The 908002-nt window shown below is 68.9% G+C and carries 853 protein-coding genes, 17 tRNA genes, 1 other RNA gene, 30 pseudogenes and 1 riboswitch (2 of these 902 running past the window's edge); of the genes and pseudogenes, 468 read left to right on the forward strand and 433 right to left on the reverse strand.

What is annotated here, in order from left to right; all coding sequences use genetic code 11:
• A protein-coding gene (locus IT072_RS01610) for a hypothetical protein (protein WP_223359052.1) crosses the window boundary here: on the forward strand, positions 1-998 show its final stretch. The gene continues 3193 nt to the left of window position 1, outside the view; 998 of the gene's 4191 nt are visible here — the last part of the coding sequence; its start codon lies off the left edge, out of view; the stop codon is at positions 996-998.
• Positions 999-1039: 41 nt separating this feature from the next.
• Here the strand turns inward: IT072_RS01610 and IT072_RS01615 are convergent.
• Positions 1040-1964: pseudogene (locus IT072_RS01615) on the reverse strand (IS5 family transposase).
• A gap of 146 nt (positions 1965-2110) precedes the next feature.
• Here IT072_RS01615 and IT072_RS01620 point away from each other — a divergent pair.
• The 3 pseudogenes from IT072_RS01620 to IT072_RS01630 form a co-directional block, all read left to right on the forward strand.
• A pseudogene (locus tag IT072_RS01620) lies at positions 2111-2539 on the forward strand (helix-turn-helix domain-containing protein); the annotation flags it as partial.
• Between the two features lie 39 nt (positions 2540-2578).
• Positions 2579-3503: pseudogene (locus IT072_RS01625) on the forward strand (IS5 family transposase).
• Positions 3500-4081: pseudogene (locus IT072_RS01630) on the forward strand (integrase core domain-containing protein); the annotation flags it as partial. The pseudogenes IT072_RS01625 and IT072_RS01630, both read left to right, overlap by 4 nt.
• A gap of 425 nt (positions 4082-4506) precedes the next feature.
• Here IT072_RS01630 and IT072_RS01635 read toward each other — a convergent pair.
• A complete protein-coding gene (locus IT072_RS01635) occupies positions 4507-7290 on the reverse strand; it encodes a glycoside hydrolase family 15 protein (protein WP_223359053.1) in 2784 nt (927 codons plus the stop codon).
• Between the two features lie 221 nt (positions 7291-7511).
• Between IT072_RS01635 and IT072_RS01640 the strand changes: the two genes are divergently transcribed.
• Positions 7512-10121: a glycoside hydrolase family 66 protein gene (locus IT072_RS01640; RefSeq protein WP_223359054.1), complete on the forward strand. Its 2610-nt coding sequence runs from the start codon at positions 7512-7514 to the stop codon at positions 10119-10121.
• A gap of 51 nt (positions 10122-10172) precedes the next feature.
• Here the strand turns inward: IT072_RS01640 and IT072_RS01645 are convergent, their stop codons facing one another.
• A complete protein-coding gene (locus tag IT072_RS01645; protein WP_223359055.1) occupies positions 10173-11198 on the reverse strand; it encodes an ROK family protein in 1026 nt (341 codons plus the stop codon).
• A 323-nt stretch (positions 11199-11521) separates the two neighbouring features.
• Between IT072_RS01645 and IT072_RS01650 the strand changes: the two genes are divergently transcribed.
• From IT072_RS01650 to IT072_RS01670, 5 genes are all read left to right on the forward strand, one after another.
• Positions 11522-12811, forward strand: coding sequence for an extracellular solute-binding protein (locus tag IT072_RS01650; protein ID WP_223359056.1), 1290 nt, complete (start codon positions 11522-11524; stop codon positions 12809-12811).
• Positions 12812-12941: 130 nt separating this feature from the next.
• Positions 12942-13838 (forward strand): carbohydrate ABC transporter permease, encoded by an 897-nt coding sequence (locus tag IT072_RS01655; protein WP_223359057.1) that lies wholly within the window; start codon positions 12942-12944, stop codon positions 13836-13838.
• Positions 13835-14725, forward strand: a complete 891-nt coding sequence (locus IT072_RS01660) for a carbohydrate ABC transporter permease (protein WP_223359058.1) — start codon at positions 13835-13837, stop codon at positions 14723-14725. The genes IT072_RS01655 and IT072_RS01660 overlap by 4 nt, the downstream gene beginning before the upstream one ends.
• Positions 14722-16341: a glycoside hydrolase family 66 protein gene (locus IT072_RS01665; RefSeq protein WP_223359059.1), complete on the forward strand. Its 1620-nt coding sequence runs from the start codon at positions 14722-14724 to the stop codon at positions 16339-16341. The genes IT072_RS01660 and IT072_RS01665 overlap by 4 nt, the downstream gene beginning before the upstream one ends.
• Entirely contained in the window at positions 16338-18098 is a 1761-nt protein-coding gene (locus IT072_RS01670) for a glycoside hydrolase family 13 protein (RefSeq protein WP_223359060.1), read from the forward strand. The genes IT072_RS01665 and IT072_RS01670 overlap by 4 nt, the downstream gene beginning before the upstream one ends.
• 144 nt (positions 18099-18242) lie before the next feature.
• Here IT072_RS01670 and IT072_RS01675 read toward each other — a convergent pair whose 3' ends face one another.
• From IT072_RS01675 to IT072_RS01700, 6 genes are all read right to left on the reverse strand, one after another.
• Entirely contained in the window at positions 18243-19175 is a 933-nt protein-coding gene (locus IT072_RS01675; RefSeq protein WP_223359061.1) for a carbohydrate kinase family protein, read from the reverse strand.
• A gap of 149 nt (positions 19176-19324) precedes the next feature.
• On the reverse strand, positions 19325-20128 hold the full coding sequence (gene tatC, locus IT072_RS01680) for a twin-arginine translocase subunit TatC (RefSeq protein ID WP_223359062.1): 804 nt from the start codon (positions 20126-20128) through the stop codon (positions 19325-19327).
• Positions 20125-20421, reverse strand: a complete 297-nt coding sequence (locus IT072_RS01685; protein ID WP_223359063.1) for a Sec-independent protein translocase subunit TatA/TatB — start codon at positions 20419-20421, stop codon at positions 20125-20127. The genes tatC and IT072_RS01685 overlap by 4 nt, the downstream gene beginning before the upstream one ends.
• Before the next feature lie 10 nt (positions 20422-20431).
• Positions 20432-20650 (reverse strand): twin-arginine translocase TatA/TatE family subunit, encoded by a 219-nt coding sequence (gene tatA / locus IT072_RS01690; protein ID WP_223359064.1) that lies wholly within the window; start codon positions 20648-20650, stop codon positions 20432-20434.
• A gap of 99 nt (positions 20651-20749) precedes the next feature.
• The gene (locus IT072_RS01695) at positions 20750-22204 is read right to left on the reverse strand and encodes a glycoside hydrolase family 32 protein (RefSeq protein ID WP_223359065.1); all 1455 of its coding nucleotides are present in this window, start codon (positions 22202-22204) and stop codon (positions 20750-20752) included.
• Positions 22201-23244, reverse strand: coding sequence for a LacI family DNA-binding transcriptional regulator (locus IT072_RS01700; RefSeq protein ID WP_223359066.1), 1044 nt, complete (start codon positions 23242-23244; stop codon positions 22201-22203). The genes IT072_RS01695 and IT072_RS01700 overlap by 4 nt, the downstream gene beginning before the upstream one ends.
• A 146-nt stretch (positions 23245-23390) precedes the next feature.
• Here IT072_RS01700 and IT072_RS01705 point away from each other — a divergent pair, with 146 nt between their 5' ends.
• The 11 genes from IT072_RS01705 to IT072_RS01755 all read left to right on the forward strand — a co-directional run bounded on the left by IT072_RS01705 (position 23391) and on the right by IT072_RS01755 (position 37731).
• Positions 23391-24794 carry an ABC transporter substrate-binding protein gene (locus IT072_RS01705; protein WP_223359067.1) on the forward strand — a complete coding sequence of 468 codons (1404 nt, stop codon included), beginning with the start codon at positions 23391-23393 and terminating at the stop codon, positions 24792-24794.
• On the forward strand, positions 24794-25753 hold the full coding sequence (locus tag IT072_RS01710; RefSeq protein WP_223359068.1) for a carbohydrate ABC transporter permease: 960 nt from the start codon (positions 24794-24796) through the stop codon (positions 25751-25753). The genes IT072_RS01705 and IT072_RS01710 overlap by 1 nt, the downstream gene beginning before the upstream one ends.
• Positions 25750-26625 carry a carbohydrate ABC transporter permease gene (locus IT072_RS01715; protein ID WP_223359069.1) on the forward strand — a complete coding sequence of 292 codons (876 nt, stop codon included), beginning with the start codon at positions 25750-25752 and terminating at the stop codon, positions 26623-26625. The genes IT072_RS01710 and IT072_RS01715 overlap by 4 nt, the downstream gene beginning before the upstream one ends.
• A 54-nt stretch (positions 26626-26679) precedes the next feature.
• On the forward strand, positions 26680-28044 hold the full coding sequence (locus IT072_RS01720; protein WP_223359070.1) for a glycoside hydrolase family 32 protein: 1365 nt from the start codon (positions 26680-26682) through the stop codon (positions 28042-28044).
• A 201-nt stretch (positions 28045-28245) separates the two neighbouring features.
• A complete protein-coding gene (locus tag IT072_RS01725; protein ID WP_223359071.1) occupies positions 28246-29883 on the forward strand; it encodes an ABC transporter substrate-binding protein in 1638 nt (545 codons plus the stop codon).
• Positions 29861-30898 (forward strand): ABC transporter permease, encoded by a 1038-nt coding sequence (locus IT072_RS01730; protein WP_223359072.1) that lies wholly within the window; start codon positions 29861-29863, stop codon positions 30896-30898. Before IT072_RS01725 ends, IT072_RS01730 begins: the two co-directional genes overlap by 23 nt.
• Positions 30895-31755, forward strand: coding sequence for an ABC transporter permease (locus IT072_RS01735; protein ID WP_223359073.1), 861 nt, complete (start codon positions 30895-30897; stop codon positions 31753-31755). The genes IT072_RS01730 and IT072_RS01735 overlap by 4 nt, the downstream gene beginning before the upstream one ends.
• A complete protein-coding gene (locus IT072_RS01740; protein ID WP_223359074.1) occupies positions 31752-33440 on the forward strand; it encodes a dipeptide ABC transporter ATP-binding protein in 1689 nt (562 codons plus the stop codon). The genes IT072_RS01735 and IT072_RS01740 overlap by 4 nt, the downstream gene beginning before the upstream one ends.
• A 13-nt stretch (positions 33441-33453) precedes the next feature.
• Entirely contained in the window at positions 33454-34851 is a 1398-nt protein-coding gene (locus IT072_RS01745; RefSeq protein ID WP_223359075.1) for an LLM class flavin-dependent oxidoreductase, read from the forward strand.
• Between the two features lies 1 nt (position 34852).
• Positions 34853-36277: an NtaA/DmoA family FMN-dependent monooxygenase gene (locus IT072_RS01750; RefSeq protein WP_223359076.1), complete on the forward strand. Its 1425-nt coding sequence runs from the start codon at positions 34853-34855 to the stop codon at positions 36275-36277.
• A 107-nt stretch (positions 36278-36384) separates the two neighbouring features.
• Entirely contained in the window at positions 36385-37731 is a 1347-nt protein-coding gene (locus IT072_RS01755) for a YibE/F family protein (protein WP_223359077.1), read from the forward strand.
• A gap of 24 nt (positions 37732-37755) precedes the next feature.
• Here the strand turns inward: IT072_RS01755 and IT072_RS01760 are convergent, their stop codons facing one another.
• Positions 37756-38481, reverse strand: a complete 726-nt coding sequence (locus IT072_RS01760; protein ID WP_223359078.1) for a glucosamine-6-phosphate deaminase — start codon at positions 38479-38481, stop codon at positions 37756-37758.
• A gap of 56 nt (positions 38482-38537) precedes the next feature.
• On the opposite strand from IT072_RS01760, the gene IT072_RS01765 reads away from it, so the two are divergent.
• A complete protein-coding gene (locus tag IT072_RS01765; protein ID WP_223359079.1) occupies positions 38538-39392 on the forward strand; it encodes a GntR family transcriptional regulator in 855 nt (284 codons plus the stop codon).
• A gap of 13 nt (positions 39393-39405) precedes the next feature.
• Here IT072_RS01765 and IT072_RS01770 read toward each other — a convergent pair whose 3' ends face one another.
• From IT072_RS01770 to IT072_RS01780, 3 genes are read right to left on the reverse strand one after another with little or no spacing between them, the layout of a single operon-like run.
• Positions 39406-41172: a dipeptide ABC transporter ATP-binding protein gene (locus tag IT072_RS01770; protein ID WP_223359080.1), complete on the reverse strand. Its 1767-nt coding sequence runs from the start codon at positions 41170-41172 to the stop codon at positions 39406-39408.
• Positions 41169-42122 carry an ABC transporter permease gene (locus IT072_RS01775; RefSeq protein ID WP_223359081.1) on the reverse strand — a complete coding sequence of 318 codons (954 nt, stop codon included), beginning with the start codon at positions 42120-42122 and terminating at the stop codon, positions 41169-41171. The genes IT072_RS01770 and IT072_RS01775 overlap by 4 nt, the downstream gene beginning before the upstream one ends.
• Before the next feature lie 31 nt (positions 42123-42153).
• Positions 42154-43110: an ABC transporter permease gene (locus IT072_RS01780; RefSeq protein ID WP_223359082.1), complete on the reverse strand. Its 957-nt coding sequence runs from the start codon at positions 43108-43110 to the stop codon at positions 42154-42156.
• 113 nt (positions 43111-43223) lie between these two features.
• On the opposite strand from IT072_RS01780, the gene IT072_RS01785 reads away from it, so the two are divergent.
• The 7 genes from IT072_RS01785 to IT072_RS01815 all read left to right on the forward strand — a co-directional run bounded on the left by IT072_RS01785 (position 43224) and on the right by IT072_RS01815 (position 56118).
• Positions 43224-44867 carry an ABC transporter substrate-binding protein gene (locus IT072_RS01785; RefSeq protein ID WP_223359083.1) on the forward strand — a complete coding sequence of 548 codons (1644 nt, stop codon included), beginning with the start codon at positions 43224-43226 and terminating at the stop codon, positions 44865-44867.
• The gene (locus IT072_RS01790) at positions 44867-46369 is read left to right on the forward strand and encodes a leucyl aminopeptidase family protein (protein WP_223359084.1); all 1503 of its coding nucleotides are present in this window, start codon (positions 44867-44869) and stop codon (positions 46367-46369) included. The genes IT072_RS01785 and IT072_RS01790 overlap by 1 nt, the downstream gene beginning before the upstream one ends.
• Positions 46370-46446: 77 nt before the next feature.
• A complete protein-coding gene (locus tag IT072_RS01795) occupies positions 46447-47793 on the forward strand; it encodes an aspartate aminotransferase family protein (RefSeq protein WP_223359085.1) in 1347 nt (448 codons plus the stop codon).
• 37 nt (positions 47794-47830) lie between these two features.
• Positions 47831-49294, forward strand: coding sequence for a xylulokinase (locus IT072_RS01800; RefSeq protein WP_223359086.1), 1464 nt, complete (start codon positions 47831-47833; stop codon positions 49292-49294).
• A 16-nt stretch (positions 49295-49310) separates the two neighbouring features.
• Complete coding sequence (gene lysA / locus IT072_RS01805) at positions 49311-50594, forward strand: diaminopimelate decarboxylase (RefSeq protein WP_223359087.1); 1284 nt, start codon at positions 49311-49313, stop codon at positions 50592-50594.
• On the forward strand, positions 50591-52333 hold the full coding sequence (locus IT072_RS01810) for a serine hydrolase domain-containing protein (RefSeq protein WP_223359088.1): 1743 nt from the start codon (positions 50591-50593) through the stop codon (positions 52331-52333). Before lysA ends, IT072_RS01810 begins: the two co-directional genes overlap by 4 nt.
• 293 nt (positions 52334-52626) lie before the next feature.
• Positions 52627-56118 carry a fibronectin type III domain-containing protein gene (locus tag IT072_RS01815; RefSeq protein WP_223359089.1) on the forward strand — a complete coding sequence of 1164 codons (3492 nt, stop codon included), beginning with the start codon at positions 52627-52629 and terminating at the stop codon, positions 56116-56118.
• A gap of 77 nt (positions 56119-56195) precedes the next feature.
• Here the strand turns inward: IT072_RS01815 and IT072_RS01820 are convergent, their stop codons facing one another.
• On the reverse strand, positions 56196-56774 hold the full coding sequence (locus IT072_RS01820) for a GNAT family N-acetyltransferase (RefSeq protein ID WP_223359090.1): 579 nt from the start codon (positions 56772-56774) through the stop codon (positions 56196-56198).
• A 60-nt stretch (positions 56775-56834) separates the two neighbouring features.
• On the opposite strand from IT072_RS01820, the gene IT072_RS01825 reads away from it, so the two are divergent.
• Positions 56835-57527: a VIT1/CCC1 transporter family protein gene (locus IT072_RS01825; protein WP_223359091.1), complete on the forward strand. Its 693-nt coding sequence runs from the start codon at positions 56835-56837 to the stop codon at positions 57525-57527.
• Here IT072_RS01825 and IT072_RS01830 read toward each other — a convergent pair.
• Positions 57496-58848: an MFS transporter gene (locus tag IT072_RS01830; RefSeq protein ID WP_223359092.1), complete on the reverse strand. Its 1353-nt coding sequence runs from the start codon at positions 58846-58848 to the stop codon at positions 57496-57498. The two genes, IT072_RS01825 and IT072_RS01830, sit on opposite strands and share 32 nt — an antisense overlap.
• A gap of 78 nt (positions 58849-58926) precedes the next feature.
• Positions 58927-59952, reverse strand: a complete 1026-nt coding sequence (locus IT072_RS01835; protein ID WP_223359093.1) for an aldo/keto reductase — start codon at positions 59950-59952, stop codon at positions 58927-58929.
• 171 nt (positions 59953-60123) lie between these two features.
• Between IT072_RS01835 and IT072_RS01840 the strand changes: the two genes are divergently transcribed.
• Positions 60124-60726, forward strand: coding sequence for a TetR/AcrR family transcriptional regulator (locus IT072_RS01840; protein WP_223359094.1), 603 nt, complete (start codon positions 60124-60126; stop codon positions 60724-60726).
• An 18-nt stretch (positions 60727-60744) separates the two neighbouring features.
• Here the strand turns inward: IT072_RS01840 and IT072_RS01845 are convergent, their stop codons facing one another.
• On the reverse strand, positions 60745-61386 hold the full coding sequence (locus IT072_RS01845; RefSeq protein WP_223359095.1) for a TetR/AcrR family transcriptional regulator: 642 nt from the start codon (positions 61384-61386) through the stop codon (positions 60745-60747).
• Positions 61387-61468: 82 nt separating this feature from the next.
• On the opposite strand from IT072_RS01845, the gene IT072_RS01850 reads away from it, so the two are divergent.
• The 4 genes from IT072_RS01850 to IT072_RS01865 all read left to right on the forward strand — a co-directional run bounded on the left by IT072_RS01850 (position 61469) and on the right by IT072_RS01865 (position 66068).
• Positions 61469-62899 carry a purine-cytosine permease family protein gene (locus IT072_RS01850; RefSeq protein WP_223359096.1) on the forward strand — a complete coding sequence of 477 codons (1431 nt, stop codon included), beginning with the start codon at positions 61469-61471 and terminating at the stop codon, positions 62897-62899.
• Positions 62896-64545, forward strand: coding sequence for an amidohydrolase (locus IT072_RS01855; RefSeq protein ID WP_223359097.1), 1650 nt, complete (start codon positions 62896-62898; stop codon positions 64543-64545). The genes IT072_RS01850 and IT072_RS01855 overlap by 4 nt, the downstream gene beginning before the upstream one ends.
• Before the next feature lie 105 nt (positions 64546-64650).
• The gene (locus tag IT072_RS01860; RefSeq protein ID WP_223359098.1) at positions 64651-65091 is read left to right on the forward strand and encodes a MerR family transcriptional regulator; all 441 of its coding nucleotides are present in this window, start codon (positions 64651-64653) and stop codon (positions 65089-65091) included.
• On the forward strand, positions 65088-66068 hold the full coding sequence (locus IT072_RS01865; RefSeq protein ID WP_223359099.1) for an NAD-dependent epimerase/dehydratase family protein: 981 nt from the start codon (positions 65088-65090) through the stop codon (positions 66066-66068). Before IT072_RS01860 ends, IT072_RS01865 begins: the two co-directional genes overlap by 4 nt.
• A 9-nt stretch (positions 66069-66077) precedes the next feature.
• Here the strand turns inward: IT072_RS01865 and IT072_RS01870 are convergent, their stop codons facing one another.
• Complete coding sequence (locus tag IT072_RS01870) at positions 66078-67319, reverse strand: DNA polymerase domain-containing protein (protein WP_223359100.1); 1242 nt, start codon at positions 67317-67319, stop codon at positions 66078-66080.
• A gap of 140 nt (positions 67320-67459) precedes the next feature.
• Between IT072_RS01870 and IT072_RS01875 the strand changes: the two genes are divergently transcribed.
• Entirely contained in the window at positions 67460-67864 is a 405-nt protein-coding gene (locus IT072_RS01875; RefSeq protein ID WP_223359101.1) for a hypothetical protein, read from the forward strand.
• A 15-nt stretch (positions 67865-67879) separates the two neighbouring features.
• Entirely contained in the window at positions 67880-68368 is a 489-nt protein-coding gene (locus IT072_RS01880) for a hypothetical protein (RefSeq protein WP_223359102.1), read from the forward strand.
• A 77-nt stretch (positions 68369-68445) separates the two neighbouring features.
• Here the strand turns inward: IT072_RS01880 and IT072_RS01885 are convergent, their stop codons facing one another.
• Complete coding sequence (locus tag IT072_RS01885; RefSeq protein WP_223359103.1) at positions 68446-68751, reverse strand: hypothetical protein; 306 nt, start codon at positions 68749-68751, stop codon at positions 68446-68448.
• 263 nt (positions 68752-69014) lie between these two features.
• Here IT072_RS01885 and lepB (IT072_RS01890) point away from each other — a divergent pair, with 263 nt between their 5' ends.
• Positions 69015-69749: a signal peptidase I gene (gene lepB, locus IT072_RS01890; RefSeq protein ID WP_223359104.1), complete on the forward strand. Its 735-nt coding sequence runs from the start codon at positions 69015-69017 to the stop codon at positions 69747-69749.
• A gap of 15 nt (positions 69750-69764) precedes the next feature.
• Here the strand turns inward: lepB (IT072_RS01890) and IT072_RS01895 are convergent, their stop codons facing one another.
• The 3 genes from IT072_RS01895 to IT072_RS01905 all read right to left on the reverse strand — a co-directional run bounded on the left by IT072_RS01895 (position 69765) and on the right by IT072_RS01905 (position 72345).
• Entirely contained in the window at positions 69765-70196 is a 432-nt protein-coding gene (locus IT072_RS01895) for a VOC family protein (RefSeq protein WP_223359105.1), read from the reverse strand.
• A gap of 116 nt (positions 70197-70312) precedes the next feature.
• Positions 70313-71692 (reverse strand): hypothetical protein, encoded by a 1380-nt coding sequence (locus IT072_RS01900; RefSeq protein ID WP_223359106.1) that lies wholly within the window; start codon positions 71690-71692, stop codon positions 70313-70315.
• Between the two features lie 65 nt (positions 71693-71757).
• Positions 71758-72345, reverse strand: a complete 588-nt coding sequence (locus IT072_RS01905; protein WP_327058932.1) for an RNA polymerase sigma factor — start codon at positions 72343-72345, stop codon at positions 71758-71760.
• 134 nt (positions 72346-72479) lie between these two features.
• Between IT072_RS01905 and IT072_RS01910 the strand changes: the two genes are divergently transcribed.
• The 3 genes from IT072_RS01910 to IT072_RS01920 all read left to right on the forward strand — a co-directional run bounded on the left by IT072_RS01910 (position 72480) and on the right by IT072_RS01920 (position 74524).
• The gene (locus tag IT072_RS01910; protein ID WP_223359107.1) at positions 72480-72914 is read left to right on the forward strand and encodes a VOC family protein; all 435 of its coding nucleotides are present in this window, start codon (positions 72480-72482) and stop codon (positions 72912-72914) included.
• Between the two features lie 5 nt (positions 72915-72919).
• The gene (locus tag IT072_RS01915) at positions 72920-73561 is read left to right on the forward strand and encodes a winged helix-turn-helix transcriptional regulator (protein WP_223359108.1); all 642 of its coding nucleotides are present in this window, start codon (positions 72920-72922) and stop codon (positions 73559-73561) included.
• 69 nt (positions 73562-73630) lie between these two features.
• Positions 73631-74524 carry a DUF5996 family protein gene (locus IT072_RS01920; protein WP_223359109.1) on the forward strand — a complete coding sequence of 298 codons (894 nt, stop codon included), beginning with the start codon at positions 73631-73633 and terminating at the stop codon, positions 74522-74524.
• Here the strand turns inward: IT072_RS01920 and IT072_RS01925 are convergent.
• The 4 genes from IT072_RS01925 to IT072_RS01940 form a co-directional block, all read right to left on the reverse strand.
• A complete protein-coding gene (locus IT072_RS01925; RefSeq protein WP_223359110.1) occupies positions 74468-75433 on the reverse strand; it encodes an acetylxylan esterase in 966 nt (321 codons plus the stop codon). The genes IT072_RS01920 and IT072_RS01925 overlap by 57 nt on opposite strands.
• A complete protein-coding gene (locus IT072_RS01930) occupies positions 75430-75705 on the reverse strand; it encodes a hypothetical protein (protein ID WP_223359111.1) in 276 nt (91 codons plus the stop codon). The genes IT072_RS01925 and IT072_RS01930 overlap by 4 nt, the downstream gene beginning before the upstream one ends.
• 25 nt (positions 75706-75730) lie before the next feature.
• A complete protein-coding gene (locus IT072_RS01935) occupies positions 75731-78373 on the reverse strand; it encodes a X2-like carbohydrate binding domain-containing protein (RefSeq protein ID WP_223359112.1) in 2643 nt (880 codons plus the stop codon).
• 101 nt (positions 78374-78474) lie between these two features.
• The gene (locus IT072_RS01940) at positions 78475-80703 is read right to left on the reverse strand and encodes an alpha-galactosidase (protein ID WP_223359113.1); all 2229 of its coding nucleotides are present in this window, start codon (positions 80701-80703) and stop codon (positions 78475-78477) included.
• 85 nt (positions 80704-80788) lie between these two features.
• Between IT072_RS01940 and IT072_RS01945 the strand changes: the two genes are divergently transcribed.
• The 5 genes from IT072_RS01945 (at position 80789) to IT072_RS01965 (ending at position 87734) form a co-directional block, all read left to right on the forward strand.
• On the forward strand, positions 80789-81754 hold the full coding sequence (locus tag IT072_RS01945; protein WP_223359114.1) for a carbohydrate ABC transporter permease: 966 nt from the start codon (positions 80789-80791) through the stop codon (positions 81752-81754).
• Positions 81754-82707, forward strand: a complete 954-nt coding sequence (locus IT072_RS01950; RefSeq protein WP_223359115.1) for a carbohydrate ABC transporter permease — start codon at positions 81754-81756, stop codon at positions 82705-82707. The genes IT072_RS01945 and IT072_RS01950 overlap by 1 nt, the downstream gene beginning before the upstream one ends.
• Entirely contained in the window at positions 82704-85145 is a 2442-nt protein-coding gene (locus IT072_RS01955) for a glycosyl hydrolase family 95 catalytic domain-containing protein (protein WP_223359116.1), read from the forward strand. The genes IT072_RS01950 and IT072_RS01955 overlap by 4 nt, the downstream gene beginning before the upstream one ends.
• The gene (locus IT072_RS01960; protein WP_223359117.1) at positions 85142-86485 is read left to right on the forward strand and encodes an ABC transporter substrate-binding protein; all 1344 of its coding nucleotides are present in this window, start codon (positions 85142-85144) and stop codon (positions 86483-86485) included. Before IT072_RS01955 ends, IT072_RS01960 begins: the two co-directional genes overlap by 4 nt.
• Positions 86486-86567: 82 nt before the next feature.
• Entirely contained in the window at positions 86568-87734 is a 1167-nt protein-coding gene (locus IT072_RS01965) for an ROK family protein (protein ID WP_223359118.1), read from the forward strand.
• Positions 87735-87796: 62 nt separating this feature from the next.
• On the opposite strand, the gene IT072_RS01970 is transcribed toward IT072_RS01965, so the two are convergent.
• From IT072_RS01970 to IT072_RS01995, 6 genes are all read right to left on the reverse strand, one after another.
• Positions 87797-88639, reverse strand: a complete 843-nt coding sequence (locus IT072_RS01970; protein WP_223359119.1) for an alpha/beta hydrolase — start codon at positions 88637-88639, stop codon at positions 87797-87799.
• A 595-nt stretch (positions 88640-89234) separates the two neighbouring features.
• Positions 89235-90038 carry a tyrosine-protein phosphatase gene (locus IT072_RS01975; RefSeq protein WP_223359120.1) on the reverse strand — a complete coding sequence of 268 codons (804 nt, stop codon included), beginning with the start codon at positions 90036-90038 and terminating at the stop codon, positions 89235-89237.
• 215 nt (positions 90039-90253) lie between these two features.
• Positions 90254-90862, reverse strand: coding sequence for a response regulator (locus IT072_RS01980; RefSeq protein ID WP_223359121.1), 609 nt, complete (start codon positions 90860-90862; stop codon positions 90254-90256).
• Positions 90859-91893, reverse strand: a complete 1035-nt coding sequence (locus tag IT072_RS01985) for a sensor histidine kinase (protein ID WP_223359122.1) — start codon at positions 91891-91893, stop codon at positions 90859-90861. Before IT072_RS01985 ends, IT072_RS01980 begins: the two co-directional genes overlap by 4 nt.
• 5 nt (positions 91894-91898) lie before the next feature.
• Positions 91899-92795: a UbiA family prenyltransferase gene (locus IT072_RS01990; protein ID WP_223359123.1), complete on the reverse strand. Its 897-nt coding sequence runs from the start codon at positions 92793-92795 to the stop codon at positions 91899-91901.
• A gap of 97 nt (positions 92796-92892) precedes the next feature.
• On the reverse strand, positions 92893-93723 hold the full coding sequence (locus IT072_RS01995) for a methyltransferase domain-containing protein (RefSeq protein WP_223359124.1): 831 nt from the start codon (positions 93721-93723) through the stop codon (positions 92893-92895).
• 40 nt (positions 93724-93763) lie between these two features.
• Here IT072_RS01995 and IT072_RS02000 point away from each other — a divergent pair, with 40 nt between their 5' ends.
• The 7 genes from IT072_RS02000 to IT072_RS02030 all read left to right on the forward strand — a co-directional run bounded on the left by IT072_RS02000 (position 93764) and on the right by IT072_RS02030 (position 99962).
• On the forward strand, positions 93764-94180 hold the full coding sequence (locus tag IT072_RS02000; RefSeq protein ID WP_223359125.1) for a hypothetical protein: 417 nt from the start codon (positions 93764-93766) through the stop codon (positions 94178-94180).
• 275 nt (positions 94181-94455) lie between these two features.
• Positions 94456-95166, forward strand: coding sequence for an esterase/lipase family protein (locus IT072_RS02005; RefSeq protein ID WP_223359126.1), 711 nt, complete (start codon positions 94456-94458; stop codon positions 95164-95166).
• A 126-nt stretch (positions 95167-95292) separates the two neighbouring features.
• Positions 95293-96108 carry a C40 family peptidase gene (locus IT072_RS02010; protein WP_223359127.1) on the forward strand — a complete coding sequence of 272 codons (816 nt, stop codon included), beginning with the start codon at positions 95293-95295 and terminating at the stop codon, positions 96106-96108.
• A gap of 50 nt (positions 96109-96158) precedes the next feature.
• Positions 96159-96437 carry a hypothetical protein gene (locus tag IT072_RS02015; RefSeq protein ID WP_223359128.1) on the forward strand — a complete coding sequence of 93 codons (279 nt, stop codon included), beginning with the start codon at positions 96159-96161 and terminating at the stop codon, positions 96435-96437.
• A gap of 129 nt (positions 96438-96566) precedes the next feature.
• The gene (locus IT072_RS02020; protein ID WP_223359129.1) at positions 96567-97715 is read left to right on the forward strand and encodes an AI-2E family transporter; all 1149 of its coding nucleotides are present in this window, start codon (positions 96567-96569) and stop codon (positions 97713-97715) included.
• 157 nt (positions 97716-97872) lie between these two features.
• A complete protein-coding gene (locus IT072_RS02025; RefSeq protein ID WP_223359130.1) occupies positions 97873-98634 on the forward strand; it encodes a FadR/GntR family transcriptional regulator in 762 nt (253 codons plus the stop codon).
• Positions 98631-99962, forward strand: coding sequence for an MFS transporter (locus IT072_RS02030; protein WP_223359131.1), 1332 nt, complete (start codon positions 98631-98633; stop codon positions 99960-99962). Before IT072_RS02025 ends, IT072_RS02030 begins: the two co-directional genes overlap by 4 nt.
• A gap of 8 nt (positions 99963-99970) precedes the next feature.
• On the opposite strand, the gene IT072_RS02035 is transcribed toward IT072_RS02030, so the two are convergent.
• Both IT072_RS02035 and IT072_RS02040 read right to left on the reverse strand, forming a co-directional pair.
• Positions 99971-100486 carry an SRPBCC family protein gene (locus IT072_RS02035; protein WP_223359132.1) on the reverse strand — a complete coding sequence of 172 codons (516 nt, stop codon included), beginning with the start codon at positions 100484-100486 and terminating at the stop codon, positions 99971-99973.
• A complete protein-coding gene (locus IT072_RS02040) occupies positions 100476-100820 on the reverse strand; it encodes an ArsR/SmtB family transcription factor (protein ID WP_223359133.1) in 345 nt (114 codons plus the stop codon). The genes IT072_RS02035 and IT072_RS02040 overlap by 11 nt, the downstream gene beginning before the upstream one ends.
• Positions 100821-100938: 118 nt before the next feature.
• Between IT072_RS02040 and IT072_RS02045 the strand changes: the two genes are divergently transcribed.
• Both IT072_RS02045 and IT072_RS02050 read left to right on the forward strand, forming a co-directional pair.
• Positions 100939-101301, forward strand: coding sequence for a hypothetical protein (locus tag IT072_RS02045; RefSeq protein WP_223359134.1), 363 nt, complete (start codon positions 100939-100941; stop codon positions 101299-101301).
• Positions 101298-102173 (forward strand): helix-turn-helix transcriptional regulator, encoded by an 876-nt coding sequence (locus tag IT072_RS02050; RefSeq protein WP_223359135.1) that lies wholly within the window; start codon positions 101298-101300, stop codon positions 102171-102173. Before IT072_RS02045 ends, IT072_RS02050 begins: the two co-directional genes overlap by 4 nt.
• 63 nt (positions 102174-102236) lie before the next feature.
• Here the strand turns inward: IT072_RS02050 and IT072_RS02055 are convergent, their stop codons facing one another.
• Positions 102237-103127 (reverse strand): NAD(P)-dependent oxidoreductase, encoded by an 891-nt coding sequence (locus IT072_RS02055; protein ID WP_223359136.1) that lies wholly within the window; start codon positions 103125-103127, stop codon positions 102237-102239.
• 115 nt (positions 103128-103242) lie between these two features.
• Here IT072_RS02055 and IT072_RS02060 point away from each other — a divergent pair, with 115 nt between their 5' ends.
• On the forward strand, positions 103243-104136 hold the full coding sequence (locus tag IT072_RS02060) for a LysR family transcriptional regulator (RefSeq protein WP_223359137.1): 894 nt from the start codon (positions 103243-103245) through the stop codon (positions 104134-104136).
• A gap of 154 nt (positions 104137-104290) precedes the next feature.
• On the opposite strand, the gene IT072_RS02065 is transcribed toward IT072_RS02060, so the two are convergent.
• Positions 104291-107737, reverse strand: coding sequence for an Ig-like domain-containing protein (locus IT072_RS02065; protein ID WP_223359138.1), 3447 nt, complete (start codon positions 107735-107737; stop codon positions 104291-104293).
• Positions 107738-108161: 424 nt separating this feature from the next.
• Between IT072_RS02065 and IT072_RS02070 the strand changes: the two genes are divergently transcribed.
• Together IT072_RS02070 and IT072_RS02075 are read left to right on the forward strand one after the other, a co-directional pair.
• A complete protein-coding gene (locus tag IT072_RS02070; RefSeq protein ID WP_223359139.1) occupies positions 108162-108959 on the forward strand; it encodes a hypothetical protein in 798 nt (265 codons plus the stop codon).
• 79 nt (positions 108960-109038) lie between these two features.
• Entirely contained in the window at positions 109039-109950 is a 912-nt protein-coding gene (locus IT072_RS02075; protein WP_223359140.1) for a L,D-transpeptidase, read from the forward strand.
• Between the two features lie 40 nt (positions 109951-109990).
• Here IT072_RS02075 and IT072_RS02080 read toward each other — a convergent pair whose 3' ends face one another.
• From IT072_RS02080 to IT072_RS02095, 4 genes are all read right to left on the reverse strand, one after another.
• The gene (locus IT072_RS02080; protein ID WP_223359141.1) at positions 109991-111391 is read right to left on the reverse strand and encodes an MATE family efflux transporter; all 1401 of its coding nucleotides are present in this window, start codon (positions 111389-111391) and stop codon (positions 109991-109993) included.
• 86 nt (positions 111392-111477) lie between these two features.
• Positions 111478-111960: a MarR family winged helix-turn-helix transcriptional regulator gene (locus tag IT072_RS02085; RefSeq protein ID WP_223359142.1), complete on the reverse strand. Its 483-nt coding sequence runs from the start codon at positions 111958-111960 to the stop codon at positions 111478-111480.
• A 143-nt stretch (positions 111961-112103) separates the two neighbouring features.
• Positions 112104-113276, reverse strand: coding sequence for a thiolase family protein (locus IT072_RS02090; protein WP_223359143.1), 1173 nt, complete (start codon positions 113274-113276; stop codon positions 112104-112106).
• An 88-nt stretch (positions 113277-113364) separates the two neighbouring features.
• Positions 113365-114006, reverse strand: coding sequence for a helix-turn-helix domain-containing protein (locus tag IT072_RS02095; RefSeq protein ID WP_223359144.1), 642 nt, complete (start codon positions 114004-114006; stop codon positions 113365-113367).
• Between the two features lie 75 nt (positions 114007-114081).
• Between IT072_RS02095 and ctaD the strand changes: the two genes are divergently transcribed.
• From ctaD to IT072_RS02110, 3 genes are read left to right on the forward strand one after another with little or no spacing between them, the layout of a single operon-like run.
• Complete coding sequence (gene ctaD / locus IT072_RS02100) at positions 114082-115881, forward strand: aa3-type cytochrome oxidase subunit I (RefSeq protein ID WP_442786779.1); 1800 nt, start codon at positions 114082-114084, stop codon at positions 115879-115881.
• Complete coding sequence (locus IT072_RS02105) at positions 115878-116126, forward strand: hypothetical protein (protein ID WP_223359146.1); 249 nt, start codon at positions 115878-115880, stop codon at positions 116124-116126. The genes ctaD and IT072_RS02105 overlap by 4 nt, the downstream gene beginning before the upstream one ends.
• Before the next feature lie 2 nt (positions 116127-116128).
• Entirely contained in the window at positions 116129-116749 is a 621-nt protein-coding gene (locus tag IT072_RS02110; RefSeq protein WP_223359147.1) for a vitamin K epoxide reductase family protein, read from the forward strand.
• Positions 116750-116760: 11 nt separating this feature from the next.
• Here the strand turns inward: IT072_RS02110 and IT072_RS02115 are convergent, their stop codons facing one another.
• The gene (locus tag IT072_RS02115; RefSeq protein ID WP_223359148.1) at positions 116761-117639 is read right to left on the reverse strand and encodes a hypothetical protein; all 879 of its coding nucleotides are present in this window, start codon (positions 117637-117639) and stop codon (positions 116761-116763) included.
• 93 nt (positions 117640-117732) lie between these two features.
• A complete protein-coding gene (locus IT072_RS02120; RefSeq protein ID WP_223359149.1) occupies positions 117733-120246 on the reverse strand; it encodes an MMPL family transporter in 2514 nt (837 codons plus the stop codon).
• A gap of 84 nt (positions 120247-120330) precedes the next feature.
• Here IT072_RS02120 and IT072_RS02125 point away from each other — a divergent pair, with 84 nt between their 5' ends.
• The 4 genes from IT072_RS02125 to IT072_RS02140 all read left to right on the forward strand — a co-directional run bounded on the left by IT072_RS02125 (position 120331) and on the right by IT072_RS02140 (position 124052).
• A complete protein-coding gene (locus IT072_RS02125; protein ID WP_223359150.1) occupies positions 120331-120909 on the forward strand; it encodes a TetR/AcrR family transcriptional regulator in 579 nt (192 codons plus the stop codon).
• Positions 120910-121167: 258 nt separating this feature from the next.
• Positions 121168-122850 carry an MDR family MFS transporter gene (locus IT072_RS02130; protein WP_223360886.1) on the forward strand — a complete coding sequence of 561 codons (1683 nt, stop codon included), beginning with the start codon at positions 121168-121170 and terminating at the stop codon, positions 122848-122850.
• A gap of 23 nt (positions 122851-122873) precedes the next feature.
• Entirely contained in the window at positions 122874-123371 is a 498-nt protein-coding gene (locus IT072_RS02135) for a MarR family winged helix-turn-helix transcriptional regulator (RefSeq protein WP_223359151.1), read from the forward strand.
• Between the two features lie 276 nt (positions 123372-123647).
• Positions 123648-124052, forward strand: coding sequence for an SgcJ/EcaC family oxidoreductase (locus tag IT072_RS02140; protein WP_223359152.1), 405 nt, complete (start codon positions 123648-123650; stop codon positions 124050-124052).
• 92 nt (positions 124053-124144) lie between these two features.
• On the opposite strand, the gene IT072_RS02145 is transcribed toward IT072_RS02140, so the two are convergent.
• Positions 124145-124759, reverse strand: a complete 615-nt coding sequence (locus IT072_RS02145; protein ID WP_223359153.1) for a TetR/AcrR family transcriptional regulator — start codon at positions 124757-124759, stop codon at positions 124145-124147.
• Complete coding sequence (locus IT072_RS02150) at positions 124756-125430, reverse strand: DUF998 domain-containing protein (RefSeq protein WP_223359154.1); 675 nt, start codon at positions 125428-125430, stop codon at positions 124756-124758. Before IT072_RS02150 ends, IT072_RS02145 begins: the two co-directional genes overlap by 4 nt.
• A gap of 98 nt (positions 125431-125528) precedes the next feature.
• On the opposite strand from IT072_RS02150, the gene IT072_RS02155 reads away from it, so the two are divergent.
• Entirely contained in the window at positions 125529-125867 is a 339-nt protein-coding gene (locus IT072_RS02155) for an SH3 domain-containing protein (protein WP_223359155.1), read from the forward strand.
• A gap of 51 nt (positions 125868-125918) precedes the next feature.
• Here the strand turns inward: IT072_RS02155 and IT072_RS02160 are convergent, their stop codons facing one another.
• On the reverse strand, positions 125919-127052 hold the full coding sequence (locus IT072_RS02160) for a hypothetical protein (RefSeq protein ID WP_223359156.1): 1134 nt from the start codon (positions 127050-127052) through the stop codon (positions 125919-125921).
• A gap of 20 nt (positions 127053-127072) precedes the next feature.
• Positions 127073-128182 (reverse strand): ABC transporter permease, encoded by a 1110-nt coding sequence (locus IT072_RS02165; protein WP_223359157.1) that lies wholly within the window; start codon positions 128180-128182, stop codon positions 127073-127075.
• A 55-nt stretch (positions 128183-128237) separates the two neighbouring features.
• Here IT072_RS02165 and IT072_RS02170 point away from each other — a divergent pair, with 55 nt between their 5' ends.
• Complete coding sequence (locus tag IT072_RS02170; protein WP_223359158.1) at positions 128238-128993, forward strand: hypothetical protein; 756 nt, start codon at positions 128238-128240, stop codon at positions 128991-128993.
• 81 nt (positions 128994-129074) lie between these two features.
• Here the strand turns inward: IT072_RS02170 and IT072_RS02175 are convergent, their stop codons facing one another.
• Positions 129075-130085: a PHP domain-containing protein gene (locus IT072_RS02175; protein ID WP_223359159.1), complete on the reverse strand. Its 1011-nt coding sequence runs from the start codon at positions 130083-130085 to the stop codon at positions 129075-129077.
• 52 nt (positions 130086-130137) lie between these two features.
• Between IT072_RS02175 and IT072_RS02180 the strand changes: the two genes are divergently transcribed.
• Both IT072_RS02180 and acs (IT072_RS02185) read left to right on the forward strand, forming a co-directional pair.
• Positions 130138-130716 carry a dihydrofolate reductase family protein gene (locus IT072_RS02180; RefSeq protein ID WP_223359160.1) on the forward strand — a complete coding sequence of 193 codons (579 nt, stop codon included), beginning with the start codon at positions 130138-130140 and terminating at the stop codon, positions 130714-130716.
• A 94-nt stretch (positions 130717-130810) separates the two neighbouring features.
• On the forward strand, positions 130811-132799 hold the full coding sequence (gene acs, locus IT072_RS02185; RefSeq protein ID WP_223359161.1) for an acetate--CoA ligase: 1989 nt from the start codon (positions 130811-130813) through the stop codon (positions 132797-132799).
• A 251-nt stretch (positions 132800-133050) separates the two neighbouring features.
• On the opposite strand, the gene IT072_RS02190 is transcribed toward acs (IT072_RS02185), so the two are convergent.
• From IT072_RS02190 to treY, 4 genes are all read right to left on the reverse strand, one after another.
• On the reverse strand, positions 133051-133902 hold the full coding sequence (locus tag IT072_RS02190) for a serine/threonine-protein kinase (protein WP_223359162.1): 852 nt from the start codon (positions 133900-133902) through the stop codon (positions 133051-133053).
• On the reverse strand, positions 133899-135977 hold the full coding sequence (gene glgX, locus IT072_RS02195; protein ID WP_223359163.1) for a glycogen debranching protein GlgX: 2079 nt from the start codon (positions 135975-135977) through the stop codon (positions 133899-133901). Before glgX ends, IT072_RS02190 begins: the two co-directional genes overlap by 4 nt.
• Positions 135978-136245: 268 nt before the next feature.
• On the reverse strand, positions 136246-137937 hold the full coding sequence (gene treZ, locus IT072_RS02200; RefSeq protein ID WP_223359164.1) for a malto-oligosyltrehalose trehalohydrolase: 1692 nt from the start codon (positions 137935-137937) through the stop codon (positions 136246-136248).
• Positions 137934-140276 (reverse strand): malto-oligosyltrehalose synthase, encoded by a 2343-nt coding sequence (gene treY / locus IT072_RS02205; RefSeq protein ID WP_442786780.1) that lies wholly within the window; start codon positions 140274-140276, stop codon positions 137934-137936. The genes treZ and treY overlap by 4 nt, the downstream gene beginning before the upstream one ends.
• A gap of 148 nt (positions 140277-140424) precedes the next feature.
• Here treY and IT072_RS02210 point away from each other — a divergent pair, with 148 nt between their 5' ends.
• Both IT072_RS02210 and IT072_RS02215 read left to right on the forward strand, forming a co-directional pair.
• Positions 140425-140598: a CsbD family protein gene (locus IT072_RS02210; RefSeq protein ID WP_043709241.1), complete on the forward strand. Its 174-nt coding sequence runs from the start codon at positions 140425-140427 to the stop codon at positions 140596-140598.
• 125 nt (positions 140599-140723) lie between these two features.
• Positions 140724-140990, forward strand: a complete 267-nt coding sequence (locus tag IT072_RS02215; RefSeq protein WP_223359166.1) for a hypothetical protein — start codon at positions 140724-140726, stop codon at positions 140988-140990.
• Between the two features lie 15 nt (positions 140991-141005).
• On the opposite strand, the gene IT072_RS02220 is transcribed toward IT072_RS02215, so the two are convergent.
• Entirely contained in the window at positions 141006-141857 is an 852-nt protein-coding gene (locus IT072_RS02220; protein ID WP_223359167.1) for a 3-hydroxyacyl-CoA dehydrogenase, read from the reverse strand.
• The gene (locus IT072_RS02225; RefSeq protein WP_223359168.1) at positions 141854-142525 is read right to left on the reverse strand and encodes a TetR/AcrR family transcriptional regulator; all 672 of its coding nucleotides are present in this window, start codon (positions 142523-142525) and stop codon (positions 141854-141856) included. Before IT072_RS02225 ends, IT072_RS02220 begins: the two co-directional genes overlap by 4 nt.
• Before the next feature lie 110 nt (positions 142526-142635).
• On the opposite strand from IT072_RS02225, the gene IT072_RS02230 reads away from it, so the two are divergent.
• Entirely contained in the window at positions 142636-142998 is a 363-nt protein-coding gene (locus tag IT072_RS02230; protein ID WP_223359169.1) for a DUF2200 domain-containing protein, read from the forward strand.
• Between the two features lie 31 nt (positions 142999-143029).
• Here the strand turns inward: IT072_RS02230 and IT072_RS02235 are convergent, their stop codons facing one another.
• Together IT072_RS02235 and IT072_RS02240 are read right to left on the reverse strand one after the other, a co-directional pair.
• A complete protein-coding gene (locus tag IT072_RS02235) occupies positions 143030-143974 on the reverse strand; it encodes an NADP-dependent oxidoreductase (RefSeq protein ID WP_223359170.1) in 945 nt (314 codons plus the stop codon).
• Positions 143975-144086: 112 nt separating this feature from the next.
• Positions 144087-145061, reverse strand: coding sequence for a helix-turn-helix domain-containing protein (locus IT072_RS02240; RefSeq protein ID WP_223359171.1), 975 nt, complete (start codon positions 145059-145061; stop codon positions 144087-144089).
• 85 nt (positions 145062-145146) lie between these two features.
• Between IT072_RS02240 and IT072_RS02245 the strand changes: the two genes are divergently transcribed.
• The 3 genes from IT072_RS02245 to IT072_RS02255 all read left to right on the forward strand — a co-directional run bounded on the left by IT072_RS02245 (position 145147) and on the right by IT072_RS02255 (position 147180).
• Entirely contained in the window at positions 145147-145359 is a 213-nt protein-coding gene (locus IT072_RS02245) for a hypothetical protein (protein ID WP_223359172.1), read from the forward strand.
• A 21-nt stretch (positions 145360-145380) separates the two neighbouring features.
• Positions 145381-146037, forward strand: coding sequence for an HAD-IA family hydrolase (locus IT072_RS02250; protein WP_327058933.1), 657 nt, complete (start codon positions 145381-145383; stop codon positions 146035-146037).
• Positions 146038-146178: 141 nt separating this feature from the next.
• Positions 146179-147180 carry an aldo/keto reductase gene (locus IT072_RS02255; RefSeq protein WP_223359173.1) on the forward strand — a complete coding sequence of 334 codons (1002 nt, stop codon included), beginning with the start codon at positions 146179-146181 and terminating at the stop codon, positions 147178-147180.
• Between the two features lie 107 nt (positions 147181-147287).
• On the opposite strand, the gene IT072_RS02260 is transcribed toward IT072_RS02255, so the two are convergent.
• The 3 genes from IT072_RS02260 to IT072_RS02270 form a co-directional block, all read right to left on the reverse strand.
• Positions 147288-147653 carry a hypothetical protein gene (locus IT072_RS02260; protein ID WP_223359174.1) on the reverse strand — a complete coding sequence of 122 codons (366 nt, stop codon included), beginning with the start codon at positions 147651-147653 and terminating at the stop codon, positions 147288-147290.
• Between the two features lie 204 nt (positions 147654-147857).
• Positions 147858-148859: a zinc-binding dehydrogenase gene (locus tag IT072_RS02265; RefSeq protein WP_223359175.1), complete on the reverse strand. Its 1002-nt coding sequence runs from the start codon at positions 148857-148859 to the stop codon at positions 147858-147860.
• Between the two features lie 5 nt (positions 148860-148864).
• Positions 148865-149161, reverse strand: coding sequence for a GNAT family N-acetyltransferase (locus IT072_RS02270; RefSeq protein WP_223359176.1), 297 nt, complete (start codon positions 149159-149161; stop codon positions 148865-148867).
• Between the two features lie 185 nt (positions 149162-149346).
• Here IT072_RS02270 and IT072_RS02275 point away from each other — a divergent pair, with 185 nt between their 5' ends.
• The 3 genes from IT072_RS02275 (at position 149347) to IT072_RS02285 (ending at position 150648) form a co-directional block, all read left to right on the forward strand.
• Complete coding sequence (locus IT072_RS02275; protein ID WP_223359177.1) at positions 149347-150138, forward strand: dienelactone hydrolase family protein; 792 nt, start codon at positions 149347-149349, stop codon at positions 150136-150138.
• The gene (locus IT072_RS02280) at positions 150138-150536 is read left to right on the forward strand and encodes an MmcQ/YjbR family DNA-binding protein (protein WP_223359178.1); all 399 of its coding nucleotides are present in this window, start codon (positions 150138-150140) and stop codon (positions 150534-150536) included. The genes IT072_RS02275 and IT072_RS02280 overlap by 1 nt, the downstream gene beginning before the upstream one ends.
• 36 nt (positions 150537-150572) lie before the next feature.
• Positions 150573-150648, forward strand: a tRNA-Arg gene (locus IT072_RS02285).
• 375 nt (positions 150649-151023) lie between these two features.
• On the opposite strand, the gene IT072_RS02290 is transcribed toward IT072_RS02285, so the two are convergent.
• The 11 genes from IT072_RS02290 to IT072_RS02340 all read right to left on the reverse strand — a co-directional run bounded on the left by IT072_RS02290 (position 151024) and on the right by IT072_RS02340 (position 158940).
• Complete coding sequence (locus IT072_RS02290; protein WP_223359179.1) at positions 151024-151254, reverse strand: DUF3263 domain-containing protein; 231 nt, start codon at positions 151252-151254, stop codon at positions 151024-151026.
• Positions 151255-151339: 85 nt separating this feature from the next.
• Positions 151340-151412, reverse strand: a tRNA-Ala gene (locus tag IT072_RS02295).
• 623 nt (positions 151413-152035) lie between these two features.
• A complete protein-coding gene (locus IT072_RS02300) occupies positions 152036-152302 on the reverse strand; it encodes a hypothetical protein (RefSeq protein ID WP_223357412.1) in 267 nt (88 codons plus the stop codon).
• 641 nt (positions 152303-152943) lie between these two features.
• Positions 152944-154389 carry a hypothetical protein gene (locus tag IT072_RS02305; protein ID WP_223357413.1) on the reverse strand — a complete coding sequence of 482 codons (1446 nt, stop codon included), beginning with the start codon at positions 154387-154389 and terminating at the stop codon, positions 152944-152946.
• Between the two features lie 4 nt (positions 154390-154393).
• On the reverse strand, positions 154394-155179 hold the full coding sequence (locus tag IT072_RS02310; protein ID WP_223357414.1) for a glycoside hydrolase family 16 protein: 786 nt from the start codon (positions 155177-155179) through the stop codon (positions 154394-154396).
• Positions 155180-155183: 4 nt separating this feature from the next.
• On the reverse strand, positions 155184-155738 hold the full coding sequence (locus IT072_RS02315; protein WP_223357415.1) for a hypothetical protein: 555 nt from the start codon (positions 155736-155738) through the stop codon (positions 155184-155186).
• Between the two features lie 23 nt (positions 155739-155761).
• The gene (locus IT072_RS02320) at positions 155762-156028 is read right to left on the reverse strand and encodes a hypothetical protein (RefSeq protein WP_223357416.1); all 267 of its coding nucleotides are present in this window, start codon (positions 156026-156028) and stop codon (positions 155762-155764) included.
• Positions 156029-156626: 598 nt separating this feature from the next.
• Complete coding sequence (locus IT072_RS02330) at positions 156627-157010, reverse strand: hypothetical protein (protein WP_223357417.1); 384 nt, start codon at positions 157008-157010, stop codon at positions 156627-156629.
• A 27-nt stretch (positions 157011-157037) separates the two neighbouring features.
• On the reverse strand, positions 157038-157892 hold the full coding sequence (locus IT072_RS02335; protein ID WP_223357418.1) for a CHAP domain-containing protein: 855 nt from the start codon (positions 157890-157892) through the stop codon (positions 157038-157040).
• A complete protein-coding gene (locus IT072_RS21225; RefSeq protein ID WP_263282048.1) occupies positions 157885-158016 on the reverse strand; it encodes a hypothetical protein in 132 nt (43 codons plus the stop codon). Before IT072_RS21225 ends, IT072_RS02335 begins: the two co-directional genes overlap by 8 nt.
• Before the next feature lie 9 nt (positions 158017-158025).
• On the reverse strand, positions 158026-158940 hold the full coding sequence (locus tag IT072_RS02340) for a hypothetical protein (protein WP_223357419.1): 915 nt from the start codon (positions 158938-158940) through the stop codon (positions 158026-158028).
• Positions 158941-158993: 53 nt separating this feature from the next.
• On the opposite strand from IT072_RS02340, the gene IT072_RS02345 reads away from it, so the two are divergent.
• Positions 158994-159548 carry a hypothetical protein gene (locus IT072_RS02345; protein ID WP_223357420.1) on the forward strand — a complete coding sequence of 185 codons (555 nt, stop codon included), beginning with the start codon at positions 158994-158996 and terminating at the stop codon, positions 159546-159548.
• Here the strand turns inward: IT072_RS02345 and IT072_RS02350 are convergent.
• From IT072_RS02350 to IT072_RS02365, 4 genes are read right to left on the reverse strand one after another with little or no spacing between them, the layout of a single operon-like run.
• Positions 159522-160277: a tail fiber domain-containing protein gene (locus tag IT072_RS02350; RefSeq protein ID WP_223357421.1), complete on the reverse strand. Its 756-nt coding sequence runs from the start codon at positions 160275-160277 to the stop codon at positions 159522-159524. The two genes, IT072_RS02345 and IT072_RS02350, sit on opposite strands and share 27 nt — an antisense overlap.
• Positions 160277-161497, reverse strand: coding sequence for a hypothetical protein (locus IT072_RS02355; protein ID WP_223357422.1), 1221 nt, complete (start codon positions 161495-161497; stop codon positions 160277-160279). Before IT072_RS02355 ends, IT072_RS02350 begins: the two co-directional genes overlap by 1 nt.
• Positions 161498-161507: 10 nt before the next feature.
• Positions 161508-162368 carry a phage tail domain-containing protein gene (locus tag IT072_RS02360; protein WP_223357423.1) on the reverse strand — a complete coding sequence of 287 codons (861 nt, stop codon included), beginning with the start codon at positions 162366-162368 and terminating at the stop codon, positions 161508-161510.
• Positions 162368-164929, reverse strand: a complete 2562-nt coding sequence (locus IT072_RS02365; protein WP_223357424.1) for a tape measure protein — start codon at positions 164927-164929, stop codon at positions 162368-162370. The genes IT072_RS02360 and IT072_RS02365 overlap by 1 nt, the downstream gene beginning before the upstream one ends.
• A 139-nt stretch (positions 164930-165068) precedes the next feature.
• Here IT072_RS02365 and IT072_RS02370 point away from each other — a divergent pair, with 139 nt between their 5' ends.
• The gene (locus tag IT072_RS02370; RefSeq protein ID WP_223357425.1) at positions 165069-165317 is read left to right on the forward strand and encodes a hypothetical protein; all 249 of its coding nucleotides are present in this window, start codon (positions 165069-165071) and stop codon (positions 165315-165317) included.
• Between the two features lie 283 nt (positions 165318-165600).
• Here the strand turns inward: IT072_RS02370 and IT072_RS02375 are convergent, their stop codons facing one another.
• The 14 genes from IT072_RS02375 to IT072_RS02440 all read right to left on the reverse strand — a co-directional run bounded on the left by IT072_RS02375 (position 165601) and on the right by IT072_RS02440 (position 175345).
• Positions 165601-165972, reverse strand: a complete 372-nt coding sequence (locus tag IT072_RS02375) for a hypothetical protein (RefSeq protein WP_223357426.1) — start codon at positions 165970-165972, stop codon at positions 165601-165603.
• 86 nt (positions 165973-166058) lie between these two features.
• On the reverse strand, positions 166059-166808 hold the full coding sequence (locus IT072_RS02380; RefSeq protein WP_223357427.1) for a phage tail tube protein: 750 nt from the start codon (positions 166806-166808) through the stop codon (positions 166059-166061).
• Between the two features lie 69 nt (positions 166809-166877).
• Complete coding sequence (locus IT072_RS02385) at positions 166878-167300, reverse strand: hypothetical protein (protein WP_223357428.1); 423 nt, start codon at positions 167298-167300, stop codon at positions 166878-166880.
• Entirely contained in the window at positions 167297-167629 is a 333-nt protein-coding gene (locus IT072_RS02390; RefSeq protein WP_223357429.1) for a hypothetical protein, read from the reverse strand. The genes IT072_RS02385 and IT072_RS02390 overlap by 4 nt, the downstream gene beginning before the upstream one ends.
• On the reverse strand, positions 167622-167960 hold the full coding sequence (locus tag IT072_RS02395) for a hypothetical protein (RefSeq protein WP_223357430.1): 339 nt from the start codon (positions 167958-167960) through the stop codon (positions 167622-167624). The genes IT072_RS02390 and IT072_RS02395 overlap by 8 nt, the downstream gene beginning before the upstream one ends.
• Entirely contained in the window at positions 167960-168355 is a 396-nt protein-coding gene (locus IT072_RS02400) for a Gp19/Gp15/Gp42 family protein (RefSeq protein WP_223357431.1), read from the reverse strand. The genes IT072_RS02395 and IT072_RS02400 overlap by 1 nt, the downstream gene beginning before the upstream one ends.
• Before the next feature lie 13 nt (positions 168356-168368).
• Positions 168369-168701: a hypothetical protein gene (locus IT072_RS02405; RefSeq protein WP_223357432.1), complete on the reverse strand. Its 333-nt coding sequence runs from the start codon at positions 168699-168701 to the stop codon at positions 168369-168371.
• 11 nt (positions 168702-168712) lie between these two features.
• A complete protein-coding gene (locus IT072_RS02410; RefSeq protein WP_223357433.1) occupies positions 168713-169756 on the reverse strand; it encodes a major capsid protein in 1044 nt (347 codons plus the stop codon).
• Positions 169757-169771: 15 nt separating this feature from the next.
• Entirely contained in the window at positions 169772-170155 is a 384-nt protein-coding gene (locus IT072_RS02415; protein ID WP_223359180.1) for a head decoration protein, read from the reverse strand.
• Between the two features lie 12 nt (positions 170156-170167).
• On the reverse strand, positions 170168-170830 hold the full coding sequence (locus tag IT072_RS02420; RefSeq protein ID WP_223359181.1) for a hypothetical protein: 663 nt from the start codon (positions 170828-170830) through the stop codon (positions 170168-170170).
• Positions 170831-170859: 29 nt separating this feature from the next.
• Positions 170860-171705: a hypothetical protein gene (locus IT072_RS02425; protein WP_223359182.1), complete on the reverse strand. Its 846-nt coding sequence runs from the start codon at positions 171703-171705 to the stop codon at positions 170860-170862.
• Entirely contained in the window at positions 171686-173095 is a 1410-nt protein-coding gene (locus tag IT072_RS02430) for a phage portal protein (protein WP_223359183.1), read from the reverse strand. The genes IT072_RS02425 and IT072_RS02430 overlap by 20 nt, the downstream gene beginning before the upstream one ends.
• A 17-nt stretch (positions 173096-173112) precedes the next feature.
• A complete protein-coding gene (locus tag IT072_RS02435; RefSeq protein ID WP_223359184.1) occupies positions 173113-174831 on the reverse strand; it encodes a phage terminase family protein in 1719 nt (572 codons plus the stop codon).
• A 10-nt stretch (positions 174832-174841) separates the two neighbouring features.
• Positions 174842-175345, reverse strand: coding sequence for a phage terminase small subunit (locus tag IT072_RS02440; protein ID WP_442786781.1), 504 nt, complete (start codon positions 175343-175345; stop codon positions 174842-174844).
• 69 nt (positions 175346-175414) lie between these two features.
• Here IT072_RS02440 and IT072_RS21360 point away from each other — a divergent pair, with 69 nt between their 5' ends.
• Complete coding sequence (locus IT072_RS21360; RefSeq protein WP_442786782.1) at positions 175415-175942, forward strand: bifunctional DNA primase/polymerase; 528 nt, start codon at positions 175415-175417, stop codon at positions 175940-175942.
• 149 nt (positions 175943-176091) lie between these two features.
• Here the strand turns inward: IT072_RS21360 and IT072_RS21365 are convergent, their stop codons facing one another.
• From IT072_RS21365 to IT072_RS02460, 3 genes are all read right to left on the reverse strand, one after another.
• On the reverse strand, positions 176092-176514 hold the full coding sequence (locus IT072_RS21365) for an HNH endonuclease (RefSeq protein WP_442786783.1): 423 nt from the start codon (positions 176512-176514) through the stop codon (positions 176092-176094).
• 114 nt (positions 176515-176628) lie between these two features.
• A complete protein-coding gene (locus IT072_RS02455; RefSeq protein WP_223359188.1) occupies positions 176629-176793 on the reverse strand; it encodes a hypothetical protein in 165 nt (54 codons plus the stop codon).
• A complete protein-coding gene (locus tag IT072_RS02460) occupies positions 176790-177038 on the reverse strand; it encodes a hypothetical protein (protein ID WP_223359189.1) in 249 nt (82 codons plus the stop codon). The genes IT072_RS02455 and IT072_RS02460 overlap by 4 nt, the downstream gene beginning before the upstream one ends.
• A 47-nt stretch (positions 177039-177085) precedes the next feature.
• On the opposite strand from IT072_RS02460, the gene IT072_RS02465 reads away from it, so the two are divergent.
• Positions 177086-177277, forward strand: coding sequence for a hypothetical protein (locus IT072_RS02465; protein ID WP_223359190.1), 192 nt, complete (start codon positions 177086-177088; stop codon positions 177275-177277).
• Here the strand turns inward: IT072_RS02465 and IT072_RS02470 are convergent.
• The 35 genes from IT072_RS02470 to IT072_RS02635 form a co-directional block, all read right to left on the reverse strand.
• The gene (locus IT072_RS02470; RefSeq protein WP_223359191.1) at positions 177274-177414 is read right to left on the reverse strand and encodes a hypothetical protein; all 141 of its coding nucleotides are present in this window, start codon (positions 177412-177414) and stop codon (positions 177274-177276) included. The two genes, IT072_RS02465 and IT072_RS02470, sit on opposite strands and share 4 nt — an antisense overlap.
• A complete protein-coding gene (locus IT072_RS02475; protein WP_223359192.1) occupies positions 177411-177665 on the reverse strand; it encodes a hypothetical protein in 255 nt (84 codons plus the stop codon). The genes IT072_RS02470 and IT072_RS02475 overlap by 4 nt, the downstream gene beginning before the upstream one ends.
• Positions 177666-177940: 275 nt before the next feature.
• Complete coding sequence (locus tag IT072_RS02480) at positions 177941-178150, reverse strand: hypothetical protein (protein WP_223359193.1); 210 nt, start codon at positions 178148-178150, stop codon at positions 177941-177943.
• On the reverse strand, positions 178150-178539 hold the full coding sequence (locus IT072_RS02485; protein ID WP_223359194.1) for a hypothetical protein: 390 nt from the start codon (positions 178537-178539) through the stop codon (positions 178150-178152). Before IT072_RS02485 ends, IT072_RS02480 begins: the two co-directional genes overlap by 1 nt.
• 717 nt (positions 178540-179256) lie before the next feature.
• Positions 179257-179874, reverse strand: a complete 618-nt coding sequence (locus IT072_RS02490) for a GIY-YIG nuclease family protein (RefSeq protein WP_223359195.1) — start codon at positions 179872-179874, stop codon at positions 179257-179259.
• Positions 179871-180536, reverse strand: coding sequence for a DUF7341 domain-containing protein (locus IT072_RS02495; RefSeq protein ID WP_223359196.1), 666 nt, complete (start codon positions 180534-180536; stop codon positions 179871-179873). The genes IT072_RS02490 and IT072_RS02495 overlap by 4 nt, the downstream gene beginning before the upstream one ends.
• Before the next feature lie 67 nt (positions 180537-180603).
• Positions 180604-180897, reverse strand: a complete 294-nt coding sequence (locus tag IT072_RS02500) for a hypothetical protein (protein WP_223359197.1) — start codon at positions 180895-180897, stop codon at positions 180604-180606.
• Positions 180894-181184, reverse strand: a complete 291-nt coding sequence (locus IT072_RS02505) for a hypothetical protein (protein WP_223359198.1) — start codon at positions 181182-181184, stop codon at positions 180894-180896. Before IT072_RS02505 ends, IT072_RS02500 begins: the two co-directional genes overlap by 4 nt.
• The gene (locus IT072_RS02510; protein WP_223359199.1) at positions 181184-181369 is read right to left on the reverse strand and encodes a hypothetical protein; all 186 of its coding nucleotides are present in this window, start codon (positions 181367-181369) and stop codon (positions 181184-181186) included. The genes IT072_RS02505 and IT072_RS02510 overlap by 1 nt, the downstream gene beginning before the upstream one ends.
• Positions 181366-181905, reverse strand: coding sequence for a hypothetical protein (locus tag IT072_RS02515; protein WP_223359200.1), 540 nt, complete (start codon positions 181903-181905; stop codon positions 181366-181368). Before IT072_RS02515 ends, IT072_RS02510 begins: the two co-directional genes overlap by 4 nt.
• On the reverse strand, positions 181902-182111 hold the full coding sequence (locus tag IT072_RS02520; RefSeq protein ID WP_223359202.1) for a hypothetical protein: 210 nt from the start codon (positions 182109-182111) through the stop codon (positions 181902-181904). The genes IT072_RS02515 and IT072_RS02520 overlap by 4 nt, the downstream gene beginning before the upstream one ends.
• 160 nt (positions 182112-182271) lie before the next feature.
• The gene (locus IT072_RS02525) at positions 182272-182502 is read right to left on the reverse strand and encodes a hypothetical protein (protein ID WP_223359203.1); all 231 of its coding nucleotides are present in this window, start codon (positions 182500-182502) and stop codon (positions 182272-182274) included.
• Positions 182502-182687, reverse strand: coding sequence for a hypothetical protein (locus IT072_RS02530; RefSeq protein ID WP_223359204.1), 186 nt, complete (start codon positions 182685-182687; stop codon positions 182502-182504). Before IT072_RS02530 ends, IT072_RS02525 begins: the two co-directional genes overlap by 1 nt.
• Positions 182688-182763: 76 nt before the next feature.
• Positions 182764-183099, reverse strand: coding sequence for a hypothetical protein (locus IT072_RS02535; protein ID WP_223359205.1), 336 nt, complete (start codon positions 183097-183099; stop codon positions 182764-182766).
• A complete protein-coding gene (locus IT072_RS02540; protein WP_223359206.1) occupies positions 183099-183746 on the reverse strand; it encodes a hypothetical protein in 648 nt (215 codons plus the stop codon). The genes IT072_RS02535 and IT072_RS02540 overlap by 1 nt, the downstream gene beginning before the upstream one ends.
• Positions 183746-184525 (reverse strand): hypothetical protein, encoded by a 780-nt coding sequence (locus IT072_RS02545; protein WP_223359207.1) that lies wholly within the window; start codon positions 184523-184525, stop codon positions 183746-183748. The genes IT072_RS02540 and IT072_RS02545 overlap by 1 nt, the downstream gene beginning before the upstream one ends.
• A 49-nt stretch (positions 184526-184574) precedes the next feature.
• Positions 184575-184916, reverse strand: coding sequence for an HNH endonuclease (locus tag IT072_RS02550; RefSeq protein WP_223359208.1), 342 nt, complete (start codon positions 184914-184916; stop codon positions 184575-184577).
• 142 nt (positions 184917-185058) lie between these two features.
• Positions 185059-185409 (reverse strand): hypothetical protein, encoded by a 351-nt coding sequence (locus IT072_RS02555; RefSeq protein ID WP_223359209.1) that lies wholly within the window; start codon positions 185407-185409, stop codon positions 185059-185061.
• Positions 185406-185690, reverse strand: coding sequence for a WhiB family transcriptional regulator (locus IT072_RS02560; RefSeq protein WP_223359211.1), 285 nt, complete (start codon positions 185688-185690; stop codon positions 185406-185408). The genes IT072_RS02555 and IT072_RS02560 overlap by 4 nt, the downstream gene beginning before the upstream one ends.
• A complete protein-coding gene (locus IT072_RS02565) occupies positions 185687-186262 on the reverse strand; it encodes a hypothetical protein (RefSeq protein ID WP_223359212.1) in 576 nt (191 codons plus the stop codon). The genes IT072_RS02560 and IT072_RS02565 overlap by 4 nt, the downstream gene beginning before the upstream one ends.
• Positions 186263-186398: 136 nt before the next feature.
• Positions 186399-187229 carry a PD-(D/E)XK nuclease-like domain-containing protein gene (locus IT072_RS02570; RefSeq protein WP_223359214.1) on the reverse strand — a complete coding sequence of 277 codons (831 nt, stop codon included), beginning with the start codon at positions 187227-187229 and terminating at the stop codon, positions 186399-186401.
• Positions 187222-187479: a hypothetical protein gene (locus IT072_RS02575; RefSeq protein WP_223359216.1), complete on the reverse strand. Its 258-nt coding sequence runs from the start codon at positions 187477-187479 to the stop codon at positions 187222-187224. The genes IT072_RS02570 and IT072_RS02575 overlap by 8 nt, the downstream gene beginning before the upstream one ends.
• A gap of 35 nt (positions 187480-187514) precedes the next feature.
• Positions 187515-187673, reverse strand: coding sequence for a hypothetical protein (locus tag IT072_RS02580; RefSeq protein WP_223359218.1), 159 nt, complete (start codon positions 187671-187673; stop codon positions 187515-187517).
• Positions 187670-187951: a hypothetical protein gene (locus IT072_RS02585; protein ID WP_223359219.1), complete on the reverse strand. Its 282-nt coding sequence runs from the start codon at positions 187949-187951 to the stop codon at positions 187670-187672. The genes IT072_RS02580 and IT072_RS02585 overlap by 4 nt, the downstream gene beginning before the upstream one ends.
• A 160-nt stretch (positions 187952-188111) precedes the next feature.
• Entirely contained in the window at positions 188112-188303 is a 192-nt protein-coding gene (locus IT072_RS02590; protein WP_223359220.1) for a hypothetical protein, read from the reverse strand.
• Positions 188300-188527, reverse strand: coding sequence for a hypothetical protein (locus IT072_RS02595; protein WP_223359221.1), 228 nt, complete (start codon positions 188525-188527; stop codon positions 188300-188302). Before IT072_RS02595 ends, IT072_RS02590 begins: the two co-directional genes overlap by 4 nt.
• The gene (locus IT072_RS02600; RefSeq protein WP_223359222.1) at positions 188524-188709 is read right to left on the reverse strand and encodes a hypothetical protein; all 186 of its coding nucleotides are present in this window, start codon (positions 188707-188709) and stop codon (positions 188524-188526) included. Before IT072_RS02600 ends, IT072_RS02595 begins: the two co-directional genes overlap by 4 nt.
• Positions 188710-188827: 118 nt before the next feature.
• Positions 188828-188986 (reverse strand): hypothetical protein, encoded by a 159-nt coding sequence (locus IT072_RS02605; RefSeq protein WP_223359223.1) that lies wholly within the window; start codon positions 188984-188986, stop codon positions 188828-188830.
• Positions 188983-189363, reverse strand: coding sequence for a hypothetical protein (locus IT072_RS02610; protein ID WP_223359225.1), 381 nt, complete (start codon positions 189361-189363; stop codon positions 188983-188985). Before IT072_RS02610 ends, IT072_RS02605 begins: the two co-directional genes overlap by 4 nt.
• Complete coding sequence (locus IT072_RS02615) at positions 189360-189536, reverse strand: hypothetical protein (protein ID WP_223359227.1); 177 nt, start codon at positions 189534-189536, stop codon at positions 189360-189362. The genes IT072_RS02610 and IT072_RS02615 overlap by 4 nt, the downstream gene beginning before the upstream one ends.
• A gap of 100 nt (positions 189537-189636) precedes the next feature.
• Positions 189637-189993: a hypothetical protein gene (locus IT072_RS02620; protein WP_223359228.1), complete on the reverse strand. Its 357-nt coding sequence runs from the start codon at positions 189991-189993 to the stop codon at positions 189637-189639.
• A gap of 1 nt (position 189994) precedes the next feature.
• Positions 189995-190123, reverse strand: coding sequence for a hypothetical protein (locus tag IT072_RS21230; protein WP_263282056.1), 129 nt, complete (start codon positions 190121-190123; stop codon positions 189995-189997).
• Entirely contained in the window at positions 190120-190947 is an 828-nt protein-coding gene (locus IT072_RS02625) for a DUF6551 family protein (protein ID WP_327058949.1), read from the reverse strand. The genes IT072_RS21230 and IT072_RS02625 overlap by 4 nt, the downstream gene beginning before the upstream one ends.
• Complete coding sequence (locus tag IT072_RS02630) at positions 190947-191795, reverse strand: hypothetical protein (RefSeq protein WP_223359232.1); 849 nt, start codon at positions 191793-191795, stop codon at positions 190947-190949. The genes IT072_RS02625 and IT072_RS02630 overlap by 1 nt, the downstream gene beginning before the upstream one ends.
• Before the next feature lie 102 nt (positions 191796-191897).
• Positions 191898-192116: a helix-turn-helix domain-containing protein gene (locus IT072_RS02635; RefSeq protein ID WP_223359234.1), complete on the reverse strand. Its 219-nt coding sequence runs from the start codon at positions 192114-192116 to the stop codon at positions 191898-191900.
• 300 nt (positions 192117-192416) lie between these two features.
• On the opposite strand from IT072_RS02635, the gene IT072_RS02640 reads away from it, so the two are divergent.
• Together IT072_RS02640 and IT072_RS21370 are read left to right on the forward strand one after the other, a co-directional pair.
• Positions 192417-192830 carry a helix-turn-helix domain-containing protein gene (locus IT072_RS02640; RefSeq protein ID WP_223359236.1) on the forward strand — a complete coding sequence of 138 codons (414 nt, stop codon included), beginning with the start codon at positions 192417-192419 and terminating at the stop codon, positions 192828-192830.
• Positions 192734-193192, forward strand: a complete 459-nt coding sequence (locus IT072_RS21370; RefSeq protein WP_223359238.1) for an ImmA/IrrE family metallo-endopeptidase — start codon at positions 192734-192736, stop codon at positions 193190-193192. The genes IT072_RS02640 and IT072_RS21370 overlap by 97 nt, the downstream gene beginning before the upstream one ends.
• Here IT072_RS21370 and IT072_RS02650 read toward each other — a convergent pair.
• The gene (locus IT072_RS02650) at positions 193189-194535 is read right to left on the reverse strand and encodes a site-specific integrase (RefSeq protein WP_223359240.1); all 1347 of its coding nucleotides are present in this window, start codon (positions 194533-194535) and stop codon (positions 193189-193191) included. The two genes, IT072_RS21370 and IT072_RS02650, sit on opposite strands and share 4 nt — an antisense overlap.
• A 412-nt stretch (positions 194536-194947) precedes the next feature.
• Complete coding sequence (locus tag IT072_RS02655) at positions 194948-196138, reverse strand: IS481 family transposase (RefSeq protein ID WP_223357653.1); 1191 nt, start codon at positions 196136-196138, stop codon at positions 194948-194950.
• Between the two features lie 202 nt (positions 196139-196340).
• Here IT072_RS02655 and IT072_RS02660 point away from each other — a divergent pair.
• Positions 196341-196589: pseudogene (locus tag IT072_RS02660) on the forward strand (nucleoside deaminase); the annotation flags it as partial.
• Positions 196590-196820: 231 nt separating this feature from the next.
• On the opposite strand, the gene IT072_RS02665 reads toward IT072_RS02660, so the two are convergent.
• On the reverse strand, positions 196821-197705 hold the full coding sequence (locus tag IT072_RS02665; RefSeq protein WP_223359242.1) for a CPBP family intramembrane glutamic endopeptidase: 885 nt from the start codon (positions 197703-197705) through the stop codon (positions 196821-196823).
• Between the two features lie 206 nt (positions 197706-197911).
• Here IT072_RS02665 and cspE point away from each other — a divergent pair, with 206 nt between their 5' ends.
• Positions 197912-198115, forward strand: a complete 204-nt coding sequence (gene cspE / locus IT072_RS02670; protein WP_223359244.1) for a transcription antiterminator/RNA stability regulator CspE — start codon at positions 197912-197914, stop codon at positions 198113-198115.
• Positions 198116-198202: 87 nt separating this feature from the next.
• Entirely contained in the window at positions 198203-198814 is a 612-nt protein-coding gene (locus IT072_RS02675; protein WP_223359246.1) for a dihydrofolate reductase family protein, read from the forward strand.
• 87 nt (positions 198815-198901) lie between these two features.
• Here IT072_RS02675 and IT072_RS02680 read toward each other — a convergent pair whose 3' ends face one another.
• The 4 genes from IT072_RS02680 to IT072_RS02695 form a co-directional block, all read right to left on the reverse strand.
• A complete protein-coding gene (locus tag IT072_RS02680) occupies positions 198902-200551 on the reverse strand; it encodes an MDR family MFS transporter (RefSeq protein ID WP_223359248.1) in 1650 nt (549 codons plus the stop codon).
• Positions 200552-200628: 77 nt separating this feature from the next.
• Entirely contained in the window at positions 200629-201231 is a 603-nt protein-coding gene (locus tag IT072_RS02685) for a TetR/AcrR family transcriptional regulator (protein WP_223359250.1), read from the reverse strand.
• Between the two features lie 78 nt (positions 201232-201309).
• Positions 201310-202665 (reverse strand): glutamate decarboxylase, encoded by a 1356-nt coding sequence (locus tag IT072_RS02690; protein WP_223359252.1) that lies wholly within the window; start codon positions 202663-202665, stop codon positions 201310-201312.
• A 62-nt stretch (positions 202666-202727) separates the two neighbouring features.
• Positions 202728-203816: a LacI family DNA-binding transcriptional regulator gene (locus IT072_RS02695; RefSeq protein WP_223359254.1), complete on the reverse strand. Its 1089-nt coding sequence runs from the start codon at positions 203814-203816 to the stop codon at positions 202728-202730.
• Positions 203817-203976: 160 nt separating this feature from the next.
• Between IT072_RS02695 and IT072_RS02700 the strand changes: the two genes are divergently transcribed.
• From IT072_RS02700 to IT072_RS02745, 10 genes are all read left to right on the forward strand, one after another.
• The gene (locus IT072_RS02700) at positions 203977-205341 is read left to right on the forward strand and encodes an ABC transporter substrate-binding protein (protein WP_223359256.1); all 1365 of its coding nucleotides are present in this window, start codon (positions 203977-203979) and stop codon (positions 205339-205341) included.
• 3 nt (positions 205342-205344) lie between these two features.
• Positions 205345-206283: a carbohydrate ABC transporter permease gene (locus IT072_RS02705; protein WP_223359258.1), complete on the forward strand. Its 939-nt coding sequence runs from the start codon at positions 205345-205347 to the stop codon at positions 206281-206283.
• Entirely contained in the window at positions 206280-207194 is a 915-nt protein-coding gene (locus IT072_RS02710) for a carbohydrate ABC transporter permease (RefSeq protein ID WP_223359259.1), read from the forward strand. The genes IT072_RS02705 and IT072_RS02710 overlap by 4 nt, the downstream gene beginning before the upstream one ends.
• A gap of 55 nt (positions 207195-207249) precedes the next feature.
• Complete coding sequence (locus tag IT072_RS02715; protein WP_223359261.1) at positions 207250-208284, forward strand: DUF2804 domain-containing protein; 1035 nt, start codon at positions 207250-207252, stop codon at positions 208282-208284.
• A 125-nt stretch (positions 208285-208409) separates the two neighbouring features.
• Positions 208410-208742, forward strand: coding sequence for a hypothetical protein (locus tag IT072_RS02720; protein ID WP_223359263.1), 333 nt, complete (start codon positions 208410-208412; stop codon positions 208740-208742).
• A gap of 90 nt (positions 208743-208832) precedes the next feature.
• Positions 208833-209387: a dihydrofolate reductase family protein gene (locus tag IT072_RS02725; RefSeq protein WP_223359265.1), complete on the forward strand. Its 555-nt coding sequence runs from the start codon at positions 208833-208835 to the stop codon at positions 209385-209387.
• Between the two features lie 238 nt (positions 209388-209625).
• Entirely contained in the window at positions 209626-211356 is a 1731-nt protein-coding gene (locus tag IT072_RS02730; RefSeq protein ID WP_442786784.1) for an ABC transporter ATP-binding protein, read from the forward strand.
• A gap of 1 nt (position 211357) precedes the next feature.
• Positions 211358-211567, forward strand: a complete 210-nt coding sequence (locus IT072_RS02735) for a hypothetical protein (protein ID WP_223359269.1) — start codon at positions 211358-211360, stop codon at positions 211565-211567.
• Between the two features lie 52 nt (positions 211568-211619).
• Positions 211620-212810 (forward strand): IS481 family transposase, encoded by a 1191-nt coding sequence (locus tag IT072_RS02740; RefSeq protein ID WP_223357653.1) that lies wholly within the window; start codon positions 211620-211622, stop codon positions 212808-212810.
• Between the two features lie 86 nt (positions 212811-212896).
• Positions 212897-214660 (forward strand): ABC transporter ATP-binding protein, encoded by a 1764-nt coding sequence (locus IT072_RS02745; protein WP_223359270.1) that lies wholly within the window; start codon positions 212897-212899, stop codon positions 214658-214660.
• A gap of 68 nt (positions 214661-214728) precedes the next feature.
• Here the strand turns inward: IT072_RS02745 and IT072_RS02750 are convergent, their stop codons facing one another.
• Positions 214729-215010 carry a Fe-S cluster assembly protein HesB gene (locus IT072_RS02750; protein WP_223359271.1) on the reverse strand — a complete coding sequence of 94 codons (282 nt, stop codon included), beginning with the start codon at positions 215008-215010 and terminating at the stop codon, positions 214729-214731.
• 269 nt (positions 215011-215279) lie between these two features.
• Here IT072_RS02750 and IT072_RS02755 point away from each other — a divergent pair, with 269 nt between their 5' ends.
• A complete protein-coding gene (locus IT072_RS02755; protein ID WP_223359272.1) occupies positions 215280-216971 on the forward strand; it encodes a cell wall-binding repeat-containing protein in 1692 nt (563 codons plus the stop codon).
• 18 nt (positions 216972-216989) lie between these two features.
• On the opposite strand, the gene IT072_RS02760 is transcribed toward IT072_RS02755, so the two are convergent.
• Entirely contained in the window at positions 216990-217535 is a 546-nt protein-coding gene (locus IT072_RS02760; protein ID WP_223359273.1) for a type 1 glutamine amidotransferase domain-containing protein, read from the reverse strand.
• 54 nt (positions 217536-217589) lie between these two features.
• On the opposite strand from IT072_RS02760, the gene IT072_RS02765 reads away from it, so the two are divergent.
• Positions 217590-218414, forward strand: a complete 825-nt coding sequence (locus tag IT072_RS02765; protein WP_223359274.1) for an aldo/keto reductase — start codon at positions 217590-217592, stop codon at positions 218412-218414.
• Between the two features lie 116 nt (positions 218415-218530).
• Here IT072_RS02765 and IT072_RS02770 read toward each other — a convergent pair whose 3' ends face one another.
• Positions 218531-220669, reverse strand: a complete 2139-nt coding sequence (locus IT072_RS02770) for a S9 family peptidase (protein WP_223359275.1) — start codon at positions 220667-220669, stop codon at positions 218531-218533.
• Positions 220670-220673: 4 nt separating this feature from the next.
• The gene (locus IT072_RS02775; RefSeq protein WP_223359276.1) at positions 220674-222125 is read right to left on the reverse strand and encodes an FUSC family protein; all 1452 of its coding nucleotides are present in this window, start codon (positions 222123-222125) and stop codon (positions 220674-220676) included.
• An 85-nt stretch (positions 222126-222210) separates the two neighbouring features.
• Here IT072_RS02775 and IT072_RS02780 point away from each other — a divergent pair, with 85 nt between their 5' ends.
• Together IT072_RS02780 and IT072_RS02785 are read left to right on the forward strand one after the other, a co-directional pair.
• Complete coding sequence (locus IT072_RS02780; protein WP_223359278.1) at positions 222211-223914, forward strand: alpha-glucosidase; 1704 nt, start codon at positions 222211-222213, stop codon at positions 223912-223914.
• Between the two features lie 48 nt (positions 223915-223962).
• On the forward strand, positions 223963-224244 hold the full coding sequence (locus IT072_RS02785; protein ID WP_223359280.1) for an SRPBCC domain-containing protein: 282 nt from the start codon (positions 223963-223965) through the stop codon (positions 224242-224244).
• 316 nt (positions 224245-224560) lie between these two features.
• Here IT072_RS02785 and IT072_RS02790 read toward each other — a convergent pair whose 3' ends face one another.
• Both IT072_RS02790 and IT072_RS02795 read right to left on the reverse strand, forming a co-directional pair.
• Positions 224561-224830, reverse strand: a complete 270-nt coding sequence (locus IT072_RS02790) for a hypothetical protein (protein ID WP_223359282.1) — start codon at positions 224828-224830, stop codon at positions 224561-224563.
• Between the two features lie 19 nt (positions 224831-224849).
• Entirely contained in the window at positions 224850-225146 is a 297-nt protein-coding gene (locus IT072_RS02795; protein WP_223359284.1) for a DUF4190 domain-containing protein, read from the reverse strand.
• A gap of 283 nt (positions 225147-225429) precedes the next feature.
• Between IT072_RS02795 and IT072_RS02800 the strand changes: the two genes are divergently transcribed.
• Complete coding sequence (locus IT072_RS02800) at positions 225430-226896, forward strand: helix-turn-helix transcriptional regulator (RefSeq protein WP_223359286.1); 1467 nt, start codon at positions 225430-225432, stop codon at positions 226894-226896.
• A gap of 132 nt (positions 226897-227028) precedes the next feature.
• Here the strand turns inward: IT072_RS02800 and IT072_RS02805 are convergent.
• A pseudogene (locus tag IT072_RS02805) lies at positions 227029-227163 on the reverse strand (IS3 family transposase); the annotation flags it as partial.
• Here IT072_RS02805 and IT072_RS02810 point away from each other — a divergent pair.
• Positions 227164-227364 (forward strand): annotated as a pseudogene (locus IT072_RS02810) (IS5/IS1182 family transposase); the annotation flags it as partial.
• On the opposite strand, the gene IT072_RS02815 reads toward IT072_RS02810, so the two are convergent.
• The 6 genes from IT072_RS02815 to upp form a co-directional block, all read right to left on the reverse strand.
• A complete protein-coding gene (locus tag IT072_RS02815) occupies positions 227361-227945 on the reverse strand; it encodes a TetR/AcrR family transcriptional regulator (RefSeq protein ID WP_223359288.1) in 585 nt (194 codons plus the stop codon). The pseudogene IT072_RS02810 and the gene IT072_RS02815 sit on opposite strands and share 4 nt — an antisense overlap.
• 56 nt (positions 227946-228001) lie before the next feature.
• A complete protein-coding gene (locus IT072_RS02820) occupies positions 228002-230293 on the reverse strand; it encodes a transglycosylase domain-containing protein (RefSeq protein WP_223359290.1) in 2292 nt (763 codons plus the stop codon).
• 106 nt (positions 230294-230399) lie between these two features.
• Entirely contained in the window at positions 230400-230864 is a 465-nt protein-coding gene (locus tag IT072_RS02825; protein ID WP_223359292.1) for a MarR family winged helix-turn-helix transcriptional regulator, read from the reverse strand.
• A 280-nt stretch (positions 230865-231144) separates the two neighbouring features.
• Positions 231145-231636: an acetyltransferase gene (locus tag IT072_RS02830; RefSeq protein ID WP_223359293.1), complete on the reverse strand. Its 492-nt coding sequence runs from the start codon at positions 231634-231636 to the stop codon at positions 231145-231147.
• Between the two features lie 203 nt (positions 231637-231839).
• Entirely contained in the window at positions 231840-232550 is a 711-nt protein-coding gene (locus IT072_RS02835; RefSeq protein WP_223359294.1) for a winged helix-turn-helix domain-containing protein, read from the reverse strand.
• A 397-nt stretch (positions 232551-232947) separates the two neighbouring features.
• A complete protein-coding gene (gene upp, locus IT072_RS02840; RefSeq protein ID WP_223359295.1) occupies positions 232948-233580 on the reverse strand; it encodes a uracil phosphoribosyltransferase in 633 nt (210 codons plus the stop codon).
• Positions 233581-233618: 38 nt separating this feature from the next.
• On the opposite strand from upp, the gene tadA reads away from it, so the two are divergent.
• The gene (gene tadA, locus IT072_RS02845; RefSeq protein WP_223359296.1) at positions 233619-234086 is read left to right on the forward strand and encodes a tRNA adenosine(34) deaminase TadA; all 468 of its coding nucleotides are present in this window, start codon (positions 233619-233621) and stop codon (positions 234084-234086) included.
• Between the two features lie 22 nt (positions 234087-234108).
• Here tadA and IT072_RS02850 read toward each other — a convergent pair whose 3' ends face one another.
• Both IT072_RS02850 and IT072_RS02855 read right to left on the reverse strand, forming a co-directional pair.
• On the reverse strand, positions 234109-234825 hold the full coding sequence (locus IT072_RS02850; RefSeq protein ID WP_223359298.1) for a glutamine amidotransferase-related protein: 717 nt from the start codon (positions 234823-234825) through the stop codon (positions 234109-234111).
• On the reverse strand, positions 234822-235784 hold the full coding sequence (locus IT072_RS02855) for a cation diffusion facilitator family transporter (protein ID WP_223359300.1): 963 nt from the start codon (positions 235782-235784) through the stop codon (positions 234822-234824). Before IT072_RS02855 ends, IT072_RS02850 begins: the two co-directional genes overlap by 4 nt.
• 22 nt (positions 235785-235806) lie before the next feature.
• Here IT072_RS02855 and proC point away from each other — a divergent pair, with 22 nt between their 5' ends.
• On the forward strand, positions 235807-236655 hold the full coding sequence (gene proC / locus IT072_RS02860) for a pyrroline-5-carboxylate reductase (protein WP_223359302.1): 849 nt from the start codon (positions 235807-235809) through the stop codon (positions 236653-236655).
• A gap of 60 nt (positions 236656-236715) precedes the next feature.
• Here the strand turns inward: proC and IT072_RS02865 are convergent, their stop codons facing one another.
• From IT072_RS02865 to IT072_RS02875, 3 genes are all read right to left on the reverse strand, one after another.
• Entirely contained in the window at positions 236716-237594 is an 879-nt protein-coding gene (locus IT072_RS02865) for a hypothetical protein (RefSeq protein ID WP_223359304.1), read from the reverse strand.
• Positions 237595-237717: 123 nt separating this feature from the next.
• A complete protein-coding gene (locus IT072_RS02870; protein ID WP_223359305.1) occupies positions 237718-238389 on the reverse strand; it encodes a potassium channel family protein in 672 nt (223 codons plus the stop codon).
• Positions 238382-239818 carry a TrkH family potassium uptake protein gene (locus IT072_RS02875; RefSeq protein WP_223359306.1) on the reverse strand — a complete coding sequence of 479 codons (1437 nt, stop codon included), beginning with the start codon at positions 239816-239818 and terminating at the stop codon, positions 238382-238384. Before IT072_RS02875 ends, IT072_RS02870 begins: the two co-directional genes overlap by 8 nt.
• A gap of 66 nt (positions 239819-239884) precedes the next feature.
• Here IT072_RS02875 and IT072_RS02880 point away from each other — a divergent pair, with 66 nt between their 5' ends.
• The 5 genes from IT072_RS02880 (at position 239885) to IT072_RS02900 (ending at position 241480) form a co-directional block, all read left to right on the forward strand.
• The gene (locus IT072_RS02880) at positions 239885-240307 is read left to right on the forward strand and encodes an ArsR/SmtB family transcription factor (protein WP_223359307.1); all 423 of its coding nucleotides are present in this window, start codon (positions 239885-239887) and stop codon (positions 240305-240307) included.
• Positions 240308-240412: 105 nt separating this feature from the next.
• Entirely contained in the window at positions 240413-240607 is a 195-nt protein-coding gene (locus tag IT072_RS02885; RefSeq protein ID WP_223359308.1) for a helix-turn-helix domain-containing protein, read from the forward strand.
• 70 nt (positions 240608-240677) lie between these two features.
• Complete coding sequence (locus IT072_RS02890; RefSeq protein ID WP_003792170.1) at positions 240678-240776, forward strand: 30S ribosomal protein bS22; 99 nt, start codon at positions 240678-240680, stop codon at positions 240774-240776.
• Between the two features lie 147 nt (positions 240777-240923).
• On the forward strand, positions 240924-241187 hold the full coding sequence (locus IT072_RS02895) for a glutaredoxin family protein (protein WP_223359309.1): 264 nt from the start codon (positions 240924-240926) through the stop codon (positions 241185-241187).
• Positions 241184-241480 carry a Dabb family protein gene (locus IT072_RS02900; protein WP_223359311.1) on the forward strand — a complete coding sequence of 99 codons (297 nt, stop codon included), beginning with the start codon at positions 241184-241186 and terminating at the stop codon, positions 241478-241480. Before IT072_RS02895 ends, IT072_RS02900 begins: the two co-directional genes overlap by 4 nt.
• Before the next feature lie 64 nt (positions 241481-241544).
• Here the strand turns inward: IT072_RS02900 and IT072_RS02905 are convergent, their stop codons facing one another.
• Together IT072_RS02905 and IT072_RS02910 are read right to left on the reverse strand one after the other, a co-directional pair.
• Positions 241545-242246: a GntR family transcriptional regulator gene (locus IT072_RS02905; protein ID WP_223359313.1), complete on the reverse strand. Its 702-nt coding sequence runs from the start codon at positions 242244-242246 to the stop codon at positions 241545-241547.
• Entirely contained in the window at positions 242246-242926 is a 681-nt protein-coding gene (locus IT072_RS02910) for a GntR family transcriptional regulator (RefSeq protein ID WP_223359314.1), read from the reverse strand. The genes IT072_RS02905 and IT072_RS02910 overlap by 1 nt, the downstream gene beginning before the upstream one ends.
• Positions 242927-243125: 199 nt before the next feature.
• On the opposite strand from IT072_RS02910, the gene IT072_RS02915 reads away from it, so the two are divergent.
• Together IT072_RS02915 and IT072_RS02920 are read left to right on the forward strand one after the other, a co-directional pair.
• Complete coding sequence (locus IT072_RS02915) at positions 243126-245045, forward strand: hypothetical protein (RefSeq protein WP_223359315.1); 1920 nt, start codon at positions 243126-243128, stop codon at positions 245043-245045.
• Between the two features lie 10 nt (positions 245046-245055).
• On the forward strand, positions 245056-245937 hold the full coding sequence (locus IT072_RS02920; RefSeq protein WP_223359317.1) for a polyphosphate kinase 2 family protein: 882 nt from the start codon (positions 245056-245058) through the stop codon (positions 245935-245937).
• Positions 245938-245959: 22 nt separating this feature from the next.
• On the opposite strand, the gene IT072_RS02925 is transcribed toward IT072_RS02920, so the two are convergent.
• Positions 245960-247249 carry an isochorismate synthase gene (locus IT072_RS02925; protein ID WP_223359319.1) on the reverse strand — a complete coding sequence of 430 codons (1290 nt, stop codon included), beginning with the start codon at positions 247247-247249 and terminating at the stop codon, positions 245960-245962.
• Between the two features lie 122 nt (positions 247250-247371).
• Here IT072_RS02925 and IT072_RS02930 point away from each other — a divergent pair, with 122 nt between their 5' ends.
• From IT072_RS02930 to IT072_RS02945, 4 genes and pseudogenes are all read left to right on the forward strand, one after another.
• Positions 247372-248499, forward strand: coding sequence for a demethylmenaquinone methyltransferase (locus IT072_RS02930; RefSeq protein ID WP_223359321.1), 1128 nt, complete (start codon positions 247372-247374; stop codon positions 248497-248499).
• 20 nt (positions 248500-248519) lie between these two features.
• The gene (locus IT072_RS02935) at positions 248520-249578 is read left to right on the forward strand and encodes a polyprenyl synthetase family protein (RefSeq protein ID WP_442786797.1); all 1059 of its coding nucleotides are present in this window, start codon (positions 248520-248522) and stop codon (positions 249576-249578) included.
• An 18-nt stretch (positions 249579-249596) separates the two neighbouring features.
• On the forward strand, positions 249597-250979 hold the full coding sequence (locus IT072_RS02940; RefSeq protein ID WP_223359324.1) for an FAD-dependent oxidoreductase: 1383 nt from the start codon (positions 249597-249599) through the stop codon (positions 250977-250979).
• Positions 250980-251012: 33 nt separating this feature from the next.
• A pseudogene (locus IT072_RS02945) lies at positions 251013-251910 on the forward strand (IS5 family transposase).
• 19 nt (positions 251911-251929) lie between these two features.
• Here IT072_RS02945 and IT072_RS02950 read toward each other — a convergent pair.
• On the reverse strand, positions 251930-252304 hold the full coding sequence (locus tag IT072_RS02950; RefSeq protein ID WP_223358599.1) for an EXLDI protein: 375 nt from the start codon (positions 252302-252304) through the stop codon (positions 251930-251932).
• Positions 252305-252601: 297 nt separating this feature from the next.
• On the opposite strand from IT072_RS02950, the gene IT072_RS02955 reads away from it, so the two are divergent.
• Positions 252602-253597, forward strand: a complete 996-nt coding sequence (locus tag IT072_RS02955; RefSeq protein WP_223359326.1) for an alpha/beta hydrolase — start codon at positions 252602-252604, stop codon at positions 253595-253597.
• On the opposite strand, the gene IT072_RS02960 is transcribed toward IT072_RS02955, so the two are convergent.
• Positions 253584-254072: a YajQ family cyclic di-GMP-binding protein gene (locus IT072_RS02960; protein WP_223359327.1), complete on the reverse strand. Its 489-nt coding sequence runs from the start codon at positions 254070-254072 to the stop codon at positions 253584-253586. The genes IT072_RS02955 and IT072_RS02960 overlap by 14 nt on opposite strands.
• Positions 254073-254675: 603 nt before the next feature.
• Between IT072_RS02960 and IT072_RS02965 the strand changes: the two genes are divergently transcribed.
• The 9 genes and pseudogenes from IT072_RS02965 (at position 254676) to IT072_RS03005 (ending at position 264831) form a co-directional block, all read left to right on the forward strand.
• Positions 254676-254822, forward strand: a complete 147-nt coding sequence (locus IT072_RS02965) for a hypothetical protein (RefSeq protein WP_223359329.1) — start codon at positions 254676-254678, stop codon at positions 254820-254822.
• Between the two features lie 3 nt (positions 254823-254825).
• Positions 254826-255431, forward strand: coding sequence for an exosortase/archaeosortase family protein (locus tag IT072_RS02970; RefSeq protein WP_223359331.1), 606 nt, complete (start codon positions 254826-254828; stop codon positions 255429-255431).
• Complete coding sequence (locus IT072_RS02975; RefSeq protein ID WP_263282058.1) at positions 255424-256776, forward strand: glycosyltransferase; 1353 nt, start codon at positions 255424-255426, stop codon at positions 256774-256776. The genes IT072_RS02970 and IT072_RS02975 overlap by 8 nt, the downstream gene beginning before the upstream one ends.
• Before the next feature lies 1 nt (position 256777).
• Positions 256778-257392: a hypothetical protein gene (locus IT072_RS02980; protein WP_223359333.1), complete on the forward strand. Its 615-nt coding sequence runs from the start codon at positions 256778-256780 to the stop codon at positions 257390-257392.
• Between the two features lie 116 nt (positions 257393-257508).
• The gene (locus tag IT072_RS02985; protein WP_263282059.1) at positions 257509-261831 is read left to right on the forward strand and encodes a beta strand repeat-containing protein; all 4323 of its coding nucleotides are present in this window, start codon (positions 257509-257511) and stop codon (positions 261829-261831) included.
• A gap of 414 nt (positions 261832-262245) precedes the next feature.
• Positions 262246-262475: pseudogene (locus tag IT072_RS02990) on the forward strand (DDE-type integrase/transposase/recombinase); the annotation flags it as partial.
• Between the two features lie 337 nt (positions 262476-262812).
• Entirely contained in the window at positions 262813-263346 is a 534-nt protein-coding gene (locus IT072_RS02995; RefSeq protein ID WP_223359336.1) for a DUF4232 domain-containing protein, read from the forward strand.
• A gap of 383 nt (positions 263347-263729) precedes the next feature.
• Entirely contained in the window at positions 263730-263957 is a 228-nt protein-coding gene (locus IT072_RS03000; RefSeq protein WP_223359338.1) for an antitoxin, read from the forward strand.
• Positions 263958-264414: 457 nt separating this feature from the next.
• Entirely contained in the window at positions 264415-264831 is a 417-nt protein-coding gene (locus IT072_RS03005; protein WP_223359339.1) for a hypothetical protein, read from the forward strand.
• Between the two features lie 398 nt (positions 264832-265229).
• Here the strand turns inward: IT072_RS03005 and IT072_RS03010 are convergent.
• The 4 genes and pseudogenes from IT072_RS03010 to IT072_RS03025 form a co-directional block, all read right to left on the reverse strand.
• Positions 265230-266226 (reverse strand): annotated as a pseudogene (locus IT072_RS03010) (IS481 family transposase).
• 137 nt (positions 266227-266363) lie between these two features.
• The gene (locus IT072_RS03015) at positions 266364-267899 is read right to left on the reverse strand and encodes a trypsin-like serine protease (protein ID WP_327058934.1); all 1536 of its coding nucleotides are present in this window, start codon (positions 267897-267899) and stop codon (positions 266364-266366) included.
• A 302-nt stretch (positions 267900-268201) separates the two neighbouring features.
• Positions 268202-268603 carry a hypothetical protein gene (locus tag IT072_RS03020; RefSeq protein ID WP_223359340.1) on the reverse strand — a complete coding sequence of 134 codons (402 nt, stop codon included), beginning with the start codon at positions 268601-268603 and terminating at the stop codon, positions 268202-268204.
• A gap of 169 nt (positions 268604-268772) precedes the next feature.
• Positions 268773-268973: a hypothetical protein gene (locus tag IT072_RS03025; RefSeq protein ID WP_223359341.1), complete on the reverse strand. Its 201-nt coding sequence runs from the start codon at positions 268971-268973 to the stop codon at positions 268773-268775.
• A 1228-nt stretch (positions 268974-270201) separates the two neighbouring features.
• On the opposite strand from IT072_RS03025, the pseudogene IT072_RS03030 reads away from it, so the two are divergent.
• The 7 genes and pseudogenes from IT072_RS03030 to IT072_RS03060 form a co-directional block, all read left to right on the forward strand.
• Positions 270202-270721: pseudogene (locus IT072_RS03030) on the forward strand (DDE-type integrase/transposase/recombinase); the annotation flags it as partial.
• Between the two features lie 47 nt (positions 270722-270768).
• Positions 270769-271693, forward strand: a pseudogene (locus tag IT072_RS03035) (IS5 family transposase).
• Between the two features lie 394 nt (positions 271694-272087).
• Entirely contained in the window at positions 272088-273221 is a 1134-nt protein-coding gene (locus tag IT072_RS03040; protein ID WP_223359343.1) for a trypsin-like serine protease, read from the forward strand.
• 125 nt (positions 273222-273346) lie between these two features.
• Positions 273347-273428, forward strand: a tRNA-Leu gene (locus IT072_RS03045).
• Positions 273429-273432: 4 nt separating this feature from the next.
• Positions 273433-273517 (forward strand) — tRNA-Ser (locus IT072_RS03050).
• Positions 273518-273528: 11 nt separating this feature from the next.
• Positions 273529-273602: transfer RNA gene (locus IT072_RS03055), tRNA-Ile, on the forward strand.
• A gap of 125 nt (positions 273603-273727) precedes the next feature.
• Positions 273728-273799: transfer RNA gene (locus IT072_RS03060), tRNA-Gln, on the forward strand.
• Between the two features lie 572 nt (positions 273800-274371).
• Here the strand turns inward: IT072_RS03060 and IT072_RS21375 are convergent.
• The 5 genes from IT072_RS21375 to IT072_RS03085 all read right to left on the reverse strand — a co-directional run bounded on the left by IT072_RS21375 (position 274372) and on the right by IT072_RS03085 (position 279389).
• Positions 274372-275016, reverse strand: coding sequence for an SGNH/GDSL hydrolase family protein (locus IT072_RS21375; RefSeq protein WP_223359344.1), 645 nt, complete (start codon positions 275014-275016; stop codon positions 274372-274374).
• Positions 275013-276086 carry an SGNH hydrolase domain-containing protein gene (locus IT072_RS03070; RefSeq protein ID WP_223359345.1) on the reverse strand — a complete coding sequence of 358 codons (1074 nt, stop codon included), beginning with the start codon at positions 276084-276086 and terminating at the stop codon, positions 275013-275015. The genes IT072_RS21375 and IT072_RS03070 overlap by 4 nt, the downstream gene beginning before the upstream one ends.
• Positions 276083-277255: an acyltransferase family protein gene (locus IT072_RS03075; protein ID WP_223359346.1), complete on the reverse strand. Its 1173-nt coding sequence runs from the start codon at positions 277253-277255 to the stop codon at positions 276083-276085. The genes IT072_RS03070 and IT072_RS03075 overlap by 4 nt, the downstream gene beginning before the upstream one ends.
• Before the next feature lie 115 nt (positions 277256-277370).
• The gene (locus IT072_RS03080) at positions 277371-278033 is read right to left on the reverse strand and encodes a response regulator transcription factor (protein WP_223359348.1); all 663 of its coding nucleotides are present in this window, start codon (positions 278031-278033) and stop codon (positions 277371-277373) included.
• Between the two features lie 12 nt (positions 278034-278045).
• A complete protein-coding gene (locus IT072_RS03085; RefSeq protein ID WP_223359349.1) occupies positions 278046-279389 on the reverse strand; it encodes a sensor histidine kinase in 1344 nt (447 codons plus the stop codon).
• Positions 279390-279719: 330 nt separating this feature from the next.
• Between IT072_RS03085 and IT072_RS03090 the strand changes: the two are divergent.
• From IT072_RS03090 to IT072_RS03100, 3 genes and pseudogenes are all read left to right on the forward strand, one after another.
• Positions 279720-280644, forward strand: a pseudogene (locus IT072_RS03090) (IS5 family transposase).
• A gap of 792 nt (positions 280645-281436) precedes the next feature.
• Entirely contained in the window at positions 281437-282153 is a 717-nt protein-coding gene (locus IT072_RS03095; protein ID WP_223360890.1) for a cutinase family protein, read from the forward strand.
• Between the two features lie 167 nt (positions 282154-282320).
• Positions 282321-282494, forward strand: coding sequence for a hypothetical protein (locus tag IT072_RS03100; RefSeq protein WP_223359350.1), 174 nt, complete (start codon positions 282321-282323; stop codon positions 282492-282494).
• 225 nt (positions 282495-282719) lie between these two features.
• Here the strand turns inward: IT072_RS03100 and IT072_RS03105 are convergent, their stop codons facing one another.
• A complete protein-coding gene (locus IT072_RS03105) occupies positions 282720-283337 on the reverse strand; it encodes an RES family NAD+ phosphorylase (protein WP_223359351.1) in 618 nt (205 codons plus the stop codon).
• Positions 283331-283939 (reverse strand): DUF4257 domain-containing protein, encoded by a 609-nt coding sequence (locus tag IT072_RS03110; RefSeq protein ID WP_223359352.1) that lies wholly within the window; start codon positions 283937-283939, stop codon positions 283331-283333. The genes IT072_RS03105 and IT072_RS03110 overlap by 7 nt, the downstream gene beginning before the upstream one ends.
• A gap of 132 nt (positions 283940-284071) precedes the next feature.
• On the opposite strand from IT072_RS03110, the gene IT072_RS03115 reads away from it, so the two are divergent.
• Entirely contained in the window at positions 284072-284656 is a 585-nt protein-coding gene (locus tag IT072_RS03115) for a hypothetical protein (protein WP_223359353.1), read from the forward strand.
• A gap of 366 nt (positions 284657-285022) precedes the next feature.
• Here the strand turns inward: IT072_RS03115 and IT072_RS03120 are convergent.
• The 6 genes and pseudogenes from IT072_RS03120 to IT072_RS03150 form a co-directional block, all read right to left on the reverse strand.
• Positions 285023-285408: pseudogene (locus tag IT072_RS03120) on the reverse strand (transposase); the annotation flags it as partial.
• A 46-nt stretch (positions 285409-285454) separates the two neighbouring features.
• Entirely contained in the window at positions 285455-286018 is a 564-nt protein-coding gene (locus tag IT072_RS03125) for a DUF4232 domain-containing protein (protein WP_223359354.1), read from the reverse strand.
• 171 nt (positions 286019-286189) lie between these two features.
• Positions 286190-286387, reverse strand: a complete 198-nt coding sequence (locus IT072_RS03130; protein ID WP_223359356.1) for a hypothetical protein — start codon at positions 286385-286387, stop codon at positions 286190-286192.
• Between the two features lie 506 nt (positions 286388-286893).
• Positions 286894-287818 (reverse strand): annotated as a pseudogene (locus IT072_RS03135) (IS5 family transposase).
• A gap of 399 nt (positions 287819-288217) precedes the next feature.
• Positions 288218-288892, reverse strand: coding sequence for a lamin tail domain-containing protein (locus tag IT072_RS03145; RefSeq protein ID WP_223359358.1), 675 nt, complete (start codon positions 288890-288892; stop codon positions 288218-288220).
• Between the two features lie 165 nt (positions 288893-289057).
• Positions 289058-289982 (reverse strand): annotated as a pseudogene (locus IT072_RS03150) (IS5 family transposase).
• 625 nt (positions 289983-290607) lie between these two features.
• Here IT072_RS03150 and IT072_RS03160 point away from each other — a divergent pair.
• Positions 290608-291552 carry an SGNH/GDSL hydrolase family protein gene (locus IT072_RS03160; protein ID WP_442786785.1) on the forward strand — a complete coding sequence of 315 codons (945 nt, stop codon included), beginning with the start codon at positions 290608-290610 and terminating at the stop codon, positions 291550-291552.
• Positions 291553-292006: 454 nt separating this feature from the next.
• On the opposite strand, the pseudogene IT072_RS03165 reads toward IT072_RS03160, so the two are convergent.
• Positions 292007-292927 (reverse strand): annotated as a pseudogene (locus IT072_RS03165) (IS5 family transposase).
• Between the two features lie 320 nt (positions 292928-293247).
• On the opposite strand from IT072_RS03165, the gene IT072_RS03170 reads away from it, so the two are divergent.
• Positions 293248-294582: a fibronectin type III domain-containing protein gene (locus IT072_RS03170; protein ID WP_223359361.1), complete on the forward strand. Its 1335-nt coding sequence runs from the start codon at positions 293248-293250 to the stop codon at positions 294580-294582.
• A gap of 443 nt (positions 294583-295025) precedes the next feature.
• Here the strand turns inward: IT072_RS03170 and IT072_RS21380 are convergent, their stop codons facing one another.
• The 3 genes and pseudogenes from IT072_RS21380 to IT072_RS03185 all read right to left on the reverse strand — a co-directional run bounded on the left by IT072_RS21380 (position 295026) and on the right by IT072_RS03185 (position 296476).
• The gene (locus IT072_RS21380; protein ID WP_223360892.1) at positions 295026-295292 is read right to left on the reverse strand and encodes an IS3 family transposase; all 267 of its coding nucleotides are present in this window, start codon (positions 295290-295292) and stop codon (positions 295026-295028) included.
• A 45-nt stretch (positions 295293-295337) separates the two neighbouring features.
• Positions 295338-296018 (reverse strand): annotated as a pseudogene (locus tag IT072_RS03180) (IS3 family transposase); the annotation flags it as partial.
• Positions 296019-296164: 146 nt separating this feature from the next.
• Positions 296165-296476: a transposase gene (locus tag IT072_RS03185; protein ID WP_223359363.1), complete on the reverse strand. Its 312-nt coding sequence runs from the start codon at positions 296474-296476 to the stop codon at positions 296165-296167.
• Between the two features lie 664 nt (positions 296477-297140).
• Here IT072_RS03185 and IT072_RS03190 point away from each other — a divergent pair.
• The 4 genes from IT072_RS03190 (at position 297141) to IT072_RS03205 (ending at position 300198) form a co-directional block, all read left to right on the forward strand.
• On the forward strand, positions 297141-297542 hold the full coding sequence (locus IT072_RS03190) for a hypothetical protein (RefSeq protein WP_223359340.1): 402 nt from the start codon (positions 297141-297143) through the stop codon (positions 297540-297542).
• A gap of 62 nt (positions 297543-297604) precedes the next feature.
• Positions 297605-299065, forward strand: a complete 1461-nt coding sequence (locus tag IT072_RS03195; RefSeq protein WP_223359364.1) for a phosphatase PAP2 family protein — start codon at positions 297605-297607, stop codon at positions 299063-299065.
• A 151-nt stretch (positions 299066-299216) separates the two neighbouring features.
• Positions 299217-299912 carry a DsbA family protein gene (locus tag IT072_RS03200; protein WP_223359365.1) on the forward strand — a complete coding sequence of 232 codons (696 nt, stop codon included), beginning with the start codon at positions 299217-299219 and terminating at the stop codon, positions 299910-299912.
• Between the two features lie 106 nt (positions 299913-300018).
• Entirely contained in the window at positions 300019-300198 is a 180-nt protein-coding gene (locus tag IT072_RS03205) for a hypothetical protein (RefSeq protein ID WP_223359366.1), read from the forward strand.
• Between the two features lie 406 nt (positions 300199-300604).
• On the opposite strand, the pseudogene IT072_RS03210 reads toward IT072_RS03205, so the two are convergent.
• The 4 genes and pseudogenes from IT072_RS03210 to IT072_RS03225 form a co-directional block, all read right to left on the reverse strand.
• Positions 300605-301472 (reverse strand): annotated as a pseudogene (locus IT072_RS03210) (IS5 family transposase).
• 85 nt (positions 301473-301557) lie between these two features.
• Complete coding sequence (locus tag IT072_RS03215; RefSeq protein ID WP_223359368.1) at positions 301558-301839, reverse strand: Rv0909 family putative TA system antitoxin; 282 nt, start codon at positions 301837-301839, stop codon at positions 301558-301560.
• 632 nt (positions 301840-302471) lie between these two features.
• Positions 302472-302666: pseudogene (locus tag IT072_RS03220) on the reverse strand (ATP-binding protein); the annotation flags it as partial.
• A 152-nt stretch (positions 302667-302818) separates the two neighbouring features.
• Positions 302819-303094, reverse strand: coding sequence for a hypothetical protein (locus IT072_RS03225; protein WP_223359370.1), 276 nt, complete (start codon positions 303092-303094; stop codon positions 302819-302821).
• Positions 303095-303250: 156 nt separating this feature from the next.
• Between IT072_RS03225 and IT072_RS03230 the strand changes: the two are divergent.
• Both IT072_RS03230 and ligD read left to right on the forward strand, forming a co-directional pair.
• Positions 303251-303525: pseudogene (locus IT072_RS03230) on the forward strand (transposase); the annotation flags it as partial.
• A gap of 59 nt (positions 303526-303584) precedes the next feature.
• Entirely contained in the window at positions 303585-303812 is a 228-nt protein-coding gene (gene ligD / locus IT072_RS03235; RefSeq protein ID WP_223359371.1) for a non-homologous end-joining DNA ligase LigD, read from the forward strand.
• Between the two features lie 147 nt (positions 303813-303959).
• On the opposite strand, the gene IT072_RS03240 is transcribed toward ligD, so the two are convergent.
• Positions 303960-304241: a hypothetical protein gene (locus IT072_RS03240; RefSeq protein ID WP_223359372.1), complete on the reverse strand. Its 282-nt coding sequence runs from the start codon at positions 304239-304241 to the stop codon at positions 303960-303962.
• Positions 304242-304931: 690 nt separating this feature from the next.
• On the opposite strand from IT072_RS03240, the pseudogene IT072_RS03245 reads away from it, so the two are divergent.
• Both IT072_RS03245 and IT072_RS03250 read left to right on the forward strand, forming a co-directional pair.
• A pseudogene (locus IT072_RS03245) lies at positions 304932-305852 on the forward strand (IS5 family transposase).
• Positions 305853-307234: 1382 nt separating this feature from the next.
• Positions 307235-308122 (forward strand): SGNH/GDSL hydrolase family protein, encoded by an 888-nt coding sequence (locus IT072_RS03250; RefSeq protein WP_223359373.1) that lies wholly within the window; start codon positions 307235-307237, stop codon positions 308120-308122.
• Between the two features lie 485 nt (positions 308123-308607).
• On the opposite strand, the gene IT072_RS03255 is transcribed toward IT072_RS03250, so the two are convergent.
• The 4 genes from IT072_RS03255 to IT072_RS03270 all read right to left on the reverse strand — a co-directional run bounded on the left by IT072_RS03255 (position 308608) and on the right by IT072_RS03270 (position 312648).
• A complete protein-coding gene (locus tag IT072_RS03255) occupies positions 308608-309870 on the reverse strand; it encodes a CDP-alcohol phosphatidyltransferase family protein (protein WP_223359375.1) in 1263 nt (420 codons plus the stop codon).
• Positions 309871-309941: 71 nt separating this feature from the next.
• Complete coding sequence (locus tag IT072_RS03260; RefSeq protein WP_223359377.1) at positions 309942-311231, reverse strand: LssY C-terminal domain-containing protein; 1290 nt, start codon at positions 311229-311231, stop codon at positions 309942-309944.
• Positions 311228-312280: a DMT family transporter gene (locus tag IT072_RS03265; RefSeq protein WP_223359378.1), complete on the reverse strand. Its 1053-nt coding sequence runs from the start codon at positions 312278-312280 to the stop codon at positions 311228-311230. The genes IT072_RS03260 and IT072_RS03265 overlap by 4 nt, the downstream gene beginning before the upstream one ends.
• The gene (locus tag IT072_RS03270; RefSeq protein WP_223359379.1) at positions 312280-312648 is read right to left on the reverse strand and encodes an ArsR/SmtB family transcription factor; all 369 of its coding nucleotides are present in this window, start codon (positions 312646-312648) and stop codon (positions 312280-312282) included. Before IT072_RS03270 ends, IT072_RS03265 begins: the two co-directional genes overlap by 1 nt.
• Before the next feature lie 425 nt (positions 312649-313073).
• On the opposite strand from IT072_RS03270, the gene IT072_RS03275 reads away from it, so the two are divergent.
• Together IT072_RS03275 and IT072_RS21385 are read left to right on the forward strand one after the other, a co-directional pair.
• Positions 313074-313226 carry a hypothetical protein gene (locus tag IT072_RS03275; protein ID WP_223359380.1) on the forward strand — a complete coding sequence of 51 codons (153 nt, stop codon included), beginning with the start codon at positions 313074-313076 and terminating at the stop codon, positions 313224-313226.
• A 251-nt stretch (positions 313227-313477) separates the two neighbouring features.
• Positions 313478-314050: a DUF4232 domain-containing protein gene (locus tag IT072_RS21385; RefSeq protein WP_223359381.1), complete on the forward strand. Its 573-nt coding sequence runs from the start codon at positions 313478-313480 to the stop codon at positions 314048-314050.
• On the opposite strand, the gene IT072_RS03285 is transcribed toward IT072_RS21385, so the two are convergent.
• From IT072_RS03285 to mobC, 7 genes and pseudogenes are all read right to left on the reverse strand, one after another.
• On the reverse strand, positions 314009-314599 hold the full coding sequence (locus tag IT072_RS03285) for an SLC13 family permease (RefSeq protein ID WP_223359382.1): 591 nt from the start codon (positions 314597-314599) through the stop codon (positions 314009-314011). The two genes, IT072_RS21385 and IT072_RS03285, sit on opposite strands and share 42 nt — an antisense overlap.
• Positions 314600-314874: 275 nt before the next feature.
• Positions 314875-316052: pseudogene (locus tag IT072_RS03290) on the reverse strand (IS3 family transposase).
• Positions 316053-316995: 943 nt separating this feature from the next.
• A pseudogene (locus tag IT072_RS21390) lies at positions 316996-317156 on the reverse strand (ATP-binding protein); the annotation flags it as partial.
• A gap of 139 nt (positions 317157-317295) precedes the next feature.
• Positions 317296-317457: a hypothetical protein gene (locus IT072_RS03300; protein ID WP_223359383.1), complete on the reverse strand. Its 162-nt coding sequence runs from the start codon at positions 317455-317457 to the stop codon at positions 317296-317298.
• Positions 317458-317670: 213 nt separating this feature from the next.
• A complete protein-coding gene (locus IT072_RS03305) occupies positions 317671-318114 on the reverse strand; it encodes a hypothetical protein (protein ID WP_223359384.1) in 444 nt (147 codons plus the stop codon).
• Between the two features lie 28 nt (positions 318115-318142).
• Positions 318143-318373 (reverse strand): hypothetical protein, encoded by a 231-nt coding sequence (locus IT072_RS03310; RefSeq protein WP_223359386.1) that lies wholly within the window; start codon positions 318371-318373, stop codon positions 318143-318145.
• Positions 318373-318780, reverse strand: a complete 408-nt coding sequence (gene mobC / locus IT072_RS21300; RefSeq protein ID WP_327058936.1) for a plasmid mobilization relaxosome protein MobC — start codon at positions 318778-318780, stop codon at positions 318373-318375. The genes IT072_RS03310 and mobC overlap by 1 nt, the downstream gene beginning before the upstream one ends.
• A 289-nt stretch (positions 318781-319069) precedes the next feature.
• On the opposite strand from mobC, the gene IT072_RS03320 reads away from it, so the two are divergent.
• The gene (locus IT072_RS03320) at positions 319070-319720 is read left to right on the forward strand and encodes a DUF998 domain-containing protein (RefSeq protein ID WP_223359388.1); all 651 of its coding nucleotides are present in this window, start codon (positions 319070-319072) and stop codon (positions 319718-319720) included.
• A gap of 982 nt (positions 319721-320702) precedes the next feature.
• On the opposite strand, the pseudogene IT072_RS03325 reads toward IT072_RS03320, so the two are convergent.
• Positions 320703-320849 (reverse strand): annotated as a pseudogene (locus IT072_RS03325) (IS256 family transposase); the annotation flags it as partial.
• Between the two features lie 308 nt (positions 320850-321157).
• Here IT072_RS03325 and IT072_RS03330 point away from each other — a divergent pair.
• The 6 genes from IT072_RS03330 to IT072_RS03355 all read left to right on the forward strand — a co-directional run bounded on the left by IT072_RS03330 (position 321158) and on the right by IT072_RS03355 (position 323191).
• Positions 321158-321239: transfer RNA gene (locus IT072_RS03330), tRNA-Leu, on the forward strand.
• 4 nt (positions 321240-321243) lie between these two features.
• Positions 321244-321328: transfer RNA gene (locus tag IT072_RS03335), tRNA-Ser, on the forward strand.
• Between the two features lie 11 nt (positions 321329-321339).
• Positions 321340-321413 (forward strand) — tRNA-Ile (locus tag IT072_RS03340).
• A gap of 125 nt (positions 321414-321538) precedes the next feature.
• Positions 321539-321610, forward strand: a tRNA-Gln gene (locus tag IT072_RS03345).
• Between the two features lie 380 nt (positions 321611-321990).
• Complete coding sequence (locus tag IT072_RS03350; protein WP_223359391.1) at positions 321991-322584, forward strand: hypothetical protein; 594 nt, start codon at positions 321991-321993, stop codon at positions 322582-322584.
• 232 nt (positions 322585-322816) lie between these two features.
• A complete protein-coding gene (locus tag IT072_RS03355) occupies positions 322817-323191 on the forward strand; it encodes an EXLDI protein (protein ID WP_223358599.1) in 375 nt (124 codons plus the stop codon).
• 19 nt (positions 323192-323210) lie between these two features.
• Here IT072_RS03355 and IT072_RS03360 read toward each other — a convergent pair.
• Positions 323211-324135 (reverse strand): annotated as a pseudogene (locus tag IT072_RS03360) (IS5 family transposase).
• Between the two features lie 947 nt (positions 324136-325082).
• Here IT072_RS03360 and lepB (IT072_RS03365) point away from each other — a divergent pair.
• On the forward strand, positions 325083-325781 hold the full coding sequence (lepB, locus tag IT072_RS03365) for a signal peptidase I (RefSeq protein ID WP_223359393.1): 699 nt from the start codon (positions 325083-325085) through the stop codon (positions 325779-325781).
• Positions 325782-326256: 475 nt separating this feature from the next.
• Here lepB (IT072_RS03365) and IT072_RS03370 read toward each other — a convergent pair whose 3' ends face one another.
• Complete coding sequence (locus IT072_RS03370; protein WP_223359394.1) at positions 326257-326925, reverse strand: hypothetical protein; 669 nt, start codon at positions 326923-326925, stop codon at positions 326257-326259.
• A 1086-nt stretch (positions 326926-328011) separates the two neighbouring features.
• Entirely contained in the window at positions 328012-329637 is a 1626-nt protein-coding gene (locus tag IT072_RS03375) for a glycoside hydrolase family 3 protein (RefSeq protein WP_223359396.1), read from the reverse strand.
• Between the two features lie 1078 nt (positions 329638-330715).
• On the opposite strand from IT072_RS03375, the pseudogene IT072_RS03380 reads away from it, so the two are divergent.
• Positions 330716-331640, forward strand: a pseudogene (locus IT072_RS03380) (IS5 family transposase).
• 19 nt (positions 331641-331659) lie between these two features.
• On the opposite strand, the gene IT072_RS03385 reads toward IT072_RS03380, so the two are convergent.
• The gene (locus IT072_RS03385) at positions 331660-332034 is read right to left on the reverse strand and encodes an EXLDI protein (protein WP_223358599.1); all 375 of its coding nucleotides are present in this window, start codon (positions 332032-332034) and stop codon (positions 331660-331662) included.
• A gap of 255 nt (positions 332035-332289) precedes the next feature.
• Here IT072_RS03385 and IT072_RS03390 point away from each other — a divergent pair, with 255 nt between their 5' ends.
• Both IT072_RS03390 and IT072_RS03395 read left to right on the forward strand, forming a co-directional pair.
• A complete protein-coding gene (locus IT072_RS03390; protein WP_223359398.1) occupies positions 332290-333594 on the forward strand; it encodes an alpha/beta fold hydrolase in 1305 nt (434 codons plus the stop codon).
• Positions 333595-334225: 631 nt separating this feature from the next.
• A pseudogene (locus tag IT072_RS03395) lies at positions 334226-335150 on the forward strand (IS5 family transposase).
• Between the two features lie 19 nt (positions 335151-335169).
• On the opposite strand, the gene IT072_RS03400 reads toward IT072_RS03395, so the two are convergent.
• Complete coding sequence (locus IT072_RS03400) at positions 335170-335544, reverse strand: EXLDI protein (protein WP_223358599.1); 375 nt, start codon at positions 335542-335544, stop codon at positions 335170-335172.
• Between the two features lie 940 nt (positions 335545-336484).
• Here IT072_RS03400 and IT072_RS03405 point away from each other — a divergent pair.
• Positions 336485-337321 (forward strand): S1 family peptidase, encoded by an 837-nt coding sequence (locus tag IT072_RS03405; protein WP_223359400.1) that lies wholly within the window; start codon positions 336485-336487, stop codon positions 337319-337321.
• 579 nt (positions 337322-337900) lie between these two features.
• Here the strand turns inward: IT072_RS03405 and IT072_RS03410 are convergent.
• The 3 genes and pseudogenes from IT072_RS03410 to IT072_RS03420 all read right to left on the reverse strand — a co-directional run bounded on the left by IT072_RS03410 (position 337901) and on the right by IT072_RS03420 (position 341022).
• A pseudogene (locus IT072_RS03410) lies at positions 337901-338825 on the reverse strand (IS5 family transposase).
• A gap of 189 nt (positions 338826-339014) precedes the next feature.
• Positions 339015-339386: a hypothetical protein gene (locus IT072_RS03415; RefSeq protein ID WP_223359401.1), complete on the reverse strand. Its 372-nt coding sequence runs from the start codon at positions 339384-339386 to the stop codon at positions 339015-339017.
• Between the two features lie 877 nt (positions 339387-340263).
• Complete coding sequence (locus tag IT072_RS03420) at positions 340264-341022, reverse strand: S1 family peptidase (protein ID WP_223359403.1); 759 nt, start codon at positions 341020-341022, stop codon at positions 340264-340266.
• Positions 341023-341306: 284 nt separating this feature from the next.
• On the opposite strand from IT072_RS03420, the gene IT072_RS03425 reads away from it, so the two are divergent.
• Positions 341307-341567, forward strand: a complete 261-nt coding sequence (locus tag IT072_RS03425) for a hypothetical protein (protein WP_223359404.1) — start codon at positions 341307-341309, stop codon at positions 341565-341567.
• Between the two features lie 147 nt (positions 341568-341714).
• Positions 341715-342233 (forward strand): hypothetical protein, encoded by a 519-nt coding sequence (locus IT072_RS03430; protein WP_223359405.1) that lies wholly within the window; start codon positions 341715-341717, stop codon positions 342231-342233.
• 434 nt (positions 342234-342667) lie between these two features.
• On the opposite strand, the gene IT072_RS03435 is transcribed toward IT072_RS03430, so the two are convergent.
• From IT072_RS03435 to wecB, 3 genes are all read right to left on the reverse strand, one after another.
• Complete coding sequence (locus tag IT072_RS03435; RefSeq protein ID WP_223359406.1) at positions 342668-343186, reverse strand: AAA family ATPase; 519 nt, start codon at positions 343184-343186, stop codon at positions 342668-342670.
• Positions 343187-343785: 599 nt separating this feature from the next.
• Positions 343786-346371, reverse strand: coding sequence for a helix-turn-helix transcriptional regulator (locus IT072_RS03440; protein WP_223359408.1), 2586 nt, complete (start codon positions 346369-346371; stop codon positions 343786-343788).
• A gap of 220 nt (positions 346372-346591) precedes the next feature.
• Positions 346592-347740: a non-hydrolyzing UDP-N-acetylglucosamine 2-epimerase gene (gene wecB, locus IT072_RS03445; RefSeq protein ID WP_223359409.1), complete on the reverse strand. Its 1149-nt coding sequence runs from the start codon at positions 347738-347740 to the stop codon at positions 346592-346594.
• A 335-nt stretch (positions 347741-348075) separates the two neighbouring features.
• On the opposite strand from wecB, the gene IT072_RS03450 reads away from it, so the two are divergent.
• The 5 genes from IT072_RS03450 (at position 348076) to IT072_RS03470 (ending at position 356179) form a co-directional block, all read left to right on the forward strand.
• Positions 348076-350616: a LuxR C-terminal-related transcriptional regulator gene (locus IT072_RS03450; RefSeq protein ID WP_223359410.1), complete on the forward strand. Its 2541-nt coding sequence runs from the start codon at positions 348076-348078 to the stop codon at positions 350614-350616.
• A 330-nt stretch (positions 350617-350946) separates the two neighbouring features.
• Complete coding sequence (locus IT072_RS03455) at positions 350947-351348, forward strand: hypothetical protein (RefSeq protein WP_223359411.1); 402 nt, start codon at positions 350947-350949, stop codon at positions 351346-351348.
• A 176-nt stretch (positions 351349-351524) separates the two neighbouring features.
• Entirely contained in the window at positions 351525-352445 is a 921-nt protein-coding gene (locus IT072_RS03460; RefSeq protein ID WP_223359412.1) for a hypothetical protein, read from the forward strand.
• A gap of 271 nt (positions 352446-352716) precedes the next feature.
• Entirely contained in the window at positions 352717-354792 is a 2076-nt protein-coding gene (locus IT072_RS03465; RefSeq protein WP_223359413.1) for an adenylate/guanylate cyclase domain-containing protein, read from the forward strand.
• Positions 354793-354916: 124 nt separating this feature from the next.
• Entirely contained in the window at positions 354917-356179 is a 1263-nt protein-coding gene (locus tag IT072_RS03470) for a mechanosensitive ion channel domain-containing protein (RefSeq protein WP_223359414.1), read from the forward strand.
• 1223 nt (positions 356180-357402) lie between these two features.
• Here IT072_RS03470 and IT072_RS03475 read toward each other — a convergent pair.
• Positions 357403-358020 carry a hypothetical protein gene (locus IT072_RS03475; RefSeq protein WP_223359415.1) on the reverse strand — a complete coding sequence of 206 codons (618 nt, stop codon included), beginning with the start codon at positions 358018-358020 and terminating at the stop codon, positions 357403-357405.
• 1043 nt (positions 358021-359063) lie between these two features.
• On the opposite strand from IT072_RS03475, the gene IT072_RS03480 reads away from it, so the two are divergent.
• The 3 genes from IT072_RS03480 (at position 359064) to IT072_RS03490 (ending at position 361996) form a co-directional block, all read left to right on the forward strand.
• The gene (locus tag IT072_RS03480; RefSeq protein WP_223359417.1) at positions 359064-359618 is read left to right on the forward strand and encodes a CDP-alcohol phosphatidyltransferase family protein; all 555 of its coding nucleotides are present in this window, start codon (positions 359064-359066) and stop codon (positions 359616-359618) included.
• 409 nt (positions 359619-360027) lie between these two features.
• Positions 360028-360504, forward strand: a complete 477-nt coding sequence (locus IT072_RS03485; protein ID WP_223359419.1) for a YybH family protein — start codon at positions 360028-360030, stop codon at positions 360502-360504.
• A gap of 640 nt (positions 360505-361144) precedes the next feature.
• The gene (locus IT072_RS03490; RefSeq protein WP_223359421.1) at positions 361145-361996 is read left to right on the forward strand and encodes a hypothetical protein; all 852 of its coding nucleotides are present in this window, start codon (positions 361145-361147) and stop codon (positions 361994-361996) included.
• A gap of 728 nt (positions 361997-362724) precedes the next feature.
• On the opposite strand, the gene IT072_RS03495 is transcribed toward IT072_RS03490, so the two are convergent.
• Both IT072_RS03495 and ykgO read right to left on the reverse strand, forming a co-directional pair.
• Positions 362725-363762 (reverse strand): YeiH family protein, encoded by a 1038-nt coding sequence (locus IT072_RS03495; protein ID WP_223359423.1) that lies wholly within the window; start codon positions 363760-363762, stop codon positions 362725-362727.
• A 108-nt stretch (positions 363763-363870) separates the two neighbouring features.
• On the reverse strand, positions 363871-363993 hold the full coding sequence (ykgO, locus tag IT072_RS03500; protein WP_223359425.1) for a type B 50S ribosomal protein L36: 123 nt from the start codon (positions 363991-363993) through the stop codon (positions 363871-363873).
• Positions 363994-364057: 64 nt separating this feature from the next.
• Here ykgO and IT072_RS03505 point away from each other — a divergent pair, with 64 nt between their 5' ends.
• Entirely contained in the window at positions 364058-365101 is a 1044-nt protein-coding gene (locus tag IT072_RS03505) for a GTP-binding protein (RefSeq protein WP_223359426.1), read from the forward strand.
• 36 nt (positions 365102-365137) lie between these two features.
• Here the strand turns inward: IT072_RS03505 and IT072_RS03510 are convergent, their stop codons facing one another.
• Both IT072_RS03510 and IT072_RS03515 read right to left on the reverse strand, forming a co-directional pair.
• Positions 365138-365452 carry a YbjQ family protein gene (locus IT072_RS03510; protein ID WP_223359427.1) on the reverse strand — a complete coding sequence of 105 codons (315 nt, stop codon included), beginning with the start codon at positions 365450-365452 and terminating at the stop codon, positions 365138-365140.
• 108 nt (positions 365453-365560) lie between these two features.
• Positions 365561-365704, reverse strand: coding sequence for a hypothetical protein (locus IT072_RS03515; protein ID WP_223359428.1), 144 nt, complete (start codon positions 365702-365704; stop codon positions 365561-365563).
• 143 nt (positions 365705-365847) lie between these two features.
• Here IT072_RS03515 and IT072_RS03520 point away from each other — a divergent pair, with 143 nt between their 5' ends.
• On the forward strand, positions 365848-366063 hold the full coding sequence (locus tag IT072_RS03520) for a DUF2283 domain-containing protein (RefSeq protein ID WP_223359429.1): 216 nt from the start codon (positions 365848-365850) through the stop codon (positions 366061-366063).
• A 95-nt stretch (positions 366064-366158) separates the two neighbouring features.
• Complete coding sequence (locus IT072_RS03525; RefSeq protein WP_223359430.1) at positions 366159-366539, forward strand: helix-turn-helix domain-containing protein; 381 nt, start codon at positions 366159-366161, stop codon at positions 366537-366539.
• An 80-nt stretch (positions 366540-366619) separates the two neighbouring features.
• On the opposite strand, the gene IT072_RS03530 is transcribed toward IT072_RS03525, so the two are convergent.
• The gene (locus tag IT072_RS03530; RefSeq protein ID WP_223360893.1) at positions 366620-367237 is read right to left on the reverse strand and encodes an ATP-dependent Clp protease proteolytic subunit; all 618 of its coding nucleotides are present in this window, start codon (positions 367235-367237) and stop codon (positions 366620-366622) included.
• 108 nt (positions 367238-367345) lie between these two features.
• Between IT072_RS03530 and IT072_RS03535 the strand changes: the two genes are divergently transcribed.
• Positions 367346-367430, forward strand: a tRNA-Tyr gene (locus IT072_RS03535).
• A 39-nt stretch (positions 367431-367469) separates the two neighbouring features.
• Here the strand turns inward: IT072_RS03535 and IT072_RS03540 are convergent.
• Positions 367470-368660: an IS481 family transposase gene (locus tag IT072_RS03540; RefSeq protein WP_223359431.1), complete on the reverse strand. Its 1191-nt coding sequence runs from the start codon at positions 368658-368660 to the stop codon at positions 367470-367472.
• Between the two features lie 302 nt (positions 368661-368962).
• Between IT072_RS03540 and IT072_RS03545 the strand changes: the two genes are divergently transcribed.
• The 4 genes from IT072_RS03545 (at position 368963) to IT072_RS03560 (ending at position 372310) form a co-directional block, all read left to right on the forward strand.
• On the forward strand, positions 368963-369196 hold the full coding sequence (locus tag IT072_RS03545) for a helix-turn-helix transcriptional regulator (RefSeq protein ID WP_223359433.1): 234 nt from the start codon (positions 368963-368965) through the stop codon (positions 369194-369196).
• Entirely contained in the window at positions 369193-370506 is a 1314-nt protein-coding gene (locus IT072_RS03550; RefSeq protein ID WP_223359434.1) for a type II toxin-antitoxin system HipA family toxin, read from the forward strand. The genes IT072_RS03545 and IT072_RS03550 overlap by 4 nt, the downstream gene beginning before the upstream one ends.
• 22 nt (positions 370507-370528) lie before the next feature.
• On the forward strand, positions 370529-371341 hold the full coding sequence (locus tag IT072_RS03555) for an inositol monophosphatase family protein (RefSeq protein WP_223359435.1): 813 nt from the start codon (positions 370529-370531) through the stop codon (positions 371339-371341).
• Positions 371342-371440: 99 nt separating this feature from the next.
• Complete coding sequence (locus IT072_RS03560; RefSeq protein ID WP_223359436.1) at positions 371441-372310, forward strand: M23 family metallopeptidase; 870 nt, start codon at positions 371441-371443, stop codon at positions 372308-372310.
• A gap of 34 nt (positions 372311-372344) precedes the next feature.
• Here the strand turns inward: IT072_RS03560 and IT072_RS03565 are convergent, their stop codons facing one another.
• The 4 genes from IT072_RS03565 to IT072_RS03580 form a co-directional block, all read right to left on the reverse strand.
• Positions 372345-374078: a glycoside hydrolase family 13 protein gene (locus IT072_RS03565; RefSeq protein ID WP_223359437.1), complete on the reverse strand. Its 1734-nt coding sequence runs from the start codon at positions 374076-374078 to the stop codon at positions 372345-372347.
• Complete coding sequence (locus IT072_RS03570; protein WP_223359438.1) at positions 374075-375181, reverse strand: LacI family DNA-binding transcriptional regulator; 1107 nt, start codon at positions 375179-375181, stop codon at positions 374075-374077. Before IT072_RS03570 ends, IT072_RS03565 begins: the two co-directional genes overlap by 4 nt.
• A gap of 149 nt (positions 375182-375330) precedes the next feature.
• Positions 375331-376869: a DUF5979 domain-containing protein gene (locus IT072_RS03575; RefSeq protein WP_223359439.1), complete on the reverse strand. Its 1539-nt coding sequence runs from the start codon at positions 376867-376869 to the stop codon at positions 375331-375333.
• 97 nt (positions 376870-376966) lie between these two features.
• A complete protein-coding gene (locus tag IT072_RS03580) occupies positions 376967-377836 on the reverse strand; it encodes a pentapeptide repeat-containing protein (protein ID WP_223359440.1) in 870 nt (289 codons plus the stop codon).
• A gap of 125 nt (positions 377837-377961) precedes the next feature.
• On the opposite strand from IT072_RS03580, the gene IT072_RS03585 reads away from it, so the two are divergent.
• From IT072_RS03585 to IT072_RS03610, 6 genes are all read left to right on the forward strand, one after another.
• Positions 377962-378918, forward strand: a complete 957-nt coding sequence (locus IT072_RS03585) for an aldo/keto reductase (protein ID WP_223359442.1) — start codon at positions 377962-377964, stop codon at positions 378916-378918.
• 107 nt (positions 378919-379025) lie between these two features.
• Positions 379026-379097: transfer RNA gene (locus tag IT072_RS03590), tRNA-Thr, on the forward strand.
• A 30-nt stretch (positions 379098-379127) separates the two neighbouring features.
• Positions 379128-379201 (forward strand) — tRNA-Met (locus IT072_RS03595).
• Positions 379202-379305: 104 nt separating this feature from the next.
• Complete coding sequence (locus tag IT072_RS03600; RefSeq protein WP_223359444.1) at positions 379306-379560, forward strand: cell division protein CrgA; 255 nt, start codon at positions 379306-379308, stop codon at positions 379558-379560.
• A 214-nt stretch (positions 379561-379774) separates the two neighbouring features.
• Complete coding sequence (locus tag IT072_RS03605; protein ID WP_223359446.1) at positions 379775-380167, forward strand: hypothetical protein; 393 nt, start codon at positions 379775-379777, stop codon at positions 380165-380167.
• Positions 380168-380190: 23 nt separating this feature from the next.
• Positions 380191-381279: a transposase gene (locus tag IT072_RS03610; RefSeq protein ID WP_223359447.1), complete on the forward strand. Its 1089-nt coding sequence runs from the start codon at positions 380191-380193 to the stop codon at positions 381277-381279.
• 299 nt (positions 381280-381578) lie between these two features.
• On the opposite strand, the gene IT072_RS03615 is transcribed toward IT072_RS03610, so the two are convergent.
• The 26 genes from IT072_RS03615 to IT072_RS03735 all read right to left on the reverse strand — a co-directional run bounded on the left by IT072_RS03615 (position 381579) and on the right by IT072_RS03735 (position 401764).
• Positions 381579-382076, reverse strand: coding sequence for a hypothetical protein (locus IT072_RS03615; protein ID WP_223359449.1), 498 nt, complete (start codon positions 382074-382076; stop codon positions 381579-381581).
• Positions 382073-382564, reverse strand: coding sequence for a hypothetical protein (locus tag IT072_RS03620; RefSeq protein WP_223359451.1), 492 nt, complete (start codon positions 382562-382564; stop codon positions 382073-382075). The genes IT072_RS03615 and IT072_RS03620 overlap by 4 nt, the downstream gene beginning before the upstream one ends.
• A gap of 9 nt (positions 382565-382573) precedes the next feature.
• Positions 382574-383428: a CHAP domain-containing protein gene (locus IT072_RS03625; protein WP_223359453.1), complete on the reverse strand. Its 855-nt coding sequence runs from the start codon at positions 383426-383428 to the stop codon at positions 382574-382576.
• Positions 383421-383555, reverse strand: a complete 135-nt coding sequence (locus IT072_RS21240; protein ID WP_263282060.1) for a hypothetical protein — start codon at positions 383553-383555, stop codon at positions 383421-383423. Before IT072_RS21240 ends, IT072_RS03625 begins: the two co-directional genes overlap by 8 nt.
• Before the next feature lie 9 nt (positions 383556-383564).
• A complete protein-coding gene (locus IT072_RS03630; RefSeq protein ID WP_223359455.1) occupies positions 383565-384119 on the reverse strand; it encodes a hypothetical protein in 555 nt (184 codons plus the stop codon).
• A gap of 4 nt (positions 384120-384123) precedes the next feature.
• Positions 384124-385035 carry a hypothetical protein gene (locus tag IT072_RS03635; RefSeq protein ID WP_223359457.1) on the reverse strand — a complete coding sequence of 304 codons (912 nt, stop codon included), beginning with the start codon at positions 385033-385035 and terminating at the stop codon, positions 384124-384126.
• Positions 385032-386141 carry a hypothetical protein gene (locus tag IT072_RS03640; RefSeq protein ID WP_223359459.1) on the reverse strand — a complete coding sequence of 370 codons (1110 nt, stop codon included), beginning with the start codon at positions 386139-386141 and terminating at the stop codon, positions 385032-385034. The genes IT072_RS03635 and IT072_RS03640 overlap by 4 nt, the downstream gene beginning before the upstream one ends.
• Positions 386142-387389, reverse strand: a complete 1248-nt coding sequence (locus IT072_RS03645) for a hypothetical protein (protein ID WP_223359461.1) — start codon at positions 387387-387389, stop codon at positions 386142-386144.
• A gap of 162 nt (positions 387390-387551) precedes the next feature.
• Positions 387552-390581, reverse strand: coding sequence for a phage tail tape measure protein (locus IT072_RS03650; RefSeq protein ID WP_223359463.1), 3030 nt, complete (start codon positions 390579-390581; stop codon positions 387552-387554).
• A gap of 186 nt (positions 390582-390767) precedes the next feature.
• Positions 390768-391349 carry a hypothetical protein gene (locus IT072_RS03655; RefSeq protein ID WP_223359465.1) on the reverse strand — a complete coding sequence of 194 codons (582 nt, stop codon included), beginning with the start codon at positions 391347-391349 and terminating at the stop codon, positions 390768-390770.
• Between the two features lie 22 nt (positions 391350-391371).
• Positions 391372-392118: an IPT/TIG domain-containing protein gene (locus IT072_RS03660; protein ID WP_223359466.1), complete on the reverse strand. Its 747-nt coding sequence runs from the start codon at positions 392116-392118 to the stop codon at positions 391372-391374.
• 57 nt (positions 392119-392175) lie between these two features.
• Complete coding sequence (locus tag IT072_RS03665; protein WP_223359468.1) at positions 392176-392616, reverse strand: minor capsid protein; 441 nt, start codon at positions 392614-392616, stop codon at positions 392176-392178.
• On the reverse strand, positions 392609-393004 hold the full coding sequence (locus IT072_RS03670) for a hypothetical protein (protein WP_223359469.1): 396 nt from the start codon (positions 393002-393004) through the stop codon (positions 392609-392611). The genes IT072_RS03665 and IT072_RS03670 overlap by 8 nt, the downstream gene beginning before the upstream one ends.
• A gap of 2 nt (positions 393005-393006) precedes the next feature.
• Complete coding sequence (locus tag IT072_RS03675; RefSeq protein ID WP_223359470.1) at positions 393007-393348, reverse strand: hypothetical protein; 342 nt, start codon at positions 393346-393348, stop codon at positions 393007-393009.
• Positions 393345-393764 (reverse strand): hypothetical protein, encoded by a 420-nt coding sequence (locus tag IT072_RS03680; protein ID WP_223359471.1) that lies wholly within the window; start codon positions 393762-393764, stop codon positions 393345-393347. The genes IT072_RS03675 and IT072_RS03680 overlap by 4 nt, the downstream gene beginning before the upstream one ends.
• Positions 393765-393766: 2 nt before the next feature.
• On the reverse strand, positions 393767-394213 hold the full coding sequence (locus IT072_RS03685) for a hypothetical protein (RefSeq protein ID WP_223359472.1): 447 nt from the start codon (positions 394211-394213) through the stop codon (positions 393767-393769).
• 73 nt (positions 394214-394286) lie between these two features.
• A complete protein-coding gene (locus IT072_RS03690) occupies positions 394287-394694 on the reverse strand; it encodes a hypothetical protein (protein WP_223359473.1) in 408 nt (135 codons plus the stop codon).
• An 11-nt stretch (positions 394695-394705) separates the two neighbouring features.
• Positions 394706-395713 carry a major capsid protein gene (locus IT072_RS03695; protein ID WP_223359474.1) on the reverse strand — a complete coding sequence of 336 codons (1008 nt, stop codon included), beginning with the start codon at positions 395711-395713 and terminating at the stop codon, positions 394706-394708.
• Positions 395714-395731: 18 nt separating this feature from the next.
• Positions 395732-396421 (reverse strand): hypothetical protein, encoded by a 690-nt coding sequence (locus tag IT072_RS03700; RefSeq protein ID WP_223359475.1) that lies wholly within the window; start codon positions 396419-396421, stop codon positions 395732-395734.
• Between the two features lie 114 nt (positions 396422-396535).
• Positions 396536-396847: a hypothetical protein gene (locus IT072_RS03705; protein WP_223359476.1), complete on the reverse strand. Its 312-nt coding sequence runs from the start codon at positions 396845-396847 to the stop codon at positions 396536-396538.
• 57 nt (positions 396848-396904) lie between these two features.
• Complete coding sequence (locus tag IT072_RS03710) at positions 396905-398092, reverse strand: phage minor capsid protein (RefSeq protein ID WP_223359477.1); 1188 nt, start codon at positions 398090-398092, stop codon at positions 396905-396907.
• Between the two features lies 1 nt (position 398093).
• Positions 398094-398270 (reverse strand): hypothetical protein, encoded by a 177-nt coding sequence (locus IT072_RS03715; protein ID WP_223359479.1) that lies wholly within the window; start codon positions 398268-398270, stop codon positions 398094-398096.
• Entirely contained in the window at positions 398267-398506 is a 240-nt protein-coding gene (locus IT072_RS03720) for a hypothetical protein (protein WP_223359481.1), read from the reverse strand. Before IT072_RS03720 ends, IT072_RS03715 begins: the two co-directional genes overlap by 4 nt.
• Complete coding sequence (locus tag IT072_RS03725; protein ID WP_223359483.1) at positions 398487-400061, reverse strand: hypothetical protein; 1575 nt, start codon at positions 400059-400061, stop codon at positions 398487-398489. Before IT072_RS03725 ends, IT072_RS03720 begins: the two co-directional genes overlap by 20 nt.
• 10 nt (positions 400062-400071) lie before the next feature.
• Positions 400072-401352 (reverse strand): PBSX family phage terminase large subunit, encoded by a 1281-nt coding sequence (locus IT072_RS03730; RefSeq protein WP_223359485.1) that lies wholly within the window; start codon positions 401350-401352, stop codon positions 400072-400074.
• Positions 401342-401764, reverse strand: a complete 423-nt coding sequence (locus IT072_RS03735; RefSeq protein ID WP_223359487.1) for a hypothetical protein — start codon at positions 401762-401764, stop codon at positions 401342-401344. The genes IT072_RS03730 and IT072_RS03735 overlap by 11 nt, the downstream gene beginning before the upstream one ends.
• 272 nt (positions 401765-402036) lie before the next feature.
• On the opposite strand from IT072_RS03735, the gene IT072_RS03740 reads away from it, so the two are divergent.
• Together IT072_RS03740 and IT072_RS03745 are read left to right on the forward strand one after the other, a co-directional pair.
• Positions 402037-402264, forward strand: coding sequence for a hypothetical protein (locus tag IT072_RS03740; RefSeq protein WP_223359489.1), 228 nt, complete (start codon positions 402037-402039; stop codon positions 402262-402264).
• A gap of 15 nt (positions 402265-402279) precedes the next feature.
• Entirely contained in the window at positions 402280-402606 is a 327-nt protein-coding gene (locus tag IT072_RS03745; protein WP_223359490.1) for a hypothetical protein, read from the forward strand.
• A 227-nt stretch (positions 402607-402833) separates the two neighbouring features.
• Here the strand turns inward: IT072_RS03745 and IT072_RS03750 are convergent, their stop codons facing one another.
• From IT072_RS03750 to IT072_RS03760, 3 genes are read right to left on the reverse strand one after another with little or no spacing between them, the layout of a single operon-like run.
• Complete coding sequence (locus IT072_RS03750; protein ID WP_223359492.1) at positions 402834-403031, reverse strand: hypothetical protein; 198 nt, start codon at positions 403029-403031, stop codon at positions 402834-402836.
• Complete coding sequence (locus IT072_RS03755) at positions 403021-403419, reverse strand: DUF4326 domain-containing protein (protein WP_223359494.1); 399 nt, start codon at positions 403417-403419, stop codon at positions 403021-403023. Before IT072_RS03755 ends, IT072_RS03750 begins: the two co-directional genes overlap by 11 nt.
• Entirely contained in the window at positions 403416-404189 is a 774-nt protein-coding gene (locus IT072_RS03760; RefSeq protein ID WP_223359495.1) for a hypothetical protein, read from the reverse strand. The genes IT072_RS03755 and IT072_RS03760 overlap by 4 nt, the downstream gene beginning before the upstream one ends.
• 26 nt (positions 404190-404215) lie before the next feature.
• On the opposite strand from IT072_RS03760, the gene IT072_RS03765 reads away from it, so the two are divergent.
• A complete protein-coding gene (locus tag IT072_RS03765) occupies positions 404216-404659 on the forward strand; it encodes a hypothetical protein (protein WP_223359497.1) in 444 nt (147 codons plus the stop codon).
• Positions 404660-404855: 196 nt separating this feature from the next.
• On the opposite strand, the gene IT072_RS03770 is transcribed toward IT072_RS03765, so the two are convergent.
• The 6 genes from IT072_RS03770 to IT072_RS03795 all read right to left on the reverse strand — a co-directional run bounded on the left by IT072_RS03770 (position 404856) and on the right by IT072_RS03795 (position 407201).
• Complete coding sequence (locus IT072_RS03770; protein WP_223359499.1) at positions 404856-405326, reverse strand: hypothetical protein; 471 nt, start codon at positions 405324-405326, stop codon at positions 404856-404858.
• Positions 405327-405435: 109 nt separating this feature from the next.
• Positions 405436-405765: a hypothetical protein gene (locus tag IT072_RS03775; RefSeq protein WP_223359501.1), complete on the reverse strand. Its 330-nt coding sequence runs from the start codon at positions 405763-405765 to the stop codon at positions 405436-405438.
• Entirely contained in the window at positions 405762-406079 is a 318-nt protein-coding gene (locus IT072_RS03780) for a hypothetical protein (protein WP_223359503.1), read from the reverse strand. The genes IT072_RS03775 and IT072_RS03780 overlap by 4 nt, the downstream gene beginning before the upstream one ends.
• Positions 406076-406264 (reverse strand): hypothetical protein, encoded by a 189-nt coding sequence (locus IT072_RS03785; protein ID WP_223359505.1) that lies wholly within the window; start codon positions 406262-406264, stop codon positions 406076-406078. Before IT072_RS03785 ends, IT072_RS03780 begins: the two co-directional genes overlap by 4 nt.
• A 152-nt stretch (positions 406265-406416) precedes the next feature.
• Positions 406417-406779 (reverse strand): hypothetical protein, encoded by a 363-nt coding sequence (locus IT072_RS03790; protein ID WP_223359507.1) that lies wholly within the window; start codon positions 406777-406779, stop codon positions 406417-406419.
• A complete protein-coding gene (locus IT072_RS03795) occupies positions 406779-407201 on the reverse strand; it encodes an HNH endonuclease (protein ID WP_223359509.1) in 423 nt (140 codons plus the stop codon). The genes IT072_RS03790 and IT072_RS03795 overlap by 1 nt, the downstream gene beginning before the upstream one ends.
• 26 nt (positions 407202-407227) lie before the next feature.
• Here IT072_RS03795 and IT072_RS03800 point away from each other — a divergent pair, with 26 nt between their 5' ends.
• A complete protein-coding gene (locus tag IT072_RS03800) occupies positions 407228-407785 on the forward strand; it encodes a hypothetical protein (protein ID WP_223359511.1) in 558 nt (185 codons plus the stop codon).
• 2 nt (positions 407786-407787) lie between these two features.
• Here IT072_RS03800 and IT072_RS03805 read toward each other — a convergent pair whose 3' ends face one another.
• Positions 407788-409557: a DNA cytosine methyltransferase gene (locus IT072_RS03805; protein ID WP_223359513.1), complete on the reverse strand. Its 1770-nt coding sequence runs from the start codon at positions 409555-409557 to the stop codon at positions 407788-407790.
• A 26-nt stretch (positions 409558-409583) separates the two neighbouring features.
• Between IT072_RS03805 and IT072_RS03810 the strand changes: the two genes are divergently transcribed.
• On the forward strand, positions 409584-409850 hold the full coding sequence (locus IT072_RS03810) for a hypothetical protein (RefSeq protein ID WP_223359514.1): 267 nt from the start codon (positions 409584-409586) through the stop codon (positions 409848-409850).
• A 5-nt stretch (positions 409851-409855) separates the two neighbouring features.
• Here the strand turns inward: IT072_RS03810 and IT072_RS03815 are convergent, their stop codons facing one another.
• The 16 genes from IT072_RS03815 to IT072_RS03880 all read right to left on the reverse strand — a co-directional run bounded on the left by IT072_RS03815 (position 409856) and on the right by IT072_RS03880 (position 417639).
• Positions 409856-410419, reverse strand: a complete 564-nt coding sequence (locus IT072_RS03815; RefSeq protein ID WP_223359515.1) for a hypothetical protein — start codon at positions 410417-410419, stop codon at positions 409856-409858.
• Positions 410420-410497: 78 nt separating this feature from the next.
• Entirely contained in the window at positions 410498-411421 is a 924-nt protein-coding gene (locus IT072_RS03820; RefSeq protein ID WP_223359516.1) for a DUF2303 family protein, read from the reverse strand.
• Positions 411418-411807, reverse strand: a complete 390-nt coding sequence (locus IT072_RS03825) for a hypothetical protein (protein WP_223359517.1) — start codon at positions 411805-411807, stop codon at positions 411418-411420. The genes IT072_RS03820 and IT072_RS03825 overlap by 4 nt, the downstream gene beginning before the upstream one ends.
• 25 nt (positions 411808-411832) lie before the next feature.
• Positions 411833-412228 carry a hypothetical protein gene (locus IT072_RS03830; protein WP_223359518.1) on the reverse strand — a complete coding sequence of 132 codons (396 nt, stop codon included), beginning with the start codon at positions 412226-412228 and terminating at the stop codon, positions 411833-411835.
• Positions 412225-413280, reverse strand: coding sequence for a recombinase RecT (locus IT072_RS03835; RefSeq protein ID WP_223359519.1), 1056 nt, complete (start codon positions 413278-413280; stop codon positions 412225-412227). Before IT072_RS03835 ends, IT072_RS03830 begins: the two co-directional genes overlap by 4 nt.
• The gene (locus IT072_RS03840; protein ID WP_223359521.1) at positions 413277-413858 is read right to left on the reverse strand and encodes a recombinase; all 582 of its coding nucleotides are present in this window, start codon (positions 413856-413858) and stop codon (positions 413277-413279) included. Before IT072_RS03840 ends, IT072_RS03835 begins: the two co-directional genes overlap by 4 nt.
• On the reverse strand, positions 413855-414298 hold the full coding sequence (locus tag IT072_RS03845) for a hypothetical protein (protein WP_223359523.1): 444 nt from the start codon (positions 414296-414298) through the stop codon (positions 413855-413857). Before IT072_RS03845 ends, IT072_RS03840 begins: the two co-directional genes overlap by 4 nt.
• Positions 414295-414423 (reverse strand): hypothetical protein, encoded by a 129-nt coding sequence (locus IT072_RS21245; protein ID WP_263282061.1) that lies wholly within the window; start codon positions 414421-414423, stop codon positions 414295-414297. The genes IT072_RS03845 and IT072_RS21245 overlap by 4 nt, the downstream gene beginning before the upstream one ends.
• Entirely contained in the window at positions 414420-415658 is a 1239-nt protein-coding gene (locus IT072_RS03850; protein WP_223359525.1) for a hypothetical protein, read from the reverse strand. Before IT072_RS03850 ends, IT072_RS21245 begins: the two co-directional genes overlap by 4 nt.
• A 2-nt stretch (positions 415659-415660) precedes the next feature.
• The gene (locus tag IT072_RS03855; protein ID WP_223359526.1) at positions 415661-415867 is read right to left on the reverse strand and encodes a hypothetical protein; all 207 of its coding nucleotides are present in this window, start codon (positions 415865-415867) and stop codon (positions 415661-415663) included.
• The gene (locus tag IT072_RS03860) at positions 415864-416085 is read right to left on the reverse strand and encodes a hypothetical protein (RefSeq protein WP_223359527.1); all 222 of its coding nucleotides are present in this window, start codon (positions 416083-416085) and stop codon (positions 415864-415866) included. Before IT072_RS03860 ends, IT072_RS03855 begins: the two co-directional genes overlap by 4 nt.
• A complete protein-coding gene (locus tag IT072_RS21250; RefSeq protein ID WP_263282062.1) occupies positions 416076-416207 on the reverse strand; it encodes a hypothetical protein in 132 nt (43 codons plus the stop codon). The genes IT072_RS03860 and IT072_RS21250 overlap by 10 nt, the downstream gene beginning before the upstream one ends.
• Positions 416207-416344 carry a hypothetical protein gene (locus IT072_RS03865; protein WP_223359528.1) on the reverse strand — a complete coding sequence of 46 codons (138 nt, stop codon included), beginning with the start codon at positions 416342-416344 and terminating at the stop codon, positions 416207-416209. Before IT072_RS03865 ends, IT072_RS21250 begins: the two co-directional genes overlap by 1 nt.
• The gene (locus IT072_RS03870) at positions 416341-417066 is read right to left on the reverse strand and encodes a phage antirepressor KilAC domain-containing protein (protein ID WP_263282063.1); all 726 of its coding nucleotides are present in this window, start codon (positions 417064-417066) and stop codon (positions 416341-416343) included. The genes IT072_RS03865 and IT072_RS03870 overlap by 4 nt, the downstream gene beginning before the upstream one ends.
• A gap of 100 nt (positions 417067-417166) precedes the next feature.
• Positions 417167-417376 carry a helix-turn-helix transcriptional regulator gene (locus tag IT072_RS03875; protein ID WP_223359529.1) on the reverse strand — a complete coding sequence of 70 codons (210 nt, stop codon included), beginning with the start codon at positions 417374-417376 and terminating at the stop codon, positions 417167-417169.
• Entirely contained in the window at positions 417373-417639 is a 267-nt protein-coding gene (locus IT072_RS03880; RefSeq protein WP_223359530.1) for a helix-turn-helix domain-containing protein, read from the reverse strand. The genes IT072_RS03875 and IT072_RS03880 overlap by 4 nt, the downstream gene beginning before the upstream one ends.
• A gap of 76 nt (positions 417640-417715) precedes the next feature.
• On the opposite strand from IT072_RS03880, the gene IT072_RS03885 reads away from it, so the two are divergent.
• The 3 genes from IT072_RS03885 to IT072_RS03895 are packed head-to-tail and all read left to right on the forward strand — an operon-like array spanning position 417716 to position 419824.
• Complete coding sequence (locus IT072_RS03885; RefSeq protein WP_223359531.1) at positions 417716-418165, forward strand: helix-turn-helix domain-containing protein; 450 nt, start codon at positions 417716-417718, stop codon at positions 418163-418165.
• A 17-nt stretch (positions 418166-418182) separates the two neighbouring features.
• Positions 418183-418641, forward strand: a complete 459-nt coding sequence (locus IT072_RS03890) for an ImmA/IrrE family metallo-endopeptidase (protein ID WP_223359533.1) — start codon at positions 418183-418185, stop codon at positions 418639-418641.
• Entirely contained in the window at positions 418634-419824 is a 1191-nt protein-coding gene (locus tag IT072_RS03895) for a site-specific integrase (RefSeq protein ID WP_223359534.1), read from the forward strand. The genes IT072_RS03890 and IT072_RS03895 overlap by 8 nt, the downstream gene beginning before the upstream one ends.
• 444 nt (positions 419825-420268) lie before the next feature.
• Here IT072_RS03895 and IT072_RS03900 read toward each other — a convergent pair whose 3' ends face one another.
• The 12 genes from IT072_RS03900 to IT072_RS03955 all read right to left on the reverse strand — a co-directional run bounded on the left by IT072_RS03900 (position 420269) and on the right by IT072_RS03955 (position 433162).
• A complete protein-coding gene (locus tag IT072_RS03900) occupies positions 420269-420778 on the reverse strand; it encodes a flavin reductase family protein (RefSeq protein ID WP_223359536.1) in 510 nt (169 codons plus the stop codon).
• Positions 420775-421278, reverse strand: coding sequence for an NADPH-dependent FMN reductase (locus IT072_RS03905; RefSeq protein ID WP_223359538.1), 504 nt, complete (start codon positions 421276-421278; stop codon positions 420775-420777). The genes IT072_RS03900 and IT072_RS03905 overlap by 4 nt, the downstream gene beginning before the upstream one ends.
• Positions 421278-423044, reverse strand: a complete 1767-nt coding sequence (locus IT072_RS03910; RefSeq protein ID WP_223359540.1) for an MDR family MFS transporter — start codon at positions 423042-423044, stop codon at positions 421278-421280. The genes IT072_RS03905 and IT072_RS03910 overlap by 1 nt, the downstream gene beginning before the upstream one ends.
• A gap of 13 nt (positions 423045-423057) precedes the next feature.
• A complete protein-coding gene (locus tag IT072_RS03915) occupies positions 423058-424383 on the reverse strand; it encodes an NtaA/DmoA family FMN-dependent monooxygenase (protein ID WP_223360895.1) in 1326 nt (441 codons plus the stop codon).
• A gap of 5 nt (positions 424384-424388) precedes the next feature.
• Positions 424389-425048, reverse strand: a complete 660-nt coding sequence (locus IT072_RS03920) for a cysteine hydrolase family protein (RefSeq protein WP_223359541.1) — start codon at positions 425046-425048, stop codon at positions 424389-424391.
• Entirely contained in the window at positions 425045-426109 is a 1065-nt protein-coding gene (locus IT072_RS03925) for an LLM class flavin-dependent oxidoreductase (protein WP_223359542.1), read from the reverse strand. Before IT072_RS03925 ends, IT072_RS03920 begins: the two co-directional genes overlap by 4 nt.
• Positions 426110-426141: 32 nt before the next feature.
• Positions 426142-427254, reverse strand: coding sequence for an ABC transporter substrate-binding protein (locus IT072_RS03930; RefSeq protein WP_223359543.1), 1113 nt, complete (start codon positions 427252-427254; stop codon positions 426142-426144).
• A 113-nt stretch (positions 427255-427367) separates the two neighbouring features.
• Positions 427368-428228: an ABC transporter permease gene (locus IT072_RS03935; RefSeq protein WP_223359545.1), complete on the reverse strand. Its 861-nt coding sequence runs from the start codon at positions 428226-428228 to the stop codon at positions 427368-427370.
• 11 nt (positions 428229-428239) lie between these two features.
• Positions 428240-429007 (reverse strand): ABC transporter ATP-binding protein, encoded by a 768-nt coding sequence (locus tag IT072_RS03940; RefSeq protein ID WP_223359547.1) that lies wholly within the window; start codon positions 429005-429007, stop codon positions 428240-428242.
• Between the two features lie 220 nt (positions 429008-429227).
• Positions 429228-429653, reverse strand: a complete 426-nt coding sequence (locus tag IT072_RS03945; RefSeq protein ID WP_223359549.1) for a hypothetical protein — start codon at positions 429651-429653, stop codon at positions 429228-429230.
• Between the two features lie 278 nt (positions 429654-429931).
• Positions 429932-431896, reverse strand: coding sequence for an ArnT family glycosyltransferase (locus IT072_RS03950; RefSeq protein ID WP_223359551.1), 1965 nt, complete (start codon positions 431894-431896; stop codon positions 429932-429934).
• Between the two features lie 237 nt (positions 431897-432133).
• Positions 432134-433162: a LacI family DNA-binding transcriptional regulator gene (locus IT072_RS03955; RefSeq protein WP_223359553.1), complete on the reverse strand. Its 1029-nt coding sequence runs from the start codon at positions 433160-433162 to the stop codon at positions 432134-432136.
• Positions 433163-433475: 313 nt separating this feature from the next.
• On the opposite strand from IT072_RS03955, the gene chvE reads away from it, so the two are divergent.
• From chvE to mmsB, 3 genes are all read left to right on the forward strand, one after another.
• Positions 433476-434603 (forward strand): multiple monosaccharide ABC transporter substrate-binding protein, encoded by a 1128-nt coding sequence (gene chvE / locus IT072_RS03960; protein WP_223359555.1) that lies wholly within the window; start codon positions 433476-433478, stop codon positions 434601-434603.
• Positions 434604-434672: 69 nt separating this feature from the next.
• Entirely contained in the window at positions 434673-436217 is a 1545-nt protein-coding gene (gene mmsA, locus IT072_RS03965; protein ID WP_223359557.1) for a multiple monosaccharide ABC transporter ATP-binding protein, read from the forward strand.
• Positions 436214-437389, forward strand: coding sequence for a multiple monosaccharide ABC transporter permease (gene mmsB, locus IT072_RS03970; protein WP_223359558.1), 1176 nt, complete (start codon positions 436214-436216; stop codon positions 437387-437389). The genes mmsA and mmsB overlap by 4 nt, the downstream gene beginning before the upstream one ends.
• A gap of 85 nt (positions 437390-437474) precedes the next feature.
• On the opposite strand, the gene IT072_RS03975 is transcribed toward mmsB, so the two are convergent.
• The 8 genes from IT072_RS03975 to IT072_RS04010 form a co-directional block, all read right to left on the reverse strand.
• A complete protein-coding gene (locus IT072_RS03975) occupies positions 437475-439391 on the reverse strand; it encodes a glycoside hydrolase family 127 protein (protein WP_223359560.1) in 1917 nt (638 codons plus the stop codon).
• 11 nt (positions 439392-439402) lie between these two features.
• On the reverse strand, positions 439403-441112 hold the full coding sequence (locus IT072_RS03980) for an amylo-alpha-1,6-glucosidase (RefSeq protein ID WP_223359561.1): 1710 nt from the start codon (positions 441110-441112) through the stop codon (positions 439403-439405).
• 1 nt (position 441113) lies between these two features.
• Positions 441114-441932: a carbohydrate ABC transporter permease gene (locus IT072_RS03985; RefSeq protein ID WP_223359563.1), complete on the reverse strand. Its 819-nt coding sequence runs from the start codon at positions 441930-441932 to the stop codon at positions 441114-441116.
• Entirely contained in the window at positions 441929-442903 is a 975-nt protein-coding gene (locus IT072_RS03990) for a carbohydrate ABC transporter permease (protein ID WP_223359565.1), read from the reverse strand. Before IT072_RS03990 ends, IT072_RS03985 begins: the two co-directional genes overlap by 4 nt.
• A 31-nt stretch (positions 442904-442934) precedes the next feature.
• Complete coding sequence (locus tag IT072_RS03995) at positions 442935-443195, reverse strand: hypothetical protein (RefSeq protein ID WP_223359566.1); 261 nt, start codon at positions 443193-443195, stop codon at positions 442935-442937.
• Positions 443196-443201: 6 nt separating this feature from the next.
• A complete protein-coding gene (locus IT072_RS04000; RefSeq protein WP_223359567.1) occupies positions 443202-444185 on the reverse strand; it encodes a sugar ABC transporter substrate-binding protein in 984 nt (327 codons plus the stop codon).
• Positions 444186-444260: 75 nt separating this feature from the next.
• On the reverse strand, positions 444261-445268 hold the full coding sequence (locus IT072_RS04005; protein WP_223359568.1) for a LacI family DNA-binding transcriptional regulator: 1008 nt from the start codon (positions 445266-445268) through the stop codon (positions 444261-444263).
• A 161-nt stretch (positions 445269-445429) separates the two neighbouring features.
• Complete coding sequence (locus tag IT072_RS04010; protein ID WP_223359569.1) at positions 445430-446446, reverse strand: LacI family DNA-binding transcriptional regulator; 1017 nt, start codon at positions 446444-446446, stop codon at positions 445430-445432.
• Between the two features lie 224 nt (positions 446447-446670).
• Between IT072_RS04010 and IT072_RS04015 the strand changes: the two genes are divergently transcribed.
• Positions 446671-450033 carry an RICIN domain-containing protein gene (locus tag IT072_RS04015; protein ID WP_223359570.1) on the forward strand — a complete coding sequence of 1121 codons (3363 nt, stop codon included), beginning with the start codon at positions 446671-446673 and terminating at the stop codon, positions 450031-450033.
• 98 nt (positions 450034-450131) lie between these two features.
• Positions 450132-450905 (forward strand): glycoside hydrolase family 16 protein, encoded by a 774-nt coding sequence (locus IT072_RS04020; RefSeq protein WP_223359571.1) that lies wholly within the window; start codon positions 450132-450134, stop codon positions 450903-450905.
• Between the two features lie 30 nt (positions 450906-450935).
• On the opposite strand, the gene IT072_RS04025 is transcribed toward IT072_RS04020, so the two are convergent.
• Together IT072_RS04025 and IT072_RS04030 are read right to left on the reverse strand one after the other, a co-directional pair.
• On the reverse strand, positions 450936-452216 hold the full coding sequence (locus IT072_RS04025) for a glycosyltransferase (RefSeq protein ID WP_223359573.1): 1281 nt from the start codon (positions 452214-452216) through the stop codon (positions 450936-450938).
• A 63-nt stretch (positions 452217-452279) separates the two neighbouring features.
• Positions 452280-452507, reverse strand: coding sequence for a hypothetical protein (locus tag IT072_RS04030; RefSeq protein ID WP_223359575.1), 228 nt, complete (start codon positions 452505-452507; stop codon positions 452280-452282).
• A gap of 142 nt (positions 452508-452649) precedes the next feature.
• Here IT072_RS04030 and IT072_RS04035 point away from each other — a divergent pair, with 142 nt between their 5' ends.
• The 5 genes from IT072_RS04035 (at position 452650) to IT072_RS04055 (ending at position 455813) form a co-directional block, all read left to right on the forward strand.
• Entirely contained in the window at positions 452650-453489 is an 840-nt protein-coding gene (locus IT072_RS04035) for a helix-turn-helix transcriptional regulator (RefSeq protein WP_223359577.1), read from the forward strand.
• 115 nt (positions 453490-453604) lie between these two features.
• Entirely contained in the window at positions 453605-454546 is a 942-nt protein-coding gene (locus IT072_RS04040; RefSeq protein ID WP_223359579.1) for an SDR family oxidoreductase, read from the forward strand.
• 104 nt (positions 454547-454650) lie between these two features.
• Positions 454651-455139 carry an SRPBCC domain-containing protein gene (locus IT072_RS04045; RefSeq protein WP_223359580.1) on the forward strand — a complete coding sequence of 163 codons (489 nt, stop codon included), beginning with the start codon at positions 454651-454653 and terminating at the stop codon, positions 455137-455139.
• Positions 455136-455453, forward strand: a complete 318-nt coding sequence (locus tag IT072_RS04050; protein ID WP_223359581.1) for an ArsR/SmtB family transcription factor — start codon at positions 455136-455138, stop codon at positions 455451-455453. The genes IT072_RS04045 and IT072_RS04050 overlap by 4 nt, the downstream gene beginning before the upstream one ends.
• Positions 455454-455477: 24 nt before the next feature.
• Positions 455478-455813 (forward strand): hypothetical protein, encoded by a 336-nt coding sequence (locus IT072_RS04055; RefSeq protein ID WP_223359582.1) that lies wholly within the window; start codon positions 455478-455480, stop codon positions 455811-455813.
• Between the two features lie 30 nt (positions 455814-455843).
• Here IT072_RS04055 and IT072_RS04060 read toward each other — a convergent pair whose 3' ends face one another.
• The 3 genes from IT072_RS04060 to IT072_RS04070 all read right to left on the reverse strand — a co-directional run bounded on the left by IT072_RS04060 (position 455844) and on the right by IT072_RS04070 (position 459517).
• On the reverse strand, positions 455844-456230 hold the full coding sequence (locus IT072_RS04060; RefSeq protein ID WP_223359584.1) for a VOC family protein: 387 nt from the start codon (positions 456228-456230) through the stop codon (positions 455844-455846).
• A gap of 84 nt (positions 456231-456314) precedes the next feature.
• Positions 456315-456707 carry an SRPBCC family protein gene (locus IT072_RS04065; protein WP_223359585.1) on the reverse strand — a complete coding sequence of 131 codons (393 nt, stop codon included), beginning with the start codon at positions 456705-456707 and terminating at the stop codon, positions 456315-456317.
• A 131-nt stretch (positions 456708-456838) separates the two neighbouring features.
• Positions 456839-459517 carry a lamin tail domain-containing protein gene (locus IT072_RS04070; protein ID WP_223359586.1) on the reverse strand — a complete coding sequence of 893 codons (2679 nt, stop codon included), beginning with the start codon at positions 459515-459517 and terminating at the stop codon, positions 456839-456841.
• Positions 459518-459709: 192 nt separating this feature from the next.
• Here IT072_RS04070 and IT072_RS04075 point away from each other — a divergent pair, with 192 nt between their 5' ends.
• Positions 459710-461089, forward strand: a complete 1380-nt coding sequence (locus tag IT072_RS04075; protein WP_223359588.1) for a flavin monoamine oxidase family protein — start codon at positions 459710-459712, stop codon at positions 461087-461089.
• Positions 461090-461236: 147 nt separating this feature from the next.
• Here the strand turns inward: IT072_RS04075 and IT072_RS04080 are convergent, their stop codons facing one another.
• Complete coding sequence (locus tag IT072_RS04080; protein ID WP_223359590.1) at positions 461237-462322, reverse strand: linear amide C-N hydrolase; 1086 nt, start codon at positions 462320-462322, stop codon at positions 461237-461239.
• Between the two features lie 848 nt (positions 462323-463170).
• Positions 463171-464097 (reverse strand): aldose 1-epimerase family protein, encoded by a 927-nt coding sequence (locus IT072_RS04085; RefSeq protein WP_223359591.1) that lies wholly within the window; start codon positions 464095-464097, stop codon positions 463171-463173.
• 121 nt (positions 464098-464218) lie between these two features.
• On the opposite strand from IT072_RS04085, the gene IT072_RS04090 reads away from it, so the two are divergent.
• Genes IT072_RS04090 through IT072_RS04100 form a run of 3 tightly spaced genes read left to right on the forward strand, consistent with a single transcriptional unit; the run spans position 464219 to position 467654 of the window.
• On the forward strand, positions 464219-465892 hold the full coding sequence (locus tag IT072_RS04090; RefSeq protein ID WP_223359593.1) for a circularly permuted type 2 ATP-grasp protein: 1674 nt from the start codon (positions 464219-464221) through the stop codon (positions 465890-465892).
• On the forward strand, positions 465886-466812 hold the full coding sequence (locus tag IT072_RS04095) for an alpha-E domain-containing protein (RefSeq protein ID WP_223359595.1): 927 nt from the start codon (positions 465886-465888) through the stop codon (positions 466810-466812). Before IT072_RS04090 ends, IT072_RS04095 begins: the two co-directional genes overlap by 7 nt.
• Complete coding sequence (locus tag IT072_RS04100) at positions 466809-467654, forward strand: transglutaminase family protein (RefSeq protein ID WP_223359597.1); 846 nt, start codon at positions 466809-466811, stop codon at positions 467652-467654. Before IT072_RS04095 ends, IT072_RS04100 begins: the two co-directional genes overlap by 4 nt.
• An 85-nt stretch (positions 467655-467739) precedes the next feature.
• On the opposite strand, the gene IT072_RS04105 is transcribed toward IT072_RS04100, so the two are convergent.
• Positions 467740-469215 (reverse strand): PucR family transcriptional regulator, encoded by a 1476-nt coding sequence (locus IT072_RS04105; protein WP_223359599.1) that lies wholly within the window; start codon positions 469213-469215, stop codon positions 467740-467742.
• Positions 469216-469311: 96 nt separating this feature from the next.
• On the opposite strand from IT072_RS04105, the gene gabT reads away from it, so the two are divergent.
• The 6 genes from gabT to IT072_RS04135 all read left to right on the forward strand — a co-directional run bounded on the left by gabT (position 469312) and on the right by IT072_RS04135 (position 477578).
• Complete coding sequence (gabT, locus tag IT072_RS04110; RefSeq protein ID WP_223359601.1) at positions 469312-470673, forward strand: 4-aminobutyrate--2-oxoglutarate transaminase; 1362 nt, start codon at positions 469312-469314, stop codon at positions 470671-470673.
• Entirely contained in the window at positions 470670-472154 is a 1485-nt protein-coding gene (locus IT072_RS04115) for an NAD-dependent succinate-semialdehyde dehydrogenase (RefSeq protein ID WP_223359603.1), read from the forward strand. Before gabT ends, IT072_RS04115 begins: the two co-directional genes overlap by 4 nt.
• A 16-nt stretch (positions 472155-472170) precedes the next feature.
• Positions 472171-473040, forward strand: coding sequence for a universal stress protein (locus IT072_RS04120; protein WP_223359604.1), 870 nt, complete (start codon positions 472171-472173; stop codon positions 473038-473040).
• Between the two features lie 12 nt (positions 473041-473052).
• On the forward strand, positions 473053-474573 hold the full coding sequence (locus IT072_RS04125) for an APC family permease (RefSeq protein WP_223359605.1): 1521 nt from the start codon (positions 473053-473055) through the stop codon (positions 474571-474573).
• Between the two features lie 42 nt (positions 474574-474615).
• The gene (locus IT072_RS04130) at positions 474616-475254 is read left to right on the forward strand and encodes a Type 1 glutamine amidotransferase-like domain-containing protein (RefSeq protein WP_223359606.1); all 639 of its coding nucleotides are present in this window, start codon (positions 474616-474618) and stop codon (positions 475252-475254) included.
• Between the two features lie 245 nt (positions 475255-475499).
• Positions 475500-477578, forward strand: coding sequence for a DUF5979 domain-containing protein (locus IT072_RS04135; protein ID WP_223359607.1), 2079 nt, complete (start codon positions 475500-475502; stop codon positions 477576-477578).
• A gap of 84 nt (positions 477579-477662) precedes the next feature.
• Here IT072_RS04135 and IT072_RS04140 read toward each other — a convergent pair whose 3' ends face one another.
• The 8 genes from IT072_RS04140 to IT072_RS04175 form a co-directional block, all read right to left on the reverse strand.
• Positions 477663-478835, reverse strand: coding sequence for a glycoside hydrolase family 1 protein (locus IT072_RS04140; RefSeq protein WP_223359608.1), 1173 nt, complete (start codon positions 478833-478835; stop codon positions 477663-477665).
• 97 nt (positions 478836-478932) lie between these two features.
• Positions 478933-479823 (reverse strand): alpha/beta fold hydrolase, encoded by an 891-nt coding sequence (locus IT072_RS04145; protein WP_223359609.1) that lies wholly within the window; start codon positions 479821-479823, stop codon positions 478933-478935.
• The gene (locus tag IT072_RS04150) at positions 479820-481487 is read right to left on the reverse strand and encodes an ABC transporter ATP-binding protein (protein ID WP_223359611.1); all 1668 of its coding nucleotides are present in this window, start codon (positions 481485-481487) and stop codon (positions 479820-479822) included. The genes IT072_RS04145 and IT072_RS04150 overlap by 4 nt, the downstream gene beginning before the upstream one ends.
• Complete coding sequence (locus tag IT072_RS04155) at positions 481484-482452, reverse strand: ABC transporter permease (protein ID WP_223359612.1); 969 nt, start codon at positions 482450-482452, stop codon at positions 481484-481486. Before IT072_RS04155 ends, IT072_RS04150 begins: the two co-directional genes overlap by 4 nt.
• Entirely contained in the window at positions 482449-483429 is a 981-nt protein-coding gene (locus IT072_RS04160; protein WP_223359613.1) for an ABC transporter permease, read from the reverse strand. The genes IT072_RS04155 and IT072_RS04160 overlap by 4 nt, the downstream gene beginning before the upstream one ends.
• Positions 483430-483432: 3 nt before the next feature.
• Entirely contained in the window at positions 483433-485103 is a 1671-nt protein-coding gene (locus tag IT072_RS04165; RefSeq protein WP_223359614.1) for an ABC transporter substrate-binding protein, read from the reverse strand.
• 168 nt (positions 485104-485271) lie between these two features.
• Positions 485272-486375: a LacI family DNA-binding transcriptional regulator gene (locus IT072_RS04170; RefSeq protein ID WP_223359615.1), complete on the reverse strand. Its 1104-nt coding sequence runs from the start codon at positions 486373-486375 to the stop codon at positions 485272-485274.
• Positions 486376-486484: 109 nt separating this feature from the next.
• Positions 486485-486712: a three-helix bundle dimerization domain-containing protein gene (locus IT072_RS04175; protein ID WP_223359616.1), complete on the reverse strand. Its 228-nt coding sequence runs from the start codon at positions 486710-486712 to the stop codon at positions 486485-486487.
• A gap of 58 nt (positions 486713-486770) precedes the next feature.
• Here IT072_RS04175 and IT072_RS04180 point away from each other — a divergent pair, with 58 nt between their 5' ends.
• Positions 486771-487463, forward strand: a complete 693-nt coding sequence (locus IT072_RS04180) for a PhzF family phenazine biosynthesis protein (RefSeq protein ID WP_223359618.1) — start codon at positions 486771-486773, stop codon at positions 487461-487463.
• On the forward strand, positions 487460-488353 hold the full coding sequence (locus IT072_RS04185) for a Vgb family protein (RefSeq protein ID WP_223359620.1): 894 nt from the start codon (positions 487460-487462) through the stop codon (positions 488351-488353). Before IT072_RS04180 ends, IT072_RS04185 begins: the two co-directional genes overlap by 4 nt.
• Before the next feature lie 55 nt (positions 488354-488408).
• On the opposite strand, the gene IT072_RS04190 is transcribed toward IT072_RS04185, so the two are convergent.
• The 3 genes from IT072_RS04190 to IT072_RS04200 all read right to left on the reverse strand — a co-directional run bounded on the left by IT072_RS04190 (position 488409) and on the right by IT072_RS04200 (position 490858).
• Complete coding sequence (locus tag IT072_RS04190; RefSeq protein ID WP_223359622.1) at positions 488409-489902, reverse strand: catalase; 1494 nt, start codon at positions 489900-489902, stop codon at positions 488409-488411.
• A gap of 8 nt (positions 489903-489910) precedes the next feature.
• On the reverse strand, positions 489911-490360 hold the full coding sequence (locus tag IT072_RS04195) for a Fur family transcriptional regulator (RefSeq protein ID WP_223359623.1): 450 nt from the start codon (positions 490358-490360) through the stop codon (positions 489911-489913).
• 66 nt (positions 490361-490426) lie between these two features.
• Positions 490427-490858: a DUF6069 family protein gene (locus IT072_RS04200; RefSeq protein ID WP_223359625.1), complete on the reverse strand. Its 432-nt coding sequence runs from the start codon at positions 490856-490858 to the stop codon at positions 490427-490429.
• A gap of 90 nt (positions 490859-490948) precedes the next feature.
• Between IT072_RS04200 and IT072_RS04205 the strand changes: the two genes are divergently transcribed.
• Positions 490949-491551 carry a TetR/AcrR family transcriptional regulator gene (locus tag IT072_RS04205; RefSeq protein ID WP_223359626.1) on the forward strand — a complete coding sequence of 201 codons (603 nt, stop codon included), beginning with the start codon at positions 490949-490951 and terminating at the stop codon, positions 491549-491551.
• 23 nt (positions 491552-491574) lie between these two features.
• Here the strand turns inward: IT072_RS04205 and IT072_RS04210 are convergent, their stop codons facing one another.
• Positions 491575-492255 (reverse strand): response regulator, encoded by a 681-nt coding sequence (locus IT072_RS04210; protein WP_223359627.1) that lies wholly within the window; start codon positions 492253-492255, stop codon positions 491575-491577.
• Positions 492252-493520: a sensor histidine kinase gene (locus IT072_RS04215; RefSeq protein WP_223359628.1), complete on the reverse strand. Its 1269-nt coding sequence runs from the start codon at positions 493518-493520 to the stop codon at positions 492252-492254. Before IT072_RS04215 ends, IT072_RS04210 begins: the two co-directional genes overlap by 4 nt.
• A gap of 146 nt (positions 493521-493666) precedes the next feature.
• On the opposite strand from IT072_RS04215, the gene IT072_RS04220 reads away from it, so the two are divergent.
• Positions 493667-495085 (forward strand): cation:dicarboxylate symporter family transporter, encoded by a 1419-nt coding sequence (locus tag IT072_RS04220; protein WP_223359629.1) that lies wholly within the window; start codon positions 493667-493669, stop codon positions 495083-495085.
• Positions 495086-495152: 67 nt separating this feature from the next.
• Complete coding sequence (locus tag IT072_RS04225) at positions 495153-495644, forward strand: DUF4190 domain-containing protein (protein ID WP_223359631.1); 492 nt, start codon at positions 495153-495155, stop codon at positions 495642-495644.
• 9 nt (positions 495645-495653) lie between these two features.
• Here the strand turns inward: IT072_RS04225 and IT072_RS04230 are convergent, their stop codons facing one another.
• The 3 genes from IT072_RS04230 to IT072_RS04240 are packed head-to-tail and all read right to left on the reverse strand — an operon-like array spanning position 495654 to position 498467.
• Complete coding sequence (locus tag IT072_RS04230; protein WP_223359633.1) at positions 495654-496124, reverse strand: hypothetical protein; 471 nt, start codon at positions 496122-496124, stop codon at positions 495654-495656.
• 17 nt (positions 496125-496141) lie between these two features.
• Positions 496142-497869: a cation:proton antiporter gene (locus IT072_RS04235; protein ID WP_223359634.1), complete on the reverse strand. Its 1728-nt coding sequence runs from the start codon at positions 497867-497869 to the stop codon at positions 496142-496144.
• 28 nt (positions 497870-497897) lie between these two features.
• Entirely contained in the window at positions 497898-498467 is a 570-nt protein-coding gene (locus tag IT072_RS04240) for a TetR/AcrR family transcriptional regulator (RefSeq protein WP_223359635.1), read from the reverse strand.
• Between the two features lie 180 nt (positions 498468-498647).
• Here IT072_RS04240 and IT072_RS04245 point away from each other — a divergent pair, with 180 nt between their 5' ends.
• From IT072_RS04245 to IT072_RS04290, 10 genes are all read left to right on the forward strand, one after another.
• Positions 498648-500105, forward strand: a complete 1458-nt coding sequence (locus IT072_RS04245; protein ID WP_223359636.1) for an MFS transporter — start codon at positions 498648-498650, stop codon at positions 500103-500105.
• Positions 500102-500314, forward strand: a complete 213-nt coding sequence (locus tag IT072_RS04250) for a hypothetical protein (protein ID WP_223359638.1) — start codon at positions 500102-500104, stop codon at positions 500312-500314. Before IT072_RS04245 ends, IT072_RS04250 begins: the two co-directional genes overlap by 4 nt.
• Before the next feature lie 202 nt (positions 500315-500516).
• On the forward strand, positions 500517-501443 hold the full coding sequence (locus IT072_RS04255; RefSeq protein WP_223359640.1) for an ABC transporter permease: 927 nt from the start codon (positions 500517-500519) through the stop codon (positions 501441-501443).
• The gene (locus IT072_RS04260) at positions 501443-502261 is read left to right on the forward strand and encodes an ABC transporter permease (RefSeq protein ID WP_223359641.1); all 819 of its coding nucleotides are present in this window, start codon (positions 501443-501445) and stop codon (positions 502259-502261) included. The genes IT072_RS04255 and IT072_RS04260 overlap by 1 nt, the downstream gene beginning before the upstream one ends.
• 28 nt (positions 502262-502289) lie before the next feature.
• A complete protein-coding gene (locus IT072_RS04265) occupies positions 502290-503357 on the forward strand; it encodes an ABC transporter substrate-binding protein (protein WP_223359643.1) in 1068 nt (355 codons plus the stop codon).
• Positions 503358-503386: 29 nt separating this feature from the next.
• Positions 503387-504517 (forward strand): ABC transporter ATP-binding protein, encoded by a 1131-nt coding sequence (locus IT072_RS04270; protein ID WP_223359644.1) that lies wholly within the window; start codon positions 503387-503389, stop codon positions 504515-504517.
• A gap of 31 nt (positions 504518-504548) precedes the next feature.
• Complete coding sequence (locus tag IT072_RS04275) at positions 504549-505343, forward strand: carbon-nitrogen hydrolase family protein (RefSeq protein ID WP_223359646.1); 795 nt, start codon at positions 504549-504551, stop codon at positions 505341-505343.
• 43 nt (positions 505344-505386) lie between these two features.
• Positions 505387-506055, forward strand: coding sequence for an RraA family protein (locus IT072_RS04280; RefSeq protein ID WP_223359648.1), 669 nt, complete (start codon positions 505387-505389; stop codon positions 506053-506055).
• Positions 506056-506089: 34 nt separating this feature from the next.
• Positions 506090-506824 (forward strand): 3-keto-5-aminohexanoate cleavage protein, encoded by a 735-nt coding sequence (locus IT072_RS04285; RefSeq protein WP_223359650.1) that lies wholly within the window; start codon positions 506090-506092, stop codon positions 506822-506824.
• Between the two features lie 40 nt (positions 506825-506864).
• Entirely contained in the window at positions 506865-507344 is a 480-nt protein-coding gene (locus tag IT072_RS04290) for an Lrp/AsnC family transcriptional regulator (protein WP_223359652.1), read from the forward strand.
• Here IT072_RS04290 and IT072_RS04295 read toward each other — a convergent pair.
• The 4 genes from IT072_RS04295 to IT072_RS04310 all read right to left on the reverse strand — a co-directional run bounded on the left by IT072_RS04295 (position 507326) and on the right by IT072_RS04310 (position 509795).
• Positions 507326-507844 carry an Lrp/AsnC family transcriptional regulator gene (locus IT072_RS04295; RefSeq protein WP_223359653.1) on the reverse strand — a complete coding sequence of 173 codons (519 nt, stop codon included), beginning with the start codon at positions 507842-507844 and terminating at the stop codon, positions 507326-507328. The genes IT072_RS04290 and IT072_RS04295 overlap by 19 nt on opposite strands.
• Before the next feature lie 51 nt (positions 507845-507895).
• Positions 507896-508717, reverse strand: coding sequence for a CPBP family intramembrane glutamic endopeptidase (locus tag IT072_RS04300; RefSeq protein ID WP_223359654.1), 822 nt, complete (start codon positions 508715-508717; stop codon positions 507896-507898).
• Complete coding sequence (locus tag IT072_RS04305; protein WP_223359655.1) at positions 508714-509118, reverse strand: hypothetical protein; 405 nt, start codon at positions 509116-509118, stop codon at positions 508714-508716. Before IT072_RS04305 ends, IT072_RS04300 begins: the two co-directional genes overlap by 4 nt.
• A 125-nt stretch (positions 509119-509243) precedes the next feature.
• The gene (locus IT072_RS04310) at positions 509244-509795 is read right to left on the reverse strand and encodes a GIY-YIG nuclease family protein (RefSeq protein WP_223359657.1); all 552 of its coding nucleotides are present in this window, start codon (positions 509793-509795) and stop codon (positions 509244-509246) included.
• 155 nt (positions 509796-509950) lie between these two features.
• Here IT072_RS04310 and IT072_RS04315 point away from each other — a divergent pair, with 155 nt between their 5' ends.
• Positions 509951-510289 carry a hypothetical protein gene (locus IT072_RS04315; RefSeq protein ID WP_223359658.1) on the forward strand — a complete coding sequence of 113 codons (339 nt, stop codon included), beginning with the start codon at positions 509951-509953 and terminating at the stop codon, positions 510287-510289.
• A 9-nt stretch (positions 510290-510298) separates the two neighbouring features.
• Positions 510299-510550, forward strand: coding sequence for a hypothetical protein (locus IT072_RS04320; RefSeq protein WP_223359660.1), 252 nt, complete (start codon positions 510299-510301; stop codon positions 510548-510550).
• Positions 510551-510567: 17 nt separating this feature from the next.
• Here IT072_RS04320 and IT072_RS04325 read toward each other — a convergent pair whose 3' ends face one another.
• Positions 510568-511080, reverse strand: coding sequence for a DUF2087 domain-containing protein (locus IT072_RS04325; protein WP_223359662.1), 513 nt, complete (start codon positions 511078-511080; stop codon positions 510568-510570).
• 183 nt (positions 511081-511263) lie between these two features.
• Here IT072_RS04325 and IT072_RS04330 point away from each other — a divergent pair, with 183 nt between their 5' ends.
• Entirely contained in the window at positions 511264-511620 is a 357-nt protein-coding gene (locus IT072_RS04330) for a hypothetical protein (RefSeq protein WP_223359664.1), read from the forward strand.
• A 24-nt stretch (positions 511621-511644) separates the two neighbouring features.
• Complete coding sequence (locus IT072_RS04335; protein WP_223359665.1) at positions 511645-511800, forward strand: hypothetical protein; 156 nt, start codon at positions 511645-511647, stop codon at positions 511798-511800.
• Positions 511801-511806: 6 nt separating this feature from the next.
• Here IT072_RS04335 and IT072_RS04340 read toward each other — a convergent pair whose 3' ends face one another.
• Entirely contained in the window at positions 511807-513255 is a 1449-nt protein-coding gene (locus IT072_RS04340; RefSeq protein ID WP_223359667.1) for an LTA synthase family protein, read from the reverse strand.
• Positions 513256-513920: 665 nt separating this feature from the next.
• On the opposite strand from IT072_RS04340, the gene IT072_RS04345 reads away from it, so the two are divergent.
• From IT072_RS04345 to IT072_RS04365, 5 genes and pseudogenes are all read left to right on the forward strand, one after another.
• Positions 513921-514409, forward strand: a complete 489-nt coding sequence (locus IT072_RS04345; protein WP_223359668.1) for a hypothetical protein — start codon at positions 513921-513923, stop codon at positions 514407-514409.
• Positions 514410-514967: 558 nt separating this feature from the next.
• Positions 514968-515267: a hypothetical protein gene (locus tag IT072_RS04350; protein WP_223359670.1), complete on the forward strand. Its 300-nt coding sequence runs from the start codon at positions 514968-514970 to the stop codon at positions 515265-515267.
• 386 nt (positions 515268-515653) lie between these two features.
• On the forward strand, positions 515654-515917 hold the full coding sequence (locus IT072_RS04355; RefSeq protein WP_223359672.1) for a type II toxin-antitoxin system Phd/YefM family antitoxin: 264 nt from the start codon (positions 515654-515656) through the stop codon (positions 515915-515917).
• Entirely contained in the window at positions 515914-516171 is a 258-nt protein-coding gene (locus IT072_RS04360) for a type II toxin-antitoxin system RelE family toxin (RefSeq protein ID WP_223359673.1), read from the forward strand. Before IT072_RS04355 ends, IT072_RS04360 begins: the two co-directional genes overlap by 4 nt.
• Before the next feature lie 134 nt (positions 516172-516305).
• Positions 516306-516730 (forward strand): annotated as a pseudogene (locus IT072_RS04365) (MmyB family transcriptional regulator); the annotation flags it as partial.
• Here the strand turns inward: IT072_RS04365 and IT072_RS04370 are convergent.
• The gene (locus IT072_RS04370) at positions 516664-517539 is read right to left on the reverse strand and encodes an alpha/beta fold hydrolase (protein ID WP_223359674.1); all 876 of its coding nucleotides are present in this window, start codon (positions 517537-517539) and stop codon (positions 516664-516666) included. The pseudogene IT072_RS04365 and the gene IT072_RS04370 sit on opposite strands and share 67 nt — an antisense overlap.
• 32 nt (positions 517540-517571) lie before the next feature.
• A complete protein-coding gene (locus IT072_RS04375) occupies positions 517572-518108 on the reverse strand; it encodes a cytochrome C5 (RefSeq protein WP_223359675.1) in 537 nt (178 codons plus the stop codon).
• A 187-nt stretch (positions 518109-518295) separates the two neighbouring features.
• Here IT072_RS04375 and IT072_RS04380 point away from each other — a divergent pair, with 187 nt between their 5' ends.
• Entirely contained in the window at positions 518296-518508 is a 213-nt protein-coding gene (locus IT072_RS04380) for a hypothetical protein (protein WP_223359676.1), read from the forward strand.
• Positions 518505-518786, forward strand: a complete 282-nt coding sequence (locus IT072_RS04385; protein WP_223359677.1) for a hypothetical protein — start codon at positions 518505-518507, stop codon at positions 518784-518786. Before IT072_RS04380 ends, IT072_RS04385 begins: the two co-directional genes overlap by 4 nt.
• Positions 518787-518808: 22 nt before the next feature.
• Here IT072_RS04385 and IT072_RS04390 read toward each other — a convergent pair whose 3' ends face one another.
• The 4 genes from IT072_RS04390 to IT072_RS04405 all read right to left on the reverse strand — a co-directional run bounded on the left by IT072_RS04390 (position 518809) and on the right by IT072_RS04405 (position 521397).
• Entirely contained in the window at positions 518809-519048 is a 240-nt protein-coding gene (locus tag IT072_RS04390; RefSeq protein ID WP_223359679.1) for a UDP-N-acetyl glucosamine 2-epimerase, read from the reverse strand.
• A 231-nt stretch (positions 519049-519279) separates the two neighbouring features.
• Positions 519280-519921, reverse strand: a complete 642-nt coding sequence (gene xrtR / locus IT072_RS04395; protein WP_223359680.1) for an exosortase R — start codon at positions 519919-519921, stop codon at positions 519280-519282.
• The gene (locus IT072_RS04400) at positions 519911-520132 is read right to left on the reverse strand and encodes a hypothetical protein (protein WP_223359682.1); all 222 of its coding nucleotides are present in this window, start codon (positions 520130-520132) and stop codon (positions 519911-519913) included. Before IT072_RS04400 ends, xrtR begins: the two co-directional genes overlap by 11 nt.
• A 473-nt stretch (positions 520133-520605) precedes the next feature.
• Positions 520606-521397, reverse strand: a complete 792-nt coding sequence (locus IT072_RS04405; RefSeq protein ID WP_223359684.1) for an NAD-dependent epimerase/dehydratase family protein — start codon at positions 521395-521397, stop codon at positions 520606-520608.
• Positions 521398-522212: 815 nt separating this feature from the next.
• Here IT072_RS04405 and IT072_RS04410 point away from each other — a divergent pair.
• The 11 genes from IT072_RS04410 to IT072_RS04460 all read left to right on the forward strand — a co-directional run bounded on the left by IT072_RS04410 (position 522213) and on the right by IT072_RS04460 (position 533895).
• Entirely contained in the window at positions 522213-522947 is a 735-nt protein-coding gene (locus tag IT072_RS04410) for a phytanoyl-CoA dioxygenase family protein (protein WP_223359686.1), read from the forward strand.
• A 12-nt stretch (positions 522948-522959) separates the two neighbouring features.
• The gene (locus IT072_RS04415) at positions 522960-523670 is read left to right on the forward strand and encodes a hypothetical protein (protein ID WP_223359687.1); all 711 of its coding nucleotides are present in this window, start codon (positions 522960-522962) and stop codon (positions 523668-523670) included.
• Positions 523670-524230 (forward strand): AAA family ATPase, encoded by a 561-nt coding sequence (locus IT072_RS04420; protein ID WP_223359689.1) that lies wholly within the window; start codon positions 523670-523672, stop codon positions 524228-524230. Before IT072_RS04415 ends, IT072_RS04420 begins: the two co-directional genes overlap by 1 nt.
• Positions 524227-525348 carry a glycosyltransferase family 2 protein gene (locus IT072_RS04425; protein ID WP_223359691.1) on the forward strand — a complete coding sequence of 374 codons (1122 nt, stop codon included), beginning with the start codon at positions 524227-524229 and terminating at the stop codon, positions 525346-525348. The genes IT072_RS04420 and IT072_RS04425 overlap by 4 nt, the downstream gene beginning before the upstream one ends.
• Before the next feature lie 110 nt (positions 525349-525458).
• Positions 525459-527066: an ATP-binding cassette domain-containing protein gene (locus IT072_RS04430; RefSeq protein ID WP_223359694.1), complete on the forward strand. Its 1608-nt coding sequence runs from the start codon at positions 525459-525461 to the stop codon at positions 527064-527066.
• Positions 527066-528790, forward strand: a complete 1725-nt coding sequence (locus tag IT072_RS04435; RefSeq protein WP_223359696.1) for an ATP-binding cassette domain-containing protein — start codon at positions 527066-527068, stop codon at positions 528788-528790. The genes IT072_RS04430 and IT072_RS04435 overlap by 1 nt, the downstream gene beginning before the upstream one ends.
• The gene (locus IT072_RS04440) at positions 528787-530394 is read left to right on the forward strand and encodes a hypothetical protein (protein WP_223359698.1); all 1608 of its coding nucleotides are present in this window, start codon (positions 528787-528789) and stop codon (positions 530392-530394) included. Before IT072_RS04435 ends, IT072_RS04440 begins: the two co-directional genes overlap by 4 nt.
• A gap of 653 nt (positions 530395-531047) precedes the next feature.
• Positions 531048-531497: a MaoC family dehydratase N-terminal domain-containing protein gene (locus IT072_RS04445; RefSeq protein ID WP_223359700.1), complete on the forward strand. Its 450-nt coding sequence runs from the start codon at positions 531048-531050 to the stop codon at positions 531495-531497.
• Entirely contained in the window at positions 531494-531934 is a 441-nt protein-coding gene (locus IT072_RS04450; RefSeq protein ID WP_223359701.1) for a MaoC family dehydratase, read from the forward strand. Before IT072_RS04445 ends, IT072_RS04450 begins: the two co-directional genes overlap by 4 nt.
• The gene (locus IT072_RS04455) at positions 531931-533088 is read left to right on the forward strand and encodes a UDP-N-acetylmuramate dehydrogenase (protein WP_223359703.1); all 1158 of its coding nucleotides are present in this window, start codon (positions 531931-531933) and stop codon (positions 533086-533088) included. Before IT072_RS04450 ends, IT072_RS04455 begins: the two co-directional genes overlap by 4 nt.
• A gap of 99 nt (positions 533089-533187) precedes the next feature.
• Positions 533188-533895, forward strand: coding sequence for a hypothetical protein (locus tag IT072_RS04460; protein WP_223359705.1), 708 nt, complete (start codon positions 533188-533190; stop codon positions 533893-533895).
• Between the two features lie 58 nt (positions 533896-533953).
• On the opposite strand, the gene IT072_RS04465 is transcribed toward IT072_RS04460, so the two are convergent.
• From IT072_RS04465 to IT072_RS04475, 3 genes are all read right to left on the reverse strand, one after another.
• Entirely contained in the window at positions 533954-536050 is a 2097-nt protein-coding gene (locus IT072_RS04465) for a RecQ family ATP-dependent DNA helicase (RefSeq protein ID WP_223359707.1), read from the reverse strand.
• Between the two features lie 268 nt (positions 536051-536318).
• Positions 536319-536744 carry a hypothetical protein gene (locus IT072_RS04470; protein WP_223359708.1) on the reverse strand — a complete coding sequence of 142 codons (426 nt, stop codon included), beginning with the start codon at positions 536742-536744 and terminating at the stop codon, positions 536319-536321.
• A gap of 8 nt (positions 536745-536752) precedes the next feature.
• On the reverse strand, positions 536753-538342 hold the full coding sequence (locus tag IT072_RS04475) for a PspC domain-containing protein (protein ID WP_223359710.1): 1590 nt from the start codon (positions 538340-538342) through the stop codon (positions 536753-536755).
• Positions 538343-538457: 115 nt separating this feature from the next.
• On the opposite strand from IT072_RS04475, the gene IT072_RS04480 reads away from it, so the two are divergent.
• Positions 538458-539648, forward strand: a complete 1191-nt coding sequence (locus tag IT072_RS04480; protein ID WP_223359712.1) for an ATP-binding protein — start codon at positions 538458-538460, stop codon at positions 539646-539648.
• Positions 539645-540337 carry a LuxR C-terminal-related transcriptional regulator gene (locus tag IT072_RS04485; protein ID WP_223359713.1) on the forward strand — a complete coding sequence of 231 codons (693 nt, stop codon included), beginning with the start codon at positions 539645-539647 and terminating at the stop codon, positions 540335-540337. Before IT072_RS04480 ends, IT072_RS04485 begins: the two co-directional genes overlap by 4 nt.
• Before the next feature lie 38 nt (positions 540338-540375).
• On the opposite strand, the gene IT072_RS04490 is transcribed toward IT072_RS04485, so the two are convergent.
• On the reverse strand, positions 540376-541254 hold the full coding sequence (locus IT072_RS04490; protein WP_223359714.1) for a hypothetical protein: 879 nt from the start codon (positions 541252-541254) through the stop codon (positions 540376-540378).
• Positions 541255-541623: 369 nt separating this feature from the next.
• Between IT072_RS04490 and IT072_RS04495 the strand changes: the two genes are divergently transcribed.
• The 7 genes from IT072_RS04495 to IT072_RS04525 all read left to right on the forward strand — a co-directional run bounded on the left by IT072_RS04495 (position 541624) and on the right by IT072_RS04525 (position 547156).
• A tRNA-Trp gene (locus IT072_RS04495) sits at positions 541624-541696 on the forward strand.
• Between the two features lie 42 nt (positions 541697-541738).
• Positions 541739-542011 (forward strand): preprotein translocase subunit SecE, encoded by a 273-nt coding sequence (gene secE / locus IT072_RS04500; protein WP_223359715.1) that lies wholly within the window; start codon positions 541739-541741, stop codon positions 542009-542011.
• 55 nt (positions 542012-542066) lie between these two features.
• A complete protein-coding gene (gene nusG, locus IT072_RS04505; RefSeq protein ID WP_223359716.1) occupies positions 542067-542987 on the forward strand; it encodes a transcription termination/antitermination protein NusG in 921 nt (306 codons plus the stop codon).
• A gap of 101 nt (positions 542988-543088) precedes the next feature.
• Positions 543089-543520, forward strand: a complete 432-nt coding sequence (gene rplK / locus IT072_RS04510) for a 50S ribosomal protein L11 (protein WP_223359717.1) — start codon at positions 543089-543091, stop codon at positions 543518-543520.
• 92 nt (positions 543521-543612) lie between these two features.
• Complete coding sequence (rplA, locus tag IT072_RS04515) at positions 543613-544302, forward strand: 50S ribosomal protein L1 (protein WP_223359718.1); 690 nt, start codon at positions 543613-543615, stop codon at positions 544300-544302.
• 226 nt (positions 544303-544528) lie between these two features.
• Entirely contained in the window at positions 544529-546523 is a 1995-nt protein-coding gene (locus IT072_RS04520) for a S53 family peptidase (protein ID WP_223359719.1), read from the forward strand.
• Between the two features lie 93 nt (positions 546524-546616).
• The gene (locus tag IT072_RS04525) at positions 546617-547156 is read left to right on the forward strand and encodes a GNAT family N-acetyltransferase (RefSeq protein ID WP_223359720.1); all 540 of its coding nucleotides are present in this window, start codon (positions 546617-546619) and stop codon (positions 547154-547156) included.
• Between the two features lie 9 nt (positions 547157-547165).
• Here IT072_RS04525 and IT072_RS04530 read toward each other — a convergent pair whose 3' ends face one another.
• Positions 547166-548134, reverse strand: a complete 969-nt coding sequence (locus IT072_RS04530; RefSeq protein WP_223359721.1) for an NADP-dependent oxidoreductase — start codon at positions 548132-548134, stop codon at positions 547166-547168.
• A 180-nt stretch (positions 548135-548314) separates the two neighbouring features.
• Here IT072_RS04530 and IT072_RS04535 point away from each other — a divergent pair, with 180 nt between their 5' ends.
• Positions 548315-549025 (forward strand): DUF998 domain-containing protein, encoded by a 711-nt coding sequence (locus tag IT072_RS04535; protein ID WP_223359722.1) that lies wholly within the window; start codon positions 548315-548317, stop codon positions 549023-549025.
• On the opposite strand, the gene IT072_RS04540 is transcribed toward IT072_RS04535, so the two are convergent.
• The 5 genes from IT072_RS04540 to IT072_RS04560 form a co-directional block, all read right to left on the reverse strand.
• On the reverse strand, positions 549019-549813 hold the full coding sequence (locus IT072_RS04540) for a YqaJ viral recombinase family protein (protein WP_442786798.1): 795 nt from the start codon (positions 549811-549813) through the stop codon (positions 549019-549021). The two genes, IT072_RS04535 and IT072_RS04540, sit on opposite strands and share 7 nt — an antisense overlap.
• Positions 549810-550865 (reverse strand): Gfo/Idh/MocA family protein, encoded by a 1056-nt coding sequence (locus IT072_RS04545; RefSeq protein ID WP_223359724.1) that lies wholly within the window; start codon positions 550863-550865, stop codon positions 549810-549812. Before IT072_RS04545 ends, IT072_RS04540 begins: the two co-directional genes overlap by 4 nt.
• 58 nt (positions 550866-550923) lie before the next feature.
• Positions 550924-551661: a ThuA domain-containing protein gene (locus tag IT072_RS04550; RefSeq protein WP_223360896.1), complete on the reverse strand. Its 738-nt coding sequence runs from the start codon at positions 551659-551661 to the stop codon at positions 550924-550926.
• Positions 551658-552743: a Gfo/Idh/MocA family protein gene (locus IT072_RS04555; protein WP_263282072.1), complete on the reverse strand. Its 1086-nt coding sequence runs from the start codon at positions 552741-552743 to the stop codon at positions 551658-551660. Before IT072_RS04555 ends, IT072_RS04550 begins: the two co-directional genes overlap by 4 nt.
• A gap of 154 nt (positions 552744-552897) precedes the next feature.
• Positions 552898-554088, reverse strand: coding sequence for an ROK family transcriptional regulator (locus IT072_RS04560; RefSeq protein ID WP_223359727.1), 1191 nt, complete (start codon positions 554086-554088; stop codon positions 552898-552900).
• A 170-nt stretch (positions 554089-554258) separates the two neighbouring features.
• Here IT072_RS04560 and IT072_RS04565 point away from each other — a divergent pair, with 170 nt between their 5' ends.
• Genes IT072_RS04565 through IT072_RS04585 form a run of 5 tightly spaced genes read left to right on the forward strand, consistent with a single transcriptional unit; the run spans position 554259 to position 558949 of the window.
• Positions 554259-554981 carry a sugar phosphate isomerase/epimerase family protein gene (locus IT072_RS04565; protein ID WP_223360897.1) on the forward strand — a complete coding sequence of 241 codons (723 nt, stop codon included), beginning with the start codon at positions 554259-554261 and terminating at the stop codon, positions 554979-554981.
• Positions 554978-556075: a Gfo/Idh/MocA family protein gene (locus IT072_RS04570; protein ID WP_223359729.1), complete on the forward strand. Its 1098-nt coding sequence runs from the start codon at positions 554978-554980 to the stop codon at positions 556073-556075. Before IT072_RS04565 ends, IT072_RS04570 begins: the two co-directional genes overlap by 4 nt.
• A gap of 8 nt (positions 556076-556083) precedes the next feature.
• Positions 556084-557241, forward strand: coding sequence for a Gfo/Idh/MocA family protein (locus IT072_RS04575; RefSeq protein WP_223359731.1), 1158 nt, complete (start codon positions 556084-556086; stop codon positions 557239-557241).
• Positions 557242-557247: 6 nt separating this feature from the next.
• Positions 557248-558303, forward strand: coding sequence for a sugar phosphate isomerase/epimerase family protein (locus tag IT072_RS04580; protein ID WP_223359733.1), 1056 nt, complete (start codon positions 557248-557250; stop codon positions 558301-558303).
• Between the two features lie 46 nt (positions 558304-558349).
• Positions 558350-558949, forward strand: a complete 600-nt coding sequence (locus IT072_RS04585; protein WP_223359735.1) for a pentapeptide repeat-containing protein — start codon at positions 558350-558352, stop codon at positions 558947-558949.
• 77 nt (positions 558950-559026) lie between these two features.
• Here the strand turns inward: IT072_RS04585 and IT072_RS04590 are convergent, their stop codons facing one another.
• The gene (locus IT072_RS04590; RefSeq protein ID WP_223359736.1) at positions 559027-559698 is read right to left on the reverse strand and encodes an ABC transporter ATP-binding protein; all 672 of its coding nucleotides are present in this window, start codon (positions 559696-559698) and stop codon (positions 559027-559029) included.
• 23 nt (positions 559699-559721) lie between these two features.
• Complete coding sequence (locus IT072_RS04595) at positions 559722-561290, reverse strand: ABC transporter permease (RefSeq protein WP_223359738.1); 1569 nt, start codon at positions 561288-561290, stop codon at positions 559722-559724.
• A gap of 164 nt (positions 561291-561454) precedes the next feature.
• On the opposite strand from IT072_RS04595, the gene IT072_RS04600 reads away from it, so the two are divergent.
• The 6 genes from IT072_RS04600 to IT072_RS04625 all read left to right on the forward strand — a co-directional run bounded on the left by IT072_RS04600 (position 561455) and on the right by IT072_RS04625 (position 566287).
• Positions 561455-562225 carry a response regulator transcription factor gene (locus IT072_RS04600; RefSeq protein ID WP_327058937.1) on the forward strand — a complete coding sequence of 257 codons (771 nt, stop codon included), beginning with the start codon at positions 561455-561457 and terminating at the stop codon, positions 562223-562225.
• Positions 562222-563913, forward strand: a complete 1692-nt coding sequence (locus IT072_RS04605) for a sensor histidine kinase (RefSeq protein ID WP_223359739.1) — start codon at positions 562222-562224, stop codon at positions 563911-563913. Before IT072_RS04600 ends, IT072_RS04605 begins: the two co-directional genes overlap by 4 nt.
• On the forward strand, positions 563910-564692 hold the full coding sequence (locus IT072_RS04610) for an alpha/beta fold hydrolase (RefSeq protein WP_223359740.1): 783 nt from the start codon (positions 563910-563912) through the stop codon (positions 564690-564692). Before IT072_RS04605 ends, IT072_RS04610 begins: the two co-directional genes overlap by 4 nt.
• Positions 564693-564934: 242 nt before the next feature.
• Entirely contained in the window at positions 564935-565450 is a 516-nt protein-coding gene (rplJ, locus tag IT072_RS04615; protein WP_223359741.1) for a 50S ribosomal protein L10, read from the forward strand.
• Positions 565451-565523: 73 nt separating this feature from the next.
• Complete coding sequence (gene rplL / locus IT072_RS04620; protein ID WP_223359743.1) at positions 565524-565913, forward strand: 50S ribosomal protein L7/L12; 390 nt, start codon at positions 565524-565526, stop codon at positions 565911-565913.
• A gap of 230 nt (positions 565914-566143) precedes the next feature.
• On the forward strand, positions 566144-566287 hold the full coding sequence (locus tag IT072_RS04625) for a hypothetical protein (RefSeq protein WP_223359745.1): 144 nt from the start codon (positions 566144-566146) through the stop codon (positions 566285-566287).
• A 62-nt stretch (positions 566288-566349) separates the two neighbouring features.
• On the opposite strand, the gene IT072_RS04630 is transcribed toward IT072_RS04625, so the two are convergent.
• Complete coding sequence (locus IT072_RS04630) at positions 566350-566790, reverse strand: DoxX family protein (RefSeq protein WP_223359747.1); 441 nt, start codon at positions 566788-566790, stop codon at positions 566350-566352.
• Between the two features lie 179 nt (positions 566791-566969).
• Here IT072_RS04630 and IT072_RS04635 point away from each other — a divergent pair, with 179 nt between their 5' ends.
• Positions 566970-567659 carry a class I SAM-dependent DNA methyltransferase gene (locus IT072_RS04635; RefSeq protein ID WP_223359748.1) on the forward strand — a complete coding sequence of 230 codons (690 nt, stop codon included), beginning with the start codon at positions 566970-566972 and terminating at the stop codon, positions 567657-567659.
• On the opposite strand, the gene IT072_RS04640 is transcribed toward IT072_RS04635, so the two are convergent.
• A complete protein-coding gene (locus IT072_RS04640; RefSeq protein ID WP_223359750.1) occupies positions 567614-569116 on the reverse strand; it encodes an amino acid permease in 1503 nt (500 codons plus the stop codon). The two genes, IT072_RS04635 and IT072_RS04640, sit on opposite strands and share 46 nt — an antisense overlap.
• Positions 569117-569218: 102 nt before the next feature.
• Here IT072_RS04640 and IT072_RS04645 point away from each other — a divergent pair, with 102 nt between their 5' ends.
• Together IT072_RS04645 and IT072_RS04650 are read left to right on the forward strand one after the other, a co-directional pair.
• Positions 569219-569689, forward strand: a complete 471-nt coding sequence (locus IT072_RS04645) for a MarR family winged helix-turn-helix transcriptional regulator (protein WP_223359752.1) — start codon at positions 569219-569221, stop codon at positions 569687-569689.
• 50 nt (positions 569690-569739) lie between these two features.
• Complete coding sequence (locus tag IT072_RS04650; protein ID WP_223359753.1) at positions 569740-570978, forward strand: MFS transporter; 1239 nt, start codon at positions 569740-569742, stop codon at positions 570976-570978.
• Between the two features lie 243 nt (positions 570979-571221).
• On the opposite strand, the gene IT072_RS04655 is transcribed toward IT072_RS04650, so the two are convergent.
• The 5 genes from IT072_RS04655 to IT072_RS04675 form a co-directional block, all read right to left on the reverse strand.
• Complete coding sequence (locus tag IT072_RS04655; RefSeq protein WP_223360899.1) at positions 571222-572238, reverse strand: LacI family DNA-binding transcriptional regulator; 1017 nt, start codon at positions 572236-572238, stop codon at positions 571222-571224.
• A gap of 16 nt (positions 572239-572254) precedes the next feature.
• Positions 572255-572494 (reverse strand): hypothetical protein, encoded by a 240-nt coding sequence (locus IT072_RS04660; RefSeq protein WP_223359754.1) that lies wholly within the window; start codon positions 572492-572494, stop codon positions 572255-572257.
• Between the two features lie 4 nt (positions 572495-572498).
• A complete protein-coding gene (locus tag IT072_RS04665; RefSeq protein WP_223359755.1) occupies positions 572499-573413 on the reverse strand; it encodes a carbohydrate ABC transporter permease in 915 nt (304 codons plus the stop codon).
• On the reverse strand, positions 573410-574447 hold the full coding sequence (locus tag IT072_RS04670) for a carbohydrate ABC transporter permease (protein ID WP_223359756.1): 1038 nt from the start codon (positions 574445-574447) through the stop codon (positions 573410-573412). Before IT072_RS04670 ends, IT072_RS04665 begins: the two co-directional genes overlap by 4 nt.
• Before the next feature lie 85 nt (positions 574448-574532).
• Entirely contained in the window at positions 574533-575816 is a 1284-nt protein-coding gene (locus IT072_RS04675; protein ID WP_223359757.1) for an ABC transporter substrate-binding protein, read from the reverse strand.
• A gap of 283 nt (positions 575817-576099) precedes the next feature.
• Between IT072_RS04675 and IT072_RS04680 the strand changes: the two genes are divergently transcribed.
• Positions 576100-577983 (forward strand): ABC transporter ATP-binding protein, encoded by a 1884-nt coding sequence (locus tag IT072_RS04680; RefSeq protein WP_223360900.1) that lies wholly within the window; start codon positions 576100-576102, stop codon positions 577981-577983.
• Positions 577984-578318: 335 nt separating this feature from the next.
• On the forward strand, positions 578319-579566 hold the full coding sequence (locus tag IT072_RS04685) for an Nramp family divalent metal transporter (protein ID WP_223359758.1): 1248 nt from the start codon (positions 578319-578321) through the stop codon (positions 579564-579566).
• Positions 579567-579677: 111 nt separating this feature from the next.
• Here the strand turns inward: IT072_RS04685 and IT072_RS04690 are convergent, their stop codons facing one another.
• Positions 579678-580346, reverse strand: coding sequence for a metal-dependent transcriptional regulator (locus IT072_RS04690; RefSeq protein ID WP_223359759.1), 669 nt, complete (start codon positions 580344-580346; stop codon positions 579678-579680).
• 64 nt (positions 580347-580410) lie between these two features.
• Between IT072_RS04690 and IT072_RS04695 the strand changes: the two genes are divergently transcribed.
• A complete protein-coding gene (locus IT072_RS04695; RefSeq protein WP_223359761.1) occupies positions 580411-581775 on the forward strand; it encodes a cystathionine beta-synthase in 1365 nt (454 codons plus the stop codon).
• 29 nt (positions 581776-581804) lie between these two features.
• Positions 581805-582992, forward strand: a complete 1188-nt coding sequence (locus tag IT072_RS04700) for a cystathionine gamma-synthase (protein WP_223359762.1) — start codon at positions 581805-581807, stop codon at positions 582990-582992.
• A 31-nt stretch (positions 582993-583023) separates the two neighbouring features.
• Here IT072_RS04700 and IT072_RS04705 read toward each other — a convergent pair whose 3' ends face one another.
• Positions 583024-583821 (reverse strand): hypothetical protein, encoded by a 798-nt coding sequence (locus IT072_RS04705; protein ID WP_223359763.1) that lies wholly within the window; start codon positions 583819-583821, stop codon positions 583024-583026.
• Positions 583822-583989: 168 nt separating this feature from the next.
• Between IT072_RS04705 and IT072_RS04710 the strand changes: the two genes are divergently transcribed.
• The gene (locus tag IT072_RS04710; RefSeq protein ID WP_223359765.1) at positions 583990-585111 is read left to right on the forward strand and encodes a glutamate--cysteine ligase; all 1122 of its coding nucleotides are present in this window, start codon (positions 583990-583992) and stop codon (positions 585109-585111) included.
• A 93-nt stretch (positions 585112-585204) separates the two neighbouring features.
• On the forward strand, positions 585205-585474 hold the full coding sequence (locus IT072_RS04715) for a hypothetical protein (RefSeq protein WP_223359767.1): 270 nt from the start codon (positions 585205-585207) through the stop codon (positions 585472-585474).
• Between the two features lie 55 nt (positions 585475-585529).
• Here IT072_RS04715 and IT072_RS04720 read toward each other — a convergent pair whose 3' ends face one another.
• Positions 585530-585736, reverse strand: a complete 207-nt coding sequence (locus IT072_RS04720) for a hypothetical protein (RefSeq protein ID WP_223359768.1) — start codon at positions 585734-585736, stop codon at positions 585530-585532.
• Positions 585737-585856: 120 nt separating this feature from the next.
• A complete protein-coding gene (locus IT072_RS04725; protein ID WP_223359770.1) occupies positions 585857-586045 on the reverse strand; it encodes a hypothetical protein in 189 nt (62 codons plus the stop codon).
• A gap of 180 nt (positions 586046-586225) precedes the next feature.
• On the opposite strand from IT072_RS04725, the gene IT072_RS04730 reads away from it, so the two are divergent.
• The 5 genes from IT072_RS04730 to IT072_RS04750 all read left to right on the forward strand — a co-directional run bounded on the left by IT072_RS04730 (position 586226) and on the right by IT072_RS04750 (position 592327).
• The gene (locus tag IT072_RS04730) at positions 586226-586429 is read left to right on the forward strand and encodes a cold-shock protein (RefSeq protein WP_223359771.1); all 204 of its coding nucleotides are present in this window, start codon (positions 586226-586228) and stop codon (positions 586427-586429) included.
• A 98-nt stretch (positions 586430-586527) separates the two neighbouring features.
• Entirely contained in the window at positions 586528-587778 is a 1251-nt protein-coding gene (locus tag IT072_RS04735) for a bifunctional glycosyltransferase family 2/GtrA family protein (protein ID WP_223359773.1), read from the forward strand.
• A gap of 4 nt (positions 587779-587782) precedes the next feature.
• Complete coding sequence (locus tag IT072_RS04740; protein WP_223359775.1) at positions 587783-589843, forward strand: glycosyltransferase family 39 protein; 2061 nt, start codon at positions 587783-587785, stop codon at positions 589841-589843.
• A 41-nt stretch (positions 589844-589884) separates the two neighbouring features.
• Positions 589885-591204 (forward strand): APC family permease, encoded by a 1320-nt coding sequence (locus tag IT072_RS04745; RefSeq protein WP_223359776.1) that lies wholly within the window; start codon positions 589885-589887, stop codon positions 591202-591204.
• A gap of 139 nt (positions 591205-591343) precedes the next feature.
• The gene (locus tag IT072_RS04750) at positions 591344-592327 is read left to right on the forward strand and encodes a LacI family DNA-binding transcriptional regulator (RefSeq protein WP_223360901.1); all 984 of its coding nucleotides are present in this window, start codon (positions 591344-591346) and stop codon (positions 592325-592327) included.
• A gap of 4 nt (positions 592328-592331) precedes the next feature.
• On the opposite strand, the gene soxR is transcribed toward IT072_RS04750, so the two are convergent.
• Positions 592332-592799: a redox-sensitive transcriptional activator SoxR gene (gene soxR, locus IT072_RS04755; RefSeq protein WP_327058938.1), complete on the reverse strand. Its 468-nt coding sequence runs from the start codon at positions 592797-592799 to the stop codon at positions 592332-592334.
• A gap of 36 nt (positions 592800-592835) precedes the next feature.
• Here soxR and IT072_RS04760 point away from each other — a divergent pair, with 36 nt between their 5' ends.
• Both IT072_RS04760 and IT072_RS04765 read left to right on the forward strand, forming a co-directional pair.
• On the forward strand, positions 592836-594266 hold the full coding sequence (locus tag IT072_RS04760) for an MFS transporter (RefSeq protein WP_223359780.1): 1431 nt from the start codon (positions 592836-592838) through the stop codon (positions 594264-594266).
• 62 nt (positions 594267-594328) lie between these two features.
• Positions 594329-596089, forward strand: coding sequence for a glycoside hydrolase family 9 protein (locus IT072_RS04765; protein ID WP_223359781.1), 1761 nt, complete (start codon positions 594329-594331; stop codon positions 596087-596089).
• Between the two features lie 135 nt (positions 596090-596224).
• On the opposite strand, the gene IT072_RS04770 is transcribed toward IT072_RS04765, so the two are convergent.
• Entirely contained in the window at positions 596225-597202 is a 978-nt protein-coding gene (locus IT072_RS04770; protein WP_223359783.1) for an alcohol dehydrogenase catalytic domain-containing protein, read from the reverse strand.
• A gap of 253 nt (positions 597203-597455) precedes the next feature.
• On the opposite strand from IT072_RS04770, the gene IT072_RS04775 reads away from it, so the two are divergent.
• The 11 genes from IT072_RS04775 (at position 597456) to IT072_RS04825 (ending at position 609315) form a co-directional block, all read left to right on the forward strand.
• Positions 597456-598535: a Gfo/Idh/MocA family protein gene (locus tag IT072_RS04775; RefSeq protein ID WP_223359784.1), complete on the forward strand. Its 1080-nt coding sequence runs from the start codon at positions 597456-597458 to the stop codon at positions 598533-598535.
• Positions 598536-598546: 11 nt separating this feature from the next.
• Positions 598547-599290 carry a ThuA domain-containing protein gene (locus IT072_RS04780; protein ID WP_223359786.1) on the forward strand — a complete coding sequence of 248 codons (744 nt, stop codon included), beginning with the start codon at positions 598547-598549 and terminating at the stop codon, positions 599288-599290.
• Positions 599287-600261, forward strand: coding sequence for an ABC transporter permease (locus tag IT072_RS04785; protein WP_223359788.1), 975 nt, complete (start codon positions 599287-599289; stop codon positions 600259-600261). The genes IT072_RS04780 and IT072_RS04785 overlap by 4 nt, the downstream gene beginning before the upstream one ends.
• Positions 600262-600272: 11 nt before the next feature.
• Positions 600273-602339 carry a dipeptide/oligopeptide/nickel ABC transporter permease/ATP-binding protein gene (locus IT072_RS04790; protein WP_226655984.1) on the forward strand — a complete coding sequence of 689 codons (2067 nt, stop codon included), beginning with the start codon at positions 600273-600275 and terminating at the stop codon, positions 602337-602339.
• Positions 602336-603505: an ABC transporter ATP-binding protein gene (locus tag IT072_RS04795; protein ID WP_223359790.1), complete on the forward strand. Its 1170-nt coding sequence runs from the start codon at positions 602336-602338 to the stop codon at positions 603503-603505. The genes IT072_RS04790 and IT072_RS04795 overlap by 4 nt, the downstream gene beginning before the upstream one ends.
• Positions 603502-605160 carry an ABC transporter substrate-binding protein gene (locus IT072_RS04800; RefSeq protein ID WP_223359792.1) on the forward strand — a complete coding sequence of 553 codons (1659 nt, stop codon included), beginning with the start codon at positions 603502-603504 and terminating at the stop codon, positions 605158-605160. Before IT072_RS04795 ends, IT072_RS04800 begins: the two co-directional genes overlap by 4 nt.
• An 81-nt stretch (positions 605161-605241) precedes the next feature.
• Positions 605242-605910: a ThuA domain-containing protein gene (locus tag IT072_RS04805; protein ID WP_223359793.1), complete on the forward strand. Its 669-nt coding sequence runs from the start codon at positions 605242-605244 to the stop codon at positions 605908-605910.
• Positions 605907-606674 carry a sugar phosphate isomerase/epimerase family protein gene (locus IT072_RS04810; protein ID WP_223359794.1) on the forward strand — a complete coding sequence of 256 codons (768 nt, stop codon included), beginning with the start codon at positions 605907-605909 and terminating at the stop codon, positions 606672-606674. Before IT072_RS04805 ends, IT072_RS04810 begins: the two co-directional genes overlap by 4 nt.
• Positions 606671-607681: an NAD-dependent epimerase/dehydratase family protein gene (locus tag IT072_RS04815; RefSeq protein WP_223359795.1), complete on the forward strand. Its 1011-nt coding sequence runs from the start codon at positions 606671-606673 to the stop codon at positions 607679-607681. The genes IT072_RS04810 and IT072_RS04815 overlap by 4 nt, the downstream gene beginning before the upstream one ends.
• A 36-nt stretch (positions 607682-607717) precedes the next feature.
• Positions 607718-608491, forward strand: a complete 774-nt coding sequence (locus IT072_RS04820) for a GntR family transcriptional regulator (protein WP_223359796.1) — start codon at positions 607718-607720, stop codon at positions 608489-608491.
• Positions 608492-608595: 104 nt separating this feature from the next.
• On the forward strand, positions 608596-609315 hold the full coding sequence (locus IT072_RS04825; protein WP_223359797.1) for an SDR family NAD(P)-dependent oxidoreductase: 720 nt from the start codon (positions 608596-608598) through the stop codon (positions 609313-609315).
• 4 nt (positions 609316-609319) lie between these two features.
• On the opposite strand, the gene IT072_RS04830 is transcribed toward IT072_RS04825, so the two are convergent.
• On the reverse strand, positions 609320-610024 hold the full coding sequence (locus IT072_RS04830; RefSeq protein ID WP_223359798.1) for an SDR family oxidoreductase: 705 nt from the start codon (positions 610022-610024) through the stop codon (positions 609320-609322).
• Between the two features lie 458 nt (positions 610025-610482).
• On the opposite strand from IT072_RS04830, the gene IT072_RS04835 reads away from it, so the two are divergent.
• The 10 genes from IT072_RS04835 to IT072_RS04880 all read left to right on the forward strand — a co-directional run bounded on the left by IT072_RS04835 (position 610483) and on the right by IT072_RS04880 (position 621264).
• Positions 610483-611523 carry a Gfo/Idh/MocA family protein gene (locus tag IT072_RS04835; RefSeq protein WP_223359799.1) on the forward strand — a complete coding sequence of 347 codons (1041 nt, stop codon included), beginning with the start codon at positions 610483-610485 and terminating at the stop codon, positions 611521-611523.
• Positions 611520-612320, forward strand: a complete 801-nt coding sequence (locus IT072_RS04840) for a GntR family transcriptional regulator (protein WP_223359800.1) — start codon at positions 611520-611522, stop codon at positions 612318-612320. Before IT072_RS04835 ends, IT072_RS04840 begins: the two co-directional genes overlap by 4 nt.
• Positions 612317-614341, forward strand: a complete 2025-nt coding sequence (locus tag IT072_RS04845; RefSeq protein WP_223359801.1) for a primary-amine oxidase — start codon at positions 612317-612319, stop codon at positions 614339-614341. Before IT072_RS04840 ends, IT072_RS04845 begins: the two co-directional genes overlap by 4 nt.
• On the forward strand, positions 614338-615042 hold the full coding sequence (locus IT072_RS04850) for a sugar phosphate isomerase/epimerase family protein (protein WP_223359802.1): 705 nt from the start codon (positions 614338-614340) through the stop codon (positions 615040-615042). The genes IT072_RS04845 and IT072_RS04850 overlap by 4 nt, the downstream gene beginning before the upstream one ends.
• The gene (locus IT072_RS04855) at positions 615039-616217 is read left to right on the forward strand and encodes a Gfo/Idh/MocA family protein (RefSeq protein ID WP_223359803.1); all 1179 of its coding nucleotides are present in this window, start codon (positions 615039-615041) and stop codon (positions 616215-616217) included. The genes IT072_RS04850 and IT072_RS04855 overlap by 4 nt, the downstream gene beginning before the upstream one ends.
• Positions 616214-617233, forward strand: coding sequence for an SIS domain-containing protein (locus tag IT072_RS04860; RefSeq protein ID WP_223359804.1), 1020 nt, complete (start codon positions 616214-616216; stop codon positions 617231-617233). Before IT072_RS04855 ends, IT072_RS04860 begins: the two co-directional genes overlap by 4 nt.
• A 135-nt stretch (positions 617234-617368) precedes the next feature.
• Entirely contained in the window at positions 617369-618265 is an 897-nt protein-coding gene (locus IT072_RS04865; protein ID WP_223359805.1) for a BadF/BadG/BcrA/BcrD ATPase family protein, read from the forward strand.
• A 73-nt stretch (positions 618266-618338) separates the two neighbouring features.
• The gene (gene aldh, locus IT072_RS04870; protein WP_223359806.1) at positions 618339-619715 is read left to right on the forward strand and encodes an aldehyde dehydrogenase AldH; all 1377 of its coding nucleotides are present in this window, start codon (positions 618339-618341) and stop codon (positions 619713-619715) included.
• Positions 619712-620230, forward strand: a complete 519-nt coding sequence (locus tag IT072_RS04875; protein WP_223359807.1) for a hypothetical protein — start codon at positions 619712-619714, stop codon at positions 620228-620230. Before aldh ends, IT072_RS04875 begins: the two co-directional genes overlap by 4 nt.
• Before the next feature lie 53 nt (positions 620231-620283).
• Complete coding sequence (locus tag IT072_RS04880) at positions 620284-621264, forward strand: LacI family DNA-binding transcriptional regulator (RefSeq protein WP_223359808.1); 981 nt, start codon at positions 620284-620286, stop codon at positions 621262-621264.
• Between the two features lie 172 nt (positions 621265-621436).
• Here the strand turns inward: IT072_RS04880 and IT072_RS04885 are convergent, their stop codons facing one another.
• Positions 621437-622105 (reverse strand): ThuA domain-containing protein, encoded by a 669-nt coding sequence (locus IT072_RS04885; protein ID WP_223359809.1) that lies wholly within the window; start codon positions 622103-622105, stop codon positions 621437-621439.
• 178 nt (positions 622106-622283) lie between these two features.
• Here IT072_RS04885 and IT072_RS04890 point away from each other — a divergent pair, with 178 nt between their 5' ends.
• The 5 genes from IT072_RS04890 to IT072_RS04910 all read left to right on the forward strand — a co-directional run bounded on the left by IT072_RS04890 (position 622284) and on the right by IT072_RS04910 (position 628210).
• Positions 622284-623558 (forward strand): MFS transporter, encoded by a 1275-nt coding sequence (locus IT072_RS04890; protein WP_223359810.1) that lies wholly within the window; start codon positions 622284-622286, stop codon positions 623556-623558.
• A 219-nt stretch (positions 623559-623777) separates the two neighbouring features.
• Entirely contained in the window at positions 623778-624938 is a 1161-nt protein-coding gene (locus IT072_RS04895) for a Gfo/Idh/MocA family protein (protein WP_223359811.1), read from the forward strand.
• Positions 624935-626101 carry a dihydrodipicolinate synthase family protein gene (locus IT072_RS04900; RefSeq protein ID WP_223359812.1) on the forward strand — a complete coding sequence of 389 codons (1167 nt, stop codon included), beginning with the start codon at positions 624935-624937 and terminating at the stop codon, positions 626099-626101. The genes IT072_RS04895 and IT072_RS04900 overlap by 4 nt, the downstream gene beginning before the upstream one ends.
• Entirely contained in the window at positions 626098-626991 is an 894-nt protein-coding gene (locus tag IT072_RS04905; protein ID WP_223359813.1) for a sugar phosphate isomerase/epimerase family protein, read from the forward strand. The genes IT072_RS04900 and IT072_RS04905 overlap by 4 nt, the downstream gene beginning before the upstream one ends.
• Before the next feature lie 58 nt (positions 626992-627049).
• Positions 627050-628210 carry a glycerate kinase gene (locus IT072_RS04910; RefSeq protein ID WP_223360903.1) on the forward strand — a complete coding sequence of 387 codons (1161 nt, stop codon included), beginning with the start codon at positions 627050-627052 and terminating at the stop codon, positions 628208-628210.
• A 129-nt stretch (positions 628211-628339) separates the two neighbouring features.
• Here the strand turns inward: IT072_RS04910 and IT072_RS04915 are convergent, their stop codons facing one another.
• From IT072_RS04915 to IT072_RS04940, 6 genes are all read right to left on the reverse strand, one after another.
• Positions 628340-629773 carry a xylulokinase gene (locus IT072_RS04915; protein ID WP_223359814.1) on the reverse strand — a complete coding sequence of 478 codons (1434 nt, stop codon included), beginning with the start codon at positions 629771-629773 and terminating at the stop codon, positions 628340-628342.
• Positions 629774-629871: 98 nt separating this feature from the next.
• Complete coding sequence (gene xylA / locus IT072_RS04920) at positions 629872-631062, reverse strand: xylose isomerase (RefSeq protein WP_223359815.1); 1191 nt, start codon at positions 631060-631062, stop codon at positions 629872-629874.
• Between the two features lie 53 nt (positions 631063-631115).
• Positions 631116-633428 carry a beta-glucosidase family protein gene (locus IT072_RS04925; RefSeq protein ID WP_223359816.1) on the reverse strand — a complete coding sequence of 771 codons (2313 nt, stop codon included), beginning with the start codon at positions 633426-633428 and terminating at the stop codon, positions 631116-631118.
• A gap of 33 nt (positions 633429-633461) precedes the next feature.
• A complete protein-coding gene (locus IT072_RS04930; protein WP_223359817.1) occupies positions 633462-634346 on the reverse strand; it encodes a carbohydrate ABC transporter permease in 885 nt (294 codons plus the stop codon).
• Positions 634343-635389, reverse strand: a complete 1047-nt coding sequence (locus tag IT072_RS04935; protein ID WP_223359818.1) for a carbohydrate ABC transporter permease — start codon at positions 635387-635389, stop codon at positions 634343-634345. The genes IT072_RS04930 and IT072_RS04935 overlap by 4 nt, the downstream gene beginning before the upstream one ends.
• A 10-nt stretch (positions 635390-635399) precedes the next feature.
• Positions 635400-636686, reverse strand: coding sequence for an ABC transporter substrate-binding protein (locus tag IT072_RS04940; protein ID WP_223359819.1), 1287 nt, complete (start codon positions 636684-636686; stop codon positions 635400-635402).
• 172 nt (positions 636687-636858) lie between these two features.
• On the opposite strand from IT072_RS04940, the gene IT072_RS04945 reads away from it, so the two are divergent.
• Positions 636859-637854: a LacI family DNA-binding transcriptional regulator gene (locus IT072_RS04945; protein ID WP_223359820.1), complete on the forward strand. Its 996-nt coding sequence runs from the start codon at positions 636859-636861 to the stop codon at positions 637852-637854.
• 186 nt (positions 637855-638040) lie between these two features.
• Here the strand turns inward: IT072_RS04945 and IT072_RS04950 are convergent, their stop codons facing one another.
• Positions 638041-639015, reverse strand: a complete 975-nt coding sequence (locus tag IT072_RS04950) for an acetylxylan esterase (RefSeq protein WP_223359821.1) — start codon at positions 639013-639015, stop codon at positions 638041-638043.
• 26 nt (positions 639016-639041) lie between these two features.
• Between IT072_RS04950 and IT072_RS04955 the strand changes: the two genes are divergently transcribed.
• The 4 genes from IT072_RS04955 (at position 639042) to IT072_RS04970 (ending at position 643152) form a co-directional block, all read left to right on the forward strand.
• Positions 639042-640076 carry a LacI family DNA-binding transcriptional regulator gene (locus tag IT072_RS04955; protein ID WP_223359822.1) on the forward strand — a complete coding sequence of 345 codons (1035 nt, stop codon included), beginning with the start codon at positions 639042-639044 and terminating at the stop codon, positions 640074-640076.
• A 91-nt stretch (positions 640077-640167) separates the two neighbouring features.
• Positions 640168-641355 (forward strand): Gfo/Idh/MocA family protein, encoded by a 1188-nt coding sequence (locus IT072_RS04960; protein WP_223359823.1) that lies wholly within the window; start codon positions 640168-640170, stop codon positions 641353-641355.
• Positions 641356-641377: 22 nt separating this feature from the next.
• The gene (locus IT072_RS04965) at positions 641378-642070 is read left to right on the forward strand and encodes a ThuA domain-containing protein (protein WP_223359824.1); all 693 of its coding nucleotides are present in this window, start codon (positions 641378-641380) and stop codon (positions 642068-642070) included.
• On the forward strand, positions 642055-643152 hold the full coding sequence (locus IT072_RS04970) for a Gfo/Idh/MocA family protein (RefSeq protein WP_223359825.1): 1098 nt from the start codon (positions 642055-642057) through the stop codon (positions 643150-643152). Before IT072_RS04965 ends, IT072_RS04970 begins: the two co-directional genes overlap by 16 nt.
• Before the next feature lie 27 nt (positions 643153-643179).
• Here the strand turns inward: IT072_RS04970 and IT072_RS04975 are convergent, their stop codons facing one another.
• Positions 643180-644538 (reverse strand): alpha/beta hydrolase, encoded by a 1359-nt coding sequence (locus tag IT072_RS04975; RefSeq protein WP_223359826.1) that lies wholly within the window; start codon positions 644536-644538, stop codon positions 643180-643182.
• Between the two features lie 197 nt (positions 644539-644735).
• Positions 644736-645470, reverse strand: a complete 735-nt coding sequence (locus IT072_RS04980; RefSeq protein ID WP_223359827.1) for a class I SAM-dependent methyltransferase — start codon at positions 645468-645470, stop codon at positions 644736-644738.
• Between the two features lie 49 nt (positions 645471-645519).
• On the opposite strand from IT072_RS04980, the gene IT072_RS04985 reads away from it, so the two are divergent.
• The 12 genes from IT072_RS04985 to IT072_RS05040 all read left to right on the forward strand — a co-directional run bounded on the left by IT072_RS04985 (position 645520) and on the right by IT072_RS05040 (position 660446).
• The gene (locus IT072_RS04985; protein ID WP_223359828.1) at positions 645520-646074 is read left to right on the forward strand and encodes a helix-turn-helix transcriptional regulator; all 555 of its coding nucleotides are present in this window, start codon (positions 645520-645522) and stop codon (positions 646072-646074) included.
• Positions 646075-646285: 211 nt separating this feature from the next.
• Positions 646286-647509: an ROK family transcriptional regulator gene (locus IT072_RS04990; protein ID WP_223359829.1), complete on the forward strand. Its 1224-nt coding sequence runs from the start codon at positions 646286-646288 to the stop codon at positions 647507-647509.
• A 210-nt stretch (positions 647510-647719) separates the two neighbouring features.
• Positions 647720-649030, forward strand: a complete 1311-nt coding sequence (locus IT072_RS04995; RefSeq protein WP_223359830.1) for an extracellular solute-binding protein — start codon at positions 647720-647722, stop codon at positions 649028-649030.
• Positions 649031-649097: 67 nt separating this feature from the next.
• Complete coding sequence (locus IT072_RS05000; RefSeq protein ID WP_223359831.1) at positions 649098-650054, forward strand: carbohydrate ABC transporter permease; 957 nt, start codon at positions 649098-649100, stop codon at positions 650052-650054.
• Positions 650054-650953, forward strand: a complete 900-nt coding sequence (locus IT072_RS05005) for a carbohydrate ABC transporter permease (protein WP_223359832.1) — start codon at positions 650054-650056, stop codon at positions 650951-650953. Before IT072_RS05000 ends, IT072_RS05005 begins: the two co-directional genes overlap by 1 nt.
• 2 nt (positions 650954-650955) lie before the next feature.
• Positions 650956-653199, forward strand: a complete 2244-nt coding sequence (gene yicI / locus IT072_RS05010; protein WP_223359833.1) for an alpha-xylosidase — start codon at positions 650956-650958, stop codon at positions 653197-653199.
• Between the two features lie 16 nt (positions 653200-653215).
• Positions 653216-654400, forward strand: coding sequence for an ROK family protein (locus tag IT072_RS05015; RefSeq protein WP_223359834.1), 1185 nt, complete (start codon positions 653216-653218; stop codon positions 654398-654400).
• 318 nt (positions 654401-654718) lie between these two features.
• Entirely contained in the window at positions 654719-655948 is a 1230-nt protein-coding gene (locus IT072_RS05020; RefSeq protein ID WP_223359835.1) for a multidrug effflux MFS transporter, read from the forward strand.
• 100 nt (positions 655949-656048) lie between these two features.
• Positions 656049-656738: a phosphatase PAP2 family protein gene (locus IT072_RS05025; protein ID WP_223359836.1), complete on the forward strand. Its 690-nt coding sequence runs from the start codon at positions 656049-656051 to the stop codon at positions 656736-656738.
• 97 nt (positions 656739-656835) lie between these two features.
• Positions 656836-658107: a saccharopine dehydrogenase family protein gene (locus tag IT072_RS05030; protein ID WP_223359837.1), complete on the forward strand. Its 1272-nt coding sequence runs from the start codon at positions 656836-656838 to the stop codon at positions 658105-658107.
• Positions 658108-658140: 33 nt separating this feature from the next.
• On the forward strand, positions 658141-659937 hold the full coding sequence (locus tag IT072_RS05035; RefSeq protein ID WP_223359838.1) for a helicase HerA-like domain-containing protein: 1797 nt from the start codon (positions 658141-658143) through the stop codon (positions 659935-659937).
• A gap of 20 nt (positions 659938-659957) precedes the next feature.
• Positions 659958-660446, forward strand: coding sequence for a DUF2247 family protein (locus IT072_RS05040; protein WP_223359839.1), 489 nt, complete (start codon positions 659958-659960; stop codon positions 660444-660446).
• Between the two features lie 47 nt (positions 660447-660493).
• On the opposite strand, the gene IT072_RS05045 is transcribed toward IT072_RS05040, so the two are convergent.
• Complete coding sequence (locus tag IT072_RS05045) at positions 660494-661279, reverse strand: DeoR/GlpR family DNA-binding transcription regulator (protein ID WP_223359840.1); 786 nt, start codon at positions 661277-661279, stop codon at positions 660494-660496.
• Positions 661280-661579: 300 nt separating this feature from the next.
• Between IT072_RS05045 and IT072_RS05050 the strand changes: the two genes are divergently transcribed.
• From IT072_RS05050 to IT072_RS05060, 3 genes are read left to right on the forward strand one after another with little or no spacing between them, the layout of a single operon-like run.
• Positions 661580-662821 (forward strand): extracellular solute-binding protein, encoded by a 1242-nt coding sequence (locus IT072_RS05050; RefSeq protein WP_223359841.1) that lies wholly within the window; start codon positions 661580-661582, stop codon positions 662819-662821.
• A gap of 6 nt (positions 662822-662827) precedes the next feature.
• Entirely contained in the window at positions 662828-663781 is a 954-nt protein-coding gene (locus tag IT072_RS05055; RefSeq protein WP_223359842.1) for a carbohydrate ABC transporter permease, read from the forward strand.
• The gene (locus IT072_RS05060) at positions 663778-664674 is read left to right on the forward strand and encodes a carbohydrate ABC transporter permease (RefSeq protein WP_223359843.1); all 897 of its coding nucleotides are present in this window, start codon (positions 663778-663780) and stop codon (positions 664672-664674) included. The genes IT072_RS05055 and IT072_RS05060 overlap by 4 nt, the downstream gene beginning before the upstream one ends.
• A gap of 15 nt (positions 664675-664689) precedes the next feature.
• On the opposite strand, the gene IT072_RS05065 is transcribed toward IT072_RS05060, so the two are convergent.
• Both IT072_RS05065 and IT072_RS05070 read right to left on the reverse strand, forming a co-directional pair.
• Positions 664690-665550, reverse strand: coding sequence for an aminoglycoside phosphotransferase family protein (locus IT072_RS05065; protein WP_223359844.1), 861 nt, complete (start codon positions 665548-665550; stop codon positions 664690-664692).
• Positions 665547-666362: a helix-turn-helix domain-containing protein gene (locus IT072_RS05070; protein WP_223359845.1), complete on the reverse strand. Its 816-nt coding sequence runs from the start codon at positions 666360-666362 to the stop codon at positions 665547-665549. Before IT072_RS05070 ends, IT072_RS05065 begins: the two co-directional genes overlap by 4 nt.
• A gap of 17 nt (positions 666363-666379) precedes the next feature.
• On the opposite strand from IT072_RS05070, the gene IT072_RS05075 reads away from it, so the two are divergent.
• Complete coding sequence (locus tag IT072_RS05075; protein WP_223359846.1) at positions 666380-666988, forward strand: GNAT family N-acetyltransferase; 609 nt, start codon at positions 666380-666382, stop codon at positions 666986-666988.
• A gap of 23 nt (positions 666989-667011) precedes the next feature.
• Here IT072_RS05075 and IT072_RS05080 read toward each other — a convergent pair whose 3' ends face one another.
• Both IT072_RS05080 and IT072_RS05085 read right to left on the reverse strand, forming a co-directional pair.
• Positions 667012-667584, reverse strand: a complete 573-nt coding sequence (locus tag IT072_RS05080; RefSeq protein ID WP_223359847.1) for a hypothetical protein — start codon at positions 667582-667584, stop codon at positions 667012-667014.
• Between the two features lie 15 nt (positions 667585-667599).
• Entirely contained in the window at positions 667600-667827 is a 228-nt protein-coding gene (locus IT072_RS05085; RefSeq protein ID WP_223359848.1) for a hypothetical protein, read from the reverse strand.
• A gap of 88 nt (positions 667828-667915) precedes the next feature.
• On the opposite strand from IT072_RS05085, the gene IT072_RS05090 reads away from it, so the two are divergent.
• From IT072_RS05090 to IT072_RS05120, 7 genes are all read left to right on the forward strand, one after another.
• The gene (locus tag IT072_RS05090; protein ID WP_223359849.1) at positions 667916-668962 is read left to right on the forward strand and encodes a LacI family DNA-binding transcriptional regulator; all 1047 of its coding nucleotides are present in this window, start codon (positions 667916-667918) and stop codon (positions 668960-668962) included.
• Positions 668963-669087: 125 nt separating this feature from the next.
• The gene (locus IT072_RS05095) at positions 669088-670347 is read left to right on the forward strand and encodes an ABC transporter substrate-binding protein (protein ID WP_223359850.1); all 1260 of its coding nucleotides are present in this window, start codon (positions 669088-669090) and stop codon (positions 670345-670347) included.
• A 56-nt stretch (positions 670348-670403) separates the two neighbouring features.
• Complete coding sequence (locus IT072_RS05100; protein ID WP_223359851.1) at positions 670404-671351, forward strand: carbohydrate ABC transporter permease; 948 nt, start codon at positions 670404-670406, stop codon at positions 671349-671351.
• Positions 671351-672238 carry a carbohydrate ABC transporter permease gene (locus IT072_RS05105; RefSeq protein WP_223359852.1) on the forward strand — a complete coding sequence of 296 codons (888 nt, stop codon included), beginning with the start codon at positions 671351-671353 and terminating at the stop codon, positions 672236-672238. Before IT072_RS05100 ends, IT072_RS05105 begins: the two co-directional genes overlap by 1 nt.
• Positions 672238-673527, forward strand: a complete 1290-nt coding sequence (locus IT072_RS05110) for a family 1 glycosylhydrolase (RefSeq protein ID WP_223359853.1) — start codon at positions 672238-672240, stop codon at positions 673525-673527. Before IT072_RS05105 ends, IT072_RS05110 begins: the two co-directional genes overlap by 1 nt.
• A 26-nt stretch (positions 673528-673553) precedes the next feature.
• The gene (arfA, locus tag IT072_RS05115) at positions 673554-675071 is read left to right on the forward strand and encodes an arabinosylfuranosidase ArfA (protein ID WP_223359854.1); all 1518 of its coding nucleotides are present in this window, start codon (positions 673554-673556) and stop codon (positions 675069-675071) included.
• A 279-nt stretch (positions 675072-675350) separates the two neighbouring features.
• On the forward strand, positions 675351-676541 hold the full coding sequence (locus IT072_RS05120; protein ID WP_223357653.1) for an IS481 family transposase: 1191 nt from the start codon (positions 675351-675353) through the stop codon (positions 676539-676541).
• Positions 676542-676581: 40 nt separating this feature from the next.
• On the opposite strand, the gene IT072_RS05125 is transcribed toward IT072_RS05120, so the two are convergent.
• Positions 676582-676669: transfer RNA gene (locus tag IT072_RS05125), tRNA-Ser, on the reverse strand.
• A gap of 99 nt (positions 676670-676768) precedes the next feature.
• On the opposite strand from IT072_RS05125, the gene ffs reads away from it, so the two are divergent.
• The 22 genes from ffs (at position 676769) to msuE (ending at position 705031) form a co-directional block, all read left to right on the forward strand.
• An RNA gene (gene ffs, locus IT072_RS05130) (signal recognition particle sRNA small type) lies at positions 676769-676865 on the forward strand.
• A 97-nt stretch (positions 676866-676962) separates the two neighbouring features.
• The gene (locus IT072_RS05135) at positions 676963-678381 is read left to right on the forward strand and encodes a DUF1254 domain-containing protein (RefSeq protein WP_223359855.1); all 1419 of its coding nucleotides are present in this window, start codon (positions 676963-676965) and stop codon (positions 678379-678381) included.
• 3 nt (positions 678382-678384) lie between these two features.
• The gene (gene pta, locus IT072_RS05140) at positions 678385-680508 is read left to right on the forward strand and encodes a phosphate acetyltransferase (RefSeq protein WP_223359856.1); all 2124 of its coding nucleotides are present in this window, start codon (positions 678385-678387) and stop codon (positions 680506-680508) included.
• A complete protein-coding gene (locus IT072_RS05145; RefSeq protein WP_223359857.1) occupies positions 680505-681701 on the forward strand; it encodes an acetate/propionate family kinase in 1197 nt (398 codons plus the stop codon). Before pta ends, IT072_RS05145 begins: the two co-directional genes overlap by 4 nt.
• A 99-nt stretch (positions 681702-681800) precedes the next feature.
• The gene (locus tag IT072_RS05150) at positions 681801-684365 is read left to right on the forward strand and encodes an acyl-CoA thioesterase/BAAT N-terminal domain-containing protein (RefSeq protein ID WP_223359858.1); all 2565 of its coding nucleotides are present in this window, start codon (positions 681801-681803) and stop codon (positions 684363-684365) included.
• Between the two features lie 46 nt (positions 684366-684411).
• Complete coding sequence (locus IT072_RS05155; RefSeq protein WP_223359859.1) at positions 684412-686982, forward strand: DNA polymerase III subunit gamma and tau; 2571 nt, start codon at positions 684412-684414, stop codon at positions 686980-686982.
• Between the two features lie 3 nt (positions 686983-686985).
• Complete coding sequence (recR, locus tag IT072_RS05160) at positions 686986-687582, forward strand: recombination mediator RecR (protein WP_223359860.1); 597 nt, start codon at positions 686986-686988, stop codon at positions 687580-687582.
• A gap of 108 nt (positions 687583-687690) precedes the next feature.
• A complete protein-coding gene (locus IT072_RS05165) occupies positions 687691-688977 on the forward strand; it encodes an aspartate kinase (protein ID WP_223359861.1) in 1287 nt (428 codons plus the stop codon).
• Positions 688978-689088: 111 nt separating this feature from the next.
• Positions 689089-690159, forward strand: a complete 1071-nt coding sequence (locus IT072_RS05170; protein ID WP_223359862.1) for an aspartate-semialdehyde dehydrogenase — start codon at positions 689089-689091, stop codon at positions 690157-690159.
• A 129-nt stretch (positions 690160-690288) separates the two neighbouring features.
• Positions 690289-690777 carry a DUF1801 domain-containing protein gene (locus tag IT072_RS05175; RefSeq protein ID WP_223359863.1) on the forward strand — a complete coding sequence of 163 codons (489 nt, stop codon included), beginning with the start codon at positions 690289-690291 and terminating at the stop codon, positions 690775-690777.
• Between the two features lie 86 nt (positions 690778-690863).
• Positions 690864-692339, forward strand: coding sequence for a malate:quinone oxidoreductase (locus IT072_RS05180; RefSeq protein WP_223359864.1), 1476 nt, complete (start codon positions 690864-690866; stop codon positions 692337-692339).
• A 235-nt stretch (positions 692340-692574) separates the two neighbouring features.
• Positions 692575-694203: an ABC-F family ATP-binding cassette domain-containing protein gene (locus tag IT072_RS05185; RefSeq protein WP_223359865.1), complete on the forward strand. Its 1629-nt coding sequence runs from the start codon at positions 692575-692577 to the stop codon at positions 694201-694203.
• Between the two features lie 40 nt (positions 694204-694243).
• Positions 694244-695410, forward strand: a complete 1167-nt coding sequence (locus IT072_RS05190; protein ID WP_223359866.1) for an Rv2578c family radical SAM protein — start codon at positions 694244-694246, stop codon at positions 695408-695410.
• Positions 695411-695679: 269 nt separating this feature from the next.
• Positions 695680-696789 carry a sensor histidine kinase gene (locus IT072_RS05195; protein ID WP_223359867.1) on the forward strand — a complete coding sequence of 370 codons (1110 nt, stop codon included), beginning with the start codon at positions 695680-695682 and terminating at the stop codon, positions 696787-696789.
• Positions 696786-698003, forward strand: coding sequence for a hypothetical protein (locus IT072_RS05200; protein WP_223359868.1), 1218 nt, complete (start codon positions 696786-696788; stop codon positions 698001-698003). Before IT072_RS05195 ends, IT072_RS05200 begins: the two co-directional genes overlap by 4 nt.
• A complete protein-coding gene (locus IT072_RS05205) occupies positions 698000-698674 on the forward strand; it encodes a response regulator transcription factor (protein WP_223359869.1) in 675 nt (224 codons plus the stop codon). The genes IT072_RS05200 and IT072_RS05205 overlap by 4 nt, the downstream gene beginning before the upstream one ends.
• Positions 698675-698701: 27 nt before the next feature.
• Entirely contained in the window at positions 698702-699379 is a 678-nt protein-coding gene (locus tag IT072_RS05210; protein WP_223359870.1) for a thymidine kinase, read from the forward strand.
• Between the two features lie 30 nt (positions 699380-699409).
• Complete coding sequence (locus IT072_RS05215; protein WP_223359871.1) at positions 699410-700717, forward strand: UDP-glucose dehydrogenase family protein; 1308 nt, start codon at positions 699410-699412, stop codon at positions 700715-700717.
• 71 nt (positions 700718-700788) lie between these two features.
• On the forward strand, positions 700789-702654 hold the full coding sequence (locus tag IT072_RS05220; protein ID WP_223359872.1) for a DUF4012 domain-containing protein: 1866 nt from the start codon (positions 700789-700791) through the stop codon (positions 702652-702654).
• Between the two features lie 51 nt (positions 702655-702705).
• Positions 702706-703275, forward strand: a complete 570-nt coding sequence (locus IT072_RS05225) for a hypothetical protein (RefSeq protein WP_223359873.1) — start codon at positions 702706-702708, stop codon at positions 703273-703275.
• Positions 703276-703330: 55 nt separating this feature from the next.
• Complete coding sequence (locus tag IT072_RS05230; protein WP_223359874.1) at positions 703331-704347, forward strand: LLM class flavin-dependent oxidoreductase; 1017 nt, start codon at positions 703331-703333, stop codon at positions 704345-704347.
• A gap of 90 nt (positions 704348-704437) precedes the next feature.
• Positions 704438-705031 carry an FMN reductase gene (gene msuE / locus IT072_RS05235; protein ID WP_223359875.1) on the forward strand — a complete coding sequence of 198 codons (594 nt, stop codon included), beginning with the start codon at positions 704438-704440 and terminating at the stop codon, positions 705029-705031.
• Between the two features lie 231 nt (positions 705032-705262).
• Here msuE and IT072_RS05240 read toward each other — a convergent pair.
• The 3 genes from IT072_RS05240 to IT072_RS05250 all read right to left on the reverse strand — a co-directional run bounded on the left by IT072_RS05240 (position 705263) and on the right by IT072_RS05250 (position 708932).
• Positions 705263-705336: transfer RNA gene (locus tag IT072_RS05240), tRNA-Pro, on the reverse strand.
• 63 nt (positions 705337-705399) lie between these two features.
• Positions 705400-706380, reverse strand: a complete 981-nt coding sequence (locus IT072_RS05245; protein ID WP_223359876.1) for a metallophosphoesterase — start codon at positions 706378-706380, stop codon at positions 705400-705402.
• Positions 706380-708932, reverse strand: a complete 2553-nt coding sequence (locus tag IT072_RS05250) for a transglycosylase domain-containing protein (protein ID WP_223359877.1) — start codon at positions 708930-708932, stop codon at positions 706380-706382. Before IT072_RS05250 ends, IT072_RS05245 begins: the two co-directional genes overlap by 1 nt.
• A gap of 52 nt (positions 708933-708984) precedes the next feature.
• On the opposite strand from IT072_RS05250, the gene IT072_RS05255 reads away from it, so the two are divergent.
• Both IT072_RS05255 and IT072_RS05260 read left to right on the forward strand, forming a co-directional pair.
• The gene (locus tag IT072_RS05255; protein WP_223359879.1) at positions 708985-709152 is read left to right on the forward strand and encodes a DUF4177 domain-containing protein; all 168 of its coding nucleotides are present in this window, start codon (positions 708985-708987) and stop codon (positions 709150-709152) included.
• Positions 709152-709622, forward strand: coding sequence for a RidA family protein (locus IT072_RS05260; RefSeq protein ID WP_223359880.1), 471 nt, complete (start codon positions 709152-709154; stop codon positions 709620-709622). Before IT072_RS05255 ends, IT072_RS05260 begins: the two co-directional genes overlap by 1 nt.
• A gap of 60 nt (positions 709623-709682) precedes the next feature.
• On the opposite strand, the gene acs (IT072_RS05265) is transcribed toward IT072_RS05260, so the two are convergent.
• Positions 709683-711632: an acetate--CoA ligase gene (gene acs, locus IT072_RS05265; protein ID WP_223359881.1), complete on the reverse strand. Its 1950-nt coding sequence runs from the start codon at positions 711630-711632 to the stop codon at positions 709683-709685.
• A 345-nt stretch (positions 711633-711977) separates the two neighbouring features.
• On the opposite strand from acs (IT072_RS05265), the gene IT072_RS05270 reads away from it, so the two are divergent.
• From IT072_RS05270 to IT072_RS05290, 5 genes are all read left to right on the forward strand, one after another.
• The gene (locus IT072_RS05270) at positions 711978-712976 is read left to right on the forward strand and encodes a TadA family conjugal transfer-associated ATPase (RefSeq protein WP_223359882.1); all 999 of its coding nucleotides are present in this window, start codon (positions 711978-711980) and stop codon (positions 712974-712976) included.
• Positions 712977-713047: 71 nt separating this feature from the next.
• A complete protein-coding gene (locus tag IT072_RS05275; protein ID WP_223359883.1) occupies positions 713048-714154 on the forward strand; it encodes a pilus assembly protein TadB in 1107 nt (368 codons plus the stop codon).
• Between the two features lie 355 nt (positions 714155-714509).
• On the forward strand, positions 714510-714665 hold the full coding sequence (locus IT072_RS05280; RefSeq protein ID WP_223359884.1) for a DUF4244 domain-containing protein: 156 nt from the start codon (positions 714510-714512) through the stop codon (positions 714663-714665).
• Complete coding sequence (locus IT072_RS05285; RefSeq protein ID WP_223359885.1) at positions 714640-715041, forward strand: TadE family type IV pilus minor pilin; 402 nt, start codon at positions 714640-714642, stop codon at positions 715039-715041. The genes IT072_RS05280 and IT072_RS05285 overlap by 26 nt, the downstream gene beginning before the upstream one ends.
• Positions 715041-715430, forward strand: coding sequence for an Rv3654c family TadE-like protein (locus IT072_RS05290; RefSeq protein WP_223359887.1), 390 nt, complete (start codon positions 715041-715043; stop codon positions 715428-715430). The genes IT072_RS05285 and IT072_RS05290 overlap by 1 nt, the downstream gene beginning before the upstream one ends.
• Positions 715431-715483: 53 nt before the next feature.
• Here the strand turns inward: IT072_RS05290 and IT072_RS05295 are convergent, their stop codons facing one another.
• Positions 715484-715735, reverse strand: a complete 252-nt coding sequence (locus IT072_RS05295) for a hypothetical protein (RefSeq protein WP_223359889.1) — start codon at positions 715733-715735, stop codon at positions 715484-715486.
• Positions 715736-715981: 246 nt separating this feature from the next.
• Between IT072_RS05295 and topA the strand changes: the two genes are divergently transcribed.
• The 6 genes from topA (at position 715982) to IT072_RS05325 (ending at position 723066) form a co-directional block, all read left to right on the forward strand.
• Positions 715982-718762: a type I DNA topoisomerase gene (gene topA, locus IT072_RS05300; RefSeq protein WP_223359890.1), complete on the forward strand. Its 2781-nt coding sequence runs from the start codon at positions 715982-715984 to the stop codon at positions 718760-718762.
• Positions 718759-719376, forward strand: coding sequence for a dTMP kinase (tmk, locus tag IT072_RS05305; protein WP_223359892.1), 618 nt, complete (start codon positions 718759-718761; stop codon positions 719374-719376). The genes topA and tmk overlap by 4 nt, the downstream gene beginning before the upstream one ends.
• Positions 719377-719414: 38 nt before the next feature.
• A complete protein-coding gene (locus tag IT072_RS05310) occupies positions 719415-720581 on the forward strand; it encodes a DNA polymerase III subunit delta' (protein WP_223359894.1) in 1167 nt (388 codons plus the stop codon).
• The gene (locus IT072_RS05315) at positions 720578-722137 is read left to right on the forward strand and encodes an alpha/beta hydrolase (protein WP_442786786.1); all 1560 of its coding nucleotides are present in this window, start codon (positions 720578-720580) and stop codon (positions 722135-722137) included. Before IT072_RS05310 ends, IT072_RS05315 begins: the two co-directional genes overlap by 4 nt.
• A gap of 69 nt (positions 722138-722206) precedes the next feature.
• Positions 722207-722902 (forward strand): TetR family transcriptional regulator, encoded by a 696-nt coding sequence (locus tag IT072_RS05320; RefSeq protein WP_223359896.1) that lies wholly within the window; start codon positions 722207-722209, stop codon positions 722900-722902.
• Between the two features lie 91 nt (positions 722903-722993).
• Positions 722994-723066: transfer RNA gene (locus IT072_RS05325), tRNA-Thr, on the forward strand.
• 42 nt (positions 723067-723108) lie between these two features.
• Here IT072_RS05325 and IT072_RS05330 read toward each other — a convergent pair.
• From IT072_RS05330 to IT072_RS05340, 3 genes are all read right to left on the reverse strand, one after another.
• A complete protein-coding gene (locus tag IT072_RS05330) occupies positions 723109-724299 on the reverse strand; it encodes an IS481 family transposase (RefSeq protein ID WP_223357653.1) in 1191 nt (396 codons plus the stop codon).
• A gap of 148 nt (positions 724300-724447) precedes the next feature.
• A complete protein-coding gene (locus IT072_RS05335; protein WP_223359898.1) occupies positions 724448-725500 on the reverse strand; it encodes an ABC transporter ATP-binding protein in 1053 nt (350 codons plus the stop codon).
• A complete protein-coding gene (locus IT072_RS05340) occupies positions 725487-726491 on the reverse strand; it encodes an ABC transporter ATP-binding protein (RefSeq protein WP_223359899.1) in 1005 nt (334 codons plus the stop codon). Before IT072_RS05340 ends, IT072_RS05335 begins: the two co-directional genes overlap by 14 nt.
• A gap of 167 nt (positions 726492-726658) precedes the next feature.
• Between IT072_RS05340 and IT072_RS05345 the strand changes: the two genes are divergently transcribed.
• From IT072_RS05345 to IT072_RS05375, 7 genes are read left to right on the forward strand one after another with little or no spacing between them, the layout of a single operon-like run.
• A complete protein-coding gene (locus IT072_RS05345) occupies positions 726659-727867 on the forward strand; it encodes a dipeptidase (RefSeq protein ID WP_223359900.1) in 1209 nt (402 codons plus the stop codon).
• Entirely contained in the window at positions 727867-729483 is a 1617-nt protein-coding gene (locus IT072_RS05350; protein ID WP_223359901.1) for an ABC transporter substrate-binding protein, read from the forward strand. Before IT072_RS05345 ends, IT072_RS05350 begins: the two co-directional genes overlap by 1 nt.
• Positions 729484-729505: 22 nt before the next feature.
• Complete coding sequence (locus IT072_RS05355; RefSeq protein ID WP_223359902.1) at positions 729506-730468, forward strand: ABC transporter permease; 963 nt, start codon at positions 729506-729508, stop codon at positions 730466-730468.
• Positions 730465-731379 (forward strand): ABC transporter permease, encoded by a 915-nt coding sequence (locus IT072_RS05360; protein WP_223359904.1) that lies wholly within the window; start codon positions 730465-730467, stop codon positions 731377-731379. Before IT072_RS05355 ends, IT072_RS05360 begins: the two co-directional genes overlap by 4 nt.
• Positions 731380-731409: 30 nt before the next feature.
• Positions 731410-732582 (forward strand): M24 family metallopeptidase, encoded by a 1173-nt coding sequence (locus IT072_RS05365; protein ID WP_223359906.1) that lies wholly within the window; start codon positions 731410-731412, stop codon positions 732580-732582.
• Positions 732583-732596: 14 nt separating this feature from the next.
• A complete protein-coding gene (locus tag IT072_RS05370; RefSeq protein ID WP_223359907.1) occupies positions 732597-733508 on the forward strand; it encodes an alpha/beta fold hydrolase in 912 nt (303 codons plus the stop codon).
• Entirely contained in the window at positions 733442-734524 is a 1083-nt protein-coding gene (locus tag IT072_RS05375) for an Lrp/AsnC family transcriptional regulator (protein ID WP_223359909.1), read from the forward strand. Before IT072_RS05370 ends, IT072_RS05375 begins: the two co-directional genes overlap by 67 nt.
• Positions 734525-734539: 15 nt before the next feature.
• Here IT072_RS05375 and IT072_RS05380 read toward each other — a convergent pair whose 3' ends face one another.
• Both IT072_RS05380 and IT072_RS05385 read right to left on the reverse strand, forming a co-directional pair.
• On the reverse strand, positions 734540-736147 hold the full coding sequence (locus tag IT072_RS05380; RefSeq protein WP_223359911.1) for an outer membrane protein assembly factor BamB family protein: 1608 nt from the start codon (positions 736145-736147) through the stop codon (positions 734540-734542).
• Positions 736144-736743, reverse strand: coding sequence for an RNA polymerase sigma factor (locus tag IT072_RS05385; protein WP_223359912.1), 600 nt, complete (start codon positions 736741-736743; stop codon positions 736144-736146). The genes IT072_RS05380 and IT072_RS05385 overlap by 4 nt, the downstream gene beginning before the upstream one ends.
• 127 nt (positions 736744-736870) lie before the next feature.
• On the opposite strand from IT072_RS05385, the gene IT072_RS05390 reads away from it, so the two are divergent.
• From IT072_RS05390 to IT072_RS05430, 9 genes are all read left to right on the forward strand, one after another.
• Positions 736871-738505 carry a D-alanyl-D-alanine carboxypeptidase/D-alanyl-D-alanine-endopeptidase gene (locus IT072_RS05390; RefSeq protein WP_223359914.1) on the forward strand — a complete coding sequence of 545 codons (1635 nt, stop codon included), beginning with the start codon at positions 736871-736873 and terminating at the stop codon, positions 738503-738505.
• Between the two features lie 34 nt (positions 738506-738539).
• Positions 738540-739121 (forward strand): isochorismatase family protein, encoded by a 582-nt coding sequence (locus tag IT072_RS05395; RefSeq protein ID WP_223359916.1) that lies wholly within the window; start codon positions 738540-738542, stop codon positions 739119-739121.
• 123 nt (positions 739122-739244) lie between these two features.
• Complete coding sequence (locus tag IT072_RS05400; RefSeq protein ID WP_442786787.1) at positions 739245-741476, forward strand: MMPL family transporter; 2232 nt, start codon at positions 739245-739247, stop codon at positions 741474-741476.
• A gap of 68 nt (positions 741477-741544) precedes the next feature.
• Positions 741545-742324, forward strand: coding sequence for a thiamine pyrophosphate-dependent enzyme (locus tag IT072_RS05405; RefSeq protein ID WP_223359917.1), 780 nt, complete (start codon positions 741545-741547; stop codon positions 742322-742324).
• Positions 742325-742355: 31 nt separating this feature from the next.
• Positions 742356-743108, forward strand: a complete 753-nt coding sequence (locus IT072_RS05410) for an alpha/beta fold hydrolase (RefSeq protein WP_223359918.1) — start codon at positions 742356-742358, stop codon at positions 743106-743108.
• Positions 743109-743156: 48 nt separating this feature from the next.
• Positions 743157-743630 carry an Lrp/AsnC family transcriptional regulator gene (locus IT072_RS05415; RefSeq protein WP_223359919.1) on the forward strand — a complete coding sequence of 158 codons (474 nt, stop codon included), beginning with the start codon at positions 743157-743159 and terminating at the stop codon, positions 743628-743630.
• A 14-nt stretch (positions 743631-743644) separates the two neighbouring features.
• The gene (locus tag IT072_RS05420) at positions 743645-745108 is read left to right on the forward strand and encodes an NAD-dependent succinate-semialdehyde dehydrogenase (RefSeq protein ID WP_223359921.1); all 1464 of its coding nucleotides are present in this window, start codon (positions 743645-743647) and stop codon (positions 745106-745108) included.
• 1 nt (position 745109) lies between these two features.
• Positions 745110-746300, forward strand: a complete 1191-nt coding sequence (locus tag IT072_RS05425) for a thiolase family protein (RefSeq protein WP_223359922.1) — start codon at positions 745110-745112, stop codon at positions 746298-746300.
• A gap of 20 nt (positions 746301-746320) precedes the next feature.
• Entirely contained in the window at positions 746321-747094 is a 774-nt protein-coding gene (locus IT072_RS05430) for a 3-hydroxyacyl-CoA dehydrogenase (protein WP_223359923.1), read from the forward strand.
• 38 nt (positions 747095-747132) lie between these two features.
• Here IT072_RS05430 and IT072_RS05435 read toward each other — a convergent pair whose 3' ends face one another.
• Positions 747133-748587 carry a helix-turn-helix transcriptional regulator gene (locus tag IT072_RS05435; RefSeq protein WP_223359924.1) on the reverse strand — a complete coding sequence of 485 codons (1455 nt, stop codon included), beginning with the start codon at positions 748585-748587 and terminating at the stop codon, positions 747133-747135.
• Positions 748588-748703: 116 nt separating this feature from the next.
• Here IT072_RS05435 and IT072_RS05440 point away from each other — a divergent pair, with 116 nt between their 5' ends.
• Positions 748704-750593, forward strand: coding sequence for a phosphoenolpyruvate carboxykinase (GTP) (locus IT072_RS05440; protein WP_223359925.1), 1890 nt, complete (start codon positions 748704-748706; stop codon positions 750591-750593).
• A gap of 105 nt (positions 750594-750698) precedes the next feature.
• Here IT072_RS05440 and IT072_RS05445 read toward each other — a convergent pair whose 3' ends face one another.
• The gene (locus tag IT072_RS05445) at positions 750699-752699 is read right to left on the reverse strand and encodes an ABC transporter ATP-binding protein (protein ID WP_223359927.1); all 2001 of its coding nucleotides are present in this window, start codon (positions 752697-752699) and stop codon (positions 750699-750701) included.
• 56 nt (positions 752700-752755) lie between these two features.
• Positions 752756-752971: a hypothetical protein gene (locus IT072_RS05450; protein WP_223359928.1), complete on the reverse strand. Its 216-nt coding sequence runs from the start codon at positions 752969-752971 to the stop codon at positions 752756-752758.
• 98 nt (positions 752972-753069) lie between these two features.
• Between IT072_RS05450 and IT072_RS05455 the strand changes: the two genes are divergently transcribed.
• The 3 genes from IT072_RS05455 to IT072_RS05465 are packed head-to-tail and all read left to right on the forward strand — an operon-like array spanning position 753070 to position 755671.
• Positions 753070-753996 carry an ABC transporter ATP-binding protein gene (locus tag IT072_RS05455; RefSeq protein WP_223359930.1) on the forward strand — a complete coding sequence of 309 codons (927 nt, stop codon included), beginning with the start codon at positions 753070-753072 and terminating at the stop codon, positions 753994-753996.
• Complete coding sequence (locus IT072_RS05460; RefSeq protein WP_223359932.1) at positions 753993-754844, forward strand: ABC transporter permease; 852 nt, start codon at positions 753993-753995, stop codon at positions 754842-754844. The genes IT072_RS05455 and IT072_RS05460 overlap by 4 nt, the downstream gene beginning before the upstream one ends.
• A gap of 17 nt (positions 754845-754861) precedes the next feature.
• Entirely contained in the window at positions 754862-755671 is an 810-nt protein-coding gene (locus tag IT072_RS05465; RefSeq protein ID WP_223360906.1) for an ABC transporter permease, read from the forward strand.
• 21 nt (positions 755672-755692) lie between these two features.
• Here IT072_RS05465 and IT072_RS05470 read toward each other — a convergent pair whose 3' ends face one another.
• The 3 genes from IT072_RS05470 to IT072_RS05480 form a co-directional block, all read right to left on the reverse strand.
• Positions 755693-755995: a hypothetical protein gene (locus tag IT072_RS05470; protein ID WP_223359933.1), complete on the reverse strand. Its 303-nt coding sequence runs from the start codon at positions 755993-755995 to the stop codon at positions 755693-755695.
• A 9-nt stretch (positions 755996-756004) separates the two neighbouring features.
• Complete coding sequence (locus tag IT072_RS05475) at positions 756005-756418, reverse strand: hypothetical protein (RefSeq protein ID WP_223359934.1); 414 nt, start codon at positions 756416-756418, stop codon at positions 756005-756007.
• A gap of 110 nt (positions 756419-756528) precedes the next feature.
• Positions 756529-758109 carry a hypothetical protein gene (locus tag IT072_RS05480; protein ID WP_223359936.1) on the reverse strand — a complete coding sequence of 527 codons (1581 nt, stop codon included), beginning with the start codon at positions 758107-758109 and terminating at the stop codon, positions 756529-756531.
• A 200-nt stretch (positions 758110-758309) separates the two neighbouring features.
• Between IT072_RS05480 and IT072_RS05485 the strand changes: the two genes are divergently transcribed.
• The 13 genes from IT072_RS05485 to IT072_RS05545 all read left to right on the forward strand — a co-directional run bounded on the left by IT072_RS05485 (position 758310) and on the right by IT072_RS05545 (position 783204).
• Entirely contained in the window at positions 758310-759557 is a 1248-nt protein-coding gene (locus tag IT072_RS05485) for a S8 family peptidase (protein ID WP_223359937.1), read from the forward strand.
• Positions 759554-760885 (forward strand): hypothetical protein, encoded by a 1332-nt coding sequence (locus tag IT072_RS05490; RefSeq protein WP_223359939.1) that lies wholly within the window; start codon positions 759554-759556, stop codon positions 760883-760885. Before IT072_RS05485 ends, IT072_RS05490 begins: the two co-directional genes overlap by 4 nt.
• Positions 760886-760953: 68 nt before the next feature.
• Positions 760954-762390 carry a hypothetical protein gene (locus tag IT072_RS05495; protein ID WP_223359941.1) on the forward strand — a complete coding sequence of 479 codons (1437 nt, stop codon included), beginning with the start codon at positions 760954-760956 and terminating at the stop codon, positions 762388-762390.
• Positions 762390-763685, forward strand: coding sequence for an RDD family protein (locus tag IT072_RS05500; protein ID WP_223359942.1), 1296 nt, complete (start codon positions 762390-762392; stop codon positions 763683-763685). The genes IT072_RS05495 and IT072_RS05500 overlap by 1 nt, the downstream gene beginning before the upstream one ends.
• Positions 763682-767650 carry a type VII secretion protein EccCa gene (eccCa, locus tag IT072_RS05505; RefSeq protein ID WP_223359943.1) on the forward strand — a complete coding sequence of 1323 codons (3969 nt, stop codon included), beginning with the start codon at positions 763682-763684 and terminating at the stop codon, positions 767648-767650. Before IT072_RS05500 ends, eccCa begins: the two co-directional genes overlap by 4 nt.
• 136 nt (positions 767651-767786) lie before the next feature.
• Positions 767787-768923 (forward strand): serine/threonine-protein kinase, encoded by a 1137-nt coding sequence (locus IT072_RS05510; RefSeq protein ID WP_223359944.1) that lies wholly within the window; start codon positions 767787-767789, stop codon positions 768921-768923.
• On the forward strand, positions 768920-774955 hold the full coding sequence (locus IT072_RS05515) for an Ig-like domain-containing protein (RefSeq protein WP_223359946.1): 6036 nt from the start codon (positions 768920-768922) through the stop codon (positions 774953-774955). The genes IT072_RS05510 and IT072_RS05515 overlap by 4 nt, the downstream gene beginning before the upstream one ends.
• A gap of 49 nt (positions 774956-775004) precedes the next feature.
• Positions 775005-775970 (forward strand): AAA family ATPase, encoded by a 966-nt coding sequence (locus tag IT072_RS05520; protein WP_223359947.1) that lies wholly within the window; start codon positions 775005-775007, stop codon positions 775968-775970.
• A gap of 5 nt (positions 775971-775975) precedes the next feature.
• Positions 775976-777349, forward strand: a complete 1374-nt coding sequence (locus IT072_RS05525) for a DUF58 domain-containing protein (RefSeq protein WP_223359949.1) — start codon at positions 775976-775978, stop codon at positions 777347-777349.
• Positions 777346-779889, forward strand: a complete 2544-nt coding sequence (locus IT072_RS05530; RefSeq protein WP_223359951.1) for a transglutaminase domain-containing protein — start codon at positions 777346-777348, stop codon at positions 779887-779889. The genes IT072_RS05525 and IT072_RS05530 overlap by 4 nt, the downstream gene beginning before the upstream one ends.
• Positions 779886-781109, forward strand: coding sequence for a DUF5684 domain-containing protein (locus tag IT072_RS05535; RefSeq protein ID WP_223359952.1), 1224 nt, complete (start codon positions 779886-779888; stop codon positions 781107-781109). The genes IT072_RS05530 and IT072_RS05535 overlap by 4 nt, the downstream gene beginning before the upstream one ends.
• Complete coding sequence (locus tag IT072_RS05540; RefSeq protein ID WP_223359954.1) at positions 781106-781918, forward strand: PP2C family protein-serine/threonine phosphatase; 813 nt, start codon at positions 781106-781108, stop codon at positions 781916-781918. The genes IT072_RS05535 and IT072_RS05540 overlap by 4 nt, the downstream gene beginning before the upstream one ends.
• Positions 781915-783204, forward strand: coding sequence for a hypothetical protein (locus IT072_RS05545; protein WP_223359956.1), 1290 nt, complete (start codon positions 781915-781917; stop codon positions 783202-783204). The genes IT072_RS05540 and IT072_RS05545 overlap by 4 nt, the downstream gene beginning before the upstream one ends.
• 54 nt (positions 783205-783258) lie before the next feature.
• On the opposite strand, the gene IT072_RS05550 is transcribed toward IT072_RS05545, so the two are convergent.
• The 3 genes from IT072_RS05550 to eccD are packed head-to-tail and all read right to left on the reverse strand — an operon-like array spanning position 783259 to position 787250.
• A complete protein-coding gene (locus IT072_RS05550; RefSeq protein WP_223359958.1) occupies positions 783259-784572 on the reverse strand; it encodes a S8 family serine peptidase in 1314 nt (437 codons plus the stop codon).
• Positions 784569-785906 (reverse strand): type VII secretion protein EccB, encoded by a 1338-nt coding sequence (eccB, locus tag IT072_RS05555; protein ID WP_223359960.1) that lies wholly within the window; start codon positions 785904-785906, stop codon positions 784569-784571. The genes IT072_RS05550 and eccB overlap by 4 nt, the downstream gene beginning before the upstream one ends.
• Before the next feature lie 3 nt (positions 785907-785909).
• Positions 785910-787250 carry a type VII secretion integral membrane protein EccD gene (eccD, locus tag IT072_RS05560; RefSeq protein ID WP_223359962.1) on the reverse strand — a complete coding sequence of 447 codons (1341 nt, stop codon included), beginning with the start codon at positions 787248-787250 and terminating at the stop codon, positions 785910-785912.
• A gap of 302 nt (positions 787251-787552) precedes the next feature.
• On the opposite strand from eccD, the gene IT072_RS05565 reads away from it, so the two are divergent.
• The 3 genes from IT072_RS05565 to IT072_RS05575 all read left to right on the forward strand — a co-directional run bounded on the left by IT072_RS05565 (position 787553) and on the right by IT072_RS05575 (position 788744).
• The gene (locus IT072_RS05565; RefSeq protein ID WP_025159493.1) at positions 787553-787867 is read left to right on the forward strand and encodes a WXG100 family type VII secretion target; all 315 of its coding nucleotides are present in this window, start codon (positions 787553-787555) and stop codon (positions 787865-787867) included.
• A 35-nt stretch (positions 787868-787902) separates the two neighbouring features.
• Positions 787903-788193: a WXG100 family type VII secretion target gene (locus IT072_RS05570; protein ID WP_021765178.1), complete on the forward strand. Its 291-nt coding sequence runs from the start codon at positions 787903-787905 to the stop codon at positions 788191-788193.
• A gap of 86 nt (positions 788194-788279) precedes the next feature.
• Positions 788280-788744 carry a hypothetical protein gene (locus IT072_RS05575; RefSeq protein ID WP_223359963.1) on the forward strand — a complete coding sequence of 155 codons (465 nt, stop codon included), beginning with the start codon at positions 788280-788282 and terminating at the stop codon, positions 788742-788744.
• Between the two features lie 78 nt (positions 788745-788822).
• Here IT072_RS05575 and IT072_RS05580 read toward each other — a convergent pair whose 3' ends face one another.
• Positions 788823-790223, reverse strand: a complete 1401-nt coding sequence (locus IT072_RS05580) for an MFS transporter (RefSeq protein WP_223359964.1) — start codon at positions 790221-790223, stop codon at positions 788823-788825.
• Between the two features lie 170 nt (positions 790224-790393).
• Between IT072_RS05580 and IT072_RS05585 the strand changes: the two genes are divergently transcribed.
• Complete coding sequence (locus tag IT072_RS05585) at positions 790394-790822, forward strand: DUF2269 family protein (RefSeq protein WP_223359965.1); 429 nt, start codon at positions 790394-790396, stop codon at positions 790820-790822.
• 23 nt (positions 790823-790845) lie between these two features.
• Here IT072_RS05585 and ribH read toward each other — a convergent pair whose 3' ends face one another.
• The 5 genes from ribH to IT072_RS05610 all read right to left on the reverse strand — a co-directional run bounded on the left by ribH (position 790846) and on the right by IT072_RS05610 (position 795588).
• The gene (gene ribH / locus IT072_RS05590; RefSeq protein WP_223359966.1) at positions 790846-791322 is read right to left on the reverse strand and encodes a 6,7-dimethyl-8-ribityllumazine synthase; all 477 of its coding nucleotides are present in this window, start codon (positions 791320-791322) and stop codon (positions 790846-790848) included.
• On the reverse strand, positions 791319-792614 hold the full coding sequence (gene ribA, locus IT072_RS05595) for a GTP cyclohydrolase II (protein WP_223359967.1): 1296 nt from the start codon (positions 792612-792614) through the stop codon (positions 791319-791321). The genes ribH and ribA overlap by 4 nt, the downstream gene beginning before the upstream one ends.
• A complete protein-coding gene (locus tag IT072_RS05600; protein WP_223359968.1) occupies positions 792611-793237 on the reverse strand; it encodes a riboflavin synthase in 627 nt (208 codons plus the stop codon). The genes ribA and IT072_RS05600 overlap by 4 nt, the downstream gene beginning before the upstream one ends.
• Position 793238: 1 nt before the next feature.
• A complete protein-coding gene (gene ribD / locus IT072_RS05605; protein ID WP_223359969.1) occupies positions 793239-794318 on the reverse strand; it encodes a bifunctional diaminohydroxyphosphoribosylaminopyrimidine deaminase/5-amino-6-(5-phosphoribosylamino)uracil reductase RibD in 1080 nt (359 codons plus the stop codon).
• A 74-nt stretch (positions 794319-794392) separates the two neighbouring features.
• Positions 794393-794550, reverse strand: a riboswitch (FMN riboswitch).
• A gap of 39 nt (positions 794551-794589) precedes the next feature.
• Complete coding sequence (locus tag IT072_RS05610) at positions 794590-795588, reverse strand: sugar-binding transcriptional regulator (protein ID WP_223359970.1); 999 nt, start codon at positions 795586-795588, stop codon at positions 794590-794592.
• Positions 795589-795711: 123 nt separating this feature from the next.
• On the opposite strand from IT072_RS05610, the gene IT072_RS05615 reads away from it, so the two are divergent.
• The 4 genes from IT072_RS05615 to IT072_RS05630 all read left to right on the forward strand — a co-directional run bounded on the left by IT072_RS05615 (position 795712) and on the right by IT072_RS05630 (position 801385).
• Positions 795712-797451, forward strand: coding sequence for a glycerol-3-phosphate dehydrogenase/oxidase (locus IT072_RS05615; RefSeq protein WP_223359971.1), 1740 nt, complete (start codon positions 795712-795714; stop codon positions 797449-797451).
• Between the two features lie 179 nt (positions 797452-797630).
• A complete protein-coding gene (locus IT072_RS05620; protein ID WP_374758291.1) occupies positions 797631-798353 on the forward strand; it encodes an MIP/aquaporin family protein in 723 nt (240 codons plus the stop codon).
• An 81-nt stretch (positions 798354-798434) separates the two neighbouring features.
• Positions 798435-799955, forward strand: coding sequence for a glycerol kinase GlpK (glpK, locus tag IT072_RS05625; RefSeq protein ID WP_223359973.1), 1521 nt, complete (start codon positions 798435-798437; stop codon positions 799953-799955).
• Positions 799956-800107: 152 nt separating this feature from the next.
• Positions 800108-801385 carry an LCP family protein gene (locus IT072_RS05630; protein ID WP_223359974.1) on the forward strand — a complete coding sequence of 426 codons (1278 nt, stop codon included), beginning with the start codon at positions 800108-800110 and terminating at the stop codon, positions 801383-801385.
• 6 nt (positions 801386-801391) lie between these two features.
• Here IT072_RS05630 and IT072_RS05635 read toward each other — a convergent pair whose 3' ends face one another.
• From IT072_RS05635 to IT072_RS05655, 5 genes are read right to left on the reverse strand one after another with little or no spacing between them, the layout of a single operon-like run.
• Positions 801392-802126 (reverse strand): HAD family hydrolase, encoded by a 735-nt coding sequence (locus IT072_RS05635; RefSeq protein WP_223359975.1) that lies wholly within the window; start codon positions 802124-802126, stop codon positions 801392-801394.
• Positions 802123-802716 (reverse strand): GNAT family N-acetyltransferase, encoded by a 594-nt coding sequence (locus IT072_RS05640; protein ID WP_223359976.1) that lies wholly within the window; start codon positions 802714-802716, stop codon positions 802123-802125. Before IT072_RS05640 ends, IT072_RS05635 begins: the two co-directional genes overlap by 4 nt.
• Entirely contained in the window at positions 802716-803726 is a 1011-nt protein-coding gene (trpS, locus tag IT072_RS05645) for a tryptophan--tRNA ligase (protein ID WP_223359977.1), read from the reverse strand. The genes IT072_RS05640 and trpS overlap by 1 nt, the downstream gene beginning before the upstream one ends.
• Before the next feature lie 33 nt (positions 803727-803759).
• Positions 803760-804596 (reverse strand): exodeoxyribonuclease III, encoded by an 837-nt coding sequence (locus IT072_RS05650; RefSeq protein WP_223359978.1) that lies wholly within the window; start codon positions 804594-804596, stop codon positions 803760-803762.
• A 9-nt stretch (positions 804597-804605) separates the two neighbouring features.
• Positions 804606-805844, reverse strand: coding sequence for a YihY/virulence factor BrkB family protein (locus IT072_RS05655; RefSeq protein ID WP_223359979.1), 1239 nt, complete (start codon positions 805842-805844; stop codon positions 804606-804608).
• Between the two features lie 33 nt (positions 805845-805877).
• Here IT072_RS05655 and IT072_RS05660 point away from each other — a divergent pair, with 33 nt between their 5' ends.
• Positions 805878-806882 (forward strand): NAD-dependent epimerase/dehydratase family protein, encoded by a 1005-nt coding sequence (locus tag IT072_RS05660; protein WP_223359980.1) that lies wholly within the window; start codon positions 805878-805880, stop codon positions 806880-806882.
• Positions 806883-806956: 74 nt separating this feature from the next.
• Here the strand turns inward: IT072_RS05660 and IT072_RS05665 are convergent, their stop codons facing one another.
• From IT072_RS05665 to sdhC, 6 genes are all read right to left on the reverse strand, one after another.
• Positions 806957-807274, reverse strand: a complete 318-nt coding sequence (locus IT072_RS05665; protein ID WP_223359981.1) for a DUF4190 domain-containing protein — start codon at positions 807272-807274, stop codon at positions 806957-806959.
• Between the two features lie 60 nt (positions 807275-807334).
• Positions 807335-807718, reverse strand: coding sequence for a hypothetical protein (locus IT072_RS05670; protein ID WP_223359982.1), 384 nt, complete (start codon positions 807716-807718; stop codon positions 807335-807337).
• Positions 807719-807906: 188 nt separating this feature from the next.
• Positions 807907-808668 (reverse strand): succinate dehydrogenase iron-sulfur subunit, encoded by a 762-nt coding sequence (locus IT072_RS05675; RefSeq protein WP_223359983.1) that lies wholly within the window; start codon positions 808666-808668, stop codon positions 807907-807909.
• Positions 808668-810470: a succinate dehydrogenase flavoprotein subunit gene (gene sdhA, locus IT072_RS05680; protein ID WP_223359984.1), complete on the reverse strand. Its 1803-nt coding sequence runs from the start codon at positions 810468-810470 to the stop codon at positions 808668-808670. Before sdhA ends, IT072_RS05675 begins: the two co-directional genes overlap by 1 nt.
• Before the next feature lie 15 nt (positions 810471-810485).
• On the reverse strand, positions 810486-810929 hold the full coding sequence (locus IT072_RS05685) for a succinate dehydrogenase hydrophobic membrane anchor subunit (RefSeq protein WP_223359985.1): 444 nt from the start codon (positions 810927-810929) through the stop codon (positions 810486-810488).
• A 1-nt stretch (position 810930) separates the two neighbouring features.
• Positions 810931-811347, reverse strand: coding sequence for a succinate dehydrogenase, cytochrome b556 subunit (gene sdhC / locus IT072_RS05690; RefSeq protein WP_223359986.1), 417 nt, complete (start codon positions 811345-811347; stop codon positions 810931-810933).
• A 198-nt stretch (positions 811348-811545) separates the two neighbouring features.
• Between sdhC and IT072_RS05695 the strand changes: the two genes are divergently transcribed.
• The gene (locus IT072_RS05695) at positions 811546-811770 is read left to right on the forward strand and encodes a hypothetical protein (protein WP_223359987.1); all 225 of its coding nucleotides are present in this window, start codon (positions 811546-811548) and stop codon (positions 811768-811770) included.
• A 12-nt stretch (positions 811771-811782) separates the two neighbouring features.
• Here the strand turns inward: IT072_RS05695 and IT072_RS05700 are convergent, their stop codons facing one another.
• Positions 811783-812907 carry a mannose-1-phosphate guanylyltransferase gene (locus IT072_RS05700; RefSeq protein ID WP_223359988.1) on the reverse strand — a complete coding sequence of 375 codons (1125 nt, stop codon included), beginning with the start codon at positions 812905-812907 and terminating at the stop codon, positions 811783-811785.
• Between the two features lie 87 nt (positions 812908-812994).
• On the opposite strand from IT072_RS05700, the gene IT072_RS05705 reads away from it, so the two are divergent.
• The 11 genes from IT072_RS05705 to IT072_RS05755 all read left to right on the forward strand — a co-directional run bounded on the left by IT072_RS05705 (position 812995) and on the right by IT072_RS05755 (position 824569).
• Complete coding sequence (locus IT072_RS05705) at positions 812995-814164, forward strand: glycosyltransferase family 4 protein (RefSeq protein WP_223359989.1); 1170 nt, start codon at positions 812995-812997, stop codon at positions 814162-814164.
• Between the two features lie 53 nt (positions 814165-814217).
• Positions 814218-815354, forward strand: coding sequence for a magnesium and cobalt transport protein CorA (locus IT072_RS05710; RefSeq protein WP_223359990.1), 1137 nt, complete (start codon positions 814218-814220; stop codon positions 815352-815354).
• Positions 815355-815536: 182 nt separating this feature from the next.
• A complete protein-coding gene (locus tag IT072_RS05715; protein WP_223359991.1) occupies positions 815537-816619 on the forward strand; it encodes a BMP family lipoprotein in 1083 nt (360 codons plus the stop codon).
• Between the two features lie 209 nt (positions 816620-816828).
• Positions 816829-818349 (forward strand): ABC transporter ATP-binding protein, encoded by a 1521-nt coding sequence (locus IT072_RS05720; RefSeq protein WP_223359992.1) that lies wholly within the window; start codon positions 816829-816831, stop codon positions 818347-818349.
• Complete coding sequence (locus IT072_RS05725) at positions 818346-819629, forward strand: ABC transporter permease (protein WP_223359993.1); 1284 nt, start codon at positions 818346-818348, stop codon at positions 819627-819629. Before IT072_RS05720 ends, IT072_RS05725 begins: the two co-directional genes overlap by 4 nt.
• On the forward strand, positions 819626-820915 hold the full coding sequence (locus tag IT072_RS05730) for an ABC transporter permease (RefSeq protein ID WP_223359994.1): 1290 nt from the start codon (positions 819626-819628) through the stop codon (positions 820913-820915). Before IT072_RS05725 ends, IT072_RS05730 begins: the two co-directional genes overlap by 4 nt.
• Positions 820912-821334 (forward strand): cytidine deaminase, encoded by a 423-nt coding sequence (locus IT072_RS05735; protein WP_442786788.1) that lies wholly within the window; start codon positions 820912-820914, stop codon positions 821332-821334. Before IT072_RS05730 ends, IT072_RS05735 begins: the two co-directional genes overlap by 4 nt.
• Before the next feature lie 12 nt (positions 821335-821346).
• A complete protein-coding gene (locus IT072_RS05740; protein ID WP_223359995.1) occupies positions 821347-822654 on the forward strand; it encodes a thymidine phosphorylase in 1308 nt (435 codons plus the stop codon).
• 44 nt (positions 822655-822698) lie between these two features.
• Entirely contained in the window at positions 822699-823817 is a 1119-nt protein-coding gene (locus tag IT072_RS05745; protein ID WP_223359996.1) for an adenosine deaminase, read from the forward strand.
• A gap of 24 nt (positions 823818-823841) precedes the next feature.
• Complete coding sequence (locus IT072_RS05750; RefSeq protein WP_223359997.1) at positions 823842-824300, forward strand: PTS sugar transporter subunit IIA; 459 nt, start codon at positions 823842-823844, stop codon at positions 824298-824300.
• Complete coding sequence (locus tag IT072_RS05755; protein WP_223359998.1) at positions 824297-824569, forward strand: PTS sugar transporter subunit IIB; 273 nt, start codon at positions 824297-824299, stop codon at positions 824567-824569. Before IT072_RS05750 ends, IT072_RS05755 begins: the two co-directional genes overlap by 4 nt.
• Before the next feature lie 12 nt (positions 824570-824581).
• Here the strand turns inward: IT072_RS05755 and IT072_RS05760 are convergent, their stop codons facing one another.
• Positions 824582-824884, reverse strand: coding sequence for an ArsR/SmtB family transcription factor (locus IT072_RS05760; protein ID WP_223359999.1), 303 nt, complete (start codon positions 824882-824884; stop codon positions 824582-824584).
• Between the two features lie 51 nt (positions 824885-824935).
• On the opposite strand from IT072_RS05760, the gene IT072_RS05765 reads away from it, so the two are divergent.
• Positions 824936-826129: an MFS transporter gene (locus tag IT072_RS05765; RefSeq protein WP_223360000.1), complete on the forward strand. Its 1194-nt coding sequence runs from the start codon at positions 824936-824938 to the stop codon at positions 826127-826129.
• Here IT072_RS05765 and IT072_RS05770 read toward each other — a convergent pair.
• Both IT072_RS05770 and IT072_RS05775 read right to left on the reverse strand, forming a co-directional pair.
• On the reverse strand, positions 826119-827825 hold the full coding sequence (locus tag IT072_RS05770; RefSeq protein WP_223360001.1) for a phospho-sugar mutase: 1707 nt from the start codon (positions 827823-827825) through the stop codon (positions 826119-826121). The two genes, IT072_RS05765 and IT072_RS05770, sit on opposite strands and share 11 nt — an antisense overlap.
• The gene (locus IT072_RS05775; RefSeq protein WP_223360002.1) at positions 827822-828655 is read right to left on the reverse strand and encodes a purine-nucleoside phosphorylase; all 834 of its coding nucleotides are present in this window, start codon (positions 828653-828655) and stop codon (positions 827822-827824) included. Before IT072_RS05775 ends, IT072_RS05770 begins: the two co-directional genes overlap by 4 nt.
• 97 nt (positions 828656-828752) lie before the next feature.
• On the opposite strand from IT072_RS05775, the gene IT072_RS05780 reads away from it, so the two are divergent.
• The 3 genes from IT072_RS05780 to IT072_RS05790 all read left to right on the forward strand — a co-directional run bounded on the left by IT072_RS05780 (position 828753) and on the right by IT072_RS05790 (position 832995).
• A complete protein-coding gene (locus IT072_RS05780; protein WP_223360003.1) occupies positions 828753-830189 on the forward strand; it encodes an NAD(P)H-quinone dehydrogenase in 1437 nt (478 codons plus the stop codon).
• A gap of 14 nt (positions 830190-830203) precedes the next feature.
• Complete coding sequence (locus IT072_RS05785; protein WP_223360004.1) at positions 830204-831868, forward strand: cation:proton antiporter; 1665 nt, start codon at positions 830204-830206, stop codon at positions 831866-831868.
• Positions 831869-832128: 260 nt separating this feature from the next.
• A complete protein-coding gene (locus IT072_RS05790; protein WP_223360005.1) occupies positions 832129-832995 on the forward strand; it encodes a type IV toxin-antitoxin system AbiEi family antitoxin domain-containing protein in 867 nt (288 codons plus the stop codon).
• A 44-nt stretch (positions 832996-833039) separates the two neighbouring features.
• Here the strand turns inward: IT072_RS05790 and IT072_RS05795 are convergent, their stop codons facing one another.
• Together IT072_RS05795 and IT072_RS05800 are read right to left on the reverse strand one after the other, a co-directional pair.
• Entirely contained in the window at positions 833040-834806 is a 1767-nt protein-coding gene (locus IT072_RS05795) for an acetyl/propionyl/methylcrotonyl-CoA carboxylase subunit alpha (RefSeq protein ID WP_223360006.1), read from the reverse strand.
• Between the two features lie 79 nt (positions 834807-834885).
• Positions 834886-835521 carry a Maf family protein gene (locus IT072_RS05800; protein ID WP_223360908.1) on the reverse strand — a complete coding sequence of 212 codons (636 nt, stop codon included), beginning with the start codon at positions 835519-835521 and terminating at the stop codon, positions 834886-834888.
• 24 nt (positions 835522-835545) lie between these two features.
• Between IT072_RS05800 and IT072_RS05805 the strand changes: the two genes are divergently transcribed.
• From IT072_RS05805 to IT072_RS05820, 4 genes are read left to right on the forward strand one after another with little or no spacing between them, the layout of a single operon-like run.
• Positions 835546-836838 (forward strand): class I SAM-dependent RNA methyltransferase, encoded by a 1293-nt coding sequence (locus IT072_RS05805; RefSeq protein WP_223360007.1) that lies wholly within the window; start codon positions 835546-835548, stop codon positions 836836-836838.
• A 38-nt stretch (positions 836839-836876) separates the two neighbouring features.
• On the forward strand, positions 836877-837536 hold the full coding sequence (locus IT072_RS05810; protein ID WP_179699859.1) for a response regulator transcription factor: 660 nt from the start codon (positions 836877-836879) through the stop codon (positions 837534-837536).
• Positions 837523-838785 carry an ATP-binding protein gene (locus tag IT072_RS05815; protein WP_223360008.1) on the forward strand — a complete coding sequence of 421 codons (1263 nt, stop codon included), beginning with the start codon at positions 837523-837525 and terminating at the stop codon, positions 838783-838785. Before IT072_RS05810 ends, IT072_RS05815 begins: the two co-directional genes overlap by 14 nt.
• Positions 838782-839804 carry a hypothetical protein gene (locus tag IT072_RS05820; RefSeq protein ID WP_223360009.1) on the forward strand — a complete coding sequence of 341 codons (1023 nt, stop codon included), beginning with the start codon at positions 838782-838784 and terminating at the stop codon, positions 839802-839804. Before IT072_RS05815 ends, IT072_RS05820 begins: the two co-directional genes overlap by 4 nt.
• Positions 839805-840170: 366 nt before the next feature.
• Here the strand turns inward: IT072_RS05820 and IT072_RS05825 are convergent, their stop codons facing one another.
• Together IT072_RS05825 and IT072_RS05830 are read right to left on the reverse strand one after the other, a co-directional pair.
• Positions 840171-840398 carry an acyl-CoA carboxylase epsilon subunit gene (locus tag IT072_RS05825; RefSeq protein ID WP_223360010.1) on the reverse strand — a complete coding sequence of 76 codons (228 nt, stop codon included), beginning with the start codon at positions 840396-840398 and terminating at the stop codon, positions 840171-840173.
• A complete protein-coding gene (locus IT072_RS05830; RefSeq protein ID WP_223360011.1) occupies positions 840395-842008 on the reverse strand; it encodes an acyl-CoA carboxylase subunit beta in 1614 nt (537 codons plus the stop codon). The genes IT072_RS05825 and IT072_RS05830 overlap by 4 nt, the downstream gene beginning before the upstream one ends.
• Positions 842009-842084: 76 nt before the next feature.
• Here IT072_RS05830 and IT072_RS05835 point away from each other — a divergent pair, with 76 nt between their 5' ends.
• Together IT072_RS05835 and IT072_RS05840 are read left to right on the forward strand one after the other, a co-directional pair.
• A complete protein-coding gene (locus tag IT072_RS05835) occupies positions 842085-842864 on the forward strand; it encodes a biotin--[acetyl-CoA-carboxylase] ligase (RefSeq protein ID WP_223360012.1) in 780 nt (259 codons plus the stop codon).
• A gap of 8 nt (positions 842865-842872) precedes the next feature.
• The gene (locus IT072_RS05840) at positions 842873-843421 is read left to right on the forward strand and encodes a PH domain-containing protein (protein ID WP_223360013.1); all 549 of its coding nucleotides are present in this window, start codon (positions 842873-842875) and stop codon (positions 843419-843421) included.
• On the opposite strand, the gene IT072_RS05845 is transcribed toward IT072_RS05840, so the two are convergent.
• Positions 843383-843952, reverse strand: a complete 570-nt coding sequence (locus IT072_RS05845; protein ID WP_223360014.1) for a GtrA family protein — start codon at positions 843950-843952, stop codon at positions 843383-843385. The two genes, IT072_RS05840 and IT072_RS05845, sit on opposite strands and share 39 nt — an antisense overlap.
• Before the next feature lie 87 nt (positions 843953-844039).
• Between IT072_RS05845 and IT072_RS05850 the strand changes: the two genes are divergently transcribed.
• The 4 genes from IT072_RS05850 to IT072_RS05865 all read left to right on the forward strand — a co-directional run bounded on the left by IT072_RS05850 (position 844040) and on the right by IT072_RS05865 (position 848478).
• A complete protein-coding gene (locus IT072_RS05850; protein ID WP_223360015.1) occupies positions 844040-845209 on the forward strand; it encodes a 5-(carboxyamino)imidazole ribonucleotide synthase in 1170 nt (389 codons plus the stop codon).
• Positions 845210-845277: 68 nt separating this feature from the next.
• Positions 845278-845781 carry a 5-(carboxyamino)imidazole ribonucleotide mutase gene (gene purE / locus IT072_RS05855; protein ID WP_223360016.1) on the forward strand — a complete coding sequence of 168 codons (504 nt, stop codon included), beginning with the start codon at positions 845278-845280 and terminating at the stop codon, positions 845779-845781.
• Positions 845778-847136 carry an LCP family glycopolymer transferase gene (locus IT072_RS05860; RefSeq protein WP_223360017.1) on the forward strand — a complete coding sequence of 453 codons (1359 nt, stop codon included), beginning with the start codon at positions 845778-845780 and terminating at the stop codon, positions 847134-847136. Before purE ends, IT072_RS05860 begins: the two co-directional genes overlap by 4 nt.
• Before the next feature lie 94 nt (positions 847137-847230).
• A complete protein-coding gene (locus IT072_RS05865) occupies positions 847231-848478 on the forward strand; it encodes an acyltransferase family protein (RefSeq protein WP_223360018.1) in 1248 nt (415 codons plus the stop codon).
• An 18-nt stretch (positions 848479-848496) separates the two neighbouring features.
• Here IT072_RS05865 and IT072_RS05870 read toward each other — a convergent pair whose 3' ends face one another.
• The 3 genes from IT072_RS05870 to rfbB are packed head-to-tail and all read right to left on the reverse strand — an operon-like array spanning position 848497 to position 851490.
• Entirely contained in the window at positions 848497-849639 is a 1143-nt protein-coding gene (locus IT072_RS05870; protein ID WP_223360019.1) for a glycosyltransferase family 4 protein, read from the reverse strand.
• Entirely contained in the window at positions 849611-850489 is an 879-nt protein-coding gene (rfbD, locus tag IT072_RS05875; protein ID WP_223360020.1) for a dTDP-4-dehydrorhamnose reductase, read from the reverse strand. The genes IT072_RS05870 and rfbD overlap by 29 nt, the downstream gene beginning before the upstream one ends.
• 11 nt (positions 850490-850500) lie before the next feature.
• On the reverse strand, positions 850501-851490 hold the full coding sequence (rfbB, locus tag IT072_RS05880; RefSeq protein WP_223360021.1) for a dTDP-glucose 4,6-dehydratase: 990 nt from the start codon (positions 851488-851490) through the stop codon (positions 850501-850503).
• A 68-nt stretch (positions 851491-851558) separates the two neighbouring features.
• On the opposite strand from rfbB, the gene IT072_RS05885 reads away from it, so the two are divergent.
• The 5 genes from IT072_RS05885 to IT072_RS05905 all read left to right on the forward strand — a co-directional run bounded on the left by IT072_RS05885 (position 851559) and on the right by IT072_RS05905 (position 859531).
• Entirely contained in the window at positions 851559-853430 is a 1872-nt protein-coding gene (locus tag IT072_RS05885; RefSeq protein WP_223360022.1) for a cell wall-binding repeat-containing protein, read from the forward strand.
• Between the two features lie 9 nt (positions 853431-853439).
• Entirely contained in the window at positions 853440-854045 is a 606-nt protein-coding gene (locus tag IT072_RS05890) for a dTDP-4-dehydrorhamnose 3,5-epimerase family protein (protein ID WP_223360023.1), read from the forward strand.
• A 15-nt stretch (positions 854046-854060) separates the two neighbouring features.
• The gene (gene rfbA / locus IT072_RS05895) at positions 854061-854939 is read left to right on the forward strand and encodes a glucose-1-phosphate thymidylyltransferase RfbA (RefSeq protein ID WP_223360024.1); all 879 of its coding nucleotides are present in this window, start codon (positions 854061-854063) and stop codon (positions 854937-854939) included.
• Positions 854940-854973: 34 nt separating this feature from the next.
• A complete protein-coding gene (locus tag IT072_RS05900; RefSeq protein ID WP_223360025.1) occupies positions 854974-857322 on the forward strand; it encodes a cell wall-binding repeat-containing protein in 2349 nt (782 codons plus the stop codon).
• Positions 857323-857428: 106 nt separating this feature from the next.
• The gene (locus tag IT072_RS05905) at positions 857429-859531 is read left to right on the forward strand and encodes a cell wall-binding repeat-containing protein (RefSeq protein WP_223360026.1); all 2103 of its coding nucleotides are present in this window, start codon (positions 857429-857431) and stop codon (positions 859529-859531) included.
• Between the two features lie 21 nt (positions 859532-859552).
• Here IT072_RS05905 and IT072_RS05910 read toward each other — a convergent pair whose 3' ends face one another.
• The 6 genes from IT072_RS05910 to IT072_RS05935 form a co-directional block, all read right to left on the reverse strand.
• Positions 859553-860353, reverse strand: coding sequence for a glycosyltransferase family 2 protein (locus IT072_RS05910; protein WP_223360027.1), 801 nt, complete (start codon positions 860351-860353; stop codon positions 859553-859555).
• Positions 860350-861189: a glycosyltransferase family 2 protein gene (locus tag IT072_RS05915; RefSeq protein WP_223360028.1), complete on the reverse strand. Its 840-nt coding sequence runs from the start codon at positions 861187-861189 to the stop codon at positions 860350-860352. Before IT072_RS05915 ends, IT072_RS05910 begins: the two co-directional genes overlap by 4 nt.
• A 23-nt stretch (positions 861190-861212) precedes the next feature.
• Positions 861213-862469 carry an ABC transporter ATP-binding protein gene (locus tag IT072_RS05920; protein ID WP_223360029.1) on the reverse strand — a complete coding sequence of 419 codons (1257 nt, stop codon included), beginning with the start codon at positions 862467-862469 and terminating at the stop codon, positions 861213-861215.
• Position 862470: 1 nt separating this feature from the next.
• Entirely contained in the window at positions 862471-863370 is a 900-nt protein-coding gene (locus tag IT072_RS05925; protein WP_223360030.1) for an ABC transporter permease, read from the reverse strand.
• 32 nt (positions 863371-863402) lie between these two features.
• A complete protein-coding gene (locus tag IT072_RS05930) occupies positions 863403-864800 on the reverse strand; it encodes a glycosyltransferase family 4 protein (protein WP_223360031.1) in 1398 nt (465 codons plus the stop codon).
• A gap of 144 nt (positions 864801-864944) precedes the next feature.
• On the reverse strand, positions 864945-866048 hold the full coding sequence (locus tag IT072_RS05935; RefSeq protein WP_223360032.1) for a glycosyltransferase family 2 protein: 1104 nt from the start codon (positions 866046-866048) through the stop codon (positions 864945-864947).
• Between the two features lie 77 nt (positions 866049-866125).
• Between IT072_RS05935 and IT072_RS05940 the strand changes: the two genes are divergently transcribed.
• Positions 866126-869065: a rhamnosyltransferase WsaF family glycosyltransferase gene (locus IT072_RS05940; RefSeq protein WP_223360033.1), complete on the forward strand. Its 2940-nt coding sequence runs from the start codon at positions 866126-866128 to the stop codon at positions 869063-869065.
• Positions 869066-869080: 15 nt separating this feature from the next.
• On the opposite strand, the gene IT072_RS05945 is transcribed toward IT072_RS05940, so the two are convergent.
• Positions 869081-870619: a DUF2142 domain-containing protein gene (locus IT072_RS05945; protein ID WP_223360034.1), complete on the reverse strand. Its 1539-nt coding sequence runs from the start codon at positions 870617-870619 to the stop codon at positions 869081-869083.
• A 143-nt stretch (positions 870620-870762) separates the two neighbouring features.
• Between IT072_RS05945 and IT072_RS05950 the strand changes: the two genes are divergently transcribed.
• Together IT072_RS05950 and IT072_RS05955 are read left to right on the forward strand one after the other, a co-directional pair.
• Positions 870763-873240, forward strand: a complete 2478-nt coding sequence (locus IT072_RS05950) for a glycosyltransferase (protein ID WP_223360035.1) — start codon at positions 870763-870765, stop codon at positions 873238-873240.
• Positions 873241-873423: 183 nt separating this feature from the next.
• Entirely contained in the window at positions 873424-875652 is a 2229-nt protein-coding gene (locus IT072_RS05955) for a GH25 family lysozyme (RefSeq protein WP_223360036.1), read from the forward strand.
• 24 nt (positions 875653-875676) lie between these two features.
• Here IT072_RS05955 and IT072_RS05960 read toward each other — a convergent pair whose 3' ends face one another.
• Complete coding sequence (locus tag IT072_RS05960) at positions 875677-876054, reverse strand: DUF2304 domain-containing protein (RefSeq protein ID WP_223360037.1); 378 nt, start codon at positions 876052-876054, stop codon at positions 875677-875679.
• On the reverse strand, positions 876054-876788 hold the full coding sequence (locus IT072_RS05965; protein WP_223360038.1) for a glycosyltransferase family 2 protein: 735 nt from the start codon (positions 876786-876788) through the stop codon (positions 876054-876056). The genes IT072_RS05960 and IT072_RS05965 overlap by 1 nt, the downstream gene beginning before the upstream one ends.
• A gap of 128 nt (positions 876789-876916) precedes the next feature.
• Here IT072_RS05965 and IT072_RS05970 point away from each other — a divergent pair, with 128 nt between their 5' ends.
• Positions 876917-878260 carry a hypothetical protein gene (locus IT072_RS05970; RefSeq protein ID WP_223360039.1) on the forward strand — a complete coding sequence of 448 codons (1344 nt, stop codon included), beginning with the start codon at positions 876917-876919 and terminating at the stop codon, positions 878258-878260.
• Positions 878261-878284: 24 nt separating this feature from the next.
• Here IT072_RS05970 and IT072_RS05975 read toward each other — a convergent pair whose 3' ends face one another.
• A complete protein-coding gene (locus IT072_RS05975; protein ID WP_223360040.1) occupies positions 878285-879175 on the reverse strand; it encodes a glycosyltransferase family 2 protein in 891 nt (296 codons plus the stop codon).
• A gap of 24 nt (positions 879176-879199) precedes the next feature.
• Between IT072_RS05975 and IT072_RS05980 the strand changes: the two genes are divergently transcribed.
• The 3 genes from IT072_RS05980 to IT072_RS05990 are packed head-to-tail and all read left to right on the forward strand — an operon-like array spanning position 879200 to position 883318.
• Positions 879200-880570 carry a lipopolysaccharide biosynthesis protein gene (locus IT072_RS05980; protein ID WP_223360041.1) on the forward strand — a complete coding sequence of 457 codons (1371 nt, stop codon included), beginning with the start codon at positions 879200-879202 and terminating at the stop codon, positions 880568-880570.
• 25 nt (positions 880571-880595) lie between these two features.
• Complete coding sequence (locus IT072_RS05985; RefSeq protein ID WP_223360042.1) at positions 880596-882161, forward strand: DUF2142 domain-containing protein; 1566 nt, start codon at positions 880596-880598, stop codon at positions 882159-882161.
• Positions 882158-883318: a glycosyltransferase family 4 protein gene (locus IT072_RS05990; protein ID WP_223360043.1), complete on the forward strand. Its 1161-nt coding sequence runs from the start codon at positions 882158-882160 to the stop codon at positions 883316-883318. Before IT072_RS05985 ends, IT072_RS05990 begins: the two co-directional genes overlap by 4 nt.
• Here the strand turns inward: IT072_RS05990 and IT072_RS05995 are convergent.
• The 3 genes from IT072_RS05995 to IT072_RS06005 are packed head-to-tail and all read right to left on the reverse strand — an operon-like array spanning position 883315 to position 886507.
• Positions 883315-884406, reverse strand: coding sequence for a glycosyltransferase family 4 protein (locus IT072_RS05995; RefSeq protein ID WP_223360044.1), 1092 nt, complete (start codon positions 884404-884406; stop codon positions 883315-883317). The two genes, IT072_RS05990 and IT072_RS05995, sit on opposite strands and share 4 nt — an antisense overlap.
• 9 nt (positions 884407-884415) lie before the next feature.
• The gene (locus IT072_RS06000) at positions 884416-885564 is read right to left on the reverse strand and encodes a hypothetical protein (protein WP_223360045.1); all 1149 of its coding nucleotides are present in this window, start codon (positions 885562-885564) and stop codon (positions 884416-884418) included.
• A gap of 1 nt (position 885565) precedes the next feature.
• Complete coding sequence (locus tag IT072_RS06005; protein ID WP_223360046.1) at positions 885566-886507, reverse strand: glycosyltransferase family 2 protein; 942 nt, start codon at positions 886505-886507, stop codon at positions 885566-885568.
• A gap of 116 nt (positions 886508-886623) precedes the next feature.
• On the opposite strand from IT072_RS06005, the gene IT072_RS06010 reads away from it, so the two are divergent.
• Both IT072_RS06010 and IT072_RS06015 read left to right on the forward strand, forming a co-directional pair.
• A complete protein-coding gene (locus IT072_RS06010) occupies positions 886624-887793 on the forward strand; it encodes a glycosyltransferase family 2 protein (protein WP_223360047.1) in 1170 nt (389 codons plus the stop codon).
• Positions 887790-888773 (forward strand): glycosyltransferase family 2 protein, encoded by a 984-nt coding sequence (locus IT072_RS06015; protein ID WP_223360048.1) that lies wholly within the window; start codon positions 887790-887792, stop codon positions 888771-888773. Before IT072_RS06010 ends, IT072_RS06015 begins: the two co-directional genes overlap by 4 nt.
• A 16-nt stretch (positions 888774-888789) precedes the next feature.
• On the opposite strand, the gene IT072_RS06020 is transcribed toward IT072_RS06015, so the two are convergent.
• The 3 genes from IT072_RS06020 to manA are packed head-to-tail and all read right to left on the reverse strand — an operon-like array spanning position 888790 to position 892629.
• A complete protein-coding gene (locus tag IT072_RS06020; protein ID WP_223360049.1) occupies positions 888790-890079 on the reverse strand; it encodes an O-antigen ligase family protein in 1290 nt (429 codons plus the stop codon).
• A 10-nt stretch (positions 890080-890089) separates the two neighbouring features.
• Positions 890090-891421, reverse strand: coding sequence for an O-antigen ligase family protein (locus IT072_RS06025; RefSeq protein ID WP_223360050.1), 1332 nt, complete (start codon positions 891419-891421; stop codon positions 890090-890092).
• 47 nt (positions 891422-891468) lie between these two features.
• Positions 891469-892629, reverse strand: coding sequence for a mannose-6-phosphate isomerase, class I (gene manA, locus IT072_RS06030; protein WP_223360051.1), 1161 nt, complete (start codon positions 892627-892629; stop codon positions 891469-891471).
• 124 nt (positions 892630-892753) lie between these two features.
• Between manA and IT072_RS06035 the strand changes: the two genes are divergently transcribed.
• The 5 genes from IT072_RS06035 (at position 892754) to IT072_RS06055 (ending at position 900351) form a co-directional block, all read left to right on the forward strand.
• A complete protein-coding gene (locus IT072_RS06035; protein ID WP_223360052.1) occupies positions 892754-893932 on the forward strand; it encodes an acyl-CoA dehydrogenase family protein in 1179 nt (392 codons plus the stop codon).
• A 58-nt stretch (positions 893933-893990) separates the two neighbouring features.
• Positions 893991-894953 carry a UDP-glucose 4-epimerase GalE gene (gene galE / locus IT072_RS06040; RefSeq protein WP_223360053.1) on the forward strand — a complete coding sequence of 321 codons (963 nt, stop codon included), beginning with the start codon at positions 893991-893993 and terminating at the stop codon, positions 894951-894953.
• A gap of 196 nt (positions 894954-895149) precedes the next feature.
• On the forward strand, positions 895150-895476 hold the full coding sequence (locus IT072_RS06045; RefSeq protein WP_223360054.1) for a WhiB family transcriptional regulator: 327 nt from the start codon (positions 895150-895152) through the stop codon (positions 895474-895476).
• Positions 895477-895547: 71 nt separating this feature from the next.
• The gene (locus tag IT072_RS06050; protein ID WP_223360055.1) at positions 895548-898928 is read left to right on the forward strand and encodes a glycosyltransferase family 2 protein; all 3381 of its coding nucleotides are present in this window, start codon (positions 895548-895550) and stop codon (positions 898926-898928) included.
• Positions 898921-900351: a DUF5719 family protein gene (locus IT072_RS06055; RefSeq protein WP_223360056.1), complete on the forward strand. Its 1431-nt coding sequence runs from the start codon at positions 898921-898923 to the stop codon at positions 900349-900351. The genes IT072_RS06050 and IT072_RS06055 overlap by 8 nt, the downstream gene beginning before the upstream one ends.
• A 42-nt stretch (positions 900352-900393) precedes the next feature.
• On the opposite strand, the gene IT072_RS06060 is transcribed toward IT072_RS06055, so the two are convergent.
• Positions 900394-900837, reverse strand: coding sequence for a metallopeptidase family protein (locus IT072_RS06060; RefSeq protein ID WP_223360057.1), 444 nt, complete (start codon positions 900835-900837; stop codon positions 900394-900396).
• Between the two features lie 42 nt (positions 900838-900879).
• Here IT072_RS06060 and IT072_RS06065 point away from each other — a divergent pair, with 42 nt between their 5' ends.
• From IT072_RS06065 to IT072_RS06080, 4 genes are read left to right on the forward strand one after another with little or no spacing between them, the layout of a single operon-like run.
• The gene (locus tag IT072_RS06065; RefSeq protein WP_223360058.1) at positions 900880-901101 is read left to right on the forward strand and encodes a DUF3499 family protein; all 222 of its coding nucleotides are present in this window, start codon (positions 900880-900882) and stop codon (positions 901099-901101) included.
• Positions 901098-902534, forward strand: a complete 1437-nt coding sequence (locus IT072_RS06070) for a phosphomannomutase/phosphoglucomutase (protein ID WP_223360059.1) — start codon at positions 901098-901100, stop codon at positions 902532-902534. The genes IT072_RS06065 and IT072_RS06070 overlap by 4 nt, the downstream gene beginning before the upstream one ends.
• Positions 902535-902593: 59 nt before the next feature.
• Positions 902594-904078 carry an adenosylhomocysteinase gene (gene ahcY / locus IT072_RS06075; protein WP_223360060.1) on the forward strand — a complete coding sequence of 495 codons (1485 nt, stop codon included), beginning with the start codon at positions 902594-902596 and terminating at the stop codon, positions 904076-904078.
• Positions 904078-904626: a GNAT family N-acetyltransferase gene (locus IT072_RS06080; protein WP_223360061.1), complete on the forward strand. Its 549-nt coding sequence runs from the start codon at positions 904078-904080 to the stop codon at positions 904624-904626. Before ahcY ends, IT072_RS06080 begins: the two co-directional genes overlap by 1 nt.
• A 22-nt stretch (positions 904627-904648) precedes the next feature.
• On the opposite strand, the gene IT072_RS06085 is transcribed toward IT072_RS06080, so the two are convergent.
• Positions 904649-905572, reverse strand: a complete 924-nt coding sequence (locus IT072_RS06085) for a cyclase family protein (protein ID WP_223360062.1) — start codon at positions 905570-905572, stop codon at positions 904649-904651.
• 8 nt (positions 905573-905580) lie between these two features.
• On the reverse strand, positions 905581-906420 hold the full coding sequence (locus tag IT072_RS06090; RefSeq protein ID WP_223360063.1) for an RDD family protein: 840 nt from the start codon (positions 906418-906420) through the stop codon (positions 905581-905583).
• Between the two features lie 17 nt (positions 906421-906437).
• Here IT072_RS06090 and IT072_RS06095 point away from each other — a divergent pair, with 17 nt between their 5' ends.
• Entirely contained in the window at positions 906438-907433 is a 996-nt protein-coding gene (locus tag IT072_RS06095; protein ID WP_223360064.1) for a stage II sporulation protein M, read from the forward strand.
• Between the two features lie 46 nt (positions 907434-907479).
• Here the strand turns inward: IT072_RS06095 and IT072_RS06100 are convergent, their stop codons facing one another.
• Positions 907480-908002 carry the 3' end of a DUF58 domain-containing protein gene (locus IT072_RS06100; RefSeq protein ID WP_223360065.1) on the reverse strand. Its footprint extends 809 nt past the window's final position, so the window shows 523 of its 1332 coding nt (coding positions 810-1332); the start codon falls outside the window, past its right edge — the gene reads right to left on this strand; its stop codon occupies positions 907480-907482.

Consider the following 908002-nt stretch of genomic DNA (forward strand, 5'->3'; position numbering starts at 1 on the left):
TCCTCACCGGAACAGCGGTGATGAAGCCCGAAAGCGTCTACACGCTTAGTGCTCGCGTCCACCTGGATGAGTGGCCGGAGTGGGCCAACAGGCTCGACCTCGAATTTGTCACAGCAGTGCCCGCCGCGGATGTGACACTGCCAACGTTCAGCTGGGACAAGCCGACGGCAATGGATCACGACCTGAGATTCGAGAGCGATGGAACTGTGATCTTGCGATATGGGATCGCTGCCGGCCAACCCGCGCCACCGTTCGCAGTCAAGGTCACCCTCCGCGGCGAGAGTTCGGATCGTACGCCCCTAGCAGTCGCCCTGAACGTCGCCGGCCACCCACAGATCCGGATGCGACCATATGACGCGTCACGGGACTCCGTCACCCAATATGCCGCAATCGACGAACGGCTCTTGGAGCTTTACACGGCGCTGCCCGAGGCTGGGTACAACGAGACGGAGGTCCAGGCGTTCTGTCGACTATTCACGGCGATTTGCCGCATCGGGTTGGAAATGACCTGGGATCGCCAGTACAAACGTGGACAGGCTGTCACCGAGCGCAAATTCCATGACGACCTTTTCGCGCGCCTCCTTGAGGAACCAGAACTGGAAGGTCGAGTCGAGAGAGGATCTCGGGCCGCCCACGGGTTCCTCGACATCCGCCACGACAGCATCACCGCCGAGCTAAAAGTTGAACGACAGACCGCTGTCACGCGGGAACGCGCAGCGAAGTACATGGCGCAAGTGGTTCAATACGCGGCCAGTGACGGAAGTCGCCTTTCCATCTTGGCGATCTTGGACATGAGCCGAAAGGAGCTGCCGGTCGGAACGCCGGAGAACTATATGTTCCCGCTCCATCCCGCGCATCACGGCATCGACGACCCGGCCGCGCCATCAACCGTGTACACACTCGTCGTGAATGGGAACCTGCCCGTTCCTAGCTCATGGTCGAGGAAGAAGGCCGGCAGGGAACGAACAAAGAGGGCCAGCGCGGAGGACGCAGAATAGGTCGCCCGTCGATTCCATGTGTGAGCGCAGCCAGTCAGCGCCTAGGGCGTGTCTTCTAACCGTTTGAGCCAGAGTGTGATTGCGCGGAGGACGACTGCTCCCCGGTAGGTGACGGCGAGGTTGTCGTAGCGGGTGGCGAGGCCTCGCCATTGCTTGGTGTCGCAGAAGCCGCGTTCGATGACGTTCCGTCCTCGGTAGTTGATCGCGTCGAATCGGGGTGGTCTGCCGCCCGCGCTGCCGCGGTTGAGGCGGTGTCGCTTCTGATCGTCGGGTTCGGGGATGACTGCCGCGATACCGCGTCGGCGGAGGTGGGAGCGGATTGCGCGTGATGAATACGCTTTGTCGCCGCGGACGGCGTCGGGCCGGGTGCGAGCTCGACCCATTCGATCTACTCGGAGCTGTCCCATCAAGGCGTCAAACATCGGCGAATCACCGGACTGGCCCGGCGTGAGGAGCACGACAAGCGGGAGTCCGTTGCCATCGACGAGTTGGTGGATCTTCGTCGACAGGCCGCCACGCGAGCGGCCGATCGCGTGGTCAGCGGGTTCCTGACGAAGATTCTTGTGATTCGATCGTGCCCCCTGGGGTGTTGGTGGGGCGGCGGCCCGCGGGCTCCTCGACACGGGCGAAGGTGGTCGCATGCTGGTGGGCTCGGTTGATCGTGGAATCCACGCTCACCGTCCAATCCAGCACCCCGGCCGCGTCGGCCTCAGTCAACAGCGCAGCATGCACCCGGTCCCAGGTGCCGTCGTGACTGAATCGGTTGTGACGCTTCCAGACCGTCTGCCAGGGACCGAACTCCGCCGGCAGATCCCGCCACGGAATCCCGGTCCGATACCGCCAAATGATGGCCTCGACCACCAAACGATGATCACCGAACGGGCGACCGCCCTTCGGCGACGGGGCCGGCATCAACGACGCGATCCGCTCCCACTGAGAATCCGACAACACCCGAGACCGCGACACAACGCCCAGCCTGCACCACGACCACAACAACGGTTAGGAGACACGCCCTAGCTGTAGTTCCCCGGGACGTTGTGAACGCGTGACTTAGGCGAAGACCTCCGGGACGATGTGGGTTACCACACACCACTCGTCACACGGAGGTCTTCGTGACTCACGCTAATGCACCGCTGACGCCGGAAGGGCGTCGTCGTCTTGCCGTCCTCGTGGTCGATCGTGGCTGGCCGTTGCGTCGTGCTGCGGACCGGTTCCAATGCTCGCCGGCAACGGCTAAGCGGTGGGCTGACCGATACCGGGCCGGGTTGCCGTTGACTGATCGCAGCTGTCGTCCATCGACATCGCCGTCGCGGTTGAGTCGGCGCATCGAGCGGCGGATAGTCGCGTTGCGCTTCACGCGCCGGTGGGGTCCGCATCGGATCGCGTATCACCTCGGCTTGCACCGTTCCACGGTCGGGCGCGTGCTGGCCCGTTACCGGATGCCATTGCTGACCCATCTTCACTCCAGCACCGGGTTGCCGGTTCGCAAACCGAAACCGATCCGCTACGAGGTCGCCGCACCGGGCCAACTAGGGCGTGTCTTCTAACCGTTGTTGTGGTCGTGGTGCAGGCTGGGCGTTGTGTCGCGGTCTCGGGTGTTGTCGGATTCTCAGTGGGAGCGGATCGCGTCGTTGATGCCGGCCCCGTCGCCGAAGGGCGGTCGCCCGTTCGGTGATCATCGTTTGGTGGTCGAGGCCATCATTTGGCGGTATCGGACCGGGATTCCGTGGCGGGATCTGCCGGCGGAGTTCGGTCCCTGGCAGACGGTCTGGAAGCGTCACAACCGATTCAGTCACGACGGCACCTGGGACCGGGTGCATGCTGCGCTGTTGACTGAGGCCGACGCGGCCGGGGTGCTGGATTGGACGGTGAGCGTGGATTCCACGATCAACCGAGCCCACCAGCATGCGACCACCTTCGCCCGTGTCGAGGAGCCCGCGGGCCGCCGCCCCACCAACACCCCAGGGGGCACGATCGAATCACAAGAATCTTCGTCAGGAACCCGCTGACCACGCGATCGGCCGCTCGCGTGGCGGCCTGTCGACGAAGATCCACCAACTCGTCGATGGCAACGGACTCCCGCTTGTCGTGCTCCTCACGCCGGGCCAGTCCGGTGATTCGCCGATGTTTGACGCCTTGATGGGACAGCTCCGAGTAGATCGAATGGGTCGAGCTCGCACCCGGCCCGACGCCGTCCGCGGCGACAAAGCGTATTCATCACGCGCAATCCGCTCCCACCTCCGCCGACGCGGTATCGCGGCAGTCATCCCCGAACCCGACGATCAGAAGCGACACCGCCTCAACCGCGGCAGCGCGGGCGGCAGACCACCCCGATTCGACGCGATCAACTACCGAGGACGGAACGTCATCGAACGCGGCTTCTGCGACACCAAGCAATGGCGAGGCCTCGCCACCCGCTACGACAACCTCGCCGTCACCTACCGGGGAGCAGTCGTCCTCCGCGCAATCACACTCTGGCTCAAACGGTTAGAAGACACGCCCTAGTCCACGTCGATATCAAGAAGCAGGGCCGCATCCCCGACGGCGGAGGCTGGCGGGCACACGGCAGGATCTCGGAGCAGAACCGCCGAGCGGGAGCTGCTCGATCTCGCGCCGCCCGCAGAGGAGCGCCCGCCTCGCGCGGATACCGCTATCTGCACCACACCGTCGACGACTACTCCCGGTTGGCCTACTCGGAGATCCTCGACGACGAACGCAAAGAGACCGCGGCGGCGTTCTGGCTTCGAGCAAACACGTTCTTCCAACAAGCCGGAATCACCGTTACTGCCGTGATGACCGACAACGGAGCCTGCTACCGATCCAACAACTTCGCCGAAGCGCTCGGCACCATCCAGCATCGGAAGACTCGCCCCTATCGGCCGCAAACCAACGGCAAGGTCGAGCGGTTCAACCGCACTCTGGAAGCCGAATGGGCCTACGCCATCACCTACGCCGACGAAGACTCACGCGCCGCGGCCTACCTGCACTGGCTCCATCACTACAATCACCACCGACCCCACACCGGCATCGGCGGCCAGACCCCCTCAGCCCGCGTTCACAACCTCACGAGGAACTACACCTAGCGCGCAAAACTCCGTGGCATCCCGAGGCCAGCGAGCGTCTGCGCGCAGCGGATTCCAGGCATGACCCAATGCGGCGCCGCGTGTGCGGCAATCCGCCTATGGGTACAAGAGCTGGCGGACGAGTGCGGGGGATTATTCTCCCGGCCTCAGGGGATTCTCGAATATGGCCCCCAGGCCAGCACTGGGCTGCATGGCACCTTAGTTGGGCCCGCCACAAGAGGTGCGAGTCCTGACGGATGGTGCGCCCAACCGTGCCGCGCCTCATAGCGCCCATCTTCCGCACCTCGGAGACGCCGTCGGTCGTGGCTGCTCGACAACCGCGAGACGTGGAAACGCCTGCTGCCGTGAGGCGGACATCAACGCGGGCCGTTGAGACACGAAGTGGGCGAGATGCAATGCACCTCGCCCACCTCGCTACCTACTGGCTAGCGGACGTTGCCGTAGATCCAGGCGGTATTGGTCGGCGTCAGCCGGCAGCGTAGGCTGAGCTGGTCGTCCTCCGACCACGCACCGGTCGTCGGATCCTGGCGGACGAGCGCGATCGTGATCGGCTGGACCGAACCGTTGGCGGCGGCTCCGCTGGTGAGCGCGCTGCGTGGGATGACGACCTCGATGCGTCCCGTTGTCGGATCCCATTGCGGTGCGATGACGGACGTGATCGACGAGTCGGCCGTCCACGCTCCTCCGCTGAGCGAGAAGTGGGCGTAGTTCGTCGAGTCCGACCACCGTCCCACCATGTACGCAGCTGGTCGGGGCAGGGTCGCGCCGTACATCGCCGTCGTGCTCGTCGTGGTGGAACTGCTGCCCGAGTAGTCGCCGGCATAGACGTTGACGGCGAACTTCGGCGTCGTGTTGTAGCCGGGGAGGGTCCCCGACGCGTTGTCGATGCGGATGTAGATGTTGTTGGCATCGTTGGCGATGGCGACGTTCTTGATGTCCGTGTTCGCGTCGCCGCTGGTCTCGTTCCCGACCTTCGAGACGAAGTACGGGATCGGGTTCCACTGGGGCCAGTCTCCTGTGGTCCCCGAGCTCACCGTGAGGCTGGCGTTGGAGCCGGCGTCGCTGATGGGCGCGTAGGTCCGAGTGTCGGCCTGGTGGGTGTAGACGAGTGCCGCGAGCACGTACCAGGCGCCGGTGACCGGTTCCACCATCGTGGAGATGATCGGCTTCTGGCTCACATTGGAGACGGCCTCCCCGGGCGGCATGTAGCCCGCTGCGGTGCGCGTGACGTACCAGGTGAGCCGGTTGAGCGCGTCGGTGGTGTTGCCCGTGTACGTGTCGTCGATCGCCGCGTACATCGACATCTGGGGCCAGGACGGTTCAGCGGCCAACGCTTCGTTGCCCGCAGGGCTGTATGGCGACGTGTAGTAGAAGTTGTCTCCTTGGTACCGCGCCAGCCCGTAGGTGTCGTGGGTGAGGGTCGAGATGATCTTCGACAGGTGCGAGACGGCGCGACTGCTGCTCGGGTCGACGACCCCCGAGACCATCAGCATGTCGGACGACGAATCGATCGTCGTCCTGCCCGTGTTGTCGGCGTTCACCGCTCGGTTGTAGTAGCCGTCGGGCGAGTTCCACATGCCGGCGGGTGAATTGAGCGAGCTCGTCTGCAACGCGGTGGCAATGGATCCTGCGGCATGGCTCCACGTGTCCGCATCCGTGGTGTCGCTCTTGCTTTGCGCGACGGATTCGGCAGCCCGCAGGCCACTGACGTAGAGGGCCTGGGTGAAGGCGTTGTACTCCTGTGTCTCCTCCCAGATGGACGCGTCCTTCGGGCCGAGCCCGTTGCTCGCGATGTTGTTCGACACGAAGTTCGCGGCCTTCTGGATCTCCGGCCAGACCGCGTCCCGGAATCCGGTGTCACCGGTCTGGATCCAGTGCCGGTAAGCGCCGATGAGGAAGATGCCGACACTGTCGAGTTCCGGCTCGACGAAGCTCACGTGCTGACCGGTCCAGTTGTCGTAGGTCGTGCCGAAGGAGCCGTCGGCGTATTGGACGCTCGCCAGCCAGCGGAAGTACTTGTCGGCCTCCGCGTGATGCCCGGCGCTGTCCAGAGCGAGCGCGGTGACCGCGGAGTCGCGAACCCAGCTCTTGTAGCCGTAGGCGATCGGGTTGGTGGCGGCCGGCCACACTCCGAGGACCGGGCTCTGGGACTGCTTGATCGAGACGAGCGCCCGGTCGAATGCGGTCGAAAGGCCGGTATCCGTGAAGTTGCTCGTCGTACGAGATCCTGCTGCGAGCCAGTTGGAGTATGCCGTCGTGGTGTTGTTCAGCCAGTAGGTTCCGGTATGCGCCCGCGCCGCATCGGCAGCAGCGTTCGCGTTGCCGGCTGTGTCGGCGATCGCCAGGTAGAAGGAAGCGGTCGCGTCGCCGCCGGCGGGAACGTTGACCCTCTTGTTGATGGCGAGGTCGACGTTCATCGCGCTGACGGAGCTGTTGTTCGCCAGTGTGCCGTTGTTGTCGAAGGTGTACCACGGAGCGACGGACGCGCTCGTCAGCGTGGAGTTGTTGTCGTCGCCGACCTGGTGCCCGTCGGCGCCGTCGAGCGCGCCGAGAGTCACGTGGTACTGACCGCTGGCCGACATGTCCGCGTCGGCGGCGGTGCGTGTCGCATCCCAGGACGCCGTGACGTTCTGGCCGGAGGATCCGGTGTTGTTGAGGTGGACAGCATCGAGGACGTTCAGGTTCACCGCACTGGTGCCCGGGTTGTGGAGACGGTACTGGACGACGAGGAAATGCTGGTTCGGTACGAACGCGTAATCCCGGCCGATGGTGACGGTGGTGGCTGACCCGTTGTAGGCGCCGTAGTCACTGCGGAGGACGCCGCCCGAGTCGATGTAGCCGGTCGCACTGCCGAAATCGTGGACCTGGTCGTACTTGTTGCCGTTCGTCTCGTCGCGGAAGAACCCGGTGTAGTCGACGATCTGGTTGACCGCGGAAGCGGAGGTCGCGCCGGCGGGGGAGTAGTGGAGTTCGCCGAGTCGCGGGCCGTACTGCGTATTGGAGTCGGTCTGGGCCAGCTGCGGAGCCATCCAGATGCCCGTGGTGTCCGTCCAATTGTTCATGTAGAGGCTGCGGGCGGTCTCGGTGGAGGGCTGCGTAGGTGACGTTGCCGAAGCGTGTGTCGGTGCCGCGACCACGCTGAGCGCGGTCGCGCTGAGCAGGGCGAGCGCGACGACGGGTGCGAGTCGCGAGGTGAGTCTGTGTTTCATCGACGCCTCCTTGGGTCGACAGGGGAGGGGAACAGGGCGAGTCTTGACCCCCTCGGTTAGTTCTGTCAAGCAAGTAAATGAACCAATTTCTGAGTGATGTGGCGCGAAGAAGCTTCGCAAAAGTCGATGGATATTTGATTGACAGAACTAATTGACGCCGTCATGATGTGAACTACTCGACCCTTGGGGGCACAACGATGTCACGCCTTAGGAGCACGAAAATGTCACACACTCCCGCTGTCCGGGCACGGCGCGTTCGAAACGTCCTGACGGGCGGCCTCGCTGCAGTCGCCACCATTGCCTCGCTCCTCGTCGGGTCCGCCGCATACGCGTCGGGAGGGACCCCGACTCTCACCAGCGCATACGTCAGCCAGGCCCGGTACGCGCCCGGCGCGTCCGTCACCGTGACAGCAGTCGTCGCCGAGACCAGTGGCGCCGGTTCCTGGTCTGGTCCTGTCGGATTCACGGTGTCGCACCTCGGCAGCACCGTGGCCACCGGGACAGCGACCGCGAATGTGGCAGCCAACGGCACCCAATCGGTCACCTGGAACACCACGGCCCCGAGCGCGGACTTCACCGGGTACCTGGTCACAGTGACGGCGGGAGCATCCACCACCCAGACCGCGATCGACGTGTCCAGCGACTGGAAGCACTTCCCCCGATTCGCCGCCCTCACCACGTATCCGTCCGGCACGACCACGGCGCAAGCGCAAGCCGATGTCGATCAGCTGGTCCGCGAGTATCACATCAACGCCTTCCAGTTCTACGACTGGATGTGGCGTCACGAGAACCCGATCGAACGCAACGCCAACGGCACCCTCGCATCGACCTGGACCGCTTGGAACGGAGACGTCATCTCGCCGACGACCGTCCAGAACTACATCCTCGCCGTGCACAACGACAGCGCCGCGGCGATGCCGTACTCGATGTCGTATGCAGCCCTGCAGAACTACCAGAGTGTGTCGGGGGTGGACCCGAACTGGGCTCTGAAGTACGCGTCCACCGGCCAGCCGTGGGCCTTCGAGATGAAGCCCAACCAACCCAGCACGAACCTCTACATGTTCAACCCCGCGAACACCAGCTGGCAGAACTACATCACCGCCAAGTACGTCGACGAGGCGAACACGATGGGGTTCGACGGGGTGCACCTCGACCAGCTCGGCAACTGGGGCGCGATGACCGACACCTCGAACAACCCCGTCGATCTCCCGTCGGGCCTCGCCTCACTCGTGGCCGCATCCCGAAGCGCACTGGGCACGGGCAAGGCGCTCGGGTTCAACGCCGTCGACGGATACGGCGGCGACAACGTCGCCAGTGGAAAGCAGACCGACTACCTGTACAGCGAGCTCTGGGACAACCATGAGACCTATACGGCGATGAAGACCTACCTGGACACGCAGAAGAACGAATCGGCAGGCATCCCCTCGGTCATCGCGGCCTACCCGAACACCAAGGATGACGCCGGCCCCACGTACGAAGCCGAGAACGCGACCCTGAGCAGCGGCCTCACCGTCGACTCCGACCACGCCGGCTACACCGGCACCGGATTCGTCGCCAACTACGGCAACACCGGCGACACGGTCACGTTCACGATCACCGCCCCCGAGACCCGCCGCTACAGCCTCGTCTTCCGATACGCGAACGGCGCGGCGGGCGACGCCACACGCAGCGTCGCCGTCGACGGAACGACCCTGGGCAACGTCACCATGCCCACCGACGGCAACTGGAACAACTGGCACTACGACGCGGATATCGTCACGCCCACCCTCACAGCGGGGACGCACACGGTCACCATCTCCGTCGGCAGCAGCAACACCGGATTCGTGAACCTCGACAATCTCGTCCTCGGGACCCTCGACACCAACTCCGTCGAACTCGAAGACGCCGCCATCGCCGCCTCCGGTGCAACGAACATCGGGATGGCGCAAGGCGACTCGATGCTGTCCGCGCCGTACTTCCCCGACCACGACAAGCAGATGACCAACGCTCTGCGTGCGTGGGAGAAGAACTACTACGACTTCATCACCGCGTACGAGAACCTTCTCTACGGCCCGGATGTGCACTCCGTCGACTCCGGGTCGCAGTTCCTCTCGATCGCGGGCGTAGCGACCTCCGGTGACGCTTCGGCGAACACCGTCTGGACCGACCTGAAGAAGACGTCCAGCGACGATGTCGTTCAGCTCGTCAATCTGCTCGGGAACGACAACACCTGGCGCGACGCGGGTAAGGCCACGCCGCCGGCGCAGACGAACCTGGCGGTCAAGTACTACATCGGGCCGAACGAGTCGCCGACGGCGGTGCACGTCGCCACGCCGGACAGCAACAACGATTCCAGCACGAACCTGAGCTACACCATCGGCACCGATGGCAACGGCCGTTACATCAGCTTCACTGTGCCGAAACTGAATGTCTGGGACATGATCTACATCGACCGCGGCTTCACCACGCCGAGCGGCAACCAGTACGAGGCCGAGAACGCTGTGCTGACCAACGTCACCACCAACACCGACCACGCGGGTTACACCGGAAACGGATTCGTCGACAACTTCTATCAGACCAGCAGCGGTGTGTCCTTCACCGTCAGCGCAGCGACGAGTGGCAACTACCACCTCACGCTCCGGTACGGCAACGGCGGCTCCACGGCGACGCGAATCGTCGCCGTCGACGGTCAGCAGGTAGCCACGCCGACCTTCCCTGCGCAGGGCACCTGGGACTCCTGGACCACAGTGTCCGTACCGGTCACACTCACGCCGGGCCTCCATACGGTCGTCATCTGGTGCACCGGGGGCTCGGGAGCGATCAACCTCGACAACCTCACCGTCGGGCCCTGAGTGCGAGTCCTACGGCACGGGCGCTGGAGCTCGAGAGTGCGGTTCAGCGCGTCAGCGCCTTTCCGCTCCGGGATGCGTGCCGAGCACGTAGGTCTGGATGGCGATGACGGCAGCCCCGCGGCACCATTCGAGATTGTCGCCGGAGGTGGCGACGAGATCGAGGCGCTTCGCCCGCGGGTCGCGGTCGGCTGCGATTCCCTGGTCGACCGCCTCGCGTGCGATCTCGACGAGGCGGACGCCTTCGCCGCCGAGGATGATGCGTTCGGGGACGGTGAGGTTGGCGATGGCGGCGAGGAGGCGGCCGAGGCCCCGGCCGGCATCGTCGACGACGCGGTGAGCGGCGGGCTCACCGGCCACGGCCAGGTCGAGCGCCTCGTCGTACCCGACCTCGCGTCCGAGCGCGGCGCTCACTTCATGGGTAATGGCTCCTTGCGTGAGAACGCTGCGTGCGCATCCCCGGTGGCCTGCGGGGCAGAGCGGACCGAACGGGTCCAGCGGCCAGTGTCCGATGAGTCCGATGCCGGTGTCCTCGTCGGCGACGATGCCGTCGTGGATGACGAGGCCGTACCCGATCCCGACGCCGAGGGTGATGACGGCGAAGCGGTCGAGCCCGCGTCCGTAGCCGAACCAGTGCTCGGCTTCGGTGAAGGCGACGACGTCGTTCTCGATGATCGTCGAGATGCCGGTGCGCGCCTCGATCATGTCGACGAGCGGGACGTCCTCCCATTCGAGGAAGGCGGCGCTCGCCACGGTGGAGTTGTGGGCGATTCGGCCGCCGAGGCCGACCCCGATCGCAGTGACCCGTGGGACTGTGCCCGCGAGCCGCTCGGCGACCTGGGCGATCGCATCTGCAACGGACTCCGGGTCGCGCGAGCTGAAGGATGCGCGGTCGGCGCTGATCACGTTGGCACGAAGATCGGTGGCGACCCCCTGAACGTCATCGGCCGTGAGCTTCATCCCGATGAAGTGGCGGGAGTCCGGCACGATGTCGAGCGGGCGTGATGGGCGGCCGGTGCGACCCTCCGTGAGCTCGCCGGTCTCGACCAGCAGCCCGCTCTCGATAAGAGGAGCACTCAAGCGCGTCAGCGATCCTGGGGAGAGATCGAGCCGGCGTGCGATGTCGCTTCGTGAGAGGGGTCCATTGATCAGCACTTCGAGTGCGACCGAACGGGAGGCACCCGTCCCGGGCGTCCATGAGGGAGCGCTAATCGTCACGCCGACCGCCTTTCTCTGTTCCCTCACTCTCGCATAGCCAGATTGTTTCGTCAATCAACGAATCGAGGGCGGGAATGTGGGCGAAAGTCGGAAGTTGACACCGAGTTCTTTTTGCTCTAGAAATAATTCACACCAAGAGGCGCTCGAGCTGAGCGCTCCGGTCACCCTTTGACAGGAGAACTGCAATGAAGCGTTCCACCGCACTGGCCGGCTCTGCGGCGATGGCCGCCGCCATCGCGCTCGTCGTGGCCGGCTGCTCGTCCCCGTCGGCCGGATCCTCGACCGACGGCTCGTCCAGCAACCCCGTCACCCTGACATTCTGGGGATCCTACGGAAACGGCGGCAACTCCACCCAGGAGGATGCGCTGAACAAGACCCTGATTCCCGCCTTCGAGAAGGCCAACCCCGGCATCAAGGTCGACTACGTCGACATCCCGTACGACAGCCTGCTCCAGAAGCTGACCACGAGCGCGGCCGGCGGCACGCTGCCCGACCTGGTCCGGTCCGACATCGGCTGGGTGCCTCAGCTGGGCCAGCTCGGCGTTCTCACGCCGCTGTCCGACAGTATGAGCGACTTCGGCACCCTCTCGAAGGCGACGTACCCGGGCTCGCTCGCGACCAACAAGTACAACGGCAAGTACTACGGGCTCCCGCTCGACGCCAACACCCGCGTGCTGATCACCTCGCAGAAGGCTCTGGATGCGGCCGGGATGAGCACTCCGCCGGCGACCTTCGACGACCTGAAGCAGATGGCGGCGAAACTCAAGGGCACCGGAGTGTCCGTCTTCGCCGACGGAGGGCTGGGCGGCTGGAACATCTACCCGTGGATCTGGTCGAACGGCGGCAGCATCACGAACTCCGGCCTGACCAAGGCCACCGGCTACCTGAACGGAGACAAGTCGGTGGCGGCCATCCAGATGCTCGTCGATCTGTACAAGGAGGGACAGATCCCGAACCTGATCACGGGCAACCAGGGTGCGACCTCCACGTCGGACGGCCTGCCGACCGGCAAATACGCGACCATCCTCGATGGCCCGTGGATGAAGGGCATCTGGGCCGGACAGTACAAGGACTTCAAGCCGGTCTACGCACCGGTGCCCCACGGCGACGGACCGTCGACCAGCGTCGTGGGCGGCGAGGACATCGTGCTCACCGCATCGTCGAAGCACCAGGCCGCGGCCGAGAAGTTCATCCGCTTCACGCAATCCGAGTCGTTCCAGATCGAGATGGCGAAGACCGGTCAGATGACCGTGATTCCGGCATACGCATCCAAGCAGGCCGCCATCGACCCGTACTACACGATGTACGCGGACCAGCTGAAGACGGCGAAAGCGCGCCTGGCGATCCCGCAGGGGGCGAAGGTCGACAACATCCTCAGCACCGCGCTGACCCCGGCATTCACGGGATCCACCAGCGTCAAGGATGCGCTCACCACGGCGGCCCAGCAGATCGATCCGCTGCTGACCGGCAAGTGACCTCGTGAGCACGGCCACAGCAGACACCTCAGGCGCGGCGGGAAGCACTCCCGCCGCGCCGCGGCCCTCCACCGCCCCTGGCCGCCGTTCGGCACCGCCGGCGCAGCGATCGCCACGGCCGCGACGGCCGATGACGGCCGGTCGCGTGCTGACCCGCGCGACGCCCTACCTCTTCATCGCCCCCGGGTTTCTCCTCTTCGCCGCGCTGATCCTCGTGCCCATCGCGCAGGCCGTGCAGATGAGCTTCTACGACTGGAAGGTCATCGCCGGGGCGGTCAGCCAGTTCATCGGTCTGGACAACTACATCCGGGCGTTCTCGGACGATCATTTCTGGCTGAGCCTCGCGAACAGCGGCATCTACATGCTCTTCACGGTGCCACCGCAGATCGTCATCGGCTTGTTCATCGCTCTTCTGCTCAAGCAGAAGAGCCCGACTCAGCCGGTGTTCCGGGTGCTCTTCTATCTGCCGGTCGTCACGAGCTGGGTCGTGGTGTCGCTGCTCTTCAAGTACCTCTTCGCCGACGGCGGCCTCATCAACTTCACGCTGCACGACTTCCTGCACCTGATGAACTCCGACGTCTCCTGGCTTTCCGGCCGATGGACGGCCCTGGTCGCGATCTGCGCGCTGGGCGTCTGGAAAGGCGTCGGCTGGTCGATGATGATCTTCCTCGCCGCGTTGCAGGGAGTGCCCCGTGCGCTCGAGGAGGCTGCGATGATGGACGGCGCCGGCCGCTGGCAACGCTTCCGTACCGTCACCGTCCCGGCCATCTGGCCCACGCTCCTGTTCGTCACGGTGATGCTCGTGATCGGCGGCTTCAACGTCTTCACGTCGGTGCTCCTGATGACCGGCGGTGGACCAGGCGGCGCGACCGATGTCGTCCTCACCTACATGTACAACCAGGCGTTCACGTTCCTCGACTTCGGCTACGGTTCCGCTCTCGCCGTGATCCTGTCCGTGATCGTCTTCGTGCTCGCCATCGTCCAGCTGCGCGTGTTCCGCGACCGCAGCGGAGAGGATCTCGCATGACCGCCACCGCCGCCACGACGGCCGCCGCGCCCCCCGCGCGCAGGCGGCTCGGCGTGCGCCGAGCCCGGTCCCTCGGCACCGCCGCTCGCATCGCCATCCTGATCGTCGGGGCGGTGATCATGGTGACGCCGTTCCTCTACATGCTCTCCACCAGTTTCAAGAGCCAGGCGTACGTGCTGACGGTTCCGCCGCAGTTCATCCCGAACCCGGCGACCACGGCGAATTACACCCAGGCGTTGACGACGCAGGACTTCGGACTCTACTTCGTGAACTCCGTCATCGTGGCCGTCATCTCCACGGCTCTGTCGCTGCTGATCAGCTCGATGATGGCCTACGGGTTCGCCCGGTTCCGGTTTCCCGGACGCGAATGGATGTTCCGCATCCTGTTGCTCGGGCTGGTCGTGCCAGCGATGATGCTGATCATCCCGCAATTCGTCATCGCGAAGTTCTTCGGCCTGATCGACTCGCTCGGCGGCCTGATCGTCTTCTACGTCGCCGGGTCGCTCGCGCTCAACACCTTCCTGCTGCGCGGATTCTTCGCCGCTATCCCCGACGAGCTCGACCAGGCGATGCAGGTGGACGGTGCGAATGCGTGGACGAGGTACTGGCGCCTGGCGATCCCTCTGGCCAAGCCCGCCCTGGCGACGGCGACCATCTTCACGTTCCTCGCCTGCTGGGACGAGTTCGCCTGGGCCCTCACCATCATCAACACGCCGGAGCACCGCACGCTGCCGATTGCCATCGCGCTGTTCCAGGGCCAGAACGCGACCCAGTGGGGCCTCGTCTTCGCCGCATCCATCATTGCGATCGTTCCGGTGATCGTCGTCTTCCTGGTGTTCCAGCGGTACTTCGTGCAGGGCCTGACCGCGGGCGCGGTGAAGGGATGAGCGAGAGGATGGTGCGCGCCGAGCTGCTGCCGGAACGCTCCTCGTTCGAGGCCCGCGAGGATGTCCGCGTGGAACTGCGCGGAGCATCCGGCCCGGGCACGCTGACGCTGTGGCACCTGGGCGTCGAGGTGGAGAGCCGGGAGACCGAAGGCGCCGGGTATCTCTCGCTCGGCTCGCTCGCGCCCGGCGGGTACGGGGTCGAGTGGACGGACGGCGTATCCATCACGAGAACTGCGGTCGAAGTGACCGAGCATCCAGGCGCGCGCATCCGCTACGGCTTCACCGTGGACTACTCGCCCGGGCGGGATCCAGGGGGGCTCGCCGACACTGTCCGCCGCCTCCACCTCACCGACGTGCAGTTCTACGACTGGGCCTATCGCCATGCCGAACTGCTCGGCGGTGGCGAGGAGTACGAGGATGCGCTCGGCCAGCCCGTCGCTCTGGAGACCGTGCGCCGCCTCGCTGACGCGGTGCGCGCGGCCGGAGCCCGCGCGCTCGGCTATGCCGCCGTCTACGCCGTCGGACCGCAGGAGTGGGACCAGTGGAAGGACTGGGCGCTCATCGACGCCGCGGGCGCGCCGTACGCCCTCGGCGACTTCCTGTTCATCGTCGATCCGGCGGCCGTGTCGTGGCTTTCGCACTTCCGTGAGGAACTCGCGGCTTCGGTCGCGACGGTCGGTTTCGACGGCTTCCACCTCGACCAGTACGGCTACCCCAAGCACGCTCGTCGCGCGGACGGCCGGGTGGTGGACGTCGGCAGCTCGTTCGAGGCGCTGATCGCCGGGGTGCGCGACCGCCTCCCGGAGGCGCGCCTCGTCTTCAACAACGTCAACGACTTCCCGACATGGGTGACCGGCGCGACCCCGCAAGACGCCGTGTATGTGGAGGTGTGGGATCCGCACGTGACCCTCGGCGCTCTGGCGGCGGTCGCCACGCGCGCCCGGGCGGCCGGCGAGGGCAAACCGGTCGCCATCGCCGCCTACCAGCATGTCTACGACTCCGTTCCAGCGGGTGCGGCCGACGAGGCGACCGCATTCACGATGGCGACGCTGTTCTCCCACGGGGCCACCCACCTCCTCGCCGGCGAGGCCGACCGCATCCTGGTGGACCCCTACTACGTCCGCAACCACACGGTGGAGCCCTCGACCGCTGAGCTGCTCCGCCGCTGGTACGACTTCATGGTGGAGCACGACGAGCTGCTGTTCGACCCTCGCATCGTGGATGTCACCGGCTCCTACGCGGGGCCGTACAACGACGACATCGACGTGTCGTATGCAGCAGCTCCGGTCTCGGGCGAGGCCGTAGCCGGAGCGGTCTGGCGACGTGTCACGAGCACCCCTCGCGGGCTCGTGGTGCAGCTGATCAACCTCGCCGGCCAGCCGGACACCCTCTGGGACGGACCGAAGGAGACGCCGGCCGCCGTCGGCGAGGGCGTCTTGCGCATCCGGACCGTCGCCGGTTCATCGCCCCGCGTCCGCGTCGCCGACCCGGATCGCTCTCCGCGGCTCGTCGAGGTCCCCGTCGACGCCGGCGCCACCCACGCGACGGTCACCCTGCCGGCCCCCGGCACCTGGCAGCTCGTGCTCATCGAACTCGATCCGAACGGAATGGAATGACCGACGTCACGCTCCTGCCGACCGCGGTTCCCCCGCGCACGACGGCCGAGGAAGACCCGTGGTGGCGCTCTGCCGTCGTCTACCAGGTGTACCCGCAGAGTTTCGCGGACGCGGACGGCGACGGCGTCGGCGACCTGCGGGGCATCTCCCAGCACCTCGACCACCTGGAGGAGCTCGGTGTCGACGTGATCTGGCTGTCGCCGATCTACGCCTCACCGCGCGACGACAACGGCTACGACATCAGCGACTACCAGCAGATCGACCCCATCTACGGAACTCTGGACGATTTCGACCAGCTGCTGGCGGACATCCATTCGCGGGGCATGAAGCTCGTCATGGATCTGGTCGTGAATCACACGTCCGATGAGCATCCGTGGTTCGTCGAATCCGCGTCCCGGCCCGACAGCCCCAAGCGCGACTGGTACTGGTGGCGTGCACCCCGCGAGGGCTTCGCCGGCGGAGAGCCGGGGGCGGAGCCCAACAACTGGGGGTCCTTCTTCTCCGGATCCGCGTGGCAGTACGACGAGGCGTCCGGCGAGTACTTCCTGCACCTGTTCTCGCGCAAGCAGCCGGACCTGAACTGGGAGAACCCCGAGGTCCGCGGTGCTGTGTACGACATGATGAGCTGGTGGCTCGACCGGGGGGTCGACGGCTTCCGGATGGACGTCATCAACCTCCTGTCGAAGGTGCCATCGCTGCCGGATGGCGTCGTCGCGCCCGGCGCTCTCTACGGCGACGGCTTCCCCTTCTACGCGCAGGGGCCGCGCATCCACGAGTTCCTGCACGAGATGCACGAGCGCGTCTTCGCGCACCGTGAGGGAGCCTTTCTCACCGTCGGTGAAATGCCTGGCGTCACGGTCGAGGATGCGCGACTGTTCACGGATCCGTCGCGTCGCGAAGTCGACATGGTCTTCCAGTTCGAGCACGTCGGCCTGGACCACGGCCCTGGCGGCAAGTGGGACCCGCGTTCCGCCAGCGTTCGCGACCTCAAAGAGTCGTTCGCCCGGTGGCAGGAGGGCCTGGCCGAGGCCGGCTGGAACAGCCTGTACTGGAACAACCACGACCAGCCCCGCGTGGTCAGCCGATTCGGCGACGACGCGGACTACTGGCGCGAGTCGGCAACGGCCCTGGCGACCGTCCTCCACCTCCAACGAGGCACCCCGTACATCTATCAGGGCGAGGAGATCGGCATGACCAACATGTCATTCGCCGACATCACGGGGTTCCGCGACATCGAATCGCTGAACCACTACGCCGAGGCCGTGCAACTGCGCGGCGTCGCCCCGGACGAGGTGCTCGCCGCCCTGCGCATCATGAGCCGCGACAACGCGCGCACACCGTTCCAGTGGTCGGCTGAGCCGAACGCCGGTTTCACGACGGCCGAGCCGTGGATCCCGGTGAACCCGAACTTCGACCGGATCAACGCGGACGCTCAGCGACGCGATCCTCGGTCGGTGTTCGCGTATTACCAGGCCCTCATCGCGCTCCGACACTCCGAACGTGCCATCTCGCACGGCAGCTTCCAGCTCCTCCTGCGGGAGCATCCGACCGTGTTCGCGTACGTGCGGACTCTGGAGGCGCGGGAGGTTCTCGTGCTCGCGAATCTCGTCGGCGCAGCGGCGACGTATGAACTGCCGGAGGCCGAGGTGTGGGCAGACGCGGTGCCGGTGCTCGGGAACACCGAGGCGAATGTGCCGCGTGTGGATGGGCGCTTGCGGCCGTGGGAGGCCCGGGTGTTCGTCCGGGACGTTCGGTAGCGTCGTCGCACTCGTCGGAGCCGTGGTCGTCCGGCGAGTGCGCGCCGTCACGTGGCGTTCCGATTCAGGTGCCGGTCGGCGGCTCCGCGTTCGGCCGGCGGATCCTCGACAGCGCGTCCGCGCCGACCCTGCCCCGGGGCGCTGTCACCCGGCGAGCTCGGCGGAGGTGGGCGGTTCCGCGCCCGCCCGGGACACGGTGATCCCGGCGGCGCGAGCGGCCGACTGGCCGGCCGACGCGAGTTCGGCGGGTGAGAGACCACGCGCCGTGTCCAGGCCGGCCTCGAGGAACCAGGCCAGCAGAGCGGCCATGTAGCTGTCGCCTGCACCGACGGTGTCCACCACCTGAACGGTGACGGGTGCGATCTCGACCGTGGAGCCTCCCGCGGTGAGGATGGAGCCGGCGGAACCCCGTGTGACGGCCACGAGTGCGCCGGTGGATGAGATCGCGCGTGCCGCCTCGTCTGCGCGCACGTCCGGGTACAGGAAGAGCGCGTCCTCGTCGCTGAGCTTGACGATGTCCGCCCGCCTCGCGAGTCGCTCGAATCGTGCCACGGCGTCGGCACGGTCGCCGACGAGGGCCGGACGGATGTTCGGGTCGAAGCTGACGCTCGCCTCGGGGCGGAGCTCCTCGACGAGTTGCTCGATTCTGTCCGCGCCCGGTGCGAGGAAGGCGGAGATCGAGCCGATGTGCAGATGCCGAACGGGAGGCACGGCGATCCGTCGGGGGAGCTGCCAGGTGATGTCGAACTCGTACGCAGCCGAGCCATCCGCCGCGATTCTGGCTTCCGCGCTGGAGGTCGTCGGAAGGCTCCACGATTCCGGCAGGAGAGTGACGCCGGCGCCCGTCAGTCGCTCGCTGATCGCGTGTCCTCTGGCGTCGTCGCCCACAGCGGTCAGGAACGACGTCGCCACACCGAGCCGGGCGAGACCGAGCGCGACATTCGCGGGGGAGCCCCCGGGGTGCTCACGCGTCGTGCCGTCGCGATGGATCACATCGATGAGCGCCTCACCGGCGACCAGTACGCGGTGAGGGTCCGCCGAGGGGTCGAAGGCCTGCTCGGGCGATGACGGGGGCATGTGTGGACCTGCTCTCTTTCCGAATCGACGTGACCCGCGCGGCCGTGATGCTCGATGCCGCGCGTCGATCACTGTGGATAACACGTATTGCAATGCTCACCGGTGCGGAGCGGATGCACCACTCGCCATGATCCGATGCCGCGAAATCGTCACGTCTCTCGGTCGGCATCACAGGGAACCGGTCTCCTGCTCGGCGCCGAGAGGATCCGCGCGGCGAGCCTTCGGTCGTGCAGCAGCGCGACCGTCCAGGCGAGGTAGTACAGCGCGATCAGGGGGAGGGCGAGCAGAAGCATGGAGATCACGTCGGCCGACGGTGTCACGATCGCCGTGAAGCCGAGGATGACGAGGAAAGCGATGCGCCAGCCGTGCAGGATCGACGCGGCGGAAAGCAGTCCGAGGAAGTTCATCAGCACGAGGAACACCGGCGAGACGAAGGCGAAGCCGGCCGCGACGACGAGTTTCAGCACGAACTGGAAGTAGTCGTTGGCCTGGATGAACGACGAGGAGCCGTCCGCTGCGAAGCCCGTGAGCAGGAGGACGATGTGCGGCACGATCAGCCAGCCGGCGACGCAGCCGCCGAGGAAGAGCGGGACCGCGGTGAAGAAGAAGCCGAACCCGTACTTCAGCTCCCGGCGACTCAGAGCGGGGACGAGGAAGGCCCAGGCCTGATAGAGCCAGATCGGGCTGGACGCCACGATGCCGATCGCGAACGCCGCCTGCATCCGCAGGTCGAACGCGCCGGTGATGGTGTCGAAGTTCAGCGCTGCGAGGCGATGCTGCGACGCCGCGGCCTCCGCGATCGGTGCCCGCACGGCGGCGAGCAGGAGCGGGCCGAGGAACCAGCCGCCGATCGTTCCGGCCACGAGCGCCGCAGCGGCTCGCACCGCGCGACGACGCAACTCCGTGACGTGAGCCGCCAGCGACATGCGCGCGGTGCGGTTCGCGCGGCTCATGGCGCGTCCGGGCCGATCCGCTCGCGGGCGCGGGTCGCGGGCTCGGGCTCGGGCTCAGAGAGCAGTGCCTCGCGAATGATCCGCCGCGGGTCGTACTGCCGCGGATCGTACCGACGCCAGTCGAGGTCGACCGACTCGCCGGTCTCCTCGCGCACCTGCCGCTGCACATCGTCGGCGAGCCCGCGCAGGGAGCGGACGAGCTGACCGAGCCTGGCGGCGTAGGCCGGCAGCCGGGTCGGGCCGATCAGGAAGGCGGCGATCACGCCGATCACGAGCAGTTTCTCGAAGCTCATGACGCCCTGCTCACGGTCGGGCGGAGACCTCGTCGGAACCGGAGGGCGCGGCGGACTTCTCCGCGGTGCCGCCGGCTTCGCCGTCCGACAGGTCGTGGACCTCCTTGCGGAAGATCCGGATCGACTGGCCGAGGCCCTTCGACAGGGCGGGCAGGCGCGTGGCGCCGAACAACAGCAGCACCACCGCGAGGATCACCAGCAGGTGCCAGCCACCGAGATTAGCCAACATGAGTCATCTCCTTTGACGAACCAATACGAGCCAATTCGTATTAGTAATTCGTATTGGCAGAGTAGACAGCGGGCCGGGCGATGTCAAGCCGCGTCGGATTCAGCCGTGGATCCTGGCCTCCAGGCGCACCAGGTCGAAGGCGCCGTCGGTCGCGAAGACGCCGACGCGGCCGGAAGTGAGGTCGTAGATCCGCGTGCTGAGGGCGACCCGGTCGTCCACCACGACCACGCAGATGTCGCCGTCGAGGTGGACCTCTATGGTGTGCCGGCCCGGGGGCAGAGGGACGGGGCGCTCCGATTCGAGCTCGTGCGGCACATCTCCCCGGACCTGCCACTGCTCGCCGCCGGTCGTGCCCCGGGGCCAGCGATCGAACACCAGCCGATCGCGGTACGGCTCGAGCCGGATCGAGTACGCCTTCCCGGCGTCGTCGGAGCTGCGGAGGAGGAGGCCGCAGGCCTGCGTGGAGGGAGCGATGTCCAACTCGGCGACGAGGAGCGCCTCCGCCGGGACCTCGCCGGCGAGCCAGGTCGAATGCCGATCCAGCGCGCCGCGGCCGGGGACGGCATCCGCGCCCTGCAGCGGGGTGAGTTCCGGCACAAGGTCGCGGGCCGTTCCATAGAGCGCCTTCACCGCTCGAGGCAGGCCGAACCGCAGAGAGCCGTCGGGGGACTGCACGGCGCGGAGCGACGACATCGTGCCGGCCCACTGCCACTCGCCGGTGTCGGTCTCGCCCCGTCTGGTTGCGATCCACCCGATGAAGTGGCGCTCTCCGGCGTGCTCGACGGTCTTCGATGCGTAGAAGGCGCGACCGTCGACGGTGTCGTGCTCCGGCGCGCGCCAGGGCCCGTCGGGAGAGTCGGCGATGCGGTAGCGGGTCTGGAAGGAGTCGGAGAACTCCGAGTAGACGAGATACCAGTGGTCGCCCCACTGGAAGACGTCGGGGCACTCCTGGGTGATGAACCTGCGCGGGTCCCAGAGGGGCACTGCGTCCCGCCAGTGGACGAGGTCGTCCGAGACGAGTCGTGCGACGACGCCGGAGCGGCGATAGGGTGTTCCGGTCCATCGGGTCGCCAGCAGCATCTGCCACTGCTCGCCGGGAGCCGTGCGGAACACGAACGGGTCTCGCCAGTCCTCGGCCGAGTAGCCTTCGAGGGCGCCGAAGGTCCACTCGGGGTGGCGGGTCCAGGAGTCGAGCCCCGCCGAGGACGTCGCGTGGCAGACGACCTGCGCGTCGCCGTCCGCCGTGCGGATGCGCGGATTGTGGCCGGTGTAGAAGAGGTGGTGCACGCCGTCGTCGTCCGTGACGACGCTGCCGGTGTAGCAGTCGAAGTCCTCGGCCTCGGCGCCTCCCGACGGCAGTACGACGCCACGGTCGGTGAACCGCGCGAAGTCGGTCGTCGTCACCGCTGCCCACGGCATGCCCTCCTCGCGGTCGAGCGGGCGGCGCGGGTCGCGCGTGTCGAGGAGGTAGTACAGCCAGACCGTGCCGTCGTGTTCGAACGGGATGACATCGCCGACGTGCCCGCCTTCGGGCAGGAAGTGGGCGGAGCTCATCGGGCGGAGCCCGAGCGCGGGGCCCCGAGGGAGGCGCGGTCGATGTATCGACAGGGGACGAGGGTGCGCTTCGGCGGCTCCTCGTCCTCGATCAGCAGCCGGCCGGCGGTGATGCCCATCTGGAGGTGGGGGAGTGCGACGGTGGCGAGCGGGGGGTGCAGCTCTGCGGCGAGCTCCGGCTGGTCGTCGAAACCCACGATGGAGATGTCCCTCGGGCATTCCAGCCCGGCCTCGTGGGACGCGAGCAGGGCTCCGACCGCCATCCGGTCGTTGCCGCAGACGAGGGCCGACGGCGGCTGCTCGGCCAGGATGCGGGACGCCAGTTCGTACCCCGAGGACACGTGGTAGGTGCCGTAGGCCCGGGGGATGGAGGCGGGGTCGATGCCCGCCTCGACGGCGGCGTCGACGAGACCGCGCTCGCGCTCCTTGCACGCGTAGTCGTCGGACGGACCGCCGAGGAAGGCGACGCGCCGGTGCCCGGCGGCGAACACGGCCGCCGCAGCGTCCCGGCCGCCCTGGTACTCGTCGGCCAGCACGAGGGGGGCGTCCTCCACGTTGCCCGCCCAGCAGTTGACGAAGATCGTGCGGATGTCCTCGCCGATGTCGAGTGCGGAGATCGGCTCAGGGCCGGGGGCCGCGTACACAAGCCCGGCGACTCCCTGCCGGACGAGGTTCTCCACGGCCGCCTTGCCGCTGTCAGGCGCCTCGGAGATCTCGACGACGAACGACACGTAGCCGGCGGGCTGCACCGCCTGTTGCACGCCGAGCACGATCTGGCCGGCGTAGGGCTGCGAGACGACGCCGTGCGCGATCACGCCGATGGTGAAGGGGCGGTTGGAGCGGAGGGACTGCGCCGCCCGGTTGGGCTGGAACCGCAGTTCCTTCGCCGCCTTCAGGATTCGCTCCCGGGTCTCGGGGGCGACCGAGATGTCGCGCCGGTCGTTGAGCACGAAGGACACCGTCGGCTGAGACACCCCCGCCCGCCGGGCGACATCCTTCATGGTCACCCGCTTCGCCGGGCCCTTGCTGTTCGCAGCCATGTGATCGATCCTCCCGCAACCGATCATGCCACAAGCTAATACGTATTTGCACTGAGGCGAAGGGTGGAGCTATGCTCGGAACCCCAATACGTATTAGTCCGGCCGTAGCCTCGCTGCGGCCTCGACGCTCAGAGAGGAGCGGACGGATGACCAGCACCTTTGGAACGGCCATTGACCGTCGCACTTTGATCAAAATCGGCGGCGCGGGCCTCGCGCTGACCGGCCTGGCCTCGTTGGCCGCCTGCTCCACCGGCGGCGGAGGCGGGACGAACGCATCGGGCACCATCAAGATGCTCTACTTCGGAGACCAGAAGGCGGCGACGGCCCTGCAGAACACCCTGCAGCCGCAGATCAAGAAGCTCGACAAGAACGCGAAGCTCGAGGTGACCGCCATCAACGGCACCGACTGGAACGACTTCCTCGCGAAGGTGCTCACCCAGATCGCCGCCGGCGCGGCGCCCGACCTGGTGAGCGTCGCGACCGAGGGCCTCCAGCTCATGGCGTCCAAGGACCTCCTGATCCCCCTGGACAGCTACGTGACCAAGGACATGTCCTCGTTGCAGAGCTACTTCGACCAGATCCACCCCGCGCTCGTCGAGTCGATGATGTACCAGGGGCATCTGTACGAGCTTCCCGACAGCTTCAACGCCGGCAGCATGTTCTACAGCACGGAGCTGTTCCAGAAGGCCGGGCTCTCCCGTCCCGCCGACAACTGGACGATGGACGAGTTCCACACCTACGCGACCACCCTCAAGGGCCTCGGCGGCGACGTCAACGCCTTCGACTGGGTCGTACGGCTCTGGGGCAGCTGGACGTCGTTCCTCTACGCCAACAACGGCAACCTGCTGGAAGAGGGCAAGTACTCCGGCGGCGACTGGCTGTGGAACTCCGCCTTCAAGAACAACCCGGTCGGCGTGCACGGCCGCAAGGGCGGCTGGAAGTGGGGCACGCCCACGGCCAACTCAGAGGCCGCCATCGAGGCCCTCGAGTACGTGGTCGACCTCCAGCGGTCCGGCCTCTCGCCCTCGCCCGACGTCGGAGGCGGCGCGACGCTGCAGGGCCTGTTCTCCACCGGCCGCATCGGCATGACGATCGGCGGCGGGTTCTGGGCCGGCGGCCTGCACAACGCGGGCATGGCGGACGGGAGCTTCGACGTGCAGCGCTTCCCGACCTGGAAGAGCAACAAGTCGCTCTTCGGTGCGGGCGGCTACGGCATCTTCAACTCGTCCAAGAACAAGGACCTGGCGTGGGAGGTGGTGAAGATGATGGTCGAGCCCTCCACCTTCGACATCATGTTCCCCGGAAACGTCACCACCCCCGGCCGCAAGGAGCTGCTGACGGCCGAGCGGTACAAGACGACCGGACCGGAGAACTGGGCGGTCTTCTACGACCAGCTCGAGGGCTCGGTGCCGATCTCCGCGCCGCCGTACTACAACGCGCTGGCGACCGCGCTCAATCAGCGGACGACGCAGGCGATCTCGTCGGGTAACGCCAAGGCGGCGCTCGACGGCATGCAGTCCGATTTCGAGAAGGCAGCGCAGGCGTCCTGATGGCTGTCCAGACCCAGGAGCGCCCGCGCGTGAATGGGGCGACCTCTCCTCGCCGTGCCGTCCGTCGCCCCGGAGTGCGACGGGCGGCCCGGCGGGAGGGCGCGTTCGGCTATTCGATGATCGGGCTCGCGGTGGCGTTCGTCGCCGTCTTCACGTTCATCCCGATCCTCGCCTCGCTCGGGCTTTCGTTCTTCTCGTGGGACGTCATCTCGCCTCCCAAGTTCGTCGGCGTCGCCAATTTCACCCGGCTGTTCAGCGACGGCTCGACCCTCGCCTCGTTCGGGGTGACGATCGTGCTGGCCATCGGCATCGTCGTGCTCCAGATCACGCTCGGTCTGCTGCTCGCGGTCCTCGTCAACAGCCGCAAGCGGAAGTCGACGAAGGTCTTCTTCCGAACAGCCTTCTATCTGCCGCTGCTGGCCTCCACCGCAGCCGTGTCGATCTTCATGGGCTACCTGTTCGACGCGAAGTTCGGGCTGATCAACTACTACCTGACGCAGCTGGGGCTGCCGGAGGTGCCGTGGCTGACCAACCCGATGGCGGCGCAGATCACGATCATCCTGATCGTCGTCTGGCAGCAGGTCGGCTTCACCTTCGTGCTGTTCGTGGCCGCGCTGACGTCGGTCCCCCAGGAGGTCCAGGAGGCCGCGGCGATCGACGGGGCAGGGGCGTGGCGCACGCTCCTGCGGATCAAGATCCCGCTGATCAGCCCCACCATCCTGTTCGCCACGGTCGTGGCGATGATCAACGCGATGCAGCTGTTCGATCAGCCGTTCATCATGACCAAGGGCGGCCCCGGCACGTCGACGACCACCGCGACGATCGCGATGTACCAGACCGGGTTCCAGAACCTGCAGTTCGGCTACGCGTCGGCGATCGCGATCCTGCTGCTGGTGATCATCCTCGTGCTGACCGGCATCCAATTCCTCGCCGCACGAAAGCTGGTGTTCTACCAATGACCACAGATGTCGCTCCGAGCACCGCAGTCGTGCTCGGCCGTCGCCGGCGGCCGATCGTGAAGGTCGGCAGCATCGCCGGCATGGTGCTGCTCATCCTCGCCGCGGTGTTCGCGCTCGGCCCGTTGCTCTGGACCCTGACCACCTCGCTGCGCACGCCGGCGGAGGCGTTCACCAACCCGCCGCAGTGGATCCCGACCAACCCCGACTTCAGCAACTACGCCGCCGTGTTCAACCAGATCCCGATCGGGCAGTTCTTCCTGAACAGCGTCGTCGTGACGGTGCTCATCGTGGTGGGCCAGACGATCACCTGCACCCTCTCCGGGTACGCGTTCGCGATGGTGTCGTTCCCCGGAAAGAACACGATCTTCGGCATCTTCCTGGCCACCATGATGGTGCCGCTGCAGACGATCATCATCCCGGTCTTCGTCATCGTGAAGACGATGGGCATCAGCGACTCGCTCGCATCGCTCATCATCCCGGCACTGGGGAGCGCGTTCGGAACGTTCCTGATGCGGCAGTACTTCATGCAGATGCCGAGGGAGCTCGGCGAGGCGGCCCGCATCGACGGGGCGTCGCAGTGGGGTGTCTTCCGGCACGTCTACGCGCGAATGGCGTCACCGGCGATCGCGACCCTGGCCATCCTCAACTTCTCGGGATTCTGGGCCGAGTTCTACCGGCCGTTGATCTTCCTCCAGTCGCAGGGCAACTTCACGCTGCCGCTGGGGCTCGTCGGGCTCCAGGGCAACCTGGGCACCGGGTCGATCTCCGTGGTCCTGGCCGGAGTCATCCTCGCGATGATCCCCAGCGTTCTGCTCTTCATCTTCGCTCAGCGCTACTTCATCGAGGGCGTCACGGCCGGTTCGTTCCGGTGAGCCTCCGCACCGGCCTCATCGAGACGGCCGTCGAACAGAGAGACATGTGAACTCATGCACGACCACCACCTTCCCCAATTCCACGTGCGCCTGCCGCGCGGCTACCTCAACGACCCCAACGGACCGGTGGAGCTCGGCGGAACGACGCACCTGTACTTCCAGTCCCGCTCCTACGCCGAGATCGCGGTGCCGGTCGAATGGGGCCACGCGACGAGCGAGGACCTCGTGCACTGGACGCTGCAGCGGCCGGCCATGAGCCCCGTGCCGGGGGGCCTCGACTCGGACGGCTGCTGGTCGGGCAACACGGTGGTGGACGGAGAGAGCGTGCGGGCGTTCTACTCCGGGAAAGTGGAGCAGCGTCCCTATCAATCGGTGCTGACGGCGGTGTCGGACCGGGACGGCGCGAATTTCGGACCACCGGTCCAGGTGGTCGATGACCCGGCGCCCGAGGAGGGCGTCACGATGTTCCGCGATCCGTTCGTCTGGCGTGACGGCTCGAGGTGGCGAATGGTGGTCGGGGCGGCGGGCCCCGACAACACGGCGAGCATGCGTCAGTACTGCTCCGCGGACGGGTCCTCCTGGGTGTTCGAGGGGGACCTGGCGCGGCTTCCGAGGACCGAGTTCGACGGCATCGACACGGGCGAAGGGTGGGAGTGCCCGCAGCTGATCGCGGTTGACGGTCGCGAGATCGCGATCGTCTCATCGTGGTCGCACGAGCACGGTCCGGGGGCCGTCCTGGCCTTCCCGATCGATGCGAGTCCGGCTCCTCGCCGGGTTGACGACGGTCACAACTTCTACGCAGCATCCGTGATGCGTGAGAGCTCGTACGGGCAGGTGCTCTTCGGCTGGATCACCGAGGGGAGAGGCGCAGCGGAGTGGCAGACGGCCGGCTGGGCCGGAGCGATATCGCTCCCGCGTCGCGCCTGGCTCGACGGCGACCAACTGTGCAGCGAGCCCCACCCTGCTGTCGCGCGCCTCCGCGCCGACTCCGGTCGTCCCGCGAGCGGTGCGACGGTCGGCGCCCAGGTGGAGATCATGGTCCCTGCCGTCTCGGGAACAGTGCGACTTCAGTATGACGAGGGTCACTGGCTCGACATCGTCGTGGATCTCGACGCAGACACGCTCACACTCGATCGCAGCGCGGCAGGTGGAGAATCCGGCGCCCGTGCGGAGACGGCCATGAGCACGCGAGCGTTCAGCGACCGCACGGACTGGGCAGCGCGGATCTTTCTCGACGGATCGGTCATCGAGGTCTTCACGAGCGCTGGGCGCTCGATCACCAGCCGGGTCTACCCGACGACGCCGCCTCCGTGGCACGTCCACGCGCCGGTCGGTGCGGTCGTCTGGGATCTCGCGAGATCGATCTCCTCTGCGCACGAGCGGGAGATCGTCCGGGTGGAAGCGGTCACGGTCCGCTAGAAGTCGCGTCGGGCTTCGAATCTCTCTCCCGCCGATCGAAACCCCCGGAGATCCCTGAGATCTCCGGGGGTTCTCCTGTGGCGGAAGACAGGCCTGCCCACCTCCGAAGGTCGTGCGTCGAAACACAGTGTCACGCACGCTCGACGTGGGTTGCGATCTCCCGCATCCTGGTGCGCACCCCCGAACCCCAGGAGTCTTCACATGCGTCCACGCCTCGTCCGTCCACTCGGCGCCGTCGCCGTCCTCACCGCAGCCGCGCTCACCTTGTCCGCTTGCGCGGGCGGGTCCGATGCCGCGTCCGGCGGGCAGAAGGTCACCGGCGGCACCATCGTCTACGCGCACCAGCAGGAGCCCGCGTGCGTGTTCGGCGGGTGGATCGAGCAGGCCTACCTGTCCTATCAGGTCCTCGACAACCTGACCTCCCTGGACGAGGACCACAAGGTCGTGCCGTGGCTCGCGACATCGTGGAAGCAGTCCGACGACGGGCTCGTCTGGACCTTCGACCTGAAGAAGGGCGTGAAGTTCACCGACGGCACCCCGCTCACCGCGGCGGCGGTGGCGTACAACTTCGACTACTGGGTGAAGGGCGGCAACAGCACCGCGAAGGTCTGGCTCGACGGCTACTTCGCAGACGCCAAGGCGATCGACGACACGACGCTGCAGATCGACCTCTCCCGGCCGTATCCGCGCCTGGCGGACAACCTGACCCAGGGCTATTTCGGCATCCAGTCGCAGCACGCGCTGGAGACACGCACCCAGGAGCAGAACTGCGAGGCGCCGATCGGCTCCGGCGCGTTCATCGTGGACAAGTGGAACCGCGGGCAGGACATCATCCTGAAGAAGAACAAGGACTACACGTCGCCGCCGGCGAACGCGAAGCACACCGGCCCGGCGTACGTCGACGAGATCGACTGGAAGTTCGTCGCCGACCCGACCACCCGCGTCGCGGCTCTGCAGGGCGGCCAGGTGGATGCGATCTACGATGTACCGGCCGTGCAGTGGGACACGCTGAAGAACGCCGGCTACCAGCTCGAGAAGTACGTGACGGCGGGCCGTCCGCAGCAGATCAGCTTCAACACCCAGAAGGGCCCGTTCACCGACGAGAAGGTGCGGCAGGCGTTCGCCTACAGCCTCGACCGCTCGTCGATCGTCGACACGATCGGCCGCGGAGTCATCCCGGCCGAAGGCAACGGCGGCGTCAGCCAGGCGACGCCGGGCTACAGCACGAAGGCCGCCGACTGGTACTCGCAGGACACCGCGAAGGCCGACCAGCTGCTCGACGCGGCGGGATGGACCCGCAGCGGCAGCACGGGCGTGCGCGAGAAGGACGGCGCGAAGCTGGCCGTGAAGCTGCCGTACGGCGCCGGCTCGATCATCAACGCGGACGGTGCGGCGATCCTGCAGGGCGTGAAGGAGCAGGCCGCGAAGGTCGGCTTCGACGTCGAGCTCGTCCCGGTCCCGCAGAGCGAGTTCTTCTCGGGCAAGTACTCGACGCCCGACTCGTACGACCTCTCGGCCGGCTACTGGACGGCCGTGACCGCGGGCATCCTCTACATCAACTGGCGGCCCTCCACGGCGGACGACCCGAACTACGCGAACTCGGCCTTCTACAACGACGACACCCTCGCGCAGTACATCCTCGACGGCAACTCGGCATCGACCGTGGACGCACAGAACGCCTCCTACGAGAAGGCACAGGAGTACATCGCCGAGCATGCCCTGTCCATCGGCGTCTACGACCGTCTGAGCACGCTCGCCGTCTCCACCAAGCTCCGCGACGTCTGGCAGGAGCACGCACAGGGAGGGCCGACGTTCTATGACGCCTACTTCGTCAAGTGAGCTGACCGCCGCACCCGGCGGACAGACCCCCGCGGGGCCGATCACGCAGAACGCGGTCCGGCCCCGCCGGGGACGGGCGATCGGCCTCACCCTCCTCACGAAGGTCGGCGCCGCGATCGTCGTGCTGTGGGGTGCCGCCACCGTCGCCTTCTTCGCGCAGCTCGCCCTCCCGGGCGACCGTGCCACCACCATCCTCAACATCCGGGCGGGTCAGGCCCAGGTGCGCACTCCGGCGGAGCTGGCGCAGATCAACGAGCAGTACGGCCTGACCCGGCCGGTCATCGTCCAGTACGTCGACTACCTGCGCGGACTGGTCTCGGGTGACTTCGGCAACTCGTATCAGCAGTATCGCCCCGTGACCGCGATCATCGGCGAGCAGATCGGCAACACGCTGACCCTCTCGATGATCGCGATCGCGTTCGCCTGGCTGATCATGGTCGTCTGGGTGACGCTCACCGCCGGTCGCGGCCCGCGTCTGGGAGCGGTCGGGTCGACCGTCGACGTCGTCACCGCGGGGCTTCCCGCGTACTGGCTGGGCATCATCCTGCTCCTCGTCTTCGGCCTCGGTCTGCACTGGTTCCCGATCATCAGCGGGACCTCGGCCGCCGGCATCGTGCTCCCGGCGCTGACGCTCGCCATCCCGCTCGCCGGATTCATGGCCCAAAGCGTCCGGACCGAGTTCGAGCGTTCGCTCGATCAGCCCCTCGTCCTCTCGGCCCGGATGCGAGGGATGGGCGAGTGGGGCATCCGCCTGCGCCACGTGCTCCGCCACGCTGTCATCCCGGCGGTGACGCTGTCGGGGTGGGCGCTCGGCGCGACCCTCTCCGGCGCGGTCATCGTCGAATCGATCTACTCCCGACCAGGGATCGGGACGGTGCTCGTGAGCGCCGTCAACTCGCAGGACCTGCCGGTCGTCACCGGAATCGTCACCCTCGTGGCCGTCGTCTATGTGATCGCCAACCTCATCGTGGACGTCGTCTACACCGTCATCGACCCCCGCCTGGAGCTGTCATGACCACCCTCACCAGTGCTCCCGGGCGCACGACGGTCGCCTCGCGGCTCGCGCGCGTCCCCTGGGGGCTCGCCGTCGCGATCGCGTTCGCCGTGCTCCTGGTCGTCGCGGTCGTCGCGCCGGAAGCGCTGACCACGCACCTGCCGACGGCGATCGACTACCAGGCCGCGCTGCAACCGCCGAGCCTGGCCCACCCCTTCGGGACGGACGAATCCGGCCGGGATCTGTACACGCGTGTCGTCTGGGGCGCGCGCGACTCGCTCACGATCGGGGTCGGAGCCGCCGCGCTCGGAGTCGGCCTCGCCCTGGTGCTCGGTTCGCTCGCGGCACTCGGGGTCAAGCCGGTCGCCGTCGTGATCGACCGGCTCGTGGAGGTGCTCTTCGCCTTCCCTGCGCTGCTGCTGGCGTTGCTGCTCATCGCGATCGCAGGGCCGAGCGCCGCGACCCAGGTGCTCGCCGTCGGCATCGGAACCGCACCCGGTTACGCCCGGATGATCCGCGGGCAGATCCTCGCGGCGCGCGGGTCCGGATATGTCGAGGCCGCGACGGCCCTCGGCCACTCGCGGTGGCGGATCATCCGCGCCCACATCCTGCCGAACGCCCTGCGCCCGCTGGTCGCCGTGTTCGCCCTGTCGATCGGGCAGTCGATCGTCTGGGCGTCGAGTCTGTCGTTCCTCGGGCTCGGTGTCGCCCCGCCGGCGTCCGAGTGGGGAGCGCTGCTCGATGCCGGCCGGCAGTACGTCACGACGGCGTGGTGGCTCATCGTCATCCCCGGCCTGGTCATCGTCGCCGTGGCGCTGGCCGCGACCACGATCGGGCGGCATATCCAGGCACGGCTCGAGAAGGGAGAGCGGTCATGAGCATCGTCGAGCGCGAGAGCGAAGACGTGGTGGACGAGCTGGACTGGCCCGCGACCCGGCTGAGCGTCCGCAACCTGCGGACGGGTTTCGTCGTCGACGGCACGTATCGCCCGATCGTGCGGGGGGTGAGCTTCGATCTCCTTCCTGGCCGCTGCGTGGCGATCGTCGGGGAATCGGGCTCGGGCAAGTCGGTCACCGCACGCTCCCTCGTCGGGCTCGCGGGCCGGGGCGCCGTCGTCGAGGCCGACGAGCTGACCATCCACCACGAGGATGTGCGGTCGTTCACCGCGAAGCAGTGGCGACGCATCCGGGGCAGTGATGTCGGGTTCGTGCTCCAGGACGCCCTGGTGTCCCTCGACCCGCTGCGCCCGGTCGGCCGCGAGATCGAGGAGGCGCTGCGACTGCACGGGTGGGGATCGCGACGCACGCGCCGCGAGCGCGTCCTGGAGCTGCTCGGCCGGGTCGGTGTGCCCTACCCCGAGGTGCGGGCGAAGCAGCGACCGGATCAGCTGTCCGGAGGTCTGCGACAGCGGGCGCTCATCGCCTCGGCCATCGCGCTCGACCCGGACATCGTGATCGCGGACGAGCCGACCACGGCTCTCGATGTCACGGTGCAGGCGCAGGTGCTCGCCCAGCTGGAGGAGATGAAGGCGCGCGGTGCGTCCATCATCCTGATCAGTCATGACCTCTCCGTCGTCGCGCGGCTCGCCGATCACCTCCTGGTGATGCGCGGAGGCGACGTGCTCGAGCAGGGTGCGGCGGCCGCAGTCCTGGGCGACCCGCAGCACGAGTACACGCGTGCGCTGATCGCGGCGGTGCCGAGCGAAGCCACCCGCGGGCATGCGCTGACGCCGGGTGCCACGGCGTCGCCCGCGAAACCGGCGCCGGGGGAGGTCGTCCTCGAGGCGACCGACCTCGTCAAGCGGTTCCACACCTCCGACGGCACCGTCACGACAGCGGTGGACCACGTCTCGTTCCAGCTGCGTGCCGGCGAGACCCTCGGCATCGTCGGCGAATCCGGCTCCGGCAAGAGCACGACGGCGCGCCTCGCGCTCGCCCTCGAACCCCTCGACGGCGGCCGCGTGCAGCTGCACGGCGAGCAGTGGGCGCCGCAGCCGGAGAAACGTCGCCGCCGCCTCCGTGGCCGCATCTCCGTCGTCTATCAGGACCCGCTCAGCTCGTTCGACCCGCGCTGGACGGTGGAGCGCATCCTGAACGACGCACTGCGCTCCGAGCGGTTCGACTCCGCGGACGGGAAGGCGGCGCGGGTGCGTGAGCTGCTCGCACAGGTCGGCCTCCCGGAGGCCGTCCTTCCCCGCTTCCCGCTGCGACTCTCCGGCGGCCAGCGTCAGCGCGTCGCCATCGCGCGCGCTCTCGCCCCGCGGCCGGATGTCATCGTCCTCGATGAAGCCGTGTCTGCGCTCGACGTCACGATCCAGGCGCAGATCCTCGACCTCCTCGCCGTGCTGCAGCGGGAGTCCGGCGTCGCGTACCTCTTCATCTCGCACGACCTCGGCGTCATCAGCCACATCAGCGACCGGGTGCTCGTGATGAAGGACGGAGCCGTCGTCGAAGAAGGCACGGCCACGGACGTCTTCGAGAACCCCACCCATCCGTACACGCAGGCCCTGATCGCGGCGATCCCCGAGTTCGACCCCGCCGTCGTCGCAACTCCCGCGAACTGAGAACAGGAACGACATGCCCCGCCCCCTCCGCTTCAACGCCTTCGTGATGCACACCAACTCGCACATCCACCACGGGCAGTGGCGGCGCCCCGACGCCGGCCAAGTGGACTTCGAGGACATCGCGCTGTGGATCGACCTCGCCAAGCTGCTGGAGGCGGCCAAGTTCGACGCGATCTTCCTCGCCGACGTCAGCGGGGTCTACGGCGACGCGGATGCCGACTTCGACGTCTACATCCGGGAGGGTCTGCAGATCCCCAGCCATGACCCGCTCACCCTGGTCGCGGCGATCGCGACGCACACCGAGCACCTGGGTCTCGCGCTCACCTCGAACGTGGTCCAGAACCACCCCTTCAACTTCGCCCGGCAGATCTCGACCCTGGACCACATCTCCAAGGGACGGGTGGCGTGGAACATCGTCACCGGCACCCAGGACAACGGGGCCCGCAACTTCGGCCTGCCCCGTCTCGTCGACCACGCCGAGCGATACGCCTGGGCCGAGGAGTACGTCGATGTCACCTACAAGCTGTGGGAAGGTTCCTGGGACGACGGCGCCCTGGTGAAGGACCGCGAACGCGGGATCTACTCGGACGCTTCCAAGATCCACACCATCGACCATGTCGGCGAGCGGTACGCCGTGCAGGGACCGCACCTGCCGTCGCCGTCGCCGCAGCGCACCCCCGTCCTCTACCAGGCCGGCTCGTCGGGCTCCGGGCGCGCCTTCGCGGCCCGCAACGCCGAGGCGACGTTCATCATCGCTCCGTCGCCGGCCCTGGCGCGGGAGCAGATCGCGGAGACGCGTCGACTCGCTGTCGAGGCCGGCCGGCGCGCCGACGACATCACCTTCTATCAAGGGCTCAGCTTCGTGATCGGCGACACGGAGGAGGAGGCCCGCGACAAGGCGGCCGAGTACGAGAAGTACGTGAGCATCGACGGCTACCTCGCGCACAGTGCGCTGGTCGACGCGGAGGGGCGCGCGTACGACCCCGACACCCCCCTCAGCGAGGTCCGGACGGACACCATGCGCGGGTTCAGCGAGTGGGTCCGCAAGGCGGTCACCGACCGTGAACCCACCATCAGGGATGTCGCCCTGGTGATCTCCCGCCAGACCCGCGTCGTCGGCACCCCCGAGCAGATCGCCGACGTGCTCGTCGAGTGGCAGGACGCCGGGGTGGACGGCATCAACGTCATCAACTGGGTCATCCCCGGATCCTTCGAGGAGTTCGCCGAGAAGGTCCTGCCGGTGCTGCGCGAACGCGGGCTCGCCCAGAGCGAGTACGCTCCGGGGCCGCTGCGCCAGAAACTGTTCGGCGAACCGCTGCTGAACGACCGGCATCCTGCCGCGCGGTACCGTGGAGCCTTCTCCGGCACGGCGGCGGACACCGAGCCGGCTCTCGTGCAGGAAGGCGTCTGACATGGCCGAACCGAAGCAGCTCTTCGTCAACCTGTTCGAGATGGCGTGCGTGAGCCACATCACCCACGGCCTCTGGCCGTTGCCGGGCAACAACCGCGAGCGGTTCGCCGACCTCGACTACTGGCTCGAGCTCGCGCAGCTCCTGGAGCACGGCGGTTTCGACGGGATCTTCCTGGCCGACGTGATCGGAGCCTACGACGTCTTCCGCGGTGGACCGGAGACGGCGCTGCGGGAGGGGCTCCAGAGCCCCAACATCGACCCGCTGCTCCTCGTCCCGGCGATGGCCGCGGTGACGGAGCGGCTCGGCTTCGGGGTCACCTTCTCGACGACCTACGAGCCGCCGTTCGCCTTCGCACGGCGCATGTCGACGCTCGACCACCTGACCAAGGGCCGCATCGGCTGGAACGTCGTCACCTCCTACCTTCCGAACGCCGCCCGCAACTTCGGACTCGACGAGGAGCTCCCGCACGACGAGCGGTACCGGCGCGCCGACGAATACCTCGACGTCCTCTACAAGCTCTGGGAGGGGTCGTGGGACGATGACGCGGTGATCGCGGACCGGGAGGCGCGCGTCTTCACGGACCCGTCGAAGGTGCGCTACATCGACCACATCGGCGAACACCACCGCGTCGCCGGTCCGCACATCGTGCACCCGTCTGTGCAGCGCACTCCGGTGCTGTTCCAGGCGACGGGGTCACCCGCCGGTATCGAGTTCGCCGGACGGCACGCCGAAGCGGTGTTCACGGGAGGCCGGACCAGCGAGCAGTTCCGGGCCAACGCCGAGGGGATGCGCGACTCCGCCGAGCGTCACGGCCGCGCCCGCGACGACCTCCGTTTCATCGCGATGGCGGGCGTCATCGTCGGCCGCACGCAAGAGGAGGCCGAGGACAAATGGCGGCTGTATCAGCAGCACTCGAGCCTCGACGGCATCCTCGCGCACTCCAGTCTGCCCGTCGACCTCACCGCGTTCCCGCGGGATATCACCGTGCGCGAGGCGCTCGCTCGCGCCGAGTTCCCCGCGGAGAAGGTCCCGTACCTGCCGCTCGACCGCACGGTCGGAGAGGCGCTCGACTTCGTCAAGGGAAGCCGTGACGATCGCTTCCTCGTCGTCGGCGACCCCACGACGGTGGCCGACGAGATCGAGCGCTGGCTCGACGAGGACGGCCTGGACGGCATCAACCTCCGCCAGTACCACTCGTTCGACACGGCGCGCGACTTCGCCGAGCTGGTCGTTCCCGAACTCCGTCGCCGGGGCCGCCTCCCGCGCGAGGGCGAGCGGTCCGGCACGTTGCGTGAACGGTTGTTCGGCGCAGGCAACGCCCGGCTGCCGGAACGGCACACGGCCGCCCGGTACCGGGGCGGGGCGAACCTGGATGTGCCCGTCGAACCCCTGCGTCTCGATTTCGCCGACGCACCGTCGTTCTGATCGCCGCCGTCCTGCGAGGATTCTCCGCTGCTCCCATCGTCCCTTGAGCGCCGGGCAGCCGCCGCCGGATACTCTGGCACGTCCCCGTCCGTCTCCGGAGGTCGCTCGTGTCGCACGCCCATGTCCGTTCCCCTGGTGTCTCGGGTACGCCGCGTGCAGGCCGCACGCTGCGCACCGTCGTGGTCGCCATCCTCATCGCGGCCGGGCTGGCCACGGTCGCCGGGCTCGCTCTGCTCTGGCCTGATGGCGGGGCGGTCGCGCACGCGCGGTCCAGCATCCAGTTCGCGGCGCCGGGGACGACCTTCCCGACGGGACGGATCACCGCCCTGTCGAAGGACTGCCCCGGATACTTCTCGTCGGACGCGAGTGCCACGGGATCGGCACCCGGCGACACCCGAGTGTGCCGGATGGCGACGGTGAGGCTGCTCGACGGAGCGCACGCGGGGAAAGCCGTCTCGCTGCCGCTGCTGTGGCCGTGGGCGAGCGCGGGCCTGAACGTCGGGGATGAGCTGGAGCTGGTCGTCCCGCCCACCTCGGCCTCGTCCGCAGCCGGGTCCGGCTCGGCGGATCCCTCGACGGTGCAGGGGGTCACCGTCAACGGCGTCGTGCGCGACCACTCCCTCCTGGTGTGGGTGATCGTCTTCGTCGTGATCGTGGTGGTCGTCGGGCTGCTGCGCGGGCTGATGTCGTTGATCGCCCTGGGCTTCAGCGCGTTCGTGCTGGTCCAGTTCGTGCTGCCCGCCGTCATCTCGGGCAGGCCCGGGCTGGCGGTCGCCGTGGTGGGCGCGTCCGCCATCATGTTCGTCGTCCTGTACCTCGCGCACGGCCTCTCGATACGGACGAGCGCCGCGCTCCTCGGCACCCTGTTCGGGATCGCGGTCACGGCGGGAATCGCGCAGCTCGCCGTCACGACCACGCACCTGACCGGCGTGACGGGAGATGTGGGCGGTCTGCTGGCCGGGGTCACCCAGATCGATTTCCGCGGCCTCCTGACGTGCGCCATCGTCATCGCCGGGCTCGGGGTCCTGAACGATGTCACGGTGACACAGGCGTCGGCGGTCTGGGAGCTGCGTGCGGCGTCGCCAGGGCTGACCCGCCGTCAGCTGTACCTCCGCGCGATGCGCATCGGCCGCGACCACATCGCCTCCACGATCTACACGATCGCGTTCGCCTACGCGGGCGCAGCGATGGTGGTCCTGATCGTCCTCTACCTCTACGATCGCCCCGCTCTCAGCCTCCTGTCGCAGGAGGACCTCGCAGCCGAGGTGGTCCGCACCCTGTGCAGCGGCATCGGTCTGGTGCTCGCGGTGCCCGCGACCACCGCGATCGCAGCGCTGCTGGTGCCGAGGGAGGTCGTGGTGAGCGATCGGAGCGCGTGGGATGCTCTTCGCCTGCGCTGGTACGCCTTCATGCCCCGGCCGGCCGTCCCGGAGGCTCCGCGCCGCGAGTACTGAACGGGGCGGTCCGTGGCGCCGCGGTCACGGCAGGAGTGCTGCCGCGGCAGGGTCGGCGTACACCACCGCGTCCTCGTGCAGACGCAGGAACGAGGCCGGGCACGCCGCGTCGATCGGTCCGGCCACCGCGGCGGCGACGGCCTCCGCCTTCGTGGACCCGGTGGCCACGGCGATGATCGAGCGCGCCCGCAGGATCGTTCCGACGCCCTGCGTGATCGCCTGGTGCGGAACCTCGTCGGGGTGATCGAAGAATCGTGCATTGTCGCTCCGGGTCCGCGCTGCGAGGTCGACCACGCGGGTCACGGAGTCGGCTGGGGAGCCCGGCTCGTTGAAGGCGAGGTGCCCGTTGGCGCCGAAGCCGGCGAGCTGGATGTCGACTCCGCCGGCATCGGCGATGGCACGCTCGTAGTCGGCGCAGGCCTCGTCGAGGTCGGGGCGAGTACCATCCGGGACGTGCAGTGCGGAGGGGGAGAGGCCGAGCGGGCGGGCGAAGGCCGTGCGCAGCGTCGCGGCGTAGCTGCGGGGATCGTCGGGCGATATGCCCACGTACTCGTCGAGAGCGAATGCCCGCAGGTTCGCGACGTCGAGGCCGCCCGCGACACGACGGGCGAGAGCACGATACACCCCCAGCGGACTCGATCCGGTCGCGACCCCGAGCACCGTGGCGGGAGCCGACGCGATGGTGGCGGCGATGCGGTCCGCGATGCTCTCGGCGAGCGTCTCCGGGTCCGCGACGACGATCAGTTCCATGTGTCTTCATTCCTTGTATGATGTGTGACTTGACAGGTTGAGAACCGGAGGAAGCAGTGCCAGCGAAGGCGCAGACGAACGACGACGGATCCCGCCCGGGGGGGCAGAAGCGCGTGCTCCGATACCAGTACGTCTACGATCTGGTGATCGACCTGATCCAGGACCAGAACCTCCAGCCCGGGGACCAGCTGCCGAGCACGGCGGAGCTCGCCGAGCTGGCGGGGGTGAGCGTGATCTCGGTCCGGCGCGCTCTCGACGAGCTCACCCACCGGGGCAAGATCGTGCGGCACCAGGGCGTCGGCACCTTCGTCGCCCCGCGACGCATCGTCAGCGAGCCTTCGCGACCGGGTGCCCTGCTGCAGACGCTGCGCGGACCGTCGGGGGACGACGTGCACCTCGAGACCGAGCTGGTGAGCATGCTCGTCGGCATCCCGAGCGACCAGCACGCGACCGCGCTCGGCATCGAGCCTGGTGCTCCGGTGTGGGAGGTCGCCCGCCTGCGTCGTCTGGGGAGCACCCCCAAGGTCCTCGAGACCGCCGTGCTCCCGCTGTCTCTCGTGCCGTCGCTCGACGAGGCCCATCTGGCCGCGGGCGGCTCGCTCTACGAGCTGCTCGCCGACCGGTACGGCTACACCGACGAGTTCGTCGAGCAGGCGATCGAGGTCGACGAGCCCACCTCCTGGGAGCGCGGTCATCTGGGCCTCTCGGCCAAGGACAACGTGGTCCGCATCCGCGGTGTCAGCCTCGGGGCCGACGGGGTCGCGTTCGACAGCTTCCGCCAGACCTACCCTGCGCACGACTTCGTGTTCTACGTCTCGGGGACGTCTCGGCAGCGCCTGGTCGAGCCGCACCGCGACGGGAGCTGGGCGGTGCGCCCGCTCGGAGCGCCGGCGACCGCCGGCGCCGACTGATCGGCCCGGCCGCTCACGACGCATTGCGCCGCAGCGGGTCCGGGCTCGGAACGCTTTCGAGCAGCCTCCGCGTGTACGGCTCTCGCGGATCGTTCACGATCTGCCACGGGTCGCCCTGTTCGACGATCCTCCCGGCGCGCATCACCACGATCCGGTCCGCGTAGGCGGCCGCCGTGGAGAGGTCGTGGGTGATCATCAGGATGCCCATCCGGTGCTCGCGTCGCAGCCGGTCGAGCAGCTGGAGCACGCCCGTGCGCACCGACACGTCGAGCATCGACACCGGCTCGTCGGCGAGCAGGAGGCGCGGCCGCAGCACGAGGCTGGCGGCGATCGCCACCCGCTGCCGCTGGCCGCCCGACAGCTCGTGCGGGAAGCGCGTCGCGTACACCTCCGGGTCCAGGCCGACGTCGGAGAGGGCCTCTGCGATGAGCGCCCGGCGCTCCGCGTTCGAGGAGCCGATGCGGTGCACCTGCAGAGGCTCCATGACGAGGTCCTGGATGCGGAGGTGCGCGTCGAGCGCCTCGTACGGGTCCTGGTAGATGAGCTGGACGTCTCGGCGCAGGGGCCGCCACTGCCGTGGTGACAGACCGGTCACTTCCGTGCCGTCGATGCGGATGGAGCCGGATGTCGCCGGCTGCATCCCCACCACGGCTTGCAGGGTGGTGGTCTTGCCGCAGCCCGACTGCCCGACGAGGGCGACGAGCTCGCCCTCGCGCACGACGAGGTCGATCCCGTCGACGGCCGGGGACGACGCGGTCGTGGCGCTCTCGTCGGCGTCGGCGATGGCGGTCTCGTCCGACGACAGCCGCCCGGTGGCGATGCTCTCGGTCGGAGTCTCGATCGGCGCCGGGGACGGGGCGGCGAAGTCGATCGCGCCGGGGGCGGCTCCACGTCGCGATCGGCGGGCCTTCTGCCCGTAGACGACACGGAGGTCGCTCACCCGCAGCAGGTCACCTCCGTCGGAGGTGCGCTCGGTCTGCGTTACGTCGTAGAGGTTGGGCGTCGCCTCGAAGAGCTCGCGCGTGTAGGGGTGCGTCGGGCGACGGTAGAGGTCGTCGACGTCTCCCTCCTCGACGATCTCGCCCGCCCGCATGACGGCGGCCCGGGTGCAGGCCTGTGCGACCACGCCGAGGTCGTGGGTCACCAGCACGAGTGCGAGGTTGAGGTCGCGCGAGAGCCGGACCAGGAGCTGGAGGATCTGATCCTGCACCACCACATCGAGCGCGGTCGTGGGCTCGTCGGCGAGCAGCACCCGCGGCTCGCAGGAGAGGGCCATTGCGATCACGGCGCGCTGCTTCATGCCGCCCGACAGCTGGTGCGGGTAGCGTGCATCGGTGCCGTCCGGCAGGCCGACCTGGCGCAGCAGTTCCCGCGTGCGTGCGACCGCCGCCTTGCCCGTGGCGACCTTGTGCACCTCGAGCGCTTCGCGGATCTGCCAGCCGACCGTGCGCACCGGGTTGAAGGCGCTCATCGCGCCCTGGAAGACCATCGCGATGTCCGTCCATCGGTGGGCGCGCATCCCGGCCTCGCCGCGGGCGATCACATCCTCGCCGCCCACGAGCACGGAGCCCGAGACCGTCGCCGAGGCGGGCAGCAGGCCCATCGCCGCGAGGATGGTCGTCGTCTTCCCGCAGCCGGACTCGCCTACGAGGCCCACCCGCTCGCCGGGGGCGAGGGAGAGGTCGATGCCGCGGAGGGTGTGGATGGGCTCGCCGCCGCGGCCGTCGCGCGGGTCGAACCACACGTTGAGATCCCGGATCTCGAGCGCGTCGCCCGTCATAGTGCGTCCTTCCCGCGACCGACGAGTGGTCGCAAGCGCCAGGTCCTGACCGACAGATACGAGGAGCGCAGCCGCGGGTTGAGGGCGTCCTCGATGGCGCTGCCCAGGAGGTAGCAGCCCATGATCAGCAGGGCGACGGCGATCCCCGCCGGCACGATCGCCCACCACGCGCCGGTGCTGATCGCGTCGCGTTCGAACGCGTGCTCCATGATCGTCCCCCAGGTGACCGCGGTCGGGTCGGAGAGCCCGAGGAAGGCGAGGGCCGTCTCGTTGAAGATCGCGAGCGTCACGGCGAGCACGGCGTTCGCGATGAGCAGCGGCCCGAGCTGCGGCAGGATGTGCCGCAGGATCACGCGGGGGCTGCTCGCCCCGATCGACTCCGCCCGGCGGATCGACACCCGCTCCCGCAGCGTCTTGACCTGCGCCCGCACGATGCGCGCGGTGCTCGTCCACATCAGGAAGCCGATCACCAGCACCACGTGCCAGAGGCTCGGCCCCCAGACGGTGGCGACGACGATCATCAGGACGATCTGCGGGATGACGATGAAGTAGTCGGTGATGCGCATCAGGATCACGTCGGTGATGCCGCCGAAGTATCCGGACAGGATGCCGAACAGCGCGCCGATCACGATCGCGATGACGGCGGCCGTGAACCCGACGATCATCGAGATGCGGCCACCCAGGAGCACCAGGCTCAGGACGTCGACCCCGCCGTCGTCGCAGCCGAGCCAGTGCTCGAACGAGGGAGGCGCGAACACCGCGCAGCTCGGCTCGGTGGTGCTGTACGGCGCGAGGAGGTCCGCCCCGACCGCGAGCACGACGAAGAGCGCGATGATCGCGATGCCGACGATCGCGGGGGCGGTGGTCAGGGAGCGCGCCATTTCGGCCCAGACGCCTCCGCGCGAACGCGTCCGGATCGTGCGCGGAGTGGTGCCGGTCGGAGTTCCCATCGTCGTCTCCTTGGTCATCGCTGCCTCCGCGTCATCGTGACACCCGGGGGTCGAGGCGGAAATACACGAGGTCGGCGAGGTAGTTCAGGAGCACCACCGTCACCGTGATGAAGAGGAAGCCGCCCTGCAGCATCGGGTAGTCGCGTTGCAGGACGGCGTTGTAGAGGGCGCGGCCGATGCCGGGCCACGAGAAGATGACCTCGACCAGGATGGAGCCGCTCACGATCGCGCCGAGCGAGAGCGCGATCTGGGTGATGGTCGGCAGCGCGGCGTTACGGAGTGCGTAGGACGAGATGATGCGCCGTCGCGGCAGGCCCTTCGCCCGGGCCGTCAGGACGTAGTCCGCGCCGAGCGTCTCGAGCATCGCGGAACGGACGATGAGCGCGTTCTCCGCGTAGAGGGTGAGCACCAGCGTCAGCACCGGCAGGATCATGTGCCGCAGGGTGTCGACGAACTGCTCGCCCGGTGACAACGCGATCGCGAACGGGTCGTTCATCCCGACGGAGGGCAGCACGCCCGCGAACAGGATGAGGATCATCATGCCGAGGAACTGGGTGGGGAACGCGTAGAAGACCACCGCGAGGTTGGTGGAGAGATGATCGCCGATCGTGCCCCGCCGCACCGCCGAGAACACGCCGACGCCGATGCCGAGGACGATCGCGATGACGGTGCCCGCGGTGACCATCGGAAGTGTGTTCGCGAACGCCTGCCAGAGGTTCTCCGCCACCGGCTGACGGTTGGCGAACGAGACGCCGAGGTTGCCCTGGAACAGCTGCTGCAGGTAGAGGAGGTACTGCCGCCAGATCGGCTGGTCCAGCCCGAACTCCACTTCGAGTGCGTGCTTGAGCGCCGGGGACGCGTTGGGGACGCGCGAGATCCGGGTGACGGCGTCGCCCGGCAACACGCGGAACAGGACGAAATTGATCGTCAACGCGACGAAGATCGTCACGACGGCGAAGAGCGAGCGTTTCCAGACGTACCCTCGCATCCGGTCTCCTTCCGAGCTTGACCTCTCGCGGTGGTGGTCATCATACTAAGCGCAATAAGAGTGTGAAACCGAGCACCGGAATCGAAAAAGCGATCTCACGAGGGAAGGTTTACATGAAGGTAATACGCGCCCTGGCCGCGGCCGCCGCTCTGGCGGCGACCGCGGGGCTGATGACGGCCTGCTCCCCGTCCGGATCCAGCGACACGGTCCTGCGCATCGGCGCCAGCGCCACGATCGACTCGCTGAACCCGTTCGTGTCGAGCTCGGACTACAGCAGCGTCGTCTACGAGTACGTCTATCCGCACCTCACCGAGTACGACACGAAGGACCTCTCCCTCGTCCCGTCGTTCGCGACCTCGTGGTCGACCTCCGCGGACGGCAAGACCTGGACCTTCGACACCGTCACCGGCGCGTCCTGGTCGGACGGCAAGCCGTTGACCGCCGAGGACGCCGCCTTCACGATGTCGATGATCATCGCGCACAAGGACGGTCCGACCGGCCAGCTCGCCGGCTTCGTCAACCACATGACGTCCGCCGTCGCCACCGACGACCACACCCTCGCGGTCACCTACGATCAGCCGGTCGGGAACGTGCTCGCGCAGCTCCAGCAGCTGCCGATCCTCCCCGAGCACGTCTGGAAGAAGCTCGCCGCCGGCGACGGCAAGGAGATCACCTCCTTCCAGAACGGTGCACCGATGGTCTCGGGCGGCCCGTTCGAGCTCACGCAGTACAAGAAGGACCAGCTCGCGCTCTTCCAGGCCAACCCGAAGTGGTGGGGGAAGACGAAGCCTACGATCACCGGCTTCGGCCTGCAGTTCTTCGCCAACGACGACGCCATGGTCACCGCCCTCAAGACGGGGCAGGTCGACATGATCGGGGAGTCCACGCCGGCGACGGCGGTCGCGTCGCTGAAGAAGGCCGGCATGGTCGTCGACACGGCGCCGTCGGTCGGGTTCTACGACTTCATCATCAACACGAACCCGAAGAAGAAGAACCACCCCGAGCTGCTCGACCCGAAGGTGCGGGAGGCGTTCGAGTACGCGATGGACCGGGAGTCGATGGTCAAGACCGCCTGGCTCGGCCTGGCCACACCGGGGTCGACGATCGTCTCGCCGGCCAGCGGCTGGCACGACGACTCCATCCAGGGGCTTCCGTTCGACCTCACCAAGGCCAACGCCATCCTCGACTCGCTCGGCTACACCAAGGGATCGGACGGGATCCGCGTCGCCGACGGCCACCCGATGGCCTACGACGTCATCTTCCCGACCGAGATCAACGGGGCGGGGGACCGCATGTTCCAGATCATCCAGAACGACCTCCAGCAGGCCGGGGTGAAGCTGACCATGCGCAAGATGGACACCGACGCGGCCACCACCGCGATCAACGGTCCCGGCAACACCTACGACGAGTTCGACCTCGCGATGTGGGACTGGATCCCGCCGGTCGACCCCGACTTCCAGCTGAGCGTGCTGACGTGCGCGCAGTGGGGGAACAACAACGACAGCGGCTACTGCAACCCCGCCTACGACGCCCTCTACGCCCAGCAGGCGGTCGCCCCCGACCGGGAGGCCCGGCAGGCGATCATCGACCAGATGCAGAAGATCGCGTTCGACGACCGGCCCTACATCGCGCTCGTCAATCAGAACGTCGTCGAGGCGCACTCCCCGAAGTGGACGGGCTTCCTGCTCTCGCCGCTGGTCGGCTCCGTCAACAACCTGTCGACGCAGACGCTCCTCGGCGTCCACCGGGTCAAGTGATGGCGACGACGATCGCGGCGATCGACGTCGATGGCATCGCCGCGACGCTCGCCGCCCGGCCGGAGGCTGCCCTCGCGGTCGCGGTGCGCCGCGCGGAAGGGGGGCTCGCGGGAGGGGCGGGTGCGGCGGCCGCCGCGCGCCTGCTCGGCGTCGACGTGGTCGCGCTCGCCGGGGCGGCGCTTCCGCGGGAGCATTCGATCTTCACGACGGGCGTGGTCGCCGTGCCGTCGGCGGACGCCGTGCGCCGGGTCGTGGTCGTCGACATCGGCGAGCTCCCGCCCGGGCGGGTTCTGTCCGGCGACGCCCTGTTCGGGGCGGCGCTCGCCGCGTCCCGCGCGGCCGACGGCGCGATCGTCTCGCTGCTCGGCCTCGAGGTGGCGGACGCCGCCGGCCTCCGGCTGGTCGCTGAGGGGCACGCAGCGGGAGCCTGGCGCTATCGGCGGGAGGGCGCGCCCCTCGTCGCGCGTGCCGAGGCGGAGTGCGTGATCGCGACCACGGGCATCGCCGACGCCGCACGCATCCTCCACCGGGCACGGATCGCGGCCGACGCCGTCGCCTGGGTGCGCACGGTGGTGGAGACGCCGCCCAACCTCCTGGGACCCCGGGCGTTCGCCGACGCCGTCGCGTCCTTCGCGGCCGACTGCGCGGGGGACGCGGTCTCGATCGCCGTGTGGGACGAGGCGACGCTCGCCGAGCGCGGGTTCGGCGGGACCCTGGGAGTGGGGAGCGGGAGCGTGAATCCGCCCCTCGTGATCGAACTGCGCGTGAACGGCTCCGGCCTCGTCACCGCTCTCGCTGGCAAGGGGATCACGTTCGATTCCGGCGGTCTCAACCTGAAGCGCGATCTCGGCGAGATCTCGTGGATGAAGACCGACATGGCCGCCGCCGCCGCGGTCGCCGCCGCGGTCATCGCCGCGGCCGCGCTCGGCGGATCCGGCCCTCTGCACGCTGTGCTCCCGGTGGCGGAGAACATGCCGGGCGGCCGGGCGCAGCGCCCGGGAGACGTCGTGCGGCACCCGGACGGGCGCACGACCGAGGTGGTCGACACCGACTGCGAGGGGCGGCTGGTGCTCGCCGACGCTCTGGCCTGGCTCGTCGCCGCACGGCCCGCGCGCGTGATCGATGTCGGGACCCTGACCGACTCGGGGGCGGTCGGCACGGCCTTCTGGGGGTGCTGGGGGACGTCGGCGGTCCTCGCGGAGGAGGTGCTCGCTGCGGGGAGGGCGGCCGCCGACCCCGGTTGGTCGCTTCCGCTCCACGAGTCGTATGCCGAGCTGCTGACATCCCGGGTGGCGGACATCGCCAACACGTCGGTCGAGGGGCCGGACACGGGTCAGCTGGCCGCGACCTACCTGCGCGCATTCGTCGGGGACGTGCCGTGGGTGCACATCGACAACGGCTCCTCCGCGTGGCTCGAACGGGACGCCGCGCCGTGGCCGGCCGGTCCGACGGCGACTCCCGTGCGTGCCTTGATCGAGCTGCTCGTCTCCGCGGGGGAGTGACCCCGAGGCGGGTGGCTATTCTCCGAGGCATGTCTATATACTCTGTATAACAAGTAGCTTCCAGAGGAAGGTCGGAGATGACGTTCACCACTGCGTTCGCCGAGCGCACCACCGCGACGAAGGCGCTCTTCGAGCGAGCCAAGGTCACCATCCCGGGAGGCGCGGGCAGCACCGCCCGCCTCCCGCGCAACGGCTGGAAGCCGTACCCGCTCTTCATGGCGGAGGGGCAGGGGTCGCGCCTGCGCGATGTCGACGGCAACGAGTACATCGACTACCTGCTCGGCCTCGGCCCGATGATCCTCGGCCACCGCCACCCGCAGGTCACCCAGGCGGTGACCGACGCGATCGCCGAGCTCGGAACGTGCTTCGGCCTGCCGTACGAGCTCGAGATCGAAGCGGCGGAGAAGGTCGTCGCCGCCGTTCCGGGGATCGACCAGGTGCGCTTCACCAACTCCGGCTCGGAGGCGGTGGGGACGGCGGTGCGCCTGGCCCGCGCCACCACCGGTCGGCGGCTCATCGTCCGTTTCGAGGGCCACTACCACGGCTGGCAGGACACGGTGTACTGGTCCAACCACGTCGACCCCGCGCTCGCCGGCCCGATCGACCACCCCCGCCCGGTCGCGATGGGCGGCGGCGTGCCCGCCGAACTGCAGGACACTCTCGTCGTGCTCAGCTGGAACGACCCGGAGAGCTTCATCGCCCTGATGGAGACCCGCGGGCACGAAGTCGCCGCCGTGCTCACGGAGCCCGCCGTCTTCAACACCGGCTGCATCCTCCCGGAGCCGGGCTACCTCGAACTCCTGCGCGAGCAGACGAAGAAGCACGGCGCATTGCTCATCTTCGACGAGGTCATCACCGGATTCCGGTTCGCCCGAGGCGGCGCCCAGGAGTGGTTCGGCGTCAACGCCGACCTGGTCACCTTCGCCAAAGGCATCGGCGGCGGGTTCCCGGTCGCAGCGATCGGGGGGACCACCGAGGCGATGCGCCTCATCGCCGACGGCACCTACTCGCACTCCGGAACCTACAACGCCAACGTCGTCCAGTGCGCCGCCGTCTCGGCGACGATGGACGTGCTCTCCGAGCCGGGCCTCTATGAGCGCCAGCGCGCCCTCGGCAACCGCCTGGCCCGGGGGCTGGAGACCATCGCCACGGCGAAGGGCGTTGACGCCTACGTCGAGGGAATCGGGACCGTTTTCCAGCTCTGGTTCGCCGATCGGCCCATCCGCAACTGGCGTGACGCGGCGGCGCACGCGCGCGAAGACATCTTCACCCGCTGGTACGAGGAGATGGTGGTGCGAGGCGTGCTGTTCCACCCGCTCCAGTTCGAGAACCTGTTCGTCTCGCTGGTGCACTCGGACGAGGACATCGACGCGACGCTGAACGCCGCGGAGGACGCCCTGAGCGTGGTCGCGCGCGAGTTCTAGAGTGGGCGCACCGGGAGACGACGGCGAAAGGACACGAGTGACGGACCAGGGCGAGCTGTCCATCGGACTCGACTTCGGCACGAGCGGCGCCAAAGCGCTGGCCGTCTCCCGCGATGGCGGAGTGGTCGCCCGCTCCGCCATGCCCTACCCGACCCGCCGCCCCGAGCCGGACGCCGCCGAGCAGGATCCCGGCGACTGGATCCGCGCCCGCGACGGCGTGCTGGCGGACCTCGCGGCACAGACCGACCCGACCCGGTGGGGGGCACTCGCCCTCTCGGCGATGCTCCCCACCCTGGTCGAGCTCGACCCGGCAGGCCGGCCGATCGCCCCCGCCATCACCTGGGAGGACGGCCGGGCCGATCCGGAAGGTCGACGCATCGCGGCGGCAGCGGGGGAGGCCGCCGTCTACCGGACGACGGGACAGCGTCTCGACGGCCGGTACCTGCTGCCGATGCACGCCCGACTCGCGCGCGGGGGCGTCCACGAGGACACGACGATCGCGGGGGCCAAGGACTTCCTGTTCTCGTCACTCACCGGGCGCCTCCTCACCGATCCCAGCACTGCGGCGGGTACGGGCGGCTGGGCGCTCCGCGGTGGCTGGAACGCCGCCGTGCTCGCTGCCGCCGGCGTCGCCGCCGATCGGCTCCCGGAGGTCGCCGCGGCGATCAGCGCGGTGCCGCTGCGACCCGAGCTCGCCGCGCTCTGGGGCTGCCGGCCCGGGCTCCCGGTCGTGCTGGGAGCCGCCGACTCGGTCCTCGGCGCCTACGGGCTCGGCGTGCGCTCGCCGGGGACCGTCGCCTACATCGCCGGGACGAGCACGGTGATCCTCGGCTGGTCGGCCTCCCCCGATCCCGACCCCCAGGGACGGTATCTCGTCACGCCGATGGCCGACGACGGCTACGGTCTCGAGATGGATCTGATGGCCACGGGCTCCGCGTTGTCCTGGCTAGCGGGGCTGCTCGGGGTCAGCGGCGGCGCACCCGCCGTCATGGCCCTCGCCGACGAGGGTTCCCTGCTCGACGCGCCCCTGGTGCTCCCGTACCTGTCGCCCGGAGAGCAGGGCGCCCTCTGGGATCCCACGCTGTTCGGCGCCGTGGAGGGCCTCACCCTGCGGACCACCGGCGCCGATATCGCCCGCGGCCTGATCGCCGGGATCGTCGCCGAGTCCCGGCGCTGTCTGGCGGCCCTCGCCGAGACGGAGGGCGCCGGCGCCGGGCCCGTCGTCGTCAGCGGACGGGGCGGCTCCTCCCGCGCGTTTCGCCAGGCGCTCGCCGACGCGAGCGGCCGCACGGTGCTCCACGACCCCGGAGAGCAGGACCACTCCGCACTCGGGGCCGCCCTGCTGGCCGGGCGCTCCGCGCTCGGCTGGCCGGACGAATCCGCCGTGCGCCGTGACGCCTTCGTCGCCGTGCGCCCGGAGCCGTCCGGCGTGGCCGCCTGGACCGAACGCTACGAACGCCACGAACGCGCACGACTCGCCCAGCGCGCCCGCCTCGCCTGACCCTGCGGAGGAGACCATGAACGACACCCTCACCCCGGCCGACATCGACCTGACCCTGTACCCGGAGGGCACCCGACTCGACGACGACGGGCGGCTCCTCATCGGCGGGTGCGCCGTCGCGGATCTCGCGGACCGGTACGGCACACCCGCCTACCTCATCGACGAAGGCGCATTGCGGCGGCGTGCCCGAGCGTACGTGCAGGCGTTCCGCGACCGGCACCCCGCATCCCTGGTGCTGTTCGCCTCGAAGAGCTTCCCCTCCGCCTCGGTCATCGGGGTCGTCGCCGAAGAAGGCTGCGGCACCGACACCGCGGCCGCCGGGGAGCTGCGGCTCGCGCTCGCCGCCGGCGCCGACCCGGCTCTCGCGGTCTTCCACGGCAACGCCAAGACCGACGACGACATCCGCACGGCCGTGGACGCCCGCGTGCGCTACATCGTGATCGACAACCTGGACGACGTGGAACGCATCGCGCGCATCGCCACCGAGCCGGTGCCGGTCCTGCTGCGGGTCAGCCCGTCGCTGGAGGCGCACACCCATGCGGCGATGATGACCGGGCACGACACCTCCAAATTCGGAGTCCCGCCGGAGCAGGTCGCCGACACGATCGCCGCGATCCGTCGCGAGCCGATGCTCGATCTGCGCGGCCTGCACGCCCACGTGGGCTCCCAGCTGCTCGACCTCGACCAGTTCGAGGCCGAGGTGCAGGCACTGGCCGCGTTCGAACGGTTCGGCGTGTACGACCTCGGCGGCGGGCTCGGCGTGCGTTACGTGTCGGACGACGTCGCGCCGTCGGTGGAGGAGTACGCCGACCGTGTGGTGGCAGCGGTGCACCGGCACCTGGGTCGGGACGTCGAACTGCTCGTCGAGCCCGGGCGGTCGATGGTGGCCCGCAGCGGGGTGACGGCGTATCGCATCGTCACGGTCAAGCACGGTGGACGGGTGCACGCCGCCGTCGACGGCGGCATGGGCGACAACCTCGAGGTCTCGCTCTACGGCCAGGCGTTCACCCCCTCCGTCATCGACCGCTCCGGACCCGCCGAGACGGTGGACGTCGTCGGACGGCACTGCGAGTCGGGCGACTATCTCGCCAACGACGTCCGCGTGGTGAGCCCCCGGGTCGGCGACCTCCTCACCGTCCCGGTCACGGGGGCGTACTGCTACACGATGTCCAACAACTACAACGCCGCGCTGCGACCGCCGGTCGTATTCTGCGACGACGGGCGATCGCGGCTGGCGGTCCGCCGCGAGACGTTCGACGACCTGCTGCGGCGCGAGCAACTGCTCGGGGCCGGCGAGTGACCGGGCGGCGCGGAGGCCGGCCGGCTCCCGCAGCTGCGGCAGCCGGCGCCGTCGTCGAGCGCATCGCACGCGAGTGGGCGGTTCCCGGGGTGGTCATCGCCGTCACGGACCGCAAGCGCGTCGTGTGGCAGCATGTCACCGGCTACGCCGACCTCGCGCGCGGCGTCCCGCTGCGGACCGACCATCTGCTCGAGATCGGGTCGATCAGCAAGATCGCGACCGCCATGGTCGTGCTCCAGACCATCGCCGCGGGAGGACTCCGGCTCGAGCAGCCGATCGGGGAGGCGCTGCCCTGGGTGCCTGCGCCGCTGCGCGACCCGGCGATCACGCTGCGCACCCTGCTCACTCATACGGCCGGCCTGGTGGGCAGCGTCGACGCGCTGCCCGACGAGCGCGCACAGATCGCGGCATACGCGGAGGCGTCCCCGGTGCCGCCGGGCGCTCCCGGTTCGCGCTTCCACTATTCGAACGTCGGCTATCTCCTCCTCGGCCTGGCGGCGTCCTCCGCGGCCGGCCGCCCGTTGCCCGAGCTGGTGCGGGAGCAGGTCTTCCGGCCGGCGGGGATGGTCGACGCTGCTCCGGTCATCACCTCCGCCGATGCCGGCCGGCTCGCCTCCGGTCACCAGCCGCTCGCCGAGGACCTGCCGTGGCGTCCGGGCGATCCGCTGGTGGCCGCACCCCTGATCGAGACCGCGGGAAGCGACGGCAGCATCGCCGCCACGGTCGCGGATCTCGCGGCGCTGGCCCGCGTCCTCCTCCGCGAGGGCGAGGGCGACGCGGGCGTCGTCCTCGATCGGTCGTCGTTCGCCGCCATGACCGGCACGCTCGCTCCGGAGGGCGAGGAGGTGCTCGTCCTCCCTGGAACGGCTGCTCCGGAGTGGAGCCGCTACGGTCTCGGGATCAATGTCGAGCAGACGCCCCGCGGTCCCGTGCTCAGCCACGGCGGAGGGATGGTGGGCTTCGCGTCGTTCCTGCTCGCCGACCCCGCCGCGGGCAGGGCCGTCGTCGTCCTGACCAACGCCGACGGGGACAGCCCGGTCGCGGAGGCCCTCGCGCGCTCGGTCGACGCGGTGTTCGAGCGCGGTGGCCCGGGAGCGGAGCAGCAGGGGCTCTCAGGAGTGCGGTGGGCGCGTCCGTCGAGCGGCCGCGGTCCCGGCCCCCACGTGAGCGTGCGGCCGCCCGCTCTCCCCGCCGCGGCCCTCGGGGTGTTCCACGGCACCGACGGGAGGCGGCTCGAGGTCCTGGCGGCCGGCGACGGCCACGACGTCGTCCTCGACGGCCGTTCGGCAGCGCTGCGGTGGACGTGGAGCGACCGGTGTCTCACGACCCTGCCGGAGCTGCGACGCTTCGCGCTGGTGTTCGACGGCACGGCGTGGACCTGGGGTGCGGAGGAGTTCCGGCCGGAGCACGGGGCCGGGGGCGCACCCGACCCCGCGGCTGGTCCTGCGCTCCCCAGCGGGCATGACATCGCGGCGGTGCCCGGTCACTACCGCTCGTACACCCCCTGGTACCCCCATCTGAGAATCGTGCGGCGCCGATCCGGGCTCGTCCTCATCGCTCCGAGAGGCGTGGAGGCTCCCGCGGAGGACCACGCGCTCGTCCCGCTGGGCGGTGGGGCGTTCCGCATCGGCGAAGACCCGGCCGCACCCGAGATCCTGCGTGTCGGACCGGTGATCGACGGCGGCTGCGCCTGGATCGACCGCGACGGATGCCGGTACTCCCGGTCGTTCACCGCCTGAGAGATCTCTCAGGTCCCCCGAACCGGGGCCACTCCAACTGGGGCATACTCCCCGCACCGCCGGTATCGATAACGTCGGAGCAGGGAATCGCACACACTGTCACGTCCGGCGCATCTCGCGCGCCGTCGTGACCCGCGCATCCCCTCCTGCCCGCACCCGACACGGCTGAGATCGAGATGACACCAGACATTTCCGTACCCGAACCTGCCCGAATCCCCACTCGTTCGTCCTCCCGCCCGAGACACGCCCGCATCGGCCGGCGCCTGCTCGCGGGTCTCGGCGCGGCAGCGCTGATGGCGTCCGCGTGGCCGCTCGCCGCCGCAGCCGCCCCGGTCGTGGGCGGCTCCGGCACGCCCATCTCCTACACCGAGCAGGGAGCACCCGTCCCGATCGGCCAGAACGTGACGATCACGAGCGACTCGGGAAGCCCCTCCACATACGGCGGCGGATACATCGACTTCCAGATCAACGGCGACCCGGCGTCGGCGCTCCTCTCGCTGCAGAGCGATGCGTCGCCCAGCACGGTGGACGGCGCGATCTCGATCGTGGACGGCATCGCCTATCGGGGCAACGGCACCACCGCCGACATCATCGGCTCGGTCGACGAGAAGCTCGATGGGACGAACGGTCACCTCCGGGTGAACTTCACGAGCCCGTTCTCCAACTCGAGCTTCGAGGACGGCATCACCGGCTGGACGCCCGTCACTCAGCAGGTCGACCTCGGCGTCACCCCGATCGCGGGCTATCCGTCGCTCGAGACGGGCACCTACCCGTCCGGCAGCGTCGCCGCACCGCAGGGGCCGCCGACGAACCAGGACAACAACGTGCCGTCCCGGCTCGGCACGCTCGCGGTGAAGCGCGACACCACCCAGTTCACCGATGGGAAGGCGAGCCTCTCGCTGTCGTCGGTGGGAATGACGACCCTGGCCGGCTGCGACGTCGTGCACGGGCCGGCGGTCTACAGCGACCCGTTCCCCGCCTCGAAGGGCGACCAGATCTACTTCGACTGGCGCGCGTTCCACGGTGACGACGCCTATGACGTCCTGGGCTACATCCTGAACTCCGACACCGGCGCCACGACGCCGGTGCTCGACGCGACCGGTGTCGGCACCGGCGACACCGCGTGGGCGACCGTGAACGCCTCCATCCCTGCGGACGGCGACTACCGTTTCGTGTTCGTCGCGGGCACGTTCGACTTCACGTGCGGCAAGGCCGCCGGCGCGTCGCTGTTCATCGACAACGTGCGGGTCTACGGCAAGAAGGCGACCGATGCCGCCGCTCAGGAGATCGCGCACCGCTTGCTCTACAAGAACACGTCCACGAACCCGCCGACGACTCCGCAGACCCTCACGGTGACGGTCAAGGACACCACCGGGACCACCGCGACCGACACGCAGCCCGGCGTCCAGATCCAGCCGGTCGACGATCCGCCGACGCTCGCCTCCCCGACTGCCGTCGCCTACACCAACACCGCAGCTGCGCCGGAGACCTTCGCGGTGCAGAACGGAACCCTCACCGGCACCGACCCCGACAGCACCGGCCTCGTCTACGGCATCGCCGGCGGCGTGGCGAACTCCGCCGTGGCGGGCTTCGACACCGCACGCGCCGGTGCCTTCGGCACGCTCTACCTGAACTCGGCCACCGGCGCTTACCGCTTCGTCCCGGACGCGACCGCGATCGACTCGACGATGGTGAGCGCGGCCGACGCGTTCACCCTGACGGTGACCGCGGACGGCAAGTCCGACGCGAAGCAGCTCGCCGTCGACATCACCGTCCCGGTGTCCGGTGTCGCTCACGCGCCCACCGGGCTGCAAGCGGAGCCGGGCGCCGCATCCGCCGTCCTCACCTGGACCGCACCTGACTGGACGGGCGGGACCGCCCTCACCGGCTACCGGATCGAGTGGTCGCTCGACGGCGGCCTCACCTGGACGAGCGCGGACACCGGGTCGACGGACACCGCCTATACGGTGACCGGCCTGGCCAACGGCGTGGACACCCGCTTCCGGGTCAGCGCGATCACCGGCGCCGGTGCCGGAGCGGCGAGCTCGCCGTCGTCCGCGACCCCACGCACCGCGCCCGGGGCGCCGACCGGCCTCGCCGCCCAGCCGGGCGACACTCAGGTGGCCCTGTCGTGGCAGGCTCCGGCCGACGACGGCGGCGCACCGGTCACGGGGTACCGTATCGAGATGCTTGCGACCGGCGGATGGACGACCCTCGTCGCCGACACCGCATCGACCGCGACGACCTATACGGCCACCGGGCTCACGAACGGCACGCGCTCCTCGTTCCGGGTCACCGCGATCAATGTCGGCGGCGCCAGCGTGGCGAGCGATGTCGCCGTCGCGACGCCGCGGACCGTCCCGGGGGCGCCGACCGGCCTCGCCGTCCAGCCCGGCGACGGGCAGGCGGTGCTCTCCTGGACCGCCCCGTCGGACGACGGCGGTGCACCGGTCACCGGCTACGGCATCGAGATGTCGTCGGACGGCACGACGTGGACCGGTGTCGTCGCCGACACCGGCAGCACCGCCACCACCTTCACGGTCGGCTCGCTCGTCAACGGCACCGCGACGCAGTTCCGCGTGAGCGCGGTCAACGTGGCAGGCGCGGGTGCGCCGGGTGCGGTCGTCTCCACCACGCCGCGGACCGTACCCGGTCTCCCCACCGGCCTGACCGCGGCGCCCGGCGACCACCAGGTCGTCCTGGCGTGGACCGCGCCCGCCGCCGACGGCGGGGCGCCGATCAGCGGATACCGCATCGAGAAGTCCACGGACGGCGGAAAGACCTGGACGGTCCAGGTCGCCGACACGGGCTCGACCGCGACCGGTTACATCGCCGACGACGTGGTGAACGGCACGGAGACGGCGTTCCGCGTGAGCGCGATCAACGCGGCCGGCGTCGGAGCTCCCGGCGACCCGGCGTCCACGACGCCGCGGACCACGGCCACCGGGCTCGCCATCACCTCGATCACGCCGGGCAACCACACCCTCACCGTCGCGTTCACTCCTCCGTCGGACGACGGCGGCGCCCCGGTGACCGGCTACGAGTACTCGCTGGACGGCGGCACGACGTGGGTGCCGTTCGATGCGAGCGTGAGCCCGCTGGTGATCGGCGGTCTCGACAACGGCGTGGACTACGCCTTCACGATGCGGGCGGTGAACGCGGCCGGGCCCGGGCCGTCCACCGCTGTCCGATCGGTGCGCGCCGAGGTCTCCCCGGTGGCGGTCCCCGGGAGCACGGGAACGGCCCTCCCCGAGCTGAACCCGGGCGAGACCCGGATGTACATCGACGGGAAGGAGGTCACCGTGACCGTCACACGCGCCGACGGCGTCCTGACCTTCCAGGGCGACGGCTACACCATCCGAATCAGCGCGGACGACAAGGGTGCCGTGCAGCTCGACGCCCAGGGCCGCATCGTGATCACCCACGGCGGCACCGTCCACGTCTCCGGCACCGGCTTCAAGCCCGGCTCGACCGCCGATGTGTGGCTCTTCAGCGCGCCGGTCCTCCTCGGCCAGCCGGTCGTCGACGGCACGGGGGACTTCGCGGCCTCGTACCAGATCCCGGCGAGCACCCCCGCCGGGGCGCACACCCTCCAGATCAACGGCCTCTCGGCGGACGGGAAGCTCCGCACCGCCGTCACCGGTGTGATCCTGGAGGCGGAGACGGGTCTGGCGTCCACGGGATCGAGTGCGGCCGGCGCGATGGTCGCGGGAGGCTTCGCGGTCGCCCTCGTCCTCGCCGGCGCCCTGCTCGGAGCCCGCAACCGCCGCCGTCGGACGGCCTGATCGGAGTCGGCCCGGATGCGCTCCGCACTCGCGAGCGCATCCGGGCACGCTCGATCCCCTGATCGATCGCCCGGCGGCTACGCGGCCGGCGTTGCCGCTCCCCGCGCCTGCCGGTCGCACTCCGCGCGGAGCAGCGCCCAGCTGTCGACGCTCGTCCACTCATCCTTGAACCAGTCGGCCTCCACCGCGCGTCCCTCGTGGCGGAATCCGAGCCGGGTGAACAGGCGGGCGGCCGCCGTGTTGCGTGCGTCGGTCGTCGCGCACACGCGGTGCGCGCCGAGCGCGCCGAAGAGGGCTGCGATGAGGCCGCGGAGCGCTTCTGCGGCTGCTCCCGTCCCCTGCATCGCGGGAGCGATGGTGACTCCCAGCTCGTACGAGTCCGGCTGGTCGGGCAGGGCGTGCACCGCGACGTCGCCGACGAGCGCACCCGTCGAGCGGTCGCGGACCGCCACCTGGAGCCAGAGACCCGACTGCGGGACGATCGCATCGGGCTGGGAGGCGAGCAGTTCGTCGGCGTCGTCGGTCGAATAGGTCGGCGTCCACGACTGCCACCGGGCCACATCCGGCACCCGGCGGTAGTCGACGAAGGCATCGCGATCCTGCTGCGCCAGCGGGCTCAGCGCGAACCGCTCCGTCGTGATCGGGAACATGGGCATGAGGATCACGCTAGCCGAGCGTCCAGGTGGCAGGCCTCCGTGCCCATGCCACAATGCCCCATGCCCACCGTCCTCGCCCGCCTCCGCTCCGCGGTCACCGACGCGGCCTCCCTGCGCTCGTGGACGGTCGACGCGAACGACGGGATCATCGCGACCGCGGGTGTGCTGGAGGGTTTCGCGGGTGCCGGAGCGAGCGATGCGACCCTGCTGACCGCTGCGGTGGTCGCGACCATCGCGGGCGGACTCAGCCTGGGCGGGGCGAAGTGGTCGGAGGAGGCTGCGGAGCGGGAGGCGCAGCTGCGGGTGGCGCGGGAGGAGGCTGCGCAGCTGGAGCTGAGCCCGGAGGAGGAGGTCGTCGAGCTGGCCGGGTACTACGAGCGCAAGGGAGTGAGCGCCGCGGTGGCGCGGCAGGTGGCCGAGGAGCTGACGGCGGCGGACGCTCTGGGCGCGCAGCTCGAGGCGGAGCACGGGATCCGGGAGGTCATGGCGCGCGCGGCGCCGGTCTGGGCCGGGGTGAGCGCGAGCGCCGCGTTCGTGCTGGGGGCGCTCGTCCCGCTGCTGATCACCGTCCTCGTGCCGGGCAAGCTGGAGGCGTGGGCGGTGCTGGTCGCGGTGATCGCATCGCTGGTGCTGACGTCCGTCGTCAGCGCGCGCAGCGGGCGCACCGGTGTGCTGCGGACGATGACGCGGTCTCTCACGGTGGGCGTGGGGACGCTGGGGATCAGCTTCCTCGCGGGGCTGCTGATCTTCTGAGGGTCCGCGCGGGCGCGGCCGGCCGGCGCGCCTTCTCGCCCAGCCGGTCGAGCGGCACGAACGCGTTCAGCGTCACCAGAGCGATGCCGCCGGCCGCGGCGATCGCCCCCGGGATCCAGAACAGGTGCGGCAGGCCCAGCCAGGCCGTCCCGATGCTGCCGACGAATCCTCCGACGGCCGCGTTGATCGCGTACGAGCTGAGGAAGACGCTGGAGGCCATCCCGACCCGCGCGGGCTGGAACCGCTGCGCGACCGTGACGCCGAGCACGCCGAACGTCGCGATCACGCCGGCCATCAGCATCTGTCCGGCGATGAGGGGCAGCAGGTGGGGCTCGATCGCGTCGGCGGACGCGTAGCAGGCGTGCGCGCCGACGGCCATCACCGCACCAGCGAGGAGCACGCGGGCGATGCCCACCCGGTCGGCGATCAGCGCCGCGAGCGGCATGAGCGCGACCTCGACGAGCGGCTGGAAGCCGATGATCGCACCGCGCACGGCCGCACTGACATGCAGGTCGCCGTCCATGTAGAGAGGGAGGTAGGCGAGCTTCACGGTCTCGCCGCACATGATGAGCACGTAGATGCCGGTGAAGAGCAGCAGCGGGACCATCGAGTGGGTCCGTGGCGCGCCGGTCGGGATGGGCGCGGTGCGCGTGAGCGCCGGGGCGGGCGGTAGACCGGCATCGGGCTCCGGCTCGGCCGCCGCCACCAGGGCTGCGCCCGGGACCGGCGCCGCCCGGCCCGCACCGATCAGCGGGACGATCGACAGGAGGAGGCTGACGCCGGTCGCGAGCAGCAGCGGCCGCAGTCCGAGCACGGCGCCGAGCGTCGCGCCGATCACCGGCCCGATGATCCACCCGAACGCCATCGCCATGCGCGTCAGCGCGACGACCTGGTTGTCGACCGGGGTGGGGTGCCGGTCCAGCTCGTCGCGTACGGCCGCCTGGAGCTGCGCCGCACCCGCGCCCGCCACGCTGAGCAGCAGGATGTTGATGGCGAACGGCATCCACGTCTGGGTGGCGAACGCCATCAGCACCCAGCCCGCGAAGCCGGCGAGAGCCGACAGCCGGAACACCAGCAGCCGCGACCCCGCCCGATCGGACAGCGAGCCCACCACGTAGCCGGCGATCGGCGCGGCGAGGTTGGTCAGGTAGTACAGGCCGGCCAGGGCATCCGTGAGGTGCAGCTCCCGCACCAGGAACAGTGTCATCTGCGGCGCGGTGACCGAGATGCCGATGCCCGAGATGACAAGGCTGATGAACGCGCCGCGGAGGAGGCGCGAGCGGAGGATGTAGCGCGCGGCTGCGGCGCGGGTGGGCGGCACCGACAGATGGTATCAGAGTGGTCGCATAGTGGACTACTCGGTCGGCGTCGACGCCGCCGCCGGCTTCCGCATCGCCCGCTACTGCGCCGACCGCTCCGCAGCCGGTCGCCGACGCAGGGTCGCGTCGCCGACCTCCGGCCCGCGGTAGACCATGTCCATCGCGCCGATGCTCTCGCCGGGCGGGACGATCGCGTCGATCCGGTCGAGGATCTCGTCCGAGAGGGCGACATCGACGCCTGCCAGCGTGTCCTCGAGCTGCTCCATCGTGCGGGGGCCGGCGATGGCGGAGGTGACACCCGGGTGGGCGATGACGAAGGCCATCGCGAGGTGGGTCAGTTTCACGCCGGCGTCTTCGGAGAGCGCGACGAGCTCCTCCACCGCCGCGAGACGGCGCTCGTCGCGGAAGTGGCGCATGCCGGTGCGGGCGGAGCGGAAATTGTCGTTCTCCTGGCCCGCGCGGTAGCGGCCGGTGAGGGTGCCGCCGGCGAGCGGGCTGTAGACGAGGGTGCCCATCCCGTACCGCTGCGCGACGGGGAGGATCTCGCGCTCGATCTCGCGGTCGAGGAGGGAGTAGTTCGGCTGCTCGGTGCGGAAGCGCTCGAAGCCGCGCCGCTCCGACATCCACTGCGCCTCGACGATCTCGGAGCCGCGCATCGACGAGCTGCCGATCGCGCGCACCTTGCCCTGACGCACGAGGTCGGTGAGCGCGGAGAGCGTCTCGTCGATGTCCGTCGCCGGATCGGGGCGGTGCAGCTGGTAGAGGTCGATGTGGTCGGTCTGCAGGCGGCGCAGCGAGCGCTCGACGGCCTGCACGATCCACCGGCGGGAGGCACCGCGGTGGTTGACGTCGTCGTCGACCGGGCCCCAGAACTTGGTGGCGAGCACGACGTCGTCGCGGCGGCCTTTGAGTGCCTCGCCGACCACCTCCTCCGAGTCGCCGTAGCGGTCGGCCGTGTCGACGAAGTTGATGCCGGCGTCGAGCGCGCGGTGGATGATGCGGACCCCCTCCGCGCGGTCGGGGTTGCCCAGCGAGCCGAGCATCATCGCGCCGAGCGCGTACGGGGTGACCTGGATGCCGGTGCGGCCGAGGGTTCGATACTGCATGCTGTCCTGCTCCTGACGGTTCGAGATCGCGGCACCGGGCGAGGCCGGGGTGTCGTAGGATCGGAGAATCGGAACGGCGCTCCGGTTGAGCTCCCGCTCTAACCGGAACAATGTTCCGCTTACGTGACGACTGTACACGGGCTGCGTCCCGTCCGCCAGAGGGAGCCCGCCATGACCGACTCGGCCGTCCGCCCGCAGCGGTCCGACGCGCGCCAGAACGTCGCGTCCCTGGTGGAGGCGGCGAAGGCCGTGTTCGCCGAGTCGGGGGTGGATGCGCCCGTCCGCACGATCGCGGCGAAGGCCGGCGTGGGCGTGGGGACGCTCTACCGCCACTTCCCGTTGCGCTCCGATCTGATCTCCGCCGTCTTCCGGCACGAGATCGATGCGTGCGTGGACGCCGCCCCCGCGATCGAGGCCGCCTACGCTCCCGGCGAGGCCCTGGATCGCTGGATCATGCGCTACACGCAGTTCGTCGCCGCCAAGCGCGGGCTGGCCGCCGCCCTCCACTCCGGCGACCCGGCCTACGAACCGCTCGCCGACTACTTCGCCACCCACCTCGCCCCGACGCTCGAGCGGCTCCTCGCCGCCGCAGTCGAATCGGGTGACGTGGTGCAGACGGTCGATGCGGTTGAGTTCCTCGGCGCGGTGGCGAACCTCTGCCACGGCGGGGAGGCCGGAGGGCCCGGCGGGCCGAACGGCGCCGGCATGTCACCGCGTGCCGAGCGGATGGTGCGCTTGCTGCTGGCAGGATTGCGGGCGCCCAGTCCGGCGTGAGGCCCCCGGTTCTTCTGGTCAGAGCGGTCTCGAAGACCCCACCCCGCCCGCGACCGTCCCCGGTGCCAGCCCCAGTGTCCACTCGGTCACATCGGCGACGAAGTTGGCCTGCACGGGGGTGCTGAGGTCGGCGGTGCTGTTGACGTAGGAGCCGCTCCCGTCGACGGCGATGAGGATGCGGATGCTGGCGGCCTCGGGGTCGACGTCGGCGAAGTCGCCGGTGGCGATGCCGGCGGCGATGATCTCACGGAGGCGGGCGCGGTCGAGGGCGTCCTGCTCCCGCAGGGTCGCCTCGAGCGTGGGCGTGAAGCGGGAGAGGTGGCGGGCGTTGAGCCAGAGGCGGGCCAGCGGCGTGGAGGTGCCGGTCTGGATGTGGGTGATGAAGTGCGAGAGGCGGGCCAGCGGAGTGCCCTCGGTGGGGAAGAAGCGTTCGCGCTCGATCTCGGCGGCGCGGGCGAAGGCCTCGTCGACGAGATCCTCGGCGGCGGGGAAGTAGTGCGAGATGAGGCCGGGCCGCACGCCGAGACGCGTCGCGACGGCACGCAGGGTGATGCGTTCCAGGCCCTCGTCGATGGCGATCTCGGCAGCCGCGGAGAGGATCTCTTCGCGCCGCTCCTCCGGTCGCTTCCGCACCCGGGGAGTTCCTGCTCTTGACTCCATGCGTCCCATGCTATTGAATGACTGACCAACAGTCTATTGGGCACATGACCAACAGCGAGGGAGCTGGGTCGGGAAGGAACGCATGTCCGGAGAGCGGATCAGCGCCGAAGAGTTCGTGGATGTCTCCACCCAGCCCGAGACGCGGGGCATCGAGGTCATCTCGGACGCCGAGCGGCACGGTCGTGCGCGGGACCTCTTCTTCGTGTGGGCGGCGCCCGGCGTCAGCATCCTCAACTTCACGGTGGGGGCGACCCTCATCCTCCTCGGCCTGGAGATCTGGCAGGCGGTCCTGGTGATCCTGGCGGCGGCACTCCTGTGGGTGTTCCCGGGGATGATCGCGATCAGCGGGCCCGCCTCCGGCACTTCCGGCTCGGTCGTCACGCGCGCGATGTACGGCGTCATCGGCAACAAGCTGTTCGTCGCGTTCGTCGGCTGGTTCATCGGGGCCGTGTTCCTGTCGCTGACCTGGCTCGCGTCGTCGTTCATGGGCGCCGATCTGCTGCGCCGCGTCGGCCTGACGGACCCGGTGTGGGTGCCGATCGGCGTGACGATCGTCGTGTCGGCGATCACGATCGCGGTCGCGATCTTCGGGCACGCGCTGATCCTGCGGATCTTCCCCGTGATGGCCGTCGCGCTGTTCGTCATCTTCGTCGCGGTTTCGCTCTTCATCCTCCCGACGGTCGACTGGGGCTACACCGCCGCGAACCCCCTGAGCGGCGTGCACCTGTGGTCGGCCATCTCGGTCGGGTTCACCATCCTCGCCTCGACCCCGCTGTCGTTCATCAACAGCCCGGACCTCGCCCGGTACCTGCCGCGCTCCACGAAGCCAACGCACATCGCCACCGCGACCGCGCTCGGAGGCGCGCTGCCCTTCATCGTCTTCACGAGCATGGGCGTGCTGCTGGCGACCGGGCTGAAGGCCGGGGCGTTCGACGCCGGGATCGACGTGGCGCTGTTCGACCTGCTGCCGGGCTGGATGGGCCCGTTGCTCGTCGTCGGCGTGATCATCAACACCATCGCGCTCAACGCGATGACCGCCTACTCGTCGAGCATGTCGCTGCAGGCCATCGGCTTCAGACTCAAGCGCATCCCGGCCGCGATCATCGTCGGACTGGTCGGTACCGCGCTCACCATCTACCTGGTGCTGTCGTCGAGCCTGCTGGAGGCCGCCAATCTGCTGCTGCAGTTCCTCGTGGTCGTGTCCGGCCCGGCGATGGCGATCTTCGCCGTCGACATCGTGCGCCGCCGCAACGTCTACGACGGCACCGACCTCTTCGACGACAGCCGGACCAGCCGCTTCTGGTACACCGGAGGCTGGAGCATCCCGGGCGTCGCGGCCCTGCTGATCGGCGGTCTCACCACCGCGCTCTGCCTCTCGACCGACGTCTGGGCCGGCCCGATCGCCCAGGCCCTCGGCCACGTGGACCTCTCCGTGCCGCTCGGGATGATCGTCAGCGCCGCCGTCTACGCACTGTTGGGCCGCACCCGGCTCGGAAAGGAGGGCCGGCTGTGACCGCCGACGCCCCGCGCACGCCCGCGCAGAACACCACCACCCTCTACCGGAACGCCCGCGTCTTCACCGCCGCCGCCGACGAGGCAGACCGCTGGGCCGACGCCTTCGCCGTCGCCGGCGACACGATCGTGTGGGTCGGGAGGGCGGGCGAGGAGCCTCCCGCGGCCGACTCCACGGTCGACCTCGAGGGGCGTCTGGTGCTCCCCGGCTTCACCGACGCGCACACCCATGTGCTGATGATGGGCGCCGCGCTCGGCCAGGTGTACCTGACGGAGGCGCGCGACCTCCACGACATCCGCAGCCTCCTGCTCGCCGCTCGGGAGGCCGACCCGTCGGCGACCGTGCTGCGCGGTCGCGGCTGGCTCTTCGACGCGGTGCCCGGCGGCGCGCCCACGGCGGCCATGATCGACGAGGCGATCGCCGACATCCCCGTCTACCTCGACGCGAACGACTACCACTCGTGCTGGGTGAACACGGCCGCGCTCGCCGAGCTCGGTATCACCCGCGACACACCCGACCCCATCGGCGGCGAGATCGTGCGCGACGCGTCGGGCGAGCCGACCGGGATGCTGCTGGAGACGGCAGCGACCCAGTACGCCTGGGCGCAACGCGACGAGGCCACGACCGACGCCGATCGCGACGAGCAGGTGCAGCGCACCCTCGACGCCTACCTCGCGACCGGTGTGACCGGTGTCGTCGACATGGCGATGGACGAGTTCGGTCTCGCCGCCCTGCAGCGCGCGCAGGAGCGCCACGGCGGCGAACTGCCCCTCCGGGTGGCGGCGCACTGGCTCGTCACCAACACCGGCGACGACGCCCGCAACCTCGCCCAGGTCGAGCACGCCGCGCGCCTGGCCGCCGACCCCGCGACACCGTGGCTGCGCGTGGTCGGCATCAAGCTCATCCTCGACGGCGTGATCGACGCCTGCACCGCGGCGATGCGCCACCCCTATGCGGACGGCAGCAACGCCGACCCGATCTGGCCGCTCGAGCGCCTCGCGCCGGTGGTGCGCGCCGCCGACGCCGCCGGCCTGCAGATCGCCCAGCACGCCATCGGCGACTATGCCAGCCAGATCGCGCTCGACGCCCTCGAGCAGGCCGTCGCCGCCAACGGCGACCGGCCCCGCCGTCACCGCATCGAGCACCTCGAGTACGCGGCTCCCGGCACCGCCGAGCGCATGGCCTCCCTCGGTGTGACCGCCTCCATGCAGCCGGTCCACTCGGACCCGGCCATCTTCGACAACTGGATGGCGATGCTCGGCGACGACCGGGTGGAGCGCGCCTTCCCGTGGCCGGAGTACGAGGAGGCCGGCGCCCTGCTCGCGTTCTCCACCGACTCGCCGACGGCGCCCCACCTGGCCCTCGCCAACATGTACGTCGCCTCCACCCGCGCCTCCGCCCTCGACCCCGCGATCGCGGCCGTACAGCCGCAGCACGCGCTGCCGCTGCAGCACGCGGTGGCGCACGCGACCCGCGACGCCGCAGCCTCCGTCGGCGACGGAGAGTGGCGCGGACGCATCGCCGAAGGCTGTGCGGCGGACTTCGTGGTGCTGGACACCGACGTGTTCGCGGAAGACCCGCGCGCGCTGCTGCGGGCCGAGATCGTACGGACGGTGGTCGCAGGGCGGGTGCGGTTCGAGCGGTAGAACTGCTTCGAGCGGTAGATCTGCTTCGAGCGGTAGATCTGCTTCGAGCGGTGAATGTGCAGGGACGCTTGACCTCAAGCGCTTGAGGTCTGTTCTGATGGGGACATGATCACGTTGGCCATCCAGGACGTCTCCCGGCAGAGCGGGCTCAGCGAGCCCACGTTGCGGTACTACGAGGAGGTCGGCCTGCTCGGGCCGATCGCCCGGGACGCGAGCAGCGGGCACCGGCGCTACAGCGAGAGCGATCTCGACGAGGCGCAGGTGCTCGCCTGCCTGCGGGCGATGGGCATCGGCATCGACGACATGCGCACGTACCAGCTGAACCGGCGGCGGGGGCGAGAGGCGGCGGGGCAGCAACGCGACATCCTGCTCCGTCATGCCGACCGGGTCGAGGAGCAGATCGCGACCCTCCGCGTGCACCTCGACTACCTGCGGGTGAAGGCGTCGCTCTGGGATGCCCGTGATCGTGACGACGTCGCCGCGGAGGCGGAGGCGCACGTCGAACTGGAATCCATCCTTCCCCGACTCGAGGAGACCCTCCGATGACCGATTCGCCCACCATCCTCGTCACCGGCGGTACCGGCTACCTCGCCACCCGCCTGCTCGCCGACCTGCTCGCGGGCGGCGCCGACGTGCGCACGACCGTGCGCTCCGCCGACCGGGCGGACGAGGTCCGTGCGGCCGTCCGCCGGGCCGGCGCCGACGACGCCGGACTGTCGTTCGCGACGGCCTCCCTCACCGACGACGACGGGTGGGCGGCGGCTCTCGCGGGAATCTCCGACGTCTACCACGTGGCCTCGCCGATGATCCAGACGGCGGACCCGGCCGAGGTCGTCGTGCCCGCCCGCGACGGAGCGCTCCGCGCGCTGCGGGCGGCCCGCGATGCCGGTGCCCGCCGGGTCGTGCTGACCTCGTCCTTCGCGGCGGTCGGCTACTCGCCCAAGCCGGTGCGCGACTACGACGAGAGCGACTGGACCGACCCCGCCACTCCCGGCCTCCCGGCGTACCCGCTGTCGAAGGCGGTCGCCGAGCGCGCCGCCTGGGACTTCGTCGAGCAGGAGGGCGGCGGACTCGAACTGGCCGTGATCAACCCGACCTGGATCGCCGGCCCGACGCTCACCGCCTCCGCCCGTTCGTCGCTGGCGCTTTTCACCGGGATGCTCGACGGCACGATCCCGGCCGTTCCCCGCCAGCGCTTCGGGATCGCGGACGTGCGGGACGTCTCGGCGGCGCACCGCGCGGCGATGGACACGCCGGCCGCCGCGGGCAAGCGCTACCTGGTGCTCGCCGACGGCCCGACGATGACCTTCCTCGACGTGGCGAACGTGCTCCGCGCCGAACTCGGCGACCTCGCCGCGCGTGTGCCGACCACCGAACTGCCGGGCGACGAACCGGCGCCCCTCACCATCCGCAACGACCGCGCGAAGGCCGAACTCGGCCTCCACCCGCGACCGGCCGTCGAGACGATCGTGGAGACGGCGACCAGCCTGCGGGACCTGGGGTTGCTAGGGCGGTCGGACTAGCGGCGCCGCCTACGCCCGTCCCGCCCACGGGCCGTAGTCCGCGACCAGCGCTTCCTGCTCCGGCCGCTGCGCTTCGGGCACGTGCTGCAGGTTCACCCGCACGCGGTACCACTGCGAGCTCGACCCCCGCATGCCGTCGACCAGCACGTCGGCGGGATGGAGGAGGGCTGCGGCGTCGGGATGGGCGGCCTTCCACTGCTCCAGTGCGTCCAGTGCCTCGGGCTTGGTCTTGGTGCGGGCGACCTCGATGAGCGGCATCTGCGAGACGCGGCGCCCCGACGCGGAGGCTGACCCCGCCGACCCCGATCCGCGCGGCGCATTCTCCGGCGGCCCGAGCTGGGCGGCCAGCGCCAGCAGACCCTCCAGCGAGCCGGCCTGCCCGTCGATCCCCGCGTGCGGATCGCCCCGCTCCGCGAAGCGCTCCAGCACCGTGGGCACGGTGAACTCCTCCGGTCGGCGTGAGCGCACCTCCTCCCAGTCGAGCGGCGTCGAGACGCGGGCGTCGGGGAGAGGACGGATGGAGTATGCGGAGGCGACGGTGCGGTCCTTGGCGTTCTGGTTGAAGTCGACGAAGACGCTCTCTCCGCGCTCCTCCTTCCACCAGTGCGCGGAGGCGAGGCCCGGGGCGCGGTTCTCGACCTCGCGGGCGAGCGTCTCGGCGGCGAGGCGCACGTCGGCGAATCCCCAGTGCGGCGCGATGCGCACCAGGATGTGGAGGCCGCGGGAACCGCTGGTCTTCGGCCAGCCGACGAGACCGGTGTCGGCGAGCACGTCGCGGGCGATGAATGCGACGTCGACGATCTGCGCCCAGTCGACGCCCGGCATCGGGTCGAGGTCGACCCGCAGCTCGTCCGGGTGGTCGAGGTCCTCGGCGCGGACGGCGTGCGGGTTCAGGTCGAGGCAGCCCAGGTTCGACACCCAGGCGAGGCCGGCGGCGTCCCGCAGCACGGCCTCCTCGGCCGACGTGCCGCTGGCGTAGTGGAGGGTCGCGGTGTCGATGAAGTCGGGGTGGCCCTCGGGCACGCGCTTCTGGAAAAACGGCTCCTGCGAGAGACCTTTCACGAAACGCTTGAGCACCATCGGGCGGCCCCCGGCTCCACGCAGCGCTCCCTCGGCCACGGCGACGTAGTAGCGGGCGAGGTCGAGCTTCGTGAGCCCGGGCTCCGGGAAGACGACCTTCTCCGGGCTCGAGATGCGGACCTCCCTCCCGGCGGCCTCCAGGGTGGCCTCGGACTTCGATGACGGCGACACGCCCGCCACGGTAGTGCCGAGCGGGCCGGTGGGGTAGCCCCGTCCCGGATCACCGGGATGCCCGCCCGCTCTTGCCGCGGGAAGGACGCCGGGTCTACGGTTCGCGCAGACGCAGCTCCGACGCAATTCGGGAGGTCACCATGTCCCCTTCGACCGACAAGCCGTCAGCCGACATCACCGCATCCGACGCCAAGCCCGACGAGCCGGAGGCGGCCCGCGCGCTGGACGTCGCGTTCGACCGGCAGCTCCGGCAGTCGCGCGTCGCGCACCTGCGCGCCTCCCGTCGAGCCGAACTGGTGGGCCGTGCGCTCGCCGACGTCGACGACCGCTTCGTCGAGCTCACGTCGGCGGTCGGACGGTTGGAGGCGCCCCTCCTGGTCCCCCGGGAGGTCCGGCCGTCGCCGGGCGAGCTGCACACCATGAGCCTGGTCACCACGAACAGCAGCGACCGGCTCTTCTTCGCGACCCCGCCGTACGACCTCACCTGGACGACGTTCCAGCCACCGGGCGCAGCGGGCACGCAGGCGCACGGGCCGAGCGTGTAAAAGCAGCAGGCGAGCATGTTCGTCGACCTGGTCGAGACGTACGTCGACCGCCCGGTCGCCGAGGGCGGCTGGATGTACGCGGGCGCCGGCCTCGGCCTGTGGTTCAAGCCGAAGTCGCCCTCGACGTACGTCCGGGTCTCGGGACTCGTCGACTACGAGTACGACTGGGCGGACAGCTCCAGCCTCCAGGTCGCCCATAACCGCGCCCAGCTGTGCGTGATGGTGCAGCACCGTCGCGGCCCCGGCGACATGGAGACCATCCTCGACACCCGCGACCAGCTGTGGTCCGACGGCACCTCCTGGTACGAGGACCACAGCGACAGCGGGGGAGGCTACTGGCCCAACCAGAACTACTTCTTCGCCACCAGCAGCGACTGGTACCTCGTCTGGATCTGGATGAACGGCGGCATCGACTTCTCCACCAAGGACACCTTCGGCTCGAGCAAGGCGTTCCAGACCTGGCACGCGAAAGTGCCGTTCATCGTGTTCGAGCAGTGGGCGTGAGCCGGCTCGTCCCGCTGCTTCCGTGCCGGGTCGGCGTAGACCTCCCCGGCACGGGAAGCGGCGTCAGATGAGTCCCGCTAGAGGATGTTCACGTAGTACCCGTCGGATGCGCTCCCTTTGTTCCAGGTTGCCGAGCCGCCTGGTGCAACGGTGAAGGTAGCGCTGCCGGTGGTCTGATTCTTCGCGTTGAACGAAACGATCTGATATCGACCCGAGAGGTTCGTGCACGGATTCTTCACCGTGGCAGCGGTGCGCGATGCGTTCACCGAAAGGTTGACCTTCGTGCAGGTTCCAGCGGCTTGGGCCGGAGCAGCGGCGGCCAGGCCGACGCCGGTGAGTGCGGCGATCGTGAGCGCGGCGCTGGCGAGTTTGAGCATGGTCATCGTGTGTCCTCCATTGGATACTCATGACGTCGACCGAGAAGACTCCGGCGGAGCAGAAGTCGACGACTCATGAACAGGAGCCTCTGAAGGCGAGCCACCGAAATGCGTAGGTCCGGAGCGGATAGGCGAAAGCCGCTAGGCGATGTCAGCGTCAGTTCCGGGTGAATCGACCAGAATCCCGCGCCGACGCTTGAGGCTCGTCCGTAGTCGCCGAGGGAAGTTCAGTGGTGGTCGGGCAGGCTGCCGGCGGTAACATCAAGAATGTGACCGACAGCACTGCCCCCACCCGCCCGCGCCGTTCCGCTCGCAAGTCGGGGTGGAAGTCGCTGCTGCGGGATGTCGTCGTCATCTTCGTGGTCGCGGTGCTCGTCTCGTTCCTGATCAAGACGTTCGTCGCGCGCTCGTTCTACATCCCGTCCGGATCGATGGAGAACACCCTCCAGATCAACGATCGGATCATCGTCAACGAGCTGCAGCCGAAGCTGTTCCCGCTCCAGCGCGGCGACGTGGTCGTGTTCAAGGATCCGGGCGGCTGGCTGCCCGCGCCCGCACCGAGCACCGGCAACGCGCTGCAGCAGGGCGTCGGCGCGGTGCTCGACTTCGTGGGCCTGGGCGCCTCCGACAGCGACCAGCACCTCGTCAAGCGGCTCATCGGCCTGCCCGGGGACAAGATCAGCTGCTGCAACGCGCTCGGTCAGATGAGCGTGAACGGGGTGCCGCTCAAGGAGCCCTACGTGCTGCTCCCCGCCGGCGTCGATTCCGTCTCCGCCGTCTCCTTCACGAAAACAGTTCCGGCGGGCAGGGTGTGGGTGATGGGCGACAACCGCTACAACTCGGCCGACTCCCGGTACCACATGGACGACCCGGGCGGCGGCTTCGTGCCGCTGGACGACGTGGTCGGCAAAGCCTTCGTGATCAGCTGGCCGCTGAGCCACTGGTCCTGGCTGAGCGACTACCCCGAGACCTTCGCCGGAGTCGAGGATGCCGAGAAGAAGTGATGGCGGTGAGCCGGCTCACTGCAGGCAGAACTCGTTGCCCTCCGGGTCGCGCATCATGATCACGAACTCCTCGAACGGCCCCCAGTAGCCGGCGAGCGTCTTCTCTTCTGTCGCGCCCAGGGCGAGGAGGCGGTCGCGCTCGGCCGCCAGCTCCTCGCGGGTCGCCCGGCGGTCGTCGAACGGCGTGATGTCGAGGTGCACCCGATTGCGCTGGCGCTTCTCGTGCCGGTAGCGCGAGAAGTAGAGCCGCTGGTGCCGCGGATCCCCGTCCCACGCCTCGGCGCGTTCGGCGAGCATGTCGTCGTCGAAGCCGGACTCGCGCAGCGCGACGACGTCCTCCTCCGGCCAGCCGCTCCAGGCGGGGTACCCGAGCACGGCGCACCAGAAGGTGGCCAGGGCGGCGGGGTCGTCGGCGTGGAAGGTGACGTTGGCGATGCGCGCGGTCATACCGGAAGGGTAGCGCCGGAGTCCTGCGTCGACACGCCGCTCAGCTCGCCGTTCGAACGGAGATCCGGGCGGGTGCCGGCAAGATCTCCGGAATTGTCGGGTTGGGGACGCGCCGCTCACTGGCCGGAGAAGTCGAGCGCGTCGTCGGCGACGGCGATGACGGACCAGGTTCCGCCGTCCGCATCGGTCAGCTCGTAGGCGGGGACCAGGAGCACGCTCCCGTCGGGCTGCCACTGGCTGGCGAGGCCGAGGCGGGCGCTGACGATGTGGACGCGGTGCACCGGCCACGCGAGCGGGGTGCCGGCCGAGGGGGCCGCGGGCGGCTGTGTGGCCGGAGCGGTCGCGCCGTCGGTCGCGCCGTCCGCCGGGACCGGTGACATGGCGGGCGCGCCGTCCTGTACGGCGCGCGCGGCGAGCGGCATCGCGGTCTGCGTCGGGCCGAACCGCGGGTCGGAGAGACGCTCGAACGCCTTCTGGGCGCTGACGACCGGGTAGTCGCCGGCGCTGACGACCGGGGCGAGGAAGCCCGAGGCGCTGACGATCCCGCTCTCGGCGAGCTCGAGCGACCAGGACTGGTCCACCCGCTGGCCGTCGACCACGAGCCACGCTTGGGCCGTGCGGGTGACGGCGCCGTCGTAGGTCTCGGAGGTGAACTCGAACGAGCCGGGGTCGCGCCCCGCCGACGAGATGAGCGAGCGCAGGGCGGAGATCGCCGCGTCCGCCGAGGGGAGGGGTGCGGTGGGCGTGCAGGAAGGGGAGGCGCCGCTGCTGTCGTCGCCCGCACCTCCCGGGTCGGTCGTGCACGCGGCGGGGGAGAGCGCCCAGTCCGAGTAGAAGAAGCTCAGGGTGCCGTCGAGGCCGACGCTGAGGGAGGGCGCGGTGCCGTCCTGCGGGCCGGTCGTCCACGCGCCGTCCTTCAGCTCGGGGGTCGCGCTGAGGCCGAGCGCCGCGGCGAGGGCGGTGACGGTCTTCGTGTCGGAGGCGGACCGCGGGTCGAACCCGTACGCCTTCGCCGTGCCTGCGGAGGTGGAGAGCCCAGAGGCGGTGAAGCTGTTGCGGCCGAAGCCGAAGCGGTAGGCGAGGTCGGAGGCGGACCCGGATGCGGCCCGCGGCGCGATGCTGCCCTCGGTGGCCGAGCCTCCCGTCGCCCCGCCGCCCGCCCCGTTGCCCGAACCGCCCAGCGAGATCGGTGCGGCCGCACCACCCGCGAGCGTCGTGCCCGCCGTCGTCGTGCCGACCGCGAAGCCCGCGCCGCCGATGATCGCGATGGATGCGGCGACCGCGGCGATCGGGCGCCACAGCGAGCGGCGACGGGAGCGGGCCGCGTCGAGGTCGGCGAGGGGTGCGGCTGTGTCGTCCTCGCCTCCTGCGCCGCCCGCGTCCGCGTTCGCCCGCGCGATCGCGTCCTCCACGAAACCGGCCGAGGGCTCCACCCCCGCCGCCGGGTCGGTGGCGCGCAGTCGCGCCAGCGGGTCGAGCTCGTTGTCGTCGGTCATGTCGATCACCCTCCGTGGGAAGCCTTCATCCCTGTCTCTGTCCGCGCGGGCGCGGATCTTGCACGTCAGAAGGCGTGCCTCTCCCCCCACGCCTCGCGCAGGCGCTTGCGGGCGCGGGAGAGCGCCGAGTCCGCTCCCGACCGCGAGACTCCGAGGACCGCGGCCAGCTCGGCGCCGTCGAGACCCTCCCAGGCGTGCAGCAGCAGGATGCGACGGTCGCGGTCGCCGACGCTCATCAGCGCCCCGCGCAGTTCCGCGTCGACGAGGGCGCTCAGCTCAGGATCCTCGCCGACACGGGCCTCGCCGGCCTCGGGTACCTCCGCCACCGGAAGGTCGACGGCTTTGCGGCGATGGTTGGCGAGGGTGAACCCCGCCGTGCGGTAGAGCCAGGGGAGCACAGCCGCGTCGGGCACGTCGTCGCGGCGCCGCCACGTGGTCGCGAACACGTCGGCGGCGAGATCCTCGGCATCCTGACGCGGGCCGCGCCGCGCGAAGTACCGGACGAGCGCGCCCGAATGCTCGCGCACCACGGCGGTGAACCAGTCGGCGTCGTGCGCGGGCGCGCGGGAATCGTCGTCGGGCATCGCCACCCCCTCGATGGTGTCGGTGTCACGGTCGGTGTCGTCGTCGGCTGCGGTCCTGGCGATCCTCACACTCCGGTTGTGTCGAGTATCCCGTGGATCTTGCAGGCGGGGAGGTCATCCGTTCCCGTTCCCTCTTGACGCTCCACTTGCTTTTTGCAAGTATGACTTCCGTCAGGAGTTCAGAACCGTCGAAGGAGACCACGATGACTGCGATGTTCGTCAACCTGCCCGTCACCGACCTGGAGCGCGCGAAGGCGTTCTACACGGCGATCGGCTTCCGCATCAATCCGCTGTTCTCCGATCACAATGCGGCGTGCGTCGTGGTGGAGGAGGACCACAGCTACTTCATGATCCTGGTGCGGGAGTTCTTCCAGACCTTCACCGACCTCCCCATCGGCGATCCCGCGACGAACCCCTCGGTGTCGACGGCGATCTTCCTCGACAGCCGCGAAGCGGTGGACAAGGCCACCGCAGACGGGCTGGCGGCGGGCGGCTCGGAGGCGCGACCCGCAGCCGACTACGGCTTCATGTACCAGCGCCAGCTGACCGACCCGGACGGCAACATCCTCGAGTTCGGGTGGATGGACCCGGTCGCCGCCCAGCAGGGCCCCGAGGCCGTGGCGAATCAGCAGGCCTGAGGTCGATGGCCGCACGCGACTACGGGCAGTACTGCGGGGTCACCCGGGCTCTCGAGCTGGTGGGCGAACGCTGGGCGCTGCTCATCATCCGCGACCTGCTCGTCGGGCCGCGCCGCTATGGGGAGCTCGCCGCGGGTCTGCCGCGCATCCCGAGCAACATCCTGGCGGCGCGGCTCAAGGAGCTGCAGGAGGCGGGCATCATCCGCCGCGCTCCGCGCTCCCGCATCATCGTCTACGAGCTGACCCCGTACGGCCGGGAGCTCGAACCGGTGGTGCTCGCGCTCGGCGCGTGGGGCTTCAAGGCCATGGGGGAGCCACGCGAGGAGCAGATCGTCACCCCCGACTCGATGACGATGGCGTTGCGCACGGCGTTCCGCTCCGAGGTCGCCGCGGAGCTGCCCGCCACGGTGTACGGCGCGCACTTCGGGGCGGCCGAGCTGCTCATCCGGGTCGATGGTGCCGCGCTCGACGTGGCGCGCGGCGACGGTCCGGCCGATCTGGCCTTCGCCGCCGGGCCCGGCATCCGCCGGCTGATCTCGGGTGAACTCGCCCCGGGCGCGGCGATCGCGTCCGGAGTGGTCGAGGTGCTGAACGGGCGCGGCGAACTGCTCGACCGGTTCGCCGACACGTTCCACTTGGCGGCCTGAGGGGCGCGGGCCGCACCGGCGCCGAGCTCTGTTCGCCCGCATCCGGCACACTGGACGCGGGAGGTCGTCATGGAGAGCCGTGGAACGTCGTGGCCGTCGCTCGAGGTCGAGGCCTGGGGGTCGACGCGCGAGACGCTGCACATGTGGCTGCAGATCGTCGGCAAGCTGCGGATGGTGGGCTCGCCGTTCGTCAACCACTGGTGGCATGTGACGTTCTCGCTGAGCGCCCGAGGACTGACGACCGGCGCGATCCCCGTCGACGGCGGGGTGCTCGACATCGAGTTCGACCTGCTCGACCACCGCCTGGTGCTGCGCACGAGCGACGGCGGCCGCGAAGAGTTCGCGTTGACAGCGATGACCGTCGCCGAGTTCTACCGCCGCACCTTCGACGCCCTCGGCCGTCTCGGCATCGCGCTGGAGATCGTCCCGACGCCGAACGAGGTCGTCCCGGCGATCCCGTTCGCCATCGACGAGGAGCACTGCACGTACGACCCCGGGCAGGTCCACGCGTTCTGGCAGCAGCTCATCCGCGCGGACGGGGTTCTGCGACGCCTGCGCGCGGAGTTCCGGGGCAAGGCGAGCCCCGTCCACTTCTTCTGGGGCGCCCTCGACCTCGCGACCACGCGCTTCTCCGGCCGCCCGGCTCCCGTGCATCCCGGCGGCGTGCCGAACTGCCCCGACCGCGTGATGGTGGAGGGGTACAGCGACGAGATCAGCAGCTCGGGGTTCTGGCCGGGCGGAGGCCGTGAGGGCGCCTTCTACTCCTACGCGTACCCGGAGCCGGCCGGCTACGCGGAGACGCCGGTGCCGGAGGGCGCGTACTACGACCCGGCGCTGGGCGAGTTCCTTCTGCCGTACGAGGTCGTTCGCCTGGCGGAGGACCCGGAGGCGCTGGCGCTGGAGTTCCTACGGGTCACGTCGGCGGCGGCAGCGCGGCTGGGGGAGTGGCCGGCGATCGGCTGACCTGCCGAATCGCTCCGCCAGCACCCGCACCGCCGCCTCCCGGTCGGCCGTGCCGCCGGCTTCGTGCCCGGCGCCCGGCCACTCGTGGAAGACGACCGGCGCCGCATAGGCCGCCACTGCTGCCTGCGCCGTCTCCGGTGGGCAGATGTCGTCGGCGAGCCCGTCGGAGATCCAGCCGGGTGCGATGGCATGGCGGGCGGAGGTGACGCCGTCCACGTATGCGAGGGTGCGGGCGACGGCGGCTGCTTGGGCGGGATGCTCGGTCAGATAGGCGCGCAGCTCCGTCCACGGGCCCGCTGCCGCCTGCTGCAGCGCGAGCGGTGCCGCCGTCAGGAACGGGGCCTGCGCGAGCACCGCGACCAGGTCGGGCACGAGCGCGCCCACGCCGAGCGCGATGCCGCCGCCCTGGCTGTTGCCGATCATCGCGACCCGGGAGGCGTCGACCTCGTCGAGCGCGCGCACGGCTTCCACGGCGCGGACGGCGTCGACGAAGACTCCTCGGTAGTAGGACCGGCGGGGGTCGTCGATGCCGTCGAGGAGGTGGCCGGTGCTGCCTCCCCCCTGCGCGTGCGTGCCGACGGTGAGGTGGGCGTGCCCCGCGGCGGACCAGGTGAGATCGTCGATCGGCGAGAGCCGTCCGGCCCCGTAGCCGTTGGCGTGCACCACGGCCGCCAGGGGACCGCTGCGCTGGCGCGGGACCCGCAGCCACGCGCTGACGGGCCGGCCGCCGGCGCCGCGGAACGAGAGGTCGAAGACGTCGACCGTGGTCAGGCCCGTGTCGACCGGGGTTCGGCGGAGGTCGAGGGGGTGGCGATGCGCGGACTCCAGGGCTTCGTCCCAGTACGCGCGGTAGTCATCGGGCGTCGGCAGGAGGTCGTGGCCCAGAGGAGCGGGGAACGGCGACGTCACGAGGCGTAGGCCTCCAGCCGGGCTCCGGCAGCAAGCGCGTCCTCGTGCCAGCGCGCCGCCAGATCGAGGGCGCGATCGCCCGAGACGCCGGCATCGAGCACGCAGACGCCGGCATCGAGCACGCAGACGCCGTCGGGAGCTCCGGGCCGCCCGGCGAGGGCGTCCGCCGGCAGGCGGCCGTACCCCTCGCCGAGCGACGCAGGGTCGCTCCGATCGCGGTCGCCGTCGGTGGTCGAGTCACCGACGAACACGGATCGGGCGGGGTGGGACATGGTGCTCCTCCTGGTGGATGCGGTGCTACGGCTTCTTCACGGTGTACTGGAAGACGTCGTGCCGCAGCACGTCACCGGACACCTTCACGACCGTGATGCGGTGGTCGCCGTCGCGCAGCCCGTCCACGCTGAAGAGCGTCCGGCCGGTGCGTCGGGCATCCGACCGCGTGTCGACGGTCTTCGCGAGCCGCCCGTCGATGTAGACGGCGGCCTTCCCCTGGTCGGGTCCGGTGTCGCCGATCCAGGAGACGCCGGTGCCGCGGAAGGCGAGGTCCACACGGTCACCGTCCTTCGTGGTGGCGTGGACGTCGTCGTGCGCGTCGCCGCGGAACTGGAACCCGAGCGCGGTGGTGCCGTCCGGCAGACCCGCGAGGTACTGCGCCCGCAGCGTGACGGTGCTGCCGGAGACGGTGTAGTCGGCCCCCTTCTTCAGCGCCGTGCCGTCGCGGACGATCCCGGCGAGCTCGCCGCCGTCGCGGAGCAGCGTGACCGGCACGTCCGCCGGGGCCGCCTTGTCGAAGACCGCCACGTCGGGCTGCAGCAGGCTCTCCAGCGTGACATCGAGCTTGTCGAGCAGCATGAACGCGCCCGACTTCTTGACGACCCGGAGGGTGTGCGAGCCGTTCGGGAGGCCGTCGACGCTCCACGCGACCTGTTGCGCCAGGCGGGGCTGGCCCGCGTCGCGCCCTGTGCTCACCGTCTTCTGGAACTGACCGTCGAGGTACACGTCGACGTCGCCCTGCGACGGGTCGAGCTCGGTCACGTAGTCGATGCCGGTGCCGGTGAAGGTGTACTGGAACGACGAGCCGTCGGCCTCGACGTAGTGCACGTCGTCCCGGAAGTCACCGAACCCGCGACCCCCGCTCTGGCCCCAGGAGCCCGAGTAGACGATCCCGGCGTCACCGTCGTTCACCGCGACGACGCGGCTCGACGCGGGAGGCGTCGGCACCTGCCCGGCGGAGGAGTCGCCCACCGCGACCGGGAGCTGCTGCGTGGTCGCCGGGACCTCGAGGCCGCCGTTGCGCGTCCACGCGCCGGTGTACCGGACGCGCTGCGCGTCGTCGTTCAGGGCGACGGCGGTGCCCTTCTTCGGAGTGACTTTCAGCAGGCGCGCGCCGTGGATCGGGACGGTCTGCCCGGTGAACGTCGTGTCGAACGTTCCGAGGTCCTTGCCCGCCCAGAGGTCGCGGACGCTCGCGGCGCCGGTCAGCCCCAGGTCGGACCAGTTCGCCGTGACGTCGGCGTCGGTGCGGCCGAGGTTGAACAGGGCCACGGTGTAGCTGCCGTCGGCGTTCGGGGCGTACCAGACCTGCTTGTCGGTGGCGGTCGAGACCGGCTGCGCGGGCGTGCCGGTCTGATTCACGGCCACGACCTCCTTGTTCGTCAGGAGGTCGACGCCGTACTGGTCGAGCTTCGTCAGGTCGTTGCCGACATACATCGGCGCGGCGGAGATCGCCCACAGGGTGGTCGCGGTGCGGCGCTCGTCCTTCGTCAGGCCGTCCATCGTCCCGTTGCCGACGTCGAGCGAGTCGAAGTCGTTCCATCCGCCGGGCCCGGCGTGCCGCCACCAGTCGGCGGCACGCGGGAAGAGGCGCGCGATGTTGTCCCATTGCGTGAGAGCGACTCCCGCGCAGTAGCACTCGACGTCCCACTCCACGCGCCAGCCGTTCGCGTACTGCTTCCACGTGTCCGCGTAGTCGATGTCCAGCGCCCACGACAGCTCGAACCAGATGCTCTTCGCCTTCAGCGCCTTCGACCAGGCGGCGACGTCGTCGCGGGCGTCCAGCGACAGGTCGCTGACACCCGAGCCCGGGGTCACACTGTCGAACTTGACGAAGTTCACGCCCCACGCCGCGAGCTGGTCGACGATCGAGTCCACGTACTTCTGAGCGCACGGGTTCGCGAAGTCGATGCGGTAGCCGATCTTCCAGTAGTCGGCCTGCTGCAGCGGCTGCTTCACGATGTCGTGCGTGGTGCAGCCGGGGGCGTTCGCGATCGGGTACGCCTTCTCGTACACGTCCGGCGAGATGCCCGGGATGAAGTACAGCCCGAACTTCTGGCCGTTCGCGTGTACGTGGTCGATCACCTTCTTCAGCCCCTGCGGGTAGAGGGTCGCGCTCGGCGTCGGCCGTCCGTTGGCGTCGACGCCGTCGTTCCATCCGGAGTCGACGTTGATGCGGTCGTAGCCCGCCGTGCCCAGCTTCGTCTTCATGGCGTCGGACTGGGCGATGATCTGGTCCGCCGTGATCCACTTCGAGTCGCCGCTGTAGACCTGCATGCTGTAGCTGCTCCAGCCCAGGTAGGGCTTCGTGGCCCAGCTGTCGACCGCGGGCGCGGTCGGCGCCGCGATCGTGGGCGCGGGGGAGGACCCGCGAGCGGTGGAGGGGGCGGTGGTCGGAGCCGGGGTGGGAGCGGTCGAGGGGTCTGCCGTCGCCGACGCCTCCGGGCCGGGGGTCGACGTGCTGGTCGCGGTCGGCGTGGGCTGCGATGCGGATGGTTGCGGCGTGGACGGATCGGTCGGGGCCGGCGCGCTCGTCGACGGCGAGCCCGTCGGTGACCCCGTCGGTGCGGCGCCGGCCGGAACGGCGGCCGTGGCCACCAGTCCCAGGGCCGCGATCGACACGACGAGGGCCTGCAGGCTCCGTCGCGCGCGTGTCTGGCGTGTCATGCGGTCTTCCTCTCTGAAGCGCTCGGACGCGTCGGTGCGCCCGGGCGGTTATTGCGGTGGGCCGTCTGGGGGGCGGTGCCGCTCTCCGGTGCGCGGCGGCATCACGCCACCCGCTCCAGGTCGAACAGCATCGCCTGCTGCGGGTTGAGGGTCGGCAGCGGGACGCCCGCGACGCCGAGCACGGCGCTCGGGAGGACGATCCCGTCGGCGGCGAGCGCGGCCGTCACCCACGAGGGGTCGGCGGCCTCGTGCCGGCTCGCGAGCCCGAAATCGTCGCGCACCCGCACGCGGTAGCGTGCGCCGTCGTCGAGTCCCGGGAATCGGACGCGTCCGGACTGGCCGGGCTCCGAGGTCGCGAGCCGCGCCCAGGTGAAGAGCGCGCGGCTTCCGTCGTGGGCGACGATCCCGGTCAGGGCGGCGGTCGTGTCGGACAGGTCCGCGTTGACGATGCGGCCGCTGTGGATCAGCCCGCGCAGCTCGCGGTAGGCCGCACCCCAGCGCGCGATCCGCTCGAGGTCGTCGTCGTCGGCCTCCTGGAGGTCCCACTCGATGCCGGCGTGCGCGGTGAGGGCGACGACCAGTCGGAACGACAGGTCGGTGCGGCGGGAGGTCGTGTGGGAGCGCTCGGCGCCGAGGTGCGAGCCGATCAGCTCCGGCGGCACCAGCATGCGGGTCCAGCGCTCGATCTGCAGGCGCTCCACGGGGTCGTTGCAGTCGGAGGCCCAGACACGGTCCGTCCGGTCGAGGATGCCGAGGTCGACGCGGCCGCCGCCGCCCGAGCAGGTCTCGATCTCGAGGCCGGGGTGCCGCTCGCGGAGTGTGTCGAGCATCCGGTAGAGGGCGAGGGTCTGCGCGTGCACGGCGGGACGGTCGGTGCCCGACCGGCCGCTCACGGCCTCCGAGAGGTCGCGGTTGTGGTCCCACTTGATGTAGTCGACCGCGTACTCGTCGACGATCGCGCTGATCCGGTCGAGCACGAGCGCGTACGCTTCGGGTCGGGTCAGGTCGAGCACGTACTGGTTGCGTGCCGTCGCCCCGAGGCCCCGGCTCGGGCCGAGCACCCAGTCGGGATGCCGGCGTGCGAGGTCCGAGTCGAGGTTGATCATCTCGGGCTCGAACCAGATGCCGAACTGCATGCCGTGCGAGCGGACCCGGTCGACGAGCGGCGCCAGCCCGTCGCGCCACACGGCACGGTCGACCACCCAGTCGCCGAGCCCGGCGTTCGCATCCCGCCGGCCGTGGAACCAGCCGTCGTCGAGCACGAAACGCTCCACGCCGACACGCGCGCCGCGCTCGACGAGAGCGGAGAGCCGCTCGACATCGTGGTCGAAGTAGACGGCCTCCCACGAATTGAGCGTGAGTGGACGGGGAGACGACGGATGCGTCGCCCGGGCGCGCAGCCGACGGTGGAGGCGGTCGGCGACGCCGTCGAGGCCGGCGCCCGACCAGACGAACAGCGCGGTGGGCGCGTCGTAGCGCTCGCCGTCGGCGAGCAGGATCTCGCCCGGCCGCAGCCCTTCGCCCGCGCCGAGGACGGCGGCGAACGGGCCGGGGCTCTCGGGCAGCTTCTCGACGACGTACTCGACGTCGCCGCTCCACGCGAGGTGCGCCGCCCAGGCCTCGCCGCGCCCGAACCCGAGGTCGTCCGTGCCCGCGACCACAAGGAACGGGGAGTCGTGTCCCGGCTTGCCGCGCCGGCTGCGGCGCACGTGGCTGCCGTAGAGCAGCGCGCCGCGCTGGGGGGCCCGCTCGCGGCACCACTTGCCGCTGAAATCGAGCACGTCGGTCGCGCGGTCGGGGAGGGGGAGGAGGATGCGGAGGGCGTCGAGCGCGTACGGGGCTGTGGCGCCGACGCCGTCCGCCGCGCCCAGGAGGGTGGTGTCCCGCACCACGGAGACGTCGGCGGCGAGCACGCCGAACGGGTCGAGGGCGAGCGAGACGGTCGAGCGGAGACCGGTCACCGTGTCGGCGAGCTCGACCTCGATGCGTCCGCCTGCCGGGGCGTCGGGGGTGCCGTCGGTGCGGTGCCGCACGGCGACCGTCTCGGGCCGCGGGGTGGTGGCCGACCCGGCGGCGTGCCCCTCCTGCGCCGGTGTCCCCGCCCAGCCTTCGAGCTCCGTGGGCCACAGGCTGAAGACACGGGCGACATCCGGCGAATTGTTGAGCACGGCCGGCCCGGCGGTCGCGCGGAGACCCTCCAGCGCCGCCTCGTCCAGAGGGCCGAGGTCGCTGCCCCAGTGCAGGATGCGCGGCACCCGCCCGGCGGCGTCGAGGACGAGGGAGGCGCCTGCGGCGCGCAGCGAGAGCGCGCTGCCGTGGCTGTCGGGCATGGATGGGCTCCTAGCGGCTGAGTTACTTGACAGTGTCAATTAACCATGCCTACTGTGACTCCTGCAACCCCGAGAAGGAAGACCGATGTCGATCTCCACCGTCACCACCCCCGACCGGCCGAAGCCGTCGGCCGGCCCTGCGCGACGCCGGCGCCGCGGCGCGGTCAACGCCGCAGCCCCCTCCCACCGCGGCGACGCGCGGCTGGCCTGGCTGCTCATCGCTCCGGCGCTGCTCGGCTTCCTGGTCTTCGCGCTGTACCCGACCGTTCGCGGCATCTACCTCAGCTTCACGGACTTCCGCCTGCTGAGCGCCCCGACCTGGATCGGGGTGCAGAACTTCGTCGACCTGTTCCAGGACGACACCTTCTGGCAGTCGCTCGGAATCACCCTCTACTTCGTGCTCATCGCCGTGGTGCTCACGCTCGCCGTCTCGATCGTCACTGCCGCCGTGCTCCACCGGGTCACGACGTCGACGGTGCTGCGGGGGCTCATCATCCTGCCCTTCCTGATCTCGGGCGTCGTCGCGGCCACGGTCTGGTCGTGGATGCTCGATGCGCAGCTGGGCATCGTCAACCAGGTGGTGCACGCGCTCGGAGGAGAGGGCATCAAGTTCCTGACGTCGCGCGAATGGGCGATCCCGTCGCTCGCACTCATCCACGTCTGGAAGAACATGGGCTACACGTCGATCATCATCTTCGCCGGGATGCAGACGATCCCGCCCTCGATCTACGAGGCGGGGCGGATCGACGGCGCCAGCGAGCCGAAGATGTTCTTCCGCCTCACCCTGCCGCTGCTGCGGCCCATCCTGGCGCTCGTCGTCGTGCTGAACGTCATCGGGGCGTTCCAGGTGTTCGACATCGTCTCGGTCGCCACGAAGGGCGGACCGGCGCACGCGTCGAACGTGCTGCAGATGTACATCTACCAGAAGGCCTTCGGGCAGTTCGACTTCGGCTACGCATCGGCGATGTCGCTCGCGCTCTTCGCCATCCTCATCGTGATCACCTTCGTGCAGATGCGTCTGCTGCGCGCGAGCGAATCGGACAACGCCTGATGACCGCAACCACCGCTCCGGCCCCTGCGCCGGCCGCCGCCCGTCCGACCCTCGCCGCACAGCCTCGCCGCCGTCGGCGCCGTGCGGGTGTCGGACGCACCGTCGCCTGGATCTACCTCGCGGTGATCGTCGTCGTGACGATCTTCCCCTTCTACTGGATGCTGCGCTCGGCGTTGTCCAACAACTACGCCATGATCGCGAACCCGTCGTCGCCCCTCCCGGTCGGCTTCACCTTCGGACCCTTCCTGCGGGTGCTCGGCCTCGAGGACCCGCAGGAGGCGGTCGCCCAGGGCGGATCGGGCGCCACCGTCGAGATCCTGCACTACCTGCTCAACTCCGTCGTCTACGCGACCGTGTCGACGGTGCTGATCGTGTTCTTCTCGCTCATCGCCGCCTACGCGTTCGCGCGTCTGGAGTGGCGCGGCCGGGAACTCATGTTCTCCCTGTTCCTCGCGGCGCTGATGGTGCCGGGCATCCTGACGCTGCTCCCGAACTTCGTGCTGATCAAGGAGCTCGGCCTGCTGAACACGTTCGCCGGCATGATCCTGCCCGGCGCGCTGTTCTCGGCGTTCAACATCTTCTTCCTGCGGCAGTTCATGCTCGGCCTCTCGACCGAGATCGAGGAGGCCGCGCTGCTCGACGGTGCGGGCAAGCTCCGCATCCTGTTCCGACTGACCATCCCGATGACGAGCGGCCCGATCATCACGCTGTTCATCCTCGGCTTCATCGGGATGTGGAACGACTACTTCTGGCCGCTGCTGGTGACCACCGACTCCAGCGTGCAGCCGCTGACGCTCGGCCTCGCCGTGTTCAAGCAGTCGTCGCCGCAGACGATGCCCGACTGGGCCGGCCTGATGGCCGCCACCCTGGTCGCGGCGTTGCCGATGCTCGTCCTCTTCATGGTGTTCGGCAAGCGCATCGTGAACTCGATCGGGTTCTCGGGGCTCAAATGAGCGCGCAGACGCTCCAGCTCGCCTGGCGGTCCCCGGCGGAGAACTGGGAGGAGGCCCTCCCCCTGGGCGACGGCCGTCTCGGTGCGATGGTGTTCGGCGGCGCCGACGGCCGCTACCAGGTCAACGACGCCACCGTCTGGTCGGGCACGCCGGCGCTCGCCGCAGGCGAGCTGCGACGCGTGGTCGCGGGCGGCGCAGGCCCCGAGCGGCTCGCGGAGGTGCGGGAGCTGCTGGCCGCCGGGGACCTCGACCGCGCGGAGGCCGTGCTCATGACCTTCGAGGGCCGATACTCCCAGGAGTTCCTGCCCTTCGTGGACCTGCACGTGCGCATCCCGGAGGCCGTCGTCGCCGCGGGGGAGCCCGCCCGTGTGCTCGACCTCGACGGCGCGTACGTCGAGGAGGCGCTCTCGGTCGGAGGCGCCCGTGTCCGCAGGACCTCCCGTGTGGAGGAGCACGCGCTCGTGATCGAGATCGACGCCGACGAGCCGCTGCCGGAGGTTCGCGTCGCGCTCTCGACGCCGCTGCGCGAGCTCGGCCGGGCGATCCGCGGCGACGGCGGCGCACTGACGCTCGACGTCACGGTCCCGGTCGACGGGGCACCGCTGCACGAGCCCTCCGTCGTCCCGCCGTTGCGTTACGCGGAGGCGGACGACGACTGGGATGGCTTCGCGACGGCGGCCCTCGCCGTGCGGAGCGACGGCACGACGGAGGCGGACGACTCCGGTCTCACGATCCGTCATGCCCGTCGGCTGCTGATCGCCCTCTCGTCGTCGACCCGCGCTGAGTCGTGGTGGGCCGGCGCGGACGACGAGGGCCGGAGCGTCTCCCGCGAGACGATCCGGGACCGCGCCCGGGCGCGTGCCGCCGAAGCACTCGGTGCGCACGTCGCCCGTCACACCGGGAGCGCCCTGACGCGTCACCCGGCGGCGGCGCGGTTCGCGATCGGCGGTCGGCGCGAGGGCCGGTGGGAGGTAGAGGGCGACGTGCTCCACGGCGACGACGACATGCTGCGCGCCACGGTCGCCGCCGAGTACGGCCGCTACCTCCTCACTGCGTCCTCGCGGGCCGGGGGCCCGGCGGCCAACCTCCAGGGCATCTGGAACGGATTGCTGCGACCGGCGTGGTCGTCCAACTACACGCTCAACATCAACACCCAGATGAACTACTGGGCGGCCGGTCCGCTCGGCCTCCCGGAGGCCGCGGAGCCGCAGCTCGCGCTGGTCGAGCGGATCGCCCGCACCGGGCGTGACGTCGCCCGCGAGCTCTACGGCGCCCGCGGCTGGGTCGCCCACCACAACAGCGACCTGTGGGGGTGGAGCCTGCCCGTCGGCATGGGGCACGGCGCCCCGAGCTGGGCGATCTGGATGATGGGCGGCGTCTGGCTCTGCCACTCCCTCTGGGATCAGTACGAATTCGGCGGTGACGTCGCGCTCCTGCGCGACCGCATCTGGCCGCTGCTGCGGGGCGCGACGGAGTTCTGCCTCGACTGGCTGCAGAGGGATGCGGACGACACGGCGTTCCTCTCCCCGTCGACCTCCCCCGAGAACATGTACCGGGACGCGGATGGCACTCCCCGCGCGCTCGGCCTCACCGCGACGATGGACCGGGAGCTCATCCGCGCGCTCTTCCAGCGCGCGCTCCGGGCCATCGACACCGTCGACCCCGGCGACCAACTCCGGGGAGAGATCACGGCTGCGCTCGCTACGATTCCGCGTCCCGGCATCGGCCGGGACGGACGCCTCCTCGAATGGTCGGTGGAGGTCCCGGAGCACGAGCCGGCGCACCGCCACCTCTCGCCCCTGGTCGGACTGCATCCGCTCGATCTGGTGACGCCCCAGGCGACGCCGGAACTGGCCGAGGCGTCCCGGAGCTTCCTGGACGCCCGTGGCCCTGGCGCGATGGGATGGTCGTGGGCGTGGAAGATCGCGCTGCGCGCCCGGCTCGGCGACGGCGACGCCGCCCACGCCCTCCTCACCGAAGCGCTCGCCCCCTACAGCGGGGACGCGCGGAGGCACGGACCGGTCGACGGCTCGGAGTGGGGCGGACTCCTGCCGAACCTGTTCAGCACCCACCCTCCGTTCCAGATCGACGGCAACCTGGGCTTCCCCGCCGGCATCGCCGAACTGCTGCTGCAGAGCCACGGCGGTGTCGTCCACCTGCTCCCGGCGCTGCCCGCGGCGTGGCCGCACGGCCGCGTGGACGGCCTGCGCGCCCGCGGTGGCATCGCCGTCGACCTGGAGTGGGCGGACGGAGGCCTCGTACGGGCGGTCCTGCACAACCTGCGACCGGAAGCCGTCGCCGTGCGCGTCCGGCACTCCGGTGCCGATTTCGACGTCGAGCTGGCTGCGAATTGTCGCTCCGTCGTCACGAACCCACCACATCCATCCCCCTCCGGCACCGACGACGGTGTCCGGGCACACACAGTGAGGAACTCATGAAGAAGCTCCGCATCATCGCCGGCATCGTCGCCGCCGGGCTCGCCGCCGCAGGACTCGCGGCCTGCTCGACCGACGGCGGGTCGGGCGGCAAGGTCACCGTCAACTGGTGGACGTGGGACGACAAGCAGGCCGCCAACTACAAGCTCTGCATCCCGGGGTTCGAGAAGGAGAACCCCGACATCACGGTGAAGATCTCGCAGTACAACGTGAACGACTACTTCACGAAGCTCACCGCCGGGTTCGTCTCGGGCACGGCCCCGGATGCGTTCCAGAACAGCGTGCCGCTGCTCGGCCAGTACGCGGGCCAGAAGCAGATCATGCCCCTCGACGACCTCATCAAGAAATCGGACTTCGACCTGTCGAAGTTCGACATCGGGGTCGACTCGTGGAAGTACACCGACGGCAAGCAGTACGGCATCCCGCTCGACTGGGCCGGCGCCGCGATCTACTTCAACGAGGACCTGGTGAAGGCGGCCGGTCTGACCGACGACGACATCACGACGATGACGTGGAACCCGGACGACGGCGGCACCTTCGACAAGGTCGTCTCGCGTCTGACGGTCGACGTCAACGGCAAGCGCGGCGACGAGCCGGGCTTCGACAAGGACCACGTGAAGACCTACGGCATCGGGACGCTCGCCGCGAGCGACTTCAACGGCCAGACCTCGTGGAACCCGTTCGTCACCACACTCGGCTGGAAGCTCGGCGGCGACGCCACGGCGTGGCCGAAGGTCCTCCCGTACGACGACCCGCGCATGACCAAGACGCTCGACTACATCCGCGGCCTCGGCGACCGCGGGCTGATGCCGAAGTTCGGCCAGTTCACGATCTCCGCCGCCGAGCAGATGGGCGCCGGGCAGGTCGCGATGGCGCAGGACGGCACCTGGAGCGCGACCTCCATCACGAAGGTCCCCGGCGTGAAGGTGGGCATCGCCCCGACCGTCCAGGGGCCGGACGGCACCCGCGGCATGATCAGCAACTCCAACGCGAACAACATCTTCGCCGGCACGAAGCACGTCGATCAGACCTGGAAGTGGGTGTCGTACATGGGCACGGCCGAGTGCCAGACCATCGCGGGCAAGACGGCGACCTTCCTGCCGTCGATCGCGTCGGCCCTCCAGTCGACGGTGGACGCGCAGAAGGCGGACGGCGTGGACATCTCGAGCTTCATCGACGCGCTGAAGAAGAAGGAGCTCTACCCGGCTCCGCCGATCGCGAACGGTCAGGAGATCACCGACACCCTGCAGCCGATGTTCGAGGCGTTCTTCAGCGGTGAGGGCGACGCGTCGTTCCTGAAGTCCGCGCAGGAGAAGTCGAAGGCCATCCTCGCCAAGAAATAGCACGGACGGCGCGGCGGGCGGGATCCCACGGTCCCGCCCGCCCCGCGTGTCCGGGTAGCATCCTCGAAAGGGGGAGCAGCACATGGACGACGAGACGCTGACGCGGACGGCACTGCTCCAGTCGTCGTCCGACGCGGCCACGCGCGTGTTCAGCACCATCCTGACCCGCAGCCCGATCAGCCGCATCGACGTCGCCCGGCTCACGGGGCTGTCGCAGGCCGCCGTGACGAAGGCGGTCGCACCCCTGGTCGCCGCGGGGCTCCTCGACGACTCGCTCGACCCGACCATCACCGGGCTGCCTGGCCGCCCGGTCAGTCCGGTCGCCGTCGTGCCCGACGCCGTGGTGGCGCTCGGCGTGAAGGTCAACGCGGAGGAGCTCATCGGTGTCGCCACCGACCTGACGAACCGCACCATCGCCTCCCGCCGGGTGTCACTCACCTCGCACGAGCCGGCCGCGGTCGTCGATGCCATCGTCGCCCTGTGCGGGAGCCTCCGCGACGCGATCGGCGGGCTCGGCTCCCGGCTCGCCGCGATCGGCGTGGCCGTCTCCGGCGACGTCGACACCGCGTCCGGGTTCGTCCGCGACTCCGCCCTCATGGGCTGGCGGGGCGTCCTGCTCGGCCCCGAGCTCGCAGAGCGCCTCGGACAGACCGTCGTGGTGGAGAACGACGTGCGCGCCCTCACCATCGGCGAGCACTGGTTCGGTGTCGGTCTCGGCACCGGGTCCTTCGCCATCGTCACGATCGGCCGCGGCATCGGCAGCGGACTCCACCTCAACGGGGAGGTCGTCGAGGGCGCCTACGGCGTGGCCGGTGAGATCGGTCACCTGCCGCTCGCCGCACCGGATCGCGTCTGCGCCTGCGGCCGCCGCGGCTGCGTGGAGGCGGTCGCGGCGACGAGCGCGATCGTCGCCGCCGTCTCCACCGCTCACGGCCGCGACGTGCCGATCGACGAGGCCGTCGAACTCGGGCGCGCCGGCGATCCCGCGGCCGTCGAGGCGTTCGCGGACGCGGGACGCGTGATCGGCGCGGCCATCGCCACCCTCGTCAACCTCGTCGGCCCCGAGCTCGTCATCATCGGGGGTGAGGGAGTGGCCGACTTCGACCTCCTCGAGCCCGCACTCCGCACCTCCTACGCCGAGCACGTCTTCGCCTCCGCCGACCGCTGCCGCATCGCGGTGCGCCCGCACTCGTTCGAGGACTGGGCACGCGGAGCGGCAGCGGCGGCGATCCGGGCGCTGGTGGTCTAGGGGTCCTCCAGCGCCCGGTCGTGGGTGGGCGGCGTCGCCGTGCGCCGCTACGCCGTGTGCCGCTACACGCTGTGCTCTTGGATGAAGGCCAGCGCCTCATCGGCGACCTCGCGCCAGCCCGAGTCGATGACGAGGGAGTGGCCACGGCCCGGGATGACGACGAGTTCGGTGACGCCGGGGTTCTTCTGCTGGATGCGGTACTCGTTCTCGACAACGGACTGCGGCACCGTGTGGTCGTCGGCGCCCGCTATCAGGAGCAGCGGGCCGCGGTCGTGGTTCTCGGTGTCGACCTTCGTCTCGGCGAACGGGTTGAAGTTCGCCGTGGCGGCCTGGAAGATCGGCACGCTGGAGGCCGGGACGTGGAACGTCTCGTACAGTTCGCGTCCTTCCTCCTCCGAGAGGGCGTTCGTCCAGCCGTAGGCGAACTGCTCGTAGGTGAGCGTGACCCCGTGCTTGGTGTGATCGAAGCGCAGCAGGGCCGGGGCTCCGGCCTTGAGCGCGGACGCCGGCAGCGCCGTCACGCCTTTGAACTGCGCAGGGTCGATCGCGACGGTCACCGCGTTCCTCGACTCCCCGGCCAGCTTCTGCGCGATCAGCCCGCCGAAGCTGTGGCCGATGACGACCGGCGCCTGGTCGAGCGCGTCGATGGCCTCCGCGTAGTGGTCGGTCACCTGCCGCACCATCTTGCCCGCGAACGCGTCGGGATCGGCCTTGGCCTGCTCCACCGTCTCGGGGTCGTCGGGCCAGCCGGGCGCGAGCGTCGCGTACCCCTGGTCCTCGAACAGGTCCCGCCACGGCTGCCAGCTGCTCGAGAGCAGCCACAATCCGTGGACGAAGACGACGGGCGTGCGCCCGCTGGCGTTAGCGGCGTCGACTTCGGCGCGCTCGGTCGTGGTCAAGGGCATGATGCGACTCCGTTCGTGGATGGGACAGGGGTGGGCGCCCAGTGGATCGGTGCGCCTGCGCGAACGGTATCGGGTGGGGAGGGGCTGTGGGGAGGGGTGATGTCGGCGAGCGGACGGCGACCGATCCCCACGAGCCGGCCGCCGCCGTTCGGTTCAGCCGCGCACGACGGTCCAGGCCAGGTGCGCGAGCTTCGCCATCGTCACGACGACGAGGCACACGCATCGGAGGACCTTCTCCGCGTCGACCTTGCGCTTGCCGTTCTCGGCAGACACATGGTCTCCTTCCTGCACGCGGGGGCAGAGAGGAAGCCGGCTGACCGGGAGGCCCAGTCATATGCCATACGTGAACTGCTCAGGTAAACCGTTTGCCTTTCTGTAGGGCGACTGGGATACTCGAAGCGAGTGATCGCTAGGAATCGTTCTCCCGGCAACACCAGCCTCTTTCGAAGGCGGACTGACCCCCAGCTGCTACTGGGGGTTTCGTCTTTAACCCTCTCCGTCGACCCCACCCGCTGTCGGGCCAACGCTGTCCAGCGTACCTGATGTTCGATATTCGCAACCGATATACCATCGTGCAGTCGAACCCCGCCGATCCTCACCCCCGCAGCGCCTCCCGCACCGCGGCGACCTCCGCCTCGGTCGCCCCTCCGGACCGCAGGTATCCGGCGGCGTCGCCGTGATTCGCCTCCACCCAATCGAGGGCTGCCGTGATGGCCGAGGCCGGGGCCTTCGTCGCGAGGGTCTCGAGGCGGGGGACGAGGGGGATGCCGAGCTGGGTGATGAGGCCGGTCAGGGCGTCGGCGAAGGCGCCGGCGAGGTTGGCCTGGGTGAGCTCGTAGTCGGCGACGATCGCGGCGCGCTCGGCGCCCGCGACGGCGAGCAGGAGGGCGGCGGCGAGCCCGGTGCGGTCCTTGCCGGCGGTGCAGTGGAAGAGGACGCCGGGGCGCTCCGTACCAGTCGAAGCGGCGACGATACGGGCGATGCGCGCGAACTGCGGGGCGCTGCTCTGCAGGATGGCGACGTACAGCTCTTCGAGCGTGGGAATCTGCTCGACGAGCGCGGCGACCTGCTGGTCGTCGAGGGCCGCCTGGCCGCCAGAGGGCAGCAGCTGCGCGACGAGCTCGTCCATGGCGCCGCCGAGGATGGGGAGGTCGACCAGCTGGACGTCATCGCCCGTCGGCAGCACATCCGGGGCGCGGAGGCGTTCGCCGTCCGTGCGGAGGTCGATGACGGTCCCGATGCGGAGGTCGACGATGCCCTGGACGCCGGACGGGGTCAGTGTCGCGAGGGCGTCGGAGCGGAACGCCCGCCCGGAGGCCACCATCGCGCCGCCGTCGAGGGCGATCCCGCCGAGATCCCGCGCGTTGTGCGTGCCGTCGAGCACCGATGTCAGTTCCATGCGTCCTCCCGACCGGTTACGCGACGAGACTATCGGCCTCCGGCGCGGCGGCCGAAGCCCCGATCGGAGGCCGCACGGAGGCGGATGTGACCAAAGGTGTATTCACCTCGGCAACGGATCGCGGTTAGCGTTTTCGTGCGCGCCATTGGGGGATAGCGCTGGCGGTGGCGGGCAACGGGGGTTCCTGCCACCGCCGCTCCCGTTCGGGGTCGCCCCTAGCTGAGCAGCCCCAGCCGTGCAGCCTTGCGCACCGCGTCGATGCGGGAGGTCGCACCGAGCTTCTCGTACATGTTCGTGGTGTGCCGCTTGACCGTGCCCTCGGCGATCGAGAGCATCGTCGCGATGTCGCGGTTGGAGTACGCCTGCGCGATCATCCGGAGCACCTCCTGCTCACGGACGGTGAGGATGGTCGCACCGATCTCGTCGTCCGCCGTGATGTCTCCGGGCACGCCGAGCGGCGGCGTGGCGCGGGCGATGACCGCGATCAGCTGCTCGCTGTCGACATTCTTGGTGACGAACTCCGCCGCTCCTGCCCGGAGCAACTGGCGTTCGAGCACGGCGTCGCTGTGCATCGTCAGGATCACGATGGCCGTCTCCGGATGGTGGCGGCGCAGGCGCGAGACCGTCTGCTCGGCGGCCACGCCCGGGATCTCGACGTCGAGGAGCAGCACGTCGGGTGCGTGGACCGCGACGAGCTGCCAGGCGTCGTCGCTGGTACCGCCCTCCCCGACGATGTCGAAGCGGCCTTCGATGAGGGCACGGATGCCCTGGCGGAACACGCTGTGGTCGTCGATGAGGACGACGGTTCGCGACGTGTCGGTCATGGATTGGGTGTGCCTCTCGGAATCGTCAGGCTGAGGGTGGTCCCGGTGCCCAGGCCCGGGACGATGTCGAGGTCGGCGCCGATCAGCTCGGCCCGTTCCTGTGCGATGACGAGGCCGAGCGCCCCGGAGCGCACGGTCTCGTGGGCGAAGCCGCGCCCGTTGTCGATCACGGCGATGGTGAGGCTGCGGCGGTCCCAGTGCGAGTGGACGCGGATCTTCTCGGCGTGCGAGTGCCGGCGCGCGTTGTGGACGGCCTCCCGGATGATGATGAACGCTTCCTCCTGCACACCCGTTGACAGCCGGTACGGCGTGCCGACGACGGTGGTGACGACCGGCGGCCCGGAGTCGTCGAGGTCGTCGACGTAGTCGCGGATGGCCTCGTCGAGCATCTTCTCCCCGACGGCGTGCCGCAGGTCGAGGGCGATGGCGCGGGTCTCGTCGAGCGCGGCTCCGAAGAGGTCGAGGCCCTCGCGCAGCTGCGGGTTCGCGTCGATGGCCATGCCGCCGAGCTCCACCCGCTGCAGTCCGGCGGCGATGCTGTGGGCGACACGGTCGTGCAGCTCGCGGGAGATGCTGAGCCGTTCCTCGCTGTGCGCGACCGCGAGCCGCTCGAGCAGCACATTGACGTAGCCGACGGAGGCCGGCACCACGGCGCTCATGATCGACGCGTTGAGGGCGCGGGCGAGCTCGCCGACGTCGACGTCGATGTCCGGATCCGCGCTGATGCAGGAGAGGGCGACGTCGAAGAGTTCGGTGGCGGCGATGAGGCTGTCGACGGGGTGGATGTTCTGCCGTGCCCGGGTCTCGCCGACACCGGAGCCGTGGCGCGGGGGTGCGGAGAAGCGGGCCATGCCGTCCGGCCGTCCGAGCCGGTCGACGGTGCGGTCGAGGATCCAGTCGACCTGGGCCGCGAGCTGCTCGCTCACCTCCGGGTCGGCGGTCAGCGAGCTCTCCGAGGCGCGGAGGCGGTCCAGCAGGATCCGCAGGATGCGGTCGCGCAGCGCGGTGCCCTGGTCATCGCCTATCGTCATCGAGCTCATCCCCCCGTCGCGACCACGATCGCCGCGATGTTCAGAGCGTACTGGCCGACCATGAAGGTCCGGTAGGGACGCTTCTGCCGGCGCCGGTCGCCGCCACGGGCCTGGACGATCGCGAGGATCACGAGCGGGCCGGCGATCCCGAGCGCGAGCAGGGTCCGGAGGTTGTCGACCACGACGGCGCACACGAGCGCCGCGACCGAGACCACGCCGGTCCCGGCGGCGACCAGCAGCCGGGCGCGACCCTCACCGAGAGCGACGGGCAGCGTGCGGCGTCCGGCGGAGGCGTCTCCGGCGACGTCTCCGAAGTCCTTGGTGTGGCCGACGACGGCGATCCACGCCGCGCCGAACAGGGCGAAGACGTATGTCGACGGCGGCACCGACCCCGTGGCCACGTGCGCGGCGGCGACGTAGGTGAGGAACGTGCCGGCGGCGGCCACACCGAGCGCGGCGGCCCCGATGTTCTTGGCCGCCCACGGGCCGAGGGAGTACAGCAGCCCGAGCGCGATGAACGCCACGACGGCGGCCAGGAACGGAATGTCGATCAGCGTCCCGATCAGCAGAGACACCGTGAGCAGCGTCACGACGAAGCCCACGGCGAAGCGCATGCTCAGCCGGCCTGTCGCGAGCGGGCGGGCGGACCCGTTGAGCCGGTCGCCCTCCACGTCGCTGATCCCGTTGACGAGGTAGACGCCCCACACGGCCAGCAGCCAGGAGACGCCCGCGGCCCACAGCAGCGGCTCCGACCAGTCGGCCCCCGCGATCAGCGCGCTCCCGACGATGAACCGCAGCGCGAAGACGCCGATGACGACCGGTCGGCCCTCCTGGAACGCCAATCGGACCTGCGTCGCGCTGTTCGGGTGCGCGCGCCGGCGTGGTCGCGCCACACTGGTCATGCCCCGATTGTCGAGGCCGCCTCACCATTTGGCAGCGCTGCGGGACTACAACGAAAGTCACATCTCTGAGAGCGCGATCATCCGTGCCCCCGCGCGGTCAGGGCCTCGCGGTCCCGACGACGAACAGCCTTCGGAACGGGAACAGCGTCGCTCCGGAGACGGTCGGATACGCCGCACGCAACCGGGGGCGCAGCTCCTCGACGAACTCGTCCGCTCGCGCACCGAGAGCGGCCAGGTAGGGCCGCAGGCGTGTGCCGGAGAGCCAGCCCAGTACCGCGTCCTCGCCGGGCAGGACGTGCTGGTAGGTGGTCTCCCAGGCTTCCACACGGTGTCCGCCGTCGAGGAACACGTCGACGTAGTCGCGCATCGTGCCCACGCGGAGGATCGCGGAGCCGGCGCCGGCGAGGGCGTCCGCCCAGCGCGGTTCCGCGGCGAGCTCGCGCACCAGCACCTGCGAGGCGGAGTCCTCGTTGCCGGGAACCTGCACGGCGATCGTCGCGCCGGGTCGCAGCCGGGTGAGCCACCCGCGCATCAGCTCGCGGTGGGTCGGGACCCACTGGAGCGCGGCATTGCTCACGACGAGGTCCACGTCCGGATCGGGCTCCCAGCCCTCGATCGCCTGCTCCTGGAAGGCGAGCCGGGGATGCTCTGCCGCGAGCGGGCCGGTGGCGGCCAGCATGTCGGGGGAGGAGTCGATCCCCAGCACGTCCGCGTCCGGCCAGCGGTCGGCGAGGGTCGCGGTGAGCTCTCCGGTGCCGCACCCGAGGTCGACGATCCGGCTGGGCGTGAGCCCGTCCAGCCGCGAGGTCAGGTCGAGGAACGGGCGCGCCCGCTCTTCGGCGAACGCCCGATACCGTTCAGGATCCCAGCGCACCACATGTGCATCGTACGTCGGCCCGTCCACGGGGTCGAGCGCGATCGCGACCACTCGATTTGACGCTGCCTCCCCGCTTCGCCACGATCGACCCATGCCCTCCGCCGAGCAGACCGCCGCACGCGACCCCGTCGGCTGGATCGTGGGAGGGGCGCTCGCGCTGGTCGTGCTGACGATCGCGCTCCTCGTCGCCGTCGTCCCGTTCGTGAGCGCCGGGTTCGACGGCTTCCGGCCGCACCACACGGCGTCGTCGACGGCAGAGCAGGTGCTCGACGGCGTGACCGTGCGCTACTCCGGCGAGGGGTGGACGTTCGTTCTCGACTCGCCGCAGGACTGTCCCGCGGCGAAGGTGGTCGTCGGCTTCGCGGATCGGGCGGGAGGCGAGTCCATCGACGTGCTGACGGACACGGCGCCGCTCGTCGCCGGCATCCCGTACCGGTACGCGCCGGCGCCGGGTTCGTCCGAGCACCCGTTCGCGCACATCGACGAGATCGTCTGCCACGCGATGTGAGCGCGGCCACCGTCACGCGAACCGGCAGTCGCGGCGAGGTCGTGCGGCGGCCTGGCGAGCACTACCCGCATCGCACCCCGTCGGAGCGGACGGCTCGGGAGACGGCGCGATTCCTGAGCAAAACCCGCTGATCGGCAGGTCGGGTCTCGCCCGGAGCCGCTCAGCGCGGTAGCGTGGCCCGACACGAGGGGGACTCGCCTATCGGGGCGACTCGTCTGGTTCGATTTCCAGAGTCCTCCACTCAGACCCGCACCGACATCGCGGGAGGCGACCGCATGGGCATCGCGACGGCCGCGCGCAAAGCAGGCGTCGTCCTCGTCGATTACGCCTATGCGGCCGGAGAACAGCTCCGCGGGATGCTCGACCGCCGCCGGCTTCGCAGAGCGCTCGCGCCAGCCGGAGGGCCGGACCGCCTGCCGGTGCTGCTCCTGCCCGGCGTCTACGAGACCTGGCGGTTCCTGCGGCCGCTGGCCCGCCACCTGGCCGGCCGGGGACACGACGTGCACGTCGTCGACGGTCTGCGCTGGAACATCGCGTCGGTCGAGGACGGCGCGCGCGAGGTCGCCCGCTTCCTCGTCGCGAGCGGGATCCCGCGCGTCGCCATCGTCGCCCACAGCAAAGGCGGCCTCATCGCGAAGCGCGTCCTCGAGCTGGAGAGCGAGCGGATCGCGGTCGTGCTCGCCATCGCGACACCGTTCGCCGGGTCGCCGCTGGCGCGCCTCGTCCCGCTGGCGGGCGTCCGAGCGCTCGGACCGGCGGGAGCGGACATCGTCGGACTGGCCGCGCGCCCCGCCGCGAACGATCGCATCGTCTCGATCGCGCCCTGGTTCGACCCGCACATCCCCGGGGGCAGCGAGCTCGCCGGCGCCCGGTCCGTCCGGCTGCGGACCGGAGGCCACTTCCGCATCCTCTCGAGCCGCGAGCTGTTCCTGGTCGTCGACGAGGAGCTCGCGCGTACGTCCCGGCGGCCTCCGGCCGCGACCTGAGAGAACCCGAACGCCGCGCCGCGCGGTTCGCCGGTCGCGCCCAGATTCGCCCGCCTAGTCTCGAATGGGTCGGGGTCCGGTCAGCGCCGGGAATCATACTCACGGGGTGGACGCGGAAGGAGCGGGATGGCCACGGGCAGACCAGCGCGCCATCGAGTCGACGCCGGCACGGAGCGATCGCCCGGGCGCGTGTCCGGCAGGCGGCGAGCAGAGCCGGTCCGGTCCGGGCGCCGGGTCGAGCGCGCAGCGGAGCGTCGTGCCCTCCGCCGGGTCGCCGGCCGGCAGACCGGCCGGGCCGCCGCGTTCACCGCCTCGGCCGCCGCGCTCGCGCTCATCGGCGTGGTCGCCGTCGTCCCGCCGGCGGATGCCGCCTCTTCGGGCACCGCCCTGCTCGACGCGGCACTGCGCGCGGACTCCTCCAGCGCCAACGCGTCGTCGGACGGCCAGCATCTCGCGCTCGCCCGCTTCGCGGCCTCCACCGTCAGCCGCGACACCCCCGTCGCCTCGGCTCTGGCCGGGGTGGTGCAGTCCGAGGGCGGCGCGGCGGGCGATCAGGCCGCCTCGGCGATCATGGATGCGCTGGCCGCCGGAGGCGCCCGTGCCGCCATCGTGAACACCGCGCTCTCCTACCTCGGCACGCCGTACGTCCTGGGCGGAGCATCCCGCTCCGGCATCGACTGCTCCGGGCTCGTGATGGTCGCGTATGCCGCTGCCGGAATATCCCTCGGGCACCTCGTCCACCTGCAGGACGACGCCGGGACCGTCATCCCCGAATCGGAGGCCGAGCCGGGCGACCTGGTCGTGTTCGACGACGAAGAGCACATCGGCATCTACCTCGGACACGGCACCCTCATCCACGCCCCCGACGTCGGCCGTGACGTGTCCATCACGACCGTGTGGCAGGGCGTCCCGCACCACTTCACCCGCATCCTGCCCGGCTGATCCGACCTGATCCCGCGGCGTCGACGCGTCGCGACACGAACGGAGGAACGATGTCCGCCCGCACCGTCCGCGCCCTCTGGGCGGTCGTCCCCTTCGCACTCGTCGTCGCGGTCGTCGCCTTCGCGCTGGTGGGCGCGCCCGGCATCGACCACGGCCTCGCCACCACGAAGGTCCCCACCCACTCCGTGCTGACGCGTCGCGACTGGGTCGACATCGCCGTCGGGTCCCTCTTCGTGATCGTCGCCGTCGGCATCGCCGGTCGGCTCCTGCTGAGGCGCAGGGTCGCCTCGGCCGGGGCGACGACCGCCGCTCCTCCCGGTCTCGACTGAGACGCGCACCGTGATCCCGTGCGGCGGATCACCCCGCGACGGCGCGGGATCCCGGTGGTAGGTTCGTGATCCGGTGATCTGTGCGGGAGGTCGCCGGGATCGCACGATACCCGCGCGGAGGCAGGGGACATGAAGCGCAGGGGAGAATCGGACGGCGGCGCGACGGTGACCGCGGGGCCGGGCGCAGCAGAAGGCGGCACGCGGTGGGGCGCGCTGGGCCGCATCAACCCGTTCACCTTCGGACTGGTCGGCGCCTTGGGCGTGCTGCTCGCCCTGTTGATCGGCGCGATGATCGGCCAGCTCTCGACCGTGCTCGTCTACATCGGGCTGGCGCTCTTCCTGGCCCTCGGGCTCGACCCGATCGTCTCGTTCATCGAGCGCAAGCTGCCGCGCGGCGCGGCGATCAGCATCGTGGTGGCCGTCGTGATCATCGTCTTCGCGGGCATCATCCTGGCGATCGTGCCCGTGCTCGTGCAGCAGATCTCGCACCTCGTCCAGACCCTTCCGACCACGATCGACGACATCACTAAGAGCGGCTGGTACAAAGACGTCACCCGCCAGTACGGCGACAGTATCCAGCAGGGCCTCGACGGCGTGCTGAAGTTCTTCAAGGACCCGGGCAACCTCGCGACGATCGGCGGCGGCCTCATCGCGGTCGGTGCCGGGATCGCCGGCGGACTCACCGGCGTGACGATCGTGCTGATCCTGACGCTCTACTTCATGGCGTCGCTGCGTTCGATCAAGCGCATCGCCGCCCGCTTCGTGCCCGAGTACCGCCGCGAGCGGTTCTCCGAGCTCGTGGACGACGTCTCCGGGGCCGTCGGCCGCTATGTCATCGGCCAGGCGAGTCTGGCGCTCATCAACGGAATCCTGAGCCTCATCTTCCTGACGATCATCGGGGCGCCGATGCCGGCGCTGCTCGCCCTCATCGCCTTCCTCGGCTCGCTCATCCCGCTCGTCGGAACCCTCATCGGCGCGATCGTCAACTCGCTGATCTGCCTGCTCGCCTCGCCGCTCACTGCGCTCGTCGCGTTCATCTACTACCTCGTGTACATGCAGGTGGAGGCGTACATCATCAGCCCGCGCATCATGAACAAGGCCGTCGCCGTCCCGGGCGCCATCGTCGTGATCGCGGCCGTCGGAGGCGGCACCATCGGCGGGATCCTCGGAGCGCTCGTGGCCATCCCGGTCGCGGCAAGCGCGATCATCATCATCCAGAAGGTCGTCTTCCCGGCGCAGGACCGCAAGACCGTGCCGCCGAAGGTGCCCGCCGCGTAGCCCCGCCCGCCTCGACGCCGCCGACCCGCCTCCACAGGGGTCGCGAACTGCCGGAATAGGCGCGGCAGAGCGGCAGAATGCGACCCCGCTGTGCGCGGTCTTTGCCGTTTCGGCAAGTTTGTCCGACATTTGGACATTTGCTGTTAGCGTTGTCGGCATGCCCCGCCTCGCACCCAGCGTCCCGCTCTCCGAACGCATCGCCCTGCAACTCCGGCAACGGATAGCGGTCGGCGAGTTCCCGGTCGGAAGCCGCCTGCCCACCGAGGTCGAGCTGGCCGAGGAGTTCGACGTCAGCCGCGGCTGCGTGCGGGAGGCCGTGCGGTCGCTCGTGCACGCCGGGATGCTCGGTGCCCGCGCGGGTTACGGCACGTTCGTCGTCGCGACCAGCGACCTTGCCCCCGCCCTCGCCCGCCGCCTCGAGCACGACCGGCTCGCCGACGTGCTGGAGGTGCGCCTTCTGCTCGAGCGCGAGGGCGCCCGGCTCGCCGCGCTCCGTGCCACTCCGGGGCAGCGCGAGGTGCTCGCGGCCGCACTCGCCGGCCGTGCGGCCGCACTCGCCACCGGGGACGCGCCGGCATACGCCGAGGCCGACCGCCGGTTCCACCGCGCGGTCTTCGAGGCCTCCGGAAACGTGCTCCTCGCCGAGCTCTACCGCGGCGCAGGGGGCAACGACCAGGCGCTCCTCCACCTCGACTCGCCCGACGTCGACCTGGCGGCGCTCGCCGACGACATCGCCCGCATCGACGAGACGCACGCCGAACTGGTCGCGGCGATCGACGCACGCGACCCGGAGGCCGCGGCGCTGGCCGCCGAGCGGATGGTGCACGCCGCCCACGAGCAGGCCGGGTTCGAACCCGCGACCCCGGAACACGACACCGAGCCGGTCGCACCCGGCCACGCACAGGAGAACGCCCGATGAGCACAGAGACCCGACCCACGCCGGCGCAGGCCGCGCCCGCGACACCCGCCAGCCGCACGTCTGCCGCCGGTACCGACGGCCTCCGCCCCCTCCGCCCGGCCCTCGTGATCGCCGGCCTGCTGCTGGTCGCCGGCAACCTCCGTGCGGGCATCACGACCGTCGGCCCCGTGCTCGCCGAGCTGCAGCACGACCTCGGGCTGTCGTCGCTGACCGCGTCGATCCTGATCAGCCTGCCGTTGCTCGCCTTCGCCTTCGTGTCGCCCGTCGCGCCTGCTTTCGCCCGTCGGCTCGGCCTGGAGCGCGCGTTGGGCGCCGCCCTGGCCGGCCTGGCGGTCGGACTGGTGGTGCGGTCGCTGCCCGGCCTGCCGCTGTTGTGGATCGGGACCGCCCTCCTCGGCATCGCCATCGCCGTCCTGAACGTCGTGCTCCCGGCCCTGGTCAAACGCGACTTCCCGACGCGCATCGGCCAGGTCACGGGCGCGTACTCGGCCGTTCAGGCGTCGTTCGCCGCTCTCGCCGCCGGCGCCGCCGTGCCCGTCGCCGCGCTGACGGCGTGGGGCTGGCGCCTCCCGCTCGGGATGTGGGCGGGTCTCGCGCTCATCGCGCTCGCAGTGATGCTGCCCCAGTTCCGTCGCCGCACGGTCGTGCCGCCCGCGGAAGACGACCTGACCCTCGACGACCTGCGTCACCCGCGCACGGGCGCGACGGCGGCGGTGCCCGTCGCAGCGACCGCCGCCCGCACGCCGGCCACGGGCCGGTCTCCGTGGGGCACCGCGCTGGGCTGGCAGGTCACCGCGTTCATGGGCCTGCAGTCCGTCGGCTTCTACGTGTTCATCACGTGGCTGCCGTCCATCGAGGGCTCGGCCGGGGTGGACGCGGCGGCGGCGGGAGTGCATCAGCTGCTCCTCAATGCCTTCGGCATCGGCGGGAGTCTGCTCGCATCCACGCTCATCCCGCGGTTCCGCGACCAGCGTCTTCCCGCGGTCGCCGGTCCCTCCCTCTTCGCCCTCGCCGCGCTCGGTGTGCTGCTCGCGCCGCAGCTCGGCGGGGTGTGGGCGAGCATGGCCGGCCTGGCGGGAGGCTCGAGCATCGTCCTCGCGCTGTCGTTCTTCGGGCTCCGCACCGGCAACCACCACCAGGCCGCCGCACTGTCCGGGATGGCCCAGTCGGTCGGCTACGTGCTCGCCGCCGCAGGGCCGGTCGCCGCCGGAGCGCTGCACGACGCGACCGGATCGTGGACGCCGGCGCTCGCCGTCCTGGTGGGGCTGCTCGCCGTGCTCGCCGTGTTCGGCTACCTCGCCGGGCGGGCGCGTGTGATCGGCGAGTGACCGGAGCGTCAGGCCGGCGGGGCCGCCGCAGCCTCCAGTTCGCGCAGCGCCCCGGAGGTGAGCTTGTCGAGCGACTGATGCATGCCCGCGTAGGCGAAGACCGACATCAGGCTCCTGCGCCAGCCGTGCTCGGTGATCGTGAGCTCGGTGAGGCCGCGGACGTCGCGGAACTCCACGACCGTGCGGATGCCCTGGGAGAAGCCGTCGGGGAGCTGGTCGTCGGGGAGCGGTGTGCCGTCCTCATCCGTGATGCTCTGCGTGAACTCGAGCCGCTCGTGCGGAACGATCGCTGAGTAGACGCCGCCGGTGAAGCTCACGGCCCCGCCCTGATACTCGGGCGCTCGCATCCCGAAGACATACGCACCGCCCACGCGGAGGTCGATCGTCGCCGACTCGGAGGTGTAGTCCTCCGGGCCCCACCACTCGGTCACCAGCTCGGGGTCTGTCCACAGTCCCCACACGGTCGCCACGGGAGCGTCGAGGATTCGGCGCACCACCACGTTCGTGGTCTCGTCATTCGTCATCTGCTGTCTTCCTGTCTCGTGTCGTGTCGAGGTAGGCGGCCATCCGGTCGAGGCGCGCGTTCCACTGACGGCTCCGTTCGGCGAGCCAGGCCTCGACGTCGCCGATGGCCCGGGCGTCGAGGCGGTAGATGCGTTGCTGTGCGCGCTTCTCCACCAGCACCAGCCCGGACTCGCGGAGCACCTTGAGGTGCTGCGAGATCGCGGAGGCGCTGCTCGGGAAGGCGCCCGAGATGTCGCCGGCCGCGAGCTCCCCCCGGCGTGCCAGCAGGTCGACGATGGTCGATCGGGTCGGATCGGCCAGGGCGGCGAAGGCGGCGGTCGGAGCGGGGTTCACGGTCCTCAAATTACAGCAATCGCTTAATTAACACAACACTGAATTACAGGTGCCGCAGTGCGCACGTCGGTTCGCGGGCTTCCGCGTCATGATCCCCGGCCCGCCGGGTCTCTCGGGCATGACAGCGTCCGTGCACCATCTCCGTTCCTTCCGGCCGCCGACCGGCGTCGCCGTCGTCGCGGCTGTGCTCGACGAGCTGGTCCGGATGCTCGAGCACCACGGCCTCACGGTGTGGGCAGACGAGCTCGGCGACGCCACACGCGCGCTTCGGGCGGGGCGCGCCGAAGGCCGATCCCGCGTCCGGGCCCTGCTGGACGACCCGGACGGGCCGCGCATCGTCGGCCTCGGCTTCGGCTCGCCGGCCGCCATCACACGGTGGGTGTCGCTCTGCGACCGGCTGAACGAGCTGCTCGACCCCGACGACGTCGCCGCGCGAGGGGCCCCCGCGGGAGCGGAATCCCGTAGGCTCTGCTCACCATGAGCGAGGGCCCGTCCATTCAGGAGCCGGCGCCGGCGGGCTTCGGCTTCCGTCGCCGGTCGGCCGGTGACGCCGTGGAGACGTGGGATGTCACGCTCGACGGCGTCGGGTTCGCCCGCCACCGCCACGAGACCTACGGCATCGGAGTGACACTCTCCGGCGTCCAGCGCTTCTTCTACCGGGGCGAGCATCACGCGGGTCTGGCCGGGGAGTGGCACATCCTCCACCCCGGCGAGCTGCACGACGGCATGCCGGGGGACGCCGCCGGGATCGCCTACCGAATCTTCTACGTCGACCCGGCCGCGATCCGCGAGGCGGGCGGGGTGCGCGCGCTGCCCTTCGTCCGCGACCCGATCGCCCGGCCCGGGATGTTGCCCCTCCCGAGCCCCGCCGCCATCGCCCGCTGGTCGTCGCCGCACGACGACCTCCAGGAGGCGGAGATCGTCGGAGCGCTCGCTCGGATGCTCGTCACCGCCTCGGACGGCCCGTCGCCGACGCGCTCGCGGCATGTGGACCTCCCGGCCGTGCTGCGGGTCGCCCATGCTCTGCGCGACGCTCCGGCCGGCGACTGGGACGCGGCCCGGCTCGAAGCCCTCTCCGGACTCAGCCGGTGGGAGCTCGCCCGCCAGTTCTCCGCTGCACTCGGCACCTCCCCGAGCCGCTACCGCTCGGCGAGCCGAGTACGCGCCGCCCGCCGCCTGCTCGCCGAGGGCCGCTCGCTCGCCGACACCGCAACGGCCGCCGGCTTCAGCGACCAGGCCCACCTCACCCGCGTGTTCCGCGAGACCCACGGCGTCACCCCGGGCCGCTGGCGCTCCGCGCAGCTCGCGCCCCGGAACCCGGTGATTCCGGAGCGCTCCCGCGCTCGGGCGTAGATCTCCGGTTCTGTCCTGAACGGGCGGCGTGTCGGTGCGGAACTCCGTACGGACGGTGGCCCGTCATCGACCCGGCGCGCGCGCCGTCAGCGCGGTGACCACCGCGGCCATGTCGTCGGCGGCGCGACCCGAGGCGGCGGTCTCCGCGAACAGCTCCCGGCAGATCGCGATCAGGGGATGGGCGGAGCCCGCATCCAGGGCAGCGTCCTCGATGAGAGTCGCGTTCTTGAGTACGTCGCCGATGGCGGCCTGGGGTGAGAAGTCGCCGTCGACGAGCTTCGCGGACTTGACCCGGGAGACCGCGGAGGCCATCGGGCCGGCATCCAGCACCTCCCGGAGCACGCGGGTGTCGGCGCCGACGACGTCGGCGAAGTGGAACGCCTCGGCGAGGCCGGTGACCATCGTGATGAGGAAGGTGTTGACCGCGAGCTTCATCGTGAGGGCGGCGGGCACGGGACCGCAGGCGAAGCGCTGGGCGCACATCGCGTCGACGAGGGGCGCGACCTCGGCGAGGGCGTCGTCCGGGCCGGCGAGCATGGCGACGAGCGTGCCCTCGACCGCCGGCCCCCGCGAGCCGGAGACCGGCGCCTCCACGTAGCTGCCGCCCGCCGCGGCGATGTCGGCGGCCAGCGCGCGGGAGTACGCCGGCGTGACCGTGCCCATCTGCACGACGACATGGCCGGCCACCCGCTCCGGGAACGCGTCCCCGTTCCGGTCCAGGGTGGCGTCGATGGCGGCCTCCGTGGCCAGCATGAGGATGACGACGCGGCAGCGGGCGAAGAGGTCGCCGGGGTCGCGGGCGACGGCCGCGCCGAGGGCGGCCAGCTCGGCTGCAGGGCCGTCCGAGCGGTTCCAGACGACGAGGTCCGTGCCGGCGGCCCGCAGATTGGCGGCCATCGGTCGGCCCATGATGCCGAGCCCGGCGAATCCGACGGGGGAGGACGAAGGATGCATCCCCCCAGCATCGCCGGTGCCGCGTCGAAGCGTCTTGAACGGATGTGCGCGGAGGGCGACGGCCGGGTGGGGCTATCGTGGAGGCGCCACAACCCCGTCTTGTGTCTGGAGCCCGATGCGCGCACCCGATCCGGAGAGTCTCCGCCTGCTCGTCGGCGTCGCCGCGACCGGGAGCGTCTCCGGGGCGGCGCGTGCGGCAGGCCTCTCGCAGCAGGCGGCCTCCGCGCGCATGGCGGCACTCGAGCGCGACCTCGGCGTCCCGCTCCTGACCCGCACGTCCCACGGCACCCGGCCGACCGAGGCGGGCGCGCTCGTGGTCGAGTGGGCGGGTGAACTGCTCGCCGCCGTCGACCGGTTCACGTCGGCGGCCTCCGCGCTGCGCCCGCCCGGCCGGGGGAGCGTGCGCGTCGCCGCCAGCATGACGATCGCCGAACAGCTCGCACCCGGCTGGATCACGGGCCTGCGCGCCGCCGAGCCCGGAGTCCGGATCGAGCTCACCGCCGCCAACAGCGTCGCCGTGGTGGAGGCGGTGCGCAGCGGCGCGGCCGACCTCGGCTTCGTCGAGACCCCCGATCTCCCCTCCGGGCTCGAGCACCGCACGATCGCGACCGACGAGCTCGTCGTCGTGGTCGGGCAGGGGCACCCGTGGGCGCGCCGCCGCACGGGGGTGACGGCGGCGGAGCTGGCGGCCGCGCCGCTCGTCGCCCGCGAGAGCGGTTCGGGAACGCGGCTCGCCCTCGAGCGCGCGCTCGCCGACGCCGGTCTCGCCCCCGCCGAACCCGCCCTGGAGCTGTCGACGACCGCCGCCATCCGCTCCACGGTCGCTGCCGGAGCGGGGCCGGCGGCGTTGAGCATCCTCGCGGTCCGCGAGCAGCTGGCCGACGGCTCGCTCGTGCAGGTGCGGGTGCGCGACCTGCGCGTGCTCCGCCCGCTCACCGCGATCTGGCGCGGTGGGGCGGAGCCGTCGAGCGCTGCCGCCGCTCGCCTCCTCCGCCTCGCGTCCCGCTGAGCGCGCCTCGAGGTTCACGTCGTCGCGCTCATTCCGCGCGAATGACGGCAACGACGTGAACCTCGCCAGACCCGAAACGTGCAGGGGCGCCGCATCCCGCCCGAGGGATGCGGCGCCCCGCTGTCACACGGCCGCTGTCACGCGGCCGTCGGCCTCACTCCGCGGTCCGGCGACGGCGCGAGACGAGCACCAGGCCGCCTCCCGCGAGCAGGACCGTCAGCCCGGCGAGCAGCCAGAGGCCGATCGCCGATCCCGTCTCGGCCAGCGCGTCGGAGCCGGACGCCGCAGCGTCGGTCCCCGAGCCGGATCCGGAGCCCGAGCCGCCGGTCGAGGCCGCCGGGGCGACCGTCACCGTGATCGGATCGGACGTCGAGGCGCTCGCCGTGGCGGTGCGGGCGAAGGAGGCGGTGATCACGTGCTCGCCGGCGGTGAGGCCCGCGGGCAGGGTCAGCGTCGCGACGCCGTCCACGATCTCCACCTCGCCGAGCACCGTGGGGGCGTCGGCGGCCGCAGCCGACAGGGCCGTTCCGGCGGTCGCGGGCGCCACCGGCTCGCCGCCGTCGAGGAACGCGACCGTGCCCGCGGTGTCGCGGCCGGTGACCGTGGCGGTGAAGGTGGTCTTCTCGCCCGCCGTCGGCTTCTCGGGGAGGACCGTGAGGGCGGTCTCGGTCGGCGCGAGCACCGACACCGTCACCGTGGCCGTGCGCGCCGAGCCGGAGCCCGTCGCGGTCGCGTCGGCGGGGCCGAGATCGGCGTCCTCCGCGACAGGCACGACCATCGAGGCGGTGCCGTCGGCCGCGGCGACCTGCGTGCCGAGCACGCTGCCGCCGTAGCGGAACGTCACGGTCTCACCGGCGCGGTAACCCGTGGCGCTGAGGGTGAAGGAGCCGCCGGGCGCCACCTCCTCCGCCGAGGTCCCCAGCGGCACCGGGGTGGTCGCCGCCGCGAGCTCGGCGCACACGTCGCCCTGCGCGCCGACGGGTGCGAGCGCGATGGCGGTGCCCGTCACCCCGTCGTCCTCGCGGACGGTGAGGTTGGCGAAGGCGCGGGCGCCCATCACGGCGTTCGTGCTGTTGGTCGCACTCACCTTGAAGGCGGAACTCGCCGCCGTCGAGGTCGCGGTGTTGCCGAGGGTCGGCACGGTCACGGACTTGCAGGTCTCACCGGGGGCGAAGGAGACCTTCTCCATGCCGACCCCGACGACGCCCGTCGCCGAACCGAGGACGCTCACGTAGGCGGTGACCGTGGCCTTCTCGGCGCGGTTGAGGTAGACCGCGACGTCGGCGGTGCCGGGCCCGTTCCCCTCTTCGACGATGGTCGGGGCCACGTTCACCGAGGTGCGGGTCTGCACCACGGCGGTCCCGACCGACGGGGTGTCGAACGCGAGGTCGGAGAGGTAGACGCCGCCCGTGCCCGTGCCGTCGGCGCCGACCTTGGCCGCGAAGCGCACCTCGCGCACGTCGGTCAGGTCGATGCCGGTGATGGTGGAGGTCGGGATGGTCAGCTGCTGCAGCACGACCTTGTTGAGCGTCGTGTTGGTGCCGCCCGGCATCCGGTTGATCGCCAGCGGGTTGACGGCGGACGCGGCGACCGCGAACGTCTTGCCCGCGCCGTCCACGACGGTGATCGTGAAGTCGGTGCCGTTCTGCACAGCCTCGTCCGGCGCCGTCTTCAGCGTGAGCTGCGCCTGACGGGAGACGTCGCGGTACTTCGCGGGGACGGTGACGCGCAGCTCGCCCGTGCTGGGCACGGCCGGGTCGGTCGTCGAGGCGCCGGTCCAGAGGAAGCGCGTCACGGGGAACTCGGGGACGTTCGGTGCGAACGATCCGGGCGTCCAGTGCGGCACCTGGGCCGATGCCTTGGTCGTCGCGCAGAACGGGAGCGACTGCGGCACGGTACGGCCGGTCAGGTTGGTGCAGACCGCGGCGGTCGCGCCTCCCGAGACCCGCACGAGCGAGCTGGTCTCGGTGAAGTCGTTGACCAGGGCGGTCTTGGAGGCGGGCTGCGAGGCCATCGTGCGCACATCGGCATAGGAGGTCGCGGTGGTGGACGGCTTGACCGACCCGTCGAACAGCGACTGGAACTGCGTCTCCCCGCCCATGGTCAGACGGAAGAACCCGGTCATGTAGCTGACGCCGACCTGGTACTGCTGGGCGGCCGTCATGCGCGTCGGGTCGCTCGTCGCGCAGGTCGACGTGGTGTCGCTCGTGCGCCAGTCGTCGCCGGTCGCCGCCGGGTAGAGGCCGGGCGTCCACACCGTGTTGAAGAAGTTGTGGTTGGCGCCCATCACCCAGACGGCCGAGCGGAGCACGTTGTCGTCGAACGCGTGACGCGAGTCGTCGATGAAGTGCTGGCCCTGCTGGTTGGAGACGTCGCCGTCGCAGTAGGGGAGGAACACTGCGGTCGGCACGTCGGGCAGCGTCATCCGGCCGAAGTCGACCGGGGCGAGCGGGAGGACCGACTCGATGCCGTAGGGCTTCGCGAGCGCCTGGTTGAGGGTCGCCGCCGAGACCACGCCCTCGCCGCCGCGCGAGTGTCCCATGATGCCGACGTGTCCGAGGTCGAAGCGGCCCTTCAACGCGGAGGCCGTGACGCCCGACGACGCCGCCGGCTGGTCGGTGCGGGTGGTCGCGCGCACCAGCGCCTCGTCGAGGGTGCGGGTCGTCGTCGTGCTCGGGACGGTGTCCGTCGCCGTGGTGATGTCGTCGTAGGCGACCGTCTCTCCGGCGTTCGCCTTCGCGAGCATCCCGAGGGTGTCGAGGATGAGCTGACCGCGCGCCTGCGCGCCGTAGTCGAGGGCGAGCTGGTTGTCGTTCGAGTTGACCGAGTTGGCGGCGATCGACAGAACGTTGTAGCCGTGGGAGGCGAGCGCGCGCGCCGTGCCCTCGTAGCCGAGGTACGAGCGGATGTTCATCTGCGTCGGGCCGCACGGCCAGCGCAGCGGGTTGGCGCCGCTTCCGGAGCAGGAGGTGTGGCGACCGTGCAGCAGGACGATGGTCGGGCGGGCGCCGGTGGCGCTCGACAGGTACATCTTGCCGGTGAGCTCGCCGCGGATTCCGCCGATGGCCGCCAGCGGGACGGCCTGGTCGCCGAAGTCGTACTCGGCCTCCGTCACGCTGTACGAGCCGAGGTCGGACGGGTCCTCGACGGCGGCGGCGGCCGCCAGCGACTTCATCTGCTTGGTGAGGGTGGTGTTCTCGGGCACGGCCGGGGTCTGCGCGGCCTCCGGCGTCTCGGCGGCCTTGTCCTCCTCGCCGCTCGACCACCCCTTGGTGACCGAGGAGGCGTGGGCGACGGCCGGGTCCGTGGTGATGATGCCGAGCGAGAGGCCGTCGGTGGCCTCGGTGGCGAGGCCCAGGGGCTCGCCGTCCACGATCAGCGTGGGGGCGTCGTCGACGATCGGCAACGGCTCGTCGAGCGTCAGCGTGACGAGGTATCCGCCGGGGGTGGTGGTGACGGCCCAGTCGGGGCCGGACGCGACGACGGGATCGGGTGCGGGGGCCGCGAGTGCGGCGGGCGCGGTCGTCAGGGCGACGACCGGGATGAGTGCTGCGGCGACGGTGAGGGCGATCCGCCGGCGCACGGACATGCGTGCAGGCAAGGTTCTCCTAGCTCGAGAGCGGGTGGGGGAGTCGCCCGCGCGGGGTGCAGGAATCGGCGCGGGCGGCGAGGGGGAGCGCGAGGGACAGAGCTGAACGGTCTCTCAGAAAGGAGGCTAGGGGTGCCGACCGGGGTCGCAGGGGCGCGGAAACGGACTGGTAACACAACGTTTACGGCGGGCAAATAAACCAGCCGGCAGTGATCAGAATCGACCTGTTCGTGTCAAGAGCGCCGCCTCCCCAGTCCGGGGGTGTGACGTGCGGAGGACTGGACACGACGTTCTACGCACCCGACGGTGAGCAGTACTGAATGTCGCCCCGTGCCATGCGTAAGTGTCGCCGACGGTCGACGGCGGGCGCGGACCTCCTCCTAGATTCGCGTGTGGGCGACTCCGCCCGATCCCACCTCACCAGTCAGGGAGTTCCATGCTTTCCACCACCAAGGTGCGCGCCGCGTCCGTTCTCGGTGCCGTCGCCGTCGCCGGTGCTCTGTCTCTCGCGGCCGTCCCCGCCAACGCGGCCGGCGCCGAGATCCAGGTCGCCTCGACCACGTTCACGTTCGAGGACTGGGGCTCCGGCCTCGCGGTCACGGGCTCCGGCTTCGATGCCGACGCCGACGTGACCGTCTCTCTTGTGGACGTCGAGCCGAGCGGCACCACCGCGCTCGACAGCACCATCGTCTCGAGCGACGACGCCGGCGCCATCGCGACCGACTGGACGCCCGGCGTGCGCGCGTGGCTTCCGGACGGTGCGGATCTCGACAACGGCTACCTCGCCGTCGTCGCCACCGACGGCTCCGGCAACACGGCAGCCGAGGTGCCGCTGACGCTCCTCGCGCCGACCGGCATCTGGACCGACGCGCCCACCATCACGACCGCCGACTTCGTGGACGAGAACGCCGGTGTGGTGCTCTGGGCGGGCGGCTACACGCCGGGCGAGGTCGTCGACGTGACCGTCGTCTACAACGGCCACACGTTCACCGCCACCGACACGGCCGACCGGTTCGGGTCCGTGGCCGCGAACTGGTACATGGTCGCGGGCACCGTCGACGCGGGCACCGTCGACTTCACGCTCGTCGGCGCGACGTCGGGACTCTCGCAGTCGATCAGCGTCACCGTGACCGGCGACACCATCGACCTGGGCGGGGACATCGAGGGCGAGACCGCTCCTGCCGTCGTCACGCCTGCCGGTGTCTCGGTCACCAGCCCGCGCGTCGCCGGCTGATCTGCCGCACCTCCGGCCGGCGGCGCCCTCGGGTGCCGCCGGCCGTTCTTCGTTCCGCCACCCCCTCCCTGGAGCGCCCATGTCGACATTCCCCAGCACGGCCCGCGTCATCCGTCGCACCACCCGCGCCGCCCGTGCCGTCGCTGCCGCCGTGGCGGTGCTCTGCATGACGGCCTGCGCGCAGCCTGAGCCCGCAGCCTCCACGAGTCCGCCCGCGACGCCCACACCCGCCCCGTCGACCCCGGCGTCCGCGCCGCCCGTCCCCGCGCTGACCCGTTCCGACATCGCCGCGCTTCCCGCGGCGGTCTACGACGCCGTCATTCCCGGCCTGCAGCCCGCTCCCGCCGGCCCGCTCACCGCGTCGACAGCGCACTCGGTCATGTTCGACACTCCGCTGTTCGCCGCCGACCGGGTCACGCCCGTCGCCCGCATCCCCGCCACCGACTTCCGTGGACAGCGCACCGTTGTCGTTCCCATCCGGACGGACGGGCCGTGGGCGCTCGTCCTCACCCCGGCGCGCCAGGTGCTGCCGTCGCAGGTCGCCCCCGGAGACGCGGCGGCCCCGGCTCAGACGGTCGCGTGGATGCCCACTGCGAACCTGGCCGGCTCGACCGCGCTCGGGAAGACCGTGCGCATCTCGGTCGTCGCCCAGAAGCTCAGCATCCTCGACACGTCGGGCGGCGTGACGGCCTCCTGGAGCGTGGGCGTCGGCACCGAGGAGACGCCGACCCCGACCGGGGTGACCGGCTATCTGCAGGCTCGCTACACCGACCCGGAGCAGGGTCAGAGCGTCCACCCCATCCAGCTCACCACGCTGCACGCGACCGCCGCCGACGAGCCCTTCGGAGGCGCCGACGGCGGCCTGATCGGCATCCACTTCTTCGAGCAGAACACCGGCGCCGTCTCCCACGGCTGCGTGCGCGTCTCGGCCGAGGCGATCGACGCGCTGAACGCGCTGCCCCTGGGCACACTGGTCACCGTCGAGAACTGAGAGCATCGAGACGGCGAATAGTTCGCCGTCTCGATGCTTTTCACGCGATTTCTAGCCGTTTCGATGACGCCTGCTCGGGCGTGGCGACCAGCGCCCGGCGGGAGGCGGCGAACAGGGTCGCTCCGAGCGCGAGCACCAGCAGCTCGGTGACGGTCATGGCCCAGATGACGCCGGTCATCCCGAACACGGCGTTGCCGACGAGGACCACCGGGATGAAGAGGATGCCCTGCGCGACCGACATGATCGTCGCGTTGCGCATCTGCTCGGTGGCCTGGAAGACGGCGATGATGAGGCCGGTGAAGCCGTTGAACAGGGTCGAGACGAGCATGGCGGTGAGGATGAGCATCCCGTCGTCGATCACCGACGGGTCGGCGCTGAAGAGCGTGAACACCTGGTCGCGGAACACGAACACGAGCGTCGAGAAGACCAGCACGATCCCGGCGATGGCGACCGCGCTGCCGATGATCGCCGCGCGGAGGCGGGCCGTGTTGCGGGCGCCGAACGCGTATGCGAAGAGCGGGATGGCGCCCATGAAGACGCCCATCCCGATCATCTCGGGCAGCTGCACGATGCGCAGGGCCACGCCCATCGCGGCGAGCAGGGAGGCGCCGTAGCCGATCGCGATCCAGTTCATCACGAGCGTGGTCACGATGAGGAACGACGACATCAGCAGCTCCGAGGCGCCGACGCCGAAGACGGTGGTGAGCATCTCGCGGTCTGCGCGGAAGAAGCGCGGCGCGAGCGAGAGGGACTCGCTGCGGCGCGCGATCCACCACAGGTAGTAGCCGACGGTGACGATGTTCGACAGCCCCAGCGCGATGCCTGCACCGAGCACGCCCCAGCCGAAGCCGAGGATGAAGACGACGTCGAAGAGGAGGTTCGCGACGGTGGAGGCGATCAGCCCGGTCATCGACGCGACCGCGGCACCCTCGGCGCGTACCAGCTGCTCGAGTGCGAATGCGGCGACGTAGATCGGCGTGAAGGCGAACATCGCGCCGATGTACAGCGCGGTGGGCTCGAGGGAGGCGCCGGATGCGCCGACCGCCGCGGCGAGCGGCGTGGCGAACACGAGCCCGAGCACGCCGATGACGACGCCCCCGGCGAGTGCGCCCCAGAAGGTGAAGGACGAGACCTGCCTGATGCGAGCTCCTGCGGCCTTCACGTCGGCGCCGGGCTCCTCCTGCGATCCGAGGAGGCGCGAGACGAAGGTGCCGCCGCCGACGCCGAACACCCCGCCCACCGCCATGATGAGGGCGAACACCGGGAGGGAGAAGGTCAGGGCCGCGAGCAGCGGAGTGGAGTGGAGCGAGCCCACGAAGCCCGCGTTGATGATGTTGTAGACGGCGCCGATGGAGAAGCCGGCGATCATGGGCACGCAGAGGTGCACGAGCGCTCGCCAGATGGGCGCGGTCGAGAGGGTCGAGCGGTTGGATGAGGACATGACGATGTCTCCGTTCCGGTGAACGGCTGGGAAGCCTGGTGATCGGGGATGCGGCGCCGTGCGGAGAGACGGCGCGGGTGGTCGCGCTAGCGGCGGCGCCGGTTCAGCTCGCTGGCCGACGGCGGCGGCGCGTCGCCCGACGCGACGAGCGCGTCGGCCAGCGGCTGCAGCAGGGCGATGAGCGCGTCCTGGTCGTCGTCCGACAGCACCGAGAAGATGCGGGTCTGGGCGGCGGTCATGGCGTCGTCGAAGCCGGTGACGACCTGGGTGCCCTCCGGGGTGATGCGGATGAGCTTCACGCGCGAGTCCGTCGGCGACGACTCGCGGGTGATGTAGCCGCGCTCCTCCAGCCCCTGCAGGAGGCTGGTGACGCTGGCCGGCGTTGTTCCGGACATCTCGGCCAGTTCGCGGGCGATCACGCCGCGGTCCCGGTTCTCGTCGAGGTAGGCGAGGGTGAACGACTGGGAGCGGCTGAGCCCGCTCGCGCGGATCCACTCCTCTCCGGCGGCCCGCTGCGCGAACAGGATGGTGCGCAGCTGGTCGGCGAGTCGCTCGGTCCTCGATGTCATAGTTAGAACTCTAATCATTAGAACTCTAACTGTCAATGGGGGAAGGTTTCGTCGAGGCGGCCCATTCTTCGCCGCCTCGACGCATTCGGCGCGACTTCGAGTCGTCTCGGCGGGGCGGAGGGCGGGGTGGAGGGCGGGGCGGCTCAGGCGCGCAGAACGACCGCCATGCCCTGACCGACGCCGATGCAGATCGCAGCCAGCCCCACGCCGCCGCCCCGCGCGGCCAGCGCGTGCGCCAGGTGCCCCACGATGCGCGCACCCGATGCGCCCAGGGGATGCCCGATCGCGATGGCCCCGCCGTGCACGTTGACCTTCGCCGGGTCGAGCTCGGGCCACAGGCGCAGGCAGGCGAGAGACTGCGCCGCGAACGCCTCGTTGAGCTCGACGAGGTCGACGTCGTCCCAGCTCAGTCCGGCACGCTCCAGCGCTCGCGTCGCCGCGGCGACCGGCGCGATCCCGAACGCGTCCGGCTCGTTGCCGACGACCGCACGGGAGACGATTCGGGCGAGCGGCGCGGAGTCGACCGCGCCCTCGGCTCCCAGCAGCAGCATCCCCGCGCCGTCGTTGAGCGGTGACGAGTTGCCGGCCGTCACCGTGCCGCCCGACGGGCGGAAAGCGGGCGCGAGCGCTGCCAGGGCCTCCGGCGTCGTGTCGCTGCGGATGCTCTCGTCCCGCTCGAGCGCGACCCCCGGCACCGCCACGGTCTCCGCGGCATATGCTCCCGACTCCCACGCGGCGGCTGCCCGGCGGTGCGAGCCGAGGGCGAACGCGTCCTGCTCCTCGCGCGGGATGCCGAAGCGCTCGGCGAGCAGCTCGGCCGTCTCGCCGAGGGAGACGGTCCACGCCGGCGGCATCGCGGGGTTCACCAGCCGCCAGCCCAGCGTGGTCGACACGAGCGTGGCATCGGTGGCGGGATACGGCCGGTCGGCCTTCGGGAGCACCCAGGGCGCCCGCGACATCGATTCGACGCCGCCAGCGACGACGAGGGAGGCGTCTCCGGTCTCGACCACGCGGCTCGCCTGCACCACGGCCTCCACCCCGGACCCGCAGAGCCGGTTCACGGTGGCGCCCGGCACGGTCACCGGCAGACCCGCGAGGAGCACGGCCATCCGCGCGACGTTGCGGTTGTCCTCGCCCGCCTGGTTGGCGTCGCCGAGCAGCACGTCGTCGATCGCTGCGGGGTCGAGCGCGGGATGCCGGTCCACCAGCGCCCGCAACGTCGAGGCCGCGAGGTCGTCGGGGCGCACGGCGGCCAGCGCCTTGCCGTAGCGCCCGAAGGGCGTGCGGACGGCGTCGTAGACGAACGCGGCGGTCATGCTGCCTCCTCCGGCCGCGCGCGTCGTCGCGCCCGGCCCGACGCCAGCCTAGGCGCAGTTCGCGCCGCAGGGGACAGCGGAGCTGCGGCTACCCGCGCTCCATCGTGAGCACGCAGGCTCCCGCCTCGCCGGTCGGGGTGATCCCCGTCACGGCCAGCGGTCCCTCCACCCGGGCGAGGACGCTGCAGACGACGCGGCGGTCGACCGTGCAGAGCGACTCGGAGAGTTCGGAGCGCATCCCCTCGAACGGGCAGGAGAGCCGGATCTCGAGAGCGTCGCGGTCGACCTGCGGGTCGAACCCGCAGCGGTCGAGGTAGTCCTCGAGCACGTCGAGCTGTGCGTCGGCGGCGCTCTCGGCGGCGGGGCCGACCTCGCCCGGTCCCGCGGCCTCGCGGGGCCCCTGTGGAAAGCTCCGCCGGTATGCGCGCCCCAGCTCGATCGCCCGGCCCGTCTGGGCGCGTGCGCTGGCGCTGGCGCCATCCAGGCCGCGCGCGGCCGAGTAGAGCACCTGGGGTCGGCCGCGCACCGTGCGGTGCTCGGTCGTGCGGACGACGAGCCCGTCGTCGACGAGCCGATCGAGGTGCTCGCGCACGGTGTTGTGGTGGAGGCCGACGCTCGCCGCGAGCCGCGGAGCCGTCTGCGGGCTCTCCGCCTGCAGCCGTTCCAGCAGGCGCAGACGCGGGGCCGACACCAGAGTGCGCCGCAGGTGCGACACCTCGTGACGACTCATGCGGACCTCCCGTTGCTCTGCCTCCGCGCGCAGCCGTCCGGATCGTCGACGCCTGTTCTACGCATTGTAGAAGCGATGGCGGCGGCTTCTCAACCGCGGGATTATTTCCGGGATTCCGGCCGACACGACCGAGCGCCGGCCCGCGAGGATCGAGCGGTGACCGCCACCCTCAGTCCCCAGCAGCAGCGCGCCGTCCCCCGGCAGACCCGCAAGGGCAACATCGTGGTCAGCTGGATCACCTCCACCGACCACAAGACCATCGGCTACATGTACATGGTCGCGTCGGGCGTCTTCTTCGCGATCGGCGGGATCATGGCGCTCCTGATCCGCGCGCAGCTCATGGAGCCGGGCCTGCACATCCTGTCGGGCGAGCAGTACAACCAGATGTTCACGATGCACGGCACGATCATGCTGCTGCTGTACGCGATGCCGTTCTTCACCGGCGCGGCCAACGTCATCATCCCGCTGCAGCTCGGCGCCCCGGATGTGGCGTTCCCCCGGTTGAACGCGTTCTCGTTCTGGTGCTTCCTGTTCGGCGGCCTGATCGCCGCAGGCGGCCTCCTCACGCCGCAGGGCGCCGCGGACTTCGGCTGGTTCGCCTACCAGCCGCTCGCCGCGGAGACGTTCTCGCCGGGGCTCGGCAACACCCTGTGGTTCGCCGGGGCGATCCTCCTCGGCTTCGCCACGATCTTCTCGTCGGTCAACTTCGTCACCACGATCATGACCATGCGTGCACCCGGCATGACCATGTTCCGGATGTCGATCTTCTCCTGGAACACGCTCATCACGTCGATCCTCGCCCTGATGGCGTTCCCCGTCCTGGCCGCGGCGCTCGTCGCGGCGATGGCGGACCGCGTCTTCGGTGCGCACATCTTCGATGCCGCGAACGGGGGAGCGCTGCTCTGGCAGCACCTGTTCTGGTTCTGGGGCCACCCCGAGGTGTACGTGATCGTGCTGCCGTTCTTCGGCATCGTCTCGGAGGTCTTCCCGGTCTTCAGCCGCAAGCCCATCTTCGGCTACAAGACTCTCGTCTACGCCACGGTCGCGATCGCCGCCCTGTCGATCACGGTGTGGGCGCACCACATGTACGTCACGGGCAGCGTCCTGCTGCCCTGGTTCTCGCTCATGACGATGTTGATCGCGGTGCCGACCGGCGTGAAGATCTTCAACTGGGTCGGGACGATGTGGCGGGGGTCGCTGACCTTCGAGTCCCCGATGCTCTTCGCGATCGGCTTCCTGATCAACTTCACCTTCGGCGGCCTGACCGGCGTCATCCTCGCCTCTCCGCCGCTCGACTTCCACGTCTCGGACACCTACTTCGTCGTCGCCCACTTCCACTACGTGCTCATCGGTGCCGTGATCTTCGCGACCTTCTCCGGCATCTACTACTGGTGGCCGAAGTGGACAGGGCGGATGCTCAACGAGACGCTCGCGAAGTGGAACTTCTGGCTGCTGTTCATCGGGTTCCACATGACCTTCCTCATCCAGCACTGGCTCGGGGTGATCGGGATGCCGCGCCGCTACGCGACGTACCTGCCCGAGGACGGCTTCACCTGGATGAACCAGCTCTCGACGGTCGGCTCGGCCGTGATGGCGGCGTCGATGATCCCCTTCGTCATCAACGTCTATCTCACCTGGCGACGCGCGCCGAAGGTCACCTCGAACGACCCGTGGGGCACGGGACGCTCGCTGGAGTGGGCGACGAGCTGCCCGCCGCCGCGCCACAACTTCACGTCCATCCCGCGCATCCGGTCGGAGTCGCCTGCGTTCGACCTGCACCACGGTCCGGCGGCGACGCTGCCCCGGCTGTCGACCGCGACCGCGCCCGTCGGCGCCGGCGCCGCTGCGGACGCGACCGCCGAGGTGACGCAATGAGCAGGGCGATCCCCATGACCGCCGAGGAGGCCGCCCTCATCCGCCAGCAGGCACGGCGCGGCGCGCTCGACCTCGACCTCCCGGGAACCGAGCGGATCCTGCGCGACGCCGAGCGCACCTGCGCCCGCGCCGACCTCTGGGGCCGCACGCCGGCCGCGCGCCGCCAGTCGGCCGGGGTCGCCCTGGCCATCACCGCGGCGTCGGTCTTCGTGGTCGGCATCTGCATGCTGCCGCTGCCGGTGTAGCGATGGCCGACTCCGTCCTCGCCGTGCGCAGCACCCGCCGCCCGCGCCTGCTCGCCGCCTGGCTCATCGTCGCGGGGGCGATCGGCCTCGCCGCCGCGTTCCTGCTCACGCTCGACAAGCTCCAGATGCTGCGCGACCCGAACGCGCATCTCACCTGCAGCTTCAACGTCCTGATCGGATGCGCGACGAACCTCGCGTCGTGGCAGGGCTCCCTGCTCGGGTTCCCGAACCCGCTGCTCGGGCTCGTCGGCTGGACGGCGACCATCGCGATGGGCGTGGCGATCCTCGCGAGCCGCGACGGGTTCGCCCGCTGGTTCTGGCTGGCGTTCAACGCGGGCGTGGTGCTCGCGATGGCGTTGGTCGTGTTCCTGATCACCGCATCGCTGACCGTCCTGAACGTGCTGTGCCCGTGGTGCATGGTCACCTGGTCCGTCACCATCCCGACCTTCTGGGCGGTGACGCTCTACAACCTGAAGACCGGGGTCATCCCGGTGCCGGAGCGGGTGCGGCGGGTGTGCTCGGCGCTCTACGGGTGGGTGCCGCTGATCACGGTGGGCTGCTACGCCGTCGTCGCGGTTCTGGCGCAGATCCAGCTGGACTGGATCCACCGCGCCTTCGTCTGAGACGCGGGCGACTACTCGAGCTCGAGCTCGCGCCGCCAGTGGGCGAGGAACTCCGCGCCCGCTTCGTCGTGGATCCGGTCGCCGATGGTGATGACGTCGTACGGCCGGTCCAGGACGCCGTCCGCCGGCCGCACATCCACGTGTGCCACCTCGAAGCCGGCGTCGTGCACGTAATCGGCCATCTTGTAGTCGCTGCGGGAGTCGCCCACCGAGCGCCAGCGCCGGGGGAGCGGCCCGCGCTCGGCGAAGTACTCGAACGCGCGCTGGGCGCCGCGGTCCTTGTCGAGGAGCACCGACTCGATGTCGGTCGAGATGATCGTCGGGTCGACGCGGAAGGGCACAGCGCCCGACGCGTCCGGCGTCGAGCGCTCGCCGTACCGGAGGCCGACGCCGAGTCCGGTGAGGAGATCGAAGGCGGCGCTCTCGAACCGCGGTTGTGCTTCCTTGTACGTCTCCGCGTCGACGTCGGTGCGCTGTTCGACGGAGATCATCGCGCGCTTGGTCTCGTCGAAGAACATCGTGTCCGCGAAGCGCTCGCGCACGAGCGCGCGAACGGCGTCCACGGCCTCCGGCGAGAATGCGACGGACTCGTCCACCGTGACCTCGCCCATCCCCGCGCCGGTGATCGCGGCCCACGCGCCGCCCTTCTCGAACACGCCGAACATCCGCGCGCCCTGCTTCTCCAGGGCCTCCCCGAGCCCGGCGTCGCAGAGCGGTTCCACCACCTGGTTGCGGATGAAGTCGCCCGAACGCCCCGTGATGAAGGCGATCGGGACGCCCGCCGCAGCCATCGCCACGAGGTCGGTGACGATGCTGCGCACGTTGATCGTGCGGGTCACGGGGCTGGCGATGGGGCCGTCGACGTCGAAGAGGAGTCCGAGATTGTGCACACCCCATTCTCGCGGATGGCGAGCGGGCACATTCGTCACGAATGTCGCGGAGCCGGCGCCCGCAGTCGACATTCGTGACGAATGTGCAGAGGGCTAGCGAGCCGGGGCCGCCTCGACGGGGGTGCCGTCGAGGTGGTGCTTGCGCTCGAGGCGGGCGCCCTCCACATCGACGTTCGGGAGGATCCGGTCGAGCCAGCGCGGCAGCCACCAGGCTCCACGCCCGACGAGGTGCATGAGCGCGGGCATGAGCAGCATGCGCACCACGAACGCGTCGAGCAGCACGCCGAACGCGAGACCGAAGCCGAGCGAGCGGATGATCGTCGAGTCCGAGAAGATGAACCCGCCGAACACCGACACCATGATGATGCCCGCCGCGATCACGACCGGGCGGCCGGCCCGGAAGCCCTGCATCACCGCGAGGCGGGCGGGGGAGCCGTGCACGTACGCCTCCCGCATCCCGGTCGAGAGGAACAGCTGGTAGTCCATCGCGAGCCCGAACAGGATCCCGACCAGGATGACCGGCAGGAAGCTCAGGATGGGCCCGGTCGTGTGGATGCCGAACAGCGCGCCGAACCAGCCCCACTGGAACACCGCGACGATCGCCCCGTAGGTCGCGAACAGCGAGAGCACGAAGCCTCCCGTCGCGATCAGCGGCACCACGAACGAACGGAACACGACGATCATGATGAGCAGCGACAGTCCCACGACCACCACGAGGTAGAGCGGCAGGATGCCGACGATCTTCTCGGAGATGTCGATGTTGCTCGCGGCCTGGCCGGCGACGCCGAGGGTGATGCCGTCGCCGATGGCGGGCAGCTCGCGCAGGTCGCGCACCAACTGCTCCGTCGAGGCGCTGCTGGGGCCGTCCTTCGGCACGACCTGGAAGGCGGTCAGGCGGTGGTCGTCCGACACCGCGATGGGTGCGACGGCGGCGACGTCGGCCTGGTCGGCGAGCTTCTTCGCGATGGTGAGCTGGGTCGCCGTGACCTGGTCGTCGTCGAGGCCGGCGGGCAGGGTGGCCGAGACGAGCAGGGTGCCGTTCGCGCCGGCGCCGAAGGAGTCCTCGACGACCTGGTAGGCGCGCTGGGTGGTCGACCCGGCCGGCTCCTGGGCGCCGTCGGGCAGCCCGACGCGCATCGTCAGCACGGGCGCGGCGATCACGAGCAGCGCGGCGATGGCGCCGACGGTGGTGATGACGGCCCGCCAGGTGTTCATCGGCTTCGCCGGCTTCTGCGCCTTGTGCTCGCGCTTCTCGGCGCGGGCCCGGGCGCGACGGCTCAGGATGCGCATCCCGACGAGCCCGAGCAGGGCGGGCGTCAGGGTGATGGAGATCAGCACGGCGATCGCCACCGCGATGGCGCCGGCGGTGCCCATGAGGCCGAGGAACGGGATGCCCGTGATGTTGAGTGCGAGCAGAGCGATGACCACGGTCGTGCCGGCGAACACGACCGCATTGCCCGCGGTGCCGTTCGCGAGCCCGATCGATTCCCGCACCTCGGCGCCCTGGAGCAGCTGCTTGCGGTGCCGGTTGATGATGAACAGCGCGTAGTCGATCCCGACCGCGAGCCCCAGCATCACGCCGAGCACCGGCGTCACCGACGCCATCTGCACGACACCGGAGAAGGCGAGGGTGCCGACGGCGGCGATCCCCACGCCGAGGATGGCGGTGACGAGCGGGAGGGCGGCGGCGATGACCGAGCCGAGCATCACGAGCAGCACGATCGCCGCGATGATGACGCCGACGAGCTCGCCGACGCCGAGCACCTCCGAAACCCCCTGGGCGAGCTCGGTCGAGAAGTCGGCCGTGACGCCGTCGACCGGGTTCTTCTCGAAGTGGTCGATCACGGCCTGCTTCGATTCCTCCGGCAGCTCCAGGCGCGGCTTGTCGAAGGAGACGCTGACGAGGGCCGTGGAGCCGTCGGACGAGACGAGCCGGATATCCTTCGCGAGGGAGAGCAGCTCGGCGCCCTGGTCGAGCTTCGCGGTCTGCGTCGTCAGCTCGGTGCGACCGTCGGCGATCTTCTTCCGCTGCTCGGCGAGCTGCGCTGTGCCGGCGTCGAGCTGCGCCTGCTGGGCGTCGAGCGCGGTGGTCGGCCGGCCAGCGGCGACCAGCTGCGCCTTCGCGGCGTCGAGCTGCTGCTGCGAGGCCTCCAGCTGAGCGGTCGCCGCATCCAGCTGGGTCTGGCCGGCGTCGAGCTGCTGTCGGGCCGCGGCGATCTGCGCGCGACCGTCGGTGATCTGCTGCTCCTGATCTGCGCGCTGCTTCTCGGTCGCGAACGGGTCGGTGACCCCCGTGACGTCCGGGAGGTCCTTCGCGCTCTCGATCCGGTCTGCGATCGCGGTCTTCTGCGCGTCGGTGAACGCCGAGCCGTCCGTCGTGGTGAGCACGACCATTCCCGAGGCGCCGCTGAACTTCGGCAGCTTCTTCGCGAGCTCGTCGGTGACAGCGCCGGAGGCGGTGCCCGGGATGTCGAAGCTCGAGCTGAGGCCTTTGTAGCCGATGAGGAATCCGGCGCCCGCGATCGCGAGCACCACGATCCACGCGCCGATGACGACCCAGGCGCGCTTGGCTGATCCTTTACCCAGACGGTACAGCAGCTCGGCCATCTCATCCTCTCCATGGCGTCCACGCGCCGACTCGGTCGATGATACGCACCGTCTCGTATCGAAAGATGAAAGTAGGATGTGAAGATGTCGGGTCGCAGCGGACGTTGTCGCAGCGAGGAGGCGCGCGTCGCCATCCTCGCGGCCACCGCGCGAATCTTCGCGGCCCGCGGCTACGACCACCTCACCATCGAGGGAGTGGCCGCAGAGGCCGGCGTCGGCAAGCAGACCATCTACCGCTGGTGGAAGTCCAAGAGCGTGCTCGTCGTCGATTGTCTGGTCGAGGGCGTCCTCATCCCCGAGCCCCTCGACCCGCCGGACACGGGCGACCTCCGAGCCGATCTCGAGGCCTGGCTCGAGGACGTCTTCCGGCTGCTGCAGCGCACCGACGGCGAGGACCTCATCCGCTCGTTCGCCGCCGCGGCCGCCGAGAACGCCGAGGTCACCCGCCGCATCCGCGACAAGCTCGGCGCCGGCTCCGCGCTCTCCGCGCGACTGGAGTCCGCTGTCGAGGCCGGACAGCTGGCGCCGACCGTCCCGATGGCCGAGTTCGGCGAGATGCTCGTGGGCGCGATCATCCTGCGCGGCCTCGCCCGTGCGGAGGTCGACGACGGCGCGGTGCAGCGGCTGATCGCGGTCGTGCTCGACGGTCCCGCGCTGCGCTGAGACGCGACCCGAGTAGATCCGGAGCGGAAGCGCGACACGCCGCTCAGGACCCCGTTCGTACGGCGGAGGGGCGTCCGGACCGGTAGATCTCCGGAATCGATCGGGCGGGGAAATTCGTGCATAGACGGAAATTTTGCAGAAAATGCAGCTTATTGGTTGATTTAGGTCACCTAAGTATATATGGTTGCTTTCAGTCAACCAATTGTGTGAAGGAAACACATGTCAACAGCACTCTCCAGGGACGGATCGCCGGTCGCCATGTCGCACCGACAGGTGCTCGAATCCCTGTCCGGGCTCCTGCTCGGAATGTTCGTCTCGATCCTCGCGGGCACGGTCGTGTCGACCTCGATGCCGCGGATCATCTCCGAGCTCGGCGGCGACCAGACGGCCTACACGTGGGTCGTCACGAGCACCCTGCTCGCGACCACCGTCTCCACGCCCATCTGGGGCAAGCTGGCCGATCTCTTCAACCGCAAGCTGCTCATCCAGCTGGCGCTGGTGGTCTTCGTGCTCGGCTCGGCCCTCGCCGGGTTCTCGCAGGACACGAGCATGCTGATCGGCTTCCGCGTCGTCCAAGGGCTCGGCGCCGGTGGACTCACCGCGCTCAGCCAGATCATCCTGGCCGACATCATCAGCCCGCGTGAGCGCGGGCGCTACATGGGCCTCTTCGGCGGCGTCATGGCGGTCGGCACGGTCGGCGGCCCGCTGATCGGCGGCCTGCTCACCGACTCGATCGGCTGGCGCTGGAACTTCTTCGTGGGCGTCCCGGTCGCGATCGTGGCGATCATCCTGCTGCAGGTCACGCTGCGACTCCCGAAGCGCCCCGTGCGCACCGTGCGCATCGACTACCTCGGCGCGATCTTCCTCGCCGCCGGCATCTCGCTCCTCCTCATCTGGGTCTCGCTCGCCGGCAACGACTTCGAGTGGTGGGGCCCGGAGACCTTCTGGATGGTCGGCGGATGGATCGCGCTGCTCGTCGCGGCTGTCATCACCGAACTGGTCGTGAAGGAGCCGATCATCCCGCTGGCGATGTTCAGGAACCGGACCTTCACCCTCGCGGTGATCGCGTCGATCTCGGTCGGCGTCGCGATGTTCGGCACCTCGGTGTTCCTCGGCCAGTACATGCAGGTCGCCCGCGGGGCCACACCGACCCAGTCGGGTCTGCTGACGCTGCCGATGATCCTGGGCCTTCTGCTGTCGTCGACCATCGTCGGCAACCTGATCAGCCGGTTCGGCAGATGGAAGAGCTTCATGGTCGTCGGGTCGATCCTGCTGACCGTCGGGCTCTATCTGATGAGCACCATCGAATACGACACCGACTATGTGCTCGTCTCCCTCTACATGCTCATCCTCGGCGCGGGCGTCGGCATGGTCATGCAGAACCTCGTCCTGATCGTGCAGAACACGGTCCGGCCCGAGCAGCTGGGAGCGGCGAGCTCCAACGTCGCCTTCTTCCGCAGCCTCGGCGGCACCATCGGTGTCTCGGTGATGGGCAGCATCCTCGGCACCAAGGTCGCCGACGGGATGGCCGCGCACGGCACGCAGTTGCAGGGCATCCTCGCCACGCTGGGCGCGCAGGGCCGGGAGATCGCGCAGCTGCTGCAGAGCGGCACGCTCCCCGAGGTCAACACCCTGCCGCCCGCCGTCCGCGCGATCGTCGAGTCGGTCTACGGTCAGGGCGTGGCGGACGTCTTCCTGGTCGCCGTCCCGCTCGCGATCGTCACCATCGTGGCCATCGCCTTCCTGCCGAACGTGAAACTCGGCACCAAGACGGCGGTCGAGCTGATGGAGGAGAAGACCCCCGAGACGGCCGTCGAAGCAGCCGAGGAGAACCTCGTGGAGGTCGCCGACGCGATGATCGCCGCGCCCGTCACCGGCTCGGTGGGAGCAGTGCGGGGCGCCCCGTCGGACGGCGAGCGGAACGCTCAGGAAGACCGCTGACCGGACCCGTTATGATCGCGGCCATGGACAACACGGACCGGGCGGCTGCGCACGACGCCGCCGCCCGCCCCGCTGCCACCGGAGGAGATGTCGACCAGGCGATCGCCGCGGTCGAGGAGCAGTTCACCATCCTCTTCAGCCAGGTGAGCGCCGGGATGCGCGATCGCGCTGCGAAGGTCCACCCCGACCTGCAGCCGGTCGGGTTCCGTCTCCTCAGCACCCTGGTCCGCACGGGTCCGCTGCACGCGGGAGCGCTCGCCGGGATGCTCGCGACAGACAAGAGCGTGGTCAGCCGCCAGGTGCGCATCCTCGAAGACCTCGGACTGATCGAACGCCAGGTCGACCCCTCCGACCGCCGCGCCAGCTTCCTCGTCGCGACGCCTCCGGCGATCGAGAAAGTCAACGAGGCCCGCGCCGCCGACCAGGCCAAGCTCTACCGCGGCCTGCGGCAGTGGGGCGCAGAGGATGTCGGGCGGCTCGCCGACCTGCTGGCGCGGCTCAACGAGACGACCAGGAACTAGGCGCCATGCGCGGTCCCCAGGCGTTGCGCGCAGTGCGTGGGCCTCGCGTGCGCCCTCGCACCTCGCGGTGCGTCTGCCGGTGCCGACGAACGTCCTAGACACCGGTCTTGCACTGCTCGGGCGTCCAGGGCTAGCGTCTCTTTTCGGGAACCAATGTTTAGGAGCGTCAGCTCCGAAGGGGCCATGATCCGGCCCTCCGACGATCCTTCCATGTCGTCTCGCAGGATTCTCGCCGGCCGCGTCCGCGTGCCGGTTCCTGCTACGGAAGGACTCGACATGAGCGCTCCCACCTACGCCGACGAGACGGCGGTTCGCGACCTCTACCAGCGCATGCTCGACGCCTGGGGCGACTCCGAGGCGTACGCCGCCTTCTTCACCCCGGACGCCGACTACATCTACGGCGCCGGCGGCGTGCAACACGGCTGGAAGGAGATCATCGACGGTCACGACGTGGCGTTCTCCGCCTGGGCCCGGAACAGCCGTCTCGAGGGCCGCATCGAACGGCTGCGGTTCCTCAGCCCGGACGTCGCCGTTCTCCTCTGCTACGGCCACGTGGTCTACCTCGACCAGCGATCGAGCGACCAGAACAAGCGCACCGTCTACACTCTCGTCGCGCAGCGCATCGCGGGTGGGTGGGTCTTCGTGTCGTACCAGAACACTCCGCTGGGGCGCCAGAAGTGAGGGCCTCCGGGCTCGACGATCGGCGGCGCGGAATGAACGCCTTCACTCTCCGTCGTCACCGCGGGAACACCGCGCGCGATGACTCTCCTTCGTCATGCACGCGAGCGAGGCGGCTCACCCTCAGCGCTCCCGTAACCCAGAGCCGACCAGGAGACATCGATGATGACGGGGCGTGCCGTTTCGACGGTCGCCTCGGCTTCGTATGTCAGGGCGAGCGTCACGAGCACACCGAGGGCTCCGGTCACGCGTGCCCGGCGCACCAGGGCGGTGTACTGGTCGAGCCGGAACATGTCCGACACGAGGTCGCCGATCTGCGCGAGACCCGGTCGCAGCCGTTCGTCTCTGATCGGCGGGATGGATGCCAGCATCACCTGAGCCCAGCCCGGGTGACTGAGCGCGAGATCGACCAGTCCGGCGATCGATGCGGAATCCTGGTCGCGGTCGGTCCCGTGAGTCCCCACGAGCCGATGCACGCCTTCGGTCAGCCGCACGCACTGCTCCAGCGACGCGTCGATGAGGACGTCTTTCGACGGGAACCGCCGGAGGAGTCCCGTCTTCGAGAAGCCGGTCGCGTCCGCCACGGCTTGAACCGATGTCTCCCGGGCACCGCGCCGGGCGACGAGGGCGGCGGTCGCGTCGAGCACCGCCTCGTCGATCTCCGCCGACGAGGGGCGGATGGGCCGGGGCGGTCGCGCCGGTGCCGTCACGCTGGCACCGCGGGGCGACGGCTCGGGGTGGCGAGAGCCGTGATGCCGGCGAGGAGCTCCCAGGCCAGGATCGTATAGACGGCCATGCGCTCCCACACCCCGTCGGGCAGCAGGTCGATGGTGCTCGAGGTGGAGTCGACGAGCAGCATCACGAGGCCCACGATGCCGACGACTCCGAGCGCGATCGATGTCGAGCCGAGCCAGCGCGGCCCCTGTCGCAGCAGCGTGACTCCGGCGACCACCACGGCGGCGTTGCCGCCGATGATGGCCATCGCCGCGCCGAGGACGTGGAACACGATGAGGCCGCTGTCTGCGTTGGCCTGACTGCCCGGGAACAGACCGACCAGGATGATGCCGACCGCGTGCACGCCCGCAAGTGCGACGAACCAGCGGCGCGCCGTCGTGCGCCAGGCATCGCCCCGGGCGGTGAGAATCGCCGCCACAGCGAACAGGACGCCGTGCAGGACGAATGCGACGTTCATCATGAGGTGCAGCGGGGAATCCATCGACCGCCCCTGGAACGTGCCGACGTCCGGCACCCCCAGGTCGCTGATGTAGTTCGTCGCGTACGAGTAGCCGGGGAAGGCCAGCGCACTGACCGCCTCTGCGACGAGGTACACCCCCGCGGCGACGATCCAGAGCGTGGCGCTGGTGGACTGAATTGGTCGCATGCAGACCATATTAGTCCAGAACTGCTTCGGGCGTGCCCCGGCGACGGGATGGAGATCGCCCTCGCTCCCGAATCCACGCTGGTGGGAGAATCTGCGTCGTGCGATACGTGCTGACCGCCGATCATGACATCCCGGAGCGTGCCCCACTGGTGATCAGGCCCGGCGACGTCGTTCAGGTCGGCGACCGGGACACCGAATGGCCCGCTTTCGTGTTCGTGACGGCCTCGGAGGGAACGGGTTGGGTACCCGCGCGCCACCTTGATATCGATGGTTCGGCGGGCGTCGTCCGTGTCGGGTATGACACCACCGAGCTTCCCGCAGTTGCGGGTGAGAGCGTCGAGGTCCTTGAGGAGGACGCAGAGAGCGGCTGGTCCTGGTGCCGGAACGCCGGTGGCCGCGAGGGATGGATTCCTCATCGTGTGCTCGCGGTCGCGTGATCGACCGTCAAACGCAGATGGTGGGGTTCTCCGGTCGCCGCGCCCCTGCGCTCACGTGTTGTCGAGCACCCAGCCGAGCACGTGGGGGAACGCGAGCATCGCCGCCACCGCGGCGGCGATGGCCATCGCGACCCAGACCCCGGAGCGCCGCCGGAGCCGTCGCCCGGCCGCTGCGACCTGCGTGCGCGGCTCGCGGGCCCGCGGGTCCGTGTACGTGGACGCCTGGTGGCCGAGCTCCGCGCCGATCAGCTCGGCGAACCGCAGGAGCGCCGGGATCTCGGTGCGGTCCGAGCGGCGGCGGGAGCGGGTGGAGGCGACGAAGACCCGATCCTCCACCACCTCCACGTCCCACCGGCGGCCGTGGTCGAGGAGGCAGACCAGCACGTCCGGCGTGAGCAGCTGGAGTGCGTCGCGCTCGTAACCGGCCGGGACGTAGACGGCGAAGTGACGGTCGACGTCCCCCTCCAGCGAGAGGCGCTGCGTTCCCGGCAGGACGGCACGGAGGCGCCCGTTGCGCAGCGAGTCGATCATCAGGTGCGGCAGCGGGCGCGGCATCCGGGTCGCCAGATACCGGAACGCGCCCCGCGGCCCTTTCGGATCGTTCTTGCCGCCCGTGTAGGTGGCCACCGCGAGCTGGAGGCCCGGGTCGCCGAACGTCCCGCCGTCCGTCAGGGCGAACTCGGCGCGGAACCGGGAGGTGACCGTGGGCTGCAGCCGGCCCGTCCGCGTCCCACGGCGTCTCGCGGATGGTGTGGCGACCGGGCCCTCGGCGAACAGGATGCCTGTCGGGGGCGGTGCGGCGCCGAGGCGCTGGAACGCGAGGCCGTGACGGTCCCCGAAGCGTCGGATCGCGATCGCCCGCCGTGTGTCGGCGGGGAGCGACAACAACGCCACTGCGAAGATCCACAGCAGGAGGGCGGTGAACAGCAGGGCGACGACCAGCAGGCCGCGCAGCCCGTCGATCCAGCCCGGCAGCGTCACGGCGACGGGGATCTCGACGGTCAGGCTCGTCCAGGCGACGGTGGCGAGGATCGCGAGCGGAAGCAGCAGCGCGCCGCGGGCAGCGGAACGGAACGCCTCCGGGTCCTGCTCCCGCACCTCGGTCCATCGGATCCGGGCCGGGAAGTCGGCGCGGAGCTGCGCGAGCCGACCGTCGACAGTGCCCGTGTCCGCCCAGTGCTCCACGGGTTCACGATAGCGCGGGCTCAGCCGGCGGGAGCCTCCGCAGCGACCTCGTCCGTCGCACGTCCGTGCCGTCGGGCGATGCTCCTCCAGGTGTGCAGGATGTCGCCGGGAGCGCCCGGGCCGTACCGGAACAGCCGCACGGCGACGAAGGGCCCGACCGACGCGACCAGCCACACCGCCAGCACGATGTACGGCTCGAGATGGAGGTCGTCGGGGAAGTAGGTGAGGTCGCGCACCGCCCGCACGGTCGCGCCCGTCGGCAGCCAGCGGCCCATGAACTGGTAGAACGGCGGCAGCAGCTCGGGCGCGACCGCGCCGCCGGACGACGGGTTGCTGATGAGCACGAACACGATCCAGGTCGGCAGCATCGCCCACCTCGCGCCGATGAGGACGCGCCAGAAGCTGTAGGTCGCGCCCGCGATCAGCATCGTCAGCGCGAGCACACCCCAGACGGCGAAGAACGGGATGGGCAGCACGCCCAGCAGCGGACCGACCGTGAACGCGATGGCGAAGCCGCCCAGCACCGACCGCACCACATCCCAGAACAGCTCGCCCGCCAGGGTCAGCCGCGCGGCGTTGACACGGGTCTGGATCGCGCCGACGAAGCCGATGACGACGGCCGCGAGGGCGACGTAGAAGAGCACGAGCCCGTTGGGGTCCTTCTCGGCGAGGGGATGCGCGTCGACCACGGTGACGGGCTGGCCGATCGACTGCTCCAGGCGCGGCGCATCCCCCTCCAGCAGGCGGGCGACGGAGGCTCCGGAGGCGCTGGAGACGTAGAGCCGCACCGAGCCGTTCAGCTGTTCGACCAGGGCACCATAGACGACCTGCTCGCGGATGGCCGCCTCGGCGTCGGTCTCCGTCGCGTACGGGCGGACGACGAAGGTGGTTCCGGTGCGCGCCTCCAGTTCGGTCGCCAGCTCGCCGGGTGAGTGTGTCGTCGAGACGAGACCGATCGGGACGTCGTGCGGCTGCGGGTCACCCATCGCCCACGCGTAGGTGCCGGCGAACAGTCCGGCGATCACCGTCACGATCAGGGTGACGACGAGCGCGGGCAGGTGGGGACCCTCCCGGAACCGCATCGCCGTTGGCGTCTCACCGGGTTCCGCCGTGGTGTCGCTCGAAGTCATGGTGCACCCCTCTCCCGGTTCCATTCCAGCACGGCTTTGGTACTCTCGGTCGGGTATGCAGCCCGCGTCCGCAACCCCCCGCGCTCACGGCCGCCGCTCGGCGGGCCGTGCTGCCGACGCGCCCGCGCCCGCACTGCGGCCGGTGCGCCGGATGCCGCTGCACCACCGGCTGGGTGTCACACTCGCGCTCGTCGCCCTGGTGGCCGGGTTCTCGATCGTCCCCACCGATGCCGCCCTCGCGGCCACCGTGCTGGCCGCGCCGGTCTCGACGGTCGCGCCGGGCCAGACTCCCGTGGACGGCGGCACAGCCGGTCCCGAGCAGCACCTCGCCGTCGACGCGACGATCGCCGCGCCGGTCATCGACCGCGACAGCCTGAGCGCCACCGACGGCCTCCAGACCCTCGCGCGCGTCGGCACCAACGAGGCCTGGGCGAAGCTGGTCCTGCTGTTCGGCGGCTGGCCGCAGACGGACGCCAACGTGACCGTCATGCTGCGCTGGATGCGCCAGGAGAACGGCCCGCCCGACTGGTGGAACCGGAACAATCCCCTCAACAACGGCTATGGCTCGGGAGGCGGCGCCGGCCTGGGCAGCTATCCCGACCTGGTGAGCGCCGCCGAGTACTGCGCCAAGAACCTCCAGCGCGGCTACCCCGGCATCGTCGCGGGCCTCCAGGCCGGCACGAGTGCGGACGCGACCGCCGCCGCGATCTGGGCGTCCCCGTGGGCGACCAGCCACTACGCCAACGGCGCCCACTGGAGCACCCGGCCGGTGGAGATCGTGCAGGCGCCGGCGTCGGCATGGGGGCTGTAGACCCCCTCCGTACCCTCCCGAAGTTCACGTCGTTGCGGTCATTTCGGAGGTGAAAGGGCAACGACGTGAACCTCGCGGGTGTTAGCCCTTCGCCAGCCACTCCCGCAGCCGGTCCAGCGGCCATGTGGTGACGATCCGCTCCGCCGGGACGCCGTTCGCGGCCGCCCGCGCCGCGCCGTAGGAGAGGAAGTCCAGCTGCCCCGGCGCGTGCGCATCGGTGTCGATCGAGAAGACGCAGCCGGCATCGAGGGCGAGGCGGAGGAGGTCGTCCGGCGGGTCCTGACGTTCGGGGCGGGAGTTGATCTCGACCGCGACGTCGTTCTGCGCGCACGCCGCGAAGACCGCCTCCGCGTCGAACTCCGAGGGCGGTCGGGTGCCGCGCGAACCCTGGACCAGCCGGCCCGTGCAGTGGCCGAGCACGTTCGTGCGAGGGTCCCGGACGCCGCCGAGCATCCGCGCGGTCATCGTGCGACGGTCGGAGCGGAGCTTGGAGTGCACGCTCGCGACCACCACGTCCAGTCGGTCGAGCAGCGCCGGCTCCTGGTCGAGCGTGCCGTCCTCGAGGATGTCGACCTCGATCCCGGTGAGGAGGGTGACGGGTCCGGTGTCGAGACCGGCGATCGCCTCCAGCTGCTCGGCCAGTCGCTCGGGGCTGAGGCCGTTCGCGACGGTGAGGTTGGGCGAGTGATCGGTGATCGCCTGGTACTCGCGGCCGAGGGTCGCGGCGGCGGCGGCCATGACCGCGATGGGCGTCGTGCCGTCGGACCAGTCGGTGTGGGCGTGCAGATCGCCGCGCAGCTGCGCGAGGAGGTCGGCGCCGCCGGGGTCGAGCGGCTCGGAGTTCTTCGCGCGCAGATCGGCGAGGTAGTCCGGCACCGCGCCGGCGACCGCCTGCGAGATCACCTGGAAGGTGCGGTCCCCGATCCCCTTCGTGCGCTTCAGCCGGCCGTCTGCCACCCGGGCGGCCAGCTCGTCGCGCGTCAGCGGGGCGATGATCGCCGCCGCCGTGCGGAAGGCCTTCACCTTGAACGTCGGCGCGAGCTCCCGCTCGAGCCAGAAGGCGATCTCGTCCAGCGCGTCGACGGCATCCATGCGCTCATGCTCCCACCCCGCGGTGTCGGACGTCACCGGTAGCGTGCGGCGCATGGGAAAGATCGTCTTCGACACGGCCACGACCATCAACGGCTGGATCGCCGACGAGCAGAACTCGCTGGCCTGGCTGTTCGCGGTCCCGGGAGGCGACGAACCGGCGGAGGGTCTGCTCCCCGCGGAGGCGTCGGTCATGGTCGAAGGGTCGACGACGTACGAGTGGGTGCTCGCCGAGAGCGACATCCTCGCCCATCCCGAGCGGTGGCAGGAGTTCCACGGCGAGCGGCCGACCTTCGTGTTCACCCACCGCGCGCTTCCGGTTCCGGAGGGCGCCGACATCCGCTTCGTCTCCGGCGCGGTGGCGGATGCCCTGCCCGCGATCCGTGAGGCGGCGGGCGACGGCGACATCTGGGTGGTCGGCGGCGGCGAACTCGCCGGGCAGTTCCTCGACATCGGCGCTCTGGATGAGCTGGCGATCTCGATCGCGCCCGTCGCACTGACGGGAGGCGCCCCGCTGCTGCCGCGCCGCGTGGAGTCCGACCGCCTGACGCTGGAGTCGGCGGAGGCTGTGGGGCAGTTCGCACGGCTGCGGTACCGGGTGCGGAGCTCATCAGGCGTTCGTCACGGATTATGAGCTCCGGGTCGAGCTCATAATCCCGCCTCACTCCCGATTACGCTTCGTTTCGCCCCCGCCGACCCACGTCCCGCCCCTCCGCTACCGTCGAATCGTGACCGCCCCCATAGAGAACCTCGGCCGTGAGAGTCGGCTCTACGAGCCGTCTCCGGAGTTCGCCGGGCAGGCGAACGTCGACGCGAGCGTCTTCCTCGACGCGGCGGATCCGGTGGCGTTCTGGGAGCGGCAGGCCGCGCGGCTGGACTGGGCGGAGCCGTGGCGCACGGCCCACACCTGGGAGCCCGCGACCCGGGGCGCGGACGGCGAGCTGAGCATCCCGCGCGCCGAGTGGTTCGCCGGCGGCCGGCTCAACGCCGCGGTGAACTGCGTCGACCGGCACGTGGAGGCGGGCAACGGCGATCGGGTCGCCCTGCATTTCGAGGGCGAGCCCGGCGACACCGAGACGATCACGTACGCCGAGCTGCAGCGCCGCGTGGCGCAGGCGGCGAACGCGCTCACCGCGCTCGGGATCGGGAAGGGCGACCGGGTGGTCGTCTACCTGCCGGTGATCCCGGAGACCGTGGTCATCACCCTCGCCATCGCGCGCGTAGGCGCCATCCACTCGCTCGTGTTCGGCGGGTTCTCGGCGGAGGCGCTGCGGTTCCGGGTGGAGGACACGGGCGCGAAACTGCTGGTCACCTCCGACGGCCAGTTCCGCCGCGGGGCCGCCGTGCCGGTGAAGGCGAACGCCGACGCCGCCGTCGCGGGGGACAACGCGATCGAGCACGTGCTCGTCGTGCGGCGGACCGGCGACCTGACGCCCGGCATCCCCTGGACCGACGGCCGCGACCTGTGGTGGCACGACGTGGTCGAGACCGCCCCAGACGTGCACGAGCCCGAGTTCTTCGACGCGGAGACACCCCTCTTCATCATCTACACGTCGGGCACGACCGGGCGGCCGAAAGGCGTCGTCCACTCCACGGGTGGCTACCTGACCCAGGCGTCCTGGAGCCACTGGGCGCTGTTCGACGCGAAGGAGTCGGACGTCTATTGGTGCACCGCCGACCTCGCCTGGGTCACGGCGCACACCTATGTGCTCTACGGCCCGCTCTCCAACGGCACGACCTCCGTCATCTACGAGGGCACGCCGAAGACGCCGACCACGGGCCGCCACTTCGAGATCATCGAGCGCTACGGAGTCACCACCTATTACACGGCGCCCACCCTCATCCGCACCTTCATGACCTGGTTCCCGGACGGGCTCGGCGACCGCTGGGACCTCTCCAGCGTCCGCCTGCTCGGAACCGTCGGCGAGGCGATCAACCCGGAGGCGTGGGTCTGGTTCCGCGAGCAGATCGGCGGCGGCCACGCGCCCATCGTCGACACGTGGTGGCAGTCGGAGTCGGGCGCGGCGATCGTCGCGCCGCTCCCGGGTGTCACGGCGCTCAAGCCCGGCTCGGCGACGGTCGCAGTGCCCGGCGTGACCGTGCGCGTCGTCGACGAGCGCGGCGACGACGTGCCGCGCGGCTCCGGGGGCTCGATCGTGATCGACGGCACCTGGCCCGCGATGTCGCGCACCGTCTGGGGGGACCCCGAACGGTACCGCGACTCGTACTGGGCGCCGTTCGCGGAACGCGGCTACTTCCTCGCCGGGGACGGGGCGGCCGTGGACGCGGACGGTTACGTGTGGCTGCTCGGCCGCCTCGATGACGTCATCAACGTGTCCGGGCACCGCCTGTCGACCATCGAGATCGAGTCGGCGCTCGTCGCGCATCCCGGAGTGTCGGAGGCCGCGGTCGTCGGCGTCGACGACGGCACGACCGGTCAGGCAGTCGCCGCGTTCGTGGTGCCGTCCGGTTCCGCGCCCGGCGACGGCGAGCTGCGTGACCAGGTGACGCGCGAGATCGGGGCGATCGCGAAGCCGCGGCACATCGTCATCGTCGACGACCTCCCCAAGACCCGCTCGGGGAAGATCATGCGCCGCCTGCTCGTCGACATCTTCGACGGGCGCCCGCTCGGCGACACGACCTCCCTCCAAGACGAGACGGTGCCCGCCCGCATCGTCGCGGCCGTGCGCCCCGCCGCTCTGCGTACGCAGCAGTAATTCCGGAGATCGTCCGCGCCACCGCCCCGAATCACCGTCCGGACGGCGAGTTGAGCGGCGCGTCGCGGCGGAGTTCCGGAGTTCCGGATCTGGAGGCGCGGTGCCGGTCGGTGTCTCGCCGCTTGTGTGGGTGCAATTCCGGAGATCGTCCGCTCCAACGCCCCGAATCACCGTTCGGACGGCGAGTTGAGCGGCGCGTCGCGGCGGAGTTCCGGAGTTCCGGACCCCCGCGCTCCCCGACCCGGCGTCCCTCACACGCGGGCGCGGGAGGCCGCGATCACCGCCTCGCGCAGGGCGGGGGTCAGCTGCTCGGCGGTCGGACGAGCGGCGGGGTCACGGGCGGTCATGGCGCGCAGCAGCTCCGGCCAGCCGTCCGGGAGGCCGTCCGGGATCGGCGGGTCGTGCTCCAGGCGGCCGAGGGCGGAGGAGACCGGGTCGCCCGGGAAGGCCACGTTGCGCGTGAAGCACTCGAGCAGCACCAGCCCCAACGAGTAGATGTCGCTCGCCGGGGTCGCGGGCTCGCGCGACGCCTGCTCGGGGCTGAGGTAGGCGGCGGTGCCGGTGGTGCGGCCCTCCTCCTCGTGGGCGGGAGCCCCGGCGATGCCGCTCGCGATGCCGAAGTCGGTGAGGCGGGCACGGGCGCGGAACGTGGTGGTGCCGTAGGTGACGAGCATGACGTTCGACGGCTTGATGTCCCGGTGGACGACGCCGTTGGCATGCACGTACTCCAGCGCCTCCGAGATGTCGTAGCCGATCTCGGCGATCTCCTCCACGGTCAGTTCCCGCTTCGCCAGGGTGGAGGCGAGGTCACTGCCCGAGACGAGCTCCATCACCAGGAACGGGCGCGGGTCCTCGGGCGCCGAATAGTCGATGCCCGCGTCGATCAGGGACACGATGCCGTGGTGCGACAGCCGGGCCAGTGCGGACTGCTCGGTGCGGTACTGCGTCATCTCCTCTTCGCCGCCGGAGCGGTAGAGCTTGATCGCGACCTCCCGGCCGAGGATCTCGTCGGTCGCGCGGAAGACACTCGCCTCCCCGCCACGGCCGATCACCGTCTGCGGGCGGTAGCGGCCGAGCAGGGCCGGGATCTCGGGGGCGCTCATGCGTGTTCCTCGGGGTGGCTCGCGGTGTCGCCGGTCGTGCGTCGTGAGCGCAGGAGGGCGAAGGAGCTCTCGCCGACGATCACGTTCGCCACGTCGGGGGCGACGACGAGCTCGGGGTCGCTGGAGAGCTCCAGTTCCCACGCGCCGCCCGCGGCCTCCGGAAGAGTGAAGTCGACACCGTTGCCGGCCGCGTTGAGCATCAGCAGGAAGGTGTCCGCCCCTTCGTGGCGCAGCTCGAACGCGATCGACCGCGCCTCCGGGTCCGCCCAGTCGTCGTCGGCGAACGGCCGGCCGTCGGCGCGGAGGATGCAGACGACGTCCGGTCCGCCGACCTCCGGCGCGTGCCGATACCACTCGGGCCGCAGGGCGGGTTCTGTGCGGCGCAGGTGGATGAGCTTCGACGTGAAGGCGTGGAGGTCCCAGTCGGCGTTCGCCCAGTCGAACCACGAGATCTCGTTGTCCTGGCAGTAGGCGTTGTTGTTGCCCTGCTGCGTGCGGCCGATCTCGTCACCGCCGAGGATCATCGGGACGCCCGCGGAGAGCAGCACCGTGGCGAGGAAGTTCTTGCGCTGCCGCACGCGGAACGCGTTCACGCCCTCGTCGTCCGTCGGGCCCTCCACGCCGTAGTTGCTGGAGCGGTTGTCGGACTCCCCGTCGCGGTTGTCCTCGCCGTTGGCCTCGTTGTGCTTCTCGTTGTAGCTGGTGAGGTCGGCGAGCGTGAAGCCGTCGTGCGCGGTGACGAAGTTGACGCTCGAGAGCGGTGCGCGGCGCGACTCCTCGTAGATGTCGGGGCTGCCCAGCACGCGCTGCGAGAGCGTGGCGAGAACGCCGGGTTCGCCGCGCCAGTAGTCGCGCACGTCGTCGCGGAACTTGCCGTTCCACTCGGACCAGTCGGCCGGGAACCCGCCCAGCTGGTAGCCGGCGACGTCCCACGGCTCCGCGATCAGCTTCACCTCGGCGAGCGTCGGGTCCTGCTGGATCAGGGTGAGGAATGCGCTGTGCAGGCTCGCGTCGCCGCCCTGCCGCGTGAGCGTCGTCGCGAGGTCGAAGCGGAACCCGTCGATGTGCATGTCCTCGACCCAGTAGCGGAGGGAGTCCATGATCAGCTGCAGGGCGGCCGGGTGGCTCACGTTGACGCTGTTGCCGGTGCCGGTCGTGTCGAAGTAGTGGGCGGCGTCCCCCTCCACCAGCCGGTAGTAGGACGGGTTGTCGATGCCCTTGAAGCTGTAGGTCGGCCCGAGGTCGTTGCCCTCCGCGGTGTGGTTGTAGACCACGTCGAGGATCACCTCGATGCCGGCCGCGTGCAGGGCCTTCACCATGCCCTTGAACTCGTCGACCTGGTGGCCGGTGTCGCCGGTGGCCGCGTACTCGTTGTGCGGGGCGAAGAAGCCGATGGAGTTGTAGCCCCAGTAGTTGCGCAAGCCCTTCTCGAGCAGGTGCGCATCCTGGACGAACTGGTGGACGGGCAGCAGCTCGACCGCGGTGACCCCGAGGTTCTTGAGGTATTCGACGGCGGCGGGATGCGCCAGGCCTGCGTAGGTGCCGCGGAACTCCTCGGGCACCCACTCCATCAGCTTCGTGAAGCCCTTCACGTGCAGCTCGTAGATGACCGTCTCGCTCAGCGGTGTGTGCGGCCGCTGGTGGTCGCCCCAGTCGAACTCGCGCTGGTCGACGGCGACCCCGAGCGCCACGTGACGGGCGCCGTTGGTGTCGCTGCGCCGCTTGGGGCGTCCGAGCTGGTGACCGAACACGGCCTGCGTGTTGTCCCACGACCCGGTGACCGCGCGGGCGCGCGGCGGCAGCAGCACCTTGGCGGGGGAGAACCGGAGGCCGTTCGCCGGATCCCACGGGCCGTTGACCCGGAGTCCGTAGCGCGTCCCTGCGACGAGGCCGGGCACGAATCCGTGGAAGACGTGGCCGGTGCGCTCGGGCAACGTCGTCCGGGTCTCGCGTCCCCGCGCGTCGAACAGGGAAACGATCACCGAGTCGGCGTTCTCGCTGTAGACGGCGACGTTCGCGCCGCCCTCCTCGAGCGTGACGCCGAGCGGGTAGGGGCGGGAGCGGTCGCCGCTCACGCGCTGGCCCCTGCGGAGTGCGTCGTCGCTCGGGCTACGGCTGGTGCGGATGGTGCTGCTGGTGCGTCGTCGCGGGGGTGGGACGGGCTGGGCTCGATCACGGCGCCTCCGATTCATGGAACCGCCACAGTACCGGCGCTCGGCCCCGCATCGCCAGCGGTTGACAGGGCGCTGCGCGGCCGTTAGCGCACGGCGTGCGTCGGCGAAGTTCGCGTCGTTGTCGTCATTCCGCCGGAATGAGCGCAACGTCGTGAACCTCGCGAGGGCGTTAGCCGCCCAGTCGGGTGACGCGCACCGCGTCCGTGAACGTGGCGACCACCCCGCCGGGCACCGCGCCGTGCGTCGCCAGCCCGCTCCCGCTCAGCGCCGCCTCCACCCGCAGGCCGCCGCGGGTGAACGCGAACACCCCATCGAGCACGCCCACGTCGGTCGCGCGCGCCGTCGCCGGAACGTCGCGGCGCAGCGCGGTCAGCGTGCGGTACCACTCCAGGAGGCGCGCGTTCTCGGGTCGCGCGGGCTCCGACCAGTCCAGCTTCGAGCGGAGGAAGGTCTGCGGGTCCTGCGGGTCGGGAACGGCGGCCGGGTCCCAGCCCATGCGGGCGAACTCGGCGATGCGGCCGCGGGCGGTGGCCTCGCCGAGCTCCTTCTCGGGGTGGGAGGTGAAGAACTGCCACGGGGTGGTGGCGCCCCACTCCTCGCCCATGAAGAGCATCGGCGTGAACGGGCCGAGGAGGGTGAGGGCGGCGGCGACGGCGAGCGACCCGGGCGAGAGCGTCGCCGTGAGGCGGTCCCCGGCGGCGCGGTTGCCGATCTGATCGTGATCCTGGCTGAAGGCGACGAGGCGCGTGAACGGGAGGTCGGCGTCGAGCGGGCGGCCGTGGTGGCGCTCGCGGAAGCTGGACCAGCTGCCGTCGTGGAAGAAGCCGCGTTCGAACACCTTCACCAGCGCGGCCGGGTCGCCGAAATCGGCGTAGTAGCCGGTGACCTCCCCGGTCAGGTTGGCGTGGAGGGCGTGATGCACGTCGTCGTCCCACTGGGCGTCGAGGCCGTAGCCGTGGCGCGCACGGGAGCGGATCAGCTTCGGGTCGTTGAGGTCGCTCTCGGCGATCAGGGTCGCGGGGCGGCCGGTCTGCTCGGAGACCGCGGCGGCCTCCCGCGCCATCGCCTCCAGGATGTGCTCGGCGCGGGAGTCGTGCAGCGCGTGCACCGCGTCGAGCCGCAGCCCGTCGACGTGCATGTCGTCCAGCCAGTAGCGCACGTTGTCGAGGATGTAGCGGCGCACCTCGTCCGAGTCGGGCCCGTCGAGGTTGAGGGAGGCGCCCCACGTGCTCTGCGCGTCGCCGAGATACGGGCCGAACACGGGCAGGTAGTTGCCGCTCGGCCCGAGGTGGTTGTAGACGACGTCCTGGATGACGGCGACCCCGCGCGCATGGCAGGCGTCGACGAACCGCTGGTACGCCTCCGGACCGCCGTACGGCTCGTGGACCGCGTACCAGAGCACGCCGTCGTACCCCCAGTTGTGCGTCCCGTTGAACGCGTTGACGGGCAGCAGCTCCACGGCCTCCACGCCGAGCCCGACGAGATGGTCGAGGCGCCCGGCCGCCGCGTCGAGCGTCCCCTCGGGGGTGAACGTCCCCAGGTGGAGCTCGTAGACGACGGCGCCGGTGAGGTCGCGCCCGCGCCACGCCGTGTCCGCCCAGTCGTGCAGCGACGGGTCGAACTCGCGGCCGGGCGCGTGCACGCCGGCGGGCTGGCGGCGGGAACGCGGGTCGGGATGCGGTTCGCCGCCGTTCACCGCGAACGCGTAATCGAGCGGGTCGGGGGAGGCGTCGAGCGGCTCCGGGAGGCTCCACCATCCGCGCTCGCCGCGGGTCAGCGCCAGGGGCGCCCGGCCGGTGACCACGAGGTCGACGGCGTCGGCGTGCGGCGCCCAGACGGGGAACGTGCGGTCGAGGCTCATCGGCCCTCCTCGGTCTCGGATGCGCGGGCGGTTCCGACCGGCGCCAGCAGGGCCACCGGATACTGCGCGAACACGTCGGCGAGGCGTGCGTGCCCCTCGTGCTCGCGGCCGCTGAGCGCGTCGCGCAGCATGCCGCCGCTGACGCCGAGGTCGACGGTCGTGTCACCCCAGCCTCCCGCCGCCGCGAGACCGTAGGGCAGGCGCGTCGCGAGGGTGACCGCTCCGCCGCGGTCGAAGGCGACGAGATGCCCGGCGGCGGGGCCGTCGGCGGTGAGCCCGCGATACGACACGAAGAGGTCCGGCCGGTCGCGGCGCAGCCGCAGCGCGCGGGAGACGACCAGCACCTTGGCGGCCCCGGAGGAGTCGATCGGCGGCAGCCAGCCGTCGTCGACGCGGGCGAGCAGAGCCTCTGCCGCATCGAACTCGACGGGACGGCGGTTGTCGGGATCGACCAGAGAACGGTCCCAGCGCTCCGTGCCCTGGTACACGTCCGGGACGCCCGGGACGGTGAGCTGGATCAGCTTGGCGGCGAGCCCGTTGCTCGCGCCGGGCCCCTCGACGACCGCGGCGATCGCCTCCACCTCGCTGCGGACGCGGTCGTCGTCGAAGGCGGCGTCGACCAGGGCGGCCATCCGCTCCTCGAAGGCGACGTCGGGGTCGATCCAGGAGGTGGAGTCGCCGGCCTCCCGTGCGGCCTTGAGGGCGTACGCCTGCAGCCGCTCGCGCGACGCGGGCCACGCGCCCACGATCGACTGCCAGAGCAGGTCCTCGAGCGGCCCGTCGCCGAGCGTCACGCGATCGCTCACCGCGCCGAGGAAAGCCGCCCAGCGTGCGGGGAGTTCGGCCAGCACGGCGACCCGCGCACGTGTGTCCTCGCTGCGTTTGGTGTCGTGGGTGGTCAAGGCGGTCAGCGAGTGCGGCAGGGAGGCGAGCCGCGCCTCCTGGCGCCGGTGGAACGCGTCGACCGGCAGCGCGAAGACGTCCGGCTCGCCGCCCACCTCCGTCAGGGAGACCAGGCGGGGGTAGCGGTAGAAGGCGTTGTCCTCGACGCCCTTCGCCATGATCGCCCCGGTCGTCTGCTCGAAGCGCCGAGTGGGGGAGGAGGGCCCGGTCTCGCTCACGCGCTCGGCGACCCTCGCGAGCGCGTCGGCCAGGTCGGGTCGGGAGGCTGTGGCTGCGTCGAGCGCCTCCCGGAGGTGCTCGACGCCGAACGGGAGGTAGCTGCGATAGACGGGGAAGGCGGCGGCGAGCTCGGCCACCGCGTCGGCGAGGCGTCCGGCATCGACGCTCTCGCCCGCCTCCGTCCCGGCGGTCAGCTCGCGCACGACTCGCAGCACCTCCGACCGCAGGATGCCGTCGGCGACGGCCCGCTTGCGCTCCCGCACGAGCGCTCCCCACTCGGGGGCATCCGCCAGCGCGGTCAGCTCACGCTCTCCGGCGGGGTCGGTGAGCACACGGTCGACGAGGCCGAGGGCGTCGTATCCGGTCGTCCCGTCGATGGGCCAATCGGGTGTGCGCTCGTCGCCCTCCAGGATCTTCTCGACCCACACCGGGGCCCCGTCGGCGAGCCGGGCGAGGCGTTCGAGGTACTCGCCGGGTTCGCGCAGGCCGTCGGGGTGATCGACCCGCAGTCCGTCGACGAGACCCTCCCGCAGCCAGCGGCCGATCTCGGCGTGCGTCGCGTCGAACACCCGCTCGTCCTCGACGCGCAGGCCCGCGAGCGTGTTGACGGCGAAGAAGCGGCGGTAGTTCAGCTCGTCGTCGGCCCGTCGCCACGACATCAGCTCGTAGTGCTGGCGGTCGTGCACCTCGCGGGCGCTGCCGCCCGCCGTGCCGGGGGCGAGCGGGAAGCGGTGGTCGTAGTAGCGCAGCTCGCCGTCCTCGACGCGCAGCGCGTCCAGCTCGGCCGGGTCGTCGCCGAGGATCGGGAGGCGAAGCCGGCCGCCGCCGAACGCCCAGTCGATGTCGAAGAACGGCGCGTGCTCGGCCTCCGCGCCGTGGGTGAGCACGTCCCACCACCACGCGTTGTCCCGCGGGGTCGCGACGCCCATGTGGTTCGGGACGATGTCCACCAGCACCCGCAGCCCGCGTTCGTGCGCCGCCGCCGAGAAGTCGCGCAGCGCCTCCGGCCCGCCGCGCTCGGCGTCGACGGTGCTGTGGTCGATCACGTCGTACCCGTGCATCGACCCGTGCTCGGCCTGCAGCAGCGGGGAGAGGTACACCCAGTCCGCGCCGAGACGGTGCACGTGGTCGAGCACCTGGGCGGCGTCGCGCAGGGTGAAGGCGGGCGAGATCTGGAGGCGGTAGGTGCTGGAGGGGGGCGGCGTGCTCACAGGCATTCATTCTGTCCGTCGCGGCGGGACAGGTGAAGAGGCGCGCGCCGAGCCCGGAGGGGGTTGATTTCCCAGGAGAGCCGTGCGGCTGGACGGGGCGGCGACCCGGTGGCAGAGTCCGTGCTGACCCGAACACCGACGAAAGGGGACGGCAATGGGACTCGACGACAAGATCGAGAACGCAGGGGAGAAGCTGGGCGGTCAGGCCAAGGAGGCCACCGGCAAGGCGACCGGCGACGAGCGCCTCGAAGCCGAAGGCAAGGGCGACCAGATCAAGGCCGACATCAAGCAGGCCGCCGAGAAGGTCAAGGACGCGTTCAAGCACTGACCCTCGCCCACGACGACGCCCCCGGGACCGCGCCAGCGACCGGGGGCGTTCTGCGCGCGGGGGCACCGCGGATTCACTGCGCGTTCATCTGGTCTTCACCGGGTGCGAGGGGTAGCTTTCGGCGCATGGGAGACCGTGCGGAGCGCGCCAGGGCGTGGCGCAGGGTGAGCGTCGGAGCCGCGCTCGCCCTCGTGACGCTCGTCGCCACGGCGGCGCTCGCCGTGGCGATCCCGACGCAGGGAGAGAACCCGCGCGCCTGGGGCGTCATCGTGTGCGGAGTCGTGACCGCGGGGGTGTGCGCGTCGATCGCCCGGCGCAACTGGCTGCTGCTGCGGCACTTCCGCGGCGACGACCTGCCGAGGGCCGCCGCCGCGCGGGTGCCGCACCGCTGAGGGCCCGCGGCCGGATCAGTACCGGTAGAAGCCCTCGCCGGTCGCGATGCCCAGCTTGCCCTTGTCGATGTAGTTCTCCTTGAGGTACGCGGCGAACTCGCGCTGCTTCGGACCGGCGACGGACGAGATGTTGTACGCGGTCGTCAGCCCGACGATGTCGAAGATCTCGAACGGGCCCTTGGGTGCCCCGGTGCCGATGCGCCACGTCTTGTCGATCGTCTCGGGGTCGGCGATCCCGTCGACCAGCAGCTCGGCCGCCGCATCGAGCAGCGGCACGAGCAGGGAGTTCAGCACGTAGCCGGCCTTCTCCTTCTTCAGCTCGATCGGCACCATCCCGATCGCCGACGCGAAGTCGACGACCTGCTGGTACACCTCGGGATCGGTCTGCTTCGTGCCCATGACCTCGGCGGTGTTGTTGACCCACACGTGGTTCGCGAAGTGGAGGGCGAGGAAGCGCTTCGGGCGCCCGGTGTAGCCGACGAGGTCGCTCGGGAGCAGGGTGGAGGAGTTGGTGGCGAAGATCGTCTCCGCCGGCGCCAGTTCGCCCAGCTTGGTGTAGATGTCGCGCTTGAGTTCGAGGTTCTCGGGAACCGCCTCGATCACGAGGTCGGCCTCCTTGACGGCCTGCGCGAGGTCGTCGGCGTAGCGGATGCCCGCGAGAGCCTTCTGCGCTGCGCCGTCACCGGCTCCCGCGACCTCCTTCTCGTAGAGCGCGGCGAGGCCTTCGAAGCGCTTCTTCGCCGCGTCGAGTGCGTCGGTGCTGATGTCGTACGCGGTGACGGCGAAGCCGTGGAACGCCGTCTGGAACGCGATCTGCGATCCGAGCACGCCGGTTCCGAGAACGGTGACATTGGTGATGCCGGTCATTTCTCTCCCTGTTCTGTGTGGTCTGAATCTTCTGAGGTGGTCGGGTGGGTCTCGTAACCGCGGACGATCACCTCGAAGTCCGCGGCGAGGTCGGTGAGCAGCTCGGCAGTCGGGCGGCCGTGGGCTGCGGCGTCAGCGATGGTGAAGTGCAGCGCGGCCGAGAGGGCGCGGGAGGCTGCGGCCGGGTCGGGCGCGGCCGCTTCGGGTGCGGCCGCGACGGCCCGGCGCTCCCAGGTGTCGACGAGCACGGCACCCATCCGTTCCCGCAGCTCGCCGAACAGCGCGAGTCCCTCCTCGCGGTAGCGCTCGCCCGCATCGCCGAAGAGGAGCTCGCGCTGATAGGCCAGCGTGTTCTCGTCGTTGTCGCGACCGGCGAGCACGAGCGGAGTGACCAGGGCGAGCAGCCGGGACGCCGCGGGCGACTCCGGGTCGTCCGCCGCGGCGCCGGCCCTGATGCGGTCTCGGCTGCGCTCATTGCTCACCATCAGCAGCAGCTCGGCCTTCGTGGCGGCATAGCGGAACACGGTGCCGGCCGCGACGTCCGCCTCGTCGGCGATGCGCTGGGTCGTGACGCCCGCGAAGCCCAGTTCGTCGAAGAGGCGCTCGGCGGCATCGAAGATGCGCGCCTGCTTCTCCTCCTTGTTGCGCTCCCGCCGTCCTGTCGGCATCCTCATCGCCTCCTCGCGCGCCCGGATCGATTAGTGAGTTCGCTCATTTATGAGTGTACTCACTTTACGAGCCGAGTGCCAGACCCGAGCCCGACGGCTAGGCTCGGGGCATGGGCTCCCATCGGATCTTCGCCATGACGTTCGCGAGCATCCACCCGCTGTACGTCGCCAAAGTCGAGCGCAAAGGACGCGACGCCGCCGACGTCGACCGCGTCATCTCCTGGCTCACGGGCTACGACGAAGCCGGACTCGCACGTGCCATCGCCGACGGCGTGACCCTGGAGGAGTTCTTCGCCCGCGCTCCGGCCATGAATCCCGCCGCAGAGCTCATCACCGGCGTCATCTGCGGCGTGCGGGTCGAGGAGATCGACGACCCGCTCATGCAGCGCATCCGTCACATGGACAAGCTCGTCGACGAGGTCGCGCGCGGCAAGAAGATGCAGAGCATCCTGCGCGCACCCGCCACCGCCTGAGCTGCGCCGGGCGCGCGCGACGCACCGTCGGTCACGGCAGCAGGATCACCTTGCCGCCCGGATGCCCGGACTCGACGAGCCGCGCCGCCTCCGCCGCCTCGGCGAGGGGGAACGTGCGCGCGATGTCGACCTCGAACTCCCTGCGCGCGATCAGGTCGAGCGCCAACGGGTACGCCTCCTCGCGGAGTGCGGTCTGCTCCGCCGTGAGTGGCACGGGATTGCCGCCCGCCCACGCCTGGATGCCCAGGTCGGCGGCCCGGCCGCCCACGACGACGGTTCCGATGCGTGACCGATCGTCGACCAGCGCGAACGACGTCTCCAGCGCCTCGTCGGAGCCGACCGCGTCGAGGATGCGGTCGTAGCCCTGCGGCGCGGCCTCCCGCAGCCGCTCCAGCAGCCCGTCCCCGTAGGCGACCGGGATCGCCCCGAGCTCGCGCAGACGGTCGTGCGCGGCGGGGGAGCCCGTGGCCACCACCCTCGCCCCGGTGCGGCGCGCGAACTGGACGGCGGCGCGGCCGACCGCCCCGGAGCCGCCGTGGACGAGCAGCGTCTCCCCGTCCGCGAGACCCAGCGACCTCAGCGCCTGATGCGCGGTGCTCACCGGGATGCCGATCGCGGCGGCCTGCTCCCAGGTCACGCCCGCGGGCTTGCGCACGAGCTGCGCGGCATCCGCCACCAGGTGCGATGCATAGCCGCCGCGGGCCCCGCGGACCACCACCTCGTCGCCGACGGCCCAGTCGTCCACGCCATCGCCGACCTCCACGACCGTGCCGGCGGCGTCACTGCCCGGAACCCGGGGTCCCGTGAACGGCCCGCTCGGACGGCCGCCGCTCCGCAGCTTGCCGTCGATCGGGTTGACGCCCGCCGCACGCACCCGCACCACCACGCCGCCCGCGGGCGCCGACGGATCCGGCACCTCCACGACCTCCAGGACCTCCGGTCCGCCCAGCCGCTCGTACTGCACCACGGTCGCCATCGTGCTCCCTCCGCCGGCCGGCATCTCCGGCCCCGCACCAGGATGAAGCCGCGGGCGCTGCTCCCGCATTCCCGTGTGACGGCTGGAGGCGACGCGGGATCGTCGTCGCGAGTCAGCCCGCCGCGACCGGCTGGGCCTCCCGCTGCGCGAATGCCGCCCGGTAGCGGGTCGGCGGCACTCCGACTTCCTGGTCGAAGTGGTGCCGCAGGAGCGTCGCGCTGCCGAAGCCGCACTGGCGGGCGACCTCGTCGATCGGGAGCGCGGTGGTCTCGAGCAGGAGGCGCGCGTGCAGGACGCGCTGGGTCGTGAGCCACTGCATCGGCGAGACCCCCGTCTCGGCGACGAACTTGCGCGAGAAGCTGCGGGTGGACATGTGGGTGCGGGCGGCGAGGGCGCCGACCGTGTGGTTCTCGTCGAGGCGGTCCGTGAGGTAGTCGATCAGCTCGCTGAAGGTGTCGTCCGCGCAGTCGGAGACCGGCTTGTCGATGTACTGGCGCTGTCCGCCGTCGCGCTGCGGCGGGACGACCATGTTGCGCGCGATCGTGTTGGCGGTGGCGCTGCCGAGCTCGCGGCGCACGAGGTGCAGGCAGGCATCGATGCCGGCGGAGGTGCCGGCGCTCGTGATCACGTCGCCGTCGTCGATGAAGAGCACGTCCGGGTCGACCTCGGCGAGCGGGAAGCGGCTCTGCAGCGCGTCGGCGTAGCGCCAGTGGGTCGTGCACTCGCGCCCGTCGAGCAGGCCGGCCTCGCCGAGCACGAACGCGCCGGAGCAGACGCTGAGCAGCGTGGCGCCGCGGGCGGAAGCGCGACGCAGGGCCTCCAGGAGCTCCTCCGGGTAGCTGTCGCGGATGGTGGCGGCGGGCACGGCGATGAGATCCGCATCCTCCATCGCGCTCAGGTCGTACGGGGCGAGCAGGCGGACCCCGGTGGGGCTGTCGAGGGGATTCTGCGGCTCGATGGCGCAGACACGGAAGTCGAACGGCTCCAGCCCGGCGTAACTGCGGTCGAGGCCGAACACCTCGCACACCACCCCGAACTCGAACATCGCGAAGTCGTCGAGCAGCGGAACCGCGACGGATCTCAACATCCCCCCATGATACTGGCCGAATCTTTGCGAAGATAGACCCAAGGCCATCTCGTGGCCGATTCTTTACGCTCGTAACGTCTGTGACATGGCAAACACGACATGGGCCCAGGGAATGGAACACGGCTGGATCGGGCATCCGACCCGCACCGTGGATGGAGGACAGCCTCGGCGCCGCCGCCGCTTCGTGCTGAGCGACTGGCTCCCCTCCGCCATCGCCGCCCGCGGTGGCACCCCGTCCCGCGAGACCGACAGGGCGCTCTCGGACCTCCGCGCCGCACAGGACGCGCAGCGGCGGTGAACGTCGCCCTAGGGTGAGGGGGTGGATGTGACGGCGCGCGGATTCCTGTTCGACATGGATGGCACCCTCGTGGACTCGACCCCGGTGGTCGAGCACGTGTGGGGCGAGCTCAGCGCCCGCCACGGGCTGGACCCGGCGGAGGTGCTGGAGTTCGCGCACGGGCGCCCCGCTCCGGACACGGTGGGCCACTTCCTCCCGGGCCTGACGGACGCGGAACGCCAGAGCATCCTGGAGCACCTCGTGCGCGAGGAGGTCACGCGGACCGACGGCATCGTCGAGATCCCGGGAGCCGCCGCGCTGGTCGAGGGCCTGGTCGGCGCCGGCGCACGGGTCGCGCTGGTGACGAGCGCGCCGCGCGAGCTCGCGGAGGCGCGCATGGCGGCGGCGGGCATCCCCCTGCCCGACGTCGTCGTGACCCCCGCCGACGTCGGCAACGGCAAGCCCGCCCCCGACCCGTACCTGCTGGGTGCCCGGCTGCTGGGCGTGCCCATCGCGGACTGCGTCGTGTTCGAGGACGTCGAGGCGGGCCTGCGCGCCGGCATCGCTGCGGGCGCGGAGACGATCGTGGTCGGGCCATACGCGTCGGCGACGACGGAGGGGCTGACCCGGGTGCCCGACCATCGCGACGTGAGCATCACCGCCGTCGGCGACGGCGCCTTCCGCCTCTGCCGCGCGTAGCCCTTGCCGACATTCGTCACGAATGTCCGGAATCGACGCAGATTTCGCGACATTCGTGACGAACGTTCGGGGTGGGCGGCGTGGAGGGGAGGCGAGGCGACGCGGTGGGGCCGGTCCCGTGGCGTTGGTAGGTTGAGGGGCGTGACTCATCTCGCCGACCCGAACCGCTACGACCGCATCCCGTACCGCCGAGCCGGCCGCAGCGGCCTCGTGCTGCCCGAGCTCTCCCTCGGCCTCTGGCAGAACTTCGGCCACGCCCGCGCCTACGAGGTGCAGCGCGCCATCGTGCTGCGCGCCTTCGACCTCGGCATCACGCACTTCGATCTCGCCAACAATTACGGGCCGCCGCCCGGAGCGGCGGAGGAGGTCTTCGGCCGCATCCTCGCCACCGACCTCAAGGCCTACCGGGACGAGATCGTCGTCTCCACCAAAGCCGGTTACGAGATGTGGCCCGGGCCGTACGGCGACGGAGGCTCGCGCAAGTACCTCCTGTCGTCGCTCGATCAGTCGCTGAAGCGTCTCGGCCTCGACTACGTCGACGTCTTCTACCACCACCGCCCCGACCGGGAGACGCCGCTCGAGGAGAGCATGGGCGCCCTCGTCACGGCGGTCACGTCAGGCAAGGCGCTGTACCCCGCGATCTCGAACTACGACGCCGTGCATACGGAGGAGGCGGCGACCCTCCTCGCCGCCGCCGGAGCCCCACTGCTGCTGCATCAGCCGCGCTACTCCCTGTTCGACCGCACCGTCGAGGGCGGTATCCTCGACGCCGTCGACCGGGTCGGCGCGGCAGCGATCGTCTTCTCACCGCTCGCCCAGGGGATGCTGACCGACCGCTACCTGAACGGCGTGCCCGAAGGCTCCCGCGCCGTGACCAGCGTCTTCCTCCACGCATCCGACATCACGGACACGTATCTCGAGCGCGCCCGCGCGCTCAACGAGATCGCCGCCGGCCGCGGGCAGAGCCTCGCGCAGCTCGCGCTGCAGTGGGTGCTCCGCCGCCGCACGGTCGCCTCGGCGATCATCGGCGCGAGCAGCGTCGCTCAACTGGAGCAGAACATCGGCGCCCTCGCCGGTGCCCCGCTCACCGACGCTGAGCTCGCCGCGATCGACGAGTACGCCGTGCACGGCACACTCGGATAGCCCGCGCGCACCTCCACCGAGACGGCGAAAAATCGCACGAATCGCGCCGAGGCGGCCGATAATCCGCCGCCTCGGCGCGCTCGCTGTACTCGGCCCGCTCGGGATGGTCAGAAGGCGAAGAGCTGCCCCAGCACCACGAGCAGGATCAGCAGGATCACCACCACCGCGCCGATCACGGTGATCGTGCGGGCTGAGAGCTTCGCGATCCCGTACCCGACGATGAACGGCAGGGCGAGGCACGCGAGGGCCATCACCCACCAGAACGCCTGGAAGCCGAACTGCGACGCCGACTCCAGCCGCCCGCCGAACAGGCGCTGCGTCGCGGGATGCGTCGCGAAGGCGATGCTCGCCGACAGCGGGTAGGCGATCAGCACCGCCGTGATCAGCCCGGCCAGCGCTCCCCACAGTCCGCGGTGGTCGCGGATGTCGAGCGTGGTCTCCGGATGCGGCCCCTGGCGGCTCTTGGTGCTCATGCGGCACAGCATATCCAGGAGGGCCGCGCGGACGGGAGGGGGACATCCGGAGTTGACTGCACCGTCTACTCCACCGTTACGCTGGAGGGGTCAGCCGTTCCGTGCAGTGCGCGCTAGGGGGCGTCTCGAACGGACCGGTGGCTTACCCGAATGCCCGTATGGGAGTGGAGTCCCGCTCCCATACGGTCGAGGGTGGCCCAGCGCTCAGGCCGCGAGCACGACCTTCCGCCCGGGCGCCACGTGCTCGGCCGCGCGGTTCGCCTCCCACACGTCGTCGAAGGCGTGCACCTCGGGCGTCGGCGGCTGCAGCCGCCCGGAGTCGACCGCGGAGAGAAGGCCGCGCAGCAGTGCGCGATAGTGCGGGCGGCGGGTGAGCACGAAGTACGGGATGCTGCAGACGCGTTCGCGCGGGTGGCCGTGGCGACGCAGGGCAGCCTCCGCAGCGCCCTGCAGGGAGTCCGAGCGTTCGTGGCCCTCCCGGCCGGCGAAGGCGGTGCGGACGAGGGTCCCTCCCGGCGCGAGCGCGTCGCGCACCCGCGGGGCGCCGGTGTGGTCGATGGCGCCGTCGAAGGGGCCGCCGGCCGCGCGGCGGGCGGCGCCTGTCCAGTCGGCGGTGTGGTAGTCCACGACGGGGATGCCGAGAGACTCCGCGAAGGCGCGCGTGCGGGCGGAGGCGGTGCCCACGACGGTACGGCCCTCGTGGGTTGCGAGCTGCACGGCGAACGCGCCGACCGCTCCGGAGGCGCCCTGGACCAGGAGCCGGCGGTCCGGGCCGGTGCCGGGCCCGGTCAGGCGCAGGGCGGCGGCGGCGGTCACCGCGTCCAGGGGGAACGTCGCCGCGACAGCGGAGTCGAGCGCGTCGGGGACCGCGACCAGGAACGTCGGCGACAGGGTCAGCCGGGTGGCGTGCGCGCCCATCCGTGGCAGCACGCCCGCGACGCGCGCGCCGGTACGCAGGCCGAGCGCCACGGAGACCGCCGACTCGGTCTCCAGCACGCCCACGAAATCGTAGCCGGGCGTGAAACCGGGGAGCGGCTGGAACACGTAGCCGCCGCGTCGCGCCAGCAGGTCGGTCGCTCCGACCGACGCGTGGGTGACCCGCACGACGACATCGTTGCCGAGCGGGCGGGGCAACGCTTCGTCCGCGATCCCGAGCGCCGACGCGTCCCCGAACCGCGAGACGCGTACCGCCCGTCTGTCCGCCATCGCGCTCAGCCCGCGTCGCGTTGCTGCAGCAGACCGGCGCGCTCGGGGTGGGCGTCGAACCATTCGGCGACATACCAGCACATCGGGACGATCCGCAGGTCGCCTGCGCGCTCGATCTCGTCGACGGCGTACTCCACCAACTGGGCCGCGTAGCCCTTGCCGCGCTGCGCAGGCACCGTGAACGCTCGGGTGAGGGAGATCGAGCTGCCCAGGATGCGGTAGTCGAGCACGCCGACCAGCTCCCCGTCCCGGTGCATCGCGTACCGGCTCGCGTCCGTCTCGTTGCTGAACTCGGTGGCCATGCGCCCATGGTACGACCGTCCGCCGCGCGGGGGAGGGCGTCGCGTCGCCGAGGCCGGCGAGGTAGGGTGTCGCTGTGGGACCCGACCCGCACCGGGGTCCTCGCGCAATCCGCGACCAGTCACAGCAGGCCAGGCCGCCGGCGACGTCCGTCGCCCGCGACGATGCGACCTCAGGAGAACACCCCGTGACGCTCGCCCGCCCGTCGACCGCCCATCCCGCCCTGCTCTCGCCCGCGCACGAGGCGCTGTTGGCGCACGTGCCGGTCGGCGAGCACTCCGTCATCGAGACGGAGACGGTGGCGTACGACCACGAGGGTCTGCCGCTGGAGGGGTACCTCGCCTGGGATGCGCAGGCCGACGAGCGCAGGCCCGCCGTGCTGGTCCTGCACGACTGGTACGGCGTCGGCGACACGGTGCGGATGCGCGCCCAGATGCTCGCCCGTCGCGGCTACGTCGCATTCGCGGCCGACCTCTACGGCGCGGATGTGCGGCCGGAGGGCGACGAGGCGCAGAAGGTCGCCGGAGCCTTCTACCGCGACCTCGGCCTGATGCGCGCCCGCGTCGCCGCCGGGTTCAGCTGGCTGCGGCAGCATCCAGCGGTCGATCCCGCCCGGCTCGCCGTCATCGGCTACTGCTTCGGCGGGACCGCGGCGCTCGAGTTCGCCCGCACCGGCGCGCCCGCCCGCGGGGTCGTCTCGTTCCACGGCGGGCTCATCGCGCACGATCCGCCGGACGCCGCCGCGATCGCCGCCTCCCTCCTCGTGCTCACGGGCGGGGACGACCCGGTCGTGCCCGACTCCGCCATCGCCGCCTTCCAGGACGAGCTGCGCGGCGCTCCGCACGTCGACTGGCAGGTGACCACCTACTCCGGCGCACCGCACGCCTTCACCATCCCCGGCCGCGACAGCTACCGGCCCGTCGCCGACGCCCGCAGCTGGCGCGCACTGGTCTGTTTTCTCGACGAGATCTTCGCCTGATGGAGCACCCCCGCCTGTTCGACGCCGACGACGAGCTCGTCGCCCGCGTGCGCGCCCGCAGCCTGCGCCTCCCGGAGGCCGTGGAGATCCTGACCCATGGCCGCCCGGCGTTCAAGACCGGCGAGAAGGGCAAGATCTTCGCCCTCGTCGGCGCCATGATGGACCGCACCGACTCCGTCGTCTTCAAACCCGACCCCGCAGAGGACCCGGCCCTCCGGCAGGACCCGCGCATCTTCGTCCCGAAGTACTGGGGTGCGATCGGCTGGCTCGGCATCGACGTCGACCGCGCCTGGCCGGACGACGCGGACGCCTGGACGGAGATCGGCGAACTCATCGAGACCTCCTACCGCCAGGTCGCCCTCCGCCGCCAATTGGCGGTCTTGGATGCGGTCATGTAAGCTCTAATCCGGCCCGCGCGAGAGCGGATGGGTCATGCGCCACTAGCTCAACGGATAGAGCATCTGACTACGGATCAGAAGGTTGGGGGTTCGAATCCCTCGTGGCGCACCAGATGCACGGTCCTAGTGTGGACCAAGGTGAGGACAACGCCAAGAAACCGCTGGATCTCCGGCGGTTTTCTTGTTTGCGGGGCGGGCGAATTGTCGTCCGCTTGGCGTACGTTCACGGCATGGAGAAGAACCCATGTCCGAAGTGTGGCCGTGATCGTGGAACCGGTCGACGGTTCATGGGCGTCGACCGATTCGGTGAACCCGCGTTTGGACCCGATGAAGCCGTGGAGTTCTGCGAGCCATGCGAACAAGGGTTCGCAGTTGACGCTGAGTGGCCGCCGCGTCTGAAGCCCGAGTATGAGGGCCTGCCGACGACAGCTTGTGGATTCGCCATACTCCCGGACGGCACTCTCGTGTCCCCGAGGGACATGTACCTCTAGGACACTCGGGCTCGCTTGTCTGCTCGCTTTACTGCGAGTCTTCTGAGCCGGTGTACGAGCATGGGGTGCTCGGCTTCGGCGCCTTGCCTGCCGATCAGGTGATGCAACTGGGAGTAGTACCGGGTGGCGGATAACCCGAACGTGTGTCGGATCTGTTCTTCCTTGGCCGGGTTGTCAGGGTGGGTGTCCTCGAAGTCGAGGAGGAGACGTTCACGAGGGGTCAGCATAGGTGGAGTCTGGGGTCAACCACCGACATCGCCTTGAGCGAACGGGATTGCATTTGTCGCCTGCCCGTTCGTATAGTGCAATTAGTGCCCCGGACGAGATTCGAACTCGCAACTGCCACTTAGCCAAAGAGGTGCTCAATCCGTTGAGCTACCGGGGCCAGCATGAGACCCGTCCTTTCGCAGAGGGCGGGTCTTGCTGTATCTAAACGGTAACGTTCGCCACCGCATCTGGATTGGTCTGTTCGCCGTGGGCGTGACGAGAGAGTGATCGTGCCGCCTTTGTCGGGGCCGCGTCGTAGCCTGTCGGGGTGCCCGACTGGTCCCCCACCGCCTACGCTCGTCCCACCGAGTGGTTGTTGCGTGTATCGGAGTCTCAGCCGCCATATGCAGTGGTCAGACGGATGCTTCTGGGTGACCCGAACCGGCCTGATGAGTGGTTCCGGGTCGTCACCTATGCGCCGACGTCGGATGGTCGAGAGTTGGTCGGGTGGGTGCGCACCCTCGATGACGCCTGCCTGTTGGGGTGGGACTACAAGGTTGCGTTCGAGTCCTGGCGGCACGACCTCGCAGCACGACGGGTGGAAGCGAAGGACATGGTTCAGCCACCCGCCGGCGAGCTCGTGAAGTTCTGGCGGCAACACAGGACTTTATCCGATCGTCCTAAAGCGCCCTAAACCCAGAAAATCACCCCCAGTCCAGACCGAAGCCTGAACCGGGGGGTGCTGGGTGATCGAACCCGAACCTCACGGTACGGGGTACAACATCGGGTAGACCAGAGCGGTCACGCTGTGAGGCGAATCCACCCACCACCACGAACCACGATCTCGGGACTGTCCGTGACGCGGACCTTCACATCGGTGTCTGTGGTGACGACGACAGCGCCTGTCGGGTCAGCATCCGGTCCAGCGAGGAGGATGCTACCGACATTGCCGGTGACGTCGAGGGCATGCCACTCATCTCCGAGCTTTACCTCTACTGCTCCGTGATCACCTGGCAAGCCCGTGAATGTCCACTTGATGAACTCCCGGCCGCCTCTATCGAGATACATGTGGCTCCTCTCGTGAACCCCTCAGGGGGCGATCAAACCGCTGATGGCAAGTGCGACAAAGCGCAACGTAGTGATCCGGGTTCAGGCTAAAGGCCATGTTCAAATCGGCGTCAATGCGCTCGTTTGGGTCGCCGTGGTCATAGGCCCAGTCGTAGGCTCGATCTCCGCAGTGTGCGCAGCGCTGTAGCTTCGCAGAGCCTTTGTGCCGAACGATCCGCTTGTGTGCGTTCCCGTAGCACGGATCATCGATGATCAGATGATGCCCCGGACCAGATGGACGTCCGGGGCTGTGGCGGATGAGCGGGTCTCCGTGAAGTCGCCACTGCCGATAGTGATTCGCGCACCACCCTCGCGCCTTGTGCTCCCGGTTGCATCCTGCAATCGAGCAGCTTTCGATAGGAGTCGGCGGATTCCAAGTCGGGTCTCCGTGGGACTTCCAGCGCTTGTAGTGCTTGCGGCAGAGCCCCTTTGCTATGTGTGGCTCGCGGCAGTTGTCGACATCGCATGTCCTGCGGGTAGGCTCCATGCCTAGCCCCTCTCTGCTAGTACCAGATAGTGGGTCAGGCCCCGATGGATGCTTCCAACATCCTTCGGGGCTGCCCTAATTCTACCCGGCCCCGGCGACAATTACTGGAGATAGGTCATCGGGTGCCTCCTGACACACGGAGCGGATTAGGTTGCGCGTACGCATCCCTGAGCGGGTTCCTGGTGGGGCCCGACACGTAGACGGTGATGTCTCGCAGCACAAGGTTCATCTGCGCGGTCACCGCGTCAACGGCGCCGACAGGGTCAGCGAACGTCACGGTGCGGGCCACTGTGACCGTGAGAGTGTCTGTGACCCCAACGGGATCAGATGCCAGCCTCGAGGTGGCTACCGACCATGCGGCGCTGTCTGTCGCACCAACAGGGTCGGCAGGGTTCGCTGTCGGTCCTGCAGAGGTTTGTGCAGCATCGGTGAGGTTCAGCAGGTCCGCGACGGTGACAACACGATCCAGTTGTGCGAGGACGGCATCCGTCAGACCGACACTGTCGGATGGGGTGCCGGTGTAGTCACCACCTCCGGTGATGTTCGCCACCACCGAATCCGACACACTGACCGGGTCGGCCGAGGAGCGCAGAACGTCCACAGAGCCCGCGACAGCGTCGGTCGCGCCCACACCATCGGCTGGCGCCTGTACGACGGCCTCAACGTCAGAGGCGGCGTCCGTGACACCGACGGGGTCGTTGAGGGTGTAGTCGTAGGCGAGAGTGATCGGAGCCCCGGTGTCCGTGACGCCAACAATGTCGCTCACCGTCACCACAATGGCGCGAGCCGTCGCCGCCACATCGGTGACACCTACCGGATCAGACGGTGTCACCTGCGGGCCGAACCCGGCCGTCACACTGTCCGTCACCCCGACAGAGTCGGAGGGAGTTGCCGTGTAGTTCGTACCACCCGCGGACGCCTTGAAAGCGATCTGCACGGCAGCGACGTTCTGCGCCTGCCCCGACCATGATGCGGTCGTCGCCCCCACAGCACCCGCCGTAGCCTGGACCTTCTGACCCACCACCAGGGATGTCTTCGCACCAGACGCCCCGGTGGCAACGAGAGCCTGCAGCAGGGAGGTGAACGAGTTGTTCCAGGAGAACGTGTTCGAGATCGTCCCCGAGTAGCCGTGCTGGGCGTGAGCGACAAGTACGAGATCGTTCGCCGCGGTGGTGGTGATTGTCGACGCTGCCAGGGATGTGGCGTTCGTACCTGACGCTACCGTCCCCACCACATCGAACGGGGTGGAGGTGACGCCGGCGAGCTCGATGATGCCGAGGCTCGCGTACGTGGCCCCACCACCGGGGACGACACCGTAGACGGTGGCATCGGAGGACACGACGGGGCGTGTCCAGATGTAGAACCCTTGGTCGGACACGTAGGAGAACCGTTGCGTCCACCCTGTACCCGTACTTCCCGATGTGGTGTCGAGGGTGAGGGTGGAGTCGGAGTTCGCGATCAGGACAAGCGTGTTCCCCACCGTGGGGACGCTGGCCAGGGTGGCGGTGACGATGGTGGCTGTGGTCGCGTTCGATGCTGACTGCAGTACGGAAGCGGCCACCGTTTCACCTCCACACGCGGATGTAGTCCACCAGCATTGTCGGGTTCGATCCGGGCCACGATTGCCCGGTTCGGGCGGCGAGGTTCAGGATCAGGTACTGGGAACCACCGATCACCTTCGACGATGTTCTCGAGAGTGCACCGTCGATGTAGAACGCCGTTGTCCCGTCCGCTTTCCACCAGGCCCCGTAGGTGTGCCAGGCGGTCAGGTTGGATGGTGCGTTCACGTGCACGGTGTCCTTGTCGGACGTCGTTACGTAGATGTTCTGCTCTGTGCCTGGCCCCATTCCGAACAGCTCGAAATAGTCCGTCTCCGGCGGCCACGTGTTCGTCTGACTATTCGACATCCACGCGGCCGGCCACAGAATGTTCGAAAGCACCGGGATCTGCACTCGAGCCTCGACGAAGCAACCGGGCGATGTCGTGTACGACTTCAGCGACTGCACCATGCCCGACTTGTACGACAACCCCGGGTAGGTGGTGGAGTCCTGCGCCATCGTCAACAGCAGGTTCGATGACCCGTCCAGGGTGGCGTTGTCGTCGTTGTAATAGTTCGCGTTGTCCGTGTTGGTGCGGTTCCCGCCCGGGTTCTGGCTCGTGAAGATGTTCCACGCCGGGTACAACGTGTCCCACTTCAACCTTTCCAGGGTGGTCCCGTTGAACTCATCCGAGAACCTCAACGACCACCCCGACAAGCCGGACGGTTGGACTGCGGAGTCCGACGTGGGGTCAACCAGTTGGAGGGTGGGTGCCGGAAAGTACCCTACCGTGACCGCCAGATTCCGCGGCATACGCTCAGCTTCCGAGGATTGTGTGAAGCCACGTGATCGTCAGGGTATCGCTGGCCCCTTTTGACCCGATGCCCGTGAGCAGTGCACGAGCGATCGTGTTCGCTGCCGTCGACGTCGCGTTCGTGGAGATCGTGTCCGTCGGGATCACAACCTCCGTGATCGGGGACGCGGTCGTCGCAGTACCGGCCGCATAGGTGACCTTGTAGGTCGCCACACCGCCCGACACGGACGGGAACGTGCTGTCGAATGCCTGATTCGACCCAGACAGGTATGTGACCAGGGCAGCACCTGCACCCGTCTTCGCCACCGCCGTCGAACCGGTGCCGAGCTTCATTCCCGTCGGGAGGGCGGACGTGGTCAGGCCGGCGCCGCGGGACGCGTAAAGCTGGTCACCGACGGCGGTGACGAGGTTGTGGGTCTTGCAGTACCCCTTCAGCTTCCCGTCCGGGCCCCACAGTTCAGCAACGACGGTGCCGTGAATGCTGAGCTCGGAAGTGGTGCCACGGGGGCGGTCCATCGTCGCAGAGAGCGTGTCAGCGACGCGAGACGTTTCGTTCATGGATCTACTCCTTCGGGTTGGGGTTAGACGTCCGCAGGACCGTCGGCGACGTGGTCACCCTTGGGTGCGCTCGAGGTGTTCGCCAGAGCAAGACCACCGACCGGGATCGCCAGGTACGTGATGACGCCCTGCGCGCCGATGATGACCTCAGGGACCGTGTGACCGGTGGCGAGGAAGTACGCCCCCGCACCACCCACGACCACACCAGCGACCGCGTAGGCGCCGTAGATGATCTTTCGTGCGAGGTTGCTGCTGATGACGTTGCCAAGGTTCGTGTTCGTGTCGCTCATGGTGTGACTCCTGTCGTTGGTGAGCATGTGTACGTCGGATTGGAGGCGTCGAACGGGTCCGTTCTCACGCACGTGTAGTTCAGGCCCAGTGCGTCCGTGTACGTCCACGACACGGGCGGCTGACCGGGTGCACCATCGGCACCAGCCGGGCCGGTCGCACCTGTTGGGCCGGTCGCTCCCGGTTGTCCCTGCGCGCCGGCCGGGCCGGCATCACCCTGGGCTCCGGTCGCGCCGGCATCTCCGGTCGCTCCTTGTGGGCCGGTCTGACCTGGAAGGCCGATGTCTCCCTTATCTCCTTTGTCGCCCTTGTCGCCGGTTGGGCCTGTGGCACCGGATGCACCAACAGGACCCGCCGACCCGACTGGGCCCGGGATCGCTTCCGGTGCTGGGGCGGTGGGTTCACAGTTCGTCGACTCGGCACAGTCGCCGTAGAGTCGCGAGTACTGGGTGAAGAGGCGGTCGTACTTGGCGGACAGGTTGTCGTACCGGGCCACACCCACATCGATGCGTCCCTGCTGCACCCAGAACGCCATCCCGATCGCAACAGTCGCGAACAGGACGAGGACGGTCGGCCACACCCATTTCCAGGCTCGTCGGATCATCCGCCGATTCCCTTCTGAAAGATGGCCCACAACGCAATCCCCGCCGCTGGCAGGCCGACAACGAAGCCGATGCCCCACCGGATCCAAAGCCCGGTGGCGGCGTTCTTCGCCTGCAGGTCGAGGACGACCTTGTCGCGTGCGTCGCGTTCTTCCTTCACGGCTGCGATCCGCGAGGCACGCTCACGTTCGATGTCCGCTGTTCGGGCGGTGCGCTCCTCTGCGATGTCCTGAATCAGCGAGGCATGCAGTTCATCCCGTCGGCGCCGCTCTGCTTCGAACGCGTCCTGCGAGACGAGCTTGTCGAGCCGTTCGTTCGTTTCCCTGCGGAACGCTGCAATGTCTTCCCGGAGCAGTTGAAACAACGAGGGCTCATCGGGCATCAGTTCCCCCTCTCAGGGATCGAGGGGCTACTTCGTCGCGCGCTTGTTCGTGAACGCCGAGTCGGTACCGAGCGCGAGGTTGATCAGGGTCTGGAACTGCGTAGTACCAATCGCAGCCGCCTTCGCCTGCTCGACGGTGTCGTACGTCTGGGAGTAGAAGTCACGAGCGTTTCGCGCCTGCTGCTCGCCGTCGTTGATGTACAGCACGTTCTTCTCGCCCGGGGTGCGGTCCCAGAAGATGATCACGAACTGCGGCAGGCCCGCCGGCGGCGCCGCGCAGTAGTAGAGGCGCCCGCGGTTCTCTCGCAGGAGCATCTCCTTGATGAGGGCCGTCTGAGCGGCGTTCGATGCGTCCTGCTGGGCGCGGAGCTCGGTGATGGATGCCATGTCGACTTCGTCTCCTTGCGGGATCAGGGTTGCGCCGCCATCAGCGGCCGAGGTGGTGCCTGGGTAGGGCGGTCGGATGTAGCTGAGGATGTAGCCGGCGGATCGGGTGCGGTCGCGCATGTCGTCGCCCGGGTTTGAGTTCGTGCCGCGGGAGGTGACGATCGAACCGCCGGACGAGACTGAGACGACGATCTCGGTGTGGTCGGGGTCGCCGTCGCCGTCCCAGTCGAACGCGAGCACGTCGCCGCGCTGCACTCCGGCGTGGCCGGGATGCCAGACGCCGAGGTTGCGGCCCCAGGTCTGGATCTGCGAGACGTAGCTGTAGAACGGGTTGCCGAGGGAGTTGAGGCCGAAGAGGTAGAAGCTCACGCAGGCGGCGCAGTCGTCGTACGCGCTGATGCCCTTCGGCCACCACGGGTTCGGCCACCTGGTGCCGAACTGTGCCGCCATCGCTGCGAGCATGTCGTCGACACTGCGGTTCAGGAGGTCAGGCATCGGGGTCCTCCTCGCCATAGCTCGAGCTGATCGCCTCCGGTGCTGCCGTCTTGACGGCGTTCATCGGCGGCAGCGGGATCCCGTCCGAGTCGTACGGAATGTTCGGGTCGTACTCGCTGTCCATCACGCCCTCCTAGCCAGCCGCCGAGGACGCGGTCATCTGCTTAGCGGTCCAGTACACAATCCCGGGGATACCCGCAGCGCCCGAGTTGTTCTGTACCTGGATGGTGAGCTGGGTCGTCGATACTGCGGTGACCACAGCCGTAAACCGACCAGACGTTGCCGTTACCTGCGGAATCGGCGGCTGCGTGAACCTTCCCGTCGGAAGGCTGACCGTCACAGACGCCACAGCCTGCGAGGCGACACCAGATGTGAATGCCGGAGTGATACCAGCGGCCTCGGCGAACGCATGATTGATCTGCCAACCATTCGCCGCAATGTACGACTCCGCGCCAATGATCCGGGCCAGCTGACTGGTCGAGGGGTTCAGCCACGCGAAGAGATCCGACTGCGAGCGGAATGGGACTTCCCCACCAGGGGCTGCTGTGAACTGCGCCGTCTGCGTTACAACTACACCGGACGAGTTCGTCGCAGTGGCACCGGCAGGGATCAGAACCGTCGCGAGCTCCACCGCACCTGCTGGAATCGACGGCTTCGTCGGAGAAGCAGCCGCGGTACCCTGTGCAATCGCGATGACTGGAAGATCGTTCGCATCCGGTGTCGTCACCGTCGACGAGGAATCGTTCTGCTTCGCGTACACGACATCGATGCGGCTATTCGCCGCCGGCGCCGCAGCGTGCAGCACGTTCACGGGACCATCATTGGCGAGCAGCACAACACCGTTGTCCCGCACCGCGATCGCACTGAACGCAGCCACCGCGGAGTTCATCGTCGCCGTCGCCGCCACAATGTTCGCCCCCACGGGGGAAGTGACACCACCACGAGGAGAACCGTCAGCGTTGCACACCACCAGGTTGCGGAAGTCGTACCGCGTGTCATTCGTGTCCGTGAGCGCGAGCTTGGCCGGAAGGCCCTTCCGGATCGTCATGAGCCCTCCAAAAGGGTCTTTAAAAGCAGGACAAGGGCGATTAATCTGGGTAGATGAGCAACACTCAGGGGGAAGACAAAGCCGTAAGCGTCCGCGCGAAACTCATCGGAGGTGCGGCCGTCATCACGCTGCTCGCCGCAGCAGGCATCACGGTTGGGGTCAGCGCCCACGCCGCGCAGGTCAAAGCCGACGCGGAGCACGCGATGACCGTCGCGGCACCCGCCTACCAGGGCGCCATCGATCACGGCGGATCCTTGGACACCCTGGGCGCGCAGTCGGTGCAAGCGAAGAAGGACTACGACGCTGAGCAGGCCAGGCTTGCGGCCGAGAAAGCAGCACAGGAAGCAGCGGCAGCTCAAGCCGCTGCAGAAGCGGCTCAGGCGGCAGCGGATGAGGCCGCCCGTCAGGCTGCCGAACAGCAGCAATCAAACACAGGAACCGACGACTCGGATTCCTCTGGAGGATCATCGGGAAGCAGCAAACTCCCCGCCGGTTCACCTGTCCCCTGGATCCCGAATCCTGACCCGCAAGACACTGCTGGTGGGCGCTGGGACACCAGCGCCTGCGCTAGTGGCTCCGCATCAGGAAACCCCGCCGTCTGCGACTGACTGAGCTTCCAGCGCGGCCACCCGTTCCTCGAGCGAAACCCTCAGCGTTCGTTCCCGCTGTACAGCCATCAGGAGCGGAACCACGAGTTCCTCATACCGGACACCGGCGACGAGACCGTCCTCGTCTAACCAGACATTCAGCGGGGCGACTGGTTCTACATCCTCAGCCATGAGCCCCGACTGCCACGGCGCCCCCTCGCCCATCTCGAGCACGTCGGTGTGCCGCTGGAACCTGTACGCCTGCAGGCCGAGGAAAGCATCAAGATCGATCTCCAACGGCACGATGTTCGTCTTTGACCGTCGAGTTGAGGTGTTGCCACCCATGTTGCCCGACGAGTCGATGTAGACCGCCGAATAGCCAACAGTGACCGTGTTGGACTTCGTTCCAGGAGAACGCACAATCCCAGCCGAAACCACCTGCCCGGAGGCTGTCACGTTCGCGGCGGAAACGTTCCCTGACGCGTTGACGTCGACCGGGGCGATCGTGCCTGGGCTGGCGACCTTCGAATCGACCTGCGCCTTCGTGTAGGCGTTCGCTGCCATCCATGCGGTGGCGATCGTGTTCACCTGAGCAACGATGTTCGCCAGCGTCTGCTGGACCTGCTGCACTAAGGAACCGATGGATGTCCCCGTGGGGCGCTCGAGCTCGCGGAGGCGTTCTCGCTGATCGGCCATCGCGCCGGTGAGCTGTTCGGTACCATCCCGCGGCGCCTTATAGCCGCCAGCCATCACACCACCTCCGGGACGCACTTGATCTTGATCTGCTGGCCCTCTTCGTCACCGGAGAGGGAAACGATTCGACGGCGGAATGTGCCTCCAGCGGTGAGGTACGGATCCCCCACCCCCGTCGTTGGGTTGTACGGGGCGATGGTGATGTCGCAGAAGTCGCCCACGTTGTAGCTGTTCAGCCAGGGACCTGCAGGGTTGCCCTCATCGTCCGTGGGGCGCGCCTCGACCGTGAATGACCATGTCTCTTCCGCACCCCGGCCGGCCACCGCGTTCAACGCCGCGTACTTGTCCAGGGTGCTTTGCATCGAGACCGTGGAATGCGAAGAGTCGACGAGTTCCATCATCGGGAACCCTTGGTCGATGAGGCTCGAGTCATATGCCCGTGAAACCAGGACGTCGTCTGCCTGACGGCCTCCAGTCGCCCACGCGAACGACCCCATACCCGATGCGTCCTCGCTGATCTCGAAGTCCGATATGGGCGAGTCATCAACGGTCAGATTCCACTGTGGGACCGAGGCGGCATAGATCAACGGCTGCGCTACAGTCCCTGTCTGCATAAACCATTCGACGCCGAGGAAATCGGAGGTGAAGCGTGGCTGGAAGTTGATCTCGACGCCACCCTGCAGCTCGGTCAGCTGTTTCAGCGCCTCGCCTACCGGTTTGAAGTCCACACCGAGATACGTCTTCGTGTGGTCTGACACACCATCGATCTCGTCCGCCTGGAACACGATCGGCAGGTTTCCGCCCGTGCGAGACAGTGCCTGCTGTACGAGACGTTTCGCCATCGTTCCCCACCAGATTCCCGTGTACTGGGTTGTGAGCAGCGGATTCGCGATCGTCTTCGTGTTGTCTGCCGGGTCAGGGATCGTCCATTGGGTGACGTCCAGCGTCTCGGCAAGCAGGGGCAGGATAAGCCGATGATCAAAAAGGGACATGAGCCCCTTGGCGCCGATCTGCAGCGTCCGGTCGGGCTGGTTGTACGTGCGAGTCCAGATCGGCCCGCACGCTTTGATGGTGTCGTCTTCAACGACACCCAGGAACGCTTTCCCCTTCGATGCCGTGTTCCTCAGGTCGAGGGCCTGCACATCGGGGTCTTGCATGTCGACCGTGACCCGGATGGTCTCGGCCGTGTCGAGGGAGTCATCCCACGGCCCCTTCATCACGGGAAGGTCGAGGATGCGCCGGCCGGTGCGGAGGTCACCGATGATGTACCGCGTCATCGGTGACCTCCTAGTGGTTCGCGGGTGCCGCCGTGAAGGTGAACTGTGGGGTACCCGTCACTGCACCCAAGGGCGAGAACTGGATCTGGTGCGTTTCACCTGGCCCGACTTGGAAGAAGTCCCTGACTGTCAGATACCCGGACACGTCATTGCTTGGCGAGTCGATCCACGCACGGCCTGTTCGCTGGTTGATTTGCACAAGCGACCCGTCTGGGATGACCCGCTCGAATCGAACCGTCTGCCCGGTGGTGACGTCGGTCGCGGTGAACCCACCGCTCAACCCGCCAGTGGCCGTCAGCGTCCCCCACGTGGGCGCTGTGCCTGTATTCGTGAACGACACGCGACCGGATGACCCGTCAGCACCGAAGTCCCAGTAGGCGGTAGGCGTTGTTCCCAGCGGGAACAGCAACCCGCCGCCGGACACCGGGACACCCGTCGAAAAGCTCTGGTCGGGCCCGTACATGAGTGGATCGAACGCAACCAGGTCGATCGTGAAGGTGAACTGGTTGCCGCCGTAGTCGGGGTCCAGGATCACCGATCGGACGGAAGCCACTCGCCGCATGGGACCGTCGATGTCAGTCACAAGAACGGTGACCGACTTTCCTCGGGCGATTTTCGTCTTCAACAGTTGCTTTGCCGACTGAACATCGGATCGGGCCTCCCCGAGAAACGCGCCCTTGATCGAGAACGCCAGCGACTTTCGCCAGTCCATCGCGATTGCGAATGAACCGTCCGCTTGAGGTCGTTCCCGGATCTCTGTCTTCGATTCCGAGACCGCATCCCAGTCGCCCAGGAACACAAGAACGAATCCATCTGTACCTGTCTCACCCGGGCCAGCGGGGAGCACCAGACTGTCGATAGCAACTGTCATCAGATGCTCCCCGCTGCCACACGGCCAAACTCGCGCCCCATGATCCGACCCGATACAACCGGGTCATTGTCCGGGGCGACGATCTTCTCGACGTACATGTACGGGGCATCCCGAGTCGACGCCGGCTGACCACTGAGCTCGGACAGAATGCCTGGCTTCAGAGGGATAACAGCCTCCGGGTACCGGCCTTCACCGATGTTGGCCATGATCCCGCCGGGGACAGCCTGGACGATGCCGCCGTCAGCGAGGCGAGGGATCTTCCCGATGGTGAAGTTGATCGCCCCACCTGTCGCATCCTTCACCGCACTGGCGACACCGTTGATGCCACCGATCACACCGTTCACGGCGTCAATAACCGAGTTGATGACGCCCTTCACAATGCCGGTGATGCCGTTCCATATGCCGGTGAAGATCTGCACGATGCCGCCCCAGGCCTGCTTCCAGTTGCCGGAGAACACGCCGGTTATGAATGTGATCACACCGCCGAGGACATCGGTGATTCCCTTGATCACCGGTTGCAGCACGTTGGAGATGATCTGCACAACGGACTGAATCACGGGGATCAGGAAGGCGAATGCACCTTTGAGGACGCCGGCAATGATGTTCGCGAGGAACGTCAGCACAGCCGACAACGGTGGGATGATCGCCGACACCAACTGCAGCAGCGGCTGGATCAGGGCCAGGATCGGCGTCAACAGTTGAATGAACAGATCAAGGATGGGTTGCAGCACTGGCATCAGAGCCGCAACCACCTGAATCAGTGGCGTCAGGATTGCGCTGATCAGCGGCATGAACGCGGTAATCAACTGACTGATCACAGGCGCCAATGCTTGGAAGATCGGTGCCAGCATCGAGATCAGAGTGGTGGCCAGGTTGACCACCATCGAAATCACCGGAGACAGGATCGAGATCAGCTGCGTGAAGATCGGCACCAGAGTGGAGATCAAGCTTGTCGCAAGCTGCAGCACGACCGGGATCAGTGGGGTGATGGCCGAGAGCAACGCCGTCACAAGAGGCGAGATCGCCTGAAAGATAGGCATGAGCGCAGAGGCCAGCATCGACACCAGCGGAACGACGGCGCTGACGATGGTCCCGATAACGGGGCCCAGGGACGACAACGCCGGCACCAACGCCTGCAGCACGGTTCCTATGACGGGAACGATCGCCCCCGCGAAGGCGGAGAAGATGCCCGACAACTGGGTGAGCAGGGTCACCACCGAAGGGAGCACAGCGACCAGAACGCCGCCCAGAATGTTCACGAGCTGGGAAAGGAACGGTGCCACAGTGAGAAGTGCGTTAGCGAGCACACCTCCGATGGTTTGCGCCATCACGGCCAGTGCAGAGCCGATTTGGCCGATCACGGGACCGAGCGTGGTGAGCAGGTTGCCGAACGTCTGAGCGAGCTGACTGCCGATGACGCTGAACGCCGCCTGCAGTTGAGGTGATACGGCGACCAGACCAGCGAACGCTGCTGCCAGAATCCCGAGAGGACCTGTCAGGGCGGTAGCGATCGGGGCGAGACCACCAAGCCCTGGGATCGCAGCAATGATCCCGGTCAGGCCACCTGCCCCCAAAGCTGCGAATGCGCCAGCGAGCGGGCCCAGGAGGGCCGCCAGCGGGGCAAGGTTGGCTTTGAGCGAAGCAAGACCACCATCAGCACCTGTGATGAAGCCGGTGAATGCTTCGATGACAGGGTTGAGGCGCGCTCCGATTGCCTGCCCCACTCCGGCTGCCGCAGTCTCGAGAGGGCTGAGCGCCTGCGTGATCGCCAGGATGGTCGGTGCGATTTCGGGGAAGATCCCACCGAGCGCGCCGGCGCCGATCCGTGATAGGGACGCCTTGAAGTTGTCGAATGCGCCCGGGATGGTCTTGCCCATCTCCTGTGCCACCGTGCCCGACGCCTTCGTCATGGCGGCCTCGAAATCGGAGAACCCGATCTGACCCTGCGAAGCCATGTCGAAGACGGCGTCAGCAGTCGTCCCGAATTGGTCTGCGAGAGCCTGGTAGATCGGGATGCCCCGGTCGGCGACCTGCTGCAGAACGTCGTTCTGCGCCTTACCTGTGGAGGCGACCTTGTTGTAGATGTTGCCCATCTCGGACAGGCTCGAACCCGACGCGGCTGCCGAGTTCGCGACCGACTTCAGGACACTCTCGAGCTGCTCACCCGGCTTGATACCGGCAGCAACAGCGCCCGCTGCCACGGTCGCCGCGTCGCCAAGACCGAACGCCGTGCCCTTCACTGAGGCGAGAGCGTTCTTCATGATCCCGTCGACATCGGCAGCCGAGTTGCCGAGGCCAGTGAGCTTCGCCCGGGCGACATCAATGTTGTTCAGTCGGGCGAAACCGCCGGCGAGAGACGCACCGATACCCGCCGCCGCCGCTGCCACTGTTGCGGTAGCGGCACCTTTGAGGACGCCACCTAGGGCCGCGACGAGACCGCCTCCGACCTGACCGCCGACCTTCTGGCCTGCCGCGTCGCCGCCAAGCTGTTCGACGATAAGCCGCTGTGCCCCAGGAGAAACGGGGATGATCGTTACTTCTGCGACGGCTGCTTCAGTCACAGATCACCTCCGGCGGATGCGCAAAAGTCCAGCGCCTCGGCTGGCCTCTAGTTGGGGTTCGCGGCACCCGAAGATGGGTTGCCGAATGGCGACTCAGACGAGGTAGGTTTGCTGCACCAGACCGAAAGGATTCGGGGGAATGTCCCAGCACCAGAACATCTATTCGCAGCGGGGCTGCATCGACTGCAAGCCCTGCGAAGGTGGCGGGGGAAACATCGGCCGCAACAGCACACTGTGGGCGATCGGAATCTTCACCGCAGGCATAGGCCTGCTGTTCCTCCCGTTTTTCAAGAAGTGTCAGTACTGCGGGCACAACATGTGGTGGAACAAGCACTACGGCCCGGACATGCGCCAGGCCGCATTCGCAGCCACAAACCAGACGGCTTAGCGTCCGGCGTTCTTCCTCAGAAGGTCTATGGCCTCGTCGTAGGTGAGTTCCGTGTACCCGAGACGTTCAGGTCGCTGCCATGGTCTCGGGAGTGGCTTCCATTGGTTCTTCTTCGACCCTTTCGCACCCTGAAGGTCGAGCAGGTCGAGCAGCAGCATCCCTTCACGCGACAGCGGATAATCCCACCCGTGAATCGCGGCATGCAGAGGAGATTCCGGGAGAGAGGCCGCCACGGTGATGTAGGCGGCCGTCTCCTCCGGGATGCGGTAGATGTCCTCGAGGGTCAGTCCGCCTCGTCGTAGTTCGAAGACGAACTCAGCTTCGTGGCTCCGCCAGATCTGTCGGAGCTCGGCGATTTTCCCCAGCCCGACGCCTCCGACCACGCCTCGAACACCTGCGCGACGTCATTGAGGTCCAGGACGGCACGGAAATCCTCAGGGATGACGTTCTCCACGAACGCCGCAATCACGGCGATACCCACCTGCTGTTGGTATGCATCCTTCTGCGACCCGGCCATGACCTTCGGTCGTGGGATCGAGTCCTGCGCATTGATGAGCTCGAGCGGAACTCGCGTCGAGAGGAGAAACTGCTCATCGCCGTAGTTCACCTTGAGAGGTTTCCGGCGTGGAGATGGGGTGATGTCAACGGTTGCCACGATGGCGTCCTTTCAGGTGGGTTCAGGTGAGCAGGTGAGGCGGGGCCGGGAACGCCACCTGAAAACGCCCCCGGTCCCGGTCTGGATCAGGCGTGAGCGCCGGCCGCCCATGCGGTGCCCGACCAGTTGAAGTCGAACGCGCCGATCGAGATCTTCTGACCGGTGGTCCAGGCGGTGGTCGGGTTGGCGACATAGCCGAGGCCTGCGAGCTTGGCCGCATTGGTCGAGTCCGAAGCGGTGATGTTCGAGTCAGCGGGGAACACGTTGCCCGGCGCCGCGGCAGACTTCTTGTTCAGGCTCGGGTCGAAGACGCGCTCGACCTTGCCACTGAGGGTGGCGTTCGCGTAGCCCTTCACGGTGACCCCGTATCCGGTCGCGTCGCCGCTGTCGAAGGTGATGTCTTCGAGCTCGACGACCTCTGCGGCGGGGAGCCACACTCGGCGCACGTTGGTGCCGTCGATGACGTCGAAGACGAAAGACTGACGGCCGCCGGTCTGGGATGGGTCGACGTCGTAGCTGCCGTCAGGACCCGGGGCGACACCGAAGTACAGTGCTACCGAGGCACGGTTCGTCTCGATCAACGTGAACTTGTACGAGATCGCCGCGTCCGTTACCACCGTGCGCACCAGGGCTGCGTTCTGCCATCCCTTGATGTCGTTCGACGACCGGTCTGTGGTCCGCGACGTGCCATCCTCCGACAGGTAGCCAAGGTTCGTGAATGCGGCGTTCAGCGCGTCTGACGCTGAGGTCGGGCCGGTGGTGCCCAGCGGGGCAACGTACCAGGCGCCCGTGGGGGCAACGCGGACGTTGCTGGAATCGGGAGTGCCAGTGGGCATGATTCGTCCTCCTTGCCCATCCGGGCATAGAAAAAGCCGCCTCGAGGGCGGCGCATTAGTTGTGGGTGCTCAGGTGAACTGGATCCCGCGGCGGGTCACATTCGCGACCATGTACCACTGGAAGAACTTCGTATCGTTCGGAACCTCGACCGGTCCCGCCGATACCCGGCAGGCAGTGATCGGGTCGCCGTCGCGAATGCCGAGAGGTGCTGGGGCTTCGAAAATCGCCCGCACCATCAGAGCCAGATCCGCAGCGTCACCCTCATCGAGAGCGCGCACGTTGATCCGCAATGTGGCGTCGTCAAGCGTGTTGAAGGTGCCGGTCCCAGTGCCGAGGTTCACGGTCACCATTCGCGTCTCGCCCTCGATGGCCTTGTTCGACACCGACACACCTTCAGTGAACGGCTCCGCACGGGAATCGAGGAGCGACTGCAGCTTCGAGATCGTCACTGCCGGAAGGTCGGTGAAGATCACGCCAGCAACGTTGCTCATGCTCGCCGCTCCTGCCGCTTCTTCTCACGCACCTTGTACGCACGAGTCCGCTTCGGAGCATGCGCAGACGGCACCACCGACTGCAGCGCAGCCAGAGCAGTACCGTTCGCGGCCTCATCCTCAAGCGGGATGGTCGTCGTCACGACAGCTCGAGCGCGACGGCCACCGCCCTTCACAGTTCGAGAGGTGGTGACTTCGACGGAGCCGCCAGGAAGCTTTCCTGCGACCTGGCTGCCGAGGTTGGCAAGGTACTGCTGCATCTCCGGTCCCGCCATGACCTGGTTACCCCAGGCCGCCTGATTGATCTTCACCTTGATGCCCTTAGCCACGGGTAAGCTCCGTACGCTTGAGAACGATCACGGTTCCGACCACCTCACCGCTCGGTTTCTGCCAGAGCGCTTCGATGCCCTCGGATTCGTAGTCGATTCCGCGCACCTTCCATTTGTCGCCAGAGAGAGAGCCAGCGAGGTCGGGTGCGCGGAAGTAGAGAGTTCCGCCGTCGCTCGAAACAACAGTGTCGACGCCCTCGACATCGTTAGTGACCACGGGGGCAAACGAGTGGGCCGTCAGCGGAGACGTTTGGGGGGCGAGGATTGGCTTTCCGTAGCGGTCCAGTTGGCCCGAGTCGACCATTCGAGTGCGGGTTACAGCCTCGGACATCAGAGCATCCTGGTCTTGACTCGAAACGAGCGAATTCCTGATGAGCCGGGGAAGATGTCGATCAGGTCGCCCGGTGCCAGGTAGAGACCGCCTGCCGAGATGCTGGTATCCAAAGTCTTCGATTCGGTGAAAGGACCCGTTGTCTCGCTGTACTGACGCAGCGCCTCAGGGTTCATGAGTACCCGTTTCACAGCGTTCACGACCGCATCACGGATGGCGTTCGCCAAAAGTGGATCCGTCGCGTACAGCACATCTATATCTCGACGGCGGCGCCGGCCCTTCAGTCGCAGCTTGTTCGAGGCTTGCTCGATAAGGTTCTCCGCGAGAGCCTCTTGCGAGGTGGTGAGGGGCTGCCAGACATTGGCCACATCTTCGGGTGTTGCGAACGTCGTCATGGCAGCCTCCTCGTCACTCGGTGGGAACGCCAGCAGCCTCGAGGGCCGCGATGATGTCCTTGCGCGTTGCGTCGGCACCGACAGAGACCTTGTGCTTCTCCGCGTAGGCGGTCCAGGCATCTACGGTGGCTTTCGGGCCGCTCTTCGCTGGAACGTCGTCCGAATCGGGTGCTTCGGTCGGCTCTGCCACCGGGTGATCTTTCTTGACGGGTTCGATTCCCTCGGACCATGCCTTGGGGTTGGTGATGAGCGCCTTGGCCCACGCGGGCACGGTGACGCCAGGTCCGAAGACATGGACGTCACCGTGCTCGTCGTGAACGTGGACGATGCTCGTGAGCTCGGCCACGGTTCTCCTTCCTAGAGGACGTCAGCGGAGAAGCTGAGGTCCGCGTTGGCGAGGACGGGAAGGGCGATCGCGTCGGACACGACCTCGGCGATCAGCGGGGGCTTCTCGCCGCGGTACACGCCCACCACGAGGCCGGGCTGGTCCGCGTCCTCGAGGGCATAGTCGGGGTCCATCGACGTGAGGGTCTGACCCCAGAACGTCGCACCGAGCTCGGTTCCCTCCCAGTCGTCGGTGGCGACCGGTGCAGGCAGGAGCAGCAGCCGATCATCCGGGACGACCTTCGTTGCCGAGCCTCCGACGCTTACGCGGCGGTCGTAGATGACGATCGGGGGCAGGCCGGCGCCCTCGATGATCGCGTTCACGTCCGCGCGAGTCGCGGGGCGGGCACCGCCGTTGATCAGCTGTGTCTGGAACTCGTTGCCGGCGGCGAGTGCGCGGAGAACTCGAGTGGACATCAGGAACGAGCCAGGTGGAACCCCGTTGTCCGTGATGTAGGTGTCCGTCCAGCTCTGCAGGTCCGCAAGACGGGAGACCGTCTTGTCGCTCCACGGTGTGGCCGCGGTGACAGTGTGTCCGGCCGACCGACCGAAGTCGTCGTCGGATTGGAACTTGCCGCCGAAGTTCGTCGGGTTGATGGTTGCCTTGCCGGTCGCAAGAACGATGCCGCGCAGGCGCTCGACGGAGTCGGAGACCGCGTGCACCACACGGTTTGTGGTGTTGAGGACGGCCTGCAGGATGGTCTCGTCAGACGAGTTGCGGGCGCGGAGCTGCGCGTACTCGCTGACGGGAATGTTCTGCCCGACAGCGGGGAGCTCGAGCGTGACGCGCTTCCCGGTCTGTCCCTTGCCGATCTCCGGCTCAGCGTCGTAGGCGCGCCACTGGGCGATGTCGACCAGGCCAGTCGAACCCTGCATGAATCGCACAACGATGTCGGCGACTTCACGGTTCGGCAGGAACTGGGCGAGGGTGCCCTTCTGTGCTTCGTAGTCGGCGAGCGAGGCTCGCGCGTACCCGGTCAGAGTTGCCGGGTCGATGACGTCAGTCCAAAGTGCCATGTTCGGTCACTCCTTTCAGGCGAAGACGCAGGTCGTGGCGTCTTTGGCGGTGATCGGCTTCACGAACGACGCGTAGGGGACCTTCGCGGTGTTGATGCGGCCATGATCGAGGACAGGGGCACCGAAGTCGGTCGTACCGACGACCTTCTGGTCGGTGAGGATGAAGCCGGCGAGGATGCCGGCTCCCGTGGTGGTGCCGACGGTCACGTCATACGGGACAGCGAGTCCCGAGACGATCGCGATAGGTGTGCCGGCGGGGATGTAGCCGTTCGGGTAGTGGGTGTTCGCGGTGAACGTCGAGATGTCGATCGTCTCGGTCCGCGCGTTGCGGATTCCGTGAGACGAGCCGAGCCACGACAGGTCACCGCCACCGATGGTCTCAGTGCTGAGACGAGGCATGGTGGATCCTTCCTAGGATTCGGTCTTTTTGGATTTGCGTGTTCCGGCGAAGAGATCTGCTCCGGCGCCGACGCCCTTGGCGGGCTGGTTTTGGCCGCGCTTGCCCTGTCCGAGGTCAGGGCCGCCCTTCTTCTGGGCACCACTACTCGCTTCGGTCGAGTGCTCCTGAACCCACGCGGCGATGGCGTCGGTGTCAGCAGCGTCGTCCTTGATGAAACGGCTGCGGTCTAACTCCAGAAGCGCGTTCGCATCCGGGATGCGTCCGTTGAGCGCGGTCGCGAGAGCGTTCTTGACGCGTTCGGCGGCAAGGATGGCTCGGATCTCCGAGCGGCCTTCCTCCTTGGCAGCGTCGAGCGCGTTCTGCTCCGCGGACTGGGTCTTCGTGCGAAGGTCCGCATTGTCCTTCTCGAGCTTCGCGATTTTCTCCGGCGTCCAGTCGCCGAAGGCTTTCACGCGGCCCTCATGCTTGCGGGACTGGTGAAGGTGGTACGCGGCCTGCTGTTCCGGCGTCATGTCCTTGACAGGAGTGTTCGCCGGGAAGCCGGTGTCTCCACCTGAGCTGCCCTTATCGCCTTCGTCACCACCACCGTTGTTCTCTCCATCGTCTGTGACGAATCGGAGTCGCGGGTTGCGGATGAAGATGCCGCCTCGAGTGAACATGCTGTTGTCTCCCATGTCGGGTGTTTCGGATCCCCATGTCGGGGCTACCCACCCGTCCGGGTGGAAGTCTTGGTGGGCCAGATCTGGCTTGGACCCGTGAAATGGTCGGATCGCCAGGCCAGAACCGGCCCGAGCTCGCCGTGCTCATGCGTGACGATCACGTCGAGGTAGTCAGCGACCGGGTTGTTCAGTCCGATGTCGCGGCCTCCCCGGTCGGCTGCGCGACCAGACTTCGCAGCTACCGCTTCATGGGTCTGTTCCAGCAATTTCGGGTCGATTACCTGCTCATCCGGTGCACCGATGAAGCTCTTGATCCCGCAATCACAGCCCGGATGTATCGGCATCAGATCGCCCTTGTAATACCTCTGCGTGGAGGCAATGACGCATAGCGCGCAGTTCTCACGACCCGTCAGTATCCGCTGATACAACTCCACACCCGTGCGTGACATCGCCTGCCGCGCTGAATGCGTCTTCGCCAGTTGCATCCCCGACGAGACCAAGTCAGCCAGTCGTGCAGCACCTGCCGCCGTCGCCGCGGTGAGCGTGTTGCCGTTGCTCAACGACGTGTAGACAGTTGTGAAAGGGCGCTGATAGACCGTGTTGGCATCGACTCCACGCAGTGACTCGGTTGTTGCGTCAGCTACAGCGCCGCGCAAGATTGCCGTCCCAAGTTGCTGTGCCGCGACCCGGGACAGGTATGCATCGGTGAGTTCAGCGACCCGCTTCTGGCCGGCCTCAACTCGAGGGACCAGTTCAGCGATTAGCTGTTCCGCATCAGCATCGCGATACGCGGACAATGACGACCACTTGCGGTACGCGTACGACATGACCTTGCTACGGACCGCCGCCACTTGAGCGTCGTAGTTCTGGTCAAGCCGTGTTACCGCCACCGGTCAGCTCCTCCGCCAGAAGTGCCTCATCGGCCGCTTCAGCCTCAGCTTGGGCGACCTGTTCGGGGCTGAACTGCCAGATCTCCCGCATGATCGTCCGCTTCGCCAGCGACGATGTAGCCTGCGCGGCCGCGGACGCCTTGTCCGTGACCACGTAGCGGGACGCTGGCTTCCAGTCGATGGTGATCTTGGCCTTGTTCGCCCGTTCGGTGTCTCCGCGGGTGAGGAATGCGATGTAGAGCACGTCCACCAGAGCGGCCGTGCAGCGGATCTGCTTGTCCTCAGTGGCGAAGATCAGCCCTTCTACGTTCGCCTGAGCGCCAGCCGCGGACTCGCTGTCAGGTGCGAACATCGAAAGCGGCCGGCGTGTGACAGCGGCGAGCTCTCGAATGTCGTCCTTGATGGCCGACTGAATTCCCTGCATGTCAGCCTGCGCGGTCTGGAACACCTTCGAGTTGTACGGAAGCTGAATCCACGACCCGGGGTCGGTGGTCAGCACGTTGTCTGGGATCGAGTCGATCTCGTTGCCGTCCTCGTCGACCGCGTCTTCCACGTCGACCTGGATGACCATCTGCTTGAACGCCTGGTAGGCGGCGATAACCATCGCGTTGTAGGTCTTGTGGTTGATCCTGTCAAGGATGTCCAGGTGTGGCTCGAATTCGCCGATGCCGCGACGGTTCCGGAACCGGACCACCGGGACAAGATGGTGGTTGAGCTCCTCGCCGTCCTCGCCCCCGCGCGTGTCGTCCCACACGTACGTGGACGGGCTGAAGGAGATGCTCTTTCCGGGTCCGCTGCGCTCCCGGTACGCCACCCAACGACGGGCGTTCGTCCACGTGCCGTCGTCACGGCGCTCGCCGGGAAGATAAAGGTAGACGTAGTCGCGCTTCTCGTCGGCGTCGTGGAACACCTTCATTGCTGCGCGAACCTCGGACTGGCGCGCCGGGTTGTGGAACGTCACCACCTGGCGCGGATCCTCACCCGTGATGATGACCTCGCCGTCCTCGTCCTGGCCGATGATCATGTATGCGTCGGAGAGCGCGAGCATGTTTTCCAGCACATCGGAGAACTCGACGTCGAGGCCGTTATCCTTCCAGATCTGCCATGCGACGTCGTCAACCTGATCAGAGGACACGGCCGTGCGGATCTCGCGGACAGCGCACCGTTCGCGGAGCGAACCGACGATGAGTTCACCGAAGTTGGTGCATGACTTCTTCTGGAACGCGGTGAACGCGGCCGACGCGCCACTTCCGACCGGGACCGGGAGTGGCGGTGTTCCGTCGTGGTATCCGGCGAGCTTCTGCAGCCTCGGGAGCCGCAGGTTCAGCTTCTTCACGCCCTTGACGATCCACGCGCCTGGAGAATTGGGGTCTGCGACGTCAATGGTCACCGTGGCCTCCCTTCCCCCTACTTGAGTCGGCGGATCACCGCCTTGCGTTTCGCCTTCGGCTTGGTGCCGAGCCGGCGCGCATCGGCGCAGGCCTTCCACGACAGGACCGCCGCCATTGCCACGTCGAACTTGAGCTCCTGGTGGCCTTCCTGCTTCGCCATTACGAGCAGCGGCTTGCCCTCGTCGTCTTTCACGCGAAGCTCCTTCACGCCAGCGTTGCCGAGGTGTCGGAGGAAGTCGTCGTGTGGGTCGAAGTCGCCGTCGGGGTTCTCGATGCCGCCGATACGGACGCTCTTGATGTCGATCGCCTCGACATACTCGCGGAGCGTGTACGCCATCCGGACATACTTGTTCGTCCAGAACTCCTCGACCTGATCCGGCCATTTCGCTGACCAGGAGCCCATGGTTTCGGTCCAGTGAGGTGGGTCACCGTACAGCTTCCACACCTCGTAGAACGACATGGCGTGCTCGAGCGTCTGCGTGACCTCATCCTCGGGAACTTCCCACCCCTGGGCTTCGTCAGCGTCCTCCGGTCGCTCCCACAGGCCCAGAAGTTCCTGAACACCGGTCGCGATGTCGGTCGCGACTAATGCAGTCGCGTCCCGGAAGCGGGCGCCGTCGAAGCCGAGCGTGATGAACGCGCCCTTCGGGATCGTCTTCCCCGGGTCGGCGAGGCTCGCGATGATCTTCTGAATGTCGAAGAACTGCGACCCAGACTTTCGCCACCGGTTCAGCCACACGCGCTCGAGGTACGCTTTGTCGGCCTTCGGACGGTCCCACTGCTTCGCGATCGACTCGAACTGGCCCGGACCGTACTCACCAACGGGCCCTGTCGCGTCGGCGATCGCCGCCACACGGTTCTGCAGCGCCTCAGCCGGTGTAATGGCCGGGGAACCCTTCGCCGCAGGACGTGCTTCGAGCTCGTTGTGCTCGTCACCAGCCCACCGGGCGAAGAAGAACAGTGCCGGGTCGTCGATCTCGCCCCGGTTGATCATCTCCGCCTCTGCGCGAACATCCTCCTGGATGCTGCCCTGACCTGGCTTCCCAGCCGTTGACGTGTACAACGCCCACGGGTCCTCGAGCGGCCTCTTCGTGAGGTTCGCGCTCATCGTCTCGTGAGCGTTCTTCGCCGACGGCAGATACAGGCGGTGCGGCTCGTCAAAGTGCTGAAACGTCGTCAGCGCGCCATCACGCGAGCCGGGAGAGTTCGACACCGGGACGACGCGACCGTCAGCAATCCCGCGCGTGTTGATCCGGAGAATCCGCTCGAGCGACGAGTCAAATAGATCAGCGTCGGCGCCCTCCTCGATCACGTACTTCAGCACGCCATACGCGAGCTCTGAGACCTGCTCCTCCGTCACAGCCATCATCGGGATGTACGGGAACGCCACCGGCTTACCGACAGGGTTGCCGAACGCATCGAACCCGTCACCACGGACCGGTGCGTCCGGATGCAGCTCGCAGAACGCGATCCACGCCGCGAACTCCGTCTTCGCCATTCCCTTGCGCCACTCGATCGCGCCGCGCTGGAAGCGTCGACGCCCGGCGAGCCGGTGGCCTTTCGGGTACACCTCGTACAGGCGGTAAAGGGCTGCGCGTTTCTCCGCATCGAGGTGCGCTGGCTGACCAGCGAGCGATCCCGGCCCGAACACGCATCGGTCCTCGATGAAGTCCGCAAGGGCAGGCCCGAGAGTTGGGTACTGAAGATCGAGCGGCGGGACGATCAACGTCGCCATCGCCCGGCCCTCAGCTCACGAGAACGAGACGAGGGTCTTCATCCGGCTTCGGCTGCTCATTGGCCTGCGCGGCGTTCCGCCGGCTCTGACCGCGGTCCTTGGCTTCCTCGGTCGTCTCGATCGTCCACTCCAGACGGCGTCGGTCGTACGGGGTCAGACCGAAAGCGACCCGCTGCAACCGAATCTCTGAAGCCAGCTTCGTCGAGGGCTCACGCCAGAAGTCATCCACCAGCACCGCGAGCAGGAATAACGCGTGACGGTCCGACGAGTGATACTCCGCCGCCATCGGCGACGCCCACATGTCCGCCCACCACTGCAGTGTCTCCTCGTGCCAGTCGATGTCGACATGCCGCTCGTTGCCCTCAGCGTCAACCTCCACACGTGACGGACGCTTTGGCAGATCCGGGACGATTGCCACATGACCGGAAGTCAAAGTCGAGGCTGTCGACGCACGATTCGCGCGTGCTCGAGTCGATGAGTGCTTCTTCGGTGCAGGCATATCGGGACCTCCCATGTCGGGAAACGGAGCCCATGTCGGGCAGGAAACCGCAGAAATCCGCGGCAAAAAACGTTACAATTGACCATGCGCAAGTGCGAATGGTGCGGAACGGCGATCGTCTACAAGAACGCCCAAGCCGTCTACTGCTCAAGCCGATGCCGCGTCTACGCCCACCGAGCTCGCAACAACCCCTTCGCAGCCCTCCGCAACGAGAAGCGATGGGTCCTCTGGGACTCGAATAAGCGACCGATCATGCCATCCGGCGCGCCAGCCAGTTCGACCGACCCCTCAACATGGTCGATGGGGTACGCGGTCAACGGGCACCACAACATCGGCTTCGTCCTCGGCGATGGCTTCGCCTGCATTGACCTCGACCACTGCCTCGATGGCGGACGACCGAATGACGCCGCCTCCGAGTTCCTCAAGAGCTACCCGAAGCACTACATCGAGATATCACCATCCGGCGACGGCCTCCACATCTGGGGAACCGCCGACGAGGGACCAGGAACCCGACGCATCGAGAACGGGCTCTCCGTCGAGCGCTACACCACCGGCCGGTACATCACCGTCACCGGCCGCGTCTTCCAGCCCGGCAACCTCCTGCCGCTGTAACGCTTTTCTCGCTCAGCGCCAATTTGCCGCATCGACCATTCAGCAAGGTTCCAGATTGTCGAGAAGGCACCAATCGGCGTTCTCCGCTTATCCTCGCCGCCCTGGGCCTGAAAACTGGGGGAACCGTAGCCAGCAGAATCTGCAGCAACTCATCGCCCGCCAAGCGGCCCCCAGGGGTGGGGGGTGATGGCCTGGGTGCTTGTCGCCGTGTTTTGTTTGCGTGGTTCGCCTTTGAAGGCACGTACGCGGCCGCGTCGTGATTCTTCGCGCGTCTTGGCTGCATGGCAGGTGCTGCATGCCCCCTGGCCGTTGCTCAGGGTGTACGTGCCGCCTTCAGCGACAGGGATGATGTGGTCTGCTTCGGTTGCTGTGCCTGTGCACTTCGGTCCGTGAATCTCGCATCGTCGGCCGCAGCGTTCGAGTACGGCACGTCTCCACTCGGTGTGGAGTGGGGTGCTGGTTCGGTCTCTGCCGTATCCCCAGTTGATGGGCATGTGTTCGTCGCAGTACCTGGTGCTGGTGATGCGGTTCTCGCAGCCTGGCTTTGGACACTTGCGGGGGGCCCGGGGCATCTTTGCTACCCCCTGGTGTTTAGTCGTACCCCCGGGTGTCTTCGTCGCAGCAGAGGGCTGCAGCGAGTGGGGAGGGGTACTCTGCGCCGCATTGGTCGCAAGCGGTCATGCTGTTCATTCGGGTGGGCTTTTGAAGATGACGTGGTCAGGATCGAAGGTGAGCCGCTGAGTTGGCTTGGTGATGCTGCGGATGATGGCCACCAGGAGTGATACGCCGAGTGCTGAGACGATGAGGATGAGCCAGCCTGCGCTGACCCATCCGAGGATCTCCCACATCATGATGCTTCCCCTGCCGTGGAGTTGATGCTGTGGTCTACAGTGACGCGCTCGTCCGGGATCGTGATTGTGATTGCCGGTACTCCCCGATCGGTGACTTCGATTCGCACGCCATCCTCCGTGACGTGCCAGGGGAATTCTTCACCGTCGATGGTGAGAGCGAAGATCGGGATCGGAATTGCGTTGTTCAGGACCGTACCGCTGGCCAAGTGAGCCTTGACGTCTATGTGTCCTGCGAGCTCTGGCATCAGGCCTCCGGTCGTAGACTGTGGCCCACCAGATGAGGGGAACCAGTGTGGCTGAGAAGTTCGAGACGATGACGTTGAAGTTGAAGACGACGCGTGGGTCGGGTCGCGACAAGAAGAAGGGCGACAAGAAGCTTGAGGCTTTGATCGCTGAGGGTTGGGAGATCGTGTCTGAGCGGCGTAAGGGTGCGCTCGAGTGGGGCAACAAGGACACGTACATCCCGCGCCGGGCGAAGGGCTAATCGATCGAGTGATAGGCGACTATGTCGCCATCAAAGCGCAACAGGATGACTAATTCTCCCGCGGCCGTGATCCCCAGCTCGACAGGCTGTTCAGCCGCGGATGCATCGGTGAATGGGTCAAAGATGATGCCGCTCATAGATCGGCCAAGTTCTTGCGAATCTCGGCGGCGATCGAAGCGATATCTGCCCCTTCATACACATGGTTTCGCTGATCAGGTCGGATGCCTTCACGGACAAAGTCATCGACACACTTCTCGATAGCGAGCATGCGTTCGGCGACTTGCTGTGCGCCTACATGTCCGCGTGCGTGGAGTTCGTATTGCCAGCGTGCTTCGGCGTGGATGATGTCTCTCACGTGGGTGAGGGCGGCGCGGGTTTCATCCTGCATGTTCGGCGCCGCATCCTTGGCAGATCAGGGGCATCTTGTACCCGAAGACGTGGCCTTCACGGTCGATGACGACGGTGGCGTTGAACCATGCTGACCCGCAGCGGCAGAGGAGGCCGTCATAGCCTGCTTCCCCAGGGTTGGGGAAGCTGATCAGGGTGCCCATCATTTGCCCCACAGTCCCGGGGTGAGGATGATGTCGAGCGCCAGGAGTGGATACAGGCCGAAGACTGCTATCCGATAGCGGCGCAGTTGTGGCTGTACCTTCTTGTCGTCCATCATTCCGCCGTCTCAAGGATCGTGAGGGACCATCCGAGGCGGTTCACCATGACGTCGACGTTGTACCCATCGCACAGGTCGGGGTTCATGACCAGCATGGGTTCGCTCGTGAAGCCGAACTGGGTGACTCGTTCGTAGCGACCCATGATGTGGGCTTCGCCGCGAGAGAGCATGATGAGGTCGCCCTCGGTGCAAGTCAGGGCTTCCATCAGTGTTCGCCCGTGGTGAGGTGGATGATCGTGCCGTCTTTGGACACGATCGGGTCGCACCAGCATTCAGGGTCGTTGACCTTGTGCTCGATGTATTCGATGCCGGCCTGGATTCCGGTCTTCGGGATGGGTCCGGCGTCACGTCGGGCCTTGTCCATTGCTTCTTGAACCTGGCCGACGTTAGCGACGAGCTTGACTCGGATGGTCCTGTCTGCGGGGAGGGGCTTGCGGGCAACCGACACAACGTTGTGCAGGTTGAGGTCGAGCACAACCTTGTTCTTGTCGTCCTTGAACGTTGCCCAACCGTCTTCGCGCTGGAAGTACTCCGCCTCGATGTCAAAGGTGTGCTTCTCGGTACCGTCGCTGGTGGTGATCTCCCAAAGCTGCATGATGGTGCTCCCGTTGTGGTTGTGGTGATTGTGGTGGTGCACCTGGTGGGGATGACGAACACCCGATGCGCTCAGCGCAGGTCGTCATCCCATACCAGGGCGGATCCAGCAGTGCTGTGCACGTCCGGATGTTTTGGTTCCGTCCTGGGCCCGACTGTGGTGAACGTTGGGGCTGGTCCGGTCACGCTTGATGCCGTGCGCACGAACGGCATGCTTGGTGAGGATGCTCGGCCCTGTTCTGTGTTGGGGGTTGAGTCGGGTCCAGGAACGGAAGTTGTTAGGCGAGCTTCGGCGGGTTCCAGCTGAAGAGTGCCTTCTTACGGGTGCCGATGTTCAGGCCGATGCAGTGTGTGCATTTCTGGCCGCCCTGTCCACAGGATGCGTCCCTGGCGCAGGATTTGTGGCAGGGTCCGTCGCAGTGGGCGCATGTCCAGGTGTTGGCGCGTCCCTGGGCCATGGCGCCACCGCAGGCGCACATCTGTACTGGCATGGCGTTTCCCTTCGGTGGGAAGAGGTGCCGGGTGTGGGTCGACCCCCTGTGGTTGATGTCACACCCGGACGATGGTCAGGTTTGGTTGCCTGATAGAGGGTGGGTCAGGTTCTATGCCCTGACATGGAGAAAGCCCCGCCGTTTCCGGTCGGGGCTTCTCGCTGTGCTCTTTGTCCGGGAGCATCGACCGGTCGTGCTGGGCTTAGGGACACTAATGCCTTGCGAGGTCAGGATACCGCAGAATGCACTCCGCGTGCCACATCCAAGTGTTGGCGTGTCTTGAACATGTCGGCGACCTTCTCCTCTTGCGTTTTCGGGCGTGTGTACTGGTATGACTGCCCGCTCTGATCGCCGAACTGTGCGACGACCTGAGCAATGTGCGCCGACAGGTCTGAACTCTCGGTGAACCATTCACGGCCACGGGCGAGATCGGGGCTGAATCGTTTGTGCATCTCGCGTTCGAGTTCTATGGTTCCGGGGTGCGCGGCGAGGAGTTGCGCGCTCGGCGGGTAGTTCCGCATCCGCTTCGCCACGTCGGTGGCATAGCCGATCTTGATCAGGTCGCCCATTCGGATGTAGTACACCCAGCCCGGCTCTCGTTTTGGTGTCGGCTCCTCGCGCCAGCCGGTGTCCCCGTGCTTCTTCTGGTGCAGGAAGCGCTCCATGGCCGTTACTTCGGGCATCACGTACTTGTAGCGCAGCTCCGCGTGGATCTGCAGGGCGCAAGTGATGCAGATGAAGTAGTCGCGGACGATCAGCGGCTTGTCGAGGTGATGGATCTCATTCATGCAGATCTTGCAGTACGGCTTCGGCACCTTGACGCGGTTGCTGCGGCGACTCGTCATTCGGCGATCGACTCCTTCGTCCCGAGCTCGTCGTGGTCGGAGTTGGCGCCGATCGTGAAGGCGAGCTTCATCATGCTCTCTTTGCCTTCCCAGTGTGCTCCGCACCTCTGACAATCGACGTGGGGGTCGTGGGTGGGTCGTGCCGTCGCGATGAGGGATGCCTGGCGCTCTTCGTCAGCGGTGTAGAAGTAACGCTCTCCGCACTCGGGGCATGGGGCGGTGATCTCTTTGCGGATGGGCGGGTCGAACATGTTCCAGATCTCGTCTGCCCAGCGGACGAATCCGTTGGTGAGCCCGACGTAGACACTCTCGACGACCTGGTTCGTCACCCAGAGCGCTTCGAGTTCGACGTAGACAGCGCTGAGGAGCGTCTTGAGGTCTGCCTTGTGGTCGAGGTTGAATTCGCGTCCCCACGCTCTCACGATGCTGTCGATGTTCTCGAGCATGGTGAATGCGCGGAGGTCGATAGGGCTGCGGTCGCTCCCACTACCAGGGCCAGCGGTGGTGCGTCCGAGGCTGGACCGCACGGATTCCTCGAGAAGGTCGAGCAGTGGACCGTGCTCGACGTGCTTGTACTCTTCGCCTGGTTCGGCCGGCGCGATGACGTCGGTCCAGGTCTGGGTGAGGCGCTCGACTGCGTAGTCGACGGTTGCCTGGGTCATCGGGTCTCCTTCGTGGTGGGTTTGGTGAGTGCTTCGACCGCTGCCAGGAGCGGGTCAGTGTCGGTCATCAGGGCTCCTGTCGGTAGGGGTTGGGCCGGTTGATGGGGTAGGTCGGGTCTTCGCGTTGCTTCATGTGCTCATGGGCGCAGGCGGTGAATCCGTCATCCCAGAGATCAGCGGGATCCTGTCCGTCAGGAATGATCTGTCCACCCATCTCAAGTTGCACGCCGCGGGCCATGTCGTTGATCAGGCCGCTGTCGATACGGACGTTCCACAGGGCGAGGGATTGGAGCCGTTTCGCGAGCATCGAGGCCCCGGTGGCTGCACCGTCTCGGAAGTCGTCTGATGCGATCCCGCTCACTGTTCTTCTCCTTCCGCGAGGGCATGGACGACGGAGGCGGCCTTGCGGTAGCCGTACTGCCAACATGACAGAGCGTGCTCGTCCTCCGCGTCGATCGCTGCGGCGGCTTCTCGGAGTGCTTCCTTCCGTGCCCACTCAGCGATCGGTTGTGCTGCTGCCTCAACTTGGGTCATCAGGGACGCCCTGAACGACGTAGCGAGGTCATCCCACGCCTTGTCAGGACCAGTCGACTCGATGTCCCAAAGCTGCTGCGCGGCAACCCTCAGCACTTCGTCCGGGATGTTCATCAGTGGGTCACCTCCACCCAACCGCTCGCGTCGTCGTCCCAGATGACGGCAACATTCTCGTCGGTGTACTTGTTCGTGCCGGTGAAGATGTGGGTCATGGGGTCGCCGGCATCGAGGTAGGCCGTCGATGCACCACCCGCCGCCGTGCGGTATCCGACCTTCGCGGGAAGCCATTCGGGTTTCATGAGTCGGTCACCTCATCGATGGCCCTGCGGTTCACACGCGTTTCCCCGGGCAGCTCTACCAGCGTCTTCGCTTGTTGGACACGGGCGGCCCAGTCTTGAATCGTCTGGTATTCCGCCTTCCGGTCAGCGCGATAGGCGGCGTATTCGGTTCTAATCTCGTCATACGCCCGCTGAAGATGGTCGAGTTGTGCCCGTGACGCGTCACGCTCAGCCTCGATATCGCGGATCCGTTTGTGGTCAGTCGCCTGACGAATGATGCCCTCGCTGAACGTGGATGCCTGGTCAAGGCTCATCCCTGTCGCCTGGCTTATTGCGATGGCGTTCATCGCGAGCAGGTTCTCAGCGTTTCGCAGCTTCTCGTTCTTCACCACCAGAGCCTCAACCGCATCCGCCAGGCGATCGATGAGTTCATCCGTAACCACGAGATAAGCCCTGGTGCCTGCGAAGGTTGCGCCTTGATACGTTGCGGCTGCCTTGCGCTGCAGTTCGAGCTGAGCGCGCGCTTCCTCTATCAGCTTCGTGTAGTGGTCGCTCATGAGGGGTTCATCTCCCAATCAGTCGAGCCCTTGCGGCGGCGCACGATCACAGGTGCTCCCCAGGTGGACTTCTGCGCGGTGCGCATGGCTGATTCGGGGGTCTCGAATCCGATGAGGCCGCCGAACGTGTACCACCAGATCGGGTTCGGGCCGGTCTCGGAGTCAAAGAAGCCGTACTCCCACGGCTCGGTGATGGTGTCGCTCATGTCCGGTTCTCCTTCGTGGGTTCGGGTTCGTTTGGGCAGGGGATCGCTGACTTGCCGAAGGGTCCGTAGCATTTCGCGCAACGATGCTCGACCGGTCCTCGTGTGCGTTCCCTTGGGGTTGGTGCCCACTCAGCACGAGGAGACACATCAATACGGGCCCTCACGACGGGTCCCCGGAATCGTGCGATTGGGGGTCGCCGTGCTGCGTCGCCGCCCACGGCACGAGCGGCAGCAGCGCGAGACCTTGTTCGATCGCGTACTCAACGCCCTGCCGGAACGTCAGGCGACGAACCGCGCGTGAGGTGTTCGTGTAGGGGTCGCCGCCCTTGAGGTGCGGCCATCGCTGCTCAGCTTCCTCGTCCACACGGCGCAGCGTCGCATCGTCCAGCATCACGCCTCCGTCCCGGAATCGACCGATTCGAGGCCGTACGACCGCACGATGTCGTCGAGCATCATCGCGCCGTTCGCAACGTCGGCCGTCAGCTCGTGGATCAGCCCTACGTCCTCGGCTTTGATCGCGGCAGCGAGCTTCGCGGCGTGCCACGAGATCTCCTGCCACGCAGTGCGCAGGCTCATTGTTCGCCAACTCGCCTGATCGCCCTTCCGTCCCACCGGTGCGCCTCGATCTCGACAGGCTTCTTGCGGTACTTGGTCATGCGACCTTCTCCTTCGGGTTGGTGTTGAAGTGGGCCCGGAGTGCGATGCGCACATGCTCCGGGGTGAGGTTGTTCTCGAACCGGCGATCCCATGCACGGATCTCCGACAACATGAGCTCGAGTTCGTAGTCACGAATCACGGGCGGGATGCGGTAGTACGCGAACCGGTACGCGTCATGGTCAGCGACCATGCGCCGCCACTCAGCCGACCCAGGCCGTTCAGACGGGCTGGGGTGACCGAATCGTTCCTGCTCGAGACGTTCGGGATCCAGAGAGGCGATGAACGCCTCCCACTCCTCCGTGGCGCCGGTGATCGGGTCAACGTGCTCCATCACGCCACCCCCAAACTGAGCGCGTGCGCACGAGGCTGATGCGCCGAACACGGGGCCGGACTCCCGCACCACATGCAGGTTGGGGACCATGAGCCGACGAACGCGTTCGGTGCATCGTGGTGTAGCGGTTCCCGGTGAGCTGTCTTCGCGGCGGCCGACATGAGCGTGATCGTCAGCTCAACCGGGAGAGGTTCTGGGTTGAGGCGTGGCGCTTTGACCGCGGCACGGAGACCCTTGCCTGACTTCACCATGAGTCCCCACCCCTCCGGCAGTTCGTCCGGCTTCGCGATGTCTCTGCTCGGGACGACCAGCCACCAGTGGTGCATGTACCGCTTGAACGCCTCAGCCTTGGTCGGGTCGCGCAGCTCGGTCAGCCAATCGGAGCGTGAAACTTTCACCTCGTGCCCGTGGAGCGCCAACGAAGACGCGTACTTATCCGCGGCGATGAAGTCAGCGATCCGCATCGGACCGGTGCTGAATCCGTCAAGCGTGGAGCGGACGTGTTCGGCTCGAACCCACCGGTCCGCGTACGTGCCAGGCCGGCGCACCATGTACCGGTCGAGGAGGAGATCGAGCATGTCCCGCTCGGTGTACTTCTCAGGTGCTGGCTTCGGGGCGATTCCTTCGAGCATCGGTTCGTCGGTCATCACGCCACCCCCATGTCTGCTTCGGCGAACCATGCGCGCACCTGATCCGGGTTGGTCTGGCAGGAGGTGACGACATATCCGGTCAGGTTGCCCACTGGGGTGAGGGACAGTTTCCCGATCTCCTGAGCGAACACGACTGCCTCGGTGGATGTGATGGAGTGGCCGAGGGTTCCGGAGAGGACCTTGCGTAGGTCTTCCACGTCTCGGATCCCAACCTCTGCAGCGACCTCATCCAACCCGTCAGATTCGGAATTGCTCGCGCGGTTAAGTAGGTAAGCGACTGACGGGTCGTGAGTAATATCGTTCCCCTGTTCCCCTGTTCCCCTGTTCCCCTGTTCCCCTGTTCCAGGCGCGACCTTTTCAGGAACCCTCGCGAGGACTTCGGGAGCCCTCCTGTAAGCCTCGCGATTCACTGGGTCAGAGTAGTCGAAAGTGCCGTCTGGCCTGGGAAAACGTCCCTTCGCGGGCTTGTCGATGCGCTGCAGGTCTTTCCACTTGTCGATGTAGAGCAATTCCTCGCCCTCGGCCTCGTATCGGGCGATCAAGCCGGCCTGGTGGAGACTGGAAATTGCTTCGGACAGCCTCGCGAGGGTGTCGCGAGGGTGTCGGGAAAGGTCGCGAGGGAACACATCCGCGGCAATGAGCGCGATGTCGTCCTTCCCGACCCCGTTGTCATCGACATACGACTCGAGTCCCTTCAACACCAGGCGCACATCCCACTCGAGTTGCGCGATCGTCTTGGACCGCCAGAACTCCGGCTTCGTCGATCGGATCCTCATGGTCTCCCTCCTTTCGTTGTGTATCCGCCAGCCGCGGTGATCAGGGCGGTCATGCGATACCCCCGTCAGCGGTGAGCATGATCAGCCAGCCCCGGTAGAGGACGGGTGTCAGGTTCGGGTCGAACCCAGTGCGGACGGCCCAGCCGTTCTTGTAGCGAGCGGTGTCGGAGTGGGCGGCGCCGTGGCATCCGGTGTGGTTCCCCCATCCGCACACGTGCAGCAGGTTCTGGACGGTGTCCTGACCGCCGTGTGAACGGTGCAGGCGGTGGTGGATCTCCGTAGCCCGCTTCGTGCCGCAGACCTCACACACGCCGAAGCTGCGCTCCTTGACTCGCTCATACGCCTGACGCGACTGAGCAGCGGTGACCTTCTCGGTCTTCGGGGCGATCATGCCGCCCTCGCGATCGTGCGGAGGAGAACGATGTCGCACCGCTGACAGAGCCCAGTGACGCCGTTCACGAGATGTACGTCAGTTCCATTGACGCACTGGACGTAGGCGGGGGCGATGTCGTCGAAATCGAACGCGAGTTGCATCACACCTCACCGCCTAGCAGTGCGACGAGGTCGCGGACGGTCATGGTGACGTACTGGTCAAGCGCCTGGCCCTTCCCGCGCCGCTTGTGGACGACAGCACCGGCGATGGCGTCAGCGTTGCCACGCTCTACCTCGGCTTCGTCGACCCATGCGGCGAGCTCAAGCCGGTTGTGGTTCTTGCACTCAATGACGACACGGCCGAATGGTGAGCGGACACCACGGATGTCGCCTTCGTCTTTCGCCCCGCGGAGTGGTGCACGGTCGATGCGGTCGTCATCAGGGAATGCGTCTTGCAATGCCCGGGTGATGAGTGTCTCGAATGCGGTCCCTCGAGCCTTGTTCCGGTTCATGCAGCCGCCCCTTTATTGGCCTTCCGCAACTTGCGGCGGTCGTGCTCAGCAAGCTCGCCCCAGATGCCGTAGTGCTCGTCGTTCTGCAATGACCATGTGAGGCACTGCTGTCTGACCTCGCAGCCCGCGCAGATCTTCTTGGCTGCTACTCCTCGGTCACCGCCCTTCTCCGGGAAGAAAAGGTCGGGGTCCGTGGTCGCACATGCGGCTCTGTCTTGCCAGTCGAGTACGGTTTCGTCAGGCAGGATCACAGCGACCAGGTCGAACGGGTCCGGGGTCATGAGGTGGCCCCCTTCGCGTCCTCATACGCCTGCCCCATCACGGCGCGGATTTGAGGGTTGGCGCCGGCCTTCTTCGCTTCTGTGGCGAGGTCCCAGATCGCTTGGGCGCCTCCGTTGGTGCTGGCGAGTTCGGTCAGCCAGTCCCGCCCCGATGTGTCCTTGACCGGTTCGGCAGCGGGTCGTGACTCACGTAGCGGGTTCACAGTGGTGGGTGCACGCTGTCCGCGGCGGACGGTGAGCGCGACCGTGACGGGTTCCGTGATGTCAGAGACGTGCGAGAGTCTGATGCCGCCCACCGGCTGACCGGCCCAGAGGACGGTTGGGTCGCCGTAGAGGGTGACGCGGCGTCCGATGTAGACGCTGGCGTCGGGTCCCCAGCATGCGACCAGGACACGGCGGACGGTCTTGGCAGGACGCCATGGGCGGTCGAACTCCTCGAAGTCGATCTGGATGGGCTGTTCCGCGGACGGCCCCTTCCGGACACCTGTGATGGTGAGGGTCTTGGGGCCGCTGATCAGGTCCTCGTAGTCCATCTGGTCGCTCTTGGGCGCCAGGGTGCTTGAGATATCCATCAGACGGTCTCCCACTCAAAACCGGCTGCCGAGAGGGCCGCTCCGAGGTGCGCGTAGAAGTCCTCGGGGAAGGGCTCTCCCTCTTGATGACCCGCAGGCCATACGTAGATGCTGGGGGTCTCTCCGAATTCGTCCATCAGACCTGGATCTCCTCTTCTTCGTTCTCGTACACAGCCCAGGTCGGTGGGGTCAGAGTTGTCGACTGATATCCGGGCCATGTGTTCGTTTCGGTGCAGCGTCGGTAGAGTTCGCGTGCTTTCGCGGTGCGTTCTTTGGCGAGGTCTTCCCACATGAAGTCGAGGTCGTAGACACCCACCAAGTGCGGCGGGGCAGACTCGACGACGATGAACTTGAAGGACTCGAGCTCGGTGCCTGTGATGGCTTTGTGGGCTTCCCAGTACCAGCGGTCCTGGATGTGGTAGCCGAGGCGGCCGACAGCGGCGTTGAAGGCTCCGGGGGAGGCGTCACGTGCGGTTTTAAGGTCGCCGGCGTTGACGCCGTCATAGATGTCGAACCGGGCGCGCATGGGGACGTCGTCGATCGTGGCGAACAGGCTCACTTCGCGGCCGACGACAGTCTCGAGAACGGTCCGGGCATCCGGGTTAGCGAGGACAGCTTCCGCCATCGCATCGACCCGCCCGACGTCTCCGGGGCTAACGGGGGCGAACCCTTGAGCACGCTTCTCGGCAGCCCATTCCTCGGTTGCCTTCTTGGTCGACACGTTTCCGCTGGGGGTGAGGTGCTCGGGTGGGTACTCAACGAGGCCGGTTCCGACGCCGAGGACTTTCGCGTGGGCGACGAGGCCGACATCGAAAGCTCTCTTCCCAGGCTGGATGGTGTCCTTGTAGTGCCGGTAGATGGCTGGTGCTTCGAGGATCTTCCGGGCGCCGGTGCTGCTGAGTTCGGGGCGGGAGTGGTAGTCGGCGTCGGTCATGTCGACGTAGATGCCGTGGAAGGTGTCAGTCATGGCTGGCCTTCTCGGATTCGTAAGTCTTCTCGACCTCGCGCAGCAGCTCTGAGACGATCTCGTCGACTCGCTGCCATGCACCGAGAGCATCACGAGCACGGCCACGCCACCGCTTCAGCTGTTGAACGTCGACCGTCTTGTGCTTCTCGATGAACTCGGTGAGCATTGACGCCCTGACGGCGTCAACGGCTGCAACCCGAGCTTCCGTTACGAGCTTGTTCCCCCGCTCGTGAAGCTCGTCCTTGGTCATGGCTGGGGCGTCATCTCGGATTACTCTGAGACCGCTCATTCGTGGTCCTCCTGTTCGTGGTCGTATTTGTCCCACCAGTCGCGGTCCATCCAGGGTTCGGCGGGGTCGTGATCAGGGTCAGGGCAGGTGTGGTCGGGCCATTCGTCGGCGGGTACTTCCTGCTCGCACTCGAAACAGGTGGTCATCTCGATCACGACTCGGCCCCACTACCCGGGCGGATGATTACCCAGTCACCGGCTACGCGAGCGAGCAGATCGATCTGCTGCCGCCCGGCGTGCATGGTCTCGATGAGCATGTCGTTCCGCGACGCGTAGTAGAGCGTCGCCTGCGGCGAAGCGAGACCCCACTCCAACTGCATGTCGGCATAGGCTTCGGCAGCTGCGACGACCGCAGCGAAGACTTCCGTGGATGCGTCGCCACCCTTCATGCGTTCCAGCGCCTCGCGCACGTCCTTCGGGTCGATGACGCTCATGCGATGTCCTTCGGGTCGGGTGTCCACTGGTCTCGCAGTTCGTCTCCTGCTGCTTGGAGGTCGTCTCCGTGTGCGTCAGGTGCATGGAAGACCAGACGTGCGGTACCGGTCGGGGAGGGTGTGCGGAGGATCGGGTCAGGGTTCGAGAACTCAGGGGCGGTCATCGGTCGCCCTCCACGTACTCGGCAGTGACGCGGATACGGTCTCCGTCGTCGTTTGTGACGTAGCCGATGACTTTCCCGGACTTCTTGACCTTCGCTTCCGCGTCGGCCTCCCACACGCCGCCGAGATAGACGGATTCGTTGAGGGCAGCGTCAACGATGCGCTGCGGCAAACGGTCCAGGGCGCTCATCGGGCACCTGCCAGGACTTCGAGGGCGATTGTCAGGCCCGCGGTGTGTTCAGCCTCACGGGTGATACCCGTTCTCCTGTCGATCTCGTCTGCGTTCACGATTGCCTGGAAGGCGTGGATGCGCGGCCGGAGTCGCTCGTCCGGGCTGAGGGCGTTGAGTATGGTCCGAAGCTCGCTGTTCGCGGCACGGACACGATCCAGGTTGGTCTTCAACTTGGTGCTCATTCGGGTTCTTCTCCTTCGATGAAGTTGTTCAGTTCGGTGGCTGTGATCCCCAGAAGGGCGCCGCCACCAGCGATCAGGGAGCCGACCATCACGAGGGTCGGCAGGACGGCCAGAACGGCCAGGACGACGACGGCACAACCGCCGAGGATGATGAGGATGAGGAACGCGTTCGCCCGGTTCATGAGCGGCCTCCGAACGCGTAAATAACCCACCAAGCGACTGCGATAGCGGCGAGAACGAGGCCGGTGAGCGCGACGACTTTCGGCATCCAGTCGGGTCCAGACGGCTTGTACCCGTTCCTCACCATGAGGTCACCAGCCAGAGGATCCCGAAGTACGCGGTGCCACCAAGCAGGCCGAGCACGATCGAACCGGCCGCGATCACACCGACCAGAGCACCAACCACGGCACCGTTCACACGGCCGGGTGCGTAGTCTCTCCGCACATCCGAGGCGCTCATGACGCCTCCCCGAGGATCGAACGGGCCAAGAGGAGGCCATGCTCATGACCCGGCTTCGAGGGGAACTCCTCCTCGGACCAGCCGGCGGTTTCAGCGATGTGCAGCAACTCCTTGAGAAGTGCGAGCTGCGCGTCGATGGTGCGATGCAGAGTCACGATCAGGTCAGCGTCTTCACCCGCAACGCTGATGCCCCAAGCGTCATTGCCCCATCCGCACAGGACTGTCTGACCGTTGGCGCCTTCGAGGTTAGGACCGTTGTCGGTCCATCCCTGGTCGATCGCCTCGAGGTTCCACCAGTGCCACGGCCCAGGAACGGACGCGGCCTTGAGCCCTTCGAGCTTCTCGATTGCTGCGGTGATCGTCTCCTGCGCGTTCATTCGGGAACCCCTTCAGTGATGACCGTCTCGATTCGAGTGGTCTTGCGGATCGAATAGCCGCGCTCTCGGTACCATCCGAGATCGCTCTCGTTCAGAGGGCCGTACGTCACGTATGACCCGTCGGCCCACAGCAGCTCTTGTGTAGTGGTCTTGACCTCCGCCAGGGTGTTCACGAGCAGACCTCCATGACTTCGGGTTCCTCCACAGGTTCAGGAGTGACAGGAACAAACGACGACCGCGCAACAGGCGGATGAATCGGAAGAGCATGACGACTCATGAGGTCGCCCCCTTCACCGCAGCACGGAGACGAGCAAGCGCATCTTCGCCGCGGGCAGCATCAGCCGCCTTGAGGACGTCCGCCTTGAACCGGCCCACGCCATAGGTCGTCTCGCGGACGAACCGAGTCGGCCAAACGCCACCGGCGAAGGACTGAGAGAATCCGTGTGGAAGTGCGTAGTTCGGTACGAGCTCCTCACGTTCGGTCGTCTCGTCCGGGTACGCCTCCCGCAGCCCGAGAGCATCAATGACCTTGTTGAGGAGAGCATCCGTGCGATCGCCTTCCCGGCGGGACTCGTCACGGATCTCGAGCAGTCGCTCGTACTCGTCGAGATCGATGCGGATCTTCGCCACGTCAGCTCACCGCCTCAGCCTGCTCAGCGAGGCGCTCCCACAACTGACCCGGAGTGACCTTGCGAACCATCACCGCGACATCACCGACGAGGACGTTCGCCCACTCGTCCAGAATGATCGGCGCGGTCACGACGCCACCGCCTTCCCGTCTTTCCACCACGAACCGAGGGAAGCCGTGCCGCGGAGGCCGGCGTTGTAGATGTCGGTGATGGCCGCAGCGACGCACTGGGCGACAGGCTGACCCGTTTGCTCGCGCTTGAGCCCCGCACGGTTGAGCACACCCTTAGTTCCGCCCATGGTGACGTTGAGCTTCTTGATGACGCGCTCCGGGTCGACGCGACCCTCATAGCGGGACCAGAACAGGGCGACGCCCTCGATGATGCTGGATTCGAACCCGCGATCTCCGAATGCTTCCCGGATGATCCAGAGGGTCTTCGCGAGCCCCTGAGGGCCGAACTTGGCGTAGGTGCTTGTGAGGGCGCCGACTGCACGGATCGAACCCGGGACCACGTTGCGTGTCACCTTGAGGCCGAGTGACATGACGATACGGTCGATGTCTGACGGGATCGGGTCCTTGGCAGTGACGCCGGCCTTGAACTTTGCGAATGAGTCAACGGTGAGGACGTCGTTGAACTCGAGGAACTTCTTCGCTTCCTGCGCTTCGGTGAGGCCATGCCAGCACCACGCTTCGATGCAGACGTCTTCCCACCCGTCCCCGAGGAATTCGCGGAGAGCTGCGAGGCGGTGCTGCCCGTCGATGACGTAGTACAACCCGTCGCGGGCCGAGACTGTGAGCGTGCCGAGCTTGTCGAGGTTGAGGTTGTTGAGGATGTACTTCACGCGGGAGCTGTTGAGCTCACGCTGGGCGGTGGGGGAGACGCGGAGGTCTCCGAGCTTGATCGTCTTGAGTCGGTCGGTTCTCGTGACCTTTGCGACGTCGGCGGGCGTAACCATTACTTGATCTCCTTGAGTTCGGTTTGCATCTTTCGAATCGCCCGGAGGGGTTCCGCGAGTCGTTGCAGCCACTCGCTGGCCTGCTCCGGGGTGACGTCCTCGTAACTGACAAGTTCGAGGGACGATTGGGAAACTTCGATCGTCATGACGATCTGCTCGAGAACCTCGAGCGGATTCACGCGCCGAGTGCGACCGACGATCTTGTCGGCGGGGAAGGTGATGGCACGTTTCCTCGCGCTCTCGCGGATGCCCTTTTCGCTCATGCCGACCTCGCGAGCGATCTGATGCGAGGTGAGGCCCTGGGCGGCCATCTCCGCGATGTACTCCCACTTGCTGTCCTGCTGCTCGCGGTAGCTGGTGATCTCGCTCACCTTCGCCACGACGTTTGCCCGTGAAAGGTTCCCTTCGGCTTTCGCGGTCGCGATAACCTCTTCGAATTCGTCCTCTGTCACGGTGTCGGACATCTTGAATGCGTCAGTTCGCTCCGGCTGCGAGCCGAAGAACTGACGAGGGCGAGCGAGGTTATCGCCACGCGATACCCTGGGATCGTTGAGGTTGCCGCCGATGTCTCCAGTTCGCGCGATCTGGCCGGCAGCCTGCCCCTCGCGAATGGCAACTCCGAGCGCGCGCTCGGAACGGCGCACCATCTCGACGGCGTCAAGCTGGATGTCTTCGGAAAGCTTCTTCTGCTTGGCAGCCTCCGCCACCGTGGCGACGAACGCCTTGAACTGCGCGACATCCTGCGCCGGTGCAGTCGACTCCTTCGCGCGGACAAGCCACTGACGGGCCTGATCAAGCATCGACGTGACAGCCACCTCCCGCGCCGCCGAATCGAGCGAGTCGAGCATGGCTACATCCGTGCCGACTGCGGTATCCTGTTGGTCAGACAAAGGTTTGATCTCCTTAGTTCTTTGAATCGCTCCCGGTTGCAGCTGGGGGCGATTCGTTCGTTAGGCGTCGGGCAGGTTGTCGCGGTAGTCGAGGAGTGCGGCGCCGGTGATGATGTACTTCCCGCGGGAGGTTGCTCTCTTGGCGGCGAGGCGCCCGTTGCGGATCTCGGCGTAGACCTTCTGCTGCTCGAATCTCAGCCAGGCCGCCGACTCCTGGACGGTGTAGTTCCCGTCCTTCGTGACGACCGGCGGAGGCGCCGGGTCTGTGGTGGTGGTCATTGGGCTCCTTCGAGTAGGTCGGCCGCCTCGAAACACAGAAAGCCGCCGACCTCACGGAGCACGGAAACCGGGAACGGCCTCTCACCCGAGAGGTACGTTGCAAGGTCCGCGACCGTGACGTCGGCGGCTTGTGCGACACTTTCCTTGGTCGCACCGTTGTCTGCGATCCTCTCGCTGAGGATCGTTCCGAGGCTAGTTCTTCTTGACACACATCAAACTTAGCTTGAACGGGATCAATGTTCAAGCGTTTCGAATGATTTTCTTTGTTCTACGTCGATATTTTCTAGTTACACTGATGTAGTGCCTGACGACCGCTCTACCTCGAAGCCCATCGATCGCGCCCTAGCCGACGTCCTCGTCGCCGCCTACAAAGGCCGGCGCCTCAACCAAGCCGCACTGGTCGAAAAGACCGGGATCAAACCGGCCACGATGCAGAGGCTCATGGCGGGGAAGGCGCAGTTCGACGTCGACCAACTGTTCGCGATCGCTGACGCCATCGGCACGCGCACGGCGGCCGACTACCTACGCGAGGCCGAAGCGAATGTCGACGAGGCATCCATGTCGCAGGCACCCTCTAATGTCACGGACATCACCAGCAAGGGCGACAAGGAGTTCGTATGGCAGGGGGAAGAGAACGCTTACGAGGAGTGGGACGCAGTAGCGAAATCGCAAGACTCGACAATCGAGATCGACCCCGACGTCCACACTCCGTAACCTACGATCCGGAGCAACACGCTGCTGACCTCGGGCTCCGCATCGAACCACGAGCGCTGCGCACAGACATCGCTCTACTTGTCCCTGACGCCCGGCTCATACTCGTGCGACCGCGGCTTTCCCAGACGGTGCGCCGATGCGTGATCGCGCATGAAGTTCAGCATTACCTTGCTGGCGATCGACGTATCCCCACGATTCACGGCACTCTCAAACAGGAGAGCCGGGCGAACCGTGCGGCGGCGCGGCGCCTCATTGACCCAAACGCGCTGTTCCAGTTGCAGCAGGAAACAGAAGACCCCGGCGTTTGGGCTTTCGAGCTCCAAGTCACCGGGGACATTCTGATGGCCTACCTGACGGCCTAAGACACCTCGCGTATGCCGCCGTCGCGGTTCTGGATCTCGATGCGGCGGGCGGCGAACATCTCGGGCAGCGATGTGACAGCCGCGGTGTGGCGTGCTGTGATCGCCTTTGTCTTGTAGTCCTCCGTCATCAGCCAGGACGAATGCCCGACGATATCCTTGATCAACTCCACGGGGACACCAGCCAACAGTAGGAGATCCACGGTCGTGTGGCGGGCGTCGTGAAGACGAACCTGTGGAACGCCGGCGCGCTCCAAGAGGTCATGCCACATCCGGTTGCACTCGCGTGGGTCTATCGGTGCCCCCTTATCGGTGTGCCACACCAGATTGTGGGGGTTTTCATCAGCTCGGGTTCGTTCGATGTGGTTGAGTATCTGCGACTGCAGTGGTTCTACGAGTGGGATGACGCGCCAGCCAGAGCGGGTCTTGGGTCGCGCCAGCCAAAGTCCGCCGACGAGGTTCTCGGCCTCATGGTTTGCGGGGATGTTGATGTGCCGGCGGGGGCAGTCTGTGCCACGCTTACGGCCGCATGCACCGACAGTCTTGCCCTCTTCGTCAACCGTGGGGCTACCGACACATCCGTGTTCCCAGGTGAAGCGCTGGAGCTGCCAGGAGAAGTTGAGCGCGCGCACACGACGGTCTCCCTGCACAAGTTCGAGAATCCGATCTGGTTGCAGTCCCAGCAGCTCGCCTTCACGCGCTCCGGTCAGAATGAACGCTGCCCAGAGCGATGCGTATGGTTCGATCTGTTGTTCGTCGTCGTCGGTGCGGAGGGCGAAGTCGAGGAGTTTCAATCCTTCGTCCAGGGTGAGCGCTCGAAGTCGCTTTGCTGCCTTCTGTGGGGCGTCAACCAGGGTGGCAACGTTGCGGGTAACTCGTCCTTCCCGGACGGCGTACTTGAGCGCGACAGCGAGGATGCGGTGCGCCTGTAGGGCCGTTGTGGAGGACAGACCTGCGTTCAGCATGGCATCGTGCACGTCTCGCACGTCCTGTGTGGTGAGCTTGTCCAGCTTCCGGGCACCAATGACGGGAAGTATCTTCGTGTCGATGAGGTACCGGTAATTTCGCGCAGTGCGGGGCCTAAGCTTCTTTGCCGCAATGCCGCGAAACCATGTGTCCAGCCACGCTTCGACTGTGAGCACTTTTGTCTCGAGGTCGCCAGCGTGCTCGAGGTCCTTCTGGGCTGCTCGCATCAGCTTGATCAGCTTCTGCTTATCCTTAGCCCGGATCCGCTTTCGACGTCGCTTGCCATCCCGCGGCGGCAACTCGATGGATGCTTCCCAGTACTTGAGTGGTCCCTCTTTGGGGACGCGGGAGAGTCCGCCTTCACCCTTGCCGCGTGCCATGGTTGTTCCTTTCGATCAGAGATGCCCTGGGGCGCCGTTGCCCCCGGCAGTCTTCTGTCGTGGGCGCTCCACCGGCCGTCGCTTAGGACTCCGGTGTGCTGCGTTCTTCTCCGGAACGGGGAAGTATGCTTCCTCATGCGACCTGCTCCAATCAGGTTGCGCGGAGGCTCCGAGTTACTGTCCAAGGCGACTCGGGGCCTCCACTTGTTGGTGTGGACAATCGGTGTGGACATTGGGGGATGAAGGATCATTACTCAATATCAACCGATATCTACACTTTATGGAAGCCCATCAAGAAAAGCAAGCCAGACATCAAGATTCCCACTGACTACGGATCAGAAGGTTGGGGGTTCGAATCCCTCGTGGCGCACAGTGTCTTGAGTCGCGACATAGGTCTCACCTGAGTCGCGTCTTAGGTCTCACGTGAAGAAGCCCTCGGCCATCGGCCGGGGGTTTTCTCGTTGTTGCGCCAGTAGCTGCGGGTGGGGTCGATGGTGTGGGTGGAGAGGATTTCGCCGGTGTTCAGGGCGATGACGGTGACGGTGGTGTCGTCGGCGAGGGCGAGGATGCGGGTTCCGCGGTGGTGGTAGCCGATGCCGAGGTGGTGCATTCGGCCGGCGCGGCGGAGGCTGACTTTGCCGCCTGTTCCGACGAGGTCGTAGCGGATGCGGTAGTGGCCGGGGGTGCGGGCCTGGGCGGGGAGCGCTTTCGGGGTGGCGCGGAATGCTTGCCCGGGTGTCTGCCGGTTCAGGGCGCGGTGGGGGCGGTGCTCGTTGTAGTGCTCCCGGAACGCGTCGAGCTGAGTCTGGAGCTCGGTCAGGGTGTCGGCGGCGGGCCGTGCGGTGAGCCAGCGTTTGAGGGTTTGGTGGAAGCGTTCGATCTTGCCTTGAGTTTGCGGGTGGCTGGGTGAGCCGTTCTTCTGGGTGACGCCGAGCAGGGGGAGCAGGTATTCGAAGGCGTTGCGGCCGCCGCCGAACCGGGCGGTGTAGACCCTGCCGTTATCGGTCAGGGTGGAGGCAGGGATGCCGTGCCGTTCGGTCGCGGTCAGGAAGCTGGTGACCACGTCGTCGCCGGTGACCGGGCGGTGTGCGGTGCAGGAGAGCAGGTAGCGGGAGTGGTCGTCCAGCCAGTTCAGGATCTCGATATCGGTGCCATCGGCCAGGCGCCAGTGGGTGAAGTCGGACTGCCAGGTCTCGTTCGGTTGCGCGGCCTGAAACCGGAGGTAGGAGGAGCGGGGCCGTTTCCGGGGTTCCGGGGTGATGAGCCCGGCGGTGTGGAGGGTCCGGCGGATCGTCGAGGTCGACGGAGCCTGCAGGTTCTCCTGTTCGAGGTGCCAGGCGATGGTGACCGGGCCGGCATCCAACCCGTTCCCGATCAGCTCAGCTCGCAATTGCAGGATCCGTTCCCGGACTTCGTCCGCGGTTCGCTGCGGGCTGGTGTGCGGGGCTCGGGAGCGCGGTTCGACCGCGTCCAGGCCGCCGTCTCGGTAGCGTGCGAGCAGCCGATGCAGGTGCCGGCGGGAGAACCCGTACTCGGCAGCTGCCGCCGTCACGGTGAGCTGTTTGGACACGATCTTCATCACGGCGACCCGAGCCTTCGACATGCCACCGACTGTGACGCATGTCCCGACTCACCAGGGACCTATCAACTGAGACCTATGTCGTGAACCCAGACACCTCGTGGCGCACAGTGTTTGCACGAAGGTGCTCGCACAACGAACTGGTTGAGACAGTAGACGAAGGCCCCGGAGCGATCCGGGGCTTTCGTCGTCTCCGGGGCCGTGTCCCCTCGCTAGGCTCGTCCCCATGAGCGATCTCGACCATCTCCGCCGCGCCATCGCCCTCGCCGATGCGGCGCGTGCCCACGGCAATCACCCGTTCGGTGCTGTGCTCGTCGGGCCGGAGGGGTCCATCGTGCTGGAGGCCGAGAACACGGTGAACACGGAGCGGGATATCACCGGCCACGCGGAGACGAACCTTGTGCGTCTTGCCGGCCGCGATATCCCCACCGGGGAGCTGCCCGCGTACACGCTGTACACCTCGTGCGAGCCCTGCGCGATGTGCTCTGGCGCGATCTACTGGGCCGGGATCGGGCGTGTCGTCTACGCGCTGCCCGAGGGTGCCCTGTACGCGATGACCGGCGACCACGCGGACAACCCGACGCTGGCGCTGCCCGCACGCACGGTGCTCGCCGCGGGCAGCCGCTCGATCGAGGTCTCGGGACCGCACCTGGAGGTGGGAGGCCGCGGCCTCCCACCTCGGCTTCTGGGCCTGACCGACCGGCACTCAGGCGAGTGGAGCGGCGGGCGGCTTCAGGCCGTAGGCCGCCTCGCGGTCGACGCGGCCGCGCACGAAGACCAACGGCACCAGAGCGAAGATCATGATCACGACGTTCGCCAGCCCCGCGACGCCGGCGAGCGGTCCCGGGTGCATCGCGCTGCTCGTGGCGTCCACCCCGCCCGTCAGCAGGAAGAGGCTCGGGTCGGTAGAGGCGTGCAGCAGGATGGGCCAGATCAGGTTGCCCGTCACCCGCAGGGCCGCGTACATCACCAGTCCGAAGGCGAACGTGTAGACGACGGTGAACCCGACCGCGAGCAGGTTCTGGCCGGACAGCGCATTGCCCGCGTGCAGGGCGGCGAAGAGGAGCGACGACAGCAGCATCACGCTGCGCTCGCCGTAGCCGGCGCGACGCAGCAGGTTCACCGCGAATCCGCGCGTCAGCACCTCTTCCGCGAAGCCGATCACGAGCCCCGTCACCAGCACGGCGACCACCGCGCCGGCATCCCAGGCGGCGTAGTCGGCGCTCGCGAACCGCAGGATGTCGAACACGACGACGATCCCGACACCGATCCACATCCACCACGATCCGCCGATCGGCTGGCGCCCGAAGAGCTGCTTCAGCCACCCCAGCGACGGGGCGAAGATCACGAGCAGGATGCCGCCGACGACGATGGCGGCGCCGATCCCGAAGAAGACGCTCGCCGCGTTCGCGAACACGTCGTGCTTATCGATCAGGCCGCCGAACGCGAGGAAGACGAGCACTCCGGCGAGCTGGTAGAGACCCCAGTAGACCGCAGCCACCAGCAGGGCCTTCCACCATCCGCCGCGGTTCCAGAACCGCCGCCAGGCCGATTCCGCCGCGGCTCCGTGCTCTCGCTGCTCCGAACTCACGGGGCTCCCTTCGCCTCGTCTTCCGAGCCGGGCGGCTCCGCCCGCACTGTACACGGCCGCCCGCCCGTGCAATATCTCGACTTCTCTTCGGCCGAACCCGGGCGTAATCCGGCGGATTCGCGTATCGTTGTTCACGCGCTTTCCGTAAGCAGCTCCGGAACGGTTCCGGCGGCGTCGGTCATCGCAGATTGAAAGAAGAAAAAACGATGGCAACTGGCACCGTCAAGTGGTTCAACTCCGAGAAGGGCTTCGGCTTCATCGCTCCGGACGACGGTTCGGCCGACGTGTTCGCTCACTACAGCGAGATCACGGGTAACGGCTACCGCAACCTGGAAGAGAACCAGAAGGTCGAGTTCGAGGTGACGCAGGGCAACAAGGGCCCGCAGGCCTCCAACATCCGCGCTCTCTGAGACGCTCTCGAAGCGCCCCGTCCGACGTCGGACGGGGCGCTTCGTGCGTTCGGCGGTGGTGTCGCCGGCACGGTGGATACTGATCCCATGTCCGACACCACTTGTCACATGTCGATCTCGCTCGACGGCTTCGTCGCCGGGCCCAACCAGAGCCTCCAGAACGGGCTGGGGGAGCGCGGCCAGGAGCTGCACCGTTGGCACATGGGCGACCCGCGCGCGAACGACGCCGACGCGACGGCCGCCGGGTGGCTGATGCGGCCGCGCGGCGCCTACGTGATGGGCCGCAACATGTTCGGCCCCATCCGCGGCGAGTGGGATGACGCCTGGGAGGGCTGGTGGGGTGCGGAACCGCCGTACCACGCGCCGGTCTTCGTGCTCACCCACTACGCGCACGACCCGATCGAGATGGAGGGCGGAACCACCTTCCACTTCGTCACCGACGGCTTCGACGCCGCCTACGCGCGCGCCGTCGAGGCGGCCGCCGGCGCCGGCGTCGACATCGCCGGCGGTGCGTCGACGGTCCGCCAGGCGCTCAACGCCGGGGTGATCGACGAGCTCACCCTCGACATCGCGCCCGTCCTGCTCGGCAGCGGCGAGCGGATCTTCGACGACGTCACCGCCTTCGACTTCGAGCCCGTCGAGGTGCTCCACTCTCCGCTGTCGACGCACATCCGCTACCGTCGCGTCAGCGCGGGCTGACCGCCGACACACAGAGGTCGCGAAACGCCGCTCCGGAACCTCCGGAGCGGCGTTTCGCGACCCCGGTGTCGCGGGGTGGTCGGGAGGTCAGGCCCGGGGATCGCCCGGTCCGGCGTCCTCCGCGCCCACGGTCGCAGGCGCGCCTCCCGCGCGTTGCTCGGCTTCCAGACGCTCCGCCTCCTCGCCGCTGATGGCCTCGCCACGGGCGACGAGCCCGGCCTGATCCGAGAGCGGGATCTGCTTGAGGAACAGGGCCAGGATGAGCGCGATCGCGATGAACGGGATGAGGTACCAGAACACCGGGGCGAGCGCGTCGGCGTAGGCGTTCACGACGCCGGTGTGCACGGCCTCCGGGAGCGCGTTGAGCGCCTCCGGGCTGAGCGTCGCCGTCGCCCCGGCCGCGTCGGACGCGGAGGCGCCCGCCTTGGTGAAGACGTCGGTGAGGTTGTCGGTCAGGCGCGTCGTGAACAGCGTGCCGAAGACGGCCGTGCCGAGCGCGGCTCCGACCTCGCGGAAGTAGTTGTTCGTGGAGGTCGCGGTGCCGATCTGCGCGGCCGGGACCGCGTTCTGCACGACGAGCACGACCACCTGCATGATCAGGCCGAGGCCGGCGCCGAACACGAACAGGTACACGCAGATCAGCCATATCGGGGTCGACGCGGCCAGCGTGGTCATGCAGACCATGGTGATGCCGGTGATGATCGCGCCGAGGATCGGATAGAGCTTGTATTTGCCCGTCTTGGTGATCGCCATGCCCGACGCGATCGACGTGCCGATCAGGCCGACCATCATGGGGATCATGAGCAGGCCGGAGGCCGCGGCCGAGGTGCCGGACGACATCTGAAGGAAGGTGGGCACGAAGCCGATCGCGGCGAACATCCCGATGCCGAGCGCCAGGCCGATCGCGGTGGCGTTGACGAAGATCGGGTTCCTGAACAGCGCCAGGGGGATGATCGGGTCCGAGGCCCGCGCCTCGGCGATCACGAAGGCGATCGCCGCGGCGAGCATCCCGATGCCCCACGCCCAGGTCGCGAAGGAGCTCCAGCCGTAGTCCTTGTCGCCCCCGAAGTCGGTGAAGAAGATCAGGCAGGTCGTCGCGATCGAGAGGAAGAGGATGCCCAGGATGTCGATCGGGCGGGTGGCGCGCTTGCTCGGCAGGGTGAGCGCGACGATCGCGATGACGAGGGCGGCGATGCCGACCGGGATGTTGATGTAGAACGCCCACTGCCAGGTCAGGTGGTCGACGAAGAAGCCGCCGAGGAGCGGGCCGGCGACGGCCGAGAGGCCGAAGATGGCGCCGAGCGGGCCGAGGTACTTGCCGCGCTCGTTGGCGGGGACGATGTCGGCGATGATCGCCTGCGAGAGGATCATGAGCCCGCCGCCGCCGAGGCCCTGGATGGCGCGGAACACGACGAACGTCCAGAAGTCGCCCGCGAACGCGCAGCCGATGGACGCCGCGGTGAAGATCGCGATGGCGATGATGAAGAGCCACCGACGGCCCAGCACGTCGCCGAGCTTGCCGTAGACGGGCATCACGATGGTGGTGGCGAGGATGTAGGCGGTGGTGATCCACACCTGGTGCTCGACGCCGCCGAGGTCGCCGACGATCGTCGGCATGGCGGTGGAGACGATCGTCTGGTCGAGGCTGCTCAGCAGCATCCCGGCGATCAGGGCGCTGAAGATGATCCAGATGCGCCGCTTGGTCAGCAGCAGCGGCGCAGGCGCGGTGGCGGTCATGGGGTCCGTTCGTTCTCGGGTGGTGCGTTCGTTCTCGGGTGGTGCGGTGGGATGCGGGGGCGCCGGGTCGGCCGGCCTCAGGCGAAGAGCTCGCGGACCGCGGCGATGCGTCGCCGGATGATGTCCGGGAGGTCGTCGGAGGTCTCGGGGCGGAAGAACTCCTCGGCGCTCGCGCGCAGTAGTCCGCCGGCGAGCTGCACGGCCGCAGCGGCTCGCAGGTCGCCGCGGGGCAGCCCTTCGCGGCGTTCGACGAGCAGGATGTCCTCCCGCTCGCCTTCGCCCGCCATCTTCAGCATGTGGGCGGCGAGCCGCGGCTCGCGGTCGACGGCGCGGAGCAGTTCGTGGATGTCGGCGGCGGTGAGTCCGCCGTAGTCCCAGCGCGCGAGGTGCAGCGCGATCAGGTCGTCCAGCAGGTGCACGATCCCACGCGGCCCCTCGGCCAGGAACCGTTCGGCGGCGCCGGATTCGTCGAGGTCGACCGGGATGCCGATGACCGCGTTCTCCTTGGAGGCGTAGTAGTTGAAGAGGGTGCGGCGGGAGACGCCGACCTCCTCGCACAGCTCCTCGACGGTGAAGCCGGAGAGCCCGCGTTCGATGGTCAGCCTTCGCGCGGCCTCGCGGAGTCCGCGGGCCGTCTCGGCCTTGCGCCGCTCTCGCGTAGAGATTGCACTCTCGTTCACGAAGTGAAAGTTTGCACCTTCAAGCTGAAAGTGCAATGTGAGCGGTCGGCGGACCGAGACCGGCCACGACCGGCACGTTCAGTGCGCGAAAGCGGTCTTCGGGATGCGGGTCGGGTCGCCCGTCCGCAGCTCGGCGCACACCGCGCGCACATCGGCCACCAGGGCGTCGGCGAGCTCGGCGCTGAAGCCGTCGCGCACGACGATCCGGAGCACGGCGACATCCTCCGCGTTCGCCGGCATCGTGTACGCGGGCACCTGCCAGCCGCGGGCTCGCAGCTCGTGCGAGACCTGGAACACCGTGAAGCCCGATCCCGGAGCGACGTCGAAAGCGATGACGGGGATCGCCGTGCCGTCGGTCAGCACCCGCAGGTCGGGCACGGCGGCGAGGCCGGCGGAGATGGTGACGGCGGTGTCCCGCAGCGCCGTCATGATCTCCGTGTACCCGGCCCGCCCGAGTCGGACGAAGTTGTAGTACTGCCCGATGACCTGGTTGCCGGGGCGGGAGAAGTTGAGCGTGAAGGTCGGCATCTCGCCACCGAGGTAGTTCACCTCGAACACGAGCTCGGACGGCAGATGGTCGGGCGACCGCCAGACGACGAAGCCGATGCCCGGGTAGGTGAGGCCGTACTTGTGGCCGCTGACGTTGATGGAGACGACGCGCGGCAGTCGGAAGTCCCACTCGAGGTCGGGGTCGAGGAAGGGGACGACGAACCCTCCGCTCGCCGCGTCCACGTGCACCGGCACATCCGGTCCGCCGCTGTCCGCGAGGGCGTCGAGCACCTGACAGATCTCGGCGATCGGCTCCAGCTCGCCGGTGAAGGTTGTGCCCAGGATGCCGACGACGCCGATCGTGTCCTCGTCGACCGCGTCCCGCACCTGCTCGGGAGTGATGACGTACCGGCCGTGTTCGACGGGCAGATACCGCGGCTCCACCTCGAAGTAGCGGCAGAACTTCTCCCACACCACCTGCACGTTCGATCCCAGCACGAGGTTGGGTGCGCCGCCGCCGCTCAGCCCGCGCCGGGCCCGCCAGCGCCATTTGAGTGCGAGCCCGGCGAGCATCACGGCCTCGCTCGACCCGATGGTGGAGGTGCCGGTCGGCTGTCCGGGCTCGGCGTGGAACAGGTCGGCGACGATCGACACGCAGCGGCGCTCGATCGCGGCGGTCGACGGATACTCGTCCTTGTCGATCATGTTCTTGTCGAACGACTCGGCCATCAGCACCTCGGCCTGCGGCTCCATCCACGTCGTCACGAAGGTGGCGAGGTTGAGCCGGGAGCTGCCGTCGAGCAGCAGCTCGTCGTGGATGAGCCGGTACACGCTGTCTGGGTCCGTCGCCTCGTCGGGCAACCGGTCGGGGGGAGCCTGCCGGGAGAGCCTCCCGGTGTAGGCGGGGGTCGTGGTCCCTTCGTGGACGAAGCGTTCGGACGTCATGGCGTGCCTCCCTCGCGGCCGATGCTAACCGCGGCATCCCGGTGCAGCAAGGCGGCGTCCCGTCACGTCTCACCTCGTGCGGGCGCGCCGGTCGAGTCGCGGCGCACCACCTGGTAGGGGGCGACCGACGTGCGTGTCGGCGCCTCCGGGTCGTCCAGGCGGCGGAGCATGGCGGCGACCGCGAGGCGGGCGAGTTCGTCCATGTCGGGAGCGACGGTGGTGAGGCTGGGCGCGCTGTACGCGGCTTCGGCCGTGTTGTCCCAGCCCACGACGGCGACCTGCTCCGGGACGGCGATCCCGTGTTCCCGGAACGCGCGCAGGGCGCCGATCGCGAGGAGGTCGTTGGCGCACACCAGGCCGTCGATGTCGAGGCCGCGGGCGATGAGCTCCGTCGTGCGGTCGTATCCCTCCTGGCGGGAGTAGTCGCCGTGCGGGTTCACCTGGTCCCATTGGGCGACCGTGACGATCCGCGCCGGACGCAGGCCGGCGTCCTCGAGCGCTCGCGAGAAGCCGGCCAGGCGCAGATCGGCAGGGGCCGCGCCGACCGTGCCCGACTCGACGTCGCCCAGGAAGGCGAGCCGGCTCCGACCCTCATCGATGAGCGCGCGGGTGACGTCGTGCGTGGAGCGGACGTTGTCGACGACCACGCTGTCGATGCGGTCGCTGCGGAAGCGCTCGCCGAGAAGGACGAGCGGCGTCGGGCCGCGCTCGGCCTCGAAGCGCTCCAGATCGATGGTCAGCGGGCTGAAGAGGATCCCGTCGGTGAGGATGGCGCGGAATCCCGCGGCGACGCGCAGCTCGCGCTCGAGCATGCCGCGCGTCTCGTCGATGACGACGTCGTACCCGACTCTCTCGGCCTGGCCGACGACGGCGTGGGCGAGCTGGGCGAAGTACGGGTGCGAGATGAAGGGCACCGAGAGCGTCAGGAGGTTGCTGCGGCCACTGCGGAGCTGACGGGCGGCGAGTTGCGGTCGGTAGTCGAGCTGAGCGATGGCCGCCTCGACCTTCTCGCGGGTGCTCTGACTGATGTAGCGGTGGCCGTTCACGACGTTGGAGACCGTGCGGTATGACACGCCGGCCACCGCAGCGACATCTTTGAGGGTCGGGGCTGCGCCCGATCGCCGTCCGGGCCGGGGGGTCTCGCTACTCACTCTCCCGATCGTAGCGGCTGAAATGTTGCAACGTTGCGAGATCTTAATGTTTCCACGTTGCAAGATCGGCTGAACTCTGCTTGAGTGGCTCCTGCGCGGGCCGTGCAACGTCGATACCCCACCGGCCCGCGAGTCTTCCACAATGACGAGGAGATGGACCATGACCCGATTCCCCCGATCCGGTCGACGAGCGCTCGGAGCGGCCCTCGCCGCTGCTGTCGCGCTGGCCGGGCTGACAGCGTGCGGCTCCGACGAGCGCACGTCCGCACCCGCTGACGGAGGCGGACTCGGCACAGCCGAGAAGCACGTCGCGATCACCATGATGTCGAACGATGCGTTCGCCCAGCAGTGGCAAGAGCAGCTGGTCCCGGAGTTCAACAAGAAGTATCCCTACGTCGACGTCACGATCGATGCGGTCCCCTACACAGAACTGCTCGCCAAGGGCATGCTCAACGGAACCGACACCGATCCGCAGTACGACCTCATCACCCTCGACGACCCGTGGACCCCGCAGCTGGCCCAGGCGGGTGTGCTCCTCGATCTCACGAAGGATGCGGCCCCGTGGACCGAGAAGGGCTACGACTGGTCCGACTTCAACTCGGCGCCGCTGGCCGCGAGCGAATGGGACGGCAAGCAGTATGGCGTCCCATTGCGCTCCAACATGCTCCTCATGTTCTACAACAAGGACCTCTACGCGAAGGCGGGGGTCCCTGAGCCGACGCCGGACCTGACCTGGAGCGAGTACATGAAGCAGGCACCGCGACTCGTCCAGGACACCGACGGGGACGGCAAGCCCGACTCGTGGGCCGTCGGCCTCACCTGGATGAAGGGAGTGCTCTCCCCGCCTTTCTGGCAGGCCGTCCTCAACTCCAACGGCGGAAAGCTGTTCACCGACGAGATGAAGCCCGCCTTCGACACCGCAGCCGGCGCGGCCGCCCTGCAGACCCAGGTGGACCTTCTGAAGTACGCCCCGCCGGGAGCGGAGTCCTATAACTACACCGAGCCCCTCGACGCGTTCCGCCAGGGCAAGATCGCGACGATCTTCACCTGGGGCAGCGCCTACAAGAGCGCCGCCGTCGACCCGGCCGTCACCACGCTCACGCCCGAGCAGGTCGGTATCCAGACGATGCCGGCCGGCTCGGCCGGACCCTCGACCCACCGCGGCATCTGGAGCGGCGCCGTCTTCAAGAACTCGGCACACCCGGAGGCGGCCTGGACCTTCCTGCAGTGGATGAGCTCCCGGGATGGCGAGCGGTTCTGCACCGACACCTTCGGCTCGTTCCCCGCGCGGTCGTCGACCCTCGCATCGACCCCGGCCCAGCCGTGGATGCGACCGGTCTTCGACACCCTGCAGAGCGCTTACGACGTCGCCGCGAAGGGCGAGATGTGGCGGCCGCGTTCGCCGGAGTCGAATGCCATCCAGGAAGTCCTCGCCGACCAGACCAGCGCCGCGGTTCTCGGAGGGATCTCCAGCTCCGACGCGCTGGGCAAGGCGAAGACGCAGATCGAGGAGCTCCTGAAATAGCCCATGTCGGTCGCACTCTCGAAGCAACGCAGCCCGCAACGGAGCGGAGGTCGCTCGCGGGCGTCCGTCCTCGCGCGGGACCTGGTGAGCCGGTGGTCCTTCATGATCCCCGCGACGGTGCTCCTGGCCGCCGTGCTCGCCTACCCGCTGCTGTACACGCTGCAGATCAGCCTCTCGCACTTCGACCTCGCCTCCTTCGGCCCCGGGAGCTGGGTCGGTCTCGAGAACTACACGGATGCCCTGGCCAATGAGTCGTTCCAGAACTCGCTGGCGGTGACGAGCGTCTATCTGCTCCTCGCCCTGCCGCTGCAGATCGTGCTCGGGTTCGCCATCGCCTTCGTGATGAACGCGGAATGGAGAGGGCGCGGAGTCGTCCGCGCCCTCTTCCTCATCCCGATGGTCGTCGCGCCCGTGGTGTCGGGCGGCATCTGGAAGATGCTGCTCGACCCGCTCTGGGGTGTGGTCGGTTGGATGACGAGCCTGGTCGGCCTCCCGCCGGTCAACTGGTTCGGCGACGCGACGATGTCGATGATCAGCGTCGTGATCATCGACACCTGGAGATCGGTGCCGTTCGTCGCCCTCATCGCCTCCGCAGCACTTCTCGCTCTGCCGAAGGACGTTTTCGAGGCTGCCGCGGTCGACGGCGCCAACTGGTGGCAGACCCTCTGGCGGATCAGCCTCCCGATGCTGGCGCCGATCATCGCCGCCACCTTCATCGTTCGCTGGCTCGGCGCGGTCAAGATGTTCGACATCGTTCTCGCCACGACCAACGGCGGTCCCGGCCAGGCCACGAACGTCGTCAACCTGTACATCTATCAGCAGGCGTTCCGGCTCCTCCGGTTCAGCGAGTCGTCGGCCATGGCCGTGATCGTCCTCGTCCTCACCACCCTGCTGACCCTCGCATTCCTGTGGGGGAGCAAGAAGCTGGAGGACCGGCTGTGACCACCGCACTGAAGACACCGCACGCGTCGCCGCCCCGCGACGGCCGACCGGTCGCGCCCCTGCGCCGCCGCTCGTCTCGCGCGTCCGCCGCGCGACGCGGGCGCCGAATCCGCATCTGGTCGGGGGTGATCGTGTGCGGCGTGTTCCTGCTTCCACTCGTGTGGATGCTGATCACCTCGTTCAAATACCAGCGCGACATCTTCACGGTCCCGCCGACCGTCTTCTTCGAGCCCACTCTCAGCCAGTACGTGCAGGCGTGGACGGCGAACGGACTCGGGCCGAAGATGCTCAACACCGTCGTCGTCGCGCTCGGCGCCGGCATCGTATCGCTCGTGGCCGGCGCGATGGCGGGCTACGCCCTCGCCCGGCTGCGCATACGCGGAGCGGCGACGATCGGTGTTCTCATCCTCGCCTCGCGCGGCGTCCCGCCGATCGCCCTCGCCGTGCCGCTGTTCCTCGTCGCACGCACTCTGGGCATCACCGATACCCACATCACGCTCATCCTCGCGTACTGCTCCTTCGTCATCCCGTACGTCATGTGGTTGATGCGAGGGTTCTTCCTGGCGCTGCCGAAAGAGCTGGAGGAGTCGGCGATGCTCGACGGTTGCTCGCGGATGGGTGCGTTCTTCCGCATCATCGTCCCGATCTCGGCGCCCGGCCTCGTCTCGACGTTCATCTTCAGCGTCATCCTCGCCTGGGAGGAACTGCTCTTCGCCCTCGTCCTGACCAATCGCAAGGCCACCACCGTCCCCGTCGCGATCGCCGGTATGGCCGGTGACACCGAGCACGGTGCCAACTGGGGTGCACTCGCGGCGGCGGGGATGCTCACGGTGGTCCCCGTGGTGATCCTCGCGATGCTGGTGCAGAAATGGCTCATCCGCGGCCTCGCAGACGGGGCGACCAAGGGATGATCCACGCCCTCCACCACCGTCGATCAGCCAACCCCACTGACAGAAAGGACGTCTCGTGAGACTTCCCCTGCGCCCCGTCGCCCCCGGCGGCGAGCCTGTCGCCGAGCGTGAGATCGTCCGTCCGGTCGACCTGTGCGCTCCCGGCGGCACCCTCAATCCGGAGGCGGTCGGCTGGACCAGGCACGCTCTGCACCGCACCGCGCTGCCGGGATGGGGGCGCAACAAGCGGTTCGAGTACTGGGCGATCACGACGCCGACCTCGATCGTGACGATGAACATCTCCAACCACGACTACCGTGCCAACGTGTCGGTGACCTTCACCGACCGCGACGGCTATCGTGAGATCCGGCAGGGCGGCAACAGCTGGCTGCCCCGCCTCGGCGGACTGCGCGACGCGCGCAATGCGGAGCCGATGGAGGCCCGCCGTCGCGACGTGCTCGTCCGTCTCACCCCCGACGGAGCCGGCACGGTCCTCCACGCCGAGTCGGAGCGCATCCAGGCCGACATCCGCGTGCTTGCCGCGCCCGACCACGAGTCCATGGGGGTCGTCGTGCCGTGGGGGCCGCGGGTGTTCCAGTACACGAAGAAGGACAACGCGCTCGCGGCGGAGGGTGTCGTCGTGGCGGACGGTGTCACCCATCGGATCGAGCCGGAGACGGCGACCGCCGTGCACGACCGCGGACGCGGTCGCTGGCCCTACTTCACGCTCTGGAACTGGGGAGCCGGCGTCGGCACCACCGCCGAGGGCCGCGCTCTGGGACTCCAGCTCGGCGGAAAGTGGACCGATGGGACCCCGTCGACCGAGAACTGGGTGCGGCTCGACGGTCGACTGCACAAGATCGGCAACCACCTCGACTGGCGCTACGACCGCGCCGACTGGACCGCTCCCTGGACGATCACCGGTCCCGACGTCGACATCGTCTTCCGCCCCCAGCACCACTCCCGGCAGATCTTCGACCGGTGGCTGATCAAGAGCCGTAGTGACACCTGCTTCGGCCACTACGAGGGCCGTATCCGTCTCCCCGATGGCGACACGATCGTCTTCTCCCAGGTGTTCGGCCATGTCGAGGAGGTCGAGCGCCGCTGGTGATCAGACCCTCCGGACGACACGGCGCCGTCCACGCGCCGCCGGAGCCGAGCGGGACGTCGTCCCCACCGATGGCGGCGTCCCGCTCACCCCGTCCTGTCCTTGTCCTGTCATCGAAGGAGAGACCCATGTCCGCCTCTGCACACTCCGAACAGCGCCCGCCCCGGGTGCCCAGCGTCCTCCGGCTCACCGCGGACCAACTGGAGACGACCGCCCCAGCGGCCGCCGTCCCCGACCGCCACTACACCGCTCTCCTCGTCGGTCCCGCGGGCTCCGGCTCACAGCGGTTCGTCTCCGTCCTCGACTCCGAGCGACCGCACGATCTCATCGTCGTGGACTTCGGCGGCGGCCACAGCAGATCCTGGCTCCGCCACGGGTCCTCCGCGACGGAGGTCGTCTACACCTTTCTGGTCGAGACGCCCACGGTCTTTCCCGGGCGGGAGCACGCGCTCGCTCTCTGAGCTCGGGCGAGCAGCGCTCGGGTCCGCCGTCCTGCCCTAAGCTGGTCGGCAGCGGCCGGCCGGCGTCGGTCGCAGGCGGAAGGGGAGGCCATGGGCGCCATCGCAGTGCACGAGTTCGTCTCGCTCGACGGGGTGTTCCAGGATCCGAGCTGGACGTTCGACTACGGCTTCGACCCGGCCATGGGCGACGATCTCGCGCGCATCACGAGCGCCTCGGAGGCCATCCTGCTCGGCCGCACCACGTTCGAGATGTTCGCGCCGGCGTGGTCGACACGCACCGCCGCCGAAGACCCGGGCGCTCCGTTCTTCAACGACTCGACGAAGGCCGTCGTCAGCGGCACTCTCGACGACGCCGGCGCGGAGGCCACCTGGCGCAACTCCCGCTCGCTCGGGGCGTACGACGCCGACCGCATCCGGGAGTTCAAGGAGTCGACCTCCGGCATCTACATCAGCGGCAGCGGCACGCTCGTGCGCTCCCTGCTCGCCGACGGGCTGGTCGACGCACTGCACCTCTTCGTGTATCCGGTCGTGCTCGGGACCGGCGCGCGGCTGTTCCCGGAGGGCACGGCGCGGGCCGCGCTCGAGCTGCGGCACTCCGAGGCCTACGACAACGGTGTGCTGCACCTCCTGTACACGCCGGCCTGACCTCCGCCTTCACCGATCGATCACCATTGCGGTCATAAAGTGACCGCACGTCGGCATAGCGTCGGCTCGTAGACCCCCTCCGGGTTCGGAAGTCGGCGGCCCGCGCTACCGTAGTCGCTGTTCGAGACCACTCAACAGCGGCGTTGTGGCGACGAGCCCGTCGGCGCTGTGCTTCACTGGGGACTCCGCGCCCCGCCGTCCCGGCACCTCACCAGCATCGCGACACTCAGGAACTCTCGTGACACTTCTCCGAATGGCATTCCGCTTCGGCCGGCCCTACTGGCGCTCGGCGCTCGCGGTCGTGCTCCTCCAACTGGTGGCGACCCTCGCCGCCCTCTACCTGCCGACCCTCAACAAGGACATCATCGACAAGGGCATCGTCAACGGCGACACGGATTTCATCTGGTCGACCGGCGGGATGATGCTCCTGGTCTGCTTCGTGCAGGTCATCGCGGCGATCGCCGCGACCTACTTCGGCGCCCGCGCGTCGATGTCGGTCGGCCGCGACATCCGCCGCTCCTTCTACCGCACGGTGGACTCCCTCCCGTCGCTCGACCTCGCCCGCTGGGGCATGCCGACGCTGATCACCCGCAACACGAACGACGTGCAGCAGGTGCAGATGCTCGTGCTGCTGACGCTGAACTTCATGGTGTCGACGCCGATCATGTGCATCGCGGGCATCATCCTCGCGGTGAACGTGGACGCCGGTCTCTCGTGGCTCATCTGGGTCTCGGTGGCCGTGCTGTTCGTGGTCGTCGGCGTCCTGGTCTGGCTGCTCCTCCCGCTGTTCCGTGAGATGCAGGAGCGCATCGACGGCGTCAACGGCGTCATCCGGGAGCAGATCGTCGGCATCCGCGTCATCCGCGCGTTCGTCCGCGAGCGGTTCGAGAGCGTGCGCTACGACGACGCGAACCTCGCGCTGACCCGGGTCTCCGTGCGCGTCGGCAACATCTTCGTGCTGATGTTCCCGGTCATCATGCTGATCCTCAACGCCGCCACCGCCGCCGTCCTGTGGTTCGGCGGCCACCGCGTGGACGCGGGCGACATCCAGATCGGCGCGCTCACCGCGTTCCTGCAGTACCTGCTGCAGATCCTGACCGCGGTGATGATGGGCGTGTTCATGGCCATGATGATCCCGCGCGCGATGGTGTGCGCCGAGCGCATCGACGAGGTGCTCAGCGCGACGCCGTCGCAGCAGAGCAGCGCAGGAGGCGCCCAGCTCCCCGCCGACGGCCGCGTCGAGGTCGAGGGCGTGACCTTCGGCTATCCGGGAGCCGAGAAGCCGGTGCTCAGCGATGTGTCGTTCACGGCGGAGCCCGGGAAGGTGACCGCGATCGTCGGTTCCACCGGCTCCGGCAAGTCGACGCTCGTGTCGGTGATCGCCAACCTGTTCACGCCGCAGAGTGGTCACGTGCGGATCGGCGGTGTCTCCGTCGACACCCTCAGCCGGCAGCAGCTGGCCGGTCAGCTGGGGCTCGTCCCGCAGCGTCCCTACCTGTTCTCGGGCACGGTCGCGACGAACCTCCGCTTCGGGCGACCGGACGCGACGGACGACGAGCTGTGGGAGGCGCTGCGCGTCGCCCAGGCCGAGGACTTCGTCCGGGCGAAGGAGCACGGCCTCGACGAGCGGATCTCCCAAGGCGGCACGAACGTCTCCGGCGGTCAGCGTCAGCGCCTCTGCATCGCGCGGGCGCTCGTCGCCCAGCCGAAGGTGTTCCTCTTCGACGACTCGTTCTCAGCGCTCGACGTCGCGACCGACGCGCGGCTGCGCGCCGCGCTCGCGGAGTCCACGGGCGACGCGACCGTGATCGTCGTCGCGCAGCGGGTGTCGACCATCCGCGAGGCCGACACGATCGTCGTGCTCGACGATGGCACGGTCGTCGCACGCGGCACCCACGACGAACTGCTGGAGACGAGCGACACGTACCGCGAGATCGTCGAGTCCCAGCTGAGCCTGGAGGTGGCCTGAGATGGCGCGCGACAAGCTGGCCAGACGGCCGAAGAAGCAGAGCACGGCCGACCGCGCGGCGCACGAGTCCGCCGTCGAGGCGACCCTCGAGGAGGTCGACTACGAGTACGAGCCGTCCGCCTCCGACGGCGATATGTTCGGCGACGCCCCGGCCCGCAAGGCCGAGAACTTCTGGCCGTCGTTCAAGCGCCTGTCTGGGTTCACGACATAGGTCTCAGTTGATAGGTCCCTGGTGAGTCGGGACATGCGTCACAGTCGGTGGCATGTCGAAGGCTCGGGTCGCCGTGATGAAGATCGTGTCCAAACAGCTCACCGTGACGGCGGCAGCTGCCGAGTACGGGTTCTCCCGCCGGCACCTGCATCGGCTGCTCGCACGCTACCGAGACGGCGGCCTGGACGCGGTCGAACCGCGCTCCCGAGCCCCGCACACCAGCCCGCAGCGAACCGCGGACGAAGTCCGGGAACGGATCCTGCAATTGCGAGCTGAGCTGATCGGGAACGGGTTGGATGCCGGCCCGGTCACCATCGCCTGGCACCTCGAACAGGAGAACCTGCAGGCTCCGTCGACCTCGACGATCCGCCGGACCCTCCACACCGCCGGGCTCATCACCCCGGAACCCCGGAAACGGCCCCGCTCCTCCTACCTCCGGTTTCAGGCCGCGCAACCGAACGAGACCTGGCAGTCCGACTTCACCCACTGGCGCCTGGCCGATGGCACCGATATCGAGATCCTGAACTGGCTGGACGACCACTCCCGCTACCTGCTCTCCTGCACCGCACACCGCCCGGTCACCGGCGACGACGTGGTCACCAGCTTCCTGACCGCGACCGAACGGCACGGCATCCCTGCCTCCACCCTGACCGATAACGGCAGGGTCTACACCGCCCGGTTCGGCGGCGGCCGCAACGCCTTCGAATACCTGCTCCCCCTGCTCGGCGTCACCCAGAAGAACGGCTCACCCAGCCACCCGCAAACTCAAGGCAAGATCGAACGCTTCCACCAAACCCTCAAACGCTGGCTCACCGCACGGCCCGCCGCCGACACCCTGACCGAGCTCCAGACTCAGCTCGACGCGTTCCGGGAGCACTACAACGAGCACCGCCCCCACCGCGCCCTGAACCGGCAGACACCCGGGCAAGCATTCCGCGCCACCCCGAAAGCGCTCCCCGCCCAGGCCCGCACCCCCGGCCACTACCGCATCCGCTACGACCTCGTCGGAACAGGCGGCAAAGTCAGCCTCCGCCGCGCCGGCCGAATGCACCACCTCGGCATCGGCTACCACCACCGCGGAACCCGCATCCTCGCCCTCGCCGACGACACCACCGTCACCGTCATCGCCCTGAACACCGGCGAAATCCTCTCCACCCACACCATCGACCCCACCCGCAGCTACTGGCGCAACAACGAGAAAACCCCCGGCCGATGGCCGAGGGCTTCTTCACGTGAGACCTAAGACGCGACTCAGGTGAGACCTATGTCGCGACTCAAGACACGTCGTTCAAGCGCCTGCTCGGACTCCTGAAGACCGAGTGGGTCGGGATGACCTGGGTCACGGTGCTCGTGGTCGTCTCGGTCGCCCTCGTGGTGATCGCGCCCCGCATCCTGGGCAACGCGACCGACGTCATCTTCCAGGGCTCCGTGGGCACCATCGACGCGAAGGGCACCCTGATCCCGGGCACCGGCATCGACTTCGTCGAGCTGGGCCGCCTGCTGATGATCGTCCTCGCCATGTACATCGTCGCCTCGCTGCTGCAGTGGTGGCAGGGCTACATCCTCAACGCCCTCGTGATGCGGGTGGTCTACGGGCTGCGCCGCGACATCGAGGACAAGCTCAACCGCATCCCGCTGCGCTACTTCGATGCCCGCCAGCGCGGCGACCTGATGTCGCGCGTGACGAACGACGTCGACAACATCCAGACCGCGCTGCAGCAGGCGTTCTCTCAACTGATCCAGTCCGTCCTGATGGTCGTCGGCATCGGGATCATGATGTTCATCGTGTCGTGGCAGCTCGCGCTGATCGCGCTCATCGCCATCCCGCTCTCGGGTGTGATCGCGGGTGTGATCGGCAGCCGCTCGCAGAAGCTCTTCAAACAGCAGTGGGCGTCGACGGGCAACCTGAACGGCCACATCGAGGAGTCGTACTCGGGTCTCGACCTCGTGCGCTCGTTCGGCCGCGACGGCGTGATGCTGGAGGAGTTCGACTCCCGCAACCAGAAGCTGTACCGCTCGATGGTCGGTGCGCAGTTCGTGTCGGGCATGATCATGCCGGCGATGAACTTCGTCTCCTACCTGTCGTACGTGCTGATCGCGGTCGTCGGGGCGCTGCGCGTGGTCTCCGGTCAGATGACCATCGGCGACGCGACGGCGTTCATCCAGTACTCGCGGGAGTTCTCGCAGCCGATCGGTCAGATCGCGGGCATGGCGAACATGCTGCAGTCCGGTGTCGCGTCGGCCGAGCGCACCTTCGAGTTCCTGGATGCGGAGGAGCAGTCACCCGACCACGAGACGCGGCATCTGCCCGCCCGTGCCGACGGCCGGGTGGAGCTCGAGGACGTCGAGTTCTCGTACGACCCCGCCGTGCCGCTCATTCGCGACCTCAGCCTCGCCGTGAAGCCGGGGCAGACCGTCGCGATCGTGGGGCCGACCGGTGCGGGCAAGACCACGCTGGTCAACCTCATCATGCGGTTCTACGAGCTGAACGGCGGCGCCATCCGCCTCGACGGCATCGACACGACCGAGCTGTCGCGCGCCGAACTGCGCGGCCAGGTCGGTATGGTGCTGCAGGACGCCTGGCTGTTCTCGGGCACCATCCGAGAGAACATCCGCTACGGCCGCCTCGACGCGACGGACGAGGAGGTCGTGGAGGTCGCCAAGGCCACCATGGTCGACCGGTTCGTGCGCCAGCTGCCCGACGGGTACGACACCGTCATCGAGGCCGACGGCGGCAACGTCTCGGCGGGCGAGCGGCAGCTGCTCACCATCGCGCGGGCGTTCATCGCGAACCCGTCGCTGCTCATCCTCGACGAGGCCACCTCGTCGGTGGACACGCGCACCGAGCTGCTCGTGCAGCACGCGATGGCGGCGCTGCGCACGGACCGCACCTCGTTCGTGATCGCGCACCGCCTGTCGACCATCCGGGATGCGCACACCATCCTGGTCATGGAGAACGGCAGCATCGTCGAGCAGGGCGACCACGCCACGCTCCTGGAGCGCCGCGGGGCCTACTACGACCTCTACATGACGCAGTTCCAGGGCGCCGCCGCCGAGGCCGACCCCGAGCCAGAACCGCAGCCCGCCGCCTAGCAGCGCCGAACACACGGAAAGTGCGCCGTCTCGTGATGAGACGGCGCACTTTCTGCGTACTCGGGCGGTCAGGCCACCGCGCCGATCGCGAAGCTGACGGACCCCTGCTCGTCGACCTGCGCGTCGAGCACCTTGTCGTCGAGGGCGTCGGCCGCCTGCGGCTCCAGGAAGATGCGGGCGCCTCCGGCGTCGACGACCTGGTCGGTGGGCTCGGGGGCCTCCGACACGGCCGCGGCGAAGGCGGTGTTGTCCGGGTTGCTGCTGCTGATGCGCAGCCCCGCCTCGTCGGCGGGCGCCTGGTCGGTGAGGGTCTTGACGATCGTGCTGGCGTTCTCAGTGAGGGTGAGCATGCGCTCTCCTTCCGTTCGATGGCTCCAGGAGCCAGCCACGTTCCCGCGCTCCACGGGACCACGCAACCCCGGTCGCCGCCATTGCCAGGAAACACTCACGAACCGCCGACGGCGTCCTCGGCGACCGGTCACCGGGCTCCGCAGAGTCGACCGCTGGCCCCCTCTTGCGGTACCGCTGCGGCCTGAGCCGAGGGGGCTGCGACGACTAGGCTCGACGGAGCGGTGACCGTCACCGCCGCGCCGACGCAGGCGTTGAGGGGGATCGCAGCATGAGAGTCAGCCGTCGTATCGTCGTGTCCGTCGTGGCCGGGGCAGCGGTCGCCGCCGCGATAGCAGCGCCCGTGATGCCCGCGGCGGCGTTCGACATCAAGCCGCCGGCCGTCGTCGGTTACATCGACAGCATCTCCGTCGGCTACGTTCAGTCGTCGCCGAAGCCGACGCTTCATGTGAAGGGGTGGGCGGGCGATCTCAACGACGGGTGGCAGAACGGTACCGGTACGGCCGCCATCGAACTCGTGGCGACGCCCGCTGGCGGTTCGCCGACCACGATCGGATGGGCGGAGCGCGAGGACTTCAACGTCGCGCGACCGGACGTACGTCGAGCGTATCCGCAGCTGGGGCCGAACCAGGGCTTCGACGTGCGCTGGGCGTCTGCCCCGAGTGTCGGCCCTCTGACGGTGTGTGCCCGTATGTGGAACCTCAATGCCGCGATGCCGCCCGGCGGGTCCGTCCAGGTGGGCTGCGCGAGCGTCACGGTCCCAGCCGCCCGCCCGTCCTACGCGAAGGCACCGACGTCCGCGACGGTCGGATCGCCGATTCAGGTCGACCCCGGGCAGACCGGCGGTACCGACTCGTTCTCCTGGCTCCGTTGGAACAGCGACGCACCGGACCCGTCCGGCTACGCTCAGCCGATCGCCGGGGCGAACTCCGCGACGTACACCCCGACTGTCAAAGACATCGGCGCGACACTGCAGGCGATCGTCACGACGCGCGCAGCGGGGCGCGCGACCATCGAGCAGCAGACGGACGACATCTTCGTCCAGTATCCCGACCACCGCGTCACGGTGACCTCGGGCGCTGATCGTTTCGACAGCTCCATCGCGATCTCGCGAGCGGCCTTCCCGGACGCGACCGCCGGTGCGCCGGTCGCTTATCTGGCCTCGGGCGTCGATTTCCCGGACGCGCTCTCGGCGGGTCCTGCCGCGGCAGCCGGTCACGGAACGCTGCTGCTCACCATGCCGGGCACGCTGGACCCGAGGATCGCCGCCGAACTGACGCGACTCCATCCGCCTCGCATCGTCGTCGTGGGCGGTCCCGCTGTCGTCGCGGACGGCGTGCTGGACTCGCTCAGGGCTCTCCCATTCGCTCCCGAGGTGACCCGGGTCTTCGGCTCCGACCGCTACGAGACGTCGCGCGCGGTGGTGCAGACGGCGTTCGGAGCTTCTGTTCCGCGTGTCTACCTCGCGACCGGGCGAGGCTTCGCCGACGCGCTCTCCGCCGGCGCTGCGGCCGCAGTGATGGGTGTGCCCGTCGTGCTGACAGATGGTTCCCTCGCGCGGGCCGACGAGGCGACCCGAAGCGCTCTGGCCTCCTGGAACACCACGAGCGTCTCGATCGCGGGCGGGCGCACGAGTGTGACCGATGGCGTCGCCGGTAGCCTCGGGACCGGTATCGACGTGACCCGCTTGGCGGGTGGGGATCGTTTCGAGACAGCTGCGGCGATCGCCGCGTCGATTCCCGCCTCTCGTACTGCGTTCCTGGCCAGCGGCTACGGCTTCCCCGACGCCCTCGGCGTCTCCGTCCTGGCGTCGAGCCTCCGTGGACCGCTCCTCCTCACCACAGGCAGGTGCATCCCCGTGAGCGAACTCCAATTCATGTTCGATCGCGGTGTCGACGACTTTCAGATCGTCGGCGGCGAGAACGTCCAGACGACGGAGGTGCGCTGGGCTCGTCCGTGCTGAGCCGGTGAGTCCGGCGGATCACCCGCCCAACGCCGCCACCAGCTCCCGGTTGAACGCAGGCAAATCGTCGGGCTTACGCGACGACACCAGGGTGAACGGCCCGTCGTCGACGACGACCTCCTCGTCCACCCATGTCGCACCGGCATTGCGGTAGTCCGTCTGGAGGCTCGGCCAGCTGGTGAGGCGCCGCCCGTCGACGACTCCCGCCTCCACCAGCACCCATCCGCCGTGGCAGATGACGGCGATCGGCTTGCCCGCTGCCGCGAACTGCTTCACCAGCTCGACGGCGCCAGGGAACGTCCGCACCTGGTCGCCGTTCGCCACGCCTCCCGGGAGCACGAGCCCCGCGAAATCGTCCGCCGACACGGCGTCGAGCGTCGCATCCACGCGGAACTTCTGCGCCGGGGTCAGGTGCTCGAAGGCCTGCACCTCGCCGGCATCCTTCGAGACCAGCCGCGGCACTCCGCCCGCCTCCGTCACCGCCTTCCATGGCTCCGTCAGCTCCGCCTGCTCGATGCCCTCCGGCCCCACCAGGAAGGCCACTGCACGTCCGTCCATCGTCATGATGTCTCCTTTCGTCGCCCCACACGTACGCCGGGAGCGCGGCAGAATGAACCCATGACGAGCATCCCCCAGGTTCCTCTCAACGACGGCGGCAGCATCCCGCAGCTCGGATTCGGCGTCTACAAGATCCCGGAGGCCGAGACGGCCGACGCGGTGGTCGCGGCGCTCGAGGCCGGCTACCGGCACATCGACACCGCCGCCTTCTACGAGAACGAGCGGGGCGTCGGCGAGGGGGTCCGCCGTTCGGGGCTCGATCGCACCGACGTCTACGTGACGACGAAGGTGTGGTGGACGGAGAACGGCTACGATTCGACGCTACGGTCCTTCGACGCGAGCCTGGACCGTCTGGGCTTCGACACGGTCGACCTCTTCCTCATCCACTGGCCGGCGCCGAAGCACGACAAGTACGTCGACTCCTGGCGCGCCCTCGAGCGCATCCGCCACGAGGGCCGTGCCCGTTCGATCGGCGTCGCCAACTTCCACACCCACCACCTCGAGCGCCTCGCCACCGAGACGGAGGTCGTCCCCGCGGTCAACCAGGTCGAGCTGCACCCGTGGCTGCCGCAGCGGGAGGTGCGCCGCTACGACGCCGAGCACGGCATCGCGACGGAGGCGTGGTCGCCGCTCGCGCGCGGACGCGTGCTCGGCGACCCGACGCTCGACGCGCTGGCCGCGAAGCACGGCGTCACCCCCGCCCAGGTGGTCATCCGCTGGCAGCTCCAGCTCGGCAACATCGTCATCCCGAAGTCGTCCACCCCCGCCCGCATCCGCGAGAACCTCGACGTCTTCGGCTTCGTGCTCGACGCCGACGACCTCGCGGCGATCGCCGGGCTCGAGACCGGGGAGCGAACAGGCAAGGACCCGGACGACCTGGGGTGAGTGTCGCTCGTCGACTCGTCGCGAGCGCGGTGCCACGGGACGAGCGCCGCTGCGCGCCGCGCAGCGGTGGTCCCGTACGCCGGCGTTCGCACCGGGGACGGCGCGGCTCGGCCCGCTCACTCGCCCGTCGGGTGCGCTCCGATCACGTCCAGCATCCAGGCGAGCGAGAACGCCCGTTCCCGCCAGGCCGAGTATCGGCCCGACACCCCGCCGTGGCCGGCGGCCATCTCGATCTTCAGGAGGGCGTCGGCGCCCGCGACGTCGCGCAGCTTCGCGACCCACTTCGCCGGCTCCACATACAGCACGCGGGTGTCGTTCAGGCTGGTCACCGCGAGGATGCGCGGGTACTGCGTCGCGCGCACGTTCTCGAGCGGCGAGTACGACTTCATGTAGGCGTAGACGTCTGCGTCGTGCAGCGGGTCGCCCCACTCGTCCCACTCGATCACGGTGAGCGGGAGCGACGGGTCGAGGATGCTCGTCAGCGGGTCGACGAACGGCACCTCCGCCAGCACGCCGGCGAAGTACTTCGGCGCGAGGTTGGCGATCGCGCCCATGAGCAGGCCACCCGCGCTTCCGCCCTGGGCGACGAGGCGGGCGGGGGAGGTCCAGCCCTCGTCGATGAGGTGGCGCGCGCTCTCGACGAAGTCGGTGAAGGTGTTCTTCTTGTGGAGCTTCTTGCCGTTCTCGTACCAGAGCCGGCCGAGCTCGCCTCCGCCTCGCACGTGCGCGATCGCGAACACCACGCCGCGGTCGAGCAGGCTGAGGCGGGGGATGCCGAACGATGGGTCCATGCTCGCCTCGTACGACCCGTACCCGTAGAGAACGAGGGGAGCGGGCTCGCCTGGGGTGACCAGGTCTTTCCGGTAGACCAGGGAGATCGGGATGCGCGTTCCGTCGGCGGCCGTCGCCCACTCGCGCTTCTGCTCGAACAGCTCCGGGTCGAACTCGCCGAGCACGGGCTGGCGCTTGCGCAGGGTCAGCTCGCGCGTGCGCACGTCGTAGTCGTAGACGCTCGACGGGGTGACGAAGCTGCCGTAGCCGAGCCGGAGCGACGGCTGCGTCCACTCCGGGTTGCCGCCGACTCCGACCGTGAACAGCTCCTCGTCGAAGTGCAGCTCGTGGAGGGTGTCGTCGTCGGACCGCCCCTCCTCGGGGATGCAGGCGACGGCAACGCGGGTGAGCCCCTCGCGACGGTACTCGACGGCCACGAAGTCGCGGAACGCGTCGACCCCCTCGATGCGGATGCCGGGGTCGTGGGCCAGGATCGTCTTCCGCGGTCCCTGCGGATCCTCGGCGGAGACGCTCACCAGCTCGAAGTCGACCGCCTGGTCGTTGTGCACGATGAGGAGGCGGTCGCGACCGTTCACGACCGCGTGCTCCACGTCGTATTCGACGCCGTCCTTGCGCGGCCACACGACGGTGAACTCCCCGGCCGGGTCGTCGGTGCGCAGCAGCCAGGTCTCGCTCGTGATGTTGGAGCCCGCCTCGATGACGAGGAACCGGCGGCTGCGGGTCATGCCGACACCGATCCAGAACCGCTCGTCCGGCTCGTGGAAGACCTGCGCGTCCTCCTCGCCGTCCGGGCCCTGGCCGACTCGGTGCCGCCAGACCGTGTCCGGTCGCCAGGCGTCGTCGACGGTCGTGTAGAAGACGTACTCGCCGGTCTGGTCGAAGAGCGCTCCCGCACCGGTTCCCTCGATCTCGTCGGGGAAGACGGTGCCCTCGTCGACGAGGGAGCGCACCCGCAGTGTGTAGCGCTCGTCGCCCTCCGTGTCGACGCCGTAGAGCAGGCGCGTGCCATCGGCGCTCACGTCGAAGCTGCCGAGCGCATAGAAGTCGTGGCCCTCCGCCTCCACGTTGTCGTCGAGGAGGATCTGCTCGCCCGGGAGGCCGGAGGCCTGCGCCGCGTCATCGAGCGCGGGCGGCTCCCAGTCGTCGGGGGAGGCGATCGGAGCGCGGCAATGGATGCCGTACTGCTGCCCCTCCACCGTGCGGGTGTAGTACCACCAATCGCCCTCACGCACGGGAACGCTCAAGTCGGTCTCGCGCGTGCGCCGTTTGATCTCCTCGAAGATCTGCTCCCGGAGCAGGGCGAGATGATCGGTGCGCGCGTTCGTGTACGCGTTCTCCTCGTGGAGGTGCGCGAGGACGGCCGGATCGTCCTTGTCGCGCAACCACTCGTACTCGTCGACGTAGACGTCTCCGTGGTGGACGCGTTCGGTCGGCTTCTTCGCGGTGGTCGGCGGGGTGAGCATGGATTCAGGCTACTGTGCCGCCGCGGAGCGCGGCAGCGAGCCCGACGAGTCGACGGTGCACCTCGTCGGCGTCGAAGGGAGGGCGCAGGCTCGCGCGCGCACGTCGGATGGCGAGGTCCACGCGTTCGTCGTCGTCCGTCTCCTCGACCCGTTCCGCGACTGCCGGTCCGAGTCCGCACGCCGCTTCGACACAATCGATCGGCTGGATGCCCTTCGCGCCCAGCCGCCGTCGCGCGCGGTGCGCGGGTGCGAGCTCCTCCACCCGCCGGAGGGCCGAGCGGAAGGCCGCCTCGTCCTCCTCCGCGTCGTGGGCGGACCGGTCGGCGCCGACCAGGGCGGCCAGCGCGGCCAGCAAGTCCGACAGACGGCGCCGCAGCACGTCGGACGAGCGCACGGGGAGGACGAACCAGGCTGCGCCGATGCCGAGCAGGGCGCCGACGACGATCGCGGCGACGCGCTCGGCGAGCAGGCCGGCCTCTCCGGCGGCCGGGCCGGCGCCGGCGACGTGCTGCAGCAGGGTGAGAATGATGGTGACCGCGAGCGCCCAGTACGCGTAGCTGTACGCGCGCAGCCAGGTTCCGGCGAAGAGCGTGACGAAGACGAGGAGGGTCGTGGTCCTCACGTCCAGGGTCGGCAGCGACAGCAGGAGCAGGGCGATCACCGTCCCTCCCACGGCGCCCGTCACCCGCAGGCCGCTCTTGTGCAGCACATCCCCGCGCCCGCGGTTGCCGGCGTTCACGATGTACGCGGTGAGCACGATCCACATCGCGTGCGACGGGAAGAGCAGCCAGCCGGTCACGAAGGCCGCTGCCAGCGCCGTCGCCATCTGCACCGCCATCCGGGTGCTCGCGGGCAGGCGCCGCGACGGAGGACCGGATCGCGCCTCCGAGGGGCGGGATGTCGGACGCGTGGCGCGAGGCGGGTGAGCCGTCCCGTGCTGTGAGCGCCCCAGCCACGGCCGCATCAGGAGCTCCCGCGCCGCGGTCACCCAGAGCGTCGCAACGGCTCCCGCGCCCGCTGCCAGCAGGGCGGCCGGCCACCACGGCGTCCCCGGCGCCTCCGGAGCGGCGGGGACCACGAGCATGGCCGTCAACGGCAGGGCGATCAGCGCGCCCACACGTGCGCCGAGCGGTCCGAACCGGCGCAGCCAGATGGGGACGCTCATCCCGGCGATGAAGAGCACGGCGCCCAGCGGAGGAACATCGACGAGCAGCCAGCCGACACCGGCGGCGGCCATTCCGACGAGCGGCAGCGCCGCCGCGGAGCGGACGAACTCGCGCCGCCCCGCGAGATCGCGCCGGGCGAGACTGAGGGCGACAACGGTGGCGAGCACGGCCGGCTGGGTCGCCGCGGCCGGTCCCGCGATCGCGTTCACGGCCAGCCACACCGTGGCGCAGGCTCCCGCCGCCGCGGCCACGGTGACGAGGGCCGCGAGGCCGATACGCACGTGCTTCACGCGCATCATCGTCTCACTGCCCGCCGCCGCCCGGGACGCTTCGCCGCCACCGCAACGCCGGGCCGATGCCGAGTAGGGTGGGCGCGTGAACGACACGTGGTGGCAGTCAGCGGTGGTGTACCAGGTCTATCCGCGGAGCTTCGCGGACAGCGACGGCGACGGCATCGGCGACCTGCGCGGCGTCATCCAGCACCTCGACCACCTCCAAGCGCTCGGGGTCGACGTGGTCTGGCTGTCGCCGATCTACGCCTCCCCGCACGATGACAACGGCTACGACATCAGCGACTATCAGCGCATCGATCCGCTCTTCGGCACCCTCGACGACTTCGACGAGCTGCTGGCCGGGATGCACGAGCGCGGGATCAAGCTCGTGATGGATCTCGTCGTCAACCACACGTCGGACGAGCACCCCTGGTTCGTGGAGTCGGCGTCGAGCCGCGACAACCCCAAGCGCGACTGGTACTGGTGGAGGCCGCCGCGGGACGGTGCGCAGCCGGGGGAGCACGGCGCGGAGCCGACCAACTGGGGCTCGTTCTTCTCCGGCTCGGCCTGGCAGCTCGACGAGCAGACCGGCGAGTACTACCTCCACCTGTTCTCCCGCAAGCAGCCGGACCTCAACTGGGAGAATCCGGAGGTGCGCGACGCGGTCTACGCGATGATGAACTGGTGGCTGGATCGCGGCGTCGACGGGTTCCGGATGGACGTGGTCAACTTCCTCTCCAAGGACACCGCGCTCCCCGACGGCGTCGTCCCCACCGGCGGTCTCTACGGAGACGCGTATCCGTTCTTCGCCCAGGGGCCGCGCATCCATGAGTTCCTGCACGAGATGCACGAGCGGGTGTTCGCGGGGCGCGACGACCGCTACCTGACCGTGGGTGAGATGCCGGGGGTCGATATCGCCGAGGCGCGCCGCTTCACCGACCCCGCCCGAGGCGAGCTCGACATGGTGTTCCAGTTCGAGCACGTCGACCTCGACCATGGTCCCGGCGGCAAGTGGGACCACCGCGGCGCCTCCGTCCTCGAGCTGAAGCGCAACCTCGCGCAGTGGCAGGAGGGTCTGGCCGAGGTCGGCTGGAACAGCCTCTACTGGAACAACCACGACCAGCCGCGCGTCGTCAGCCGGTTCGGAGACGACGGTGAGCACCGCGTCGCGTCGGCCAAGGCTCTCGGGACGGTGCTGCACCTGCTCCGCGGCACGCCCTACGTCTATCAGGGCGAGGAACTCGGGATGACGAACGTGCCGTTCGACACCATCGACGACTTCCGCGACATCGAGACGCTCAACCACTACGCCGAGGCCGTCGACCTGCTCGGCGAGCCCGCCGACGAGGTGCTCGCCGCCCTGCGGCGCACGAGCAGGGACAACGCGCGCACGCCGATGCAGTGGACCGCGGGCCCGAACGCGGGGTTCACGACCGGCGAGCCGTGGATCGCCCCCAACCCGAACTTCACCGAGATCAACGCGGAGGCCGCGCGTTCCGACGACGACTCCGTCTTCGCGCACTACCGGGCGCTCATCGACCTCCGTCACCGCTCCCGTGCGGTCGCCGTCGGCGGGTTCGAGCTGGTGCTGCCGGACCACGAGCAGATCTTCGCGTACGAGCGGTCGACGGCGGACGAGTCGCTGCTCGTGCTGGTGAACCTGACCGGTGACGTGGCGCACTACGACGACACCGCGCTTCCCGGGTGGGGCGACGCCCGGGTGGTGCTGTCGTCCGGCGGCACCTCGGCCCCGGCCGGGCTGACGGGGTCGCTGCGGCCGTGGGAGGCCGTCGTCCTGCAGCGCTGACCCCGGCCGGAGCCCGCGCCCGTGCGCGCCGCCCCGCCGGGGTGTGGGATGGTCGGCGAGTCGCGGGAGGCCGTCATGGGCGATTTCGTGGCGCGGGCAGAGGTGACGATCGCGGCGCCGAGGGGTGCCGTCTGGCAGGTGCTGACGTCGAACGGCGCGCATCCCGAGATCCTGTTCGGTACCGAGGTGCGCTCGGACTGGAGGCTCGGTTCGCCGATCACCTGGACCGGCGAGTGGCAGGGCCGGTCGTTCGCGGACCACGGCCGGGTGATCGAGCTGGAGGACCGCGACGAGCCCTGGCGCATCGTGCTGACTCACTTCCTGGTGTGAGCATCAGCAGGCTCAGGCAGCTTCTTCAGCTCCTGGAGCTCTGCCCAGTGCTGTTCGAGTCCGACTCGTGTTGGGCTGACGCCCTGAGTGACAAGCGCCGGCGAGTGGTCATGACCCGGTTTCCCGAAACTGCAGCTGAGGAGTCGTGGCTCGTTGAAGGTGTCTGTTCTCGACCCCTAGCGGGGTGTCCCACCTGAGCGATCCGTGCCGGCGTCGGCGGAGCGTGTCGCGATGGGTGACCTGGAGACCACGAATCGACGCCCGCCGCGCTACCGGCTGCTGATCGGCGTCGACGACTCGGTGTTCCGCACGTCGCTCAGCCTGCGTGGTCCCGCCAGCTGGCGAGCACTTCGGCAGCCGGGCGGCTCGCGATGTCTGCGCGCACCGCGGCGAGAAGGCTGTTCGCCTCCTCCGCCCCGCCGGCGTCCATCCTGTGCAGCTCATGCGAGCCGTCCCGCAGCACGAGGTCGAAGTCGCCCGTGTGCTCCGCCGTCCCGTCGAAGAGGGCGGAGACGATGCCGCCGAGCGCGCCGAGCAGGCGGTCCGTTCGTCCCTGACGGCGTGGCTCGAGCGTCGCGGTGAGCATCGGGGGAGCGCCGAGCGGATCAGCCGTTGTTGACCTGGATCTGCCCGTTCGCCGCCGCATTCGCGAAGAGGACGAGGACGAGGATCAGCCAGAGCACGGTGACGACGACGGCGACGAACCCGATGACGATGCCTGCGATCGCGAGTCCGCGCCCGCGCTCACCCGTCCGCCGGATCTGCGACAGGGCGATGAAGCCCAGGATGATGCCCAGCAGAGAGACGAAGAAGGAGCCGACAAAGCCCACGATCGCGAGGACGTTCCAGCGCTCGGAGCCAGGTGCGGTCGCAGGCTGGACAGGTTGGTACGGTGCGGACATGGGGAACCTCTCCTCGAGTGTGTAGGGCTCACTTTGTCAGATGGCCGGCGCCCCCGGAAACCCGAATCCGGGGGCGCCGTTGAGCCGCTACGGGGGGAGGCGGCTGCTGCAAGTCTTCGGGTGTCCCACAGACGCCGCCCCGGCTCGCCTCCAGCGTGGCGCCCCCGAGTGGGGCCGTCGCGGCGATCGGGGTGGACCAGGGGGTGAATCCGGGGGTGAAATCTTCACCGATCGGGGGCGCCGGTGGCGAGAAGGTGCAGTGGCGGCGTGCTTACAATCGGGCGTGGGAGGCGAGAGTTCCGGAACGGGTGTGCGCCCCCAGCTGCCAGGAGCCGTGCGCGCAGCCGACGAACTCCTCGAGCTGGTGCAACGGGGCGCGACCCGCATACCGCCGCTCCTGCTCCAGCACGTCGCACTTCTCGATCCCGCTTCGATCCCACGCTCGCGCGGCTCTGTCAGCCGGCGCATGACGGCTGCCGTCATCATCGCGTCGACGCGGCTCGGGCGCCTGGACGACGCGGTCGAGCAGGCGCGACGCGAACTGCGCTCGGTGGGTGCCGTGCTGGAGGAACGCGATGTCGAGAGCGCCGAGGCCGTGCTGTGGTCGGCCATCGCCGAAGCATTCGCCTCGGCCGGCTGGTCACGCGAGGGGGCATCGTCCGCGTTGCGAGCCCTGGATGTCGCGGATCGAGAAGCCGATGCGTGGATCGTCCACCGTGGCCGTGCCCTCCTGGCCGTCTGCCGTGCGATGAACGGCGAATACGACGGCGCCGAGCGGGCGATCCGCGAGGGCGGGACGGTGGCGGATCTGACCGGCGCAGGCGCAGAGTCGACGTTCAACGACTACCCGTTCTTCCTTGCCGCGATCCTGGTCGCGTCAGCCGCGTTCGACAGCGCCCGGCTGCGGACGCTCTCGGAGCGGGTGCGCTCGATCGACCCGGAGGACGAGACGATGGAGGTCACCGCTCGTGCGGCGGAGGCGATGGCCCTCCTGGTCGACGGTCGCCTCGACCAGGCCGCCGCGGCCGTGGCGACGATCACCCACGGCACGGCCGGCGACCAGAGGCAGCACATGGTCCGGGGGTTCGCCCTCGGGATGCAGGCCGACATCCTCCTCGCGCGTGGCGATCCGCGTCGAGCGCTGCGACTGCTGGAGGGCGTCCCGTCCACCGGAAGCCACTCCCTGTGTTTCGACATGCAGCGCGCCTCGGCACACCTCCAGCTCGGTCAGGAGCGGGAGGCGCTCGCGGCGACGGCGGGCTGTATCCGGCTGGGTGCCGAGCACTGCCTGCGCACCCTGCCGCCCCTCCTTCTCCGCCGGGCCATCGCGCTGGAGCGGCTCGGACACGAAGCGCGCGCGGATGCGTCGTTCGCGGAGGCGTTCCACCACATCCTGTCGTCCGGCTCGGCGACGCCCCTCCTGACGCTGCCGCACGCCGAGACGCTGAGGCTGCTGCACCGGCTGAGGGAGGCGAACCCCGACCTGGCTCCGCAGGCCGCTGAGATCGCGTCGCGGGTCGAGGCCGTGCCGCGCGATCCGGCGGAGCCGCCGTCGATGCCGAGGCTGTCGCCGCGGGAACAGGTTCTCGCCGATCGGCTGCGCTCCGGCGCCACGCTCACGCAGATCGCCCAGGACGGCCATGTGTCGATCAACACGATCAAGTCACAGGCGCGCAGCCTGTATGCGAAGCTCGGCGTCTCGGGCCGCGACGAGGCGGTGTCGCTTCTGGAGCGGCGAGGCTACTTCTGAGGCCGCATCCGGAGGGAGTCTTCGACGGAGGGCATGGCGTGACGGCGGTTCCGTCGCACGTCTCCAGGAACCGAAAGCAACCCCTATCCGGCAGGAGCCCGGGACTGCTGAGCGTTGAGGTGACAGTTTCGGTTAGGCCGCGAGGGCCAGGTTCCGGTTCATGATGGTCTCGAACTCGATCGGCGTCGAACGGCCGAGGCGGGCTTGCCTGCGACGCCGGTGGTAGGTCCGTTCGATCCAGGTGATGATCGCGATGCGCAGTTCTTGCGCGGATCGCGGGGCGGCCGCCCGGTCGGGCTCGACGTCGCCGACTACAAGAACCGTAACGTGATCGAGCACCGCTACTGCCACCTCGCACAAGGGCAGGGCCTTGCCACCCGGTACGACAGGCACGCCGTCATCTATCGCGCCGCGGTCGTCCTCAACGCCGTCATCGCCTGGACCAAGACAGTGTCAGACACGCCCTAGTCGCCCAGCGCCTCGCGCAGGAACAGGTCGAGGAACAGGTCGAAAGCGGCGACCGTCGCGGTGCGGTCGTCACTGAGCAGGAAGCCGAACTGGAGTCCCGCGGCCGTGTCCACGAGCCCGTGCGCCAGGACGCCGGATCGGCGCGTGTCGACGCCCTGCTTTCGCAGCCACGCGCGAACGGTGTCGCGCCACTCGCTGAAGGCGGTACCGATCCGGGTGCCGAGGTCGGGGTCGATCGGCTCGAGCACCCCGGCCTCGAACTGCAGGCGCAGTCCGGTGCGGTTGCTCTCGCGGAGCGAGTGACGGAACGCCTGGCGGTACCAGTCGCGCAATTGCGTCCGATCGAATGACACGATGTCGAAGCCGACCTGCGACTCGTTCTGCTGTCGCACACCCTCCTCGAGGATGGCGTCGATCATCTCCTGCCGGGAGCCGAAGTGGTAGACGAACGAATAGGTGCTGACGCCCAGCGCGGTGGCCAGGCTGCGGAAGGTCATGCGGGACAGCGGCTCGGTGGCCACATGCTCCATGATGCGGCTCAGCAGCTCCGGCTTGCGCGTCGGATCAGGTGTGCGTCCCACGCGCTAACGATAACGGAGGTTTCTTCACTTGTGGGAGGGGCAAAACCCGCCGTGGATCAGCCGCGTCCACCGCCCGGGCCACCTCCGCCGCCCGGGCCGCCGCCCTGGCCGCCGCCTTGCCCCGTGCCCGGCTGGGTGGGGTTCGTCGGCGTGCTCGGCTTCGGCGCGGGTGCCGAGTACAGGTACTTCGACGGCGGGGTCGGGAAGGCACCGCCGCCGTAGGCCGCGTTGAGGGCGGCCACGATCGGCTTGACGATCGAGAACTTGACGTTGCCGCCGCCCACGCCTTGGAACCGCTGGCTGCGGAGCGCGACGGCGCCCTCCACGTTGCCCACCCAGGTCGCCTGCGCCGTCTTCGTGGTGGAGGTGACCAGCCAGTTCTCGAGCGAGTCGTCCGTGGTGCCGGTCTTGCCGAAGATCGGCACTCCGTCGCCGGGATTGGCGGAGGACGCGGTGCCGCCGCCGCGCAGCACGCCCTGCAGGGCGTAGATGGCCGCCGCCGCGACGCCCGGGTCGATCGGCGTGGTGGAGCACTGGGTCTTGGGCACGGCGTGCTCGCCGCCGTCGGCGTCGACGATCTTGTCGATGGCGACCGGGCTGCAGGCGACGCCGTTGTTGGCGATGCCGGCGTACGCGGTGGCCATGGTCAAGGGGGCGATGTAGTTCGTGCCGAGCACCGACGAGGGGTTCGACATGAAGGGGTTGATCGACTCATCGGCGCCGTGGACCAGGAGGTCCTGTGCGCGTTGCTTGATGCCGCACAGGTCGAGCTGCGTCGCCATCTTGGCGAAGATCGTGTTGATCGACTGCGCCGTCGCGTTCATCACCGTCGTGCTGCCGACCGACTCGCCCTCGTCGTTCGCGACGTTCCACGGGGCACCGCCGATGTCGTTGCACGGGTCGCTCGCGTGGAAGGAGCTCTGTGGGAACGTGTGCTGCGTTCCGCTGACTGTCTGGTAGAGCGAGTGGCCCTCCTGCAGCCACTCGAGCAGGTCGAACGCCTTGTAGGAGGATCCGGTCTGGAAGCCCTGTGAGCCTCCGTAGTCGCTGTCCGTGTTGTAGTTGACGGCCGTGGTCCCGGGCGCCGGCTGCGCGGTGTTGTCGTACGGTCTGTTCTGCACCATCGTGATGACACGGCCGGTGCCGACTTCGACAGAGACATTGGACGCGCCGAGGTCGAGGTTGGGGCTCGTCGGCGGGATGTACGCGCTGAGCGCCGACTGCGCCGAGTTCTGCAGGTCGAGGTTGAGCGTCGTGTAGATCTTCAGGCCACCGCGGGTCAGGAAGCTGGTGCGGTCGTCGTCCGTCTTGCCGAAGGTCGGGTTCTGCTCGATGGTGCGCTCGACGTAGTCGCAGAAGAATGCGGCGTTGTACTGCTGCGCCGTCATGCAGCCGTTCTGCACCGGGGTGATCTTGGGCTCCACCGGCGTCGCGCGAGCCGCGTCGTGCTCCGCCTGGGTGATCTTGCCGTTGACGAGCATCCTGTCGAGCACGTAGTTGCGGCGGTCGAGGGTCTCTTTGTACCCGTTGGCCGCGCCGTTCTCTTTGCTGTCCGGCTGGTCGATGCGCAGGTTGTCCGGGTTGTTCAGGATGGCGATGAGTGTCGCCGCCTGCTGCAGGTTGACGTCTTTCGCAGAGACCCCGAAGTAGTAGGAGGCCGCCGACTGCACCCCGTAGACCCGACCGCCGAAGAGCGCGATGTTCAGGTAGCTCTGCAGGATGTCGTTCTTCGAGTACTCCTTCTCGAGGCCGATCGAGTACCGCATCTCTTTGAGCTTGCGCGCCGGGTCGACCTCGGTGGCGTCGTTGTAGCACGACCGGTACGCGGCCAGCTGCTTCTTCTGCACTTCGGCGCTCGCGGTCAGGTCGGGCTGTTTGCTCTCGCAGCGCTGCACCAGGATGTTCTTCACGTACTGCTGCGTGATGGACGACCCGCCCTGCACCGACTTGTGCAGTGCCGTGAGCACCGCACCGCGCAGGGTGCCGGTCACGTCGATGCCGCCGTGCTCGTAGAAGCGGGGGTCCTCCGTGGCGATCGCGGCGTCCTTCAGGTTCTGCGAGATCGCATCCCAGCCCACCTCGACGCGGTTCTGGGAGTAGAAGGTCGCGATCGGGACCTCCTGGCCGTTGGAGCTCGCGTACATCGTCGAGGCCTGCGCGAGCGGCTCGACCTTGATGTATTCGGGGAGGCCGTCGAAGACGCCGATGGTCGAGTCGGCGGCCGAGCCGGTCAGGGCGACGGCAGGGGTCACCGCGGCCGCGGCGAGGACCCCGGCGATGCCGCTCAGCGCGACGAATCCGACGAGCGCAGGCGCCCACTTCCATCTTCTGCGAGTCGTCGAGGCCATGCGCGTCATGATACGCGCGGGATATGGCCGGCTCCCCGGGGCGACGCTCAGTTTGGGGAGAGTCGCGACCGAAACGTCAGGTGTGGAGGGATCCGTGCCGGGCTGATCAGGCTGCACCGCGCAGCTTGTCGCAGAGCGCGGCGAGCGTCTCCAGCTCGTCGGGGTCGAGGCGGCCGCCGACGCGGCTGGTGATGGTCTGCATGTGCTCGACGGCCACGCTCCGGAACATCTCGAACCCGGTGTCGGTGAGCTTGATTAGGGTGCCGCGCGCATCCACGGGATCCGGGCATTTGGCGACGAGGCCGCGCGCCACGAGCCGGTCGACGAGCCGGCTGACGCTCGGCTGCGTGAGCAGCACGTGCTTGTTGAGGTCGCGCAGCCGCAACCGGCGGTCGGGCTGGCGCGACAGATTGAAGAGCACGTCGTACTCGTTGAACGAGATGTCCTTCGTCGGGAACTCGGCCGCGAGGGATCGCATCACCGCGACCTGGGCCCGGAACAGGGATTCCCACGCCGCGACGGCGGTGACGCGATGACGGGCGGGAGAGGTCCCCGTGGCGCTGCTGCTCATGACGCCTGCCTCCTGGTTCTAACGCGTCTCAATGCATTCGCATCTTCTCATCATCCGCCGACAGAACCATCCGTGCCAGCACGGGAGGGAGGGGGAGGGGCGGGGAGACAGATTGAGGGCCGGCCGCAGAGGCTAGCGGCCGGCCCTCTCCCTTGCACCAAGAGTGTCCTGCAATCACATTCCGCGATGGCTGCCACAGCAAACAACCATTGCTCTTGAACCATATAACGAAGAGGTAACGGAATCTAGTTATCAAGTCGTTATTTTTGCTGCGAGTTTTCTATGAGCGCCCGACGGAACTCTCACGGTCGGTCTGCCCCCGGTCAGGGGACGCTCGCCGAAGGTGCAGCAGCGGGCGCGCGCGGCCCTCTCCGTCGAGCTCCGAGCGGCCCGTCTGGACGAACCCCTTGGCGGCGTAGAAGGTGCGTCCGCTCCGGTTGTCCTCGTTGACGTCGACGCGGAGGATCGGGTGCTCGGCGGCGATCGTCTCGAGGAGGGCTGTGCCGATGCCTGAACCGTGCGCGACGGGGTCGACGAAGAGCATGTGGATCTCGCCGTCGTCTTGAGCGATGAAGCCGAGCGGTGCCGCGCTGGGCGCCGAGACCGCCACTCGGAGGTCGGTCATCTGCGGGAGATAGCCCGCGACCATTCCCTCGTACCAGTCCACCTCCTCGGCCGTGAGGAAGTCGTGGGTCGCCTCCACCGCCCGTCGCCAGATGGCCAGCAGGTCGGCATGGTCGTCGGGGGAGGCGGGGCGGATCTCGACAGTCACGCGCTCCACGATAGCGGCCTGTCGCGCCACCCTGTCCCGCGTTCGCGGTACCCGCCGTAGGTGGGAACGATGGCCGGGGAGCGGCGACTCCCCGGCCATCGAGAAACCTTCAGTCGTTCCATGCGGAACCTGTGTCAACAGTCACCGAGGGTCGAATCAGATGATATCGCGTGCCCGGCGTGCGGCCGCCGGGCGGCGGGGGCTCAGAACAGATCGGGGGAGGGAGCGCTCGCGTGGCGGATGGAGACATCCGCGTGGCGGTCGAAGCGGTAGCCGACGCCACGGACGGTGCGCACGATGTCCTCGTAGCGGGCCAGCTTGGCGCGCAGACGGCGCACGTGCACGTCGATGGTGCGCTCGTTCGGCACGTCCTCCTCGTCCGCACCGCTCCACAGCGACGAGATGAGCTCGGCGCGATCGATGGTGCGGCCCTCACGCAGCACGAGGTACTGCAGCAGCTCGAACTCCTTGTAGGTGAGTGCGACGGTCTGGTTGTCCAGGATGAGGCGCTTGCGGGAGATGTCGACGACGACGCCGGAGGCGGCGCGGTCCTCGTCCTCGTCGATCGCGGCCGTGTGGCGGTGCTTCGCGATCGCGGACGGGTCCTGCAGGGCGAGGCGCACGACGTCCACATCACGGCCGCCGGCGCCGGCCGGGGCGATGGCGACGGCGGCATAGGTCTCCGCGGCCGGGGCGAGCTCGGCGGTGAGGGCCTTCAGTGCCTCCACGATACGACCGAGGTCGGTTCCGGCAGCGGCGGCCTTGGCCTCGTCGATGCCGACGTAGAGCACGAAGCCGCGGGCCTCGGTGCCGTCCGGCACCGCACGGATCTTCGGGGCCGGGGCGGGGGTGGGCGCGGCAGCGGTGGGGCGGAGGGCGGTGGGGGGGAAGGTGTCGACGGTGGCGAGAGACATGGGAGTCAAGTCCTTAGATGATGTCGCGTTCCCTGTTGTCCACCGTCGCCGCGGGACGGTCGTCCCGAATGGATGAGTGCGGAGAGCGGTGCGGGGAATCGCACAAGAAAATGTGTTGGCCGTATCGGTGACGGCTGGTGCGCGGGAGCGTGCGTGTGGCGCTCCCGGGGAGCTTCCGCCCGATCACGAGGGGGTGGTCGGAGGGCGGTCGGCTCGGCGAAGGGTCGTCAGATCAGCGACACATTCGGCAACACATGACCGAGTCGCGGCCGGCCATCATCATGCCGGCATCCCCAAGGGCCTCGAAGGAGGTCAGGGTACGCGAGTTGTCAGTCATGGTGGTAGTAAAGCGAACCATGACTCGCGGTGTCAAATCATTACGGAATATTGCAGGCGTTCACACAGTGCCGTAGAGGCGGTCTCCGGCGTCGCCGAGACCGGGGACGATGTAGCCGTTCTCGTTGAGGCGCTCGTCCAGCGCACCCAGCACGATCGTCACGTTGCGTCCGGCGGTCGCCTTCTCCAGTGCCTCCAGGCCCTCGGGGGCGGCGAGGATGCAGATGGCGGTGACGTCGACGGCGTTGCGCTTGAAGAGGAAGTCGATGGCCGCGCCGAGCGAGCCTCCGGTCGCCAGCATCGGGTCGAGCACGAAGCACTGCCGGTCGGAGAGGTCGTGCGGAAGACGCTCCGCGTACGTGGTCGGCTGGAACGTCTCCTCGTCGCGGGCCATGCCGAGGAACCCGACCTCTGCGGTCGGCATGAGCCGGACCATGCCCTCCAGCATCCCGAGTCCGGCGCGCAGGATGGGGACGACGAGCGGGCGCGGCTCGCTGATCGCGACACCGGTCGTCGTGGTGACCGGGGTCTCGATCCCGATCGGCTCGACGCGCACCGCACGGGTCGCCTCGTACGCGAGCAGGGTGACGAGCTCCTCGGTGAGCGCGCGGAACACGGGCGACGGCGTCGTCTTGTCGCGGAGCACGGTGAGCTTGTGGGTGATGAGGGGGTGGTCAGCTACGTGCACTCGCATAGGCTCAAGGCTAGCCGACATCCCGCCTGGAGGAGCCTGTGTCCCTGTCCGTCCCCGCCGACTACGAGCAGTGGATGCGGCGCGCCGTCGCCGACGCCCGCCTCGCCTTCGGCACCGGGGACGTCCCGGTCGCGGCGCTGGTGCTCGACGAACGCGGCGAGGTGATCGGCACCGGCCGCAACGAGCGCGAGCTGCACCACGATCCGACCGCGCACGCGGAGGTGCTCGCCCTGCGTGCGGCGGCGGCCTCCCGCGACGACTGGCACCTCGACGGCTGCACGCTCGTCGTCACGCTGGAGCCGTGCGTGATGTGCGCGGGCGCTGTCCTCGCGGCGCGCGTCCCGACCGTCGTGTTCGGCGCGTGGGACGAGAAGGCCGGAGCCGTGGGATCCGTCTACGACGTGCTGCGCGACCGCCGGCTCAACCATCGCGTCGAGGTGTTCGCCGGGGTGCTGGCGGAGGAGTGCGCCGAGCTGCTGCTCGACTTCTTCCGCGCGAAGCGCTGAGGCCGCTCCCGGCCGTGGCCGCTCAGCGGGGCAGCTGCTCCAGCCACTCCGAGAACGCCGCGCGGGAGGCCTCCTGCATCCGCGCCGAGTACAGCTCGCGGTCGCGCCGGAGCGCTTCGGGGTCGATCGCCTGCTCGTCCAGCTCGTTGTATCCGTCGGACACCCAGGTCTCGTGCATCTCGTCCGTGACCTCGGGGTGGAACTGCACGGCCAGCGCGAAGTCGCCGATCGCGAACGCCTCGTTGGAGTAGTCGCTCGACGAGGCCAGCCGGGTCGCCCGCTCGGGCAGTTCGAACGTGTCGCCGTGCCACTCGACGACCGGCACACCCTCGAAGTGGCGGAGGGGAGAGGCGGCACCGGCCTCCGTCGTCTCCACGCGGCGGTAACCGATCTGCGTGGTGTCGCCCTTGTAGACCCGCTCCCCGAGCGCGCCCGCCATGAGCTGGGCGCCCAGGCAGACCCCGAGGGTCGGCCGCTCCGCCTCGATCCGGTCGCGCAGGAGCGACTTCTCCGCCTCCAGGAACGGGAACTCGTCGGTCTGGTAGGCGCCCATCTCGCCGCCGAGCACGACGACCAGATCGGCCTCCGCCGGGTCGATCGCGGCGACGTCGTCCGGGCTGGTCACCTCGACGATGCGCAGCGCGTAGCCGTGCTCCTCGAGGGTCGGGCCGATGTTGCCGAGATGGATGGTGGGGTCGTGCTGCAGGACGAGCGCGGTACGGGTGGGGGTGCCGGTCACTCCAGTCCCTTCAGGATGATGGTGTCGGTGGCGGGGTGCTTCTCGTTCGGGTCGATCCAGACGTCCGGCTCGATGTAGATGACGCGGGCCGCGGGCACGGCGGCACGGATGCGGCGCTCGACGGTGTCGATCGCCGCCGAGACGTCGGCGAGACGCTGCTCGCCCGGGAGCGCGAGCTTGGCGGCGACCATCAGCTCGTCCGGGCCGAGGTACAGCGTCTTCATGTGGATGATCCGCTCGACCTCGCCGCCGCCGAGGATCGCGCCCTCGATCGCAGCGACGTCCGCGTCGCTCGCACCCTCGCCGACGAGGAGGCTCTTGGTCTCGATGCCGAGGATGATCGCCACGACGATGAGCAGCAGGCCGATGAAGAGGGTGCCGATCGCATCCCACACGCCGTTGCCCGTGATGACCGTGAGGCCGACACCGAGGAGGGCGAACACCAGGCCCGTGAGCGCCGCCACATCCTCCAGCAGCACCACGGGAAGCTCGGGGGCCTTCGCGCGGCGCACGAACTGCGGCCACGACATCCCCTTCTTGTGCGGGCGGGACTCGTGGACGGCCGTGCGGAGGGAGAAGGACTCCAGACCGATCGCGATGGCCAGCACGAGCACCGGAAGCCACCAGTTGTCGAGCGGGTGCGGGTGCGCCAGCTTCTCGAAGCCCTCGTAGAGCGAGAACACGCCGCCGACCGAGAACAGGATGATCGACACGACGAAGGCGTAGACGTAGCGTTCGCGGCCGTAGCCGAACGGGTGCTCCTTGTCCGCCTGACGCTTCGCCTGGCGTCCGCCGAGCAGGAGCAGCAGCTGGTTGCCGGAGTCGGCGAGCGAGTGGACGCCCTCGGCGAGCATCGAGGAGGAGCCGGAGAAGAACCAGGCGATGAATTTCGTCAGCGCGATCCCGAGGTTCGCCGAGAACGCGGCGATGATCGCCCTGGTGCCTCCTGATGCGCTCATGCCCTCATCCTAGGATGGCCGCATGACCGACACGCAGAACGTGACGCTGCCCACCATCGCGATGCTCGGAGCCGGCTCCATGGGCCGCGCCATCCTCTCCGGGCTCCTCGCTCCCGGCGTGTCCGTGGCCGGCGGGGTGCGCGTGACCAACCGCTCCGCCGCCCGCGCCGCGGAGCTCGCCGACACCCCTGGCGTCACCGCGTCCGCGACCGATGACGACCCCGAGGCGAACCGCCGCGCCGTCGAGGGCGCCGAGATCGTCATCGTCGCCGTGAAGCCCGCGATGGTCCCCGACCTGCTCCGCGAGATCTCGTCGTCGCTCACGCCGGGCGCCGTCGTCGTCAGCGTCGCCGCCGGAGTGACCGTCGCGACGTTCGAGTCCCTGCTGCCCGAGTCGGTCTCCGTCGTCCGCGCGATGCCGAACACGCCTGCCGTGGTCGGCAAGGCCGTCACCGGCATCAGCGCGGGCACCCGCACGGAACCGGAGGACCTCACGCTGGTGCGCGTGCTCTTCGAGACCGTCGGCCAGGTCGTCGAGGTCCCCGAGTCGCAGCTCGATGCCCTCAGCACCATCTCCGGGTCCGGACCGGCGTACGTGTTCCTCCTGATCGAGGCACTGACCGACGCCGCCGTCGCCAAGGGCTTCTCGCCGGAGCAGGCGGCCGTGCTCGTGAACGGCACGTTCCTCGGCGCCTCGGAGCTCCTCGCGGTCTCTCACGACGGCCCCGCCGAACTGCGTCGGCGCGTCACCAGCCCCAAGGGCACCACTGAGCGCGCCATCGCGGTCCTCCAGGAGGCCGACCTCCCGGACCTCTTCGCCCGCGCCACCGACGCCGCCCTCGCCCGCGCCCGCGAGCTCGCCGCCGGCTGACCCCCGCGCCGGCGCCCAAGCGGCCCAAAATCGGGTCCAAAGTGCCGAGCGGCCCGACAATCAGCCGCCTCGCGACGCTCTGAGCGCAGTTCGGACCCGTTCGGCCACAGCGCCGAACTCGTCGGCGGCTGTGACGAACACGACGTTCCAGCCGCGCTGCACGAGCCACTCCCGCCGGGCGATGTCTTTGCGGTACGCCTCTGCCGTGAGTCTGTGGTGGTCACCCAGGTACTCGATCGCCACCGCGGCGGCCGGATACGCGAGATCGATCATCGCCGCGGTGCGCCCGTCATCCCCGCCCACCCGGTAGTTGGGTTCGGGCGTCGGGAGTCCGGCATCCTCGAGGGCCAAGCGCAGTCGTGTCTCCTGCGGAGACAGCGAACCGTAGCGGATGCGCGCGAACGCGCTTCGCAGGGTGCGGGCTCCTCGGCGTGCACCGTACCGCTCGAGCGCCGATTCGAGCTGACCCGTCGTCGCGGGAGGCGCGGACCCGTTGTACGGCTGGTCTCCGGTGACGACGTAGTCGCCGGCGACGATGAGCTCCTCCGTCGTGAGGATGCTGCCGAGCTGCACCCACGCCTCTTCGGGTGCGAACACCCGCACGCCGTGCCTCCACAGTTGCCGCTGCCCGTTCGGTGTGATGCGGTGCCCGATGACCCCTCTCGCTTTGACGCGATGTGCGGGCTCGAACACGCAGACGTCCACGTCGCGCGGCTCCGCGCTGCGAGGCAACGGGATCCCGTGGAGCAGCGCGGCGGAGCGATGGGAGATGACGGCGTCCGGTGGAAGGATCAGCGCGGCCGCAGTGCAGAGTTCGACGTGGTTGCGAGGTGCCGTCTCCGTCCGTGCGCCGTGGAACGGCCGGTGGTATCGCTTGCTGTAGAGGCTGCTCCGTGGCATTCCCACGGCCAGCCCGTCCTCGACCCTGAATCCATCCATCCCGCGACCCAAGCACACTCCGCACCGCCGCGCGGTTGTCTCTCCACAGGCGTGCGATCGAGACGGCGCAAAGTGGGGTCTAAGCATGCGAAGCGGCTGAGAATGGGCCGTCTCGACGGGCGGCTAGGAGTCGAGGGCGGCGAAGCGCTCGATGTCGGCGGAGGTGCCCGAGATGATGATGAGGTCGTGGTTGGAGACGACGGTGTCGGCGGTGGCGTAGGTGAAGGGCTTGCCGGGGCTCTTCACGCCGACGACGGTGATGTTGTACTTGCTGCGCACGCCCGACTCGGTGAGGTTGAGGCCGCGGATGGGCTTCGGCGGATACATCTTGACGAGGGCGAAGTCGTCGTCGAACTCGATGAAGTCGAGCATTCGGCCCGAGACGAGGTGAGCGACGCGCTCGCCCGCTTCGGCCTCCGGGTAGATGACGTGGTTGGCGCCGATGCGCTCCAGGATCTTGCCGTGAGACTGCGAGATGGCCTTGGCCCAGATCTGGGGCACCTTGAGGTCGACGAGGTTGGCCGTGATGAGCACGCTGGCCTCGATGGAGGAGCCGACGGCGACGACGCCGATCGAGAAGTCCTCCGCACCGATCTGCCGGAGGGTCTCGATCGAACGGGCGTCCGCCTGCACGGTGTGCGTGACGCGGTCGGCCCATTTCTGCACCAGGCCCGCGTCGGTGTCGATGGCCAGCACCTCCCGGCCGAGCCGGTCGAGCTGGCCCGCCGTCGCGGCCCCGAACCGGCCGAGGCCGATCACGAGGACGGGGGCGTTGTGCTTGATCCGGTCAACCAACGAGCGGCCTCTCCTCGGGGTTCTGGTACAGCTGCTTGCGCTGGCTCTGCGCCAGCGCTGCGGCGAGAGTCACTGTACCAACGCGCCCGCAGAACATGGTGACGGCCATCACGTAGACGCCGGGATCGGGGAGGGAGGCCGTCAGGCCGGTCGAGAGGCCGCAGGTCGCGAAGGCGGAGATCACGTCGAACAGCACGTGGTCGAGCGGCGCCTTGGTCATCTGCAGGATCACGATCGTCGAGACCGCGACGATCGTGGCGCCCCAGAGTGCCACCGCGACCGACAGTCGCAGCACGTCGACGGGGATGCGCCGCCGGAACGCGTCCATGGACTCCACACCCCGCGCCTCCGCGAACGCCGCCAGGAACAGCACGGCCAGCGTGGTGACCTTGATGCCGCCCGCGGTGGAGGCCGACCCGCCTCCGATGAACATCAGCATGTCCGTCACGAGCAGGCTCGACCCGTGGAGGTCGCTGATCTGGATGGTCGAGAAGCCTCCCGACCGCGCCATCGTCGACAGGAAGAACGACTGGAAGACCGTGTGCCCCGCGTCGAGGTTCCCGAACGTCTTGGGGTTGTCGTACTCGAGCACGATGTAGAGCACGGCGCCCGCGACGAGCAGGATGACCGATGTCAGCAGGGTCAGCTTGACGTGGATGGACCAGCGCCGCCGCTTCTTGCGGAGATTGGAGGCGATGGCGAGGATGACCGGGAAGCCGATCGCGCCCAGGAACACGCCGATCATCAGCGCGCCGAGGAACCAGAAGTCCTCGGCGAACGGCGTCAGCCCCTCCGCGTTGGGCGCGAATCCCGTGTTCGTGAACGCCATGGCGGAGTAGTACAGGCTCTCCCAGAGGGCCGAGCCGAACGACATCCCGGCCAGGAGCATGCGGGGGAGCAGGAGCACGGCGACGAGGCCCTCGATGACGACCATGCTGAGCGCGACGGTCGTGAGCAGCTTGCCGACCTCGCCGAGCCGAACCGCCTGGCCTTCCGCCACGGGGCCGGCGTGGATGCGCAGCGGGTTGCTGTCGCTCGCCGCCATGAGCTTGGCGCGCAGCCCGAGCCGGCGCGAGATGACCAGGCCCAGGATGCTCGCCATGGTGAGCACGCCGACGGCGCCGATCTGGACGCCGAGGTAGACCAGCAGGTGGCCGAAGACCGACCAATGGGTCGCCATGTCCACCGTCGAGAGCCCGGTGACGCAGATGACGGAGACGGCGGTGAAGAGGGCGTCCGCCAGCGGGGTCACCGAGCCCTTCACCGTCGCGATGGGCAGCGAGAACAGCAAAGTGAAGATCAGGATGAGGAGGGTGAAGACGAGGATCGCGAATCGCGACGGGCTCCGGGAGGCGAAGGCGTTGAGCGCGCCGCGCACCCGGGCCACGGGGGTGGCGGCGCCGCGCCGGGCCGCCGGGGTCGTAGCCATCGTCCGTTCCCTCCCACCGAAGCTTCGGACATGGTACTCCGCCAGTGGAGTGACTAGCCTGGGGGGATGGCCGACATCTTCGACGTGATCGCCGACCCCACGCGGCGCGACATCCTTCGCGTGCTGCTCGACCGTCACTCGGAGGCTCCCGACGGCGTCGGCGAGATCTCGGTCTCGGAGATCGTGGCGACCCTCGAGCTGAGCCAGCCGACCGTCTCGAAGCACCTCAAGGTGCTGCGGGAGGCCGGCCTCGTGTCGGTGCGCGAGGAGGGTCAGCACCGCTACTACCGGCTCGACGCGACGCCGCTGGAGCTCGTCGAGGACTGGGTCATCCCGTTCACCGCGGCCGATGTCGACGCCGCCGCGATCTCGGCGCAGCTCGCGGAGGAGACTCGCGAGTTCGCGAGCACCGTCGGAAAGGTGCTGGCCGACACCCGGCACGCGGTGTCGAACGCGACCGAGCGCGTCACCAAGTGGCGGCGCGACTGAGCGGCGCCTCCTGGCGCTCGCGCTTGCCGCGAGAGGCAGCGGCCCAATAGAGTCCTGTCACCCGCCGGACACCCGAGTACCATGGCGGGCGGAGAGAGGACGTCGATGGCACACGATCTGAAGGATGTGCGCTTCCTGACGGTCGCGGAGGTGGCCGACATGATGCGCGTCTCCCGTATGACCGTGTACCGGATGGTGCACTCCGGGGAGCTCCCAGCCATCCGTTTCGGCCGCTCGTTCCGGGTGCCGGAGTCGGCCGTCGATCAGGCTCTGGAGAACCACGTCGCCGACACGGCCTGACGTCGGGTAAACTGGGTGTTCGTGTCGCCGCGCACCCCGCGGCAAACCCCCCTAACTTTGTGAGGTCTACGTGGGTTCCGTTATCAAGAAGCGTCGCAAGCGTATGGCGAAGAAGAAGCACCGCAAGCTTCTCCGCAAGACGCGCCACCAGCGTCGCAACAAGAAGTAGACCTCAGCGTCTGCGGCTCAAGCGTCGGTCCGTTCTGGCCCGGCGCTTTTTGCTGTGCCCGGAAGAGCACAGTGCTGTGCCCGGAAGAGCACAGTGCTGTTCCCGAAGACATACAGTGCTGTGCCCTCACGGGCTAGGCTGATCCCTGTGTCCGCCGTCACTCTGACCCTCATCGGCAAGCCGGGCTGTCATCTCTGCGACGACGCCCGCGATGTGATCCGCACGGTCGTCGACGAGCTCCCGGACGGCGCTCCGGTCGTGGAGGTCGAGGAGCTGAGCATCCTCGACGATGCGGTCCTGCACGAGAAGTACGTGGAGGAGATTCCGGTCGTCCTGGTGGCCGGGCGCATGCACACCTACTGGCGGGTCGATCCGGCCCGGTTGCGCACCGCGATCCTGGAGGACCGATGACCATTCGCCACGTCGTCACGTGGAAGCTCGCCTCGTCCGATGAGGCCGAGCGTGCCGAGCACGCCGCCGCCGTGAAGACGAAACTGGAGTCGCTCGTCGGCGTCGTGCCGGAGATCGAGCGCCTCGAGGTCGGCGTCAATGTGCTGCCCGGTAACTTCGATCTGGTCCTGATCAGCGATTTCGCTGACCTGGATGCCGTGGCGCGGTACCAGGTGCATCCCGCGCATGAAGCGGTCGCGTCCTACATCCGCTCCGTGGTCGACGGGCGCAGCGCGGTCGACTTCGAGGTCTGATCCCGGAACGTGGAAGCGCCCGGCCCCTGTGCGGGGCCGGGCGCTTCTCTCGTGGTGGCGATGGTCAGACGTTGGCGTTCTCGTCGATCTCGCGGTCGCTGCGGCGGTGCTCGGCGAGGAACTCGGTGAGCGTCGGTGCGAAGAGCGCGCCGACGAGGTCGCCCGCCTTCTGGCCGTCGCGCGCCTTGGCCGCCTCGAAGATCGCCGTGACGTTCGCCGCGAGCTCGTCCGTGTCGAACGGGCGCTGCCAGGCCGCGATGTAGCGCAGCAGCTGCGGGCCGAGGCCTTCGCTCACGGAGAGCAGCACCACGTTGTCGGAGTTGCGCGCGAACTCCAGGAAGAAGTCGTTGAGCGCCCGGCCGAGCGCGGGCTTGTCGCCGGCCTTGGCGGTCTTCTTGACCTCCTTCTGCGCCTTGTCGAGGCGGGTGACCGCGGCGTTGTCGAGGCCCGGGACGGCCGTGCGGGCGGCGTGCTCGTGCAGCAGCCCGGTCGTGTAGATGGCCTCGTCGATCGCGCGGCGGTCGATGGGGGCGACGCGGGTGTACCGGTTCGGCGCCATCTCGACCAGTCCGATGTCGGCGAGCTTCATGAGCGCTTCGCGGATGGGAGTGCGGGAGACGCCGAGCCACGAGGTGAGCTTGTCGTCGAGCAGGGTCTCGCCGGGCTCGAGCGTGCCGTCGAGGATGCCGTCGTAGAGGCGGGTGTAGACGACGTCGCGCAGCAGCTGCCGCTCGACGGGGGCGGAGTCCTTCACGGGCAGCGGCATCAGGCGGTCTTCCCTTCGAGTGCGGCGAACTCGTCGACGGCGGTCTGGAGGCCCTTGTCCCAGTATGCGGCGAACGCGGCGGCGGCCTTCTCGGCATCGCCGGCGGTGGCTGCCGTGACGACCGGCTTGAGGAGCGGCAGGCTGCCCACGTACGCGGCGTCGGAGGGAGTGGCGATCAGGGCGCGGCGCACTTCGGGCAGGTGCCGCTTGACGAGGCGGGCGATGGTGCGGTTGTCGAGCCGGCGCACGAAGACGTCGATGAGGCCCGCGGTGAGGAGGCCGTCGCGCTCGAGTTTGGTGGCCGTCTTGTCGGCCGCGCTCGTGAGCGTGGCGCGGAGGGTCTCCTTGTCGGCGTCGGTGAGGAGCGGGGTCGCATCCCGCACCACGCCGCGCAGCAGCGTGCCGACGGTGTCGGCGAGCCCACGGAGCCGGGTCGTGTCGATCGGCGTGACGCGCGTGCGCTTCTGCGGCATGATCTCGACCAGCCCCATGGTGGCCAGCTGGTTCAGGGCTTCGCGGACCGGCGTGCGCGACACACCGACCCACTTCTCGATCTCGGCGTCGTAGAGCTGCTCGCCGGGTGTCAGGTCGCCCTCGACGATCGCGTCGAGGAGACGGAGGAAGACTTCGTCTCGGATGAGCCGTCGCGGGCTGACGGCCTCGGTTACGGGTACAGGCATACTTGAATATTACATCCGCCCCGCCAAGATTCAACCGCCCGATTCCAGACCGGCTCAGAAGCGCCGGCCAAGCGCTTTCGCCTTCAGGGCCTCGACCTCGTCGGGCGGGATCAGCCCCGCCTCGAGGAGGCTCTTCGCCTGCGCTGTCCCCGACTGCCGCCTCCCTTCCCCGTCGGAGGTCGGGAGCTAGGCTGACCGCATGACGCCGCAGTCGCCACCGCAGCTCTGGCGCGGGCGGTCGGCCGGGGGATGGGCGGCGCTGCTCGCGGGACTCGTCGTCGGCGCCCCGCTCACCCTCGTGGTGGGCGTCGTGCTGCTGGCGCTCGGTGCCGTGGCGGCCGTGGTCGGGACGGCGGGATGGCTCGTCGGGATGGCCGCCGCGTGGGTCTGGTACGTCGTGCAGCGCGCGCGGCGCGTGCCGTATCCGTTCCCTTCGCCGCCGCCCACCCGGCGTCGGGCGCGCCGTATCGCGCTGAGCGGCCTCTACCTCTCGCTCGTCCCGCGCACGGTCGGCGGCGCGGCGCGGCTCGCCGGTTGGCTGCTCGCCCCGCTGGCGCTGGGAGCGGGGGTGGCGGGTCTCGTCTTCCCGCGCTGGCGCGCGCGGCCGTACCTGGCGGTGTTCACGCTGCCCGGTCTGCTGCGCAAGGTCGTCGGCCTGGGTCGGCGGCGCGGCCTGCTCCGCGACGGGCACGACGCCCGGCTGCTCGGCTACGACGAGTTCCTGGCGCAGGCGTTCCCCCTGCTCCACGACTTCTTCACCTGGTGGGCCGACCCGGATTCGCGTGCTCCGTACCGTCCGCCCGCGACGATGGCCGACTCGACCGCGGCGCGCCTCGGGCTCCGGCTCGGCCCGGCACCGGACCCGCTGGGAGCACCGGGGCTCGCCGCGGGCGCCATGCGCAGGCGGGCCGTGCGGTCGCTGCGGGAGGTCTTCCTCAGCCAGCGGGAGATCGACGACCTCTGCGACCCCGACCTCGACGACCGCGCCGACGTCGCGGTCATCCGCGTGATCAGCCGCGTCGAGGAGTCCGGTCGGCGCCGGTGGATCGTCCAGCTCCCGAGCACGAAGTCGTGGCATCCACGGGCCGGCGCGGCGCCCAATGACCTCACCGCCGATCTCGTGATCGGTACCGAGCGGCAGGCGACGATCACGCGCGCCGCGATCGCGACCATGCGCGCGGCCGGGATCCGCACCGGCGAGCCGGTGCTCCTCACCGGCTTCAGCCTCGGCGGGATGGTCGCCGCTCAGATCGCCGTCTCCGCCGCGGCGGACGGCTTCGCGGTGACCCATCTCGTCGTCGGCGGCTCTCCGCTCGGGAGGTTCCGGCTGCCGTCGGGTGTCCACGCGCTGTCGCTGGAGCATGTGCTCGACATCGTCCCGCGCATCGACGGCCGCGACAACGCGGTGAGCTCCGCTGCGGGGGGACTGCTCACGGTGAAGGCGAGACCGCCGCTCACCGTCGGGTTCCGGCTCGGAGCCCTCCACCAGTCGACCGCGTACGCCGACACCGCGGCGGTCGTTGAGGCCCGGCCACCGGACGAGCGCGTCGCCGCCTTCCTCCGCGAGCTCGCCCCCTTCCTCGGGCCCGGTCAGCTCGTCGACGACCGCGCGGCCCTGCGCGCCGGCGACCTCCCTCCGCGCGCCGCCGTACCGCTGTACCTGCGGAGCACCGTGGAGGAGGGGATCACCCGGCTGAGTCTCCGCCAGACGGTGCGGCGCATCCCCGGCGTGATCGCGGTGGACGTCTACCAGTCGCGCTCGGGGTTCGCGACGACGGTGATCTGGAACGCCGACATCCTGGCCACGGCACTCGCACCGTGGCCCTCTCGCCGCGGGCGTGCCGCCGTCTATCGGGGGCTCCTCTCGCTGCTCGGCAGGCGGGGAGCGGTCGGCGTGCACCTCCGTGTGCAGGCCAAGCGCACGCCCGGCATCACGTGGGAGGCGACGCTGCAGCGTGCCGCCGACGGCCGCTGGCGCGAGACGATCGACATCACGATCGACGATCGCGCCGACCCGGCCGAGGTGGCGCGGCTGTTCCCCGGCGGCACGGCGCCGATCGAGCTCCTGCACCCACCGCGCGCTTTCGGCCCGGTGGTGGGCGTGGCGTCGCCGCGCTGACATCCCTACGATGGACCCACCCGACCGAGGAGGAACCGTGGGACGAGAGAGCTATTGGAGCGCGGACCCGGACGGACTGCTTCGCGTCGACGCCGGCTTCCGGCTCGCCGATCGTGATCCCGGTGCGAAGCCCGCCTTCGACGGTGGCAAGCAGGAGGGCGTGTCGGCGCTCGCCGAGGGAGCGGGCATCCTCGCCGACCTGCAGGAGCGTCTCTACGCGGCGGCCACACAGGGCGATCAGCGCCGGGTGCTGCTGGTGCTGCAGGCGATGGACACGGCCGGCAAGGGCGGCATCGTCTCGCATGTCGTCGGCGCGATGAACCCGGGCGGCGTGCGGTACGCCGGGTTCAAGAAGCCGACCGCGGAGGAGCTCGCCCACGACTTCCTCTGGCGCATCGAGAAGGCTCTCCCGGGTGCCGGGCAGGTCGGCGTGTTCGACCGGTCGCACTACGAGGACGTGCTGATCGGACGCGTGCGCAGGCTCGCCCCCGCCGAGGAGATCGAGCGCCGGTATCGCGCCATCAACGACTTCGAGCGGGAGCTCGTCGAGACCGGGACGACCCTGGTGAAGGTGATGCTGCACCTCGGCAAGGACGAGCAGCGGAAACGCCTGCAGGACCGCCTGGACCGGCCGGAGAAGCGCTGGAAGTTCAACCCCGGCGACGTGGACGAGCGCCTGCTGTGGGACGACTACCAGGAGGCGTACCAGGTCGTCTTCGATCGCACCTCAACCGCGTACGCTCCCTGGTTCGTCGTGCCCGCGAACCGCAAGTGGTACGCGCGCATCGCGGTGCAGCACCTGCTGATCGACGCCCTCGAGCGCCTGGACCTCGGCTGGCCAGAACCGGACTACGACGTCGACGAGCAGCGCGCCCGACTCGCGGCGAGCTGACGCCCACCCGGCGGAACGCGGGTCAGCCGAACGCCTCCACGATCGGCCGGAACTTCATCGTGGTCTCGGCGAGTTCGCGTTCCGGATCCGAATCGGCCACGATGCCCGCGCCGGCGTACGCCGTGAGGTCCCCACCGGGGTCGAGCTGCGCGCAACGGAGGGCGATCGCCCACTCGCCGTCGCCGTCGCCACCGACCCAGCCGACCGGTCCGGCGTAGCGGCCGCGGTCGAACGGCTCGAGCTCGCGGATGAGGGCGAGCGCGTCGGGAGTCGGAGTGCCGGCGACGGCGGCCGTCGGGTGGAGGGCGTCGGCGAGGTCGAGCGAACTCGCCCCGTCGCTGAGGGTGCCGGCCACATCGGTGGCGAGGTGCCACAGGTTCGGAAGCTTGAGGGTGAAGGGGAGATCGCTCGCGTCGAGGTCTGCGCTGTGCGGGCGCAGGGCGTCGAGCACGCTCGCGACGGCGAAGCGGTGCTCCTGCTGGTCCTTCGTGCTGCTCGCCAGCGTGACGGCGGCGTCATGGTCGGAGGCGGCGTCGGTCCCGCGCGAGATCGTGCCGGCGAGGACGCGAGCGGTCACCGTGCCGTGGTGCACGCGCACCAACGTCTCGGGTGAGGAGCCGACGAGACCGTCGACGGCGAACGTCCAGCACTCCGGATAGCCCAGGGCGAGCTCGACGAGGGCGCGGCGGATGTCGGACTCCAGCGGCAGGTGCCCGCGCAGGTCGCGGGCGAGGACGGTCTTGGAGAGGTCGTGCTCGCGGATACGGGCGACGGCGGCCGTCACGGCTTGCCGGTAGCCGTCCTTGCCGAGGCGGCCGGGGAGGAGCGTGAGCCGGTACTCGTCGCCGAATGCGGTCGGGCGGGGGAGCGCGGGCGCCGCCGAGGAGGCGGACCCCTCGGCGGGGTCGGGCTGCGTCAGCGGGCGGATGCGGGTGATCCAGCTCGTGCTCCCGCGGCGTCCGATCACGATCTCGGGGACGATCAGGGTGCTCGTCGCGGCGCTCTCGTCGGCGAACGCGAAGGTGCCGAAAGCGACGAGCCCGGAGCCGGGCGTCGCCACGGCGTCGGTCACCGTCGCGGCCTCGACCGTCGCCCGCCAGGCTGCGGACGCGTCGCTGATGCGGTCGGGGCCGGAGAACTCGAGCCGGAGCGCCTCGCCGATGCCGGCGATCCCCTCGCCCTTCCTGATCCAGAGGAGCGGATGGTGGGCGTCGATGAAGGGGATGAGCTGGCGGACGTCGTCGAGGGGTGTGGTCTCGACCAAGAGCGCCGTCACGTCCGTCGCCTGTCGCGTGGTCGCTGGTGCTGTCACCGCTACAGCCTACGCCCGGGACGCTGGGCGCCGGATGCGCGCCCGCTGCACGTTCGCCCCGCAGATCCCGTCCATCCCGCCCGCGGAATGCACGGGATCACAGGGCAGCCTAAGCTGGTGTGGTGAGTAAGGCCGACCTCGACAAAAAGCCCGCCCAGGTCGCCGCCATGTTCGACGAGGTGTCCACCCACTACGACCGGACGAACACCGTCCTTTCCGTGGGCAACGCATCCCTCTGGCGAGTGGCGACGACGCGTGCCGTGAGCCCGCGCGCCGGCGAGAGGATCCTCGACGTCGCCGCCGGGACGGGCACATCGAGCGCCTCTCTCGCCCGCGACGGCGCGAGCGTGGTCGCCGCCGACTTCTCCGAGGGGATGATCGAGGTCGGGCGCCGCCGCCAGGCGGGCAACCCCTATGTCACCTTCGTGCAGGCCGACGCGACGCAGCTCCCGTTCGACGACGACGAGTTCGACGCCGTGACGATCTCGTTCGGCCTCCGCAACATCGTCGACCCGCAGAAGGCGCTCGCCGAGTTCTACCGGGTCACCAAGCCGGGCGGCCGCGTCGTCATCTGCGAGTTCTCCCACCCCCCTGTCGGGCTGATCCGCGCGGGATACGGCGCCTACCTCAAGTACGGCATGCCTCTGCTCGCCAAGGTCGCCAGCTCCAACCCTGCCGCCTATGAGTACCTGATGGACTCCATCCAGGCATGGCCGGCTCAGCCCGAGCTCGCCGCGTGGCTGCGCGACGCCGGGTACGAGGCGGTCGCCTGGCGCAACCTGACCGCCGGCATCGTCGCTCTGCACCGCGGCCGCAAGCCCCTCACCGCGAAGACTGCCGCGGCCCCGGCGGCGAAGCCTGCTGCTGCAGCGAAGGCCACGGCTGCGAAGAAGCCCACGCCGACCGCGAAGAGCTCTGCGAAGCCTGCTGCCGCCGCGAAGCCTGCTGCCGCCGCGAAGCCCGCTTCTGCTGCGAAGCCTGCTGCTGCGCCGAAGCCTGCTGCCGCGAAAAAGCCTGCTGCCGCGAAAAAGCCTGCTTCTGCCGAGAAGGCCGCCGGCGGCGCCACGTCCGCTGCCGCGAAGAAGCCTGCTGCCGCGGCGAAGCCTGCTGCCGCCGCGAAGCCTGCTTCTGCCGCGAAAAAGCCTGCTTCTGCTGCGAAGCCTGCTGCCGCGAAGAAGCCGACCACCGCGAAGAAGCCCGCCGCCGGCGGCACGTCCGCGACACCGTCCGTCCCACCCGAGGGGGAGTAGTGCCACGAAGTGTTCCTGCGGTGCGCCGGCCCGCGTCGGTGTCCAGCCAGCTGGGCCTGACCGAGCGGATCTTCGCCCGCGGTGAGGATCGTGCCCTCGCGGCGGCCATCGATGACGGCCTGGTCGCGATCGAGGACGGTCTGCGCGCGCAGATGCGATTCGCCGACGACCTGGCGGACGTGACGACCCGATATCTGCTCGAGGCCGGCGGCAAGCGGGTGCGCCCGATGCTGACGCTCCTCGCGGCGCAGCTCGGCGGGGGGACCACGGACAAGGTGCTGCAGGCCGCTCAGGCGGTCGAGATCACGCACCTGGCCTCGCTGTACCACGACGACGTGATGGACGATTCGCACATGCGGCGCGGGGTGCCGAGCGCCCAGTTCGTGTGGGGCAACTCCGTCGCGGTGCTCACCGGCGACCTGCTCTTCGCCCGCGCGAGCAAGCTGGTCTCCGCGTTGGGCACCCGCGCGATCGAGCTGCAGGCGGACACCTTCGAACGGCTCTGTCTCGGGCAGCTGCACGAGACCATCGGCCCGCAGGAGGGCGAGGACTCGATCGCCCACTACATCAAGGTGCTCGAGGACAAGACGGGCTCGCTGATCGCCGTCGCCGCGCAGATGGGCGTGGTCTTCTCGGGTGCGGACGAACGCTACGAGCAGCCGGTCGTGACGTTCGGTGAGAAGATCGGCGTCGCGTTCCAGATCATCGACGACGTGATCGACCTCTCCGCCAAGGGCGTCGAGGAGACCGGCAAGACCCCGGGCAATGACCTCCGCGCCGGCGTCGCGACCCTTCCCGTGCTGCGCCTGCGCGAGCGTGCCGGCGCGGATCCTGCCGCCGCCGAGCTGCTCGAGCGGCTCGAACGCGACGTGATCGGGACGGCCGAGGAGGGCGAGGTCACTCCGGAGGCCGTGGCCGCCATCGCCGCGCTGCGCGAGCACGAGGTCACCCACCAGACCCTGGAAGAGGCCCACCGATGGGCGCGCGAGGCCGTCGAGGCGCTCGCCCCGCTGCCGGACGGACCTGTCAAGAAGGCGCTCGTCCGTTTCGCGGACTCGATCGTCGAACGTTCCAGCTGAGCACGAAGGACACAACGCATGACCAAACTCCGACTGGCCATCGTCGGCGCCGGGCCTGCCGGCATCTACGCCGCGGACATCCTGCTCAAGGCGGAACGCGGATTCGACGTGTCGATCGACCTGTTCGAGCAGCTGCCCGCGCCCTATGGTCTCGTGCGCTACGGCGTCGCGCCGGACCACCCTCGCATCAAGGGGATCATCACGGCGCTGCGCGACGTTCTCGACCGCGGCGACATCCGCATCTTCGGCAACGTCACCTTCGGGACGGACATCACGCTCGACGACCTCAAGCGGCACTACAACGCCGTGATCTTCGCGACGGGAGCCGTGCGCGACGCCGGTCTGGACATCCCCGGCATCGATCTGACGGGCTCCTACGGCGCCGCCGACTTCGTCAGCTGGTTCGACGGGCACCCCGACGTGCCCCGCACCTGGCCGTTGGAGGCCGAGTCGGTCGCGGTGATCGGCAACGGGAACGTCGCCCTCGACGTCTCGCGGATCCTGGCCAAGCACGCCGAGGACCTCCTGCCGACCGAGATCCCCGACAACGTCTTCGAGATCCTCAAGGACTCGCCCGTGACCGACGTGCACGTCTTCGGGCGCCGCGGCCCGGCCCAGGTGAAGTTCACGCCGCTGGAACTGCGCGAGCTGGGCGAGCTGCGCGACGTCGACATGATCGTCTACGACGAGGACTTCGACTACGACGAGCAGTCGAAGGACGCGATCGCCAGCAACAAGCAGGTCATGGTGATCGACCGCGTGCTGCAGCAGTGGCGTCAGCGCGAGGTCGGTTCGGCCTCCCGTCGCCTGCACCTGCACTTCTACGCCAAGCCGTTGGAGGTGCTGTCGGACGACGACGGTCGCGTGCGGGCGATCCGCTACGAGCGCACCGAGCCGGACGGCGAAGGCGGCGTGCGTGGCACCGGCGAGGTGCGCGAGATCGAGATCCAGGCCCTGTACCGCGCCGTCGGCTACTTCGGATCCCCGCTGCCCGACATCCCCTTCGACAAGAAGCACGGCGTCATCCCGAACCACGAGGGTCAGGTGCTCCGCACGGAGGACAACGAGCGCATGTACGGCGTCTACGCCACAGGGTGGATCAAGCGCGGCCCCGTGGGGCTCATCGGGCACACCAAGTCCGATGCGATGGAGACGATCAAGCACGTGATCAACGATCAGGGAAACTGGTGGTCCCCCACCGACCCTGATGAGGAATCGGTGGAGAACCTGCTCCGCGAACGAGGTGTGGAGTACACCGATCTCGACGGCTGGCACAACCTCGACGAGCACGAGCAGGCGCTCGGAGCCGAGCGTGGTCGCGCCCGCATCAAGGTCGTCCCGCGCGACGAGATGGTGCGCGTGTCGAACCGCACGGCCGTCTCCGCCTCGACCGAGGACTAGGGCGTGTAGCTAAACGCATTTGGGTGCGTTGGGGTGAGTCTTGGACCCGTGTCGCGTGATGTGATCTCGGATGAGGCGTGGGCGGTGATCGGTCCGTTGTTCCCATCGGTGAAGTCGACGGGTCGGCCGCCGGTGGATCGGCGTACGGTGGTCGAGGCGACGGCGTGGCGGTTCCGGACCGGGGCGCCGTGGAGGGATGTGCCGGAGCGGTTCGGGAACTGGAACACGATCTACAAGAACTTCAACCGGTGGTCCGGGCAGGGTGTGTGGGCGCGGGTGTTGGAGAAGACGCAGTCGCTCGCGCAGCGGTCCGGAGATTTGGACTGGGTCGCGTCGATCGATTCCACGATCGTGCGCGTGCACCAGCACGGAGCGACCCTGCCACGCGCCACGGGGGGCTACATCGAACTACAAGAAGTTTGGTGACGAGCCGCCCGATCACGCGATCGGTCGCTCCCGCGGCGGTCTGACGACCAAGAGCCACCTCGTCTGCGACGGGAAGGGCCGCGCGCTGGCGTTCGTTCTCACGTCAGGGCAGACGGCGGATACGAGCATGCTGACCGCGACGCTCAGCGAGATCCGCGTCCCCGGTGCCCGCGGCAGACCACGCTCACTCCCGGACCGAGTGCTCGCGGACAAGGGCTACCCTTCGAAGGCGAACCGGGCTTGGTTGCGGGAACGAGGGATCTCGGTGACGATCCCGGAGCGCGACGATCAGATCGCCTACCGACGCAAGCGGCGCGGGCGGCCGATCGACTTCGGTGAGCAGCAGCGGGCCCGCTACCGCGGCCGAAATGTCGTCGAGCGGTGCTTCAACAAGCTCAAACAATGGCGCGGGATCGCGATGCGCTCAGACAAGACCGCCCGCAACTACTATGCCGGGCTCTGCCTCGCCGCCACCCTCCACTGGGTAGGGACGCTCACGACCTGACGAGCGCGAGGTCGGACCTTCAGATGTCGAGGTCCTCGACGTCGGGGACCGTGAGCGCTGTCATCGTGGCTTGGACCAGCTCTGGCGGTAACTCGTTCGCCATCGCCGCAGTATCGGGGAAGACCGACAGAGATCGTTGACCTGACCGCCACCAGTCTTCCGACCACGTCCTTGGGTTGTTCCATACGGGGGCGTCCTCGTGTGGTGAGATGAAGAGTCGCCAGTTCGGACCCTCGCGCTGGTAGACCGCGATCTGTCCTCCGGAGGTCGCATACACGCGGTAGGTGATCGAGCGCGAACCGTCCTGACTCTCGAACCGCAAGAGCTGACGCCCCGTAAAACGCTTCACCGTGATCACCGGGCCATCGCTGACGTCGACTTCGACTTCGCCCATCTTCTCCGCTCCTCGCTCCTGCTCTCGTGCTGCGACGAACAACCGCAGGCCTGAAGCCACTGCGGCAGAGAGCCCCCCGGCAAGTTCCGCCGCCCGGTCGAATAGCGCCGCATCGTCAGCAGACACATACACGTTCCGAGTAGCCATGCGCATAAGTATGCGCACATCTTGGAGCCGAGTCAACCGGCCATCTCGATCGCACGACGCTCTTTAGCAACACGGCCTAGGCGGCCGACCGGCGGACGCGGAGCGCGCCGGGAGTGGCTGGGCCCGGCGCCGGCATGCCAGTCTGAGGGGATGACGCGCGCGCAGGAGTGGCGGCCGGATGTGCTCGGCGAGCCGTTCGAGCAGCTCACGTTGCCATTGACGCCCGACGCCGAGGGCGAGGTCGTGGCCACGCTGGTGCGCTACGCGCCGCCTCCCCGGCTCGCCGACCTGTGGTCGCACCGACCCGCGGCCGATGTCGACGTGCTGTACGTGCACGGCTGGTCCGACTACTTCTTCCAGAAGGAGCTGGCGCGTTTCTGGCACGATCGCGGGGCACGGTTCTACGCGCTCGATCTGCGCAAGTACGGCCGGAGTCTGCGCGAGGGGCAGACTCCCGGATTCGTCGACGACCTGGCGACGTACGACGAGGACATCGCTGCGGCGCTCGACGCCATCGGCCATGCGTCCGGTGACGGTCGCCGTCTGCTGCTGCTGGGTCACTCGACCGGCGGACTCACGCTCAGCCTCTGGATCGATCGGCACCCCGGCCGGGCGCACGCGCTCGTGCTGAACAGCCCGTGGCTGGAGTTCCAGGCCGGCGGCCCCGGCAGGGCGGCGCTGGCCCCGCTGATCGATCTGCACGCCCGCCTCGACCCGAAGGCGGCCATGCCGAACGTCGACCTGGGCTACTACACACGGTCCGTGTCCGCGACGATGGACGGCGAGTGGGACTACGACCTGGCCTGGCGGCCGGTGCGCGGTTTCCGCGTGCATCCCGCGTGGCTGACCGCCGTGCTCGCCGGGCACGCGCGGGTCGCGGCCGGGTTGTCGTTGGACGTGCCCGTGCTGACCCTCCTCTCGGCGCGGTCGGCACTGCTGCCCTACTGGACGCCGGAGATGATGAGCAGCGACGTCGTGCTGGTGGTGCAGGACATCGCCGTGCGGGCTCTGCGCCTGGCGCCGACCGTGACGGTCTCGCGCATAGACGGAGCCCTGCACGACGTGTTCCTGTCGCGCGAGCCGGTGCGCGCGGCCGCCTACGGTGAGGTCGAGCGCTGGCTGCGCGGGTACGTCAGCGGAAGTTGACGAACTGGAGGGCGACGTCGAGGTCGGCGCCCTTCAGCAGGGCCATGGTGGCCTGGAGGTCGTCCCGGCTCTTCGACGAGACCCGGAGCTCGTCGCCCTGGATCTGCGCCTTGACCGACTTGGGGGCCTCGTCGCGGATCAGCTTCGAGATCTTCTTGGCGGCATCCTGCTCGATGCCGTTCTTGAGCCCGATCTCGATGCGGAACTCCTTGCCGGACGCGTATGGGTCTCCCGCGTCGAGCGACTTGAGCGTGATGCCACGCTTGATCATCTTGGACTCGACGACCTCGAGCACGGCCTTCACCCGCTCCTCGGTGTTGGCCTTGAGCAGGATCTTCTCGCCGCTCCACTCGACCGACGCGCCGACGTTCTTGAAGTCGTAGCGCTGCTCGACCTCCTTGCGCGCCTGGTTGACGGCGTTGTCCGCCTCCATCTTGTCGACCTTGCTGACGACGTCGAACGTGGAGTCTGCCACGGTATCTGCCTCACTCTACGCAAAAATGCTGATCATTGGATATTGTTTGCCTACGTCAATTGTAAGTAGGCACGTGGACAATGACTTTACCGCTGGCTCACGCTTTGCGAATCGGCCCACTAACGTCATCCTAAGGCGGCGCAGGGGTGTTGAAGCGTCCGGATGCGTCGTACCCATCCGAGCCGTCGCCCGAGCTCTCAGAATAGGACCGATCCGGGACGAATTGTGATACATCGGTACGCCGCGAAGTCCCTAGATCGCAGTCGGGGGGGCGTCACTGTCATGCTAACCATCGACTAATGGCACGTCGCTGAGGCGGATCGCCCGTCCGCGATTCGTGGTGCGCACTCGGCCGGGATTCCTGCTGGACACGGGCGAGGTTCCAGCCGGCTGACTCGACAGGGTTAACGGCCGGGTGATTTCGCCGGAGCGACCGCGAGATGAGGCGGATGCGGGTCGGAAGTCATGACACATTGGCGTGATCGTGAACGAGCTTTGACGATCGGGGTCGCCGCTAGACGTCTAGTGCTGTGTGACTGACCGGAGCGTCGAGAGACAGGACAGGTATCCGTGTATAACAATGCTGGTGGAACGGGAGTCATCGTGGGTGGAACCCTCGCCGCCACGGGCTTCAATGCGTTCGGAGCGCTCTTCCTGGGCATCGCCGCGATCCTCGGGGGGCTGATGCTCATGCGCCCGTACCTCATCCGCCGAGCGCAGCGCATCGACGCTTCGTCGTCGATCCACTAGCGCGTGGGCGCGGATCGCATGTCGAGCGGGCCGAATTTGTCTACCGATGGGGTGAAGGTCGCACGGACCAGCCGACTTGGCATCCCTTCCGGCGGGCGATGGGTGCGGATTACGGTGGCGCTGGCTTTCGTGGCGGCGGCCGCGCTCATCCTGTGGAACGTCTCGTTCATCGGAACACTAGAGGCAAAGATTGGGGTGTGGTGGATGGATCTGGTGCTCCCCGGCAAGATCGCGGGCATCGGCAACTCCCTCGTATACAACTTCGAGAACCACGCTCGAGGAGTTCGCGTGACGGCCGAGTGTAGCGTGGCCGTCCTGATCGTGCCGGTCCTGCTCCTCGGCGCCCTGGTTTCGGGATTGACGCGGGTTCCCTTAAGGCGCCTGTTCCGTGCACTCCTTGTGGCTGTGGCGGTCCAGTGTCTCGTGAACCAGATCCGGCTCGCCCTAATCCTCACCACCTACCAATTCTTCGGCCGTTCCGGCTTTGACCTCTCACATGTGCTGGTGGGCTCGTTCCTGTCGATAATTGGCGTCGCCTTCGCATTCTTGTTAGTTGTCAAATCCGGGCGAGGAGAGGTTCGCGCCAAACGGCGCCCGGCTCATGCTTAGTCCAGTTCTGGGCGCGATCTCGCTCTCTCTCGTCGTTGCGTTCCTGTTTTACGTGACCTCTATCCTGGTGCCTTTTCTCGGGCTCAAGCCCAGAGCGCCAGGGGACGCGTCGAAGTTCGAGTGGCATTTCATGATCCCGTGTCGCGATGAGGAGGCCGTGATCGATGACACGCTCAGTCGCCTGCGCTCGAACTTTGCAGACGTGCATGTCTGGGTGATCGATGACGATAGCGACGATCAGACGGCGCAGCGAGTTCACGACTGGTCGGCTCGGGACCCGAACATCCACCTCGTTCAACGCCGTCGGCCGCAGGCTCGAACGGGGAAGGGTGACGCGCTCAACGCTGCGTTCCACGAGCTCCAGTCGTTTCGCAGCAGACAGCCCACTGCGCGCGCGGCGGACGAGACCGTGGTCGTCGTCTTGGATGCGGATGGGGAGCTCGAACGGCACGCGTTGGAGTATGCCGCGAGCGATGGGGTGTTCGGCGATGAGGTAGTGGGTGCCGCGCAGGTCACGGTGAGAATGAAGAACCGGGGCGAGCGCAAACCCATCGCGGATGGTAACTGGATGCACAATGCCGCTGCTAGATACCTTATTCGCATGCAGGATCTAGAGTTTCGCACGATCATCGCCGCGATGCAATCGCTTCGTGGCGTTTCCAACACCGTGGGTTTGGGGGGCAACGGGCAATTTACTCGACTCTCTGCGCTCGAGACTATTGCTACCCGTTATGGAGAGCCGTGGCACGGCTCGCTCCTGGAGGACTACGAATTGGGTGTACACGTGCTCTTGTCCGGCATGCAGGTGCGTCACATCCATGAGAGCTGGGTCGAGCAGGAAGGCCTCACGAGCTATCGTCGATTCTTCACTCAAAGGACCCGGTGGTGCCAGGGCAATATCCAATGCGCCCGATACATCGGTCCTATCGCGCGTTCACCGGAGTTCTCGAACGTGGGTGTGCTCGAGACCGCCTATTACCTGCTTCTGCCGTTCCTGCAGCTGATCGGGGTCGCTATCTGGCTGTACCTGGGATACTTCACAATCTCAGCAATCAGCCTCAACCCGGAGTATTGGGGCAGCCAAGCCTGGGTCTGGATCGCCCTGGTATTCGTGACGGGGGTGCTTCCGTTTGCGATCTGGGGCCCCGTTTATCAGAGGCGATGTGAGAGATCGGCTTCGCCCGTGTGGGGAATCCTCTGGGGCCTCGGGGTGTGGCTCTACGTCGCATACACGTACGTGACGCTCGCCAGGGCGTTCGCGAGGATAGTTCTCCGGCGGAACGGATGGGCGAAGACTCGAAGGAACGCAGAGACGCTTTCGGGGCCGGTAGCGAAGGAGAGCTGAGATGACGACACCAGTCAAGCCGGACGTCCGGACGGGCAGGTCTCGTGCGCGTGGCACACGGATGCGTGCATCGCTGGCGTGTGTCCAGGTGGCCGTGCTGAGCGTGGTCTATGTCGTCGCGGGCGCGTCGATCCTCTGGGTTGGAGCAGGAAGCACTGTAGTCAGCGGAACGCCGGCGACTTTGGCCCTCTTCTTGGTGTTTGGTGGGTTCCTCCAAGCCGGCCGCAAGTTCGCACTCGATTTCTTGACCTCGGGATCGAGGTTTGCCGCACTAGTGGCGACCTTGGCAGTCGCAGATTGCTCCCTGGCGGTCGGGACGTATCTCTGGTGGGACTGGTCCACGTTGTACTTCGTCGGATGGATGGCTACGTTTGCCTTCGTCTCCGTGGGGGTGAACGGCGTGGTGGCCGTCGTGACGGCGTCGCTCAAGCGGCAGGGGTGGCTGATCCAGGCCGCTTCCGTTTTCGCCTCGGCGGTCGCGGTGTGGGGTGTCTGGTCGACGAGCGATGTCTGGAGAGACGGGGTCCTGATTCCCCTCACTACGCTCATATTGGCGACAGTGCTCATCGGCGGCCTGATTGCCGCCTGGGTGAGAAGCGTGCGCGGGAGAGGGTAGCTTTGTGGCCGCCCGTGTCCAGTTCGGTAGATCGAGCTGTGGGTTAACCGTAGGGTGAAGTTCTTGCCTCGTCGCTCTAAGGGTGCCGGGTGAGTCCCTGGCCGACGCACGATACAATGGTGAAAGAGAATGTATCGAGTCGACCGGGTCGTGCGGCAGCGACGCTCGGCCTCGCAGCCCTGATCGCTGTCGCAGCCACCGGTACCGGACTGGTCGTAGCACAGGCGGCATCTGACGACTCCTTTCCTTGTTCGAGTGGCTGCACGACCGCGACGGATTGGACAGCACCCGCCACCACAGAGGCGACATTCGTCGTCCAGGCCGGCGAGGGTGCGCAGGTCACCGGACGCTACAAGATCAAGAAGGGGCACACGCTCCACATCGGTCCAGGCGAGATCGGCGGCAACGGCGGCGCATCTCAGATCGTCGACAACGGCACTCGTGTGATCGTTGCAGGCGCCGACGGAGGCGACGCGTCCTCGGGAGCACCGGGCGGTAGCGCGGGCTTCGGGCAGGGCGACACGATCGCGTCAGGTATCATCTGGCCTGGGAAATCAGGTTTCGGCGGGAACGATGGAACCGCCACTAGTGGGGGGCCTGGACTAACCGGCGGCGTCATAGGTGACGCGTCCAGCACTTACGCTGGTTCTGGTGGCGGAGGTGGCTTTGGTGGCGGTGGCGGCGGAGGTGGGAACGCTCCCGCATCCGGCGCTGGCGGCATCGGCGGGCAAGGCGGCGTAGCGGGCGAGTCTGGCGGTTATGGGGGCGGAGGAAAGAACTCGTCCGGCAGCGCCGTAAGCTACGGCGGTGTCGGAGGCGGCGGTGTTAACAGCGGCGGCGCGGGTGGTGATGGCGGCGAAAACACCAATCAGGGCAAGGGGGGTGGTGACGGCGGCGGCGGCTACTCAGGTGGTGGTGGCGGCGGCGGGAACGTCCTGGGTGATGGCAGTAATCGGACCCTCGGCGGTGGCGGCGGAAGCAGCTTCGCTGCTTCTGGCGTCGCACAGTCGCAGGCTGTGGAGTCACACACGGGAACCCCGACTGTCACGATGTCGTCGGTCGTTCAGGCGCCCATCTTCTCTGATGACGCGCCTCCCAGCCCCGTTCGCCGGGGAACCGGAGTGTCGTACGAATTCCGCGCCGACGGCATCCCGAGCGGGAACGTCACCTACGGGGTTGAGGGCGACCTGCCGCCGGGTTTGAGCCTGGACCCGCAGACTGGAAAGCTGACCGGGACTGCTGACACCGTCGGCAATTACACGTTCCAGGTGACGGCAACGAATGCCGTCGACACGACTGTTGGCACCGAGCACACCGTCGTGGTGAACGACGCGCCTTCGTTCACGGGGGGTGGACTTGGCGCAGGTGTGGTCGACGATTACTACAACTCGTCGCTGACCGTTGACAGCAATAACGGTGGGGCTCTCAGTATCCAGCTTGGTTCTGGCAACCTCCCACCCGGGCTAAGTCTGGGCGGCGGGTCCGCTGGGAAGGCCACTCTCAGTGGCACCCCCACCACCGCTGGCTCATTCACATTTAGTATCGACGCCGTCAACTCGGTGGATACCACAAACTCTGGAGATCTCACCGTCGTGATCTCTCCAGGCAAGCCCACTTTCACGGCAGCCAGGCCCGAGGATGGTTCTCTGAACACGTCGTATCAGGCATATCAGTTCGAAGCCAACAGCCACGGTGGTGGGGCGCTCACTTATGCCACTTCGTCCGGATCGTTACCGCCGGGTCTGACACTCAGTTCTGGCGGAAAGCTGTCCGGAACGCCGACGGAACTCGGCTCGTTCACTTTCAGGGTTCGCGTGACCAATAGCGCAGGGTCGACGGACACAGGCGACCTAACTGTGAAGATTGGGGCTGTGGCTCCGATATGGCAGTCGGGTGCTCCGACGACGACGGCCACCGTTGGCGTGCCGTACAAGTTTGAGTTGCGGGCGTCCGGCGAGCCAGCTCCGACCTTCTCGGCGTACACCGACGGTGGTGGGGCGATGCCGCCTGGCCTTCAGGTTCAGCAAGAGGCGGACGGCAAATGGTATCTTGCGGGCACGCCCACCACGGCTGGTGTATATGATCACGTCGCGTTCTGGGCGATCAACGATGCGGGCAGTGTGTACGCGCCTCGAAGCGGCTGGTACACGATCACGGTTGGTGCGCCTCCGACATTCACCGCGGATACGCCGGAGGACGGCGTAGTGGACTCCACTTACAGCTATTCGTTTGCTGCGAATTCGAACAACGGCGGGAACGTCACTTATGCGGTCAAGTCGGGAAGTCTGCCGGACGGGTTGGGCCTGACGCTAAATGGAACGTTGTCTGGCACGCCCACCACGGCTGGGTCCTTCCAGTTCACGGTGACGGCAACGAACAGCGCCGGGTCGACAGACTCTGGCGTGATCACCGTGAAGATCGTCGCGGGTGCGCCGACGTTCTCGGCAAAGACGCCGTCTACGACGGCGACGGTGGGAGAGGCTTACTCGACCTACTCATTCACAGCCGTTTCCCACGGCGGCGGCGCGGTCTCCTTCGCGGTGGGCTCTGGAACTCTTCCGACAGGACTGACTCTGGACTCCGGTGGATCGCTGCACGGCACGCCGAGTTCGGCAGGTTCCTTCACGTTCAGTGTGGACGCGACGAACTCGGTCGGGTCCGCCAACAGCGGGGACATCACGATCACGGTTGTTCCGGCTCCGGAGGCGCCGACGTTTACGGCGGATGCTCCGCCGGCGTCGGGGACGGTTGGTGTGGCGTATTCGTATACGTTCAAGGCTGATGGTGTTCCTTCCGGTGGTGTGAGTTATGCGGTGAAGTCGGGGACGTTGCCTGATGGGTTGGCTCTGAACACGAGTTCGGGTGTGTTGTCGGGTACTCCGACGACTCCGGGTGCGCATACGTTTGTTGTTGAGGCGACGAACGCGAAGGGGTCGACGGCGGGTGCGTCGCATACGATCACGGTTGTTCCGGCTCCGGAGGCGCCGACGTTTACGGCGGATGCTCCGCCGGCGTCGGGGACGGTTGGTGTGGCGTATTCGTATACGTTCAAGGCTGATGGTGTTCCTTCCGGTGGTGTGAGTTATGCGGTGAAGTCGGGGACGTTGCCTGATGGGTTGGCTCTGAACACGAGTTCGGGTGTGTTGTCGGGTACTCCGACGACTCCGGGTGCGCATACGTTTGTTGTTGAGGCGACGAACGCGAAGGGGTCGACGGCGGGTGCGTCGCATACGATCACGGTTGTTCCGGCTCCGGAGGCGCCGACGTTTACGGCGGATGCTCCGCCGGCGTCGGGGACGGTTGGTGTGGCGTATTCGTATACGTTCAAGGCTGATGGTGTTCCTTCCGGTGGTGTGAGTTATGCGGTGAAGTCGGGGACGTTGCCTGATGGGTTGGCTCTGAACACGAGTTCGGGTGTGTTGTCGGGTACTCCGACGACTCCGGGTGCGCATACGTTTGTTGTTGAGGCGACGAACGCGAAGGGGTCGACGGCGGGTGCGTCGCATACGATCACGGTTGTTCCGGCTCCGGAGGCGCCGACGTTTACGGCGGATGCTCCGCCGGCGTCGGGGACGGTTGGTGTGGCGTATTCGTATACGTTCAAGGCTGATGGTGTTCCTTCCGGTGGTGTGAGTTATGCGGTGAAGTCGGGGACGTTGCCTGATGGGTTGGCTCTGAACACGAGTTCGGGTGTGTTGTCGGGTACTCCGACGACTCCGGGTGCGCATACGTTTGTTGTTGAGGCGACGAACGCGAAGGGGTCGACGGCGGGTGCGTCGCATACGATCACGGTTGTTCCGGCTCCGGAGGCGCCGACGTTTACGGCGGATGCTCCGCCGGCGTCGGGGACGGTTGGTGTGGCGTATTCGTATACGTTCAAGGCTGATGGTGTTCCTTCCGGTGGTGTGAGTTATGCGGTGAAGTCGGGGACGTTGCCTGATGGGTTGGCTCTGAACACGAGTTCGGGTGTGTTGTCGGGTACTCCGACGACTCCGGGTGCGCATACGTTTGTTGTTGAGGCGACGAACGCGAAGGGGTCGACGGCGGGCGCGTCGCATACGATCACGGTTGGGGTTCCGATGCCGGTCGTGAGTGGTGATGACGGCGGCGATCCCGCGACCGTGGATGGAAAGGACGGAATCCCGGGTGCGACCATCACGATCCGGGAGGCCCCTGCGGACGGTTCGAGGGCGATTGGTGACGAGTTGGGCAGCAACACGGTTAGATCGGATGGCACCTGGAGTGTGTTGCTGACACGGAATCCGGATACGTCAACAATGACGGTGACCCAAACCTTTGACGGGGTGACTTCCGATCCGCGGGACTACGCCTTCGATCTGAACGGCCCCGTCATCGATCCTGCAGTTGCGGCGATGCTTGCCATTCCGGGGATCTTCATCGGTGTCGGGGTGTATCGGAGACGGCGGGCGTCTGCCTGAGCGCAACTCGCGAACAAACTGGGGAGGCCGTGCGCACGCGCGGCCTCCCTTAGCGCGACCACAGCGTTAGCGGTCGCGGGCGATCGTGCTCCTGTAGTGCGTCGTGTTCGCGGAAGCGGGGGTGGAGTTCGTCGGCATCTCGGCGGGCGAGACGGCGAACCTGGAGAAGGGGCGTGAGGAACGTTCTGGTGACAGGTTGACCTGCCCCACGGATTAGGTTCCAGTTTCGGTGGCTAACTGGTGGCCTGATCCGGAAGGCTCATCCTCATGCCCCGTCCTATCCGCAGGAGTTCCGCGCTCTCGAACTGGATCCGCCAGGATGACATCGACAATGGCGGCCGGCCCGGTGTCCCGTCGTCGGAGTCGGCTGAGCTGCGGGCCGCGAAGCGCGTCAGCGAGCGGACGGTGCACAAGCTGATGCGTCGTGCCTGCATCTATGGGCTCCCCGGGCCGACCCACACCAAACGACTCCGAGGCGTCGTCACGGCCGATGATCTCGTGAACCGGAAGTTCGCCAGGCCTCGCCCGAACGAGCTCTGGGTCACGGACATCACGCAGCACCGCACGCGCGAGGCTGGGTCTACTGCGCCGCGGTACTCGACGCCTACAGTCGCCGCATCATCGGCTGGTCCATCGACTTCAAGCATGGCTGGTACACGTATCGCGGCTGCATTCTCGATGATGGCGACTGCGCTGGCGATCGCACGGTAGGTGAATCTGAGCTCGAAGTGACCGCCACCTGTACGCACCGAGGGCTTCCTGGATGATGCGCTCGTCAATGAAGGGCGAGAGGCCGGGGTGAAAGAGCACATCGCGACAGTTTTGGAGCAGACTCTCAGATAGCCGTGCTGCTGCCAGCCCCGGGGGCGTAGTCCATTCACCCGTCGTGTCACCCAGGTTGCGTGGTTTGGATAGTCGGCGTCGAGTGATTGCTGCGACGGAGACGTTCCGTCGTTTCGCGACGCTGAAGGAGAAGAACGTATGTTCGCTATCGCAAACAAGCGCATGGTCGCCGGTCTCGCTGCTGGAATTGCCGCCGCGGGCGCTGTCGTGGCGGCGTTGGCCATCGGTAATGCGGCAACAGCCATGCCAGCTGAGAACCCCGGATGCGCGAATACTGAGGTCTCCATCACAGCGGGAGATGCCAACGGTGCCGCGGGGACCCTGAGGGTCCCGCTAACCATCACGAACACCGGCAGCGTGACCTGCTCGATCGCGGGAGCGCTCCAGGTTCGCGGGGTTGTCTATGGTGCAGGGGAGCATATGGTTGGGCGGCCGGCGACCGCGACGAGCGAAGCACTCGAGAGGGTCACCGTGCTGAAGCCGCGCCAGTCAGCCGTCGCTACGCTGCAAATCACCGACGGGGCCAACTTCCCCGGCGAATCCGTACCTGTCGACGGATTCAACGTCTCCCTCCCCAGCGATCGCGGTAACCCGTCCTTCATCCGCTTTGTGGCCTCCGCACCGAGGACAGGATCCTGGCTGCGCATCGAGGAACTCCAGCAGACGAAGTAGCAGGGACACTACCTGACGATCCGGCCGCGCCGACCCAACGGGCGAAGTGGGAAACCGACCCGCGCATCGGAAGCGCGGGACGATGACCGCGAGCTCCTGCGGCGTCATCGGCCTCGGCGAGCTGTCGCCAGCGGCTGCTCCGATCGGTCGGGCGCCGGCAGTTGAGGTTCGACCCGCGACAAGAGTTGGCGTCCCCGCATCGCGCGGTCGGCCCTTCGCCGGCACAACAACAGCCCAAAGCGAGAAGATCGCCACGTTTGCGGGCTAATGGGAGGGTGAGTTTCGGGATGCTGAGGATGCCCGAGTCTGCTCAGGTCTGCGCTCGGGCGCATTATGACCATGCGGGCATGAATCCGCGACCGGAACAGTCGAAAGGAAGAACAATGGGCGTCTTTGATGACTTGGAGCGCAAAGCAGAGGACCTTCTGAAGGGCAGTTCTGCGCAGGATTCTTCCCACGACGAAGACGCACCTGGTGAGCAGAAGGAACGCGGCATCAACAAGGTCCTGGATGGTGTGGCGGATGCAGCAAATCACGCCACGCGAGGAGCTTACGAGAAGCAGATCGACGGTGCCCGCGACACCATCGAGAAGAAGCTCGGTGGCAAGTAAGAACGACGCGTTCGCTCGACGATACGCCCTGCCGCACGATGCGCAGGGCGTGTCGTGGTCAAGAGGTGGGGCGCGTCGTGGCCGCAGCGTTTGAAAGGCGGCTCGGGGCAGGCCTGCCCCGAGCCGCCGTCTGAAAGCCGGCCGGTGCTACGAAGCACGGTAACGGCATATCCTTCGCAACTGTCCACCGGCCCCGCAAGTGGAGTTTCCGCGATGAGGTTTGAACGAAAGGGCAACGTGGCCGTCTTTCGGATTCTGTGGTCTCGCAGGTCTCAGCGACATAAGCGCCTATTCTCATCGGGCCAAAGCGACGAGCACGTCAAAGAGCTCAGTGCACTGGCCCGCGCTGACCGCCTCCCGGGGCTGCATGCAGCCTGACGCCCCGTGGCGGGTTGTGGGGGAAATCTCATACTGATGGCCGATGTGCGCAAGTCTTAAGAGGCGTCTGCTGGGGAGCATGAATACTGCAACCATGGGGAAGATGGCTTTTTGCGTCGCGGTTGCCGGTCTGGCCGCTATCGGATTGGCGGGGTGTGGGAGCGGGAGCGACCGGGCCTACCCGAACGCGATGGCCTATCCGAGCTCCGTAACCTATACGGCGTGGGCGGAGAACGGCACGATCAGTGAGGTGACCTACTACCTCATCCACGGCATGGACGGCGCCATGCAGCTCAGCGACAACCCCGAGTCCGAAACCTGGGCGCTCAGCGTCGACGGGGGCTCGGCCCCTTCCCTCACAGTCGTCCCGGAGCCCGGTGCAGCTGCCCACTGCATCATCAGCTCACCGTCCACAGAACGAATTACCGCCATCACGCACGGCGAACCAGGACAAACCATCACCTGCGCAACCCGGGAAGTCCGTCAATCTGAGTGAGGACCGCGCGACGGCGCGGATGTCAGCAGTCGCGGCAAGACCTGAGTGCTGCGATGGTTGTCAGGTCTGGGCGAGCGTGATTCGAGGCAGCGTTGGACGAGATGCTTCGATACAACCTGACCGCGCCGCGAAACCACAGACACACCGCCGGCCGGGCGTAGGTACGGTTTCTCAAGGACGACGGTGCACGAGAGTCCTATGCGACGGAGATCGCCTACCGTCAGCCCAGATGGCCGGAGATTCAGGCCGAAGCCGGCGTACTCGAGGGGTGCCCCGTTCCGCCGCAGCATGCGCAGGGCGCCGAAGCGGGCGGTTGATTTCGGCGAGATCCGGGTTGTGCTGGCTGTGCACAGCAACATACTTCCAGGCCCACCCCACGGGCAGGCCAGATCAGGATGTCACCTAGTTTTAGTGCCCAGGCAGGTTGTTGAGAGCAGTGTGATGGGCGGGATCTTGCCGACGGCTGTGTGGGGTCGGTGCTGATTGCAGTGATGCAGCCATTGCGGGAGGGCGGCGCGGCGGGCTGATTCGGTGTTGTAGTGCCGGTTGTAGGCCCAGCTGTCGCTCATGGTGCGGCGGACACGTTCGATCTTGCCGTTGGTCTGCGGGCGTCTTGGACGGGTGAATCTCGGTCGGATGCCGAGGTCGACGCAAGCGTGCCGCCAGGCGTGTGATCTGTAGGCAGATCCGCTATCTGAGAGGACTCGTTCGACGGTGACGCCGCGGTCGGCGAACCAGGACACCGCTCGCTTCAGGACGCCGATCGCGGTTGCTGCGGTCTCGTCGTCGTGGATCTCGGCATAGGCGACGCGGGAGTGGTCATCGATCACGGTATGAACGAACGCGTGCCCCATCGGCACGCCACGATGTTTGCTCCGATCCGTTCCCGGTGTACTCGCCCGGTTCTTAAGCTGTTGGAACGTCCGATGAATCGCCAGCCGCCGCCATCGGGGATGTTGCCGAGCTTTTTCACATCAACGTGGATCAGCGACCCCGGATAGTCGTGTTCGTAGCGGCGGGCCGGCTCCCCGGTCTTCACATCGACATGCGTGAGCCGGTTGAGGTGACAGCGCACCAGCACCGCGTGAAGGGTCGACGCAGGCAGGCCCAGACATCCGGCGATCTGCACCGGCCCCAGACGCTTCTTGATCCGCAGGTGCACGATCTTCTTCACCAGCAGCTGCGGCGTCCGGTTCGGATGCGCATGCGGACGCGAGGACCGAGCCGCCATCCAGTCCGGGCCGAGCTCGACGGAACGGCGCGCCCATTTCGCCGCTGTCGGCCACGAGACCCGGAACTAGTCCGCCGCCGCAGCGACCGACCAGACATCATCGTTGATCAGCCGCGCCACGCGCAGCCTTTGTCGCGGCGTCAAGCCGCATTACCGTGAGACACGAGAACCTCCAGGTCTTCGAGCGGTTGTCTTAGCAACTCCCACTCTGCCTGGAGGTTCTCGCTATGTCACGGATGCCAAATCAAACAACGTCCCTGGGCACTACATCTAGTCGTGCAGCAGTCCCTGTTCGAACTCTCTAAGGGGTGATCGCGTTTGATTGGGTGCGTTGTGCGCCGAAGGCTTGAACTACGGCTTGACCGTCAACGGTGCGCTTGGTTCGGGCGCTAAAGGAACCGTCTTCGGACGCTCGAACGCGGCCTCCCTCGAGATCGAACCAGCCTCCTCGAGGGTCATTTGTGGTCTTTATGACGCTTCCCGGTTCGGCCCATCCCGTGATCGTGATCCATCCATCGGCTCCACGCACAGCCGAAACCAATACGGCGGCTGGGGTGATCGCGTTTGATTGGGTGCGTTGTGCGCCGAAGGCTTGGACTACGGCTTGACCGTCAACGGTGCGCTTGGTTCGGGCGCTAAAGGAACCGTCTTCGGACGCTCGAACGCGGCCTCCCTCGAGATCGAACCAGCCTCCTCGAGGGTCATTTGTGGTCTTTATGACGCTTCCCGGTTCGGCCCATCCCGTGATCGTGATCCATCCATCGGCTCCACGCACAGCCGAAACCAATACGGCGGCTGGGGTGATCGCGTTTGATTGGGTGCGTTGTGCGCCGAAGGCTTGGACTACGGCTTGACCGTCAACGGTGCGCTTGGTTCGGGCGCTAAAGGAACCGTCTTCGGACGCTCGAACGCGGCCTCCCTCGAGATCGAACCAGCCTCCTCGAGGGTCATTTGTGGTCTTTATGACGCTTCCCGGTTCGGCCCATCCCGTGATCGTGATCCATCCATCGGCTCCACGCACAGCCGAAACCAATCCCGTCGCCGGCTCGGTTGCGGTCTCCACGATCCAATCTTTTACGCGCGCGAGTGACATGTAGTACGCGCTGCTGCCACCGCCCGTAGACAGGACACCGACGACCTTGTCGTTGATGATGAACGGCCCCCCGGAGTCTCCATGCTGAGTGTGATCAGGCTCGCCCGTGACCTTGATGGCCATGCCACCGTGACCACCGCCACCGTTGGGTGCGAAACCGGTCACTCTCATGGCAGCGCGCTTCAGTACGTTCGCCCCCGCGTATCCTTCCGCGAAGCCCTGATCATTCTGTTCGGGTTGATAGTCCAGGTTGAGCGCCGCATATGACGCGAGGGGATGTCGTCTTGCTAAGTGCAGAAGGGCAATATCACCAGCACCAATTGGCTTTCCACCGTCGGTCTGCTGCTCGCTCGGATAGTAGACGTGGTCGACGGCCAGCCCCTCACCCGGCGTATTGTTCTGATCCATCGTGCTTGGATAAACGGCCACGCTCTTTGAGGAGTCCGTGCAATGACGAGCCGTCAGAACCCATGATGCAGATATCTGTTCTGCGGTGCACGACGCTGAGTAACCGGAGTATGACGCCCACGTCTTTGCTGCCCATGCTGTCGGAGGCGCCAAAACGCCGCCAGTGATGTCTTCGGACGGCGGCAGTAGGTCCCCGGATGGCGGGGCAGCCTCGATTGCGGGCAGGGGACTCGCCATCACTGGAGGAGCAAGAAGCGCCCCAGCGAGCAACGGTGCGAATCCGGCTGCAGCGAGGACGGCAGCAATGCGATACTTCATGCCGCGATGATGGACCATCAAGGCGAAGTTCCATCGGGAAATCCGATGGAACAGTAAAAGTTCACCCGCCAGCCTGAAGGCCTCGACGCCAGAACGAGAGTCGAAACGAATGGGCTACCGGTAGATCTGAGTGGAGCGCCCGGTGTTAGTTTCTGGGAGAGCCCGACCTACGGCCGACAGCCTCCACCCGCGGCGGACGAGCGATTCGTGACGATGTCCCCCGGTGGCAAAAGTTCGAGCGTTGGTCTTGCGCGAGAGTGCCCGTTCAACGCGAGTTGCTCTGGCAGTGTGCCGGGTGTGTGTCGTCTGAGCACCCATCGTCACACCGGCCGATTATCGTGCGAGCCTGCGTCAACGCACTCGTGGGCGCGTGTCTGCGGGCCCGCTGACGCCAATACATACCCGTCGCTTACGGAGATCAGGTTCGGTGAAACATCGATACGCATCCGCGCGAGCATGCCGATCAATGTCACGAGGGCGGGGGCATCTGAAGACGACGTCTGCAACACCACGGTCTCGCGTACCATCGGGTCGACCAGGCTTTCCCCGAACACGGAGACGACCCACTCCTGTGTGTCGGCGCGATCGTCCACGCGTTTGAATTGGGTCAGCAGAACTGATTCGATTTCCTCGCTCGTCAGGCTAGACAGGTCGCGCGCCCACACCGCGCCCTGATACCTACGCGGACATCCTGCCTCTCGGGTGATTTCCATCATTCCCACGAGGACCTCCTTGTCATTCCTACTAGCGGCGGGGGGATAACCCACCCCTGCATTCGCCGTTGCTCTCTCGCGTCCACCTGGGCCGAGGCCGGCCCGCATCCGTCCTGGGTATCTCACCCGTCGTCCACTGGTGCCGCCTATGGTCAAGATCTTGTGCCGGATGCGCCCCCTAATCGGCCGTCGTGATGCTGCGAAGTGCGCATGCGGTCGCGGTGATCACAGTCACGCTGGCGAGGGCGAGGATGAACACGAGTTCATGTTCCTCGGGGAAAGGGGCGGCCATGATGGCAGAGGAAATGGTGAATGTGATCAAGGCCACCGTCAGGGCGACCAGCGCCCACACGGACGGGCAAATCCGGCGCGTTCGCATCAGGGTTCCCTGCTCGCAGACCTGGCCAGCGGGGCGACGCGCACGGATTGTGGGGATGCCATTTGCGGAAGTTGTGCTGCCAGCATGTTCGACAGGGCGGCGATCGGATCGTCGCCATTTCGCACGTGGCCGATGTATTGGCCACCGATATATACCTGGAGGAAGTTCGTGCAGTGTCGCGGATCCTGCTTGGTCCAATCGAATACGTGACCAGTACTCGCCACGCAACGGTATTCATACTTGCCCGCAGGAGTGATCGCGGCGGCCGGAGTCGCCAACCCGAGAGTCCCGGCCACCACAAGAGCGACAAGCCCGGCAGCACCCGTTGTCACCTGGGAACGCATCTCAGGTGCCCTCCTTCGCCGCTGGCCCAGCCGCCCGGTTCGCTCTCAGCCGGGCTGTCAACTCCCTCCCTTGCACGCTGCCGCCGAGAGAAGGACCCACCACGACGGCGTTCTCCCGGCGCCCGATCAGCTGTCCGCGGGCATCCCGCCCACGAGCACTTCGATTCTTTTGATTCCGACGACCTGTTGTGTTCATAAATCCACGTTAGAAACCCACACCTACGACACGCATCAACGCACAGACCCACACGCGCTCAGACCCCGGTACCAACTCGGGAGTTACGAGAAGGACGTGGGACTGCTTCTGGGGAACGGTCCACGCGTTCCATCGCCCGCAATAGTGGTGGGGTGAATTCATATGTTCTCGCTGTACATGGGCGGGTGCACCGGGTGGCAGCGGTTGGAATGCCCATGTGAGCAAAGGAGCACACATGAAGAGCACAATCCTTGGGCGGCTACTGGGCGGGGTCAGCGCACTCACGTTGGGACTCTCCATCTACGCCCTATTGAACGTACTGTCACTCAACGGACTATCGCGTCTGCCAATCCGAGCCCTGGACGCGACCATTCATGCCGTAGAAGTCGCGGTCAATAGCGGTAGCGGAGTCAGTCTTGGGGGATGGACGGACTCGTTCGCCGCCGATTTCCTATCCGCTCTCTGAGGAGTCCCACACACGGAACCGTCCCAACGCTCGACGCATCAATACGCGTAGACACAAACAGGCGTGTCCGTGTTGTGGGTAGCAAATGAAGATCACCGACCATGCCGACAAAGTCAGCAACGCCGGCGGCAGAGAGATCCCCGCTTGGGAAGCTCTGGAAACTGACGCTGTTGATGGACGCGGCGAGATGTCCCGCGCTGAGGTAAATCCCGTAGCTGAATCCAGGGCGAACGCAACCGGGAAGCGACCGCCACCCGGCTGGGCAGCAGAAACCACCGTTACGAGCCCCGGCTGGGTACCGCGTTCGTCCACACGGTCGTCGATGACCACTCGCGCGTCGCCTACGCCGAGATCCACTCGGACGAGAAAGCACAGACCGCGATCGATGTGCTCCACCGTGCTGTCTCTTGGTTTGCCGGCCGCGGCGTCAGCGTCGAACGCGTCCTCTCGGACAATGGTTCTGCCTACAAGTCCCACGCCTGGCGCGACGCCTGCGCGGAACGGGGGATCACGGCAAAGAAGACCCGCCCCCAACAGGCCGCAAACCAACGGCAAGGTCGAACGCTTCCACCGCACCCTCGCCGACGGCTGAGCATACGCGAGACTCTATCCCTCAGAAACCGCAAGGCGAGAAGCCCTTCCCGGCTGGCTGCACTTCTACAATCATCACAGGCACCACTCCACCATCGGAGCCCCACCCATTAGCAGGATCGAAAACAACCTCCCTGGGCATCACACCTAGGGCGTGTCTCCTAACCGTTGTTGTGGTCGTGGTGCAGGCTGGGCGTTGTGTCGCGGTCTCGGGTGTTGTCGGATTCTCAGTGGGAGCGGATCGCGTCGTTGATGCCGGCCCCGTCGCCGAAGGGCGGTCGCCCGTTCGGTGATCATCGTTTGGTGGTCGAGGCCATCATTTGGCGGTATCGGACCGGGATTCCGTGGCGGGATCTGCCGGCGGAGTTCGGTCCCTGGCAGACGGTCTGGAAGCGTCACAACCGATTCAGTCACGACGGCACCTGGGACCGGGTGCATGCTGCGCTGTTGACTGAGGCCGACGCGGCCGGGGTGCTGGATTGGACGGTGAGCGTGGATTCCACGATCAACCGAGCCCACCAGCATGCGACCACCTTCGCCCGTGTCGAGGAGCCCGCGGGCCGCCGCCCCACCAACACCCCAGGGGGCACGATCGAATCACAAGAATCTTCGTCAGGAACCCGCTGACCACGCGATCGGCCGCTCGCGTGGCGGCCTGTCGACGAAGATCCACCAACTCGTCGATGGCAACGGACTCCCGCTTGTCGTGCTCCTCACGCCGGGCCAGTCCGGTGATTCGCCGATGTTTGACGCCTTGATGGGACAGCTCCGAGTAGATCGAATGGGTCGAGCTCGCACCCGGCCCGACGCCGTCCGCGGCGACAAAGCGTATTCATCACGCGCAATCCGCTCCCACCTCCGCCGACGCGGTATCGCGGCAGTCATCCCCGAACCCGACGATCAGAAGCGACACCGCCTCAACCGCGGCAGCGCGGGCGGCAGACCACCCCGATTCGACGCGATCAACTACCGAGGACGGAACGTCATCGAACGCGGCTTCTGCGACACCAAGCAATGGCGAGGCCTCGCCACCCGCTACGACAACCTCGCCGTCACCTACCGGGGAGCAGTCGTCCTCCGCGCAATCACACTCTGGCTCAAACGGTTAGAAGACACGCCCTAGGTGTACTGTCCAGGGAGGTTGGTTAACCGGGTGATGGGTGGTTGCTGGCCGGCCCGCGTCTGGTTAGGGAGCTGATAATTCGGCAGTGTTCGCTGGACCAGCGACGATGCCGGTGTTGGGGGAATTCGGTGGTCGCCGCTATGCGAACGCGAGTGCGTCGGGTGGTCTTGCACGAGATCTTTGAGTGGGCTTCGCGAGCGAAGGCTCGAGTAGACGATCAGGGACAAGAAGCCAGCGTAGCGGGAATCGGCACCCGGGACGTGTGACTGAAATCGGCAAAGCGGTACCTCGGTTGGCCGATGTCCGCCCCTGGTCGGATTTGGACTGGTCTCCTAGAAGCGACTCTGGAGTAGACAGTCTGAGCCTGGCCTCACAAGTACCACCGCACCGAAATGTGTGTGGGTACGAGGGCTCACTTCGCAGCGAACTAAAGGAGAAGCACTTGAAGAATAGACGCGTCCTCTTATCGGCGACGGTTGTTGCTATCGCGACGTTCTGTATTGTCACGGTTGCGGGCCCCGCCATTGCTGGAGAGGAGGGGCCGTCCGATCGGCATTCCCGCATTGTTGGCGGAACGGAAGCTGGCGACGGAGAGTATCCGTTCATGGCCGAAATCTACGACAAGGCCACTCATCGACATATCTGTGGCGGGGCTCTTATCAACAAGGGGATGGTAATTACCGCGGCGCATTGTCTGGAGGGATACGAACCCGCAGAACTGGCGGTGGCCGTCGGGCGGACCGACCGCTCCGACTCTGGACAAGGCCAAGACTTCGGGGTGGTGGAGACTCGGCTACACCCTCGCTTCACGGAGGGGGAAACCAGCCGAGGTTATGACGTTGGCTGGTTGTGGATGGACGGTCTCGCTGAAGGTGTCCAGCCAGTATCGTTTCCCACGTCCGGAACAGACGCTCTGCTTGCTCCGGGTTCCGAAGCCACGGTGACTGGGTGGGGTGTCCAGGGCCAAGATCAAGTGAACTTCCCCGATCGGCTCCGCAAAGTTGATGTCCCAATCCTCAGTTCGGCGGAGTGCGCTGTTAATGGTGCAGGCTTCAACAAACTGACGGATCTCTGTGCGGGCGTAGCAGGCAAGAGCTTCGGCGGCGGCGACAGCGGTGGGCCGCTCTTCAAGGTTATCGATGGACAGGTATTTCAGATCGGGATCGTCTCGCGTAGCCTCGGATATGCGCAACAAGGAGCGCCAGGCGTCTATACGTCGACGAGCTCGAGGGAATTGTGGGTTCCGGTATTCACTGCGGATACGCCGCCGGAGAACGCTTCGGTCGGAATGGCCTTTGAGTATACGTTCAAAGCGGATAAGATCCTTGCCCGCTCAGTGAAGTACTCGTTCACGGAAGGAAGCCGTGTTCCTTCTGGACTGAAGCTGAACCCTGATACAGGCGTCCTTTCGGGCGCGCCCGATGCTACGAATGTAAACGGCATCTTCGAGTTCAGCGTCGCCGCGACCTCGGACGCGGGGACAACGGAAGGTGCGCGACACCGCATCGCAATACTCCCGACCCAGTGACGGCTTAGCCGTCTCTGGGGAGGATGAAGCCGCGAAGAAGGCGCTTCAACTAGCCTTGGAGCCGGATGGTTGATCCCAGGGTTTGCCTTGGGTTCAACCATCCGGCGCTACTGTCGTGAACTGTTGCGGTCGTGGCGGAACTGGCAGACGCGGGGCACTCAAACTGCTCTCCCTCCGGGGGTGCGGGTTCGATTCCCGCCGACCGCACCCAGGTGGGTTGTCCGAGCGGCCTAAGGAGCCAGTCTTGAAAACTGGTGAACAGCAATGTTCCCTGGGTTCGAATCCCAGACCCACCGCGGCAAGACCTGGGGTGGTAGCTCAGCCGGTCAGAGCAGCGGACTCATAATCCGTCGGTCGCGGGTTCAAACCCCGCCCACCCCACAACCGAACATGTGAAGAAAACCCAGCCCGGGTGTAGCTCGGCTTGGCGAGAGCGCCCGCTTTGGGAGCGGAAAGTCGCAGGTTCACACCCTGCCACCCCAACCACCGGCAGAACGTCGGCACAATCCGCCTTGGTGTAACGGCAGCACGACAGCCTTTGGAGCTGTGAGGTCCAGGTTCGAATCCTGGAGGCGGAGCACAACACACAGACCATCAACCCGCCCGCCGCGGACCCTTCCACTCTCATCCGCGGTACCAGTCGAACGGCGAACCCAAAGAACGGCCCGATGAGAACAGGAGCTGCACAGGCAACAGTGCGCACAGTACATGCACTGCTCCAATCGCCCGCCATCGCCTACGTGACTGATCTGGCTCTCGTGATCTTGTCACTGTTCTGTGGCTCCGGGTTGTCAGAGTTATCTGCCCCCAGGGGCGCGGGTCAGTGAAGGTGCGGGTCCATGGAAACCTGCGCCAACCACCCCGGCTCGATCACGATCTCTGCCTGACGAACACGGCCGTAATCGCGGAGGCCAGGGCTTTGCCGAGCACGCGCCCGTCCCGATGGGCCAGGCGATCGGCGGCTCCTGCGGGGTGACGGTCAACGCGCCGCTGATACAGAGCCCGGGGCGCGCACTGGCCGGTCACGCCCGGCTAAAGGGTACACGGCCCCGTGCACAGCAACTGCCTTGAGGTGGAACTGAGGTTGCCGTGTTTTCTTGGCTGATCGCCGAGCGACTACCGAGGACGAGCTGCTCGATCTGGGACAGAGTCATTGCGATGGCGTTGACGTCCCACCCATGTGGTACTTCGTTTCACGTATCCAGTCTTCAATTGTCAGCGCGAGTTCTGTTGCGCCGGCTTGGGAGAGGTGGATGCCGTCGTGGAGCATAATCCGCGGGGCGGAGGGTAGCTCGGCCAGGAGGGTCAATCTCTCATACACTGGCAGGACGGTGACACCGACGCTCGCGGCGACCTCGATGATGGTCCGGTTAGTGGCCGTTAGGTCGGCGGTAGTGGCTGAATTCCCTAGAGGAGGAATTGTGCACACGGCGATGTGCCTGGGGTATTGTCGCGTTAGAGTTTGAAGGAGTCGCTCAAGTTCGATTCGGGTGGTTTTGTGAGACGGGCGACGGGTGAGTCGCTTTATGATTCGGATTACCGCGCGTCGCCAGAGGTTGAGGTGTGTCCATAAAGTGTCGTTCGTGCCGGCCAGGATCAAAATATGTGTGCAGTCTGACCTCTGCATGGAAGACGCGCGACGCCGCACGTTCGTCATGTGGTCGCCATCGATTCCGTAGTTGGTGATACTGGCGCTTGGTCCCAGACTGTGGCGTAAGAGGTTGACCCAAGAGGCACTCTTGCGGCCTTTGGTTATGCTGTCGCCGAATGCGGCGAGTTGGATGGGTGAACTCATCTGGTCTTTCCTGCTGTCAGGTTTTCGACTCGGCTCGAGAGGATTGTTGCCGCGGTGCGTGCGAAGGATGCTGTGAGGTGGTTGTCGTCTCGGTAGACGGGAATGCCGCCTATGACAGCGTGGCACTGTGTGTCGCAGACGAGGTCTGACGTCGGCACGAGAGGGAGTCCAAGTTGTGTAGCAAGGGGCGCGGACTCGTGGTCGGTGAGCGGGCCACGTCGAAGAAGCGGCAGTGTAGGTAGGGATGCGGTAGATATGCGTGGCGAGGAACATGGGTCGGTGTCTTGGGTTGTCTTTGATATGCATGCGGGGACGTTTACGCCTGGGTCAGGTGTGTCTTGCATGATGAGAGTAGGTGTGGTGTCTTTAAGCCAACTTGCGATGAACCGTGAGCTCGCTTGCACGACGGCGGTGGAGGCTTCTTCTTCGGTGAGGTTAGGCAGCTTTGAGAGATACTCCTGGACATACAGCCCCATTCGGGCACCGTAGACGATGACGTCGATGTCATTACGTTCACGCAGAGCGTCGGCGACGTGGGCAGACCAGGCCCGACATGCACCATCGGTCGCATCTTGCAGACGGGTCCCGTCTACATTTGAAGCGAGGCAGCCACCGTGAAAGTACACTTCCACATTCCATCGCCGTTGAGGAGCGACCGCCAGAAGCGCATCGGCCCATTGCGCAGCGTGCGAGTCGCCCACAATGGCGATGGTGCGAGTGGCGTTGGGTTGATTCCATCGGCAGTGCTTGCTGAGGATCTCTGCGCCGATGAGCTCCTGAGCGCAGCCGTCAATGAAGGGCATGCTCCCCTCGACGATGCCGACATCCGATGCGGCAAGGGCGGCGTCGAGGCCTTCGAGCACTGAAAACTTGTTCCCGCAGTCTGGGTTGCGTATTGCTGGCGCCCCAATGCACGAAGAGCTGGCACTGCTTTCGCTGATGAAGCTCCGATACTCGTTCATTCGGGCCTGCTCGATACCGAAAGTGGCAATGCTTGCGCCGATCACCGTCACGCCGAGGGCGGCGATCGTTAGGAGGGCCCGTGCATGTTTAGTCAGAGGCTTCCTCATGCGTTTGCTCCCCAGAAACGACGTTCAACAAACCGATGTGTGAGTTCAGCCAAGATCAACGACACCCCCAGGGCCGCGACGAGAAGTAAGGGCGAGGCTGGGACGGGAAGAGCGGACGTGAACGTCGCCACGAGTAGTGGTGCGAGAATGAGCACGGGCCAATGCCACAGATAGATGGCGTAAGAGCGGATTGCTACATAACCGGCAACGCGGTTGCTGCACACCTTTGTCAGTGCTGGACCGAGGCTGCGAGCTCCCGCGGCGATGAAGAGTGTCGCACCACTAACCGGAGCGAGCGCGACCCACCCAGGAAACGCCATGGACGGTGTGATGAACAACACACTCAACACAAGTAGCGCAGCACCGGAAACAGCCAACCATGGGCCCAACCTCGTGTTCGGGCGAGGCAGAAAGCAGAGTGCAGCGCCTGCTAGGAACTCCCAAACACGAACGCCCGTGTTGAAGTACGCACCCGCCGGATCCGTCACCGAGAGGACTACCGAGAGTGCAAAGGAAGCGCCCGCGAGGGCTCCGAGCAGGAGGAAAAGACGCCCGCGCGAGACCCGGACAATTCCAGCAGCCGCGATCACCGCGCAGAAAACGAGCGGAAGAATGACATAGAACTGTTCCTCCGTCGACAGCGACCAAAAATGCTCGAGCGCAGTGGGGGGAGCTCCGGCGGTCAGGTAGTCAACCGACTGAAACACCAATGCCCAATTCTGGACGAAAAACAGGGAAGAGACCTGCTGGACAGCCGTCTGGTGGCGGTCCGCCACCGGCACCAGAATCGGGGTAAGGACGGCGACCACAGCGATCACTGTCAATGCTGACGGCAACAAGCGGGCCGCTCGACGCATCCAGAAGCTACGAAGATTGATCCGCCCCTCGGCGTCAATCTGACGAAGGAGGTGCGTGGTGATCAGGAAACCAGAAATTACAAAGAAGACATCGACCCCAACGAATCCGCCCGGAAGCGCTTCAGGCCAGTAGTGGTAGGTAACGACCGCACCAATAGCAAAGACCCTGAGGGCGGTAATCTCAACTCGATGACCGGTCACTCCAGCAATTGAGCCAGCAGCGACAAGTTGCCCCAGCCCACCACGCCGCCTCGCAGAAATGGCCGGTGTGGCTGGGGTCACACGGGATGCGTGTTCGGTCGAATAGGTCATAACCCCAGTCGACAGGAGCGCTTACCTCATGTCGCGGGTACCTTCACGAAATTGAGGGTATACCCCGCACTACCTTTATGATCGAGAACAGGGTAACTGAGGTTAAAGCGATCGGTCAGCGGTCTAGGTCTCTGAGGTACATAAGAACTGCGCGCACCCGCCGGTGCCCCTGCTCATCGCCCGTGAGTTGAAACTTACCGAAAATGTTCCCTATGTGCTTGGCCACCGCCGCCTCAGACACGTAGAGCCTTCCCGCGATCTCCGCATTGGAGGCACCTTCGGCCATAGCTTGCAGCACCTCGCGTTCACGCGGGCTGAGCGAGTCAAGGGGGGAAGACTCCCGAGAGGGCAGAAGCTGCTGAACGACCGTTGGATCGATTACAGTCCCCCCGGACCGAACCAGTTCCACACTCGCCAGAAACTCGGCCACACGACCTATACGTGACTTGAGGAGATAACCAACACCACCAGAACCATCTCCTAAGAGCTCCGGCAAGTAGGCTTCTGCGACGAACTCCGACAGAACAAGAACAGGCAGGCCAGGAAAGTCACGGCGGATCGTTAATGCGGCGTCAAGGCCATCCATCGGCGTGCTGGAGGGCATGCGGACATCGGTAACAACGATGTCGGCCCCATCGCCTTTGTCGAACGCAGTTCTTACCGTAGCCAAGAGTTCGGGGGCATCTTTCGCGGTCGAGACTGTGTGGCCATGCCGTTCGAATATCGCAACAAGACCATCGCGGAGAAGCACTGCGTCGTCGGCGAGAATAATATGCATTGCCGGCTAAGTCTAAGGTGATCGTGTCTCGGATTCGTCTGTCGCTAGCGGCAATTCAAGTTCCACGACAGTTGGGCCGGCGGCAGGGCTATCTACTCGCATGCAACCGCCGACCGAATGCGCCCGGGCGGCGAGGCCTCGCAAGCCCGTCCCGCACAAAGGATCTGCGCCACCAATCCCATCGTCAACGACTGAGACGTAAAGCGTTTCTGGACGTGAAGAGATTGTAATGTTCACGTTTGTTGCGCGGGCGTGGCGGTTGATGTTGGAGATGCTCTCACTCACCACGTAGAAGGCACAAGCTTCGATTTGTGGCGTCAAACGTTCCTCGAGGGAGGATCGGATGTGCACTGTGAGCGGAGAAAACCGTACCAGGTCCCGAACCGCCTCCGTGAGCCCCCGGTCAATTAGCACAGCCGGGTGAATACCTCGCATCACGGCACGCAAATCATCGAGTGCTGACTCAATCGCGGTGTGAGCGGCATCGAGCGCCTTATCTAGGCCAGAGGTAGGGACACCACTGGCGCGGAGGTCGGCAGCTTCCAACTCAGCAGCACCAACGAGCAGCGCCGCCGTGACGCACCTCTGTTGGACACCATCATGAAGGTTTCGGCCAATCTCGTCACGTTGACGATCCAGAGCAGCAGCCAAGTGAGCCCGAGAATCAGTGAGCGCTCGAACTTGCGCTTCAAGCTCTTCGGGTCGTGCTGAAAGCAGCATCCTGGTCACGGATGTCTCAACCAGGACTAGAAACCCAACGGCATATGCGCCAACCGCGAAGGAAGTCGCGACGAACAAGAACACCAGCACAATGCCTGTTCCATCGGTGATCCACACAGCATGGTTAAACGGCAGGGGCACCCCCGGAGGTTGCGCCACCCCCGTCTCTGCGAGCTGGTGCTGATAGAACACCACTTGTCCAGGAAGGAACAACGTGAAGAACAGATAAATAGGCGGCACCAAAACCGCGAAACCCTGAGCTATCCCCGACGTGACCGATACCAGAAGTGCGGCGGTATCGCGCCAGGTGGCTGGTTCCCTATAACGAAGCGATACCCAGCTGGAAAGCCGTCCCCCAGTAAACGGGTCGTGTCCGGAAGAAACTCTCCGAAGCTGGAGCACACGTCCCCGACGCCGTTCCATCCGCGCAAAACCAACAGCGATGAGCGGCACAAACGGTAGCCCCACAATCAGTAGCGGAATGATCAGCACCGTTCTCGCAACGCTGACCACGCTGAAGCCAGCAGCCCGCCATGGCCACGAACTCACCAAGAAGCGTCGACTTGCAAGAGCTTTCCCCAAACTCCCGAGTCTCGAAAATCGTTGGTGACTATTGCCGGAATGGACACACCTCATGGTCACCAGGCTACGAAATCGATCCACGGAAGACACTCACGCTGAACATAACCGTCAGGTAGAGACAGCACTACCCGCACGCCACGGGCGGGAGCCCGGCCCGTGGATGCGGGGATCGGTCCCGCCCGCGCCAACACCACGGCGAAGACGTTGGTTGACCTACCCTGCGATGCACCGTCCGATCGACTCGATCACCGACCACTGAGCATCCGAAAGCAACCGAAACCGCGACACCCGTCAAGACTCGCAGCCGGCACCCCCAACGTTTGTCAGACACACCTAGGGCGTGTCTCCTAACCGTTGTTGTGGTCGTGGTGCAGGCTGGGCGTTGTGTCGCGGTCTCGGGTGTTGTCGGATTCTCAGTGGGAGCGGATCGCGTCGTTGATGCCGGCCCCGTCGCCGAAGGGCGGTCGCCCGTTCGGTGATCATCGTTTGGTGGTCGAGGCCATCATTTGGCGGTATCGGACCGGGATTCCGTGGCGGGATCTGCCGGCGGAGTTCGGTCCCTGGCAGACGGTCTGGAAGCGTCACAACCGATTCAGTCACGACGGCACCTGGGACCGGGTGCATGCTGCGCTGTTGACTGAGGCCGACGCGGCCGGGGTGCTGGATTGGACGGTGAGCGTGGATTCCACGATCAACCGAGCCCACCAGCATGCGACCACCTTCGCCCGTGTCGAGGAGCCCGCGGGCCGCCGCCCCACCAACACCCCAGGGGGCACGATCGAATCACAAGAATCTTCGTCAGGAACCCGCTGACCACGCGATCGGCCGCTCGCGTGGCGGCCTGTCGACGAAGATCCACCAACTCGTCGATGGCAACGGACTCCCGCTTGTCGTGCTCCTCACGCCGGGCCAGTCCGGTGATTCGCCGATGTTTGACGCCTTGATGGGACAGCTCCGAGTAGATCGAATGGGTCGAGCTCGCACCCGGCCCGACGCCGTCCGCGGCGACAAAGCGTATTCATCACGCGCAATCCGCTCCCACCTCCGCCGACGCGGTATCGCGGCAGTCATCCCCGAACCCGACGATCAGAAGCGACACCGCCTCAACCGCGGCAGCGCGGGCGGCAGACCACCCCGATTCGACGCGATCAACTACCGAGGACGGAACGTCATCGAACGCGGCTTCTGCGACACCAAGCAATGGCGAGGCCTCGCCACCCGCTACGACAACCTCGCCGTCACCTACCGGGGAGCAGTCGTCCTCCGCGCAATCACACTCTGGCTCAAACGGTTAGAAGACACGCCCTAGGCGCACCGGTTGAGCACAGCTGAGCAGGAGCGCTCACTACGGTCTGGGGCGTTTCGCCTACCTCCACACGAGCGCCGCAACGATGATCGCGACACCCGCACCGGAACCGAATTCGGAATCATCCCCGCACTCGAAGCCAAAACATGGCGAACCAACATGATCGAAGCCGAACGACGCGGACACATCTGGGGCACCCGCGACCCGGGCTAAACCCCAACCAGGAACAGCGCGGCCCGCGAAGCGATCGCTGGACAAGGCCGCGGTTGCCGCACCTATAGGACACCCACACGGTGACCTCTATGTCGGCTCCTCCGCATGCTCACATCGAGTGCCAGATCATAACCATCGCAGCGAGTCCGCAAGCGGGGTCGGATCAGCCTGCGAGCCTCACATTTCGAGCCGGGTGATTGCAGAGGATGTCAGAGGGTGAAAAATCTGGACCACCGACCACGCAGCCTATTTGGTCGAGGAGTGCAACGAGATCGTTGTGAGCCGCAGGTGGAGTGGCGTATGCAATGAGTTGCTCGACACATCCGGCCTCCACCACTTAAATCAAACGTAATTCATTTAAGTGGTTGCACGGATGCCCTGCGCTTGCCTACTTGCTTAGCTCAGAACCACAACGTTCGTTTTGGAGGTTCAATGAGTTCCGCTCCTGTGGCCAAGGCCAATTCGCCCAAATTCGTAATGAAACTGTCGGCGACCGCAGTGCTGGCTCTAGCAGTTGGCATGACCGCCGCTATCCCACCGGCCGCGGCTGTTTCATCGGGGACACGATGCGGGTTTGCGACTATGGTCGCGGTCCGAGGCACCTCGGAGCCAGCCGGCACTGGCCTGAGCAACGGTGGACGCACATACGCATCCGGGGGAGTGGGCTCAACTGTCGGGCAGATCGTTGGGTACGCCAATCGAGAGCCCAACGTCCCTATCTACACAGAAGGGCTGGTGTATCCGGCTGCCGTCTATGAGGATCCAGGCACCACATACATCTCAAGCGTCAACGAGGGAATCACGAACCTCCATGCCGAAATCGAGAACCTCGCCTCAACCTGCCCGAGCACAAACATCCTGCTTGCCGGATACTCGCAAGGCGCCCATGTCATCGACGCCGTCCTTTCGAAGGACCACCCACCCGCATTTCCGGTCGCGCCGCTATCCACCAATGCGCGTGCGCACATCAAAGCAGTTGCGCTCGTCGCCAGTCCCACCTTCCGATCCGGACAACCTTGGAATGCCGCAGGATCGGGCACTTTGGATGGGATGTTCCCCGACCCATCGGGGAGCCTGAGCGACTGGACCGCACTGCAATGGAACTCGGACTATTCCGGCCAAACGTATCAACCGATCGTTCGTTCCTGGTGCTTTGCAGGCGACGCATTCTGTCAAGGAATGTGGCCCGAAGGCATGGATATCCACGCAAGCTACGCCTCGTCGGAGGTCCCCATGGACGCGTGGCTGTTCATCAAATCCTGGATCACAACAGACGACAAGAAGAAACTGGTCCCGTGACCAGACCAGCGTCTCGCACGAGTCGAGGTATCGATGTGGCGACAGCGATCATCCTCGCCGTCACATCGGTCCTCCTCTCTGTCGTGCTGTCTTTCGGGGTGGCTCTGCAGCAGATGGGAGTAGCAGCCTGTGCACCGCAATCGCGGTGTGACGTTGGAGCGCTGGAGGTGACCGCGTTCATCACTCCCCTTGCGGGAGTGGTCGGAGTCGTATTCGTTGCGGTCATGCTCGCCCTCCGGATTGGACGGAAACGGTTGTGGTGGATCCCGCTACCCGCGATCGGGCTCACCCTGGCCGCCTTCATCGCAGCAACACTCATCACCGCGAATCTCCTGCCCTGACCCAGCATCGGATCGGTGCGAGCGGGAACTGGACCGGGACTTGCGCTTGCACCCGGCGCGGGCGGTCGTCGACGACCTGCTCCCGAGCGGGCGCTGATCGGCGGGCAGCACCGCCCCCCACGCTCCGCATCCTGTGGTCAGGGGGAGCATCCGACATTTGAGGGAGCGATCCACACGATCGCCTGGTGCCGCTACTTCTACGAACCGCGGTACCCCTCGGCCGCGTCAGCGAATGAGTACCTCGACACCAAACCGACTACAGAAGGTGATGAGCGCCGGCCGGCCGTCGATCGGGTCACTGAAGTTCCAGCGGAACGCGGGATCCGGCTCGAAGGCGTCCTGGCAGCGGTCGGCGAAGAATGCGTAGGCGCGGTCGGAGTTGCACTTGTTGCTCATGTAGGCGACGCCGTCGTACCCGGCCCGGCGGGCTGCCTCAGCCCAGAGGACGGTGCGGTCGTACTCCGCGGCCGGAGTTGTCGTCACCTGATCGGCGGTGACGCCGAGCTTCCGCAACCCGAGCCCCATGAACGAGGCGACGCGGAGACCGCGAGTCGTTCGCAATCTCGACATCCGCCGGTTCGCATAGGCCGACGCGGTGAGCTGTCCGCCCGTGACCGGAACGTCGTGGAGCAGCGATTCGGCAATCGCGGCCTGCCAGGTCTCGGCCGCGTAGAGGATGGGGACGACCGGGTCACCGAAGAAGGCGAACCGGGTGGGCGTCCCCATTCCCGGGTTGAAGGCGTGCCCGTCGCGGTCCTTGCCGTGGACACGGTACAGCTCCTGTCCTGTGGCGAGCTCGAACGGTTCCGGGTCAAACGGATAGGGAGGGTCGGGGACTACCACTCCACGTTCCAAGCACGCCGGGCCACCTCGAGCACACTTGCAGGGTCCGTGTCGAAATGGTCGACCGGCCGCGAACCGTCCGCGAAGTAGGTGGTCGGCGAGCACAGCCACAGCACGACATCCTCGGCCGCCCAACCACTCGGCACTGCCAGTGCCATCAGGTCGACCACCAGAGGTGCCACCCGCGCGCGGGCAATGTCGAACTGGAACCCCGGGTAAAGGAACTTATTCAGACGGCGCACATAGAGCAGGCGGCCCTGATTGCGCATGTCGTTGGCGAGAGAACGCTTCGACTCTGAGCTTGAGCTGGATCCCAGAAGGTCCGCCACCTCGACGCTTGAGAGCAGACCAAACTCGTCTTCGATGGCCTTCACCGCGTTCTCGCCGGCCTGCGCCGCACGGGCGGTCGCCGGCGACAAGAAGCCGATGCGCGTCATCGCCGTCGACAACGCGTCCAGCGCGCTGCGCTCGCGAGCGAGCTCGACCACGACGCTCACCTCGTCGGCCGTTAGATTCACGCCGGCGTCCTGCCGCAGTGCCTCGCGCACGCGCGCGTAGTCCTTCTTCGCCTTGCGCCCAGACTTGTGTTCGAGAGTCGTCATGCCGTCCTCCAATTCCTACGACTTAGTCTATCGTTGGATTCTCTGGCTGGATAGACCCACTCTCCTCGGGGCAGTGGCGCATGGACTGCTTCTAAACGAACCCATCAGGTGCTGCCATCTCACCGAGCTCCCATGGCTTTCGCGACCGAGATCATCAACTGGGTCATCACCGCCACCCTCCACGACACCAGGCAAACCGTCAGTGTCGGCGCATGCGGTGACCCCACTGAGCAAACCCACCTGGTCCCACCCCACGTCACCTCCACCCCGCCGAAAGGACTCGCGGAAGGACAGTCCGCCCATGATGTCCTCCACGTGAACGGATGGGTTCCGGCCGGGACAACGACCACCGTCACCATCTACAAGAAAGCCGCCGACCAGACCACCCTGCAATGCACACCGGCCACCAAGGTCGGCGAGTTACCCCCAGTGGCATTGAAGACCGGCGAGGCGGCCAAGACGGACTACACCACCGCCGCTACAGTGGCACTCCCGGCCGGGGACTACGGATTCGTCCACGCCACCCGTGCCGCGAACGGAACCGTGATCGCCGTCGGCAACTGCCACGACGAACCCTTCACCATCACACCCCACCTCGCCCACACCGGCTCCGACACCACCCAGAACAATCTCCTCGGGACAGCAGCCGCGCTCCTCCTCCTTACCGGAGCAACAGCAATGCTCTGCGCCAGACGACAGAAGCACCGCATCGTGTAGAACTGGCTGCTAGCAAGCGGTGAGGGGTGAAATGACAGACCACGGTCATGGTGGCATGCGGCTTTGGTGGTGTGTGCGTGAAAATAGGAGGCGCTGCTGCCAGACCCCCCCCATAAGTCATGGCAGTAGCTGCCCCAGAAACGGTAGCCACCTTCTCTGGGGCATTCTTCTTTGCATGGCCCTGAGATGATGGAGATAGCAACGGAAACGACTGGGAACAGGCCCTGCTCTTCTCAACTTCGTTGCCACTCACGACGGCAGCTCTCATTGTCAACGTCGGGTTAATTCGGTGCTTCCGGGGGTTGGTTAGTTGTCGTTTTCGCGTGCCTGTTTGGTGACGAGGTCTCGGCGTTGCCTGGTGCGGTATGAGTCGCCCATTCGTGTAGTTCGACCCAGCCCCCTGTGGTGCCAGTCGCGTTGGTCGCGTGCTGATGCGCGCGGGCGATGGTCGAGTCCACCGACAGCGACCAATCGACCAGCCCCGCCGCGTCGGCCGTAGCGGTCAGCTTCGCCTGCACCTGGTCCCAGGTCCCGGTCGCAGCCATCCGGTGATGCCACGTCCACACCGTCTGCCACGGCCCGAACACCTCCGGCAGATCACGCCACGCGATCCCGCACCGGTACCGGTAGATGATCGCCTCGACCATCAGCCTCGCCTCCGAGAACTGCCGACCCGGCCGGCCAATCGGCCGCGGCAGCATCTCCTCGATCAACAACCACTGAGCATCCGACAGCAACCGAAACTGCGACATCCGTCAAGACTCGCAGCCAAAACCGTCAACCTTTGTCAGACATACCCTAGTTCTTTACATACATGCTGGTTGTCTCGATCCATCGCGCAGAGGAATCTTTGGGGCCGTAGATACCAGCGGCGGGCGATCCATCGCCCTCACCTGTGATGATGACTGTGTCGTAGTTGATCTTGACTCTTAATAGGTCTACCGCTTGACGCTTGTCCGGGTTGGTGGATCCCTCCTCGTAAAAAGCATGAAATTGCGCCGCCTTGCTCGGGGGGATCACAACCCGTTCTTGTCCAACGACTCCATCTTGAACGTAAGAAGAAGCCCCAATTGGGGTGCCATCTGATTTCGTAGCTTCAACCACAGGTGACTCATCTATCGAACATGCAGTACTACCCGCGTTGGTGATGGTGAAAGTTGTCGCGGAACGCTCAAAGGGTTCGAGGTTCACCCAGGTGGAGGCGGTTATCGCCGCCCCTTGACCGTTTGGTTGGTTGAACTGACAGGGCGAAACATCCTTCGCCTCCGAAGCCTGGGCCGCACTGGGTGCGGCTACACCGCCGACGATGAGTGCTCCTGCAACTCCGAGCCCGGCAAGGAATCGGTTCTTTGTGATTGCCATTGAAAACGCCTTTCGTCGTTGAAGGATTCTTGTTCCGACTCTCATTCACGTTTGTGAGTATCGAGAACGGGATGTGTGTGTGGGTTCAATGTTCTTCCACCAGGGCGGCCTGTTCAGACCCCCTGAGGTATGGCCTGCCTGGTACCCCGGTATGAATCGCCGACTCGTCAGTCAGAAAGCCAACTGGTAAAACGAACGACGCTTGAACTGGGGGAGCACGTCGGCGTAGGCGCAAGTCTCGGTCTCGGCCACGTAGTAAGTGCGGCCGATGGTGTCGAAACGGCCCCACTCCTGACGATGCACGTCCGGGGTTCGCCACGGCGCGGACGGCTGCGCGTAACGCGCCTTGGCGACGTGGAAGCCGATCACCTGGTCGACGGGTCGTTTGTGGCCGTGTGGGTGGATGACACCACCGACACCTGCGGGCGCGGGGTATGCGCGAACACATCGGATGTGCGGCGTTCGATATGATCCGGTTGCCGGGAAACATCGATGTGTGGATCGATGACGAGGGCATGTACCGGTCGCCGGTCAACACCGAGTTGACCGCGCTCGTTGCCCGTCGGTGCTTGATCTTGATCCAATCGCGGTGGCCGCCGCCCTTGACCACCACGCGCTCGATCCCACGGCGGGCAACTCCTCGAAACGCCGCCTTCCCTCAGCGGCATCGGCAGTGGCGGCGATCAAGCTCAGCGGTGGCCGCCAGCCGGCCGCGAGCTGTTCGAGGGCGTGGCGACGTTCGTCGTAGGGCAGACCGCGCAGATCGCGGCCCACTGCAGCGAGGATGTCGAAGACAACGAACTCGATCGGCCCCACACCGCCATCCGGAACCAACCACCCATCACCCGGTTAACCAACCTCCCTGGACAGTACAGCTAGGGCGTGTCTTCTAACCGTTTGAGCCAGAGTGTGATTGCGCGGAGGACGACTGCTCCCCGGTAGGTGACGGCGAGGTTGTCGTAGCGGGTGGCGAGGCCTCGCCATTGCTTGGTGTCGCAGAAGCCGCGTTCGATGACGTTCCGTCCTCGGTAGTTGATCGCGTCGAATCGGGGTGGTCTGCCGCCCGCGCTGCCGCGGTTGAGGCGGTGTCGCTTCTGATCGTCGGGTTCGGGGATGACTGCCGCGATACCGCGTCGGCGGAGGTGGGAGCGGATTGCGCGTGATGAATACGCTTTGTCGCCGCGGACGGCGTCGGGCCGGGTGCGAGCTCGACCCATTCGATCTACTCGGAGCTGTCCCATCAAGGCGTCAAACATCGGCGAATCACCGGACTGGCCCGGCGTGAGGAGCACGACAAGCGGGAGTCCGTTGCCATCGACGAGTTGGTGGATCTTCGTCGACAGGCCGCCACGCGAGCGGCCGATCGCGTGGTCAGCGGGTTCCTGACGAAGATTCTTGTGATTCGATCGTGCCCCCTGGGGTGTTGGTGGGGCGGCGGCCCGCGGGCTCCTCGACACGGGCGAAGGTGGTCGCATGCTGGTGGGCTCGGTTGATCGTGGAATCCACGCTCACCGTCCAATCCAGCACCCCGGCCGCGTCGGCCTCAGTCAACAGCGCAGCATGCACCCGGTCCCAGGTGCCGTCGTGACTGAATCGGTTGTGACGCTTCCAGACCGTCTGCCAGGGACCGAACTCCGCCGGCAGATCCCGCCACGGAATCCCGGTCCGATACCGCCAAATGATGGCCTCGACCACCAAACGATGATCACCGAACGGGCGACCGCCCTTCGGCGACGGGGCCGGCATCAACGACGCGATCCGCTCCCACTGAGAATCCGACAACACCCGAGACCGCGACACAACGCCCAGCCTGCACCACGACCACAACAACGGTTAGGAGACACGCCCTAGGTGTACTGTCCGGGGACGTTGCTTGATCTGGCATCGGTCACATAGCGAGAACCTTCGGTCCGGAGTGGGATTTGCTAAGACATTCACTCGAAACCTGGAGGTTCTCGTGTCTCACGGTAATGCGGCGTTGACGCCGCGGCAAAGACTGTGCCTTGCGCGGCTGATCATCGACAATGGGTGGACGGTTGCGGCAGCGGCCGACTGCTTCCGGATCTCGTGGTTCAACGGCGGCGAAGTAGGCGCGCCGGTATGTCGAGATGGCCGGCTATCACGGCGCAGAGCCCGGAGTCTGTGAAGGTGTCAGCCCAACCGGAGAAGGACAGGCTCACATTCAAGGCGTAGTCGTTCCTACCGCTGTGTGCCGGTTGCGTTCTGTGGGGTGATCGTGGATGTTAGAACGAAGTCAGCCTTGTTATTGTCTGTGTCGACAGCATCGATTCGGGTGATCGAGCGAACATCTTTGTTGCTAGATGGTGCGTCCGCTACCTCGGTTTCGTACGTGTTGGATGTACCGTAACCGAGGAGATCAACAACGTTGCTTGTCTTAGTCACACTTCCGGTAGGAAGCGTCAGGGCTTCTGTGGTGCGCGCCAGAATGAGCGTCCCCGTCGTACCCTTGGGGTCGAATTTTCTGCCACTCACATCCGGACTTGGTAGCTCAACGCCGTCCGAACCGTTGGAGCCGCCCTGGATAAGGTAGTGACCTTTCGCCGGAATCTTCCCGGTCAAGTGGAGTACTGCCGCTGACCTACCGTCACCGCCGGCTGCCCGGTATTGCACACTCCACCCTTTCAGAGAGACGCTCAAGTTACTCGAGTTGTAGAGCTCAATAAACTTATTCTTGTACGCAGCCCCTTGGCTTCCACCCGACAAGTAGGCTTCGTTGATCACAACCCCGGTCCCATCGCTGCTCGCGAACGCCGGGGTCGCAGGCAAACTTCCTATGGCAAGGCCGGAAACAACAAACGCGGCTGCCCCAGCTCGCAGGAACTTACTTCCTTTACGGAACTTCACTTTCTTCACCTTCCGCTGTCCATTTGGTTCGCATCTCACCCTCTTTAGACCAGGAGCTCATCTACGAGTGCATGGAGTACGCGATTGATTTCATTGTCTTCATCCCCGCCCCCCTGCCAGGACCTCCTGAGGGATGATGTGACCCAGACTTCAGTACCATCCACCTCACCACAGCTAGGGCGTGTCTTCTAACCGTTTGAGCCAGAGTGTGATTGCGCGGAGGACGACTGCTCCCCGGTAGGTGACGGCGAGGTTGTCGTAGCGGGTGGCGAGGCCTCGCCATTGCTTGGTGTCGCAGAAGCCGCGTTCGATGACGTTCCGTCCTCGGTAGTTGATCGCGTCGAATCGGGGTGGTCTGCCGCCCGCGCTGCCGCGGTTGAGGCGGTGTCGCTTCTGATCGTCGGGTTCGGGGATGACTGCCGCGATACCGCGTCGGCGGAGGTGGGAGCGGATTGCGCGTGATGAATACGCTTTGTCGCCGCGGACGGCGTCGGGCCGGGTGCGAGCTCGACCCATTCGATCTACTCGGAGCTGTCCCATCAAGGCGTCAAACATCGGCGAATCACCGGACTGGCCCGGCGTGAGGAGCACGACAAGCGGGAGTCCGTTGCCATCGACGAGTTGGTGGATCTTCGTCGACAGGCCGCCACGCGAGCGGCCGATCGCGTGGTCAGCGGGTTCCTGACGAAGATTCTTGTGATTCGATCGTGCCCCCTGGGGTGTTGGTGGGGCGGCGGCCCGCGGGCTCCTCGACACGGGCGAAGGTGGTCGCATGCTGGTGGGCTCGGTTGATCGTGGAATCCACGCTCACCGTCCAATCCAGCACCCCGGCCGCGTCGGCCTCAGTCAACAGCGCAGCATGCACCCGGTCCCAGGTGCCGTCGTGACTGAATCGGTTGTGACGCTTCCAGACCGTCTGCCAGGGACCGAACTCCGCCGGCAGATCCCGCCACGGAATCCCGGTCCGATACCGCCAAATGATGGCCTCGACCACCAAACGATGATCACCGAACGGGCGACCGCCCTTCGGCGACGGGGCCGGCATCAACGACGCGATCCGCTCCCACTGAGAATCCGACAACACCCGAGACCGCGACACAACGCCCAGCCTGCACCACGACCACAACAACGGTTAGGAGACACGCCCTAGTGGCGCCAGAGCGTCAACCAGGAAAGAAGGAACAGCTGTCGGGACCGCTACGTTTTCCCACCCGACCGGTGGAGGGTCAGTGGCAGGATCGAATTCGCACGCTCCACGCTAAAGACCGCCGGGGACTGTAAGAAGAACGGTGGATCTGGCCTGGCCTGACCGAAAGGAAGGGCGATGGCCGGCGTCATCGAGATGATCGATCCTGTGACGGGAGAGATCATCGATCAGCAGCAGATCGCGGAGCAGTTGCTCGCGCAGGCGAAGGAGCAGGGCGCAATGAAAGCCCGGGATGCGGAGCTCCGCGCGGACGCACGCGCGGGAAAGGCCGCCGAGAAAGACGCGGCAGATGCGCTGGCGCGACACGAGAAGATCGAGTCGATGCCCCAGCCCGACCGCGCCATGGCGGAGCGTCTGCAGCAGAACGTCTTCGAAGCAGCCCCGGAACTTCTTCCAAACCTGTACTACGGGCAGCCAGCGTGGGCGAGAGACGGGAAATTGATCGTGTTCTTCCGCAGCGGGCAAGACGGTACTTCAGGACGATTTGCGCGCTGCATTGAACGGTTGAAGTGGAGGTATGAGAAAAATTCGGAGGAACACAGTCGTTCCGGCTATCGGTGTGGTTATCGCTTCTTTCGCGGCGGCGGCCGGGGTAGTGGGCCCAGCTCACGCGACCACGGCGGAGAATTATGTCGCGTTGGGAGACTCGTTTTCAGCGGGGCAAGGATCCCAGTCCAGGTATGACAATAAGTGTGATCGCACGGACAAATCGTTCCCAGCGTTGTGGGCACAAAGCCACGATCCCGCGTCGTTCGAGTCTGTTGCATGCGGTGGCGCTACGGCAGACAACATCACGAGCACGGCCCAGGACGATCGTGGGGTCGCTACACCGCAGATCGACGCGGTGACCTCCGCCACGAGTCTCGTGACCATCACTGTAGGCGGTAACGATGTTGAGTTCATTCCCACGTTGACGACGTGCGCACTCGCAGAACTGGGCTCCGCGACGACGAAACCCGACTGCCAGAACGCGATCGAGAACAGCAAAGCGATCATCAAGGGCACTAAACCGTTGAGCGATGGGTCCACCCTGCCGCAGAAGCTCGCGGACACCTACCGTGCGATCGCGAGTAAAGCAGCAAGGGGCGCCCGAATCCTTGCGATCGGGTATCCCGAGCTGTTCAACGTTCCGCGGGTGAAGCAGCTTGTCTCCGACCCTTCCCGAGCGCTGATGAACGAAGCAGCCGTCGAATTGAACACAACAATCAAGTCCGCAGCCGAAAGCGCGGGTGTTCGCTACGTGGATGTTCGCGACAACTTTGTTGGTCATGGTGCTGGACCGCGCAGTGGGAATGATGCATGGATCAACGACCTCAACATCCTCGCCCTGCCCAACAGCGGCCATCCGAACGCCGCCGGCTACAAAAACGGATATCTCCCCGCCATGGAGAACGCTCTCGGAGTGCCCAGCTCCGCACAGGGGGGTGAACGACCGGGTCAACTGCCACGACACTTCCCGTGAGACACCCAGGTAGGTGAGGGTGAAGGTGTCTTGTTCCGTCGACTCGACCAGGATGCGGACGGATCTGGACGGGCGGTTACTCGGTGGTCGTCATCCCTACGAGCAGCGTCCCGTGCCGTCGCCGACGACTGCGTCGTACCCACAGCTCTCGCAGCACGCACAGAAGTGCCGCAAACCCTGACGACCACTTTGTAACCAACGGGACTGCAGAGGGTCTTTGTTCCCGTGGACACCGCTTCTCCCGCAAGACCTATCACGAGGCAAGTGAGCGCGACACTCAGTCGTGTGCTGCGTCCCCATCGCGCCGACTGGATGACGTTACGGCGGTCCGCGAGATTGTGGGAGCGCTGAAAATCGAATGAGTGCTTTCGACGCCGGAACGTGATCCAATGCACGCCCCTCAGCTTGCGTGGCTCCGTCGCGGCCACAGCCCGCGGCTCGGCCCCTCGCGGTCTCAACCCAGCGTGTCACCAATACCTTCCTCACACCCCTGGGGCGTGTCTCCTAAATGGCGTAGCCAGGCGATGACGGCGTTGAGAACGACTGCGGCGCGGTAGACGATCGCGAGTTTGTCGTACCGGGTCGCGAGGCCGCGCCACTGCTTGAGTCGGCAGAAACCGCGCTCGATCACGTTGCGGTTCTTGTAGTCGATTGCGTCGTAGGTGACTGGGCGGCCGCCGCGGGAATCGCGCCGTTTCCGGTGTCCTTGCTGGTCGCGGGGCTCCGGGATCACGGACTCGATCCCTCGCGGCCGGAGGTGCTGTCGGATCGCGCGAGACGGGTACGCCTTGTCGCCGCGGACCCGGTCCGGCCGGGTCCGCGGACGGCCGATGCTTCGGCTCACGCGGAGGTCGGCCAGGAGCGGCAGGAGCATCGGGGAGTCGCCTGCTTGACCGGGCGTGATCATCGTAGGCCGTTGCCGTCGACAAGCTGATGCACCTTCGTGGACAGACCGCCGCGGGAGCGGCCGAATCCGTGGTCAGGCGGCTCGATGCCCGCTTTCGTGTAATTCGACGAAGCCCCCTGTGGCGCGGGCGATGTTCGTCGCGTGCTGGTGCGCACGGGCGATCGTTGAATCGACCGACACCGACCAGTCGACTTGCCCGGCCGCGTCCGCCGACGTCAGCAACCGGTCGAGCAGCACGTCCCAGAGGCCGCCACCGGCGAGGCGACGGTGCCATTTCCACACCGTCTGCCACGACCCGAACGCTGGCGGCAGGTCCCGCCAGGCGATGCCCGTCCGATACCGGTACACGATGCCTTCAACCATCGTTCGGGCGTCAGCGAACGGGCGGCCCTTCCGGCCCGTCGGGCCGGGCAACAGATCAGCGACCGCAGCCCACTGGGCATCCGACAGCAGAAGGAAACGACTCACCCAACGACGATCCCAGACCCGCCGCCATTACTTAGGAGACACGCCCTGGGCGCTACTTGAAGGTCTGCGGCAGGTTTCAGGGTTCAACGTGTCGTTCGAGGGGAAATCCGCGCATGACAGGTCAACGAGTCGGTCCACTCCGAGGAACGGTCGATTGCTGGGTTAAAAGTCAACTCTGACCGTGCTGAAGACCCGGCGATCATCAAGCAGGCAACTATGGTCGCATGAGATGGCAAATCGACGGCACTCACCGGGAAATTCGGCAGAAGCGAGACGTGCCCGGGTAGCAATTGTTGGTCTGAGAGCGCAGAGGAATGGCAATGAATAATGTAGAGCCTGATCAAACGAGGACTGTCACCACTAACAACCAGGTCGGGATTGTCGAGGGACTCTCGGTTCCTGGGCTTCAAAAGGCTGCTGTTCGCCCCGATGGCAAGATCGCATATGTTTCTAGTTTCGTGGAGTCGGAAGGCCAAGGTCCGGTAGGTCAAGTTTTCGTTGTTGATACTTTTACGAACACAAGGGCAGGCACTGTTACTGGGATTGAGCACGGCGCTTTCGACATCCTGTTCACCCCCGACGGGCTAAAGGCCTACATCTACGTCCCACAAGGCATTGTCATTGTGGATGCGGAAAAGCATGAAGTAGTTGGGATTGTCCCCACGGATGAGAGCCCGTTCGTGGGGGGTATGGCGATTACTCCGGATGGGAGAACCGCCTATGTTACCGATGACCGCGAAAACCTTGTTCGGGTTGTAGATGTTGTTAGTGACAAAGTCACGAGCACGGTGAGTAACTTCACCGGCCAAGCTCCTCGTGGGGTAGCAATAACTCCGGATGGTTCAAAAGCGTTCGTCGCAAATCAAGATGGTGGGGGCGTCTCAATCATTGATGTTGCTTCACACAAGCAAATCGGGGTTGTATCCGGGTATACAGGTGAGACTCCGGCCAATGTGGCGATCACTCCGGATGGGAAAACAGCCTTCATCATTGACTGGGCTCTCAGAGAAATCAAAGTTGTGGATGTGGATGCTGGGGCAGAGACATCAACAATATCGGGCATCCATGACACCTTTACTGCCGCCTTTTCTTCAGATGGCTCTACCGCCTACCTAGCCACACCCCTAAACGGAGTAACAGTGGTAGACGTCCCTTCCAAAGAAGTAGTTGGTTCTGTCACAAACTTCAGTAGCCGGGGCACCGGAAGCGTTGCTTTCAGCCCAGATGGGTCCACGGTTTACGCGCCAAATATAGAAAAATACCCTTCAACTGATCCACAATCTGTTTCCGTCATTAGCGTGTACGAGTACACGGACCGATTCCCTTCTCGAATAGTGGCCACACCGGGCAAGACGTGGGGAGATATCCAAGTCTCTTGGAGCAGACCCAGAGACTATCGAGGCGTCACCGGCTACCGTGTTTTCTACCGTCCCGCCAGTGATGGTCTCAGCTGGTCCAAGACCGCGTATGTGAACATCGAAGCAACATTTGCGCTGACCCAAGAAACAACTCTCAGTGGCCTATCCAGCAGTGATCTCTATTCGGTAACTGTTCTTCCTCTCAAAGGATCAACCGTCGTCGGCGCTGGGCCTGACAGCAAACCGCTGCCCGGTCGCGCATCCAATGGCGTCACAACAACCCACCCCAAGTATTAGGAGACTCCTCAGATAGGTAGGTGGTGGTCCCGTTGACCGCAATGACCTCTCGCGGAGCCGTCCTGACACGGCCGCACACGGAGAAGGAATAGTCCCCTATCCGAATCCTCAAAGACCTCTTTTTCCATACGACTATTGAAGTCAAGGGACAGCCTGAGGAGTGACCTCTCCTCACCCGGGCTTCCGAGTGTCGATGGGAAGCGACGGTGAGGAGGGATAAGGCAGTTGCAACCCAAAACACCCCACGCTTGCCGACACCAGCAAATACATCGCCGAGACCAACAACCACGTCAGACGTCATAGGCGATGCTGCCACCCCGCCTATGATTAGCCCGACGACGGTGCCGAGCGGGCCCAGTTCGACCAGCCTCTGTACTACGTCGACGGGAAGCTGGCTAACACGGTCAAGCATTCAGACAGGACCCGCGCGGACCCACGCGCGTTCACAGGCCTCCACGCCCAACGAGCGGCTCGACCGCGAGACCGGGCGTGAGGAACGTTCTGGTGCCGGGTTGCCCTCCCCACGGATTTGGTGCCAGTCCGGGTCGCCAACTCGTGGCGGGGATGTCGTTGTTTTCGAGTGTCTCGTATCCGATCGGGGTGCGGTAGCCGAGGGCGGAGTGTCGGCGCTGGCAATTGTGGAAGATCTCGATGTACTCGAAGAACGCGTTGGCGAGTTTGGCTCGGGTTCTCCACTTCGTGCGATTCAGGAGTTGGAGCCTGACCCGGTTTCCCGGACGGTTTCGGTGTGTTGATCATGCCGCGGCTTCGGGGTTGGTGTGAAGGGCTTCGTAGTCGGTAGGGCTGAGGTGGTCGAGGCTGGTGTGCCGGCGGCGCGGGTTGTAGAAGCCCTCGATCCACTCGAACATGGCCGAGGCGAGCTGCGTCTTCGAGTCCCAGCTGGTGCGGTCCAGGAGCTCGCGGTGCATGATCGACCAGAAGCTCTCGATCAGGACGCTATCGACCGACGATGCGACTCGGCCCATCGACCCGAGCAGCCCGGCGTGACGCAGCCGGTGCCCGAACAGCCAACTGGTGTATTGCGCTCCTCGATCCGCATGGACGATGGTGCCGGGCTCGGGACGGCGCCGCCAGCGGGCCATCTCGAGCGCGTCGACGACGATCTCGGTGGTGATCCGGTCCGAGATCGACCAACCCACGACTCGGCGGCTGAACGCGTCGATCACGGCCGCGCAGTAAACCCAACCTTCCTTCGCGCGGTGTTGGGTGATGTCGCAGAACCAGAGCCGGTCCGGTGCGTCCGCGCGGAAATGCCGCTTCACCAGATCCTCGTGGGTGGCGGTGTCCGGCCTCCATCCGCGTCGCTTCCGGCGATGCGAGACCCCGACCAGACCGTCCAGGCGCATCAGCCTCGCCACGCGTTTTCGGCCGACGTGAACGCCGAGCCCGAGCCGCAGCTCGGCCAGCACCCGCGGTGCCCCATTTGACGAGCAGGCGGCTTCTGGTCACATCGTCACGACCACTGCTGACGGAGTTGTCAACGCGCCCTGCGATCGCAGAACGTCACAGGCCGACCCGACCGCGCGGCCCCTGGCCCGCTGCTCCGCGATGAACGCGAGGATCAACGGCGTCGGGGGTCGAGTTCCCCGGCGAAGAAAACGACCGCGTCCTTCAGGATCGCGTTCGCCTCACGCAGCTCACGGTTCTCCCGCTCGAGACGGCGGATCCGCTCGGACTCGGACGAGGTCACCCCGGCCCGGTCACCGGCATCGACCTGCGCCTGGCGCACCCACCGACGCAGCGACTCAGCGCCGATGCCCAACCGCGACGAGACCGTCTCACACGCGGCCGTCCGGTTCGGATACTCATCCAAGTGATCCAGAACCAGCCGCGTCGCCCGCTGCTTGGTCTTCTCCGGAATCTTCTTCGGCATGATCCCTCTCTTCCTTCCACACTCGAAAGAAGGCGGCATCAAACCGGGGACGGTTCAATCCCATGTTCTTCTCGTAACTCCCGAGTTGGTACCGGGGTCTGAGCGCGTGTGGGTCTGTGCGTTGATGCGTGTCGTAGGTGTGGGTTTCTAACGTGGATTTATGAACACAACAGGTCGTCGGAATCAAAAGAATCGAAGTGCTCGTGGGCGGGATGCCCGCGGACAGCTGATCGGGCGCCGGGAGAACGCCGTCGTGGTGGGTCCTTCTCTCGGCGGCAGCGTGCAAGGGAGGGAGTTGACAGCCCGGCTGAGAGCGAACCGGGCGGCTGGGCCAGCGGCGAAGGAGGGCACCTGAGATGCGTTCCCAGGTGACAACGGGTGCTGCCGGGCTTGTCGCTCTTGTGGTGGCCGGGACTCTCGGGTTGGCGACTCCGGCCGCCGCGATCACTCCTGCGGGCAAGTATGAATACCGTTGCGTGGCGAGTACTGGTCACGTATTCGATTGGACCAAGCAGGATCCGCGACACTGCACGAACTTCCTCCAGGTATATATCGGTGGCCAATACATCGGCCACGTGCGAAATGGCGACGATCCGATCGCCGCCCTGTCGAACATGCTGGCAGCACAACTTCCGCAAATGGTAGGAATGACAAGGAGGTCCTCGTGGGAATGATGGAAATCACCCGAGAGGCAGGATGTCCGCGTAGGTATCAGGGCGCGGTGTGGGCGCGCGACCTGTCTAGCCTGACGAGCGAGGAAATCGAATCAGTTCTGCTGACCCAATTCAAACGCGTGGACGATCGCGCCGACACACAGGAGTGGGTCGTCTCCGTGTTCGGGGAAAGCCTGGTCGACCCGATGGTACGCGAGACCGTGGTGTTGCAGACGTCGTCTTCAGATGCCCCCGCCCTCGTGACATTGATCGGCATGCTCGCGCGGATGCGTATCGATGTTTCACCGAACCTGATCTCCGTGAGCGACGGGTATGTATTGGCGTCAGCGGGCCCGCAGACACGCGCCCACGAGTGCGTTGACGCAGGCTCGCACGATAATCGGCCGGTGTGACGATGGGTGCTCAGACGACACACACCCGGCACACTGCCACAGCAGCCATCATAGGTCTTTCGATGGTGATGGCCGCTGCGGTCCCGGCAGACGCGTCGCCCGCATTCGTGCCTGTATCACGGCTGGATACCGAACGAGGCGGCATTGAAGGCCACGGCGGAGCCCCGTATCCGAGCGATGCCAACAAGCCCGAGGTCATTGCACTGTTGCGCGGATTCGACCGGATCTGGACGTCCAATGGTGTCGACGACCTTCACGGTATCGTGAACGACCGGAAGACCCTGGCGTGGAACGACCTGAGCGCGACGTGGATCAATAACAACGCGACGCAGGAGCAGCGCTTTCGTGCCCTTCAGGACGCAGCATTCCAGGCGCCTTACGACCAGTCGATCACGATCGGCTCCGCCCTCGGCTCGGTGCTGGGGCCAATATACGTAGCCGGCCGCCAAAACGGCGAACTGCCGTTGACGAGCGCGTTGCTCAATGGGCAGACAGGCACCAGCGGAGCGTACCTATCCACAAGCCATGCCAAAACTGTCTTCAGCTTCCCGCGGCCGTATATCCCAACCGACCCGACCGCCTCACCCACATCGGGCGACGAGCCACGCTGTGCGCCGGATCTGACGAACTCTTCAGCGTTGGCCGCTGTGCGCAACGGCACGTCCTACGCGGACGCCAACGGGAACCTAAGAATTGAGCGGGTGCCCGATGCGACCGATACCACCCATCAGTTCACCGATGAAACGGTGGCATTGAGCGCTGACTACGGAGTGTCGGCGATCTGCACCAGTGGCGGCTATCCCAGCGGACACACAACGAAGGCCTATCAGGCCGGAATCACACTCGCGACGCTGCTCCCAGAACTTGCACCAGAAATCCTTGCCCGTGCCTCCGAGGCGGGCAACAACCGTATCGTTCTCGGGGTGCATTCACCCCTGGACGTCATCGGTGGGCGCATTGTCGGGCAAGCCGCGTCAGCAGCACGGTGGTCCGACCCGATCTACCGGAGCAAGGTACTCGAACCGGCGCGAACAGAGCTCATCACCTACCTCGAAAACAGGTGTGGAGGAACTGTCGCGGGCTGCGCCGCAAGAGGCGATCCCTACCAATCGAACCCGTACGGCGGCCGCTCGACCCCTGCCGACACCGATGAGACAGTCACCGATCGCGCCAGCGCCGTGTCCACCTACCAATCACGATTGACGTACGGATTCTCCCCGATCGACGACACCAGCCTGCCGCCATCTGTCCCCGCCGGCGCGGCCAACCTCCTCCTGACCACATTTCCCACGTTGTCCGAGGAACAACGTACATCCGTCCTTGCGCAGACACAGCTCGCTTCCGGATACCCACTGGACCTGACAGTAACCGGGGGCCCGGCCTGGCAACGGCTGAACCTCGCCGCAGCGATGAGCGCCACCGTGCGCATCAACCACGACGGAACGGTCACCGTCACCAACACCGGAGGGCAAGCATCCGTACTCGAAGATCCTGACCGGCTCAAAGGAGAGAACACAGGATGACAACCTCGCCAGCCACCGGCATCATCTACCGCACCGCCGTCGTCCTCAACACCGTCATCGCCTGGACCAAGACATTGTCAGACACGCCCTAAGCCTCACAGGAGAACACCACGCTGCCGGGACGCTCAGGGGAGTTCCCTACGGTGTGGGTATGCGTATGGTGAACAAATTGTTGACGATCTCCGCGGCTGTTGTCTTGGCCGCCGGAATGACAGCATGTAGCTCGGAAGAACCAGTTCAGCCCACACCGTCCACCACATCACTTTCGTTCTCCGGCGTGGAAGGGGCAGCGCACTTCGACGACGGGTTTCTGCAAATCGGTTCGGGGGTGAAAGTCGTTGACCTGTATCTGGATCCGATGTGCCCATATTGCAAGAAATTTGAAGAGCTCTCCGGCCCCGCCCTTCTCGAAGAAGCAAATGCCGGGAAAGCCCTGCTCCGGGTGCACCCGGTAGCGATCTTAAACCGACTCTCTCAAGGCACGAACTACTCAACCCGCGCAGCAGCTGTACTCACCGCCATCGCGGCCACCAGCCCCGCCCAACTTCCCCAATTCCTCACGACGCTCTACGCGCACCAGCCGGCCGAGAACTCGCCCGGGCTGACGAATGACCAACTTGTCGAGTTGGCGAAGCAGGCCAGCGCAACACCGATTACTGAAGCTGACATCGAGAAATACACGGCCTGGGTTGACTCCCAAACAACCAAAGCTGTCGCCGGGCCCCTGCCTACCCGCACACAAACCCGTGCAATCAGCCAAGTACCAACCGTGATCGTCAACGGCGCCGTGTTCAACGGCAACAGCACCGACCCCGAAACGTTCACAACGTTCTACAACTCGCACTAACCGGCCAATAGCCCGGAGCGGCTCATCTCCCCGTTACGGTCAGATGGTGGTACGAAGTAAGCTGGCCCCTGTCGTGTGGTTGCGTTGCCTTGATTGCGGGCTGATCGTGAAGAGTCTGACCAAGGTTCTGGAGATGCGAGCGCACATCGATCAGGGCGGGACCAGCATCTGCGCCGGCACGGAATTTGCCATCACGACAGAGCCGAACGCCGCGTGGTGGCAGGCCAACACGGCCGAGACCGTCCGACGCGACCTGATCCGGGCGGGCACCCGCGAGAATACCTGACATCGCCCACCCCCCTACGACGACACCCCTCAGCGAACAGAACGTTTAATGCGGGAAGGGAAGATTCGCTCCGCAATAGGCGCAGATCATCACGAAAGTGGGGGTGCCGTCCAGATTGTCGCGAATCGCCGGAAACACGTTCCGATTACCGCACATCGGGCATGCCGCCGACGAGACAACGTAACCACCACTTGCAAGGTCCAGAGTCATGATCGCTCCTCTCCTTGCACTTCATCCTCACCACACGCTCACCTCTACGCCCTACCCCCAATCGGGGAGCACGCACACGCAGCCTCAAATGAAACGTCCCCGACACCGATCGGTGTCAGGGACATTTCGTGTCATAGCGGGCCAAAGCACCCTACCGAGCCGTAAGGCAAATCAGGTCCCTCGCTAGGGTGTGTTGCTAAACCCATTGGAGGGTCGCGGCGAGGCAGATCGCGGCGTGGTAGTTGCGGGCGGCCTTGTCGGTGCGCATCGCGATCCCGCGCCATTGCTTGAGCTTGTTGAAGCAGCGTTCGACGACGTTGCGGCCGCGGTAGCGGGTGCGTTGGGCGGCGCCGAAGTCGATCGGACTGCCCCGCTTCTTGCGGCGGTGCGCAATCTGGTCTTCGCGTTCAGGAATCGTTGCCGCGATGTCTCGTTCGCGTAGCCAGGCCCGGTTTGCTTTCGAGGGGTAGCCCTTGTCTGCGAGCACTCGGTCCGGACGGGAGCGGGGGCGGCCGGTTCGACCGGCGACGTAGATCTCGGAGAGCGTGTCGATCAGCATGGTCGTGTCTGCTGTCTGTCCCGGTGTCAGCACGAACGCCAATGCGCGGCCCTTGCCGTCACAGACCATGTGATTCTTGGTCGTCAGACCGCCACGAGAGCGGCCGATCGCGTGGTCAGGAGGCTCCGCGCCGAACTTCTTGTAGTTCGACCGGGCCCCCTGTGTCGCGGGCGAGGGTCGCGCCGTGCTGGTGAACACGGGCGATCGTGGAGTCAATCGACGCGATCCAGTCCAACTCGCCGCGCTGGTGTGCGAGGGACTGCACCTTCTCGAGGACCCGCGCCCAGACACCCTGCTCGGACCACCGGTTGAAGTTCTTGTAGATCGTGTTCCAGTTCCCGAACCGCTCAGGAACGTCCCGCCACGTTGCACCAGTGCGGTACCGCCACGCGGTCGCCTCCACCACCCTCCGCCGGTCCACCGGTGGGCGACCCGTCACCTTCGCCACCGGGAACAACGGGCCGATCACAACCCACACCTCATCCGAGATCTCACAGCGCGTCACTGCTCAAGGCTTGCGCACGCGCCTCCGCCCAGCGTTTAGCAACACACCGTAGCAAGCGGTGAGGGGCACCCCGTTGGGGTGCCCCTCACCGCTTTGGACGGACCGTTGGTGACTTCTTGACAGTCTCGGTTTGGTGGCCGAGCTTGTCTTCGATGGTGTGGCGAGCATCATCAAGCTGCTGTTCGAATTTGCCACCAGTGGCCTTGTTGACTGCACCTTCAACAGCGTCCAGCACCTTGTCGACGACAACCTCACCCTCCGCGCTCTGCATGAGCCCTTCGACCTTCCCGACCGCATCCTCAATCCCCATTGCCACCACTCCCTTCACTTGAGCAGTCACACAACGCCCAACATCACGAGAAACCACGACGCCCCAGCTCCTACCGGACGAAAACACCCCACCATTAACCCGCGCACACGCAATCCATCTGAAGTCGCCGGGGTGATGCTCCCACGCTCAGGTTTGCGGGGAACGGTGGGGGCCGTTGTTGAGAGGGCGCCGCGTACGTCCCCGTCGGTCACGGCGCCCTCTGGGTGGCACGGCCAGCGAAAGCCGCGCCGCTCACCTGCCCTGTCAACCCACCCGTCGACTGGGCTGCTTCGAGCCAACCAGCCACTCCTGTCGCAACCGTTCGGTAGACGAAGCTGTCCACTATTTTCACCCGGACTGTGGGTCTTTCCGGCCAACGGTCGATAAGGGGCGAAATGACAGACCACGGTCATGGTGGCGTGCGGCTTTGGTGGTGTGTGCGTGAAAATAGGAGGCGCTGCTGCCAGACCCCCCCCATAAGTCATGGCAGTAGCTGCCCCAGAAACGGTAGCCACCTTCTCTGGGGCATTCTTCTTTGCATGGCCCTGAGATGGTGGAGATAACAACGGAAACGACTGGGAATGTCGACGACGGCTTCAGAATGACCCCGTAGCGTGGGATCGGAATGAACTGTCAATGCGGGGTGAACTTTCACCCCGTTTCGCCGTTTGAATCTTGACCCTCTGGGGTCAGTTTTTGTCGGCGTGGTCTTTGGTGATGAGGTCTCGGCGGCCGTGGGTGCGGTAGGAGTCGCCGGTGAGGGTGAGGACCTCGGAATGGTGGACGAGGCGGTCGATCATCGCGGCTGCGACGAAGTCGTCTCCGAAGGTTTCGCCCCAGCGGCCGAAGGGGAGGTTGCTGGTGACCATGATCGAGCCCTGCTCGTTCGGGTAATCACGCGGCCAGATCAAGATCCCATCCACACGTTTTTGCCTATAACCCGACAAAGTCCAAGTCCTGTGCGTGGGCAGGCTAGCTGAGCTGTTGTGTCACCGTCACGAGGACCGCTGGGCTATGTCGACTGGGTTGCTGCAGTTCAGGCAAAGAAGGAACCGATCGCGAATAGCCCGCCGAATAGGAGCGCTGCAAGGGTGAGGAGGATCCACACGCCCATGGCGAGGAGGTTGAGAGCAATGCCCCAGCCGGCACGGGTGCAAGCGTAAGGTTCGCGGTTGCGTGAGGAAATGCCTAGTATCAAACCGATCATTGGTGCGAAGAACGTCCACCCGACCAGGAGCGAGCAGATTCCGAGGACAAGGCTGGCGGTGCCGCGACCGGTACTGGCGGAAAGCTGGGCTGATGAAGTGGTCATGTCTTCACGTTACGGGTGCTATTTCCCCGGACGGATCCTTCCTCAGTCTCGCCATAGTCGTACCACGGTGCCCCGCTATGGCCTTCTCCAGCGAGCAAGCCGCCCTCCAAGCCGCCCCGGCCAAGTGCGATCTGACAGCCCGTTGCCGGGGTGTAACTGGTCACCTCCGACGCGCACGCGGGCCTGAAGGACGCAATCGCAGCGAACCTGCCCGGCGCGGCCTGGCAGCGTTGCCGCACCCACTACGCGGGCGAACCTGACAAATATCACACCGAAAAAGGCATGTGGCCCGCGGTCAAAGCGATGCTCCACTCGGCCTGTGGGCAGCCCGACGCCGCCGCGGTCAACGCCCCGTTCGACCGGACCTGGACTATGTCACCGAGAAGCTCCCGAAGGTCGCCGAGCACCTCGATTGGCACCGCACCGACCTCCGTGAGAACGGTCTTGGACGACCACCCCTGCCGGAAGTGGCGGCCGCTCAGCAACGTTCGTGCTCCTCTACTCGGATGCCGGCACCACCAAAGGCTATGTCATCCTCTCTTACGCCACGATCGCGCCAGTTCTCCTCCCCGACCTCGCCAAACGTCCCATGATGCGCAAGCGCTGGCCGGACGGAGTCGGTGCCGCGGCGTCGCCTATCGAGTCATACTTCGAGGAGGACCTCGTCAACGACGTCCCCGACTGGGTGCTACCCGAGCGTCCTGCATTCTTGGGGTGAGATCCACGATCCGGTCACCGTCGCCGGGCGATGCTGGCGTTCGGCGAGCAGGCGTAACTCCTCCACCGTAGAGGCGCCCGCCATGGCTTGCGTCGAAGTATGTCGGACGCGGTTTTCAGAAGCCGGCGCACACACCCTAGGGGTAAATCATCCGAAATCGCAGGTGTCTATCTGGTGCTTTAACTTCTCGATTAGTTCCTTAGGTGCAGTGGGATCTTTCTCCAACATGGCAATGTAGGCCTTTCGCGCCTCTACCTGTGCTATCTGCACTCCACCAAACCCGCAATGCGTGCTCGAGACTGTCGATGGGTGGTAGGGCGTCGAAGTCTCACTTGCGTAAGAGGCGATGCCGCCTGTTGTCACTGACGTTGCTGTTAGTACTCCAGCCGCGATGATCCCGGTGAGGAATCGATTCTTTGTGATCGCCATGAAGGCTGCCTTTCTCCATCAATGTATTGGCTTTGCTCCACGCTTACAGAGTCGAATCAGTCACACGGGGAACAGTCGATGTTTCTTCCCTTTTCCCGGCGCTCGTTTGGGTTTGGAGGTGCGGGTCAGGTGTGTTTGTGTTAGTTCAATCGTCTTCCACCACGGCGGCCGGTTCAGACCCCCTGAGGCATGATTCTCCTAGTCCTCCGGTACCAATCGCCTGCTCATCGGCCATATTCCTGCGGCAACCCGCCCGTACACGGGCACCGCGATCCACGGCAGAAGTCGGAAGCTTCGCCGGCCTGGCACCCGCGCGTCGTGGCTCCGAAAAGTGCAACGGCAACCCCCATCGGCCGCGCCGCCACGGCCCGGCGCCTCATGAAGCCTGCTTCCTCGCCGCCTTTATCCCCTCCACGAGCTGACCCGCCTCGACGGCCTACCATGCTCGAAACCAGAAAGAAGGCGAGACGCACAATAACGCCATCATCTCCCTCGCCCGCTGAGGAATGAACGTGAGTTGGGCCATGCTCCGCGACGTGCAACCTTCAAACCCGATGCCCCTCAACTCAGCTTGACACCTGATTGAGGATCACGTCCGAAGGCATACATCGGGTCCACCGAGACGGTGTAGCACGCGTCCGCTAGGGCGTGTCTCCTAAGTAATGGCGGCGGGTCTGGGATCGTCGTTGGGTGAGTCGTTTCCTTCTGCTGTCGGATGCCCAGTGGGCTGCGGTCGCTGATCTGTTGCCCGGCCCGACGGGCCGGAAGGGCCGCCCGTTCGCTGACGCCCGAACGATGGTTGAAGGCATCGTGTACCGGTATCGGACGGGCATCGCCTGGCGGGACCTGCCGCCAGCGTTCGGGTCGTGGCAGACGGTGTGGAAATGGCACCGTCGCCTCGCCGGTGGCGGCCTCTGGGACGTGCTGCTCGACCGGTTGCTGACGTCGGCGGACGCGGCCGGGCAAGTCGACTGGTCGGTGTCGGTCGATTCAACGATCGCCCGTGCGCACCAGCACGCGACGAACATCGCCCGCGCCACAGGGGGCTTCGTCGAATTACACGAAAGCGGGCATCGAGCCGCCTGACCACGGATTCGGCCGCTCCCGCGGCGGTCTGTCCACGAAGGTGCATCAGCTTGTCGACGGCAACGGCCTACGATGATCACGCCCGGTCAAGCAGGCGACTCCCCGATGCTCCTGCCGCTCCTGGCCGACCTCCGCGTGAGCCGAAGCATCGGCCGTCCGCGGACCCGGCCGGACCGGGTCCGCGGCGACAAGGCGTACCCGTCTCGCGCGATCCGACAGCACCTCCGGCCGCGAGGGATCGAGTCCGTGATCCCGGAGCCCCGCGACCAGCAAGGACACCGGAAACGGCGCGATTCCCGCGGCGGCCGCCCAGTCACCTACGACGCAATCGACTACAAGAACCGCAACGTGATCGAGCGCGGTTTCTGCCGACTCAAGCAGTGGCGCGGCCTCGCGACCCGGTACGACAAACTCGCGATCGTCTACCGCGCCGCAGTCGTTCTCAACGCCGTCATCGCCTGGCTACGCCATTTAGGAGACACGCCCCAGGGGTGTGAGGAAGGTATTGGTGACACGCTGGGTTGAGACCGCGAGGGGCCGAGCCGCGGGCTGTGGCCGCGACGGAGCCACGCAAGCTGAGGGGCGTGCATTGGATCACGTTCCGGCGTCGAAAGCACTCATTCGATTTTCAGCGCTCCCACAATCTCGCGGACCGCCGTAACGTCATCCAGTCGGCGCGATGGGGACGCAGCACACGACTGAGTGTCGCGCTCACTTGCCTCGTGATAGGTCTTGCGGGAGAAGCGGTGTCCACGGGAACAAAGACCCTCTGCAGTCCCGTTGGTTACAAAGTGGTCGTCAGGGTTTGCGGCACTTCTGTGCGTGCTGCGAGAGCTGTGGGTACGACGCAGTCGTCGGCGACGGCACGGGACGCTGCTCGTAGGGATGACGACCACCGAGTAACCGCCCGTCCAGATCCGTCCGCATCCTGGTCGAGTCGACGGAACAAGACACCTTCACCCTCACCTACCTGGGTGTCTCACGGGAAGTGTCGTGGCAGTTGACCCGGTCGTTCACCCCCCTGTGCGGAGCTGGGCACTCCGAGAGCGTTCTCCATGGCGGGGAGATATCCGTTTTTGTAGCCGGCGGCGTTCGGATGGCCGCTGTTGGGCAGGGCGAGGATGTTGAGGTCGTTGCCGTCATCGCCTGGCTACGCCATTTAGGAGACACGCCCTAGCCCTCTCGAGGTCCCGGTCACCCGTCACCGCCTCTCGGGAAGGTGATGTGTTGAGCCCGTTGTCACTGACCTGTGGGGGCGAGAGAGCGTGGAGTAGCCTTCGCGGCCAACCGCCCTCGCGGTCTCGACAACGAGATGCTGTGGGGTGAATTTCCCGAGAGAATCATGGCGGGAGGTTCGGTCAGGGGGCCGGAGTGCTTGGCTGTGAGGTGCTACCGGGTGTGAATATCAGGGTCCCCCAACAGTCCTTGCTCGCACCCGGGGTGCTTCTTCATTGCGGTTCCTAGGTGCGCTGCAGCCCAGGCCGGGGCTGCAGCGCACCGTCCCACTCACCGGGACTGGGGTGTGTGGGCGGTGACTTTCCCGTACGTGTACCGGGTCGGGTGCGGCATGCACCGCGACGTCCGTCGCGCGTCTTCGCGTTGGTCTTGGCCACGCGCTCCCACTCACGATCCTTGATGCGGACCAGATCGCCCGCCTTGATGGCAGGCGATCGCCCCGGAGGCCCGCCGGCTGCAGTCCAGGGCTACGACCTTTGGACCAAAAGGGTGCTGAGATCGGTCGCGATCGCGCCGAGGGCGGAGTTGCGGAGTGTGGGAACAGCCCCGACGGCGTACACAATCGCGCGGTCGAGGTCCCGCAGCACGGGGTCTGGGTGGCTGCCGTAGTCGACGTCGATATCGTACTTCAGGACGATTTGCGCGCTGCATTGAACGGTTGAAGTGGAGGTATGAGAAAAATTCGGAGGAACACAGTCGTTCCGGCTATCGGTGTGGTTATCGCTTCTTTCGCGGCGGCGGCCGGGGTAGTGGGCCCAGCTCACGCGACCACGGCGGAGAATTATGTCGCGTTGGGAGACTCGTTTTCAGCGGGGCAAGGATCCCAGTCCAGGTATGACAATAAGTGTGATCGCACGGACAAATCGTTCCCAGCGTTGTGGGCACAAAGCCACGATCCCGCGTCGTTCGAGTCTGTTGCATGCGGTGGCGCTACGGCAGACAACATCACGAGCACGGCCCAGGACGATCGTGGGGTCGCTACACCGCAGATCGACGCGGTGACCTCCGCCACGAGTCTCGTGACCATCACTGTAGGCGGTAACGATGTTGAGTTCATTCCCACGTTGACGACGTGCGCACTCGCAGAACTGGGCTCCGCGACGACGAAACCCGACTGCCAGAACGCGATCGAGAACAGCAAAGCGATCATCAAGGGCACTAAACCGTTGAGCGATGGGTCCACCCTGCCGCAGAAGCTCGCGGACACCTACCGTGCGATCGCGAGTAAAGCAGCAAGGGGCGCCCGAATCCTTGCGATCGGGTATCCCGAGCTGTTCAACGTTCCGCGGGTGAAGCAGCTTGTCTCCGACCCTTCCCGAGCGCTGATGAACGAAGCAGCCGTCGAATTGAACACAACAATCAAGTCCGCAGCCGAAAGCGCGGGTGTTCGCTACGTGGATGTTCGCGACAACTTTGTTGGTCATGGTGCTGGACCGCGCAGTGGGAATGATGCATGGATCAACGACCTCAACATCCTCGCCCTGCCCAACAGCGGCCATCCGAACGCCGCCGGCTACAAAAACGGATATCTCCCCGCCATGGAGAACGCTCTCGGCTAGAGAGTCAGACGAGTGCCCAGCTCCGCGCAGGGCACTCGTCTACCGTCATTGCACATCGAGCGCGACCGAACGGCTGATACGGCAACGACGTCTGGCTGTGTCACTGTTAGCGGGCTCCGGGTTGTCGGAGTTATCCGGTCCCGGCTACGAATTGCCGGGCTGGTTGTGTCGAAGCTAAGTGGCCGCACCTGAGGGTGGCTCCCGTCTGTTTCTGGAGGACGGGAGAACCCGGGTTGGGGTCAAGGTTGGATCAGTTCCCTGCGATCACCATTCACGCGCTGGCTGCGGCGGCACCGACTGAACAGCCTCCGTGTCGAATTCCGCATAAATCGCCTCGAAGGCAGGCATTACGAATCTGACCGTCGATGGCGGATGGCCCGCAGATTCCTCACCAACGCTGACATGGACTCCAAGACCCGCGCCGCGGGTTTGCTCGTGTTCCTATACGGCGTCCGTCTCACCCGTATCGTCACTCTCACCCGCGATCAGGTCGACGTGACGTCGCGGGCGGCGAGCGTCTGGGCGATCATCGCCTTCGCGTACTGGCTCGCAGCAATGTAGTGGCCGATGATGCCGAGCAGGTACAGCACGAAGGAGAGACCGACGATCCAGCGCAGGTCGTCTGAGACGGATCCGCGCAGCGCCTCGCCGAGGAGCACCCCGAGGAGGCCGACGAAAATGAGCGCTGTGCGGATCTTGCCCATGATCGTGACGGGTACATTCGGATCGCCCTTGAACACGAGCAGCGCCGCGAGTCCGAGGAGCACGTCGGGGATCAGGAGCAGCACGAACGTCTCCCATGGCACGAGGTGCCCGAGCGCGAACGCCCCTGCGGTGACGAACACCGTGATGCGGTCGGCGACGGGGTCGAGCCACGTGCCGAGCGCGGAGACCTTCTTCGTCTTGCGGGCGAGCCATCCGTCGAGCCAGTCCGTGAGGAACACCACACCGATGACGATGATCGCGCCCCAGAGCATCCGTGTCGTGATCATCCACACGAAGATGGGGAGCAGGAGCATCCGGATGCCGGTGATCAGGTTCGGCCAGGTGCGCCACTCGTCCTCGCTGAACAGACGGTGGGAGAGCGGGGTGCGAGGCGCGCGCGACTCGGCGCTGAGGTCGGCCCCGCGGGCGAGGACGCGCTTGCGCACGAGCCGGTGGACGACGAAGACGACGGCCGCGGCGAGGGCGACGATGAGAAGCACGCTGCTCACCGGGCCGAGCGATTGGCGCACGGCGTCGAGCGAGGAGCGCAGGAGGTAGCCGGCTCCGACGTAGACCGCGGCCCACGTCGCCGCGCCGGCCAGAGAGGCGAAGAGGAACGCCGGATAGCGCACGCGCGCGACGCCGGCCGTGGCTGGAGTGAGCGTGCGGATGACGGGGACGAGACGGGTCAGGAACACCGCGATCGCACCGCGCCGCCGAAGCACGTCCACGGCGCGGTCCCAGTTGTCGACGCCCATCCGCTGGATGAGCTTCGTGTCGCGCAGACCGGTTCCGAAGTGTCGGCCGAGGAGGTATCCGACGTGGTCTCCTGCCGTGCCGGCCACGACGACGACCGCGAACATGACGACCGCCGAGAGCGGGTCGCTCAGCGCCGCGGCCAGCACCACGACGATGGTCTCGCCCGGAACGAAGAAGCCCAGACCCAGACCATTCTCGAGAAAAGCGAACAACGCGCCGAGCGCCCAAAGCAGTGGGACGGGCAAAGTCGACGCTGTCGACGTCACCCATTCGAGAAGATCCATACACTTATCTTCGTCGAAGAAGTGGCGGAGCGCTGGGCAGCGCCTGTATGCGAACCGGGCACAGCGACAGCTCAGGTGGTAGCGCGGGCGGCGTTTCGCGAGGTCAGCAGTAGGAGTGTGATGACCGCCAGGCTCACGCTGATAAGCAGCCGGTCGAACGTGATCTGTCCTCCCTGGACCCACAGCGCGAAGGCGTCAACGACCTTGTACGCCGTGAGGATGACCGCGACGACCTGCGCCCACCGGACGCCGAAGAAGACGAGCACCGCGACGGCCAGGTAGCTGACCAAGATCAGGAGATCCGGCAGTGCGCTCCGTCCGGTGACCGTGGAAAACGCGGATACCGCCGTGATCAGCGTGGCCACGACGATGAGAAGCGCCGCCACCGCTGACGCCGGACGGAGCGTGCGCCAGGACGTCCGCCGCGTCGTCTGCGGCTGGGCGTCGGTTGCGGCGACGCGTCGAAGATCGACGATCGGAAGCGCGCCGTCGGTCCGGATCGCGTCCCCGCCGCCGTTGCGATGATGGTAGCCGGAGGAGTAGTGCTCGATCACCGACAGGTCGACGTCGTCGTCCGCAGCGGTCATGGATTCAGTGATGAAGTCGCGTTCGGCGTCGATGTCCGCGTCGATCTTGTGAGTGATCTGCCCGGTGAGCAGGGAGAGCCCGACTGCGCGATCGTAGGTCCCTGCGCCGATCCAGTCGACCGGGTAGCCGCCGGGAAGCCGCCACCTGGGGGGCGCGAACCAGAACCGCACGTGATGCCGCTTGGACGGGCTGCCCTCCACCTCCATCTGGTAGGCGACGTCCTGCTTCTTCCCGAAAATGTAGAGCGAGCTCACCGGGGCCTCAGCATAGCTGCGACGCGTCAGCGCCGTCGCGATGATCCGCAGGCTCGTCACCAGCGTGATCTCGTCCGCTCGGATCCACCCGGCCTCGTGCATCACCCGGTCGAGCTGTGCGCGGGTCCCGAGACCGGCAAGGTTGACGGGATCCCCGAGCACCCCATCCCCGGTGCGGGAACGGCCGATGTAGTACCCGGGAACGTAGATCTCGGTCAGGATCTGGTGCAGGCGAGGCAGAGCGAGATACGCGATCACGCCCCAGGCAAGAACAGCGACGAAGACGCCGTACCAGCCCAGGCGAACAGCCTGGATCGAGACCAGAACTCCCAGCCACACCGCAGCGGCTCCGGCTACGACGAACACCGAATACTCGAACACACGGGCGATGAGCGTCCGCCCCCGATCATTGCACGCCATCCATCCATTATCCGGGCCTGTGCGAGAACGCCCCTCGTGACAGCAATCCACTTCATGTCGGTAACGTGCGCTATTCGCTTCTGCCGAATTCGTGGTCATTGGCTGTGGCGATGGTGGGCATCGGGGTAGTGCGGGTGGCTGTGTGTGATCGGCTCGTGGGTATGGACGTGCTTGTGCCGCACCCCGTCGGCGACCTCTTGCACCGGTTCGTGCATGTGTTGGTGGTGTTCGTCGTGGACGTGCCAGTGCTCATGCGTGATCGGCTCGTGGGTGTGCTCGTGCTCGTGGACCTCAGTGAGGTGAAGCCAGACGCCGATCGCCATGAGGAGCGCGGCGACGATGACCGGCCAGGTGAGCGGCTCACCGAGCGCGAGGGCGAGGAGGGCACCGAAGAACGGGGCGACGGAGTAGTAGGCACCGGCGCGGGCGGTGCCGACGTGGCGCATCCCGACGATGAAGAGCACCAGGCTGATGCCGTAGGCGACCAGGCCGACGAGCATGGCGGCGGCGATGTTGAACGCCCCGGGAAGTTGGGCACCGAGGGCGAAGGCGAGGATCAGGTTGACCGGGCCGGCGACACCGCCCTTGACTGCGGCGAGCCAGGTGGCGTCGTTCAGTGCGACCTTGCGAGTCAGATTGTTGTCCAGGCCCCAGCACAGGCAAGCAGCGAGGATCGCCAGCGACGGCCACGGGCTGCCGAAGTTCGCCCCGGAGGGCACCGAGAGGACGATGGCGCCGGCGACGATCGCGATCATGCCGAGCGCGATGCGGCGGTCGAAGTTCTCCTTGAACACGAACCAGGCCAGCACCGCCATGAACACGCCCTCCGCGTTCAGCAGCAGGGAGGCGCCGGAGGCGGGCATGTTCGCCAGGCCGACCATCAGCAGCACCGGGCCGGCGATCCCGCCAAAGAACACGGCGCCGACGAGTGGGGCGATCTCGTTCCGGGCGATGCGGACCCGGCCGGGACGGCGGATCAGCCGGTAGAGGCCGAGGCCGATCCCGGAACCGGTGTAGAGCAGGCCGGCGAGCAGGATCGGGCTTACGTTGTCTGCCAGGAGAAGTTTCGCCAGTGGGGTGCCGGCGCCGAAGAGCAGCGCAGAGATCAAGGCGACCTGGACGCCGGTGTTGCGGAGCGCGGCGAGCATCAGTCGGTTACCTCGGCATGCTCACGCCGGTGGTGGGCCGGGGTGCCGCCGAGCGCGTGCTCGGCTTGGAAGATCGCATCCGTCACGAGCTGGCTGGCGTGCTCGTTGGTCAGACGGTAGAACACCTTGGTGCCCTCCTGGCGGGTAGCCACGATCCTCGCCAGGCGCAGCTTCGCCAGATGCTGCGACACCGCCGTCGGTGCCTTATCCACGATGTCCGCCAGGTGGTTCACCGAGAGCTCGCCGTCACGGAGCGCGAGGACGATCCGGACTCGGGTCGCATCGGCGAGCATCGCGAATACCTCGACGGCCAACTCGACGTACGGGCTCTCCGGGTCACGACCACACATCGGGATATCTGCATCCATACGCAGATTCTCACATTAAGCGGGCTAGAGATCGAATCAACGCATGGCGGTGCCGGTGTTGGCGATCAGGTTGTACCAGTCCGTGGCAGTGGTTACAGAGACGCCAAGCAGACGTGCGACGACCGCGGGCGCGACTCGGGCAACGATGTTCGCAGTGGCTGCCTGGTGGGCGCGTAATGGTGACAGGCCGAGCGTGCGAAGGGTCGCGGCGAGGCTTGAGGGGTTGAGTGGGCGGCCGTGGCGGTAGCCGGGAAGAGCCAGGTGCCTTCTGGGACACCGCCGCGCCGGGAGCGGATCGGTTCCGTGCAGATCTGGGTGATCCAGTCGGCCGTGACGGCGGGTAGGTCGAGCCAGTCGCGGCCGAGGCGAACACGGGGGCGGCCGTCGACGGCTGTGAGGTCGTTGAGCCGCAAACTGACGACACGGTGGGTGCGGATGCCATAGACGGTGACGAGGACGATGGCGAGGCGAAGTCGTGGGTCAAGGTCGCGGTCGGTGATCGCGCGCTGCAGGGCAGCTTCATTCTGATTGCCGAGGCTGCCGCCGATGCGTTCCCGAGGCGGGCGACCCGTCAGTGACGACCGCGACGACTACCGGAGTCGCAACGTCATCGAGCGTCACTTTCGTGAGCCTGCGTCGTTCGTTTGACCAGTTGGCTTTCTGACTGACGAGTCGGCGATTCATACCGGGGTACCATGCAGACCATCCCTCAGGGGGTCTGAACAGGCCGCCTTGGTGGAAGAACATTGAACCCACACACGTCCCGTTCTCGATACAAACGTAAGCGAGAGTCGGAACAAGAATCCTTCAACGACGAAAGGCGTTTTCAATGGCAATCACAAAGAACCGATTCCTTACCAGCATCGCTGCGGCAGGAGCTCTTATTGCGGGGGGTATAGCGACACCCTCCCTGGCCCAAGCCGCAGAACTCACTGATGCTCCGCCCTGTCAGTTCAACCAACCAAACGGTCAAGGGGCGACCTTCGATCTCTATTGGACAAGAGACATTAGAGATATTTATGTTGTACACAACAATGGTTTGACAGCATGTTCAGTTGAGAACTTCCCTGTCCTTCAGGCAACCCACGGTGGAGAACCCGTGGGCGGCCCTTCGGTTCCTAAGCGAGGGGACACTAGTCCGAAAAAAGTTGTTGTTGAAGCGGACGGGTACGCTTACGGGGATGTGTATTTTGACTCTGCGAGTTCGTCACAGTCTGGGGTAAGAGCAGATGAACTGAAGGTGACTATTGCTGACCAAACAGTCAAGTTACCAGTGGGTGGCATGGGGTTTTATGGTCCTAGTGATTCCACTACACAATGGATCAAAATAGACCAACTCGAACCTATACCTTGTTTTGTATTAGATTATGACCTCATCGACGGCATAGGGTGCCCCTCTTAGGGGTGCGACCGGGACCCCGAACACCAGAACTGGCAGGAGGGCCACCACTACCACTTCACTTACGATCAGCAGGACCCTTTCCACCGGCTCCTGTCTCGCACTGCCGGTCTCGTAGCGCACGAGCAGGCTGCGTCGGAGCACCAAGAATAGGATGCCGGTCGGCACGATGATCGCGATCATCGCTGGCGCAACCATCAGGGCGACGAAGTCCAACGGACCGAGGCCCATCGGGTGTTGCGCGAGCAGATTGGTAAGGTTCGATACCGGCAGCAACAGGGAGGCCGTGTTCGCAATCCACACCGTTGTCAGGGCGAAAGGGAGCGGTGAGAGCCTCGCATGCCGGGCCAGGAGCACCACCACGGGGGTGAGCAACACGGCGGTCGTGTCTAGCGAGAGAAAGATCGCGCTTAGCACGGCAAGGCCCAACGTGAGCAACCACAGTAGCCACTCCCGACCGCGACCCCACCGGGCCGTACGCTCGGCCACAACCCGAAACAGGCCCGCCTCAGCGGCAAGCTCAGTCACCATGGTGATCCCAACCACGACCACAACAACGGTTAGGAGACACGCCCTAGGTGTGATGTCCTCGTCGCTGCCTGGAGCGACGCACGTCCGTCTGTCGTAGTCCGCTTCCAGGTCGACCAGCGCGGTCGACAGGTCCGCGAGATTATGTCGTGTCGGCGCGGATGAGAACAGGATCCCAGCTCGCTGCGGTGGTGGCGATGCCCTCAGGATCGGTCATCCCAAGAGCGTGGGAGGCTTGGTACCCTTCTTTGGCCGTATCGGAGGAAGGGCGTGAGGAACGAACTGGTGACAGTTTCGGTTTAGGCCGCGAGTGTGAGCGGCTCGGCTAGCTTGGCTTCGAACTCGATGGGCGTCAACCCGCCGAGGGTGTCTTGGGCGCGTTGGCGGTGATACTTCCGCTCGATCCAGATCACGATGGCCAGGCGCAGCTCCTGCCGGGTGGCCCATCGCTGCTGGTTGAGCACGTTCGTCTGCAGCAGTGACCAGAAGCTCTCCATGGCGGCGTTGTTCCCGGCGGCACCGACTCTGCCCATCGATCCGACCATGTCGTGACGGCGCAGCTCGCGGGCCATTGCCCGGCTGCGGAACTGGCTACCCCTATCGGCATGCAGGATGCACCCGGCGACCTCACCTCGGCGCGCGACGGCATTGCGGACAGCGTCGACGGCGAGCTTCGCGGTCATCCGATCCGAGATCGAGTAACTGACGATGCGGTTCGAGAACACGTCCTTGATCGCGCAGCAGTAAAGCTTGCCTTCGCTGGTGCGATGCTCCGTGATGTCCGTGAGCCAGAGCCTGTTCGGGGCATCTGCGTGGAACACACGCTGCACGTGATCATCGAACACCGGCGGGCCAGCCTTCTTTCCCTTCCCGCGTCGCCGGCGTTGCGCGGAGGACAGGATCCCGGCCTGCGAGCACAGCTTCCACGCCGTCCGCCGACTCATCCGCCACCCCGCCCGACGAGCTTCGTCGGCGAGGTATCGGTATCCGAACGTCGGGTCGTCGTGGTGCGCATCGTGCAGGGCGTTGATCCGATACGCGCGGAGCACGTCCGCGTAACGGATCGGGTCGTTTCGCCACCGGTAGTACGGCTGGCGGGCGAGCTTGAGAACCCGACACGACACCGTCACGGGGATCCCCGCGTCGGCGAGCTCAGCAACGAGCGGGTACGTCATTTTGGGGAACCACCCAGGCGCAGGTTCGCCTGCGACAGATACGCCACCGCGCGGCGGAGGACCTCGTTCTCCTGCTCATGCAGGCAGATCCGCTTCTTCAGCTCCCACGCCTCGGCCGCGTCAGCCGCGGTCTGGCCGGGACGGTTGCCGTCCTCGACGTCGGCTTGGCGGAGCCAGTTCTGCAGCGTCGCTTCGCTGATGCCGAAATCAGTGGCGATCTGTTTGATCGTGACGCCGCTCTCGCGGCTACGAGCGACCGCGACAACGTCCTCGCGGAACTCTCCGGGATAAGGACCGGGCATGATGACATCCTCCCCGCCAGCACCTCCCGGCACTAACGATCAGTTGTCACCGATCCGTTCCTCACGCCCCAATGGGGTTCTCGGCATTCTTGGTGGGTAGCGTCCCGGTTTTGATTCGATCTAGGACTGTTTGGGTGGTCGTGTCTATCGTTATGAGGTAACCGTTGCTCGTGCCAACGTACAATTTCTTCCCATCGGTGACTTCAGTGAAGAAATCCATGCCAGTTGGTTTCCCCGCTTCGGACCCTAGATCAATTTGTCCGACTTCTTTTACGTCGCCTGAGGTTTGGATGTCAAAGATCCGTACCATGCAACTTATCCTCGCGCCCTCACATACGGCTTTGTAGAGGAGGCCATCCGGGCTCTTCGCTGACAGCGCATCGGAGCGAGTGGCCTGAATGGCGCTGTCTCGGGGCAGGTCCCGACCGAGTGAGTCTAGGACGGCCCGGGCTATCGGTCCGATTGCGTTGACGCTTTCTCCGGGTCCCATAGCCGGAGTCATGAGTGCATCGGGGTTTCCGCGCGGGGAAGTGGTCTCGTTCAAGTGCTGGTAGCTGTCAACCGTCCGGAATCCGGGTGGTGCACCAGCGACCATGCGTGCGTTCCGATCAAGCGAGTCATCTTCTGAAGCCATCGCAGGACCTGCGACTGAGGCTGCGAGGAAGCACATCGCCCCCGCAGTTAGTGTCGCTGAAATCATTCGGTTTCTTGCCGAGGCACGACCCATAGTTTTCTCCTAAATCCGCCACAGAAGTGAGTGCCGCGCTATCAGTGCACGGCCACCAAACCCATCTCCTCCTTCATCCTTCCAACCTCAATACAGCTACTCATCCGCCCAGGGGCGGATTTCAACCGGCACTTGGGTACTATCTTGTTTGGGGTGTCAACGACGGCCCAGACGGAGCAGGTTTTCTTCGGGTTAAATTGGTGCATCCGGGCTTGGTTAGTTCTCGTTTTCGCGTGCCTGTTCGGGTCGTTGCCTAGTGCGGTAGGAGTCACCGGTGAGGGTGAGGACCTCGGCGTGGTGGACGAGCCGGTCGATCATCGCGGCCCGACGATGTCGTCGGAGAACGTCTCTCCCCGACGACCGAATGGCAGCATCGAGTGTTCCTGGCCGTGCCCACCGGAATCGGAACGCCGGGAAACCACAGATCACACTGAGTGATCTCACCCGGCCGATAGATCGTCCGGTCTGCCGGGTCGACGCCCAGAAACTCCGGCCGGATCTGCCGCAACCGGTCCTTCAGGTCGTGATCGAGTGCGGGAACTCAATTCGTTCGGCGATCACCGTCGCCTTCATCGTGGGGAACTCGGCCAGCAGCATCCGGGTTCGCGGCTCAAACGAGTAACCCTTCGACCCTCGCGGCGGCCGCTTATACTTCGGCGGATGATCCACCGCCAGCATCCACGTCACCGTGTTCCGGCCGATCCCCAACCGTTCCGCGATCGCCGCCTTCGACAACCCCTTCAGACCGGTGAAGCCGATGAACCTCCGCCCAATCCTGCAACGAAATCACCCTCCAGAAATATCGGAGGATGCACCAAATTACCGGTCGATACCTGCACAATTTTCACCCGTCGTCGACACATGATCCTCGAGATATTGCTTCAGCTTTCTCTAGCGGCCGCGGCCGCTGCCCTGCCGGCGATCGCCACCATCTTGCTGGCGACGCTTGAGCTCAGCCAACTGCGCGTCTAACCGTTCCTGCAGGGTCGGTTTCGCAGGCGGGTCGTTAGTCGGCGCCGGCTCCTCACCAGCGGTTGATGTAGACGGTCTAGGTTCCGCCGACCCTTTATCGACGACCCGCTCGGCCAGGACCTCCTCGGCTTCGTCGAGTGTCAGCTGGGTGAGGGAACGCACCTCACTACTGACAGCGGCCAGATCACGTTCGATGATTCGAAGTTGCGCCTGGACCGCTCTCAGCTCTCTAGCGTCTGCGTTCGGGTCGGCTGTCAGTTCAGCCGCGGCGACAAGCGTCGTCTGGTACGCCAGCTGCTGTTCCTCAAGATGTTCTTTCGCTTTATCGATCGCGGCAACGGTGTCAAACATGTAGGGGTTCACCCACCGAGCCTTGGCGTTCACCCGCGCCTCAAGTTCCCGTAGCTCGTTGGGCAAGAACTGAACCCTTTCGCGGGGCAGTGATGCCCACACGTTCAACGGTTGCAGCGAACCGTCTCGCCACGGCTTTGAAGTTCGACGGATCGATCACCGCCGCATTCGTTGAAACCCACAGCCCTTCATTCGTCGCATCAGGACGCGAAATATACGCAAGTGCCTTTACAACTGTCGACTTGATCTGACCCATCTTCACAACGGCCATCAGCCTTGTTCCTCAACAACAGAACCCGCAGCGGACTCGATCAGCCCCTGGATCTGATGCCACAGCTTCTTCACCGCACGCATCTCCTGGACCTCATCCTCGGCATTCACATGCCGAGCGATCTGATTCACGTTGTTTCCGATCCGGGGGAGTAGAGAGTCAGACGAGTGCCCGGCTCCGCGCAGGGCACTCGCCATTGGACATCGAGCGTGGCCGAACGGCTGATACGGCAACGACGTTTCTGCTCGACAGGCTCTTCTGTTCGCGACCGGCCCAACATGATGGGGCAGAGTCGCATCGGAGGTATACCGCACGCAGGGTAGTGCCAAACAGGAATGGCCCGCGAGCGTCAGTGAACCCTGAAAGATGTCTCGCGACGACACCCCAGTCTGAACCGCACCCACCATACGGATGAGGAGACACGCCCTAGGTCTGAGGACGGTCGCCGCGCAGGGCCCGAGGTGCTCGGTCAGCTCCACGTTCTATGCGGCAGAGCATGGATCTATCCCGGCATTCCCCGTCCGCGAGCGAGGCGCTTGGGCGTGGGAAGGAGAAGGCGCGGGGTGAAAACCGTCCGATAGTGCGCACGACCCTGTGCGTTGGAGTCCTCCTGCCACACGATGTCCATGACGAGTCTGTCAAGGTGGCGGAAGGGCATAATTGGCGAACCGACGAGTGCTTCGGGGCTTCGTCTTCATGTTGTTGGTGGTCGGGGCGGCCGCTGTTCTCGCTGGGCTGACGATCATCTGGGTGGCGCGGCTCACTGTCACGAGGTCTGTCTATGTTAGCCAACTGGGCGCTGAGGGAGCGCCGACTGCTGCGATGTTCCGTGTCGCCTTGCTGCTGATCGCTGCGGGCGGTTTCTTGATCGCATTAGCGAGTATCGATGTGCGCTCCCGCGTACGCGTGCTCGACTGTTGGGCGCCCGCGTTGAGCCTGGGGTTCGCTGCACTCTGTTTCTTGATCGCCTCGCAGGTTACGTGTACGGCACACTGCCCGGTCCCAATCGTGGACCCGCGATCGACGTACCAAGATCTCGCTCACACGGTCGCGGCAGTGCTCGGCTTCACGGCCGCCTGCTTCGCGATGCTTCAGGTCGCTTTCATCGACCGATCGGCATGGCTGGCAAGATACTCCTTCGTCAGCTGTTTGGCGGTCGCGCTTATCACGATCGGCGGTGGGGTGCTCGCGATTCTCCAAGTGGCGACGACAGCCGGCGCCTGGATGGAACTGATCGGGACGACGGTGGCGATCATTTGGATCGCTGTCTATTCGCTCACCCTGGCGTGCTCGCCGATGCATGCCAGGGTGGTAAGCGTCGAATGGGCAGCGTCTACGGACGGGTAAGGTCTCAACGATCGAACATGCCAAGACCTTGCGTGACCCTCGCGTTGTGGGGCGAAGCGCAAGGCGGGCGCGCGTGCTGTCGGCCGAAAGCCACCGGTCAAAAGAGGTCGTCGACGAGGGAAGACGCAGGTGTGACCCAGTTCGCGTAGAGGATCGGGTAGGCGCTGACTTGCACGGTTTGGGCGACAACCGGTACCGGAATATCCTCCCATCCGGAGGGTCGCTAGCCTGTCGAGGAATGACGACGAGGCGAATGTCGAGTCTTCGATCTGCTGCACTGTGCCCCTCGGAAGGTCTCTGCTGGAAAAGCCCGACGGAGTCTCTGTCGCCGGTGTTCAGGTTACGGGGGCTGGACTCCTGCCCTGCCGTGACAACCGCGACGATCGCTGCTCGGCGTTGGGCCTCCGAGCTATGGAACTTGGTCTTTGCAACCGAGATAATGATCGCCGCATTCTGGATCTGCTCCGAATCGAACCCCGAAATCACCTCGAAATTCACGGTCGGTGTCGGATGAAGAGCAAGCGGGGGTCGCGCCGGAACAAGGTTGTTGATCGATTGGGCGTGCGTGCTGACCCCATCTGGGCCGCATGATCCAGTATGCGCGTTCCCGTGAACACCGCTTCTCCCGCAAGGCCTATCACGAGGCGAGTGAGCGCGACACTCAGTCGTGTGCTGCGTCCCCCTCGCGCCGACTGGATGACGTTACGGCGGTCCGCGAGATTGTGGGAGCGCTGAAAATCGAATGAGTGCTTTCGACGCCGAAACGTGATCCAATGCACGCCCCTCAGCTTGCGTGGCTCCGTCGCGGCCACAGTCCGCGGATCGGCCCAGGACCGGCTTTTCACCCACATGACGGCCACCGCTAGTGAATCGAGGAGAGAGCTGTCACTCCCCGCCGTTCTGTCGACACAGCCGGGGTGCCCGCTACACCAGCGAGTACTGTGACTGATTGTCCTGGGCCGGCTTACCTTCCGACGGCCGAATAAAGGGCGGCGCCGATCAAGGCGGCAGCTTCCGCGTCGATCAACTCCTGGTAGAGGGTTTCAGTCGCGACCCGGATCCGGTCCGTGACATCGGTGAGTTTCAATTCCCCGAGGAACTCGAAGAGGGCATGCTGGCCAAGAGCCATCGTGCATCTGTGTCATTCCGTGAGTAACTTCGATCGTTCTCACTGACCATCGCACGATGACTCGTCACGTTCACGACAACGAGGCCAGCGCCGGGTTTCCTCACCACTCCACGGGACGCGGCCCACAACCTGAGAGACGCGCTTACTGAAAGAGATCGACAGCCTTCGCATGCGTCCGCGTCTCCGCCTACGATGAGGCGATCTTGAAGATCCCGATCTCTAGGACCCGGGGCATGAGTCCGTTCCGGTCGAAGAAGCTCGCCATCTGACCGTTCGCCCATGCGAGAGTGCTACTGTCGTGAACCGCTGCGGTCGTGGCGGAACTGGCAGACGCGGGGCACTCAAACTGCTCTCCCTCCGGGGGTGCGGGTTCGATTCCCGCCGACCGCACCCAGGTGGGTTGTCCGAGCGGCCTAAGGAGCCAGTCTTGAAAACTGGTGAACAGCAATGTTCCCTGGGTTCGAATCCCAGACCCACCGCGGCAAGACCTGGGGTGGTAGCTCAGCCGGTCAGAGCAGCGGACTCATAATCCGTCGGTCGCGGGTTCAAACCCCGCCCACCCCACAACCGAACATGTGAAGAAAACCCAGCCCGGGTGTAGCTCGGCTTGGCGAGAGCGCCCGCTTTGGGAGCGGAAAGTCGCAGGTTCACACCCTGCCACCCCAACCACCGGCAGAACGTCGGCACAATCCGCCTTGGTGTAACGGCAGCACGACAGCCTTTGGAGCTGTGAGGTCCAGGTTCGAATCCTGGAGGCGGAGCACAACACACAGACCATCAACCCGCCCGCCGCGGACCCTTCCACTCTCATCCGCGGTACCAGTCGAACGGCGAACCAAGTAAAGCTCCTTGACACAAGGCCATCTGATCACCGGCTGGCTGCTATCCGATCGCGTGGACTTCGCCGCAGCGCTCACCGCACGCATTCTCGACAGGCTGCCGAGAACGCAGGGTCGCGTTCGCCGCACGTAATCGGGCGTTATGCGATCTCAGATGGCGGATCTCGTCCCGCGGTCCCATGTGGGTGGGGCCTTGGGGTGGATGGCCGCGTGTTGACTGGTTGTGACGATGGAGGGAGTTGAGGGAGGGATCGCGCCTCGGTGCCGGTCTCTCAACCTGAGAAACCTGAGAGGAGAGCGTGATGAAGCGGTCATTTGTGGGGCACAGATCTTGGGGAGCGTGTGCTGCGGCAGCGGTCTTGAGCCTGTTGGTGTTGTCTACGTCGGCGCCGGCGATAGCGGCGGAAGATGATCGCCCATTGGCGTTACGGGCAGTTGATGAGAATCAACCTGCTGCCTTCACTTTTGATGTGGATTTCCCTATCGGGTTGGCACCCCAGGATGCTCTCGGGAAGGTTAAGGAACACTTTGCTGAATACTTCCCTGTTGCAGGTACCCCGGATGTCTTCCCCTATAGGAAGAATCTCATCAAGCAGCCCGTTATCGATTTCGCCTTACCTGAGAGTAAGAATGTCACGGTCTCGTCTGAGAACTTTGCTTCTTTTGTTACATCATGGGACTTCGGTGTGGCATCTTCAGGGTTCCAGCTGGTATCCGCCCCAGGTAATTTCGCCGGTAAAGACTCGGTCACCGCTTTTGGTTTCTATAAGTCAAGAGATGGCCAATACCTGATGAATGTTTCAGGTCGAGTGACCAATCCAGAGATTGATAGAACGGACTACCTTGCGGTCACCAACAACCTGTGGGCAAGGTTCGCTGCCAATCTCTCCGAGTAGGCCCACTAGGCCGTGTTGCTAAAGAGCGTCGTGCGATCGAGATGGCCGGTTGACTCGGCTCCAAGATGTGCGCATACTTATGCGCATGGCTACTCGGAACGTGTATGTGTCTGCTGACGATGCGGCGCTATTCGACCGGGCGGCGGAACTTGCCGGGGGGCTCTCTGCCGCAGTGGCTTCAGGCCTGCGGTTGTTCGTCGCAGCACGAGAGCAGGAGCGAGGAGCGGAGAAGATGGGCGAAGTCGAAGTCGACGTCAGCGATGGCCCGGTGATCACGGTGAAGCGTTTTACGGGGCGTCAGCTCTTGCGGTTCGAGAGTCAGGACGGTTCGCGCTCGATCACCTACCGCGTGTATGCGACCTCCGGAGGACAGATCGCGGTCTACCAGCGCGAGGGTCCGAACTGGCGACTCTTCATCTCACCACACGAGGACGCCCCCGTATGGAACAACCCAAGGACGTGGTCGGAAGACTGGTGGCGGTCAGGTCAACGATCTCTGTCGGTCTTCCCCGATACTGCGGCGATGGCGAACGAGTTACCGCCAGAGCTGGTCCAAGCCACGATGACAGCGCTCACGGTCCCCGACGTCGAGGACCTCGACATCTGAAGGTCCGACCTCGCGCTCGTCAGGTCGTGAGCGTCCCTACCCAGTGGAGGGTGGCGGCGAGGCAGAGCCCGGCATAGTAGTTGCGGGCGGTCTTGTCTGAGCGCATCGCGATCCCACGCCATTGTTTGAGCTTGTTGAAGCACCGCTCGACGACGTTGCGGCCGCGATAGCGGGCCCGCTGCTGCTCACCGAAGTCGATCGGCCGCCCGCGCCGCTTGCGTCGGTGCGTGATCTGATCGTCGCGCTCGGGGATCGTCGCGGCGATCCCTCGTTCCCGCAACCAAGCCCGGTTCGCCTTCGAAGGGTAGCCCTTGTCCGCGAGCACTCGGTCCGGGAGTGAGCGTGGTCTGCCGCGGGCACCGGGGACGCGGATCTCGCTGAGCGTCGCGGTCAGCATGCTCGTATCCGCCGTCTGCCCTGACGTGAGAACGAACGCCAGCGCGCGGCCCTTCCCGTCGCAGACGAGGTGGCTCTTGGTCGTCAGACCGCCGCGGGAGCGACCGATCGCGTGATCGGGCGGCTCGTCACCAAACTTCTTGTAGTTCGATGTAGCCCCCCGTGGCGCGTGGCAGGGTCGCTCCGTGCTGGTGCACGCGCACGATCGTGGAATCGATCGACGCGACCCAGTCCAAATCTCCGGACCGCTGCGCGAGCGACTGCGTCTTCTCCAACACCCGCGCCCACACACCCTGCCCGGACCACCGGTTGAAGTTCTTGTAGATCGTGTTCCAGTTCCCGAACCGCTCCGGCACATCCCTCCACGGCGCCCCGGTCCGGAACCGCCACGCCGTCGCCTCGACCACCGTACGCCGATCCACCGGCGGCCGACCCGTCGACTTCACCGATGGGAACAACGGACCGATCACCGCCCACGCCTCATCCGAGATCACATCACGCGACACGGGTCCAAGACTCACCCCAACGCACCCAAATGCGTTTAGCAACACGCCCTAAGACCGGTGCGTCAGCTTGTGAGAGGGGGAGGGGTCTCGATAAGTACCGCCCGATTCTCGGCGATCGCTGTGGGGACCCAAATAGGCCGAGCAGCCACACCATCCGTCTACTGGGTGAAATCGCGAACCGGCGAATCATCCTGCAGCGTCGGCGCTTTCGCCGGCATTACGTTGGGATGCACTGGGGTGCTCCCCTCACCCTCACTGCGACGAGTAGAACTCGCCAGAAGGGGTGAGATCACTCGGCTCGTTCAGAGGATCGTCACAAGCGGGCACCTCAATCCGGGTAGCTGTGTCGTGAGTAGGGGTGGCCTTCGATGGGTCAATGCATCGGGAAGGAGCTGGAGGCTCTCGTGGCGTGGGGAGAGCATGATGTTCGTTGCAGATACCAGGCGGAGTAATGGTGAGAGTTCTTGAAAAGGTCGTGGTTGGTGTGCCAGGGCTGGCCGTGTTGGCCAGTCTGGCTGGGTGTGGTGTACCATCAGCCCACCAGTCGCCGTCGCTCAGATCGAAGCCAACAAAGTCGTCCAACGAGGACTGTTCAGCAAATGGGCCGAACGCCCGACGGAGGCGCCGGCCTCAACATCGGACCTGGCAACCCAAGTTAGACGCAATCGACGCCGCGCTCCTGACCGCGATCGGGAAGGCGGAGCAGAGCCTGACCAGGGCCGACTGCGCAGGTGAGGTTGAAACTGATCGCCAGAATGCAGGTAAGTCCCTCGACAGCCTGCACAAGAAGCCCTGCAAACCGGCCTCAAGGTCCTTGGCACCCAAGTCAACAAAGCTCGCCAGCCGAGCGGGTGGTTTTGGTGCGAGAAGCAGCAATTGCGGCCTCAGCGATTACAAGTCTTCTCCCCAGTTTCCCCTCATATGGTCCGATGAGCTCCCCCGTCCAGAGCGCGACGCTTTCGGATGGCTATGACAGTTAGAGAGAGTCAATGACCCGAGCAGAACCCCTCACCCTCGAGAGTATGTCTCGAGGGTGGAAGGGGATCGTCCGTGATGTTCTTGTCACCTTGGTTGCGGCTGTCCTGGTTTCATTTCTCATCAAGACGTTCATCGTCCGCTCTTTCTACATCCCCTCCGCATCGATGGAGAACACGTTGGAGCGCAACGATCGAGTGGTGGTGAACGAATTGCAGCCGACGGTCTTTCCTGTGAGCAGGGGAGATGTTGTGGTCTTCAAGGATCCAGGCGGCTGGCTCTCTGGATCTGCACATTCTCAGCAGCCGCTAACCCCGGCAGAAGCGATTTTGTCTTTCGTGGGGATTCCTTCGGCTAAAGAAGATGGCCATCTGATCAAACGAATCATTGGTATGCCAGGTGACAAAGTCATGTGCTGCAACACCCTCGGACAGATAACGGTCAATGGGTATGCGATCGACGAAACCCCGTACCTGTTCGCCCCAAGACGGCCAGCATCAGCCATCCCCTTTTCAGTGACCGTCCCTGCCCACTCATATTGGGTGATGGGGGACAACCGAGACAATTCCGGCGATTCTCGCTACCACCAGAACGATCCAGGCAGAGGGTTCGTTCCGCAGGCAGCAATAGTCGGCCGAGCGTTCGTAATAACCTGGCCACCTAGCAGATGGTCTTGGCTCGATGACTACCCAACAGTCTTTGCGAAGCAATGAGAGCACGGCTAGATACCGCCAATGCCGATGCTACGACCATGCTCGCGACCCCGGTGACTGGGTGCGTATCCCCTGTGCGGCCGGGCGCCACGACGGCGAACTCGTGTTCTCTCCTCTGAGCCGGTCAGGATCTTCGAGTACGGATGCTAGCCTTCCGGTGTTGGTGACGGTGACGGTTCCGTCGTGGTTGATGCGCACGGTGGCGCTCATCGCTGCGGCGAGGTTCAGCCGTTGCCAGGCCGGGCCCTCGGTTACTGTCAGGTCCAGTGGGTATCCGGAAGCGAGCTGTGTCTGCGCAAGGACGGATGTACGTTGTTCCTCGGACAACGTGAGAAATGTTGGTCAGGAAAAGGTTGGCCGCGTCGGCGGAGACGGATGGACGGATGGCGGCAGGCTGGTGTCGTCGATCGGGGAGAATCCGTACGTCAACCGTGATTGGTAGGTGGACACGGCGCTGGCGCGGTCGGTGCCTGTCTCATCGGTGTCGGCAGAGGTCGAGCCGCCGCCATAGGGGTCGGATCGGTAGGAACCGCCTCTTGCGGCGCGTGCCGTTGCGCACAGCGGCCAGCGCTGAAGAGTTCGTCAGATCCGGCGCACAGCGTGGCTCGTCGCCCGATGTGGGTGAGGCGGTCGGGTCGGTTGGGATATACGGCCGCGGGAAGCTGAAGACAGTTTTGGCATGGCTTGTGGATAGGTACGCTCCGCTGGTGCCTGTCTGCCCATTGAGCAACGCGCTCGTCAACGGCAGTTCGCCGTTTCGGCGGCCGGCTACGTATATTGGCCCCAGCACCGAGCCGAGGGCGGAGCCGATCGTGATCGACTGGTCGTAAGGCGCCTGGAATGCTGCGTCCTGAAGGGCACGAAAGCGCTGCTCCTGCGTCGCGTTGTTATTGATCCACGTCGCGCTCAGGTCGTTCCACGCCAGGGTCTTCCGGTCGTTCACGATACCGTGAAGGTCGTCGACACCATTGGACGTCCAGATCCGGTCGAATCCGCGCAACAGTGCAATGACCTCGGGCTTGTTGGCATCGCTCGGATACGGGGCTCCGCCGTGGCCTTCAATGCCGCCTCGTTCGGTATCCAGCCGTGATACAGGCACGAATGCGGGCGACGCGTCTGCCGGGACCGCAGCGGCCATCACCATCGAAAGACCTATGATGGCTGCTGTGGCAGTGTGCCGGGTGTGTGTCGTCTGAGCACCCATCGTCACACCGGCCGATTATCGTGCGAGCCTGCGTCAACGCACTCGTGGGCGCGTGTCTGCGGGCCCGCTGACGCCAATACATACCCGTCGCTCACGGAGATCAGGTATTCGCCACGCAACGGTACTCATATTTGCCCGCAGGAGTGATCGCGGCGGCCGGAGTCGCCAACCCGAGAGTCCCGGCCACCACAAGAGCGACAAGCCCGGCAGCACCCGTTGTCATCTGGGAACGCATCTCAGGTGCCCTCCTTCGCCGCCGGCCCAGCCGCCCCGTTCGCTCTCAGCCGGGCTGTCAACCTGCGACTTCGTAGCAGACATCAGCGGACTCATTCCCGGGACGATCGTCGCCCAGGTCAGGTGTCCGGGACAGCGGGTCAAGCTGCAGCCGAGGCGGGGCTACCAATCTGGATCTCGGCTCGCGCAGGATTGCTCCGTCACCCTTCGCTGCACCAGTCCCGAATGGACGTCGTTGCCACCGCCGGGGTGCCATAGGTAAGTCTTCATCATGCTCGCCACGGAGCAGCGAATTCTCTGGAAGGGCCGATAGCGCGCGAGTTCCCTGCACACGGCCGAGGGACCTTGCGTCGTCTTCACGAAGGTGGCCAAGGCACCCCTGTCTGCCCGTTGGTCCGTATCGAAACTGCCAGCGATATCCAGTTGTGGAACGATCGCCGGCTCGAAGGACCCGTCTCCATCCCGGGGAATCTCGATCTGAACCCGCCCGATCTCGGTCAGCCCTGACGTCGTCCGGGCCTCGTGGCGCATGTCGCGCCCACTGGCACCCGATCGTGCTCGTGTCCGAGGTACTCGGTAAGCTCCGCTCCGAGCACCTCGGACACGAGCGACTTCAACGGCGCTCTCACGCCAGCCAATCCGACGCTCTGCTTCTTGGCCTGCGCGACAGCCCCCCGGCAGGCTCCTCCTGATCGATGATCGATCCCGCAAGCATCGATCATCTCCGCCCGGATCAAGCTCGACCCAACACGAACAAGTTATTCAGACATCCCCGAGGCGTGTCGTTGTCGATCATCCTCGGGTGGCGGGGTAGGTGATGCCGGCGCCTCGTGAGAATGCTTTCGTTGTCGGGCCGACGCTGCTGGGGATGTTGATAGGGAGCGTACCTGTTGGTCGTGTGGCCCCGACGATGACTTTGGCCAAGGAGTCGAGTGAGACTCTTGCCCACGAATAGGTCAAGAGCAATTCGGGCGTGTCAGCAATGTACGCAGCGTCGTAGGGGGTAAAGACGCCTGCGATGATAAGGGGTTTCCCTGTTGCCTGTAGCTGAGAGATGAGCTCAAATTGGCCGGCGCTCTCGTCGCCGTGGCTGAGCCTGCCGGGAAGGGCCACCACCGCGTCCTGCGATTTGGCGAGGGCAACTACTTTTTCGATGGCATTCGCGTCTGGATTCGCTCTTGTTCCGCTGACAGTGACGGAAACGCCTTGGCCTTCAAGAGACTTCGCGAAGTCGTCATTCACGTCCTCGTCCATGCCCGTCACGAGAACATTCTTAACCTTGCTGTTCAGGGGCAAAGCGTCGTTCTCGTTCTTCAGAAGGGTGATTGTCCGATCTGAGACTTCCTTCGCCTTTTCCGCGTTTTCTGGCGTCATCACCTTCTGCGCTGCGACGGCAGGATCAACCGGTGCAGAGTTGAAGAGGTTGAAACGGTCTTTGAGTTTCAGGATGCGGCGGACGGATTGGTTAATACGTTCTTCGCTCAGCTCACCGGAGTGCACTGCGTCGATGATCGAATCGCGCGCGGCCTGCAACGACGGCGGCATGAGGAGCTGGTCGACGCCGGCCTCGAGGGCCGAAACAACCACTGATTTCTTGGGATCCTGGCTTTGTACGCCGGCCATGTTAAGCGCATCAGTCACAACTACCCCGTCAAATCCAAGCTCCCCTCGCAGGAGTCCGGAGATGATGGGTTTGGAAAGAGTGGCGGGCGCACGCGTCGGATCGATCGAGGGTACCGCAATGTGTGCCGTCATGATCACGCCAACGCCAGCATCAATCGCAGCTCTGAAGGGTGGCAGATCGTTCTTTTCCAGATCCTCACGGCTGCGGTCGATCACGGGAAGGTTCGTGTGACTATCCGTGGAAGTATCACCATGACCGGGGAAGTGTTTCGCGGTTGCAATCGTGTTCTCCTCGCCCTGGAAGACAGCGACCTGCTTGCTGGCCAACGCGGAGACTTGGTCGGGGTCGTCTCCGAAGGATCGAGTTCCAATGACTGGGTTCTTTGGATTGGTATTGACATCTACGACGGGCGCAAAGTTCTGATTGATTCCCATAGCACGCAACTCACTTCCGGTGATGTGCGCCGCAGTCTCGACATCAGAAATACTCTCTGAACTAGCCCCTAGAGCCATGTTGCTTGGCAGCTGCGTACCCGGAGCGCGGACCACGTCTGCACCCGGCTCTTGATCCGTAGCGATCAAGAGAGGAATCCTCTTAGTCTTATTCTTCTCAGCTGCAGCCTCTTGAAGCTGGTTAGAGAACTCTGCGATTTGTTCGGGGTCCTTCAAATTACTGCCGAAGTACATGATCCCACCCGGCCGAAAATCCTTAATCTTCTGCTTCTCACCAGAGGTTAAGGAATAGCTGGACACGTCGATAACAAAGAGCTGACCAACTTTTTCTTCCAGCGACATCTTCTGAAGTAGGGCATCCGTGTCAATTTCCGCCGGGTCAGGTGAAATCGACCGCGGAGGCCAATTGGATGTCTCACTCATGATCGCGTGTGCGGGTGCCACAGTCCCCGTCGCTACGAACGCGGCTGCAACCAATCCGGACACAACGATGTTCCTTCGAGTAACTTTCATAACTCCATGCCAACCCCAACAACGCTCCACGCGAATCATCCTGTAGTACTGCATCATCCTGACTGTGGGACCACCTCCATGGCATTCATCGTGGATGGAGCTACTGATCACGCCTGAATCGGGCAACATTCGTTATCCCGATTAACGCGACACGAGGGAGCGGGCCTGCTGAGCGTTGGGTGACAGTTGGGTTCGGCCGCAAGGGTTTTCGGATGCAGCGCCGGCGCGGCCCATCGATCGGGTCAGGCCGTGCCAGTGAAGAGCGCTGGCGAAGCGGCGGCTTCGGGGCTGGCTGCCACTGTCGCTGTGGCCGCGGAGGCGCAGAAGGAGCGTTGGACACGGTTATCGAACAGGGGCGGCGCTCTTGCCCCACTTCCCGAACGCCGAGAACACGCTGCTCTCCGGGCAGCGGTTCCACACCGTCCGATCCGAAACAACGAACCCCGCATCTCGGGCCTCGTAAGGAGGCGTCGCCGATCGATCCGGCCAGCTTGTGGCAATGGCCCATCGAGATCCCACGACGAGATGCCCGTTTCTGTCTGGTACCAAGAGAGGAGGCAGTGTCGATGCTGGGGGACGATGTGCGCCTCGGCCGCGGGTGGTGTGATTGGAACATGAGAACCACTCGAGAAATCGTCATACGACCCGAAATCAGCCCCGCTCCCTCAAGGCAGGGCGGCTATCCGGAGGACGTAAGGAGGATGACTAGCAGGTCTCTGAGTATCGGCGTCGTCGGACTCGCGGTTGCTTTGACGGTCGCGGGCGCGTCCCCGGCGCTAGCTCAGGACCGTCCCGCGGCTGGTGGGGGAGCTCCGATCCAGTGGCAGCCTTGTGCCGCAGTCGCCCCAGACTGGGCTGATGAAACAGCGAATGCCGTGTGTTCGTGGGTGGAGGCTCCTAGGGCGTGTTGCTAAACGCATTTGGGTGCGTTGGGGTGAGTCTTGGACCCGTGTCGCGTGATGTGATCTCGGATGAGGCGTGGGCGGTGATCGGTCCGTTGTTCCCATCGGTGAAGTCGACGGGTCGGCCGCCGGTGGATCGGCGTACGGTGGTCGAGGCGACGGCGTGGCGGTTCCGGACCGGGGCGCCGTGGAGGGATGTGCCGGAGCGGTTCGGGAACTGGAACACGATCTACAAGAACTTCAACCGGTGGTCCGGGCAGGGTGTGTGGGCGCGGGTGTTGGAGAAGACGCAGTCGCTCGCGCAGCGGTCCGGAGATTTGGACTGGGTCGCGTCGATCGATTCCACGATCGTGCGCGTGCACCAGCACGGAGCGACCCTGCCACGCGCCACGGGGGGCTACATCGAACTACAAGAAGTTTGGTGACGAGCCGCCCGATCACGCGATCGGTCGCTCCCGCGGCGGTCTGACGACCAAGAGCCACCTCGTCTGCGACGGGAAGGGCCGCGCGCTGGCGTTCGTTCTCACGTCAGGGCAGACGGCGGATACGAGCATGCTGACCGCGACGCTCAGCGAGATCCGCGTCCCCGGTGCCCGCGGCAGACCACGCTCACTCCCGGACCGAGTGCTCGCGGACAAGGGCTACCCTTCGAAGGCGAACCGGGCTTGGTTGCGGGAACGAGGGATCGCCGCGACGATCCCCGAGCGCGACGATCAGATCACGCACCGACGCAAGCGGCGCGGGCGGCCGATCGACTTCGGTGAGCAGCAGCGGGCCCGCTATCGCGGCCGCAACGTCGTCGAGCGGTGCTTCAACAAGCTCAAACAATGGCGTGGGATCGCGATGCGCTCAGACAAGACCGCCCGCAACTACTATGCCGGGCTCTGCCTCGCCGCCACCCTCCACTGGGTAGGGACGCTCACGACCTGACGAGCGCGAGGTCGGACCTTCAGATGTCGAGGTCCTCGACGTCGGGGACCGTGAGCGCTGTCATCGTGGCTTGGACCAGCTCTGGCGGTAACTCGTTCGCCATCGCCGCAGTATCGGGGAAGACCGACAGAGATCGTTGACCTGACCGCCACCAGTCTTCCGACCACGTCCTTGGGTTGTTCCATACGGGGGCGTCCTCGTGTGGTGAGATGAAGAGTCGCCAGTTCGGACCCTCGCGCTGGTAGACCGCGATCTGTCCTCCGGAGGTCGCATACACGCGGTAGGTGATCGAGCGCGAACCGTCCTGACTCTCGAACCGCAAGAGCTGACGCCCCGTAAAACGCTTCACCGTGATCACCGGGCCATCGCTGACGTCGACTTCGACTTCGCCCATCTTCTCCGCTCCTCGCTCCTGCTCTCGTGCTGCGACGAACAACCGCAGGCCTGAAGCCACTGCGGCAGAGAGCCCCCCGGCAAGTTCCGCCGCCCGGTCGAATAGCGCCGCATCGTCAGCAGACACATACACGTTCCGAGTAGCCATGCGCATAAGTATGCGCACATCTTGGAGCCGAGTCAACCGGCCATCTCGATCGCACGACGCTCTTTAGCAACACGGCCTAAGGACTACGCCGATCCAACGGCTGGGACGGTGAAGCTGTTTGTGACAAAACTGCCCGCTCTGAACCCTGCCGGACGCAAGGGTACTGTCGTATTCAACTCCGGTGGACCAGGTAATGAGGCGGCGAGCATGCCGGGCAAGCTGGTCACAGGGAGCGATATGTTCGGCACTGCGCTCAAGGACATGCGGTCAGATTATGACCTGATCGGGCTGGACCTGCGCGGGACGGGCCTGAGCAGTCGGCTGGACTGTTCAATCGAGGTGACTGACACGACTCTTGAGGATCCTAAACAGGCGAAAAGGCAGGAAACGAAAGACAACGCGGCGCTCGCGAGGAAGTGCTTCGAGTCCGATGCGGCCATGGTGAAGAGTTTGAACTTGCAGACTGGCTCCCGTGACCTTGACACCCTTCGTGAAGCATTAGAAGAGGAGAAGATCAGCTACTACGGCGTGTCCTGGGGCACAGCTCTCGGGGTGCAGTACCGATCCATGTTCCCGGGGCGAGTTGATCGGATGGTGTTGGATTCTGTGATGCCAACCGTGTTCGACTTCACCACAATCTCAGATGCGGATGCCGATATCCGGGAAGCAAATTATGAGCGCTTCTTGCAGTTCATTGCGGCAGGCGCCGCCGGCTACCAGCTCGGTGATACGCCAACCGAAGTCAACGGCCGGCTCCTCCGCCTTCGAGACGACCTGGACGCCCTCCCGCTCAAGACAGACCTCGGTCTCGCTACCGGTCGCACGACGGTGACGAATCTCATGGCTGCACCTGAGATGGCCTGGGAGCGGTCTGCCGCATGGCTATCCTCGTTGTCTGCAGGAATTGTTCCGCCCGCAATGAAGAACCCGATCGACTTCGAAACCCCACCAGGCGGCGATGACCCCGATCAGACAGCCGGCACAAAAACTCTGACCTTGCCAGCTCAGGTTGCCTATGTTTGTAACGATGCGGACGGCCCCCGAGATTTTGAAAGCGCATGGTCGATCTACCAGCGACGTCTGACCGGCCACCCTGCCTTGGGAACTAGGAGCCAGAGCGCAGACTTCTACTGCATCGATTGGCCCGAAAAAACATCCGGGTACACGCCCCGGGCGGTTACTACTAGCACACCCCTCCAACTCGTAGGCCACCGAGACGAATACGTCACCGCTTACAGATTCGCCGTCGACACGCAACACCTCATTGGCGGCGATCTGCTGACCGTCGATGACCCCATTCATGCAGGGGCCTATACCAACAAGTGCGCCTCCGGCGCCCTCCTTGCATATTTCACCACCGGCACACCATCCAACATGGAGTGCGCAGCAGAACCCATCGCGGCGCTGACATGAGGTACTGCTCGCGCTCTCACAACAAGACGTGCCTGACGACCAGAAAGGACACCTCAAGCGGCGTGGGCCACGGGGCAGCATCCAGGCAGTCATTCCGCAGCCATCTGACCAGATCGGCCACCGCCTCCGACGCGTTCCCGACGCGGGCGACCCGTCAGTTACGACCTCGACAGCTATCGGAGTCGCAACGTCATCGAGCGTCACTTTCGCGAGCCTGCGTCGTTCGTTTTACCAGTTGGCTTTCTGACTGACGAGTCGGCGATTCATACCGGGGTACCAGGCAGACCATCCGTCAGGGGGTCTGAACAGGCCGCCCTGGTGGAAGAACATTGAACCCACACACACATCCCGTTCTCGATACTCACAAACGTGAATGAGAGTCGGAACAAGAATCCTTCAACGACGAAAGGCGTTTTCAATGGCAATCACAAAGAACCGATTCCTTGCCGGGCTCGGAGTCGCAGGAGCCCTCATCGTCTGCGGTGTAGCCGCACCCAGTGCGGCCCAGGCCGCTTCACCGGCGCCGTCTCCCTGCGTATTTGACGACGCCACCCGGGGTGACTCTCACTCCGTTTTTCCCGGATGAAACCACTGTGCAAGCGCTCATCAAGAATGAGAGCTCTAGGGCGTGTTGCTAAACGCATTTGGGTGCGTTGGGGTGAGTCTTGGACCCGTGTCGCGTGATGTGATCTCGGATGAGGCGTGGGCGGTGATCGGTCCGTTGTTCCCATCGGTGAAGTCGACGGGTCGGCCGCCGGTGGATCGGCGTACGGTGGTCGAGGCGACGGCGTGGCGGTTCCGGACCGGGGCGCCGTGGAGGGATGTGCCGGAGCGGTTCGGGAACTGGAACACGATCTACAAGAACTTCAACCGGTGGTCCGGGCAGGGTGTGTGGGCGCGGGTGTTGGAGAAGACGCAGTCGCTCGCGCAGCGGTCCGGAGATTTGGACTGGGTCGCGTCGATCGATTCCACGATCGTGCGCGTGCACCAGCACGGAGCGACCCTGCCACGCGCCACGGGGGGCTACATCGAACTACAAGAAGTTTGGTGACGAGCCGCCCGATCACGCGATCGGTCGCTCCCGCGGCGGTCTGACGACCAAGAGCCACCTCGTCTGCGACGGGAAGGGCCGCGCGCTGGCGTTCGTTCTCACGTCAGGGCAGACGGCGGATACGAGCATGCTGACCGCGACGCTCAGCGAGATCCGCGTCCCCGGTGCCCGCGGCAGACCACGCTCACTCCCGGACCGAGTGCTCGCGGACAAGGGCTACCCTTCGAAGGCGAACCGGGCTTGGTTGCGGGAACGAGGGATCGCCGCGACGATCCCCGAGCGCGACGATCAGATCACGCACCGACGCAAGCGGCGCGGGCGGCCGATCGACTTCGGTGAGCAGCAGCGGGCCCGCTATCGCGGCCGCAACGTCGTCGAGCGGTGCTTCAACAAGCTCAAGCAATGGCGCGGGATCGCGATGCGCTCAGACAAGACCGCCCGCAACTACTATGCCGGGCTCTGCCTCGCCGCCACCCTCCACTGGGTAGGGACGCTCACGACCTGACGAGCGCGAGGTCGGACCTTCAGATGTCGAGGTCCTCGACGTCGGGGACCGTGAGCGCTGTCATCGTGGCTTGGACCAGCTCTGGCGGTAACTCGTTCGCCATCGCCGCAGTATCGGGGAAGACCGACAGAGATCGTTGACCTGACCGCCACCAGTCTTCCGACCACGTCCTTGGGTTGTTCCATACGGGGGCGTCCTCGTGTGGTGAGATGAAGAGTCGCCAGTTCGGACCCTCGCGCTGGTAGACCGCGATCTGTCCTCCGGAGGTCGCATACACGCGGTAGGTGATCGAGCGCGAACCGTCCTGACTCTCGAACCGCAAGAGCTGACGCCCCGTAAAACGCTTCACCGTGATCACCGGGCCATCGCTGACGTCGACTTCGACTTCGCCCATCTTCTCCGCTCCTCGCTCCTGCTCTCGTGCTGCGACGAACAACCGCAGGCCTGAAGCCACTGCGGCAGAGAGCCCCCCGGCAAGTTCCGCCGCCCGGTCGAATAGCGCCGCATCGTCAGCAGACACATACACGTTCCGAGTAGCCATGCGCATAAGTATGCGCACATCTTGGAGCCGAGTCAACCGGCCATCTCGATCGCACGACGCTCTTTAGCAACACGGCCTAGTGCCCTGCACTGTAGAGGGATACCCGACGCTCACTGCGGTAAGTAAAGGTGGTCAGGACGTCGGCGCACCATCCACCCCAGCGGAAACTACAATATCCCCTCTACTGTTGTGATTGAGCCCGATAAGCAAGCACTCATCTCCGCTGACCTTTACTACACTCAGCCTTTGACGATTACGCAGAAAGTAGACAGATTATCTGGCAATTGCCGGAACCGACATCGCGTTTCCAGCGAAACGTGATATTTACGGGCCTGTCGGTACCGCTACCGCATGGATATCGGTCGATGGAACTTATCTCCTCCCTTGGTAAGGAGGGCAGAGCTACCCAGAGAGCAGAAAGGCCGCCCAGGGACGGGGGCGTTTCTGCTCTCTGGTGGCTTCTAGAGTTCGCGGGTGTCGTCACCGCGGAAAAGGTTAGCGGTCCTGTTCATACTGGGTGCGCGCGGTTGCCTGTCTATCCGCAGCGCGGTCGCGGACATGGGGTTACGGCGTACAAGGAGCCCTCCACTTCGTCGGCGTCGAGGGCCAGCTACTCGATGTCGGGGATTCCCGTCGGGCGTTATGCGATCTCAGATGGCGGATCTCGTCCCGCGGTCCCATGTGGGTGGGGCCTTGGGGTGGATGGCCGCGTGTTGACTGGTTGTGACGATGGAGGGAGTTGAGGGAGGGATCGCGCTTCGGTGCCGGTCTCTCAATCTGAGAGGAGAGCGTGATGAAGCGGTCATTTGTGGGGCACAGATCTTGGGGAGCGTGTGCTGCGGCAGCGGTCTTGAGCCTGTTGGTGTTGTCTACGTCGGCGCCGGCGATAGCGGCGGAAGATGATCCGCTGGAGCGTGGCACCCGAATTGTGGGTGGGACGGGAGCTCCGGAAGGGCAGTTCCCGTTCATGGCCTCGATTCAGATGAACGGTCAACACTTCTGTGGCGGAACGCTCATCACGCCAACCACGGTTATGACGGCCGCACATTGTGCTAAAGATGTTGATCCGGCGAAGCTCAAGGTGGTTGTGGGGCGGACGGTACTTTCTGACGCGAGCCATGGAGAAGAGCGGGAGGTGTCCGGGATCCTGGTTCATCCTCGCTTCGATTGGGACTTGACGAAGAAGAGTGGCTATGACTTGGCGCTGCTCAAGCTTGATAGGCCGGTGACGGACATCCAACCTGTCACCTTGCCCACGGAAGGGACTGACGCCTTCTTGCTGCCGGGAACTACAGCGACGGTCATCGGGTGGGGAAACACCAATCCAAAGAACCCGGATTATCCTGACCGGCTACGGCAGGTTGATGTCCCGATCTTGAGTGCCGCCGAATGCAAGATCAACCCGGCCGGGATCAATCCCGACACGGACATTTGTGCCGGCGTGGCAGGAAAGAGTTCGTGCCAAGGTGATAGCGGAGGGCCCCTCTTTAAGGTATTCGATGGAACGGTCTACCAGATCGGAATCGTTTCGCGAGGTGTCGGCTGCGCACTACAAGGCGCACCCACGGTGTACACCTCAACGAGCTCCAAAGCTCTATGGGACACACTCTTCAACCAACAAGCGAGGTGACATAACGCAAGGAGGTCTCCGTGAATACTCCGTGTCGGACACGGACCAGACCTTTATTCTGGGCTATGCAGGCGTATCTCGTGTGCCGCTACCACGGCACTGTTGACGTTGCTTCGCGCCCAGGCAGGCGTCCAATCGTTCTTGCAAGGCAGCCGTTATGATCACATGGCAGTCATGGCAGACGCGAATCGCCGCTCAGAGCCTCAGAAGCGGTCAAGGCGTCCTGCTCTGCTGTCGCTCAGGACGCGCTGCCCGATTGTCGGAATCGCCCTCCGTGCGTCGGTTCGCCCACCTCTGAGCGGAATCTACCCTTCGCACGAGGAGGGGCAAGCAATGATCCTGGTCATGCTTGCCCCTCCCATCGCTCGCGAAACCCGAACCGCGAACTGGATAGAACATCCCATCGCACTGGATTCGTGTGAAGACAGCTATACGGATCCGTTCACTATTAACCCGCGAAGCCACCCGGCTTCGAGCGCCGCCCTTCGACCTTCCGCGCGTACGCCACCTGCCGACACAATTCCGTTCAGCATTGCGCCCCGCAAGACGCCGACCCATCCGAACGACACCCAGCTACAGCTAGGGCGTGTCTTCTAACCGTTTGAGCCAGAGTGTGATTGCGCGGAGGACGACTGCTCCCCGGTAGGTGACGGCGAGGTTGTCGTAGCGGGTGGCGAGGCCTCGCCATTGCTTGGTGTCGCAGAAGCCGCGTTCGATGACGTTCCGTCCTCGGTAGTTGATCGCGTCGAATCGGGGTGGTCTGCCGCCCGCGCTGCCGCGGTTGAGGCGGTGTCGCTTCTGATCGTCGGGTTCGGGGATGACTGCCGCGATACCGCGCCGGCGGAGGTGGGAGCGGATTGCGCGTGATGAATACGCTTTGTCGCCGCGGACGGCGTCGGGCCGGGTGCGAGCTCGACCCATTCGATCTACTCGGAGCTGTCCCATCAAGGCGTCAAACATCGGCGAATCACCGGACTGGCCCGGCGTGAGGAGCACGACAAGCGGGAGTCCGTTGCCATCGACGAGTTGGTGGATCTTCGTCGACAGGCCGCCACGCGAGCGGCCGATCGCGTGGTCAGCGGGTTCCTGACGAAGATTCTTGTGATTCGATCGTGCCCCCTGGGGTGTTGGTGGGGCGGCGGCCCGCGGGCTCCTCGACACGGGCGAAGGTGGTCGCATGCTGGTGGGCTCGGTTGATCGTGGAATCCACGCTCACCGTCCAATCCAGCACCCCGGCCGCGTCGGCCTCAGTCAACAGCGCAGCATGCACCCGGTCCCAGGTGCCGTCGTGACTGAATCGGTTGTGACGCTTCCAGACCGTCTGCCAGGGACCGAACTCCGCCGGCAGATCCCGCCACGGAATCCCGGTCCGATACCGCCAAATGATGGCCTCGACCACCAAACGATGATCACCGAACGGGCGACCGCCCTTCGGCGACGGGGCCGGCATCAACGACGCGATCCGCTCCCACTGAGAATCCGACAACACCCGAGACCGCGACACAACGCCCAGCCTGCACCACGACCACAACAACGGTTAGGAGACACGCCCTAGCCGCCTGGCCGAGGTGAGTGTCCGGGCTGTGGCGGGCGACGGTGTATCCCGAACAGAGAGCATCCCGGTGACGAATCGTAGGATCCTCGTCAGCACTACAGGACCAGCACAGTCAACGCGACCGGGGTCAATCCTGAGTCAGATTCGACTGACTTCGGCGCTGAGCGTGTAAGGAGTGTTGTGTCGCCAGGGAAGCGCGATGAGGATGTGTTGAGTGGCGTAGTGGGTTGTTGCAATGGCGACTACTTCGGAGAGTGAGGTGCCGTTGTCCACGCGGATGGTGTCGGTGCAGATCGGTGCTTCGTTGCTGGCACCCCAGAGCTGCGCTGCCCATAGTGTACTTTCAGTGGTGTCGTTCCTGCGGGTGAGAGTAACGCGGGTCGCTTGCGCGAGCTGGTTGGGGGAAGTGTCGGGTGTCGCACGGGTGAGAGCCATTACGTCCGAGTCCCTTTTGAAGATGATTGCTGCGATAAGAACCGTAGTCAGGGCGAAGGCGGCGTTGCTCCGCACGGAGGTAACTCTGGTCGGTGCGTGATGCCGTGGGTGGTTTGCGGTTAGGCGACAATATGCTGCCTCCGCACCCTTCTCGTGAGTCGACCAGATCGATCCGGCGAAATTAACCCCGTTCGTCACCGTCTACTAATCGCACCACCTCCGGCAGGACGGCGGGACCTCGGTGAGTGGACCGGTCGGCGGATGGATTGGGCGGAGGGAACCGGTCCCAGGTTGCCGTACCGCTCGGGTCGCGCCATCGATTGAACGCATGACGTTGACGTCGTGGCGGCGCACACCGACCTGACTCGGACCAGATTGCGGTTCGGCGACGGTCTGCGTTCAGGAATCGTTGGTGTTTGCTGCAAGTGGACTTTGCTGGTGGGCGGATGGTGTGCGTCTGCGAGGGCGAAAGCCGCTCTACTGACGGCTAGCGAACCGGTGGCCGCAACGGACATCATGGCTTGCCCCGTGCAGTCATCCGGGATGAAGATTCGCAACGCTGCCGCCTTCGCCTCTTTCGGATTGGCATCATCACTCGCTGGAACGTTCTCCGGCTCTCCGGGGGTGGCAAGCACCCTCGCCTCTGCCGGAGATGCGTCTTCATCGGGAATCTGCTCCCACCGATCCGATAGACGGGTACAACGTGCTCGAAAGTGTCCAGGGGAGCGGACGCCGTGGTCGGAGCCGGAGCGGGGGCCGACCGATGGAGCGCTGCAAGAGATACCCACCGAGCGCCGGCCAACCGCGGAGCGTGCCGCGCTAGTACCGCAAGTGATCGCTGCGAAACCATCCGAGCCAGGCGACGGCACTGGTCAAACCCCAGATGGGCGCACAGCGATCCCGAGGCACGCCGTTCTATGACGCGGCGGCCTTTCGTGTGGCCGCCACGGGACTACACTCCAGCAATACCGCGAATCCAGTCCCGGCAGGCGTAGAGGCTGGTGTAATAGGCCGTCGCATTGGTGCCCGGCGAAGATGATCCGCTGGAGAGAACGCCGATGAGCGTCGCGGCGTCAGCGTCGATCAACGGCCCTCCGGAGTCCCCGGCGCGGGCGGAGCCCGTGATACCGGTCACGACGATGGCAACTCCGTTCTCGTCGCCGATCCACGACGTGCCGTCGAGTGAGACGACCGCGACGCGTAAGGACTGGGGGGAAGCTTCGGAATCTCCATTTGCCTTTCCAAAGCCATAGATGAGTCCGCGCCGGCCGACGTATGGGTGGTCGGACCCAACGAGAGCCGGGAATTGAGGCAACGCGCGGCGCCGGGCGAGGTGCAGGAGAGCAACGTCGGCGTTGGCGTTCGTCACTACACGGTCGAGCCTGAGCGGTTGGACGATTCCCTCCGGAGGGTATTGATTCGTGGCGTAGATCGATAGGCTCGACGGCGCCTTGTCTACGACGCAGTGCTTGGCCGTAATTACCCATGTAGCCGATATCTGCTCTGCAGTGCACGCGAATGTGGCGGGGACACGGGGCGATTCATCCCACAGTTGTACCGCCCAGGGGATGTCCGGGGCCGGTTTGCCCCCTTCGATGAAAGTGTCTGGAGTGGTGTGAGTCCCGCGGCCCTCTGCGGGCGTGGCCGCACAGCACGCGGCCGGGAGTATTGCCGCAACGAGGACCGCTGCCATTAGCTTGGAAATGGTCATTGGTGTTCTCCGAACCCGCGGCGACGATGGCCGCTTTTTCTCGCTCCGCGCTCTTTCACAGGAACCTACGACAGCGGGAAGCGGACTCCGCCTAATCGCGTCGGCGGACTGCGGAATTCACCCCGCTTCTTCTGTCGATCTTTTGAACGTGGCGAGTCGTGACACGCGCTGTGTTCGCTCGGCCGCAGCGCGAGCGGACGGGTGAAATTCTGCGTTCAGCCGGGTTGACCGGCGCTTGACGATGGTGGGCACAGTCACCCTGAGATGTGAGCAAAGGAGCACACATGACGAACAAACTGCGGACGACCTGCCTTTCGACTGCCACCATTCTGGTGCTCGCTCTATCGCTGTCTGTGATGGTCGGTTTCGTGCAGTTGAGCAGTGCGTCTCAGATATTGGGACGCGCGGGGGAGGCGACGGCCCACAGCATCGGCATCGCCCTAGAGACCACGCATGTGGATCGCGTGCTGTACGACTTCCTCCTCGCTCTGCAAGGGCGCAAGCATGTCGACCCGGGCCCAGAATTTGACATCGTCAGCAAATAGGCCTGAATCGGGCCCAGGGACGAAGGTACGGGCGGGCGGGGTGGATCCTGGGGGTTGCCAAGTCCGCCGGACACGGTGACAATACAAGCGCACGCGACGTAGCTGAACGGGCGGGAGAGGTGTTTGAGGGGGACGAGCACTCGATTCTTGCTGATTAGTGCTGTCGTCGGCGCGATCAATTCGCTCCTGATGCTCAGCCTGTTTCCTGTAGTCACCACGCTGGCCCTCGTTGCCCCTCCCCTTTACGCTCTGGTGGCGGCCGCGTTCAGCATCCTTCCTTACACGATGAGGCGCCTGTGGGGCGCGCCGTTCAGTGCGACGCTGGTTGCGTTCATCAGCGGACTGCTGAGCTCAGCTTTCAGCTCGATCGGCTTTCTAGCGATGATCCCCATCGCGCTAGGCGCTGTCATCTTCGACCTTGTTGCACCCCGCGCAACCCACCCCGGTGCTCCGGGCGCCGAATGGCGGTGGCTGGTGGCTTCATTCGCATCAGGAGCTTCGCTCTTCGCGATATCGCTCACCGTCTTTTCCGCGGATCATATGACGCCGGTCGTTGTCATCGCCACCGCCGTCGCCCGTCTAGGGGGGCAAGCCGCCGCGATCCTTGTGGCGGGAAGTCTCGCGCGTTCATTGCGGCGGGCGGGCATCGTTCTCGATCGTCTTTGACGACCCCGGGAAGGAGCACGAGGTCGTTTGCCTTTCGCCGTGGTCCCCACGTGTCAACACGTCGAGCTTGCGATACGCCGAACGCAACCGCGTCTTGTCTGTGTTGGAAGAAGCGGCAGAGGGTAGCGCTGCGAGAACGAGACCTGGCAGCGCCGCCCGAAGCCGCGAACGATCCTGCACTCCGACCGCTGCAGCGGATAGACCTCTGGCATTCGGGCGCCGGCTCCGGCACACCACCCTCAGCAACCCGAGCCCGATCGAGGTCGAAAACTTCACACCACCACGCAGAACGCGGCATGATCAACACAACAATCGTGTCCGGACAACCGGGTCAGGCTCCAGCCGCCCGCCGGGGTAGGGGTTGGTTGGAAGAATTTCAAAGATGAGGACACGCCTTCCTCACTCCCGACTAAGGGGCGGTGGGACGAACCCGATCAGCCATGCCCGGAGCTGTCGTTTACCCGGTTCAGGACGAGAGCGGCGGCTGCCTCGGCGCTAACCGACTTATCGATTCGGACCTCCTGTGCGAAGGCCAACGGCTGCCAACCGTGATACCAGTCACGCAGCTTGTGCTCGCCGAATTCCGCCGCTTTTGGACGCTGACCGTGACGTCGAATGGTCTCCTCGAGGGAAAGATCCCAGGCAAAGAAATGTGATGCCCAGGACCTCTCTCGCAAGCGCTCCAGCGTGTGCTGATAACGCCGCACATCCAGAATGCCCTCCACGACCACGAGCAGCCCTCGGGCGAGCCCCCACTCAGCGATCGTCTTGAGGAGCTCAGCATTGTTTGCGCCCAGCACGTCTGGCTCGCGCAGCATATCTCGCCGGAGATGGTCCTGTGAGACCACAAGGCATCGGCCCGCGGGCAGCCGCTGCTGAACCAGTCGCGCTACCGTCGACTTTCCGGAACCCGCGTTACCACGCAGCACAACAAGGACACCCGAAACGCTCACCTGACCAGTCTGCCCGATACCAAACGAGACGCAATCAGAGGTTTGAGCACGCGACTACGCCGCCGTAGAGATATCTGCGCCTTCGTTGGTGAGGTGAGCTGGGGTTTCCTGATGAGGCCTCGACTGACTGTTATGGCCAGTCCGATGAGTGCTGCGGCGGAGCCGGCGACTCCGAGAATAGGGAAGACGGTGCCGACTCCGGCGCGGCGCCTCCCGCGAAGCCGCTGAGCCTTTCGAGTGTGGGCATGATGCATCGCGGGTTGTCGGAGCGCCTATTATCGTGCCCAGCAGACGACGCCTCCGAAGGCCGCCGCCACGGCCGAGTCCTTGCTGCAGGCGTCGATCGACCAAGGCCGCGTAGGCCACGAGGGCGAGGATGATTCCCATGGGCGCACCAGCTGCGAGCATGACCGGCCCCGCATAGCTGCTGCGAGCGTGGTCCTGGCGCCGCTGCCCTGCAACGCGGCGACATAGGCGCGGGTGGGGAAGGGGGTGAACATCCTGTTTCGCGTGCCGCGTGCCGCGTGCCGCGTGCCGCGTGCCGCGTGCCGCGTTCCACGCTCCGACGCTGCGGGCGAAGGACTGACCCGCAACTATCCTTATCCCCTTTCTCTGCCGGGACCTTCTGCGGGACGAGGTTGACTGGACCCCAGTAGCACCTGAGGGAGCGGTTGCGGGCGGGGATCGTTCTCGACCGCGTGTGGCGGCTCGGGGAGGAGTGCGAGCTCGCTTGCCTTTCGCAGTGCCTCCTCACGTGTCGATACGTCGAGCTTGCGATACACCGAACGCAACTGCGTTTTTATCGTGTTGGGAGAGACATGCAGCTGATGGGCCAGCTCTTCGCGCGAATCGGCAGTGGCGAGCGCTGCGAGCACATAGGCCTCCTTCTTCGACAGGCGGACCGCAGCCACGCGCACATAGGGAAAGGCGTCGGTCAGCGCGGGGAATGGGTCGTCAGTATCTTCGCCGAGGAGCCAGCGGCGATCGGCACTGTTCTGCCACGCTACAGGGCTCGATAACTGGTGCACCTCCAGCGTCGCCCGCGCGTGAGCGACCAACTCCTGGTGAACCGGCATGCCGAGCTGGCGAGCGCTCACGGCTGAGAGGGCGTAGACACTGCTGTCGATGAAGGGGTTGTATCGCTTGCCGCGGTGGGGCGCCAAGGTCAGCAGAGCATCGCTCTCGTTGCCCGTCAACAGGAGATGCAACGAGCGGATGAGATCGTTCTCTACCACGCCGCGGGGGAGAACGCGGATCAGGGATGAGGCGCTTCGCATCTCTCCAAGCGCCAGATATGCCAAGGCCTCGACTCGATCGAGCGCCTGGTATGCGGATGCTGTAGTCTTGGGGTGAGCGTGCGGCTCCCGAGCAGCCTCGATCTGCTCGATGGCGACCTGCGATTGGCCCGTGCGGATTCGAATCGAGGCAGCGAGGGCGACGGTGATCGGCCAGTGCTCGACGGTGGCGAAGTGCTCGGCGATCTGCTCCAACGCTTCCTCGGCCGCCTGATAATCGCGGGCTTCCGCAGCGATCGTTGCGCGGGCGACTTGACCGAGATAGCCGATGTAGCTTGATCGCCTGATCGGCGGATGATCAACGGACTCGGTCAGCGCCAGGGTGCGCGCCGCGCTGGGCATATCGCCGGCGAGTGCCTGTATGCCTGCGCGAATACTCATTGTGTGGTACCACGCGGCCGACTCGGGGGGAAGAAGCCGCAACGCCGTTTCGGTAGCGTTCATCGCTGCGGCGGCATCATCTGAGTAGAGGATTGAGAGCGCCATATGCGGGAAGATTCGGAAGAACCCCTCGGACATGCCGTCAACGTCAGCGAGTTTCAGCCGGCTCGCGACAGTGCAGGCTCTCAAGGCCATGTTCCCCGCCGCCTTGAACCTGCCGGTGAGGCGCAAAGCACTCGTGAGCATGCCGAGAATCCACAGCTGCTCTATGGGATCCTGATCGTCCGGTGGCTTCCTCGCGGACTTCACGATCGGCAAGAGGAGAGCGAGAGCTCGCGAGCGGTGGCCGCGAGCGTTGTAGCCGATAGCGAGCGCCATCGGAACGGCCGGGAAGTGAGACCGCGTTCGTGAGTCCATCTTCTCGAGGATCGCTTGTGTCTCTTCCCCGTTGTATCGAAGAAGGACGTCCCAATAACTGCGAACAATGCGCGATAACAGATAGTGGTCGCCTGATGCGGCCGCCATTCTCAGCGCTTCGAAAGGTTGCTCATTGTCTAGCGCCCACACGCTCGCAATTCGGCTGATTCGTTGAAACTCGTTCGGAGAGCGACCTTCGAGCCTGAGCCGGAGCTCATCGCGGTACGCCGGGTTGAAGACAAAATGGGCGCCAAGGCCTGTGGCGCTCGGCGCACCCAATCCGACGTCCTCTGCGGCGCCCAAGACATCGGCTCCTTGCGCCATGCTCGTTATCCGTTCGACCAACTCTGCATTCACGCTTGTGGGAACAGCCAATTCTGGCATCACTTCTGCGTAGGATTCGGGGAGCAGACCGAGAAGATAATCCAAGAGGCCGGTGTCCGAATCGTGGTCGGGGTCGAAGCCATTGCGCGTTGACAGGGCGAGCATCTTCGCCCGAATCGGAAACATCGACGTTACCAGGCCTTCGTACGGCGAACCCGCACGTTCTTCGATGCTACGCCGTGCTTCTTCTGACGTAAGTTCGAGGTCTGCTCCGGTCAGAAGCTCGCTATCGGTGGCGAGGACGAGACGATCGAACGCTCCTGACTTTCGCGACGCCACGATGAAGCGCACCTTATTGTTCTTTTCACCGATTCGGGTGATGTCGGCCTCGAAGGCGGCGTTCTGGCGGACCCCATCGATGGCGATGACGACGCCCACGTCGATGCCTTCGATCAGGGCCATCCAGTGTTCACGGGCCGCGGTCTCATCGACGCCGGCGACAAGTCCGATATCGGCGAGGCCCCGAATCACATACAGCCAGATCTCGTCTGCTTCGTCTACCCCGGCCGCGCTGATAGTGACGACGGGCTCGGTCGCGCCTTCCGCGAACTCGCGGATCAATGCGCTCTTTCCCGCCCCCGCTGGTGCAGTGATCGCAACGACCGCGCGTGGCTGCGCAAGCTTCGATGTCAAGCGTGGACGCCCTACGTACCCGCCGGCGGGCTGCCAGGATGTTGGAAGTGCGTTCGACGTTGCGTCAGAGGACATCCACGTTCTCCTCGTCGCTCCCGAACAAGGGCTTCGGGCGTCCCTGGCTCGGCCTGCGAGGTGCAACGCCACTGCTTATATCAAACTGCATCTGAGATCCCCCTCAAAGAATGCTTTCGATTGCACTAGGTTCGCCCCGAATCACGACGGCCGTAGTACCTGGGACGGCGTGTCGAGGGAGGTTGGGTATGGCAGCCGTGTGCGCGATGCCTTGCCGCCGCTACGCCGCCGTCGCCCCGACGCTCATGATGGACGTTTCACGGCAGATCGATTCCACGTCATCGCCGATGGCCAGTCGCTGACAGATCGTCGCTATTCTCTCGCTCGCGTTACCATCGCCGTACGGCGATGGTGTCGTCAGCAGTCGGGAACGTAGTGCATGATCGTGCAGCATGGCGTTCGCCACCGAGGCGAGATCCGCTGTCGGCGGCGCGAGACGCGCGAAGCCGGCGTCCATCGATTCGGGGCGTTCAGTGGAGCGTCTGACAACGATCAGAGGCTTCCCGATGATCGTGCATTCCTCCTGAACCCCGCCCGAATCGGAGATGAGGAGATCTGCGCGCATGGCCAAGGAGAGGAATTGCTCGTGAGAGACGGGCGGACCGACATGGACGAGTTCAAGAAGATGATCCAGGCCATAGGCAGACAATGCCGCACGCGTCCGAGGGTGAATGAGGAGGAGGACCGGTGCGTCGATTCCCGCGAGCCCGTGGAGGACGCGCGTGAGGGCGTCGCGCGTGTCGGTGTTTTCTGGTCGATGAATGGTCGCCAGCACGAACCCGTCGCGGATTTCGGGGAGTGAAGTCGATGGGGCAGATTCCGCTCGCGCCACCGACTCCCGCGTAATCTCGACGATGGTATTTCCGGTGACAGATATACGCCCCGGATCGATTCCTTCCGACTGAAGGTTCCGGGCGTTCTGCATCGTTGCCGCGCAATGCACTGTGGCGAGCGCTCCGGCGACCATGCGATTGATTTCCTCAGGCATTCCTCGGTCGTAGGAGCGCAGTCCTGCCTCGACGTGGACCACCGGGATACCTAGATAGTTCGCCGCCTGAGCTCCGGCGGACACCGCGTTGGTGTCGCCCTGCACGACAACGACGGACGGACGGTCCTCGAGGAAGGCGTCGGTGATGTCGCCGAGGGCGCTTGCGATCTGCGCGCCACGGAGTCGCCCTCCCACATCGCGGAGCAGGAGATGAGGCTCCGGCAAGCCCAGTTCTGGGAAAAACTGGCCAGACAACGCCGGGTCATAGTGCTGGCCCGTGTGTATGAGACGCGCTCGAGTGCCCAGCAGTCGAATGACGGGTGCCAGTTTGATGATCTCGGGTCGAGTGCCGAACACAAGTGCGATGTCGGCAGATGGCATTAGGAGTCTCCGTCCTCGGGTAACGCGGTGAGTAGTCGTCTGCCGTCGTCTGGACTGTGCGAGCGGTTCGACGCGGCAGCCGACTCTCATGATTCACGTGACTGAGAAGACGCACGGTTCTCGGCGCCGCGCGACGCAGGTCTCACCCTGGCTTTCACCCGGGGGAGCTATCTGTGAGGCGGGGTGAAGGGATGGGTGACCTCTGTCTCTTCTTCGATGGTGGTGTCCTCTGGGTGGAGGTGGCGCGACAGCATTCTTTAATGGCCACGTCGCACGACCGCATTGTCAGCCCTCGCTCGGGCTCCCAACCGTCTCACCGGCATGTGAGTCGAACGATGCGTGAGCGCGCCGGCATTCTTCACGTACCTGGTATCGCGCCGCCTAGCCTTCCGTCGACCTTTCTGTCTCGGCCACGACTCGCCAGCGCGATTCATGGCGACTGGGACGTGATTGTGGTGATGGGTCCCATCGGGGCAGGAAAGACCTCCTTGTTGGCGGAATGGGCACACTCTCCCCGCGAAAACCCCACCGTCTGGCTTCCCTATGTCGAAAATCGTGAAGACTTCTGGCGATACCTCGGCGAGCTGCTCGGGGGATCTGCTCATTGTGTCGATGACGTGGTGGCGCTTGTACAGGCGTCGGATATCGCTGCAACCATCGTGGTCGACGACGTGCCTGGGGAGAGCGCGGATTTTTTCGATTCAATCCGCCGTCTCGCCACGTCTTGCCCGGGCATTCGGATGATCGTGGCGACGAGCGGCGCCTGCGCCCTCTCCGATCTTGCTGCCGTTGCCGATCTCGATATCAGGGTCATCGGGCCCACGGATCTCATGTTTACTCGGTCCGAAGCTCGAGAGGTCGTCACGTCCCTCGCTGGCCCGCACAGCGCCGACGACGTCTATCTCGGGGACACGGTCCTACCATTGGGAGCGCGACTGATCGGCGTTGCCGTTGAGCGAGGAACCTACGGCAGCTTCGACTGGGAGGGCAGTGGCCGTTCTCAGGTGGCGGAGATACTTGTCCACAAGCTGATTCCGCAGATCCCGGACTCGAAGCTATTCACCGCAGTGATGCGTCTCTCAGTGGCGGAGTTCGTTGATGACGAACTCTGCCGCAGCCTCGTCGGTGAGTCGTCCGACGACCTCCTCGACGAACTCGAGCGGCTGGGGCTCGGCTACTTCACTCCCGCAGGCGCGGTGCGACGATTCACGATCGTGCCGCTCCTCCGTCAGGGGTATCTGAAAGAACTGCATCGACGATTGCCCGCTGAGGTTCAGAGTCTGCAGCGCGTCACCGCACTCTGGTGTCTTGACAAGGGCCGTTTCGCCGAGGCGCTCCGCAACGCCGTTGACATCGAGGACTACTACTTGGCGTCCCGCATCGCGCGTGCAGGTTGGGCAGAACTCACGGGATCGTTCCTCTCCGAGGCCACGACGATCCTCGCAAGGCGGGACCGAACCAAGTACATGAAATTTCCTGTTCTCGCGACTCTTGCTGGATTGGGCGCGCTGCGACACTCACGTGACGGTGAGGCGTCGGTCCACTTCGAGGACGCTCTGAGCGCGCTCCGGCGGACCGGCGCACATGCGCAGGCCGATGTCATCTGGACCTCCACACTTCGCGCGGTGTGTCGTATGCACCTCGGGAGTTCTGCACTCGCGGCGCGGGCGGCGCAGCGCGCCGTGGCAGAGTTCGAGCAGCTAGCGCGTCGAACACGAGACGAGCTCGGCAACGCGGGCGGCCTTCTGATGAAGGAGTGCTCTATCGTCCTACTGTTCGCAGGGCTCACCACGGAGGCGGGCGCCGCGGCGCGACTCGGAATGAGATGGGCGGACGGGACAAGCATCACCGCGAACCAGCTGCGCCTCGTTGAAGCCGTCGCGTGGGCGCTCGACGGACACATCGACGCATCGCTGATGCTGGTTGCTCAGCCGTTTCCGTCAGGACTGGGACTCGACCATCTCGAATCCGCACTGCGCGTCATCGTCGAGGCCGAGACGGGAGTTCTCGCGGCCCCGGAGGATCTGTCCCTGCTCCGCGGGCTCTGCCGTACGTCGGATTGGTGGACTGTGTCGTGGGCGCTCGCGCTGCACGCCATGGCTCAAGGGAGTTTTGACCAGGGGGCTGCGACAGTTGCGGCAGCGTTGCCCGCAATCGTTCCCGAGAGTATTGGCAAGCTCCGCACAGAGCGGATGTACGGCTACCTCCTGATGGGTTCTCGCAGACCCGGTCGAGCGGACGAGCTCATTGCGCGGTTTGCTCGACGGGATGACGAAACCAGTCTCTTGCGAGCAGTCCGTTTCGCGCAGTCCGGCCGGTACTCGGAAGCACTCGAACAGACCGCCGTCGCTCTATCCGCCACGAATGAGTCCAATCCCCGCGTGGGTGCGACTGCGGCGATGTTGGCCGCCGTATGCGCATCCGAGCTACTCATGACCGACCTCAGCCATCAATTTGCTTCACGCGGCGTCGCATTGGCGAGCCAGCACCATCTCTTGTCGCCCCTCCTCGTGCTCTCAGCCGGCCATCGCGAGGAATTTCGCAGATTCCTCCAGTCGCTGCCCGGTGATCAGAGATCCTTCCCCGCTGGCTCGTGGCTGAGTGAACAGAGCACCAGCCATCCGTTAACCCGCCGTGAACGGGCGGTGCTCGCCGAGTTGCTGATCCACGAGACACGAGCCGACTTGGCTGAATCGCTCGGAGTCTCCATCAACACCGTGAAGACGCAGTTGCGGAGCCTTTACAGAAAGCTCGGGGCGAGCGATCGCCGCACGGCGATCGTGAGAGCACTCGAGAGCGGGATCATCACCGCCAGTGAGAAGAGCCCAGCGCGGCCCATCGGCGATGTGAGCGGAGCAGCCGGCCTTCTCGACTGAAGAGGCTACACAACCGTAAGCGTCAACCGCGCCAAGGAAGGGGCGACTCGGCAGGATGCGATCGAATCATCGTGGGTCAGATGTACGCTGCGCAATCCGAAGTGCCCTCAGCTTAACGGGCATCATGACATCCGCCGCGTTAGTGGAAGCATGCCAGCCCTTTCCCGCAGAGCGGGTACTGAAGGAGCTTTCGGGTCTTGTCCAGAGGGGTGACCTCCGATGCGCCGAGCAATCGGGAACAGTCTTCTATAGCGAGCGCGCCAAGCGAACGGGTGCGACGTCGTGATACTCCCGATGCCGGCATCGACCCAGCGGGGAGACGCTGTCGACATGTTTCGTTGGCGCACCGTGGATGGGGATCGGCAGGCACTCGTGGTGCGGGGGATCCTTCTGTACGCGAAGCGGGACGTCTGGGTGCTCGACATCGAGGATTCGACTCGGCACTTCTCGATGGCCGAATGGCACCTCTGCGCCCGTGTGAGCCGCGATGTCGAAAGGGTGACGCTCACCACATCTAAGATCCCCCACGGCGAGAGTGCTACCCGGCGGCATCGGTTCACGACACGGGCATTGACGGTCGCTGCGATCATCGCTGCCGGCTTCGAAGTCATCGCCTCCGCAGTCGAAGAGGACGACCATCAGTACTTCACCATCTCCGATTTCCTTCGCGCCCGAGAACGGCCGCACGGGATCCATGCGGGGGACGCCGCGGCTGGGCAGGAAGTGAATTAGCCATCTCTCCGGGCGAGCTCGGATCGGTGCGGGGTGAGTGGTGGGGTGATTTACCAAGCTGGAGGTTTCCGCATCTCTGTGCGGAGTATTCGCTCGAAGATCATCGAAACAGTACTAACGCGGCACGGCGCCGTGGTCGGCCGCCGTGGTCGGCGCACCACACATTAGGGAGACACATGCGTATTATCAGAATCGCTGCCAGCGCGGGAGCGCTTGCCGCACTGGCAGCTGGCGGGCTCATCGCCGCAGCGCCAGCAAATGCCGCTACCGCTGGCACCAACGACCTTGGTGTTTCAAGTATCATGTGGGAAGCGGCCACCGACGCGCCGTACCTTGTGTGGCATCAGTCTGCGTCGGGCGGGACTGTCGCCGGGACGGGTACGCTTCAGGCTGGCGACGTGATGCGCCAGACGGTTGCGTTGTCAGCGGGGCAGATCGGAAGCACGAGCTTCCAGCTCGGCGGTCTGGGTAACCCGATCTGCGACACTACCGGGCAGCCGGTCACTGTCGCCACGGGGACGGTGAGTTGCCGCCTCCTGCCCAGCCTGAAGGGGCTCCAGTGGACGTTCACGGCCACCCAGGACACCTCGGTCGCCAACCTCGACAACGGACCGGTGGTGGTTCCGATTGACCCGTCCATTCGCGATGAAGCCAGCGCTGAGGCGACGATCGTGTCGACGTTCCCGAGCGCACAGACAAGCACCAAGCCCGAGTGGCAGGACGCGGCGGTGTATCTGAGTATTGCCGCTCCGACGGTCACGGGAGATGACGGCGGAAATCCGGCAACCGTGACGGGCCAGGGAATCCCCAATGCGGACATTCAGGTCTACGACACGTCTGGATCTGGCACCGCGACGGACCCGGGCAACTTTCTGGGGGGAACCGCTGCCGATTCGCAGGGGAATTGGTCGGTCACTCTCAGCCACAACCCCGCTGACGGCAAGATTCGAGTGCTTCAGGACCCGGACACGAGTGGAGGCCAGTACATTGATGACTGGCAGTTTTCGCCGTATGTGGATTACGAGCTGACTCCGGCTGGGCCGGTGGTTGATCTGCCAGGCATCGCCCGCATGGTCTCGGGGTGGCTCGGCTTCTAGCGCACGCGCGCGAGGCTGAGCTGTGCCCGCCTGGCGGCCGGATGACAAGGGATGCCATCCGGCCGCCAGCCGTACCCGGGACTCGTGCGAATACAGCGCGGAGAGCTGATTCCGTCAGCTCTCGTTTCGCATACTCAAGCGCGGGAGGGTCGGAGTGCGGGCAATCGGAGAGGTGAACACAATGACGCCTAGGACGAATGCCGCCGCCTCGCCGTCACGTCGCTCCCCGGGAGGCGCGAGACGCTTCAGCATTCAGTCGAAACTCCTGGTAATGCTGCTGGGGGTCAGCATGGTCTCCGTCATCACCGCGGGAACAGTTGGCTATTTCAGTGCGTCGGACTCGCTGAGAGCCAACGTCTTCGCCCAGCTCACAACCATACGTGAGACTCGCGCGGCCGAGATCACCCGCTTTCTCGAGAGTGTCCGGTCGGACGTCATGATCGGGTCGAGCAACGAGAGCGCTGTCGGGGCTTCGAACAGCTTCAACTCGGCATTCGATCGACTGGAAGCTCAGTCGTTGCCGCCGACACTCCAGCAGTCTGTTGATCAGTTCTACCGGGATGATTTCGTCCCGCAGCTGTCAAAACGCACCGGACTGGATTACTCGACAGCAGCATTCACCCCGCGCAACAATGCTGCGACATACTTACAAGGCTTCTACACGGCTCCGCATCACCTTGACTACGACGAAGCGGCCAAGGTGGACGACGCTCAAGACGGAAGCTCGTGGTCGGAGGTGAACGCCCGGTACAACTCGTACTTCAGGACGTTCACCGCGCACCTGGGGTTCGACGACGCCCTGTTGCTGGACACGCACGGAAACGTCGTCTATTCCGTCTACAAAGGTGTCGATCTGGGGGCCAATCTGAAGACCGGCCCGTACCAGGACTCTGCGCTCACGAGTGCCTACGAACAGATTCTGAGGTCGAACACTCTCGGTGACGCCACGCTGACTGACTTCGATCGGTATCTGCCCTCGCTGAACGCTCCCACGATGTGGGCGTTGTCGCCGGTAGGAGCTGACGGGCAGATCACGGGAGTTCTCGCATTTCAGATCAGCCTCGACTCCATCAACACGGTCATGACTGGCGGGCAAGCGTGGGAGAAGCAAGGGCTCGGCGCAACCGGCGAGGTGTATCTCGCCGGACCTGATCGCACGATGCGGTCAACGTCACGCGCGCTCCTCGAGCATCCTCGCGACTACGCACAACGGGCACTAGAAGCAGGCACCCCCCCCGATGTCGTAGCGAAGATGAGCAAATATGAGGGAACGATCCTCCTTCAGCCCGTCCGATCGGCCGCGGTCGCCAATGCGTTCGAGGGGAAGACGGGCACGATCGTCGCGCGAGACTATTTGGGAACTGAGAGTCTCTCGGCGTACGCCCCTGTGCATATTCCAGGCCTCAATTGGGTGATCGTCGCACATGAAGACATGAATGAGGCATTCGCCCCCGTCGTCACTCTCACGCGCGACCTTGCTCTCTCGATTGTCGGTCTAGTGCTGCTTGTGTGTCTGGCCTCCTTGCTTCTCGCCCAGCTTTTCCTGCGGCCACTGCGCCGACTCGTGCGGGCGGTGAAGCGTATCGCAGCCGGCGAGATCGGCGTGCAGGTCAACACGGGATCCCGCGACGAGATCGCCGACGTGGGGGAGTCGTTCAACGAGATGTCCCGGAGCCTGCAAGTGAAGGCCGATCTCCTCGACGCGGAGCAGAAGGAGCATGAGCGACTGTTGCTCACGCTGATGCCCGAAGGGCTGGCCAAGCGATACAGGCAGGGTGACGAAACGATTGCCGAGGATCACCACGATGTGACGGTGCTGTTCGCAGACATCCTCGGATTCGACGACTATGCGCGCGATAGGAGTTCCGCCGAAACGCTGGCGTCTCTGAACGACATCGTCAAGGCGTTCGAGGAAGAAGCGGAACGGTGGGGGATCGAGCAGGTTCGAACCACGCGTCAAGATGGCTTTCTCGCCAGTTGCGGGCTCGTCGTGCCCCGGGTCGACAGTGCGCGCCGCACCGTCGAATTCGCAATGGAGATGACGAGGATTGTCGATCACTTCAACACTCAGCACCACACAGAGTTGGGCCTCCGCGCGGGGATCGATACGGGAACAGTGACGAGCGGTCTCGTCGGTCGCACGAGCGTGGTATATGACATGTGGGGTGACGCTGTCAACCTGGCCCATCGCGTTCAAGGTTCTGCTGACGCCCCCGGCATCTACGTCACCGAACGCGTGGTGGAGGCACTCCCCGCATACGTCAGCTTCACAGAGACAGCCGTAGTCGGGGGCGGTCCCGATGAGCAACGTGTGTGGTGCGTCGACATCGAGGCTCAGCATGCCTGAGGTGGCGTCGCAGCCGTGGTTTTGGCCGGCCCTGGCAATCGTTGTCGGCACGCCCCTGGCGCTCATAGTTCTCACCGAGTTCGCAGACGCTCTCGCCAGGCGCGAACGCCCGTCGGCTCGCCTGGTGAAGTTCATCCGCAACTTCGTCGTGCCTACAGGAGCGCTTCTCGCTCTTCTGAGCCAACTGCGCCTCGACTCCGATGAAGTCAACTGGAGTAAGCTCGCTGCGACGCTTTTCGGCTTCGTTCTCATCGTCGGTCTTCTCAATGGACTGAATATCGCGTTGTTTGCGCGGGCCGCGCGCGATACGTGGCGCTCACGCGTGCCCTCCATCTTCGTCGACATCGTGAGGCTTCTGCTGATCGTTGCATGCCTCGCCCTATTGTTCGCCTGGGTCTGGGGAGCTGACGTCGGGGGGCTCTTCACTGCGCTCGGCGTCAGCTCGATCGTGATCGGCTTAGCTCTCCAGAACGCGGTGGGACCGATCGTCTCCGGGCTGTTTCTGTTGTTCGAGCAGCCGTTTCGCCTCGGTGATTGGCTCGACACGGGATCCGTTCGCGGCCGGGTCATCGAAGTGAACTGGCGTGCGGTGCACATCGACACGGGAAACGGGATACACATCGTTCCCAACGGTGCCCTCGCGGACGCATCCTTCGCCAATCTCTCCCGAGGAATGGGAGCCTTCAGCGTGATCACCACATGCGAGTTCGGCGCCAATGACGCGCCGCATGACGTGATTCGTGTGTTGCGCGAGGTGGCTGCCGATCTACCCATGCGTGAGCCGAACACGATGCCGACGGTGGCCCTCGTCGGGCCGAGCCTCTACTCCGTCGACATCCCGCTCGGGAGCCCGGCCGTGGGGCATCAGGCGACCTCCCTCTTCGGCGTGTGGCTGTGGTACGCGAGCCGGCGTGCTGGCCTCCACCTTGATGGGGCGGATTTCCCACCGGGTGATGACCTCGACCGGCGACGTAGCGCGATCCAGCGCGTAAGAGGGGCTTTGCACGCGAGCGACGACGAAATCGATGCGCTTGCTGATGAATCTGCCGTGCGGGAGTTCGGGCCGGGCGAGACCGTTCAGCGGCAAGGCGTGGCACCGGAGCATGTCGGGCTCATGGTGAAGGGGAGAGCGCGACTTGTCGTAGGTGGGAACGCTCTTGAGGTCGCTGCGCTTGGTCCTAGCGACTTCGTCGGGGAGTCAGCGCTGACTGGGCAACCGTCTCGAGCCGCGATCATCGCGGACAGCGACATCGTCATCGTGACATTCCCCCTTCCTTCATTGCACGGATGGGCTCGTTCGCACCCGGCATTCGCACGAGACGTCGGCCAGACGATCGACAATCGGCGCGTGCTTGAGGACGCGGCGATCGCGAAGGCGGCCGAATGACAGCGGGCCTCTGTTCCTGAGCTGCCAGGTAAAGAAGGTGACGGTAAGCCCGACCCCGGACAGGGCAATCCCGCACGTCAGGCCGCCCCAGCTCCATGGAACCACCATGCTGATAGCGCCAGTGGCGTAAAAGAAGGACGCTAGTTCTGTCGGGATGAACGCGGAGGCGCGATGTGCGTCGTGATAGCCGGCGCGGGACTTCGACGCCGCATGGGCCGCCTTGCTGGCTACCAGTTGGGTCACTTTCGCCTCCAACCCCGTGTTCACTTTCGCGATGAGTTGATAGCTTCCCGCACCTGCGATGCAGGTGCTAGCCCCCGCCCCAGGGTGCCATTGGCCCTTTTCGGGTGACATGGCTCCACCTCGCAGCTCGTGAGTGACGGAGCTGAGGGCGAAAAGCGACGACAATCGCCTCCTCGAGTGGGTTATGTTCCGGATTCATGGTGATGGTGTTCTATGGAAACGACATCATCGGCTTTGTCTCCGCAGGTTCATTTTCTCCGCATGCCGGCTCCCGCCGAGGTGGCATACGTATCGCTCACACGCTGGAACGAAACGTCCTTGTTCGGTGCGGGGGCCACACTCGAGCTGTTGACAGGTCGGATCGTCTGTTGTGGGGACCGAACCTTGGTGGTCGAGGCCGGAGGCGCGATGGTCACTACGAGTATCGGCAAGTGGGAGCTTCGCCGCCGGGTGGAGGAGCTACCCTCACGATTCTTTCTGTTCACTTCACAGATTGCTCGCTCGGACGCCGTCGCGCAGACGCGCGCGCTACGCCTGCGTCAGCGACACCTCTGCCTATTCCGCCGCCTCGGATTTCGGGTCGGCCATGTCCGTCGCCGCGAAGATCCGAGCACGGACTCGTACGGAATCTACGACAGAGTTGCGTTCGCCACCAGTTCGTCTCCGACGGTCGAGTGAGCGTCACACCTCAGGCGGTCGCTCGACCGCGCACTTCGACAACCATCAGACTTCTAGTCGGAGTGCCGCGGCTGCACTTTCGGGCGGTTGGCGATGCGGCGTGCGGCATCCGCTGATCGGTGGCCGTATTGACACGGCGGCCGCCGGTAGCAGGTAGCCGGATCCGGTCCGGACCCCAGTGGCGATCGCTGATCCGCGGAAGTCTGCCACGATTCGGCTCGCACGTGCGCCAAAGCGCGACTTCCAAATCAGCCCTCGACGGGGATTTCACACGACGTTACCCAGCGCACTCCAGAATCACGTCAAAAGAGGTCATCAACGAGAGACGATGCGGGCGCGACCCAGTGTGTATAGAGGCTCGGGTAGGCGCTGACCTGCACCGTCTGGGCTGCGACCGGCACCGGAATACTCTCCCACTCCGGTACAGCCGCCAATCGGTCAAGGAACGCCGACGAGGCGAACACGGGGTCTTCGATCTGCTGCGCCGTACCCCAACCCTCGGAAGGTCGCTGCTGGAAGAGTCCGAGAGAGTCCCTGTCGCCTGCTCTGAGGTTCCGCAGACTGGACTCCTGCCCCGCCGTGGCAACCGCAACGATCGCCGCCCGGCGCTGGGCGTCCGGGGTAGGGAATTTCACCTTTGCGACTGCGATGATGGTCGCCGCATTCTGGATCTGCTCCGGGCTGAATCCTGCAATGGTGTCGAACCCCACAGTCGGTGTCTGGGGAAGGCTCACAGGAGGCCTCGCGGTGACGAGATTTTCAAGTGCTTGGGCGCGCGGTTGTCCTGCAACGGGGCCAATCCGGCTCAGAATGCGTACTCCCATGAAAACGGCTACACCCGCGAGAGTGAGCACGAGGACGGCGAGCGCAACGCTCACCCCTGTGCTGCGCCTCGCCCTCTTTGCGACATCGGGCTTCAATTGAGACGTCTGTAAAATGCTGCGTCGACTGACGAGCTTGCGGGGGCGCTGAAATTCGAACACGTGCTCTCGGCGTCGGCACCTGGTCAATTGCACACTGTGCAGCCTGCACGATCGCGTGCGGGCAGTACCCCGCCGAGCAGCCCGAAACCAGATTTTCACCCACAGTCCGTGCCTGCTGCGAGTGATTAGGGGGCGTCTCGTCACGTGCGAGTTGCGGCGGCCTCAGCCGATTGCGATCTTCGAACCGCCATGGCCTGGGGTATCGCTCGCATGGATGGCGTCGCGCAGGGTAACCATCAGCGCTCCGCTGCCAGGCGTCGACTCTCTGGCCCTCGGTCAGCGATCGCGTTCGCCCAGCGGGAGAGCAGCGAGGCAGCGCATACCCTGCCCACAAGGGCTCCCCGCGGACGCATCCCAGCACGCTGCTACTGTCGGGCCTACTATTCGGTCGAACGCTCGTGGGGACGTCGACACGTCCTACGAGCACGCGGCGATGCAGTCGGAACCGGCGTGCGGGTGTCGGTCAAGGCCGCGCCGTACGGCCTTCATGCTACCCGCCCGGTGTGCTGCTCCAGCCGCCCTAACCTGCAATGAAACAGATGGAAGTGACGGTCCTGTGCGGCGGGATCATTGACGAGATATGGCTCGCGAGGGTGCCAATATTCCTCGAGGCGGTGTGCTGCAATTCCACCCGACGGTATTGCAGCACACCGGGATTCCCTTGAGGAGATCGTCCCGGGTGGCAGCGGATTGTGACAGCACCACCCGGGATGAGGTCAAATTTATCGAGCCTCCGGGCGCAGTGAACGCTCCGGCTTGATGCGGACCCAAGTTCACCCCGTGGATCACCCGGCAGGCTTGTTTGCGACGGATGTCGTCCCGGAGCGGGAGCTGAGATCGTACCGTCGACCGATGGGCGGGTAGGGGATGGTGGGGATGCTGGGTCTATGAAAACGGATTCGGGTTCCAGAGGCGCATTTGTGAACGGGTGGCTATCGCGGGCATGTCGTAGGCTGGTGGGGGATGACCAGTGGCGCACGGTGCCCAACTACATCAGCCTTGGTCGGTTGGCGTTGCTGCCGCTCTTGTTTGCGTTCTTGGCGACGGGGCTTTATTCCGTCGCGGTCGTTGTTGCAGTGGTCGTGTTTGTCTCGGATTTCGTTGATGGGTATGTTGCCCGGCGTACCGACACGGAGTCTCGGTTGGGTGCGTGGTTGGATCCGGTGGCGGACCGGTGTGCGGGTATGGCTGTGGCGGCAGGTTTGGCCGTCAGTCACGCAATTCCGTGGGGGTATCTGCTGTTGCTGGTGGTGCCGGATGTTGTGCTTCTCCTGGTTGCTGTGCTGAAGTTCTCAGGTTCGCCGGAGGTAGCGGTGACGAAAACGGGGAAGGCCCGCACCGCGCTGATCTTCCTCGGCCTTGCGACGGTGATGCTCGGGATGGCACTCAGTGAGCACAGTACCGACACCATGAATCTGGTCGGTTGGGGGTACCTGACTGCGATGATCGGCCTGGCTGTGCACTACATCGCCGGGGTTCAGTACCTCACCGCCATGTGCCACAAACCGCGGCATGTGTCGAACGTGACCGCATGAGAACACGCAACCTCGCATGGTTCCCGAACATCTCTCATCGAGCACGTGCACACATAAGCGAATCCCTCAATTGGAGTGCGCTGCAGGAGTCATTACCCCGCTCGGGCTGGGTGGGTGGCCCATAGATCGCGTTGGCCGCCGGATAGGACGAGACCCAGGACGGTCACGGAATTGATGCCGCACCGTGGAATTCGCGGGGGCGAATATTGCGTTCAACGCTGGCGTTCAACCCTAGCTGTCATGTGATTCCCTTTGACTACGAGTGGGCCGACAACGGAGCAGGTCGCCAAGAGCTCACCCTTCACTCGATTGAGGCTTTGGCACCGGGCACGATCTTGTGGTCTACCGCGCGCTACGGCGAGAAGAGGGGAAAACTGTGGGAGTACGATCGCGAGTCATTAAGCAGCGCGTGCTGCTCGTGTCATCGCTGAGCCTGACGCTGCTGGGCGTGACGGGCTGTTCGAACCCTGCGACCGGGACTACGTGTACCGGATCGCCGAGCGTAGTGTTGCAACGCTTCACGGAATCGTTCAACCAGCATGACGCTCACGCAATTGCTGCACTGTTCTCGCCCGATGCCACCTTCATCAACATATTCGGCATGCGAATGGAAGGACGTACGGGGATCGAAAGCGGCCACCGAAAAGCCTTCCGTAGCCGGCTTGTGACAGCGGTCTTGGTGATGAAGGGTGTCGAGAAGCAAGAACTCGCCCCTGACAAGTACGTTCTATACGGCACGTGGAACCTCGCGCAGCCGAAGAGTGCTGACAGCGGGAGAAGCGTCCCGGCCGGCTCAGGAATCCTCACCGCGGTCGTGCAGTGCGCCTCAGGAGACTGGCAGCTGCGAGCGGCCGCAAACGTTCGCCAAGCAAGCCCGCCGAGCTGAAGACCCACCATCCTCCTCAGAATGTGCAACCGCGACGACGGATGCCGTGCCGCCGTCAGCATGACATTGTTGCGGGGTTGGACTCGCGGCTGTGGTCAGAGAGTCTTCGGCGTTGCCCGTTTAGCTCTCAGTTTGGGAGTCCACTAACACCGGTGAACAGGGCCCACCTTTCCGACGAATCGAGCGGGCTACGGCGTGATTCCGTCCACGTGAGCACGCGTCGGGAAGGCCTCAATGGACCGAGGCGAATCCGAGAGGGCTACGTTCGGGGTGATGTTTCGCCGCGCAGGGTGTTGCGCGCAGCCGGGGGCGTTGGTCCCTGCGATACCAGTATCCATGCGCGTACAGAAGGACCTGAAGGGGAGCCCGGGGCCAAGCATGGAGTTCTCGTACCGGATCAATGCAGGACCCCGGGGCGGCCCTTGCCACGAGCCGAGCGACACTGTGGACGGCGACGATCGCGCAGACGATCCTCGGCGATCTCGGCTCACGTCGGTCTCTCGAGGGGTGCAGTCGCGGGCGACTGCACCCCTCATCACATCCACGTGGGTGCCCAGTCTCAGTGGCGAATGTCCACCGGGCGCCCTCGCACCGCGCGGCAACCGTAGACGGCATGTATTCAAGGGATGAAGGAGCATTGATGTCTGAGCCTGAGAATGAACGGCCCGAGCGTGGCGGCAAGAAGATCGTGCGCAAGGTGTCGGCTTCCCCGAAGCATCCATCGAGCGCGCCAACCGCTGAAGCGGGTGCTCGTCCTGAATGGGCGCCCACGGCAGAGAGCAAGCGTCAAGCAACGCTCCTTCGACTGATTGCAATGGGGTCATGGGTGATCGCGGTCGGAGGTGAGCTCTTCGCGGTGCTGTGGGTGCTTCGGCAGCAGCCGGTCAGTGTGGGATTGCTCGTCGCGGTGATCGTACTCATTGGCGCGTTTGCGGTCACTGGGTCGTTGTTATGGAAGCGAGCGAATCGGCTGAACCCCGCGGCGAAGGCCGATCGGGTTCGTTTCTTTGTTCAGAACCAGCTCGGGGCGATCATCGCGGTGGTTGCTTTTCTTCCTCTGATCATCGTGGTTCTCTCAAGCAAGAACTTGGATCCGCGACAGAAGGCTGTGGCGGGCTCTGTTGGCATACTTGCCGCCGCAATTGCTGTGTTCGCCGGTATCGACTTCAATCCACCTTCCGTGGAGGAGTACTCGCAGGAAACGAACATCGTGCAACAGCTGACGGGACAGGATGTTGTGTACTGGACAAAATCGGGCACGGTTTTTCATGTCTGCTCCGATGTACCGGACGTGAACAAGGAGTCCCGAGATCACACGATCTACGAAGGGACCGTGGCTGACGCCCATGCTGCCGGCAAGCAGCGTCTGACTCAGAAGTGGAAGAGCGAGGCCGTCGCCTACTGTGGCTATACACAAGAGCAGGTGAGCGGGATATCGGGCGCGGTCGAAACCCAGACTCCCGAGCCGACCAGGGGATCAGGCGGTCAATAGCGATATGACGCATCAACGAACTCATCTCACAGCCCGACCGGCCGGCTCGCCAGGAGGCTCGGCGTAGACGGGTCCAATTCAGCCGATGCGGTCCATAGAGCTGTACCGGCGCTCCTGTGGGAGGAATATGGGCCGACACGCAATCTGGCGGCGGTCCCACGTGAGAAGGCCTCCAGAGCCCATGTCCAGAACGGTGTGGACTGAACGTCGACGATAGTGGTGTCTCATGGTCCTCGGTGAATCCCACGAAGCCGTGGTAAGCGGTCTCGGCTCGCAGCCCTCAGGTAGGGCTCATAGGCCAGGCTTGCGCGGTGAGCATTCACTTGAGCTCAACTCCTGAAGTTGGCCTCTCATTGCGAGGTGCCCCCCGGAGCTTCGATCCGTCATTGTCTCGTAGTGATTGGACGCATCGTCCGGGGTGATCACCTCGATTCGTCGGTCCTTCAGATCGTACGCGGGCAATGGAGTGACGGCAGCGGCAGAATGCGGTCCAATCTCACCGTCCTACGATTGATGCCGCAGGCCGATCGTAAACGCGACCGGCGGTTCTCCTGGCGACTTGAGTGACCCACATCCAGCGACCTTCCCTACAAGCTGACGGTCAACTCCCTGCCTCCCGGAATTCGGGGAGATTCAGCATTCAGCGCACCCAGCGACACCACTGTGGGTGGAGTCTGCCACGGTGACCATCCCCTCCTGCGAGCTGTCTAGGTCCTCCAGTCTACGAGTCACAACCCGGTGGTCAGCCAGATCACCAGCAGGCTGGTCCCGGCGACGAGGGTCGAGAGCGTAGCGCCCAGCAGGAGGGGGCGCCACCCGGCGCGGCGGATGGCGGCCACGTCGGTCGAGAGGCCGATCCCCGCGAGCGCCACCGAGACCAGGAACACGCTGGCGGTGACGAGGCCGTCGTGCACCGGCGCGGGGATCGGGATGACCGTGTTCGCCACCGCGACCAGCAGGAAGCCGACGAGGAACCACGGCACGAGGCCGACCGCGCGCCGCAGGGTCATCGGCTCTCCGGCGGTGCGGCGACGGTTCTCGGCGATGGCCAGGCCGATGCTGATCGGGATGATCATGAGGGTGCGCACGAGCTTCACGACGACGGCGAAGCCGAGTGCGGAGGTCGCGAACAGGCTGGCGGCCGCGACGACCGAGCTGGTGTCGTTGACCGCGGTGCCGGCGAAGAGGCCGAACGTGTGCGGGTCCATCCCGAGCGCGTGGCCGAGGTACGGGAAGACGACGACCGCGATCGCGTTGAACAGGAAGATCGTCGACACGGCGTAGGCGATCTCGGCGCTGGTCGCCCCGATGATGGGGGAGATCGCCGCGATCGCCGAGGCGCCGCAGATGCCCGTGCCGACGCCGATGAGGGTGCGCTCCCGCGCGGGGATGCGCAGCGCGCGGCCGATGAGCCATGCGGCGAGCAGGCACACGACGAGCGAGCTGAGCATGACCGGGAGCGATTCGACCCCGACGACGAGGATGCTCGCGAGGGAGAGCTGTACGCCCAGCAGGACGACGGCGAGTTGCAGCAGGAACTTGCCCGAGTAGGCGACTCCCGGCGCGAAGCGCCCCGTCGGCTTGCGCACGACCGCGACCAGTACGCCGAGCAGCAGGGCGGGCAGCGCGCTCCCGAGCGCGGGGACGACCCGGGCGATCGCGGTGGCGACGAGAGCGATCGCCACGGCGATGCCGACGCCGGGTGCGACATCGACGGCGCGGGCAGCGAGGCGGGAGGGGAGGGTGCGGACGGGTGCGACGTTCATCCCGTCGAGCATCCCCCGACGGGCCGGGGCGGGGCTACCGGCGCGCGGTTGTAGCGTCACAAACGATCGTTGTGGCGCTCCGCCCGGCCCGCGGGCAGCCGCGCGACCTCAGCCCTGACGGCCCTTGAAGCGCGGGTTGAGCTTGTTGATGACGAACACCTTCCCGCGGCGGCGGACGACCTGCGCGCCGGGCTGCTTCGTGAGGGATTTGAGGGATGCACGGACCTTCATGGCGACTCCTATTGATAACCGTTATCGTTAAGGATAGACCCATCCGACCGACAGGAGACCTCCCGTGCCACAGATCGACGTGATCGCCGTCGTCGGCCCTCGCGCCCCGGTGCGTGTCCGCTGCGCCAAACGCCTCGCCGAGCGCACGCAGCGCGCGTTCGTCCCGGCAGCGCGCCTCGCCGTCGCGGCCGACCCGATCGAGGAGGCCATCGCCCTCGTGCCGTGGACGACTCCGTCGAGCGGTGCCGTGGTCGAGTTCCCTGCGGAGACGCCGGTGCTGGAACTCATCGGCGCGCTGACCGCGCCGGAGGCTCCCACCCGGCTGCTCGCGGTGGTCTGCGTCGCGGACGCCGAACGGCTGGAGGCGGACCTCGCCGACGAGAGCTACGTCACGCGGACGGCCGGAGCCGGGGAGGTCGAGCACACGGCCCGGGCCTGGCTCACGGTGACGCAGGTCGAGCACGCGACCACCATCGTCCTGGCGAACGCCGACCGGCTGCACGCGGAGCGTCGCGACGACCTCATCGGGCTCCTCGGCCTGCTGGCCCCGACGGCGCGCATCCATGCAGCGGGGACGGGGTCCGTCTCGCCGATCCCGCTGGACCTCGCGGAACTCGGGCCCACCCAGGCGCGGGCCGGATGGTCGCGCGCCCTGAGCGGGGACCTGGTGCGCGCGCCGCGGGGCGCGGCAGGCGCCTTCCGCTACGAGAACGAGCGGCCCCTCCATCCGTGGCGCCTGCACCTGCTCCTCGCCGAACGCTTCGAATCGGGGGAGTTCGGGACCATCGTGCGCTCGGCCGGCTTCTGCCGGCTGGCGACCAGGCCCGGCGCGATCGCGCAGTGGGAGCAGGTGGGAGCGATGTTCGACCTGGTGCCGCTGGCGGACGCGGTGTGGTCGGAGGGAGGATCGGCTGCCGAGGAGGTCGAGCTCCTCACACTGGGGCAGGACCTCTTCGTCGCCGGCTACGATCTCGACCGCGCCGCGTTCACGGTCGCCCTCGACGATGCCGCCCTGCACGACGGCGAACTCGTGGCCGGGCCGGACGAATGGCGCACCTACCCGGACCCGTTCCCGGACTGGCTCGTGGCCGACGACCACGAGCATTGACGCGAGACGCGGCAGACCGAACCCCGCAGGGATCGGTCAGCCGAGGGTGACGGCCGTGCCGTAGGCGCAGACCTCGACGCCGCCCTGGCCGTAGTCGTTCGTCTCGAACCGGAAGGCGAGCACGGCGTCGGCGCCCTTCGCCTGCGCCTCGTCGGCGAGGCGGCCGAGCGCCTCCGTGCGGGCGTCGTGCAGCAGGGAGGTGATGCCCTTGAGCTCGCCGCCCGCCAGTGATTTGAAGCCGGCACCGAGGTTCGAGCCGAGGTTGCGGGAGCGCACGGTCAGGCCGAACACCTCGCCGATGACGTTCGTCACGGTGCGGCCCGGGATGTCGTTGGTCGTCACGATCAGCATGGTCAGACACTCGCACAGCGGCGGATGTCGCGCGGCCTCCAGTACGGGGCGCACGACATCCGCGAACGACACGCGCGCGAGTCGCTGCGCGACCGTAGCGCGGGGTCGCTACGCGGTCTGCTCGAGCTCGGCGTAGTAGGTGACGTGGCAGCCGTCGCCGGAGCACTCCACGCACACGGTGATCTCCTCACCGTGCTGGAGCGGGTCGGCACCGGTCCCGTCGCACCGTTCGCAAATCTCCAAGGTCCTCATGCGGACGATTCTGCGCCCGACCCCCGACATCCGCGGAAGGGACGTCGGGGTGTCGCGGATCGACGTCGTCGTCCGCGTGGATGACCCGGGAGGTGGTACGACGGTCCGACGACATCGCGGGCGGCGCCACGTAGCGTCGGATCATGCGCATCGTCTACGACCCCGAACTGGATGTGGCGCACCTCCTGTTCGACGAGGGCGCCGTGGCCACGGCGGTGCGCGGCGCTGTCGCCGGAGTCGCGGCCGGCGGGTACGTGGACGCGGAGTACGACGCCGCCGGACGGTTGGTCGGACTGGAGGTGCTCGGGGCGCAGCGGGTGCTTCCGCCGGAGGTGCTCGCGGGCGCGGAGCCCGCATGACGGTGCCCCGGTGCGGCCCGGGCCGCGTTCTGCTCTGAGCAGAATCCCCCGACCCGCCGGGTCCGGATCCGCGCCGGGCGGCTTAGGCTGGCGCCATGCTTCTGCGGCACGCCCTCGGCTCCGTGCTCCGTCGCATTCGGACGGAGCAGGGCACGACGCTGCGCCAGCTCTCCGAGACCTCCCGGGTGAGCATCCCGTACCTCTCGGAGATCGAGCGGGGTCGCAAGGAGGCGTCGTCCGAGATCCTCGCCGCGCTGTGCCGGGTGCTCGGTGTCCCGGAGGGGGAGCTCCTGCTTCTGGTCGCGGCTGAGTACGCCTCCACGGCGCCGCCGGTCGCCGCTCCGGTGCAGGTGCTGAGCCTGGTGCCCGAGCGCGAGCGGGTCGAGACCCGTACGTCCGTGGCCGAGTATCCGGATGCGGCACCCGCCGCGCCCGTCGCACCGGCCGCGCCCGCGGCGCTCCTCCTCGTCGCCTGACCGGCCCCCTCGCCGTTTGGACCGAATGTCGTGATTGGCGTGCACTTTCGCGACATTTGGTCCACATGGCGAGTGCCGAGTCAGGCGCGGAGGGCGCCCGTCGTGCCGACCACCGCGTCGACGAAGCCGTAGTCGAGCGCCTCGTCGGCCGTGAACCAGCGGTCGCGGTCGCCGTCCTCCACGATCTGCTCGACGGTGCGGCCGGTCTGCTCGCTCGTGAGCTGCGCCATCCTGCGCTTGAAGTGCAGGATCTGCTTCGCCTGCGTTTGGATGTCGGCGCTCGTGCCGCCGAAACCGCCGTGCGGCTGGTGCATGACGACGGACGCGTTCGGCAGGGCGTACCGCTTGCCGCGCGCCCCCGACGAGAGCAGGAACTGCCCCATCGACGCCGCGAACCCGAGCGCGACGGTCGCGACGTCGGCACGCACGAAGTTCATGGTGTCGTAGATGGCGAACCCGGCCGTGATGGAGCCGCCGGGGGAGTTGATGTAGAGGAAGATGTCCTTGTCCGAGGCGATCGAGTCGAGCAGCAGCAGCCGCGCGCAGATCTCGTTGGCGGCCTCGTCGGTCACCTCGGTGCCGAGGAAGACGATCCGCTCTTCCAGCAGACGCTGGACCGGGGAGTTCATGTCGGTGTCCATGCGCCCATCCTGAGTCGCCGCCCGGTCCGGTGTCGCGGCCTTCTGCCGGTCGCGAATTCGCCGCGGGCAGACGCCTCTCCCACCCGATTTCGCGAGTCGGCGTGCGGCAAGTATCCTTATCTGGCGCCTTCGGTCAGCAGCTGACTGGTGGTCGGGAGCGCGAACGGCGAGTTACCCTAGCGGCCAAAGGGATCTGACTGTAAATCAGACGCGTAATGCTTCGGGGGTTCGAATCCCTCACTCGCCACCATGTCTTGAGTCGCGACATAGGTCTCACCTGAGTCGTGTCTTAGGTCTCACGTGAAGAAGCCCTCGGCCATCGGCCGGGGGTTTTCTCGTTGTTGCGCCAGTAGCTGCGGGTGGGGTCGATGGTGTGGGTGGAGAGGATTTCGCCGGTGTGGAGGGCGATGACGGTGACGGTGGTGTCGTCGGCGAGGGCGAGGATGCGGGTTCCGCGGTGGTGGTAGCCGATGCCGAGGTGGTGCATTCGGCCGGCGCGGCGGAGGCTGACTTTGCCGCCTGTTCCGACGAGGTCGTAGCGGATGCGGTAGTGGCCGGGGGTGCGGGCCTGGGCGGGGAGCGCTTTCGGGGTGGCGCGGAATGCTTGCCCGGGTGTCTGCCGGTTCAGGGCGCGGTGGGGGCGGTGCTCGTTGTAGTGCTCCCGGAACGCGTCGAGCTGAGTCTGGAGCTCGGTCAGGGTGTCGGCGGCGGGCCGTGCGGTGAGCCAGCGTTTGAGGGTTTGGTGGAAGCGTTCGATCTTGCCTTGAGTTTGCGGGTGGCTGGGTGAGCCGTTCTTCTGGGTGACGCCGAGCAGGGGGAGCAGGTATTCGAAGGCGTTGCGGCCGCCGCCGAACCGGGCGGTGTAGACCCTGCCGTTATCGGTCAGGGTGGAGGCAGGGATGCCGTGCCGTTCGGTCGCGGTCAGGAAGCTGGTGACCACGTCGTCGCCGGTGACCGGGCGGTGTGCGGTGCAGGAGAGCAGGTAGCGGGAGTGGTCGTCCAGCCAGTTCAGGATCTCGATATCGGTGCCATCGGCCAGGCGCCAGTGGGTGAAGTCGGACTGCCAGGTCTCGTTCGGTTGCGCGGCCTGAAACCGGAGGTAGGAGGAGCGGGGCCGTTTCCGGGGTTCCGGGGTGATGAGCCCGGCGGTGTGGAGGGTCCGGCGGATCGTCGAGGTCGACGGAGCCTGCAGGTTCTCCTGTTCGAGGTGCCAGGCGATGGTGACCGGGCCGGCATCCAACCCGTTCCCGATCAGCTCAGCTCGCAATTGCAGGATCCGTTCCCGGACTTCGTCCGCGGTTCGCTGCGGGCTGGTGTGCGGGGCTCGGGAGCGCGGTTCGACCGCGTCCAGGCCGCCGTCTCGGTAGCGTGCGAGCAGCCGATGCAGGTGCCGGCGGGAGAACCCGTACTCGGCAGCTGCCGCCGTCACGGTGAGCTGTTTGGACACGATCTTCATCACGGCGACCCGAGCCTTCGACATGCCACCGACTGTGACGCATGTCCCGACTCACCAGGGACCTATCAACTGAGACCTATGTCGTGAACCCAGACACCTCACTCGCCACCACCCGAAAGCCCCCGGCGCTCTGCGACCGGGGGCTTCGTCGTTCCTGGCCGCCCGGACCCGTCTGTGCATAAAACGTAACCCACGGGCTGGGGTGAGAAAAAGGTAACCTGCGGGCCGGGGTGAGGAAAACGTAACCTCGCGCGGAGGGTGAGAAAAAGGTAACCTGGTCGAGGAGGTGTGGAAAAGGTAACCTCCCATTCGCGCGGAGGTGGAGCATGCAGACGGCCAGGATCACGGGACCGCGTTCGCTGGGCACGATCCTGCGCGAGGCCCGCTTGACCCGCGGCCTGACGCAGCAGAAGCTGAGCGAGGAACTCGGTGTGAGCAAGCGGTACATCATCGAGATGGAGCAGGGGAAACCGACGAAGGCGGTCGAGCGGCTTTTCGACTACCTGCGAGCGACAGGGGTGACTCTTCAGGGCGAGATCGCCGACGAGGTCGACCTGTGAGCGAACTCGTCGTGGAGCTGTACGGGCGCCGGATCGGTGTCCTGACCGGTGAGCGTGACTCTTTCGATTTCACGCCCGACGCCGACGCGATGCGGCACTACGGCGTCGGCAGCACCGCCCTGTCCATCGCCGTCCCTCTGGCGACCCCGCGCTCGGACGGCCTGGCGCTCCGCCGCAACTTCTTCGAGGAGATCCTGGCGGAGGGACGCATCCGCGAACGGCTCGGCGCCAACGCGCGCCTCGACGCCGAGAACACCGTCGGCCTGCTCAAGCGGTACGGCCGGGATGTGGCCGGAGCCGTTCAGATCTGGGACCCCGAGGATGCGGCGGAGCCTCGCACGCCCGCCACGCGACCGGTCACCGACCAGGAGATCGCGTCGATGTTCGCCGAAGTCAAGAAGAACCCTCTGGGGAACAAGGGACGTCGACGGCTCTCCTCACTTGCCGGCGTGCAGGACAAGGTGCTGCTCGCACTCACCGGCGAGGGATGGGCGGAGCCGCTCGACGGCTATCCCTCCACGCACATCCTCAAGCCGGTGGTCGGGAGCATGCCGAGCCTCATCTTCGACGAGGAGTACGGCTCGCGGTTCGCACGCGCACTCGGTCTCGCGGACTTCACCACCACCATCGCCTCGTTCGACGGCACGCGCGCGCTGGTCATCGAGCGATACGACCGCGACGAGCGGCGCGAACGGATCCACCAGGAGGATTTCAATCAAGTGCTCGGGTACCGGGGGGACGCGAAGTACGAACCGGAGGCGGGTGACGGCCGGCTTCGGCAGATCGCCCAGACCGTCCGCGAATACGCCACGGTGTCCGACGTGCGGCGCCTGGTCCGCATGATGACGCTGTCGGCAGCGGTCGGAAACCTCGACATGCATGCCAAGAACATCTCGATCCTGCACCTCCCCGGCGACCGCGTGCGGTTGGCGCCGATGTACGACGTCGTGCCCCAGCTCCACCAGGACGTCGATCAGGAGACCGCTCTGCTCATCAACGGGACGAACGCGATCGAGAAGATCACGGGGGGTGACCTCGTCGCCGAAGCCGCCGGGTGGGGCGTGCGCGACGCCGAAGCCATCGTCGCAGAGACCCTGGAGGAGATCGTCGCCGTCGTCGCGCACGAGAAACCATTGCCCGGTGCGCATCCGTCGCTCAGCGAGGACATCCGTCGGCAGACGATGAAGTTGCAGGGATCGCTTGCCTCCACCAGTGAGCCAGGCGCGGCGGAAGCGCACCCGCGCCCGGGCCGCGACGAGATCTTCCCCACGCGCAACGCTCCGGGCGGATGGGGTGGACCGGTCGGGTGATCGATCGTGTCAGGCTGGTCCCATGACCTCGAATGCAGAGCTCCGCGACATCGCCGTGTCCATCGCCAAGCGCGCGGCGGCGATCGCCCAGCAGCGGCGGCGAGACGGGGTGGAGATCGCCGCCTCCAAGTCGTCGGTGTCGGACATCGTGACGCGCGCGGACCGGGAGGCGGAAGAGCTGATCCGTGGCGCGCTCTCCGCGGCACGGCCGTTGGACGGGTTCCTCGGCGAGGAGTCGGGAGCCGAGGCGGGGACGAGCGGGCTCACCTGGGTGGTCGATCCGATCGACGGGACGGTCAACTACGCGTACGGCATCCCGGACTACGCGGTCAGCATCGCGGTCGTCGAGGGCGACCCCGATCCGGCGAGCTGGCGGACTCTGGCCGGTGCGGTCGTCGCCCCGGAACGCGGCGACGTGTTCGCCGCAGCGTGGGGGGAGGGCGCGACGCTCAATGGAGGACCGCTGCGGGTGAACGGGGCGGTGGAGCTGCCGGTCGCACTGGTCGGCACGGGTTTCAGCTACGACGCGGAGACGCGGATGCGCCAGGCGGAGTTCGTGGGCCGGCTCATCGGGGAGGTGCGCGACATCCGGCGCATCGGCTCGGCCGCCCTCGACCTGTGCGGACTGGCGGCCGGTCGGCTCGACGCGTACTACGAGCGCGGACTGAATCCGTGGGACCACGCGGCGGGCGCGCTCGTCGCGCGCGAAGCGGGAGCGCGGGTCGGCGGGCTCGACGGCGGTCCGGAGGGGAGGCGGCTGCTCCTCGCCGCCGCACCGGGGCTCTATGAGGCGCTCGAACCCCGCATCGCCGGGTTCTTCGGGGCCTGGGACTGAGGAGGAGCGGAGTCGTCCGCGCCGGCGTGCGCGTCTGCGCGCGCCCGCCAGTCGCCTCTCGACTGGCATGATGTTTATCGATTTGTTACTTTTGGTCGAGTGCGCCCGACAACCGACCTCCGCGCCGGCCAGCCAGAGCCGGACGCGCCGCTGACCCGCCGGGCGATCCGGGAGGCCCGCGAAGCCGGGCGGAGGCGCGCCCGTGCGGTGCGCCGTCCCGCCGCTCCCACGGCCCCGGAGTCCCGCCCGCCGCAGGGCAAGCGCGGCCGCGGCGTCAGCCTCGTCGCGATGTTCGCGGTGCTCGGCATCGGCGTGGCCACCTCCCTTCCGGCGATGGCGCTGCTGACCGAGGATCAGGTGCGGGCGAAGGCGATCGCCGAAGCCTTCCCGGTCGCCGGCCAGGGCGAGGTGCAGGCGCTCGACCGCGTCGAGTCCGACCGCAGCGCCGTGGTCGACCGCGAGAGCCCGGAGGTCATCGCCGCCGAGCAGCTCGCCGCGGTGCGCTCGATGCGCATCGCCGACACGTTCACCAACAACCCGCGCGGAGCCGTCCAGTGGCCGTTCCCTGTGGGCGTCCCCATCTCGTCGTACTTCGGGCCGCGCGCGGCCCCGACCGCCGGTGCCTCCACGAACCACCTCGGCGTCGACTTCACGCCGGGTGAGGGCGTGCCCATCCAGATCATCGCCGACGGCGTGGTGCGGGAGGTCGTGCTCGGCGACAACGGCGGCTGCGGGGTCAACGTCACGATCGACCACATGATCGCCGGTGCCCTCGTGAGCAGCAAGTACTGCCACATGCAGCGCGGCTCGGTGCGGGTGCAGGTGGGACAGGTCGTGAGAGTCGCGGACACGGTCGGCAAGGTCGGCAACACCGGCGTCTCCACGGGTGCGCACCTCCACCTGGAGATCCGCCTCAACGGGACGGAGCCGGTCGACCCCTACGCATGGCTGAAGGCCAACGCGTCCTGAACCGACCGGCCCGTCGCTTCACCGTCCGATCGCGTCAGACCAGCCAGGCCGTGGTGTCCTGCGGGAGGCTGCGCCCGTCGAGCGGACCGCTCGACAGCAGCACGTCGCCGGCGGGCAGCTCCAGCGGCTCCTCGCGGAAGTTGGCCACGACGGTCACCTCGCCGGACCGGAAGGCGAGCGTGTCCGGGCCGAGGTCGAACCACTCCAGCTCGCCGAACGCGAGGTCGTGGGCCCGGCGGGCCGCCAGCGCCTCCTGGTACATGGTCAGCGTCGATCCCGGCACACCCTCCTGCGAGGAGCGCGTGTAGGCCGCCCACGAGGCGGGCTGCGGCAGCCAGCTCCGCGCGCCCGGGCCGAACCCGTACGACGGGTCCGCGCCCTCCCACGGGATCGGGACGCGGCAGCCGTCGCGACCGTACCGCTCGCCGTTCGTGCGGAACCACGTCGGGTCCTGCCGGGCGTCGTCGGGCAGGTCGATGGCCTCCGGAAGGCCGAGTTCCTCGCCGTTGTAGAGGTAGGCGGAGCCGGGCAGGGCGAGCATGAGCGCCGTGGCCGCCCGCGCGCGGTTGAGCGCGAAGGCCGGGTCGGGCAGCCCCGTGGTCTTCGGGCCGATGCCGTGCCCCTGCAGGTTCTCACCGGTGAGGGCCAGGCGGGTCGCGTGGCGCACGACGTCGTGATTCGACAGCACCCACGTGCTCGGCGCGCCCACACTGCCGAAGACGGCGATCGAGCGGTCGATCACCGTGCGGAGGGCCGCCGCGTTCCAGGGGGTCTCGAGGTAGCCGAAGTTGAAGGTCTGCTGCATCTCGTCCGGGCGCACCCAGCGCACGAGCTTCTCCAGCGGCTCGACCCAGGCCTCGCCGCAGAGCACGCGGTCGCCCTCGTACTCCGCCAGCACCCGGTGCCAGTCACGGTAGATGTCGTGCACGCCGTCCTCGGCGAAGTACGGCGGGGTGGCGGGCTCGTCGCCCGCGTGGCCCTCGATGGCCGGCTCGAGCGTGACCGAGCCCGCGCCGCCGCCCATGCTGCCCACGTTCTCGGGCGGCGTGTAGTCGGGGAGGCCGGCCTCCTTGATCATGCCGTGGGCGACATCCACACGGAAACCGTCGACGCCGCGGTCGAGCCAGAAGCGCAGGATGCCGCGGAACTGCTCGCGCACCCACGGGTTGGTCCAGTCGAAGTCCGGCTGCGACTTGTCGAACAGGTGCAGGTACCACTGGCCCGGGGTGCCGTCGGCCTCCTCGATGCGGGTCCAGGCGGCTCCGCCGAAGATCGACTCCCAGTTGTTCGGGGGGAGCTCGCCGTGCTCGCCTTTCCCGTCGCGGAAGAGGTAGCGCCCGCGCTCCTCGCTCCCCGGCCCGGCGGCCAGGGCCTCCTGGAACCACACGTGGTCGCTGGAGGAGTGGTTGGGGACGATGTCGATGATGACGCGCAGGCCCAGCTCGTGCGCGGTCTCGAGCATCGTGTCGAAGTCGGCGAGCGTGCCGAAGAGCGGGTCGACGTCGCGGTAGTCGGCGACGTCGTACCCGGCATCGCGCTGCGGCGAGGTCTGGAACGGCGACAGCCAGACCGCGTCCACACCGAGGGAGCGCAGGGCGGGGAGGCGGTGCGTGATGCCCGGCAGATCGCCGATCCCGTCGCCGTCGGCATCCGCGAACGAGCGCGGATAGACCTGGTAGATGACGGCGGAGCGCCACCACTCGCGTCCCGGGGAGCTGGGGGCGAGGGAGGAGGAAAGGCCGGGGGTCGTGGCGGCGATGGTGGTCACCTCTCGTTCGGGCTGTCGGCTGACAGGGCTTGCAGGGCGGGATCGGGCGCGGACGTGCTGGCGCGCACCACCAGGTCGGTGGAGACGGGGACGGTGACGGGAGTGGCTGTTCCCGCGTCCGTGCGGCGGCCGGCGGTCGCGGACCCGCGGGGGCCGGAGCGGCGGCGCACGTCCTCGATGCTCTGCACCAGCAGCTCGACGGCCTCCTCGCCCTGGCGTTCCGGGTACTGGGCGATGGTGCTCAGCCCGAAGAACGCGGCGAGGGGATGGTCGTCGACACCGATGACGGAGAGGTCGCCCGGCACGGTGAGGCCGAGCTCCCGTGCCGCGAGGATGCACCCGATCGCCATCTCGTCGGAGGCGGCGAAGACGGCGGTGGGGCGCTCGTCGGCGCCGGCGAGCAGCTCGATCGCCGCGGCGTGGCCCCCGGGAATGGTGAAGTCGGAGCCGCGGAAGAGCGACGGGTCGGGGGTGATGCCGGCGTCGCGCAGCGCCGACTCGTAGCCGAGCCGGCGATTGCCCGGGGTGTGGAACTCGAGGTCGTACTCCTCGCTGCCGCCCACGTGGGCGATGCGCCGGTGCCCGAGGGAGAGGAGGTGCTCGGTGGCGACTCGCGCCACGGCGACGTCGTCGATCGTGATGGCGCTCGCCCCGGGCAGCGGCCCTCCGACACCGGCGATCGGCTTGCCGAGGGAGAGCAGCCGGCTCACCTCGTCCTCGTCCAGGGCGAGCGCGACGGCGATCACCGCATCGACCCTGTTGCGCAGCAGGTGATGGTCGAAGACACGGCGCCGCTCCTCGCCGTCCCCGCTGAGGTTGTAGAGCGTGAGGTCGTAGCCGCGCCGCAGGAGCTCGCGCTCCGCACCCTCGATGACGGCGGTGAAGAACCAGCGGTTGAGGCGCGGGACCACCACGCCGATGTTGCGTGTGCGGCCCGACGCGAGGCTGGACGCGTCGGAGGAGACGACGTAGCCGAGCGCGGCGGCCGCGTCGGCGACGCGGGCTCGCGTGCGCTCGGAGACGGGACCGTTGCCGCTCAGTGCGCGGGAGACCGTGGCGGTCGAGACGCCGGCGAGGCGCGCGACGTCGTCGATGCCGGGCATCGCACCCCTTCCGCGGTCCGAGAGGCCGCGACCGGACGCGCGACCGGGACGAGTCTAGTCGCGGCGCCTCGGCGGAATGCAAGCGTTTCCAGTGTACGGGCTCCCGAGTGCGGGTCCGGATCGCAGGGCGATGCGGACCCGCACCGGCGTCAGCCGGCCTGCCCGGGGCGCTCGCCCTGGCGTTCCCGGCCGATGCGAATGCGACGCGCCCCGAGCAGGGAGAGGCCCGTCAGGAGGGCCAGCGCTGCCGCCCCGGCGAGAACGGGGGACGCGGTGGAGCCGGTGTGCGCGAGCGCTCCGGTCGTCGGCAGGGAGGTGGCGCCTGCGTCCGCCGGCCCGGGTGCGGGAGACGGGGTGGCCGACGGGGCACCGCTCGGCGGCGTAGTGCCCGTTCCGCTGCCGGGAACGACGGGGGTCGCGGCGTAGGTGTTCGTGACGGTCACCCCGATCGGGTCGTCGCCTTCGGGAACCGTGATCGACGCGGCAGGTGAGTAGGCGATCGATGTCGCGCCGCGGGAGTCGGTCTCTCTCACTGCGCACTGGGCACCCACGGGCACACGGGGGAAGACGTGAGTCTCGCCGGCCGCGATGGAGGCGCTGGCCGGGTAGCCCGCGACCGGGGCGCCACCGAGCGTGCAGGCGACGGCGATCGGGAACCCGCCGGTCGGTGCGACGCCGTCACCCGCGACGCGCTTGGTGACGGCGAGTTCGCGCGTCGTCTCTCCGCTCGCGGCTCCGCCCGCGGAGACGTACGCGACGGACGCCTCGTCGGATCCGACGCCGTCGCCGCGGACGGTGTTGGCGAAAACGGTCCCGTCGGCTGTGCCGGCGGGGACGCTGAGCTGGTAGAGCACGACATAGGTGCTCTGCGGGTCGGGCGCGTGGACGGTCAGCGTGAACGACGGAGGGGTCGAGCCGACGGTGTAGGCGCCGGCACCCGTGCCCTCGGCGAGCGGGACGGCGGAGCCGGACCAGTCGCCGCCGTTCCAGTCGGCGTCCGCCACGCGGAGGACCGAGAGGGAGCCGGGGACGAGCGACAGGCGCGCGTCGTAGGTGTCGGTGACCGTGACCTCCGCGCCGTCGTGGAGGAGCTGACTTCCCGGCAGGTAGATCAGCCAGCCGAGCGTGCCGTCCGCGTTCTGCCAGCCGCCTTTCGCCAGCGCGGTCGGTGGCTGGGTCGCCGGGGAGCCTGTGCCCTCCCCGATCCCGCCGCCGGGGACGGTGACGTGGTAGACCGTGCCGTTCGACGACTGGAACAGCAGCGTGCCGCCGGAGGTCTGGACGGCGCTGGCGTAGAAGAACAGCGTGCCGGTGATACCGGTGTGCGTCGCGGCGTAGTCGCCGAGCGTGCAGTGGAAGGAGTCGGAGTCGACGGTGCAGGTTCCGACCTCGGCTCCGGCGGCGTCGGTGAGCGTGAAGGAGGACGCGTAGCCATGGACGGGGGAGGGGAACGACACCGAGAACGTGTCTCCCGGGGCCGCGGCGGCGGGCAGCGACCAGGCGACGTCCACCCGGAACATCTGGCCGACGGTGAGCGGCACGGTCGGGTCGGCGGGATCCGGCGAGGAGATGGTGAGGGACGTGACGACGTCGAGGTCGGCGGCGCGGGCCTCGTCGGCGGCCAGGACGGGGACGAGGGTGAGCGCCGCAACCCCCAGTGCGGCGAGGACGGTTCTGTAGACGGGCATCGGGCTTCCTTGCGATCAGACGGGGAGGCTCGGGTGCCTTCCCGCTCCTGAGAGACCGCGCCGGGCGGGGATCATGACGCCGTTTGTCGAATAAATCTCACTTACGCCAGTGCGAGGGCCGTTCCAACCCGGCCGGGAGACGCGTGCGCGCATCGCCGGAGGCCGCGTTGACCTGGGTCTGGGTGAGGTAGAGCGCGTCGCGGAGGTCGGCACCGTCGAGGCGTGCATCCCGCAGATCCGCGCCGAGGAGCTCGGCGAACGCGAGATCGGTGCCACGGAGGTCGGCCGCGATGAGGAGCGCCCCGCGCAGCTCGGTCGCGCGCAGGTCGGTCGCGCGCAGGTCGGCGCCGAGGAGGTCGGCGCCGGGGCGCAGGCGGGAGCGGGCGACGCGGGCACGGGCACCGGGAGCCGTCCCGGGGCGCGTTGCGGGCGGCCGCCTGCTGGCGGCCTCCCTGGTCAGGCGCGCGGACTCGCGGAGCAGCTCAGCGGCGGGCGCCCGCAGGGCGTCCACGTCGAGCGCGCGGATGCGGTCGGGAGAGTCGTCGGCGGCCGCGCGGACCGCGCGCTCGGCTGCACGCAGACGCGCGTGGAGTCGCTCGGCGGCCGGCATGCCGAGCGCCTCGCGCAGGTACCAGGGCAGCTCGTGCAGCTGGCGGACGATCGGGAACACGGCGAGCATCCCGTCGCGCACGTCGCCGCCGTCGCGCCAGGTCGCCCCGCCGAAGGTGCGCTGCGTCACGTGCTGACCGGCTCCGAAGCAGTCGAACACCGTGCATCCCTTGAAGCCGCTCTCCCGGAGGTGCGGATGGATGCGACAGCGGAAACCGTCGTCGAGGTTGTCGCACGGGTCGCCCGCGGGCTTGTCGATCGCGAAGTCCGCCGACCGGGCGAACGCCAGCGCGACGCAGCACAGGCCGGCGCAGCTCGCACAGTCGGCCGAGAGCGGCGGGGCGGCGGCGACATCCATTCCTCCACAGTAGGGCCGCGCCGCAACCTTTCCACATCTTCATCCGCTCCCGGAATTTCGCCCGGTCGTCCGCGTTAGCGTGAAGGGACCGGAACGACAGACTCATGAACTGGGAGAGACCTTCTATGACTGCACCCCGTCGCACGATCGGCACCTCCGACCTCGACGTCTACCCGCTCTCGCTGGGCGGCAACGTCTTCGGCTGGACCGCGGACGCGGACACCTCGTTCGCGGTGCTCGACGCGTACGTCGCCGCGGGCGGCAACTTCGTCGACACGGCCGACGGCTACTCGGCGTGGGTGCCGGGCAACACCGGTGGCGACTCCGAGCGCATCCTGGGCCGGTGGTTCGACGCGCGGGGCAACCGCGAGGACGTCGTGCTCGCGACCAAGGTGAGCCAGCACCCCGACTTCAAGGGACTCGCCGCCGACAACATCCGTCGCGCCGCCGACGCCTCCCTCGAGCGCCTCGGCAGCGAGTACATCGACCTCTATTACGCGCACTTCGACGACGAGACCGTTCCCCTGGAGGAGACCGTCGCCGCTCTTTCCGGCCTCGTCGACGCCGGCAAGGTGCGTTACATCGGCATCTCCAACTACAGCCCCGAGCGCATCGAGGAGTGGTTCCGCATCACCGAGGCCGAGGGTCTGCACCGTGCGGTCGCGCTCCAGCCGCACTACAACCTCGTGGAGCGCTCCTACGAGCAGAACTACCGTCCGATCGCCGAGCGCGAGAACCTCGGCGTCTTCCCCTACTTCGCCCTGGCTGCGGGGTTCCTGACGGGCAAGTACCGCGACGGTGTGGCTGTGGACAGCGCCCGGGCGGCCGGTGCCGCCAAGTACCTCGACGACACCGGACGCGCGGTGCTCGGAGCGCTGGACGAGGTCGCCGCCGCACACGGCGTCTCGGTCGCAACGGTCTCGCTCGCCTGGCTCGCGGCCCAGCCGACCGTCACGGCACCGATCGCGAGCGCCCGCACCCTCGACCAGTTGCCCGACCTCCTGGCGTCCGTCACCCTCGAGCTCACCGGCGACGAGATCGCCGCCCTCGACACCGCTTCGGAGGCCGCCCGCGGCGCCTGAGCCGGCGCACGTCGGCCGGGTCCGCGATGGTCGGAAGCACCCCCGCGGTGATGGTATCCTCGTACGGTTGCCAAAATCGTTCGGGCCTTCCGGCCAGGACCGGCTTCGCCCCCTTAGCTCATTGGTAGAGCACTTCCTTGGTAAGGAAGAGGTAGTGGGTCCGATTCCCACAGGGGGCTCCGTCTCCCCGTCCGTCGACGGGAGGCCGCGGCGGGGTAGCTCAGGTGGTTAGAGCACACGGCTCATAATCGTGGTGTCGCGGGTTCGAGTCCCGCCCTCGCTACAAAACACAGGGATCGAGAGCGCCGAGTCTCACCAACTCGGCGCTTACTCGGCGCTTTCGATTCGCGATAGACCAACTCGGCGTCTGCGGAATAGGATCGCTGCATGACGACGAGTGCCGGCGCCGATGCTTCCACGGGCGCGACGATTGCGATCGTCGGTCGTGTCGCGATGTGGACTGGGCTTGCCGTCGTCGTCGTCGGACTTCTCTGGGCGGCCGTCTACTTCCTCTCCCAGGGCGCCGCACCGCTTTCAGATTTTGGTCCGCGGAACTTGCTGGTCGGCCTCACCGTTTCGGTGGCTGGCTTGGTGATTCTCGCGGCTGGTTTGCTCATGCGCTGGATTGGACGACGGTCCTAGCCGGGCCTTCTCGCGCGAGATTCGTAACTCCTCGGCGAAGGCTATCTCGGCGACCGCTTCGAGCGCTTCGGCGAGCGTGGTCATCGAATCCGCTCCTGTTCGATGCGGTCGGACTCGATCCTGGCGGCAATCCGAATGAGTACTCGCGCCGCCTGGCGTAGGCATTCTTCACGGGTGCGTGATTCTGTCATGGGCTGAGCCTATTGTCACTCGCGTGCCTGTCGAATGGAGTCCGGTCACCTACGCGCGACCGATGGAGTGGTTCCTGCGCGTCTCCGAATCGCAGGAGCCTTACGCCGTCGTCCGCCGCTTCCTGAAGGGCGACCCGAACCGCCCTGAGGAGTGGTTCCGCGTCGTCACGTACGCGCCGACCTCGGAGGGACGCGAGCTGGTCGGATGGGTAAGCGCCTTCGAGGCCGCCTGTCAGCTCGGATGGGACTACAAGTGCGCCTACGAGTCGTGGCGTCACCATATGGCTAAGAACCGGGCGAGCAGCGAAGCTATGAGCGCCGCGCAGCCGCCGGCCGCGGAGCTCGTCCGCTTCTATCGCGAGCACGAGAAGAAGAGAGAGCAAGAGGTCCGGGGAGCCGGGCCTCCCGCCATCTGACGGATCCGGAGTAGGTTTCGCGCGTGGGCGAACTCTCGAGCCGCGTGGTCTCTGACCGTTTCACCTTCGTGGTGGGTGTCGACACGCATTCCGAATCACACACGTACGCCATCCTTCGTGGCCGAAACGGTGAGGTGTGCGCGATCTCAGATTTTCGCGCGGACAGGCAAGGCATCCAGGCAGCCCTAGCGTGGATCGCCACGGTCGTGAGTGGCGAGACACTGCTCGCGATCGAAGGCGCAAACTCCTACGGCTCACTCCTCGCCCAGGTAGCGGCGGAGGCGGGGTTCGAGGTCTGTGACGCGCGGGTCAGAATGCGTGATCCCACCAGGCCCAAGAACGACCAGACCGATGCTGTGTGGGCGGCGTACCGCCTACTGGGTACCCGTCTAGAGTCCCTCGCCCGACCGCGTGCGTGGGGCGCTCGCCAGATGCTCAGCCTCCTCGTGATGTCTCGTCGCGACATGGAGATCCGCTCGGTTGCTGTTCGCAACCGGCTCGGGGCGATCGTGCGCACAGTCGACCTCGGCCTGGACACAACCCGCAAGATCAGCCGTTCCACCATCCGCACCCTCGCAGACCACGACTGGGCCAGAGCCGACGACCCACTCACCATGCTGGGACGCCGAGAGGTGTCCCGGATGGCCAACGAATACCTGCTGCTACTCGAACAGCTCGACAGCAACAAGAGCGACCTCGAGGCCGTCGTCAGGTCTCTCGCTCCGGGGCTGCTGGAGATCTACGGAGTCGGCCCCGTCACTGCCGCAGTTATCCTCGGTGCGTACTCCCACGTCGGCCGCGTCCGATCCGAGTCTGCGTTCGCATCGCTGGCCGGCGTCGCGCCGATCGAGTACGCGTCAGGTAAGACGACCCGGCACCGCCTCAACCGCGGCGGTGACCGCCAGCTCAATCGCGCGATCCACACCATCGTCGTCGTGAGACTGTCCCGCGAAGGCCGCACTCGCGAGTACGTTCGACGGCGCACGACTGAGGGAGTGTCGAAGGCCAACGCGATTCGGAGCCTCAAACGCTACGTCGCGCGCGAGATCTTCAGACAAGTCGATCGGATGATGCGGGCAGGGGAGGCGGGCAAAACCACTGGCAGCCACTAGCGGGCAGCTTATGTTCGAGCCACGCCTCCCCGTACGAGACTAGTGACGACGGACGAAGCTGCACCGAGGCATCCGTTGAGCCAGTGTGATCATTGGTCACGCCGCCTTCACGAAGGTAGCACCGCTCAGCGGGGCGCAAACTGCCGAACACCCACGACCCACTCGGGGAGCGACGGCAGCCTACGCCGAAACACGAAGAAGAGCCCCGGCTCACCCGAAGGTGAGCCGGGGCTCGTGGTCATGATCGACTATGACCTACTCCTGTGCGGATGCTGCTGCGCCGTCAGAGCGGAGACGCTCTAGGCGGCGTGTTTCGCGAGGTAGACCGGTGCGGCGTCCGTGCCGAGCAGGAACCGCGCGGACGGCCAGCGCGAGACGATCCACCGGGCGAGCGCGTAGTAGGCCGCCTGGATGAGCGCGACGAGGCCGACGATGAGCGTCGACTGGGTGTCCGCGTCGAGAGCAAGGCCGAGCGCGACGACGGTCGCGACGAGCGCGCCGGCGAGCGACGGGATGATGGTGCGCACGAGGGACGCCCAGAGATTGTCGACCGCGGCGAACTGCGGTGCGGTCGGCCAGCCGAGCAGCGCACCGATCCACGGCACCCGCACCTCGATGACCCGCACGAGCACGTAGTACGCATTCTGGGTCAGCGGGACGAGGAACGCGATGAGCGCGAGCTTTACGGGCCCGGTGAAGTCGATGCCGGTGTGCACGAGGAGCCACGCCAGCGCGGCGCCGACGAGGTACGGCACGTAGGTGCGGATGTAGGCGAGCGCCTTGTCGTTGGGGGTCATAGCGGTTGGTCTCCTTGGGAGTCGGGGGTGGGGTCGGGTGCACGGTGCCTGGCAGGAGGCATGAATCGGTTGCGCGGCCATGTACGTTCGATCAGTTCGAGACGTTCTCGGGAGTCGGCGATGTCTTCGTCCTGGTCGCCTTGCGAGGCGATGAGCTTCTTGAGGACCACGTCGTGTGACTCGAGCAGCTCGCCGTGAGACTCGAGGAGAGCGATGATCTTGTCGTTCTGCTTGGTCACCACCTCGTGACGCTCGTCGTTCTCCTCCCGCATATTGATCGGCTCGCCGGTCACGGGGTCCCGGTGGTTGTTCTCGACCTGGTCCAGCGTGCGGTCAGTCTTCTGGTCGATGCGCTTGAGACGTCTATTCGCGCGCGCCTGCAGCACGTACGGGCCGATGACCGCCGCGATGAGCGCGACGAGGACGCTCGCCCATCCGCCCGGGATGTCGACGATGACCGGGCCGCCGGTCCCGGTAAGCACGATCACGCGGAAGTGCTACTTCGTCGCGCGCTTGTTGGTGAACGCGGAGTCCGTGCCGAGCGCGAGGTTGATCAGGGTCTGGAACTGCGTCGTGCCGATCGCGGCGGCCTTGGCCTGCTCGACCGTGTCGTAGGTCTGCGAGTAGAAGTCGCGAGCGTTGCGGGCCTGCTGCTCGCCGTCGTTGCAGTAGAGGATGTTGTTCTGGCCCGGGGTGCGGTGCCAGAAGATGATCACGAACTGCGGCAGGCCGGCCGGCGGCGTGGCGCAGTAGTAGAGGCGCCCGCGGCTCTCGCGCAGGAGCATCTCCTTGATCAGGGCGGTCTGGGCGGCGTTGGACGCGTCCGCCTGCTTGCGGAGGTCTTCGATGGTGGCCATGTCGATCTCGTCTCCTTGGGGGATCAGGGTTGCGCCGCCATCAGCGGCCGAGGTGGTGCCCGGGTAGGGCGGTCGGATGTAGCTGAGGATGTAGCCGGCGGAGCGGGTGCGGTCGCGCATGTCGTCGCCGGGGTTCGAGTTCGTGCCGCGGGAGGTGACGATCGACCCGCCGGACGAGACCGAGACGACGATCTCGGTGTGGTCGGGGTCGCCGTCGCCGTCCCAGTCGAACGCGAGCACGTCGCCGCGCTGTACGCCCGCGTGCCCGGGATGCCAGACGCCGAGGTTGCGACCCCAGGTCTGGATCTGCGAGACGTAGCTGTAGAACGGGTTGCCGAGGGAGTTGAGGCCGAAGAGGTAGAAGCTCACGCAGGCGGCGCAGTCGTCGTACGCGCTGATGCCCTTCGGCCACCACGGGTTCGGCCACCGAGTGCGGAACTGCTCCTCCATCGCGGCGAGCATGTCGTCGACGCTGCGCTGGAGAAGGTCAGGCATCGGGGTCCTCCTCGCCATAGCTCGAGCTGATCGCCTCCGGCGCCGGCTTCTTGACGGCGTTCATCGGCGGCAGCGGGGTCCCGTCCGAGTCATACGGGATGTTGGGGTCGGGTTCGATCTCAGTCACGGGGTCCTCCTAGACCGCGTCGAAGGTGGTGTCGATCCAGCCGACGGCGGAGGCTGTGGAGCTCACCCAGAGGATGTTCATGGTGCCGTCGGTGTTGAAGATGCAGTTCATGACGCCGGGGGAGCCACCGGTCGTGAGGGAGCCGACGGCGACGTGCTGGGCGACGGGTCGGAATCCGGGTGGCAGGGTGAAGATCGGGCCGGTCGCGACGAGGGGGTTTGTCCCGCGGTTGAACTGGAGCGCGAGAGTGACTGAGCCGTTCCGCCTCGAGAGGCGGTTTGTGAGGCCGGCGCCGTATCCGTTCGCGAACGAGGAGATGCTGCTCAGCTGGGTGGCTTGACCGATCGGCACCCAACTGCCGTTGTCGTTGATGTAGAAAGTGTCGGTGTCGCGGGCGTAGACGAGGCGGCCGCTGTAGGTCGACGCCGCCGACGGGAAGTCGTTCGCGGTCGCGTAGCTGCGATTCTCGATGTCGTCCCAGTGCTGAGACTGTGCGACGATCTGCGCGGGCCCTTCCATACCGGACCCGTTGGTGAGGGCCGGGTAGTTCGTTACGCCTGGCATGGGGTCATGTCCTCCATCTGATGAACAGTGCGCCGGAGTTGTTGACGCCGGCGCGGCTCCACTTGTGGTAGCCGCCGTGGTTGGTTCCAAGGCCGAGCGCGGCGCCGGTCTTGAGGAGGTCGCCGAGCGCGGTTGGCAGGTTCTTCCAGCCGGTGCCGCCGGGCACGGTCCCGGCGCTGCTGACGGCGGGTGCGCCGGTCGCGCCGGCGAGCGAGTGCACGCCGATCGTCGGGTCCGAGCCGGTCGTGTAGAAGGCGTCCACGTAGACGCGGATCTCGAGGATGGTCGCGGTGTCGGGGATGGTGTCGGCGATGCCGGCGTAGAACCACGCGCCGAGGGTGCTGTCGGAGCACCAGACGTTCGAGTCCTGCCACTTGGAGTAGGTCGTCGACCACGTGCCGGACCCGTTCGGGTCGAACGTGAGGGACTTCTCCTGCGCGACTGGCGAGACGACCGGCGGCGGGATGTACACCGGGTCGAGGGTGATCGGGTCGGCGGAGAGCTTCGCGAACGCGAAGCCGCCCGACCACCAGTCCACGATGATCCGGTCGTTCAGCGCGAACGTGATCGTCGAGTCGTAGGCGATCGTCTTCACGGTGCCGTCGTCGCCGGTGAAGCCGAGCACGCCGCTCGCCGGCGCCGTCGTGACCTTCCCCGTCATCGACCGCGGCACCGGTCCCAGGCAGAGGGCCTGCTGCCCGATCCACCCCACCCAGCACTTCTGCTGCGGGATGGGCGGCGCGGCGCCGAGCATCGGGATCGAGATCGCGCCGCCAGAGACGATGACGTTCGCGAGACCGTTCGTCCAGTCGATCGACGAGCAGATGCCCTGCTGCAGGTTCGACAGGCCCGACTTCATGTCCGCCAGGGCGGACGCCGTCGCGCGCGCGGGCGAGCGCGTCACCGTCCCGCTCACGGGGTGATCACCTCGGCGACCGTCATGGTGCCCGACATCAGGTCCGTCGGGTCGAGGCTGAACTGCATGGTCGCGATCTCGCCGCGGTACGTCTTGTCGGACACCTCGTCGATGACGTCCCCGAAGTCGCCGATCTCCAGGTCGGGTCGCGGCAGGCACGAGAACGTGACGGTATGCGCCTGCTGCGTCGACACGCGCGCGAGCGACGTCGCGGCCGCGGCATCCGCCATCGCCTGCGTCGTCATCAGCGGATCGGCGAGTTTGTACGGGCGGCGCCCGAAGGGACCACGCACGTACAGCGGGTGCGCCGGCTCGTCGATCATCTTGATGCCGAGGATCTTCGGGTCGTTCGGGTTGGTGACGACGACGCAGTTGTAGAGCTTGTTCGTCATCGTGTCCGAGATCGCGACGGTGCCGTTCACCTCGAACTCGGGCGTGGTCGCCGTCAGCCAGCGGTCGCGGGCGCGCGCCGTGAGCAGGCCGTCGCGCGTCATGTGGGGGACGCCGTTGAGGTTCGCCATCAGCTTCGTGATGGCGTCGGACATGCTCGTGTAGGTGATCCCCGCGGGGACCGCCGTGTCCACCAGCGAGGTGCGCAGTCCGAGACCCTGCGGCATGAGGCGCTGGATCTCGGTCCACGTGCTCGGCCCGGCGACCGTCGAGGTCGGCGCGGTGAAGTCGTCGTTCTGGAGGATGTCCATCCGGTCGCGCACGGTGAGCTGCAGCGACCAGCCCGCATCCCGCTGCGACGGGTAGCGGTGGAAGTACTCCTCCATGTCGGGCACTTCCGTGATCCGGAACCGGCCGAGCGGGATGCCGGGCGCCGAGCCGACATTCTGCAGCGACCGCCACAGGGCGATCTCCTGGCCGAACGGAGCGAAGGTGTCCTGCTGGTTGCGCGGGGTGTAGTCGGTTCCGCTGTCGCCCAGGTACAGGGTGCCCGAGCTCTCGACCGCTGCGGACCCGTCGAAGGAGATCGACCCCTGCCCGAACAGCGGTACCTCCGCAAGCGTCTGCTCCGAGCCGTAGTACGCCGACGCCCGGTAGACGCTGGTGCCGGAGGTCTCCAGTGCGGCGAGCACGTCGGAGTCGAGTGCCAGGACCATTCACGCCTCCGGGGGGTTGTTGATCGCGTCGAGCCAGGTCAGGTAGGCGGCGTTGAAGTCGCCCCAAGTGGGGAAGGCGTCGATGTAGATCTGCCACGGGGTGAGCGACGAGATCGGCTCACCCTCGAACGGCGAGAGCTCGTCGACCGGGTTCTGCCAGGCGAAGTCCTCGATCCCGGCCGGGAGGTTGAACTCCTCCCACACCAGCGCCTTCGTCCACGCGTAGAGCAGGCGCGGTACCGGCAGCGGCGGCGTCGTGCGGAAGAGCAGGAGCCCGTTCGACCCGTCGACGAGGTCGCGGACTGCGTGGTACTCGACGGCCGTGGAGGTGAAGAACGACATGTCGACGCCCTCGAGCAGCCCGCGCGGTGCGAGGAGCGCGATCGTGCGCAACCCCACACGGTACTTCGCGCCCGGCGCCTCCTGCGTCCCACCGGTCCCGGCGGTCGATCGCATCTCGACCCGCACCGGGGCCGTCGCCGGGTCGAGCGGGTTGCTGACCCAGCCGGCACCGACCGGCCCGTCGACATGAACGGTGGTCGAGGGGGTGTAGCCGAGGCTCCGCCCGTCGCTGCGAAAGATCTCGGCCCGGAACGAAACATCGACGCCTGGCGGGAGCTCGACGTCGTCGGTCGCGAGACCACCCGCGGCGAACCTGTCGACCGCACTACGGACGGTCATCGTCTTCCCCTCGAACTGTCGATACAGCGTGAGAGTGCCGACGTTGTCGGCCAGGTCTGCTTCGGTCCAGAGGATATGCGCGGTGGGCGGGTCGATGATCGTAGTGACGGTCGGTGCCGCGAACGCGTAAAGGGTGGAAGTCGACGCATTCGCGGCGGCGTCCCAGAACGCGCCGGGGGTGAGATCGGGAAGGAAGAACGGCCGAAGGGTGCTGCCGCTCTCCACCAGCACCGCCGTGAACTGGGCCGTGTTGCCGACCGCGAACGCGGCGGAAGTCGACATGCGGCCAGCCACGATCACGCGCACCGTGCCCGCCGGTGCGGTTCCCGTCGCAGAAGCGCGCCCCCATGCTCCGGTGGCGACGGCGACCGCCGAGCCCACGAGGGTCGAGCCGATGATGTTGCCGGAAGCGTCAACGAACGAGAGGCGGCAGGTCAGGTTCAGGCCTGCCGCCGCCGACGTGATGCGGCCGTACACCGACGCGACGACCGTCTCGCCGGGTGCGACGACCATGTCGCCGCTGTTGCCCTCCACACCCTGCACGTAGGTTGGTGCACCAGCGGTCACCTGGGCCTGAAAGACGGTATCGATCCCGGGGAGCGGCTGGCCAACTCCGGCGAGCGCGACACGGGCCGAGGTGAGCGAGCCAGTCGACGATGCGGCCGCCCACCCGGAGGCATTGACAACTACGACCTGGTTTGTGGCTCGGTTCCTGCGGTAACCCATCGTCTACGCTCCCGGTCGCGATCCGTTGTCGAAGATGCGGCGCTCAGCGTCGAGCGCGTCATGGACGATGCCGTCGATGAGCCCGGTGAGCCCGTTGCCGAGATCGAGGGTCCCCTGGATGCGGAGGCCGCTCGATCTGGTCGCCGAGCCGGATGTCCCGCCGTCTCCGAAGCTGGCTGCGGCAGTCGGAACCAGCTGGTAGCCGAACTGCGTCGCGACGCTCTGCAAGATCGCGGTCGACCGTGCGCGCTTTGCCTCGGCCAGCGGGATGTACGCCTCGCCGCCGGTCTCAGCCTCGGCCCAGACCCGCATGGTGCCCGCCTTGGCGATCTGCGCCACGTGGTGCTCGCGAATGCCGCCGCCGGCGAACGCCTCCACGCGCGGGTAGACGGCGCCCTCGGCGTTGAACCGGACATTCGTCCCGGGCACCTGGTACGCCTGTCCGCCATACGCGTCTACGTACATGCGGAGCCGCTTCCCATCGTTCGTCGTGACGAAGCTGTTGATGGCCTGCTGCGCGGGCTGTGTGTCCGCGAGGAGCTTGAACTCCTTCTCCGAGGGGATCCGATAGATCTGATCGGCCAGGGCGGCCGCGGCATCCCGGTTTCCGGTCAGGGCGGTGATCTGGTCGATGAGCGCCTGCCGACCCGCGACGAGGTTCGCCCGATAGGAGTCCGTGTTGTGGTCGAGGTCGTACTGCGCCTTGGCGGCGGCCTGCGACTTCTCCGCGAGGTCGGCGAACATCGATGCGTTCTTCGCGCCGGCCGACGTCGACTGATCGAGCGAAGTCGAGTAGCCTTCTGCCCCCTCGTGGGCCTTCTGGATCGTGTCCGCAACATCGGCGAGCGCCTGCTGGTAGGTCGCGTTCGTGGTGACAGCGTCTTGGCCGACCCCATTGGCCTTGTCGATCGACTCGATCAGCTCATCGATCTGCTTCGTCAGGCTGGTCGCCTGGTCTGCGGCATCCTGGTAAGCGGATGCAGCGGTCGCGGTGGTCTCGGCATTGGACGCTGTGACGAGCGTCGAGTTCTCCATCGCGAGCGAGAGGAGGTTGTGCTTGTTCGCAGCCTCGTCTGCCGAGGTGACGTTTATGCCCATTTCTGTCGCCTGGGCCGTGAGGGCGTCCTTGTAGGCCGGCATCGTGTTGAGGAGCCGCCACAGCTCCTTCTGAGAGCCATCGGTCTCGTCGGCGAGCAACGAGAATGCGTGCTGCGCAGCGGGGAGGTCCGTCTGGGCGAGCGTGCTCAAGCTCTCGCCGACCTGCTTCAGCGCATCGAAGGCGCCGAAATGACGGTCATCGAAACGCGCGAACACGTTGTCGCTCTGATCGGCGGCCGCCTGCAACACGTCAGGTAGATCCTTCAGGTCGGCCTTCACGTCAGTGAGCCACTTGAAGTCCTTGCCCTTGCCCGCCGTCGCGAAGATATCCGCAGCGTCCTTGGCTGTCTTCAGCGAGTTCGTCATCTCGTCGGACGACGCCTGCAGGCTGTCGAGGTACTGCGAGAGGAGCTGGACGCCGAGCGCGGCGGCCGCGAGCGCCACTCCCCACGGGCCCGTTAGGAAGGAGGCGAACTGCTTCGCGCGGGCGATCGTGCCGGGGAACTCGGCGGAGAGGGTCGCGACGGCCACACGGAACTGGACGATCTTCGGGACCGCGACGAGGAGCGTGCCGCCGAAGAGTGCGGTTGCGGCCGTGCCGACGCCGATCGCGAGGGCGGCAGCCTGGACGGGTTCGGGCAGCGAGCTGTACCACTGCACGACCTGCGTGAGGGTTTGGACCATGTCGCGGAGCACATCGTTCGCGCCGGATCCTGTGCGGATCATCGCAGTGTCGAACGCGGCGCCGAGCTTGCCGACGTCGCCCTCCAGGCTGTTCAGCTTTCCCTGCGCCTGCTCGGCGGCGAACCCGCTGTCGTCGACCTTGTCGACCCAGCCCTGGATCCCGTCGGCTCCCTCCTTGTAGAGGACGTTCGCGGCACGGATGGCATCCGTGCCGAAGATCACCGAGAGGGCGTGGTCACGCTCAGCCTGCGAGGCATCCTTCAGCCCGGCGGAAAGCTTGCCAGCCAACGCGGTGATGCCGATGAAGTTGCCCTGGGCGTCGTACGCCTCGATGTTGTACTTCTTCATCAGCTCGGTCGCCTGCGTCGACGGCGAGGCGAGCGAGAGGAGCATGGTCTTGAAGCTGGTACCGGCGTCCGAGCCGAGGAGGCCCGCGTTTGCAAACGCCGAGAGGGTGCCGACCGTGTCTTCGATCGTGAGCCCGAACTGGGATGCGACGAGGCCGGACTGGTTCAGGGCCATGCCGAGGTCGTCGACGCCGCCGAGCGCCTTGTCCGCACCGGCGGCGAGTAGGTCGGCAAGGTGAGGGACGTCCTGGCCCGCCAGCTTGAACTGGGTCATCGCCACCGCGGCGATCTGGGTCGACTTCGCGACGTCGATCTGGCCCGCCGATGCGAGGTTGAGCGCGCCGGAGAGCGCGCCGCCGAGCTGCTGCTCGACGTCGACGCCGGCCTTCACGAGCTCGGTCTCGGCCTCCGCGACTTGGTTCGCCGAGAGACCGATGTTCTGGCCCATCGTGAGCGCTGCCTCGGACAGTTGGTGCATCTGCTCGGTGTCGGCGTGTGCGAGGGTCTGCACCTGGGCGAGTTCGCCGCTGAAGCTGCTGAACTTCGCGACGGCCGCGCCGACCATGACCGAGACCGCGGCGCCGACACCGAGCATCCCGGCGCCGACCTCCTTCGCCGCCTGCTGGCCCTTCTCCGACATCGAGGAGAGCTCCTGGCCGAGGGTCTTGGTGCTCTCCGTGGTGCGCTTTTGTGAGCCGCCGAGCGCCTCGGTGTCCGACTTCGACTGGCGCTGCTTTTTCGAGGTCTCGTCGGTCTTCTTGCCGAGCTCCTCGGTCGCCGTCGCTGTCTGCTTGGCGGTCGAGCCCGCCTTACCGAGCGCCTGGTCCTGGTCCTGGATCGCCTTCTTGCCCTGCTCGGCCCCGATGACCTGGATTCGATAGATCAGTGCGCCCGCGTCGAACATCCACTACCGCCTTCCATAGCCAGGTGTCGGTGTCGTTGAGCAGCTGCTCGACCGCGGAGCGGATGAAGTGCCAGGTGCGATGACTCATGGCAGCGTCGAGGTCGTCGATCAGACCGGCGCGCAGCAGGTCGAACTCGATCTCCTGGAAGAGGTGGGGGAGTGCGATGGACCAGAGCTGGACAGCGGTTATGCCGTCCCGCGCCGCCGCCGCCCGTTCTGCCCGATGCTGCGCTTCCAGCGCGGCAGCCGCTCGAGCGCGCTTCCACTCGTCGGGGAAGACGTAGAAGTCGTACCGGCCGGTGACGGGGTCTGGGTCGCCAACACCGAACTGGGCGATGTCACCAGCGGCGAGATCCCCAAAGTCATGGTCAGCGACCCGAGTGCTTTTACCCCGCCGGCCATCCCGCCGCCGGCGGCGAAGTACTCCTCCACCCCCTTGATGCCGAGAACCGAGGACCAGTAAAAGGCGGGGAGGAGGACGTCTTCGCCTTCGGTGAGGGTGAGCACGTTGAAGACGCGGCGGGAGTTCTCCCCGTCGGTGATCCATTCGCCGTCGGCGTCGACGCCGTTGACCGCCCAGTTGAGCACGGTGGCCATGTCGGCGGGAGCTCCGGGGATGCCGTCGAGCGGCTGCTGCGACGCGATGCGGAGAAAGTACTCGGTGAGTTCCTGGCCACGACGACCGGGCAGGGGGCGGATGACGAACGGGTCATCCACCCCCTCGATCGTGATGTGGAGGTCTCGCCCCTGCTGCGAGAACGATGCCATCTGTGATCGGTGCCCTTCTGGCCTATGCGGCCGTGTAGCCGTTGAACGCGGCGGACGCCCCGTTCGGGTTGGTGAGGATGATCGGTGCCGCGCCGGCGACCGTGGCCGGGATCACGATGACGATCGTGTTCGCATCGACGATCGTGATCTTCGCGATCGCCTGGCCGTCGATGGTGCCGGCGGTGACGGTGCCGAGGTTGTAACCGCGGATGACGAGCTGGTCGCCGACGGTCTTGCCGTTGGGGGTGGGGACGGACTCGATGGACGGCTTCCCGTCGCCGGCGACCGGCGACGGGACGTCGCGGACGACGCCGTCGCTGGTGAGCGTGAACTTGTAGCCGCCCTTGTCGGCGTAGCCGGTGTTCAGCGGGACGACCGCGACCGCGAAGGTGCCCTCGGTCGCGTCGATCGACCCGTCGAGAGCGTCGAACAGCTGGGCGTCGACCTTGTTCGCGGCTCCCTTGGAGCGGGCGGCGACGAGCAGGGCCTTCAGCCAGGGCTGGATGATCGCGCCGTTGTCGTCGCGGACGGCCTCGCAGTCGAAGGTCACGACGTGGTTCAGGCCGATCACATCGGACGAGTCCGTGCCCTTCGTGCCGTAGACCTCCCGCTTGACCGTGACGGGTGTGGTGGTGTCGAGCAGGTTGTTCACGTCGCCGGTGATGTTCTCGAAGGCGCCGGCCCGCTTGACGCGGATGATCTGCTGGTGGGCGAGCGCGACGGAACCCTCGGTGGGCACCGTGGCGTCGTAGATCGAGGTATCGGACACGATCTCTCTCCTTGTGGTTGGTGGTTGGTGCCGCGGGTGCGACGGTCCCGTGAGGGTCTATGAGCGGCGGCGGCCGCGGAAGTAGAAGGTGACGGTGCCGCCCGGGCGGCCGACGGTGTCGGCGCCAAACGGCAGAGCGTTGCGGTACTCGACGAAGCTGATGCGGACGTCACCGAATCGGACGAGCTCGAGGTGCTCGAACGTCTCCCGGATCCGCCAGCCGAAGTTGCGGGCATCCGAGGGCGTTGCGCCGGGCGCCAGGCGGTACCGGAACTGGATCGGTGTGATGAGGTCCTCGCGGCCATCCGGCGTCGGGTCGAGCACGGTAAGCACGATGCACCGGTCGAAGGTCGTCGGGAGGTCGCCGTCGATGCGGATCCCGACCTCGGGGTCGGTGTAGGGCGGCCCGGTGAGGCGGAAGGAGCCGAGGCCGGCGTCCGCGGCGTGCTGGGCGACGCCGCGGCCGAGCCTGACCGGGTAGGAGAGAGGTTCACTCACCGGCCTTCGCCGCCTTCCTGACGATCGCGCCGATCTGGCGGCGGTTCTCGCGCGCCGGGTTCTCGACGTAGTGGGACTCGCGGCCGTTCTGGAAGTTCGAGCTGCCCTCGTAGTGGCGGCCGAGCGAGTCGATGAGGGGGCCGTCCTCGTGCCAGCGCGCGGCGTAGGGGGCGTCGAAGACGACATCGGCCTCGATGTCGATCGCGTCGTCGGCGCGCTGAACAGTGCCTGAGCTGACGAGGTCGCCGTCACGGAACGGGGCGCGGGCCTTCGCCAGGCCGAGGAGGAACTCGGCGCCGAGGTTGACGCCGGTCGCGGCGCCCGTGAGGATCTGCTCGATGACCTCCGCGCCGTGCTGCTGGGTGGTGACGTCGACGCGGTAGGACATGGCTACTCCAGGTACAGCTCGATGTGGTTCGGGGTGCCGCGGTAGTCGAACGCGGCGGAGTCGATGACCTGGGAGCGTCGCTGGCGAGGGGTTCCGGCGTGCGTGGTGATCCAGGAGCCGGGGAGAGCGTCGTCGCCGGGGAGGAGCACGACGAACGTCGTCGAGGTAATCTCCTGGCCGGCGGTCTCCGACGCGGCGCGGCGGTCGACGACAAGGCGCGACTTCTGCTCGACGTACGCGGGGCGGCCGGTGGCGGGCGGCGCGTAGATCGCTCCCTCCGCACCCTCACCGCCGAGGCGCTCGATGGTGACGCGGTGGGGGAGGTGCTTCTTGCGGAGCCTCATCGGGAGCCTACGATTTGTGCGACGAGACCCTCGTTGGCGAGGATCTCGTACGCTTCAGGGGAGACACGGGAGTCGCTTGCCGAGTTGTGATTCTGAGCTGAACCGCCGACGCCGGATCCGCCGAGCGACACCGAGCCGATGCGGACCGGGCCCATCGTGGACTCGGCGCCGGTGGGGTCGTCGGTGGTCTCCCAATACTCGACCTGGGCGCACGTGGCCTCGGTGAACGCCTTGGAGACGTCCGGGTCGGTCGGGAAGCCGTCCTCGTCGAGGTCGTAGCGCGCGAAGCGGGTCAGCCCATCGATGACGCCGGACGCGCGCCGCAGCCGCTTGACCAGCTTCGCGTCGTCGCCGTCGAAGGGCTCCTCCGCGTAGGCGGTGTAGTCGGCGGCCGTGGCGTAGACGCGCTGGGCCATGCTCAGTCCTCTGCGAGCCCGGCCGTGGCCAGAGCCTCGGCACGCGCGGACGCGGCGGGGACCTCGGACTCTTCCACTCCGGCCTTCCGCAGCTCGGCGCTGGCGGTGCCGATGACGTTCTCGAGGTGGTTCGCGAGGGCCTCCAAGTAGTCCGCCTTCGACCACTTCGACTTCGTCTCGATCCCAGACTCGTCGGCGAGGGCCTTCAGCTCGGGGATCGTGAGCGAGTCGAGGCTCTCGTCGCCCTCGTGCTCGCTGACTGCGGTGTCGCTGATCGTGGCCGTCTCGGCGACTTCCGGCTCGACCTCGTAGCCGTGCATGGCGTACGCGTCGGCGAGGTTCGGCTTGTCGGACAGGTCGATGTCGGCGTAGCCGTCGATGAACTCGACCCCGGCGATGCGGTCGCGGATGCGGCCGAGCTGCGGCCGGGGGTGCTTGATGCGTGCCATCGTGGTGGCCTCCGATCTGGTGTCTGCGGGGGCGGCCCCGGAGCGCGTCACTCAGGGGCCGCCAGGGGTACTGCTAGCGGACGTTCTCCGGGAGGGTCTGCTGATCCTTCACGGTGTTGTCCTTCGGGTCGGCGCTGTCGTTGACGAGCGCGGTCCCGTCCGGCGTGGTCTGGCCCTTGTAGGGGGTGCCGCCCGGCTGGATGGCGTTCCAGATCTCGTCCTTGCCCTTCGCGGAGCCGAGGTCGATCTGGTGCTCCGTCGCGTACGCGGTGAGCTGCTTCACCGTCCACTTGTCGGACGGGTCGCCCTCGGGGTACGGGCGTTCCTGCTCCTTGTCGGAGCCGGAGACCTTGTAGCCCTGCCGCTCGAAGTAGGCGATCGCCGCCTCGTCGTCGGTCGAGCCGACGCCCTTCTCGAAGCGGACGCCCGCGACGGTCCCGTCGAAGGTCTCGACGGGCGCCTTGATGGTCTTCTTCGCCATGTCGGCTCTCCTTAGCTGCTGACTCGGATGTTGCGGAGGACGGCGGCGGCCTTGGTCGCCTTGAGGGCGACGGCGACCGGGCCGAGCTCGACCTCGCCCTTCTTCACCGCTCCGGCGGTGGAGAAGTCGGGCAGCCAGGACTGCACGAGCTGGCCGCCGACGGTCGAGACGCCGTGGAAGCCGTCGAGGCCGATGCGGACCGCGTAGAGGTCGGTGAGTCCCGTGGTGGACGTGCCGCCGACGGTGCGCGTCGAGATCGGGATGATCGGGTTGTTGGTGCCGGGCTTGTTGCCCGGGTCCGCGAACACGATGTCGCCGTACTGCTCGCGTACGATCGGGCGGCCGTTCGGGCCGACGAGACCGTCGATCGGGCTCTTGACGTACATGTCGGCTCGGCGGGCCGCGGCGCGGACCTTGGCGAGCGCTCGAGCGTTGCCGAAGATCACGGTCGGGGCGCCGTCGAGGTACGACAGGAAGTCGTCGATGGCGTCGAGCGCCTTGAACGCGGCGCGCGTGTCGGTGTCGAAGTCGCGCCAGTCGGTCACGGCTCCCGTCCCGATCTCGGTCGAGGAGCCGACGAGGGCCTTGTCGAGGCCGTCGAAGCCGTTCGCGTCGACTGCGGTGTCGCCGTTGATCACGGCGTCCTGGAACTTCGTGACCGTGCTCTTCACGGTCTGCTGAAGGTTCAGGGTCACCGAGCCGGACGCGGCCGGGCCGATCTTGGCGAGGACGCGGTCGACCTCGAACGAACCACCGAGCGGGGCGAGGGTGACGTTGACCTTGGTCGTGGTCACAGCCTCGGGCGTGTACTCGGTGTTGTAGGCGCGGAACGCCGCGTTGCGCTGAGTGGCGAGTCGGCGGTAGCCGTAGTCGAGGGTGGCGCCGCCGCCGACTGGGTTGACTGCGTCATCCCAGACGAGGGCGTCCATGATCGCCGATTCCTTGCGGAACTCGTCGATCACTGCGACGTCGAGATCCGCGACCGCGTTGTTCTTCGACTCGTTGAGCGTTACTGGCATTTCATCTCCCTAGTGGAGTCAGCCTCCGAGCGCCTTGCTTACGGCGCCCGCGAGGGTGGTGGGTGCTGCGGGTGGTTGACCGCCCTGGTGGCCGCCTCCGCTCGTCGGGGGCAGGGTTGGGCCGGTCTTGAACGCGGGGTTGCTCTCCATCGCCTCAGTGATGAAGGTCTTCACCGCCTCCGGGTCGCTGGGATCGACCGCAGCGAGCTTGGTGTCGAGCGACTTCGCGTCGAGGATCGCCGCGGCGTTCGCCCCGAGGGCGCCGGCGGCGAGGATGACCGCGTTCGCTCGGGCGAGCTGCGCGTTCTGGGCCGTCAGGGTCTCGTTGGTCTGGGTGAGCTCACCGACCTGGGTCGTGAGCGTCTGGTTCGTCTCGCGGCGCTGCTTGTTCTCGTCGCGCAGGTCGCGGATGTACTCGTTGGGGTCGCCGCGGAAGTCGATCGGCGGCGTCGGCGCCGGTGCCGGCGCGGGCGGCTGCGGTGCCGGGGGAGTCGGCGCGGGCGGTGCCGGGGTGGGCGCCGGAGGCTGAGGCGCCGATGCGGGAGGCGCGGGCGGGGTGGGGTCGCCGCCCGCGGGTGGCGCCGGGGGCGTGTTGCCGCCAGGCTCGCCCTCGTAGCGGATGCCCATGAGGTCGTGGCGGGTGCGGCCAATGATCGCGAGGCCGTCGCGGTCCGTGAGGACGGGGTGCAGCGTGCTGCGGGTGGTCATGTGAGCCTCCAGCTCGGTTGTGCCGGCCTCTCGCCGACGTGTGCATCCACCCCTGCGGTGGGCGTGACCGTGCCGCCTGCGTGCAGGGCCGCAGGCGGCACGGGGTCTGGGGTGCTACCGCCGTCCGAATGCCTTGCGCTTTGCGCGCTTCAGCGTGGCGATGAGCTTGTCGATCTCGTCCGAGGTCAGTACGTCGGTCCACACGAGCGTCCGGCCGGGCGTCGAGCCGTTCGGAGAGGCGATGGCGAAGCGGGCGTAGCTGATATCCAGCTCCAGCCCGAGCTGCACCCACGAGCCGGGGTGCCACCCGACGTGGATCGCGGGATCCATCCACGGTGCGAAGTCGAAGCCCGCCGGCACGCCCGCGCCGCTGATGGGGACGCGTGAGGACGGGGTCGGCGGGTGGTTGATCTGTTCTCTGGGCATCACGCCCTCCTTCAGTGGTGCCGCATCACGCGGCCAGCCCCGCACTGCACGGGGAAGCTACTTACCGTCGGCGAAGTGGAGCTGCTCGCGGTAGCTCGCGCGCTTCCGGCCGGTCTCGGCGAGGAACGACCTCAGATCGCCCTGCGCGTCCTTCACGTCACGGAGCGCCCGCTGCCGGGCCACTTGGTCACCGGCGGTCGACGCGTCACGCTTCGCCGCGCGGACGCGCCGCTCGAGCGCGCGCTGACGCTCCCGCTCGGCTTCGGCCTTCGGGTTGTAGGTGGTCGCGTCCTGCGGGATCGTCAGGCCAGGGAGGTAGGCGACGAGTTGGCAGCGGCAGTTCGGGTGACCCCACCCGGCATTCCGTGCGTCCTGCACAGTGCCGTCGACCCGAACGGCCACGGTTCGGTCCTCGATCGCGTGCGGGACGATCACATCCGATGGGTCGCCGCTCGTGGAGAGGATCTTGCCCGACCAGCCGGCGCACTTCTTGCACGAGTCCAGTCCGCGGACGACGGTGACAAGGTTCACACCCGACTGCTGCATTCGCCAAACCCCGGCATCCTGGTAGGCGCGCTGCGTCGCCGTGCGCCCTGCCATCTCCGCGTACGTGCCGATCCGCCATCGGCGGTCGGCGCGGTCGGTGAAGCCGTCGATGCCGTCGGCGAGGAATCTCTGCACGGCGATCTGCTGGACGCGGAGTCGAGTCTCGCCGCCGAGGAGATTGATCGGCGCGGTCTCGGAGATGATCTGCTGGTAGGCGTCCTGCGGGTACCGGAGGATGCGCGCGTTGACCGTCTCGAGCCGCGAGGTGAGGTCGAGGGTGAGCTGGGCGATCGCGGACGAGGACGTCGCGGTGATCGGTGCTCGGTTCGGGAGGCGGCGCGCGAGTCCGAGCTGGGCGACGGCGGCCGCCTCGCCGTAGCGGGCGGCCTCGCGGACGAGCTTCTCGGCCAACCCCGCCTGACGGATCCGCGCGACCTCCCGCTCAGCAGTGCGCTGCAGCTCCCGCAGAGCGGTGAGCCGAGCCATCGCGAGCTGCTGGAGCCGCTGTTGTGCGGCCAGCGTTCCCGCAAGCTCACCGTCGGCCTGCGCCTGCAGAGCGAGGATGACGTAGGCGCGCTTCGCGATCGCCTCGGCGAGCACCTGCTCGGCGGCGGTGTAGCGGGCGGCCAGCTCGGCGCCAAACGCCTCGATCAGGTCGGCCGGGTCTGGACCGTCAGGGTCGGGCAGGTAAAGGGCCACGTCAGTACCTCCGGGCGCCGTGCTTCCGGGTCTGCTGCAGGCGTGTGTGGCGCTTCTTCGACTCGGTCAGGTGCGGGAGCACTACGAACCACGAGACACCGTCGCGGCGGCCGCGGCCGAGGCAGGTGAGGACCGGCCAGAGCACGGCGACAAACAGGAGGAAGAACGCCAGGCTCACGAGCGCTCAGCGGTGGTCGTACCGACCGTCGCGGCCGGGTTCTCGTCGAGCGAGATGATGACCGAACCGTACGAATCGAGGCGGACGTCGGCCGGACGGAAGAGGTAACCGCCGATCGCGATGAACACCGCGCGCTGCCCCTCGACCTGGTCGCTCTCCGCGACCTTCGCGTGCACGACGCGCTCGAACTCTTCGAGGCTCACACCGCGAATCGCGTCAGGCGTCGGCTGGGTCATCGGTCTCTTCCTCCTGGGTCGGGTCGCCGGTGAAGGTGGCAGGGTCGGGAGCGAGCGCGGTCGAGGAGCGCTTCTCGTCGAGGATGCGGTCGACCTCGGCCTGGATGGTCGGGTCGTCCCAGTCGGGGTTGAACATCTTCACCGACTGCCAGATCGAGATCGCGGACGCAGCCGAGAGGTACTGGATCGTGCGGGCCTGCTTCTCCGGGTCGACCTGCGCGCTGTCGGGGAATCGGACTTCGGGGAGGTCGAAGCGGCCGCCGCCCTTGCCCGGGAAGAGCTTGCCGTCGAGTTCGAGCGCGACCGAGAGCTGCTCGGCGATGGCCCGCTTGTCGTACAGGATCTTCTTGCCGCGGGTGGCTTCCTTGTCGTCGTCCTGCAGCAGCTCGCCGGTGGCCGTGAGCTGCTTGCCGGCGTCGCGGTCGACGGAGCGGGTGCCGAGACCGGCCGTGCGGTAGATGATGCGCCACAGCTCGGTGGTCGTGGCCTCGTGCTCCTCTACGCGGATGTCGAACTGGACCTGCTCGATCTTGTCGCCGTCCGGGTTGCCGGGCGTCGCGAGGCCGACGAACAGCTCGCGGTCGATGTCGAACGATGCGCCCTTGCCGCGGCCGAGGGTGTCGAGGTACGCCTGCGGGACGACGGCCTTCGCCGCGCCGAGCTTCAGGTCACGCATCCAGGACGAGTACGCCTCGTCGAGCGCGTCGAAGAGCGGGTACAGCTGGGCGAAGTCGGAGCGGCCGGCCGACGCGAGCTGCCCCTTCTTCCGCCACGCCCACGACGGGAGGTTCACGTTGTACGAAGCGGTCAGCCGGTCGAGGCCGGTCTCGATCGCGCTGTCACCGTTCACCAGGGTCGCGAGGTACTCGGTCTCCGGGTGATCCTGCAGAGGAACCCGCTGCCCGACCTTGTCAGAGGAGCCCGCGTAGAGGGCGTGCTCGATGCGACCGATCGAGTGGCGCTCGAGGTGCCGGTAGTAGACGCTGCCCACTCGGTACTCGGTCCAAAGCGTGACGGCGACGAGCTTGCCCTTCCGGAACTCGGGCAGGGCGACGTCGGCACCGTACGCGGACAGCCAGACGTGGTCGGCTGTCTCCGTGTCCCACTCGGTGGTGAGCACGGAGGCGCCGAAGACAGACTTCAGCTCGCCCATGGTGTTGAACGTGGCGTGTGCCTCGTCCGAGTTGCCGATCAGCTCCAGCCGGTCGAGCGTCGCCTGCGACTGCTTGTCGGAGAAGCGCAGCTCGGGCGGGTTCGAGAAGATGTTCGCCGACGCCATCGACGCGACGTCCGCCGGGGCGGGCACGTGCAGACGGGTGCGGTTTTGCCCGGGCGGGACGGGGCGGCCCCAGAACTTCGACGACACCCAGCCGGCGACGCCGCCCTCGTGGAGCTCGCCGTTGTGACGGTGTGTCGCGGCTGGGCGCTCGCCGCGGTAGAAGTCGTGGATGGCGTCCGGGTCACCGACGCGCCATACCTCGGACTCGCTGTACACCTTGTACGCCTGGTCCCACGGCTTCGGCGGCCAAGAGCTGTTCGCGTCGGGAAGCGCCACGGTGCCTCCTCTACGCTGCGACCGGTTCCAGTTCCGGTGTCCAGATGTGCTTGGTCGAATGGGTCACGTAGCGGCCGCCGTCGAGCCAGTGGTCGTTATCCTTCAGCGGCTTGTCCTCGCCGCCGTCGGTTGCCTTTTCGTCCCATCGGTACTCGGTGACCTCGGAGAGCCAGTTCTCGCACCGGTCGGTGACGATGAGCTTGCGGCGATCGAGGAGGTTCGAGATCGTCGCGATGCCGGGGAGGACGTCGTTGTTCGCCGGCCAGGTGCTGATGCCGTCGTCCATGAGCTGTCGGGCGAACGATGCGGCCGACGGGTCGCGGAAGATGAACGCGGGCTCCAGGTCGGACGGGTACGGGGTGTGCTGCTGCGGCAGCCACTTCCGGAATCGTTTCGACAGCTCGACGTCGGAGAGCGTGTAGCCCTCCTCGCGGCTGTTCCAGCCCCACTCGTCCATGAACACCAGCCGCGGGTCGGCCTCGTCGGTAAGGCCCAGCATCATCGCGGTCGTGGCGTTCGTCGTGCCGTAGTCCATACCGACACCGATGATCGACTGCAGCGGCGGCATCATCGCGAACGGGATCTGGTGCACGTGCGGATCCCACATCGGGAAGATCGCACCGGCCGCGTTCGTCCACAGGCCGCGGATCATCCGATCGTAGAAGACACCCGAGTACGAGCGCTCCATGTCGGCGATGTACGAGGGGTCGAGGGCCGGGTTGTCGGCCATCGTGAAGTGGAAGCTGACGAGGTTCTTCTCGGCGGCCTGCAGGATCCAGTCCTTGCGGATCCAGTGGTTCGCGCTCGCCGGGTTCATCGTGGCGAGGAGGCGGGCGCCGGCGACGCGGAGACGGGAGACGAGCATGTTCCAGAACTCCTGCGGGAGCAGCGCCGCCTCGTCGACGTACACGAGGCCGATCGTCGCACCCTGGATGCGGCCGACAGCCTTCGCATCGTTCGCGCCGACGAGCATGACCTCACGGCCGAGGATCCACGCCGTCGTGCTGCCCGGCGTGTAGTGCACCTGGTTCGCGATCGCGGAACCGAAGATCTCGGTGTTCTGCAGGAGGACGAACACGTTCTGGTAGATCGTCTGCAGCGACTTCCCGACGATCACGATCAGGCCGCCGCGCGGTGCCTTCGGGATCGCCATCAGGAACGCGAACAGCGAGATGACCGTCTTGCCCGCCGAGACCGACCCGTACCAGAGCGCCAGCTTCCGGGAGGTCGCGTCGACGAGGGAGAGGATCTGCGCACGGGAGACGCGGCGCTCGATCTCGTCAAGCCTCATCGGGCTCGCCATCGGCCGGCGTTGACTCGCGAGCCCGGATCTCCTCCGCCGCAGCCTTGAACCCAGCAGCGAGGACGTCGAGCGTACCGACCGCCTCCTCGAGCCCGTGGTCCGACTTCTCGATCACCCGGGTCGCCTTATCGAACGCGATCCCCGCCGTGACGACCGCGTTGCGGCGCACCTCGGCCGGCGCCGCATCCAGCACGGCCGACTCGAACGTGTTGTCCTTGCCGCCGAAGTTGAACACCTCGTACGGGGCGTCCAGCTGGTCGAGCATGTCCGAGGCGACCGCGAGCATCTTCTGCGCCACGAGCAGACGCTCCTCAGCGAGATCGATCGACCGGGCGCGCACCGCGAGCTCCGTCGCCGACCGGTCGAAGCTGACCCCGGCATCCGTACAGATGCGAGTCACCGTCCCGCCAGCGACACCGAATTCGCGTGCGATCGCGTTCCGGGTCTTCCCCTCGCGGGCGGCCGCCACGATCTGTTCGCGCGTTTCGCCATCGACTGGTCTACCCGGCATGGTCGATCACCTCGGTTGGGCCTCTTGCCCGTTCGGAGTGAGGCCGTGGGCCTCGGGTGGGATTGCGACACGACGGCGCTGCGGCTTTTCATGTCGGTGACGGTCTCTACCGTGGTTACAGGTGCCTCGTACCCGACGAGGCGAAGTGGAAGGTTGTCGACGTGGATATGAGTGGCTGGGAAGGCTTTCGCGAGAACGCAAATGAGCGTGGGCGAGAGATGGTCGAGCAGCAGTTTGCTGAACAGCTCGCCGATGTTGCCCGGGAGAACGGGATGAGCACTGTGGATGCGATCGAGGTGGACCTCAAGATCGAGGGCGACCCGAACAACGAGCTCGGCATCAGCGAGACCAGCATCCGCGCGAAGGCGAACGCGCTGCTCGGCGCGTAGACACGAGAGGAAACCATGGATCCCATCAGCATCGTTGCTCTGGGCGTTGCCATCGTCTCGGCAGTCGTCGCCATCTGGCAGGGCATATTGTCTCGCCGCCAGCTTCAGCTAGCCCGCGATACCGAGGGTCGGACGAACGCGGCGCTTGAGGAGATCAAGCGAGTGACCGCTGAGACCAGGCAGTTGACCAACGACATCAAGCAGAACATCGACGACAGGATCACCAAGATCCTCGACAGCAAGCTCATCACCGAGCAACAGGGGGCCGCGAGTGGACAGGCGTTTGCCGAGATGCTCATGAAGAAGGCTGTGGAAGGCATGGGCGGCGGCACTCAGCAGTAGACCATCGGTCGCGCCGCGCAGGTCTGCCTGGCCCGAAAGGTAAAGCGTCATGGGCAGCCTTCACGGCTCACAACCGACCGTGTTGACGCGGACGCGACCGTGCTCATGGCAACGGCCCCGTCACCTGGGGGAAGGTGGCGGGGCCGTTGTGGGTGGAGTTCTCCATCCGACACTGTCTATGGTTCCGGTTTTCCCGAATTAATGCACGCCTGTGATCCTCGGCGTGTCTACCGGGTCTTGCCGCTCCCACGGGGGCGTCCGCGGCGTTGGCGGCCGGCGACTCGCATGAGGTCGATCGAGCGGACGGTGCGGCCGTCGGATGTCTCCTCGAAGCGCAGCAGGCCGGTGTCCATCCATCGGTAGACGGTCGTCTTGGAGCGGCCGCTCGCGACGACGGCCTCGGCGACGGTGAGCTCAGTCTTCATTCGCACCTCCGTTCGCGGCCTCCAGCAACACGTCGGCGTGGCACGGCTGGTCGAGCGGGCACCAGCACGCGAGGTTCTTCCCGGCGAGCTCCTCCCGGATCTCCTCCGGCTCGGGATACTCCAGCGCTGCCCGGGTGCTGGGGTCTTCGAGCATCGCGCGGAACGCGGCGATGGCGTGGTCACGGCCGTACTCAGAGAGCGGGAACGGGTTGCCCCACTTCGATGGCCGCGCGACGACGACCGTGTTCTCCGGCTTCCGCCAGCCCGCTCTCCGACTCAGCTGAACGTGGTGTGGGTGCTCCTCCGACGGGTAGGGGCACGGATATCGCGCGAGCATCACCTGGCAGTCGTCCGAAAACTTGCCCGGCTTGTACAGGTGGCTCATCATGCTGCCTTTCCCTTCCTGCCGAGCAGCTCGGCCTCGATATCCTCGCGCAGCACCCGCATGTCGAAGTCGACCATCTGCGGATCCCACAGGGCGCCGCAGCCCGGGTTCGAGCACTGGATCACGATCGGGTCTAGGTGCTCGAGCGGTGGCCGCCACTGCAGGGACTCGTGCTGGCAGGTGCGGCAGCGGATGTGGCGAATGCGGCGCGGCTTCTCCTCGAGCGGGAACGCGTGCAGGGCGGTCTGGACTGCGTGCACGTACCGGACCGCCTCGGCGGCGCCGTGGTGCTTCGTCCGGAGTCGCTCGACGCTGTCGGTGACGTAGCGGACGAGGAGCTCGGTCACCCACCAGACAGCCTCGATCGGTGCTTCGGGGTGGAAACCCTGGTGGTGGGAGGCGGTGATGTCCCACTCGGGCTCGTCGACGTGCCAGTCGACGGAGTAGGCGACGGCGACGGCGGCGAGCGCGCGGTACAGGGTGTCGGCCTGCACCCACGATGTCGGGAGGATGACGCGCGAGCCTGGTGCTGTGCGCACGCCGGACGTGTCTCGCGGGCCGGTCTCGATCGATCGGCAGTGGGAGATGAGGGCGACGGTGAGCGCGAGCGCCTCGTCGAGCTTCGTCGCGCACGAGTAGCAGAGGAGGCCCCGCTCGGCCGGCCGCGGGAGGCAGCCGGTGCAGGCGTCGTCCTCGCACGTGGAGAGGTGTTGATCGCGGATCGTGCAGGAGCGCAGGTCCGCGACGTCGTTGGTGATGCAGAGCAGAGTCATGGCTGGCTCCTCAGTAGGATTCGGGGATGGAATGGGTCACGGGCATTGCAACGGGTCTGATCGTCGCTGCCCTGCTGTGGGCTGGAGAGCGGCTCCGACGGCGGTACTGGAACCCGGTCGAGTGGCGATTTCGGCGCCTCGACGGCGATCTCTGGCAGTTTCGGTACCTTGGCCGGCGGACGGCCTATGTTGTGCAAATCGAGGCGGGATACGGCGGTCTTGACGGACCCCGAGCGAAGATTCAACGCTGGGATAGCGAGTGGCGTGACTATTTCGATATGCCTCCCGGTGTCGACGTCGAAGTTCGCGGCCTTCTTCCGCTCACTAGCGGTCCGTGGAGGATGGAGTGGATCGAGCGTCGCGGCCGCCGTGCGGTCTACTTCCGGGTATTGCCCACAAGAGATCAGATCGAGATACGTCGCAAGCTGTCCGCCGACCCCTCCAAGGGCTTCCCTGGCACCGCAGAATAGTGAGCTTGTAGTCATTGCTCACCCCGTTCCTGCTGATGGCAGGTGCACGTGAGATGCCGCCCGCAGCCGAATGGCGTCTTGCAGCACGACGGCTTGCACTTCGCCGGCGCGGGCTTCGGTCGCGACGCTGGCTCGAACCACGAGGACAGAGGGCGCTCGTTCAGCAGCGACGTCGTCGATCGCGCCCGCCGCAGCCTCACGACGGGACCTTCTCGAGGACGACGAGCGGCCGACGCCCGCGAGTCTCCCCGCACGTCGTCCACCCGGCTCGCTTGAAGCAGTAGCCCGGGTTCGTCGAGCGGATGCGCCGCGGGTTCACGTAGGTGTAGAAGCGCTCGCCCGGCCAGCGATCGCGCGCCCACGTCTCGGCGTCGATGATCATCTCGGAGGCGACGCACGGGGACTCGTTGCGGAAGATGGCACAGTTGACGCCCTTCTGGCCAGACGCGTCGATGAACTTCCGCCAGACGAACAGCGCATCGTCGTCATGGGCGACGAGGACGAGTTTCTCGCCCGGGCCGACGAACAGCGCAGGGTCACGGCCGTCGGCGTACCGGCGGCGTGAGTAGTGGCGGCGGTGCAGCGCGAGGCCGAGCGGGTCGCCGTCCCGCGACTGCCGCCAGAACGTCGACCCCGTCATGGAGGCCGAGCTGATGAGCGCGGTCATGCGCGATCGGCCTCCTCGAACGTGTCGGTCCCGCGGTACTCGAACTCGAACACCGTGAGGCGCTGGTCCGGGCTCAGGTGCGGCGCCGCCGGCCGGGGGACGCCGCTCATCACAGCCCCATCCGGAGTAGGAGGCGCTGCCAGAGTGCCTGGCGCGCATCCTTCGCGCGCTGCGATGGGTTTGGGAGCTGCCAGAGCGCGGCGAACATCGCGACATCCGCTTCGACGGTTGTCCTCTCCGCCCGGCTCACCTCGATGCGCTCGTAGAGCCTCGCCTCCCGAAGGGCGGCGACGAGGTCGCGCTCGGGCAGAGTGACCTGTCGGACGCGGGTCACGCGTCCCCACCGGCCTCCGGCGCGCTCCTTCAGCGTGATCCGCACCCGCTGGTGCGGGCTGACCTGAGCGCCGAAGCGCTCGATCTCGATGTCCTGGTGCTTCATGCTGCTCGTCCTCCTGCTGTTGGGTGCTCGATCACGTAGCGGGCGTGGTACTTCTTCGCCGTCTCGACGGCGATGTGCTCCTCCTCGGCGATCTGCTCCCACGTGCGGTGCATCCACCGGTCGTCCCAGATCCGCTCGCCGAGCGCGGGCGTGTACTTGGTCGGCCGGCCGATCCGCTTGGGCGTCAGCGCCCGGCGCGTCAGCTCAGCGACCAGCGCGCCGACCGTCGTGTCGTGGAGCGTCGCGAGCTGGTGCAGCCGCTTGTAGTGCTCGACCGTGATCGCCGTGTGCACATCCACGAACCCCTCGGTCATGCGAGAACCCCCGCTGCGTACACCCGTCGAGCAAGGTCGTTCGCCCGCTCCATCGCTTGCGCCCAGGTGGCGTGATACGCCTCGGCGACCGCTTCGTCATCGCGGAGCAGGTACGACAGGGCCTTGGGTGCGTCCGCGTGGCTCCAATTGATGCAGGCGACCTTGACCCGCGGAGACTTATCCACAGCTTCACTCGTGCGCTCAGGAACAGAAGAATTTCCGGTTCGGTCTTGGACACGTTCGTTAGTTGCGTCCGTTGCGTTCGTTGCGTGCATTGCTCCCAAAGCCGCCGAGCACTGCTCAGGTCGAATGCTCGGAGCATTGCTTGTAGCAGTGCTCATGCTGCTGCTCCCTTCTGCTTGGCCCACCGCGCCGCGGCAGCCTTTCTCGCCTTCTCGGACCGCGCCCGCGACTCCTCATCGGAGGGCTGGTAGACGGCCCAGTCGTGGATCTGCCAGCCGCCGTCGACTGGCTCCCACAGCCCGACCTCGACAAGCAACTCGGCGTCGCGCTTCCGGCCGTGCATCAGGCCGAGCGCGGCCGCTGGGATGAACCCGTCGTTCCCCTGCCCGCCGCAGTAGCCCAGGCTGAACACCCACACGCACATCGCGTGGTCGCCGCCGCGCTGCCCGAGCAGTTCGAGCGTCTTGTGGTTGCTGTGGAGGTTCACGTCCACCCGCACCCAGTTCAGATTCGCCATCAGGCTTCCCCCTGCATCCGCCAGACGGCGTCCTTGTCGGTTATCTCGTCCCAAGTGCCGTCGTGCCTATACAGCACCCAGACCTGGCGGACAGTGCCCATCACGGTCGTGACCCAGCGGCGAGCCGGCCAGACCAGCGGGTCCGCGTACCCGGGCACGGCGTAGCCACTCGTGAGCGCTTCGGCCGGGTGCGAGCTCTTCCACCCGTGGCACCCGGTCGTCCCGGACCCGCAGAGGAGCTGGAGGTTCTCGACGACGGTGAGGCCGCCGACGCCGCGCCCCTTGCGGTGGTCTCGGTTCACGCCCCAGATCGGATGGACGCGGAGGCAGCGGACGCACACACCGTGGTCACGGAACGTCGCCGCGTCGTACGCGCGTGCCTCCTCGGTCGGCGTCGGCTTCGCGAACTTCGGGCCGATCACGCCGCCACCTCCGATAGGGTGCGCACATGAGTGATGGCACGGGATGGATCGAGATCGTGGGCGCAGCTGCGTCGGTACTGAGCGCTGGTACCGCCTTCGTCGCAGCGATGTCCGCCGCCTCGTCGAAGCGGTCGGCTGACGACGCTCAGGAATCGGCGCTTAAGGCATGGCAGCAGACTGCCGATGCCGCCGCGGAGACGAACGAGGTCCACAAGGCCATGGCCGAGGCTGCAGCGCGTCGACTTCGCATACCGTTTGCGAGAGAGCTCAAGATGTACGCGAACTCTTTCCTCGCGAAACGCGTCGCGGGGCTCAGCGTCCAGCAAGCGATGGAGGAGGACATTGCCGACACGTCGAGAGTCGACCTCCTGATCCGCTTGCAGAGTGAAGCCGACGAGCCGACCGCAAGCTTGATAACGGGGTGGGCATCGAACGTGTATTACAAGGCCCCGCTCGCTGCCAGCGATTTCCCGGGCATGATGGCGCTGTCGCAGCAAATTCAAGACCGACTTGACCTGTGGGTAGACGACCCAAAGGCGGCAGCCGCTTTGTGCGAGGAGGCAGGCGCCGCCTTGTCTGGATGATCTCACGCTGCCACCGCCCCGAGGAACTCGGCGACCGCGTGCCCGAGGTCGCGGGCGGCCGGCGGGGTCACCGCGTTGCCGGACTGCTTGACCTGCTCCCGCTTCGAGCCGAGGAGGACGTAGTCAGTCGGGAACGCCATGCCACGCTTGATCTCGTCAGGCTCGAGCATCCGGAACTCGACATCGTCGACGTCGAGCGAGATCGGTTCGGCCGCGAGGAGCGACTGGTGGCCGCCGGTGGTGAGCGTGCGCAGCTCCTCCGTGACGGGCGTGCTCATCTCGGCGCCGCCCTGGTTGTTGCGCATCACGAGGGCGTGGGTCGTCGCGGTCGTGACGGTCGGCAGGGTCTCGTCGACCGGGCGGGACCGGTTCGCGTGGTTGTTCGTCATGACGAGTGCGTGGTGGTTGCCGTTCGCCGCGACGGTGTCGATCGGGTGCTCGGCGGGCTTCGCGACGCCGTGGTTGCGCAGCGGGATCACAAGCGCGTCCGTCTCGGCCGTCGTGCGCGTCGGCATGACGTCGGCGACCGGCGTCGCGTCCGTGCGCCAGGTGCCGCCTGCCGGGACCATGAGCGCCGTCTCGGCGCGGGTCGACTGGGTGCGCATCGGGTCCGTCACGGGCGCCGCGACCTTCCCCTCCCGGCCCTCGACCGGGATCAGGAGAGACGGCGTCGCGCCGGATGCGGTGAGGGTGCGGATCGGCTCATCGGTCGGCGTGCACAGGTCGCCGGCGCCGCGGTTGTTGTAGTTCCGCATGACGAGCGGCGGGACGGCGACGCCGTGCTGGACCGTTGTCGACTGCGTCGGCATCGTCTCGTCGACCGGGTACGCCCGGATGTAGCTGCCGCCCTTGCCGGACGCCGAGTCGTACGTGTTCCCGGCCGCCGCGACCACGATCGGCTTCCAGTACCGCTCGATGCCCTTCTCGATCCGCAGGCGCGTCTTCTCCGCCAGTGGCTTCTTCCGGTCCCCGATCCGCTCGCCCCGGATGGACCAGTCGATCGCGGACGCGGCGGGCAGCCAGGCCGGCTCGACGACGACGGCGCACTTCGGGCACCGGTAGACGTACTGGGCGCGGTAGCGGCCCCACGCCTCGGCCTTCTTGAACGCCTGCACCGCGCGCACCTCGCCGTGCTCGACGCACACCGCAAGCGGGCGAGTCCACTGCTCGAGGCGCGGCCGCGGGTTCTTCGCCGACGCGATGTCCTTGCGCCAGAAGACGACGTACATCCGGTCGCGCGACTGCGGGGCGGGCAGGCCGGCGCCCTGCGCGTGCATCGAGTTCAGCCAGACGATCTCGTGCTGGTAGCCGAGCAGCTCCATCGCCATCAGCCAGGCGGGGAACTGGATCCACCGGTGCGCGTCGACAACGTTCTCGATGATGATCGCCTTGTACCGGTGGTACTCGGCGAACCGGGGGACGTCCCACATGGTCGCGCGGGACCGGTTCGCGGCCTCGTCGACCAGCGGGCGGGTGCCGTTCAGGTCGAAGAGGGCGGCGTCCTCGGCGCGCTGCCGCTTCACGCCCTTCGCGATCGAGTGGTTCGTGCACTCCGGCGACGCCCACAGGATGTCCGTGCGCGGGAAGTAGGCCGGGTTCACCTGCGAGATGTCCGCGTTGCTGTGGTCCGTGTCGGGGTGGTTCAGCTGGTGCGACTCGATCGCGCGCGCCCAGTGGTTCGCCGCGATGATCACCCGAAACCCCGCCGCGACGAGTCCGGTTGACGAACCGCCCGCGCCACAGAAGAGGTCGGTAGCGGTGAGGCCGTTCATCGAGTGCCTCCCGCTAGAGTCGCGACATGGTTGAAGATGACGTGCCCGAAGAACTCCCTGAATTTGCGACGTTCAGTGCGCCCTTTCGACGTAGCGGTCACACCTACCAGATAGGGGGCCAGGCACGAGATCACTGGGTGCTCAGGCGCTTCGACGAGAGTGATCGCGGCACGGACATCGGCTTCATCAAGAAGCACGGCGGCAAGTGGGGCTTCGTCGACGCGTCGCTCACGGCGGACGCACATGCAGCTCTCGCCGACGACTGGCGGGAACTCGTCCGTCTCTACACCTAGCGCGTTCATGCGGCCCACCGAACCTTGTCTATCGCGCGGAGGTTCGCGGCCGGCAGGGACTCTTCGATCGGCTGCCCGGCGAGGCGGGCTCCGATCGCGGCGAGCACGAACGCGTCGGCCTCGTTGTCGTTCGCGACGTCAGCGGCGGGGTAGCGCTTGAGCACAGCGGCGAGCACCTCGGACTTCGAGGCGTTGCCCTTCCCGGTGGCGTACATTTTGACGCCCTGTGGGGTCACCTCGGCGAAGCGCTCGCTGTCGATGTCGTCGGTGAGGGCGTCCATGACAAGCCACCAGAGGCCCGAGCGGTCGTGGTGAGAGCCGCCGGTTTGACCGTAGGCGGGCTGCTCGATAATCACGATGTCTCCGAGCGCTGCCCAGCCGAGCACGTCGAGAGTGAGTTTGTGGAGGCGCACCGCGCGGGTGAGGAGGCCGTCGTCGGTCTTGCCCTTCGAGCGGACGGTGCGCGCGGACATCTCGGTGCCGCGGATGGTCGCGACGCCGGTAGCGGTGAGGGAGAGGTCGAGCCCGACGATTCGGAGCGGGGTCGGCGTGGCATGGTTGTCGGACACACTGATTCCTTCTGAGTAGGGGGAGCGGTTGTGGAGGGCGGCCAGGACGCCGGAATCGTCCTGGCCGCCCGGTTCGGGCTACGGCCGGCCGTAGAAGATCGGCACGTCGCCGATGCCGTCGTGGATGCGGGTCTCGGTGGTCTTGCCCGTCGCGGCGTCCGTGATCTTGTCGGTGCGGCCGTCGCGGATCTCGGTCACGATGTCGGCGAAGGCGGCGTCGAGGATGTTCTCCGGCCGCTCGATCGCGTACCCGAGCGCCAGGCCGTTCGCGCCGGTGCGGTAGCGGAACTGAGCCCAGAGGTAGTAGATCGGGCCGCCGATGTACGGGCGCAGCGCGATCTGGATCCGCTTCGGGACCTCGATCGTGCCCTTCTGCCCGGCCTTCGCTGCGACCGTCTCGGTGTACTCGAACTGGATCGCGCCGGAGTCGAGCCGGACCGCCGAACCGAAGTCGGCTTTGGACTTCGCCTCGAACGTCGTCGCGATCTCGATCAGCGTCGCGTGGTCCGGCTCGATGACGTCGAGCGCACGGTCCTCGATGAACTCGGCGAACTCCTGCTGAGTGAACCACGAGTGCGAGTTCTGACCGAGGTCGCTCGCCATCCAGGCCTCCCACGCCTTCGTCTTCTCGAGCGCGAGGGTCAACTTGTGCTTCTCCCAGCCCGCCGGCTCATCGGTGCCCTGGTGCGAATCGATCACGGCGATGACGCTCGACGCCGAGGTGTGGGCGTAGACCTCGGTGCCAGACGTGCGGTGCCGGTTCACGTACCCGACGAACGACGCGGCGTCCGTGACCGTGCGGTTCGCCTTCGGCCGCCGTGGGGCGTCCGCGAAGTCGTCGGTGTCGATCACCTTCACGCCGCCACGGCCATCGGCGACCGCGTAGATGGTGCCCTCGGCGAGCTGGTGCGGTTCGATGCCGGCGACGGCGAGGGCGGCGATGGTCGCGGCCTCGGACGCGCTCTCAATTACGCCGAGCTCGGCGTTCTTGTAGTCGGTCATGCGTTCGGGATCTCCTTGATCTCCCCAGTGCGGGGATCGGCGTAGTCGGGGGCGGTACGGATGTCCTCGTCGGCGAAGAGAGGCATCGCGGTCGGGTCGGTGCGCTGCAGCTTGTTGCCCTCCCCGATGTAGGCGATCGACCCCTCGCGGTTCTTCTCCGGCAGCTTCATCGCGATCTTGTCGTTCACGATCACCGCCGTCCCGCCGCCGTCGACGAGCTTCACGTCGAAGCGCACGGAGAGCGACCCGGCCTTGCCAGTCGCCTTCACCGCCTCGATGAGCTTCGTCAGCCCGTCGGCGAGCTCGATGTCGGTCTTCGGCCGGATGGAGGCGAGCACAGCTGCGAAGCTGTCGCGCGTCCCCTCCTGCCTGTTGGTGTCCACCATTCGATTTCCCTTCTCTGGGTGGCTTTCAGCGGGCTACGCCGCCGACGCCGTACGCGGCGCCGTTGACTTTGTTGATGTTCTGGTAGCCCATGAGCTTCGACTTCAGGGCGTCCTGGAGGTGCTCCGCGTGGTGGAGTTGGGCCTTCGCCTCGTTCAGCTCACGGAGCAGCGGCAGACAGGACAGGCGCGCCTCGGCGATGCGGTCGTTGTACAGGTGCCGCTTCGACTCCAACTTCGCCATCTCGAACGCCTTCGAGTACGCCTCCTCGGCGTCGTAGCGGGCGCGCTGCAGGGTGTCGATGATGACGACCGCGCGCTCGAGGCGGTCACCGATCTCGCGGATGATGAACTCGATCTCCATCGGCGAGACGGGCTGGTAGTCGAGCAGCTCACCCGTCGTCGAATGCACGATTTCCGTCACGGCTGCACCTCACCGCGCGCGACGGCGGCTTCGTATTCGGCAGCCTCGCGCCGTAGGAACTCTTCCTCGGACGGTTCGTCGGGCTCGGCCTCGTGACCGACGGCGGCCGCCGCCAGCTCGGCGGGTGAGGGTCGGTCGGAGCGCGAGTCGACCGTGAGTGTGCCACCGTGGGCGGCGACGAGCGGCCGGAACTCGTCGATGACCTCACGCGCCTGTGAGGCGACCAGCCGCTTCCACTCCCGCTCGAGGTCCGCCTTGTCGGTGGTGGCGAGGATGATCGACTTCCAGTCCTCCGTCGCCGGCTCTCGGCGGTCGACCGCGAGCTCGCCGAGCTCGTCGAGGTTCACGACTGCCTGGTCGGCGTCGAGCGCGAGCGCGAACTTCCATGAGTCCCGCGACTTCGCCGTGTACTTCGACACCCGCCGGATGCCGGTCTTCTTCACCATCGCGGCTTCGTCCGTCGCCCACGGGGTCTTCGCCCAGTTCGACGGCCGCATCCGGTCCCGGATGGTCTCGATGTCGAGCCACTCGATCAGGGACCGGTCGGCACCCTTCACGAGCGCCCGCCCGATCACGCCGCGCAACTCACCGCGCGCGCCGTCCGGCGCCGGCCGCAGCTTGAAGTGCGTGCCGGTCTCGTCGTCCCAGGGCAGATCGACGTCGTCGTTCTCGTAGACGAGCTTGCCCTCGATCGCGTCGTACTCGCCGGTGTTCATGGCGAGCGTGATGAGCCCGTTGTAGCCGACCACCGGGACGACCTGCCACTCCTTCTCGCCGCGCTGCGCGTTCCAGTTCTGGCGAGGGGTGAGGTGGAACTGCTGCATCGGGCCGCCGACGGGCAGGTCGATCTGCGCGGCGAAGTAGAGCGCGCCGAACAGCGACGACGGCGTGCACCGGCGGAGGAACGGGTTTGCGTTGAGGGCGGAGAACGCCTCCTGGATGAAGCGCTCCGCCTGCTGCTCGCCGCCGAGGAAGCGGACGAAGTCCTCTCGGCGTTCGAAGAGCGCCTGCCCGGCGGGGTCGTCCTCGATGCGGGCGAGATCGGTAGTCATGCTGCGAGGCTCCTTTCGAAGTCGTGCGCCGCGCGGACGCCGGCCAGCACGGGGCGGGCGATGCGCAGCAGCTTGGAGAGCGCGGCGTCGTCGCGCTCGATGATCTGGATGTGCGGCTCTAGCCGCCGGGGAACGCCATCGACCAGCTCGCGCCAGAGGTACTTCGTGCGCCGGGCGCCGAGGACGTACTGGGCGAACCAGATCTGACGGAGGTGGGCGGGCGTGGGGCCGGTGTGCACGCGGCCGTGGATGACCTTCACCTCGGCGAGCACCAGCTCACCGGACGGGAGCACCTCGATGCCGTCCGGTGTCGCGGCGAACCCGCGCTCGTCGACGGAGTGGAAGGTGAGCGTGTTGTGCGGGATGCCGAACCAGTCGAGGATCTCGGGCTCCCACCGGTGCCCGGCTTCCGTGTACGCGTTGCCCTGGAACTGGCCGTCCTTGAGCTTCGCGAGGATGTAGCTCGGGATCGACTGCTCGCGGGCGAAGGTCGCGGCGTCCGAGGCTCCGATGAAGTCGGCGCGGCCCCAGTTGGCACGGTCGGCAGAGTCGGCGAGCACGCGGTCGAGGTAGCTCAAAGCAGCACCCCGATCTGCTCGACGACGATCGCAGGCAGGTCGCGCAGGCCGAGTGCACCGCGGTATGGCAGCGGTTCGCGCAACGGGCGAGCGTCGTCGAGGCACAGGTGCCAGGCGCCGCGCTCCGCCCACGGCGACCCGCCAGGGCCGCCGACAGGTCGGTGAGGGCAGCAGTTGCCGCCGTCCTGGTCCTGGTGAACGGCCCAGAGGTTGGCGACGCCGATGATTGCACCGAAGACGATGCGGGTATCCGTCTCTCCGCCATGGGCCATCCGATGCGCGGTGGCAGCGGCGTTGTCCTTCTCGAAGGCAGCGAGGCCTGCGTGGATCGCGACGGGACCGCGGTACATGCCCGCGATGTTTCGCGTCCGGTTCTCGACGTCTTTGCCCGCGTGGATGATCGCCCACGCCCACGGCTGGCGCACGGTCAGGATCCTCATGCTGCGTCCTCCGGCGTCCAGTCACCGTCCGCATCGGCGGCGGCGGTGTCGTCGTGGAACGGGAGCAGCGGCTTCCGAACGGGCAGACCGACGATGTCGCTGATCGCCTCGAACAGGTCGCTCATCGGGCCACCTGCCCGTCCTCGATCGTGATGCCGACCTTCCCGGACTCGTCCACGACCTCGACCCACACCTGGTAGTCGTTCGCCGCCGCCAGCTCCGAGATGATCGCCATCGACTCCTGATCGAGCAGCGAACCGTCCATGATGCGCAGCACCCGAAGCTTCGGGTTCGCCGCCATCGCGAGCGCGACCGAGACGCGCAGCTGCTCCGCCGATGACGCCTGGCCGAGCGGGATGCCGTTCAGCGTCACGCCGGCGTCGTCGAACGAGAGCCCGGGCACCGGGAACTGGACGGCCGCGAGGGCGTCGGCCTTCTGCTTCTCGATCTCGTCGAGGCGGATCGTGAGTTTCGCGCGCGCCTCCTTTCGATCCGCGAGCTCGTCCGCGACCGCGGCGCGATGCTTCTGGTCGCGGATGCGCCGGTTCAGATCCTCCAGCCCGGAGAGCCGGTCGGTGATCGCCGCCACATCGGCGCGCTCGGGGAGGGTCGCGAGCAGCTTGCGCTGAGCTTCCTGCTCGAACTCCGCCCGCTCGACCGCCGCCTGAGCGAGCGCGAGCGCCTCGCGCGCCTTCTCCGCGATCGTGTCCTTCGCCGCCAAGATGTCGATCTCGCGGTCGATCTCCGCGTTCACGGCGCGTGCCGCGTCCGCCTCGGCGAGCAGGTCGGCGGCCGACGACTCCTCAGCGGGCAGGGTCGGGTCTGGGGCCGCGTAGGCCGCGAGCTGCGCTTCCAGTCGGACGACGTCGCGTCCGACCTCCGTGCGCTGGTCGTACACGCCCTTCCGCTGCCGCTCCAGGTCGTCCGGGTCGAACGGCAACTCGACCATCGAGACGAGCGTCGCGACCTGGTCCTTCGCGGACTGGCGGACGAACGCGAGCGGGTCGAATGCGCGGCGGCCGAGCAGCTCGTCGAGGACCTTCTGCGGGGACGAGTAGCGGGCGCCGTCGGCGGACTCGACCGTCAGCGTTCCGGCGTCGTCCTTCGTCCAGCGGCGGGTGACGATGAGGTCGCCCAGGTCGAGGCGGACGACGGCGGTGTCCTGGCCGTCGCGGATGGGCTGCTGGGTCGCGCGAGAGGCGTCGCCGCCAGCGAGCGCCGCCCACAGGGCGTCGAGCACGCTCGACTTCACCTGCGCGTTGCGCCCGGCGATGGTGACGACGTTGCCCGTGGGGGAGATGTCGACGACGACGAGGCGCTTGTAGTTCTCGGCGCGGAGACTCAGAACTCTGAGAGACATGGTTACCTTCCGAAGGTGTCGGGGCCGGTGAGGTAGCACGCGGCCGCGTAGGTGAGGATCGTCCCGCTGGCGCCGGCCATCAGGAGCGGGGTGGTGTTGAGCGCGGCGCCCAGGAAGGCGACCGCGGCGAGGATGAGGAAGAGGGCGACGAAGGCGCCCTTTTGGTGGCGGAGGACGAACGCGACCATGCGGCGCAGGGCGCGCTTCACGAGTCGTCCCCGTCCGTCAGGCGGGTGACGTGAGTCGTGCCGCATGGGCCCGGGCATGTCCACCGGTAGGTGATCTCGACGGCAGACCAGCCGGCCTCGATGTCGATCACCTCGGCGTCGACGTCCCCGTACCAGCCGCACGACGAGCACGAAGCGTCGATCGTCTCGGCCGCGATGTCAGGGGAGGGCTTCGGGGCGCGGATGTCGATCATCGCCACGTCAGCACCCCCGTCGCGATGAAGAGCCATGACACCGTCACGACCGTGCCAAGCAGGCCGAGCACGATCACGAAGAAGGCCGCGAGCACGGAGCCGCGGAATGGGCGGTCGTCGCGCGGCATCACGAGCACACCTCCAGATCGAGATCGTCCTCGGCCGCGAGAGCGGCGACGGTAGCGACCGCGGGGAGCGCCCGGTCGGCGGTCTCGGGGTGAACGAAGTTCGTTCGCGCGCGGTCGGGGCTGATGAGTTCGGTCACGATCCCACCGCCTGCAGCGCGCCGACGTGCAGCCGCTGGCGCAGCCGGTCGATGCCCTTGACGGTGACACGGACCTGCGGCGGGTCGAGCACGAGCTCGCCCGTGCCCGGGTGGTGGTGGAACTGTGCCTTCTCGGACAGGTAGCCCTTCTCCATGCGCTCGGCGAACGCGCGCCACTTGCCGTCCCCGCCGCGGTAGATCCACTTGATCTCGGCGAGCTGGGTGAAAAGTCGCTGCGGGCCGGTCGGGATGCCGCCGCGCGTGAGGATCTTCGCTGCGTCGCCCACGGAGTAGTCGCCCTCGGCTGACGCGATCGCGTTCCACGCGTCAGCGCGGGGGGCTGCCTCGGCCAGCTCAGCGCGTGTTGCGTCGTGGGCCTCGACCTCCGCGAGCAGCTCGTGGAGGGCTGACGCGAAGTCGTGAGGCAGAGCGCGCTGCGCCTCGACGACGTACCCGCCCGTTCTGCGAATTGCAGGGAGCACCTCGTGAGTGACCCACCGTTTGAACGGCTTGGCCTGCGCAACTCGGGAACGGAGTGCCGCCGAGTAGAGGCCGGCCTCGCTGATGATGCTGACGGTCTGGTTTCCGCCAGGGGTACGCAGAATGTGCGTACCCTTCTCGTCCTCGTCAAGGTTGCGGCCCATGTCGCTGGCCATGCGGTAGCCGAGGGCGCTGGAGACATCTGTCGCCACAAACCAGGGTTCATCGTCGAGGACGATCACGCGGAGATCCACCCCCTCGCGCCGGAAGATGCTAATGTCAGTCGTGTTCAAAGGACTTGCTCCTCTCTGATTCGCCCCGGTTGGCCCCGGGGCGTTTCTGCTATGCGGACTTGCGCGAGCCGATCGGGGTGACGTTCGGTGCCGGAAGGAGCGAGAGCTTCCACGCTTCGATGTCCTCCGGCCGCCAGCGGAGGTACTTCCCGACGCGGATCGCGCGCGGGCCGTACTTCTTCGCTTGCCAGCCGTAGATCGTCTTGACGGGGACCTGCAGATCGTCAGAGAGCTGCTCGATCGTGAGCATCTGACTCATGCCGCGTGTCCTTCTGCCATCTGGTCCGAGCGCTGGTCACGTCCCGCAGCGGCGCGGAAGATGTCGTCGGGATCGATGCCCAAGGCCACCGCGATCTGCGCCACCTCGATGACGTTGAACGGCGTCTTCCCTGTCGTCTTGCGCGAAAGGGTTGCCTTCGGAATTCCCGTCTCCTCCGCGATCGACGAGTGTGTTCTCGCCGCCCGCGCAATCTGAGCCCGCACCTCGGCGGCGATCGATTCGCCATACGTGAGTGCTTCCATGCCCCCACATTAGGTTCCAATTGGAACCAGGTCAAGCTTGTTGACCCCGTTTCCAAAAGTGGTTATCTTGTTCCATATGGGAACCGCTAGTAGAGAACTCGGTCCGCTTGTCGAGGCCGTCGCTGCCGAGTTGCGCGCGCGCCGCGCCTACCTGAACCTGGGGCTCCGCGAGCTTGCAGATCGTGCGCGACTGCCGCATCCGACCGTCTCTAAGAGTCTCAACGGCAAGCGCGTCATCGACGTGGAGGAGTTGGGTCGCCTCGCGCACGCGCTTGAGATCGGCCCGGATGTGATCATGCGCGACGCCCTCGCCAATCTCAAGAAGCGTGGGTTCGAGATCGCCAGCTACATCCCTTCGCTCAACAACGCGGACGCCGCAGACCTCCGTCGATTCGGCGTGAAGCCTCGGCTGAGTGTCGTACCCCATGCGGATACTGACCTGCACAGCGTCGATCTCTCCAACGACATCGACCTCGCCGCCACGGAAGACGGCTCACACATCGACCCAAGCAGGGGGGAATCTTGACGATCGAAGCACTCGACATGCTGCTCTCGGACTGGGACGAGCGCCGCCCGTTGCCAGGCTCGACGAACTACATGTTCGGCATCCAGAGCCTCATTGACGGACCGTGCGCTATGGACTACGACCCGTGGGTACACGCCGAGGACCTCGCGATCCCGGTCATCGTCAACCCGAACCTCCCAAGCCCGAAGATGATCGCCGCCTTCTCCCGACGCCGCGGAGCGATCTTCCTCCGCCCAAACCAACGCGACGACGTCGAGCGGTGCGCGCTCGCGCACGAGATCGTCCACTTCGAGCACCAGGACGTAGGCACCACGCGCTCGCAGGAGGACCGCGCCGACCGCATCGCCGCACAGCGGCTCATCCGGCCCACACGTCTGCGCGAGGTCGCGCTTCAGACCGACGATCCCGGCAGGATCGCCTACGAACTCGGCGTCACCGAGCACATGATGCGTATCTACATGAGGAACCATGCCTAGGCCGCCGCTCGTCATCGGCACCTGGGGGCGAATCAACCGCCGGCAAGTCGCACCGAAGCAGTGGGTCGCATCCGCCCGCTACCGCGACCACGACGGCGTCACGCGCAAGGTCGAGCGAACCGCGGCCACTGGGCAGAAGGCCGAGGACGCCCTTAAGGACTACCTCACCAAGCGGCTGACGCTGACAGAAGAGGATCTCACCCAGGAGTCGACAGTACGAGCCGTCGGCGAGGTCTGGCTGCGAGACGAGATCGAGGGAGTGAAGGCGCTCAATACCGAGCGGCGCTACCGCGAGGTCTTTGAAGGAGTGGTGACCCAGGGCCTCGGCGGCGTGCGCATGCGCGAGATCAGCGTCGCCCGGCTGGACCGATTCCTGAAGCTCACAGCATCCACCCGCGGGTCGGCAACGGCCATCGTGACCAAGACCGTGCTCTCCGGCATCATCGGACTCGCCGCGCGCCACGGTGCGATCGACCGCAACCCGCTGCGCGATGTCGCCACGATCAAGAAGACCCGGAAGGAGGTCCGAGTCCTGCCCATCGAGCAGCTCTGGGATCTTCGATCCAAGATGTACGCGAACGAGCTCGCCGTCCTGCGCGACGTGCCGGAGCCGGTCGACTTCATGCTCGGCAGCGGCGCCCGCATCGGCGAGACACTCGCGCTCAGATGGGCGGACCTGGACCTTGAGCACGACGTCGCCACGGCACAGATCCGTGCGACGGTGGTATGGGTGAACGGGCGCGGCATGATCATCCAGGAGCACCCGAAGACCTCGTCGTCTCGTCGCCGGCTGAAGCTGCCCCCGTTCGTCACGGAGATGCTCGAGCGGCGGCGTCTGCGGGAGTCGACGAACGACTTCGACCTCGTGTTCGCTTCGGCCGTCGGAAGCGTGCGCGCGCCGGCGAACCTCCGTCGACAGTGGAGGGATCTGCGCGAAGAGATCGGATACGACTGGGTCGTGCCGCACACTTTCCGTAAGTCTGTGGCGACGCTTGCTGAGGACCCGGAGCTGGCGAGCCAGCAGCTCGGTCACTCCGGCACAGCCACGACCAAGCTGCACTACATCCCGCAGGTGCACGAGGGGCCAGACCTGACGGAGATCCTGCAGGGGATCGCGGACCCGGCGCTTACCCGGCGGAAACAGTCGGAAACGACGAGCAAGGATGATCGCCGACGAGCGTAGCGAGCTCACCTTCCAGCCTGATCAGGTCGGGAAATCGAGCAATGATGAGCAAGGACGAGTTGAGCCCGTCGAGAATCGTGGTGTCGCGGGTTCGAGTCCCGCCCTCGCTACAAGACCCCCGGAATCCTACGGTTCCGGGGGCTTTCTCGTTTCTCGGGGCGGGGAAAGCCAAGATCGGTTTCGACCCACCGCTGGACGTCACTGCGTCGACTCTCACCGAGGTGTCCTGTTCCCTGGTCTGCGCTCGTGTGGGTGCCACGCAGACTCCATCGCAGCCACCGATGACGGCGTGAGGTTGCTCTGTGCAGTCATCCACTGCTCGCCCAGGTCACCGATCGTGGCACCGGTGACTGTCGCGTCGACGTCGGGTCCCGTGCGGGTTCTCGACCTCCGCGCGACGCCAGGCGCTCCGTGCCGTCGGAGGAGGGGGCGACAGCACCTCGGTCACTCCCGCCTCTCTGACAGCACCTTCACCTTTCGCTGGTGCCAGACGATCGGCGTCGGCAGCTCGTCGCTCATCATCGAGAGCACGCGCAGGACGATGATGTCGTGGTCGCCCGCCGGGTAGCTGTGCTCGACGGCGCACTCGAGCCAGGTGGGAGAACCTTCCAGGAACACCGCGCCGGAGGGCAGTTCGGCCTTGCGGACGCCGCGGAGACGGTTCCGCTTGTCTCGGGAGGCGAGTTGTCTCGTCTGTCCCGCGTGGTCCTCGCCGAGGACCGAGACACCGATCGCCGCTGCTGCCGCGAGGTCAGGCCAGGTCGTCGAACTGCGCTGCGCCGCGAAGGAGACCATCGGCGGGTCGAAGGAGACGCCGACCGAGAAAGAGGAGGTGATCATCACAACCGGCTCCTCCCCGATCATGGCGGCGAGGGCGGCGACGCCGGAGGGGAAGCCGGCGAAGGCCGCGCGCATCTGCTCGGGATCCGAGGTGAAGTCGTGCGTCATCGTCATCGCGACCGATCCATCCGCAGAGAGGCGTGGATCGCGGGCGCCCAGGCGTCCACCCACTTGTCGAGCGCGCCCTCCTCGGCGTAGCGGGAGTCGAGCTGGTAGAGCCCCTGGGCGGGGCAGACGGCGCCGAGCTCGACCAGCACGGGCTTGAGGGTGAGCTCGGGGGCGAGCGCATGCGCCGGGCCGGCGCCGAGCATGAGAGGCACGCCGACCTGATCGGCGAGGCCGGTGGCGGTGGCGAACTGGTCGAGGAAGAGCTTCAGCAGACCGGTGTACGTGCCCTTGTAGGTGGGAGAGGCGGCGACGACCAGATCTGCATCCTGCACTCTGGCGACGGCTTCGGCGACGACCGGGTCCTCAAAACCCAGGAGACGCGGGCCGAGTTCGGAGACCTCGATGGTCGTCGCGTTCGCGCCGAGGACGGCGGCGAGGCGCTCGGCGGCGTCCCGAGTGCGCGACTGCGGCTTGGGGTTGCCCACGATGACGGCGGCAGTGAACATCAGGAGACATTCCTTTCGTGTGGGTTCCGGGCTGCGGCGAGCAGAGAACGGGCCTCCCGCTCGTCCTGCCGCATGGCCTCGGCCAGTTCGTCGGGACTCGCGAAGGTCTTCTGCTCGCGGAGGAGCCGATCCGCGGTCACCTCGGCGCGGTGCCCGTAGAGGTCGCCGGCGAAGTCCAGCACGTGCACCTCGACGGTGTGCGCGCGGCCGGGGAAGGTGTCGTTCGTCCCGATGGAGATCAGGGCAGGCAGCGGCTTTCTCCACGACTGGGCGCGGAAGCCGCCGATGTAGACGCCGTCGGCGGGCCGGGTGCCGGGCTCTTCCAGGTCGATGTTCGCGGTCGGGAAGCCGAGGCCGAGGCCGGCGCCTGCGCCGCCGACGACGGTGCCGACGAGGACGCCGCGCCGACCGTCGTCGTGGGCGTCCGCTGGATGCGCGCCGAGGAGCACTGCGGCGACGATGCTCAGCACGGCCACGAGCGCGAGCGCGGCCAGTGCGGCAGCATTACCCGTCCACGCCAGCACGACGGCGGTCGCAGCGCTGCCGAGCACGGCGCCCAGCTGCTTCATCGCATTGAAGGCCCCGGAGGCGGCGCCGATCGACGATCGTGGGACAGCGCTGACGGTAGCGATGGAGAACGGCGACCAGATGAAGGAGTTCGCGATCCCGAACAGTGCGAACACCGCGGCGATGGTCCAGAGCGGCGCTTCCGCCCAGACCAGCGCGGAGGTGCCGCCGATCGACAGCACGAGCGCGACCCCGCCGATGACGGCGACCGTGCGCAGCCCGACGGTGTTGTTCAGCCGGGCCGAGACGGGAGCCGCGAACAGGCACACCACCCCCATCGGGACCAGGACCAGCGAGGAGGTCACCACATCCAGCCCCCGGTCCTCCTGCAGCGCCAGCATCAGCGGGATCGGCGCGGAGCCGACGCAGAAGGCGGCGGCCGCAGCGCCCCACGATGCGGTGACGAAGCCGTTGCTACGAAACAGCGACGTCGGCAGCAGCGCGCGATCGCCCGAGCGGCGCTGCAGCCACACCACGGTCACGACGATCGCCGCGCCGAGCGCGACCAGAAGCCAGCGCGGGACGTCAGCGACGGAGGCCGAGGCCGCGTCGGTGCCCTGGATGCCGAGGACCAGCGCGGCGACGCCGAGGGCGTTGCCCGCCATCGCCCAGAGCGGGATGCGCGCGGGCTGCCGCTCCGACACCGGCACCCAGACCAGCACGGCCGCCGCGGCGACCAGACCGATCGGCAGGTTGACCCAGAAGATCGACGGCCAGCCAGCCGCCCCGACGAGCAAGCCTCCCAGGATCGGCCCGGCGGCAGTGGCGGCGCCGCCGACCGCACCCCAGATCCCGAGCGCCACCGCGAGCCGTGGCGGGGCGAACAGGGTGCGGATGATCGTCAGGCATTGCGGCGTCATGAGCGCGGCTCCGACGCCCTGCGCGACGCGCCAGCCGATCAGCGAGCCGACATCGTGCGCCAGTGCGCACAGCACGGAACCGACGGTGAACGCGGCGAGCCCGATGAGGTAGATGCGCCGGCGGCCGAACCGGTCGCCCAGCCTTCCGGCGATCAGCAGGGGCACCGCGTACGCGATCAAGTAGCCGCTGTTGACCCAGATCGCGAAGGTCGCGGTCGTTCCGAGCTCGGCGATCAATGCGGGCAGGGCGACCGACGTTATCGTGCTGTCCAGCAGCAGCATGAAGAAGCCGAGGCAGAGGCTGGACAGAGCGAGCCAATCCCGCGTCGATCGTCGCACGGCGCCACCCACCTCAGACCGCCAGGTTCTCGCGGAGCGTCGAGCCGGGGTACTGCGGCGCGAGGGCACCGCGGCGGCGCAGCTCCGGGACGAGCAGCTCGCTCAGGTCGGCGAGACCGGACGGCATCGAGAGGGGGCTCGAGAGCATGTAGCCGCCGCGCGAGCCGGTCTGGGCGAAGTTCTCCTCCAGGGCGTCGGCCACGGTGGCGGCATCGCCGACGACGGTGTGGTCGAGACCGCTGGCGGCCTCGAAGCCGTGCTCGAAGAACTCGGTCCGGCCGATCGTGTAGTCCTCGCCGAACTCCGCGACGAGCGCGCCGACGAAACCGCCGGGGCTCGCCTGGGACGCGACGATCTCATCCCGCAGCTCGCCCAGCCGGAACGAGCCGGGCAGCGTCGAGAAGTCGTACCCGGAGTTGTGCGAGAGCATCGTGCCGATGGCCTCCTCCGTCCAGAACTCGAGCACCGCATCCCGCCGCGCCGCCGCCTCCGCAGCGGTGCGGCCGACGATCGCCTGCGTCGCCCAGAGGATGCCGACGTGCGCCGGATCGCGCCCCTCTGCGGTGAGCGCCTCGTCGAGCATGCGACGGTGGCGCTGCTGGCCGGCGATGCTGCCGCCGAACCCGAAGACCAGGTCGGCGAACGCGGCCGACCCGGCGATGCCGCGCGGCGAGTTGCCCGCCTGCACGATCACGGGATGCACCTGCGGGCTCGGCACGGAGGCCAGCGGGCCCTTGACGGTGAAGAACCGGCCGTCGTGGTCGATCGGATGCACTTTCGACGGCTCGGCGAACCGGCCGGTCGCCGGGTCGCGCTCGATCGCGTCCGGGGCCACCGAGTCCCACAGCGCGCGGCAGACGTGGATGAACTCCTCCATCCGCTCGTATCGCAGGTCGTGGTCGATCAGCTGCGCGTAGCCGTAGTTCGCCGCATCCGCACCGCGGCTGGAGGCGACCACGTTGAAGGCGATCCGGCCGCCGGTGACGTGGTCCAGCGAGTTGAGGAGACGGGCGACGTAGAAGGGGTGCATGAACGTCGACGAGTAGGTGAGCCCGAAGCCGATGCTCTCCGTCACCGTCGACATGGCGGCGATGACCGGCGACATGTCCTGCCGGGGCCATTGGATGCCCCACTCGACCGCCGGGTCGATGCTGCCCCGCCAGGTGCTCGGGATCCCGGAGCCGTCGCCGAAGAACAGCATGTCGACGCCGGCGCGCTCGGCGGTGCGGGCCACCTCCAGATACATGCGCACGTCGGGGAACTGCCGCCCGACCCACGACCCGGGCTGCGCCCAGCGGCCCTCGGTGTGCGTGAAGGAAAGGTCGTAGGCGATGTGCATGCCGCTCAAACGGTCACCTGCTTCCAGAGGGAGACGACCTCGTCGGTGTCCGAGAGGACCGCGACGTTGAGCTCCAATTGCACGAGCGCGGCCTCGTTGACGGCGAGGTCGTACGCGGCCGTCGCATCCGTCGGCACCACGACCGGCCAGTCGAGCTGCATGGCGTCCTGCGCGGTCGCGTCGACGCAGCATTCGCTGGTGAGACCCACGATCGTGAGCCAGTCGTAGCCGGCGGCGCGCATCCGCGCGTCGAGGTCGGTGCCGAGGAAGCCGCTGTAGCCGCGCTTGACGACGCGGAGCTCGCCCTCCGTGGGCTGCATCCGGTACCACTCCGCGCCGGGGGTGCCGACGATGCAGGGCTCGGTGGGTCCAATGGGTGCGTCGTAGTCACCCTCGCGCAGCCAGTTGCTCGACCGCCACGGACGGGTCGGGTCGCTGCCGAGCTCCACCCACACGACCGGGACGCCCAGTGCGCGAGCGGAGTCCACGAGCGCACCGATGCGGGTCACGGTGGCGTCGAGCTCGGCGACGACCTCGTCCGTCAGTCCGTAGGCGCCGAGCGCGGCCGGGTCGCCGAAGTCGCGCTGCACGTCCACCACGACAAGGGCCGGGACGCTCCCGGGCCGGGTCAGCTGCGCGAGCTGCGCGTCGCGGAGGTCGCTCACCGGTCACCGCCCGCGTCGTGCGCGCGCAGGGCCGGGAGCACGGTCTCGCCGAACAGGACCATGTCCTGGTCGTACTCGGGGAAGATCAGCATGAGGCCGTCGAGGTCGGCCTCGCCAACGATGTACTGGATGTGCTCGGTCACCGTCTGCGCGGAGCCTGCGACATACGCGGTCTGGAACGCCGCCTCGCCGACCGCGCCGGAGGCCCAGGCGCGGGCCTGGTCCTCCGGCACGCCCCACGACGCGCGCATGTTCGCCAGCGCCTCCCGGTCGACACCGGCGCCCCACTCCTTCACCTTCGCCTCGGCGAGCGCATCCGTCTCGTCCTGGACGACGGTGAGCATGGAGTACGTCTTGCAGGCGCGGCCGTTCGCCGCGGCTCTGGCGTGGACGTCGGCGGAGAGCTCCTTCATCTCCTCCAGGCTGTCGCCGGCGAGGAAGGCCCCGTCGGCGAAGCGCGCCTGGAAGGCGCGGGCGGCCTCCGACTTGCCCGCGCTGATGATGGTCGGCGTGGCCGACGGGTGCGGCCGCGACTCGCAGTCGACCAGGTCGAAGTACGGGGTGTGCATCGTGACGGAGTCCTCCGACCAGAGCCGGGTGACGGCCTCCGTCCACAGCTCCGTCATCGTGTACCGGTCGGCGTGGCTGAGCGCGGGGTCCCAGATGCCGAACTGCTCGAACTCCCCGGCGTAGGCGCCGTTGACGATGTTCATGCCCGCCCGGCCTCCGGAGACGTCCTGCAGCGTGGCGTACATCTTCGCCGCGATCGCCGGGTTGTGCACGTTGGCGTGCATGGTGGCCCAGATCTTCACCCGCTCCGTGGCCTCGGCCAGCGCTGACATCATGGTCATCGACTCCAGCGAGCGGCCCCAGTGATCGGTCGTGCCGCCGAAGCCACGCCACTTCGCCATCGACATGATGAAGTCGAGGCCGATCTCCTCGGCGTGGAGGGCCGCACGCTTGTTCCAGGCGTACGTGGCTTCGGGGTGGGGTGCGGTGGTGGAGAGCATCCAGCCGCCGTTTCCGATCGGGAGGAAGATCCCATAGTCTTTCGCGGGCATTGAGGGCCTTTCGCTGCGTTCGGTGGTGGGGCTTACGGTGCGGGCCAGATGAGCGTGTCGCCCTTGTAGATGGCCTTGATGTAGGAGTCGTCGAACCACTTCTGCGCCGTCTCGCCGGTCACGTTGTCCGGGACGATCTGGAACTGGTGCAGCATGTCGACGAGCTTCGTCACGTTGGACTCGTCCATCCCGCCGAGCGGCTGGCCGGGAGTGGGGTTGTCGGCGACGACCTTGGTCTCGGTCTTCCAGATGGTCGCGTTGAGCTTCTTGTCGTACGTGGCGCCGCCGGAGAGGTCGGCCGCGAAGCCGACGCACTTCTCGGTGTTCGCATCGCTGGAACTGCAGTAGTCGTAGGCGTGCAGTGCGGCGCGGAGGATGTCCTGCACCGCGGTCGGGTGGGCTTTGGCGAAGGCCGGGTTGACCGCCATCGCGCCGAGCGAGCTGGGGATTCCGTACGTGACCGGCTGCCAGACCGTGACCTTGTCGCCGGCCGCCTTGAGCTGGTTGGGCTCGTTGGAGATGAAGCCGGTGAGGGCGGCGAGGCCGTCCTGCTTGCGCGGCAGCACCGAGGGGTCGTAGCCCTCCTTGACCAGGGTGAGCGACTTCCAGTCGACGCCGGCCTTGACCATCATCGCCTCGACCGCGGCGGGGACGTATCCCTTGTGGCCGACGACCTTGCCATCCAGCTGCGTGAGGTCGGTGATGTCGGGGTTGGTCATCAGGATGTCGAGGCCCGCGTTCGAGTACGACGAGATCCCCTCGATGTCGATGCCGTTGGCCCGCGCCTGGATGAGGTCCTGCTGGGAGATGGCGGAGACAGACGCCTGCCCGCTGGCCAGCAGCTTCGTGTTCTGGGCGGTGTCGCCGGTCCCGGGCTTCAGCTGCACGTTCAGGCACAGGTCGTCGAAGTAGCCGAGCTTGCTGGCGGCGACGTACTCCAGGATCGAGGCGGACGACTGGAACTGGTAGCCGGAGAGGTACGTGATCGTGCCGGCCTTCTTGTTCTCGGCACAGCGCTCTGCCGAGATGGCCTTGCCGGACGACGCGGAGTCTGCGGGGGAGCCGGAACTGCACGCGGCGACACCGAGCGTCAGGACGACGGCGGTGAGGGACGCGAGACCGGCCTTGATGAGACGGTGCTGCATGGGTCACTCCTTCGGGGGATGGGGTGGTGCAGGGGTGCGCGATGGCAGGGGTGGGCCTGGTCGCCGGTCGGCGACAGGTGGGAGGAGCGCGAGGAGGGCGGGAGCGCCCTCGCTCAGTCGGTCGAGCTCTCGTGCCAGTGCAGGACGCGACGCTCGATCAGGGTGATGAGGGCGAGCAGGAGGACGCCCATGACCGCGAGGACGAAGATGGCCGCGTAGACCACGGCGAGCTGGTTCATCGACGACGCGACGCTGATGGCCGTGCCGAGACCGCCCGTCGACCCGGAGGCGGAGAGCTCGGCGACGACCGCGCCGATGATCGACAGCGGGAAGACGATCCGCAGGGCCGCGAAGATGTACGGCAGCGCGTTGGGGATGCGGAGGTGGACGAGCATCTCCAGGCGGGACGCATCCATCGTCTTGTACACCTGCATCACCTGCTGCGGCACCGACCGGAGGCCGACCGCGGTGTTGATGAGGATGGGGAAGAAGCAGATCAGCGCGGTGATGATGAGCTTCGGCAGCGGACCGAAGCCGAACGCGACGACGAGGGCCGGCGCGATCGCCACCAGCGGCGTGACGTTGAGCACGACCGCGATCGGCATGATCGCCCTGCGCGCCACCGGCAGCTCACTGATCAGCACGGCGACGACGAACGCGGCGACGAAGCCGATCGCCAGCCCGGCCGTCGCCTCGCCCAGGGTGATGAGGGCGTTGCCGAGGTAGTAGCCGATGTTGTCGGCCAGGGAGTCGCCGATCGCCTGCAGCGGGGGGAGCAGGTAGGGCATGGATGCGGCGCCCCACTGCCAGAGCCCGGCGAGGAGGGCGAGCATGACGACCAGCGGAAGCCACACCGTGGGCCGGATCCACGCCAGCCGCGACTTCGGGTGCTTGAGGCTGAACCGCGAGGGCTCGGCGGGGACGCCGTCCTGCAGGGTGTGCGACACGGCGGCCCGTTCTGTTGCGACGCTCATCTCGTAACCTCCTACGCCGCGTCCGTCGATCGCCACGCGGAGCGCAGGCGATCCCTGATCAGGTCTTCGTATTCGTGGAAACGGCGGTCCTCGAACAGCTTCTGGTTGCGCGGCCGCGGCAGGTCGATGTCGATCACGTCGACGATGCGACCAGGACGCGGCGCCATCACGACGACGGTGTCGGACATCCGTACGGCCTCGGAGACCGAGTGCGTGACGAACAGGACCGTGGTCTTCAGCTCGTCCCACAGGTCGAGGAGCTGGTCCTGGAGGCTCTCGCGGGTGAACTCGTCGAGAGCGGAGAACGGCTCGTCCATCAGGAGGACATCCGGCTGGAGGCCGAAGGCCCGCACGATCGCCGCACGCTGCTGCATGCCGCCGGAGAGCTGGGCGGGGAGCTTGTGGGCGGCATCCGCCAGCCCGGCCCGGTCGAGCAGCTCGAGCATGTCGGGGGATTGGTCGCCGCTGCCGCGCTCGGCGAGGTGGCCGATGCGCTGGCGCCGCTTGGCGGCCCCCGGGTTGATCTTCTGCGGCAGGGTCACGTTCTGCAGCACCGTCAGCCACGGCAGCAGCGCCGGGGTCTGCGGCACGAGCCCGATCAGCTTCGCCGCGCCCGCCTCACCGGGCGTCACGTCGTGGACGCGGACCTCGCCGCGACCGGCCGACTCGAGCCCGGCGACGATGCGCAGCAGCGTCGACTTTCCGCATCCGCTCGGGCCGATGAGGCTGACGAACCGTCCCGGCTCGATGGACAGGTCGACGTCGTTCAGCGCGACCATCGCAGAAGACCCGTACCCGTAGACTTTGCCGACCGAGGTCAGCTCTACCGCTGGCGTCACTCTCCACACCCTCCATGCCGTGCACGGACCCACAGGCCCGTTCCCAGATGGCGGAGAGCGTGCGTGGCGAGTTCGATGTCTGCCACGCGGAGTCCGCTTGATATCCCCCAACGATATCCGGGCAATGTTTCGGTGACCGCGCCCGAAGATTGCGTGCGTGTTAACTCTGAGCGTGGAGAGGGGTGACAGCAGCACCGTCGAACAGGTACACCTCGACGCCGAGATCCGCCGCCGCGACGGCCACCCACCCGTTGAGCGCGCGGGCGGTGACCGCGTTCACCACCACCGCCGCTCGCTCGACCTTCGGGTCTGCCGCGCGCAGCCAGAGGAGCTTGAACATGTCGGCCATCACCTTGTTGCGGTAGGACGACCGGTAGGAGCCTTGGTTCGCGACCAGTTGCACCACGATCGCGCCCGCGGCATCCATGCCCTCGACCTCGACGCGGACGCCCCCAGCGAGCAGCAGCTGGCGGGGTCGTAAGGACGTTCCGAGCCGGTCGCCGAGCGCGGCTAGCATCAGCCGCTCGACGGAGTCTTCGCCGAAGCGTTTCCACTCCGCTGCACCGGACTCGTCTGGACCTTCCATGTGGTCAGGATAGGCGCGCGGGGTTTCCGTCAGGTTTCGGCTGGGTCGGAGAGGGCTGGAGCGGAACGCGCGGATCGCGGAGTCCCACACCACCACCGGGTGATGCGGATCTGCTCGTGAAGGTGGCGGCGCGTGGAAGGGGCAGCGCGGGTCGTGCGCGTTCGCCGTCACGAACCCGGGCGTGTCGCCCGCCTGGGTCAGGACTCGGCTGTCGGTCCCCGGTCCTCGAGCGCGTAGACGAAGGGGTCTGTGCGTGCGCGCAAAGGGTGTCGTGCCGATCAGAGCCCGCCGTCACCCGAATGCCGGGCGGCGTCGACGGGAGGTCTGCAGCGGTACAGGTCCGTCGGCGACGGGCGCCGGTGGAACGTCCCCGACACGACGTCGTGGAACGCCCGGACGAAGCGGCACTCTCCCGACAGCGCGACGGAGCGGACGGGGTCCGTCGCGTGCCCGCCCTGTGCGACCACGAGCACGCGCACCTCCCCGGACGCGATCATCCCGCGGATCGCGCTCGCCGTGAAGACCGGGACCGACCCGGAGTACCCGCCGTCGGTCAGCACACTGGTGCCGGTGCGGGAGATCACGGCGGCAGACAGGGACCACGAATCCGTCAGCATGAGGGGTCGTCCCGCGGCTCCACCGCCCTCCGCGCGCGCCAGGTCGACGACCTCCTGCTGCTGCCGGGAGAGGGTCGAATGGCCTCCGACGACCGCAGGTGCCGAGATGCGGAACCCCGTGTCCATCGATGACGGCACGGGAAGCCGGACGCCGACGGAGGCGTCGCCTCCCGAACCGTCGCGAGCCGCGTCCAGCGCTTGGAGGCTGAAGGAGGCCTGGCCCGACACGAGGGCGAGCGCGACCAGCAGGGGCAGCACGGGCCGGCCGCCCGGGCGCCGCAGCACGAGGCGTCGCAGCGACGGCACGACGAGGACGATGCCGGCCGCGATGCCGAGCAGGAGCAGTACCCCCGCTGCCGCGAACAGCACGGCGGGTTCGGAGCCGTCCGCGGCCAGTGCCACCGTCCAGCCGGATTGCGCGAGCACCACGCCGGGCAGAGCGAGCCGTGCGGCGCCGGTGCCGTGGAGCGCGAGACGGATGAGCTCACACCATCCGATCGCGGCGAGCAGGGCGAGCTGCACACCGATCGCGGCGACGTACGCCGTGTGGGGGAGATGGATGACGGACAGGACTGCGGCCGCCGTCGCGCACCAGGCGACGAGCCCGAGTCCGACGGCGAACGCCGCCCGGCCGTGGCGGCCCGTCCGCCGCCGTCTCGGCCCCCACCGCACGAACACGAGCACCGCCCCGGCGATCGCCGCCGGATAGAGCCAGCCGATCTGGGTCGCGTACTCCGGCGAGAGCAGCTTGGCGAGACCGCCCGCGGACGCCCGTCCCCCGGGGGCGATGAGGGCGGGGAGGACGCCGCCGTGGCCACCCGGCGCGGAGTGGAGGGCGCCGACGGCCCCCGGCACGGCGCCCGGGAGCAGGCGGTCGATGCCGTTGTAGCCGAAGACCATCGCGAAGACGTTGTCGTTCACGGAGCCGTCGATGAAAGGTCGGCCGGCAGCGGGAGTGAGCGCGATCGCCGTGATCCACGCGAGAGAGGCCGCTACGGCGCTCGCGACGAGAGCGGCACACGCCGCAAGCGCGCGGCGTCGGCGTGCGCGTGTGACGGCACCGGCGCAGAGGGTTCCGACCACGAGCGCGGGCAGGATGAACCAGGCTTGCATCATCTTCGCCTGGAACCCCACGCCCACGAACAGCCCGGCGACGAGCATCGGCCACACCCGACCGCTCAGCAGACCGCGCTGCCACCAGAGCAGCGCCAGGGCGAGGGCCATCGTGAGCAGCCCGTCCTCCATGGGGTGCCCGAACATCGAGACGAAGATCGGCGTGCTCGCGGCGCAGGCGGCCGCCAGGAGGCCCACCCGCGGACCTGCCCAGCGCAGGCCGATGAGCGACACGGCCCACACGGCGATGACGCCTTCGATCAGCTGCGGGAGGGCGAGCGCCGAGGTGGACATGCCGAACAGCGCGACCGAGGCGGCTTGGGGGACGGAGAACCCGCTCAGCTTGTCGAGCGTGACGGTCGCCGCCGGGTCGAAGGCGCCGAAGGCCAGCGCCCGCAGGGACTCGGACATGGAACGGGCGGACGCGGCGTAGAAGTCGAAGTCGCCGCCGCGAGCGAGGTTCCAGCCGGCGAGCACCGTGAACCCCGCGAGGATCAGGGCGAGGGCGAGCACGCGGCTCCGACGTTGCCGGCGCCACCGGGGCAGGGGTCGGGCGGGGGTCACGGGACGACGGTGGCAGACGGGGCTGCGAGGAGGCCCCGCCTCAGCCCCTTCCGTCTGAGGCTTCTCCCATTCCGGGCTGTGTGCCGGGCACCGGGCTGTGTGCCGGTGCGGCGACCGGCGGCCCGGCTCACCCCGTGCGATCGAGTCCCGCCGGACACGGGACGTCCTCGGGTCGGCCTGATCGGATCACGGAGCGCGCGGGGGAGCCGTGCTCGAACGGATGACCAGCTCGGGAACCGGGAGCTCGTCCGCCGGTGAGTCGCCGGTGCCCTCGATCTGCGCGAGCAGCACGGTGATCGCGCGCGTGCCGAGCGAGTCGAAGTCCTGCCGGACGGTCGTGAGCGGCGGCGAGTAGTGCCGTGCCTCCGGGATGTCGTCGAACCCGACGATGCTGAGCTGCTCCGGCACCGAGATGCCGAGGTCCGCCGCGGCATGGATCAGGCCGAGCGCCATCTGGTCGTTCGACGCGAAGACGGCGGAGAAGTCGGGGTGCTGCAGGATCTTGAGCCCGACCTCGTAGCCGAGGTCCGCTGTCCAGTCGCCCAGGATCGGGGCGGTGATCGGCAGGTCGTGGTCGGAGAGCTCGGCGAGGAACCCGTTCATCCGGTCCTCGGCCTCCTTCCAGTCCTGCGGCCCGGCGAGGTGGCGGATGCGCGTGTGGCCGAGTTCGATGAGGTGCCGGGTGGCGAGGCGGGCGCCGGCCATCTGGTCGAGTGCCGCGACATGCCCGTCGTCGGCACTCTCCCAGTGCAGGCTGACGAGAGGCATCCGCACCGTGACGCGCTGGAGGGCCTCATGGGCACGCTGCTGGGGCGCGATCACCACCACCCCCTCCACACCCTGCGCGACGAAGGCGTCGAGTGCGGCCTCGATGCTCTCGTCGTCCTCCCGGGCGAGCGTCGCGGTCACGATGGCGTATCCGCGGTTCCGTGCCGCCTCGTCGATGGCGGCCGCGGCGCTGAAGGGGCCGTAGTGGGAGCGGGTGGACACGAGCAGGCCGATCGTTCTCGAGCGCGCGGTCGCCAGTGCGCGTGCAGCGCTGTTGGGCCGCCACGAGTGCTCGTCGATCACCTTGCGGACCTGTGCCTCGGTGGACGGCTTGATGTAGCGCTCGCCGTTGAGCACCCGGGACACCGTCTGCCGCGACACGCCAGCCAACCGGGCGATGTCCCGGATCGAGAGCGCGCGCCGGTCGGCGGGCGGGGGTTCTTCCATGCGTCCTGATTCCGTCGAGAGGTCGGCTGCGCTGCCGGAGGAGTCGACCTGGTTCATCTTATTTGGCCGGGAGGCTTGACGAACGATGGGTGAGGGTCGTAGCGTCTAACCCGTTCTGGGACCGGTCTCATATATTGCGTACGGCCCAGCATACGACGAGGGAGTCACCGATGTCAGCAGTCCGATCGCACCGCAGCGGTCGCGCGTGCGACATCCCGTCGAGTGCTGGGCGTCGCGGGCGTGACGGTTCCGAGCCCGGCGAATCCGCGCGCATCGGGCGCACGGGTCGCCACACCGCTCGAAGGGAATCACAGTGAAGTTCAGGAAAGTCGCACTCGCCGCCGCGGCCCTCGGCGTCGCGGTCGCACTCGCCGCCTGCACAGGAGGGGGTCGCGGAGGCACCGGCTCGGGATCGGGCACCGACAACAAGGGCGCGCTCGTCGGAGTCGCGATGCCGACCAAGGTCTCCGAACGCTGGATCGCCGACGGCAACGCCGTCAAGTCCGACCTGGAGAAGGACGGGTACAAGGTCGACCTGGAGTACGCCAACAACGACATCCCCACTCAGGTCCAGCAGGTCAACACCATGATCACCAAGGGTGCCAAGGTGCTGATCATCGCCTCGATCGACGGGGGCTCGCTCACGGACCAGCTGGACGCCGCGGCCAAGGCCGGCATCAAGGTCATCTCGTACGACCGCCTGCTCACCGGCGACAAGAACGTCGACTACTACGTCTCCTTCGACAACTACAAGGTCGGTGTCTACCAGGCCAACTCGCTCCTCACCGGACTCGGTGTGCTCGACAAGGACGGCAAGCCCACGGGAACGAAGGGTCCGTTCAACATCGAGGTCTTCGCCGGCAGCCCGGACGACAACAACGCGACGTTCTTCTACAACGGCGCGATGGACACGCTGAAGCCGTACATCGCCGACGGGACACTGGTCGTGGGCAGCGGTCAGACCGCCTTCAACCAGGTCGCGATCCAGCGCTGGGACCCGGCGACGGCGAAGGCCAGGATGCAGGACCTGATCGCCAAGTCGTACTCCACCGGCGCGACCGTGCAGGGCGTGCTCTCGCCGTACGACGGCCTGTCCGACGGCATCCTGAGCGCGCTCGAGGGCGCCGGCTACGGGTCGGGCGGCAAGACGATCCCGGTCATCACCGGTCAGGACGCCGAGGTCGCGAGCGTCAAGCAGATCATCGCGGGAACCCAGTACTCGACGATCTACAAGGACACCCGCAAGCTGGCCAACGAAGCGGCCTCGATGGCGAACGACCTCCTCACGGGCAAGAAGCCGGAGGTCAACGACACGAAGAGCTACGACAACAAGGTCAAGGTCGTGCCGAGCTACCTGTTCCAGCCGGTGGTCGTGACGAAGGACAACTACAAGGAGATCCTGGTCGACAGCGGCTACTACAAGGAATCCGAACTGCAGTAGCAGCGGACCACAGGCCGGCGGGTGTGCCTCGAGCCCGCCCGCCGGCCCTCACCACGAGCAAGGGAGACCATGGCCCGCACGATTCTCGAGATGCGGAACATCTCGAAGAGCTTTCCCGGCGTGAAAGCGCTGCAAGACGTCTCGATCACCGTCGAAGAGGGATCCGTCCACGCGATCTGCGGTGAGAACGGCGCCGGCAAGTCCACCTTGATGAAGGTGCTGTCCGGCGTGTACCCGCACGGAACCTTCGAGGGCGAGATCGTCGTGAACGGCGAGCCTGTCGAGTTCCGGTCGATCAACGACTCGGAGGCGGCAGGCGTCGTCATCATCCATCAGGAGCTGGCGCTGTCGCCGTATCTGTCGATCGCCGAGAACATCTACCTCGGCAACGAACGCCAGAAGCGCGGCTTCATCGACTGGAACGCCACGAACCTCGAAGCCGCGAAGCTGCTCGAGCGCGTCGGCCTGAGCGACAATCCGATCACCAAGATCAAAGACATCGGCGTCGGCAAGCAGCAACTGGTCGAGATCGCCAAGGCGCTCTCCAAAGAGGTCAAGATCCTCATCCTGGACGAGCCGACCGCCGCGCTCAACGACGACGACTCCGCCCACCTGCTCGATCTCATCCGTCAGCTCCAGACGCACGGCATCACGTCGATCATCATCAGTCACAAGCTGAACGAGATCAAAGCCATCGCCGACCGCGTGACCATCATCCGCGACGGACGCACGATCGAGACGCTCGAGATGGGGGAGCGGGGAACCAGCGAAGAGCGCATCATCAAAGGCATGGTCGGCCGGGACGTCGCCAGCCGCTTCCCCGACCATGTCCCGCACACCGGCGCGGAACTGCTCCGCGTCGAGAACTGGACCGTGCACCACCCTCTCGATCGCACCCGCACGGTGGTCGACGATGTCAGCTTCTCGGTGCGCGAGGGCGAGATCGTCGGCATCGCGGGACTGATGGGCGCGGGGCGGACCGAGCTCGCCATGAGCATCTTCGGTCGCAGCTACGGGGTCGGGATCACCGGACAGGTCTATAAGAGGGGCGTACCGATCTCGGTCAGCACCGTGTCGAAGGCGATCGCGAACGGCATCGCCTACTCCACCGAGGACCGCAAACACTTCGGCCTCAACCTGATCGACAACATCCAGCGCAACATCTCCATCGCGGCTCTCGACAAGCTCGTCAACTGGTTCCACTTCGTCAACGAGCAGCGCGAGCGGCTCGTGGCCGAGGATTTCCGGCGGTCGATGAACATCAAGACGCCGAGCGTCCTGGCGATCACCGGAAAGCTGTCGGGGGGCAACCAGCAGAAGGTCGTGCTGTCGAAGTGGATGTACTCCGACCCGGACGTGCTGATCCTCGACGAGCCGACCCGCGGCATCGACGTGGGCGCGAAGTACGAGATCTACACGATCATCGACCGGCTCGCCGACCAGGGCAAGGGCATCGTCGTCATCTCCTCCGAGCTGCCCGAGCTGCTCGGCATCTGCGATCGCATCTACACCCTCAGCGAAGGCCGGATCACCGCCGACGTGCCGAGAGAGAAGGCGACCGCCGAATACCTCATGCAATTCATGACCCAGGAACGCGAGAAGAAGCACGCATGAAACCGTTTATCAACGCCCTCAGCTATCTGACCGGGCAGCTGCGCCAGATCGGCCTGTTCATCACCCTGATCGCGATCGTGATCTTCTTCCAGGTGGCGACCGGCGGCATCACCCTCGCCCCGATCAACGTGTCGAACCTGATCGTGCAGAACAGCTACATCCTGATCCTGGCGATCGGCATGGTCATGGTCATCATCGCCGGCCACATCGACCTCTCGGTCGGCAGCGTGGTGGCGTTCATCGGCGCGATGGCGGGAGTGTTCATCTCCCAATGGCATCTGCCCTGGCCGCTGGCCGTCGTGTTCTGCCTCGTCCTCGGCGCGCTCGTCGGCGCGTGGCAGGGGTTCTGGATCGCCTACTTCGGCATCCCCGCCTTCATCGTCACCCTCGCGGGGATGCTCGCGTTCCGCGGGGCGGCCCAGATCGCACTCGGAAACCAGCAGATCTCCTTCTTCCCGAAGGAGTTCCGTGCGATCGGCTCCGGTTTCCTGCCGACGTTCGGCACCACCGGGTATGAGCCCCTCACCATGGTCCTCGGCATCCTGGCGAGCATCGCGATCATCGCGAACGCGCTCCGTCAGCGGGCGGTCCGCCGCAAGTTCGACCTCGAAGACGAGCCGCTGTGGTGGTTCCTCGTCAAGCTCGCGTTCCTGGTGCTCCTGGTGCTGGTGATCACCGTGCTCCTCGCGAGCTACAACGGCACTCCCATCGTCCTCATCATCCTGGCGGTGCTCGTGATCGGCTACTCGGCGATCATGAACCGTTCCGTCTTCGGGCGGCACATCTACGCGATCGGAGGCAACCTCGCCGCCGCCGCGCTCTCGGGCGTCAAGACGAAGCGAGTGACGTTCCTGCTCTTCGTGAACATGGGCGTCCTGTCGGCGGTGGCCGGTCTGGTGTTCACGGCCGGTCTCAACCTGGCGAGTCCGAGCGCGGGCAACGGTTTCGAACTCGACGCGATCTCAGCGGTGTTCATCGGCGGTGCGGCCGTCACGGGAGGTATCGGCACCGTCCCCGGCGCGATCATCGGCGGCCTGATCATCGGAGTCCTCAACAACGGCATGTCGATCCTCGGAATCGACAGCGACTACCAGCTGCTCATCAAGGGCCTGGTGCTGCTGGCGGCCGTCGCGTTCGACGTCTACAACAAGCGCCGCTCCGTCACGGCGTAGCCGGTGGTGCCCGGACACGTGGTCTCGTGGGGGACCTGGCCGCCATCGCCGATGACTTCGATGGCGGCCAGGCGGCTCGTGTCGCTCAGGCGCTGTGGCGAGGGAGGAACACCCGCATCGTGCTCGGACCGTTGTTGCCCCAGCCGAAGTAGGGCTTCAACTCGAGGGTGCGCTCCTCGGCCCCGGAGACGATCCCGGGCTGCGGCGCGTACGGCCACTCGGCGCCGGGGCTGCGGACGACCGTGATCCGGGCCCGCGCTCCCGTCGGGGTGGCGGCGAGCGGGAGTCCGTCGTGGATGCGGATCTCGTCCACGTGCACGCCCTCCGGGAGGCCGGTCGACTCCGCGCAGAGCACCAGGGGGCCGCGCTCGACGGCGACCGTCCCGCGCACGGCGTCGATGCCGGGCGCCGGGTACGCGAACCGGGGCTCCATCGGCAGCGACAGGCGGATCGGATCCTCCGGAGCGAACCGGGCGCGGATGCGGACGTAGCCGTCGACGGCGGTGTGATCGGTGCCCGCGTGGGTCACGCGCGCCGAATGCGCCCAGGCCGGCACCCTGACGGCGATCTCGACCTCCCCGTCCGACCGCGCGGCGATGACGATCTCGCCTCCGAAGGGGTACCCGTTCGTCCGCATTTCGAGCTCGACGGTCACGCCGCCGCCCGTTCGCGTGGCGAGTTCGGCGTCCGCCAACTGGTGCAGCTGAACGCCGTCGTGGGTGGCGGTCGCGATGTACGAGCCCACGCTCGCGAGCGTGCGAGCGAGGTTCGTCGGGCAGCAGGAGACCTCGAACCAGGGTGCTCGGAGGCTGGACTCCGCCCGCTCGCTCAGCTCGTCGTCGGCGGGGACCGTGCCCTGCACCCGCTGGTGGAGCGTGTTCGCGTAGTAGAACGCCCTGCCGTCCTCGCGCGGCGAGACGAGGATCGCGTTGTAGAGCGTCCGCTCGATCAGGTCGGCGTACTTGCTCTCACCGGTGGCCAGCAGCAGCCGCCAGCTGAGCATGACCGACCCGATCGCCGCGCACGTCTCCGCGTAGGCCCGATCCGGAGGCAGCTCGAGGTCGGCACCGAATTCCTCGTTCTGATGGTGGGCACCGACGCCGCCGGTGATGTAGGTGCGGGAGGCCACGGTGTTCGCCCACTGGCGTTCGACGGCGGCCAACAGCTCCGCGTCGCCACGCTCCGCCGCGACGTCCGCCGCTCCGGAGGCCAGATACATGGCTCGCACGGCGTGACCGCGCAGTCGATCCGACGACCGCACCGGCTGGTCGTCGAGGAAGTAGTCGCTTCCCTGGAACAGCGTGGTCTTCAGCCGACGCCTCCCCCGGCGTTCGACGAGGACGGCCGCGAGGTCGATGTACCGGGGCTCCGACAGCGCGCGGCCGAGCTCGACGAGTGCGGTCTCGATCTCGGGATGGCCGCAGACGGCGTCGCGTCCGCCTGGTCCGAACTCCGCGTGGACGTGTTCCGCGAGCCGGCGTGCGACCTCCACGATCGTGTCGTGGCGGCCGCTGCGCACGCGGGCCACGGCGGCCTGGAAGAGGTGGCCGAAGCAGTAGAGCTCGTGGCCGAACTCGAGGTCGGAGTAGCGCGCCCGCTGACCCGGTCGGCCGAACGATGTGTGGAGGTAGCCGTCCGGCTCCTGGGCCGCCGCCACCCGGGCGACGAGTCGGTGATAATCCGCTTCGAGCTCCGAGCCCGGATCGCGGCCCAGCTCCCAGGCCATGGCCTCCAGCAGTTTGTAGACCTCCGAGTCGACGAACTCGATGCCGTCGTGGTGCTCGGCGACGGTGCCCGCTGCAGCGCGGTCGAAGTTGGCGATCCAGCCGATGCGTTCCATCCAGCTCAGACAGTGCCGGATGATCGTGCGACCGTTGAGCTCCTGCTTGTCGCCCCAGAAACCCCCGGTGATGCGGAGTTCGTCCGGGCCCAGGGGGCGCAGGGCGGAGCGGGTGGGGCTCACGGGGCCGCCGCGGCGGACGGCGCTGATCGTGTCGGTCATCGTTCTCCTGGTCATGCGGTGCGGCCGCCGCGCTGAGCGGCGTCGGAACGCAGGGTGAGGTAGGCGGCGGCAGTCCAGCTGTAGGCGCGGTCGCGCAGGCCCGCCCCGGTTCGCGCATCGAAGTTCTCTGCGAATCCGGAGGTCTCGCAGAGTGCCCGGAAGCGCGCGCTGATCTCGTCGGCCAGGATGGTGCGCCCGGCTCGGCGGAGTCCGTCCTCGATCAGGGCGGTGGATGGTGCCCAGATCGGGCCGCGCCAGTAACCGTCGTCCTCGTACTCGGGCGAGCCGACCGGTTCGGTGGCCGGCCCCCACGCCGTCAGATGCTCGCCGATCCGTCGCTCGAGCGCATCGGCGATCTCTCGCGGCAGCAGTTCCCCGAGCACGATGGGGAGGCAGTTGAGGAGGCTGTTGGCCGGAGCGGCCTCGCCCGTCGTTGCGAGCCGTGCGACGAAGCGCTCGCCGGTCCACAGCTCCTCGAAGAGGGCCGCGGTCAGATCGCCTTCGGCGGCCTCCCACTCGAGTGTCGAGCGGCCGAGCCTGCGGCCGAGCTCGTGGAGTTCTCGGAGCTGGAGGATGAGGAAGCTCGCCAGGTCGGGCGACTCGACGACGCCGCCCGCGTCGAAGGTGGTCGAGTTGTCCCAGCCGCTGTCGTTGCCGTGCTGATAGTACGGCAGGCGGTGGCCGGGACGGCGCCGGTGATCGAGCCAGAAGCGCGTCCAGGCGCTGAGGTGCTCGTAGACGCTGGTGAGCTCCGCCTCCGTGTACGCGTCGCCGGTGCGGCGGCGCAGCTGCGCGAACGCCCAGCCGTGGATGGGCGGCTTGACGAAGTTGTAGAGCACTTCGGAGTGCGTCACCGAGTCGGGGATCGCGCCCGTCGCCTCCTGGTGGTCGAAAGGGACCAGGAACTGGTCGAGTGCGGCCCGGGGATCGGCGCCGGCGAGGGCGATGGCGTTGAAGCAGTGGTCCCAGCTCCAGACCTTGTCCATCCAGTGCTTGGACATCAACACGGCCTCGCGCCGCACGAACCCGGCCGGAGCGACCGTGGCCGACCACAGCACGTACGCGGCCTTGATCGCGCCGTCGTCGATGTCCGCTCCGTGCAGCCCGTCGAGGTACTGCGCGAACTCCTGCCGTCGCGCGGCGGCGAGGTCGTCGAACCGCGCCGAGACATCGGGTCGCGGCGCGGCCGCGCCGATCTCCTCCACGAGGACCTCCCACGCGCCCTCGGCGCCGAACTCGATCGAGCGCGAGTTCTGCCCGAGCGCACCGACACCGGTCGTCGTGGGCGATCCCTCCACGACGGTGAAGCGGTATCGTCGGCCGGACTCGTAGCTCGTGAGGGTGAGCGCGCCGTCGACGGGGTCCTCGAAGAGGTAGCCGCCCGTGAACGGGGTGAGCTGGTCGCCCGCGACGAACCGCAGCCCGAACCCCCGCCCGCGAAAGCGGATGCCCCGGCCGGAGGCGAAGACGGCCTGGGCCTCCCCGGCACCCGTTCGCCAGGAGAGCGTCGCAGCCGTGGCGATCACCTGCGGTTCCTCGGCCCCGTCCACCCCGACGGGCACCAAACGGAAGATCGGGTGCATGCCGCCGGTGTGGGTGACCAGATGCACCTCGGGGGAGCTTCTGTGCAGACCGATGACGCGGGACAGGTCGAGCCAGGAGCCGCGGAGCGAGAACGGGATCTCGCCGATGTCGAACGCGAACTGATCGAGGAGCGTCATGTCAGTCCTTCACCGCCCCGGCAGTGACGCCCGCTGCGACGTACTTCTGGGCGAGGACGAGGAGCACGGCTGCCGGGATGGAGGCCACCACGGCAGTGGCCATGATCGCGTTCCACTCCTGGTTGTTGTTGCCGATGTACCTGTAGATGCCGAGGGTGATCGTCTGCAGGGTGCCTCCGCTGTTCAGGGTCGACGAGAAGGTGAAGTCGGACCAGGCCCACAGGAACGCGAAGAGCGACACCGTGACGATCGCGTTGCGGCTCACCGGGAGGACGATCGAGCGGAAGGTGCGCCACGTGCCTGCTCCGTCGATCTTCGCCGCGCTCATCAGCTCGTCGGGGATCCCCGCCATGAAGGCCGAGAAGATCAGCACTCCGAACGGCACCGCCAGAGTCGAGTCGGCGATGATCAGGCCCCAGATCGTGTTGAGGATGCCGAGGTTGAGGTAGATGGCATAAAAGCCCATCGCCATGATGATGCCGGGGATCATCTGCGCGATCAGCAGCACGAAGTCGAGGACCCCACGGCCCCTCGGACGCAGCTTCGCGAGCGAGAAGGCGGCCGGGGCCGCGAGGGCGATGGTCAGGACGACCGTGCCGAGGCCGATGATCAGGCTGGTGCCGAGGTACGGCAGCTGCTGGCTCAGCACGGCCTGGTAGCCCTCGAAGGTGGCGTGGACCGGGAAGAGGTCGGGCGGGCTTTTGCGCATCTCGGTCGTCGGGGTGAGCGAGACGTTGATCATCCAGTAGACGGGGAACAGCATGATCGCGGTCAGCACCACCCCGACCACGGTCTTCCACCACGGCCGCCTGCCGTTCATGAGATGTCCTGCTTTCGCTGCGTGCGGATGTAGATGAACCCGAAGATCAGGGCGATCACGATCAGCACATTGCCGACCGCTGCCGCGGGGCTGAAGTCGGGCAGCGTGGAGGCGAACCCGAGTTGGTACGACCAGGTCGCGAAGGTCGTCGACGCGGTGCCCGGGCCGCCTCGCGTCATGATCCAGATGATGTCGAACACCTTGAGGGTGTAGATTAGGCCCAGCAGCAGGGTGATCGCCGAGACCGGCTTGAGCAGCGGGAAGGTGACGCGCCAGAACTTCTGCCAGCCGTTCGCGCCGTCGAGGGCGGCGGCCTCGTAGAGGTCCGTGGGGATGTTCTGGAGACCGGAGTAGATAATCACCAGGTTGAACGGGATGCCGATCCAGATGTTCGCGATGATGACACTGGTCAGGGCCCAGTCCGGCGAGGTCAGCCAGTTGATGCCGGGCAGACCGATGGCCTGCAGGAACGCGTTGACGACGCCGGAATCGCTGTTGAGCATCCACGACCACGTGGAGGCCGACACGATGAGGGGCAGCAGCCACGGGACCAGGAACAGGGCCCGCAGGGTCGCGCTCAGCCGGAAGTGCTGGTGGAAGAACACGGCGAGAGCCATTCCGATCGTGAACTGGAACACGATGGAGATGACAGTGAAGAGGGCGGTGTGCAGGAACGCCGGACCGAACGTCGGACTCTGGAACACCGAGATGTAGTTGTCGAAGCCCACGAACGGCGCGTCGCCCATCACGAACGAGCGCACCGTGTAGTCGCGGACGCTCAGCTCGATGTTGCGATACAGCGGGTAGGCGTAGAAGACGGCGAGGTAGATCACGACAGGGGCGAGGAACGCCCACGCTGGCCACTGCCCGGTGCGCCGCCTGCGCCGTCGGGACCGGGGCGGGGTGTCGCCGCGCGCCACCCCGCCGTGGTCTCCGACAGAACCGGGCGGCACTGTCTGAATGGTTGTCATCGGTTTGCCTTACTCGGGTTGCGCGTCGGCGCTACTTCGTAGCGGCCGCCGCTGCCGTCTGGGCGGCCTTGAGTGCGTCGGCGGGGGACTGGGAACCGCTCAGCGCGTTCTGCACGGCACCCCAGAGCTGCTGCGAGATTTTCGGGTACTTCGTGCCGAGGTTGTCGCTGGTGCGGCCCTTGGCCGCGGCGACGGCCTCGACCCAGGGCTTCAGCTCCGGGTCGGCCGCGACCTGCTTCTCCCGCGCGGCCGTGGTGGGCGCGATGTAGGAGAGGGTGGTGTCGGTCTTCACGAAGTTCTAGGTGCTGGTGAGGCAGTCGGCGATCTTCTTGGAGGTCGCGTACCGCCCGGTGTCCTTCTGCACCGGGATCGTCATGAACTCGCCGCCTGTCGGAGCCGGCGCGGAGCCACCGTCGATGCCCGGGATGCTCAGGATGCCGTAGTCGATCCCGGCCTTCTTGACGTTGCCGAGCTGCCAGGTGCCGTTCTCGCCGAAGGCGAAGTCGCCGGTCGCGAACTCCTGCCACGACGTGGTCTGGGTGTTGTTGATCACGGAGTTGGGAGCGTAGCCCTGCTTCACCCAGTCGGTCCACAGCGACAGCGCCTGTACGGCCTTGTCGGAGTCGAGCTGCTTGAGGTTGGCGCCGGAGCCCCAGAACCACGGCAGGAACTGGAAGCTGCCCTCTTCGGTGCCGATCGCCGAGAAGGTGATGCCCTTCTTGCCCGCGGCCTTCACCTTGGCGAGAGCGGCGGTCAGGCTGTTCCAGTCCTTGATGGTGGACACATCCACGCCCGCGGTGTTCAGCACGGCCTTGTTGTAGTACAGGGCCAGCGTGTTCGCGCCGATCGGAACGCCGTACGTCTTCCCGTCGAGCTCGCCGGCGGCCAGGATGTTCTTCTGGATGTCCGAGGTGTCGAGCTTGTTCTCAGCGGTGGTCGTGAGGATGCCGGCCTCGGCCAGGGTCGAGACAACCGGGTTGTCGACCAGGAGCAGGTCGGGGGAGCTGCCCTGCTGCCCGGCGAGGAGGGCCTTGTTGGTGAGGTCGCTCGTGTCGTAGCCGGTGCGCTTGACGGTGACCCCGGCGTCCTCGCCACACTGCTCGACCAGCTTCGTCCAGTCTGCGGACGCGTCGAACTGGGGATAGGGGTCCCAGAACGTGTACGTGCCGCCTGCGCTGCTGCTGGAGCCGGGGCTCGAGCTGGAGCAGGCCGACACGCCGCCGATCACGGCGGCCGTGAGCACGGCGGCGCCGATGAGCCGGGTGCGCTTGTTTGCGATCACAGTATTCCTCCTTGAATCGTGTACTGCTGTTCGGGTGTCGCGGGAGCGATGCTCTGCTGCGTTGTAGGGATCGGGTTACTCGGTGCTCCCGCGGATGGTGAGTTCGGGTGCGATGAAGCGCGTCACCGGTGCTCCTGCGAGCTCGGGCGATGCGATCCTGCGCACCAGGTGCCGGACCGCTTGCTGGCCCAGCTGATCGGGGGAGCTCTCGATCGCCGTGTAGGGGAGCGAGAAGGCTCGACCGAAGTCTTTGGAGTAGAGACTGACCACCGACAGATCCTCCGGCACACGAGTCCCGCGCGCCGCCAGCACGGGCGGCAGTGCTGCGATGGTGGCGTCGTTGTGGACGATCATGGCGGTCGCGGTCGGGCGGGCGTCGAGGATGGCGTTGATCGTCTGCCCGATGGCCGGCTGCTTCGCCTCGCCGAAGTACGGATGCATCTGCAGGCCGTACCGGGCGCCTCGCTCCAGCGCCGCGTCGCGGAAGCGCCAGCCGTAGGCCCCGCCGCGGTCGAAGACGTGCCGCGGAGGAGAGACGACGATGATCTCGCGGTGCCCGAGCTCGTGGAGGTGATCGACGAGGATCCGCGCCGACTCGCCGAAGTCGAGGTCGAACACGTCCAGTCCCTCGGTGTGCTTGGGGAGGCCGACGAGTGCTCCCGGCTGGGGCGCGGCGCGCAGGGTGTCCAGCCGCGGATCCTCGTGGACGACATCAAGCAGGACGACCCCGTCGACCATCCCCGCGCTGGTGACTCGGCGGAGTGCGGCCGTCGCGTCGGCTTCGGTCACGAGCAGGATGTCGTAGCCGAGCTCGCGTGCGGTGTCGGACACCGGCAGGACGTACTGCAGCATGGCCGGCGCGAACTCGTCCTGGTGGAACTGGGTGAGCAGCCCGATGACCATGGTCTGGGACGTGGCGAGTGCTCGTGCGCCGGCGTTGGCGGTGAAGCCCAGAGTCGCGATCGCTTCGTCGATTCGCGCACGTGTCGACGGCGAGATCGGTCGTTTGCCCGACAGCGCATAGGAGACCGTGCTGGGTGACACGCCCGCGTGGCGGGCGACATCCGTGATGGTGATGGCCATCGCGTCTCCTTTCATCGTCGAACCGGTTCGACAACTGTAGCGGCGCTGGAGGAGAAAGACAAGTCGAAGCGGTTCGACGATTCTTCACGGTCGGATCGTCCGCTCCCCGTCCGTGCGCGGGCGGGCGGCGCCGCCGCTCGCGGCTGGCCGATGCTCCCCGGTCAGGCGACCGGGCGTGTGCTCCCCCGATCGACCAGACGCGGCTCGATCAGGCGGACGATCGGGGCTCCCGCCCGCTCCGGATCGGCGATCCGCGTGACCAGCTGGCGGACGGCGAGCTCGCCCAGCCGATCCGGGGAGGTCTCCACGGCTGTGTACGGCAGCGAGAACGTCTGGCCGAAATCCCGCGAATAGACCCCGACGACGGAGAGGTCGTCCGGTGCGCGCACGCCGCGCTTGTGGAGGTACGAGGGCAGCGCGGCGATCATGGCGTCGTTGTGCACGATGAGTCCGGTGGCGGTCGGGGCGGTGGCGAAGGCCGCGTCGAACGCGGTGTCGATGCCGGGCTGGCGCGAGTCGCCGTAGAGTGCGGAGATCCGGATGCCATACCGCGCCGCCCTGTCGACGGCCGCGTCCCGGAAACGCCAGGCGTAGGAGCCGCCGCGCTCGTAGACGTGACGGGGCGGCGTGATGAGGACGAGTTCCGTGTGACCGAGCGCGGCGAGGTGGTCGACGGCCAGGCGGGCCGCCTCGCCGAAATCGAGGTCGTAGGAGTCGAAACCGGCGCTGTCCCTGGCGTAGCCGATGAGCACCGCCGGCTGGGCGGCCTCCCGCAGCGGCTCGAGCCGGACGTCGTCGTAGGTCACGTCGAGCAGCACGACGCCGTCGACCATGCGCGAAGAGGTCGTCCGCCGCACCGCTTCGACGAGGTCGGTGTCGGTCACCATCAGCAGGTCGAAGCCGTCTTCGCGGGCCGTCGTCGACACCGGGAGCACATACTGCAGCATGGCCGGGGCGAACTCGTCGTCCTGGAACTGCAGGTACAGGCCCAGCACATTCGTCTGCGCGGTCGCCAGCGCCCGTGCTCCGGCGTTCGGGGTGAAGCCGAGATCGTCGATGGCCGCCTGGATCCGGGCCCGGGTCTCGTCCGAGATCATGCGCTTGCCCGAAAGGGCGTACGACACCGTGCTCCGCGACACTCCGGCAGCGCGGGCCACGTCGCCGATCGTTGCTGCCATCTGTCCTCCGGTAAGGGTCTGCTGATTGTTTCACGTCGTGAGGATGTGCGCAGCGATGCGGTGAGAGGGTCGTCGAATCGGTTCGCCAGATTTCCTTGACGTTCTGCCGATCGAAGGTCTAACTTTCCTCCTGAGTGCATCGAACCGGTTCGACGCACGATCTCGAACGGACCGCGTTCACTGTCGCGGCCGCTTCATCACTGATTGAGCAATGGAGAACAATCATGTCTGATACTCGATCGGATCGGTCGTCCGCGCCGATCCGGGGTGCTGATCCCTCGCCCCGCCGCTCCCGGATCCCGACCGCGCGCCGCGTCACCGCGACCGTCGCCGGATTCGCACTCGTCGCCGCAGGAGGGGTGCTCGCCTCGACGCTCCCCGCCGCGGCTGCGCCCGCCGCCGCCTCGACACTCACCGTTCAGGCCGACCAGCCTTTCCGCCCGGTGTCCCACGTCGGCACCGGCTCCTTGTACGGACTCGCCGACGCGACGACGCCGTCCGACGGACTGGTGCAGGCGATCAAGCCCACCGAGTTCGTCATGAAGCCGATCGGCGGCAAGCAGCAGCCCACCGGCGACATCGGCCAGACCTGGCAGAAGGCCGACGCGGCCGGCGCGAAGGTCGTCGACCGGCTCGCGGACTACTACCCGGGCTGGCCCTACCAGTTCAGTTGGAGCAACTGGGACCAGTTCGTGACCGATCAGATCCAGCAGGTCAAGGCCTCCGGCATGACGAACCTCTCGGCGTGGGCACCGTGGAACGAGCCGGACGGAACGTGGCTGGCCTCCAACGGGACGTTCGAGGACTTCTGGACGCACACGTACCGTCTGATCCGCAGCCTCGATCCGACGACACCGATCCAGGGGCCGAGCTTCTCGGACAACATCAGCGACATGCAGAACTTCCTGAACAACGCGGTCGCGACGAACACCGTGCCGGACGTGCTCGCCTGGCACGAGCTGGCCGGCTCGTCGTTGATCGCGGGCGACGTCGCCAAGGTGCAGGGGATGGAGGACGCCCTCGGCATCCAGCGCCGACCCATCGACATCGAGGAGTACGCCGCGCCCGCCGAGGTCGGCATCCCGGGTTCGCTGGTCGGCTACGTGGCGAAGTTCGAGCGCCTGGGCATCCGCGACGCCGAGCTGGCGTTCTGGAACCAGTCCGGCGCGCTCGGCGACCTGCTCACCGGCCAGGGCGGCAGCCCGAACGGCGCGTACTGGCTCTACAAGTGGTACGCGGACATGAACGGCGACATGGTCACCACCACGCCGCCCGGCAACAACAACTTCGACGCTGCGGCGTCCGTCACCGCCGACAAGAAGGAGGTCGACGTCATCACCGGTGGCGCATCGGGCACCGCGGGCATCCGCGTCGCCGGCCTCGACAAACTGGCCGTCGGCTCGAAGGTGAACGTGAAGCTCGAGTTCACCCCGTCGTACGGCCGGACCGTCGCGGTCGCCGGGCCCACGACCATCTCGACGACCACCTACCAGGTCGGCAGCGACGGCTCCATCACCGTGCCCGTCGTGATGAACCCGGCCTACGGCTACCACATCGTCGTGACGCCGGCGAGCCAGACCACCGACCTCTCCGGCACCTACTCGATCTCGAACCTGAACAGCGGCCTCGCGCTCGACACCCAGGCCGGCGGCACGGACGCCGGCACGGCGGTCGTGCAGAACACCGCGGCGGCCGGCGGCAGTGCCACCCAGACGTGGAAGCTCGTCTCCGCCGGTTCCGGTCTCTACAAGATCGTCAACCCCGCGACCGGCCTGGTGCTCGGCGTCCAGGGCGGCGGGACGGCGACGGGCGTGCCCGCCGTCATCTGGGGCGACAGCGGCACCGACGACCACCTCTGGCAGGTCGTGCCGGACGGCAAGGGCGACTACCGGTTCGAGAACTACGGAACGGGTCTGGTCCTGGGGGTCGCCGGCATGAGCACGACCGCAGGCGCGGGTGTCGTGCAGTGGACGGACGGCTCGGTCACCTCGGGCTGCACAGCGACCGGCCCCCGTCAGCCCGGCAAGATCGGCTCGGCGCTGTCGTTCTGCGACAGCAGCGCGTATGCGCAATTGCCGACCGGCGCGGTGAGCGGCCTGACCGGTGACTACACGGTCTCGGCGTGGGTGAACCCGGCGAGCAACACCTCCTGGCAGCGGCTGTTCGACATCGGCTCCGGCAGCAACGCCAGCATGTTCGTCACCCTCAACGACGGCACCGAGCTGCGCTACGCGATCACCACCAGCGGAGGAGGCGGCGAGCAGCGACTCAACAGCAGCACGAAGACGCTGCCGCTGAACCAGTGGTCTCTCGTGACCGTGACCGTCGCCGGCACGACCGGGACGCTCTACGTGAACGGGCAGGTCGTCGCGACGAACGCGAACATGACGATCCACCCGTCGGCGTTCGGGCAGAGCACGAGGAACTACATCGGCAAGTCGCAGTACAGCAGCGACCCCGCACTGAACGCGACCGTGGACGACTTCAACATCTACAGCCGTGCCCTCAGTGCGGCCGAGGTGGCGGCGCTCGCCTCCGGTCAGGCGGGCGCGGGCGACGTCGTCCACTACGCCTTCGACGAGGCCGGCGGCGCGACGTTGGTGGACTCGTCCGGCAGCGGTCGCAACGGCACCGTCGTGGCCGGGACCTCGGCGGCGGCGAACACGTCGGCCACCGACGCTCAGACCGCCGACCACTTCTGGACGCTGCACGCGCTGAGCGCGCCCACCGCGCCCACCGGTGCGACGCCGACGGCGACCCCCTCGGCGGTCACGGTCGGCTGGACGGCACCGGCGGATGACGGCGGCACCCCGATCACGGGCTACCGGATCTTCCGGCAGGGCGTTGCGGACCCGGTCGCCTCCGTGGGAGCCGACGCCACCTCCGCAACGGTCACGGGCGTCTGGCCGGGCGACACCGCGTCGTTCGGTGTGACCGCCGTCAATGCGGCGGGCGAGAGCGCCGAGTCCACGCTCAGCGCTCCGGTCACCGTGCCCGACGGCGCGACGAGCAAGCCGGGCCAGGCGGCCCTGTCGAACGACAACGGCTGGGACACCGGGCTCCAGGACGGCAGCTACAACGTCGTCATGAACCTGTGGTGGGGCGAGGAGGGGTCGATCTACCGGCTCTACGAGAACGGGACCCTGATCGCCACCAAGCAGCTGACCTTCGGCGGCGTCGGTGCCCAGAACGTCTCCATCCCGGTCACCGGGAAGACGAACGGCACCTACGTCTACACGGCGCAGCTGGTGAACAGCAAGGGAACCACCGCGACCACCAGCACCACCGTCAAGGTGACCCAGGCGAACCCGGGTACGCCGGTTCTCAGCAACGACGACTGGAACGGCGGCGGCACTTACACCGTCACGGCGAACATGTGGTGGGGGACCAACGCGACCTCCTACACGTTCTCCGAGAACGGCGTCGTCGTCGGCCGGGGCGACCTGACCGCGAACACGCCGAACGCCCAGGCGGCCACGCTGAAGGTCGAAGGCAGGGCGAAGGGGACCTACACCTACACGGTCGCCTTCACCAACGCCGCGGGCACCACGACCAGCAAGACGATGACGGTGACCGTCGTCAAGTAGCACCATGCGAAGCAGGGCCGGCATCACCGCCGGCCCTGCTTCGTCCATCGTCGGCGACGAGCAGCGCCGCGTGCCGGGCTCGCGTGCGATCATGTCCCATGCCGTCCTTCCCGGAGAGCCTTCCCGACGCGCCGAACCGCCGACCCGACATCGATGACGACTTCCGTGCCGGGCTGAGTCCGCAGCGCTGGGTCGCGAGTTATCTGCCGCAGTGGACCACGGCGGAGCGGGCACGTGCGCACTACGAGATCGGCGCTGCCGGGATCGTGTTGCGGATCGATGCCGACCAGCCCGATTGGCGCCCCGAAGACGCGCCTCTGCGCGTCTCGAACCTGCAGACCGGCGTCTACTCCGGGCCGGTCGGCTCCCGGCTCGGGACTCATCGCCACCGCGAGGATCTCGAGGTGCGCACGGAGACGCCGCAGACGCTCCTCTTCGCGCCGTCGCGCGGGCGAGTGGAGATCACGGCCTCCGCGAGCCGGGACGCCGGCTGCATGCTCGCGGCGTGGCTCGTCGGAACCGAGCACCGATCCCCTTCCGAGTCCGGTGAGATCTGCATCTTCGAGATCGACGCCGACGCGATCGGGGAGACCACCGTGGCCCGCACAGGAATCAAAGCGCATCACGACCCGGGACTGGCCACCGACATGGCCGCGGTCGTCGTCCCGGTGGACGCCTCGTCCCCACACACCTGGACGGTGGTCTGGCATGACGGCGAGACCGTGATCGGATGCGACGGCCACACGCTCCGGCGCATCCCGCAGGCCCCCGACTACCCGCTGTTCCTCATGATCGACCTCTTCGAGATCGGGACACGCGGCGGCCACTACCCCAAGACCGCAACCATCCACCGCGTCCGCGCGTGGCAGTGAGGTGCTGACGGCCGCGGTCCAGCGACACCCTCAGCGGCGCGCAGCGAGGAGGGCCTCCGTGTGCTCGACGACTTCGCCGGGTCCGTCATGCCGGCGGAGCGCCGCGCCGATGCGTTCGGCGGCGGCCCGGTAGTCGGCTCCGTCGGAGATGCGCCGCCAGGCGCGCAGGATCGCGCGGGACGACGGCGTTCCCGTGCGCAGATTCACCCCGGCGCCGGACCAGGCGACGCGGGCTGCGACTTCCGGTTTGTCCAGGTCTCCGCCCGCGATCACCAGGGGTACGCCGTGGCGCAACGCCGCCAGCACCCCGCCCCACCCTCCGTTGGTCACCATCACGTCGACGCGGGGGAGCAGCCGATCGTACGGAAGCAGGTCTGCGACGCGCGCGTTCGCCGGCGCGGGGAACGGCAGAGCGCTGTTCCCGCGCACTCCCGTCGCGACGGCCAGCTGCACCTGCTGCCGCCCGAGGGCGGCGAACGTCGGCCGGATGAGGTCGTCGGGGTCCACATTCTGCGTGCCCTGGGTCACATGCACGAGTGGACGCGGGTCTGCGACCGACTCCGGCCACCACGCGGGCTCGGGGATGCCGTTGCCGGCATGGTCCGCGAGCTCGCCCACCCAGACGATCCTGCCCGGCCACTCCGGGCGGGGGTACTCCAACTGCTCGACGCCGCTGGCACACACCAGGTCGCGTGAGTACAGCGCCTCCTGGAACGTGAGTGCGGTCGGTGGGAGACCGGCGAGCGCGCGTTGCTCGTGGAACGCGCGCTGGATCGGGCGGGATGCGGCCGAGATCGCCGCCCACAGGGCGCGGTCCCGCAGGCGGCCCAGCGCAGACGCCGCCGGACGCAGGCCCAGACCGGGCGGCGGCGCACCCGGCGACGGTGTCGCGAGGGGGACGAGCGAGACGGTCACCCGCGGCGTGCCGGTCCGCTCGGCGGCCAGATGCGCCCCGAGGGAGAGGCTGTCGGCGACGAGGACATCCCAGGGCCGTGTGTCGAAGGCCGCCGTCAGGTCTGCGCATTGCGCCGCTCCCGTCCGGACGAACAGGTCCTCGACGTTCACGATCATCTGGCGGGGCCCTTTCCGGCCGCGCAGCCGCGGAAAGGTCCGGGCCGGATCGTTCTCGTCGAAGTCCGGCGCCCTCACCCACGGCACGGTCTCCGCGCCGTCCGCGCGGAAGGCTTCGGCATGGGCAGACCCTGTGTAGACGCGCACCCGGTGCCCGGCGGCAGCGAAGGCGCGCACGACCGCACGCATGGGTGCGACGTGACCGGAGAACGGCATCACCGCGAACATCACCTCTGCCATAGCAGACATGGTGACGCATGCGGTCCGGACGGTGCCAGAGGGCGCCTCCCGGACCCGCCGGTGTCAGACGATCCCGCCCACCATCGCATCCCGGCGCAGCTGCGCGTGCGTGGCGTGGAACTTCCCGTCCGGCGTCCACCACGCTTCGTGTCCGGCGGCGTCGGGGTCGTTCTCGACGACGACCGGCCAATGGTCGCGGATGTTCTTGATGTAGTAGCGGAGTTCCCCGCCGACCGTGCGCTTCTCGACCTTGTCGGAGGCTTCCAGCTGTTCCTGAGTGGGCTCGTCCATGCGAGCATCATAGGTCCGCGTCGCCCGGGACCGTGCTCGGTCGAGCCGGGTGGGGAGGGGTGGATCGTCAGGGCGTGGATACCGGGCGGCGTGTGCGATAGACATGCGGTGAGGCGTGACCGTACGGCGAGGGGAGGCGGCCGTGATCGACAGGCCCGGGCTTGCGGAGTTCATCCGGCACCGGCGGGAGGCGCTCCAGCCCGAGGACGTCGGGCTGCCACCGGGCCGGCGGAGGCGCGCCGTCGGCCTCCGGCGCGAGGAGGTGGCGGCGCTGTCCCACATGTCGACCGACTACTACTCGCGCCTCGAGCGCGGCGACGGCCCGCAGCCGTCCGAGCAGATGCTCGCCGCGATCGCCCAGGGCCTGCATCTGACGCTCGCCGAACGCGATCATCTCTTCCGTCTGGGCGGTCGCACTCCGCCGGACCGGGGAGCGTCCACCGAGCACATCAGCCCGGGAATGCTCCGCGTGTTCGACCGGCTCGACGACACTCCCGCCGAGATCGTCACGGAGCTGGGCGAGACCCTGCGGCAGACGGCGCTGAGCGTCACGCTCGTCGGGGACCTCGTCGCGCTGACGGGGGCGGAGCGGTCGATCGGATACCGCTGGTTCACCGACCCGGGAAGTCGTGCGGCCTACACCGAGGAGGAGCGGGAGGTCCTGTCGCGCGTCTACGCGTCCGGACTCCGGGAACTCGCCGCCGCCCGCGGCGCGGGATCGCCTGCCGATCGTCTGCGCCAGCAGCTGCTCGATTCGAGCGAGGAGTTCCGGAGCGCCTGGGACCACCACGACGTCGGATTGCGTCCCCCGGATCGCAAACGCTTCCTCCATCCCGAGGTGGGCGTTCTCGAGCTGAGCTGCCAGACGTTGCTCGACCCCGAGCAATCGCATCGCCTGCTGGTGTACACGGCGACGCCGGGGAGCGACAGCAGCGAGAAGCTGCGCCTGCTGTCGGTCATCGGCGCCCGGTCCTTCGCGTGACCGTTCCCGCGGAGAGGTGGATCGGATGTCAGTGGATCGCCGCGCACTGGAACGCGCGCGCCGACGGCGCGAGCATGGGATCTCCCGATCGAACTCGACGAAGGGCCCACTCGCCATGAACGCACGACCCGCACTGTTTCCTCCACTGACGGGCACGCTCATCGTCGTCACCGGGGCGAGCGACGGCATCGGCCGCGCGATCGCGTGGCGACTGGCGGAGGCGGGCGCCGAACTCGTCCTCCCGGTCCGCTCGCCCGAGAAGGGCCGGCGCGTCGCCGACGAGCTCGCGTCGCGGTTCCCCGGTGCGATCGTGGCGACGCCCGCCCTCGATCTGGCCTCGCTGGACTCGGTGTTCGCCCTGGTCGACGCCCTCGGCGCGGAGGGGCGGCCCATCGACATCCTCATCAACAACGCCGGTGTGATGACCCCGCCCACCAGGCAGGCGACCAGCGACGGCTTCGAACTGCAATTCGGCACGAACCACCTCGGCCACGTCGCGCTCACCCTGGGCCTCCTCCCGCTGATCCGAGCGGCTCGCGGACGCGTGACCCACCAGACCAGCATCGCCGCGCGTCGCGGGCGCATCAACTGGGACGATCTGAACTGGGAGCGGTCCTACGACGGCGGCGCGGCCTACGCGCAGTCGAAGCTCTCCGTCGCCCTCTTCGCACGGGAACTCCACGAGCGCAGCCGGGTCGGGGGGTGGGGGATCAGCAGCAACCTCTCGCATCCGGGTGTCTCACCCACCAATCTGCTCGCGGCACAGCCCGGTCTCGGTCGCGATCGGGAGCTGATCGGACGCCGCGTCATCAGGGGTCTGTCCCGCATCGGCGTGACGGGGACGGTAGAGAGCGCTGCGCGCCCTGCGCTGCTGGCGGCCGTCGCCCCCGACGGAGACGAGAGGTTCTACGGCCCCCGGCGCGTCGTGAGCGGGCCGCCCACCGTTCGGCCGCTGTGGCGCCCGATGACCGACGGGCCGGCGGCGGGACGCCTCTGGGACGAGTCGGTGCGGCTGATCGGGCCCCGGTTGCAGGAGCGGATGTCCGCGTCGAGCTGACAGCACCCGAGCGTGATGCAACCGAAAAGTTGCAAATGGTTTCCACTTAATGCAACCATTGAGTTGCAGGAGGATCCGCCTCCCGCCTCAGGGAAGGAGCCGACATGGCTACCGAGAACGCGGCCGCCGTCGCCGACATCGACGAGCTCACGGTCCGACGCACCATCCGCATCTCCGCGCCCCGGGAGAAGGTGTGGGCCGCGGTGATCGAGCCCGCACACATCTCCCGGTGGTTCGCCGCGACTGAGCTGGATGCGGAGGGGCAGGGGAGCATCACCTTCGAGGGATACGGCACTGTCCCGCTGCGCGTTGCGGCGATCGCGCCGCAGGACTCGGTCACATACCTGTGGAACAACGACGACAACCTCGACGAGCGCCCGCCGCGCTTCGACGAGTCGCGCGCGACGCGGTTCACGTTCACGCTGGCCGACGCGCCCGGTGGCACGCAGCTGACCGTGGTCGAGTCGGGCTTCGGGGTCACGACCGACCCGGCGGGCAACGTGGAGTCGCACCGCGAGGGATGGACGCAGGAGCTCGACAAGCTCGTCGCCCTGCTGGAGGATGGCGTCGAGCTTGCGGGTGCACGCGCGTGAGCGCGCCCACTCTGGTCCCCGTGTTCGCCGCGCTCGGCGACGACACGCGCTGGAGCATCCTGAGCGCGCTCGCGGAGGGGGAGGCCTCCGCGAGCGCGCTCGACGCGGTGCTCCCGGTCTCCCGGCAGGCCATCGCGAAGCATCTCGCGGTGCTGCAGGAGGTCGGGCTCGTCGAACCGGTCCGCGTCGGGCGCGAAGTGCGCTTCCGCGTGCTCGGTTCGGAGCTGAGCGCGACGGCCCGCCGCCTCGACGAGATCGGTGCGGCATGGGATCGTCGCCTCGCCGAGATCAAGCGGATCGCGGAAGGGCTCTGAGGCGCGGAGCGGTACGGTGACGGAATGCCCGCCAGTCCGCCCCGTTACTGCCCGAGTCGCAAGCGCGGCCAGCACTGCACGCGTCCGCTCGGTCACGCCGGATTGCACCGCCGCGAGGGGCTTCTGTGGTCCGACCGGGATGCCGACCCCGCTCGGTGTCCCGGATCGGGAGAGAGCGGGTCACCGGCCGCTCGCCTGCCCGACGGGTTCCCGGAGGGGCGCGCCGACTGCCCGCACTGCCAGCGCTTCGTCGCGCTCGACACGGCAGGCAGACTGGTCGAGCACGACACGACCGACGCCGCGGAGTCGGACGAGGAGATCGCCCACCGGAGGGAGTGGTTCAACGTCCACGGCTGGTGAGCGCGGACGACGCCGGGCGCACCGAACCGCTCACCCCGCGGCGAGCGGCGCGAACACGTTGACGAGGTTGCCGTCCGGGTCGGCGATCAGCAGCGACCGGTTGCCCCACGGCATGTCAGCGGGCTCCTGGACGATGCGGGCGGCCCCCTCGCTCAGATCGCGGTGCGCGGCGTCCACCGCATCCGGGCTCCCGACGCGGAAGTCCAGGCACACGGAGTGGTTGTCCGCCGCGCGCATCCCGCTGTCTCCCATCGCGGCGACCGTCCGGGTGCTGGCGATCGCGAGTGTGCCGGACGGTGTCACGAGCTCGGCGAACAGCGGGTGGCGGCGGGTGGCGCCGAGGCCGGTGACGCGCTCGTAGAACGCGACCATCCCGTCGACGTCGTCGGTGAAGATGCGGGTTGCTGCCAGATCCATGGAACGGCCCTTCTCGTCGGGGATCCCGGGTGGATCCGCTTCCGACGCTAGATCGCATTCCGGTCGGGAACCGGCCGCAATCGATCAGGCCCTCGCGGCCAGGTTCTCGGCGATCGACGCGAGCGAGCCGTCGAGGGCCTCCTGCATGCCGGGGAAGTCAGAGGTGGTGTGGATGGTGAGCTCGACGCCGCCCTCGGTCAGTCGCAGCGAGCCGTGGTAGTCGTGCGGGCCGGGAGCCGACCAGGTGATCTCGCGGGCCGCCCGGTCGACGTCGAACGTCGCCTCCGAGGTGACGGTCTCGTCCCGGCCGTCGCGGTCCGCATCCACGTGGGCCGTCGTCTCGACTTTGCCGTCGGGGAGCTCGTGGGCCTCCGTCATGCGAGGGAAGTAGGCGGGAAGGTTCTCCGGATCGGAGATGTAGTCGAAGTACTCGTCGGCGTCGCCCTCGAGCGGCCGGGTCGCAGTGTAGGTGGGCATGCGACGACGGTACGACCGGCCGATGCGGCGGGGGAGGGCGTTGACGTGGGGGCGCGATGGGTGTCGCGAACGCGCCGCGGCCCCCGCCCAGGAGGACGGGGGCCGCAGCGCGCCTGCCCGGCGTGAGGCTCCTACTCGCTGACCGCGTCCCGGTTCGGGCGGCGGCGGCGGAGCAGGAGTCCGGCACCCGCCAGCAGCAGGGCCAGCGCCGCGATGATCGCCGGGCCGGTGAGGTCGGAGCCGGTGGAGGCGAGGGTGCTCGCGGTCGATCCGGTTCCGGTGACCGCGGGGTCGGCCGCGGCCACGATGGTGAATGCGGTGGAGGCGACCACCGTGCCGCCGATGGAGGCGGTGACGGTGTGCGCTCCCGCTGCGACGTTCGGAACGGTGAACGTGAAGCTCAGCTTCCCGTTCGCGTCGCTCGTGGCGGTGCCGAGCAGCACCGGGGTCGAGTGGAAGACGAACGAGACCGCGGTGCCGGGCGTGAGGTTGCTGCCCGCGACGGAGATCGTGTCGCCGATCGAGCCGGAGTCCGCCGACAGCGTGAGCGCGGGCGTCGGGGTGGTCACCGGGGGGACGCCCTGCTCGCCGAGGGCGAGGTCGCAGGAGATGCGGCCGCTGTAGAGGGCGTGGCCCTCTCCGGCGCTGCCCGCGCCCGTGCCGTAGACGCCGTCGTCCGACCACAGGGCCTCGCGGGTGCCGTCGACGCAGGTGGAGGCCGGCGCCAGGGCGAAGCCCTCCAGGTTGTCGACCGGGAGGCCGGCCGGCTTGCTGTAGGAGACGTCGGGGACGATCGTGCCCGTGCTGCTCACCTTGAGCACCGTCGAGACGACGCCGCAGGTGTTGTCGCACAGCGCCCAGATCCGCTGGGTGTCCGTGTCGAACGCGACGTCCATCACGTGGCCCATCTTCGTGTCCACGACGGCGACGCGGTGGAAGGTGCCGTCGCTGTTGAGCGCGTAGGCGTAGAGCTTGCCGTCGTTCTCGAGGGCGGCGAAGTAGAGGCCGGTGCCGTGCTTCGGGTAGTCGGCCGGGACGTAGGTGCGACCGGTCGACTGGTCGACGAACCCGTTCGCGGTCAGGTAGCTGTCCGGCACGAAGGTGACGCCCTCGAAGCCGAGGTTGGCCTCCGTCTTGTTGCCGGCGTGGAGCTCCGGGAACTCGGCCGTCAGATTCCACTGCTCCGTCGCGACCAGCTGGGTTCCCGACTGGTTCGGGTCGATGCGCAGGATGGAGTTGAGCGGGATGGTGTTGGCCGCGTTGTTGCGCTCGGTGGTCACGTAGAGGGCGCCGTCCGGTCCCACCGTCAGACCCTCGGAGTCGGGCTGGTTGGTCGCGGTGTCGGTGCTGCCCGGGAAGAAGATCTGCTTGCCCGCGCCCCAGCCGTTGCTGGTGTCGGCGACCCACAGGCCGTCCTGCTTCACCATCCGGAACACCCAGGACTTGTTCTTGACGCTGTAGAGCACGTTCGCGTTCGACGGGTCGAAGACGAGACCGCTGACGTCGCGGCCCTCGGGGCCGGTGGTCGTCGTCCACGCGCACTGCTTGTCGGCTACGGTGACCTCGGAGCTGCCCGGCCAGGCGGACGGGGTGAGTGCGGTCGCGGGGAGGGCGCCGGTGCCCGAGGGGGCCTCCGGCTGGCAGTTCAGCGTCGGCTGTCCGCCGGTGCCGCCGTCGGCCGGGTTGGTGAGCGGGGTCGTGCAGGCGTCGGCGTTGGAGGCGCCGAAGCTCTTCGTGCCGACCGACACGAAGGCGCCGGTGCCGTCCGGGCAGCGGGCGAACGCGCCCGCCCCGAAGTCGTTGCCCTCGTCGGTGCCGGCCTCGCCGGCGGTGTAGTCGACCGAGTCGACGAGCGTTCCGGCCGTGCCGTTCGCGCCGTCCGGGAGGTACAGCTTCACGCTGTCGCCGCCGCTGCCGAGCCCCTTGGTCGAGGAGAAGTAGACGTAGCCGTGCGCCGGGACGACCGTGGTCCCTGTCCCGTCGGCCAGTTTCGCCGAGAAGGTCGTGGCGGCGGAGGCCGCACCGCTGTCGATCTGGAGCCAGCCGGCGATGCTCACATCCGTGGAGCCGCTGTTGAACAACTCGATCGCGTCGGCGACCGGGGTGGCGCCGTTGTCCGAGGAGACCTCGTTGATGCGGACGTTCGCCCACTCTGGCGTCCCGCCGCCGTCGGCCGGCGCGAACCGGCTCTTCCCCGGCGAGCCGATGTCGCCCGTGGTGGACGTCCACGACGCCTCGGCGTCGCCCGCTGCCGACAGCTGCCATTGCGACGCGTCGTTCGCGCCCAGCGCCGCCGCGGTCTTCGGGATGCCCGAGACGCCCTGCGTGCGCGGACCCTTGACCGCGCCGGTGCCCTGGTCGTTGTAGGTCAGCCGGTCGACGAGGTTCGCGACCGCGTCCGGCCCGCTGAAGAGGTTGATCTCGTCCGCACGCCCGAGCCCGACCGTGTTGCCCGCCAGGATCTTGACCGACGCGTCCAGGCCCCACTCGGCCCGGAACGTCGCGTCGGGCGACTCGGTGATGATCGCCGACTCGCCGACCGCGAGTGTGCCCAGGCTGTCCAGCGGCACCGTGCCCGGCGTCTCGCTGTCGTCGTCGAACGACCAGCCGGCGAGGCTGACCGGCGCCGCACCCAGGTTCGTGAACTCGATGAACTCGCCCGACGAGTTGACGGGGTTGTACATCCACTCGGTGATGCGCACCCCCGAAGCGTCGGCGGCGCTCGCGGCTGCGGGCAGGGCGACGGCGAGCGCGCCGGCGGTGGCGGCCGCGGCGAGCACGGCGACGGCACGGGAGCGGTGAGGTCTCATGGCACGGGAACGTATCGACGCCGGCGGTACGGGGAACGTCGGGAAGGTGAACGGGAGGGGAACGCGGGGCAGGCGCACCCGACAACCCCTCGACAGTTTGTCGAAGGGCCCACGCGGTGGTCGACAGGGTGTATAGCTGAGCCGTGAGGCGGCCCGCCTAGCCTCGCAGTGACCCATCGAGGAGTGATAGCCATGAGCAGCATCGAACGTGACGTCGTCATCATCGGCGCCGGTGCTTCCGGACTGACGGCCGCGACCGAACTGAAGAAGGCGGGCCTGACCGTCGCCGTGCTGGAGGCGCGTGACCGCGTCGGCGGACGGCTGTGGACCGACGACATCGACGGGGCGACCCTCGAGATCGGCGGTCAGTGGGTGTCGCCCGACCAGGACGCCCTGATCGACACCCTCGCCGAGCTCGGTCTCGAGACCTACGAGCGCTACCGCGACGGCATCAACGTCTACCTCGGCGAGGGCGGGGAACGCCGCACCTTCGAGGGCGAGATCTTCCCCGTCGCTCCGACCACCGAGCGCGAGATCGTCGGCCTCATCGACCGGCTCGACGCGCTCGTCGCCGAGATCGACCCGGACCGCCCGTGGGAGCACCCGCAGGCGAAGGAGCTCGACGAGATCTCGTTCCGTCGCTGGCTGGAGACGCAGACCGACGACGAGGAGGCGCGGCTCAACATCGGCATGTTCATCGCCGGCGCCATGCTGACCAAGCCCGCGCACGCATTCTCCGCGCTGCAGGCGCTGCTCATGGCCGCCAGTGCGGGCAGCTTCTCGCACCTGGTGGACGCCGACTTCATCCTCGACAAGCGCGTGAAGGGCGGCCTGCAGCAGGTCCCGCTGCTGCTCGCCGAGCGCCTCGGTGACGACGTCATCCTGAACGCACCGGTGCGCACGCTGCGCTGGGGCGACGACGGTGTCACCGCGATCGCCGACGGTGTCGAGGTCCGCGCCCGCCGCGTCATCCTCGCCGTCCCGCCGGTGCTCATCAGCCGCATCTCGTACGAGCCGCCGCTCCCGCGCCGCCAGCAGCAGATGCACCAGCACCTGTCGATGGGCTTCGTCATCAAGGTGCACGCCGTCTACGAGACGCCGTTCTGGCGTGAGGACGGCCTCTCCGGCACCGCGTTCAGCCCGTATGAGCTCGTGCACGAGGCGTACGACAACAGCTACCACGGCGACCCGCGCGGCACCCTGGTCGGCTTCGTCTCCGACGAGTCCGCCGACGACGTCTTCCGCTTGACCCCGGAGGAGCGCAAGGCCCGCATCCTGGAATCCCTCTCGCACTACTACGGCGAGAAGGCGCTCAGCCCGGTGGTCTACTACGAGAGCGACTGGGGCAGCGAAGAGTGGACCCGCGGCGCCTACGCGGCCAGCTTCGACATGGGAGGCCTCGCCCGCTACGGCTCCGACCTCCGCGCGCCCGTCGGGCCCGTCCACTTCTCGTGCAGCGACATGGCCGGCCGCGGCTACCAGCACGTGGACGGTGCGATCCGCGTCGGCCGCGAGACCGCTGCGGCGATCCTCGCCTCCCTCACCCCCGCAGGAGCCGCTTCGGCATCCTGATCCCAGACGGCGTGCGGCCTGTCGTGGATGCCGCACGCACTCCTCCGTCGGCCCCCAGCGCCGGCGGAAACGCAGAACGGGCCGGCTTTCGTGGAGCCGGCCCGTTCGGCGCCTGTGCCTTCAGCATCTGCGGCGTCCGCGCTGCTCCTACGCCGCGGCGCCCGTCCCGACCAGCTCCTGCACCGCCTTCTGGACTGCGGCGAACTCGTCCTGCTTGCGCGCGACGAACTCGAGGGCGTCGAGGCCGACCGTGAGGAGCTCCTCCGTCAGCTCGCCCGGGTCGGTGAACTTGTGGCTCGCGTCGCCCGCCAGGCCGCCTTCGAGGGCGAGGCGGCCCACCAGGTCGAGCTTGAGCACTTTCGTGCCCTCCGTGAAGCTGACCTTGTCGAAGTCGACCCAGACGATGTTCGGTCGCGTCGTCGACTCGAACGCGTAGCGCCTGTTGGTGAGGTCGAGCACGACCTGCCAGATCGTCTGCGAGGCGTCGGGCTTGCCCGGTTCCGGCGTGCGGAACGGCTGCGCCGCGTTGCGGATGATGCTGAACATGGCCGCCATCGCGGCGATCTGCGTCTTCGGCTGCACCTGGTGCGCGACGTAGTACGACGCGCGCGCGAACCGGTCGCTCGCGAGCGTCGACCCCGGCAGCGGCTGGTCTCCGCCGAGCCCGTCGATCTGCTTCACGAGCTCGAGCTGCTGGTCGAACGTGGGGGAGTTGGTCATGACCTGGTAGTCCCGGCTGTGGTAGACGGTCGGCGTGCCGTCGGTGTACTCGATGATCGCCGAGTCGCCGGTCGCGTCGTTGATGGCGAGGTGGAGGGTCGGCACGATGTGGCCGGTGGGGTCGAAGAGCTGCGCGATCCCGACCTGCGTGCTGTTGGTCCACTCGACGGCCTCGGCCACCGTCGCGAAGTTGTCGAGGTAGTACTGCAGCCACACCGCCTGGCTCAACTGGGTGGAACCGTCAGCCGGCTTACCGTAGTCCGACTCCGCCAGCCACAGGATGTGCCCGGCGAACCCCTTTTCGTTCATGCCGTCGGTCGCGATGAGGTCGAAGGCCGTCGCCACCACGCTGCCGTACTTCGCCTTCCAGGTGAGCGTGCCGTCGACGCCGTCCGAGCGCTCGATGCCCCGCGGCAGCTTCCAGAGGTTCGTCAGGAGATCGAGGTGGAAGTCCATGTTCCGCCCCACGATCACCGAGCCGTTGGCATCGGGCCAGACAACGCGTGTGCACATCGATCGCATCCGTTCTCTCGTTCCGCCCCGGCGTCTCGGGGCCGGGCATTCCCCATCCTGCTCGTGGCGCGGCCGTGCCCGAATAGGCGATTTGGTGAAAATGTGAGGCGCTAAGCTCTACACATCGACAGGGCAGTCGGCGTCACAGGAGGTGCGATGTCGTCGCCAAGGAAGCCGAAGTCCCGGCAGACGTGAAATACGAGTTCGGACGCAAATCCCGGACGAGTGGCCCCAAGATCACGTATCACGGGTAGGCATTGGCGGGGACGAGCCCGAGCCTCGGCACGTCCCCGCCTAGTCCCGCGCCCGTATTGAAACGTTCGGAGAGACCCGCGTCCAGCCTCTGCCGACCTCGCCGCCTCCGTCGACGACGAATCGCGCTGTGATGGTTGGGCTCAGGACGTCGAACTGAGGTGCCGTTCCGCACCCCTCGACCGGATCCTCAGAGTCGTCGACGAGCACCAGGCAGACCCCGTGCTCCGTCGCGCGAGGCAGGGCGAGGTAGACCCTGTTGCCGTCAACGATCCCTGCGAGTCTGGTCGAAGTGGGATCTGCGAGCTCGAGGCGACGCGACACGTCTGTGGGGACGTCGTCGTCCGGTGTGCGTTCCGATGAGAACGGCGAGGGAGTTGCGACACACGCTGTCAACACCCAGAGGCTCGAGAGAGCGGCTGCCCCAGACAGGAGGCGGCGTGCCGGGATCGGCGGGGGCGAAGACCTATTCATTACCTTGATGGTAGGTTGTCGCCTCGCTACTGCGCTAGAGAAGTGAGAAGTATGTGTGCAATACATTCAAAGATGGCGCAGGCCTCCGCGCCACCTCGCCTGACGGCTGAAACGATGCCCGATCACGCCAGCGCGCGAATCGTCCACGACGCCGTCGTGGATGCGCCCGGCTGCAGCACGATCAGGTCGGTGCCGGAGTTGAAGGCGTCCGGCGGGCACGTCATCGGCTCGACGGCGAGACCGAGGCGGTCGAGCGCCGGGTCGGGCTGGTCGGCGGTGTGGATCTGGACCCACGGGCAGGCCTCGTCCCAGACCATCTCGACACCCGTTCCGTCCGCCGCGCGCAGGGCGACCGTGGCGAGGCCGTCCGCGTCGCGGGTGAGCCCGGTGAACGCGTGGTCGATGAACGTGTCGCCGATACGACGCTCGGCGCGGAAGTCGAACGCGCCGTCGCCCTCCGCCTCCACGCTGGTGAGGTCGATCGGGATGAGGCGCTCCGGGTCGACCGAGAGCACCGTGTCGGCGGGGAGGCTGAGCGTCCAGTCGTCCACCCGTCCGTCGCCGGCGACGAGATACGGGTGCGGTCCGGTGCCCCACGGTGCGGCTGTCGGGCCGGTGTTGGTCGCGGTGACCTCCGTTCGGAGGCCGCACTCGTCCAGACTGAAGGCGACCGAGACCTCGACGCGGTGCGGGTAGCCGGCCTGGGCCTCGATCGTGGCGGCGAAGGTGACGCTGCTGCCGGAGCGGTCGACCGCGGCGAAGTCGAGCCAGGTCGCGAGACCGTGCAAGGCGTGACCGCGGTCCGGCTCGGTGAGCGGGAGCTGCTGCTCCACGCCCTCGAACGTGTACTTCCCGTCCACGACCCGGTTGGGCCACGGGGCCAGGGTCGCGCCGCGATACGCCGGCCGCACCTCGTCGGCCTCGAACGGCACCACGAGCGCGCGCCCCTTGTGCTCCAGGGTGCGCAGCGACGCCCCGACGGAGGCGATGGTGGCGTGGTAGTCGCCGGCGCTCAGGCCGAAGTGGGTGCCGGAGAGGGGAATGGTCATCCGCCCATTCTGGTGCTGCGCGGTGACCGGACACAAAACAGGGGTGGGCGGACCGCCGTGGGGCAACATCCCGGAAACGTGCGGAAATCTGGGGGTAACGCCGCGGCGCTAGCGTCAGCCCATGGGAGATCTGTTCGGCGGGTACGGGGTGCAGACGGCACGACGCCGGCGTGGCCGTGCGACTCCGTTCGACGAGATGTTCGGCGACGCGCGCAGGGCGCACGCCTCCCGGACCCGGCCGGCCTACCGTGAGCTGTTCACGGCGCTCGCCGCGCTCACGCAGGACGAGCTGCGCGGACGCACCGACGCGCTGGCCAGCTCATACCTCGCGCAGGGCGTGACGTTCGACTTCGCGGGCGAGGAGCGGCCATTCCCGCTCGACGCGGTCCCGCGCGTGATCGAGCAGCCGGAGTGGGCGCACATCGAAGCCGGCGTCGGGCAGCGGGTGCGGGCGCTGGAGGCGTTTCTGAGCGACGTCTACGGCGCGCAGAACGCGGTGCGCGACGGCGTCGTCCCCGCCGGGCTGATCACCTCGTCCGCGCACTTCCATCGGGCGGCCGCCGGGATCGAGAGCGCCAACGGAGTGCGCATCCACGTCTCCGGGATCGACCTGATCCGCGACGAGCACGGCGACTGGCGCGTGCTCGAGGACAACGTGCGGGTGCCCAGCGGTGTCAGCTACGTGATCTCCAATCGACGGGTCATGGCGCAGACGCTGCCCGAACTGTTCACCTCCATGCGCGTGCGGCCGGTCGGCGACTACCCCTACCGGCTGCTGCAGGCGCTGAAGGCGAGCGCGCCGGGCGGCATGGACAACCCCAACGTCGTCGTGCTGACCCCGGGGGTCTACAACTCCGCATACTTCGAGCACACCCTCCTCGCCCGGTTGATGGGCGTGGAGCTGGTGGAGGGGCGCGACCTGTTCTGCTCCGCCGGGAAGGTGTGGATGCGCACCACCAGCGGGCCGCAGCGCGTCGACGTGATCTACCGGAGGATCGACGACGAATTCATCGACCCGCTGCAGTTCCGCGTCGACTCGGTGCTCGGCACGCCCGGCCTGATGCTCGCGGCGCGGCTCGGCAACGTGACGATCGCGAACGCCGTCGGAAACGGCGTCGCGGACGACAAGCTCGTCTACACCTACGTGCCCGACCTCATCCGGTACTACCTGGCCGAGGAGCCGATCCTCCCGAACGTCGACACCTGGCGGCTGGAGGAGCCGGAGGCGCTCGCCGAGGTGCTCGACCGGCTGGACGAGCTGGTCGTCAAGCCGGTCGACGGCTCCGGCGGCAAGGGCCTCGTCATCGGGCCCGACGCCTCCCGCCGCGAGCTCGCCGACCTGCGGGCCCGCCTCATCGCCGACCCGCGCGGGTGGATCGCCCAGCCCGTCGTGCAGCTCTCCACCATCCCGACCCTGGTGGAAGACGGCATGCGCCCCCGGCACGTCGACCTGCGCCCGTTCGCGGTGAACGACGGGCGTGACGTCTGGGTGCTGCCGGGCGGCCTGACCCGGGTGGCGCTCGCAGAGGGACAGCTGGTCGTGAACAGCAGCCAGGGCGGCGGCTCCAAGGACACCTGGGTCGTCGGTACGGCCGGCGGCGCGGTCGAGGCGGAGAACGGGCACGAGCCGCGCGCGGTCGCCGGGCTCGTCGCAGATCAGGCGGCACTCGCGATCTTCCCTGCCCCGCACGCGCCCGATCACTCCGAGGAGGACGCGCCGCGCGCCGACCAGCAACAGCAGCAGCAGCAACAGCAGCAGACGCGCGCCGACCGGGAGGAGGCCCCGGCATGCTGAGCCGCATCGCGTCGTCGCTGTTCTGGATCGGCCGCTACGTCGAGCGCAGCGACGGCACCGCGCGCATCCTGGACGTGCACCTCCAGCTGCTCCTGGAGGACCCGTGGATCGACGAGGACACCGCCTGCCGGTCGCTGCTCGGCGTGATGGGCAGCGAGGCGCCCGACGGTGCGCTGGTGCGGGAGGACGTGCTGCGCATCCTCGCCGTGGACCGCAGCGCACCAGCCTCCATCGTCTACTCGCTCGCCGCCGCCCGGGAGAACGCCCGTCGCGCCCGCGAGATCGTCTCCACCGAGCTGTGGGAGTGCCTGAACACCACGGCCGCACGGATGCCGCGGCGGGTCACCAGCGACAAGGTGCACGAGTTCTTCACCTGGGTCCGCGACCGGACGGCGCTCGCCGTGGGGATCATGGAGTCCGGGGCGAGCCGCGACGAGGCCTGGCACTTCTTCACCCTCGGCCGCAGTGTGGAGCGGGCGGACATGACCGCCCGGCTGCTCGCGACCCGCTCGCTCACCGAGGCGAGCGGCCCGAGCTGGACGACCATCCTGCGCTCGTGCGGAGCGTACGAGGCGTACCTGCGCACCTACCGGGGCGTTCCGTCCGCGCGCAACGCGGCCGAGTTCCTGTTGCACGACAGGCTGTTCCCGCGCTCGATCCTGTACTCGATCGCGCGAGCGGTCGACAGCCTGCGCGACATCGAGCCCCGCACCGAGCGCGCCGGGGTCTCCGACCGTGCGGTGCGGCTGCTCGGGCAGGTGCAGAGCGAGCTCGAGTTCCGGCCGGTCGCCGACGTGATCGACGACCTGCCGGCGTACATGTCCGCCATCCAGGATGCGACGAGTGCGGCGACGGCGGCCGTCACCCAGCGCTACTTCCCGGAGCACGCGGCGCCCAGCTGGATCGGAGACAGGGTATGAAGCGGCTGCGGGTCACCCACTCCACGGGCTACCGCTACGACGGCGAGGTCACCGCGTCGTACAACGAGGCCAGGATGCTCCCGCTCTCGGGCGAGCGCCAGCTGGTCCTGCACGCCGCGCTCGACGTGCAGCCGGTCTCCTCCCACCACCAGTACACCGATTACTGGGGCACCCGCGTCCTGGCCTTCGACGTGCTCGACCCGCATCGCGAGCTCACCATCACCGCGAGCAGCCTGGTCGAGGTGCTGGATGCGCAGCATCCCGCGGCCGGGCTCGGCTGGGACGAGCTGGAGGTCGCCGTGCAGCGCTCGGGGGAGTGCGTGCAGCAGTTGCGGCAGACCGAGCTGACCGCGCCTCCCGCGTCGCTCGCCGGGCTCGCGGCGGACGAGAAGAGCTCAGCGGCAGACCCGTGCGCTGTCGCGCGGGCGATCGTCGCGGCCGTCGGCGACGGGATGGAGTACGTCAGCGGAGTGACCGGGGTGCGCACGACCGCCGCCGAGGCCTGGGACGCCCGCAGCGGCGTCTGCCAGGACATCGCCCACGTCGCCATCGGCGCCCTCCGCTCGGCCGGCATCCCGGCCCGCTACGTGTCGGGCTACCTGCACCCGAAGGCGGAGGCGGCGATCGGCGAGACCGTCACCGGCGAATCCCACGCCTGGGTCGAATGGTTCTGCGGCACCTGGCACGGCTACGACCCCACCAACGGCATCGAGATCGGCGACCGCCACGTGCGCGTCGGCCACGGCCGCGACTACACCGATGTCACGCCCTTGCGCGGCGTCTACGCCGGCACGGGAACCTCGGAGCTGTTCGTCTCGGTGTCGATCACGCGGGAGGCGTGAGCGCGCGGGTTCGCCGGTCGCCGAAGTTCACGACGTTGCGCCCATTCCGCCGAAATGAGCGCAACAACGTGAACTTCCGCGGGCCTTACGCGGTCGCCCGCAGGGCGGCGTAGAGGTCGGCGCGGGCGGCGAAGCCGCTGAGGTCGCGGCCGAGAAGGCGTTCGGCATCGGCGACGCGGGCGCGGAGGGTGTGGCGGTGGATGCCGAGGCGGCGGGCGGCGATGTCATAGACGCCGTCGCTGTCGAGCCACGTGCGCAGCAGGGCCGGGAGGCCGGGGTCGGCGGCGACGAGCGGGGCCAGCGCGGTCTGCGCGACGGCCCGGGCGTCGGGGGTCTGGAGGAGTGCGAGCATCCCGGCCGTGGCGACATCGTCGAACGAGGGGACCGGGGAGGCGGGGGTCGCCCGCTGTCGCGCCACCTCGGCCTGCGCGAGGGCGGTCGGGAGATCGGCGAGCGACGACGGCGCCGACGTGCCGCCGCGCAGTTCGAAGCGCGCGGCGGCGGCCGGGCCGAGCGCGCCGGAGTCGGCGGCGTCGGCGCCCGTCTCCGACTCCATCAGGACGAGCTCCTGGCCGTCGCGCGCGAAGAAGCCGTCCGCGTGGGACTCCAGCCAGTCGGCCGCGGCGGCCAGCGCGGTTCCGGTGAGCACGGTGACGCGTACCGGGGCCTCCGGCAGCGCGCCGAGCACCGGCTCAGCGACGGACTCGGCCAGCGCACGGTCGCCCGCGATGAGGGCGCGCCAGACGGCCGTCCGGAGGCGGGCGCGAGCGGCGTCGGTGGCGCGGCTCTGCTCGAGCGCAAGGCCGGCCAGGGCGACGACTCCGGTGACCACCTGCTGGGCGGCCGGGTCGAGACCGTCGGAGCCGATGGCGAGCACGCCGCGCAGACGGCCGGCGGCGCCGAGGGTCTGGAGCGCGAACGCGCCCGCCTCCGTGTCCGCCGAGCCGGCGGCGCGGCGGCGGCTGCGCAGCAGCGGGTCGGCCGCGGCGAGGAGGTCGCGCGACGCCGCCGTCAGCGCCCCGGCCGGCGAGACGCGGTCGAGGGAGCCGTCCGCCCCGATCAGGGCGACCGGCCGCTCGATCTGCCTGGCCAGCTCGGTCAGCACCGCGGCGAGAGCGTCGGGCCGCAGCGCGGCGAGCGAGATGGCGCGGGATGCGCGCAGTGCCCAGGTGTTGCGGGCGTAGGCGTCGGCGGCGACGCGGTCGGCGACGAAGCGGGCGATCGCGATGAACGGTGTGCGGTACGGCACCTCGAAGAGGGGGAGGCCGTGGCGCACGCACGCGTCGATCAGTGCGTCCGGAGTCCCGGCGCGCACCACCTCCGTGCCGAACCCGAGGCCGACGACGCCGTGCTCGGCCAGGCGCGCGATGTACGGGTCGACATCGTCGGGGGTGCCGGTGACGAGCAGCACCTGGCCGGGGGAGAGGAACGGCGTCGGGTCGGGCAGCTCCGAGCTGTGCGCCCATTGCACCGGGGCATCGGGGTCGCCGACGCCCGCCGGGGTCAGGAGCGTGAGGTCCAGCTCGGGGCGGGCGAGGAGCTGGGAGAGGGTCGCGGGCATCGTCGCCTTCCGAATTTGACAGGGTGTCGATTCCGACTCCACGAATTGTACGCGGTGTCCAGGACGGCGATGCGCCGCCCTCCATACGATGCCGCCATGACCATCACCGACACCGCCATCAGCACACCCCTCGGCGGACCGACGCTCCCGCAGGAGCGGCGGCTCGTCACCCCGATCCCCGGCCCCGAGTCCCGCAAGCGCTCCGAGCGCAAGGCGCAGGCCGTGGCCGCCGGTGTCGGCGCCACCATCCCGGTCTACACCGTGGCCGCCGGCGGAGGGGTCATCGTCGACGTCGACGGCAACTCGCTCATCGACCTCGGCTCCGGCATCGCCGTGACCGGCGTCGGCAACGCGGCCCCGCGCGTGGTCGAGGCCGTCACCGCCCAGGTCGCCGCCTTCACGCACACCTGCTTCACGGTCGCCCCCTACGACTCCTACGTCGACGTCGCCGAGGCGCTCAACCGTCTCACCCCCGGTGACCACGCCAAGCGCAGCGCCCTCTTCAACTCCGGCGCGGAGGCCGTGGAGAACGCGGTCAAGATCGCCCGCCACTACACCGGCAAGCAGGCCGTCGTCGCATTCGACCACGCCTACCACGGGCGCACCAACCTCACGATGGGCCTCACGGCGAAGAACCAGCCCTACAAGAACGGCTTCGGCCCGTTCGCCCCCGAGATCTACCGCGCTCCGCTGAGCTATCCGCTGCGCGACGGCGGCCTGTCGGGCGCCGAGGCCGCGAAGCGCGCCATCACGCTGATCGAGAAGCAGATCGGCGCGAGCAACCTCGCCGCGATCATCATCGAGCCGATCCAGGGCGAGGGCGGCTTCATCGTCCCGGCCGACGGCTTCCTCCCCGCCCTGCAGGCGTGGGCGAGCGCGAACGGCGTCGTCTTCATCGCCGACGAGGTGCAGACCGGCTTCGCCCGCACCGGCACCATGTTCGCCTCCGAGCAGTTCGGCCTGGTCCCCGACCTCATCGTCACCGCCAAGGGCATCGCCGGCGGCCTCCCGCTGTCGGCCGTCACCGGCCGCGCCGAGATCATGGACGCGCCGCAGGTCGGCGGCCTCGGGGGCACCTACGGCGGCAACCCGCTCGCGTGCGTCGCCGCCCTCGCCGCGATCGAGACGTACGAGCAGGACGGCCTGGTCGAGCGGGCCCGTGAGATCGGCGACATCCTGTTCGAGAAGCTGGGCGCCCTGCGCGACGCCGACCCGCGCGTCGCCGAGGTGCGCGGCCGCGGTGCGATGGTCGCCATCGAGCTCGTCGACCCGGAGACCGGGGAGCCGGACGCCGCCCTGACCTCGAAGGTCGCGGCCGCCGCCCATGCGGCCGGAGTCGTGCTCCTCACCTGCGGCACCTATGGCAACGTCATCCGCTTCCTCCCGCCGCTGAGCATCCCGGATCACCTCCTCATCGAGGGCCTGGACGTCGTCGCGGAGGCGGTGGCCAACGCATGAGCGCCGTCGACACCGCCCCCGGACCGACGGCCCGCGAGAGCGAGCTGCTCGCCCGAGTCCCCGACGGCCTGTACATCGCGGGCCGCTGGGAGGCCGGGACCCAGGACCCGATTCAGGTCCAGGATCCGGCCACCGGCCGCGTGATCAAGAGCATCGCCAATGCGCGCCCGGAGGACGGCATCCGTGCTCTGGACGCGGCCGCCGAGGCGGCGGACGCGTGGGCGGCGACCCCGCCCCGCACCCGCGCCGAGATCCTGCGCCGCGCGTTCGACCTGCTGCAGGAGCGCCGCGACGACTTCGCTCTGCTGATGACGCTCGAGATGGGCAAGCCGCTGGCCGAGGCCAACGGCGAGGTCACCTACGGCGGCGAGTTCCTCCGCTGGTTCTCGGAGGAGGCCGTGCGCATCTCCGGACGCTACGGGTCGAACCCGGAGGGCACCGGCACGATGGTCGTCTCGCAGCGCCCGGTGGGGCCGAGCTTCTTCATCACGCCGTGGAACTTCCCGCTGGCGATGGCGACGCGCAAGATCGCGCCGGCTCTGGCCGCGGGCTGCACGGTCGTCGTGAAGCCGGCCGAGCTGACCCCGCTCACCACGCTGTTCTTCGCGCAGCTGCTCGAGGACGCAGGACTGCCGGCCGGCGTGGTCAATGTGATCACGACCTCCACCTCCGGCGCCGTCTCGGCGCCGATCATCGCGGACCCGCGTCTGCGCAAGATCTCGTTCACGGGCTCCACGCCGGTCGGACGCGCTCTGCTCGCCCAGGCCGGCCAGAACGTGCTGCGCACCTCGATGGAGCTCGGCGGCAACGCGCCGTTCGTCGTGTTCGAGGACGCCGACCTCGATGCGGCCGTGAACGGCGCGATGCTCGCCAAGTTCCGCAACATGGGCCAGGCCTGCACGGCGGCCAACCGCTTCATCGTGCACGAGTCGATCGCGGAGGAGTTCGCCGCCCGCGTCACCGAGCGCGTGAGCGCGCTCCGCGTCGGCCGCGGCACCGACGAGGGCGTCACCCTCGGGCCGCTCATCGACGACCGCGCGGTCGCCTCGATGGCGGCACTCGTGGAGGACGCGGTCTCGCGGGGCGCCCGTGTGCTCACCGGCGGTGCGGCACCGGAGGGCGACGGCTTCTTCTTCGAGCCGACCGTCCTCGTCGACGTCCAGCCCGGCAGCGAGATCCTCCGCGAGGAGATCTTCGGACCGATCCTGGCCATCACGACCTTCTCCACCGAGGAGGAGGCCGTGGCGCGCGCCAACGAGACCGAGTACGGGCTCGTCGGCTACGTGTTCACCCAGGACCTCGCCCGCGGCCAGCGCCTGATCGACGGCGTCGACACCGGGATGATGGGCCTCAACACCGGTCTGGTCTCCAACGCCGCTGCGCCGTTCGGTGGCGTCAAGCAGTCGGGCCTCGGCCGCGAGGGCGGGCTCGAGGGCATCCACGAGTACCTCAGCACCAAGTACACGCTGATCCCCGCCTGATCGCCGCAGGATCGACATGACCACCACGACACCGCCGCGCATCCTCGTCGGCTACACCGCGACCCCGGCCGGGGAGGACGCCCTCGCGGCGGCCGCCGCCCTGGCCGGGTCGACCGGCGCGCAGCTGGACGTCGTGGTGGTCCTGCCGATGAACTCGCGGCCCTCCATCGTGCCGAACGACCCCGGCTACGACGCCCTCCTGCGCGACACCGCGGAGGGCTGGCTGGGGGATGCGCGGTCGCGCATCCCCCAGGCGGTGCCCTCGCGCGAGCGGGTCGTCTACGGCGACTCCCTCGCCGGAGGGCTGCTCACCGCCGCCGAAGCAGGCCGTGCCGCGCTCATCGTCGTGGGTGCCGCGCGGGACGGCCTGCTCGGGCGCTTCACGGTCGGCTCGGTCGCCGGCTCGCTGCTGCACGCCTCGCCGGTCCCGGTGATGCTCGCGCCGCAGGGCTCGCGCGATTCGGCCGCGCCGCTCTCCCGCGTCACCGGGATGGTCGGGACGCGAGAGGGTGCGGACGCGGTCCTCGCCACCAGCGCACGGCTGTCGGGGTCGGCGCACGCTCCACTGCGCCTCGTCTCGCTGCTCGCACTCGACCTGCCGGGTGTCGATTCGGCGAAGGAGCGCGTGAGCGAGCACCACGCCGCCGCCGTGCTGGAGGATGCACGCGCGGCTCTGCCCGAGGGCGTCGAAGCCACGGCCTCCGTCGCCCCGGGCGACAGCGTCGCGCACGCGGTCTCCTCGCTCGACTGGCAGCCGGGGGAGGTCGCGGTCGTCGGGTCGAGCCGCCTCGCGCAGCCCAGCCGCCTCTTCCTCGGCACGACCGCCTCCACCATGCTGCGCGCCCTGCCCGTCCCGATGATCGTCGTCCCCCGCACCACCCCCTAGGAGCACCATCCGATGAGCACCCGCAGCGCCGCGGATTCCACCGAGACGGGCTCGACCCGCACCGCCAAGGGCCTGAGCGCCGGATCGGTCGGCCTCCTCGGGGCCGTCGTGATCGGGATCTCGTGCATCGCGCCCGCGTACACGTTGACGGGCGCCCTCGGCCCGACCGTCTCAGAGGTGGGGGTCCACCTCCCCGCGATCTTCCTGGTCGGGTTCCTGCCGATGCTGCTCGTCGCGTTCGGCTACCGCGAGCTCAACAACGCGATGCCCGACTCGGGCACGTCGTTCACCTGGGCGACCCGCGCGTTCGGCCCCTACATCGGGTGGATGGGCGGTTGGGGCCTCATCGCCGCCACGGTCGTCGTGCTGTCGAACCTCGCGGGAATCGCCGTCGACTTCCTCTACCTGCTGCTGTCGCAGGTCTTCCACGACCCGGCGATCGCCGACCTGGCCAAGAACCCGTTCGTCAACGTGGCCACGTGCCTGGCGTTCATGGCGGTGGCGACCTTCATCTCCTACCGCGACATGCAGACCACGCAGAAGGTCCAGTTCGTGCTGGTCGGGTTCCAGCTGCTGGTGCTCGTGCTCTTCGGCGTCGTGGCGTTCGTGCACGTCGCGAACGGGACCGCGTTCGACGCGACGGCGCCGAGCCTCGACTGGTTCAACCCGTTCGGCGTCCCGTCCTTCTCCGCCTTCGCCGCCGGGCTCTCCCTCTCGATCTTCATCTTCTGGGGCTGGGACGTCACCCTCACGATGTCGGAGGAGACCAAGGGCTCCCGCTCCACACCGGGTCGTGCGGCGACGCTCACCGTCGTCATCATCGTGGTCGCCTACCTGTTCGTCTCGATGGCCGCCATCTCGTTCGCCGGCACCGGGGAGGGCGGGATCGGCCTGGGCAACCCGGACATCCAGGAGAACGTCTTCTTCGCCCTCGCCGGGCCGGTGCTCGGTCCGCTCGCCATCCTGATGTCCATCGCGGTGCTCTCGAGCTCCGCCGCCTCCCTCCAGTCGACCGCCGTCTCCCCGGCCCGCACCCTCCTGGCGATGGGCCACTACGGGGCTCTCCCCGCCCGGTTCGCCCGCGTCAGCCCGCGATTCATGACCCCCGGCTACTCGACCGTGGTCTCGGCCGTCGTCGCCAGCGTCTTCTACGCCGTCATGCGCTTCGTCAGCGAGGACGTGCTGTGGGACACGATCACCACCCTCGGGATGATGATCTGCTTCTACTACGGCATCACCGCGTTCGCGTGCGTGTGGTTCTTCCGCCGGAAGTGGTTCGCCTCGCTCCGCAACGCGTTCTTCACGCTGGTGTGCCCGCTGATCGGCGGCGTCATCCTCAGCGTGCTCTTCGTCACGACCCTCGTGGACAGCCTCGACCCGGACTACGGGAGCGGATCGAACATCGGCGGCATCGGGCTGGTCTTCCTTCTCGGCATGGTCATCCTGCTGTCCGGCGTCGTCGTCATGCTCGTGATGCGCCGGCGCCTGCCGGCCTTCTTCCGCGGGGAGACGCTGCCGCGCTCGGAGGCGTGAGACGGCGAGAGTGTCCGGCGGGCATCCACGTACGATGGGGCCGTGCGTCTGCTGCTGCTCTCCCTCGGTGTCTCCGCGATCCCCGCGTTCCTCCGGGAGGCTCTCGGGCGCGCCGACCGCATCCGCGTGGGATACGTCCCGGACGCAGCCCTCGCGTATGACGGTGCGCCCTTCGTCGACGCGGAGCGCGCGGCGCTCACCGGTCTCGGGTACGACGTCGAGACCCTCCGGCTGAGCGGCACCCCGCTCGCCGAGGTCGAGGCCGCCCTCGATCGCGTGGACGCGCTCTACGTCGCCGGCGGGAACACGTTCTCCCTGCTGTACGCCCTGCGCTCCGCGGGAGCCGACCGCGTGATCGTGCGCCGCGTGCGTGCGGGTCTGCCGTACATCGGGTTGAGCGCGGGTTCGGTGGTGGCCGGTCCGACGATCGCGCCGATCGCTCCGATGGACGATGCGACCGAGGCGCCCGGCCTGACCGACCTCCGTGGCCTCGGCCTGGTCGACGTGGTCGTCGTGCCGCACGCGGACGGCGTCTCGTATCCCGCCGCGGTGATCGACCGGGTCGTCGCGGAGTTCGGCCAGGCTCATCCGCTGCGGCTGCTCGTCGACGACGAGGCACTGATCGTCGACGACGAGGGGATGCGCGTCGTGGCCTCGCCGGTCTCGACACGAGCCGACTGAACCGTCCGGGACGGGCTGCGCACCGCGGAGATTTCGTGTCCGAAATACATGCGTTGCGGAATATATCCGGCGCTACCGAGGGAGGCCGGAGAATCCGGCGGGTCCGCTGGGCCACCGCGGAGAAAGCTCGACGATGGCACTGCATGTCCGCGCGCGGACACGGTCTACCCCCGTTCGTCTGGTCAGGTTGAGGGACGCGATGCGGTGCCATCTCCGGCGTCGCGTCCGAATCGAAGGGGTGTCCGATGACGTTGCGTAACCCTCTGATCGCCGCCGCGACGGGCCTGATACTCGGCCTGACCGGGGTGGTGGTCGCCTCGCCGGTGACGGCCGTCGAGCACGGCGGCATCGACCCGGCCACCATTCGGATCACGCGGAGTCCGGCGACGGGTGCCGACCACGCGTTGACGGTCGGCGACTCCGTGCTCGTCACGGCATCGTGGTCCGTGCCGGACGGCACGGGCGCAGGCCACCGGTTCACACTCGGCCTTCCCGGCGAGTTCTCGACCGTCAGCATCACTCCGTTCGCGCTGGAGACACTGACCGGCGACGCGATGGGGGAGTGCACGGTCACGGGCGCGCCGCCGCTCCTCGCCTGCGTGCTGAACGCATCGGTCGAGGGCAAGCGTGACGTGCACGGGTCGCTGTGGGCGACCGTGCGCGCGAGCACGGCCACGGAGGCGACAGCGGTGACGGTCGCCGTCGACGGCGACCGCTCCCACCTCGTCCCGCTCCCCGGCGGCGGCGGAATCCAGGCCCGGGAGACGGGCGAGCCGTCCGCGCCCGCCGAACCCGCGCCGGTGATCACGCGCGTGCAGAAGTGGGGAGCGGACTATCGAGCCGAGGGCGAGGGCTTCTGGTGGAAGGTCGCGGTCCCGTCGAGCGCGTGGCCGGGCGACGGGGTGTCGCCGCTCGTGATCGTCGATCGCATCGGCGAGGGCGCGGCGCATCGATTCCTCGATCCGGGGGCATACCCCGCGCCGCAATGGCGCCCGTACCTCGAGCAGAGCTGCGACACCGATCCTGCGCGCTACCCCCACGTCGTGGGGGACGATTCGCTCGCGACCTGGACGATCTCTCCCGACGGCCTCTCGATGACGATCGAGGTGGACCCGGCGCTCGCACAGAAGGCCGGACTGGACGGGGCCTGCGCGATTCGCGCCAACTACATCACGGAGCCGGCCGGTGAGGCGCGCGCCGGTGACACCTTCCGCAACAACGCGACCGTGGGATCCGTCGTCGCCACGAGCGAGATCACCCTGTCCGGCTCGGGCGGAGGGACCGCGGGCGGCGACGAGGTGGGCCGGTTCTCCGTCTCCAAGTCGCTGATCGGGGCGGCGGCCGACACCGTCGACCCCGACACCGCGTTCCACGCGCAGTACTCCGCCGCCGGGTATCAGGACGCGACAGCGAGCGTCACGGCCGGCGGGGTCGAGGCCGTCTCGCCGTGGTACCGGGCGGGAACACGGGTGACCATCGGCGAGGTCAACCTGCCGCCGGTCTCCGGGGTGACCTGGGGCGACGTGCGCATCGTCGTGGACGGTGTGGTCCGGGGGCCGGGTGCCGAATTCGTGATCGTCGCCGGTCAGACCGTCCGGGTGGAGCTGGTGAACACCGCCGAGGAGGCACCGCCGCAGACGGGTGGATTCACGCTCGCCAAGCAGGTGACCGGTGCGGCACGCGACCTGGTTCCGGACGACGCCGCGTTCGCCGTCGAATACTCCTACCCCGACGGGGAGGGAGAGCATGTGCACGGTGAGCTGCTGCTCGCGGCGGACGGCACGGCCGAGCGGGTCGCCGGGATTCCGGCCGGCACCGACGTGGCCGTGCGCGAACGGGCCCCGCAGCCGCTCGACGGCGTCGCATGGGCGTCGCCCGCGTTCACGATCAACGGGGTCCCTGCGGGGGAGGACCTGGTGCTGACGGTCACCGCGGGCGGCGACATCCCGGTCGTGCTGACCAACACGGCGGAACGACAGCCCGAGACGGAGGTGCCTGTCGTGCCGGATCCAGAGCCGGAGAACCCCGGCGAGCCGGAGCCGGAGGTCCCGAGCGACCTGCCGCCGATCGACCCGCACGTGGGCGACCCGGGCGATCCGGGCGATCCGGGTGATCCCCGACCCCCTGCGCCCGTTCGCCTGCCGGGCGTCGGAGACGGGGATCCGGCCGCGCCGGCGGCGACCCGACGGCTGGCGGCCACCGGAGCCCAGGTCGACCTTCCGGCGGCGGGCGGCCTCCTGACCCTGGCGTTCGCGGCCGTGGCGCTGGGGACACTGGCGCTCACCGCCGACCGGCGACGGCGGCGAGCGGCGAGCGGCGCCTGATACGGCCGGGTCGGCACAGAGAATGCGCCGGATCGCGATGATCCGGCGCATTCTCGCCGTGGATACCGGAGAGGGCGTTCCCGCTCAGAGCCCGTTCGCCCGGGCGACCGAGCCGAGCCATGCCAGGCTCGGCTTCGGAGTGCGCACGAAGGTCTCGCGGTCCACCGCGATGAGACCGAAGGTCGGACGATAGCCGCTCGCCCACTCATAGTTGTCGAGGGCGCTCCAGTGCAGGTAGCCGTCGATCCGCACGCCGTCCTGGATGGCCGCGTGCAGCTCGCGCAGGGCGGCGTCGGTGTAGGCGATGCGGCGCTCGTCGTCGGCGGTGGCGATGCCGTTCTCGGTGATCATCACCGGCACGCCGCCGGAGAGCTCCCAGGCGCTGCGGGCACCCTCCGCCGCCGCGGGCGGGTAGAACTCCCAGCCGGTCAGCGTGGTCTCCACGCCCTCCTCGACCGGCAGCGGACCCGATGGCCCGATGAACGTGCGGGTGTAGGCCTGCACGCCGACGAAGTCGTCGCCGGCCGACTGCTCGAGGTACCAGTCGTCGCGCGGGTGGCCGTACTCCCGCAGCTTCTCTTCCGAGCCCGGCTCGCCGGTGGCGCGGAAGGCCTGCGTGGCGATGGTCCAGCCGGACTTCAGGCCCGAGACCTGTGACAGCACGTCGCGGGAGCGGTGGTGCGAGGCGAGCAGGGCGTCGGCGACGCCGAGGTCGGGGTTGGGGAGGCCGTAGGCGACGAGGTTGGCGGCGTCCTCCCCGCCGGCGAGCATGGCGGCGATGTTCGGCTCGTTGATGGTGCACACGTGCTCGACACCATCGGACACGATCGGAAGCGCGAGCTCCGTGTAACGGGCGAACAGATCGGCGGCGTCCGGTGCGCGCCAGAAGCCGTCCCGCTCGAACCAGCGTGGCACGGTGAAATGCATGAGCGTGACGACGGGCTTCAGCCCGAACTCGTGGCACGCCTCCACCATCCGCCGGTAGTGGTCGATCTCCGCGCGCGAGACGAAGCCGCGCTCCGGCTCGATGCGCGCCCACTCGACGCTGAACCGGTAGCTGTCGAGCCCCGCGTCGGCCAGCAGCTTCATGTCCTCGCGGTAGCGGTGGTAGCTGTCCATCGCGTCCCCGGAGGGCTCGACGATGCTCGTGCCGGGCGTGTGCTCGTGCACCCACCAGTTGCTGTTGATGTTGTTGCCCTCGATCTGGTGGGCGGCCGTGGAGGCGCCCCAGAGGAAGCCGTCGGGGAAGGTGAGCACAGTTCTCCTTGTCGTGCCGGGTGGTTCGTCGTGCAGGGTGGTTCGTCGTGCGGAACGGGGTCGGAAGCGCGGCCGGATCAGGTCGGCGGATCAGCCGTCAGCCGGATGCGGGGCCGGGCGGTGCGCCGAAGAAGGCGTCCAGCACGGCGAGGGTCGCCTGGGGCGCCTCGACCTGCGGCAGGTGGCCGCCGCCGGGGATGACCGCATAGGCGGCGCCGAGCCGCTCCGCCATGTCGCGCTGGTCGGGGATCGGCCACTTGTCGTCGTGCTCGCCGTGGGCGACGAGCGCCCGTACGCTCGTGGCGTGCAGTTCGTCGGTGACGTCGGTCTGCGTGCGCAGGATCTCCGCGCCGGCGAGGAGGTTGTCCCTCGACGTGCGCTCGGCGCGGAGCCGCAGGAACGCGAGCTCGATCGGCAGCGCCGCATCGGGCAGGCCGCGGGTGTCGGGATTGTCGCGGTACCAGAGTCCCATCGAGCCGTCGCGCGCGACGATGTCGGTCGTCTCTTGGTGTCGTCCGGGCCACCCGTGCGGTCCGGAGCAGAGCAGCGTGACCGAGGCGAAGGAGGCGGGCGAGGCGAGCACGGCGGCCTGGGCGACCACACCGCCGAAGCTGTGGCCCACGAGGTGGACCGGCTGTCCGTCTCCGGCGATCGCGGCGGACTCCACCGCATCCGCGGCGAAATCCTCCAGCCGGTACGCGCCGACGCCGGCGGGGGCTGCCGAGTCTCCCTGGCCGCGTTGGCTGTAGCTCCAGGCGTCCCAACCGCGGGCGGCGAGCAGCGGGAGGAAGTCGCGGAAGTCCTCCTTCGACCCGGTGAAGCCCGGCACCACCAGCACCGTGCCGCGCGGTGCACCGGAGGGGGCGGCGTGGAACGCCGTGAGCGTGCCGACCCGCGCCGGGAGGCCGACGATGTCGACCCCCGGCGGCACGGGCAGCGCACCGAACGGCGCGATCGGGTCGAACCGGGTGCGCGCGGCGTCGGTCACGCGAGGGCCTCCCGGGTGCGGGCCGGGTTCGGCACCGCGTCGAGCAGCGCGATCGTGTAGGGATCGGTCGGGTGCTGCAGCACCTCGGCGGTCCGGCCGCGCTCGACCACCCGCCCGGCGTTCAGCACCATGATGTCCTCGGTGACGAGCCGGGCCGACAGCAGGTCGTGCGTGATGTAGAGCAGTGAGACACCCCACCGCTCGCGCAGCTCCTCGAGCAGGGCGAGGACTCCGGCGCGCAAGGTGACGTCGAGCATCGACACCGGCTCGTCGGCGATGAGCACCTGTGGATCGCTCGCCAGCGCACGGGCGATGACGACGCGTTGCCGCTGGCCGCCCGACAGCTGGTGCGGGAGCTTCTGCGCGAACTGCTCGACGGGTGTCAGGCCGACCGTCTCCAGGAGCTCGAACACCCGCCTCCGGGCCTCCGTGCCGCGCAGGCCGGTGTAGTTCACCACCGGCCGGCTGAGCGCGTACTCGACGGTGTGCAGCGGGTTGAGGGCGGCATACGGGTCCTGGAAGACCATCTGCACGTTCTTGTGCAGCTGGTGGATGCCGCGTTTGCCGAGTGACGCCACATCCGTGTCGCCGAAGCGGACGGTCCCCGCGGTCGGCTTCTCCACACCGGTGAGCAGCTTCGCGATCGTCGACTTGCCCGATCCGGACGCGCCTACGAGCGCGAGCGACTGGCCCGGCTCGAGCACGAATGTCACATCGTCGACGGCCGTCACCGGGCTCTCGCCGCGGCGGGGGGCGGGGTAGACCTTGCTGACGCCCTCGACGGTGATCGCCGAGAGCGCGGCTCGGCCCTCCCGCTGCTCCACCGCGGTGGTGCGGGCGGAGCGGTCCGCCGGAAGGCCCGGCAGTTCGACGACCTCGCCGCGCGGGTCGGCGTAGTGGCTGAGGAGCATCTGCGTGTACTCGTGCTGCGGGCGCTCCAGGATGTCGCGGCTGGAGGCGTCCTCCACGATGCGGCCGTCGTGCATGACGAGCACGCGCTGGGTGGCCTCGAGCACGACGCCCAGGTCGTGACTGATCAGCACGGCCGTGAAGCCCTCCGACGCCTGCAGCTCGGTGATCGTGTCCATGATCGCGTGCTGCACGAGCACATCCAGTGCGGTCGTCGGCTCGTCGAACACCATGAGTCGCGGCTCCAGCGAGAGCGCCAGGGCGATCGAGACGCGCTGTCGCATGCCGCCGGACAGCTCGCCGGGGAAGCGCGCGAGCACCTGCTCCGGCAGGCCGACCTTGGTGACCAGTTCGCGCATCCGGTCGTCCCAGCGGGCACGGGCCACATGACCGTGGGCCTTGAAGATGTCGACGAAGTGATTGCGGATGGTGCGCACGGGGTTGAGCGCGTTCATGCCCGACTGCAGCACCATGGCGAAGCCGCCCTGGCGTTGACGGCGGAGCGACTCGTCGTCCAGCTCGCGGATGTCGCGGCCGTCGAAGCGGATGCTGCCGCCGTTGGTGCGCGCCGGCGGCTTCTGCAGCCGCGTGAGCGCGAAGCCGAGCGTCGACTTGCCGGAGCCGGACTCGCCCACCAGGCCGACGAACTCGCCGGCGCCGATGTCGAACGACACGTGGTCGACCGCCTGCACGGGCGTCTGCCCGACCGATTCGTAGACGACGGAGAGGTCCCGGACCTCCAGGAGTGCGTTCATCGCTCGCTTCCTTCCTCGGCGCGGGCATCGGGCGCGGTACGGGCGGACGTGGCCGATCCCTCGCGCAGGCGCGGGTTGCTGATCGCATCCACGCCGAAGTTGACCAGGGTGAGACTCATCGCCAGCAGGGCGATGCAGAGGCCCGGGGCGAACAGCAGGATCCACTGGCCGGTGAGCAGCGCGTTCGAGTTCTGCGCCCAGTAGAGGATGGTGCCCCAGCTGACGATCGAGGAGTCCCCGAGGCCCAGGAACTCCAGCCCCGCCTCCGCCAGGATCGCGGCCGTCGCGGCGCCGAAGAATGAGCCGGCGATGAGCGATGTCATGTTCGGCAGGATCTCGTGGAACACCACGCGGAACGAGCTGTCGCCCGAGAAACGGGCGGCGGTCACGAAGTCGCGCGAACGCAGGGACTGCGTCTGGCTGCGCAGAACGCGCGCGCCCCACGCCCATCCCGTGATCACGATGACCGCGATGATCATGGCCAGACCGCCGTTCTGCAGGTACGCAGCGATGACGATCATGAGCGGCAGACCCGGGATCACCAGGAACAGGTTGACGACGAAGTTGACCACCTCGGCGCCGAAGCCGCGGATGTAGCCCCAGCTGAGGCCGATCAGCACGGCGACCAGGGTGGACAGCGCACCGGCGATGAAGCCGACCGTGACGCTGACGCGGGTGCCGTAGATCAGCTGGCTGAGCACGTCCTCGCCGGCGGCGGTCGTGCCGAACCAGTGGGCCCAGCTGGCGTCTGCGTTGCGGGGGAATCCGTCCTGGGTGGCGCCGTACGGAGCGAGCCACGGGGCGAAGATCGCGACGAGCACGAAGAGGCCGAGGATGATCAGGCCGAGGCGCGACTTCCAGTTGGCCCAGAGGGTGGCGAAGGCGCGGCCGATGAACGCGAGCCGGTGCGGCGGGCGCACGGTCTCGTCGGCTCGGATGGACTTGAAACTCTGTGTGGTGGTCATCGGCGGGTCCTTGGGTCGAGTACGCCGTACAGGATGTCGACGAGGAAGTTGGCGACGAGAACGCTCACGGTGATGAGCAGGAACAGCGCCTGCATCAGCGGGTAGTCCTGGCCGATCACCGCGTTGAACAGCAGGAAGCCGATGCCGGGGTAGCCGAACACCTGCTCCACGAGGATCGAGCCGCCGACCACGCCGCCGAGCGCCAGCCCGAACCCGGTGAGGTTCGGGAGGATCGCGTTGCGGGCCGCGTACTTCATCGCGACCGTGCGGCCCTTGAGGCCGTTCGCCTGGGCGAAGGTCACGTAGTCGTCGCCGAGCGTGTTGATCATGGCGTTGCGCATGCCGAGGATCCAGCCGCCCACCGACGTGATGAGGATGGTGACCGCGGGCAGGATCGCGTGGTAGCCCGCGTCGACCATGAAGTCCCAGCTGAACGCGGGGGAGGCCGTCGGCCCGTAGGCGCCCGAGGTCGGGAACCAGTGGAGCACGTATCCCAGGAAGAACAGCAGGAGCAGCGCGGTCCAGAAGTACGGGAACGTGCTGGCGAAGGTCCCCGTCAGTGTGGGGAGGGAGTCGAGCCAGGTGTTGCGCTTCCAGGCCGCGAGCACGCCGGTCAGGGTGCCGAGCACGAACGCGACGATCGTCACGATCCCGACCAGCATGATCGTGTACGGGAACGCCTGCCCGATCAGCTCGCCGACGCTCTGCGGGTAGAACGTGTACGAGACGCCGAAGTCGAACGTGACGACCTGGTGCAGGTAGCTGACGTACTGGTCCCACAGGTTGCCGCCCGGCACACCGAGCTGGGCCTCGATCGCGTCGCGGGTGGCCTGGGTCACCGGGCCGTTCTGGGAGAGCTTCGCGATGGCGGCGTCGGTGGGGGAGCCGGGCATGAGGCGCGGCAGGAGGAAGTTCAGCGTGATCGCCGCCCACAGGGTGAGGACGAAGAGGCCGAGTTTGCGGAGTGCGTATTTCATGGCCTACTCACCGTCCTTCCGGAGTTTGAGATGCGTGAACACGAGCAGCGGAGTCTGGTCGTACGTCTGCGGCGGCGCGTACGGGTGGTCCGCATCGGGCCAGCCGGTGAACTTGGCGTCGTTGTAGAGGCCCCAGAGTCCGCCGTAGTACATGGAGATGACGGGGAGGTCGTCGTAGACGATGCGCTGCAGCTGGTGGCTGAGCTCGAGCCGCTTCGCCGGGTCGACCGTGACCTTGTACTCGGCGAGGAGCGCGTCCGCTTCCGGGTTCTTGTACCGGCCGAAGTTGCTCGCGGTCGCCTTGCCGATGGGCGTCGCGAACTCGCTCGACAGCGTCGCATTGAACGCCTGGAAGATCACGCCGCCGCCCATTCCGCCCATCGCGACCTGGAAGTCGCCGTTCTGGATGGCCTGCTGGTATCCCGGCGGCTGCGGCTGCTTGATCTGCACGTCGATGCCGAGCGCGCTCAGCTCCTTGCGGACCTCCTGCACCGCGCGCAGCCAGTCGGAGTACCCGTTGGCCGTGGTGATCGAGAACGAGAACTGCTTGCCGTCGGGGCCGACGAGCTTGCCGCCCTGCTGGGTGTACCCGGCCGCGGCGAAGGCGGCGAGGGCGCCGGCGGTGTCCTGCTTGATTAGGCCGCCGTCGGGGATGCTCGGGTCGAGTTCCTTCTCCTGGTTCGGCAGGATCAGCCCGGTCTGGCCGGCGGGCTTCATGTAGCCCTCGGTCGCGGCGTCGGCGATCTTGTCGCGGTCGAGCGCCAATGCGAGGCCGCGCCGCACGTCGAGGTTGTCGAACGGGGCGACCGTTAAGTTGGGCATGAGGCCGATGATGCCGCCCGGCGGGAACCAGTACTTGTTGTGGGGGTTGGCGTCCACCCACGTGCCTTGCACGTCGCTCATGAACGCGTAGGCCCAGTCGAAGCCTTTGGTGGCGATGTCGAGCTCGTTGGTCGCGGCGGGGAGCACGAGGTGCTCGACCTCGACCTTGTCGGCCTGCCAGTAGTCCTCGTACTTGTCCATCGTGTACTGCTGCGAGGTGAAGTTGGCGAGGGTGTACGGGCCGGTGCCGACCGGGTTCGGATCCCGCCAGGTGTCGGGGCTCTTGACGTCCTTCCAGATGTGCTCGGGGACGATGAGCGTCTGGGAGATGATGTCCTGCGCCGGGGCGTCGTCCTCCTTGAGGTGGACGATCAGGTGGTCGCCCTTCGTCTCGAGGGAGGCGATGTGCTGCCACGCCCCCTTGAAGTCGAGGGTCGGGAACTTCTTGATGAGGTTCAGTGTGAACACGACGTCGTCGACGCTGAACGGCTTGCCGTCCGACCAGGTCACGCCGTCGCGGATCGTGTAGTCGATCGTGCGGGCGTCCGGCTGGTCGATCTTCGAGGCCAGCCACGGCGTCCCCGTGCCGTCGAGCACGTTGATGACGACCAGCGGCTCGTAGATGTACGACGACGCCGCGCGCTTGTTGACCAGGTACGGATTGAAGTTGCGCTCCATCATCGGAGTGCCCTTGTCGGCGGCCAGCAGCATGGTGTTCGCCGGGATGGAGGGGTCCTGCCGGCTCTGGATCTTGATGCTGCAGCCGGACAGTGCGAGAGCCGCGGCCGCGAGCGTCGCGAGGGCCGCGAGCCGGCGTCGGCGTCGCGCGCCGGGGGGTCGTGAGTGCGTCATTGCCACCTTCTCTAGGTTGTTGCCCTCCTGACTGTATGCGCATACATTGCAGTTTTCAACCCCGCGCGCCTCAAGCGTCGCCGCCTGCCCTGCGCGGGCCTCCGCCGAAGTTCACGACGTTGCGCTCACAACGCCGAAATGGTCGCAACGACGTGAACTTCGGCTGCGTCAGGGGGCGGCGGGCTCGGAGGATTCGCGGAGGTAGACCTGGACCGGGAGGCGCACGGAGGCCGCGGCGCGCCCCGGATCGGTCAGCCGGCGCACGAGGGTCTGCACGGCGGCGCGCCCGACCTCCTCCATCGGCTGCTTGACCGTGGTCAGCCGCGGGGTGGAGAGGCGGCCCGCGTCGATGCCGTCGAAGCCGGTGACGATGAGCTCGCCCGGCACGTCGACACCGCCGATGCGGGCCGCGTCGATGACGCCGAGGGCCATCTGATCGTTCGCGCACACCACGGCGCGCGGCAGCACGTCGCGGGCGAGCAGCGCGCGTCCGGCGCGGCGGCCGGCCTCCCGGGTGAAGTCGCCGCGGAGATCGGGTGCGGCGGGGGCTGTCATCCCGCGCTCCGCGAGGGCGTCGCGGAAGCCCTGCCAGCGCTCGGCGTCGTCGGGGGAGCCCTCGCTGCCCGCGACGTAGGCCAACTCGCGCACCCCGAGGTCGTCGAGCAGGTGGCCGACGAGGGCGCGCATCCCCTCGGTGTTGCTCACCGACACATGGTCGAGCTCGTCGCCCTGCCGGCGCCCGGCCATGACGACGACCGGGAGGCGCCGGGCGAGCCGCGCGATCTCGTCGTCGGGAACGCTGCCGGCGAGCACGATGAGGCCGTCGACCCGGCCGGCCATGTCGACGAGGGTGTCGTGCGCGGTCGCGCCGCGCCCGACGCCCACCATCAGCACGAAGCCGGAGCGCCACGCCTCCACCTCGCTCCCGCGGAGCACCTCGTCGAAGTAGAGGTCGCCCCCGCGGGTGTCGACCGATCCGCCGACGTCGCGGATGATCGTCGCCGCCCCCGCGTCACCCTCGTCGAGCGCTCGTCCGGCGTCGGCGTCCAGCGCGTCCAGTCCGGGGAAGAACAGGCCGATCACGCCGGTGCGCCGCGCCGCGAGACCGCGCGCCGCCCCGCTCGGCACGTAGCCGAGAGCCTCGACGGACGCGAGCACCCGCTCCCGGGTGGCCTCCTTGACCGTGTCCGGCTGGCGGAACACGCGCGAGACGGTCGCAATGGACACGCCGGCGTGGGTGGCCACGTCGTAGACGGTGGGGACTCGGGTCATCGTGGCGTGCTCCTGCTGGTCGGGCACACCCATGATAGGCGGCAGCCCGCTCGGCTCCGGCCTGCGCCCCGCCCGCCGGCAGGACCGGCCGACGCGGGCGGCGCGGCCGTCAGGCCTGCGCTCCGTCCGTCTCCGCCAGGAGGAACCGCTTCACGTCGTGCTCGACCAGCACAGGGACGAAGTCGCGCACGGGCGCTCCGGAGAACTCCTCGTGCCGCTCCTGCACCAGCTGCTCGATCCGCGTGCGAGGGACGTGGGGGAAGCGCTGCGCGAGTCGTTCCGCGGCGTGCTCCACCGCGACCAGCTCGTCGCTCTGCTTCTCATCGTGACCGGTCATGTGGGCATTATGCGCCCCGGGGGTGAACCGTGGCTGGGTCATCTGTCAGGCTGGGGGCATGGACGAGTCGATCGAGGTAGTGGTGGTCCGCGTTTTCACCGACGAGCGCGGCGGCAACGGCAACGAGCTGGGGATCGTGCGCAGCTCTCCGGCCACGGCGCAGCGGGAGCAGGCGATCGCCACGGCGCTGGGGTTCAGCGAGACGGTCTTCCTGGACGAGGTCGACGAAGCCGACAGCACCGCCGAGCTGCGGATCTTCACCCCGGCCAGAGAGCTGCCCTTCGCCGGCCACCCGAGTGTCGGGACCGCCTGGTGGCTCGCCGACCGCCGCACTCCGGTCGGCGTGCTGCGTGAGAAGGCGGGCGACGTGACCGTCGAGGTCGACGACGACATCGCCTGGATCGACGCCCGCCCGGAGTGGACGCCCGACTTCGCCTGGCTGCCCCTTGCGTCGCCCGAGGACGTCGACGCGCTCGACCCTTCCGCTTTCACGACGGGACACCACTACGCGTACGCGTGGATCGACGAGGCCGAGGGCCGGCTGCGGGCGCGTATGTTCGCGCCGGACATGGGGATCGTCGAGGACGAGGCGACGGGCGCGGCCGCCGTGTCCGTCACGGCCCGGCTGGGTCGCGCGCTGCGCATCAGCCAGGGCGAGGGCTCCGAGCTCACGACGGTACCGCTGGCCGACGGCCGCATCCGCGTCGGCGGGCGCACCGTGTACGACCGCACCATCGACGTCACCCTGTGAGCGCCGTCGCGATCCTCCCGGTCGGCGACGAGGGCGACGGCCCTTACGCCGTGGCCGCGACCGAGGACGGCGCCGTGTGGTTCACGCTCGTGCACGGCGGTCGTGTGGGCCGGCGCGATGCGGACGGTTCGCTGAGCTACCTCGCGCTCGGCGCGGGCTCCCAGCCCTCCGGCATCGCGGCGGCGACGGAGTCGACCGTCTGGGTGACGGACACGACCGGCGACCGGCTGATGCTGCTCGGCCCGGGGCCGCGGATCCTCGCCGAGGCGGCGACTCCCACGAAAGGCGCGCAGCCGTTCGGCGTCGTCGCTCCTGGCGATGGGACGGCCTGGTTCACCGAGCTGGGCGGCAACGCGCTCGGCCGGGTCGGCATCCTGGGCGCGGTGGACGAGTTCCCGGTCGCACCCGCGGACGCGATGGTCTCGATGATCGCGTCCACGGGCGACTCCCTGTGGTTCACCATGAACGCTGTCGACGCGCTGGGCCACGTGCGCGGCGGCGACGCGGCGATCGCGGTGACCGAGCTGCCCGCCGGCTCGGGGCCGGTCGGCATCGCCGTCGCGGAGGACGGCGCCGTCTGGGCCGCCCTCATCCGCTCCGACTCCCTCGCCCGCGTAGCGAAGGACGGCAGTGTGCGGATCGTCGGGCTCGCGGTCGGCGCGAAACCGCACGCCGTGGCGTCCGACCCCACAGACGACTCCGGCGGCGTCTGGGTCTCTGTCTGGGGCGCGAACGCGCTGGCCCACGTCTCCGCGGAGGGCCAAGTGCGGCTCCACCCGCTCCCCGACGATGTCGCAGAACCCCACGGGCTCACCGTCGCTCCCGACGGCACCGTCTGGACCGCCCTCGAATCCGGAGCCCTCGCCTCCCTCTCCCCTCGCGAGAGGTGAGTCGTTGCGGGTCGCGGTCGTCCGCGACCCGCAACGACTCACGCTTCGCGGGAGGTCACTCCCCGACGCCGACGGGCTCGGCGACCTCGTTCGCGTCCTGTGCGGGAGATGCCAGACGGCTGCGGAGAGCCTGGCCGAGTCCGGCGTCCACGTTCGTCCAGTACTGGATCGCGCGCTCGCGGATGTCATCGCGCTGGACGCCGCCGACCGCTCCGGAGATCGTGTCGAGGAAGCGCTCGCGCGCCGCGTCGTCGAAGACCTCGCGGTAGAGGGTGCCGGCCTGGCCGAAGTCGTCGTCCTCGGCGTGCAGGGTGGCCGCGGCGCGGACGAGTGCGCCGTCCGACTCCCACGAGCCCTCTCCCGCGCGGGCGGCGTCGGCCGTCGGTCCGCCGAACGAGTTCGGCGCGTAGACCGGGGCGTCCGCCGGCTTGAAGCCGTGACGGGCGGCGCCGTCCTGCGAGTAGTTGTGCACCGGGGCGACCGGCCGGTTGACGGGGAGCTCGTTGTAGTTGGTGCCCACCCGGTAGCGCTGCGCGTCGGGGTAGGAGAACACGCGTGCCATCAGCATCTTGTCGGGGCTGATGTCGATGCCCGGGACGGTGTTGGCCGGCGAGAACGCGGCCTGCTCGATCTGCGCGAAGAAGTTCTCCGGGTTCTCGTTGAGCGTGTGCACACCGACCTCGATCAGCGGGTAGTCCGCGTGCGGCCACACCTTGGTGAGGTCGAACGGGTTGAACCGGTAGGTCTTCGCCTCCTCGTAGGGCATGACCTGGACGGAGACCTTCCACGCCGGGAACTCCCCGCGCTGGATGGCCTCGTACAGGTCACGGCGGTAGTAGTCGGCGTCGGCGCCCGCGATGGCCTCCGCCTCCGCGCCCTCCATCTCCTCGTTGCCCTGCAGCGCGTGGAAGTGGTACTTGACCCAGAAGCGCTCGCCCGCGGCGTTGATCCACTGGTAGGTGTGCGAGCCGAAGCCGGGCATGTGGCGCCAGGAGCGCGGGATGCCGCGATCGCCCATCAGGTAGGTCACCTGGTGGGCCGACTCCGGGGAGAGGGTCCAGAAGTCCCACTGCATGTCCGCGTCGCGCAGGCCCGAGCCGGGGAGGCGCTTCTGCGAGTGGATGAAGTCGGGGAACTTGATGCCGTCGCGGATGAAGAACACCGGGGTGTTGTTGCCGACGATGTCGTAGTTGCCCTCGGTCGTGTAGAACTTCACCGAGAAGCCGCGTACGTCGCGCCAGGTGTCGGGGGAGCCCTGCTCGCCGGCGACCGACGAGAAGCGCTGCAGCGTCCGGGTCTTGGTGCCGGGCTGGAACACCGCGGCCTTCGTGTACGCCGAGACGTCGCCGGTGACGACGAACTCTCCGAACGCGCCGCCGCCCTTCGCGTGGACGATGCGCTCCGGGATGCGCTCCCGGTTGAACTGCGCGAGCTTCTCGACCAGGTAACGGTCGTGGAGAGCGGTGACGCCGTCCGTCCCCGCCGTGAGCGAGTGCGCGTCGCTGCCGACCGGGGTGCCGGTCTGGGTCGTCGTGTAGTTGTCGGTCATGGTTCTCCTTACCTCACCGGTGTGCGCGCGGGGGCGTCCGCGTGCTCCTGACAGGACGGGCACAGGCCCCAGAACGTCACTTCGGCCGTGTTCACCGCGAACCCCGACGCGTCGCCGGGCTGCAGGCAGGGCGCGTGCCCCACGACGCAGTCGACGTCCGCCACGGCGCCGCACGAGGTGCAGACGACGTGGTGGTGGTTGTCGCCCGTGCGGCGTTCGTAGCGCGCGGGCGACCCGGCCGGCTCGATCCGGCGCAGCAGCCCGACGGCCGTGAGGTCGCCGAGCACGTTGTGCACGTTCTGGATCGAGGTGCCGGGGAGGGCGGGGAGCACGGCGCGGAGCACCGTCTCCGCATCGGAGTGGGGCAGGCGCGAGAGGGCGTCGAGCACGGCCAGCCGGCCCTGCGTGACGCGCAGCCCGGCGGAGCGCAGTGCGCTCTCGAGCTGTGCCGTGTCCATGGCTCGAACATACCGCTTATTTTGAATAGATCAAAATAATGCGGATTCCCGGCGCGGTGTCGACGGTCAGTGCTCCTGCCGTGACGCGAGCACGTAGGCCGGCACCGCGATCGCCGCGGTGGCCACGTGCATCAGCGCGAGTGCGATCACCGCCGAAAGCGTGGTGCCCGGGATGAACCGGAGGACCGCGAGGAGGACATCGGGAACGAACGACAGGGCGACGACCACGGGAACGGCCACCGCCAGCGCCCTGCGCGGGTGCGCTGCCCGGCGACTGATCGCGCGCCAGCCCACCCAGCCGACGAGGATGCCGAGGATCGTCATCGACGCGTATGCGGGGAGCGTGACGGGGCCGTAGGAAGCGGGCACGCCGAGGGCGACCGCGATGTTCGCGATGGCGGCATTGACGGCGATCGAGAGGGCGGTGGCGATGCCCAGGATGAGGGCGGCGCGTGCCGGGCGGGCGCGAGAGGCCGAGGGAGTGGCGGCGGAGACCATGGAATCCTCCTGCGAGTGATCGATTACGGTTCCAAGCGGTACCGTAATCAATTACGGTACCGCTGATTCCCGAAAGATACAATCGTCTGCATGTCCTCCCTCGCCGGCCGCTCGTCCGGGCGCCCACGCGTCGAAGGCCTCGAGGGCCGCATCCTCGAAGCCACGCAGGACCTGCTCATCGAGGCCGGCTACGGGGGCACGACGATCGCCGCGGTCGCTGAACGCGCGCATTGCGGGAAGTCGGCCATCTACCGGCGCTGGGAGACCAAAGTCGACCTGGTCGTGGCCGCGGTCCGGGACTCGCAGCGGCCGTCGGAACTCCCCGACACCGGCTCGTTGCGCGAAGACCTGGTCGCGGCGGCGATGCACTTCGCCGCAGGCGATGGCCGGTCGGGCCGTGTGCTGGCGAGCCTGCTGACCGCGATCGGCACCGATCCCGAGCTCTACGATGCGGCGTATCGCGACGTCGGTCAGCCTCCGGTCCGGGCGCTCATCACCGTCATCGAGCGGTGGATCGCGCGCGGCGTCGTGCCTCCGACCGTCCCGGTGGAACTGATCGCGGGGATCGTCCCGACCGCCGCGTTCGGAAGCGTCGTGCTCCGCAAGCAGTCCCTGGACGAGCAGGCGGTGCGCGAGCTGATCGACTTCGTCGTCGTACCGGCGCTCGGATATCGACACGGCGCTCCGGCCTGAGGGTGCCCGTCGGCCGCGGATCGCTATCGCCAGCGATACTCCGTCTCGGGCCGACCGGGTGTGCCGTAGCGGGGTTCGCGCGTCAGGCGGCCGGCGTCCGCCAGGTACTCGAGGTAGCGCCGAGCGGCCACGCGGGACATCCCGAGAAGGGACGCCGTCTCCGCGGCCGACAGCGCGCCACGTTCGCGCACCGTGTCCCGGATGCGGCCCAGCGTCTCCGGCGACAGGCCCTTCGGCAGCGGCGGCGCGCTCGTCGGGCGGCGGGCGCCGAGCAGGGCGTCGATCTCGTCCTGGGTGGGCGCGCCGGCCGCATCCACGGAACGACGCCGGTACTCGCGGAACTGCTCCAAGCGGTCGGCGAAGACCGCGAACGAGAACGGCTTGACCAGGTACTGGACGACGCCCAGCGCGGCCATCTGGTGCACGACCTCCGCATCCCGCACCGCCGTGACGGCGATGACGTCGACGTCCGAGCCGCGAGCGCGCAGCCGGCGCAGCACCTCCAGGCCGCTCCCGCCGGGCATGGTCATGTCGAGCAGCACCAGGTCGATGGGCTCGGCCGGCGGACTCTCCAGCAGAGCGGTGAGCGCCGCGTGGGCGCCCGCGCACTCGCCGACGACGCGGAACCCGTCCACACGTTCGACGTACCGGCGGTGCAGCTCGAGCGTGAGCGCCTCGTCGTCCACGAGGAGAACGCCGATCACGGGATCCTCCGCCCGGGCAGTTCGGCGCGGAACCGGGTGGGATGGGCGTCGAGGCTCAGGGTGCCGCCCGCCCCCTCCACGATCGCCTTGACGAGGGGGAGCCCCACGCCGCGGCCGCCCTCCGCCGCCGGCTTGGTCGAGAAGCCCGGCTCGAAGATCCGGCCGCGCACATCCGGCGGGACTCCGTCGCCGCTGTCGGCGACCTCCATCACCACGCCGCCGCCCTCGGCGCGTGCAAGCGTGAAGCGCACCCATCGCGGGTCGGGCCCGGCGGCCGCGGCGTCCAACGCGTTGTCGATCAGGTTGCCGACGACCGAGACGGCATCCACCGCGCTGAGGCTCGTGCGCGGCGTATCCGGGTCGAGCACGGCCTCCCAGTCCACGCCCCGCTCGGCGGCCTGCGCCGCCTTGCCGAGCAGGAGCGCCCCGACGGTCGGATCGCCCGCGCGCGCGGCCGTGACCTGGTCGACCAGCGCTTGACTCTGCCGTGACGTCTCGGTGAGCAGTTCGACGGCCTCGTCGGTGCGGCCGAGCTCGATCAGGGCGACCGCGGTGTGCATCCGGTTGCCGTGCTCGTGATTCTGGGCGCGCAGCGCCTCGCCCAGCGTCCGGACCGAGTCGTACGACGAGACCGCGTCGCGCACCTCACGGGCGGGGAGGTCGCCCGTCACCCGCCGTGTGAGGCGCCGCACGACCAACGCCCCCACGACCCCGGCGGCCGTCACCGCCAGCGCGATCCCGATCGCGTACGGAATCCGCGGCAGGAGGGTGCTGCCGATGCTCTCGACGGTGACGCCCGTCGCCACCCAGCCGACCTGCCGGCGTCCGTCGAGCACAGGGGCTATGGTCCGGACCGACGGGCCCAGCGTCCCGGTGAACTCCTCGGTGCGGGCGACGGGGGTGGCGGGGATGGTGCCGAGATAGTGTCTGCCGATCTGCTCCGGATCCGGGTGGGTCACCCGGATGCCCTCGGTCGTCATGATCGTGATGAAGTCGACGCCGGCGCTGCGGGTGACGCGCTCGGTGACCGGCTCCAGCTCGGCGGTCGCCGCATGCGGCCCCGCCGTCAGCGCCGACGCCACCTCCGGGAGCTCGGCGAGCGTCTGTGAGACGGAGCGCGTCACCCGCTCGGCTTCGGTCCGAGCCGAACGCTGCGCGTCCAGCACGAGCAGCACGGCCGTGAGTGCGCCGGCGACGAGCACGACGGCGACCAGAACCGCGAACACCCGCGACGCCGCGCTGCGCATCACTCCCCGTCGAGCCATAGTCCTCCCAGCGTGCCAGAGAATCCCCGACGCGATCGCGACCAATACGACCGCAACCCCCGCCCCGGCCCGCTCCACGGCGATGCTTGTGCGACCGCCCGCCGAATCCGGCGGGGACGAACAGCGACGTTCTCCTGGAGGCGATCATGCCACTCTCGACCCGCACCACATCCTTCCTCCTGCCCAGCTGGGGCGGTCGACGCAAGCGCCGACCCGACAAGCACGCCTGGCTCTACCTCTCGGTCATCGCCGCGGTCGTGCTCGGCGCGATCGTCGGCCTGGTGTGGCCGGAGGTCGGTGTGGCGCTCAAGCCCCTCGGCGAAGGGTTCGTGGCGCTCATCCACATGATGATCGCGCCGATCATCTTCTGCACCATCGTCGTCGGCGTCGGGTCCATCGCGAAGGCGGCCACCGTGGGGAAGGTCGGCGGGCTCGCCCTGGTCTACTTCCTGGCGATGTCGACGGTCGCGCTGGCGATCGGCCTCGTCGTGGGCAACCTCATCCACCCGGGCGAGGGGCTCAACATGACGGGCGCCACGTACACGGCCACCGCAGAGGCGACGTCCACGTCGGAGTTCGTGCTCGGCATCATCCCTACGTCGTTCTTCTCCGCCTTCACCGAGGGCAGCGTGCTGCAGGTGCTGTTCATCGCGTTGCTCGTCGGTTTCGCGGTGCAGAAGATGGGGCGCACCGGCGAGGGCATCATGAGCGCGGTGAAGCACCTCCAGGCGCTCGTGTTCCGCATCCTCGGCATGATCCTCTGGCTGGCCCCCGTCGGGGCGTTCGGCGCGATCGCCGCCGTCGTCGGCAACACGGGCATCGGCGCCATCTGGAGCCTCGGGCTGCTCATGGTCGCCTTCTACATCACGTGCTTCGTCTTCATCGCCGGCGTGCTGGGCCTGCTCCTGTTCGCGGTCGCGCGGGTGAACATCTTCCGCCTCATCGGCTACCTCGGCCGCGAATACCTGCTCATCGTCGGAACCTCGTCGTCGGAGTCCGCTCTTCCGCGCCTGATGGCGAAGCTGGAGCATCTGGGCGTCTCGAAGCCCGTCGTCGGCATCACCGTGCCCACCGGCTACTCGTTCAACCTCGACGGGACGGCCATCTATCTGACCATGGCGTCCTTGTTCATCGCCACGGGGATGGGGCAGCCGATGTCGATCCCGGAGCAGATCGGCCTCCTGGTCTTCATGATCATCGCGTCCAAGGGCGCGGCCGGCGTCACCGGAGCGGGCCTCGCGACGCTCGCGGGCGGCCTCCAGGCGTACCGACCGGACCTCGTCAACGGCGTCGGCGTGATCGTCGGCATCGACCGCTTCATGTCGGAGGGGCGGGCGGTCACCAACTTCACCGGGAACGCCGTCGCTGCCGTGCTCATCGGAACCTGGACGCACCAGTTCGACGCCGACCGCGCCCGACAGGTCCTGCGCGGTGAGCTGGCCTTCGACGAGACCGCACTCAGCTTCGACACTCACGGCACCGCGCAGAAGCACGACAGCGCAGAGACGGAAGCAGCGGTCCGGACCTCCGGTGAAGCGGTTTCGTCGGGGACGGGAAGCGCGTGAGCGATCCCGGCCTCTGATGGGCCGCTCGGGGATGGGATACGGTGTGCGGGAGCATCGGGAGGATCGGATGACGGACCAGAACGCCCAGGAGCCGCAGGGGCGACCGCAGTACCAGCCGCAGAACGAGACCGGACCGGCCGGGTATGCGCCCCCGGTCCCGCCCGCCCCGCAGGGATATCCGTCCCAGCCGGGGTACCCGCCCCAGCCCGGATATCCCACGCAGCCGGTGCAGCCCGCGCAGCCGGTGCACCCCGCTTATGTCGCGGCCTACGGCGTCGCGGTCTACCCGGTCGCGCCGCCCGAGCCGAAGGGCCTGTCGATCGCCTCGATGGTGCTCGGCCTGGTCTCTCTGGTGGCGGGTTTCACGTTCGTGGTGCCGCTCATCGGCCTCATCCTCGGCATCGTCGGGGTGCGCCGCGAGCCGGCCGGACGGGGGATGGCTGTGACGGGCATCGTGATCAGCTCCCTGATCCTGCTGGTCTGGGTGGTCATCATCGGCATGATCCTGTTCGCCGGTCTGCTGGCGGCAGGCGGCGCGGCCACCTACCGCAGCGCCTGAGAGACGACCTCAGCGCCCGGCCGCTCCCCTCCGCGTGCGGAGGGCATTCCGGCCGGCGAGCGACACGGGGATGTGGCCGGCCGCAAGGATGATCGCCGATCCGGCCAGCCATGGGTTGACCAGCCAGGCGGCGGCGCACGCGAACACGGCGACCGGGAGGATCGCCATCGGTACCGGCACGCCGATCACCGATTCGAACAGCAGTTCCGCGCGGCGTCCGCGGACGAGGTAGCGCGCCCAGAGCGCGTCATAGGCGAGCAGCGTCAGCGCGGCCGGGAGCGCCCACCACCAGAGCGCGCCGCCGGGCTCCGTGATGGCCGGAACCACCAGGCACAGCGCCTGTCCCGCTCGCTCGAGCACCGTCAGGGCGAGCGCGGGGCGGATGGTCGGCAGTCGATCGCGCGGCGGGAACGCCAGGAGCAGCAGACTCGGCGCGAACACCGCGACCCCGACGATCAACCCCCACGGCGAGAAACCCACGATGTCATCCCAGCGGCTCAGCGCGAGCGCGAGCGGAGCCGCGTCTCCTCGAGGTCGAGCATGCCCTGGGCCTCGGCCAGGATGCGGGAGGGGTAGAGCCCGCGGGAGCGCTCCAGGAGCAACCGGTCGCGTTCGGCGTCGACGACGGCCAACCGGAGGGCGCGGTACACGTGATGGGGCCTGCTCTCGGCCGGGGTGTCGGAGAGCACGATGCGCTCCCAGGCGGACTCCGCCTGCAGGTACGAGGACTGCCGGACGCGCTCGACGATCTCCGGGTCGATCGGTCCGGGGCTGCCGACGACGGTCTCGGGTTCGTCGAGCACTTTGAGGCCGGTCTCGCTCAGGTCGTCGAGCAGCTGGGCGAGGAGGCGCCGGTCGTCCGTGACGTCCACGCCCTGCAGGCCGAGTGTGCGGATGAGCCAGGGCAGCGTCCCGCCCTGCACCACCAGGCTCACGACGGCGACGGTGAAGGCGATCAGGATGAGCTGCGGGCGGTAGGGGATGCCCAGCGGGAGGGACTGCGCGGCCGCCAAGGTCACGACGCCGCGCATCCCGGACCAGCCGAGCACGACGCCGCCCTTCCAGTCGATGGCCTCCTGGCGGAACTCCTCGAGGTCGTTGCGGTGCCGCTGGTACCGCACCTCCGCCCGCTGCTTGCGCACGGCTTGCCAGCGGTACTTGACCGGATGGTCGCGGAAGTAGCTGATGAGCAGCCATTCCTTCAGCACCGCCCGTTCGGCGTGCTGCGCGCGTCTTCGGAGCGAGTAGATGAGGGGGCCGATCAGCAGGAACCGGATGACGACGAGGGAGAGCATCGCGATCAGGCCGAGCAGGATGGAGTCCCACACGCCGAGGATCTCGGGGTGGTCGACATCGGCGACGAGGGTGCGGATCTCGAGACCGATGAGCAGGAAGACACCGTTCTCGAGCAGGAACTGGATGGTGCGCCAGTTGATCTGGTCGCTGATGCGCGCCTGGGCGGTGAAGTGCCGCGGCGCCGCGTGACCCGTGTAGAGGCCGGCGATGACGACGGCCAGCACGCCCGAGCCGTGCAGCGCCTCCGTCGGGGCGAACGCCGCGAACGGCACGACGACCGAGAGAGCGGTATCGAGCACAGGGTCGTGGAGCTTGGAGCGCACCCAGACGGAGACGAACCCCACGACCAGTCCGACGACGAGGGCGAGGACGACGGCCGTGACGAAGTCGACCACGCCGGCGAAGGGCGTGCTGAGCGATCCGACGGCGGCGGCGAGGGCCGTGCGCAGCAGCACCAGGGCGGTCGCGTCGTTGACGAGGCCCTCGCCCTCCAGCACGGTCAGCACGCGCGGCGGGAGGCCGAGCTTGCGGCCGATGGAGGTCGCCGCCACCGCGTCGGGCGGGCTGATGATCGCCCCCAGAGCGATGGCCGCGGCGAGGTTCAGATCGGGGAGGAGCGTGTACAGCACGAACCCCGACGCGAAGGCCGTGATGATGACGAGCACGACCGAGAGGCCCGCGATCGGCGCGAGGTTGCGGCGGAAGTCGGTGAGCGGGACGCTGATCGCCGCCGCGTAGAGGATCGGCGGAAGGAGTCCGTCGAGGATGACCTCGGGCGGCACGTCGATCTCGGGCACCCCCGGCAGGAACGACAGCGTGACGCCCACGATCACCAGGATGATGGGCGCGGCGACGCCGAGCTTGCGGGCGAACGCGGCCACGCCGACGATCACCGCCACCGCGATCACCGCATATACGCCGAGCTCCATCTAGTCAGGCCAGGGGCGTCCGGCAGCCCTAGCGGGCGCGCAATCCGTCGATGGCCATGGCGATCACGCGGTCCCGCTGCTCATCGTCGTCGAACGCGACGCCCGCGATGCCGGAGACCATGCGGATGACGTCGCCGATCGTGGCGTCCTCGCGCAGCTCGCCCGCCTCCTGCGCGCGCTCGAGCAGCGGCTCGCCGGCGTCGTAGAGGGAGGTGCGGCAGCTGAGCAGCACGGGGGAGTCCTTGTTGAGGCCCTCCAGCAGGGCCTTCTTGGTGCCGATATAGGTGACGAAGCGGCGCAGCCACGCCTCGACGCCCACCCACGGGTCCTCGAGGTCCGCGGCGTCCTCTGCGGCGTGGACGACCGCCTCCACCTCGTCGACGTAGACGGCCTCGACCAGTGCGTCGCGCGTCGGGAAGTTGCGATAGAGGGTGCCGATGCCGACGCCGGCGCGGCGGGCGATGTCTTCGAGGGACGCGCTGGTGCCGTCGGTGGCGAAGGCCTCGCGGGCGGCGGCCAGCAGGGCGTCGAAGTTGCGCCGCGCGTCGGCCCGCTGCGGGCGCACGACACCGACGTAAGCGGTGTCTGTGCCGGTCACGGCGGATCCTTCCGAACGGGTCGTCGACGGGGTCGTCGAAACAAGTATGGCAGAAAGGCTTGCGAAGCGGAGGCACCCTCCGGTAATGTCTTTCTCGTAACCGGAGGCACCCTCCGAACGGAGCCTGCCTCCAATTGTAGCCCATCTCGGGCGTTCCTTCGAGAAACGGAAGAAACCGACATGTCTCGATCCCGACCCGGCGTCACCTTCGCCATCCTGGCCCTCAGCGTGGCCTCCTTCGCGACCCTCCAGTCGCTCGTCGTCCCCGTCCTCCCCGTCATCCAGTCCGACCTCGGCACCACGACCGCCGGTGTCACCTGGACCATGACCGCGTGGCTCATCGCCGCTGCGGTCGCCACCCCGTTGCTCGGCCGCGTCGGCGACATCGTCGGCAAACGCCGCGTGTTCGTCCTCTCCCTGCTCGCGGTCGCGCTCGGCAGCGTCATCGCCGCCGTCGCGCCGTCCATCGGCGTGCTGATCGCCGGACGCGTCGTCCAGGGCATCGGCGGCGCCATGTTCCCGCTCGCGTTCGGCATCATCCGGGACGAGTTCCCGGCCCGCCGCCTCCCCTCCGCCATCGGCGCGATCGCGTCGGTCATCGCGATCGGCAGCGGGCTCGGAACCGTCCTGGCGGGCCCCCTCGCCGACCTGCTCAGCTGGCGCGGCCTGTTCCTCGTCCCGGTCGCCCTCACCGTGACCGGTGCCGTGCTCACCATGGTGTTCATCCCCGAGTCGCGCGAGCGCGCCGCGGGCGGTGTCAATCCGTGGTCGGGCGTGCTGCTCTCCGGCTGGCTGATCGCACTGCTCCTCCCGCTCAGCACGGGAGCGCAGTGGGGCTGGTCGTCGCCGCAGGTGATCGGCCTGTTCGCGGCGGCAGCGGCACTGCTGGCGGCCTGGGTCGTCGTCGAGCTGCGATCCCTGCACCCCCTGGTCGACATGCGGCTCATGCGCGAGCCGGGCGTCTGGTCCATGAATGCGGCGGCCATCTTCATCGGCGCGTCGATGTTCGCGGTCTTCGCCTACTTCCCGCGCTTCGTGCAGACCCCCGCCGGCAGCGGCTACGGCCTCGGTGCGTCCGTCGCCGAGTCCGGGATGCTGATGCTCCCGATGCTCGTCACGATGGCCGTGACCGGGTTCGCCAGCGGCCCCCTCGCCCGGTGGATCGGGTTCCGCGCCCAGATCGTCATCGCGGCCGTCCTCATGTCGGCGGCCGGCCTGTCCCTCGCGTTCCTGCACGGTTCGCTGTTCGACGTCGCCGCCGCGTCGGGCGTGTTCGGCATCGGTCTCGGCCTCATCTATGCCGCGATCACCAGCGTCGTCGTGCAGAGCGTCCCGGCGACGCAGACCGGCGTCGCCAGCGGCATGAACGCCAACCTGCGCACCGTCGGCTCGGCCATCGGGGCCGCCGTCATGACGGCGCTCGTCACGGGTGCGACCGCCGCAGACGGCCTCCCGGCCGAGTCCGGCTACACCGAGGGCTTCGCGACGGCCGGCGTGCTGGCGCTCGGCGCCGGCGCGGTCACGGTCGCCGGCGCCGTGCTGCTGCGCTCCGCGCCCGCCGCGCCGACGTCGCGGCGGAGCTCGCCGCGGTCGCCGGCCTCGCCCGGTTGCAGGAGCGCGACCCTGCGCCGTGGGTGACCCCGGTTCCGGCCCCCACGCCGGCTCAGCCGGCTCTCTCCCTCGCCGAGGTGGAGTCGGTGGCGGTCCCGGTCATGCTGGCCGAGCAGACCGAGGCGATGGAGTTCGACCGGCTTGCGGCCAAGGTCGCCGCGGAGGCGGTGGGAGCGGGGGCACTCCAGGAGTCGCTCGAGCGCCCGGCGCGGTCGGAGCACTTGGAGGTCGCCTGACGCGGCACAGATCGAACGCGAGAACGGCCCGGGTCCTGCGACCCGGGCCGTTCCGCGTCCGGCGCCCTTCGATATGCGAAAGCATGTAACGGCCCAGCCACTGATCTCGAACCGCCCCTCGGTATCCGGCGGGTGAACGGGTCGCCAACAATGGATCAACCCCGGCGCACTGCCGGGTCGGACCCAAGGAGGGAGCCCCGCCGTGACGACCGACACCATCGCCCGCCCCGAGCAGAGGCCGGCCTCGCGAGCCCCGGAGCGCGCTTCCCGTCGCCGTCCCCGCGCCGGGACCGTCACCGGGCTGCTGCTGCTCGCCCCCGCGGTCGTCGCCGTGCTCGGGCTGGCGATCGTGCCCATCCTGCTCGTCGCCCGCAACTCGTTCGCCGAGAGCAATGTCTACGGCGGCATCACCGGCGGATTCACCCTCGAGAACTACGCGCACCTGCTCGACCCCGTGTATGCCAAGGTGCTGGGCTACAGCCTGGGCATGGCCCTCCTGAACACCGCCGTCTGCCTGGTGGTGGGCTACATCGTCTCCTACTACATCGTCTCGCGGCCGCCCCAGCGCCAGTCGCTCCTCCTGCTGCTGATCATCGTCCCGTTCTGGATCGACTTCCTGGTGCGCACCTTCGCCTGGATCAGCGTGCTGGGCCGCGGCGGCCCGGTCTTCGGGGTCCTCGAGGCCCTGGGCGTCGACACGGCGAGCCTGTCGCTCGTGCCGAGCCAGGGGGCGGTGGTCATGGGCCTGCTCTACGCCTTCCTGCCGACCGCGATCTTCCCGATCTACGCCAGCATGCGGGCCATCGACCCGTCGGTGAAGGAGGCCGCAGCCGACCTCGGGTGCGGCTGGTGGCAGACGCACTTCCGGGTGCTGATGCCGCTCAGCTCCACGGGGATCGTGGCGGCCGCCATGCTCACGTTCATCCCCACCCTCGGAGTCTTCGTCATCCCCGTGCTCCTCGGCGGCGGCAAGGACCAGCTGGTCGGGAACCTCATCGTCACCCTCTACACGGAGTTCCGCAACCAGCCCATGGGCGCTGCGGTCTCGATGCTCCTGCTGGTGCTCATGCTCCTCGCGATGGCCGTCGCCGGCCTCATCGCCCGACGCGGACGGAAGAAGGCCGCCTGATGGACCGCGTGACCTCCTGGATCGCCCGCCTGGTGCTGGTCTTCCTGTACATCCCGATCATCGCCGTGATCGTCTACTCGTTCAACGCAGCCTCCGGCGGCTACCGGTGGACCGGTTTCAGCCTCCGCTGGTACGGCGAGCTGTTCGGCGACACCGCCCTGCTCCAGACCCTCGCGACGAGCGCGATCGTCGGCGTGCTCGCCGCCTCCGTGGCGACGGTCATCGGGCTCCTCGCCGCGATCGGCCTCGTGCGCTACCCCGTGAAGGGGTCGGCTGTGGTGCTCGGAGCGATCGTGCTGCCGCTCATCGTCCCGGAGATCGTGCTCGGCGTGGCGCTCCTCAGCGTCTTCAGCTTCCTGCACGTGCCGCTCGGCATTCTGACCCTGGTGCTCGGGCACCTGATCATCACACTGCCGCTGACCACCCTCATCCTGGTCGGCGCGTTCCGGACGCTCGACCCGAGCCTGATCGAGGCGGCCGCCGACCTCGGCTGCACGCCGTGGCGGACGTTCACCCGCGTCCTGTTCCCGCTGCTGCGCTCGTCGATCATCGCCTCGTGGCTGCTGGCCTTCACGGTCTCCCTGGGGAACATCGTGATCTCGACCTTCGTCAGCGGGGTCGGCTCGACCACGATGCCGCTCCGCGTCTACTCCCTGCTCAAGTCCGGCCTCACCCCCGAGCTCAACGCCCTGGGGACGCTCCTGATCGTCCTGACGTTCGTGGTCGTCCTCTCCGTCGGCATCCAACAGATGCGACGGATCCTCGCGAGCCCATCCGGCCCCGCTTCCGCCCCCGACAGCACCACCGCACCGCGCTAAGTCCCCACCCCCTCCCGGAAGAAGACTCATGAAACGCACAGCACTCCTCGCCGTCGCCGCCGTCGCCGCCCTCGGCCTGTCCGCCTGCTCCAGCGGCACCGGCGGATCCGGCGGCTCCTCCTCCGCCTCCACGCAGCTGAACATCTACGCCTGGGCCGACGAGATCCCGAAGACCGTGATCGCCGCCTTCGAGAAGGAGACCGGCATCAAGGTCACCGTCGACACGTTCGACGCCAACGAGACCATGATCTCCAAGCTCGCCGCAGGCGGAGCCGGGTACGACATCGTCGAACCCAGCCAGTACGCCGTCCAGCAGCTCGTGGGACAGAACCTCGTCGAGAAGCTCGACCACTCCAAGATCACCGGACTCGACAACCTCGGGAAGAAGTTCGCCGACCCCAGCTACGACCCCGGCAACGAGTACAGCATCCCGTGGATCTGGGGGACCACCGGCCTCGCCTACAACGAGAAGTGCACGGGCACGGCCATCGACAGCTGGGATGCGCTCTGGGACCCGGCCTACAAGGGCAAGATCTACATGCTCGACAACATGCTGAGCGCCTACATCCCGGCCCTCCAGGTGAACGGGCTGAAGGCGACCAGCACCAGCGAAAAGGACATCGAGAAGGCGACCCAGTCCCTCCTCGACCAGAAGCCGCTGCTCGCGGGCTACAACTCGTCGAACTACGCCGACCTGCTCGCCTCCGGTGACGCCTGCGTCGCCGAGGCGTACGGCGGCAGCGCCATCGCCAAGGTCACGGCGGCCAACCCCGACGTGAAGTTCGTGATCCCGAAGGAGGGCGGCACGCTCTGGGTCGACGGATTCGCGGTCGCCAAGGACGCCCCGCACGCGGATGCCGCCTACAAGTGGCTGAACTTCACCCTCCGCCCCGAGATCGCCGCCATGGCGACGAACGACGGAGGCAGCGCCACGGCCAACGATGCGGCGAAGGCCGACATCACCGACACGACGATGCTCGAGAGCGTCGCGGTCTACCCGACCGACGAGCAGCTCAAGAACAGCGAGTTCATCGTCGACCCGGGCAAGGCGCTGCAGTACTTCCAGCAGGGCTGGACCAAGGTCAAGGCCTCCTAGGCCCGACCGCATCCGACGAGGAGCAACCCATGACCACGCTCGCCAGCTCGACCGCCGCCACCCCCGTGCGCACGCCGTCGAACCCTCCGGCCATCCGCCTCGCCGGCGTCACCAAGACGTTCGGCAGCACCACCGTCGTCCAGCCCGTCGATCTCACCATCGAGGACAACGAGTTCTTCTCGATCCTCGGTCCATCGGGATGCGGCAAGACCACGCTGATGCGGATGATCGCGGGCTTCGAGACGCCCACCGGCGGCACGATCGAGCTGGCGGGCAGGTCGGTCGAGACCCTCCCGACCCGCAAGCGCGACCTCAACATGCTGTTCCAGAGCTACGCGCTCTTCCCACACCTCTCCGTGCGCGACAACATCGGCTTCGAACTGAAGGTGCGCGGACGCAAGCGGTTCCCCGATCGGGAGGCCGCGGTGGAGGAGGCCCTCGCTCTGGTGCGCATGGAGCGGTTCGCCGACCGCAAGCCGACCGAGCTGTCGGGTGGTCAGCGGCAGCGCGTCGCGCTGGCCAGGGCGATCGTCGCGCGACCCGCGGTGGTGCTGCTCGACGAGCCCCTCGGCGCCCTCGACCAGCAGCTCCGCAAAGAGATGCAGGTCGAGCTCAAGCGCATGCAGCGGGAGGTGGGCATCACCTTCGTGTATGTGACCCACGATCAGGAGGAAGCCCTCACCATGTCGGACCGGATCGCCGTGATGTCGGAGGGCAGGGTGCAGCAGGTCGACTCTCCGCGGGCGATCTACGACCACCCGTCCAACCGGTTCGTCGCGGGATTCATCGGTACGTGCAACCTGCTCCCCGCCGTCTATCACGGCACCCCCGCGGGCGCCTCGGTCGACCTCGTCGGGCTCGGCGTCGTCCCGGCGGAGGTCGGCGCCGCCGACGCCGGCGCCGAGGTGACCGTCGCCATCCGCCCCGAGCGGGTGCGCCTGCGCTCCGGATCCGCTCAGGCCGGTGAGGTCGCGGCCCGGCTGCTCGACGCCGTCTTCCTCGGCGACGAGTGGCGTTACATCGTCCGGGCGGGCGAGGACGTGCAGATCATCGTGACCCGACCGAGCGACGGCGTCGACGACGAGCTGACACGGCTCGTCCCCGGCGACCCGGTGGCCGTCTCCTGGGCGTCCACCGACGCGCGCCTCCTCGCCTCCTGACCATCGACCTCCCGACCCCGAAAGGACTGCCATGAAGGTCGCCGCCGGGCAGCTTGCGCCCACCACCGACCCCGCCGTCAACCGGCGCACCATCGAGACGCTGGTCGAGGAGGCCGCAGCGGAGGGAGCCGACCTGCTCGTCCTGCCCGAGGAGGCCATGCTCCTCGCGGACGGCGTCGATGTGCCCCTCGGTGAGCTGGCGCGGGCGGAGTGGCCGGGTTTCGTCGAGTTCGTCTCCGGGCTGGCCCGCCGCCATCGGCTCGCGGTCATCGCCGCCGGCTACGAGGGAACGGACAGCGACCGGCCGTACAACACGATCGTCGCCGTCGACGAGAGCGGACGCGAACTCGCGCGGTACCGCAAGCTCCACCTCTACGACGCCTTCGCCTACCGGGAGTCCGACTACGTCACACCGGGAGACGACAACCCGGTCGTCGTCGAGATCGCCGGTGCGCTGGTCGGCCTAGTCAACTGTTACGACCTGCGGTTCCCGGAGCTGACCAGGAACCTCATCGATCACGGCGCCGACCTCCTCTCCGTCTCGGCCGCCTGGGTGTCCGGGCCGATGAAGGAGGATCACTGGCGCACGCTGCTGCGGGCCCGGGCCATCGAGTCCACCGCGTGGCTCGTCGCTGCCGGCTCGGCATCCCCCGACTGCATCGGCCAGAGCATGGTCGTCGATCCGTTCGGAGTCGTGCGGGCGGCGCTCGGAGGCGAGCCGTACGGGCTCGCCGTCGCCACGGTCTCGCAGCGCCGCACGGACGAGGTGCGCGCCGTCCTGCCGGTGCTCGAGAACCGGCGCCTCAACACCTCCATCAGCCTCTGACCGCGCACGACCACCCCGCCACCCTCGGAACGAAGGAATCCCCATGTCCGTCCGCATCGGTGCCGTCCCGGCGCCTCTCCCGGCCGACCTGCTCGAGAAGCTGGGACGCGTGTCGTTCCCGACGCTCGGCCACTACCTCGAGGAAGGGTTCGCCGATCCGGGCATCGTCCGCCTGGCCGGCGCCGGACGCGTCGTCGGCAGGGCGATCACCGTGCGCACCACCGCGACCGACTCGACGATGCTCCACCACGCGGCCGGACTCGTCGAGTCGGGCGACGTGATCGTCGTCGACACCGGCGGGGATGTGCGGCACGCGCCCCTCGGTCAGGTCGTCGCCACGGCCCTCGCGCTCCGGGGAGCCGCCGGCGCCATCGTCGACGGCGCGGCGACCGACATCGAGGAGATCGCTCCGCTCGGCCTGCCCGTCCACGGCCGGGGGCTCAGCATGCTGACCACGAAGCTCCACGACATCGACGCCGGCGCCCTCAACGTCCCGATCGTCTGCGGCGGCGTGGTCGTCACGCCCGGCGACGTCGTCCTCGCCGACGCGAACGGGGTGCTCTTCGCGTCCATGGACGTGCTCGAGGCCGTGATCGACATCGCCCTCGCCGACGACGCCGAGGAGCCCGACCTCATCCAGGACCTCCGCGACGGCGGCCGGCTCGGCGACCTCACCGGCGCCACGGCGACCGTCGAAGGCTTCCTGGTCTGAGACCCTGCACCCTCCCACCGCACGAAAGGCCTCCATGCTCCTCAAAGCCGCCATCAACGGCGGGCGCACGCCCGACGAGTTCCCCGGCGTCCCCCTGACCGCCGCCGACATCGCCCAGCAGGCCGCGGAGGCGCTCGCCGCCGGTGCGACCGTCGTGCACGCCCACGCACGCGCCGCCGACGGTGCCCAGACCATCGCACCCGAGCATGTCGGGGCCATGGTGCGGGCGTTCCGGGCGGCGGCTCCGGGCGCGGAGATCGGGACGACGACGGGTCTGTGGACGTGTTCCGGACACGATGAGCGCATGCGTCTCGTCGCCGCGTGGCCCGCCGACGCGCTCCCGGACTTCGCGTCCGTGGCGTTCAGTGAGGACGGCGCTGCGGAGGCGGCGCAGCTGGTGCTCGAGCGCGGCATGGTGCTCGAGAGCGCGGTGTGGTCGATGGACGACGTTCCGGCCCTCCTGGCCTCGCCGACCCTGCACCGCAACGTGCGCATCCTGATCGAGCCCGACGTCGAGTCCGCCTCCGAGGCCGTCGACCTGTGCCGTCGCATCGCGGCTGTGCTTCGCGACGCAGGAGTGACAGCGCCCCTCCTGTACCACGGCTATGACGGCTCGGTCTGGCCGGTCGTCCGAGCCGCCATCGAGGACGGCTGCGAGACCCGCATCGGGCTCGAGGACGGTCTCACCCGGGAGGACGGATCCCTCGCCGAGGGGAACGCCGAGCTGGTCCGGCTGGTCCGTGTGCTGGAGGCCGTCCCGGCGCGGTGACGGACGACGGCTCCCAGGTGCACGGGTTACAGTGCTGCGGATGATCGACGACACCGATCGCTCGCTGATCGAGCTCCTCATGCGCGACGGCCGGCGGCCCTACACCGAGATCGCCGCCGAGCTCGAGGTGAGCGAGGCGACGGTCCGTGGCCGTGTGACGCGCCTGCAGGAGTCGGGCATCCTGCGGATCGTCGCGCTCTGCAACCCGCTCACCCTGGGGCACCAGTCGGTGCGGCTCATGATCGGCGTCCGTGACCACTCGCCGCGCGCGGTGGCGAAGACGCTCGGCGAGATGGCGATGGTCAACCATGTCGCGCTCGGCACCGGCGCTCGCGACATCTACGTGGAGGCGACCTGCCGGGACCTCGGGCAGCTGGTGACACTGCTGGACGACGTCCGCCGGGTGCCCGGCGTCACCGACATCGACGAGTTCGTGCTCCTCGAGCTCTTCAAGGACTACTCGTGGGTGGGCCTGCGGGAGAAGTCCGGTCAGAGCGCCGGTCAGAGCTTCGGGAGCTGACGGGCCGCCGTCCGCCGTTTGATCACCGCGGCGTCGGCCGGGGCCGGATCCTCCCGGAAACCTGCCCAGAGGTAGCTGTCCTTCAGCACCTCCAGCACGGTCAGCGTCTCGAGGTCGTGCACGCCGTTCACCCGCCGGACACGCTCGTTGAGGATGCTGCTGAGGTGCACGACGTCGTCGCAGCGGAGATCGATGATGAGATCGTAGGCGCCCACCGCGCTGGCGATGTACTTGATCTCCGGCACCTGGGCCAGCTGTTTCGCGACGGTCGCGACGGCGACGCCTCGCACCCGGATGGCGACGTGCACCTCGATCTCCCCCAGCTTCGGCGCATCGGCCATGCCCACGACCTGCACGATGCCGGCCTTCGAGAGGCGGCGGTAGCGTGCGCGGACGCTGGGCTCCGAGAGCCCGACGTTGCGGCCGATCACGGCGAACGATCGTCGGCCGTCGATCCTCAGCTGGTCGATGATCTTGCGATCGATCGTGTCGATGTCCATGAGGCGTCCTCGGGTTCGGGGGTCCTCTCAGTGTAGGACTGCCGGCCCGCGCTACGAGTGCGCGCGGACGGTCAGCAGGGTGGTCGTGATGAGGTTGAAGAACACGTGTGTCCAGATGCCCGGGCCCAGTCGGCCCGTGCGCGCGGCGTAGACGCCGTTGACCACGCCGAGGCAGAAGGTGACGACTCCGAGGTTGGTGAGCGTGACCGGGCTGCCGATCCCCTCGTGCAGGTGGAGGGCGGCGAACAGCAGCGCACTGCCGAGCACCGCGACGATCGCGGCGGTGCGGCGGGCGCCGCGGGTCGGTTCCCCGGCCGCGCCGGCCGAGCGTCGCAGGATGCTGTTGCGGATGCCCCGGAGCACGAGGCCGCGCAGCAGCAGCTCCTCGCAGAACGGCGCGACGACGGCGACGGCGACGAACCCGTTGACCACCAGCCAGATCCCGCTGGACGAGGCCGCCTGGTCGTTGGACTGCGCCTTCTGGCCGTAGAGGGCCTCGATGACGGCGCTGATCGGCGCGGTGACGATGAGCAGTCCGACGCCCGTTCCGAGGCCGATGAAGACGTCGTACCAGCGGAACGCGAGGCCGTAGTCGGTCCGCAGCGAGCCCGACCCGCGTGTCTTCGTGACGACGACGGCCGCCACGATGACGGCGGCGTAGGTGACGACCCAGACGATCAGGCCGGCGATGTCCGCGCCGGCCGCCACCGCGTCGACGATCGCGACGAGCGCGATCCAGACGGCCGCGACCGCGACGACAGCCAGCAGCGCTGCCGGGAGCCCCCAGCGGACCCGCGGATCGGGAGCGTACGGAACCCGCCGCGAGGAGGGCGCGGCGACCGGGGTCGCCGGATCGGTCTGCGCGGCGCTCATGCGCGGCGGAAGTGGGCTCGGGCGGCGGGCAGCCACATCAGCACGGCGGCCACCACGACCGCGATGCCGCTGAGCAGACCGATCAGGTCGCCGGTGAGGATGGCCGCCACGAGCGCGACGAGCACGATGGCGCCGATGACCGTGAGCACGATGCGCGCCCAATTGGCGCCGCGCAGCAGGAACAGGCCGAGGAATACCCGCAGCAGAGCACCGATGAGCGCGCCTCCGACGCTCCCGATCACGATGCCGGCGCCGGTCGGGGCACTCAGTGCAGGGCTCGCGAGCAGGGCGGGCAGGCCGACGAAGAACGACAGCAGGCCGAGGGCGGCGCTGGCTATCCAGATCCAGAACGAGGCGACGACGACGCGGGGGACTCCCACGGTGGTGAAGGGATGGGACACGGCGGATCCTTCGGGTAGGGGTGGACGGAGGTGTCCACGTCCATCGTTATCGGCACCTGCGCACGATCCGTCATGACCGACGTAGCAGCCGTACCGATCCTTTGCCGCCGACCGGCGATGCGGTATTAGGCGCGGGCCGCTCGCTCGCTGCGCCACCGCGCGAGGAGGTCCCACGGGTCTCCCGCCGACGCCCGCAGCCCGGCGACATGCCGCAGCAGGCGCAGGTCGGTCTCGAACCATTCGGTGCCCGGGATGCGCAGGTGGGCGAACTCCGTGTGCCGCTGCTGCTCGCGCTTCCGGTCGCCCCGCTCGAAGGCGAGGACCTCGTCGTGCGGGAGCGCCGCGAACCGCTGTGCGGGGTTCGCGGTCGTGCCGATCTTGATGCGGTCGCGGTAACGCAGGTAGTAGACGACATCGACGCGTGAGGCGGCGGCTCCCTCGGGCGGCAGCTCGTTCGCGCGCCACTCGCACACGGCACAGAGCCATCCGGAGGGATAGCGCACGCCCAGCCGGGACCCGCAGAACGCGCACGGTGACGGGAGCAGATCGGTCACGCCGAACTCGCCCTCGGCCCAGTCGTGCGCCTCGAGCAGGTGCGGCAGGCAGAGCCGCACGGGCGCGCCGGGATGCGCTGCGGCGGGGCAGAGGGCGCAGAGAGCGGGAGCCGTCGAGGTCACGCGGGGAGGCTACCCCGGTCCGCCGACACGTCGAGCGCGACGGAGCGGCGCGCGAGAACAGCGCCGGCGACGTCGGACGGATCCCGCCCGCGCACCAGTGCCCCCAGCAACGCAACCCCCTTCCCTCCGACGGGACGATGGGCGATGGTCGTCGCATGAAAGAGATCGCTTACGCAGGCCGGACCGTGTGCACGTCTGACGAGGCGGGAACGCTCGTCGTGCGGATTTCGGCCCTGTTGGCGAAACGGAACGTCGCCGAAGCGATCTCGGTCCCGATCCGGGCCGAGGCCGGTGACGGGGAGACGGTCGCCGAGATGGTCGTCGGACTCGGCAACGACGTCCTCGCGACTCCGTGCGACGGAGACGACGACGTGGCGATCGACGCCAGCCGTCTTCTCGGGGACCTCCGCGAGAGGCTCGCGGAACTCGACGGCTCGAAGCGCGTGGGGCGCACGAGCGGCGGCTCCTATTTCGACGACCTCGATCTGCTGTGAGGTGACGCGGTGTCGTCGACTCGTGATCTCGCCGCGCGCCTGTTCGCCGAGGCGGAGGCCGCCGGGCAGGCGGCGCACCGCGTCCAGCCCGGCGACGAGGTCGGCGAGGTGCGGGCCCTCGTCCGTCGATCGGCCAGGCGCCGCGGTGTGCGGATCCGGACCGGGCTCATCGAGGACACGCTCGTCGTGGTGCGGGCGGACGCGGCGCTCTGGGACGAGAGCAGCCGGACGATGAGGGAGAAGCTCACCCCGCACGACTGATGGGCGCCGGGCCTCCGCTACATGCTGTTTCGGGAATACGACGATCCCGACGGGGTTCGTCCGACGAGGGCGGCATCGACGAGGCGGCGTCGCAGGCCCGCCGTGTCGTCGCTGAAGCGGAGGAGGCGGACGCTGAACTCCGCTTCGTCCACCGTCTCGTCGGGCGCGAGCACCGTCTCGGCCACATGCTCCAGCAACGCCTGGCGGTCCGCCGCGCCTGAGGGGTAGCGATCGATCCGTCCCTGAGCGTCGAGGAAGCGGTCGACGCCGGTGCGCACCGGTCGGGCCGGCGCGTCACGCAGTATGTCCGCGAACCGCTCTGCGGCGACACCCGCCGACGAGCCGTCGATCGCGATCATCCCGGCGCGCGCCAGCCCGTCGAGGGCGCGGCGGCGACGAGACGGGGAGAGGCCGCTGCCGACCTCGTCGAGGGTACGGCCCACCTCGATCTCGGCGAACAGTCGACGAGCGTCCGCGTTGGCGAGGGCGGCGACGATCGGGCGCCAGTCGGATCGCTCTACGGACGTCATCCGACCACACTAGTCGTCGGAGGCGGTGTCGGGATCCGGTCTCCCCGCGCGACGAGCTCGGCGTGATTAGCATCACGGAGGTCACCGATCAACCCCTGGGCGGAAAGTTGCCTCGGCACCCGTCTGTCCCGATGATCGAGAGAAGTGAACGAACGACGTTCAGACGAGCACGAGGGGGTTCCGATGACCGACATCATCGAGCAGGACGACACGGATTCTGCGGACGCCCTGCGCGAGGCGGAGCGCGTCACCTGGCGCAGCCCTGTCGACGGGTTGTGGGTCGCCGAGACCCCGAGCGACTACCTGGGCATGGTCGACCGCAACCATGATGGCTTCGTCGCCACCGGCGCGACCGGCCTGGATCTCGGCGTCTTCCCCACGCGCGAGGCGGCGCAGCTCGCCGTCTACACGCGCTGGTTCGCGGCGGACGAGCCGGCCGGACTCTCCCGCCGCATGCTGCCGATCGCCTCGGCGACCGCCGTGGCCGTCGCCCTCCCCGCGCTCGTGATCGGTGTGGCCGCCGCCGCGTCGATGATCTGACCCCCGTAGAAAGAAGGAAGAGCCATGCTCGCACTCATCATCGTCCTGCTCGTCATCTGGGCTGTGCTCGCCATCCTCGGCTTCGCCGTGAAGGGGCTGCTCTGGCTCGCCATCCTGGGCCTGGTGTTCTTCGTGATCACCGCGATCGTCGGCTTCCTGCGACGCAACACCAAGGCCTGACGCGCCTCACGGGCTGTCCCAGAACCGCGCGTAGAGATCCCGGGACGGCGCCAGCACGAGGCGGTTCCGCGCCGCCGGATCGAGGGCGTAGAGCGTCCCCGCGCGGGGATGGTCTCCCACGGCCGACACCCCGATGCCTGCGCGGCCCTCGGGTACCTCGAAGCCCAGCAGCTCGAGCATCGACGGGAGCATGGCGTACTGGTCCGTGGACGGCTCATGGACGGTCGCGCCCTCGGGCGACCAGAATCGGTTGAAGACCGTCCGCGTGACGCCGGCGGCGGACTTGCCGTCGAACAGCTGGTCGTCGGGCATCATGTACTTGTGATCGCCCATGAGGACGACGACCGTGTCGTTCAGGGCGCCGATTTTCTCCAGGTGACGGACGAACCCGGAGACGTACGTCATCGAGCAGGAGATGGCCCGCTCGAGATCGCTGCCTGCATCGGTGCAGGTGCTTCCGGGGAGGCCCGGCCTGTGGGAGTCGACGCTCAGCATCGTGAGGTTGAAGGGGACGCCCGTCGCGCGGAGCTCGTCCACCTTGTCCGCTGCGTGGGCGAACAGCCGCTCGTCCTCGAGGCCCCAGGTGTTCATCCTGGTCTCGCCCGCGGCTTTCCACGTGCTCTTGTCCATGAAGTCCGTGTACCCGTGGTCCATCATGAACAGTTTCTTGTTCGCGAAGGTGCCGTCGGCGCCTCCCATGAAATGGTTCGTGTATCCCGCGTCCGCGAGCACATCTCCGAGGCAGGTGATTCCGGGGATGTAGTGCTCGGCGTTGGCGCCGATCTCGTTGAAGACCTCCTCGCCGTTCGCTCCGGTGCCTCCTTCGTCCGCCGCCTCCGCGGAGGCGCCGCCGGACGCACTCTTGATCGGGATGCCGCACTGTGTCGCGACGATCCCGGCCATCGTCCAGCCGAGTCCGTCCCCTTGGGCGAGGGAGTCGATCTGCGTCCACCCGTCGCCGGTGACGGAGTCGAGGGGAGCGAGGAGGTTGCGGCCGAACAGCGTCGCGTCGGCGAACGTGGGTTCCATCGACTCGAGGTAGATCGTGACGAGGTTCCGCTTCGTCTCCGGCGCCGTGACATCCGCCGGGTCGCGGTACACGTCGCTGAGCGAGTCCGTCGACGCCTGGGCGGCGATCGTCTGCGTCAAGGACACCTGGTTCGCCAGAGCAGGCGCGGTGCCGACGACGAGGAAGATCGAGAGGGAGAGTGCGAGCGCACGCCAGCCCGTGGCGGACTTCGTCGTCGAGGGCGTGGAGGATCGCTTCGGCTGCCGCTTCGCGGCGCGGCGTGTGAGCGCGATGAGTCCCGCGTAGACACCGGCGGACGCCGCGACCACCAGCACGGGCGTCAGGAGTCCGTCGACGATGAAGCTGTCCACCAGGGAGGTGTCCCCGGTGGTGACTCCATCGGCCCCTCCGGCGAGGTTGAGGACCATCTGATCCACCGTGATCACCCCCAATTCCACTACGGAGGAGGGGCGCCTCAGTGGTGGGCGCCCCTCCTCCGTAGTCCGGGTCCGGGATTCAGGAGAGGCGCACGGGTGCTTCCACGATCCGCACGCTCGCCGATGTCGACGCCCTCCTCGAGCTGGAACGCCTTACCCCCGGCACCGTCTCCGTGGTGAACCGGACGCATGCGCCCGCGCTCCGCCGCAGCTAGCGATAATCAGGACAACTCCTTACTCCGGACCGTGAGGTAAATTGATATGTTAGAAACGGTGAGAACTGTTGTAAGAGACACCTTGAGGACGTTTGGAATATCTAACTCCTGGACTCCACGCGCTGATCTAGACCCTTCAGAGCTCATCGTTCTTTTGGACGACGAGGACTTCAAGCGATGCGACGTTGCCGCCGTTACGCGTGCCCTTATGTCTCGGGTGCAGCACACCAAAGTCTGGGTCGTAGCGCGAACACCTGAATGGGATGTCGAACGTGTGTAGCAAGAATCGAGTCCCGCGACCGGGAATTGGATCCTGTACTGGACCAGCTAGTGGTGGGCTCTTCATCAGTTGACGGACTGTCCAAAGTCCTCACTGACCGGATCTCCGTCGCGACGGGCTGGGGAAAGCGGCGAGTGGGGTTACTAACTACCGATCCTTCGGATTCGATCATCGGGTGGTTGGGCCCGAACGTGGTGCGGGTTCGTGGTCACGACACGCTGGAATTGAATCCCGTGGTTAGGCTTCGAGACGGTCGCATCGAAACGATCGTCTCGACGCTGCAGGGCACACCGAAGCACGCCTACATTCCGCTGGCGGGACAAATCGGTTGCGATGTCTGCCGGCGCAGTTGGAGGAAAGCAGTGGGTGAAGGGTTCCGGTACTCGGGCCCACGCACCATTGAATCTCACGCGGGAGAGTCCGTGGAGATACTCGGCAGGGCCGGGCTGCGCGTACGCATCGACGGCCAGGAGATACCCGTGAGCTCGGAGATGCTCGCGGGCCCGGGCCTCCGTATCCACATCTATTCGTCGTCGATCCCGGCGACGGGACCGATCAGCAGATCACGTGTTCTCGAGGTGCTGACGGCCGCGTTTGCGTGGGCTGGGTACGACATCGAGATCATCGATCCGAGCCAGAAAGTGGACGCGCCGTCGGGGATGAACTGAGGCCCGGACGCAGCATGGCTGTGCTTCTCACAACCTTCGGCGGCGGCTGGCGCGTTCGCCAGCGCGGTCGATCGTCGCCGGCGCTGTCGGGCTGGATTCCACCCGATATCCCTCTGGCATCCGGTGTCGCGTGCCGGTGCCCGTCTTCACGCCTGTGCCACTAGCATGCGGAGGCATGGGCGGTCATATCCGCTCTCACGAAAGGTTCTGCGATGAGATCCGACGCCACGCTCAGGATCGTCTGGTTGAGCGCTGCAGAAGGGGGCCGCGCGGTTGGTCATCCGCCAGACGGTACCTACGCTCCGACCTGCGTTTTCGTTGGCGACGTGGAGCACCACAGTGTCCGGCTGGAGTTGCGGGAGGATGCGTCTGAAGCCGCCGCCTTCTTCCTCTCCCGGGCTCTGGTCCACGAGAAGCTCCGATTGGGGTCGCGACTATTGATCATGGAAGGCCCCCGTGTCGTCGCATCTGCCGAGGTGACGGACCTCGACCGGCCGGGCCCATCGGAGGCCTGACGTCGACGGTCCCCTCCGCGAACCCGAGCGATAGCGAGCATCGATGAACACACACCCACTGCCGGCCGTGGCGGGCATAGCGTGTCCCGTGGCCGGTGCGATCCTCATCATCGTCTCCCGCAGGTCGATCGGATCGTGGCTCCAGGCGTTCGTTCCGCAGAAGAGCGTGACGAAGATCCACGCAGCGGTGCATGTCGCAGCGTTCGCGGTCGCCGCGTTCGTCGCCGGATGGATTCTCGCGGTCCTCGTCCCGGACTCTCCGCCGCCAGTGTGGCTCTCGATGGTCGGTGTTGCGCTGCTGGGGTGGATCGTCGCGTGGGCTCTCCTCGCCAACGAGAACTGACCGGAGAGCGGCGCGGCGATTGTACTCGCGAGCGAGTGATGCGCACTCCGTGGCTGATGGCGCGGATAGCGTCAAGGCGGGCGGCTCCCTCATCCCAGCTGCCGACCGGGGCCGGCCGGACAAGTACCGGGGGAATGCACTCATCCGGCCGAGGCGCGGGATCCCGATCCCGCACGGCCCCTGCGGCACCTGACGCCGCACTCCGGTGAACTCCGGAGGCTCCCAGCCTCGATGAGCATTCCGTGCGGACCCGTGGAGGCGGCCGTGCATTGGGCGTCATCCGGTGGGGGACTGCGGCGGGGGCCGCCGGGTGTAGGGGTGGCACCTAGTGTCAGCGGCTCGCGACTGTTTGAGCGATTATGTACATTCCGCCGTATCATGTTCACATGACCCAGATCGCGATCACGGACGCCCGCGGCCGCCTGGCCTCGATCATCGACGAGGCGCGAGACGAGCCGGTCTACCTGACGCGCCGCCATCGACGGGTCGCGGCCGTCGTCGACGCCGATCAGCTCGCCCGGTTGCTGGAGGATGCGGAGGAGCTCGCCGACATTCGCGCGGTCGACGCCGCCTGGGAGGAGACCCGCGAACTCGGCGAGACGCCGATCCCGTGGGAGGCGGTGAAGCGCGACCTCGGCCTGCCGCTGTGACCTACGCGATCGAGATCCTTCCCGCGGCCGGACGTGCCATCCGCAAGCTCCCTCCCGAGGGCAGAGTCCGCGTCGGCGCGGTGATCGAACTCCTCGCAGACGAGCCCCGGCCGCCGGCGGCCAAAAAACTCACCGGTCGACCGGAGTGGCGCGTCCGCACGGGCGACTACCGCGTGCTGTATCGGATCGAGGACGGACGTCTGACGGTCGTCGTCGTCCATGCCGGGCACCGTCGCGAGGTGTACGACCGGTAGGCGCCCCTACTCCTCCCGAACACCTCCCGTGCCATCGCCATCGCCGACATCGCTTTCGGCCAGCCGGCGTAGAAGGCGAGGTGGAAGCGGAGCTGCTCGATGCTGCCGGCGGTCAGGAGAGCGGCGACGAGCGCCTCGGCCGCGCCTTCTCCTCGCCCCTGATCGGCGATGGAGGGCGCACGCCCGACCTGGCCCGGTTCCAGTTCCTGGACCCGGCCTCCCGCGAGTTCTCACCGGACTGGGGCCTGTTCGCCAAGAGGTGCGTCGCCATCATGCGCGCGGAGGCGGGCCGCGACGCCCACGACCGCGGCCTGCAGGCGCTGGTCGGTGAGCTGTCGACCCGCAGTGCGACGTTCCTGAGGCTGTGGGCAGCCCACGACGTGCGGAGGCACGGGGCGGGCACCAAACGGTTCCACCATCCCGTCGCGGGGGAGGTCGTCCTCGCCGACGAGGAGCTCTCGGTCACCGCCGAGCCGGCCTGGTGCTCATGGTCTACACGGCCGAGCCAGGGTCCCCGTCCGCCGAGCGGCTTCGGCTGCTGGCCTCCTGGGCGGCCGACGCCGCGGCGGTGCCGGTCGAGGATCCCGCGGCGAACTGGCCGACGAAGCGCAGGATGCGCTCGGCAGCCTCGCGCGGGTCGCGGATCATTGTCTCGTGCCGGTGTCCCGGGACCTCGGAGTACTGGGCGCCCGGGATGCTGGCCACCACGGACCGGCACCACTCGGGCGGGCACACCTGATCGTCGGCTCCGCGCAGGACGAGCGTCGGTGCAGCGATCCGCGGGTAGGCGAGCTCGGGGCGGTGGCTCAGCATCGCGCGCAGCTTGCCGCGCAGGTTCGGCCCGGCGCGCAGGTACTCGCGCGCGCCCTTGTACAGCACAATCGGGTTCTCGACCGCCAGGTCGCGCGCCATCCGGACCAGCTGCGGGGCGAGCCGCCTGGCCCGCCGGTCCACGGTGGGCGCGACGAGCACCAGCTGCTCGACCAGCGTGGGATGACGCACCGCGACCTCGGTGGCGACCTGCGTCCCCATCGAATGCCCGATGAGCACGACGGGGCCAAGCCCGGAGGCACGGACGAACGCGGCGACGAGGTCGGCCGTGCGCTCCATCGTGAGAGTCCGCGCGGGTTCGGGCGCGGACCCGTACCCGGGCTGGTCGATCGCGACGACGCGGCCGTGCCGGGCGAGGAGCTCCACGAGACCGTCGAAGACCTTGCGGCCCATCCCGATGCCGTGGACGAGCAGGAACACCGGCCGGCCCGCTCCCGCCTCTTCGGCGACGAGGGTGGCGCCCCCGTGGGAGAAGGTGACGACGCGTGGGTCGTCGGCGAGGGGCTCGGGGCCGGAGTCGGGCGGGAGGTCGGGCACGGGACGACGATACCGCGAGCCGCCCGCTGTGTTCAGCTCTCCGGCCGCTCCGCCGACAGATGGTCGAGCAGGGCGTCCAGGCTGCTGAAGGTCAGCGTCTCGGTGCCGTCGTCGTCGCGCTCGTCGACCTCGACGTCCTCGACCGCGAGGTCGGGGTCGAGCTGCGCGCGGATGACGCTGTCGGGGAACTGGCGGGGCGGGTCGAACGACAGCAGCGTCGCGTCCGCGAAGACGACGATCGAGGTGAGGGCGAGGTCGTCGCGCAGGTCGGTCTGCTCCTCGACCGGCTCGGACCCGACCGCCGCTTCGAGCTCGCCGGCTATCGCATCGACGATCCCGCCCCAGTCGGCGACGGTGAGGTTCAGAAGGCGCCGGACGGCGTCCGCGAAGGCATCGACCTCGAACGGGCCGCGCTCCTCGACCTCCGGGTCGACGTTGACCATCACGTCCGCGCCGGTGGCGGAGAACCGTCCCGGCCCGTACACGAAGGTGTCCTCGATCTGCGGTGCGGTCAGGAGCCCGCGACCGGCGAGCTCATTCTTCAGATCGTCGAGGGATGCGGTGCTCATGGCCGCCACGATACCGGGCGCCGGGGTGCGGGACCGTGCCCGTAGTGCGGCTGGGACGTCCCCGGCCTCGCATCTGAAGGCCCGGCGCTACCCAAACACCGCTCGTCCTCTACGGGGATCTCGGCACGTGCTGCGCGGAGGCGATCGGAACCTCTCTAGCATCGCGGAATCGTCGCGCATGCGCGCGATGCCTGACACATCGAAGGAGTCGCCCGCCATGCATGCCGAGGTGTTCGTCAGTCAGGTCTCCGGCGCGCCGATCCGGGTGGCCTGCCGGTGCGGCCGGCGGAAGGATCATCCTCCCCTGACGGCGCTCCTGCGTCGGAACGAGGACCGTCTCGCCGACACCATGCACGGTCGCGCCCACCGCGCGGGCGCCCCGGCGAGCGGCTCGCCGTGAGTCGCGTGCAGCGCAGCTCCGTCGCCGCTCTGGGCGTCGCGCTGATCGGTGTCGGTGTCTGGTGCGCCGCCGTCCTGCTCGACACCCTCCTCCACGATACGGTCACGGTCGGTGCCGCGGGTGCGGCCAGGGCGGCTGTGTCCGGCCTCGGGTCGCTGGCGGCGCTCGCCGCCGGGGGATCGTGCGCGGTCGCCCTGACCCGGCGCGGCGGCGACGAAGCACCACGCCGCGCGACATTCATCGACCTCGGGGGTGACGACGACCGCGCGGACGGCTGAGGGCCGGCCAGGACGCTCCGCCTCAGGCCGCGCGTGCCTCCACGAGGCGACGGATCTCGCCCGCGATCCGCACGGACGCGGTCCCGTCCCCGTACGGGCTGGGGAGCGCAGCCAAGGCCCTGTGACGCTCGTCGCGTTCGGCGATCCAGCGATCGACGATGGTGGAGATCTCGGTGCCGGGCAGCACCCGCTCGGCGAAGGAGCCCATCACCTCGGGCCGCTCCGTGGAGGCGCGGACGACGAGCAGCGGGCGCTTGATCACGCCACAGGTAGGCGAACGAGATGCAGATGACGACGGAGGCGGCGACGGCGAGGACGGGTACCATGGTCAACCCCTAACGGGTGGTGTCGGCGGTGCTGTGGTGCTCCGGCGGGTGGTCCGGAGAGGGCGGCTCCTTGCGAGCGTTCGGTGGGGGCGGAGGCGGTGGTGGCCGCGCGGGGCGCGGCCACCGGGCTGGTCGAGCGGGCTGGTCGAGCGGGCTCGTCGACCGGGCTAGTCGTCCGAGGCGCGGGGAGCGGTCGCGGCGCGCCGGCCACGCGGGGTGGGGCGGGTGCTACCGGGAGGCCGCTTGAAGGCGACGACGGCCATGAGGACCAGCGCACCGGCCATCCCGACGAGCATCAAGATGGTCCCGACCGGTCCGTGGACCCAGCGGAACGCTTCGATACCCCAGGTGCCCCAGGCATACATGAGCAGTCCGAGGCGGACGAGGCTGAGCAGCATCATGCCGACCACGCCGGCCGCCGCTGCGAGGATCACACGGTGGATCCGGACTCCGCGCCGCAGAGCGAGCATCCCCGCCAAGATCGCGATCGGTCCGAGGTAGAGCGCGATCGCGCACTGGACGGTGATGACCGCGAGCACCCAGCCGTCGCCGGCGGGGAACGCGATCGCGGGATTTCCCCCGCGGAACGCGAGGACGGCCTCGGAGCCGAGCAGGTCGTGGGCGATCCAGACCATCGCGTGCGCCTCGAACTCGCGGACGACCCGCTCGTTCAACATGACGAGCACGCCGACGGCCACGAGGGCGAGGGCGGTCAGCCACGCGGCGATGCGCCCGAGCGGGAACCCGCGGCGCCCACGGTCGGCACGGCGGCGGGGAAGCGCGACGGTCTCAGCGAGCTCAGCCGACATGACGGCCCCCCATCGCATGACGTGCGCCGATTTCGTGAGCGGCCTTGTCCTGGCGGCGATGACCCGCTGCACGCAGCAGGAGGAGACCGCCGAGGAGGAGGAAGAGGCAGACGATGGTGACGCCGACGACGGTCATGATGGAGCCGCCGCCGGTCGCGGCGAGGACGCCGCCGACGGTGAGACCGCCGCCGATGGGTGCGGACTGATACATGGGAACCTCGTTTCGGGGAGCCGACGTGTGGAGATCCCTCCAGACGCCGACTCGACATCCCTCTGCGCGAGGCACGCATCGGCCGGCGCTAGGACGCACGGCACGGAAGCGACGGATGTTGGTTCGGGTGGGAGATCCTGATCGGGTTGGGATCGGATTCCAGTGTGAACGACCATCGCGCGACATTCGGTAGAGCGTGGCCACGCTCAGTAACCCGCCTCCGGAGGTTCCGTAGAGGCCCGCACTGCATTGGGGAATGTGGGTGCCAGGGCGCCCGTAGCGCGTATCGGACGCCCTGGCGGGGTCGGGCAGCCCCCTGGCGCCTGTCCCCTCCTGGCGCCGTCGTCATTGCCCCTGCATGCGACGCCGAATGCACCCTAACCGGCCGCGCCCTCCGCCCAGCGGCGTCCAGCCCGACAACCCGTGCGGCACAGCCGGCGCTGGGTGGCGCACGGCGGTCCCCTCCGTACGCGCTACCAGGCCAGCCCCACCGGATGCCGGCTGTCGCCGAACGGAGCGCCGAGCGGAACCTCGAGGCTCGGCGGCTCGGCCGGGCCGCCGGCGCGCTCCGCCACCGCGACGGCGTCGTCCTGCGGGAAGTAGCCGATCGCCTCTCCCTCTTCGAGGGGGAACCAGCCTGGCCGGTTGGCGGACACGCCCCAGACGATGTGGTGGCCGGGCTCGCGGATCGCCGCCGCCGCCTCGATCAGCCGCGTCGCGTCCCCCGGCGAGAGCCACGTGGCGAGCGACCGCGAGTCCTCGGGCCGCTCGGCGAACGTGCAGATGCGCGCCGACACCACGGCCATCCCGAACTGATCGGCGTAGAGGCTGCCGAGCGCCTCCATCGCCGCCTTGCTCACGCCGTAGTAGGTGTCCGGTCGGGGCGGCAGCACCAGTGCACTGCGCGCCGTCGAGGCCGGCGCGCAACCGAGCGCGTGGATGGAACTCGCCAGGAGCACCCGCGGCACCCCCGCCGAGTACGCAGCCTGGAGCACGTTGCGGGTGCCGTCGATGTTCGTCGAGAGGATCTCGTCCCACGGGCGCTCGGACGCGGCTCCGGCGAGGTGGACGACCGTGCCAGCGCCCCGGAACGCCGCGGCCAGCGCATCCCGATCGCCGATGGACGCACGTACCTCCTCGCCCGGCGCGCCGTCCCGGCCGTCGACGATGTCGATCGACCGCACGCGGTGACCGTGGCCGATCAGGCGCGGGATCACCGAACTCCCGATGCGGCCCCGCCCGCCCGTGATCGCGAACACCGCCATGACCGCCTCCCTCATCGCGCCCGGCGGCGCGTCGCCCCCATCAGTACACCGCGCGGACGCCACGCCGAAGGGGGACGGAGCGACACGCCGACACGCCGACGCGGACACGGCCCGCGGGGTCGGCGGTTCGGCGACCGCGGGGGAGGGCGGCAGGGCGCCGCTCGGCATCGTTTTCACTGGTCAGAAGCGACATCTCCGCCGGTCTCCTGGGTCGTAGCGGGAGCCTGATCGGAGGGCTCGATGTCTGATCGGTCTCACTCCTACGTGGCCAATCTCAGGCATTTGCGATCAATGAATCACTGGGATCTTGACTGTCGGCTCTTGAGTCGAAGTGTCAGTGTTGATGACAGTAATCCGGGTGCGCCGAACCGAAGCAAATTACCCGGTCAGAGGCGTGTTTGTCTGCCACGTTGCTGCCTTATTCAGGTTGTTTGCGCAGGTGAGGAGGCGCGGTAGTGGACTGAACGAGCGAATGCCGCTGACTGTAGACCGCGAGTTCTGCGGCCGGCTGTTCAGCAACTGGGATCGCGTATCTGTTGCGTTCACCCGCGCGGAGGCCATGCGTCGAGGAGCCCAGATCTTTCGTGGATACGAATTTCAGTGAACAGTGCTGTCTACCTGACAGCAAATCCCAAGCTGGGAAAAAGTGCTTGACCACGAGCGTGAAAAAACAGGCAAGTATCCATGAGCCTATTCACAGATAGGCCATCACTGAGTCTCCTGGTGAAGGCCGGTGGCGCTCGCCGCGCGAAATGTATGCGCTACCATCGGGCACCATTGACACGAAGGCATCCCAATTATGCAAAGGAGCATTGATGAGTCTGACGACGGAACAGAGCAACAAGCAATGGGCGTTTGAGCGAATGGGCTATCTCGTAATTCGCCAGGCTGTCTCGCCTGAGCTGGTCGCACTCTTGAAGTCGCGTATCGCCGAAGTACACCAAGCCCGGACAGAAGCGAGTAGGGAACATGTCCGGAAGCTTTACCGCATTTACGATGAGGCACCCGAGTTGTTCGAGAAGGTGTTCGAGTCTCCCAAGCTTCGTGAAGAGCTGATTAATATCCTTGGTCCCAACGTGGTCTACGTGAAGAACCGGCACAATCAGGCCGCACTGAACACCGGGGATCAGACGAACGTCGAATCCCGGCTGCACCGGGACATTCTCTATCCGACCCGAGGCGTTGTAACTGCGGCTCTCTACTTGGACGAGTCCACGGTCGAGAACGGCGCAACTGTCGTCATTCCTGGCTCGCATCGTCTGCCATTTGTTGGCGTGACCCAGATCGACCCACCCGGCGGAGGCACATGGATGGACGAGCATGGCGAGTATGCGGGGCTTTCCGCGCAAGCGCTCGCCGTTCCCATGCGAGCGGGTGACATCCTTCTTTTCGATGGATTGCTCTTCCACACCGTCGGAGCAAACCAGACCGAGGATCCTCGCACGAGCGTCATCATGGGGTTCAGAAGCGCTGACGAACTCGATGCAAATCCGGACACTGAAAGACAAAAGCTGATCGCAGGTGAATTCCTGTATCGCGGCAACAACTAGGCCGACGAGCGAATGGACGCAATCGATGTGGTAATCCTGGCCAACGGCCTCTCAACACGACTGGACTGCGAGCCACCGTACGCAAAGACGTTGACGGCTGTCGCGGAGCGGCCGATCTTGGATTGGCTTCTCTCGGACGTCCGAGACGTACCCGTCGTCGGCAAGATCAAACTATACGTTCGCCCGGGAGTGGACCTGCCTGAGATTCTGCAGCCGGTCCTCGACGGGGTCGAAGTACACAGGGCCGAACCTGCAGGATACTTTCGCGACGCGGTAGCAGCGCAGGCGCCGTTGACCAAGACCGTGATAATCGATTCCGATCTGTCTGTCCCTCCCGGCAGCGTGCGGAGTTTCATACTCAGCTTTGCCCTCAGCGAATGTGATCTGGCCCTCGGCTACCAGTACGTGGGAGACGAGACGCGCGGACGCGACATCTGGATACGAATCGATCCGTCCGGCACGGTTGGCGCGTTAGGGCGGGGCCTCCAGCCGACAGGCTTTGCGACAGTCGGCATATTCGGTTGGGGACGACGAGCGTACGATCGAGCAGTTGCGAACGTCGGCTCCGAACACAGCGTCACAAAGTTCCTCAGCGACGAAGTCTCAAAAGGATTGCGGGTGGTGCCAGTCCCGTTCGCGTCGGCAGTGAACGTGAACTCCGCAGATGATGTCAACCTCGCAAACGACCTACTTCTGCCTGTCATCGCCGAGGGAGGCGCCTGATGCATCTCACTGTGGTTTTCGGTCGTGTGGCAACTGGCAAATCGACACTCACCGACGCTCTAGAGAAGGTTCTTCCCGGGGTGGCCTACCGCAAGGATTCAATAAAGGAGCTCGGCTTTGAAATCCTCGGCGTGGGTGGTCGGCCCTTCTCGCAGGCTCTGGGACGACTCAGCATCGAGCTTTGTATCCGACAGGCGCTTTCGGCATTAAATAACGGTGTTTCCTGCCTCCTTGAGGGTAACTTCCGCTCGGAAACGATTGCGGATCTCATTGCCCGCGTTCCCCAAGACACCGCGTGTGTCCTCGTCCGGTGCGACGCCCCGGACGATGTGGTCCTTGACCGCTTCTCCGCGCGGAGGACGACCGGGTCGCGGCATCCCGGCCACGGCGACGATGAACTTGCGATTCAGTATCAGACCCACCTCCCGGAGGCCCCGGATTGGCCAGCTGGAACATACGAACGCCTCGACTACGTCGCCGGGCGCCACTCGATTGGCACAGTCGTTCGGGATGTTCGCCGCTTCGCCGGGCAAGGGCCAGCTCACGCGGGAACCACATGACGAGCCTCTCAGTGTGCATGCTTGCGCGGAATGAGGAAGACAACATCGGCAGGAGCCTGCAAACTACTGTCGATTTCGCCGACGAGGTGGTTGTGGTTGACAACGGGTCAACTGATGCCACGGCCGACGTTGCGACGTCGATGGGAGCGCGGGTCATCTATCGCCCCAACGCTCTGCTCGACGAGGGCCGCGAAGCGTATCTGCGCGCCGCCGCATGCGATTGGATCTTGGTGATCGATGCCGACGAGGTAATCACGAGCGCTGACGGCTTGAGACTGCGCGCCATTCTCGCGGCCACCCCAGCGGACGTGGCCGGCTATGCCCTGCCCCGACACGACTACTTAGGCGATGGCAGGTGGGCAAACGGGCGCCTCCTTCGGCTATTTCGACGTTCGCCTCGCGTTCACTATGAGGGGGGCTCTGTACATGCCACACCGTGGGCCGAGGTGAAAAGACTCGGACGCGTAGATGTGGAGAACTACGTTCCCATCCACCACCTCGACCTGCTCATCAACGGCTCGTCCCGCCGCAAACGCGACACTTATCGCATCGCGATGGAGAGGGCAATCGCCAAAGGTCAGGACACCGGGGCGTTTGCCGCGTATCTCGCGGCGGAATACGCGGCGCTCGGGAGCTACGACGAAGCGATCGCGGTGATGCAACCGGTGGTCGATTCGGAGCCCACCGCGCGCAACCTGGTCTTCACCGCGCAATTTCTAGCGAGGGCCGATCGCCTCGACGTTGCGGAAGGATTCGCTACCCGAGCGCTCGCCCTCGGACCTAGATTTCGAGAGCAAGCCACCACGGTGCTTTGTGAGGGGGCGATTGAGCGCGGGGATGTGCAACGAGCGCGTTCCCTGCTGGCTGAGTTGGCTGCTCAGGCGCCGAATTCGCCCAGCGTTCACCTCAACCTGGCCGCGGTCAGCGAATACGTGGGGTGCGACGATAGGACGGACCTCCATGTTGAGAACGCGGTTCGCCTGAATCCTTTACTGGACAACCCGCTCACATTCAGGCACGTAACCGGCCCTGCCTTGTACCGTCACCAGGACGCGATCCTCTCGATTGCTGAAGGGATTCTGGCTCGGCTCAAAGCCAGAATCATCACAGAATCATGAGGAAGCACCCGATAGTTTTACTGGCAACACAACTGCCCTGCGCCGGGGCCGCCTTGCTAACTGTGAACGCCGCGACCGTATTGATCTCAGCAGCAGTCCCAGTTGGAACCGTGATCGCAACCTCGAGCTTCATGGCCGAGCTTGCCGGCGGGGGATCTAATGCGAGTGCATGGCTCATAGCGGTTGGAGCTCTTCTCATCGTCCAGCAGCTAGCACTGTATGGCCAACGTCTTCTCACTGAGTTGACTGCTAGCCGGGTCGACAGCAGGCTTGTTGCAGCCGCGATTGACGTGCGCAGCACAGCGCAGCTTGACTCTGCTTTCGGCGACGCGACCGGGGTCGGCGCCGATGTCGCTGAGCAATTGCGAAACGGGTGGCAGTCACCCGGTCGCGGAGTTGCGGCCCTCTTCCCTCTGGCCATCCGTATGCTTCAGGGGCTGTTGCTCGCCGTGCTTGTACTCGTCGCCGGGCATCCGGCCGCCGCAATCCTTTCGGCCAGCGCAGCAATTTGCCTTCGTGTTGCGTACACACGTTCCCTGCATTCCCTCGTGAGAGGCACGAAACGGTTGGAGGCGCTTCGCAGGCGCCGTGACTACGTTCGACGATTCGCAGCCAACCCGAATGACGCAGCCGATGTTCTGGTTTTCGGAATGGGTGGTTTTCTCGCTGCCAAGGATCACGATCATGCAGAGCAGTATTCGCGCGCGCTGTGGAAGCTAAAGCGTGCAAGCACGATCAGACCGCTTCTCTTAGCGCTTCTGGCGGGATTGTGCTGCGTGGCATTGGCGCTGGCGACGGTGGCTTTGACTGTGGGCCCGACGCGAGCCGTATTGATCGGACTGCAGGGCGTGATCATGATCGGACGGTTGGGCCGCTACTACCCGGAGTGTGATGCGTACATCGAATATGGCGCGCAGTCCCTCATGCAGCTTCCGATCGGTGACTCCGACCGACCGCAACCTCACCGATCACGTGCGGCTCCGACAATACAGATGGTGGATATTTCGTTCACATACGCGGGCCGCAAGGAACCCGCTCTCAAGAACGTCAACCTGATCATCGAAGGGGGGAAGACCACAGCGATCGTGGGAGTCAACGGTGCAGGAAAGTCCACCCTCGCTGGAATCCTTACGGGTGCGCTGGTGCCAGACCAGGGTGTGCTTCGGGTTGACGGCGCCCTGGCCGGTTCTCCGCTTGAGGCGGCTTTCATTGGACAGTCATTCGTACAGTTGCCGGACACGTTGGAAGCGAACGTCACTTTGGGGCGTGAACCTGGTTCTGCCTTTGATGCGGCGGTAGACGCGTCCATGCAGCGTGATTCGCTTCACCCATCCGTACTTAGCGGAGCGAAGTACCTGGGCAACGGGTTTGCTAACGCGTTCGAACTGTCCGGCGGACAGTGGCAAAAAGTAGCCCTTGCACGAGCGCGATTTGCCGTAGAGACCGGTACCAAGCTTCTGGTTCTTGATGAGCCGACGGCCCGCCTCGACGCCACATCCGAAGTGAAGTTCTTGGACCAATTCGCAGAGCTTACTGGGAGCGTGACGACGGTCGTCATCTCTCACCGCTTCTCCACCGTTCGCCGCGCCGACCGAATTGTCGTGTTAGACGCCGGAACCGTCGTCGAGTCAGGTTCCCACGACGAGCTCGTTGCGCGGGACGGCCACTACGCCAGCTTGTACGCAGCTCAGACTTCGTCGCTTGCGAGCGGCAGCTGATGAGGGAAATCGGAACCCTCATACGAGAGGTGTGGAAAGCCGGACCGTCTCGATTCGCCGTCGGCACGGCGCTGCTTTTGGTTTCAGCGATCGCTCCCGTCATCGTCGCTACGTCTCTCAAGCGGCTAGTCGAGGCAACTCAAGCTGGAAACGCGATCCCGGTGACGCTTGCCGTCCTTGCGCTTGCTTCGGCATGGGCAGCGGAGATGGGATCTGGCCGGCTTGCGGAGGTGATGCATGAGCGCGTCGCCGACGCTGCCCATGACCGCCTTCACGCCCGACTGATTCGCGTGCTCACAGGACCGGTGGGTTTCGAGAGACGACAAAGCTCGTCATTCCAAGACAGCATTGATGTGACACGCGCAGGTTTCCGGGCCTTCTCGTTCGCTTGGTACGGGCTCCTGCAAAGCTGCACGCTCGTGGTGCAAATCCTGGCTAGCACGATGGTGCTCGTCATCGCAGCACCCGGACTGGCTTGGTTCCCGGTCTGCGCGGCACTCCCGGTTGCCGCAAGTGCAATCGCTGCACGGCTCATCGAGAAGGGCCGGCTCGCCGCAGCCACCGAGCGGCGCCGGGCGGTCGAGTTCATGCGCATCGCGTTCAGCGCTGAACACGCCTTTGAAGTGCGCGGGTTCGGTCTTGGCCCGCTCCTAAATCGTCGCTTCACGGTGTCTTGGAAGTCCTCATCGAGCGCTCAGATTCGAGGGTTGCGTTCGGCAGGTGCTCTAGAACTCGCTGCGACGATCCCTGTGGTCATCATCGGCATCGGCGTTCTTGCCAGTTTCGCGACTTCGGGAGGCACCTCTTTGGGTAACACCGTCTTGGTCGTGTCGTTGGTACTCCAGCTTGCTACACAGGCTTTGTCCGCTGGTCCGCTGGTCCGCGACCTATTTCAGGTATCTCAGGGACTCCGGCAACTCGCTGAGCTAGAACGAGTGAACACGGCAGACGCGGAAACGGCAGTCGCCGGAAGCCTGACATTACCCAATTCGCAGGTGGAGCTCACTGACATCGCCTACAGGTACCCGGGTGCTGATCACGACGCGCTACATGGGATCAACCTCTCATTGAGATCCGGCGAGATGATTGCGCTCGTCGGGGCCAATGGCGCAGGCAAGAGCACTCTTGTCGGCATTCTCTCCGGTCTCCTGATCCCGACGAACGGGACGATACATGCGCGCGCGGCGGACCGATTCGCCAGCACCGTCTTTCAGTCGTTCAGCCGACCGGGGTTTAGGCTCATCGAAGACGTCGCGGTATGCAGGTACCCGGATCTGGGCCGATATCGACATGCGATTGCCACGGCCGGGGCTGAAGGTTTCGAGTCGGCACTACCTAAGGGCGCAGAGACGTTTCTCGGCCGTGAGTATCGCCGGGGTGTCGACCTTTCCGGCGGACAGTGGCAACGAGTGGCGATCGCTCGAGCTACATACCATGACGCAGGAATTGCCGTATTTGACGAACCGGACTCGGCTCTGGACGCTCACGCGGAACGGGCGCTCTTCGAGCATATTTCGACGATGAGCACCTGGCGGGATGGAAGGCCAGCCACCCGGCTGCTCGTCACCCATCGGCTGACATCCGCGCCGGCTGCCGATCGCATTGTTCTTCTAGAACAGGGACGCGTCGTAGCGATCGGTACTCATCAAGAGCTCATCGCCGGTAACAGTGCATATAGGCAGATGTACGATACGCAGTCAGCGGCGTTTGGATTCGAGCAATGAGCCGCCCCTCACACTCGCCCGCGCCGGCCCGCGTCTTGTGGCAGTTCGCGATCTTCGCCGCGATCTTCGAGCTCGCGGTTTTCGTGACCTTCGCGCTCCTCGAGTCGGCTGGAATCGCACTGGTGGCGGTGGTCGTCAGCATCCCGTTGGCCATGCGGTTTGCCGACACACTCGATGTCAGGCTTGGGCAGCTGCTCGCGTCGACGCCGGACGATCTCGAAGCGCCGCTGCCTCGCAGCGAGTTGCGGGCGTGCGTGGCCTATCCGTTGATCGACCGACCTGATTCAGCGCCCGCGGACTTCTTCACCTCGATCGTCGACAACATCAAGTCCAACCCGCACCCGCTGGTCCAGCACGTGGTCGTTTTCGACCTAGTCGATTCGAACACCGAGTTGGATCAAGCCGACATCGATCGTCTCGTCGCGATCGAGGCGGCGTTCGAGAGCCACTGCCGAACCGAAGATCCGAACGCCGCGCTTCTAGTCCGAGCTCGTAAGTGGTCTGTTGGGGAAGGGCGCTGGATCGGTCCAGAACGCAAGCGGGGCAAGCTGGATCAGCTGATCGCCGAATTGGCCGATGGCAGGAGCCACGGCGAATACCTCTTGCGATCAGGAACGATTGAGCCTGCCGCAGTGATTGTCACCGTCGATGATGGGGCACGATTGCACCCGGGCGCTGTGGCGGAGATGGCCGACTTCCTGTTGCATCCCAGCAATAAGCCAGTCGTAGTCGATGGCGTAGTGGAGGCCGGGTTTGGGGCCGTTCAACCCGGGATGACTCAGAATGCGCGCCAGCTGGCGAAACCAAAGGCGGATGGCCGCTTTGCTCGATATGGAGTCGGTACTTTTGTCGGGCAGGGTGCGTTCAACGTTGACGCTTATGTCCAGACGCTGCGACACTCCATCCCGTCTGCGTCAGTCTTGAGTCACGACAAACTCGAGGGATACCACCTGCGCGCTGCTCGGTACCCGCGAGTTCTCATTCTCGACGCTCCTTCTCCTGGTCCGCGGGGGGTCGCGGTTCGAAACGAGCGGTGGGTGCGAGGGGACATCCAACTGCTGCCCTGGGCCGTTGGTTCCACGAGTAGGTCACGGACGCGGCTTCCACCCCTCTTCCGGTGGTGGTTGTGGAAGGACATCATCAAGACGTTCGAGCCGCTCAGTTCAGTTCTTCTTATGGTGATTGTCGTCACAACGCCGACAGCCTTCGCGGTTCAGGTCGCGGCCGCGGCCGTGGCCATGATCTCCTACAGGTCCGAAGTATTGCTCTTGCTGCTGCGCCCACGGTCGGGGGGCATCCGGAGCACAATTGCATCTGCCGCTGTGAAGTGGAGTGAAGCCCTTCTGCGGGCCGCAGAGAACATCGGAGCTTTGGTGACAGCCACAGTTCGGATGGCAACGAAGCGTCGACTCCTCGAATGGCGGCCGTCTGTTGTTACGGCTCGGGTGCCGATAAGGATTCTGTTTGCGCAGGCATTCGCTCTAGTCGCGGCAGTGACACTTTCCGTCGCCGAGTTTGGTCGCGGGAACGTCGTTGGCGGCATTGCGTTCGCGTGGTGGGCTTGCGTCGCTCTTGCCGGCGGTATCCGCACAACAAGTCGTTAGAACACTTGTGAGGGCCAGAGTGCGTGGTCATGGGAAGACCCACGGATCGGTGGCCACCCCCTACATGGAACTCGACCGCCGAGGCGCCGAGCTCCTCTTCCATGTTCTCACCGATACGTTCCTCACGCCCCCCTTGGGTCTCGACGGTTCGAGAATCGTTCCGCGCGACACGCCGACCTGTTCGACACGTCACTCCGAGGTGGCCGGAAAGCGCCTAGACGAGATTGCTGAGCCGGTTATGAAAACTCCACTCGCAAGTGGGTGATAACCCGTCCGGAAACGGCACCTGACCTGCGACAACGACACGACAGCGTGAGACAACTGTCGCCGGAGCTGAGACCTATCGATGTCGGTGGTGGGCCCTACGATGGGGGTTGAGGCGAAAAAGTTGGAAAACACTACATGTAGTGGAATGACAATCGTGTCATTAGGGTTATATAGTGGGTGAACACCGCGCGAAGCGGTGAAAAACGAGACTTCAGGGGAGGCCATCATGGACTACGAAAACGACAGCGTCGGCGGCTACGCGGTTCCCGTCGACCCGATGGACCTGCTGCAGTGCGACAGCTGCCAGTAGGCGCCGACCACACGTAAGAGGGAGCCCCGGCCTGATGCCGGGGCTCCCTTTTTGTCTGTCACCGTAGAATCGACGGGTGCCAGTGAATCCAGCTCTCCAGGGCCGTGCGTTCCCCCCGACCGCCCCCTATCTCGTGGGGCGTGAGAAGGTGCGCGAGTTCGCACGCGCCGTGTTCGCGACCGACCCCGCCTCCTTCGACCTCGATGCCGCGCGGGCCGCCGGTCACGACGACCTCGTCGCGCCGCCGACGTTCTCGATCGTCGTCCAGCAGCTGTCGCTCGATCAGCTGCTCGCCGACCCGGAGGCCGACATCGACTTCAGCCGGGTCGTCCACGGGGACCAGCGGTTCACGTTCTCGCGCCCCGTGGTCGCCGGCGACGAGCTGACCGGCACGCTCACGGTCACGGCCGTGAAATCGCTCGGCGCACACTCCATGGTCACCGCGGAGACGGTCATCAACGACGCGGCGGGCGAGCATGTCGTCACCTCCATCTCCACACTGGTCGTTCGAGGGGACGAGTCATGACCGCGCACACCTCCACCGCACCCGACTTCGCGTCCCTCTCCGTCGGCGACGTGGTCGCCGAGCGCGACTACGAGCTCAGCCGCGACTCCCTGGTCCGCTACGCAGGCGCGTCCGGCGACTTCAACTCCATCCATTACCGCGACGACATCGCCGCCTCGGTCGGACTCCCGGGCGTGATCGCGCACGGGATGCTCACCATGGGCCTCGCGGTGCAGCCGGTCGTCGACTGGGCCGGCGACCCGGCCCGCGTGGCCGACTACCAGGTGCGCTTCACGCGCCCGATCGTCGTCGACCCGGTCTCGGGCGCCACCGTCTCCGTCACCGCGAAGATCGGCCAGCTCGACGCGGAGGCGCAGACCGCCCGCGTCGACCTGACCACGACGTTCAACGGGGAGACCGTGCTCGGCAAGGCACAGGTGCGGGTCTCGCTGGCATGACCGATCCCCAGCCGACCGCACCGTCGGCCTTGGCGCTCTCGGAGCTGACCACGATGCGGGTCGGCGGTGCGCCGTCGCGCCTGCTCGCACCGGGCGACCGCGATGCGCTCGTAGCCGCCGCGCTCGACACCTGGGTGAGCGGTGACGACTGGCTGCTCCTCGGCGGCGGGTCCAACACGATCGCGAGCGACGACGGGTTCGACGGCACCGTCCTCCGTATCGTCACGCGCGGTGTGGAGCGCCTTCCCGCCCCGGACGGACTGGTGCGGCTGCGAGTGCAGGCGGGGGAGCCGTGGGACGACCTGGTGGCGCTCACCGTCCGCAACGGCTGGTCCGGAATCGAGGCACTCTCGGGCATCCCCGGTTCGACCGGCGCGGCGCCGGTGCAGAACATCGGCGCGTACGGTCAGGAGATCGAGTCCGCGCTCCTCGGCGTCGAGTTCCTGGACTACGAATCCGGCGAAGTGCGAACCCTCACGAAACCGGAGCTCGGCCTCGGTTATCGCATGTCGGTGCTCAAGGGGGGCCTCCAGGGGGTCGTCCTCTCCGTGGATCTCCAGCTGATCGACGGCACCGTCCCCGGCGGTGTCGGAGCCCCGCAGAGCGCGCCGGTCGCGTACGCCCAGCTCGCCGACGCCCTCGGCGTCCCGCTCGGCTCCCGCGTCCCGATCGCGGAGCTGCGTCGCGCAGTGCTCTCCCTCCGCTCGTCGAAGGGCATGGTCCTCGATCCGGCCGACCCGGATTCGGTCAGCGCGGGCAGCTTCTTCACCAACCCCATCGTGTCGGAGAGCTTCGCGCGGTCGCTGCCGGCGTCGGCGCCGCGCTGGCCGGTGACCCCGCCGGAGCCGGATGCGGTCATCGGGCTCCGACCCGGCGGCGTGCATCCTCTCGACATCCCGCCGCTGGCCGACGGCCCGTACGACGTGAAGCTCTCCGCCGCGTGGCTCATCGAGAACGCCGGCATCCGCCGCGGCTTCGCCCTGCCGGGCTCCGGCGCTGCCATCTCCTCGAAGCACACGCTCGCGATCGTCAACCGCGGTGGAGGAACGGCCCGGGACGTCGTCCAGCTCGCGTCGTTCATCCAGGCCCGGGTGCAGTCCGACTTCGGCGTCCTGCTCCGGCCGGAGCCGATCCTCGTCGGGCTCGTGCTGTAAGCGCTCCCATGGCACTCTCTGAGAGTTCTCACACGCAGACTTCGTAGGCTCTTCGTCGTACGGCGCACCCGCAGAGCCGTCGATCGAAGGGGCACGACCATGGGATTCCTCGACCGCCTTCTCGGACGTGAAGAGCCGCGCCCTCTGCCGCCGCAGACGCCCGCCGCGCAGACGGCGTCGGAAACCGCGCCGCAGGCCGCCCGCAGCGAGGACGAGATCGCCGTCGAGCGTTACCGTTATCTGCTGCGCACCGCCCCGCCGGAGACGATCGAACAGGTGCACGAGGAGGCGTTCACGAAGCTCACGTCGGAGCAGCGCCGACTGTTGTTCCAGCAGCTGAGCGAGAACGCGCCGGCCGGCGAGCAGCCGCGCGGCGACGACCCGCGCTCGCTCGCTCAGGCCGCCACGCGCTCGGAGCTGCGTCAGCCCGGCACCCTCGAACGATCGCTCGGCGGTCGCGCCGGTGGCGGAATGGGCCTCGGCGGGATGTTCGCCACCTCCCTCCTCGGAAGCGTCGCCGGCTACGTCATCGGATCGGCTCTGGTCAGCGCTTTCCTTCCGTCGCCCCTCGACAGCCAGGCGGGCGCGGACGGCTCCGGTGCCGAACCGTCCGGTGCCGATCCGTCCGGCGACGGCGGCCCGGGATCGACCGAGACTGCCGGAGCCGAGACGTCGAGTGCCGACGCCGGCGGCGACGCCGGTGGCTGGGGCGACGGCGGCGGCTGGGGCGATAGCGGAGGCGGCTGGGGAGACTTCGGCGGGGGAGACTTCGGCGGAGGCGACTTCGGCGGAGGCGACTTCATCTAGCGCGCCAGCGCCGAGGCCACTCCTGCGATCCGGTCGCCGGATTCGACTCTGCGCGTCCTCACCCACGGAGCGCGGCGGCGAACGGCAGGACGGCGGAGGCCCCGGCCTCGAGGAGCGCACGGCCGGCGACCGTGATCGTCCACCGGCTGTCGACCAGGTCGTCGACCAGGAGGACGGGCCGCCCGGCCGGGATGTCGAGCCCGTCTGCGCCGAAGCGGTCCCACACGGCGGCGAGGCGGAATGCGCTGTTCCCGCCGGGATCGCCGGTCGGTCCTCCGCCGTGGAGCGTCAGCGAGCCGAGGAAGGGGAGCCGGCCGGCGTCCGCGAAGCCGCGGGCGAGTGACTCGACGAACCGCGGCCGGCGGCGGGAGGGCATGGCGACGACGGTGACCGGTCGTTCCTCCCATCCCCAGTCGGCGAGGACGCGGATGCAGGCGCCGAGCAGCTCGGGCGGGCACACCGCATCCGGTGCCTGAGGTGCCAGCACGTCACGCAACCTGTTGCCCCATCCAAGGTCCGTGAGCCGGGCGAGCGCGCGACCGGGTGCGAGCTGCTCGGCGGGCGCGATCCGGCCTCGCATCGCGACCCCCAACCGATCCGCGCCGGTCGGCCAGAGCTTGCGCGGTTCGATCTCCACGCCGACGCGGTCCAGCATCGCGGAGACCGTGCCGGACGCGTCAGCGGCGATGGCGTCCGGGTACCAGGCTCCCGCACAGTTGTCACAGCGGCCGCAGGGAGCAGCGGCAGGGTCGTCCAGTGCCTCCTGCAGGAACTGCATGCGGCAGGCAGCGGTCCGCTCGTACTCGAGCATCGCCTGCTGCTCCGATTCACGGGCGGCGGCGATGCGCTCGTACCGCTCCCGGTCGTACACCCACGGACGCCCGGTGGAAACCCATCCTCCGGACACGCGCCGTACGGCCCCGTCAACGTCGAGGACCTTCAACAGGAGCTCCAGCGTCGACGCCTTGAGGTCGACGCGGCTCTCGAGCGCCCGCGTCGACTGCGCCTCGTGCGACAGTGCGTCGAGCACGGCCGCCGCCTTCTCCTCCGATGGCATCGAGGCGGTGGCGAAGTACTGCCAGATGGCGCGATCCTCAGGGCCGGGGAGCAGCAGCACGTCCGCGTTGTCCGTCGCCCGGCCCGCGCGGCCCACCTGCTGGTAGTAGGCGACGGGAGAGGACGGCGCGCCCAGATGGACGACGAAACCGAGATCGGGCTTGTCGAAGCCCATGCCGAGAGCGCTCGTGGCCACGAGCACCTTCACCTCGTTACGCTTCAGCCGGCCTTCGAGGTCCTCTCGCTCCGCCGTATCCGTCTGCCCGGTATACGCGTACGCCTCGAAGCCGGCCGTGCGGAGCACCCGTGCGGTGTCCTCCGCCGCCGCGATGGTCAGTGTGTAGACGATCCCGCTGCCGGGCAGGCCCCCCAGATTGCTCGCAAGCCACGCCAGCCGGGCGGTCGCGTCCTCCAGGGTCAGGACCCCGAGCCGAAGCGAACGTCGTGCGAGCGGCCCGCGGATGGTCAGCACCTCCGCCTGGTCGTCGCCCGCTCCCATCTGCTCGACGACATCGGCGACCACCCGTTCGTTCGCGGTGGCGGTCGTGGCGAGGACGGGCACACCGTTCGGTAGCGCCACGATCAGCTCCCGGAGGCGCCGGTAGTCGGGGCGGAAGTCATGGCCCCAATCCGAGATGCAATGCGCCTCGTCGACGACCAGGAGCCCGCTGCGCGCGATCAGGTCGGGGAGATGCTGGTCGCGGAAATCCGGATTGTTGAGCCGCTCCGGCGAGACGAGCAGCACGTCCACGGAGTCCTCGCGGAGCCGTGCGGCCACGTCGTCCCACTCGTGCCGATTCGCGGAGTTGATGGTCACCGCGCGCACCCCGGCCCGCTCGGCGGCGGCCACCTGGTCGCGCATGAGCGCGAGCAGCGGGGACACCAGGATCGTGGGGCCCGCGCCACGCTGCCGCAGGAGCATCGTGGCCACGAAGTACACCGCGGATTTGCCCCAGCCCGTGCGCTGCACGACGAGCGCCCGTCGCCGCTCGTCGACGAGGGCGGCGATCGCCTCGTACTGTCCCGAATGGAAGTCCGCGTCGTCGCGACCGACGAGGGCTCGGAGGCTGGCGACGGCGAGGTCTCTGGTGGTGCTCATGCAGCCATCGTTCCAGAGGCGGCCGACGGCCGGACGGCGGGCGCGTGGATCCGTGGAGAAGGCGAGCGGACCTCCGTCTGTGCAGAACGATGCGCCGGACGCGCCCGCGGCGCAGCGTCCACGGGCTCAGCCGTCCGTGCGGATCCAGCGGCAGACGATCAGTCCCGCGATCTCGACGTCCACTTCGCGCAACGCCTCGAACGAGCTGCACGTCGTACGGAGACCCCGGACGGAGACCGCCCGCCGGGGAGGTGTCAGCCCCGCCCCGTCATGCCGCTTGACGGCGTCGCTGCGCCGATCGGATCGCGCCGAGCAGTGCGAACACCACGATCAGCACGCCGGCCGCGGCCAGCCACAGCGCCCAGGCCGTCCCCGGCGTCAGAGCGGCGAGCCAGACCTCCACGGAGGCCAGACGCTCCGGCGCCGAGAGGACGAACAGCGTGCTCGCGGCGAAGACGACGAGCAGGAGGCCCCACACGACGCCTCCCCAGCGGATCGGAGAGCGGCCGGGCGCGGAGGCGGTCGGGGCCCAGCCCGCCGGGGCAGGCGGGGTGAGCCAGGGCTCGGCGGGCAGCGGGGTCGTGGGCTGGGTCTGGCCGGGGAGCGGGGTCGTGGGCTGGGTCTGGTCGGCGAGCGGGACGGTGGGCTGGGTACCCGCGGCGGACTCGGACTGGGGGGTCTCGTCGGTGGTCATGGTGTTCCTCACTTCTGCTCGCGCTGGACGAGCACTTCGTCGATCTGGGCGATGCGGACGACAGCCGCGGGGGAGCCGGCGGGCCCGACCAGGATGTTCGCGCTGCACCCCCCGAGCGGTCGCGCCTGGCAGCGGTGCACGCGCTCAGTCCCCGAGGGGTCGGCCACGGTCACCGTGGACGCCGTGGCGGCCTCGATGCGGACCGTCGCGTCGGCCGGCACGATCACCGTCGTGGGGTCGGCACCCTTGGCCAGTTCGATCTCCGGGGTCCCGGGGGCCGTCACCGCGTCGGTCAGATCGATGGTCGTCGACCCCCACCCCTGCACATAGGAAGCGTCCGCCGCCGGGGTGAGGGTCCGGTCCGCTCCCACCACGACGGATGAGGCGGAGAAGCCCGCCCGCGCCCCGCCGGGCAGCACGGCGGTGAGAGCGGTGATCACCGCCAGGATGATGCCGAACGTGATGAAGAATCCGCTGCGTCGACGGGCGAGGCCGGCCACGAGCGCGGCGACGCCGAAGATCAGGGTCGCGGCGGCGAGCGCTGCCGTGACGGCGTAACCGGACGAGCCGGTCAGCGGGATCCAGAGGGCGGAGACGGCCGCCCCCGCGATGATGGCGAGACCGACGGTGAGCCAGCCGAGGGCGGCCCCGACGCGGGGGTTGGCCGCCCGGTAGGCGGCGCGGCGGGCGTTGGCCGCCGCGTTCGCCGCCGCGGCCTGGGACCGCATCTCGGCGGATCGCTGCGCTTTGACGGCACGCATGTCCTCCGCGAGGCGCGCCTTCCAGCGGGCGTGGTCCGCCTTCCACTCGGCCTGCCGGCGCTGCCAGTCGGCGACCTCCTGCTGGCTCGCCCCGATGGTGGGCGCGGGAGGGGCGACGGGCTCGGCCGTGATGTCGAGGGGCGGGGCGGGCGCCCCGTGGACTGCTGCGCCGGGTTCCGGTGCGACGGTCGGGGCGACGGCTTCGGTACTGTCCACTGCTGCCCGGTCGATGTCCTCGGCGGGGGCGGCCGTGGTGGCTGCGGCGCTCGCGGCAGCGGTCGCGTCGGAGTCCGGCGACGGCGCGGACGCCTCGGGTGTGTGGGCTGTCGGCCGTTTGTCGGCGGCACGGACGGCGAAGACGATCAGTCCGGCCACGAGCCCGAGCACGAGCAGCGTCCAGAACACCCTGCCGACGATCTGCGCCCAGCCCCAGTCGTCCCAGAAGCCTCCGCCGAACCAGCCGAGGCCGCTCGACCACGGGAGCAACGAGAAGACGAGCAGGACGCCGATGGCGACGATCGGGGCCTCGATGTCGCCCTCGAAGAGGCGCTGGAGGTGGATGCGTCCGTCGCGGTCGGGCAGCAACGCCCAGGCCAGCGCGTAGATCAGCACGACCGGCGCGCCGAGGATGGCGGCCACGACGACGATGCCGCGGACGATCAGCGGGTCGATGCCGAGCCGATAGGCGACGCCGGCGCACACGCCGCCGACCCAGCCGTCCGCTCGGACGACGCCGAGGCTGCGCATCCAGTCGAAGAAGCGGCCGCCGCGGCCCGAGAGCCCGGTGCTCGGCCCGCCATAGGGCGGCGGTGTGGTGGTGGAGTCGTTCTGTGACATGCTTCGATCCTGGCTCGCGGGTGAGCGGCGCGACATGGGGTGACACCCTGAACGGACCCTGATTACCCGGGCCGTGGGCTGTCCGGGGGCCTCCTGGTCTGCTTGGATTCTGGTCATGACCCCCACCGCTCCCGCTGCCAGGACGCCTCTCGCGCGGCCGCGCCAGTGCGTGTTCGGTGGAGTGAGCGAGGCGCTCGCCGACCACCTCGGCTGGCCGGTCGCCGCGGTGCGGTGGATCTTCGTCGGCACGTCGTTCGTGGGCGGGGCGGGGATCCTCTTCTACCTGTGGCTCTGGGCGCTCACGCCGCTGCGGTCGCCGATCGACGGGGAAGCGGTCGAGAGAGTGCGCCGCCGGGTCAACATCCCCTGGCTCTTCGGGATCGCCGGGGCGGCCTCTGGAGTCGTCTCGGTCGTGCTGGTGGCCGATGGAGCCGTCGGCGCGGGAATCAGTTTCCTGATCCTCGCCATCCTCCTGCTCGTGGCCGCGGTGGCATGGGACCAGCTCGTCGAGGACGACAGCCTGCTCCCGATCCCGTTCTCCGCCACGGCCTTCCGCGTCGCCGCCGGAGCCTTCCTCGTGATCGTCGCTCTCGTGCTGAGCGTTCTCCAGAGCGCCAGGAGTTCCGGCCCGCTCTGGATCGGGATCATCGCGGCGACCTTCGCCGGGGCGGCCGTGCTCGTCGCGCCGTGGGCGCTGCGTCTGTGGCGGGAGCTCATCTCGGAACGCACGGCGCGTATCAAGGAGGAGCAGCGGGCGGAGATGGCGGCCCATCTGCACGACTCCGTGCTGCAGACCCTCGCCCTGATCCAGAATCGGGCCGGAGCCTCGAGCGAGGTGGGCCGCATCGCCCGCGCCCAGGAGCGCGAACTGCGGGAGTGGCTGTACGCCGATGGCGCGCACGCGGCGGAGCGCGAGGACGCGGATCTCGCGGGCGAGTTGCGCGACGTCGCGGCGGCACTGGAGATCGACCACTCGGTCCACTTCGACATCGTCTCCGTTGGCGAGCCGGTGCGGAACGCACCGCCCGAGCTCGGAGCGGCTGCACGTGAGGCGATGCTCAACGCCGCCCGGCACGCGGGCGGCGAGGTCTCGGTGTACGTGGAGGGCGGCACCGGCTGCGCCGACGTCTTCGTGCGCGATCGCGGCAGCGGCTTCGACGTCGACGCCCTGCCCGAGGGCCGACTGGGTGTGCGGGAGTCCATCATCGGCCGGATGCGCCGCGCAGGCGGGGCGGCGACCGTCACCTCGCGCCCGACGGGCGCCGAGGTCCACCTGAGAATCGAGTTCGCGAGTGAGGAACCATGACAGACGACACCGGCGACACCTCTGAGGGCGCCGACGCCGGGCGCATCCGCGTCGTGATCGTCGACGACCACTCCATCTTCCGATCCGGGCTTCGGTCCGACCTCGATGAGCGTCTCGAGGTCGTCGCAGAGGCCGCCGAGGTGGAGGCCGCCGTCACGGCGATCGTGCGCTCCCAGCCCGACGTCGTGCTCCTGGACGTTCACCTCCCCGGCGGCGCGGGAGGGGGTGGCGCGGAGGTCCTGCGTCGTGCGGCGGCGGAGTGTCCGCGGACACGCTTCCTGGCCCTGAGCGTCTCCGATGCAGCGGAGGACGTGGTGGGTGTCATCCGAGCGGGTGCTCGCGGCTACCTCACCAAGGGGAGCTCGGGCGGGCAGGTCAGCGACGCCGTGGTGGCGGTCGCCGGCGGAGACGCCGTCTTCTCGCCGAAGCTGGCCGGGTTCGTGCTGGACGCCTTCGGCGCCGCGGCCGGCGAGCAGGCGGAGTCGACCGAGGAGCTCGACCGGCTCTCCGCGCGCGAACGCGAGGTCATGCGATTGATCGCCCGTGGGTACGCCTACAAGGAGGTCGCCTCCGAGCTGTTCATCTCGATCAAGACCGTCGAGACCCACGTCTCCGCCGTGTTGCGCAAGCTGCAGCTCTCGTCGCGGCACGAGCTCACGGCCTGGGCTCTGGAGCGAAAGCTGCTGTAGTCGCCCCCACGGCGTGATCGCGAGCCCTCCTCGGGCGCTCATCGCCTCGCCCGGGCGAGGATCGCGCGCACGCGTCGCGGCATCCCCGGATCGGCGAGGTCGTGCGGGCCGAGCTCGACGATCGTCCAGCCGTGCGCCTGGAGGTCGAGCCTCCGCTCCGTCGTGTCGCGCGCATCCCGATCGGTCTGCGTCCGTCCGTGCCGACACTCGAGGATCACCCGGCGCTCGGGGAAGACCAGCCCGCCCGGGTGTGCGCGACCGGAGCCGGTGCGGATGGGGAAGGCGGTCTCGTAACCGATGATGCCGGCGTCCGCGAGCCGGAATCGCAGCCGCGACTCCTCCGGCGTCGCCGCCCGCGGATCCAGCAGTCCGAGGGCTTTGACCAGGTCGGGTCGCCCCCGTCTGGCCACCGACCGATCGAGCGCGGCTCGCAGTGATCGTCGTGGGTCGCGCTCGCCGGAGTTCCGGAGCAGGGCATCGCCGGCGACGACCAGATCCTCGAGGGCGAGCGTTCCGGCGAGCTCGCACCAGGCGCGGCTCGGCGCGCTCAATTGCAGGCCGTCCTGCACCACCACGTCGCCGAAGGCGACACGCACCGAGTGCCCGTGCACGCCAGCTCTGCGCGGCGCGCGGGCCGGGGCGGGGACGGACACGTGGAGCCCCGAGGGGAGGCGCGGGAGCGGGAGGCCGTGCAGCGCAGCCGCCGTGGGGCCCGAGAAGAACGCGCCGGGCGGCGCCACGGCAAGGAAAGCGCGACACCGCTCGTCGAGTGTCTGCGGCGGAGCGGTCGTGACCGCGCCGTGGAAGGGGCGCGCCACCCCCGGTCCGCGGAGTCGTTTGGGGCTGACGCCGAGGCTGCGCGCCTCGCGGACGGAGAGGGTTCGGCGGCGGAGGTCGGTGGGGAGTGCGGTGTTCATGGCCCCACTCTCCCGTGCCGATGGGCGCCTGAACGGGTTGTCCACAGCCTCCCGCTCGACGAATCGGGTGAGACGTCACGACACGCCCCGATGGAGTGGAGGCGGCGGGGGAAATCGGCGCTCTGTGACGTCTCGCGCCGGATCGGACCGAGGCTGGCAGCGAGGAGGCGGGCGCTTTTGCGCAGCGGGTGCGGCGTCACGTACACTTGACGCGGTGGTTGAATCTGCCAAGCTTTTCTGCGCCTTTTTTTCGGTGACGGCGACGGCAGTCCTGCCGAGCTGTGATCAGGCATCCGGAGCACATTCGGATGCGTGATCGGCTAGCCTTGATCGGGAACGTCGCGGAGGGCTCGCGGGTTCGTCTTCCCTAGGGCGGTAGCTCAATTGGCAGAGCAGCGGTCTCCAAAACCGCAGGTTGCAGGTTCGATTCCTGTCCGCCCTGCAAGTCGACATTCCGATGTCGGCCCACGAAAGGTGTAACGAGGTGGCCCGAAAAGTTATCGACGAGCCGAGCGAGGACATCGTCGCCAACGCGAAGAAGGAGCGCGCTGAGAGGCGCAACCCCTTCGCGCGCATCGCGCTGTTCATCCGCCAGGTCATCGGCGAGCTCAAGAAGGTCGTCACGCCGACGCGCAAGGAGCTCCTGAGTTACACAGGGGTCGTGCTCGTCTTCGTGGTGATCATGATGGCGCTCGTGTCCCTCCTCGACTGGCTGTTCGGCCTGGGTGTTGTCTGGGTCTTCGGCAACCCCACCTAGAGCCGACCGGCTCGGCCGGAACACCGGCCTCCCCGACAGAAATGGAATGAATTCAGTGTCTGAGACGAATCGCGACGACGTGGACTGGGCCACCGCTGCCGAGCAGTCCTCCGAAGACGACGAGGCGCAGACCGGCAACGTGCTGGAGCACGACGAGGACGCGTCGGACGCCGCCGAGCACGAGGCGCTGCACATCGTGGCGGAGGACGGCACGGAGATCGACCTCGACGCCGTGCTCGACGCGATGGCGGAGGCCGTCGACCCCGAGGCCGACAAGGCCGTCGACGAGGCTCTCGAGGTCGACAGCGACGACGAAGCCGAGGCTGCTCAGGAGGCCGTGGAAGACGAGGACGAGGTCGCCACCGACCCGTACGAGGAGTTCCGCACCGAGCTCCGCAGCAAGATCGGCAAGTGGTACGTCATCCACTCCTACGCCGGCTTCGAGCGCCGGGTGAAGTCCAACATCGAGAACCGTATGGTCTCGATGAGCATGGAGGACTACATCTACGAGGTCCAGGTCCCGATGGAGGACGTGGTCGAGATCAAGAACGGCCAGCGCAAGATGGTCAACCGCGTGCGCATCCCGGGCTACGTGCTCGTGCGCATGGACCTCAACGAGGACAGCTGGTCGGTCGTCCGCCACACGCCGGGCGTCACCGGCTTCGTCGGGAACGCGCACAACCCGACGCCGCTGCGCTTCGAGGAGGCCTTCTCGATGCTGAAGAGCCTCGTCCAGGTCGATGCCGCGCCGGTCAAGGGCGCCGCCAAGGGCCAGAAGGCCACTGCCCGGGTCATCCCGGCCGAGGTGGACTTCGAGATCGGCGAGACCATCACGATCAAGGAGGGCTCGTTCGCGGGCCTGCCCGGATCGATCAGCGAGATCAAGCCGGAGAGCGGCAAGCTCACCGTCCTCGTCTCGCTCTTCGAGCGCGAGACCCCGGTCGAGCTGAGCTTCGACCAGGTCACGAAGCTCTGACCCCCTAGTTTTCAGATCACCGGGTCTCGGAAGGGCCGAGAAACCGGGAGAGCGTCGCGGAGCGATCCGTCGCCGCTCGAATACACAAAGAAGGAAGAGACATGGCACCGAAGAAGAAGGTCACCGGTCTGATCAAGCTTCAGATCAACGCCGGCGCCGCCAACCCGGCCCCGCCGATCGGCCCGGCCCTGGGTCAGCACGGCGTGAACATCATGGAGTTCTGCAAGGCGTACAACGCCGCGACGGAGTCGCAGCGCGGCAACGTCATCCCGGTCGAGATCACCGTCTACGAGGACCGTTCGTTCACGTTCGTCCTGAAGACCCCGCCCGCGGCCGAGCTCATCAAGAAGGCGGCAGGCGTCGCCAAGGGCTCCGGCGTTCCGCACACCACCAAGGTCGGCAAGCTGACCCAGGACCAGGTGCGCGCCATCGCCGAGCAGAAGATGGTCGACCTCAACGCGAACGACATCGACGCCGCGTCGAAGATCATCGCCGGCACCGCCCGTTCGATGGGCATCACCGTCGAGGCGTAAGCCCCGACAGCCCACCCCCACACCTCCGCCGAAAGGCATCACTGTGGCAGAGCCGGCCAGGCTCGCACCACATTCTCGTTAGGAGAAAACTCATGGCACAGAAGTCCAAGGCCTACCGGGCCGCGGCCGACAAGATCGAGGCCGGCAAGTTCTACACCCCGACCGAGGCCGTCGCCCTCGCGAAGGAGACCGGTTCCGCCAAGTTCAACTCGACCGTCGAGGTCGCGCTGAAGCTCGGTGTGGACCCGCGCAAGGCGGACCAGATGGTCCGCGGTACCGTCATCCTTCCTCACGGCACCGGCAAGACCGCGCGCGTCATCGTCTTCGCGACCGGCCCTGCGGCCGAGGCGGCCATCGCCGCCGGCGCGGACGAGGTCGGCGGCGCCGAGCTGATCGAGAAGGTCGCCGGCGGTTACACCGACTTCGACTCGGCCGTCTCCACTCCGGAGCTCATGGGCCAGGTCGGCCGTCTCGGAAAGGTGCTCGGTCCGCGTGGCCTCATGCCCAACCCGAAGACCGGCACGGTCACCCCGGATGTCGCGAAGGCCGTCTCCGACATCAAGGGCGGAAAGATCGAGTTCCGCGTCGACAAGCACGCCAACGTCCACTTCGTGGTCGGCAAGGCGGGCTTCACCCAGGAGCAGCTCGACGAGAACATCAAGGCCGCCCTCGAAGAGGTCGTCCGTCTGAAGCCGTCGGCAGCCAAGGGCCGCTACATCCAGAAGGGCGCCGTGTCGACCACGTTCGGCCCCGGCATCCCGCTGGATGTCAACGCGATCTGACGTTCGCGAGACTCACGAAGGGGTCGGTTCCGGCAGCAGCCGGACCGGCCCCTTCGGCGTTCCTGGGACGTCGGTCCGATCCTGAGAGAACGTACACATTCGGTAAGTATCGCGACAGACCCGTCTACCCCATCTTGTGTGGCAGATCTACGGGGTTTACGCTCGCCCTGGCGCGCGCCGCGCGCTGGCTCGTTGCCGAGTCCGTCCGAGTGAAGGATGACGTTTCATGACTCCTCGCACCACACGATCCCTCCACAAGAGGGTCGTCGGAATCATCGCCACCGTGGCCGCCACGGTGGCTTTGTCATTGGCGGGAACCTCCGCGGCCACCGCCGCCGACCGGGTGACCTATGCCGACTCCGTGCCCTCGTGGGCGACCGCCGCCAACGACGCGGGCGCCGCACCCGCCGATACGACGGTCGAAGGCGAGATCTACCTCCCGCTGCGCGACCAGAAGGGTGCGGAGACCCTCGCGAAGCAGGTTTCGAACCCGGCGATCGCCGGCTACCGCAAGGCGCTCAGCCCGGCGCAGTGGATCGGCCGGTTCTCGCCGACGCAGGCGGACTCGGACGCCGTGGTGAGCTTCCTCACCACCGCCGGCCTCACGATCACCGCGGTTCCCGCGAGCCGTCAGTACGTCGTCTTCCGGGGGACGCCCGACCAGATCGGCTCGATCTTCGGCACCTCCCTCCACTCCTTCAACTACGCGGGACGCCAGCTCATCGCGCCGGCGACCGCGCCGTCGCTGCCCGCGTCGATCGGAACCAAGGTCTCGGGCGTGAGCGTCGAGCAGTCGCGCACCCTCACCCGCCCGGATTCGATCCAGCAGGGAGACCTCGGGTCCTCCGGAGAGCCGCAGCTGTCGCGCAAGGTGGCCGCGGCGCCGGTCATCACGACGCCGTGCTCGCACTACTTCGGTGAGAACACCGTGACCGTGCCGGCGGCGTACAACGGCCAGACGAAGTACAGCACCTACAACTGCGGCTACACCCCGCAGCAGCTGCGCAGCGCGTACGGCCTCAGCGACCTCAACAGGCGCGGTACGAACGGCACCGGTCAGACCGTCGCCATCATCGACGCGTACGCCAGCCCGAGCATCGTGAAGGACGTCAACGACTACTCCGCACAGAACGGTGAGCCCGGTCTGACGAACTCGTCGTACCAGCAGCTCGTGCCCAAGGCGAGCGACTTCACCGATCAGGAGCTGTGCCAGTACCCCAGCGGCTGGCAGGGCGAGCAGACCCTCGACGTCGAGTCGGTCCACGCGATCGCACCCGGGGCGCGCATCCTCTATGTGGGAGGCACGAACTGCGGTGGCGGTCTGGACGTCGCGATGTCGAAGATCCTGGACAACAAGCTCGCGACGATCGTGAGCAACAGCTACGGCAACGTCGGCGAGGCGGTCCCGGCCGACGTGATCCAGGGCGAGGTCAACCTGCAGCTGCAGGCCGCCGGCGAGGGCATCGGCCTCTACTTCTCGAGCGGGGACAACGGCGACGAGGTCGCGAACCTCGGCTACGCGTCGCCGGACTTCCCGGCGTCCTCGCCGTGGGTCACCTCCGTGGGCGGCACGAGCATGGCGATCGACAAGAACGGCAAGATCGCCTTCGAGACCGGCTGGGGCGACACCGTCGACCAGATTGTGAAGAATGCCGACGGCACGCTGAGCTACACCGAACCGCTCCCCGGCAGCCGTTTCGTCGGCGGCGCGGGAGGCGGCACGAGCGCCGTCTTCGCGCAGCCGGACTACCAGCGCGGCATCGTGCCGGCGGCCCTCGCCTCCGGCAAGCGGGTCTCGCCCGATGTCTCGGCCCTGGCCGACCCGTACACGGGCTTCCTGATCGGGCTGCGGCCGATCGTGGACGACGACACGCTCGCCGTGGGCGACTACGTGAACGAGACCTACGGCGGAACCTCGCTGGCCTCGCCGATCGTGGCCGCGCAGATCGCGATCGTGCAGCAGGCGACGCACACGACGATCGGGTTCGCGAACCCGACGCTCTACGCGGTCAAGCGGGTGCTGCCGAACAGCTTCCGCGACGTGCTGCCGCAGAACCCGACCCAGGCGGTCGCGTACACCAGCAAGACCAGCGGCAACAGCTTCCTGGTCTCGTTCGACCAGGACACCACCCTCAAGACGGCAAAGGGGTACGACCCCGTGACCGGGCTCGGTGACGTGTCCTTCGACCTGCTGAGCCTGGTGGCGCAGGGCCGGCACTAGCCGCGCACCCGTCACCGCGCGCCGGCCGGCCGTCCCCTTCCCCCGGGGCGGCCGGTTCGTCGTGCGGGGCGACGGGAGCGCTACCCTGGTGCGATGACCGTGACCATCCGCACCGCCCTGGTGGAGGACGCCGCGGCTGTGGCCGCCGTCGCCGCGGTGACCTTCCCGCTCGCCTGCCCCCCGCACACGCCGGACGAGGCGAAGGCGCACTTCATCGCGACCGTCCTCTCGGAGGAGCGGTTCTCCGGCTATCTCGCCGACCCGGGCCGTCGCCTCCTCGTGGCCGAGGACGCGTCGGGGGAGGTCATCGGTTACACGATGATCGTCTTCGGGGAGCCGGAGGACGAGGATGTGCGCCGGGCGATCCGCGTGCGCCCCACCGCCGAGCTGAGCAAGTGCTACGTGCTGCCGGGCCACCACGGCGACGGTGTCGCCGGCCGGCTCATGGCCGAGAGTGTGCGGGCTGCCGAGGAGGCAGGCTCCCGGGCGATGTGGCTGGGCGTCAACGAGGAGAACGCGCGGGCGCAACGGTTCTACCGCAAGCACGGCTTCGAACGGGTCGGCTCCAAGCGGTTCCTCGTCGGTGAGCGCTGGGAGGACGACTGGGTGATGGAGCGGTCGAGCGTCGCCTGACGGGCGGCGTCAGCCCTCGGCGACCTTGACCACGACCTTGCCGCGGGTGTGGCCGCCCTCGACGGCGCGGTGCGCGTCGGCGATCTGGTCGAGGGCGAAGATCTCGTCGACGTGCACGCGCACGTTCCCCGCCTCGAGCAGACGCGCGATCACCGACAGGGTGTTGCCGTCGGGCGCCACCTTGTAGTGGGTGCCCCGCATCCCGGCCGCCGCCACCTCGTCCGCGAAGCCGGGCCAGCTCCCGGTGGGGGCGTTGACGATGAGCCCGCCGGGGCGGAGGACCTCGAGCGAGCGGCTGCCGGTGTCGTCGTGCACGTTGCCGACGAGGTCGATGACGACGTCGACCTCGCGCACGGCGTCCTCGAAGCGGGTCGTCGTGTAGTCGACCACCTCGGAGGCCCCGAGCGAGCGCAGCCAGGACGCCTTCGACCCGGACGCGGTCGCGATCACGTGGGCACCGAAGTAGGAGGCGAACTGCACGGCGAAATGGCCGACGCCGCCGCTGCCCGCGTGGATGAGCATCCGCTGCCCTTCGTGCGCCTTGGCGACCTCCACGACCATCCCCCACGCGGTGAGTGCGGCGAGCGGCGCGGCCGCCGCCTCGATGTGGGAGAGGGTGGCCGGTTTGCGCACGACACTGAGGCTGGGAACCGAGATGTACTCGGCGAACGAGCCGCCGAAGCGGGGGACCATGACCATCCCGAAGACCTCGTCCCCCGGCCGGATGGGATGCGCGCTGTACGGAGACTCCACGACCACTCCGCTGAAGTCGTGGCCGAGCACGGCGGGGAAGCTGTGGATGGCCTCGAACACCCCGCGGCCGGCACGGGTCTTCGCGTCGATCGGGTTCACGCCGGCCGCGACGACCTTGACGAGGAACTCGGCGTTCACGCGGTCGGGGGTCGCTGTCTCGCCGACCCGCAGCGCCTCCGGTCCGCCCGCGGCGTCCAGGAGCGCGGCCCGCATCGTCTTCGGCATTCATCGTCCCCTCGTCGGTCCCACCGGTGGTGCGGTCGGTTCGTCACCAGTCAATCCCGGGATTGCGTCACCGGTGTTACGTCGGGGTCACCGCATGTGAACACTCTGTTTCGGATACCCCCAGGTCGTTTCCAGTCGACGTCACGTTAGGATGCTTCGACCCCGAACCGAGGAGCCCGCGTGGAGCGATTCCTGCGCATCGTGCGCCAGCCGTTCGCGGCGCCGCCCCTGGTCCGCGGGTGGCAGCGCGCCGTGCCCGTCCTGCTCGCGATCGGCACCATCTGCGTCCTCGGGGGCCTCACGATCATCTGGGCGGCGCGGCTCACGGTCGCGTACCCGGTGTACGTCAGCGAACTGGGTGCAGAGGGCGCTCCGACCGCGGGGATGTTCCGGATCGCGCTCCTGCTGATCGCCGCGGGCGGGTTCTCGATCGCGTCGGCGAGCGGGCACGTGCGTTCGCGGGTCCGCCTGCTCGACCGCTGGGCACCGGCGCTCAGCCTCGGCGTCGCTGCGCTGTGCTTCGTCATCGCGTCGCAGGTCACGTGCACGGCGAACTGTCCGGTCCCCCTCGCGGATCCACGGTCGACGGGTCAGGACCTCGCCCACACCGTGTCGGCGGTGCTCGGCTTCGCGGCGGCCTGCTTCGCCATGCTGCAGGTGGCGTTCGCCGCGAGATTGCCGCGGGTGGCGCGGTTCTCCCTCGCGAGCTGCGTCGCCGTCGCCGTCATCACGATCGTCGGCGGGATGCTGGCGATCGTGCACGTGGCGACCGACGTGGGGGCATGGCTGGAGCTGATCGGGACGACCGTGGCGATCGCGTGGATCGCCGTCTACTCGCTGGCGTTGGTGCGGACGCCGCTGCGCTCCGAGGAGCCCGCCACCGCTCAGTAGAGCGTCGGCAGCGGGGTGGACACCGCCTCTGCCGGTGCGGGCGCCGCCGGCGGCGCGGTGGCCTGGCGCAACAGTTCGATGAGGTCGCCCGCGAGCGTCACCAGCTTCGCGATCTCGTTCTCGTCACGGTCGACCCAGCGGCACTCCGGCTCGTCGTGCAGCGGAACGAACCCGTCGTGCTGCTCCCAGACGAAAAGGGTGCGCTCGGCGCCGAGCACATACTGCTGCCACCAGATCTGCCGCAGGTAGCTGCGCGGGATGCTGCGGAACGGCTTGTTCGTCGTCTTGATCTCGCAGAGCTCGATGCGCTCGTCCGCTCGCACCGCGAGGCCGTCCGGCGTCGCCAGGTGACGGCGGTCCCGCTCGGCGTGGAAGAGGGCGTCGGAGGGCTGGATGCCGTGCGTGGCCGCGACCCAGGCGGCGATCTCCGGCTCGCGCACGCGCCCGTGCTGGGTGAAGGAGTTGCCCGAGAACCCGCTGCCGTGCAGCTTGTCGTACACGGCCGCCCGCAGAGAACGCGGGGTCGAGAGCTTGGCGACATCCGTCGCGGTGATGCCACGGCTCCGCGCGCGCAGCCAGCCGACGCGGTCGCTGGAGCGCGCGACGACGCGCGCGAGATGTCCCGTCTGCCCGGGTACCGCCGGGATCACGGGCACAGGGGCCGGAGCGGCCGCGCGGACCGGCTCGAGATCCGCCAGCACGCCCGGCCGGTAGAGGTCGGCGGAACGGAGCGGGGCGTGGTCGAGCACCCCTCCATTGTGCCCCGCCCCGGCGACTCCGGCGATCAGCCCACGCCCACGTCGACGCCCGCGGCGCCGAGCTGCCGACGCGCCTCGTCGATGGTCTCCAGCGTCGACACGGCCTCGTCCAGCGGGTGGACGGGCGACTCGGTCCGACCCTCGGATACGTAGCGGGCGAGAGCGGCGCCTTCGTACGACATCCCCTGCAGGTGGGGACGGCCGTACGGATCGCGCCAGTGGGCGGCCAGCGAGCCGTCGGCCCGGTGGACACGCAGGCCGCTCGGACCCCAGAACGGCGCATCCGTCTCGATCCGCCCGTCCACTCCGCTGATGGTGGCGAGCGACGGAGTGCCCGCGCGCAGTCCCGTGCTGAGCAGCGCCTGAGCCCCGGAGATCGTGCTCAGCACCAGCGCCGCCTGCTCGTCGACGCCCGAGGGGGCGAGGGTGCCGCTCGCGATGATGCCGGCGGGAGCGCCGAGGGCGAACGACGCCCACGACACGACGTAGACGCCGAGGTCGAGCAGGGCGCCGCCCGCCAGCGCCGGGTTCCAGAGGCGACCCGCCGCGTCGTAGGTCGCGTTGCCGCCGAAGTCCGCCGTCACCACGCGCAGCTCGCCGAGTGCGCCGTCGTCGAGCAGCCGCCGGGCGATGTCGGTCTGCGGCAGATAGCGGGTCCACATCGCCTCCATGGCGAAGACACCGGCCTCCCGTGCCGCGGAGACGATACGCCGCGCCTGCCCTGCGGTCGCGGCCATCGGCTTCTCGATGAGGACGTGCTTGCCCGCCGAGATCGCGAGGAGCGCGTGCTGCAGGTGCTCGGAGTGCGGCGTCGCGACGTAGACGACGTCGACGCCCGGGTCGGCGACGAGCGCCTCGTACGATGCGTGCGCGCGTTCCACACCGTGCGTCGCGGCGAAGGCGGCGGCGCGCTCCGCGGAGCGTGACCCGCACGCGACGACCCGCTGGGCGGTGTGCGCGTGCAGGGCTTTCGTGAAGTCGGCGGCGATCACGCCCGGACCGAGCACTCCCCAGCGCAGGGGCGGGGCGTCGGCGGGATCGGGATGCCGTGGTGCGGGGAGGGGCGAGAGCGCGTCCGTCATGTGCTCAGTCTGCCGTGCGGCGATCGGAGGAGGTTTGGGCCGGTGCGTGGCGCGGCCGCTAGACCGGCTCGGGGTTCGAGACGGCCGGGGCGACACGGGCGCCCTCGACCGGCGCCGCCCAGCGGACGCCGTTCGCGAGCACACGCCGCACCTGGGGGTGGAAGTACACCGGGTACTCCTGGTCGCCGGGGGAGAAGTAGAAGATCTTGCCGCGCCCGCGCGTGAAGGTCACACCCGAACGGAACACCTCCCCGCCGGTGAACGAGCTGATGAACACCAGGTCGTCCGGCGTCGGGATGTCGAAGAACTCGCCGTACATCTCCTGCGCCTCGATCACGATCGGCTGGTCGACGCCCGCCGCGATGGGGTGGGTCGGATTCACGTTCCACACCAGCTCGCGCTCGCCGCCCTCGGGGTTGCGCCAGCGCAGGGAGCACGTGGTGCCGAGCATGCGGATGAAGATCTTCGAGAAGTGACCGGAGTGCAGGACGATCAGCCCCATGCCGCCGAGCACGTGCTCGCGGACCCGCTCCACGACCTCATCGGAGACCTGATCGTGCGCGATGTGGCCCCACCAGAGCAGCACGTCGGTCTCGCCGAGCACGGCTTCGCTCAGCCCGTGCTCCGGGTCGGCGAGGGTCGCCGTGCGCACGGTGACCTCCTCGCCGAGCAGCTCGCGCAGGCCCGCGGCGATCGCGCCGTGGATGCCGTCCGGGTAGAGGGCGGCGATCTCGGGCTGGGTCGTCTCGTGGACGCCCTCGTTCCAGACGGTGACGCGGAGTGCGGACACGCTCAGGCTCCCTTCGGTGCGGTGGCGGAGGTGGTGGTGGCGTCGACGGGCTCGTCGGCACCCTGAGTGGACGGCTGCAGCCGGACCTCGGCCCCGCGCTGCGCCGACTCGTATGCGGCGTCGATCACGCGGGCGCGGTCGAGGGCCAGTGAGCCGTCCCAGTGCGCCCAGTTCGCCTCGTCGGCGACATGCTCGAGGAACGTCTCGACGACGGCGATGTGGCCCCGGCCGGGATCGGCCGCCACCCGCACATCCGCCGTCTCCTCACCCTCGCCGGTGAAGATCGTCAGCTCTCCGGCGGGTGCGTAGTCGACCACCCGCAGATCGGCCCCGCCCTCGGTGCCGTACAGCGTGATGCCGAACTCGTCTCCGGCGGGCCGGTACGCCGCCCAGCTGGTCTCGAGGACGATCGAGCCGCCGCCCTCGAGTCGCAGGAGCAGGCTGGCGAGATCCTCCACCTCGTAGGCCGAGCCCACGTGCTGCTTGGCCCCGGCCGAGCCGCCCCGCCCGCGGATGCCGAGTTCGGAGTGGGTCACGGCGGACACGGTGGTGACGACCGGCTCGCCGAAGAGGTGCAGCGCGTAGTCGAGCACGTGCACGCCGATGTCGATCAGGGGGCCGCCGCCGGCCATCTCGCGGTTGGTGAACCAGCTGCCGAGCGCCGGGATGCCCGCTCGCCGCAGCCAGATGGCGCGCGCGTGGTACGGGCGCCCGATCTGGCCGTCGTCGATGGCCGCCTTGAGCGCCTCGATGTCGCCCCGGCGGCGGTGGTTGAAGGCGACCTCGAGCACGCGTCCGGCCCGGTGGGCGGCGTCCACCATGTCCTGGGCCTCGGCGGCCGTGCGCGCGATGGGCTTCTCGCTGAGCACGTGGATGCCGGCGTCGAGGGCGCCGACCGCGATGGGGGCGTGCAGGAAGGTCGGCACGGCCACGCTCACGACGTCGAGACCCCCGTCGGCGACGAGCTCCTTCCAGTCGCGGTAGCGGCGCCCGACACCGTACTTCTCGCCGAGCTCGTCGCGCGGGCCGTCTTCCATGCCCGCGATGGCCACGAGTTCGACGCCCGGCAGCGTCGCGTACGCGTCCATGTGCTGCTGCCCGGCCCAGCCCAGGCCGATGACTCCGGCGCGCAGTGGGCGTCCGGCGCCGGTGCCGGAGGAGGAGGATGCGATGGTCACGAGATTCCTTTCGAAGAGTCGAATCGATTCGATGTTCATGAAGAAGGGAGGGGAACCCGACGGGTCAGCGCGCGGGAGTGCGCGCCGCCCCGGAGCCGGGGTCCAGCACGTGCTGGATCACCATGATCGCCGCGCCGATCACGCCGCCGGTCCCACCGGAACGGGACTCGGTGATCGTGAGGTGCTGCGTGGCCAGCGGCGTCGACCGCTGGTAGACGACCTCCCGCACTCCGGCGAGCAACTGCTCGCCGACGCGGGAGAGACCTCCGCCGACGATGACCATCGACGGGTTCAGGAGGTTCACGCAGGTCGCGACGACCTCGCCGAGATCGCGCCCCGCCTGACGGATGGCCTGCTGCACGACGGGGTTGCCGGTGCGGGCGAGGTCGACCACGTCGTCCGTCGTCTCGGCGGGGATGCCCACCGCGGAGAGGGCGCGAGCGATGGCCGGTCCGCTCGCGAGCGCCTCCAGGTCCGCGTCCTGTGCGCCGTGGCTCGGGGTGTCCGCGCCGAACGGCACGCGGACATGGCCGAGGTCGCCGGCGGAGCCCTGCGCGCCGCGCTGCAGGCGACCCCCGCTGATGAGGCCGGCGCCGATTCCGGTCGCGACCTTCACGAACAGGAGATCGGTCTGCTCCGGCCAGACCCGGGCGTGCTCGCCGAGGGCGAGGAGGTTCACGTCGTTGTCGACGAGCACGGGGACGTCGAAGACGCGCTGCACGTGGGCGGGGATGTCGAAGCGGTCCCAGCCCGGCATGATCGGGGGGTTCACGGGCAGCCCCGTCGAATGCTCCACCGGCCCGGGCACGCCGATGCCGACACCGACCAGGTCGTCCGCCGGCCGTCCGCTTGCGCGATACAGGCGGCGCGCGCTCTGCAGCGCCCAGTCGAGCACCGCCTCGGGACCGTCGGCGATGCGCAGGCGCTGCGAGTCGCTCGCGAGGATGTCCCCCGCGAGGTCGGCCAGGGCGACGACGCCGTGCGTGGCGCCGAGATCGATCGCGACGACGACGCGCGAGGCGGGGTTGAATCGCACGCGGGACGGCGGGCGCCCTCCGGTCGAGACGTCGTCGCCCGCCGGGGCGATGAGGCCCGACGCGGTGAGGGCGTCGATCCGCACGGCGACGGTCGATCGGGCCAGGCCGGTGAGCTCGGCGAGCTGCGCGCGTGTACGCGGGACGCCGTCGCGCAGGATCGCCAGCAGGTCGGCGGCGTCCGTGGCGACCAGTCCCGTGTCGCGCGCGGTGTCGGTCATGCGGTCATTGAACCACACGTGTCGGCATCCGTCCAAAGATAGCCAAGGACCGTATGACTTTTGATTGACATCCGACAGAAGTCTCGATTGAATGGAGCCACCGCCGTCCGGCGGCCACCCATCCGCACCACCACTCGACGAGGAGCACTGTGTCGACGTCAAAACTCTCCGTGCAGCTCTATACGGTCCGTGAGCTGCTGACCGAGGACACGGTCGGCACACTGCGCCGCATCGCGGACATCGGATTCACGCAGGTCGAGCCGTTCGCCTTCCTGTCCTTCGGCGACACCCTCCGCGAGGGCCTCGCCGAGGCGGGCCTGACGGCCCCCACCACCCACCAGGGCTTCATCGGCGGCGACCTCGACGAGGTCTTCTCCGCCGCCCAGGCGCTCGGCATCCAGACGGTCATCGACCCCTACGTCGCGCCCGAGCGCTGGCAGTCGGCGGAGGACGTCGCCGCGATCGCCGAGCAGCTCAACGACGCCGCCGCCGTGGCCGCCCGCTACGGCGTCCGCGTCGGCTACCACAACCACGCGCACGAGCTCGAGAGCACCGTCGAGGGCACCACCGCCCTCCAGTTCTTCGCCGGCAAGCTGGCGCCGGAGGTCGTGCTGGAGGTCGACACCTACTGGGTGGCGGTCGGCGGGCACGATCCGCTGACGCTCCTCCCCGCGCTCGGCGACCGCGTCGTCGCCCTCCACATCAAGGACGGCCCCGGCACCACGGAGACCAAGGACCAGGTGGCCGTCGGCCAGGGCTCGCTCCCGATCGCCGACATCATCGCCGCCGCTCCGGATGCGCTCCGCGTCGTGGAGCTCGACGACTCGCGCGGCGATCGCTTCCAGGCCGTCGCCGACAGCTACGCCTTCCTCACCGAGAAGGGCCTCGCGTGAGCGCCGGGCGCGTGGGTGTCGGCGTCATCGGCGCGGGCGTCATCAGCAACCAGTACCTCGAGAACCTGACGGCGTTCCCGGACCTCGAGGTCCGGTTCGTCGCCGACATCGACCAGGAGCGCGCCCGCGCCCAGGCCGAGAAGTACGGCGTCCCGGGCGCCGGGTCCGTCGAGGAGCTCCTGGCCGACGACGGCATCGAGATCGTGGTCAACCTCACCATCCCCAAGGTGCACGTCGAGGTGGCGCTGCAGGCGCTCGCCGCGGGCAAGCACGTGTGGAGCGAGAAGCCGTTCGCGCTCGACCGCGCCAGCGGCACCGAGCTCCTGGAGGCCGCGCACGCCGCCGGACTCCGCGTCGCGACCGCGCCGGACACCTTCCTCGGCGCGGGAATCCAGTCGGCTCGCCGCCTCATCGAGAGCGGCCGCATCGGCGCGCCCCTCACGGCGCTGACGCTCATGCAGTCGCCCGGCCCGGAGTCGTGGCATCCCAACCCCGACTTCCTATTCCAGGAGGGCGCCGGCCCGCTGTTCGACATCGGCCCGTACTATCTGACGGCCCTCGTGCAGCTCTTCGGTCCGGTCGCGCGGGTGACGGCGGTCGCCTCCAAGTCGCGGGAGACGCGCATCATCGGCTCGGGCCCGCGCGCCGGCGAGGAGTTCGCGGTGACGGTGCCCACCCACGTGAGCGCGCTGTATCAGTTCGAGAGCGGTCAGACGGCGCAGGCCATCTTCAGCTTCGACTCGAAGCTCGGTCGCACGCTGTTCGAGGTCGCGGGCGCCGACGGGACCGTCGAGGTCCCCGACCCCAACACCTTCGAGGGCGAGCTGCGTGTCCACGGCGCCGACGGCCAGGAGTCGGTCGCGTCGACCGGGTCGACCTCCAGCCGAGGCACCGGCGTCGTCGAGCTGGCGCGGGCCATCCGCGCCGGAGTGCCCGAGCGGGCCTCGGGCGAGCAGGCCTACCATGTGCTCGACGTGATGGTCTCGACGATCGAGGCCGGCGAGTCCGGCTTGCCGGTCGAGGTCGCGAGCACCGTGCAGGTGGCTCCGGCCCTCCCGGAGGACTGGGACCCGCGAGCGGCGACCCTGGCGTAGGCGGCACGATGAGCGAGAGTGCGAGTGGGCGCGAGTCGGCGGCCGGCGACGCGACACAGGGCGGACTGACCCGCCGCGACGGCAGCAGGGCGGGGGAGCGCCTCCGGGTCGCGATCGTGGGCGGCGGCTTCATGGCCGAGGTCCACAGCCGAGCTGCCCGGGCGTCGCGTGCCGAGCTGGCCGGGATCGTGTCGTCGACGGCTGAGAAGTCGGCGGCGGCGGCGGAGCGCCTGGGCATCGCGCGTGCCTACGGCTCGCTCGACGAGCTGCTCGCCGACGACACCGTCGACGTCGTCCACGTGACCACGCCGAACGCGCTGCACGCCAAGCAGGCCGGTGCCGTGCTGGCCGCGGGCAAGCACGTGATCTGCGAGAAGCCGCTCGCCACGACGACGGCCGACGCCGAGGAGCTGGTGCGCGCGGCCGAGGGCCGGGTGGCCACGGTGCCGTTCATCTACCGGTTCCATCCGATGGTCAGGGAGGCGCGCCACCGCTTCGCGTCGGGCCAGGCCGGGCGCGTGCTCAGCATCAACGCCTCCTACCTGCAGGACTGGCTCCTCGGAGCGGGCGACGACAACTGGCGGGTCGACTCCGCCCAGGGCGGCCGCTCGCGCGCCTTCGCCGACATCGGATCGCACCTCGTCGACCTCGTCGAGTTCGTCTCGGGCGACCGCGTCTCGCGGGTCTCCGCGACGAAGCGCACAGTATTCGCCGAACGGGCGTCGCACTCCGCCATCACGACCGAGGACGCCGTGGCCGTGGTGGTCGAGACCGAGGGCGGCGCGCTCGGCACCCTGCTGGTGTCGCAGGTCGCCCCGGGTCGCAAGAACCGGCTCTGGCTCGAGATCGCGGGCACCGCCGAGAGTGTGGCGTTCGACCAGGAGCAGCCGGAGACGCTCTGGGTGGGCCGCCGGGCCGGCAGCCTCCTGGTCCCGCGCGACGCCGATCAGCTGAGCGCCGACGCGGCCCGGCTCTGCGTCGTCCCCTCTGGGCACCCGCAGGGTTACCAGGACGCGTTCAACGCGTTCGTGGCCGACAGCTACGCGGCCGTCGCGGGGGAGGAGCCGGACGGGCTCCCGCGCTTCACCGACGGCCTGCGCGCCGTGCGGATCACCGACGCCGTGCTCGACTCCGCCGAGTCGGGTACCTGGATCGAGATGGGATAGGGATCGATGACCGATCAGAACACGACTGCACAGCGTGAACCGGCACAGGCGGGGCACACGCACCCGGTCACGCTGTTCACGGGCCAGTGGGCCGACCTGACGCTGGAGGAGGTGGCGAAGCTCGCCTCCGAGTGGGGCTACGACGGCCTCGAGATCGCGGCGTCGGGGGAGCACCTGGATGTGTGGCGGGCGGCGGAGGACGACGCGTACCTCCAGGGCCGCCTCGACATCCTGGACCGGTACGGCCTGAAGGTGTGGGCGATCTCCAACCACCTCAAGGGCCAGGCCGTGTGCGACGACCCGATCGACTTCCGTCACCAGGCGATCGTCGGCTCGAAGGTGTGGGGCGACGGCGACCCGGAGGGGGTGCGCCGGCGCGCCGCGGAGGAGCTGAAGCTGACCGCGAAGGTCGCCCGCAAGCTGGGCGTGGACACGGTCGTGGGGTTCACCGGCTCGAAGATCTGGCCGTACGTCGCGCAGTTCCCGCCGGTTCCCGCGTCCGTGATCGACGCCGGGTATCAGGACTTCGCCGACCGCTGGAACCCCATCCTCGACGTGTTCGACGGCGAAGGCGTGCGGTTCGCCCACGAGGTGCACCCGTCCGAGATCGCCTACGACTACTGGTCGTCGGTCCGGTCGCTGGAGGCCATCGACCACCGGACGGCGTTCGGCTTCAACTGGGATCCGTCGCACATGATGTGGCAGGACATCGACCCGGTCGGCTTCATCGTCGACTTCCAGGACCGGATCTACCACGTGGACTGCAAGGACACGCGCCTGCGCCCCCGCAACGGCCGTGCCGGCGTGCTGGGTTCGCACCTGCCGTGGGGCGACCCGCGCCGCGGCTGGGACTTCGTCTCGACCGGGCACGGCGACGTGCCGTGGGAGGACTCCTTCCGCGCCCTCGAATCCATCGGCTACACCGGTCCGATCTCGATCGAGTGGGAGGACGCCGGCATGGACCGGCTGCACGGTGCGAAGGAGGCCGTCGGCTACATCCGCTCGCTGCTGTGGACGACGCCCACCGCGTCCTTCGACGCCGCGTTCAGCAATCAGGACTGACGCACCGCCGCGCTGCGGCGTCACCCCGGATGGCTAGGCTCGATCCGTGAGCACGGAGAGCACCATCCGGGGTGAGGACTGGTACGGACGCGACCTCGACGGCGTCGAGTACACCGATGTCGAGTTCGTGGATGTCGACATGACGGAGCTGAGCTCCTCGGGAGCGACCTTCACGGGCTGCACGTTCCGTTCGGTGCGCTTCAACGTGAGCGAGCATACGGACTCGGCGTTCGTGAACTGCACCTTCCACGGCTGCAACTTCTTCGACTCCACGTTCCGCCGGTGCAAGCTCACCGGCAGCACCTTCGACGCGTGCGAGTTCGCGCTGCTGAAGGTGGAGGGCGGCAACTGGGCGTTCGTGGACCTGGGGCGCGCCGACCTCGGCGGCGCCGGCTTCCGCGGCGTGCGTCTGCGGGAGGCCGACCTCAGCCGTGTGCGCGCCGTCGAGGCGCGGTTCGACGGCTGCGATCTCTCTGCCGCGACCCTCACCGGTGCGGACTTCTCCGCGGCCTCCCTGGTCGGGAGCGACCTCACGGGCGTCGACCCGGCCGAGGTCTCGTTCCGGGGCGCGACCATCGACGAGCGTCAGGCCGTCGTCTTCGCCGAGGCCCTCGGCATGCACGTCGTCCCCACCCCCGAGCGCTGAGACTCCCCTCGACATTCGTGCCGAATGTCGACTCCACCGCCGCCAGAGCCGACATTCGGCACGAATCGCGCGTGGGGTCAGGCGACCTCTTTGACCTGGCCGTGCTTGATGTGGAGGCGGCGCTGGGCGCGCTTTGCGACGGCGCTGTCGTGGGTCACGATGACGAGGGTGAGGCCGCGGTCGCGCCAGAGGCCCTCCAGCACGTCCATGATCTCGTCGCGGGTCTCCTCGTCGAGGTTTCCCGTGGGCTCGTCGGCGAGGAGCACCTCCGGGTTCTTCACCAGGGCGCGGGCGATCGCGACGCGCTGCTGCTGACCGCCCGAGAGTTCTGACGGCAGGTGCGTGCCGCGGTCGCCGAGCCCGACGGAGGCGAGGGCCTCCGCGGCGCGACGCTTGCGCTCGTCCCCGCTGATCTTGAGCGGGGCCAGCGCGGTCTCCACGTTCTCCTGCGCCGTCAGCGTCGGGATGAGGTTGAACCCCTGGAAGACGAAACCGATCTCGCTCGCGCGGATGCCGGCCAGCTTGCCGTCGCCCAGCTTCGAGAGGCTCGACGAGCCGAGCTCCACCGACCCGGAGGTGGGGCGGTCGAGGGCGCCGAGCATCTGCAGCAGCGTCGACTTGCCGCCGCCGGTCGGCCCCTGGATGGCGACCAGCTGGCCGTCCGGGATGTCGAGGGTGACGTCCTTGAGGGCGACGACCTCCCGCTTGGACTGCGTGTACTTCTTGGTGACGTTCGTGAGGGTGTACATGGCTGCTCCTTGAGGCGGTGGGTTCAGGCGACCGAGCGGAGGGCGGCTGCGGGACGGAGACGGGAGGCGCGCCACCCGCCGATCGCGCCGGCGAGCAGGCCGCCGAGCACGGCCAGGCCCACGGCTCCGAGGATGATCCACAGGGTGACGGGCGCGTGGAGGGCGATCTCCGTCGTGGAGGCCGCGGCGCGGCGGACGCCCTCGAATCCGCCGCCACCGCCGAATCCGCCGCCTGCACCGCCGAATCCGCCGCCGGGCGCGTTGGTCGCCGCCGTGCCGACCGCGCCGGTCCCGCGGCCCGCCGCGTCGGCGAAGCCCGACCGCGAACTGACGCTGCCGGTGAGCGTGGGTGAGACCAGGTTGACGATGAAGACGCCGATCAGGCCGACCGCGACGCCGATGATGCCGCCGATGACGCCCTGCACGACGGACTCGCCCGCGACCTGTCCGACGATGCGCCGGTTGGACCAGCCGATCGCCTTGAGCGTGCCGAACTCGCGGGTGCGCCGGGTGACGCCGGAGATGGTGAACAGGATGGCGATCAGGAACGCCGCCGCGAGCACGATCAGCGAGAGCCAGGTGCCGAGGTTGGCGATGAGCTGCCCCGCGCTGCCCAGCGAGCCGGACACGTCGGAGGCGAGGTCGGCCTCGGTGCTCACGGTCGCGCTCGGGAGGGCCTTGGTCAGGTCGGTCTTGATCTGCGAGATGTCGCTCGACGACGCCGCGGTCACGTAGACCGAAGAGATCTTGCCGGCCTGACCGGACAGGGTCTGCGCGACGTCGAGGGGGATGTAGGCGTTCGAGGCGGTGGTGGAGTCGGAGCCGGTGGCTGCGACGATCCCGATGACGCTGAAGTCCGTCCCGCCGATCGTGAGGCTGTCCCCGACGGTCTTGCTGGCGGTCTTCGCGTACGCCGAGTCGAGCACGACGACATCCTTGCCGGCGTCGGCCTTCGTGAAGGTGCGGCCGGAGGTCAGGGTGACAGAGGCGAGCGGTCCGACGGACTTCCCCGCGGGGTCGAGGCCGAGCACGGTGAAGGAGTCGACGTTGAACGAGCTGCCGCCCGCGCCGTCCGCCCCGCCGGTGGGTGCCGGGTTCGGCACCTCGCCGCCGCCGGTCCCGCCCGTGCCGCCGGACTCACGCTCCTGGCGCAGTTGCTGGAAGTCGGGGAGGGTTCCGCTGAAGCTGGTGTTGGTGAGCGACAGAACGGCCGCGGCCGCCGACACGTTCTGCACCTTCTTCACCGTGGCGAGCGTGGTGTCCGCCATGACGGTGGCGCCGCGTGCGGGCTCGAGTCGCGACGTGTTGACGCTGCGGCTGCCGCCCGCGTCCGTCCCGGCGTTCGCGCCGAAGTCGAAGCGGCCGCCGCCCGCCTCGGGGGTGCCGCTGCCCACGGTGGCGGGCTGGCTGACCGTGATGTCGGTGCCGACGCCGTAGACGGACTGCAGCACGCTGGCCTGCGCGTCCTTGACTCCGGCCGAGACCGCGTTCACGAGGATGACGAGCGCGATCGCGAGGGCCATGCCGATCGCGATGATGACCGTCTGCTTGCGACGGCCGAGGAGTTCCCGTCGCAGATACGTCCCGAACATGTGGCTTCCAAACTTGGCTGGGGGCTTGTGCTGACGGGGGGACGCTAGGGCCGGGTCCTTTCGACGGCGTAGGCCCCGCCTATGTTTTCGCTGAACACGGGTCGCTCGACGCTCACAGACTCTCCATAGGTTTCGCATAGCCACCGCGAAGAGGTCTCCACATAATGGAGAAGGTGACCATCAACGCCCGCGCCGCCTCCAGCGCCTCCAGCCAGCCTCGTACCCTTCTGCGCCGCGCCGACGGCAGCTCGATCCGCGTGCTCGTCGTCGACGACGAGTCCACGCTGACCGATCTGCTCGCCATGGCGCTGCACTACGAGGATTGGGACGTGCGCACGGCGGCCACCGGCCAGCAGGCGCTGCAGCTCTCGCGCGAGTTCAAGCCGGACGTCGTGGTGCTCGACATCATGCTGCCCGACATCGACGGGATGCAGGTGCTCTCACGGATGCGTGCCGACGGCAACGAGGCGCCCGTGCTCTTCCTCACGGCGAAGGACTCCCTGGACGACCGCATCGCCGGCCTGACCGCCGGCGGCGACGACTACGTGACGAAGCCGTTCAGCCTGGAGGAGCTGGTGGCGCGTCTGCGGGGGCTGCTGCGCCGGTCGCGCGCGGCGGTGGCGGATCAGGACGACCCGGTGCTGATCGTCGGTGACCTGGTGCTCGACGAGGACAGCTACGAGGTGCACCGCGACGGCGAGCTCATCCAGCTCACGGCGACCGAGTTCGAGCTGCTCCGATTCCTCATGCGCAACCCGCGCCGCGTGCTCAGCAAGGCGCAGATCCTCGACCGCGTCTGGAGCTACGACTTCGGCGGCTCCAGCAGCGTGGTCGAGCTCTACATCTCCTACCTCCGCAAGAAGGTCGATGCCGGCCGCCCCGCGATGATCCACACGGTCCGTGGCGCCGGCTACATGGTGAAGGCTGCGCAATGACCACTGCCCGCACCGCGGGCGCACCGGCACCCCACGGCGGGACCAGCTGGACCCAGCGCATCCGCCCCTTCCGTTCCTGGACGCTGCGCAGCCGTGTCGTGCTCGCCGTCGTGGCGATGCTCGCCGTGCTCGGTGCGGTCATCGGGACGGTGAGCGTGCTGGCGCTGCAGAGCTACCTCGTCGGACGACTGGACGCGCAGCTCATCTCCTCGTTGAACCGGGGGCAGCAGCGGGCGAACTCGTTGTTCGGCGAAGGCCCGACCACTCCCCAGGTGACCCAGGTGGTGGCGGCCCCCGGACAGCAGACGGAGACGTTCGGCGTCGTCCGCAACGGCCAGAACCTTCTGTACCCGGTCATCCTGGCCGACCGGCCGCCGCAGGGGTCGCCCGATCAGTCCGCCGCCCCGCAGACGGTCGACATCGACAGACAGGCGCTGCTCAAGCTTCCGGCGGACGGGACGCCGCGGACGATCACTCTCGGACCGGCGGTCGGCGACTACCGGGTGGCGGCCGTCCCCCTCGACAACGGCGACAGCGTCATCATCGGCCTCCCGCTCACCTCGGTGAACGCGACAGTGGCCCAGCTCACGCTCGTCATCGTGCTGGTCACGCTGGCGGGGCTGATCTTCGCCTTCCTGCTGGCGAGCTCCATCGTGCGCCTCGCCATGAAGCCCCTCGAGCGTGTCACCGGCACGGCCGAGCAGGTGGCGAACATGCCCCTCGACCGCGGAGACGTCGCGCTCTCGGTGCGCGTCCCCGACGAGGACACCGATACGCACACCGAGGTCGGCAAGGTGGGCTCCGCCCTCAACCGGATGCTCGGCCACGTCGCCTCCGCCCTGACCGCCCGCCAGGCGAGCGAGCAGAAGGTGCGCCAGTTCGTCGCTGACGCGAGCCACGAGCTGCGCACGCCACTCGCCTCGATCCGTGGCTACGCCGAGCTGACCCGGCGTGCCCCGCACGAGCTGCCGCCCGATGTGACGCGCTCGCTCGGGCGCATCGAGTCGGAGGCCACCCGCATGACCTCCCTCGTGGAGGACCTCCTGCTGCTCGCCCGCCTCGATGAAGGACGGGAACTCGACCGCGACCCGGTGGACCTCTCCCTGCTGCTCATCGACGCCCTCAGCGACGCGCACGCGGCCGGGCCCGACCACCGCTGGCGGATCGTGGTGCCGGAGGCTCCCGTCGAGGTGGTAGGGGATGCGCCGCGACTCCACCAGGTCGTGATGAACCTGCTGGCCAACGCGCGTGTGCACACGCCGGAGGGCACCGTGGTCACGGTGACGCTCGACGTCGACGCGGACGCCGACCGGGCGATCGTGACCGTGGAGGACGACGGCCCCGGCATCCCGGAGGAGCTCCAGTCCACACTGTTCGAGCGCTTCGCACGCGGTGACAGCTCCCGCAACCGTGCGACGGGGTCCACGGGGCTGGGCCTCGCGATCGTGCAGGCGGTGGTCGAGGCCCACGGCGGCGACGTGTCGGTGCGCAGCGAGCCGGGCGCCACGGCCTTCACCGTGAGCCTGCCGCTCGTGGAGGGTGCGGGCCATGCGACCGCGCCCGAGCCGATGCTCGAGCCGGAGGAGATCGACACGGACGACGCCGACACGGCCCCGCACGAGGCTAAGGCCACCGAAGCCGCCGACACCTCGGACGCCGCCGACACCGCCGAGACGGGCCGGGAGTGACCGGGCGCGCGACGATCGCGGCGACGCCGTACGGGCCGGCCTCCGCGCCCCCGCTGGTCTTCTTCCGCGGTCTGCCGGCGGCGCCGCACGCCCCGCGTGGCGTCGACGCGGCCACCGAGCGCCTCACTCTGCGTGGCACCCAGGGGCATCGGGTGCACGCGCTGGGGCGGCCGGGCGCGCTTCCCGACGGGGCGGACATGGCCGAGATCGCCGACCTCTACGGGCGGGCGCTCCGCCGCCGGTTCGCCGCCCCCGTGCCGGTGCTGGCGACGTCCACCGGGGCGAGCATCGCCCTGCAGCTCGCGGCCGACCATCCCGAGCTCGTGAGCGCGCTGGTGGTCGTCTCGGGCGCCGGCCGGCTCGGCGACGAGGGGAGGCTGCTCCAGCGGCGCTACGCCGACCAGCTGGAGGCCGGCGACCGTCGCGCCGACACCGAGCTCGCGCTGGCCACGCTCGACTTCCTCGGCGCGGGGCCGATCCTGCGAACGGTGGCGCCGCTCCTTCCGGTGCCGGAGGCCCTGGAGACGCTCGTCCCGCTGGTGCGCGCCGAGGACGGCTACGACATGCTCGGCCGCGCACACCGCATCAGCGCGCCCACGCTCTTCCTCTGCGGCGATCACGACGCGTTCTATCCGCCCGAGGTGGTCTACGAGACCGCTCGCCGCATCCCGCACGCCCGCGTGGTGCTGCACAGGCGCTGCGCCCACGGGGAGGTCGTGCTGCGGCCGGGGCACGGTGCCGCGGTGCGCGGGTTTCTGCACCGGCACCGGGTGCGCTGACCGCGATTTGCGCGATCCGGTGCGGGTCGCGTACCCTGGCTGAAGCCAAAGACCGCTGGTCCGCGTGTTCGCACGCAGAGAAGATCCACTCAGGTGGGCGCCCGCGCAGGTGTATGAAGCAAGATTCGCAGGTTTCTGCAACCCTCTCGCTCCGTGCCTCTGCGCCGGAGCTTTTTTCTTGCCCGCGGTCGAGGCGCACATCGCTCCCGCGGTGTGCGACGAAGAAGATTGAGAGGTAGGCCATGGCGAACAAGGAAGCCACGGTTGCCGAGCTCGAGAACCTGTTCACGAGCTCGACCGCCGTTCTGCTGACCGAGTACCGCGGTCTCACTGTCGCTCAGCTCAAGGAGCTGCGCACGTCGATCAGTGAGCACGCGACGTACGCCGTGGTGAAGAACACGCTGACCAAGATCGCGGCGAACAACGCCGGCATCTCGTCGTTCGACGACGAGCTCGCCGGTCCGTCCGCGATCGCATTCGTGCACGGTGACCCGGTCGCCGTCGCGAAGGCGCTGCGTGCCTTCACCAAGGCGAACCCTCTGCTGGTGGTCAAGGGCGGTTACTTCGACGGTAACCCGCTCACCGCCGAAGAGGTAGGCAAGCTCGCCGACCTCGAGTCCCGTGAGGTTCTGCTGGCCAAGCTGGCCGGCGCCTTCAAGGCCTCGCTGTTCGGAGCCGCATATCTGTTCAACGCACCGCTGTCGCAGGCCGTTCGCACGGTCGACGCGCTGCGTGAGAAGCAGGAGTCCGCTGCGTAAGTCCCCCGCCCCGGCCCTGGCCGGACGGAGACCCGCACGCGGTGAGTAACCAACACACACTAAGGAGAAAATCATGGCAAAGCTGTCGACTGACGAGCTGCTCGAGGCGTTCAAGGAGCTCACCCTGATCGAGCTCAGCGAGTTCGTGAAGAAGTTCGAGGAGACCTTCGAGGTCACCGCCGCCGCCCCCGTCGCGGTCGCCGCCCCGGCTGCCGGTGGCGCCGGCGCCGCTGCCGAAGAGGTCGAGGAGAAGGACTCCTTCGACGTCGTCCTCGAGGCCGCCGGTGACAAGAAGATCCAGGTCATCAAGGAGGTGCGCGCCCTCACCAGCCTCGGCCTCGGTGAGGCGAAGGCTCTCGTCGACGGTGCGCCCAGCACCGTTCTCGAGGGTGCCAACAAGGAGACCGCTGAGAAGGCGAAGGCCCAGCTCGAAGAGGCTGGCGCCACCATCACCCTGAAGTAAGTCGCGCCCCATCGGGGCTCTTCTACTCGCAGGCTGATAGACGCTGCACGACGCGGACTCCTCTCACGAGAGTATCCGCGTTGTGGAGGGCGTCGCCCCCACTCCGGGGCGACGCCCTCCGTGCGTTAACGGCGCGCGGACGCGGATGCTCATCCATCACCAGAGCGTCCGATCGCGCCTGCCTGCGTGCATCGCTGTGCAAGGACGCACAACCATGAGGAAGAACCACGATGAGCACATCGCTGTGGCGCAGCTGCGCCGACTACCTGCGCGGTCTCGGGGCCGCGCTCCTGCACGGTGAGGACGGTGACACCGCCTCCCACCCGCCGGATCTCTGCCGCAGGACCCTGCTGTACGACCGGTACCTGCGGTAACCCGATGAGCGAAGCGCCCCCGGCCATCACGGCCGGGGGCGCTTCTGCGTGCGGCGCGGGCGTCAGGCGGCCAGCGGTGCCCGCCCGCGCAGCAGGGCGGTGTGCACCGAGAGCCGTCCCGGTCCGGTCAGCGCGAGCGCCACGGCGGCGCACGCGATCAGCAGCGGCAGCTCGAAGCCGCCGTCGGTGGCGAAGTAGCCCGCACCGGCGTGCGCCGTGAAGACCGCGCCGAGCATCGCGGCGGCGGCCAGCAGGCCGGCCACCCGTGTACCGATGCCGAGGACGATGAGGCTGCCACCGATCAGCTCGATGGCTGCGACGGCCGGGGCGACCACCTCGGGCAGCGGGATGCCCATCCCCGCGAACGACCCGGCCACACCCGGCAGGGTGAAGACGAGCAGCTTCTGCAGGCCGTGGGCCACCAGGGTGCCGCCGACCGCGAACCGCAGGAGCAGCAGTCCGAGGTCGAGGGTGGCGGGGCGGGATGTCGAGCGAGCGCTCATGGGATTCCTCCGTCGATCGGTTGTCGTGGGTCGCGTCGGGTTCCGCATCGCCCACCCTCCCAGCGCGTCCTGGCCCTCTCGTGCGGAAGCCCTCCGAATCGCCGGGGAACGGCGCGTCGGGTGAACCGCCGGGCGCCACGTCTCGTGTGCTCGCCCACGGGTTGGGGGAGAATGCGGTGATGAGCGAGACCGCCGACACCGCCGCGACCCGCGCCGCCTACGACGTCGTCGCCCGGTCCTACGCCGACCTGCTCCGCGACGACCTGCGGACGAACGTGTTCGACAGGGCCGCGCTCGCGGCGTTCGCCGAGCAGATCGACGCGGACGGAGGGGGAGCGGTGGCCGACCTCGGCTGCGGTCCCGGCCGGATCGCCGGGCACCTCGCGGATCGGGGACTCGACATCTCGGGTGTCGACCTGTCACCCGGGATGGTGGAGGTCGCCCGCCGCGAGCACCCGGACCTGACCTTCGCCGTCGGCTCCATGCTCGACCTGCCGTTCGCCGACGCCGGACTCGCAGGTGCTCTCGCCTGGTATTCGATCATCCACATCGCTCAGGACGAGCAGGACGCGCTCTTCCGCGAGTTCGCGCGAGTCGTGCGCCCGGGCGGGCGTCTGCTGCTGGCCTTCCAGGTGAGCGCGGCCGGCGACGAGGACGTGGTGCATCTGACGCGCGCGTACGGGCACGACATCGATCTGCGCACCCGGCGCCAGTCGGTCGGCCGGGTCCGCGAGCGGCTGGCCGTCGCCGGGTTCTCCGTGGTGGCCGAGCTCGTCCGCGAGCCGGTCGCCCCGGAGAAGTCCCGGCAGGCGTACGTCTTCGCTCAGCGGACGACCGTCTCGGCGTCGCCCGCATCGTCCGCCTCCTGAGCAGGGACTCCGGAGCTCCGCGCGGCGGCCTCCTCGGCCGAGTACAGCCGCACACGATCGCGGACGAGGCGCCAGCCGAGGACGAGCAGGGGGATGACGACGACGACCGCCGCGCCCACCGTCAGCGTTCCGGTCGGCCAGTCGAGGAGCATGAGCAGGGCGATGACGCCGAGGAACGCGAGGGCGGCGTAACCGGACCACGGCGACCACGGCATCCGGAACGGAGGGCGCTCGTCTTCGCCGCGAAGAGCCCTCCGGTGCAGCTCGAGCTGGCACAGCACGATGACCGCCCAGGCGACCAGCAGGCCGACGGAGGTCAGGTTGATGCCGATCTCGAAGGCGTGATCGGGCACGAAGACGTTGAGCACGATCCCGATCAGGGCGACCGCGCCGGTGATGACGATGCCGCCGTAGGGGACTCCCGCGCGGTTCACGCGGGCCGCGAAGGCGGGAGCCGCACCGCGCAGCGCGAGCGAGCGGGCGACCCGGCCGGTCGAGTAGAAGCCCGCGTTGAGCGAGGAGAGCGCAGCGGTGAGCACGACCAGGTTCATCACGACGTCCGCACCCTCCACACCGATGGAGGAGAAGAAGGTGACGAACGGACTCTCGCCCGCCGAGTAGGCGGAGGAGGGGAGCAGCAGGGAGAGCAGCAGCACGGACCCGACGTAGAAGAGGGCGATGCGGAGGATGACCGAGTTGATCGCGCGCGGCATCGTGCGCTCGGGGTTCGCCGTCTCGCCCGCCGCGGTGCCGATGAGCTCGATCGCTCCGTACGCGAAGACAACGCCCTGCACGACGAGCACGAGCGGCAGGAGGCCGTTCGGGAAGAGCCCGCCCTCGTCCGCGAGGAGCGCGAATCCGGGAGTGCGGCCGGCGACGGGCGTTCCGAGCACCACGAAGAGCGTGCCGACCACGAGGAAGACGACCAGCGCGGCGACTTTGATCAGTGCGAACCAGAACTCCAGCTCGCCGAAGACCTTGACCGACAGCAGGTTCAGGGCGAAGACCGTCACGAGTGCGCAGAGCGCCCAGACCCCCTGCGGGACCTCGGCGAAGAACGGCAGGTAGGTTCCGAAGAACCGCAGGTAGACCGCGACCGCGGTGGCGTCGACGACACCGATCATCGCCCAGTACATCCAGTAGGTCCAGCCCATGACGAAGCCGGCCTTCTCGCCGAGGAACTCGCGGGCGTAGCTGACGAACGAGCCGGAGTCGGGTCGGCGCAGCACCAGCTCGCCGAGGGCGCGGAGGATCAGGAACGCCACCAGCCCGCACACCGCGTACGCGATGACCAGGGAGGGCCCGGCCGCCGCGAGACGGCCGCCGGCGCCGAGGAACAGGCCGGTTCCGATCGCCCCGCCGATGGCGATCATCTGGATGTGCCGCGGCTTGAGCGTCCGCCGGTACGCTGCGGACGGGTTCGTTCGGGTGTCGAGAGAGGGAGTGCTTCGTCGCATGCTCCGATTGAAGCACCCCGGATGGTGTATATCACCAGCTTGCATTGATTGCATTGCGGTCAGGGGTTGATTTATATAGGCGAGCTATATAAAATGGACGGCATGTCCGAGAACCGCACCGAAGAACTGCGGCGCACACTGGGCGACCTGGTCGTCGCCAGCCACCGCCTCGCCCGCCTCGCCGCCCAGGTCACCGGGAGCACCGAGTCACCCGCGGTCTGGCGCACGCTGAGCGTGCTGCGGGCTTCCGGTCCGTTGCGCCTCGGTGAGCTCGCCTCGCACAGCCGGGTCTCGCAGCCCACGATGACCAAGCTCGTCCGCACGCTGGTGGAGTCCGAGTGGGTCAAGCGCATCGCCGACACCGACGACGCCCGCGCCTGGCAGATCGCGCTCACCCCGAAGGGGGCGGACGCCCTCCTGGCCTGGCGCGACGAGCTCTCGGCCGCGCTGGTTCCGATGTTCGCCGATCTCAGCGACGACGAGCTCGCCGCCATGCGCTGCACTGTCGAGATCATCGGCTCGCGCGTTGACCTCTCGACCGCGGCCTCCGCCGCCCTCGCCGGCGCCCGCTAGCGGCCCGCACCCGTACCTCACCCCGACCCACCAGGAGCACACACCCCCTCATGTCGCACGACAAGCCGGACAACATCCTCAAGCAGCCCACCGCCGTCTGGGCCGTGGCCTTCGCCTCCGTCATCGCCTTCATGGGCATCGGACTCGTCGACCCGATCCTCCCGGCGATCGCCACGAGCCTGAAGGCCACGCCCACCGAGACGGAGATGCTCTTCACGAGCTACCTGCTCATCACGGGCGTCGCGATGTTCTTCACGAGCTGGATCTCGAGCAGGATCGGGGCCAAGCGGACCCTCCTGATCGGGCTCGCGCTCATCGTCGTCTTCGCGCTCGCCGCCGGGCTGTCGCAGAACGTGGAGTCCATCATCGGGTTCCGTGCCGGCTGGGGGCTCGGGAACGCGCTCTTCATCTCGACGGCCCTCGCGACCATCGTCGGTGCGGCATCGGGCGGCACCTCGTCCGCGATCATCCTGTACGAGGCGGCTCTGGGTCTCGGCATCGCGATCGGACCCCTGCTCGGCGGTCTGCTCGGCAGCTGGAGCTGGCGCGGGCCGTTCTTCGGCACGGCCACCCTCATGGCGATCGGCTTCATCGCCATCGTGGCCATGCTCACGAAGAACCCTGAGAAGCCCGTCCCCACGAAGCTCTCGGCGCCGTTCCGCGCGCTGGCCCGCCCGGCCCTCGGCTTCCTCGCCGCCGCGGCGCTGTTCTACAACATCGGCTTCTTCGTGCTCCTGGCCTACACTCCCTTCGCCCTCGTGCCGCTCGGCGTCGCGGACGCGATCACGCTCGGCCTGATCTTCTTCGGCTGGGGCGTCTCGCTCGCGGTCACGTCGGTGTGGGTCGCGCCGCTGCTGACCTCCCGCCTCCCGCGCACCCGCGTGCTCTGGATCGTGATGCCGCTCCTGGCGATCGATCTGCTCGCTGCCGGTCTCTTCATCTCCTCGCTGGCGGCGCTGATCGTCTGCGTGATCATCGGCGGCCTGCTCCTCGGCATCCTGAACACCGTGCTCACCGAGTGCGTGATGGAGGCCACGGACCTGCCGCGCTCCGTCGCATCGAGCGCGTACTCGGGCGTGCGGTTCCTCGGCGGGGCGATCGCCCCGCCCGCAGCGACGCTGCTGGCCGACACCATCAGCCCGGCCACCCCGTTCTTCGCGGGCGCCGTCTCGGTGCTCATCGCCGTCGCGCTCATCATGATCGGCCACACACACCTGCGCCGGGTCGACGCTCCCCAGGAATCCGCGCAGCAGGAGGCCGAGGTGCTGTCGCTCGCCGACGCAGACTGACGCGGGCAACCGGTTTCCGGCACCGGCGGCGCCCTCCCGATGAAAGGGAGTTCCGCGGTGGCGGGACCGGTCTCCTCGCCCCGGAATTACGAAGGGCCGCCCTGTCCTAGTCAGGGCGGCCCTTCTCGCGTCGAGAGCTAGGAAGCCCGTCGCGAACAGCCACTGCACACTCGATCGTGCCTACCCGAAAGGCGCGATCCGCGGCAGCGGTGCAGGAACATTCTTTCAGATGAGGACGGGTGCTCAGTACACGCCGCGCGGGGGAGCCGTGGAGGTGCGCACGACGAGTTCGACGGAGGACCGCACCGACCGGGAGCGCGGCTCGGAGCCGGCGAGCTCGTCCAGCAGGATGCGGGCCGCGACGGAGCCTTGCTCGAACGGGCTCTGCGCCATGGTGGTCAGCCCGAACGAGGCGGAGAAGTCGTGGTCGTCGATGCCGATCACGGACAGATCCCCCGGCACGCTGAGACCGTGGTCGCCGGCGGCGAGGATCGCCCCGAACGCCATCTCGTCCGAACCGGCGAACACCGCGGTCGGTCGCGGACCCGGCCGGTCGAGCAGCCGGTTCATGGCCGCCCTGGCCTCCGGGAGCGCGAAGCCGCCGGGGATGATCCAGTCCTGCCGCACGGGCAGTCCTGCCGCGCGCATCGCGGTCGTGAAGCCGCGGAGCCGGCCGGCGGGCACCTGGCTGTTGAGACCCTCCTCGTCCTCGCCGCCGAGGTGCGCGATCTCGGTGTGCCCGAGGTCGATCAGGTGCTCGGTCGCGCGTCTCGCCGTGGAGCGTTCGTCGATTCCGACGCTCCTGAGCCCCTTGACGGGGCCGCCCACGACGATCGTCGGATGGCCGAGGGAGGCCAGCTGCTCGCGCTCCTCCACGGTGAAGTCGAGGCAGAGCGCGAGCAGGGCGTCCGTGCGCTTGCGGAGAATGCTGCGATGGAACACGCGCTCACGGTCGCCGCGATGGCCGCCGAGGTTGAACAGGATCATGTCGTAGCTGGCGGCGCGCAGCTCGGCGTCCACCCCCTCCAGCACCTGCGTGTAGAACCACCGGCTCACCGACGGGACGACGACGCCGAGGGCGAGGGTGCGGCCGCTGGCCAGACCCGATGCGCTGGACGACGCGACATAGCCGAGCTCGTCCGCCGCCCGGCGCACTGCGGCGCGGGTCGTATCGGAGACGTTGGGGAGGCCGCGGAGCGCCCGTGAGACCGTCGCCGTCGAGACGCCGGTCGCGCGCGCCACCTCCTCGATCCCCGGCATCCGCATGGTCGCCCGCTCAGAGGTTCTCGGAGGCGGCCTGCTCCTCGCGCGCTCGCAGGCGCGCCGCGATGATGCGGCGACGCGCCTGCCAGAGCGCCACGAAGAGCAGCACGAGGACCAGCGTGATCAGCGCCCACACCAGCGCCGGCTGGCCGGTCAGCTCGCAGACCAGCGTGATGACGAAGAACGCGACCGCGAAGAAGCCGACGAAGCCGATGCCGACGTCGACGGCCTCCCGCGGATCGCTCCAGCGCATCTGCTCAGCCCTTCACTCCGCCGGCGGTGAGTCCTGCGACGATCCGGCGCTGGAAGATCAGCACGAGGATGATGAGCGGGACGGTCACGATCGTACCGGCGGCCATGACGGCGGTGTAGGGCTCCTGGTGGGGCTGGCTGCCGGTGAACGACGCGATCGCGACGGTGACCGGCTGGGTGGCGTCCGAGGACAGCTGGCTCGAGATGAGGAACTCGTTCCAGGAGGAGATGAACGCCAGGATCGCGGTGGTGAAGACCGCGGGAGCGGCCAGCGGCAGGATGATCTTGCGGAACGCCTGCGCCTGCGTGCATCCGTCGATGCGGGCGGCCTCCTCCAGGTCCCACGGCATCTCGCGGAAGAACGAGGTGAGCGTGTAGACCGTCAGCGGCAGGGCGAAGGAGATCTGCGGGATGATCAGCGCCTGGTAGGTGCCCATCCAGCCGATCGACGTGAACAGCTGGAACAGCGGCGTGATGAGCGCGACACCGGGGAACATCGAGGCGGCCAGGATGATGCCGAGCACGATGCCCTTGAACCGGAAGTCCAGGCGGGCCAGGGCGTAGGAGGCGAAGATGCCGAACACCAGGGATACGACGGTGACGCAGACGCCGATGATCAGCGAGTTCAGGAGCGCCTGGCCGAGGTGGTTGCCCAGGTTCGTGGAGAACGCGGTCACGTAGTTGTCCCACGTGAAGTGCGTGAACCACGGGGTCGTGTCGAACGTGTAGCCGACATCCCGGAACGAGGTCACGACCATCCAGTAGAACGGGAGCAGACACCACAGCACGATCACGATCGCCTGCACACCGGTGCGGACACCGGCATTGCGACGACGGGCTGCGCCCTTTCGCTTGGTCTGGGTTCGGGGGAGGGCGTTCGCCTCGGCGGTGGCGGCGGCGGGGCCGGCGACTGCGGTCATTCCTTCGCTCCCTTCTGCTGGGCTTCCTGCGTTCTCACGACGTTCGTGCCGAGAAGTCGCACGAAGATGAACGCGACCAGGAAGATGATGATGAACGTGATGGTGGAGAGGGCGGCCGCGCTGTTGAAGCCCTGCCTGATCTGATCGATCACCAGGATCGACAAGGTCGTGGTGGCATGGCCCGTCCCTCCTCCACCTCCGGTGAGGATCGCCGGCAGGTCGTAGATGCGGAGTGCGTCGAGCACGCGGAACAGGATGGCGACCATGAGCGCCGGCTTCAGCAGCGGCATCGTGACCCGCCAGAAGCGCTGCCAGGTCGACGCGCCGTCCATCTTGGCCGCCTCGTAGACCTCCTCGGGGATCAGCTGCAGACCGGCGAGGATGAGGAGCGCCATGAACGGCGTGGTCTTCCAGGTGTCGGCGATGATGACCGCGAACCGGGACGCCCACTCGTCGCTGGTCCACAGGATGTGCGCACCGAGGATGGCGTTGGCGATGCCGGCGACCGAGAAGATGAAGAACCACAGCTTCGCGGTGACGGCGGTCGGGATGGCCCACGGCACCAGGATGGCCGCGCGGACGAAGCCGCGGCCGCGGAAGGCGCGGTTCATGATGAGAGCGAACCAGAGGCCGAGGATGGTCTCGAGGATCACGGTGGTCACGGTGAAGAAGAACGTGACGAAGACCGCGTTCCAGAAGGTCGAGCCGAGGTTGCCGGGCGGGCAGGCGATGGTGGAGCCGTCGGTTCCCATGCACTGCTGGAACAGCCAGTGCGCGTAGTTCTGGAAGCCGGCGAAGCCGCCCTGGACGAACAGGCCGGTCGCGGGATCGAGGCCGGCGTCCTTCTGGAAGGACATGACGATGGCGCTCACCACCGGGTAGCCGATGACGACGGCCAGGAGGATGAGTGTCGGGATGATCAGGTAGAGGGCCCAGCGGCTCTGCTGACGCCTGTTCTGCTTGATCCCGGCCCGGACCGGTGGTTTGCCGCCTGTTGTGGTGGATGAGGGGGCGACGACGTTCGACGCTGACATGTGTGCCTCCGGTGACGTGGCAGAAGAGTGTGGGACCGGGCGGCGGGAGGGGTCCCGCCGCCCGGTGACCGGGAGACCGGCCGGGTCAGCCCTGGCTGGCGGTCTGGATCGCCGAGGCCATGTCCTTCAGGGCCTGGTCGACGCTCTTGTCCCCCTTGAGGGCGGCGTAGGAGTTGTCCTGAACGGCCTTGGTGATGGCCGGGTAGAACGGCGACACGGGACGCGGCACCGCGTTCTCGATCGACGTCTTCAGGGTGGACAGGTACGGCAGCTGGGTGTTCAGGTCCGCGTCGTCGTAGAGCGAGGACAGCACCGGTGCGAGCGAACCCTGGGTGACGAAGAACTTCTGCGTCTCTTCCGACTGCAGGAACTTCAGGAACTCGAACGCGGTGGCCTTGTGCTTGGAGTACACGCTGATCGCGGCGTTGTGACCGCCGAGGCTGGAGACGCCCGGCTTGCCGTCACTGACTCCCGGCAGCGGCGCGATCCCGAAGGTGTCCTTCACCGTCGAGGACCCGTCGGTCTTGGCCAGGTTGTACACGTACGGCCAGTTGCGCAGGAACAGCAGCTTGCCGGCCTCGAACGCCTGCCGGCCCTGCTCCTCCTGGTACGTGATGGCCTCGGCCGGGATCTGGCCGTTCTTGAAGCCGTCCACCAGCCGGGTCAGGCCCGCGTTGGCCTCCTTCGAGTCCACCGTGACCGTCTTGCCGTCCTCGCCGACGATGGTGCCGCCGTTGGTGTTGATTGCCTCGGCGACGTTCACCGTGAGGCCCTCGTACTGGGCGAACTGACCGGCGTAGCAGCCGATGCCCTTCGCCTTGGCGATGTCGCAGTCCTTGAGCATCTCATCCCAGGTCTTCGGCGGGGACTGGACGAGGTCCTTGCGGTAGTACAGGATGCCGCCGTCGGAGGTCTGCGGGGCCGCGTACTGGGTGCCGTTGTAGGTGCCCGACTTCACCGTCGGGGCAAGCAGGGCCGAGTTGTCCATCTTGAAGTCCCCGGTCAGCGGCTGCAGCCAGCCCTTCGCGGCGAACTCACCCGTCCACACCACGTCGACGTCGACGATGTCGTAGTTGGAGTCCTTCGCCTGGAAGTGCTGCACCAGGTCGTCGTGCTGCTGATCCGCCTGATCGGTCTGCTCCTTGAACGTGACCTTCTCGTCGGGGTGCGCGGCGTTCCACTTCTCGATCAGGGGGCGGACCACATTCGAGTTGTCCTTGCCCTGCACGTAGGTGATCGGACCCTTGCCCGTGAGGTTCTGGCTGGCGTCGCCGCCGCCGCTGCCCCCCGATCCGCCACCTGTGCATCCGGCCAGTGCGAGGCCGACCAGGGCGACTCCCGCGACCACGGAGAGACGTGCTGCTTTCATTTCACTCCTCGTTGAGCTCTTGGTGCAGGCGCAGGTGCGCCCGCGGTCACGGTACTCCCGGCGTGCGCGGTTATGCAAGCGTTTACGTCAAGCGCTTGCATCACGGTTCCATCACGGCAGTCGACCCCTGGGCGGGGGTCAGTGTCGCGCAGCAATGCGTCGCCCGCAGCCCGATTTCGCGTCGTTGCGGCCATGGGACCGGTCATACGCGCAACGTCCCGCACCTCGGGTGCGCGGGTGCGGGGTGGGGGAGAGCCGGGCTTAGGCTGACACCGTGAGCGGGATGCGTGGGATGGGCATGGCCGGTGGCGGCGGCGGGATGCGGTCGCGCGTGAGCGGGGGCGACGCCGAGGCGCAGAAGGCGCTGAACGCGACGGCGCCGAAGATCCCGCATCTGTTCCGCCGGATCGTGTCGCTCTTCTCGGCCCATCGTGCCGCGATCGTCATGACCATGGTGCTCGTGCTCGTCGGTGCGGCGCTCTCCGTCATCCCGCCCCTGCTGACCCAGCGGGCGTTCGACGACGGCCTGTTCCCGAAGGGCGGGCCGGACATGCCCGTGCTGATCGAGATCGTGGTGGCCATGATCGTGGTCTTCGTCGGCTCGGCGCTCCTCGGGGTGTGGCAGACGTACCTCACCGCGTCCGTCGGCAACAAGGTGATGGGCGCGCTGCGCGTGCGGCTGTTCTCGCACCTGCAGGACATGGAGCTGAGCTTCTTCACCAAGACCAAGACCGGCATCATCCAGTCGCGGCTGCAGAACGACGTCGGCGGGGTGGCGAGCGTGCTCACCAACACGATGTCGAGCATCCTGGGCAACACGGTCACCGTGATCGCCGCGCTCGTGGCCATGCTGCTGCTCAACTGGCAGCTGACGATCGTGGCCGTGATCCTGATGCCGATCCTCGTGATCGCCCAGCGTCGCGTAGGACAAGTGCGCGCCCGCATCGCGACCCGGACGCAGGAGTCGCTGTCGGACATGACCGCGATCACCCAGGAGACGCTGAGCGTGTCGGGCATCCTGCTCTCGAAGAGCTTCAACCGGCAGGGCGCGGAGGTGCAGCGCTACTCCGACGAGAACGAGAACCAGATCCGCCTGCAGGTCTCGCAGGCGATGAGCGGCCAATGGTTCTTCGCGATGGTCAACATCTTCCTGTCCTCCATTCCGGCGATCGTCTACCTCGTCTCGGGCTGGCTCATCCTGGGCGGGGCCACGGACATCACCGCGGGAACCATCGTCGCCTTCACCACCGTGCAGGCGCGGCTGCTGTTCCCGCTGCTCGCGCTGATGCGGGTGGCACTCGACCTGCAGACCTCCGGCGCGCTCTTCGCCCGCATCTTCGAGTACCTCGACCTGAAGCCCGCCATCGCCGACCGACCCGATGCGGTGCCCGTCGACCCCTCGCGCGACCTCGGCCGCATCGAGTTCGACCACGTCGTGTTCCGCTACCCGGACGCCCGCGAAGGGGAGCGGAACACCCTCGACGACGTCTCGTTCACCATCCGCGCGGGAGAGTTCGCCGCGTTCGTCGGCCCGAGCGGCGCGGGCAAGACCACGGTGTCGTACCTCATCCCTCGTTTCTACGACGCGACCGGCGGCCGCATCCTGTTCGGCGGCGCCGACATCCGCGAGCTGCAACAGGACTCCCTCGTCTCCCACATCGGCGTCGTCAGCCAGGAGACGTACCTGTTCCACGCCTCCATCGCCGAGAACCTCCGCTATGCCCGCCCGGACGCCACCCAGGAGGAGCTGGAGGCCGCCGCCCGCCAGGCCAACATCCACGACACCATCGTCAGCTTCCCCGACGACTACGCCACCGTCGTCGGCGAACGCGGGTACCGCCTCTCCGGCGGCGAGAAGCAGCGCATCGCCATCGCCCGTGTGCTGCTCAAGGACCCGGAGGTCCTCATCCTCGACGAGGCCACCAGCGCCCTCGACACCATCTCCGAGCGCGTCGTGCAGCAGGCCCTCGACACCGCCTCCCGCGGCCGCACCACCATCGCGATCGCCCACCGCCTCTCCACCATCGTCGCCGCGGACGTCATCTTCGTCGTCGACCACGGCCGCATCATCGAGCACGGCACCCACCGCGAACTGCTCGAGGCCGGCGGCGTCTACACCCGCCTCTACCGCGAGCAGATCGAAGGAACGCTCAGCACCGAGGCCTGAGCACCCGAGCAATTCCGGAGATATATGCCGCGCGGGCTGCGATCTCCGGAGTTCCGGCGAGATGAGCGGCGTGGCGCAGAATAGCTCCGGATTCGTGTGTCGAGCGACGCCAGGACAGGGAGGTGCACCGTCCTGGCGTGGTAACTCCGGAGTCTCGCAGTGGCACGCCGCTCATCTCGCCGGAACTCCGGCGACTCGTGCCGTCACCTGGTAGATCTCCGGAATTGCTGGGGCGGGCCCGTGTGGATACGGCGTGGGCTGGGGGACTGGGGGGGGACTGGGGGGAACGGGTGGGATTCAAGTGTTAGGCTGGTCTAACACTTGAGTTTGGGGTGGTGAGCACGGTGGTGGTGACGGAGGAGCGGGCGACCGGATCACGGGCGCGACTGCTGGCGCTGCTCGGGCCGGCATTCGTCGCGGCGATCGCCTACGTCGATCCCGGCAACGTGGCCGCGAACCTGACGGCGGGCGCGAAGTACGGCTACCTGCTCGTCTGGGTCCTCGTCGCCGCCAACGCCATCGCGGTGTTCGTGCAGTACCAATCGGCCAAGCTGGGCATCGCGACGGGACGCAGCCTCCCGGAGCTGCTGGGCGCGCGGCTCGGCACCGGGTCGCGCCGCGCCTACTGGGTCCAGGCCGAGCTGGTCGCCGCCGCGACCGACATCGCCGAGGTGATCGGCGGCGCGATCGCGCTGAACCTGCTCTTCGGCCTCCCCCTGCCCGTCGGCGGCATCATCGTGGGCATCGTCGCGATCGGCATCCTGAGCATCCAGTCGCGACGGGGCCAGCGTCCGTTCGAGGCCGTCGTGCTCGGGCTGCTGGGAGTCATCGCGATCGGGTTCCTCGCGGGGCTGTTCGTGAGCCCGGTCGACTGGGGCGCCGCGGCGGGCGGGCTGGTCCCGCGGTTCGACGGAACGCCGACGGTGCTGCTCGCGGCGAGCATGCTCGGGGCGACGGTGATGCCTCACGCGATCTATCTGCACTCGGCGCTCGCGCGCGATCGGCACGGCGCCTCGAGCGACGCGGGACGGGTGCGAACGCTGCTGCGCGCCACGCGGCTCGACGTGGTGCTCGCGCTCATCCTCGCCGGAGCGGTGAACATCGCGATGCTGCTGCTCGCGGCCTCCGCGCTGCGCGGCGTCGACGGCACCGACACGATCGAAGGGGCGCACGCCGCGATCTCGTCCGCGCTCGGACCGGTGGTGGGAGTGGTCTTCGCGATCGGCCTCCTCGCGTCCGGGCTCGCCTCCACCTCCGTCGGCAGCTACGCGGGGGCCACCATCATGAGCGGTCTCCTGACGGTGCGGGTGCCGCTGCTCGCGCGCCGGATCGTGACGCTCATCCCCGCCGTCGTCATCCTCGCCGCGGGCGTCGACCCGACCTGGGCGCTGGTGCTCTCGCAGGTGTTCCTGAGCCTGGGCATCCCGTTCGCGATGATCCCGCTGCTGCGGCTGACCGGGTCGCGCACGGTGATGGGAGACCGCGCAGACGCAATGTGGGTGCGCGTCGCAGGCGGCCTGGTCGCCGCGCTGGTCGTGGTGCTCAACCTCGCGCTGGTGGTCCTCACTGTGACCGGCGGGTAGTCGCTGCGGGGACGGGAGGGGATCGTGCGGGACACGCCGGGGCGCGGCGGCTGACGGAGGCGATGCCGGGCGCGCTCGCCGCGATCTCCTCCGGTGGCTGCGGCCCCCGGATCAGGCGGTGACGACCCAGACCGCGGCGGCGGCGGTCGCGCCGAGCACGATCGTGGAATCGGCCGTGCGCACGGTCACATCGCCGGCGAAGGCGCGGTGCTCGTCCACGGTCAGGGCCGTGTCCAGGCCGATGCGGAGCTCGTCGAGGTAGCGCAGGATGGCCGGGTCGGCGTCCGAGATGCGCGCCACCACGACCTCCACGCCCGTCGGCGCCGACAGCAGCGGCACGGCGTCCGGGCGGCGGGGCTGGCCGTCGGCCGTCGGGATGGGGTCGCCGTGCGGGTCGCGCGCCGGGAAGCCGAGACGCTTGTCGATGCGGTCGACGAGGTCGTCCGAGACAGCGTGCTCCAGCACCTCGGCCTCGTCGTGCACCTCGTCCCAGCCGTACCCGAGCTCTTCGACGAGGAACGTCTCGATGAGCCGGTGCCGGCGGACCATCGCGACCGCGTGCCGCCGGCCGTCGTCCGTGAGCTCGATGCCGCCGTACGGCTCGTGGGCCAGGAGGCCCTGCTCGGTGAGCCGCCGGATGCCGTCGGAGACCGTCGCCGCGCGCACGCCCATCCGCTCCGACAACTGCTTGACGGTGATGGGGTCGCCCTCCCATTCGGTGGCGGACCAGATGAACTTGAGGTAGTCCTGCGCCACGGGAGAGAGGTCGGACACGGGCATGCACGAGAGTCTACGGGCTGTAACGCGATCGATCCGCGGAGGCGGCGCTGTTACGGTTGTCCCCGTGAAGTACGCAGAGACCATCACAGACCTGGTCGGCGACACCCCGCTCGTGAAGCTCAACCGGCTGACCGAGGGGATCGCGGCGACGGTGCTCGTCAAGCTCGAGTACCTGAACCCCGGAGGATCCTCCAAGGACCGCATCGCGAGCCGCATCATCGATGCCGCGGAGCGCGACGGCCACTTGAAGCCCGGCGGCACCATCGTGGAGCCCACGAGCGGCAACACCGGCGTGGGCCTGGCGCTCATCGCCCAGCAACGCGGCTACCGCTGCGTCTTCGTGCTGCCCGACAAGGTGGGCGAGGACAAGCGCAACGTGCTGACCGCCTACGGGGCGGAGATCGTGGTGACGCCGACATCGGTTCCGCCGGAGCACCCCGACTCCTACTACTCGGTGTCCGACCGCCTCACCGCGGAGATCCCCGGCGCGTTCAAGCCGAACCAGTACGCCAACCCGAACGGCCCGCGCAGTCACTACGAGACCACCGGTCCGGAGATCTGGCGCGACACCGAAGGAAAGGTGACCCACTTCGTCGCCGGCGTCGGCACGGGCGGGACCATCTCGGGCACGGGCCGCTACCTCAAGGAGGTGTCCGACGGCACGGTGCGCATCGTCGGCGCCGACCCGGAGGGCTCGGTCTACTCGGGAGGCACCGGCCGGCCGTACCTCGTGGAGGGCGTCGGCGAGGACTTCTGGCCGGGCGCGTACGACCCGACCGTCGTCGACGAGGTCATCCCCGTCACGGACGCCGAGTCGTTCCACATGACCAGGCGCCTCGCGCGCGAGGAGGGCATCCTCGTCGGCGGCTCCAGCGGCATGGCCGTCGTCGCCGCCCTGCGCGTCGCGAAGGGCCTCAGCGCCGACGATGTCGTGGTCGTCCTCCTCCCCGACGGAGGCCGCGGCTACCTGGCCAAGATCTTCAACGACAAGTGGATGCAGTCCTACGGTTTCAGCGAGGTGCCGGACGAGTCGACGGTGCAGGACGTCATCAAGACCAAGCGCGGCGACCTCCCGGACCTCGTGCACACGCATCCGGCCGAGACGGTGCGCGACGCCATCCAGATCATGAACACGTACGGCGTCTCGCAGCTGCCGGTGCTGACGGCGGAGCCGCCGGTCGTGATGGGGGAGGTCGCGGGCGCGCTCGACGAGACGTCGCTGGTCGACGCCGTGTTCAGCGGACGGGCCGCGATGAGCGATCCGGTCGCGAAGCACGTCGGCGACCCTCTGCCGCTGATCGGCGTGAACGAGTCGGTGACGGCCGCGCGCTCCGCGCTGGCCACCGCGAACGCGCTGCTCGTGACCGAGGGCGGCAAGCCGCTCGCCGTGCTCACCCGCCAGGATCTGCTCAACTACCTCAGCGACTGAGCGCTCGGCTCCGCCCCGCTCCCGCCCCGATGACCGACACGAAAGACACCGCCATGACCGCCGAGAACGACCACCAGCACGGCTTCGCCACCCGCGCCATCCACGAGGGCCAGGAGTTCGACCCCACGACCGGCGCCATCATCCCGCCGATCTACCAGACCTCCACCTTCGTGCAGGACGGCGTCGGCGGCCTCCGGAACGGCTACGAGTACGGGCGCGGCGGCAACCCGACGCGCACCTCGCTCGAGACCCTGCTCGCGTCGCTCGAAGGCGGCGTGCGCGCGCTGTCGTTCGCGTCGGGCCTCGCCGCGGAGGACGCCCTGCTGCGCGCCGTCCTCGCCCCGGGCGACCACGTGGTGCTCGGCAACGACGTGTACGGCGGCACGCATCGCCTCATCAACCGCATCCACCGCGCGTGGGGGATCGGCAACACGACCGTCGACCTGTCCGACCTGGACGCGGTGCGCGCCGCCCTGACGACGGAGCGCGCGCGCATCCTCTGGATCGAGACGCCGAGCAACCCGCTGATGAAGATCAGCGACCTGGCGGCGTTGGTCGAGATCGGCCACGCAGCCGGCGTGCTCGTCGTCGTCGACAACACCTTCGCCTCCCCCGCATTGCAGCAGCCGCTGTCGTTCGGCGCCGATGTCGTCGTCCACTCGACCACGAAGTACCTCGGCGGGCACTCCGACGTGATCGGGGGTGCCCTGGTCTTCGCGGACGAGGAGCTGGCCGAGAAGGTGCAGTTCATCCAGTTCGCCGCCGGCGCGGTGTCCGCCCCCCTCGATGCGTTCCTGACCGTGCGCGGCATCAAGACGCTCGACGTGCGCATGCAGCGCCACACCGCGAACGCACAGGCGATCGCCGAGGCGCTGGTCGGGCACGCGGGCATCGACGCGGTCTACTACCCCGGCCTCCCGACGCACCCCGGTCACGAGCTGGCCGCGCGTCAGATGAGCGGCTTCGGCGGCATGATCTCGGTGGCGCTGAGCGGTGGCGCGCCCGCGGCCCGCCGATTCGCGGAGTCGACGCGCGTGTTCCAGCTCGCGGAGTCGCTGGGCGGAGTGGAGTCGCTCATCGGCTACCCGTCGGAGATGACGCACGCGTCGGTGCGCGGCACGGAGCTCGAGGTGCCCGACAACATCGTGCGCCTGTCGGTCGGCATCGAGGACATCGCCGACCTGCTCGCCGACGTGGAGCAGGCGCTCGGTCGCTGAACCCGGTTCGCGGCGATCGTCACGAATCGCGTCAGGTCGTGAGCGAGGAGGCCTCGCGGGCCACGGCCAGCAGGTCGTCGAGCGGGCGGAGTCGCGCCTTCTTCAGATTCTCGCGGGCGATCCAGCGGGCGTCGGGATCGGCCGAGGTGGCCAGGCGCTCGAGGAGCGGGACGCCGTCGTCGGGGGCGGCGGCCGCGACCACGCTGACGGCGTAGCCGAGCGCCTGCCGGAGCACCCGCACGTCGCCGTCGCGGCGCTCGCTGTCGGGGAGGGAGAGCAGCAGGTCGGTCGCGGCGGCGACCACGGCGCAGGCCTCCGAACCGTGCGGCGGACGCTTCAGGAGGCGCGGCTCCGCGACGGCCGCGGCCGCGGCACGGGCGAGGAGCGCGCGATTCCGCAGAGGACCGCGGTCGCGCAGCCACACGCGCACCTCCCGCAGGCCGCCCTCCCAGTCGCGGTCGAGGATGCGCTGCATGCCGGTGGCGGCGAGCTCGCGCACACGCCAGCGCTCGTCGACCGCGGCGGTCGTCAGCAGCGGCACCTCGCCGAGGGCGCCGGCCGCCAGCGCGGCGCACGCGGCCACGTACTCGCGATGAGGCTCGGGCAGCTCGGCGGCGACCAGCGGGGGATGCGCGAGCCAGCCCGTGAGCAGGCGGATGGCGCCGGCGTGGCCGTCGGCAGGGGTGGTGCCGGCCACGTCCGCCAGCCGGCCGGCGAGCTCCAGGTCGGCGCGCGGTCCCGGGAGCCGGCTGTTCGCGCCGAGCATCGCCTCGAGCGGCGCCGCATCCCCCGCGAGCGCCCGCCCCCACAGAGCAGAGAGATCATCCACGTCCCCGATCCTACGGACGACATCGCGCTGCGAAGCGGCACGAAATGAGCGGGTCCGCTGCGAGACGGCGAGCATTCGGCCGTCTCGCGGGCAGGACACGGGTGGGCACGGGAGTGTCGGATTGTCCAGGGATTGCCGGGTGCCCGGGCGTACGCGCAGACTGAAGCGGTGAGGACGGTCGGGGTGGAGGAGGAGCTCCTGCTGGTCGACGCGCGCGGCGCGGCGTCGCCCGTGGCGCCCCTGCTGCTGGCGGACGCCCCCGCCTCCGGCACCGGACCGGTGGTCAGCGCCGAGATCCAGCAGGAGATGATCGAGACCCAGACGCGGCCCCAGGAGTCGATGACGGCGCTGCTCTCGGACATCGTCGCGGGCCGGACGCTCGCCGACGACCTCGCGCGCGGTCATTCCGCCCGCGCAGTGGCTGTGGCGATGTCCCCGCTGCGCCTCCGGCCGCACGCCACCTCCGACCCGCGCTACGACAGCATGATGGACCGGTACGGGCTCACCGCGCGCGGCACCCTCGTCTGCGGCTGCCACGTGCACGTCGCCATCGCCTCCCGTGAGGAGGGCGTCGCGGTGCTGGACCGCATCCGCACCTGGCTGCCCGTGCTGCTCGCGCTGACGGCGAACTCGCCGTTCGCCGGCGGCGTGGACACCGGGCACGCGAGCTACCGCTTCGTGGCATGGCATCAGTGGCAGAGCGCCGGCCCCACCGACCTGTTCGGGTCGGTGGACGCGTACGACCGTTTCGAGAGCATCCTCGTCGACACGGGGGTCATCCTCGACAAGGGCATGCTGTACCTGGACGCGCGGCTGTCGCACAAGCAGCCGACGATCGAGGTGCGCGTCGCCGACGTCTGCCTCGACGCGCGCGACACCGTGGTCCTGGCCGCCATCGTGCGCGCCCTGGTCGAGGAGGCGGCGGCAGAGTGGCGCGCGGGGGTTCCTCCGACCCCGATGCCCTCGGCCGCGCTGCGCCTCGCCGAATGGCAGGCGGCGCTCACCGGCGTGAGCGGACGGCTGCCGCATCCGCAGACCGGTCTCGCCGGGACGGCCGCGGACGCGGTGTCCGCGCTGCTCGCCCACACGGGCCCGCAGCTGGAGCTCGCCGGCGACCTCGCGCTCGTGCGCAGAGGGGTCGCACGCATCCTGCGCACGGGGGGAGGAGCCGGCCGGCAGCGCGCGGCGTTCGCCCGCCGGGGGAGGATGCGCGATGTGGTGGAGGCTGCGGTGGCGGCCACCCACGAGCGGACGGAGGACGACGACGGCGATGACCGCGACGCAGCGTGAACGCGGTCCGTGGCGGTGGCGGCACCGTGGTGTCCGCCTGGTCCCCCGGGTGCTCTCTTCCGTGGCGCAGAGAAGACGCCTATCCTGCCGAACATGACGGACAAGCAGCTCGCGCATCAGCACGCCGTCTACACGTACGGCTCCCGCCCGCTGACCCTGATGTACAGCCCCACCTCGACCGCGGCGTGGGAGCTCTACTACGGCGGAGACTATCTCGGCCTGGTCGAGGAGCAGCATTCCGCCGGCGCGACGTGGCCGTCGTTCGTGGCGCGGCTCCCCGGTGAGGAGGAGACCGGCGACGGGATCGCGACGGACGACTGGCGCGCCGCCGTCGAACTGCTCGCCGCGCGCGCCGGGCTCTGACGCACGTCTGCCTCGGCGGACCCGCTCCGCTGGGGCGACCGCGCCCGACCCGCGGTCAGAATGCGAACTGCGCCCATTCCTCGCGCGGCAGCTCGACGCGAGAGCCGTGGGACTCCACGATCCAGTCGCGCCGCGTCCCCGCCAGATACGTGCAGAGCATGGTCTCGCTGCTCCAGCCGTCGGCCCGATGCACCCAACGGACCAGATGGATGTCCTGCCCGGCCTTCGGTGTGTTACCGATCGGTGTCTCATAGGTCGTCACGCGGCACTCCTCCCCGAACGTGCAGCTTGCTTGGCTCGACCCTAGCGGGGTACATGGTCGGGGGACAAGAGGGCTGGGATGAACGGCAGCCGTACGGATGGACGCGCTCGGCCGGAGTCGTCAGTCGCGCCGGAGCCCGCCGTCGTCCGCATCGTCGCGCAGTGCGTCGTCGTCGGCCGTCTCGTCGTGCTCGGGCTCGAACACGCCGTCGGCGTCGTAGGGACCGCTGCCTCCGCCCTCCGCGATCGCGTCCACGTCGATCGGCTCGCCCGAAGGCGTCTCGGGGAACTGCTCTCGCGCGTCTGTCATCGTCGGGCCTCCTGTCCGCCCCGCGGTGGCCGGCATGCCGCCGCTGGACCGGATGGTAGGCGTGTCGTGGGCGGTCGGGAAGGGGCGGGTGACGCCGAAGCACTCGCGTTTCCTCCCCGGTTGGGGGACACTGGCGGAGGGTCGTACCCGTGACCCGTGCAGAAGAGAAGGCAGAGAACGATGGCAACAGGCACCGTCAAGTGGTTCAACTCGGAGAAGGGGTTCGGCTTCATCGCCCCGGACGACGGGTCGCCCGACGTGTTCGCCCACTTCAGCGAGATCGCCGGGGACGGATACCGCAACCTCACCGAGAACCAGCGCGTGGAATACGAGGTGACGCAGGGGCCGAAGGGCCTCCAGGCGTCGAACATCCGTCCCGCCTGACGCGCGTCTCCCGCACATAGGAAGTGCGCAGGAGACGCATGAGCCGCCCATAGTCCCGCGAAAGGTCACGGGAATGTAACAGGGCGAGGGTGGTGCGCATGTCGTACGAAACCGCCACCCTCTCGCTCGACATCGTCGTGCCCGTCTACAACGAGCAGGCGACGCTCGAGTCGTCCATCCGCCGGCTCCACGCCTATCTGACCGACGCCGTCGAGCAGACCTGGCGGATCACCATCGCGGACAACGCCAGCACCGACGAGACGGCCGCCCTCGCGGACCGCCTCGCCGGGGAGCTCGCCGGCGTCGTCGCGGTGCACCTCCCCCTGAAGGGCCGCGGTCGCGCGCTCAAGCAGGTGTGGGGGGCCTCCGAAGCCGAGGCGCTCGTCTATCTGGACGAGGACCTCTCCACCGATCTCGCGGCGCTCCCCCCGCTGGTCGCCCCGCTGCTCTCCGGGCACTCCGACCTTGCGATCGGCACGCGGCTCGGCCGATCGTCGCGCGTCACGCGCGGCGGCAGACGCGAGTTCATCTCGCGCAGCTACAACCTGCTGCTGCGGCGGACGATGTCCGTCGGCTTCAGCGACGCTCAGTGCGGGTTCAAGGCGATCAGGAGGGATGTCGCGCAGCGGCTGCTCCCGCTCGTGGAGGACGATGCCTGGTTCTTCGACACCGAGCTCCTGATCCTCGCCGAGCGATCCGGGCTGCGCATCCATGAGATCCCGGTCGACTGGGTCGACGACCCGGACAGCTCCGTGGACATCGTGAGCACCGCTCTGGAGGACGTGAAGGGCATGGTGCGCGTCGGCACGAACATCGCCCGCGGCCGGATCCCGATCGAGTCGGTGTACGCGGAGCTCGGGAGGCGGCCGTTCGAGCCGCCCCGGCCGCCGAGCTTCTTCGGCCAGGTGGTGCGGTTCGGCGTCGTGGGGGTGCTCTCCACCGTGGCCTACGCGCTGCTGTACCTGTTGCTGCAGACGCTCGTGCCCGCGCAGGTCGCCAACTTCGCGGCGCTGCTCATCACTGCCGTCGCGAACACATGGGCCAACCGGCGCTTCACCTTCGGGGTGCGAGGGCCCGGGATGGTGCGGCATCAGTTCCAGGGGCTCATCGTCTTCGGGATCGCGTGGGCGTTGACCAGCGGATCGCTGCTCACCTTGCACGCACTGGCACCCACGGCCTCCGCCCGCTGGCAGCTGATCGTGCTCACCGCGGCCAACCTCGTCGCAACGCTGATCCGCTTCGTGCTCCTGCGGCTCTGGGTCTTCCGGGCATCCCGCCGGGCGATCGCGCCGTCCGCCGATGCGGCTGCCTCCCGCCCCCTCTCCTTCACCACCAGCGAAAGCGAGTGACACCATGACCACCACGACGACCACTGCGTCCACCCCCGTCGCGGCGCATCCCGAACGGGCGGCCGCGCCCGGCCGCATGCGCGCCGCCCTCCGCCGGCTCCTCCGAGGCAGGGAGGATGCCGCCGCCTGGGAGCGGCCGGCGCTGCTCGGCCTCCTCGCCGTCACAGCGTTCCTCTACATCTGGGACCTCGCAGCCAGCGGCTGGGCCAACTCCTTCTACTCCGCGGCCGTGCAGGCCGGGTCGGTCGACGGGGAGGCGTTCTTCTACGGATCCAGCGACGCGGCGAACTCGATCACGGTCGACAAGCCGCCCGCGAGCCTGTGGATCATGGCGCTCTCGGTGCGGATCTTCGGGCTGAGCTCGTGGAGCATCCTGCTGCCGGAAGCGCTCATGGGCGTCGCAACGGTCGCGCTCGTCTATGCGATCGTGCGCCGGCACTTCTCGGCGCGCACCGCGCTGCTCGCGGGCGGCGTGCTGGCCATCACCCCGGTGGCCGCGCTGATGTTCCGGTTCAACAACCCGGACGCGCTGCTCGTGCTCCTGCTGACGCTGGCGACGTATCTGACCCTGCGCGGCATCGAGTCCGGCCGCATCCGCTGGGTGATCTGGGCAGGCGTCGCGATCGGCTTCGGCTTCCTCACCAAGCAGCTGCAGGCCTTCCTCATCCTCCCGGTCCTCGCCGGTGTCTACCTGGCCGGGGCTCCGATCTCGTGGAAGAAGCGGTTCGGGCACCTGTTCGCCGCACTCGGCGCGGTGGTCGTGGCCGCCGGCTGGTGGGTCGCGATCGTCGAGCTGGTGCCGGCCTCGTGGCGGCCGTACATTGGCGGCTCGCAGACGAACAGCTTCCTCGAGCTGACCTTCGGCTACAACGGGCTCGGCCGCCTCACCGGCGACGAGACCGGCAGCGTCACTGGAGGCGGCGGCACGACGGGCGGCGGGATGTGGGGCTCCACCGGCATCACGCGTCTTTTCGAGAACGAGATCGGCGGTCAGATCACCTGGCTGCTGCCCGCGGCCCTCGTCCTCTTCGTGCTCGCCCTCGTGCTGGGGCGGCGGAGTGCGCGGACCGACGCCCGCCGTGCGACCCTCCTGCTCTTCGGCGGCTGGCTCGTCGTGACCGCGCTCGCGTTCAGCTTCATGGCCGGCATCTTCCACGCCTATTACACCGTGGCCCTCGCCCCGGCGCTCGCGGGCGTCGTCGCGATCGGCGCCGCAGCGGCCTGGGAAGCACGCGAACGGCTCTGGGTTCGCATCGTGTCGGCGGCTGTCATGCTCGGCACCGGAGGGTGGGCCTGGGTGCTGCTGGACCGCGCGACCGACTGGCTGCCCTGGCTGAAGGTCCTCGTGGTGCTGCTCTCGATCATCTCCGCCGGTCTGCTCCTGCTCCCGCAGCGCGGCCGGGCGCTGCGCACCGCGACCATCGCCGCCACCCTGGTCGCCGGCCTGCTCGCCCCGTTCGCCTACACGATCCAGACCGTCACGACCCCCCACACCGGGTCGATCGTGACCGCGGGCCCGACCGTGTCCGGCTCGATGGGCGGACCGGGCGGGGGAGGCGGCCGGGGCGGTTTCGGCGGCAATGGCGGCCAGGGCGGACCCGGCGGGCCGGGCGGCACGCCGTCGAACGGGCTCGGCGGGAACACCGGCGGGACCGGAGCCCCCGGCGGCGGGACCGCGACGCAGACCGCGCAGGGCGGCGGCGGAGCGGGCTCCCTGCTCTCCTCCGGCAGCGTGGGCTCCCGGCTCGCGTCGATGCTGAAGGCCGACGCCGCGAAGTACACCTGGGTCGCGGCCGCGATCGGCTCCAACTCGGCTGCCGGATACCAGCTCGCGACGCAGGAGGCGGTGATGCCGATCGGCGGGTTCAACGGCTCCGATCCGTCGCCCACGCTCGCGCAGTTCGAGCAGTATGTGGCCGAGGGGAAGATCCACTACTTCATCGGCGGCGGTGTCGGGCGGTCGAACGGCGGGAGCAGCGCCTCCAGCGAGATCGCCGGCTGGGTGGAGCAGAACTACACCGCCCAGACCGTCGACGGTGTGACGGTGTACGACCTGACCGAGTAGGCGGAGGGAGGAACGTCGGGGGCCCGGGCCATCATGGGGACATGACGGACGGGCCCCCTCTCACACGCACGCCCGTTGACCCGATCGACGGGTCGCACGGCAGGCTCGGCGTCGCGGGCGGCACAGCGCTCTATGTCGCCGCGGTGCTCGGGACGGGCATCCTCGTGCTCCCGGCGCTCGCGGCCTCCGTCGCCGGCCCCGGGGCGATCCTCGCGGTGGCGGCGCTCGCGCTGATCTCCATCCCGCTCGCCGCGACCTTCGCCGCCCTCGCGCGCCGGCATCCGGACGCGGGAGGCGTCGCGACGTTCGTGCGGCGTGCCCTCGGGGCGACGGCGGCGCGCATCGTCTCGTACTGGTTCTTCTTCGGCACGCCGATCGGGGCCCCGATCGCGGCACTCATGACGGCGCGCTACGTCGTCGCCGTGATCGGCGGAGACGCCGTGAGCACGACCATGATCGCAGTGGCGCTCATGGTCGTGCCGGTCACCGTCACCGCGTTCGGCGTCCGGTTCGCCGCATCGGTGCAGCTCGTGCTGTCGGGCGCGCTCATCGCGGTGCTGGTGTTCGTGCTCGCCGCTGCCGCTCCGCACGGCGATCCCGCGCGCCTCGAGCCGCTCCTGCCGCACGGCTGGGCCGGAGTGGGTCTCGCCATGAGCCTCTACATCTGGGCGTTCGCCGGGTGGGAGGCGGTGGCCGGCATCGGCGGAGAGTTCCGCGACCCGCGACGCGACATCCCGCGCGCCACGGCGCTCGCGCTCGTCATCGTGTCGGTCGCCTACCTCGCGATCCAGACGGTGACCGTGCTCGTGCTGGGCGACGCGGCGGCCACCAGTGAGGTGCCCCTCCTCGATCTGGTGTCGGTGGCGACCGGGACGGGCGGCGGAGTCGTCGTCGCCGTGATCGCGGCGATCGTCGTCACCGGGGTGTTCAACGCGTACCTCGCCGCGTTCTCCAAGCTGGGCGCGGCGATGGGACGTGACGGCGACCTCCCGCGCTGGTTCGGTCGCGGTGTCGAGAACGGCGCGGTCGCCCGGCGCGGGCTGCTGCTCTCGACCGTGGTCATGGCCGCGTACTCGGTCGTGGTGCTGGCGAGCGGCGACCTCGAGCCCTTCATCCTGGTGCACACGAGCATCGCGGCGGCGGTCTACGGTCTCGGCGTCGCGGCGGCCGTGGTCCTGCTGCCGCGCGGATCCGTCGGTTGGTGGATGGCGGTGCTGTCGTGCGTGTTCGCGGCGGGGCTGCTGCTCCTCGCCGGCTGGCATCTGGTGTTCCCGGCCGGCGTCGCACTCGTCGCCGTCCTGGTCGGCCTGCTGTCGGCGCGCGCGGCGCGGGCGCGGCGGGCGGTGACGGGCGGGGTGTGACGCGTCCGCCGGTCGCCCCCGGCACCATGACGCATAATTGGGGAAGCCGCGCCGGACCGGCGCACGTCCGAAGGGGGAGGCCGTGGCTGCTGACGCTGACGTGCCCGCCGACCGGCCGCACCCGCCGCGGGCCGCGAGCATGCGCGACGTCGCCGCGCTCGCCGGGGTGTCGCACCAGACGGTCTCGCGCGTGCTCAACGGGCACGAGAGCATCCGTGACGCGACCCGGGAGCGCGTGCAGCGCGCGATGGATGAGCTGAACTACCGGCCGAACCGTGCCGCGCGCGCCCTGGTCACCGCACGCTCGCGCACGATCGGCGTGCTCTCGACCTCCGCGGCGGCACTCTACGGGCCGGTCTCCAGCATCAACGCGATCCAGGACGCCGGGCGCGAGGCCGGGTACTACATCGCCGTCGCCCAGCTGGCCGACCTGACGCCTGCCGGGATCGAGGCGGGAATCGACCACCTCCTCGCGCAGGCGGTCGAGGGCATCATCGTGATCGCGCCGCAGGAGGTCGTGCTCGAGCAGGTCGCCGCCGCGCGGATCGGCGTGCCGTACATCACCCTCCAGAGCGGCACGGCGAGCATCGATCGCGAGCTCTCGGTCGACCAGGTGGCGGGCGCGCGGGCGGCGACGCGCCACCTCATCGACCTCGGCCATCGCACGATCGCCCACCTCGCAGGGCCGCTCGAATGGTTCGAGGCGCAGGCGCGTCGCGCCGGCTACGAGCAGGAGCTCGCCGCAGCCGGGCTACCGGTACCGGTGGTGCTGCACGGCGACTGGACGGCCGAGTTCGGCTACCGGTCGTCCCTGCAGCTGCTCGCCGGTCGCGAGGTCACGGCGGTGTTCACTTCCAACGATCAGATGGCGCTCGGCGTGTACCACGCGGCGCACGAGCTCGGCCGTACCATCCCGGGCGACCTGAGCGTGGTCGGCTTCGACGACATCCCCGAGGCGGCGCACTTCTGGCCGCCGCTGACCACCGTGCTGCAGGACTTCACCGTGCTCGGCCGGGGAAGCGTCGAACGGCTGGTCGCCGAGATCGAGGGCGGTGCGGAGGCGACCGGGACGAGCATCCAGCCCGACCTGGTGGTGCGGGCCTCGACGGCGGCACCGCGCTGAGGGATCAACCCCCGGTCTCGTCGGCGTCGCCGTCCATCCAGCGGCGCGGCCCCGCGCCTTCGGCCGCCAGCTCGTCGGACGGGTTCTGCAGCGCACACGTGCGCAGGCTGAGGCAGCCGCAGCCCATGCAGCCGGTGAGGTCGTCGCGGAGGTGCTGGAGGTCACGGATGCGCTGGTCGAGTTCCGTGCGCCAGAGGCGGGACAGCCGCGCCCAGTCCTTCTTGGTGGGAGTCCGGCCCTCCGGGAGAGAGTCGAGGGCGGCCCGGATGTCGGCCAACGGCACGCCGACACGCTGCGAGACGCGCACGAACGCGATGCGCCGCAGGACGTCGCGACGGTAGCGGCGCTGGTTACCCGCGGTGCGCTCGCTGGCGATGAGGCCCTGACGTTCGTAGAAGTGCAGGGTCGAGACGGCGACGCCGCTACGGGAGGCGACGTCGCCGACGCTCAGGATGGGTTCGGCGGGAGTCATTGACCTCAACAATAGTTGAGGTTCTAAGCTCGGACCATGACCTCCCGCGACACGGACGCCGAACCCTTCGGCGCCCCGACTCACCTTGACACCACCGCCGTCGACACACCCGCCGACCGCTCTCCACCCGGCGGTGTGCTCAGCGCGCACTACCGCTGGGTCAGCATCGGCATGTGCCTGCTCATCATGCTGGCCGCCTTCGAGGCGCTCGCGGTGACCACCATCATGCCCACGGTGAGCCGGGAACTGGACGGCGCGTCCCTCTACGCCTTCGCGTTCGCCGGTCCGCTGGCGGTGAGCGTCGTCGGCATGGTGCTCGCGGGTGCGTGGTCCGACCGGGGCAACCCGCGCTCGGCGATGTTCGCATCCGTCGTGTTCTTCTCCGTCGGCCTGCTCGTGGCCGGGACGGCGACGACGATGCCGCTCTTCGTCGCCGGCCGCCTGATCCACGGACTCGGCGGGGGCGCGCTCACCGTGTCGCTGTACGTGATCGTCGCGCGCGTCTACCCGCCGCGGCTGCATCCCCGTATCTTCGCCGGCTTCGCCGCCGCGTGGGTCGTCCCGTCGCTCATCGGGCCGCTGATCGCGGGGCTGCTCGCCGAGACGGTGGGCTGGCGGTGGGTCTTCCTCGGCGTCGTCGCGCTCGTCGTGCTGGCGATGCTGATGGTGGTCCCCGCCATGCGCGGCGTGCACGGTCCCGACGACGGGGCGGACCTGCCTCCGCGCGACCTCGGCCGCATCGGCTGGGCGGTGCTGGTCGCCGCGGCGGTGCTCGTGCTGACGCTCTCGGCCGAGGCGACCGGGCCCGTCCAGTGGATCCTGCCGCCGGTGGCCGCGGTCGTGGCCGTCGTCGCCATCCGGCCACTGCTCCCGCGCCGGACGCTGCGCGCCGCCCGCGGCCTCCCGAGCGTCATCCTGACCCGTTCGCTGGTGGCCGGGACCTTCTTCGCCGCCGAGGTGTACGTCCCGCTGCTGCTGGTGACGCAGTACGGGATGTCGGCGGCCCTCGCCGGGCTCGCGCTCACGGCCGCCGGGCTCAGCTGGGCGGCCGCCTCCTGGGCGCAAGGGCGCTTCGAAGGGATCTCCAACGGCACGGCCGCGTGGCTCGGCGCGCTCGGTCTGTCCATCGCGATCGGCTCATTGATCGCGACGGCCGCCCTCCACCTCCCGCCCGCGGTGGTCGTGGTCGGCTGGGCGTTCGCCGGGGCGGGGATGGGTGTGCTCTACCCGCGTCTCGGCGTGCTGACCCTCGAGTACTCGTCGCGCGACGACCAGGGGTTCAACAGCTCGGCCCTCTCGATCGCCGATTCGATCGGCTCCGCGATCTCGCTGGCGGCGACCGCGATCGTGTTCGCCGCGCTCGGAGCAGCGGCAGGCGGGGCGGTGCCGTTCGTCGGCGCGTTCGCCTTCACCGGCGTGCTGTGCGCACTGGCGTGGATGGTGGGGCCGCGTATCCTGCGGCGCTGACGACCCGCGTTCCGCTGGTATTGTTTTGGTACTAGTGGTACGCATGTTGTCTGGAGGCGCGGATGGAGACGGTCGCGGGACCCGCTGTGCTGGTGAGCCAGCTCGGCTACAACGGGCGGGCGGACAAGGCGGCCGTCATCGTCGGACGCCGGGTCGCCGAGGCGCGGGTCGAGACCGTCGACGGCGACCCGGTCGACGTGCCGGTGCATATCGCCGGCGCTCCGGAGCCGGTCGCGCACTGGTCGGGAGCCCGCTACGCGCGGGTGGAGTTCAGCGGGCTCACCAGGCCGGGCCACTACCGCGTGATCGCCGAGGTCGACGGAGCGGACGTCGCGTCCGAACCGTTCGCCGTCGCGGCGGACCGCCTGCCGGGCCTCGTCGTCGCCGACATCACGGCGATGTTCCGTGCCCAGCGGTCGAGCGGCGAGATCGAGCGCAAAGACGCCGCCGCCCGCTTCTACGACGACGACTCCGGGCGCACGGTCGACGCGCGCGGCGGCTGGCTCGACGCCTCCGGCGACTACAGCAAGTTCCTCAGCCATCTGACCTACACGCGCATGATGAGCCCGCAGCAGATCCCGCTCTGCGCCTGGGCGCTGCTGACCGCGGGCCGGGAGCTGCGCACGGCGCATCCCGCGTTCCGGACGAGCCAGTATCCGCGGCTGCGGGACGAGGGGCTCTTCGGTGCGGACTTCCTGGTGCGGTTCCAGGACCCGGCCGGGTTCTTCTACACCGGGATCTTCGACGCGCTGACCAAGCGGCTGGAGGAGCGGGTCATCACCGCCCCGCTGCAGGACAGCGTGCGGACACGGCGCTGGCAGGCGGCGTACCGGCACGGCGGCGGGCTCGCCATCGCGGCACTGGCCCTCGCCTCGACGGCGGACGAGGACGGCGACTACTCGCGCGACGCGTACTTCGACGCCGCCGAGCGCGGGTTCGACCACCTCGAGCGGCACAATCGCGAGTACCTCTTCGACGGCGAGGAGTCGGCGATCGACGACTACTGCGCCCTGCTGGCCGCGGCCGAGCTCGCGCACGCGGCTTGGACGCGCGGCGGCGATGCGTCGCGGTTCGTCGCGGCGGCGCACGGGCGCGCGGCCGCGCTCGCCGGCCGCGTGCGGGCGGGGAAGACCGGTGCGTGGCTGGTCGGAGACGTGGAGGGGCGGCCGTTCTTCCACGCCGCCGAGCCCGGGCTCCCGGCCGTCGCGCTGCTGCGCTGGGCCGAGGTGCTGCGCGCCGGGGCTGCGGGCGACGTCGCGGGCGATCGCCTGACGGATGCGCCTGAGCAGGCGGCACGCGCCGAGGAGGTCGCGCTCACCGTCCTGAGCGGGATGCTCGAACGCACCGACGCGGTCGCGAACCCGTTCGGGTATCCCCGCCAGCGCATCCGACCGCTCAGCGGCGCCGACCGTGACGCGTTCTTCTTCCCGCACGAGAACGAGACCGGCTACTGGTGGCAGGGCGAGAACGCGGGCATCTCGTCCCTCGCGTACGCGGCAACGGTCGCCTCCCGGCTCCCCGGGTGCGACGACGCGGCGCGCGAACGGCTGCGACGCCTCCACGCGGACGTGATCGGCTGGGTGGGCGGCCTGAACCCGTTCGACGCGTGCATGCTCCAGGGCCGCGGACGCAACGGGGTCGAGTACTCGGCGGAGTATCAGAACACACCGGGCGGCATCGTCAACGGGATCACCTCCGGCTGGGAGGACGAGGAGTCCATCGCCTTCCTGCCGGCCGAGGCGCCGGACGGCGAGGAGTGGCGCTGGGCGGAGCAGTGGATCCCGCACTCGGGATGGTTCCTCCTCGCCGTCTGCGCGGGCTGAGCGGGCACGCCGGCCGGTCGCGATCGGGCGCCCGCCCGGCGATTTTGACCAGATGTCGCGAAAGGCGGCCTCTTTCAACACATTTGGTCCACATCGGCGGAGGAAGGGGGCGGGGAGAAGCGGGACTGCGTGGGGTCAGGGTTCGATGACGGCCTTGACGAAGCCGGGAGCGTGGGCTGCCATGAGGGCGTAAGCGGCGTCGACGCCGTCGAGGCCGAAGCGATGGGTCACGAGCGGGGCGAAGGTGAACCGGCGGTCGGCGACGTGGCGCAGCGCGTCGGTCATCGCCCGCATCACGCGGGGATGGTCGGGGCAGAAGCCGTTGACGACGGTGGCGCCCTTGTACCAGAGCTCCATGTCGAAGGGGGCCGTCCCGGCGTGGTGGTAGCCGACGACGCACAGCGTTCCGAAGGGGCGGACCAGCGGGGAGGCGGTGGCGAGCCCGGGGGTGACTCCGGTGGCCTCGAGGACGACGTCGGCGCGCGGGTCGGCCGCGCCGCCCTCCGCCGCTGCGCCGCCGGAGCCCTCCGCTCGTCCGGTCTCCGCGTACGCCGCGACGTCGTCGGGGTGCAGCGCCACGTGTGCTCCGAGCGCCAGAGCGCGCTCCCGCGCCTCGGGATTGGGGTCGACGGCGATGATCGTGCGCGGGGCGCGGGTGCGCGCGAGCTGCAGCAGGCCGAGGCCCATGAACCCGAGGCCGATGATCGCGACGCGCGACCCGGCGGTTACCGGCGTGCGCGAGATCGCCTCCTCCAGGGTGGCGATGGGCTCGCCGATCGCGTGGGCGGGCTCTACGCCGGCAGGAACGGGGAGCAGCAGGTCGGCCTCCAGTACGGCGTGCGTGGCGAAGCCGGGACCGCCGAGCCCCGTGACCAGCTCGCCGTCCCGCCATCGGGACGCTCCCGGACCGGTGGCGACGACGCGGCCGGTGATCTCGTGTCCGAGGGCGATCGGGCCGTCGCCTGGGGCGGGTCCGTCACGCCAGGGCGTCAGGTCGGAGGTGCACACCCCGCTGGCGAGGATCTCGACGAGCACCTGCCCGGCGCCGGGCGCGGGGGTGGGGATCTCATCGATGCGGGAGGTGCGGGCGGAGACGACGCGGCTGATCAGCATGCGGTCAGTGTAGCCCTCGTGGTCGATTGTGGTTCTATGTGGATCGCTCCCGTATCCGGCGTGACGGCGCGATTCCGGCTTCCGCTCCGGCCTGCGGCATGTTTCGTCCGTGTGAAACCTCCTCCGCGCTCTTGTTACCGTGCGCTTTTCGTCTTAGTCTGGCATCGGGTGGTATTGATTTGGGATACCGTTCGGTTCACCCGCCCGGCGCCGCACAGGGTGCCGGACGGCGCATTTCAAGGGAGAGTGTGTGGTGCAGACGTATTCCGCGGCGGTGGTCGCCGCCGGCGGCCAGGGCAGGGTCCATGCGGCCGCCTACCGCGCCGATCCCCGCGTGCGCCTGGCCGGGGTAGCCGACCCGGATCTCCCGGCGGCCGAGCGCCTGGCCGCCGAGCTCGACATCCCGCACGCCGGCGCCGATGCCGCGGCCATGATCGCCGCGGTGCGGCCCGACATCGTGAGCGTCTGCACGCCGCCGCAGCACCGCCGCGCGGTGGTGGAGGCCGCGATCGATGCGGGTGTCCTCGCCGTCCACTGCGAGAAGCCGTTCGCCCTCACCTACGGGGACGCCGTCGCGATGACCCAGCGTGCGGCGGACGCGGGTGTCCAGCTGACCGTCAACCTGCAGCGTCGATTCGAGCCCGTGCACCGCTTCGCCCGTGCCCAGCTGGACGAAGGGATGATCGGCGAGCTGGTGACCATCGAGGGCTACTGCCCGAACCTTTTCGACTGGGGCAGCCACATCGTGGACCTCGCCCTGTTCTACCGCCACGACGCCCCGGCAGAATGGGTGCTCGCGCAGCACGACGTGAGCATCAACCGCTACGTCTACGGCGCGTTCGTCGAGACCTCCTCGGTCACGCAGATCGCATGGGCCGACGGCGTCCGCGCGACGATCGCGACCGGCCGCGAGCCGGCCACGCCCGTCCTCAACCGTGAGAACAACCTCGGGCTCATCCTGCAGGGCACCCGCGGGCGCATCGTCGTCAACGGCCAGGAGTGCGTCGTGCAGCGGTTCGGCGCCGACGGGATGCGCTTCGCCTCCCCGTACGCCTCCGACCCCGCGGGCTGGGACCACGGGATCGACCCGGCCATCTTCGCGTGCACCGCGGAGGCGGTGGCCGACCTGGTGGACGCACTGGAGACCGGCGCGGAACCCGTACTCGCGGGCCGCCACGCCCTCGCCGGGGCCGAGATCGTGTTCGCCAGCTACGAGAGCGCACGATCCCGCGGTCGCGTGACGCTGCCGCTCCGGGTCTACGACAACGCCCTGACCGCAGGACTCGACGAAGGACTGTGGTCGCCGGTGGGCGAACTGCGGTCGACGTGGTGAGGGAGCGCGTCATGACGACGGCGACGGTCGTGCTCACGGGGGACGACGTGTACGAGGACCTCTTCGGCGCAGGCGTCGAGCTGCAGGGGCTGCTGGCCGCGGAGGGGCTCGCGACCCGCGTCAGGATCGGCACCGGATCCCTCGGCCGGGACGAGACCACCACCGACGTGCTGATCGCCCTCTACCGGGCGGCGGGCGACCTGGGCCCACGGGAGCGCGCCGGACTGCGGGAGGCCGTGGCCGCCGGGGCCGGTCTGCTCGCGGTGCACTCCACCGCCTACTTCGACGACGGCGCCACCGCCGACGCGGAGCTCGCCGAGTTGATCGGCGCCCGCTACCTCGACCACGGCCCCCAGCCGCACGAGAGCCGGTACACCGTGCGGCTCGCGGAGCATCCCATCACCGCGGGCGTCGAGCCGTTCGATCTGCAGCACGAGCACTACCGGCTGGCCGTGCGGCCCGGCTCCGACGTGCTCGCCTGGCGGGACGCTCCCTACGGGCGCGAGCCTCTCGTGACGGCGCACCGCTACGGGCAGGGCCGGGTCTGCTACCTCCAGTTCGGCCACGACCTGCGCGCCTGGGCGTCGAGCGGCGTCCGCGCGCTCGTCGCCGGCGCGGCCCGCTGGCTCGTCGCCCCGCCCGCCGCGGAACCGGTGCCCGCCGCCGTCCCGGCGGCCGCCGCACGCGGCCCCGGTGGCGCGCCCGACACCGCCCCCACCCGTCCGACCGAGACCGAGAGCAGCGACACCCCATGAGAGTGCTCCTGAGACGAGCCGTCTTCTACCTGATCACCGCCTGGGCGGCGATCAGCCTCAACTTCCTGCTTCCGCGCATCATGCCGGGGAGCCCGGCCGACGCGTTGATCGCCAAGTTCCACGGCAAGCTGTCGCCGCAGGCGATCGAGGCGCTGCGCGTGCTGTTCGGGCAGAGCGACGCGAGCCTCTGGCAGCAGTATCTCGACTACTGGAAGAACCTGTTCAGCGGCAACTTCGGCATCTCCTACGCGTACTACCCGACCCCTGTCGCCGACGTGCTCGCGAGCAGCATCGGCTGGACGCTGGTGCTCATCACGGTCTGCACGGTCCTCGGCTTCGTCATCGGCACCGGGCTCGGGATGATCGTCGGCTGGAGGCGCGGCAGCTGGCTCGACGGCCTCATCCCCGTGACCACGCTGCTGTCGAGCATCCCGTACTTCTGGTTCGCGATCTGCGTCGTGCTGGTCTTCTCGATCATCCTGCACTGGTTCCCGCTCTCCGGCGGCTACGCGGTGACCGAGACGATCGGCTGGAATCTCGGCTTCATCGGCAGCGCGACCTATTACGCGATCCTCCCGGCGCTCACGATCGTCGTCGCCTCCATCGGCGGCTGGCTGATCGGAATGCGCAACATGATGGTGACCACGCTGAGTGAGGACTACGTGCGGCTCGCCGAGGCGAAGGGGCTGCCGAAACGGCGCGTGATGTTCACCTACGCCGCGCGCAACGCCATCCTGCCGTCGTTCTCGAGCTTCGCGATGTCGCTCGGCTTCGTGGTCGGCGGCTCCATCGTGACCGAGGTCGTCTTCAACTATCCGGGCATCGGCACCGTGCTGTTCAAGGCGGCGCAGGCGCAGGACTACCCGCTGATGCAGGGCATCTTCCTGGTCATCACCATCACGGTCCTGATCGCGAACATGCTCGCCGACCTCATGTACGTCTTCCTCGACCCCCGCACCCGAGAGAGCTGAGAGCGCAACCCATGGCCATCACCACCGCCACCGTCGCCGAGGCCGAGTCCGGCGAGACGGACACCCCCACCTCCCGCTTCGCCTGGATGCGCGCCTTCCGGCGCCCCTGGACCCTCACGGGTGTCGTCATCGTCGCCGTGTTCTGCGTGCTCGCCATCATCGGCCCCTGGATCGCCCCGTACGACCCGTCGGCCGTCAGCAAGCAGACCCTGCAGCCGCCGAGCCCCGAGCATTGGCTGGGCACGACCCAGACCGGCCAGGACGTCTTCTCGCAGATGCTCTACGGCACGCAGATCTCGCTGCTCGTCGGCGTCGGCGCCGCGATCGTCGCCACCGTTCTGTCGGTGATCGTCGGCCTGGCCGCCGGGTATCTGGGCGGGCTGTCCGACGAGCTGCTGTCGCTGCTCGCCAACGTCTTCCTCGTCATCCCGGCGTTGCCGCTGACCGTCATCCTCGCCGCGTATCTGCCGAAGTCGGGTTCGATCGGGATCATCCTGGTCATCTCGATCACGGGATGGGCGTGGGGCGCGCGCGTGCTGCGCGCGCAGACCCTGTCGCTGCGCAAACGCGACTTCGTCGAGGCCGCCCGAGCGACCGGCGAGCGCACGTCGAGCATCATCTTCCGCGACATCTTCCCGAACCAGATCGCGGTGATCGCCGCCAGCTTCCTCGGCACGGTCACCGGCGCGATCCTGACCCAGGCCAGCCTGGCCTTCCTCGGGCTGACGAACGTGACCGAGTGGTCCTGGGGCACGATCCTGTACTGGGCGCAGGTGTCGAGCGCGATGCTGACCGGGTCGTGGTGGTGGTTCGTGCCGGCCGGCCTCGCGATCGCGTTGCTGGGCACCGGGCTGTCGCTGGTCAACTTCGGCATCGACGAGTTCATCAACCCCCGGCTGCGCCAGGCGGGAATCGGAACGAAGAAGGCCCAGAAGGCGCAGGCGCGGGCACAGCGCGCGAAGACCGTCCGACGCCCGGCGCGCGTGCGCGGAGAGCGCCCGCCGCACCGGCCGTTCGACCCGGCGACCAGCGACGTGATCCTCCGGGTCGAGAACCTGCACGTGGACTATGTGGGGGAGTCGTCGGTGACGCCCGCGGTCAACGACGTCACACTGACGCTGCGCCGCGGCGAGGTGCTCGGCGTCGCCGGCGAGTCCGGCTCGGGCAAGTCGACCCTGGCCTACGCCATCACCCGTCTGCACAAGCCGCCGGCGCAGATCACGAGCGGCCGGATGCTCTACACGAACCCGGACGGTTCGGTCACGGACATCCTCGCGATGAGCGACAACGACCTGCGGGACTTCCGTTGGGAGGAGCTGTCGATCGTCTTCCAGTCGGCGATGCACGCCCTGAACCCGGTGCTCACCGTGGGCGCCCAGATCGACGACGTGCTCCGCGCCCACCGGCCCGGGATGTCGCCGGCCGAGCGCGCGGCGCGGGTCGTGGAGCTGCTCGGGCTGGTCGGCATCCAGACGGATCGCGTGAACGCGTACCCGCACGAGCTCTCCGGCGGCATGCGCCAGCGCGCCATGATCGCCGTCGGCCTCGCGCTCGATCCCGAGATCATCGTGATGGACGAGCCCACCACCGCGCTCGACGTCGTGATCCAGCGCCAGATCATCGAGAAGATCATCGAGCTGAAGGACCGCCTCGGTTTCGCGGTCGTGTTCATCACGCACGACCTGTCGCTGCTGATCGAGCTCTCGGACACCATCGCCGTCATGTACGCCGGGCGCGTGGTCGAGCTCGCGGACGCCGACGAGTTCTACCGCAACCCGCGGCACCCGTACAGCCAGGGCCTGCTCGGGTCGTTTCCGACGCTCTCGGGCCCGAAGCGCGAGCTCGCGGGCATCCCGGGATCGCCGCCCGACCTGCGCCGGCTGCCCGCGGGATGCGCGTTCGCCGACCGTTGCCCGCTCGCGTTCGACCGCTGCCACGAGGTGGTGCCAGAGCTGCTGACGCTCGCCGGCCCCGCCGAGTGGCGGCAGACCGAGGCCGCGTGCCTTCTCTACGAGGGCGACGGCAGCGCCCCCGACCGCCCGGCCGACGCCGACACCCTGATGGAGGACGCCCGATGACCACGATCGAGACCGCACCGGCGGCCGCCGACGAGCGGGCGGACGTCCCCGTGCTCGAGGCGCTCCACGTCACCAAGCACTTCCCCGCTCGCGGACGGCTCTTCGCACGCGGACCCAAGCGCGTGGTGCACGCGGCGGACGACGTCTCCCTCGCGCTGCACGCCGGCCGGATCATGGCGCTCGTGGGCGAGTCCGGTTCGGGCAAGTCGACCTTCGCGCGCCTCCTGGCCCAGCTGCACCCGGTGACGAGCGGCGAGATCCGCTACCGCGGCACGCCCGTGCGTGTGAAGGGCGGCCGCTCACTGCGGGAGCACGTGAGCCACGTGCAGCTGATCCTGCAGGATCCGTTCGGCTCCTTCAACCCCGTCGCGACCATCGCCAGGACGCTGACGCGGGCCGTCCGCATCCACCATCCGAAAGCGTCGCCGAAGGAGCAGACGGCCCTCATCGACGACCTGCTGGGGCAGGTGAGCCTCCGGCCCGCACGACAGTTCACCGAGAAGTATCCGCACGAGCTCTCCGGGGGCCAGCTGCAGCGCATCTCCATCGCGCGGGCGCTCGCGGCGAACCCCGACGTGTTCCTCGCGGACGAGCCGGTGTCGAGCCTCGACGTCTCCATCCGCCTCGGCGTGCTGAACCTGCTGCGGCGGCTCGTGGAGGAGCGCCGGGTCGCCCTCCTCTATGTGACGCACGACATCGCCTCCGCCCGCTACTTCGCCGAGGACACCAGCGTGATGTACGCCGGGCAGCTGGTGGAGGCCGGGCCCAGCGAGACGGTGACCCAGAAGGCCGCGCACCCGTACACCCAGCTGCTCATCGCCTCCGCGCCCGACCCGTCCCGTCCGGACGACGAGCGTCCGCGCGACATCGGGCAGCCGCCGAGCCTCATCGATCCGCCCGCGGGCTGCCGGTTCCACCCTCGCTGCCCGTTCGCCATGGACCGGTGCCGTACCCAGGCCCCGCCCGCGTTCGCGCTCGAGGACGGCCAGTGGGCGAAGTGCTGGCTGTACGCCGACGACGCCGAGGCCATGGTCAAGCGCACCGAGAACGCGGCCGCCTACGGCCTGGGCCCCGTGCGCCCGGCCGGCCGCCGCCTCACCACCGGGCCGCATGCGGCCCCCGCAGACGCTCCACGCACAACCGAAACCAAGGGAGACCAGCAATGAATCGCAGAAGGTCCGTGCGCCGCGCCCTCATCGGCGCGACGCTCGCCGCCTCGCTCGTCGTACCGCTCGCCGCCTGCTCGTCGAACGGTTCGAGCTCGGGCGACGGACTGATCCTCAACGTGGCGAGTCAGTCCGACAGCCTCACCCAGTCCTTCAACCCGTACCTGCCGAACACCGCGCAGGGCGCGACCTACACCAACCAGGGCGCAGGCGGCTTCATCTACGAGCCGCTCGTGCAGATCAACAACGTCGACATCGGCAAGGACATCCCGTGGCTCGCCAAGTCGTGGGAGTGGTCGAACGAGAACAAGACGCTGACCCTGCACCTGCAGAGCGGCGTGAAGTGGACGGACGGGCAGAAGTTCTCCGCCGACGACGTCGTCTTCACCTACGAGATGCTGAAGAAGTACCCGGCCCTGAACGTGGGCGGCGTCGACTTCGACACCATCACCGCGCCCGACGCGGACACCGTGGTGATGACCTTCACCGCGCCGTCGGAGACGAAGTTCACCTCGCTCGTCGGGGCCGCGATCGTCTCGAAGCACATCTGGTCGAAGGTCGGCGATCCGACCACCTACGTGGACAAGGATCCGGTCGGCACCGGACCGTTCGTGCTCGACAGCTTCTCGCCGCAGAGCTTCGTACTCAAGACGAACAAGGACTACTGGCAGGAGCCGGCCAAGATCGGCGGCATCCGGTTCATCCCCTACAAGGACAACCAGGGCCAGACGAACGCGCTCGTGCAGGGACAGGCCGACTGGTCGGGCACGTACATCGCCGACGCCGAGAAGACCTACCTCTCCAAGAGCAAGGACAACCACTACTGGGCCCCGGTCGTGGGCTCGGACGGTCTCATCCCGAACCTGGAGAAGTGGCCGCTCAGCGACATCGCCGTGCGCCGCGCGATCAGCCTCGGCGTCGACCGTGCCCAGATCGGCGCCGCGACCGACTCGCCGCCGGCGACCAGCCAGACGGGTCTCCCGATGCCGGCCTTCGCGAGCGAGGTCGCACCCAAGTACAAAGACCTCGTCTTCAAGCAGGACAAGCCGGCCGCCGAGAAGCAGCTGACCGACGCCGGCTACACGAAGGGCTCCGACGGCTACTACGAGAAGGACGGCAAGAAGGTCGAGTTCTCGGTCAGCTTCCCCGCCTCGTACACCGACATCGCGGCCCGCGCCCAGGTGCTGGTCTCGCAGCTGAAGGACATCGGGATCAAGCTCGACATCGACACCACCTCGGTGAACGACATCAACAAGATCACCGCAGACGGCACATTCCAGTCCACGATCGGCTACCCGGTGGGTCCGGCGCCGCGCGCGTTCAACATCTACGACTCGATGATGAACCCGAACAAGTACTACCCCCTGGGGCAGGCGACGCCGACCTTCGAGAACATCGAGCGCTTCAACGATCCGACCGCCAAGGCACTGTTCGCGCAGTACCCGCTGGCGACCACGGACGAGGAGCGCGCCGCGATCCTCGAGAAGCTCCAGGGCATCTGGATCGACCAGCTGCCGATGATCGTGATGTTCTACTGGGGCAACTACGGCGACTGGAGCAGCGCGAAGGTCACCGGCTGGCCGAGCGAGGACAACCCCTACTTCGCGCCCTACCCCAACCCGGTGGTGGCACTGAAGCTGAAGCCGGTCTCCTGACCCAGGAGCACCCGGAACGAGCGACCGCGGGCGGGCCGGAGCGACCGGTCCGCCCGCGGGCGCGGACAACGAGAAGACGAGATGAGCCGAAACAGATCAGCACTCGTCGTCGTGAACGGCGACGACATCCACCACGACCTCCTCGCCGCCTCGCAGGTGTACCAGCAGCTGGGCATCGAGGCGGGCCTCGTGACGCGGCGCGGGATGGGCATGAACCGCTTCATCGACGCGCGCCCCGAGACGGCCGACGCCGACACCTACCTGCTCTACACGTCCGGCGGCCAGTTCCCGACCGAGCAGCAGGAGGCGCTCGCCGCGGCCGTGCGCGCAGGCAAGGGCGTCGTGGGCATCCACGGCGCCAACATCCTCGGCTGGGACGGCGAAGGGCTCGACCCTGCCGATCGGCCGATGTTCGAGCTGCTCGGCAACCGGTACCTCTCCCACGGGCCGGGCCACCACGAGGGGCGGCACACGGTGGAGATCGTGGGCGCGCACCCGATCACCGCAGGGATCGGAGACTTCGAGCTCTTCGACGAGTACTACGAGTTCGAGCTCGCGGACGACGACGTGCAGGTCATCGCTCAGCGCCATCGTGCCGACGGCGAGGTGATCCCCGTCATGTACGCGCGGGAGGTCGGGGAGGGGCGGGTCGTCTACCTCGCCCTGGGCCACGACCTGCGGGCGTGGGGAGAGCCTCCCGTGCGCGAGCTGGTGCGCCGGGCACTCCTGTGGACGGCGGGGGCCCTGTGAGCGCGCCGATCGCCGTGATGGGGTACACGATCCTCGAGCAGGCGCGGGCGGATCTGGAGGGGACCTTCGCCCGTGTCGCCGGCATCGGCTACCTCGGCGTCGAGACCTACGGGCTCGTGGAGGAGTACGGACCCGAACGGGTGCGCGCCGCCGCCGACGCGGCGGGACTCGCGATCACGAGCGCGCACACGCCGTTCCCGGCGGGAGAGGACGCCGAACGCCTGCTCGACGCGGCCGGGGCGCTCGGTGCCGGAACGCTGGTCTGGTCGATGGAGCGCGAGGAGTTCGACTCGCCCGAGACCATCGCGGCGGGGGTGCGCCGCGTCAACGAGGCGGCGGCGAACGCCGCCGAGCGCGGGATGGTCGTCGGCTACCACAATCACTTCGCCGAGTTCGCGAACCGTTTCGACGGGCGGCAGGCGTACGACCTCCTGCTCGACCTGCTCGACCCCCGCGTCGTGATCGAGCTCGACGCCTACTGGGCCCGGATGGGCGGCGCCGACCCCGCCGAGGTGCTCACGCGTCTCGGCGACCGGGCGCGGCTCATCCACATCAAGGACGGCCCGGCGCAGAGCTACGAGGACGACGTGATGGTCCCGATCGGGGCGGGAGCGATGGATTGGCGGGGCATCCTCACCGCGCCCTCCGGACTCCGCTGGCACATCGTCGAGCTTGAGCGCCTCAGCGTCGACACGTTCGACGCCCTCGAGGAGTCGTACCGCCACCTCGTCGGCTCCGGGCTCTCCGACGGGAGGACCGCATGAGCGGCCGCATCCTGTTCCTCGGCGGCAACGGGATGATCGGCTCGGCCGCCGCGCGCGAGGCGGTCGCGCAGGGCGCCGAGCTGACGATCATCACGCGCTCGGCACCGCGACGGCCCGTGCCCGACGGCGTCCGGCTGCTCACCGGCGACGTGCGAGACCCTGCGGCGCTGGCCGGGCTTCTCGGCGACGAGCGCTGGGACGCGGTGGTCAACTGGGTCGCCTTCACCCCGGCCGACCTGGACGGACACGTCGAGTACTTCGGCGACCGCACCGGGCAGTACGTGTTCATCTCGACCTGCTCGGTGTTCGGCCGCCCCATCCCGCTGCTGCCGATCACGGAGTCGAGCCCGCGCCGTCAGCCCGTGTTCGGCTACGCCCGCGACAAGATCGCGTGCGAGCTGCACCTCGAGCAGGCCCATCGCGAGAGCGGCTTCCCGCTGACGATCGTGCGTCCCTTCCACACCTACGACGAGACCACGGTGCCGCTCCTGTCGGGCTGGACCGCCGTCGAGCGGATGCGCGCGGGGGAGCCGGTCGTCGTGCACGGCGACGGCACCTCGCTGTGGACGCTCATGCACTCCGCCGACTTCGCGCGGGCGTTCGTGCCGCTGCTGGGGGAGGGGCACGCGATCGGCGAGAGTGTCAATGTCGTGAGCGGCGACGTGCTGACATGGGACCAGATCCACCTCGAGCTCGCGCGGGCGGCCGGGGTGCGCGAGCCACTGCTCGTGCACCGGTCGAGCGAGTCGATCGCCGAGGAGATCCCCGGCTGGCGCGAGGTGCTCGAGCACGACTTCCGGCACACGATGCTCTTCGACACCACGAAGCTGCAGCGTCTCGTACCCGGGTTCGCGCCACGGGTGTCGTTCGCCGAGGGAGCGCGCCGGGTCGTCCGCCACCACGATGCGCACGACGGCGCGCGCGGGGTCGACGCCGAGCTCGGTGCGGCGTTCGACCGGCTCTCCGCCCGGGTCGCCGCAGGGCCTGACCGGTCACAAGTGGTATGAATGAGGCACGCGATCGGCAAGGGGAGGGTATCGACTGTGACGCAGCCGGAGACGCTCGGGGGTAACGCGGTCGCCGCGATCAGGCCGGACTACCCCGAGCCACTGTGGATCCAGGTGATCACCCTGATCAACAACGAGATCGCTTCGGGCGTGCTCAAACCGGGGATGCGCCTCCCCCCGGAGCGGGAGCTCTGCCAGCAACTGTCGATCTCCCGGGTGACGCTGCGCAAGGCGCTGAGCCAGCTTGTCGAGGACGGCGTGCTGAGCGCCTCCCACGGCCGCGGCTGGTACGTCGCCCAGGCGCCCGCCGTCGGCAAGGACTTCCCGAACAGCCTGGAGTCGTTCACCGAGACCGCCGCCCGGATGGGGCTCGCCCCGTCCTCGCGCGTGCTCCGCGCCGAGGCGAAGCCCGCCACCCTCGACGAGGCCGAGGAGCTGGGCGTCGCCCCGGGCACCCCCCTGTTCCACCTGGAGCGGGTGCGTCTGCTCGACGACGTGCCGATCGCGGTCGACGTGACGAGGATGCCCGCCGCGCTCGCCCCCTCGCTCGAATCGGTCGACTTCTCGACGGCGTCGTTCTACGAGGCGCTCGCCGAGGCCGGGGTGGAGCCCCTGCGGGCGGACGCGACGATCGAGGCGCGCGAGAGCACGGCCTCCATCGGGGAGCACCTCGGGCTGGAGGTCGGCAAGCCCGTGCTGGTGATGCGCCAGGTCGCCGTCGACGACAGCGAGCATCCCCTGTTCGTCTCGACGATCACGTACGCGGGCGAGCGCTACCGCCTGCGCACCAACTTCGCGCGCGCCCGCTAGCCTGCAGCGCGATTTGGACCGAATGTCGCTTCTGGGCGACGTTGACGCGACATTCGGTCCAAATCGCGAGCAGTAGTGTCGACACGTCGTCGAGAGGAGACATCATGTCCGGACCAGCCGAGGCGAAGACCGCTCACCGCAATGTCCTGATCATTGGAGCCTCGCGCGGTCTCGGGGAGGCGATCGTCGAGACCTACGTCGAGCGGGGCGCCCGGGTCGTCGCGACGGTCAGGAACGACGCCCCGTCGCCTCTCCGCGACTTCGTCGACTCCACCGACGGGGGCGTCAGGATCGAGCAGGTCGACATCGCGGAGCCGGAACAGATCGACGCGCTCCGGGCCCGGCTGTCCGGCGAGGTGTTCGACCTGCTCTTCGTGGTCGCCGGCCTGTCGCTCGCCCCGGCCGACGCCGTCGGTGCGGACATCGACGTGCGGGACTTCGACAGGATGATGGAGACCAACGTCCTGGGGGTCATGCGCGCGGTCGAGCGACTGCAGGACCTCGTGGACCCGGGAGGCACGATCGCGGTGATGTCCTCGGGTCAGGGCAGCGTCTCCAACAACACCACGGGAGGCTTCGACGTCTACCGGGCGACGAAGGCGGCGCTCAACCAGATGTTCCGGAGCTATGCGGCCCGCCACGCGGATGAGCGGCGGTCACTGCTGCTCCTGGCGCCGGGGTGGGTCAGAACCAGCCTGGGCGGGGAGAACGCCATGCTCGAGATCGGCGAGAGCATCCCCCCGCTCGTCGACACGATCGATGCGCAGCGCGGCACACCCGGCCTCCGATTCCTCGACCGTCACGGCAACGACGTGCCGTGGTGACCTGTCACCCGGCGGCGAACGGAGGCACCGGCTCGGCGGATGCTGCTTTCGCCGCGCGGGACATGTCGTCGATGAGCACCTCTTGGGCGCCCGAGGCGATGGCGGACAGGGCGTCCGCGGCGACCTCGCGCGGGCTGAGCTTCCGACCAGGGAAGGCCGCCATCATGTCGGTGTCGATGAAGCCGGCGTGGATGGCGGTCACCTGGACGCCGCGCGGGCCGAGCTCGGCCCGCATGTTGTTCGTCAGAGAGAGCGCGGCGGCCTTCGAGACCGCGTAGGCCAGGTTGCCCGGGCCGGCGAGCCACGAGCCGGCCGAGAGCATGTTGGCGATGATCCCGCCTCTGTTCTCGACGAGCCGGGGCGCGAAGGCGGCGCTCACCGTCAGCGTCCCCACGAGGTTGGTCCGGATCACGGAGTCGACGACGTCGACGACGCCCTCGTCGAAGAGGGAGGCCCGTCGGTGGATGCCGGCGTTGTTGATCACCATCGTCACGTCGGACAGCCGCTCCGCGAGCGCGGCGACCTGGTCGCGGTCCGTCACGTCCAGCCGCACGGGCGTGACGCCGCGACTCCGCACGGTCTCGGGGTCGCGTGCCGCGGCGTACACCTTCTTCGCCCCGAGCTCCACGAGCACATCCGCGAACGCCGCGCCCACCCCCCGATTCGCTCCCGTGACGAGCACGGTCATGTCGTCGTAGACGTCTCTCATCTCAGCCTCCTCGGCTCTGTCTCGATGATGACGCCGGCCGCTGTCAGGGCGCTTGCGTGGCTCTTACACGGTTCTGTCGCGGACCGGACAGCGTCCTCGTCACACGCCCGCCAGCAGCTCCTGCACGGCGGCGTCCTCCGCGCGCGCCCACGCCCAGGGCCGTTCGTCCGCGGGCCCCGGCGCCGCTGCCGGAGCAGCCGGTCACGGCGAGCGTGGTCGTCGCCAGGATCGCGAGCCCCGCAGCAACGCGCTTCTTCATCGACGCGCGTGGTTGCACTGCGGTTCTCCTCGGTGTTCGGGGACCTCGGTGTTCGGGGGACGGATCGAGCGGGAGCATACATAGAGGTACTTGGAGGTAGCAAGAGGTATTTTGCCTCTGCAAGTATTCCGCGATTGATATAGACCAAATGCGTACCACATGGCTACTATGACTAACACCACCGCCCACAGGAGGAAATGTGATTCGAGTCGGTCTTCTCGGTTCCGGTTTCATCGCCGACACCTACGCGGACGCCCTGCAAGACGTCCGCGGAGCCGAGATCGTCGCCGCCTACTCCCGCGATCTCGGCCGCGCCGAAGCCTTCGCGGAGAAGTGGGGCCCCATCGCCCGGCAGTACGACGACATGGCAGCGCTCTGCGCCGACCCGGAGATCGACCTCGTCGTGATCGCGCTCCCGAACGAGGCGCACGTGGAGGCGGTGCGGATCGCCGCCGAGGCAGGCAAGGGCATCGTGTGCACCAAGCCGCTCGCCCGCACGGGAGCCGAAGCCGCCGAGATCGTCCGCATCGTGCGAGAGACCGGCGTCTGGCACGGCTACGCGGAGAGCTCCGTCTTCTCTCCCAACATCGCGAAGGCGCACCAGATGGTCACCGCCGGCGCTATCGGCGAGCCGCTGACCATGCGGGCCCGGGAGGCACACTCCGGCCCGCACGCCGCGCACTTCTGGGACGCCGAGACGGCGGGAGGCGGCGCCCTGCTCGACATGGGCTGCCACACCGTCGAGTCGGCCCGCCACTTCTTCGGCAAGGACAACCAGGTCACCGAGGTCTTCGCCTGGGGCGCGACCATGGTCCACTCCGACAAGACCGCAGGTGAGGACACCGCCATCGCACTCCTGAAGTTCGCCGGCGGCCAGCTGGCGCAGATCGAGTCCTCGTGGATCGAGAAGGGCGGCATGCAACTGCGCCACGAACTGGTCGGAACGGCCGGGCGCCTGGTCACCGACACCTCCCACACCCCGGTGTGGGGCTTCATCGAGAACCCGGCCGGCTACCTCGTCGAGAAGGCCGACGCCGAGACCGGTTGGGTGTACCCGGTTCCGGAGGAGGCCCGCGCCTACGGCTTCAGCCAGGAGATGCGCCACTTCGTCGAGCGCTTCGCCGCCGGCGCGACTCCGGACGAGACCTTCGACGATGGTTTCGTCGTCAACTGCATCCTCGACGCCTGTTACACCTCGATGCGCACCGGCGTCTGGGAGACGGTGAGCCTCGAGCGATGACGCAGACACCAGAGGCGGCGGCGCCCGGACTGGCCCTCGGCCAGCCGGGCGTCCGCACGGATCATCCCGAGCCCCTGTGGGTGCAGGCGGCCGACTCCGTGCGCGAGCGGATCGCGAGCGGTGAGCTGCGCTCCGGCAGCCGGCTCCCTCCCGAGCGCGAGCTCTGCCGGCTGCTCGGCATCAGCCGCGTGACCCTCCGTAAGGCTCTCCAGGCGCTGGTCGAAGACGGCGCGCTCGCCTCCTCGCACGGGCGCGGCTGGTATGTCTCGGGCGGCGCGGACACGCGCAACGAGTGGCCGAACAGCCTCGAGTCGTTCAGCGAGACGGCCGAGCGGATGGGGCTGGAGGCCACCTCGCGCGTGCTCCAGGCGCGCATCGCGCCCTCGACCATCGACGACGCCGAGCTGCTCGGCATCGCACCCGGCCTTCCGCTGTTCCGGCTCGGCCGGGTGCGGATGCTCGGCGGCGTGCCGATCGCCCTCGACTGGGCGCTCATCCCGGCCGCGCTGCTCCCGGACGCCGACGCGCACGACTTCGCGACCGCCTCCCTCTACGAGGCGCTGACCGCGGCGGGCAACGAGCTCGCCAACGCCGAGACCACCATCGAGGCTCGGGAGGCCGGGCCCGACATCGCCGCGCAGCTCGGCGTCGAGGCGGGCACTCCCACGCTCGTCATGCACCAGGTGGTGCGCAACCGCTCGGAGCGCGCCGTGCTCGCCTCCACCGTGCAGTACGCGGGAGACCGCTACCGTCTGCGCACCTACTTCGCCCGCCACAACCGAACGGAGACACCGTGACCGCCACCGCCACGCCCGCGACGACGACCGTCGCCGCCGCCCTCGCCTCCCTCCGCCCGGAGGAGGTGGACGCCGCGCGGGCGATCCTCCAGCGCGAGGGTCTGCTCGGGCCCGACACGCACGTGTCGTACTTCGGTCTGCTGGAGCAGGACAAGCGGACGCTGCTCGCTCCGGGCACCGCGCCCGCGCCGCGCCGCTTCCGCGCCATGCTCGTCGACCTGGCCTCCGGCGCCTCCCACGACGCCGTCGTCTGCCCGGCGGAGGACCGCCTGGTCTCGGCCGTCGAGCTCGACCCCGCCGACGGGCAGGTGCCCGTCGTGCTCGCCGAGTTCGGCCTGGTCGAGGAGATCGTGCACCAGGACGAGCGCTGGCTCGCCGCGATGGCCAAGCGCGGCCTCACCGACCTCTCGACGCTGCGGGTCAACCCCCTCTCGGCGGGCGTGCTCGCACCGGAGGAGGCCGGGCGCCGCATCCAGCGCTGCTTCACCTTCGTGCAGAAGACCCCGGACGACCTCGGCTGGGCGCACCCCGTGGACGGCGTCACCGTGATGGTCGACGTCGTCACGCGGGAGGTGCTCGACGTGATCGACTACGTCGAGTTCCCGGTGCCGGAGGAGGACGGCAACTTCCACCTCCCGGAGTGGGTCGGCACGCCGCCGCGCGCGGGGCTGAAGCCGATCGAGATCACCCAGCCGGAGGGGCCGAGCTTCACCGTCGACGAGGACGGCGTGCTGTCCTGGGCGGGCTGGGAGCTCCAGGTGTCGTTCGACCAGCGCGAAGGACTCGTCTTCCACAACGTCTCGATCGACGACGATGGCGTGCAGCGCCCGGTGCTCTACCGCGCCTCCATCGCCGAGATGATGGTGCCGTACGGCGATCCGAGCCCGCAGCGCTGGTTCCAGAACTTCTTCGACTGCGGCGAGTACCTGCTCGGCGGCTTCGCCAACTCGCTGGAGCTGGGTTGCGACTGCGTCGGCGACATCACCTACCTGGATGCCACGCTGGCCGACAACGCGGGGAACGTGCGCGTGATCCCGCAGGCCATCTGCATCCACGAGGAGGACACCGGGATCCTCTGGAAGCACTTCGACAACTGGAACGGTTCGAGCGACTCCCGCCGCAACCGGCGCCTCGTGGTCAGCTTCTTCGTCACCGTCGGCAACTACGACTACGGCTTGTACTTCTCCCTCGACGGCGCGATCGAGCTGGAGGTCAAGGCGACGGGCGTCGTCTTCACCTCGGCGTACCCCGGGCCGGGCTACGCGTACGCCTCCGAGCTCGCGCCGGGCCTCGGTGCTCCGTACCACCAGCACCTGTTCTCCGCCCGCCTCGACATGATGGTCGACGGACTCGGCAACAGCGTCGATGAGCTGGAGGCGGCCCTCGTGCCGCGGGGCCCGGCGAACCCCACGGGCACCGGGATCACTCAGACCGTCGTCCGCCTTCGCACCGAGAAGGAGGCGCAGCGGATGGCCGACAACGCGCGCGGCCGCGTCTGGCTGGTGTCGAACCCGCACGTCCAGAACCGCCTCGGCCGCGACGTGGGCTACGTGCTCTATCCGGAGGGACAGCCGGCGCTGCTGGCGGATGAGGAGTCCGACATCCACGCCCGCGCGACCTACTCGGCCAAGCACCTGTGGGTGACGCCGTACGAGCCCGCCGAACTCTATCCGGCCGGTGACTTCGTGAACATGCACCCGGGAGGCGCGGGTCTGCCCGCGTGGACGGCTGCGGACCGCCCGGTCGAGGACGCCGACATCGTGCTCTGGCACACCTTCGGCCTCACGCACTTCCCCCGTATCGAGGACTGGCCGATCATGCCCGTCGACACGGCCGGCTTCGTGCTGAAGCCGCACGGGTTCTTCGGCGCGAACCCGACGATGGACATCCCGGAATCGGTGGGCGACCACTGCGCGCCCGGTCACCACGAGCACGGCGGCCACCACGATCATGCCGCGCACGAGGCCCTCGGCGCGCACGAGGCGCCGGTCGGCCACGAGAGCGAAGGGCACGGAGCATGAGCCTCGGCATCCAGCTGTACAGCGTCCGCGACGACATCGGGCCGGAGGCGCTCCCCGGCACCCTGGCGAGACTCGCCGGCTACGGCTTCACCCACGCGGAGCCCTACGACATCCTGAGCGACACCGAGGGGCTGAACGCCGCCCTCGACGCGGCCGGTCTCCAGACGGACACTGCGCACGCCAAGATTACGGAGCTCGACCGCGACCGGGTGCTCGACGCCGCCGAGCGGCTCGGGATCGGGACGGTCATCGTGCCCTTTGTGGCGCCCGCGAGCATCGCGGAGCGCGACGGCGTGCTCGCCCTGGCCGACGCGATCAACGCCATCGTGCCGGTCGCCGCAGATCGGGGGATCCGCCTCGGCTATCACAACCACGACTTCGAGTTCGCGCAGCGCATCGGCGAGCGGACGGCCTACGACGTGCTCGTCGACGCCCTCGACCCGGCCGTCGTGCTGGAGCTCGACACGTACTGGGCCGCCGTCGGGGGTGAGGATGTGCTGGCCCTTCTGCCGAAGCTCGGCGATCGCGTGCGCTACCTGCACGTGAAGGAGGAGGGCACGAACCCGTTCGACGTCGCCGAGGCGGTCGGGCTCGCGGGCTCGTTGGAGCTGCCGGTGGTGGAGGTGGTCGTGCACGAGGGCGACGTCTTCCCGTTGATCGAGCGGAACGCCGCCTTCTTCCGCGGGCTGGTGCGCGCATGAGCGGCGCCGTCGTCCCGACCGGCGTCGGGATCGTCGGGGCGGGCAACATCTCCGATGAGTACCTGCGCTCCCTGGCGACGTACCCGGACGTGCGCGTCGTCGCCATCGCCGACCTGGACCCGGATCGGGCGCGAGCGCAGGCCGAGCGTTTCGGCGTGCCGGTCGCGACGACGGTCGACCCGCTCCTCGCCCGCGAGGACGTGGAGATCGTGGTCAACCTGACGATCCCCGCCGCGCACGCCGAGGTGGCCCTCGCGGCCATCGCGGCCGGCAAGCATGTGTGGGGCGAGAAGCCGCTCACGCTCGATCTGGCGAGCGCCCGCGAGGTGCTCGATGCGGCCCGTGCCGCCGGGGTGGTGGTCGCGAACGCGCCCGACACCATCCTGGGCGAGGGCATCCAGAACGCGCACCGGCTGCTCGCGGATGGCGCCGTCGGCGCGCCGCGCACGCTGCTCACACTGATGCAGGGCCCGGGACCGGACTCCTGGCACCCTCGGCCGCAGTTCCTGTTCGCGCGCGGGGCCGGGCCGCTGTTCGACATCGGCCCGTACTACGTGAGCACCATGATCCAGCTGCTCGGCCCGATCGCCTCGGTCCAGGCCGTCGGACAGCGACCGCGCGCCGAACGCGTCGTCGGCTCCGGGCCGGACGCGGGAGCGCGGTTCCCGGTCGAGGTGGATACGCACCTCAGCGTGCTGACGCGTTTCGCCTCCGGCGTGGTCGGGACCTCCGTCTACAGCTTCGACTCGCCGCGCCGCCGTCAGGCCTTCGAGATCACCGGCGCCGACGGCGTGCTGGAGGTCCCGGTCAGCGGCTTCGACGGCCCGACCCGCGTGCTCGCCGGCGACGACCGGGAGACCGACTGGGTCGAGGTCGCGCCTCCCGGCGTGCACCGCGAACGGGGCGTCGGAGTGCTCGAGCTCGCCCGCGCTCTGCGTGCGGGACGGCCGCCTCGCGCGTCGGGGGAGCTGGCATTCCACGCCCTGGAGGTCATGCTCGCCATCGAACGGTCGGCGGCCACCGGCGCCGCCGTCGCGATCGGGAGCACCGCCCCCACCGTCGAGCCACTGCCGGCCGACTGGGATCCGACGGCATCGACGGCATCGACGGCCGGCGGGTCCGCACCATCCACGCCGGAGGGCGACCTCCCGGCATCAGCAAGGGGAGTCCGATGAACGGGTACATCACTTTCGCGTCCGCCCGCGCGACGCAGGCCGAGGAGCTGGGGCGCGCGATCCCGCTGATCGCCGACCAGGTGGGCGCACGCGCCGGGCTCGGGCAGCTCACCGGCCCCGGCCCGATCTTCGTGGGCATCGGTGCCAGCCTCGCCGCGGCCTGCGCCCCGGTGTGGGCGCTGCGCTCGCGCGGCATCCACTCGTGGCGGCTGGGCGCGGGGGACTACCCGCTGCCGTTCCCCGAGAGCGTGCACCCGATCGTCGGGATCTCGCAGAGCGGGCGCAGCGCCGAGACGCTCGCCGTGCTCGAATCGGTGCCGGAGGAGCTGCGGTTCGCGGTCGTGAACAGCGAGCCGTCGCCGATCGGTCGCATCGCCTCCACCCTCACCCTGGGCAACCTGGCCGACAGCTACGCCTCGACCCTCGGTTACACGGCCACGGTCGCCGCACTCGGCATGCTCGCCGACAGCTGGCAGGGCGGCGCCCCCGACCCCGGCTGGTCCACCCTCGCCGCCCGGTTCGCGGAGGCGGAGGACCGCCTCGCCGCGCCGGTCACGGCCCTGGCCGAGCTGTTCGCGACCGTCTCGTCGAGCGACTTCGTCGGTGCCGGCCCCGCGGTCGGCTCCGCGGAGGCGGGAGCCCTGCTCTTCCGTGAAGTGGCGCGCATCCCCGCCACCGGCATGAGCACCCGCCAGTACTTGCACGGCTCGATGGAGTCGGCGGGCGACGGCGTGCACGTGGTCTTCGGCGACAGCCGCGAGCTCGACCTCGCCACGACGCTCGCCGATGCCGGCCATCACGTCGTCCTGATCACGGGCGAGGAGATCACCGGCTCGCGCACGCTCCACCCGGTGCGGCTGCCCAAGCTGCCCGCCCCGCAGCGCGCCATCCTCGAAGCGCTCGTGATGCAGCTCCTCGTCGGCGCCGTCGCGGACGTGCGCGGCGTGGACATCGAGGAGTTCGTGTTCCACAACGCGGACACGAAGGTCCCCGTGGACGCGGGGGGCGCGGCATGACGGGGGCGGAATTGATCGTGGGCTTGCATGCCCCTGTTGGTCGCTGCCACCCAGCGGGAGGCGCGTCATGAGAGGCACTTTGATCGTGGGCTTGGATGCCCCTGTGCGGCGCTGCCACCAAGCGGGAGGCCTGTCGTGACGGGGGCGGAATTGATCGTGGGCTTGGATGCCGGAGGCACCAAGCTCGGCGTGCGCGCGGAGGCCCTTGACGGCTCGCGCGTCGTCGACGTCGCCCTGCCGGCGGAGGAATGGAGCGCTTCGCCGGCGGGCGATGCCGCTCGGTGGTTGCACGCGCGCATCCGGCGCGTGCTCCCCGAGGGCTCGACCGTCGCCGCTCTCGGGGTCGGCGCCCAGGGGCTCGATACCGAGGAGCACGCCCGCGAGCTGCAGGAGGAGCTCGGCGGGCTCGGCTACCGGGCCGCCGTGGTGAACGACGCCCAGCTGCTCGTCCCGGCCGCCGGGTTGCAGTCCGGCATCGGTGTGATCGCGGGCACGGGCTCCATCGCGGTCGGCTCCGACGCGTCCGGTCGCACCCTCTTCGCCGGGGGATGGGGCTGGGTGCTCGGCGACGAGGGCGGGGCGCCCGCCATCGTGCGCGAAGCCACCGTCGCCGCCCTGCGCGCGGACGACGAAGGCGCCCCGGACGACGGACTGCTCTCCGCGCTCGTGCGCGCCTTCGGGGTCGACGCGGCTCCGGCGCTGGCGCGCGCCGTGAACGACGATCCGACGCCCGAGAACTGGGGGCCGCGCGCGGTCGCCGTGTTCGCCGCGGCGGATGCGGGCTCGGTGCTGGCGGTCGGCGTGATCGAGAGCGCCGGGCAGAACCTTGCCGCTCTGGTGGACCGCCTCGTCGCGCGCGGCGCTGCGGGGTCCGACGTCGTCGTGGCCGGGAGCGTCTTCGTGCACCAGCCGCGGCTCCTCGCCGCTTTCACGCGAGCCCTCGACGCGACCCGGCCGGGACTCGCCGTCGTGCCGTTGACGGACGCCCCGGTCGCCGGAGCCGTCGAGCTGGCGCGCCGCCTGGTCGCCTGAGCTCCCTCCGGCGGCCGAGTGCCGCCTCCCCAACCGTCCCGAACCCAGCCACGTAGAACAAAGGAGTCAGCACATGGCCATCGCCACCGTCAATCCCGCCACCGGCGAGACCCTCACGACCTTCGAGCCGCACACGCCCGAGCAGCTGGAGGGGATCCTCGCCGCTGCGGAGGCCGCCTACCGGCAACTCGCCGCGACCACGTTCGAGGAGCGCGCCGCGTGGATGCACGCCGCCGCGGACCTCCTGGATGCCGAGCTCGACGAGGTCGCCGCCCTCGTGACCACCGAGATGGGCAAGACCATCGGAACCGCGAAGTACGAGGTCGCCAAGTCGGCCCGCGGCATGCGGTGGTACGCCGACCACGCCGCCATGTACCTGGCCGACGAGCACCCCGTCGCCGCGGGGGATGTCGGGGCGTCCGCCGTGAGCGTGCGTTACCAGCCGATCGGCACCGTGCTCGCGGTGATGCCGTGGAACTACCCCTTCTGGCAGGTCGTCCGGTTCGCCGCGCCCGCACTCATGGCCGGCAACACCGGCATCCTGAAGCACGCGTCGAGCGTGCCGCAGAGCGCCCTCTACCTGGGCTCGCTGTTCGAGCGCGCCGGATTCCCGGCGGGTGCGTTCCAGACGGTGCTGGTCGAGGGCGGTGCGGTCGCTCCGTTGATCGACGACCGCCGCATCCGCGCCGTGACCCTGACCGGTTCCGTGGGCGCGGGGTCCGCAGTGGCGGAGGCGGCCGGGCGCAACATCAAGAAGTCGGTGCTCGAGCTCGGCGGCACGGACGTCTTCGTCGTCATGCCGTCCGCCGATATCGCGGCCGCCGCGACGGCGGGAGTGAACGCGCGCGTCCAGAACTCCGGGCAGAGCTGCATCGCGGCCAAGCGCTACTACGTGCACGCCGACGTCTACGACGCTTTCGAGGAGGCCTTCGTCGCCGGGATGCGCGCCCAGGTGACGGGAGACCCGTTCGACGAGGCGACCTCTTTCGGTCCGCTCGCGACCGAGCAGGTGCGCCGCGACACGCACGAACTGGTGGCCGACGCCATCGCCAAGGGCGCGACCGTGCTGACGGGTGGCGAGCTGCCGGACGGCCCCGGCTGGTTCTACCCGGCGACGGTGCTGCGCGACGTGACCCCCGAGATGCGCATCTTCCGCGAAGAGTGCTTCGGGCCGGTCGCCTGCCTGTACGCGGTCTCCTCTGCCGAGGAGGCGATCGAGCGCTCCAACGACTCCGAGTTCGGCCTCAGCTCGAGCGTCTGGACGAACGACGACGCCGAGGCCGACGCCTTCCAGAACGGCATCGACGCGGGCGGCGTCTTCGTCAACGGGCTGACGGCCTCGTTCCCGCAGCTGCCGTTCGGCGGAGTGAAGGACTCCGGCTACGGCCGCGAGCTGTCCGCGCTGGGCATTCGCGAGTTCACCAACGTGAAGACGGTCTGGCGGGCGTGACCGCGGCAGCGGGACGGGAGGGCGGAGCGCGTGCCCCGCACCTCCCGCTCGGCAGGCGTCTGCTCATCGGACGGCACGGTCTGCTCATCGCGCTGGCGCACGAGCTGCCTCCTGCGGCGGCGATGGTGTGGGCGTGCGCCGCGGGAAGCGCGGCCGCTCTGTGCGGCGCAGCAATCGCGCTCGCCGTTCTGTCCTGCGTGTACGCCCGGGCGGCGCGGACGTCGGCGTGGGCGCGCGAGCACGTCGTCGATCTGTGGGCCATGCTGCTCGCGATGGTGGGAGCAGCCTTCGCCGCGACGACATCCGTGCCTGCGCCCGGCTCCGGGGCTTCCGTCACCCACCACCATCTCGGCGGGAGCCTCGCCACGGAAGCACTCGCCGGTGCGCTCATCGCGGGCGCCGTGTGCGGCTGGCTCGTCGCGCGCATCCTGCTCGCCCGGCGGGTGGTGCGCCCGCACACGCTCGTCTCGGCGGTCGCCTGCGGTGGGATGCTCGCCGTCATGGCCGTGATGTGACAGCGCCGCGCCACGCCTCGCCCCGCCGACCGGTACGCCGGTAGGTTGGGCGTGTGAGCGAGAACGCCCCCACCCTGTCCGATGTCGCCGCGCACGCGGGGGTCTCGCTCGCGACCGCGTCCCGCGCCCTCAACGGCAGCGCGCGCAAGGTGAACCCGGAGCTGCAGGAGCGCGTCCTCGCCTCCGCCCGGCACCTCGGTTACAGCGCCAACGTGCAGGCGCAGGCCGTCGCCCGGGGCACCAGCAACCTCGTCGCGCTCGTGGTGGGCGACATCGCCGACCCGTACTTCGCCGCCATCTCGTCCGGTGTCGTCCGGGTGGCGGACGAGCGCGGGCTGGTGGTGACGATCACCGCGACCGGTCCCTACGCGGGCCCGGACTCGACGGCGCGCGAGGAGGCCGCGCTCGACGCTCTGCGCGGACAGCGACCGCGTGCCGTCGTCCTCGCCGGCAGTCGCGTCGCGGATGCGGAGACGCGGGTCGGCGACCCCGACCGCGTGGCCGTCATCGGGTCCGGTGCGCCCGGGCTTCGGACCGTCGACGTGGACAACCGCGGCGGTGCGGCGGCGCTCGCGACATCGCTGCGCGGGCTCGGCTACGCGGATGTCGCCATCCTCGCCGGCCCGGGGGAGCTCATCACGGTGCGCGACCGTGTCGAGGGCTTCCGCTCGGTGGTCCCCTCCGCCACGGTCGTGCACGCCGCTTTCACGCGCGAGGGCGGCCACCGGGCCATGACGGAGCTGCTCGCGTCGGGCGCTCGGCCCGACGGCGTCTTCGCCGTCAGCGACGTCATGGCCATCGGGGCGATGGCCGCGCTGCGGGAGGCCGGGATTGCGCCCGGTGCCGACATCGGCGTCGCGGGCTTCGACGACATCCCCCTCGTGGCGGACGTGACGCCAGCCCTCACCTCCGTGTCCCTGCCGCTCGCGGACCTCGGCGCCCGCGCGCTCGAGCTGGCCCTCGCCGACGAGGCCGCTCCCGCGGCGCCCGTCCCCGCCGAGGTCCGCCTCCGCGCCTCCACCCCGCGCCGCTGAGCTGGGTCGTCGCGCCGGCTCTACAGTGCACAGAGGGGTCGCATTCCGTCGTTCCGACGACGCCGAAGCGGCAGAATGCGACCCCCCTGCGGCGCCGGGCGCGTGTCGGTGCCGGGCGCGTGTCGGCGCCGGGCGCGTGTCGGTGCCGGGCGCGCGTCGGCGCCCGGTCGGCTCAGGAGAGGAGCCAGCCGGTGGCGCGGGCGAGGATCTCGCGGTGGGTCGGCGCGTCGTACGACGCCGCGTCGTGACCGAGGGCGTCGTAGAAGACTTTCGCGTCGCCGTACCGCCGCGTCCACATCAGGGGATGCTCCCGACCGTCGTGCGCGTGGGAGGCCAGGGCGACGACCGCGGGATCGACGCGGAGATCGGTGTACCGCTCGTCGTCGACGGTGAAGTCGTCCAGCCCGGCGACGATCTCGTCCCGCTCCGGATGCACCAGGATCGTCGCGCGCCCGTAGTCCGGGTGGAACGTCGTGCCGCGCACCCACACCCCGCCGAGGATCGCCTCCCACTCGGGCACGCCCCGCAGCGACGTCGAGCTGACGTGCGAGACGAGCAGCGGCCGCCCGCGGCCCAGGTGGGCGAGCAGCCCCTCGCGTCCCGCGGCTTCCGCTTCGGGGTCCGGGGTGCCGGTGTGCGCGGGGTCCCCGATGTTGAGCACCAGGAGGTCGGGGTCGCGCTCGCGGGCGACGAGGGCGGCCATGCGCGCGTCGACCTCGCCCGAAATCTCCATGTCCAGGCCCTGCCCGCGCAGGACGTCGGCCAGTCGGGCCGACGTCTCGGCAAAGGGGTGCCAGGGGTCGGCGTAGCGGCCGGAGCCGGTCAGGATGAGCGCGCGCATGGAGTCCTCTCGGTCACCGCGATGGTAAGCGCTCTCCGCCGCGGATGCCAACGCCGCGCGCGCCCGGGACCCGGGAGCCGGGCCGGGTTGACACGCGCGTTCTCAGGTCTACGGTGACCATCCGGCAAGCGCTTTCTCGCGCGTTGCCGCCGATCACCGACGATCGTGAGGAGAAACCGTGTCCGACGCCGCCGTCGCCTCCACGCGCCTGAGCCCCGATCAGCGCAACGCGTTCGCCGCGTCCCTGCTGGGCTGGATGATGGACGCCTTCGACTACTTCATCATCGTGCTCGTCTACGCCGACATCGGCGCCGAATTCGGTGTCCCGCTCGAGCAGATGGCCTTCCTGACCACCATCACGCTCGTCATGCGGCCGGTCGGCGCGTACCTCTTCGGCCTGTGGGCCGACCGGGTCGGGCGGCGCATCCCGCTGATCGCCGACGTCTGCTTCTACTCGGTGGTCGGCTTCCTCTGCGCGTTCGCGCCGAACTTCACGGTGCTGTTCATCCTTCGCCTGCTGTACGGCATCGGGATGGGCGGCGAGTGGGGACTCGGCGCCGCCCTCACGATGGAGAAGGTCCCGCGCACCCGGCGCGGACTGTACTCGGGAATCCTCCAGGCCGGCTACTCGGCCGGGTACCTGCTCGCCGCGCTCGCGTTCCTGCTGGTCCACTCCGTCTTCGGTCTGAGCTGGCGCTGGCTCTTCGCGCTCAGCATCCTGCCGGCGCTCATCTCCCTCATCATCCGGTCGCGGGTGCGCGAGTCCGAGGTGTGGGAGACGACGCGTGACAAGCTGCGGGCGAGCGGGAGCTCGATCCGCCGGGTGTTCTTCGACGGGAAGGTGCTTCGCCGGTTCGTCTACCTCGTGCTCCTGATGGCGGCCTTCAACTGGATGAGTCACGGCACGCAGGACATCTACCCGACCTTCCTCAAAGCGACCGACAACGGCGGGGCGGGCCTGGATGCCGCGGCGGCCGGGTGGATCGCCGTCGTGTACAACGTGGGTGCGATCATCGGGTGCATCGTGCTCGGCTCGCTGTCGGATCGCTGGGGGCGCAGGGCGACCATCATTCTCGGGGCAGCGCTGACGCTCCCGATCATCCCGATCTTCGCGTTCTCGACGACGGCCGGGATGCTGTGCCTGGGCTCCGCGCTCATCCAGTTCACGACGCAGGGGGCGTGGGGTGCGATCCCGGCGCACCTCAACGAGATGTCGCCGAACGCGATCCGCGGCTTCTACCCGGGCGTGACGTACCAGCTGGGCAATGTCATCGCGGCCTTCAACCTGCCGATCCAGCAGGCGCTCGCGCCGCAGTGGGGCTACCCGTGGGCGATGGCCTCCACCGTCGGGATGGCGGCGGTCGCGGTCATCCTGCTCACGGCATTCGGCAAACAGGCCCACGCCGTCTCGTTCACCGCCGAGAGTGCGCAGGAGGCCCCGGCGGCCGGGTGAGGCGCGCCCCGCCCCCCACCTCACCGGGCGCCGAGGTTCACGACGTTGTGCCCATTCGGCGCTCATGACCGCAACGACGTGAACCTCGGCGAGGGGAGGGGCGAGGGGAGGGTGGGGAGACAGCGAGGGTTGCGCGGTGGCGGGGGTGCGGGGTACCGTCGGGTAAGCGCTTTCCTGACGGATCGGGCGGGCACCTCGCATGAGCACAAAGGAGTACACGTGTCGTCGATCGGCATCATCATGAACGGCGTCTCCGGGCGCATGGGCTACCGGCAGCACCTGGTGCGGTCGATCCTCGCCATCCGGGAACAGGGCGGCGTGCTGCTCTCCGACGGCACGCGCGTGCAGGTCGAGCCGATCCTGGTCGGGCGCAGCGAGGAGAAGCTGGCCGAGCTGGCGCGGCGCCACGGCATCGAGCACTACACGACCGACCTCGACGCGGCATTGGCGGACGACCGCTGGCAGATCTACGCCGACTTCCTCGTCACCAAGGCGCGCAGCACGGCGATCCGCAGGGCCATCGCGGCAGGCAAGGCGATCTACACCGAGAAGCCGACCGCCGAGTCGTTCGAGGAGGCGCTCGAGCTCGCCCGCCTGGCCGAGGAGGCCGGCATCAAGAACGGCGTCGTGCACGACAAGCTCTACCTGCCCGGGATGCGCAAGCTCAAGCGCCTCATCGACTCCGGCTTCTTCGGCCGCATCCTTTCGGTGCGCGGCGAGTTCGGATATTGGGTGTTCGAGGGCGACTGGCAGGCGGCGCAGCGCCCCAGCTGGAACTACCGCGCGGAAGACGGCGGCGGCATCGTCGTCGACATGTTCCCGCACTGGAGCTACGTGCTCGAGAACCTCTTCGGCCGGGTGGAGTCGGTGTACGCGCAGGCGGTCACCGAGATCCCCGAGCGCGTCGACGAGCAGGGCCACCCGTATGCCGCGACCGCGGATGACGCCGCCTACGCGATCTTCCAGCTCGCCGGCGGCGTGACCGCGCAGCTCAACTCCAGCTGGACGACGCGCGTGAACCGCGACGAGCTGGTCGAGTTCCAGGTGGACGGTACCCACGGCAGCGCGGTCGTCGGCCTGTTCGGCTGCAAGATCCAGCCGCGCAACGCGACGCCCAAGCCGGTCTGGAACCCCGACCTCGCCGACGAGCACGACTACGACGGCGATTGGATCGAGTCCCCGGCCAACGAGGTGTTCGAGAACGGCTTCAAGACGCAGTGGGAGGAGTTCCTCCGCCACGTGCTCGAGGACGCCCCCAACCGCTTCGACTTCCTCGCCGGCGCCCGCGGCGTGCAGCTGGCCGAGGAGGGACTGCGTTCGTCGCGCGAGGGCCGCCGCATCGACCTCGCCCCGGTGCGCTTGCCCGAGGTGGCCCGATGACGACCGCCGCCGACGTCGCCGTGCGCGCCGTCCCCCTTCTGAACTCCGACGGCACGACCTCCGCCACCGACCTCCGCGCCCCGGACGCCGCCGAGCGCCCAGAGGCCCCGCTGCGTTCGCGAGTCGCCTACGCGGCCGCACACGTCATCCCGAAGCCGTGGGCCGACAACGTGCCCGGCGCGCCCGCCGAGATCGACTGGGACGCGACGCTCGCCTTCCGCCGTCACGTCTACGGCTGGGGCCTCGGCGTCGCGGACGCGATGGACACCGCCCAGCGCAACATGGGCCTGGATGCGTCGGCGACGCGCGAGCTCATCACGCGCAGTGCGGCCGAGGCGCGCGCCGTCGGCGGCTCCGTCGTCGCGGGCGTGAACACCGACCACGTGGACGAGCCGGTCATCCCGCTCGGCGCCGTGATCGACGCCTATGTCGAGCAGTTGCACTTCACCGAGGATGCGGGGGCCGGTGTCGTGCTCATGGCGAGTCGCCACCTCGCCCGCGCCGCGCAGTCCCCGGCAGACTACGAGCGCGTGTACCGCGAGGTGCTCGCCGCGGCCGGCGCCCCCGTCGTGCTGCACTGGCTCGGCGAGGCGTTCGATCCGGCGCTCGCGGGCTACTTCGGCGACGCGGACACCGTGCTGCGCATCATCGAGGCCGGCGGCGACAAGGTCGCGGGCATCAAGATGAGCCTCCTCGACGCCGACGCCGAGGTCGCGCTGCGCTCCCGCCTGCCCGAGGGCGTGCGGATGTTCACCGGAGACGACTTCAACTACGTCGGCCTGATCGAGGGCGACGGCGACGTGCACTCGGACGCGCTGCTCGGCGCGTTCGCGGCTCTTGCCCCGAGCGCGTCCGCCGCGATCCGTGCTCTCGACGCCGGGGATGCGGCCCGCTACCGGAGCATCCTCGGCCCGACAGAGGCACTCTCCCGGCAGATCTTCGCGGCGCCGACCTACTACTACAAGACCGGCGTCGCGTTCCTCTCCTGGCTCAACGGCCACCAGGACTCCTTCACGATGGTGGGCGGCCTCCACGCGGCGCGCAGCCTCCCGCACCTGTCGGAGATCGTGCGGCTGGCGGCGGCGTGCGGCGCCCTCGAACGGCCGGACCTGGCCGCGCAGCGCTGGACCGACCTCCTGCACCTGAACGGGGTGGACGCGTGAACGCTCCCGGGGGCGCCGTGCCGCCGCGGCTGTCGATCAACCAGGCGACCATCAAATACGCGAGCCTGGCCGACGCCCTGCGGATCACGGCGGACGCGGGCGTCGAAGCGATCGGCCTGTGGCGAGAACCGGTGGCGGAGGTGGGGCTCGCGGAGGCGGAGCGGATGGTCGGCGGCAGCGGCCTCCGCGTGTCGAGCCTCTGCCGGGGCGGGTTCTTCACCGTGCCCGAGGGCCCGGACCGGCGTGCCGCCCTGGACGAGAACCGCCGCGCGATCGAGGAGACGGCGGCGCTCGCCGCGGCCGGCGCTCCCGGATCCGCCCCGGTGCTCGTGCTCGTCGCCGGCGGCCTTCCCGCCGGGTCGACCGACCTCGTCGGCGCACGCGCCCGCGTCGCCGACGCGCTCTCCGAGCTCGAGCCCGACGCCCGCGCCGCCGGGGTGACTCTCGCGATCGAGCCGCTGCACCCGATGTACGCGGCCGATCGTGCGGTCGTCTCGACGCTCGGCCAGGCGCTCGACCTCGCCGAGCCGTTTCCGACGGCCTCCGTCGGCGTGGTGGTGGACACGTTCCACATCTGGTGGGACCCGCAGGTGCTCGACCAGATCGCGCGCGCCGGGGCGGCGGGACGCATCGCGAGCTACCAGGTCTGCGACTTCCTCACGCCGATCCCTGCGGACGCCCTCCTCGCCCGCGGAATGATGGGGGACGGTCACGTCGACTTCGCCTCGCTCACCGGGGCCGTGGACGCCGCGGGCTACGCGGGCGATGTCGAAGTCGAGATCTTCAACGCCGAGATCTGGGCGGCCGACCCCGTGGAGGTCGTCGACCGCACCGTGCGGGCGTTCGAGCGCAGCGTCCCGGCGCGGGATGCGCCGGCGCGATCGCGGTGATCGTTCGGGCGGCTGTCCTCCCGCGGCAGCCTGTGACAGGGTGGGCGACGTGACCGCCCTGACCGTCGTCATCGCCCCCGACTCGTTCAAGGGCTCCGCGTCGGCCGCCGAGGTCGCCGCGGCGCTCGCCGCCGGATGGGCGGAGGTGCGGCCCGGTGACGAGGTCGTCCTCGCTCCGACCGCGGACGGAGGCGAGGGGACGTCGGACGCGTTCGCCGCGGCCGTCCCCGGCTCCGTCCGACACCCGGTGCGCGTGCTCGGCCCGTCCGGCGACCTCGTGGACGCCTCCTGGCTGGAGCTGCCCGACGGCAGCGCCGTGGTCGAGCTCGCCGAGACCAGCGGCCTCGGGCTGCTGCGCGCTCCCGCGCCGTTCGACGCCCACACGATCGGGTTCGGCCAGGCGATCGCCGCCGCCGTGGACGCGGGCACCACCTCCCTGCTGCTGGCGATCGGCGGCAGCGCCTCGACCGACGGGGGAGCGGGGGTGCTCACGGCCCTCGGCGCCCGCCTCCTCGACGGTGCGGGGACGGACATCGCCCCCGGCAACCGCGGCCTGGCCGCCCTGGTGCGCGCGGACCTGACCGGGATGCGTCCGCTTCCTCCCGGCGGCGCGCGCATCCTCAGCGACGTCACGAACCCGCTGCTCGGTCCGCGGGGTGCAGCCGCGGTCTTCGGCCCGCAGAAGGGTGCGAACCCGCAGGACGTCCTGCAGCTCGATGCGGGGCTGGCGAGGTTCGCGGAGGTGCTCGACGCGGCAGCGGTGCCGGGTGCGCGTGCGAGTGGCCGGCTGAGCGATGTCGGCCGCGGCGACGCCGGGGTCCGTGCGAGGGAGGTCTCGGCCGACGACCGGGGCACCGGCGCGGCGGGCGGCACCGGTTTCGGCCTCCGCATCTGGGGCGCCGACATGACCGCGGGAGCGCCGGCCGTCGCGGACGCGCTCGGCCTGCCCGCGCGCATCGCCTCTGCCGACCTCGTCATCACGGGCGAGGGACGCTACGACAGCCAGTCCGCGTCCGGCAAGGCGCCCGAGCATGTGGCCGAGCTGGCGCGCCGCGCCGGTGTCCCCGTGCTGCTCGCGGCCGGTGCGATCGCCGCCGAACCGACCGGCTTCGCCGACACGGTCGCGCTCGCCGACCTCGCCGGGGGCTCCGCCGCCGCGATCGCGGACCCGCTCCGCTGGGCCCGTGCCGCCGGCGCCGCGCTCGCCTCCCGCACCTGAGCCGCTCGCTCCGACCCGGCCCGCCGCAGCAATTCCGGAGATCTGCGCGAGTCAGCCCACATCCACCGTTCGAACGGACAACTGAGCGGCGTGCCGCAGATCAGCTCCGGAGTTGCCCTGCGGCACCCGCTACGGCCGCGCCGCCGCGTACTGCTCGCGGATCACCGCACGCGTGTCGACCGGCAGCGGCGCCGCGGCCTCCACCGGCCACGTGGGGCGCGCACCGGTCAGCACCCATGCCGCCTGCACCGCGCCGCCGTCGGCGACGTACTCGCCAGGGGCCGGGACGACGACGGGGGCGTCGAAGACCTGCGCGGCGACGGCGGCCACCGCCGGGTTCTGGGCCGCACCCCCGATCAGCAGGATGCGCTGCTCGGTCACTCCGACCCCGCGCACGGCGTCGAGGCCGTCGGCGAGTCCGCACAGCATCCCCTCGATGGCCGCGCGGGCGAGGTTGGCGGGGGTGGTGGAGGCGAGGGTGAGCCCGTGGATGCCCGCCGTCGCGTCCGGGAGGTTGGGGGTGCGTTCGCCTTCGAAGTACGGGACGAGCACCACGCCTCCCGCACCCGGCTCGGCCGTGAGGGCCAGCTCGGCGAGCCCGTCGTGGTCGACGCCGAGGAGGCGGGCGATGGCGTCGAGCACGCGGGCCGCGTTGAGGGTCGCGATGAGGGGGAGGGAGAGTCCGCTCGCGTCGGCGAAGCCGGCGACGGTGCCCGAGTCGTCGGAGACGGGTGAGTCGGTGACGGCGAAGACGGTGCCGCTGGTGCCGATGGAGACGACGACGTCGCCGTCCGCCGCGCCCAGCCCCAGCGCCGCCCCCGCGTTGTCTCCGGCTCCGGGCCCGACGAGCACACCGGACGGGGTCCGTCCCGCAGCCTCGCCCGGCCCCAGCACCCGCGGCAGCACGACCGCGTCGGCGGACCCGGGCGTCCCCGCCTCGCGGCCCGGCCGGCCGAGCGCCCGCTCGAACAGCTCAAGGTCGTAGGCGCCGTGGGCCGCGCTCCAATAGGCCGTCCCGCTCGCGTCGGAGCGGTCGGTGGTCAGAGACTCCAGATCCGGTCCCAGCGGGCTCTCGTCCGCGGGCCCGTAGCCGCGCAGCCGCCAGGTCAGCCAGTCGTGGGGGAGGGCGACGGCGGCGACGCGCGCGGCGTTCTCCGGTTCGGCGTCCCGCAGCCAGCGGAGCTTCGTCGCGGTGAAGGATGCGACCGGCACGACGCCCACGCGCGACGCGTAGGCGGGGGCCCCGACCTCCGCGATCAGGTCCCGGGCGGCCTGCGCGGACCGGGTGTCGTTCCAGAGCAGCGCGTCGCGCACCACCCGGCCGGAGGCATCCAGCGCCACCATTCCGTGCTGCTGGCCGGCGACCGAGATCGCGGCGACGTCGTCGAGCCCGCCTGCGGCCTCCAGGGCGACGGTCAGCGCCTCCCACCACGCGGCCGGCGCGACCTCGGTGCCGTCGGGATGCGCGGCCCGGCCGCTGCGCACGAGGGTGCCGGTCTCCAGGTCGCGCACGACCACCTTGCAGCTCTGGGTCGAGGAGTCGACGCCGGCGACGAGAGTCACGTCACTGTGTCCTAACGATCGATCGAGGTGCACGTCGTGGTCGTCATCCGCGGGGAATGAGCGCCACGACGTGCACCTCGGTGGTCAAACGAGGGGGGTCAGCGGGCGTTGAGGAGATGCTCCAGCGCCAGCTGCTGCAGGCGCACGAAGCCGAAGCCCTTGCCGCCGAAGTACGCGCTCGCGTCGAAGTCCTCGTACGCGCTGCGGTCGGCGAGCAGGTCGTCGTAGCTCTCGCCGGCGCCGAGCGTCGTCTCCGACAGCTCGGTCACGCGTGCCGCCTGCAGCGCCTCCTGCACCTCGGGGTCGGCGCGGAAGGCCGCGGCCCGCTCCTTGAGAAGGAGGTAGGTGCGCATGTTGGCGGCGGCGGAGTCCCACACGCCCGAGGCGTCCTCGGTGCGCGACGGCTTGTAGTCGAAGTGGCGCGGGCCGTCGTAGGCCTGGCCGCCGTTCGGGCCGCCGTTCTCGAGCAGGTCGACGAGCGCGAAGGCGTTCTGGAGGTCGCCGTGGCCGAACACGAGGTCCTGGTCGTACTTGATGCCGCGCTGGCCGTTGAGGTCGATGTGGTAGAGCTTGCCGTGGTACAGCGCCTGCGCGATGCCGGCGGCGAAGTTCAGGCCCGCCATCTGCTCGTGGCCGACCTCGGGGTTGAGGCCGACGAGCTCCGGGCGCTCCAGCGAGTTGATGAAGGCGAGCGCGTGGCCGACGGTGGGCAGCAGGATGTCGCCGCGCGGCTCGTTCGGCTTCGGCTCGATGGCGAAGCGGATGTCGTAGCCCTTGTCGGTGACGTAGTCGCCGAGCAGGTTGACGGCCTCGCGGTAGCGCTCGAGAGCGGCGCCGATGTTCTTGGCCGAGTCGTACTCGGCGCCCTCGCGGCCTCCCCACATCACGAACGTCTTGGCGCCCAGCTCAGCGGCGAGGTCGAGGTTGCGGAGCACCTTGCGCAGCGCGAAGCGGCGCACGGCGCGGTCGTTGGAGGTGAAGCCGCCGTCCTTGAACACCGGCGCGCTGAAGAGGTTGGTGGTGACCATCGGCACGATGACGCCGGTGTCGGCGAGGACCTGCTTGAGGCGGTCGATCTGCTTCTGCCGCTCGGCGTCGGTGGAGCCGAACGCGAAGAGGTCGTCGTCGTGGAAGGTGAGGCCGTAGGCGCCGAGCTCGCTGAGCTTGGTCACCGCCTCGACCACGTCGAGCTGGGGGCGGGTGGGGCCGCCGAACGGGTCGGTGCCGTTGTAGCCGATCGTCCACAGTCCGAACGAGAACTTGTCGGCGCGGGTGGGGGTGAGGCTCATGGTTCTGCTTTCCTTCAACGTCGTCGGTGATTTGTTGTTTCGATAAACTTATATCAGGAGATCGCGTCGGCCGCGACCCCGATGCGCTCGATCGCGACCGGCACGATCCGGGCATCGGACGCGGAGACGACGTGGAGGTCGCCCGTGATCGTGAGGGTAGCGCTCGTCTCGCGCTCAGCACAGGAGGGACCGACCCACAGCTCGATCGCCCCCGGCTCGACGACGCGCCGGAGCGACCGGTCGCTGAACGCGAGGCGGGCGGTCGGAACGTCGAACCGTACCTCCGCCTCCTCGCCCGTATCGAGATCCACGCGGGCGTACGCGAGCAGCTGCGCCACCGGCCGGGTCACGCTCGCCTGCACGTCGCGGGCGTAGAGCTGCACCACATCCGACCCGCCCCGGTCGCCGGTGTTGGCGACGCGGACGCGCGCGGTGAACGTGCCGCCCGCCTCCACCTCGGCGTCGACGGTCAGCTCCGCGCGGGAGAACGACGTGTACGAGAGCCCGTGGCCGAACGGCAGCACCGGCGTGCTGTCGGCACTCGTGATCTCGTTCGGGCCGCCGAGCAGCGGGTGGAGGTAAGAGTAAGGCTGGGCGCCGGCGGAGCGCGGCAGCGAGACCGGGAGCCGCCCGCTGGGCGACACCGCGCCGGACAGGACGCGGGCGACAGCGGCCGCCCCCTCCTCGCCCGGGAAGAACGACTGGAGCACGGCGGCCGGCGCCGTCGGGCCGTCGACCGCCCAGGCGAGAGCGTACGGCCGGCCCGAGAGCACGACGACGACCACCGGCGTCCCCGTGCGCACGACCTCCTCGACCAGCTCGCGCTGCACGCCGGGGAGCTCGAGGCTCTCCACGTCGTTGCCCTCGCCGACGGTGCCGCGCCCGAAGAGCCCCGCACGGTCTCCGACCACCACGATCGCGACGTCGGCGGTCTGCGCGGCGGCGACCGCGGCCGGGATGCCGGTGCGGTCGTCGCCCTCCACCGCGCAGCCGCTCTCGTGCACGATCCGGGCGTGCGGGAACTCCGTGCGCAGACCCGCGAGCACCGACGGGATCTCGAACCCGAGCGGGAACTCGGGGTGGTGCGCGAGCACGTGATTGGCGAAGGAGTAGCAGCCCATCAGGGCTTCCGGCCCGTCCGCGTTGGGGCCGACGACGGCGATCCGGCCGGGGGCCGGCGCGAGCGGCAGCGTCCCGTCGTTGGTCAGCAGCACCAGGGACTCCTCCGCCAGGCGGCGCGCGACGGCGCGGTGGGCGGGGCTGTCGATGTCGATCTCGGCGGGAGGCGTGTCGAACGTGGCGTCGAGCAGTCCGAGCTCCTCCTTCTGGGACAGCACGCGCAGCACGGCCCGGTCGACGAGGCCCTCGTCGACCGCACCCGAGCGCACCGCATCGGCAAGCGGTTCGAGGTAGGCGTCACCGGTCGGCAGCTCGACGTCGATGCCCGCCGCGAGGGCGAGCGCCGCCGCCTCGCCCAGATCGCCGGCGACGCCGTGCATCGTGTGGAGGAAGGCGACGGAGAAGTAGTCGGCGACGACGGCGCCGTCGAAGCCCCACTCCTCGCGCAGCACACCGGTCAGGTACTCGGGGTTCGCCGCGGTAGGGATGCCGTCGATCTCGGCATACGAGTTCATGACCGAGCGCACGCCGCCGTCCCGCACCGCCATCTCGAACGGGGGGAGCAGCACATCGCGCAGCTCGCGCGGCCCGGCGTGCACGGGGGCGTGGTTGCGGCCCGACTGAGAGGCGGAGTAGCCGACGAAGTGCTTCAGCGTCGCGTGCACGCCGGCATCCTGCAGCCCCCGGACGAACGCGGTCCCGATCGTGCCGACCACGTACGGGTCCTCGGAGATGCACTCGTCGACCCGGCCCCAGCGGGGATCCCGCACCACGTCGAGCACCGGCGCGAGGCCCTGGTGGATGCCGAGGGAGCGCATCGACCCGCCGATCAGTCCGGCCATCTCTTCCACCAGCTCCGGGTCGAACGACGCCCCCCAGGCGAGCGGCGTCGGGAAGGTCGCGGCCTTCCACGCGGCCAGGCCGGTGAGGCACTCCTCGTGCACGAGCGCCGGGATGCCGAGGCGGGTGCCCTGCACCAGCCGGCGCTGCTCGTTCCACAGCCAGGCGGCACGCTCGGCGGGATCGACGGGCCGCGTGCCGTAGACGCGTGTGAGGTGTCCGATGCCGTGCGCGGTCACGTCCTCGTAACGGCCGGGGTTGCCCATCTCGCCGGCCATCGGGGCGACGAGCTCGTCGCCCTTGTCGACCCAGTACCCCACCAGCTGCGCCAGCTTCTCGTCGAGGGTCATCTCCGCGTGCAGCAGGCGGACCCGCTCCGACACGGTCGGGAGCGTGGTTTCGCTCATGGAATCACTCACAGTTCTCTCGCGGGCGAGGGGTCAGCCCTTGACCGCGCCGGTCAGGCCGCCGACGATCCGGCGTTCGAACAGGCTGAAGAAGATCAGGGCCGGGATCATGGACAGGGAGGTGAAGGCGAGCACCTTCGCGGTGTCGACGGAGTACTGCGACGAGAACGCCTGCACTCCGAGCGGCAGCGTGAACGTCGCCTCGTTGTTGAGGATGAACAGGGGGAGGAGGTAGCTGTTCCAGCTGCCGATGAAGGCCAGGATGCCCGTCGTGATCACGCCGGGCAGCGACAGCCGCAGTACCATCCGGAAGAAGAACCCGAGCCGGCTGCAGCCGTCGATGAAGGCGGCCTCCTGGATCTCGTCGGGGATCGCGCGCAGGAACGGCACCAGGATGATGATCGTCGTGGGCAGGGCGAACGCGATCTGGGGGATGATGACGCCCCCGAGCGAGTTCATCAGCCCGAGGTTGCGCACCACGATGTACAGCGGGGTGATGGCGACCGTGATCGGGAACATCAGTCCGGCGGCGAACAGGGCGTAGAGCACCCCGCGCCCGCGGAAGCTGTAGCGGGCGAGGACGTAGCTCGCCATCAGCCCCAGCGCGACCGCGCCGATCGTCGTCGCCAGGGCGGCGATCGTGGAGTTGAGCACCTGGCCCCAGAAGACGCTGCCGCCGAGCACGCCGAGGTAGTTCTGGACGTTCCACGGGTTCGGGAGGCCGGCCGGGTCGACCGTGATCTGGGAGTTGGTGCGGAAGCCGCCGAGGATGATGTAGGCGATCGGCACCAGCATGAGCGCGATCACGACCAGGGCGATGAAGTACACCGCGGGCGACCCCCACGGGAGCGACTGCCGCTGCGCTTTGCGCTGGGCGCGGGAGGGGCGGGTCGGGCGGGATGCGGTGAGCGCGGTCATCGCGCCTTCCTTCCGGTTCGGGGGGCCTTCGCCGGCTCCGTGAGCGCGCCGGCGGTGTCGCGGCGGAGCACGAAGCGCTGGTAGACCAGGGCGACGATGAGCGAGATGAGGAAGATCACGACCGCGACCGCGTTGCCGTAGCCGTAGTTGCCGGCGTTGCGGCCGTTGGCCACCATGTAGGTCGCCATCGTCGAGGTGCCCGCGGTGGAGGCCACGTACTGTCCCCAGATGATGTAGACGAGGTCGAAGAGCTGCAGCGCGCCGATGATCGAGAGGAACGCCCAGATGCGCAGGGTCGGCCCGAGCAGCGGCAGCGTGATCCGGCGCTGGATCTGCCAGTAGGACGCCCCGTCGAGCGCCGCCGCCTCGTAGAGCTCCTCCGGCACGCCCTGCAGACCGGCCAGGAAGAGGATGACCGCGAAGCCCACGTACTTCCAGGTCAGGATGCCCATCAGGGTCCAGATGGCGATGTTCGGGTCGGACAGCCAGTCGTGGGCGAGGGCGCCGAGCCCCAGGTTCTCGAGCGCCCCGTTGAGTGCGCCGTTGGTCTGGAGCATGAGGCTCCATCCCGTCCCGACCACCACCTCCGAGATGACGTAGGGCACGAAGATCAGCACGCGGATGAGGGACTGCCCGCGCATCCGGCGATTCAGCAGCAGGGCGAGCAGGATGGCGATCGGCCCCTGCAGGACGAGCGACATGACGACGATGAAGGCGTTGTGCCCGAGGGCCTGGAGGAAGGCGGGGTCGGTCAGGATGACGACGTAGTTCTGGAGGCCGACGAAGTCCGTGGGCGGTCCGTAGCCCGCCCAGCGGTAGAAGCCGTAGTACGCCGCCATCACGACCGGGAAGATCACGAAGGCGAGGAAGACGAGGACGGCCGGGCCGGCCAGCAGGGCGATCTCCGCCCGGCCGGCCCAGCCCAGTCCGCGTCGGCGGCGGCGCGGCGACAGCGGGGGCGCCGCGATCGCGTCGCCCCCGCTGTGCTGCGCGAGATCCGCCTGCGGCAGGAGTGCCGAGGGTGTCTCGCGGGTGTTGCTCACGGGTCGGTCCTCAGCCCTTCTTGGCGGCGTCGTTCGCGGCCTGGATGAGGCCCTTCGCGTCGCTCTTGCCCGCAAGCATGTCGACGACCGCCACGTTGAGCGCGTTGCCGATGTTCTGGCCCAGGACCGTGTCCAGCCACTGCGAGACGAACGGGGCTTTGTTGTAGACGGCGAGCACGTCCTGCAGGTAGGGCTCGGTGACCGCCTTCTGCGCCTCGGTGTTGACCGGCGGAGCGTTGAAGGCCTTGTAGTAGTCGGTCTGGACCGGGGTGGTCGCCAGGTAGTTCAGGAAGTCGGCGCACTCCTTCGGGGCCTTGACCGAGCAGGAGTAGCCGTCGACGCCGCCCATGATCGATCCCGGCTCGCCCTTTCCGCCCTGCACCTCGGGGAACGGGTAGAAACCGAGGTCGGGAAGCGGCTTCTGGTCCGGGGTGAGCGAGGCGATCACTCCCGGGTCCCAGGCGCCCATGAGCTCCATGCCCGCCTTGTGGTTGGCGAGCAGGCCCGCCGAGCTGGAGGCCCCCTGCTGGGCGGAGGTCGTCAGGAAGCCGTCGTTGAACGGCTTGGTGTCGGAGAAGTTCTGCAGGTCCTCGGCGGCCTTCAGCCAGCACGAGTCCGAGAAGCTCTTCGAGTCGGCCGTCTTCTCCATCGTCGCCGGGGCGCACTCGCGCAGCGCGAACCAGTAGAACCAGTGGGCGGCGGGCCAGGCGTCCTTCGCGCCGAGGGCGATCGGGGCCACACCGGTCGCCTTGAGCTTGCTGACGTCGCTGTTGAGGTCGTCGATCGTGGCGGGAGCCTCGGTGATCCCGGCCGCGCTGAAGAGGTCCTTGCTGTACCAGAGGCCGCCGGGCAGGACGGCGATGGGCATGGCCCACACCTTGTCCTGGTACGTCTCCGACTTGAACGACCCCTCGGAGATGACCTTCTTGGTGTCGGCCGACACCTTGTTGGTGATGTCCATCAGCTGGCCGGCCTGGACCATGGCCGCCATCTTGCCGCCGCCGCGCTGCAGGAAGATGTCCGGCGCGTCACCCGAGTTGAGCGCGGTCTGCAGCTTGCCGTCGAGGTCCTCGTTCTGGATGGCCTGGATCTTGATGGTGACGTTGGGGTTCTCCTTCTCGAACCCGGCGACCGCGGTCTTCCAGAACTCCTGACCGGGACCGGTCGTCGAGTTCTGCCAGAGGGTCATGCTGACCTTGCCGCCGCCGGCGTCGTCGGACGTGCCGCTGCAGCCGCTCAGCGCGAGCGCGCCGACCGCGACGACCGAAGCCCCGATGAGGAGTCTCTTCGCTTTCATGTGATTCCAACCCGTTCTCTTCGTTGAGTGACGCCGCAGGGAGGGCGCCGTGGTGGTGTCAGGGGTCCGGGAGGGCATCCCGGCGGTCCTCAGTGTGACAATCGGCCGGAGGGGTGTCAAACGTTTTCAATATCGTTTTCAAGCGCCGTTTCCGATGCTAGGCTCGCGCTCCATGAGCCGACCAACGATCAACGACGTCGCCGCTGCGGCGGGCGTCTCGGTCGCGACGGTGTCCAAGGCGGTGAACGGCCGGTACGGCGTGGCCGTCGCCACCGTCGAGCGCGTCCTGCAGGTGGTCGAGGAGCTCGGCTACGAGTCCAGCCTGGTCGCGAGCAGCATGCGCTCGCGGCAGACCGGCGTCATCGGCGTCCTCGTGGCGGACTTCGAGCCGTTCAGCGCGGAGATCCTCAAAGGGGTCGGCGCGGCTCTGCACGACTCGCGGTACGACCTCCTGGCGTACAGCGGATCGCGTCAGCTCTCGCCCGAGGGGTGGGAGCGCCGTTCGCTCAGCCGGCTGAGCGGCACGCTGATCGACGGGGTCATCATGGTGACGCCGACGGTGGTGAACGTCTCGGCCGACGTCCCGATCGTCGCGATCGACCCGCACACGGGCCGGGCGGACCTCCCGACCGTGGAGTCGGACAGCTTCGGCGGCGCGCGGCACGCGACCCGCTTCCTCGCCGGGCTCGGGCACCGGCGCATCGGCTTCGTCGCCGGCCGGCCCGACCTGCGCTCCTCGAGTCTGCGCGACGCCGGCTACCGCCACGCTCTGGCGGAGTCCGGCCTCCCGTTCGACCCGGAGCTCGTGGCCGTGGGGCGCTACGAGCAGGACACGGGTCGCGGCGCCGCGAAGCGGCTCCTCACCGGACCCGACCGGCCGACGGCCGTCTTCGCTGCCAACGACCTGTCGGCGATCGCCGTGCTGGACGTCGCCGCCGAACTCGGCCTCAGCGTCCCGGGAGACCTCTCGGTCGTCGGCTTCGACGATGTCCCGGAGGCCGCCCAGTCGTCGCCGCCGCTCACCACTGTGCGCCAGCCCATCCAGCAGCTCGGCGCGGCCGCGGTATCGCTGCTGACCGCCCTGCTCGCGGGCGAGGAGCCGGAGAAGACCCACCTGGTGCTGCCGACCCGCCTGATCGAGCGGGGCACGACCGCGCCGCCGCGCTGACCCGCCGCCTTTCCGCCTTGCGACCGTGCGACCGCGGCGCCTTGGGACATTCGCGGTGCGGCGCCGCGGCGCGTTCGTCCCGAACCGCAGCGGTCACGGCTGCGAGTGTCCCGAACCGCAGCGGTCACGGCCCCGGGTGTCCCGAGCCGCAGCCGTAGCGGCCACCGTCGGCGCGCGCGAGGCGCGTCAGCGCGCGAAGCGCTCCGCGAGCCAGCGGGCCTGCTTCTCCCAGTGGCGGGTGCCGCCCCCCTCGTGGTCGTTGAAGGCGTACACCTCGATCGTGCGGTCCGCCGAGGCGAGGTGGTTGTAGGCGGCGAATGTCGTCGAGGGCGGCACGATCGTGTCCATCAGGCCGACCGAGAAGAGGGCGGGCGCGTGGATGCGGCGGGCGAAGTTGACCCCGTCGAAATACGACAGTGTGCGGAAGACATCGTCCACGCGGTCGCGATGCACCGACAGGTACTGCGCCAGCTCGACGAACGGTCCGTCGGCCGCGACGTCCGCACCGCGACGGTACGCGCACAGGAAGGCGACGTCCGGCAGCACCGCGTTCACGCCCTCCGCGAGCGCCCCGGCCGCGATCGCGATTCCGCCGCCCTGGCTGCCGCCGGTCACGGCGAGGAGCGACCGGTCGACGAACGGCAGCTCGCGGGCGGCGTCGACGGCCCGCACCGCGTCGGTGAACACGCGCCGGTAGTAGTAGTCGTCGGGGTTCTCGACGCCCCGGGTCATGAAGCCGGGGACGGCCGGTCCGGCGCCGTGCGGGTCGGCGGTCGCGCCTCCCGAGCCCCAGCGGCTGCCCTGGCCGCGCGTGTCCACCATCACGTGGACGTAACCCGCGAGCGCCCACAGGGTGTTGTCGCCGGGAAGCCCGCGGCCGCCGCCGTAGCCCTGATACTGCACGACGGCGGGGAGCGGGCCGTCGGCCTCCTTCGGACGCGTCACCCAGGCCTTCACCGGCTCCCCGCCGAAGCCCGGAAAGGTGAAGTCCTCGACGATCAGCTGCGTGATGGGCGTCTCGGCGGGCACGAGCACGGCCTCTCCGCCTGCGGCCCGCGCCTCCGCCAGAGTCTTCGTCCAGAACGCGTCGAAGTCGGCCGGCTGCTCGACCTCCGGGCGATAGGCGAGCAGCTCGGCATGGGTGAGGTCGGTGAGAGGCATGGCCGACATTGTGGCACAGTGACGGCATGCCCGATCGCACGTCCCCCGCCTCCGCGCGTCCCACCCTCGAGGCGATCGCGCAGGAGGCGTCCGTCTCGCTCTCGACCGTCTCGAAAGTGCTGAACGGCCGCCCCGGGGTCTCCGCCGCGACCCGGGATCGCGTCGAGCGCCTCCTGCACCGCTCCGGCTACGCCCGCCGCGGTCTCGACCCCGAGCGCGGAGGGATGGTGGAGGTGGTGGTCGAGAACATCCAGAGCGAGTGGTCCATCGAGATCCTCCGCGGGGTGGAGCGCATCACCCGCGAGAACGGGCTGGTGCTCGCGCTCAGCGTGCTCGGCGACCACCACGGCGTCGGCGACGAGTGGATCGCGGGCGTACTGCAGCGCAAGCCGCTCGCGGTCGTGCTGCAGTTCTCCCACCTCACTGCGACGCACCGCAGGCAGCTGCGCACCCGCAACATCCCCGTGGTCGTCGTCGATCCCGCGGGCGACCCGCCCGCGGACATGGCGGCCGTCGGCGCGACCAACTGGGCGGGCGGTGTCGCCGCCACCCGGCACCTCCTCGCCCTCGGCCACACCCGCATCGCGTGCGTCTCCGGCCCGACGGAGCTGATGTGCTCGCGCGCGAGGACCGCCGGGTACCAGTCGGCGCTCGCCGAGGCCGGGATCGCGTTCGACCCGGCCCTGACCGCGGTCGGCCGGTTCGGCCAGGCCGACGGGGAGCGCGCGGGCCGTCGCCTGCTGAGCCTCCCGGACCGCCCGACGGCCATCGTCGCCGCCAACGACATGCAGGCGCTCGGCGTCTACGACGCGGCCGCGGCGCTCGGGCTCCGCATCCCGGAAGACGTCTCCGTCGTCGGCTTCGACGACGTGCGGCCGGCGCTCTGGGCGCGTCCGCCTCTCACGACGGTGCGGCAGCCGCTGCAGGAGATGGCCGAGGAGGCGACCCGGCTGGCGCTGCGGATGCGCACAGGCGAGGCCGAGGCCACACGGATCGAGCTCGCGACCTCGTTCGTGGAGCGCAGTTCGACCGCGGCTCCCGCGGGCCGCCCCGCGGCGTGATCCGCGAAAGTTTTCCAATCGGTCCGCGGTAACTTGCGGGCCCGATCCGCCCGCCGTTAGCGTCGCCACGACGGAGCGAAGGAGCAGCGCGATGACGGACGCGGCGGGCCGCCTGCGGGTGGCGATGGTCGGCTACGGGTTCATGGGAGCCGCTCATTCGCAGGGCTGGCGGGTCGCTCCGCGATTCTTCGACCTGCCCGTCGAGCCGGTCATGAGCACCATCGTCGGGCGCGATGCCGGACGGGTGGAGGCAGCCCGGCAGCGGTTCGGCTGGGAACGGTCGGAGACCGACTGGCGCCGCGTGATCGACGACCCGGAGATCGACGTCGTCGACATCTGCTCGCCCGGCGCCTCGCACGCGCAGATCGCGATCGCCGCCCTCGACGCCGGCAAGCACGTGCTGTGCGAGAAGCCGCTGGCCAACACCGTCGGCGAGGCGGAGGCCATGGTCGCCGCCGCCGAACGTGCGGCCCTTCGCGGCGAGCGCTCGATGGTGGGCTTCAGTTACCGCCGCGTGCCGGCCATCGGTTTCGCCCGGCGTCTGATCGCCGACGGCCGGCTCGGCGACATCCGGCAGCTGCGCGCCCTCTACCTGCAGGACTGGCTCACCGACGAGGAGGGCCCGATGACCTGGCGGCTCGACAAGGAGCAGGCGGGCTCGGGGTCGCTCGGCGACATCGGCGCGCACGCGATCGACCTGGTCGAGCATCTGACGGGCTCGCGGGTCGCGAGCGTCTCCGGTACGCTCGCGACCTTCGTGGAGGAGCGCCCGCTCCTGGGCGAGACCGTCGGGCTGTCGGGCACGGCGTCGGAGGAGCGCGGGCGGGTGACCGTCGACGACGCCGCCTGGTTCACGGCACGCCTGGAGGGCGGGGCCGCCGCGGGGGCGATCGGCGCGTTCGAGGCGACCCGGTACGCCACCGGGCGCAAGAACGCGCTGCGGATCGAGCTCTCCGGCTCGCGCGGCGCGATCGCGTTCGACCTGGAGGCGATGAACGAGCTGCAGTTCTACGACGCGACCGCGCCGGCCGGCGAGCAGGGCTTCACCCGCATCCTCGTGACGGAGCCCGAGCACCCGTACATGGCGAACTGGTGGCCGACCGGGCACGCGATCGGCTACGAGCACGCCTTCACCCACCAGGTCGTCGACGTCGTCACAGCCATAGCCACGGGCAGGGATCCCGAACCGTCGTTCGCGGACGGCCTCCGCATCCAGCGCGTCCTCGACGCCGTCACCCGCAGCGCCGCCTCCGGCAGCGCCTGGACCCCGACCGCGTAACCCGCGGCGCACGGAAGGAACCATGACCAAGCAGGCCCTCGTCGTCCGCGGCGGCTGGGACGGGCATATGCCCGTCGAGACCACGGACCTCTTCCTCCCCTTCCTGGAGACGAACGGGTTCACCGTGCGCGTCGAGGAGGCGCCCGCCGTGTACGCCGACGCGGCGTTCATGGACACCGTCGACCTCGTCCTCCAGATCAACACCATGAGCACGATCGAGCCGGCGGAGCTGGCCGGGCTGCAGCGCGCGGTGCTGAACGGCACGGGCCTGGCGGGGTGGCACGGCGGCATCGCCGACAGCTATCGCGACAGCGCCGACTACCTCCACATGATCGGCGGCCAGTTCGCCCACCACGCGGGCAAGGATCCGGCCGAGCGCACCGGCGCCCAGGACGACAACTACATCCCCTACACCGTGCACATCACGGAGCTCGGGCGTACGCATCCCATCACCGCGGGCATCGACGACTTCGATCTGGTCACCGAGCAGTACTGGGTGCTCTCCGACGAGTACAACGACGTGCTGGCCACGACCACGCAGGAGGTGCGGCCGTGGGACGCGTGGAACCGTCCGGTGACCGCGCCCGCGATCTGGACCCGCCAGTGGGGCGAGGGACGCGTGTTCGTCTCCGCGCCCGGGCACCGGTTGGAGGTCGTCGCGAGCGAGCCCGTCCGCACCATCATCGAGAGGGGCCTGCTGTGGGCCGCCCGCTGACCGTCGGCGTCATCGGCGTCGGGAACATCAGCGCCCAGTACTTCGCCGAGTTCCCGAAGCTCCCCGGCCTGCGGCTGGCGGCGGTCGCCGACCTCGACGTCGCCCGCGCCGCGGCGGTGGGGGAGGCGCAGGGCGTCCGCGGCGTCTCCGTCGACGATCTGCTCGCGGATCCGCGCATCGACGCCGTGCTCAACCTGACCGTCCCGCAGGCGCATGCCGAGGTCGCCCTCCGCGTGCTCGACGCCGGCAAGCACGTCTACGGTGAGAAGCCCCTCGCCCTCACGACCGCCGAGGCCGCGCCCGTGCTCGCGCGCGCGGCCGAGCGCGGGCTGCGCGTCGGCAGCGCACCGGACACCGTGCTCGGCACCGGCATCCAGACGGCGCGCGCCGTCATCGATGCGGGTCGCATCGGCGACCCCGTCGCGGCCGCGGTCGCCTGGAGCGCCCCCGGCCACGAGCTCTGGCATCCCGCCCCCGCGTTCTACTACCAGCCGGGCGGCGGCCCGCTGTTCGACATGGGCCCGTACTACCTGACCAGCCTGGTCACCTTCTTCGGCCCGGTCGTGCGCGTCTCCGGCGTCGCCGGCCGTTCCGCCCGTGAGCGCACCGTCGCGACCGGCCCCCTCGCCGGAACACCCGTCCCGGTGGATGTCGACACCCATGTGACCGCCATCCTGGAGCACGCTTCCGGGGCCGTATCGACCGTCACGGTCTCGTTCGAGGTGTGGGCGACCCGCCTGCCGCTGTTCGAGGTGCACGGCACCGCCGGGAGCATCGCCGTGCCGGACCCCAACCGGTTCTCCGACCCGGTGCTCGTCGCGACCGCCGACGACCGCACGTTCCGGGAGGTGTCCGTCGCCGCCGGCTATCCGGACGCGGGACGCGGCGTCGGCCTGGCGGACATGGCCCGCGCGATCGACACCGACCGCCCGCACCGGGCCTCCGGCGACCTGGCCTTCCACGTGCTCGACATCATGGAATCCATCCTGACCGCTGGCCGCGCGCACGCGGTCGTGGAGGTGACGTCGACGGTGGAGCGGCCGGAGGCCGTGCCGCCGGGGGAGCGTCCGGACACCTGGTGACGACTCCCGTCGGACCAACGCGGCTGATCAGTCGCCTCCGATGCGGACCTGCCCCCGGATCCACTGTCCGACGTCCCCGCCGACACCGTCGAGCACCGACAGATGGGTGGCACCCGGGACGATCGAGGTCGTCAGAAGGCGCTGCGGGGCGGCGTGTGCGAAGGCGGCCACCCGCGCCGGGTCGAAGACCTCGTCGCGCGAGCCGATCCACACGCCGACGGGGTGGCGGAGACGGCTCAGGATCCCGCGCGCGTCGGTGACGTTCTGGCCGATCGCCATGGCCGCGGTGTAGCGGGGGATGAGCCCGGAGCGTACCTGTGCGGGCGTGTAGGCGAACGCGACGGCGTCCCGGTGTGCATCGACCAGCCCGTTGCTGAGGGTGGCCGCGACGAGCGGGGGCTGGCAGACCGTGGCGAAGTTCGACGCGTCGGCGACCGACTCCGTGCCGGAGTGGAGGCCGAAGTCGGGTGCGACGAGCACGTATCCACGCACCCGGGAACCGAGTGACGCCGCGCTGTTGAGCACGATCCCCGCGCCGGCCGAGTGGCCGCCGACGAACACCGGCAGGCCGGGATGCGCCCGGGACGCGACGCCGACCGCGGTCGAGGTGTCCGAGACCAGCTGACCGGGGGACGGGGTGTCGCCGCGCGGGCCACCGGAGGCGCCGTGGCCGCGGACATCGAACAGATAGGCGGCGACGCCGCTCTCGGCCAGAGCGTGTCCGAAGCCCAGGTATCCGAGCGTGCTGTTCGCACCCGAGCCGTGGAAGAAGACGAGCGAGGCGATCGGATGGGCGGGTGCGAACGCGTAGTAGGCCAGCCGTGTGCCGTCGGTCGCCCGCGCCGTCCCGGACGGTCGCATCCCTGCGCCGCTGCTCGGACCGGTCGACGAGACGTCCAGCCCGCTCGCGCTGACACGGGGGAAGGAGCAGGGGGCGCTCACGGCCGCTGCGCCCGCTGCGGTCATGCCGGCGAGCACGATGACGGTGACCCCGACCGCCCCGCCGAGGCGCCGGGCACCGAAGGCGGGCGGTGTCCACCGGCGGCCGGCTGCGGGAATCAGCGCGAGAATCGCCGACGCCACTCCGAGGGCGGCGGGGACGGATCCCGCCGCGCCGCCGCCGACGGCCAGGTGGATGACTCCTGCCGTGAGGGCGGAGACGGCGGCCGAGCCGATCCACCACCGCCCGGACCGCCCGGGACGGCGCTGCAGGATCACCCCGACCCAGAACAGCACTGCGGCCCCGAGCAGGATCCCGCCGGCGACGGGCAGGCCGGCGGAGGCCCAGGGACCGACATCGGCGATACCGACGGCAAGGGCGATGGCGCCGGCGACGGTGGCGAGAACGCGGGAGGCGGAGACGGAAACCGGAATGCGGGAGGACATGCCTTCACGCTAAGAACGCCCGGCCGCGATCGGATCGACCCGTGAGTGGACCCGAGGTGGAGATCCGGCCTCCGCTGAGGTTCGCCCCCGCGCTGTTCGACGCACCGGGGAACGGAGCCTTCGCCGCACATCCATTTCGCGGAGGCCCGCCTTCGACGATGGAGATGCGGGCGCTCTGTGCAGGTCCGGCTCGACCGTCAGCGGGTCGCGTCGACGGCGGTCGTCGCCACCCACGGTCCGCTCCACCAGCCGCGCCAGCCCAGCGGAGCGGTCGTCACGGTGAGGCCCGCGGCGCGGAGGTCATCGGCGTATTCGCCGGCGCGGCGGATGTCGGCGATGACGATGCGACCGCCGGGCGCAAGGACCCGCACAGCCTCTCCGATCGCCCGGCGGCGTGCCTCGCGAGTCTGGATGTTGTGGATCGCGAGGCTCGCGGTCACCAGCTCGAAGGAGCCATCGGGATAGGGGAGCTCGGTCATGTCCCCGGTCTCGAACCGGACTCGATCCTCGACGCCGTTGACCGCCGCGTTGGCCTGAGCTGCGGTGAGCGTGTTGCCGGACTGGTCGACCGAGCGCCAGAGGTCGATGCCCGTCACGGTCATCCCCGGGAACCGCAGCGCGGCCATGATCGAGACAGTGCCGTGCCCGCATCCCACGTCGAGGATGGAGGCGCCGGGAGGAAGCGTCACCCGGTCGAGAAGCCCGTCCCAGAGTATGAACTTGCCGCGCAGCGAGGTGTGCCAATAGAGCACCGCGCCCGCCGCCGAGGCCACCGTGACCAGACCGAGGATCACGACCACCCACCACCAGGCTTCCCAGAGCGTGGCGGCAGCGACGGTGAGCGCCGCGTAGACGACGGTGTAGCCCACCCACATCCACGGCACCCACGGGGCATCGATGCCATAGTCGCCGTGCGGTCTCTGCGTCGCCATCCGAACCCTCCTACTATAGTTTTAGTAAGTGTAGAAGGAGGAAGCGGGGATGTCGAGACGGAGCACACGCCTGATGGTGCTGGGTGTCGTCGCTTACCGGAATCCGATCAGTGGGTACGGGATCGAGAAGACCCTCGACGAGTGGGCCGTCTCTCGATGGACCACGATCGCACCGGCATCGATCTACCAGCAGCTCCGCACCCTCACTGCCCAGGGTGCTGTCGAGCCCGTGGCGGGCTCGCGCGGGCGAGCCGCCGAGCACCGTTGCACTCCCGCCGGGCACGAGCAGCTGCGCCGGCTCCTGCTCGAGCTGCTCCACGAGCGCGACTTCCGCCCGATGAGCCTGCTTCCGCTGCTCTACTTCACCCCCAGCCTGACCAGCGAGGAGCTGGACGCGGGACTCGCCTCCCGCATCCGGCTCCTCGACCAAGCACTCGAGAGCGAGGATGCGATGATCGCTCGCTCGGAGGAGCTCGGCCCCTCGCATGTGACCGAGATCTTCCGGCTCACCTGGCGCGGCCTCCGCGCCGACCGGGACTGGTGCGCGGAATACCGCGCTCGCCTCCGCGCAAACCACTCAGGAAGTCGCACTTCCGACCCGTGACGAGCTCGCATTCCCGCTACCGCTCGAGAAGCGGCAACGATCCCCATCGTGTCGTGTCTGCCGTGAGCGGCGCGTCCACCCGCGATCGGGCGGCGCCCAGACCATGTGGGCCGTTCGGCCATCCGGAGAGCCGACCAGATGCAGCCGACCAGGAGGCAGCGCGCAGGACGACGTCGCATCTGCGACCTCCGCGCGGGGCTATTGTCGGATCATGTCGTCGCCCTCCGAGCTCAGCACCGTGCGGCACGCCACGGGCGGCGCGACGGACGCGCTACGGCGGAACAATCTGGCGACCGTCCTCGGGCTCGTGCATCGGGAGGGGGCGCTCTCCCGCAGCGACCTGACGCGCCTGACCGGGCTCAACCGGTCGACCGTCGGCGACCTGGTCGGTGAGCTGGCGGCGCTCGGGCTGGTGGTCGTGGACGAGTCACCCGCTTCCGTCGCCGAGCCGGGTGTGCGTGCGGCCCGCGGGCGGCCGAGCCCGCTCGTCCGCGTCTCCGACCAGGTGGCGGCGGTGGCCGTGAACCCGGAGGTCGACGCCGTCATCATCGGGCTGGTCGGGCTGGGCGGGCGGGTGCTCAAGCGCATCCGGGTCGAGACTGCGTCCGCGCGGAGCGTGGGGGAGACGGTCGGCCTGGCGTCGGCGGGCATCGCGGGGATGCTCGCGGGGGAGACGGGGATTCGGGTCGCCGGCATCGGCGTCGCCGTGCCCGGTCAGGTGCGGCTCTCCGACGGCATGGTGCGGGAGGCCACCCACTTCGGCTGGGTCGACGAGCCGCTGGCCGCCATGCTGGGGGAGTCGACGGGGCTTCGGGTGTGGGCGGCCAACGCCGCCGTCCTCGGGCTCCGGGCCGAGAGCGCGTTCGGAGCCGGGCGCGGGATCGACGATCTCGTCTACATGATCGGCGGTGCCTCGGGCATCGGTGGCGGCGGGATCAGCGGCGGCCGCTTGCTCACCGGGGCCTCCGGCTACGCGGGCGAGTTCGGTCACACGTTCGTCCGCTCCGACGGGCGCGCGTGCCCCTGCGGTGCGCGCGGATGCCTCGAGGCGGAGGTCACGCAGGCCGAACTGCTCGCCGCGGTGGGCCTCGACTCCGCGCAGGCCGCAGAGCTGGCCGATCGACTGATCGCGACCGATGACCCTGTCGCGCGCGCGGTCGTGGAACGGCAGTACGAATCCCTCCGCATCGCGACCCGCAGCGCCGTCAACGTCTTCAACCCGTCCGTCGTCGTGCTCGGCGGATTCCTCGCCGCGTTGTACCGGGGAGCTCAGGCGCACGGCGCGCCCGACGTGCTCGGCGACGTGATCCACTCGTCGCGGGACGGCGTCGCCGTGACCGAGGCGTTGCTCGGCACCGACCAGATGCTGATCGGCGCCGCCGAGCTCGTGTTCGCCGAGCTCATCGCGGACCCGGCGCGCGCGCTCGCCGCGTAGTCTTGGCGCCTCCCGGCCCGGGCTCACCCACTGGGCTTCCATTGTTGTGTTCGCAAACTAATCGGTTTCCTTTGCGTTGCTTGGTATCCGGCGAAGAAATCTGCTTGCAATCTCCTGCACCGTCGTTTATGTTGTGTTCGTCAACAAAATGCATCGGAGTGGCTGCGAGACCTGCAGACGCGCGTCCACTCCACTACAAGGAGGTAAACGATGCGCACGAGGCACCTCGCACTGGGCGCCGCTCTCGCCGCCGGTGCACTGCTGCTGGCGGGCTGCTCCGGCACGTCCGACGCCGGCTCGGACAGCACCGACGGAACCGGCAAGACCCTCACCCTCTGGCACTACGAGGGCGAGGACTCCGCGATGGGCAAGGCCTGGAACCAGGCCATCGCCGACTTCGAGAAGGAGACGGGAGCGAAGGTGAAATTCGAGGCGAAAGCCTTCGAGCAGATCCGCTCCACCGCCTCCCAGGTCCTCAACTCCAACGAGGCCCCGGACATCCTCGAGTACAACAAGGGCAACGCGACCGCCGGCCTGCTGGCCAGCCAGGGCCTGCTCACCAACCTCGACGACGCCGTGAAGAAGTACGGCTGGGACACGAAGCTCGCATCGAGCCTCCAGACCACCGCCAAGTATGACGATAAGGGCATCATGGGGTCGGGTTCCTGGTACGGCATCCCGAACTACGGCGAGTACGTCGAGGTCTACTACAACAAGGACATGTTCGCGAAGTACGGCATCGAGGTGCCGAAGACGCAGGACGAGTTCGTCGCCGCGCTGCAGAAGTTCAAGGACAACGGCATCACCCCGCTCGCGGAGTCGGCGGCCGAATACCCGCTCGGCCAGCTCTGGTACCAGCTCGCGCTGACCAAGGCCGACCGCTCCTTCGTCGACGACTACCAGCTCTACAAGGGCAAGGTCGACTGGCAGGGCAGCGAGCTCGCGTACGCGACGAAGACCGTCGACGACTGGGTGCAGAAGGGCTACATCTCGAAGGACGCCTCCGGGCTGAAGGCGGAGGACGCCGGGACCGCGTTCATCGCGGGCAAGTACCCGATCTTCTTCTCCGGCAGCTGGTGGTACGGCCGGTTCCAGTCCGAGATCACGAACTACGACTGGGGCACCTTCCTCTACCCGGGAACGAAGATGTCGCCCGGCTCGGCCGGCAACATGTGGGTCATCCCCGAGAACGCCAAGAACAAGGGGCTCGCCGAGAAGTTCATCGACATCACGATGAGCGACAAGATCCAGGCCCTCATCGGCAACAACGGCGGCGTGCCCGTCGCGGCGAAGACCAGCGACATCACCGACGAGAAGTCGAAGGAGCTGATCGCCAACTTCAACACCCTCACCGGGGAGGACGGCATCGCCTTCTACCCCGACTGGCCCACCCCGACCTTCTACGACCAGCTGAACGCCGGTCTGCAGGAGCTCATCAACGGGACGAAGGACCCGGCCGCCGTCAACAAGGAGCTCGGCAGCGAGTACCAGGACGGCGTCGACCAGATCGTCAACCAGTAACCCTCCGCGCAGGCCGGCCGTCGCGACAGGGCGGCCGGCCCGCGCGGCCCACAGCAAGGAGCAACGCATGGTCGCAGTCGACGTGCGCGCGGCGTCGCGGAAGCGCGGCGGAGACTCGCTGCTGCCGAGCAGCGGCCGCGGATCGTTCTGGTGGTACCTGCTGCCGGGGTTCGTCCTGCTCGCGGTGATCGTCCTGATCCCGCTGGTCTGGAACGTCTACCTCAGCTTCACGAGCTACCGCGGCATCCGCCCGCCCAAGTTCATCGGCGTCAGCAACTGGGTGCGCCTGTTCGGCGACGACAAGTTCTGGACGTCGTTCGGCAACTCGATCGCCATGATCGTCGCGATGGTGGTCATCCCCACCCTCCTCGGCCTCATCCTGGCCGCGATGCTGTTCGACCTCGTCGGCAAGAAGTTCGGCGGGAGGCTCGCGAGCTTCCTACGGGCGACCTACTACCTGCCGCAGATCCTGCCGGTGGTCATCGCGGCCATCGTGATCGGCTGGATCCTGCGGCCCGACAACGGCGCGCTCAACACCATCCTCGCCGCGATCGGGCTGGGCGACCTCCAGCACAACTGGCTGGGCAGCCCGGACACCGCGCTCGCGTCGATCATGGCCGTCATGGTCTGGGTGCAGCTCGGCTACCCGATCGTCATCTTCATGGCCGCCCTGCAGCGCGTCGACCCCGAGCTGTACGAGGCGGCGGAGCTGGACGGCGCCAACTGGTTCCAGCGGTTCCGCGCCATCACCGTCTCGATCATCCGCCCGGAGATCTTCGTCGTCACCCTCACCTGCACCATCGCGGCGCTGAAGGTGTTCGGCCCGGTCTACACCCTCACCCGCGGCGGCCCGGGCACCGCGACCATGGTGCCGAGCTACTACTCCTACAGCGAGTTCTTCCAGAGCCAGCAGGTGGGATACGGCGCCACGATCGCGACCGCGTTGACCGTGGTCATCGTCGCCGTCGCCATCCTCTTCATCGTCGCCCAGAACCGGGCGGAGCGCCGGGAGAACGAGAGCTGATGTCCACCACCATCGAACGCCGCCGCACCGGCGCCCCGACCTCCGCCGCCCCGCGCAAGCTCAAGCGGCAGAAGCCCAAGAAGACCGTGACCGACTGGGTGATCCTCGTGGTCGCCATCGGCATCGGCATCGGGATCGCGTTCCCGTTCCTGCTCATCGTGATCAACTCGTTCAAGAGCCCGGCCGACTACAACTCCGGCGGCCCCCTCCAGCTCCCGACGTCGTTCTACACGGACGGCATCGTGAACTTCTGGAACCGCGTCAACTTCCCCGAGAAGCTCTGGAACTCGATCTTCATCTCGGGCGTGGTCTCGATCCTCGCCGTGGTCATCTCGGTGCTCAACGCCTACGCGCTCGGCATCGGCCGGGTGAAGGCGCGCACCTGGATCATCGTGCTCTTCCTGCTCGCGAACATGCTGCCCCAGGAGGCGCTGCTCTACCCGCTCTACTACATGTTCAAGCAGGTCGGCCTCTACGACAACGTGTGGAGCGTCATCATCATCTTCACGGTGATCCAGAGCGCGTTCGGAACCTACCTGCTCTCCAGCGTCTACGGCACGTTCCCCAAGGAGGTTCTGGAGGCGGCGTCGCTCGACGGCGCCGGACGCTGGCGGATCCTCTGGCGGGTCGTCGTTCCGATCTCGCGGCCGACGCTGAGCGTGCTCCTGATCTTCTTCTTCATCTGGACGTGGAACGAGTTCCTCATCCCGCTGACGTTCCTGGTCTCCAACGACAACCAGACCGTGCCCGTCGCGATCAGCGCGCTGCAGGGCGACCGGCTGATGGACGTGACCACCACCTCCGCGTCGGCGCTCCTCGGCCTCATCCCCACCCTCGTCTTCTTCCTCATCTTCCAGCGCACCCTCACCCGGGGCATCACAGCAGGAGCAGTCAAGTAGCAATGAAGTTCACCGATGGTTTCTGGCAGCTCCGCGACGGCGTCACGCCCGTCTACGCCCAGGAGGCGTACGACGTGACCGCCGGCGACGGAACGGTCACGATCACCGCGCCCGGCAAAGTCATCGAGCGCCGCGGCGACACCCTCAACCGCCCCACTCTCACGGTCACCCTCCACTCGCCGCTGCCGAATGTCATCGGCGTGCGCGTGGAGCACTGGCAGGGCGCGGCGTCCGGCCCGGCGTTCGCGCTCGCCGCCGAGTCGGGCCACGCCGAGGTCGCGGTCGACGACGAGGGCGGGACGCTGCGCAGTGGCGACCTCGTCGCGACGATCCGCCGCGGCGCGCCCTGGTCGCTGACGTTCTCCGCCGGGGACCGTGTGCTCACCTCCAGCGGGCACAAGTCGCTGGCACACATGACCGTCACCGGTGAGGGCGCATACATGCACGAGCAGCTGGCGCTCGGCGTCGGCGAGCTGGTCTACGGGCTGGGGGAGCGGTTCGGGCCGCTGGTGAAGAACGGGCAGACCGTCGACATCTGGAACGCCGACGGCGGCACCTCCAGCGAGCAGGCCTACAAGAACGTCCCGTTCTATCTGACCAACCGCGGCTACGGCGTGCTGGTGAACCACCCCGGGCACGTCTCGTACGAGATCGGATCGGAATCGGTGGAGCGCGTGCAGTTCTCCGTGCCGGGGGAGAGCCTCGAATACTTCGTGATCCACGGTGCGACGCCCAAGGACATCCTGGAACGGTACACGGCACTGACCGGCCGCCCCGCCTCCGTGCCCGCCTGGTCGTACGGGCTGTGGCTCTCGACGAGCTTCACCACGTCGTACGACGAGGCGACCGTCACCTCCTTCATCGACGGGATGGCCGAGCGCGACCTCCCCCTCTCGGTGTTCCACTTCGACTGCTTCTGGATGCGCGAGTTCAACTGGTGCGACTTCGAGTGGGACCCGCGCACCTTCCCCGACCCGGAGGGGATGCTGGCCCGTCTGCACTCGAAGGATCTGCGCGTCTGCGTGTGGATCAACCCGTACATCGGGCAGCGCTCGCCGCTCTTCGCGGAGGCCGCGGCCGCCGGCTACCTCGTGAAGCGGCCGGACGGCTCCGCCTGGCAGTGGGACCTGTGGCAGGCCGGGATGGGCCTCGTCGACTTCACGAACCCGGAGGCGACCCGCTGGTACCAGGACCACCTGCGTCGGCTCGTCGCCCAGGGCGTCGACTGCTTCAAGACCGACTTCGGCGAGCGCATCCCGCTCGAGGTCGAGTACTTCGACGGCTCCTCGCCGGAGCGCATGCACAACTACTACACGCAGCTCTACAACGAGGCGGTCTTCGCCGTGCTGCAGGAGGCGCGCGGGGCCGGGGACGCGGTGCTGTTCGCCCGGTCGGCGACCACGGGCGGCCAGACCATGCCGGTGCACTGGGGCGGCGACAACACGTCCTCGTACGAGTCGATGGCCGAGACCCTCCGTGGCGGGCTCTCGCTCGCGTTCAGCGGGTTCGGCTTCTGGAGCCACGACATCGGCGGCTTCGAGGGGACGCCGGACCCGGGCGTCTTCAAGCGCTGGACCGCGTTCGGGCTCCTGTCGAGCCATTCCCGGCTGCATGGCAGCGACTCGGTGCGGGTGCCATGGGCATTCGACGAGGAGGCGGTGGAGGTCACGCGCCGCTTCACGAAGCTGAAGCTGCGCCTCATGCCGTACCTGTACGCCGCGGGGCGGGAGGCCGTGCTGCGGGGCACGCCCGTCATGCGGCCGCTGCAGCTCGAGTTCCCCGGCGATCCCGCCGTCGACCACCTCGACCGGCAGTACCTCCTCGGCCCCGATCTCCTCGTCGCGCCTGTGTTCTCGCCGGCCGATGTGGAGTTCTACCTGCCCGCGGGCACGTGGACCTCGCTGCTGACCGGAGAGCGCGTCGAGGGCGGAGCGTGGCGGCGCGAGACCCACGCCTTCGACAGCCTCCCGCTCTATGTGCGCGAAGGGGCCGTGCTGCCGCTCGGCGGCCGCGACGACCGGCCGGACTACGACTACCGGGAGGGCCTGACCCTGGCCGCCTACCCCGGACCGGACGGCGAGCGCGCGGTCACCGTGACGACTCCCGATGGCGAGACCGCGGAGTACGTCGTCACGCGCGCAGGGGAGGGACTGTTGGCCTCCGGTCCGGCCTCGCACCCGTTCACGCTGAGGGATGTCGCCACCGGCCGCAGCGTCGTGTCCAGCGGGGGTCGCGCCGAGCTGTAATACAGTACTCGGGACCATGAACGGCAAGACGACGGCGGGGACGAACCTCGACACGGTGCGGCGGCACAACCTCGCCGTGGTGCTCGGGATGGTCCACCGTGACGGTCCGCAGGCCCGGTCCGCCCTGACCCAGGCGACGGGCCTGAACCGGTCGACCACCGGGGCGCTCGTCGCGGAGCTGGTCGAGTACGGGCTCGTGCGCGAGCGCGAGCCCGAGACCAGCAACCGCGTCGGGCGGCCGTCGCCGGTCGTCGTCGCGGACGGCCGTGTCGTGGCGCTCGCCGTCAATCCCGAGATCGACGCGGTGACCGTCGGCATCGTCGGGCTCGACGGGGTAGTGCACCGGCGGGTCCGTTTCCCCACCGGGCACGTGCCGACCGCGCAGGAGGCCGTAGCGGTCGCCGCCGCGGTGATCGACGGGCTGCGCCCCGACCTGGCCGCAGCCTCCCGTGTCGTCGGCATCGGTGTCGCCGTCCCCGGTCTCGTGCGGGAGGAGGACGGCGTGGTGCGGCTCGCTCCGCACCTCGAGTGGGCGGAGGAGCCGTTCGCCGCGGAGCTCTCCGCCGCCACCGGCTACCCCGTGCTGGCCGCCAACGACGCGAGCCTGGGCGCCAACGCCGAGCGCCTGTTCGGCGCCGGGCGCGGAGCCTCCGACCTCGTCTATCTCAACGGCGGAGCCTCCGGCATCGGAGCGGGCGTGATCGTCGGCGGTGTGCCGCTCACCGGCATCAGCGGCTATGCCGGCGAGCTCGGGCACACGCTCGTCAACTCGTCCGGCGTGCGCTGCCACTGCGGCGCGATCGGCTGCCTGGAGACGGAGGTCAGTCAGCGCGCTCTGCTCGCCGTTCTCGGCATGGAGGCCGCGGACGGCGAGGAGCTCGCGCGCGCACTCGCGGGGGCCGTCGCCTCGGGTGATGCTGCGGTGACCGCGGAGGTGGACCGCCAGGTCGACTACCTCGCCACGGCCCTGCGCAACGCGACCAATGTCTTCGCGCCCGAGCGGATCGTGCTCGGCGGCTTCCTCGGCGCGCTGCACGCTCTCGCACCCGAGCGCCTGGCCGCTCTCGTCGCAGAGCAGGCGCTGGCCGCGTCCGCCGAGCGCCTGCAGATCGTGCGCGCCGGGCTCGGCGGCGACATCCTGATGATCGGCGCCGCCGAGCTCGCCTTCGCGCCCCTCCTCGCCGCGCCTTCCCCGCGCTGATCGATGGCCGCCCGTCATCGACGCGGCCGATTGTCGGCCGTCTCGCGTCCGCGTACCCCACATTGGGCCGTCTCGGAGGCGGTGGACCCCGGAATGTGGGGGATGTGCACGGTAACATTCGGTGGCCGACTGCGATAGGATGAGTGGTGTCCCGGAGTCGAATCGATTCGACACTCGGCGCCGATCGGACACCCGGCACCGCGTGAACTCGACGCGGTGCTTCTTCGTGCGGTGCTCCTTCGAGCGGCGCTCCTTCGTCTGGAGAGCGCCGCGTTCGCGCCGCACCCGTGACCCTCCGACCCAGCAAGGACCTTCTTCGTGACCACCGTCGTGCATCCCGGCGACTCGCTCTCCGGCCGCCAGCGCCTGAGCTACATCCTGATCCTCGGCGCCCTCACCGCGCTCGGGCCGTTCACGATCGACACCTACCTGCCCGCCCTGCCCACGCTGCAGTCCGACTTCGGTGTCTCGACCGCCGCGATCCAGCTGACGCTGACGGCCACCACGATCGGCTTCGGCCTCGGCCAGCTGCTGGTGGGCCCCTGGTCGGACAAGATCGGGCGGCGCACACCGCTGATCGTGTCGACCGCCGTCCACATCCTGGCGTGTCTGGGTGCGGCCCTCGCTCCCAACGTGGAGCTGCTCGGGGCCGCCCGCGCCCTGCAGGGCATCGGCGCCGCGGCCGGCGGCGTCGTCGCCATGGCGATGGTGCGCGACCTGTTCGGCGGTCGGCCGCTCGTCCGGATGCTCAGCCGTCTCGCCCTCGTCAACGGCCTCGCCCCCGTCCTCGCGCCCGTCATCGGCTCGTGGCTGCTGCTCGTCATGCCCTGGCGCGGCATCTTCGTCGTGCTCGCCGTCTACGGTGCGTTCGTCGTCGTCTGCGTCTCGCTCTGGATCGTCGAGACGTTGCCCAAGGCACGTCGTCACGACGCGGGCCACTCGACGGTCGGGCAGCGGTACAAGGCGGTGCTCTCCGACCGCGTGTTCGTCGGGATCGCGATCGTCGGCGCCGCGAACTTCACCGGTCTGTTCGCCTACCTCTCGTCGAGCTCGTTCATCTTCCAGGAGCTCTACCGGTTCAACGCGCAGGAGTACGGCCTCCTCTTCGCCGTGAACTCGATCGGCATCATCATCGGCGTGCAGTCCGCGTCGCGCCTGACGAAGTACTTCGGCCCGCAGTGGATCCTGGCCGTCTCGACCGTCGTCATGTTCGCCGCCTCCGTCGTGATCGTGATCCTCGACCAGGCGCATGTCGGACTCTGGGGAACGGCGATCCCGCTGTGGTTCTTCATCGCCGCCTGCGGCTTCGGCTTCCCGTGCGTGCAGGTGCTGGCGCTCGCGAACCACGGTCACGAGGCGGGGACGGCCGCGAGCCTCCTCGGCGCCCTCAACTTCGGGATCGCCGGAATCGTCTCCCCGGTCGTGGGGATCCTCGGCGTCGGCAGCGCCGCCCCGATGGGCACGGTGATGGCCGTCTGCGCCCTCGTCTCCATCGCCTCCCTCTGGCTCATCGTCCGCCCTCGCAGCGTCCCCGCCCTCGCCCACTAGCGGGGCCGAGTCCCGCGAGACGTGAATGGTCGCTGGTCCACGGGCTCCCGCTCCCGCACCGTCTCACGCTTCGCGCATCGGGTGTGGGTACGGTGGGGGGATGGGAGCGGAAGCCGACGAGCGGGCCGTGCGCGAGCGAGCTGCACGGATCAGCAGGCGCTGGCCGGTCGTCTCGGCGTCGGTCGCCGTCGCGCTGGTGCTCGGCCTCGGCGCGATCATCGCCTTCCGTCCGCGGGAGCCGTTCGCGCTCGACCTCGAGTGGATGGAGGAGATCGTCGAGCACCGCTCCCCGTTCTGGCTCGCTCCGGCCCTGTTCTTCAACTACGCCGGGGGAGGTGTGCTCGGCTCGGTCGTCATCCCGGTGCTGATCGTGCTCCTGCTCCTCGCGTTCCGGCGCCCGTGGGGCGCGCTCTTCTTCGCGTCGGCCAGCATCCTCTCGGTGGTGCTGGTACAGCTGCTCAAACACACGGTCGGTCGTGCGCGCCCGTCCGAGATCCTGGTGAGCGCCGATCCCGGTTCATTCCCGTCGGGGCATACGGCGAACGCGGCGACGATGGTCGTGGTGCTCGCCCTGCTCTTCCCGCGCGTCTGGGTGTGGTGTCTCGGGATCGCCTGGGCGCTGCTCATGGCCGTCAGTCGCACGTATCTCGGCGCGCACTGGATGAGCGACACGGTCGGCGGGCTGCTGCTCGGCGCCGCGGTCGCCGTGATCGTCTGGGCGCCGCTCGCCTCCCGTCTCGCCCGGGAGCGCAGCCTCCCGCACCCCTTCGTCCTCGCGCGCACCCCCTAGCCGAGGTTCACGTGGATGCGCGAATTCGCGCCGAATGGGCGCAACGTCGTGAACTTCGCAGGCGCGGGGAGGGGCCGCGGGCGCTACCCTGACGGCCATGAGGATTCTGCTGGTCGGCGCCGGAGGCGTCGGGGACGCCATCGCCAAGATCGCCGCACGCCGCACGTTCTACGACACTCTCACCGTGAGCGACTACGACGTATCGCGCGCCGAGCGCACGGTCGCGTGGATCCGCGACCGCCACGGTGCGGAGGTCGCCGCACGGTTCCGCACCGCGGCGATCGACGCCTCCGACCCGGACTCGGTGGAGGCCGTGGCGCGGGAGCACCGGGCGACGCACGTCATGAACGCCGTCGAGCCGAAGTTCGTCCCGACCATCTTCGCCGGCGCGTTCGCCGCGGGCGCCGATTACCTCGACATGGCGATGAGCCTGTCCGAGCCGCATCCCACGCACCCGTACGAGCAGGCGGGCGTCAAGCTCGGCGACGACCAGTTCGCGGTTCGCGGCGATTGGGAGGCGGCAGGGCGGCTCGCGCTGGTCGGCATGGGCGTCGAACCGGGGCTCTCCGACGTGTTCGCCCGCTACGCCGCCGACGAGCTCTTCTCGTCCATCGACGAGCTCGGCACCCGCGACGGTGCGAACCTCGTGGTGCGCGACGAGTCCGGCGCCGAGATCTTCGCACCGTCGTTCTCGATCTGGACGACGATCGAGGAGTGCCTGAACCCGCCGGTGATCTTCGAGAAGGACACGGGATGGTTAACCACGGAGCCCTTCAGCGAGCCGGAGGTCTTCGACTTCCCGGAGGGCATCGGCCCGGTCGAGTGCGTGAACGTCGAGCACGAGGAGGTGCTCTTGATGCCGCGCTGGCTCGACGCGAAACGCGTGACGTTCAAGTACGGGCTCGGGGAGGAGTTCATCGGCGTGCTGAAGACGCTCCACCTGCTGGGCCTGGATGCGACGACCCCGATCCGCGTGCGCAGCGCGTCGGGACCGGTGGAGGTCGCACCGCGCGACGTCGTGGCCGCCGCGCTGCCCGATCCGGCCACGATCGGTCCGCGCATGACGGGCAAGACCTGCGCCGGCGTGAACGTGACCGGGATCGGCGTCGACGGCGCGCCCCGTGAGGTGTACCTGTACCACGTCAGTGACAACGAGTGGACGATGCGCGAGTACGACTGCCAGTGCGTGGTCTGGCAGACCGCGCTCAACCCCGTGATCGCGCTGGAGCTGCTCGCGCAGGGCGCCTGGTCCGGGACCGGTGTGCTCGGCCCGGAGGCGTTTCCGGCCCGGCCCTTCCTCGAGCTCATGGAGCGTCCCGAGCACGCGGGCGGCTACGGCCAGCAGTGGGGGATGCGCGAGGGGCGCTAGGCGACGCGACGCCCCGTCAGTAGGCTGAGCCGCATGACCGACGCTGACGCGCTGGCGGAGACCGCCGCGAAGCTGCAGGCCGAGGCGGACGAGGCGCTGCGCAAGGCGCAGGAGGCCGCGGCGGCGGCGGCCGTTGCACAGCAGGCCGCCGCGGCGCAGGCACAGCAGGCCGCCGCGCAGGAGGCCGCCGCCCCGGCCGCCGCTGCACCCGCTTCCGTGCCCTCCACTGCCGCCGCCCCGCTCACCCCGGAAGCCGTCGCCGCCATCCGTGCCGGCTACGCCTTCGACGCTCCCGCGCTGGAGCTCGGCGCGCTGGTCAACGGCGACCCGGTGGCGGACGTGCCCATCCGCATCCCGCTCGCCATGACGAACCGGCACGGTCTCGTCGCGGGCGCGACCGGCACGGGTAAGACCAAGACGCTGCAGGTGCTGGCCGAGCAACTCGCCGCGGCGGGTGTACCGGTCTTCGCCGCTGACATCAAGGGCGACCTCTCCGGCATCTCCGTGGCGGGGGAGGCGAGCGACAAGCTCCTCGAGCGCACCCGCGGCATCGGCCAGGACTGGACGCCGCGGGCCGTGACGACCGAGTTCTTCTCGCTCGGCGGCGTGGGGCGCGGTGTGCCGGTCCGGGCGACCGTCGCCGGGTTCGGTCCCCTCCTGCTCTCGAAGGTGCTCGGGCTCAACGACACGCAGGAGTCGAGCCTCGGCCTCGTCTTCCACTATGCCGACCAGGCGGGGCTGCCGCTTCTCGACCTGTCCGATCTGCGCGCCGTGCTCACCTATCTCACGAGCGAGGACGGCAAGCCGGAGCTCGCCGGGCTGGGCGGTCTGTCCAGCGCGACCGTCGGCGTCATCCTGCGCGAGCTGATCGCCTTCGCCGACCAGGGCGCCGACGCGTTCTTCGGCGAGCCGGAGATCGACACGGCCGAGTTCCTGCGGGTCGCGCCCGACGGGACCGGGGTGGTGAGCCTCCTGGAGGTGCCGGGCGTGCAGGACAAGCCCGCCGTCTTCTCCACCTTCCTCATGTGGCTGCTCGCCGATCTGTTCAACGATCTTCCCGAGGTCGGCGATCTCGACAAGCCCAAGCTGGTGTTCTTCTTCGACGAGGCGCACCTCCTCTTCAAAGATGCCTCCAAGGACTTCCTCGCGTCGATCACGCAGACCGTGCGCCTCATCCGCTCGAAGGGCGTCGGCATCTTCTTCGTCACGCAGACGCCGAAGGATGTGCCCAGCGACGTGCTGGCCCAACTGGGGTCGCGGGTGCAGCACCAGCTGCGGGCGTTCACCCCCGACGACGCCAAGGCGCTGAAAGCGACCGTCTCCACCTATCCGACCTCCGGCTACGACCTGGCGGCCGTGCTCCAATCGCTCGGTACGGGGGAGGCCGTCGTGACGGTCATGAACGAGAAGGGCGCCCCCAGTCCGGTCGCGTGGACGCGGCTGCGGGCCCCGCAGGGGTCGATGTCCCCGGCACCGGAGGCCCAGGTGGACGCTGCGGTCGCCGCGTCGCCGCTGCAGGCGAAGTACGGCACCCCGATCGACCGCGACTCGGCCCGCGAACTGCTCGCGCGCAAGCTGGACGCGGCGGCGGCAGCGGCCAAGGCGGCGGAGCAGGCGGAGACCCAGGCGAAGGCCGACGCGAAGGCGCAGGCCGCTGCTCAGAAGGAGTACGAGCGCATCCTCAAGAGCACGTCGCCCCGCACCACCTCCCGCCGCACCACCAGCAAGCCCGCCCCGAACGTCTTGGAGCAGGTGCTCGGCTCCAAGGCGACCCGTAACATCCTCACCGGCGTCGTGGAGGGCATCTTCGGCACCCGGCGACGGCGTTAGCTCTGCTGAACGGAGAACCCATGTCGAGCGATGTCAGGATCGCTGTGTCCCTTGACGTCGCCGAGTCGTTCGCACCCCTGCTCGAGGCGGACGTTCGCTACGGCTATGAGCGTGGTCTTCTCCGTTCAGAGGCCGTGGTGGCCTACTGTCTGGGGAGACTTGAACGGGGCGAGAAGCTCTCGGAGGCAGCGGAGTCTCTTGCGCTTCTGTTGTCGGATCAGCTGGAGGACGTCGACGCCTTGATTCGCGGTCTGGACTCACCGGCCGACCAGGAGAGCAGGAGGCTGTGGATCGCTCTCTGTCTCGATCGCGCCCGCCGTCTCCCCGAGCCCGGACTCGCGATCGAGAACGTCTACGAGTTCTTCGACTACGACGAGCGTCTTCTGCCGTTCGTGGGGTGGATCCACCCTGGAATGGCGTCCGAGGCCGACCGTCTCGAACGATTGGCCGTCCACCTCCGCAGCGAGAAGATCTGGGGACATCTTCGCGCGAAGGGACGTCTCGAATAGCCTTCCGCGCTCGGGCGAAACGGCGCATGACGCTGTGGCCGAGCGCGTCAGACGACGATGAGCTCGTATCCCGCCTCGATGAACGCCGTCCGCTGCTCGTCGGTGATGCCGGCGTCGGTGATGATCGTCGTGAGCAGCGTCGATCCGCCGAGGGTCGCGAAGGCCCGGCGGCCGATCTTGGACGAGTCGGCGATGATGACGGCCCGCGCCGCGCGTTGCGCCATGAGGGCGTTCACGCTCGCCTCCCCCTCGTCGTTCACGGTGGCTCCGATCACGGGGTCGATCCCGTCGACCGCGATGAACGCGATGTCCATGGTGATCCGCTCCAGCACGGCATTGCTGTAAGGGCCGACCACCTCGTAGCTGCGGGACTGGACGACGCCGCCGGTGACGACGATCTTGATCTGCGGGCGGATCACGAGCTGCGCCGCGATGTTGATGGCGTTGGTGACGACCGTGAGGTTCGGGTACGGCGAGGGCTCCAGCACGTCCGGGCGCGAGCTCAGAACGGTGGCGACCGCCGTGCTCGTCGTGCCACCGCACAGTCCCACGACGGAGCCCCGCGGCACGAGGGCGCTCGCGGCGTGGGCGATGCGCAGCTTCTCCGGTGCGTGCCGCTCGTGTTTGTAGCGGAAGGGCAGGTCGTACGCGACGGATTGGCCGACCGCCCCACCGCGGGTGCGCGTGAGCATCTGCTGCGCGGCGAGCGCATCGAGGTCGCGCCGTGCCGTCGCGGGGGAGACGTTGAGCTTGGCGACGAGGTCCTCCACCTCGATCTGCCCGGACTCGGCGAGGAGTTCGAGGACGACGCCGAGGCGTTGCTCTCTGTTCATCGCTGTCCGCTCTCGGTTCCGCCCGATCCGTCCCACGGATCTCTTCGTCGATGATCCCTCATGATCGCGGCCGTTGTCCAGCGAACAGTTTCGATCACCCCGGGCGGAGGCAGGCCGCCACGGCGCGATCAGCACGCCGGTCCTTGACGGAGACACCGTCAGGGTCCATGCTTTCGATCATCCATTGCGTGCAGGTGCGTGATATGCGCGCAAAAGCGTCAATAAGGATCAACGGTTCTGCAGTGCGCGCACGCGCGTCAGCGGTACCGACACGTGTTTCTTCGAGAAGTGGGGAAGTCAATGAAGAAGTCTCTCCGGTGGGGAGCGACGGTCGTCACCGCGGCCGTCGCCACCCTGTCACTCGCCTCCTGCGGCTTCAGCGGCGGGTCAGGCGGTTCGTCCGGCGGCGCGCAGTCGCTCGACCTGATGGTCGCGAGCTATTCGGACAACACGAAGGCCGAGTGGGAGCAGATCATCAAGGACTTCGAGGCCAAGAACAGCGGCATCACGGTGAACCTCGACGTCGAGTCGTGGACCGACATCAACAACGTCATCAAGACGCGCATCCAGGCGCAGAAGCAGCCCGACATCCTGAACATCGACGCCTTCGCCGGATTCGCGGCGGACGACCTGCTCTACCCGGCGAAGGACATCGTCTCGGCCTCCACGCTCGACGATTTCCAGGACGCGTTCAAGAAGAACGCGAGCATCGACGGCACGCAGTACGGCCTCCCGTTCATCGCGTCGGCCCGCGCGCTGTTCTACAACAAGGACGACTTCGCGAAGGCCGGGATCTCCGCGCCGCCGAAGACCTGGGCCGAGTTCGAGGAGGATGCCGGCAAGCTCAAGGCCGCCGGGGTCACGCCGTACGGGATGCCGCTCGGCAGCGAGGAGGCGCAGGCCGAGACGGCGCTCTGGTTCTACGGGGCCGGCGGAGGCTACGGCGACGCCAAGAAGCTCACGATCGACAGCCCGGAGAACGTCGAGGGCGCGACGGAGATGCAGAAGATCATCGAGCAGGGCTACACCGAGCCGAACCCGGGGTCGACCAACCGCACGCCGCTGCTCAACGTCTTCATCCAGGGCCAGCTGGGCATGCAGGTGGGGCTGCCGCCGACGGTGGGGCAGATCAAGGACAAGAACCCGTCGCTGAACTACGGGGTCGCGCCGATCCCGACCAAGGACGGCTCGTCGTTCACGCTGGGCGTCGCGGACCACCTGATGGCCTTCAAGAACAAGACCGACAAGAAGGCCGCGATCACGAAGTTCCTGGACTACTTCTACTCTCCGGCGGTCTACACCAAGTGGGTGGGCGCGGAGGGCTTCCTGCCGACGACCAAGTCGGGTGCGAAGGAGATGGGCTCGGACGAGACCATCAAGCCGTTCCTCGACCTGCTGCCGGACGCGAAGTTCTACCCGTCGACGAATCCGAACTGGTCGGCGGCGCAGGGCGCGATCCAGAGCCAGATCGGTCAGCTCGGGCAGGGTGCGGCGCCGGCCGACCTGCTGAAGTCCATCCAGGCCAAGGCCGACGGCCAGTAACGCCGGATGACCAGCACCGCTGAGTCGACTCGCGCGGGGGCGGCTGCCGGCCGCCCCCGCCGCGGGTCCCCACCGAAGCGCTCCGGCGCGTCCGACCTGCTCCATGCCGTGCCGTGGACGCTGCCGGCCCTCCTGCTGATCTTCGGCGTCGTCCTGTTCCCCGCCGGGTACATGATCTTCAACTCGACGCGGAAGATCTCCATCGCCGGCGTGGACCACGGCTCCGTGGGCCTGCAGAACTACCTGACGGTGCTCTCGCGGCCGGAGCTTCCCGGCATCCTGCTGAACACCCTCGTCTGGGTCGTCGCCGTGGTCGCGATCACCGTGCTGATCGGGCTCGCGCTCGCCCAGTTCCTCGACAAGAACTTCCCGGGCCGACGCTGGGTGCGGATGACGATCATCATCCCGTGGGCGGCGAGCGTGGTGATGACGACGACCGTCTTCGTGTACGGCCTCGACCCCTTCTACGGGATCATCAACAAGTTCCTCGTCGACGTCCATCTGCTCGCGGAGCCCTTCGGCTTCACGAAGGAGCCGGTTCCGGCGTTCCTGTCATCGATCGGCATCGCCGTCTTCGTGTCGCTGCCCTTCACGACATACACGATCCTGGCGGGGCTCGCCGGCATCCCGAGCGACATGCTGGAGGCGGCCAAGGTGGACGGCGCGAGCGCCTTCCGCTCCTACTTCGGCGTGACGCTGCCGAACCTGCGCAACGCGATCGCGCTGGCCACGCTCATCAACATCATCAACGTGTTCAACTCGCTCCCGATCCTCAAGCTGATGACCGGCTCGATCCCCGGCTACAGGGCGGATACGACCACGACCTACGTGTTCAAGCTGTTGCAGAACGAGCAGCGCATCGACCTGTCGAGCGCCCTCAGCGTGATCAACTTCCTGATCGTGCTGGTGGTCGTCGCACTGTACCTGTGGATCGTGAAGCCGATGAAGGAGGTCGCATGACCGCGCCGGCCCCGACCCTCGTCGCGGGGGCGCCGCAGGCACGCCGCCGTCGGTCCCGCCTCACGGGCTCGCCGGGGCGGACCGTCGGCAAGACGCTCGCCGGGATCGTGATCGCCCTCGTCTTCATCGCGCCCTACCTGATCATGCTGGTCGGCTCGTTCAAGTCGCGCAACAACATCCTCCAGGTGCCGCCGACGTACCTGCCCGACCAGTGGCATCCCGAGAACTACCTCACGATGTGGTCGACGCCGGAGACGCCCCTCCCGCTGAACCTCGTCTCGACGATCGTGATCTCGGTGTTCGCGACGGTGCTGGTGCTGGTGGTCTGCGTGCCCGCGGCGTATTACACGGCGCGGTTCCGGTTCCCCGGCCGCGGGGTGTTCCTCTTCCTGGTGATCGTGACGCAGATGCTCCAGCCCACGGTGCTCGCGACGGGCCTGTTCAAGGAGATGGTCGCGCTCGGGCTCAACGACACGTGGCTGGCGATGATCCTCGTCAACGCCGCGTTCAACATCGCGTTCGCCATCTGGATCATGCACACCTTCTTCGCGGGGATCCCGAAGGAGGTCGACGAGGCGGCGCAGCTCGACGGGGCGGGCAAGTGGACGGTGCTCCTCCGGGTGCAGCTGCCGCTGGTGTGGCCCGGGATCGTGACGGCGATCATCTACACGTTCGTCGCCTCCTGGAACGAGTTCGCCGCGAGCCTGGTGATCCTGTCGACGGACGCGAATCAGCCGCTGTCGGTGGCGCTGACCAAGTTCGTCGGGCAGTACGACGCCGCCTGGCAGTACGTGTTCGCCGTCTCCGTCGTGGCGGTGATCCCGGTCGTGGTGCTTTTCGCCCTGATCGAGAAGCGTCTGGTCGGCGGGCTCACCGCGGGCAGCGTCAAGTAGCGCAGGAGGAGGTGGTCAACCGCCGAGCAACACCCTGGCGCGTCGGCCGACGGCCAGGGCGACCTCCGCCTCCTCGCCCGACCGCTCGCTCCACGCGGCCGAGAGCCCCGCCCACGCGAGCGCCCAGCGCATCAGCAGCCCCTCATCGGTGGCCACCTCAGCGGAGATCACGGCCGCCGTGCGCTCCAGGCGGCCGGCCCGCAGAGCGACGTCGACGTCCGGGTTGCACAGGATGTTGACCCAGTCGAACAGGGGAGCGCCGTGCACGGGCTTCGGGTCGATCGCGAGCCAGCCGCGCTCGCCGAAGTCGAGCACGTTGCCGTGATGGAGATCGCCGTGCAGCACGACATCCTCGGCGGGCAGCGCGAGCAGCTGAGCGGCCGTCGCCGCCGCCGTCGGGAACAGGCCGTGGTGGTCGTCCGGGCGATCCTCCGCGTGCACGAAGAGTTCGCGGAACCACTCGGCGAGTGGGATGAGCCCGTCGGGTCGCGGGTCCCTCCCGGCCTCGTGCAGCCGGAGGCCCGCTCGGCACAGGATGCGGGTCGCGTCGTCGTCCCCGTCGGGTCCGGATCGCGCGAGCGCGGCGAGCGAGCGCGATCCCTCGGCCCGCTCCAGCAGTAGCGCATCGCCGTCGCCGCCGAACGCGAGCACGTCCGCCGCCCCGTCGCCGCCCCACCAGCGCTGCACCCGCGCACCCGCGGACTCCGCGTCGACGAGCGCTCGCTTGAGGAATGCAGCCCGCCCGTTCCGGCGGACGGGCTGCAGCGCACTCGACGGGGTCACGAACGGGTCGCCGTCCGCGATGAGCGACCAGCGGGCGCGCCAGGGCGCGAGCACCTCCTCCGGGTCGGTCCGTTTCTCCGTCCTCGCGCTCACCGTGCCCTCTCCCGCGCCGCGTACGCACCCGGAGGCGATCCGATGACGGCGCGGAACTCGCGGCCGAAATGCGCCTGGTCCGCGTAGCCGAGTCCGGCGGCGAGCTCCGCGAGCGCGGGAGGCACGGGCGAGCGCAGCGCGGCGGCGGCCTCCTGCAGGCGGTACCGCTGGATCAGCCACTTGGGGCCGAAGCCGATGTGCCCTGTGACCAGTCGCTGCAGATGTCGGACGCCGAGCCCGAAGCGGTCCGCGACGTCTTCGACGCGTCGCAGGTCGCGGTCCTCCTCGACGGCGGCCACGATGGCGTCGACGAGGCGGGCCTCCTCGTCCGGCGGTTCGAGTCGTGCCAGCCAGCGTTCGACGACGGCGACGGCCGCGTGGTCCTCACCGGACGCCATTGCGTCCTGGACGGCGCGAACGAGCGCCGCCGTCCCATCGACGCGCAGCTCGTGCAGCGCGATCGACGGCGGAGCCGTCCGGAGCGATGACCCCGTCCACGCGCGCGCGACGCCCGGGCGCAGCAGCACCCCGAACGCCCACCCCGAGCCGCGCAGCGTGCGCTCCGTGCGCCCACGGTTCGCGCGATACAACCACCCGCCCTCCCGTTCCACGACGAGGTTCGCGGTGGGGTACTCCAGCACCTGCGGCCGCAGCACCCTGCCTGCGGCGAGTGACCAGCGCGGCAGCCAGTAGTGGCGCACGAACACGGCGGCGGTGTCGCCGGGGAAGACGCGCTCGATCCGCACCTGCTCGTCGTCGGAGGGGGTGAGCAGCCCCTTGCTGCGTGGCACGGCGGTCGTGTGCGGACTCACGCTGCCATACTTTCACGGTGAGCTCGATCCGCCCCTACCATCCGGCCGACCGCGACGACGTGTACGCCGTGTGCGTGCGGACCGGGGCCAGCGGGGGAGACGCGACCGGCCTGTATTCGAGCGACGACCTGCTGCCCGACATCTTCGCGGGCCCCTACGTCGCCTATCAGCCCGACCTGGCATTCGTCGTCGACACCGGGGACCACGTCGCCGGGTACGTCATCGGCGTCGCCGACAGCCTGGCCTTCGCCGACTGGTACGAGGCGGAGTGGCTGCCCGGCTTCGTCGCGAAGCACCCGCTCGAGGCGGCACGCGACGAGCGGGACCGCCGGGTGATCGGTTTCGGCCTGGACGTGCGTGGGGCGATCGTGCCGGAGGTCGACCGTTATCCTGCGCACCTCCACATCGACCTGCTCCCGGAGCTGCAGGGCCAGGGATTCGGGCGGTCTCTGATCCGCACCCTGCTGAACGCCCTGCGGGAGCGCGGTGTCCCCGGTGTCTACCTCACGATGTCGGCCACCAACCACGGCGCCCGGGCGTTCTACGAACGGCTGGGCTTCGCCGAGCTGCCGTCCAGCACGCCCGAAGCGCCGGCTCTCGCGATCAGCACCGACGCGCAGGTCTGACCGCCGCGCTGCCGGCCCCGTTCTCAGCGACCGAACAGGGCGGGCAGGCGCTCGAACCAGTACAGCAGCTCGGGCGAGGTGCGCCGCAGCTGGGCCAGCGTCATCGACTCGGCGGGGCGGGTGACCGGGACGTCGAGCTCCTCCGCCACGCGTTCCATGCTCTCGAGTGACCAGAACTGACCGCGCATCCGGATGAGGAGGCGCCCGTCGAGCCCGGTGACGAAGAGCTGGGGGAGGGTGTCGAGAGTACTGCTCTCATAGAGCTGCACGAGGAGGACCGACCCCACCTCGGCGTGCCGCACCTGCACGACGCGGCCGAAGAATCCGCGCTCCCGCACGCCGTGGTCGCCGACGCTGATCGTGACGCTGAAGAAGGAGAACACGGACAGCACCGTGGCGCCGATCACCAGCACGTGGGCGATCAGCACCAGCGGCCACCCGCCGGTCGGGATGCTGAGCCAGTAGAGCACGGCGAACACCGGTGTGGTCAGGGCGAGGATGGCGACCACCCCGCGGGCGAACAGGTGGCGGAACGGGCGGAGCACCGTCTCGCGCATCACACCCGACTCCCGTCCGAGTTCCCGTTGCTCTGTCATCGCAACGAGCCTCGCCTATCGGTCGTCGCCTCCGGTAGCGGCATTTTGGGGGACACGGTCTGCTTTCGCGGCGACCTCCCTGGCCCGGATGCTGCGGACCCGGAACGCGCTCAGGACGGTCGCGAGCACACCGACGGCGAACAGGATCACCGTCCCCAGGTCGTGCAGGGAGCGCCCCACCAGGAGCGTGATCGCCCCGATCGCCACGGTGGCGCAGAGCTGTGCGAACATCTTCTTGCTCATCGGGACCATCCAACAGGACGTCGCGGCTGCCGTGTGAACCCGACGCGCTGCGAATAGGATGGCCCGAGATCGAAAAGGGGTGACTCTGGTGGCGACGCTTCGTGATGTCGCGGCCTTGGCGGGGGTATCCGTCAAGACCGTTTCCAACGTTGTGAACGACTTCGAGTTCGTGCGCCCGTCGACGAGGGAGAAGGTCAGGGAGGCGATCGCCGAGCTTGGGTACCAGCCGAACCTCGCCGCGCGGCAGCTCCGCGCCGGTCGCACGGGCGTCATCGGCCTGGCCGTCCCCGAGCTCAAGTTCAGCTACTTCGCCGAGCTCGCCGATGCGGTGCTCGAGGCCGCGCGAGCGCGCGACTATGTCGTGCTGATCGAGCAGACCGGCGGCGACCGCGACGCCGAGGTCGCCCTCCTGACGGGATCGCGCACCGCGATGATGGACGGTCTGCTCTTCTCGCCGCTCGGCCTTTCGTACGAGGACGCGGGGATTCTGGACGTCGGCTACCCGCTGGTGCTGCTCGGCGAGCGGATCTTCGACGGGCCGACCGATCATGTCGTCATCCAGAACGTCGAGGGAGCCGCGATGGCGACGCGCCGTCTGCTCTCAGCCGGCCGCAGCCGGATCGCCGTGCTCGGCGCGCACGAGGGCGAGCGGGTCGGTTCCGCCGCGCTGCGTCTGCGCGGCTACGAGGAGGCTCTGCTCGAGGCAGGGATCGCGTTCGACCCCGCGCTCGTGGTGGCGCGCGAGGGCTGGCACCGGCGCGACGGAGCGGAGGCGATGCAAGAACTGCTCGACCGTGGCGTGGGCTTCGATGCCGTGCTCGCCCTGAACGACGAGCTCGCCCTCGGTTCGCTGCGCACGCTGGCCCAGCATCGCATCGCCGTGCCGGAGGACGTCGCCGTGATCGGCTACGACAACGTGACCGAGTCGCAGTTCGCGATGCCGAGTCTCACGACCGTCGACCCGAACCGCGCGCGGGTCGCCGAGATCGCGGTGGAGGCGCTGGTCGAGCGGATCGCCGGCCGGGTGCCGGCGGACGTGGGACCCCGCCTCTTCGACGTGCCCGCACGTCTCGTCGAGCGGGAGTCCACCCCGGTTCCCGTCGCGGCGCGGGCCTCCTCCGTCACCGCGGTCTGAGTCGGCGGGCGAACGACGTTGACGGAGGGATGCCGCGTTTGTACAATCGCTTCTACAACGTTGGAATTGCAGCGTTGTAAACCCGATCCGATCCACGGCGCGATCGGACACACGAGAGGCATTCAATGAAGAAACTGCTTGCGACGCTCGCCGCCGCAGCCGGCGTCTCCCTCGCGCTCGCGGGCTGCTCCGGCTCGACGGGCTCGGACTCATCCGGCCCGGTCACCCTCACCTTCTGGCACGGCTACACCGAGGCCGACGGCAAAGTGCTCGACCAGATCGTCGACGACTTCAACAAATCCCAGAGCTCCATCACGATCAAGACGACCACCAAGACATGGGCCGTCATCGGCGACACCCTCCTGCCCGCACTGTCGGCGAAGAAGGGCCCGGACATCGTCGCCATGCCGGCCGAGAACCTCCCGGTCTACGCGTCGAAGGGCGCGTTCGCGAAGCTCGACGACTTCTACGCGAGCGACGCCACGAAGAAGGCGTCCCTCAACGCGAGTGCGGTCGAGATGGAGAAGGTGAACGGCTCCTACTACGGCGTCCCGACCGGATTCGTCCCCCTCTCGGTCATCTACAACAAGACGCTCTTCGAGAAGGCGGGCATCTCCACCTTCCCGACGACCTGGGACGAGTGGGTCGCCGACGCCAAGAAGCTCACGGTCGACGCCGACGGAGACGGGACGCCCGAGCAGTACGGCCTGGCCCTCCCCGATCACGCCACCGTCGGCAACGGTGTCTGGGCGAGCCTCTTCTACGGCAACGGCGGCGAGCTCGTCGACGGCACGAAGTCGGCTCTCGACTCGAAGGCCAACACCGAGACGCTGACGTACTGGGCCGACGCCGTGCGCAACGGCAAGATCTCGCCGACCGGCCTCGACGGCGTCGCCTCCGACAAGCTGTTCTCCTCCGGCAAGGCCGCGATGGAGATCGGCGGACCGTGGATGGCGTCCGTCGCGACCGAGAACAAGATCGACTACGGCATCGCGGGCATCCCCGCCGGCCCGAAGGGGTCCGCCTCCTCCGCCATCGGCATCTCCGCCGCCGTGACCGCGCAGGCCGACTCGGCCAAGAAGGCCGCCGCCGAGAAGTTCTTCGACTACTTCTTCACCAAGGAGGTGGCCACGAAGTGGTCGCTCGGCTCCGGCTGGCCGCCCCTCCGCACCGACATCCCCTCGTCGGCCGTCTCGTCGAACCCCGTCGTCGCGTCCCTCACCGACCTCGTGGGCGACGCCCGCCCGCTGCTGCCCGGCGTCGCCAACAGCACCGACGTGCTGTCGGCGGTCGATGAGGCCACGCAGAAGGCGCTCACCGGCGGCGACCCGGCCGATCTGCTGAAGTCGGCCTCCAGCCAGGTGCAGCAGGCGCTCGACAACTGACCCGCCCGGGCGGCCGCCGCCTCCCCGCGGCGGCCGCCCACCCCACGAAAGCGACCATGACCTCTCTCACCCGCACCCGCGAGCGCCGGCGACCGTATCGCCCGCCCGCCCCGCTCGGCGGCCGACGGCGCTCCGGCGCCACGGCGCCGATCGCCCTCCTCTTCCTCCTGCCCGCCCTCGTCATCCTGATCGCCTTCGTCGGCTGGCCGATGCTCTCGGCGCTGCGGCTGTCGTTCACGAACGCGAGCGGCTTCGGGCTGGAGCAGTGGGTCGGGCTCGACAACTACGTGCGCGTGTTCACCGATCCGCGCATCCTGTCGACGCTGGGCAACACCGCGCTCTACACGGTGCTCTTCACGCCGACCGCTCTCATCGCGGCCCTGCTGCTGGCGCTGCTGCTCGGCAACCGCCGCCTGATCGCCCGCGGTGTCTTCCGCACGGCCCTCTTCCTGCCGTTCATCGTCTCGCTCGCGGTCGCGGCGTTCGCCTGGACCTACCTCCTCGACCCGCAGGTCGGCCTCCTCAACTACTGGCTGCGATCGGTCGGCATCCAGCTCGGCAACGTGCTCCAGGATCCGGCTCTCGCCATGCCCACCGTCGTGCTGGTCGCGATCTGGAAGAGCTTCGGCTTCTACATGGTGATCTTCATCGCCGGGCTGCAGGAGATCCCCGAGTCGCTCTACGAGGCGGCGAAGATCGACGGCGCCGGCGCCTGGCGACGCTTCACCAACGTCACGCTCCCGCAGCTGAGCAACACGCTCGCCTTCGTGGTCGTGTTCGCGATGATCGCGGCCCTCCAAGCGTTCGACCAGATCTACGTCATGACCGGAGGCGGGCCCTACCGATCGACCCAGACGGTCGTGATGGAGATCTACCCGGAGGGCTTCAAGAAGCTCGACCTCGGCGTCGCCACGGCGCTCTCGTACGTGCTGCTGGCCGCCACCCTCATCCTCAGCCTGGTGCAGTTCCGGTTCTTCGGACGACGCGAGAAGGACAACGCCTGATGACCACCGTCGCCACCCGGCCGCGCACCGGCACCGACCGCACACCCATGCGCGGCCGTCGCCGCCTCGGCCGCACCGCCGAGCGCTGGCTGCTCTTCGCCGCGGTGCTCGCACTGACCCTCATCGTGCTGTTGCCGGTCGTCATCATCGTGCTCACGGCGTTCAAGCCGGCCGCCGAGATCAACGCCTACCCGCCGACGCTCCTCCCGGGCACCTGGACCTTCGACAACTTCACGAAGATCTTCAGCGACCTCCCGTTCGGCCGGCTGTTCCTCAACAGCCTGGTCTTCGCGGGCGGCGTCACGGTCTTCGCGCTCGTGTTCGACTCGCTCGCCGCCTACGCGCTCGCCCGCCTCGACTTCCGCGGCAACCGGGTGCTGCTGATCGTGATCGTCGCCAGTCTGATGATCCCGTTCCAGGCGACGCTGATCCCCGTCTACCAGCTGGTCGCCCAGCTGGGCTGGGTCAACACGTTCGCCGGCCTGATCATCCCGCGCGCCGCCGACGCGTTCGGCATCTTCTTCCTGCGCCAGTTCTTCATCTCGCTCCCGCGCGACCTCGACAACGCGGCGCGCATCGACGGCGCCGGGGAGTTCCGCATCTTCCGCAGCATCGTGCTGCCGAACGCGGTGCCCGCGCTGCTGACGCTCGCGATCTTCACATTCGTCAACAACTGGAACGACCTGCTGTGGCCGCTCGTGTTCACGACGTCGCCCGAGATGGGCACCATCACCTCCGGGCTCACACTGCTGACCGGCCCGAGCGGGATCATCCCCTACGGCACGATGATGGCCGGTTCGCTCATCGCGGTCCTCCCGCTCGCGGTGATGTTCCTGATCATGCAGCGGCGCTTCATCGAGAGCGTCGCGACGACGGGGCTCAAGTGATGGGCGCGCGCTGGTTCGAGGACGGCCGCCTCCACCTCGGCCTCGGGATCGAGGACACGTTCGTCCCGCAGGCCCGGCCGGGGGAGCGGGCGATCGACGAGTACGAGCTGACCGAGCACTACGAGCGCTTCGACGCGGACTTCGCCCTCGCGGCCGACGTCGGCGCGGAGGTGCTGCGCTGGGGCGTCCCCTGGTACTGGGTCGCGCCGCAGCCCGGTGTGTGGGACTGGGAGTGGACGGACCGGGCGATCGCGTCGATGCTGGCGCACGGTATCCGTCCGATCATCGACCTCCTCCACTACGGCACACCGCTGTGGCTCGACGGCCAGTTCGCGCATCCCGACTACCCGCTCCACGTCGAGGAGTACGCGCGCCGGTTCGCGGAGCGCTACGGCGACCGGGTGACCGACTACACGCCGGTCAACGAGCCGGTCATCCACGCACTCTTCTCGGGCGAGTACGGCTACTGGCCCCCCTACCTGGAGGGCGCGGAGGGCTTCGCGCGAATCGCGGCGAACCTGGCTCGCGGATTCGTGCGGAGCCAGCAGGCCATCGCCTCGGTCGTCGGCGAGCGGGCGGTGTTCGTGCACGTGGACGCCGCCATGAGTTTCGTCGGCGACGACGCGGCCCCGGAGCACCGCGCGGAGGCCCAGCGACTGCGCCACCAGGTGCACCTCGTCGAAGACCTCGTCACCGGGCGGGTGGATGCGGCGCACCCGCTGCGCGACCGTCTCGCGCCGGCCGTCTCCGACGCGGAGCTGGAGTGGTTCCGAGCCAACGCCGTCCACCCGGACGTCATGGGCGTCAACTACTACCCGCGGCACTCGACCGAGCTCTTCGAGGCGGGGGTCCGCCACGGCGGCGGCTTCGCCGACCCGCGGCCCAGCGTCGACCGCGGCACCGACGGACTGCGGGAGGCGCTCCTCGGGTTCGCCGCGCGCTACGGCGCGCCCGTGATGGTCACCGAGACCTGCGTCACCGGCACGGTCGCCGAGCGTCTGGAGTGGCTCGACGAGTCGCTCGCGCTCGTGGAGCGGATGCGTGCGGGCGGGACGGACATCGTCGGCTACGTCTGGTGGCCGCTCTTCGACATGTACGAGTGGACCTGGCGGCACACGGAGGCCCCGCGCGCCGACCATCTGCTGACGATGGGCCTCCACGACCTGGTCGAGTCGCCGCACGGCCTGCTGCGCGTGCCCAACCCGGTCGCCGACCGCTACCGCGAGCACGCGCGGCGCCTCGGCGGCGCCTCCCCGACCTCCCCGACTGATGACCGACTGAACGCCTGACCGCCCGACCTCCGACGGAAGAACGAATGAACACTGCACACCTCTCCCTCCGCCCCTCCGCCGTCATCGGCACGATCAACCCGCGGCTCTACGGTTCGTTCCTGGAGCACCTCGGGCGCGCCGTGTACGACGGCATCTACGAGCCGGGGCACCCGTCGGCCGACGCCGACGGCTTCCGCACCGACGTGATCGAGCTCGTGAAGGAGCTCGGGGTCTCGACCGTTCGCTACCCGGGCGGCAACTTCGTCTCGGGCTTCAAGTGGGAGGACTCGGTCGGCCCGCGCGACGAGCGTCCGACGCGCCTCGACCTCGCCTGGCACTCCACGGAGACCAACGAGATCGGCCTGCACGAGTTCCAGGACTGGCTCGACAAGGTGGGCAGCGAGCTCATGCTCGCCGTCAACCTCGGCACGCGCGGCGTCGCGGAGGCGCTCGACCTGCTCGAGTACGCCAACCACCGCGGCGGCACGGCGCTCTCGGAGCAGCGCATCGCGAACGGGCGCACCGATCCGTTCGGCATCCGGATGTGGTGCCTCGGCAACGAGATGGACGGCCCGTGGCAGGTGGGGCACTCCACCGCCGAGTACTACGGGACCCTTGCCGCGAAGACCGCGCAGGCCATGAAGATGGTCGACCCGGACCTCGAGCTGGTCGTGTGCGGCTCCTCCAGCTCCTCCATGCCGACGTTCGGTGAGTGGGAGCGCGTGACGCTCACCCACGCCTACGAAGACGTCGAGTACATCTCGTGCCACGCGTACTACGAGAACACGGGCGACCTCGGCGCCTTCCTCGCCTCGGGCGTCGACATGGACTACTTCATCAACAGCGTCGTCGCCACCGCCGACCACGTGAAGGCCGTGCGCGGCAGCCGGAAGACGATCGACATCTCCTTCGACGAGTGGAACATCTGGTACAACACCCGGTTCGAGACCGTCGACCGCATCGCCGGCGTCGACAACTGGCCGATCGCCCCGCGTCTGCTGGAGGACACCTACACCGTCTCGGACGCGGTGGTCTTCGGCAGCCTCCTCATCACCCTGCTGAAGCACGCGGACCGCGTGACCAGCGCCTCCCTCGCCCAGCTCGTCAACGTCATCGCCCCGATCATGACCGAGCCCGGCGGGCCGGCGTGGCGCCAGACCACGTTCTTCCCGTTCGCCGCCACCTCCGCCCACGGCCGCGGGGTCTCGCTCGACGTGCACGTCACCAGCGGCACCTACGCGACCGAGCGTTTCGGCGAGGTGCCGCTCGTGGACGCCGTCGCCACGCACGACGCCGAGGCGGGCCGCTACGCGATCTACGCCGTCAGCCGCGCCGTCGACTCCGCCACGGAGCTGGTCGTCGACCTCGCCGACCTCGGCGCGGACCTCGACGGCCTCACCGTCTCCGCCCGCACGCTGACCGACCCGGACCTCGACGCGGCCAACACCCTCGAGGACCCCGACCGCGTCTCCCTCGCCGACCTCCCGTTCACGCGCGACGGCTCCACCCTGCGCATCGAGCTGCCCGCCGTGTCGTGGACGGAGATCCTGCTCCAGGGCTGACCGGCCGCCGCACGACGCCGCGCACATTCGCGCCGAATGTCGACTCACAGCGCTTCAGAGTCCACATTCGTGCCGAATGTGCGCGTCGTCTGTGACGTCGGCTCCGCGCGAACATTCGTGACGAATGTCGACGTCGGCCGCGGCAATCCGCGCATTCGTGACGAATGTGGCGCGGGACTCGCGACGCAAAAATGGCGGAGAATGGGGTGTCTGGGTTCACGACATAGGTCTCAGTTGATAGGTCCCTGGTGAGTCGGGACATGCGTCACAGTCGGTGGCATGTCGAAGGCTCGGGTCGCCGTGATGAAGATCGTGTCCAAACAGCTCACCGTGACGGCGGCAGCTGCCGAGTACGGGTTCTCCCGCCGGCACCTGCATCGGCTGCTCGCACGCTACCGAGACGGCGGCCTGGACGCGGTCGAACCGCGCTCCCGAGCCCCGCACACCAGCCCGCAGCGAACCGCGGACGAAGTCCGGGAACGGATCCTGCAATTGCGAGCTGAGCTGATCGGGAACGGGTTGGATGCCGGCCCGGTCACCATCGCCTGGCACCTCGAACAGGAGAACCTGCAGGCTCCGTCGACCTCGACGATCCGCCGGACCCTCCACACCGCCGGGCTCATCACCCCGGAACCCCGGAAACGGCCCCGCTCCTCCTACCTCCGGTTTCAGGCCGCGCAACCGAACGAGACCTGGCAGTCCGACTTCACCCACTGGCGCCTGGCCGATGGCACCGATATCGAGATCCTGAACTGGCTGGACGACCACTCCCGCTACCTGCTCTCCTGCACCGCACACCGCCCGGTCACCGGCGACGACGTGGTCACCAGCTTCCTGACCGCGACCGAACGGCACGGCATCCCTGCCTCCACCCTGACCGATAACGGCAGGGTCTACACCGCCCGGTTCGGCGGCGGCCGCAACGCCTTCGAATACCTGCTCCCCCTGCTCGGCGTCACCCAGAAGAACGGCTCACCCAGCCACCCGCAAACTCAAGGCAAGATCGAACGCTTCCACCAAACCCTCAAACGCTGGCTCACCGCACGGCCCGCCGCCGACACCCTGACCGAGCTCCAGACTCAGCTCGACGCGTTCCGGGAGCACTACAACGAGCACCGCCCCCACCGCGCCCTGAACCGGCAGACACCCGGGCAAGCATTCCGCGCCACCCCGAAAGCGCTCCCCGCCCAGGCCCGCACCCCCGGCCACTACCGCATCCGCTACGACCTCGTCGGAACAGGCGGCAAAGTCAGCCTCCGCCGCGCCGGCCGAATGCACCACCTCGGCATCGGCTACCACCACCGCGGAACCCGCATCCTCGCCCTCGCCGACGACACCACCGTCACCGTCATCGCCCTGAACACCGGCGAAATCCTCTCCACCCACACCATCGACCCCACCCGCAGCTACTGGCGCAACAACGAGAAAACCCCCGGCCGATGGCCGAGGGCTTCTTCACGTGAGACCTAAGACGCGACTCAGGTGAGACCTATGTCGCGACTCAAGACAATGGCGGAGAATGGGGGATTCGAACCCCCGAGGGCTTGCACCCAACACGCTTTCCAAGCGTGCGCCATAGGCCACTAGGCGAATTCTCCTGGGTCGCCACCGCCTTGCGGGCGATGGCTCACAATATCCTAGCGGACGTCGAGGGGCGCTCTGTGCACGCCCTCTCAGTCCGACCCGCTAGACTGTTCTCCGGCTCCCCACGTGGCGCCATCCAGGCCAACTCCCCCAGGGCGGAAACGCAGCAAGGGTAACCGGGCTCTGGCGGGTGCGTGGGGGGTCTTTTTCCATTCCGCGCCCGGTTCGTGCCGCGTAGAGTTGAGGTCAGCCACTGTTCTTCTACGTTCTGTAGAATGGCATCCCGCCCGACGAGTGAGGTGGTGGAATGACCGAGCACGAATCGATCGTGAGCGACGCACCGGGCCCCGGTTCCGCTGGGCACGAGCCCACCGCGCATCTGGCCGTCCTGGCGTCCGAGGCGTATGTCGTCGGGTTCCCGCTCGTCTTCGGTCTCGAGCAGGTCGATCGGTCTGTCCGCGAGGGGCTCGGCGCGCTCCCGGCCGCCCCCTTCAACACGTTCTGTCACGCGCGTGCGCTGGCCGGTCCCGGTGAGCGATTCGTCTCCATCAACAACGACACCGTGTACTCCGTTGCGCAGATCGACCTCGGGGTCGGTCCGGTCCTCCTGGGCGTCCCCGATGCGGGGGAGCGTTACCACGTCCTCCAGTTCGTCGACGCGTGGACGAACAACTTCGCGTACATCGGTACCCGCGCGACCGGTGCTGGGGCGCGTGAGTACCTCCTGCTGCCCCCGGACGGCACGGGTTCCGGGATGGGCGCCGGCGCGGCTGCCGACTACGAGCGCCCGGATGTCACCGCCGTGCGGTTCCCCACCCGGATCGCGACGATCGTGGGCCGCTGGGCGGTCGACGGCCCGGAGGACCTCCCCGCGGTGCACGCCCTGCAGGACGCCCTCACGCTCACCCCCGTGCTGCGCTCGCTGGTCCCCCCGGCGGGAGTACCGGAGGCGCCGGCGCAGGGCACGGAGGCAATGACGTTCTTCGAACGGCTGCGCGTGTGGTCGCAGGTCTTTCCACCGGCGGAGCGCGATCGGGAGGCGCTGGCCTCCTACACCGAGCTCGGGCTGACCGGCGAGGTGCCCGTCGCCGACCTCCCCTCCGAGACGATCGCCGCACTGGAGACGGGGTACGCGGTGGGCAGGGAGGCCCTGGAGACGTCCGTGCGCAGCGGATCGCCTCTGGTGGACCACTGGCAGTCGACCCTGCACGCCTTCGACTACAACCTGGACTTCTTCGAGGTGGGCGCGCTCGACGACCCGGCCTGGAAGCTCGACGACCCGCGGACGCGCTACGCCGTCCGCGCCGGGGCCGCGCTCGGCGGGCTGTGGGGCAACCACGGCTACGAGGCGGCCTACTCCGCGACGTACGAGGACGCCGACGGCGCGCTGCTCAGCGGTGAGCACGTGTACCGGCTGCGCCTCGCGCCGACCCCGCCGGTCGGCGCCTTCTGGTCCCTCACCATGTACGACCTCCCGGGGTTCTTCCTCGTCGCGAATGCGGCGGAGCGGTACTCGATCGGAGACCGTACCCGGGGGATCGTGTACGACGACGACGGAGGATTGACCATCACGATGAGCGCCACCCGACCGACCGATCCGACGGCGGCCGCCAACTGGCTGCCGACGCCTGCGGGGAATTTCCGCCCGATGATGCGGATGTACGCGCCGGGAGCCGCCGTGCTCTCGGGCGGCTACCGACTGCCGGCCATCGAGCGGATCGGCTGAGTCGTGGTCCGTTCGCTCTACATCACCTCCGCGGAGGGGCACACCGGCAAGTCCACGATCGCCCTCGGCGTCATCGAGGCACTACGGCACTCGGTCGGCCGGGTGGGTGTGTTCCGCCCCATCGCCCGATCGACGGTCGAGCGCGACTACGTGCTGGAGCTGCTGCTCCAACGCGTGACGGCCGATCTCTCGTACGAGGAGGCGATCGGCGTCACCTACGAGGACGTCCACGTCGACGCCGACGCGGCGCTGGCGGAGATCGTGCACCGCTTCCGCGCCGTGGAGGCGCGGTTCGACACGGTCGTGATCCTCGGCTCCGACTTCACCGACGTGGGCAGCCCGACCGAGCTCGGCTACAACGCGCGCATCGCGGCCAATCTCGGCGCGCCGGTGCTGCTCGTGCTCGGCGGGCGCGTCGGGCAGGGCTTCGGGGAGCGGCTCGGCCAGGCCGATCCGCGCTCGCCGGAGGATCTGAAGCAGCTCGCAGAGCTCGCCTACGCCGAGCTGCGCGCCGAGCACGCCGGCGTACTGGCGGTCATCGCCAACCGCGCCGATGCCGAGCGCCTCGACGACATCGTCGCCGCGATCACGGAGGTCACCTCCACCGAGCGCGCCGGCGACCGTCCGCCGGTCTGGGCGATCCCGGAGGACGAGTTCCTCGTCGCGCCGAGCATCCGCTCCATCGTCGAGGCGACGGGGTCGACGCTCATCGCGGGCGACGAGGCGCTGCTGGCCCGGGAGGCGCTGGACGTCGTCGTCGCCGGCATGTCGATGGACAATGTGCTCCCCCGTCTCGTCGAGGGCGCCGTCGTCGTGGTGCCCGGCGACCGCACCGAAGTGCTGCTGGCCGTGCTGATGGCCAACGCGTCCGGCACGTTCCCCTCGATCGCGGGCATCGTCCTGAACGGCGGCTTCGACCTCCCGGAGCCGATCGAGCGGCTGCTCGCCGGGCTGCGGTCGCCGCTTCCGATCGTGCGCACCGGGCTCGACACCTACGACACGGTCGTGCGGATCACGCACGCGCGCGGTCGTCTCGCCGCCGATTCGCAGCGCAAGTACGATACGGCGCTGGCGCTGTTCGAGCGTCACGTGGATGCGGACACGCTGCTCGGGCGTCTCGACGTGACCAGGCACGATGTCGTGACGCCGCTGATGTTCGAGTACGACCTGATCGAGCGGGCGCGGGCGGCGGACAAGCACATCGTGCTCCCGGAAGGCGAGGACGACCGCATCCTGCGCGCCGCGGGCACCCTGCTCGCGCGCGGTGTGGCCCGGCTGACCATCCTCGGCGAGCCGTTCGAGGTGCGCTCGCGCGCCATCGAGCTCGGTCTCGACCTGTCGCGCGCGGAGGTCATCAGCCCGTTCGACGATGTGCTGCGCTTCCGGTTCGCGACCGAGTACGCGAAGCTCCGCGCCCACAAGGGCATCACGATCGACCAGGCCTCCGACACCGTCACCGACGCGTCGTACTTCGGCACGATGATGGTGCACCTCGGGCTGGCCGACGGGATGGTGTCGGGTGCCGCGCACACCACGGCGCACACGATCCGCCCGGCCTTCGAGATCATCAAGACCACGCCGGGCGTCTCGGTCGTGTCGAGCGTCTTCCTGATGGCGCTGGCGGACCGGGTGCTCGTCTACGGCGACTGCGCCGTCATCCCGGACCCGACGGCCGAGCAGCTGGCCGACATCGCGGTGTCGTCCGCGCGCACCGCCGATCAGTTCGGCATCGAGCCGCGCGTCGCGATGCTGTCGTACTCGACCGGCGACTCCGGGGCGGGCGCGGACGTCGACAAGGTCCGCGCCGCGACCGCGCTCGTCCGCGAGCGCGCGCCGCAGCTCGCGGTCGCCGGCCCCATCCAGTACGACGCCGCTGCGGACGCCGCGGTCGGCGCCGCGAAGATGCCGGGGTCCGACGTCGCCGGCCGGGCGACCGTCTTCGTGTTCCCGGACCTCAACACCGGCAACAACACGTACAAGGCGGTGCAGCGCAGCGCGGGCGCCGTCGCGATCGGACCGGTGCTCCAGGGCCTCCGCAAGCCGATCAACGACCTGTCGCGCGGCGCGACCGTGGAGGACATCGTGAACACCGTGGCGATCACCGCGATCCAGGCGGCCCTCGCATGAGCGCCGTCCTCGTCGTCAACAGCGGATCGTCGTCGCTCAAGTACCAGCTGATCGACGCGGAGTCGGAGGAGGCGCTGGCCAGCGGCCTCGTCGAGCGGATCGGCGAGGAGTCGGGGCACATCCGGCATCGCGGCCCGGGCGGCACGGCCGAGCGGTCGCTGCCCATCCCGGACCACACCGCCGGTTTCCGGGCGATGCTCGAGCTCTTCGCGAGCGAGGGGCCCAGCCTGGAGGAGAGCCCCTTGGTCGCGGTGGGCCACCGGGTCGTGCATGGCGGCAAGCGGTTCTTCGAGCCGACGATCGTGACTCCGCTGGTCGAGATCAACATCGAGGACCTCTCCGATCTGGCTCCGCTCCACAACCCGGCGAACCTGCAGGGCATCCGCGCCGCGAAGACCGCGTTCCCCGGGGTGCCGCACGTCGCCGTCTTCGACACCGCGTTCCACCAGACGCTGCCACCTGCCGCCTACACGTACGCGATCGATGCCGACCTGGCGGAGAAGCATCGCGTGCGCCGGTACGGCTTCCACGGCACCTCGCACAAGTTCGTGTCGGAGGCCGCCGCGGACTTCCTGGGCCGGCCGCTCGGCGAGCTGAAGCAGATCGTCCTGCACCTCGGTAATGGCGCCTCCGCCTGCGCCGTCGACGGCGGACGCTCGGTGGAGACGTCCATGGGCATGACCCCGCTGGAGGGCCTGGTGATGGGCACCCGTTCCGGCGACCTCGATCCGGCCGTCCTGCTCCACCTGTCGCGGCGTGCCGGGCTGGACACCGACGCGCTCGACGAGCTGCTCAATCGCCGCAGCGGCCTGCTGGGGCTGGCCGGCCGCGGCGACATGCGCGACGTGCGCCGAGCGGCCGACGGCGGTGATCCGGCGGCACGGCTCGCCCTCGACGCCGTGGCGCATCGGATCAAGCACTACATCGGCGCGTACACCGCGCTGCTCGGAGGGCTGGACGTGCTCGTCTTCACCGCCGGCGTCGGCGAGAACGACGCGCGGCTGCGCGCCGAGGCGCTGGAGGGACTCGGGATCCTCGGGCTGCGACTCGACCAGGAACGCAACGCGTCACCCTCCGGGGAGGCTCGCGTCATCTCGTCCGACGACTCGGCGGTGACCGTGCTGGTGATCCCCACGAACGAGGAGCTCGAGATCGCCCGGCAGGCCGTCCAGGCGGTGTCGGGCGGCAACTGACCGAGAGGAGTCCACGGCGCGATGAGGCGGCGGAGCGGCGACGGAGACGGAAGGCGGAGGCCTCCCGCCAGCTCCTCGTCGCGCCACCTCGTCGCAGCGGTGGGCGCTGTCGCGGCCCTCGCTCTCGCGCTGACGGGCTGCACGGCCCCCGCCGACGGCCCCTCGGGCCCGCGGTTCGTCACGCCGCCGCTCGTGCACCTCACCTCGGTGCTCTGGCCGATCCCTCTGGAGCTGGTCGGCGTGATGCCGGGCGGCAGGCTGCGGATCGCGGCCTCCCTCACCACGGCGCGCGGCACCTGGCGCTCGTCGGCGACCTACACGACCCCGGCGAGCGGCATCCTCGACCTCGCGAGCGCGCGGCCGCAGCTGGCACCGTTCGAGCAGCCCGACTCGGCCGGCCTGTTCTGGTCGCTCGACGGTCCCGACCTCCCCGGGACCGCTCTGGCGACGCAGTGGATGCACGAGACGCTGCCCGTCACCCTGACCGCGTTCGACGCGGATCGCGTGGTCGCGCGGCACACGTTCGCCCTGCAGGGCCTCGCCGACGGCCTCCGCCCGCACACGCTCTACACGCGCGACTTCACCGGCGCGGGTCCGACCCCTCCGCCCCACGAGACGCACGAGGACCAGCCCGTCGCCCGATTCTGGAGCGCGACTTCCGTGGAGCGGCCGGCCACCCCCGCGGTGCTGATGTTCGACGACCCGTCGCCGGGCGCGTCGTCCGACTTCACCGCTCCACTGCTCGCGCGGTTCGGGGCATCGGTGCTCGTCCTCCCCGTGTCCGCGGCACCGGACGGCGTCCGCGCGTCGAGCGTCGTGGACAGTACGACGGTCGATGACGCGCTGACCTGGCTCGACGCCCAGGAGGGCATCGATGCCGCGCACGTCTTCGCCTACGGCACCGGGGTCTCGGAGCCCCTCGCGGCATGGGCGGCGACACGATTCCCGACCCGGCTGCACGGGCTCTTCGCCGCCGCGGGCGCGCCGCAACTGCTCTGCCTGCCGTCGGGGCGGACCGCCCCCGCGTTCGAGGACGGAGCCGGTCTGCCGTGCCGCGTGGCGCCGGGTCCGGCGTCGGCCGCATCCGTCCTCCCGCTGGACGCGGTGACGGGTCCGGTCGTGCTCGCCTGCGGGGGCCGTGACACGCTGGTGTCGTCCGCGTGCGCCGGGCAATCGGCGCTCGCGGCTGCGCGCGGCGTCCGGGCCGGTGACAGCATCCAGAGTCCCGCTCTGGCCGGCCACGCCGTCACCGTGCCGCCGGGGCTCCCGATCGCGCTGCCGGAGGACGGAGAGGGAGCGGACTCGTCGGGCGGGGGAGAACCCGCAGGCGACGGAGCACGCCCGGGTGGCGTTCTGGAACGCGGTGGCGCAGATCGTGCTGCGGGCGGCGCGCACGTGAGGCGGCTGGTGGACGGGTCCGTGCCGCGTCGACGAGGCGTGCTCCGCGCGGTCGCCGTGCTGGCGGTCGTCACGGCGGCTCTCGCGGGATGCGCGGCGGTGCGCGTCGGCGGCCCGCGGTTCGTCGTCCCGACGAATCCCGCGGGTGTGTGGGAGGGGGAGCGGATCTCACTCGCCGACCTCCCGCCCGGGCAGCGTGTGCTGGTCACCGCGAGCGTGCGGTCCTCCGGCCGCTGGTCGTCCCAGGCGGTGTTCGCCGCGCCGCCCGACGGGGAGGTGGACCTCGCACGCCAGGCACCCGTGCAGGCGTCCTACAGCGGCGTCGATCCGATGGGGCTGTTCTGGACGATGCGCAACGCGACCGGCTCCGCCGCGACCTCTGACGAGACCTGGGGAGGCGCGACCCTCTCGATCGACCTCGCCGCCACCGTCGACGGCGTGCGCGTCGCCGGGACGCGCATCCAGCGGGTCGGGCTCGCGGCGTCCGCGCCCGCGGTCGCGGTGGCGGAGGACGGCTTCAGCGCCGACTACTTCGCCCCCGTCCAGCGATCGGAGGGCCTGCGACCGGCCGTGCTGGTGCTCGACGGCACCGACCCGGGCACGCCGACCGGCGTGCTGGCCGCCGCCACCCTCTCGGCGATGGGTTACCCGGCGCTCGACCTGTCGACGTACGGCGCCGGCCAGCTGGAGCCGCGGCGAACCGTCCCCGCCGAGCGTCTGCTCGCCGCCCTCGCGTGGCTGAAGACCCGGCCCGGTGTCGACGACGCGCGCGTCTTCGTCATGGGGACCTCCCGCGGCGCGGCGCTTGCTCTGTGGCTGGCGGTCGCGCATCCCGGTCTGGTCTACGGCGCGATCGCACCGGGAGGCACGACCGGTGTGGTCTGCCCGTCGCCTGTGCCGAGCCCGGCGATCACCGTGGCCGGGGCCTGGGTGCCCTGCGTGACGGGCACCACCGATGTCGAGCCGGCCTCGGTGCTCGATCTCGGCCGCGTCCGTGGACCCCTGGTCCTCGGCTGCGCGGGGCGGGACGAGCAGCTCGTCAACGGATGCGCGTGGATGGCCGAGGCCGCCCGCCGGCGCCCCGCCCGCCCCGGAGACACCTACGTGACAGCGGCCGGCGCCTCCCACCTCTTCTACACGCCGCCGTACTCGCCGCTGAACCTGCCGGAGGACGCGACGGCCCAGGCGACGGAGCGCGGGAGGGAGGCCGTGTGGAGGGCCATCGCGGACGCGCTGTCCGAGCCGTCCTCCGTCCCCTCGGGATGAGGGGACGACCCCGGCGAATGTCAGCGGCGGCAAGTAGCATGTGTGGGTGGTAACCGCTCTCTATCGCCGCTATCGGCCCGACACCTTCGCCGACATGATCGGCCAGTCCCAGGTGACGGAGCCGCTGATGACGGCGCTGCGCACCAACCGCGTGAACCACGCCTACCTCTTCTCCGGCCCGCGTGGCTGCGGCAAGACGACGTCGGCGCGCATCCTCGCCCGCTGCCTCAACTGCGCGGAGGGCCCGACCGACACCCCGTGCGGAAAGTGCGCGAGCTGCGTCGAGCTGAGCCGCGACGGCGGCGGCTCGCTCGACGTCGTCGAAATCGACGCGGCGAGCCACAACGGCGTCGACGACGCCCGTGACATCCGCGAGCGCGCGATCTTCGCCCCCGCGCGCGACCGCTACAAGATCTTCATCCTCGATGAGGCGCACATGGTGACGCCGCAGGGCTTCAACGCGCTGCTCAAGATCGTGGAGGAGCCGCCGGAGCACGTGAAGTTCATCTTCGCGACGACGGAGCCCGAGAAAGTCATCGGCACCATCCGCTCCCGCACCCACCACTACCCGTTCCGGCTCGTCCCACCCGCCCAGATGCTCGAGTACGTGCAGAGCCTCTGCGACAGCGAGGGCATGACGGTCGCGCCGGGTGTGCTCCCGCTCGTCGTGCGGGCTGGCGGTGGCTCGCCCCGCGACACCCTCTCGCTGCTCGACCAGCTGATGGCCGGCTCCGACGGCGACGCGATCGGATACGAGCGGGCGGTCGCGCTCCTCGGCTACACGCACGCCGCCCTGCTCGACGAGGTCATCGACGCCATCGCCGCCCGCGACGCCGCCGGCGCCTTCTCCGCGGTCGACCGGGTCATCCAGACCGGTCAGGACCCGCGCCGCTTCGTGGAGGACCTGCTGGAGCGCTTGCGCGATCTCATCGTCGTGGCCGCGACCAGTGTCGACGGCGCCGCCGCCGTGCTGCGCGGGGTGCCCCAGGACGAGCTCGACCGCATGGGCGTGCAGGCCATGAAGTTCGGCGCCGCCGAGCTCAGCCGCGCCGCCGACATCGTCAACGCCGCTCTCACCGAGATGACGGGCGCGACCTCTCCCCGATTGCACCTCGAGCTCCTGCTCGCCCGCGTGCTGGTGCCGTCGAGCGACGCCTCCGAGCGCGGCGCGCTCGCCCGCGTCGAGCGCCTCGAACGCCGTGTCGGCGTCAGCGACGGCGACGGAGGAGCGGCCGGCGACCCCGCGGCGCCCCGTGCTCCCCGCGCTTCCGCACCGGTCTCGGCGCCGGCTCCCGTCGCCGCGACGGGCGCCGAAGCGCCCGCCCCCGTCGCTTCCACCCCGCCCTCCGCGCCGTCGGCCTCCGGCGCGCCCGCGCCGGCCGGCGAGCGCCCGGCGCCCGGCGAAGCCGCGACAGCTCCTGGATCCCCGCCGCCGGCTGTCGACGCGGAGACCGGGGAGGCCGCTCCGGCCCCGTCCGCAGAACCTGCCGAGGCTGCGGCCGTCCCGGCTGCGGCCGTCCCGCCCGCGGCCGCCGCGTCCGGCTCCCCGGTCGGTCCGGTCACGACCCAGCAGGTCAAGGACTCGTGGACCCAGATCCTCGACGCCGTGCAGCGCGCCAAGCGCAGCGCGTGGATGGTCGTGTTCACCGCCCAGGTGCGTAACCTCGACGGCGACGTGCTCACCCTGTCGTTCCCGAGCGACAACGATGTGCAGAGCTTCCGGCAGCCACAGGCCCCGGGGACTCCCGGTGTCAGCGAGTACCTGCGCCAGGCCATCGTCGACATCCTCGGCATCCGGGTGAAGTTCATCGCCCGCGCCGACGGCGGCCCCGGCGGGGGCCAGCGCCCCGGAGGCGGAGCCCCGCAGGCGCCCGTCGCCGACACCTGGCCCGGCAGCTCGAAGGCGGCGGCCCCCGGCGCGTCCGAAGGCCCCGGCGCGTCCGAAGGCCCCGGCTCGTCCGAGAGCGCCGCCGTGTCCGGTCCGTCGTCTCCCGCTCCCGCCGCGTCGGCTCCGCCCGTTCCGGCCGAGTCGACCGCTCCCGCGCCCGCCGCGTCGGCTGCGCCCGCCGCTCCCGCATCCGCCGCTCCAGCCCCGTCCCCCGGCGCCACGGGCCCGGTCACGGATTGGGCCATCGCCGCCATCCCCGGTTCGGCCGGGGCACCCGCCGCTCCACCGGCGTCCGTGGCGACCCTGGAGCGTCCGGCGACGGGTGCCGCATCCGTCCCGTCCCGCCCCGCTGCGCCGGCGGCACGACCGTCGGCTCCCGCCGTGGACGAGCCGCCCTACGACGACGTCCCGCCGGACGAGACGGAGCCGCCCTTCGAGCCTCCGGTGCCGGACGAGCCCGCGGGCGACTGGGCGGCTGCGCCCGGAACCGCCGACCACGAGTCCGCTCCAGCCGCTGCACCCGCTGCTCCGCGCACGGCCCCGGCCACTCCGACGACACCCTCGGCCTCCGCACGCCCGGCGTCCGCCCCGCGCACCGCGCCCGCCTCCGGCGCCCGCACGCCCGCGTTCCAGGAGCCGCAGCGCTACGGCGAGGCCGTGGTGCGCGAGCTGCTCGGCGCCACCTTCATCGAGGAGCTCGACGCCCCTCCCTCGATCGGGATGAGGTAGCCGGTGTACGAAGGCATCGTCCAGGAGCTGATCGACGAGCTCGGCCGCCTGCCCGGCATCGGCCCGAAGTCGGCGCAGCGCATCGCGTTCCACATCCTCCAGACCGAGAGCTTCGACGTCACGCGGCTCGCCGAGGTGCTGATCGAGGTGCGCGACAAGGTCCGCTTCTGCGAGATCTGCGGCAACGTGTCCGAACAGGAGACCTGCTCCATCTGCCGCGACCCGCGACGCTCGCCCGAGCTGATCTGCGTGGTCGAGGAGGCGAAGGATGTCGTTGCGATCGAGCGCACACGCGAGTTCCGCGGCCTGTACCACGTGCTCGGCGGCGCGATCAGCCCGATCGACGGCATCGGGCCGGACGACCTGCGCATCCGCCAGCTGATGCAGCGCCTGGCCGACGGCACGGTGCAGGAGGTCATCATCGCGACCGACCCCAACCTCGAGGGCGAGGCGACCGCCACCTACCTGAGCCGGCTGCTGACCACGCTCGAGATCCGCGTCACCCGGCTGGCCTCCGGCCTCCCGGTCGGAGGCGACCTCGAGTATGCCGACGAGGTCACCCTCGGCCGCGCGTTCGAGGGGCGCCGCCAGGTCTCCTGAGCGCTCTCGGTTCTGCGCGTTCGCGGCCTTGCCCGACGTCGTCGTCATATGGGAATCCGGGTATGCGGCGGCCGGTAGGATGGGAAGCCCGTGAGTCCAGGAGTGTCCGTGGCCCTTATCGTCCAGAAATTCGGCGGTTCGTCCGTCTCCGACGCCGAGAGCATCAAGCGCGTCGCGAAGCGCATCGTCGAGACCCGCAAGGCCGGCAACGAGGTGGTCGTCGCGGTCTCCGCGATGGGCGACACGACGGACGAGCTGGTCGATCTGGCCCATGAGGTCACCCCGATCCCCGCGCCGCGCGAGCTCGACATGCTCCTCACCGCGGGCGAGCGCATCTCGATGGCCCTGCTCGCGATGGCGATCAAGAGCATGGGCTACGACGCCCGCTCCTTCACCGGCAGCCAGGCGGGGATGATCACGGACGCGCAGCACGGCTCCGCCCGCATCGTCGACGTCACACCCGGCCGCATCCAGGACGCGCTCTCGGAGGGGGCGATCGCCATCGTCGCCGGCTTCCAGGGCTTCAATCGCGACACCCGCGACATCACAACGCTCGGCCGCGGCGGCTCCGACACCACCGCGGTCGCCCTCGCCGCGGCGCTCGGCGCCGAGGTCTGCGAGATCTACACCGACGTGGACGGCGTCTTCACCTCCGACCCCCGCCAGGTCCCGCTGGCGCGCAAGATCGACCGCATCACCAGCGAGGAGATGCTCGAGCTCGCCGCAGCCGGCGCGAAGGTCCTGCACATCCGCGCGGTCGAGTACGCCCGCCGTCACAACGTGACCCTGCACGTGCGCTCCTCGTTCTCGAACAAGGAGGGCACGTACGTCCTCAACGAAGCAGCTGCGGCCGAGGCCGCGAAGAAGGATGGAACCGTGGAAGAGCCGATCATCTCCGGAGTCGCCACCGATCTGAGCGAAGCGAAGATCACGGTCGTCGGTGTGCCCGACGTACCGGGCAAGGCCGCGCAGATCTTCAAGATCGTCGCGAAGGCCAACGCCAACGTCGACATGATCGTGCAGAACGTGTCGGCCGCGGCCACGAGCCTCACCGACATCTCGTTCACCCTCCCGAAGTCGGAGGGTCAGCGCGTGCTGACCGCACTCACCGCGGAGCGCGACGAGGTCGGCTACCAGTCGCTGCAGTACGACGACCAGATCGGCAAGCTGGCCCTCGTCGGCGCCGGGATGCGCACCAACACCGGTGTCTCCGCCCGCCTGTTCGAGGCGCTCTACGACGCCGGCATCAACATCGAGATGATATCCACCAGCGAGATCCGCATCTCGGTCGTCACCCGCGCCGACACGGTGGCGGAGGCCGCGCGCGTCATCCACACCGCTTTCGGGCTCGACGGCGATGAGAAGGCCGTCATCTACGCCGGAACCGGTCGCTAGACCCGCCTCCCGGCGCCGTCGCCCTTCGCGCTCCCTCTCCGCCGTGGGAATGGCGGCCGCGGCGCCCACGTTCGATTTCTGCAAGACAACCGACCCGAAGGGGCCAGCATCATGAGCGAGACCACCGGACTCAACATCGCCGTCGTCGGAGCGACCGGCCAGGTCGGCAGCGTGATGCGCCGCCTGCTGGAGGAGCGCGCCTTCCCGGCGTCGTCCGTGCGCTTCTTCGCATCGTCCCGCTCGGCGGGTACGACGCTGCCGTTCCGCGGCGAGCAGATCGTGGTGGAGGACGTCGCCACGGCCGACGTCTCGGGCGTCGACATCGCGCTGTTCTCGGCCGGCGCCACCGGTTCGAAGGCGCACGCGCCGCGATTCGCCGAGGCGGGCGCCATCGTCATCGACAACTCGAGCGGATGGCGGATGGACCCGGACGTGCCGCTGGTCGTCTCCGAGGTCAATCCCGAGGCGATCGCCGACGCACGCAAGGGGATCATCGCGAACCCCAACTGCACCACCATGGCGGCGATGCCGGTGCTCAAGGTCCTGCACGACGAGGCCGGCCTCCGGCGCCTCACCGTCAGCACCTATCAGGCGGTCTCCGGATCCGGCCTGGCGGGCGCCGAGGAGCTCGCCTCCCAGGTCCGCACCGCGGTCGCCGACGAGAACCTCCTGCAGCTCGTGCACGACGGCTCGTCCGTCACCCTGCCGGAGCCGGTCAAGTACGTGCGTCCGATCGCCTTCGACGTGATCCCGCTCGCGGGCTCGATCGTCGACGACGGCTTGAACGAGACCGACGAGGAGAAGAAGCTCCGCAACGAGAGCCGCAAGATCCTCGGCCTGCCGGAGCTGCTGGTCAGCGGCACCTGTGTGCGCGTGCCGGTCTTCACGGGCCACTCGCTCTCGATCAATGCCGAGTTCGCCGAGGCGATCACTCCCGCGCGCGCCGAGGAGCTGCTCGCGTCGGCTCCCGGCGTGGTCCTCACCGACGTCCCGACCCCGCTCGAGGCCGCAGGCAAGGACCCGAGCTTCGTCGGCCGCATCCGCCAGGACGAGGGAGCGCCCGCCGGCCGCGGCCTCGCGCTGTTCATCAGCAACGACAACCTGCGCAAGGGCGCTGCGCTCAACGCGGTCCAGATCGCCGAACTGGTCGCCGAGCGGCTGTCCACGCCCGTCGAGGCCTGAGCCGCCGCACCGTCGTCGCGAATGCCGGGAGAGCGCGCACTCTCCCGGCATTCGTCGTGAGTGGCGGCGCTCCTGCGGCCGGTCGAACCGGGCCTGCACGCGCCGTGATCGGGGCGCTAGCCTGGGCGCATGCGCGCCGAACCGCCCGTTGCCGCCATCCCGTCCGCAGGCCTGCCGTCCGCGGATCCGCCGCCGGCCGACGTCGTCGACTATCTCGAGTCGCTGCCACCGCGGCGCCGGGAGGTCTTCCAGCCCGTGTTCGACACCGTCGCCGCGGCGATGCCCACCGGGTACCGGCTCGGGATCCACTGGCGGATGCCCGGCTGGGTCGTCCCGCTCGAGACCTACCGTGACACGTACAACAAGCAGCCGCTGGCCTACGTCAGCATCGGTGCGCAGAAGAACTACACCGCCCTGTACCTGATGGCCCTCTCGAGCGACTCTGCGGAGGAGGGCGCCTTCCGTCGCGCGTGGGGGCGGACGGGTCGAACCCTCCACATGGGCAAGAGCTGCCTGCGGTTCCGCTCGCTCTCCGACATCGACCTGCCGCTCATCGCCACGACCGTCCGCGCGTTCCCGGTCGAACGGTTCGTCGCCCTCTACGAGCGGGGCGCGTGACGCCGCGGCCCCAGGTTTGTCTCGACATCGAGATACTTTCCTCCGTGAGAAAAGGGAAGGCGCCGGGCGCACCGTAAGATCGTACGGTGAGCAATTCTCCCATCGACGTGGTCCTCATCGGCGGCGGCATCATGAGCGCGACGCTCGGGGCGCTCCTCCAGCGCGTGCAGCCCGACTGGAGCATCCGCATCTACGAGAACCTGGGCGAGGTCGCCCAGGAGAGCTCGAACCCGTGGAACAATGCCGGAACCGGGCACGCGGCCCTCTGCGAGCTGAACTACATGCCCGAAGCGTCCGACGGCTCCGTCGACCCGGCCAAGGCCATCAGCATCAACGAGCAGTTCCAGCTCAGCCGTCAGTTCTGGGCGAGCCTCGTCGAGGCGGGCGACCTGCCCGCGCCGGAGACCTTCATCAACCCGACGCCGCACATGACGTTCGTGCGCGGTCGCGACAACGTCCGCTACCTGCGCCGCCGTTTCGAGTCGCTCAAGCAGCAGCCGCTCTTCTCCGACATGGAGTACTCGGAGGATCCGGCCGTCATCGGCGAGTGGACCCCGCTCCTGACGAAGAAGCGCAACGCCAAGCAGCGCATCGCCGCCACCCGTTCCGCCTCCGGGACCGACGTGGACTTCGGCGCGCTGACCCGCGCACTGGTCGACAACCTCGTCGCGAACGGCGCCGAGCTCGCGCTCAACCACCGGGTGCGTGGCATCAAGCGCACCAAGGACGGCCTCTGGCGCATCAGGGTGATGCACGAGGTCGGCCACACCCCGCACCAGGTGGAGGCGCGGTTCGTCTTCGTCGGCGCGGGCGGCGGCGCGCTGCACCTGCTGCAGAAGTCGGGCATCCCCGAGATCAAGGGCTTCGGCGGGTTCCCCATCTCCGGCCAGTTCCTGCGCACGTCCGACCCGAAGATCGTCGCCCAGCACCAGGCGAAGGTCTACGGGAAGGCCGCCGTCGGCGCGCCGCCGATGTCCGTCCCGCACCTCGACACCCGTGTCGTCGACGGTCAGGCGTCCCTGTTGTTCGGCCCGTACGCCGGGTTCAGCCCCAAGTTCCTCAAGACCGGCTCGTGGTTCGACCTCCCGGGCTCCGTCCGCGCCGGCAACCTCGGCCCGATGCTGGCGGTCGCGCGCGACAATTTCGACCTCATCAAGTACCTCGTGGGCGAGCTCCTGGCCAACCGCGCCAAGAAGGTGAAGGCGCTCCAGGAGTTCATGCCCACCGCCAAGAGCGAGGACTGGGAGCTCATCACCGCGGGCCAGCGCGTCCAGGTGATGAAGAAGGACGCGAAGAAGGGCGGGGTGCTGCAGTTCGGCACCGAGGTCGTCGCTGCGGAGGACGGTTCGATCGCCGGGCTGCTCGGTGCATCGCCGGGTGCGTCCACCGCCGTGCCGATCATGGTGGACCTGCTGAAGCGTTGCTTCCCCGACCGCTACGACGGCTGGCTGCCGACGATCCAGAAGCTCATCCCGACGGTCGGGACCACCCTCAACGACCGGCCCGACGAGGCTGCGCGCGTGCTGTCGGAGACCGCCGCGACCCTGAATCTGGTTCGCTAGCCTGCCCGGTATTCCGCGCCTCCCGCCCCGAAGGGGTGGACGCGGGCGCTGGTGGCCTGTTAGGGTCGTCAGCGCTATGAAGTGATCACCTCCTCTCGTCCCGCGCCCGAGGCGCCGTCGACAGAGTGGGTGACCCCTCGAAACAGGTCATCGCGTTCACTGCGCTCACGCGCCGCTCTCGACGGAGCACGCCCGGCGGGAACCGGCTCATCGGAGCGCTCGGAAGGCGGTCTCCATGCCTGTATCCACCACACTCACCCCGCTTCGCGCGGACGGCGTCTCGCTCAGCTACGGCGAACGCCGCATCCTCTCCGACGTCTCTCTCACGGTCGCTCCCGGCTCGCGCCTCGGGCTGATCGGCGAGAACGGCGCCGGCAAGTCCACCCTGCTGCGCCTTCTGGCGGGTGTCGAGCCTCCGGACGCCGGCGCCATCCGTCGGCCCGCGCGCGTCGGCTTCCTCTGGCAGGAGGTCCGCTTCCGCCCGGAGGACACGCTCGACTCCCTGATCGAGGACGCGCTCGCCGGCGTCCGCGCGATCGAGCGCGAGCTGGAGTCGGCGGCCGCATCGCTCGCAGGCGGTGATGCCGCCCCGCGGGGCGGCGATCCGTACGACCGCTATGAACGCGCCCTGGAGGCGGCCGAGCGCGCCGAGATCTGGACGATCGAGGCACGCCGCGACGAGCTCCTCGCCGGACTCGGCGTCGAGGGGATCCCGCTGGACCGGCGACTCGGCGAGGTCTCGGGCGGCCAGCGCAGCAGGTTCGCGCTCGCCGCGCTGCTCCTCGGCCGACCCGACGCGCTCCTGCTCGACGAGCCGACCAACCACCTCGACGATGCCGCCGCGTCGTTCCTCGAACGGCGGCTGCTCGACTGGCAGGGGCCTGTGCTCTTCGCGAGCCACGACCGCGCTTTCCTCGACGCGGTCGCGACCGGCCTGCTCGACATCGACCCCGCCCGCGGCGGCCCGGTGGCCTTCGGCGGCGGCTATAGCGACTACCTCGCGGCGAAGGCCGCGGAGCGTGCCCGCTGGGAGAAGCAGTACGCCGACGAGCAGGACGAGCTGGAGGCGCTCCGGTTCGCGGCGGACGTCACCGCACGGTCGATCGCCTGGTCGGGCAAAGTCCGCGACAACGACAAGTTCGCGAAATCGTTCAAGGGAGGCGCGCTCGACAAGCAGATCAGCAGACGGATCAGGAACGCCACCGGCCGGCGCGAGGAGCTCGAGCGCACGCAGGTGCGCAAGCCGCCGCCCGTCCTGCGCTTCGGCGGCATCCCCTCCGGGTTCCAATCGCTCGCGGATGACGGCGGGCTGCTCGTGCACGCCCGGGGGCTGCGCATCCCGGGCCGGCTGGACGTGCCGACGTTCGACGTGGCTCCGCAGTCCCGGGTTCTGGTCACCGGGCCGAACGGCGCGGGCAAGTCGACACTCCTCGCCGCCCTGGCCGGACGGCTCCAACCGGCGTACGGCTCCGTCGGGCGACGGCGTGGCCTGCGCGTCGGACTGCTGGAACAGGACGTGCGCTTCGCCGACCCCGCCGCCTCGCCGCGCAGCGTGTATGCCGCGGCGATGGGCGAGCGGCGGGCCGAGAGCATCCCGCTCGTCGGGCTCGGGCTGATCGCCCCCAGAGACCTCGACCGTCCGGTCGGCGCCCTGTCTGTCGGCCAGCAACGGCGGCTCGCGCTGGCGCTCATCCTCGCGCGCCCGCCGCACCTGTTCCTGCTCGACGAGCCGACGAACCACCTGTCGCTCTCGCTGGCGACCGAGCTGGAGGAGGCGCTCGACGGCTACCCGGGAGCGGTCGTCGTCGCCAGCCACGACCGGTGGCTGCGGGCGCGGTGGTCGGGGGAGGAGGTGGCGTTGTGAGCGGCTTGACGAACATTCGAACATATGTTCGAATGTCGGTATGAGATGGAGCGGGCAAGAACTCACGGCGGAGGCGCCGGCCACGCTGCCGGGGCTCGCGCGGCTCAACAACCTCGTGCGCTCGGTGCGCACGCCCGACTTCGCGGGCATCACGTTCCACGAGGTGCTCGCGAAGTCGGCGCTCAACAAGATCCCCGGCGGGGGAGGGCCGATGCCCTTCGGCTGGACGATCAACCCGTACCGAGGGTGCTCGCACGCGTGCGTCTACTGCTTCGCGCGGCCGACGCACAGCTATCTCGAGCTCGACCAGGGCAAAGACTTCGATCAGGAGATCATCGTCAAGGTCAACGTCGCCGACGTCCTCCGCAAGGAGCTGTCCCGGCCGAGCTGGGGGCGGCATCCCGTGGCGCTCGGCACCAACACCGATCCGTATCAGCGGGCGGAGGGACGCTACGCGCTCATGCCGGGCATCATCGACGCGCTCGCCGACACCGGCACGCCGTTCAGCATCCTCACGAAGGGATCGCTGCTACGACGCGACCTCGACCGGCTGGCCGAGGCGGCGACGCGCGTGCCAGTCGACCTCGCGATGTCGATCGCCGTCTACGACGATGAGCTGCAGCAGTCGGTCGAACCCGGAACGCCCACCACGAAGGCGCGTCTGGCGACGGTCACCGCGGTGCGCGAGCACGGGCTGGACTGCTCGGTCTTCCTGATGCCCATCCTGCCGTACCTCACCGACACACGGGCGCACCTCGACGAAGCCCTCCGGCAGGCGAAGGCGGCAGGCGCGACCTCAGTCCTCTACACCGCCCTGCACCTCAAGCCGGGCGTGAAGGAGTGGTACTACCTGTGGCTCGGACGCGAGCATCCGGAGCTGCTTCCGCGTTATCGCAGCATGTACGGCCGGGGTACGTACGCGCCGGCCGAGTACCGCACATGGCTCGCGGCGCGGATCAAACCGCTGATCCGCGCGCACGGGCTTCAGCGCGGGGAAGAGGATCCGCTGACCGGGGGAGTGCGCTCCTCGGCCCTCGGGATGCTGCGCGACGGTGACGGCGAGCGTCGTGCGGTCGCGGCGGGGACGACAGCCGCCGGCGGGCCGGTCGGCGGCGGGAAGGCCGGAGAGGGGCATGGCGCGCCGGATGCGGAGTCGCTCGTGGGGGCGTCGCTGCTGGCAGCGGGATTGCAGCCGACCTTGTTCTGAGGTGTGGAGGTGTTTCGAGGCGCGGAGGCGGGCGGCCGACATGGGGTACAGATTGGTCCTCGGCGCGGGGTACACGGGAGAGACTGCGGATGCCATAATTCCCGAGGGAGCCGCGACCGGACGGCCCCACCGGCTGTGCCCGGACCGCTTGCTCACTCGAAAGGGGTCGTGTGTCGCTCGGTCTGCCTACCCACCTCTCGAGAGCAGCCAACTCCCGAGCGCTCGCCACAGCGGCCCGCTGGGCAGGGCTCGTGTGTCTGGCTGCGGCCGTGGTCAACGTGCTCTTCTCCGGGTTCTCGCGAGGAGTCGACGGACTCGCGTTGCTCACGCTGTCGATGTTGCTCCCGATGGTCGCGTTGCTCGCGATCCTCGCGATGCTCGCGCGCGGGCGCACGGTGGGTCTCACGATCGCCTACCTGGTCGCGGGCACGCTGTGCACCTATTGCTACGTCGTAGCGATCTTCGTCGGCACTCCGAGCTACCGGGACACGAACCTCTTCGTCGTCGCTCTTCCCGTGGTCGCGATGACGCTGGTCGGTGGCACGGGAACCGGAGCCCTCGCGGGCATCCTGTGGGCGTCCCTGGGCTTCGCGCTCGCGGAGGCGGCCGTGCTGCTGGCGGCCGTGACCACCGGGCGCACCTTCACGACGGACGCGATGACCCTCGGAGCGTACCTGCTCCTGGTGGGGGTCCTCACGTTCGACGGGCTCACCCGCGGATCTCGTGGACGCACGCAATCGGCGATCCATCGAGCGGTGCGCGACGTGCGCCTGGTCGAGCTCCGGCGGGCCATGTACGCCGACCTGGCGGCGGACACGCACGACACCGTCCTGAGCGACCTGCTCGCGATCTCGCGTGCCGAACCCGGACCGGTGAGCGACCGTCTCCGCGAGCGGATCGGATCGGACCTCGAGGCGCTCGGGCGCGGTCTCGTGACTGAGAGCCCCGACGTCGCCGCAGAGCCGATCGACGACCCGTGGTACGGCAGTGATCTGCACCGCGCCGTTGAGGACGCCCGCGACGAAGGCCTCGCCGTCGACGTCTCGGGTGACCGGGCCGCCGTCGGCCGCCTCGACGAGGCGACGCTCCGTGCGGTCGGACTGGCGGTGCGCCAATGCCTCGTCAACGTGATCCGCCACTCGGGCAGCGCGACAGCCGAAGTCGCGCTGAGCACGTGCGACGACAGCCTGTCCGTGATGGTCGTCGACGGCGGGCGCGGCTTCGCTCCCGACGCGACCGGAGCCGACCGGCTGGGTCTCCGCCAGTCCGTGCACGACAGGATCTCCCGCGTCGGCGGCACGGTGACGGTGTACTCCAGCCCCGACGTCGGAACCACCGTCATCATGGTGGTGCCGTGGGCTGCGGAGGAGGCCGCATGAGCGTGCCACGCGGAATCGCCTCCGAGACCATCGTGCGGTTGCGCTCGGTCCCCGTCGAGAGGACGCCGCAACGCCTCGACCCGCTCGGCGTGCAGTCCGCCTGGCTGCTCGTTCCCCTGATCGGCATCGCGGCGATCGGGTACGCCATCGCATCGACGCTCTGGCACCTCCAGCAGCTGCGTTCGCCGGGGCTCGCGCTGACCGCCATCGCCGTGCTCGCGCTCGCCGTCGCCGTGGCCACGATCCGCACCCACCCCGGGCTGGCGCCGTTCGGACGCTGGGCGCACGTCACCGTGATCGGCCTCGCCGTCATCGCCGCCTGCCTGTTCGCCGCAGCGGTCTGGGGCCGCAACCAGCGCATCCAGGACGACTGGGGTCAGATCGCCGTCGCTCTGCTGCTGATCGCGATGCCGCTCTACCGACCCGTGCTCGAAGTGATGATCGCCGCGGTGGCTGCTGCGACCGTCCTCGGTGCACTTGCCGCACTGCAGGCGGGATCGCTGGAGATCGTCACCGGTCCGATCGTCTACGTGACCGTCGCCGCCACCCCCGTGCTGGCGCTCGCCGCGGGCGGCGCCGGGTACGCATGGACGATGACCGGCGAGACCCTCCGCTGGCGGGAGGTCGCTCGCGCCGGCCAGGCGCGACTCGAGACCGAACTGCGCGAGACCGCCCGGCGGACAGTCGCGCAGAAGAGCGCAGCCGTGTTCGACGCGGAGACCGTACCGTTCCTCACGGACATCCTCTGGCGCGGGGAGATCACCGAGGCCGACCGCGAACGAGCAGCGGCGATCGCCGACGGACTGCGTGCCCTCGCCGTCTCGTCGGTCGAACGCACCTGGCTCGACGAGACCCTCGCCCTCGCCCTCGCCCCGCATCTCCCGCCGTCCGCCGACCCGGCGGGCGCGGTCCACGATCCGGGTGGTCTCGACCGGGCGCTCACCGAGGAGCAGCGTGCGATCGTCTCCGCACTCGTCTCGACGGTCGTCGAACTGCCCGGGCTCGAACCCGCCACCGTCCGCGTGGACGTCAGCGCGCCCGAGCATCCCGCTTTCGTCCTCACCGCTCGCGTGCACGAGGGCCGCCGCGCCATCCGCCGCGAGATCGTGCCGTACCTCAGCGCCCTGCGGTCGGCCTCCATGGTGACCGGACTCCGCGTGCGAGCGGGCGAGCTGACGCTCCGATTCGCCTACCCTGGAAGCAGCAGACCATGAGCACCACTCCCGTTCCGCCCTCCGCAGCGCCGGCCCGGCTCGCCATCCTCGACGACCATGAGATCCTGCTCGACAGCCTCGCCAGCTGGATCGAGCGCAACGCGCCCGAGTTCGACCTCGTGCTGCGGGCCGGCAGCTGGATCGAGCTCGTGCACAGCGACGCATTCCCCACCGATCTCGTGATCATGGACCTCCAGCTCCGCGAGTCCGTCTCCATCGGTGCGCGAGTGCGCACCTGCCGCGCTGCAGGGGCGAAGGTCGTCGTGCTGAGCGCCGTGGACACGCAGGAGGACCGCGATGCCGCGCTCGCCGCCGGTGCGGTGGCGTACGTGACCAAGTCGCAGCCGATGAACGAGCTGCTCGCCGCCGCCCTCGCCGCGATCGGGCGCGGCGGCGATGCACGGCAGCCCATCGCGGAGCCCGCCTGGCGGCCGCGACCGATCATCCCCGACGCCGCCCGGCCGAAGCTGAGTGACGGCGAGCGGCAGGCGCTGCTCCTCTACGCGGACGGCCGCACCACCTCCGAGGTCGCCACGGCGATGAACGTGCAGTACGAGACGGCGAAGACCTATCTGCGCCGCGTGCGCGAGAAGTACGGCAAAGTCGGGCGCCCCACCAGCTCCCGTGCCGACCTCATCCGGCGGGCCGCCGAAGACGGCTACCTCACCTGAGGCGATCGTGCCGTCTAGGATCGTGGCGTGGCAAAACTGTATTTCCGCTACGGCGCGATGAACAGCGGCAAGAGCACGGCGATGCTTCAGGCGGCCTACAACTACGAGGAACGCGGTCACCGTGTGCTGCTCGCCAAGCCGGCGATCGACACCAAGGGCGACATGGGCATCCTGTCGCGCCTCGGTGTGACGCGCGATGTCGACTTCCTGATCGCCCCGGAGACCGACGCATACGGCAAGTTCCAGCAGCACCGCGAGCGGACGCTCAAGCGCTTCGATCGCGACGTCAGCGCTCTCCTGGTCGACGAGGCCCAGTTCCTGACCGAGGCACAGATCGACGACCTGCTGCGGATCGCCCTGCTCGAGAACATCCCGGTGCTGGCGTACGGCATCCGCACCGACTTCCAGACGGTCGCGTTTCCGGGCAGCCGCCGCTTGCTCGAAGTGGCGCACAGCCTCGAGGAGCTGAAGACGATCTGCCGCTGCGGGCGCAAAGCGATCTTCAACGCGCGCACGATCGACGGCGTCTTCGTCTTCGACGGCGCACAGGTGGCGATCGACGGGGTCGACGTCGCCTACGAGTCCCTGTGCGGCAACTGTTACCTGCAGGAGAGCCGGGGAGTGCTCAACAATGGTCGTCGGCGCTGGCCGGTCGACGACGCGGCGACCGCCTACGACAACGAACCCGACCCCGATTTCACCTGAGCGACCGCGCGCGCGGCGAGAAGAGGCGACATGCGTATTTCCGTGATCGGTTGCGGCTATCTGGGGGCGGTCCATGCCGCGTCGATGGCGGACCTGGGCCATGAGGTCGTCGGGATCGACGTCGATGAGGCCAAGATCGCCGAGCTCTCGGCGGGGCGGGCTCCGTTCTTCGAGCCGGGATTGCCGGAAGTGCTGACGTCGGCGACGGCCAGTGGCCGGCTGCGGTTCACGACGGATTTCTCGGCGGTGGCCGAGGCCGATGTGCATTTCGTCGCGGTCGGGACGCCGCAGAGCGCGGACGGGGATGCCGCGGATCTGCGCTTCGTCGACGCGGCGTTCGCGACGCTGCTGGAGCATGTCAAGCCGGGGGATGTGCTGGTGGGCAAGAGCACTGTGCCGGTGGGCACGGCGACTCGTCTCGCCGCCGTGGTGGCCGAGCGGGCACCGGAGGTGGTGCTGACGTGGAATCCGGAGTTCCTGCGTGAGGGTTTCGCGGTGCAGGACACGGTGAGCCCCGATCGACTCGTCTACGGTGTCCCTTCGGGTGCGGCGGGCGAGCGCGCGGCCGGAATCCTGAACGAGGTCTATGCGACCGCGGTGGCTGCGGGAACGCCGGTGATCGTGACCGACTATGCGACCGCCGAGCTGGTGAAGGTGGCGGCCAATGCCTTCCTCGCGACGAAGATCTCGTTCATCAACGCCATGGCCGAGATCGCGGAGGTGACGGGTGCGGACGTCACCCAGCTCGCCGACGCGATCGGTCACGACGCCCGCATCGGCCGCCGGTTCCTCAATGCCGGTGTCGGCTTCGGCGGTGGCTGCCTTCCGAAGGACATCCGCGCGTTCACGGCCCGTGCGCGGGAGCTCGGGCGCGGCGAGGCCGTCGAGTTCCTCGCGGAGGTGGACAAGATCAACCTGCGTCGCCGCGACCGCGTCATCGAGCTGGTGCGTGAGGAGGCAGGCGATCTCGCGGGCCTGCAGGTCGCCGTCCTGGGGTTGGCCTTCAAGCCGCACTCGGACGACATCCGCGACTCCCCGGCACTCGATGTCGCCGTGCGCCTGGCAGAGGCCGGAGCAGTGGTGACCGCGACCGACCCGGAGGCCGTCGCGAACTCGAAGCGGCGTGCCCCGCAGCTGAACTACGTGGACTCCGCGGAGGAGGCCGCAACGGGCGCGGACATCGTGGTGCTGATCACGGAGTGGCCGCAGTTCCGCGGGCTCGACCCCGTCGCGTTCGGCGAGCTGGTCGGATCGAAACGCGTCATCGACGGGCGCAACGTGCTCGACCCAGCCGCATGGCGCGCGGCCGGGTGGACCTACCGCGGGCTCGGTCGCTAGCCCGTTACGGCGGTTCTGCGCCCCTCGTTTCGGGGGATGCCAAAAAGTGAGGATTTGTTAGATTTGTCCTCATGGCGATCGGTCTCTCGCAGGAGGAGGCGCCGCCCGTCGCGGCGGAGCCCGATCCTCCGATGCGCCGTCGACGGCACCCGCTGGCCACCGGGATCGCGGTCGCCCTGGTGCTCGTGGTCGCCGGACTGGTCGGATGGATCGCCCTCCGCGGCTACCTGGCCCGTCAGGAGCTCTACGCGGCCCTCCCGGCCGCACACGGCATCCAGAGCGCGATCGTGTCGGGAGATCTCGGCTCCGCCCGCTCGTCCGCCGACGAGCTGCAGAAACGGGCGGCGTCCGCCGCGTCGCTGACCGGTGATCCGATCTGGCGGGCGGCGGAGATCGTCCCGTGGGTGGGTCCGAATCTTGCGGCGGTGCGAACGGCGGCCGCGGCGACCGAGCAGGTCTCCTCGCGGGTGATCCAGCCGCTCGTGCGGGTGGCGGCGACGGCCGACCCGCGCACCCTCGCGCTGAAGGACGGGCGTGTGGACCTCGCCCCGCTCGTCGCTGCACAGCCCGTCGTCGCCCGCGCCCAGGCCGCTTTCCACGCGGCCGCCAAGACCCTCGACACGGTCGACACCTCGGCGACGATCCACCCGGTGGGGTCGGCCGTCGACCGGCTGCGGGAGCTCTTCGCCGAAGCCACTCCGGCGGTCGATGCCGTCGGGAACAGTGCGAGGCTCCTTCCCGCGATGCTCGGGGCCGACGGTGCTCGCAACTACCTCCTGGTCGCGCAGAACCCCGCCGAGCTCCGGGCGACGGGCGGCCTGATCGGATCCGTCGCGCTGATCCGTGCCGACCACGGCGCCATCTCGCTCGTCGCGCAGCAGGCCGGAACCTCCATCGGGCCGTGGACGGAGCCGGTGGCCGCCATCCCCGACGGTCCGACCGGCCTGTTCGGCCAGCTGATCGGCACGTTCATCCAGGACGTGAACCTGACGCCCGACTTCCCCCTCGCCGCCTCCACCGCTTCGCGGATGTGGACATCGACCAACGGCGGGACCGTCGACGGCGTGATCACGATGGACCCGGTGGTGCTCGCAGCCCTCCTGCGCGCCACCGGCCCGGTCGCCGTCCCGAGCGGCGAGACGCTGACGTCGGACAACGCCGTCAGCCTGCTGCTGAGCGAGGTCTATCGACGCTATCCCGACCCGGCGCAGCAGGACGCGTTCTTCGCCGCGGCCGCCGCCGCTGTGTTCCAGCGGGTCGCTCAGGGCGGAACGGACGGCTCGGCGCTCGTCTCGGCCCTGGCGGCTGCCGCATCATCGCGCCGGATCCTGATCTGGAGCGCGCATCCGGCCGAGCAGAGCATCCTCGCCACCACCAGTCTCGCCGGCGAGCTTCCGGTGTCGACCGGGACGACTGCGGGGGTGGGCGTGTACTTCAACGACTCGACGGGCGCGAAGATGGACTACTACCTCGACACGTCCGTCGCCGCCGGCGGTGCGATCTGCCGGGCCGACGGCCGGCCGACCACCCGCGTCGCGGTGACGTTGACGAACCGTGCTCCCGCGGATGCCGCGACGACGCTGCCGGACTACGTCACGGGAGGCGGGCGCTTCGGCATCCCGCCCGGCTCGATCCAGACCCGCGTCGCCGTGTACGGCCCGTCCGGTGGCCTCCTGGCGGCCATCACGAGCGGCGGGGAGACCAAGTCCGCCATATCCGGCACGGACCGGGGGCGGCCGGTGAGCGTGTTCACGGTCACGCTCGCCCCGGGGGAGCAGCGCACCGTGGATGTCGACTTCCTCGGGATGGAGCAGACGGGTACCGGGGTGTCGGTGACGACCACGCCGACACTGCCGGGCACGGGGGCGACCCCCGATGTGGGGGCAGAATCCGCCGTCGGTTCGATTGCCGTCGATTGCGCATCCGTCGTAAAATGAGAATTAATCACGTATCCCGACGCTGATGCCGGGCAGGCGAAAGGCGGTGCCATGTTCAAGAAGATCCTCGCGGCGGCAGCCGTGACCGTGGCGGTGCTCCTCGCAGCCCCCACCGCGGCGAACGCGGTGGACTACACCCAGGGCTCCCCCTGCAGGTTCGACGCCGCGGTGGCGAAGGCCGGCGACACGGTCCACATCGTGTGCACTCCGGGGACGTGGTCTCCGCAGGAGTTCATCGACTGGACGGGGACGGGCGAGAACGGCTCCAGCATGAAGCTGGTCAGCTTCCGCACCAGTGCCAGCAGCGTCCACTTCGCTAAGCAGTCCAACGCCGACGGCAGCGACCTGCTCACGGTCACACTCCCGGCGGACGCCACCGGCGTCTACGCCTTCACGGGCGTCGGCCGCACCAGCAATCACACCTGCCCCGCCTCGATCACGGTGCTGCCCGCCGACTCGTCTGCGGTCACCGTGTCCGACCCCGGGTCCGGCCTCGCCGACACCGGCTCGACGATGGCGGTCTGGGCGGTCTGGGCGGTCTGGATCGGGGGAGGGCTGCTCGCGGCGGGTCTCGTCACCGTCTCAGTGGTGTTCTGGGCGCGCAAGGTCCGCGCCTCCTGAGCGATCCGGGCGGCCAGGATGGAATGACACCCCGGGTCGCCCGGTTCTCCTCAGTGTGACCGACCGCAGCATCCCCCTCTCCGTCCTCGACCTCGCCAGCCGTCCCGCCGGAGGCACCAACGCCGACGCCGTCTCCGGCACCATCCGCCTCGCGCAGACGGCCGAACGTCTGGGCTACCAGCGCTTCTGGGTCGCCGAGCACCACGGCATGCCGGCGATCGCCTCCAGTGCACCCGCCGTGCTCATCGCGGGTGTGGCCGGCGCGACGGAACGCATCCGGGTCGGCTCGGGCGGGGTGATGCTCCCGAACCACGCCCCGCTCGTCGTCGCGGAGCAGTTCGGTACCCTCCGCGCCCTCTACGGTGACCGTATCGACCTCGGCATCGGGCGCGCGCCCGGAACGGACGGCGCCACCGCGATGGCGTTGCGGCGGAGCGAGCAGGGCCTCGGTGTGGACGACTTCCCGCAGCAGCTGCTCGACCTCTTCGGCTTCTTCTACGGGGGCATGAGCGACGCGAACCCGCTGCACTCCATCACCGCGGTGCCCGGGCTCGGCGACGCCCCGCAGGTATGGCTGCTCGGTTCCAGTGGCTTCAGCGCGCAGGTCGCCGCCGCCCTCGGCCTGCCGTTCGCCTTCGCCCACCACTTCGCCGGAGAGAACACCGAGGCGGCGCTCGACCTGTACCGGTCGAAGTTCGAGCCGAGCGACTTCCTCGACGAACCGCACACGATGATCGCGGTCAATGTCGTCTCCGACGCCGACCCGCAGACGGTCCGCGCGCTGTCGCTGCCCGGGCAGCTCTCCTTCCTCCGCATGCGCCAAGGCCAGAAGCCGCAGCCCGTGAGCGTCGAGGAAGCCCTCGCCTACGACTTCAGCCCGCTGGAGGAGGAGTTCATCGCCGCCCGCAACGCCCGCCAGGCCATCGGCACCCCGGACGAGGTGCGCGCACGCCTCGACTCCCTCCTGGGCTCCACCGGTGCGGACGAGCTGATGGTGTCGTCCGGCGCGGCGACCGTGGAGGGTCGGATCCGCTCCCTCGAGATCGTCTCGGAGCTGTACCCCGCTCCATGACGGCGCATGACGCGAACAGGAGAGTCTGACGCGTCGCGCGAGTAGCGTGGGGGCGTTCCCGAGCCGAAGACACACGAAGGCGGTCCCCGCATGGCACACGTCCCCACGGTCGTCGGAGTGAGCGGAAGTCCGACACGCCCCTCCCGCACCACGGTGCTGGTCGACGAGGTCGCCCGCTCGTTCGCCGGCGCGATCGGCGGCACCCACCGCACCATCGAACTCGCACCACTGCTCGGCCAGCTGGGGGCGGGACCCTTCCGTTCGCACCTGGGGCCGGAGGTCGCGGAGGCCCTCGAAGCCGTCGAGGCCGCCGACGTCATCGTCGTCGGATCGCCTGCCTACCGCGCCACCTACACGGGGCTCTTCAAGCTCTTCTTCGACCACATCGGGCAGTACGCGCTCGTCGACAAGCCCATCGTGCTCACCGCGACGGGCGGTAGTGACCGCCACGCCCTCCTCGTCGAGCACCAGATGCGCCCCCTCTTCGGCTTCTTCCAGTCCCTCACCCTCCCGCTCGGCATCTACGCCGCCGAGAGCGACTTCGCCGACTACCGGATCACCTCCGAAGACCTCCGTGGTCGCATCGACACCGCCGTCAACCGCACCATCCCGCTCGTGCGCGCCCACATCGACCCGGAGTCGCGGTACGCGACGGCGGAGTTCGCGCGGCCCGACGCGTTCTGAGGGGGTCCCCGCTGCTCCTGTTCTGCAGGGGGTGAGTTCCTGTGGCTGAGTGGGAGGGTGGCTCGCGTGTCGGGGTGCACCCTACCGCTACCCCAGACGCCGCCTCACGCTTCGCGTTCCGCGGCGCCCCTCGCGGCAGGGGCCGGGAAGTCGCCAGCGAAGAAGCGGTAAACAGAAGAGGAGCCCCGGTTCGCGATGCGAACCGGGGCTCCTCTTCTGTTTACCGCTCTGTCGGGGTGACAGGATTTGAACCTGCGGCCTCTTCGTCCCGAACGAAGCGCGCTACCAAGCTGCGCCACACCCCGATGGCCCTGAAGGCCTCATCTAGGATACACGAGCCGGAGGTGTGCTGATGACCATTCAGGCGCTCAGGCCGCCGTCAGAGTGACCAGGGTGGCCTCCGGGCGGCACGCGAACCGCACGGGCGCGTAGATGGAGGTGCCCAGCCCGGCGGAGACGTTGAGGAAGGCCGAACGGAAGGCGTGGCGCCAAATGCTGAGGCCCTTGACCTGCTTGCGGGGGATGTCGCAGTTCGTCACCAGCGCGCCGTAACCGGGCACACAGACCTGGCCGCCGTGCGTGTGACCGGCGAAGATCATCGCGGCGCCGTACGTCACGAAAGCGTCCAGCACGCGTCGGTACGGCGCGTGCACGACACCCAGCGTCACCGTCGGCCGCGCGGTCGCCGGCTCGTCCTCGGGCCACATGGCGTCGTCGCTGTACGGATCGTCCTCGCGGAGCTCGTCGAGAGCGCCCGGGATGGCCTCCACGCGGTCGAAGCGGACGTGCGGGTCGTCGACGCCGAACAGCTCGAGGTGGGTGCCACGGATATCGAGGGAGCCGACCGCGTTGTTCAGGTCCAGCCAGCCCAGATCACGCAGGTACGCCGTCAGCGACGCGGTGTCGAGCCGGGGAGCGGTGGACCCGTTCTTCTTCGACGGGCCGGTGAAGTACTTGAGAGGGTTCTTCAGCTGCGGGCCGAAGTAGTCGTTCGACCCGTGGACGAAGACACCCGGCGTGCCGCGGAAGGCGTCCAGAGCCGCACGGATTCCCTCCAGCCCGTTCTCGTGGCTGAGATTGTCGCCGGTGTCGACGACCAGGTCCGGCTTCAGCGCCGCGAGCGAGCGCACCCACTCCTGTTTGTCCCGCTGCCACGGGGCCATGTGCAGGTCGGACAGGTGCAGAACACGGATCGGCTCGGATCCGGCAGGGAGCACGGGTGCCGACACCTCCCGCAGCGTGTAGGCACGACGTTCGATGAGCGAGCCGTATGCGAACGCGGCCGCTCCCGTGGCTCCCAGCACCGCGAGGGCGGTGCCGAGCGGACGGAGCGCGGAGCCGCGACCCACTAGCCGGCGCCCGGTGTGGGCGCCGCGGACGGCGCTCCGGCAACGGTCAGCGCGACCTGCGTCCCCGGCTTGGTAGGCGTGCCGGCGGCGGGATTCTGGGTCTGCACGACGGCGTCGCCGCCACCGCTGCCCGAGATCTTCACGCTGAACCCGGCGGAGGTGAGCGCCTTCTGCGCGTCCGACGCCTTCTGGCCGACGACGTTGGGCACCGCGACGAGGGAGCCGTTGCTCGTGAAGATGGTGACGACCGTGCCCTTGCCGACCGAACTGCCCGCTGCGGGGTCCGTCGCCGACACGGTGCCGGCGGGCTGGACCGAGTCCTGCTGTCCGCCGTCGGTGCTGTCCAGTCCGAGGCCCTTCAGGATGTTCTTGGCCTCGTCCGGCGACTTGCCGGCCAGATCCGGGATCGCGATCTGAACGCCGCGGACGAGCTTGTCGGGCGCGGCCGGGAAGTCATCGCCGCCGTACTTGGCGACCGCGGCCGACATCATGGCGCGCTGCACCGCGGTGCGGGCGATCGCGGGCGTGGTGCCGTGCGTCGGGTAGATCCTGCGCATGTCCTGATGGCCGCTGACGTTGCCGACCCAGTAGGCGCCGGCGACCTTCGTCGTGGCCGCGACCAGCCACAGCTGCTCGTTGCCGTCGGTGGTGCCGGTCTTGCCGAGCATGTCCTTGCCGGTGGTGTTCATCCCGGCGGCGGTCCCGCTCTGGACAGGACCCTGCAGAGCCTTGGCCATGGTGTTGGCGACCGTCGGGTCGACGGACTGCGTGCACTTCGTGGCAGGCGGGGCGACGTCCTTGCCGGCGGCGTCGGTGATCTTGTCGATCGCGATCGGGCTGCAGGTGAGGCCGTTGTTGGCGATGCCCGCGAAGGCCGTCGCCATCGTCAGCGGCGCGATCTCGTTCACGCCGAGCACCGAGGACGGCACCGTGCTCAGCGGCTCACCCTTGGCGGTGTGCACGCCGAACGCCTCGGCGTCGTTCTTGATCTCGCACAGGTCGAGCTGGGAGGCCATGGAGACGAACGCCGTGTTGATGGAGTTCGTGGTGGCGTTCTGGGCGCTGCGCTGCCCCTCCTCGCCACCGGAGTCGTTCGTCGGGCGGTAGGTTCCGGTCCAGTCGCCGTCGCACGAGTTCTTGAACTTCGTGTAGGTGCGGATGTTGGCGTTGACCGTCTCGTTCAGCGAGTGTCCCTGCTTGAGCCACTCGGCGAGCGTGAACACCTTGTACGTCGATCCGACCTGGAACCCCCCGGAACCGCCGTAGGCGTAATCGGTCGAGTAGTTGATCGCGCTGTAGGACGGGTCGGCGGCAGCCTCGTCAGCGTCCTGCGTGTAGTTCTTGTTCTGCGCCATGTAGAGAACACGGCCGGTGCCCGGCTGCACCCCGACGAGCACACCGCCGATGTCGACCTTATAGTTCTTGGGCACGTAGGAGTTGATCGTCGCTTCCGCGACCGTCTGCAGGTCGAGGTCCAGCGACGTGTAGATCTTGTAGCCGCCGCGGTTGAAGTTCGCCCGGCGCGTGTCCTCGTCGGCGCCGAAGGTCGGGTCGTTGAGAATGATCCGCTGCACGTAGTCGCAGAAGTACGCCGAGCCTCCCGCGGTCTGGCAACCACGGGTGGAGGGTGTGATGACGGGCTGCACCGGTGTCTTCACGGCCTCGTCGTACTGCGTCTTGGTGAGCTTCTTGTACTGGTACATCTTCTGGAGGATGTAGTCGCGGCGTTCCTTGTTCTTGGCATAGCCGTTGGCGGCGCCGTTCGACTCGGAGTCCGGGCTGTCGATCTTGAGCGACGTCGGCTCGTTCACGATCGCGAGCAGGCTGGCCGCCTGCGCGGGCGTCAGCGCCGCAGCGGTCGTGTTGAAGTAGTACCGGGCCGCGGCCTCGATGCCGTAGACCGAGCCGCCGAAGCCGGCGATGTTGAGGTAGCCGACCAGGATCTGGTCCTTGCTGTACTTCTTCTCGATGCCGATGGCGTACTTCATCTCCTTGACCTTGCGGTCCGGGGTGACGCCGGTCGAGTCGTCGACGCAGGTCTGGTACGCCTTCTTCTGCTCGTCCGTCTTGACGGGCATGGCCTCGCACTTCTGCAGCAGAACGTTCTTCACGTACTGCTGGGTGATCGAGGAGCCGCCCTGCACTCCGCCGCCGGAGACGGTGGACAGCACACCACGCATGGTGCCCTGGATGTCGACGCCGCCGTGGCTGTAGAAGCGCGGGTCCTCGCCGGCGATGGCCGCATCCTTGGCCGCCTGCGAGATCTGGTCGAACGTGACCGGGAGACGGTTCTGGGAGTAGAAGGTCGCGAGAGCGCGGTCCGTGCCGTCGCTGTTCTTCGCGTAGATGGTGGTCGGCTGGGCGAGCGTGCCCGGCTCGAGGTACTCGGGAAGGCCCTCGAAGACGCCGATCCCGTTGTTGGCCGCCATGCCGGTCACGGCGATCGCCGGCGTGACAGCGGCAGCGACCAGAAGGCCCGCGACAACACTCATGCCGAGGAACGCGGCGCCGGCGCCGAACGCACCTCTAGCCCGTGGTTTTTTCGCAGACATAGGATCAGAGTAGGTGATCAACCTGATAAACGGCCCGAACGCAAGGAGCACGATGCCGCGCTGGGAGTACCTCACGACGCCCCTGATGATCCACAACACCGCCGCCATCCTCAACAACTGGGGCTCGGAGGGGTGGGAGCTGGTGCAGGTGGTGACGGGTCCGGAGGGCGGTCTCGTCGCCTATCTGAAGCGCCCCGTGCAGGACGAGGCGGACGCCTGATGGCCGCCATCGAGGCGCGTCTCGCCGAACTGGGCATCGACCTGCCGGACGTCGTCCCGCCGGTCGCCGCCTACACCCCCGCCGTGATCGACGGCGGCCACGTCTACACCTCCGGCCAGCTGCCGATGGTCGCCGGCGCACTCCCCGCGACCGGCAAAGTGGGCGAGGGCCACGGCCTCGTTCCGGCCGCCGACGCCAAGGATTACGCGCGCACCTGCGCGCTCAATGCCCTCGCCGCCGTGAAGAGTGTGCTCGGCTCCCTCGACCGGGTCACCCGCGTCGTCAAGGTCGTCGGCTTCGTCGCCTCCGATCCCGCGTTCACCGGTCAGCCCGGCGTCGTCAACGGCGCCTCGGAGGTGCTGGGAGAGATCTTCGGCGACGCCGGAGTGCACGCACGGTCGGCCGTCGGTGTCGCCGTGCTCCCGCTCGACTCGCCGGTCGAGGTCGAGATCGTGGTCGCATTCGAGTAGTCCACGCCAGGAGACGACGGAGGGGCGGTGCCGGTCGGCACCGCCCCTTGCGTGCATCCGTCAGGACAGCTTGCTCTGGATCGAGCTCATGACCGCGGTGTCGGCGAGCGTGGTCGTGTCGCCCACCTCGCGCCCCTCCGCGACATCCTTCAGCAGGCGCCGCATGATCTTGCCCGAGCGGGTCTTCGGCAGCTCGGTGACGATGAAGATGTCCCGAGGACGGGCGATGGCGCCGATCTGCTCCGCGACATGCTTGCGCAACTCGGCCGCCACGTCGATCGACTGCGCCGTCTCGAGCTGGTTCTCCTTGATGATCACGAACGCGACGACGGCCTGGCCGGTCGTCTCGTCCTCGGCGCCGACCACGGCGGCCTCCGCCGTCAGCGCGTGAGCCACGAGCGCCGATTCGATCTCCGCCGTCGAGAGCCGGTGGCCGGACACGTTCATCACGTCGTCGACCCGGCCGAGCAGCCAGATGTCGCCCTCCTTGTCGTACCGGGCGCCGTCGCCGGCGAAGTACTTGTCGCCGAACTTCGACCAGTAGGTCTCGACGAACCGGTCGGGGTCGCCCCAGATGCCCCGCAGCATGCTCGGCCACGGCTCCGTGACCACCAGCAGGCCGCCCTGGTCCTTGCCGACCGGCACACCCGCCTCGTCGAGGATCTCGATCGAGACACCCGGCAGCGGCACCTGCGCGCTGCCGGGCTTGAGCGTCGTCACCCCGGGCAGAGCGGAGATCATGATGGCGCCGGTCTCGGTCTGCCACCAGGTGTCGACGATCGGGGTCCCGCCGCCGCCGATGACCTCCCGGTACCACATCCACGCCTCCGGGTTGATGGGCTCGCCGACCGACCCGAGCACGCGCAGGCTGGAGAGGTCGAACCGCTGCGGGTGCTGCCGGCCGAGCTTCATGAACGAGCGGATCGCGGTCGGCGCGGTGTAGAAGATCGAGACCTTGTACTTCTCGATGATCTCCCACCAGCGGCCCGGGTGCGGCGTCTCGGGGGTCCCCTCGTAGAGCACCTGGGTGGCGCCGTTGGCGAGCGGGCCGTACACGACGTAGCTGTGGCCCGTGATCCAGCCGACGTCGGCCGAGCACCAGTACACGTCGGAGTCGGCGTGGAGGTCGAACACGTTCTTGTGGGTGAACGCGGCCTGCGTGAGGTACCCGCCGGAGGTGTGCAGGATTCCCTTGGGCTTGCCGGTCGTACCCGAGGTGTAGAGGATGAACAGCGGCTGCTCGGCCGGGAACGCCTTGGCGACGTGGTCCGCGTCCACCTGGGCGATCTCGTCCTGCCACCACAGGTCGCGGCCCTCGGTCCAGGCCACCTCGTTCTCCCCGCGCTTGACGACGAGGACGTGCTCCACCGTGCTCTCGGAGCCCGACAGGGCGGCGTCGACCGCGTCCTTGAGCGGGAACACGCGGCCCTTGCGCCAGCCGCCGTCCGCGGTGATCACCAGCTTGGCCTCGGCGTCGTCGATGCGCGAGCGCAGGCTCTCCGCGCTGAAGCCGCCGAAGACGACGGAGTGCACCGCGCCGATGCGTGCGACGGCGAGCATCGCGATCACGGCCTCCGGGATCATCGGGAGGTAGATGGCCACGCGGTCGCCCGAACGGATGCCCAGGCTGGTGAGCAGGTTGGCCGCCTTCTTGACCTCCGCGGTGAGCTCGGCGTAGGTGAGCGAGCGGGAGTCGCCGGGCTCACCCTCCCAGTGGATGGCCACACGGTCGCCGTTGCCGGCGAGCACATGCCGGTCGAGGCAGTTGTAGGCGACGTTGAGCTCGCCGTCGTCGAACCACTTCGCGAACGGCGGGTTCGTCCAGTCCAGCGTCTTCGTGAACGGTTTGTGCCAGTGCAGGAGCTCGCGGGACTGGTCGGCCCAGAACCCGAGGCGGTCGTCGGCGGCGCGCTCGTAGAGATCGGCTGTCGCCACGGCGTGCGCGGCGAACTCCTCGCTCGGCGAGAACCGTCGGGCTTCATGGAGCAGGTTGTCGATTGTGTTGCTCATGGGGAGGCTGTTCGCTCCTTTGCGATGCTGAGTGTTCTGTCGTGGCGCGACAATGCCTGACTCTACAACCTCGGGCGGGCCGGTCCCACGGAGACTTGCGTTTGCATTGATTCCGCGTAAACTTGTCCCCGGCCGAATGTAAATTCGTGCGTGCGGCGCTAACGATTCCCCCCAATCCAGCGCCGCAGTGGCCGCACCTGTTCCCCCCAATAGGTGCGGCCCCCCTTTTTTAACCGGCATCCCCTAGCGCGCCGCTCGTCATTCCCAACCGCGGGCCTCTCGTCAGGACTCCACAGATCCTTCGGAGTCGTCCCGGTCCCGCCGTCTGTGCTCTTGGCTCGGAGGATGAGAGACGAGACAGCGAGCCCCGCTCAGCGTGAACCCGGTCTGTGGGAGACGTTCGGCATCCTGACGCCCTACCTCCAGCGACCGGGCGTGACCGACCTGTTCATCACCGGAGCGGGCGAGCTCTGGAGCGACGGCGGCCCACCGGGTCTCCATCGCATCCCGGATTGGAACCTGGACGAGCGTTCCGTCCGCCGCCTGGCCGTCGATCTGATCGGTCGTGGTGGGCGGCACATCGACGAGGCGACGCCGTTCGTCGACGTGCGCCTGCGCGGGGGAGTGCGCGTCCACGCCGTGCTCCCGCCCATCTCGACCGGGGGAACGCTCCTGTCCATCCGTATCCCGCGCGAGGAGGTCCTGACGCTGGAGGATCTCGCCGCCGCGGGCTCGCTGACGCCGGAGCAGGCTCAGATCCTGCGCGCGGCGGTCGCGGCGCGCACGAATCTGCTCGTCACAGGGGCGGGCGGGGCAGGGAAGACCACCCTGCTCGCCGCCATCCTGGCCCACGCGCCGCCGACCGAGCGGATCGTCGTGATCGAGGACGTCTCGGAGCTCCGCGTCCCGCACCCGCACGTCGTCGCGCTGCAGGCACGCCAGCCGAACCTCGAAGGAGCGGGCGGCGTGGATCTGCGTCGGCTCGTGCGCGAAGCACTCCGGATGCGACCCGATCGCCTCGTGCTCGGCGAGTGCCGCGGAGAAGAGGTGCGCGATCTGCTGAGCGCCCTCAACACCGGACACGATGGGGGAGCGGGCACGCTCCACGCGAGCTCGCTCGTCGACGTCCCGGCGCGCTTGGAAGCGTTGGGCGCTTTGGCGGGCCTCGGGGAGCACGCGCTCGCCCGGCAGGCGGTGAGTGCGATCGGGCTCGTCGTCCATGTCGAACGGAGGGGCGAGGGCCGCCGCGTGGCCGGATTCGCCCGCCTCGCGCTCGGCGGGGACGGCCGGCTGGGAGTCGTGCCCGCGCCGGGTGCCGACGAACAGCCCGGGGGCGGGGCATGAGCGGGAAGCGCGGGACGGCTGCGGTGCTACAGCGGCGACGAGCGGGCCGCGGGCGCGCGGCCGCGACACGAATGCGGGACGGCGTCCTCCGGCGTTCCGCTGCGTCGGTCGTCGGGACGGACGCCGACGCACTCGCCGGTGCCGCCGAGGCACTCGCGGTGCTCCTCGACGCGGGTGTAGCGCCCACGTCTGCGTGGCGGCACGTGGGGCGGGCGGGCGCTCCACCCTCGGTGCGCCGGGTGGCCGCGCGCATCGAGGCAGGGGCGGCCGTCGAGGATGCGCTCGCCGAGGAGTCGCTCGCCGAGCAGTCGGCGTCGGTTCGGCGGACGATGCGCGGGAGTGCGCGCCGACGGAGCCGCGACTCTCCGCAGGGGCGGCAGTCGTCGCGCGGGTTGCCGGATCCGCCGGCGTCGTCTGAGGCGGCCGTGCGCGCTGCCACGACCGGCGCGGGCCCGCCGGGCGAGGCGTCGGTGAGCGCAGGTGCGCTGGCGACGCTCGCCGCCGCCTGGGCCGTCGCGGTGGCAGCAGGGGCGCCGCTGAGCCCGGCGTTGCGGGGCGCGGCGGACGCGCTGCGGGACCGGGCGGAAGTGGCGCGGGATGTGGAAGTGGCGCTGAGCGGCCCCCGAGCGACGGCACGGCTGGTGAGCTGGCTTCCGCTGGCGGGCGCGGCGTCGGCGATGCTCCTCGGAGTCGACATCGTCGGAGCGCTCGGTTCCGGACCGGTCGGTGGGATGCTCCTCACCGCGGGTGCAGCCCTGGGGATCGCCGGGAGGAGATGGACGGCGAGTCTCGTCCGCAGGGCGGCCCCGAGCGGGGACGTACCGGGGACGACCGAGGAGCTGACGGCGATCGCCCTGAGCTCGGGGCTGTCGGTGGAGCGATCACGCCGCCTCGTCGCGGAGACGTGCGACCGGCTGGATCTCCCCGGTGGATCCGACGCCGCCATCGACGACATCCTGGAGCTGGCGGCGCGGGCCGGGGCCCCGGCTGCCGAGCTACTCTCCTCCTCGGCGGTGCAACGGCGGCGCACAGCCCGCGCTGCAGGACGCACCGCCGCCGCGCGACTCGGTGTGCAGCTGCTGATGCCCCTCGCTGTCTGCGTACTGCCATCGTTCCTGCTCCTGGGAGTCGCACCCGTGATGCTCGCCCTGATCTCCTCCACCGTTGCGGGGTTCTGAGCAGTTGTCCACCGATTCGGGTGACCGGCCCACGCGCCGACAGCTGTCGCGAAGGATGAGGAGCACCGGCCATCGGCCCGGACCGGTCGAGAGGAAAGGGGATGACGAGATGGGGGAGCGAGTGCTGAGAGAGCCATGGGCGGGGGAACGAAAGGTGCGGGAACGAAAGGTGCGGAAACGAAAGATGGGGGAACGAAAGATGGGGGAACGAATGGTGGGGGAGCGGGAGCACGTGCCGGAAGGGCGGACGCGGAGCGAGCGGGAGCCGGAGGAGCGGCCGACGACAGAACGGCCGGCCCGCTGGGCACAGCGGGTATGGCCGGCACGAGTCCGGCGGGCCCGGGCTTGGGAAGCAGTGCGGGACGAGCACGGCGCGGCGACGGCGGAGTACGCGATCATCACGGTCGCGGCGGTGGGCATTGCGGGTCTGCTGGTGGTCGTGCTGCGGAGCGACGAGGTGAAGAGTCTGCTCACGGAGCTGGTGCGTGGTGCTCTCACGGTCGCGGCGTGAGAGCGGCTCGCCCGGAGAGCCGCGCGGGTCCGAGCGAGAGAGGGGCAGCGTCACCGCCGAGTTCGCTGTCGCCCTCCCCGTGGCCCTCGTGTGCCTCGGGCTCGGCGTCGGCGCCGTGCAGGCCGGTGGACAGCAGCTCCGGTTGGCCGACGCCGCGGCGGTGGACGCGCGGCTGCTCGGCCGGGGTGATCCGCCCGTTGCTTCCGCGGTGTCCGGCCTCGAGGCGGAACGTGTGATCGATCGGCGGAGTGGGATGGTGTGCGTGACCATGACGGCCCACAGCGCCGTGGTGGGGCTGGGCGCAGCAGGGCTGCGGATCAGCGCACGAGCGTGTGCGGTGGACGAGGCCCGTGCCGAATCCGGAGGCACGGGGTGATGCCGGTGCGAGGCGCCGCATGGCGGCCGGGCACGTCCCGGTTCAGGGGCCGGCTGGGCGGCGAGTACGGAAGCGCGAGCGTCGTGGTCGTGACGCTGGTGGGGGCGATGGTCGCGGTCCTCGTCGCAACGCTGGCGGTCGGGGCCGCGCACCTTGCGAAGCGACGGGCGGCGACGGTCGCCGACCTGGCGGCGCTCGCCGCGGCGGACGCGGCGGTCGGGAGGATCGGAGGCGAGCCGTGCGAACTGGCCGACCGGGTGGCGGAGGAGAACGGCGCAGAACTGGAGGAGTGCCTGATGGCAGGTCTGGAGGCGACGGTCACCGTGGGCGTCGACATTCCGGGAGGCTGGCGCGCGGCCGTGAGTGCACGTGCAGGACCGCCGGGATGACCCGGGAGCACCGGGTGACGCGTTCGGCCGGGGAAGGTTCGGCCGGAACGGAGTCAGTCGAACAGCGTCTCCAGGTAGCGGTAGCCCACGGCGCTCGGCCGGTCTGCGTTGGCGTCGGTCCCCGAGTACTCGGTGTCCGCGCCGGCGGCGCGGACGTAGAGGTAGCGCTTGCCGCCTCCGGGGGCGGCGAGCTCGAGCCGGGGACGCGGGCCCCCGGAGGGGAGGAACTCGGTGGCGATCGTCTTGCCCTCGAGAGGTCCGTCGGTCAGCTTGGCGGTGTACGTCGTCAGTGATGTCGTTGCCATACCTCCATTGTCCTCGGCGCTCTGCCGTCCACAAGAGAGCACACGCGCCGTCCCTGCGCCCAGGGCGAACGGACGGCACCGGATTAGGCACACCCGAGGGCAAGGTGTGTATGGTTTGCCTGTTGGGCCACTCCGGCCCACGCTCGTCCGGCTTTGCGCCGAGGACCGGGCTCCGCGGCACAGACGCGGGAGCGTGCTACCGACATCCGGTCGGGGCGACATCGTCGTACATATAAGAGGAGTCAGGTGCCTGACACGAAGAAACTCGTCATCGTCGAGTCTCCGAACAAGGTGAAGTCGATCGCCCAGTACCTGGGCGACGGCTACGAGGTGATGGCCTCCGTCGGCCACATCCGAGACCTGATCGAGCCCAAGAACCTGCCGCCGGAGCTGAAGAAGGGGTCGCTCGGGAAGTTCTCGGTCGACGTCGAGAAGGACTTCGAGCCGTACTACGTCGTCTCCGATCAGAAGAAGAAGACGGTCGCCGATCTCAAACGCGCCCTCAAGAACGCGGACGAGCTCCTGCTCGCCACGGATGAGGACCGCGAAGGAGAAGCCATCGCCTGGCACCTCGTCGAGGTGCTGAAGCCGAAGGTCCCCGTCAAGCGCATGGTCTTCCACGAGATCACGCGCGAGGCCATCGAGAAGGCCCGCGACAACACCCGCGAGATCGACACTGCTCTGGTCGACGCTCAGGAGACCCGCCGCATCCTCGACCGCCTGTACGGCTACGAGGTATCGCCGGTCCTGTGGCGCAAAGTCGGACCCGGACTGTCCGCGGGCCGCGTTCAGTCTGCGGCGACGCGCCTGGTCGTCGACCGTGAGCGGGAGCGGCTCGCGTTCGTACCGGCGTCCTACTGGGGCCTGACCGCTCAGCTCGCGCCCGCGGACGCCACCGCCTTCCAGGCGCGCCTCGCCCGCGTCGACGGTACGCGCGTCGCGACCGGTCGAGACTTCGACGACCACGGTCGCCTCACCTCGGACGCCCGCACCCTCGACGAGGAGGCCGCACAGGCGCTCGCGGACGCGGTTCGCCGGCCGAGCACCGTCGTGACCGTCTCCAAGGTCGACTCCAAGCCGTACTCTCGTCGTCCCGCCGCGCCGTTCACGACCTCCACGCTGCAGCAGGAGGCCGCCCGGAAGCTCCGCTTCTCGGCCCGGCAGACGATGAGCGTCGCTCAGACGCTCTACGAGAACGGCTACATCACCTATATGCGCACCGACTCCGCGTCGCTGTCGCAGCAGGCCACGAACGCGGCCCGCACACAGGCGGCGAAGCTCTACGGGCCGGAGACGGTTCCCGACAAGCCGCGCACGTACGCCTCGAAGAGCAAGAACGCCCAGGAGGCGCACGAGGCCATCCGTCCGTCCGGCGAGGTCTTCCGCACCCCGAGCGAGCTCGAGAAGGTGCTGCGCGGCAACGAGTTCCGGCTCTACGACCTGATCTGGAAGCGGACCGTCGCCTCCCAGATGGCCGACGCGAAGGGGCAGACCGCCTCCGTCACGGTCGAGGCGTCCATCACGGAGGGAACCCTCGACGGCACCGTCGCCGAGTTCACCGCGAGCGGCACGGTCATCACCTTCCGCGGGTTCCTCAACGCGTACGAGGAGGGCAAGGACGAGGAGCGCAACGCCTCCGACGCCGCGGAGGCCAAGCTGCCGCCGCTGGAGCCGAAGCAGTCCCTGACCGTCGTCGAGGTCGAGGCCGACGGCCACGAGACCACACCGCCGCCGCGCTACACGGAGGCGAGCCTGGTGAAGGCGCTCGAGGAGCTCGGCATCGGCCGGCCCTCCACCTTCGCGAGCATCATCTCCACGATCATCGACCGCGGTTACGTGACGCAGCGCGGCCAGGCGCTCGTCCCCAGCTGGGTCGCGTTCTCGGTCGTCCGACTCCTCGAGGACTACTTCGGCGACCTGGTGCAGTACGACTTCACCGCCGAGATGGAGGACGACCTCGACCGGATCGCGGACGGCGAAGCCGAGCGGATCGACTGGCTCAACAGCTTCTACTTCGGCAGCGACAAGCACAAGGGCCTGCGCCGGGTGATCGACAATCTCGGCGAGATCGACGCGCGCAGCATCAACTCGATCGCGATCGATGAGGGCGTCACCCTGCGCATCGGCAAGTACGGCCCGTACCTCGAGGTCGCCGAGCCCGGCGCCGCGGAGGACGCCACCCCGCGGCGCGTCAACCTCCCCCCGGAGCTGGCCCCCGATGAGCTCACGCCCGCGAAGGCCCGCGAACTGATCGACGCCCCGGTGCAGACCGACCGCGTGCTGGGCTCGAACCCCGAGACCGGCAAGGTCGTCCTCGCCAAGGACGGCCGCTTCGGCCCGTACGTGACCGAGGCCGACCCGGAGCCCGAGCCGCAGGCCGACCCGCAGACGGGTGAGGTCGTCGAGGCCAAGAAGCCGGCGAAGAAGGCCACCGCGCCGAAACAGCGGACCGCGTCGCTCTTCAAGTCGATGGACATCGCGTCCCTCGACCTCGAGACGGCGCTCAAGCTCCTCGACCTCCCGCGGGTCGTCGGCATCGACCCGGAGAGCGGCGACGAGATCCAGGCGGCCAACGGCCGGTACGGCCCCTACCTGAAGAAGGGGACGGACACCCGCTCGCTGACCTCCGAGGACGACATCTTCACGGTCGATCTCGCGGGCGCGCTGGAGCTGTTCGCGCAGCCGAAGTACGGCAACCGCCGCGCGTCGAGCGCGCTCAAGGAGTTCGACGCGGATCCGGTCAGCGGCAAGCCGATCAAGGTCAAGGACGGTCGCTTCGGACCGTACGTGACCGACGGCGAGACCAACGCGACGATCCCGCGCGGGGAGACGGTCGACGAGGTCGACTTCGAGCGTGCTGTGCAGCTGCTCGCGGACAAGCGCGCCAAGGGGCCGGCCAAGAAGCCCGCGGCGAAGAAGGCGACGACGCGGAAGGCGCCCGCGAAGACGACCGCCGCGAAGACCACGGCCGCCAAGAAGTCCACGGCGGCGAAGAAGGCCCCCGCGGCGAAGCCGGCGGCCGAGTGAGCGGGTTCTTCATCACGTTCGAAGGGGGCGACGGGGTCGGCAAGTCGACGCAGGCCGCGCTCCTGACGGAGTGGCTCACCTCCCGCGGACGCACCGTCGTTCGTACCCGCGAGCCCGGCGGCACGGCTGCGGGCGTCGAGATCCGCGAGATCGTGCTCCACCATCGCGGGGACATCGCGCCGCGGGCGGAAGCACTGCTCTACGCAGCCGACCGCGCTCACCACGTCGCGACCCTCGTGCGCCCCGCCCTCGACCGCGGCGATGTCGTCGTGCAGGACCGCTACATCGACTCGTCGGTGGCGTATCAGGGAGCCGGACGCGTCCTCGGCGGCGACGAGGTGCGCGCCCTCTCGCTGTGGGCAGCGGAAGGTCTGCTCCCGGATCTCACGATCCTCCTCGACCTCGACGAGACGACGGCCCGTGCGCGCCTCGACATCTCCCGTACACGCTACGACCGCCTGGAGGCCGAACGAGCCGAGTTCCATGCCCGCGTTCGGGCCGCCTTCCTCGAGCTCGCCGCCGCGGAACCGGAGCGATTCCTGGTGGTGGACGCCTCCTTGCCCATCGACGAGATCGCCGCCGAGATCCGCCGCCGCCTCGATGGCCGCGTCTGACCGCGCCGGTGTCCTCCGTGCCCGCTAGCCTGGAACGCATGGCAGTGTGGGACGACCTGACGGGGCAGGACGACGCCATCGCCGTCGTGCGGGCCGCCGCCTCGGGATCCGACGCCCGCGGCATGACCCACTCGTGGCTGATCACGGGCCCTCCGGGGTCCGGCCGTTCCAACCTCGCCTACGCCTTCGCCACGGCGCTGCTCAGCCCGGGAACGCCCGAGGGTGACCTGGCGACGCAGCGACAGGTCGAGGCGCGGACCCACCCCGACCTCGCCGTGCTGAGCACCGAGCGCGTCATCATCTCCATCGACGAGGTGCGCACGCTCGTGTCCAGCTCGCAGTTCTCGCCCTCCGTCGGCCGATACCGGGTGATGGTGATCGAGGATGCGGACCGCATGAGCGAGCGCACCTCCAACGTGCTGCTGAAAGCTCTCGAGGAGCCGCCGGAGCGGACGGTCTGGATCCTGTGCGCCCCGAGCGACGCCGACCTCCTGCCGACGATCCGCTCCCGCGTCCGCACCGTGCGCCTGAAGGTGCCGAGCGTGGCCGATGTCGCCGCCCTGATCGAGCGCCGGGACGGCGTGGACGCCGTCACTGCCGAGCGCGCCGCACGGCACGCGCAGAGCCACATCGGGATGGCGCACCGCCTCGCGACCAACGAGGAGGCGCGCAGACGGCGTTCGGAGACCCTGACGCTCGCGCTCGGCATCCGATCCGTTTCGGACGCCGTCCTCGCCGCGGCGACGCTGCTCGAGATCGCGGGCGCCGACGCGAAGGCCATCACGGAGGAGCGGGACGCGGAGGAGCGCGAACACGCGCTCCGTTCCCTGGGCGTCGAACCGGGCGGCACCGTCCCGCCCGCCCTGCGCGGACAGCTGCGTCAACTGGAGGACGACCAGAAGCGGCGCGCGACCCGGAGCCTGCGCGACGGTATCGACCGGATCCTGGTCGACCTGCAGTCCCTCTACCGTGACGTGATGATGCTGCAGCTGCGCAGCGTCAGCGCGCTCGTGAACCTCGAGCTGCGGGAGCGACTGGAAGCTCTCAGCGCTCATTCGACTCCCGCCGATACGCTCGCCGCGATGGACGCGGTCGCGACCGCTCGCGAGCGGATCGACGGCAACGTCGCGCCGGCGTTGGCCCTCGAGGCCATGCTCACCACCATCCTTCGCGGCACCGCCGCGCGAAAGGGGACCGACCTGTGATCACCCGCTCGGGCCGCCCAGGCCCCCGTCGGCGCGTTCTGCGCACGGCCTCCGTCGCGATCGCGGCGATCGCCGCGCTCACCCTGACCGGCTGCGTCACATGGTTCATCCCGCCCAAGACCGCCGCGACCTCCTCCCCGGTCAGGGAGGAGGTCGCCGCGAACCTCAAGCCCTTCTACGAGCAGGTGCTGAAGTGGAGCAGCTGCTCCGGCGGGATGCTGTGCACGACCGCGAAGGCTCCGCTCAGGTGGGACGACCCGTCCGCGGGCGAGATCGAGCTCGCACTCATCCGCCAGAAGGCGAAGGGCACCAAACAGGGGTCTCTCCTGGTCAATCCCGGCGGGCCGGGCGCGTCGGGCTACGACTTCGTCAAGGACAGCGTCGGCTACGCGACCGACAGCACACTGCAGGACCACTTCGACGTCGTCGGCTTCGACCCGCGCGGAGTCGGCCGGTCGACCGCGGTGAAGTGCTACGACGCCAAGCAGATGGACGGCTACCTCTACGACATCACCCCCGGTGTCCGCGGCTCCGACGAGTGGATCGCCGCGAACACCACCGCATCGGTCGACTTCGGCGCGGCCTGCGCCAAGAACACCGGAGCGCTGCTCGACGAGGTCGACACGATGAGCGCCGCGCGCGACCTCGACCTGCTGCGCGCCGTGCTCGGCGACACGAAGCTCAACTACCTCGGCTACTCCTACGGCACCTACCTCGGAGCGGTGTACGCCGACCTCTACCCCGGCAAGACCGGCCGGCTCGTCCTCGACGGTGCGCTCGACCCCGCCGCCAGCAACTTCGACGTGACCAAGGTCCAGGCGCAGGGCTTCGAGAGCGCACTGCGCGCCTACCTCACCGACTGCCTCGGTCAGAAGGACTGCCCGTTCGACGGGACGGTCGACGACGGCATGAAGACCATCTCCGCTCTGCTGGCCTCGGTCGAGAAGAGCCCCATCCGCAACTCCGACGGCCGTGAACTCGGCGCGAACACCCTCGTGACCGCGATCATCTATCCGCTCTACGACGCGAACGGATGGTCGTACCTGAGCCAGATGTTCGAGTCGGTCATGCGCGGCAGCGCCTCTGTCGCCTTCACCCTGGCCGACGCGTACAACAGCCGAGACAGTGACGGCACGTATTCGGACAACTCGACCGAGGCGTTCATGGCGATCAACTGCCTCGACTACGCGTACGATGCCGATCCCGCGACCATGCGCGCGCAGGCCGCCGAGCTGACGCAGGACGCCCCGGTCATCGGGCCGTACATGGCGTACGGTGACATCGGCTGCGCCTCCTGGCCGTACAAGTCCACGGTCAAGCGGGGGCCGATCGCGGCGGCGGGCTCCGCCCCCATCCTGGTCGTCGGCACCACCAACGACCCCGCGACCCCGTACGTGTGGGCGAAGAACCTCGCCCACGAGCTGGAGAACGGCCACCTGCTCACCTACAAGGGCGAGGGACACACCGCCTACAACAAGTCGAACTCGTGCGTGAACGACACCGTCGACGCGTTCCTGGTGAAGGGGACGCTGCCGACCGAGGGCAAGACCTGCTGAGCGGGCCGGTGGCGTCACAGTTCGCTCGGTCGAGTGGTGCAATTTTGCAGCGGATGAAATAATCCAGGAGTGACTGTGGCCCCCGACTCCGCACTGGATCCCGAGCTCGGCCTGCGCGAGCGCAAGCGCATCGCCACCCGCCGCGCGATCCAGCTCGCCGCGCTCACCCTCACGAGCGAGCGTGGCTACGACGGTGTCACGGTGGACGAGATCAGCCATGCGGCGAACGTCTCGCCGCGGACCTTCTTCAATTACTTCCCCTCGAAGGAGGCGGCGATCATCGGGGAGCTCCCCGAGCTTCCGGGGGAGGATGACGTCGAGCGCTTCGTCGCAGCCGGCCCGGAGGAGCCCATCCTGCACGGAATGACCCTGTTGCTGATCGCGGCCATTGACGGCGGCGACCTCGGCGAGGCCGCGCAGAGCGCCCCGGGGGAGGCGGCGGCGACCCTGCAGGAGATGCACACCCTCCGGCGGGCACTCCTGAAAGACAATCCGGAGCTCTTCGCGCAGCGCATGGCCAGCATGCACACGTTCGAGGAAGCGTTGAGCGCCGTCGTCCAACGCCGTCTCGCGCACGACGACCCGGCTCTCGCGGAGGACGAGGAGGCCTTGCACCAGCGTGCCCGCCTCGTCACCTACGTGGCTTTCGCGGGGATGCGTCACGCCTGGTCGTGCTGGGCGGATCACGGCGGCGTCGAACCCCTCGCCGACCGCCTGCGCGCCTCCTTCGACCAGTTGCAGGCGCTCGGCAGCCAGGTGCACTGACCCGGCTCGCCTCCCGCGCCCGCATGGTCGTGAGCACCCCGCCCGATCGGGTAAGCTATCTGACTGTGCGCCGAGCGAGAGCCCGGCCCACGCCGCCCTAGCTCAGTCGGCAGAGCATCTCACTCGTAATGAGAAGGTCAAGGGTTCGATTCCCTTGGGCGGCTCCGTGTCTTGAGTCGCGACATAGGTCTCACCTGAGTCGCGTCTTAGGTCTCACGTGAAGAAGCCCTCGGCCATCGGCCGGGGGTTTTCTCGTTGTTGCGCCAGTAGCTGCGGGTGGGGTCGATGGTGTGGGTGGAGAGGATTTCGCCGGTGTTCAGGGCGATGACGGTGACGGTGGTGTCGTCGGCGAGGGCGAGGATGCGGGTTCCGCGGTGGTGGTAGCCGATGCCGAGGTGGTGCATTCGGCCGGCGCGGCGGAGGCTGACTTTGCCGCCTGTTCCGACGAGGTCGTAGCGGATGCGGTAGTGGCCGGGGGTGCGGGCCTGGGCGGGGAGCGCTTTCGGGGTGGCGCGGAATGCTTGCCCGGGTGTCTGCCGGTTCAGGGCGCGGTGGGGGCGGTGCTCGTTGTAGTGCTCCCGGAACGCGTCGAGCTGAGTCTGGAGCTCGGTCAGGGTGTCGGCGGCGGGCCGTGCGGTGAGCCAGCGTTTGAGGGTTTGGTGGAAGCGTTCGATCTTGCCTTGAGTTTGCGGGTGGCTGGGTGAGCCGTTCTTCTGGGTGACGCCGAGCAGGGGGAGCAGGTATTCGAAGGCGTTGCGGCCGCCGCCGAACCGGGCGGTGTAGACCCTGCCGTTATCGGTCAGGGTGGAGGCAGGGATGCCGTGCCGTTCGGTCGCGGTCAGGAAGCTGGTGACCACGTCGTCGCCGGTGACCGGGCGGTGTGCGGTGCAGGAGAGCAGGTAGCGGGAGTGGTCGTCCAGCCAGTTCAGGATCTCGATATCGGTGCCATCGGCCAGGCGCCAGTGGGTGAAGTCGGACTGCCAGGTCTCGTTCGGTTGCGCGGCCTGAAACCGGAGGTAGGAGGAGCGGGGCCGTTTCCGGGGTTCCGGGGTGATGAGCCCGGCGGTGTGGAGGGTCCGGCGGATCGTCGAGGTCGACGGAGCCTGCAGGTTCTCCTGTTCGAGGTGCCAGGCGATGGTGACCGGGCCGGCATCCAACCCGTTCCCGATCAGCTCAGCTCGCAATTGCAGGATCCGTTCCCGGACTTCGTCCGCGGTTCGCTGCGGGCTGGTGTGCGGGGCTCGGGAGCGCGGTTCGACCGCGTCCAGGCCGCCGTCTCGGTAGCGTGCGAGCAGCCGATGCAGGTGCCGGCGGGAGAACCCGTACTCGGCAGCTGCCGCCGTCACGGTGAGCTGTTTGGACACGATCTTCATCACGGCGACCCGAGCCTTCGACATGCCACCGACTGTGACGCATGTCCCGACTCACCAGGGACCTATCAACTGAGACCTATGTCGTGAACCCAGACACCTTGGGCGGCTCCGACGAACACGAAAGGCCCGCGGATGATCCGCGGGCCTTTCGTGTTCCCGGTGCGGTACTCGCCTAGCCTGCCAGCACCGCTTCCTCGGCGTGGTGGCATGACACGTCTCGCAGGGGGACGCCGGGGCCGGCCAGTGCGCGCAGCGGCGGCACGATATCGCGGCACTCGTCGGTCGCCATCCAGCAGCGCGGGTTGAAGCGGCAGCCGGCGGGCGGGTCGACGGGCGAGGGGGGCTCGCCGCCGAGGATGCGACGCCGGGAGAGGCGGCCGCGGCCCTCGCGGGTGGCGGTGGGGGTCGCCGAGAGCAGCGCCTGCGTGTACGGGTGCGACGGGTGATCGTAGACGGCCTCGGTGTCGCCGATCTCGGCGATGCGCCCGAGATACATGACGGCGACGCGGTCGGCAATGTGGCGGACGATCGAGAGGTCGTGGGCGATGAAGACGATGGAGACCCCGAGGCGGCGGCGGATGTCGCCGAGGAGGTTGATGACCTGCGCCTGCACCGAGACGTCGAGTGCGGAGACGGGCTCGTCGCAGACCAGCACGTCGGGGTCGAGTGCGAGAGCGCGGGCGATTCCGATGCGCTGACGCTGGCCGCCCGAGAACTGGTGGGCGAACCGGCCGAGCATGTCCTCGCCGAGACCGACGAGCTCCAGCAGCTCGACCGCACGGGCGCGGCGGGCTGCCCGGCCCATGGCGTGGGCAGCGGCGATGGGCTCGGTGACGATGTCGAGCACGGTCATGCGCGGGTCGAGGGAGGCGTACGGGTCCTGGAAGATCATCTGGACGCCCTGCCGCAGGTGCTTGCGGTCGCTCAGCCGGCCGCGGCCGACGTCGCGCCCGCGGTAGGCCAGCGTGCCCTCGTCCGGGCGCTCGAGGCCCACCAGCATCCGGGCGAGCGTGGACTTGCCGCAGCCGGACTCGCCGACGATGCCGAGCACCTCGCCGGCGTGGAGCTCGAGGCTCACGCCGTCCACGGCCGAGACGGTCGCGGGACGCAGCCGGGACCCCGTGGCGAAGCGGCGGGCCAGGCCGGAGGCGGCGAGCACGACCTCGCGGGCGCCCTCGCCGGGCCGGGGGAGGACGGCGGCGGTGCGGGGGTCAGACGAGTTCACCGATGAGCTCCTCGGATCGGAGGCAGGCGGCCCGCCTGCCGGCGGCGACCTCGAGCAGGGGAGGCCGGGTGGTGGCGCACGCGTCCACCGCGAGGTGGCAGCGCGGGTGGAACGAGCAGCCCTGCGGCACCCGGGCCGGGCTGGGCGGGGATCCGGGGATGGTGAGGAGGTCGGAGCCGCGCTGAGCGGCCTGCGGCACGGAGCGCAGCAGGGCCTGCGTGTACGGGTGCGCCGGGTGCGCGAACACGGTGTCTGCGGAGCCGCTCTCCACGATCCGGCCCGCGTACATGACGGACACGTGGTCGGCGACCTCCATCACGACGCCGAGGTCGTGGGTGATGAGCAGGATGCCCATCCCGAGCTGGTCGCGCAGCGAGCCGAGCAGGTCCAGGATCTGCGCCTGCACCGTGACGTCGAGGGCGGTCGTCGGCTCGTCCGCGATCAGGAGCTCGGGGTCGAGGGCGATGGCCATGGCGATCAGGATGCGCTGGCGCATCCCGCCGGAGAACTGGTGCGGGTAGTCGTCGACCCGTCGCGAGGGCGCGGGGATGCCGACGAGACCGAGCAGGTCGATGGCACGAGCACGGGCCTCCTTGCGGCTCGCTCCGCGGTGCACCCGGAAGAGCTCGCCGATCTGGTCGCCGATCGTCATCACCGGGTTGAGCGCCGAGAGCGCGTCCTGCAGCACGAGCGCGATGCGCTCGCCGCGGAGCCGGCGCCGTCTCTCCTCCGTCAGGTGCAGGAGGTCGATGTCGCGGAGCAGAAGCTCGTCCGCGGTCACCCGGGTGTGCTCGTCGCCGAGGCCCATGATGGCGCGGGCGGTGACGGATTTGCCGGAGCCGGATTCGCCGAGCAGGGCGACGAACTCGCCGCGGCCGACACTGAGGTCCACCGCGCGCACGGCCGGGATGTCCGGTCCGGAGCCGGTGAACGCGACCGAGAGGCCGCGCACCCGCAGCACCTCGTCGCCGGAGGGATTCGTTGTGTCCACGCAGACATCCTCGCATGTGAGTGATTTCCGGAATGTTTCAATCAAGAAACAAATTTGCCGAATTTTCAAACTCATGTTGACACAGATGCCGGATATCCGCGAGATTGTCTTCCACTGCGCCAGGTGCGCACTTCGACCACCACCTCACCAGGAACGAAGGAGAAAGCGTGCTCGACCCCTCCCCGCGCTACACCGGCTACACCGCCTACGACTACCTCGAGGCGGGCAAGGACTACCGGGAGTTCCGCTACGCCAAGCAGCTCGGCCGTGTGCCCGCCTACGCCGGTCTCGGCCTCAGCGACGCTCAGGCCGAGCGCACGACCCGCCTGCTCGCCGAGTCGACGGTGATCTCGCTGCACGACCACGTGCAGGTCTTCCCCGAAGACATGACCCAGCTCCGCGACCACATCCGCCAGGGCCGCGAACCAACCGGCTACGAGGGGCTCAGCCGCTCGGGTATCACGGCCGTCTTCGACAACGGGATGGACGGCACCTGCTGCATCTCGAGCGACGCGGGCTGGAAGTACCAGGACGTGCTCTTCGACCTCGGCGTGCGGATGGCAGACCTCGCCCACCAGGACTTCGTCATCAAGGGGGAGACGATCAAGGACATCGAGTACGCCGCGGAGACGGGCCGCATCGCGCACGTCTTCGCCCTCGAGGCCTCCACGATGATCGAGAACGAGGTCGACCGGCTCGACGTGCTCTACGGCTTCGGCGTGCGCCAGATGGGCATCGCCTACTCCGAGGCGAACACCCTCGGCTCCGGGCTCAAGGAGCGCGGCGACGGCGGGCTGACCTATTTCGGGGAGCGCGCGGTCGAGCGGATGAACAAGCTCGGCATCGCCATCGACGTCTCGCACTCGGGAGACCGCACCGCGGTCGACGCGATCAAGGCGTCCACCAAGCCGACGTTCATCACCCACGCCGGTGCCCGCGGTCTGTGGCCGACGAACCGCATGAAGACCGACGAGACGATCATCGAGTGCGCGAAGCGTGGCGGTGTGATCGGCATCGAGGCGGCGCCCCACACGACGCTGTCGCCGGCGCACCCGCGCCACTCGCTGGAGTCGGTGATGGACCACTTCCAGTACTGCGTCGACCTGGTCGGCCTCGAGCACGTCAGCTTCGGTCCCGACACGCTCTTCGGCGACCACGTCGGCCTGCACGACGCCTTCTCGTCGAACCTGTCCCTCGGGCAGGCCCACGGGACTGTCGACTACGAGAAGGTCGAGTACGTCGACGGCCTCGAGAACCCGGCCGAGGAGTTCTACAACATCATCGGCTGGCTGGTGAAGCACGACTACTCCGACGACGAGATCCGCGCCGTCGTGGGTGGCAACACTCTGCGGGTCCTGAAGGAGGTGTGGGTCTGATGCGCCCACGGAAGATCGCACTCACCGCGGCCGTGCTGGCCGCGTCGGCGCTGGCGCTCTGCGCCTGCGCCCCCAGCGCGCCGCCGGCCGCCACCTCGGCGACCGCCGGTTCGCAGACGCTGACGGTGGCCACGACCACCGACGTCGTGAACTACAACCCGCTGGTCGGCAACAGCCGCAGCGACTACTGGATCACGAACCTCATGTACCCGCACCTGCTGAGCATCGCGAACGACGGCTCGAAGGAGCCGCAGGTCGCGACCAAGTGGGGCTACGTGGACGACACCACCGGCTTCTACGAGATCCGCGACGACCTGAAGTGGAGCGACGGCGAGCCGCTGACGGCCGAGGACGTCGCCTGGACCATGAACGCGGTCAAGAAGGACAAGCCCTCCGGGACCTTCTACGGTCAGCTCACCAACCTCGACACGGCGAAGGCCGTCTCGAAGACCCGGGTCGAGTTCACCCTCACCAAGCCGGACTCGTCGATCGTCGACGAGATCGGCTTCTGGGGCAACATCGTCCCGAAGCACGTGTTCGAGAAGGCGGAGTCGGTCGCGTCGTTCCCGAACGACGGAAGCGACGGCGGCTGGGTCAGCGCCGGCCCGTACAAGCTCACCAAAGTGCAGGTCGGCCAGAGCTACACGCTCGAGCGCGTCGACGACTACCCGTTGGTCGAAGGCGGAACCCCGCTCTCCGCGTCGGTGGTCTACCGCGTGTTCCCGGACATCAACACCGAGATCCTGGCGCTGCAGAGCGGTGAGGTCGACGTGATCGCCAACGCCCTCCCGCCGGCGCAGGTCGCGAAGCTCAAGTCCACCAGCGGCATCGCCGTGGAGGAGGCCGTCGGGCTCGGCTACGCGCACATGACCTACAACATGAACAACGCGGACCTGGCCAAGGTCGAGGTGCGGCAGGCGCTCGCGCACGCCGTCGACTACGACGCCATCCGCAAGGTCGTGCTGCAGGGGCAGGCCGTCTCCACCGGCTCCAGCCCGCTGATGCCGGTGCTGAAGGACTACTACGACAAGTCGATCAAGGAGTACGCCTTCGACACCGACGAGTCGCGGAAGCTGCTGGAGAAGGCGGGCTACACCGCCGGCTCCGACGGGATGTTCCCGCTGAAGTTCCGCCTCATCTACTCGCTGCAGGACAGCGTCACCAGCCAGTGGGCGACCCTGGTGAAGGACAGCGCGGCGAAGGCGGGCATCGCGATCGAGCTGCAGGGCACGGAGCGCAACACGTACCTCGCGATGACCAACAAGGGCGACTTCGACATCTACGCCGGCAACTTCGCCATCATGGACGACCCGGTGACGAACATGACGCTCGCCTACCTGCCGGGCGGCGCCATCAACTACACCTACGTCGACGACGCGAAGCTCAACGACCTGATCGCCCAGGGCACCGCGACGACCGACAAGGACGAGAAGGTGAAGCTGATGCGGGAGGCCGCGAAGATCGTGCGGGACAACGTGTACGACAACATCATGTACACGCAGAACCTGTACTTCGCGCACTCCTCGAAGTGGACCGGCTTCGTCTCGAAGCCGAGCGAGTTGCTCTCCATCGTCAACCCGGTGTCGCTGGCCAGCGCGCACCCGACCGGCAAGTAACCGAAAGCAGAGGTACGCCCGCGTGTCCCGGTTCCTGTTCCTCCTCCCGCGGCTCGGCCGGGGTCTGCTCACGGTGTGGTTCGCCGTCACCGTGACCTTCCTCCTGCTGCGCCTGCTCCCCGGAGATCCGGCGCTGGCCGTCGCCAGCCCGAACATGACCGAGGACGCGCGGGCCGCCCTGCTCCAGCAGTACGGCCTCGATCAGCCGCTGATCGTGCAGTACGGGATCTACCTGTGGCAGCTCGTCCAGGGCAACCTGGGCGTGTCGTTCACGCAGTCGATCCCGGTCCTCGACGTGCTGATGCAGCGCCTCCCGTGGACGCTGCTCCTCACGGGCGCCGCGCTCGTGGCCACGGTGGTCGTCGGCATCCCGCTCGGGGTGCTGGCGGCCTCCCACCGCGGCCGGTTCCTCGACCGGCTGGTGCAGATCATCGGAGTCACCGGGCAGTCCATCTTCGTTCCGAGCATCGGCGTGCTGCTGCTGTTCGTCTTCGGGCTGATGCTCGGCTGGCTGCCCATCGGCGGGGCTTACGACCAGGACGCCTACGGGCTCGCCTGGTACGGGAGCGTCGCCGCCCACCTCGTCCTCCCCGCGCTCTCGCTGATGCTCGTGCAGCTCGGCAGCTACGTGCTGACGATGCGATCGACTCTGATCGACGCGCTCGGGGAGGACTACACCACGCTCGCGAAGGCGAACGGCCTGCCCTACCGCCGGGTGCTGTGGAAACACGCGCTGCGCAACGCGCTGCTGCCGACGACCACGCTCATCGGCCTGCAGCTCGGCTTCCTCGTGGGAGGCGCGGTGCTCACCGAGACCGTGTTCGCGTATCCCGGGATCGGCCGGGGCATCTACGAGGCCGTCACCCAGCTCGACTTCCCTGTGCTCCAGGGTGCGTTCCTGATGCTCGCGATCACGGTGGTGGTCGCGAACATGATCACCGACACCGTCTACGGTTTCCTCGACCCGAGAGTGAAGAAGGCATGACCGACGCGACCACCCAGAACGCGGCGACGGTCACCGAGGAGGCGGTCGGGCTCGAGCCCGTCGCGCTCGGGAACGGCCGCGCGAGCGCACAGACATGGAAGGCGTTCCGGCGCGAGCCGCTCGGGATGCTGGCGCTCGGCGTGCTCATCCTCCTCTCCGTCGTCGCGGTCGCGGCGCCGCTCATCGCCCCCTACCCGCCGAGCTACGGCGACCCGGTGCTCGCCCCGCCGAGCCTCGCGCACTGGTTCGGCACCGACAGCCTCGGTCGCGACGTGTTCGGCGAGGTGGTCTGGGGATCGCAGCAGAGCATCCTGGTGGCCGTCGCCGCCTCCGCCATCGCGATCGTCGTCGGCACCCTGATCGCCGTGGTCGGCGCCTACTTCCAGCGACTCGACGGTGTCATCAGCGTCATCGTGGACCTCACTCTGTCGCTGCCGGTGCTGCCGCTCATGATCCTCATCGCCGCGCTGGTCGGGCCGAGCACCGGGACGATCATCCTCGTCGTCGCCGCGTTCTCCTGGCCGGAGGTCACGCGCCTCGTCCGCTCGCAGGCGCTCACGGTGGTGCGGCTGCCGTACGTGGACGCCGCACGGCTGATGACCACGTCGCCGCTGTGGATCATCGTCCGGCACGTCGTGCCGGCCGTCACCCCGGTCATCGTGGTCTCCGTCGTGGTGACCGCCTCCCGCGCGGTGCTCTCCGCGGCGGGACTGGCGTTCCTCGGGCTGGGCGACCCGAACGTGTGGTCGTGGGGACGCATCCTGTACGAGGCGCAGCAATCGGGCGCCATGTCGAGCGCCTGGTGGCTGACGCTGTTCCCGTCCATCGCGATCCTGCTGCTCGTGCTCTCGGCGACGCTGCTCTCGATCGCCTACAACGACGCCCGCAACCCGCGGTCGCGCCGCCGCTGACCCACCCGCCCGTATCGACGAAGGAGGACCGTGTTCACCACCCGCCTGAGCGCCGACGCTCTCGACCGGCTGCAGGACCGCGTGCGCGAGCGCATGCGTTCGGAGAGCCTCGACGCCCTGCTGACAGACTCGCCCGAGGACGTCGCGTACCTGACCGGGTTCTTCCACCACCCGTGCGAGCGACCGGTCGCCGTCTGGCTGGGCGCCGACGGCGACGCCGTGCTGCTCGTGCCGGAGCTCGAACGCGAGAACGCCGAGCGGCAGCACGCTCGTGCCGAGATCGTCTCCTACGCCGAGTTCCCGGGCGTCGTGCCGCCGTTCCGTGCGCTGGCCGCCCGGGTGGGGCGTGCCGGCCGCGTGGGCTTTTCGACCGGCATGACCTGGGAGCGGCAGCACGCCGCCTTCACCGAGCTCGCCGTCGTCGAAGCCGTCCCCACCCCGATCGTGACCGTCGCCCGCTTCGTCAAGCTTCCCGAGGAGGTCGCGCTGCACGCGGAGGCGGCGCGGATCACCGACCTCATGCTGGAGGCGGGCGTCGCCCTGGTGCGCGAGAGCATCACGGCGGGCGCGACCCTGCCGACGGAGGCCGAGCTGGCCTCGCACGTCGGCGGGGTCGGCGTCGCCACGATGTACGCGGAGCACGACGACGTGATCGTCGTCTCGCCGCTGGCCGGCGGGCTCGTCTACTCCGGAGCGAACTCCGCGTACCCGCACGGTCTCCCCTCCGGGTACCGCCTCCGGCCCGGCGACACTTTCATGCTCTCGCTCGGCTGCGCCGTCGGCGGGCGGTTCGTGGAGGGCGAGCGCACCTTCGTGCTGGGCGAACCCAGTGCGGAGCAGCGCCGCTACCACGACGCGGTGCGGCTGGCGCAGGAGATCGGCGGCCGGGCGATCCGGCCGGGACGCGAATGCCGCAACGCCAACCGCAACTGCCTCGACGTGATCCGCGACGCCGGTCTCGGCGAGTATCTCCGCCACCGGCAGGGCCACGGGATCGGCCTCGGCATGCACGAGCCGCCGTGGCTCGAAGACGGCGACGGGACCCCGCTCGAGGCGGGCATGATCGTCTCGAACGAGCCGGGCATCTACATCCCGGGGCACGCCGGTTACCGGATCTCGGACAGCATGCTGGTGACGCCGGACGGCTCCCGCCCGCTGACCGCCTTCCCCCGCGACCTCGACTCCTGCACCATCGCCCTCTGAAGAAAGGACCAACCGTGACCGGAACCCAGGACGTCTCCCCGGAGTTCGCCGCCGCGACCACCACCGCCGAGTTCGTCGAGATCAACGGCAACCGCCTCGCCGTCGAGGTGCTCGGCCCCGAGGGTGCGCCGGTCATCATCACGCACCACGGCGCCCCCGGGCTCGGTTCGCGCGCCGAGCCTCGCGCCAGCTTCGGCCGGCTCGCGGACGAGTACCGCGTGGTCGTGTTCGACGCGCGCGGCTCCGGCGAGAGCGAGGGATCCGGGGAGTTCAGCCACGAGCAGTGGGCGGCCGACATCGACGCCCTCCGCGAGTGGATCGGCGCCGAGCGGATCATCATGGCCGGCGGGTCCTACGGCGGCTTCATGTCGATGGAGTACGCCATCCGGTATCCGGACCGCGTGCAGGCCCTCGTGCTGCGGGATACCGCTCCCGACAACTCCCACTCGGAGCTTTCGCGCGCCAACGCCCTCGCCTCCGACCGCGTCACGGTCGACATGGACAAGTTCGACCGGATCGACGAGGGACGCGTGCGCGACGACGAAGATCTGCGCGATTGCTGGCGTGAGATCCTCCCCCTGTACGACTTCGTCTACGATCCCGAGGCCGTCGAGCGCAAGGTCGCCGCGACCCCCTACCGGTACGAGGCGCACAACTACGCCTTCTCGAAGAACCTGCCGAACTATGATCTGAAGGGGGCTCTCCCCGGGATCAGCGCTCCGACCCTGGTCACGGTGGGGCGCACGGACTGGATCACGCCGGTCTCGTGCAGCGAGACGATCGTCTCGCTCATCCCGGACGCGCGGTTGGCGATCTTCGAGAAGTCGGGGCACTCGCCCCAGATCGAGGAGGCGGAGGAATGGACGGCCACGGTTCGCGGCTTCCTGCACCAGGTCGCGCCGCCCCGGTCGGGCACGGCCGCGTGAAGGCGCTCGACTCCCTCGACGAGCTCGACCGCAAGATCATCGTCGCGCTGCAGCACGACGGCCGGGCCAGCTGGACCGCCATCGCCGACATGGTCGGCAGTTCGACCGCGACGGTCGCGCGGCGCGGGCAGCAGCTGGTCGCCGACGGCGTCGTGCGCATCGCGATCGTGCCCGCGCTCGGCAGCTCGGGGCAGGTGGACTCGTTCCTCGTGCGCCTCAACTGCAGGCCAGGCACTCAGCTGGAGGTCGCGGCCGCGCTGGTCGCTCACGAAGACGTCCGCTTCCTCACCCTGGTGACCGGGCAGTACGACATCATGGCCGAGGTCGTCGTGTCCGGGGGAGCGGCGCACTACCCGAAGCTCATCCAGTCGCTGCAGTCCATCCAGGGCATCAAGCGCTGGCGCAGCGACATCATCATGCACGTCTACAAGGTGCGTCACGACTGGAGCCGCCAGCTCTACGCGGAGACCATGAAGCTGCCCGCCGAGATCGAGAAGACCTCCCTGGTCGACCCGGAGTACTGCGAGCCCGCGCACTTCGACGACGCCGACCGCCGCATCCTCGCCGAGCTGCGCGAGGACGGCCGCGTCACGTTCCAGTCGATCGGCGACAAGACCGGGATGAACGAGTCCAGCGTGCGGCGACGCTTCGACCGCCTGCGCGCCAAAGGATGTGTCGACATCCTCACCCTCGTCCCCGCCGCCGCGCTCGGGATGGGCGCCGAGACGCTGCTGCTCGTCCGGGTCGCGCCCGCGCGACTGGAGGCCGTCGCGGAAGCGCTCTCGACGTACCCGGCCGTGCGGTACCTCGCGGCCATCCTGGATGACAACTCCCTCTTCTGCGAGCTGATCACCCCGTCGGTCGCCGAGCTGAACGACTTCATCTCGCACACCCTGTCCGCCCTCGACGGCGTCGAAGGCTGGACCGGCGCGATGGAGCTGCTGTACCTCAAGCGAGGTTTCGTCGAGACCCCGTGGTGGCGCACGCAGGTGGGAGCCGGCGCAGCCGACGGGTGATGCGACTGCGGCCGCTCAGCCGATCGACTCGACCCGGTTGGCGAACGCCTGGACCAGGTATCCGCCGGCGAACATCCACCGCTCGCCGTCCTGGTGCCTCGTCCAGAGGATTGCTCCGGTGGCGGCGTCGTACGCGGTTCCGGTGTCGGAGCCGTACGGGTTGGAGTAGATGTTGCGTTCGCCGACGAGAGCGAAGGAGTCCCCCAGCGCCGTCGTCTGCCGGAGCAGGCGTCCGCTCGCCGCGTCGAAGGTGCACGTGCGATCCTGGGGGAACAGCACCGTGATCCCGGCCTGGGCCGACACCGTGTACGCGGAAGGGACGCCGAGGAAGTCGACGGGGTCGCAGCCCGCGAGCGACGCGGTCCACACGCTGTCGCCGCTGGTCTGATCGACCAGGGTGACGGAGGATCGGTCGATGACGACGAGCTTGTCCGTTCCCACCCCGAGCGTGGAGGAGCTGCCCGCTCGCGATCCGGGTGCCCCCACGGCGGCGAGATACGAGCCCGCCGCCGTCGGTCGCGACCAGAGCGTCCGGCCCGAGTCGTCGACAGCGGCGACGCGCGCGGTGCCGTCCGGCGCTGGTGTGCGCCAGAGCGTCGTCGCTTCGAGACCCGAGGAGAACTCCCAGCCCGCGGGGAGGCGGATCAGCTGCCCTGTCTGGAAGTCGATCAGCGCGGAGGAGCGCGTCGCGCCATCGGACGCCCAGGCGGTGACCACGGCCGAGCCGCCGTCGCGTGCCCCGAGCCCGACGGACACGGAGTCGGCCTCTACCGTGGTCGTCCAGCGAGGGTGCGCCGGATCCCGCGGATCGATGCGGGAGATCGTCCTCGGGACATCCGTCCGGCCGTCCGCGGGGTCGCTCGCCACCAGAAGGTCCCCGGAGTCGCCGGGCACGGGCACGCCGTAGATCAGCTTCGGTTCGATGGTTGCGACGGTCCGCCCGTCCGTCAGGTCGATCACATCGTGGGCACCTGCGGCATCGTCGGTGGACACGATCATCGCACGACCGGAGGTACCGAGAAAGCGCAGCTGTGTCGCCTGCGAGTTGCGGGACGCGTCGGACACGTAGTCCCAGGTGCGCTGCCAGACGATCTCTCCGCTCGTCGTGTCGACAAGGGTGAGACCGATCCTCTCCTCCCGGCTCCCGTCGGCGCAGGTGCCCCCTTCGTACTCCTTCGGGCGCATGCCGGAAAGGAACACGGCGAGACCGTCGTTCAGGTCGTATGCCTGTGGGGACATACGGCAGCCGTCGTCGAGCCCGGGCAGGTCCAGAGCCCAGCGCGTGGCTCCGGGCAGCGCGTCGACATCGTGGGGGACGATCACCCCGGAGCTCACCTCGACCCGCGGGGTCGTCGCGGTCGGCGTGGGGGTGGGGATCGGCGTCACCGACGGAGTGACGGTCGTCGGCGCGGGAGCCGGGGCCGGCGCTCCGAAGTGCAGGACCCCCGAGAGGGCGAGCGCGGCGGTTCCCCCGGCGAGAAGGACGGCGACGCCGATGAGTCCGCCCAGGATGGCGAACCGTGTGCGGGGAGGGCGAGCGGGGGAGGTCGCGACGGTCTCGTGGAGGATGTCGCGGAGGGCGGCACTGCGCGCCGGGTCGAAGACGGGGCCGGTGGCGGTCATTCTGCACCTCCTTCGAGGACGGACTGGGCCGGATCGGCCAGGAGTTCGAGGGCGAGGTCGCCGAGGCGACGCTTCGCGCGGGAGAGACGGGACTTCACGGTCCCGACGGGGACGCCGAGGGTGCGGGCGGCGTCGGCGAGCGGTAGTTCTTCGAGGACGCAGAGCGTGATCACGTTCTGGTCGGCGGTGGAGAGCGTTCCGAACGCGTCGCGCACGCGGCGGTCACGCTCGCGGGTGTCGAGGTCCTCGGCGACGCCGTCGGCGTGATCGGGCTGGTGTGCGGGCTCGGGCATGCGGGCGAGGGCCTCGCGGTGCCGCCGACGGCTGCGCTCGAGATTGTGGACGGTGTTGTTCGCCGTGACGAGGAGCCACGCGATGATCGACCCGTCGACCACCCGGACGGCGTCGCGCCGCCGCCAGGCCTCGAGGAACACCATGGCGGTGACGTCCTCGGCGTCATGTGGCTGCCGCACGAGACGCAGCGCGTGGCCGAAGACGCGATCGCGATGCGTGTCGAAGAGCGACGTGAACGCCTCCGGATCCCCGTCGCGTGCACGGGACCAGGTGTCGGCCTCGTCCGTTCCAGCGTTGTTCATATCCCCTAGTGTCCGATCGGCCGAAAAGGTTCCGTGAGGCAGACGACCGTTCGAGAGAAGGATAGCGAGGCGCTTCAACCTCCCCCGGATGGGTGACGTCCTCAGAAAAGGCAGGTACTATGCCCGGATGCACGAATCGGACCTGCCCGACTCCGGTGTGCCCGCCGACACCGAGTCCGACCCGTCGATCCCGTCGATCCCGTCGACAGCCTCCACCGCAGAGCATGCCACCCGTGCCGAACGGCGCACGGCCGAACGCGAGGCCGCGACCGGTGCCACACCCGTCGCGCGAGCCCGCGGCGGTGTCGCGGCCGGCGTTGCCGCAGCCACGGCGGGCATCATGTCCACGATCCGCAAGCACCCGACGGCCTGGATCGCGGCCGGAGGCACGGCCGCCCTGATCGTGCTCGGCACCGGAAGCGTCGCCCTCGGCGCGACGGTCGGCTCGCCCGCGGCTGCCGCGGTCGCCCCCAGCCCGTCCGCCTCCGCAACGAAGACCCCCACTCCCACTCCGACGCCCACGGTGGACCCCGCGCGTCCCGTGCCGGCCGCCGCGCCCGCCGCGAGCCGCATCCGCACCTGCTCCGTCGCCGGGCTCGCGCAGGACGGCCGTCTCGGCAACCTGGAGGCGCAGGTCGTCAACGCCAAGACGGGCGAAGTGCTCTTCGATCGCAACGGCGGCACCCCCGGCCCCACGGCCTCCGTGCTCAAGACCATCACGTCCGCTGCGGCGCTCGCGACGCTCGGCCCCGACTACCGCGTCTCGACCACCGTGGTCGCGGGGAGCACTCCCGGTCAGATCGTGATCGTCGGCGGCGGGGACGTCACGCTGTCCCGCCTTCCGGGCGGCCAGGGCGCCTTCTACACGGGGGCGCCGTCCATCCAGGATCTGGCCGACCAGGCGAAGCAGGCGATGGGCGGCCAGCCGATCACATCGATCGTGGTCGACACCTCGCTGTTCGGCGGCCCGGTGTGGCAGCCCAGCTGGGATGAGAACGAGGAGCGCGTCGTCGAGGGCTCCACCCCGTACATGACGGCCCTCATGGTCGACGGCGACCGCGACAATCCGGGCGCCGTGGAGTCGCCGCGCAGCACCGACCCGGTCGGCCGCGCCCTGCAGTACTTCCAGCAGTACCTGGGCACGAGCGTCCCGGTCACCCAGGGCACCGCCCCGGCGGGAGCCCGGCAGCTCGCCGCGGTGCAGTCCCAGCCCGTGACGACACTCATCCAGCAGGCGATGAAGTACTCGGACAACACCATCATGGAGGAGCTCGCTCGCCTGGTCGCCATCAAGACCGGCGCCGGCAACACGTTCGACGCCGAGAACGCGGGCGTGCTGGCCGGCCTCAAAGGCTACGGCATCGACACAGCCGGACTCCACATCGCCGACGGCTCCGGCCTCAGCGCCGACAACGCGGTGCCGCCGTCGTACATGACGCGCCTCTTCGTCAAGGTGCTGAACCGCGAGAACGGTCTCGGCGTGATCTACGACGGCCTGCCGGTCTCCGGCCAGTCGGGCACGCTCGGCTCCGGCTACAACCGCTTCACAGGTGCGAACGCGGTCGCCCGGGGCGCGGTGCACGCCAAGACGGGCTGGATCGACAACGGCTACACGCTGTCCGGCATCGTGGACGCGGCCGACGGCACGCAGCTCACCTTCGCCGTGTATGCGCTCGGCAATGTGAGCGACAATGCCAAGCAGGCGATCGACACGCTCGTCACCGGCTTCTACAAGTGCGGCGACAACCTGTCGAACACCTGACGATTCCGTCCTCGACCGGCAGAGGGAGCTTCGCATGAGCAAGGCGCTGTTCATCATCGACGTGCAGAACGACTTCACCGAAGGCGGAGCCCTCGGCGTCGACGGGGGTGCGGCGGTCGCCGCGGGTGTGAGCCGCCACCTCGCCGAGCACGGGGACGAGTACGCGATCGTGCTCGCGAGCCGGGACTGGCACGAGGGCCACAGTGACAACGGTGGACATTTCGCCACGGAGGCGGAGCCGGACTACGTCGACACCTGGCCCGCGCACTGCGTGGCGGGGACTCGCGGTGCCGACTACCACCCCGACCTCGACACCTCCCGTGTGGACTACCACGTGCTCAAGGGGCAGGGCGTGCCCGCCTACTCGATCTTCGAGGGGCGGACCGACGCCGGATCGACCGTCCACAACCTCCTGGACGAGCACGGCATCGACACCATCGATGTGGTGGGCATCGCCACGGACTACTGCGTGCGGGCGTCCGCCCTCGACGCGATCGCGCACGGTCAGCACGTGCGCGTGCTGACCGGACTGGTGGCCGGAGTCGCACCGGCGTCGTCGGATGTAGCGTTGGCGGAGCTGGCCCACGCCGGCGCGGAGCTCGTCACCGCCTCCTGAGCGATCGCGGTCGCGCGCACCTCGTCGCTCCTCCGCGACGGGATGGTCTGGCGTGTCGAGAAAGTAAGCGCTAGGCTGATTACTCACCAAGCTAGCTAAAATCTTCACGCTCATGGAGGCGACGTGCCGCAATCCGCACCGGTCCAGCCCAGCCCGGCCCGACCCACCCGGTCGGCGGCGCGCCCGCCGCGCTGGCTGCGCGTGGTGCTGCCCACGGTCCTCCTCCTGGTCTGGCTCGTGCTCGCCGGTCTCGGTGGTCCCACGTTCGGCAAGCTCTCCGGCGTCTCGAGCAATGATCAGGCGGCCTTCCTCCCGGCCAGCGCGGAGTCCACCGAGGTGCAGGCGTGGCAGGAGAAGTTCACCGACTCCGAGGCGATCCCGGCGATCGTCGTCATCCGCTCCGACGAGAAGATCCCCACCGCGGACCTCCGTCAGTACGCCGCGATCGGGGCGAAGCTCGGAGCGGTCGACGGCGTGCAGAAGCCGCAGAGCGGTCAGACGACGAGCGTCGCGGGCCCGATCCCGTCGGAGGACGGCCTGGCGGTCGAGTTCATCGTCCCGATCGCCGACTCGAACTCCGTCAAGTCCGTCGTCGCCGACCTGCGCTCGACCCTGGCGGATTCCATCCCCAGCGGCACCACAGGGTGGGTCACCGGACCCGCGGGTTTGACGGCCGACCTGGTGAACGCGTTCGGCGGGATCGACGGCATCCTCCTGCTGGTCGCGGTCGCGGCGGTCTTCGTCATCCTGCTGCTGGTCTACCGCGCGCTGCTGCTGCCCTTCCTGGTGCTGCTCACATCGGTGTTCGCGCTGTGCGCCGCCATCCTCGTCGTCTACCTCTTCGCCCTGTGGGGATGGATCAAGCTCAGCGGTCAGAGCCAGGGCATCCTGTCCATCCTCGTCATCGGCGCAGCCACCGACTACTCGCTGCTCCTCGTCGCTCGCTCTCGCGAGGCGCTCGAGCAGATGGACTCCCGCTGGACCGCGATCCTCCGCGCTTGGAAGGCGGCGTTCGAGCCAATCGTGGCCTCCGGGGTGACGGTGATCCTCGCCCTCCTGTGCCTGCTGTTCTCCGACCTCAACTCGAACAAGAGCCTCGGCCCGATCGCCGCGATCGGCATCGTCTTCTCCTTGCTCTCTGCGCTCACACTGCTGCCGACGCTGCTCGCCGTCTTCGGCCGCGCATCGTTCTGGCCGTTCCGGCCGAAGGTCGTCGGCGAGCACGACCGGCGGCACGAGCACGAGGCCGGGCAGCGCGTCGCCGGTCTCGAGGGTGTCCGCGGGGTGTGGCTGCGCGTCGGCCGCGTGATCGCCCGCCGTCCACGGGTCACCTGGATCGTGGCGTTCGTGCTGCTCGCCGCGTGCGCGCTCGGGTTGACGCAGCTCAAGGCCAACGGCGTCTCGCAGACGGACGTGGTGCTCTCGCAGTCCGACGCCGCCGACGGCCAGAAGGTGCTGGCCGAGCATTTCGACGCCGGCTCCGGCTCGCCCGTGCTGATCGTGACGACGGAGGCCGACGCCGACGCCGTGCTCGCCGCGGCGAAGAGCACCGACGGCATCGCCACGGCAACGCTCTACGCGGGGAACACGCGCCCCTCCACGACGGGGCAGGCGGCGGAGCCGATCGTGAAGGACGGTCGCGTGCTGGTGCAGGCGACCCTCGCCGACGAGCCGGACTCGGCGGCGGCCGAACAGGTCGTGCGCACGCTGCGCTCGACGCTGCCCGCAGAGGATCCGGACGTGCTCGTCGGCGGGGTCACGGCCATCGCGCTGGACACCAACGACACCGCGCAGAACGACCTCGTCAAGATCATCCCCATCGTCCTCGGCGTCATCCTCCTCATCCTCATGCTCCTGCTGCGGTCGATCCTCGCTCCCGTGCTGCTCATCGGCAGCGTGGTGCTGTCGTACGCCGCGGCGCTCGGCGTCTCGGCGCTCGTGTTCGACCACGTCTTCGGCTTCCCCGGCGCGGATGCGTCCGTGCCGCTGTTCGGGTTCGTGTTCCTCGTGGCGCTCGGGGTCGACTACAACATCTTCCTGATGACACGGGTGCGGGAGGAGTCCCTGCGGATCGGGACGAGGCCGGGCATCCTGCGCGGGCTCGGGATGACGGGCAGCGTCATCACGTCGGCAGGCATCGTGCTGGCGGCGACCTTCGCAGCGCTCGCGGTCATCCCCATCCTGTTCCTGGTGCAGATCGCTTTCATCGTCGCGTTCGGCGTGCTGCTGGACACGGTGATCGTGCGATCGCTGCTCGTGCCGGCCGTGTCGTACGACATCGGCCGGGCGATCTGGTGGCCGTCGCGGCTCTGGAAGCGCACGATGCACAGCGAACGGGCCGAATCCATCGACTGAGTGGACAACGTGTGCGGCGATCCTGCCGCGCGTTGCCCGGTGCGCGCTCGGTCGGCAGAGTTGTCGCCATGCCTTTGACCACCCTCGAGACGGTCACCGTCGCGCCCTCCGGCCTCCCGGCGCTGCTGAGACGTCTCTACCGCACGCTGGCGACCGTCCGCCGCATCGATGCCGGCGCCCGCGAGCTGGAGCGTCGCGGACTCCTGACGGGCCACCGTCCGGTCGCGGGACGCGACGCCGTCCAGGTCGGTGCCGCCGCCGCTCTCGACGTCACGCGCGACCTGGCCTTTCCGGCGGCCCGCGATCTCGGTGTCGCCGTCACGACCGGCGCCGACGCCGCCTTCGCACTGCGGTCGGGCGGCACGCGGGCGGCGGACGGGTCCGCGGTCACGCACGCCGTCGCGTGGGCGCTCGGCGCGAAGCTCGACCGGACCGGCGGGGTCGCGCTGGCCGTCCTCGGCCCCGGGAGCACGCCGCGTGAGATCGACGAGGCCATGACCACGGCCGCCGTGTCCCGGCTCCCCGTCGTGTTCGTCGGAGCCGCCGGTGGCACGCGGGTGCAGGGGATGCCGGTCACCCTCGTCGACGGAGCCGACGTTCTCGCGATCCATGACGCGACCGCCCGCGCGCTCGACCGCGCCCGCCGCGGCGGCGGCCCGAGCGTCGTCGAGCCCGTGCTGCCCGAGCCGGGCGCCTGGCCGGGACGCGACGCGCTGCTGGTCTGCGAGCAGAGGCTCCGCGAGACCGGCACCGTCGGCGACGGCTTCTTCGCCGACGTCACCGACGCGGCCGACGTGATCGCGGGCTCTGTGCTCTCGCGGATCCGCTCCACGCGCACGGCAGGGTGACCCCGGCCCGTCCGAGGGACAGGATGGAGGCATGACCAGCCCCGTCCGCCTTCACGTCACCCGCCATCCCGGCGACGACCCCGTCCTGCTCGTGCACGGGTTCGCCACGACCGGCGCACTGACCTGGCAGTCGACAGGCTGGGTGGATGCGCTCGCCGCCGGAGGCCGGGGCGCCCTCGTGCCCGATCTCCGGGGGCACGGTGCCAGCGACGCGCCCCACGATCCGGCGGCGTATTCCCCGGCCCTGCTCGCGGCCGACCTCCTGGCCGCACTCGACCAGGAGGGTCTCGGCACGGTCGACGTCATCGGCTACTCGATGGGGAGCTGGGCGTCCCTCGCGCTCGCAGGACTCGTGCCCGAGATCGCGCCGGGGCGTGTGCGCCGCCTCGTGGTCGGCGGCATCGGCACCGTCGAGCAGTTCGCGCACTGGGGCGTCGCCGCGGTGCAGGCGGCCATCCGGGACGGCGTCGACGTGCCCGATCCGGGATTCGCCCTCGGCCCGTTGCTGGCGTCCCTCCGCCGTGCTCCGGGCATCGACACGGAGGCGCTGGCGGCGTGCGTCGAGGGCATGGCGCAGCATCCGCTCGCGCTCGGCCCGGTGGGGATCCCGACGCTGCTCGTCGCGGGAGATGTCGATCCGGTCGCCGAGGACGCCGGAGACGCCGCACGTCTCCTCGGGGCGGAGCTCGTCCGCATCCCGCGCCGCGACCACATCACCACGCTCAGCGCCCGCGCCTTCAAGCAGGCTGCGCTCCCATTCCTGGGGATTCCCGCCAGCCTGTAGGCAGTCGCACCTCGGGGTCGTACGATGTGCGAGGACCGAAGGAGGCCGATGATCGACAAGCTGGACGCCGACCTGATCGCACTCCTCACGGCGGAGCCACGGCTGGGCGTCTTCGAAGCCTCCCGCCGCCTGGGGGTCGCCCGAGGGACGGTGCAGGCCCGTCTCGACCGCCTGCAGCACTCGGGGGTCGTGAAGGATTTCGCGCCGACGATCGACAGCGAGAGGCTCGGCTATCCGGTCACGGCGTTCGTGACGGCCGAGGTGGCGCAGGGCGATTGGCGAGTGACCGTCGTCGACCACCTGCGCGGCATCCCCGAGGTGCTCGAGGTCCACACGATCACCGGCTCGGGCGACCTGCTGATCCGCGCGGTCGCCCGTTCGAACGCCGACCTGCAGCGGGTGATCGACCGCATCGTCGGAGGGCCGGGGATCACGCGGACCTCGACCGTCATCGCGCTGGCCACCACCATCGACCACCGATCGGTGCCCCTGGTGCAGTCGGCGGCATCGGACCGGAACTGAGAGGAAGAGACCACATGGATGAGAACGCCCTGCTCGAGCGCGTCCCCGACGGACTGTTCATCGGAGGGGAGTGGTCACCCGGCTCGGCCGGGACCTTCGCGGTCTACGATCCCGCCACCGGCGCCCTGATCAAGACGATCGCGGACGCCTCCCCGGAGGACGGAGCCCGCGCCCTCGACGCGGCGGTGGCGGCGGCGGACGACTGGGCGGCGACTCCTCCGCGCACGCGCGGCGAGATCCTGCGCCGCGCGTTCGACCTGCTGCAGGAGCGCCGCGAGGAGTTCGCGCTGCTGATGACGCTCGAGATGGGCAAGCCGCTGGCCGAGGCCAACGGCGAGGTCACCTACGGCGGCGAGTTCCTCCGCTGGTTCTCCGAGGAGGCCGTGCGCATCTCCGGCCGTTACGGCACCAACCCCGAGGGCACCGGACGGATGATCGTCTCGCAGCACCCTGTGGGCCCGAGCTTCCTGATCACGCCCTGGAACTTCCCGCTGGCGATGGCGACGCGCAAGATCGCGCCGGCACTCGCCGCAGGCTGCACCGTCGTCGTGAAGCCGGCCGAGCTGACCCCGCTCACTACGCTGTACTTCGCCCGGCTGCTGGAGGACGCCGGACTGCCCGCGGGTGTTCTCAACGTGATCACGACTTCCACCTCCGGCCGGGTGTCGGCCCCGATCATCGCCGATCCCCGCCTCCGCAAGCTGTCGTTCACGGGCTCGACCGAGGTCGGCAGGAAGCTCCTCCAGCAGGCGTCGGAGAACGTGCTGCGCACCTCGATGGAGCTCGGCGGCAACGCGCCGTTCGTCGTGTTCGAGGACGCCGACCTCGACAAGGCGGTCGAGGGCGCGATGCTCGCCAAGTTCCGCAACATCGGCGAGGCCTGCACGGCCGCCAACCGGTTCATCGTCCACGAGGACGTCGCCGACGAGTTCGCCCGCCGGGTCACCGAACGCGTCGAGGGGATGCGCGTCGGCCGCGGCACCGAGGACGGCGTGACCATCGGTCCGCTCATCAACTCCGACGCCGTCGACAAGGCCGCCGAGCTCGTCGCCGACGCCGTCGCGCGGGGCGCCTCCGTGCTCACCGGCGGCTCGCGGGTCGAGGGCGAGGGCACCTTCTACGAGCCGACCGTGGTCACCGACGTGCAAGCCGGGAGTGACATCCTGCGCCAGGAGATCTTCGGCCCGGTGCTCTCGATCGTGCGCTTCTCCACCGAGGACGAAGCGGTGGCCACGGCGAACGACACCGAATACGGCCTCGTCTCGTACGTCTTCACGAGGGATCTCGCGCGAGGCCAGCGGATGATCGAGCGGCTGCAGACCGGGATGATGGGTCTCAACGTCGGAGTGGTGTCGAACGCCGCCGCGCCGTTCGGCGGTGTCAAGCAGTCGGGGCTCGGACGTGAGGGCGGGCTCGAAGGCATCCACGAGTATCTGAGCACCAAGTACACGCTCACCCCGGACCCGTTCGGAGCCTGACATGCCGCGCACCGAAGCCGTCATCGTCGACGTCGTCCGCACCCCGTCCGGCCGCGGAAAGCCGGACGGCGAGCTGTCCGACATCCATCCCGCCGACCTGCTCGCCGGCGCACTGATCGAGATCGTCAACCGCACGGGCATCGATCCCGCGGTCGTCGACGACGTCATCGGCGGCTGCGTGACCCAGTCGGGCGAGCAGGCCGCCAACGTCACGCGGACCGCCGTGCTCAGCGCCGGCTTCCCGGAGAGCGTCCCTGCGGTGACCGTCGACCGGCAGTGCGGCTCGAGTCAGCAGGCCGCCGCCTTCGCCGCGCAGGGCGTGATCGCGGGCGCGTACGACGTCGTCATCGCGTGCGGCGTCGAGTCGATGAGCCGGGCACCGCTCGGCTCGAACGTCGGCAGCGCCTCCCGCGGCGGCGCCCTCATGCACGCGCGCTACCCGGAGGGGCTGGTCGGCCAGGGCGTCTCGGCCGAGCTGATCGCCGAACGCTGGGACATCTCCCGCGCCGAGTTGGACGCCTTCGCGGCGACCTCCCACCAGCGAGCGGCGGAGGCGGCGGCGCACGGTGCGTTCGACGGCGAGCTCGTCCCCGTCCCGACCCCCGACAGCGGCAGCGTCGTCGCCGACGAGACGATCCGGCCCGGGACGACCGCGGAGAGGCTCGCGACCCTCCCGCCCGCGTTCCGCACGGAGGAGCTCGCCGCGCGCTTCCCGCAGCTCGACTGGCGCATCACCGCGGGAAACTCGTCGCCGCTGACCGACGGAGCGTCTGCGGCCCTCATCATGAGTCAGGAGGCTGCTGCGCGACTCGGTCTGCGCCCGCGGGCGCGCTTCCACTCGTTCGCGGTGGCGGGCAGCGACCCGCTGTTCATGCTCACCGGCATCCTCCCGGCCACTCGCACGCTGCTGAGCCGCAGCGGGGTGCGCCTCGACGAGATCGACGCGTACGAGGTCAACGAAGCCTTCGCCTCCGTTCCCTTGCTCTGGCAGCGCGAGTTCGACGCCGATCCGGCGCGTCTGAACCCGCGGGGCGGCGCGATCGCGCTCGGCCACCCGCTCGGCGCCTCCGGCACGCGGCTGCTCGCCACCCTCCTGAACGAGCTGGAGGCGAGCGGCGGCAGGTTTGGGCTGCAGACCATGTGCGAGGGCGGCGGGACCGCCAACGCCACCCTGATCGAAGTGCTGCGCTGAGGCGCACCGGAAGGAGACCCATGCTGATCGACGGATGCTCGGCCCTCGTCACCGGAGGAGCCAGCGGTCTCGGCAACGCCACGGCTCGCGCCCTCACCGACGCCGGAGCCCACGTCGTGCTCCTCGACCTGCCGAGCTCGCAGGGCGAGAAGGCGGCCACGGCGCTCGGCCCCACCGCCCGGTTCGTGCCCGGCGACGTCACCGATGGCGATCAGGTGCAGGCCGCCGTCGACACCGCCGCCGCCCTCGCGCCGCTCCGCGTCGTGGTGAACTGCGCGGGCATCGCGACGGCGGCACGGATGCTCGGCCGTGACGGCGTGCTCCCGCTGGAGGACTTCGAGCGCGTCGTCCGTGTCAACCTCGTGGGCACGTTCAACGTCATCCGGCTCGCCGCGGCCGCCATGGTCGCCACCGATCCCGTCGAGGGCGGGTACGGTCCGGAGCGCGGCGTGATCGTCAACACCGCGTCGGTCGCGGCCTTCGACGGGCAGATCGGTCAGCCGGCGTACGCGGCGTCGAAGGGCGGTGTCGCCGCGATGACTCTGCCACTGGCACGGGAGCTCGCCCGCAGCCTGGTCCGGGTCGTCACCATCGCGCCCGGCATCTTCGAGACGCCGATGATGGCCGGACTGCCGCAGGCGGCGCAGGACTCCCTCGCCGCGCAGGTCCCGCATCCGTCCCGGCTCGGCAAACCGGCCGAGTACGCAGCGCTGGTGCGGCACATCGTCGAGAACGCGATGCTCAACGGCGAGACGATCCGGCTCGACGGCGCGATCCGGATGCAGCCGAAGTAGCCGTCGGCGTCAGGCCGCGGTCGCCCGCTGCTGAGCGCTCATGCCCCCGAGTGCTGCTGCAGGAACCCGTAGACGTCCGAGTCGTCGACTCCGGGGAACGAGCCGGACGGCAGCGGCGACAGGATGTGCGCGTGCAGCCGGGCGCTGGGCCAGGCCTTGCCGGCCCAGCGCTCGGACAGGTCGGCCGCGGGGCGCTTGCAGCACGACGGATCGGGGCAGCGGGACTCCGCGCGGACCGTCGTCTCGCGGCCGCGGAACCACTTGGCCTGATCGAACGGCACGCCGACGCTGATGGAGTAGCCGCCGTCGGCGGTCGAGCCGACCTGGGTCGCGCACCAATAGGTGCCGACCGGGGTGTCGGTGTACTGGTAGAGCTCGGTGGTGCGGTTGGTGTGCGTGAACGCCCCGCGGGCGCCCCACGTGCGGCAGACGATCTGGCCCTCGATGGAGCCGGTCACGTCGGTGGGGAGGGGGAGGCCGTCGTTCTCGTACCCCTTGTAGAGCGCGCCGTCGTCGCCGACGCGCAGGAAGTGCAAGGTCATGTCGAGGTGCGCCGTCGCGAGGTTGGTGAGGCGCAGCGCTGCCGCCTCGTGCGTGACGCCGAACGCGTCGCGGAAGTCCTCGACCGCGATGTCCTTCTCCTTCTTGGCTTCCCGCAGAAACGCCACGGCGGCCTCCCGGGGCATCAGGCAGCACGCCGCGAAGTAGTTGATCTCGAGTCGCTGGCGCAGGAAGTCCGCGTAGCTCTCGGGCCGCTCGTGCCCCAGGAGCCGGTGCGCCATCGCCTGCAGCGCCATCGAGCGGAGGCCGTGGCCGCCCGGGATGGACGCGGGCGGCAGGTAGATGCGGCCGTTCTCCAGGTCGGTGATCGAACGCGTCGAGCGGGGGAGATCGCTCGCGTAGATGAGCTCGAACCCGAGCTGCTCGGCCATGACGCTCACCTCGCGGTGCGTGAGCGCGCCGCGGGTGTGGCCGGACGCGCGCACGCGTTCCTCGGCGAGCTCTTCGATGGCGGGGATGTAGTTGTCCTGGGCGCGCATCCGCTCCCGCAGCTCGGTGTTCGCTCGGCGCGCCTCCTCCGGCGTCGCGATCGCCTCGGACGCGCGCCGGGCGAGCTCGCGGTGCAGGCCGACCAGCGCCTCCAGCGTCTCCGTCGGCGTGCCCTTGGTCGGCTTGACCGCGGGGAGGCCGAGCGAGCCGTAGAGGTTGCCGCGCTGCGCCCGCGCCAGCTCGATCTCCAGGGCGGCGCGCTCGTCCGGCGGCTCGGAGGAGAGCAGGTCCGCCAGCTGGACCCCGAGAGTGTTCGCGAGGGTGGCGAGCAGGGTGACCCGCGGCTCCCGCTTGCCGTTCTCGATGAGCGAGAGCTGGCTCGGTGCGACGCCGACTGCGCCCCCCAGCTCGTCCAGGGTCAGCCCGCGGCTGGTGCGGAAATGGCGGATGCGGTGGCCGAGCGTGGCGATGTCGGCGCCCGCATCGGTGGTGAGCGGCTCCATGGCTTCACGATAGCGAAAGAATGGCGATTCTTTCCATCATTTCGTCCGTGATGTGGTGCAGAAGGTCGCAGATGCTGGATTCAGACCACTTCTTTCCGACCGAGAGGACGACCGGAATGACCATCGCCGAGCTCCCGCTGACCGACACCGGCCGCGACGACGCGGATCGCCCCGACACCGATCCCCGAACGGCCGCCCCCGACGCGAACGTTCCCGACGGCCTCACCGCCCTGCGGGAGTGGGTCGCCGGCATCGCGGCGCTCACCGAGCCGGAGGACATCGTCTGGCTCGACGGCAGTCTGGCGGAGGCGGATCGCCTCACGAAGCAGCTCGTCGCCGAGGGCAAGCTCATCCGTCTGAACCCGGAGTGGCGGCCCAACAGCTTTCTCGCGCGCACCGACCCCGGCGATGTCGCCCGGGTGGAGGACCGCACCTTCATCTGCTCGGTGGACGAGGCCGACGCCGGGCCGACCAACAACTGGCGGGAGCCCGAGGGGATGCGCGCGGAGCTGCGCGACGTCTTCGCCGGCAGCATGCGCGGTCGCACCATGTACGTCGTCCCCTTCTCGATGGGCCCGGTCGGCGGCCCGCTCTCGCAGGTGGGCATCCAGCTCACCGACTCCGCCTACGTCGCCGTGAGCATGGGCATGATGACGCGGGTCACGACGACCGTGCTCGACCTCATCGCCGCCGGTCAGCCGTGGGTCCCCACCGTTCACAGCGTCGGCGCCCCGCTGATCGACGCGTCCGGGCGGCGTCACGACGACGTCGCCTGGCCGTGCAACGAGACGAAGTACATCGTCCAGTTCCCCGAGACGCGCGAGATCTGGTCCTACGGCTCCGGCTACGGCGGCAACGCCATCCTGGCGAAGAAGTGCTTCGCCCTGCGCATCGCGTCCGTCATGGCGCGGGACGAGGGCTGGCTCGCCGAGCACATGCTCATCGTGAAGGTGACGTCGCCGGAGGGGCGCATGTTCCACTTCGCGGCGGCGTTCCCGTCCGCGTGCGGCAAGACCAACCTCGCCATGCTCAAGCCGAGCATCCCGGGCTGGACGGTCGAGACGGTGGGCGACGACATCGCGTGGCTGCGGCAGGGTCCCGACGGCCGCCTGCGCGCCATCAATCCCGAGGCAGGATTCTTCGGCGTCGCGCCCGGCACCGGCGAGCGGACGAACGCGACCGCGGTCGAGACGCTGTGGGGCAACACCATCTTCACCAATGTCGCCCTGCGTGACGACGGCGACGTGTGGTGGGAGGGGCTGACGGAGGAGCCGCCCGCGCACCTCATCGACTGGCGCGGCGAGGACTGGACGCCCGCATCCGGTCGGCCGGCGGCGCACCCGAACTCGCGCTTCACGGTGTCGGCGGCGCAGTGCCCGGCGATCTCGGACGACTGGGATGCCTTCGACGGCGTGCCGATCGACGCGATCCTGTTCGGCGGGCGCCGCGCGACCAACGTCCCGCTCGTGACGCAGGCCCGCGACTGGAAGCACGGCGTCTTCATGGGCGCGACGATCTCGTCCGAGCAGACGGCCGCCGCCGAAGGGACCGTCGGCGAGCTGCGCCGCGACCCGTTCGCGATGCTGCCGTTCTGCGGCTACAACATGGCCGACTACTGGGGCCACTGGCTCGCGATGGGCGAGCGGCTCGGTGCGGACGCTCCCGCCGTGTTCCAGGTCAACTGGTTCCGCAAGGGCGACGACGGCCGGTTCCTGTGGCCCGGGTTCGGTGAGAACGCCCGCGTGATCGAGTGGATCGCCCGGCGCGTGGAGGGTGCTGCCGGAGCGGTGGAATCGCCGATCGGCCGCCTGCCGCGTGTGGAGGAGCTCGACCTCGAGGGACTCGACCTGCCGGAGGCCGACGTCGAGGCCCTCTTCGAGGTCGACCGCGAGCGCTGGCTCGCCGAGTGCGACCTCACCGACGAGTTCTTCGACCGCTTCGGTTCGCGCGTCCCGGCGGCGCTGCACGCCGAGCTCGCCTCCCTCCGGTACCACCTCCGCGCCTGACCTCCGGCCGCCGGGCTCGCCGATACGCGACCGCCGAGCACGCAGAATCTCTGCGCGCTCGGCGGTTTAGGCCTGCTGTCCGCGTCCTCGGCGGTTCGGGAGCGGCTAGACGAGGAGCTGGTGCTTCGCGAGATCGCGGTAGAGCGGCGTGCTCGCGACGAGCTCCGAGTGGGTGCCGACGCCGACGACGCGGCCGTGGTCGAGCACGACGATCTGGTCGGAGTCGACGACGGTGGAGAGCCGGTGCGCGATCACCAGGAGGGTGCGGTCCTCCGCCACCGCGTCGATCGCCTCGCGCATGAGCTGCTCGTTGCGCCCGTCGAGGCTGGACGTGGACTCGTCGAGCAGCAGCACCGGCGGCGCGGCGAGGAGCGCGCGGGCGATCGCGAGGCGCTGGCGCTCGCCGCCCGAGAGCATGATCCCGTCTTCGCCGACCGGGGCCGCGAGTCCCCGCTCGCTGCGCTCCAGCACCTCGGTCAGGTTGACGGCGTGCAGCACGTCGATGCACGCCTCGTCGGTCGCGGATGGCGCCGACAGCGTGAGGTTGTCGCGCAGCGAGCCGGCGAGCACCGGCGCGTCCTGCTCCACGTAGCCGATCTGCTCGCGCAGCGCCGTGCGCTCCAGGCTCCGGATGTCGAGGCCGCCGAACCGCACCTCGCCCGCCTCCACGTCGTAGAACCGCTCGATCAGGGCCAGGATGGTCGACTTGCCCGCGCCCGACGGTCCGACCAGCGCGGTCCGCTTGCCGCGCGGCACAGCGAAGCTCACGCCGTGGAGCACACCACCCGGGTGGTGCGCGCCGTCAGCGTCCTCTCCGGTGCCGGCCGCAGCCTCCGCCTCGGCGACGACATCCACGCCGCCGAACGCCTCGACCGCCACCCGCTCGACCGTCGGCGCAGCGGACGGCTCACTGCGCGCGCCCGGAGCGGAGCCGTCGGAGGGGCCCGACTCGCCCGGCTTCTCCTCGTGCTCGGGATACGCGAAGTGCACGTCGGCGAACTCGATGGCCGGTGCCTCGGGGGCGAGTCCCTCGTTCGCCGCCCCGACCGTCCAGGCGAGGGGCGCGATCTCGCGGTCGTGCTGGTCCTCGGTCGGCAGATCGAGGATCTCCTGGATGCGCCCGAGTGCCCCCAGCGCCGAGTTCACGGCCGCGATCGCTCCGAACGCCTGCCCGAGCGGAAGGATCATCATGAACAGGAAGAGGATGAAGGCCACGAGGTTCGCGACCGTGATCGCACCGCTCGCGACACGGAAGCCGCCGACGCCGAGCACGACGAGGAACGACACCTGCATCGCGATGCCCGCGACCGGGACGACGAGCGCCGAGATCTTGGCGACCCGGATGCCCATGCGGTAGGCCCCCGTCGCGTTCTCGTCGACCGCCGCGATCTCGCGCTCGGTGGCGTTGGCCGCCCGGATCGTGCGCACCGAGCTGATCGCCCGCTCGACGGCCGCGGCGAGGTCGCCGACCTTGTTCTGCGCCTTCTGGCTGGCGACGCGGATCCGCCCGGAGAGGACGGTCACGACCACGATCGACACGGCGACGACCAGCACGGTGAGTCCGAGCAGCACCGGATCGATGATGAGCATCGCGATCAGGGCGCCGATGAAGGTGAGCGCGCCACCGATGGCCTCGACCAGGCCCTGGGTCAGGACCGCCCGCAACAGAGTGGTGTCGGAGCCCACCCGCGACACGAGGTCGCCGGTGCGGCGGGTGTCGAACTCGCTGATCGGCAGCCTGAGCAGCCGACCGACGAGCTTGCGGCGCGACGACAGCACGACGCCCTCGCCCGTGCGCTGGAGCAGGTAGTGCTGGTAACCGGAGATCAGCCCCGAGACGACCACCAGCGCGACGAGTCCCCACACCAGCGCGCCCAGCGGCTCGCCCTTGCCGACGATGTCGATCACCTGGCTGACCAGCAGTGGCTGGGCGAGGCTGGCCGCGGCGCCGAGCACGCTGAGCACGACGACCCAGCCGAGCACCTTCTTATGCTCGAGGAGGTAGGGGAGGAGCTGCCCGAAGCGGGCGCGCGGGCCGGCGTCGTCGGGGCGCCGGGAGAAGGGGGAGCGGCGTCGGGTGGACGCGGCGGGCTGCTCGGAGGTCATGGGTCTTTCCGTTTCGGGCTTCGTCTCGACGAGGGTGCGCGGCCGTGCGGCGCGGTCTACATCCGACCGTACTTCTTGTGGACTGCCTGTTTGCTGACACCCAGGGCCAGCGCGATGAGCTGCCACGTGGCGTTCGTGTTGCGCGCGCGCCGCACGGCGACCGCCTCGATCCGGTCGAGCTCGCGGTGCAGGCGCGAGATGGCCCGGAGGGCGACGATCGGATCCTCGGACCCGGCGTCGCCGGCGAGGGTGCGGAGGGTGCTGCTGTCCATGGCGTCAACCCTAGTTGACTCGCTGCCGTTGGTCAACCCCGGTTGACGAGCGGCCGGATCCCCCGCGATGTCTCCGGCCGGGGCTACAGTGCTGAACTATGCCGACGCCCGTCATCACCGCCACCGATCTCGTCAAGACGTACAAGGACGTTCCCGCGGTCGACGGCATCAGCTTCGACGTGGAGGCCGGGGAGTCCTTCGGGCTGCTCGGCCCCAACGGTGCGGGAAAGTCGACGACGATGCGGATGGTCGGGGCCGTCTCGACCCGCTCGGGAGGCGACCTCCGCATCCTCGGTCTCGATCCCGACCGCTACGGCCCCGAGATCCGCTCGCAGCTGGGCGTCGTGCCCCAGGCGGACAACCTCGACACCGAGCTCCGCGTGCGGGACAACCTCGTCGTCTACGGCCGCTACTTCGGGCTGCCCGCTGCGCGTGTGCGCCGCCGTGCCGACGAGCTGCTCGCCTTCGCCCAGCTGGAGGACAAGGCGAAGGCCAAGGTCGACGACCTCTCCGGCGGCATGAAGCGCCGCCTCACCATCGCCCGGGCCCTCATCAACGACCCGCGCATCCTGCTGCTCGACGAACCGACCACCGGGCTCGACCCGCAGGCGCGCCACATCCTCTGGGACCGGCTGTTCCGGCTCAAGGAGCAGGGAACGACCCTCGTGCTCACCACCCACTACATGGACGAGGCGGAGCAGCTCTGCGACCGCCTGGTCGTCGTGGACAAAGGCCGCATCATGGCTGAGGGGTCCCCGGCCGCCCTCATCCGCGAGTACTCCACGCGCGAGGTGCTGGAGGTGCGCTTCGGCTCCGATCGCAACGCCAAGGTCGCGGGCCGTCTCGACGGAATCGGGGAGCGCGTCGAGGTGCTGCCCGACCGCATCCTCGTCTACAGCGACGACGGCGAGGCCGAGCTCGCCCGCCTCACCGAGCGCGGCCTCCACCCGCTCACGAGCCTTGTGCGCCGGTCGAGCCTGGAGGACGTCTTCCTGCGCTTGACCGGCCGGAGCCTGATCGAATGAGCGCCGAGACCGGCACGGCGATCGGCGACGACGCGCGGGCGGCGCTCGCCGGAGCGGTGCGTCCGCGGAGGTTCGGCGCCTGGTACGTCGCAGAGCACCGCTTCCGGGTGATGCGCTCGTACCTGCAGACGCTGCTCGTCACCGGGTTCGGCAACCCGCTGCTCTACCTCTTCGCCATGGGCGTCGGGCTCGGGAGCCTCATCAGCGCCAACACCGGCCCGGACGCGATCGACGGCGTGAGCTATCTCGCGTTCGTCGCTCCCGCGCTCCTCTGCACGGCGGCGGTGACGGTCGCGAGCGAGGAGTTCACCTACCCGGTCATGCTCGGGTTCAAGTGGAACCCCACCTTCTTCGGCATGAATGCCGCGCCGATCGCGCCGGGCCAGATCATCGACGGCATCGTCATCTCCGTGATCGCGCGGCTGCTCGGCACGAGCATCGTCTACTACGCCTTCATGCTGCTCTTCGGCGCCGTCCCGGGGCCGTGGGGGTGGGTCACCGTGTTCGTCGCGACGCTCGCCGGGCTCGCCTTCGGCACGCCGGTCATGGCGTATGTCGCTACCCTCGAGCAGGACACCGGCCAGATCGCCATGCTCATGCGGTTCGTCCTGCTGCCGATGACGCTGTTCTCCGGCACCTTCTTCCCGCTGTCGAACATGCCCGACTTCCTGCAGTGGATCGGCTGGATCTCGCCCCTCTGGCACGCGACGGAGCTCTCGCGCGTGTTCGCGTACGGGTCGCCGGAGCCCCTGTGGCTCACGATCGTGCACATCCTCTACCTGGCTGCTCTCACGGCCGCCTTCTGGCTGTGGGCACGACGCATCAGTGGGCGGAGGCTGAACAAGTGACCGCCACCGACGACCGGATGACCGCGGAGGTCTCGCGCTCGCGTCCGCTGCGCGCCCTCTACGCCGGCAACGCGAGGTCGGTGATGCTGCGCGGCTGGCGGGCGACCCGTAGCACAAACTGGCTCGTGATCGTCTCCGGATTCTTCGAGCCGATCTTCTACCTCCTGTCGCTCGGCATCGGGCTCGGGAGTCTCGTGGGCGACGTGCACACCTCGACCGGGCAGCCCGTCTCGTACGCGGCCTTCATCGCGCCCGCGCTGCTCGCCACCGCGGCCATGAACGGTGCCGTGTACGACTCCACTTGGAACGTCTTCTTCAAGATGCACTTCGCCAAGCTCTACGAGGGCATGCTCTCCACGTCGCTCGGCCCGCTGGACGTCGCGCTCGGAGAGATCCTCCTCGCCCTCGCGCGCGGCGCCCTCTACGCCCTTGGCTTCATGCTCGTCATGCAGACATTGGGCCTCAACCTCTCTTGGTGGGCGCTGCTCGCCCTGCCCGCCGTCCTGCTCATCGCGTTCGGCTTCGCCAGTTTCGGGATGGGGGTCACGAGCTACATGAAGACCTTCCAGCAGATGGACTGGATCAACTTCGTCCTGCTGCCGATGTTCCTCCTGACGGCCACCTTCTACCCGATCACGGTGTATCCCGAGCCGATCCAGTGGTTCATCCGCGCGCTCCCGCTCTGGCACGGCGTCGAGCTCGTCCGCGGCCTCACCACCGGCGCCGTCGACATCGGGATGCTCTGGCACGTCCTCTACTTCGCCGTGATGGTCGGCCTCGGCCTCGTGCTGACCACGCGACGCCTCCGGGCGCTGTTCCTGGATTGAGGCCGGGCGCGCCGGTCCGCGTCAGAACGCCCGGCTGATCGCCTGCAGATCGGTCGCGCTCTGCTGGTCGGCTCCGAGGAGGGAGTCGACCGTCGCGACGATGTCCTCGGACGTGCCCCTCATCGTCGCAGCGACCGCCGGCAACGTCGCCGCGAGCGCGCTCGTCGCATCGTTGAAGGCGGCGTCGAACTCCTCGGTGCCCTCGGCCCCGGCCGCAAGCCCACCCGGGAACCGCGTCGCCAGCTCGCGCACCGGAGGGAGGGCGTCGGCGATGCCCTTCGCCGCCTCCGTCGCGACCCTCCGGTCGGCCGTGATCCGTTTCATGTGCACTCCTCAGAACGTGTCGAGCGGCGACATGCCGTCGGGGAGGTGGAAGCAGGGGGAACCGGCGTAGATGCTCACTCCGCTTTGATCCTTCGGCCCCGGCGCCACGAGGTAGTTCGCCCCGTCCTCGCCGGTGAGCGATACCCGGCGGAGACCAGCGGGGTTCTTGTCGATCGTTACGGTGAACGCGGATTCCGAATACGCGGACGCGACTGCTGTGACGAGCTGGTCCGTATCCCGCGTCCCGTTCAGCGACAATCCGGTGAATCCTGACCACGAGTAGAGATTGTCCGCCGCGCACTGCCTGAGATGAGCGGTTTGCTGGGTGCGACGCTCGGAGATCCACTCAGTAGGCACAAGCGCGACGAGCTCGTCCTGCATTCGAAGTGACTCGGACTTGGCTTGCTCGGGGGTGAGACTCACGGAGGGCGTGTCCATAGGGGTCGGGCCTTTCGCAGGGAGGGATGGCGCGCAGGCGCTCAGCGTCATCAGGAGAAGCGTGACGGTCGCCAGCGGAAGGAGACGTCGTTGGTTCACTGGCCGAAGATCTCAACTTTCAGATCATCGATGAGTGCATAGTTCGCTTGCGCGTCCGACGCGATGAGGTTGTGGTTGCCGATCAAGTCGAACGCGGAAGGCGCCTCGTAGTACGGGTCGTATGCGAATCCGCTGTCGGGCCGGCGCGGAACGTTGTTTCCACCGACCGCGCCGAACTCCTGAGCCACTTGGAGCGCGTCGGGATAGGAGAAGTCCGTGTACGACGTCGTCGGGTCCGGGGCCCACCCTTCCGGCATCCAGGCTCCGGAGAGCGAGATCACCTGGTCGTAGTGCGCGCCGGCACCCTCGGAGGCGGTGACGTTCGCCAGACCCCAACTGTGGCCGATGGCCGTGCGATTCGCGTACGTGTACTCCGGATTCGCGGCGATGCCGTGCTGCAGTGACGCCAGTCTCTCGGCCGTCGCCACTGTGGAGGTGGGCGAGTTCGCCTCGAGGATGCGGGTCATGTTCGGCCCACCGAGGTTCGTGTCGTCCTCGCCCGGGAAGATCCCGTCCTTCGTGACAAAGACGATGGCCCCGGGCTGATCCTGAACCAGAGTGACTGCCATTGTCTGCACCCCGCCCTTCCAGAAGTCCGGCATCCCCGTGAACGTCCCCGGGTTGTAGTAGATCACGTTGGTCGGTGTCTGCGAGAGGTCGCCGACCACCTCGACGACCCGGGATGCGTCGCGGTCGTAGAGGTACAGCTGCACCGAGCCGTCGACCGCCCGTTGCAGGTATTCGTTCTCGGTCTCGAGGAGCGCGATCGTGTTCGCGTTCTCCGCGCTGCGGGGGAGAGCGCGCAGACGCGCCAGCTCCGCCTCGTTGGCGGCCAGGGCTGTCGCGGCGTTCGTGCGGTTGGCGGCCACGCGGACCGCCGGTGGCAGCCCGTCGAGGCGGCCGAGGAACGGTGCGGCGCTCGTCAGGAGCGTCGCCCGCTGGACCTCGGTGAGGGTCGCCCACCACCCCCACACCTTCTCCGGGTCCTTCGACAGCATCGCCGCGAGCCGGACGAGCTGCGATGTCGACAGCGCGGCGAGCTGAGCGGGCGTGAGCTGCGCGAGTGCACGCAGGCTCCCGGGTGCCTTCGCCTGTCCGGGCTGCGTGCTGCCGGGGAACGACGTCGAAGTCAGGTCTGCGGCGAGCGGCTTCAGCTCGGCGGCCAGCGCCCGCAACTCCTTCACGATGGCCGCGTAGGCGCGCTTCGCCTCCTGCTCGTTGGTGCGCGCGAGGGAGGCCTTCGCCGCCGCAGCGGCCTCGGCGCGGACCGGCGGTGCGGTGCGCGCGGCGATCTCCTTCGCCACCCGCCGCGCGTAGTCGAGCTGATCGTTCGCCTGCGCGATCAGTGTCGGGACCTTCGTCGCACCGTCCGCGATCGTCAGGAGGGCGCGACGGCGGCTCTCCAGCAGCGACTCGGCCGCGCGACCGGCCTCTCCACTGAATCCGACATCGGAGCGAGCGCGTTGCGCCGCGTGAGCCACCGCACCCAGCGCCTCCCCGGCCCTCGTGAACGACGATCCCATCCCGTACCGCGGTGCGCCCGCGAGTGCCGCGAGCTTCGAAACGTATTCCCCCATACGGCTCGACCCTATCGGCGGCTCGGAGTGCTCGACCACAGTGCGGGCACTCTGTTCCGGTCGAGATTGGCGGTACGCGCGTGATCCGTGATATCCCTGGGAAGGGTCTCGGGGGCGCGCCACGCGCGGCCTGTCCCGGCGGCCGAAGGCAGTGGCCGCACGGATGCGCTGAACGCGCGTCGTCGGCAGGATGGGGTGCGATGAAGTCGAGGGGAGCCCTCCGGGGCATGTTCGCGGGCGCGCTCGCCCTTGCACTGGCGATCGTTCCAACGGTGTCCGCGTCGGCCGACACGACCGACGGCAACTGGTGGTACGACTACTACGACGTCGGCCAGGCCCACGCCGAGGGGTGGACGGGCAAAGGCGTGAAGATCACCGTGATCGACGGGCAGATCAATCCGGATCTTCCGGTGTTCTCCGGAACCGACCTGACGGTCGACAAGACCACGTACTGTGCGGCCTCCCCGACCACGACGGACGCGAACGAGGCCTCGGTGCACGGCACCTCTGTGAGCGCACTCCTCATCGGCAACGGCACGGGGGCGGGCGCAGTGAAGGGCATCGTTCCGGACGCATCGGTGCGGTTCGAAGGCTATGGAACGTTGGACTGCGCAGCGAGCGGGGGCAAGACGACCCAATTCGGTCGGGCACTCCAGGCGGCTCTCGACGCGGGGAGCGATATCGTCACCACCTCCGTCGGACTCGGCGTCCTGACTCGGCCGGACCTCGATGTCCTCGCCGAGGCTCTGGCGAAGGGCGTCATCGTCGTCTCATCGATGCCCAACGAACTGACGGATGAGGGGACCCTGCCGTCCGGCGCGAACGGGGTCGTCGGGGTCAACGCGATCGGGCAGGACGGCGCGATCCAGTCGCACGGTGGTGTGGTCGATATCCAGACCGAGGCCACCGTCGTCGCTGCAGGAGTGGGGATCGCGACCAACGGTGACGAGCAGACCGGAAGTTGGGACAGCTCGTACCGTGCGATCGGTTCCTCGATGGCGGCGCCGCTTGTCGCGGGGATGCTCGCAGCTGCAAAACAGAAGTACCCGAAAGCCAGTTCCAATCAGCTCATCCAGTCGCTCATCCACAACACGACCGCCGACGACCACGAGTTGATGCGTGATGAGAAGACCGGGTACGGTTACGGGCCGGCGTCCCTGACCCACCTCCTCGCGGTCGACCCGACGAAGTACCCGGACACCAACCCGCTGCTCGACAAGGCGTACGCGAAGCCCACTGCCGAGCAGATCGCGGATGCAGCGCACACTCCGGCTCCTTCGACGACGGGTGCGCCGGGGGAGAGCAGCTCGGCGCCTGCTTCCGGTGTGCCGGCCGGCCTGTTCATCGGAATCGGCATCGCGGTCCTTGTGATCATCGCTGTCGTCGTCATCATGATCGTCGTACTATCGCGTCGGAGAGCTCCGAACGGAAATGGGGGGAACGCATGAGCAAGGGGCCGTGGGAGAAGAGGCTGGCCGACCTGGCGTCTGCGAAAGCGGACGTCACCCTGCCGAACGCCGCGCAACTCGTCTCGCAACTGAATGCGCTCAAGCGCATCACGAGCGATGCGCAGAGCGGTGTCGGGTTGGAAGGGGAGACGGGCGAGGCCGCCACGTCGGCGCTTCAGTCGGTGGCGTCCAAGGCGGACGATCTCTCGCAGAAGGTGGCATCCATCCACACGCAGGTCGAGTCCGCCAACTCGACGCGCAAGAATCTGGCGAACAGCGAGCTCGACAAGCTCGACGCGGACGCGCCCGGCGCGCTCTCCAGCGGGCAGGCGAACATCCTGCAGGCGGCCGTGACCGGGGCGACGTTCTTCCTCGGCCCGCTCTCGATCGTCGCCGGCCCGGGGGCGGTCGCAGCGGTCAACAGCTACCTCGCTGCCAACCGCGAATCGACGGCTCGCGCGTCGGTCCAGAAGATCAGCGAGACCATGGACTCGTACAAGCTCAGCGTCAGCAGTGATTTCCAGACCGACGGCCGCCTCCCCGACGGTGGACCCGGCGGCTCCTCGTCCTCTTCCGACCGGACCCCCGGAGGCAGTTCCTCCGGCCCCGGCACTGGCGGCCGTCTCCCCGGTGGCGGCTCCTTCGGCACCTACCCGGACGCGCACGTCGAGCCGCTGTCGCAGGTCGACACCGGCGGCTATGTCAGCATCCCCGGCGGTCCCACCGGCACCGGTCACACCGGCACCGGTTCGACCCCCGGTACGGGCATCGACGGCTCCATCACGCCCGACGGACCGATCTCGGGCGGTACGACGACGCCCGGGTGGGGTTCCGGCGGTTCGGGGGGCGGCGGCTCGCTCGGGGGAGGCCTCGGCTCGACACCCGGGCTCGCTGCGGGTGCGGGCGGGGCGCTCGCTCTCGGTGGCGCGAAGCTCGTGGCCGCCCGCGGTGGTTCGATGCTCGGTTCCGGCCTCAACGCGAAGGTGGGCTCGCTCGGTGCGGGTGCGAAGGTGGGCGGCCTGAACGCGGCCGCGGAGTCCGCGGGTGCGCGTACGGGTGCGCTCGCGGGCGCGGGCCGCGCCGGGAGCGGTGGGCTGCTCGGCTCCGGCCAGGGCGGTGCAGGCGGTGCAGGCGCCGCCGCTGAGGGCGCCGCCGCGCGTGGCGGCACCGGTGCGGGCGCGGGCATGATGGGCGGCGCCGGCGGCGCGGGACGATCGGACGAGAAGCGGCAGGGCCGTGGGCTCGGCGGACCGATCGCACCCAAGATCGACGAGGACCAGGACCGCGGGCCCCGCTCGGCCGCGGCGGGTCCCGGCGGCCGCGGCTGAGCCGCGCACGAGGTGCTGCACAGGCCGTGCCGAAGGAAGATGGGCGTGAACACGATCTCGACTGAACCGTGCCGACGGGCGTGACCGAGCGGCGTCGTCTGGCGATCGTCGACGGCCCGCGCGTCCACGAGATCGTGGTGCCTGCAGGCACGGTCATCGAGACGGCCCTCGACGGCATCGGGCTGCGCCTTCAACCCGGACGGCAGGTGCTCGTCGAACGCACGGGCCGCGAGGTCGCGACCGACCAGCCCGCCTGGCGGCTCGACGACGGTGCTCTGCTCGCCGTCGTCGACCTCCACGACCGTGTCGTCCCGGGCCGGCGCCGCCGAACGGACGCGAGCACGGCGGCCACGACCGAGACCGTCGCCTGGTGGATCCTCGGTGCGGTCGGCGTCGTCGTCACCGCACTCGTCCTCACCGGCGGGGTGTCCGTCCCTGATGGCGCCCGGCTGACGATGTCCGTCGCGCTGGCGGTGAGCGCCGCCGTCGCGGGAGTGACCTGGTCGGTGCGGGCCCGCGATCCTCGCGCGTCGTCGAGCCGCACACGCGGCGCGAACGCGGACGCCGCACGGGCTGCGACGACGGCGGCTCCCGCCGCCGCCCTCGGCCCGCTGGCCCTGGCCTTCGCGGCCGGCGCGACGGCGATCCCGCCCGCCGTCCATTCCCTCCCGCTCGTCGTGCTCACCGGGCTCGCCGCGGCGGCGGTGCTCGCCGCCGTCATCGCGCTCGTCGCAGGAGCGGAGGCGGTCCGCGACTCCGCAGGTGCTGCGGCCGTGGTGCTGCTGGTGCTCGGCGCGATCTGGGCGCTCGCTCTCCTGCTCGGACTGCCCGCACAGGGGGCCGCGGCCATCACCCTCGGCGCCGCACCGGTGGCCCTGCGGGCGCTGCCGACGATGCTCCTCGATGTGCCGCCCGGGATGTTCATCGACTACCAGCGCTACCAGTCGACGCGCTGGGCCGTCCGCGAACGCGTCCCCGAGCCCGGAGGTCCGGTCACCTTCGCCGGAGCCCGGCGCATCGCCGGCCAATCGACCGCCCGCATGCGCACGGCGACCGGGTTGATCGCCGGTGCCGCGGCAGTCTGCGCACCGCTCGCGCTCGTCCCGCTGCAGGCCGCCGATCCGCTGCGGTACTGGGGTCAGCTCGTGCTCGCGGCGACTGCGGGGTTCTCGCTCGTGCTGGGCGCGCGCCGTTCGTCCGTCCCGCTGCTGCGCTGGGTCCCGCGCGCTGCCGCCCTGGTCGTCGCTCTGTCGGTCGCGACGGCGGCCATCCTCGCGTCCGGCGCTCCGGCTTCCGGGACCCTGGGTCTCAGCGTGGCCGCCGGGGCGCTGCTCGTCGTGGGCATCGCGACGGCCGCGGTGCTCGTCGCCGTCGGACGAGGCGCCTCCTCGTTGTTCTGGTCGCGCCTCGGCGATCTGATCGAGGCGCTCTGCGTCGTCTTCGCACTTCCCGCCGGGCTGGTCGCCGCCGGGATCATCGACCTGATGAGAGGGGTGATGGCGTGATGAGCGCTCTCCCGTGCTGGAACTGCGGGCAGCCGCTGCCCGAGGGCACCGTCCGCTGCCCGTCGTGCGGAGTGCCCCAGACCGGTGAGCACCACGGAGGTGCGGTCGCGGTCGCCTCGCCGGGCGGCCGTGCCGCGGTGGGATCCACGCCGCTCGGTCCCGCCTTCGCCGGCTCGCCGGCATCGGTCGGCGCTCGTCTCGCCGCGCTCACGATCGACGTCGTGGCCGTCGCCGCGATCGGCGCCGGGGTGGCCCTGCTCACCCGTTCCGTGGTGCTGACCGGCGTGGCCGTCGCCGAGCTCGCCGTCGTCCTCCTCGTGCTCCAGGCGCGCGCCGGCCTCGGTCTCGGGAACGCTCTGCTGCGCCTGCGCGTGGCACGGGAGGACGCTCCCTTCTCGCCCGGGCTGGGGCGGGCGTTCGTCCGCTCCTTCCTCACCGGAGCCGGATCGCTCGTGCTCGGCGTCGGCGCCTGGATCGTGGAGGCGTCGGCGGCCTGGGACGGCAGCGCGCGCCGCCGTTCGTGGGCCGATCGCGCCGCCGGAACGGTCGTCGTCGCCGTCCCGCGTCGCACGGTCGCGGAGGAGGCCGCTCCGCTCGCCCCCGCGATCATCGCGCCCCCGCTGCCCGGGGGCGCCTCGTTCGACCTCTCGGAGCAGGTGACCGTGCTTCCCGGAGCCGCACCGCTCGCCGCGCCGCCGCACGCGTCGGCGCTGACGCCCGCGGGTTCGCAGGACGGCATCCCCGCATCGAGCGCACCGGCGGCGCCCGCCTCCCCCGCGGCTCCCGTGCTCACACCGCCGCAGGTCATCCCCGCGCGCGACATCCGCGGTGCGTCCGACGACACAGGCCGGGGCTCCGACACCGGGACGGGAACGGGCACGGGCGTCCCCGGGGCGCCGGGTCCGGTCCCCGTGGAGACCGGCGGGGGAGTCGTCGGCGGCGAGACCGGCGGCGAACTGCTGCTGATCTTCGACACCGGACAGCGCGAGCAGCTGCCCGTCCCCGTCGCGGTCAGCCTCGGCCGTGCCCCCGTGGGCAGCGAGCCCGGGGACCGTCTGATCGTGGTGCGGGATCCCGAGCACACGGTGTCGAAGACCCACGCGCGACTCGAGCACTCGTTCTCCGGAACCTGGATCACCGACAACGGCTCGACGAACGGCACCGAGCTGCTCGACGAGACGGGCGACGCCCGACGCCTCGCCGCCGGGGTCCGCACGCTCGTCGAGGACGGCGTCCGTGTCCAGCTCGGCAACCGCGTCTTCACCATCAGCAGGCTTCTCGGAGGTGCGTCATGAGCGCTGGTCCCCGGCTCGCGCCCCCGCGGGTCCCCGGCGGCAAGATCGTCGTGCAGGCTCCGCCCGAGCTCGTCCCGAGCGAGAGCGGCGGTCTGATCACGTCCCTGCTCCCGATGCTGGGCAGCATCGGCGCCATCGTCATGGTCACCATCTCGAACGCCGGGCCCACGGGGTTCATCACGGGCGGGATGTTCCTGCTGTCCTCGCTCGGCTTCGTCGCGGTCAACGGCTGGCGCCAGCGTTCGCAGCGCACCTCGCAGGTTCTCGGGAGCCGTCGCGAGTACCTGGCGTACCTCGCCGAGCTCCGCGACACCGTGCGCACGGCGGCGCGCCAGCAGCGGCGCTACGGAAACTGGGTGAACCCCGCGCCTTCCGCGCTGCCGTTCATCACGGAGGACAGGACGCGCGTCTGGGAGCGCATCGCCTCGGACGAGGACTTCCTGCAGGTGCGCATCGGCGTCTCCGACCAGCCGCTCTGCATCACGCTCGAAGCGCCCGAACTCCCGCCGCTCGCACAGCTCGACCCGGTCGCCGCGTCCGCCGCCCACCGCTTCATGCTCACCCACGAGGTGCAGCCGCGCCTGCCGCTCGCCGTTCCAGTGGGGGACTATGCGCGCGTCGAGATCACCGGCGGCGACGAGAACGCCGTGCGAGCCCTGGCCCGCGCCATGCTGCTCGGCGTCGCGACTATGCAGTCGCCGGATGACGTGCGCATCGCCGTGCTCGCCGGCGAGGGGCAGCTCGCGCAGTGGGAGTGGACCAAGTGGCTCCCGCACGTGCAGTCCGTCCGGGTGGAGGACCGCCTCGGGCCGGCGCGTGCGATCTCCTCCTCGATCGAGGAGCTGGCCCGGCTGCTTCCGGCCGACCTGAGCGAGCGTCCGCGCTTCTCGCCGGGGGCGAAGGCCGCGCCGCACGTGATCCTCCTGGTCGACGGAGCGCGGGTCCCCGCGGGCGACCCGCTGCTCGGCGGTGACGGGGTCGCCGGGGTCACCGTCATCGAGCTGCCCACCCGCTGGGGCGCCCTGGAGGACGCAGACGTGCTCCGACTGGCCCTGCCGGGCGATCCGTCGGCGCCCGCCGATCGCGCGGAGGCCATCGACCTCCGCGCCGATACCCGCGTCTTCACCCCCGACACCGTGTCCGTCGTCGAGGCCGAGGCGACCGCCCGCCGCCTGCTGCCGCTGTACGCCGGGCCGGTCGCCGCCGTCGAGGGCGGGGCGACCCGTGCGCAGCGCGAGCTCGTCGAGCTGCTGGGGCTGCCGGACGTGCGCGAGATCGACTTCGACAGGGCCTGGTCGGGTCGTCTGGAGCGCGACCGCCTCCGCGTGCCGATCGGTCAGGACACCGAGGGCGGCACACTGGTGCTCGATCTCAAGGAGGCGGCCCAGCAGGGGATGGGCCCCCACGGCGTGCTCATCGGCGCCACCGGCTCCGGCAAGTCGGAGGTGCTCCGCACGCTGGTGCTGGCGCTCGCGTTGACGCATTCGCCCGAGCAGCTCAACTTCGTGCTCGTGGACTTCAAGGGTGGTGCGACGTTCGCCGGCATGGCCGGGATGCCGCACGTCTCGGCGATCATCACGAACCTCGGCAGCGAGCTCGCGCTCGTCGACCGCTTCCAGGACGCCCTGCAGGGCGAGGTGGTGCGCCGCCAGGAGCTGCTGCGCGAGGCCGGCAACTTCGCGAACGTATCCGACTACGAGAAGGCTCGACGCAACGGCCGCGCCGATCTCGAGCCGCTCCCGGCGCTGCTGATCGTGGCCGACGAGTTCTCGGAGCTGCTGGCCGCCAAGCCGGAGTTCGTCGAGAGCTTCGTCAGCATCGGCCGTGTCGGCCGGTCGCTGCAGATCCATCTGCTGCTCGCCTCGCAGCGGCTCGAGGAGGGCAAGCTCCGCGGGCTCGACACCTACCTCTCGTACCGCATCGGCCTCCGCACGTTCTCGGCGGCGGAGTCGCGCACCGTGCTCGGCGTTCCCGACGCGTACACGCTTCCGCAGGAGCCGGGAGTCGGCTATCTGAAAGCGGACACCGAGTCGATGACGCAGTTCCGCGCCGCCTACGTGTCGGGGGCGCCGAAGACGCGTCGCCGTGGCGGGTCCGGCGACGGGCCGGTCGCCGCCACCGCAGCGGACGTCGCGCTGTTCACGGCCGCCGCACAGCCGCTCGAACTCCCCGAGCACCCCGACACCCCGGCCGCCCCCGTGGCCGTCGAACCGGCGGAGGAGCGCAGCACGTTCCAGATCGCCGTCGAGCGGATGAGCGGCCGCGGTCCCGCGGCGCACCAGGTGTGGCTGCCGCCGCTGCGCGACCCGGAGCCGCTCGACCGCCTCATGCCCGACCTGGCCGTGGATGCGGCGCTCGGGCTCGTGTCGCCGTCCTGGCGTGCGGCGGGCTCGCTCACCGTCCCGCTCGGCGTGGTCGACGTACCGCTGGAGCAGCGGCGCGAGCAGCTGGTCGTCTCGCTGGGCGGGGCCGGCGGACACGTCGCGATCGTGGGCGGACCGCTCAGCGGCAAGTCGACCATGGCGCGCACGCTCGTCGCGTCGCTCGCCCTCACGGCGACTCCGCTCGAGCTGCAGTTCTACGTGCTCGACTTCGGCGGCGGCACCTTCGTGGGCATGCAGGGACTCCCGCATGTGGCGGGGGTCGCGACGCGCACCGAGGAGGAGTCCGTGCGCCGCACCGTCGCGGAGGTCGAATCCGTCCTCGACGCCCGCGAGCTGTATTTCCGGCAGCACGGCGTCGACTCGATCGACACCTACCGGCAGCGTCGTGCCGAAGGGCTCGTGGACGACGGCTGGGGCGATGTGTTCCTCGTGGTCGACGGATGGTCCACCCTGCGCACCGAGTACGACGCGCTCGAGCCGCGCATCCAGGCCATCGCCGCCCGCGGACTGAGCTTCGGCGTGCACCTCGTGGTCACCACCAACCGCTGGCTCGAGATCCGTTCCAGTCTGAAGGACCTGCTGCAGACCCGGATCGAGCTGCGCCAGGGTGATGCGAGCGACTCCGAGATCGACCGCAAGGCTGCCGCGAATGTGCCGGCCGACGCTCCCGGCCGCGGTCTCGCGCCGAACAAGCTGCACATGCTCGGAGCCCTTCCGCGCATCGACGGATCGAGCGACTCCGCGCGTCTCGTGGACGGCGTCGAGGGACTGGTCGAGTCCGTCTCCCGGGCGTGGCGGGGGCCTGCCGGCCCGAAGCTCCGGCTGCTGCCGGAGGACATCTCGCTCGACGAGGTGCGCGCCCAGGCGCCGGCCGACGACCGTCGCCTGCTGCTCGGCGTGGACGAGGCCCAGCTTGCGCCGTTCGGCGTCGATCTGACTGCGGAGTCGCACCTCTACCTCTACGGCGACTCGGGGATGGGCAAGTCGTCCTTCCTGCGCGGCATCGTGCAGGAGATCGGGCGGCTCTACACCCCGGAGCAGGCGAAGATCTTCGCGATCGACTACCGGCGGGCGCTGCTCGGGGAGATCCCGAGCGAGTACCTCGGGGCGTACCTGACCTCGCACGACCAGGCGATGTCGGGGATGTCCGAGCTCGCGACGTTCTTCTCGGGCCGTCTGCCCGGCCAGGACGTCACGACGGAGCAGCTGCGCGACCGGTCGTGGTGGAAGGGCGCGGAGGGCTTCGTGATCGTCGACGACTACGACCTCGTCGCGACCAGCCAGGGCAACCCGGTCGCCGGGCTGCGCCCCTTGCTCGCCCAAGCGGCGGATGTCGGCCTCCATGTCATCATCACGCGGCGCACCGGAGGCGCGAGCCGTCAGGCGTACGACCCGATCATCCAGGGCTTCACCGACCTCGGCGTCACCGGCATCCTGCTCGGTGGCAACCCCGAGGAGGGGGCTCTGATCGACCGCGTCAAGCCCATTCCGTCGGTGCCCGGGCGCGCGCAGGTGGTGAGCCGTGAGCGCGGTCTGTTCTCTGCGCAGCTGGCGCTCCCTGCGACCCGAACGGGGCGCTGAGACGACGAGTGGTTTCGATTAGGCTGATCCCGACGCCGGCGCTCCGCCGGCCCTGTGACCAGACCGGGGCCGTGCGGACCGGTTCGTCGGGGGAGAGGATCATCATGCGCGGGCGTGCGGAGCGGGGAGGGGAGGCATGAGCAAGCGGGCCATCGCATCGCCTCCCGTGCTGCCCGGCTACGCCGTGATCCGGCCGCTCGGCTCCGGCGGCTTCGCCGACGTCTTCCTGTACGAGCAGGATCTCCCGCGTCGCGTCGTCGCCGTGAAGGTGCTGGCGGCGGAGGCGGTCAACGACGAGACACTCCGCGCGTTCAACGCCGAGGCGGACATCCTCGCCCGGCTGAGCGCCCACCCGGCGATCGTGACGGTGCACCTGGCGAGCATCTCGTCCGACGGGCGGCCGTTCTTCGTGATGGAGTACTGCCCCGACACGATGAGCGCCCGGCTGCGCCGAGACAGCCTGGCCCTCACGACCGTGCTCGAGACGGGGGTGCGCATCGCCGGCGCCGTCGAGACCGTGCACCGAGCGGGGCTGCTGCACCGAGACATCAAGCCGTCCAACATCCTGATCACCGCGCTCGGGTCTTCCGTGCTCGCGGACTTCGGCATCGCCGCCGCGGGCGACGAGGACGGCGACGTGGCCATGTCCGTTCCGTGGTCAGCGCCCGAGGTGCTGCAGGAGACCACCAACGGCACCGTCGCCAGCGAGGTGTGGAGCCTCGCGGCGACCGTCTACACCCTCCTGACCGGCCGCAGCCCGTTCGAGTCGGACCGTCGCCAGGCGAACACCCGCGACCTCATGACCGCACGCATCATCAAGGCGGTCTACACGCCGACCGGCCGTGACGACGTCCCGCCCCGCCTGGAGGAGGCCCTGCGCGTCGGTCTGTCCAGGGACCCGTCGCGCCGGTTCGCGTCCGCCCAGGCCTTCGCCGAGGAGCTGCGCTGGGTGCAGTACGAACTCGGCATCCCGCCGACGGCGATCGAGGTCGCCTCGCCGGAGTGGGCGCGCGCCGCGGGATTGATCGACCTCGCCGACAGCGGTCGTCGCGGTCCTTTGGTCTCCACCGTCAACCCCGACTCCCGCCGTGCGCAGCGCGAAGCGAAGCAGGCGGCCGCGGCCGCCGAGGCGAAGCGCGACCGTGACGGCCTGGTCGTCCGCGAGCGCCGGTGGGCGGCCAATCCGCTCGTCCCGGCTCTGATCGGCGCCGGTGTCGCCGTGGTCGCCGTGGTCGGCGTCGGTGTCGCACTGATCGCGGGCGGAGTGCTGTGAGGCAGCAGGCACCCCGTCGCCGCTTCGGCCGTGCCGCCTCGGCGGCGGCCGTCGTCGCCGCCCTCGCGCTGGTCGTCACCGGCGCGGTGGTCGCACAGGGGTACGACACGCAGAAGTCCGACGCGGTCGAGAGCTCGGTCTGGGTGACCAAGTCGTCGGGGAAGTACGCGCGCGTGGACACCGACCTCGGCCAGCTCAGCACCGTCAAGGATGCGGAGGATCCGAGCGGGGTCGTGCAGCACGGCTCCGACAGCATCGTGTTCACGCAGGGCTACCGCCAGGCCTGGGAAGTGGATCCCGCCGATCCGAAGGCCTTGGTGGAGGGCTCGTCCAACACCGCGGGGCAGGCGAGCGCCGCCGGGTCGTCGGCCGCCTCGTCCACCGGCGGTTCGACCGGCGCGTCCACGCCGAGCGGCACCCGCCAGGTCCAGTCGGCCGGCGACTGGGCGCTTTATCTCACGGACACCGGAACGATCTATGTGCAGCAGCTGTCTGCGCGGGGATCGGCGGGCAAGCCCGTGCAGATCGACCCGCTCCAGCAGGAACGTGCGACCGCCGGGCCGGACGCGGCCTCCGGGGCGCAGGGCTATGTCGCCACGACGGCCACCGTGGGCGCCGACGGCACCGTCGCCGTGTACTCCGCGAAGGAGCGCGCGGTGCGCACCTACGACGCGACGCAGGGCGTGTGGACCGGTGGGGCGGTGAAGCTCGCGTCGCCTCCGGCCGCCGCGGCGAAGGTGGCGCTCGCGCTCGCCGGGGACACCTGGGTGCTGGCCGCTCCCGCGCAGAGCAGGGCCTGGATCGCGGGGAAGGGCGCGCCCGTCGACGTCCGACTCGGCAGCGATGCTGTCGCCGGTTCGACCTCCGACGGCGGGACGGCGTACTTCGCCGACGGCTCGGGGCTGGTCTCGGTGCAGGTGCGCAGCGGCCAGTCCGGGCGCACAGTCGAGGCCTCGGGAACCCCCGCAGCGCCGACCGAGGTGGCGGGCACCGTGTACGGAGCCTGGGTCTCCACGACGACCGGACGCCTCTGGTCGTCCGCCGGTGGCGCGAAATCGCTCGTGCTGCCGGACGGCGGGCTCGACGACGCCCGCTCGATCGCGCCGCAGATCTTGAGCAATGGCGATCGGGCGGTGCTGGACGAGACGGACTCGGGGACGCTGTGGACCATCCCCGACGGCACGCTCATCCCGCCGTCGCAGTGGAACGCGGACGACGAGAAGAAGACGCAGCAGACCGAGACGACGACGCAGGTGGAGGAGGTCACGGAGGAGACGCCTCCGGTGGCGCAGCCGTCGAGCTTCGGTGTGCGCGCCGGCGCCACCGCCATCCTGCCCGTGCTGCTCAACGCGCACTCGCCCATGAAGCGTGCCGTCCTGAGCATCGTGCCCGGCTCGGTGAGCGGGCTGAGCGATCCGGGGTTCGGCGATCTCTCCCTCACGGCGGACGACCAGCAACTGGCGATCCATGTGCACGCGCAGAGCGGTTCGGCGACGTTCAGCTACGTCGTCACGGACGGGATCATGCAATCGGACCCGGCGACGGTGACCGTTCACGTCGTGCCGGAGGGCGAGAACAGCGCCCCGGTGTGGTGCGGCATCGAGAACTGCGTGCAGACTTGGCCGACCGTCTCGCTCGCCCCCGGCGGCACGGTGTCCGTCCCGGTGCTGACGGCCTGGGTGGATCCGGACGGTGACCCCCTCGCACTGGCGGACGCCCGCAAGTCCGACGCATCCGCGCCGATCCGCGTCGTCGCGACGGCGGACGGCCGCGTCGCGGTACGGCACACCGACCCCAACGCCGGCGCGGGCACGTACGCGGTCACCGTGACGGTCGTCGACGCCAACGGGGCGGAGACGACGAAGGAGCTCATCGTCTCGGTGGCGGCGGACCCGGCGCTGACGACCGTGCCCGCGGCGGTCGTCACAGGCGTGGGCGAGCCGCGGACCGAGGCGATCGCCGATCACGTGGAGGGCGGCTCGGGTTCGTACCGTCTCACCGACGCGGTCATCACCACGGGCGACAAGGACAACGCCACCGTGACACCGAACGCGGCGGCGGGGACCATCCAGCTGACCGCGAAGGCGGCTGGGGAGTATCTCGTCGGCTACACGGTGCAGGACGCCCAGACGAAGGCCGAGCAGACCGGAGTGCTGCGCTTCAGCGTGGTCCCGGGCGGGAGGCCCCTGACTATGCCTCCGCTCGTCGCCTTCGCGCGCGCTCAGGAGGACACCACCCTGGACGTGCTGCAGGCCGTTCAGAACACCTCCGGACGCGTCCTCGCGGTCCAATCGGTGTCGTCGAACCAGGAGCGGCTCTCCGTGAGCGTGGTCGACAACGCGCAGGTGCGGGTCAGCGGCAGCACCGAGGACGGCCGGCCGGGCAGGATCGGAACGGCCACGGTCACCATCGGGGACGGCGCCGGCCAGACGGTCGAAGGGGAGATCACGGTGTTCCTGGTCGACCCGGCGACGGGCATCGGCCCGATCGCGCGCCCCGATGCCGTCACCGTGCGGGCAGGAACTCAGGTGGACATCCCGGTCACCGCGAACGACATCGCGCCGCGTGGGGAGCGTCTGGTGCTGTCGCCGCAGATCGAGGGCTCCGGCGCTCCGGGCGAGCTCGTCTTCGCAGCGGGGGACACCGTGCGCTACCTGGCGCCGACGAAGCCAGGCTCGTACACGCTGCATTACTCGGACTACGTGGAGTCCGACCCGAGCCGACTCGACTCGACGGAGATCACGGTGACGGTCGTCGCGGACGGCACCAATCATGCGCCGGAGCCGACCACGCTCACCGGGCGGGTGCGCGCGGGCGGGACCGTGACCCTCGACATCCCCTCCGCCGGCCAGGACCCCGACGGCGACGCGACCGTGCTCTCCGCGCTGGCCCAGCCGAAGGCGGGGTCCGGGACGGCCACCATCGGTCCGGACGGCCGCTCGGTGGTCTACGCCGCACCCGCCGGCGGCGTGAGCGGCGGGCAGGTCTCATTCGGCTACACCCTCCGCGACCCGGCCGGTGCGACCGGGGACGGGGTCATCCGCATCGCGGTGCTCGCTGCGGCGGACGCCGACGTCGCTCCGATCACCTACAGCGACGCCGTGCGGACGGTGCGCGGCTCGACGACGCCCCTGACCGTGCAGCCCCTGCTCAACGACCGCGACCCGGCCGGCGGGACGCTGAGCCTCGTGTCGGTGGTGCCCAACGCTCCTGAGCTTCCCGGTGCGAGCGAGTACAACCGTCTGAAGGGTCTCATCGCCCCGGGCACCGATCTGAAGTCGGGCACGGTGCGGCTGCTCCCCGGCGACGTGGAGGGCGTGCAGTCGTACCTCTACACGGTGCGTTCCTCCGCGACCTCCAGCACCGCCCAGGGCCTGATCGTGGTGACGGTGACCGCGGAGGCCGCGACGGACATCCCGGTCGTCACGGACACCGTGATCGGCACCAGCGATCGCGCCGAGCTGGCGAGCGGCATCGACGTCGTCGCCGGCAAGACCGTGTGGAGCTCGGGGAGCATCTCCGACCTCACCCTCGCGATCTGGGGGCCGTCGGCATCCTCCTACACCGTGAAGGGGCACCGGATCAGCGGACCCGCGCCCAAGGAGGGTGCACTCGTGCCGTTCTCGCTCACCGGCACGGACCAGACGGGGCGGAAGTCGGTCGGCTACGGCTTCCTGCGCATCCCCGCGTTCGACGACATGCGCCTCCAGCTCGCCGGAGGCCTGCAGGCGTACCGCGTCGGGGAGGAGCAGACCGTCTCGATCCCGGTGAAGGAGGCCGTCGACCTGGCGGCGGGCGATACCCTCCAGCTGCGCGACGACGGATCCTTCGCCGTGCAGCGTGCGAACGCCCGCTGCACGCCGTCCGGGAGCACGACCGCTTCGTACGCCGCTGGGCGTGAGGCGCCGTGGACGGACACCTGCACCGTGCAGGTGCGTCTGGCCGGGCAGTCGACGTGGACGGCATTGCCGATCCCGGTGGTCATCCAGCCCAAGAGCCCGCAAGCCCAGCTCAACTCGGTCAGCCGCACCGTGGCCCCGGGCGCTTCGCAGACCATCGACCTCTACAAGGACCTCACGAGCTGGGAGGGCGGCCGAGTCGGCGACCAGAACGCCCTCGACTACGCGATCGCCTATTCCGGCACGAACTTCGCCGTCACCCAGAGCGGTCGCACCCTGACCGCGACCGCGCGCGCGGACGCCCATCCCGGAGCCCGGGAGACGGTCGGGGTGACCGTGACGGCGTTCGGCGGACTGGTGGCCAACGTGACGCTCGTCGTCGGAGCAGCGCCGCCGGACGCACCCCGCGCCGCGACCTTCACGCAGACCTGCGCGGTGAGCAGCGGCCCTTCGTGCACAGTGACGGTCATCGGCGTGCCCGGGGAGTACGACCCGTTCCAGGGCAAGCAGGGGTCGGGACTCAAGCTGGTCGGGCTCGGCCAGACGACCTGCGCCGTCGCCGCGATCTCCGCCTCCGGGACCACCGCCGTCACCGCCACCTGGCCCGGCGGCGCGAAGCCCGCGGGAGGCAGCTGCCTCGTGCCGTACATCGTCGCCGACGCCCAGGGCCGCACCGGCGGCGGCACACTGACGCTGGACGTGCAGGGTTACCCCGCACCGCCGAGCTCGATCACGACCACCGGCTACACCGGGTCGAGCGTGACGATGCTCGTGACCTTGGGGGAGGCGGCGCTCGCGCACCCCGGCCTGCGCGGCGTCTCGATCGTCGAGAACGGTCAGCCCGTCTCCTCCAGCTGCTCCCCGGGGGCCGCGGGCACCTACTCGTGCACGGTGGGCGGCCTGGTCAACGGCCAGCGCCACACGTTCACCGCGCGCGCGGTCAACGCGATCGGCGATTCGCTCGACACGACGCCGGTCGTCACGTGGGCGTACCAGCCGCCGGTGATCAGCGGCGGGAGCGCCACCACCTCCTACGACCCGGCTCGCACGACCACGACGCAGGGAGTGCTGAACCTCGCCATCCAGTCGAGCGACGACACCAGCGCGTTCCAGATCAGCGTGGACGGGAACGCCGTCGCGCAGATCGCGCGGTCGGGGGCCACGACGACGTGGACGGGCCTCGTCGCACCGGGTTCCCGCAGCGTCTCGGTGATCCCGGTCAGCCAGTTCCAGCCTCCTCTCGGCTCGGGCAACACCGGATCGACCTGGACGCAGACCGCGCAGGTCGCCGGCTCCCCGATCGTCACCTCCAACGGCTCGCTGGTCGCGTCGTCGAACACCTCGCTGCAGCTGCGCGACGTCGCCGTGGACGCGAACAACAGCAGCAAGGGCGTCACGGTGCTGTACGCGGTGTGGAAGAAGGGATCACCGCAGCCGGGGTGCTCGATGGACGGCAACGGCAACCCGGTGATGGCCGGCGGGCAGACGTCGAAGGACTTCAGCGGCCTGGACCAGTACACCCAGTACGACGGGCAGGCGTGCGCAGCCAACGGTTTCGGAGCGGTCACGACGGGCGTTCAGTCGGCGTGGACCTTCCAGACGTCGCCGGGCGGCTCGGCGACCACGTACTCGGTGGGAACCGACCCGTCGCGGACGATCACGTCGGGGGCGTACACCTCGGGATACGAGTTCCTGACCGTCAACCCGCCGAACGTGCAGCAGCGACCGGCGTTCACCGTCCTGTACCGGATCAACGGCGCGCTGACCTCGGACTTCGCGCTCTCGAAGGACAGCGACCCGGGAGACATCACCTACAGCTACTGCTTCCTCGGCTCCTCCGGCGCGTGCGGGTCCGAGTCTCCCGTGACGACCACGACGGTGCCGACGACGGTGACCGTGAACGTCCCGACGGATTGCACGGCGACCCCGTCCGCAGACGACGTCGTGCTCTCCAACGCGGTGCGGTCCGCCAACGCCGCCACCGTCACCGTCGCCACCGACGCGACGACGCTGACCGTGACGTACACGGTGAAGTTCACGGGCGCGTACGCGGCGCTCGGTGAGCGGAAGCTGACCCGCTGCGGGGTGGCGGCGCCGACCAACCCCGACCCGGGCGGCGGAAGCACGCCGTGACGCACCGCCGCACCCGCCCATCCCCGCGACCGACGACCGAGGAAGACGCATGACCATCACCCCCGAACAGACCGCCTGGTTCCAGTCGACGTTCGCCCAGCTCGTCGACAACGTCGAGCAGGCCGTGCTCGGCAAGCGGCACATCGTCGAGCTCGTCTTCGCGACCCTCCTTAGCGAGGGACACGTGCTGCTCGAGGACGTCCCCGGCACCGGCAAGACGGCGCTCGCCCGGGCGCTCGGCCAGACGATCCGCGGCACCTCGACGCGCATCCAGTTCACCCCCGACCTGCTCCCGGGCGACGTGACCGGCATCACCGTCTACGACCAGAAGCGCGGCGAGTTCGAGTTCCACACCGGACCGATCTTCGCCAATGTCGTGCTCGCCGACGAGATCAACCGCGCCAGCCCGAAGACACAGTCGGCGCTGCTGGAGGTGATGGAGGAGGGGCGTGTCACCGTCGACGGCGTGACGCGGCCGGTCGGTGTCCCGTTCGTGGTGATCGCCACCCAGAACCCGGTCGAACAGGCCGGAACCTACCGCCTCCCGGAGGCGCAGCTGGACCGTTTCATGATCCGCGCCTCCATCGGCTATCCGGACGACGCCTCCACGCTGCGGATCCTCCAGGGGGCGATGCGCCCGCGCCGCGAGGTCCCGGAGATCGTGGATGCACAGCTGATCGTGACGATGTCCGATCTGGTGGGCGGCGTCTACAGCAGCCCCCTGGTGCTCGACTACATCATGCGCCTGATCGCGGCGACCCGGCGGGCGAGCGAGGTGAAGCTCGGCGTGAGCGTGCGCGGCGGACTCGCCCTCGCGCGGCTCGCCTCGACCTGGGCCGTCGCGCACGGTCGCAGCTTCGTCACGCCCGACGACGTGCGCGACCTGGCCCTCCCGGTGCTGGCGCACCGTCTCGTGCTAAACCCGGACGCGGAGTTCGACGGCGTCTCGCCGGACGCCGTGATCGGACAGATCCTGCTCGACGTCGAGGCCCCCGTGGAGAACGGGGCGGCCTGAGCCGGATGACCGAGTTCGACGACACCTCCTCACGGCTGACGCGCACCGTCACCGGCACGCGCACGCGCGCGTCGACGGTGACCAGCGTCACGAGGAGCAGCACCGGCCTCGTCGAGGACGGCGTCTTCTGGGGCCGTGCGGCCGCGGCGGCCGTCGGCTCGGCCCTGCGTGGAGCGGCGCGCTGGCTGGCCGAGACCGTCACCGCACCGGGGTGGCTCGTCGTGTGCGTCCTCGTCGCCGGCGCCGTCGCCGGTTGGGTCGCGGGGTGGAGCATCGGCTGGATCGTCGCCTCCGCGGCCGCCGCGCTCATCGTGGTCTGCGTGCCCTTCCTGCTGGGTTCCCACGACTACCGCGTGCAGCTCGCCCTCGACCGGGAGCGCGTGGTCGCCGGGGACGACGTGACCGGATCCCTCGTCGTCCGCAACGCGGGCGCTCGCACCTCTCTCCCCGGCCGGGTGGACGTCCCGATCGGGACCGGCCTGGCCGAGGCCTACGTTCCCCTGCTCGCGGCGGGGGCCGAGCACACCGAGCGCCTGTCGATCGCGGCGGCGCGGCGCGGCGTCATCGATGTCGGACCGGTGTCGGTCTCGCGCGGCGACCCGGTCGGGCTGCTGCGGCGCGAGGCGCTCTGGCCGGAGGTCCACACCCTTCACGTGCACCCTGTCACCACGGTCATCCCTGGCACCAGTGCCGGGCTCATCCGCGACCTCGAAGGGCTGCCGACCAGCACCATCGTCGACGCCGACCTCGCCTTCCACGCCATTCGGGATTACGTCCCCGGCGACTCCCGCCGCCATGTGCACTGGAAATCGACGGCCAAGACCGGCCGGCTGATGGTCCGCCAGTACGAGGAGGCCAGGCACTCGCGGATCGCGGTCACGATCGGCATCACCGCGGAGGAGGAGTACGAGTCCGACGACGAGTTCGAGCTCGCCGTCAGCGTGGCCGCCTCGCTCAGCCTGCAGGCGGTGCGCGACGGCCGCGACCTGGTCGTGACGACGAGCGCGGAACGGCCGGAGCTCGTGCGCGGCGAGGTCGTCACCATCCGCACCCTCCCGACGCGCAACGCCGCGACCATGCTCGACGGCTTCTCCGAGATCGAGCTGGCGGAGCGGGCGAGTCGGCTGGAAGACGTGGCCAAGCTGACGGCCCAGTCGCATCCCGACCTCTCCGTCGTCTTCCTCGTGACGGGTGCGCACACCCCGCTCGGGCGGCTGCGCGCCGCCTCGGTGTCCTTCGGTCCGGACACCCGGTGCGTCGGCGTCCGCTGCGACCTCGGCGCCGATCCGGCGTTCCGCCGTCTGGGCCCGCTCAGCATCCTCACCGTCGGCGCCCTCGTGGACCTCGGCAAGCTCATCGCCCGCGGAGCTCTCCAGTGAGCGCGCCGGCGGGCCTCGACGGCGCGCGGGAGGCCGCACGCCGGGCGCGAGCGCGGCGGTCGTCGTCTCTGCGCCTCGACCTGCCCCAGACCGTCCTGGCGTGCGCGTACGTGCTCGTCGCGCTCGGGCTCGCCTGCGCTCTGGCGTGGCCCATCTACCGCACACCGTTGCTGATAGGCGTTGCCGCCTACGCGGGTGTCGTCGGCGTGGGCAGCGCGATCGCCGCCCGGATGCTCCGTTGGCCGTTGTGGCTCCACCTCGTCGCGGTCGCGGGTGCTTATCTGGTCGGAGTCGTCCCGCTCGCCGTGCCCGCGGCCCTCTCGTCTCCGACGGGTGTGCTCCGCGGGCTGCTGGACGGGGTCACCGGAATCGTCCTCGGCTGGAAGCAGCTCCTGACCCTCGACCTCCCCGTCGGGCAGTATCAGGCGGTGCTCGTCCCGGTCTACGCGCTCTTCCTGATCGGCGCCGCCCTCGCGGCCGGCCTCGCCCTGTCGCCCGGTCGCCGCGCGGCCGTCGCCGTCCCCGTCACGCTCGTGATGGGCGTGTTCGGGATCGCCTTCGGGCCGACTGATCCCGGTGCGCCGCTGCTGGTCGCGGGCATCCGGATCGACGCTCCGCGGGAGGTGCTGCTCGGCCTCCTCCTCGTCGCCGTCTCCCTCCTCTGGCTCTCGCTGCGGTCCCGCCTGCGTCGCCGTGCCGCCCTCGCCGCCGCCCGCGGGACCGTCGGCGTCGTGCGCCAGGGTTCGGCGTCGACCGCCGCGGCCGTCCGCCGCCGTCTGCTGGGGGCCGCGCTGATCGTGGTGGCCCTCGTGGCCGGTTTCACCGCCGGGCCGGCGCTGGCGGGTGTGAGCACGCGGGAGACGCTGCGCACCGCCACCGAGCCGCTCCTCGTCGTGCAGCAGCAGACGACCCCGCTCGGCCGCTACCGCGCCTCGTTCGAGAAGGACGCCTACGACCGGGTGATGTTCACGGTGTCGGGCGCCGACGCGAGCATCGACCGGCTGCGGATGGCGACCCTCGACGACTGGGACGGCGAGCACTTCCTCGTCTCCGGGGATGCGCGCTTCTCGCGTCTGCCGGGCGGCTCGCCCGCCGCGTCCGCACGTGCGCTCACGGTCACCATCGGCGAGGGCTATTCGGGGATCTGGCTCCCGATGCCGTCGGACGCCCGCACGGCGCCGTCGTTCTCCGGCTCCCGCGCGGCCGCCCTCGCCGACGCCTTCTACCTCGACAAGCAGACCGGCGCGGGCATCGATGTCGCCCCCGAGCCCGACGGGGCGCGCGGTGTGAGGGCCGGCGACCGCTATCAGGTTCAGGGGACCGGGACGCCGAGAGTCGCGCTCGCCGACCCGGGGAGCAGCAGCCTGCTCGACCTCACGCAGCATCCTCAGCTCGCCGCCTGGGTGAAGGCGCAGCAGCAGCCGCGCACTGCGGCCGGGTTCGAGGAGCTCGTGAAGCGGCTCCGCGACCGCGGGTACCTCAGCCATTCCCTCGCCGAGGACGATCAGGCATCGGCGTGGATCTCCGCCTTGCGCCGTCAGTCCGCCTATCCGTTCGAATCGAGTTTCGCCGGCCACTCGACGGCGCGCGTCGAGGAGCTGTTCAGTCAGCTCCTCGAGCAGCAGGACCGGGTCGGGAGCGCCTCCAGCGCCGACATGCTCGTCGCGGGGGTCGGCGACGACGAGCAGTTCGCGGCCGCGGGGGCTCTGCTCGCGCGGGCGGTCGGGTACGAGTCGCGGGTCGTCGTGGGCGTGCGGATGGGTGCAGGGGAGACCGGCGGGATCCCCGACTGCTCGGGCGAGTGCACGGGGGCGAACCTCGCGGCGTGGATCGAGGTGCGCGCCCCGGGAGCCGCCGACTGGACGACGGTCGACGTCGAGCCCCAGTTCACCAAGGCACCGACCCTGATCTCGCTCGACCACGAGCTTCCCAAGAACCCCACGGTGCCCGAGCAGCCGCAGGTCGGGACGGTGCTCCCGCCCGCGGCGCAGCACGACGACCGCGACGCGACCCGCGCGGTCGTGACCGAGCAGCCCGAGTGGGTGGTCGTCCTCCTGCGGGTGCTCACGATCGTGGGGCTCGCCGTCGTGACGCTCCTGCTGCTGACGTTGCCGTTCCTCGTCGTGCTCGTCGCCAAGCGGACCCGTCGCCGTCGTCGCCGCCGCGCTCCGGTGCCGGAGGTCGCCGTCGTCGGAGCGTGGGCAGAGCTGATGGACGCCCGTACGGATATCGGGGAGGCCGCCTCCACGGGAACGCGGCGCGACGCGGCGGCGGCGATGGACTCCGCCACGGCGGTCGAGCTCGCGGCTCTCGTCGATATCGCCGTCTTCGCCGAGCACCCGCCCACCCGGGATGCGGCCGACCGCGCCTGGGAGCTGGTCGACACCGAGCGCGCGCGTCTGCGGGCCGAGCACGGTCCCGTCCGATCGCTGCTCGCCGCGCTCAACCCGGCGTCGTTCGTCCGTGCACTCGGCCGCCCGCGGCCCGTGTCGTCCTGGCTCGCGTTCGCGACGCCCCGATCGCGGAAGGCGGGCGCATGACCGACAAGACCGCCACCCTGCTCGTCCTCACCGCCGTGATCGCGCTGATCGCGGTCATCGTGGGGCTCGCCGTCTTCCTCTGGTATGCCGCGGCGCTCTCGCGCGTCTTCGCCCGCCGCGGGGTCGAGCCGTGGCGCGCGTGGGTTCCCGTGCTCAACGAGGCCGAGATCCTCCGCCTCGGCGGCGGCCCGGCCTGGGGAGTCGTGTTCTTCTTCATCCCGGTCGTCTGTCTGTACGCCGTCGTGCTGCGCGGGATGGCGGCGCACCGGATCAGCGCGACGTTCGGGCGCGGGGCAGGGGCGACCGTGCTGGCCGTGCTCCTCCCTCCGGTGTGGGCGACGGTGCTGGCATCGACGCGCGACCCGCGGCCGGCCGGCGCTCCGCAGTCGGGCGGAGCGGGGAGGCGCGAGGCGGCCGTGCGGCCCGACGCTCCCGCGGAGACCGCGGCCCCATCGCCGGTGTCGCCCGTCCCTGTCGCGCCGTCGGCTCCTGTGCCCGTCGCGGGATCAGAGCCTGTCCCGACGGCGATCGCGGAATCCGACACGCGTGCGCCATCCGGTCCGCCGCCGGCGCCCGAACCTGTGCCGACGTCCGAGCCGGTTTCTGCGTCCGAGCCGCCGCCGATCAGCAGCCCCTTCCTCGATGCGCCGATCGCTTCGCCCGTGGTCTCCGCGCCGGAGCCGGAGGCTTCCGACAGCATCCGGTCGCCGTTCCTCGAGCAGAGCCTCCCGGACGAGCCGCCTGAGCTGCTGCAGCCGGTCGAGCCGACTGAGCCGCCGCAGCCGGTCGATCCGGTCGAGTCGGTCGAGCAGCACGCGATCCTGGAGCCGGGCGAGGTCCTCGAACAGGACGACGAGGCCGGCGAAACGATCGTCGTCGAGCGCCCGGTCGCGGTCGCCTGGTCCCTCGTCACCGATGATGGCGTGCGGTTCCCCCTGGAGGCGGACGTCGTCGTGCTCGGGCGTCGTCCCGCGGGTGACGAGCCGGGCGTGCAGTACCTCGCCGTGCCCGATACGACACGCACGCTCTCCAAGCAGCACGCCTGCCTCACCCGGCAGGGGGACGGCTGGACGGTCGCCGACCTCGATTCCACCAACGGCGTCTTCCTCGAGCAGGACGGCCGGGAGCGACGCATCGCTTCCGGTGAGTCGACGGAGCTGAACGGCAGGCTCCTGCTCGGGTCCGTCGGCCTGCGGCTCGAACGCGAGGAGTCCCGATGACGGCGACGCAGTCCGTCCAGCTGAGTTCCGATGCCCGCAGCGACACCGGTCGAAAGCGCGCCGCGAACGAGGACTCGTTCCTCGCCGTGCCGCCGGTGTTCGCCGTCGCCGACGGTATGGGCGGTCATGAGGCCGGAGCCCAGGCCAGCGCGCACGTCGTGGCCGCCCTGCGCGAGACGCTCTGCACCGGAGGCCCCGTCGACCTGGTGCGCGTCTCGGCCGCGATCGACGAGGCGTCGCGCCGGGTCTCGGCGCTTGCCGCGACCCGGGAACGGGGTGCCGGCAGCACGCTCACGGGAGTCATCCTCGTGGTCCACGACGGCCGGCCGCACTGGCTCATCGTCAACGTCGGCGACTCGCGCGTCTACCGCCTCGTCGGCGGCTACCTGGAGCAGCTCACGGTCGACCACTCCCTGGTGCAGGAGCGCGTCGATGCGGGGACGCTGCGCCCTGAGGACCGCGGCACCGCACCGGACAAGAACGTCATCACCCGAGCGCTCGGCTCGGTGGACGCGCGCGCCGACAGCTGGCTGATGCCGGTCACGACGGGCGAGCGTCTCCTGGTCTGCTCGGACGGGCTCCACGGCGAACTCAGCGACGAACAGCTCCGCGAGATCCTCGTGGCGGGCGGGCGCCCGGCGGCGACCACGGCTGCGCTCGTGGAGGCGGCGAACCGGGCGGGCGGTCGCGACAACGTCACGGCGGTGGTCGTCGACGTGCTCTCGGGCGGTGACCCCGGCGGCGACGGACCGGCCGACACCCGCGAATCCCACGCCTGGACGGACGACGGGGACACGGTGCCGGTATGACGAGCGACCCGACGAGCGAAGACACGAGCGGACGCGGGCCGGAGCAGGATCCTCGTGAGGAGCTGGATGAGCGTGACGAGCTGGATGAGACGGTGATCGTCGGTCGTGCCGATGCAGAGCCGGTGGCCGCTGCGGAGGAGCTGGATGAGACGGTGATCGTCCGTCGTGCCGATGCAGAGCCGGTGGCCGCTGCGGAGGAGCTGGATGAGACGGTGATCGTCCGTCGTGCCGGTGCGGAGCCGGAGGCCGCTGCGGAGGAGCTGGATGAGACGGTGATCGTCCGTCGTGCCGGTGCGGAGCCCGTGGCGGCCACGGACGCGCTCGACGAGACGATCGTCGTGGACCGCCTGCCATCGGACGCGGTCGAACCGCCGCTGACCCCTCGACTCGCCGTGGCCGCGACTGTTTCCGTGGAGCCTCCCACCGATGTGGAGCCGTCTTCGCTCGTGGAGTCCCCTCTCACGGCGGGATCGCCCCCGGCGCCCGCGGAACCCGCCTTGGATCCGGCGCCTCCGCGCGAGCCGGTGGCGCCCGTATCCGGCGCGGAGCCGCCCGCCTCGAGCGACGAGTCCTCCAGCGGCGCCCTCGAGACCGACCTCGACGACACGGTCGTTCCCCCTCGCGCGGCCGCACCTCAGGAGCTTGAGACCGTCCCCATCCCGGGCGCCGATACCGATACCGACAGCGACGTCGATGACGACACCGTCGGCCGCGCCACGCTCGACGCCACCCGCGTCGTCCACCGTCACGACGGTCCGCTCGACGCCACCCGCGTCGTCCGACGCGACGACGAGGCTCATGATGATCCGTTCGATGCCACCCGCGTGGTGCGACGCGATGAGGACGAGGACGAGTCCGACGACACCATCATCGCTCGGCGCCCCGTGGGGACCGTGTCCGGGGATATCGCCGGCTCGCCGGTACCGTCGGCCCCTGTGGCGTCCCCGACCGCGCGGGCACAGCTCGCGCCCACCCGGCGTTCCCTGCGCGCCAAGCGCACGCCGATCGTCCTGCCGTCGGGCACCGCCGCGTCGGAGCGCGCTGCTGCAGCGCTCGGGGCGGACGCCGTGGTGCGCTACGAGCCGCGGCCCATCCCGGAGCCGCCCGCACCGGGGCCAGACCTCGGCAGCGGCCCGGAGGCGACCAGAGCCGCGACACCGTCCATGCGGTCGGTGTCGCGCGCGACCCGTTCCGCGGGGTGGATCACCCTCGGAAGCATCGTGGGCGCCTGCGTCGTGTCGATCGTCGGGCTGATCGTCATCGTGACGACCGTCGTCGGCGGCTGAGCCGTCGGAGTCGCCCACGCCGCGCGAGCCGGTACGCGCGTCCTGCCCGGTTACTCAGGCCGTCCCCTCCATCCGCGCCCGCCTGCGGCGCGCCGCGAGGATGCCGACCACAGCGATCGCCGCCAGAATGGTGAGCCCGATCACGGACACGACCACGGCGGCGGCGCTCTGTCTCGCCTGGCTGTCGTCGTTCGGCTGGACCGTCAGCGCAGGCGATTCGCCGGCCGCGGGCGCGTGGGTCGACGCGGTGAAGGGGTTCGTCGGCCCGGCCGTCTCCGCTCCGGGGACGAGGACGATCGCCTCGTACGGCTGCACGACACCCCAGCCCGCGTCGTCGTCACGCGAGCCGGGATGCGCGCGGATGGCACTGGCCATCAGCCGGTAGGCCCACTCGGCGGGGGTCTCGTCGGGATGGGCGGAGGCGACGAGGGCGGCGGCGGCGGAGACGTAGGCCGTCGCGAAACTGGTCGCGGGGGCATCGGACGCATAGACGCAGTCGCCGCCGGTGCTCGCGGCGGTGAGCACGTCCTGGCCCGGGGCGCTGAGCGCCACGTGTGCGCCGTGGATGCTGTCGTCCGTCACCGCCCCACCCGTTCCGATCGCGGCGACGCCGAGGACGCCGGGGTAGCCGGCGGGGTACCGCACGCCGTCCTGCTGGTCCTTCTCAACGGCGAGCGAGGAGTCGCGGTTGCCGGAGGAGGCGACGATGAGGCTGCCGTGGGCGCTCGCGTAGGCGACCGCCTCCCGCAGCGCAGGGTCGTCGACGGCGGTCGAGAGCGAGACGTTGATGACCTGGGCATGGGCGTCGGCGGCGTAGCGGATGCCCGCGGCGAGCCGGGCGATGCTGGGGCCGCTGCCCGCAGCGACGGCCTGATCGTCGGTCCCCGCGAAGACCCGCACCGAGAGGATCCGAGCGTCCGGGGCGAGTCCCTCGACTCCGGAGCCGTCGACGGTCTGCGCGGCGATCTCACCGGCGATCGCCGTCCCGTGGCCGTAGCCGTCTGCGTACCCGGCCGAACCGGCTCCGTCGCCGACCAGATCGGTCCCGCCGGCCAACACGGAGGCGAGGTGCGGGTTGGCTGCGTCGACCCCCGAGTCGACGACGGCGACCACGATTCCCGCGCCGCGGGACTGCTCCCAGGCCGTGGAGGCCTGCAGCTGTGCGAGCGCGGGCGGACGCTGCGGGATGAGCGTGGCCGCGCCGGTGCAGCCTGTGGTGGCCTCGGCGAGCCGGGCCGTCGACGCGACGGCTCGAGGGGGTCCGGACGCGCCGATCGTCGTGGCCGATGCCGGCGTCGCGACCAGTCCGAGCGCGGCGACGACGGCGGCGCCGGCGAGCAGCACCCGGGCGGCGGACCGGCCGTTCATCCGGCGGATGCGCTCGACGTCGCGCCCGCCGCGGACGTGCTGAGCTCCGGTCCGCTGTGCAGGAGTGCGATCCAGGTCTGTTCGACGGTGCCCACTTCGTCCGGCGTGTAGCCCAGGCGCTTCACCGTCTCGTCGTCGGCGCCGGGGAGCGCGAACGCGGTTCCCGTGGCATCGACGAGGGTCAGCATCCCGGCACTGCCGGCTCCACGACCCGCGGCGTCGATCAGGGCGCCGTGTCCGGCCTGCACGGTGACGCCCGATGTCGCCTTCGCCGAGGCCGGCGCCGTCGCGAGCACGGTGGTGCCGCTCGCGCTGAGCAGGGCGCAGGCGCGATCGCTCGCGGTGAGGGAGGTGAAGCCCTCCGCCGGCCAGTCCGCCCCGCCCGCCGGTGCCTTCGCCGTGCGGAGACCGGCGACGGAGGCCGCCGACACCTCACGCACGGTCGACATCGTGCGCCCGGAGCCGAGCTGGTAGAGCTGCCAGGCCAGGGGGCTGAGGGTCGCGAGAGACCCGTCGCCCTGGACGACGAAACGCTGCTCGGCGGCACTGCCGGAGGTGTGGATGACCTCGCCCACCAGCAGGGGGCCGTCGCTCAGCGCCCCGCCCGGGACGGGCGAGCCGGCGTCGGTGATGACGAGCGGCTCCAGAGCGGCGCCGGGCGAGAAGAGGTTGAGCCAGTCGGAGGACACCCGCACAGGCGCCAAGGCGTCGATCCCGGCGGCGCGGAGCACGGCATCGGCGTTCTGCCCATCCACCCCGTAGCGCAGGCCGCCCGCGACGACCCAGCGCTCGCCGCCGTTCTCGACGACCACGGCGCGGTCGGTCGCCGTCGCGGAGGGGCGGGTGCGGATCGATGTCGCGACACCACCGTCGTCGGTCACACAGGCGGTCCAGCCGGTGTTCACGAGTGCGTCGGCGCTCGGGAGAGCGTCGGGTGCGCCGACGATCCCGACCGGGGAGCCGACCGCGATGCCCGAGAGCGCGTGCGAGTCGGTCGTGATGACGGCGAAGCTGGAGGACGGGATGAGGAGACGCGCGCTCGCGGTGTTGATCACCGGGTGGAGGACGCCTTTCACCGAGACGTAGCGGGCGCCGGTGTCCTTCGCGATGAGCATGCGGCCGTTCTGCCAGCCCTGGGGCAGCCCGGGCTGGATGAGCCCGTAGAACGCCCCGGCGAGCAGCACGGCGGCGGTGAGCACGATCGCGATCACGACGGCTCGCAGGGGCTTCGCGGGCTCGAGCTCCTTGCCGCCCGGCGCGCCGCTGACGAACGCGGTGAGGAGCCGTCGGCGCGAGAAGTTCTGGGCCTCGATGAGGTCGGTCTTGCTCGCCACGTGTCAGGCCAGCCCGGCGGCGATCACGCCGATCGGCAGGAGCAGGGCCAGCACCACGACCTCCGCGGTGTCCGCGAGGCGGCCGAGACGGACGCGCACGCGGGGGTCGAGGAGCGTGACGACGATCGTGATCACCGTCACGGCGCCGAGCACGACGAGCAGCGTGGGGATCAGTCCCGGTTGGGCGACAGCGACGGTCAGCCCGGTCGCGGCGACGCCGGCGGTGCCGAGGGCCATCAGAGTGAGCACGTTGCTGCGCGAATAGCTCTGGCGCGCTGGGAACATGAGTCCGACGAAGGCGAGCGCGCACAGCACGGCTCCGAGCGGGGTGGATCCGGCGACGACCGGCGTCGCGGCGAGCACGGCGAGGCCGAGGGCGAGGCGCAGGGCGACGAGGGCGCGCTGTCCGGCGGCCGCCCGGCGGCGCACATCCTCCGCGTCGATCGGCGCGGGCGCGGCGAACACCTCGCTGTCGCTCTGCGGGCTGATGACCCGCAGGCGGGTCGAGCTGAGGGCGAGCCACGGGAGGGCGTTCGCGAGCGTCGCGACGATCGCGACCGTGAGCGAGTAGGCGGCTGTCTGCGCGCCGGGGAGCAGACCCGTGATGACGGCCGGGATGCCGATCGCGGCCCCGGCGGCGACGGGGATGAGCTGCAGCTCCGGCCGGTAGGGGGTCAGAGCCAGGGCCGCCCCGCCGACCACGACCGCGCCGAGGCCCGCGGCCGCGAGCGGCCACCCCCAGAGGTCCCACGCGCCGGGGACGGCCAGGTAGCCGGCGACGGCGCCGAAGGCCGCGGACGCGAGGCCCAGGCCGCATCCCGCCTCCGGCTGGCCGACACGCGAGAGCACGGCCGAGGTGGTGACCAGGAGGACCGCTCCGCAGATCGCGACGATGAGACCGATCGCGAGCGCGTGCCCGGCGGCGACGAGCAGCACCGCGCACACGCCGAGCATCGTCAAGCTCACGGCGAGGGCGGTGCGGGTGTTGTCGGCAGGAGTCCAGGGACGGTGCTGCTCTGTCGTCGCGTCGAGCACGGCCTCGACGATGTCGTCGTACACGAGCGGCTCGGCGAGCAGCGCGCCCCGGGCGAGCGTCAGCAGCTCGCCCTCCTGGAGGCCCTGGTCGAGGGCGCCGCGACTCGGGTCGACGGTGCTGCCGTCGGCGCGCTGCAGCGTGTAGCCGACATGGGTCATGGTCGGGTCGAGCACGCCCAGGCTGCGGGCGAAGCCCGGCATGAGCTCGATGAGCGGGAGGTGCGCCGGCACGCCGACGTCGAGGCGGCGTCCTTCGCTCTGGACCGAGATGCGCAGGAGCGCCCGTACTGTGCTGACGGATTGACTCACCCGGTCCGTGCCTCCCCCTGTGCGACTGGACGACCCTTGTGCTCGTGGACGCCGCTGCTGTGCTCGTGGACGCCGCTGCGTGGTCGGGCGGCGTGTCGTGCCACGCCCACCCATCCTACCCAAGCCGACGCGCAGTGGCCCGCGCATGGGTGCTACCACTGATATCCGCGCGGAGAGGTTGCGTCCACCCCCGAACGCCAATACCGTGGCGGATGTCGACATGACCTCAATTGCGCTCTGCATGTCGGTGAGTTGGGGGGTCTTGCCGTGCGAACAAGCGATGGAATCAGGAATGGAGTGTCATGGCTGATGTGATCTCAGCAGAAGAGGGTGCGCTCAAGCGCGGAGCCCAGGCCGTCGGTACCGCGAAGTCGGGCATCGACCAGCAGGTCAAGTTCGTCCGCGGTGAGATCGAGCAGCTCCGCGGATTCTGGACCGGCGAGGCGGCGGGTGCGTTCACCCAGCTCATGTCCCGGTGGGACGAGGAGACGCGCAAGCTGAACGACGTGCTCATCACTCTCGAGGACGCCCTGAGCGGCACCGAGAAGGACCAGGTCCGCACGGAGGAGTCGCACCAGCAGACGATCTCCGGTCTCTCGTCGATGATGGGCTCCTGAGCCGAGAGGCCCAGGCAGCAGGAAAGGTTTTCAACATGCAGTCGATGTCGGTCGACCCCGGACAGCTCACCGCTCTCTCCGGCCAGATCCGTACCGGTGCCAATGGCATCAAGTCCCAGCTCGAGCAGCTCGAGTCCGAGGTCGGGAAGCTCCGAGCCTCCTGGGATGGTCAGGCGCAGACGGCGTACGACGACGCCCAGCGCAAGTGGACGCAGTCCCTCACCGCGCTGAACACGCTGCTCGAGCAGATCTCGAACAAGACGGATGAGATCTCGCAGCACTACGTGTCGTCGGACAAGTCGTCCGCCGGGCGCTTCTCGCTCTGAACGACGCCGCTCGCGGATCGTCCCCGGCCGTGGCCGGGGCCGGTCCGCGAGCGCATGCGCACCCGGTGCCGTAGAAGGGAGAACCCATGGCAGCATCCGGCAAGAAGGTCGGAGTCGACGGCGAGACCGTCCTCGACCACGCCAAGCGGATCGACGCGGCGACGGTGGCGGACGCCGCGAAACTGGTCCAGGAGTACCAGGTCGGCGGATCGAGTGGTGGTACCGCCGAGCCCGCCCTGTCGGGCTTCATCGCCCAGCTCGGCGACACGCTCGACACCATCGCGGCGAACGCCACGAAGCTCAACAAGACCGTCGCGTCGAACACGGACGCGCTGCGCGACGCGGTCAAGACGCTGAACGAGGCGGACGACCAGGCGAAGTCCGACGCGCAGACGCTGCAGGCGCTGATCGACGACCAGCCCCAGCCGAAGGGCAAGGTGCCGCCCGCGCCGGCTCCCGCTGCTCCTGCCGGCCCGGTGGCGCCGACGGGCTCGGGTGCGTCGTCGCCCGGCGACGTGTTCCAGAAGTCGGCGGGCAGCGACCGGCACTGAGGTCGCGCCACTCGTCGCAGACAGGCGGAAGGCCCCGCGGATCATGGATCCGCGGGGCCTTCTCCCTGTGACAGGAGATCAGCTCACGTTCTCGGTGAAGTCGATGTCCTTCGTCTCTTTGGAGAGCAGGAGGGCGCCGAGCGTGAGCAGACCGGCGAGCGACAGGTAGACGCCGACCCACACGGTGGAGCCGCCTCCGACGGTCCACAGCCACACGGCGATCGTGGGCGCGACGGCTGCACCGAGCACGCTCGACAAGTTGTACGCGATCGCGGAGCCGGTGTAGCGCACGTTGGTCGGGAACAGCTCCGGCAGTTCGGCGCCCATCGGGCCGAACGTGAGACCCATCAGGGTGAAGCCGACGATCAGGAGGGCCATCGTGCCGATCGTGCCGCCCGCGAAGAGGGGCACGAACAGCAGCCCGAACACGATGATCCCGATCGTCACCCAGATCAGCGTCCTGCGACGTCCGAACCGCTCGGCCAACGGTCCGGCGACGAGCGTGAACACGCCGAAGAACACGACCCCGATGATGAGCATGATGAGGAAGTCGTTGCGCGTGTATCCCAGGCCGGGGACGAAGGTCGCCGGGTCGAACGCCTTGCCGGCCTTCTCGGCCGCGGCGCGAGCGGCATCGGCGGAGCCTGCGGTGGTTCCGTACGTGAGCGTGAACGCGGTCATCAGGTAGAACAGCACGTAGGTCGCCAGCATGATGAAGGTGCCGAGGACGATCTGCCACCAGCTGGTCCTGAAGACGCGGGCGAGCGGAAGCTTCGCCACCTCACCCTCGTCGACGACCTTCTGGAAGGCCGGCGTCTCCACCAGTTTGAGGCGCACGTAGAGGCCGACGATGACGAGCACGGCGCTGAGCAGGAACGGGACACGCCAGCCCCAGGCGGCGAAGGCGTCCGCGCTCATCGACAGGTTCAGGATGAGGAAGAGCACGTTGGCGACGATGAAGCCGATCGGTGCGCCCAGCTGCGGGAAGGTCCCATAGATCGCACGCTTGCCGGCCGGCGCGTTCTCGGTCGCCAGGAGGGCGGCGCCGCTCCATTCGCCGCCGAGGCCGAGGCCCTGGCAGAACCGCATCACGACCAGCAGGAACGGCGCCCAGAACTCCCAGCCCGGCGTCTGCGCGGTGGGGAGGCAGCCGATGAGCACGGTCGCGATTCCCATGGTGAGGAGCGAGCCGACCAGGGTGCCCTTGCGGCCGATCCGGTCGCCGAAGTGGCCGAACAGGATGGACCCGACGGGGCGCGCGATGAAGGCGACGCCGAAGACGGCGAACGACGACAGCAGCGCGGCGGTCGGGTCCTCACTGGTGAAGAACAGCGACGGGAAGACCAGTACGGCCGCGGTCGCGTAGACGTAGAAGTCGTAGAACTCGATCGAGGTGCCGATGAGGCTGGCGAGGATGACGCGGCCGCGCGTGTTCGCGGGTGCGGGGGAGGGGGAGTTGACGGAGGCCGTCGTAGACATGCGTGGAGTACTTCCGAGACGGGAGGCGAGACCGCGAGGCGTGCCGGCGTCGATCGGGCGTCGGGAGCTGGTGAGGCGGGAGAGGGGAGAGGGAAGCGCTTGTGGCGCATCCTCCAGCTTATGCGCGCCCCGCGGGACGCACGAATCCGGCGCATCGCTAGGCTGGGCGCATGGATACTCTGTTCAACGTCCTGCACGTGGTCTCGGCCGTCTTCATCGTCGGACCGATGGCCATCCTCCCGATGACGGCGATGCGCGCGGTGCGTGCGGGGAACGCCGGGCAGGTCCAGGTACTCGCCAAGTCGACCAACCTCACCGCGCTGCTGTCGCTGCTCGTGATCGTGTTCGGCTTCGGAGCGATGAGTCTGGCCGACAAGAAGTACGATCTCAGCATCGTCACCCCGTGGATCCTGTGGTCGATCATCCTCTATGTGGTGGCTCTCGGCCTCACGCTGTTCCTGGTCGTCCCGACGATGCGGCGCGCCGCCGAAGCCATCGAGGGCGGAACCGTCTCGAAGTACCCGGCCATCGCGGCCGGCTCCGGCGTGGCGACGCTGTTCCTGGTCGCGGTCGTGGTGCTGATGGTCTGGAAGCCGTAGCAGCCAGACCCTCAGCGCCGAGCTCAGCCCCGCAATCCCCGAAGGACGAGCGCGGTGGCGAGTGCCGCGTGCGCCGCCTCCTCGCCCTTGTCCTCCTTGGAGCCGGGGAGGCCGGCGCGGTCGATGCCCTGGGCTTCGTCGTCGAGCGTCAGCACGCCGAACCCGACCGGCTTGCCGGTGTCGAGCGCGACGCGGGTGAGGCCGTCCGTCGCTGCCGCCGAGACGTACTCGAAATGCGGGGTGCCGCCGCGGATGATGACGCCGAGCGCCACGACCGCGTCGGCACCGGACTCGAGCGCCGCCTTGCTGACGACGGGGAGCTCGAAGCTTCCCGGCACACGGACGAGCGACCAGGTCGCCCCCGCGGCGTCGAGGGTGCGCTGGGCGCCCGCGATCAGGCCGTCCGTGATCTGCTCGTGCCAGGTGCCGGCGACGATCACGACGTTCAGGCCGCTTCCGTCGATCCGTCCGGTGGTCTCCGGGGCTCCCGCTCCGCTCATCGTGTGGTCCTCTCCGCTGCGATCGCAGCCGTGTCGTCCATCGGGGTCCGGTCGATGCTCCCGATCGCGTGACCCATGCGGTCCCGCTTGGTCTCCAGATAGCCCTCGTTGAAGGCGCCGACGCCGACGACGAGCGGCACACGCTCGGCGACGTCGATGCCGTGCTCCTCGAGCTGGCGCACCTTCTCCGGGTTGTTGGTCAGCAGGCGCACGGACTCGATGCCGAGGTCCTGCAGGATGGCCGTGGCCGCGCCGTAGTCGCGGGCGTCGATGGGCAGGCCGAGGGCGAGGTTGGCGTCGAGTGTGTCGAGGCCCTCCTCCTGCAGCTTGTAGGCACGCAGCTTGTTGATCAGGCCGATGCCGCGTCCCTCGTGGCCACGCAGGTAGACGACGACCCCGCCGTCGCGCTGGATGGTGTCGAGCGCGGCGTCGAGCTGCGGCCCGCACTCGCATTTCAGCGAGCCGAAGGCCTCGCCGGTCAGGCACTCCGAGTGCACGCGCACCAGGGTGCCCGTGGCGGCGGGGTCGCCGGCGACGATGGCGACATGGTCGGCGCCGGTCATCCGGTCGCGGTACGCGCGCATCGTGAACGGGCCGTGGGTCGTCGGCACGGTGGTCTCGACCTCGAAGATGACGCGGGAGGTCTCGGGCACGGGGGTGACCGATTCCAGCTGCTGGTCGCAGTGGAACTCCTGCAGGTACGCGATCAGCGCCTCGATCGTGATGACGAGCACACCCTCGCGCTCGCCGAGCTCGATGAGGCCGGGCAGGCGCATCATCTCGCCGTCGTCCGCCACGATCTCGGCGATCGCGCCGACCGGCGTCATCCCCGCGAGCTTCAACAGGTCGACCGCCGCCTCGGTGTGGCCGTCGCGCTCGCGTACGCCGCCCTCCACCGCGCGGAGGGGGAGGATGTGGCCGGGCCGGTGCAGGCTGGTGGGCTGCGAGTCCCGATCGGCGAGCACGCGCAGGGTGTGCGCGCGGTCGGCGGCGCTGATGCCGGTGGAGAGGCGGTCCGCGGCGTCGACGCTCACCGTGTAGTTCGTCCCGCGGGCGTCCTCGTTCGTGGCGACCATCACCGGCAGTTCCAGGCGGTCGGCGATCTCGTTCGTCATCGGGGCGCAGATGAAACCGGACGAGTTCTTCACCGTCCACGCGATCCACTCCTGGCTCGCGAGCTCCGCGGCGAGGACGACGTCGCCCTCGTTCTCGCGGCTCTCGTTGTCCACGACGATGACCGGCCGGCCGGCGCGCAGCTCGGCGAGAGCCTCCGGGATCGATGCCAGACTCATGACGCACTCCGTTCGTCGCGCTCGCTCAGGGCGAGCATGCGTTCCACGTGACGGGCGAGGATGTCCGTCTCGATGTTGACGCGATCGCCCGGCACGCGGTCGCCGAGCGTGGTCGCCGACAGCGTCTCCGGGATCAGGGAAACCTCGAACCAGCCGTCCTCGCGTCCGCCGCCGACGGCGCTCACGGTCAGTGAGACGCCGTCAACGGCGATGGAGCCCTTGCGCACCACCAGCGGCGCGTGCTCCGGGTCGAGGCTGAGGCGCACGACGCGCCAGGCGCTCCCGTCGGTGACGGAGAGCACGGTCGCGGTGCCGTCGATGTGGCCCTGCACGATGTGTCCGCCGAGGCGATCGCCGACCTGCGCCGCGCGCTCGAGGTTGACCCGGCGGCCGGGCGCGACGTCGTCGAGAGTGCTCATCGCGAGTGTCTCGGCCATGACGTCGGCGGTGAATGTCTGCGCGTCCTGACCGATCACGGTGAGGCACACCCCGCTCACCGAGATGGAGTCTCCGTGCGCCGCGTCGCTCACGGCGAGCGACCCGCGCACCGTGATCCGCGCCGCGTCGGCGACGCGCTCGACGGCGGTGATCTCGCCGAGCTCTTCGATGATTCCGGTGAACATGTCAGCCTTCCTGGGCGGGGTCGATGGAGCGGGCGGGGTCGATGGAGCGGGCGGGGTCGATGGAGCGGGTGGAGGACGGGATGGGCTCCGCCCGCACGTAGAGGTCGCCGCCGAGCTCTTCGACGCCGAGGATGCGCAGGCGGCGCTGCTCGTCGATGGTGTCGACGCCGATCTCGCCGAGCGCGAGGCGCGGACCGCCGAGGAGGGTCGGAGCGAGGTAGATCGCGTACTCGTCGACCAGGCCTGCGGCGACGAAGGCGCTCGCGAGCGTGGGGCCGCCCTCGACGTACACCCGGCGGAAGCCGCGCTGGTGCAGGTCGGCGATGACGGCGCGGAGGTCGTGGGTGCCCTCGAAGATCACCGGTCGCGGGTGGCGGAAGACGGCGGCGTCGTTCGGGACGGCGCGCGTGCCGACCACGACCGGCGTCGGCTGCTGCGGGAGCAGCTCGCCCGCATCGCCGCGCGCGGTCAGGCTCGGGTCGTCGGCGAGCACGGTGCCGGTGCCGACGACGATCGCGTCCGACGCCTCCCGCTGCTCGTGGACACGCTGGCGCGCGGCCGTGCCGGTGATCCACTTGCTGGTGCCGTCCACCGCTGCGGCGCGGCCGTCGAGACTGCTGGCCCACTTGACCGTGATGTGCGGGCGCCCGAGACGTGCGGCCATCAGCCAGTCGCCGAGGAACGCCTCGATCTCGTCTGCGAGCACACCTCCGGTCACCACGACGCCGGCCTCGCGCAGGCGCTCGGCTCCGCCGCCGGAGCTGCGGCCCGGGTCGTCGACGCCGTAGATCACCTCGGCGACGCCGGCGGCGATGAGGGCCTCGGAGCAGGGCCCCGTGAGGCCCCAGTGGTTGCACGGCTCGAGAGTGACGACGGCCGTGGCTCCACGGGCGCCGCCCTCGGGCAGCTGGGAGAGGGCGTCCACCTCCGCGTGCGCCGTGCCGGCGCCGCGGTGCCAGCCCTGGGCGATCACGCCACCGTCGGGGCCGAGGATGACGCAGCCGACGCGCGGGTTGACGCCGGTCGCCGGGCCGTTGGCCGCCAGCTCGAGCGCGGTGCGCATCGCTGCTTCCCGGGTCATGGGATGGGGGTCCTGTCTTTCGAAGGCGGACGTATCCCGGGGTCGCGCGGGCGGCGGTCGTCGCCGACCACCGCTTCGTGCTGCCTCCCATCCGGACTGAGCGAGCGGGCTCACGCCTGCACGCATTACCGTCGGTACCGGAATTCCACCGGTTCAGCAGGAGGCGTTCGCACGCCGCCCGCTCGCGGACTCTGACCGCCGGTTCGGACTCTCACCGACCCCGGAGCACGTTGTTCTGTTGTCGAGTGTAGTCAACGTCCCCTGGGCCGGACTATTCCCCGCGCGACGTGGTGTCATCGTCGCGGGCCACGAGCGCCCGCGCGGTGCCCTCGTCGACGACGAGGTCGGTGATCAGCCCGGCCGCGAGAGCACCCCGCAGGCTGTGCACCTTCGACGGCCCCGACACGATGCAGACGCGACGCGGCACGCGCTTGATCAGGTCGATGTCCGGACCGCTGGCCCGCTGGTTCAGGGGGATATCGTGGTGGCTGCCGTCTTCGCGGAAGAACACGGTGGCCACGTCGCCGACCACCCCGGACTCGTCGAGCGACGCGTAGTCGGCCTGGTCGAGGTAGCCGCCGGCGTAGACGTGCGAGCGCACCTCCGAGAACGGGGAGCCGAGTCCGAAGAGGGCGACGTCCATCCGCTCCTGGATGTCCAGGATGCGGCGCGTGCTGCGCTCGCGCCACATCGCGACCTTGGTCTGCGGGTCGTCGAAGAGAGCAGGCACCGGGAACTCCTGGATCGTGCCGGAGTAGGTGTCGCCGAAGCGGCGCAGGATCTCGGACGCGTACAGCACACCGGTCGTATAGGTGTTGCCGGCCCCGTTGAGCTGCACGAACTCCACGTTGTGCAGCTCCTTGGGGATGAGGTGGCGGCTGAGCGCGCTCATGGTGGACCCCCACGCGACGCCGACCGTCTGATTCGAGTCGATGAAGCGGTCGAGAATCCGTGCAGCGGAGATGGCGACGCGCTCGAGGCGGTCGACGTCACTGATGGCGCTCGGCATCGGGACGATGTGCGCGGCGATGCCGTACCGGTCGTGGATCTCCTGCTGGATGCGCGTGGCGCGCTCGTGCGGCTGCGCGATCTGGATGGTGACCAGACCGGACGTGCGCGCGTAGCTGAGAAGCCGGGAGACGCTGGAGCGCGACGTGTGCATCTCGTGCGCGATGGCCTCCATCGTGAGGTCCTGCATGTAGTAGAGGTGCCCGGCCTTGAGGGCGTCGCGCACCTTGTCGGGGAGGGTCTCGGTCTCGGGAGAGGTCATCGGGGTCGTCTTCTCGGCTCGGGAGGGGTCTGCACGTATGTGCAACCGGCTTGATCGAAGTTGTCGGGGCACCCAAGACTATAGCTGCCCCCTTCACCGATCGACAGAAGTACAGGAGTTCCCGTGACAGCGACGTCGAGCGTCCGCAGCGAGGTCAAGCGCCTCCAGGACCGTCCCACCGCCCAGGTCGTCATCATCGGCGGCGGCATCAACGGTCTCGGCACCTTCCGGGACCTCGCCCTCCAGGGCATCGACGTCGTCCTCGTCGAGCGCAACGACTTCGTCTCGGGAGCGTCGGCCGCCTCCAGCCACATGATCCACGGCGGGATCCGGTACCTGGAGAACGGCGAGTTCCGGCTCGTCAAGGAGTCGGTCACCGAGCGCAACGGCCTGCTCAAGATTGCGCCCCACTACGTCAAGCCGCTGCAGACGACCATCCCGATCTACTCGACGTTCTCGGGCATCCTCGCCGCTCCGCTCCGATTCCTCACCCACAAGCAGGGCAAGCCGAAGGAGCGCGGCGCGTTCCTCATCAAGACCGGCCTGACCATCTACGACGCCTTCTCGCGCGACGGCGGCAGCGTGCCGCGCCACAAGTTCCACGGTCGCAAGAAGTCCCTCGAGACCCTCCCGGAGCTCAACCCGGGCCTCAAGTACACCGCCACCTACTTCGACGCCTCCGTGCACGACCCCGAGCGTCTGGCGCTCGACGTGCTCGCCGATGGCCTCGCCGCCGGGCCGCACGCCCGCGCGGTCAACTACGTCGAAGCGATCGGCACGAAGGACGGCGGCGTGCTCGTCCGCGACCGCGAGTCCGGCGAGGAGTTCGCCATCACCGCACAGGTCGTCGTGAACGCCTCCGGCCCGTGGACCGACCTGACCAACGCGGCGCTCGGCCAGGGCACGACGTACATGGGCGGGACCAAAGGGTCGCACATCGTGCTGGACAACCCGCGTCTGCTCGAGGCCTGCCAGGGCCGCGAGATGTTCTTCGAGAACAACGACGGCCGCATCGTGCTCATCTACCCGCTCAAGGGCCGCGTGATGGTCGGCACGACGGACATCGACGCGGACATGAACGTGCCGGCCGTCTGCACCGAGGACGAGATCGACTACTTCATCGAGCTGGTCTCGCACGTTTTCCCAGCGATCCCCGTGACCCGCGACCAGATCGTCTACAGCTTCTCGGGCGTCCGTCCGCTCCCGCACCACGACGACACCGCACCGGGGTTCGTCTCGCGCGACTACCGCATCGTTCCCGGCACGCTGGCCGGTCTCGGCGACACCACCGTGCTCAGCCTCGTCGGCGGAAAGTGGACCACCTTCCGCGCGCTCTCCGAGCACCTCGCGAACGAGACCCTGACCGTGCTCGGCGCGACCCGACGGTTCTCCACGCTGGGCCTGCCGATCGGAGGCGGCGCCGGATTCCCGTCGACGCCGCAGGCCGAGCGTGACTGGATCGCCCGCTACGGGGCCGATGTCGGCGCGGATCGCGCCGCCCAGCTGCTGCACCGCTACGGCACCAAGGCGACCTTCGTGATCGACGCGATCGCGGGCGCGGACGGTGACGACGCAGCGCTCGCCGCGGCCCCCGACTACTCGCGCGCGGAGGTCGAATACCTGGTGCGCACCGAGCACGTCGCACACCTGTCCGACGTCTTCCTGCGCCGCACCAGCCTCGCGTTCACCGGCTCCATCAGCGGCGCACTGGTCCGCGAGATCGGCGAAATCACCGCAAACGCGCTCGGATGGTCGCCAAACCGCCGCTCCGAGGAGGAAGATGCGTTCATAGCGGAACTGGCCGCCGCCCACCGGGTGCACCTCGAATCCGGGGACGGGAGCGAAGCCGCGGCGCTCCGATAATGCACGAACGTGCATAGCACGGTCCTTGTTACGGGTGGGTACGGCCAATAGCGTTCAAGTGCCCACCCTGACTTGGATCACACCTCATCGCACAACAGGGTGCGGGTCAACCGAACAACTGGAAGGTCAACGTGGACAATATCGGTGTAGATTTCCTGTCTGAGTTGGTGGGCACGGCAATGCTTGTCCTCCTCGGTACCGGTGTCGTGGCGAACGTCGCACTCATCAAGAACAAGGGCTTCAACGGCGGGTTCCTGATGGTGAACATCGGCTGGGGCATCGCGGTGTTCTCGGGCGTCGTCGTCGCCTACAACTCCGGCGCCCATCTGAACCCGGCTGTGACGCTCGGTCTGGTGGCCAACGGTGCGAAGACGTTCGGCGCAGGCAACGCCACCGTGGACGTGAACTTCGGGACGGTTGCGCTGTTCATCCTCGCCCAGCTGATCGGTGCGATCATCGGCGCGGTGTTCACGTGGCTCGCGTACAAGAAGCACTTCGACGAGGAGCCCGACCCGGCGAACAAGCTCGGCGTGTTCTCGACCGGCCCGGCCATCCGCAGCTACGGCTGGAACCTCGTCACCGAGATCATCGGCACGTTCGTGCTGGTGTTCGTGGTGATCGCGTTCGGCCACCAGCCCGGCCAGGCGGTCGGCCTCGCCGCCCTCGGCGCTCTGCCCGTCGCGCTCCTCGTGATCGGCATCGGCGCGAGCCTCGGTGGTCCGACGGGGTACGCCATCAACCCGGCCCGTGACCTCGGTCCGCGCATCGCCCACGCCATCCTCCCGATCAAGGGCAAGGGCAGCAGCGACTGGTCCTACTCGTGGGTCCCCGTCGTCGGGCCGGTCATCGGCGGTCTGCTCGCCGGCTGGCTCGCACTCGTCCTGCTCCCGATCATCAAGTAGCACTCCGGGGGCCGGCCCGGACTCCGGGTCGGCCCCCTTCTTCGCAGCACCACCCCTCCCCAAAGAACAAAGGAGTTACCTATGGCCGACTACGTCGTCGCTATCGACCAGGGCACGACCAGCACCCGCGCCATCATCTTCGACAAGTCCGGGTCGATCGTCTCGACCGGCCAGCTCGAGCACGAGCAGATCTTCCCGAAGGCGGGATGGGTCGAGCACAACCCGGTCGAGATCTGGAACAACACCCGCGAGGTCATCGGCCAGGCGCTCTCGAAGGCCGACCTGACCCGTCACGACATCGCCGCCGTGGGCATCACCAACCAGCGCGAGACCGCGGTGGTCTGGGACAAGAACACCGGCGAGCCGGTCTACAACGCCATCGTCTGGCAGGACACCCGCACGCAGCCCATCGTCGACCGCCTCGCGGCCGACGGCGGCGTCGAGCGCTTCAAGCCGATCGTCGGCCTCCCGCTGGCGACCTACTTCTCCGGCACCAAGATCGTCTGGATCCTCGAGAACGTGGAGGGCGCCCGCGAGCGCGCCGAGCGCGGCGACCTGCTCTTCGGCACCACCGACACCTGGGTCCTCTGGAACCTGACCGGCGGCGTCGACGGCGGCGTGCACGCGACGGACGTCACCAACGCCTCCCGCACCCTGTTCATGGACCTCGAGACGCTCAGCTGGCGCGACGACATCCTCGAGGCGTTCAACGTGCCCAAGTCGATGCTCCCGGAGATCAAGAGCTCCTCCGAGATCTACGGCACGGTGGAGCCGTCGAGCCTGCTCCGTGAGGTCCCTGTCGCGGGCATCCTCGGCGACCAGCAGGCCGCGACCTTCGGCCAGGCGGCGTTCGATCCGGGCGAGTCGAAGAACACGTACGGCACCGGCAACTTCCTCATCTTCAACACGGGTGAGGAGATCGTCCACTCGAAGAACGGCCTCCTGACGACGCTCGGCTACAAGCTGGGCGACGAGAAGCCGCACTACGCGCTGGAGGGCTCGATCGCGGTCACCGGTTCGCTCGTGCAGTGGCTGCGCGACAACCTGGGGATCATCTCGAGCGCCCCGGAGATCGAGGAGCTCGCCAAGACGGTCGAGGACAACGGCGGCGCGTACTTCGTGCCCGCCTTCTCGGGCCTCTTCGCGCCGTACTGGCGTGCGGACGCGCGGGGAGCCCTCGTCGGCCTGACCCGCTACGTGAACAAGGGCCACATCGCCCGTGCCGCGCTGGAGGCCACCGCCTTCCAGACCCGCGAGGTGCTGGACGCGGTCAACGCCGACTCCGGCGTCGACCTCACGGAGCTGAAGGTCGACGGCGGCATGATCGCCAACAACACCCTCATGCAGTTCCAGGCCGACATCCTCGGTGTCCCGGTCGTCCGCCCGGTGGTCGCCGAGACCACCGCGCTCGGTGCCGCGTACGCCGCGGGCCTCGCGGTCGGGTTCTGGTCCGACCTGGACGACCTGCGCAAGAACTGGCAGGAGGACTCCCGCTGGGAGCCGAAGATGGATGCCGCCGAGCGCGACCGCCAGCTCCGCCTCTGGAAGAAGGCCGTCACCAAGACCTTCGACTGGGTCGACGAGGACGTCCAGAACGCCTGATCGCCCGTGAGCACGAGAGGCGCCGCCCGGCCCGCCGGGCGGCGCTTCCGTGTTCCCGACGGCACCCCGCCTCCGTGGTCACTCAGCCGCGCCTCTCGATTTCCTCATCGGGCCGCAAGCCCGTGCGCAGGTCCGGCGTCTAACGTCCTCGTGTGAGACATTCCTCGACCAACGTCGCCGTGCGGCACGGCCGCCTGCGTGTCCGGTCGGCTCGCGGGCCGATCGTCCGGCTCCTGTCGGCCGTGGTCGCCGTCGCCGTGGTGTCGGTCGGCGCGGTCACCGCCTACGCCGTCAACGACACCATCCACTCGCTGAAGCCGTCCATCCACCTCGTGTCGGCGTCCGGCACGACGATCACACCGCCGACGGTCGGGGCGGAGTCCGGCGCGGTCAACATCCTCCTGGCGGGCACGGACACGCGCACCGGCCAGGGCGGGGCCTTCTCGACCGCCGACGAGCTGGCGGGCAGCTCGGGCGCCGGCAACAACGATGTGACGATGGTGCTCCACCTCTCGGCCGACCACCAGCACGCGACCGTCATCAGCATCCCGCGCGACCTCATGGCGCCGATCCCGTCCTGCCCGACGCCGAACGGGCCCAGCTCGGCGGAATCGAGTGCGCAGTTCAACACCACGCTGTCGATCGGCGGGCTGTCGTGCACCGTGCTCACCGCCGAGGCGCTCACCGGTCTCACCATCCCGTACGCCGCGGAGATCTCCTTCGACGGGGTGATCGCGATGTCCAACGCCGTGGGCGGTGTGACGGTGTGCCTCGCGTCGGCCGTGACGGACCCGTACGTAGGCCTCGACTTGCCGGCGGGGGAGCAGACCTTGGTGGGCGCGCAGGCGCTGGCGTTCGTCCGCAGCAGGCACGGGGTCGGCGACGGCAGCGACCTCGGCCGCATCAGCGACCAGCAGCTGTTCCTGTCCGCCCTCCTGCGTAAGGCGACCAGCGCGGGTGTGCTGAGCAACCCCATCACGCTCTACGGGCTCGCGAAGGCCGCGACCTCGAACATCCAGCTCTCCGACTCGCTCGATTCTCCGACGACGCTCGTGTCGATCGCCCTGGCGCTGAAGAGCGTTCCCCTCTCCGACTTCGTGTTCCTGCAGTACCCGTCCATGACGGACCCGGACAACGACAACCGTGTCGTCCCGGAGCCGACCGGCGTCGCTGCGCTCCAGCAGGCCCTCGCGTCGGACACACCCGTCCAGCTGACGGGGACGACGGGATCCGCGACGGAGGCTGCGCCGGCGACGTCCGCCGCGAGTCCGTCTCCGACGTCCACTCCCGCGGCGACGACCGCTCCGGGAGGTTCCACGGCGGCGCCGACGGACCCGGGCACCCCCGCGCCGACCTCCACGGCCGTCGCACTGCCGTCGAACGTCACGGGTCAGACCGCGGCCGAGCAGACCTGTACGAAGGGCAACTGAGCCGGGTCAGCCGACGAGCACGCCCGCGAGATCGTCGAGTCCGGTGATGCGACGCACACCGAGCGCGTTGGCTTCCGCGGCGTCGTCGGGCGCAGGGGTCTGCCCGCGGCGATCCAGCCACACACCGGTCAGCCCGGCTGCCGCGGCACCGATCGCGTCGGTGCGGAGGCGGTCGCCGACGTAGACGGCGCGCTCGGGCGCGACGCCCGCACGCGCGCAGGCGTGGTGGAAGATCTGCGGGTCCGGCTTGGCCACGCCGACCTCGCCGGAGGCGACCAGCAGCGGGATGCGACGATCGAGTCCGACAGCCTCCACTTTGCGTCGCTGGAAGGCGAGGTCGCCGTTCGTGATGAGGCCGAAGCCCACGCCCGGCAGCTCGGCCTCCAGCACGTCCAGACAGGGCACGGCATCGTCGTGGAGGGTCCATGCCGCGACGTAGTGCTCGAAGTACGCGGCGAACCAGGCACGTGCCTCCCCGGGGCTCAGCGTCACCCCGTGATGGGCGGCGAAGTCGCGCGCCCGGGCCTCCCGCTGGCCCTCGAAGTCGAGGCGCCCGGCGAGATAGGAGTGGTAGTGCTCCTCCTCCAGGTCGTGCCAGAGGCCGCCGAGTGCGGCCGCCTCCAACCGTCCGTACGGTTCGCCCAGCGTGGCGGTGTAGCGAAGGATGCCCGCCTCCACGGCCGCCCGGTGTGCGAAGAGGGTGTCGTCGAGGTCGAACAGGACCAGCTCGGGAGGGTTCACCCCCACGTCTCCGCAGGCCAGCCGTCGGCCGGGGTCCGCGGATCGTCGGCGAGCAGGCCGGCCTGCCAGTCGTCGCGTCGGCGGCCGCGCTGGACGGCTCCCTGTCGGCTGATGCCCTCGAAGACGAAACCGGCTCGACGGGCGACGGCGGCGCTGGCATGGTTGCCGGCGTAGGCGTGCCAGACGACGCGCTCCAGCCCCACCCCGTCGGGCGCCGCGGCGAAGGCGAAGTCGAGGACGAGCCCCACGGCCTCGGTCATGATGCCGTGCCCGCGCGCCGCGGGAGCCAGCCAGAAGCCGATCTCGGCGGCGGCGTCCGCGATCCCGTCGAGCCCGATCATCCCGACGAGCATGCCGTCGACGCGGATGCCCCAGGTGCAGGAACGCCCGGTGATCCAGCCGTCCGCCACCATCCCGGTCACGAACCCGACGGCGTGCTCACGCGTGTACGGTGACGGCACCGTCGTCCATTCGGCGACGGCCGGGTCGACGCACAGCTCGGCGATGCGGTCGACATCGGCCTCCACGGGGGCGGCGAGCACCACCCGCGCGCCCGTGAGAACCACGGGCGCGGCGGGCGGCGGGGTCATCAGCGGACCCGTCGCAGGAAGCCGACGCGGTCGTACACCTTGGCCAGCGTCGCCTCGGCGACCTCGTCGGCGCGTGCGGCGTTGTGGGCGAGGATGCGGTCGAGCTCCGCCGGATCGGACAGCAGCTCGAGCGCACGCTCCCGCACCGGGCCGAGCGTGCCGATCACGACCTCCGCGAGGCCCTTCTTGAAGTCGCCGTAACCCGCGCCCTCGTACTCCAGCTCGATCGACTCGATGGAGCGGCCGCTGAGGGCGCCGTAGATGCTGAGCAGGTTGGAGATGCCCGGCTTGCCCTCGCGGTCGAACGAGACGACGCCGTCGGTGTCGGTCACGGCCCGCATGATCTTCTTGCGGGTGACGTCCGGCTCGTCGAGCAGCCACACGATGCCCGCGCCGGAGTCGGCGGACTTGGACATCTTCGACGACGGGTTCTGCAGGTCATAGATGCGCGCGCTCTCCGAGAGAGTGAGCGTCTGCGGAACGACGAACGTCTCGCCGAAGCGGCTGTTGAACCGTTCGGCGAGGTCGCGCGTCAGCTCGACGTGCTGCCGCTGGTCGTCGCCGACCGGCACCACCTGGGCGTCGTAGAGGAGGATGTCGGCGGCCATCAGCACGGGATACGTGAAGAGGCCGACGGAGGTGGCCTCCGTGCCCTGCTTGGCCGACTTGTCCTTGAACTGCGTCATGCGCGCCGCCTCGCCGTAGCCGGTGAGGGTGGCGAGCACCCACTGCAGCTGCGCGTGGGCGGCGACGTGCGACTGCACGTAGAGGGTGGAGGCGGAGGGGTCGATGCCCGCGGCGATGTACTGCGCCGCGGTGCGGCGCGTCTTCTCGCGGAGCTCGGCCGGATCTTGCGCGACCGTGATCGCGTGCATGTCGACGACCGAGAAGAACGCGTCGTGCGTGCTCTGCAGGTCTTTCCACTGCAGGAGCGCGCCGATGTAGTTGCCGAGGTGCAGGGAGTCCGCTGAGGGCTGCATGCCCGAGTAGAGACGGGGGAGAGAGGTCATGTCCGTGCTTTCGAATCGATGGATGCGGATGCTTCAGATGGCGTAGTCGACGACCACAGGCGTGTGGTCCGACCATCGCTCGTCGTAGGCGGCCGCACGGTCCACCGCGTAGTCCTTCACCCGCGCCGCGAGGGCAGGGGTGGCCAGCTGGTAGTCGATCCGCCAGCCGGTGTCATTGTCGAACGCCTGTCCGCGCCACGACCACCAGGTGTAGGGGCCGTCCACGTCGCCGGCGGCCTTGCGCCCGACGTCGACCCAGCCGAGGCCGGCGCCATCGTTGTATCCCGGCTCACCTTCGGCGCCGACGAAGCGGTCGAAGTACGCGCGCTCCTCGGGGAGGAAGCCGGCGCGCTTGACGTTGCCCTTCCAGTTCTTGATGTCGAGGGTGCGGTGGCCGACGTTGAGGTCGCCCACCACAACGGCGAGCTCGTTGTGCTTCTGCAGCTCGGGGAGACGCTTCTCCATCGCGTCGAGGAAGGTGTACTTGGCGACCTGCTTGTCGGTGCCGGCCTCGCCCGAGTGAACGTAGGCGCTGACCACGGTGACGACCGTGCCGTTCACCTCGTAGTCGGCCTCCAGCCAGCGGCCCGCGCTGTCGAAGTCGGCCGATCCGAGCTCCACGCGGTGGATGGCGGCGCGGTGCCGGCTCGCGATCGCCACGCCCGCGCGACCCTTCGCCGTGGCGGGGTCGTGGACGATGTCCCAGTCGGAGCCGAGCAGCTGCTCGAGGTCTTCCGTGGAGGCGCGGACCTCCTGGATGGCGAGGATGTCGACGTCGCGCGTGTCGAGCCAGCCGCCCATGCCCTTGCGGAACGCGGCGCGCACGCCGTTCGTGTTGATCGTCGCGATTCGCAGCGGTTTCGTGGGCATGGATCCAGCCTAGCGGGAGCGGCCGACGCTCCCGCTGTCGAGCAGATCGTTCAGCCGGTGCTCCGCCTTCTCCACGCTCCGCTGGGCCGTGAGGCGGCGGAAGAAGCGGGCTTCGGCCAGATCCTGGCGTGCGTTCGCGAGCTCCGCACGGGCCACGAGCACGCGGGCCTCGTGTTCTGCGGCCGCACGCTCGGCGGCCGCCTGCTCGGGCGTGACCATGCGGGGCGAGAGCCCTTGGTCGAACATCCCCACGGCGATCCAGGAGGCGGAGAGGAGGATGACCCGCGAGACGAGGTTGAACCAGAGCAGCAGACCGATGAAGACGGCGAACGTCGCCAGCAGCGGGTTCTTGGTCGCGCCGCCGAGGAGCACGCCGCCGAGCACGCTGAGTCCGGCCAGGATCGAGGCGCCCAGGAGGACGCCGAAGAACAGGTTCCGCCAGGGGATCGCCACCCGGGCCATCACCCGGAACATCGCCCCCAGCGTGACGATGTTGAGGGCCACCGACACGATGAGGCTCGAGATGCGCGTGACGAGACCCGTCGCGACGGAGTCGGAGGGCAGGCCGATCAGGTCGAGGAAGAAGGTCAGCGCCTGCGTGCTGACGATCGTCAACGTCGCAGAGAAGACGAACACCAGGCCGAAGCCGAGGGCGAGGAACAGGTCGCGGATCTTCTGCAGGACGTAGTTCGTGGTGTCCCTGCTGAGTCCGAACACCGCGCGCACGGCCTGGCGCGTGTAGTAGAGCCAGCCGATCGCCGTCCACAGCAGACCCACCGCGGCGATCGCCCCGGCCCAGCCGAACGAGGTCGCCTGCTCCAGCTGCGAGGTGTCGACCACCCCCTGCGACGTCGGCGTCGCGATCAGGCCGGGCACGGCGCGATTGATGAGCGCGACGAGGGCCTCGTAGATGTCCGGGTTGCTCGTCAGCCACAGCCCCGCGACCGAGAAGCCGAGCCAGACCGCGGCGAAGATCGCGAACAGGGCTTGGAAGCCCATCCCCGCGGCCCGCAGGTTGCCGTCCGAGTGCGAATAGTTGATGTAGACGCGGTACGGCCGCAGAGCCTGTACCCACTTCGCGACCAGCGACACCCGCTCGACGGGCTTCTCGAGGCGTTCCTTGATCGGCTCCGTCGCACCCAGGAACCGCTCCTTCAGCGACTCCTCGGGCTCGACCGTCCCCTCGGCGCGCTGCACCGACGGATCGGGGCGCGCCGCGGCACGCACGGGGCGGGTCTTCTTGGCCACCGGCTCAGGATATCGAGCCGGTAGGGTGTCGGGATGCCTTCCGCTCTGATCCTCGGCGGCACCGGCCTGCTCGGCCGCGCGACCGCGCTCCGTCTGGCGAACCACGGGTGGGAGGTGGCGGTCACCGGACGTGACCCGCGGCGGATGCCGGCCGAGCTCGCCGAGGCCGGTGTGGAGCACCGCGCCTCCGACCGCCGGGACCCGGACGCGCTGGACGCGGCCGTGGGGGAGGGTGTCGACCTTCTCGTCGACGCCCTCTGCTTCACCGCGGAGGACGCCCGCTCCCTGCTTCCGCATCTCGGCGGGGTCGGGTCGACGGTGATGTTCTCCAGCAAGGCCGTCTACGTCGACGGGGAGGGGCGGCACATCAACTCGCCGGAGCGGCCGAACTTCGGCGGTCCGGTCGCCGAGGGCCAGGCCACCCTCGAGCCGGCCTGGGACGGGCGATACCGGACCCGCGAGGGCTACGGACGCAACAAGGTGGCGGCCGAGCGCGTGCTGCTCGACAGCGGGCATCCCGCGACCGTCCTGCGAGCGTCCAAGGTCCATGGCGTCGGGGCGGCCCTGCCGCGCGAATGGCACTTCGTCCGCCGTGTGCTCGACGGCCGCCCGGCGGTGCTCCTGGCCCACGGCGGACGCGGCTTCGACCATCCGACGGCAGCGGTGAATGCCGCGGCGCTCGTCGAGGCCGTCGCGGGGCTGCCGGGGAGCCGCATCCTCAACGCCGCTGACCCTGACATCCCGACCGGACTCGACATCGCGCGGCTTGTCGCGAGGACGCTGGGGCACGCGTGGGAGGAGGTACCGGTCGAGGCGGCCGAGCCCGGCTGGCATCCCTGGGACGTCGTGCCCGGCATCCGGCTCGATCTGAGCGCGGCCACCGCGCTCGGCTACCGGCCGGAAGGCGACTATGCGGTGACCGTGCGTCCGGCGATCGAGTGGGCCGCATCCTTCGGCCCGACACCGCCGTGGGCCGCGGAGGTCGAGGAGTCGGACTTCGACTACGCCGCAGAGGACGCATACCTCGCGGGGCGCTGAGCCCGGTGCCCCCTGGCACGCGAAGAGCCCCGGACCCCGCAGAATGCGGTGCCCGGGGCTCTGACGCTTCCGGCTCAGTACGAGTAGCTGGAGTATCCCGCCGACGCCGCTGCGATGCCGGCCACGATCGCGAGGATCGTGAACAGCACGATCAGGGCGATGTAGACGTAGCCGATGATGAGGCCGGCGAGGGCCAGGCCGCGGCCGCTCTCACCCGTGCGCTTGATCTGGCTGAGGGCGATGTGCCCGCAGATCACGCCGGCGAGCGGGATGATGAACGCGCCGACGAGGGCGATGATCGCCAACACGTTCGTGCCGCTCTTCTGCGCCGGGTAGGGCGTGTATCCGGCCGGCGCGGCGGGCGGGTAGGCGTTGGGGTTCTGGTCGGTCATGGTGAGGAGGCTCCGATCGGGATGCGGGGTCGGTGGTGAGGTGGTGCGGTGTTGCTTCTGTTACTTCTGCGAGACGCTGTCGGCCAGCACGCCGGCGGGGTGCAGGACGGCCGCGATCGCGTTGGCGGTCTCCTGGAACGCCGTGTCGGTCTTGGCGGCGCCGATCGCGCCGCCCTTCAGCGCGCCTCCGGCCATGTTGCGGTTGAGGCGCGCGACCAGGCGGCCCTGCTGGTCGACCATGAAGTCGACGAGGAAGGACACCTGGAAGTTCTTGCCGGCCCACGCGCCGAGCCAGAAGGTCGACGCGGCGCTGCCACGCTTGGCCAGCAGACCGCCGGTGGGTGTCGTAGTGACGACGAATCCCTCGGACTGGAGGGCGGAGACGACGAGCTGCCTGGCGGCCTCGTGGTCGCCGAGCAGGAAGAAATCGTGTGCGGAGGCCATGGGTTTCCTCGGGTACGTGGGCGGGTTCGAGTGCATCCGTGTGGACACGATTTGTCACTCTAGCGGGGGACACGCCCCCTTCGCATCCCGCTGGGCCAGCAATGTCGCCGTCCGCGGTCCGAACACGCCCCCACGAAGAGAGCGCCCCTCCGCCGTGCAGCGGAAGGGCGCTCTCGGTAGCCGGAATGCTACGGCTTGCCGCGCATGATGGCCTGCTTCACCTCGGCGATGGCCTGGGTGACCTGGATTCCGCGGGGGCACGCGTCGGTGCAGTTGAAGGTGGTGCGGCAGCGCCAGACGCCCTCCTTGTCGTTGAGGATGTCGAGACGCACCTGGGCGTTGTCGTCGCGCGAGTCGAAGATGAACCGGTGGGCGTTCACGATCGCGGCCGGTCCGAAGTACTGGCCGTCGGTCCAGAACACCGGGCAGGACGAGGTGCACGCGGCGCAGAGGATGCACTTCGTGGTGTCGTCGAAGCGGGCGCGGTCGGCGACCGACTGGATGCGCTCCTTGCCCTTCTCCGGCTTGCTGTTCGCGACGAGGAACGGCTGTACCTCGCGGTAGCTCGCGAAGAACGGCTCCATGTCGACGATGAGGTCCTTCTCGAGCGGCAGGCCCTTGATCGCCTCGACGTAGATCGGCTTGGAGATGTCCAGGTCCTTGATCAGCGTCTTGCAGGCGAGCCGGTTACGGCCGTTGATGCGCATGGCGTCCGACCCGCAGATGCCGTGGGCGCAGGAGCGGCGGAAGGTCAGCGACCCGTCCTGCTCCCACTTGATCTTGTGCAGCGCGTCGAGGATGCGGTCCGTCGGGAACATCTCGACGTCGAAGTCCTGCCAGCGCGGCTCGCTGTCCACGTCCGGGTCGAAGCGACGGATGATCAGCGTCACGGTGAACGACTGGATCGGGGCTTCCGGAGCGGGCGGAGTCTCCAGTACGGCGTTCGACATCAGTACTTCCTCTCCATGGGCTCGTAGCGCGTCACGACGACAGGCTTCCAGTCGAGCGTGATGTGGTCCGCCGCGTCGGCGGAGTGCGGGTCGCCGGTCAGGTAGGCCATCGTGTGCTTCATGTAGTTCTCGTCGTCGCGCTTCGGGTAGTCGTCGCGCATGTGGCCGCCGCGCGACTCCTTGCGGTTGCGTGCGGAGTAGACGACCACCTCGGCCAGGTCGAGCAGGAAGCCGAGCTCGACGGCCTCCAGCAGGTCGGTGTTGAAGCGCTTGCCCTTGTCCTGCACGACCACGTTCTTGTACCGCTCGCGGAGCCGGTGGATGGTGCCGGTCACCTTCTCGAGCGACTCGTCGGTGCGGAACACCTGGGCGTTCTTGTCCATCTCGTCCTGCAGCTCCTTGCGGATCGCGGCGATCCGCTCGGTGCCGGTGCCGCCGCGCAGATCGTCGAGCATGCCGCGGACGAACGCCGCCGGGTAGGCGGGTAGCGGCACGGCGGTCGCGGTCTTGACGTACTCGACGGCGTTGGTGCCCGCGCGCTTGCCGAAGACGTTGATGTCGAGCAGCGAGTTGGTGCCCAGGCGGTTCGACCCGTGGACCGACACGCAGGCGCACTCGCCCGCGGCGTAGAGTCCGGGGACGACCGTGGTGTTGTCGCGCAGCACCTCGGCGTTGTTGTTCGTCGGGATCCCGCCCATCGCATAGTGCGCGGTCGGCATGACCGGCACGGGCTCCACGACGGGATCGACGCCGAGGTAGGTGCGGGCGAACTCGGTGATGTCGGGGAGCTTGGTCTCCAGCACCTCGGCGCCCAGATGCGTGCAGTCGAGCAGCACATAGTCCTTGTGCGGTCCGGCGCCACGGCCCTCGGCGACCTCCTGGACCATGCAGCGGGCGACGATGTCGCGCGGAGCCAGGTCCTTGATGGTCGGGGCGTAGCGCTCCATGAACCGCTCGCCGGACGCGTTGCGGAGGATGGCGCCCTCGCCACGGGCTCCCTCGGTGAGGAGGATGCCCAGGCCGGCCAGACCGGTCGGGTGGAACTGGAAGAACTCCATGTCCTCCAGCGGCAGCTTCTTGCGCCAGATGATGCCGACGCCGTCACCGGTGAGGGTGTGGGCGTTGGACGTCGTCTTGAAGATCTTGCCGAAGCCGCCGGTCGCGAAGATGATCGCCTTCGAGTGGAAGACGTGCAGCTCCCCGGTCGAGAGCTCGTAGGCCACGACGCCCGCGGGCTGGTCGACGCCGTCCACCTCGTTCATGATCACGTCGAGGACGTAGAACTCGTTGAAGAAGTTGATGCCGAGCTTGACGCAGTTCTGGAACAGCGTCTGCAGGATCATGTGGCCCGTGCGGTCGGCCGCGTAGCAGGCCCGGCGGACCGGCGCCTTGCCGTGGTCACGGGTGTGCCCGCCGAAACGGCGCTGATCGATCTTGCCCTCGGGCGTGCGGTTGAACGGCAGGCCCATGTTCTCGAGGTCGATGACCGCGTCGATGGCCTCCTTGGCGAGGATCTCGGCCGCGTCCTGGTCGACGAGGTAGTCGCCGCCCTTGACGGTGTCGAAGGTGTGCCACTCCCAGCTGTCCTCCTCGACGTTGGCGAGCGCCGCGGCCATGCCGCCCTGCGCCGCGCCGGTGTGGGAGCGGGTGGGGTAGAGCTTCGAGATCACGGCCGTCTTCGCGTGCGGGCCGGCCTCGATGGCCGCGCGCATCCCGGCGCCGCCGGCGCCGACGATGACGATGTCGAACTCGTGGTAGTGGACGCCGTCGATGACGGTCGATTCAGAATCAGTCGTAGTCACTGGTGGGTTTTTCCGTTACTTGACCGGGCAGAAGGACGGCAGCTGGTCCGCTGCGGCGCCCACCGGGCAGGGGTCGAAGGTGAAGATCACGAGGGTGCCGAGCACGACCATCACGACCACCGCGGCGAGGATCGCCCAGCGGAGGATGCGGTTCACCGTCTTGTTGTGCGCGTAGTCGTTGACGAGGGTGCGCATGCCGTTGCCGCCGTGGATCATGGCGAGCCAGAGCATGAGCAGGTCCCAGACCTGCCAGAACGGGGTGGCGTACTTGCCGGCGACGAAGGCGAAGTCGATCTGCTTGACGCCGTCGCCGAGCACGATGTTCACCAGGAGGTGCCCGAAGATCAGGACGATCAGCACGAGACCCGAGAGCCGCATGTAGATCCAGCCCCATTTCTCCCAGTTGACGCCCTTGCGTGCCGGACGGGCGGGGGAGCGGGGTGCTTCGATGGTCGTCACGTCAGTTCACCTCCGCGAAGATGTGGATGAGCTGCACCGGGATGAAGCCGGCCATCAGCACGACCCAGAGGGCGATCACGATCCAGAACATCGCGCGCTGGTACTTGACGCCCTTGCTCCAGAAGTCGATCAGGATGACCCGGATGCCGTTGAAGGCGTGGAAGACGATGGCCGCCACGAGGGCGATCTCGCCGAGTCCCATGATGGGGTTCTTGTACGTCCCGATCACCGCGTTGTACGCCTCCGGGCTGACCCGGATGAGCGAGGTGTCGAGGATGTGCACGAGAAGGAAGAAGAAGATGGCGACGCCGGTGATGCGGTGAAGCACCCACGACCACATGCCCTCGCGGCCGCGGTACAGCGTGCCGCCCGGCCGGTTCTTCGTCGGCTGCAGAGTCCCTGCCGCTTGGTCTGGCACGAACAACCCTCCCTGGTTGCGTGGAGCTGAGTGAGGCGCGCTGAGCGCGCTGTCCAGTCTATGCCGCGGCCCTTCCCGCCGCTGCTTAGGGTGACCTCAGTTATCTCGACGTCGAGATAATCGTTGGTGGACGTTCCGAGTCCGTGAGAGCGCTGTGCATCCCTTGTGCGGGCCCCTCCGCGGCGTACGTTCCACCGCATGAGTCAGGACGAACCCGTCATGGACGGGAGCAACGAAGCCGGTGCCGATGCCAAGGTCGCCGGGATCATCGACCAGGTACGTGCGGACATGCAGCTGCGGCCGCGGGAGGACAGCGAGAAGCTGCTGCGCCAGCGGCTGAGCGACGCCGGCATCCAGCTCGACGACGCGGAGATCTCGCGCATCGCAGGAGAGGTGCAGAGCGGCCCGTCCGTCGTCGACTAGCGGCCGACCGGCCTAGAGGACGTCCGTCGAGCCGGTGACCTTGAGGGCGTCGACGACCGACTTCACCCGCTGGGCGTGCTCGCTGGTCGTGACCAGGAGGGCATCGGGGGTGTCGACCACGACGATGTCCTTCACCCCGATCAGGCTGATGACCCGCTTGCTCTGGCTCACCACGATGCCGCTCGACGAGTCGGCCAAGACCCGCGCGTTCTCGCCGAGGATGGCGAGGTCGGACTTGCGTCCGCCCGAGTTCAGCTTGGCGAGGGAGGCGAAATCGCCGACATCGTCCCAGTCGAAGTAGCCGGGGATGACGGCCAGACGGCCGGCGGCGGCGGCGGGTTCGGCGACGGTGTAGTCGATCGCGATCTTCTCGAGGCCGGGCCAGATGCGGTCGACCGCGGGGCCGCGGGTCGCCGGGTCGTCCCAGGCGGCGGCGAGTGCGAGCAGACCGGCGAGGAGCTCCGGCTTGGTGCGCCCGATCTCCTCGAGCAGCAGGTCGGCGCGCGCGATGAACATGCCCGCGTTCCAGAGGTAGGAGCCGGACGCGACGTACCGCTCGGCGGTCGGCAGGTCGGGCTTCTCGACGAAGGAGTCCACCAGATGGGCGGAGGGAGCCCCGTCGATCCCGGCCGGATCCGCGGCGCAGTGGATGTAGCCGAAGCCGACGGCGGGCTCGAGCGGCTGGATGCCGATGGTCGTGATGTACCCGGCGGCCGCCGCGTGGACGGCCTCCCGGACCGCCTGCCGGAACCGCGTCTGGTCGCGGATGACGTGGTCGGCGGCGAAGGAGCCGATGATGACGCCGGGCTCGCGGCGTTCGAGGATCGCAGCGGCGAGGCCGATGGCGGCGGTCGAGTCGCGGCCTTCGCTCTCGAGGACGACGTTCGCGTCGGCCAGATCGGGCAGCTGGGCCTCCACGGCGGCGCGGTGGGCGCGACCGGTGACGACCATGATCCGCTGGTCGCCGGAGAGCGGGGTCAGCCGGTCCCAGGTGTCGCGCAGCAGCGTCTGCCCCGATCCGGTCAGGTCGTGCAGGAATTTGGGCGCGTCGGCGCGCGAAAGCGGCCACAGCCGGGACCCCACGCCGCCGGCGGGGATCACGCTGTAGAAGCGGTCGAGCGGGGTGCTGCGGGTCATGGTGGACAGGATACCGATCGGTGCTGGACATCCGCCGTTCACGGGTGGGCAATGGTGGGGCCACCCTCGCCGCCTACCGTGAAGGCCATGCGGGTAGCCGTCGTCAGCGAGAGCTTCCTCCCCACGGTCAACGGGGTCACCAACAGCGTGCTCCGCGTGCTGGACCATCTCGCGGAGGCGGGACACGAGGCGATCGTCATCTGCCCGGACGCGGGGGCGCCGGCCGAGTACGCCGGGTTCCGGATCCACCAGGTCCCGTCGATCGCGTACCGGCAGTTCCCGGTCGGGCTGCCGAGCCCGCAGGTGCAGCGCATCCTCGCCCGCTTCGCGCCCGACGTGCTGCACGCGGCCTCTCCCTTCTTCTTGGGCGCGCAGGCCATCGCTGCCGCCAACCGCCTGGGCGTCCCGTCGGTCGCGATCTACCAGACGGATGTCGCCGGCTTCGCACGCCGCAACGGGCTCGGCCTGACGTCGGCGATCGCCTGGAAGTACGTGCGCTGGGTGCATGAGGGAGCGGATCTCACGCTCGCGCCGTCCGCGGCCTCCGAATACGACCTCCGGGAGGCCGGTGTTTCGCGCATCGGGCGCTGGGGTCGCGGTGTGGACCTCGAGCGCTACCACCCGAACAAGCGGCGGACGAAGGCGGCGGCCGCTCTGCGCGAGCGCCTGTCGCCCGACGGCGAGGTGGTCGTCGGCTACGTCGGACGCATCGCGCCGGAGAAGCAGGTCGAACGCCTGCGCACCCTGCGCGGCGTCCCCGGCCTGTCTGTCGCCATCGTCGGATACGGACCGGCCCGTGAGGCTGTCGAACGCGAGCTGCGCGGTGTTCCCGTCACCTGGCTCGGGCGCCTCGGGGGCGAGGAGCTCGCCGCCGCCTACGCCGCGTTCGACGTGTTCGTGCACACCGGCTCCGAAGAGACGTTCGGCCAGACGGTGCAGGAGGCGCACGCCTCCGGGCTGCCCGTCGTCGCGCCGCGCGCCGGCGGTCCGGTCGACCTCGTCGAGCACGGCGTCGACGGCCTCCTGTTCCCGCCCGGCGACGAGCGGGCGCTCCGGGCAGCGGTCTCCATGATCGTGAGCGACACCGGGCTGCGGTTGCGCATGGGGGAGGCCGGCCGCCGTGCCGTCCTCGGCCGCGGGTGGGACGTGCTGTGCGGGGAGCTGATCGGGCACTACGAGCGGGTCATCCTGAACGCCTGCGCAGAGCCGGAGGGGAGCGGCGTCCAGCCGGTCGGCAGGCAGCGCGCGTACAGTTAGGTGGCCGCTCGCGGCGGCCGTCCACCCTTCCGCACGCTCCCTGGAGGTGAACGATGGCGAACATCAACCGACGCGGCATTCCGATGCCTTTCGTGTCCCGGTCGCGGAGGACCGACCCTCCCAGTGCCGTCGTCTCCGCCGAGCCTGTGGAGGCGGGCGTCCGGTCGCGCAACAGCATGGTGGACAGCGCGGTCTACCGCGATGGCGTCCGCGTCGCCTCGCCGACCACGCTCGCCGAGACCTACCACGCGCTCGACAGCACGCCCGGGGGCGTCGCGTGGATCGGGCTCTACCGGCCGAGCGAGCGCGAGCTGATGTCGCTCGCGGAGGAGTTCAACCTCCACCCCCTGGCGATCGAGGATGCGATCGTCGCCCACCAGCGGCCCAAGCTGGAGCGCTACGACACCGTGTTGTTCGTCGTGCTCAAGGCGGCGAACTACCTCGACGTTCCCGAGGAGGTCGACTTCGGTGAGCTGCACCTCTTCGTCGGCCCGAACTTCGTGATCACCGTCCGCCACAGCGAGTCTCCCGACCTCTCCACCGTGCGCCACCGCATGGAGGCCGAGCCCGACCTCCTGGCCCTCGGGCCTCAGGCGGTGCTCTACGCGATCATCGACGCCGTCGTGGACGCGTACAGCCCGGTCGTCGCGGGTCTCGCCAACGACATCGACGAGATCGAGACCCAGGTGTTCGGCGGGGACGCCCTCGTCTCCCGACGCATCTACGAGCTGTCGCGGGAGGTCATCGACTTCCAGCGCGCCACCCATCCGCTCTCCGCGGTGATGGTCGCTCTCGAACGCGGCAGCGCCAAGTACGGCGTCACCCAGGAGCTCGAACGCCGCCTCCGCGACGTGGCGGACCACCTCACCCAGGTGAACGAGCGCGTCGACGGCTTCCGCTACCTGCTGCGAGACATCCTCACGGTGAACTCCACTCTCGTCTCCGAACGCCAGAACGAGGAGATGACCCGCCTCGCCCTCTCCACCCACGAGCAGGGCGAGCAGGTCAAGAAGATCTCCTCCTGGGCGGCCATCCTCTTCGCCCCGTCCCTCATCGCCGGCGTCTACGGCATGAACTTCGAGCACATGCCCGAACTGAGCTGGACGCTGGGCTACCCGCTCGCCATCCTGGCGATGCTCGGGCTGAGCACGCTGCTGTACGTGCTGTTCAAGAAGCGCGGGTGGATGTAAGGAGTCCGTTCGACGCGCGGTTGGTGACTGCTCAAATGAGCAGTCGCCAACCGCGCGCGCGTTTGTAACGCTTGCATGAAGAAGCCGGATTTTCGGACGGAGCGGTCTGTCACATTCGGTAACGTCAATGCATACCCTGGCCGGCGAGCACCCACGCCGGTCACGCATCTTGGAGGACAACCTTGACAATCACAGCTCGTAAGGCCGGCCTCGTCGGTCTTGCGGCGACCGGCGTCATCGCGCTGCTCGCCGCGTGTTCCGCTGCACCGTCCGACAGCTCGTCGACCGGCGCCGCGAAGAGCGACTTCCTGCCCTGCATGGTCTCCGACTCGGGCGGGTTCGACGACCACTCGTTCAACCAGCTCGGGTACGAGGGTCTCACCGAGGCGGCCAAGTCGCTGAACGTGACCCCGAAGTCGGCCGAGTCGAAGAGCGAGAACGACTTCGCTCCGAACATCCAGAGCATGGTCGACGCGAACTGCAACCTCGTCGTGACCGTCGGCTTCCTGCTCGCCGACGCCACCAAGAAGGCCGCCGCGTCGAACCCCGACGTCGACTTCGCCATCATCGACGACAACTCGATCCAGGCCAAGAACGTCAAGCCGATCATCTTCGACACCGCGCAGGCGGCGTTCCTCGCCGGCTACGCGGCCGCGAGCTACTCGAAGACCGGCATCGTCGGCACCTTCGGCGGCATGCAGATCCCGACCGTCACCATCTTCATGGACGGCTTCGCGGACGGCGTGAAGTACTTCAACGACCAGAAGGGCAAGTCGGTCAAGGTCGTCGGCTGGGACGTCGACGCGCAGAACGGCTCGTTCACCGGCGGCTTCGACGCCAACGAGACCGCGAAGAACACGGCGCAGGGCATCATCGACCAGAACGCCGACGTGATCATGCCGGTCGGCGGCCCGATCTACCAGTCGGCCGCGCAGGCGATCAAGGACTCCGGCAAGTCGATCGCCATGGTCGGCGTCGACGCCGACGTCTACGAGTCGGACCCGAGTGTGAAGGACCTCCTCCTCACCTCGGTCATGAAGGGCATGAAGCCCGCCACCAACGACGTCGTCAAGCAGGCGGCGGGCGGCAAGTTCGACAGCACGCCGTACGTCGGCACGCTGAAGAACGACGGCGTCGGCATCGCCCCGTTCCACGACTTCGCCTCGAAGGTGGACTCGGGCCTGCAGGGCGAGCTCGACAAGATCAAGGCCGGCATCATCGACGGCTCGATCAAGGTCACCTCCCCTTCGTCGCCCAAGCAGTAACGACGGACAACACTCGACGGGGAGGTCAGCATGGCTGGCCTCCCCGTCTGCCGTTGTCACGCATGTGTCGGGATGCTCATCTGAGCAGAGACTGACATATGCGCAGAAGGTAGATTGATCTCGCGCGACGAGGCCACCAGCGTCGTCGCGCGCCACCTTTCACGTGTCTCTGTGCTCACCACGGGCGAGGAGAGAAGGAACCCACCCGAATGAAGCTCGAACTCCGCGGCATCACCAAACGGTTCGGTGCCCTGGTCGCGAACGACCACATCGACCTCACGGTCGAACCCGGCGAGATCCACTGCCTGCTCGGCGAGAACGGCGCAGGCAAGTCCACCCTGATGAACGTGCTCTACGGCCTCTACCAGGCCGAGGAAGGCGAGATCCTGCTGGACGATGTGGTCCAGCACTTCGCCGGCCCCGGCGACGCCATGAAGGCCGGCATCGGCATGGTGCACCAGCACTTCATGCTCATCCCCGTCTTCACCGTCGCCGAGAACGTCATGCTCGGCCACGAGCAGACGAAGTTCGGCGGTCGCCTCGACCTCGCCGCGGCCCGCGCGAAGGTGCGCGAGATCTCGGCCCGGTTCGGCTTCGACGTCGACCCGGACGCCCTGGTGGAGGACCTCCCCGTCGGCGTCCAGCAGCGCGTCGAGATCATCAAGGCTTTGTCGCAGAACGCGAAGGTGCTCGTCTTCGACGAGCCCACGGCCGTGCTGACGCCACAGGAGACCGACGAGCTGATGGGCATCATGCGCCAGCTCAAGGAGCAGGGCACCGCGATCATCTTCATCACCCACAAGCTGCGGGAGGTACGCGAGGTCGCCGACCGCATCACGGTCATCCGCCTCGGCAAGGTCGTCGGCGAGGCGGAGCCGACCGCGACGAACGCCGAGATGGCGTCGATGATGGTCGGCCGCGCCGTCTCCCTCACCGTCCACAAGGACCCGGCCACCCCCGGCGACGCGGCGCTCGTCGTCCGCGACCTCTCGGTGATCGACCCGATCGGCCAGCTGGTCGTCAACCGCGTGAACTTCGAGGTCCGCGCGGGGGAGATCCTCGCGATCGCGGGAGTGCAGGGCAACGGCCAGACCGAGCTCACCGAGGCGATCCTGGGTCTGCAGCCGCGCGTGGAGGGCACGATCGTGCTCGACGGCGCCGAGATCCAGAGTTACAGCCCGCGCAAGGTGCTCGACGCCGGCGTCGGGTTCGTCCCCGAGGACCGCAACGAGGACGGCCTCGTCGGCGAGTTCACCATCCAGGAGAACCTGATGCTGGACCGCTCGACCGGGGAGCCGTTCGTCAAGGCCGGCAACATCCAGTTCTCGTATCTCAAGCAGTTCGCCGAGGAGAAGGTGCGCGAGTTCGACGTGCGCACCCAGTCCATCGACACCGCCGTCGGCCGCCTCTCCGGCGGCAACGCGCAGAAGGTCGTCCTGGCCCGTGAGCTGAGCCGCGAGCTGCGGCTCTTCGTCGCGGCGCAGCCGACCCGCGGTCTCGACGTGGGCTCGATCGAGTTCGTGCACAAGCGCATCGTCGAGACCCGCGACTCGGGAGTCCCGGTCATCGTGGTCTCGACCGAGCTGGACGAGGTCGCGGCGCTGGCCGACCGCATCGCGGTGATGTACCGCGGCGGGATCGTTGGAATCGTGCCGGGGGACACGTCGCGCGACGTCCTCGGCCTCATGATGGCCGGCGAGTCGCCGGAGCAGGCAGGAGCAGCAGCATGACGGGGACCCCCACCCCCAGCCGGCCCGTGGCGCCCGCACAGCCGGGTCAGCCCGCCGGCAAGGCGGAGAACGACGACCGCTGGAACAAGGCGGTCCGCGACATCATGGGCGGCCCGGTGATCATCTCGATCCTGGCCGTCGTGCTGGCGCTGATCGTCGGTGCGATCCTGATCGCCGCGACCGACCCCGAGGTGCAGAAGGCCGCCGGGTACTTCTTCGCCCGCCCGGGAGACACCTTCAAGGCGATCTGGGACTCGGTCTCGAGCGCCTACGTGTCGATGTTCCAGGGCGCGATCTACAACTTCCGCCGTCCGACGTTCGCGGCGGGCATCCGCCCGCTCACCGAGACCTTGACGTTCGCCACGCCGCTCATCGTCAGCGGCCTCGGCGTGGCCCTCGCGTTCCGCGTCGGCCTGTTCAACATCGGCGGTCAGGGGCAGATCCTCATCGCCGCCGCAGCCTCGGCCTGGGTGGGCTTCTCCTGGAACCTGCCGCCGGTCATCCACCTGGTGCTCGCGGTCGTCGCGGGCATCGCGGGCGGCGCGATCTGGGCCGGCATCGTCGGCGTCCTGAAGGCGCGGACCGGTGCGCACGAGGTGATCGTCACGATCATGCTCAACTACATCGCCTTCTACCTCATCGCATACATGCTGCGCACCCAGGGCCTCCTGCAGGCGCCCGGCTCCAACAACCCGAAGGCTCCGCCGATCCACGCCAACGCGGTGTTCCCGCCGCTGTTCGGCGAGCAGTACAACCTGACCTGGGCCTTCGTGGTCGTCATCGCCGCGACGGTCTTCGTCTGGTGGCTGATCAACCGATCGAGCCTCGGCTTCCGCTTCCGGGCGGTCGGCGAGAACCCGAACGCGGCCCGCGTCGCCGGCATCAACGTCAAGAACGTCTACCTCTACGCGATGCTCATCGCCGGTGGACTTGTCGGCATCGCCGGCGCCAGCCAGGCGCTCGGCGTCTTCCCGCAGGGCATCAGCTCGGGCGTCGACGCGGGCATCGGCTTCGACGCGATCACCGTCGCGCTGCTCGGCCGGTCGCGGCCGTGGGGCGTCTTCGTCGCGGGCCTCCTCTTCGGCGCTCTCAAGGCCGGTGGATACACCATCCAGGCCGCGAACGACATCCCGATCGACATCGTGCTCGTGGTGCAGTCGCTCATCGTCCTCTTCGTCGCCGCGCCGCCGCTGGTGCGCGCGATCTTCCGCCTCCCGACGCCGGGCAGCACGCCCCGGAGACAGCGTCCGATCGTCACGAAGGAGGTGGCGGCCAAGTGACCACCACGGCCCCCGTCGTCCCCGACTCCTCGCCCATCGTGCTGGAGAAGGCCGAGATCCGCTCCTGGAAGGCGCCCATCGCCTTCGCGGTGTTCGTGGTCATCAGCCTGGTCCTGTTCCTCGGCTTCTCCCGTCACGGCGCGAGCACCTTCCGGTTCTCCGAGTCGTCCGACGCGATCAAGCTGCCGAATCTGGTGGTCGACACCTTCTCGACCACCGTCGTCGTGATCGTCCTGCTGGCGATCGTCACCGGATTCAGCGCGTGGCTCTCCTGGAACGCGCGCAAGACGCCGATCTGGCTGGTCGTCGTGTTCGCGCTCGTGTTCATGTTCGGCTTCCTCGCCTGGGCCGGGTCGGGCGAACTGCCCGTGCCCGTGACCGGCCTGCTGCTGGGCACGATCAGCCTCTCCGTCCCTCTCGTCTTCGGCGCCCTCGGCGGCGTGATCTCCGAGCGCGGCGGCGTCGTCAACGTCGCCATCGAGGGTCAGCTGCTCGCCGGCGCCTTCGTCTCGGCCATGACCGCGACGCTCACCGGGAGCTGGGTGGTCGGCCTGCTCGCCGCGATGGTCGCGGGCGTCCTCGTGTCCTTCGTGCTCGCCGCGTTCGCGATCAAGTACCTGGTCGACCAGGTGATCGTCGGCGTCGTGCTCAACGTGCTCGTCACCGGTCTCACGAGCTTCCTGTACTCGAAGGTACTCGCCGCAGACCCGACCGTGCTCAACCACCCGCCGCGCCTGCCCGACTGGCCGATTCCGATCCTGAGCGACATCCCGATCCTCGGCAAGGTGCTCTTCAACCAGACGATCATCGAGTACCTGATGTACATCGCGATCTTCGTGGTCTGGTTCGGGCTGTTCAAGACCCGCTGGGGCCTGCGCCTCCGCTCGGTCGGCGAGCACCCGGAGGCCGCGGACACCGTGGGCATCAAGGTGAACAGCACCCGCTTCTGGAATGTCTCGCTCGCGGGTGCGGTGGCCGGCCTCGGCGGCGCATATTTCACGCTCGGCTCGGTCGGCGCCTTCTCCAAGGAGATGACGGCCGGTCAGGGCTTCATCGCCCTCGCCGCCGTGATCTTCGGACGCTGGGACCCGATCCGGGCCACGCTCGCCGCGCTGCTGTTCGGCTTCGCCTCGAACCTGCAGAACGTGCTCGGCATCATCGGCTCGCCGGTCCCGAGCGAGTTCATGCTCATGCTGCCGTACGTCGTCACGATCTTCGCCGTCGCCGGCCTGGTCGGGATGTCGCGCGCGCCCGCCGCCGACGGCAAGCCCTACATCAAGTCATGACCGGAGACACGATGACCGGGATCGACTGGGCCGCCTTGCGCGACGCGGCGAACGCGGCGAAGGAACACGCGTACGTCCCGTACTCGAAGTTCCCCGTCGGCGCCGCCGCCCTGGTGGACGACGGTCGCATCGTCAGCGGCTGCAACGTGGAGAACGCCAGCTACGGCGTGACCCTGTGCGCCGAGTGCGGGCTGGTCTCGTCGCTGGCGATGACCGGCGGTGGCAAACTCGTCGCCTTCACGTGCGTGAACGGCGACGGCGACACCCTCATGCCGTGCGGCCGCTGCCGCCAGTTGCTCTACGAGCACTCGGCTGAGGGGATGCTGCTGGAGACCGTGTCGGGGATCCGCACCATCGACGAGGTGCTGCCCGACGCGTTCGGCCCGCGCCAGCTCGACGAATACCGCAACAACGATTAGGACAGACACCCCGTGACTCAGACCGCAGGAACGGTCGAGGCGTTCGACGCCGTCGACCTGATCAGGACCAAGCGCGACCGCGGAGAGCTCAGCACCGCGGAGATCGACTGGCTGGTGGACGCGTACACGCGCGGGTACGTGGGCGACGAGCAGATGTCGGCGATGACGATGGCCATCTTCCTCAACGGGATGACGCGCCGCGAGATCAAGGACCTCACCCTCGCCATGATCGCCTCGGGCGAGCGGATGGACTTCTCGGGCCTCGGCAAGCCGACGACCGACAAGCACTCCACCGGCGGCGTCGGCGACAAGATCACGCTGCCGCTGATGCCGCTCGTGGCGACGTTCGGCGTGGCCGTCCCCCAGCTCTCGGGCCGCGGTCTCGGCCACACCGGCGGGACCCTCGACAAGCTGGAGAGCATCCTCGGCTGGCGCGCCAACCTCAGCAACGAGGAGATGTTCGCCCAGCTGCGCGACCAGGGCGGCGTGATCTGCGCCGCCGGCTCCGGCCTGGCGCCCGCGGACGGCAAGCTGTACGCGCTGCGCGACATCACCGGAACGGTGGAGGCCATCCCGCTGATCGCCTCCTCGATCATGTCCAAGAAGATCGCAGAAGGCACCGGCGCGCTGGTGCTCGACGTGAAGTTCGGCTCCGGCGCCTTCCTCAAAGACATCGAGAAGTCGCGCGAGCTGGCCCGTACCATGGTCGAGCTGGGGAAGGACGCGGGCGTCGCGACCTCCGCGCTCCTCACGGACATGAACGTGCCGCTGGGCCTCGCGATCGGCAACGCCAATGAGGTCCGCGAGTCCGTGGAGGTGCTCGCCGGAGGCGGCCCAGCCGACATCGTCGAGTTGACGGTCGCCCTCGCGCGCGAGATGCTCGCGCTGGCGGGCCGTCCGGACGAGGACGTGGAGGCAGCCTTGAAGGACGGCCGCGCGATGGACAAGTGGCGCGAGGTCATCCGCGCCCAGGGCGGCGACCCCGACGCCCCGCTGCCGGTCGCGAAGGAGACGCACACGGTGGTGGCGGAGTCCGACGGCATCCTCGTCGAGCAGCAGGCGCTGCCCTTCGGCATCGCCGCCTGGCGGCTCGGCGCCGGCCGGGCCCGCAAGCAGGACCCGGTGCAGCACGCCGCGGGCATCGACCTGCACGCCAAGCCGGGGGACACCGTCCGCGCCGGCGACCCGCTCTTCACGCTGTCCGCCGACGAGCCGGCCCGGTTCGAGCGTGCCCTGGAGGCCGTCGAGGGGGCGTACCGCATCGCCCCGCTCGGAACGCCGTTCACCCGCGGTCCGCTGATCGCCGACCGCATCTCCTGAGCGGCCCCTCCTCCGCACCCGCTGCGACCGATAGATTGAAGGACATGAGCGAACAGAACGCCGGGTACACGCTGGCCGACGGCACCGACATCCGCGCCCTGCCGAAGGTGTCGCTGCACGACCACCTCGACGGCGGCCTGCGCCCCGCCACGGTGATCGAGCTGGGCGACGCGATCGGCCTGGAGCTGCCGACCACCGATCCCGTCGAGCTCGCGCGGTGGTTCGGCGAGAAGTCGAACTCGGGTTCGCTCGTCGAGTACCTGAAGACCTTCGACCTGACGACCGCGGTCATGCAGACCCGCGAGGGCTTGGTGCGCGTCGCACGCGAGTTCGTCCAGGATCTCGGCGCCGACGGCGTCGTCTACGGCGAGATCCGCTGGGCGCCGGAACAGCACCTGACCCGCGGGCTCAGCCTGGACGAGACCGTCGAGGCCGTCCAGGAGGGCATCGAGGCCGGTATCCAGGACGTGCGCGACAGCGGCAAGCGCATCCGCGTCGGGCAGCTCGTCTCGGCGATGCGTCACCTCGATCGCGGTCTGGAGATCGCCGAGCTGGCCGTCCGTCACCGCGACAACGGGGTGGTCGGCTTCGACATCGCCGGCCCGGAGGCGGGTTTCCCGCCCGCGAACCACCGTGCGGCGTTCGACTACCTGGCCGAGCAGTTCTTCCCCGCCACCATCCACGCGGGAGAGGCCGACGGCCTCGACAGCATCCGCAGCGCCCTCCTCGACGGCCGCGCGCTGCGCCTCGGCCACGGCGTGCGCCTCGCGGAGGACATCGCGATCGAGCGCCAGGACGACGAGAACACCTACGTCACGCTCGGCACGCTGTCGCAGTGGGTCAAAGACCGCGAGATCGCGCTCGAGACCAGCCCCACCTCCAACCTCCAGACGGGCGCCATCGCCGCCTGGGGCAAGGACCTCCTCGACCACCCGTTCGACCTGCTGTACCAGCTGGGCTTCCGGGTGACCGTGAACACCGACAACCGCCTGATGAGCGGGACCACGCTGACCCGCGAGCTGAGCATCCTCGCCGACGCCTTCGCCTACGACCGCACGGACCTGGAGATCTTCCAGCTCAATGCGGCCGCGGGCGCGTTCCTCCCGCTGGAGGAACGTGAGGAGCTGGCCGACATCATCACAGCGGGTTTCGAGGGTTCCTGAGCCGGCGGCGGCTACGCTGAGATCATGCCGCTGCCACCGTTGCCCGAGTCCGCCGTCACCGTCGGGGCCCACGCCTCCGACTGGCGTGATGCGGTGCGGCTCGCGGGAGCGGCGCTGACCCGGTCGGGAGCGACCGAACAGGGCTATGCCGACCGGATGATCCAGGTGATCGAGGAGTTCGGCGCGTACATCGTGATCGCGCCCGGTCTGGCTCTCGCGCACGCGCGCCCCGGCCCCGACGTGAACTTCGACGGGCTCTCGGTCGTGACGCTCGACGAGCCCGTCGTGTTCGGTCACCCGCACAACGACCCGGTCTCCGTCGTGCTCGGCCTCGCCGTGTCGACGCCGGAGGCGCACGTGACGAGCGTCGCCGAGCTCGCGAACGTGTTCAACGACCCCGAGGCCATCCCGGCCCTCGCGGCGGCCCGCGACGTCGACGATGTGCGGCGCGTCATCGCCCGGTCGGAGGAGGGCGCCCGATGAAGATCGTCGCCATCTGCGGCGTCGGGCTCGGCACGTCCGGCATCCTCAAGGTGAACGCGGAGCGGGTGCTCGAGCGCCTGGGCATCGACGCCGACGTGACGGCCACGGACGTCGGCAGCCTGTCCACTGCCGCCGCCGATGCGCAGGTCATCTTGTCGTCGCCGGAACTCGTGGAACGGATCGGCACGACCAACGCCGACGTCATCGTCGTCGAGAACTATTTCGACCTCGACGAGCTGGAGCGCAAGCTCGACGAAGCCCTCGGCTGACCGCCGGCGTCGCTAGTCGCTCAGCAGAGCGGCGATCAGCCCCGGGAAGCGGGCGTCGAGCTCGGCGCGGCGCAGCTGGATGTCATGGGTGCGGCCGTTGACGATCGTGTTCGTGAGACCTGCCTCGCGCAGGGTCTTGAAGTGGTGCGCCATGGTGGATTTCTGCACGTCGCACCCCCACTCGGTCAGGGCTTTGGGGTGCGGTTCGCCGTCGGCGAGGACGCGCACCATCTGCAGGCGGACCGGGTCGGCGACGGCACGGAGGAGGTCCACCAGCTCGACCTCGTCCATCGGCGGCGAGGGGTATTCGGTCATGCGGCGTCCAATTGTTTGACAATCATCGAACAATCGCCCTACGCTAACCGTATGACGATCATCGAACAATCGTACCGCAGGACCACGCCGGCGCTCGTGGTCCTCGCGCTCGGGCTCTTCGTCGTCGGGACGAACGCCTTCGTCATCGCGGGCCTCCTGCCCCAGATCGCGACGACGCTGGGAACGAGCCCGGCGGCGGTCAGCGTGTCGATCACCACCTACTCGCTCGTCGTCGCGGTCGCCGCTCCGGCGGTCTCGATCCTCCTCCCGCGGGTGCCGCGGTCGGCCCTCATGGGCGTCGGTCTCGGCGTCTTCGCCATCGGCACGGCCGTCGCCGCCGTCGCGCCCGACCTCGGCTGGTTCATCGCCGGACGCACGTTCTCCGGCATCGGCGGCGCAGCCCTCGTCCCGACAGCCACGGCGGCCGCCGCCTCCCTGTCCGCGCCCGAGAAGCGAGGTCGCGCCCTCGCGCTCGTCGGCGCCGGGTTCACCCTCGCGACCGCCGTCGGCTCGCCGCTCGGGACGGCGCTCGGCGGCGTCGCCGGTTGGCGGTTCGCGCTCTGGTGCGTGGTGGGCCTCGGCGTCGTCCTCGCGGCGGCGATCCCGCTGCTCGTCCGCCGGGTGCCACTCGCCCCTCCCGCGACGCTGCGACGCCGCCTCGCCACCCTCGCCGATCTGCGGGTGCTCGCACTGCTCGCGACGACCGTGTTCATGATCGCGGGCTTCAACATCGTCTACATCTTCTCGGCGGCCGTCACCCATGCCTCCACCGGCGGGTCCGGTCCCCTGCTGGCGGCGCTGCTGCTCGCCTACGGCGCAGCGGGCGTGATCGGCAACAGCATCGCCGGTCCTCTCACCGACCGCTTCGGGAGCCGCACGGTCGCGGCCGTCGCGCTGCTCGGGCAGGTCGTCGCGCTCATCGTGCTGCCGTTCGTCGAGGCATCGTTCGCGGCTTCGCTGGTGGTCTTCGCGCTCTGGGGTGTGACGGCGTTCGCCATCGCGATCCCCGTCCAGCACCGGCTCGTGCACGTGGATCCCGAGTCCTCCGCCCTCGCGCTCTCCTGGTACTCGACGGCGATGTACGTCGGAATCGCGATCGCCCCGCCCATCGGGTCTCTCGCGCTGGGTGCGGGCGGTGCGGAGGCCGTCCCGGTCGCGGGAGCGGTGGTGACCGTGGCGGCGCTGGCAGCGTTCCTGCTCAGCTACGCGGCCCGCGCCGCCACCCGGCCGGTCCCTACGCCGTGAGTGCCCGCATCGCCTCGCCGAGCGCGGCGACGCGCGCGGTGGCGGTGGCACGTCGCTCGGCGAGCGTGCCCTCGTCGCTCGAGGCGTCGATGTAGATCTTCAGCTTGGGCTCGGTGCCGCTCGGGCGCACCATGACGCGTGAGCCGTCCTCGAGCAGGATACGCAGAACGTCGCTCGGGGGGAGGCCTCCGAAGCCGTCGCGGAGGTCGTCGATGCGGTCGACCTTGACGTCGCCGAGAGTGCTCGGCGGGGTCGCGCGCAGGGCTGCCATGATCGCGTCGATCCGCGAGAGGTCCGTCACCCGCAGGGAGATCTGGTCGCTGGCGAAGTAGCCGAACCGCTCGGCGAACGCATCCAGACGATCCGCGATGGTCAGGCCCTCCGCGGCGAGCGTCGAAGCCAGGTCGAGCAAGGCCGTCGCGGCGGAGATACCGTCCTTGTCGCGCACCGTCCCGGGATTGACGAGGTAGCCGAGGGCCTCCTCGAAACCGAAGATCAGACCGGGTGCGCGGGAGACCCACTTGAACCCGGTGAGGGTGTCGGCGAAGTCGAGGTGGTACGCCTCCGCCACCGCCGCCAGCGCGGGCGAGGAGACGATCGAGCAGGCGAGCACGCCGTCGGCCGCTCCGTCGCCGGCGGCGGCCTCGGCCAGCTCGGCGGCGCGCCAGCCCAGGAGGGCTCCCACCTCGTTGCCACTCAGCCGGCGATAGTCGTCCGCGGACGACGGGTCCGGGATGGCGACGGCCAAGCGGTCGGCGTCGGGGTCGTTCGCGATCACCAGGTCGACACCGGTGGCCCGCGCGGTCTCGAACGCGAGATCCATCGCTCCCGGCTCCTCGGGGTTCGGGAACGACACCGTCGGGAAGGCCGGGTCGGGGTCGATCTGCGCGGCGACCACCTGAGGCTCGGCGAAGCCGGCGGCGGCGAACACATCGCGCGCCGTGCGCCAGCCGACACCGTGCATCGCCGTGTACGCGAACGACACCGCGTCGCGAGGGGCGCCGGTCGCCGCGACGCGCGCGGTCGCGTCGATGTAGGCCCGCTCCACGTCGTCGGATGCGATCTCGTACTGCTCGGAGCGGGGGAGGTCGCTGACGCTCCCCGAGGCGACCTCGATGATGTGGGCCGCGATCTCCGCGTCCGTCGGCGACACGATCTGCGAGCCGTGGTCCTCGCCGCCCAGATAGACCTTGTACCCGTTGTCATTCGGCGGGTTGTGGCTCGCGGTGACCATGACACCGGCACTCGCGTCGAGGTGGCGGACCGCGAACGCGAGGACGGGGGTCGGCAGCAGGCGGGGGAGGAGCACGGCGCGCACGCCGGCCCCGGCCATCAGCTCTGCCGTGTCCCGCGCGAAGACGTCGGAGTTCTTCCGGCCGTCGTAGCCGATCACGACCGACGGCGTGACGCCGCCGGCGTGTTCGAGCAGCCAGCGCGCGAATCCGGCGGCGGCCTGCGAGACCAGCACGCGGTTCATCCGGTTGGGGCCGGCCGCGATCTCCCCGCGCAGCCCGGCGGTGCCGAAGGCGAGGCGGGTGTCGAAGCGCGAGTGGAGGTCGGCGAGGGCATCCGCGGAGCCGTCGGCCGCAGCGGCGACCAGCGTCTCCAGCTCGGCGCGGGTCTCCGGGTCGGGGTCCTGATCCTGCCAGGCGCGAGCGGCGGCCAGCAGGTCGGCGGTGGCGAGCGCGGGGCTCACAGGGCCGCCACGATCCGGGCGAGCAGCGCGCTGATCACCGGCTCGGCCGCCTGGCCCGCCTCGATGACCTCGGCGTGGCTCAGCGGGGTCTTCTGGATGCCCGCCGCCAGGTTGGTGATCAGGGACATGCCCAGGATCTCCATGCCGGCCTGGCGGGCGGCGATCGCCTCGAGGGCGGTCGACATGCCGACGATGTGGCCGCCGATGGCCTTCGCCATCTGCACCTCCGCCGGGGTCTCATAGTGCGGGCCGCGGAACTGCGTGTAGACGCCCTCGTCCAGCGACGGGTCGATCGTCTTCGCGAGCGCCCGCAGGCGGCCCGAGTAGAGGTCGGTCAGGTCGATGAAGGTGGCGCCTTCGAGCGGGGAGTCCGCCGTCAGGTTGATGTGGTCGCTGATCAACACCGGGGTGCCGGGCTTCCAGTGCTCCTTGATACCGCCGGCGCCGTTGGTGAGGATCATGGTCGTCGCACCCGCCGCGGCCGCCGTGCGCACGCTGTGCACGACCCGGCGCACGCCGTGGCCTTCGTAGTAGTGCGTGCGCGCGCCGATCACGAGCGCGCGCTTGCCGCTCGGCAGCAGTACCGAGCGCAGGGTGCCGACGTGGCCCTCCAGCGCCGGCCTGCCGAAGCCCAGGATCTCGGTCGCCGGGATGGTCGCGGTGGTCTCGCCGATGAGGTCCGCCGCCGTGCCCCATCCGCTGCCCAGGGTGAGGGCGATGTCGTGCTTCTCGACGCCGGTCTTCTCGGCCAGCTGCTCCGCCGCCTGGCGGGCCACCTCGAACGGGTCGGCCTGCGGGTCGTCGAGCGGGTTCGTGTTCGTTTCGAGCATGAGCCAACTCTACTGAGCGCTCCCGGCGCGTCCAGGCGGCGCGGGATGCGCATCGGAGCGTGCGCGCCGGCGCGTGCGCATGCGGAAGAATGGGGGCATGGCCTTTGAATTCGAGCGCAAGCAGCGCATCGCCGTGCTGGGCGGCGGACCGGGCGGCTACGAGGCGGCGATCGCGGGCGCGCAGCTGGGCGCCGACGTGACCCTGGTCGAGCGTTCCGGAGTCGGCGGTTCGGCCGTCATCACCGACGTCGTCCCGTCGAAGAGCCTCATCGCGACCGCCGAGGCCACCAACTCCATCGCCGAGGCGGCCGACCTCGGCGTGCAGTTCTTCACCCGCGGGAGCCACGGGAAGCCGGTGCGCCCCGAGCTCGCGGTCAACCTCGCCGCCGTCAACAAGCGGCTCATGGGCCTCGCGCGCCAGCAGTCCGAGGACATGCGCGCCGAGCTGGTGCGCTCGGGTGTTCGCATCGTGAACGGCGAGGGGCGCCTCGACGGCGACGACGCCGTGATCGTGTCGACGTCGCGCGGCGACCGCGGCACCGACTTCGACCGGGTGGAGGCCGACACGATCGTCATCGCCGTCGGCGCCAGCCCGCGCGTCCTCCCCACCGCCGTCCCGGACGGCGAGCGCATCCTGACCTGGACACAGCTCTACGATCTGGGGGCCGTGCCCGAGCACCTCATCGTGGTCGGCTCCGGCGTCACGGGCGCCGAGTTCGCCTCCGCCTACACGGCGCTCGGCTCCAAGGTGACCCTGATCTCCTCCCGCGACCAGGTGCTCCCGGGCGAGGACGCCGATGCCGCCCGCGTGATCGAGAACGTCTTCAAGCGCAACGGCATGCAGGTGCTCTCGAAGTCCCGCGCCGAGTCGGTCGTGCGCACCGAGAACGGCGTCGTCGCGACGCTCGCCGACGGCCGCACCGTCGAGGGCAGCCACTGCCTCATGGCGGTCGGATCCATCCCGAACACCGCGGGCATCGGGCTCGAGGAGGCCGGGGTGCAGCTCACACCGTCCGGCCACATCCGCGTCAACCGCGTCGCCCGCACCTCCATCCCGAACATCTACGCCGCGGGCGACTGCTCGGACCTGCTGCCGCTCGCCTCCGTCGCCTCCATGCAGGGGCGCACCGCCGTGTTCCACGCGATGGGGGACGCGGTCAACCCGATCGAGCTGCGCAACGTGACGTCCAACATCTTCACCCAGCCCGAGATCGCGACGGTCGGCTGGAACCAGAAGCAGATCGAGGACGGCATCGCCCAGGGCGACATCTACAAGCTGCCGCTCAAGTCGAACCCGCGCGCGAAGATGCTCGGGCTGCGCGACGGCTTCGTCAAGCTCTTCGCCCGCACCGGGTCCGGCACCGTCATCGGCGGCGTCATCGTCGCCCCGCGGGCATCCGAACTCATCTTCCCGCTCGCGCTCGCCGTGGAGCACCGTCTCACGGTCGACCAGGTCGCCCGCGCGTTCACCGTCTACCCGTCGCTCTCCGGATCGATCTCCGACGCCGCACGCGCCATGCATATCGTCCTCTGAGGTAGGGTCCCGGCATGGAGATGGGAGTCCTCATCGGTGTGCTCGCCGTGCTGGCGATCGCCGCGGCAGCCACGATCGGCCCCAGGTTCGGCGTCGCCTCGCCGCTGATCCTGGTCGCCGTCGGCATCCTGGTGAGCCTCCTGCCGTTCGTCCCCGCCCTGCACATCGAGCCGGAGTGGATCCTGGCGGGCATCCTCCCGCCGTTGCTCTATTCGGCGTCCGTGTCGATGCCGTCGATGAACTTCCGGCGCGAGTTCGCGGCCATCGGCGGGCTCTCCGTCCTGCTCGTCGTGGTCAGCTCCGTCGTCCTCGGGCTGTTCTTCTCGTGGGCCATCCCCGGTCTGGACCTTGCCTGGGGCATCGCGCTCGGCGCGATCGTGAGCCCCACGGACGCCGTGGCCACCTCCATCGTGAAGCGCAGCGGCGTCTCGCCCCGCGTCGTCGCGATCCTGGAGGGCGAGAGCCTGCTCAACGACGCCACCGCGCTGGTGCTGCTGCGCGCCGCGATCGCCGCCGCCGCGGCCTCCTTCGCGGTCGGCACGGTGATCTGGACCTTCACTTACTCCGTCGTGGTCGCCGTCGCTCTCGGCTGGGCGGTCGGCCGCCTCAACCTCATCGTGCGCGCCCGGGTGAAGGACGCCACCGTCAACACGGTGCTCTCGTTCACCGTGCCCTTCGTCGCCTCCCTCCCGGCGGAAGCGCTCGGCGCCTCCGGACTGGTCGCCGCCGTCGTCGCCGGCCTGGTCACGGGGAGCCGCGCGCCGCGCGTCCTCTCCCCGCAGCATCGGCTCTCCGACGCGCAGAACTGGAAGACGGTCGAGCTCGTGCTCGAAGGCCTCGTCTTCCTGACGATGGGTCTGCAGCTGTTCGGCATCCTGCAGGAGGTCGAGGAGGTGCACGAGGGCGTCGGGCCGGCGGCCCTCGTCGCCGCAGGGGCCTTGGTTCTGACCATCGTGGTCCGTGCCGGCTATGTCGCGCCGCTGCTGCGTTCGCTGGGCAGGCGGCACCGGCGCACCGCGGCGATGAAGCCGCGCCTCGAGACGATGCAGAAGCGGATCGCGGACGCCGACAACGATCCCACCGCGCTCGTGCGGCAAGGCGGCCCCGGCAAGGGTCGCGTGCCGTCGCAGCGCGACGTGGGGCGCTTCACGACGCGCATCCGCCGGACGCTGGCGGATATCGACTACTTCACAGGTGCCCCGCTCGGCTGGCGCGAGGGCGCGGTCGTCGTGTGGGCCGGGATGCGCGGCGCGGTCACGGTCGCGGCGGCGCAGACCCTGCCGACTGACACGCCGGGCCGCCAGGTGCTCGTGCTCATCGCGTTCCTCGTCGCCGCCGGTTCGCTGCTCATCCAGGGTGGGACGATCGGCTGGGTGCTGAAGTGGCTCAAGCCCGCGCAGGTCGATCCGGAGACGGAGAACGCCGAGCGCAAGCGTGTGGCGTCGATGCTCCACGAGGCCGCCCGCCACATCCCACTGCCCGAGTCCCGCGAGCGCACCCCCGAGAACATGGAAGTGATGAAGAAGTTCGCTCTCGACCGCCTCCACGCCCAGCGCGCTGCCCTCCTCGACGCGCGCGACGACGGCACCTTCGACGCCGACGTGCTCGACCGCGCGCTCACCAACCTCGACGCCGACGAGATCAGCATCTCCCTCAAGGGCTCGCCCCCCGAGAACTGACCCCGCTGCCACCCGCCCCCCCACCCCACCCCACCCCACCCCACCCCACCCCACCCCATCCCACCCCACCCGACTAAATCCGGAGATGAGCCGCGACAGGCGCGTTTCCTCCGTTCGAACGGCGAACTGAGCGGCGTGGCGATCTCAGCCTCCGGAGTTACGGAGTGCACCACAGGCGGCCCAACGGACCGGTTCTCCACCGATCCTGCCGAGGCACGCCACGTGTGCCCGTCGCCCGGCACGCTGGGGCCATGGATTGGATGATGCGTTTGCGAGACCTCGGGGGTGTCGCATCGTCGGCGCAGCTGATCGCTGCGGGCGCGACAGCCGAGGCCCTCACCCGTGGTGTGCGCAGTGGCACGATGATGCGCCCGCGGCGCGGGTACTACGCGCTTCCCGCCGCTGATCCGATGGCTGTCAACGCGGTGCGAGCGGGAGGTCGGTTGTCGTGCCTCTCGGCGGCGGCGAAGTACGGGCTTTGGGCAGGGCGCGATCCGCGGCTGCACGTCACCGTCCCGGCAAAGTCGACGCGGCTGGCCGATCCCGGCGTCGACGTCGTGCGGCACTGGACGACGCGGAGCGGCGGTTCGGAGGTGTGGCGGGTGTCCGTGGTCGACTGCCTGCGCTCGGTCGTCCGATGTGCACCCCGGGAGGATGCTGTCGCAGTCTTGGACACGGCGGTCACCTCGGGGTTGGCACGTCTCGCGGACATGGCCTCACTGGTCGCCGGTGAGCCTGCATGGACGGCGGGCGTGTTCGCGCGCGCTCGCCCCGGTTCGGATTCAGGGATCGAGTCGATCGTCCGGCAGCGACTCACAGAGGGCGGCCATGTCGTCGAGCAGCAGGTGCATGTCGCCGGCGTCGGACGGGTGGACCTGCGCGTCGGAGGACGCCTCCTCGTCGAGATCGACGGGTACGCGTTCCATTCCGACCGCGGTGCGTTCGAGCGGGACAGGCATCGCGATGCGGAGCTCGCGCGTCGTGGGCTGCGCGTGCTCCGGTTCTCCGCCGCGCAGGTGCTCGACAGTTGGCGCCAGGTCGAGGCGGCAATTGATCGGGCGGTCACAGATCCGGAGGTCCGGTACGACACTCCGCTCAGAACGCAGCAACTCCGGAGTCTTGCCTGATGTCGGGCAAGAACGCCGGAGTTACTGGGGAGATGCGCGAAGCGCTAGACGATGCTGAGGAGGAGGTGGCCGGAGGAGACGGTCTCGCCGACGGCGGCATTGATGCCGGAGATCGTCCCGTCCTTGTGGGCGGTGAGCGGCTGCTCCATCTTCATGGCCTCGAGGACGAGCACGAGGTCGCCCTTGACGACCGCATCGCCGTCCGCGACGGCGACCTTGACGACAGTCGCCTGCATCGGGGCCGTGAGGGAGTCGCCGGTCGCGGTGTCGACCGCGGCGGCACTGCCGCGGCGACGCGGGGCGGGAGCGCTGGACGCGGATGCGGAGCCGCCGCCGGTGAGGAGCTTCGCGGGCAGAGACACCTCGATGCGCTTGCCCTCGACCTCGACGACCACGCTGCTGCGGCGCTCGGCCGGCGTCTGGTCGCCCAGCTCGCCGGACCACGGCTCGATCTCGTTGGTCCACTCGGTCTCGATCCAGCGGGTGTAGATCGAGAACGGCTCGCCGTCCTGCGGGGCGAAGGCGGGGTCGCGGACGATCGCGCGGTGGAACGGCAGGACGGTCGGCAGGCCGGCCACCTCGAACTCGTCGAGGGCACGGCGGGAGCGCTCGAGCGCCTCCTCGCGGCTGGAGCCGGTCACGATGAGCTTGGCGAGCATGGAGTCGAAGGCGCCGCTGATCTCGTCGCCGGCCTGGATGCCGCTGTCGACGCGGACGCCGGGTCCGCCGGCGGGCTTGAAGACGTGCACCGGACCGGGGGAGGGGATGAAGCCGCGGCCGGCGTCCTCGCCGTTGATGCGGAACTCGAACGAGTGACCGCGCGGCGCGGGGTCCTCGTAGTCGAGGGTGCCGCCCTCGGCGAGGCGGAACTGCTCGCGGACGAGGTCGATGCCGGTGACCTCTTCCGAGACGGGGTGCTCGACCTGGAGCCGGGTGTTGACCTCGAGGAAGGAGACGGTGCCGTCCTTGCCGATGAGGAACTCGCAGGTCCCGGCGCCCTGGTAGCCGACCTCCTTGAGGATGGCCTTGGACGCGGTGTAGAGCTGCTCGGTCTGCTCCGTGGTGAGGAACGGGGCCGGCGCCTCTTCGACGAGCTTCTGGTGGCGGCGCTGCAGCGAGCAGTCGCGGGTGGAGACGACGACGACGTTGCCGTATGCGTCGGCGAGGCACTGGGTCTCGACGTGGCGCGGCTGGTCGAGGTACTTCTCGACGAAGCACTCTCCGCGGCCGAAGGCGGCGATGGCCTCGCGGGTGGCGGAGTCGAAGAGCTCCGCGACCTCCTCGCGGGCGCGGGCGACCTTGAGGCCGCGACCGCCACCGCCGAAGGCGGCCTTGATGGCGACGGGGAGGCCGTACTGGTCGACGAACTCGAGGACCTCTGCGGCGTCTGCGACCGGGTTGAGGGTTCCGGGCGCGAGCGGGGCGCCCACCTTCTCGGCGACGTGACGAGCCGACACCTTGTCTCCGAGACGCTCGATGGCGTCGGGCGACGGGCCGATCCAGGTGAGGCCGGCAGCGATCACCGCGCGGGCGAAGTCGGCGTTCTCGGCGAGGAAGCCGTAGCCCGGGTGCACGGCGTCGGCGCCGGACCGCCGGGCGATCGAGAGCAGCTTGTCGATGACCAGGTACGTCTCCGCGCTGGTCGTGCCCTCGAGCGCGTAGGCCTCGTCGGCGAGCTTCACGTGGAGGGCGTCGCGGTCCTGGTCGGCGTAGACGGCGACGGAGCCGATCCCGCTGTCCTGAGCGGCGCGGATGACGCGGACGGCGATCTCGCCCCGGTTTGCGATGAGAACCTTGGTGATGGCTGGCACAGTTCTCTAGCCTATGCCGCCCGGCACCCCTCGTTTTGGACGATCCTCACAAAAATGAGTGCCGCGGTGATTGGAGGGTCTACAACCGATTCCAGAGCGAGGTCCACTCCACGCCGAGTTCGCGGACCAGGGTGCGCAGTGTCGAGAGCGAGAGGCCCACCACGGTGCTGGGGTCGCCGTCGACGCGTGTGATGAAGGGGCCGCCCAGGCTGTCGATCGTGAACGACCCGGCGACCTCGAGCGGCTCGCCGCTCGCGATGTAGGCGTCGATCTCGGCGACGGTCACGTCGGCGAACGTCACGGATGCGGTCGCGGTCGCGCCGACCGCGGCGTTCTCGCGGCCGTCGCGGTGGTCGATCAGCCAGTGGCCGGAGTGCAAGACGCCCGTGCGGCCGCGCTGGGCGAGCCAGCGCTCCCGCGCGACCTCGGGCCGATGCGGCTTGCCGTGGATCAGCCCGTCGATCGCGAAGGCGGAGTCGCCGCCGAGGATGAGCCCGTCGATCGGTGCGCCGTCGAGCGTGCCGCGGACGGCCTCGGCCTTCAGTCGCGCGAGGAGGTGGACCATCGCGTCGGGGGCGAGCGGACCGTGCTCCGCCTCCGCCGCGGCGACAGCGGCGGGCTCGTCGACGTGCGACGGCACCACGATCGGCTCGATGCCGGCGGCGCGCAGGAGCGCGAGGCGTGCCGGGGACGTGGACGCGAGGTAGAGGCGCATGGTCACCTGTGGGATGCTCGAAGGATGCCCCAGAACGATGAGGTCGACCTCGACATTACCAACGTCGCCCACGGCGGCGTGTTCGTCGCGCGCCATGAAGGACGGGTCGTGTTCGTTCCGGACACGCTTCCGGGCGAGCGCATCCGCGCGCGGATCTCCGACCGCACCCACGACCGATTCTGGCGCGGCGAGACGGTGGAGGTGCTGGAGGCCGCCCCCGAGCGGCAGGAGCACGTCTGGGAGGCGGCGTCGATCGACCGCGCACCCGGGCGGCGGGCCGGAGGCGCCGAGTTCGGGCACATCCGCCTCGACCATCAGCGCGAGCTCAAGCGCCGGGTCATCGAGGACGCTCTGCAGCGCACCGCGAAGCTCGACGCCGACGCGATCGCGCAGGTCGGCCCGTCGGGAGGCCGGGTCCGGGTGGAATCCGTGGCCGGTGAGACGGCGGACGGCACCGGCTGGCGCACCCGCGTGCGGCTGCAGGTCGGTGCGGCCGGCGAGGTGGGCCCGTACGCGGCGCGCACCCACACCATCGTCCCGGTGCGCAGTCTCCCGCTCGCGACCGCGCTGGTGCAGGAATCGGCGCCGTTCGGGCAGACGTTCCCCGGCGCGGAGTCCGTCGACGTCGTCGCCACCGGGGCGGGAGCCGCGCACGTGCTCGTCAACGAGGCGCCCGTCCGCACGGGCAAACGTCTCGCGCGCCCGCGCCGGCGTCCGGTCCCGATCCGCGAGCGCGTCGGGGACCGGGAGTTCCGGCTCGACGCTCGCGGATTCTGGCAGGTGCACCGCGGTGCGGCCGAGACCCTCACGCGGGCGGTGCAGGAGGCGGTGGACGAGGCCCTCTTCGACCCGCGTGCCGCGAACCTCGACCTCTACGGCGGCGTCGGCCTGCTGGCGGCGGCGGTCGGGGACAGGTTCGGCTCCACCCTCCGCATCACCTCCGTCGAGAGCGACGAGGCCGCGACCGATGACGCCGCGGAGAACCTCGCCGACTGGGTGGGCGCCTCCGCCGTCACGGCGAGGGTCGAGCGATTCGCCGCCGACCTCGCGGCCAACGCGAGCGCGAGCGAGCGTGCGCGGCTGCGGGCCGCGACCGTCGTCCTCGACCCGCCGCGCTCGGGCGCCGGACGTGCGGTCGTCGACTCGATCGCCGCTCTCGCGCCGGCCCAGATCGTCTACGTGGCGTGCGACCCCGTCGCGCTGGCGCGCGATCTGGCGTTCTTCGCCGACCGCGGCTACCCGCTCCGCTCGCTGCGCGCGTTCGACCTCTTCCCGAACACGCACCACGTCGAAGCGGTCGCCACGCTGACGCCCTGACGGGGGTCATGGGGTCCTGCACCACTACGATGAACCACATGGTGCGGGTATCTATCGTCGACGATCACGAGTCGGTGCGGCTGGGGCTGAAGGCGGCCTGCCAGGACGCCGGTTACGAGGTCGTCATCACCGCCGCGACGGTCGACGAGTTCGTCGCCGAGATCGGCGGCCAGGAGTGCGACGTGGTCGTGCTCGATCTCTCGCTCGGCGATGGGTCGAAGGTGACCGACAACGTCAAGCGCGCCCAAGCCACCGGAGCCGCCGTGCTGGTGCACAGCATCGCGGACCGCGTCGCCAGCGTCCGGGAGGCGCTCGCCGCGGGCGCGGCGGGAGTCATCCCGAAGTCGTCGCCCACGACGACCGTGATGAACGCCATCGCCACGGTCGCGCGGGGGGATGTCCTCAACAACCTCGAGTGGGCGACCGCGATCGACGCGGACAGCGACTTCGCCAAGGCCCAGCTGGGCCGGCGCGAGCGCGACGTGCTGCATCTCTACGCGTCGGGCCTGCCGTTGAAGGCGGTCGCGGCGCAGCTCGGGATCGCGAACTCGACCGCTCGCGAGTACCTGGACCGGATCCGGGTCAAGTACGTGGAGGTCGGCCGCCCGGCCCCCACGAAGGTGGATCTGCTCCGGCGCGCGGTGGAAGACGGCATCCTGCCGGGTCTCGACCCCGACACGGGCAATGAGCGCGTCTGACTTCGCGCGCCCCGGCAGCGTGCCGGGTGCTCCGCGCGAGTCGTCGAAGCCTCGCAACCCGCTGAGCCGCGCCCGCATCGAGCGCATCGCGGACCGCACCGTGGCGGCGTTCGGACTCGTCTTCGGGCTGCAGACCATCCCGTCGGCACTCGCCCAGCAGCACGCGCTCGTGCAGCCGTGGGGTCTCGTGATGACGATCGTCATCTTCGGCGGCATCGTCGTCACCGTGCTCCTGGCGATCCTGCAGCGCTGGGTCAAGGGGGCGATGGCCGTCCTGGCCGTGCTCTACCTCGTCGCGATCGTAACGTGGCCGTTCGTGGTCTCCGACCCGGCGGCGTTCACGGCGGACAAGCCCTGGATCTGGTTCCTCTGCAACGTCTTCACCGCGTTCGCCGCTGTCGCCTACCCGCTCTGGCTGGCCGTGGTCTACACGCTGATCGCCCCGATCGCGTACGGCGTCGTCCGGGCGCTGCCTGCCGGTGGCGGCGTCGGCGCCGAGCTGGCCGGCTTGGACGCGGTCTACGCGATCATCCTCGGCGGAGCCATCCTCGCCATCATCGCGATGATGCGTCAAGCGTCGTCGGGCGTCGACGCGGCGCAGAGCCAGGCGCTCGCCCGGTACGCCACCGCCGTCCGTCAGCACGCCACGGAGGTGGAGCGCGTCCAGGTCGACGCCATCGTGCACGACAGCGTGCTCACGACCCTGCTCTCGGCGGCCAGCGCGCGGACTCCGGCGCAGAAGGAGCTGGCGGCGACCATGGCGGCGGACGCGATCGGCCACCTGCACGCGGCCGAGGCGTCCGGTCCGGAGGACCAGTCCCTCGTCGGCCTCGACCGCCTGAGCGACCGGCTGGTGACGGCCGCCAACGCGTTCTCCTCGCCGTTCGCGATCGAAGTGCAGGACGTCGAGGTCCACAGCCTGCCCGTCAACGTGGCGGAGGCCGTGTACTCGGCCAGCGTGCAGGCGATGGTGAACAGCATGCAGCACGCGGGCGGGCCGGAGGTGCGCCGCAGCATCAGCATCCGCGGGGGCACTCCGTCCGCGACCGTTCATATCGTCGTGCGCGATGAGGGGAAGGGCTTCGCCGCGGACGAGGTGCCGGCGGAGCGTCTCGGGCTGCGGGTGAGCATCCGCGATCGCCTCGCGAAGGTCGGCGGGCGCGCGCGCATCGAGTCCGAGCCCGGCGCGGGGACGACCGTCGTCATCCTCTGGCCGTCCTCCGACCGGGAGCCGGAGGTGGTCGAGTGATCACCCTGAACCGGGTCCTCTTCCTCGGCCTCGGCGCCCTGTTCTCGGCGTATCACCTGTTCCTCGCGCTGTCCTCGCTCTCGATCCCCGCCAATCCCGGGCCGCCCATCGCGGCGATGATCCTGTACGGGGTCGCGACCGTGATGAGCCTCTGGCCGACGAGCCCGACGAAGATGCCCCTGTGGCTCGCGGCGTTCGACCTCGCCGTGTGCGTCGTCATCCCGATCCTCGTCACGAGTCAGCTCGACCCGGCGAAGGACAACGGCTACGGCACGTGGTACGTCGCGGCCGTCGGCACGCTGATGACCATCTGCGCGGTGCGCAGGCAGTCCATCTTCGCGTGGGCCGGAGTCGGTTTCCTCGCCGTGCAGACCGTCGTCTGGGCCGGCCCGGGGGCGCTCGCCGGGCTCGGAGTCATCGGCTCGGTCGTCTGGGTCGGCGTCGCCGTGGTGATCGCGGGCTCGCTCGCCAAGGCCGGCCGCGACTCCCTCCAATTCGCCAGGGCCGAGCGGGAGGCCACGGAGTGGCAGGCCGCTCAGGAGGCGCACGTCATGGAACGTCAGCTGCGGCTGCGGCAGACGTATCGTGTCGCGGCCCCGATGCTCGCCGAGATCGTCCGCCGCGGCGGCGACCTGACCGAGGCCGAGCGTCGCGAGTGCCGTTATCTCGAGGGCGCCATCCGCGACGAGATCCGGGGGCGACGCCTGCTGAACGACGACGTGCGCCGGGAGGTCATGGACGCCCGTCGGCGCGGCGTGGTCGTCAGCCTCCTGGACGAGGGCGGGATCGACGACCTGGACCAGCGCGGCCTCGAGACGGTGTTGCGCCGTCTCGCCGAGGCGATCCGGGGAACGACGACGGACAAGCTGATCGTCCGCACCGTGCCCCGCTCGTCGAAGACGGCCGTGACCGTCGTCGGCTTGCGCATGTCGGACGACGGCGCTGCCAACGCGCTGGGCGCCGAGTCGGATGACGACGAGGTCGATCTCTGGCTCGAGATCCCGCGACCGGTCGTCTGATCCTCACCCGCCGGCCCGGCCGACAGGCGTGGGTGAGCGCGAGTTAACAGGAGAAAGGGGCCGACACCCGAATTGTCGGCCCCTTTTCAAACCCCGAGTCAGGGCGACAACCCGAATATCGCCCTGACTCGCCCCCAAAGCACTCGCCCGCTTACCCTAGTCGGCGAGTGATTCGGCGGTGTGACTCACGAGGAGAGACACCTAGCAACAACAATATTGGCGCGCTTCCCAGGTATTACATAGTCGTCATTTTGGAGGACATCGGGGGACACTCGGTGTCCTCCCTGTTCCCGCTCGTCCGGAATCGCGCCTGTACCGCATCCGGGGGACGCCTCCTCCGGGGTACAAACCGGGGGACGCGACCGCTCAGGCGGAGAACGACCGCCAGGCCCCGGGACCGGGGGAGAGCGGCGTGCGGAGGCTGCGCTGGCTGCGCCCCCAGGCGTCCGGACCCGTCGCGGGTCGGGCGTCCCGGGCGGCCGCGGCCTGCTCCGCAGCGGCTGCCGTCAGCACGGCGGTGACGGCAGCGACTTCCTCGGCTGTCACGCCACGCGTAATGAACCGGATCTGCGACGGGTCGAGGCCGGCGCTCACAGCGGGATGTTCCCGTGCTTCTTCGGCGGCATGGTCGCGCGCTTGGTGCGCAGCGACCGCAGCGCCTTGATGACCGAGACGCGGGTCGCCGCCGGCTCGATGACGCCGTCCAACTCGCCACGCTCCGCGGCGAGGAACGGGCTCGCGACGTTGTAGGTGTACTCGTTGGCGAGCTTGGTGCGCACGGCGGCGACGTCCTCGCCGGCCTCCTCCGCCCGCTTGATCTCGCCGCGGTAGAGGATGTTGACCGCGCCCTGTCCGCCCATGACGGCGATCTCGGCGGTGGGCCAGGCCAGGTTGATGTCGGCGCCCAGCTGCTTGGAGCCCATGACGATGTACGCGCCACCGTAGGCCTTGCGCGTGATGATCGTCACGAGCGGCACCGTCGCCTCCGCGTACGCGTAGAGCAGCTTCGCACCACGGCGGATGACGCCGGTCCACTCCTGGTCGGTGCCCGGCAGGTAGCCCGGCACGTCCACGAGCGTGAGGATCGGGATGCCGAACGCGTCGCAGAACCGGACGAACCGCGATGCCTTCTCTCCGGCGTCGATGTTGAGCGTGCCGGCCATCGCGCTCGGCTGGTTCGCGACGATGCCGACGGAGCGGCCGTCCACGCGGGCGAAGCCGATGACGATGTTGGGCGCGAACAGCGGCTGCACCTCGAGGAACTCCGCCTCGTCGACGATGCCCTCGATGATGGACTTCACGTCGTACGGCTGGTTGGGGGAGTCCGGGATGACGGTGTTGAGACGTCGATCGGCGTCCGTGGTCTCGAGCTCCGGCTCCGACTCGTACTCGGGCAGTTCGGCGAGGTTGTTCTGCGGCAGGTAGCTGAGCAGGTTGCGCGCGTAGTCGAGGGCGTCCTCCTCGTCGCTCGCGAGGTAGTGGGAGACGCCGGATACCTTGTTGTGCGTCAGGGCGCCGCCGAGCTCCTCGAAGCCGACGTCCTCACCGGTGACGGTCTTGATCACGTCGGGGCCGGTCACGAACATGTGGCTCGACTTGTCCACCATGATGACGAAGTCCGTGAGGGCGGGGGAGTACACCGCGCCGCCGGCCGCCGGGCCCATGACGATCGAGATCTGCGGGATCACACCGGAGGCGGCGGTGTTGCGGCGGAAGATCTCGCCGTACTTGCCGAGGGCGACGACGCCCTCCTGGATGCGGGCGCCGCCGGAGTCGAGGATCCCGATCATCGGCACGCCGGTCTTGAGGGCGTGGTCCATCACCTTGATGATCTTCTCGCCCGCGACCTCGCCGAGCGATCCGCCGAAGATGGTGAAGTCCTGGCTGAACACGGCGACGTTGCGGCCGTGGATGGTGCCGACGCCCGTGACGACCGCATCGCCGTACGGACGCTTGGCCTCCATGCCGAACGCGTGGGTGCGGTGGCGGACGAACTCGTCGAACTCGACGAAGGAGCCCTGGTCGAGCAGGAGCTCGATGCGCTCGCGGGCGGTGAGCTTGCCTTTGGCGTGCTGCTTCTCGATCGCGGTCTGCCCGCTGGCGGTCACGGCCTCGTGGAACCGCTCCTTCAGGTCCGCGAGCTTGCCTGCGGTGGTGGAGAGGTCGGGGGTCTGACGTGCTTCGGTGTCGGTCACGCCGTTCACTCTACCTTCCAGCGCAGAGGCGATGCCGTTGAGGAGTTCCTACAAAATCGGGGCCTCACGCTGGCAGACTGGGCCAATGCAGCAGAGCGATCCTCACGCCTTCCGTCGCAGTCGAGCCGTCGTCCCCGTGCTGGAGGTGCTCGACGAGGCCGGGTCGACGAACGACGTCCTCACCGCGCGGGCGGCCACCCTCCCGGACCTCTCCGTCATCGTGACCGGCAACCAGACCGGAGGGCGTGGGCGCCTCGGCCGGGTCTGGGTGGCGCCGCCCGGTCGCACGCTCGCGATCTCGGTGCTCCTGCGCCCGGACGGGCTCGCGCCGGAGGCGTTCGGCTGGTTCCCGCTCCTGGCGGGCCTGGCGATGAGCAGAGCGGTCGCACCCCTCGTGCCCGGCACGGTCGCCGTGAAGTGGCCCAACGACGTCCTGATCGACGGGGCCAAGGTGAGCGGGACCCTCTCGGAGCTGCTCCCCGACCTCTCCGGTCTGGTCATCGGTGCGGGAGTGAACCTTTCGCAGGAGGCCGAGGAGCTGCCGACCGAGACCTCCACGTCGCTCGTGCTGGCGGGGGCGGAGTCGCCGGATGCGGACATCGTGCTGTCGTCGTATCTCACCCAGCTGACCGCCCTCTACCGCGAGTACCTCACCGCGGGCGGCGATGCGGTGCGCAGCGCCCTCCGCGACGAGGTCGCCGAGGCGTGCCACACCCTCGGCCGCGCCGTGCGCGTCGAGCTGCCGGGAGGGGACACGCTGCTCGGCACGGCCGTCGGCATCGACGCCGACGGCAGACTGATCGTGGAGTCGGAAACGGGGCGCACGGCTGTCGCAGCGGGAGACGTCACGCACCTGCGGTATTAATGGGAAGCATGAGCAACACGACGGACGGGGTGCCCGGCCAGCCCCCGGAGCGGGTGATCGCGCGCCTGCGCCGCAACGCCCGCGTGCTGTTCTGGCCGAGTGCGGCGTTGATCGCCGCGAGCGGTGCCGCCGGGTACTTCGCCGGACGGCTGGACGAGGTCTGGGAGATCGTGCTCCTGTGGTCGGCCGCTGCCGCGGTCCTACTGCTGCTGTTCCTGCTGCCGCTCGCCGCGTGGCTGAGCCGGCGCTACACGATCACCACGCGCCGCATCGTGATCCGGCACGGCTTCTTCGTGCGGGTTCGGCAGGAACTGCTGCACAGTCGCGGCTACGACGTGAGTGTGAAGCGCAACTGGCTGCAGAGCGCCTTCCGCTCGGGCGATGTGCGCATCAACGCGGGTCTCGATCACCCGGTCGTCCTCAAAGACGTGCCGAAGGCCGACCAGGTGCAGCGCGCGCTCGGCGAACTGATGGAGCACGCGCAGAACGTGGTCGCGCTGCGGCGTCAGCAGTCGGAGTCAGTCTCCGACGAGACCACCGTCTGGGGCAGCCGCTAGCGTCGAGCCGGTCAGCACGGCGGGCTCGACGGGCCGGGTGTCGCCCGCAGCCCGGTTCGTGCGACGCGCCGCGCGCCGTCCTGCACGCTCGGGTGAGAACACCCACCAGCGGTAGAAGGCGAAGCGGAACACCATGCCGAGGGCCAGGCCGACGACGTTGTTCGCGATGTTGTCCGCCAGGAGCGACGTGAAGCCGAGCGCGTAGTGGGAGACCCAGACGCAGAGCAGCGGGATGGCCATCCCGGCGAGGCTGACGACGAAGAACTCTGCGCCCTCGCGCGCGGTGTTCTCCTGCCGGTTCTTCGCGAACGCCCAGTACCGGTTGCCCACCCAGTTGGTGCCGATCGCGACGAGGGTGGCGATGGCGGTGGCGATGAGCGTCTTGTGGGGGACGTTCGAGAGCACGGTGAGCATCAGTCCGTTGAACACCGCGAGGTTGACGACGAAGCCGACCGCTCCCACCGCGCCGAACTTGATCAGCTGGGGGAGCAGTCGCGCTTTGCGCGCCGCGGGGGGATTCTGGATCGTCATGCTCCGGCCGGATCGATGCGGGAAGATAGGAAGTGCGTTCGCCACGATACGCGAACCCGGTTTCCCGTTGCTGAGAGTTGTCACGGGGTGCATGAAGAGTCGAGGAGAGAGCGTTCGATGGTCAGGAACACAGTCGGAGTGATCGGCGGCGGGCAGCTGGCACGGATGATGATCCCTCCGGCGGTCGAGCTGGGCATCGACATCCGGGTGCTCGAGGAGGCCGCGGGCATGAGCGCGGAGATCGCCGCGACCGGTGTCGGAGACTACCGCGACCTCGACACGGTGCTGGCGTTCGCGGAGACCGTCGACGTGATCACGTTCGACCACGAGCACGTGCCGCCGGCGATCCTGCGGGAGCTGGTCGAGCGCGGGATCCCCGTGCATCCCGGACCGGACTCCCTCCTCTACGCCCAGGACAAGATCCAGATGCGGGCCAAGCTCAGCGAGCTCGGGCTGCCCGTTCCGGACTGGGCGGCCGTGGAGTCGGCCGACGAGCTGGCGGCGTTCCTGGCCGACCACGGCGGCCGCGCCGTCGTGAAGACCGCGCGCGGCGGCTACGACGGCAAGGGCGTGCGCGTGGTGTCCGAGGCGGGCGAGGCGGACGACTGGTTCCTCGCGCTCGCCGAGGACGGGCGCGGCGGCGCCCTGCTCGTGGAGGAGCTGGTCTCGTTCCAGCGCGAGCTGGCGCAGCTGATCGCCCGACGGCCGTCCGGCGCGTCGGCCGTCTGGCCGGTGGTGGAGACCATCCAGCGCGACGGCGTCTGCGCCGAGGTGATCGCCCCGGCGCCGGGGGCGTCGGGGCGCGTGGCGGACGCCGCGGCCGACATCGCCACCCGCATCGCGGACGGCCTCGGGGTCACCGGCGTGCTCGCCGTCGAGATGTTCGAGACGACGGACGGCCGCCTCCTGATCAACGAGCTCGCGATGCGCCCGCACAACAGCGGGCACTGGTCGATCGAGGGGGCGGTGACGAGTCAGTTCGAGCAGCACCTGCGCGCCGTGCTCGACCTGCCCCTCGGCGAGACGCGTCCCCGCGACGAGTGGTCCGTCATGGTCAACATCCTGGGCGGTCCCGCGGAGGGGACCCTGCAGGACAGGTACCCGGCCGCGCTCGCCGCGCATCCCGAGGCCAAGTTCCACGGATACGGCAAGGAGCCGCGGCCGGGCCGCAAGGTCGGCCACGTCACGGTCGGCGGCGACGATCTCGACGACGTCGTCTACCGCGCCCGCGCCGCCGCTGCGTACTTCGAGGGCTGAATTCCGGGGGTGCCCGCACCGCGTGCCGTAACCCGGACGCGGGGGAGCCCGCCTTTACGATTGTGGGCATGCCCGAGAAGTCGCAACCCCTGGTGTCCGTGGTGATGGGGTCCGACTCGGACTGGTCCGTGATGCAGGAGGCGTCGCGGCTGCTCACCGAGTTCGGCGTCGCCCACGAGGTGGAGGTCGTCTCCGCGCACCGCACGCCCGTCAAGATGATCGACTTCGGCCGGGCCGCTGCCGGCCGTGGCGTCCGCGTGATCATCGCGGGTGCCGGAGGCGCGGCCCACCTGCCCGGCATGCTCGCCGCCGTGACCACCCTCCCGGTCGTCGGCGTCCCTGTCCCGCTCGCGCGCCTCGACGGCCTCGACTCGCTGCTCTCCATCGTCCAGATGCCGGCGGGAGTGCCGGTCGCGACGGTGTCCATCGGCGGCGCCCGCAACGCGGGACTGCTCGCCGTCAAGATCCTCGCGACCGCCGACCCGTCCCTGGCGACCGCACTCGAGCGCTTCGCCGCCGATCTGGAGGCGAGCGTCGAGGAGAAGAACGCGGCGCTGCACGCGAAGCTATGAACCCCACGAGCCCGCTGCGTCACCCGGACGCCTCGTCCGCGCCCGTCATGACCAGGCGGGCCTGGTGGCTCGTCCTCCTGAACGTCCTGCTGCCGGGTTCCGTGCAGCTGGTCGCCGGAAATCGTCGGCTGGGACGCGTCGGCCTCATCGCCACGGGGCTCCTCTGGCTCGGGGCGATCGTGGCGCTGATCACCTACCTCGTCGCCCCGACCGCGATCTACACCTTCTTCACCCAGGCCGCCAGCCTGACCGTGCTCCAAATCCTGCTCATCGCCTTTGCGATCCTCTGGGTGGTGCTCACCCTCGACACGCTCCGTCTCGTGCGCCTGGTGAAGACCAGGCCCAACGCCCGTGGCTGGATCGCGGCCTTCGCCGTGCTCGTCCTCGTCGGGCTCACGGGCACGGCGGGCTACGCCTCCGTGGTCGCCGGCTCCGCGCGCGGGGCGCTCGGCGACATCTTCTCGGCGGGGCCGTCCGAGCCGCCCGTCGATGGCCGGTACAACATCATGCTGCTCGGCGGTGACGCCGGACCCGACCGCGAGGGCCTCCGCCCCGACAGCATGTCGGTCGTGAGCATCGACGCCTCGACGGGCAAGGCCGTCACGATCGGCCTGCCGCGCGACCTGGATCCGGTGCCCTTCCCCGAGACCTCCCCGCTCCACACGCTCTATCCGGACGGCTACGGCTACGAGGACCGCTGCGACGTCGACGTCTGCCAGCTCAACTCCATCTACACCGAGGTCGAGGTCTACAAGAAGGACCTCTACCCGAACGCCACGAAGAACAAGAGCGAGCCGGGCATCGAAGCCATGCGCGACGCCCTCGAGGGTGCGACCGGTCTGACCATCCAGTACTACGTGCTCATCGACATGCAGGGCTTCTCCGACCTGATCGACGCCCTCGGGGGCGTCGATATCACGGTGACCGACCGCGTCCCGATCGGCGGGGATGAGAACCTCAACGGCGTCGCCGAGTGGATCGAGCCCGGCCAGCACCACATGGACGGCTACCACGCCCAGTGGTACGCCCGCGCCCGGCACGGGTCGAGCGACTACGACCGGATGGCGCGCCAGCGCCAGCTGCAGGACGCGATCCTCAAGCAGGTCAACCCGGTCAACGTCGTCAGCAAGTTCGAGGGCATCGCCAAGGCTGGATCCCAGGTGATGAAGACCGACATCCCGCAGTCGATGCTGGGCTACTTCGTCGACCTCGGGATGAAGACCCGGAAGCTGCCCGTCGACCAGCTGGAGCTGGTGCCGCCGACGATCGATCCCACCGACCCCGACTACACGGAGATCCACCAGCTCGTCCGGCAGGCGCTCGCGCCGGCGGCGCCGAAGCCGACCGCGAAGTAGCCGAAGCGCACTCAGCCCACCCCCCAATAGGTCACAGGGACCGCTCAGCGCAACCCCGTAGCGTCGCCCGCCTATGACGGGTACTGGTGGAAACGTGGCTGAGACGACGACACGACGACCGGCGACGGGCCGGCTGACCGCGCTGGACGGGCTCCGCGGACTCGCGGCGGTGATCGTCGTGTTCCATCACGCTCTGTACACCAACCCCGACTTCCCTGGAGCCCCCGGCGGCGGAGACGCCCCTGTCGGCTCCGCACTGTGGTGGATCAGTTACACGCCGCTGAAGTTCCTCACCGCGGGCGTGGAGTCGGTGATCGTCTTCTTCGTCCTGTCCGGCCTCGTGGTGACCCTGCCCGTCGTGCGGCATCGCGGTTTCGACTGGGTCGCCTACTTCCCGCGCCGAGTCGTGCGGCTGATGGTGCCGGTGACGGCGTCGGTGCTCCTGGCAGCCGCGTGGGTAGCCGCCATCCCGCAGATCTCGACACAGGCCGCCGGAACGTGGCTGAGCAACTCCTCGACGCCGGACTTCGGCTGGGAGTACATCGTGAAGGCGATCGACCTGCTCGGGGGTGACGGGCAGATCAACAATCCGCTGTGGTCGCTGCGCTGGGAGCTCGTCTTCTCCCTCGCGCTGCCCGTGTTCGCCGTCGCCGCCATCGCCGTGCGGAAGTGGTGGATCGGCGGCCTCGCCGCCGCCTGCGCCCTCACCTGGCTCGGCGCCCGCACCGGGTCGGGGGAGCTCGAGTATCTTCCTGCGTTCTTCGTCGGCGCGGTGATCGCCGTGCGACTGGAGGCCGTCCGCAACGTCGCCGATCGCATCAACGCCCGATGGTACCGTCACCCGCTGTGGGCGGCACTCACCGTCGGCAGCGGCCTGCTGCTCATCGCCCCGTGGCTGTTCGGCCCGGGCATCGCGGAGCTGCCCGAGTTGCAGCACGCACTCAAGGGCCTCATCCCGCTCGCCGCCGCGGGCCTGGTCGTGGCCGTGCTGGGGTGGAAGCCGCTGCGTGCCGTCTTCGAGTCACGGCCGTTCCAGTTCGCCGGGACGATCTCCTTCAGCCTCTACCTGGTGCACGTGCCGATCCTGATCTTCAGCACCTACCTCTTCGCGGACGAGCCCTGGTACGTCGCACTCCTGTTCGGGATCCCGCTCGCGACGGCAGTGGCCGTCGCCTTCACCTGGCTGATCGAGAAGCGCAGCCACGGGTGGTCGAAGAAGGCCGGCGCGTGGGCGTCCGAGCGTTATCGCGCCTGGTTCGGCCGGGAAGAGCCGGAGCAGACCGCGCGTCCTGCCCTGTCGGCCCTGGCCGAGCGCGAGCGAGAGGACGCCGGCCGCCGCTGACGACCCCCGCGCGGGCGGTCACAGATCGGCGTGCAGCTGCCAGACCCGCTCGGCGGAATCCCGCCAGCTGAATGCGCGCGCCCGGTCGGAGCCGAGCACTCCGAGCCGCTCGCGCAGGGCATCGTCGTCAAGGACACGGCCGATGGCGGCGGCGAGCCGCTCCGAATACCCGTCGTCGTCGTCGGGGGAGGAGACGCGCTCGACCACGACGCCCGCGCCGCCCGCCACCTCCACCAGGGCGGGATCGTCGGAGTGGATGACGGGAAGACCGAACTTGAACGCCTCCACGATCGGGAGGCCGAAACCCTCCGCGAGGCTCGGGTACACGAACACTGTCGCACGGCTCAGGACGACCGCCAGATCGGCGTCGTCGAGGCGGCCGAGCGCCCGCACCCGGTCCTCGGGAAGGCCGGCGGCGGCGGCGACGCCGGTGGCGCTGCCGTCGCCGTAGCGGTCCGGACCGGCGATCAGCAGGGGGATGCCGTGGGTCTCGGGTCGAGCGATCGCGCGGATCAGCGGCGCGACGCCCTTGCGGGGCATGATCGATCCGAGAGTGAGCGCGTACGAGTCGGGCAGCGCCAGGCGAGCGGCGCGCTCGTCGGCGTCGGCGGGCAATCGCAGTGTCGTGGCGGGGGCGCCGCCGATCACCCGGATGCGATCGCCGAAGTCCAACTCCTCCGAGAGGCGTGCCGCCACGGCGTGGGTCGGCACGACGATCGCGTCCGCGTGCTTGCGCGCACGTTTCGCCATCGCCTTGGTCCAGAGGGCGCCGCCCGCGCCGAGCGAGTCGGGGTGCGTCCACGCGAGGGTGTCGTGGATGGTGACGGCCACCTGGTCGCCTTCGTCACGGCGTTTGCGCAGCGGGGCGAAGAGCGAGGGAGCGTGCACCATCCCGCGCACCGATCCCATCGAGACTCCGCCGGGCAGGGCGACCGCGAGCTCGCGGTGGGCGAGCGGGAGGCGCGCGATGTCGGCGATGCCCGGGAGCGCAGAGCGCAGCGCCTCGAGCTCTTCGTCGGGCACGGCGGAGACGATCCCGACCACCTCGCACCCGCGAGGGGCGGTCCTGATCAACTGACGGGTCAACTCCTCGGTGTAGCGGCGCGCGCCGCCGGGAGTCTCGCCGATCAGTTCATCGATCACCACCCTGAGGGTTGTCATTCTGCTCCAGGACTCCGTGACGCGCCGCGTCGGCCAATGCTTCCTCCCATGCGCGCATGGGCTCGAGGCCGGCTGCGCGCCAAGCCGCGTGACCGAGCACCGAGAACGCAGGCCGCGGGGCAGGCCGCACGAAGGTCGAGCTGTCGGTCGGTGTGACCCTATCAGGGTTCAAACCGGCCTCGCTGAAGACCGCCTTCGCGAACTCGAACCAGCTCGCGCGGCCGGAGTTCGTGCCGTGGTAGACGCCTGCAGGGGCATCACCGTCGAGCAACGCGACGATCTGCCGGGCGAGGTCGCCCGTCCACGTCGGCTGGCCGATCTGGTCCGCCACCACGCTCACCGTCTCGTGGGTCTCGGCGAGCTTCACCATGGTCTTCGCGAAGTTGGGGCCGCCGGCCCCGTAGAGCCACGCGGTGCGCACGACGTAGGTGCCCGTGGGATGGGCGGCGAGGGCGAGCTCCTCACCGGCGGCCTTGGTGCGGCCGTACGCGTTGATCGGGTCGCGGGGGGTGTCCTCGGCGTACGGCTCGGTGGCGAACCCGTCGAACACGTAGTCGGTCGAGACGGTGACGAACTTCGCGCCGTACTGTGCCGCGGCGATCGCGAGGTTCTCGGTGCCCGTGGCGTTGATCGCGTAAGCGTCGTCCTCGTGGGTCTCGGCGTCGTCGACCTTGGTGTACGCCGAGGCGTTGATCACCACGTCGTGCCCGGCGACGGCCGCGATGACGGCGTCGCGGTCGGTCACGTCGAGGTCGGCCCTGCTCAGCGCGGTGATATCACGGCCGCCGAGGGCCTGCTGGAGGTCCTGGCCGAGCTGGCCGGCCGCACCGGCGATCAGGTAGCGCGTCATGGCGTCGCCGCTCAGGCGTCCAGCGCGGCGCGGGCCTTGAGCGGCTCCCACCACTCGCGGTTGTCCCGGTACCACTGGACGACGTCGGCGAGGCCCTGCTCGAACGGCACCTGCGGCTCGTAGCCGAGCTCGCTGCGGATCTTCGAGATGTCGACCGAGTAGCGGAGATCGTGTCCGAGGCGGTCGGCGACGCGGTCGACGTAGGACCAGTCCTTGCCGGTCGCGTCGAGCAGAAGCTGGGTGAGCTCCTTGTTGGTGAGCTCGGTGCCGCCGCCGATGTTGTAGATCTCGCCGGCGCGGCCGTTGACCAGCACCATCGCGATCCCCCGCGTGTGGTCGTCGACGTGCAGCCAGTCGCGGATGTTGTTGCCCTCGCCATAGAGCGGCACGTGCTTGTCGTCGATGAGGTTCGTGACGAAGAGCGGGATGACCTTCTCGGGGAAGTGGTACGGGCCGTAGTTGTTCGAGCAGCGCGTGATCGACAGGTTGAGGCCGTGGGTGCGGAAGTAGCTGCGCGCGAGCAGGTCGCTGCCGGCCTTCGACGCGGAGTAGGGGGAGTTCGGCTCCAGCGGGCGGTCCTCCGCCCACGAGCCCTCGGCGATCGAGCCGTAGACCTCGTCGGTCGACACATGCACGAAGCGCTTGAGGTCGTTGCGCAGCGCGGCGTCGAGCAGCTGCTGCGTGCCGAGCACGTTGGTCTCGACGAAGATCGAGGCGTCCCGCACCGAACGGTCGACGTGCGACTCTGCAGCGAAGTGCACGACCGCGTCCACCGTCGGGAAGAGCTCGTCGAGCAGCGCGCCGTCACGGATGTCGCCCTTGACGAACGTGTAGCGCGGGGAGTCGGCGACGGGTGCGAGGTTCGCGAGGTTGCCCGAGTAGGTCAGTGCGTCGAGCACGACGACCTCGGCGCCTTCCAGGCCCGGGTATGCGTCCTGCAGAGTGCGTCGGACGAAGTTGGAGCCGATGAACCCGGCGCCGCCGGTGACGAGGATCTTCATAAAGTGTGAGTGCTTTCTTACTGGAGATGGTCGACAGACATCCTACCCGGCGGGATAGAATCCCCCGCATGCGTACTGGGGGGACGAGAGCGTCGACGCTCCTCGTCGGAATTCTGCTGGCTTCGATCGTGGGACTGGGGGCTCTGCCTGCGGCGGCCGCCCCGACGGGTGGTGACGGCACCGATCCGGGCGCCTACTACTCCCAGCTGGCGCGGCAGCGCGCGGCGGAAGGGCGGACGACCACCCCGGACAAGCCGAGCGACGGGGCGACGGCGCTCTCCCTGACGGCGTCCGCCGCGGTGGACAAGTCGCTCTTCGTCGCGGGAGACCTGATGAGTGACGCCGTGTTCTTCAACGGCAGCGCGATGACCGCGTCGGCTGTGCAGACCTTCCTGAACTCTCAGGTCGGCACGTGCAACCCGCAGAACAAGCCGAACGTGGAGCCGTGCCTCAAGAGCTACACGACGGCAACGGCCGACCGTCCGGCCGATGCCATGTGCAACGGCTACACCGGACTCGCCAGCGAGACCTCGGCGCAGATCATCGCCAAGGTCGGCACGTCCTGCGGCATCAACCAAGGTGTGCTCATCGCCCTGCTCCAGAAGGAGCAGAGCCTCGTGACCGACGATTGGCCGTCCGCCGCCCAGTACTCGTATGCGACCGGGTACGACTGCCCGGACGACCCGGGCGTCGGCTGCGCCCCGGAGACCGCCGGCTTCTTCGCCCAGGTCTACGGGGCCGCCTGGCAGTTCAAGCGGTATGGCAACCCGGCGGGCACCAGCGACTACTACACGTGGTACCCGGTGGGCAAGGTCAGCGACATCCTCTACTCGTCGACGAACAGCTCATGCGGCGCCGGCCCGGTCGCCATCTGGAACAAGGCCACGGCCGCTCTGTACTACTACACGCCCTACCAGCCGAACGCGGCGGCGCTGGCGAACTTCTTCGGCACCGGAGACGCGTGCTCGGAGTACGGCAACCGCAACTTCTGGGGCAGCTTCAACCAGTGGTTCGGGTCGTCCACGGCGGGCAACGTCCCGTCGATGTCCCGCATCTCGGGCGGAGACCGGTTCGAGACGTCCGCCGCCATCTCCCGGGCGGCCTACCCCTCGCCCGGCGCCGGTGTCCCCGCGGTCTACGTCGCGAACGGACTGTCGTTCCCCGACGCTCTCGCCGCGGCGCCGGCCGCTGCGCACCGCGGGGGACCGCTGCTCCTGAGCACGGCCACGTCGGTCCCCGACGCGATCGTGACAGAGCTTCAGCGACTCAAGCCGGAGAAGATCTACGCCGTCGGCGGCACGGCGTCGCTCTCGGACGCCGTCGTCACGCAGCTCTCGTCCATCGCCCCCGTCGAGCGGATCTCCGGATCGGACCGCTTCCAGACCTCGCAGGCGATCGCGGCGAACGCCTTCGAGGACTCCCACCCCACCACCGCCTACCTCGCGTACGGTCTGAACTTCCCCGACGCGCTCTCTGCCGGAGCAGCCGCCGGCGCGAAGGGCTACCCGGTGCTCCTCATGTACGGGACGGCCCCCGACGCCGGCACGATCGCCACATTGCAGGGTCTCGGCGTGAGCGCGGTGAAGGTGGTCGGGGGAACGTCCGTCATCCCGGACAGCTATCTCGCCGGACTGCGCTCGGCGGGGTTCACCGCCACCCGGATCAGCGGCGACGACCGGTTCGACACGAGCCTGGCGATCATGCGCGACGCCTTCCCGTCCGCGACCCCCGGAACGTTCCTGGCGTCCGGGATGCAGTTCCCCGACGCGCTGTCGGCCGCGGCGTACGCCGGGCATGCGGGGAACGCCCTGCTCGTCACCTCCGGCGCCTGCGTCTACGCGGGTTCCGCGGAGCTCGCCCTCCGCTCGAACGCGATCAGCGTGATCGGCGGCACCACCGCTCAGGGGCCCGCGGTGGGCGCACTCAGTATCTGCCAGTAGACTCCCGGGGTGCAGATCCGAGAACTTTCGATCCCCGACGCCTATGAGATCACGCCGAAGCAGCACGCGGACGACCGCGGACTCTTCACGGAGTGGTACCGGTTCGACCGGTTGGAGGAGGCGGTCGGCCACCGGCTCGATCTCCGCCAGGGCAACCTGTCGGTGTCGAAGCGCGGTTCGGTCCGTGGCATCCACTTCGCCGACATCCCGCCGAGCCAGGCCAAATACGTGATGGCCCCCCACGGCGCGGTGCTGGACTTCGTGATCGACATCCGCGTCGGCTCGCCGACCTTCGGCCAGTGGGATTCCGTCCTGCTCGACGACGTCGACCGTCGCGCGATCTACGTCGGCGAGGGCCTCGGCCACTGCTTCGTCGCCCTGACCGAGGGCGCGACGGTGAGCTACCTCGTGACGGACACCTATAACCCGGGGCGTGAGCACGGCATCAACCCGTTGGACGCCGACATCGCCCTCGTCTTCCCCGAGGAGGCGGGCGAGCCCCTCCTCTCGCCCAAGGACACCGAGGCGCCCGGACTGATCGAGGCGCGCGACGCCGGCCTGCTCCCCACCTGGGAGGCGGCCCGCGCCTTCTACGCCTCGCTCAACGAGAAGTAAGGAACGACCACCACCATGCGCGGAATCATCCTCGCCGGCGGCTCCGGCACCCGGCTGTGGCCGATCACCAAGGGCATCTCGAAGCAGCTGATGCCGATCTATGACAAGCCGATGATCTACTACCCGCTGTCGACCCTGATGATGGCGGGGATCAACGAGATCCTCGTCATCACGACGCCGGAGTACAACGAGCAGTTCAAGGCGCTCCTCGGCGACGGGTCGCAGCTCGGCATCCGCCTCGAGTACGCGGTGCAGCCCTCACCGGACGGCCTCGCGCAGGCGTTCATCATCGGCGAGGAGTTCATCGGAGACGAGTCCGTCGCACTGGTGCTCGGCGACAACATCTTCCACGGCGCCGGCCTCGGCTCTAATCTGCGCAACCACAACACGCTCGACGGCGCGCTGATCTTCGCGTACCACGTGAGCAACCCGCGAGCCTACGGCGTCGTCGAGTTCGACGACGACTTCAAGGCGCTCTCCATCGAGGAGAAGCCCGAGACGCCGAAGAGCAACTACGCCGTCCCCGGGCTCTACTTCTACGACAACCGCGTGGTCGAGATCGCCAAGACGATCGAGCCGAGCGCGCGGGGCGAGCTCGAGATCTCGACGGTCAACGAGCGCTACCTGGAGGCGGGGACGCTGCAGGTGCAGGTGCTGGACCGCGGCACCGCGTGGCTCGACACCGGGACGTTCGAGTCGATGATGCAGGCGTCGGAGTACGTGCGCGTGATCGAAGACCGTCAGGGCTTCAAGATCGGCTGCATCGAGGAGATCGCCTGGCGTGCAGGCTGGATCGACGACGCCGCGCTCGAGGCGCTCGCGCGTCCGCTCGTGAAGAGCGGCTACGGCTCCTACCTGCTCGGGCTGCTGGAGGCGAAGCGCCAGCGCGCCTGACCCGCCGGGGGAAGCCGACGGCTACGCTGGCACGGTGAACCGGGACGAGAGACGACAGGCCGCGCGCGCGGCAGCGCTGGCCGTGGCGATCGGTGGCCTCCTGGGAGCGATGCTCCTCCCGGTGCCCGCGTCGGCGACGCCCTCTTCCGCGCCGGTGCCGGGTTCCGCAAGCGCGCGGGTGTCCGACGACGCCCCGACCATCGGCGAGCACACACCCGCGCAGTTCGCAGCGGCAGCCGGCCAGCTCCCTCCGGCGCTCGTGGAGGCCGTTCGCACGGATCTGGGCCAGTCGGCCGAGCAGTACCTCGCCGACGCGGCGACGGCTGACGACGCCGCGGAGGTGGTCTCCCACCTCGAACGCCGCGGCGTCGACGTCACCGGTTCGCGCGTCGACGGGTCCCGGGTGACCATCGGCGTCTCCTCCGCGGCCGATCTGGCCGCGGTGCAGGCGACCGGCGCCACCGCCGTCGTGGGCGACGTCACCGCGCCGGTCGACGTGCCGAGACTCCATCCCGCCGCGGACCTGCTCGGCGGGACGGCCTGGGGGTACCTGACGAACGCGACGACCGGTGCGGGTGTGCGCTGCTCGGTCGGGTTCAACGGCAACGGCCCAGGGGGCGCGGCACAGTACGTCACGGCGGGCCACTGCAAGATCGGGACGCCGCAGTCGGCGATCAACCAGATCGTCCAGACGGCTCCGGGGCAGAGCGGCCCGTTCGGAGCCACGATCGGCAGCATGGTCGAGGGAAGCTTCCAGTACGGCGGGGGAGTCGACTCCGGCCGCATCGCCGTGACGGGCTCCGGAGTCGCACCGGTGCCCGGCGTGTCGACCTGGGCGGGAGGAACAGGGTCCCCGTCCGCGGCACCGCTGACCGTCCGCGGCGACACGACCGGCGTCGTCGGCGCGGCGGTCTGCAAGTCCGGGTCGACCACCGGTTGGACTTGCGGGCACATCCTCGCCGTCGACCAGCTCGTAGACGTCGACGATCAGGAGGTCAACGCGATCCTGACCGACGCCTGCGTGCTGGAGGGGGACAGTGGAGGAGCGGCGGTCGTGGGCTCCTACGCCCTCGGCGTCACCTCGGCGAGCTCGTACACCACCGCCTGTGGGTCCGATCCGATCTCGGCGTTCTTCCCGCTGCGTTCATCCTCCGGGGCGCCGAGCGTCGCGACCGCGCAGAGCGGCTGGCAGCTGCAGGTCGGCCTCGCGACCCCGGTCCCCGACCTCGCGAGCGGGGGCTCGACCTTCGCGGCGGCCCCGTTCACCGGAACGGTCGCGGGCGCGAACGGGGAGACGCGGGTGGACGTCTACTTCGACGGCAGGACCGATGCGCAGGGAGCGAGCGCGAGCGCCACCCTCTCGTCGTCCGGTCGCTGGAGCGTCGCCCTGCCGAGCGCGACGGGGACGCACTCCTACCGGATCGTCGCGCGCTGGGGCTCCCAGAGCTCCGCAGAGGCGACGGGGACCGTGGTGGTCACAGCGAACCCCGCGGTCGACCGGATCTCCGGCTCCGACCGTTTCGAGACCGCGGTGAAGGTCTCGCAGGCGGGCTTCCCCGGCACCGCAGGCACCGTCTTCGTCGCCTCCGGCGTCGGCTTCGCGGACGCGCTCAGCGCCGGGCCCGCCGCGGTGGAGGCGGATGCGCCGCTGCTCCTGACCACGCCGGGCGCGGTCCCCGCGGTCGTCCTGACCGAGCTGAAGCGGCTCTCCCCGACGCGGATCGTCCTCGTCGGCGGGACCGCTGCGGTGTCGGCCGACGCAGAAGCGCAGCTCGCGACCGTCGCCCCCGTGCGGCGCATCTCCGGGTCGGACAGGTTCGAGACCTCGCGGGCGGTCGCCGGATACGCGTTCGGCGGCGGGGCGAGCAGAGCGTTCCTCGCGACAGGGGTGGCGTTCGCCGACGCCCTGTCGGCGGGCGCGGCGGCCGGGGCCAACCACGCACCCGTCGTGCTCGTGCGGGGCTCGGACAGCGCCGCCGACCAGGCGACCGTGGCCTTCCTGCGGACGCTGGGCGTCGGCGCGCTCGACGTCGTGGGCGGTCCGGCGAGCATCACCCAGGCCTACGCGGACTCCCTGACCACGGTGGCCCCCGTGACGCGGGAGGGGGGTTCCGACCGCTTCGAGACGGCGATCGCGGTGAACGCGGCAGGCTTCGCCTCGGCCCGAGCGGCGTTCGTCGCGTCCGGGCTGGCGTTCCCGGACGCGCTCTCGGGCAGCGCACTGGCGGGTCTGCGCGGCGCGCCGCTCTACGTCGTCCCGCCGTCCTGCCTCCCGGTCGGCGTGACGAGCGAGCTCTCCCGCTACGGCGTCTCGACCATGACGATCGTCGGCGGCCCGGCGGTCGTCGCCCCTGCCGTCGCCGCCTTCACCCCGTGCGGCTGAGCATTCGGCCACGCCGTCCCGATCGCTCGCCGGGTTTCTTCGCATATTCGAAGAAAGCGTGCGCGCTTGGCGCCTGGATGCGCGAGGCCCCCGTACTCTAGGGCGTGTGTTGAACTCGCGGAGACGTGCCTACCTCGGCGCCCTGGCGCTCGCGATCGTGGCGTCGCTCCTCGCGGTCGCGGCTGTGACCACTCCTGCTCAGGCCGCGCCGTCGGCGGCGGCGCGCTCCGGCGTGAGCGCGAGCGGGCAGGTGAAGGCCGCGGTCGCCTCCGACTTCCAGCCCGGCTACATCATCAGCGACTACAACTTCTACAACGGGCAGGCGCTCGACGTCGGAAGCATCCAGGCGTTCCTGAACGCGCAGGTCCCCACGTGCCGTGCCGGCTACACCTGTCTGAAGGACTACCGGGAGACGACGGGATCCCGCGCCGCCGACCCGATGTGCGCAGCGTACACCGGCGCCGCGAACGAGACGGCCGCGACCATCATCGCGAAGGTGGGCGCTGCATGCGGCATCTCGCAGAAGGTCCTCCTCGTGCTGCTCCAGAAGGAGCAGAGCCTGGTCACCGACACGTGGCCGACGACGAGCCAGTACCAGAAGGCGACCGGCTTCGCCTGCCCCGACACCTCGGCGTGCGACCCATCGACGCTGGGTTTCTACAACCAGGTCTACAAGGCCGCCTGGCAGTACAAGCGTTACGGCAACCCGCCCGGCACCTCGAACTACTTCACCTGGATCCCGGTGGGCCAGGTCAGCGCCATCCGCTACAGCCCGACCGCGTCCTGCGGCTCGAGCAACGTCCTCGTGCGCAACGCGGCGACCGCGGCGCTCTACTACTACACGCCCTATCAGCCGAACGCGGCCGCCCTCGCCAACCTGTACGGGACGGGCGACGGATGCTCGGCCTACGGCAACCGCAACTTCTGGCGGCTGTTCACCGACTGGTTCGGCTCGGCGACCGGCGGTGTCGCCCCCATCGGCAACTTCGAGTCCGCCGCCCTGACGGCAAGCGCCTTCACGGTCTCGGGCTGGACGTTCGACCAGTCGCAGCGGATGACGTCGCTGAACGTCCAGATCACGTGGAACACGCCGGCCGGCGTCTCGACGACCACCGTCGCTGCGAACGCGAGCAGACCGGATGTGGCCAACGCCTATCCCGGGGCCGGGGCGCTGCACGGTTTCAGCGCCAGCGTGCCGCGCGCCGGCGAAGGCCAGTATTCGGCGTGCGTGACCCCGATCGCGACGGCGGGCAATCCGGGCGGCAACGGTGATCTCGGGTGCCGCACGGTGTTCTACTCGGCTGCCGCGACGAACGGCCCCGCCATGTTCCGCGTTCAGGGCACCGACCGATTCGAGACGTCGGTCGCCGCGTCGAAGTCGGCGTACCCGAACGGCAGAGTCCCCGTCGTCTACATCGCATCGGGGGTGGCGTTCGCCGATGCCATCACCGCCGGTCCCGCGGCATCGGTGCAGGGAGGTCCGCTTCTCCTGACGACTCCCGATGCCGTCCCGGCGACGGTCCTCGCCGAGGTGAAACGACTCGCACCCAAACGGATCGTCATCGTCGGCGGTCCCAACGCGATCTCCGGATCCGTGCAGGCCGCACTCGCCGCCGTCCAGCCGGATGTCGTGCGGCTCGCCGGGTCCGACCGGTTCGAGACGTCGCAGGCGATCGCCTCGTACGCGTTCCCCACGGCGACCAGCGCCTACTTCGCCTCCGGCATGACCTTCCCGGACGCCCTTTCCGCGTCGTCCACCGCAAGCGCCTCGCGCCGGCCGATCATCCTGGTGAGCGGGTTCGGTGCCGCCGATGCGTCGACGCGGGCATTCGCCGCCAAGGCCCGGCTGACCTCCGCAACCGTCGTCGGCGGGAGTGCGGCCGTGTCGGCGGCGTTCGACGGTTCGCTGCCCGGCGTCGCCATGACGAGGATCGGCGGATCGGATCGCTTCGAGACCAGCCAGCTGCTGAGTGCCAGCCAGTTCTCGTCGGCATCGACGGTGTTCATCGCGTCGGGGATCGACTTCCCGGACGCCTTGAGCGGGTCGGTCCTGGCCGCGGCGAGCGGCGCCCCGTTGTTCGTGTCGCAGACGCGCTGCCTGCCGCGCGTCATCGGGAACGCCATGGTGAAGCTGAAGACGACACGCGTCTACCTGATCGGCGGACCCGCCTCGCTCAGCGCGGATGTCGCCGCGCTCCGCCCCTGTTGAGCGGGCGGTGAGCGCGGCCCCTCAGACGCCGTCGTCGAGGCGCAGGTAGCGGTAGAACTCCGCCTTGCGCTCTGCGAGCGTGTGGTGCTGGTTCGTCTCGTCGAGCACGAACTCGATCGGAGTGTCGACCTTGCGGAGCACCCAGCCGCGGCGCCGGGCGTACCCGCACATCCAGATGTCTTCGAGGAAGGCGAAGTATCGCGGGAGCTCGGTGAAGAACGCGGGGTCGGAGACGATGTCGATGTCGCAGGCGCTACCGCCCGTTCCGACGTAGCTGACCCGATCGCCCGGCTCGGCGGGCGTGCGCGCCCAATAGTCGCCCTGCATCGTCCACGCCCAGTATCCGGCAATGATGTGCGGGCCGGAGGCGGCGAGCAGATCGACCACCAGGTTCTCGCTCACATCCTGGTCGTCGTCGAGCATCAGGAACGTCCCGCGGTATCCCTCGACCCAGAGCCGGCGTGCGACGAAGAAGCGTCCCAGTCCGCCCACGTTGACCCGGCTGCGGACGAAGACGACCTTCGCGAGGGCGCCGTGCGGCGCGTAGGCACGGATCCGCTCGAGGTAATACGCGTCGTCGGACGGCCGGTTGTTCCACAGCACGAGCGAGAGGCGGGGGCCACGTTGGGCGTCGAGCTGCGTGAGCACCGCGTCGATGCGCTCGCGGCGGTTCCAGAGACACATGACGACGGCGACCTCGGGCGCGTCGCCGTGGCGCAGGACGGTCTCCGCGCGGAAGCGGCCGGCGCGATAGCGGCGCATCGCGGTCCGCCACCGGACCGCGGAGAGGGCGCGCCGCGCGAAGGCGATCGGCCCGCTCACCGCGAGACCCACCAGAGGCGGCCCCACAAGCCGAGGCGTATGGCGAGCCGCAGCGGCGCGAAGTACCAGGCGCTGTATCGACGGGAGAGGTAGCGGTAGGCGCTGTCGTGGTGCGCCTTCTCCATGCTGCGTCGTACCCCGGAGGTCGAGTGGGCTCCCGTGTGGGTGACGATGGCCTCCGGCACGTAGACGTTCCGCCACCCGGCCTGGCCGAGCCGAGCTCCGAGGTCGACGTCCTCGAAGTACATGAAGTAGCCGGGATCGAATCCGTCCAGCTCGCGGTAGGCCGTGCTCCGGACGAGCACGCAGGCGCCCGAGAGCCAGCCGGCGTCGCGTCGTGTCTCGGTCTCGCGCTCCGCTCGGTATCGCACCGTCCAGGGGTTGGCAGGCCAGATGCGACCGAACAGCGCGTGGGCGACACCGGTGCGCAGCGACGGGAGGCGCCGCGCCGACGGGTAGATCGAGCCGTCCGCCTCGAGGATCTTCGGGCCGAGGGAGCCGGCGCCCGGCTCCTGCTCGCCGGCCTCGACCAGCGCATCCACGGCTCCCGGCGCGAACACGACGTCGGGGTTCGCCACCAGGATGTAGTCCGGGTCGGAGGTCGCCGCCTCGACTCCGGCGCGCACGCCGCCGCCGTATCCCGCATTGCGGTCGAGCTCCACGAAGCGGTGGCCGGCCGCAGAGACCGCAGCGCCCACCTCGGCGGCCTCCGCGGAGGCGTTGTCGACGACGACCACCTCATCGACCCGGCCGGCGCCCGCCAGAGAGTCGAGGAAGGGGGCGATCGTGTCGGCCGAGTTGTACGTCACGGTGACGACGAGGACGGAGGGTGTCATACGGATTCCGGCGGCTCCCGCGATCAGACGGCGGTCTCGACGACCTCGGGGACGGCGTGGACCGTTCCGACGGCGAGCGGGTAGTACGGCACGTCGAACGAGGTCGCCTGAGGCCGATCGGAGAGATGCCGTCCTGCGCGGTCCATCAGCGAAGCGTTGATGAAGTACTTGCCCGCCCCGAATCGGGCGTCGCGCAGGATGAAACCCACCGTCCTGCTGCCGTGCAGGCGGCCGAGGTTCGCCCCGATGCGCGCGGTGGTCGTGCCGTAGACGGGCTGCCCGAGGGTGTTGTCGATCTGGATGGCGCACATCCAGTCGTCGATCCCCTCATCGTGCTCCAAGGTGACTTCGATGCGCAGATCGTCGCCCGGCTGGACGGGGTCGGCGGGATCGCGCCCCTCTGCCCAGGCCCGTGCTCCGATGACGCGACCGTGTTCGACGACGACGGCCTCGCCCTGCTTGGCGGACTGCACCGCGGCCTCCGCCTCGGCCTCGACGACGCGGCGGCCCTCGAGGATGTTGCGGAACTCGGTCACGGCCTCGCCGGGCTCGCCGTCGTAGACGACCTCTCCACGGTTGAGCAGGATCGTCCGGTCGGCGAGCTCGGTCACCTGGCTGAGGTTGTGCGTCACCAGGATGATGGTCCGGCCCTCTTCCTGGAACGACCGGATCTTGTCGAGGCACTTGCGCTGGAACGCCTCGTCTCCGACCGCGAGGACCTCGTCGACGAGGAGCAGGTCGGGGTCGGTGTGCACGGCGACGGCGAAGGCCAGGCGCACGTACATGCCGGACGAGTAGAACTTGACCTGGGTGTCGATGAAGTCGCCGATGCCCGAGAAGCTGAGGATCTCGTCGAAACGCTCCTCGGTGTCCTCGCGGCTGAGGCCCAGGATCGACGCGTTCAAGTACACGTTCTCGCGACCGGTGAGATCGGGGTGGAAACCCGCGCCGAGCTCGAGGAGGGCGGCGATCCGCCCGCGGCGCGCGACGCTGCCGCTCGTCGGATCGATGATGCCGCCGATGACCTTCAGGAGCGTGCTCTTGCCGGAGCCGTTGTGGCCGATGAGCGCCACCGTGTGGCCGGCGCGGATGTTGATGCTGACGTCGCGCAGCGCCCAGAACTCCTCGCGGTGCTGGCGACCGCGGCCGAACGCGACGAGCCGCTCCTTGAGGGAGTTGTCTTTGCGGATCACGAAGCGCTTCGAGACGTCGGTGACCCGGACGATGTCGGGGGTCTCGTCCTCCGGGATCGTGCCGGCGGGGGAAGGGGTCGTCGTCATGTCACACCACCTGTGCGAAGTTGCCCTGCAGGCGTGCGAACACCCGCTGGAAGCCGAGGAGCAAGACGATCCCCACCACGAACGCGATGCCCATGCGCAGCAGCAGCTGATCCGGATACACGGCCGTCTCCTGCCCGGCGACCCACATCGCCTTCTGGAAGCCGAGGACGGAGAGGGTGACCGGGTTGTCCGTATAGATGTCGAGCCAGATGCCGTGGCCGAGCGCGTCGCGCACCATCTTCCACGAGTAGACGATCGGGGAGGCCCAGAGGAGCAGGAGGAGGACGACCTCCACCAGGTACTGCACGTCGCGCAGGTAGACGTTCACCGCCGACAGCAGGAGTCCGAAAGCCGTCCCGTAGACGAGGAGCAGAAGCACGGCCGGGATCACGTACCACGTCTCGGCGTGGAGCGGCGCCTTGCCGATGACGATCGTCGCCACGAGCAGGATGCCGAACTGGATCAGGAAGTTGAAGCCCGCGGAGCCGACGCTCGCCAGGGGGAAGATCTCCCGCGGCAGGTAGACCTTCTTGATCAGCCCGGCGTTGCCGACGATGGACGCGGTGGTGCCGCTGATGATCTCGCTGAAGAGCCCGTAGGCCGTCAGGCCGGTGAACACGTAGATCGCGAAGTCCGGGATGCCCTTCTCGGCGCCCAGCACCTTGCCGATCACGATCGCGTAGATGAGCAGCTGCGTGAGCGGACGGACGAGGGTCCAGACGAAGCCGAGAACGCTGTCCTTGTAGCGGGACTTGAGGTCGCGGCGGACCAGGAGGGAGAGCAGCTCGCGATGCCGGAAGATGTCCCGGATGGAGGCCCAGGAGCCGTTCGATCGTTCGTCGCCGCCGACCGTCACCATGCGTTCCGCGGACAGCGCACGGTATCGATCTTGTGCAGTCATTCAGTCGTCAATCTTGTCGGGGACTCGATGGATTATAGCTTGCGGGCTCGCTGCGCCAGCCAGTGGGAGGCCGTGCGCAAGGGCTTCGTGAGGCGCCACGACGAACTGGCCTCGAGCCCGGACACCCGCCGGCGCAGGTCGTTGGTGATGCGGGTGCGCTCCGACTCGACACCGGCGACCAGGTCGGGTGCGCGGGAGGGGTTCTTGCAGAACGCGACGAGTGCGCGCAGCGAGTGCTCCCAGGTGTGGCTGCGCGCGAAAGCGGCCACGTTGGCCGAGATGCGCGAGCGGGCCTCGGCGTCGTAGAGGAGTTCCTCGATCGCGGCGGCGAGCGCGTCGACATCCTCCGGGGGGACGACCCGGCCGAGGTCGTTCTCGCGGATGATCCCGGCGAATGTGTCGCCGTCCGTGCTGATGATCGGGAGCGACGCCCACAGGTAGTCGAGGATCCGGGTGCGGAAGCTGAACTGCGTCTCGAGGTGCTCGTAGTGTGTGCTCACACCGAGGTCGGCGTCGAGCAGGAAGTCGGCGCGATCGGCGTACGGGACCCACGACTCGTTGAAGAAGACCGCCTCGCCTGCGAGACCCAGCTCGTCGGCGAGGGCGCGCGCCTCCACGGCCATGCGCATCGCGGGGATGTCCGGGTTCGGGTGCGCCGCGCCCATGAAGAACAGGCGGAGGTCGGGGTGCGCCGCACGGGCGACGGCGACGGCACGGATCAGGGTCAGCGGGTCGAACCAGTTGTAGATCCCCCCGCCCCAGATGATGACCTTGTCGTCGGGTCCGATGCCGGGCACGACGCCCTTGATCCCGTGCTGCTTCTGCACGGGCGGCTCGTTCTGCACGCCGAACGGCGCCACGTCGAGCAGGGACCGCAGACTCGGGTCCGCATCGTAGGTGGCCGGGTTGATCCTGGCGAGTCCCGCGAGCTGTCCGAGCCAGAAGTCACGCTGCTTGTCGGAGGCGCAGACCATGAAGTCGGCGCGCTCGAGCTGGTCGTTGAGCACCTCGACGGTGTCGATGGAGACGGCCATCCGGTCCACCGGTTCGAGGTCCTTGCCCTGCTCGAGCTGCTCGAGGTGCATCGGGTCGTAGATGTCGGCGACGATGATCGTGTCGGTCGTCTTGATCCAGGGGAAGCTGCGGAGCACGTGTCCCTGGAAGACGAGCACGTCGGCCCAGTCGACGTGGGTGCGCAGCCGCACGTCGTCGGCGAAGGCGACGTGGAACCGGTCGCTCGTCAGACCCTGCGCGCGGTTGGTGGAAATCAGCCGGACGTCGGCGAACTGGGAGAGCGCCGTCGCGATCTCCCAGGCGCGGATGGCGGGGCCGGCCATGAGCGTCCCGAGCGTGTCCGGGGTGACCACGAGGATGCGACGGCGCGCGGTGGGCTCGTCGGGCGCGTCGATCGCGCGATCGGTGGACGGCATGGGGCTCCCCTGTCTGGATGGGCGGTGCAGGACGTTCTGCACTGGCTGGACGGGGCTCTCGCCCGCGTACGGGTAAGCGCTGAGCACGAAAGCCGCTCGGCAGGCTACCACCGCTTCCGGTGAACGAGGTGTGGACGCGCTCTCTCAGCCGCGCCGGCCGCGCAGCAGACGTGCGGCGCCGTCGGTCAAGCGGACCACGCGGCGCGAGTGCATCCGGGCGAGCTGCTGGTGCAGCGCCTGGATCTCGTGACGCGTGGCCGCGAGCTCCTGCTCGGCGAGCCCGCGCGCCGCCGCCTCGCGGGCCGCGCGATCGTCGGCCTGGGCGAGACAGCGGTCCAGATCGGCCATGGCGAGGCCGAATGCGCGCTGCTCGTCCGCATTCGCCGGATCGACGGGGACATCGGGGACGGGGGAGGGGATCCGATCTGCGATGCGCGTGTCCAGCACGTACTCGCCCGAGGCGAGGCCTGCCTCGATCGCCGCGTCGTCCGGGTGCCTGCACAGATAGAGCGGATACAGGACGCCGTCGAGCAGCCGACGGTAGTCCCGCATCCCGTGGTGGTTCGGACTGGGGGTCAGGTCCGACGCGTCGTAGGCGGAGCCGGCATTGCGAACCTTGCGGCTGTACTGCTCCCAGGAGCGCCACGGGAAGTGCAGGACCTCGATCTCGAGCCCGGCCGGAACGGGTCCGCGGCTGTCGATCGACACGAAGTGGTTGCCCTGCACGACCTCCACCTCCGGATCGCCCACATGGGCGACGTCGTGCGTCGCGTGCGCCTTGAGACCGACCGCGTTGAGGGCCTCCACGCTCCGCAGATCCCGGTAGCGCAGCCGTTGGAGACCGCTGCCGGAGGACGCCGCGGGACCGATCATGTCGTGCACGGGGACGTCGAAGGCGCGGATCGAGACCGGGATGCGATCGAAGGTCTCCTTCAGGGTCGAGCCGTCCGCCGCGGGCAGCCAGAACTCGTCCGCGTCGGCGTTGAGCACCCAGTCGGCACCGTGCTGGACGGCGGCCTCCCGTGCCATGCGGGTCACGGTCGTCGCCTGCTGCTTGCGGTGCTCGGGATCGTGATGGAGGACGAGCTGTCCGCGCGCCGCGTAGTCCTCCAGGATCTCGGTCGTGCCGTCGACAGAGCCGTTGTCGGTGACGATCAGGGTGTCGACGCCCTGCTCGAGGTGGTGGTCGATCATCGCACCGACGATGTCGGCCTCGTCGCGCACCATCAGGGTCATCGCAAGCTTCACGTGGCGCCTCCCGCGAACAGTCTATGCACCGATCCGGCACGTGCCCCGCCGGTACACTTGACCGGATGAATGCATGGATGAGCGGTCCGCGCCGGGTGGTCGCCCGTCTCGCGCCGCCGGACTCCGTCCCCGGGAAGGCCCTTCACGCCGGCCTCCAGGCGGCCCGCACCTTCCGCGCGGAGCTGCGACCTCCAGCCCCGCCGGTCGAGGAGGAGCCGACCGGCCCCGGGCTCACGGACTATGCCGAATGGCGCGCACAGCAGCCGGCCTTCGAGCCCCTGCCCGAGGGGGCGGGACGTGCCGCCTTCCTGGTCGTCGTGGAGACGCCGGGACCGGTCGACGACGAGTCCGCGCCGGCCGTCGCCACCACCGTGGCGAGCATCGACGCTCAGGTGGCGTTCGAGCCGCGCACCGTGGTCGCCCCGTCGGGGACCCCCCTCCGTGAGGTGCTCGACGGCGCCACCGAGGATCTTGTGCTCTTCCTGCATGCCGGGTCGGTGCTCGATCCCCATGCCATCGAGCAGATCGCCAAGGAGTACCGCGTCGATCCCGTGCACCGCGTGATCGCGTTCGACACCGATCGCCTGACAGCCGACGGCGACCGGGTGGGACCCCGGTTCCGCCCCGCCTGGTCGCCCGAGATCATGCTCGGCGCCAACTACCTCGGGCGGGGGTTCGCCATCCGACTCGCCGACGCGCTGCGGTCGCCGGGGCTGGCGCTGGACGACACGGGCATCTGGCGCATGCTGCTCGGCGCGGAGCTCGCCGAAGCGGTGGTCGGACGGCTGCCGCGCATCCTTCTGTCCGAGCCCGATCTGCCGCGCGCGGAGGCGACCGTCCACGACGCGGGAATGGTCGAGTCGGCGCTGCGCGACCGCGGGGAGCGGGCGACGGCAGTGGTCGACTCCGGGATGGTCCGGGTGCGCTTCGAGCCGGAGGACTGGCCGACGGTCTCGATCGTGATCCCGACCCGGCATTCGCGCGCCAACCTCGACCGCCTGCTCCCGAGCCTCGCCGCCACCGACTACCCGGCGTTCGACGTCACGGTCGTCGACAACGGCGAGGCCTCCGCCGAGGCGGAGGCCTGGTATGACGGCTTCGACCCCGGGATCGCCTTCCGCCGCCGGTGGTGGACGGAGGAGCCGTTCAACTATTCGCGCGTCAACAACGTGATCGCGCGCGAGTCGACGGGCGAGGTGCTCGTGTTCCTCAACGACGACACCGAGATCGTCGACGCAGGCTGGCTGAGCGAGATGGTAGGGCTGCTCCTGCGCGACGGGGTCGGCACCGTGGGCTTCCAGCTGCGCACCGGCGACGGGCTCGTGCAGCACGGCGGGGTCACGCTCGGCCCCGGCGGGTTCGCCGCGAACCTCTTCGCAGGCATGGACCCCGCCGACGACAGCCTGCTCGGTCCCGTCCGCTGGTATCGCAACGCGCTGGCCGTCACCGCGGCCTGCGTCGCGGTGCGCCGGTCCGTGTTCGACGAGGTCGGCGGCTTCGACGAGCGGTTCCAGCTCACCGGCAGCGACGTCGTGCTCGGTCTGGACCAGGTCATCCGCGGGCGCCGCAACGTGGTCATCCCCTTCGACGCGGTCCGGCACTTCGAATCGCTGACGCGCGGTTCGCACGCGCCGCGGGCCGACTCGTTCGCGAGCTACTGGCGCTACCAGCCGTGGCTCGCGGGCGGGGACCCGTACACCTCGCCGAACGTCTGCCGGGTGCTCCCCGTTCCCCGGTTCGCGGCCGTCGACGATCCCACCCCGCTCGAGCTGGCGATGGCGGGGCTCGGGCGACCGTTCAAGTCGGACGCCCAGCAGCAGTCCACCCTGTCGTCCGACGCGACGGCCCTCCTGCCGCTCGCCACCATCACGGCGGAGGAGGTGGCCGCGGTGGTCGAATCCCATCGCACCACGACCGGGCGTCGCGAGGTGCGGACGATCAACTGGCTGCTCCCCGGCTTCGATTCCCCGTTCTTCGGCGGCGTCAACACGACACTGCGGATGGCGGACAAGCTCGCACGCGAGCACGGTGTGCGCAACCGCTTCCTCGTCAACGGTGATCCGGCGGACGAGTTCTACGAGTCGGCGATCGTCGCCGCCTTCCCGGGTCTCGCGGGCTCGGAGGTCGGTAACTACTACGGCACCGACGAGGGTCTCGCCGCCGTGCCGCCGGCCGACGTGGCGATCGCGACGTTCTGGCTGACCGCGCGCGATGTCGCGAAGACGCCGGGCACCCCCCGCAAGTTCTACCTGATCCAGGACTACGAGCCGTCCTTCTATCCGGCGAGCACGATGTTCGCGATGACGGAGCAGACGTATCGGCTCGGCCTCTACGGGATCTGCAACACCCGCAGCATGCACGAGATCTACACGGGCGGCTACGGCGGGACGGGCACCTGGTTCGCGCCGGCGGTCGATCGAGGGCTGTTCCATCCCGACGGCCGTGTTCCTCCGGCGGAGGGGTCTCCTGTGACGATCTTCGCCTACGCCCGGGATCACTTCCGCAACTGCTGGGAGCTGGTCTTCGCGGCCCTCAGCGAGATCAAGCGGCGCCACGGCGACGGCGTGCGGATCGTCGCCGCCGGCGCGAAGTACCTGCCGCCGAGCGCCGACTTCATCGACCTCGGCCTGCTCGACTTCCGCGCGACCGGCCGGCTGTACCGCGAGACGGACATCGGGATCACCCTGCAGATCTCGCGCCACCCGTCGTATCTCCCGCTCGAGCTGATGGCGAGCGGGGTGGGGATGGTCGTTCCCGACTCGCCGTGGTTCCGCTGGCTCTTCGAGCCGGGTGAGAACGCCAGGACCACGATGATGACGTACGAGGAGGTCGTGGCGGCCCTCGACGAACTGGTGCTCGACACAGCGAAGCGCGAGCGCATCCAGCGCGCCGGCCTCGCGACCATCGACGCGCAGCACTCCGACTGGGACGCCGCCCTCGACGGGATCTACGAGTTCCTGTGCGATCCCGAGGCGAACGCGATGGCGTCGGAGGGGACCCTCGTCGCCGGAGTGTAGCAGGCGGGCCGCGGCCTATCGGACGGGCGGAGCGGCCGGCTCGTCCTGCTCCGCGAACCACCCGGGGAGCGAGCGCCAGACGAGTACCGCACCCAGCGCGAGCAGGACGGTCATGAGGAGGATCAGCCCGATCGTCCCTCCCGGAGGGAGCCAGCTCGGGCGGAAGAGCGCGTCGATCCAGGACGAGTCCACCACGGCATAGCGGCGGACAACCGTGGCGAACGCCACCAGCTGGCCGACGGCCAGCAGGATCAGGACGGCGCGGAGAGCCGAGACGGTGCGCCTCGTGCCGCCGAGCGCGGCTCGGTCGAGCGCCAGACCGCCGGTGATGGCGAGCATCAGGAGCACGGCGAGGATGTAACGGCCCTGCCAGACGTCGCCGACCTGCCGCCAGAGCGCCACCTGCGTGACGACCGGGACGAGGATGAACACGATGACGAGCCCGAGCGTCACCCAGCGCTGACGGCCACGGCCGAGCACGACGGGCAGGAGGCAGACGGCGAAGATGATCGCGGTCCAGAACGACGGGACCAGCTCCTGCATCCCGTAATCGACGACTCCCTGGCCGGCCATCTGGCGCCAGTAGGCGACGGTCGCCTCGAGCATGTTCTGGGCGACCTGCAGACGGCTGCCCGCGACGGATGTCGAGGTCGGGCGCACAGCGTTCTCGGGCCGCGTGAACCAGTAGAGCTGTCCGAGGCAGATGATCGCCAGCAGGCCCACGACGACCCAGGTCGACGTGCGTCGCAGGAGCGCCCGCCAATCGAGCCTGCTCATCACGGTGATCACCGCGCCGGTCGCCAGGACGACCCAGAGCAGGGCAAGGCTCCTGCCACCGGTGACCAGCAGCGTCGACACCACGGCGGTCGTGCCGGAGAACCAGAGCAGCCACCCGGACGGGCGGATCAGAGCCAGGACGAGCAGGGAGACGAGGAGGCTCCCGGACGACGCCACCTCGATCCCGTTCGGATTGATCGAGCCGCTCAGGAAGAGCACCTGCGGCGTCACCACGGCGAGTCCGAGCAGCGGGGCCCAGCGACGCCGGGGGAGGCACCACAGCAGCGTTGCCGCCGCGGCGAAGAGCAGGGCGGTGAGCGCGGCGGAGAGGATGCGCATCGCGTACAGCGCGGGCGCGCCCTCCAAGAGCAGGGAGGGGAGGCCGACCGCGAGGTAGTAGACCGGGCTGTTCGTGCCCGCGCTGCTGAGCGTGTTCTGGAGCTCCGCCCCGGTCTCGGGGTCCTTGGCGCAGGCGGGGGTGCGATCGAAGCGGCCGGCGTAGCAGGAGACCTTGCCCGGGTTCTGGGCTCCGGGGATGGTGAGGTACCGCGGGGCCTGGAATGTCGAGCCCTGCCCGACGATCTCGCCGCGAACCGCGGTCGCCGCGCGCACCGCGTGCGACGCCTCGTCGGGGACGGCGTAGAGCGGGGTGGCGAGCGACCATGCGGTCATCAGCCCGAAGAGGAGCACGAATGTCGCGGAGAAGAGACGCCACGGGAATCGGAGCGCGGTCCGGGGCGCCGTGATCGCTGTGGCGGATGCTGCTGGGTGGTTCATGTCGGTGGGACCTTCGATCGCCTGGAGGCCGGTCGGGGGACTGCGCCATCCTAACAATCGACGGGCGGGCCCCGGACCGTCCCGGGGGCCGCGACAGTTCTGGTTGGTAGGCTGACGTGCTGATACGCCAAGGAAAGGACCGCATGCCCACCACGCGACCCGGGGTCGTCTCCGTCGTCCTCGTCAACTTCCGCGGCACGGACGACACGCTGACCGCCATCGAGCACCTCGGCAGGCTGGACTGGCCCGCCGACCGCCTCGAGATCGTCGTGGTCGAGAACGCCTCCGGCGACGACAGCGCGGAGCGGATCCGGCGCGCCGCCCCCCACGTGGTCCTGATCGAGTCGAAGGAGAACCTCGGCTTCGCGGGCGGCTGCAACCTGGGCGTCCGTTCGGCCGCGGGAGAGTACGTCGCGTTCCTCAACAACGACGCCAAGCCGGACACCGCATGGGTCGCGGCGGCCGTGTCCCGGTTCGAGTCCAGCCCGCGCGTCGGCGCGGTGGCGAGCCGGGTGCTCGACTGGGACGGCACCAAGGTCGACTACATCGGGTCGGCCATGACCTGGTTCGGTCAGGGCTACAAGCCGCTCACGGCGCAGCCCGTCCCCTCGACGCCGGACGTCGCGAAGGATGTCCTGTTCGGCACGGGATCGGCGATGTTCGTGCGTCGATCGGTCTACGAGCAGCTGGGCGGCTTCGACGAGCGCTACTTCATGTTCTTCGAGGATGTCGACCTGGGGTGGCGGCTCAACCTGCTCGGTCACCGCTTCGTCTACGAGCCGGCCTCCCTCGCCTATCACAAGCACCACGCGTCCATGTCGTCGTTCGGCTCGTTCAAGGAGAGCTACCTCCTCGAGCGGAACGCCCTCTACACGCAGTACAAGAACCTCGGCGACGAGGCCCTCGCCGTCGCTCTCCCGGCCACCCTCGCCCTGACCGTGCGTCGCGGCGTCGCCAAGGGCGGTCTCGACTCGACCGAGTACGACCTGCGGAAGGGCGGCTCGAACGACCCGACGGCGGAGATCTCCAAGGAGACGGTCGCGACGGTCTACGCCATCGACCAGTTCGTCGAGAACCTCCCGGGTCTGACGGCGGACCGCGAGCGCATCCAGTCCACCCGCGTCGTCGCCGACGGTCGCATCTGGTCCCTGTTCGGCGAGACCGACGCCCCGTCGTACACCGACGAGCACTACCTCGAGGGCTACGACAAGCTCGCCACCGCGTTCCCGGTCACGGAACGACCGTCGGTGACGCGCGTCCTCATCATCACGGGAGACCCGATCGGCGCGAAGATGGCCGGACCGGCGATCCGCGCCTGGAGCATGGCGGAGGCGCTCTCGCAGGACAACGAGGTGACCCTCGTCTCGCTCGCCGGAGTGGAGCCCGTCTCCGCGCCGTTCGGCATCACGCACGTGCGGCCGGGGGACGATCGCGAGATGCGGAAGCACGAGCGCGAGGCCGACGTGATCGTCTTCCAGGGCCTGGCCATGGCGCTGTTCGACAGCCTGCGCACGACCGACAGGATCATCGTCGCCGACGTCTACGACCCGATGCACCTCGAGCAGCTCGAGCAGGGCAAGGAGCTCGGCCGTGAGCAGTGGGACAAGCAGGTCCTCGACGCGACCGACGTGCTCAACGAGCAGCTGGAGCGCGGCGACTTCTTCTTGTGCGCGTCCGAGCGCCAGCGTCACTTCTACCTCGGGCAGCTCGCCGCGCTGGGGCGCATCAACCCGGCCAACTACGCCGACGACCCCGACCTCGACCACCTGATCGACGTCGTCCCGTTCGGTCTGTCCGAGAACCCGCCGGTGCACGAGCGCGCCGTGCTGAAGGGCGTCCTTCCCGGGATCGGGGAGGCCGACAAGCTGCTCCTGTGGAGCGGCGGCCTCTACAACTGGTTCGACCCGAAGTCGCTCATCTCGGCTGTCGCCCGTCTGTCCGAGCGGCACGACGACGTCCGTCTCTTCTTCCAGGGCACCAAGCACCCGCATCCCGGCGTTCCCGAGATGGGGATCGTCGCGGAGTCGCGGCAACTGGCGCGGGACCTCGGCGTGCTCGACTCCGCCGTGTTCTTCAACAGCTCGTGGGTCGACTACGCGGACCGCCAGAACTACCTCACCGAGGCGGACGCCGGGGTGAGCACGCACTTCTCGCACGTGGAGACGACCTTCTCGTTCCGCACGCGCATCCTCGACTATCTGTGGGCGGGTCTGCCCATGGTGGTGACGGAGGGCGACCACTTCGCCCAGCTGGTGGAGGAAGAGAAGCTCGGCGTCGTCGTCCCGTCCGGGGACGTGGAGGCGCTCGCCGACGCGCTCGAGACGGTGCTCTACGACGAGAAGTTCATCCGTGCCGCGCGCCGCAACATCGCCCGGGTCCGCCAGCGCTACTTCTGGGGGGCGGTCCTGCGGCCGCTCATCGACTTCGTCGCGGCTCCGGCTCACGCGGCAGATCTCGTCGCCCGCGGCGTCGTCGGGACGGGAAAGCCGGTGCGTCGCCCCACGACCCGCCGCAAGAAGCACGGTCTGCGTCACGACGTCGGCCTGTTCTTCCACTACATGAGCAACGGCGGCCCCGCGGTCGTCGCGAAGAAGGTCCGAAGCCGCTTGAAGCGGCGCTGACCCTTCTCCGATCCGCTCCGCGCACGCGCTTTCCGCGCCGAACAGGGCGGTCGTCGGCGTGTTCGCAATCTGAAGTGTTCGCATACGGTGTGCCGCAGCATAGACTGCACAGACCTGCATGCGTTTCCGGACGGACCCGACCGACGGAGACCTCCACTCTCCCGATCCCCACACACAGAGCGGATGTCGACGATGAAATTCGGCCCGATCCTGACCACCGCGGTGGTGCTGGCGCTTCTCGGCGCCGCACCCGCACAAGCCGAGACCGCGACGACGCCCACACCGGCGCCGTCCGCATCCGCGAGCGCCACGGCGACTCCGGAGCCGACCTCGTCGGCGACCCCGACACCGACACCGACGCCGTCCGCCACGGCCGACGCCTCAGAGGGTGCGGGCGAGAACCCGAGCCTCGCCGAGCAGAACGCCGCGGGCAACCACGTCATGGGCTCCACGATCGCCGCGGAGGAGGGAACGGCGAAGTCGAGGTCCGGACTCAGCGCCTCCGCCGCCCTCGGCGTCGGAGGCGTCCTGGGACAGGACGTCAGCGGCTGGCAGCCGAACGTCGACTGGGGCGCCCAGTGGGCGGCGGGCTCGCGCTTCGCCTACATCAAGGCGTCCGAGGGAACCTACTACACGAGCAGCCATTTCCCCTCGCAGTACGCGGGCGCCCTCAGCGTCGGGATGATCCGCGGCGCCTACCATTTCGCCACTCCGAACACGACGGACGGCGCCACCCAGGCCCGGTTCTTCTACCAGCACGGCGGCGGATGGAGCCCGGACGGCCGCACTCTCCCCCCGCTGCTCGACATCGAGTACGCGACGGACGGCTCCGGCACCTGCTGGGGACTCTCGACCGGCCAGATGACACAGTGGATCTCCGACTTCGTGAACACCATGCGGGCGCTCACCGGTGTGAACCCCGCCATCTACTCCACGGCCAACTGGTGGAACACCTGCACCGGCTCCAACACCACATTCGGGGCGTACCCCCTGTTCGTCGCGCGCTACGGGACCAGCACGCCCGGAGCGCTGGCGGCCGGCTGGCTGGACTGGACCATCTGGCAGTACGCCAGCTCCGGGACGTTCGCCGGTGACCAGGACATCTTCAACGGCACACAGGCTCAGCTGCAGCAGTTCGCCTTCGGTGCGAACGTCCACCCGCCGATCGGCACGTACGACGCCGCGACGGTGACGGCGAATCAGCCCTTCACGCTCTCGGGATGGGCCTTCGATCAGACGAGCATCGCCGCGCCGGTGCAGGTCCAGATCACCTGGAACACCCCGGCCGGCATCACGTCGACGACGATCACCGCCAATGCGAGCAGACCGGACGTCGGAGCGGCGTATCCCGGCGTGGGGAACAACCACGGCTTCGTCGCCCAACAGGCGTGGAGCGGGTACGGCCAGTACGGGGCGTGCGTCACCGCGATCGCCCTCCCCGGCGACAGAGCCGGCAACGCGCCGCTGGGCTGTAAGACGGCCTTCGTGTCGCCGGTGACGAACGGCCCACCGCCGGTCACGCGTGTCGCCGGCGACGACCGGTTCACGACGGCCATCGCCGTCTCGAAGCAGTCGTTCCCGACGCCGGGCGTGCCGGTCGCGTACGTCGCCTCCGGGCTCGACTTCCCGGACGCTCTCGCGGCGGCTCCCGCGGCCGGCGCACAGCACGGACCCGTGCTCCTGACGACCCCCGGACAGGTGCCCGCGGGCGTGCTCGCAGAACTGACGCGGCTGAAGCCGACCACGATCGTCGTCGTCGGCGGCGCCGAGGCCATCTCCGACGCGGCGTACAACCAGCTCGCGGGCCTCGGGTCGAAGATCGTCCGGATCGGAGGATCCGACCGCTTCGAGACGTCGCGCCTGGTGGCCTCGTACGCGTTCCCGTCGGCCACCTCCGTCTATGCCGCGTCGGGTATGAGCTATCCGGATGCGCTCTCGGCGGCCCCGGTCGCCGCCAAGCAGGGGCGCCCGTTGATCCTGGTCTACGGGACCAGCCTCGACCAGGGCACCCGCGCGTACCTGACCGGCAAAGCGGTGAAGACCGTCACGGCGGTCGGCGGCACGACCGTCATCCCGGCGACGTGGGCGTCGGACGTGCAGACCGCGGGCATGACGGTCAGCCGGATCGGGGGCACGACGCGCTTCGAGACGAGTTCGCTCCTCGTCTCGTCGGCGTACGGCTCCAACAGCTCGCCGTCGCTCTACTTCGCGTCGGCTGTGGCATGGCAGGACGCCCTCGTGGCCGCTGCGGCGGCAGGGTCGAGCTCGCAGCCGGTGCTGCTGGTCAAGCCGGAGTGCGTGCCGCGCACCATCGGCGACCAGCTCATCCGGCTGGGTACGACCTCGCTCAAGATCGCGGGCGGCCCGGCTGCCGTCACGACCGCAGTGGACCAGATGGCCGTCTGCTATTGAGCCCCGCCCGCGGCGGGGACGACCTCAGTCCTCGTCGCGGGTCAGCCGGGTGACCTGCTCCTCGAGGCGCGCGATGCGTATCTCCTGGAGGGCGCTGCGCTCGGCGAGGGTGCGCGACTTGCTCTCCAGCGTGGTGAGCTCGGAGCTGTGCTGGATGCAGACCAGGAACAGCACCGCGATGCTGACGAAGAAGACCAGGTTGACCGGCGCTCCGACGCCGATCAGATGCGCAGCCCAGTCGAGGATCGCGGGGAAGACGCCGATCACGAGTGCGAGCACGCCCGCGATGATCCACCAGATCGCGTGACGCTCGCGCATCCGGCCGCGCCGGAGCATCTCGATCACGACGTACAGGGTGAACAGGGCGGCCAGGATGCCGAAGATGTAGCTGGTGATGGACATCAGGCGGTCGCCGTCTCCTTCAGAGCCGTCCGGGGCCGCATCAGGGCCACGAGCAGGGCGACGAACGCCCTGCCGAGGTAGACGGCCGCTTTGATCGGGTTGTGCGAGGGCTGGCCCGTCGTGCGCGGTCGCATCGCGACAGGCACCTGAGTGACCGTCAGCCCGGCGCGGGCGGCGATCACCAACGCCTCGACGGTGTCGCCGAGGTACTCGGCGGGGAACGAGTGCGCGAAGAGCGCGACGGCTCGGGGGCCGTTGGCCTTGAACCCGCTCGTCGTGTCGCGGAGAGAGGACTGGACGACGCGGCTGAGGACACTGGACAGCACATTCATCGCCCAGCGTCGGGGGCCCTTGACCTCGTAGTCGCCTTGGCCGGAGAACCGCGCGCCGATGACGAGGTCGGCACCGTCGAGCGCCGCGAGGAGGCTCGGGACGCTGGCCGGGTCGTGCTGGCCGTCCGCGTCGATCTGGACGACGACCGGGAAGCCATTCTCCGTCGCGTACTGGAACCCGAGTCGCATGGCGCCGCCGACTCCCATGTTGAAGGGCATGGAGGCGACGAGGGCACCTGCACGATGAGCCTCCTCCGCTGTGCGGTCGAGCGAACCGTCGTCGACCACCAGGCAGGTCACGCCGGGTAGCTTGGCCTGGACTTCCGCAACGACGGCCGCGACGGACTCCTCCTCGTTGAACGCAGGCATCACGACGAGCGTGTCGGAGAGAGCGAAGGGCATGGCAATCACGGTACTAGATAGGGGCGCGGACAGGCCGAGGGCCGGCACCATTGTCGCACGCCCGCCTGCGCGGACGGCGTGAGGCGATTGATAGGATCGGGGTTCTGCAATCGATCAGGAAGGCGAGCATGCCGAACCTCCGAGGGGGAGCCTGGATCGCGCGCGTGCTCAGAGGGGTCCTCGTCCCCGTGCTCCTGCTCGTCGCCGCGAGCATCGGTCTGGTCGCACATTCTGCCTCCCAGCACCGCGCCATCTCGCCCTATGACGAGTACGTCTACATCGACTACCTCGCCAAGATCCCCACGCAGGGGATCGTGCGAGGAGGCGAGGAGACGGGGGAGGTGGCCCGCCAGGCGCTGGCGTGCCGCGGCGTGCTGAACTACGTCGTGACGACGGACCGCTGTGACGGGCACGACTTCGGGTCGGACGCGAAATACCCGTACGCGGGAGGGACCGGGGCGGACATCTACTCGCCCGTCTACTTCGCGGTCACGTGGACTCTCGCGCAGCCCCTCATCGGGCTGGGGGTCGATTTCGTCGACGCGGGCCGGCTCGTCGGCGCCTTCTGGCTGGCCCTGGGGGCGGTCGGTGTGTGGGCGCTGTTGCGCGCCCTCCGTGTGGACGGGCTCTCCGCGCTGGGGCTGGGTCTGCTCGTCGTGGCGACGCCCGTCGCCTATTGGTCGAACACGTACATCAGCACCGACGCTCCGTCCGTCGCGGCCGGCGCGTGGCTCGGCGTCGCCGGGGTCGCGGTCTGGGAGCGGAGGAGGGCGGCGTACGTGCTTCTCCCCGTGGCGGCCGCGATCGCCACGCTGCTCAAAGTCCAGAACATCGCGGCGGTCGGCGCCGTCTCGCTGGCGCTCATGCTCGGTGCCCTGACGCGGCCGGCGGGGGAGGGCGAGGCCCGACCGACGCTCGGCCGGGTACTGCGCGATCGACGCCTTCTCGTGGCGGTCCTGACCGTCGCCGTCGCCGTCGTGGCGCAAGCAGCGTGGCTCGTCATCAGGGCGCGGGCGCAGCTTCCCGGCGAACGCCCGTCCGTCGACACAGCGCAGCCGCTCTCCGTCCACGCGATCGTGGCCGAGTCGCTTCGATTCATCACGAACATCGGCGTCCCGGGGTTCCAGACGTCGATCGTCACGGCGGCCGTCGTCGGGGTTCTGGGTCTGCTCTCGGTCGCGGCCGTGATCGGGCTGATCGTCGATCAGCGATTCCGATCGGGCCGGGGGCTCGTCGCCGCCGTGTCGGTCCTGGTCGTCTCGCTTCTGCTCGGACCGCTGCTGGCGGTGTTCACCCGAGTGTCGATGGGCTACTACACGCCGTTGAGCGAACGCTACGGCATCGTGCTGCTGCCGCTGTTCCTCGCCCTTATCGGCCTCTTCCTGGCTCACCTGCGCCGGGTGGTCCCGTGGGTGGTCGTCGGGGCGGGAGCGCTCGCCGCGGCGGGCGCGATCATGGCCGGCACGATCTGACCCGCGCGTCGCGGCGACGCGGCCTCACCTCCACCCGGTGAACACGTGGCGCAGCAGCGCGCGCAGGCCCGTGCCGTCGCGCTTCGCGAGCGCGCCCGGGATCTTCGTCGCGGCGTTGAGGCGGGACGACCAGTGGGCCGCCGCGGCCCGGGAGGCCGTGCGCCAGCCGCGCGCCGCCAGCCGCCTGCTGACGGCGAGGAAGAACGCGCGCTCCTCGTCGAAGCGGGTGCCGTCCTGCGCCGTCCAGGAGGACACGCTGCCCGCGTGGCGGCGGTAGCGGAAGACGCGGTCGGGGAGGGCCACGATCGAGCCGTCGTCGAGGGTGATGTCGAGCTGGAGCTTCAGATCCAGCACGACGTCGAACGCCGGGTCGAAACCGTGCGCGCGCACGCTTTCGGTGTTCCAGCAGATCGACGGGAAGTAGGCCCAGTTGCCGCGGAGCAGGCTGACGGCCATCCGCTCGCCGGTGAGCACGAACTCGGTGGTCGCGTCCGGCCGGTACCAGGTCTTCACCCGGTCGGCCAGCGGGAGCGACGGGGTGCCGTCGTCCGAGATGACGACGACCCCGGGCTGGAAGTACGAGGCTCCGGGATGCCGCTCGATGGCGGAGGTCATGACGGCGAGGTAGTCGGGCTCCAGCAGGTCGTCGCAGCCCATGAGGACGAAGTGGTCGCTCTGTACGAGCTCGACCGACTTGCTGAAGTTGCCGCTCACGCCGAGGTTCGTCTCGTTGCGCACGTAGACGATGCGGGAATCGCCGAGGGACTGGACCCAGCGGCCCGGCTCGGTGTCCGGGTAGACGTCGTCGATCACGACCAGCCGCCAGTCCTGGTGGGTCTGGTCCCGCACGCTCTGCACGGCCGCGCGGAACAGCTGCGGGTCGCCATAGAACGGCATCATGATGTCGATCGTCACTGCTTCCAGTCTTTCATCGTAGGGTTGGGCTGCCGCCGCGGCGGCGCCGTCCATCCTGCCACGCCCTCCCTGGAGTTCCTCATCACCGCCTACGAGCCGCTCGACGAGCCCCTCCCCGAGATCCGCAGCGGCGCGGAGGGACGCTCCGCCCGCTCGTCGGTCGCACTCATCCTGGGGGCGACGGTGATCGCCGGCGTCGCGGGGTACGTGGTGACGTGGCGCGTGTACACGACGGTCGGGGCCGCAGGATACGGCGTCTTCTCGGTCTTCTGGTCCGCGCTCTTCCTCGTCGTCGGCATCCTCTTCGGGCTGCAGCAGGAGTCCACGCGGGCCACCGCCCAGACGCAGGTCGCGCGCGCGGCGGGACCCGCTGCGGCTTCGGCCCGCACCGTGTCGATGTGGGCGTTCGCGGGCGTCACGGCGCTGGTCGTCGCCGCCGTCGTGATGGTGACGAGCCTGCTCTGGGCCGCCCCGAGTCTCGGCGCCGAGCACCAGGGTCTCGCGTGGTTCGTCGCCGTCGGCGCCGCACTGAACTGCCTGGTCGCGGGGGCCTCCGGGGTCATGGCGGGCGCCGGCATGTGGCGGCAGCTCGCCGCGATCGTCGCGATCGACGGCATCCTGCGCGTGCTCGGCGTCGTGACGGTCCTGTCGTTCTCGCACGACCTGGTGCTGCTGGCCGTCGCGGTGATCCTGCCGTTCCCGCTGTCGCTCGCGATCGTCTTCCTCAGCGCACCGCGCGCGCTCGTCCGCAACGCGCGTCTCACGATCGGCGTCCCCGCCCTCATCGCGAACACCGGCCGCACGATGCTCGCGGCCTCGGCGACGGCCGTGCTCATCAACGGGTTCCCGCTCGTGCTCTCGTTCTTCGCCGGGAGCGACAACCATGCGCAGCTGGGCTCCCTCGTCCTCGCCGTCACCCTCACCCGGGCGCCGATCCTGGTCCCGCTGACGGCGCTGTCGAGCATGCTGGTGAGCCGGTTCTCCCACCAGCCCGAACAGGTCGGACGCACGGTCGCTCTGCTGCTCGCCGGCATCGCCGTCGTCATCCTCGTGCTGTGCGGGGCCGCGTGGCTGTGGGGGGAGCCGGTCATGCATCTCGTCTTCGGTGCGGAGTTCGATCTCGGGGCCGGCGTGCTGGTCGCGCTCATCGCGTCGTCCGGGCTCATCGGCGCCCTGTTCGTCAGCGGATCCGCCGTCCTCGCCCGCGACGCCCACGGCCTTTATGCCACGGGCTGGGTGGTCGCGTCCGTCGTCACCCTGGTGCTCCTGTTCCTCCCGGTGGAACTGCCGACCCGGGCGGCACTGGCTCTGGCCGCCGGCCCGGCGGTCGGCCTCGTGGTGCACCTGATCGGGATGCGGGTCCGGGCGCCCCGCGCCGAGGCTCCCGCGTCGTGAGCGCACGATGAGCCATAATCCGACTGTGCCCCGCGTCCTCCGCCCCGTCCGCGTCTTCTGGATCGCCTTCGCGCTCTTCGCCGCCCTGGCCGGCTGCTGGGCGCTCGCCACCCCGGTGCTCTCGGTCCCCGACGAGAACGCCCACGTCGTCAAGGCTGTCGCGCAGGTGCACGGCGAGTTGATCGGCCACCGCGTGCCCGACCAGCGTCAGCTCGTCATGGACCTCCCGCAGGGCTATGCCTACACGCAGCAGGTGCTGTGCTTCGCCTTCCACCCGGCACAGTCCGGAGACTGCGGCGCCGAGCTCGGCGACGCGGGCGGCAGCGTGGAGGTCGCGACCTGGGTGAGCGCGTACAACCCTCTCTACTACTACGTCGTGGGCTGGCCGAGCCTGTTCATCGACGGCAACGCCGGCGTGTACGCGATGCGGATCGTCAGCGGGCTGGTCGGGGCGCTGTTCTTCGCCTGGGCGGCGCAGGCCGCGATCGCGACCGTGCGCGCGCGCTGGATGCCGGCCGCGCTCCTCTTCGGCGCTCTGCCGATGGTCGTGTACCTGACCGGTGCGGTGAACCCCAACGGCTTCGAGGCGCTCTCGGCCTTCGCCCTCGCCATGGCACTGCTGCGGCTGCTCGAGCACCACGATCCCGGGTATCCCGTCCCTCTCCTCTCGCGGCGTTCCTTGTGGATCGTCGTGACGGTGTCGTCCATCGCCCTGGCGAACGCGCGCGCGCTCGGTCCGCTCTGGCTCGTGGTCGTGGTCGGGCTCTGCCTGTTCGCCGTCGGCTGGACGGCAGTGAAGAACCTCTTCGTCGCCCGTTCGAGCTGGCTCTGGCTGGCGCTCATCGCGGCGGGCGGTCTCTTCTCCCTCCTCTGGACGCTGGGAGGCGGAAGCCTGTCCGGGCAGGCGGAGAAGTCGGACGCGCCGCTGGTCGGGGCCGGCTTCCTCCCCGCCGCCGCCTACATGGTGCGCATGATCCCCACCTTCGCGGTCCAGACCCTCGGCTACTTCGGCTGGTTCGACACCCCGCTTCCGGGCTACGCGCTCTGGCCCGCCGTCGCCGCAGTGACCCTGCTGGTGGTGCTGGCGTTCGTCACCGCCCGCCGGCGCGAGGTGCTCACGCTCGCCGTGACCGGCGCCGTGGTCGTGCTCCTCCCGATCGTCGTGCAGGCCTACTCGGCGCGGCAGACCGGCATCATCTGGCAGGGCCGCTACGGCCTCTTCCTGTACCTCACGGCGTTCGCGATCGCCGCCTGGGCGCTCTCCCGGCGCGGCGGCGAGCGCGTCGACTTCCTCGCCCCGCGGATCACCTGGACGATGAGCGCGCTCCTGTGGGTCTTCGTGAACCTGTCGTTCGTCCTCGTCCTGCGCCGGTACGTGACAGGCCTCGACGTCCCGATCGGCGGATTGTTCAAGGACCCGCAGTGGCAGCCGCCGCTCGGCTGGTTCGTGCTCGCGGCGCTGTACGCGCTCGTGAGCGCCGCGCTCATGGCCTACCTGGCGCGGCTCTCGCAGCGGGCCGCCCCGACGGCGACCCTCGTCGAGCGGCCGGAGCCGGAGCACGCCGGCCTCGTGGCGGGACCCACGCGATGACGGAGGTCGCACCCCTCCGGATCGCGATCGTCTACGACTGCCTCTATCCCTACACGACAGGAGGCGGCGAGCGCGTGTACGCCGAGCTCGCCGCCCGGCTCGCGAATGCCGGCCATGCCGTCGACTTCCTGACCCGGGTGCAGTGGGACGGGCCGACGCCGACGGAGCAGCCGTTCCGCGTCGTCCCGATCTGGGACGGCCCGATCGCCGACGAGCAGGGGAACCGGCTCACCTCGTCAGCCGTGCGCTTCGCGACGCAGGTCTTCACGCGACTGCGCCGCACGCGGCGCGACTATGATTTGGTGACCGTCAGCGCGCTGCCTCCGCTCAACGTCTTCGCCGCCCGCGCGGCGCTCGGCCGGCGCGGTCCCTGGCTGCTGGCGGACTGGCTCGAGGTGTGGCCCGCGCGCAAGTGGCGCGAGTATTCGGGTGCGGCGGTCGGCACGGTCGCCGCTGTGCTGCAGGCGCTCGGCCTGCGTCGCAGCGATGACGTGAGCGTGAACAGCCTGTTCACCCTGGGCCGTGCGCGGAGCCGTCTGCGGGCGGGGACCGGATTCGTCCTGGGGCTGGTCGATCTCGCCGGTGCGCCGCGACCGGCGTCCGACGACGTCGACCCCGGCCTCCTGCTCTTCGCCGGCCGGCACATCCCCGACAAGCAACTCACCGTGCTCCCGGCGGCGCTGGCCGTCGTGCGTGAGCGCGTCCCGGGAGCCCGGCTGGTGGTGACCGGGACGGGTCCGGAGACCCCGGCGCTGCTCGAGGCCGCCGAGGCGGCCGGTGTCCCGGTCGATGTGCGCGGCCGGGTCCCGGACGACGAGCTCACCGCCTTGATGGGCCGGGCCGCGGTGCTGGTCAACCCGTCCCGGCGTGAGGGGTTCGGCCTCGTGGTGGCGGAGGCGGCGGCCTCCGGCACGCCCAGCGTCGTGGTCGCCGGCGACGACAACGCGGCCGTCGAACTCATCGATCCGGGGGTGAACGGCTTCGTCGCGGCGTCGGCAGAGCCCGAGGAGCTCGCCGACGCGATCGTCCGCGCGCTGGAGGCCGGGCCGGAGCTGCGCGCATCGACGCGGGCCTGGTACGCGGAGGCGAGCGTGCAGCGCTCTCTCGACGTCTCGATCGCCGAGATCCTGGACCGCTACGCGTCCGCCCGGGGCTAGGCCTCTTCCAGCGCCCGTTGGAACGACGCGAGCGTCCGCTCGGCCGTCGTCCGCCAGGAGAACTCCTCGGTGCGTCGCAGGCCGGCGGCGATGAGTCTCTCGCGCTCGGCGGAATCGCCGAGCAGTCGCGACAGCTCGGCCGCCCACGCGCGCGGGTCCGTCGCCGGGACATAGCTGGCCGCGGGCCCTCCGGTCTCGTGCAGCACGGGCAGATCGGAGCACACGACGGGGCGGCCGCGCGACATCCCCTCCAGCACGGGTAACCCGAAGCCCTCGAACAGGCTCGGGACCGCCACCACGGTGGCGTCCGCGTACAGCCGCTCGAGTGCATCGGCCGAGACCCAGCCCACGAAGTCGACGTCGTCCAGTACGCCGAGCCGCTCGGCCAGCCGGTGCAGCGGATCGACACCGTCGGTCTCGCCCGTCACGACGAGCCGGGGGCGCGTCTCGGCGGGCAGCTCCGCGAGGGCGGCGACGAGCGTCTCGCCGTTCTTGTGCGGGAGACGGTTGCCCATCGTCAGCACGGTGGGCCGACCGGACAGGGGCACCGGTCCGACCGGCACGTCGGCGCCGCCGGCGAGCGGGATGACGTCGATCCGTTCCTCGGGCACTCCCAGGTGCCGCACGATGTCGTCCCGGGACGCGTCGCTGATGGTGATGACCCGCGCCGCATTGCGTGCGGCCCGACGCACCAACCACCGCAGCACGGTCGCGTGCCGGCCGGGCACCCACTCCGGGTGGGCGAACGGCAGCGCGTCATGCACCGTGAGCGCCACCGGCACGGAGGAGCGCACCGGCCCGACGTTGGCGGGACTGTGCACGAGCGCGGCGCCCGCCTTGCGCGCCCAGGGTGCGACGGAGCGCAGTTCTCCCAGCGCCCACGCGACCCTGTCCTCGCCGGCGATCCCCGAGCGCACGGTCTCGCCGGGGAACCAGCCGAGATCGAGGGCTTCGGCCTCGCGCGAGATCACCCCGACGAACTCGACGCCCGCATCCTGGGGCATGGCCGAGTACAGCCGGCGGAGGTACGACTCCATGCCTCCCTTGCGCCCGGTCAGGAACAGGAGGTCGACGAGGATGCGGGGCACCGGGTCAGCCTATCCGGCGGCCGGAGGAGCGACCGCCCGCCGCCGCCGGTGCGCGATCTCGTAGGTGGCGGCCTGCAGCAGCTCGCCGCCGAGGAGGACCGCGAACACCCCGGTCAGCGACCCGGTGCCGACCACGGCGATGGCCGCGCCGAAGGTCAGGACCGCGACAGCGGCGCGGAGGATGGTGAGCAGCTTGGCTTCGCCCATGCGCCGCAGCGAGGCGAACGGGATCGTCGTCGCGAGCGAGGCGGCCCGCCAGAGGCAGGCGACGAACAGGGGGAGGGCGGTCGCGCTGGAGGTCCAGGCCGACGAGAACAGGAAGCCGAACACGCCGAGCCACTCGGCGATGAAGATCACGATCACGGCCGCCGTCACCGATCCGGCGGCGAGCAGGATGTCCAGCCGCGAGTGCGTCTTGAGCAGGCGCAGGCGCATGTAGTTGAGCGGGATGGCGAGCAGGCCGGACACCGTCGAGATCGAGGTGAACAGCACGGCGGTGACCGGCCCCAGCAGACCGAGGATGGTCGCGTTGAGCAGGGGGTACACGCCTCCTGTGACGGCCACGTCGGTGACGACCCAGCCCATCACCCGCGGGTGCGGGCGCGAGGCGCGGTGGGCCACCGGCATCGATCGCACGATCGTCGCGGCCGTGATGCCGGCGACCAGGGGGATGAGGGCCCACGTCGCCCCGGCGAAGGCGCTGAGCACCCCGACCAGGGCGCCCGCGCCGACTGCGATGGCCGACCACATCTCGCGGACGTCGAGGTGCTCGGCGACGGAAACGCCCCTCCCGACTTCGAGGGAGGCGACGAGCACGGGCAACGCGACGCAGAGTACCGCGGCGTTGGTGGGCAGGATCACGACGGCCACGGCGGCGAGGATCGACAGGGCTGCGAGCCACAGCGGGAAGGTGACCCGGCGCTCCGTGCCCGCGGAGCTCAGGCGCGACTCCACCACGACGGCGAAGGTGACCTGGCCGGCGAAGGTCGCGACCATGCTCGCGACCGCGACGGCCCCTTGCTGGTCGAGGGCGAAGACACGCGAGGCGATCGAGATCGTTGCTGCGGGGATCACGGCGAGGGAGACGCCTCCCACGAGCGTGACGAACGACATCGCCGCGCGGCGCAGGGAGATCTCGGGGGGCAGCTGATCGCTCATGTCAGCCCCGCCGATCGCCGACGCGGAGCAGGAGGGAGGCCACGAAGCCCAGCTCGCGGTCGACGCCCGGGATGGACCGCGACCGCCGGTAGGTGTTCGCACCGGCACGCCAGCCGCTCGATCGCCCGCGCAGCGAGGCCAGATCGCGCGAGAGCACCAGATCGCCCGCGCAGACGATGACCTCGGTGATCACGGCGCGCGCCCCGGCGAAGCTGCCGAGCACGCCGTAGGCGCGCAGCAGGTAGCCGCGTCCGAACCCGGCCCGTCGGCGCTGCGTCGCCGACGCCTTGCCGGAGGTCCCGCCGCCCAGGTGCACTCCCCGCGCATCCGGGGCGGCCGCGCAGCCCCAGCCGGCCGCACTGAGCCGGAGTGCGAGGTCGAGCTCCTCGCCGTACATGAAGATCCCCTCGTCGAGCAGACCGACCTCGTCGAGCGCAGCGCGGCGGAAGGCGGCCACCGCGCCGTAGGGACCGAGCAGCCGGTGACCGGGGGAGGCGATCACCTCCTCCGGCGTCCGCCCGACACCGCGCACGAAGCCGGCCATCGTGACGTCGGCGCACAGCCCGTACGAGTCGACCCGGCCGTCCGGCCGCAGCAGCAGGGGGGCGGCGCTGCCGAGGCGCGGGTGCGCCCCGAGAGCGGCGACGAGCTCCTCGAGCATGCGCGGGTCGGCCGTCACATCGTTGTTGACCAGCACCACGATGTCTCCGTCGCCCGCGGCGATCCCGTGGTTGCAGGCAGCGGCGAATCCACGGTTGCTGCCGAGGGCCTCCACCTGCACCTCCGGGTGCTCGCGGAGGCGGTCGAGGGTGTCGTCGGGACTCGCATCGTCGACCACGATCACCCGATGCGGCACGGTCTGGGCGGCGAGGGCGGCCAGGCAGGCCGCGGTCAGCTCCCATTTGCCGTGCACGGGGACCACCACGTCGATGGTCGGCGTCACCGGGCTGGATTCCTGTTCACGACTCCACTATCGCATCACGCGAGCCGTGGCCGGGCCGTACGGCATCTGCGGCTAGTATCGGTACGCCCACGAGAGAGCAAGGAACGCCCACCCGCATGCAGAAGACCGACGTGATCGAGCTGTCGATCCTGATGCCGTGCCTCAACGAGGCGGAGACCCTGGCGACCTGCATCGAGAAGGCGCTGGGCTATCTGGAGCGCAGCGGCGTGTCCGGTGAGGTCCTCATCGCCGACAACGGCAGCACGGACGGGTCGCAGCAGATCGCCTGCGATCTCGGCGCCCGCGTCGTCGATGTCGCCGAGAAGGGCTACGGCGCCGCCCTCATCGGCGGGATCGCCGCCGCGCGGGGCACCTACGTGATCATGGGCGACGCCGACGACAGCTACGACTTCGCCAACCTCGACCCCTTCGTCGAGCGGTTGCGCGCCGGCGACGAGCTGGTGATGGGGAATCGCTTCCTCGGCGGGATCGAGCCGGGCGCCATGCCGCCGCTGCACAAGTACCTCGGGAATCCGGTGCTCTCGGCGGTCGGCCGCATCTTCTTCCGGTCGCCGATCCGAGACTTCCACTGCGGGTTGCGCGGATTCAACCGCCAGTCGATCCTCGACCTCAAGCTCCAGACGACCGGCATGGAGTTCGCGAGCGAGATGGTCGTCAAGGCCTCACTCGGCGGCTCGCGGGTCAGCGAAGTCCCGACGACCCTCAAGAAGGACGGACGTTCGCGCCCGCCGCACCTGCGCAGCTGGCGCGACGGGTGGCGTCACCTGCGGTTCCTGCTGATCTTCAGCCCGCGCTGGCTGTTCCTGGTGCCGGGGACGGTCGCGTTCGCGATCGGGATCCTCGGGACGTTCTTCCTCAGCCTCGGGCCTCTCGTCATCGGAGACGTCGGCTTCGACGTCTCCAGCCAGATCTACCTTGCGGCGCTCTCCGTGGTCGGCTACCAAGCGGTGCTGTTCGCCATCCTGACGAAGATCTATGCCCAGCACGAGGGCTTCCGCATACCGCGCAGTCGCAACTTCGACCGGCTCGAACGCCGCATCAGCCTGGAGTCGGCCGCGGTCGCCGGCGTCATCCTCTTCGTACTGGGCCTTGCGATCGCCGTCGTCCAGTTCTCGTTCTGGGCGAGCGGAGGGTTCGGCGCGCTCGACGCGAACGCGACGCTCCGGATCGCCATCCCCGCCTCGCTCCTGATGATCCTGGGAGCCCAGACCATCATGGCCGGTATGTTCCTCGGCGTGCTCTCGGTGGTCCTCAAGCGCCGATGAGCGGGTTCCCGACGGTCGGGATCGCGCTCTGCACTTACAACGGCGCCCGGTTCCTCGACGAGCAGCTGGCGAGCATCCTCGAGCAGGAGCCGCCGGCCGAGCAGGTCGTCGTCGCCGACGACAGCTCGCGCGACGGGAGCCTCGAGATCGTCCGGCGCGCCGCCGACGGCACCGGCGTGCCGATCGTGGTGCTCGAGGGGACGGGCGCGCCCCTCGGTGTCACGGCGAACTTCGAGCGCGCGGTGAGCGCTGTGACCCAGGAGCTCGTCGCCTTGAGCGATCAGGACGACCGCTGGCATGACGACCGTCTTGCCGTGCTGCGCGAACGCTTCGCAGCCGACCCCGACCTCGTGCTCCTGCACACCGATGCCGACCTGGTGGACGCGGACGGTCGTCCGCTCGGGCGCACGCTGTTCGAGTCGCTGGAGATCCAGCCGCACGAGTTCGCCGCCGAGGAGTCCGGGAGGGCGTTCGAGGCGTTCCTGCGCCGCAACCTGGCGACGGGAGCGACCGTGGTCTTCCGGCGCTCGCTGCTCGACCTCGCGACCCCGTTCCCGGCGGACTGGGTGCACGACGAGTGGCTCGCCATGATCGCTGCGGCGACCGGTCGCGTCGGTGTCGTCCGGGCGGCAACGATCGACTACCGGCAGCATGGTGCCAACCAGATCGGCGTCGGAGCACCCACCCTGTCCCGCAAGATCGGCCGCGTCCTCGAGGCCCGCGGGGAGCGCAACCGGACTCTCGCGAGCCGGTTCGCCGTGCTGGCGGATCGGCTCGCCGCTCTCGGCGATCGCGTCTCCGCCGAGCAGCTGGCCGAGGCCAGGGCCAAGGCGTCGTTCGAACGCACACGGGCCGAGTTCCCGGCGAATCGCCTGCGCCGGGCGCTTCCCGTGCTGCGTCTGGCGAGGACCGGCCTCTACGAGCGCTATGCGAGCCGGGGCAGGGCGGATGTGCTCCGCGACCTCCTGCAGCCCGCCTGATCCCGCCGTCGCGGCATCACGCGGCGTCGCGGCGCGGCAGCCGCAACCGCCAGCTCATCCCCTGCGACGCCTTCACCGTGCAGACGATGAGCAGCAGCCAGCCCGCCTCCACCAGGATCGAGCTCTCGAACACGCTCGTCACGAGCAGGGCGACGAGCACGAGCGGCGCCCAGGCGTAGACGACGCTGCGCCGGTTCGAGGCCAGGAGCCATGAGCGGACGAACGCCAGCGCGATCAGGGCCACGAAGAGCAGCAGCCCGATGATGCCGACCTGGAGGTAGACGTCGAGATAGGCGTTCAAGCCGTCGGAATGGTAGACCCCCGTGGCCGACTGGATCGCCGTGAACGGGTACAGCTCGGTGGGCCACGCCCCGACCCAGCCCCAGCCGACGCTCTGCTGCACCGGGATGAGCTCCCAGATCTGGATCCAGAGCCGGTAGCGCACCTGGAAGTCGGCGCGCGCGTTGAGGAGGTCGATCACGCGGGTGCGGTACAGGTACGCCAGCACGAGCGCGGCGACGGTGAGGATCGCGAGGCCCCACTGCACGAAGGTGCGCTGGTGCACGGGAACCTTGCGCATCAGGTACAGGGCGAAGGTCGCGAGTCCGACGACGAGTGAGACCGCCGCGATGACGGGCGAGTGGGCGAGCAGGATGCAGAGCACGGCGAGGGTGATGGAGAACGCCGCACGCGGCGGGCGCACCGAACGGGTCCGCAGCTCGACCAGGAAGGTCACGAACGCGATGAGGGCGACGATGCTGAGCTGGTTGCGGGTGCCGAAGAGGCCTTGGATCGGTCCGCCGACGGCGATGTTGCCCTGGATGCCGAGGAACGTGATCGGCAGATCGATCAGCAGCCCGCTGAGCACCTCGAGGGCGAGGGAGACGGTCAGCAGGAAGCGCAGGGCGTCGCCCACCACGCGCACGATCTGGATGGCGTCGCGGACCAGAGCGATGTAGACGGCGAGGAAGGCGAACAGCAGCTGGTAGATGACGCCGGCGAGAGTCGCCCACTGGTATTGGCTCCACAGCAGTGACAGCGCGCACCAGCCGACGAACAGCAGCGCCGACACCGGGAGCAGGCCGTGCCATTCGATCAGCTTCCACTGCGCGACGAACGAGATCGCGGCGAGCACGGCGAGGCCGCCGAGCACGCCGATCAGACCGGGCCAGCCGATCAGGGCGCGGATCGCGTGGGTCGAGAACGCGGTGCCCACCGCGACGAGCGCGAGAGCCGAGTTGAAGCGGGCCGACCCCAGGAACTCGGTCACCGCGGCGGGGACCCGGGGGGTGCGCGGTTCGGCCATACCTGGAATCCTACGGTGCGGCTTGTTTCGTCTTCACCGCGAGCACGACGAGGAGGGTCCATCCCGCCTCGATCAGGATGCGGCTCTCGGCGAGGGACTGGGCGAGCAGGGCGGCCAGGAGCAGCAGAGGCAGCAGCGCGGTAGCGGTGTACGGGAGCCGGTCGGCGACGTCGACGCGCGGCCGGTCCACGGCGGTGAACCACGAGCGCCACAGCGTGCTCACGATGAGCAGGCCGAAGAGGATCAGGCCGATGACGCCGAGCTGCAGCCAGACGTCCAGCCAGGCGTTGTGGGCCTGCAGGTAGACCACGCCGTTGCGCTCGGCGAGGTCGTGGAACGGCGAGACCCAGGGCGCCCAGTAGCTCACCCATCCCCACCCAAAGACCGGGCGCTGCTGCGCGAGCCCGATCACTTTCTCCCAGATGTCGAGCCGCCCGGTCAGATCCTCGCTCTTGCCGAGGAGTGCGGGGATACGCGGAGCGAAGATGGCGATGAGCGCGACAGCCGCGATGGCCGTCGCCGCGGCCGTGAGATAGACCGGGCGGCGCCGGCTCGGGGCGACGCGGCGCGTCCACAGCGCGAAACCGAGCACGACGGCGGTGACCAGCGTCGCGACGATCACGGTCGACGACCGGGTCAGCGCCAGCGTCAGCGCGGCGACGACGAGCCAGGTGATCACGACGCCGCGGCGGGGCGCGCGATCGGCGAGCTGGATTCCGAAGACGATCAGCGCGAGCAGCGCGACCATCGCGAGGAGGTTGCTGTTGCCCAGGATTCCCTGGATCGGTCCGCCGTGGAACAGCAGATCCCGGCTCCAGTAGAACGCGGAGGGCAGTTTGCCGGACGGGACGGGCTGGATCGGCGTGAGGGGGAGCACCGGCCGCCGCACGAACACCGCGACGATCAGCTCGAAGACGAGGGAGAGGCCGAGGATCCACTTGAACGCGTTGCTCAGCGCGGACACCAGCCCCGGCCAGCTGAGGCAGAGCGCGAGGAAGACCGCCGCCGCCGTCGTCGCCAGCTGGGCGAGGACGCCGAGAGCGCTGGCGCCCGGATAGGAGGACCACGCGATCGACACCACCGCGAGCAGCAGAAACAGCCCGAGTGTCTTCGGCGCCTTGCGCCAGCGGAACGCCGGCCGCAGCCGCACCAGGAACAGCACGCTCCCCGCTGCCAGAAGCGCGGCGAGCACGAAGTAGCCCGGCCAGCTGATGAGGTTGCGCCAGAAGTCGCCGGCGAAGAGCGTGAAGAGCAGGAGCGAGGCGAAGACGGACGCCGCGGTCCCGGTCGTCGTCCGGGCGGCGCGGCTGCGCGCGGCGAGCGGCGAGGAAGCGGTGGTCACCCGGGCAGGATAGCCGACCCGCGGGTCGCCGGGCCCCGAGCGGTCCGTCACCGGTTGGGTGTGGCGACGAAGAGGGTTCCGGCGCCGGTGGCGGTCAGGTCGCCCTCGTCGGCGGTCACGACGGCCGCCTCCCCCCGCTGCAGGGTGAGCGTCCCGCCCTGCGTCCCGGTCAGCTCGACGGCGCCGGACGTGCAGAGCGCGATCGCGGTCCCGGGCAGGTCGATCGGTGCGGACGTGACGTCCCCGCCGACCACGATGTGCTCGAGTGCGAAGTCCGGGACGTCGGGCCGGAAGACCTCGACCCCCGCCGCCGGGTGCTCGGGAGCCAGCGGCGTCGCGACGATCGGCGCGAAGTCGAGGATGGAGACGAGCTCGGGCACGTCGATCCGCTTCGGGGTGAGACCCCCGCGCAGCACGTTGTCCGACGCGGCCATGAGCTCGATGCCGAGACCCGAGAGGTACGCGTGGATGTTGCCGGCCGGCAGATAGAGCACCTGGCCGGGTGCGAGTGTCGCGCGGTTGAGCAGCAGCGCGAGCACGATGCCCGGATCGCCGGGGAACGCCGCCGAGAGCATCCGGACGGTGTCGGCGTCGCGCCCGTCGGCGTCTCGTGCGGCGGAGACGACGGCGTCGACGAGCCCCGCGACGGCCGGGTCGCCGCCGAGCAGCCACTCGGTGGCCCGGCGGAGCACGGCGCCGGCGTCGCCGTCGAGCGTGGCGGCGAAGGCCGAGATCCGCCCGTCGCCGGAGACCGCGGCCAGGGCGTCGAGGGCCCGCCTGCTCGCAGCCGGGTCGCGGAAGCCGCAGAGCGCTTCGAACGGATCCGAGAGGGCGAAGATCAGCTCCGGTTTGTGGAACGGGTCCTTGTAGTTGCGCTCGAGGGAGTCCGCAGCCAGCCCGGCGGCATTCTCCCGCTCGAAGCCGGCGCGGGCCTGCTCGGACGACGGGTGCGCCTGGAGCGAGAGCGGGCCGGCGGCGGCGAGGACCTTCAGGAGGTACGGCAGGTGTGCGGTCTCCGCCCAGGCCGCGAGGTCGGCGGCCCCGCCGGTCTGCGCGGGGTCGAGGATCCGAGCCGGCGAGCCGGCATGTGCGCCGAGCCACAGCTCGGCCTCGGGGTGTCCGCTCGGCGGAGTGCCCAGCAGCTCGGCGATCGCGGTGCGCGATCCCCAGGCGTAGTCCCGCGGCGTGTTGCCGATGCGCACAAACATCCGTCGTGATCCCTTCGGTCCGGTTAGATCAAACTACCAACCGCTTTGTGCGACGGCGCACCGCTGCCTAGGCTGGCGCTGGCCGCGCGGCGGCCCGCCGACCCCTGGACGCACTGGAGCAGACATGGCCTTCGAGACACTCGCGAGCGACTTCTACGGCTTCGAGAGCCTTCTCGGCGAGCGGGAGAAGGACTTCCTCGTGAACCTCCGCTCGGAGCTCGAGACGAAGATCAAGCCGATCGTCAACGAATACTGGGAGCGCGCCGAGTTCCCGCACCAGATCGTGGAGGTGCTGCACGGCACGGGCACGATCGGTCTCGGCTTCCCCGAGACGGCCGCGTTCGAGAACTCGGCCGTCTTCCGCGGCTGGGTCGCTCTCGAGCTCGCCCGGGTGGACGCCTCGGTCAGCACCTACGTCGGCGTGCAGAACGGTCTCGCCCTCGGAGCGGTCGGGGTGTGCGGCTCGCCGGAGCAGCGCGCCGAGTGGCTCCCCAGGCTCGCCAGCGGCGAGGTGATCGGCGCCTTCGGACTGACCGAGCCGACCTCCGGGTCCGACTCGGCGCAGGGTCTGCAGACGGTCGCCACACGGGACGGCGACAACTGGATCCTCAACGGGTCGAAGCGCTGGATCGGCAACGCCACCTTCAGCGACATCACCGTGATCTGGGCGAAGAGCGCCGATGACGGCCAGGTGAAGGGCTTCATCGTCCCGACCTCCACGCCCGGGTACACGGCCACGAAGATCGAGGGCAAGCAGTCGCTGCGCATGGTCCAGAACGCCGACATCACCCTCGAGAACGTGGTCGTCCCCGAGTCCCTGCGCCTGCAGAACGCCAACAGCTTCCGCGACACGGCGGCCGTGCTGCGGCTGACGCGCGCCGAAGTGGCGTGGGCGGCGGTCGGGGTGGCGGTCGGTGCCTACGAGGCCGCCCTGCGCTACGCGCAGGAGAGGGTCCAGTTCGGCAAGCCGATCGCCAAGCACCAGCTCATCCAGGACCTCCTCGTGAAGTCGATCGGCAACATCACGGCCTCGATCGCACTCTGCACCCGGGTCTCCCAGATGCTCGACGACGGGCAGCAGCGCGACGAGCACTCGGCGCTCGCGAAAGCGTTCGCGACCGCCCGGATGCGCGAGACCGTCGCCTGGTGCCGCGAGATCCTCGGCGGCAACGGCATCGTGCTCGAGTACGACGTCGCGCGCTTCTTCGCGGACGCGGAGGCGCTGTACTCGTACGAGGGGACCCGCGAGATGAACACCCTGATCGTGGGCCGCGCCATCACCGGGGAGGCGGCATTCGTGTGATCCGCCCGCGATAGGGTTCTCCTGGACTCGACAGTCGAGCAGATCGGGAGGATCGTCCGTGGCGTGGTTGGTGACCGGAGGAGCGGGCTACATCGGCTCGCACGTGGTGCGGGCGTTCCGCGACGAGGGCATCGACGTGGTGGTGGTGGACGACCTCTCCAGCGGACATGAGGCGTTCGTCCCGGCCGGAGTCCCTTTCTACCGCGGCACCATCCTGGACGGCGCCCTGCTCGAGCGCGTCTTCGCCGAGAACCCCATCACCGGCGTCGTGCACGTGGCCGGCTTCAAGTACGCGGGGGTCTCGGTGCAGCGGCCGCTGCACACGTACGAGCAGAATGTGACCGCCACGGCGGTGCTGCTCGCGGCGATGCAGGAGGCCGGGGTCGACGCGATCGTGTTCTCGTCCTCCGCGGCGGTGTACGGGACGCCCGATGTGGACATCGTCACCGAGACGACGCCCAAGAGTCCGGAGTCGCCGTACGGCGAGTCCAAGCTCATCGGCGAGTGGCTGCTCCGTGACCAGGGAGTCGCCGCAGCGCTGCGGCACACGTCGCTCCGCTACTTCAACGTGGTCGGCTCCGGGGACATCGCGCTGCGTGACACCAGTCCGCACAATCTCTTTCCGCTGGTCTTCGACGCCCTCGTCGACGGCCGCACTCCGCGGATCAACGGCACCGACTATCCGACGCCGGACGGCACGTGTGTCCGCGACTACATCCATGTCGCCGACCTCGCCGTGTCTCACGTGGCGGCCGCGAAGCGCCTGGACGCAGGGGAGTCCATCGAGCCCGTCTACAACCTCGGCAGCGGCGACGGTGTGAGTGTGGGACAGATCATGTCCACCGTCGCCGCGGTGACCGGGATCGCCTTCACCCCAGAAGTGGGGCCTCGACGGGCGGGCGATCCCGCGAGGATCGTGGCCTCAGGTGAGCTCGCCGCGCGCGATCTCGACTGGAAGATGCGCCACACCCTCGAGCAGATGGTGCGCAGCGCCTGGGAAGCACGCCAGGCGGCGTCGTGACACCGCCTCCGCGGGGGTAGAACGCCCGGGCGTGTCGCGATTGTTGTCGACGGTCGGCGCGTCGTGAAGTCTCGACCATGGCTTAAGGCTTTACGATTCGCGACTTGACGGACGCGAATGACAACGGTGTAATTATTCCGACACGTCATAATGCGTGCGCTAGCAGTCGACAGTAGGAGGGGTGGGGGAGACCGATATGACAGTTCCTGAATATCGTTCTGGGGTACCCGACGACTGGTTCATCGATCCGGTCCGGCTCGGAGTCCCGGGTGTGCGGGCCAACGCCGACGACGCGGAGGAGAATCCTCTCGCCTGGCAGTCGGACGCGCTGTGCGCGCAGACGGACCCCGAGGCGTTCTTCCCCGAGAAGGGCGGATCGACGCGCGACGCGAAGCGCATCTGCACCTCCTGCGAGGTGCGGTCGCAGTGCCTGGAGTACGCGCTGGCGAACGACGAGCGCTTCGGCATCTGGGGCGGCCTGTCGGAGCGCGAGCGACGCAAACTCCGTAAGCGCGCCGGCTGAACCCGATCGAATCCACGCCGCGCCCGAGGCACTACCGCGATCGGCGTGACCCCAACCTAGGCTGACTCCCGATGTATCCGAGAGTCACCGCCATCGTCGTCGCCCACAGCGGCGGCCCCCGTCTCGAGCGCACTCTCGACGCCCTCGCGGCCCAGACGAGAAGACCGGACGCCGTGATCGCCGTCGATTGCGCGACGAGCGACGACGCAGCGCGCCTGCTGTCCGAGTCCGGCCCGACCCAGCTGCTGAGCGTCCCCGAGCGCCTCCCGTTCGGCGCCGCCATCGCCACGGCCGTCCGTGTGCTGCCCCCCACGACCTCCTCGGACGAGCTGATCTGGCTGCTGGCGCACGACACCGCGCCGGAGCCCGAGGCGCTCGCCGCCCTGCTGGGTGCGCTCGAAGTCTCCCCGTCGGTCGCGGTGGTCGGACCGAAGCTCGTCGACGCGGACGACCCGGCGTTCATCCGGGAGTTCGGCGAGACGATGACTCCGTTCGGCGCCTCGGTGCCGCTGGTCGAGAACGAACTCGACCAGGCGCAGCACGATGGGCTGACCGACGTCCTCGCGGTCTCCTCCGCGGGCATGCTCGTCCGTCAGCAGCTGTGGGAGGCGCTCGACGGCTTCGATCCCGCCCTGCCGACGGCCGACGACGGCCTCGACTTCTGCACCAGAGCACGGCTCGCCGGCTTCCGCGTCACGCTGGTCGCGCAGGCCCGCGTCGCCATCGGCGGCGACGGCCTGGCCGGCCCGAACCTCTCGCCGAAGTGGCGCGTACGCCGCCGTCTGGTGAAGGAGCGTCGCGCCGCCCAGCTGCACCGTCGCATGGCCTACGCGCCCGGAGGGGCGGTGCCGTTCCACTGGCTCAGCCTCGTGCCGCTCGCCATCCTCCGCTCGCTGCTGCGTCTCCTGCGCAAGGAACCGGGATCGATCGGCGGCGAACTCGCCGCGGCCTTCCGGGTCGCCTTCTCCGGGCTCGCGGTGAGCACTGCGCGACGGCGACTCGCGCGGAGCCGCACCGTCACCTGGGCGGCAGTGGCGCCGCTGCGCATCCCGTTCTCAGAGGTCCGGCGGGCGCGCGCGCTCAAGCGGGAGGCCGCTCTGGTCTCGCAGCAGGGCGAGAAGCAGGAGCTCGACTTCTTCGCCACCGGGGGCGGCTGGACCGTCCTGATCGCGCTCGTCGTCGGCGTCGCGATGTTCTTCCCGCTCGTCGGCTCGGGCGCCCTCTCCGGCGGCGGGCTGCTTCCGCTCGACACGTCCGTGGGACAGCTCTGGGCCAATCTCGGCTACGGCTGGCGGGATGTGAGCCTCGGGTTCACCGGAGCGGCCGATCCGTTCTCCGCGGTGCTCGCCGTTCTCGGCTCGCTGACCTTCTGGCAGCCGTCGCTCTCCCTCGTCGTCCTCTACCTGGCCGCTCTGCCGGTCACCGCGCTCGGCGCCTGGCTGGCGGCCGCGCGCCTGACGTCCCGCACGATGCTGCGCGTGTTCGGCGCCCTGGTCTACACATTCGCCCCGACCCTCCTCCTGGCCATGCAGGATGGCCGCCCGTCGGCCGTGCTCGCCCACCTGCTGCTGCCGTGGCTGTTCTTCGCCGGGCTCGCGGCGCGCCGATCGTGGGCCGCGAGCGCGACGACCGCCCTGCTCGCCGCGGCGACGGCCGCATGCGCACCGATCCTGATCCCGGCCCTGGTGGTCGCCTGGATCGCCGCGATCGTGTTCGCCGGGCGGCGTGCCGCACGTATAGCGTTCATCCCCCTGCCCGCCGTCGTGCTGTTCGGCCCGCTCGTCTGGCAACAGGGCGCGCGCGGAGCCTGGCTGTCGATCCTGGCCGATCCCGGCGTGCCGCTCGACACCCGGCAGACGCCGGCGTGGCAGCTGGCGCTCGGCTTCCCGGACGGCCTCCTCGGCGGCTGGCACGAGCTCCTCGCCGGGAACGGCTTCGCCCAGGCGCCCACCCTCGTGGTGGCGGTGCTCCTCGCCCCGCTCGGCATCCTGGCCCTCCTCGCGCTCTTCCTGCGCGGGACGGTCCGTGCGATCGTCGCCCTCGTCGTCGCGCTGACCGGATTCGTGACGGCCGTGGCCGCTCTGCACCTCCAGGTCGCCGTCACGGGAGGGACGGTCGTGCCGATCTGGCCGGGGACCGCCGTGAGCCTCTACTGGCTCGGGCTGACGGGCGCCGCAGTGCTCGCGCTCTCGGCGCTCGGGCGCGCGGCGGTCTACCCCGCCTGGGCCGGCATCGTCGCGATCGCGATCGTCGCGACGCCCGTGGCCCTGATGGCACACCGCGACGACGCTGTGGTGAGCGAGAGCGACGGCCGCACCATGCCGGCCGTCGTCACCGCCAAAGCATCGACCCAGCCACGCACCGGGACGCTCCGGATCACCCCGCAACCCGACGGCGGCATCGCCGCCGAGGTCGTGCGGGGCAGCGGGCAGACGCTCGACGACCAGTCCACGCTGAGCACGACCGAACGCTCTCTGACCGCGGACCAGAAGCGCCTCGCGACCATCGCAGGAAACCTCGCATCGCGCAGCGGATTCGACGCGACGTCGCAGCTGAAGCAGCTCGGCATCGACTTCGTCCTGCTCGCCCCTCCCGCGACGGCTCTCGACGAGCGAGCCAGCACGACGGCGTCGGCCACCTCCACCCGCGCCACCGTCGCGCTCGACGCCAACCCGGTGCTCTCCAGCGTCGGCACCACGTCGAGCGGAGTGCTCTGGGCGTTCGACCGGGGGACGAGCGCCGTGCCCGCCGCCGCGCAGATCCCGACCGACGCCGGTGGGATCTGGCGAGTGCTGGTGCTGCTCGTCCAGGGCATCGTGATCGGTGTGACGCTCCTGCTGTCCATCCCCACCACGCGTTCCGCCGACCGCGTCGCCGAGCTGAACGCCCGCCGCGCCCAGGGCAGAGGGGTCGACGACGACATCACGGCCGTGGAGCCCGACGACCGCCCCGATGCGCCCGTCGCGGGCGAAGAGACCATCGCGGAGGAGAGCCTCGACGAGTACGAGGCCGAGCCGGAGGACGAGGCCGCCGTCGAGTCCGCGGACGAGGACGAGGCCCGTGCGGTCGAGCCGGAGCCGGATCCCGGGCACGAGCCGGAAACAGAGCACGAGCCTGAGACAGAGCACGAGCCTGAGTCCGAGCACGGGCCGAAGCCGGAGTCGGCACCGGTCATCCCCGCACTCCCGCCGACGTCGCCGGCCGAGCAGCGTGCAGGCGCGGACCGCGTCCCGCTCGTCGGGCCGGCGCCGGTCGCCGTTGCCCTGCCGGACGCCTCCGAGCAGGAGACGGCCGACACGGCCATCGCGGGCGGCGCGACGCCGTCATCGGAATCCAGGCTCCCCACCCGCCCCGTGCCGGTGGTGGACGAGCCCACCACTCTCGACGACGGACTCGAGGAGACGATCATCCGACCCCGACGCGTGACCGAGCCAGGAGGCGACCGTGGCTGACAAGCGTGGAATCGCCCGCATCGGAGCGCGCGCGCTGGGCGGCCTGATCGGCGCCGGGGTGGCGGTCGTCGCCATCGCGGGTGCGACCCTCCTCCCGCTGCCCGACTTCGCGATCGGCGCCCCGGCGGCCACCGTGCGCCCGGTCCCGGCCGATCAGCAGCGGGTGTGCCCCGGTCCCGTCCTGGCCCTCGCCGCCGACTCCGGTTCCGCCACACAGGCCAGCCCGATCGGCGAAGCGACGACCAGCTACGGAACGGACGGGCCCGACGTGCAGGTCACTGATCTGAAGCCGGACTCCGACGGGGGGCACGGGTCGGAGACGCCCCAGGCTCTCACGGTGAGCACCCCGCACGGATCGCGCACGCCTCCGCTCTTCGCCGGTGCACAGCTGCAGAACGCGGCCTCCGACGACCTCGCGGGCCTGACCTCCGCGGCCTGCGCAGAGCCCGCCGCCGACACGTGGCTCGTGGCCGGCGCCACCTCGCTCGGCCAGACGAGTCTCGTCCTGCTCGCCAACCCGACCTCGGTCGATGCGACCGTGTCGCTCAGCATCTACACCGAGACGGGCACCGTCAGTGCGCCGGGCGCCACCGGCATCGTCGTGCCCGCCGGCGGGCAGAAGGTCGTCCCGCTCGCCGGGCTGGCCCCTGCCGCCGCCGCGCCCGTCGTACACGTGCAGACGACGGGCGGCGAGGTCGTCGCCACGATGCAGCAGAGCTTCGAGCAGGGCATCCAGCCGCAGGGTGCCGAGCTCACGGGAGGCACCGGCGCTCCCTCACGGCAGCAGGTCATCCCCGGCATGACGATCGCCGGTCTCGCGAAGGTGACCGCGGCACAGTCGGGCGAAAGCGTCGGCGTGGAGTTCCCCGCCGTGCGGATCTTCGTCCCGGGAGACAAGGACGCCGAGGTCACCATCGGCGCGGTGGGGGAGGAAGCCACCGCAGCCGGCACGTCGTACGCGCAGACGGTGAAGTCCGGCAACGTCGCCGAGATCCCGCTGGAGAACCTCAAGGACGGCAGCTACACGGTCACCGTCAACTCCTCCGTCCCGGTCGTCGCGGCCGCGCGGACGACGTCGATCGGCACGAAGACGAGAGACTTCGCCTGGTTCGTCTCGTCCGAACCGCTCCGGGACACGTTCCTCGCCGCGATCCCCTCCGGGGCCGGTGGGACGCTGCACCTGACCAACGCGTCGGAGAAGGACCAGAAGGTGACGGTCACGCCCGACGGCGGCAAACCGACCGACCTCGTCGTCCCCGCGGAGGGGGCGGCGAACATCGGGCTCAGCGCGAACCGCTACACGGTCACCAATGCGGACGGCCTGCGTGGCGGGGTGACTTTCGCCGGGGACGGCCTGACGAGTGCGTTCGCTCTCGCACCGCCCGGGCCGCTCGCCGCACCGATCGACGTCTACGCGCACTGACCCGCGACAGGCGGTCCCGGTGCGAGCGGGGACTCCGGCCTGTCAGAAGTGGCGGAAGCGGTCGGGAGCCAGGTCCCACGGATCCTTGCCGAGCAGCTCGGCGACGGCCCGGAACACGCAGCCCTCGATGTACATGCGCCGGTGGATGTCGTCCTCACGGTGCAGTTTCGTCAATCGCTGGATCGGCACACGGTAGAGGACGATCCGGCGGCGGGAGTGGTCGACGCGCCAGCGGTCGACGCCATCCGTCCCGGAGTTGCCGATAGGGGTCGCGGCGACGTCGAAGTGGACGTCCGCGAGCTCCTGCGGCCACACCCCTTTGAGGTAGTCGGCCGTGGAGGCGACGGTCATGTCGAAGAAGTCGATGCGGTTCTGCAGCATCGGCAGATGCGGACCGGTGACCGGCCCCCGGGCCCCGCGCCCGTGCCGGCTGCGCCACCTGCTGGTGGCCGGCGGCTGGCTGCTGGTGCGGCGGTTGCGGGGCATGTCGCCATCCTACGTCGGACGCGCTCCGGTATCCTGACCCCGATGTTGAGCCGTCCGTGTTCCCGTGTCGCGTGCCCTCGCGACGCTGTCGCGACCCTCACCTACGTCTACGCGGACTCGATGGCGGTGCTCGGCCCGCTCAGCCTCTCGCACGAGCCGCACACCTACGACCTCTGCGCCATCCACGCCGAGCGGCTCTCCGCGCCGCAGGGGTGGAGCATCGTGCGGCACGAGGTGTTCGGTGAAGTAGGTTATGGGGCGTGAACAGTCGCAACTCTGACACCCTCCGCTCCTCGCTCGACGCCGTCGTCAAGGCTTACGACATCCGGGGTCTGGTGGGCGACCAGCTGACGCCGGAGGTCGTCGAGGCGATCGGCGCCGCCTTCGTCGACGAGGTCGGCGCGGCCGGTGGGGACCTGGTCGTCGGACACGACATGCGCGACTCGTCACCGGGTTTCGCCGCCGCATTCGCACGTGGCGCGCAGGCGCGGGGTGCAGACGTGGTCTCGATCGGGCTCTGCTCGACAGACGAGTCCTACTACGCCTCGGGGGCCCTGGCCGCGCCCGCGGCGATGTTCACCGCCAGTCACAACCCCGCCACCTACAACGGCATCAAGCTCTCCCGCGCGGGAGCGCAGGGGCTGAGCATGGAGACCGGGCTCGCCGGGGTGCGTGAGCGTGCGGCCGCCTACCTGGCCGAGGGGATCGCAGCGGTGGCCTCGCCGGGCACCTACCGCGAGGAGGACGTGCTCGCCTCCTACGCCGCCTATCTGCGGTCGCTCGTCGACCTCTCCGGCATCCGGCCCATCACCGTCGTCGTCGACGCGGGCAACGGTATGGGCGGCCTCACGGTCCCGGCGGTGCTGGGCGAGGCGGCCGGTCTCCCGGCGCTTCCGATCACGATCATCCCGCTGTACTTCGAGCTCGACGGCACCTTCCCGAACCATGAGGCGAACCCGCTCGAGCCCTCCAATCTGGTCGACCTGCAGAAGGCGGTCGTGGAGCACGGCGCCGACCTGGGGCTCGCGTTCGACGGAGACGCCGACCGCTGCTTCGTCGTCGACGGCAACGGGGACCCGGTCACGCCGTCCGCCGTGGCGGCGATCGTCGCGCTGCGCGAGATCGCCCGTGCGCGCGCCGCCGAGCCGGACGCCGAGATCACGGTCATCCACAACCTCATCACATCGAACATCGTCCCCGAGACGATCGAGGCCGCGGGCGCGACCCCGCTGCGCACGCGCGTCGGCCACTCGCTGATCAAGGACGCCATGCGCGCGTCGGGCGCGGTCTTCGGCGGCGAGCACTCGGCGCACTACTACTTCCGGGACTTCTGGAGCGCCGACAACGGGATGCTCGCCGCGATGCACCTCCTCGCCGAGTTCGGCGGGCAGGACCGCCCGCTGTCGGAGCTGGCCGCCGCCTTCTCGCCCTACGCCATGTCGGGAGAGATCAACTCGACCGTCGACGACGTGCCGGCCGCCTTCACCCGCGTCGTGGAGGCGTTCGCCTCCCGAGCCGAGTTCGACGAGCTCGACGGGCTGACGGTCATCGGGCAGGTCGGCCAGGACGACCCGTTCTGGTGGTTCTCCGTGCGCTCCTCGAACACCGAGCCGCTGCTGCGGCTCAACGTGGAGGCCGCCGACGCCGCGACGATGGTGCGCATCCGCGACGAGGTCCTCGCGCTCATCCGCGCCTGACGGCGACCCGGCCGTCACGGATCGCCTCTTCGGCGCGGTCCGATGCGAGAATGGGTACCATGCCTGCTTCGACCGTGTCCGAAACCGCCCTGCCCTTCAAGGTCGCCGACCTCTCGCTCGCCGCGGCGGGCCGCCACCAGCTGCGACTCGCCGAGAACGAGATGCCCGGCCTCATGGCGCTTCGCGAGGAGTTCGGCGCCTCGCAGCCGCTCGCAGGGGCCCGCATCGCCGGATCCCTCCACATGACCGTCCAGACCGCGGTCCTCATCGAGACGCTCGTGGCCCTCGGCGCCCAGGTGCGCTGGGCGAGCTGCAACATCTTCTCCACCCAGGACGACGCCGCCGCCGCTGTCGCCGTCGGCCCGACCGGCACCGTCGCCGCGCCCGCCGGAGTCCCGGTCTTCGCCTGGAAGGGCGAGTCGCTGGAGGAGTACTGGTGGTGCACCCAGCAGATCTTCGACTGGAGCGCGGAAGCCGAGGCGGCGGGAGCCGATTGGACCGGCCCGAACCTGATCCTCGACGACGGCGGCGACGCCACGCTGCTCGTGCACAAGGGTCGTGAGTTCGAGGCCGCCGGCGCCGTCCCGGACGACACTGAAGGGGACAGCCACGAGTACCGTGTCATCCTCGCCGCGCTCCGCGCTTCGCTCGCGATGTCGGCCGACCGCTGGACGCGGATCGCGGACGGCATCATCGGCGTGACGGAGGAGACCACCACCGGCGTCCACCGTCTGTACGAGCTCGCCAAGGCCGGCGACCTCCTGTTCCCGGCGATCAACGTCAACGACTCGGTCACCAAGAGCAAGTTCGACAACAAGTACGGCATCCGCCACTCCCTCCCGGACGGCCTCAACCGGGCCACCGACGTCCTGATGGGCGGCAAGGTCGCCTTCGTGGCCGGATACGGCGACGTGGGCAAGGGGGCCGCCGAGGCGCTGCGGGGCCAGGGTGCGCGCGTCATCGTCAGCGAGGTCGACCCGATCAACGCGCTCCAGGCCGCCATGGACGGCTTCCAGGTGGCGCGGCTCGAGTCGGTCATCGACCAGGTGGACATCCTCATCACCGGGACGGGCAACCTGAACGTGGTGACGCTCGACCACCTGCTCGGGCTCAAGCACCTCGCGATCGTCGCCAACGTCGGACACTTCGACAACGAGATCGACATGGCCTCACTCGAGGCACTCCCGGGTGCCGAGAAGATCGAGATCAAGCCGCAGGTGCACGAGTGGCGCCTGCCGACGGGCCGCAGCATCCTGGTGCTCTCCGAGGGCCGGCTCATGAACCTCGGCAACGCCACCGGCCACCCGAGCTTCGTGATGAGCAACTCGTTCGCGAACCAGGTGCTCGCGCAGCTCGAGCTGTACGTCTCCCGCGAGAACTACCCGGTCGGCGTGTACGTGCTGCCGAAGCACCTCGACGAGAAGGTCGCACGCCTCCACCTCGCCTCGTTGGGCGTCGAGCTGACGGTCCTGACCGAGGAGCAGGCCGCCTACATCGGTGTGCCCGTGGACGGCCCGTACAAGGTCGACCACTACCGCTACTGATGACGCTCGAATTCGCCGACCGCGAGCTGCCCGGCGGCCTGACCCTGCGCGTGCGCCGCGAGCAGGACGCCGCGGCGCTCGCGGCGGCCTACGTCCGCAATCGGGGGCACCTCGCCCCGTGGGACCCCACCCGCACCGAGGAGTTCTTCACCGAGGAGGGGCAGCTGGCGCGCACCCGCGAGCTTCTCGCGATGCGCGATCTCGGCACCGGCCTGCCGCTGGTGCTGGTCGACGGCGCCGAGATCGCCGGCGCGATCGACCTGAGCGCCATCGTTCGCGGCGCCTTCCAGAGCGCGATGGTGGGCTACTGGCTCGACAGGGCCCATACCGGCCAGGGGCTGGCCTCGACAGCGCTGGCGGCGGTTCTGGAGGCGGCGCTCGGGTTCGGTCTGCACCGTGTCCAGGCGGCCACCCTGCTCGCGAACCACGCTTCGCAGTCCGTGCTCACGCGGGCGGGCTTCGAACGCATCGGCGTCGCCCCGGCCTACCTGAAGATCGCGGGGCGCTGGCAGGACCACGTGCTGTTCCAGCGCATCCTCCACGACTGAGACCAGGCGGGCCCGCCGGTCCTCAGAGTTCCGCGAACGCCCGTACGGGGAAGGTCCCGAACCCCTCCACCGCCGGCGGCGCCGCTGTGAAGCGTGCGCCGCGCGCCGGGAGCTCGCCGAGGCGGGTCAGGTGCTCGACGACATGCACGCCGGCGGCCAGCAGGCGCGAGTGCACCGGGCGTGCGCCGCCGCCCTCGGTGTCGTCGATGTTGAGGGAGTCGATCCCGACGAGGACGGCTCCCTGCTCGACGAGGTGCGCCGCCGCGTCGTCGGTCAGGTACGGGGCGCCCGCGGCGTAGGCGGGGGTGCCGAAGTGCGCATCCCAACCGGTGTGCACCAGCACCGCGGCGCCGGCGACATCCCGGTCGAAGAAGACCGATGCGGGGACCCCGCGCTCGATCGCGTCGGGTACGTGGATCACCTCGGCGCGCAGGCCGACGAGCGACGACAGGTCGAGGGACGCGAGGTCGCCGCCGTCCGCATAGCGGTGATACGGACTGTCGAGGTAGGTGCCGGTGTTGCCGATCATCGTGATGACGTCCATGGCGAACTCTGTCCCGGGCGCGTACCTCGCGCGTGAGTCCTCCCGCGTCAGGTGCGGGGTGATGACCGGTGCCGGGAGGCCGGGATAGGTGATCAGGCCGGCGCGGATGGGGTGGCTGAGGTCGATGACGCGGCGGCTCGGATCGCGCTCGCTCCGCTCGGCCGCCCCCACTCCGCGACTGCCCCGGTGGGCCTCCTCGACGATCCGCAGGTCGCCGAGACGGACCTCTCCGACGAGCGCCAGCCCGAGGTGCTGGACGAACAGGCGGGCGATCTCGCCCTCGCTCAGGTCGGCGGAGGGGAGGTCGAGACGGAATCCCTCCGCGGTGAGGCCGCCGCCGTTCACGAAAGCGACGGTCGCGTCGAAGTGGGCGCGGTACTCGGGGGTGCGGGCGTCGGTCACCGGGTCTCCTAGCGGTCGGGAAAAGCGTGGGGGAGCCCGTCGAGCACGGGCGCCAGCCGGTCGAGCCGCTCCTGTTCGAGCGCCAGGCCGCGGGCGTCCCGCTGACGGCGCAGCACGGCGACGCCGACGAGGAAGGTCTCCGCGTCGACATCGGGCAGGGGCGAGACGTGGGCGGATGCTTCACGGGCGAGCTCGGTGCTCAGACCGTAGCGCGCGGCCGGCGTGAGCTGCGGCGCTTGCCGGACGAACTGCGCGATCCGCCGCGAGAGGCGATCGGGGAGACGTGCGACGTCGGCGGTCACCGCCCACCCGGCAAGGGCGGGGGAGAGGTAGAGGTCGAGCGGGCGCGGCTGCGGGACGCGGACCAGCTGGCTGTAGGTTCCGGCGAGCAGGTCGCCGAGCCGCTTCGAGCGCGCGTTGAGCAGGCCGGTCAGCGCCGCGATGCCGCCCACCGTCAGGAAGATCTCGAGCACACCGGTGAGCGCGCGGATGAACGCGTGCCGGAAGCCGATCGCGCCGCCGTCGTCGCGCACGATCCGGGCGCCGACCGCGAGCTTGCCGAGAGAGCGACCGCGCGACGCCAGCTCGACGGTGGTCGGGAGGACGACCGTGCCGAGCACGAGGATCAGGATGACGAGAGCGCGGACGAGGGCCTCGTCGAGGCCGCCGCCCGTCGCGACGAGCAGCAGTACGCAACCGAGCATCACCAGCATGGAGACGAGCCAGTCGATGATCGTGCCCGCTGCGCGCAGGATGTAGCTGACCGGCTTGACATCGAGGGTGACGGCCTCGCCGGTCACCAGTTCGCGCTCGACCGGCTCCGGGAACCCGTCCGCCGCTGCCGTCATGGCTATCATTCAAGCAGATGGATCTCGACGCATACACCGCAGCGCGCAGCGCCGACTGGGACCGACTGGCCCGGCTGGCCGCCAAGAGACGACTCGACGGCAAGGACGCCGATGAGCTCATCGATCTCTACCAGTCGGGTGCGGCCGATCTCTCGGCGATCCAGACCAGCGCGGGATCGACGGCGGTGGGCGACCGGCTGTCGCTGACCCTGTCGTCCGCACGACTGCGTTTCACCGGCGCCGGCGCCAACCTCTTCTCGCAGATCCCGCGCTTCTTCGCCCTCGAGCTCCCCGCGGCCTTATACCGCATCCGCTGGGTCGTGCTCGGAGTGACCGTGTTCACCGTGATCGTCGCGACCCTGTACGCGCTGTGGATCACGGGGAACCCGGATGTGCTGCGCAACCTCGGGAGCGATGCGAACCTGCGGCGGTACGTCGACCACACGTTCATCGACTACTACTCGAACAACCCGGCTGCGTCGTTCGCCGGGCAGGTCTGGACCAACAACGCGTGGATCGCCGCGCAGTGCATCGCGTTCGGCATCACCGGCCTCTGGGTCCCGTACGTCCTCATCCAGAACGCCGTCGGCGTCGGCACAGCGGCCGGGGTGATGTTCGCCTACGGTCGCGGCGACGTGATGTTCTCGTACATCCTGCCGCACGGTCTCCTCGAGCTCACCAGCGTCTTCGTGGCGGCGGCGGCCGGGCTCCGCATCTTCTGGGCGTGGATCGCGCCGGGCGCCCGCACCCGTGCGCAGGCTCTGGCCGAAGACGGCCGCGCGCTGTTCACGGTGGCGGTCGGGTGCGCGATCAGCCTGTTCGTCTCCGGTCTCATCGAAGGCTTCGTCACCCCGTCGGGCCTGCCGGTCTGGGCCAAGGTCGCCATCGGATCCCTGGCGCTCGCCGCGTTCCTGTTCTACATGCTGTTCGTCGGACGACGCGCCGTCCGTCTCGGTGAGACCGGCGACCTCGGGGAGTTCGACGCAGGCGCACGCCGGATCGTCGCCGCCTGATCCGACGGCCCGACCGGGCGGGCTCCCGGAGCGCGTTCCTCGGGTGTCAGAGCCGCCCGGCGGCCTTGAGAGCGAGGTAGCGGTCTGCGAGAGCAGGGGGGAGATCCTCGGGCGAACCCGTGACGACGTCGCCGCCCAGCCGCCGCACGGCCGCGGTCACGCGCGCCAGGTCGAGCAGAGACCGTTCCGCCGCCGCCGCGCGGTAGACGGCGGAGCGGTCGCCGCGTTCGCGCGTCGCCGTCAGCGTGTCCGGGTCGGTCACGCTCGCCACCACCACGAGGTGCTTCCTCGTCAGCTGCGGCAGGACCGAGAGCAGGCCGCGCGCGGCGCCGGGGGCGTTGAGGGAGGTCAGCAGCACGACCAGGGAACGCTGGCTCGTCATCGCTCCGACCTGTGCGGGGACCGCGGACCAGTCCATCTCGATGAGGGCGGGATCGATGGCGGACATGGCGTCGACCATCCGGGAGAGCAACTCCGGGCCGTTCGCCCCGTGGACCCGGCCCCGGACGACCCGGTCGTAGGCGAGGAAGTCGATCCGGTCACCGGCTCTGGTCGCGAGTGCCGCGAGC

The organism is Leifsonia sp. ZF2019, from assembly GCF_019924635.1.
Taxonomy (GTDB): Bacteria; Actinomycetota; Actinomycetes; order Actinomycetales; family Microbacteriaceae; genus Leifsonia.

Bases quoted from the DNA above. Each gene is read 5' to 3' on its own strand.
- IT072_RS01635 (WP_223359053.1), bottom strand. From the start codon at position 7,290: ATGAAACACAGACTCACCTCGCGACTCGCACCCGTCGTCGCGCTCGCC.
- IT072_RS01640 (WP_223359054.1), top strand. From the start codon at position 7,512: ATGTCACACACTCCCGCTGTCCGGGCACGGCGCGTTCGAAACGTCCTG.
- IT072_RS01650 (WP_223359056.1), top strand. From the start codon at position 11,522: ATGAAGCGTTCCACCGCACTGGCCGGCTCTGCGGCGATGGCCGCCGCC.
- IT072_RS01655 (WP_223359057.1), top strand. From the start codon at position 12,942: ATGACGGCCGGTCGCGTGCTGACCCGCGCGACGCCCTACCTCTTCATC.
- IT072_RS01660 (WP_223359058.1), top strand. From the start codon at position 13,835: ATGACCGCCACCGCCGCCACGACGGCCGCCGCGCCCCCCGCGCGCAGG.
- IT072_RS01665 (WP_223359059.1), top strand. From the start codon at position 14,722: ATGAGCGAGAGGATGGTGCGCGCCGAGCTGCTGCCGGAACGCTCCTCG.
- IT072_RS01670 (WP_223359060.1), top strand. From the start codon at position 16,338: ATGACCGACGTCACGCTCCTGCCGACCGCGGTTCCCCCGCGCACGACG.
- IT072_RS01675 (WP_223359061.1), bottom strand. From the start codon at position 19,175: ATGCCCCCGTCATCGCCCGAGCAGGCCTTCGACCCCTCGGCGGACCCT.
- tatC (WP_223359062.1), bottom strand. From the start codon at position 20,128: ATGAGCCGCGCGAACCGCACCGCGCGCATGTCGCTGGCGGCTCACGTC.
- IT072_RS01685 (WP_223359063.1), bottom strand. From the start codon at position 20,421: ATGAGCTTCGAGAAACTGCTCGTGATCGGCGTGATCGCCGCCTTCCTG.
- tatA (WP_223359064.1), bottom strand. From the start codon at position 20,650: ATGTTGGCTAATCTCGGTGGCTGGCACCTGCTGGTGATCCTCGCGGTG.
- IT072_RS01695 (WP_223359065.1), bottom strand. From the start codon at position 22,204: ATGAGCTCCGCCCACTTCCTGCCCGAAGGCGGGCACGTCGGCGATGTC.
- IT072_RS01700 (WP_223359066.1), bottom strand. From the start codon at position 23,244: ATGGCTGCGAACAGCAAGGGCCCGGCGAAGCGGGTGACCATGAAGGAT.
- IT072_RS01705 (WP_223359067.1), top strand. From the start codon at position 23,391: ATGACCAGCACCTTTGGAACGGCCATTGACCGTCGCACTTTGATCAAA.
- IT072_RS01710 (WP_223359068.1), top strand. From the start codon at position 24,794: ATGGCTGTCCAGACCCAGGAGCGCCCGCGCGTGAATGGGGCGACCTCT.
- IT072_RS01715 (WP_223359069.1), top strand. From the start codon at position 25,750: ATGACCACAGATGTCGCTCCGAGCACCGCAGTCGTGCTCGGCCGTCGC.
- IT072_RS01720 (WP_223359070.1), top strand. From the start codon at position 26,680: ATGCACGACCACCACCTTCCCCAATTCCACGTGCGCCTGCCGCGCGGC.
- IT072_RS01725 (WP_223359071.1), top strand. From the start codon at position 28,246: ATGCGTCCACGCCTCGTCCGTCCACTCGGCGCCGTCGCCGTCCTCACC.
- IT072_RS01730 (WP_223359072.1), top strand. From the start codon at position 29,861: ATGACGCCTACTTCGTCAAGTGAGCTGACCGCCGCACCCGGCGGACAG.
- IT072_RS01735 (WP_223359073.1), top strand. From the start codon at position 30,895: ATGACCACCCTCACCAGTGCTCCCGGGCGCACGACGGTCGCCTCGCGG.
- IT072_RS01740 (WP_223359074.1), top strand. From the start codon at position 31,752: ATGAGCATCGTCGAGCGCGAGAGCGAAGACGTGGTGGACGAGCTGGAC.
- IT072_RS01745 (WP_223359075.1), top strand. From the start codon at position 33,454: ATGCCCCGCCCCCTCCGCTTCAACGCCTTCGTGATGCACACCAACTCG.
- IT072_RS01750 (WP_223359076.1), top strand. From the start codon at position 34,853: ATGGCCGAACCGAAGCAGCTCTTCGTCAACCTGTTCGAGATGGCGTGC.
- IT072_RS01760 (WP_223359078.1), bottom strand. From the start codon at position 38,481: ATGGAACTGATCGTCGTCGCGGACCCGGAGACGCTCGCCGAGAGCATC.
- IT072_RS01770 (WP_223359080.1), bottom strand. From the start codon at position 41,172: ATGACGGGCGACGCGCTCGAGATCCGGGATCTCAACGTGTGGTTCGAC.
- IT072_RS01775 (WP_223359081.1), bottom strand. From the start codon at position 42,122: ATGGGAACTCCGACCGGCACCACTCCGCGCACGATCCGGACGCGTTCG.
- IT072_RS01780 (WP_223359082.1), bottom strand. From the start codon at position 43,110: ATGCGAGGGTACGTCTGGAAACGCTCGCTCTTCGCCGTCGTGACGATC.
- IT072_RS01785 (WP_223359083.1), top strand. From the start codon at position 43,224: ATGAAGGTAATACGCGCCCTGGCCGCGGCCGCCGCTCTGGCGGCGACC.
- IT072_RS01790 (WP_223359084.1), top strand. From the start codon at position 44,867: ATGGCGACGACGATCGCGGCGATCGACGTCGATGGCATCGCCGCGACG.
- IT072_RS01795 (WP_223359085.1), top strand. From the start codon at position 46,447: ATGACGTTCACCACTGCGTTCGCCGAGCGCACCACCGCGACGAAGGCG.
- lysA (WP_223359087.1), top strand. From the start codon at position 49,311: ATGAACGACACCCTCACCCCGGCCGACATCGACCTGACCCTGTACCCG.
- IT072_RS01815 (WP_223359089.1), top strand. From the start codon at position 52,627: ATGGCGTCCGCGTGGCCGCTCGCCGCCGCAGCCGCCCCGGTCGTGGGC.
- IT072_RS01820 (WP_223359090.1), bottom strand. From the start codon at position 56,774: ATGCCCATGTTCCCGATCACGACGGAGCGGTTCGCGCTGAGCCCGCTG.
- IT072_RS01825 (WP_223359091.1), top strand. From the start codon at position 56,835: ATGCCCACCGTCCTCGCCCGCCTCCGCTCCGCGGTCACCGACGCGGCC.
- IT072_RS01835 (WP_223359093.1), bottom strand. From the start codon at position 59,952: ATGCAGTATCGAACCCTCGGCCGCACCGGCATCCAGGTCACCCCGTAC.
- IT072_RS01840 (WP_223359094.1), top strand. From the start codon at position 60,124: ATGACCGACTCGGCCGTCCGCCCGCAGCGGTCCGACGCGCGCCAGAAC.
- IT072_RS01845 (WP_223359095.1), bottom strand. From the start codon at position 61,386: ATGGAGTCAAGAGCAGGAACTCCCCGGGTGCGGAAGCGACCGGAGGAG.
- IT072_RS01850 (WP_223359096.1), top strand. From the start codon at position 61,469: ATGTCCGGAGAGCGGATCAGCGCCGAAGAGTTCGTGGATGTCTCCACC.
- IT072_RS01860 (WP_223359098.1), top strand. From the start codon at position 64,651: ATGATCACGTTGGCCATCCAGGACGTCTCCCGGCAGAGCGGGCTCAGC.
- IT072_RS01865 (WP_223359099.1), top strand. From the start codon at position 65,088: ATGACCGATTCGCCCACCATCCTCGTCACCGGCGGTACCGGCTACCTC.
- IT072_RS01875 (WP_223359101.1), top strand. From the start codon at position 67,460: ATGTCCCCTTCGACCGACAAGCCGTCAGCCGACATCACCGCATCCGAC.
- IT072_RS01880 (WP_223359102.1), top strand. From the start codon at position 67,880: ATGTTCGTCGACCTGGTCGAGACGTACGTCGACCGCCCGGTCGCCGAG.
- IT072_RS01885 (WP_223359103.1), bottom strand. From the start codon at position 68,751: ATGACCATGCTCAAACTCGCCAGCGCCGCGCTCACGATCGCCGCACTC.
- IT072_RS01895 (WP_223359105.1), bottom strand. From the start codon at position 70,196: ATGACCGCGCGCATCGCCAACGTCACCTTCCACGCCGACGACCCCGCC.
- IT072_RS01900 (WP_223359106.1), bottom strand. From the start codon at position 71,692: ATGACCGACGACAACGAGCTCGACCCGCTGGCGCGACTGCGCGCCACC.
- IT072_RS01910 (WP_223359107.1), top strand. From the start codon at position 72,480: ATGACTGCGATGTTCGTCAACCTGCCCGTCACCGACCTGGAGCGCGCG.
- IT072_RS01915 (WP_223359108.1), top strand. From the start codon at position 72,920: ATGGCCGCACGCGACTACGGGCAGTACTGCGGGGTCACCCGGGCTCTC.
- IT072_RS01920 (WP_223359109.1), top strand. From the start codon at position 73,631: ATGGAGAGCCGTGGAACGTCGTGGCCGTCGCTCGAGGTCGAGGCCTGG.
- IT072_RS01930 (WP_223359111.1), bottom strand. From the start codon at position 75,705: ATGTCCCACCCCGCCCGATCCGTGTTCGTCGGTGACTCGACCACCGAC.
- IT072_RS01935 (WP_223359112.1), bottom strand. From the start codon at position 78,373: ATGACACGCCAGACACGCGCGCGACGGAGCCTGCAGGCCCTCGTCGTG.
- IT072_RS01940 (WP_223359113.1), bottom strand. From the start codon at position 80,703: ATGCCCGACAGCCACGGCAGCGCGCTCTCGCTGCGCGCCGCAGGCGCC.
- IT072_RS01945 (WP_223359114.1), top strand. From the start codon at position 80,789: ATGTCGATCTCCACCGTCACCACCCCCGACCGGCCGAAGCCGTCGGCC.
- IT072_RS01950 (WP_223359115.1), top strand. From the start codon at position 81,754: ATGACCGCAACCACCGCTCCGGCCCCTGCGCCGGCCGCCGCCCGTCCG.
- IT072_RS01955 (WP_223359116.1), top strand. From the start codon at position 82,704: ATGAGCGCGCAGACGCTCCAGCTCGCCTGGCGGTCCCCGGCGGAGAAC.
- IT072_RS01960 (WP_223359117.1), top strand. From the start codon at position 85,142: ATGAAGAAGCTCCGCATCATCGCCGGCATCGTCGCCGCCGGGCTCGCC.
- IT072_RS01965 (WP_223359118.1), top strand. From the start codon at position 86,568: ATGGACGACGAGACGCTGACGCGGACGGCACTGCTCCAGTCGTCGTCC.
- IT072_RS01970 (WP_223359119.1), bottom strand. From the start codon at position 88,639: ATGCCCTTGACCACGACCGAGCGCGCCGAAGTCGACGCCGCTAACGCC.
- IT072_RS01975 (WP_223359120.1), bottom strand. From the start codon at position 90,038: ATGGAACTGACATCGGTGCTCGACGGCACGCACAACGCGCGGGATCTC.
- IT072_RS01980 (WP_223359121.1), bottom strand. From the start codon at position 90,862: ATGACCGACACGTCGCGAACCGTCGTCCTCATCGACGACCACAGCGTG.
- IT072_RS01985 (WP_223359122.1), bottom strand. From the start codon at position 91,893: ATGACGATAGGCGATGACCAGGGCACCGCGCTGCGCGACCGCATCCTG.
- IT072_RS01990 (WP_223359123.1), bottom strand. From the start codon at position 92,795: ATGACCAGTGTGGCGCGACCACGCCGGCGCGCGCACCCGAACAGCGCG.
- IT072_RS02000 (WP_223359125.1), top strand. From the start codon at position 93,764: ATGCCCTCCGCCGAGCAGACCGCCGCACGCGACCCCGTCGGCTGGATC.
- IT072_RS02005 (WP_223359126.1), top strand. From the start codon at position 94,456: ATGGGCATCGCGACGGCCGCGCGCAAAGCAGGCGTCGTCCTCGTCGAT.
- IT072_RS02010 (WP_223359127.1), top strand. From the start codon at position 95,293: ATGGCCACGGGCAGACCAGCGCGCCATCGAGTCGACGCCGGCACGGAG.
- IT072_RS02015 (WP_223359128.1), top strand. From the start codon at position 96,159: ATGTCCGCCCGCACCGTCCGCGCCCTCTGGGCGGTCGTCCCCTTCGCA.
- IT072_RS02020 (WP_223359129.1), top strand. From the start codon at position 96,567: ATGAAGCGCAGGGGAGAATCGGACGGCGGCGCGACGGTGACCGCGGGG.
- IT072_RS02025 (WP_223359130.1), top strand. From the start codon at position 97,873: ATGCCCCGCCTCGCACCCAGCGTCCCGCTCTCCGAACGCATCGCCCTG.
- IT072_RS02030 (WP_223359131.1), top strand. From the start codon at position 98,631: ATGAGCACAGAGACCCGACCCACGCCGGCGCAGGCCGCGCCCGCGACA.
- IT072_RS02035 (WP_223359132.1), bottom strand. From the start codon at position 100,486: ATGACGAATGACGAGACCACGAACGTGGTGGTGCGCCGAATCCTCGAC.
- IT072_RS02045 (WP_223359134.1), top strand. From the start codon at position 100,939: ATGACAGCGTCCGTGCACCATCTCCGTTCCTTCCGGCCGCCGACCGGC.
- IT072_RS02050 (WP_223359135.1), top strand. From the start codon at position 101,298: ATGAGCGAGGGCCCGTCCATTCAGGAGCCGGCGCCGGCGGGCTTCGGC.
- IT072_RS02055 (WP_223359136.1), bottom strand. From the start codon at position 103,127: ATGCATCCTTCGTCCTCCCCCGTCGGATTCGCCGGGCTCGGCATCATG.
- IT072_RS02060 (WP_223359137.1), top strand. From the start codon at position 103,243: ATGCGCGCACCCGATCCGGAGAGTCTCCGCCTGCTCGTCGGCGTCGCC.
- IT072_RS02070 (WP_223359139.1), top strand. From the start codon at position 108,162: ATGCTTTCCACCACCAAGGTGCGCGCCGCGTCCGTTCTCGGTGCCGTC.
- IT072_RS02075 (WP_223359140.1), top strand. From the start codon at position 109,039: ATGTCGACATTCCCCAGCACGGCCCGCGTCATCCGTCGCACCACCCGC.
- IT072_RS02080 (WP_223359141.1), bottom strand. From the start codon at position 111,391: ATGTCCTCATCCAACCGCTCGACCCTCTCGACCGCGCCCATCTGGCGA.
- IT072_RS02085 (WP_223359142.1), bottom strand. From the start codon at position 111,960: ATGACATCGAGGACCGAGCGACTCGCCGACCAGCTGCGCACCATCCTG.
- IT072_RS02090 (WP_223359143.1), bottom strand. From the start codon at position 113,276: ATGACCGCCGCGTTCGTCTACGACGCCGTCCGCACGCCCTTCGGGCGC.
- IT072_RS02095 (WP_223359144.1), bottom strand. From the start codon at position 114,006: ATGAGTCGTCACGAGGTGTCGCACCTGCGGCGCACTCTGGTGTCGGCC.
- ctaD (WP_442786779.1), top strand. From the start codon at position 114,082: ATGGCGGCGGCTTCTCAACCGCGGGATTATTTCCGGGATTCCGGCCGA.
- IT072_RS02105 (WP_223359146.1), top strand. From the start codon at position 115,878: ATGAGCAGGGCGATCCCCATGACCGCCGAGGAGGCCGCCCTCATCCGC.
- IT072_RS02110 (WP_223359147.1), top strand. From the start codon at position 116,129: ATGGCCGACTCCGTCCTCGCCGTGCGCAGCACCCGCCGCCCGCGCCTG.
- IT072_RS02120 (WP_223359149.1), bottom strand. From the start codon at position 120,246: ATGGCCGAGCTGCTGTACCGTCTGGGTAAAGGATCAGCCAAGCGCGCC.
- IT072_RS02125 (WP_223359150.1), top strand. From the start codon at position 120,331: ATGTCGGGTCGCAGCGGACGTTGTCGCAGCGAGGAGGCGCGCGTCGCC.
- IT072_RS02130 (WP_223360886.1), top strand. From the start codon at position 121,168: ATGTCGCACCGACAGGTGCTCGAATCCCTGTCCGGGCTCCTGCTCGGA.
- IT072_RS02135 (WP_223359151.1), top strand. From the start codon at position 122,874: ATGGACAACACGGACCGGGCGGCTGCGCACGACGCCGCCGCCCGCCCC.
- IT072_RS02140 (WP_223359152.1), top strand. From the start codon at position 123,648: ATGAGCGCTCCCACCTACGCCGACGAGACGGCGGTTCGCGACCTCTAC.
- IT072_RS02150 (WP_223359154.1), bottom strand. From the start codon at position 125,430: ATGCGACCAATTCAGTCCACCAGCGCCACGCTCTGGATCGTCGCCGCG.
- IT072_RS02165 (WP_223359157.1), bottom strand. From the start codon at position 128,182: ATGACTTCGAGCGACACCACGGCGGAACCCGGTGAGACGCCAACGGCG.
- IT072_RS02170 (WP_223359158.1), top strand. From the start codon at position 128,238: ATGCAGCCCGCGTCCGCAACCCCCCGCGCTCACGGCCGCCGCTCGGCG.
- IT072_RS02175 (WP_223359159.1), bottom strand. From the start codon at position 130,085: ATGGATGCCGTCGACGCGCTGGACGAGATCGCCTTCTGGCTCGAGCGG.
- IT072_RS02180 (WP_223359160.1), top strand. From the start codon at position 130,138: ATGGGAAAGATCGTCTTCGACACGGCCACGACCATCAACGGCTGGATC.
- IT072_RS02190 (WP_223359162.1), bottom strand. From the start codon at position 133,902: ATGAGCGCCCCCGAGATCCCGGCCCTGCTCGGCCGCTACCGCCCGCAG.
- treZ (WP_223359164.1), bottom strand. From the start codon at position 137,937: ATGAGCCTCGACCGCACGTTCCCCGTCTGGGCGCCGCACGCCGACGCC.
- treY (WP_442786780.1), bottom strand. From the start codon at position 140,276: ATGCCTGTGAGCACGCCGCCCCCCTCCAGCACCTACCGCCTCCAGATC.
- IT072_RS02210 (WP_043709241.1), top strand. From the start codon at position 140,425: ATGGGACTCGACGACAAGATCGAGAACGCAGGGGAGAAGCTGGGCGGT.
- IT072_RS02215 (WP_223359166.1), top strand. From the start codon at position 140,724: ATGGGAGACCGTGCGGAGCGCGCCAGGGCGTGGCGCAGGGTGAGCGTC.
- IT072_RS02220 (WP_223359167.1), bottom strand. From the start codon at position 141,857: ATGACCGGCATCACCAATGTCACCGTTCTCGGAACCGGCGTGCTCGGA.
- IT072_RS02225 (WP_223359168.1), bottom strand. From the start codon at position 142,525: ATGCCGACAGGACGGCGGGAGCGCAACAAGGAGGAGAAGCAGGCGCGC.
- IT072_RS02230 (WP_223359169.1), top strand. From the start codon at position 142,636: ATGGGCTCCCATCGGATCTTCGCCATGACGTTCGCGAGCATCCACCCG.
- IT072_RS02235 (WP_223359170.1), bottom strand. From the start codon at position 143,974: ATGGCGACCGTGGTGCAGTACGAGCGGCTGGGCGGACCGGAGGTCCTG.
- IT072_RS02240 (WP_223359171.1), bottom strand. From the start codon at position 145,061: ATGTTGAGATCCGTCGCGGTTCCGCTGCTCGACGACTTCGCGATGTTC.
- IT072_RS02245 (WP_223359172.1), top strand. From the start codon at position 145,147: ATGGCAAACACGACATGGGCCCAGGGAATGGAACACGGCTGGATCGGG.
- IT072_RS02260 (WP_223359174.1), bottom strand. From the start codon at position 147,653: ATGAGCACCAAGAGCCGCCAGGGGCCGCATCCGGAGACCACGCTCGAC.
- IT072_RS02265 (WP_223359175.1), bottom strand. From the start codon at position 148,859: ATGGCGGACAGACGGGCGGTACGCGTCTCGCGGTTCGGGGACGCGTCG.
- IT072_RS02270 (WP_223359176.1), bottom strand. From the start codon at position 149,161: ATGGCCACCGAGTTCAGCAACGAGACGGACGCGAGCCGGTACGCGATG.
- IT072_RS02280 (WP_223359178.1), top strand. From the start codon at position 150,138: ATGGAGCACCCCCGCCTGTTCGACGCCGACGACGAGCTCGTCGCCCGC.
- IT072_RS02290 (WP_223359179.1), bottom strand. From the start codon at position 151,254: ATGCTGACCCCTCGTGAACGTCTCCTCCTCGACTTCGAGGACACCCAC.
- IT072_RS02300 (WP_223357412.1), bottom strand. From the start codon at position 152,302: ATGTATCTCGATAGAGGCGGCCGGGAGTTCATCAAGTGGACATTCACG.
- IT072_RS02310 (WP_223357414.1), bottom strand. From the start codon at position 155,179: ATGCCGCGGAATCTGGCGGTCACGGTAGGGTACTTTCCGGCACCCACC.
- IT072_RS02315 (WP_223357415.1), bottom strand. From the start codon at position 155,738: ATGAACGAAACGTCTCGCGTCGCTGACACGCTCTCTGCGACGATGGAC.
- IT072_RS02320 (WP_223357416.1), bottom strand. From the start codon at position 156,028: ATGAGCGACACGAACACGAACCTTGGCAACGTCATCAGCAGCAACCTC.
- IT072_RS02330 (WP_223357417.1), bottom strand. From the start codon at position 157,010: ATGCCCGATGAGCCCTCGTTGTTTCAACTGCTCCGGGAAGACATTGCA.
- IT072_RS02335 (WP_223357418.1), bottom strand. From the start codon at position 157,892: ATGCCTGACCTCCTGAACCGCAGTGTCGACGACATGCTCGCAGCGATG.
- IT072_RS21225 (WP_263282048.1), bottom strand. From the start codon at position 158,016: ATGGACAGCGAGTACGACCCGAACATTCCGTACGACTCGGACGGGATC.
- IT072_RS02340 (WP_223357419.1), bottom strand. From the start codon at position 158,940: ATGACGATCCGGAAGGGCCTTCCGGCCAAGCTCGCGCTCACGGACACG.
- IT072_RS02345 (WP_223357420.1), top strand. From the start codon at position 158,994: ATGAGCAACACTCAGGGGGAAGACAAAGCCGTAAGCGTCCGCGCGAAA.
- IT072_RS02350 (WP_223357421.1), bottom strand. From the start codon at position 160,277: ATGGCTGGCGGCTATAAGGCGCCGCGGGATGGTACCGAACAGCTCACC.
- IT072_RS02355 (WP_223357422.1), bottom strand. From the start codon at position 161,497: ATGACGCGGTACATCATCGGTGACCTCCGCACCGGCCGGCGCATCCTC.
- IT072_RS02360 (WP_223357423.1), bottom strand. From the start codon at position 162,368: ATGACAGTTGCTATCGACAGTCTGGTGCTCCCCGCTGGCCCGGGTGAG.
- IT072_RS02370 (WP_223357425.1), top strand. From the start codon at position 165,069: ATGTCCCAGCACCAGAACATCTATTCGCAGCGGGGCTGCATCGACTGC.
- IT072_RS02380 (WP_223357427.1), bottom strand. From the start codon at position 166,808: ATGCCCACTGGCACTCCCGATTCCAGCAACGTCCGCGTTGCCCCCACG.
- IT072_RS02385 (WP_223357428.1), bottom strand. From the start codon at position 167,300: ATGAGCAACGTTGCTGGCGTGATCTTCACCGACCTTCCGGCAGTGACG.
- IT072_RS02395 (WP_223357430.1), bottom strand. From the start codon at position 167,960: ATGTCCGAGGCTGTAACCCGCACTCGAATGGTCGACTCGGGCCAACTG.
- IT072_RS02400 (WP_223357431.1), bottom strand. From the start codon at position 168,355: ATGACGACGTTCGCAACACCCGAAGATGTGGCCAATGTCTGGCAGCCC.
- IT072_RS02410 (WP_223357433.1), bottom strand. From the start codon at position 169,756: ATGGCACTTTGGACTGACGTCATCGACCCGGCAACTCTGACCGGGTAC.
- IT072_RS02415 (WP_223359180.1), bottom strand. From the start codon at position 170,155: ATGCCTCGTCTCAGCACTGAGACCATCGGTGGCGGTGACCTGTCGTGG.
- IT072_RS02420 (WP_223359181.1), bottom strand. From the start codon at position 170,830: ATGGGAGACAACAGCATGTTCACTCGAGGCGGCATCTTCATCCGCAAC.
- IT072_RS02435 (WP_223359184.1), bottom strand. From the start codon at position 174,831: ATGGCGACGTTGATCGTCCCGCCGCTCGATCTTCAGTACCCAACTCTC.
- IT072_RS02440 (WP_442786781.1), bottom strand. From the start codon at position 175,345: ATGGGAGGTCCCGATATGCCTGCACCGAAGAAGCACTCATCGACTCGA.
- IT072_RS21360 (WP_442786782.1), top strand. From the start codon at position 175,415: ATGCGCAAGTGCGAATGGTGCGGAACGGCGATCGTCTACAAGAACGCC.
- IT072_RS21365 (WP_442786783.1), bottom strand. From the start codon at position 176,514: ATGCCCCGGGCCCCCCGCAAGTGTCCAAAGCCAGGCTGCGAGAACCGC.
- IT072_RS02455 (WP_223359188.1), bottom strand. From the start codon at position 176,793: ATGATGTGGGAGATCCTCGGATGGGTCAGCGCAGGCTGGCTCATCCTC.
- IT072_RS02460 (WP_223359189.1), bottom strand. From the start codon at position 177,038: ATGCCAGAGCTCGCAGGACACATAGACGTCAAGGCTCACTTGGCCAGC.
- IT072_RS02470 (WP_223359191.1), bottom strand. From the start codon at position 177,414: ATGAGCGGCATCATCTTTGACCCATTCACCGATGCATCCGCGGCTGAA.
- IT072_RS02475 (WP_223359192.1), bottom strand. From the start codon at position 177,665: ATGCAGGATGAAACCCGCGCCGCCCTCACCCACGTGAGAGACATCATC.
- IT072_RS02480 (WP_223359193.1), bottom strand. From the start codon at position 178,150: ATGGAAGCCCTGACTTGCACCGAGGGCGACCTCATCATGCTCTCTCGC.
- IT072_RS02485 (WP_223359194.1), bottom strand. From the start codon at position 178,539: ATGCAGCTTTGGGAGATCACCACCAGCGACGGTACCGAGAAGCACACC.
- IT072_RS02490 (WP_223359195.1), bottom strand. From the start codon at position 179,874: ATGACGAGTCGCCGCAGCAACCGCGTCAAGGTGCCGAAGCCGTACTGC.
- IT072_RS02495 (WP_223359196.1), bottom strand. From the start codon at position 180,536: ATGACCCAGGCAACCGTCGACTACGCAGTCGAGCGCCTCACCCAGACC.
- IT072_RS02505 (WP_223359198.1), bottom strand. From the start codon at position 181,184: ATGAACATCCCGGACGAAGTGCTGAGGGTTGCCGCGCAGCAGCTTTGG.
- IT072_RS02510 (WP_223359199.1), bottom strand. From the start codon at position 181,369: ATGAAACCCGAATGGCTTCCCGCGAAGGTCGGATACCGCACGGCGGCG.
- IT072_RS02515 (WP_223359200.1), bottom strand. From the start codon at position 181,905: ATGAGCGACCACTACACGAAGCTGATAGAGGAAGCGCGCGCTCAGCTC.
- IT072_RS02520 (WP_223359202.1), bottom strand. From the start codon at position 182,111: ATGAGCGACACCATCACCGAGCCGTGGGAGTACGGCTTCTTTGACTCC.
- IT072_RS02525 (WP_223359203.1), bottom strand. From the start codon at position 182,502: ATGCTGGACGATGCGACGCTGCGCCGTGTGGACGAGGAAGCTGAGCAG.
- IT072_RS02530 (WP_223359204.1), bottom strand. From the start codon at position 182,687: ATGAGCCTGCGCACTGCGTGGCAGGAGATCTCGTGGCACGCCGCGAAG.
- IT072_RS02535 (WP_223359205.1), bottom strand. From the start codon at position 183,099: ATGGAGCACGTTGACCCGATCACCGGCGCCACGGAGGAGTGGGAGGCG.
- IT072_RS02540 (WP_223359206.1), bottom strand. From the start codon at position 183,746: ATGACCGACGAACCGATGCTCGAAGGAATCGCCCCGAAGCCAGCACCT.
- IT072_RS02545 (WP_223359207.1), bottom strand. From the start codon at position 184,525: ATGAGGATCCGATCGACGAAGCCGGAGTTCTGGCGGTCCAAGACGATC.
- IT072_RS02550 (WP_223359208.1), bottom strand. From the start codon at position 184,916: ATGATCGCCCCGAAGACCGAGAAGGTCACCGCTGCTCAGTCGCGTCAG.
- IT072_RS02555 (WP_223359209.1), bottom strand. From the start codon at position 185,409: ATGAACCGGAACAAGGCTCGAGGGACCGCATTCGAGACACTCATCACC.
- IT072_RS02560 (WP_223359211.1), bottom strand. From the start codon at position 185,690: ATGACCCCGGACCCGTTCGACCTGGTCGCTGTGATCCTGCCTGACGAA.
- IT072_RS02565 (WP_223359212.1), bottom strand. From the start codon at position 186,262: ATGGATATCTCAAGCACCCTGGCGCCCAAGAGCGACCAGATGGACTAC.
- IT072_RS02570 (WP_223359214.1), bottom strand. From the start codon at position 187,229: ATGACTGACACCTTCCACGGCATCTACGTCGACATGACCGACGCCGAC.
- IT072_RS02575 (WP_223359216.1), bottom strand. From the start codon at position 187,479: ATGACCAAGGACGAGCTTCACGAGCGGGGGAACAAGCTCGTAACGGAA.
- IT072_RS02585 (WP_223359219.1), bottom strand. From the start codon at position 187,951: ATGAGCGTCATCGACCCGAAGGACGTGCGCGAGGCGCTGGAACGCATG.
- IT072_RS02590 (WP_223359220.1), bottom strand. From the start codon at position 188,303: ATGAGCGCCCTGGACCGTTTGCCGCAGCGCATCGTTGACGCTGCCCTC.
- IT072_RS02595 (WP_223359221.1), bottom strand. From the start codon at position 188,527: ATGAGCACCAAGTTGAAGACCAACCTGGATCGTGTCCGTGCCGCGAAC.
- IT072_RS02600 (WP_223359222.1), bottom strand. From the start codon at position 188,709: ATGAACCGGGCGAACGCGTTCCTCATCCTCATCATCCTCGGCGGTTGT.
- IT072_RS02605 (WP_223359223.1), bottom strand. From the start codon at position 188,986: ATGAGCGCCTCGGATGTGCGGAGAGACTACGCACCCGGCCGTGTGAAC.
- IT072_RS02610 (WP_223359225.1), bottom strand. From the start codon at position 189,363: ATGAACGCGCAGGAGACGATCACCGCAGCAATCGAGAAGCTCGAAGGG.
- IT072_RS02625 (WP_327058949.1), bottom strand. From the start codon at position 190,947: ATGGTTACGCCCGCCGACGTCGCAAAGGTCACGAGAACCGACCGACTC.
- IT072_RS02630 (WP_223359232.1), bottom strand. From the start codon at position 191,795: ATGCTCGACTCGCTCGATTCGGCGGCGCGGGAGGTGGCTGTCACGTCG.
- IT072_RS02635 (WP_223359234.1), bottom strand. From the start codon at position 192,116: ATGACCACCACCACAGACCCGGCGCCTCCGCCGGTCGTCACGAAGGAC.
- IT072_RS21370 (WP_223359238.1), top strand. From the start codon at position 192,734: ATGGCAGGGGGAAGAGAACGCTTACGAGGAGTGGGACGCAGTAGCGAA.
- IT072_RS02650 (WP_223359240.1), bottom strand. From the start codon at position 194,535: ATGGCACGCGGCAAGGGTGAAGGCGGACTCTCCCGCGTCCCCAAAGAG.
- IT072_RS02655 (WP_223357653.1), bottom strand. From the start codon at position 196,138: ATGTCGAAGGCTCGGGTCGCCGTGATGAAGATCGTGTCCAAACAGCTC.
- cspE (WP_223359244.1), top strand. From the start codon at position 197,912: ATGGCAACTGGCACCGTCAAGTGGTTCAACTCCGAGAAGGGCTTCGGC.
- IT072_RS02675 (WP_223359246.1), top strand. From the start codon at position 198,203: ATGTCCGACACCACTTGTCACATGTCGATCTCGCTCGACGGCTTCGTC.
- IT072_RS02680 (WP_223359248.1), bottom strand. From the start codon at position 200,551: ATGACCGCCACCGCGCCTGCGCCGCTGCTGCTGACCAAGCGGCGCATC.
- IT072_RS02690 (WP_223359252.1), bottom strand. From the start codon at position 202,665: ATGACGTCCGAACGCTTCGTCCACGAAGGGACCACGACCCCCGCCTAC.
- IT072_RS02700 (WP_223359256.1), top strand. From the start codon at position 203,977: ATGACCCGATTCCCCCGATCCGGTCGACGAGCGCTCGGAGCGGCCCTC.
- IT072_RS02705 (WP_223359258.1), top strand. From the start codon at position 205,345: ATGTCGGTCGCACTCTCGAAGCAACGCAGCCCGCAACGGAGCGGAGGT.
- IT072_RS02720 (WP_223359263.1), top strand. From the start codon at position 208,410: ATGTCCGCCTCTGCACACTCCGAACAGCGCCCGCCCCGGGTGCCCAGC.
- IT072_RS02725 (WP_223359265.1), top strand. From the start codon at position 208,833: ATGGGCGCCATCGCAGTGCACGAGTTCGTCTCGCTCGACGGGGTGTTC.
- IT072_RS02735 (WP_223359269.1), top strand. From the start codon at position 211,358: ATGGCGCGCGACAAGCTGGCCAGACGGCCGAAGAAGCAGAGCACGGCC.
- IT072_RS02740 (WP_223357653.1), top strand. From the start codon at position 211,620: ATGTCGAAGGCTCGGGTCGCCGTGATGAAGATCGTGTCCAAACAGCTC.
- IT072_RS02745 (WP_223359270.1), top strand. From the start codon at position 212,897: ATGACCTGGGTCACGGTGCTCGTGGTCGTCTCGGTCGCCCTCGTGGTG.
- IT072_RS02750 (WP_223359271.1), bottom strand. From the start codon at position 215,010: ATGCTCACCCTCACTGAGAACGCCAGCACGATCGTCAAGACCCTCACC.
- IT072_RS02755 (WP_223359272.1), top strand. From the start codon at position 215,280: ATGAGAGTCAGCCGTCGTATCGTCGTGTCCGTCGTGGCCGGGGCAGCG.
- IT072_RS02760 (WP_223359273.1), bottom strand. From the start codon at position 217,535: ATGACGATGGACGGACGTGCAGTGGCCTTCCTGGTGGGGCCGGAGGGC.
- IT072_RS02765 (WP_223359274.1), top strand. From the start codon at position 217,590: ATGACGAGCATCCCCCAGGTTCCTCTCAACGACGGCGGCAGCATCCCG.
- IT072_RS02770 (WP_223359275.1), bottom strand. From the start codon at position 220,669: ATGCTCACCCCGCCGACCACCGCGAAGAAGCCGACCGAACGCGTCCAC.
- IT072_RS02785 (WP_223359280.1), top strand. From the start codon at position 223,963: ATGGTCGGCGAGTCGCGGGAGGCCGTCATGGGCGATTTCGTGGCGCGG.
- IT072_RS02790 (WP_223359282.1), bottom strand. From the start codon at position 224,830: ATGCTCACCGCGACGCTCGAGCCACGCCGTCAGGGACGAACGGACCGC.
- IT072_RS02795 (WP_223359284.1), bottom strand. From the start codon at position 225,146: ATGTCCGCACCGTACCAACCTGTCCAGCCTGCGACCGCACCTGGCTCC.
- IT072_RS02820 (WP_223359290.1), bottom strand. From the start codon at position 230,293: ATGGCCTCGACGACTCGCAGAAGATGGAAGTGGGCGCCTGCGCTCGTC.
- IT072_RS02825 (WP_223359292.1), bottom strand. From the start codon at position 230,864: ATGAGCAGCAGCGCCACGGGGACCTCTCCCGCCCGTCATCGCGTCACC.
- IT072_RS02835 (WP_223359294.1), bottom strand. From the start codon at position 232,550: ATGTCTCTCGCCACCGTCGACACCTTCCCCCCCACCGCCCTCCGCCCC.
- upp (WP_223359295.1), bottom strand. From the start codon at position 233,580: ATGCGAGTGCACGTAGCTGACCACCCCCTCATCACCCACAAGCTCACC.
- IT072_RS02855 (WP_223359300.1), bottom strand. From the start codon at position 235,784: ATGAGCGCATCAGGAGGCACCAGGGCGATCATCGCCGCGTTCTCGGCG.
- proC (WP_223359302.1), top strand. From the start codon at position 235,807: ATGACCGACACGCAGAACGTGACGCTGCCCACCATCGCGATGCTCGGA.
- IT072_RS02865 (WP_223359304.1), bottom strand. From the start codon at position 237,594: ATGGATGGATTCAGGGTCGAGGACGGGCTGGCCGTGGGAATGCCACGG.
- IT072_RS02875 (WP_223359306.1), bottom strand. From the start codon at position 239,818: ATGGCTACGACCCCGGCGGCCCGGCGCGGCGCCGCCACCCCCGTGGCC.
- IT072_RS02880 (WP_223359307.1), top strand. From the start codon at position 239,885: ATGGCCGACATCTTCGACGTGATCGCCGACCCCACGCGGCGCGACATC.
- IT072_RS02885 (WP_223359308.1), top strand. From the start codon at position 240,413: ATGGCACACGATCTGAAGGATGTGCGCTTCCTGACGGTCGCGGAGGTG.
- IT072_RS02900 (WP_223359311.1), top strand. From the start codon at position 241,184: ATGACCATTCGCCACGTCGTCACGTGGAAGCTCGCCTCGTCCGATGAG.
- IT072_RS02905 (WP_223359313.1), bottom strand. From the start codon at position 242,246: ATGCCGCTGCCCGTGAAGGACTCCGCCCCCGTCGAGCGGCAGCTGCTG.
- IT072_RS02910 (WP_223359314.1), bottom strand. From the start codon at position 242,926: ATGCCTGTACCCGTAACCGAGGCCGTCAGCCCGCGACGGCTCATCCGA.
- IT072_RS02915 (WP_223359315.1), top strand. From the start codon at position 243,126: ATGACGCCGCAGTCGCCACCGCAGCTCTGGCGCGGGCGGTCGGCCGGG.
- IT072_RS02920 (WP_223359317.1), top strand. From the start codon at position 245,056: ATGGACCCACCCGACCGAGGAGGAACCGTGGGACGAGAGAGCTATTGG.
- IT072_RS02940 (WP_223359324.1), top strand. From the start codon at position 249,597: ATGACCAAACTCCGACTGGCCATCGTCGGCGCCGGGCCTGCCGGCATC.
- IT072_RS02950 (WP_223358599.1), bottom strand. From the start codon at position 252,304: ATGGGCGAAGTCGAAGTCGACGTCAGCGATGGCCCGGTGATCACGGTG.
- IT072_RS02955 (WP_223359326.1), top strand. From the start codon at position 252,602: ATGACGCGCGCGCAGGAGTGGCGGCCGGATGTGCTCGGCGAGCCGTTC.
- IT072_RS02975 (WP_263282058.1), top strand. From the start codon at position 255,424: ATGCTTAGTCCAGTTCTGGGCGCGATCTCGCTCTCTCTCGTCGTTGCG.
- IT072_RS02980 (WP_223359333.1), top strand. From the start codon at position 256,778: ATGACGACACCAGTCAAGCCGGACGTCCGGACGGGCAGGTCTCGTGCG.
- IT072_RS02985 (WP_263282059.1), top strand. From the start codon at position 257,509: ATGGTGAAAGAGAATGTATCGAGTCGACCGGGTCGTGCGGCAGCGACG.
- IT072_RS02995 (WP_223359336.1), top strand. From the start codon at position 262,813: ATGTTCGCTATCGCAAACAAGCGCATGGTCGCCGGTCTCGCTGCTGGA.
- IT072_RS03000 (WP_223359338.1), top strand. From the start codon at position 263,730: ATGGGCGTCTTTGATGACTTGGAGCGCAAAGCAGAGGACCTTCTGAAG.
- IT072_RS03005 (WP_223359339.1), top strand. From the start codon at position 264,415: ATGAATACTGCAACCATGGGGAAGATGGCTTTTTGCGTCGCGGTTGCC.
- IT072_RS03015 (WP_327058934.1), bottom strand. From the start codon at position 267,899: ATGGTCCATCATCGCGGCATGAAGTATCGCATTGCTGCCGTCCTCGCT.
- IT072_RS03025 (WP_223359341.1), bottom strand. From the start codon at position 268,973: ATGCGAACGCGCCGGATTTGCCCGTCCGTGTGGGCGCTGGTCGCCCTG.
- IT072_RS21375 (WP_223359344.1), bottom strand. From the start codon at position 275,016: ATGAGTTCACCCATCCAACTCGCCGCATTCGGCGACAGCATAACCAAA.
- IT072_RS03070 (WP_223359345.1), bottom strand. From the start codon at position 276,086: ATGAGGAAGCCTCTGACTAAACATGCACGGGCCCTCCTAACGATCGCC.
- IT072_RS03075 (WP_223359346.1), bottom strand. From the start codon at position 277,255: ATGACCTATTCGACCGAACACGCATCCCGTGTGACCCCAGCCACACCG.
- IT072_RS03080 (WP_223359348.1), bottom strand. From the start codon at position 278,033: ATGCATATTATTCTCGCCGACGACGCAGTGCTTCTCCGCGATGGTCTT.
- IT072_RS03085 (WP_223359349.1), bottom strand. From the start codon at position 279,389: ATGAGGTGTGTCCATTCCGGCAATAGTCACCAACGATTTTCGAGACTC.
- IT072_RS03095 (WP_223360890.1), top strand. From the start codon at position 281,437: ATGGTCGCGGTCCGAGGCACCTCGGAGCCAGCCGGCACTGGCCTGAGC.
- IT072_RS03110 (WP_223359352.1), bottom strand. From the start codon at position 283,939: ATGACGACTCTCGAACACAAGTCTGGGCGCAAGGCGAAGAAGGACTAC.
- IT072_RS03115 (WP_223359353.1), top strand. From the start codon at position 284,072: ATGGCTTTCGCGACCGAGATCATCAACTGGGTCATCACCGCCACCCTC.
- IT072_RS03125 (WP_223359354.1), bottom strand. From the start codon at position 286,018: ATGGCAATCACAAAGAACCGATTCCTTGCCGGGCTCGGAGTTGCAGGA.
- IT072_RS03160 (WP_442786785.1), top strand. From the start codon at position 290,608: ATGAGAAAAATTCGGAGGAACACAGTCGTTCCGGCTATCGGTGTGGTT.
- IT072_RS03170 (WP_223359361.1), top strand. From the start codon at position 293,248: ATGAATAATGTAGAGCCTGATCAAACGAGGACTGTCACCACTAACAAC.
- IT072_RS03185 (WP_223359363.1), bottom strand. From the start codon at position 296,476: ATGCCGAAGAAGATTCCGGAGAAGACCAAGCAGCGGGCGACGCGGCTG.
- IT072_RS03195 (WP_223359364.1), top strand. From the start codon at position 297,605: ATGGTGATGGCCGCTGCGGTCCCGGCAGACGCGTCGCCCGCATTCGTG.
- IT072_RS03200 (WP_223359365.1), top strand. From the start codon at position 299,217: ATGCGTATGGTGAACAAATTGTTGACGATCTCCGCGGCTGTTGTCTTG.
- IT072_RS03225 (WP_223359370.1), bottom strand. From the start codon at position 303,094: ATGACCACTTCATCAGCCCAGCTTTCCGCCAGTACCGGTCGCGGCACC.
- IT072_RS03240 (WP_223359372.1), bottom strand. From the start codon at position 304,241: ATGGCGATCACAAAGAATCGATTCCTCACCGGGATCATCGCGGCTGGA.
- IT072_RS03250 (WP_223359373.1), top strand. From the start codon at position 307,235: ATGAGAAAAATTCGGAGGAACACAGTCGTTCCGGCTATCGGTGTGGTT.
- IT072_RS03255 (WP_223359375.1), bottom strand. From the start codon at position 309,870: ATGGATCTTCTCGAATGGGTGACGTCGACAGCGTCGACTTTGCCCGTC.
- IT072_RS03260 (WP_223359377.1), bottom strand. From the start codon at position 311,231: ATGACCACGAATTCGGCAGAAGCGAATAGCGCACGTTACCGACATGAA.
- IT072_RS03265 (WP_223359378.1), bottom strand. From the start codon at position 312,280: ATGCTCGCCGCGCTCCGCAACACCGGCGTCCAGGTCGCCTTGATCTCT.
- IT072_RS03270 (WP_223359379.1), bottom strand. From the start codon at position 312,648: ATGGATGCAGATATCCCGATGTGTGGTCGTGACCCGGAGAGCCCGTAC.
- IT072_RS21385 (WP_223359381.1), top strand. From the start codon at position 313,478: ATGGCAATCACAAAGAACCGATTCCTTACCAGCATCGCTGCGGCAGGA.
- IT072_RS03300 (WP_223359383.1), bottom strand. From the start codon at position 317,457: ATGCTGGCGGTGGATCATCCGCCGAAGTATAAGCGGCCGCCGCGAGGG.
- IT072_RS03310 (WP_223359386.1), bottom strand. From the start codon at position 318,373: ATGGCCGTTGTGAAGATGGGTCAGATCAAGTCGACAGTTGTAAAGGCA.
- mobC (WP_327058936.1), bottom strand. From the start codon at position 318,780: ATGGTGGGTGCGGTTCAGACTGGGGTGTCGTCGCGAGACATCTTTCAG.
- IT072_RS03320 (WP_223359388.1), top strand. From the start codon at position 319,070: ATGTTGTTGGTGGTCGGGGCGGCCGCTGTTCTCGCTGGGCTGACGATC.
- IT072_RS03350 (WP_223359391.1), top strand. From the start codon at position 321,991: ATGAAGCGGTCATTTGTGGGGCACAGATCTTGGGGAGCGTGTGCTGCG.
- IT072_RS03355 (WP_223358599.1), top strand. From the start codon at position 322,817: ATGGGCGAAGTCGAAGTCGACGTCAGCGATGGCCCGGTGATCACGGTG.
- lepB (WP_223359393.1), top strand. From the start codon at position 325,083: ATGACCCGAGCAGAACCCCTCACCCTCGAGAGTATGTCTCGAGGGTGG.
- IT072_RS03370 (WP_223359394.1), bottom strand. From the start codon at position 326,925: ATGGTGATGGCCGCTGCGGTCCCGGCAGACGCGTCGCCCGCATTCGTG.
- IT072_RS03375 (WP_223359396.1), bottom strand. From the start codon at position 329,637: ATGTCGCTGGAAGAAAAAGTTGGTCAGCTCTTTGTTATCGACGTGTCC.
- IT072_RS03385 (WP_223358599.1), bottom strand. From the start codon at position 332,034: ATGGGCGAAGTCGAAGTCGACGTCAGCGATGGCCCGGTGATCACGGTG.
- IT072_RS03400 (WP_223358599.1), bottom strand. From the start codon at position 335,544: ATGGGCGAAGTCGAAGTCGACGTCAGCGATGGCCCGGTGATCACGGTG.
- IT072_RS03405 (WP_223359400.1), top strand. From the start codon at position 336,485: ATGAAGCGGTCATTTGTGGGGCACAGATCTTGGGGAGCGTGTGCTGCG.
- IT072_RS03420 (WP_223359403.1), bottom strand. From the start codon at position 341,022: ATGACCATTTCCAAGCTAATGGCAGCGGTCCTCGTTGCGGCAATACTC.
- IT072_RS03425 (WP_223359404.1), top strand. From the start codon at position 341,307: ATGACGAACAAACTGCGGACGACCTGCCTTTCGACTGCCACCATTCTG.
- IT072_RS03440 (WP_223359408.1), bottom strand. From the start codon at position 346,371: ATGTCCTCTGACGCAACGTCGAACGCACTTCCAACATCCTGGCAGCCC.
- wecB (WP_223359409.1), bottom strand. From the start codon at position 347,740: ATGCCATCTGCCGACATCGCACTTGTGTTCGGCACTCGACCCGAGATC.
- IT072_RS03450 (WP_223359410.1), top strand. From the start codon at position 348,076: ATGCGTGAGCGCGCCGGCATTCTTCACGTACCTGGTATCGCGCCGCCT.
- IT072_RS03455 (WP_223359411.1), top strand. From the start codon at position 350,947: ATGTTTCGTTGGCGCACCGTGGATGGGGATCGGCAGGCACTCGTGGTG.
- IT072_RS03460 (WP_223359412.1), top strand. From the start codon at position 351,525: ATGCGTATTATCAGAATCGCTGCCAGCGCGGGAGCGCTTGCCGCACTG.
- IT072_RS03465 (WP_223359413.1), top strand. From the start codon at position 352,717: ATGCTGCTGGGGGTCAGCATGGTCTCCGTCATCACCGCGGGAACAGTT.
- IT072_RS03490 (WP_223359421.1), top strand. From the start codon at position 361,145: ATGTCTGAGCCTGAGAATGAACGGCCCGAGCGTGGCGGCAAGAAGATC.
- IT072_RS03495 (WP_223359423.1), bottom strand. From the start codon at position 363,762: ATGAACGTCGCACCCGTCCGCACCCTCCCCTCCCGCCTCGCTGCCCGC.
- ykgO (WP_223359425.1), bottom strand. From the start codon at position 363,993: ATGAAGGTCCGTGCATCCCTCAAATCCCTCACGAAGCAGCCCGGCGCG.
- IT072_RS03510 (WP_223359427.1), bottom strand. From the start codon at position 365,452: ATGCTGATCGTGACGACCAACGACATCCCGGGCCGCACCGTGACGAAC.
- IT072_RS03515 (WP_223359428.1), bottom strand. From the start codon at position 365,704: ATGAGGACCTTGGAGATTTGCGAACGGTGCGACGGGACCGGTGCCGAC.
- IT072_RS03520 (WP_223359429.1), top strand. From the start codon at position 365,848: ATGCGCATCGTCTACGACCCCGAACTGGATGTGGCGCACCTCCTGTTC.
- IT072_RS03525 (WP_223359430.1), top strand. From the start codon at position 366,159: ATGCTTCTGCGGCACGCCCTCGGCTCCGTGCTCCGTCGCATTCGGACG.
- IT072_RS03540 (WP_223359431.1), bottom strand. From the start codon at position 368,660: ATGTCGAAGGCTCGGGTCGCCGTGATGAAGATCGTGTCCAAACAGCTC.
- IT072_RS03545 (WP_223359433.1), top strand. From the start codon at position 368,963: ATGCAGACGGCCAGGATCACGGGACCGCGTTCGCTGGGCACGATCCTG.
- IT072_RS03555 (WP_223359435.1), top strand. From the start codon at position 370,529: ATGACCTCGAATGCAGAGCTCCGCGACATCGCCGTGTCCATCGCCAAG.
- IT072_RS03570 (WP_223359438.1), bottom strand. From the start codon at position 375,181: ATGCCCGGCATCGACGACGTCGCGCGCCTCGCCGGCGTCTCGACCGCC.
- IT072_RS03575 (WP_223359439.1), bottom strand. From the start codon at position 376,869: ATGCCCGTCTACAGAACCGTCCTCGCCGCACTGGGGGTTGCGGCGCTC.
- IT072_RS03580 (WP_223359440.1), bottom strand. From the start codon at position 377,836: ATGGATGTCGCCGCCGCCCCGCCGCTCTCGGCCGACTGTGCGAGCTGC.
- IT072_RS03585 (WP_223359442.1), top strand. From the start codon at position 377,962: ATGACTGCACCCCGTCGCACGATCGGCACCTCCGACCTCGACGTCTAC.
- IT072_RS03600 (WP_223359444.1), top strand. From the start codon at position 379,306: ATGACGACGAGTGCCGGCGCCGATGCTTCCACGGGCGCGACGATTGCG.
- IT072_RS03615 (WP_223359449.1), bottom strand. From the start codon at position 382,076: ATGACCCCCAACGACAAGGCGCTCGCCTACATCCGCACCTACGTGCCG.
- IT072_RS03625 (WP_223359453.1), bottom strand. From the start codon at position 383,428: ATGCCTGACCTTCTCCAGCGCAGCGTCGACGACATGCTCGCCGCGATG.
- IT072_RS03630 (WP_223359455.1), bottom strand. From the start codon at position 384,119: ATGCCAGGCGTAACGAACTACCCGGCCCTCACCAACGGGTCCGGTATG.
- IT072_RS03640 (WP_223359459.1), bottom strand. From the start codon at position 386,141: ATGGTCCTGGCACTCGACTCCGACGTGCTCGCCGCACTGGAGACCTCC.
- IT072_RS03650 (WP_223359463.1), bottom strand. From the start codon at position 390,581: ATGTTCGACGCGGGCGCACTGATCTATCGAATCCAGGTCATCGGGGCC.
- IT072_RS03655 (WP_223359465.1), bottom strand. From the start codon at position 391,349: ATGGCATCGTTCTCGCAGCAGGGGCGAGACCTCCACATCACGATCGAG.
- IT072_RS03670 (WP_223359469.1), bottom strand. From the start codon at position 393,004: ATGTCCTACCGCGTCGACGTCACCACCCAGCAGCACGGCGCGGAGGTC.
- IT072_RS03675 (WP_223359470.1), bottom strand. From the start codon at position 393,348: ATGAGGCTCCGCAAGAAGCACCTCCCCCACCGCGTCACCATCGAGCGC.
- IT072_RS03680 (WP_223359471.1), bottom strand. From the start codon at position 393,764: ATGGCCCAGCGCGTCTACGCCACGGCCGCCGACTACACCGCCTACGCG.
- IT072_RS03685 (WP_223359472.1), bottom strand. From the start codon at position 394,213: ATGGCACGCATCAAGCACCCCCGGCCGCAGCTCGGCCGCATCCGCGAC.
- IT072_RS03690 (WP_223359473.1), bottom strand. From the start codon at position 394,694: ATGGCGAAGAAGACCATCAAGGCGCCCGTCGAGACCTTCGACGGGACC.
- IT072_RS03695 (WP_223359474.1), bottom strand. From the start codon at position 395,713: ATGCCAGTAACGCTCAACGAGTCGAAGAACAACGCGGTCGCGGATCTC.
- IT072_RS03700 (WP_223359475.1), bottom strand. From the start codon at position 396,421: ATGACCACCCGCAGCACGCTGCACCCCGTCCTCACGGACCGCGACGGC.
- IT072_RS03705 (WP_223359476.1), bottom strand. From the start codon at position 396,847: ATGCCCAGAGAACAGATCAACCACCCGCCGACCCCGTCCTCACGCGTC.
- IT072_RS03720 (WP_223359481.1), bottom strand. From the start codon at position 398,506: ATGACCCAGCCGACGCCTGACGCGATTCGCGGTGTGAGCCTCGAAGAG.
- IT072_RS03730 (WP_223359485.1), bottom strand. From the start codon at position 401,352: ATGAGGCTTGACGAGATCGAGCGCCGCGTCTCCCGTGCGCAGATCCTC.
- IT072_RS03745 (WP_223359490.1), top strand. From the start codon at position 402,280: ATGGATCCCATCAGCATCGTTGCTCTGGGCGTTGCCATCGTCTCGGCA.
- IT072_RS03750 (WP_223359492.1), bottom strand. From the start codon at position 403,031: ATGAAGACTGAGCTCACCGTCGCCGAGGCCGTCGTCGCGAGCGGCCGC.
- IT072_RS03755 (WP_223359494.1), bottom strand. From the start codon at position 403,419: ATGATGAGCCACCTGTACAAGCCGGGCAAGTTTTCGGACGACTGCCAG.
- IT072_RS03760 (WP_223359495.1), bottom strand. From the start codon at position 404,189: ATGACTCTGCTCTGCATCACCAACGACGTCGCGGACCTGCGCTCCTGC.
- IT072_RS03765 (WP_223359497.1), top strand. From the start codon at position 404,216: ATGGAATGGGTCACGGGCATTGCAACGGGTCTGATCGTCGCTGCCCTG.
- IT072_RS03770 (WP_223359499.1), bottom strand. From the start codon at position 405,326: ATGACCGCGCTCATCAGCTCGGCCTCCATGACGGGGTCGACGTTCTGG.
- IT072_RS03775 (WP_223359501.1), bottom strand. From the start codon at position 405,765: ATGAAGCACCAGGACATCGAGATCGAGCGCTTCGGCGCTCAGGTCAGC.
- IT072_RS03780 (WP_223359503.1), bottom strand. From the start codon at position 406,079: ATGACCGAGGGGTTCGTGGATGTGCACACGGCGATCACGGTCGAGCAC.
- IT072_RS03790 (WP_223359507.1), bottom strand. From the start codon at position 406,779: ATGGCGAATCTGAACTGGGTGCGGGTGGACGTGAACCTCCACAGCAAC.
- IT072_RS03800 (WP_223359511.1), top strand. From the start codon at position 407,228: ATGAGTGATGGCACGGGATGGATCGAGATCGTGGGCGCAGCTGCGTCG.
- IT072_RS03805 (WP_223359513.1), bottom strand. From the start codon at position 409,557: ATGAACGGCCTCACCGCTACCGACCTCTTCTGTGGCGCGGGCGGTTCG.
- IT072_RS03810 (WP_223359514.1), top strand. From the start codon at position 409,584: ATGGTTGAAGATGACGTGCCCGAAGAACTCCCTGAATTTGCGACGTTC.
- IT072_RS03820 (WP_223359516.1), bottom strand. From the start codon at position 411,421: ATGACCGACTACAAGAACGCCGAGCTCGGCGTAATTGAGAGCGCGTCC.
- IT072_RS03825 (WP_223359517.1), bottom strand. From the start codon at position 411,807: ATGGTGGACACCAACAGGCAGGAGGGGACGCGCGACAGCTTCGCAGCT.
- IT072_RS03835 (WP_223359519.1), bottom strand. From the start codon at position 413,280: ATGACTACCGATCTCGCCCGCATCGAGGACGACCCCGCCGGGCAGGCG.
- IT072_RS03845 (WP_223359523.1), bottom strand. From the start codon at position 414,298: ATGAGGATCCTGACCGTGCGCCAGCCGTGGGCGTGGGCGATCATCCAC.
- IT072_RS21245 (WP_263282061.1), bottom strand. From the start codon at position 414,423: ATGAGCGACCTGTTCGAGGCGATCAGCGACATCGTCGGTCTGCCCGTT.
- IT072_RS03850 (WP_223359525.1), bottom strand. From the start codon at position 415,658: ATGTCTCTCAGAGTTCTGAGTCTCCGCGCCGAGAACTACAAGCGCCTC.
- IT072_RS21250 (WP_263282062.1), bottom strand. From the start codon at position 416,207: ATGCCGCGCGACGACCGCCCATTCCGCGGCTCCGTGCTCGCGGCCTTC.
- IT072_RS03875 (WP_223359529.1), bottom strand. From the start codon at position 417,376: ATGAGTCAGATGCTCACGATCGAGCAGCTCTCTGACGATCTGCAGGTC.
- IT072_RS03880 (WP_223359530.1), bottom strand. From the start codon at position 417,639: ATGGAAGCACTCACGTATGGCGAATCGATCGCCGCCGAGGTGCGGGCT.
- IT072_RS03885 (WP_223359531.1), top strand. From the start codon at position 417,716: ATGGGAACCGCTAGTAGAGAACTCGGTCCGCTTGTCGAGGCCGTCGCT.
- IT072_RS03890 (WP_223359533.1), top strand. From the start codon at position 418,183: ATGCTGCTCTCGGACTGGGACGAGCGCCGCCCGTTGCCAGGCTCGACG.
- IT072_RS03895 (WP_223359534.1), top strand. From the start codon at position 418,634: ATGCCTAGGCCGCCGCTCGTCATCGGCACCTGGGGGCGAATCAACCGC.
- IT072_RS03900 (WP_223359536.1), bottom strand. From the start codon at position 420,778: ATGACGATGACGCACGACTTCACCTCGGATCCCGAGCAGATGCGCGCG.
- IT072_RS03905 (WP_223359538.1), bottom strand. From the start codon at position 421,278: ATGTTCACTGCCGCCGTCATCGTGGGCAACCCCAAGCCGCAGTCGCGC.
- IT072_RS03915 (WP_223360895.1), bottom strand. From the start codon at position 424,383: ATGCACATCGCCTACGACCTTTCCTTCACGCACACCGAGGGCCGCTGG.
- IT072_RS03925 (WP_223359542.1), bottom strand. From the start codon at position 426,109: ATGCCCGCGAAAGACTATGGGATCTTCCTCCCGATCGGAAACGGCGGC.
- IT072_RS03930 (WP_223359543.1), bottom strand. From the start codon at position 427,254: ATGCAGCACCGTCTCATCAAGGCCGGTCTCGCGTCCCTCACCGCCGTC.
- IT072_RS03935 (WP_223359545.1), bottom strand. From the start codon at position 428,228: ATGAGCGTCGCAACAGAACGGGCCGCCGTGTCGCACACCCTGCAGGAC.
- IT072_RS03940 (WP_223359547.1), bottom strand. From the start codon at position 429,007: ATGGTCGCGCTGAACGACGTCGACCTGTCCATCGAGCCGGGACGGTTC.
- IT072_RS03945 (WP_223359549.1), bottom strand. From the start codon at position 429,653: ATGGAAGGTCCAGACGAGTCCGGTGCAGCGGAGTGGAAACGCTTCGGC.
- IT072_RS03955 (WP_223359553.1), bottom strand. From the start codon at position 433,162: ATGGAAGAACCCCCGCCCGCCGACCGGCGCGCGCTCTCGATCCGGGAC.
- mmsA (WP_223359557.1), top strand. From the start codon at position 434,673: ATGGCCCGCACGATTCTCGAGATGCGGAACATCTCGAAGAGCTTTCCC.
- mmsB (WP_223359558.1), top strand. From the start codon at position 436,214: ATGAAACCGTTTATCAACGCCCTCAGCTATCTGACCGGGCAGCTGCGC.
- IT072_RS03975 (WP_223359560.1), bottom strand. From the start codon at position 439,391: ATGACCGACACGATCAGCGCCGTCCGCCGCGGCGGCCCCGTGAGCCCC.
- IT072_RS03980 (WP_223359561.1), bottom strand. From the start codon at position 441,112: ATGACGCTCCTCGATCAGTTCGCGTTCGACATCGGCGAGATCCCGTTC.
- IT072_RS03985 (WP_223359563.1), bottom strand. From the start codon at position 441,932: ATGAACGGCAGGCGGCCGTGGTGGAAGACCGTGGTCGGGGTGGTGCTG.
- IT072_RS03990 (WP_223359565.1), bottom strand. From the start codon at position 442,903: ATGACAACCATTCAGACAGTGCCGCCCGGTTCTGTCGGAGACCACGGC.
- IT072_RS04005 (WP_223359568.1), bottom strand. From the start codon at position 445,268: ATGGCCATCACCATCACGGATGTCGCCCGCCACGCGGGCGTGTCACCC.
- IT072_RS04010 (WP_223359569.1), bottom strand. From the start codon at position 446,446: ATGGCAGCAACGATCGGCGACGTGGCCCGCGCTGCCGGAGTGTCGCGG.
- IT072_RS04015 (WP_223359570.1), top strand. From the start codon at position 446,671: ATGTCTGATACTCGATCGGATCGGTCGTCCGCGCCGATCCGGGGTGCT.
- IT072_RS04020 (WP_223359571.1), top strand. From the start codon at position 450,132: ATGCCGTCCTTCCCGGAGAGCCTTCCCGACGCGCCGAACCGCCGACCC.
- IT072_RS04025 (WP_223359573.1), bottom strand. From the start codon at position 452,216: ATGGCAGAGGTGATGTTCGCGGTGATGCCGTTCTCCGGTCACGTCGCA.
- IT072_RS04030 (WP_223359575.1), bottom strand. From the start codon at position 452,507: ATGGACGAGCCCACTCAGGAACAGCTGGAAGCCTCCGACAAGGTCGAG.
- IT072_RS04040 (WP_223359579.1), top strand. From the start codon at position 453,605: ATGAACGCACGACCCGCACTGTTTCCTCCACTGACGGGCACGCTCATC.
- IT072_RS04045 (WP_223359580.1), top strand. From the start codon at position 454,651: ATGGCTACCGAGAACGCGGCCGCCGTCGCCGACATCGACGAGCTCACG.
- IT072_RS04055 (WP_223359582.1), top strand. From the start codon at position 455,478: ATGCCCGCCAGTCCGCCCCGTTACTGCCCGAGTCGCAAGCGCGGCCAG.
- IT072_RS04060 (WP_223359584.1), bottom strand. From the start codon at position 456,230: ATGGATCTGGCAGCAACCCGCATCTTCACCGACGACGTCGACGGGATG.
- IT072_RS04065 (WP_223359585.1), bottom strand. From the start codon at position 456,707: ATGCCCACCTACACTGCGACCCGGCCGCTCGAGGGCGACGCCGACGAG.
- IT072_RS04070 (WP_223359586.1), bottom strand. From the start codon at position 459,517: ATGAGACCTCACCGCTCCCGTGCCGTCGCCGTGCTCGCCGCGGCCGCC.
- IT072_RS04075 (WP_223359588.1), top strand. From the start codon at position 459,710: ATGAGCAGCATCGAACGTGACGTCGTCATCATCGGCGCCGGTGCTTCC.
- IT072_RS04080 (WP_223359590.1), bottom strand. From the start codon at position 462,322: ATGTGCACACGCGTTGTCTGGCCCGATGCCAACGGCTCGGTGATCGTG.
- IT072_RS04085 (WP_223359591.1), bottom strand. From the start codon at position 464,097: ATGACCATTCCCCTCTCCGGCACCCACTTCGGCCTGAGCGCCGGCGAC.
- IT072_RS04090 (WP_223359593.1), top strand. From the start codon at position 464,219: ATGGGAGATCTGTTCGGCGGGTACGGGGTGCAGACGGCACGACGCCGG.
- IT072_RS04095 (WP_223359595.1), top strand. From the start codon at position 465,886: ATGCTGAGCCGCATCGCGTCGTCGCTGTTCTGGATCGGCCGCTACGTC.
- IT072_RS04100 (WP_223359597.1), top strand. From the start codon at position 466,809: ATGAAGCGGCTGCGGGTCACCCACTCCACGGGCTACCGCTACGACGGC.
- IT072_RS04105 (WP_223359599.1), bottom strand. From the start codon at position 469,215: ATGCCCGCGACCCTCTCCCAGCTCCTCGCCCGCCCCGAGCTGGACCTC.
- gabT (WP_223359601.1), top strand. From the start codon at position 469,312: ATGACCATCACCGACACCGCCATCAGCACACCCCTCGGCGGACCGACG.
- IT072_RS04115 (WP_223359603.1), top strand. From the start codon at position 470,670: ATGAGCGCCGTCGACACCGCCCCCGGACCGACGGCCCGCGAGAGCGAG.
- IT072_RS04120 (WP_223359604.1), top strand. From the start codon at position 472,171: ATGACCACCACGACACCGCCGCGCATCCTCGTCGGCTACACCGCGACC.
- IT072_RS04125 (WP_223359605.1), top strand. From the start codon at position 473,053: ATGAGCACCCGCAGCGCCGCGGATTCCACCGAGACGGGCTCGACCCGC.
- IT072_RS04135 (WP_223359607.1), top strand. From the start codon at position 475,500: ATGACGTTGCGTAACCCTCTGATCGCCGCCGCGACGGGCCTGATACTC.
- IT072_RS04150 (WP_223359611.1), bottom strand. From the start codon at position 481,487: ATGAACGCACTCCTGGAGGTCCGGGACCTCTCCGTCGTCTACGAATCG.
- IT072_RS04155 (WP_223359612.1), bottom strand. From the start codon at position 482,452: ATGACCACCACACAGAGTTTCAAGTCCATCCGAGCCGACGAGACCGTG.
- IT072_RS04160 (WP_223359613.1), bottom strand. From the start codon at position 483,429: ATGAAATACGCACTCCGCAAACTCGGCCTCTTCGTCCTCACCCTGTGG.
- IT072_RS04165 (WP_223359614.1), bottom strand. From the start codon at position 485,103: ATGACGCACTCACGACCCCCCGGCGCGCGACGCCGACGCCGGCTCGCG.
- IT072_RS04170 (WP_223359615.1), bottom strand. From the start codon at position 486,375: ATGACCCGAGTCCCCACCGTCTACGACGTGGCCACCCACGCCGGCGTG.
- IT072_RS04175 (WP_223359616.1), bottom strand. From the start codon at position 486,712: ATGACCGGTCACGATGAGAAGCAGAGCGACGAGCTGGTCGCGGTGGAG.
- IT072_RS04180 (WP_223359618.1), top strand. From the start codon at position 486,771: ATGGACGAGTCGATCGAGGTAGTGGTGGTCCGCGTTTTCACCGACGAG.
- IT072_RS04190 (WP_223359622.1), bottom strand. From the start codon at position 489,902: ATGACCGACAACTACACGACGACCCAGACCGGCACCCCGGTCGGCAGC.
- IT072_RS04195 (WP_223359623.1), bottom strand. From the start codon at position 490,360: ATGGACACGGCACAGCTCGAGAGCGCACTGCGCTCCGCCGGGCTGCGC.
- IT072_RS04200 (WP_223359625.1), bottom strand. From the start codon at position 490,858: ATGGTCTCCGCCGCCACTCCCTCGGCCTCTCGCGCCCGCCCGGCACGC.
- IT072_RS04205 (WP_223359626.1), top strand. From the start codon at position 490,949: ATGTCCTCCCTCGCCGGCCGCTCGTCCGGGCGCCCACGCGTCGAAGGC.
- IT072_RS04215 (WP_223359628.1), bottom strand. From the start codon at position 493,520: ATGGCTCGACGGGGAGTGATGCGCAGCGCGGCGTCGCGGGTGTTCGCG.
- IT072_RS04220 (WP_223359629.1), top strand. From the start codon at position 493,667: ATGCCACTCTCGACCCGCACCACATCCTTCCTCCTGCCCAGCTGGGGC.
- IT072_RS04225 (WP_223359631.1), top strand. From the start codon at position 495,153: ATGACGGACCAGAACGCCCAGGAGCCGCAGGGGCGACCGCAGTACCAG.
- IT072_RS04235 (WP_223359634.1), bottom strand. From the start codon at position 497,869: ATGGAGCTCGGCGTATATGCGGTGATCGCGGTGGCGGTGATCGTCGGC.
- IT072_RS04245 (WP_223359636.1), top strand. From the start codon at position 498,648: ATGTCTCGATCCCGACCCGGCGTCACCTTCGCCATCCTGGCCCTCAGC.
- IT072_RS04260 (WP_223359641.1), top strand. From the start codon at position 501,443: ATGGACCGCGTGACCTCCTGGATCGCCCGCCTGGTGCTGGTCTTCCTG.
- IT072_RS04265 (WP_223359643.1), top strand. From the start codon at position 502,290: ATGAAACGCACAGCACTCCTCGCCGTCGCCGCCGTCGCCGCCCTCGGC.
- IT072_RS04270 (WP_223359644.1), top strand. From the start codon at position 503,387: ATGACCACGCTCGCCAGCTCGACCGCCGCCACCCCCGTGCGCACGCCG.
- IT072_RS04275 (WP_223359646.1), top strand. From the start codon at position 504,549: ATGAAGGTCGCCGCCGGGCAGCTTGCGCCCACCACCGACCCCGCCGTC.
- IT072_RS04280 (WP_223359648.1), top strand. From the start codon at position 505,387: ATGTCCGTCCGCATCGGTGCCGTCCCGGCGCCTCTCCCGGCCGACCTG.
- IT072_RS04285 (WP_223359650.1), top strand. From the start codon at position 506,090: ATGCTCCTCAAAGCCGCCATCAACGGCGGGCGCACGCCCGACGAGTTC.
- IT072_RS04290 (WP_223359652.1), top strand. From the start codon at position 506,865: ATGATCGACGACACCGATCGCTCGCTGATCGAGCTCCTCATGCGCGAC.
- IT072_RS04295 (WP_223359653.1), bottom strand. From the start codon at position 507,844: ATGGACATCGACACGATCGATCGCAAGATCATCGACCAGCTGAGGATC.
- IT072_RS04300 (WP_223359654.1), bottom strand. From the start codon at position 508,717: ATGAGCGCCGCGCAGACCGATCCGGCGACCCCGGTCGCCGCGCCCTCC.
- IT072_RS04315 (WP_223359658.1), top strand. From the start codon at position 509,951: ATGAAAGAGATCGCTTACGCAGGCCGGACCGTGTGCACGTCTGACGAG.
- IT072_RS04325 (WP_223359662.1), bottom strand. From the start codon at position 511,080: ATGACGTCCGTAGAGCGATCCGACTGGCGCCCGATCGTCGCCGCCCTC.
- IT072_RS04330 (WP_223359664.1), top strand. From the start codon at position 511,264: ATGACCGACATCATCGAGCAGGACGACACGGATTCTGCGGACGCCCTG.
- IT072_RS04335 (WP_223359665.1), top strand. From the start codon at position 511,645: ATGCTCGCACTCATCATCGTCCTGCTCGTCATCTGGGCTGTGCTCGCC.
- IT072_RS04350 (WP_223359670.1), top strand. From the start codon at position 514,968: ATGAACACACACCCACTGCCGGCCGTGGCGGGCATAGCGTGTCCCGTG.
- IT072_RS04355 (WP_223359672.1), top strand. From the start codon at position 515,654: ATGACCCAGATCGCGATCACGGACGCCCGCGGCCGCCTGGCCTCGATC.
- IT072_RS04375 (WP_223359675.1), bottom strand. From the start codon at position 518,108: ATGAGCACCGCATCCCTCGACGATCTGAAGAATGAGCTCGCCGGTCGC.
- IT072_RS04380 (WP_223359676.1), top strand. From the start codon at position 518,296: ATGCCTGACACATCGAAGGAGTCGCCCGCCATGCATGCCGAGGTGTTC.
- xrtR (WP_223359680.1), bottom strand. From the start codon at position 519,921: ATGTCGGCTGAGCTCGCTGAGACCGTCGCGCTTCCCCGCCGCCGTGCC.
- IT072_RS04400 (WP_223359682.1), bottom strand. From the start codon at position 520,132: ATGTATCAGTCCGCACCCATCGGCGGCGGTCTCACCGTCGGCGGCGTC.
- IT072_RS04405 (WP_223359684.1), bottom strand. From the start codon at position 521,397: ATGGCGGTGTTCGCGATCACGGGCGGGCGGGGCCGCATCGGGAGTTCG.
- IT072_RS04410 (WP_223359686.1), top strand. From the start codon at position 522,213: ATGAGTCTGACGACGGAACAGAGCAACAAGCAATGGGCGTTTGAGCGA.
- IT072_RS04415 (WP_223359687.1), top strand. From the start codon at position 522,960: ATGGACGCAATCGATGTGGTAATCCTGGCCAACGGCCTCTCAACACGA.
- IT072_RS04420 (WP_223359689.1), top strand. From the start codon at position 523,670: ATGCATCTCACTGTGGTTTTCGGTCGTGTGGCAACTGGCAAATCGACA.
- IT072_RS04425 (WP_223359691.1), top strand. From the start codon at position 524,227: ATGACGAGCCTCTCAGTGTGCATGCTTGCGCGGAATGAGGAAGACAAC.
- IT072_RS04435 (WP_223359696.1), top strand. From the start codon at position 527,066: ATGAGGGAAATCGGAACCCTCATACGAGAGGTGTGGAAAGCCGGACCG.
- IT072_RS04440 (WP_223359698.1), top strand. From the start codon at position 528,787: ATGAGCCGCCCCTCACACTCGCCCGCGCCGGCCCGCGTCTTGTGGCAG.
- IT072_RS04450 (WP_223359701.1), top strand. From the start codon at position 531,494: ATGACCGCGCACACCTCCACCGCACCCGACTTCGCGTCCCTCTCCGTC.
- IT072_RS04455 (WP_223359703.1), top strand. From the start codon at position 531,931: ATGACCGATCCCCAGCCGACCGCACCGTCGGCCTTGGCGCTCTCGGAG.
- IT072_RS04460 (WP_223359705.1), top strand. From the start codon at position 533,188: ATGGGATTCCTCGACCGCCTTCTCGGACGTGAAGAGCCGCGCCCTCTG.
- IT072_RS04465 (WP_223359707.1), bottom strand. From the start codon at position 536,050: ATGAGCACCACCAGAGACCTCGCCGTCGCCAGCCTCCGAGCCCTCGTC.
- IT072_RS04470 (WP_223359708.1), bottom strand. From the start codon at position 536,744: ATGACCACCGACGAGACCCCCCAGTCCGAGTCCGCCGCGGGTACCCAG.
- IT072_RS04475 (WP_223359710.1), bottom strand. From the start codon at position 538,342: ATGTCACAGAACGACTCCACCACCACACCGCCGCCCTATGGCGGGCCG.
- IT072_RS04480 (WP_223359712.1), top strand. From the start codon at position 538,458: ATGACCCCCACCGCTCCCGCTGCCAGGACGCCTCTCGCGCGGCCGCGC.
- IT072_RS04485 (WP_223359713.1), top strand. From the start codon at position 539,645: ATGACAGACGACACCGGCGACACCTCTGAGGGCGCCGACGCCGGGCGC.
- IT072_RS04490 (WP_223359714.1), bottom strand. From the start codon at position 541,254: ATGAACACCGCACTCCCCACCGACCTCCGCCGCCGAACCCTCTCCGTC.
- rplK (WP_223359717.1), top strand. From the start codon at position 543,089: ATGGCACCGAAGAAGAAGGTCACCGGTCTGATCAAGCTTCAGATCAAC.
- rplA (WP_223359718.1), top strand. From the start codon at position 543,613: ATGGCACAGAAGTCCAAGGCCTACCGGGCCGCGGCCGACAAGATCGAG.
- IT072_RS04520 (WP_223359719.1), top strand. From the start codon at position 544,529: ATGACTCCTCGCACCACACGATCCCTCCACAAGAGGGTCGTCGGAATC.
- IT072_RS04525 (WP_223359720.1), top strand. From the start codon at position 546,617: ATGACCGTGACCATCCGCACCGCCCTGGTGGAGGACGCCGCGGCTGTG.
- IT072_RS04530 (WP_223359721.1), bottom strand. From the start codon at position 548,134: ATGCCGAAGACGATGCGGGCCGCGCTCCTGGACGCCGCGGGCGGACCG.
- IT072_RS04545 (WP_223359724.1), bottom strand. From the start codon at position 550,865: ATGACGGACGCGCTCTCGCCCCTCCCCGCACCACGGCATCCCGATCCC.
- IT072_RS04555 (WP_263282072.1), bottom strand. From the start codon at position 552,743: ATGGACGCGTACGCGACGCTGCCGGGCGTCGAACTCGTGGCCATCGCG.
- IT072_RS04560 (WP_223359727.1), bottom strand. From the start codon at position 554,088: ATGACCGACACCGCGCGCGACACGGGACTGGTCGCCACGGACGCCGCC.
- IT072_RS04575 (WP_223359731.1), top strand. From the start codon at position 556,084: ATGAGCGAGAGTGCGAGTGGGCGCGAGTCGGCGGCCGGCGACGCGACA.
- IT072_RS04580 (WP_223359733.1), top strand. From the start codon at position 557,248: ATGACCGATCAGAACACGACTGCACAGCGTGAACCGGCACAGGCGGGG.
- IT072_RS04590 (WP_223359736.1), bottom strand. From the start codon at position 559,698: ATGTACACCCTCACGAACGTCACCAAGAAGTACACGCAGTCCAAGCGG.
- IT072_RS04595 (WP_223359738.1), bottom strand. From the start codon at position 561,290: ATGTTCGGGACGTATCTGCGACGGGAACTCCTCGGCCGTCGCAAGCAG.
- IT072_RS04600 (WP_327058937.1), top strand. From the start codon at position 561,455: ATGGAGAAGGTGACCATCAACGCCCGCGCCGCCTCCAGCGCCTCCAGC.
- IT072_RS04605 (WP_223359739.1), top strand. From the start codon at position 562,222: ATGACCACTGCCCGCACCGCGGGCGCACCGGCACCCCACGGCGGGACC.
- rplJ (WP_223359741.1), top strand. From the start codon at position 564,935: ATGGCGAACAAGGAAGCCACGGTTGCCGAGCTCGAGAACCTGTTCACG.
- rplL (WP_223359743.1), top strand. From the start codon at position 565,524: ATGGCAAAGCTGTCGACTGACGAGCTGCTCGAGGCGTTCAAGGAGCTC.
- IT072_RS04625 (WP_223359745.1), top strand. From the start codon at position 566,144: ATGAGCACATCGCTGTGGCGCAGCTGCGCCGACTACCTGCGCGGTCTC.
- IT072_RS04630 (WP_223359747.1), bottom strand. From the start codon at position 566,790: ATGAGCGCTCGCTCGACATCCCGCCCCGCCACCCTCGACCTCGGACTG.
- IT072_RS04635 (WP_223359748.1), top strand. From the start codon at position 566,970: ATGAGCGAGACCGCCGACACCGCCGCGACCCGCGCCGCCTACGACGTC.
- IT072_RS04640 (WP_223359750.1), bottom strand. From the start codon at position 569,116: ATGCGACGAAGCACTCCCTCTCTCGACACCCGAACGAACCCGTCCGCA.
- IT072_RS04645 (WP_223359752.1), top strand. From the start codon at position 569,219: ATGTCCGAGAACCGCACCGAAGAACTGCGGCGCACACTGGGCGACCTG.
- IT072_RS04650 (WP_223359753.1), top strand. From the start codon at position 569,740: ATGTCGCACGACAAGCCGGACAACATCCTCAAGCAGCCCACCGCCGTC.
- IT072_RS04655 (WP_223360899.1), bottom strand. From the start codon at position 572,238: ATGCCGGGGATCGAGGAGGTGGCGCGCGCGACCGGCGTCTCGACGGCG.
- IT072_RS04660 (WP_223359754.1), bottom strand. From the start codon at position 572,494: ATGCGCTGGAGCGATCCGCGGGAGGCCGTCGACGTCGGCATCGGCTTC.
- IT072_RS04665 (WP_223359755.1), bottom strand. From the start codon at position 573,413: ATGACCGCAGTCGCCGGCCCCGCCGCCGCCACCGCCGAGGCGAACGCC.
- IT072_RS04670 (WP_223359756.1), bottom strand. From the start codon at position 574,447: ATGTCAGCGTCGAACGTCGTCGCCCCCTCATCCACCACAACAGGCGGC.
- IT072_RS04675 (WP_223359757.1), bottom strand. From the start codon at position 575,816: ATGAAAGCAGCACGTCTCTCCGTGGTCGCGGGAGTCGCCCTGGTCGGC.
- IT072_RS04680 (WP_223360900.1), top strand. From the start codon at position 576,100: ATGCGTGGGATGGGCATGGCCGGTGGCGGCGGCGGGATGCGGTCGCGC.
- IT072_RS04690 (WP_223359759.1), bottom strand. From the start codon at position 580,346: ATGCCCGTGTCCGACCTCTCTCCCGTGGCGCAGGACTACCTCAAGTTC.
- IT072_RS04700 (WP_223359762.1), top strand. From the start codon at position 581,805: ATGACCGACACGAAAGACACCGCCATGACCGCCGAGAACGACCACCAG.
- IT072_RS04715 (WP_223359767.1), top strand. From the start codon at position 585,205: ATGACGGACAAGCAGCTCGCGCATCAGCACGCCGTCTACACGTACGGC.
- IT072_RS04725 (WP_223359770.1), bottom strand. From the start codon at position 586,045: ATGACAGACGCGCGAGAGCAGTTCCCCGAGACGCCTTCGGGCGAGCCG.
- IT072_RS04730 (WP_223359771.1), top strand. From the start codon at position 586,226: ATGGCAACAGGCACCGTCAAGTGGTTCAACTCGGAGAAGGGGTTCGGC.
- IT072_RS04735 (WP_223359773.1), top strand. From the start codon at position 586,528: ATGTCGTACGAAACCGCCACCCTCTCGCTCGACATCGTCGTGCCCGTC.
- IT072_RS04740 (WP_223359775.1), top strand. From the start codon at position 587,783: ATGACCACCACGACGACCACTGCGTCCACCCCCGTCGCGGCGCATCCC.
- IT072_RS04745 (WP_223359776.1), top strand. From the start codon at position 589,885: ATGACGGACGGGCCCCCTCTCACACGCACGCCCGTTGACCCGATCGAC.
- IT072_RS04750 (WP_223360901.1), top strand. From the start codon at position 591,344: ATGCGCGACGTCGCCGCGCTCGCCGGGGTGTCGCACCAGACGGTCTCG.
- soxR (WP_327058938.1), bottom strand. From the start codon at position 592,799: ATGACTCCCGCCGAACCCATCCTGAGCGTCGGCGACGTCGCCTCCCGT.
- IT072_RS04760 (WP_223359780.1), top strand. From the start codon at position 592,836: ATGACCTCCCGCGACACGGACGCCGAACCCTTCGGCGCCCCGACTCAC.
- IT072_RS04765 (WP_223359781.1), top strand. From the start codon at position 594,329: ATGGAGACGGTCGCGGGACCCGCTGTGCTGGTGAGCCAGCTCGGCTAC.
- IT072_RS04770 (WP_223359783.1), bottom strand. From the start codon at position 597,202: ATGCTGATCAGCCGCGTCGTCTCCGCCCGCACCTCCCGCATCGATGAG.
- IT072_RS04780 (WP_223359786.1), top strand. From the start codon at position 598,547: ATGACGACGGCGACGGTCGTGCTCACGGGGGACGACGTGTACGAGGAC.
- IT072_RS04785 (WP_223359788.1), top strand. From the start codon at position 599,287: ATGAGAGTGCTCCTGAGACGAGCCGTCTTCTACCTGATCACCGCCTGG.
- IT072_RS04790 (WP_226655984.1), top strand. From the start codon at position 600,273: ATGGCCATCACCACCGCCACCGTCGCCGAGGCCGAGTCCGGCGAGACG.
- IT072_RS04795 (WP_223359790.1), top strand. From the start codon at position 602,336: ATGACCACGATCGAGACCGCACCGGCGGCCGCCGACGAGCGGGCGGAC.
- IT072_RS04800 (WP_223359792.1), top strand. From the start codon at position 603,502: ATGAATCGCAGAAGGTCCGTGCGCCGCGCCCTCATCGGCGCGACGCTC.
- IT072_RS04805 (WP_223359793.1), top strand. From the start codon at position 605,242: ATGAGCCGAAACAGATCAGCACTCGTCGTCGTGAACGGCGACGACATC.
- IT072_RS04815 (WP_223359795.1), top strand. From the start codon at position 606,671: ATGAGCGGCCGCATCCTGTTCCTCGGCGGCAACGGGATGATCGGCTCG.
- IT072_RS04825 (WP_223359797.1), top strand. From the start codon at position 608,596: ATGTCCGGACCAGCCGAGGCGAAGACCGCTCACCGCAATGTCCTGATC.
- IT072_RS04830 (WP_223359798.1), bottom strand. From the start codon at position 610,024: ATGAGAGACGTCTACGACGACATGACCGTGCTCGTCACGGGAGCGAAT.
- IT072_RS04840 (WP_223359800.1), top strand. From the start codon at position 611,520: ATGACGCAGACACCAGAGGCGGCGGCGCCCGGACTGGCCCTCGGCCAG.
- IT072_RS04850 (WP_223359802.1), top strand. From the start codon at position 614,338: ATGAGCCTCGGCATCCAGCTGTACAGCGTCCGCGACGACATCGGGCCG.
- IT072_RS04855 (WP_223359803.1), top strand. From the start codon at position 615,039: ATGAGCGGCGCCGTCGTCCCGACCGGCGTCGGGATCGTCGGGGCGGGC.
- IT072_RS04860 (WP_223359804.1), top strand. From the start codon at position 616,214: ATGAACGGGTACATCACTTTCGCGTCCGCCCGCGCGACGCAGGCCGAG.
- aldh (WP_223359806.1), top strand. From the start codon at position 618,339: ATGGCCATCGCCACCGTCAATCCCGCCACCGGCGAGACCCTCACGACC.
- IT072_RS04885 (WP_223359809.1), bottom strand. From the start codon at position 622,105: ATGCGCGCGCTCATCCTGACCGGCTCCGGCCGCTACGCCGACCCCTGG.
- IT072_RS04900 (WP_223359812.1), top strand. From the start codon at position 624,935: ATGACGACCGCCGCCGACGTCGCCGTGCGCGCCGTCCCCCTTCTGAAC.
- xylA (WP_223359815.1), bottom strand. From the start codon at position 631,062: ATGAGCCTCACCCCCACCCGCGCCGACAAGTTCTCGTTCGGACTGTGG.
- IT072_RS04925 (WP_223359816.1), bottom strand. From the start codon at position 633,428: ATGAGCGAAACCACGCTCCCGACCGTGTCGGAGCGGGTCCGCCTGCTG.
- IT072_RS04930 (WP_223359817.1), bottom strand. From the start codon at position 634,346: ATGACCGCGCTCACCGCATCCCGCCCGACCCGCCCCTCCCGCGCCCAG.
- IT072_RS04940 (WP_223359819.1), bottom strand. From the start codon at position 636,686: ATGAAAGCGAAGAGACTCCTCATCGGGGCTTCGGTCGTCGCGGTCGGC.
- IT072_RS04945 (WP_223359820.1), top strand. From the start codon at position 636,859: ATGAGCCGACCAACGATCAACGACGTCGCCGCTGCGGCGGGCGTCTCG.
- IT072_RS04950 (WP_223359821.1), bottom strand. From the start codon at position 639,015: ATGCCTCTCACCGACCTCACCCATGCCGAGCTGCTCGCCTATCGCCCG.
- IT072_RS04955 (WP_223359822.1), top strand. From the start codon at position 639,042: ATGCCCGATCGCACGTCCCCCGCCTCCGCGCGTCCCACCCTCGAGGCG.
- IT072_RS04960 (WP_223359823.1), top strand. From the start codon at position 640,168: ATGACGGACGCGGCGGGCCGCCTGCGGGTGGCGATGGTCGGCTACGGG.
- IT072_RS04965 (WP_223359824.1), top strand. From the start codon at position 641,378: ATGACCAAGCAGGCCCTCGTCGTCCGCGGCGGCTGGGACGGGCATATG.
- IT072_RS04975 (WP_223359826.1), bottom strand. From the start codon at position 644,538: ATGTCCTCCCGCATTCCGGTTTCCGTCTCCGCCTCCCGCGTTCTCGCC.
- IT072_RS04980 (WP_223359827.1), bottom strand. From the start codon at position 645,470: ATGGCGACGCAGAGACCGCACGGCGACTATGGCATCGATGCCCCGTGG.
- IT072_RS04985 (WP_223359828.1), top strand. From the start codon at position 645,520: ATGTCGAGACGGAGCACACGCCTGATGGTGCTGGGTGTCGTCGCTTAC.
- IT072_RS04990 (WP_223359829.1), top strand. From the start codon at position 646,286: ATGTCGTCGCCCTCCGAGCTCAGCACCGTGCGGCACGCCACGGGCGGC.
- IT072_RS04995 (WP_223359830.1), top strand. From the start codon at position 647,720: ATGCGCACGAGGCACCTCGCACTGGGCGCCGCTCTCGCCGCCGGTGCA.
- IT072_RS05000 (WP_223359831.1), top strand. From the start codon at position 649,098: ATGGTCGCAGTCGACGTGCGCGCGGCGTCGCGGAAGCGCGGCGGAGAC.
- IT072_RS05005 (WP_223359832.1), top strand. From the start codon at position 650,054: ATGTCCACCACCATCGAACGCCGCCGCACCGGCGCCCCGACCTCCGCC.
- yicI (WP_223359833.1), top strand. From the start codon at position 650,956: ATGAAGTTCACCGATGGTTTCTGGCAGCTCCGCGACGGCGTCACGCCC.
- IT072_RS05015 (WP_223359834.1), top strand. From the start codon at position 653,216: ATGAACGGCAAGACGACGGCGGGGACGAACCTCGACACGGTGCGGCGG.
- IT072_RS05025 (WP_223359836.1), top strand. From the start codon at position 656,049: ATGGGAGCGGAAGCCGACGAGCGGGCCGTGCGCGAGCGAGCTGCACGG.
- IT072_RS05030 (WP_223359837.1), top strand. From the start codon at position 656,836: ATGAGGATTCTGCTGGTCGGCGCCGGAGGCGTCGGGGACGCCATCGCC.
- IT072_RS05035 (WP_223359838.1), top strand. From the start codon at position 658,141: ATGACCGACGCTGACGCGCTGGCGGAGACCGCCGCGAAGCTGCAGGCC.
- IT072_RS05040 (WP_223359839.1), top strand. From the start codon at position 659,958: ATGTCGAGCGATGTCAGGATCGCTGTGTCCCTTGACGTCGCCGAGTCG.
- IT072_RS05045 (WP_223359840.1), bottom strand. From the start codon at position 661,279: ATGAACAGAGAGCAACGCCTCGGCGTCGTCCTCGAACTCCTCGCCGAG.
- IT072_RS05050 (WP_223359841.1), top strand. From the start codon at position 661,580: ATGAAGAAGTCTCTCCGGTGGGGAGCGACGGTCGTCACCGCGGCCGTC.
- IT072_RS05055 (WP_223359842.1), top strand. From the start codon at position 662,828: ATGACCAGCACCGCTGAGTCGACTCGCGCGGGGGCGGCTGCCGGCCGC.
- IT072_RS05060 (WP_223359843.1), top strand. From the start codon at position 663,778: ATGACCGCGCCGGCCCCGACCCTCGTCGCGGGGGCGCCGCAGGCACGC.
- IT072_RS05080 (WP_223359847.1), bottom strand. From the start codon at position 667,584: ATGACAGAGCAACGGGAACTCGGACGGGAGTCGGGTGTGATGCGCGAG.
- IT072_RS05085 (WP_223359848.1), bottom strand. From the start codon at position 667,827: ATGAGCAAGAAGATGTTCGCACAGCTCTGCGCCACCGTGGCGATCGGG.
- IT072_RS05095 (WP_223359850.1), top strand. From the start codon at position 669,088: ATGAAGAAACTGCTTGCGACGCTCGCCGCCGCAGCCGGCGTCTCCCTC.
- IT072_RS05100 (WP_223359851.1), top strand. From the start codon at position 670,404: ATGACCTCTCTCACCCGCACCCGCGAGCGCCGGCGACCGTATCGCCCG.
- IT072_RS05105 (WP_223359852.1), top strand. From the start codon at position 671,351: ATGACCACCGTCGCCACCCGGCCGCGCACCGGCACCGACCGCACACCC.
- IT072_RS05110 (WP_223359853.1), top strand. From the start codon at position 672,238: ATGGGCGCGCGCTGGTTCGAGGACGGCCGCCTCCACCTCGGCCTCGGG.
- arfA (WP_223359854.1), top strand. From the start codon at position 673,554: ATGAACACTGCACACCTCTCCCTCCGCCCCTCCGCCGTCATCGGCACG.
- IT072_RS05120 (WP_223357653.1), top strand. From the start codon at position 675,351: ATGTCGAAGGCTCGGGTCGCCGTGATGAAGATCGTGTCCAAACAGCTC.
- IT072_RS05135 (WP_223359855.1), top strand. From the start codon at position 676,963: ATGACCGAGCACGAATCGATCGTGAGCGACGCACCGGGCCCCGGTTCC.
- IT072_RS05145 (WP_223359857.1), top strand. From the start codon at position 680,505: ATGAGCGCCGTCCTCGTCGTCAACAGCGGATCGTCGTCGCTCAAGTAC.
- IT072_RS05170 (WP_223359862.1), top strand. From the start codon at position 689,089: ATGAGCGAGACCACCGGACTCAACATCGCCGTCGTCGGAGCGACCGGC.
- IT072_RS05175 (WP_223359863.1), top strand. From the start codon at position 690,289: ATGCGCGCCGAACCGCCCGTTGCCGCCATCCCGTCCGCAGGCCTGCCG.
- IT072_RS05185 (WP_223359865.1), top strand. From the start codon at position 692,575: ATGCCTGTATCCACCACACTCACCCCGCTTCGCGCGGACGGCGTCTCG.
- IT072_RS05190 (WP_223359866.1), top strand. From the start codon at position 694,244: ATGAGATGGAGCGGGCAAGAACTCACGGCGGAGGCGCCGGCCACGCTG.
- IT072_RS05200 (WP_223359868.1), top strand. From the start codon at position 696,786: ATGAGCGTGCCACGCGGAATCGCCTCCGAGACCATCGTGCGGTTGCGC.
- IT072_RS05205 (WP_223359869.1), top strand. From the start codon at position 698,000: ATGAGCACCACTCCCGTTCCGCCCTCCGCAGCGCCGGCCCGGCTCGCC.
- IT072_RS05215 (WP_223359871.1), top strand. From the start codon at position 699,410: ATGCGTATTTCCGTGATCGGTTGCGGCTATCTGGGGGCGGTCCATGCC.
- IT072_RS05220 (WP_223359872.1), top strand. From the start codon at position 700,789: ATGGCGATCGGTCTCTCGCAGGAGGAGGCGCCGCCCGTCGCGGCGGAG.
- IT072_RS05225 (WP_223359873.1), top strand. From the start codon at position 702,706: ATGTTCAAGAAGATCCTCGCGGCGGCAGCCGTGACCGTGGCGGTGCTC.
- msuE (WP_223359875.1), top strand. From the start codon at position 704,438: ATGGCACACGTCCCCACGGTCGTCGGAGTGAGCGGAAGTCCGACACGC.
- IT072_RS05250 (WP_223359877.1), bottom strand. From the start codon at position 708,932: ATGTCTGCGAAAAAACCACGGGCTAGAGGTGCGTTCGGCGCCGGCGCC.
- IT072_RS05255 (WP_223359879.1), top strand. From the start codon at position 708,985: ATGCCGCGCTGGGAGTACCTCACGACGCCCCTGATGATCCACAACACC.
- IT072_RS05260 (WP_223359880.1), top strand. From the start codon at position 709,152: ATGGCCGCCATCGAGGCGCGTCTCGCCGAACTGGGCATCGACCTGCCG.
- acs (WP_223359881.1), bottom strand. From the start codon at position 711,632: ATGAGCAACACAATCGACAACCTGCTCCATGAAGCCCGACGGTTCTCG.
- IT072_RS05270 (WP_223359882.1), top strand. From the start codon at position 711,978: ATGAGAGACGAGACAGCGAGCCCCGCTCAGCGTGAACCCGGTCTGTGG.
- IT072_RS05275 (WP_223359883.1), top strand. From the start codon at position 713,048: ATGCGGGACGGCGTCCTCCGGCGTTCCGCTGCGTCGGTCGTCGGGACG.
- IT072_RS05290 (WP_223359887.1), top strand. From the start codon at position 715,041: ATGCCGGTGCGAGGCGCCGCATGGCGGCCGGGCACGTCCCGGTTCAGG.
- IT072_RS05295 (WP_223359889.1), bottom strand. From the start codon at position 715,735: ATGGCAACGACATCACTGACGACGTACACCGCCAAGCTGACCGACGGA.
- IT072_RS05310 (WP_223359894.1), top strand. From the start codon at position 719,415: ATGGCAGTGTGGGACGACCTGACGGGGCAGGACGACGCCATCGCCGTC.
- IT072_RS05330 (WP_223357653.1), bottom strand. From the start codon at position 724,299: ATGTCGAAGGCTCGGGTCGCCGTGATGAAGATCGTGTCCAAACAGCTC.
- IT072_RS05350 (WP_223359901.1), top strand. From the start codon at position 727,867: ATGCGCCCACGGAAGATCGCACTCACCGCGGCCGTGCTGGCCGCGTCG.
- IT072_RS05360 (WP_223359904.1), top strand. From the start codon at position 730,465: ATGACCGACGCGACCACCCAGAACGCGGCGACGGTCACCGAGGAGGCG.
- IT072_RS05375 (WP_223359909.1), top strand. From the start codon at position 733,442: ATGGACGGCCACGGTTCGCGGCTTCCTGCACCAGGTCGCGCCGCCCCG.
- IT072_RS05380 (WP_223359911.1), bottom strand. From the start codon at position 736,147: ATGACCGCCACCGGCCCCGTCTTCGACCCGGCGCGCAGTGCCGCCCTC.
- IT072_RS05385 (WP_223359912.1), bottom strand. From the start codon at position 736,743: ATGAACAACGCTGGAACGGACGAGGCCGACACCTGGTCCCGTGCACGC.
- IT072_RS05390 (WP_223359914.1), top strand. From the start codon at position 736,871: ATGCACGAATCGGACCTGCCCGACTCCGGTGTGCCCGCCGACACCGAG.
- IT072_RS05395 (WP_223359916.1), top strand. From the start codon at position 738,540: ATGAGCAAGGCGCTGTTCATCATCGACGTGCAGAACGACTTCACCGAA.
- IT072_RS05405 (WP_223359917.1), top strand. From the start codon at position 741,545: ATGCCTTTGACCACCCTCGAGACGGTCACCGTCGCGCCCTCCGGCCTC.
- IT072_RS05410 (WP_223359918.1), top strand. From the start codon at position 742,356: ATGACCAGCCCCGTCCGCCTTCACGTCACCCGCCATCCCGGCGACGAC.
- IT072_RS05415 (WP_223359919.1), top strand. From the start codon at position 743,157: ATGATCGACAAGCTGGACGCCGACCTGATCGCACTCCTCACGGCGGAG.
- IT072_RS05420 (WP_223359921.1), top strand. From the start codon at position 743,645: ATGGATGAGAACGCCCTGCTCGAGCGCGTCCCCGACGGACTGTTCATC.
- IT072_RS05425 (WP_223359922.1), top strand. From the start codon at position 745,110: ATGCCGCGCACCGAAGCCGTCATCGTCGACGTCGTCCGCACCCCGTCC.
- IT072_RS05430 (WP_223359923.1), top strand. From the start codon at position 746,321: ATGCTGATCGACGGATGCTCGGCCCTCGTCACCGGAGGAGCCAGCGGT.
- IT072_RS05435 (WP_223359924.1), bottom strand. From the start codon at position 748,587: ATGGAGCCGCTCACCACCGATGCGGGCGCCGACATCGCCACGCTCGGC.
- IT072_RS05440 (WP_223359925.1), top strand. From the start codon at position 748,704: ATGACCATCGCCGAGCTCCCGCTGACCGACACCGGCCGCGACGACGCG.
- IT072_RS05445 (WP_223359927.1), bottom strand. From the start codon at position 752,699: ATGACCTCCGAGCAGCCCGCCGCGTCCACCCGACGCCGCTCCCCCTTC.
- IT072_RS05450 (WP_223359928.1), bottom strand. From the start codon at position 752,971: ATGGACAGCAGCACCCTCCGCACCCTCGCCGGCGACGCCGGGTCCGAG.
- IT072_RS05455 (WP_223359930.1), top strand. From the start codon at position 753,070: ATGCCGACGCCCGTCATCACCGCCACCGATCTCGTCAAGACGTACAAG.
- IT072_RS05460 (WP_223359932.1), top strand. From the start codon at position 753,993: ATGAGCGCCGAGACCGGCACGGCGATCGGCGACGACGCGCGGGCGGCG.
- IT072_RS05465 (WP_223360906.1), top strand. From the start codon at position 754,862: ATGACCGCGGAGGTCTCGCGCTCGCGTCCGCTGCGCGCCCTCTACGCC.
- IT072_RS05470 (WP_223359933.1), bottom strand. From the start codon at position 755,995: ATGAAACGGATCACGGCCGACCGGAGGGTCGCGACGGAGGCGGCGAAG.
- IT072_RS05480 (WP_223359936.1), bottom strand. From the start codon at position 758,109: ATGGGGGAATACGTTTCGAAGCTCGCGGCACTCGCGGGCGCACCGCGG.
- IT072_RS05485 (WP_223359937.1), top strand. From the start codon at position 758,310: ATGAAGTCGAGGGGAGCCCTCCGGGGCATGTTCGCGGGCGCGCTCGCC.
- IT072_RS05490 (WP_223359939.1), top strand. From the start codon at position 759,554: ATGAGCAAGGGGCCGTGGGAGAAGAGGCTGGCCGACCTGGCGTCTGCG.
- IT072_RS05500 (WP_223359942.1), top strand. From the start codon at position 762,390: ATGAGCGCTCTCCCGTGCTGGAACTGCGGGCAGCCGCTGCCCGAGGGC.
- eccCa (WP_223359943.1), top strand. From the start codon at position 763,682: ATGAGCGCTGGTCCCCGGCTCGCGCCCCCGCGGGTCCCCGGCGGCAAG.
- IT072_RS05510 (WP_223359944.1), top strand. From the start codon at position 767,787: ATGAGCAAGCGGGCCATCGCATCGCCTCCCGTGCTGCCCGGCTACGCC.
- IT072_RS05520 (WP_223359947.1), top strand. From the start codon at position 775,005: ATGACCATCACCCCCGAACAGACCGCCTGGTTCCAGTCGACGTTCGCC.
- IT072_RS05525 (WP_223359949.1), top strand. From the start codon at position 775,976: ATGACCGAGTTCGACGACACCTCCTCACGGCTGACGCGCACCGTCACC.
- IT072_RS05535 (WP_223359952.1), top strand. From the start codon at position 779,886: ATGACCGACAAGACCGCCACCCTGCTCGTCCTCACCGCCGTGATCGCG.
- IT072_RS05540 (WP_223359954.1), top strand. From the start codon at position 781,106: ATGACGGCGACGCAGTCCGTCCAGCTGAGTTCCGATGCCCGCAGCGAC.
- IT072_RS05545 (WP_223359956.1), top strand. From the start codon at position 781,915: ATGACGAGCGACCCGACGAGCGAAGACACGAGCGGACGCGGGCCGGAG.
- IT072_RS05550 (WP_223359958.1), bottom strand. From the start codon at position 784,572: ATGAACGGCCGGTCCGCCGCCCGGGTGCTGCTCGCCGGCGCCGCCGTC.
- IT072_RS05565 (WP_025159493.1), top strand. From the start codon at position 787,553: ATGGCTGATGTGATCTCAGCAGAAGAGGGTGCGCTCAAGCGCGGAGCC.
- IT072_RS05570 (WP_021765178.1), top strand. From the start codon at position 787,903: ATGCAGTCGATGTCGGTCGACCCCGGACAGCTCACCGCTCTCTCCGGC.
- IT072_RS05575 (WP_223359963.1), top strand. From the start codon at position 788,280: ATGGCAGCATCCGGCAAGAAGGTCGGAGTCGACGGCGAGACCGTCCTC.
- IT072_RS05580 (WP_223359964.1), bottom strand. From the start codon at position 790,223: ATGTCTACGACGGCCTCCGTCAACTCCCCCTCCCCCGCACCCGCGAAC.
- IT072_RS05585 (WP_223359965.1), top strand. From the start codon at position 790,394: ATGGATACTCTGTTCAACGTCCTGCACGTGGTCTCGGCCGTCTTCATC.
- ribH (WP_223359966.1), bottom strand. From the start codon at position 791,322: ATGAGCGGAGCGGGAGCCCCGGAGACCACCGGACGGATCGACGGAAGC.
- ribA (WP_223359967.1), bottom strand. From the start codon at position 792,614: ATGAGTCTGGCATCGATCCCGGAGGCTCTCGCCGAGCTGCGCGCCGGC.
- IT072_RS05600 (WP_223359968.1), bottom strand. From the start codon at position 793,237: ATGTTCACCGGAATCATCGAAGAGCTCGGCGAGATCACCGCCGTCGAG.
- ribD (WP_223359969.1), bottom strand. From the start codon at position 794,318: ATGACCCGGGAAGCAGCGATGCGCACCGCGCTCGAGCTGGCGGCCAAC.
- IT072_RS05610 (WP_223359970.1), bottom strand. From the start codon at position 795,588: ATGACCTCTCCCGAGACCGAGACCCTCCCCGACAAGGTGCGCGACGCC.
- IT072_RS05620 (WP_374758291.1), top strand. From the start codon at position 797,631: ATGCTTGTCCTCCTCGGTACCGGTGTCGTGGCGAACGTCGCACTCATC.
- glpK (WP_223359973.1), top strand. From the start codon at position 798,435: ATGGCCGACTACGTCGTCGCTATCGACCAGGGCACGACCAGCACCCGC.
- IT072_RS05640 (WP_223359976.1), bottom strand. From the start codon at position 802,716: ATGACCCCGCCGCCCGCCGCGCCCGTGGTTCTCACGGGCGCGCGGGTG.
- trpS (WP_223359977.1), bottom strand. From the start codon at position 803,726: ATGACCTCTCTCCCCCGTCTCTACTCGGGCATGCAGCCCTCAGCGGAC.
- IT072_RS05650 (WP_223359978.1), bottom strand. From the start codon at position 804,596: ATGCCCACGAAACCGCTGCGAATCGCGACGATCAACACGAACGGCGTG.
- IT072_RS05660 (WP_223359980.1), top strand. From the start codon at position 805,878: ATGCCTTCCGCTCTGATCCTCGGCGGCACCGGCCTGCTCGGCCGCGCG.
- IT072_RS05665 (WP_223359981.1), bottom strand. From the start codon at position 807,274: ATGACCGACCAGAACCCCAACGCCTACCCGCCCGCCGCGCCGGCCGGA.
- IT072_RS05670 (WP_223359982.1), bottom strand. From the start codon at position 807,718: ATGGCCTCCGCACACGATTTCTTCCTGCTCGGCGACCACGAGGCCGCC.
- IT072_RS05675 (WP_223359983.1), bottom strand. From the start codon at position 808,668: ATGTCGAACGCCGTACTGGAGACTCCGCCCGCTCCGGAAGCCCCGATC.
- IT072_RS05695 (WP_223359987.1), top strand. From the start codon at position 811,546: ATGAGTCAGGACGAACCCGTCATGGACGGGAGCAACGAAGCCGGTGCC.
- IT072_RS05700 (WP_223359988.1), bottom strand. From the start codon at position 812,907: ATGACCCGCAGCACCCCGCTCGACCGCTTCTACAGCGTGATCCCCGCC.
- IT072_RS05705 (WP_223359989.1), top strand. From the start codon at position 812,995: ATGCGGGTAGCCGTCGTCAGCGAGAGCTTCCTCCCCACGGTCAACGGG.
- IT072_RS05710 (WP_223359990.1), top strand. From the start codon at position 814,218: ATGGCGAACATCAACCGACGCGGCATTCCGATGCCTTTCGTGTCCCGG.
- IT072_RS05720 (WP_223359992.1), top strand. From the start codon at position 816,829: ATGAAGCTCGAACTCCGCGGCATCACCAAACGGTTCGGTGCCCTGGTC.
- IT072_RS05725 (WP_223359993.1), top strand. From the start codon at position 818,346: ATGACGGGGACCCCCACCCCCAGCCGGCCCGTGGCGCCCGCACAGCCG.
- IT072_RS05735 (WP_442786788.1), top strand. From the start codon at position 820,912: ATGACCGGAGACACGATGACCGGGATCGACTGGGCCGCCTTGCGCGAC.
- IT072_RS05745 (WP_223359996.1), top strand. From the start codon at position 822,699: ATGAGCGAACAGAACGCCGGGTACACGCTGGCCGACGGCACCGACATC.
- IT072_RS05750 (WP_223359997.1), top strand. From the start codon at position 823,842: ATGCCGCTGCCACCGTTGCCCGAGTCCGCCGTCACCGTCGGGGCCCAC.
- IT072_RS05755 (WP_223359998.1), top strand. From the start codon at position 824,297: ATGAAGATCGTCGCCATCTGCGGCGTCGGGCTCGGCACGTCCGGCATC.
- IT072_RS05760 (WP_223359999.1), bottom strand. From the start codon at position 824,884: ATGACCGAATACCCCTCGCCGCCGATGGACGAGGTCGAGCTGGTGGAC.
- IT072_RS05765 (WP_223360000.1), top strand. From the start codon at position 824,936: ATGACGATCATCGAACAATCGTACCGCAGGACCACGCCGGCGCTCGTG.
- IT072_RS05775 (WP_223360002.1), bottom strand. From the start codon at position 828,655: ATGCTCGAAACGAACACGAACCCGCTCGACGACCCGCAGGCCGACCCG.
- IT072_RS05780 (WP_223360003.1), top strand. From the start codon at position 828,753: ATGGCCTTTGAATTCGAGCGCAAGCAGCGCATCGCCGTGCTGGGCGGC.
- IT072_RS05785 (WP_223360004.1), top strand. From the start codon at position 830,204: ATGGAGATGGGAGTCCTCATCGGTGTGCTCGCCGTGCTGGCGATCGCC.
- IT072_RS05790 (WP_223360005.1), top strand. From the start codon at position 832,129: ATGATGCGTTTGCGAGACCTCGGGGGTGTCGCATCGTCGGCGCAGCTG.
- IT072_RS05800 (WP_223360908.1), bottom strand. From the start codon at position 835,521: ATGCGCCTCTACCTCGCGTCCACGTCCCCGGCACGCCTCGCGCTCCTG.
- IT072_RS05805 (WP_223360007.1), top strand. From the start codon at position 835,546: ATGCCCCAGAACGATGAGGTCGACCTCGACATTACCAACGTCGCCCAC.
- IT072_RS05810 (WP_179699859.1), top strand. From the start codon at position 836,877: ATGGTGCGGGTATCTATCGTCGACGATCACGAGTCGGTGCGGCTGGGG.
- IT072_RS05815 (WP_223360008.1), top strand. From the start codon at position 837,523: ATGAGCGCGTCTGACTTCGCGCGCCCCGGCAGCGTGCCGGGTGCTCCG.
- IT072_RS05835 (WP_223360012.1), top strand. From the start codon at position 842,085: ATGCAGCAGAGCGATCCTCACGCCTTCCGTCGCAGTCGAGCCGTCGTC.
- IT072_RS05840 (WP_223360013.1), top strand. From the start codon at position 842,873: ATGAGCAACACGACGGACGGGGTGCCCGGCCAGCCCCCGGAGCGGGTG.
- IT072_RS05845 (WP_223360014.1), bottom strand. From the start codon at position 843,952: ATGACGATCCAGAATCCCCCCGCGGCGCGCAAAGCGCGACTGCTCCCC.
- purE (WP_223360016.1), top strand. From the start codon at position 845,278: ATGCCCGAGAAGTCGCAACCCCTGGTGTCCGTGGTGATGGGGTCCGAC.
- IT072_RS05860 (WP_223360017.1), top strand. From the start codon at position 845,778: ATGAACCCCACGAGCCCGCTGCGTCACCCGGACGCCTCGTCCGCGCCC.
- IT072_RS05870 (WP_223360019.1), bottom strand. From the start codon at position 849,639: ATGACAACCCTCAGGGTGGTGATCGATGAACTGATCGGCGAGACTCCC.
- rfbD (WP_223360020.1), bottom strand. From the start codon at position 850,489: ATGACGCGCTACCTGATCGCCGGTGCGGCCGGCCAGCTCGGCCAGGAC.
- rfbB (WP_223360021.1), bottom strand. From the start codon at position 851,490: ATGAAGATCCTCGTCACCGGCGGCGCCGGGTTCATCGGCTCCAACTTC.
- IT072_RS05885 (WP_223360022.1), top strand. From the start codon at position 851,559: ATGCGTACTGGGGGGACGAGAGCGTCGACGCTCCTCGTCGGAATTCTG.
- rfbA (WP_223360024.1), top strand. From the start codon at position 854,061: ATGCGCGGAATCATCCTCGCCGGCGGCTCCGGCACCCGGCTGTGGCCG.
- IT072_RS05915 (WP_223360028.1), bottom strand. From the start codon at position 861,189: ATGACACCCTCCGTCCTCGTCGTCACCGTGACGTACAACTCGGCCGAC.
- IT072_RS05920 (WP_223360029.1), bottom strand. From the start codon at position 862,469: ATGACGACGACCCCTTCCCCCGCCGGCACGATCCCGGAGGACGAGACC.
- IT072_RS05925 (WP_223360030.1), bottom strand. From the start codon at position 863,370: ATGACTGCACAAGATCGATACCGTGCGCTGTCCGCGGAACGCATGGTG.
- IT072_RS05930 (WP_223360031.1), bottom strand. From the start codon at position 864,800: ATGCCGTCCACCGATCGCGCGATCGACGCGCCCGACGAGCCCACCGCG.
- IT072_RS05940 (WP_223360033.1), top strand. From the start codon at position 866,126: ATGAGCGGTCCGCGCCGGGTGGTCGCCCGTCTCGCGCCGCCGGACTCC.
- IT072_RS05945 (WP_223360034.1), bottom strand. From the start codon at position 870,619: ATGAACCACCCAGCAGCATCCGCCACAGCGATCACGGCGCCCCGGACC.
- IT072_RS05950 (WP_223360035.1), top strand. From the start codon at position 870,763: ATGCCCACCACGCGACCCGGGGTCGTCTCCGTCGTCCTCGTCAACTTC.
- IT072_RS05955 (WP_223360036.1), top strand. From the start codon at position 873,424: ATGTCGACGATGAAATTCGGCCCGATCCTGACCACCGCGGTGGTGCTG.
- IT072_RS05960 (WP_223360037.1), bottom strand. From the start codon at position 876,054: ATGTCCATCACCAGCTACATCTTCGGCATCCTGGCCGCCCTGTTCACC.
- IT072_RS05965 (WP_223360038.1), bottom strand. From the start codon at position 876,788: ATGCCCTTCGCTCTCTCCGACACGCTCGTCGTGATGCCTGCGTTCAAC.
- IT072_RS05970 (WP_223360039.1), top strand. From the start codon at position 876,917: ATGCCGAACCTCCGAGGGGGAGCCTGGATCGCGCGCGTGCTCAGAGGG.
- IT072_RS05990 (WP_223360043.1), top strand. From the start codon at position 882,158: ATGACGGAGGTCGCACCCCTCCGGATCGCGATCGTCTACGACTGCCTC.
- IT072_RS06000 (WP_223360045.1), bottom strand. From the start codon at position 885,564: ATGAGCGATCAGCTGCCCCCCGAGATCTCCCTGCGCCGCGCGGCGATG.
- IT072_RS06010 (WP_223360047.1), top strand. From the start codon at position 886,624: ATGCAGAAGACCGACGTGATCGAGCTGTCGATCCTGATGCCGTGCCTC.
- IT072_RS06015 (WP_223360048.1), top strand. From the start codon at position 887,790: ATGAGCGGGTTCCCGACGGTCGGGATCGCGCTCTGCACTTACAACGGC.
- IT072_RS06020 (WP_223360049.1), bottom strand. From the start codon at position 890,079: ATGGCCGAACCGCGCACCCCCCGGGTCCCCGCCGCGGTGACCGAGTTC.
- manA (WP_223360051.1), bottom strand. From the start codon at position 892,629: ATGTTTGTGCGCATCGGCAACACGCCGCGGGACTACGCCTGGGGATCG.
- IT072_RS06035 (WP_223360052.1), top strand. From the start codon at position 892,754: ATGGCCTTCGAGACACTCGCGAGCGACTTCTACGGCTTCGAGAGCCTT.
- IT072_RS06045 (WP_223360054.1), top strand. From the start codon at position 895,150: ATGACAGTTCCTGAATATCGTTCTGGGGTACCCGACGACTGGTTCATC.
- IT072_RS06050 (WP_223360055.1), top strand. From the start codon at position 895,548: ATGTATCCGAGAGTCACCGCCATCGTCGTCGCCCACAGCGGCGGCCCC.
- IT072_RS06060 (WP_223360057.1), bottom strand. From the start codon at position 900,837: ATGCCCCGCAACCGCCGCACCAGCAGCCAGCCGCCGGCCACCAGCAGG.
- IT072_RS06065 (WP_223360058.1), top strand. From the start codon at position 900,880: ATGTTGAGCCGTCCGTGTTCCCGTGTCGCGTGCCCTCGCGACGCTGTC.
- ahcY (WP_223360060.1), top strand. From the start codon at position 902,594: ATGCCTGCTTCGACCGTGTCCGAAACCGCCCTGCCCTTCAAGGTCGCC.
- IT072_RS06080 (WP_223360061.1), top strand. From the start codon at position 904,078: ATGACGCTCGAATTCGCCGACCGCGAGCTGCCCGGCGGCCTGACCCTG.
- IT072_RS06090 (WP_223360063.1), bottom strand. From the start codon at position 906,420: ATGACGGCAGCGGCGGACGGGTTCCCGGAGCCGGTCGAGCGCGAACTG.
- IT072_RS06095 (WP_223360064.1), top strand. From the start codon at position 906,438: ATGGATCTCGACGCATACACCGCAGCGCGCAGCGCCGACTGGGACCGA.